Origin of the sequence: Hydrogenophaga sp. BPS33, assembly GCF_009859475.1 — a bacterium.
Lineage (GTDB): Bacteria > Pseudomonadota > Gammaproteobacteria > Burkholderiales > Burkholderiaceae_C > Hydrogenophaga.
On the sequence record NZ_CP044549.1, the window covers coordinates 115,344 to 1,016,734 of the forward strand.

The 901,391-nt window shown below is 66.5% G+C and carries 883 protein-coding genes, 2 tRNA genes, 3 pseudogenes and 2 riboswitches (2 of these 890 cut by a window edge); of the genes and pseudogenes, 500 read left to right on the top strand and 388 right to left on the bottom strand.

Annotated elements, in window-relative coordinates; all coding sequences use genetic code 11:
* Positions 1-210, bottom strand: partial view of an alpha/beta fold hydrolase gene (locus F9K07_RS00485; RefSeq protein ID WP_159588322.1) — the beginning only. The gene continues 636 nt to the left of window position 1, outside the view; 210 of the gene's 846 nt are visible here — the first part of the coding sequence; its start codon is at positions 208-210; the stop codon falls past the left edge of the window.
* A 503-nt stretch (positions 211-713) separates the two neighbouring features.
* The gene (locus tag F9K07_RS00490; protein ID WP_159588324.1) at positions 714-2,144 is read right to left on the bottom strand and encodes an FAD-binding oxidoreductase; all 1,431 of its coding nucleotides are present in this window, start codon (positions 2,142-2,144) and stop codon (positions 714-716) included.
* A gap of 146 nt (positions 2,145-2,290) precedes the next feature.
* Here F9K07_RS00490 and F9K07_RS00495 point away from each other — a divergent pair, with 146 nt between their 5' ends.
* From F9K07_RS00495 to F9K07_RS00515, 5 genes are read left to right on the top strand one after another with little or no spacing between them, the layout of a single operon-like run.
* Positions 2,291-3,343, top strand: coding sequence for a ketopantoate reductase family protein (locus F9K07_RS00495; protein ID WP_159588326.1), 1,053 nt, complete (start codon positions 2,291-2,293; stop codon positions 3,341-3,343).
* The gene (locus tag F9K07_RS00500) at positions 3,340-4,233 is read left to right on the top strand and encodes an amidohydrolase family protein (protein WP_159588328.1); all 894 of its coding nucleotides are present in this window, start codon (positions 3,340-3,342) and stop codon (positions 4,231-4,233) included. Before F9K07_RS00495 ends, F9K07_RS00500 begins: the two co-directional genes overlap by 4 nt.
* Before the next feature lie 28 nt (positions 4,234-4,261).
* Complete coding sequence (locus F9K07_RS00505) at positions 4,262-5,254, top strand: TRAP transporter substrate-binding protein (RefSeq protein ID WP_159588330.1); 993 nt, start codon at positions 4,262-4,264, stop codon at positions 5,252-5,254.
* A complete protein-coding gene (locus F9K07_RS00510; RefSeq protein ID WP_159588332.1) occupies positions 5,254-5,799 on the top strand; it encodes a TRAP transporter small permease in 546 nt (181 codons plus the stop codon). Before F9K07_RS00505 ends, F9K07_RS00510 begins: the two co-directional genes overlap by 1 nt.
* Before the next feature lie 9 nt (positions 5,800-5,808).
* Entirely contained in the window at positions 5,809-7,080 is a 1,272-nt protein-coding gene (locus F9K07_RS00515) for a TRAP transporter large permease (protein WP_159588334.1), read from the top strand.
* Between the two features lie 24 nt (positions 7,081-7,104).
* Here the strand turns inward: F9K07_RS00515 and F9K07_RS00520 are convergent, their stop codons facing one another.
* Positions 7,105-8,454 (bottom strand): esterase-like activity of phytase family protein, encoded by a 1,350-nt coding sequence (locus F9K07_RS00520; protein ID WP_159588336.1) that lies wholly within the window; start codon positions 8,452-8,454, stop codon positions 7,105-7,107.
* A 144-nt stretch (positions 8,455-8,598) separates the two neighbouring features.
* On the bottom strand, positions 8,599-9,411 hold the full coding sequence (locus F9K07_RS00525) for an IclR family transcriptional regulator (RefSeq protein WP_159588338.1): 813 nt from the start codon (positions 9,409-9,411) through the stop codon (positions 8,599-8,601).
* A gap of 81 nt (positions 9,412-9,492) precedes the next feature.
* On the opposite strand from F9K07_RS00525, the gene F9K07_RS00530 reads away from it, so the two are divergent.
* From F9K07_RS00530 to F9K07_RS00560, 7 genes are read left to right on the top strand one after another with little or no spacing between them, the layout of a single operon-like run.
* Positions 9,493-10,302: an enoyl-CoA hydratase/isomerase family protein gene (locus F9K07_RS00530; protein WP_159588340.1), complete on the top strand. Its 810-nt coding sequence runs from the start codon at positions 9,493-9,495 to the stop codon at positions 10,300-10,302.
* The gene (locus F9K07_RS00535) at positions 10,299-11,924 is read left to right on the top strand and encodes an acyl-CoA mutase large subunit family protein (protein WP_159588342.1); all 1,626 of its coding nucleotides are present in this window, start codon (positions 10,299-10,301) and stop codon (positions 11,922-11,924) included. The genes F9K07_RS00530 and F9K07_RS00535 overlap by 4 nt, the downstream gene beginning before the upstream one ends.
* A complete protein-coding gene (locus F9K07_RS00540) occupies positions 11,921-12,340 on the top strand; it encodes a cobalamin B12-binding domain-containing protein (protein ID WP_201451497.1) in 420 nt (139 codons plus the stop codon). The genes F9K07_RS00535 and F9K07_RS00540 overlap by 4 nt, the downstream gene beginning before the upstream one ends.
* Complete coding sequence (locus F9K07_RS00545; protein ID WP_159588346.1) at positions 12,337-13,542, top strand: CaiB/BaiF CoA transferase family protein; 1,206 nt, start codon at positions 12,337-12,339, stop codon at positions 13,540-13,542. Before F9K07_RS00540 ends, F9K07_RS00545 begins: the two co-directional genes overlap by 4 nt.
* Positions 13,539-14,465 carry a methylmalonyl Co-A mutase-associated GTPase MeaB gene (gene meaB / locus F9K07_RS00550; RefSeq protein ID WP_236581760.1) on the top strand — a complete coding sequence of 309 codons (927 nt, stop codon included), beginning with the start codon at positions 13,539-13,541 and terminating at the stop codon, positions 14,463-14,465. Before F9K07_RS00545 ends, meaB (F9K07_RS00550) begins: the two co-directional genes overlap by 4 nt.
* Positions 14,462-15,430 (top strand): Bug family tripartite tricarboxylate transporter substrate binding protein, encoded by a 969-nt coding sequence (locus F9K07_RS00555; protein WP_159588348.1) that lies wholly within the window; start codon positions 14,462-14,464, stop codon positions 15,428-15,430. Before meaB (F9K07_RS00550) ends, F9K07_RS00555 begins: the two co-directional genes overlap by 4 nt.
* 27 nt (positions 15,431-15,457) lie before the next feature.
* Positions 15,458-15,880 carry a HipA N-terminal domain-containing protein gene (locus F9K07_RS00560; RefSeq protein WP_236581761.1) on the top strand — a complete coding sequence of 141 codons (423 nt, stop codon included), beginning with the start codon at positions 15,458-15,460 and terminating at the stop codon, positions 15,878-15,880.
* 20 nt (positions 15,881-15,900) lie between these two features.
* Here F9K07_RS00560 and F9K07_RS00565 read toward each other — a convergent pair whose 3' ends face one another.
* From F9K07_RS00565 to F9K07_RS00685, 25 genes are all read right to left on the bottom strand, one after another.
* Positions 15,901-16,611 (bottom strand): RraA family protein, encoded by a 711-nt coding sequence (locus tag F9K07_RS00565; RefSeq protein ID WP_159588350.1) that lies wholly within the window; start codon positions 16,609-16,611, stop codon positions 15,901-15,903.
* 18 nt (positions 16,612-16,629) lie between these two features.
* On the bottom strand, positions 16,630-17,508 hold the full coding sequence (locus F9K07_RS00570) for a TauD/TfdA dioxygenase family protein (RefSeq protein WP_159588352.1): 879 nt from the start codon (positions 17,506-17,508) through the stop codon (positions 16,630-16,632).
* 30 nt (positions 17,509-17,538) lie between these two features.
* On the bottom strand, positions 17,539-18,516 hold the full coding sequence (locus F9K07_RS00575) for a Bug family tripartite tricarboxylate transporter substrate binding protein (protein ID WP_159588354.1): 978 nt from the start codon (positions 18,514-18,516) through the stop codon (positions 17,539-17,541).
* 135 nt (positions 18,517-18,651) lie between these two features.
* On the bottom strand, positions 18,652-19,581 hold the full coding sequence (locus F9K07_RS00580; RefSeq protein WP_159588356.1) for an SMP-30/gluconolactonase/LRE family protein: 930 nt from the start codon (positions 19,579-19,581) through the stop codon (positions 18,652-18,654).
* Positions 19,582-19,584: 3 nt separating this feature from the next.
* Entirely contained in the window at positions 19,585-20,886 is a 1,302-nt protein-coding gene (locus F9K07_RS00585; RefSeq protein ID WP_236581762.1) for a TRAP transporter large permease, read from the bottom strand.
* Positions 20,879-21,445 (bottom strand): TRAP transporter small permease subunit, encoded by a 567-nt coding sequence (locus F9K07_RS00590; protein WP_159588358.1) that lies wholly within the window; start codon positions 21,443-21,445, stop codon positions 20,879-20,881. Before F9K07_RS00590 ends, F9K07_RS00585 begins: the two co-directional genes overlap by 8 nt.
* A gap of 1 nt (position 21,446) precedes the next feature.
* The gene (dctP, locus tag F9K07_RS00595) at positions 21,447-22,460 is read right to left on the bottom strand and encodes a TRAP transporter substrate-binding protein DctP (protein WP_201451498.1); all 1,014 of its coding nucleotides are present in this window, start codon (positions 22,458-22,460) and stop codon (positions 21,447-21,449) included.
* Positions 22,457-23,698, bottom strand: coding sequence for an alpha-hydroxy acid oxidase (locus F9K07_RS00600; protein WP_159588360.1), 1,242 nt, complete (start codon positions 23,696-23,698; stop codon positions 22,457-22,459). The genes dctP and F9K07_RS00600 overlap by 4 nt, the downstream gene beginning before the upstream one ends.
* 78 nt (positions 23,699-23,776) lie before the next feature.
* Positions 23,777-24,595 carry an IclR family transcriptional regulator gene (locus tag F9K07_RS00605; protein ID WP_159588362.1) on the bottom strand — a complete coding sequence of 273 codons (819 nt, stop codon included), beginning with the start codon at positions 24,593-24,595 and terminating at the stop codon, positions 23,777-23,779.
* 122 nt (positions 24,596-24,717) lie between these two features.
* On the bottom strand, positions 24,718-25,611 hold the full coding sequence (locus tag F9K07_RS00610; protein ID WP_159588364.1) for an alpha/beta hydrolase: 894 nt from the start codon (positions 25,609-25,611) through the stop codon (positions 24,718-24,720).
* A gap of 13 nt (positions 25,612-25,624) precedes the next feature.
* Positions 25,625-26,479, bottom strand: a complete 855-nt coding sequence (locus F9K07_RS00615) for a TIM barrel protein (protein ID WP_159588366.1) — start codon at positions 26,477-26,479, stop codon at positions 25,625-25,627.
* Complete coding sequence (locus F9K07_RS00620; RefSeq protein WP_159588368.1) at positions 26,476-27,465, bottom strand: 2-hydroxyacid dehydrogenase; 990 nt, start codon at positions 27,463-27,465, stop codon at positions 26,476-26,478. The genes F9K07_RS00615 and F9K07_RS00620 overlap by 4 nt, the downstream gene beginning before the upstream one ends.
* Positions 27,462-28,616 carry an alpha-hydroxy acid oxidase gene (locus F9K07_RS00625; protein WP_159596760.1) on the bottom strand — a complete coding sequence of 385 codons (1,155 nt, stop codon included), beginning with the start codon at positions 28,614-28,616 and terminating at the stop codon, positions 27,462-27,464. The genes F9K07_RS00620 and F9K07_RS00625 overlap by 4 nt, the downstream gene beginning before the upstream one ends.
* A 2-nt stretch (positions 28,617-28,618) precedes the next feature.
* Positions 28,619-29,443 carry an SDR family NAD(P)-dependent oxidoreductase gene (locus tag F9K07_RS00630; protein ID WP_159588370.1) on the bottom strand — a complete coding sequence of 275 codons (825 nt, stop codon included), beginning with the start codon at positions 29,441-29,443 and terminating at the stop codon, positions 28,619-28,621.
* Between the two features lie 12 nt (positions 29,444-29,455).
* Positions 29,456-30,727: a Rieske 2Fe-2S domain-containing protein gene (locus F9K07_RS00635; RefSeq protein WP_159588372.1), complete on the bottom strand. Its 1,272-nt coding sequence runs from the start codon at positions 30,725-30,727 to the stop codon at positions 29,456-29,458.
* Positions 30,728-30,765: 38 nt separating this feature from the next.
* Positions 30,766-32,076, bottom strand: coding sequence for a Rieske 2Fe-2S domain-containing protein (locus tag F9K07_RS00640; RefSeq protein ID WP_159588374.1), 1,311 nt, complete (start codon positions 32,074-32,076; stop codon positions 30,766-30,768).
* A gap of 31 nt (positions 32,077-32,107) precedes the next feature.
* A complete protein-coding gene (locus F9K07_RS00645; protein WP_442907366.1) occupies positions 32,108-33,082 on the bottom strand; it encodes a PDR/VanB family oxidoreductase in 975 nt (324 codons plus the stop codon).
* Positions 33,083-33,139: 57 nt separating this feature from the next.
* The gene (locus tag F9K07_RS00650) at positions 33,140-33,592 is read right to left on the bottom strand and encodes a bacteriohemerythrin (RefSeq protein WP_159588378.1); all 453 of its coding nucleotides are present in this window, start codon (positions 33,590-33,592) and stop codon (positions 33,140-33,142) included.
* Positions 33,589-34,890: a Rieske 2Fe-2S domain-containing protein gene (locus tag F9K07_RS00655; RefSeq protein ID WP_159588380.1), complete on the bottom strand. Its 1,302-nt coding sequence runs from the start codon at positions 34,888-34,890 to the stop codon at positions 33,589-33,591. The genes F9K07_RS00650 and F9K07_RS00655 overlap by 4 nt, the downstream gene beginning before the upstream one ends.
* A 15-nt stretch (positions 34,891-34,905) precedes the next feature.
* Positions 34,906-35,661, bottom strand: coding sequence for an SDR family NAD(P)-dependent oxidoreductase (locus F9K07_RS00660; RefSeq protein WP_159588382.1), 756 nt, complete (start codon positions 35,659-35,661; stop codon positions 34,906-34,908).
* A gap of 16 nt (positions 35,662-35,677) precedes the next feature.
* Positions 35,678-36,373, bottom strand: a complete 696-nt coding sequence (locus F9K07_RS00665) for an ABC transporter ATP-binding protein (RefSeq protein WP_159588385.1) — start codon at positions 36,371-36,373, stop codon at positions 35,678-35,680.
* The gene (locus F9K07_RS00670; protein ID WP_159588388.1) at positions 36,366-37,160 is read right to left on the bottom strand and encodes an ABC transporter ATP-binding protein; all 795 of its coding nucleotides are present in this window, start codon (positions 37,158-37,160) and stop codon (positions 36,366-36,368) included. Before F9K07_RS00670 ends, F9K07_RS00665 begins: the two co-directional genes overlap by 8 nt.
* Positions 37,160-38,137, bottom strand: a complete 978-nt coding sequence (locus F9K07_RS00675; protein WP_159588390.1) for a branched-chain amino acid ABC transporter permease — start codon at positions 38,135-38,137, stop codon at positions 37,160-37,162. The genes F9K07_RS00670 and F9K07_RS00675 overlap by 1 nt, the downstream gene beginning before the upstream one ends.
* A 15-nt stretch (positions 38,138-38,152) precedes the next feature.
* Positions 38,153-39,022, bottom strand: coding sequence for a branched-chain amino acid ABC transporter permease (locus F9K07_RS00680; protein WP_159588392.1), 870 nt, complete (start codon positions 39,020-39,022; stop codon positions 38,153-38,155).
* Between the two features lie 37 nt (positions 39,023-39,059).
* On the bottom strand, positions 39,060-40,247 hold the full coding sequence (locus F9K07_RS00685; RefSeq protein WP_159588394.1) for an ABC transporter substrate-binding protein: 1,188 nt from the start codon (positions 40,245-40,247) through the stop codon (positions 39,060-39,062).
* A gap of 197 nt (positions 40,248-40,444) precedes the next feature.
* Here F9K07_RS00685 and F9K07_RS00690 point away from each other — a divergent pair, with 197 nt between their 5' ends.
* From F9K07_RS00690 to F9K07_RS00705, 4 genes are all read left to right on the top strand, one after another.
* Complete coding sequence (locus F9K07_RS00690) at positions 40,445-41,065, top strand: MarR family transcriptional regulator (RefSeq protein ID WP_159588396.1); 621 nt, start codon at positions 40,445-40,447, stop codon at positions 41,063-41,065.
* 60 nt (positions 41,066-41,125) lie between these two features.
* On the top strand, positions 41,126-41,848 hold the full coding sequence (locus tag F9K07_RS00695) for an extensin-like domain-containing protein (RefSeq protein ID WP_236581763.1): 723 nt from the start codon (positions 41,126-41,128) through the stop codon (positions 41,846-41,848).
* Positions 41,849-42,029: 181 nt separating this feature from the next.
* Positions 42,030-42,251 (top strand): hypothetical protein, encoded by a 222-nt coding sequence (locus F9K07_RS00700; RefSeq protein WP_159588398.1) that lies wholly within the window; start codon positions 42,030-42,032, stop codon positions 42,249-42,251.
* 67 nt (positions 42,252-42,318) lie between these two features.
* The gene (locus tag F9K07_RS00705) at positions 42,319-42,735 is read left to right on the top strand and encodes a hypothetical protein (RefSeq protein ID WP_159588400.1); all 417 of its coding nucleotides are present in this window, start codon (positions 42,319-42,321) and stop codon (positions 42,733-42,735) included.
* Here F9K07_RS00705 and F9K07_RS00710 read toward each other — a convergent pair.
* The 5 genes from F9K07_RS00710 to F9K07_RS00730 form a co-directional block, all read right to left on the bottom strand.
* The gene (locus F9K07_RS00710) at positions 42,720-43,619 is read right to left on the bottom strand and encodes an isocitrate lyase/PEP mutase family protein (protein WP_159588402.1); all 900 of its coding nucleotides are present in this window, start codon (positions 43,617-43,619) and stop codon (positions 42,720-42,722) included. The genes F9K07_RS00705 and F9K07_RS00710 overlap by 16 nt on opposite strands.
* Positions 43,620-43,680: 61 nt before the next feature.
* Positions 43,681-44,463, bottom strand: a complete 783-nt coding sequence (locus F9K07_RS00715) for a dioxygenase family protein (protein ID WP_159588404.1) — start codon at positions 44,461-44,463, stop codon at positions 43,681-43,683.
* Positions 44,464-44,528: 65 nt separating this feature from the next.
* Positions 44,529-45,116, bottom strand: a complete 588-nt coding sequence (locus F9K07_RS00720) for an NADPH-dependent FMN reductase (RefSeq protein WP_159588406.1) — start codon at positions 45,114-45,116, stop codon at positions 44,529-44,531.
* A 35-nt stretch (positions 45,117-45,151) separates the two neighbouring features.
* On the bottom strand, positions 45,152-46,546 hold the full coding sequence (locus F9K07_RS00725; protein ID WP_159588408.1) for a dihydroorotase: 1,395 nt from the start codon (positions 46,544-46,546) through the stop codon (positions 45,152-45,154).
* A 128-nt stretch (positions 46,547-46,674) separates the two neighbouring features.
* Positions 46,675-47,463 (bottom strand): IclR family transcriptional regulator, encoded by a 789-nt coding sequence (locus tag F9K07_RS00730; protein ID WP_159588410.1) that lies wholly within the window; start codon positions 47,461-47,463, stop codon positions 46,675-46,677.
* A 73-nt stretch (positions 47,464-47,536) separates the two neighbouring features.
* Here F9K07_RS00730 and F9K07_RS00735 point away from each other — a divergent pair, with 73 nt between their 5' ends.
* The 11 genes from F9K07_RS00735 (at position 47,537) to F9K07_RS00785 (ending at position 59,966) form a co-directional block, all read left to right on the top strand.
* Positions 47,537-48,376, top strand: a complete 840-nt coding sequence (locus tag F9K07_RS00735) for an amidohydrolase family protein (protein WP_236581764.1) — start codon at positions 47,537-47,539, stop codon at positions 48,374-48,376.
* Positions 48,373-49,350 carry a Bug family tripartite tricarboxylate transporter substrate binding protein gene (locus F9K07_RS00740; RefSeq protein ID WP_159588414.1) on the top strand — a complete coding sequence of 326 codons (978 nt, stop codon included), beginning with the start codon at positions 48,373-48,375 and terminating at the stop codon, positions 49,348-49,350. Before F9K07_RS00735 ends, F9K07_RS00740 begins: the two co-directional genes overlap by 4 nt.
* Positions 49,351-49,352: 2 nt before the next feature.
* Positions 49,353-50,732: an acyclic terpene utilization AtuA family protein gene (locus F9K07_RS00745; RefSeq protein WP_159588416.1), complete on the top strand. Its 1,380-nt coding sequence runs from the start codon at positions 49,353-49,355 to the stop codon at positions 50,730-50,732.
* Positions 50,729-51,235 carry an AtuA-related protein gene (locus F9K07_RS32170; RefSeq protein WP_328794005.1) on the top strand — a complete coding sequence of 169 codons (507 nt, stop codon included), beginning with the start codon at positions 50,729-50,731 and terminating at the stop codon, positions 51,233-51,235. Before F9K07_RS00745 ends, F9K07_RS32170 begins: the two co-directional genes overlap by 4 nt.
* On the top strand, positions 51,235-52,248 hold the full coding sequence (locus F9K07_RS00755) for an Ldh family oxidoreductase (RefSeq protein WP_159588418.1): 1,014 nt from the start codon (positions 51,235-51,237) through the stop codon (positions 52,246-52,248). Before F9K07_RS32170 ends, F9K07_RS00755 begins: the two co-directional genes overlap by 1 nt.
* Positions 52,245-53,030, top strand: coding sequence for a 4,5-DOPA dioxygenase extradiol (gene ygiD / locus F9K07_RS00760; protein WP_159588420.1), 786 nt, complete (start codon positions 52,245-52,247; stop codon positions 53,028-53,030). Before F9K07_RS00755 ends, ygiD (F9K07_RS00760) begins: the two co-directional genes overlap by 4 nt.
* Positions 53,031-53,203: 173 nt before the next feature.
* Positions 53,204-54,667, top strand: coding sequence for a xanthine dehydrogenase small subunit (gene xdhA, locus F9K07_RS00765; RefSeq protein WP_159588422.1), 1,464 nt, complete (start codon positions 53,204-53,206; stop codon positions 54,665-54,667).
* A 14-nt stretch (positions 54,668-54,681) separates the two neighbouring features.
* Entirely contained in the window at positions 54,682-57,021 is a 2,340-nt protein-coding gene (gene xdhB / locus F9K07_RS00770) for a xanthine dehydrogenase molybdopterin binding subunit (protein ID WP_159588424.1), read from the top strand.
* A gap of 8 nt (positions 57,022-57,029) precedes the next feature.
* Positions 57,030-57,986: a LysR family transcriptional regulator gene (locus tag F9K07_RS00775; RefSeq protein WP_159588426.1), complete on the top strand. Its 957-nt coding sequence runs from the start codon at positions 57,030-57,032 to the stop codon at positions 57,984-57,986.
* 70 nt (positions 57,987-58,056) lie between these two features.
* Positions 58,057-59,457, top strand: coding sequence for an LLM class flavin-dependent oxidoreductase (locus F9K07_RS00780; protein ID WP_159588428.1), 1,401 nt, complete (start codon positions 58,057-58,059; stop codon positions 59,455-59,457).
* Complete coding sequence (locus tag F9K07_RS00785) at positions 59,454-59,966, top strand: flavin reductase family protein (protein ID WP_159588430.1); 513 nt, start codon at positions 59,454-59,456, stop codon at positions 59,964-59,966. Before F9K07_RS00780 ends, F9K07_RS00785 begins: the two co-directional genes overlap by 4 nt.
* Before the next feature lie 37 nt (positions 59,967-60,003).
* On the opposite strand, the gene F9K07_RS00790 is transcribed toward F9K07_RS00785, so the two are convergent.
* The 5 genes from F9K07_RS00790 to F9K07_RS00810 all read right to left on the bottom strand — a co-directional run bounded on the left by F9K07_RS00790 (position 60,004) and on the right by F9K07_RS00810 (position 65,392).
* The gene (locus F9K07_RS00790; protein ID WP_159588432.1) at positions 60,004-61,323 is read right to left on the bottom strand and encodes a TRAP transporter large permease; all 1,320 of its coding nucleotides are present in this window, start codon (positions 61,321-61,323) and stop codon (positions 60,004-60,006) included.
* Positions 61,320-61,847 (bottom strand): TRAP transporter small permease, encoded by a 528-nt coding sequence (locus F9K07_RS00795; RefSeq protein ID WP_159588434.1) that lies wholly within the window; start codon positions 61,845-61,847, stop codon positions 61,320-61,322. The genes F9K07_RS00790 and F9K07_RS00795 overlap by 4 nt, the downstream gene beginning before the upstream one ends.
* Positions 61,844-62,824, bottom strand: a complete 981-nt coding sequence (locus F9K07_RS00800; protein WP_159588436.1) for a TRAP transporter substrate-binding protein — start codon at positions 62,822-62,824, stop codon at positions 61,844-61,846. The genes F9K07_RS00795 and F9K07_RS00800 overlap by 4 nt, the downstream gene beginning before the upstream one ends.
* 74 nt (positions 62,825-62,898) lie before the next feature.
* A complete protein-coding gene (locus F9K07_RS00805) occupies positions 62,899-63,870 on the bottom strand; it encodes a Bug family tripartite tricarboxylate transporter substrate binding protein (protein ID WP_159588438.1) in 972 nt (323 codons plus the stop codon).
* 262 nt (positions 63,871-64,132) lie between these two features.
* Positions 64,133-65,392: an aromatic ring-hydroxylating oxygenase subunit alpha gene (locus F9K07_RS00810; RefSeq protein WP_159588440.1), complete on the bottom strand. Its 1,260-nt coding sequence runs from the start codon at positions 65,390-65,392 to the stop codon at positions 64,133-64,135.
* A 312-nt stretch (positions 65,393-65,704) separates the two neighbouring features.
* Here F9K07_RS00810 and F9K07_RS00815 point away from each other — a divergent pair, with 312 nt between their 5' ends.
* Together F9K07_RS00815 and F9K07_RS00820 are read left to right on the top strand one after the other, a co-directional pair.
* Entirely contained in the window at positions 65,705-66,670 is a 966-nt protein-coding gene (locus tag F9K07_RS00815) for a PDR/VanB family oxidoreductase (RefSeq protein WP_159588442.1), read from the top strand.
* A gap of 70 nt (positions 66,671-66,740) precedes the next feature.
* Positions 66,741-67,676: a LysR family transcriptional regulator gene (locus F9K07_RS00820; RefSeq protein WP_159588444.1), complete on the top strand. Its 936-nt coding sequence runs from the start codon at positions 66,741-66,743 to the stop codon at positions 67,674-67,676.
* Positions 67,677-67,682: 6 nt separating this feature from the next.
* Here the strand turns inward: F9K07_RS00820 and F9K07_RS00825 are convergent, their stop codons facing one another.
* The 12 genes from F9K07_RS00825 to phnG all read right to left on the bottom strand — a co-directional run bounded on the left by F9K07_RS00825 (position 67,683) and on the right by phnG (position 77,404).
* Positions 67,683-68,234, bottom strand: a complete 552-nt coding sequence (locus tag F9K07_RS00825) for a phosphonate degradation HD-domain oxygenase (protein WP_159588446.1) — start codon at positions 68,232-68,234, stop codon at positions 67,683-67,685.
* A 145-nt stretch (positions 68,235-68,379) separates the two neighbouring features.
* Complete coding sequence (gene phnE / locus F9K07_RS00830) at positions 68,380-69,186, bottom strand: phosphonate ABC transporter, permease protein PhnE (protein WP_159588448.1); 807 nt, start codon at positions 69,184-69,186, stop codon at positions 68,380-68,382.
* A 25-nt stretch (positions 69,187-69,211) separates the two neighbouring features.
* Complete coding sequence (gene phnD, locus F9K07_RS00835) at positions 69,212-70,156, bottom strand: phosphonate ABC transporter substrate-binding protein (RefSeq protein WP_159588450.1); 945 nt, start codon at positions 70,154-70,156, stop codon at positions 69,212-69,214.
* Between the two features lie 51 nt (positions 70,157-70,207).
* Positions 70,208-71,071: a phosphonate ABC transporter ATP-binding protein gene (phnC, locus tag F9K07_RS00840; protein ID WP_159588452.1), complete on the bottom strand. Its 864-nt coding sequence runs from the start codon at positions 71,069-71,071 to the stop codon at positions 70,208-70,210.
* Between the two features lie 92 nt (positions 71,072-71,163).
* Positions 71,164-72,321 (bottom strand): alpha-D-ribose 1-methylphosphonate 5-triphosphate diphosphatase, encoded by a 1,158-nt coding sequence (locus F9K07_RS00845; RefSeq protein ID WP_159588454.1) that lies wholly within the window; start codon positions 72,319-72,321, stop codon positions 71,164-71,166.
* Entirely contained in the window at positions 72,318-73,034 is a 717-nt protein-coding gene (phnL, locus tag F9K07_RS00850) for a phosphonate C-P lyase system protein PhnL (RefSeq protein WP_159588456.1), read from the bottom strand. Before phnL ends, F9K07_RS00845 begins: the two co-directional genes overlap by 4 nt.
* Complete coding sequence (gene phnK, locus F9K07_RS00855; protein ID WP_159588458.1) at positions 73,031-73,822, bottom strand: phosphonate C-P lyase system protein PhnK; 792 nt, start codon at positions 73,820-73,822, stop codon at positions 73,031-73,033. Before phnK ends, phnL begins: the two co-directional genes overlap by 4 nt.
* A 1-nt stretch (position 73,823) precedes the next feature.
* On the bottom strand, positions 73,824-74,273 hold the full coding sequence (locus F9K07_RS00860; protein WP_159588460.1) for a GNAT family N-acetyltransferase: 450 nt from the start codon (positions 74,271-74,273) through the stop codon (positions 73,824-73,826).
* Positions 74,270-75,169: an alpha-D-ribose 1-methylphosphonate 5-phosphate C-P-lyase PhnJ gene (locus F9K07_RS00865; protein WP_159588462.1), complete on the bottom strand. Its 900-nt coding sequence runs from the start codon at positions 75,167-75,169 to the stop codon at positions 74,270-74,272. Before F9K07_RS00865 ends, F9K07_RS00860 begins: the two co-directional genes overlap by 4 nt.
* Positions 75,166-76,272 carry a carbon-phosphorus lyase complex subunit PhnI gene (locus tag F9K07_RS00870; RefSeq protein ID WP_159588464.1) on the bottom strand — a complete coding sequence of 369 codons (1,107 nt, stop codon included), beginning with the start codon at positions 76,270-76,272 and terminating at the stop codon, positions 75,166-75,168. The genes F9K07_RS00865 and F9K07_RS00870 overlap by 4 nt, the downstream gene beginning before the upstream one ends.
* A gap of 2 nt (positions 76,273-76,274) precedes the next feature.
* A complete protein-coding gene (gene phnH, locus F9K07_RS00875) occupies positions 76,275-76,901 on the bottom strand; it encodes a phosphonate C-P lyase system protein PhnH (RefSeq protein ID WP_159588466.1) in 627 nt (208 codons plus the stop codon).
* Positions 76,898-77,404, bottom strand: a complete 507-nt coding sequence (gene phnG, locus F9K07_RS00880; RefSeq protein WP_159588468.1) for a phosphonate C-P lyase system protein PhnG — start codon at positions 77,402-77,404, stop codon at positions 76,898-76,900. Before phnG ends, phnH begins: the two co-directional genes overlap by 4 nt.
* A 74-nt stretch (positions 77,405-77,478) precedes the next feature.
* On the opposite strand from phnG, the gene phnF reads away from it, so the two are divergent.
* The 5 genes from phnF (at position 77,479) to F9K07_RS00905 (ending at position 81,640) form a co-directional block, all read left to right on the top strand.
* Positions 77,479-78,234: a phosphonate metabolism transcriptional regulator PhnF gene (gene phnF / locus F9K07_RS00885; protein WP_159588470.1), complete on the top strand. Its 756-nt coding sequence runs from the start codon at positions 77,479-77,481 to the stop codon at positions 78,232-78,234.
* The gene (locus F9K07_RS00890) at positions 78,224-78,937 is read left to right on the top strand and encodes a DUF1045 domain-containing protein (protein ID WP_159588472.1); all 714 of its coding nucleotides are present in this window, start codon (positions 78,224-78,226) and stop codon (positions 78,935-78,937) included. Before phnF ends, F9K07_RS00890 begins: the two co-directional genes overlap by 11 nt.
* Entirely contained in the window at positions 78,934-79,491 is a 558-nt protein-coding gene (phnN, locus tag F9K07_RS00895) for a phosphonate metabolism protein/1,5-bisphosphokinase (PRPP-forming) PhnN (protein ID WP_159588474.1), read from the top strand. Before F9K07_RS00890 ends, phnN begins: the two co-directional genes overlap by 4 nt.
* Positions 79,492-79,698: 207 nt before the next feature.
* Positions 79,699-80,637, top strand: coding sequence for an ABC transporter substrate-binding protein (locus F9K07_RS00900; RefSeq protein ID WP_159588476.1), 939 nt, complete (start codon positions 79,699-79,701; stop codon positions 80,635-80,637).
* 28 nt (positions 80,638-80,665) lie between these two features.
* On the top strand, positions 80,666-81,640 hold the full coding sequence (locus F9K07_RS00905) for a Bug family tripartite tricarboxylate transporter substrate binding protein (protein WP_159588478.1): 975 nt from the start codon (positions 80,666-80,668) through the stop codon (positions 81,638-81,640).
* A 24-nt stretch (positions 81,641-81,664) separates the two neighbouring features.
* Here F9K07_RS00905 and F9K07_RS00910 read toward each other — a convergent pair whose 3' ends face one another.
* Positions 81,665-82,459 carry an IclR family transcriptional regulator gene (locus F9K07_RS00910; protein WP_159588480.1) on the bottom strand — a complete coding sequence of 265 codons (795 nt, stop codon included), beginning with the start codon at positions 82,457-82,459 and terminating at the stop codon, positions 81,665-81,667.
* A 59-nt stretch (positions 82,460-82,518) separates the two neighbouring features.
* Here F9K07_RS00910 and F9K07_RS00915 point away from each other — a divergent pair, with 59 nt between their 5' ends.
* The 9 genes from F9K07_RS00915 to F9K07_RS00955 all read left to right on the top strand — a co-directional run bounded on the left by F9K07_RS00915 (position 82,519) and on the right by F9K07_RS00955 (position 89,444).
* Entirely contained in the window at positions 82,519-83,718 is a 1,200-nt protein-coding gene (locus tag F9K07_RS00915) for a CaiB/BaiF CoA transferase family protein (protein ID WP_159588482.1), read from the top strand.
* Between the two features lie 10 nt (positions 83,719-83,728).
* A complete protein-coding gene (locus tag F9K07_RS00920) occupies positions 83,729-84,298 on the top strand; it encodes a cysteine dioxygenase (protein WP_236581765.1) in 570 nt (189 codons plus the stop codon).
* The gene (locus F9K07_RS00925; RefSeq protein WP_159588486.1) at positions 84,295-85,062 is read left to right on the top strand and encodes an enoyl-CoA hydratase/isomerase family protein; all 768 of its coding nucleotides are present in this window, start codon (positions 84,295-84,297) and stop codon (positions 85,060-85,062) included. Before F9K07_RS00920 ends, F9K07_RS00925 begins: the two co-directional genes overlap by 4 nt.
* 97 nt (positions 85,063-85,159) lie before the next feature.
* Positions 85,160-85,534 carry a hypothetical protein gene (locus F9K07_RS00930; RefSeq protein ID WP_236581766.1) on the top strand — a complete coding sequence of 125 codons (375 nt, stop codon included), beginning with the start codon at positions 85,160-85,162 and terminating at the stop codon, positions 85,532-85,534.
* Between the two features lie 135 nt (positions 85,535-85,669).
* Positions 85,670-86,260, top strand: coding sequence for a TetR/AcrR family transcriptional regulator (locus F9K07_RS00935; protein WP_159588490.1), 591 nt, complete (start codon positions 85,670-85,672; stop codon positions 86,258-86,260).
* A gap of 111 nt (positions 86,261-86,371) precedes the next feature.
* Entirely contained in the window at positions 86,372-87,079 is a 708-nt protein-coding gene (locus tag F9K07_RS00940) for an SDR family oxidoreductase (protein WP_159588492.1), read from the top strand.
* A gap of 11 nt (positions 87,080-87,090) precedes the next feature.
* On the top strand, positions 87,091-88,476 hold the full coding sequence (locus F9K07_RS00945; RefSeq protein WP_159588494.1) for an MATE family efflux transporter: 1,386 nt from the start codon (positions 87,091-87,093) through the stop codon (positions 88,474-88,476).
* A gap of 22 nt (positions 88,477-88,498) precedes the next feature.
* On the top strand, positions 88,499-88,915 hold the full coding sequence (locus F9K07_RS00950) for a PaaI family thioesterase (protein ID WP_159588496.1): 417 nt from the start codon (positions 88,499-88,501) through the stop codon (positions 88,913-88,915).
* Positions 88,916-89,042: 127 nt separating this feature from the next.
* On the top strand, positions 89,043-89,444 hold the full coding sequence (locus F9K07_RS00955) for a DUF4148 domain-containing protein (protein WP_159588498.1): 402 nt from the start codon (positions 89,043-89,045) through the stop codon (positions 89,442-89,444).
* Here the strand turns inward: F9K07_RS00955 and F9K07_RS31545 are convergent.
* Positions 89,427-89,585, bottom strand: coding sequence for a hypothetical protein (locus F9K07_RS31545; protein WP_201451499.1), 159 nt, complete (start codon positions 89,583-89,585; stop codon positions 89,427-89,429). The genes F9K07_RS00955 and F9K07_RS31545 overlap by 18 nt on opposite strands.
* Here F9K07_RS31545 and F9K07_RS00960 point away from each other — a divergent pair.
* Complete coding sequence (locus tag F9K07_RS00960) at positions 89,584-90,204, top strand: 3'-5' exonuclease (RefSeq protein ID WP_201451500.1); 621 nt, start codon at positions 89,584-89,586, stop codon at positions 90,202-90,204. The genes F9K07_RS31545 and F9K07_RS00960 overlap by 2 nt on opposite strands.
* Here the strand turns inward: F9K07_RS00960 and F9K07_RS00965 are convergent.
* Complete coding sequence (locus tag F9K07_RS00965) at positions 90,180-90,674, bottom strand: hypothetical protein (protein WP_159588502.1); 495 nt, start codon at positions 90,672-90,674, stop codon at positions 90,180-90,182. The genes F9K07_RS00960 and F9K07_RS00965 overlap by 25 nt on opposite strands.
* A 168-nt stretch (positions 90,675-90,842) precedes the next feature.
* Here F9K07_RS00965 and F9K07_RS00970 point away from each other — a divergent pair, with 168 nt between their 5' ends.
* Together F9K07_RS00970 and F9K07_RS00975 are read left to right on the top strand one after the other, a co-directional pair.
* On the top strand, positions 90,843-91,940 hold the full coding sequence (locus F9K07_RS00970) for a 3-deoxy-7-phosphoheptulonate synthase (protein WP_159588504.1): 1,098 nt from the start codon (positions 90,843-90,845) through the stop codon (positions 91,938-91,940).
* Positions 91,941-91,945: 5 nt separating this feature from the next.
* Entirely contained in the window at positions 91,946-92,971 is a 1,026-nt protein-coding gene (locus F9K07_RS00975) for a patatin-like phospholipase family protein (protein WP_159588506.1), read from the top strand.
* A 13-nt stretch (positions 92,972-92,984) separates the two neighbouring features.
* On the opposite strand, the gene infA (F9K07_RS00980) is transcribed toward F9K07_RS00975, so the two are convergent.
* From infA (F9K07_RS00980) to F9K07_RS01015, 8 genes are all read right to left on the bottom strand, one after another.
* Entirely contained in the window at positions 92,985-93,239 is a 255-nt protein-coding gene (infA, locus tag F9K07_RS00980; protein ID WP_159588508.1) for a translation initiation factor IF-1, read from the bottom strand.
* Positions 93,240-93,271: 32 nt separating this feature from the next.
* On the bottom strand, positions 93,272-93,502 hold the full coding sequence (locus tag F9K07_RS00985) for a hypothetical protein (protein WP_236581767.1): 231 nt from the start codon (positions 93,500-93,502) through the stop codon (positions 93,272-93,274).
* A 420-nt stretch (positions 93,503-93,922) separates the two neighbouring features.
* Positions 93,923-94,183 (bottom strand): cell division topological specificity factor MinE, encoded by a 261-nt coding sequence (gene minE / locus F9K07_RS00990; protein WP_159588510.1) that lies wholly within the window; start codon positions 94,181-94,183, stop codon positions 93,923-93,925.
* A gap of 3 nt (positions 94,184-94,186) precedes the next feature.
* Positions 94,187-95,002 carry a septum site-determining protein MinD gene (gene minD / locus F9K07_RS00995; protein WP_159588512.1) on the bottom strand — a complete coding sequence of 272 codons (816 nt, stop codon included), beginning with the start codon at positions 95,000-95,002 and terminating at the stop codon, positions 94,187-94,189.
* 47 nt (positions 95,003-95,049) lie between these two features.
* Positions 95,050-95,832, bottom strand: coding sequence for a septum site-determining protein MinC (gene minC / locus F9K07_RS01000; protein WP_159588514.1), 783 nt, complete (start codon positions 95,830-95,832; stop codon positions 95,050-95,052).
* A gap of 408 nt (positions 95,833-96,240) precedes the next feature.
* Entirely contained in the window at positions 96,241-96,879 is a 639-nt protein-coding gene (locus F9K07_RS01005; RefSeq protein ID WP_159588516.1) for a Spy/CpxP family protein refolding chaperone, read from the bottom strand.
* A gap of 236 nt (positions 96,880-97,115) precedes the next feature.
* Positions 97,116-97,622, bottom strand: coding sequence for a Cu(I)-responsive transcriptional regulator (gene cueR / locus F9K07_RS01010; protein WP_159588518.1), 507 nt, complete (start codon positions 97,620-97,622; stop codon positions 97,116-97,118).
* 4 nt (positions 97,623-97,626) lie between these two features.
* On the bottom strand, positions 97,627-97,824 hold the full coding sequence (locus F9K07_RS01015) for a heavy-metal-associated domain-containing protein (protein ID WP_159588520.1): 198 nt from the start codon (positions 97,822-97,824) through the stop codon (positions 97,627-97,629).
* Positions 97,825-97,966: 142 nt separating this feature from the next.
* On the opposite strand from F9K07_RS01015, the gene F9K07_RS01020 reads away from it, so the two are divergent.
* Positions 97,967-100,294, top strand: coding sequence for a heavy metal translocating P-type ATPase (locus tag F9K07_RS01020; protein WP_159588522.1), 2,328 nt, complete (start codon positions 97,967-97,969; stop codon positions 100,292-100,294).
* 246 nt (positions 100,295-100,540) lie between these two features.
* Positions 100,541-101,140, top strand: a complete 600-nt coding sequence (locus F9K07_RS01025; RefSeq protein ID WP_159588524.1) for a hemerythrin domain-containing protein — start codon at positions 100,541-100,543, stop codon at positions 101,138-101,140.
* A 3-nt stretch (positions 101,141-101,143) separates the two neighbouring features.
* Here the strand turns inward: F9K07_RS01025 and F9K07_RS01030 are convergent, their stop codons facing one another.
* Entirely contained in the window at positions 101,144-102,502 is a 1,359-nt protein-coding gene (locus F9K07_RS01030; protein WP_159588526.1) for an aspartate aminotransferase family protein, read from the bottom strand.
* A gap of 117 nt (positions 102,503-102,619) precedes the next feature.
* Between F9K07_RS01030 and F9K07_RS01035 the strand changes: the two genes are divergently transcribed.
* A complete protein-coding gene (locus tag F9K07_RS01035) occupies positions 102,620-103,840 on the top strand; it encodes a YbfB/YjiJ family MFS transporter (RefSeq protein WP_159588528.1) in 1,221 nt (406 codons plus the stop codon).
* Here the strand turns inward: F9K07_RS01035 and gstA are convergent.
* Positions 103,837-104,442, bottom strand: a complete 606-nt coding sequence (gene gstA / locus F9K07_RS01040) for a glutathione transferase GstA (protein WP_159588530.1) — start codon at positions 104,440-104,442, stop codon at positions 103,837-103,839. The genes F9K07_RS01035 and gstA overlap by 4 nt on opposite strands.
* A 220-nt stretch (positions 104,443-104,662) precedes the next feature.
* On the opposite strand from gstA, the gene speB reads away from it, so the two are divergent.
* Both speB and F9K07_RS01050 read left to right on the top strand, forming a co-directional pair.
* Positions 104,663-105,592: an agmatinase gene (speB, locus tag F9K07_RS01045; RefSeq protein ID WP_159588532.1), complete on the top strand. Its 930-nt coding sequence runs from the start codon at positions 104,663-104,665 to the stop codon at positions 105,590-105,592.
* A gap of 5 nt (positions 105,593-105,597) precedes the next feature.
* Positions 105,598-106,911, top strand: a complete 1,314-nt coding sequence (locus F9K07_RS01050) for an NAD(P)/FAD-dependent oxidoreductase (protein ID WP_159588534.1) — start codon at positions 105,598-105,600, stop codon at positions 106,909-106,911.
* 7 nt (positions 106,912-106,918) lie between these two features.
* Here F9K07_RS01050 and pdxR (F9K07_RS01055) read toward each other — a convergent pair whose 3' ends face one another.
* Positions 106,919-108,403 carry a MocR-like pyridoxine biosynthesis transcription factor PdxR gene (pdxR, locus tag F9K07_RS01055; RefSeq protein ID WP_159588536.1) on the bottom strand — a complete coding sequence of 495 codons (1,485 nt, stop codon included), beginning with the start codon at positions 108,401-108,403 and terminating at the stop codon, positions 106,919-106,921.
* A gap of 113 nt (positions 108,404-108,516) precedes the next feature.
* Between pdxR (F9K07_RS01055) and F9K07_RS01060 the strand changes: the two genes are divergently transcribed.
* The 14 genes from F9K07_RS01060 to F9K07_RS01125 all read left to right on the top strand — a co-directional run bounded on the left by F9K07_RS01060 (position 108,517) and on the right by F9K07_RS01125 (position 124,139).
* Positions 108,517-109,311 carry a gamma-glutamyl-gamma-aminobutyrate hydrolase family protein gene (locus F9K07_RS01060; protein ID WP_159588538.1) on the top strand — a complete coding sequence of 265 codons (795 nt, stop codon included), beginning with the start codon at positions 108,517-108,519 and terminating at the stop codon, positions 109,309-109,311.
* Between the two features lie 31 nt (positions 109,312-109,342).
* A complete protein-coding gene (locus F9K07_RS01065) occupies positions 109,343-110,710 on the top strand; it encodes a glutamine synthetase family protein (RefSeq protein WP_159588540.1) in 1,368 nt (455 codons plus the stop codon).
* A gap of 12 nt (positions 110,711-110,722) precedes the next feature.
* A complete protein-coding gene (locus F9K07_RS01070) occupies positions 110,723-112,162 on the top strand; it encodes an aspartate aminotransferase family protein (protein WP_159588542.1) in 1,440 nt (479 codons plus the stop codon).
* A gap of 180 nt (positions 112,163-112,342) precedes the next feature.
* Positions 112,343-113,515, top strand: a complete 1,173-nt coding sequence (locus F9K07_RS01075; RefSeq protein WP_159588544.1) for an extracellular solute-binding protein — start codon at positions 112,343-112,345, stop codon at positions 113,513-113,515.
* Between the two features lie 90 nt (positions 113,516-113,605).
* A complete protein-coding gene (locus tag F9K07_RS01080; RefSeq protein WP_159596763.1) occupies positions 113,606-114,700 on the top strand; it encodes an ABC transporter ATP-binding protein in 1,095 nt (364 codons plus the stop codon).
* An 8-nt stretch (positions 114,701-114,708) separates the two neighbouring features.
* Positions 114,709-115,614 (top strand): ABC transporter permease, encoded by a 906-nt coding sequence (locus tag F9K07_RS01085; RefSeq protein ID WP_159596764.1) that lies wholly within the window; start codon positions 114,709-114,711, stop codon positions 115,612-115,614.
* A 13-nt stretch (positions 115,615-115,627) separates the two neighbouring features.
* Complete coding sequence (locus F9K07_RS01090; protein ID WP_159588546.1) at positions 115,628-116,464, top strand: ABC transporter permease; 837 nt, start codon at positions 115,628-115,630, stop codon at positions 116,462-116,464.
* A gap of 227 nt (positions 116,465-116,691) precedes the next feature.
* Positions 116,692-118,188, top strand: a complete 1,497-nt coding sequence (locus F9K07_RS01095; protein ID WP_159588548.1) for an aldehyde dehydrogenase — start codon at positions 116,692-116,694, stop codon at positions 118,186-118,188.
* 111 nt (positions 118,189-118,299) lie between these two features.
* Entirely contained in the window at positions 118,300-119,607 is a 1,308-nt protein-coding gene (gabT, locus tag F9K07_RS01100; protein ID WP_159588550.1) for a 4-aminobutyrate--2-oxoglutarate transaminase, read from the top strand.
* Between the two features lie 61 nt (positions 119,608-119,668).
* Positions 119,669-121,042: a type III glutamate--ammonia ligase gene (locus F9K07_RS01105; RefSeq protein WP_236581768.1), complete on the top strand. Its 1,374-nt coding sequence runs from the start codon at positions 119,669-119,671 to the stop codon at positions 121,040-121,042.
* Positions 121,043-121,074: 32 nt separating this feature from the next.
* Entirely contained in the window at positions 121,075-121,821 is a 747-nt protein-coding gene (locus F9K07_RS01110; RefSeq protein WP_159588552.1) for a hypothetical protein, read from the top strand.
* 15 nt (positions 121,822-121,836) lie between these two features.
* Entirely contained in the window at positions 121,837-122,379 is a 543-nt protein-coding gene (locus F9K07_RS01115; RefSeq protein WP_159588554.1) for a DUF4256 domain-containing protein, read from the top strand.
* Between the two features lie 147 nt (positions 122,380-122,526).
* The gene (locus F9K07_RS01120) at positions 122,527-122,820 is read left to right on the top strand and encodes a helix-turn-helix domain-containing protein (RefSeq protein ID WP_159588556.1); all 294 of its coding nucleotides are present in this window, start codon (positions 122,527-122,529) and stop codon (positions 122,818-122,820) included.
* Complete coding sequence (locus tag F9K07_RS01125; protein WP_159588558.1) at positions 122,817-124,139, top strand: type II toxin-antitoxin system HipA family toxin; 1,323 nt, start codon at positions 122,817-122,819, stop codon at positions 124,137-124,139. Before F9K07_RS01120 ends, F9K07_RS01125 begins: the two co-directional genes overlap by 4 nt.
* 62 nt (positions 124,140-124,201) lie before the next feature.
* On the opposite strand, the gene F9K07_RS01130 is transcribed toward F9K07_RS01125, so the two are convergent.
* Positions 124,202-124,459: a YkgJ family cysteine cluster protein gene (locus tag F9K07_RS01130; RefSeq protein ID WP_159596766.1), complete on the bottom strand. Its 258-nt coding sequence runs from the start codon at positions 124,457-124,459 to the stop codon at positions 124,202-124,204.
* Between the two features lie 149 nt (positions 124,460-124,608).
* On the opposite strand from F9K07_RS01130, the gene mprF reads away from it, so the two are divergent.
* From mprF to F9K07_RS01170, 8 genes are all read left to right on the top strand, one after another.
* The gene (mprF, locus tag F9K07_RS01135) at positions 124,609-127,176 is read left to right on the top strand and encodes a bifunctional lysylphosphatidylglycerol flippase/synthetase MprF (RefSeq protein WP_159588560.1); all 2,568 of its coding nucleotides are present in this window, start codon (positions 124,609-124,611) and stop codon (positions 127,174-127,176) included.
* On the top strand, positions 127,173-128,591 hold the full coding sequence (locus tag F9K07_RS01140) for a virulence factor family protein (protein WP_159588562.1): 1,419 nt from the start codon (positions 127,173-127,175) through the stop codon (positions 128,589-128,591). Before mprF ends, F9K07_RS01140 begins: the two co-directional genes overlap by 4 nt.
* 424 nt (positions 128,592-129,015) lie before the next feature.
* Complete coding sequence (mnmG, locus tag F9K07_RS01145; RefSeq protein ID WP_159588564.1) at positions 129,016-130,986, top strand: tRNA uridine-5-carboxymethylaminomethyl(34) synthesis enzyme MnmG; 1,971 nt, start codon at positions 129,016-129,018, stop codon at positions 130,984-130,986.
* A 10-nt stretch (positions 130,987-130,996) separates the two neighbouring features.
* Positions 130,997-131,674 (top strand): 16S rRNA (guanine(527)-N(7))-methyltransferase RsmG, encoded by a 678-nt coding sequence (gene rsmG, locus F9K07_RS01150; RefSeq protein WP_159588566.1) that lies wholly within the window; start codon positions 130,997-130,999, stop codon positions 131,672-131,674.
* 101 nt (positions 131,675-131,775) lie between these two features.
* Positions 131,776-132,390: a LysE family transporter gene (locus F9K07_RS01155; RefSeq protein WP_159588569.1), complete on the top strand. Its 615-nt coding sequence runs from the start codon at positions 131,776-131,778 to the stop codon at positions 132,388-132,390.
* 12 nt (positions 132,391-132,402) lie between these two features.
* Positions 132,403-133,173: a ParA family protein gene (locus F9K07_RS01160; protein WP_159588571.1), complete on the top strand. Its 771-nt coding sequence runs from the start codon at positions 132,403-132,405 to the stop codon at positions 133,171-133,173.
* A 12-nt stretch (positions 133,174-133,185) separates the two neighbouring features.
* Positions 133,186-133,725 (top strand): RBBP9/YdeN family alpha/beta hydrolase, encoded by a 540-nt coding sequence (locus F9K07_RS01165; protein ID WP_159588573.1) that lies wholly within the window; start codon positions 133,186-133,188, stop codon positions 133,723-133,725.
* A gap of 27 nt (positions 133,726-133,752) precedes the next feature.
* A complete protein-coding gene (locus F9K07_RS01170) occupies positions 133,753-134,673 on the top strand; it encodes a ParB/RepB/Spo0J family partition protein (RefSeq protein WP_159588575.1) in 921 nt (306 codons plus the stop codon).
* 6 nt (positions 134,674-134,679) lie between these two features.
* On the opposite strand, the gene F9K07_RS01175 is transcribed toward F9K07_RS01170, so the two are convergent.
* The 3 genes from F9K07_RS01175 to F9K07_RS01185 all read right to left on the bottom strand — a co-directional run bounded on the left by F9K07_RS01175 (position 134,680) and on the right by F9K07_RS01185 (position 137,420).
* A complete protein-coding gene (locus tag F9K07_RS01175) occupies positions 134,680-135,672 on the bottom strand; it encodes a hypothetical protein (protein WP_159588577.1) in 993 nt (330 codons plus the stop codon).
* Positions 135,673-135,679: 7 nt separating this feature from the next.
* Positions 135,680-137,104, bottom strand: coding sequence for an FAD-binding oxidoreductase (locus F9K07_RS01180; RefSeq protein WP_159588579.1), 1,425 nt, complete (start codon positions 137,102-137,104; stop codon positions 135,680-135,682).
* An 88-nt stretch (positions 137,105-137,192) separates the two neighbouring features.
* Positions 137,193-137,420, bottom strand: coding sequence for a hypothetical protein (locus F9K07_RS01185; protein ID WP_159588581.1), 228 nt, complete (start codon positions 137,418-137,420; stop codon positions 137,193-137,195).
* Between the two features lie 225 nt (positions 137,421-137,645).
* Between F9K07_RS01185 and F9K07_RS01190 the strand changes: the two genes are divergently transcribed.
* Together F9K07_RS01190 and F9K07_RS01195 are read left to right on the top strand one after the other, a co-directional pair.
* Entirely contained in the window at positions 137,646-138,212 is a 567-nt protein-coding gene (locus tag F9K07_RS01190; protein ID WP_159588583.1) for a cob(I)yrinic acid a,c-diamide adenosyltransferase, read from the top strand.
* Positions 138,209-138,583 carry a hypothetical protein gene (locus F9K07_RS01195; protein ID WP_159588585.1) on the top strand — a complete coding sequence of 125 codons (375 nt, stop codon included), beginning with the start codon at positions 138,209-138,211 and terminating at the stop codon, positions 138,581-138,583. Before F9K07_RS01190 ends, F9K07_RS01195 begins: the two co-directional genes overlap by 4 nt.
* Here the strand turns inward: F9K07_RS01195 and F9K07_RS01200 are convergent, their stop codons facing one another.
* Both F9K07_RS01200 and F9K07_RS01205 read right to left on the bottom strand, forming a co-directional pair.
* Entirely contained in the window at positions 138,584-140,872 is a 2,289-nt protein-coding gene (locus tag F9K07_RS01200; RefSeq protein ID WP_236581770.1) for a heavy metal translocating P-type ATPase, read from the bottom strand.
* Positions 140,873-140,956: 84 nt separating this feature from the next.
* Positions 140,957-141,379, bottom strand: coding sequence for a hotdog fold thioesterase (locus F9K07_RS01205; RefSeq protein WP_159588587.1), 423 nt, complete (start codon positions 141,377-141,379; stop codon positions 140,957-140,959).
* A 114-nt stretch (positions 141,380-141,493) separates the two neighbouring features.
* Here F9K07_RS01205 and F9K07_RS01210 point away from each other — a divergent pair, with 114 nt between their 5' ends.
* Positions 141,494-142,783 carry an AsmA-like C-terminal region-containing protein gene (locus tag F9K07_RS01210; RefSeq protein WP_159588589.1) on the top strand — a complete coding sequence of 430 codons (1,290 nt, stop codon included), beginning with the start codon at positions 141,494-141,496 and terminating at the stop codon, positions 142,781-142,783.
* A gap of 4 nt (positions 142,784-142,787) precedes the next feature.
* Here the strand turns inward: F9K07_RS01210 and F9K07_RS01215 are convergent, their stop codons facing one another.
* The 9 genes from F9K07_RS01215 to F9K07_RS01255 form a co-directional block, all read right to left on the bottom strand.
* Positions 142,788-144,089 (bottom strand): solute carrier family 23 protein, encoded by a 1,302-nt coding sequence (locus F9K07_RS01215; protein ID WP_159596768.1) that lies wholly within the window; start codon positions 144,087-144,089, stop codon positions 142,788-142,790.
* Positions 144,090-144,216: 127 nt separating this feature from the next.
* On the bottom strand, positions 144,217-145,542 hold the full coding sequence (gene fahA, locus F9K07_RS01220; RefSeq protein WP_159596769.1) for a fumarylacetoacetase: 1,326 nt from the start codon (positions 145,540-145,542) through the stop codon (positions 144,217-144,219).
* A gap of 5 nt (positions 145,543-145,547) precedes the next feature.
* Positions 145,548-146,348, bottom strand: coding sequence for a cyclase family protein (locus F9K07_RS01225; RefSeq protein ID WP_159588591.1), 801 nt, complete (start codon positions 146,346-146,348; stop codon positions 145,548-145,550).
* 20 nt (positions 146,349-146,368) lie between these two features.
* Positions 146,369-147,097 (bottom strand): glutathione S-transferase family protein, encoded by a 729-nt coding sequence (locus F9K07_RS01230; protein ID WP_159588593.1) that lies wholly within the window; start codon positions 147,095-147,097, stop codon positions 146,369-146,371.
* A gap of 22 nt (positions 147,098-147,119) precedes the next feature.
* Positions 147,120-148,178 carry an SMP-30/gluconolactonase/LRE family protein gene (locus tag F9K07_RS01235; RefSeq protein WP_159588595.1) on the bottom strand — a complete coding sequence of 353 codons (1,059 nt, stop codon included), beginning with the start codon at positions 148,176-148,178 and terminating at the stop codon, positions 147,120-147,122.
* Positions 148,175-149,497, bottom strand: a complete 1,323-nt coding sequence (locus F9K07_RS01240; RefSeq protein ID WP_159588597.1) for a TRAP transporter large permease — start codon at positions 149,495-149,497, stop codon at positions 148,175-148,177. Before F9K07_RS01240 ends, F9K07_RS01235 begins: the two co-directional genes overlap by 4 nt.
* Before the next feature lie 22 nt (positions 149,498-149,519).
* Positions 149,520-150,116 (bottom strand): TRAP transporter small permease subunit, encoded by a 597-nt coding sequence (locus tag F9K07_RS01245; RefSeq protein ID WP_159588599.1) that lies wholly within the window; start codon positions 150,114-150,116, stop codon positions 149,520-149,522.
* Between the two features lies 1 nt (position 150,117).
* Positions 150,118-151,185, bottom strand: coding sequence for a C4-dicarboxylate TRAP transporter substrate-binding protein (locus F9K07_RS01250; protein ID WP_159588601.1), 1,068 nt, complete (start codon positions 151,183-151,185; stop codon positions 150,118-150,120).
* Entirely contained in the window at positions 151,182-151,931 is a 750-nt protein-coding gene (locus F9K07_RS01255; protein WP_159588603.1) for a TetR/AcrR family transcriptional regulator, read from the bottom strand. The genes F9K07_RS01250 and F9K07_RS01255 overlap by 4 nt, the downstream gene beginning before the upstream one ends.
* A gap of 101 nt (positions 151,932-152,032) precedes the next feature.
* On the opposite strand from F9K07_RS01255, the gene F9K07_RS01260 reads away from it, so the two are divergent.
* A complete protein-coding gene (locus tag F9K07_RS01260) occupies positions 152,033-154,147 on the top strand; it encodes an acetoacetate--CoA ligase (protein WP_159588605.1) in 2,115 nt (704 codons plus the stop codon).
* On the opposite strand, the gene F9K07_RS01265 is transcribed toward F9K07_RS01260, so the two are convergent.
* Genes F9K07_RS01265 through F9K07_RS01275 form a run of 3 tightly spaced genes read right to left on the bottom strand, consistent with a single transcriptional unit; the run spans position 154,131 to position 156,015 of the window.
* Positions 154,131-155,036 (bottom strand): DMT family transporter, encoded by a 906-nt coding sequence (locus tag F9K07_RS01265; protein ID WP_159588607.1) that lies wholly within the window; start codon positions 155,034-155,036, stop codon positions 154,131-154,133. The genes F9K07_RS01260 and F9K07_RS01265 overlap by 17 nt on opposite strands.
* Before the next feature lie 29 nt (positions 155,037-155,065).
* Positions 155,066-155,497 (bottom strand): MarR family winged helix-turn-helix transcriptional regulator, encoded by a 432-nt coding sequence (locus F9K07_RS01270; protein WP_159588609.1) that lies wholly within the window; start codon positions 155,495-155,497, stop codon positions 155,066-155,068.
* The gene (locus F9K07_RS01275) at positions 155,494-156,015 is read right to left on the bottom strand and encodes a flavin reductase family protein (RefSeq protein ID WP_159588611.1); all 522 of its coding nucleotides are present in this window, start codon (positions 156,013-156,015) and stop codon (positions 155,494-155,496) included. Before F9K07_RS01275 ends, F9K07_RS01270 begins: the two co-directional genes overlap by 4 nt.
* Positions 156,016-156,069: 54 nt before the next feature.
* Here F9K07_RS01275 and F9K07_RS01280 point away from each other — a divergent pair, with 54 nt between their 5' ends.
* Genes F9K07_RS01280 through F9K07_RS01295 form a run of 4 tightly spaced genes read left to right on the top strand, consistent with a single transcriptional unit; the run spans position 156,070 to position 160,095 of the window.
* Positions 156,070-157,125 (top strand): peptidase M29, encoded by a 1,056-nt coding sequence (locus F9K07_RS01280; protein WP_159588613.1) that lies wholly within the window; start codon positions 156,070-156,072, stop codon positions 157,123-157,125.
* Positions 157,122-157,916 carry an alpha/beta fold hydrolase gene (locus tag F9K07_RS01285; protein WP_159588615.1) on the top strand — a complete coding sequence of 265 codons (795 nt, stop codon included), beginning with the start codon at positions 157,122-157,124 and terminating at the stop codon, positions 157,914-157,916. The genes F9K07_RS01280 and F9K07_RS01285 overlap by 4 nt, the downstream gene beginning before the upstream one ends.
* 23 nt (positions 157,917-157,939) lie before the next feature.
* Positions 157,940-159,196 carry an acyl-CoA dehydrogenase family protein gene (locus tag F9K07_RS01290; protein ID WP_159588617.1) on the top strand — a complete coding sequence of 419 codons (1,257 nt, stop codon included), beginning with the start codon at positions 157,940-157,942 and terminating at the stop codon, positions 159,194-159,196.
* A gap of 23 nt (positions 159,197-159,219) precedes the next feature.
* Positions 159,220-160,095, top strand: a complete 876-nt coding sequence (locus F9K07_RS01295; protein WP_159588619.1) for a M14 family zinc carboxypeptidase — start codon at positions 159,220-159,222, stop codon at positions 160,093-160,095.
* Here F9K07_RS01295 and F9K07_RS01300 read toward each other — a convergent pair whose 3' ends face one another.
* Positions 160,096-161,451 carry a D-amino acid dehydrogenase gene (locus tag F9K07_RS01300; protein WP_159588621.1) on the bottom strand — a complete coding sequence of 452 codons (1,356 nt, stop codon included), beginning with the start codon at positions 161,449-161,451 and terminating at the stop codon, positions 160,096-160,098.
* 141 nt (positions 161,452-161,592) lie between these two features.
* Here F9K07_RS01300 and F9K07_RS01305 point away from each other — a divergent pair, with 141 nt between their 5' ends.
* Positions 161,593-162,522, top strand: a complete 930-nt coding sequence (locus tag F9K07_RS01305) for a LysR family transcriptional regulator ArgP (RefSeq protein ID WP_159588623.1) — start codon at positions 161,593-161,595, stop codon at positions 162,520-162,522.
* Positions 162,523-162,569: 47 nt separating this feature from the next.
* Here the strand turns inward: F9K07_RS01305 and F9K07_RS01310 are convergent, their stop codons facing one another.
* Positions 162,570-163,025 carry a fasciclin domain-containing protein gene (locus F9K07_RS01310; protein WP_159588625.1) on the bottom strand — a complete coding sequence of 152 codons (456 nt, stop codon included), beginning with the start codon at positions 163,023-163,025 and terminating at the stop codon, positions 162,570-162,572.
* Between the two features lie 174 nt (positions 163,026-163,199).
* Here F9K07_RS01310 and F9K07_RS01315 point away from each other — a divergent pair, with 174 nt between their 5' ends.
* Positions 163,200-163,847 (top strand): TetR/AcrR family transcriptional regulator, encoded by a 648-nt coding sequence (locus F9K07_RS01315; protein ID WP_236581771.1) that lies wholly within the window; start codon positions 163,200-163,202, stop codon positions 163,845-163,847.
* Between the two features lie 69 nt (positions 163,848-163,916).
* Here the strand turns inward: F9K07_RS01315 and F9K07_RS01320 are convergent, their stop codons facing one another.
* From F9K07_RS01320 to F9K07_RS01330, 3 genes are all read right to left on the bottom strand, one after another.
* Positions 163,917-164,339 (bottom strand): universal stress protein, encoded by a 423-nt coding sequence (locus F9K07_RS01320; RefSeq protein WP_159588627.1) that lies wholly within the window; start codon positions 164,337-164,339, stop codon positions 163,917-163,919.
* A 73-nt stretch (positions 164,340-164,412) separates the two neighbouring features.
* The gene (locus F9K07_RS01325; protein WP_159588629.1) at positions 164,413-165,210 is read right to left on the bottom strand and encodes a metallophosphoesterase; all 798 of its coding nucleotides are present in this window, start codon (positions 165,208-165,210) and stop codon (positions 164,413-164,415) included.
* Between the two features lie 23 nt (positions 165,211-165,233).
* Positions 165,234-166,199: a LysR family transcriptional regulator gene (locus tag F9K07_RS01330; RefSeq protein WP_159596771.1), complete on the bottom strand. Its 966-nt coding sequence runs from the start codon at positions 166,197-166,199 to the stop codon at positions 165,234-165,236.
* Between the two features lie 103 nt (positions 166,200-166,302).
* Here F9K07_RS01330 and F9K07_RS01335 point away from each other — a divergent pair, with 103 nt between their 5' ends.
* Positions 166,303-166,878, top strand: coding sequence for a hypothetical protein (locus F9K07_RS01335; RefSeq protein ID WP_159588631.1), 576 nt, complete (start codon positions 166,303-166,305; stop codon positions 166,876-166,878).
* Positions 166,879-167,014: 136 nt separating this feature from the next.
* Here F9K07_RS01335 and F9K07_RS01340 read toward each other — a convergent pair whose 3' ends face one another.
* The 5 genes from F9K07_RS01340 to F9K07_RS01355 all read right to left on the bottom strand — a co-directional run bounded on the left by F9K07_RS01340 (position 167,015) and on the right by F9K07_RS01355 (position 172,584).
* Entirely contained in the window at positions 167,015-168,874 is a 1,860-nt protein-coding gene (locus tag F9K07_RS01340; protein WP_159588633.1) for a phosphoenolpyruvate carboxykinase (GTP), read from the bottom strand.
* Positions 168,875-169,200: 326 nt separating this feature from the next.
* The gene (locus F9K07_RS31550) at positions 169,201-169,344 is read right to left on the bottom strand and encodes a hypothetical protein (RefSeq protein WP_201451502.1); all 144 of its coding nucleotides are present in this window, start codon (positions 169,342-169,344) and stop codon (positions 169,201-169,203) included.
* 53 nt (positions 169,345-169,397) lie between these two features.
* Entirely contained in the window at positions 169,398-169,826 is a 429-nt protein-coding gene (locus F9K07_RS01345) for a PaaI family thioesterase (protein WP_159588635.1), read from the bottom strand.
* A 4-nt stretch (positions 169,827-169,830) separates the two neighbouring features.
* Positions 169,831-171,291, bottom strand: a complete 1,461-nt coding sequence (locus F9K07_RS01350; protein ID WP_159588637.1) for a mechanosensitive ion channel — start codon at positions 171,289-171,291, stop codon at positions 169,831-169,833.
* An 87-nt stretch (positions 171,292-171,378) separates the two neighbouring features.
* Complete coding sequence (locus tag F9K07_RS01355; RefSeq protein WP_159588639.1) at positions 171,379-172,584, bottom strand: threonine ammonia-lyase; 1,206 nt, start codon at positions 172,582-172,584, stop codon at positions 171,379-171,381.
* A 171-nt stretch (positions 172,585-172,755) separates the two neighbouring features.
* On the opposite strand from F9K07_RS01355, the gene F9K07_RS01360 reads away from it, so the two are divergent.
* Positions 172,756-175,149, top strand: coding sequence for an ATP-binding protein (locus F9K07_RS01360; RefSeq protein ID WP_159588641.1), 2,394 nt, complete (start codon positions 172,756-172,758; stop codon positions 175,147-175,149).
* Positions 175,150-175,281: 132 nt separating this feature from the next.
* On the opposite strand, the gene F9K07_RS01365 is transcribed toward F9K07_RS01360, so the two are convergent.
* The 3 genes from F9K07_RS01365 to F9K07_RS01375 all read right to left on the bottom strand — a co-directional run bounded on the left by F9K07_RS01365 (position 175,282) and on the right by F9K07_RS01375 (position 178,138).
* The gene (locus F9K07_RS01365; protein ID WP_159588643.1) at positions 175,282-175,626 is read right to left on the bottom strand and encodes a hypothetical protein; all 345 of its coding nucleotides are present in this window, start codon (positions 175,624-175,626) and stop codon (positions 175,282-175,284) included.
* A 174-nt stretch (positions 175,627-175,800) separates the two neighbouring features.
* Positions 175,801-177,714 carry a DNA helicase RecQ gene (gene recQ, locus F9K07_RS01370; protein WP_159588645.1) on the bottom strand — a complete coding sequence of 638 codons (1,914 nt, stop codon included), beginning with the start codon at positions 177,712-177,714 and terminating at the stop codon, positions 175,801-175,803.
* 4 nt (positions 177,715-177,718) lie between these two features.
* A complete protein-coding gene (locus F9K07_RS01375) occupies positions 177,719-178,138 on the bottom strand; it encodes a rhodanese-like domain-containing protein (protein WP_159588647.1) in 420 nt (139 codons plus the stop codon).
* 80 nt (positions 178,139-178,218) lie between these two features.
* Here F9K07_RS01375 and F9K07_RS01380 point away from each other — a divergent pair, with 80 nt between their 5' ends.
* Complete coding sequence (locus tag F9K07_RS01380; RefSeq protein WP_159588649.1) at positions 178,219-179,265, top strand: homocysteine S-methyltransferase family protein; 1,047 nt, start codon at positions 178,219-178,221, stop codon at positions 179,263-179,265.
* 219 nt (positions 179,266-179,484) lie between these two features.
* Here F9K07_RS01380 and F9K07_RS01385 read toward each other — a convergent pair whose 3' ends face one another.
* Positions 179,485-180,087: a cyclic nucleotide-binding domain-containing protein gene (locus F9K07_RS01385; RefSeq protein ID WP_159588651.1), complete on the bottom strand. Its 603-nt coding sequence runs from the start codon at positions 180,085-180,087 to the stop codon at positions 179,485-179,487.
* Positions 180,088-180,183: 96 nt separating this feature from the next.
* On the opposite strand from F9K07_RS01385, the gene F9K07_RS01390 reads away from it, so the two are divergent.
* The 6 genes from F9K07_RS01390 (at position 180,184) to cynS (ending at position 185,841) form a co-directional block, all read left to right on the top strand.
* A complete protein-coding gene (locus tag F9K07_RS01390; RefSeq protein ID WP_159588653.1) occupies positions 180,184-181,392 on the top strand; it encodes a PAS domain-containing sensor histidine kinase in 1,209 nt (402 codons plus the stop codon).
* Between the two features lie 17 nt (positions 181,393-181,409).
* Positions 181,410-182,072 carry a response regulator gene (locus F9K07_RS01395; protein ID WP_159596772.1) on the top strand — a complete coding sequence of 221 codons (663 nt, stop codon included), beginning with the start codon at positions 181,410-181,412 and terminating at the stop codon, positions 182,070-182,072.
* A 136-nt stretch (positions 182,073-182,208) separates the two neighbouring features.
* Positions 182,209-183,618 (top strand): CmpA/NrtA family ABC transporter substrate-binding protein, encoded by a 1,410-nt coding sequence (locus F9K07_RS01400; protein WP_159588655.1) that lies wholly within the window; start codon positions 182,209-182,211, stop codon positions 183,616-183,618.
* A 2-nt stretch (positions 183,619-183,620) separates the two neighbouring features.
* A complete protein-coding gene (gene ntrB, locus F9K07_RS01405) occupies positions 183,621-184,484 on the top strand; it encodes a nitrate ABC transporter permease (RefSeq protein ID WP_159588657.1) in 864 nt (287 codons plus the stop codon).
* Positions 184,485-184,548: 64 nt separating this feature from the next.
* Complete coding sequence (locus F9K07_RS01410) at positions 184,549-185,343, top strand: ABC transporter ATP-binding protein (protein ID WP_236581773.1); 795 nt, start codon at positions 184,549-184,551, stop codon at positions 185,341-185,343.
* 54 nt (positions 185,344-185,397) lie between these two features.
* Positions 185,398-185,841 (top strand): cyanase, encoded by a 444-nt coding sequence (gene cynS / locus F9K07_RS01415; RefSeq protein WP_159588661.1) that lies wholly within the window; start codon positions 185,398-185,400, stop codon positions 185,839-185,841.
* A 37-nt stretch (positions 185,842-185,878) separates the two neighbouring features.
* Here cynS and F9K07_RS01420 read toward each other — a convergent pair whose 3' ends face one another.
* A complete protein-coding gene (locus tag F9K07_RS01420; protein WP_159588663.1) occupies positions 185,879-186,748 on the bottom strand; it encodes a pirin family protein in 870 nt (289 codons plus the stop codon).
* A 19-nt stretch (positions 186,749-186,767) separates the two neighbouring features.
* Positions 186,768-187,640 (bottom strand): pirin family protein, encoded by an 873-nt coding sequence (locus F9K07_RS01425; protein ID WP_159588665.1) that lies wholly within the window; start codon positions 187,638-187,640, stop codon positions 186,768-186,770.
* A 99-nt stretch (positions 187,641-187,739) separates the two neighbouring features.
* Between F9K07_RS01425 and F9K07_RS01430 the strand changes: the two genes are divergently transcribed.
* Together F9K07_RS01430 and F9K07_RS01435 are read left to right on the top strand one after the other, a co-directional pair.
* Positions 187,740-188,648: a LysR family transcriptional regulator gene (locus tag F9K07_RS01430; protein WP_159588667.1), complete on the top strand. Its 909-nt coding sequence runs from the start codon at positions 187,740-187,742 to the stop codon at positions 188,646-188,648.
* 23 nt (positions 188,649-188,671) lie between these two features.
* Positions 188,672-189,703 (top strand): RNA methyltransferase, encoded by a 1,032-nt coding sequence (locus tag F9K07_RS01435; RefSeq protein ID WP_159588669.1) that lies wholly within the window; start codon positions 188,672-188,674, stop codon positions 189,701-189,703.
* Here the strand turns inward: F9K07_RS01435 and F9K07_RS01440 are convergent.
* Positions 189,691-190,491 carry a hypothetical protein gene (locus tag F9K07_RS01440; protein ID WP_159588671.1) on the bottom strand — a complete coding sequence of 267 codons (801 nt, stop codon included), beginning with the start codon at positions 190,489-190,491 and terminating at the stop codon, positions 189,691-189,693. The genes F9K07_RS01435 and F9K07_RS01440 overlap by 13 nt on opposite strands.
* A 458-nt stretch (positions 190,492-190,949) precedes the next feature.
* On the opposite strand from F9K07_RS01440, the gene F9K07_RS01445 reads away from it, so the two are divergent.
* The 10 genes from F9K07_RS01445 (at position 190,950) to F9K07_RS01490 (ending at position 202,377) form a co-directional block, all read left to right on the top strand.
* A complete protein-coding gene (locus F9K07_RS01445) occupies positions 190,950-191,363 on the top strand; it encodes a transcriptional regulator (protein ID WP_159588673.1) in 414 nt (137 codons plus the stop codon).
* Between the two features lie 70 nt (positions 191,364-191,433).
* Positions 191,434-191,534: riboswitch (S-adenosyl-L-homocysteine riboswitch) on the top strand.
* Positions 191,535-191,600: 66 nt separating this feature from the next.
* On the top strand, positions 191,601-194,297 hold the full coding sequence (gene metH / locus F9K07_RS01450; RefSeq protein ID WP_159596773.1) for a methionine synthase: 2,697 nt from the start codon (positions 191,601-191,603) through the stop codon (positions 194,295-194,297).
* A 121-nt stretch (positions 194,298-194,418) separates the two neighbouring features.
* Positions 194,419-194,997 carry a sigma-70 family RNA polymerase sigma factor gene (locus F9K07_RS01455; protein ID WP_159588675.1) on the top strand — a complete coding sequence of 193 codons (579 nt, stop codon included), beginning with the start codon at positions 194,419-194,421 and terminating at the stop codon, positions 194,995-194,997.
* A gap of 94 nt (positions 194,998-195,091) precedes the next feature.
* Entirely contained in the window at positions 195,092-196,192 is a 1,101-nt protein-coding gene (locus F9K07_RS01460) for a FecR family protein (protein ID WP_159588677.1), read from the top strand.
* Between the two features lie 108 nt (positions 196,193-196,300).
* On the top strand, positions 196,301-198,715 hold the full coding sequence (locus F9K07_RS01465) for a TonB-dependent siderophore receptor (protein WP_159588679.1): 2,415 nt from the start codon (positions 196,301-196,303) through the stop codon (positions 198,713-198,715).
* Positions 198,716-198,725: 10 nt separating this feature from the next.
* Complete coding sequence (locus F9K07_RS01470; protein ID WP_159588681.1) at positions 198,726-200,354, top strand: PepSY-associated TM helix domain-containing protein; 1,629 nt, start codon at positions 198,726-198,728, stop codon at positions 200,352-200,354.
* Positions 200,351-200,653 (top strand): DUF3649 domain-containing protein, encoded by a 303-nt coding sequence (locus F9K07_RS01475; protein ID WP_159588683.1) that lies wholly within the window; start codon positions 200,351-200,353, stop codon positions 200,651-200,653. Before F9K07_RS01470 ends, F9K07_RS01475 begins: the two co-directional genes overlap by 4 nt.
* On the top strand, positions 200,650-201,465 hold the full coding sequence (locus F9K07_RS01480) for a DUF3325 domain-containing protein (RefSeq protein WP_159588685.1): 816 nt from the start codon (positions 200,650-200,652) through the stop codon (positions 201,463-201,465). The genes F9K07_RS01475 and F9K07_RS01480 overlap by 4 nt, the downstream gene beginning before the upstream one ends.
* A gap of 1 nt (position 201,466) precedes the next feature.
* Entirely contained in the window at positions 201,467-201,805 is a 339-nt protein-coding gene (locus F9K07_RS01485; protein WP_159588687.1) for a hypothetical protein, read from the top strand.
* Between the two features lie 170 nt (positions 201,806-201,975).
* Positions 201,976-202,377 (top strand): DoxX family protein, encoded by a 402-nt coding sequence (locus F9K07_RS01490; RefSeq protein WP_159588689.1) that lies wholly within the window; start codon positions 201,976-201,978, stop codon positions 202,375-202,377.
* A gap of 13 nt (positions 202,378-202,390) precedes the next feature.
* Here the strand turns inward: F9K07_RS01490 and F9K07_RS01495 are convergent, their stop codons facing one another.
* The 6 genes and pseudogenes from F9K07_RS01495 to F9K07_RS31695 form a co-directional block, all read right to left on the bottom strand.
* On the bottom strand, positions 202,391-203,830 hold the full coding sequence (locus tag F9K07_RS01495) for an NAD-dependent succinate-semialdehyde dehydrogenase (protein WP_159588691.1): 1,440 nt from the start codon (positions 203,828-203,830) through the stop codon (positions 202,391-202,393).
* A gap of 124 nt (positions 203,831-203,954) precedes the next feature.
* Positions 203,955-204,482 carry an aromatic-ring-hydroxylating dioxygenase subunit beta gene (locus F9K07_RS01500; RefSeq protein ID WP_159588693.1) on the bottom strand — a complete coding sequence of 176 codons (528 nt, stop codon included), beginning with the start codon at positions 204,480-204,482 and terminating at the stop codon, positions 203,955-203,957.
* A 2-nt stretch (positions 204,483-204,484) separates the two neighbouring features.
* Positions 204,485-205,759 carry an aromatic ring-hydroxylating oxygenase subunit alpha gene (locus tag F9K07_RS01505; protein ID WP_159588695.1) on the bottom strand — a complete coding sequence of 425 codons (1,275 nt, stop codon included), beginning with the start codon at positions 205,757-205,759 and terminating at the stop codon, positions 204,485-204,487.
* A gap of 171 nt (positions 205,760-205,930) precedes the next feature.
* Positions 205,931-206,296, bottom strand: coding sequence for a hypothetical protein (locus tag F9K07_RS01510; RefSeq protein ID WP_159588697.1), 366 nt, complete (start codon positions 206,294-206,296; stop codon positions 205,931-205,933).
* 45 nt (positions 206,297-206,341) lie between these two features.
* Positions 206,342-207,244: a PDR/VanB family oxidoreductase gene (locus F9K07_RS31690; protein WP_442907429.1), complete on the bottom strand. Its 903-nt coding sequence runs from the start codon at positions 207,242-207,244 to the stop codon at positions 206,342-206,344.
* 189 nt (positions 207,245-207,433) lie between these two features.
* Positions 207,434-208,795 (bottom strand): annotated as a pseudogene (locus F9K07_RS31695) (amidase); the annotation flags it as partial.
* A gap of 114 nt (positions 208,796-208,909) precedes the next feature.
* Here F9K07_RS31695 and F9K07_RS01520 point away from each other — a divergent pair.
* From F9K07_RS01520 to F9K07_RS01545, 6 genes are all read left to right on the top strand, one after another.
* Positions 208,910-209,536, top strand: a complete 627-nt coding sequence (locus tag F9K07_RS01520) for an isochorismatase family protein (RefSeq protein WP_159588701.1) — start codon at positions 208,910-208,912, stop codon at positions 209,534-209,536.
* Between the two features lie 359 nt (positions 209,537-209,895).
* On the top strand, positions 209,896-210,918 hold the full coding sequence (locus tag F9K07_RS01525) for an ABC transporter substrate-binding protein (RefSeq protein ID WP_159588703.1): 1,023 nt from the start codon (positions 209,896-209,898) through the stop codon (positions 210,916-210,918).
* 2 nt (positions 210,919-210,920) lie between these two features.
* A complete protein-coding gene (locus tag F9K07_RS01530) occupies positions 210,921-211,748 on the top strand; it encodes an ABC transporter ATP-binding protein (protein WP_442907371.1) in 828 nt (275 codons plus the stop codon).
* Between the two features lie 8 nt (positions 211,749-211,756).
* On the top strand, positions 211,757-212,599 hold the full coding sequence (locus F9K07_RS01535; protein WP_236581774.1) for an ABC transporter permease: 843 nt from the start codon (positions 211,757-211,759) through the stop codon (positions 212,597-212,599).
* Positions 212,600-212,615: 16 nt separating this feature from the next.
* Positions 212,616-213,020 carry a VOC family protein gene (locus F9K07_RS01540; protein WP_159588705.1) on the top strand — a complete coding sequence of 135 codons (405 nt, stop codon included), beginning with the start codon at positions 212,616-212,618 and terminating at the stop codon, positions 213,018-213,020.
* 97 nt (positions 213,021-213,117) lie between these two features.
* Positions 213,118-214,089, top strand: a complete 972-nt coding sequence (locus F9K07_RS01545; protein WP_159588707.1) for a helix-turn-helix domain-containing protein — start codon at positions 213,118-213,120, stop codon at positions 214,087-214,089.
* Positions 214,090-214,093: 4 nt separating this feature from the next.
* Here F9K07_RS01545 and F9K07_RS01550 read toward each other — a convergent pair whose 3' ends face one another.
* Entirely contained in the window at positions 214,094-215,644 is a 1,551-nt protein-coding gene (locus F9K07_RS01550) for a YifB family Mg chelatase-like AAA ATPase (protein ID WP_159588709.1), read from the bottom strand.
* 317 nt (positions 215,645-215,961) lie between these two features.
* Here F9K07_RS01550 and glnK point away from each other — a divergent pair, with 317 nt between their 5' ends.
* Both glnK and amt read left to right on the top strand, forming a co-directional pair.
* The gene (gene glnK, locus F9K07_RS01555) at positions 215,962-216,300 is read left to right on the top strand and encodes a P-II family nitrogen regulator (protein WP_159588711.1); all 339 of its coding nucleotides are present in this window, start codon (positions 215,962-215,964) and stop codon (positions 216,298-216,300) included.
* 31 nt (positions 216,301-216,331) lie between these two features.
* Positions 216,332-217,747, top strand: a complete 1,416-nt coding sequence (gene amt, locus F9K07_RS01560; RefSeq protein WP_159588713.1) for an ammonium transporter — start codon at positions 216,332-216,334, stop codon at positions 217,745-217,747.
* 96 nt (positions 217,748-217,843) lie between these two features.
* On the opposite strand, the gene F9K07_RS01565 is transcribed toward amt, so the two are convergent.
* Genes F9K07_RS01565 through F9K07_RS01580 form a run of 4 tightly spaced genes read right to left on the bottom strand, consistent with a single transcriptional unit; the run spans position 217,844 to position 222,811 of the window.
* Positions 217,844-219,328 carry a M81 family metallopeptidase gene (locus F9K07_RS01565; RefSeq protein ID WP_159588715.1) on the bottom strand — a complete coding sequence of 495 codons (1,485 nt, stop codon included), beginning with the start codon at positions 219,326-219,328 and terminating at the stop codon, positions 217,844-217,846.
* 18 nt (positions 219,329-219,346) lie between these two features.
* On the bottom strand, positions 219,347-220,369 hold the full coding sequence (locus tag F9K07_RS01570; protein WP_159588717.1) for a Bug family tripartite tricarboxylate transporter substrate binding protein: 1,023 nt from the start codon (positions 220,367-220,369) through the stop codon (positions 219,347-219,349).
* A gap of 47 nt (positions 220,370-220,416) precedes the next feature.
* Positions 220,417-221,382 carry a Bug family tripartite tricarboxylate transporter substrate binding protein gene (locus tag F9K07_RS01575; protein ID WP_159588719.1) on the bottom strand — a complete coding sequence of 322 codons (966 nt, stop codon included), beginning with the start codon at positions 221,380-221,382 and terminating at the stop codon, positions 220,417-220,419.
* Positions 221,383-221,413: 31 nt separating this feature from the next.
* Positions 221,414-222,811, bottom strand: a complete 1,398-nt coding sequence (locus F9K07_RS01580) for an FAD-dependent oxidoreductase (RefSeq protein ID WP_159588721.1) — start codon at positions 222,809-222,811, stop codon at positions 221,414-221,416.
* A gap of 137 nt (positions 222,812-222,948) precedes the next feature.
* Here F9K07_RS01580 and F9K07_RS01585 point away from each other — a divergent pair, with 137 nt between their 5' ends.
* From F9K07_RS01585 to glcF, 5 genes are all read left to right on the top strand, one after another.
* Entirely contained in the window at positions 222,949-223,737 is a 789-nt protein-coding gene (locus F9K07_RS01585) for an IclR family transcriptional regulator (RefSeq protein ID WP_159588723.1), read from the top strand.
* 65 nt (positions 223,738-223,802) lie between these two features.
* Positions 223,803-224,027: a hypothetical protein gene (locus F9K07_RS01590; protein WP_159588725.1), complete on the top strand. Its 225-nt coding sequence runs from the start codon at positions 223,803-223,805 to the stop codon at positions 224,025-224,027.
* Positions 224,028-224,039: 12 nt separating this feature from the next.
* Positions 224,040-224,576 carry a TIGR02444 family protein gene (locus F9K07_RS01595; protein ID WP_159588727.1) on the top strand — a complete coding sequence of 179 codons (537 nt, stop codon included), beginning with the start codon at positions 224,040-224,042 and terminating at the stop codon, positions 224,574-224,576.
* 85 nt (positions 224,577-224,661) lie between these two features.
* Positions 224,662-225,768 carry a glycolate oxidase subunit GlcE gene (gene glcE / locus F9K07_RS01600; RefSeq protein WP_159588729.1) on the top strand — a complete coding sequence of 369 codons (1,107 nt, stop codon included), beginning with the start codon at positions 224,662-224,664 and terminating at the stop codon, positions 225,766-225,768.
* 1 nt (position 225,769) lies between these two features.
* Positions 225,770-227,017, top strand: coding sequence for a glycolate oxidase subunit GlcF (glcF, locus tag F9K07_RS01605; protein ID WP_159588731.1), 1,248 nt, complete (start codon positions 225,770-225,772; stop codon positions 227,015-227,017).
* Here the strand turns inward: glcF and F9K07_RS01610 are convergent, their stop codons facing one another.
* Positions 227,018-227,500, bottom strand: a complete 483-nt coding sequence (locus F9K07_RS01610) for a glutathione peroxidase (RefSeq protein WP_159588733.1) — start codon at positions 227,498-227,500, stop codon at positions 227,018-227,020.
* Positions 227,501-227,628: 128 nt separating this feature from the next.
* On the opposite strand from F9K07_RS01610, the gene F9K07_RS01615 reads away from it, so the two are divergent.
* Entirely contained in the window at positions 227,629-228,858 is a 1,230-nt protein-coding gene (locus F9K07_RS01615) for a response regulator (RefSeq protein WP_159588735.1), read from the top strand.
* Here F9K07_RS01615 and lplT read toward each other — a convergent pair whose 3' ends face one another.
* Positions 228,859-230,142, bottom strand: a complete 1,284-nt coding sequence (gene lplT, locus F9K07_RS01620; RefSeq protein WP_159588737.1) for a lysophospholipid transporter LplT — start codon at positions 230,140-230,142, stop codon at positions 228,859-228,861.
* Positions 230,143-230,350: 208 nt separating this feature from the next.
* On the opposite strand from lplT, the gene alr reads away from it, so the two are divergent.
* The 5 genes from alr (at position 230,351) to F9K07_RS01640 (ending at position 240,258) form a co-directional block, all read left to right on the top strand.
* Positions 230,351-231,457, top strand: coding sequence for an alanine racemase (gene alr / locus F9K07_RS01625; protein WP_159588739.1), 1,107 nt, complete (start codon positions 230,351-230,353; stop codon positions 231,455-231,457).
* 393 nt (positions 231,458-231,850) lie between these two features.
* Positions 231,851-232,315 carry a hypothetical protein gene (locus tag F9K07_RS01630; RefSeq protein WP_159588741.1) on the top strand — a complete coding sequence of 155 codons (465 nt, stop codon included), beginning with the start codon at positions 231,851-231,853 and terminating at the stop codon, positions 232,313-232,315.
* Between the two features lie 68 nt (positions 232,316-232,383).
* Positions 232,384-232,773, top strand: a complete 390-nt coding sequence (locus F9K07_RS31700) for a hypothetical protein (RefSeq protein ID WP_236581775.1) — start codon at positions 232,384-232,386, stop codon at positions 232,771-232,773.
* A gap of 356 nt (positions 232,774-233,129) precedes the next feature.
* Positions 233,130-237,920, top strand: coding sequence for a calcium-binding protein (locus F9K07_RS01635; protein ID WP_159588743.1), 4,791 nt, complete (start codon positions 233,130-233,132; stop codon positions 237,918-237,920).
* A 100-nt stretch (positions 237,921-238,020) separates the two neighbouring features.
* Positions 238,021-240,258, top strand: coding sequence for a type I secretion system permease/ATPase (locus F9K07_RS01640; RefSeq protein WP_159588745.1), 2,238 nt, complete (start codon positions 238,021-238,023; stop codon positions 240,256-240,258).
* Positions 240,259-240,261: 3 nt separating this feature from the next.
* Here the strand turns inward: F9K07_RS01640 and F9K07_RS01645 are convergent, their stop codons facing one another.
* From F9K07_RS01645 to F9K07_RS01660, 4 genes are read right to left on the bottom strand one after another with little or no spacing between them, the layout of a single operon-like run.
* The gene (locus F9K07_RS01645) at positions 240,262-241,809 is read right to left on the bottom strand and encodes an ArnT family glycosyltransferase (protein ID WP_159588747.1); all 1,548 of its coding nucleotides are present in this window, start codon (positions 241,807-241,809) and stop codon (positions 240,262-240,264) included.
* A 12-nt stretch (positions 241,810-241,821) separates the two neighbouring features.
* Positions 241,822-242,184: an SMR family transporter gene (locus F9K07_RS01650; protein ID WP_159588749.1), complete on the bottom strand. Its 363-nt coding sequence runs from the start codon at positions 242,182-242,184 to the stop codon at positions 241,822-241,824.
* 19 nt (positions 242,185-242,203) lie between these two features.
* The gene (locus tag F9K07_RS01655) at positions 242,204-243,670 is read right to left on the bottom strand and encodes a UbiA family prenyltransferase (RefSeq protein ID WP_159588751.1); all 1,467 of its coding nucleotides are present in this window, start codon (positions 243,668-243,670) and stop codon (positions 242,204-242,206) included.
* Positions 243,671-243,719: 49 nt separating this feature from the next.
* Positions 243,720-244,127 (bottom strand): hypothetical protein, encoded by a 408-nt coding sequence (locus tag F9K07_RS01660; protein WP_159588753.1) that lies wholly within the window; start codon positions 244,125-244,127, stop codon positions 243,720-243,722.
* A 254-nt stretch (positions 244,128-244,381) separates the two neighbouring features.
* Here F9K07_RS01660 and F9K07_RS01665 point away from each other — a divergent pair, with 254 nt between their 5' ends.
* Positions 244,382-245,518, top strand: coding sequence for a lactonase family protein (locus F9K07_RS01665; protein ID WP_159588755.1), 1,137 nt, complete (start codon positions 244,382-244,384; stop codon positions 245,516-245,518).
* Between the two features lie 7 nt (positions 245,519-245,525).
* On the opposite strand, the gene F9K07_RS01670 is transcribed toward F9K07_RS01665, so the two are convergent.
* From F9K07_RS01670 to F9K07_RS01680, 3 genes are all read right to left on the bottom strand, one after another.
* Positions 245,526-245,732, bottom strand: coding sequence for a hypothetical protein (locus tag F9K07_RS01670; RefSeq protein WP_159588757.1), 207 nt, complete (start codon positions 245,730-245,732; stop codon positions 245,526-245,528).
* A 23-nt stretch (positions 245,733-245,755) separates the two neighbouring features.
* Positions 245,756-246,904: an AI-2E family transporter gene (locus F9K07_RS01675; RefSeq protein WP_201451561.1), complete on the bottom strand. Its 1,149-nt coding sequence runs from the start codon at positions 246,902-246,904 to the stop codon at positions 245,756-245,758.
* Between the two features lie 193 nt (positions 246,905-247,097).
* Positions 247,098-247,838, bottom strand: coding sequence for a sulfite exporter TauE/SafE family protein (locus tag F9K07_RS01680; RefSeq protein ID WP_159588759.1), 741 nt, complete (start codon positions 247,836-247,838; stop codon positions 247,098-247,100).
* Between the two features lie 82 nt (positions 247,839-247,920).
* Between F9K07_RS01680 and F9K07_RS01685 the strand changes: the two genes are divergently transcribed.
* The 4 genes from F9K07_RS01685 (at position 247,921) to F9K07_RS01700 (ending at position 262,021) form a co-directional block, all read left to right on the top strand.
* A complete protein-coding gene (locus tag F9K07_RS01685) occupies positions 247,921-248,832 on the top strand; it encodes a LysR family transcriptional regulator (protein ID WP_159588761.1) in 912 nt (303 codons plus the stop codon).
* Positions 248,833-249,343: 511 nt separating this feature from the next.
* Positions 249,344-257,782 carry a DUF7933 domain-containing protein gene (locus F9K07_RS01690; RefSeq protein WP_159588763.1) on the top strand — a complete coding sequence of 2,813 codons (8,439 nt, stop codon included), beginning with the start codon at positions 249,344-249,346 and terminating at the stop codon, positions 257,780-257,782.
* Positions 257,779-260,943, top strand: coding sequence for a hypothetical protein (locus F9K07_RS01695; RefSeq protein ID WP_159588765.1), 3,165 nt, complete (start codon positions 257,779-257,781; stop codon positions 260,941-260,943). The genes F9K07_RS01690 and F9K07_RS01695 overlap by 4 nt, the downstream gene beginning before the upstream one ends.
* Positions 260,944-260,965: 22 nt before the next feature.
* Entirely contained in the window at positions 260,966-262,021 is a 1,056-nt protein-coding gene (locus F9K07_RS01700) for an OmpA family protein (protein ID WP_159588767.1), read from the top strand.
* Between the two features lie 180 nt (positions 262,022-262,201).
* Here F9K07_RS01700 and F9K07_RS01705 read toward each other — a convergent pair whose 3' ends face one another.
* Together F9K07_RS01705 and F9K07_RS01710 are read right to left on the bottom strand one after the other, a co-directional pair.
* Entirely contained in the window at positions 262,202-265,549 is a 3,348-nt protein-coding gene (locus F9K07_RS01705; RefSeq protein WP_159588769.1) for an autotransporter family protein, read from the bottom strand.
* A 194-nt stretch (positions 265,550-265,743) separates the two neighbouring features.
* Entirely contained in the window at positions 265,744-266,688 is a 945-nt protein-coding gene (locus F9K07_RS01710; RefSeq protein ID WP_159588771.1) for a LysR family transcriptional regulator, read from the bottom strand.
* Between the two features lie 112 nt (positions 266,689-266,800).
* On the opposite strand from F9K07_RS01710, the gene F9K07_RS01715 reads away from it, so the two are divergent.
* The 29 genes from F9K07_RS01715 (at position 266,801) to F9K07_RS01855 (ending at position 298,279) form a co-directional block, all read left to right on the top strand.
* A complete protein-coding gene (locus tag F9K07_RS01715) occupies positions 266,801-268,318 on the top strand; it encodes a CoA-acylating methylmalonate-semialdehyde dehydrogenase (RefSeq protein ID WP_159588773.1) in 1,518 nt (505 codons plus the stop codon).
* Positions 268,319-268,419: 101 nt separating this feature from the next.
* Positions 268,420-270,078: a GMC family oxidoreductase gene (locus F9K07_RS01720; protein WP_159588775.1), complete on the top strand. Its 1,659-nt coding sequence runs from the start codon at positions 268,420-268,422 to the stop codon at positions 270,076-270,078.
* 87 nt (positions 270,079-270,165) lie between these two features.
* Positions 270,166-271,029 carry a class I SAM-dependent methyltransferase gene (locus F9K07_RS01725; RefSeq protein WP_159588777.1) on the top strand — a complete coding sequence of 288 codons (864 nt, stop codon included), beginning with the start codon at positions 270,166-270,168 and terminating at the stop codon, positions 271,027-271,029.
* Positions 271,030-271,296: 267 nt separating this feature from the next.
* The gene (locus tag F9K07_RS01730) at positions 271,297-272,706 is read left to right on the top strand and encodes an MmgE/PrpD family protein (protein ID WP_159588779.1); all 1,410 of its coding nucleotides are present in this window, start codon (positions 271,297-271,299) and stop codon (positions 272,704-272,706) included.
* Positions 272,703-273,875 (top strand): acyl-CoA dehydrogenase family protein, encoded by a 1,173-nt coding sequence (locus F9K07_RS01735; RefSeq protein WP_159588781.1) that lies wholly within the window; start codon positions 272,703-272,705, stop codon positions 273,873-273,875. The genes F9K07_RS01730 and F9K07_RS01735 overlap by 4 nt, the downstream gene beginning before the upstream one ends.
* A 12-nt stretch (positions 273,876-273,887) precedes the next feature.
* A complete protein-coding gene (locus F9K07_RS01740) occupies positions 273,888-274,973 on the top strand; it encodes an acyl-CoA dehydrogenase family protein (protein ID WP_159588783.1) in 1,086 nt (361 codons plus the stop codon).
* Positions 274,970-275,950 carry a Bug family tripartite tricarboxylate transporter substrate binding protein gene (locus F9K07_RS01745; protein WP_159588785.1) on the top strand — a complete coding sequence of 327 codons (981 nt, stop codon included), beginning with the start codon at positions 274,970-274,972 and terminating at the stop codon, positions 275,948-275,950. Before F9K07_RS01740 ends, F9K07_RS01745 begins: the two co-directional genes overlap by 4 nt.
* 6 nt (positions 275,951-275,956) lie before the next feature.
* On the top strand, positions 275,957-277,603 hold the full coding sequence (locus tag F9K07_RS01750; protein ID WP_159588787.1) for a class I adenylate-forming enzyme family protein: 1,647 nt from the start codon (positions 275,957-275,959) through the stop codon (positions 277,601-277,603).
* Positions 277,600-277,974, top strand: coding sequence for a Zn-ribbon domain-containing OB-fold protein (locus tag F9K07_RS01755; RefSeq protein ID WP_159588789.1), 375 nt, complete (start codon positions 277,600-277,602; stop codon positions 277,972-277,974). Before F9K07_RS01750 ends, F9K07_RS01755 begins: the two co-directional genes overlap by 4 nt.
* A 7-nt stretch (positions 277,975-277,981) precedes the next feature.
* Entirely contained in the window at positions 277,982-279,133 is a 1,152-nt protein-coding gene (locus F9K07_RS01760; protein WP_159588791.1) for an acetyl-CoA acetyltransferase, read from the top strand.
* Positions 279,133-280,119 carry a Bug family tripartite tricarboxylate transporter substrate binding protein gene (locus F9K07_RS01765; protein WP_159588793.1) on the top strand — a complete coding sequence of 329 codons (987 nt, stop codon included), beginning with the start codon at positions 279,133-279,135 and terminating at the stop codon, positions 280,117-280,119. The genes F9K07_RS01760 and F9K07_RS01765 overlap by 1 nt, the downstream gene beginning before the upstream one ends.
* Before the next feature lie 23 nt (positions 280,120-280,142).
* Complete coding sequence (gene fabG / locus F9K07_RS01770; RefSeq protein ID WP_159588795.1) at positions 280,143-280,889, top strand: 3-oxoacyl-ACP reductase FabG; 747 nt, start codon at positions 280,143-280,145, stop codon at positions 280,887-280,889.
* A gap of 19 nt (positions 280,890-280,908) precedes the next feature.
* A complete protein-coding gene (locus F9K07_RS01775; RefSeq protein WP_159588797.1) occupies positions 280,909-281,670 on the top strand; it encodes an IclR family transcriptional regulator in 762 nt (253 codons plus the stop codon).
* Entirely contained in the window at positions 281,667-282,746 is a 1,080-nt protein-coding gene (meaB, locus tag F9K07_RS01780) for a methylmalonyl Co-A mutase-associated GTPase MeaB (protein WP_159588799.1), read from the top strand. The genes F9K07_RS01775 and meaB (F9K07_RS01780) overlap by 4 nt, the downstream gene beginning before the upstream one ends.
* A complete protein-coding gene (locus tag F9K07_RS01785; RefSeq protein WP_159588801.1) occupies positions 282,743-283,750 on the top strand; it encodes a Bug family tripartite tricarboxylate transporter substrate binding protein in 1,008 nt (335 codons plus the stop codon). The genes meaB (F9K07_RS01780) and F9K07_RS01785 overlap by 4 nt, the downstream gene beginning before the upstream one ends.
* Positions 283,751-283,752: 2 nt before the next feature.
* On the top strand, positions 283,753-285,423 hold the full coding sequence (locus F9K07_RS01790) for an acyl-CoA mutase large subunit family protein (RefSeq protein ID WP_159588803.1): 1,671 nt from the start codon (positions 283,753-283,755) through the stop codon (positions 285,421-285,423).
* Complete coding sequence (locus F9K07_RS01795; protein WP_159588805.1) at positions 285,423-285,869, top strand: cobalamin B12-binding domain-containing protein; 447 nt, start codon at positions 285,423-285,425, stop codon at positions 285,867-285,869. Before F9K07_RS01790 ends, F9K07_RS01795 begins: the two co-directional genes overlap by 1 nt.
* Positions 285,866-287,020, top strand: coding sequence for a thiolase family protein (locus F9K07_RS01800; protein WP_159588807.1), 1,155 nt, complete (start codon positions 285,866-285,868; stop codon positions 287,018-287,020). Before F9K07_RS01795 ends, F9K07_RS01800 begins: the two co-directional genes overlap by 4 nt.
* Positions 287,017-287,421 carry a Zn-ribbon domain-containing OB-fold protein gene (locus F9K07_RS01805; protein ID WP_159588809.1) on the top strand — a complete coding sequence of 135 codons (405 nt, stop codon included), beginning with the start codon at positions 287,017-287,019 and terminating at the stop codon, positions 287,419-287,421. The genes F9K07_RS01800 and F9K07_RS01805 overlap by 4 nt, the downstream gene beginning before the upstream one ends.
* Complete coding sequence (locus tag F9K07_RS01810; protein ID WP_159588811.1) at positions 287,418-288,962, top strand: AMP-binding protein; 1,545 nt, start codon at positions 287,418-287,420, stop codon at positions 288,960-288,962. Before F9K07_RS01805 ends, F9K07_RS01810 begins: the two co-directional genes overlap by 4 nt.
* A gap of 9 nt (positions 288,963-288,971) precedes the next feature.
* Positions 288,972-289,874, top strand: coding sequence for a MaoC/PaaZ C-terminal domain-containing protein (locus tag F9K07_RS01815; RefSeq protein ID WP_159588813.1), 903 nt, complete (start codon positions 288,972-288,974; stop codon positions 289,872-289,874).
* 213 nt (positions 289,875-290,087) lie between these two features.
* Positions 290,088-291,023: a TauD/TfdA dioxygenase family protein gene (locus tag F9K07_RS01820; RefSeq protein WP_159588815.1), complete on the top strand. Its 936-nt coding sequence runs from the start codon at positions 290,088-290,090 to the stop codon at positions 291,021-291,023.
* 44 nt (positions 291,024-291,067) lie between these two features.
* Entirely contained in the window at positions 291,068-292,051 is a 984-nt protein-coding gene (locus F9K07_RS01825) for a Bug family tripartite tricarboxylate transporter substrate binding protein (RefSeq protein ID WP_159588817.1), read from the top strand.
* 110 nt (positions 292,052-292,161) lie between these two features.
* On the top strand, positions 292,162-293,334 hold the full coding sequence (locus tag F9K07_RS01830) for an iron-containing alcohol dehydrogenase family protein (protein WP_159588819.1): 1,173 nt from the start codon (positions 292,162-292,164) through the stop codon (positions 293,332-293,334).
* Between the two features lie 8 nt (positions 293,335-293,342).
* Entirely contained in the window at positions 293,343-293,738 is a 396-nt protein-coding gene (locus F9K07_RS01835) for a nuclear transport factor 2 family protein (protein WP_159588821.1), read from the top strand.
* Positions 293,739-293,781: 43 nt separating this feature from the next.
* Positions 293,782-294,750, top strand: a complete 969-nt coding sequence (locus F9K07_RS01840; protein ID WP_159588823.1) for a Bug family tripartite tricarboxylate transporter substrate binding protein — start codon at positions 293,782-293,784, stop codon at positions 294,748-294,750.
* Positions 294,747-295,742: an amidohydrolase family protein gene (locus tag F9K07_RS01845; protein ID WP_236581777.1), complete on the top strand. Its 996-nt coding sequence runs from the start codon at positions 294,747-294,749 to the stop codon at positions 295,740-295,742. Before F9K07_RS01840 ends, F9K07_RS01845 begins: the two co-directional genes overlap by 4 nt.
* 3 nt (positions 295,743-295,745) lie before the next feature.
* Positions 295,746-296,696 (top strand): amidohydrolase family protein, encoded by a 951-nt coding sequence (locus F9K07_RS01850; protein ID WP_159588827.1) that lies wholly within the window; start codon positions 295,746-295,748, stop codon positions 296,694-296,696.
* A complete protein-coding gene (locus tag F9K07_RS01855) occupies positions 296,693-298,279 on the top strand; it encodes an AMP-binding protein (RefSeq protein WP_159588829.1) in 1,587 nt (528 codons plus the stop codon). Before F9K07_RS01850 ends, F9K07_RS01855 begins: the two co-directional genes overlap by 4 nt.
* Positions 298,280-298,312: 33 nt before the next feature.
* Here the strand turns inward: F9K07_RS01855 and F9K07_RS01860 are convergent, their stop codons facing one another.
* On the bottom strand, positions 298,313-299,167 hold the full coding sequence (locus F9K07_RS01860; RefSeq protein WP_236581778.1) for a LysR substrate-binding domain-containing protein: 855 nt from the start codon (positions 299,165-299,167) through the stop codon (positions 298,313-298,315).
* 90 nt (positions 299,168-299,257) lie between these two features.
* Here F9K07_RS01860 and F9K07_RS01865 point away from each other — a divergent pair, with 90 nt between their 5' ends.
* The 4 genes from F9K07_RS01865 to F9K07_RS01880 are packed head-to-tail and all read left to right on the top strand — an operon-like array spanning position 299,258 to position 303,057.
* On the top strand, positions 299,258-300,343 hold the full coding sequence (locus F9K07_RS01865; RefSeq protein WP_159588831.1) for an Ldh family oxidoreductase: 1,086 nt from the start codon (positions 299,258-299,260) through the stop codon (positions 300,341-300,343).
* Between the two features lie 15 nt (positions 300,344-300,358).
* Complete coding sequence (locus F9K07_RS01870) at positions 300,359-301,249, top strand: SMP-30/gluconolactonase/LRE family protein (RefSeq protein ID WP_159588833.1); 891 nt, start codon at positions 300,359-300,361, stop codon at positions 301,247-301,249.
* A 1-nt stretch (position 301,250) separates the two neighbouring features.
* Positions 301,251-302,066, top strand: a complete 816-nt coding sequence (locus F9K07_RS01875) for an alpha/beta fold hydrolase (RefSeq protein WP_159588835.1) — start codon at positions 301,251-301,253, stop codon at positions 302,064-302,066.
* Between the two features lie 22 nt (positions 302,067-302,088).
* A complete protein-coding gene (locus F9K07_RS01880) occupies positions 302,089-303,057 on the top strand; it encodes a Bug family tripartite tricarboxylate transporter substrate binding protein (RefSeq protein WP_159588837.1) in 969 nt (322 codons plus the stop codon).
* Between the two features lie 24 nt (positions 303,058-303,081).
* On the opposite strand, the gene F9K07_RS01885 is transcribed toward F9K07_RS01880, so the two are convergent.
* Positions 303,082-303,387 carry a hypothetical protein gene (locus F9K07_RS01885; RefSeq protein WP_159588839.1) on the bottom strand — a complete coding sequence of 102 codons (306 nt, stop codon included), beginning with the start codon at positions 303,385-303,387 and terminating at the stop codon, positions 303,082-303,084.
* Between the two features lie 3 nt (positions 303,388-303,390).
* The gene (locus F9K07_RS01890) at positions 303,391-304,758 is read right to left on the bottom strand and encodes an ammonium transporter (protein ID WP_159588841.1); all 1,368 of its coding nucleotides are present in this window, start codon (positions 304,756-304,758) and stop codon (positions 303,391-303,393) included.
* A gap of 292 nt (positions 304,759-305,050) precedes the next feature.
* Between F9K07_RS01890 and F9K07_RS01895 the strand changes: the two genes are divergently transcribed.
* Positions 305,051-305,809: a sulfite exporter TauE/SafE family protein gene (locus tag F9K07_RS01895; RefSeq protein WP_159588843.1), complete on the top strand. Its 759-nt coding sequence runs from the start codon at positions 305,051-305,053 to the stop codon at positions 305,807-305,809.
* 271 nt (positions 305,810-306,080) lie between these two features.
* On the opposite strand, the gene mrdA is transcribed toward F9K07_RS01895, so the two are convergent.
* The 4 genes from mrdA to F9K07_RS01915 all read right to left on the bottom strand — a co-directional run bounded on the left by mrdA (position 306,081) and on the right by F9K07_RS01915 (position 310,748).
* On the bottom strand, positions 306,081-308,027 hold the full coding sequence (mrdA, locus tag F9K07_RS01900) for a penicillin-binding protein 2 (protein ID WP_159588845.1): 1,947 nt from the start codon (positions 308,025-308,027) through the stop codon (positions 306,081-306,083).
* 133 nt (positions 308,028-308,160) lie between these two features.
* The gene (gene mreD / locus F9K07_RS01905) at positions 308,161-308,691 is read right to left on the bottom strand and encodes a rod shape-determining protein MreD (RefSeq protein ID WP_159588847.1); all 531 of its coding nucleotides are present in this window, start codon (positions 308,689-308,691) and stop codon (positions 308,161-308,163) included.
* Positions 308,688-309,635 carry a rod shape-determining protein MreC gene (mreC, locus tag F9K07_RS01910; protein ID WP_159588849.1) on the bottom strand — a complete coding sequence of 316 codons (948 nt, stop codon included), beginning with the start codon at positions 309,633-309,635 and terminating at the stop codon, positions 308,688-308,690. Before mreC ends, mreD begins: the two co-directional genes overlap by 4 nt.
* Positions 309,636-309,704: 69 nt before the next feature.
* Complete coding sequence (locus F9K07_RS01915) at positions 309,705-310,748, bottom strand: rod shape-determining protein (protein WP_159588851.1); 1,044 nt, start codon at positions 310,746-310,748, stop codon at positions 309,705-309,707.
* Between the two features lie 277 nt (positions 310,749-311,025).
* On the opposite strand from F9K07_RS01915, the gene gatC reads away from it, so the two are divergent.
* The 4 genes from gatC to gatB are packed head-to-tail and all read left to right on the top strand — an operon-like array spanning position 311,026 to position 316,183.
* A complete protein-coding gene (gene gatC / locus F9K07_RS01920; RefSeq protein WP_159588853.1) occupies positions 311,026-311,325 on the top strand; it encodes an Asp-tRNA(Asn)/Glu-tRNA(Gln) amidotransferase subunit GatC in 300 nt (99 codons plus the stop codon).
* Complete coding sequence (gene gatA, locus F9K07_RS01925; RefSeq protein ID WP_159588855.1) at positions 311,322-312,812, top strand: Asp-tRNA(Asn)/Glu-tRNA(Gln) amidotransferase subunit GatA; 1,491 nt, start codon at positions 311,322-311,324, stop codon at positions 312,810-312,812. The genes gatC and gatA overlap by 4 nt, the downstream gene beginning before the upstream one ends.
* Positions 312,813-312,824: 12 nt before the next feature.
* Positions 312,825-314,720 carry an RNA-binding domain-containing protein gene (locus F9K07_RS01930; RefSeq protein ID WP_159588857.1) on the top strand — a complete coding sequence of 632 codons (1,896 nt, stop codon included), beginning with the start codon at positions 312,825-312,827 and terminating at the stop codon, positions 314,718-314,720.
* Positions 314,721-314,722: 2 nt separating this feature from the next.
* Positions 314,723-316,183, top strand: coding sequence for an Asp-tRNA(Asn)/Glu-tRNA(Gln) amidotransferase subunit GatB (gatB, locus tag F9K07_RS01935; protein ID WP_201451503.1), 1,461 nt, complete (start codon positions 314,723-314,725; stop codon positions 316,181-316,183).
* Positions 316,184-316,365: 182 nt separating this feature from the next.
* On the opposite strand, the gene F9K07_RS01940 is transcribed toward gatB, so the two are convergent.
* Both F9K07_RS01940 and pyrE read right to left on the bottom strand, forming a co-directional pair.
* The gene (locus F9K07_RS01940) at positions 316,366-317,043 is read right to left on the bottom strand and encodes a DUF4124 domain-containing protein (protein ID WP_159588859.1); all 678 of its coding nucleotides are present in this window, start codon (positions 317,041-317,043) and stop codon (positions 316,366-316,368) included.
* A 14-nt stretch (positions 317,044-317,057) separates the two neighbouring features.
* Entirely contained in the window at positions 317,058-317,783 is a 726-nt protein-coding gene (gene pyrE / locus F9K07_RS01945) for an orotate phosphoribosyltransferase (RefSeq protein WP_159588861.1), read from the bottom strand.
* 10 nt (positions 317,784-317,793) lie between these two features.
* On the opposite strand from pyrE, the gene F9K07_RS01950 reads away from it, so the two are divergent.
* The gene (locus tag F9K07_RS01950; RefSeq protein WP_159588863.1) at positions 317,794-318,585 is read left to right on the top strand and encodes an exodeoxyribonuclease III; all 792 of its coding nucleotides are present in this window, start codon (positions 317,794-317,796) and stop codon (positions 318,583-318,585) included.
* Positions 318,586-318,607: 22 nt separating this feature from the next.
* On the opposite strand, the gene F9K07_RS01955 is transcribed toward F9K07_RS01950, so the two are convergent.
* From F9K07_RS01955 to F9K07_RS01980, 6 genes are all read right to left on the bottom strand, one after another.
* On the bottom strand, positions 318,608-319,249 hold the full coding sequence (locus tag F9K07_RS01955) for an NrsF family protein (RefSeq protein WP_159588865.1): 642 nt from the start codon (positions 319,247-319,249) through the stop codon (positions 318,608-318,610).
* Positions 319,246-319,851 (bottom strand): sigma-70 family RNA polymerase sigma factor, encoded by a 606-nt coding sequence (locus F9K07_RS01960; RefSeq protein WP_159588867.1) that lies wholly within the window; start codon positions 319,849-319,851, stop codon positions 319,246-319,248. The genes F9K07_RS01955 and F9K07_RS01960 overlap by 4 nt, the downstream gene beginning before the upstream one ends.
* A 90-nt stretch (positions 319,852-319,941) precedes the next feature.
* Positions 319,942-320,184: a pentapeptide MXKDX repeat protein gene (locus F9K07_RS01965; RefSeq protein WP_159588869.1), complete on the bottom strand. Its 243-nt coding sequence runs from the start codon at positions 320,182-320,184 to the stop codon at positions 319,942-319,944.
* A gap of 91 nt (positions 320,185-320,275) precedes the next feature.
* The gene (locus tag F9K07_RS01970; RefSeq protein WP_159588871.1) at positions 320,276-321,067 is read right to left on the bottom strand and encodes a molybdopterin-dependent oxidoreductase; all 792 of its coding nucleotides are present in this window, start codon (positions 321,065-321,067) and stop codon (positions 320,276-320,278) included.
* Positions 321,064-321,684, bottom strand: a complete 621-nt coding sequence (locus tag F9K07_RS01975; RefSeq protein WP_159588873.1) for a cytochrome b/b6 domain-containing protein — start codon at positions 321,682-321,684, stop codon at positions 321,064-321,066. Before F9K07_RS01975 ends, F9K07_RS01970 begins: the two co-directional genes overlap by 4 nt.
* Positions 321,685-321,792: 108 nt before the next feature.
* Positions 321,793-322,263: a DM13 domain-containing protein gene (locus F9K07_RS01980; RefSeq protein WP_159588875.1), complete on the bottom strand. Its 471-nt coding sequence runs from the start codon at positions 322,261-322,263 to the stop codon at positions 321,793-321,795.
* A 75-nt stretch (positions 322,264-322,338) separates the two neighbouring features.
* Here F9K07_RS01980 and F9K07_RS01985 point away from each other — a divergent pair, with 75 nt between their 5' ends.
* Positions 322,339-322,977 (top strand): MBL fold metallo-hydrolase, encoded by a 639-nt coding sequence (locus F9K07_RS01985; RefSeq protein WP_159588877.1) that lies wholly within the window; start codon positions 322,339-322,341, stop codon positions 322,975-322,977.
* Between the two features lie 50 nt (positions 322,978-323,027).
* On the opposite strand, the gene F9K07_RS01990 is transcribed toward F9K07_RS01985, so the two are convergent.
* A complete protein-coding gene (locus tag F9K07_RS01990; protein WP_159588879.1) occupies positions 323,028-325,109 on the bottom strand; it encodes a hypothetical protein in 2,082 nt (693 codons plus the stop codon).
* Positions 325,110-325,490: 381 nt separating this feature from the next.
* Here F9K07_RS01990 and F9K07_RS01995 point away from each other — a divergent pair, with 381 nt between their 5' ends.
* From F9K07_RS01995 to F9K07_RS02025, 7 genes are read left to right on the top strand one after another with little or no spacing between them, the layout of a single operon-like run.
* Positions 325,491-326,732 (top strand): class I SAM-dependent methyltransferase, encoded by a 1,242-nt coding sequence (locus F9K07_RS01995; protein ID WP_159588881.1) that lies wholly within the window; start codon positions 325,491-325,493, stop codon positions 326,730-326,732.
* Complete coding sequence (locus F9K07_RS02000) at positions 326,729-327,691, top strand: glycosyltransferase family 2 protein (protein ID WP_159588883.1); 963 nt, start codon at positions 326,729-326,731, stop codon at positions 327,689-327,691. The genes F9K07_RS01995 and F9K07_RS02000 overlap by 4 nt, the downstream gene beginning before the upstream one ends.
* 37 nt (positions 327,692-327,728) lie before the next feature.
* Positions 327,729-328,787, top strand: coding sequence for a CDP-glucose 4,6-dehydratase (gene rfbG, locus F9K07_RS02005; RefSeq protein WP_159588885.1), 1,059 nt, complete (start codon positions 327,729-327,731; stop codon positions 328,785-328,787).
* A gap of 12 nt (positions 328,788-328,799) precedes the next feature.
* Positions 328,800-329,570, top strand: a complete 771-nt coding sequence (rfbF, locus tag F9K07_RS02010; RefSeq protein ID WP_159588887.1) for a glucose-1-phosphate cytidylyltransferase — start codon at positions 328,800-328,802, stop codon at positions 329,568-329,570.
* Positions 329,571-329,629: 59 nt separating this feature from the next.
* Positions 329,630-330,046: a GtrA family protein gene (locus F9K07_RS02015; RefSeq protein ID WP_159588889.1), complete on the top strand. Its 417-nt coding sequence runs from the start codon at positions 329,630-329,632 to the stop codon at positions 330,044-330,046.
* Entirely contained in the window at positions 330,033-330,767 is a 735-nt protein-coding gene (locus tag F9K07_RS02020; protein ID WP_159588891.1) for a class I SAM-dependent methyltransferase, read from the top strand. The genes F9K07_RS02015 and F9K07_RS02020 overlap by 14 nt, the downstream gene beginning before the upstream one ends.
* Positions 330,700-331,791 carry a Gfo/Idh/MocA family oxidoreductase gene (locus tag F9K07_RS02025; RefSeq protein ID WP_159588893.1) on the top strand — a complete coding sequence of 364 codons (1,092 nt, stop codon included), beginning with the start codon at positions 330,700-330,702 and terminating at the stop codon, positions 331,789-331,791. The genes F9K07_RS02020 and F9K07_RS02025 overlap by 68 nt, the downstream gene beginning before the upstream one ends.
* 14 nt (positions 331,792-331,805) lie before the next feature.
* Here the strand turns inward: F9K07_RS02025 and F9K07_RS02030 are convergent, their stop codons facing one another.
* Entirely contained in the window at positions 331,806-332,678 is an 873-nt protein-coding gene (locus F9K07_RS02030) for a M48 family metallopeptidase (protein ID WP_159588895.1), read from the bottom strand.
* 72 nt (positions 332,679-332,750) lie between these two features.
* On the opposite strand from F9K07_RS02030, the gene F9K07_RS02035 reads away from it, so the two are divergent.
* A complete protein-coding gene (locus F9K07_RS02035) occupies positions 332,751-334,136 on the top strand; it encodes an AmpG family muropeptide MFS transporter (RefSeq protein WP_159588897.1) in 1,386 nt (461 codons plus the stop codon).
* A 3-nt stretch (positions 334,137-334,139) separates the two neighbouring features.
* Here F9K07_RS02035 and F9K07_RS02040 read toward each other — a convergent pair whose 3' ends face one another.
* The gene (locus F9K07_RS02040) at positions 334,140-335,678 is read right to left on the bottom strand and encodes a class I adenylate-forming enzyme family protein (RefSeq protein WP_159588899.1); all 1,539 of its coding nucleotides are present in this window, start codon (positions 335,676-335,678) and stop codon (positions 334,140-334,142) included.
* Positions 335,679-335,768: 90 nt separating this feature from the next.
* Here F9K07_RS02040 and F9K07_RS02045 point away from each other — a divergent pair, with 90 nt between their 5' ends.
* The gene (locus tag F9K07_RS02045; protein WP_159588901.1) at positions 335,769-336,485 is read left to right on the top strand and encodes a response regulator; all 717 of its coding nucleotides are present in this window, start codon (positions 335,769-335,771) and stop codon (positions 336,483-336,485) included.
* On the top strand, positions 336,482-337,741 hold the full coding sequence (locus tag F9K07_RS02050) for a HAMP domain-containing sensor histidine kinase (RefSeq protein WP_159588903.1): 1,260 nt from the start codon (positions 336,482-336,484) through the stop codon (positions 337,739-337,741). Before F9K07_RS02045 ends, F9K07_RS02050 begins: the two co-directional genes overlap by 4 nt.
* Positions 337,742-337,955: 214 nt before the next feature.
* On the opposite strand, the gene F9K07_RS02055 is transcribed toward F9K07_RS02050, so the two are convergent.
* From F9K07_RS02055 to radA, 34 genes are all read right to left on the bottom strand, one after another.
* Positions 337,956-339,959 (bottom strand): polysaccharide biosynthesis protein, encoded by a 2,004-nt coding sequence (locus F9K07_RS02055; RefSeq protein ID WP_159588905.1) that lies wholly within the window; start codon positions 339,957-339,959, stop codon positions 337,956-337,958.
* A 16-nt stretch (positions 339,960-339,975) separates the two neighbouring features.
* Complete coding sequence (locus tag F9K07_RS02060; protein WP_159588907.1) at positions 339,976-340,536, bottom strand: sugar transferase; 561 nt, start codon at positions 340,534-340,536, stop codon at positions 339,976-339,978.
* Positions 340,533-341,483 carry a UDP-glucose 4-epimerase family protein gene (locus F9K07_RS02065; protein ID WP_159588909.1) on the bottom strand — a complete coding sequence of 317 codons (951 nt, stop codon included), beginning with the start codon at positions 341,481-341,483 and terminating at the stop codon, positions 340,533-340,535. Before F9K07_RS02065 ends, F9K07_RS02060 begins: the two co-directional genes overlap by 4 nt.
* Positions 341,480-342,724 carry a glycosyltransferase family 4 protein gene (locus tag F9K07_RS02070; RefSeq protein ID WP_159588911.1) on the bottom strand — a complete coding sequence of 415 codons (1,245 nt, stop codon included), beginning with the start codon at positions 342,722-342,724 and terminating at the stop codon, positions 341,480-341,482. Before F9K07_RS02070 ends, F9K07_RS02065 begins: the two co-directional genes overlap by 4 nt.
* Before the next feature lie 12 nt (positions 342,725-342,736).
* A complete protein-coding gene (gene wecB / locus F9K07_RS02075) occupies positions 342,737-343,876 on the bottom strand; it encodes a non-hydrolyzing UDP-N-acetylglucosamine 2-epimerase (protein WP_159588913.1) in 1,140 nt (379 codons plus the stop codon).
* A gap of 21 nt (positions 343,877-343,897) precedes the next feature.
* Positions 343,898-345,025 carry a UDP-2-acetamido-2,6-beta-L-arabino-hexul-4-ose reductase gene (gene wbjC, locus F9K07_RS02080; RefSeq protein ID WP_159588915.1) on the bottom strand — a complete coding sequence of 376 codons (1,128 nt, stop codon included), beginning with the start codon at positions 345,023-345,025 and terminating at the stop codon, positions 343,898-343,900.
* A gap of 4 nt (positions 345,026-345,029) precedes the next feature.
* Complete coding sequence (locus F9K07_RS02085; protein WP_159596779.1) at positions 345,030-346,055, bottom strand: polysaccharide biosynthesis protein; 1,026 nt, start codon at positions 346,053-346,055, stop codon at positions 345,030-345,032.
* A gap of 26 nt (positions 346,056-346,081) precedes the next feature.
* The gene (locus F9K07_RS02090) at positions 346,082-347,059 is read right to left on the bottom strand and encodes a hypothetical protein (RefSeq protein ID WP_201451504.1); all 978 of its coding nucleotides are present in this window, start codon (positions 347,057-347,059) and stop codon (positions 346,082-346,084) included.
* Positions 347,056-347,847, bottom strand: a complete 792-nt coding sequence (locus F9K07_RS02095; protein ID WP_159588917.1) for a class I SAM-dependent methyltransferase — start codon at positions 347,845-347,847, stop codon at positions 347,056-347,058. The genes F9K07_RS02090 and F9K07_RS02095 overlap by 4 nt, the downstream gene beginning before the upstream one ends.
* Positions 347,844-348,980 (bottom strand): CgeB family protein, encoded by a 1,137-nt coding sequence (locus tag F9K07_RS02100; RefSeq protein ID WP_159588919.1) that lies wholly within the window; start codon positions 348,978-348,980, stop codon positions 347,844-347,846. The genes F9K07_RS02095 and F9K07_RS02100 overlap by 4 nt, the downstream gene beginning before the upstream one ends.
* 2 nt (positions 348,981-348,982) lie before the next feature.
* On the bottom strand, positions 348,983-350,677 hold the full coding sequence (locus F9K07_RS02105; RefSeq protein WP_159588921.1) for an ATP-binding cassette domain-containing protein: 1,695 nt from the start codon (positions 350,675-350,677) through the stop codon (positions 348,983-348,985).
* A gap of 26 nt (positions 350,678-350,703) precedes the next feature.
* The gene (locus tag F9K07_RS02110) at positions 350,704-351,645 is read right to left on the bottom strand and encodes an FkbM family methyltransferase (RefSeq protein WP_159588923.1); all 942 of its coding nucleotides are present in this window, start codon (positions 351,643-351,645) and stop codon (positions 350,704-350,706) included.
* Positions 351,642-352,856 carry a hypothetical protein gene (locus F9K07_RS02115; protein ID WP_159588925.1) on the bottom strand — a complete coding sequence of 405 codons (1,215 nt, stop codon included), beginning with the start codon at positions 352,854-352,856 and terminating at the stop codon, positions 351,642-351,644. The genes F9K07_RS02110 and F9K07_RS02115 overlap by 4 nt, the downstream gene beginning before the upstream one ends.
* Entirely contained in the window at positions 352,844-354,286 is a 1,443-nt protein-coding gene (locus tag F9K07_RS02120) for a hypothetical protein (RefSeq protein WP_159588927.1), read from the bottom strand. The genes F9K07_RS02115 and F9K07_RS02120 overlap by 13 nt, the downstream gene beginning before the upstream one ends.
* Complete coding sequence (locus F9K07_RS02125; protein ID WP_159588929.1) at positions 354,283-355,839, bottom strand: hypothetical protein; 1,557 nt, start codon at positions 355,837-355,839, stop codon at positions 354,283-354,285. Before F9K07_RS02125 ends, F9K07_RS02120 begins: the two co-directional genes overlap by 4 nt.
* A gap of 61 nt (positions 355,840-355,900) precedes the next feature.
* Entirely contained in the window at positions 355,901-356,605 is a 705-nt protein-coding gene (locus F9K07_RS02130; protein ID WP_159588931.1) for an FkbM family methyltransferase, read from the bottom strand.
* A gap of 71 nt (positions 356,606-356,676) precedes the next feature.
* Positions 356,677-357,726 carry a pseudaminic acid synthase gene (pseI, locus tag F9K07_RS02135; RefSeq protein WP_159588933.1) on the bottom strand — a complete coding sequence of 350 codons (1,050 nt, stop codon included), beginning with the start codon at positions 357,724-357,726 and terminating at the stop codon, positions 356,677-356,679.
* Positions 357,723-358,376: an HAD family hydrolase gene (locus tag F9K07_RS02140; RefSeq protein ID WP_159588935.1), complete on the bottom strand. Its 654-nt coding sequence runs from the start codon at positions 358,374-358,376 to the stop codon at positions 357,723-357,725. The genes pseI and F9K07_RS02140 overlap by 4 nt, the downstream gene beginning before the upstream one ends.
* Positions 358,360-359,370, bottom strand: coding sequence for an ATP-grasp domain-containing protein (locus F9K07_RS02145; protein ID WP_201451505.1), 1,011 nt, complete (start codon positions 359,368-359,370; stop codon positions 358,360-358,362). The genes F9K07_RS02140 and F9K07_RS02145 overlap by 17 nt, the downstream gene beginning before the upstream one ends.
* Positions 359,360-359,926 carry a GNAT family N-acetyltransferase gene (locus F9K07_RS02150; RefSeq protein WP_159588937.1) on the bottom strand — a complete coding sequence of 189 codons (567 nt, stop codon included), beginning with the start codon at positions 359,924-359,926 and terminating at the stop codon, positions 359,360-359,362. The genes F9K07_RS02145 and F9K07_RS02150 overlap by 11 nt, the downstream gene beginning before the upstream one ends.
* A complete protein-coding gene (locus F9K07_RS02155; RefSeq protein WP_159588939.1) occupies positions 359,926-360,651 on the bottom strand; it encodes a crotonobetainyl-CoA--carnitine CoA-transferase in 726 nt (241 codons plus the stop codon). The genes F9K07_RS02150 and F9K07_RS02155 overlap by 1 nt, the downstream gene beginning before the upstream one ends.
* 32 nt (positions 360,652-360,683) lie before the next feature.
* Positions 360,684-361,571: a class I SAM-dependent methyltransferase gene (locus tag F9K07_RS02160; RefSeq protein WP_159588941.1), complete on the bottom strand. Its 888-nt coding sequence runs from the start codon at positions 361,569-361,571 to the stop codon at positions 360,684-360,686.
* On the bottom strand, positions 361,568-362,257 hold the full coding sequence (gene pseF, locus F9K07_RS02165; RefSeq protein WP_159588943.1) for a pseudaminic acid cytidylyltransferase: 690 nt from the start codon (positions 362,255-362,257) through the stop codon (positions 361,568-361,570). The genes F9K07_RS02160 and pseF overlap by 4 nt, the downstream gene beginning before the upstream one ends.
* Positions 362,258-362,282: 25 nt before the next feature.
* Positions 362,283-363,392, bottom strand: a complete 1,110-nt coding sequence (locus F9K07_RS02170; RefSeq protein WP_236581779.1) for a DegT/DnrJ/EryC1/StrS family aminotransferase — start codon at positions 363,390-363,392, stop codon at positions 362,283-362,285.
* Positions 363,385-363,753, bottom strand: coding sequence for a sugar 3,4-ketoisomerase (locus F9K07_RS02175; protein ID WP_159588945.1), 369 nt, complete (start codon positions 363,751-363,753; stop codon positions 363,385-363,387). Before F9K07_RS02175 ends, F9K07_RS02170 begins: the two co-directional genes overlap by 8 nt.
* 9 nt (positions 363,754-363,762) lie before the next feature.
* On the bottom strand, positions 363,763-364,941 hold the full coding sequence (pseC, locus tag F9K07_RS02180; RefSeq protein ID WP_159588947.1) for a UDP-4-amino-4,6-dideoxy-N-acetyl-beta-L-altrosamine transaminase: 1,179 nt from the start codon (positions 364,939-364,941) through the stop codon (positions 363,763-363,765).
* 49 nt (positions 364,942-364,990) lie between these two features.
* A complete protein-coding gene (gene rfbC / locus F9K07_RS02185; RefSeq protein ID WP_159588949.1) occupies positions 364,991-365,545 on the bottom strand; it encodes a dTDP-4-dehydrorhamnose 3,5-epimerase in 555 nt (184 codons plus the stop codon).
* The gene (rfbA, locus tag F9K07_RS02190) at positions 365,542-366,435 is read right to left on the bottom strand and encodes a glucose-1-phosphate thymidylyltransferase RfbA (protein WP_159588951.1); all 894 of its coding nucleotides are present in this window, start codon (positions 366,433-366,435) and stop codon (positions 365,542-365,544) included. The genes rfbC and rfbA overlap by 4 nt, the downstream gene beginning before the upstream one ends.
* 18 nt (positions 366,436-366,453) lie before the next feature.
* The gene (gene rfbD, locus F9K07_RS02195; protein WP_159588953.1) at positions 366,454-367,353 is read right to left on the bottom strand and encodes a dTDP-4-dehydrorhamnose reductase; all 900 of its coding nucleotides are present in this window, start codon (positions 367,351-367,353) and stop codon (positions 366,454-366,456) included.
* Positions 367,350-368,420 carry a dTDP-glucose 4,6-dehydratase gene (rfbB, locus tag F9K07_RS02200; protein WP_159588956.1) on the bottom strand — a complete coding sequence of 357 codons (1,071 nt, stop codon included), beginning with the start codon at positions 368,418-368,420 and terminating at the stop codon, positions 367,350-367,352. The genes rfbD and rfbB overlap by 4 nt, the downstream gene beginning before the upstream one ends.
* 98 nt (positions 368,421-368,518) lie before the next feature.
* A complete protein-coding gene (locus tag F9K07_RS02205) occupies positions 368,519-368,725 on the bottom strand; it encodes a zinc-finger domain-containing protein (protein ID WP_159588958.1) in 207 nt (68 codons plus the stop codon).
* A gap of 10 nt (positions 368,726-368,735) precedes the next feature.
* A complete protein-coding gene (locus tag F9K07_RS02210; RefSeq protein WP_159588960.1) occupies positions 368,736-369,686 on the bottom strand; it encodes a branched-chain amino acid transaminase in 951 nt (316 codons plus the stop codon).
* A gap of 58 nt (positions 369,687-369,744) precedes the next feature.
* Positions 369,745-370,212 (bottom strand): glycerate kinase, encoded by a 468-nt coding sequence (locus F9K07_RS02215; RefSeq protein WP_159588962.1) that lies wholly within the window; start codon positions 370,210-370,212, stop codon positions 369,745-369,747.
* A gap of 81 nt (positions 370,213-370,293) precedes the next feature.
* Positions 370,294-371,670, bottom strand: coding sequence for a DNA repair protein RadA (gene radA, locus F9K07_RS02220; RefSeq protein ID WP_159588964.1), 1,377 nt, complete (start codon positions 371,668-371,670; stop codon positions 370,294-370,296).
* Positions 371,671-371,698: 28 nt separating this feature from the next.
* On the opposite strand from radA, the gene F9K07_RS02225 reads away from it, so the two are divergent.
* Positions 371,699-372,799: a hypothetical protein gene (locus F9K07_RS02225; RefSeq protein WP_159588966.1), complete on the top strand. Its 1,101-nt coding sequence runs from the start codon at positions 371,699-371,701 to the stop codon at positions 372,797-372,799.
* Here F9K07_RS02225 and F9K07_RS02230 read toward each other — a convergent pair.
* Positions 372,778-373,827, bottom strand: coding sequence for an NAD(P)H-dependent flavin oxidoreductase (locus F9K07_RS02230; protein WP_159588968.1), 1,050 nt, complete (start codon positions 373,825-373,827; stop codon positions 372,778-372,780). The genes F9K07_RS02225 and F9K07_RS02230 overlap by 22 nt on opposite strands.
* Positions 373,828-373,905: 78 nt before the next feature.
* Between F9K07_RS02230 and hpaR the strand changes: the two genes are divergently transcribed.
* The 10 genes from hpaR to F9K07_RS02280 all read left to right on the top strand — a co-directional run bounded on the left by hpaR (position 373,906) and on the right by F9K07_RS02280 (position 382,566).
* Positions 373,906-374,406 carry a homoprotocatechuate degradation operon regulator HpaR gene (gene hpaR, locus F9K07_RS02235; RefSeq protein ID WP_159588970.1) on the top strand — a complete coding sequence of 167 codons (501 nt, stop codon included), beginning with the start codon at positions 373,906-373,908 and terminating at the stop codon, positions 374,404-374,406.
* On the top strand, positions 374,403-375,053 hold the full coding sequence (locus tag F9K07_RS02240; RefSeq protein WP_159588972.1) for a fumarylacetoacetate hydrolase family protein: 651 nt from the start codon (positions 374,403-374,405) through the stop codon (positions 375,051-375,053). The genes hpaR and F9K07_RS02240 overlap by 4 nt, the downstream gene beginning before the upstream one ends.
* Positions 375,050-375,823: a fumarylacetoacetate hydrolase family protein gene (locus F9K07_RS02245; RefSeq protein ID WP_159588974.1), complete on the top strand. Its 774-nt coding sequence runs from the start codon at positions 375,050-375,052 to the stop codon at positions 375,821-375,823. The genes F9K07_RS02240 and F9K07_RS02245 overlap by 4 nt, the downstream gene beginning before the upstream one ends.
* A gap of 5 nt (positions 375,824-375,828) precedes the next feature.
* The gene (gene hpaE / locus F9K07_RS02250) at positions 375,829-377,304 is read left to right on the top strand and encodes a 5-carboxymethyl-2-hydroxymuconate semialdehyde dehydrogenase (protein WP_159588976.1); all 1,476 of its coding nucleotides are present in this window, start codon (positions 375,829-375,831) and stop codon (positions 377,302-377,304) included.
* Between the two features lie 183 nt (positions 377,305-377,487).
* Positions 377,488-378,411, top strand: coding sequence for a 3,4-dihydroxyphenylacetate 2,3-dioxygenase (gene hpaD, locus F9K07_RS02255; protein WP_159588978.1), 924 nt, complete (start codon positions 377,488-377,490; stop codon positions 378,409-378,411).
* A gap of 26 nt (positions 378,412-378,437) precedes the next feature.
* Positions 378,438-378,884, top strand: a complete 447-nt coding sequence (locus F9K07_RS02260; protein WP_159588980.1) for a 5-carboxymethyl-2-hydroxymuconate isomerase — start codon at positions 378,438-378,440, stop codon at positions 378,882-378,884.
* Between the two features lie 176 nt (positions 378,885-379,060).
* Positions 379,061-379,888: a 2-oxo-hept-4-ene-1,7-dioate hydratase gene (gene hpaH / locus F9K07_RS02265; RefSeq protein WP_159588982.1), complete on the top strand. Its 828-nt coding sequence runs from the start codon at positions 379,061-379,063 to the stop codon at positions 379,886-379,888.
* A 12-nt stretch (positions 379,889-379,900) separates the two neighbouring features.
* On the top strand, positions 379,901-380,728 hold the full coding sequence (locus F9K07_RS02270; protein ID WP_159588984.1) for an aldolase/citrate lyase family protein: 828 nt from the start codon (positions 379,901-379,903) through the stop codon (positions 380,726-380,728).
* 31 nt (positions 380,729-380,759) lie between these two features.
* Positions 380,760-381,557, top strand: a complete 798-nt coding sequence (locus tag F9K07_RS02275) for a class II aldolase/adducin family protein (RefSeq protein WP_159588986.1) — start codon at positions 380,760-380,762, stop codon at positions 381,555-381,557.
* A 4-nt stretch (positions 381,558-381,561) separates the two neighbouring features.
* On the top strand, positions 381,562-382,566 hold the full coding sequence (locus F9K07_RS02280) for a 2-dehydropantoate 2-reductase (protein ID WP_159588988.1): 1,005 nt from the start codon (positions 381,562-381,564) through the stop codon (positions 382,564-382,566).
* Here F9K07_RS02280 and F9K07_RS02285 read toward each other — a convergent pair.
* Together F9K07_RS02285 and F9K07_RS02290 are read right to left on the bottom strand one after the other, a co-directional pair.
* A complete protein-coding gene (locus F9K07_RS02285; RefSeq protein WP_159588990.1) occupies positions 382,558-383,178 on the bottom strand; it encodes a MarC family protein in 621 nt (206 codons plus the stop codon). The genes F9K07_RS02280 and F9K07_RS02285 overlap by 9 nt on opposite strands.
* 167 nt (positions 383,179-383,345) lie before the next feature.
* On the bottom strand, positions 383,346-384,092 hold the full coding sequence (locus F9K07_RS02290) for an SDR family oxidoreductase (protein WP_159588992.1): 747 nt from the start codon (positions 384,090-384,092) through the stop codon (positions 383,346-383,348).
* Between the two features lie 86 nt (positions 384,093-384,178).
* Here F9K07_RS02290 and F9K07_RS02295 point away from each other — a divergent pair, with 86 nt between their 5' ends.
* From F9K07_RS02295 to F9K07_RS02310, 4 genes are read left to right on the top strand one after another with little or no spacing between them, the layout of a single operon-like run.
* Complete coding sequence (locus F9K07_RS02295; protein WP_159588994.1) at positions 384,179-384,778, top strand: 2-hydroxychromene-2-carboxylate isomerase; 600 nt, start codon at positions 384,179-384,181, stop codon at positions 384,776-384,778.
* A 33-nt stretch (positions 384,779-384,811) separates the two neighbouring features.
* Positions 384,812-385,495 carry a dienelactone hydrolase family protein gene (locus F9K07_RS02300; protein ID WP_159588996.1) on the top strand — a complete coding sequence of 228 codons (684 nt, stop codon included), beginning with the start codon at positions 384,812-384,814 and terminating at the stop codon, positions 385,493-385,495.
* Between the two features lie 4 nt (positions 385,496-385,499).
* Positions 385,500-386,408 (top strand): amidohydrolase family protein, encoded by a 909-nt coding sequence (locus F9K07_RS02305; RefSeq protein WP_159588998.1) that lies wholly within the window; start codon positions 385,500-385,502, stop codon positions 386,406-386,408.
* Positions 386,405-387,067, top strand: a complete 663-nt coding sequence (locus F9K07_RS02310; RefSeq protein ID WP_159589000.1) for a glutathione S-transferase family protein — start codon at positions 386,405-386,407, stop codon at positions 387,065-387,067. Before F9K07_RS02305 ends, F9K07_RS02310 begins: the two co-directional genes overlap by 4 nt.
* 4 nt (positions 387,068-387,071) lie before the next feature.
* Here F9K07_RS02310 and F9K07_RS02315 read toward each other — a convergent pair whose 3' ends face one another.
* Positions 387,072-388,187, bottom strand: coding sequence for a magnesium transporter CorA family protein (locus tag F9K07_RS02315; RefSeq protein WP_159589002.1), 1,116 nt, complete (start codon positions 388,185-388,187; stop codon positions 387,072-387,074).
* 10 nt (positions 388,188-388,197) lie between these two features.
* Positions 388,198-389,199 carry a porphobilinogen synthase gene (hemB, locus tag F9K07_RS02320; protein WP_159589004.1) on the bottom strand — a complete coding sequence of 334 codons (1,002 nt, stop codon included), beginning with the start codon at positions 389,197-389,199 and terminating at the stop codon, positions 388,198-388,200.
* A 164-nt stretch (positions 389,200-389,363) separates the two neighbouring features.
* Between hemB and F9K07_RS02325 the strand changes: the two genes are divergently transcribed.
* The 22 genes from F9K07_RS02325 (at position 389,364) to F9K07_RS02430 (ending at position 405,214) form a co-directional block, all read left to right on the top strand.
* Positions 389,364-390,494, top strand: a complete 1,131-nt coding sequence (locus tag F9K07_RS02325; protein WP_159589006.1) for a hypothetical protein — start codon at positions 389,364-389,366, stop codon at positions 390,492-390,494.
* A gap of 259 nt (positions 390,495-390,753) precedes the next feature.
* Positions 390,754-391,182 (top strand): CopD family protein, encoded by a 429-nt coding sequence (locus F9K07_RS02330; RefSeq protein WP_159589008.1) that lies wholly within the window; start codon positions 390,754-390,756, stop codon positions 391,180-391,182.
* Positions 391,183-391,213: 31 nt separating this feature from the next.
* Positions 391,214-392,299 carry a VanZ family protein gene (locus tag F9K07_RS02335; protein WP_236581780.1) on the top strand — a complete coding sequence of 362 codons (1,086 nt, stop codon included), beginning with the start codon at positions 391,214-391,216 and terminating at the stop codon, positions 392,297-392,299.
* Positions 392,296-392,634, top strand: a complete 339-nt coding sequence (locus tag F9K07_RS02340; RefSeq protein WP_159589012.1) for a (2Fe-2S) ferredoxin domain-containing protein — start codon at positions 392,296-392,298, stop codon at positions 392,632-392,634. Before F9K07_RS02335 ends, F9K07_RS02340 begins: the two co-directional genes overlap by 4 nt.
* Positions 392,635-392,647: 13 nt before the next feature.
* The gene (locus F9K07_RS02345) at positions 392,648-393,271 is read left to right on the top strand and encodes an alpha/beta hydrolase (protein ID WP_159589014.1); all 624 of its coding nucleotides are present in this window, start codon (positions 392,648-392,650) and stop codon (positions 393,269-393,271) included.
* Positions 393,272-393,364: 93 nt separating this feature from the next.
* Positions 393,365-394,495: a D-alanyl-D-alanine carboxypeptidase family protein gene (locus tag F9K07_RS02350; protein WP_159589016.1), complete on the top strand. Its 1,131-nt coding sequence runs from the start codon at positions 393,365-393,367 to the stop codon at positions 394,493-394,495.
* Positions 394,496-394,632: 137 nt separating this feature from the next.
* Positions 394,633-395,010, top strand: coding sequence for a 30S ribosomal protein S12 (rpsL, locus tag F9K07_RS02355; protein WP_068169701.1), 378 nt, complete (start codon positions 394,633-394,635; stop codon positions 395,008-395,010).
* 155 nt (positions 395,011-395,165) lie between these two features.
* Positions 395,166-395,636: a 30S ribosomal protein S7 gene (rpsG, locus tag F9K07_RS02360; protein WP_137918320.1), complete on the top strand. Its 471-nt coding sequence runs from the start codon at positions 395,166-395,168 to the stop codon at positions 395,634-395,636.
* A gap of 89 nt (positions 395,637-395,725) precedes the next feature.
* Positions 395,726-397,828, top strand: coding sequence for an elongation factor G (gene fusA, locus F9K07_RS02365; RefSeq protein WP_159589018.1), 2,103 nt, complete (start codon positions 395,726-395,728; stop codon positions 397,826-397,828).
* Between the two features lie 153 nt (positions 397,829-397,981).
* Positions 397,982-399,172, top strand: a complete 1,191-nt coding sequence (tuf, locus tag F9K07_RS02370) for an elongation factor Tu (protein WP_159589020.1) — start codon at positions 397,982-397,984, stop codon at positions 399,170-399,172.
* 9 nt (positions 399,173-399,181) lie between these two features.
* Positions 399,182-399,496 (top strand): 30S ribosomal protein S10, encoded by a 315-nt coding sequence (gene rpsJ, locus F9K07_RS02375; RefSeq protein ID WP_056266806.1) that lies wholly within the window; start codon positions 399,182-399,184, stop codon positions 399,494-399,496.
* A gap of 199 nt (positions 399,497-399,695) precedes the next feature.
* Positions 399,696-400,370, top strand: a complete 675-nt coding sequence (gene rplC, locus F9K07_RS02380; RefSeq protein ID WP_159589022.1) for a 50S ribosomal protein L3 — start codon at positions 399,696-399,698, stop codon at positions 400,368-400,370.
* On the top strand, positions 400,370-400,990 hold the full coding sequence (gene rplD / locus F9K07_RS02385; protein WP_159589024.1) for a 50S ribosomal protein L4: 621 nt from the start codon (positions 400,370-400,372) through the stop codon (positions 400,988-400,990). The genes rplC and rplD overlap by 1 nt, the downstream gene beginning before the upstream one ends.
* On the top strand, positions 400,987-401,301 hold the full coding sequence (gene rplW, locus F9K07_RS02390; protein ID WP_159589026.1) for a 50S ribosomal protein L23: 315 nt from the start codon (positions 400,987-400,989) through the stop codon (positions 401,299-401,301). Before rplD ends, rplW begins: the two co-directional genes overlap by 4 nt.
* 2 nt (positions 401,302-401,303) lie before the next feature.
* Positions 401,304-402,128, top strand: coding sequence for a 50S ribosomal protein L2 (gene rplB, locus F9K07_RS02395; RefSeq protein ID WP_137918323.1), 825 nt, complete (start codon positions 401,304-401,306; stop codon positions 402,126-402,128).
* Between the two features lie 12 nt (positions 402,129-402,140).
* Positions 402,141-402,416, top strand: coding sequence for a 30S ribosomal protein S19 (gene rpsS / locus F9K07_RS02400; RefSeq protein WP_137918324.1), 276 nt, complete (start codon positions 402,141-402,143; stop codon positions 402,414-402,416).
* Between the two features lie 9 nt (positions 402,417-402,425).
* Positions 402,426-402,755: a 50S ribosomal protein L22 gene (rplV, locus tag F9K07_RS02405; protein ID WP_137918325.1), complete on the top strand. Its 330-nt coding sequence runs from the start codon at positions 402,426-402,428 to the stop codon at positions 402,753-402,755.
* A gap of 15 nt (positions 402,756-402,770) precedes the next feature.
* Entirely contained in the window at positions 402,771-403,649 is an 879-nt protein-coding gene (rpsC, locus tag F9K07_RS02410) for a 30S ribosomal protein S3 (RefSeq protein ID WP_159589028.1), read from the top strand.
* Positions 403,650-403,651: 2 nt separating this feature from the next.
* Positions 403,652-404,068 carry a 50S ribosomal protein L16 gene (rplP, locus tag F9K07_RS02415; RefSeq protein WP_066272355.1) on the top strand — a complete coding sequence of 139 codons (417 nt, stop codon included), beginning with the start codon at positions 403,652-403,654 and terminating at the stop codon, positions 404,066-404,068.
* Positions 404,069-404,084: 16 nt separating this feature from the next.
* Positions 404,085-404,291: a 50S ribosomal protein L29 gene (rpmC, locus tag F9K07_RS02420; protein WP_159589033.1), complete on the top strand. Its 207-nt coding sequence runs from the start codon at positions 404,085-404,087 to the stop codon at positions 404,289-404,291.
* A gap of 9 nt (positions 404,292-404,300) precedes the next feature.
* Positions 404,301-404,570 (top strand): 30S ribosomal protein S17, encoded by a 270-nt coding sequence (gene rpsQ / locus F9K07_RS02425; protein WP_159589035.1) that lies wholly within the window; start codon positions 404,301-404,303, stop codon positions 404,568-404,570.
* 131 nt (positions 404,571-404,701) lie between these two features.
* Positions 404,702-405,214, top strand: coding sequence for a peroxiredoxin (locus F9K07_RS02430; RefSeq protein ID WP_159589038.1), 513 nt, complete (start codon positions 404,702-404,704; stop codon positions 405,212-405,214).
* A gap of 77 nt (positions 405,215-405,291) precedes the next feature.
* Here F9K07_RS02430 and F9K07_RS02435 read toward each other — a convergent pair whose 3' ends face one another.
* Together F9K07_RS02435 and F9K07_RS02440 are read right to left on the bottom strand one after the other, a co-directional pair.
* Positions 405,292-405,789 carry a GNAT family N-acetyltransferase gene (locus F9K07_RS02435; RefSeq protein WP_159589040.1) on the bottom strand — a complete coding sequence of 166 codons (498 nt, stop codon included), beginning with the start codon at positions 405,787-405,789 and terminating at the stop codon, positions 405,292-405,294.
* 73 nt (positions 405,790-405,862) lie between these two features.
* Positions 405,863-406,531: a cytochrome b/b6 domain-containing protein gene (locus F9K07_RS02440; RefSeq protein WP_159589042.1), complete on the bottom strand. Its 669-nt coding sequence runs from the start codon at positions 406,529-406,531 to the stop codon at positions 405,863-405,865.
* 160 nt (positions 406,532-406,691) lie between these two features.
* Between F9K07_RS02440 and F9K07_RS02445 the strand changes: the two are divergent.
* Positions 406,692-407,144 (top strand): annotated as a pseudogene (locus tag F9K07_RS02445) (c-type cytochrome).
* A gap of 73 nt (positions 407,145-407,217) precedes the next feature.
* Here the strand turns inward: F9K07_RS02445 and F9K07_RS02450 are convergent.
* The gene (locus tag F9K07_RS02450) at positions 407,218-407,748 is read right to left on the bottom strand and encodes a TlpA family protein disulfide reductase (protein WP_159589044.1); all 531 of its coding nucleotides are present in this window, start codon (positions 407,746-407,748) and stop codon (positions 407,218-407,220) included.
* A gap of 74 nt (positions 407,749-407,822) precedes the next feature.
* Here F9K07_RS02450 and F9K07_RS02455 point away from each other — a divergent pair, with 74 nt between their 5' ends.
* Positions 407,823-408,527 carry a DUF4197 domain-containing protein gene (locus tag F9K07_RS02455; RefSeq protein ID WP_159589046.1) on the top strand — a complete coding sequence of 235 codons (705 nt, stop codon included), beginning with the start codon at positions 407,823-407,825 and terminating at the stop codon, positions 408,525-408,527.
* 25 nt (positions 408,528-408,552) lie between these two features.
* On the opposite strand, the gene F9K07_RS02460 is transcribed toward F9K07_RS02455, so the two are convergent.
* Both F9K07_RS02460 and F9K07_RS02465 read right to left on the bottom strand, forming a co-directional pair.
* Positions 408,553-408,987 carry a thioredoxin fold domain-containing protein gene (locus F9K07_RS02460; RefSeq protein ID WP_236581781.1) on the bottom strand — a complete coding sequence of 145 codons (435 nt, stop codon included), beginning with the start codon at positions 408,985-408,987 and terminating at the stop codon, positions 408,553-408,555.
* Positions 408,988-409,000: 13 nt separating this feature from the next.
* Positions 409,001-410,266 (bottom strand): CaiB/BaiF CoA transferase family protein, encoded by a 1,266-nt coding sequence (locus F9K07_RS02465; RefSeq protein ID WP_159589048.1) that lies wholly within the window; start codon positions 410,264-410,266, stop codon positions 409,001-409,003.
* A gap of 67 nt (positions 410,267-410,333) precedes the next feature.
* On the opposite strand from F9K07_RS02465, the gene F9K07_RS02470 reads away from it, so the two are divergent.
* The 5 genes from F9K07_RS02470 to ptsP all read left to right on the top strand — a co-directional run bounded on the left by F9K07_RS02470 (position 410,334) and on the right by ptsP (position 414,660).
* Positions 410,334-410,906 carry a hypothetical protein gene (locus tag F9K07_RS02470; RefSeq protein ID WP_159589050.1) on the top strand — a complete coding sequence of 191 codons (573 nt, stop codon included), beginning with the start codon at positions 410,334-410,336 and terminating at the stop codon, positions 410,904-410,906.
* A 77-nt stretch (positions 410,907-410,983) separates the two neighbouring features.
* The gene (locus F9K07_RS02475; protein WP_159596784.1) at positions 410,984-412,207 is read left to right on the top strand and encodes an MFS transporter; all 1,224 of its coding nucleotides are present in this window, start codon (positions 410,984-410,986) and stop codon (positions 412,205-412,207) included.
* A gap of 9 nt (positions 412,208-412,216) precedes the next feature.
* Positions 412,217-412,663 carry a PTS sugar transporter subunit IIA gene (locus F9K07_RS02480; protein ID WP_159589052.1) on the top strand — a complete coding sequence of 149 codons (447 nt, stop codon included), beginning with the start codon at positions 412,217-412,219 and terminating at the stop codon, positions 412,661-412,663.
* Complete coding sequence (locus tag F9K07_RS02485) at positions 412,632-412,901, top strand: HPr family phosphocarrier protein (RefSeq protein ID WP_159589054.1); 270 nt, start codon at positions 412,632-412,634, stop codon at positions 412,899-412,901. The genes F9K07_RS02480 and F9K07_RS02485 overlap by 32 nt, the downstream gene beginning before the upstream one ends.
* Before the next feature lies 1 nt (position 412,902).
* Entirely contained in the window at positions 412,903-414,660 is a 1,758-nt protein-coding gene (ptsP, locus tag F9K07_RS02490) for a phosphoenolpyruvate--protein phosphotransferase (RefSeq protein ID WP_159589056.1), read from the top strand.
* 18 nt (positions 414,661-414,678) lie between these two features.
* Here the strand turns inward: ptsP and F9K07_RS02495 are convergent, their stop codons facing one another.
* The 5 genes from F9K07_RS02495 to F9K07_RS02515 all read right to left on the bottom strand — a co-directional run bounded on the left by F9K07_RS02495 (position 414,679) and on the right by F9K07_RS02515 (position 418,437).
* Positions 414,679-415,629, bottom strand: a complete 951-nt coding sequence (locus F9K07_RS02495; protein WP_159589058.1) for a DMT family transporter — start codon at positions 415,627-415,629, stop codon at positions 414,679-414,681.
* A 102-nt stretch (positions 415,630-415,731) separates the two neighbouring features.
* A complete protein-coding gene (locus F9K07_RS02500; RefSeq protein WP_159589060.1) occupies positions 415,732-416,427 on the bottom strand; it encodes a helix-turn-helix transcriptional regulator in 696 nt (231 codons plus the stop codon).
* Position 416,428: 1 nt separating this feature from the next.
* Positions 416,429-417,445, bottom strand: a complete 1,017-nt coding sequence (gene lipA / locus F9K07_RS02505) for a lipoyl synthase (RefSeq protein ID WP_159589062.1) — start codon at positions 417,443-417,445, stop codon at positions 416,429-416,431.
* Between the two features lie 18 nt (positions 417,446-417,463).
* On the bottom strand, positions 417,464-418,105 hold the full coding sequence (lipB, locus tag F9K07_RS02510) for a lipoyl(octanoyl) transferase LipB (protein ID WP_442907430.1): 642 nt from the start codon (positions 418,103-418,105) through the stop codon (positions 417,464-417,466).
* A gap of 47 nt (positions 418,106-418,152) precedes the next feature.
* Entirely contained in the window at positions 418,153-418,437 is a 285-nt protein-coding gene (locus F9K07_RS02515; protein WP_159596785.1) for a DUF493 family protein, read from the bottom strand.
* Positions 418,438-418,698: 261 nt separating this feature from the next.
* Here F9K07_RS02515 and F9K07_RS02520 point away from each other — a divergent pair, with 261 nt between their 5' ends.
* The 10 genes from F9K07_RS02520 to F9K07_RS02565 all read left to right on the top strand — a co-directional run bounded on the left by F9K07_RS02520 (position 418,699) and on the right by F9K07_RS02565 (position 426,789).
* Positions 418,699-419,205, top strand: a complete 507-nt coding sequence (locus F9K07_RS02520; protein WP_159589066.1) for an ATP synthase subunit I — start codon at positions 418,699-418,701, stop codon at positions 419,203-419,205.
* Positions 419,206-419,232: 27 nt separating this feature from the next.
* Positions 419,233-420,099 (top strand): F0F1 ATP synthase subunit A, encoded by an 867-nt coding sequence (gene atpB, locus F9K07_RS02525; protein ID WP_159589068.1) that lies wholly within the window; start codon positions 419,233-419,235, stop codon positions 420,097-420,099.
* 78 nt (positions 420,100-420,177) lie between these two features.
* Positions 420,178-420,423, top strand: a complete 246-nt coding sequence (gene atpE, locus F9K07_RS02530) for a F0F1 ATP synthase subunit C (protein WP_009519254.1) — start codon at positions 420,178-420,180, stop codon at positions 420,421-420,423.
* Between the two features lie 122 nt (positions 420,424-420,545).
* Complete coding sequence (locus tag F9K07_RS02535) at positions 420,546-421,016, top strand: F0F1 ATP synthase subunit B (protein WP_159589070.1); 471 nt, start codon at positions 420,546-420,548, stop codon at positions 421,014-421,016.
* A gap of 36 nt (positions 421,017-421,052) precedes the next feature.
* The gene (locus F9K07_RS02540; RefSeq protein WP_159589072.1) at positions 421,053-421,583 is read left to right on the top strand and encodes a F0F1 ATP synthase subunit delta; all 531 of its coding nucleotides are present in this window, start codon (positions 421,053-421,055) and stop codon (positions 421,581-421,583) included.
* A 54-nt stretch (positions 421,584-421,637) separates the two neighbouring features.
* On the top strand, positions 421,638-423,200 hold the full coding sequence (gene atpA / locus F9K07_RS02545; protein ID WP_159589074.1) for a F0F1 ATP synthase subunit alpha: 1,563 nt from the start codon (positions 421,638-421,640) through the stop codon (positions 423,198-423,200).
* A gap of 31 nt (positions 423,201-423,231) precedes the next feature.
* Positions 423,232-424,098 carry a F0F1 ATP synthase subunit gamma gene (gene atpG, locus F9K07_RS02550; RefSeq protein ID WP_159589076.1) on the top strand — a complete coding sequence of 289 codons (867 nt, stop codon included), beginning with the start codon at positions 423,232-423,234 and terminating at the stop codon, positions 424,096-424,098.
* A gap of 44 nt (positions 424,099-424,142) precedes the next feature.
* The gene (gene atpD, locus F9K07_RS02555; RefSeq protein WP_159589078.1) at positions 424,143-425,549 is read left to right on the top strand and encodes a F0F1 ATP synthase subunit beta; all 1,407 of its coding nucleotides are present in this window, start codon (positions 424,143-424,145) and stop codon (positions 425,547-425,549) included.
* 122 nt (positions 425,550-425,671) lie between these two features.
* On the top strand, positions 425,672-426,088 hold the full coding sequence (locus F9K07_RS02560; RefSeq protein ID WP_159589080.1) for a F0F1 ATP synthase subunit epsilon: 417 nt from the start codon (positions 425,672-425,674) through the stop codon (positions 426,086-426,088).
* 125 nt (positions 426,089-426,213) lie between these two features.
* On the top strand, positions 426,214-426,789 hold the full coding sequence (locus tag F9K07_RS02565) for a cyclic nucleotide-binding domain-containing protein (RefSeq protein WP_159589082.1): 576 nt from the start codon (positions 426,214-426,216) through the stop codon (positions 426,787-426,789).
* A gap of 34 nt (positions 426,790-426,823) precedes the next feature.
* Here the strand turns inward: F9K07_RS02565 and F9K07_RS02570 are convergent, their stop codons facing one another.
* The 3 genes from F9K07_RS02570 to F9K07_RS02580 are packed head-to-tail and all read right to left on the bottom strand — an operon-like array spanning position 426,824 to position 428,899.
* Positions 426,824-427,351, bottom strand: a complete 528-nt coding sequence (locus tag F9K07_RS02570; RefSeq protein ID WP_159589084.1) for a TPM domain-containing protein — start codon at positions 427,349-427,351, stop codon at positions 426,824-426,826.
* Between the two features lie 16 nt (positions 427,352-427,367).
* A complete protein-coding gene (locus F9K07_RS02575; protein ID WP_159589086.1) occupies positions 427,368-428,288 on the bottom strand; it encodes a TPM domain-containing protein in 921 nt (306 codons plus the stop codon).
* A complete protein-coding gene (locus tag F9K07_RS02580; protein ID WP_159589088.1) occupies positions 428,285-428,899 on the bottom strand; it encodes a LemA family protein in 615 nt (204 codons plus the stop codon). The genes F9K07_RS02575 and F9K07_RS02580 overlap by 4 nt, the downstream gene beginning before the upstream one ends.
* A 124-nt stretch (positions 428,900-429,023) precedes the next feature.
* Here F9K07_RS02580 and F9K07_RS02585 point away from each other — a divergent pair, with 124 nt between their 5' ends.
* From F9K07_RS02585 to F9K07_RS02595, 3 genes are read left to right on the top strand one after another with little or no spacing between them, the layout of a single operon-like run.
* A complete protein-coding gene (locus F9K07_RS02585; protein WP_159589090.1) occupies positions 429,024-429,461 on the top strand; it encodes a YybH family protein in 438 nt (145 codons plus the stop codon).
* Between the two features lie 35 nt (positions 429,462-429,496).
* Entirely contained in the window at positions 429,497-430,456 is a 960-nt protein-coding gene (locus F9K07_RS02590) for a YheT family hydrolase (protein WP_236581782.1), read from the top strand.
* Positions 430,457-430,470: 14 nt separating this feature from the next.
* Positions 430,471-431,001, top strand: coding sequence for a DUF2946 family protein (locus F9K07_RS02595; RefSeq protein ID WP_159589094.1), 531 nt, complete (start codon positions 430,471-430,473; stop codon positions 430,999-431,001).
* A gap of 83 nt (positions 431,002-431,084) precedes the next feature.
* Here F9K07_RS02595 and F9K07_RS02600 read toward each other — a convergent pair whose 3' ends face one another.
* The 3 genes from F9K07_RS02600 to F9K07_RS02610 form a co-directional block, all read right to left on the bottom strand.
* The gene (locus F9K07_RS02600) at positions 431,085-431,924 is read right to left on the bottom strand and encodes a c-type cytochrome (protein WP_159589096.1); all 840 of its coding nucleotides are present in this window, start codon (positions 431,922-431,924) and stop codon (positions 431,085-431,087) included.
* A 145-nt stretch (positions 431,925-432,069) separates the two neighbouring features.
* Positions 432,070-433,767: an AMP-binding protein gene (locus F9K07_RS02605; protein ID WP_159589098.1), complete on the bottom strand. Its 1,698-nt coding sequence runs from the start codon at positions 433,765-433,767 to the stop codon at positions 432,070-432,072.
* A 103-nt stretch (positions 433,768-433,870) separates the two neighbouring features.
* A complete protein-coding gene (locus F9K07_RS02610) occupies positions 433,871-434,815 on the bottom strand; it encodes an acyl-CoA thioesterase domain-containing protein (RefSeq protein ID WP_159589100.1) in 945 nt (314 codons plus the stop codon).
* A 97-nt stretch (positions 434,816-434,912) separates the two neighbouring features.
* Here F9K07_RS02610 and F9K07_RS02615 point away from each other — a divergent pair.
* From F9K07_RS02615 to F9K07_RS02640, 6 genes are all read left to right on the top strand, one after another.
* A tRNA-Arg gene (locus tag F9K07_RS02615) sits at positions 434,913-434,988 on the top strand.
* A gap of 253 nt (positions 434,989-435,241) precedes the next feature.
* Positions 435,242-436,003, top strand: a complete 762-nt coding sequence (locus F9K07_RS02620) for an energy-coupling factor ABC transporter ATP-binding protein (protein WP_442907375.1) — start codon at positions 435,242-435,244, stop codon at positions 436,001-436,003.
* Positions 436,000-436,596, top strand: a complete 597-nt coding sequence (locus tag F9K07_RS02625; protein ID WP_236581784.1) for an energy-coupling factor transporter transmembrane component T family protein — start codon at positions 436,000-436,002, stop codon at positions 436,594-436,596. The genes F9K07_RS02620 and F9K07_RS02625 overlap by 4 nt, the downstream gene beginning before the upstream one ends.
* Before the next feature lie 38 nt (positions 436,597-436,634).
* Entirely contained in the window at positions 436,635-437,207 is a 573-nt protein-coding gene (locus F9K07_RS02630; protein ID WP_159589104.1) for a biotin transporter BioY, read from the top strand.
* Positions 437,204-438,622 (top strand): AMP-binding protein, encoded by a 1,419-nt coding sequence (locus tag F9K07_RS02635; protein ID WP_159589106.1) that lies wholly within the window; start codon positions 437,204-437,206, stop codon positions 438,620-438,622. Before F9K07_RS02630 ends, F9K07_RS02635 begins: the two co-directional genes overlap by 4 nt.
* Positions 438,601-439,758 carry a thiolase family protein gene (locus F9K07_RS02640; protein WP_159589108.1) on the top strand — a complete coding sequence of 386 codons (1,158 nt, stop codon included), beginning with the start codon at positions 438,601-438,603 and terminating at the stop codon, positions 439,756-439,758. Before F9K07_RS02635 ends, F9K07_RS02640 begins: the two co-directional genes overlap by 22 nt.
* 1 nt (position 439,759) lies before the next feature.
* Here F9K07_RS02640 and F9K07_RS02645 read toward each other — a convergent pair whose 3' ends face one another.
* The 3 genes from F9K07_RS02645 to F9K07_RS02655 form a co-directional block, all read right to left on the bottom strand.
* Positions 439,760-440,503, bottom strand: a complete 744-nt coding sequence (locus F9K07_RS02645) for a nitroreductase (RefSeq protein WP_159589110.1) — start codon at positions 440,501-440,503, stop codon at positions 439,760-439,762.
* A gap of 198 nt (positions 440,504-440,701) precedes the next feature.
* A complete protein-coding gene (locus F9K07_RS32240) occupies positions 440,702-441,004 on the bottom strand; it encodes a LysR substrate-binding domain-containing protein (protein ID WP_159596787.1) in 303 nt (100 codons plus the stop codon).
* A gap of 80 nt (positions 441,005-441,084) precedes the next feature.
* The gene (locus tag F9K07_RS02655) at positions 441,085-441,765 is read right to left on the bottom strand and encodes a GntR family transcriptional regulator (RefSeq protein WP_159589112.1); all 681 of its coding nucleotides are present in this window, start codon (positions 441,763-441,765) and stop codon (positions 441,085-441,087) included.
* Positions 441,766-441,887: 122 nt separating this feature from the next.
* Here F9K07_RS02655 and F9K07_RS02660 point away from each other — a divergent pair, with 122 nt between their 5' ends.
* The 3 genes from F9K07_RS02660 to F9K07_RS02670 all read left to right on the top strand — a co-directional run bounded on the left by F9K07_RS02660 (position 441,888) and on the right by F9K07_RS02670 (position 444,929).
* Positions 441,888-443,072, top strand: a complete 1,185-nt coding sequence (locus F9K07_RS02660; RefSeq protein WP_159589114.1) for an acyl-CoA dehydrogenase family protein — start codon at positions 441,888-441,890, stop codon at positions 443,070-443,072.
* 61 nt (positions 443,073-443,133) lie between these two features.
* Entirely contained in the window at positions 443,134-443,904 is a 771-nt protein-coding gene (locus tag F9K07_RS02665; protein WP_159589116.1) for an SDR family NAD(P)-dependent oxidoreductase, read from the top strand.
* On the top strand, positions 443,901-444,929 hold the full coding sequence (locus F9K07_RS02670; protein ID WP_159589118.1) for a phosphotransferase family protein: 1,029 nt from the start codon (positions 443,901-443,903) through the stop codon (positions 444,927-444,929). Before F9K07_RS02665 ends, F9K07_RS02670 begins: the two co-directional genes overlap by 4 nt.
* A gap of 6 nt (positions 444,930-444,935) precedes the next feature.
* Here F9K07_RS02670 and F9K07_RS02675 read toward each other — a convergent pair whose 3' ends face one another.
* From F9K07_RS02675 to F9K07_RS02685, 3 genes are all read right to left on the bottom strand, one after another.
* Positions 444,936-447,224: an SLC26A/SulP transporter family protein gene (locus F9K07_RS02675; protein ID WP_159589120.1), complete on the bottom strand. Its 2,289-nt coding sequence runs from the start codon at positions 447,222-447,224 to the stop codon at positions 444,936-444,938.
* A 113-nt stretch (positions 447,225-447,337) separates the two neighbouring features.
* The gene (locus F9K07_RS02680; RefSeq protein WP_159589122.1) at positions 447,338-448,072 is read right to left on the bottom strand and encodes a GntR family transcriptional regulator; all 735 of its coding nucleotides are present in this window, start codon (positions 448,070-448,072) and stop codon (positions 447,338-447,340) included.
* Between the two features lie 3 nt (positions 448,073-448,075).
* Entirely contained in the window at positions 448,076-449,773 is a 1,698-nt protein-coding gene (locus F9K07_RS02685) for a sigma-54-dependent Fis family transcriptional regulator (RefSeq protein ID WP_159596788.1), read from the bottom strand.
* A gap of 255 nt (positions 449,774-450,028) precedes the next feature.
* On the opposite strand from F9K07_RS02685, the gene F9K07_RS02690 reads away from it, so the two are divergent.
* The 34 genes from F9K07_RS02690 to F9K07_RS02855 all read left to right on the top strand — a co-directional run bounded on the left by F9K07_RS02690 (position 450,029) and on the right by F9K07_RS02855 (position 481,237).
* Positions 450,029-450,238, top strand: coding sequence for a phenol hydroxylase subunit (locus F9K07_RS02690; protein WP_159589124.1), 210 nt, complete (start codon positions 450,029-450,031; stop codon positions 450,236-450,238).
* A 41-nt stretch (positions 450,239-450,279) separates the two neighbouring features.
* Positions 450,280-451,275: an aromatic/alkene monooxygenase hydroxylase subunit beta gene (locus tag F9K07_RS02695; protein ID WP_159589126.1), complete on the top strand. Its 996-nt coding sequence runs from the start codon at positions 450,280-450,282 to the stop codon at positions 451,273-451,275.
* Positions 451,276-451,316: 41 nt separating this feature from the next.
* Positions 451,317-451,586, top strand: coding sequence for an MmoB/DmpM family protein (locus F9K07_RS02700; RefSeq protein WP_159589128.1), 270 nt, complete (start codon positions 451,317-451,319; stop codon positions 451,584-451,586).
* Positions 451,587-451,608: 22 nt separating this feature from the next.
* Entirely contained in the window at positions 451,609-453,168 is a 1,560-nt protein-coding gene (locus F9K07_RS02705) for an aromatic/alkene/methane monooxygenase hydroxylase/oxygenase subunit alpha (RefSeq protein ID WP_159589130.1), read from the top strand.
* Positions 453,165-453,521: a phenol hydroxylase subunit P4 gene (locus tag F9K07_RS02710; protein ID WP_159589132.1), complete on the top strand. Its 357-nt coding sequence runs from the start codon at positions 453,165-453,167 to the stop codon at positions 453,519-453,521. Before F9K07_RS02705 ends, F9K07_RS02710 begins: the two co-directional genes overlap by 4 nt.
* Before the next feature lie 18 nt (positions 453,522-453,539).
* The gene (locus F9K07_RS02715) at positions 453,540-454,604 is read left to right on the top strand and encodes an NADH:ubiquinone reductase (Na(+)-transporting) subunit F (RefSeq protein ID WP_159589134.1); all 1,065 of its coding nucleotides are present in this window, start codon (positions 453,540-453,542) and stop codon (positions 454,602-454,604) included.
* A gap of 13 nt (positions 454,605-454,617) precedes the next feature.
* Positions 454,618-454,977, top strand: coding sequence for a 2Fe-2S iron-sulfur cluster binding domain-containing protein (locus F9K07_RS02720; protein WP_159589136.1), 360 nt, complete (start codon positions 454,618-454,620; stop codon positions 454,975-454,977).
* 18 nt (positions 454,978-454,995) lie between these two features.
* Complete coding sequence (locus F9K07_RS02725; RefSeq protein WP_159589138.1) at positions 454,996-455,940, top strand: catechol 2,3-dioxygenase; 945 nt, start codon at positions 454,996-454,998, stop codon at positions 455,938-455,940.
* A 177-nt stretch (positions 455,941-456,117) separates the two neighbouring features.
* On the top strand, positions 456,118-456,546 hold the full coding sequence (locus F9K07_RS02730; protein ID WP_159589140.1) for a GlcG/HbpS family heme-binding protein: 429 nt from the start codon (positions 456,118-456,120) through the stop codon (positions 456,544-456,546).
* 25 nt (positions 456,547-456,571) lie between these two features.
* Entirely contained in the window at positions 456,572-457,417 is an 846-nt protein-coding gene (locus F9K07_RS02735; RefSeq protein ID WP_159589142.1) for an alpha/beta fold hydrolase, read from the top strand.
* A gap of 89 nt (positions 457,418-457,506) precedes the next feature.
* Positions 457,507-458,961 (top strand): 2-hydroxymuconic semialdehyde dehydrogenase, encoded by a 1,455-nt coding sequence (locus F9K07_RS02740; protein WP_159589144.1) that lies wholly within the window; start codon positions 457,507-457,509, stop codon positions 458,959-458,961.
* Positions 458,962-458,974: 13 nt separating this feature from the next.
* A complete protein-coding gene (gene dmpE / locus F9K07_RS02745) occupies positions 458,975-459,757 on the top strand; it encodes a 2-oxopent-4-enoate hydratase (RefSeq protein WP_159589146.1) in 783 nt (260 codons plus the stop codon).
* 13 nt (positions 459,758-459,770) lie between these two features.
* On the top strand, positions 459,771-460,559 hold the full coding sequence (dmpH, locus tag F9K07_RS02750) for a 2-oxo-3-hexenedioate decarboxylase (protein ID WP_159589148.1): 789 nt from the start codon (positions 459,771-459,773) through the stop codon (positions 460,557-460,559).
* A 21-nt stretch (positions 460,560-460,580) separates the two neighbouring features.
* Complete coding sequence (locus tag F9K07_RS02755; protein ID WP_159589150.1) at positions 460,581-462,347, top strand: arylsulfatase; 1,767 nt, start codon at positions 460,581-460,583, stop codon at positions 462,345-462,347.
* A 4-nt stretch (positions 462,348-462,351) separates the two neighbouring features.
* Entirely contained in the window at positions 462,352-463,386 is a 1,035-nt protein-coding gene (locus F9K07_RS02760) for a formylglycine-generating enzyme family protein (RefSeq protein WP_159589152.1), read from the top strand.
* Between the two features lie 40 nt (positions 463,387-463,426).
* Complete coding sequence (locus tag F9K07_RS02765) at positions 463,427-464,341, top strand: acetaldehyde dehydrogenase (acetylating) (RefSeq protein ID WP_159589154.1); 915 nt, start codon at positions 463,427-463,429, stop codon at positions 464,339-464,341.
* Positions 464,342-464,354: 13 nt separating this feature from the next.
* The gene (dmpG, locus tag F9K07_RS02770) at positions 464,355-465,404 is read left to right on the top strand and encodes a 4-hydroxy-2-oxovalerate aldolase (RefSeq protein ID WP_159589156.1); all 1,050 of its coding nucleotides are present in this window, start codon (positions 464,355-464,357) and stop codon (positions 465,402-465,404) included.
* A 10-nt stretch (positions 465,405-465,414) separates the two neighbouring features.
* Positions 465,415-465,606 carry a 2-hydroxymuconate tautomerase gene (locus F9K07_RS02775; protein WP_159589158.1) on the top strand — a complete coding sequence of 64 codons (192 nt, stop codon included), beginning with the start codon at positions 465,415-465,417 and terminating at the stop codon, positions 465,604-465,606.
* A 171-nt stretch (positions 465,607-465,777) separates the two neighbouring features.
* Complete coding sequence (locus F9K07_RS02780; protein ID WP_159589160.1) at positions 465,778-466,926, top strand: acyl-CoA dehydrogenase family protein; 1,149 nt, start codon at positions 465,778-465,780, stop codon at positions 466,924-466,926.
* A complete protein-coding gene (locus F9K07_RS02785) occupies positions 466,923-468,077 on the top strand; it encodes a thiolase family protein (RefSeq protein WP_159589162.1) in 1,155 nt (384 codons plus the stop codon). Before F9K07_RS02780 ends, F9K07_RS02785 begins: the two co-directional genes overlap by 4 nt.
* Before the next feature lies 1 nt (position 468,078).
* The gene (locus tag F9K07_RS02790) at positions 468,079-468,495 is read left to right on the top strand and encodes a Zn-ribbon domain-containing OB-fold protein (protein ID WP_159589164.1); all 417 of its coding nucleotides are present in this window, start codon (positions 468,079-468,081) and stop codon (positions 468,493-468,495) included.
* Positions 468,492-468,899 carry a hypothetical protein gene (locus F9K07_RS02795; RefSeq protein ID WP_159589166.1) on the top strand — a complete coding sequence of 136 codons (408 nt, stop codon included), beginning with the start codon at positions 468,492-468,494 and terminating at the stop codon, positions 468,897-468,899. The genes F9K07_RS02790 and F9K07_RS02795 overlap by 4 nt, the downstream gene beginning before the upstream one ends.
* A 12-nt stretch (positions 468,900-468,911) precedes the next feature.
* Complete coding sequence (locus F9K07_RS02800) at positions 468,912-469,313, top strand: MaoC family dehydratase (protein WP_442907377.1); 402 nt, start codon at positions 468,912-468,914, stop codon at positions 469,311-469,313.
* Positions 469,314-469,319: 6 nt separating this feature from the next.
* Positions 469,320-470,315: a thiamine pyrophosphate-dependent dehydrogenase E1 component subunit alpha gene (locus F9K07_RS02805; RefSeq protein WP_159589168.1), complete on the top strand. Its 996-nt coding sequence runs from the start codon at positions 469,320-469,322 to the stop codon at positions 470,313-470,315.
* A complete protein-coding gene (locus tag F9K07_RS02810) occupies positions 470,312-471,292 on the top strand; it encodes an alpha-ketoacid dehydrogenase subunit beta (protein WP_159589170.1) in 981 nt (326 codons plus the stop codon). The genes F9K07_RS02805 and F9K07_RS02810 overlap by 4 nt, the downstream gene beginning before the upstream one ends.
* Positions 471,293-471,311: 19 nt before the next feature.
* A complete protein-coding gene (locus tag F9K07_RS02815; RefSeq protein WP_159589172.1) occupies positions 471,312-472,106 on the top strand; it encodes an enoyl-CoA hydratase/isomerase family protein in 795 nt (264 codons plus the stop codon).
* 3 nt (positions 472,107-472,109) lie between these two features.
* Positions 472,110-473,324 (top strand): dihydrolipoamide acetyltransferase family protein, encoded by a 1,215-nt coding sequence (locus tag F9K07_RS02820; protein ID WP_159589174.1) that lies wholly within the window; start codon positions 472,110-472,112, stop codon positions 473,322-473,324.
* Positions 473,324-474,730: a dihydrolipoyl dehydrogenase gene (gene lpdA, locus F9K07_RS02825; protein ID WP_159589176.1), complete on the top strand. Its 1,407-nt coding sequence runs from the start codon at positions 473,324-473,326 to the stop codon at positions 474,728-474,730. Before F9K07_RS02820 ends, lpdA begins: the two co-directional genes overlap by 1 nt.
* Before the next feature lie 25 nt (positions 474,731-474,755).
* Positions 474,756-475,916 carry a CaiB/BaiF CoA transferase family protein gene (locus tag F9K07_RS02830; RefSeq protein ID WP_159589178.1) on the top strand — a complete coding sequence of 387 codons (1,161 nt, stop codon included), beginning with the start codon at positions 474,756-474,758 and terminating at the stop codon, positions 475,914-475,916.
* Entirely contained in the window at positions 475,913-476,884 is a 972-nt protein-coding gene (locus tag F9K07_RS02835) for a tripartite tricarboxylate transporter substrate binding protein (RefSeq protein WP_159589180.1), read from the top strand. Before F9K07_RS02830 ends, F9K07_RS02835 begins: the two co-directional genes overlap by 4 nt.
* 40 nt (positions 476,885-476,924) lie before the next feature.
* The gene (locus F9K07_RS02840; RefSeq protein ID WP_159589182.1) at positions 476,925-478,097 is read left to right on the top strand and encodes an acyl-CoA dehydrogenase family protein; all 1,173 of its coding nucleotides are present in this window, start codon (positions 476,925-476,927) and stop codon (positions 478,095-478,097) included.
* A gap of 35 nt (positions 478,098-478,132) precedes the next feature.
* Positions 478,133-479,650, top strand: coding sequence for an AMP-binding protein (locus F9K07_RS02845; RefSeq protein ID WP_159589184.1), 1,518 nt, complete (start codon positions 478,133-478,135; stop codon positions 479,648-479,650).
* The gene (locus F9K07_RS02850; RefSeq protein WP_159589186.1) at positions 479,647-480,432 is read left to right on the top strand and encodes an SDR family NAD(P)-dependent oxidoreductase; all 786 of its coding nucleotides are present in this window, start codon (positions 479,647-479,649) and stop codon (positions 480,430-480,432) included. The genes F9K07_RS02845 and F9K07_RS02850 overlap by 4 nt, the downstream gene beginning before the upstream one ends.
* Positions 480,433-480,463: 31 nt before the next feature.
* On the top strand, positions 480,464-481,237 hold the full coding sequence (locus F9K07_RS02855; protein ID WP_159589189.1) for an IclR family transcriptional regulator: 774 nt from the start codon (positions 480,464-480,466) through the stop codon (positions 481,235-481,237).
* On the opposite strand, the gene F9K07_RS02860 is transcribed toward F9K07_RS02855, so the two are convergent.
* The 3 genes from F9K07_RS02860 to F9K07_RS02870 form a co-directional block, all read right to left on the bottom strand.
* Entirely contained in the window at positions 481,234-481,503 is a 270-nt protein-coding gene (locus F9K07_RS02860; RefSeq protein WP_159589191.1) for a TetR/AcrR family transcriptional regulator C-terminal domain-containing protein, read from the bottom strand. The two genes, F9K07_RS02855 and F9K07_RS02860, sit on opposite strands and share 4 nt — an antisense overlap.
* Positions 481,470-481,871: a TauD/TfdA dioxygenase family protein gene (locus F9K07_RS02865; protein WP_159589193.1), complete on the bottom strand. Its 402-nt coding sequence runs from the start codon at positions 481,869-481,871 to the stop codon at positions 481,470-481,472. Before F9K07_RS02865 ends, F9K07_RS02860 begins: the two co-directional genes overlap by 34 nt.
* Before the next feature lie 93 nt (positions 481,872-481,964).
* Positions 481,965-482,216, bottom strand: coding sequence for a hypothetical protein (locus F9K07_RS02870; protein ID WP_159589198.1), 252 nt, complete (start codon positions 482,214-482,216; stop codon positions 481,965-481,967).
* A 677-nt stretch (positions 482,217-482,893) separates the two neighbouring features.
* On the opposite strand from F9K07_RS02870, the gene F9K07_RS02875 reads away from it, so the two are divergent.
* Complete coding sequence (locus tag F9K07_RS02875) at positions 482,894-483,481, top strand: lipocalin family protein (protein ID WP_159589200.1); 588 nt, start codon at positions 482,894-482,896, stop codon at positions 483,479-483,481.
* A gap of 69 nt (positions 483,482-483,550) precedes the next feature.
* On the opposite strand, the gene F9K07_RS02880 is transcribed toward F9K07_RS02875, so the two are convergent.
* From F9K07_RS02880 to F9K07_RS02950, 15 genes are all read right to left on the bottom strand, one after another.
* Positions 483,551-484,540 (bottom strand): branched-chain amino acid ABC transporter permease, encoded by a 990-nt coding sequence (locus F9K07_RS02880; RefSeq protein WP_159589202.1) that lies wholly within the window; start codon positions 484,538-484,540, stop codon positions 483,551-483,553.
* Between the two features lie 7 nt (positions 484,541-484,547).
* Positions 484,548-485,426: a branched-chain amino acid ABC transporter permease gene (locus F9K07_RS02885; protein ID WP_159589204.1), complete on the bottom strand. Its 879-nt coding sequence runs from the start codon at positions 485,424-485,426 to the stop codon at positions 484,548-484,550.
* A gap of 87 nt (positions 485,427-485,513) precedes the next feature.
* Positions 485,514-486,707 (bottom strand): ABC transporter substrate-binding protein, encoded by a 1,194-nt coding sequence (locus F9K07_RS02890; RefSeq protein WP_159589206.1) that lies wholly within the window; start codon positions 486,705-486,707, stop codon positions 485,514-485,516.
* A gap of 74 nt (positions 486,708-486,781) precedes the next feature.
* A complete protein-coding gene (locus tag F9K07_RS02895) occupies positions 486,782-487,492 on the bottom strand; it encodes an ABC transporter ATP-binding protein (protein WP_159589208.1) in 711 nt (236 codons plus the stop codon).
* Entirely contained in the window at positions 487,489-488,274 is a 786-nt protein-coding gene (locus F9K07_RS02900) for an ABC transporter ATP-binding protein (RefSeq protein ID WP_159589210.1), read from the bottom strand. Before F9K07_RS02900 ends, F9K07_RS02895 begins: the two co-directional genes overlap by 4 nt.
* Positions 488,275-488,457: 183 nt before the next feature.
* Entirely contained in the window at positions 488,458-489,039 is a 582-nt protein-coding gene (locus tag F9K07_RS02905; RefSeq protein WP_159589212.1) for a CoxG family protein, read from the bottom strand.
* 41 nt (positions 489,040-489,080) lie between these two features.
* The gene (locus F9K07_RS02910; RefSeq protein WP_159589214.1) at positions 489,081-490,280 is read right to left on the bottom strand and encodes a CaiB/BaiF CoA transferase family protein; all 1,200 of its coding nucleotides are present in this window, start codon (positions 490,278-490,280) and stop codon (positions 489,081-489,083) included.
* Entirely contained in the window at positions 490,281-491,249 is a 969-nt protein-coding gene (locus tag F9K07_RS02915) for a Bug family tripartite tricarboxylate transporter substrate binding protein (RefSeq protein ID WP_159589216.1), read from the bottom strand.
* Between the two features lie 21 nt (positions 491,250-491,270).
* On the bottom strand, positions 491,271-492,314 hold the full coding sequence (locus F9K07_RS02920; protein WP_159589218.1) for a leucyl aminopeptidase: 1,044 nt from the start codon (positions 492,312-492,314) through the stop codon (positions 491,271-491,273).
* A complete protein-coding gene (locus F9K07_RS02925; RefSeq protein WP_159589220.1) occupies positions 492,311-493,147 on the bottom strand; it encodes an alpha/beta fold hydrolase in 837 nt (278 codons plus the stop codon). The genes F9K07_RS02920 and F9K07_RS02925 overlap by 4 nt, the downstream gene beginning before the upstream one ends.
* Positions 493,144-495,471, bottom strand: a complete 2,328-nt coding sequence (locus F9K07_RS02930; protein ID WP_159589222.1) for a xanthine dehydrogenase family protein molybdopterin-binding subunit — start codon at positions 495,469-495,471, stop codon at positions 493,144-493,146. Before F9K07_RS02930 ends, F9K07_RS02925 begins: the two co-directional genes overlap by 4 nt.
* Positions 495,468-495,965, bottom strand: coding sequence for a (2Fe-2S)-binding protein (locus F9K07_RS02935; RefSeq protein WP_159589224.1), 498 nt, complete (start codon positions 495,963-495,965; stop codon positions 495,468-495,470). Before F9K07_RS02935 ends, F9K07_RS02930 begins: the two co-directional genes overlap by 4 nt.
* Positions 495,966-495,988: 23 nt before the next feature.
* On the bottom strand, positions 495,989-496,852 hold the full coding sequence (locus F9K07_RS02940) for an FAD binding domain-containing protein (RefSeq protein ID WP_159589226.1): 864 nt from the start codon (positions 496,850-496,852) through the stop codon (positions 495,989-495,991).
* Between the two features lie 24 nt (positions 496,853-496,876).
* Positions 496,877-498,076, bottom strand: coding sequence for an FAD-dependent monooxygenase (locus tag F9K07_RS02945; protein ID WP_268894740.1), 1,200 nt, complete (start codon positions 498,074-498,076; stop codon positions 496,877-496,879).
* Positions 498,077-498,090: 14 nt separating this feature from the next.
* Positions 498,091-498,831, bottom strand: a complete 741-nt coding sequence (locus tag F9K07_RS02950; protein WP_236581785.1) for an isochorismatase family protein — start codon at positions 498,829-498,831, stop codon at positions 498,091-498,093.
* Positions 498,832-499,025: 194 nt separating this feature from the next.
* Here F9K07_RS02950 and F9K07_RS02955 point away from each other — a divergent pair, with 194 nt between their 5' ends.
* From F9K07_RS02955 to F9K07_RS03005, 11 genes are all read left to right on the top strand, one after another.
* Entirely contained in the window at positions 499,026-500,174 is a 1,149-nt protein-coding gene (locus tag F9K07_RS02955; protein ID WP_159589228.1) for an acyl-CoA dehydrogenase family protein, read from the top strand.
* Complete coding sequence (locus F9K07_RS02960) at positions 500,171-501,229, top strand: acyl-CoA dehydrogenase family protein (protein WP_159589230.1); 1,059 nt, start codon at positions 500,171-500,173, stop codon at positions 501,227-501,229. The genes F9K07_RS02955 and F9K07_RS02960 overlap by 4 nt, the downstream gene beginning before the upstream one ends.
* 40 nt (positions 501,230-501,269) lie before the next feature.
* Entirely contained in the window at positions 501,270-502,241 is a 972-nt protein-coding gene (locus F9K07_RS02965) for a Bug family tripartite tricarboxylate transporter substrate binding protein (protein ID WP_159589232.1), read from the top strand.
* A gap of 37 nt (positions 502,242-502,278) precedes the next feature.
* Complete coding sequence (locus tag F9K07_RS02970) at positions 502,279-503,178, top strand: alpha/beta fold hydrolase (RefSeq protein WP_159589234.1); 900 nt, start codon at positions 502,279-502,281, stop codon at positions 503,176-503,178.
* Positions 503,175-503,855 (top strand): alpha/beta fold hydrolase, encoded by a 681-nt coding sequence (locus F9K07_RS02975; RefSeq protein WP_159589236.1) that lies wholly within the window; start codon positions 503,175-503,177, stop codon positions 503,853-503,855. The genes F9K07_RS02970 and F9K07_RS02975 overlap by 4 nt, the downstream gene beginning before the upstream one ends.
* A 5-nt stretch (positions 503,856-503,860) precedes the next feature.
* On the top strand, positions 503,861-504,028 hold the full coding sequence (locus F9K07_RS02980; protein ID WP_159589238.1) for a hypothetical protein: 168 nt from the start codon (positions 503,861-503,863) through the stop codon (positions 504,026-504,028).
* Positions 504,025-505,431 (top strand): amidase, encoded by a 1,407-nt coding sequence (locus F9K07_RS02985; RefSeq protein ID WP_159589240.1) that lies wholly within the window; start codon positions 504,025-504,027, stop codon positions 505,429-505,431. Before F9K07_RS02980 ends, F9K07_RS02985 begins: the two co-directional genes overlap by 4 nt.
* The gene (locus F9K07_RS02990; RefSeq protein WP_159589242.1) at positions 505,428-507,515 is read left to right on the top strand and encodes a 3-hydroxyacyl-CoA dehydrogenase NAD-binding domain-containing protein; all 2,088 of its coding nucleotides are present in this window, start codon (positions 505,428-505,430) and stop codon (positions 507,513-507,515) included. Before F9K07_RS02985 ends, F9K07_RS02990 begins: the two co-directional genes overlap by 4 nt.
* Before the next feature lie 56 nt (positions 507,516-507,571).
* Positions 507,572-508,750, top strand: a complete 1,179-nt coding sequence (locus F9K07_RS02995; protein ID WP_159596792.1) for an acetyl-CoA C-acyltransferase — start codon at positions 507,572-507,574, stop codon at positions 508,748-508,750.
* Between the two features lie 2 nt (positions 508,751-508,752).
* The gene (locus F9K07_RS03000) at positions 508,753-509,541 is read left to right on the top strand and encodes an enoyl-CoA hydratase/isomerase family protein (protein ID WP_159589244.1); all 789 of its coding nucleotides are present in this window, start codon (positions 508,753-508,755) and stop codon (positions 509,539-509,541) included.
* Between the two features lie 101 nt (positions 509,542-509,642).
* A complete protein-coding gene (locus F9K07_RS03005) occupies positions 509,643-510,350 on the top strand; it encodes an IclR family transcriptional regulator (RefSeq protein ID WP_159589246.1) in 708 nt (235 codons plus the stop codon).
* A 4-nt stretch (positions 510,351-510,354) separates the two neighbouring features.
* Here the strand turns inward: F9K07_RS03005 and F9K07_RS03010 are convergent, their stop codons facing one another.
* Complete coding sequence (locus F9K07_RS03010) at positions 510,355-511,911, bottom strand: long-chain-fatty-acid--CoA ligase (protein ID WP_159589248.1); 1,557 nt, start codon at positions 511,909-511,911, stop codon at positions 510,355-510,357.
* A gap of 197 nt (positions 511,912-512,108) precedes the next feature.
* Between F9K07_RS03010 and F9K07_RS03015 the strand changes: the two genes are divergently transcribed.
* Entirely contained in the window at positions 512,109-513,083 is a 975-nt protein-coding gene (locus F9K07_RS03015; protein ID WP_159589250.1) for a Bug family tripartite tricarboxylate transporter substrate binding protein, read from the top strand.
* A gap of 9 nt (positions 513,084-513,092) precedes the next feature.
* On the opposite strand, the gene F9K07_RS03020 is transcribed toward F9K07_RS03015, so the two are convergent.
* Positions 513,093-513,998: a LysR family transcriptional regulator gene (locus tag F9K07_RS03020; protein ID WP_159589252.1), complete on the bottom strand. Its 906-nt coding sequence runs from the start codon at positions 513,996-513,998 to the stop codon at positions 513,093-513,095.
* A 36-nt stretch (positions 513,999-514,034) separates the two neighbouring features.
* Between F9K07_RS03020 and F9K07_RS03025 the strand changes: the two genes are divergently transcribed.
* Positions 514,035-515,225 carry an acyl-CoA dehydrogenase family protein gene (locus tag F9K07_RS03025; RefSeq protein ID WP_159589254.1) on the top strand — a complete coding sequence of 397 codons (1,191 nt, stop codon included), beginning with the start codon at positions 514,035-514,037 and terminating at the stop codon, positions 515,223-515,225.
* Between the two features lie 7 nt (positions 515,226-515,232).
* Here F9K07_RS03025 and F9K07_RS03030 read toward each other — a convergent pair whose 3' ends face one another.
* Complete coding sequence (locus tag F9K07_RS03030; protein WP_159589256.1) at positions 515,233-515,679, bottom strand: winged helix-turn-helix transcriptional regulator; 447 nt, start codon at positions 515,677-515,679, stop codon at positions 515,233-515,235.
* 138 nt (positions 515,680-515,817) lie between these two features.
* On the opposite strand from F9K07_RS03030, the gene F9K07_RS03035 reads away from it, so the two are divergent.
* The 7 genes from F9K07_RS03035 to F9K07_RS03065 all read left to right on the top strand — a co-directional run bounded on the left by F9K07_RS03035 (position 515,818) and on the right by F9K07_RS03065 (position 523,634).
* Entirely contained in the window at positions 515,818-516,657 is an 840-nt protein-coding gene (locus tag F9K07_RS03035) for an NmrA family NAD(P)-binding protein (protein ID WP_159589258.1), read from the top strand.
* A gap of 109 nt (positions 516,658-516,766) precedes the next feature.
* Positions 516,767-518,254: an NAD-dependent succinate-semialdehyde dehydrogenase gene (locus F9K07_RS03040; protein ID WP_159589260.1), complete on the top strand. Its 1,488-nt coding sequence runs from the start codon at positions 516,767-516,769 to the stop codon at positions 518,252-518,254.
* Between the two features lie 35 nt (positions 518,255-518,289).
* Complete coding sequence (locus F9K07_RS03045) at positions 518,290-519,273, top strand: SDR family NAD(P)-dependent oxidoreductase (RefSeq protein WP_159589262.1); 984 nt, start codon at positions 518,290-518,292, stop codon at positions 519,271-519,273.
* A 60-nt stretch (positions 519,274-519,333) separates the two neighbouring features.
* The gene (locus tag F9K07_RS03050) at positions 519,334-520,317 is read left to right on the top strand and encodes a Bug family tripartite tricarboxylate transporter substrate binding protein (protein ID WP_159589264.1); all 984 of its coding nucleotides are present in this window, start codon (positions 519,334-519,336) and stop codon (positions 520,315-520,317) included.
* Between the two features lie 70 nt (positions 520,318-520,387).
* Positions 520,388-521,362, top strand: a complete 975-nt coding sequence (locus tag F9K07_RS03055) for a Bug family tripartite tricarboxylate transporter substrate binding protein (RefSeq protein WP_159589266.1) — start codon at positions 520,388-520,390, stop codon at positions 521,360-521,362.
* A 305-nt stretch (positions 521,363-521,667) separates the two neighbouring features.
* The gene (locus tag F9K07_RS03060; protein ID WP_159589268.1) at positions 521,668-522,759 is read left to right on the top strand and encodes a hypothetical protein; all 1,092 of its coding nucleotides are present in this window, start codon (positions 521,668-521,670) and stop codon (positions 522,757-522,759) included.
* An 11-nt stretch (positions 522,760-522,770) separates the two neighbouring features.
* Complete coding sequence (locus F9K07_RS03065; protein ID WP_159589270.1) at positions 522,771-523,634, top strand: type III secretion system chaperone; 864 nt, start codon at positions 522,771-522,773, stop codon at positions 523,632-523,634.
* Between the two features lie 22 nt (positions 523,635-523,656).
* Here F9K07_RS03065 and F9K07_RS03070 read toward each other — a convergent pair whose 3' ends face one another.
* Complete coding sequence (locus F9K07_RS03070; RefSeq protein WP_159589272.1) at positions 523,657-524,805, bottom strand: CaiB/BaiF CoA transferase family protein; 1,149 nt, start codon at positions 524,803-524,805, stop codon at positions 523,657-523,659.
* Positions 524,802-525,779: an NAD(P)H-dependent flavin oxidoreductase gene (locus F9K07_RS03075; RefSeq protein WP_201451506.1), complete on the bottom strand. Its 978-nt coding sequence runs from the start codon at positions 525,777-525,779 to the stop codon at positions 524,802-524,804. Before F9K07_RS03075 ends, F9K07_RS03070 begins: the two co-directional genes overlap by 4 nt.
* A 170-nt stretch (positions 525,780-525,949) precedes the next feature.
* Here F9K07_RS03075 and F9K07_RS03080 point away from each other — a divergent pair, with 170 nt between their 5' ends.
* Complete coding sequence (locus F9K07_RS03080) at positions 525,950-527,128, top strand: thiolase family protein (protein WP_159589274.1); 1,179 nt, start codon at positions 525,950-525,952, stop codon at positions 527,126-527,128.
* A gap of 31 nt (positions 527,129-527,159) precedes the next feature.
* Here the strand turns inward: F9K07_RS03080 and F9K07_RS03085 are convergent, their stop codons facing one another.
* From F9K07_RS03085 to F9K07_RS03095, 3 genes are read right to left on the bottom strand one after another with little or no spacing between them, the layout of a single operon-like run.
* Positions 527,160-528,116 carry an NAD(P)H-dependent flavin oxidoreductase gene (locus F9K07_RS03085; RefSeq protein ID WP_159589276.1) on the bottom strand — a complete coding sequence of 319 codons (957 nt, stop codon included), beginning with the start codon at positions 528,114-528,116 and terminating at the stop codon, positions 527,160-527,162.
* Complete coding sequence (locus F9K07_RS03090; RefSeq protein WP_159589278.1) at positions 528,113-529,045, bottom strand: electron transfer flavoprotein subunit alpha/FixB family protein; 933 nt, start codon at positions 529,043-529,045, stop codon at positions 528,113-528,115. The genes F9K07_RS03085 and F9K07_RS03090 overlap by 4 nt, the downstream gene beginning before the upstream one ends.
* A gap of 2 nt (positions 529,046-529,047) precedes the next feature.
* Entirely contained in the window at positions 529,048-529,797 is a 750-nt protein-coding gene (locus tag F9K07_RS03095; protein WP_159589280.1) for an electron transfer flavoprotein subunit beta/FixA family protein, read from the bottom strand.
* A 157-nt stretch (positions 529,798-529,954) separates the two neighbouring features.
* Between F9K07_RS03095 and F9K07_RS03100 the strand changes: the two genes are divergently transcribed.
* The 3 genes from F9K07_RS03100 to F9K07_RS03110 are packed head-to-tail and all read left to right on the top strand — an operon-like array spanning position 529,955 to position 533,090.
* A complete protein-coding gene (locus F9K07_RS03100; RefSeq protein WP_159589282.1) occupies positions 529,955-530,803 on the top strand; it encodes an enoyl-CoA hydratase/isomerase family protein in 849 nt (282 codons plus the stop codon).
* On the top strand, positions 530,800-531,942 hold the full coding sequence (locus F9K07_RS03105) for an acyl-CoA dehydrogenase family protein (RefSeq protein WP_159589284.1): 1,143 nt from the start codon (positions 530,800-530,802) through the stop codon (positions 531,940-531,942). The genes F9K07_RS03100 and F9K07_RS03105 overlap by 4 nt, the downstream gene beginning before the upstream one ends.
* Positions 531,939-533,090: an acyl-CoA dehydrogenase family protein gene (locus F9K07_RS03110; protein ID WP_159589286.1), complete on the top strand. Its 1,152-nt coding sequence runs from the start codon at positions 531,939-531,941 to the stop codon at positions 533,088-533,090. The genes F9K07_RS03105 and F9K07_RS03110 overlap by 4 nt, the downstream gene beginning before the upstream one ends.
* A 1-nt stretch (position 533,091) precedes the next feature.
* On the opposite strand, the gene F9K07_RS03115 is transcribed toward F9K07_RS03110, so the two are convergent.
* Complete coding sequence (locus tag F9K07_RS03115; RefSeq protein ID WP_159589288.1) at positions 533,092-533,853, bottom strand: IclR family transcriptional regulator; 762 nt, start codon at positions 533,851-533,853, stop codon at positions 533,092-533,094.
* 109 nt (positions 533,854-533,962) lie between these two features.
* On the opposite strand from F9K07_RS03115, the gene F9K07_RS03120 reads away from it, so the two are divergent.
* Both F9K07_RS03120 and F9K07_RS03125 read left to right on the top strand, forming a co-directional pair.
* A complete protein-coding gene (locus tag F9K07_RS03120; protein ID WP_159589290.1) occupies positions 533,963-535,198 on the top strand; it encodes an acyl-CoA dehydrogenase family protein in 1,236 nt (411 codons plus the stop codon).
* 7 nt (positions 535,199-535,205) lie between these two features.
* Positions 535,206-536,435 (top strand): CaiB/BaiF CoA transferase family protein, encoded by a 1,230-nt coding sequence (locus tag F9K07_RS03125; RefSeq protein ID WP_159589292.1) that lies wholly within the window; start codon positions 535,206-535,208, stop codon positions 536,433-536,435.
* Positions 536,436-536,625: 190 nt separating this feature from the next.
* Here F9K07_RS03125 and F9K07_RS03130 read toward each other — a convergent pair whose 3' ends face one another.
* Positions 536,626-537,798: an acyl-CoA dehydrogenase family protein gene (locus F9K07_RS03130; RefSeq protein ID WP_159589294.1), complete on the bottom strand. Its 1,173-nt coding sequence runs from the start codon at positions 537,796-537,798 to the stop codon at positions 536,626-536,628.
* A 176-nt stretch (positions 537,799-537,974) separates the two neighbouring features.
* Between F9K07_RS03130 and F9K07_RS03135 the strand changes: the two genes are divergently transcribed.
* The 8 genes from F9K07_RS03135 to F9K07_RS03170 are packed head-to-tail and all read left to right on the top strand — an operon-like array spanning position 537,975 to position 548,538.
* Positions 537,975-538,742: an SDR family NAD(P)-dependent oxidoreductase gene (locus F9K07_RS03135; RefSeq protein ID WP_159589296.1), complete on the top strand. Its 768-nt coding sequence runs from the start codon at positions 537,975-537,977 to the stop codon at positions 538,740-538,742.
* Positions 538,739-539,545 (top strand): enoyl-CoA hydratase/isomerase family protein, encoded by an 807-nt coding sequence (locus tag F9K07_RS03140; protein WP_201451507.1) that lies wholly within the window; start codon positions 538,739-538,741, stop codon positions 539,543-539,545. The genes F9K07_RS03135 and F9K07_RS03140 overlap by 4 nt, the downstream gene beginning before the upstream one ends.
* Complete coding sequence (locus tag F9K07_RS03145; protein WP_159589298.1) at positions 539,545-541,083, top strand: AMP-binding protein; 1,539 nt, start codon at positions 539,545-539,547, stop codon at positions 541,081-541,083. The genes F9K07_RS03140 and F9K07_RS03145 overlap by 1 nt, the downstream gene beginning before the upstream one ends.
* The gene (locus F9K07_RS03150; protein ID WP_159589300.1) at positions 541,080-542,273 is read left to right on the top strand and encodes a CaiB/BaiF CoA transferase family protein; all 1,194 of its coding nucleotides are present in this window, start codon (positions 541,080-541,082) and stop codon (positions 542,271-542,273) included. Before F9K07_RS03145 ends, F9K07_RS03150 begins: the two co-directional genes overlap by 4 nt.
* Positions 542,274-542,308: 35 nt before the next feature.
* The gene (locus F9K07_RS03155; protein WP_159589302.1) at positions 542,309-543,436 is read left to right on the top strand and encodes a hypothetical protein; all 1,128 of its coding nucleotides are present in this window, start codon (positions 542,309-542,311) and stop codon (positions 543,434-543,436) included.
* Positions 543,433-545,409 (top strand): enoyl-CoA hydratase-related protein, encoded by a 1,977-nt coding sequence (locus F9K07_RS03160; protein ID WP_159589304.1) that lies wholly within the window; start codon positions 543,433-543,435, stop codon positions 545,407-545,409. The genes F9K07_RS03155 and F9K07_RS03160 overlap by 4 nt, the downstream gene beginning before the upstream one ends.
* Positions 545,406-545,846, top strand: coding sequence for a PaaI family thioesterase (locus F9K07_RS03165; protein WP_159589306.1), 441 nt, complete (start codon positions 545,406-545,408; stop codon positions 545,844-545,846). The genes F9K07_RS03160 and F9K07_RS03165 overlap by 4 nt, the downstream gene beginning before the upstream one ends.
* A 22-nt stretch (positions 545,847-545,868) precedes the next feature.
* Positions 545,869-548,538, top strand: coding sequence for a LuxR C-terminal-related transcriptional regulator (locus tag F9K07_RS03170; protein ID WP_159589308.1), 2,670 nt, complete (start codon positions 545,869-545,871; stop codon positions 548,536-548,538).
* 216 nt (positions 548,539-548,754) lie between these two features.
* Here the strand turns inward: F9K07_RS03170 and F9K07_RS03175 are convergent, their stop codons facing one another.
* Complete coding sequence (locus F9K07_RS03175) at positions 548,755-550,317, bottom strand: acetolactate synthase large subunit (protein ID WP_159589310.1); 1,563 nt, start codon at positions 550,315-550,317, stop codon at positions 548,755-548,757.
* Between the two features lie 41 nt (positions 550,318-550,358).
* On the opposite strand from F9K07_RS03175, the gene F9K07_RS03180 reads away from it, so the two are divergent.
* Positions 550,359-551,222: an alpha/beta hydrolase gene (locus F9K07_RS03180; RefSeq protein ID WP_159589312.1), complete on the top strand. Its 864-nt coding sequence runs from the start codon at positions 550,359-550,361 to the stop codon at positions 551,220-551,222.
* Positions 551,223-551,540: 318 nt separating this feature from the next.
* On the opposite strand, the gene F9K07_RS03185 is transcribed toward F9K07_RS03180, so the two are convergent.
* Complete coding sequence (locus F9K07_RS03185; protein ID WP_159589314.1) at positions 551,541-552,479, bottom strand: LysR family transcriptional regulator; 939 nt, start codon at positions 552,477-552,479, stop codon at positions 551,541-551,543.
* 144 nt (positions 552,480-552,623) lie between these two features.
* On the opposite strand from F9K07_RS03185, the gene F9K07_RS03190 reads away from it, so the two are divergent.
* From F9K07_RS03190 to F9K07_RS03215, 6 genes are all read left to right on the top strand, one after another.
* Complete coding sequence (locus F9K07_RS03190) at positions 552,624-553,760, top strand: cupin domain-containing protein (protein ID WP_159589316.1); 1,137 nt, start codon at positions 552,624-552,626, stop codon at positions 553,758-553,760.
* A gap of 25 nt (positions 553,761-553,785) precedes the next feature.
* Positions 553,786-554,760 carry a Bug family tripartite tricarboxylate transporter substrate binding protein gene (locus tag F9K07_RS03195; protein WP_159589318.1) on the top strand — a complete coding sequence of 325 codons (975 nt, stop codon included), beginning with the start codon at positions 553,786-553,788 and terminating at the stop codon, positions 554,758-554,760.
* Between the two features lie 33 nt (positions 554,761-554,793).
* The gene (gene hglS / locus F9K07_RS03200) at positions 554,794-556,170 is read left to right on the top strand and encodes a 2-oxoadipate dioxygenase/decarboxylase HglS (protein ID WP_159589320.1); all 1,377 of its coding nucleotides are present in this window, start codon (positions 554,794-554,796) and stop codon (positions 556,168-556,170) included.
* Positions 556,171-556,308: 138 nt separating this feature from the next.
* Positions 556,309-556,665, top strand: coding sequence for an FAD-binding oxidoreductase (locus tag F9K07_RS03205; RefSeq protein ID WP_159589322.1), 357 nt, complete (start codon positions 556,309-556,311; stop codon positions 556,663-556,665).
* Entirely contained in the window at positions 556,575-557,168 is a 594-nt protein-coding gene (locus F9K07_RS03210; RefSeq protein ID WP_159589324.1) for an FAD-linked oxidase C-terminal domain-containing protein, read from the top strand. Before F9K07_RS03205 ends, F9K07_RS03210 begins: the two co-directional genes overlap by 91 nt.
* A 162-nt stretch (positions 557,169-557,330) precedes the next feature.
* Positions 557,331-558,818 carry a hypothetical protein gene (locus F9K07_RS03215; protein ID WP_159589326.1) on the top strand — a complete coding sequence of 496 codons (1,488 nt, stop codon included), beginning with the start codon at positions 557,331-557,333 and terminating at the stop codon, positions 558,816-558,818.
* A 19-nt stretch (positions 558,819-558,837) separates the two neighbouring features.
* Here F9K07_RS03215 and F9K07_RS03220 read toward each other — a convergent pair whose 3' ends face one another.
* Positions 558,838-559,854 carry a bile acid:sodium symporter family protein gene (locus F9K07_RS03220; protein ID WP_159589328.1) on the bottom strand — a complete coding sequence of 339 codons (1,017 nt, stop codon included), beginning with the start codon at positions 559,852-559,854 and terminating at the stop codon, positions 558,838-558,840.
* A gap of 104 nt (positions 559,855-559,958) precedes the next feature.
* On the opposite strand from F9K07_RS03220, the gene F9K07_RS03225 reads away from it, so the two are divergent.
* Both F9K07_RS03225 and F9K07_RS03230 read left to right on the top strand, forming a co-directional pair.
* Complete coding sequence (locus tag F9K07_RS03225) at positions 559,959-560,861, top strand: LysR family transcriptional regulator (RefSeq protein WP_159589330.1); 903 nt, start codon at positions 559,959-559,961, stop codon at positions 560,859-560,861.
* A 514-nt stretch (positions 560,862-561,375) separates the two neighbouring features.
* Positions 561,376-562,533, top strand: coding sequence for a hypothetical protein (locus tag F9K07_RS03230; RefSeq protein WP_159589332.1), 1,158 nt, complete (start codon positions 561,376-561,378; stop codon positions 562,531-562,533).
* A gap of 225 nt (positions 562,534-562,758) precedes the next feature.
* Here F9K07_RS03230 and F9K07_RS03235 read toward each other — a convergent pair whose 3' ends face one another.
* The 6 genes from F9K07_RS03235 to F9K07_RS03260 form a co-directional block, all read right to left on the bottom strand.
* Positions 562,759-563,196: a PaaI family thioesterase gene (locus tag F9K07_RS03235; RefSeq protein ID WP_159589334.1), complete on the bottom strand. Its 438-nt coding sequence runs from the start codon at positions 563,194-563,196 to the stop codon at positions 562,759-562,761.
* A gap of 7 nt (positions 563,197-563,203) precedes the next feature.
* Positions 563,204-564,091: an SMP-30/gluconolactonase/LRE family protein gene (locus F9K07_RS03240; protein WP_159589336.1), complete on the bottom strand. Its 888-nt coding sequence runs from the start codon at positions 564,089-564,091 to the stop codon at positions 563,204-563,206.
* Positions 564,088-564,519, bottom strand: a complete 432-nt coding sequence (locus F9K07_RS03245; RefSeq protein ID WP_159589338.1) for a Zn-ribbon domain-containing OB-fold protein — start codon at positions 564,517-564,519, stop codon at positions 564,088-564,090. The genes F9K07_RS03240 and F9K07_RS03245 overlap by 4 nt, the downstream gene beginning before the upstream one ends.
* A complete protein-coding gene (locus F9K07_RS03250; protein ID WP_159589340.1) occupies positions 564,516-565,661 on the bottom strand; it encodes a thiolase family protein in 1,146 nt (381 codons plus the stop codon). The genes F9K07_RS03245 and F9K07_RS03250 overlap by 4 nt, the downstream gene beginning before the upstream one ends.
* 9 nt (positions 565,662-565,670) lie before the next feature.
* Positions 565,671-567,188, bottom strand: a complete 1,518-nt coding sequence (locus F9K07_RS03255) for a class I adenylate-forming enzyme family protein (RefSeq protein WP_159589342.1) — start codon at positions 567,186-567,188, stop codon at positions 565,671-565,673.
* A 93-nt stretch (positions 567,189-567,281) separates the two neighbouring features.
* Positions 567,282-568,229 carry a Bug family tripartite tricarboxylate transporter substrate binding protein gene (locus F9K07_RS03260; RefSeq protein ID WP_159589344.1) on the bottom strand — a complete coding sequence of 316 codons (948 nt, stop codon included), beginning with the start codon at positions 568,227-568,229 and terminating at the stop codon, positions 567,282-567,284.
* Positions 568,230-568,345: 116 nt separating this feature from the next.
* On the opposite strand from F9K07_RS03260, the gene F9K07_RS03265 reads away from it, so the two are divergent.
* The 6 genes from F9K07_RS03265 (at position 568,346) to tcuB (ending at position 575,248) form a co-directional block, all read left to right on the top strand.
* Positions 568,346-569,251, top strand: a complete 906-nt coding sequence (locus F9K07_RS03265; protein WP_159589346.1) for a LysR family transcriptional regulator — start codon at positions 568,346-568,348, stop codon at positions 569,249-569,251.
* A gap of 68 nt (positions 569,252-569,319) precedes the next feature.
* Positions 569,320-570,312 carry a hypothetical protein gene (locus tag F9K07_RS03270; protein WP_159589348.1) on the top strand — a complete coding sequence of 331 codons (993 nt, stop codon included), beginning with the start codon at positions 569,320-569,322 and terminating at the stop codon, positions 570,310-570,312.
* 354 nt (positions 570,313-570,666) lie between these two features.
* Entirely contained in the window at positions 570,667-571,500 is an 834-nt protein-coding gene (locus F9K07_RS03275) for a hypothetical protein (RefSeq protein WP_159589350.1), read from the top strand.
* A gap of 90 nt (positions 571,501-571,590) precedes the next feature.
* A complete protein-coding gene (locus F9K07_RS03280) occupies positions 571,591-572,547 on the top strand; it encodes a LysR family transcriptional regulator (protein WP_159589352.1) in 957 nt (318 codons plus the stop codon).
* 96 nt (positions 572,548-572,643) lie between these two features.
* Positions 572,644-574,089 carry an FAD-dependent tricarballylate dehydrogenase TcuA gene (tcuA, locus tag F9K07_RS03285; protein ID WP_159589354.1) on the top strand — a complete coding sequence of 482 codons (1,446 nt, stop codon included), beginning with the start codon at positions 572,644-572,646 and terminating at the stop codon, positions 574,087-574,089.
* Positions 574,076-575,248 (top strand): tricarballylate utilization 4Fe-4S protein TcuB, encoded by a 1,173-nt coding sequence (gene tcuB, locus F9K07_RS03290; RefSeq protein WP_159589356.1) that lies wholly within the window; start codon positions 574,076-574,078, stop codon positions 575,246-575,248. The genes tcuA and tcuB overlap by 14 nt, the downstream gene beginning before the upstream one ends.
* Before the next feature lie 90 nt (positions 575,249-575,338).
* On the opposite strand, the gene F9K07_RS03295 is transcribed toward tcuB, so the two are convergent.
* Complete coding sequence (locus F9K07_RS03295) at positions 575,339-576,247, bottom strand: phosphoribosylaminoimidazolesuccinocarboxamide synthase (RefSeq protein ID WP_159589358.1); 909 nt, start codon at positions 576,245-576,247, stop codon at positions 575,339-575,341.
* A 145-nt stretch (positions 576,248-576,392) separates the two neighbouring features.
* Positions 576,393-577,457: a class II fructose-bisphosphate aldolase gene (fba, locus tag F9K07_RS03300; RefSeq protein ID WP_159589360.1), complete on the bottom strand. Its 1,065-nt coding sequence runs from the start codon at positions 577,455-577,457 to the stop codon at positions 576,393-576,395.
* Between the two features lie 142 nt (positions 577,458-577,599).
* Between fba and F9K07_RS03305 the strand changes: the two genes are divergently transcribed.
* Both F9K07_RS03305 and F9K07_RS03310 read left to right on the top strand, forming a co-directional pair.
* Complete coding sequence (locus tag F9K07_RS03305; protein WP_159589362.1) at positions 577,600-578,214, top strand: phosphatase PAP2 family protein; 615 nt, start codon at positions 577,600-577,602, stop codon at positions 578,212-578,214.
* A 17-nt stretch (positions 578,215-578,231) separates the two neighbouring features.
* Positions 578,232-578,996, top strand: coding sequence for a DUF481 domain-containing protein (locus F9K07_RS03310; protein WP_159589364.1), 765 nt, complete (start codon positions 578,232-578,234; stop codon positions 578,994-578,996).
* A gap of 135 nt (positions 578,997-579,131) precedes the next feature.
* Here the strand turns inward: F9K07_RS03310 and pyk are convergent, their stop codons facing one another.
* The 6 genes from pyk to F9K07_RS03340 form a co-directional block, all read right to left on the bottom strand.
* On the bottom strand, positions 579,132-580,568 hold the full coding sequence (pyk, locus tag F9K07_RS03315; RefSeq protein ID WP_159589366.1) for a pyruvate kinase: 1,437 nt from the start codon (positions 580,566-580,568) through the stop codon (positions 579,132-579,134).
* An 86-nt stretch (positions 580,569-580,654) separates the two neighbouring features.
* The gene (locus tag F9K07_RS03320) at positions 580,655-581,995 is read right to left on the bottom strand and encodes a sensor histidine kinase (RefSeq protein WP_159589368.1); all 1,341 of its coding nucleotides are present in this window, start codon (positions 581,993-581,995) and stop codon (positions 580,655-580,657) included.
* Entirely contained in the window at positions 581,992-583,377 is a 1,386-nt protein-coding gene (locus tag F9K07_RS03325) for a CHASE3 domain-containing protein (RefSeq protein ID WP_159589370.1), read from the bottom strand. Before F9K07_RS03325 ends, F9K07_RS03320 begins: the two co-directional genes overlap by 4 nt.
* 18 nt (positions 583,378-583,395) lie before the next feature.
* Positions 583,396-583,797, bottom strand: a complete 402-nt coding sequence (locus F9K07_RS03330; protein ID WP_159589372.1) for a response regulator — start codon at positions 583,795-583,797, stop codon at positions 583,396-583,398.
* A gap of 136 nt (positions 583,798-583,933) precedes the next feature.
* Positions 583,934-584,245, bottom strand: coding sequence for a BON domain-containing protein (locus tag F9K07_RS03335; RefSeq protein ID WP_159589374.1), 312 nt, complete (start codon positions 584,243-584,245; stop codon positions 583,934-583,936).
* Positions 584,246-584,394: 149 nt separating this feature from the next.
* A complete protein-coding gene (locus tag F9K07_RS03340) occupies positions 584,395-584,640 on the bottom strand; it encodes a CsbD family protein (protein WP_159589376.1) in 246 nt (81 codons plus the stop codon).
* A 249-nt stretch (positions 584,641-584,889) separates the two neighbouring features.
* Here F9K07_RS03340 and F9K07_RS03345 point away from each other — a divergent pair, with 249 nt between their 5' ends.
* Together F9K07_RS03345 and F9K07_RS03350 are read left to right on the top strand one after the other, a co-directional pair.
* Entirely contained in the window at positions 584,890-585,522 is a 633-nt protein-coding gene (locus tag F9K07_RS03345; RefSeq protein WP_159589378.1) for a response regulator, read from the top strand.
* Positions 585,523-585,676: 154 nt separating this feature from the next.
* Complete coding sequence (locus F9K07_RS03350; RefSeq protein WP_159589380.1) at positions 585,677-585,841, top strand: DUF1328 domain-containing protein; 165 nt, start codon at positions 585,677-585,679, stop codon at positions 585,839-585,841.
* On the opposite strand, the gene F9K07_RS03355 is transcribed toward F9K07_RS03350, so the two are convergent.
* Complete coding sequence (locus tag F9K07_RS03355; RefSeq protein ID WP_159589382.1) at positions 585,825-587,030, bottom strand: MFS transporter; 1,206 nt, start codon at positions 587,028-587,030, stop codon at positions 585,825-585,827. The genes F9K07_RS03350 and F9K07_RS03355 overlap by 17 nt on opposite strands.
* A gap of 2 nt (positions 587,031-587,032) precedes the next feature.
* The gene (locus tag F9K07_RS03360) at positions 587,033-587,764 is read right to left on the bottom strand and encodes a helix-turn-helix domain-containing protein (protein ID WP_159589384.1); all 732 of its coding nucleotides are present in this window, start codon (positions 587,762-587,764) and stop codon (positions 587,033-587,035) included.
* 177 nt (positions 587,765-587,941) lie between these two features.
* On the opposite strand from F9K07_RS03360, the gene F9K07_RS03365 reads away from it, so the two are divergent.
* From F9K07_RS03365 to ygiD (F9K07_RS03390), 6 genes are all read left to right on the top strand, one after another.
* The gene (locus F9K07_RS03365; protein ID WP_159589386.1) at positions 587,942-589,900 is read left to right on the top strand and encodes an MFS transporter; all 1,959 of its coding nucleotides are present in this window, start codon (positions 587,942-587,944) and stop codon (positions 589,898-589,900) included.
* Positions 589,901-590,040: 140 nt separating this feature from the next.
* Positions 590,041-590,553, top strand: coding sequence for a YiaA/YiaB family inner membrane protein (locus tag F9K07_RS03370; RefSeq protein ID WP_159589388.1), 513 nt, complete (start codon positions 590,041-590,043; stop codon positions 590,551-590,553).
* A 34-nt stretch (positions 590,554-590,587) separates the two neighbouring features.
* A complete protein-coding gene (locus F9K07_RS03375; RefSeq protein WP_159589390.1) occupies positions 590,588-591,055 on the top strand; it encodes a hypothetical protein in 468 nt (155 codons plus the stop codon).
* Positions 591,052-591,855, top strand: a complete 804-nt coding sequence (locus F9K07_RS03380; protein WP_201451508.1) for a DUF2145 domain-containing protein — start codon at positions 591,052-591,054, stop codon at positions 591,853-591,855. The genes F9K07_RS03375 and F9K07_RS03380 overlap by 4 nt, the downstream gene beginning before the upstream one ends.
* Positions 591,856-591,882: 27 nt before the next feature.
* Complete coding sequence (locus F9K07_RS03385) at positions 591,883-592,944, top strand: zinc ribbon domain-containing protein (protein WP_159589392.1); 1,062 nt, start codon at positions 591,883-591,885, stop codon at positions 592,942-592,944.
* Between the two features lie 98 nt (positions 592,945-593,042).
* Positions 593,043-593,927, top strand: a complete 885-nt coding sequence (gene ygiD / locus F9K07_RS03390) for a 4,5-DOPA dioxygenase extradiol (RefSeq protein ID WP_159589394.1) — start codon at positions 593,043-593,045, stop codon at positions 593,925-593,927.
* Here ygiD (F9K07_RS03390) and tgt read toward each other — a convergent pair.
* The 8 genes from tgt to F9K07_RS03430 all read right to left on the bottom strand — a co-directional run bounded on the left by tgt (position 593,924) and on the right by F9K07_RS03430 (position 601,884).
* The gene (gene tgt / locus F9K07_RS03395) at positions 593,924-595,090 is read right to left on the bottom strand and encodes a tRNA guanosine(34) transglycosylase Tgt (RefSeq protein WP_159589396.1); all 1,167 of its coding nucleotides are present in this window, start codon (positions 595,088-595,090) and stop codon (positions 593,924-593,926) included. The two genes, ygiD (F9K07_RS03390) and tgt, sit on opposite strands and share 4 nt — an antisense overlap.
* 70 nt (positions 595,091-595,160) lie before the next feature.
* Complete coding sequence (locus F9K07_RS03400) at positions 595,161-596,387, bottom strand: PQQ-dependent sugar dehydrogenase (protein WP_159589398.1); 1,227 nt, start codon at positions 596,385-596,387, stop codon at positions 595,161-595,163.
* A 4-nt stretch (positions 596,388-596,391) separates the two neighbouring features.
* On the bottom strand, positions 596,392-596,868 hold the full coding sequence (locus tag F9K07_RS03405) for a DUF2269 family protein (protein ID WP_159589400.1): 477 nt from the start codon (positions 596,866-596,868) through the stop codon (positions 596,392-596,394).
* Positions 596,865-597,239 carry a DoxX-like family protein gene (locus F9K07_RS03410; protein ID WP_159589402.1) on the bottom strand — a complete coding sequence of 125 codons (375 nt, stop codon included), beginning with the start codon at positions 597,237-597,239 and terminating at the stop codon, positions 596,865-596,867. Before F9K07_RS03410 ends, F9K07_RS03405 begins: the two co-directional genes overlap by 4 nt.
* Before the next feature lie 4 nt (positions 597,240-597,243).
* The gene (locus tag F9K07_RS03415; protein ID WP_236581786.1) at positions 597,244-598,350 is read right to left on the bottom strand and encodes a saccharopine dehydrogenase family protein; all 1,107 of its coding nucleotides are present in this window, start codon (positions 598,348-598,350) and stop codon (positions 597,244-597,246) included.
* A gap of 15 nt (positions 598,351-598,365) precedes the next feature.
* Positions 598,366-599,472: a tRNA preQ1(34) S-adenosylmethionine ribosyltransferase-isomerase QueA gene (gene queA / locus F9K07_RS03420; RefSeq protein WP_159589404.1), complete on the bottom strand. Its 1,107-nt coding sequence runs from the start codon at positions 599,470-599,472 to the stop codon at positions 598,366-598,368.
* A gap of 85 nt (positions 599,473-599,557) precedes the next feature.
* Entirely contained in the window at positions 599,558-600,142 is a 585-nt protein-coding gene (locus F9K07_RS03425; RefSeq protein WP_159589406.1) for a hypothetical protein, read from the bottom strand.
* Positions 600,139-601,884: a hypothetical protein gene (locus F9K07_RS03430; RefSeq protein ID WP_159589408.1), complete on the bottom strand. Its 1,746-nt coding sequence runs from the start codon at positions 601,882-601,884 to the stop codon at positions 600,139-600,141. Before F9K07_RS03430 ends, F9K07_RS03425 begins: the two co-directional genes overlap by 4 nt.
* Positions 601,885-602,010: 126 nt before the next feature.
* Between F9K07_RS03430 and recG the strand changes: the two genes are divergently transcribed.
* Genes recG through ubiA form a run of 4 tightly spaced genes read left to right on the top strand, consistent with a single transcriptional unit; the run spans position 602,011 to position 606,513 of the window.
* Positions 602,011-604,101, top strand: coding sequence for an ATP-dependent DNA helicase RecG (recG, locus tag F9K07_RS03435; protein WP_159589410.1), 2,091 nt, complete (start codon positions 602,011-602,013; stop codon positions 604,099-604,101).
* Positions 604,102-604,156: 55 nt separating this feature from the next.
* Entirely contained in the window at positions 604,157-605,116 is a 960-nt protein-coding gene (locus F9K07_RS03440; protein WP_159589412.1) for a hydrogen peroxide-inducible genes activator, read from the top strand.
* A gap of 36 nt (positions 605,117-605,152) precedes the next feature.
* On the top strand, positions 605,153-605,659 hold the full coding sequence (locus F9K07_RS03445; RefSeq protein WP_159589414.1) for a Dps family protein: 507 nt from the start codon (positions 605,153-605,155) through the stop codon (positions 605,657-605,659).
* Positions 605,656-606,513: a 4-hydroxybenzoate octaprenyltransferase gene (gene ubiA / locus F9K07_RS03450; RefSeq protein WP_442907381.1), complete on the top strand. Its 858-nt coding sequence runs from the start codon at positions 605,656-605,658 to the stop codon at positions 606,511-606,513. Before F9K07_RS03445 ends, ubiA begins: the two co-directional genes overlap by 4 nt.
* Positions 606,514-606,533: 20 nt before the next feature.
* Here ubiA and F9K07_RS03455 read toward each other — a convergent pair whose 3' ends face one another.
* From F9K07_RS03455 to F9K07_RS03465, 3 genes are read right to left on the bottom strand one after another with little or no spacing between them, the layout of a single operon-like run.
* Positions 606,534-607,502, bottom strand: coding sequence for a Bug family tripartite tricarboxylate transporter substrate binding protein (locus F9K07_RS03455; protein ID WP_159589416.1), 969 nt, complete (start codon positions 607,500-607,502; stop codon positions 606,534-606,536).
* Between the two features lie 28 nt (positions 607,503-607,530).
* Positions 607,531-608,208, bottom strand: a complete 678-nt coding sequence (locus F9K07_RS03460) for a GntR family transcriptional regulator (protein WP_201451509.1) — start codon at positions 608,206-608,208, stop codon at positions 607,531-607,533.
* Between the two features lie 20 nt (positions 608,209-608,228).
* The gene (locus F9K07_RS03465; RefSeq protein WP_159589420.1) at positions 608,229-608,912 is read right to left on the bottom strand and encodes a DUF4286 family protein; all 684 of its coding nucleotides are present in this window, start codon (positions 608,910-608,912) and stop codon (positions 608,229-608,231) included.
* A gap of 88 nt (positions 608,913-609,000) precedes the next feature.
* Here F9K07_RS03465 and F9K07_RS03470 point away from each other — a divergent pair, with 88 nt between their 5' ends.
* From F9K07_RS03470 to F9K07_RS03480, 3 genes are read left to right on the top strand one after another with little or no spacing between them, the layout of a single operon-like run.
* Complete coding sequence (locus tag F9K07_RS03470) at positions 609,001-609,582, top strand: amino acid synthesis family protein (RefSeq protein WP_159589422.1); 582 nt, start codon at positions 609,001-609,003, stop codon at positions 609,580-609,582.
* Between the two features lie 22 nt (positions 609,583-609,604).
* Complete coding sequence (locus tag F9K07_RS03475; protein ID WP_159589424.1) at positions 609,605-610,801, top strand: amidohydrolase family protein; 1,197 nt, start codon at positions 609,605-609,607, stop codon at positions 610,799-610,801.
* On the top strand, positions 610,801-612,012 hold the full coding sequence (locus tag F9K07_RS03480) for an FAD-dependent oxidoreductase (protein WP_159589426.1): 1,212 nt from the start codon (positions 610,801-610,803) through the stop codon (positions 612,010-612,012). Before F9K07_RS03475 ends, F9K07_RS03480 begins: the two co-directional genes overlap by 1 nt.
* A gap of 76 nt (positions 612,013-612,088) precedes the next feature.
* On the opposite strand, the gene proC is transcribed toward F9K07_RS03480, so the two are convergent.
* A complete protein-coding gene (gene proC, locus F9K07_RS03485) occupies positions 612,089-612,919 on the bottom strand; it encodes a pyrroline-5-carboxylate reductase (RefSeq protein WP_159589428.1) in 831 nt (276 codons plus the stop codon).
* A 22-nt stretch (positions 612,920-612,941) separates the two neighbouring features.
* Positions 612,942-614,435 carry a glycerol kinase GlpK gene (glpK, locus tag F9K07_RS03490; RefSeq protein ID WP_159589430.1) on the bottom strand — a complete coding sequence of 498 codons (1,494 nt, stop codon included), beginning with the start codon at positions 614,433-614,435 and terminating at the stop codon, positions 612,942-612,944.
* Positions 614,436-614,565: 130 nt separating this feature from the next.
* On the opposite strand from glpK, the gene F9K07_RS03495 reads away from it, so the two are divergent.
* The 20 genes from F9K07_RS03495 to F9K07_RS03590 all read left to right on the top strand — a co-directional run bounded on the left by F9K07_RS03495 (position 614,566) and on the right by F9K07_RS03590 (position 625,378).
* Positions 614,566-616,155, top strand: coding sequence for a glycerol-3-phosphate dehydrogenase/oxidase (locus F9K07_RS03495; protein WP_159589432.1), 1,590 nt, complete (start codon positions 614,566-614,568; stop codon positions 616,153-616,155).
* A 174-nt stretch (positions 616,156-616,329) separates the two neighbouring features.
* Entirely contained in the window at positions 616,330-616,698 is a 369-nt protein-coding gene (rplN, locus tag F9K07_RS03500; RefSeq protein ID WP_009514936.1) for a 50S ribosomal protein L14, read from the top strand.
* A gap of 9 nt (positions 616,699-616,707) precedes the next feature.
* Positions 616,708-617,028 (top strand): 50S ribosomal protein L24, encoded by a 321-nt coding sequence (rplX, locus tag F9K07_RS03505; RefSeq protein ID WP_159589434.1) that lies wholly within the window; start codon positions 616,708-616,710, stop codon positions 617,026-617,028.
* Positions 617,029-617,030: 2 nt separating this feature from the next.
* Positions 617,031-617,570: a 50S ribosomal protein L5 gene (gene rplE / locus F9K07_RS03510; RefSeq protein WP_159596798.1), complete on the top strand. Its 540-nt coding sequence runs from the start codon at positions 617,031-617,033 to the stop codon at positions 617,568-617,570.
* An 8-nt stretch (positions 617,571-617,578) separates the two neighbouring features.
* Entirely contained in the window at positions 617,579-617,884 is a 306-nt protein-coding gene (gene rpsN / locus F9K07_RS03515) for a 30S ribosomal protein S14 (RefSeq protein WP_159589436.1), read from the top strand.
* An 18-nt stretch (positions 617,885-617,902) separates the two neighbouring features.
* A complete protein-coding gene (gene rpsH, locus F9K07_RS03520; RefSeq protein ID WP_159589438.1) occupies positions 617,903-618,298 on the top strand; it encodes a 30S ribosomal protein S8 in 396 nt (131 codons plus the stop codon).
* Between the two features lie 22 nt (positions 618,299-618,320).
* Entirely contained in the window at positions 618,321-618,854 is a 534-nt protein-coding gene (gene rplF, locus F9K07_RS03525; RefSeq protein ID WP_159589440.1) for a 50S ribosomal protein L6, read from the top strand.
* Between the two features lie 11 nt (positions 618,855-618,865).
* Positions 618,866-619,231: a 50S ribosomal protein L18 gene (gene rplR / locus F9K07_RS03530; RefSeq protein WP_159589442.1), complete on the top strand. Its 366-nt coding sequence runs from the start codon at positions 618,866-618,868 to the stop codon at positions 619,229-619,231.
* An 18-nt stretch (positions 619,232-619,249) separates the two neighbouring features.
* A complete protein-coding gene (gene rpsE, locus F9K07_RS03535) occupies positions 619,250-619,768 on the top strand; it encodes a 30S ribosomal protein S5 (RefSeq protein WP_159589444.1) in 519 nt (172 codons plus the stop codon).
* A gap of 11 nt (positions 619,769-619,779) precedes the next feature.
* Entirely contained in the window at positions 619,780-619,962 is a 183-nt protein-coding gene (gene rpmD, locus F9K07_RS03540; RefSeq protein ID WP_159589446.1) for a 50S ribosomal protein L30, read from the top strand.
* 15 nt (positions 619,963-619,977) lie between these two features.
* A complete protein-coding gene (gene rplO, locus F9K07_RS03545; protein ID WP_159589448.1) occupies positions 619,978-620,412 on the top strand; it encodes a 50S ribosomal protein L15 in 435 nt (144 codons plus the stop codon).
* 23 nt (positions 620,413-620,435) lie between these two features.
* The gene (gene secY, locus F9K07_RS03550; RefSeq protein ID WP_159589450.1) at positions 620,436-621,749 is read left to right on the top strand and encodes a preprotein translocase subunit SecY; all 1,314 of its coding nucleotides are present in this window, start codon (positions 620,436-620,438) and stop codon (positions 621,747-621,749) included.
* A 10-nt stretch (positions 621,750-621,759) separates the two neighbouring features.
* The gene (infA, locus tag F9K07_RS03555; protein WP_066267877.1) at positions 621,760-621,978 is read left to right on the top strand and encodes a translation initiation factor IF-1; all 219 of its coding nucleotides are present in this window, start codon (positions 621,760-621,762) and stop codon (positions 621,976-621,978) included.
* A 44-nt stretch (positions 621,979-622,022) separates the two neighbouring features.
* Entirely contained in the window at positions 622,023-622,136 is a 114-nt protein-coding gene (rpmJ, locus tag F9K07_RS03560; protein WP_137917293.1) for a 50S ribosomal protein L36, read from the top strand.
* Between the two features lie 23 nt (positions 622,137-622,159).
* Entirely contained in the window at positions 622,160-622,525 is a 366-nt protein-coding gene (rpsM, locus tag F9K07_RS03565) for a 30S ribosomal protein S13 (protein WP_137917294.1), read from the top strand.
* An 18-nt stretch (positions 622,526-622,543) separates the two neighbouring features.
* On the top strand, positions 622,544-622,948 hold the full coding sequence (gene rpsK, locus F9K07_RS03570; RefSeq protein WP_159589453.1) for a 30S ribosomal protein S11: 405 nt from the start codon (positions 622,544-622,546) through the stop codon (positions 622,946-622,948).
* Between the two features lie 148 nt (positions 622,949-623,096).
* Complete coding sequence (gene rpsD / locus F9K07_RS03575) at positions 623,097-623,720, top strand: 30S ribosomal protein S4 (RefSeq protein WP_159589455.1); 624 nt, start codon at positions 623,097-623,099, stop codon at positions 623,718-623,720.
* Positions 623,721-623,813: 93 nt separating this feature from the next.
* Entirely contained in the window at positions 623,814-624,800 is a 987-nt protein-coding gene (locus tag F9K07_RS03580; protein WP_159589457.1) for a DNA-directed RNA polymerase subunit alpha, read from the top strand.
* Positions 624,801-624,888: 88 nt separating this feature from the next.
* A complete protein-coding gene (rplQ, locus tag F9K07_RS03585; protein WP_159589459.1) occupies positions 624,889-625,284 on the top strand; it encodes a 50S ribosomal protein L17 in 396 nt (131 codons plus the stop codon).
* Positions 625,285-625,301: 17 nt separating this feature from the next.
* A tRNA-Met gene (locus tag F9K07_RS03590) sits at positions 625,302-625,378 on the top strand.
* A 177-nt stretch (positions 625,379-625,555) separates the two neighbouring features.
* Here the strand turns inward: F9K07_RS03590 and F9K07_RS03595 are convergent.
* The 9 genes and pseudogenes from F9K07_RS03595 to F9K07_RS03635 form a co-directional block, all read right to left on the bottom strand.
* A pseudogene (locus F9K07_RS03595) lies at positions 625,556-625,891 on the bottom strand (hypothetical protein); the annotation flags it as partial.
* 95 nt (positions 625,892-625,986) lie between these two features.
* Positions 625,987-626,943: a response regulator gene (locus tag F9K07_RS03600; protein WP_159589461.1), complete on the bottom strand. Its 957-nt coding sequence runs from the start codon at positions 626,941-626,943 to the stop codon at positions 625,987-625,989.
* Between the two features lie 28 nt (positions 626,944-626,971).
* Complete coding sequence (locus tag F9K07_RS03605) at positions 626,972-628,153, bottom strand: hybrid sensor histidine kinase/response regulator (protein WP_159589463.1); 1,182 nt, start codon at positions 628,151-628,153, stop codon at positions 626,972-626,974.
* Positions 628,154-629,479 (bottom strand): sensor histidine kinase, encoded by a 1,326-nt coding sequence (locus F9K07_RS03610; protein WP_159589465.1) that lies wholly within the window; start codon positions 629,477-629,479, stop codon positions 628,154-628,156.
* A 12-nt stretch (positions 629,480-629,491) separates the two neighbouring features.
* Positions 629,492-630,898 carry a class I SAM-dependent methyltransferase gene (locus F9K07_RS03615; RefSeq protein WP_236581787.1) on the bottom strand — a complete coding sequence of 469 codons (1,407 nt, stop codon included), beginning with the start codon at positions 630,896-630,898 and terminating at the stop codon, positions 629,492-629,494.
* Between the two features lie 115 nt (positions 630,899-631,013).
* The gene (gene htpG, locus F9K07_RS03620) at positions 631,014-632,960 is read right to left on the bottom strand and encodes a molecular chaperone HtpG (RefSeq protein ID WP_159589467.1); all 1,947 of its coding nucleotides are present in this window, start codon (positions 632,958-632,960) and stop codon (positions 631,014-631,016) included.
* A 117-nt stretch (positions 632,961-633,077) separates the two neighbouring features.
* The gene (locus F9K07_RS03625; protein ID WP_159589469.1) at positions 633,078-634,421 is read right to left on the bottom strand and encodes an esterase/lipase family protein; all 1,344 of its coding nucleotides are present in this window, start codon (positions 634,419-634,421) and stop codon (positions 633,078-633,080) included.
* A gap of 80 nt (positions 634,422-634,501) precedes the next feature.
* The gene (locus F9K07_RS03630) at positions 634,502-635,677 is read right to left on the bottom strand and encodes a pseudouridine synthase (protein ID WP_159589471.1); all 1,176 of its coding nucleotides are present in this window, start codon (positions 635,675-635,677) and stop codon (positions 634,502-634,504) included.
* Positions 635,674-636,432, bottom strand: a complete 759-nt coding sequence (locus F9K07_RS03635) for a Crp/Fnr family transcriptional regulator (protein ID WP_159589473.1) — start codon at positions 636,430-636,432, stop codon at positions 635,674-635,676. The genes F9K07_RS03630 and F9K07_RS03635 overlap by 4 nt, the downstream gene beginning before the upstream one ends.
* A gap of 151 nt (positions 636,433-636,583) precedes the next feature.
* Between F9K07_RS03635 and F9K07_RS03640 the strand changes: the two genes are divergently transcribed.
* The 9 genes from F9K07_RS03640 to F9K07_RS03680 all read left to right on the top strand — a co-directional run bounded on the left by F9K07_RS03640 (position 636,584) and on the right by F9K07_RS03680 (position 647,663).
* Entirely contained in the window at positions 636,584-638,530 is a 1,947-nt protein-coding gene (locus F9K07_RS03640; RefSeq protein ID WP_159589475.1) for an AMP-dependent synthetase/ligase, read from the top strand.
* Between the two features lie 112 nt (positions 638,531-638,642).
* Positions 638,643-639,452, top strand: coding sequence for an ABC transporter ATP-binding protein (locus F9K07_RS03645; RefSeq protein ID WP_159589477.1), 810 nt, complete (start codon positions 638,643-638,645; stop codon positions 639,450-639,452).
* Positions 639,453-639,467: 15 nt separating this feature from the next.
* The gene (locus F9K07_RS03650) at positions 639,468-640,397 is read left to right on the top strand and encodes a branched-chain amino acid ABC transporter permease (protein ID WP_159589479.1); all 930 of its coding nucleotides are present in this window, start codon (positions 639,468-639,470) and stop codon (positions 640,395-640,397) included.
* An 81-nt stretch (positions 640,398-640,478) separates the two neighbouring features.
* Positions 640,479-641,555, top strand: a complete 1,077-nt coding sequence (locus F9K07_RS03655; RefSeq protein WP_159589481.1) for a branched-chain amino acid ABC transporter permease — start codon at positions 640,479-640,481, stop codon at positions 641,553-641,555.
* Between the two features lie 88 nt (positions 641,556-641,643).
* Complete coding sequence (locus F9K07_RS03660) at positions 641,644-642,981, top strand: ABC transporter substrate-binding protein (RefSeq protein ID WP_159589483.1); 1,338 nt, start codon at positions 641,644-641,646, stop codon at positions 642,979-642,981.
* An 83-nt stretch (positions 642,982-643,064) separates the two neighbouring features.
* Positions 643,065-643,874 (top strand): ABC transporter ATP-binding protein, encoded by an 810-nt coding sequence (locus F9K07_RS03665; RefSeq protein WP_159589485.1) that lies wholly within the window; start codon positions 643,065-643,067, stop codon positions 643,872-643,874.
* Between the two features lie 125 nt (positions 643,875-643,999).
* A complete protein-coding gene (locus tag F9K07_RS03670; RefSeq protein WP_159589487.1) occupies positions 644,000-645,256 on the top strand; it encodes a phenylacetate--CoA ligase family protein in 1,257 nt (418 codons plus the stop codon).
* A 147-nt stretch (positions 645,257-645,403) separates the two neighbouring features.
* Positions 645,404-646,390: a tripartite tricarboxylate transporter substrate-binding protein gene (locus F9K07_RS03675; protein WP_159589489.1), complete on the top strand. Its 987-nt coding sequence runs from the start codon at positions 645,404-645,406 to the stop codon at positions 646,388-646,390.
* Between the two features lie 265 nt (positions 646,391-646,655).
* The gene (locus tag F9K07_RS03680) at positions 646,656-647,663 is read left to right on the top strand and encodes a hypothetical protein (RefSeq protein WP_159589491.1); all 1,008 of its coding nucleotides are present in this window, start codon (positions 646,656-646,658) and stop codon (positions 647,661-647,663) included.
* A 109-nt stretch (positions 647,664-647,772) separates the two neighbouring features.
* Here F9K07_RS03680 and F9K07_RS03685 read toward each other — a convergent pair whose 3' ends face one another.
* On the bottom strand, positions 647,773-648,099 hold the full coding sequence (locus tag F9K07_RS03685) for a DUF1840 domain-containing protein (RefSeq protein WP_159589493.1): 327 nt from the start codon (positions 648,097-648,099) through the stop codon (positions 647,773-647,775).
* Positions 648,100-648,254: 155 nt separating this feature from the next.
* Here F9K07_RS03685 and F9K07_RS03690 point away from each other — a divergent pair, with 155 nt between their 5' ends.
* Genes F9K07_RS03690 through F9K07_RS03715 form a run of 6 tightly spaced genes read left to right on the top strand, consistent with a single transcriptional unit; the run spans position 648,255 to position 655,198 of the window.
* The gene (locus tag F9K07_RS03690) at positions 648,255-650,615 is read left to right on the top strand and encodes a bifunctional salicylyl-CoA 5-hydroxylase/oxidoreductase (RefSeq protein ID WP_159589495.1); all 2,361 of its coding nucleotides are present in this window, start codon (positions 648,255-648,257) and stop codon (positions 650,613-650,615) included.
* On the top strand, positions 650,612-651,112 hold the full coding sequence (locus tag F9K07_RS03695) for a MarR family winged helix-turn-helix transcriptional regulator (RefSeq protein ID WP_159589497.1): 501 nt from the start codon (positions 650,612-650,614) through the stop codon (positions 651,110-651,112). Before F9K07_RS03690 ends, F9K07_RS03695 begins: the two co-directional genes overlap by 4 nt.
* On the top strand, positions 651,105-651,956 hold the full coding sequence (locus tag F9K07_RS03700; protein WP_159589499.1) for an enoyl-CoA hydratase family protein: 852 nt from the start codon (positions 651,105-651,107) through the stop codon (positions 651,954-651,956). The genes F9K07_RS03695 and F9K07_RS03700 overlap by 8 nt, the downstream gene beginning before the upstream one ends.
* A 5-nt stretch (positions 651,957-651,961) precedes the next feature.
* Entirely contained in the window at positions 651,962-653,158 is a 1,197-nt protein-coding gene (locus F9K07_RS03705; protein WP_159589501.1) for an acyl-CoA dehydrogenase family protein, read from the top strand.
* On the top strand, positions 653,155-654,801 hold the full coding sequence (locus tag F9K07_RS03710) for an AMP-binding protein (RefSeq protein WP_159589503.1): 1,647 nt from the start codon (positions 653,155-653,157) through the stop codon (positions 654,799-654,801). The genes F9K07_RS03705 and F9K07_RS03710 overlap by 4 nt, the downstream gene beginning before the upstream one ends.
* A 4-nt stretch (positions 654,802-654,805) precedes the next feature.
* Positions 654,806-655,198, top strand: a complete 393-nt coding sequence (locus F9K07_RS03715; protein ID WP_159589505.1) for a RidA family protein — start codon at positions 654,806-654,808, stop codon at positions 655,196-655,198.
* A 5-nt stretch (positions 655,199-655,203) separates the two neighbouring features.
* Here F9K07_RS03715 and F9K07_RS03720 read toward each other — a convergent pair whose 3' ends face one another.
* On the bottom strand, positions 655,204-655,434 hold the full coding sequence (locus tag F9K07_RS03720; protein WP_159589507.1) for a hypothetical protein: 231 nt from the start codon (positions 655,432-655,434) through the stop codon (positions 655,204-655,206).
* A gap of 101 nt (positions 655,435-655,535) precedes the next feature.
* Between F9K07_RS03720 and F9K07_RS03725 the strand changes: the two genes are divergently transcribed.
* Positions 655,536-656,141 (top strand): hypothetical protein, encoded by a 606-nt coding sequence (locus F9K07_RS03725; RefSeq protein WP_159589509.1) that lies wholly within the window; start codon positions 655,536-655,538, stop codon positions 656,139-656,141.
* A 33-nt stretch (positions 656,142-656,174) separates the two neighbouring features.
* Here the strand turns inward: F9K07_RS03725 and F9K07_RS03730 are convergent, their stop codons facing one another.
* A complete protein-coding gene (locus tag F9K07_RS03730) occupies positions 656,175-656,423 on the bottom strand; it encodes a hypothetical protein (protein ID WP_159589511.1) in 249 nt (82 codons plus the stop codon).
* Between the two features lie 218 nt (positions 656,424-656,641).
* On the opposite strand from F9K07_RS03730, the gene F9K07_RS03735 reads away from it, so the two are divergent.
* Positions 656,642-656,845 carry a putative motility protein gene (locus tag F9K07_RS03735; RefSeq protein WP_159589513.1) on the top strand — a complete coding sequence of 68 codons (204 nt, stop codon included), beginning with the start codon at positions 656,642-656,644 and terminating at the stop codon, positions 656,843-656,845.
* An 85-nt stretch (positions 656,846-656,930) separates the two neighbouring features.
* On the opposite strand, the gene F9K07_RS03740 is transcribed toward F9K07_RS03735, so the two are convergent.
* The 8 genes from F9K07_RS03740 to F9K07_RS03775 all read right to left on the bottom strand — a co-directional run bounded on the left by F9K07_RS03740 (position 656,931) and on the right by F9K07_RS03775 (position 668,634).
* Positions 656,931-657,299 carry a hypothetical protein gene (locus tag F9K07_RS03740; protein WP_159589515.1) on the bottom strand — a complete coding sequence of 123 codons (369 nt, stop codon included), beginning with the start codon at positions 657,297-657,299 and terminating at the stop codon, positions 656,931-656,933.
* Positions 657,300-657,780: 481 nt separating this feature from the next.
* Entirely contained in the window at positions 657,781-659,250 is a 1,470-nt protein-coding gene (locus F9K07_RS03745) for a hypothetical protein (protein WP_159589517.1), read from the bottom strand.
* Positions 659,237-662,632, bottom strand: coding sequence for an AAA domain-containing protein (locus F9K07_RS03750; protein WP_159589519.1), 3,396 nt, complete (start codon positions 662,630-662,632; stop codon positions 659,237-659,239). The genes F9K07_RS03745 and F9K07_RS03750 overlap by 14 nt, the downstream gene beginning before the upstream one ends.
* Positions 662,633-662,730: 98 nt before the next feature.
* Complete coding sequence (locus tag F9K07_RS03755) at positions 662,731-664,014, bottom strand: hypothetical protein (RefSeq protein ID WP_159589521.1); 1,284 nt, start codon at positions 664,012-664,014, stop codon at positions 662,731-662,733.
* A 213-nt stretch (positions 664,015-664,227) separates the two neighbouring features.
* Positions 664,228-665,034, bottom strand: coding sequence for a type II toxin-antitoxin system HipA family toxin (locus tag F9K07_RS03760; RefSeq protein WP_159589523.1), 807 nt, complete (start codon positions 665,032-665,034; stop codon positions 664,228-664,230).
* Between the two features lie 86 nt (positions 665,035-665,120).
* The gene (locus tag F9K07_RS03765; protein WP_159589525.1) at positions 665,121-666,077 is read right to left on the bottom strand and encodes an MBL fold metallo-hydrolase; all 957 of its coding nucleotides are present in this window, start codon (positions 666,075-666,077) and stop codon (positions 665,121-665,123) included.
* A gap of 9 nt (positions 666,078-666,086) precedes the next feature.
* Complete coding sequence (locus tag F9K07_RS03770; protein WP_159589527.1) at positions 666,087-667,790, bottom strand: AMP-binding protein; 1,704 nt, start codon at positions 667,788-667,790, stop codon at positions 666,087-666,089.
* Between the two features lie 97 nt (positions 667,791-667,887).
* Positions 667,888-668,634 carry an FFLEELY motif protein gene (locus tag F9K07_RS03775; protein ID WP_236581788.1) on the bottom strand — a complete coding sequence of 249 codons (747 nt, stop codon included), beginning with the start codon at positions 668,632-668,634 and terminating at the stop codon, positions 667,888-667,890.
* A 107-nt stretch (positions 668,635-668,741) separates the two neighbouring features.
* Here F9K07_RS03775 and F9K07_RS03780 point away from each other — a divergent pair, with 107 nt between their 5' ends.
* The gene (locus tag F9K07_RS03780) at positions 668,742-669,692 is read left to right on the top strand and encodes an esterase/lipase family protein (protein ID WP_159589529.1); all 951 of its coding nucleotides are present in this window, start codon (positions 668,742-668,744) and stop codon (positions 669,690-669,692) included.
* Here F9K07_RS03780 and phhA read toward each other — a convergent pair.
* Positions 669,614-670,468, bottom strand: a complete 855-nt coding sequence (phhA, locus tag F9K07_RS03785; RefSeq protein ID WP_159589531.1) for a phenylalanine 4-monooxygenase — start codon at positions 670,466-670,468, stop codon at positions 669,614-669,616. The two genes, F9K07_RS03780 and phhA, sit on opposite strands and share 79 nt — an antisense overlap.
* 10 nt (positions 670,469-670,478) lie before the next feature.
* Positions 670,479-671,600 carry a 4-hydroxyphenylpyruvate dioxygenase gene (hppD, locus tag F9K07_RS03790; RefSeq protein WP_159589533.1) on the bottom strand — a complete coding sequence of 374 codons (1,122 nt, stop codon included), beginning with the start codon at positions 671,598-671,600 and terminating at the stop codon, positions 670,479-670,481.
* 116 nt (positions 671,601-671,716) lie between these two features.
* Here hppD and F9K07_RS03795 point away from each other — a divergent pair, with 116 nt between their 5' ends.
* From F9K07_RS03795 to F9K07_RS03835, 9 genes are all read left to right on the top strand, one after another.
* Positions 671,717-672,190 (top strand): Lrp/AsnC family transcriptional regulator, encoded by a 474-nt coding sequence (locus F9K07_RS03795; protein ID WP_159589535.1) that lies wholly within the window; start codon positions 671,717-671,719, stop codon positions 672,188-672,190.
* A gap of 78 nt (positions 672,191-672,268) precedes the next feature.
* Positions 672,269-672,958 carry a GNAT family N-acetyltransferase gene (locus F9K07_RS03800; RefSeq protein WP_159589537.1) on the top strand — a complete coding sequence of 230 codons (690 nt, stop codon included), beginning with the start codon at positions 672,269-672,271 and terminating at the stop codon, positions 672,956-672,958.
* Positions 672,959-673,033: 75 nt separating this feature from the next.
* On the top strand, positions 673,034-673,900 hold the full coding sequence (locus F9K07_RS03805; protein ID WP_201451510.1) for an HlyC/CorC family transporter: 867 nt from the start codon (positions 673,034-673,036) through the stop codon (positions 673,898-673,900).
* A gap of 7 nt (positions 673,901-673,907) precedes the next feature.
* Positions 673,908-675,791 (top strand): apolipoprotein N-acyltransferase, encoded by a 1,884-nt coding sequence (lnt, locus tag F9K07_RS03810; RefSeq protein ID WP_442907384.1) that lies wholly within the window; start codon positions 673,908-673,910, stop codon positions 675,789-675,791.
* 278 nt (positions 675,792-676,069) lie between these two features.
* Positions 676,070-676,975, top strand: a complete 906-nt coding sequence (glyQ, locus tag F9K07_RS03815; protein ID WP_159589539.1) for a glycine--tRNA ligase subunit alpha — start codon at positions 676,070-676,072, stop codon at positions 676,973-676,975.
* Positions 676,976-676,997: 22 nt separating this feature from the next.
* A complete protein-coding gene (gene glyS, locus F9K07_RS03820; protein ID WP_159589541.1) occupies positions 676,998-679,112 on the top strand; it encodes a glycine--tRNA ligase subunit beta in 2,115 nt (704 codons plus the stop codon).
* 28 nt (positions 679,113-679,140) lie between these two features.
* Entirely contained in the window at positions 679,141-679,728 is a 588-nt protein-coding gene (gmhB, locus tag F9K07_RS03825; RefSeq protein ID WP_159589543.1) for a D-glycero-beta-D-manno-heptose 1,7-bisphosphate 7-phosphatase, read from the top strand.
* 29 nt (positions 679,729-679,757) lie between these two features.
* Positions 679,758-680,498 (top strand): lysophospholipid acyltransferase family protein, encoded by a 741-nt coding sequence (locus F9K07_RS03830; RefSeq protein WP_159596804.1) that lies wholly within the window; start codon positions 679,758-679,760, stop codon positions 680,496-680,498.
* 8 nt (positions 680,499-680,506) lie between these two features.
* Positions 680,507-681,409, top strand: coding sequence for a M48 family metallopeptidase (locus F9K07_RS03835; protein WP_159589546.1), 903 nt, complete (start codon positions 680,507-680,509; stop codon positions 681,407-681,409).
* 1 nt (position 681,410) lies between these two features.
* Here the strand turns inward: F9K07_RS03835 and pdxR (F9K07_RS03840) are convergent, their stop codons facing one another.
* Positions 681,411-682,937, bottom strand: coding sequence for a MocR-like pyridoxine biosynthesis transcription factor PdxR (gene pdxR, locus F9K07_RS03840; RefSeq protein ID WP_159589548.1), 1,527 nt, complete (start codon positions 682,935-682,937; stop codon positions 681,411-681,413).
* Positions 682,938-683,027: 90 nt separating this feature from the next.
* On the opposite strand from pdxR (F9K07_RS03840), the gene F9K07_RS03845 reads away from it, so the two are divergent.
* The 7 genes from F9K07_RS03845 to F9K07_RS03875 all read left to right on the top strand — a co-directional run bounded on the left by F9K07_RS03845 (position 683,028) and on the right by F9K07_RS03875 (position 689,792).
* A complete protein-coding gene (locus tag F9K07_RS03845; RefSeq protein WP_159589550.1) occupies positions 683,028-684,317 on the top strand; it encodes a 4-aminobutyrate--2-oxoglutarate transaminase in 1,290 nt (429 codons plus the stop codon).
* A gap of 13 nt (positions 684,318-684,330) precedes the next feature.
* Positions 684,331-685,809: an NAD-dependent succinate-semialdehyde dehydrogenase gene (locus F9K07_RS03850; protein ID WP_159589552.1), complete on the top strand. Its 1,479-nt coding sequence runs from the start codon at positions 684,331-684,333 to the stop codon at positions 685,807-685,809.
* Positions 685,806-686,255, top strand: a complete 450-nt coding sequence (locus F9K07_RS03855) for a GNAT family N-acetyltransferase (protein ID WP_159589554.1) — start codon at positions 685,806-685,808, stop codon at positions 686,253-686,255. The genes F9K07_RS03850 and F9K07_RS03855 overlap by 4 nt, the downstream gene beginning before the upstream one ends.
* Before the next feature lie 150 nt (positions 686,256-686,405).
* Positions 686,406-687,380 (top strand): tripartite tricarboxylate transporter substrate binding protein, encoded by a 975-nt coding sequence (locus F9K07_RS03860; protein WP_159589556.1) that lies wholly within the window; start codon positions 686,406-686,408, stop codon positions 687,378-687,380.
* Positions 687,381-687,510: 130 nt separating this feature from the next.
* Positions 687,511-688,248 carry an aldolase/citrate lyase family protein gene (locus tag F9K07_RS03865; RefSeq protein WP_159589558.1) on the top strand — a complete coding sequence of 246 codons (738 nt, stop codon included), beginning with the start codon at positions 687,511-687,513 and terminating at the stop codon, positions 688,246-688,248.
* Between the two features lie 34 nt (positions 688,249-688,282).
* Entirely contained in the window at positions 688,283-689,119 is an 837-nt protein-coding gene (locus tag F9K07_RS03870) for a carbon-nitrogen hydrolase family protein (RefSeq protein ID WP_159589560.1), read from the top strand.
* Between the two features lie 10 nt (positions 689,120-689,129).
* Positions 689,130-689,792: an RraA family protein gene (locus tag F9K07_RS03875; RefSeq protein ID WP_159589562.1), complete on the top strand. Its 663-nt coding sequence runs from the start codon at positions 689,130-689,132 to the stop codon at positions 689,790-689,792.
* 6 nt (positions 689,793-689,798) lie between these two features.
* On the opposite strand, the gene F9K07_RS03880 is transcribed toward F9K07_RS03875, so the two are convergent.
* Positions 689,799-690,737: a LysR family transcriptional regulator gene (locus F9K07_RS03880; RefSeq protein ID WP_159589564.1), complete on the bottom strand. Its 939-nt coding sequence runs from the start codon at positions 690,735-690,737 to the stop codon at positions 689,799-689,801.
* Between the two features lie 144 nt (positions 690,738-690,881).
* Here F9K07_RS03880 and F9K07_RS03885 point away from each other — a divergent pair, with 144 nt between their 5' ends.
* Together F9K07_RS03885 and F9K07_RS03890 are read left to right on the top strand one after the other, a co-directional pair.
* A complete protein-coding gene (locus F9K07_RS03885; RefSeq protein WP_159589566.1) occupies positions 690,882-691,301 on the top strand; it encodes a MerR family transcriptional regulator in 420 nt (139 codons plus the stop codon).
* Positions 691,302-691,352: 51 nt separating this feature from the next.
* A complete protein-coding gene (locus F9K07_RS03890) occupies positions 691,353-691,721 on the top strand; it encodes a DUF1304 domain-containing protein (protein ID WP_159589568.1) in 369 nt (122 codons plus the stop codon).
* A gap of 1 nt (position 691,722) precedes the next feature.
* On the opposite strand, the gene F9K07_RS03895 is transcribed toward F9K07_RS03890, so the two are convergent.
* Positions 691,723-692,148 carry a VOC family protein gene (locus tag F9K07_RS03895; RefSeq protein WP_159589570.1) on the bottom strand — a complete coding sequence of 142 codons (426 nt, stop codon included), beginning with the start codon at positions 692,146-692,148 and terminating at the stop codon, positions 691,723-691,725.
* A 69-nt stretch (positions 692,149-692,217) separates the two neighbouring features.
* Here F9K07_RS03895 and F9K07_RS03900 point away from each other — a divergent pair, with 69 nt between their 5' ends.
* Positions 692,218-692,814, top strand: coding sequence for a TetR/AcrR family transcriptional regulator (locus F9K07_RS03900; protein WP_159589572.1), 597 nt, complete (start codon positions 692,218-692,220; stop codon positions 692,812-692,814).
* On the opposite strand, the gene F9K07_RS03905 is transcribed toward F9K07_RS03900, so the two are convergent.
* Positions 692,794-693,408 (bottom strand): IMPACT family protein, encoded by a 615-nt coding sequence (locus tag F9K07_RS03905; protein ID WP_159589574.1) that lies wholly within the window; start codon positions 693,406-693,408, stop codon positions 692,794-692,796. The genes F9K07_RS03900 and F9K07_RS03905 overlap by 21 nt on opposite strands.
* A gap of 185 nt (positions 693,409-693,593) precedes the next feature.
* On the opposite strand from F9K07_RS03905, the gene F9K07_RS03910 reads away from it, so the two are divergent.
* The 8 genes from F9K07_RS03910 to F9K07_RS03945 all read left to right on the top strand — a co-directional run bounded on the left by F9K07_RS03910 (position 693,594) and on the right by F9K07_RS03945 (position 702,185).
* Positions 693,594-693,977, top strand: a complete 384-nt coding sequence (locus F9K07_RS03910; RefSeq protein ID WP_159596805.1) for a PaaI family thioesterase — start codon at positions 693,594-693,596, stop codon at positions 693,975-693,977.
* Positions 693,978-694,024: 47 nt separating this feature from the next.
* Entirely contained in the window at positions 694,025-695,206 is a 1,182-nt protein-coding gene (locus F9K07_RS03915) for an isovaleryl-CoA dehydrogenase (protein ID WP_159589576.1), read from the top strand.
* 37 nt (positions 695,207-695,243) lie between these two features.
* Complete coding sequence (gene can, locus F9K07_RS03920) at positions 695,244-695,903, top strand: carbonate dehydratase (RefSeq protein ID WP_159589578.1); 660 nt, start codon at positions 695,244-695,246, stop codon at positions 695,901-695,903.
* A gap of 48 nt (positions 695,904-695,951) precedes the next feature.
* A complete protein-coding gene (locus F9K07_RS03925) occupies positions 695,952-697,136 on the top strand; it encodes an acetyl-CoA C-acyltransferase (RefSeq protein ID WP_159589580.1) in 1,185 nt (394 codons plus the stop codon).
* A gap of 18 nt (positions 697,137-697,154) precedes the next feature.
* Positions 697,155-697,823, top strand: a complete 669-nt coding sequence (locus F9K07_RS03930; RefSeq protein WP_159589583.1) for an SDR family oxidoreductase — start codon at positions 697,155-697,157, stop codon at positions 697,821-697,823.
* 29 nt (positions 697,824-697,852) lie between these two features.
* Positions 697,853-698,983: an acyl-CoA dehydrogenase family protein gene (locus F9K07_RS03935; protein WP_159589585.1), complete on the top strand. Its 1,131-nt coding sequence runs from the start codon at positions 697,853-697,855 to the stop codon at positions 698,981-698,983.
* 320 nt (positions 698,984-699,303) lie between these two features.
* Entirely contained in the window at positions 699,304-700,701 is a 1,398-nt protein-coding gene (gene trkA / locus F9K07_RS03940) for a Trk system potassium transporter TrkA (protein ID WP_159589587.1), read from the top strand.
* Positions 700,702-700,721: 20 nt separating this feature from the next.
* The gene (locus F9K07_RS03945; RefSeq protein ID WP_159589589.1) at positions 700,722-702,185 is read left to right on the top strand and encodes a TrkH family potassium uptake protein; all 1,464 of its coding nucleotides are present in this window, start codon (positions 700,722-700,724) and stop codon (positions 702,183-702,185) included.
* A 43-nt stretch (positions 702,186-702,228) separates the two neighbouring features.
* Here F9K07_RS03945 and F9K07_RS03950 read toward each other — a convergent pair whose 3' ends face one another.
* Positions 702,229-702,933, bottom strand: a complete 705-nt coding sequence (locus F9K07_RS03950) for a glutathione binding-like protein (protein ID WP_159589591.1) — start codon at positions 702,931-702,933, stop codon at positions 702,229-702,231.
* 91 nt (positions 702,934-703,024) lie between these two features.
* Here F9K07_RS03950 and F9K07_RS03955 point away from each other — a divergent pair, with 91 nt between their 5' ends.
* Together F9K07_RS03955 and F9K07_RS03960 are read left to right on the top strand one after the other, a co-directional pair.
* On the top strand, positions 703,025-703,411 hold the full coding sequence (locus F9K07_RS03955; protein ID WP_159589594.1) for a YchJ family protein: 387 nt from the start codon (positions 703,025-703,027) through the stop codon (positions 703,409-703,411).
* An 18-nt stretch (positions 703,412-703,429) separates the two neighbouring features.
* Positions 703,430-704,092: an HAD family hydrolase gene (locus tag F9K07_RS03960; protein ID WP_159589596.1), complete on the top strand. Its 663-nt coding sequence runs from the start codon at positions 703,430-703,432 to the stop codon at positions 704,090-704,092.
* Here F9K07_RS03960 and F9K07_RS03965 read toward each other — a convergent pair.
* Positions 704,057-705,109: an AraC family transcriptional regulator gene (locus F9K07_RS03965; RefSeq protein WP_159589598.1), complete on the bottom strand. Its 1,053-nt coding sequence runs from the start codon at positions 705,107-705,109 to the stop codon at positions 704,057-704,059. The genes F9K07_RS03960 and F9K07_RS03965 overlap by 36 nt on opposite strands.
* Positions 705,110-705,221: 112 nt before the next feature.
* Between F9K07_RS03965 and F9K07_RS03970 the strand changes: the two genes are divergently transcribed.
* From F9K07_RS03970 to F9K07_RS04045, 16 genes are all read left to right on the top strand, one after another.
* Positions 705,222-706,844 (top strand): carboxyl transferase domain-containing protein, encoded by a 1,623-nt coding sequence (locus F9K07_RS03970; RefSeq protein ID WP_159589600.1) that lies wholly within the window; start codon positions 705,222-705,224, stop codon positions 706,842-706,844.
* A 45-nt stretch (positions 706,845-706,889) separates the two neighbouring features.
* Positions 706,890-707,222 carry a type II toxin-antitoxin system VapB family antitoxin gene (locus tag F9K07_RS03975; protein WP_159589602.1) on the top strand — a complete coding sequence of 111 codons (333 nt, stop codon included), beginning with the start codon at positions 706,890-706,892 and terminating at the stop codon, positions 707,220-707,222.
* Positions 707,219-707,620, top strand: a complete 402-nt coding sequence (vapC, locus tag F9K07_RS03980; RefSeq protein WP_159589604.1) for a type II toxin-antitoxin system VapC family toxin — start codon at positions 707,219-707,221, stop codon at positions 707,618-707,620. Before F9K07_RS03975 ends, vapC begins: the two co-directional genes overlap by 4 nt.
* 16 nt (positions 707,621-707,636) lie before the next feature.
* Positions 707,637-708,773, top strand: coding sequence for an acyl-CoA dehydrogenase family protein (locus tag F9K07_RS03985; RefSeq protein ID WP_159589606.1), 1,137 nt, complete (start codon positions 707,637-707,639; stop codon positions 708,771-708,773).
* Positions 708,774-708,775: 2 nt separating this feature from the next.
* Positions 708,776-709,561 carry an enoyl-CoA hydratase/isomerase family protein gene (locus F9K07_RS03990; protein ID WP_159589608.1) on the top strand — a complete coding sequence of 262 codons (786 nt, stop codon included), beginning with the start codon at positions 708,776-708,778 and terminating at the stop codon, positions 709,559-709,561.
* Positions 709,562-709,573: 12 nt separating this feature from the next.
* On the top strand, positions 709,574-710,194 hold the full coding sequence (locus F9K07_RS03995; protein ID WP_159589610.1) for a DUF4126 domain-containing protein: 621 nt from the start codon (positions 709,574-709,576) through the stop codon (positions 710,192-710,194).
* A 10-nt stretch (positions 710,195-710,204) separates the two neighbouring features.
* Positions 710,205-712,214, top strand: coding sequence for an acetyl/propionyl/methylcrotonyl-CoA carboxylase subunit alpha (locus F9K07_RS04000; protein WP_159589612.1), 2,010 nt, complete (start codon positions 710,205-710,207; stop codon positions 712,212-712,214).
* A 35-nt stretch (positions 712,215-712,249) separates the two neighbouring features.
* Positions 712,250-713,170, top strand: a complete 921-nt coding sequence (locus F9K07_RS04005) for a 2-hydroxyacid dehydrogenase (protein WP_159589614.1) — start codon at positions 712,250-712,252, stop codon at positions 713,168-713,170.
* A 34-nt stretch (positions 713,171-713,204) separates the two neighbouring features.
* Entirely contained in the window at positions 713,205-714,116 is a 912-nt protein-coding gene (locus tag F9K07_RS04010; protein ID WP_159589616.1) for a hydroxymethylglutaryl-CoA lyase, read from the top strand.
* A 21-nt stretch (positions 714,117-714,137) separates the two neighbouring features.
* Positions 714,138-714,779 carry a LysE family transporter gene (locus F9K07_RS04015; RefSeq protein WP_159589618.1) on the top strand — a complete coding sequence of 214 codons (642 nt, stop codon included), beginning with the start codon at positions 714,138-714,140 and terminating at the stop codon, positions 714,777-714,779.
* 4 nt (positions 714,780-714,783) lie between these two features.
* Positions 714,784-715,305 (top strand): YbaK/EbsC family protein, encoded by a 522-nt coding sequence (locus F9K07_RS04020; RefSeq protein ID WP_159589620.1) that lies wholly within the window; start codon positions 714,784-714,786, stop codon positions 715,303-715,305.
* Positions 715,302-715,526 (top strand): DUF1289 domain-containing protein, encoded by a 225-nt coding sequence (locus F9K07_RS31705; RefSeq protein WP_442907385.1) that lies wholly within the window; start codon positions 715,302-715,304, stop codon positions 715,524-715,526. The genes F9K07_RS04020 and F9K07_RS31705 overlap by 4 nt, the downstream gene beginning before the upstream one ends.
* Positions 715,527-715,544: 18 nt before the next feature.
* Positions 715,545-716,213, top strand: a complete 669-nt coding sequence (locus F9K07_RS04030) for a 2-hydroxychromene-2-carboxylate isomerase (protein ID WP_159589622.1) — start codon at positions 715,545-715,547, stop codon at positions 716,211-716,213.
* Positions 716,214-716,424: 211 nt separating this feature from the next.
* Complete coding sequence (locus tag F9K07_RS04035) at positions 716,425-716,862, top strand: universal stress protein (protein WP_159589624.1); 438 nt, start codon at positions 716,425-716,427, stop codon at positions 716,860-716,862.
* A gap of 118 nt (positions 716,863-716,980) precedes the next feature.
* The gene (gene uvrA / locus F9K07_RS04040) at positions 716,981-723,040 is read left to right on the top strand and encodes an excinuclease ABC subunit UvrA (RefSeq protein WP_159589626.1); all 6,060 of its coding nucleotides are present in this window, start codon (positions 716,981-716,983) and stop codon (positions 723,038-723,040) included.
* Complete coding sequence (locus tag F9K07_RS04045) at positions 723,040-723,360, top strand: hypothetical protein (RefSeq protein ID WP_159589628.1); 321 nt, start codon at positions 723,040-723,042, stop codon at positions 723,358-723,360. The genes uvrA and F9K07_RS04045 overlap by 1 nt, the downstream gene beginning before the upstream one ends.
* On the opposite strand, the gene F9K07_RS04050 is transcribed toward F9K07_RS04045, so the two are convergent.
* From F9K07_RS04050 to F9K07_RS04060, 3 genes are read right to left on the bottom strand one after another with little or no spacing between them, the layout of a single operon-like run.
* Positions 723,361-723,741 (bottom strand): hypothetical protein, encoded by a 381-nt coding sequence (locus F9K07_RS04050; RefSeq protein ID WP_159589630.1) that lies wholly within the window; start codon positions 723,739-723,741, stop codon positions 723,361-723,363.
* Between the two features lie 51 nt (positions 723,742-723,792).
* Positions 723,793-725,052 carry an MFS transporter gene (locus tag F9K07_RS04055; protein ID WP_159589632.1) on the bottom strand — a complete coding sequence of 420 codons (1,260 nt, stop codon included), beginning with the start codon at positions 725,050-725,052 and terminating at the stop codon, positions 723,793-723,795.
* On the bottom strand, positions 725,049-725,855 hold the full coding sequence (locus F9K07_RS04060; RefSeq protein WP_159589634.1) for an HAD-IIB family hydrolase: 807 nt from the start codon (positions 725,853-725,855) through the stop codon (positions 725,049-725,051). Before F9K07_RS04060 ends, F9K07_RS04055 begins: the two co-directional genes overlap by 4 nt.
* A 95-nt stretch (positions 725,856-725,950) precedes the next feature.
* A riboswitch (S-adenosyl-L-homocysteine riboswitch) is annotated at positions 725,951-726,039 on the top strand.
* 70 nt (positions 726,040-726,109) lie between these two features.
* On the opposite strand from F9K07_RS04060, the gene ahcY reads away from it, so the two are divergent.
* The 4 genes from ahcY (at position 726,110) to F9K07_RS04080 (ending at position 729,713) form a co-directional block, all read left to right on the top strand.
* Positions 726,110-727,543, top strand: coding sequence for an adenosylhomocysteinase (ahcY, locus tag F9K07_RS04065; protein ID WP_159589636.1), 1,434 nt, complete (start codon positions 726,110-726,112; stop codon positions 727,541-727,543).
* 143 nt (positions 727,544-727,686) lie between these two features.
* Complete coding sequence (locus F9K07_RS04070) at positions 727,687-728,439, top strand: TlyA family RNA methyltransferase (RefSeq protein ID WP_159596807.1); 753 nt, start codon at positions 727,687-727,689, stop codon at positions 728,437-728,439.
* Positions 728,440-728,454: 15 nt separating this feature from the next.
* Positions 728,455-729,282, top strand: a complete 828-nt coding sequence (gene metF, locus F9K07_RS04075) for a methylenetetrahydrofolate reductase [NAD(P)H] (RefSeq protein ID WP_159589638.1) — start codon at positions 728,455-728,457, stop codon at positions 729,280-729,282.
* Complete coding sequence (locus F9K07_RS04080; protein WP_159589640.1) at positions 729,282-729,713, top strand: septal ring lytic transglycosylase RlpA family protein; 432 nt, start codon at positions 729,282-729,284, stop codon at positions 729,711-729,713. Before metF ends, F9K07_RS04080 begins: the two co-directional genes overlap by 1 nt.
* 6 nt (positions 729,714-729,719) lie before the next feature.
* Here the strand turns inward: F9K07_RS04080 and F9K07_RS04085 are convergent, their stop codons facing one another.
* From F9K07_RS04085 to F9K07_RS04110, 6 genes are all read right to left on the bottom strand, one after another.
* Positions 729,720-730,826 (bottom strand): 2Fe-2S iron-sulfur cluster-binding protein, encoded by a 1,107-nt coding sequence (locus F9K07_RS04085; RefSeq protein ID WP_159589642.1) that lies wholly within the window; start codon positions 730,824-730,826, stop codon positions 729,720-729,722.
* A gap of 4 nt (positions 730,827-730,830) precedes the next feature.
* Positions 730,831-731,352, bottom strand: coding sequence for a 1,2-phenylacetyl-CoA epoxidase subunit PaaD (paaD, locus tag F9K07_RS04090; RefSeq protein ID WP_159589644.1), 522 nt, complete (start codon positions 731,350-731,352; stop codon positions 730,831-730,833).
* Positions 731,353-731,362: 10 nt separating this feature from the next.
* Positions 731,363-732,202, bottom strand: coding sequence for a 1,2-phenylacetyl-CoA epoxidase subunit PaaC (gene paaC, locus F9K07_RS04095; protein ID WP_159589647.1), 840 nt, complete (start codon positions 732,200-732,202; stop codon positions 731,363-731,365).
* Positions 732,202-732,555: a 1,2-phenylacetyl-CoA epoxidase subunit PaaB gene (paaB, locus tag F9K07_RS04100; protein WP_159589649.1), complete on the bottom strand. Its 354-nt coding sequence runs from the start codon at positions 732,553-732,555 to the stop codon at positions 732,202-732,204. Before paaB ends, paaC begins: the two co-directional genes overlap by 1 nt.
* Positions 732,552-733,574, bottom strand: coding sequence for a 1,2-phenylacetyl-CoA epoxidase subunit PaaA (gene paaA, locus F9K07_RS04105; RefSeq protein WP_159589651.1), 1,023 nt, complete (start codon positions 733,572-733,574; stop codon positions 732,552-732,554). Before paaA ends, paaB begins: the two co-directional genes overlap by 4 nt.
* 94 nt (positions 733,575-733,668) lie before the next feature.
* The gene (locus F9K07_RS04110) at positions 733,669-734,586 is read right to left on the bottom strand and encodes a 23S rRNA (adenine(2030)-N(6))-methyltransferase RlmJ (protein ID WP_159589653.1); all 918 of its coding nucleotides are present in this window, start codon (positions 734,584-734,586) and stop codon (positions 733,669-733,671) included.
* A 195-nt stretch (positions 734,587-734,781) separates the two neighbouring features.
* Between F9K07_RS04110 and rplM the strand changes: the two genes are divergently transcribed.
* The 5 genes from rplM to erpA all read left to right on the top strand — a co-directional run bounded on the left by rplM (position 734,782) and on the right by erpA (position 737,305).
* On the top strand, positions 734,782-735,213 hold the full coding sequence (gene rplM, locus F9K07_RS04115) for a 50S ribosomal protein L13 (RefSeq protein ID WP_137917360.1): 432 nt from the start codon (positions 734,782-734,784) through the stop codon (positions 735,211-735,213).
* 12 nt (positions 735,214-735,225) lie between these two features.
* Positions 735,226-735,618 (top strand): 30S ribosomal protein S9, encoded by a 393-nt coding sequence (gene rpsI / locus F9K07_RS04120; protein ID WP_159589655.1) that lies wholly within the window; start codon positions 735,226-735,228, stop codon positions 735,616-735,618.
* Between the two features lie 101 nt (positions 735,619-735,719).
* Positions 735,720-736,427, top strand: a complete 708-nt coding sequence (locus F9K07_RS04125; RefSeq protein ID WP_159589657.1) for a DUF6776 family protein — start codon at positions 735,720-735,722, stop codon at positions 736,425-736,427.
* 29 nt (positions 736,428-736,456) lie between these two features.
* Positions 736,457-736,852 carry a bactofilin family protein gene (locus F9K07_RS04130; protein WP_159589659.1) on the top strand — a complete coding sequence of 132 codons (396 nt, stop codon included), beginning with the start codon at positions 736,457-736,459 and terminating at the stop codon, positions 736,850-736,852.
* 87 nt (positions 736,853-736,939) lie between these two features.
* On the top strand, positions 736,940-737,305 hold the full coding sequence (gene erpA / locus F9K07_RS04135; RefSeq protein ID WP_137917364.1) for an iron-sulfur cluster insertion protein ErpA: 366 nt from the start codon (positions 736,940-736,942) through the stop codon (positions 737,303-737,305).
* A gap of 83 nt (positions 737,306-737,388) precedes the next feature.
* Here the strand turns inward: erpA and F9K07_RS04140 are convergent, their stop codons facing one another.
* Positions 737,389-738,753: a M23 family metallopeptidase gene (locus F9K07_RS04140; protein ID WP_236581790.1), complete on the bottom strand. Its 1,365-nt coding sequence runs from the start codon at positions 738,751-738,753 to the stop codon at positions 737,389-737,391.
* A 202-nt stretch (positions 738,754-738,955) separates the two neighbouring features.
* On the opposite strand from F9K07_RS04140, the gene tyrS reads away from it, so the two are divergent.
* Positions 738,956-740,206 carry a tyrosine--tRNA ligase gene (gene tyrS, locus F9K07_RS04145; RefSeq protein WP_159589661.1) on the top strand — a complete coding sequence of 417 codons (1,251 nt, stop codon included), beginning with the start codon at positions 738,956-738,958 and terminating at the stop codon, positions 740,204-740,206.
* 178 nt (positions 740,207-740,384) lie between these two features.
* Here the strand turns inward: tyrS and F9K07_RS04150 are convergent, their stop codons facing one another.
* The 4 genes from F9K07_RS04150 to F9K07_RS04165 form a co-directional block, all read right to left on the bottom strand.
* Positions 740,385-741,068 (bottom strand): ankyrin repeat domain-containing protein, encoded by a 684-nt coding sequence (locus F9K07_RS04150; protein WP_159589663.1) that lies wholly within the window; start codon positions 741,066-741,068, stop codon positions 740,385-740,387.
* 40 nt (positions 741,069-741,108) lie between these two features.
* Positions 741,109-741,603 carry a GlcG/HbpS family heme-binding protein gene (locus tag F9K07_RS04155; protein ID WP_159589665.1) on the bottom strand — a complete coding sequence of 165 codons (495 nt, stop codon included), beginning with the start codon at positions 741,601-741,603 and terminating at the stop codon, positions 741,109-741,111.
* 104 nt (positions 741,604-741,707) lie between these two features.
* The gene (locus F9K07_RS04160) at positions 741,708-742,352 is read right to left on the bottom strand and encodes a response regulator transcription factor (protein WP_159589667.1); all 645 of its coding nucleotides are present in this window, start codon (positions 742,350-742,352) and stop codon (positions 741,708-741,710) included.
* Positions 742,349-743,821 (bottom strand): sensor histidine kinase, encoded by a 1,473-nt coding sequence (locus tag F9K07_RS04165; RefSeq protein ID WP_159589669.1) that lies wholly within the window; start codon positions 743,819-743,821, stop codon positions 742,349-742,351. The genes F9K07_RS04160 and F9K07_RS04165 overlap by 4 nt, the downstream gene beginning before the upstream one ends.
* Positions 743,822-743,870: 49 nt before the next feature.
* Between F9K07_RS04165 and F9K07_RS04170 the strand changes: the two genes are divergently transcribed.
* Both F9K07_RS04170 and dtd read left to right on the top strand, forming a co-directional pair.
* On the top strand, positions 743,871-744,794 hold the full coding sequence (locus F9K07_RS04170; RefSeq protein ID WP_159589671.1) for a cation diffusion facilitator family transporter: 924 nt from the start codon (positions 743,871-743,873) through the stop codon (positions 744,792-744,794).
* On the top strand, positions 744,791-745,231 hold the full coding sequence (gene dtd, locus F9K07_RS04175) for a D-aminoacyl-tRNA deacylase (protein WP_159589673.1): 441 nt from the start codon (positions 744,791-744,793) through the stop codon (positions 745,229-745,231). Before F9K07_RS04170 ends, dtd begins: the two co-directional genes overlap by 4 nt.
* A gap of 114 nt (positions 745,232-745,345) precedes the next feature.
* On the opposite strand, the gene ybeY is transcribed toward dtd, so the two are convergent.
* Genes ybeY through F9K07_RS04190 form a run of 3 tightly spaced genes read right to left on the bottom strand, consistent with a single transcriptional unit; the run spans position 745,346 to position 747,194 of the window.
* On the bottom strand, positions 745,346-745,801 hold the full coding sequence (gene ybeY, locus F9K07_RS04180; protein ID WP_159589675.1) for an rRNA maturation RNase YbeY: 456 nt from the start codon (positions 745,799-745,801) through the stop codon (positions 745,346-745,348).
* Positions 745,801-746,211, bottom strand: a complete 411-nt coding sequence (locus F9K07_RS04185; protein WP_159589677.1) for an MliC family protein — start codon at positions 746,209-746,211, stop codon at positions 745,801-745,803. Before F9K07_RS04185 ends, ybeY begins: the two co-directional genes overlap by 1 nt.
* Complete coding sequence (locus tag F9K07_RS04190) at positions 746,208-747,194, bottom strand: PhoH family protein (RefSeq protein WP_159589679.1); 987 nt, start codon at positions 747,192-747,194, stop codon at positions 746,208-746,210. The genes F9K07_RS04185 and F9K07_RS04190 overlap by 4 nt, the downstream gene beginning before the upstream one ends.
* Before the next feature lie 35 nt (positions 747,195-747,229).
* On the opposite strand from F9K07_RS04190, the gene ruvA reads away from it, so the two are divergent.
* The 4 genes from ruvA to ilvD all read left to right on the top strand — a co-directional run bounded on the left by ruvA (position 747,230) and on the right by ilvD (position 752,564).
* A complete protein-coding gene (gene ruvA / locus F9K07_RS04195) occupies positions 747,230-747,808 on the top strand; it encodes a Holliday junction branch migration protein RuvA (protein ID WP_159589681.1) in 579 nt (192 codons plus the stop codon).
* Positions 747,809-747,811: 3 nt separating this feature from the next.
* The gene (gene ruvB, locus F9K07_RS04200) at positions 747,812-748,864 is read left to right on the top strand and encodes a Holliday junction branch migration DNA helicase RuvB (RefSeq protein WP_159589683.1); all 1,053 of its coding nucleotides are present in this window, start codon (positions 747,812-747,814) and stop codon (positions 748,862-748,864) included.
* Positions 748,865-748,913: 49 nt separating this feature from the next.
* On the top strand, positions 748,914-750,548 hold the full coding sequence (locus F9K07_RS04205; protein WP_159589685.1) for a rhomboid family protein: 1,635 nt from the start codon (positions 748,914-748,916) through the stop codon (positions 750,546-750,548).
* Positions 750,549-750,704: 156 nt separating this feature from the next.
* On the top strand, positions 750,705-752,564 hold the full coding sequence (ilvD, locus tag F9K07_RS04210; protein ID WP_159589687.1) for a dihydroxy-acid dehydratase: 1,860 nt from the start codon (positions 750,705-750,707) through the stop codon (positions 752,562-752,564).
* Between the two features lie 26 nt (positions 752,565-752,590).
* On the opposite strand, the gene F9K07_RS04215 is transcribed toward ilvD, so the two are convergent.
* The 10 genes from F9K07_RS04215 to F9K07_RS04260 form a co-directional block, all read right to left on the bottom strand.
* The gene (locus F9K07_RS04215; RefSeq protein ID WP_159589689.1) at positions 752,591-753,235 is read right to left on the bottom strand and encodes a DUF4286 family protein; all 645 of its coding nucleotides are present in this window, start codon (positions 753,233-753,235) and stop codon (positions 752,591-752,593) included.
* Between the two features lie 25 nt (positions 753,236-753,260).
* Positions 753,261-754,013 (bottom strand): glucose 1-dehydrogenase, encoded by a 753-nt coding sequence (locus F9K07_RS04220; protein WP_159589691.1) that lies wholly within the window; start codon positions 754,011-754,013, stop codon positions 753,261-753,263.
* Positions 754,010-755,296: a cytochrome P450 gene (locus F9K07_RS04225; RefSeq protein WP_159589693.1), complete on the bottom strand. Its 1,287-nt coding sequence runs from the start codon at positions 755,294-755,296 to the stop codon at positions 754,010-754,012. The genes F9K07_RS04220 and F9K07_RS04225 overlap by 4 nt, the downstream gene beginning before the upstream one ends.
* Before the next feature lie 37 nt (positions 755,297-755,333).
* Positions 755,334-756,314 carry a Bug family tripartite tricarboxylate transporter substrate binding protein gene (locus F9K07_RS04230; RefSeq protein WP_159589695.1) on the bottom strand — a complete coding sequence of 327 codons (981 nt, stop codon included), beginning with the start codon at positions 756,312-756,314 and terminating at the stop codon, positions 755,334-755,336.
* Between the two features lie 24 nt (positions 756,315-756,338).
* Positions 756,339-756,659 (bottom strand): 2Fe-2S iron-sulfur cluster-binding protein, encoded by a 321-nt coding sequence (locus F9K07_RS04235; protein WP_159589697.1) that lies wholly within the window; start codon positions 756,657-756,659, stop codon positions 756,339-756,341.
* Between the two features lie 153 nt (positions 756,660-756,812).
* Positions 756,813-758,054 (bottom strand): NAD(P)/FAD-dependent oxidoreductase, encoded by a 1,242-nt coding sequence (locus F9K07_RS04240; RefSeq protein ID WP_159589699.1) that lies wholly within the window; start codon positions 758,052-758,054, stop codon positions 756,813-756,815.
* A complete protein-coding gene (locus F9K07_RS04245) occupies positions 758,051-759,079 on the bottom strand; it encodes a ketopantoate reductase family protein (protein WP_159589701.1) in 1,029 nt (342 codons plus the stop codon). Before F9K07_RS04245 ends, F9K07_RS04240 begins: the two co-directional genes overlap by 4 nt.
* 13 nt (positions 759,080-759,092) lie before the next feature.
* Positions 759,093-760,073, bottom strand: a complete 981-nt coding sequence (locus tag F9K07_RS04250; RefSeq protein ID WP_159589703.1) for a tripartite tricarboxylate transporter substrate binding protein — start codon at positions 760,071-760,073, stop codon at positions 759,093-759,095.
* A 41-nt stretch (positions 760,074-760,114) separates the two neighbouring features.
* Positions 760,115-761,281, bottom strand: a complete 1,167-nt coding sequence (locus tag F9K07_RS04255; RefSeq protein ID WP_159589705.1) for a CaiB/BaiF CoA transferase family protein — start codon at positions 761,279-761,281, stop codon at positions 760,115-760,117.
* A 7-nt stretch (positions 761,282-761,288) separates the two neighbouring features.
* The gene (locus tag F9K07_RS04260) at positions 761,289-762,527 is read right to left on the bottom strand and encodes a CaiB/BaiF CoA transferase family protein (RefSeq protein WP_159589707.1); all 1,239 of its coding nucleotides are present in this window, start codon (positions 762,525-762,527) and stop codon (positions 761,289-761,291) included.
* A gap of 167 nt (positions 762,528-762,694) precedes the next feature.
* Here F9K07_RS04260 and F9K07_RS04265 point away from each other — a divergent pair, with 167 nt between their 5' ends.
* Positions 762,695-763,579, top strand: coding sequence for a MaoC/PaaZ C-terminal domain-containing protein (locus F9K07_RS04265; RefSeq protein WP_159589709.1), 885 nt, complete (start codon positions 762,695-762,697; stop codon positions 763,577-763,579).
* A 10-nt stretch (positions 763,580-763,589) separates the two neighbouring features.
* Here F9K07_RS04265 and F9K07_RS04270 read toward each other — a convergent pair whose 3' ends face one another.
* The 18 genes from F9K07_RS04270 to F9K07_RS04355 all read right to left on the bottom strand — a co-directional run bounded on the left by F9K07_RS04270 (position 763,590) and on the right by F9K07_RS04355 (position 784,754).
* On the bottom strand, positions 763,590-764,396 hold the full coding sequence (locus F9K07_RS04270; protein ID WP_159589711.1) for an SDR family NAD(P)-dependent oxidoreductase: 807 nt from the start codon (positions 764,394-764,396) through the stop codon (positions 763,590-763,592).
* On the bottom strand, positions 764,390-766,321 hold the full coding sequence (locus F9K07_RS31710; RefSeq protein ID WP_236581791.1) for a cytochrome P450: 1,932 nt from the start codon (positions 766,319-766,321) through the stop codon (positions 764,390-764,392). The genes F9K07_RS04270 and F9K07_RS31710 overlap by 7 nt, the downstream gene beginning before the upstream one ends.
* A 4-nt stretch (positions 766,322-766,325) precedes the next feature.
* Entirely contained in the window at positions 766,326-767,483 is a 1,158-nt protein-coding gene (locus F9K07_RS04280; RefSeq protein WP_159589713.1) for an acyl-CoA dehydrogenase family protein, read from the bottom strand.
* 3 nt (positions 767,484-767,486) lie between these two features.
* Positions 767,487-768,569 (bottom strand): acyl-CoA dehydrogenase family protein, encoded by a 1,083-nt coding sequence (locus tag F9K07_RS04285; RefSeq protein WP_201451511.1) that lies wholly within the window; start codon positions 768,567-768,569, stop codon positions 767,487-767,489.
* A complete protein-coding gene (locus F9K07_RS04290) occupies positions 768,554-769,477 on the bottom strand; it encodes an SDR family NAD(P)-dependent oxidoreductase (protein WP_159589715.1) in 924 nt (307 codons plus the stop codon). The genes F9K07_RS04285 and F9K07_RS04290 overlap by 16 nt, the downstream gene beginning before the upstream one ends.
* A 23-nt stretch (positions 769,478-769,500) precedes the next feature.
* Positions 769,501-771,684, bottom strand: a complete 2,184-nt coding sequence (locus tag F9K07_RS04295) for an acetate--CoA ligase family protein (RefSeq protein WP_159589717.1) — start codon at positions 771,682-771,684, stop codon at positions 769,501-769,503.
* Between the two features lie 52 nt (positions 771,685-771,736).
* Complete coding sequence (locus tag F9K07_RS04300) at positions 771,737-772,897, bottom strand: acetyl-CoA acetyltransferase (protein WP_159589719.1); 1,161 nt, start codon at positions 772,895-772,897, stop codon at positions 771,737-771,739.
* Positions 772,894-773,295, bottom strand: coding sequence for a Zn-ribbon domain-containing OB-fold protein (locus tag F9K07_RS04305; protein WP_159589721.1), 402 nt, complete (start codon positions 773,293-773,295; stop codon positions 772,894-772,896). Before F9K07_RS04305 ends, F9K07_RS04300 begins: the two co-directional genes overlap by 4 nt.
* A 20-nt stretch (positions 773,296-773,315) precedes the next feature.
* Complete coding sequence (locus F9K07_RS04310) at positions 773,316-773,561, bottom strand: ferredoxin (RefSeq protein WP_159589723.1); 246 nt, start codon at positions 773,559-773,561, stop codon at positions 773,316-773,318.
* Positions 773,558-774,520: a Bug family tripartite tricarboxylate transporter substrate binding protein gene (locus F9K07_RS04315; protein ID WP_159589725.1), complete on the bottom strand. Its 963-nt coding sequence runs from the start codon at positions 774,518-774,520 to the stop codon at positions 773,558-773,560. Before F9K07_RS04315 ends, F9K07_RS04310 begins: the two co-directional genes overlap by 4 nt.
* A gap of 197 nt (positions 774,521-774,717) precedes the next feature.
* Complete coding sequence (locus F9K07_RS04320) at positions 774,718-775,854, bottom strand: CaiB/BaiF CoA transferase family protein (RefSeq protein WP_236581792.1); 1,137 nt, start codon at positions 775,852-775,854, stop codon at positions 774,718-774,720.
* Between the two features lie 23 nt (positions 775,855-775,877).
* Positions 775,878-777,029, bottom strand: coding sequence for a CaiB/BaiF CoA transferase family protein (locus F9K07_RS04325; RefSeq protein ID WP_159589727.1), 1,152 nt, complete (start codon positions 777,027-777,029; stop codon positions 775,878-775,880).
* An 8-nt stretch (positions 777,030-777,037) separates the two neighbouring features.
* A complete protein-coding gene (locus F9K07_RS04330) occupies positions 777,038-777,907 on the bottom strand; it encodes an enoyl-CoA hydratase-related protein (protein WP_159589729.1) in 870 nt (289 codons plus the stop codon).
* A gap of 24 nt (positions 777,908-777,931) precedes the next feature.
* Positions 777,932-779,074 (bottom strand): acyl-CoA dehydrogenase family protein, encoded by a 1,143-nt coding sequence (locus tag F9K07_RS04335; protein WP_159589731.1) that lies wholly within the window; start codon positions 779,072-779,074, stop codon positions 777,932-777,934.
* A complete protein-coding gene (locus tag F9K07_RS04340; protein WP_159589733.1) occupies positions 779,065-780,756 on the bottom strand; it encodes an FAD-dependent monooxygenase in 1,692 nt (563 codons plus the stop codon). Before F9K07_RS04340 ends, F9K07_RS04335 begins: the two co-directional genes overlap by 10 nt.
* A gap of 20 nt (positions 780,757-780,776) precedes the next feature.
* Positions 780,777-781,760, bottom strand: a complete 984-nt coding sequence (locus F9K07_RS04345; protein WP_159589735.1) for a tripartite tricarboxylate transporter substrate binding protein — start codon at positions 781,758-781,760, stop codon at positions 780,777-780,779.
* Between the two features lie 67 nt (positions 781,761-781,827).
* The gene (locus F9K07_RS04350) at positions 781,828-782,967 is read right to left on the bottom strand and encodes a CaiB/BaiF CoA transferase family protein (RefSeq protein WP_159589737.1); all 1,140 of its coding nucleotides are present in this window, start codon (positions 782,965-782,967) and stop codon (positions 781,828-781,830) included.
* 113 nt (positions 782,968-783,080) lie between these two features.
* Positions 783,081-784,754 (bottom strand): AMP-binding protein, encoded by a 1,674-nt coding sequence (locus F9K07_RS04355; protein ID WP_159589739.1) that lies wholly within the window; start codon positions 784,752-784,754, stop codon positions 783,081-783,083.
* Positions 784,755-784,965: 211 nt separating this feature from the next.
* On the opposite strand from F9K07_RS04355, the gene F9K07_RS04360 reads away from it, so the two are divergent.
* From F9K07_RS04360 to F9K07_RS04375, 4 genes are read left to right on the top strand one after another with little or no spacing between them, the layout of a single operon-like run.
* Positions 784,966-785,832: an isocitrate lyase/PEP mutase family protein gene (locus tag F9K07_RS04360; protein WP_159589741.1), complete on the top strand. Its 867-nt coding sequence runs from the start codon at positions 784,966-784,968 to the stop codon at positions 785,830-785,832.
* Positions 785,825-786,799, top strand: a complete 975-nt coding sequence (locus F9K07_RS04365; RefSeq protein WP_159589743.1) for a cupin domain-containing protein — start codon at positions 785,825-785,827, stop codon at positions 786,797-786,799. Before F9K07_RS04360 ends, F9K07_RS04365 begins: the two co-directional genes overlap by 8 nt.
* A gap of 27 nt (positions 786,800-786,826) precedes the next feature.
* On the top strand, positions 786,827-787,714 hold the full coding sequence (locus F9K07_RS04370; RefSeq protein ID WP_159589745.1) for a fumarylacetoacetate hydrolase family protein: 888 nt from the start codon (positions 786,827-786,829) through the stop codon (positions 787,712-787,714).
* A gap of 9 nt (positions 787,715-787,723) precedes the next feature.
* The gene (locus F9K07_RS04375) at positions 787,724-788,854 is read left to right on the top strand and encodes a 2-methylaconitate cis-trans isomerase PrpF family protein (protein ID WP_159589747.1); all 1,131 of its coding nucleotides are present in this window, start codon (positions 787,724-787,726) and stop codon (positions 788,852-788,854) included.
* 7 nt (positions 788,855-788,861) lie between these two features.
* Here the strand turns inward: F9K07_RS04375 and F9K07_RS04380 are convergent, their stop codons facing one another.
* The 12 genes from F9K07_RS04380 to F9K07_RS04435 form a co-directional block, all read right to left on the bottom strand.
* Positions 788,862-789,788 (bottom strand): LysR family transcriptional regulator, encoded by a 927-nt coding sequence (locus F9K07_RS04380; RefSeq protein WP_159596812.1) that lies wholly within the window; start codon positions 789,786-789,788, stop codon positions 788,862-788,864.
* Between the two features lie 54 nt (positions 789,789-789,842).
* Positions 789,843-790,589 carry a FadR/GntR family transcriptional regulator gene (locus F9K07_RS04385; RefSeq protein ID WP_159589749.1) on the bottom strand — a complete coding sequence of 249 codons (747 nt, stop codon included), beginning with the start codon at positions 790,587-790,589 and terminating at the stop codon, positions 789,843-789,845.
* A 124-nt stretch (positions 790,590-790,713) separates the two neighbouring features.
* Positions 790,714-791,700 carry a Bug family tripartite tricarboxylate transporter substrate binding protein gene (locus F9K07_RS04390; protein WP_159589751.1) on the bottom strand — a complete coding sequence of 329 codons (987 nt, stop codon included), beginning with the start codon at positions 791,698-791,700 and terminating at the stop codon, positions 790,714-790,716.
* 28 nt (positions 791,701-791,728) lie between these two features.
* Positions 791,729-792,856, bottom strand: coding sequence for an acyl-CoA dehydrogenase family protein (locus F9K07_RS04395; protein ID WP_159589753.1), 1,128 nt, complete (start codon positions 792,854-792,856; stop codon positions 791,729-791,731).
* Entirely contained in the window at positions 792,853-794,061 is a 1,209-nt protein-coding gene (locus F9K07_RS04400; RefSeq protein WP_159589755.1) for an acyl-CoA dehydrogenase family protein, read from the bottom strand. Before F9K07_RS04400 ends, F9K07_RS04395 begins: the two co-directional genes overlap by 4 nt.
* Positions 794,061-794,948, bottom strand: coding sequence for an enoyl-CoA hydratase-related protein (locus F9K07_RS04405; RefSeq protein WP_159589757.1), 888 nt, complete (start codon positions 794,946-794,948; stop codon positions 794,061-794,063). The genes F9K07_RS04400 and F9K07_RS04405 overlap by 1 nt, the downstream gene beginning before the upstream one ends.
* Positions 794,945-796,144: a CaiB/BaiF CoA transferase family protein gene (locus F9K07_RS04410; protein WP_159589759.1), complete on the bottom strand. Its 1,200-nt coding sequence runs from the start codon at positions 796,142-796,144 to the stop codon at positions 794,945-794,947. Before F9K07_RS04410 ends, F9K07_RS04405 begins: the two co-directional genes overlap by 4 nt.
* Complete coding sequence (locus F9K07_RS04415) at positions 796,141-797,739, bottom strand: class I adenylate-forming enzyme family protein (protein ID WP_159589761.1); 1,599 nt, start codon at positions 797,737-797,739, stop codon at positions 796,141-796,143. The genes F9K07_RS04410 and F9K07_RS04415 overlap by 4 nt, the downstream gene beginning before the upstream one ends.
* Positions 797,736-798,584: an enoyl-CoA hydratase-related protein gene (locus F9K07_RS04420; RefSeq protein WP_159589763.1), complete on the bottom strand. Its 849-nt coding sequence runs from the start codon at positions 798,582-798,584 to the stop codon at positions 797,736-797,738. The genes F9K07_RS04415 and F9K07_RS04420 overlap by 4 nt, the downstream gene beginning before the upstream one ends.
* A 366-nt stretch (positions 798,585-798,950) precedes the next feature.
* Positions 798,951-799,730, bottom strand: coding sequence for a FadR/GntR family transcriptional regulator (locus tag F9K07_RS04425; protein WP_159589765.1), 780 nt, complete (start codon positions 799,728-799,730; stop codon positions 798,951-798,953).
* 46 nt (positions 799,731-799,776) lie between these two features.
* Positions 799,777-800,631, bottom strand: coding sequence for a MaoC/PaaZ C-terminal domain-containing protein (locus F9K07_RS04430; RefSeq protein WP_159589767.1), 855 nt, complete (start codon positions 800,629-800,631; stop codon positions 799,777-799,779).
* Between the two features lie 16 nt (positions 800,632-800,647).
* Positions 800,648-802,795 carry an acetate--CoA ligase family protein gene (locus tag F9K07_RS04435; protein ID WP_159589769.1) on the bottom strand — a complete coding sequence of 716 codons (2,148 nt, stop codon included), beginning with the start codon at positions 802,793-802,795 and terminating at the stop codon, positions 800,648-800,650.
* 170 nt (positions 802,796-802,965) lie between these two features.
* On the opposite strand from F9K07_RS04435, the gene F9K07_RS04440 reads away from it, so the two are divergent.
* The 12 genes from F9K07_RS04440 (at position 802,966) to F9K07_RS04495 (ending at position 814,738) form a co-directional block, all read left to right on the top strand.
* Positions 802,966-803,364, top strand: coding sequence for a Zn-ribbon domain-containing OB-fold protein (locus F9K07_RS04440; RefSeq protein WP_159589771.1), 399 nt, complete (start codon positions 802,966-802,968; stop codon positions 803,362-803,364).
* On the top strand, positions 803,361-804,524 hold the full coding sequence (locus F9K07_RS04445) for an acetyl-CoA acetyltransferase (protein ID WP_159589773.1): 1,164 nt from the start codon (positions 803,361-803,363) through the stop codon (positions 804,522-804,524). The genes F9K07_RS04440 and F9K07_RS04445 overlap by 4 nt, the downstream gene beginning before the upstream one ends.
* Positions 804,525-804,558: 34 nt before the next feature.
* Positions 804,559-805,539: a Bug family tripartite tricarboxylate transporter substrate binding protein gene (locus F9K07_RS04450; protein WP_159589775.1), complete on the top strand. Its 981-nt coding sequence runs from the start codon at positions 804,559-804,561 to the stop codon at positions 805,537-805,539.
* A 34-nt stretch (positions 805,540-805,573) separates the two neighbouring features.
* Positions 805,574-806,491 carry an SDR family NAD(P)-dependent oxidoreductase gene (locus F9K07_RS04455; protein ID WP_159589777.1) on the top strand — a complete coding sequence of 306 codons (918 nt, stop codon included), beginning with the start codon at positions 805,574-805,576 and terminating at the stop codon, positions 806,489-806,491.
* 3 nt (positions 806,492-806,494) lie between these two features.
* Entirely contained in the window at positions 806,495-807,676 is a 1,182-nt protein-coding gene (locus F9K07_RS04460) for an acyl-CoA dehydrogenase family protein (RefSeq protein WP_159589779.1), read from the top strand.
* 11 nt (positions 807,677-807,687) lie between these two features.
* Positions 807,688-808,794 carry an acyl-CoA dehydrogenase family protein gene (locus tag F9K07_RS04465; RefSeq protein ID WP_159589781.1) on the top strand — a complete coding sequence of 369 codons (1,107 nt, stop codon included), beginning with the start codon at positions 807,688-807,690 and terminating at the stop codon, positions 808,792-808,794.
* A 24-nt stretch (positions 808,795-808,818) separates the two neighbouring features.
* A complete protein-coding gene (locus F9K07_RS04470) occupies positions 808,819-809,844 on the top strand; it encodes an SPOR domain-containing protein (protein ID WP_236581793.1) in 1,026 nt (341 codons plus the stop codon).
* Between the two features lie 35 nt (positions 809,845-809,879).
* Positions 809,880-810,386, top strand: a complete 507-nt coding sequence (locus tag F9K07_RS04475) for a serine hydrolase domain-containing protein (RefSeq protein WP_159596813.1) — start codon at positions 809,880-809,882, stop codon at positions 810,384-810,386.
* 306 nt (positions 810,387-810,692) lie between these two features.
* Positions 810,693-811,637, top strand: a complete 945-nt coding sequence (locus tag F9K07_RS04480; RefSeq protein ID WP_236581794.1) for a Bug family tripartite tricarboxylate transporter substrate binding protein — start codon at positions 810,693-810,695, stop codon at positions 811,635-811,637.
* Between the two features lie 37 nt (positions 811,638-811,674).
* Entirely contained in the window at positions 811,675-813,372 is a 1,698-nt protein-coding gene (locus F9K07_RS04485; RefSeq protein WP_159589785.1) for a rhodanese-like domain-containing protein, read from the top strand.
* A 17-nt stretch (positions 813,373-813,389) separates the two neighbouring features.
* Positions 813,390-814,133, top strand: coding sequence for a dienelactone hydrolase family protein (locus F9K07_RS04490; RefSeq protein WP_159589787.1), 744 nt, complete (start codon positions 813,390-813,392; stop codon positions 814,131-814,133).
* A complete protein-coding gene (locus F9K07_RS04495) occupies positions 814,130-814,738 on the top strand; it encodes a cysteine dioxygenase family protein (RefSeq protein WP_159589789.1) in 609 nt (202 codons plus the stop codon). The genes F9K07_RS04490 and F9K07_RS04495 overlap by 4 nt, the downstream gene beginning before the upstream one ends.
* A 91-nt stretch (positions 814,739-814,829) precedes the next feature.
* Here the strand turns inward: F9K07_RS04495 and F9K07_RS04500 are convergent, their stop codons facing one another.
* Genes F9K07_RS04500 through F9K07_RS04510 form a run of 3 tightly spaced genes read right to left on the bottom strand, consistent with a single transcriptional unit; the run spans position 814,830 to position 817,561 of the window.
* Positions 814,830-815,747, bottom strand: a complete 918-nt coding sequence (locus F9K07_RS04500) for a LysR substrate-binding domain-containing protein (protein WP_159589791.1) — start codon at positions 815,745-815,747, stop codon at positions 814,830-814,832.
* A 4-nt stretch (positions 815,748-815,751) separates the two neighbouring features.
* On the bottom strand, positions 815,752-816,936 hold the full coding sequence (locus F9K07_RS04505; protein WP_159589793.1) for a DSD1 family PLP-dependent enzyme: 1,185 nt from the start codon (positions 816,934-816,936) through the stop codon (positions 815,752-815,754).
* Complete coding sequence (locus tag F9K07_RS04510; RefSeq protein ID WP_159589795.1) at positions 816,920-817,561, bottom strand: histidine phosphatase family protein; 642 nt, start codon at positions 817,559-817,561, stop codon at positions 816,920-816,922. The genes F9K07_RS04505 and F9K07_RS04510 overlap by 17 nt, the downstream gene beginning before the upstream one ends.
* A 102-nt stretch (positions 817,562-817,663) precedes the next feature.
* On the opposite strand from F9K07_RS04510, the gene F9K07_RS04515 reads away from it, so the two are divergent.
* Positions 817,664-820,048 (top strand): hybrid sensor histidine kinase/response regulator, encoded by a 2,385-nt coding sequence (locus tag F9K07_RS04515; protein WP_159589797.1) that lies wholly within the window; start codon positions 817,664-817,666, stop codon positions 820,046-820,048.
* Positions 820,049-820,079: 31 nt separating this feature from the next.
* Here the strand turns inward: F9K07_RS04515 and F9K07_RS04520 are convergent, their stop codons facing one another.
* From F9K07_RS04520 to F9K07_RS04530, 3 genes are all read right to left on the bottom strand, one after another.
* Positions 820,080-820,781, bottom strand: a complete 702-nt coding sequence (locus F9K07_RS04520) for a hypothetical protein (RefSeq protein WP_159589799.1) — start codon at positions 820,779-820,781, stop codon at positions 820,080-820,082.
* Between the two features lie 39 nt (positions 820,782-820,820).
* The gene (gene ttcA / locus F9K07_RS04525) at positions 820,821-821,744 is read right to left on the bottom strand and encodes a tRNA 2-thiocytidine(32) synthetase TtcA (protein WP_159589801.1); all 924 of its coding nucleotides are present in this window, start codon (positions 821,742-821,744) and stop codon (positions 820,821-820,823) included.
* Positions 821,745-821,866: 122 nt separating this feature from the next.
* Positions 821,867-822,802 carry a LysR substrate-binding domain-containing protein gene (locus F9K07_RS04530; RefSeq protein WP_159589803.1) on the bottom strand — a complete coding sequence of 312 codons (936 nt, stop codon included), beginning with the start codon at positions 822,800-822,802 and terminating at the stop codon, positions 821,867-821,869.
* A 161-nt stretch (positions 822,803-822,963) separates the two neighbouring features.
* Between F9K07_RS04530 and F9K07_RS04535 the strand changes: the two genes are divergently transcribed.
* Both F9K07_RS04535 and F9K07_RS04540 read left to right on the top strand, forming a co-directional pair.
* A complete protein-coding gene (locus F9K07_RS04535; protein WP_159589805.1) occupies positions 822,964-823,950 on the top strand; it encodes a Bug family tripartite tricarboxylate transporter substrate binding protein in 987 nt (328 codons plus the stop codon).
* Positions 823,943-825,289, top strand: coding sequence for a sulfatase family protein (locus tag F9K07_RS04540; protein WP_159589807.1), 1,347 nt, complete (start codon positions 823,943-823,945; stop codon positions 825,287-825,289). The genes F9K07_RS04535 and F9K07_RS04540 overlap by 8 nt, the downstream gene beginning before the upstream one ends.
* A gap of 30 nt (positions 825,290-825,319) precedes the next feature.
* Here F9K07_RS04540 and F9K07_RS04545 read toward each other — a convergent pair whose 3' ends face one another.
* Genes F9K07_RS04545 through F9K07_RS04585 form a run of 9 tightly spaced genes read right to left on the bottom strand, consistent with a single transcriptional unit; the run spans position 825,320 to position 834,934 of the window.
* Entirely contained in the window at positions 825,320-826,102 is a 783-nt protein-coding gene (locus F9K07_RS04545; RefSeq protein ID WP_159589809.1) for an enoyl-CoA hydratase/isomerase family protein, read from the bottom strand.
* 29 nt (positions 826,103-826,131) lie between these two features.
* Positions 826,132-826,869: a carboxymuconolactone decarboxylase family protein gene (locus F9K07_RS04550; RefSeq protein ID WP_159589811.1), complete on the bottom strand. Its 738-nt coding sequence runs from the start codon at positions 826,867-826,869 to the stop codon at positions 826,132-826,134.
* An 11-nt stretch (positions 826,870-826,880) separates the two neighbouring features.
* Positions 826,881-828,086: an SDR family oxidoreductase gene (locus tag F9K07_RS04555; protein WP_159589813.1), complete on the bottom strand. Its 1,206-nt coding sequence runs from the start codon at positions 828,084-828,086 to the stop codon at positions 826,881-826,883.
* 11 nt (positions 828,087-828,097) lie between these two features.
* A complete protein-coding gene (locus F9K07_RS04560; RefSeq protein ID WP_159589815.1) occupies positions 828,098-829,048 on the bottom strand; it encodes a tripartite tricarboxylate transporter substrate binding protein in 951 nt (316 codons plus the stop codon).
* 25 nt (positions 829,049-829,073) lie between these two features.
* Positions 829,074-829,832, bottom strand: a complete 759-nt coding sequence (locus F9K07_RS04565; RefSeq protein WP_159589817.1) for an SDR family NAD(P)-dependent oxidoreductase — start codon at positions 829,830-829,832, stop codon at positions 829,074-829,076.
* A 13-nt stretch (positions 829,833-829,845) separates the two neighbouring features.
* Positions 829,846-830,808: an acyl-CoA dehydrogenase family protein gene (locus tag F9K07_RS04570; RefSeq protein WP_159589819.1), complete on the bottom strand. Its 963-nt coding sequence runs from the start codon at positions 830,806-830,808 to the stop codon at positions 829,846-829,848.
* A gap of 1 nt (position 830,809) precedes the next feature.
* Positions 830,810-832,012, bottom strand: coding sequence for an acyl-CoA dehydrogenase family protein (locus tag F9K07_RS04575; protein ID WP_159589821.1), 1,203 nt, complete (start codon positions 832,010-832,012; stop codon positions 830,810-830,812).
* A gap of 2 nt (positions 832,013-832,014) precedes the next feature.
* Positions 832,015-834,156, bottom strand: coding sequence for an acetate--CoA ligase family protein (locus F9K07_RS04580; protein WP_159589823.1), 2,142 nt, complete (start codon positions 834,154-834,156; stop codon positions 832,015-832,017).
* A gap of 7 nt (positions 834,157-834,163) precedes the next feature.
* Positions 834,164-834,934 carry an enoyl-CoA hydratase/isomerase family protein gene (locus F9K07_RS04585; protein WP_159589825.1) on the bottom strand — a complete coding sequence of 257 codons (771 nt, stop codon included), beginning with the start codon at positions 834,932-834,934 and terminating at the stop codon, positions 834,164-834,166.
* Positions 834,935-835,325: 391 nt separating this feature from the next.
* Here F9K07_RS04585 and F9K07_RS04590 point away from each other — a divergent pair, with 391 nt between their 5' ends.
* The gene (locus tag F9K07_RS04590) at positions 835,326-836,201 is read left to right on the top strand and encodes an SMP-30/gluconolactonase/LRE family protein (RefSeq protein ID WP_159589827.1); all 876 of its coding nucleotides are present in this window, start codon (positions 835,326-835,328) and stop codon (positions 836,199-836,201) included.
* A gap of 18 nt (positions 836,202-836,219) precedes the next feature.
* Here F9K07_RS04590 and F9K07_RS04595 read toward each other — a convergent pair whose 3' ends face one another.
* A complete protein-coding gene (locus F9K07_RS04595) occupies positions 836,220-837,158 on the bottom strand; it encodes a LysR family transcriptional regulator (protein WP_159589829.1) in 939 nt (312 codons plus the stop codon).
* 111 nt (positions 837,159-837,269) lie between these two features.
* On the opposite strand from F9K07_RS04595, the gene F9K07_RS04600 reads away from it, so the two are divergent.
* From F9K07_RS04600 to F9K07_RS04630, 7 genes are all read left to right on the top strand, one after another.
* Positions 837,270-838,346: an LLM class flavin-dependent oxidoreductase gene (locus F9K07_RS04600; protein WP_159589831.1), complete on the top strand. Its 1,077-nt coding sequence runs from the start codon at positions 837,270-837,272 to the stop codon at positions 838,344-838,346.
* Between the two features lie 83 nt (positions 838,347-838,429).
* Positions 838,430-839,416: a Bug family tripartite tricarboxylate transporter substrate binding protein gene (locus tag F9K07_RS04605; protein WP_159589833.1), complete on the top strand. Its 987-nt coding sequence runs from the start codon at positions 838,430-838,432 to the stop codon at positions 839,414-839,416.
* Between the two features lie 195 nt (positions 839,417-839,611).
* Positions 839,612-840,679 carry an LLM class flavin-dependent oxidoreductase gene (locus F9K07_RS04610; protein WP_159589835.1) on the top strand — a complete coding sequence of 356 codons (1,068 nt, stop codon included), beginning with the start codon at positions 839,612-839,614 and terminating at the stop codon, positions 840,677-840,679.
* Positions 840,680-840,692: 13 nt separating this feature from the next.
* The gene (locus F9K07_RS04615; protein WP_236581795.1) at positions 840,693-841,769 is read left to right on the top strand and encodes an SDR family NAD(P)-dependent oxidoreductase; all 1,077 of its coding nucleotides are present in this window, start codon (positions 840,693-840,695) and stop codon (positions 841,767-841,769) included.
* 296 nt (positions 841,770-842,065) lie between these two features.
* Positions 842,066-843,028 (top strand): flavin reductase, encoded by a 963-nt coding sequence (locus tag F9K07_RS04620; protein ID WP_159589837.1) that lies wholly within the window; start codon positions 842,066-842,068, stop codon positions 843,026-843,028.
* Positions 843,029-843,157: 129 nt separating this feature from the next.
* Positions 843,158-843,616: a helix-turn-helix domain-containing protein gene (locus F9K07_RS04625; RefSeq protein ID WP_159589839.1), complete on the top strand. Its 459-nt coding sequence runs from the start codon at positions 843,158-843,160 to the stop codon at positions 843,614-843,616.
* Complete coding sequence (locus F9K07_RS04630; protein ID WP_159589841.1) at positions 843,613-844,947, top strand: type II toxin-antitoxin system HipA family toxin; 1,335 nt, start codon at positions 843,613-843,615, stop codon at positions 844,945-844,947. Before F9K07_RS04625 ends, F9K07_RS04630 begins: the two co-directional genes overlap by 4 nt.
* Positions 844,948-844,977: 30 nt before the next feature.
* On the opposite strand, the gene F9K07_RS04635 is transcribed toward F9K07_RS04630, so the two are convergent.
* From F9K07_RS04635 to F9K07_RS04660, 6 genes are all read right to left on the bottom strand, one after another.
* Complete coding sequence (locus F9K07_RS04635) at positions 844,978-846,321, bottom strand: type II toxin-antitoxin system HipA family toxin (RefSeq protein WP_159596816.1); 1,344 nt, start codon at positions 846,319-846,321, stop codon at positions 844,978-844,980.
* Between the two features lies 1 nt (position 846,322).
* The gene (locus F9K07_RS32245) at positions 846,323-846,730 is read right to left on the bottom strand and encodes a helix-turn-helix domain-containing protein (protein ID WP_159589843.1); all 408 of its coding nucleotides are present in this window, start codon (positions 846,728-846,730) and stop codon (positions 846,323-846,325) included.
* Between the two features lie 70 nt (positions 846,731-846,800).
* Positions 846,801-847,256 (bottom strand): NYN domain-containing protein, encoded by a 456-nt coding sequence (locus F9K07_RS04645; protein ID WP_159589845.1) that lies wholly within the window; start codon positions 847,254-847,256, stop codon positions 846,801-846,803.
* 485 nt (positions 847,257-847,741) lie between these two features.
* Positions 847,742-848,131, bottom strand: coding sequence for a dihydroneopterin aldolase (locus F9K07_RS04650; RefSeq protein ID WP_159589847.1), 390 nt, complete (start codon positions 848,129-848,131; stop codon positions 847,742-847,744).
* Positions 848,128-848,562 carry a dihydroneopterin aldolase gene (locus F9K07_RS04655; RefSeq protein WP_159589849.1) on the bottom strand — a complete coding sequence of 145 codons (435 nt, stop codon included), beginning with the start codon at positions 848,560-848,562 and terminating at the stop codon, positions 848,128-848,130. Before F9K07_RS04655 ends, F9K07_RS04650 begins: the two co-directional genes overlap by 4 nt.
* Complete coding sequence (locus F9K07_RS04660) at positions 848,531-849,343, bottom strand: SDR family oxidoreductase (protein WP_159589851.1); 813 nt, start codon at positions 849,341-849,343, stop codon at positions 848,531-848,533. The genes F9K07_RS04655 and F9K07_RS04660 overlap by 32 nt, the downstream gene beginning before the upstream one ends.
* A 141-nt stretch (positions 849,344-849,484) precedes the next feature.
* Here F9K07_RS04660 and F9K07_RS04665 point away from each other — a divergent pair, with 141 nt between their 5' ends.
* The 4 genes from F9K07_RS04665 to glk all read left to right on the top strand — a co-directional run bounded on the left by F9K07_RS04665 (position 849,485) and on the right by glk (position 852,317).
* A complete protein-coding gene (locus F9K07_RS04665) occupies positions 849,485-850,576 on the top strand; it encodes a class I SAM-dependent methyltransferase (protein WP_159596817.1) in 1,092 nt (363 codons plus the stop codon).
* A 2-nt stretch (positions 850,577-850,578) separates the two neighbouring features.
* The gene (locus tag F9K07_RS04670) at positions 850,579-850,773 is read left to right on the top strand and encodes a DUF2905 domain-containing protein (protein ID WP_159589853.1); all 195 of its coding nucleotides are present in this window, start codon (positions 850,579-850,581) and stop codon (positions 850,771-850,773) included.
* A gap of 67 nt (positions 850,774-850,840) precedes the next feature.
* The gene (gene trxC, locus F9K07_RS04675) at positions 850,841-851,284 is read left to right on the top strand and encodes a thioredoxin TrxC (RefSeq protein WP_159589855.1); all 444 of its coding nucleotides are present in this window, start codon (positions 850,841-850,843) and stop codon (positions 851,282-851,284) included.
* 58 nt (positions 851,285-851,342) lie between these two features.
* A complete protein-coding gene (gene glk, locus F9K07_RS04680; RefSeq protein WP_159589857.1) occupies positions 851,343-852,317 on the top strand; it encodes a glucokinase in 975 nt (324 codons plus the stop codon).
* Positions 852,318-852,319: 2 nt separating this feature from the next.
* On the opposite strand, the gene F9K07_RS04685 is transcribed toward glk, so the two are convergent.
* The 9 genes from F9K07_RS04685 to F9K07_RS04725 all read right to left on the bottom strand — a co-directional run bounded on the left by F9K07_RS04685 (position 852,320) and on the right by F9K07_RS04725 (position 863,156).
* Complete coding sequence (locus tag F9K07_RS04685) at positions 852,320-853,234, bottom strand: mechanosensitive ion channel family protein (protein ID WP_159589859.1); 915 nt, start codon at positions 853,232-853,234, stop codon at positions 852,320-852,322.
* A gap of 73 nt (positions 853,235-853,307) precedes the next feature.
* On the bottom strand, positions 853,308-854,690 hold the full coding sequence (locus tag F9K07_RS04690) for an alpha,alpha-trehalose-phosphate synthase (UDP-forming) (protein ID WP_159589861.1): 1,383 nt from the start codon (positions 854,688-854,690) through the stop codon (positions 853,308-853,310).
* Between the two features lie 78 nt (positions 854,691-854,768).
* Entirely contained in the window at positions 854,769-856,580 is a 1,812-nt protein-coding gene (locus F9K07_RS04695) for a glycoside hydrolase family 15 protein (protein ID WP_159589863.1), read from the bottom strand.
* Positions 856,577-857,323 (bottom strand): trehalose-phosphatase, encoded by a 747-nt coding sequence (gene otsB, locus F9K07_RS04700; RefSeq protein ID WP_159589865.1) that lies wholly within the window; start codon positions 857,321-857,323, stop codon positions 856,577-856,579. Before otsB ends, F9K07_RS04695 begins: the two co-directional genes overlap by 4 nt.
* Positions 857,324-857,428: 105 nt before the next feature.
* Positions 857,429-858,727: a multifunctional CCA addition/repair protein gene (locus F9K07_RS04705; RefSeq protein WP_159589867.1), complete on the bottom strand. Its 1,299-nt coding sequence runs from the start codon at positions 858,725-858,727 to the stop codon at positions 857,429-857,431.
* Between the two features lie 129 nt (positions 858,728-858,856).
* On the bottom strand, positions 858,857-859,546 hold the full coding sequence (locus F9K07_RS04710) for a glutathione S-transferase family protein (RefSeq protein WP_159589869.1): 690 nt from the start codon (positions 859,544-859,546) through the stop codon (positions 858,857-858,859).
* A 143-nt stretch (positions 859,547-859,689) separates the two neighbouring features.
* Positions 859,690-860,100 (bottom strand): metal-sensing transcriptional repressor, encoded by a 411-nt coding sequence (locus F9K07_RS04715; RefSeq protein ID WP_159589871.1) that lies wholly within the window; start codon positions 860,098-860,100, stop codon positions 859,690-859,692.
* Positions 860,101-860,217: 117 nt separating this feature from the next.
* Complete coding sequence (locus F9K07_RS04720; protein WP_159589873.1) at positions 860,218-861,183, bottom strand: complex I NDUFA9 subunit family protein; 966 nt, start codon at positions 861,181-861,183, stop codon at positions 860,218-860,220.
* Positions 861,180-863,156: a lytic transglycosylase domain-containing protein gene (locus F9K07_RS04725; RefSeq protein WP_159596818.1), complete on the bottom strand. Its 1,977-nt coding sequence runs from the start codon at positions 863,154-863,156 to the stop codon at positions 861,180-861,182. The genes F9K07_RS04720 and F9K07_RS04725 overlap by 4 nt, the downstream gene beginning before the upstream one ends.
* Before the next feature lie 150 nt (positions 863,157-863,306).
* On the opposite strand from F9K07_RS04725, the gene F9K07_RS04730 reads away from it, so the two are divergent.
* Complete coding sequence (locus tag F9K07_RS04730) at positions 863,307-863,882, top strand: 5-formyltetrahydrofolate cyclo-ligase (RefSeq protein WP_159596819.1); 576 nt, start codon at positions 863,307-863,309, stop codon at positions 863,880-863,882.
* A 127-nt stretch (positions 863,883-864,009) separates the two neighbouring features.
* On the opposite strand, the gene F9K07_RS04735 is transcribed toward F9K07_RS04730, so the two are convergent.
* Both F9K07_RS04735 and F9K07_RS04740 read right to left on the bottom strand, forming a co-directional pair.
* A complete protein-coding gene (locus F9K07_RS04735) occupies positions 864,010-864,927 on the bottom strand; it encodes a DMT family transporter (RefSeq protein WP_236581796.1) in 918 nt (305 codons plus the stop codon).
* Positions 864,928-864,930: 3 nt separating this feature from the next.
* Positions 864,931-865,956, bottom strand: coding sequence for a LysR substrate-binding domain-containing protein (locus F9K07_RS04740; RefSeq protein WP_159589875.1), 1,026 nt, complete (start codon positions 865,954-865,956; stop codon positions 864,931-864,933).
* A gap of 128 nt (positions 865,957-866,084) precedes the next feature.
* Between F9K07_RS04740 and F9K07_RS04745 the strand changes: the two genes are divergently transcribed.
* Entirely contained in the window at positions 866,085-866,591 is a 507-nt protein-coding gene (locus F9K07_RS04745) for a DUF2917 domain-containing protein (RefSeq protein ID WP_159589877.1), read from the top strand.
* Positions 866,592-866,612: 21 nt separating this feature from the next.
* Here F9K07_RS04745 and F9K07_RS04750 read toward each other — a convergent pair whose 3' ends face one another.
* Positions 866,613-866,966 carry a TfoX/Sxy family protein gene (locus F9K07_RS04750; RefSeq protein ID WP_159589879.1) on the bottom strand — a complete coding sequence of 118 codons (354 nt, stop codon included), beginning with the start codon at positions 866,964-866,966 and terminating at the stop codon, positions 866,613-866,615.
* 31 nt (positions 866,967-866,997) lie between these two features.
* Here F9K07_RS04750 and F9K07_RS04755 point away from each other — a divergent pair, with 31 nt between their 5' ends.
* The 5 genes from F9K07_RS04755 (at position 866,998) to F9K07_RS04775 (ending at position 875,000) form a co-directional block, all read left to right on the top strand.
* Positions 866,998-867,603, top strand: coding sequence for a TetR/AcrR family transcriptional regulator (locus tag F9K07_RS04755; RefSeq protein ID WP_159589881.1), 606 nt, complete (start codon positions 866,998-867,000; stop codon positions 867,601-867,603).
* A gap of 66 nt (positions 867,604-867,669) precedes the next feature.
* Positions 867,670-868,650 (top strand): MBL fold metallo-hydrolase, encoded by a 981-nt coding sequence (locus tag F9K07_RS04760; protein ID WP_159589883.1) that lies wholly within the window; start codon positions 867,670-867,672, stop codon positions 868,648-868,650.
* Positions 868,651-868,736: 86 nt separating this feature from the next.
* Positions 868,737-870,026 carry an SLC13 family permease gene (locus F9K07_RS04765; protein ID WP_159589885.1) on the top strand — a complete coding sequence of 430 codons (1,290 nt, stop codon included), beginning with the start codon at positions 868,737-868,739 and terminating at the stop codon, positions 870,024-870,026.
* A 66-nt stretch (positions 870,027-870,092) separates the two neighbouring features.
* Positions 870,093-872,507: a hybrid sensor histidine kinase/response regulator gene (locus F9K07_RS04770; protein ID WP_159589887.1), complete on the top strand. Its 2,415-nt coding sequence runs from the start codon at positions 870,093-870,095 to the stop codon at positions 872,505-872,507.
* A gap of 75 nt (positions 872,508-872,582) precedes the next feature.
* On the top strand, positions 872,583-875,000 hold the full coding sequence (locus F9K07_RS04775; RefSeq protein WP_159589888.1) for a 7TM diverse intracellular signaling domain-containing protein: 2,418 nt from the start codon (positions 872,583-872,585) through the stop codon (positions 874,998-875,000).
* Positions 875,001-875,040: 40 nt separating this feature from the next.
* On the opposite strand, the gene F9K07_RS04780 is transcribed toward F9K07_RS04775, so the two are convergent.
* On the bottom strand, positions 875,041-875,964 hold the full coding sequence (locus F9K07_RS04780) for a DUF6279 family lipoprotein (protein ID WP_159589890.1): 924 nt from the start codon (positions 875,962-875,964) through the stop codon (positions 875,041-875,043).
* On the opposite strand from F9K07_RS04780, the gene glmU reads away from it, so the two are divergent.
* Complete coding sequence (gene glmU / locus F9K07_RS04785) at positions 875,963-877,378, top strand: bifunctional UDP-N-acetylglucosamine diphosphorylase/glucosamine-1-phosphate N-acetyltransferase GlmU (RefSeq protein ID WP_159589892.1); 1,416 nt, start codon at positions 875,963-875,965, stop codon at positions 877,376-877,378. The two genes, F9K07_RS04780 and glmU, sit on opposite strands and share 2 nt — an antisense overlap.
* An 18-nt stretch (positions 877,379-877,396) precedes the next feature.
* Here the strand turns inward: glmU and F9K07_RS04790 are convergent, their stop codons facing one another.
* Positions 877,397-878,185 (bottom strand): DUF2726 domain-containing protein, encoded by a 789-nt coding sequence (locus F9K07_RS04790; protein WP_159589894.1) that lies wholly within the window; start codon positions 878,183-878,185, stop codon positions 877,397-877,399.
* A 154-nt stretch (positions 878,186-878,339) separates the two neighbouring features.
* Positions 878,340-878,846, bottom strand: coding sequence for an Lrp/AsnC family transcriptional regulator (locus F9K07_RS04795; RefSeq protein ID WP_159589896.1), 507 nt, complete (start codon positions 878,844-878,846; stop codon positions 878,340-878,342).
* Positions 878,847-878,980: 134 nt separating this feature from the next.
* On the opposite strand from F9K07_RS04795, the gene glmS reads away from it, so the two are divergent.
* On the top strand, positions 878,981-880,837 hold the full coding sequence (gene glmS, locus F9K07_RS04800; protein WP_159589898.1) for a glutamine--fructose-6-phosphate transaminase (isomerizing): 1,857 nt from the start codon (positions 878,981-878,983) through the stop codon (positions 880,835-880,837).
* A 216-nt stretch (positions 880,838-881,053) separates the two neighbouring features.
* Here glmS and F9K07_RS04805 read toward each other — a convergent pair whose 3' ends face one another.
* Together F9K07_RS04805 and putA are read right to left on the bottom strand one after the other, a co-directional pair.
* Entirely contained in the window at positions 881,054-881,329 is a 276-nt protein-coding gene (locus tag F9K07_RS04805; RefSeq protein ID WP_159589900.1) for a hypothetical protein, read from the bottom strand.
* 148 nt (positions 881,330-881,477) lie between these two features.
* Entirely contained in the window at positions 881,478-885,230 is a 3,753-nt protein-coding gene (gene putA, locus F9K07_RS04810) for a trifunctional transcriptional regulator/proline dehydrogenase/L-glutamate gamma-semialdehyde dehydrogenase (RefSeq protein ID WP_159589902.1), read from the bottom strand.
* A gap of 91 nt (positions 885,231-885,321) precedes the next feature.
* Between putA and F9K07_RS04815 the strand changes: the two genes are divergently transcribed.
* Positions 885,322-885,801, top strand: a complete 480-nt coding sequence (locus tag F9K07_RS04815) for an Lrp/AsnC ligand binding domain-containing protein (protein ID WP_159589904.1) — start codon at positions 885,322-885,324, stop codon at positions 885,799-885,801.
* Between the two features lie 256 nt (positions 885,802-886,057).
* Here the strand turns inward: F9K07_RS04815 and F9K07_RS04820 are convergent, their stop codons facing one another.
* Positions 886,058-886,654, bottom strand: coding sequence for a flavin reductase family protein (locus F9K07_RS04820; protein ID WP_159589906.1), 597 nt, complete (start codon positions 886,652-886,654; stop codon positions 886,058-886,060).
* A 75-nt stretch (positions 886,655-886,729) separates the two neighbouring features.
* On the bottom strand, positions 886,730-887,641 hold the full coding sequence (locus F9K07_RS04825) for a LysR family transcriptional regulator (protein WP_159589908.1): 912 nt from the start codon (positions 887,639-887,641) through the stop codon (positions 886,730-886,732).
* 150 nt (positions 887,642-887,791) lie between these two features.
* Between F9K07_RS04825 and F9K07_RS04830 the strand changes: the two genes are divergently transcribed.
* From F9K07_RS04830 to F9K07_RS04885, 12 genes are all read left to right on the top strand, one after another.
* A complete protein-coding gene (locus F9K07_RS04830) occupies positions 887,792-889,351 on the top strand; it encodes an acyl-CoA carboxylase subunit beta (protein WP_159589910.1) in 1,560 nt (519 codons plus the stop codon).
* Positions 889,352-889,418: 67 nt separating this feature from the next.
* Positions 889,419-890,423, top strand: coding sequence for a Bug family tripartite tricarboxylate transporter substrate binding protein (locus tag F9K07_RS04835; protein ID WP_159589912.1), 1,005 nt, complete (start codon positions 889,419-889,421; stop codon positions 890,421-890,423).
* Positions 890,424-890,460: 37 nt separating this feature from the next.
* Positions 890,461-891,699, top strand: coding sequence for a CaiB/BaiF CoA transferase family protein (locus F9K07_RS04840; protein WP_159589914.1), 1,239 nt, complete (start codon positions 890,461-890,463; stop codon positions 891,697-891,699).
* A complete protein-coding gene (locus tag F9K07_RS04845) occupies positions 891,696-893,183 on the top strand; it encodes an acetyl-CoA acetyltransferase (protein ID WP_159589916.1) in 1,488 nt (495 codons plus the stop codon). The genes F9K07_RS04840 and F9K07_RS04845 overlap by 4 nt, the downstream gene beginning before the upstream one ends.
* Positions 893,184-893,227: 44 nt before the next feature.
* Positions 893,228-893,686: a hypothetical protein gene (locus F9K07_RS04850; RefSeq protein WP_159589918.1), complete on the top strand. Its 459-nt coding sequence runs from the start codon at positions 893,228-893,230 to the stop codon at positions 893,684-893,686.
* Positions 893,683-894,141 carry a MaoC family dehydratase gene (locus tag F9K07_RS04855; protein WP_159589920.1) on the top strand — a complete coding sequence of 153 codons (459 nt, stop codon included), beginning with the start codon at positions 893,683-893,685 and terminating at the stop codon, positions 894,139-894,141. Before F9K07_RS04850 ends, F9K07_RS04855 begins: the two co-directional genes overlap by 4 nt.
* Complete coding sequence (locus F9K07_RS04860; protein ID WP_159589922.1) at positions 894,138-895,343, top strand: ATP-grasp domain-containing protein; 1,206 nt, start codon at positions 894,138-894,140, stop codon at positions 895,341-895,343. Before F9K07_RS04855 ends, F9K07_RS04860 begins: the two co-directional genes overlap by 4 nt.
* Positions 895,340-896,233, top strand: a complete 894-nt coding sequence (locus F9K07_RS04865) for a succinate--CoA ligase subunit alpha (protein WP_159589924.1) — start codon at positions 895,340-895,342, stop codon at positions 896,231-896,233. The genes F9K07_RS04860 and F9K07_RS04865 overlap by 4 nt, the downstream gene beginning before the upstream one ends.
* A 56-nt stretch (positions 896,234-896,289) precedes the next feature.
* Positions 896,290-897,279, top strand: a complete 990-nt coding sequence (locus F9K07_RS04870; protein ID WP_159589926.1) for a tripartite tricarboxylate transporter substrate binding protein — start codon at positions 896,290-896,292, stop codon at positions 897,277-897,279.
* On the top strand, positions 897,276-898,418 hold the full coding sequence (locus tag F9K07_RS04875; RefSeq protein WP_159589928.1) for a thiolase family protein: 1,143 nt from the start codon (positions 897,276-897,278) through the stop codon (positions 898,416-898,418). Before F9K07_RS04870 ends, F9K07_RS04875 begins: the two co-directional genes overlap by 4 nt.
* On the top strand, positions 898,419-898,799 hold the full coding sequence (locus F9K07_RS04880) for a Zn-ribbon domain-containing OB-fold protein (RefSeq protein ID WP_159589930.1): 381 nt from the start codon (positions 898,419-898,421) through the stop codon (positions 898,797-898,799).
* A 35-nt stretch (positions 898,800-898,834) separates the two neighbouring features.
* Positions 898,835-899,710: a MaoC family dehydratase gene (locus tag F9K07_RS04885; RefSeq protein ID WP_236581797.1), complete on the top strand. Its 876-nt coding sequence runs from the start codon at positions 898,835-898,837 to the stop codon at positions 899,708-899,710.
* Positions 899,711-899,764: 54 nt separating this feature from the next.
* On the opposite strand, the gene F9K07_RS04890 is transcribed toward F9K07_RS04885, so the two are convergent.
* The gene (locus tag F9K07_RS04890) at positions 899,765-900,676 is read right to left on the bottom strand and encodes a glutaminase (protein ID WP_159589932.1); all 912 of its coding nucleotides are present in this window, start codon (positions 900,674-900,676) and stop codon (positions 899,765-899,767) included.
* An 82-nt stretch (positions 900,677-900,758) separates the two neighbouring features.
* Here F9K07_RS04890 and F9K07_RS04895 point away from each other — a divergent pair, with 82 nt between their 5' ends.
* The gene (locus tag F9K07_RS04895; RefSeq protein WP_159589934.1) at positions 900,759-901,241 is read left to right on the top strand and encodes a MarR family winged helix-turn-helix transcriptional regulator; all 483 of its coding nucleotides are present in this window, start codon (positions 900,759-900,761) and stop codon (positions 901,239-901,241) included.
* Between the two features lie 70 nt (positions 901,242-901,311).
* Positions 901,312-901,391: the start of an aromatic ring-hydroxylating oxygenase subunit alpha gene (locus F9K07_RS04900; protein ID WP_159589936.1), read on the top strand. It continues 964 nt past the right edge of the window; 80 of the gene's 1,044 nt are visible here — the first part of the coding sequence; it begins with the start codon at positions 901,312-901,314; its stop codon lies off the right edge, out of view.

A 901,391-nucleotide genomic window follows, 5' to 3' on the forward strand; every position in this document is an offset into this window, starting at 1 on the left:
GAAGTTGGGCAGGTCGGGAATCCATGCCGAACGACCGGCATCCACCACGGTGTCGATGTTGCGCAGCCAGTGGGTCCAGCTGCCGCTGCCGCCGTGCAGCAACAACACCGGCTCGCCCTCGCCCCAGCGACGCCAGACCATCACGCCATCGCCACAGGCGGTCTCGTGGTGCGAGGTGGCTGGCGCAAGGGACGGGGCGTCGGCTTTCATGCCGACGATGATGACCTACGCGCGGATGGCCCAGCCGACCGTGCTCGCGACAGGGTTCAACATGTGAAACATCTGCGGGGCCGTGGGTCGCATGGCGGTGCGGCGCGCGTTACCGTCGAGCGCATGAAGTCCATGTTCACGCGCCAGTCCCACCACGTCCGGCCACAGCGAGACACGGTGCGCCCGCCTCGAGGGGGGCTCGGTGTCTAGAGACCAGGTTCGCTCGCTCAAACGCCACTTGCACCGAGGGCGTTGCGACACGGCAAGCCCGCTCGACCGGGACGCGGCGCGCGCAAGCGCGCTGGCCTTGCTGGCGCGCAGCCTGCAGATGGGACACGTGCGGCTGGCCCTGCTGCGCTTGCGGGACGCGGCCCTGTGTGGTGCGGCCGTGACGCCAGAACAATGGCGCACCTGCCGGCAGATCGCCATGGCCAGCGCAGACCTGCGCTGCCTGGTGGCCTTCGAGCAGGCGCGACGGGCCTCGCAGGCCGGCCACGCCACGCTCAGCCTTCCGGCATCGGTCCCAACACCTTCCCCGGGTTCATCAGACCCAGCGGATCGAGCGCCTGCTTCACCCCCTGCATGAGCGCGAGTTCCACGCTGTCCTTGTAGCGCGCGCTCTCGTCACGACGCAGTTGCCCCAGGCCGTGCTCCGCGCTGATCGAACCGCTGTGCGCCTGCACCAGATCGTGCACCAGGCGGTTGACCTCGTCTTGTCGGGCGCAGAAGGCCTGGGGATCGGCGTCCACGGGCGCGAGCACGTTGAAATGCAGATTGCCATCGCCCAGGTGGCCGAACCAGGCCATGCGCGCGCCCGGAAATCCGCGCTGCAGCTGCTTCACGGCGGCGTCGACGAAGGCGGCCACACGCGAGATGGGCACGGCAATGTCGTGCTTGATGTGCGACCCCTCCAGGGCCTGCGCCTCCGACAGGTGTTCGCGCAGCGTCCACAGCGCGCGCGACTGCGCCACCGATTCGCCGATCACGCCATCGGTGGCGATCTCGTCTTCGAGCGCCTGTTCCAACACGAATGCCAGGGTGTCACGCGCATGCGCCTCGCTCTCGTGGTCGCTCGTCTCGATCAGCGCAACCACCGGCACGAGCGTTTCGAAGGGCCAGCGCATCGCCGGAAAATGCCGCTGCAGCACCGGCACGCAAGCCGCCGAGATGACCTCGAACGCGGTGAGCGCGGGCCCCAGTTCCGCGCGCACGCGGTTGAGCAGTTGCACCGCGTTGTCGATCGATGGCAGCGTCAACATCGCGGTGCGCCGTGCGGCCGGTGGCGGGAACAGCATGAGCACCGCCGCCGTGATCACCCCGAGCGTGCCCTCCGATCCGATATAGAGCTGCTTGAGGTCGTACCCGGTGTTGTCCTTGCGCAGGCCGCGCAAGCCATTCCAGATGCGGCCATCGGGCGTCACCACCTCCAGGCCGAGCGCGAGGTCGCGCGCATTGCCGTAGCGCAGCACGGCAGTGCCACCCGCGTTGGTGGCCAGGTTGCCACCGATCGTGCAACTGCCTTGCGCCGCCAGCGCGAGCGGAAACAGGCGGCCCACTTCGCTCGCAGCCACCTGCACGGCTTCCAGCACCACGCCGGCTTCGACTTCGATGGTGTCGTTGAGGGCATCCACATGGCGAATGCGGTTCAGCCGCCGCGTGCTCAACACGATCTGGGTTCCTGAGCCGTCGGGCGTGGCGCCACCGGACATGCCGGTGTTGCCCCCTTGCGTGACGACCGGGATGCGCTGCGCGTGCGCCAGTTGCAGCACGGCGGCCACTTCGGCCGTGCTGGCCGGGCTCACCACGGCGGCGGCCTCGCCGCGGTACTTGCGGCGCCAATCCTGCGAGAAAGGCGCGGTGTCCGTCGGAGTGGTGAGGACATGGCGCTCGCCCACGCAGCGCGCCAACGAGGCCAGGAGTTCGGATCTGTTCATGGGCACATGGTGTCGGACGCCAGCGGTTGTGCGGTGCGCCCGCCACAGCGGAAGTTCACGAGATGAAACAGCGCAGGGGGCACCGTCTTCCTCGGCGCAAAGGCCCCGCGTAAGGTCGGCCGCATGTCATTTGCAAAGGGATTCCTGTGACCAAGGTCTGTATCGTCGGCGCCGGTGCCGTGGGTGGGTACGTGGGTGCCCACACCACCCGATCGGGCGTGGAGACGCTGCTGGTGGACGCCTGGCCCGAGCATGTGCAGGCCATGCGGCAGGACGGCTTGAAAGTGGAGGGCATGAACGGCGCGGGCTCGGTGCACACGCCGGTGCGCGCGCTCCACGTGGGCGATGTACCGCAACTCTCGCGCGAAGCACCGCTCGACGTCGCTTTCATCGCCGTCAAGGCCTACGACACGGCGTGGGCCACGCAGTTGATCCTGCCCTATCTGGCGCCCTCGGGCTGCATCGTGTCGCTGCAGAACGGCATCAACGAAGACGTGATCGCGGGCATCGCTGGCTGGGGCCGTGTACTGGGCTGTTCGGTGAGCGCGCTGGCCGCGGAGTTGATGGGGCCGGGTCTGATCGTGCGCAACTCTCCGCTGGGTGACGAGAAGAAGCCCGGCATGCGCATCGGCGAGGCACATGGCCAGATCACGCCCCGCGCCGAGGCGATCGGGCAACTCCTGGCCCATGGGGACTCGTGCAAGGTGACCACGAACCTGTGGGGCGAGCGCTGGTCCAAGCTCACCATCAACGCCATGCGCAACGGCGTGTGCGCGCTCACCGGCATGACCGGCAAGCAACGCGACACCGATGCCCGCGCACGCGAGCTGAGCATTCGCCTCGGAAGTTCCTGCATCCGCGTGGGCCGCGCGCTCGGCCTGGCCCTGGAGCCCGCAGGCGGGCTCGATCTCGATCTGCTGGCGCGCGCCGAAGAGGACCGGGCGGCGCTGGAGGCCATCACCCGCATGATCATGGAGGTGGCGAACTCGCGCAGCGATGCGCAGCGCCCCTCGATGGGCCAGGACATCCGCAAGGGCCGGCGCACCGAGATCGATGCCATCAACGGCCTGGTGGCGCAGCGCGGCGACCAGCTGGGCATCGACGTCACTCTGCACAAGCGCGTGGGCGAGACCATCCGCCGCATCGAGCGCGGCGAGGCGCAGCCCAGCCCCGAACACCTCGCGGGCATCCTGTCATGAGCGCAGCGCCGGGCCGCCCCAAGCAAGCTCGCACCGAAGGCGAAGCCGAAGGTACACCCGTGAGCGGCGCAGCCCGTCTGCCGGCGGGCAGTTGCGACTGCCACTTCCACGTCTTCGAGGCGGCACGCTATCCCTATGCCGAAGGGCGCCACTACACGCCACCCGACGCACCGCTCTCGGCCTACCTGGCGATGTGCGCATCGCTCGGCATCGAGCGCGGCGTGCTGGTGCACCCCACCGTCTTCGGTGCGGACCACCGCAGCTTCGAGGACATCCTCGCGGCGCACCCGCAGCGCCTGCGCGGCGTGGCCGTGGTGTCACCGGACACACCCGAGGCCGACATCGCCCGTTGGCACGCGCTGGGCGCGCGCGGCACACGCGTCACCACCATCTTCCAGGGGCCGGACCTGGGCCGCATACGCGAGATCGTGGCGCGCGTGAAACCCTTTGGCTGGCACCTGCAGATCCTGGTCGATGTGGTCAACCACCCCCACCTGGTGGCGCAGGTGCGCGATCTGGGCATGGCCGTGGTGGCAGACCACATGGGCCACCACGACGCCCAGGCGCTGCTCGCCAGCCGGGGCTTTGCCAATCTGCGCGCCCAGCTGCTCGCGGGCGAGGTCTGGACCAAGCTGTCCGCGCCCTACCGCATCTCGGTCGACAGCGGCCGCGACCCACTCGTGGGCGAGGTGGCGCAAGCCCTGCTGCGCGCCAATGCCAGCCGCGTGGTCTGGGGCAGCGACTGGCCCCACCCCACCAGCCCCCACCCCGTGCCCAGCGACGAGCGCCTCGCCGCGCTCGCGCTCGAGTGGCTACCCGACGAGGCCACGCGCCAGGCCGTGCTCGTGCGCAATCCCCAACGCCTCTACTGGGGCGACGGGGCCGATTGATTCCTTCCACAAGACCGGAGACAACACCATGCAACGCAAGAACTTCGTGACCCTCGCCATCGCCGCGCTGGCCTTCGCCACCGTGCCCGCCGCGCTCGCGCAGCAGAAGACCGTCATCAAGCTCGGCTGGGCCACGGCCGACAGCCCGCAGGACCCGTCCGCCGTGGGTGCGCACGCGTTCAAGAAAGCGCTGGACGCGGCCAGCAAGGGCAGCATCGACGTGCAGCTCTTTCCCAACCGCCAGCTCGGTGACGAGAAGCCGATGATGGAAGGCATGCGCTTTGGCACCGTCGACGCGGCCATCATCACCAACGCCGTGGTCGCGCAGCTCGAACCCGGCTTCCAGCTCAACGACCTGCCCTTCCTCTACGCCAACGAAGCGCAGGCGCGCAAGGTGCTCGATGGCAGCGTGGGCGCCGAACTCGGCAAGCGCCTGCAGGCCAAGGGCATCACGGTGCTGGGCTTCATGGAAGCGGGCTTTCGCAACATGATCAACAACAAGAAGCCGGTGCGCTCGCCCGCCGACGTGAGCGGCGTGAAATACCGCGTGATGCAGAACCCGGTCTTCATCGACATGTTCAATTCGCTCGGCGGCTCGGCCGTGCCCATGGCCTGGGGCGAGACCTTCACCGCCGTGCAGCAAGGCACCATCGACGGCCTCGAACTTCCGCTGGCCTTCATCGATTCGCTCAAGGTCTACGAGGTCACCAAGTACCTTTCGCAGACCAACCACACCTACACCACGCTCGAACTGCTGATCGGCAACCGCGCGCTCGCCAGGCTCAGTGCCGAGCAGCGCACGGCCGTGCAACAGGCCGCTCAGGTGGCCGTGGCCGAGCAGCGCAAGGCGAGCCTGGAGAACGCTCAGCAGATGGTGGCGGTGTTGCGCGGCAAGGGCATGCAGGTCAACACGGTCGACGACCCCGCGGCCTTCCGCAAGGCGGTCGCACCGGTGTACGAGAAGTTCCGCGGCAGCATCGGCCCCGAACTGCTGAGCGCCGCGCTCGACCAGGTGAAGTGATGAATGCAGACACGGCCACGGCCACCACCGCCACCGTCCCGCGCGGCGCTCGCTCCGCGCTGCACGCCGCCTGCGGCGCGCTCGCCACCGCCGTGCGCTGGCTGGTCATCGCACTGGCCCTGGTCATGCTGGCGGCATTGGCCGGACAGGTGTTCATGCGCTATGTCTTCGACCGCGCGCCGAGCTGGACCGAAGAGTTCGCGATCACCTGTTTCGGCTGGTCCATGCTGCTGGCGATCGCGCTCGGCGTGCGCGACGGCATCCACGTGCGCATGGACCTGCTGGTGGAGCTGCTGCCGCCGGCCGTGCAGCGCGTGATCGAGCGGCTCATGCTGCTGCTGATCGCGGGCTGTGGCGGCTTCCTGGTGTGGGCCGGCGTGCGCTACGCGGGCGACACCGCGGGCGCGGTCTCGGCCGCCATCGGCTACCCCCTGACCTGGTTGTACGCAAGCGCTCCCGTGAGCGGCGCGCTGGTGTGCCTGTTCGCGTTGGAGCGCGTCGCGGGTTACCGCCCGCCCGAGAGCGAACCGCTCTCGGCCACCTGAAGACCTCCCATGTCCCTGACCACCTGGATCCTCACCGCCGGCTTTGCCGGCCTGGCCGTGCTCGGCATGCCGTTCGCGTTCGCCATCGGCCTGTGCGTCATCGCCGTGGTGCTCAGCGTAGGCATCGAGCCCATGCTGTTCCCGCAGACCGTGGTGGCGGGCACGCAGAGCTTTGCCTTGCTGGCCATTCCCTTCTTCATGCTGGCGGGCGAGCTCATGAGCGCGGGTGGCCTGTCGCAGCGCCTGGTGCGCGTCGCCGAGGTCTTCGTGCGCCACCTGCCCGGCGGCATGGACCTGGCCGTGCTGCTCGCGGCCCTGGTCTTCGCGGCGGTGAGCGGCTCCGCGCCGGCCACCACGGCGGCCATCGGCGCCATCATGATTCCGGCCATGGTGGCGCGCGGCTACGACAAGGCCTATGCCACCGCGCTGGTGGTGAGCGCGGGCGTGCTCGCACCGCTCATTCCCCCGTCGATCGCTTTCGTGATCTGGGGCGTGATCGCCGAGCAGTCGATTTCCAAGCTGTTCCTCTCGGGCGTGTTGCCCGGTCTGCTGATGGCCCTGGGCATGGCCGTCATCGCCGTCACGCGCGCGCTGCGCTCGCCGATACCGCGCGAGAAGCGCGCTTCGTGGCGCGAGATCGCCACCGCCTTGCGCGAAGGCGTGTGGGCCTTGCTCGCGCCGGCGGTGGTGCTCGGCGGCATCTACGGCGGCGCCTTCACGCCCACCGAGGCCGCCGTGGTGGCCTGCGTCTATGCACTGTTCATCGGCCTGGTGGTGGAGCGGCGGCTCACGCTGGCGCAACTGCCCAGCATCATCGCCAAGGCCATGGCCATCAGCGCCATCGTGATGGCCATCGTCGCCGTCTCCAGCGGCTTCAGCTTCCTGATCGCACAGGAGCAGCTGGCCGGCCAGCTCGCGGCCTGGCTCGCCACGCACTTCCACGAGAAGTGGACCATGCTGCTCGCGCTCAACATCGGCTTCTTCCTGCTCGCCGCGGTGATGGACGAAGTGGCCATCATGGTCATCCTCGGCCCCATGCTGATCGGCATCGCGAACCAGTTCGGCGTCGATCCGATCCACTTCGGCGCCATGATCGTCACCAACGTGGCCATCGGCATGGCGGCCCCGCCGATCGGCTACTGCCTCTTCGTGGGCATGGCCGTCAGCGGCCTGAAGCTGTGGCCCGTGGCGCGGGCCATCCTGCCGTTCGTGGCCATGATGCTGGTGGTGCTGGGGCTCGTGACCTACCTGCCCACCTTCGCGCTGCTGCTGGTGCCTTGAGCGCAGCCGCTCACGACGGCGTGCTCAGCGCGCCGAGAGAAAGTCCCCGACTTCGAGCAACACCAGCTCGTTGTCGTCGGCCTTGTTGGGCTCGCGGCTGCTGGAGAACGGCAGGTTGTTGTCGTTGCCGACCACGATGTGCCGCGCGTCGACCAGGTCCACGTTTTCGATCGTGAAGAAGGGGAAGGTCAGCACGCCGTCGTTGAGCGGCTTGCGCGCCAGCTTGTTCGGATCGGCGATGTTCATGAGATCGATGTAGCCGATCTTGCGCACCGGGCCACCCACGTTGGCCTCGCTCAACTCCATCTTGTAGACGCGCTTGAACTTCGCCAGGTCGTGGAAGCAATCGGCGCGTTTCGTGGCTTCGGGGCAGGCCTTGTCGGCCGTGCCTTCGCCGTTGTCGCGCTCGATGATCAGGCCTTCGGTCGGGCTGATCATGTTGAAATCGCCGATGGCGTGGTGGTTGGCCTCGAGCACGTATTTCCAATGGCGGCCGGTCCATTGTTCGGTCTTCACGTCGAACTCCAGCACGCGCAGGAACTGCTTGCCGTCGATGACCTCGGCTGCTTTGGTCGCTTCGTCGTGCAGCGCGCCTTCGAGCAAGGCGTAGAGCTTGCTGCCGTCCTTCGACGCGGCCATGCCTTCGTAGCCCTTGGAGCGGCGCACCTGGAACTTCACCTCGGCACCCGGCGCGCCGGGCGTGGTGACGGCGGGGTGGTCGGGCGAGCGCACGACCTTGCCGTCGACCTGCGTTTCGAACACGGCCTGCACCTTGCCGTTCATGTCGGCCTTGATGAGGAAGGGGCCGAACTCTTCGCCGAACCAGATCGAGCCACCGGCGAACTGGAAGCTCTCGAGGTCGAAGTCCGAGCCGGTGAGGTAGCGCTTCTTCGTGCCCTCGTGCACGACGCGGAACGGCACCTTCTTGTCGGGGTCGTGCAGGAACACGGTCTTCAGGCGCGTGAACTGGCCGCTCTTGAAGTCGACCTTGTAGTGGTTGAGGTAGAGCGCGAAGTCCGGGGAGTTGGCCTTGGCGCCCGCGCCGTTGTCGGTGAGGATCCAGAACGTGCCGTCGGGCATTTTCTTGATGCCCGAGTGGCCCTGGACCGGCTGGCCCTTGAACGGCAGCGACACGCCGGTGGGTCGACCGCCCGAGAGGCCTTCGACACTGCCGATTTTCTCGACCAGTTTGCCGGTGGTGAACTTGCCGCTGACCTGCAGGTCGGCCGGCGCATCCTTGGGCGCGGCGATGACGGTCTTCGCGGGCAGCAGGGCGTGGCCGGCAAGGGTGGCGGGGTAGGCGCTCTGGGCCTGGGCGGCAAAGCCCACGCTGGCGGCGGCCAGAGCGAGCAGGGTAGGGGCGTGCAGCTTCATGAGGATGCTTTCGTCGGTTGGCGGTGGACATGCGCTTCGCTCATCCGGTGGGCGAACGAGGACAGCGCGCCCAGCTTGCCGGCCCGCCTTGACAGCGGCGCGACACTTGGGTGACGAAGCGGTGACACCCCCCCTGAAGCCGGGCTACCGCGTCGATTGCCGGCTGATGAAGCTGCAGGTGGCCAGCAGCAGCTGGGCGCATTCCAGCAGGCTGTGCTCCATGCGATGGCGCGGCCCGGCGATGGCAATGGCCAGGGTTTCGCTGTGCACGTTCAGGAACGCCGACACCGCCCACACATCGGCGACGTTCTCGCCCCGGCTCACGAAGTAGCCACGCTTGCGGCTGGCGGCGATGTCGTCGCCCAGGCTCTGCGGGCTGATCAGCGTGGCGCCGGTGATCGCGGGCAGGTGCCGGTGCTCGATCTGTGCGCGCATTTCCGGCTCCTTCAGGCTGCCCAGCAAGGCCTTGCCGATGGCGCTGGAGTGCAGGGGCTTGAACTCGCCCGGCCGCGCGGAGTAGCGGATGGAATGCGTGCTCTCCACCACCTGCAGGTAGATCACCGCATCGCCCTGGCGTTTGCCCAGGATCACCGTTTCGCGCGAGGTGTCGCGCAGGCGTTCGAGCAGCGGCACCACACGCTCCATGAACGGGTCGCTGTCCTGGATCTCGCTGGCGATGTCGAACAGGCGGCGCGTGAGGTACAGCGAACGCGGGCGGCTCAACGAATAGAGGTAACCGCGCGCCGTGAGCGTGCCCACGATGGCGTGGCAACTGCTTTTGGGAATGCCCGTGGCCTCGGCCAGGTCGGTGAGCGACAACGGTTTTCGCACCTTCTGGAACATCTCGAAGACGTCCAGCACGCGCTCGACGGCGGTCACGGCAACACCTCCGGCCTTCACGGCAGTGGGCGTGGTCTGTTCGGTATCCTGAACGATGGGGTCGAATTCTGGATCCATGGGTCGATGCGGCTCCTATTTGTTCGATATCTCGAATAAGTGTTCTTCCAGCTGGACTCGAGCCAATCTAGCATGAATGCCATGCAGACCACAACACCACCACCTCCTCCCCTTGCCACGAGCGGACCGATCCGCACCGTGGCGCGCGCCTCGGGGGCCGTCTGGCTCACCGTCGACCGCGCCGACAAACACAACGCCCTGGCGCGCCCGGTGCTCGCGGCCCTGGCCGACGCGGTGCGCGAGGCCGGCGCCCGCGCCGGCACGCGTTACCTCGTCATCAGCGGCGCGGGCGAGAAGTACTTCGCCGCCGGCGGCGACCTGCGCGACCTGGCCGGCGTGCGCGACGAGACCGCGGTGCAGGCCATGATGGAAGAAGCCGGCGACGCGCTCGACGCCATCCGCCACTGCCCGGTGCCGGTGCTGGCCTACCTCAACGGCGACGCCATCGGCGGCGGTGCCGAACTCGCCCTGGCCTGCGACATGCGGCTGCAGGCCGCGCACGCGCGCATCGGCTACATCCAGGCGCGCCTGGCTATCACCTCGGCCTGGGGCGGCGGGCCCGATCTGTTCCGTCTGCTCGGCCCGGCACGCGCGATGCGCATGATGGCCCGCGCCGAACTGGTGAACGCGCCCACCGCACTGGCCTGGGGACTGGCCGATGCGGTGATCGCCGATGGCCCGCAAGGCCAGGACATCGCCGACTTCCTCCAACCCCTGGATGCCTGCGCGCCGCAGGTGCTGCGCGGCATCAAGGCGCAGGCCGTCGCGGCACGCCAAGGGCAGGCCTGGCCCGCGCACCGCCGCGTGGAACAGGACCACCTCGCACGGACCTGGTTGCACGACGACCACTGGGCCGCCTCCGACAAATTGCTCAACAAGGCCCGTACATGAACAGCCGAGACCCCCTTGCATCGGCCTTGCCCGCCGAACCCGAGCTGGGCCCCATCAGCCGCACCGGCATACCGGTACCCACCCGGGTCGACGCCTCGGCCGTGAACCCCGAGAACATCGGCCAGCCGGGCGAGTACCCGTTCACGCGCGGCATCTTCCCCGACGGTTACCAAGGCCGGCTCTGGACCATCCGCCAGTACTCGGGCTTCGGCACCGCCGAGGAAAGCAACGAACGCTACAAGTTCCTGCTGGAAAAAGGCCAGACGGGTCTGTCGGTCGCGCTGGACCTGCCCACGCAATGCGGCTACGACCCCACGCACCCGATGGCCCGGCCGGAGATCGGCAAGGTCGGCGTGTCGCTGTCCAACCTGAGCGAAGCGGAAATCCTCTTCAAGGACCTGGACCTGTCGAAGATCTCCACCTCGTTCACCATCAACGGCACCGCCGCGATCATCTACGCGATGTACCTCGCGGTGGCCGACAAGCAGGGCGTGCCACGCCACAAGCTCACGGGCACGATCCAGAACGACATCCTCAAGGAATACGTGGCGCGCGGCACCTGGATCTTCCCGGTGCGGCCCTCGATGCGTCTGATCGCCGACTCGATCCTGTACTCGAACGACGTCACGCCGCGCTTCAACCCGATCAGCATCGCCGGTGCCCATGTGCGCGACGCCGGTGCGACCGCCGCCGAGGAGATGGCCTACACGCTGGCCAACGGCCTGGCCTATGTGGAGGAGCTGCGCCAGCGCGGCGGCGACGTGGAGAAGTTCGCCAAGCGCCTGTCCTTCTTCTTCTACGTACACATGGATTTCTTCGACGAGATCGCGAAGTTCCGCGCCGGCCGCCGGCTCTGGGCGCGCTTCATGAAGGAGCGCTACGGCGTGCAGGACCCCAAGGCGCAGCACTTCCGTTTCGGCGTGGTGTGCGGCGGCAGTTCACTGGTCGCGCCGCAGCCCTACAACAACGCGGTGCGCGTGGCGGTGGAAACCATGGCCGCGGTGTTCGGCGGTGCCCAATCCATCTTCACCTGCGCCTTCGACGAAGCCTTCCAGATTCCGACCGAATTCTCGGCCGAGCTGGCGGTGCGCACGCAGCAGATGATCGCCTTCGAGAGCGGCATCGCCCGCACGGTCGATCCGCTCGGTGGCTCCTATTTCCTGGAGCAGCACACCGACCGCATGGAAGAGATGATCCTCCAGGTCATGGGCGAGATCGACGCATACGGCGGCGTGGTGCCCGCGATCGAGGACGGCTGGCTGCAGCTGCGCCTGGCCGAGCGCGGCCTGGAACGCAAGCTCGACACCGACGCCGGCCGCCACGCGGTGGTGGGCCAGAACTACTTCGCCAAGGCCGACGAAAAGATCGGCGTGGGCGAGGTCTTCAAACTCGATCCCACGATCGCGCAGCGCGCGCTCGACAAGTACCAGCGCGTGAATGACACGCGCAACCAGGCCGCGGTGGACGCGTCGCTGGCCAAGCTGGCCAGCGCCGCCGCGCAGGACCGCGAAAACGTCATGCCCTGGCTGGTGGAGTGCTGCCACGCCTACGCCACCGTCGAAGAGATGGTCGATTGCCTCAAGAAGGAATGGGGCGAATTCAAGGAACCGGTGAACCTATGAGCGAAGCAGTCAACACCACACGGCCGCTGGCCGGCAAACGCATCCTGGTGGGCAAGCCCGGCCTCGATGGACACGACATCGGCGCCAAGATCGTCGCGCTCACCTTGCGCGACGCGGGCGCCGAGGTGATCTACACCGGGCTGCGCCGCAGCCCCGGACAGATCGCGCAAGTGGCCGTGGACGAAGGCGTGCACGCTGTGGGCCTGAGCATCCTCTCGGGCAGCCACAAGGAACTGGTGGCCGACGTGATCGCCGAGCTGCGCGGGCGCAAGGCCACCGACGTGAAGGTGTTCCTGGGCGGCACCATCCCAGGCGAAGACCACGCGGAACTGCAGGCGCTGGGCGTGGCCGCGATCTTCACCGCCGACATGCCGCTGGACACCGTGGTGTCGCGCCTGGCGGAGCGGCTCACATGAGCGCTGTGCCGGGACGCCCCAAGCAAGCTCGCACCGCAGGCGAAGCCGAAGGAGAACCCGTGCGCGCAGGTGCCTCGCGCGGCCCGCTGGCGGGTCTGCGCATCATCGAGGTCGGCCACATGCTCGCGGGCCCGTACTGCGGCCTGTTGCTGGCCGACATGGGCGCCGAGGTGATCAAGGTCGAGCCGCCCGAGGGCGACATCGCGCGCCGCGTCAGCCCGCACTTCATCGGCCCGCACAACGCCTACTTCGCCAGCCTGAACCGCAGCAAGAAAAGCGTGGTGCTCGACCTCGCGAGCGATGCCGGCCGCGATGCGCTTCACAGCCTCGCGCGCGAATCGCACGCGCTCATCACCAACCTGCGACCCTCGGCGATCCGCAAGCTCGGCCTCACCTACGCCGCGCTCGGCGCGGTCAACCCCAAGCTGGTCTGCGTGGCGCTGACCGGCTACGGCCTGGACGGCCCCTACGCCGAGAACCCGGCATACGACTACGTGATCCAGGCCCTCACCGGCGTGATGGCCCTCACCGGCGACCCGAGTGCACCGCCCACCAAGGCCGGCTACTCCGCGGTCGACAACTCGGCCGGTCTGGTGGCCGCCATGGGCCTGCTGGCCAAGATCGTCGAAGGGCGGGGCGGACAGGTCGACGTCGCCATGTACGACGTCATGCTCTCGCAGCTCAACTACCTGGCGGGCGCGGCCCTGAACACCGACGAGACCGTGGAGCGCCTGGCCAATTCCTCGCATCCCTACATGGTGCCGGCGCAGATCTTTCCCACCGCCGACGGCTGGCTCACGCTCTTCATCACGCACGACAAGTTCTGGCGCAAGTTCTGCACCGAAGCGGGCCAACCGGGCTGGATCGACGACCCGGTGTTCGCCACCCTGGAAGCGCGTCGCGCCCACCGCGCGCCCGTGCTCGCAGCCATCGGCACCGTGCTGCAGACGGCCAGTGCCGCCGAGTGGGTGCGCCGCCTCGCGCCGCTGGGCATCGTGGTGTCCGAAGTCGGCACGCTGGCCGCGGCGCTCGACACCGACCTCACGCGCTCGCGCGGCCTTGTGGTGCCGCTCGGCGACGGCGAGGCGCCGCTGCGCGCCATCGCCAGCCCGTTGCGCTTCGAGGGCTACGCACCGCGCTACGGCCTGCCGCCGCTGCTCGACCAGCACCACGGGGCCGTGTTCGGAAAGGCCCTGGCGTGAGCGAACGCGAGGCCCTGGACCGCTACGCCCTGGGCCGCGCCCTCACCGCGCTGGCCAACGCCAGCGCGCACGACATGCTGGCGCGGGCACCCGACGACGTGCCCGGCGCCGGCGCGCGCCGCATCGGCCTCACCGGCGCGCCGGGCGCGGGCAAGAGCACGCTCGCGGGCCACCTGGCTCTGCACCGCGCGCGCGGCGGCCACCGCATGGGCGTGCTCGCGGTCGACCCGAGCAGCCCGAAGTCCGGTGGCGCCATCCTGGGCGACCGCATCCGCATGGACGATCTCGCGGGCAGCCCCGATCTCTACATCCGCTCCATCGGTTCGCGCTCCACCTCCGACGGCCTGTCGGACAACCTGCCCGAGATGCTCGACCTGATGGACGCGCACGGCTTCGACGAAGTGCTGCTCGAAACCGTGGGCGTGGGCCAGGCCGAATACGCCGCACGTGCGCAGGTGGACACACTGCTGCTGGTGCTGCTGCCCGAGAGCGGTGATGTCGTGCAAGCCATGAAGGCCGGCATCATGGAAATGGCCGACCTCTTCGTGGTCAACAAGTGCGACCTCGCGGGCGCGCAGAAGATGGCCACCGACATCCAGCGCATCGCGGCGGTGTCGCGGCGCGAGGCGGGCACCTGGCAGCCCCGGGTGCTGCTCGCGTCCAGCAGCAAGCCCGAGACCATCGAGGCCTTGTCGCAGGCCATCGACGCACACCAGGCCTGGCTGGCCAGCTCGCCACGGCAGGCCCAGCTGCGGCAGGCACGCGCGCGCTACCGCCTGCGCCGAGTGGTCGAGCGCCTCGCCGCGCACGCCATCGCGGCGCTGCCGGCCCCGGTTTTCGACACCTCGATGCCCCGACAGCTGGCGCATGTGATCGAGGCCCTTCAGCACAGCGCCAGCGACACAACGGAGACCACACCATGAAGCCGATCTTGTTGAAACGCGCCGCCACCGCCGTGTTGGGCCTGGGCCTGGCCCTGGCTGCCGCCGCGCAGAGCTTTCCCACCCAGCCCGTGAAGATCATCGTCCCGCAGACACCCGGCGGCGCCTCGGACACGCTGGCGCGCGTGATCGGGCAGAAGCTGTCCGAGAAGTGGGGCCAGCCGGTGGTGGTGGAAAACCGCGCGGGCGCGGGTGGCAACATCGGCATGGAAGGCGTGGCGCGTGCCGCGCCCGACGGGACCACGCTGCTGATGAGCTACTCGGGCACGCACGCCATCAACGGCGCGCTCTACAAGAAGCTGCCCTTCGATCCGGTGAAGGACTTCGAGCCCGTGGCCACGCTGGCGACCCTGCCCTTCGTGATCGTCGCGCGCGCCGGCGCGAAGCACGCCAGCGTGGCCGATGTGATCGCCTCGGCGCGCAGCGGCGCGCTCACCTACGGTTCGGCGGGCAACGGCTCGGTCAACCACCTGCTGGGCGTGATGTTCGGCCAGGCGGCGGGCATCCCGCTCACGCACGTGCCTTACCGTGGCGCGGCGCCGGCCATGCAGGACCTGATGGCCGGCCAGATCGACCTCGTGTTCACCAGCCTGCCCTCGGTGTCGGGCGCCATCAAGCAGGGCAGCCTGCGGCCGATCGCGCTCACCAGCCGCCAGCGCGCCGCCGCCTTCGGCAGCATCCCGACCATCGCCGAGGCGGGCTTCAAGGACTTCGATGTGAATCCCTGGTTCGGCCTGTTCGCGCCTGCGGGCACGCCCTCGGCGGTCATCCGCAAGATCAACGCGGACGTGAACGAGCTGCTGAAGTCACCCGAGGTGGTGGAGAAGTTCACCGGCCAGGGCGCCGTGCCCTTTGCCAGCGACCCGCAGCAGTTCGATGCACTTCTGCGCGAGGACATCGCCAAGTGGTCTGCGGTGGTGAAGTCTTCGGGGGCGAGTCTGGATTGAGCGGGAGCGCCGCTGGCGGCGAAGCTCGTGGCCTGGCTCTTCGATGTGAACGACATCTGGGTGCTCCAGTACCACCCGGTGTGGGTGCAAGGCCAGAGCAGCTACGCGCTCTCGCCGGGCTTGCCATTGCGCGAGTCCGCCCATGTCGACGGCTCCTCCAACCGCCCGGTGCAGTGGTACTTCGACAACCTGCTGCCCGAAGAGGAGCTGCGCAAGTCATTGGCCAAAGAGGCCCAACTCGTGCACAAGGACGTCTTCGGCTTGCAGCGCCACTACGGCGCGGAGTCCGCGGGCTCGCTGGTGCTCAGCCCGCTGGGGCAAGGGCCGGCCCCGGAAGGGGTTCGCGGGCTCACGGTTGAGGCACTGAGCAAGTCATCGTCTGCAAACACCCAGCAGCAACCGCAGCGCGCTCATTTTGATGGGCTCCTGATTTTCCTTACTTTGAGGTAAGGATGGATGAGCACGACCCCTCACGCCGCGTCGTCGAACGCCGCATCGACCTCCACCACACCCAGCCGCGCATAGGCCGCAGCGGCCCCGCTCAGGTCCCACACCGTCGCGCCCTGGCGGATCGCTTCGGCGGCCTCGCTTTCCTTGCGCATCTTGGCCTGCGCGGCCGTGACCACGGCAGCGGCCTCGTCGCGCGGCAGCACCAGCACACCGTCGCCATCGGCCACCACCAGGTCACCGGGGCGCACGGTCACGTCGCCGCAGCTGATCGGCACGTTCACGCCGCCGCCCTTGCCCTTGTCCGCATGCACCGGCCAGATGTGCGTGGACCACACGGCCATGCCCATGCCGATCACGTTGTCCACATCGCGCACGCAGCCCTGCACCACCACGCCGGCCAAGCCGACTTCCTTCGCATAGGTGGTGGCCACGTCGCCCCACTGCGCGGCCGAGGTCTCGCCCAGGCAGGTCACCACCAGCACGTCACCGGGCTGCGCCAGGCGCAGCGCGCGGTGCATCATGAGGTTGTCGCCTGGTTGCGTGAGCGCGGTGATGGCCGGGCCGGCGATGCGCGCACCCGGTGTCACGCGCCGCATGCGCGGCGACATGAGTCCGTTGAAGCCCAGGTGAGCGGTGCTTTCGTGGAGGTCGGCCACGGTCACGTCCTGCGCTTGCGCGCACACGCTGGCGGCCACGCGGTTGACGCGCAGAAAAACGGAAGGTCGGGTCACGGCGGCGTTCTTTCTCTTTCAGGCGTGCGGCACGCAGTACTCGGCTTCGGAGAGGCGGAAGGTGGTGCGCTTCATCAGGCGCGGCTGGTCGATCTGCATCACGTCGCGGCGGTGCATGGTGCAGCCGTTGTCCCACATCATCATGTCGCCGTTCTGCACCTTGTGGCGGTACACATGGGCCGGGTCGCCGCCAGCCTCGAACAGCAGCGGCAGCACGCGCGCGTTCTGCTCGTCGCTCAGGCCTTCGATGGCGATGAGGGTGGTCGGGTCTGCATAGAGCGCCTTGCGACCGGTGCCAGGGTGCGTCAGCACGACCGGGTGTTTCGCATCGGGCAGGTTCAGCAGGGCGTTGGCCTTGGCCTTGTCCTGCAGCTCCAGCGTGTTGAGCATGGCGTAGCGCTTGGCATAGCGGTAGATACCGGTGCGGCCGTCGATGAGCTGCTGCACATCGGCGGGCAGCTGGTCCCAGGCCGCGTACTGGTTGGCCCAGTAGATGTCGCCACCGTCGCGCGGCACTTCGGTGCCGTAGAGGATGGCGCCGGTGGCCGGGCGCACCTGGAAGGTCTGGTCGGAATGCCAGTCGACGTCCTCGCCGCCCGCGAAGCCGCCCACGAAGCGGCCGTCGGAGTACTTGAGGGTGCTGAAGTAGATGATCTGCTCGTGGTAAGGCGACTGGATGTCCTTGCGGCCCGAGGTCTCGCAGTGGCCGAAACGCTGGGTGAAGCGCACCAGCTCGGGTTCGTCGAGCGACTGGCGGCGAAAGATCATCACCGGCGACTGGCGCCAGATGGCCTTGAGTTCGGCGATCGCCGCTTCATCGTCGACGATGTCCATGATGGAGGTGTGCACCTGCACCGCGAAATCGGAGTGCAGGGAAGAGGTCTGGATCTTGGGCATGGCGGTGTCTCTGGTCGGGGGTGGACAGGGTCATTCGGGTTTCATCTGGGCGGCCTGGATGAGTTGCGCAAAGTTGCGCCGCTCGGCTTGCAGCCAGGTGGCGAGTTCGGCGGTGGTCTTGGGTTGTGCCCGTTCGAAGCCCAGGTCTGCCAGCGCCTTATGGGTTTCGGGCAGCTCCAGGATCTTTTTCATTTCGGCGCCTAGGCGCGCCTGGATGGGAGCAGGCACGCCCTTGGGCACCATCAGGACGTTCCAGGCCGTGAGGGTGAAGTTGGGCAAGCCCTGTTCGCTCACGGTCTTGACGCCGGGCATGGAGGCCAGTGGCGTCAGGGTGGTCACGGCCAGCGGCTTGATCTTGCCGAGCTGGGTGCGGGTGGCGGCGACGGTGTCGATCAGCACCGGCACGTGCCCGCCGAGCGCGGCGGTCATGGCATCGGCCGAGCCCTTGAACTTCACGGGGAACAGCGGCACGTTCTGCTGCTTGAGCATTTCCAGCACCAGCTGGCCGGTGACGCTGGGGATGGCCACGTCCAACTTGTCGGGTTTGCTGCGCGCCAGCGCGATCAGGTCGGACAGCGAGTTCACCGGCAGGTTGGGCGCGGCGGAGATGGCGAAGGGAATCAGCGCCGTGAGCACGATGGGGTCGAAGTCCTTCTCGGCGTCGAAGCCGGGGTTCACGAACAAGGCCGGGTTCATGGCGTGGGTGCCGTTGGCGCCCATGACCAGCGTGTAGCCATCGGGCGTGGCCCGCGCCGCGGCCGCCGTGCCGATGTTGCCGGAGGCACCGGGCCGGTTCTCCACGAACACGTTCTGGCCCAGCGCGTGCGTGAGCTTCTCAGCGAAGTAGCGGGTGGCGATGTCGGTGCTCTGGCCGGCCGGGTAGGCCACGATGATGCGCACCGGCTTGCTCGGCCACTCGCCTTGCGCGAGTGCGGGCGAGCTCAGCGCGGCCAGCGCGGCCACGGCGGTGCAGCCTTTGAGCAGGGTGCGGCGCAACAGGGATTGCATGGTGGGTCTCCGTATCGTGTTGGTGTGTGTGCGGCGTGTCGCTGGGGTCAAAGGTAGCGCGGGACGCCGTGCTTGCGTGTGCGGTGGTTCTGCAGGGTTTCACATGTTGAACTTGTGCAGGCCACCGGCGGCGGTTCAGGCGGGGCGGCCCGTGTGCGCGTACAGCGGCTTGCCGGCCACCGGCACGCGCGCGGTGAACACCGTGCCCGAGCGCGACTCCAGCAGGTGCAGCGTGCGGCCATCGGGCCCGCCGTAGGCACAGTTGGTGGTGGTGAGGCCGCCGTTGGGCGCGTCGATGCGGTAGAACGGCTCGCCCCTGGGGCTGAAGACCCAGACCGCGCCGAAGCCGACGTGGCTCACCGCCAGCCCGCCTTCGGCATCGAGCGCGATGCCGTCGGGGCCGCCACCGCCCGACATCTGGATGTACACCCCCACCTTGGTGGCCGTGCCATCGGCGGCGAGGGGCACGCGCCAGATGGCGTTGTCGCGCGTCACGGCCAGGTAGACCGCGCTCTCGTCGAGGTTCAGCACCAGCCCGTTGGGGCTGGGGATGCCGGCGAGCACGAGGTCGAGTTCGCCGCTGGCGCGCAGGCGGTACAGACGGCCGCTCGGGTCGTGCAGGCCGCTCATGCCCTGGTCGGTGAAGTACAGGTCGCCGTTGGCGGCGAAGAACAGGTCGTTGAGCCCTCGAAAGCCTTCGAGCCGCGCGCGCTCCAGCACCGGTTCGACCCGGCCGGTCTTCGGGTCCAGGACCAGGAGGCCGCGCCGGAAGTCGGTGATGAAGGCGCGTCCATCGGGGTGGAACTTCAGGCCGTTGGGCTCGCCGTCGTACTGCGTGACGAGGTCGACGTCGCCCTTCGGGTCGATGCGGAAGATGCGCCCCCAGGGAATGTCGACCACCCACAGATTGCCCTGGAGGTCGAACGACGGCCCTTCGAGGAACACGGGTGTGGGCGCGCCGTGCAGCTGGGTGTCGACCCAGTCGCTCCGGCGATCGCGCACCAGGAAACGCTCGGGGATGCGCGCAAAGATCTCGGCCTTCAGCCTTTCGGGTGGTGCAAACATCGTTCAGCCTCCCGACACCCGGCTCGGCAGCCAGAGGGCCAGCTCGGGCAGCACGATCAGCAGGCCCACGAGCAGGAACATGATCAGGTGGAAGGGCACGGTGCCCATCACCACGTCCGACAGGTTGCCGCGCGCAATGCTCTGGATCACGAACAGGTTGATGCCGATCGGTGGCGTGATCTGCCCCATCTCGATGAAGACCACCACCACGATGCCGAACCACACCGGATCGATGCCGTAGGGCGCCAGCAGCGGGTAGAGCAGCGGCACGGTGATGACGATCATGCCGAGGCTCTCCACCAGCGCCCCGAGCGCGGTGAACAGGATGAAGAGCGCGAGCAGGAACTCGAGCTTGCTGAGGTTGAGCCCGACGATGAAGGCCGTGATGTCTTCGCCCACACCCGCCACGGCCATGGCGTACGAAAAGATGAAGGCCGCGTAGGTGATGAACAGGATGTTGCTCGTGACCAGCGTGGAGCGTTTGAGACAGTCCACGAATTCGCGCCACGACAGCTCGCCGAACAGCTTGGCGATCACGATCGCGAAGATGCAACCCGCCGCCGCGGCTTCGGTGGGCGTGGCCACGCCGGTGTAGATCGCGCCCATGATGCCCAGGATGAGCAGCATGAAGGGCACGATGTCGACCAGCGCGCGCAGCACCGTGTCGCGCGTGAGCGCCGCGGTCTCGCGTGGCGCGATCTCCGGCCGGCGGATGGCAGCGAAGGCCAGGTAGACCATGAACATCAGCGTGAGCACGATGCCCGGCACCACGCCCGCCATGAAGAGCTTGGCCACCGAGGTTTCGGTGAAGGTGGCGTAGACGATCATGGCGATGGAGGGCGGGATCAGAATGCCCAGCGTGCCGCCCGCCGCCAGCGAGCCGGTGGCCAGCCGCGCGTCGTAGCGGCGCGCCCGCAGCTCGGGCAGGGCGACCTTGCCGATCGAGGCGGCGGTGGCCACGCTGGAGCCGCTGACCGCCGCGAACACGGCGCAGCCCACGATGTTGGTCTGCAGCAGGCCACCCGGCACGCGCCGCACCAGCTTGGACAGACCGCCATAGACCCGCAGACCCAACCCACTGCCCTGCAGGATGTCGGCCATCAGCACGAACAACGGGATGGCGGTCAGCGTGTAGCTGTCCATACTGCCCCAGCTGGCCAGGCCCAGGCCGTGCAGCGCACCCACGCCGCCCTGCAGCCAGAGGTAGGCGATGCCCGGCAACAGGATGGCGAAGGGCACCGACATGCCGGTGGCCAGCAGGCCGACGAACAGCACGAAGACGCCGATGATCAGGTACTCATGCACGGCCCACTCCCTGTTTCGCGGCTTGCAGCCGGCGCCAGTCGCCGCGCACGGTGGCCAGCAGTGCCCAGGCCAGCATCAGCATGCCCACGGGCATGAAAAAGCGCGGCACCCACAGCGGGGTCATGAGCGAGGTGGCGGCCACGTCCCCCGACTGCCAGGTGATCCACTCGAAGCGCACGAACTCGGCCAACAGCACCGCCGTCACCACGAGGGTGGCGAGGTCGAAGCCCAGGCGCAGGCGCGCCTGCCCGGCGGGGCCGAACCGGCGTTCGACGAAGTGCACGCGGTGGTAGGCGTGTTCGAGCTGGCCCGAGGCGAGCGACAGAAAGGTGATGGCCACGAGCGCGTAGCCCCCGATCTCGTTGCTGAACTGGATCGACCAGCCGAACAGGGTGCGCACCAGCATCTCGGCGCCCATCATGATCACCAGGCCCACCATGGCCCATTCGCTCACGCGGCGGCCCAGGCGCGAGAAGGCGTCTTCGGGCGGGCTGAACGCATCGCCATCTTCCTGGTGCAGCTCGGTGTCCAGGGGCAGCCTTTCGGCAAGATCGGCCATCTCAACGTCCCCCTGCCAGGCGCACCTTTTGCAGCGCCTCCTGCGCCGCCGGCCGCTTCTCGCCCCACTCCTTCCAGTAGGGCGTGATGCGGCGCTCGGCTTCGGCAAGATCGGCCGCGCTGGGCTCGGTGATGACCATGCCACCCTCGGCCAGCTTCCGGGTGATCTCGCCATCCTCGGCGGCCATGGCTGCCGTCATGCGTTTCGTGTGCTCGTCCACCAGCGCCTGCACCTTGGTGCGTTGGTCGGGTGTGAGCTTGCCCCAGGCGTCCTTGTTCACCAGGATCAGCGAGTCGACGAAGCTCACGTTGAGGCGGTAGCTGTACTTGAGCAGATCGCGCCACACATGGCCGTAGCCCGAGCTGGCGGTGAGGGCACCGTCGATCACGCCACGGTCGATGCCGGCGGCCACCTCGGAGGTGCCTAGCGTGACCGGGATGCCGCCGAGCAGCTTGATGAACTCCGACTGCTCGGGCGAAATCACGCGGATCTTCTGGCCCGCGATGTCGGCCAGCGAGGTCAGCTTCTTGCGCGACCACATCACGTTCTCGGGGAAGATGTAGCGGCCCAGCACCACCACGTTCTTCTTCGCGTAGTCGGCGCGCAGGTAGGGCGCGGCGGCGTCCCAGGCCTTCTCGAAATCGGCGCGGCGCGGCAGGAACATCGGCAGGCGCACGATGCCGCCCACCGGCACGCTGCCGATGAAGAAGGCGTCGTCGCCGAGCTGCACCACGTTGTCGGCCACGGCCTGCGTGATGTTGGTGGCCGCGATCGGCAGCGTGCCGCCCAGGTTCAGGCGCACGCTCAGTTCACTCTGCGTTTCTTTCTGGATCGCCTCGAACAGGGCATTGAGGCCCTTGACCGCCGTGACGGTGGCGACCGCGTTGTAGGTGTAGGCGCGCCACTGCGTGGCGGCCATGGCGGCGCCGCTGGCGCCCAGGCCGGCGATGCCTGCGGCGGCGCCGGCCAGATAACCCACGGCGTCGCGCCGCGTCAAACCATGTGCTGTGTTCATGCTGTCTCCTCAGGGGTGGTTGTGGGGATGTCCGGTCGGGCGACCGGCGAGGGGGAAGGGGTGCTGGCGCGTGGCAGCGGTGCGCCCTCGCGCCAGAGGTAGCTCTCATTCAGGGCTTCGAAGTCGTCGCAGCCGATCTGTGCGAGCACCATGTCGACCTCGGCGCGCACGATGGCCAGCGCGCGCGCCGCGCCAGCCTGGCCACCAGCGGCCACGCCGAACAGGGAGGGCCGGCCGAAGATCGCCGAGCGTGCGCCCAGGCAACGCGCGATCACCAGATCGGAGCCGCGCCGCACGCCGCTGTCGAGCATGAGTTCCGCGTGGCGACCCACCGCGTCGCGCACCGCGGGCAGCATGTCCAGCGGGGACGGCGCGGCATCGAGCTGGCGCCCGCCGTGGTTGGAGACGATCAGGCCCTGCGCGCCCAGCTGCACGGCCTGGCGCGCGTCCTCGGGGTGCAGCAGGCCCTTGATGACCAGCGGGCCGCGCCAGGCCTCGCGGATCTTGCGAATGTGCTGCCACGACACCATGGGCGCGGGCGTGAGCGTGCCGTACATGTCGGCCACCTGCGCCGCCTGTGCGCCTTCGGGTGCGTAGGGCAGCCAGTTGCGCATCATGGGAATGCCGCCCGCGCGCAGATAGCGCAACACCCAGCCCGGGTGTCCCATGGCTTCGAGCACGACGCCGGGCGTCATCTTCAAAGGACGAGAAAACCCGTTGCGCTTGTTGCGCTCGCGGTTGGAATTGACCGGCACGTCCACCGACACCACCAGCACCCGAACCTTGGCCCGGATGGCGCGCTGCACGAGATCGGCGTTGATCGACTCGTTCGTGGTGCAGTACATCTGGAACCACACGTTGTCGGGGGCGATGGCGCTCGCGTCTTCCAGCGCCGCGTTGGCCGCGCTGGAGAGCAGGAACGGCACGTTGGCCTCCCGCGCGGCGGCGGCTAGCATCAGATCGGCGTCGGGCCGGAACAGGCCGGCCAGGCCGGTGGGCGAGATGCCGATCGGGCTCGCATAGCGGTGGCCGAACAGCTCCACCGACTGGTTGCGCCGCGACACGTCGCGCAGGTAGCGCGGCACCAGCGTGTAGCGCTGGAAGGCCGCGCGGTTGCGTTGCAAGCAGGCTTCGTCATCGGCACCGCCATCGATGAAATCGAAGGCGATGCGCGGCAGTTTGCGGCGGGCCTGCTGTCGCAGGTCTTCCAGGTTGATGGCGGATGGGATGGAAGGCATTCGCGAGGTTCATGAAGGACGACCCCGCGAAGGTAGAGGTCCGGCGCCTTCGCGAGAAGGCGCTGGCCGGCGTGAAGTTCACATGTTGAACTTACGCGCGTCGGCCGACAGGGCGTCGGCTGCGAGCTGCAATTCCTGGTGCACCTGTTCCAGGCGCTCGGCCGGATACAGGTCTGCCGTGCCCACCAGCGACAGCGAGGCAAAGGCTTCGCCGGCTTCGTTGATGATCTTGATGCCGAAGGCGTGCACGCCCGGCACCACGTCGCCCAGGTTCACGCCCCAGCCATGCTCGGCCGAGCGGTCGTACATCTTCTGCAATGCGGCCAGGCGCACCGTACCGTTGCGGCCGATCTCGACGGCCAGGTTTTCCGCCTGCACGCGCCGCACCTCTTCTTCGGGCAGCGTCTGCAGGATGGCCACCCCACCGGCGGCCGAGAACAAGGGCCGGCGCGTGCCGGGGTAGACCATCATGCCGGCGAGCTGCAGCGAACCGGCCCGCTGGCTGCACACGTACTCGTTGCCGCTGCGGTACAGCAGCAGCGCCAGGCCGCCCATGCGCTTGGCGAAGGCGTTCACGCTCGCCTCTGCCGCGCGCTGGAACTGCATCGCGTCAGGCAAGGCCAGGCCGAGCTCGAACATGAAGGGGCCGGGCAGGTAGTGGCGGTCGCTGGCGCGCTGGCGCACCAGGCGCTCCTCCACCATGCACGAGAGCATGCGGTGCACCGTGCCCTTGTCCATGCCGCAGGCGACGGAAAGGTCCGACAGGCGCCAGCCGAACTGGGGCCGCGCCGCGATGGCGCGCAGGAGGCGGATGGCCTTCGTGAGGCTCTGTGTTCCGGAGCGGTCCGCGTTGACGGCACTGGGCCGCGCGCGAAAGATGTGTTCTTCAAGGTTCATGGCCGTTGATTCTGTCGACTGGCCACGGGCCGCTCAAGGCACCTCGGGGTTTCCCCCAATCCCTCCATTCCAGCCGCGGAACCTCGCTTTCAGGATGCGAACTGCGCGTCCGGCCGACCGAATCAGGCCGCGCGATCGGCCACCGCCGCCATGAAGCGCAACACCTCGCCCGCCACGTCCTGCTGCGGCGAGCCCAGGCTCTGCACCGTGGACACGTGGTTGTGGCCCCGGTTGAAGACGAAGCGCGGGCTCTGGCCGTTCGCGCGCGTGAGCGCGTGCGCCAGCGCATAGGTCTGCTCGGCGATCCAGCCGGGGTCGAGTTCGGCCACGGCGAGGCACAACGGCGTGTCCAGCGCGCGCACGTGGGTGAGCGGTGAGCGTTGGGGATACAGCACGGCGTCTTCCCCGAAGTAAGCCTTGGGTCCCGCCGGCAATGGCGCTTCGGCACGGTACAGGCCGCTCATGAGCAGCACGCCGTCCACGCGCGCCGCAGGTGCGCCGCCGCGCGCGGCGTCGTCAAACAACCAGGATGCGACGTGGCACGCGCCCGCCGACTGGCCCCAGAGCACCAGCGGTGTGGCGTCGCCTTGCGCTTCCCGGTCCTGTTGCACCCACTGCAGCACCGCCTGCAGATCCTGCGTGCCGGCGGGCCAGCCGTGGGTGGTGGCGAGCCGGTAGTTCGGCAGCACCGCCGTGAACCCCTGGCGCGCGAGCCAGCAGCCGACGTTGCGGTAGTACACGCCATCGCCGTTCTTGTCGCCCGCGACAAAGCCGCCGCCGTGCACGTAGACCGCGGTGGCGCGGCTGAGGCCCTGGGGCTGGTAGACGTCGAGCCGGTGGCGCTCGTGCGGACCGTAGGCCTGGTCGATCCGCTCTTCGCCCACGGGCGCGAGGTCCAGCAGCGGCCGGTACAACGCGCGCGTGGCGGCGAGCACCTCACCGTCGAAGACGGTGCCGAAGGCGGCGAGCTGGCGTTCGATCTCGGCCACGGAATGGTGGTCCTGGGGTGCGTTCATGACGGAGTTCCTTTCATGCGGGAGATGCGGCAGCCTCATCGAGCCTTCGCAAGCTGTCGAGGCCGCGCCGCTCGCTGTCGGCGCCGGGCTGCGCCCAGCCGTGTTCGAGTTCGACCAGGCCCTGGTAACCACGGCGCGCGAGCGTTTGCAGCACGCCCGCGAAGTCCACCTGGCCCGTGCCGGGTTCGAGACGGCCGGGGCAGTCCGCCAGCTGCACGATCTCGATGTGCTTCCACGCCGCATCGAGTTGCGCGAGCAGGTCGCCGTCCATGGCCTGCACGTGCGCGGTGTCGAAGATCAGGCGCACGGCAGGATGGTCCACCGCACGCAGCACGGCGAGTGCGTCGGGTAGGTGGTGCAGCAGCATGCCGGGCACGGTGTGGGCGTTGAGCGTCTCCAGGCAGAGCACGAGACCATCGCGCGCGGCGAGGTCGGCCGCGTGGCGCAGGTTCCGCACAAAGGCTTCGCGCTGGGGGCCGATGGGCCGATCCGGATCCGCGCCGCCCAGAACCGCGAGCTGGCGCGCGCCCACGCGCTGTGCCGCCGCCTTGGCCTGTTCGAGCTCGGTCGTGATCCAGCGCCGCGCGTCGTCGCTGTCCGTGGCCCAACTGGTGTTCTTCAGCTGGTCGAAGGTGGTGGTGAGCACGCAGCCGGCCTGCAGACCGCGTTGTGCCAGGGCATGCCCCACGCGCGCCTGCTCGCCCGCGTCGAGCCGCCGCACCGCGGCGCAGAGCACGCCGGCAAACCCCTGGTCGGCGGCGAAGGCCACGTGCTCGACCGGGTCGTCGCTGCCCACGAGTGCGCGGAACATCGGCTCGAAGGGCGGCCGGTAGCCCAGGTGGGGTGCGTAGCGCAGGTGCCAGCTCATGGGGTGCTTTCGACGGCGCGGGGCGCGAGCGTTTCGGGGTTGAGGCAGTGCGCGGGCTTCTCACCGCGCGCGAAGGCGGCGAGCGCATCCACCGCCAGGCGGCCCATGCCTTCGCGCGCCTCGTGCGTGGCGCTGCCGACGTGGGGCAGCAAGGTGGTGCGCGGCAGTTGCAGGAAACGGCGATCGATCTGCGGTTCGCGCTGGTACACGTCCAGCCCCGCTGCGCCGACGTGTCCCGATGCGATGGCCTCGATCAGCGCGTCCTCGTCAACCAGGTCGCCGCGCGCGATGTTGATGAACACCGCGCCGCGCGGCAGCAACGCCAGCCGGCGCGAGTCGATGGCACCACGCGTCTGCGGCGTGGACGGTGCGCAAACGCAGAACACGTCGCTGTGTGCCATCAGCGCGTCGAGCGTGGGGTGGTATCTGAAGCCTTGCGCGTCGGGGTGCGGCGAGCGGTTGTGGTAATGCACCTGCATGCCAAAAGCCCGCGCGCGTTGCGCAATGCCCAGGCCAATGCGCCCCATGCCGAAGAGGCCCAGGCGCCGGCCGGTGAGCTGCACGCCGAGGAAGCGCGTAGGCGACCACGGCCCCCAGCCACCGCCGCGCAGCGTGGCTTCGGCCGAGGTCGCATCGCGCGCGGCCGAGAGGATGAGCAACATCGCCACCTCGGCCACCGCGTCGCTCAGCACGTCGGGTGTGTTGAAGACCGGCAGGCCGCGCTGCGTGGCGGCAGCCAGATCGATGTGGTCGTGGCCCACCGAGTAGGTGGCGATGGAACGCACCGTGGGCGCCAGGGCTTGCAAGGCGGCAGCGTCGAGGCGGTCGGTGGCCATCACCAGCAGCGCGTCGCAGCCCTGCGCCCACGCCGGCAGCTGTGCGCCAATCGGTTTGTCGTGCGGCCAGAGCACCAGCTCGAACGCGGCGCGTGCGCGCACCAGCACCGCGTCGGGCAGGGTGCGTGTGATCAGCAGGCGGCGTTTCATGCCGGTCCTGCGCACAACAGTTCGCGCCCGATGTCGGGGATGCGCGGCGTGCCGCACAGCTGCAGCGCACGGCGCAGTTCTTCGGTGAGGATCTGCAGCGCGCGCTCCGCGCCCGCTTCGCCGCCGGCGGCCGCACCGTACAGCGTGGCGCGGCCGATGGCCACGGCCTGCGCACCCAGGGCGAGCGCCTTGACGATGTCGGTGCCCCGGCGCACTCCCGAGTCAAGCAGCACGGCGCAACGACCCTGCACGGCGGCCACCACCTCGGGCAACGCGTCCACGGCCGCCACCGCGCCGTCGAGCTGGCGCCCGCCGTGGTTGGAGACCCAGATCGCGTCGACCCCCATAGCGGCCAGGCGCGCGGCATCGTCGCCGCGCGACACGCCCTTGACCATGAAGCGGCCCGGCCAGCGCTCGCGCAGGCGGGCGAGTGCGTCCCAGCCGAACGAGGCGTCCAGCGCCTGCCCGACCTTGATCGCGATGGAGGCGCGGGGGTCGGTGTCGCCGTCGAAACCGGCCATGTTCTTGAAGCGTGGCTGGCCATGGCGCAGCATCTGCCAGCACCAGCCCGGGTGGCGTGCGAAGTCGAGCGCGGTGCGCACGTTCGGCCGCAGCGGCACGGTGAAGCGGTTGCGCAGATCGCGCTCGCGTTTGCCGCCGGTGGCCAGGTCCAGCGTGACGACCAGCGCCTCGAAGCCAACCTGCTGCGCGCGCTGCAGCAGGCGCTGCGTGAACACCTGGTCGCGCAGCACGTACAGCTGGAACCACAGGCGTCCGCCGACGGCCGCGACCTCTTCGATCGACGAGGTTGCCATGGTGGACAAGGTATAGGGAATGCCCAGCCGCGCGGCCACGCGGGCGATGGCCACGTCCGCGCCCGGCCAGCCCGCGCCGATGGCGCCGGTGGGCGCGATCACGAGCGGTGCCGCCGACGGCGCGCCGACGAGCGTGGTGCGCAGATCGGGTTGCTGAACGTCCACCAGCACGTGCGGACGCAGGCGCAGGCGCTCGAAGCCCGCGCGGTTGGCGCGCAGGGTGATCTCGTCGTCGGCACCGCCATCGAAGAAGTCGAACACGCCGCGCGGCAGGCGCGCCTGCGCCAGGCGGCGCAAGTCTTCGATCGAACTGGCGTGAAGCAGGCGTCGGGGCATGTTCAAGGCGTCGGCGTCCTGGCCGGGCCGAACTTCACGTCCGGAAACGCCGCCACCGCACCCGCGCCACCGTCGACCGCGATCACCTCGCCGGTGATGTGCGCGCTCAGGTCGGAAGCGAGGAACAGCAGCGGCCCGGCGATCTCGGCTGGCGTGGCCGGGCGGCCGATGGGAATGACCTTGCCGATCGCGTCCCACGCGTCTTCGCCCAGGCGTTCGTTCAGTCGGGGCGTGCGCACGTAACCCGGCGCCACCGCGTTGACGCGCACGCCCCGCCGCGCGTATTCCACGCCGGCGCAGCGCACCAGGTGGTGCAGCGCGGCTTTCGAGGTGGCGTAGGCGCTCTGGTTGGGCACGGCGCGGTTGCCGCTCATCGATCCCACGAAGGCCATGCTGCCGCCGCCATCGGCGGCCATCATTTCGCCACCGATCTGGATCGCGAGGAAGGCGTGGCGCAGCACGATGTCGAACTGCTGCGCCCAGCCCTCGTCGTCCACCTCCGACAGGGCCTTGATGCCGGCCACGCCGATGATGTCGACCGTGCCGTGCACGCGGCCGAACTGCTGGCGCGCGGTGTCGAAGATGCGCTGCATGTCGGCGCGCGAGGTCACGTCGGCCGCGCAGGGCACGCCGCCCACGGCCTGCGCGATGCGCTGGGCCAGCGCCTCGTCGCGGTCCACGCAGAGCACGCGCGCGCCGGCCTGCGCCAGCGCGTGCGTGGCCTGCTCGCCAATGCCCTGGCCCGCACCGAGCACGACGAAGCCACGGCCTTGCAGGCTGAGCAGCGAGAGGTAGTCGGGCGTGCCGGCGTTGGTGAAGTGATTCATGCGGGGGGTCTTTCAGGCCGGGGCGGTTTCGCGGTGCGAGGGCAGCAGATCCTGCCAGAGCGCGCCGTCTTTCATCTGCACGTCGCAGGCGCTCACACCGCGCAGGTCCAACCCCACGGCGGGCGGCGTGCCGTTCTCGGCCGCCACCTTCACCGCGTTGAGCAAGGCGCGGCGCACGCGCACGACACCCTGGTCGGCCGGCACCAGGTGTTCCTTGGAGCGGTCGTACAACGGGCCTTGCGACAGCGCGATGGTGGCGTCCTCCACTTCCACGCCGACCAGGCCGGTCCAGCTGTCGTCTTTCATGCGCTCGCGGTCCTGGCCGAAGTTGTCGGCCCAGGTCGAGGTGTAGGCGCAAGACTTGCGGTCGTAGTAGCGCTTGTCGTCCAGGCCCAGCAGTTCGATGATTTTGTCTTCGGTCACCGGCGCGTTGCCATGCACCACGATGTAGGTGCTGGTGTGGGTGTCGTCTTCCGGCACTTCGAACACGGTAAAGAGGAACGCCGGGGCCGGGATGATGCGGCCATACGGAATGATGAAAGGCACCACGCGCGCGTTCTTCACGCCAGGCTCGCTGGTCTTGCGCAAGGCCACGTACTGGAACCCGAAGGCGGTCTCCTCGATCTTGAGCGCGGGCTCCAGATCGTTGGAGACGAGAGCGGCCGGATTCACGACATCGGGGTTGGGCACGAAGCTGTCGTCGATCCAGCCCGGGCGCGCCATGTTGGTGTGCAGCACGCCCACGTGCGAGCTGTCCTCGCCACCTTCGACCAGCTGCAGGTAGTTGCAGTGCACGTTGACACGCAGCGCCACGCGGTGCTCGGGCTGCGCTTCCATGAAGGCGTAGCGCGAGAACTCGGGCTGCTGCTCCTTCGGCCCCACGTAGGCCCAGACCAGGCCACCGGCTTCGCGCACCGGGTAGGCCGGTGCCTTCATGCGTTCGCGGTATTTCGGATCGGCATGGTTGGGCGTTTCCATCACGCCGCCCTTCACGTCGAATTTCCAGCCGTGGTAGAGGCAGCGCAGGCCGCCTTCCTCGACACGGCCGAGTGCCAGCGACGCGCCGCGGTGCATGCAGAGTTCGTCGAGCATGCCGACCGCGCCCGCGCTGTCGCGGAACACCACATAGTCTTCGCCGAGCAGGCGCACACGCAGCGGCGGTGCATCGGGCTCGGGCAGTTGCGCCGAGGTGCACACCGGGTGCCAGTAGCGGCGCATCAGCACGCCCATGGGCGTGCCCGGGCCGACGCGGCAGATGGTTTCATTGTCTTTGTGGTTCAACATGGATCACTCCTGATTCGGTTCGAGAGGCCGCGCGCGGCTCAGTGGGGCCGGCCGGCCGGGGATGCGGCGTTGGCCGCCTTCAAGATGCGGTGTTGCGGCACGAGGCCGCGCCAGTCTTCGCTCTGGCCGATCTCGGCCGAGGTGCCCACCACCTGGCTGATGTCGGCGCGCAGCGAAGGCGGCTCCTGTCCGTCGCGCGCAGCCCGGGCGCAGGCCAGCAGCACGCGGTAGAGGCGGCTGATCGCGATGTCGGCGGTGGACAGCATTTCCTGCGAACGGTCCCGGATGCCACCGCCCGACACGCTGCAGGCGGCGTCCTCCTGCGTGAAGCTGGCCAGACCGGTGAAGTGGCCCGCGCGCTGCAGCGCACGGTCCTGGTGGTAGCCGTTCTTCCAGCCCATGGCGGTGGGGCCGTCGCAGGTGGCGGCGGTCATGCCGTGGCGCGTGAGCGTCTCGTCGTCCAGGCCCACGAAAGACAGTTGCTGCGAACGCAGCGGCTCCTGGCCGATCGGCTTCTCGGCGTTCCACCACACGTGGAAGAAGTTGCAACGCTCGTCGTTCACGGGCACCACGGCGAACCACAGGTCGCCGTTGGGGTTGGCGACGAAGCAGGGCGCAACGAAGGAGGCCACGCGCGCCATGCGCCGGCCCTCGCCCGCGCCGCGCATGGCGACGTAGTGGAAGCCGAAGTCGGTCTCATCGGCCTCGATCTGCGGCGAGGCGTCGAACTGCATGTGCGTGGTCTTCTTGGCGAAGTCCAGGTCGACGCCTGCGGTCTTGGCCAGCCCAGAGGCGTGCAGCACGGTGAGGTGCGAGGAGTCGACCAGGCCTTCGACCACCTGCACGAAGTTGCAGTTGACCACCGCGTAGGCGTTGATGCGGTGGTCCTGGTCCACATCCATGAAGGGCAGGTGCGGAAAGTCTGGCGCCTGGTCGCGCGGACCGAGGTAGGTCCACAGGAAGCCGCCGGCCTCGCGCACCGGGTAAGTGCGGCCCTTGATGCGCTCCTTGAATTTGGGATCGGCCACGTTGGGCGTTTCCAGCACCTGGCCGTCGACGGCGAACTTCCAGCCGTGGTAGATGCAGCGCAGGCCATCGCCCTCGGCGCGCGCGAGCTGCATGGAGGCGCCACGGTGCAGGCAGAACTCGGCGAAGAGACCGGGGCGTCCGTCCTGGTCGCGCCAGACCACGAAGCGCTCGCCCAGCAGCTCGATCGTCTTCGGATCGCCGCCCGCTTCGGGCACCTCGTTCAATTGCAGGGCTGGCAGCCAGAAGCGGCGCATGGCCTCGCCCTGCGGCGTGCCCGCACCGGTGCGGCACATCAGATCGTTGTCTTGTTGGCTCAGCATGGGGTTTCCTTTCGTGGGTCGGGGGTTGTTCTCAAAGGTCGAGCACGAGGCGCGGTGTGCAGGAGCGCGAGCAGCAAGGCATGAAGAATTCGCGCTTCTCGTCGTCGGTGAGGTAGAGGTCGCGGTGGTCGGGCTCGCCTTCGAGCACGCGCGTCTGGCAGGTGCCGCACACGCCCGCTTCGCAAGAAAGCGAGAGCGGCACGCCCGCGTCCAGCAGGGCCTGCGCGGCCGACTGGTCGGCCTTCACGGGGATGCAGCGGCCGCTGTGTTTCAGCTCGATCTCGAACGGGCCATCGGCCGAGTGGTCGATCGGGGCGGCGGCGAAGTACTCGCGGTGCAGTTGGGCCTCGTCCCAGCCGAGTTCGCGCGCGCTGGCGAGCACGTGGTCCATGAAGCCGGTGGGGCCGCACACGTACAGGTGGCGGTCGCTCGCGGGCGCACCGATGGCGGCGCGGGCGTCCAACCGCTGCTCGGGCGCGCCGTCGTCGGCGTGCACCTGCACACGGTCGGCGAACACGGCGCCGCGCAAGCGGTCCAGGAAGGCCATGCGCGCTGGCGTGCGGCCGCAGTAGTGCAACTCGAACGAGCGGCCTTCGCGCGTCAGCTGCTCGGCCATGCACAGGATGGGCGTGATGCCGATGCCACCCGCGAACAGCACGGCGTGCGCCGGCCCGCTGTGCAGAGCGAAGTGGTTGCGCGGCCGCGAGACCGACAGCACGTCGCCTTCCTTCACGGTGTCGATCAGCTTCGCCGAGCCCCCGCGCGACTGTGGGTCGCGCAGCACGCCAATGCGGTAGCGCGGCGCGGCATCGGGCCGTGCGTCGGGCAACTGGAACAAGGAGTATTGGCGCACCGGGCCGCCGGGGACGTGCACGTCGATGTGCGCGCCCGCTTCGAAGCCCGGCAGCTCCACGCCATCCAGCGGCGCGAATTCGTAGGCAGCGATGTCCTCGGCCACCAGTTGCCGGGCCGCGACACGCACCTGCAAGAGCGTTTCCATCAGCATCTCATCTTCTCTAATCGTCTTCCATGGAAGATCATAGGGTAAAAAAAAGTCCGGCGGTCACGCCAGGGCGGACACCGCACGCTTGGAAATCGACACCGGCGCACCGCCCAGGCGGCGCTGCTGCAGCCAGCGCGCCAGGCCCAGGTCCATCACCTGGGCGTGCCGGGGAAACCAGTCGGCCAGGGCGAGCGCGAACGCGCGCACCACGTCGTGGCGTCCCTCGGCCAGCACGGCGCGCACCTCGTCGAGCGACTTGAGCACCGCCGCGTGCTCGTCGACGTGGCAACCGGCGGAACCGTAGGCGCTCTCGCGCATGGCCTGGTCTTCTTCCTGGAAGTGGCGGCGCGCATGGTCTTCGAAGGCATTCAGCGCCGCGTGTTGTTGAGCATCGCTGGCGCGCAGCAGCGCGTCCAGGCAATCGACGAATTCGTGGTGTGTGTCGTCCATGCTGGCGTGGTGGACGCTGAAAGCCTCGTCCCAGGCGAAGCCGTGTGCCAGGCTCGCGTTCATGCCGCGCCCTCGCTTTCCGTTTCTTGCCGGCGCGCGATCAGGTCGCGCCAGTCTTCGCTGGCCAGCACGCCGTGCGTGCCCTGCACTTGCGACCAGTCCACGCCCCGCCCGATGCCCAGCGGCGCGCGCCCTTGCTCGACCGCATCGGCGCAGGCCAGCAAGGTGCGGTACAGCCGCGTGACGCCGACGTCGGCGATGGACAACATCTCGTGCTGGCGGTCGCGCAACGCGCCGGCCGAAACCGAAGCGGCCACGTCTTCCTCGATCAAGCCGGGCAGGCCGCTCCAGCTCGTGCCCTGGCGCATGGCGGCGCGGTCCTGGTGGAAGTGGTTGCGCGGGTTGGGCCGGTCGGCGCGGCCCAGCGTCTCGTCGGTCAGGCCGAAGGCGTCGAGCACGGCCGGGGTGAGGCCGATGAATTCGAGGTGTTGGCTGCGCAGCGGTTCGCGGTTGAGCGCTTGCGTCTCGCTCCAGAAGATGTGGATGAAGGCGGTGCGCTCGTCGTCCATCGGCACGACGAAGGTGGCGATATCTCCATTCGGGTTGAGCACGCAGCACGGTGCGACAAAGGCGGCGATGCGCGCCTCGGTGCGCGCGCCTTGTTCGTCCTCGATCTCGCGCAAGGCCGCGTAGTAGAAGCCGAAGTCGGTGTCCTGCACGTCCAGGCGCGGCGCAAGGTTGCGCTGCATGGAGTTGACCTTCTGCGCAAAGCCCAGGTCCACGTCGCCCGACTGCTGCAGGCCGTTCATGTGCAACAGGCCCAGATGCGACGAATCGACCAGGCCCTCGATCACCTGCACGAAGTTGCATTCCTCCACGTGGCGCGTGATCAGGCGCTGCGCGTCGGGCAGATCCATCCACGGCCAGTGCGGGAATTGAGGTTCTTGCGCGCGCGGGCCAAGGTAGGTCCAGAGCAAGCCCCCGGCTTCACGCACGGGAAAGGTGCGGCCCTGGATGCGTTCCTTGAACTTCGGGTCGGCCACGTTGGGTGTGTCGAGCACCGTGCCATCGACAGCGAATTTCCAGCCGTGGTAGATGCAGCGCAGGCCATCGCCCTCGGCGCGCGCGAGGCGCATGGAGGCGCCCCGGTGCAGGCAGTGCTGGTGGTACAAGCCGGCGCGGCCGCTGTCGTCGCGCCAGGCCACGAAACGCTCGCCGAGCAGTTCGACGCCTCGCGGATCGTCGCCCACGGCGAGCTCGGCCGCGGCCATGAAGGGCAGCCAGTAGCGGCGCATGGCAAGGCCCATCGCGTCGTCGGGGCCGACGCGGCACAGGCGCTGGTTGCTGTCGTGGTTCAGCATCTTTTTCCGCCTTCTTCAGTGGTAGACCGAGCCGCCATCCACCGCCAGGATCTGGCCCGAGACGAAGGCGGCGTCGGCGCTGGCGAGAAAGGCCACCGCACCCACGATGTCGGCCGGCCAGCCGTCGCGCGGCACGGAGCGGGTCTGGATCGCGGCCTCGCGGTAGGTGGCGAGGAAATCCTGGTTGGCGAGGTTGCCTTCGCTCAGCGTGTAACCGGGCGAGACCGCGTTGACGGTGATGAAGTCCTTGCCGAGTTCGCGCGCGAGCGCGCGCGTCATCGTCATCAGCGCGCCTTTGCTCGCTACGTAGTCGAGCATGAAGGGCGCGCCCTTGAACGCGGTGCCCGAGGTGATGTTGACGATACGGCCATGCTGCTGCTGGCGCATGTGGGGTGCGACGGCGCGCGTGCACAGGAACGGCCCCATGGCGTTGACGTTCTGCATGCGCTGCCATTCGGTGGCGGTGATCTGCTCGAACGGGCGCAGTTCGATGGTGGCGGCAATCGCCGCGTTGTTGACCAGGATGTCGACGCGGCCAAAGGCCTGCACGGTCTGTTCGACCATGGCGACCACCGAGGCTTCGTTGGCCACGTCGGTCCGCACGGCCAGGGCGCGCGCGCCGCTGGCGCGGATGGTCTCGGCCACCGGCTGGGCATCGTTCACATCGGCCAGCACCACGGCCGCGCCCTCGGACGCGAGGCGTTCTGCGATGGCGCGGCCGATGCCGGTCTGCGCGCCGGTGACGATGGCCACTTGTTGATCGAATCTCATGCCGTGTGCTTTCTCTTCAATGTCCCAGGCCCATCAGGGCGGCCAGTTGGTTTTCGTCGCGCGCGAGGTCGGCCGATGCGCCTTCGAACACGCAACGCCCCCGGTCCATCACGATGCACCGGTCCGACAGGTCCAGCGCGATGTCCACGCGCTGCTCTACCAACAGCAGCGCGATCGAGCCCGACTGCACGATGCGCCGGATGCTGTGCACCAGGTGCTCGACGATGATGGGCGCCAGGCCCTCGAAGGGTTCGTCCATCAACAGCGCGCGCGGGTTGCCCAGCAGCGCGCGCGCCACCGCCAGCATCTGCTGCTCGCCGCCGGAGAGCTGGTTGCCGTGGCTGGCCAGGCGCTCGCCCAGGCGCGGGAACAGCTCGATCACGCGCGGCACGGTCCAATGCCCCGGTCGCGCCGCGATCTGCAGGTGCTCGGCAACGGTGAGGCTGGGAAACACCTCGCGCCCCTGCGGCACGTAGCACAGGCCGCTCTTGGCGCGCTGGTGCACGGGCAGCGTGGTGATGTCGTTGCCGCCGAGCGAGATGCCGCCGCCACGGCGCTGCGCGCGGCCCACGAGCAGTTCGAGCAGCGTGCTCTTGCCCACACCGTTGCGCCCGACGATGGCCACGGTCTCGCCGCTGGCCACGCGCAGGCTCACGTCTTCGTTCACCAAGGTCGGACCCCAGCCGCCGCTGAGTTTGCGGGTTTCAAGCATGGGCCACCGCCTTGTCGAAACGTTGCTTGCCACTGCTGCCGAGGTAGACCGCCTGCACCTCGGGGTGTGACATGACGTCGGCCGGCTTGCCCGACAGGAGCAAGGCGCCGTTCACCAGCACCGACACATCGGTGGCGAAGCGGCGCACCATCTCCATGTCGTGCTCGATCATGAGCACGGCGATCTCTCGCGGCAGCGAATCGATGGCGCCGTGCAGCAGGTCCAGCTCGTTGCTGGGGATGCCCGCAGCCGGCTCGTCCAGCAGCAGCACGCGCGGCGTGAGCGCGAGCGCCAATGCGATTTCCACCAGGCGCTGTCGGCCATAGGCAATCTCGCTCACCTTGTGGTGGCGGTCGGCCTGCAGCTTGAGCTGCTCCACCAGTTGCTCCGTGCGCTCGAGCAGGTCGCGCTGGCGGCCGGCGGCACGCCAGATCGAGAAGCCTCGCCCGGCCGCCTGCGCGACCGCGATGTAGATGTTCTCGAACACGGTGAGTTGCGCGAACAGGCTGGAGATCTGGAAGGTGCGCACCAGGCCCTTGCGCGTGCGAGCGGCCGCCGAGACGGCCGTGACGTCCTCGCCGAACAGATGCAGGCGGCCCTGGTCGGGCCGCAGCACGCCGGTGAGCAGGTTCACCAGTGTGGTCTTGCCCGCGCCGTTGGGGCCGATGAGCGCGGTGCGCGCGCCCACGGGCAGCGAGAGGCTCACGTCCTGCGTCACGTGCAACGCACCGAAGCGTTTGCACAGGCCGCTGGCTTCGAGCGCGAAGGGAGCGAGTGCCAGGCCCATCACGTCCCCCTGCGCACGCGGCGCATCAGCGTTTGCAGCGAGCCCAGCACACCGCCGCGTCCGAACAACACCACCACGATCAGCAACAGGCCGATGATCAGCATCCAGTAGAAGGGGTTCCATTGCGAGGAGAAGTGTTTGAGCAGCATGTAGACCGGTGCGCCGACCAGCGCGCCGTGCAGGCCGCCGATGCCGCCGAGCACCAGCATCACGAGCACGTCGATCGAGGTGTCGACCGCGAGCACCCCCAGGCCGACGAAGGCGTTGGCCTGCGTGAACAGCGCGCCCGCCACGCCGGCCATGGCCGCGCTGATGACGTAGGCCAGCGTGAGGTGCGGCAGCACGCGGTTGCCGATGAGCCGCATGCGCGCCGGGTTCTCGCGCACGCCTTGCAGCATCACCCCAAACGGCGAGGACACGATGCGCTTGAGCAGCACGAACACCCCGCACAGCCAGGCCAGCGCATAGAGGTAGGCGGTGGCGCCGCCCAGCCCCCATTCGAAGACGCCCAGGATGGGCGAGAACTGGATGCCGGGCAGGCCGTCGTCCCCGCCGGTGAGCGGGGTGGCCTTGTGCGCGGCTTCGAAGACCAGCACGCCCAGCGCCAGGGTCACCATCATCAGCGGCAGGCCGGTGAGGCGCAGCAGGAAGGGGCCGATCAGCGCGGCCAGCGCCGCTGCCGCGATGGCCGCGACGATCACCACGCTCACCGGCTCGGTCCAGCCCGCCAGCGAGAGCCAGCCGGCGGTGTACGCACCCAGGCCGAAGAACACCGCATGGCCCAGCGAGAGCACGCCGGAGAAGCCCAGCAGCAAGTCGTAGGACAACACCAGCAACACCATGATGAGCACGGTGGTGCCCAGCGCGAGGTACTGCGGGAAGACGAAATAGCAGGCCAGCGCGGCCAGCAGCCAGAGCAGCTCGCCCAGGCGCCAGCGGTGGCGGCTGAGGATGGAATCGCGGGGAAGCGGGGTCATGTCGGCTCCACCTTCTCAAGCCGTCTGGCGGCGCACGAGCAGGCCGTTGGGGCGCCACACCATCAGGGCGATGAGCAGCAGGTAGATGAAGAAAGCGCCGAATTGCGGGAACAGGTAGCGCCCGGCGGTCTCGACCAGGCCCACGAGAATGGCCACAGCCACCGAGGCGGTGACCTGGCCGTGGCCCGCGAGCGCGACGATGACCAGCATCAGCACCAGGTATTTCATGGGCCACATGGGCTCCATGGGCAGCATCGGCGCGGCGAGGATGCCGCCCAGTGCCGCCAGGCCGCAGCCCAGCGCGAAGGTGGCGGAGAACAGCAGCGGCACATTCATGCCCATGGCCTGCGCCATGCCCCGGTTGTCTACGGCGGCGCGCAAACGCGCGCCGGTGCTGGTGCGCTCGAACACCCACCACAACGCGCCGATGATCAGGATGCAGATGGCCGAGGCCACCACGCGGTAGAGCTCGAACTCGCGGATGCCCAGGTCGACGTTGCCCTTGAGGTAGGCGGGCAACTCCATGCGCACGATGTTGGGACCGAACAGCATGGTCAGGATGGCGATCACCACGAAGTTGAAGCCGATGGTCACGAGCACCTGGTCCAGGTGGCTGCGCTTGTAAAGGCGCACATACAGCAGCCGCTCGGCCAGCACGCCGAACGCCGCCACCGCCAGCACCGCCGCCGGCACGGCCACCGCATACGGCCAGCCCTGCTGCTGCATCAGGCTGATGGCGAGGTAGCCCCCGATGGCGGCGAAGGCGCCGTGGCCGAGGTTGATCACGTGCATGAGGCCCATGGTGATGACCAGGCCGAGCGCGATCAGGCACAGGACCAGGCCGTACGACAGGCCATACAGAAGAATGAAGGCGAGGGTGGACACAGCGGGCGCTCCCGACGGGGAGAGGTGGTGGAAGGCGTCAGTTGCTCAGCGGCGTGGGCTTGACCTGTTCCCAGGTGGTCACCACACGGTTGCTCTTCGTGCCATCGGCGGCCTTGATCACTTCGCGCAGGTAGAAGTTCTGGATCGGCTCGCGCGTCACGGGGTCGATGGTGATCGGACCGCGCGGGCTCTTCCAGCTGTAGTTGGGCATGGACTTCATGGCGGCTTCACCGCTGAAGGGCTTGCCCTTCTGGTCGTTCAGCATCTTGTAGGCCAGGTGCATGGCGTCGAACGCGCCGATGCTGAAGGAATTCGGCTTCACGGTGGGACCGGCGTTCTTCTTCAGCCAGTCGGCGAAGGCCTGGTTCTCGGCGTTCTTCGCGTTGGCGTCGATGTAGATGATGGACTTGAAACCGACGATGGAGTCGTCGAACAGGGGCAAGTCGCTGTCTTCGGCCTCGCCCTGGCCGATGATCAGCACCTTCTGCGTGAGGCCGCGCGCGGCCAGCGCCTTGCTGAAGGCCACCGAAGCCGCGCCCGGTGGAATGAAGATTTGCAGCACGTCCGGGTTGGCGTTGGCGATGCGTTCGGCAAACGGCGCGAAGTCGGCCGTGTTGAGCGGAATGCGCACGTTGCCCACGATCTGCCCGCCTTCGCTCTTGAATTTTTCGATGAAGGACGTCTCCACGATGTGGCCCGGGCCGTAGTCGCCCACGGCCACATAGCCGCGCGACTTGCCCTGCTGGCGCGCGTACACCGCGGCCAATTCGGCCGGCTGGTTGATGGCCTGGCCCATGCGCACGAAGTAGGGCGACATCTTCATGAGCGCGGGCGTGGCCGCGTTCACGATGAAGAGCGGCGTCTTGGCGGCGTTGGCCACCGGCGCGGTCGCAGCCACTTCGGGGCTGAGGTAGAAGCCGGCCAGCATCGAGACCTTGTCCTTCACCACGAGCTCTTCGGCCAGGCGCTTGGACAAGGTGGGGTCGGCACCCGCGCTGTCGCGGTAGATCACTTCCACCTTGCGGCCACCAGCCTGGTTGCCGTGCAACGCCATGTAGGCGTCGATGCCGTGGCGAAACGACTGGCCAGCCACCGCGAACGGGCCGGTGTAGGGGCCGACGACACCGATCTTGACCGTGTCCTGGGCCAGCGCAGCGGGTGCGGTGGCCACCAGGGAGCTGCCGGCGACAAAGGCCGCCAACAGGCGCAGCAGGGATGTTTTCATGGGATGTACCTCGAACGTGGGGTAGGAAGGAAGTCAAAAACCTCTTCCATGGAAGATATCAGCCAGGCCGGCGTCGACGCATAGGGAAAACCACTAAATTCCAGGATGAATGCCATGCGTTCCCGCGCGTGCGGGAAAAGCTAAGATGGTTCCCGTGGTTTCCTGAAAATTCTTCTGAGGAAGGCAGAAAGTCGAACATGAAGGGCAGTGCACGCGCCAACGATTCCGCGACCGCAGAGGACCGCTCGGACCTCCCGAGCCTGAGCGAGCTCATCACCCTGCAATGGCAGCGCGAGCGCCCGGACCTGGATCTGCAGAATTTCCTGCTCGCGATCTATTTCATGCGCCTGGGCACGCTGGTGGACCGCGCCTACGACCGCTATTGCCAGAAGCAGTACGGCATCAACGGCGGTGACATGCGCCTGATGCTCGCCTTGCGCCGCAGCGGCCCGCCGTACGTCAAGCGGCCCACCGATCTGTTTCGCGCGCTGCTGGTGACCTCGGGTGCGATCACCAAGAAGGTGGACCGGCTGGTACAGGCCGGTTTCGTCGAGCGTTCACCCGACCCCAGCCACAGCGGCGGGTTTCTGGTGCACCTGACCAAGAAGGGCGCACACGCGGTGGAAGACGCGATCGAGCATCTGGCCCAACATTCGGTGCTGGCGCCGGCCATGGCGCGGCTCACGCCCGAGGCGCGCAAGCACGGTACCGACTTCGCGCTGCGCATGCTCTCCACGCTGGAGCAGACGGAGATGGACATGCCGGAAGAGGAAGCGCCGGCGGTGGCACCGGCCAAACGCGGTGGGCGTCGGCGTTGATCTGATGCCGGCCTGTGCGGCCATAGGGAACCCTCGCGCGCACGGAAGCTCGCAACACGGGTGCGCAGATTCTCGCCACGGCCTTCGGGCCGCATTGCCATTCCCCTGCTCCTCGCAGCCGCGCTCCTGATCGCCTGGGCTTTGCACAGCGGCCGCTTGGTGCTGCCTCCTGCCTGGAACCCCTGGGCACCACTGGACGTAGCCGCGCCGCCCAACGCACTCACGCGCTACAAACTGCAGCGTCTGGCCGACGATCCTGCTTTGTGCCACGCGGTGCTGAGGGGTACGACGCTGGTGCACACACCGGTGCCCGACCACGACGCAGGCGGCGGTTGCGGTTGGCAATCGGCGGTGCGCGTGACCGACGCGCGCTTCGCCCCTGCTTTCACGCTGACCTGCAGCGCGGCCGTCGCGCTGGCGATGTGGGAGCGCCATGCGTTGCAGCCTGCCGCGCTCTCGCACTTCGCTCAACCTGTCGCCCACGTCGAGCACCTGGGCAGCTACGCGTGCCGCAACGTGCGCGGTGATCGGGGAGAGGGCGCGCAACGCAGCCAGCATGCGCTGGCCAATGCGTTGGACGTTGCGGGTCTTCACTTGCGGGACGGCCGCCGCGTGCGCGTGCTCAGCGACTGGCCAAGAGAGCCGAGTGCCGAAGCCTCCTTCCTGCGCGAGGTGCGCGATGGCGCCTGCCGCTTCTTCAACGGCACGCTCAGCCCCCACTACAACGCTGCGCACCGCGACCACCTGCACCTGGACCGCGGCCCGTACCGCATGTGCCGGTAAACACCCAGCTATGGCGCCTTTCGACGCCTCATCCCGTCTCTCGTGAGAATTGCCACGCGTCCTACAAACCGCTCGACCCGTCCGTCATAGCCTTGTCACCGTTGCGGATGCAGCATAGGAGCCCAGCGCGTGCGACGGTTCGTACTGCGTTCAGGCCCTCCAACTTTTCGGGAGCGCGTTTGTGTTTGTCTACGAAATCTCTGGCCCCCAGCCCGGCTTCAAAGAAGGGTTGCTGTTCAACAGCTGCGTGAAGAATCTGCAGCGCCAGCCCGAGTTGTGGCTGGACGAATGTCCGTATCTGCAACCCCTGGCCGCGCGCCGCATCGAGGGATTGCGGGTCCGGCTGGTGCGCGTGCGCGACAACGCGATGGCGAACACCCAGGCGTTGCCGCTGGCCGCCTGAAGACCTCGCACGGCATGTCGGACAGCGCCTACAAGGCGCGGGCCACGGCCGGCTTATCCTCCCGGAAATGAAAACACGGTTGTCGCCCTGGCGCATGTGCGCCGCCCTCGCCCTGGTTCTGGGTCTTGCCGGCTGCGGTGAGCGCGCCGGAAGCCCACCCACCGCCGCGCCCCCCGCCGAAACCGCACTGCCCACGCCGCCGCCAGCGCCCGCCACCGACCAGTGGGTCGGCAAGTGGAATGGCCCCGAGGGCACTTATCTCGAGATCCTCGGCGGCCAGGGCCACTACGACGTGACGGTGCGCAACCTCGACGGGCCACGCACCTTCGCTGGCGCCGGCCAGAACAACACCATCGTCTTCGAGCGTGACGGCCAGCAGGAAACGCTGCGCGCCACCGACGGCCCTCAGACCGGCATGAAATGGCTGGCCGAGAAGAAGAACTGCCTGACGGTGCGCGCGGGCGAGGGCTATTGCAAGGATTGAGGTGAACCCAGGGGCCTGCGGTCGCGCAAGGCGTCCTCGATGTCCCAGTAGGTCTGCATGCCGGCCAGGCGCGACATGCCACCGCGCATGCGCAGCAGAAAATCGTCGGCCTGGTCGATGCGACCGCTCTCCCGCAGACCGGCCCACAAGTCGGTGAGCGACTGCACGACGGCGGCGATGGCGTTGAACGGGTAGAGCGCGGCAGCAAAGCCAGCCTTCTCGAGCTGCTGCAGCGACAACACGGGTGGCACCACGCCGCCGATCCACATCAGCGGCAGATCCGGGACGTCCTGGCGCACCCGCTGAAGATGCGCAGGATCTTCCACATCGAGCAGCAGCAACGCGTCCGCACCCGCCTGTGCGTAGGCCTTGCAGCGCCGCGCGAGCTGCTCCACGTCGCCGGTGGCGCGGTACACGTCGGTGCGCGCGATGACCATGAAATCCGGATGTTGGCGCGCCTTGACCGCCACTTCGATGCGCGCCGCGGCTTCGCTCAGATCCACCAGTCCGCCCTTGCCGCGGTGGTAGTCCACGCTCTTGGGGTAGGGCTGGTCGTCGATGTGCAGGGCCGCCGCGCCGGTGGACTCGATTTCGCGCACCGTGCGGTGCACCTGCGCCACCGAGCCGAAGCCGGCGCCCGCGTCCACGATGAGCGGACACGGCGTGGTGCGCACGATGCGCGTCGAGCAGTCGGCGGTTTCGGTCAGGGTCAACAAGGGTTGGCCCACGGCCAGGCTGATGCCCAGCGCATTGCCGCCCAGGTACACCGCCGAGAAGCCGGCCTGCTCGGCGATGCGGGCGGACACGCCATCGTGTGCGCCCGGCACGGCCAGGATGCCGGGCTCCTTCAACAAGGCGCGCAGGCGGGAAGCCGACGTGCTCACTGGACGACCCTCCGTGCTGCGCACTGCGGGGCCGAGCGCCTTCGGAGCGGCCGGGCGGCGCTCATACCGGCCGCTGCACGTCGAAGTCGAACCGCGCGGCGAAGGTGGGCGCTGCCGCACCATCCACGCGCTCCAACTGCGCGATCAGGTCTTCGGTAACCGCGCCTTCGACGTAGTCGGTCTTCAGGGTATCGGAATGGGACATGAAGACTTGCGTGGTCAGGCAAAGCTTCTGATCGATGCCGATGCGCGCGTGCACGTGTGCGGCCCGCGTGTTGGTGCGGCCCATGGCGCGGAACAGTTCGCCCACGGGGTCGTGGTCGTGCTCGGCGTAGTCGCTGGGCAGCAAGGTCTCGACGGCGTAGCGGCCCTGTGCATCGGTGAGCACGATGCCGCGCAGGTGGGTGCCCTGGCGGTCGTAGATGCCCAGGTGGTCGGCGGACCACAGGTCGACCTGAGCACCGGCGATGGGTTGGCCGGTGGCGGCGTCGCGCACCACACCGCTGAGCTGCAGGCGCGGCGCATCGGGCGCTACGTCTTTTTCGAGCAGCTTGCCGTCGGCCTTGATCGGGTGGGCCGCGTGGTACGGGCCGGTGAGGTTGGCGCGCGTGCCCGGGCGGCCCGAGGCGTGCACGTCGATGCTGGTCATGGCCAGGGCCACGTCGATCAGGCTGCGGCACATGCCGGATTGCCCCAGGCGGTTGAGGTAGTCACCGGCGATGTGCAGCTCGTCTTCGGTGATGCGGTGCTCGCGCACCACGCCCTTGAGCGCGTGGACGGTGCTCTCGAAGATGGCGCGCAGGCGCGCCTGGTCGATCGCGGGGCTCGCGGTGTTGGCGGTCATGTTCTGGTCTCCTTCGGCATTCGTGGGTGGCGCGGCGCGCATCGCGCGGTTCTGTTGTCGGCCGTTCAGTTCGCGCGCGCCGAGAGCCGCAGCTGGTCGAGCACGAACCCGTGGAATTCCTCGAGCTGCGTGCGCACGATCTCGCGCGTGTTGCGGTCGGTGAGCAGGCCGGCCTCGTCAAAGCGTTGGCTGGCCGGGCCGATGAACACCTCGGGCTTGGCGAACACGCGCGCGTTCAGCGCCACCAGCACCTGCCGCAGATGTGGCTGCATGCGCACACCTCCGAAGGCACCGCCCGAGACCGATTGCAGCAGCACCGGCTTGTGCGCCAGCGGCGGATCGGGCACGCGCGAGAGCCAGTCCAGCATGTTCTTCAAGCCGCCCGGAATGGAGTAGTTGTATTCCGGCGAGGCGATCACGAGCGCGTCGGCCTCGCGGATCGCCTGCGCGAAGTTCATGATGACTTGGGGAAAGCCGCTGATGCGCTCCAGGTCGTGGTCGTAGATGGGCACGTCGGCCGGGCTGATGCCGTCGACGAACTGCATGTCGCCCGTGGCCAACCCCGGCAGCGCGCGCAGCAGCGCGGTGTTGTACGAGTCCTTGCGGACGCTGCCGGAGACCGTGACGACGCGGATGTTTTCTCTTTTCTTCATGGATACCTTTCGCAAGACGGAGCGCAAAAATCGTTTCATGGCCGCACGAATCGACCGCGGGGCCCGGCTTGGACCACGTCGTTCTGGACCAGCAGTTCGCCGCGCAGGTACACCGCGTCGATGCCGCCATGCACTTCGCGGCCCTTGAGCGTGGTGTAGCGCGCGCGGCTGTGCTGCGCCGCATCGGTCACGCGCCAGCGGCGCTCGGGGTCGAGCAACACCAGGTCGGCGTCCGCCCCCGGCGCGATCGCACCCTTGCGCGGAAACAGGCCGAAGGCGCGCGCGGGCTGTTCGCAGCACACGCGCACGATCTCGCCGAGCGACACCACGCCCTGCTGGGCCAGGATCAGCATGGAGGGCAACAGGGTCTGCAGGCCGGGCATGCCGGGCGGGGTCTTCCAGATGTCTTCCCAGCCCAGGTCCTTGTCTTCGACGAGCACGGGCGAGTGGTCGCTCACCACCATGTCCAGACCGCCTTCGCGCAAGGCCATACGCAGGGCGTCGCGCTCCTGCGCCGAGCGGATCGGCGGCACGATGATGCCGTAGGGGCCGAACGCGAACGCCTCTTCTTCGCTGAACACCAGGTGGTGCGACATGGCCTCGGTGGTGATGTGCACGCGGTCCGAAAAACGGCGCACGTGCTCGATGCTGCTGCGCGCGGACAAGGCGCGAAAGTGCAACTTCGTCGCGGTCTCGGCCGCCACCGTGCAGGCGCGGGTGATGCCCAGGGATTCCGACAACGTGGGGCGGGTGCGCACAAAGGCTTCCACCAGCGGCGGCGGCTCTTCGCGTTCGACGCGGTAGCGCACGCGGCGGTCGTTCTGGTAGCCCTTCTGGTCGCGTGTGTTCTTTGCGATCAGCGTGCCCGAGTGCGGCGTGATGCCGGCAATGCCACCGGCTTCGGCCACGGCCGTGAGCAGGCGGTGCAGCTCGTAGTCGTCGTTGCCGATGGTGAACTCGGGGTTGCCGCCATAGGCCAGGAACAGCTCGAAGGACACCGCGCCCTGGCGCGCCATCGCGAGGATCTCGGCGGTCTCGCTGCGCGGCGAAATCATGGCCTGGATGGCGAAGTCCACATGCGACTCCCGCTCGCCGGCCTGGCGCTTGCGCTCGAAGTATTCGGGCGTGGCGGTGCGCGGGTCGTCGGTGGGCATGAGCATGACCGTGGTCACGCCCCCCACGGCGGCCGCGCGGGTGGCGGTGTCGAAACAGTCGAGGCGGCTGCTCAGCGCATGGCCGGGAATGTGCACGTGCGCGTCGACCAGGCCCGGCAGCAGGAGCTTGCCCGTGGCGTCAACGACCTGCTCGCCTTCGATCGCGGCCCCGGGTTCGGCCACCGCCTGGACGACACCGTCGCGAATGCCGACGTCGGCGCGTTGCGTGCCCCCGACCCCGACCACGGTGCCGCCTCGGATAACGGTTTCGAACATGACTGCGAATTCCCTCCGGCAAGTCCGCTCGGGACCCTGATGGCGCGGAATTCTAGGGATCGTCCCCGAGCGTCACTAGCCGTGATCGGGTGATGCGAGTCATAGCCCGCATCTATGGGAGAAGGGGGTCAGAGCAGGGGTTGCAACTGGTTGGCCAATGCGCGCAGCGCGCTCAGAATAGGGCCGGTCAGCAACTCCACGCTCATGCGCGAAGCCGGGCCGCCGCAGTTCAGGGCCATGATGGTGCGCCGGTCGTTGGAGACCAGTGGCACGGCCACCGCGCACACGTCGGGGTGGTAGCGGCGCAGGTTGAGCACGTAGCCGTGCGCCCGCACCATCTCCACCGCTTCGCCCAGCCAGGCCTCGGTGGCCGGCCATTCGCCAGGCGGCAGCTGTGCCTGCAGCGAGGCCAGGGTGGCCCGCCGCTCGGCTTCAGCGGCCGCGCCCAGGTAGGCGCCGCCCACGGCGGAGCGCTCCAGCGCCATGGCGGTGCCGACCGTGAAGTTCAGCCGCAGCATGCCGGGCGCTTCGGCGCGCTGCACGATCACCATGGTCGTGCCCACCTTGCCCGCGAGCGAGAGCGAGGCGTCGAAGCGGTCGGCGATCTCGGCCATGCCCGGGTAGGCCGCATAGGCGATGCCCGCTCGCGCCACGGAGGCTCCGCCCAAAGTGAGCACCCCCAAACCGGCACGCAGACGGTCGCTTCCGGCGGGCACCAGGTAACCCAACTCGGTCAGCGTGTGGCACAAGCGCCAGACCGTCGACTGCGCCAGGCCGGTGAGTTGGGCGATGTCGGTGGAGCCCAGCTCGGGGCGCTCGGCCGTGAAGCACTTGAGGATGTCCAGCCCGCGCGCCAGCGCGGTGACGAAGTCGCGGTCCTTCTTGCCCTCGGGGGAAGGCGGGGTGTCGGTTGACATCGGGGTCTGAACTCCTACAATAATCCGCATAGTAGCATTAAAACCCGCAGTGCGGGTTAAAAGGAGACCCGAATTGCCGGTTTTTTCCGAACCCGGGGTGTGCGACGCGCACGTCCACGTCGTCGGCCCCGCCGAACGCTTTCCACTGGTCGAGGGCGCCAGCGGTCACTTTCCAAAGGAAGCGCTGACCGAGATGTACCAGCGGCTGGGCATTGACCGCTCGGTGCTCGTGCAGTCGGCGCGCCACGGCACGGACAACGCGGCAATCGAAGACGCCATCCGCACCAGCGGCGGGCGTTTTCTGGGCGTCGCGGTGGTGGACGTGGGCGTGGCCGATGGCGAACTCGCGCGCCTGGCGGCCGCGGGCATCCGCGGCGTGCGCTTCAACTTCATGCGGCATGTGCACAGCGCGGCGCGCATCGAGGACGTGATCGCCCTCACGCCCCGCCTGGCCCGCTTCGGGCTGCATCTGCAAGTGCATTTTGAGAGCCACCTCGTCCACACGCTGGGCCCGCACCTGCAGCGCGCCGAGGTGCCGGTGGTGATCGACCACATGGGCCGGGTGGACGCCAGCCTGGGCGCCGCGCACGAGGATTTCGCCGCGCTGGTGCGCCTCCTGGGCGATGAGCGCTTCCGCGTGAAGGTCAGCGGCATCGACCGCATCGACCGCCAGCCACCCTACGCCGCGGGCGTCGCCCTGGCGCGCCAGCTGGTGTCGTCCTTCCCATCGCGCTGCTTCTGGGGCACGGACTGGCCGCACCTGAACCACCACCACGCACCCGACGACGCGGCCCTGGCCGAACTCACGTCGGCCATCGCCTCCGACCCCGAACACCACCACCAGTTGCTCGTGAGCAATCCGGCGTCGTTCTACCGCTTCGAACCCCTGACCCCATCGCGAGGAAACCCATGAACCACCCATCGTCCCAACGCCGCCGTCTCCTGCTGGCAGCCGGCGCCCTGCCTTTGACCATCGCCACACCCTCGTTCGCGCAGTCGGGCGTCACCAAACTGGTCGTGGGCTTCGCGGCAGGCGGCCCGCTGGATGCCGTGGCCCGACTCATCGCGCCCGCGCTCGGCAAGGAGCTGGGCACGCAGGTGATCGTGGAAAACAAGCCCGGCGCGAACGCGGCCATCGCGGCCGAATCCGTGGCCAAGGCACCGGCCGACGGCAAGCAGCTGTGGATCACCAGCGTGGGCGCGGTGGCCATGAACCCCACGCTGTACGACAAGCTGCCCTACCACCCGGTGCGCGATCTGGCGCCGGTCTCGCTGGTGGTGAACACGGTGGAGATCCTGGTGGTCGGCGCGAACCACCCGGCCCACGACGCCGCCGACTTCATTGCCCGTGCGCGCCAGCGCAAGGAAGGCGCGACCTTGGGCTCCTCGGGCACCGGCAGCGTGCCCCACCTGGCCGCCGAGTTGCTGGCCGACGTCACGGGCGCGCGCATCGCGCATGTGCCGTACAAGGGCGTGGCGCCGGCCATCGCCGACACCATGGCAGGCCACATCGACGGCCTGTTCGCCGACGTGCCGGTGGTGCTGGAACTCATCCGCTCGGGCAAGCTCAAGGCGCTGGGCATTGCCGCGCCCCAGCGCCACCCGGCCCTGCCCAACGTCAAGACCTTCCAGGAGCAGGGCATCCAGGGTGTGGACTCGGACAACTGGTACGCCGTCTTCGCCGCCAAGGCCACGCCGGCCGCCGAACTCGAACGGCTGAGCCAGGCCATGCGCCGCGCGCTCACCGACCCCGATGTCAAGACCCGCCTGGCCGCCACCGGCCTGCAGCCCGCGCCCACCACGCCGGCCGAACTGGCCCGCCTGCTGGCGGCCGACACGGCCAAGTGGAGCAAGGTCATTCGCGACAAGAAGATCCGCGCCGAATAAAAATGAGCATCTTTTCCCCCAAACAGCCGAACGCCTCGCGCGTGTTGCGCATCGGCGCTGGCGCCAGCTACGCGGGCGACCGCGTGGAACCCGCCACGCTGCTGGCCGAGCGCGGCGCGCTGGACTACCTCGTCTACGAAACCCTGGCCGAGCGCACCATCGCGCTGGCCAACATGGAGCGCGCCAAAAACCCCGAGCTGGGCTACAACGAACTGCTGGAAGACCGCCTGAGCGCCGCGCTGCCGCATTGCAAGGCCCAGGGCACGCGCATCGTCTCCAGCATGGGCGCGGCCAACCCCCTGGGCGCGCAGCGCAAGACCGTGGAGATCGCGCGCCGACTGGGCCTGGGCCCGCTGAAGGTCGCAGCCGTGTTGGGCGACGACGTGCTGGACTATTGCCGCGCCCACGCCGACACCCTGCCCATCATGGAAACCGGCGCACCGCTGTCCTCCCTGGCCGGCCAGATCGTCTCGGCCAACGCCTACCTGGGCGCGGACAACATCGTCACCGCGCTGGAACAGGGCGCGGACGTGGTGCTCACCGGCCGCGTGGCCGACTGCTCGCTGTTCCTCGCGCCCATGGTCCTCGAATTCGGCTGGTCGCAAGAAGACTGGGACCGGCTGGGCAAGGGCCAGGTGGCGGCCGACATGGTCGAGTGCGGCGCCAACGTCTCGGGCGGCTTCTTCGCCGACCCGGGCTACAAGGACGTGCCCGAACTGCACGACCTGGGCTACCCCATCCTCGAAGTGAACGCCGATGGCAGCAGCGTCGTCACCAAGATCGAGGGCACGGGCGGCCTGATTTCGCGCGCCTCGTGCCTGGAGCAGATGCTCTACGAGATCCACGACCCGGCGAACTACATCACGCCCGACGTGGTGGTGGACTTCACCAGCGTGCAGCTCGACGAGGTCGCCCCCAACCGCGTGCGCATCCGCGGAGGCACTGGACGCGCCCGGCCCGAGCTGCTCAAGGTGTCCGTGGGCATCCAGGAAGGCTGGATCGGCGAGGCCGAGATCACTTACGCCGGCATCGGCTGCGTCGAGCGCGCGCGCCTGGCCGAGCAGGTGGTGCGCGAGCGCCTGCGCATCGGTGGCGTGTCCCTGCAGGAGCTGCGCGTCGACCTCATCGGCATCGACTCCTTGCACGGAGCGCAATCCCTGCCGCTCGAACATCCGCCCTACGAAGTGCGGCTGCGTTTTGCCGGCCGCAGCGCGGACCGCAAGAACGCGGTCAAGCTGGGCAACGAGGTGGAAACGCTGGTGGGCAAGGGGCCGGGCTCTTCCTCGCTGCCGCGCAAGAGCGTGCGCGAAGTCGTCGCCATCTATTCCTGCCTGATCCCGCGCGACGCGGTGCAGGCCCGCATCGTGATGGAGACGGCATGAGCGCCGCGCCGGGCCGCCCCCAGCAAGCGCGCACCGCAGGCCGCAAGGCCGGAGGTTTTTCAATGGACATTCGACACATCTTTCACTTGCGCGAACTCGCGCACTCCCGCGCCGGCGACAAGGGCGACACGAGCAACGTGGCCGTCATCGCCTACCGCGACGCGTTCTTTCCCCTCATCACCGAGCAGGTCACGGTGGACGCCGTGCGCGCGCACTTCGGCGATCTGGTCAAGGGTCAGATCCGCTGCTACTCCCTGCCGCAGTTCAGCGCGCTGAACTTCGTGCTGGAGGCGTCGCTCGGTGGCGGCGTCACGCGCTCGCTCTCGCTCGATCCGCACGGCAAGTCCTACTCCGCCCTCATCCTGACCTTGCCGATCCTGGTCGACGGGGCCACCGCCGCCGCCCTGCGCGAGGCCGGGCGCTCACCGATCGAGGCCGGCTTGCTCGAGCGGCTGCACGCGCTCGGCCGCTTGCCCACCCCTGTTCAGAAAGCCCTGGCCTGATGTACTCCGACCAACGCACTCTGGCCGTCGAGCGCGTGCGCCTCTCGCTCGAAGATGCCACCCGCATCTCGCACGAAGCGCTGCTGCGCGTCGGCTACGCGGATGATGACGCGCGCGTGGTGACCGATCACCTGATCGACGCGGCCGCCTGCGGCTACGAATACTCCGGCTTGCCCAAGATCCTGGAGATCGTCGAAGCGGCGCGCACCAAGAACACCCGCCACCCGCGGCAATGGCTCAAGGAAACACCCATGTCCGCGCTGCTCGACGGCGGCCACCACGTCGGCATGGTCACCATGCACCACGCGACCGACCGGGTCATCGAACTGGCGCAACGGCAAGGCTTTGGCATCGTCGGCGTCACGCGCAGCTGGATGTCGGGTCGCAGCGCCTATTACATGGAACGCGTGGCGCGCAGCGGCCTGGTGGGCTTTCACTCGGTGAGTTCGGCCAGCCTGGTGGCGCCGCCGGGCGGGGCCAGGCCATCGATGGGAACCAACCCGATCGCCTTCGGCTTTCCCGGCCAGCCCGACCCGCTCATCATCGACATCGGCACATCCGCCATCATGGGCACCGAGTTCGGCCTGATCCGCCGCCGCGGCGAACCGCTGCCTGAAGGCGTGGCGCTGGACGCGCAAGGCAGGCCCACGCGCAACGCCGAGGCCGCCCGCCTGGGGTCCTTCCTGCCGCTGGCTGGCCACAAGGGCTTTGCGCTGGCGCTGGCCGGCAAGGCGTTGGGCATCCTGGCGGGCTCGGCGCTGAACGAGGCCAAGGACTATGGCTACCTGATCCTGGCGTTCCAGCCCGGCCTGCTCATGCCGCGCGACGAATTCGAACGCGAGCTGCGCGAGATGCTGGAACGCGTGAAGGCCACGCCGCGGCAGGACGGCGTCTCGGAGATCCGCATCCCCTCGGAACGCTCGTTCCGCGACCGGCGCCGCAACACGGTCGAAGGCATCGAGATCGACGCGCCCATTCTTCAAGCGATCGAAGCGCTGGGCCGGACCGCATGAACGCACCGGCGCCGCGCATGCCCTGCCTGTTCCTCGGGCACGGCTCACCCTTGAACGTGCTCGACGACAACCCGTTCACCCGCACCTGGCAGCGCCTGGGCCGCGAGCTGCCGCGGCCGCGCGCCATCCTGGCCGTCTCCGCGCACTGGTGCACCCATGGCGTGGGCGTGACCGCGATGGTGCAACCGCCCACCCTGCACGACTTCGGCGGCTTCTCGCGCGAGATGTTCGAGATCCAATACCCCGCACCCGGCAGTCCGGCGCTGGCGGCCCGCGTGGCGCAACTGCTGGCGCCGAAGGACGTGGTGCAGGACCACGCCTGGGGCCTGGACCACGGCACCTGGTCGGTGCTCTGCAAGGCCTATCCCGCCGCCGACATTCCGGTGGTGCAGCTCAGCCTGGACATGCGGCGCACGCCCGGGCAGCACCTGCAGACCGGCCGCCAGCTCGCACCCCTGCGCGACGAAAGCGTGCTCATCCTGGGCAGTGGCAACGTGGTGCACAACCTGATGACGCACCGCCGCGGCGAGGCCTTCGCCTACGACTGGGCCGAACGCTTCAACGACCAGGTGCGCGAACGCCTGCTGGCGGGCGACCACGAGGCGCTGGCCGACGACGCCTGGCTTGGCGACGCCGGCCGCCTGAGCGTGCCCACGCCCGAGCACTATCTGCCTCTGCTGGTGGTGGCCGGCGCGGCAGGGGCCGACGCGCCGACGGTAGAAATCGACGGCGTGCTGGGCGGCTCCATCGGCATGCTCAGCGTGAGCTTCGGACGGCACTGACCCCACACCATCCTGACCCCGCGCCATCCACCGGGCAGGCATAGGCGGCGTCGATGGCTCGCATCAGCCGGAGGGATCTACTGCGGCCCGCAGCCGCTCCCTATACTGGTTTTTCCCGCGTTGTTTCCCCGACTGGCCCCAGGAACGCTGCGGCCGGCGAACATGGCCCCTCCATGACCGAACCGATCCGCTTTTTCCACCGTGGTGCCGTGCACGAAGTTGCGGGCGTCTCGCCCACGCGCACCCTCCTGCAACACCTGCGCGAAGACCTGCATTGCACCGGCACCAAGGAAGGCTGCGCCGAGGGCGACTGCGGCGCATGCACCGTGGTCGTGGGACAGCTCGACGGCGATCGGGTGGCGCTACGCTCGGTCAACGCCTGCATCCAGTTCATGCCCACCCTGGACGGCCAGGCGCTGTTCACCGTGGAAGACCTGGAGCAGCCGGGCGGCCAACTCCATCCGGTGCAACAGGCCATGGTGGCGTGCCACGGCTCGCAATGCGGCTTCTGCACACCGGGCTTCGTGATGTCGCTGTGGAACCTCTACCTGCAACGCGACGCGGCGGATGCGCCCGCGCCGCGCCATGAGATTGACCGGGCGCTCTCGGGCAACCTGTGCCGCTGCACGGGGTACCGCCCTATCATCGATGCCGCGCAGCGCATGGGCGAACTGCCGCACGTGGCCTTTGATCGCGCGGCATTGGCCGAAGCGCTGCGCCCGCTGGCGCGCCAGGCCACGTTTTCCTACAGCGCCGAAGGCCGCAGCTTCCACGCGCCGCGCACGCTGGCCGAGCTGCTCGCGCTGCGCCAGGCCCTGCCCGAAGCCCGGCTCATCGCCGGCACCACCGACGTCGCGCTGTGGGTCACCAAGCAGCTGCGCGAGCTGGGCGATCTGATCTACGTGAACGAAGTCGCCGAACTCAAGGCCCTCACCGAACGCGACGGCCATCTCGTGGTCGGCGCGGCGGTGTCGCTGGAGTCGGCCTACGCCGCCATCGCCGAACGCTGGCCGACCCTGCGCACGTTCTGGCAACGCTTCGCCTCGCTGCCCATCCGCCACGCCGGCACGCTGGGTGGCAACGTGGCCAATGGCTCGCCCATCGGCGACTCCATGCCCTGGCTGATCGCGCTGGGCGCGCAGGTCGAACTGGTGGGCGCGAAGGGTGCTCGCCTGCTGGCTCTGGAAGACTTCTACCTGGGCTACCAGCGCAAGGACTTGCAACCGGACGAGGTCGTGGCCGCCGTGCATGTGCCCCTGCCCGCCGAGGACCTGCGCTTTCGCGCCTACAAGCTGTCCAAGCGCTTCGACCAGGACATCTCCGCCGTGTGCGCAGCCTTTGCCCTGCGGCTGGACGACCGCGGCACGGTGGTGGACGCGCGCATCGCCTACGGCGGCATGTCGCAGCGGCCTCAGCGCGCCGCGCAGGCCGAGGCCGCCCTGCGCGGCCAAGCCTGGAGCGAGGCCGCGTTGGCGCAGGCCGAAGCCGCGCTCGCGCGCGACTTCACGCCCTTGAGCGACTTGCGCGCCAGCAGCGGCTACCGCATGCGCACCGCGCAGAACCTGATGCGCCGCTGCTGGCTGGAGACGCGCCCGCACGCCCCGCTGCCCGAACAAGCCCTCAACGCTTTTGCCTGACCATGCGACACAACATGGCCCAACACCCTTCGACCGGCAGTGCCACCGCGTGGGCCCAGGTCGGCCTTTCCCAGCCGCACGAGTCGGCCGAGCTGCACGTGCGCGGACAGGCCACCTATGTGGACGACATTCCCGAACTGCAAGGCACGCTGCACGCCGCGCTCGGCCTCTCGCAAAAGGCCCATGCCGACATCGAGTCGATCGACCTGGACGCGGTGCGCCGCGCGCGCGGCGTGGTCGCCGTGTTCACGGCGCGCGACATTCCGGGCACCAACGACTGCGGCCCGATCGTGCACGACGACCCGGTGCTCGCGGACGGCCTGGTGCAGTACGTGGGCCAGCCGATCTTCGTGGTGGCCGCCGACACGCACGAGAACGCCCGCCGCGCCGCGCGGCTCGCCCAGGTGAAGTACCGCGAACGCCCGGCCGTGCTCGACACGGCGGCCGCGCGCGCGGCCGGTACATCGGTCGTGCCCGCGCTGCACCTGCAACGCGGCAACTTTGCCGAGGCGCTGGCGACCGCACCGCACACCTTGAGCGGCGAGTTCCAGGTGGGCGGCCAGGAGCACTTCTACCTCGAGGGCCAGGTGTCCTATGCCATCCCGCGCGAAGGCGGCGGCATGCGGGTGCACTGCTCGACCCAGGCTCCCTCTGAAATGCAGCAGATGGTGGCGCACGCGCTGGCGCTGCCCGCGCACGACGTGAGCGTGGAGTGCCGGCGCATGGGTGGCGGCTTTGGCGGCAAGGAATCGCAGTCCGCGTTGTGGGCCATCGCGGCGGCGCTGTGCGCTTCGAAGCTGCGGCGTCCGGTGAAGCTGCGCGCCGACCGCGACGACGACATGCTGGTCTCGGGCAAGCGCCACCCGTTCGACTACACCTACACCGTGGGCTTCGACGGCGAGGGCCGCATCCTCGCAGCCCAGGTGCACATGCTCCTGCAGGCCGGCTTCTCCGCCGACCTCTCCGGCTCGGTGGCCACGCGCGCGGTGCTGCATTTCGACAATGCGTACTACCTGCCCGACGTGGACATCACCGCCGTGTGCTGCCGCACCCACACCCAGTCCAACACCGCCTTTCGAGGCTTCGGCAGCCCGCAGGGCGCGCTGGTGATGGAGCACATCGTCGAAGACATCGCGCGCCGCCTGGGCAAGGATGCACTGGACGTGCGCAAGGCCAACTTCTACGGCCGCGACGATGCCGAAGGCCGCAACGTCACACACTATGGCCAGAAATTGGAAGACAACGTCATCCACGCATTGATGGACGAGCTCGAGGCCAGCAGCGGCTACCGCCAGCGCCGCGCGGCCATCGAGGCCTTCAATGCCACCAGTCCGGTATTGAAGAAAGGCATCGCGGTCGCGCCGATGAAGTTCGGCATTTCCTTCGCCGTCACCCACTGGAACCAGGCCGGTGCGCTGGTCCACGTGTACCTGGACGGCTCGGTGCTGGTCAACCACGGCGGCACGGAAATGGGGCAGGGACTCAACACCAAGGTGGCCCAGGTGGTCGCACACGAACTCGGCCTGGACCTCGCGCGCGTGCGCGTGACCGCCACCGACACCAGCAAGGTCGCCAACACCTCGGCCACGGCCGCGTCCACCGGCGCCGACCTCAACGGACGGGCGGCGCAGAACGCGGCCGAACAGATCCGCCAGCGGCTGGCGGCCCTGGCGGCACAGGAATACGGCGGCCCGGCGCAAGACGTGCGCTTCTCTGGCGGCCAGGTGCACGCCAACGGCCATACCGTCGACTTCGCCACCCTGGTGGCCAAGGCCTATCTGCTGCGCATCCAGCTCTGGTCCGACGGCTTCTTCGCCACGCCGGGCATCCATTGGGACAAACACACCATGCAGGGCCGGCCCTACGCCTACTTCGTGTACGGCGCGGCCGTGTCCGAAGTGGTGGTGGACACGCTCACTGGCGAATGGAAGCTGCTGCGGGCCGACGTGCTGCACGACGTGGGCCAATCGCTGAACCCGGCCATCGACATCGGCCAGATCGAAGGCGGCTTCATCCAGGGCATGGGCTGGCTCACCACGGAGGAGTTGAAGTGGAATGCCGAGGGCAGGCTCACCACGCACGCGCCCTCGACCTACAAGGTGCCCGCCATCTCCGACTGCCCTTCGGACTTTCGCGTGCGGCTGTACGCGAACACCAACCACAGCGAAGGCGGCCTGCACCGCTCCAAGGCCGTGGGCGAACCGCCGCTGCTGCTGCCGTTCTCGGTGTTCTTCGCCATCCGCGATGCGGTGGCCAGCGTGGGCCCCAAGGGCGTGCTGCCGCCACTGAACGCGCCGGCCACGGGCGAGGAGATCCTGCGCGTGGTCGATCTGATGCGCGCGGCCCATTCCTGATTGCACCCATGCTCTCGTCCATCGCCCTGCGCCATTTCGCCGAGGTCGCGCGCTGCGGATCCTTGCGGCTGGCCTCCGATCGCCTGTTCGTCGCGGGCTCCGCCATCAGCCGGCAGCTGGCCTTGCTGGAAGAGGAGTTCGGCCTGCCCCTGTTCGAGCGCGGGCGCGGCAAGACGTCCATGCGGCTCACGCCCGCCGGCGAGGTCCTGATGAACCTCGTGCGCAAGCTGGAGGCCGAAGAGGAAAACACGCGCGCGGCCATGCACGCGCTCAAGCACCCGCAGCGCGAGGTGATCCGCATGGGCGTGCCCGAGTCGCAGACGCAGGAGTTCATGCCCATCTTCCTGACCGACTTCCGCCGCCGCCACCCCGAGGTGGATTTCGACGTGCGCCTGGCCACGTCCACCCGCCTCATGGAGCTGCTGCGGGAAGACGAGCTCGATGTGGCGCTGGTGTTCAACGCACTGATGCTGCCGGGCGTGCGCGCGGTGTACGAACGCCCGCTCAAGACCTGCCTCCTGGTGGCGCACGACCATCCGCTGGCCCAACGCGCCAAAGTCCGGCTGGAAGACTGCGCGGGCTATCCCATGGCCTTGCCGGACGCCTCGCTGGACCTGATGCGCGTGAACGACGAGACCTTCGTGCGCGCCGGCATTCGGCCCGATCGCGCGCTCGTGAGCAACTCCTACGAGCTGTTGCGCTCGACCTGCGCCGCCGGCATGGCGGTGGCGGTGCTCTCCGAGCCCTTGAGCCACCGCGCGGCCGAGGAACGCGCGTTGCGCTACCTACCGCTGGTGGACGCGCGTCCGCGCACGTTCGGGGCCTTTCTCAAACAAGGTCGCCTGCTCACGCCCACGGCGTGCACCTTCGTCGACGAGCTCGTGGGCGTGCTGCGGGAGGTAGAGGCCGAGCCCGCGCCGGCACCCGCCGCGCGACGTTCGCGCAAAGGCAACAAGCCGCTCTAATCTTTAAAATGGACGCGGGCACGTGGGGCTCGGACACTGCTTCCGAACCACTTCCACAGGAGCCCCGACGATGACCAACAAGCGCCGCGAAGGCATGCTCAAACTGGGCGCGCTGATCCACCCCACCGGCAACCACGTGGCCTCGTGGTTGCACCCCGAATCGCAGGTCGATGCCGGCACCAACTTTCAGCACTACGTGCAAGTGGCGCAGATCGCCGAGCGCGGCAAGCTCGACTGCATCTTCTTCGCCGACGCGGTCGCGGTGCGCGACGGCAACCTCGACGTGCTCAGCCGCTGGCCGCAGTACATGGTGTTCTTCGAACCCACGACGCTCATCGCCGGCCTGGCCGCGATGACGAAAAACATCGGCTTCATCGCCACCGCGACGACCAGCTACAACGAGCCCTACAACGTCGCGCGGCGCTTCGCCTCGCTGGACCACATCAGTGGCGGGCGCGCCGGCTGGAACCTGGTGACCTCGGCCAACCTTAGCGAGGCTTACAACTTCGGCCGCGACGAGCACTACGAGCACGGTTTTCGCTACGAGCGCGCCAAGGAATTCGCCGACGTCGTGCGCGGCCTGTGGGACAGCTGGGACGACGACGCCTTCCTGCGCGACCGCGCCACGGCGCGTTACTTCGACCCGCAGAAGGTGCACACCCTGAACCACGTGGGCGAGCACTTCAAGGTACGCGGCCCGCTCAACCTGGCCCGCCCACCCCAAGGCCACCCGGTGATCGCGCAGGCCGGCTCGTCGGAGGCGGGCAAGGAACTGGCGGCCGAAACCGCCGAGCTGGTGTTCACCTCGGCCCCTACGCTGGAGAAGAGCCGCGAGTTCTACCAGGACGTGAAGGGCCGCATGCCGCGCTACGGCCGCCACCCCGATGCCTTGAAGATCCTGCCCGGCCTCAACCCTATCGTGGGCCGCACCGAAGCCGAAGCGCGGGAGAAACACGACTACCTGCAAAGCCTGATCCAACCAGAGGTTGGTCTGGAGATGCTCAAGGCCGTCGTGGGCAGCTTTGATCTCAGCCAATGCGATCTGGACAAGCCCCTGCCCGAGGGCATTCCGGAAACCAACTCGTCCAAGTCGTCGCTGCAGCACCTCTACCGCATGAGCAAGGAAGACGGCTTGACGCTGCGCCAGCTGGTCCAGCGTTACGCCGGCGCGCGCGGCCAGCGCACGATCGTGGGCACGCCCGAGCAGATCGCCGACGACATGGAGCGCTGGTTCCAGAGCGAGGCGGTCGACGGTTTCCTGCTGCAGCCGCCGTACTTGCCAGGCGGGCTGGAAGACTTCACCACCCAGGTGATTCCGGAGCTGCTGGCGCGCGGGCTGTTCCGCCGCGAATACGAAGGCCAGACGCTGCGCGAGAACCTCGGTCTGCAACGACCCGCGAGCCGCTACGCAGGAACGGGAGCGGGAACGGCCACGGCCTCAACTCCCGCCACGGCCGAGGTGGCACCGTGAGCGGCGCGATGGCCGTGGCGTCGCCCGAGCGCGCCAGTTTTCGCCAGGCCATGCGGCGCATGGCCTCGACCGTGAGCATCATCGCGGCCGAGCACGGCGGCCAGCGTGGCGGGCTCGCGGCCACCTCGCTCACATCCGTCTCCGCCGACCCGCCCACGGTGCTGGTCTGCATCAACCACAGCGCCTCGGCGTTTGCGCTGGTGCGCGCGGCCGGCCAGTTCTCGGCCAACATGCTGGGCTGCGACCAGCGCGCGATCGGCGACGGTTTTGGTGGACAAGGTCCGCGCGAGGAACGTTTCGCGCGCGGGCAATGGGTGCACGACGACACCGGCACACCCTACCTGCTGGCGACGCAGGCGACGCTGATCTGCCGCGTGGTGGAAGAACTGCCCTACGCCACGCACACGATCTTTCTCGCCGAGGTGGTGCGCACCTTGGTGAGCGAGCACGTCGATCCGCTGCTGTACGCCGATGGGCGCTACGGCAGCGTGCAACTCGAAGTAGCCTGACCCTCACTGCCCCCCCATGCGCAAGCCCACACCGCCATCAGTTGCGCGACATCAGGCCCGGCAGGTAGGTGATGATGGACGGGAACAGCGCCATCAGCAGAATGCCGAAGGTGATGATCCAGACGTAGGGCCAGGCGGCACGGAAGATGTCGCGCATGGGCATCTCCGGCACCGCGCTCTTGAAGGCGAACAAGGTGTAGCCGAAGGGCGGCGACAGCGCGCCGACGGTGGCCACGATCAGGATCAGCGTCCAGAACCAGATCGGGTCGAAGCCGTAGATGGCCAGCACGGGCAGGTAGATCGGTACCAGCACCATCAGCACCGAGACCGAGTCGAGCACCAGGAACAGGGTGAAGGGCACGGCGAGCAGCACGAACAGCATCCATCCCGGCGACAGGTCCAGGTGCATCACCATCTCGCCCAGCTGCTGCAGTGCGCCGGAGAAGGTGAGCAGCTGGCTGAACATGGTGGCGCAGCACATGACGATCAGCAGCATGCCGGCGATGTGCACCGCCGATTTCAGGCCCTCGAGAATCATGCCCAGCTTCAGGCTGCCGTAGTAGCGGGCCAGCACCAGCGCGCCGACCACGCCAGTGGCGGCGGACTCGGTGGGCGTGGCCACACCCAGGATCACTAGGCCCACCACGAGAAAGAAGATCGCGCTCACCGGCAGCAGGCGGGCGATGGCGCCCCAGGCGCTGCCGCGCGTATTGGCGTCGAGCAGATCGGCCGACAGATCGGGCGCGAGGGCCGGGTTCAGGCGCAGGCGCGCGAACACATAGACCAGGAACATGGCGGTCAGCATGAGGCCCGGCAGGATGCCGGCGATCAGCATCTGGCCCGTGGACACCTTGGCCAGCGTGGCAATGATGATGGCCAGCACGCTGGGCGGAATGATGGGGTCCAGGCTCGCGCCGCCCAGCAAGGTGCCGGCGGACATCTGTTCGTCGTAGCCACGCTTGCGCATGGTCGGGTACAGCGAGCGGCCCAACAGGCCTGCCACGGCCATGGCCGCGCCCGAGAGCGCACCCAGCACCGCCGAGAGCAGGATGCACAGCACGTACTGGCGGCCACGGATCTTGCCGATCAGGCGGTCCAGCGAGTCCAGCACCACCTCCATCGCGCCCGAGCGGAACAGCAGTTCGCCCATGAGGATGAACAGCGGCACGGCCGCCAGTTCCGCGATGTTGGCGGTGGTGAAGACGCTGTTGGCGAACATGCCGAAGCCGCTGGGGCCGATCATGGTCAGCAGGCCCACCACGTTGAGGATGAGAAAGGCCACGAAGACCGGGAAGCCGAGCACCATCAACACGAGCAATACGGACATCGCGCCCGCGAGAACCATCCACCAGGTCATGCCGGGTCCTTGCCAGCGGCCACGTACGGGCCCGCCAGAAACACGTGCCGCAGAAAGTAGAGCCCGCTGGAGAGCAGGCCATACGGGAGGAAGCTGGACACGGCCCATTTGGGCACGCGCCATTCGTTGAGGGTTTCGATGCCGTTGTTGAACTGCATGAAACTCGCGTCGGCGCAGAACCAGGCACCGAGCACGCAGGCAAAGAAGGCCACCCCATAGCCGGCCTTAATCAGCCGCGTGGCCGCGCGCTGCGACAGCAGGTCGGGCAGGACGCTGATGAAGATGTGTGCGCGCTGGCGCGTGAGCTCGGGCAGCATCAGGAAGATCGACGCGCACAACAGATAGGCCACGGCCGAACCCGCCCAGGTGGTCGGCGCGTTGAAGAAGTAGCGCGACACGACCTCGATGCAATAGGTGGCCACGATCACGGCCAGGCATGCGGCCGCGATCGTGGCGCCTGCGGCTGTCACCGCATCGTGGACCCGCAGCAGCGGATGCTGCGCGGGCGCGGCGGACGAGATCACTTCAACAGGCCCTTCTCGGTGCCGAACTTGCGGATCTCTGCGGTGAACTTGGCGTCCTTCGCGGCGCTGGCGTCCAGCAGGCCGCTGGCCCAGGCGGCCTGCAGCTTGGCGGCGTGCGCATCGCCCATCTTGGTGACCACCATGCCCTTGGCCTTGAGCTTGGCTTCTTCATCGGCCCACAGGGCGTTGGCGTTCTTGTACCAGGCGTCTTCCACCTGGCGCGCCACGCTGCTCATGAGTTCCTGGTCCTGCTTGCTCAGCTTGTTCCAGGCGGCGAGGTTCATGAAGAGGGGCTGGTAGTTCACGCCGAAGCTGGGGCGCAGCAGGTACTTGGCGACCTCGTTCCAGCGGAAGTCGAGCATGCCGATCACCGGCCATGCCGTGCCGTCGATCAGGCCCTTGTCCAGTCCGGTGTAGACGTCACTGGCCGGCAGCACGGTGGAGGTGGCGTTGAGCAACTTGATGATGCCGCTGTAGTTGGACACCGCGCGGATCTTGCGGCCGGCCAGATCGCCCTGCGCGTTCACGGGGCTGCGCAAGAGGAAGTTGTAGGCCCCCGGGGGCGAGACCGGCAGCATCACCAGCTTGAGCTGGTGGCGCTGGTAGTGTTTGTCCAGCACGTCGAACAGGCCCGAGGCGCGCACCGCCGCGAGATCGCCGTTGAAAGCCTCGACCACCGTCATGGCCGGCGTGGTGCCAAAGTGGTAGGCACCGTGCGTGAACAGGAACTGGAACACGCCTGAGCTCACCGGCTCGAGCTGCTCGAACGGCGGCACCGTTTCGGGGCCGCTCACCTTGAAGGTGATGCGGCCCTTGGAGCCTTCCTGCACGCCCTTCATGAACGGGTCCACCATGGCCGGGCTGTAGGCGTAGTTCTTGTCCCAGCCCGAGAGCAGGCGGAATTCCTGGGCCAGGGCGGTGGCAGCAAACGACGCCGTCAGGGCGAATGCGGTGCAGAGCTGGAGCAGTTTTTTCATGGGAATCTCTTCTTTCTTCACGTGGGAGTCATGGGAACACAAGAGGGAACTCAGGGGACGGGGCGGCGCAACGCTCATCGGCTGGAGATCGATGGCACGACCTGCTTCCAGATCTCGGTCTCGCGCTGCAACTGCGCGGTATAGGCTTGCGGCGTGTCCGGCGTGGGCGTGTAGCCGCCCTCGGCCAGCTTCTGCACCAGCTCGGGATTGGCCAGGGCGCGCGCCAGCGCTTCGCTGAGCGAGCGCACAACAGGCTCTGGCGTTCCCGTGGGTGCGAACATACCCCACCAGGAGCCAGCGTCCAGGGGCGTGATGTCCACGCCGAGTTCCTTGAAGGTGGGCACCTCGGGGTAGCGGGTGCTGCGCTTCTCGCCCGTTACCGCGACGGGGCGCAGCTTGCCGCTGTCGATGAACTGCTTGATGTTGACCGAACTGGTGAAGGTGAAGTCCACCGAGCCGCCCACCAGGTCGGCCATGGCGCCGCTCATGCCCTTGTACGGCACCATCACGAAGGGCGTGGGCACGCGCAGCCGCAGGATCTCGGCCAGCAGGTCGGGCGGCGTGCCCACGCCCGACGCGCCGAAGTTCAGCTTGTTGGGGTTGGCCTGCGTGTAGCGCACGAACTCGGGCAGCGTCTTGAACGGCGTGTTGACGTGGGAGACCATCAGCATCTGCGTCGTCACCACGCGCGAGATCGGCACGAAGCTGCGCTCCACGCTGTAACGCACGTCCTTCTGGGTCATGGGGCTGAGCAACACGTTGATGCTGTTGACCAGCAAGGTGTAGCCATCGGGGGTGGCGCGCGCGACGAACTCGTTGCCGATGTTGCCACTGGCCCCGGGCCGGTTGTCGATCACCACCTTCGCGCCCAGTTCTTTCTCGAGATAGGGCACGACCTGGCGGAACATCACGTCGGTGCCCGCGCCTGCGGTGTAGGGAATGACGATGTGCACCGGCTTCTCGGGAAAGGCCGCAGCCGCTGGCGCGGCCATGGCGATCGAGGCACCGGCGAAGAGTGCACAGACGAGAGGACGAATGAATTTCATGGCGAGCTCGTGGAGAGGGATGAAGGTGCGGGGCGCACCGGAATGCCGTGATGATCCGGCAGCAAGTTTCCTGCCACGCGTTCATGCACCGCACAGGGAGTGCGGTGGGCGCCATTGGCCCATGCCGCTGGGGTTCGTCTGAACATACCTGTTTCCTTTCATGGACTGCACCCAGCAAGGGCGCGTGGACCGAAATGGCTCGAAACCCGATGTCTCCCCAGTCTGCGCGGCGGACTCTGGCGCCCCTCCTTCTCGTGGCCGTCTACGCCGCGAGATCGGCGCTGGCTCTCTTCTCGCCGCCGTGCGGCTCCAACGCGTCGAGCTGCCTGCGATAACGGTGCACCGACCATTGGTTCAGTTGCGCGATCGCGCCTTCCAGGTAAGACAGGCGGCCGCGCGGCTTGTGGCGCGAGTGGTAGGCGCCCTGCAAGGCGATCTGCGTCACCGCGTCCTGCGCGACGATGGTCTTCATCTTGTCGAACTGGTCGGTTTCCAGCTGCTCGAAATCGGGCGCCTCGGCCGCGGCTTTCGGGTACAGGTTGACCCGGCGTGAATTCAGCGTACCGGCCGAGGTGGGATTGAGAAAGGTCACCGAGACCAGCGAGGGTTGCATCACCATCACCAGGCAGGGCATGACAGACACGAACATGACGCGCCCCTTCTGTTCGTCCGTCAACGTCGGAATGGAGGGCAGGCGGCGCGTGCCCTCGCTCTCGAACAGATCGCCGTCGGCCGCTTCGAAACCGGTGGTGCGAAACACCATGCCTTCGGCCGGGTCGAGGTCGTAGAAGCGCGTGAGCTTGGCGGGCACCGCGTCGTGGTAACCGCGGTGCACATAGCTGGTGTGGTAAGACTCCAGCGCATTCTCGTGGTGCAGCTTCCAGTTCCACTGCAGATCGGTGAGGGAATAGGCACGGCCGGGCTGCAGCTCGGCGAGCGAGTAGGTTCGGAACTCCTCGTCGAGCTTGGCCAGCTTCTCGGCCACGGGTGCGACGTCCTCGGAGAAGGTGACGAACACTAGGCCGTGGAAGATCTCGCTGCGGATCTCGGGCAGGCTGTTGCGCGCCTGCAGTTCGGCCAGCGGAACGTGCTCCATCGAGGGCGCGCCGCGCAGCTTGCCATCGAGGTTGTAGGTCCAGGCGTGGTAGGGGCAGACCAAGGCCCGCGCATTCAGGCATCTGCCCGCTGGCGGCATTTCCTTGACACCACCCACCAGCGGATGCCCGCGGTGCTGGCACACCGCCGACAACACGCGCACCGTGCCGGCCTCGTCGCGCACCACCACCACCGGCTCGCCCTGCACCGTGATCGGCAGGTAGTCCCCGGATCGGGGCACCTCGTTCACATGGGCCACGCACAACCATTCCTTGGCGAAGATCGACTGGCGCTCGAACTCCCAGAAGTTGGCGTCGGTGTAGGTATCGGCCGGAAGAATGCCGGCATGCTCCACCGGCCCCAGCGCCTCTTCTGCCTCTTTCACAACCTTGCGGATGTGCGCCAGATCGACCGCCACGTTTCTCATTCCATTCCCCAGAAGAAAGGTCCGCCCCGAACGGGCGTGGGCTGGCAGCGCAAGCTCGCCATGAACGGCGCGAGACCTGAGATCACGCGCGGTGCGCCATGCCACTGCCACAAAGCTGGGCGCGATTCTAGGAATGGGGTTCGCGGTCGAGTAGCCGCTTTTGGATGATTCCGGTCATAGACAACATCGATGCCTTGAGGGTTGGAACGCCGCGCACGCGCGGGTGCTGCACAAAGATCCGGTCTATGACCGGAATCATCCAAAAGCGGCTTCTGCGCGCGCGGGCCGCTTCCTAGAATCCGCCCCCAGCCCATGAACCCATCCGCCATTCCTTCCCGGGTCCACGCCATGCGCCACGCCGCGCAAGGTATCGTCACCCTCGACCTGCGACCGCTGGACGGCGCGGCCTTGCCCGCGTTCTCCGCCGGCGCCCACATCGACTTGTGTCTGGCCGAGGGCTTGGTGCGCAGCTACTCCCTGTGCAACGACAGCGAGGAGCGGCACCGCTACGTCGTCGGCGTGCTGAAAGATGCGGCCAGCCGCGGCGGATCGCGCCACGTGCACGAACGCGTGCGCGTGAACGAGGTGCTGAACATCAGCGCGCCGCGCAACCACTTTGCCTTGCACGAGGTCGCGGCACACTCCGTGCTGGTCGCGGGAGGCATCGGCATCACGCCCATTCTCTGCATGGGCCGGCGCCTGAAACGGCTGGGCCGCAGCGCCGAGATCGTCTATGCCTGTCGTTCGCGCCAGAGCGCCGCCTTTCTGCCTCATCTTGAAGCCTTGCAGGTGCCGCTGACGCTGCACTTTGACGACGAGAAGGGCGGACCACCCGATCTGCGCGCGCTGCTGGCACGCCGTGCGCCCGAGAGCAGCACGCACCACTACGCGTGTGGGCCGGCCGTCATGCTCGACGCGTTCGTGCGCGCGTGCACCGCACTGGGACATCCCCACGCCCACATCGAGCGCTTCCAGGCAGCGGCGCCACCTCCCGTGGCCCCGCAAGCTCGAAGCCATTTCACCGTCGAGCTGCGCCGCAGCGCTCAGGCGTTCGAGGTGACGCCGGAGAAATCGCTGGCCCGGCACCTGATCGAACGCAAGATCGATGTGCCCTTCAGCTGCGGCGAAGGCATCTGCGGCTCGTGCGAGACGCGTGTGCTCGAAGGCGAGCCGGACCACCGCGATTCGCTGCTGAGCGAGAAGGAGCGGGCCTCCAACCGCATCATGCTGCCTTGTGTATCGGGCTGCCGCGGCGAACGGCTGGTGCTCGACCTGTAGCGCTTGGCGTCGAACCCCGTCGGTATACTTTTCCTCCACCGGCCGAAGGCCCTTCCCACGGCGGTGCGACATGAAGAAGTACGACTCCCCCACACCGCCCAGCGTCAATTTCGTCCGCAACGTCGACTGGAATCTGTTCAAGGTGTTCTACGAGATCGGCCGCCAAGGCGGCATCGGATCGGCGGCGCGGGCCTTGAACAAGCAGCAGCCCAGTGTCAGCGCTGCGCTGCAGCGCCTGGAGAGTTTTCTCGACACGCACCTGTGCACGCGCACCGCGCGCGGCATCGAACTCACGGTGCAGGGGCATCAGGTGATGGCCGCCTGCGAAGCCATGTACCTGCAGGTGCAGTCGTGCGCGCGCCTCAAGGGCGCGGACGTGGCGCACGTCTCGGGCTCGCTGACCTTGAGCCTGATCTCCAACCTGTACCTGGTCCCCCGCCTCACGACCGTGTTGCAGGAATTCCACCGGCGCTACCCGCTCATCGATGTGCGGCTGGACGTGGCGCCCTGGCGCCGCGTGCTGAACTCGCTGAAGAACGGCGAAGTCGAACTCGCGTTCTGTTTCGCCGATACGCGCGACAGCAACATGATGTTCGTGCCCTTGACCCACCAGCTGCAGCAGATCTATTGCGGCCCGCAACACCCGTTGTTCGGCAAGCCACCGGTATCGCCTAACGCGCTGGAAGGCGACGCTTTCGTGATCAGCCAGGACGAGCCCACGGCCTATGTGGACTTTCGCCAGCGGCACGCGCTGGGGCGCCAGATCGGCGGCGTGGCCGAGAACTTGCAGGAGCGCATGTGGCTGATCCAGCTCGGCATGGGCATCGGCATCTTGCCCAAGCCGGTGGTGGAGGCTTCAAACCTGGCCAGCGTGCTCTGGCCCTTGTTGCCCGAAGAAGAAGCGCTGAAGTCCACCATCTACCTGCTGGCCAACAACGACGGCATCCGCAGCGCGCCGGCCCAGCTGTTCCTGGAAACCGCCATGGAGCACCTGAACGCGGACTGAGCGCGGCTACAAGGCCACCTGTTCCAGGTGGCGGCGAAAGTGCGCCAGGCCGGGCACCGGTTCGTCGGGCACCTTGGCCAAGTCGTCGTAGCGCCGCAGGCGCATCGCGCTCAGCGCATGGGGCAGACGGGCAAACGCCTCGCCCTGCTCGGCGGTGAAGATGCCGCCTTGCTGCTCCAGGCTGGCCTTGGAAGCGGGCGAGAGCCGGCTCCAGTAGCCCGCCTCCATCAGACACAGGTAGCGCTTGGCATCCACGTGCAAGCGGATCGGTGCGAGCACGCTTTCCGGGAACACGCCGCGCAGGAAGGGCAAGGCCATGAACTGGTGCAGGTCGTCCTGGTCCGGCGGTGGCTCGTCGGATGCGGCCTGCTCGGCGGCCAGCAGGTGGCCCAGGTCGTGCAGCAGCGCGGCCACCACGACCTCGGGCCGCTCGCCGGCGGTCTCGGCCAGGTGCGCGCACTGCAACGCGTGCTGCAGCTGGCTGACCGCCTCCTGGCCGTACTGCGTCTGGCCCCGTGTTTCCAGCAGGCGCACGATATCGTTAAGCGTCAATGCCATCTCAGTTTTCCGCCGCGCCGAAGCGTGAGCCGCAACGCATGAAACAACGCAGTCCAGAGACACCGAGGGTCCGGCTTAGCCGGCCCCAGGTGTCGCCCCCCTTCCAGGGGGGAGCGCCGAAGGCGCGCAGGGGGTGTCTCATATGTCACACAGCCAGTTTGCGGATGCGCGCCGACACCATGTCGATCGCGGTCACGCTCACGATGATGATGATCATCACGGCGCAGGTCTCGGCGTACTGGAAGCCGCGGATGATTTCCCACAGCACCACGCCGATGCCGCCGGCGCCCACCATGCCCACCACCGAGGCCGAGCGCACGTTGGCCTCGAACCGGTAGAGCGTGTACGAGATCCACAGCGGCATGACCTGCGGGATCACGCCATAAACGATTTCGTGCAGGGCCGACGCACCGGTGGAACGGATGCCTTCGACCGGCTGCGGGTCGATCGCCTCCACCGCCTCGGAGAACAGCTTGGCCAGGGTGCCCGCCGTGTGGATCCACAAGGCCAGCACGCCGGCGAACGGGCCCAGGCCCACGGCCACCACGAACAGCATGGCGAACACCACTTCGTTGATCGCTCGGAATGCGTCGAGCAGGCGGCGCACCGGCTGGAACACCCACCACGGCACGATGTTGCTCGAGGCCAGCAACGCCAGCGGAATGGCGGTGACCACCGCCAGTGCCGTGCCCCACAGCGCGATCTGCAGCGTGACCAGCATCTCGTGCACGTAGATGCGCCAGTCGGCGAAGTTGGGCGGGAAGAATTCGGACGCGTAGGTCGCCATGTTGCCGGCGTCGCTGAACAGCGCCATTGGCCGCATGTCGGCGCCGTTCCACGACAGCGCGAGCAGGGCGAGCAGCAGGCCCCAGGAGACATACCAGAGCAGGCTGCGCCGGGGCGCAGCCTTGTCGGCCGCCACCAGCCAACGGGACGACGGGAGTGTGGTCATGGTTGCGGTCGGCATGGGCCCGGCTTTACTTCAGCAGGGCGATCTGCTGGTCGATCTGCGCAATCTGGGTCTTCTTCTCGGCTTCGGCCATGTTGGCGTCGGCTTCGATCTTGTTGCGCTTGGCGAACAGTTCGAGCTGGCGGATCGGCTTGAGCTGGTCGTTGGTCGACGGCTTGAAGCCCGAGAGCTTGGAGATCTTCATGACGATGTCCTTCTCGCGCGCATCGGTCTTGGCGTAGTTGTAGAAGAAGGTCTTGAGCTTGGCCTTGGTAGCCTCCGGCAGGCCCTTGTGCATCACCAGCGGGTCCAGCGGGATCAGCGGCGAGGTCCAGACGATCTTGATGGACTTGAACTTCTCGGGCTGGCGCTCTTCGATCTTGCCCATGGTTTCGCTGTTGGTCACGGCCACGTCGATCTGCTTGTTGGCCGCGGCCATGGCGTTGGTTTCGTGGTTGGCGCTGCGCACCACCTTGAAGTGCGACTTGGCGTCGATCTTGTTCTGTGCGAACACGTAGAAACCGGGCACCAGGAAGCCGCTGGTGGAGTTGGGGTCGCCATTGCCAAAGCTCAGCGACTTGCCGTTCTTGAGCACATCGTCCAAGTTGTTGAGCGGGCTCTCGGCGTTCACCACCAGGTGCGAGTAGTAGCCTTGCGTGCCGTCGGCGTTGACCATCTGCGCGAACACCTCGCCGTTGGCGCGGTCCACCGCTTCCATGGCCGACTTGTTGCCCAGCCAGGCGACCTGCACCTTGTTGAAGCGCATGCCTTCGATGATGCCGGCGTAGTCGGGCGCGAAGAAGGCCTTGACCTTCATGCCGGTCTGCTTCTCCATGTCGTCCAACAGGGGTTGCCAGTCGGCCTTGAGGTTCTGCGTGGACTCGGTGGAGATGATGCCGAAGTTGATGTCTTGGGCTTGCGCCGTGGCCAGGCCGAGGCCCAGGGCCAGCGCGGCCATGGAATGTTTGAACATGGGAATGCTCCTGGTGGAAAAAGGGTTGGGGGAGAAGAGGAGGTGGGCGGATCAGGCCGCGTGCGCCACGGGCTGGGGCCAGGCGGGCACGGGCGCGGGTGGGTTCATGGGCACGACCGTGCCGCCGTGCACGAACTCGCTGCCGTTGAGAATCTCGTCGGCCTGCATGCCGTAGAGTTCGCGCAGCATGGCGGTAGAGAGATCGGCCGCGGGGCCGTCGTAGACCACGCGGCCCTGGTGCAAGGCGATCACACGCTGGCAGAAGCGCTTGGCCATGTCGACCTGGTGCAGCGAGACGACGACGGTGCTGCCGTCCTCGCGGTTGATGCGCGAGAGCATGTCCATGACGTTGCGCGAGGCTTCCGGATCGAGCGAGGCAATGGGTTCGTCGGCCAATACAACGCGCGCGCCCTGCACCAGGGTGCGAGCGATCGCGGCGCGCTGTTGTTGTCCGCCCGAGAGCGTGGAGGCGCGTTGCGCATGGCACTCGGCGATGCCCACGCGGTCCAGCGCTTCGAGCGCCAGCGCGCGTTCCTGCCGGTTGAACAGCTGGAACCAGCTGCGCCACCAGGGCATGCGGTGCAGGCGGCCGACCAGCACGTTGACCAGCACCGGCAGGCGGTCGACCAGGTTGAACTGCTGGAACACGAAACCCACCTGCGCGCGGATCTGGCGCACGTCGCGCTGGATGGTGCCACCGCGCTGCACGCAGCGGCCGTCGATCTCGATGCAGGAAGCGCTGCCCGCATCGGCCGGCATGAGGCCGGCAATGTGGCGCAGCAGCGTGGACTTGCCCGAGCCGGACGCGCCGATCAAGGCCACCATCTCGCCCTGGGCGATGTCGAGGTGGATGTCGCGCAGCGCGTGCTTGCCGTTGGCGAAGTGCTTGTCGAGGTGGCGGATGTGCAGGGTCATGGTGTTCGTCCGTTCAGATGTCTAGACAAGCAGTGTCGAAGCAGCCTGTGACAGTTTCTTGACGCTCATGGGAAGTTTTCGTGAGACGGCGCTCACATCACCCGCCGGCCTTCGCGCCAGACACCGCGCACCACGCCTTGCTGGCTGCCATCGGGCAGATTCACCACACGCACCTGGATGAGGTCGGCGCGCAACTCGGGCTCGATCGCGCCCCGGTCGGTCAAGCCGGTGGCCAGCGCCGGGTTGCGGCTGACCATGGCCACCGCTTGAGGCAAGGGCGTGATGCCGTCCTTCACCAGGCGCAGCACGGCGCTCAGCAGGCTGCCCGGCACGTAGTCGGACGAGAGGATGTCCAGCACGCCGTGGCGCGCCAGGTCGGCGGCGGCGACGTTGCCCGAGTGCGAGCCGCCTCGAACGACGTTGGGCCCACCCATCACGGTGAGCAAACCGCGCTGGTGCGCGGCCTGCGCGGCGGCCAGCGTGGTCGGGAACTCCGACATGCTGGCGCCCTCGGTGTGGGCCTGTTCCACGTGCGCCACCGTGGTGTCGTCGTGGCTGGCCAGGGCGATGCCGTTGGCGCGGCAGTAGTCCACGAAATACGCGCGGTGCGGCTCGGCGTACTGCGCCTGCAGCTGCGCCGAGTGCGCCACCTGGCGTTCGAACTTTTCCGGGCTCCAGCCCTTCTTGCCGGTGTAGTACACGCGGGCGTGGTCCAGGTTCTCCCACTGGCGCTGGCCGGGCGTGTGGTCCATCAGCGAGACCAGCGACAGGCGATCGTGGCCCTTGAAGGGCTCGAACAGGTCGATGGTGTTGGGCGCGGGCAGCTCGCAGCGCACGTGCAGGTGGTGGTCGGCGCGCAGCAGGTTCTCGCGCGCGCAGGCCTGCAGCGTGTCGATCAGTTTGTGCCAGGTGCTGCCGCGCAGGCTCTCGGGGTCGGCGTCGCCCACGCCGAGCGCGTCGAACACGGTGGTGATGCCGGCCGCGGTCACTTCCGCGTCGTGCGCCATCAGCGCGGGCATCTCGGCCCACTGCACCTTGGGGCGTGGCATGAGGTGGCGCTCCAGGTTGTCGGTGTGCATCTCCACCAGACCGGGCATGAGGTAATCACCCTCCAGGTCCACCGTGCCGGCAACACCGGTGCCATGGCCGTTGACGTCGTGGATGCGGCCGCTGCGCACCGAGACGCTGCCGTGGTGCACGGCGTCGGGCAGCACCACGCGGGCGTTGTTGAAGACGATGTCGTTGTTCATGCGCAGGCTCCCCGGAATTCGGCCACGTTCACGCGGCGGGTGGCGACGGCGTCGCCCACGTCGGCGTCGTGGAAGATGCCCATGACCGCCGCGCCGCGCGCCACGGCTTCGCGGATCAGCTCGATCACGGTCTGCGTGTTGGCCGCGTCGAGCGAGGCGGTAGGCTCGTCGAGCAACAGCAGCGGGCGTGGCTTGATCATGTTGCGCGCGATGTTGATGCGCTGCTGCTCGCCGCCCGAGAAGGTGGCCGGCGGCAAAGACCACAGGCGCTCGGGGATGCGCAGGCGCTGCAGCCACTGGCGCGCCTGTTCCCGCGCGGCCTCGCGCGCCGCGTCGTCGGGGGCGTCTTCGAACAGGGGCTCGGCCACCACGTCGAGCGCCGACACGCGCGGGATCACGCGCAGGAACTGGCTCACGTAACCCACGGTGTGGCGCCGCATCTGCACCAGGGTGCGTGGCGTGGCGGTGGTCACGTCGATCGGCTCGCGCGCGGGATCGTTCACGATGATCTGGCCGCTGTTGGCGCGGTAGTTGGCGTAGACCAGCTTGAGCAGCGTGCTCTTGCCCATGCCCGAGGGGCCGTCGAGCACCACGCATTCGCCGGGGGCGATGCGCAGGTCCACGGACTGCAGCACGCGCAGTTCGGCGCCGTGCTGGTGGTGCAGGGTGAAACTTTTGCTCACGCCCTGGAGTTGAAGTGCGGCGGTGTTCATGGCTGGAGTACCGAGGAAACGAGAAGCTGGGTATAGGGGTGTTGCGGGTCGTCGAGCACCTGGTCGGTCAGGCCGGTCTCCACGATCACACCGCGCTGCATCACCGCCATGCGGTGCGCGAGCAGGCGCGCCACGGCCAGGTCGTGCGTGACGATCACCACCGCGAGCTGCATCTGCTGCGTGAGGCCGCGCAGCAGATCGAGCAGGCGCGCCTGCACCGACACGTCCAGGCCCGAGGTGGGTTCGTCCATGAACACCAGTCGCGGTTGGGTCACGAGGTTGCGCGCGATCTGCAGGCGCTGGCGCATGCCGCCGGAGAAGGTGCGCGGCGCGTCGTCGATGCGGATGGCATCGATCTCCACGCGCTGCAGCCATTCCTCGGCCTGGCAGCGCAGGCGGCCGTAGTGGCGCTCGCCCAGTCCCATGAGGCGTTCGCCGACGTTGGCGCCGGCCGACACGTCCATGCGCAGGCCATCGGCCGGGTTCTGGTGCACGAAGCCCCAGTCGGTGCGCGCGAGCAGGCGTTGCTGGGCCTCGCTCATGGCGTGGATGTCGCGCAGCTGGCCGTCGCGTCCGAGGAATTCGACGCTGCCCGCATCGGGCCGGCTGCGCGCGGCGATGGCGTTGAGCAGGGTGCTCTTGCCCGAGCCGGACTCGCCGACGATGGCCAGCACCTCGCCGGGCCAGAGATCGAAGGAGGCGCTGTCCAGCGCCACGCGGTCGCCGTAGCGTTTGGCCACGTCGCGCACGCGCAGCAGGGGGTTGGGGTCGGTGTGGAGGGTCTGCATGTCAGAGGGTCTCGATCACGAAGCTCAGGCCGTGCTGTTGGAAGCCCAGCGCTTCGTAGAAGGCATGGGCCTGGGCGCGCTTGCGGTTGGAAGAGAGGGCGAGCTTGTAGGCACCTGCCGTGCGCGCCTGCTGCAGCGCGTGCGCCATCAGCGCGCGGCCGATGCCCTGGCCCTGCCGCTCGGCGCTCACCACCACGTCTTCGGCAATCGCTGATGGCGTGCCCATGTGGGCCAGGTTGTGCATCACCAGCAGCGCGTAGGTGCCGACCACCGTGCCCTCGGCGTCGCAGGCCACAAACAGGCGGTAGCTCGGGTAGCGCTGGAACTCGCGCCAGATGCGCTGGGCTTCGGGCAGAGGCAGCACCTGTTCGTCGTCCATGCCGGGTTGGGCGTAGAGAGCGAGCACCGCCGGCAGGTCGGCCTGCTGGGCCAGGCGGATCTGAACGCTCATGCGGCGCTCCCATTCTGCTCGGCCTGGCGCGTCTGGCAGTAGTCGGAGTCGGAGCACACGTGCAGGCGCTGGCCGGCGTTGTCGGTGATGACCTCGTCGAGGAAGCTGTCCTGCGCGCCGCACAGCGCGCAGACCGCGTCCCATTTCTGCACCTCGAACGGGTGGTCCTCGAAGCCCAGGCTCTCGACCTCGGTGTACGGCGGTACCGCGTAGATGCGTTTCTCGCGGCCCGCGCCAAACAGCTGCAGCGCCGGGTTCATGTGCATCTTGGGGTTGTCGAACTTGGGGATCGGCGAGGGCGCCATGATGTAGCGGCCGTTGACCATCACCGGGTAGTCGTAAGTGGTGGCAATGTGGCCGTAGCGCGCGATGTCCTCGTACAGCTTGACGTGCATCAGGCCGTACTCGGCCAGGCCGTGCAGGGTGCGGGTTTCGGTCTCGCGCGGCTCCAGCCTTTGCATGGGCTCGGGCACCGGCACCTGGTAGACGATGACCTGGCCCTCGGTGAGCGCGGTCTCCGGGATGCGGTGGCGCGTCTGGATCAGCGTGGCCTCTGTCGTGCGCGTGGTGGTCGGCACACCGGCCGTGCGCTGGAAGAAGCGGCGGATGTTGACCGCGTTGACGGTGTCGTCCGAGCCCTGGTCGATCACCTTGAGCGTGTCGCCGGGCCCGATCACCGAGGCCGTGACCTGGATGCCGCCCGTGCCCCAGCCATAGGGCAGCGGCATCTCGCGCGAGCCGAACGGCACCTGGTAGCCGGGGATGGCGATGGCCTTGAGGATGGCGCGCCGGATCATGCGCTTGGTGCGCTCGTCCAGGTAGGCGAAGTTCACGCCGGTCTCGGTATGGGCAGCCTCGGCTTGGGCGATGAGAGGGGATTCGATCGGGGCGTTCATGCGTGGTCCTCCTGCGTGTCCCGGGCTTGCTCGGCCGCCTGCGCGCGCATCTTGCGCACCAGCTCCAACTCGGCCTGGAAGTCGACGTAGTGCGGCAGCTTCAGGTGCTGCACGAAGCCCGAGGCTTCCAGGCTGTCGCTGTGCGAGAGCACGAACTCGGGCATCTGCGCGGGCGATTCGACCGCTTCGCCCAACTCCTCGGCGCGCAGCGCGCGGTCCACCAGGCTCATGGCCATGGCCTTGCGCTCGCAGTGGCCGAAGACCAGGCCGTAACCGCGCGTGAACTGCGGGGGTTCGTTCTTGCTGCCGGCGAACTGGTTGACCATCTCGCACTCGGTGACCTCGATGTCGCCGATGGAGATCGCAAAACCCAGTTCCTCGGGCACCACTTCCAGCGCCACGCGGCCCAGCCGCAGCTCGCCCACGAACGGGTGCGAGTGCGCGTAGCCGCGCTGGGTCGAATACGCCATGGCCAGCAGGTAGCCTTCGTCGCCACGCGCGAGGTTCTGCAGGCGCGTGGCCCGGTCTGCGGGAAAGCGCAGCGGCTCGCGCGTGAGGTCGTTGGGTGCGGGGTCGTGCTCGGGTCGCGGGTGGCGTTCGATCAGGCCTTCCTGGTTCAGCAGGTCGACCACGCGCGGCACCGCTTCTTCCAGCGACGCCGCCACGTCTGCCGTGGGGTGTTCGGCACCAGCGCCTTGCGCCAGCAGCGTGAAGTCGAGCAGACGCTGCGTGTAGTCGTAGGTCGGGCCGAGCACCTGGCCGCCGGGCAGGTCCTTGAAGGTGGCCGAGATCCGGCGCTCCAGTTGCATGCGCGCGGTGTCCAGCGGCTCGGTGCTGCCCAGGCGGGGCAGGGTGGCGCGGTAGGCACGCAGCAGGAAGATGGCTTCCACCAGGTCGCCGCTGGCCTGCTTGATCGCCAGCGCGGCGAGCTCGGGGTCGCACACCGAGCCTTCGGTCATCACGCGGTCCACCGCCAGCTTGAGCTGCGCCTGGATCTGCGCCACGCCCAGTTCGGGCAGGGCGGTGTCGCCACGGCGCTGCTGGTCGAGCAGCTTGTAGCTGTTGAGAATGGCGGCTTCACCGCCCTTGACGGCCACGTACATGTTCAGGCCTCCTCGGTGTGTTGCGGCGCGGCCGCGCCGATGCGGGTGGTGCGTGGCAGGCCGGCGACGTGGCTCGGCGTGCACAGGAACACGTCGACACCGCGCGGGAACGCGGCGTGGTTGTCGACCCATTGCGCGGCGAAATCACCGGGCAGACCGTCGACCGACAGATCCGCCGTGCCGGGAATGCCGGGACCGCTGAGCGTCCATGCGCCGCCATCCTGTGCAAGCACGTCCAGCACGCAGGTGGTGGAGTGGTCGGGCTGGTTGTCGCTGCCACCGACAAGACGGGCCAACGCGGGCATCGCATCGCCCCTGGCCACCCACACGAACTGCGCGGCGCCGGCTTCGGCCACGAGCTGGCAACCGGTGTGAAAGCGCAGCCAGGGCGCGGCGTCGGACGCGGCGAGCTTGGGCGACAGCCACACCGTGCAGTCGGCATCGAGCAGCGCGAGCAGCAGCACCGCCGCCGCGCCATGGCCTTGCCGTGGCCGCTCGGCCTGCATGGGCATGGCGGCCCAGCGGCCGGGGTAGGACAACGCGTTCATGGCGGCGCGGAACGCGGCCTGGCTGCCGAAGGCTTCGTGCTCGAAGCCGCCGACGATGTGTTGCAGATCGGTGGCGTTCATGCGCCGTCCTCCTCGCCTTCGGTGGCCGAACCCGACTCTCGCGCCACGGTGAAGAACTCGACCTTGGTGGTCTGCGCACGCGCCTGGCGTTGCGCGGCTTCCTGGCGCAGGTGCACGCGGATCGGTTCGAGCAGGCTGCGCTCCAGCGCGGCCTGGCGCGCGGGTTCCTGCAGCAGCGCGTCGGCCACGGCGGCCAGGCGCGCCTGGCGCCGATTGCGGCCCACCACGTAGGCCACGCCCACCGGGGCATCGCCTGGGCGTGCACGCAGCGCACAGCGCGTGACCGTGACCTCGCCCAGGTTGAAGCGCTCGCCGGTGCCGCCCGCGCGGCCCTGCACCATCATCAGGCCGGTTTCGGGCCGGCGCAGCCAGCGCACATCGGTGTGCGCATCGGCCGCCAGCGCGGCCTGCAACAAGCCTTCGGGTGCGCGGGCCAGCAGCGCCATCCAGGCCTGCCGGTCCATCGGCCGGTTGGGTTGCGCATTGTCAAATGCATGAAACATGTCGGTGGTACTCTGTAGATGTCTATACAACTTCAAACACAGCCCCGAGCGTAGAGACGCACTGTGTCCCTTTCATGACAACGAACCTGGTTTTTGAAGCCGATGGCGGGCAGCCCGCGCGCCCCAGCTTCTGGTCGCACATCGCCAACGAGATCGCGCAGGCCATTGGCCAAGGCGTGTACGCACCGGGTGAACGCCTGCCTTCGGAGCACACGCTGGCCGAGTCCTTCGGTGTGAACCGGCACACCATCCGCCGCTCGATCGCGGCGCTGTGCCAACGCGGCCTGCTGCGCTCCGAGCAGGGCAGCGGCACCTACGTGGAAGACTTCGCGGTGGACCTCGCCATCGGCAAGCGCACGCGGCACCGCCAGAACCTGGCGCAGGCCGGTTTGCGCGGCGGGCTGCAGGTGCTGATGGCCGAGCGCGTGCGCGCGAATGCCGAGCAGGCGCGCGCGCTGCAGGTGCCCGCGCGCAACGCGCTGCTGCATCTGCAAATCCTGGGCGAAGGCAATGGGCAACCGCTGCACGTGAGCGACCGCTACTTCCCGCTGCCGCGCTTCGAAGGGCTGGAAGACGTGGTGCGCGAGACCGGTTCGATCACCGCCGCCTTTGCCGCGTGCGGCGTGAACGACTATGTGCGCCACGAAAGCCGCATCAGCGCGCGCCTGCCCGGCAGCGACACGGCCGCGCTGCTGCGCCAGCCGGTCACGCGGCCCGTGTTGCTGGTGACCAAGGTCAACACCGATTTGAAGGATTGCCCGATCGAACTGGCCGAGACCTGGTTTGCCGGCGACCGCGTCACGCTCACGGTGAACCACGATGGCGAATGAACCTTTGCAACCGCACCGCGTGGCGGTGTATTTCGCGCCGCCCGTGCAAAGCCCCTGGTGGCAGATCGGCAGCCAGTGGCTGGGGCGCTGCGCGGCCACCGGCAGGTTGTTCGACGCACACGAGGTGCCGGGCGTGCCCGCCGACAGCTTGCGCGCATTGACCGCGGAGCCACGCCGCTACGGTTTTCACGCCACGCTCAAGCCGCCGTTTCGCCTGCAACAAGGCCTGGACCTGGGCCACGTGCTGGAGGCGCTGGACCGTTTGGGCCGCGACACCGCGCCGTTCACCTTGCCCCCTTTGCGCGTGGCGATGCTGGGCGACTTCCTGGCCCTGCGGCCTGAAGGCGACAACGCCCTGGCCAACGCGGTGGCGGCCCACTGCGTGACCACGCTGCAGCCCCTGGCCTCGGCGCTCTACCCCGACGAGCTGGCGCGGCGGCGGCGCCAGCCCCTCACGCCCGAGCAGGACGCGCTGCTGCTGCGCTGGGGCTACCCCTGGGTGCTGCAGCAGTTCCGCTTCCACCTCTCCCTCACCGGCGGCCTCGGCAGCTGCAGCGAGACGCAGCGCGCGGCGTTGCAGCAAGCGGCCCAGGCGCTGTTCCACCCGCTGCCCGCGGCGCGCTTCGACCACATCGCCGTCTTCGTCGAGCCGCGCCCGGGCGCGGACTTCGTGCTCACCGACCGTGTGGCGCTGCGCGGATGAGCCGCCATCTGGTCTATGTGATGGGCCCCTCCGGCGTGGGCAAGGACAGCGTGCTGGCCTGGGTGAAGGCGCACGCGCCGGCGGCGGCGGGCATTCGCTTCGCCCGGCGCACCGTGACGCGAGCGGCCGATGCCGGCGGCGAGGACCACGAGCCGCTCACGGTCGAGGCATTCGAGCAAGCCGTGCAAGCCCATGCCTTTGCCCTGCATTGGCAGGCCAACGGGCTGCACTACGGCATCCGGCATGGGCAGCTCGCTCCGCTGAAGCAGAGGCAGTGGGTGCTGGTCAACGGATCGCGCGGCCACCTGCCGCATGCACTGGCCGCCTACCCCGGGCTGACGGCGGTGCACATCACGGCGCGGCCCGAGACGGTGCGCCAGCGCCTGCTCGCACGGGGGCGCGAGTCCACGGAGGAGGTCGAGGCGCGGCTGCGGCGTGCGCGCACCTTCGTGGCACCGCCTGGGGCGCGCTGCATTGCGAACGATGGGGCCTTGGCGGATGCGGGGCGGGCATTGCTGCGGGTGATGCAAGGCGAGCAAGCGCCTTCGCGTTGAACAGGCCAGCACGGCCGTCATCACCCACTGCCGGCCGCCGATCATTTTGCCAACGGCAGCAATATGATCCGCGTCCGAGATTCTCTGCAAGAGCATCTGCAAGTTATTTTCTGATGGTTCCACATTTGAGAACATGAAGTTCTCAAAACAGAACACCACCAGAATCCGTCCCCCGAGGCCGCTGTTGGCCTCGCGAAGAGGACCAGCATGGAGCACAGCAGCGCGCGGACGCCCTACCGCATCGGACTCATCCACTACGTACCGCAGGGCGACCCGTTCGTCAGCACCGAGGACATCGCCGACTTCAAACGCGCAATGGAGCGCCTGGGCTATGAGGCCGGCCGCAACGTCGTCTACGACGAGCGCTATGGCGAGCGCGACAAGGCGCTGACGCAGCGCCAGGTAGAGGAAATGCTGGCCAGCGGGCCGGACCTGATCTGCTCCTTCCTCACCAACCCGAACATCGCCCTCAAGGACACGATGGCCGCCACCGGACGCCACGTGCCGGTGCTGTGCTGGGCCACCGACTTGAAGGAAGCCGGCCTGATCGAGAGCTACCGCCGCCCCGGTGGCAACTTCACCGGCTTCACCTACGAGCCCTTTCACCAGTGGCTCAAGGTGCGCCTGCTCAAACTGGCCGTACCCGGACTGCAGCGCGTCGGCCACCTCTACAACCCGACCTATTCGCCGGCGCCCGCGGTGATGCGCGAGCTGAAACAGGCGGCGGAATCGATGGGGCTGGAGTTCCGGCTCTACGAAGCCTTGCGGCTGGAGCAGTTGCAACCGGCCATCGACGCGATGCGCGCCGACGGTTGTGGCGCGGCCGTGGCCGGGCCGCACGAGTTCCTCAACCGCAACGGCGAGATGCTGGGCAAGGCCTTCCTGGCCGCCGGCATCGCGGCCACCGGCAACCAGATGTCGATCGCGCGCGCGGGCGGCCTGGCGTCCTTCAACCCGCCCAAGAAACGCGGCTGGCCCCTGATGGCGCAGGTGGCCGAGCGCATCTTGCAAGGCACACCGCCGGCGGAGATTCCCATCGAGCGTTCGCTGCGCGGCGTGCTCACGCTGAACCTGCGCACCGCGCGTGCCCTGGGCCTGCAACTGCCCGACAGCCTGATCGAAGAAGCCGACGTGCTGATCGATTGACCTCAAGCACTTTCAAGAAGGAGACACCATGAACCGACGACTCGCATCCCTGGCCCTGTGCATGGGCGCCGCACTCGTGCTGCCCCAGCACGCGTTCGCTGCCGACGAGAAATGGCCCACGCAACCCGTGCGCGTGGTGGTGAACTACCCACCCGGGGGCAGCAGCGATTCGCTCACCCGCGTGGCCCTCTCGCGCGCGGGCGAAGCGCTGGGCGCCTCCATCGTGGTGGAGAACAAGCCCGGTGCCAACGGCAACATCGGCGTGTCGTTCGTGGCCAAGTCCAAGGGCGATGGCTACACGCTCTCGGCCACGGGCCTCTCGGGCATCATCAATTCCAACGTCTACAAGACGCTGGACTACCGCTTCACGCAGGATCTGGTGCCGGTGGCCATGATCGGGCGCAACCCGGGCGTGCTGATCGTCAACAAGTCGCTGCCGGTGAACAGCGTGCAGGAGCTGATCGCCTACGGCAAACGCAACCCCGAGGCGCTGAACTTCGCTTCCGGCGGCGCCGGTTCGAGCCCGCACGTCAACGGCGAAATCTTCCGCCAGGCCACGGGCACGCCGATGACGCACGTGCCGTACCGCGGCGAGTCGCCCGCGGTGACCGACCTGATCGGCGGGCGCGTGCAGGTGATGTTCGCGGTGCTGGCCACGGCCAAGCCGCTGATCGACAAGGGCCAGGTGCGCGCCCTGGCCGTGACCTCGCCGGAGCGGGCCGAGGCCCTGCCGGAACTGCCCACGCTCAAGGAGTCGGGCATCGGCTTTGGCGTGTACTCGTGGCTGGCCATCTTCGCGCCGCGCGACACGCCCGAAGCGGTGCAGCAGCAACTCAACACGGCGATCCGCCAGTCGCTGCGCGATCCGCAGGTCAAGGCCAAGGTCTCCGAGCTCGGTACCGAGATCCGCGACATGTCGCTCAAGGAACTGCGCGACTACGTGCGCAGCGAAGACGTGTACTGGCGCGAGGCGCTCAAGAAGGTCAACGTGCAACTGGACTGAAAGCCCGTGCCCATCGCCATGCCGTCAACGTGGACCGAAGCGGATGCGCGAGAGCGCGGTCATGGGCTGCTCGCCCGCCAGCGCGTGGCCCACGTCGGTGGCGGCGGCGATCACCGCCTCGGTCCAGGGTGTCATCACGCTGCGCTTGAAGCGGTCGGCCGGGCCGGAAATACCAATGGCCGCAATCACCACGCCGCGCGCGTCCATGATCGGCGTGGCGATGCCCCAGACCTTGTCGCGCCATTCGCCCCGGTTCACCGCATGTCCCTGCTCGCGCACGCGTTTCATCTCTTTCATGAACTGGGCCGGGTCGGTCAGGGTGCGTTCGGTGAACGGCTTGAGCCGTTTGAGTGCCTGGGCCACTTCGCGCAATACCGTCTCGCCCGCAAACGCCAGCTGCGCCTTGCCCGTGGCCACGCAATACGCTGGCGCCCGCCCACCGATCTGGCTGTACGCGCGCACCGGGTTCAGGCTGTCGACCTTGTGCACGTAGACGATCTCGTGGCCATCGAGCACCGACAGGTGCACACTTTCCCCGGTGAGGCCCATCAAGGCCTCCATCTGCTTCTCGGCGTGGTGGCGCAGGTCCAGCTTGGCCAGCACTGCCGAGCCGAGTTCCCACAGCTTGATGGACGGGGCGTAACAACCGCTCTCTTCATCGCGCAGCACGAAGCGCGTGTCCACCAGGGCCTGCATGAGGCGATGGACGTTGCTCTTGACCACGCCGAGCTCGCGGCCGATCTGCGACAGCGTGAGCGGACGGTCGCTGCGCGAGAGCAGCTCCAGCACCGCCAGGCCCTTGAGAAGCGTGTTGTTCATGTTCCCGAATATAGAACCACCGATCCGCATTTTTGAACCACCGCAAACCCATCTTCATCATGACCGAAGAAGCCACTGCCCCCCGTCCATCGAAACGCCCCGTGGCGCACCAGCCCCTGGCCGGTATTCGCGTCGCCGAGTTCTGCTCCACCGCCGCCGGGCCGTTCTGCGCGATGCTGCTGGCCGACATGGGCGCCGAGGTGTTGAAGATCGAACCACCCGAGGGCGATGGCCTGCGCCAGTGGCCACCCATCTCGCAGGGATTCAGTGAAAACTTCGCTTCGCTCAACCGGGGCAAACAATCGGTGGTGCTGAACCTGAAGGACCCCGAGAGCGCGGCTCTGGCGCGCCGCCTGGTGCTGGACTGCGACGTGCTGGTGGAGAACAACCGGCCGGGCGTGATGCAGCGCCTGGGCCTGGGCTTTGAGCAGCTGCGCGAGGACCACCCCGACCTCGTCTACTGCTCAATCTCGGCCTTCGGCCAGGTCGGGCCACGCGCGTCCGAGGCGGGGTTCGACCTGACCATCCAGGCCGCGGCCGGTGTGATGAGCGTGACCGGCGAGACCGACGGCGCGCCGGTGAAATGCGGCGTGCCGATTGCCGATTTCACCTCCGGCCTGTACGGTGCCTACGCGATCGCGGCGGCGCTGTCGGTGGTGCGCGCGGGTGGCGGTGGCGCACACATCGACGTGCCGATGTTCGGCTGCACGCTGGCGGTGGCGGCGCTGCAAACCAGCGAGTACTTCGGCACGGGGCGGCACCCGCAGCGCCTGGGTTCGGCGCACCCACGCAACGCGCCTTACCGTGCCTTCGAAGCAGCGGACGGTTACTTCGCCCTGGCCGCGGGCAACCAGCAGCTCTGGCTCAAAGTGGTGGCTGCCGTCGACATGCCCGAGCTGCTGGACGACACGCGCTTTCGCAGCACCACCGACCGTGCCGCGAACCAGGAGGCACTCAAGGCCCTGCTGGAGACGCGTCTGCGCCAGCAACCGGTGGCGCATTGGCTGGAGGTGTTTCGCGTCGCAGGCGTGCCGCATTCGCCGATCAACAACTACGAGCAGGCGCTGGAAGACCCCCAGGTGCAGGCCATGGACTGGGTGCAGCCGCTGACACTGCCCAATGGCGTGCAGACGCAGACCTTTGGCTCGCCACTGCGCATCAACGGCCAGGGCGCAGCGGTGCGCAGCGGCCCACCGGCCCTGGGCGAACACACGCAGGAAGCGGTGCGCCGCTATGGCACGCAGACGCAGCCAGCATGAGGAGCACACCGTGACCGAACGTTTGAAAGCCTTCGTGGCCGAGGTAGAGGCCGCCGTCAGCGCCGAACGGGGTGAACCCGCGGTGTTGCAACGCGTGGTGAATGCCATGCGCGAGCTCGTCGCGCACGACGACTGGCTGCCTGAGACGCACGCCGCGCCCGATGCCACGCACTACCAGCAGCACCTGCTGTACCGCGACCCGCAGGGGCGCTTCAGCGTGGTGAGTTTTGTCTGGGGGCCGGGCCAGCAGACACCGGTGCACGACCACACGGTCTGGGGCGTGATCGGCATGTTGCGCGGCCAGGAGGTCTCGCAGGCCTACGCGCTCGAACAAGGCGTGGTGCGCGAGACCGGTGAGGCGGAGGTGTTGGAGCCGGGCGATGTGGCCGTGGTCTCGCCCAGCCTGGGCGACATCCACCGCGTGCGCAATGGGCTGGAAGACCGCGTGTCGATCAGCATCCACGCCTACGGCACCGACATCGGGACCCGGCCCCGGCACGTGTTCGATCCACAGACGCACGCGGTGAAGACCTTCATCTCGGGCTATTCCGCGAGCGCCCCGGTGCGCCTGGCGCCATGACCGCGCACAGCTCCGCCGTCATTCTGCGCACCGCGCCACCCGTGGCCTGGGTGACCCTGAACCGCCCTGAGCGGGGAAACGCCTGCTCGACCGAACTGGTGCAAGGGCTCGAAGACGCCCTTGACCGTGCGGAGCAATCCGGCGCGCGAGCGCTGGTGCTCCAGGGCAGCTGCCGGCATTTCTGCACCGGCTTCGACCTTTCGGGCCTGGACAACGAAACCGACGACAGCCTGCTGGCGCGTTTTACCCGGCTGGAGCTGCTGCTGCAGCGCGTGGCGCGCGCGCCGCTGCTCACGGTGGCCATCGCCCAGAGCCGCGCCATCGGCGCGGGCGCCGATCTGTTCACCGCTTGCGATGTGCGCATGGCTTGTGCCAACGCCCACTTCGCGTTTCCCGGCGCACGGGGCTTCGGCCTGGTGCTGGGCTCGCGCAGGCTCGCCGCGCGCGTGGGCGACGCGGTAGCCACGGCGTGGATCGCCAACGCCACAACCATCGACGCGGCCAGCGCCACCGCCACCGGCCTGGCCACGCATCTGGTGAACGACCCGGCGCAGGCGGCCTCCCTCGTCGAGACTTTGCTCCTCGAGCGCGCGTCCACCGACGGTGCGGACACGGCCACGCTGCGCTCCGCGCTCGAACCCCACGCCTGCGACCACGACGCACACGACCTCGCGCGCCTGGTGCGCTCGGCGGCGCGGCCCGGTTTGCGCGAGCGCATCGCCGCCTATGCCGGCCTGCGCAATACGCCAACTTCTCCCACCTAGAAAGACGTCACGAACGGCGCAAAGGCCTTGCACGTGAGCGGGCGGGCGCGCGGTTTTCTGCAGACGCAGCGTTCACGCCATGCGCAACAATCGACGCATGACCGCCGACGAACTGATTGCTCTCGCACAACTTGCGCGCACCCGCTCGCCCTGCGCACGTTGCCAGGCTCTGGTGTGCAAAGGTTGGGAATCGATCCCGGGTGGATTTGACACCGCCCAGCTCCAGCGGGTCGGCAGCCTGCGCGATCCCCACGATGAGGATCCCACGCTGCAGGAGTACCACCCGGCGGGTACCTCGGGCTGGTCGGCCGAGGCCCCGATTGCCCTGGGCTGGTCCCCGTACAACCGCTGCGACGTGTGGCAATGCGCCAGTTGCTTGCGGCCGTTTCTGCGCTACACCGAATACGGGGGCTACTACACAGACGAACGCGTTCGCGAATTGCAGGCGTCGCTCATCGTGGCGTCACCGTGACGCGGCGGTAGCAGCCTCTGCGGCGCGGTCCGCCCCACATGGCAACCAAGGCCTGGGCCGGGACGGAGCGATCAACGACCTTGTTCGCATGATGGTCATCATATGACGATCGTCATATCAGGGTACCATTGCGCCATGGAAATCGCACCCAACCGCAAGGCTTTGACCCACGAACGCATCGTCGACGCCGCTGCACGCGCCATACGCCGCGCGGGTTTTCAGGGGGTGGGCGTGGCCGACATCATGAAGGAAGCGGGCCTCACACACGGTGGCTTCTACGCCCATTTCGCCTCGCGCGACGCCTTGCTGGCCGAAGCGCTGGTGCACGCCGGGCAGCAAGGCGCGGCCCGCATCGCCAAAGGCAACGCCATGCGCGAAGCCAAAGGCGCCAGCCCGTTTCGGGCGCTGGTCGAAGGCTATCTGTCCGACGCCCACCTGAGTGGCACCGAGAAAGGCTGCGCCGTGGCGGCGCTGCTCTCGGAGATGCCACGCCAGTCGCCCGATGTGCAGGCCGCTGGGGTAGAACGTGTGCGCGGTCTGGTCGCCATGGTCGAGCGTGCATTGCCCGACAACGCCACCTCTGGCACGGCTACAGCCATTGCCAGCCAGCTGGTGGGCGCACTACAACTGGCCCGCGCCCTCGGCGACAACGCCGAAGGCAAGGCCTTTCTGGCCCACAACCGCCGCGCTCTGATTGCACAGCACGATGCGGCTTCGGCTGGCTGACCATGCCCGCACTTTCCCGCGGGGGTTTTTTTGCCCTTAAATATGACGGCCATCATATTCAAGGGTTCATCTTCCCACTGGCCTGACGCTCAACCCGGAACCTGCCCAACCATGAAACTTCACAACGCCACCGTTCTCATCACGGGTGCCAACCGCGGCATCGGCCAGGCTTTTGCCCGCGAGGCCTTGGCGCGCGGCGCGCGCAAGGTCTACGCCGGCGCGCGCGATCCCTCCCGTGTGACCTTGGCCGGCGTGGAGCCGGTCGCGCTCGACGTGACCAACGCCGATCAGGTCGCGGGCGCCGCACGCCAATGCGGCGACGTGACACTGGTGATCAACAACGCTGGCATCGCGAACTTCGGCGGCTTCCTTGCCGAAGACAGCATCGAATCCATGCGCCACCACATGGAGACCAACGTCATCGGCATGCTGCGCGTGAGCCAGGCGTTTGCCCCGGTGCTCGCGTCGCACGGCGGCGGCGCGCTGCTGAACGTGCTGTCGATCGCGAGCTGGATCAGCTCGCCCACGCTGTCGGTGTACGGCGCGAGCAAGTCGGCCGCGTGGGCCATCACCAATGGCCTGCGCATCGAGCTGCGCGGGCAGGGCACGCAGGTGCTCGGTCTGCACATGGGCTTCGTCGACACCGACCTCACGCGCGGCATCGAGATGCCGAAGTCGACGCCTGAAGACATCGTGCGCCGCGCATTCGACGGGCTGGAGTCGGGCGCAGTGGAAGTGCTGGCCGACGATCTCACACAACAGGTCAAGCGCGGCCTGTCGGCGGAGCCCGCGGTCTACCTGGGCGCGCCGCGCGGCTGATCGGCACCACCATGAGTGCTGTCCTGCCAATCGACGCGGCGCGCCCCGACCCCGCCCAGAGCCGTGTGCAGCAAATGTTGCACGCACCCTTGCTTCCCACGCTGTTCCGCCTGGCCACGCCGAACGTGCTGGGCATGTTCGCGATGACCATCGTGATCGGCTACGACGGCTACATCCTTGGCCTGGTGGGCGCGGACGCGCTCGCCGGCATCGCGCTGGTATTTCCAGTGTCGATGCTGATGCTACAGATGTCGGCCGGCGGTATGGGTGGCGCGACCACCGCCGCCGTGGCTCGCGCGCTGGGCGCGGGCCGCCGCGAGGACGCAAGCCGCCTGGCGCAACAGTCGCTGCTGATCGCGGCACTGTTGGCGCTGGTCTTCATGGGAATCATGCTCGGCGCGGGGCGCGGCATTTTCGCCGCCATGGGCGGCAAGGGTGCCGCACTGGACGCGGCGCTGGCCTATTCGAACGCGCTCTTCGCGGGCGCCCTGGTGATCTGGTTCACCAATGCGCTGGCCGCCGTGGTGCGCGGCGCGGGCAACATGCTGCTGCCGTCGTTGATGCTGGTGGCTACCGCGCTGCTGCACCTGGGTTTGAGCCCGTTGCTCGTGTTCGGCTGGGGCCCCGTTCAGGGGATCGGCGTGGCAGGCGCGGCGATCAGCACGCTCACGGTGAATGCCTTGTCCGCGCTGGTGATGGTGGCCTGGCTGCTGCGCCGCGACGGTGCGGTGCACCTGTGGCGCACGCCGTGGTGGCCGCGCTGGTCGCTGTTGCAAGAGATCCTGCGCGTGGGCTTGCCCGCGTCGCTGAGCCCGGTGATCAGCAACGCATCCATTGCGGTTGCCACGGCCTTCGTGGGCCATTACGGCACGGCGGCGCTCGCGGGCTATGGCGTGGCGGCGCGGCTTGAATACATCCTGGTGCCGATCGCTTTTGGCTTTGGCACCGCTCTGACCGCGATGGTGGCCACCAACATGGGCGCGAACCAGTCGGCGCGCGCCGTGCGCGTGGCCTGGGCCGGCGGCGCGGTGGTGGCGGCCATCACCGGTGCGATCGGTGTGGCAACCGCCCTGGCGCCCGGCCTGTGGATGAACCTCTTCACGCAAGACGCCCAGGTGCTGGCCTTCGGTACCTCGTACCTGAACATCGTCGGCGGCTGTTATGGCTTCTTCGGCCTGGGCCTGGCCTTGTTCTTTGCGTCGCAAGGCGCGGGCCGCATGTTCTGGCCGCTCGCCGGTAGCATGGGCCGCCTCGGGATCCTTGCGGTGGGCGGCTGGCTGTGCGTGCACGTGTTCGATGCGTCCACCAATGTCCTGTTCGCGATCATCGCTGTCAGCCTCGTTGTGTATGGTTCCACGTTGGCCATCGCGATCCGGCTGGACCGTTGGACGCGCTGATTTTTCAAGGAGACCCCAGCCCATGACCGATCCGACCCCCGATTTCAACACCCGCGGCGCCGGCGCGCTGCCAGGCCACCTGGGCCTGTTCTTCTCCCATGTGAGCCCCGCCGAAGTGCGCGGCGAACTCGCGGTGCAGCCTCACACCATGGCGCCCAACGGCTTTCTGCACGCGGGCAGCGTGGTCACCTTGGCTGACACGTCCTGCGGCTACGGCTGCGTGGCCAACCTGCCGAAAGAGGCCAACGGGTTCACCACCATCGAACTCAAGAGCAACCACCTGGGCACCGCGCGCGAAGGCACGATCGACTGCGTGGCCACGCCGGTGCACCTGGGCCGCACCACCCAGGTGTGGGACGCCGTGGTGACGCACCGCGAAACCGGCAAAACGATTGCGCTGTTTCGCTGCACGCAGATGGTGCTGTACCCCAAGGCGTAGCGCGCAACGGCCGGTCTTCTTGTGTGCAGATGTTTCGATCGAAGAATGTTGAATCCAATGGCGGCGCGGGGGCGTATTCAGAGTACCAACCCCGCCGATCCGATCGGCATTTTTCAAAGGAACCGCCATGACATCCGCACGCCTTTCCCTCATCGCCCTGGCCCTCGCCACCGCCTCGATCGGCTCGGCCTTCGCAGCCGACGCTTCTGCGCCGAAGACCCGCGACCAAGTGCGCGCCGAGCTTGCCGAAGCACAGCGCAACGGCACGCTCATCGCCGATGGCATGACCGGCGCCACCTACCGCGATCTGAATCCCGGTCTCTATCCCGCCATGCCCGCCATGTCGATGAAGACCCGCGCCGAAGTAAAGGCCGAGCTGCGCGATGCCTGGGCCCGAGGGGACCTGGTGGCCGACGGCATGACCGGTGCCACCTACCGCCAGTTGAACCCTGGCTTCTACGCCGCACAAACCATGGACGTGCAACCGCGCCCATCGGCCTGGGCCGGGGTATCACAACCCATGCGCTGATCGCAAGCGCCCTCCGGGGCGCTCCACAACAATCTTGTTGTCGGCCGCCATCTTGCGGCTGCGCGCCGACTCATCAGCGACGATCTTGCCGAACTGCTGTTGCGTGGCCTCGTCCCGCTCCGCGCTACAGTGCGTGCCCATGACCCGCATTGCAGTGATCGACTTCGAAACCACCGGCATCTCGCCCGGCCAGGGTGACCGCGCCACCGAGGTGGCGATCGTGATCACCGAGCAAGGGCGCGTGGTGGACCGGTACCAGAGCCTCATGAACGCGGGCGTGCGCATCCCGTCCTTCATCACGCAGCTCACCGGCATCACCAACGCCATGGTGCAAGCTGCGCCATCGGCGGATACGGTGATGCGCGAAGCCGCGCGCTTCGTGGGGGAGGTGCCCATGGTGGCGCACAACGCCGCCTTCGACCGCCGCTTCTGGGAAGCCGAGCTCGGGCGCGCGCAGGTGGCTGCACCCCAGCCTTTCGCCTGTACCGTGTTGCTCTCGCGCCGGCTCTATCCCGAAGCCGCGAGCCACAAGCTGGGTTCGCTCGTGAACCTGTTCCGGCTGCCGCGCACGGGCCAGGCCCACCGCGCGCTGGCCGATGCGGAGATGGCGGCCGAACTGCTCGGCCGCATCCAGCACGATCTGCGCACCCGCCACGGCGTGCACGAACCCGACCACGCCTTCCTCATGGCCCTGCAGCGCTGCACGCGCGCGGCGGTGCCCAAGTTCATCCAGTCTCAGACCACGCGCAGCTTGAACTGAACGATCACCGCGCCATCGACCTTGCCCATCGACGGGATGATGCCGAAGTTGATGCCGTAACGCCGCCCTTCCCAGCTGGCCATGGGAACGGCTGCGAAGAAGGCCCCGCCCCTGGCGTACGAGGGGTAACCATTCATTACGCCCACCGTGCCCCCCACCTTGAACGGACCCACCGTCCAGGGCTGCCAGTTCACGGCCGCGTAGAACGTGGTCTTGCGCACGCTGTTGTCGTAGGCGCCGGCCATATAGGACAGCTCAGGGCTGGTGCGCCATTCGACACCCAGACCCAGGTTGCTTTCGTTGTAGCCACTGTGCCGCTTGAAGTGGCGCGAAAAGCCACCCACGTTGATCCAGACTTCGTTCTGGAAGGCCGCTTCCGGTATCGCAGGCGCACTGGCCGGTGCGGTTTGCGCCACCGCTGCGCCGCTGCTCAGGCCCATTGCCACAAGCACGGGGTAAAAAGCTTTCATGGCTGTCCCTGTCCATCTCCCCCACCATGGGTTCGTGACACCTTGTTTCGGCCAGGCCACACGGGCCTTGAGGCCGCCCATGCCCCAGAATCCACCGTTGCGTGACTTTTTGGACGCTGACAGCCCCAGGGCAGCCCGCCTTGTCACACGGCCGACACCGAAATCTGCATGAAAACCCACACCCCCCACAACATCCACTCCACGCACGACACCACCCGCATCGACGATCTGCGCATTGGCGCGGTGCGCCCGCTCATCACCCCGGCGCTGCTGCAGGAATGGCTGCCCACGCCGGAGGCCACCCAGGCCTTGGTCGAGAGCAGCCGCGCCGCGATGTCGCGTGTGCTGCACGGGCACGACGATCGATTGGTGGTCGTGGTCGGTCCTTGCTCGATCCACGACCACGAGCAGGCGTTGGCCTACGCGCGCCTGCTCAAGGAACAGGCCGGCGCGCTGCAAGGCGAGTTGCTGGTCGTGATGCGCGTGTACTTCGAGAAGCCACGCACCACCGTGGGCTGGAAGGGCTACATCAACGATCCGCACCTGGACGGCACCTTCGCGATCAACGAAGGGCTGGAGATGGCGCGTGCGCTGCTGCTGGACGTGCTCGCGCTGGGCCTGCCAGTGGGCACCGAGTTCCTGGACCTGCTCAGCCCCCAGTTCATCAGCGATCTGGTGAGCTGGGGCGCGATCGGTGCGCGCACCACCGAGAGCCAGAGCCACCGCCAGCTCGCCAGCGGCTTGAGCTGCCCAGTGGGTTTCAAGAATGGCACCGACGGCGGCGTGAAGGTCGCCTGCGACGCGATCCAGGCTGCGCGCGCCTCGCACGCCTTCATGGGCATGACCAAGATGGGTCAGGCCGCGATCTTCGAGACCCGTGGCAACGACGACTGCCATGTGATCCTGCGCGGTGGCGCCCAACCCAACTACAGCGCGGCCGACGTGAACGCAGCCTGTGCCTTGCTGCAGAAATCGGGACTGCGCGAGCAGGTGATGGTCGACGTCTCGCACGCCAACAGCAGCAAGCAGCATCGCCGGCAGATCGAAGTGGCAGCGGATGTGGCCACCCAGGTGGCCGCAGGCGATCGGCGCATCGTCGGCGTGATGATCGAGAGCCATCTGCACGAGGGCCGGCAGGACATTGTGGCGGGGCAAGCCTTGCAAACCGGTGTCAGCGTGACCGACGCGTGCATTTCCTTCGAGCAGACCGTGCCGGTGCTGCAGAACCTGGCCGCCGCCGTGCGCGCCCGGCGCGCGAAAAGCTAGGCGACATGTTTCGCTGGCAACGTCCGCCCACTGTCAACCTCGCCTTGCAAGGCGGCGGTGCGCACGGCGCGTTCACCTGGGGCGTGCTGGATGCGTTGCTGGAGGATGGCCGGCTGCATTTCGAGGGCGTGAGTGGCACCAGCGCGGGTGCGATGAACGCGGTCTTGCTGGCGCAGGGCTTGATGGCCGGTGGTCGGGATGGGGCCCGCGCATCGCTGCAAGGTTTCTGGCGCGCGGTGGCCAACAGCCTGCCGTTCGAACTGGCCATGCCCACCGCCGATGGTGCCGACGTGCGGCTCGCGCCCGGCGTGCAGTGGATGCTGCAGTGGACGCAGCACTTTTCGCCCGAACAACTCAACCCCTTCGACTTCAACCCGCTGCGCACCATCCTCTCGAACCAGGTCGATTTCGAGCGCCTGCGCGCGCACAGCCCGGTCAAGCTTTTCGTGGCGGCCACCCATGTCAACACGGGCAAGCTGCGTCTGTTTCGCGCCCCCGAACTCACGCCCGATGCCGTGCTGGCCTCGGCCTGCCTGCCCACCCTGCACCGCAGCGTGGTGATCGATGGCGAACCGTATTGGGATGGCGGCTATGCGGCCAATCCGGCGGTGTTTCCGCTGTTCCACGAATGCCGCTCCAGCGACATCGTGCTGGTGATGCTCGCGCCCCTGCGGCACGGCACGGCCCCACAAACCGCGTCGGAAATCAAAGGCCGGATGATGGAACTGGCGTTCAACGCCACGTTCCTGCGCGAGATGCGCATGTTTGCCCACCTGCGCGAACGCGCCAGGCGCAGCGGCTGGTGGCGCCGTGGCGATCTCGACCGGCGCCTGGCTGCCACGCACTTCCACGTGATCGAAGCCAGCGCGTTCGTGCACGGACTGAGTGCCGAGAGCAAGGTGGCGGCCAATCTGCGCTTCTTTGAAACGCTGTTTGCCGCCGGACGCGAACAGGGCCAGATGTGGCTCTCGACACACCACGCAAACATCGGCCGGCGCAGCAGCGCCGACCTCGAGGCCTTGTTCTACTGAAACACCCGATCGATCATCGCGGCTTGCGCGGTGCGGAGGGCGCGCGGCCTTCGATGTGGCGGAAATTGATGCGGCCCTTGGTCAGGTCGTAGGGCGAGAGTTCCAGGGAAACGCGATCGCCTGCGAGGATGCGGATGTGGTTTTTCTTCATCTTGCCCGCGGAATAGGCGATCAGTTGGTGACCGTTGTCCAGCGTGACGCGAAAGCGCGTGTCGGGCAGCACCTCGTTGACGATGCCCATCATGTCGATCAGTTCTTCTTTGGCCATGGTGTTGTGTTCCTTTGCGTGAAGTGTATCGGTCAGTTCGGGCGGATGGACTGGCGGTGGGTGTCTTGGACCCAGTCGATGCCCCGTGCAATGGCATATTCCGCCGCCGCGTCGTGTGTGGAGAAGGCGCTGTCGAAGCGCATCACGCGGTCGGTGCAGGCGCTGCCGTGCCCACTCGCAATCGATACCTGCGCGGCGAACAGGCCACCCGGCAAGGAGCGTGGGAAGGCGGCGATACGGTACTTGCCCAAGGTGAGGGGCATGGATCTCGTGTGCGTTGTGTTTGTCGTATGAATCATCAAGAAAATCGGTGGGCCCAGACACGCGGACATAGCCGCAACGTCGGAAAACCCCAAAAAAATAACCTGTGGCAGCCCCAGCGCCGGGGTGCCCTGCCACTTCATCCGGCACCGGCCCAGTGCGTCAGAGCATCGGGTCAGAACCGGCGCACGCGCCACGGCAGGGGCATCGGCGACAAACAGCAGGGAGAAGAGAGGACCACGGTGCCGTGAGAGGGCAGTGTGGTGCGGCGCCTTTCAGGGGCTGGACCAGCAGCCCCTCTGCCGGGGGCACTTGCGTGCGTCGTGGCGGTAAAGCTGGACGCGGCTGGTCGCTCAAGGCGACTGCGCATTATAACGGCCCCGGCTCGATCGTGTGTAGGGCGAGTCCAGGCGCCCATGACATTACTTGCGATCGGGCAGCTCGATCTTGACCTCGAGCACGTCCAGGTTGTCCTGGCGGTCGAGCTGGACCTTGATGTCGTCCGGGTTGATCTTGATGTATTTGCCGATCACCGCCACCAGTTCGCGCTGCAGCGACGGCAGGTAGTCGGGCTCGGAAGCACTGCGCCCGCTGCGCTCGTGCGCCAGAATGATCTGCAGCCGTTCCTTGGCAACGCTGGCGGTTTTCTTCTTCTCTCCCAGGAGGAATGTGAGCAGGGACATGCCTTACTTCCCCCCGAACAAGCGCTTGAAGAAGCCGGTTTTTTCGGCTTCGACAAAGCGCATGGGCTTTTCCGCACCCAGGAAACGGTCGATCACGTCGCTGTAGGCATTGGCCACGTCCGTGCCCTTGAGGTGGATCGCAGGCGTCCCCTGGTTGGAGGCGGTCAGCACACTCTCGCTCTCCGGAATCACACCGATCAGCTTGATGCGAAGGATGTCCTGGATGTCTTCGAGCGACAGCATCTGGCCATCGGCCACGCGGTTGGGGTTGTAGCGCGTGATCAGCAGGTGTTCCTTGATCGGCTCCTTGCCCTCGATAGCCCGCTGTGTCTTGCTGCCCAGCATGCCCAGGATGCGGTCGGAGTCGCGCACGCTGGAGACTTCGGGGTTGGTCACCACGAGTGCTTCGTCGGCATAGTGCATGGCCATGAGTGCACCGGCTTCAATGCCAGCAGGCGAATCGCAGACGATGTACTCGAATCCCATCTCGGCCAGATCGGTCAGCACCTTGTGCACGCCTTCCTGGCTCAGCGCGTCCTTGTCGCGTGTCTGGCTGGCGGCCAACACGAATAGGTTCTCGCACTGCTTGTCCTTGATGAGGGCCTGGTTCAGGTTGGCTTCGCCCTGGATGACATTGATCAGGTCGTACACCACACGGCGTTCGCAACCCATGATCAGGTCCAGGTTGCGCAAGCCGACGTCGAAGTCGATCACGGCGGTCTTGTGGCCGCGCAGGGCCAGGCCGGACGAGAAGCTGGCGCTGGTGGTGGTCTTGCCCACACCGCCCTTGCCAGACGTGACGACAACGATTTTGGTCATGATGACGGTCCTTCTGTTCGAAAAATGAAGCGGCGGGTGGATGGATCTCAGACGCCCAGAGCGTCGATCACGAGTTTGTCATCGCCCTCGGGTCCGGGGACCAGGCGCACCTGGGCGGTCTTGCCCAGCACGGATTCGGGCAAGGGCACTTCGCTGGTGCGGTAGATGCCCGCGATGGAAATGAGCTCGGGCGCCATCGAGAGCGCAAAGATGCGCGCGTCGCCATTGCCGCGCGCGCCGGCAATGGCTTTGCCACGCAGGGGCGCATACACGTGGATATGGCCATCGGCGATGACTTCGGCACCCGGATTGACCATGGCCATGACGACCAGATCGCGGCCCCGTGCGTACACCTGCTGGCCCGAGCGCAAAGGCTTGTCGATCACGAGCGCACCGGGCGGTGGCAGCGGTGTGGGCGCGGGTTCGGCCTGGGCCACGGGCGCGGACGCCACGGGTTCGAAAGGGACTGGGGCTGGCGCGTTGCGGTAGATGCTGGCGTCCGGTGCGTTCGTCAGGCCGGCGGCCAAGGCCAACGAAGTCTGCTCGATCGTGCCACCACGCACTGCCATCGGCACCAGCCGGTATTCGCGCAGCAAGGCTTGCAGGGCGCCAAAATCGGGCAGGGCGTTGGCTTCGGCGACGTTCAGGGGGTGGAGGTCGATCACCACCGGGTCGTGATCGAAGAAATCGGGCATGTCGCCAAAGCGTTGGGCCATCTCCCGGGCCAACAACTCGAGATTGGACGACTTGAGCATCAGCGCCACCAGTGGCAGGTGGGCGCTTTTGATTTCAAACGTGCTCGGTGCGGTACCTGCTAAGGCGACAGACATGGGCGACAACAGATCCAAAAACAGGCCAGCGGCAGGAACTCGGGCATGGCCGGTCGCGCTGTGAAGCGGCGGATCTTACCAGCCGCCTCCGGCCGACGTTCAAAGCAGCCCGGCGCAGGTGTCAACGCATGTTTCAAGACCGTGGCGGCGAAGTTTTGCACAAATCTGTGTATAACTTTTTAATAAAGACAAAGATATCCACAGATTTGTGGATGGGTCCCAGGTTGTCCCCATTCGCGAACGCGCCCGCCAGTGCGCTTCACACACACTTGGCCGCATCCCAAGTCTTTGATATTCAAAGAAAAAGGGCGCTTGTCCACACAGAACAGCGCCCTCTACTACTACTGCTATTTTTAAATAACAGTATTTATAAAGAAGTCAGAAACCCCTTTTTGCCTTGCGCCAAGCTCAAACCGGGCCGTGCATGCGGTGCTGTTCCACCCCTCCGTGGTGGCGGTGGAAGTGCTTGCCACCCCGCTCGCCGCGCATGCCTGCGCGGTGAAAACCGCCCATTTGCTTGGAATCGAATACTTTTTTCTGCTCGACATCCAGGGACGCATAGAAGCTCTTGATCGCGTCAACGCGTTGGGCCATGGCCGCGTCACGCTGGGCTTTCAGTGCCTGCATGCGGTCCAGGCGTTGGGGCGTGGTCAGTTTCGACCAGTCTTCGCGCGGCGCGGGATGTGCCGCGCGGGCTTGGGGCTGCGGCTGTGTCCGGGCCAGAAAGGCGTTCCAGGAAGCTTCCTGCTCGGGCCGCAGCTGGAGTTCTGCCTTGAACGCCGCCTGGCGTTCGGCCATCTTCTTCTGCATGTGGGCCAGGCGTTCGGCGCGTTTCTGGTCGCGCTGTTCGGGTGTGAGACGTTTGGGTTTTGGAGCGGGTGGCGTGGCGGCCGGGGTGTTGGCCTGGGCGAGCACGGTGATGGTGGGGGCTGTACCTGTCGATGCGGGTTGCACCACGGATGCCTGCACCAAGGCCGTGGCGGAGATGCCGACCAGGGCGGTGGCCAGCGTGGCGGCGAGCAGAGCGCGTTTCGGAAGCTTTGTCATGGGAACTCCTGGTGACACGTGGGTTGAAGAACCTCCACGAACACGGCGTTGTCGGGTTGCGGAGTGGCTTCAGTGTCTGGCGCTGCTGTTTCCGTCCCGTGCCGTCATCGTGGCGGGTACGTAAAGTTTCTTCCCGCTTCTTGCAGCAAATGTGCAAGCGGCGGTCAAATATTCGGACGGTTGGGATGCACGGTCGGCGCCGGCCCGTATCTCTTTGCAAACGGCGAGAGTTGTTGCTATGCGTATCGGCGTAAGCCTTGCTCCGGGTGCGGGCCCGCAGGTTGCTCCAGATCGTCCAGGATGGGGCAGTCGGGCCGGTCGTCACCCGGGCACAGGTGCAGCAATTGGTCCAGCGTGCGTTGCATGGCCTGTAGCGCTTCGATGCGCTGGGCGAGTTCGTCCAGGTGTTTTTGCGTGATGCGTTTGACGCTGGCGCTGCTGCGCCGGCGGTTGTGCCACAGGCTCACCAGTTCGGTGATGGCGTCCAGGCCAAAACCCATGTCGCGCGCGCGGCGGATGAAGCGCAGCGTGTGCACATCGGCCAGCTGGTACTGGCGGTAGTTGCTCTCGGTGCGCGGCACGGCCGCGAGCAGGCCCAGGGATTCGTAGTGGCGCAGCATCTTGGGTGAAATGCCACTGAGCTCGGCCGCCTTGCCGATGCTGACCGGCCAGCGGATCAGCGCATCGCCAGGGTCGTGCTCTTCGTTTCGTGCCCGCGAACGCGGGGATCGTTCGCTCGGCATGGCGTCAAGCCGCCACCTGGTAGCCTTCTTCGCGGATCGCTTCGGCCAGGGCCTCGCGCGTCTGCGTCGACTCCACCTCGACATGGTTCTGGCTGCGGTCGATCTGCACCTGCGCTTGCGGATCGAGCAAGCGGATGGCCGTGGTCACGGATTTTTCGCAGTGACCGCAGGTCATGCCTTGCACGTTGAACACTTGTTTCATGGCGATGTCCTTCCAGGGGTTGTTGAATGATGGAGGCATTGTGATCCTTGACATGGTGTCAAGGTCAAGCGTTCCAAGTGCCATCACAGTTCGCTACAAGCGGGCTTGACCTTCCCATGGTGGTAAAGCTTATGCTGGTCACATGAACACGATCACTGCTTCCACCGACACCGGTGAGTCCCTCCCTACCTATCCACCGACCCAGATCGATCTGGGCATCGGCGGCATGACCTGCGCTTCTTGCGTCACGCGGGTGGAAAAGGCCTTGCGCAAGCAACCGGGCGTGAGCGATGCGACGGTGAACCTGGCCACCGAGTCGGCGCGCGTGACTTTGATCGGCGTGGACGAGACCGAGTCGCTGGCGCGCATCAAGCGCGCGGTGCGCGATGCGGGTTACGAGCCGCGCGCGCTGGAAGCGATGGACGCGGACGATCAGCACCGCGTGATGGGCGTGCCCCGCGATCTGTGGCCGGTGTTGGTGGGCGTGGTGCTGTCGGCGCCACTGGTGTTGCCGATGGTGGGGGACCTGCTGGGCCGGCACTGGATGTTGCCGGCCTGGATCCAGTTCTTGCTGGCCACGCCGGTGCAGTTCGTGCTGGGCGCGCGTTTCTACCGGGCCGGTTGGCACGCGCTCAAGGCGCGCACGGGCAACATGGAATTGTTGGTGGCGATCGGTACCACGGCGGGTTGGGCCTTGTCGACCTGGTTGTGGTGGCGCGCCGAGGCGGGTGCGGTGCCGCACCTGTACTACGAAGCCTCGGCGGTGGTGATCACGCTGGTGTTGCTCGGCAAATGGCTGGAAGCACGCGCCAAGCGCCAGACTACCGATGCCATTCGTGCCCTGCATGCCCTGAGGCCCGAGCGTGCGCACCTGTTGCCCGATGGCGTTCGCCGTACCGAGTTGGCCGACGTGGCGGTCGACGAGTTGCTGGCGGGTGATGTGATCCGTGTACTGCCTGGCGAACGGTTCGCGGCCGATGGCACGGTGGTGCAGGGCAGCACGCAGGCCGATGAATCGATGCTCACCGGCGAGGCCATGCCGGTGGCCAAGGCGGTAGGGGATGCGGTCACCGGCGGTTCGCTCAACGGTGAAGGTGCGGTGGACGTGCAGGTGCGAGCCACCGGTGCGCAGAGTGTGCTGGCCCACATCATCGGCCTGGTGCAGGACGCGCAGGCCGGCAAGGCGCCGGTGCAGCGCATGGTGGACCAGGTGGCCGCGGTGTTCGTGCCGGTGGTACTGGGCATTGCGCTGATCACCTTGCTCGGTTGGCTGTGGAGTGGAGCGCCGATGGAAGACGCCTTGCTGCACGCGGTCGCGGTGCTGGTGATCGCCTGCCCGTGTGCGCTGGGCCTGGCCACGCCAGCGGCCATCATGGCCGGCACCGGGGTGGCCGCGCGCCACGGCATTCTGATCAAGGATGCGCAGGCCCTGGAGATCGCACACAAGGTCGACACCGTGGTGTTCGACAAGACAGGCACTTTGACGCAAGGCCGTCCGCGCTTGCTGGTCATCGAGGCCGCGGAGGGTGTGGACGAAATGGCGGTGCTGAAAACGGCCGCGGCCTTGCAGGCGCAGAGCGCGCATCCCTTGGCACGGGCGGTGCTGGATGCGGCTGCCTCGCGCGCGGTCGAGGTTTCTGCCGATGCCGCGCGCGATGTGCGGACGGTCTCTGGCCGGGGCAACCAGGGTATCGTGAATGGCGCCTTGCTGGCCCTGGGCAGCCTGCGCTGGATGGACGAGCTCGGTGCCCAGCTGGGCCCTCTGCAAGCACGCGCACAAGCTTTGCAGCAAGAAGGTGCCACCGTGTCGGTGCTGGCGAGCGAGACTCCCGGGGAGGCCACGGGTTGGGTGCCGCTGGCGCTGCTGGCTTTCGGTGACGAGCCCAAGACCCATGCGGCCCAGGCGCTGGCGGACTTGCGTGGCCAGGGCATGCGCCTTTTCCTGGTGTCAGGCGACAACGAGGGAGCGGCGCTGGCCATGGCAAAACGCCTGGGATTGCACGCGGAGCAGGGTGAGGTGATCGCCGAAGTGCTGCCGGGTGACAAGGCCGCCGTGGTGCGCCGGTTGCGTGGGGCGTCGACCGGCGAACGCACGCACACCGTGGCCATGGTGGGCGATGGTGTGAACGACGCCCCCGCGTTGGCCGCGGCCGACGTGGGCATGGCAATGAGCCACAGCCAGGGTGCGAGCGCCGATGTGGCGATGCATGCCGCCGGCATCACGCTCATGCGCGGAGACCCGATGCTGGTGGCGGCCGCGCTGGACGTTTCGCGGCGCACGGTGCGCAAGATCCGGCAGAACCTGTTCTGGGCCTTTGCCTACAACGTGGCGGGCATCCCCCTGGCGGCACTGGGTTTTCTGAGCCCGGTGGTGGCGGGCGCGGCGATGGCACTGAGTTCGGTGAGCGTGGTGGGCAACGCGCTGTTGCTCAAGCGGTGGAGGATGAAAAACACCCCCCTGCGCCGCTGACGCGGCTTCCCCCCTCTCTGGCGCGCCTTCGGCGCTTGGAGGGGGGACGGCAGCTCGGGCCGGCGTAGCCGTCCCTCGATGCCCCTGGGTTCAGGCACGCGCGCCGGAGGCGGGATGGCAGCTGTTCCCAGAGCCAACGGAGCCGGACCTTCGATGCCTCTGGTACACGGATACGACAGGTTCTTGACGCACATCAAGGTGCTGTGCGCACCTGGGCGCGATGCTTCGGGGAAGCCGGAGACATCGATGACCACACACCTGACCTTGCGCGTCATTCGCGACGAACATGCCAGCCTGAGCGCGATGCTGCGTTCGTTCGTCCAGATGGTTCGGCTGGGGCCGGACATGAATGCGGAGAACGGCAGTGAACGCTTCTTCGATGCCCTGCGGGCGATGCTGTTCTACATCGACGCGTTTCCCGAAAAGCAGCACCACCCCAAGGAATCGAATCTGCTCTTTCCACGCCTGGCGCGGGTAGCGCCTCATGTGATGCCGGCCATCGAACGGCTCGAGCGCGAGCACATGACCAGCGAGGCGCGCGTGCGTGACCTGATGCACCTGCTCATGGCCTGGGAGTACATGGGGGATTTGCACCGCGCGGCGTTCGAGAACGAGGCGATCCGCTTCGCCAACTTCTACCTGGAACACATGTGGCTGGAGGAAACAGAGTTGTTTCCCGTTGCCGAACAGGCGTTGACCGATGACGACTGGCGTACGCTGGACCACGCGTTCGCGCAGAACCGGGACCCCTTGAGCGTGGGGATGCCCCGTGACCCGCAGTTCGACCGGTTGTTCACCCGCATCGTGCGGCGTACGCCTGCGCCCTTGGGTCTGGGCGCGACCTGAGGGTCAGGCTAGCGCGGCCAGGAGTTCATCGAACGCCCGAAGCAAGCGATCCACATCGGCCTGTTGTGTCGCGGGCGAGACCAGCAGCATGCAGTGAAACGGCGTGAGCAGCACGCCGCGGTTGAGCATGAACAGGTGGGTGAAGACTTCGAGCGCGCTTTGCGCATGCGCCCGCACGTCCTGCGCATTGCGTGGTGTATGGGGCATGAACTGCAGTTCCATGCGCGCGCCCAGTCGGGTGATGGTCCAGGGCATGCTGGCGTGGTCGATGCGACGCCGCAAGGCTTGCTCCAGCGACGCCGCCAATGCCAGCACGTGAGCGTAGTTGGCGGCGCTGTGCAGGTGCTGTAGAGATGCGTCCAACGCCGCCAGCGTGAGGGCATTGCCAGCGAGCGTGGTGCCGATGCCGCTGTGGCCTTCGGGTGCGGCATCCTTCGCGGCCGTCATGCGCAGGGCCATCTGGTGTGTGAAGCCGTAGACCGCGCAGGGCAGGCCACCGGCCACGGCCTTGCCCACCACCAGGAAGTCGGGCGCCAAGCCATGGGCATGCGCATAGCCGCCTCGCGCGGTGGAGATGGTGTGGGTTTCGTCGCACACGAACAAGCTGCCGTGCCGGTGGCACAGGGCGCGCGCGGCATCCCAGAAGTCGGCCGCCGGGGGCACCAGGCCGAAGTTGGTGAGCGCGGGTTCGGCCAACAGGCAGGCCACGTCGCCCTGTGCCAGGGCCTCCTCGAGCGCAGCGAGGTCGTTGAAAGGCACGACGCGGGTGAATTCGGCGTGGTTGTGTACGTTGCCCAGCACGGAAGGCCTGGGCAAGGTGCGCCCCGTGGCGGGGTCCAGGTCGACCAACGTGTCGTCCACCGCGCCGTGGTAACAACCGTCGAACACCAGAACCCGTGAGCGTGCGGTGATGGCGCGGGCCCAGCGCAGCACGAAACGGTTGGCGTCGCTGGCGGTCAGTGCCATCTGCCACACCGGCAGGCCGAACACGTTCTGCAACTGTTCGCCTACCCGCGCTGCGCGGTCGGAGGGCAGCATGCAGGTCAAGCCGAGAGCGGCCTGCTCGGCGATGGCCGTCGCAAGTTCGGGCGGGCTGTGGCCGAACATCGCGCCGGTGTCGCCCAGGCAGAAGTCCGCATAGGCGAGGCCGTCGGCGCAGGTGAGGGTGATACCTTGCGCGGACCGCACGAACAAGGTGGCGGGGCTGGGCCAGTCGCGCATCCAGTGCAAGGGCACGCCAAACAGGTAATGGGCTTGCGCCGCACGGGCCAGCGCCATGGACTTGGGGTGGGTGGCGATGAAGCGATCGCGCTCGGCTTGTTGCCGTGTGGCGGCGCGTTCGTTGAACGGATGGCTCGACATGCCGCCAGCTTACGCGCACGCACGCCGTTCGCGCATGTGGGCCCGAAGCGGATGTTTTGTGCTGCGCGCAACGGGCACCCGTGCGCAAGGCCGTGCGTGTTCCACAATGGACCGCCCATGCCGCACCCTCAACGCCACCCACCCGCCACACCACCCGATGACACGCCCTATGTGCGGCTGGCATTGGCGCTCTCGCTCGGTGCGGCGGTGTCGCTGGGCATCACGCGCTTTGCCTATGGCCTGTTGCTGCCGCCGATGCGCGAGGACCTGGGCTGGAGCTACACGCTGGCCGGTGCGATGAATACCTTCAATGCGTTGGGCTACCTGCTGGGTGCCTTGATGACACCGTGGCTGATGCGGCGCTTCTCGCCCACGGGCGTGTTGCTCACCGGCGCCCTGCTGGCTTCGTTCTTCATGGGGCTGAGTGGTTTCTTCACCGCGGCCTCGCCCCTGCTGGTGCAGCGTGTGTTGGCAGGGGCGGCCAGTGCGCTCGTGTTCATCGCCGGGGGATTGCTGGCCGCGCGCCTGGGGGCGCAACAACCCCACAGAAGCGGTTTTCTGTTGGGCCTCTATTACGGCGGCACTGGACTGGGCATCGTGGTGTCCGCCCTCGGTGTGCCGCCGGTGCTGCATGCCGCATCCGCGCAGCCGCACGGCTGGGCCTGGGCGTGGTGGGCCCTGGCCCTGGTCTGTCTCGTCGCAACGGCGCTGATGGTCTGGCCCGCCAGGGTCCTGGCGTCCCACGCCACCCCCACGGTGGGCATGCAGGCGCACGGGGCCCGGGCATGGCGCGTGCGCGACTTCGGCTTCGGCCTGGCGGGTTACGCCGGCTTTGGCGTGGGCTACATCGGTTACATGACGTTCGTGATCGCGCTGCTGCGCGAGCAGGGCAGTCCGGCCGGTGACATCACGGCGTTCTACGCGCTGCTGGGGGTGGCGGTGGTGGCATCGTCGCGCATCTGGGCGGGCTTGCTCGACCGCCACCGCGATGGCCAGGCCCTGGCGCGGCTCAACGCCTTGCTCGGGACGGCGACCATCGTCCCGGCACTGACCACGAGTGCGCCGCTGTTGCTGGCCTCGGGTGTCGTGTTCGGCGCGGTGTTCCTGTCGGTGGTGGCATCGACCACGGCCTTGGTGCGCCACAACCTGCCGCCCGAGCAATGGGCGGCAGGCATCAGTGCGTTCACGATCGTGTTCGCCCTCGGCCAGATCGTGGGGCCCACGGTGGTGGGCTTCATCGCCGATGGCCCGGGCGGCCTGGCGCGGGGACTGGTGTTCTCGGCCGTGGCGTTGTGGATCGGCGCAGGGCTGGCCACCCGGCAAAAGGCGCTGGTTTAGATCAGGCCTTCGGCCTTCATCGCCGCCTGCACGGCAGGACGCGCGCCAACGCGGGCACGGTAGGCGTTGAGGTTGGCAAAACCGCTGATGTCCACGCCCACGCGCGGTGCCCAGTTGGTGACGGTGAACAGGTAACCATCGGCCACGCTGAAGTTGTCACCCAGCAGGTACTGCTTGCCCGCCAGCTCGGCGTCCACCCACTTCAGGCGTTGGCCCAGCTTGTCCTTGGTGCTGGTTTTCACCTCGTCGGGGGTGGCGGGATTGAACAGGGGTGAGAAGCCCTTGTGCACCTCGGTGCCAATGAAGTTCAGCCATTCCTGCAGGCGGTAGCGCGGCAGCGTGCCGTTGGCAGGGGCCAGGTTTTTCTGCGGCGCCTGGTCGGCGATGTACTGCACGATGGCCGGGCCTTCGCGCAGGCGCTCGCCGTTGTCGAGTTCCAGGAGTGGCACATAGCCCAGCGGGTTGATGGTGTAGTAGTCGGTGCCGTCGGGCAACTGGTGCGTCTTGGTGGGGGCGGGAATGGCTTCGAACCTCAGGCCGGACTCGTGCAGGGCAATGTGTGGCGAGAGCGAGCAGGCGCCGGGGGAGTAGTAAAGCTTCATGGAGTTGTCGTCCTCGGTATGGGCCACCAGGATGGGGCACCTGGTGGCCGATGCTATCCGCGAGTGGCGGGCCTTGCAGGGCCGTGGGGATTGGCAAGCTTGAGTCACCTGGGCCAAACCGGGTGGATGCGCACGCGCTCGACCAATTGGACTCATGGGGTCCGTGGCCGGGCGGTATCGTCGTGCACCTTCCGTGCTCTCACCACCAAGGACGTTTCCCATGGCCCTGGGTCAGTTTGCCTTCGCCAACAACAGCAACCGCTTTCTCGCCTGCGAGCCCTTGGCGGACCAGCCCTTCGCGATCGCGGGTGTGCCCTACGACGGGGTGGTGACGAACCGGCCGGGCGCGCGCTTCGGTCCGCAGGCCATCCGCGCCGCGAGTCTGATGCTGTGCGACGCGATCCATCCGGTGTTCGACGTGTCGCCGCTGTCGCACCTGGGTGACGCGCTCGATATGCGCCTGCCCAACGCCTCGCCGCTGCCCGAGGTGCGCCGCCACATCGAAGAACAGGCCACGGCGCTGATGGCCCGGCACCATTGCGTGTTCCTGGGCGGTGACCACTCGGTCACGCTGTCGCTGCTGCGCGCGGCCAAGGCCCGTCATGGCGGCGAACCGCTGGCCCTGCTGCACTTCGATGCGCATTGCGACACCTGGAGCGACCACTTCGGCGAACCCTCGGGCCATGGCACCTGGACCTACGAGGCCCTGCAGGAAGGGCTGGTCAGTCCCGCGCACACGGTGCAGATCGGCATCCGCTCCAGCGGCGAGCGCGCCGCGCGCGAGTACGTGGCCGATCAGGGCGGACAGATCTTCACCGCGCGTGCCTTGCGGGGGCTCGATGGCGCGGGCCTTCGGCCGGCCATCGACGCGATCCGCGCGCGCATGGGCCAGCGCCCTTGTTACCTCACGCTCGACATCGATTGCCTGGACCCGGCCTTCGCGCCCGGCACCGGCACGCCCGAGCCCGGTGGCATGAGCAGTTCGCAGGTGCTGACCTTGCTGGAAGAACTGGCCGATCTGAACTGGATCGGCATGGACTGTGTCGAGGTGGCCCCGGCCTACGACCACGCCGAACTCACCACCAACGCCGCCGCCACCTTCGTGTGGACCTACCTCGCGGGCCAGGTCTCGAAACGCTTGAAGGCATGACGGGCATGTTCACACGCACGTCGCTGCTCCATTCCGACACCCAGCTCAACCAGCAGAGCTACTACGAGGCCAGTGTGCAGCGGCCCGCGCCATTGCCGCGACTGGGGGCATCGCTGGACGTGGACGTGGTGGTGGTGGGTGCGGGCTTCTCGGGCCTGAGCGCCGCGCTGGAGCTTGCGCAGCGTGGTCTTTCGGTGGTGGTGCTGGAGGCCGATCGCATCGGCAGCGGCGCGAGCGGGCGCAACGGCGGCCAGGCCATCGTGGGCTACGCCAGCGGCATGGGGCCGTTCGAGCAGCAACTGGCCGCGGCCGATGCGCGGCGCGCGTGGGACATGTCGCTCGAAGCCATCGACCTGATCGACGCGCGCATCGCCGCGCACGGCATTCACTGCGATCGGGTCAATGGCTATGTATACGTGGCCGACTCACCGCGCAAGGCATGTGAATTGCACGAGGAGATGGAAGGCCTGACACGGCGTGGCGTGGCGGTGGAGTGGGCCGAGGGCGCCGACGTGTCCCGGCTCATCGACAGCCCGCGTTACCGGGTGGCCGGCCGCGAACAACGTTCCGGACACCTGCACCCGTTGAAGTACGCGCTGGGCCTGGCACGGGCCGCGCAGGCATTGGGCGTGCGCATCTTCGAACAATCGCCGGTGACAGATCTGCAACGCGGCAACACACTGGTGGCGCGCACGGCCAAGGGCCAGGTGAAGGCGCGCTTCGGCGTGCTCGCGGGCAACTGCATGCTGCCCGAGTACGGCCCGCAAGTGGCGCCTGAAATCGCCCCGCGCATCATGCCGGTGGGCACCTACATCGTGGGCACCGCGCCGCTCGATCCCGCGCTGTGCGCGCGCCTGATCCCGGGCAACGCGGCGGTGTGCGACAACAACTTCGTGCTCGACTACTTCCGCTTCAGCGCCGACCACCGCATGCTGTTCGGCGGACGGGTGAGCTACACCACGCGCACACCGTCCCGGCTGGAGGCGGTGATGCGCGAACGCATGGGACAGGTGTTCCCCGCGCTGGCCGGTGTGCCGATCGAATATGTGTGGGGTGGCTTCGTCGACATCAGCATGAACCGCGCGCCCGATTTCGGCCGCCTGGGCGACAACCTGTACTACCTGCAGGGCTTCAGCGGCCATGGTGTGGCACTCACGGGGCTGGCGGGCAAGTTGGTAGCCGAAGCGGTGGCCGGGCAAGCGGGTCGCTTCGACGTGTATGCCGGTCTCCAGCACCGCCGATTTCCGGGTGGGCCGCTGCTGCGCACACCCAGCCTGGCGCTGGGCATGTTGTGGCACCGGCTGCGCGACGTGTTGTAAGCCTTTTTTAGAAGTTGTTCACAAGCTGGGCCAGCAGGGGCCCGCAGCGTTCGATTTCGGCCATGGGCGCATAGCCATAACCGACCACCAGCCCCCGCAGGTCGTGGCGTTGCAGGCAATAGGCCGACAGAGGCCGCACGGTGAGGCCGTGTTGTGCGATGCGTTGCGCCAGCGCCCGGTCGTCGGTGCCACCGGGCAGGCGCAGGCACAGGTGCAGGCCTTGTTCGGCGCCGCTGATGCTCGGTCCCTCGGGGGCGCTGTCGTGCAGCACGGGTTCGAGGGCATCGAGCAGAGACTTGCGCCGCTCGGCATAGTTCTGGCGCGCGCGGCGCAGAGCGCTGGTGAAGTGCCCCATTTCGATGAACTCGGCGAGCGCGGCCTGCACCGGCATCTGGCCCGGGCGGTTGAGGTCGTAGTGGGCCTGCTTGAACGCCGCCACCAGGGGCTTGGGCACCACCAGATAGCCGATCTTCAAGCCCGGGTAGAGCACCTTGGAGAAGGTGCCCATGTAGAACACGCGGCCGTCGGTGTCCAAACCCTCCAGGCTGGAGAGCGGCGGGCCGCTGAAGCGGTATTCGCTGTCGTAGTCGTCTTCCAGCACCCAGGCGTCGTGCGCGCGCGCCGTGGCCAGCAACTGGTGGCGGCGCGGCAGCGACATGACCGCGCCGGTGGGGTATTGGTGCGAGGGCGTGACGTAGATCAGCCGGGGTGTGCGGGTATTGTCGGCGGTGCTGGGGTTGATGCCCTGCTCGTCCACCGCCACCGGGTGGATGGCCAGGCCAGTGGCCATGAAGGCTTTGACGGCACCCCAGTAGGCCGGGTCTTCCACCCACACGGTGTCGCCGTGGTCGGCCAGCAGGCGTGCGCAGAGTTCGAGCGACTGCTGGGTGCCGGTGGTGATGATCACCTGGTCGGCCTCGAGTTGCACGCTGCGGAACACGCGCAGGTAGTCGGCCACGGCGCGGCGCAGCGGTGCATAGCCGCCGGAGTCGTTGTAGTCCAGCATGTCCGGGTAGGTCATGCGCCAGTGCTTGTTCTGCAGACGCTGCCAGAGCGTGAGCGGGAAGGCGCTGAAGTCGGCGATGCCGGGGGTGAAGGGCTGTACCTCGAGTTCGGCGGCACTGAACTGGGTCGCCAGTGCCAGACCACGAGAGGAAAGCCTGTCGGCCTGCGCGGTGACACCCTGGGCGTGGCCGTTGCGCGGCGACCGCCCGGGTGTGGTGCGTGGCACGTTGTCGCTCACATAGGTGCCACTTCCGACGCGGCTGGCCAGATAGCCTTCGACACTGAGCTGGTTGATGGCCGCCACGACGGTGTTGCGCGACAGGCGCAGATCCTGCGCCAGATCGCGGCTGGAAGGCAAGCGCTCACCTGCGCCCAACTTGCCATCCAGCATCGCACGGCGCAGGGCTTCGTAGAGCTGGCGGTGCAAGGGCAGCACATCTTCGGCGCCGAGACGGCTCATCTCGGCCAGGAGGAGTTCAGAGAGCATGGGGTCGCTTCTTCCGGTTCGGCGCTGTCAATTGGCTCCACGGTGTGGGCCTAACTGGCTCTCATTCTGATCCAATTGGCCCCGCACAATGAATGCCATTGTTTGGAGTCCTCATGAACAAGCCGACGTGCATGGTCTGGCTGCCTGCCGACCACCGATTGATGGGCGACCACGGGCACCAGATGCCCTTTTTGCTGCTGGGTGACAAGTACGCCCGCGCGGTCAAGGTCGGGTCGCAGGCCCAGCCCGTGATGTTTCCCCTGGCCGACACCGGTCAGATCAGCGAGCTGCTCGCGCTGGTGGACGGGGTGATGTTGACCGGTTCGCCGTCGAACGTGCATCCATCGCACTTCAACGAAGACGTGGCCGACCCCAGTCTGCCACTCGATGCCGACCGCGACCTGCTCACGCTGGCGCTGGTGAAGGCCTGTGTGCACGAGGGCGTGCCGCTGCTGGGCATTTGCCGCGGCTTCCAGGAAATCAACGTCGCCCTGGGCGGCACGCTGCACCAGCGCGTGCACGAGGTGCCGGGGATGCTGGACCACCGCGAGCCCAAGGCGGCGCCGCCGGAGGAGCAGTACGCGCCGCGCCACTGCATCCGCCTGGCGCCCGGCAGCGTGTTCGAGGCGTGGGCCGGCGGCCAAGCCGAAACACAGGTGAATTCGCTGCACGGCCAGGGCATTGCCCGCCTGGCCGCGGGGCTGGAGCCCTTGGCGCACGCGCCCGATGGTCTGGTGGAAGCGTTTGCCGTGCGCGGGGCGCGCACTTTCGCCTACGCGGTGCAGTTCCACCCGGAGTGGCGCTGCTGGGAAACGCCCTTCTACGCCGCGATCTTCGACGCGTTTGGCCGCGCCTGCCGCCAACGCATGAACCTGCGCCTGCAAGCGGCCGACCTGGCGAGAGCTTGAACACCCCTGACAACCCCAACGGAGATGGCACATGACAGCCCCCCAAAAGATGAACTTCAACGATCTGGAGAACTGGCTCAACCAGCACCGCGTGACCGAAGTGGAGTGCCTCGTCCCTGACTTGACCGGGGTGGCGCGCGGCAAGATCCTGCCACGCGAGAAGTTCACCGAAGACCGGGGCATGCGCTTGCCGCAGGGCATCGTGGCGATGGGGGTGACGGGTGAGTTTCCGGCCAGCGGCCCGTACTACGACGTGATCGAGCCGACCGACCGCGACATGCAGTTGCGCCCGGACCCTGCCACGGTGCGCATCGTGCCCTGGGCCACCGACCCGACCGCGCAGGTGATCCACGACTGCTTCGACCACCAGGGCAAGCTGGTGCCGTTCGCGCCGCGCAGCGTGTTGCGCCACGTGTGCGAACTCTTCGACGCCGAGGGGCTGGAGCCGGTGGTGGCGCCCGAGCTGGAGTTCTACCTCACCGCGCGCAACACCGATCCGAACACGCTGCTCAAGCCACCCATTGGCCGCAGCGGCCGCGCCGAAACCTCGCGCCAGGCGTATTCGATCGACGCGGTGAACGAGTTCGACCCGTTGTTCGAGGAGATCTACGACTACTGCGACAAGATGCAGCTCAACGTGGACACGCTGATCCACGAAGTGGGCGCGGGGCAGATGGAGATCAACTTCTTCCACGCCCACCCGCTGGGCTTGGCCGACGAGGTGTTCTTCTTCAAGCGCACGGTGCGCGAGTCGGCGTTGCGGCACGACATGTACGCCACCTTCATGGCCAAGCCGATCGCGGGCGAGCCGGGCTCGGCGATGCATGTGCACCAGAGCATGCTGAACAAGGCCACGGGCAAGAACATCTTCAGCAACGAAGACGGCACGCCGTCCGAGGCCTTCTACCACTACATCGGCGGCCTGCAGCGCTACATCCCGGCCGCCATGGCGCTGGTGGCGCCGTACGTGAACAGCTACCGCCGCCTCTCGCGCCACACGGCCGCGCCGATCAACATCGAGTGGGGCCACGACAACCGCACGGTGGGCATCCGTTCCCCCATTTCGTCGCCCGAGGCGCGCCGCGTGGAGAACCGCGTGATCGGCGCCGACGCCAATCCCTACGTGGCCATGGCGATGACGCTGGCCTGCGGCTACCTGGGCCTGAAGAACAAGATCAAGCCCAAGCCGGAGATGCGGGGCGACGCCTACCTCTCGCCATACTCGTTGCCGCGCAGCCTGGGCGAGGCGCTGGACTGGCTGCGCCGCGAGACCGACTTGCACGACGTGCTGGGCAAGGAGTTCATCACCATCTACACCGAGATCAAGGAGCTGGAGTTCGACGAGTTCATGAAGGTCATCTCTCCTTGGGAACGTGAACACCTGCTATTGCATGTTTGAAAGAGAAGCGACATGACCCCATCCCCCCTCATCGCCCCGCCCGCGCTCGTGCGCCGCGCCGAGAAGCACGACACCAAGGCCATCCAGGCCCTGGACAGCGCGCATTTCATCCACCCCTTCACCGACCACGGCGATCTGGCCACGCGCGGCTCGCGCGTGATCACGCACGCCGACAACATCTATGTGTGGGACTCCGAGGGCCACAAGATCCTCGACGCCATGAGCGGCCTGTGGTGCGTCAACGCCGGCTATGGCCGCAAGGAACTGGCCGATGCCGGTTACCAGCAGATGATGACGCTGCCGTTCTACAACAGCTTCTTCCAGACCACCAACGTGCCGGCGGTGCAGTTGGCGGCCAAGCTGTCGCAGTTGGCGCCCGAGGTGGGCGGGCGCAAGTTCGAGCATGTCTTCTTCTCCAGCAGCGGCTCGGAGAGCAACGACACCAACGTGCGCATGGTGCGCCGCTACTGGGATCTGCTGGGCCAGCCGCAGCGCAAGGTGATCATCAGCCGCCACAACGCCTACCACGGCAGCACCATGGCCGGCGCGTCGCTCGGTGGCATGGGCGGCATGCACGCGCAGGGCGACCTGCCCATCCCCGACATCGTGCACATCGAGCAACCGTACTTTGCCGAGAACGCCCTGCCGGGCGAGAGCCCGGCCGCCTTTGGCCTGCGCGCCGCGCGCTGGCTCGAAGAAAAGATCCTGTCGATCGGCGCCAACAAGATCGCCGCCTTCATCGCCGAACCCGTGCAGGGTGCTGGCGGGGTGATCATTCCGCCCGACACCTACTGGCCCGAGATCCAGCGCATCGTGGACAAGCACGGCATCCTGCTGATTTCGGACGAGGTGATCTGCGCCTTCGGGCGCCTGGGCCACTGGTTCGCCTACGAGAAATTCGGCTACAAGCCCGACCTGGTGACCTTTGCCAAGGGCGTGACCAGCGGCTACGTGCCCCTGGGCGGCGTGATGGTGGGCGATCGTGTGGCCCAGGTGCTGATCGAGAAGGGCGGTGAGTTCAACCACGGCTACACCTACAGCGGCCACCCGGTGGCCTGCGCGGTGGCGCTGGCCAACATCGAACTGATCGAGCGCGAGGGCCTGGTCGAGCGCGTGAAGAACGACACCGGCCCCTACCTGGCACAGCGCTTTGCCGAACTCAACGACCACCCGCTGGTGGGGGCGGCCGAGACCTGCGGCTTCGTCGCGGGCCTCACGCTGGTCCGGCACAAGAAGCCCTTGCAGGCCTTCGACGAGGCCCTGGGCGTGGGCATGCGCTGCCGTGCGCACTGCTTCTCCCAGGGCCTGATCATGCGCGCCGTGGGCGACCGCATGATCATCGCGCCGCCGCTGGTGATGACGCGCGAGCAGATCGACGACATGATGAAGCTGATCAAACGCTGCCTGGATCTCACGGAGAGCGAGTTGCGCCAGGCGGGCCAATGGCCCTGACAAAACTCGCGCCAGGCACGTGGATGTGCGCACTAGAATGTTTTCCGGCAGTTACAAAGGGCGGCTTCCTTGAGATGCCGCCCGCCCGTCCTGGGTCTGGATATTGCTTGCAACTTCAAGCGCATCCGGCCCCGCCTGTTTGAGTCTTTCGGTTAACAACCTCCTGGAGTGAGCAACACCATGAAGAAGCATGTTCTGGTTCTCGCGATGTCGGCAGCCCTGCTGCTGGCCGCATGTGGAAAGAAAGAGGAGCCGGTGGCCGCTCCTGCCGAACCGGCACCGGTTGCGGCAGCGCCCGCAGCCCCTGCAGGCCCGGTGCTGGACGATGAGAAGGTCCTCAACGTCTACAACTGGCCCGACTACATCACCGAGAGCCTGATCGCCGACTTCGAGAAGGAGTACGGCGTGAAGGTGAACTACGACACCTTCGAGAACAACGAAGCGCTGCACGCCAAGCTGGTGGCCGGCAATTCGGGCTACGACATCGTGATCCCCACGGCCGGCTTTGCGAAGAAGCAGATCGATGGCGGCCTGTACCAGCCGATCGACAAGAGCAAGCTGAAGAACTACGCCAACCTGGACACCGACTTCATGGCCAAGATCGCCGGCGTCGACCCCGAGAACAAGCACCTGGTGCCATGGGCCTGGGGCTTCACGACCGTGGGCATCAACAAGCAGAAGGTCGAGAAGGCACTGGGCGGCATGCCGATGCCCGAGAACGCCTGGGACCTGGTGTTCAAACCCGAGTACTCGAGCAAGCTGCGTTCGTGCGGCATCGCCTACCTGGATTCGCCCAGCGAAATCCTGCCGGTGGCGTTGCACTACGTGGGCAAGCCCGCGTACAGCGAGAACCCGGAAGACTTCAAGCTCGCGGGTGAGATGCTCAAGAAGGTGCGCAAGGATGTGCGCCTGTTCTCCAGCACCATGATCGACGACATCGCCGGCGGCAAGGCCTGCGCCTTCATCGGCTGGTCGGGCGACATCAACATCGCCGCCGACCGCGTGAAGGAAACCGGTGGCAAGGACGAGATCGTGCCGCTGCTGCCCACGGGTGGTGGCCTGGTGTTCATCGACACCATGGCCATTCCGAAGGACGCCAAGCACGTGAACAACGCGCACGTGTTCATGGACTTCTACCTGCGCGCCGCCAACGCCGCGGCCATGGCCAACGAGATGAACTACCCCACCGGCAACAAGGCCGCGCTGGCCGACATCAAGGACGAGGTCAAGGGCAACAAGACCATCTTCCTGGGTCCGGAAGACACGGCGCGCCTGATTGCCACCGGCGGTTTCTCCAACGACATCTCCAGCGTGCTGAACGAGACCTACAACGCCTTCAAACGCGGCAAGTAATCCCACTCGCAAGGGCTCGAGGGCTGTTCATCCTGCGCGGTTGAACAGCCCTTTTTTGTTGATCAAGACAAAGAAGAAACGGAATTCATGATGGCTGACGCAACAGGGTTTCTGGTCACCGAAAAACTGGTCAAGCGCTTCGACGAGGCGGTGGCGGTGGACGAGGTGTCGCTCTCCATCGGCAAGGGCGAGATCTTTGCGCTGCTGGGCAGCTCGGGATGCGGCAAGTCCACGCTGCTGCGCATGCTCGCGGGCTTCGAGAAGCCGACCTCGGGGCGCATCCTGCTCGGTGGGCAGGACGTGGCCGCCATGCCGCCCTACGACCGGCCGGTCAACATGATGTTCCAGTCCTACGCGCTGTTCCCGCACCTCAACATCTGGGAGAACGTGGCCTTCGGCTTGAAGCGCGAAGGCCTGCCCAAAAGCGAGATCCAGCAACGCACCGACGAGATGCTGGGTCTGGTGCAGCTCACACCCTATGCCAAGCGCAAGCCGCACCAGCTCTCCGGCGGTCAGCAGCAGCGCGTGGCGCTGGCGCGCAGCCTGGCCAAGCGGCCCAAGCTGTTGCTGCTGGACGAACCGCTGGGCGCGCTGGACAAGAAGCTGCGCGAGCAGACGCAGTTCGAACTGGTCAACATCATTGAAAAAGTGGGCGTGACGGTGGTGATGGTCACGCACGACCAGGAAGAGGCCATGACCATGGCCAGCCGCATCGCGATCATGAGCAAAGGCCGCGTGCTGCAGGTGGGCACGCCCGAGGAAATCTACGAGCACCCCTCCAACCGCTTCGTGGCCGACTTCATCGGCAACGTCAACCTGTTCGAAGGCAAGCTCAGCGTGGACGAGGCCGACCGCTGCGCGGCCACCACCGCCATTGGCGAGATCCACGTGGGCCATGGCGTGAGCGGCACGCTCAACATGCCGGTGGCGATTGCCGTGCGGCCCGAGAAGATGGAGATCAGCAAGCGGCGACCCGACGGTGTCGGCCCGAACGTGTTCACCGGCAAGGTGAAGGAGATCGCGTACTTCGGTTCGTACAACACCTACATCGTGAAGGCGAGCGACGGCACCAAGGTGAAGATCACCGAGGCCAACACCTCGCGCCACGACCTGTCGGACATCACGTGGGAAGACGAAGTCTTCTTTTGGTGGGGCGACAGCGCCGGCATCGTATTGAGGGACTGATCATGGCCATGAACCTCCCCATTCCCGGCAAACGCTTCGTGATCGGCGTGCCCTATGTGTGGCTGCTGCTCTTCTTCTTTTTGCCCTTCCTGATCCTGCTGTACATCAGCTTCGTCGACATGGGTGGCGACATCAGCCCGTTCAAGCCGATCTGGGACCCGGTCACCGGCATCCTGAGCCTGAAGTACGAGAACTACCTGTCGATCTTCCGCACGGAAGAGGGCGCGCCGCTGTTCCGCACGCTCTACATCGACGCGTACCTGCGCTCGATCTGGTACGCCTTGTGCACGGCCATCCTGTGCCTGGTGATCGGCTATCCGTTCGCCTATTTCATTGCGCGCTCGCCGGCCAGCGTGCGCCCGGCCCTGCTGCTGATGGTGATGCTGCCGTTCTGGACCTCGTTCCTGCTGCGCGTCTACGCCTGGAAGGGCATCCTGGCCGACCAGGGCGTGCTCAACCGTTTCATGATGACGCTGGGCATCACCAGCGAACCCATTCCCATGCTGTACACCAACGTGTCGATGCTGATCGGCATGACCTACGTGTACCTGCCCTTCATGATCCTGCCGCTCTACGCCAACCTGGTGAAGATGGACTTTCGTCTGCTGGAAGCCGCGTACGACCTCGGCACCTCGCCGTTCAAGGCGTTCTGGCTGATCACCGTGCCTTTGTCCAAGGCCGGCATCATCGCCGGCTTCATGCTGGTGTTCATTCCTTGCGTCGGCGAGTTCGTGATTCCTTCGCTGCTGGGCGGGCCGGAGAACCTGATGATCGGGCGCGTGGTGTGGGACGAGATGTTCACCGCCAACGACTGGCCGCGCGCCACCGCGCTGGCGGTGGTGATGATCGCCCTGATCGTGATACCGCTGGCGGTGTATTACCACTACAGCTCGGACCCGAGCGAGAAGCGCTGAAGGAGGCGAGACCATGAAACAAGTTCTCGAAAGACATTTCGGCAAGTTCTGGCTCGTGCTGGTGTACGCCTTCCTGTACCTGCCGCTGGTGTTCATGATCGTGTTCTCGTTCAACAGCACGCGGCAGGACGCGCGCTTCACCGGCTTCTCGCTGCGCTGGTACGAGGCGCTCACGCGCGACACCAAGATCGTCGAAGGCTTCTGGCTGTCGCTGAAGGTGGCGGCCATCACCGGGCTGCTGTCGGCCGTGCTGGCGACGTTCGCGGCCTTCGTGCTGGTGCGCTACCGCCGCTTCCTGGGCCGCACCATCTTCAGCGGCATGGTCAACGCGCCGCTGGTGATGCCCGAGGTGATCATCGGCCTGTCGCTGCTGCTGCTGGCGGTGGGCGCGCAGAACTTCTTCGGCTGGCCGCAGCGCGGCATGCTCACCATCATCATGGGCCACACCTTGCTGGGCATGGCCTATGGTGTGGTGGTGATCCAGTCGCGCCTGTCCGACATGGACCGCTCGATCGAAGACGCCGCCATGGACCTGGGCGCCAAGCCGCACCAGGTGTTCTTCCTGATCACGCTGCCCAACATCTTCCAGGCCCTGCTGGCGGCTTTCCTGCTGGCGTTCACGCTCTCGTTCGACGACGTGGTGATTTCCGAATTCCTCTCGGGGCCGGGGGTCAGCACCTTGCCGCAGGTGATCTTCGGTTACGCGCGGCGCGGCATCAACCCGACCATCTACGCGGCGGCCACGCTGCTGATCGTGGCGGTGACGGTCGTGATCGTGAGTTACGCGGTTTGGGTCGCGCGCTCCACGCGCAAGCGCGAGCGCGAGATCGCGGCGGCGTTGCGCAGCTGAGGAGGTGCTCGGCAGGCGCTTGTGACACCTGGCGCGATCGCGGACCCAGGCCACCTTCGGGTGGCCTTTTTTCGGGTAGCAGCCGCTGGATCGCGGCGCCTCAGGGAAATTGGATACGCGAGATCCCGGGAATCGGGCGTAGCATGGGGCCACGCACGCATCTTCTCCGGTCGGACTGAGTTCCTCGAGTGGCTCAGGCGGGCGGGGCCCACTTCTCCTACGCCACCATGAGCACCTCTTCGCCCCAGGCAACCTCCCTCTCTTTCGACGGCCGTGCCTTCATCAACGGCGAGCGCATCGCCGCGCGCGACGGCCAGACCTTTGATTGCATTTCCCCCGTCGACGGCCGTCTGCTCACCGCCGTGGCGCGCTGCGGCGAGGCCGACATCGATGCTGCCGTGGCCGCTGCACGCGCCGCGTTTGAGGACCGCCGCTGGAGCGGCATGGCACCCGCCAAGCGCAAGCGCGTGATGATCCAGTTCGCCGAGCAGCTCATCGCCCATGCCGACGAACTGGCGTTGACCGAAACGCTGGACATGGGCAAGCCGGTGCAGTACGCGCGCAGCGTGGACGTGAACAGCGCGGCCAACTGCCTGCGCTGGTACGGCGAAGCGGTGGACAAGGTGTACGACGAGATCGCGCCCACGCCGGACACGGCGCTGGCCCTGATCACGCGCGAGCCGGTGGGTGTGGTCGGTGTGATCGTGCCTTGGAACTACCCCATGATCATGGCGGCCTGGAAGATCGCGCCGGCGTTGGCGGCCGGCAATTCGGTGGTGTTGAAGCCGAGCGAAAAGAGCCCGTTGACCGCATTGCGCCTGGCCGAGCTGGCCCTGGCCGCCGGCATTCCGCCCGGTGTGTTCAACGTGGTGCCGGGCTTTGGCGCTGAGGTCGGCAGCCCGCTCGCGCTGCACATGGATGTGGACTGCATCGCCTTTACCGGCAGCACGCGCGTGGGCAAGCAGATCCACGTGATGGCCGGGCAAAGCAACCTGAAGCGCGCGTGGACCGAACTCGGCGGCAAGTCGCCCAACATCGTGTTCGCGGATTGCCCGGACCTGGACCGGGCGGTGGAGGCGGCGGTGGGCAGCATCTTCTTCAACCAGGGCGAGAGCTGCAATGCGCCCTCGCGGCTGTTCGTCGAGGCGTCCATCAAGGAGGCGTTTCTGGAGAAGGCCTTGAAGCTGGTGCCTCAGTACCAGCCAGGCAACCCGCTGGACAAGCGCACGGTGATGGGGGCGATCGTCGACCGCACCCAGCTCGACACCGTGCTGCGCTACATCGACAGCGGCCAGCAGGAAGGGGCGACGCTGCTCGCGGGTGGGGCGGCCGTGGAGCCGGTGAAGGGTGGGCTTTATGTGCAACCCACCATCTTCGATGGCGTGAAGAACACCATGACGATCGCGCGCGAGGAGATTTTTGGCCCTGTGTTGTCGGTGCTGTCGTTCACCGACGCGGCCGACGTGGTGCGGCAGGCCAACAGCAACATCTACGGCCTGCAGGCCGCGGTGTGGACGCGCGACATCAACAAGGCGCACGGCGTGGCGCGGGCCTTGCGCGCGGGCACCGTGCACGTGAACCAGTACGACGAGGACGACATCACGGTGCCGTTCGGGGGCTTCAAGCAGAGCGGCGTGGGGCGGGACAAATCGCTGCACGCGTTCGACAAGTACACCGAGACGAAGACCACCTGGATACGCATTGACTCCCCCCTGCACCGCTGACGCGGTTTCCCCCAGAGGGGGACGGCTCTGGCGGCCCGGCAGAGCCGGTTCCGCGGAGCCACTGGAACAGACACTTCGCGCCGCCATGCGCACATTTGAAGGAGATCTGGCATGAACGCACCGCAGACATCCGAGAGCCTGCACGCGCCGCACACCAACGCGGCCTGGCACGCGCGCCGCCTGGCGGCCACGCCGCGCGGTGTCGGGGTGTTCGGCGACTTCTTCATCGAGCGGGCGAAGAACGCCGAGTTGTGGGACATCGAGGGACGGCGCTTCATCGACTTTGCGGGCGGCATCGCGGTGCTCAACACCGGCCATGTGCACCCGAAGGTGCAGGCCGCGATCGCGGCGCAGCTGCAGCGTTTCACGCACAGTTGTTACCAGGTGGTGCCTTACACCGAGTACGTGGCGCTGGCCGAGCGCATCAACGCGATCGTGCCGATCGAGGGGCCGATGAAGACCGCGTTCTTCTCCACCGGCGCGGAGGCGATCGAGAACGCGGTGAAGATCGCGCGCTCGGCCACCGGGCGCTCGGGGATCATCGCCTTCGGCGGCGCGTTCCACGGGCGCAGCCTGTTCTCGGTGGCGCTCACCGGCAAGGTGCAGCCGTACAAGGCGGGCTTCGGCCCGTTCCCACCCGAGATCTACCACGTGCCGTTTCCCGCGGATGGCACCGCGCTGGCCGAGGCGCAACACGCGATGGCGCAGCTGTTCAAGTGCGACATCGAAGCTTCGCGCGTGGCGGCCATCGTGTTCGAGCCGGTGCAGGGCGAGGGCGGTTTCAACGTGATCCAGAAGGAGGCCGTGCAATGGCTGCGCGCGCTGTGCGACGAGCACGGCATTCTGCTGGTGGCCGACGAAGTGCAGACAGGCTTTGCGCGCACCGGAAGGATGTTCGCGATGGAGCATTTCGGCGTGCAGCCCGACCTCATGACGCTGGCGAAAAGCATGGCGGGCGGTACCACGCTGTCGGCCGTGTGCGGCCGGGCGGCTGTCATGGACGGCCCGGCGCCCGGCGGACTGGGTGGCACCTACGCGGGCAACCCGCTGGCGGTTGCGGCGGCGCACGCGGTGCTCGATGTGATGGCCGAGGAGCAGCTGCCGGCGCGTGCGCAGAAACTCGGAGACCAGCTCATGGCCCACCTGCTCACGACGCGCGCGCAGCACAAGCGCATGGGCGATGTGCGCGGCCTGGGGGCGATGGTGGCCTGCGAGTTTGTGGACGCCGCCACCGGTGCGCCCGACGCCGAGACCACGAAGCAGGTGCAGATGGCCGCTCTGAAACGCGGACTGTTGCTGCTGACCTGCGGTGTGTACGGCAACGTGATCCGCTTCCTGTTCCCGCTCACCATCGAAGACTGCGTGTTCGCCGAAGGCCTGGCCGCGTTCGACGCGGCGCTGGCCGAGGTGCTCGCTTGAGTGCCGCCCGGCCGCTCCGAAGGCGCTCAGCCCCACAGCGCGCAGCACGGAGGGCAGTCCATTGAGTACGGCGCCCGCCCATGCCGCTGCACCGCCGGCCGAGGGCTGGCTGGCCGCTCGCGTGGATGCCTTGCGCGCGCAAGGCATCCACTCGGTGCTGGCCACGTTCACCGACCTGCTCGGCGCGCCCAAGGGCAAGCTGGTGCCGCTGGACCGCCTGGCCCATGCCATGGACGTGGGCGCGGGTTTCTCGGGCCCGAGCATCGCCGGCACGGGCCTGCCGCGCATGGGCGCGCGCAGCGAGTACATGGGCCGCGTGCGGCCGCAGAGCCTGCAAGCCCTGCCTTTCATGCCGGGCGTGGCGCACGCGGTGTGTGACGGTTTCGCCGGGGGCGAGCCCTTGGACACCTGTTCGCGCCAGGTGCTGCTGCGCCAGGTCGCGCGGCTCCAGCAGGAACGGGGCTGGACCTTGTGGGTTGACATCGAGCCCGAGTTCTTTCTGCTGCAACGCGACGCGCAGGGCCAGTGGGGCGTGGCCGATGGCGATGACCGCCTGGCCAAACCCTCTTACGACCTGCAGGCGTTGGGCCGCAATCTGGGCTTTCTGGAGGCCATGCGCCAGACGCTGGTCGCGCTGGGTTTTGCGCTGGAGCAGATCGACCACGAAGACGCGCGCGGCCAGTACGAGATCAACTACCGGCACGACCACGCCCTGGCCGCGGCCGACCGCTACCAGCTCTTCAAACTGGCCGCGCAGGCGGTGGCGCAGCAGCATGGCATGGTGTTCTCGACCATGCCCAAACCGCTGGCGCAGGCACCGGGCAGCGGCCTGCATTTCCACCTGAGCCTGACCGACGCGCACGGCCACGCGGTGATGGCGGATCCGGCCGGTGCGTTGGGCCTGAGCGAAACCGGCCACCGCTTCGCCGCCGGCCTGCTGCACCACGCCGACGCCCTGGCCGCGCTCTGCGCGCCGACGGTGAACAGCTACAAGCGCCTGGCCGCGAGCCGCAGCGCCTCGGGCACCACGTGGTCGCCGGTGTGGAAGGCCGTGGGCGAGAACAACCGCACTTGCCTGGTGCGCAGCGTGGCCGGGCGCATCGAGTGGCGTTTGCCCGACCCGTCGTGCAACGTGTACGCGGCGATCGCCGCCACGCTGGCGGCGGGTGTGTCGGGCATCGACCAGTCCTTGCCGCCCGTGGCACCTTGCGCGCAGGACCTGTACGAAGCCCATGCGCGCGGCGCCGAGATGCCCGCGCGCCTGCCGCGCGATCTGTGGGCCGCGCTGGAGGCCCTGTCGCAAGACGGCGCCTTGCGCGAGGCCGTGGGGTTGGCGTTCTGCGAGCAGTTCCTGCAGCTCAAGCGCGACGAATGGGTGGCGTGGAGCCAGCAGGTGAGCGACTGGGAGTTGCAGCGTTACGCCGACGCCGGGTGAGCACGTGCCCGGTTTCGGGATAATTCCGCACCTTGAGCACCTCCCTCCCACCCTCGACGTCGCCCAGGACCTGGACCAAGTCCGCCGACCGGCCGCTGCGCAGCCGGTCGCATTCGCTGGGCATCTGGATCTTTGCCCATGTGCTGGGCGTGCCGGTGCCCTGGCGCGCGGTGCGCCAGACGGACGCCCGGGCCTTGCTGGCGTTTGAACACGGGCGCCTGCAGGCCCTGGCCGCGGCGGGTGAGCATGTGCCACCGGTGCTGGCGTTCGACGGCTTCTCGCTCACCACGGGTGACATCGGCGAGACCGTGGACTACCAGCTGTACTGCATGCCCGAGGGCGAGCGCCTGCCGCTGATGTGCGCGGCCAGCGCCGACCTCGCGGCGTTCCACGCGCGCGGCCAGTGGCACGGCGGCGCGCAGCTTCGCAACACCACCTGGGACGGACAGCGTTTCGCGCGCCTGGACTTCGAGGAGCAGCTGCGCCCGGGCATGGCGCTGAGCACGGTGCAGGTCTACGATGTGCTGCAGATGCTGTTTTCACTGGCGCGTTTTCTGCAGCCGCTGGGGCCGAGCGCGGTGCTGGCGGTGCTGCAGGCGTACGATGCGGCAGGGCCGGGCGGCCCGGCGTTGCGCGGCTTCATCGCGCATCTGCTGCCGCGCCTGCAACGTGTGGCGCGCGTGGCGGCGTGGTCGAAGCGGCTGGACCGCTCGCGCGAGGTGATGCGCCTGCGCACCGTGCTGGAGGGCATGGCCGCGTTCGTCGCACAAAGAGCTTGAACCCAAGGAGAGCCCATGAAGGCAAAGGACCGTGACGCGCTGCTCGAGACCCTGAAGACCCGCTTCGAGAAGCACATGCCGAGGCACAAGGGCGTGGCCTGGGCCGATGTGCAGGCACGGCTGCAAGCGCAGCCCAAGGCCTTGGCGTCCTTGCAGGCGATGGAGGACTCGGGCGGTGAGCCCGATGTGATCGCGCGCGACCCGTCGGGTTCGTTGACCTTCTGCGACTGCTCGGCCGAGAGCCCGGCGGGCCGGCGCAGCACCTGCTACGACCAGGCCGCGCGCGATGCGCGCAAGGAGCACAAACCCCAAAGCAGCGCGCAGGAGATGGCCAGCGAGATGGGCATCGCGCTGCTGACCGAAGCGCAATACCGCGCGCTGCAGACCCTGGGCGAGTTCGACCGCAAGACGTCGAGCTGGATCGAGACGCCGCCCGAGATGCGGGCACTGGGCGGGGCGCTGTTCTGCGACCGGCGCTATGGCCAGGTGTTCACGTACCACAACGGGGTGGAGTCGTACTACGCGGCGCGCGGGTTCCGGGGAGCGCTGCTGGTCTGACGGCTGCCGGACAGATCGTGCAGCCCCATGGGGATGGTGTAGAAGGATTTTATTGATGCTGTATTTGCTATAAGCTCACGGTGCAGTTTTAGAAGCTGTGAGTGTAAGATCGCCAAATTGGTGTATTAAATATAGCAAATACAGCATATGAAAAACCTGCCCGACGTGGGCCTCGCGCTGGCGCAATTGCGCAAGCAGCGTGGCCTGACCCAGACGGAGTTGGCCCGCTTGAGCGGCATGGGCCAGTCCACCTTGGCGCGTTTCGAGAAGGGCGGTGTTGCCGAGTTCGGTTCGCGCAAGCTGCTGCGTCTGCTGGAGGTGCTCGGCCATGAATTGAGCTTCACCCCGATGGAGCGCAGCAGCTTCACGCTCGACGACGCGCTCGCACAGCGCCAGCGCAGCTTTTCCGGCGACGGCAACGGCGACGCAGTGGGTTCATGAAGCTGCACGTCTTCGTTCACAACAAGCCGGTGGCGACCCTGGAGTCCACCGATGGCTTCCGCCATGTCATGGCCTACCACCCGGATGCCGAGTCCGCGCAGTTCGTGTCGCTGCTGATGCCGGTGCGCACCGAGTCCTACGCGTACCCGGACCTGCACCCCATCTTCCGCATGAACCTGCCGGAAGGTTTTCTGCTGTCCATTCTTCAGGAGCAATTGGGGCCTCAGGTGGGCGCATCGCCGCTCAACCTGCTCTCGGTGATCGGGCGCAATGCCATCGGGCGCGTGAAGGTCGCGGCACCGGGCGCAGACCCGACCCAACCGCCCGTGCCCTTCGAACTTGCGGACATCCTGCGGGGCGACAACGCCGAGGCAGCGTTTGTCGATCTGGTGCGCCGCTACGCGGCTTCGGGCGTGTCGGGGGTGGTTCCCAAGTTCCTCTCGCCCCACACCTTGTCGGCGCACGGCAAGGGGACGCTGGCCACCGACCGCTACATCATCAAGGGTGCCACCGCCCGGCTGCCGGGCGTGGCGCTCAACGAGCACCTCTGCATGGAGGTGTCGCGCCAGGCGGGCATCGCCACCGCGATGACCGAGGTCTCCGACGACGGCCAGGCGCTGGTGGTGCACCGCTTCGACTTCGAGGAGGATGGCGTCACGCGCAAGGGCATGGAAGATCTGTGCAGCCTGCTGTCTCTGCGGCCGGAGGAGAAGTACCAGTCGACCTGGGAGCGCGTGGTCGGACGCATCAAGGACGTGGTGACGCTCCCGGCGCAGCAGAACGCGGCGTTGTCGCAACTGGCGGATCTGCTGCTGCTCACCTACGCGTTGCGCAACGCGGATTGCCACACCAAGAACATCGCGCTGCTCTACACCTCGCGCGAGCACATCGCCTTGGCGCCGGTCTACGACATGTTGACCATCACGGTCTACGACGACTACGCCAGGAACCCGCCGGGCATGCCGGTCGAAGGACGCAGCACCTGGACGCCGGGCAAGGTGCTGGAGCGGTTCCTGCAAACGCGCTGCGGCGTGATGCCGGCTCAGACCCGCGAGCGCGTGGAGCGCATCTGCGAAGCCATCGTCCAGGTGACGCCCCGCGTGGTCGAGGCGGCCGGGCGCTACCCCGGTTTTCACGAGACCGGCAAGCGGATGCTGCATGCCTGGAACGCCGGCATGAACAGCCTGCGCCTGCAGAAGACCTGGAGCCTGCCGTCGCTGGATGGCGCCATCGAGCAGGCGCGTTTCTCGGACGTGAAACCGGCGGTGCCGACGCCCCGCGAGAAGATCGGACGCTCGCCGCTGCTGGGAAAACGTTAGTCCGGTGAGACTTCACAACTAGTGGGCCGTAACGGCCCACTAGAGCCGCTGCATCACCCTTTTCAGCCGGGCCGCGTGGCCTGCTCCAGCCGGGCGAGCCACTGCATCGCCTGTTCACGGTGGCTGCCGCACATCTCGGGCGACGGTGCGAGCGAGCTGCAAACGGCGGGCCGCTCGGGCAAGCCGAACAGGCGGCAGCGCAACGCCGCGTCCAGATGCGGGCAAGGCATGCCGGCGGGCTTGCCTTGGGGCAGGCCGGGCATCGGGGTGCTGATAGAAGGGGCGGTGCAGCAGGCCGCGCAGGCGGGTCGGCAGGCCATGGAGGAAACGGGCGGCATCGGTCGATTGTCCGATGGCGCAACGGTATGCAGGGACACCGCCCGTGCGCGGCCGCCCGCGTACACTGTTTTTTCGCTGGCGCCCACCCGGGCGCAGAGCCCTTCGGAGGACCCGTCCCATCGCCACGCCCATGACCGTCACCGCGACCCCCGAGAGATGGGTGTCCAAGCTGGGCCAATGGCGCCTGTGGGTGTACGCCGCCCTGGCGGTGCTGATGGGCGCGCTGCTGCTGCAGGCCGGCCACAAGCTCATGACGGAGCTGAGCTACGGCGCGATCGTGGACGCGGTGCGGGCCACGCCCGCGACGGCTCTGCTGCTCTCGGCGCTGGCGACCGCTGCGAGCTACTACGCCCTCACGTTTTACGACCGCACTGCCCTGGCGTATGCCGGTGCGCGGTTGCCACAGCGCGTGGTGGCCAAGACCGCGTTCATCGCCTACGCGCTGTCCAACACCATCGGCCTGGGTGTCCTCACCGGCGGAGCGGTGCGCATGCGCCTGTATGGCGCGGCGGGGCTGGAGGCGGGTCTGGTGTCGCGCGCCATCGTGTTCAACGCGGCGGGCTTTGGCATCGGTGTGGTGGTGGTGGGCGCGGCCGCGCTGGTGTGGGGTGCGGGCACGGTGCAGACCGTGTTCGGCACGCCGCCGGGCCTGTTGCGCGCCATGGCGGTGGTGGTGCTGTTGGCGGCGGGGGCGTTCATCGGCTTTTGCCGGCGCGGTGGCGAAATGGTCTTGCGCGGCGTGGTGCTGCGCCTGCCGAGCGCGTCGCTGGCGTTGCAGCAGTTGTGGATCTCGGCGATCGACGTGGTGGCCGCCGCCGCGGCGTTGTGGTGCCTGTTGCCCGCCGGCGCCATCGCATTTCCCGCGTTCGTGGGCTTCTTCGCGCTGGCCATCGCGCTGGGCGTGATCAGCCACGTGCCCGGTGGCCTGGGCGTGTTCGAGGCCGTGATGCTGCTCGCGCTCGGCGGCCACGTGCCGGCCGAGCAGCTGGCAGGGGCGCTGGTGGTGTTCCGGGTGGTCTATTACCTGTTGCCGCTGGCACTGGCGGTCACGCTGCTGGCGGGCGCGGAATGGCAGCGCGGCGCGGCCACGCCGGTGGTGAAGGCGGCGGCGGGTCTGTCGCCGCTGCTGCTCTCGGCCTATACCTGGGTGGTGGGAGTGGTGTTGCTGGTGTCGGGCGTGACGCCCGCCACCGAGGAGGCCACCGACTGGCTCGCGCGCACACTGGCGTTGCCGGTGGTGGAAGCGGCGCATTTCCTGGGCAGCATCGCGGGGCTGGCCTTGCTGTTCGTGGCGCGGGGCATGTTCCTGCGGCTGGACGCGTCGTGGTGGGCCGGCCTGGCGCTGGCCTTGTTCAGCCTGTTGTTGTGCCTGCCCAAGGGCATTGCGCTGTCCGAGGGCGTGTTGCTGCTGGTGCTGGCGGGGGCGCTTGCCGTGTCGCGCAAGCAGTTCAACCGCCGCGCCGCGCTGTTCTCGCAGGCGTTCACCTGGGGCTGGCTGGCCGCGGTGGGGGCCGTGGTGGCAGCGATCACGGCGCTGCTGTTCTTCGTGTACCGCGATGTGGCCTACGCGAACCAGGTCTGGTGGCAGTTCGAGTTCGACGGCTACGCGCCGCGTTCGCTGCGCGCGCTGGTCGCTGTGTGCCTGATCACCCTGGTGGTGGCCTTGAGCCGCCTGTGGCGGCGGCCGCAGGCGGTGATGGTCAAGCCCGACGGCGGCGCGCTGGAGCAGGCCGCACGCATCGTGCGCGCCCAGCCTTCGGCGGGCGCCGGACTGGTGATGATGGGCGACAAGAGCCTGATGGTGTCGGACTCGCAGCGCGCCTTCATCATGTTCGGTCGGCGAGGGCGCTCGTGGGTGGCGCTGTACGACCCGGTCGGCCCGGTGGGGGAGTGGACCGAGTTGGTGTGGCGCTTCGTCGAGCTGGCGCGCGAGTCGGGCGGCCGCGCCGCGTTCTACCAGGTGCGCCCCGAGGGATTGCCGGTGTACCTTGACGCCGGCCTGCGCGTGCACAAGCTGGGCGAATGCGCGCTGGTGGACCTGCCCAGTTTCAGCCTGCAAGGCAAGCAGCGCGCGAACCTGCGCCATGGCGTGGCGCGCGCGCAGCGCGAGGGCCTGAGCTTCGAGGTGCTCGCGCCCGACGCGGTGGCGGGGGTGTACGACGAGCTGCGGGCGATTTCGGACGCCTGGCTGGCCGACCACCAGACGGCGGAGAAAGCATTTTCGCTGGGCGCGTTTCGCCGCGACTACGTGCTGCGCCAGCCGGTGGCGGTGGTGCGGCAAGGCGAGCGCATGGTGGCCTTTGCCACGCTGCTGCGCACCGATCTGGCGGTGGAGGCCAGCGTGGACCTGATGCGCCAGTTGCCCGACGCGCCGCGCAGTGCGATGGATTTTCTGTTCGCGCAGGTCATCCTGCATTTCAAGGCCGAAGGCCTGCAGCGCTTCAACCTGGGCATGGTGCCGCTCTCGGGCATGGCGCAGCACCCGCTGGCCCCGAACTGGCATCGGCTGGGACGCCTGCTGTTCAACCACGGCGAGAACTTCTACAACTTCCAGGGCCTGCGCGCGTTCAAGGAGAAGTTCGACCCGGTGTGGGAACCGCGCTACCTCGCGTCGCCCGGTGGCTTCGCGCCGTTCTTCATCCTGGCCGACGTGGCCGCGCTGATCGCGGGCGGCCTGCGCAAGGTGATGGGCAAATGAAGGTGTGGCGGGCCTGCCTGGTTCTGGTGGCGCTGTCCTTCGCACCGGGCGTGGCGCTCGCACAAAAGCCCATGCCGCCGGTTCAGACGCTATCGCACGGCAACTTCCATCATCTGTCTCTCTATCGTCCCGAAAGTGGGGCAACTTCGTTCGTGTTGTTCCTCTCGGGCGACGGTGGCTGGACGCCGGCTCTGGGCGCCCAGGCGCGGGCGCTGGCCGCGCGAGGCGCGCTCGTGGCGGGCATCCACACGCCGCGCCTGCTGGCGGCCCTGCACAAGAACGGTGGCGACTGCCTGTTGCCCGACGGCGACCTGGAGAACCTGTCGCATTTCCTCCAGGGCTACGCGCGCCTGCCGGCCTATTTCCCGCCGCTGCTGGTGGGCGAGGGCACGGGTGGCACCTTGGCCTACGCGATGCTGGCCCAGGCGCCGCCAGACACGTTCGCAGGCGCGGTCTCGATGGACTTCTGCCCGACGGTGGCGCTGAAGCGGCCGCTGTGCAAGGGGGAGGGCGTGAACTTCAAGCGGCAAACGGTCCCGCGCGGCATCACCCTGTTGCCGACCTCCTCTTTGAGCGCGCCCTGGACCGTGCTGCAAGCGGACACCGACAAGGCCTGCGAGCCGGCGGTGGTGCGGGACTACGTCGCCCAGGTGCGTGGCGCCAGCCTGGTGAGGGTGGCCGGTGCGCAGACCACGCCCGCGCTGCTGGCGGCGCAGCACAGCCTGGGCAGAGCGGGCGCCGTGGCCGCGCCGGTGCCGCCGGCCGTGGGGGAGGGCTACGTCGCCGATTTGCCCTTGGTGCCCGTGCCGGCGCTCGCGACTGCGGGCACCGCCGACACCTTTGCCGTTTTGCTCTCGGGCGACGGCGGCTGGGCCGGCATCGACAAGGCACTGGCCGAGCGGCTGTCGGCGGCGGGCGTGCCGGTGGTGGGTTGGGATTCGTTGCGCTACTTCTGGTCGGCGCGCACGCCCGAGGGCCTGGCGAAAGACCTGGACCGGGTGCTGCGCAGTTACGCCGCGCAATGGAAGAAGAGCCGAGCCCTGCTGATCGGCTATTCCCAGGGCGCGGACGTGCTGCCCTTCGCGGTGCCGCGCCTGTCCGAGGCCTCGCGCGCGCTGGTGGCGCACACGGTGCTGCTCGGGCCCGGGGAGAAGGCTTCGTTCGAGTTCCGATTGACCAACTGGGTGCAGCGCGACCGCGGTGGCCTGCCGCTCAAACCGGCGCTGCAAAAGCTCAAGGCGGCGCAGACCCTGTGCTTCTACGGGACCGACGACCGCGACACCATCTGCCCGCGCACGCCCACCGATCAGGTGACGCGCGCGCCGCTGCCGGGCGACCACCATTTCAACGGCGAATACCAGAAGCTGGCGGACGAGATTTTGCGGAGAGTGGGGTACACCCCCCTGCGCCGCTGACGCGGCTTCCCCCCTCTGTTGCGCGCCTTCGGCGCTTCGGGGGGGGCAACACCTTGGGCCGGCGGAGCTGCCCCTTGGTGTTTCTGGATGAAGACACGTCGCGCCTGCGTGCCTTCTGTCTTGCTCCCTCTCCCCTCTGGGGAGAGGGCTGGGGTAAGGGGCACGCGTGAAGCAGCCCTGCGCCGCTGTGGGTCTTGACCTGTTGCGCGCCATCGGCGCTTGGAAGGGGCGGTTGAGGTGCTGTTCAAATGGCTCGTCCACTGTGCGGCGCCTGACTTGCGACAGGGTCCTTGCTTGCGGTGTGCGCACTTCCCTGCCGGCGGGGCGGCGATTGCCCGCAGGCAGGGCCATGCAGGCTCAACGGTGGGACAATCGCGGGTTCCTCGCCCGCTGCGGGGCGCGGACTTTTCAAGCGATCACCACCATGTTGTACCCACAGGAATTCGATGTCATCGTCGTCGGCGGCGGGCACGCCGGCACCGAAGCCGCGCTGGCCGCCGCGCGCATGGGCTGCGCCACGCTGCTGCTCACGCACAACATCGAGACCCTGGGGCAGATGAGCTGCAACCCATCGATCGGCGGCATCGGCAAGGGCCACCTGGTGAAAGAGGTCGATGCCCTGGGTGGTGCCATGGCCCTGGCCACGGACGAAGGGGGCATCCAGTTCCGCATCCTCAACAGCTCCAAGGGCCCGGCCGTGCGCGCCACGCGCGCCCAGGCCGACCGCGTGCTCTACAAGGCCGCCATCCGCCGCACGCTGGAAAACCAGCCCAATCTCTGGTTGTTCCAGCAAGCCGTGGACGATCTGATGGTCGAGGGCGACCGCGTGGTGGGTGCGGTGACGCAGGTGGGCATTCGCTTCCGGGGCCGTACCGTGGTGCTCACCGCCGGCACCTTCCTCGACGGCAAGATCCACGTCGGCCTGAACAACTACGCCGCCGGCCGCGCGGGCGATCCGCCGGCGGTCTCGCTCTCGGCCCGTCTGAAAGAGCTGCAGCTGCCCCAGGGGCGACTGAAAACCGGCACCCCGCCGCGCCTGGACGGCCGCAGCATCGACTACTCGAAGTGCACCGAACAACCGGGCGATGGAGTGCCCGGCGGCATGAACGCCGGCCGCCCCGTGCCCGTGTTCAGCTTCATGGGCAACACGGCCATGCATCCGCGCCAGGTGCCCTGCTGGATCACGCACACCAACCAGCGCACGCACGACATCATCCGCAGCGGCTTCGACCGCAGCCCCATGTTCACCGGCAAGATCGAGGGCGTGGGCCCGCGCTATTGCCCGAGCGTGGAAGACAAGATCAACCGCTTCGCCGACAAGGACAGCCACCAGATCTTCCTGGAACCCGAGGGCCTGACCACGCACGAGGTCTATCCCAACGGCATCTCCACCAGCCTGCCCTTCGACATCCAGTACGCCCTGGTGCGCAGCATGCCGGGGCTGGAGAACGCCCACATCCTGCGTCCGGGCTACGCCATCGAATACGACTACTTCGATCCGCGCTCGCTCAAGAGCAGTTTCGAAACCCGGCAAATCAACGGCTTGTTCTTTGCGGGCCAGATCAACGGCACGACCGGTTATGAAGAGGCGGCGGCGCAAGGCCTGTTCGCCGGCATCAATGCGGCGCTGCAATGCCGCGGCGAAGGCGCGTGGCTCCCGCGGCGCGACGAGGCGTATCTCGGCGTGCTGGTCGACGACCTGGTCACCCAGGGCGTGACCGAGCCCTACCGCATGTTCACCAGCCGCGCCGAGTTCCGTTTGCAGCTGCGCGAAGACAACGCCGACATGCGCCTGACCGAAACCGGCCGGCGCCTGGGCTTGGTGGGCGACGCGCAGTGGGACGCGTTCAGCCGCAAACGCGATGCGGTTTCACGTGAAACAGAGCGCCTGAAAAACACCTGGGTGAACCCCCGCAGCTTGCCGGCGGCAGAGAGCGAGCGCGTGCTGGGCAAGGCCATCGAGCACGAACACAATCTGTTCGATCTGCTGCGCCGGCCGGCCGTGCCATACGCGGCCTTGGTGGGCATGGACGCTGGGAAGTACGCGGCACCCGAGGTTTCACGTGAAACACTCGGCGACTTGCTGGAACCGGTGGTGGAGCAATTGGAGATCGCCGCCAAGTACTCGGGCTACATCGACCGCCAGAAGAACGAGGTGGAGCGCGCTGCCCACTACGAGAGCCTGAGGCTGCCGGTGGATCTGGACTACTTGCAGGTGACGGCGCTTTCTTTCGAGGCGCGGCAGAAGCTGGACAAGCACCGCCCCGAGACCCTGGGCCAGGCATCCCGTATTTCGGGCATCACACCGGCCAGCATCTCCCTTCTGCTGATCCACTTGAAGAAGGGCGGCTTCAAGGGATTTGCCACGCTGCCTTCGGTTGAGCTCAGCGCATGAGGGTGGTCCAGTGAGCGATCTGCGCCAAACGCTGCAGGCGGGCCTGCGGCAGCTTCAGCTGGGGCTGGACGACCGCCAGGTCGACCTCCTGCTCGACTACCTGGGTTTGTTGCAGAAGTGGAACAAGGTCTACAACCTCACGGCCGTGCGCGATCCGGCTGAGATGATGACCCACCACCTGCTCGACAGCCTGGCCGCCATCGGCCCCCTGCAGCGCCAGACGCAGGGCAGGGCACTGCAGCTGCTGGATGTTGGCTCGGGTGGCGGTTTGCCGGGCGTGGTGATCGCCATCGCCTGCCCGGAAATTCAAGTGACCTGCGTGGACACGGTGGCCAAGAAGGCGGCCTTCATCCAGCAGGCAGCGGCCACGCTCAAGCTGCCGAACCTGCACGGCCTGCATGCCCGGGTGGAAAGTCTCAATGCGCTCTCGGGCCAGGCGTACGACGTGATCTGCTCACGCGCATTTGCTTCGCTCGTGGACTTCATCCACTGGTCGCGCTCGGCGCTCAACCCCGACGGCGGCCTGTGGTTGGCCATGAAGGGCAAGTACCCGGCGGAGGAGCTCGCCGCCCTCAAGGCCGAGGGGCCGACGGTGGATGTGTTTCACGTGGAACAACTCGTGGTGCCTGGCCTGGAGGCCGAACGCTGCATCGTCTGGATGCGATCGGCGGCCGGCGTCGGGGCTTGAAAGCCCGGCCGCTCAGCTTCTCTGCGCGAAACGACGGAGAGGGTGGCGGAGAGGGTAGAGCCCTCACGTAAACTCGACCCCTCACTTCACGAGGTTCCACCATGTTCGGCATCGCAGATTACGGCGCTTTTGTGGTCGCCATTCTTGTCTTTCTGGCCATTCCGGGGCCGGGCAATCTGGCGCTGATCACTTCCACCGGCAAGGGTGGCATTCGAGGTGGCCTGGCTGCGACCTTCGGTGTGATCGCGGGTGACCAGGTGCTGATGTGGTTGGCCGTTGCCGGCGTGGCGGCGCTGCTGTCGGCCTACCCGGCTGCGTTCAGCGCGGTGCAGTGGCTGGGTGCGGCCTATCTGGCCTGGTTGGGCTGGAAAATGCTGAGTGCCAAACCCGGCGCCGCGCCCGTGCTCAACATCCGCCCCCGCCAGTACTTCCAGCAGGCGGCCTTCATCACCTTGCTCAACCCCAAGGCAATCGTGTTTTACATGGCCTTCTTCCCGCTGTTCGTGGACCCGGCCCGTCACCAGGGCCTGTTCACCTTCGGTGCGATGGCGCTGACCGTGGCGTTCCTGACTTTTCTCTATGGCCTGACCGCCGTGCTGTTGACCCACTTCCTGGCCGCGCGCATGCGCGCCAACCCCATCATCGGCCGCACCCTGGAAAAGCTGGCGGGCGTCTTCCTCATCGGCTTCGGCGTCAAGCTGGCCCTCTCCAAATAAGACAGACGCACGATGGCCAAAATCTTTTGTGTCGCCAACCAGAAAGGCGGCGTTGGCAAGACCACCACCACGGTCAACCTCGCCGCGGGCCTGGCCAAAGTGGGGCAGCGGGTGCTGATGGTGGATCTCGATCCGCAGGGCAATGCCACCATGGGCTCTGCCGTGGACAAGCGGAAGATGGAGCTGTCGGTCTATGACGTGCTGCTGGAGTCCGCCTCGATCGCCGAAGCGGCGGTGTTTTCCGAGAAGTGCGGCTACCACGTGCTCGGTGCCAACCGCGAACTGGCGGGGGCGGAGGTGGAGTTGGTGGAGGTGGAGCGGCGTGAAAAACGCCTGAAGACCGCGCTGGCCGAGGTGGCCGACCACTACGACTTCGTGCTGATCGACTGTCCACCGTCCTTGAGCATGCTGACCCTCAACGGCCTGTGCGCCGCGCACGGCGTGGTCGTGCCCATGCAGTGCGAGTACTTTGCGCTGGAAGGGCTGACCGACCTGGTCAACACCATCAAGCAGGTGCACGCCAACCTCAACAAGGATCTGGCCATCATCGGCCTGTTGCGCGTCATGTTCGATCCGCGCATCACCCTGCAGCAGCAAGTGAGCGACCAGCTCAAGGCCCACTTCGGCGACAAGGTGTTCAACACCGTGATTCCGCGCAACGTGCGCCTGGCCGAAGCCCCCAGCTATGGCCTGCCCGGTGTGGTGTTCGACCCATCGGCCCGGGGCAGCCAGGCCTTCGTGGCCTTCGCCGAGGAAATGGTCGAACGCATCCAGAAGATGTAGGGCGTGTTTCACGTGAAACCTGAAAACGTCCTCATCCTGCCCGGGTGGCAGAACAGCGGCCCCGAACACTGGCAGAGCCGCTGGGAAGCCACTCACGGTTACCGCCGCGTGGACCAGCACGACTGGATGAGCCCCAAGCGCGGCGACTGGATTGCGCGTCTCGAAGACGTGCTGCTCGGCTGCGACGGGCCTGCGGTGCTCGTGGCGCACAGCCTGGGCTGCCTGCTCACGGCCGCTTGGGCTTCTCATTCGCAGAACACCGCCCGCGTGAAGGCCGCCCTGTTGGTGGCACCGGGAGACGCGGAGCGCGAAGAGCTGCAACCCCTGCTGCCGAGTTGGTCCCCCATCCCCCTCGGGCGCCTGCCGTTTCCCAGCGTCCTCATGGGCAGCCGCAACGATCCGTACTGCAGCTTCGAGCGCGCACAGACGTTCGCCACCGCCTGGGGTTCGCGCTTCGTGGACCTGGGCGATGCCGGCCACATCAACGCCGAGACCGGCCTGGGCGACTGGCCGGCCGGCCACGCGGTGCTGGCCGGGCTCTTTCATCTCTGATCCGAATTTTTGAAAGCAACACGACCCATGGTCACCAAAAAACCCAAGGGCCTCGGCCGCGGACTCGAAGCCCTGCTGGGCCCCAAGGTGGAAGAAGCCGCCGCCACGCCCGGCGCGGTGGAAGGCGCGCCAAGCACGCTGGCCGTGAGCGAACTGGTCGCCGGCATGTACCAGCCGCGCACGCGCATGGACGAGGGCGCTCTGTACGAATTGGCCGAGTCCATCAAGGCCCAGGGTGTGATGCAGCCGATTCTGGTGCGCAAGCTCATCGACGGCGAAAACGCGGGCAAGTACGAAATCATCGCCGGCGAGCGCCGCTTCCGCGCTTCGAAGCTGGCCGGCCTGGACTCGGTGCCGGTGCTCGTGCGCGATGTGCCCAACGAGTCCGCCGCCGCCATGGCCTTGATCGAGAACATCCAGCGCGAGGATCTCAATCCCCTGGAAGAGGCGCACGGCCTGCAACGTTTGGTAAAAGAGTTTGGGCTCACTCACGAACAGGCCGCGCAGGCCGTGGGCCGCTCGCGCAGCGCCGCCAGCAACCTGCTGCGCCTGCTGCAGTTGGCCGAGCCGGTGCAGACCATGTTGATGGCCGGCGACCTTGATATGGGCCACGCCCGTGCCTTGCTCGCGCTGGACAAGGCCAGCCAGATCACGGCCGGCAACCAGATCTCGGCCAAGAAGATGTCGGTGCGAGAAGCCGAGAGCCTGGTGAAGAAGCTGGGTGCCGAATTCGCGCTGGCACCGCAAAAGCTCAAGAAGGAAAAGTCGCGCGACACCCGCCGCGTGGAAGAGGAGCTGGCCGATTTGCTGATGGCCGAGGTCGAGGTGCGGGTGAAGAAGCGCGTGAAGCGCCACGGCCGTGTGGAAGAGATGGGCGAGTTGGCGATCCAGTTCGGCTCGCTGGATGAACTCAACGGGCTGATCGACAAGTTGCGCGGCGGGCGCTGATCAGCCTCAATCGCGGTTGCGGCGCTCGTCGCCGCGGTTGTTGTTGTGGTTGCCGCGTCCGCGCTCGTCTTCGAACCGCCGCGGCCCGGGCGATCCCCGGTCCGGGCCCTGTTGCGGCTGCATGGGCTCCGCGCGCATGGGTGCTTGCCGTTGGGGTGGTGGCTGCTGGCGCTGAAAGTCCGGTGGTCTGGGCTGCTGCCACTGGGGTGCTTGCCTTGGCTCGGGCGCAGCAGGCCGCTCGGAGGGTCGGGCCCGGCGCTGCTCGGGTTCGAAGGGGCGCATGGGTGGCTGCACGTCGCGCCGATCGACGCGGGGTTCGGGCCGCTCCATGGGCATGGGCGGGCGCTCGTTGCGCTCGGGCCGGCGCACATCCTCCCGCTGCGGTGGCCTGCCTTGCATCGGTGGTGCCGGCTGTGGGGCGGGCTGTGGTGCGGGAGCAGCGAGCTGCGCCCGCACGGTTGGGTTGCGGGGTTGGTAGCGGTAGTGCTCGCCGCGGATGCGGTCCTGCTCCCCGGCCTGCGGGTAGCGGCTTTGCGGGTATCCGCGCTGGTAGTCCGGCAGGGGCGCCGGGGCGGGCGCCTTGGCGCGGTCCCAGCGGTTCCAGCCGTCGCGGCGTTGCGACCAGTCGTGCCCCCAGTGCTCGCCCCAACGCGGTGGCGCGTCGGCCCGCCAGCGCGTGAAATACAGGGGGGGATGGCGGTAGTAGCGCACCGGCACGCGCAGCAGGTAGACCGGCACATAGAGCGGCGCCATGATCTGCCACGGCCCGTTGTACCAACTGCTGTAGTACCAGGTGTCGTCCCAGAAGACCCAGTACAAGCCGTCGTAGAAGAAGACGTTGCCCGGCGCGTCGGGCGCGTAGTAGACCGGGTAGCCCGGCACGCGCTGCAGTTGGGGGTACACCGGCAGCTGGATGCCGATGTTGACGAAAACCTGGGCCTGCGCGGCGGGAGGGGCCTGCAGCATCAGGAGGGGAAGGGCAAGGAGCAGGTGGCGCATGGCGGCCTCAGAGTGCGAAGATCTTCCCCGGGTTCAGGATGTTGTCCGGATCGAGTGCTCGCTTGATGGTGCGCATCATGTCCACCGCGCCGGTGCCGGCCTCGGTCACCAGAAAGCCCATCTTGTGCAGTCCCACGCCGTGTTCGCCGGTGCAGGTGCCTTCCAGGCGCAGGGCGCGCGCCACCAGCTTGTGGTTCAGCTCTTCGGCAAGGGTGTGTTCTTCCCGTTTGCTGGGGTCGATCAGATAGCCGAAGTGGAAGTTGCCGTCGCCCACGTGGCCGACGAGAAAGTAGGGCAAGCCCGACGCATCCGCCTCGGCCACCGAGTCGAGCAGGCAGTCGGCCAGGCGCGAGATCGGCACGCAGGTGTCGGTGGAGATCGCGCGGCAGCCCGGCTTGCTCTGGATGGCGGCGAAGTAGGCGTTGTGCCGCGCGGTCCACAGGCGCGTGCGTTCCTCGGGGGTGTCGGCCCATTCGAAGGCGTTGCCGCCGAAGTCGTTGGCGATCTCCTGCACGGTCTCGGCCTGTTCCTTCACGCTGGCGGGTGAGCCGTGGAATTCCATCAGCAGCATGTGTTCTTCGCGCAGGCCCAGCTTGCTGTGCGCGTTGACCATGCGCACGCTGTGGCGGTCGACCAGTTCGCAGCGCGCGATCGGCACACCGAGCTGGATCACCTGGATCACGGTGCGCACGGCGGCCTCGATCGTCGGGAACGAGCAGGTCGCCGCCGAAATGGCCTCGGGCAGGGGGTAGAGCTTGAGCGTGACCTCGGTGATCACCCCCAGCGTGCCTTCGCTGCCCACCATCAAGCGCGTGAGGTCGTAGCCCGCGCTGCTTTTCTTCGCGCGCGAGCCGGTGCGGATGACCTCGCCCTGCGCGGTGACCACTTCGAGCGCCAGCACGTTCTCGCGCATGGTGCCGTAGCGCACGGCGTTCGTGCCACTGGCGCGCGTGGCGCACATGCCGCCGATGGAGGCGTCCGCGCCCGGGTCGATCGGGAAGAACAGGCCTTCGCTTTTCACCGCCTCGTTGACCGCCTTGCGCGTCATGCCGGGCTGCACCGTCACGGTGAGGTCTTCGGCGTTGATGGACAGCACCTGGCCCATGCGGCTCACGTCGATGCTGATGCCGCCCTGCACCGCGAGCAGGTGGCCTTCGAGCGACGAGCCCACGCCGAAGGGAATGACCGGCACGCGGTGCTGGGCGGCGAGTTTCACCGCATCGGCCACGTCCTGGGTGCTCTCGGCGAACACCACCGCCGCCGGCGGCGGTACTTCGTAGATGGATTCGTCGCGGCCGTGCTGTTCGCGCACCACCATCGCCGTGGAGCATTGCGCGCCGAACCGGTGCTGCAGCGCGGTCAGAAATTCGGCCGGGACAGGGCGTTGATGGACCTCGGGCGCCAGGTGGCTGTGGGCGGTGGGTGCGTTCATGGGCGTGTCTCCGGTCGCGGCAGGCTGTGGGGAAATCCGCCGGCCAGTTTACGCCGGGGGCCCTGCCGCGGCCATCCCATCGACCCGATCAGCGCCGCGGGGTGTTGACGATCACATCGCGCGACAAGGCCACGGGCTGGGAAGCGTCCGCCAGCCGTGCCGGGGTGAACGACTTGATCGCCTGCCGCGTTGGCGGGGCCACCTGCACATGGGCGATGCCGGCCAGTCCCAGCGCGCACGCGGCCATCAACTTCACGCTGCGCCGCTCGAAGTCGGAGATGGACAAAGGGGACTTGAGGCGGAATCGGGACGGCATCGGTGGATCTCCTGCGCTATCGGAATGAAAGACGAGCCCGCATTACCGCCCGGTTCGCGCACGCAGGCCAGCGCTTTTGCCAGCCGTTGCGCTCTTCAAAAGACCTTTGCCTCAGACACATTTCCCTGCATGTCGTTACGGGCGCGGGCGGTCGAGGACAATCGGTGCCGCTCGACCTCTTTTGTTCCATTCCATTCATTTCAGAGCGCCAGAAGGAGACAGACCATGGGCAACCGACTCACCCAGATCGCCACCCGCACCGGCGACGCCGGCACCACCGGCCTGGGCGACAACACCCGCGTCTCCAAGGACAGCCTGCGCGTGCACGCCATGGGCGATGTGGACGAACTCAACTCGCACATCGGCCTGCTGCTGTGCGAGGACATTCCCGATGGCGTGCGCCAGCTGCTGGTGGAGATCCAGCACCAGTTGTTCAACCTCGGCGGAGAGCTCTCCATCCCCGGTTTCGAACTGCTCAAGCCCGAGGCCGTGCTCGCACTCGATCAGGCGCTGGCCACCCACAACGAAACCTTGCCGCGCCTGCAGGAGTTCATCCTGCCCGCCGGCAACCGCGCCGCCAGCCAGGCGCATGTGTGCCGCACCGTGGCGCGCCGCGCCGAGCGCGCCGTGGTCGCGCTGGACAAGGCGGAAACTCTGAAAGAGACGCCGCGCCAATACCTCAACCGCCTGAGCGATCTCATGTTCGTGCTCGCGCGCGTGCTCAACCGCATGAACGGTGGCGACGACGTGTACTGGAAGAGCGAGCGCCTGGCCAAGGCGGACGCATCATGAGGCGGACCGGGCTGGCGTGGCTGCTCGTGTCCGCCACCGTGGTGGCCGCGCCAGCCTTTGCGCAGGGCAAGAACAAGAAGGCAGAGAAGACCGACAAGAACGAGAAGGGCGGCGAGGTGACGCTGGTGTGCGAGGCGGCGTACCAGCCCGCGCGCACCACCTGGACGCGCACGGTCCACATCGGCTACGACAAGAAGCGCGTGACCAGCGTGAAGATCGACGGCGTGCCGGTGTTCACCTTCTCGGTCGACGGCACCGTCATCCGCACCGCCATCGACAACGAACGCATCCAGATCGATACCGCGGCACAAAGCTGGTCCAGCGACTTTCGCGGGCAGGCGACGGCGCAGGGGCGTTGCGAGCGCAGTTGATCACGCGCCCGAACGGTGCCGCAGCAGGCGCAGCCCGTTGAACACCACCAGCAGGCTGCCGCCCATGTCGGCGAACACGGCCATCCACAGCGTGGCCTGACCCATCACCGCCAGGGTGAGGAACACCACCTTGATGCCGAGTGCGAGCGCGATGTTCTGCCACAGCACGCTGCGCGTGGCGCGCGAGAGGCGGATGAACTCGGCCAGCTTGCGCGGGTCGTCGTCCATCAGCGCAATGTCGGCGGTTTCGATCGCGGTGTCGGTGCCCGCCGCGCCCATGGCGAAGCCGATGTGGGCCTTGGCCAGCGCGGGCGCATCGTTGATGCCGTCGCCCACCATGCCCACCACCGCGCCGTTGGCCGCGAGCGCTTCAATGGCCTTGAGCTTGTCCTGCGGCAGCAGCTCGCTGCGCACGTCCTCGATGCCCACCTGTTGCGCGATCGCTTCGGCCGTGTGGCGGTTGTCGCCCGTCAGCATGATGGGTTGAACGCCCAGCGCCTTGAGTTGCCGCACGGCCTGTGCGCTTTCGGGCCGCACCTGGTCGGCGATGGCGAAGATGCCGATGGCCTGCTCGCCACGCACCAGCACCACCGCCGTCTTGCCTTGCACTTCCAGCGCATCGAGCTGCGCTTCGAGTGCGGGTGTGCACGCACCCGACTCCTCCAGCAGACGGTGGTTGCCGAGGCGGTAGCGCTCACCCGCCATGAAGCCCTCGATGCCGCGCCCTTGCAGCGCCGTGAAACCGCTGACGTCCAGCGCCGATGCCGCTGCCGCTGCCGCGCCGCGCGCTGTGATGGCCTTGGACACGGGGTGATCGCTGCGGCCCGCGAGCGCCAGGGCGCGCGCGAGCATGTCGCGCTCATCGCCTTGCAAGGTCAGCACGTCCGTGACCACCGGCTTGCCCTGGGTGAGCGTGCCGGTCTTGTCCAAGGCGATGGCCTTGAGGCGATGGCCTTGCTCCAGGTACAAACCGCCTTTGATCAGGATGCCGCGCTGCGCCGCCGCGGTCAGGCCCGAGACCACCGAGATCGGCGTGGACAACACCAGCGCGCAGGGGCAGGCGATGACCAGCAGCACCAGCGCGCGGTACACCCAGGTCATCCAGTCCGCGCCCATCAGCAACGGTGGGAGCACCGCCATGGCGATGGCCACCGCGAACACGACCGGTGTGTAAATGCGCGCGAAGGTATCGACAAAACGCTGCGTGGGCGCGCGCGTGGCCTGGGCTTCCTGCACGGCGCGGATGATGCGCGCCAACGTAGAGTCGTTGGCCAGCGCGCTGCTGCGGTACAGCAGTTCGCCGTTCTGGTTGATGGTGCCGGCAAAGAGTTTGTCGCCCACGGCCTTGTCGACCGGCACGCTCTCGCCGGTGATGGCCGCCTGGTCCACGGCGGACGTGCCAGACTCGACCGTGCCGTCGAGCGCGATGCGCTCGCCCGGGCGCACGCGCACCAGGGCGCCCAGGGCCACGGACTTCGCCGGCATGCTGTGCCACGTGTCGCCTTGCTGCACGGTGGCAGTTTCGGGCGCCATCGACATCAGGCCTTCCACCGCGCGCCGGGCGCGGTCGAGCGACTTGTCCTCGATCATCTCGGCGATGGCGAACAGCACCATCACCATGGCTGCCTCGGGCCACTGGCCGAGGATGCCCGCGCCGGTCACGGCCACGGTCATCAGGGCGTTGATGTTGAGGTTGAAATGGCGCAGCGCGGTCAGGCCCTTGCGGTAGGTGTCCACGCCGGCCAGGGCGATGGCGGCGAGTGCCAGCGCCACGGTCGGCCAGGCGGAGTCGCCCAGCGACAGCGCCACCACTTCGGCGCCCAGTGCCAGCGCACCGCCCAGGGCTAGGCGCCAAGTCGGTACTTCGGCGGCGTGGCTGGCGGCGTGGTCGTCGTTGTCGTCACCGTGATCGTGATCGTGATCGCCGTGGTCTTCGTGCGTCACGGCCGATGCCGCTGGAGAGGCACGCGCCGCGGGCGCCGACCCCACGGCCTTGATGCCGATCGCGCCCAGGCCTTTGCCATGGGCTGGCGCTGCACCACCACCCAGGCGGACCTCGAAGCCCGAGCGCTCGGCCGCCGCGATCAGCTCGGGCTCGGGCACCGCGTCGTGCTGCACGCGCACCGAACGCCGGATGAAGTCGGGCGACACGTCGCGCACGCCGCCCAGGCGGCGCAATTCCTTTTCCACTGCGTTGAATTCCGCCGCACAGCACATGCTGGGCACGTGCAACCAGGTGGAGCCGGCCGGGGTGGAGGAAGCGAGGGCAGGGTTTTGTTGGGAGTCCATGGTCCGCATTACAGACCCTGAAGCAGCTACAAGGTCAAGCCGCCGCGCCTCAAGGCCCTGCCGGCGGGTGCGGCTTTCTCCGGCCTATCTGGGGGCCAGCACCGCCATCGTGATGCGCGAAACGCAGGTCAGTTCGCCCGCGTCGTTCGTCAGATCGATCTGCCACACCTGCGTGGTGCGGCCCACGTGCACCGGGCGCGTCACCCCAGTCACCCAGCCGGCGGTGGCCCCCTTGAGGTGGTTGGCGTTGATGTCCAGCCCCACCGCCCGGTGTCCTTCGGGGCAGCTGTAGGCGGCGCCACACGAGCCCAGTGTTTCCGCCAGCACCACGCTCACGCCCCCGTGCAGCAAGCCATAGGGCTGCTTGGTGCGCTTGTCCACCGGAATGCGCGCGCGGATGAAGTCCGGGCCGACCTCGAGGAATTCGATGCCGAGGTGCTGCACGGCGGTATCGTGGTGGATGGCGGTGAGTTCTTCCACCGAGATGGGTTTTTTCCAGACGGACAAGGTGATGCTCCTGTGAGTGATGCCGCCACTATAGGAAATCTCCGAAGCCCCGCGCGGCCTGCGCCTACAAGGCAGGCGGGGCCGGGCCGGCAAGATGCCGCCTGGAGCCAAACCATGAAAACCGCCGCACGCCGCTGGGCCATCGCCGCGACCGCCCTGCTGGGGGTGCTGGTCGTCGGGGCCTGGCTGCTCGCGCGTTCCTATGTGCCCAGCAACGAGGAGCTTGCGCGCCGCGTGGAAAGCGAGTTCGAAGCGCGCATGGGGCAAGCCCTGGTGGTTCGAGAGGCCCGCTGGCGCGTGCGCGGCACGCCCGTGATCGAGCTGCGGGATGTGCACACGGTGCAGCCGGGCGAGGCCGGGATTCGCGCGAAACGTCTCGCCATCTATCCGCAGCTCCTGCCTCTGCTGGACAAACGCCTGGTGATCGACCGCCTGGAGGTCGACGGGGCCGACGTGCCGCGCCAGGCGCTGGCCGCCTACCGCAACAAGCTGCAGGACGCCCACGACGACCAGAGCGCCAGCGTGGTGCTGCGCCACCTGGCCTTCAAGGACCTGACCTACACCTCGTACAGCGGCGTGCCGCTGCGCTACGACGGTGACGTCACCTTCAACGAGACCGATCGGCTGCCACAACATGTGTCGCTGCGCCGCTCCGATGCGCGCACGCCCGCGACGTTGGAGGCCACGCGCGATGGCAAGTCCGACGACGGTGCCGATGTCTACCGGCTGCAACTGCAGGCCGGTGGGGGCACGGCACGTGGGCAAGCGCGGCTGGCCACTTCGAAGGGGGGACGCATGACCCTGACCGGTGAACTCACACCGCGCCAGGTGGAGATCCAGGCCCTGCTGGAGAGCTTCGAGCGCCGCTCGGTCGTCGGTGGCAGGGCGTCGGGCGAGACCACATTGCGCGCCGAGGGCGACACGGTGGGCGAGCTGTTCCGTTCGCTGCGCACGCGCAGCACCTTGCAGGTAGAGGGTGCGCGGCTGCTGCGCGTCGATCTGGACAAGGCCATCAAGTCGCTGGGCGAGGACCGCACGGGTGAGACGCCGCTGGACCGCCTGAGCGGCGTCATGGTCACGCAAAACACGGCGCAAGGCCTCAAGACCAGCTTCACCCAGGTGGAGGCGGTGGCGGGCAGCTACAGCGCGAGCGGTGAAGCCACTCTGTACCGCCGGCAGATCCAGGCCAAAGGCCGGCTGGAGGCGGCGGGCGGCGTGGTCGATGTGCCCTTCTCGGCGCACGGGCCCACGCGCGATCCAACGTTCGAGATGGCCTGGGGCTCGATTGCGGGCGCGGCCATTGGCACGGCCGTGCTGCCAGGTATCGGCACCTTCATCGGCGCGAAGATCGGTGGCGCGGTCAGCGAGCCGCCACCGATTCCGCCGGCGCGCGAGCGCCGGTGAGCGATCAGGCTTTGTCGCGGGAGGATGCCCCGCCACGGTTGAGCAACGCGTACAGGATGATCGCGCCGAAGGTCGCGGTACCGATGCCGCCCAGGGCGAAGCCGCCGAACTTCAGCGTGTAGTCGCCCGTGCCCAGGATCAGCGTGATCGCCGCCACGAGCAGGTTCTTGTTGTCGGAGAAATCGACCTTGTTGTCGACCCAGATCTTCGCGCCCGCGATCGCGATCAAACCGAACACCACGATGGACACGCCGCCCATCACGGCCAGCGGAATGGCCTGGATCAGCGCGCCGAACTTGGGCGAGAAGCCGAGCAGGATCGCCATCAGGCCGGCGACGAAGAAGATCGCGGTGGAATAGATCTTGGTCGCGGCCATCACGCCGATGTTCTCGGCGTAGGTGGTCACGCCGGTGCCACCCGCGCTGCCGGCCACCATGGTGGCCACGCCATCGCCGATGAAAGCTCGGCCCATGTACTGGTCCAGGTTGCGACCGGTCATCGCGGTCACGGCCTTGATGTGGCCGAGGTTCTCTGCCACCAGGATGATGGCCACCGGCGCGATCAGCAGCATGGCGTTGGCCTGGAACACCAGCGCGCTGAAGTTCGGCATGCCGAACCACGCGGCGCTGGCAATGCCCGAGAGGTCCAGCGGCTTGCCCATGCCCAGACCGTTGGTGAGCACGGCGTAGACGATGCTCGCGATGATCAGGCCCATGAGGATGAGCAGGCGTTGCAGCATGCCGCGCGTGAACACGGCCACCAGCGCCACGCAGACGAAGGTGATGCCCTGCATCCACGCATCGAAGCCAGTGGGCGCCATGTTCTTGATCGGGATGCCGGCCAGGTTCAGGCCGATCACCGCCACCACCGCGCCGGTGACCACCGGCGGCATGAAGCGCTCGATCCAGCCCGTGCCCACGGCCTGCACGACCACGCCGATGAGGGTGTAGACCAGGCCGCAGGCGATGATGCCGCCCAGGGCCACGCCCAGGTTGGCGTTGGGCCCCGGGCCTGCGTAGCCGCTGGCCGCGATCACCACGCCGATGAAGGCGAAGCTCGAGCCCAGGTAGCTCGGCACCTTGCCGCCGGTGACGATGAAGAAGATCAGCGTGCCGATGCCGCTCATGAGGATGGCGACGTTCGGATCGAAGCCCATCAGGATGGGGGCGAGCACGGTGGCGCCGAACATGGCGATCAGGTGCTGCACGCCCATCACCGCGGTCTGCGGCCAGGGCAATCGTTCATCGGGTGCGATCACGCCGCCGTTGGCGAGCGTGGCGGCGTTCTTCTCGGTCCAGCTGAACATGCCCATGCGAGCTTCTCCTCGTTGTTGTGTCGGTTTTCAGGCGCGGTTGCGCCGGCGGGCATTGTGCCCGCAAAGCCCGCAAAACGATGTCCCGCGAGAAGCGGGACGGCCTGTTCAGGCGCCGATCTCAGGAACCGATGGCCGGCAGCACCTCACCCCGGCTTTCCCCAAAGCCGATGCGCGCCGCGCCCGGCTTCTCGCACCAGCCGCGCAGGATCACCGTGTCGCCGTCTTCCAGGAAACGCCGCGCGCCGCCGATGCCCGGCAGGGGCACGTCGCGCGTGCCGCCGGCGCTGAGTTCCACGATCGCGCCCGCTTCGGACGGCGTGGGGCCGGAGATGGTGCCCGTGCCCAGCAGGTCGCCGGACTGCAGGTTGCAGCCGTTCACCGTGTGTTGCGCCAGCATCTGCGCGATGGTCCAGTACTGGTGCTTGAAGCTCGTGGCCGAGAGCCGGTCGGCGGCGACGCCGCGTGTGCGGTGTTCGCGCGATTCGAGCCGCACTTCGAGTTGCACGTCCACGCCGCCTTGCGCGCTGTTGGCCGGGCTGTCGAGGTAGGCCAGCGGCTGTGGCTCGTCGGCCGGGTGGGCGAAGGGCACGCGGTAGGGCGCCAGCGCTTCCATCGTCACGATCCAGGGCGAGACCGTGGTGCAGAAGTTCTTGCCCAGGAAAGGCCCGAGCGGATCCATTTCCCAGAACTGGTGGTCGCGCGCGGACCAGTCGTTGAGCAGGCACATGCCGAAGATGTGCTGCTCGGCTTCGGCCAGCGGAATCGGCGTGCCCATGGCGTTGCCCGGGCCGACGTAGAAGCCCATCTCCAGCTCGTAGTCCAGCCGCTTGCACGCGCCGTACACCGGGGCTTCCATGCCCGGCGCGCGCGCCTGGCCCATGGGGCGGCGAAACGCCGTGCCGCTGATCACCACGCTGGAGGCGCGGCCGTGGTACGCGATCGGGATCCACTGGAAGTTGGGCGTGAGCGGGTTGTCCGGGCGGATCACGCGGCCCACGTTGCGCGCGTGGTGGATCGAGGTGTAGAAGTCGGTGTAGTCGCCGATGCGCGTGGGCACGCGGTGCTCCACCTCGGCCTGCGGCACCAGGCTCTCGCGCAGCGTGGTCACACCAGGACCGCTGGCGCCCGTCTTGAGCAAGTCGAACAGCGCGTGGCGCAATGCCCGCCAAGCGGCAGGGCCCATCGCCAGAAGGTCATTCAACGCATCGCTCGCGCAAGCATTCGCGGCCTGCGCGGCCGTGCCCGAGACGGCATTGCCGCGCGCGACCGCGGCCAGGTCGATCACCTGGTCGCCAATGGCCACGCCACCGCGAAACGCCTCGTTCGATCCCCGGCGGCGGAACACGCCGAAGGGCAGGTTCTGGATCGGAAAGTCCGTGCCCGGCGCGTTGGCCGATTCGAGCCAGCTGCGGGTGTTGGCGTCGTGTGTGTGGTTCAGTTCCATGGTGTTCATGCGGTGAGAGCGTCGTCGAAGATGGCGACCGCGCGCGTCCAGCCAGCGGAGGCGCCGCGGATCTTGTGCGGGAAGCAGGAAATGAAGAAGCCCGTGGGCGGCAGACTCTCCAGGTTGTGCAGCTTCTCGATGTGGCAGTAGCCGATGTCGCGCCCGGCCTTGTGGCCTTCCCAGATCAGGCCGGCGTCCTGTGTGGCGGCGTATTTCTCGGCGGTATAGACGAAGGGCGCGTCCCAGCTCCAGGCGTCGGTGCCGGTCAGGCGCACGCCGCGCTCCAGCAAATACATGGTGGCCTCGTAGCCCATGCCGCAGCCGGCCGAGACGAAGTCGTTGTGGCCATAGCGCGAACCGGCGCGCGTGTTCACCACCACGATCTCCAGCGGCGTGAGCGTGTGGCCGATGCGCGCGAGTTCGGCCTCGACATCGGCGGCGGTCACCACATAGCCGTCGGCGAAGTGGCGAAAGTCCAGCTTCACGCCCGGCTGGAAGCACCACTCCAGCGGCACCTCGTCGATGGTGATGGCCGGCTTCTTCTCGCCCAGCGCCTTGTCCATGGTGCTGTGGAAGTGGTAGGGCGCGTCCAGGTGCGTGCCGTTGTGCGTGGACAGTTGCACCATTTCCACCGCCCAGACGTCGCCGTCGGGCAGGTCTTCCTGTTTCAGGCCGGGGAAGAACGGGGCCATCTGCTCGAACGAGTTCTTGTGGTCGAAGTACTGGATCTTGGGCGCGAACGCGGGCGGGTCGCTCACCACGTCGTTTTCAAGATAGATGGACAGGTCGACGAATTTGCGGGGCATGGGGGGTCCAGAGCGTGGTTTCAGCAGGTGGGGCCGAGGTCCCGTGTGCCGGGGTAGTAGGTGGTGGCGAAGGCGGGGCGCGCCTGCAGCCGTCGGTACCAGTCGGTCACGCGCGGCAGGTCTTTCCATTGGCCTTGCAGCGACAGGTCTTCCATGCGCACGATGCTGGGCATGACGCTGATGTCGGCCAGCGTGAAGCTGTCGTGCGCCAGCCATTCGGTTTTCTCTAGCGCGCGCTCCATGCGCTCAAGCGTGTCGCGCAGGCGGCGCACGGCAGCGTCCACCTCTTCTTGTGGAAAGCCGGTGCGGCCCATCTGGAGGTAAAAGTCGCGCCGCACCGGCAGGCGCTCGGCATGCTCGCGGAATTGCTCGTCGGTGTAGCCGCTGTACTTCATGACGAAATAGGCGTTGAAGGAGGGGTAGCGGATCGATGGCGTGGGCACTTCATCGATGTACTGCCGCCAGGCTCGCATGTGCGCCAGCTCGACCTTGTTGGACGGGCGCAGGGGCCGCTCGGGGAACACGTCTTCCAGGTATTCGTTGATGACCGAGGAGTCCACCACCACGCCGCCGTCGTGGACCAACGTGGGCACGACGCCGTTCGGGTTCAGCTTCAGGTACTCCGGTTTGAGCTGGTCGAAGTTGCTGAAGATCAGGCGGTGGTCCACCCAGTCCAGCTGTTTCTCGGCGAGCGACATGCGCACCTTCTGGCTGCAGGTGGAGATGGGGGCGTTGTAGAGCTCGAGCATGGAAGTCTCCTGTGGGTTGGTCTTAACGTGCAGCGTCCCAGTGCACCATGGGCAGCCCCGCGACTGGGGACTGGAAATACGGGATGCGCGTGCCCAGCAGGCTGCCCAGGTACACCGTGCGCAGGTCGGGCCCGCCGAAGGTGATGCTGGCCATCCAAGGCGCAATGCTCCCGTGCGCGCGCTGCATGTCTTCGGCGCTGGCGGTGCCGTCCTGCATGCGTTGCACCAGTGCACGGGCCGGCTCGCCGTTGCTGTCGTCCAGCAACAGGCGCTTATCGCCTTGCGGCGTGAGGGCGATCAACTGGTCGACCATCACCAGCGTGCACCAGAGGTTGCCGAAGCTGTCGAAGGCGATGCCGTCGGGCGGGCCGCCCAGGTGCGAAGGGCCGAAGACTTCGCGGTCGGTGAGTCGCACGCCCGCAGCGGCGGACTCGTCAAGCCGCATGCGTGTGATGTGAGGGCCGGTGGTCTCGACGATGTAGAGCCATTCCTCGCGCGCATCCAGCCGCACCTCGTTGGTGAAGTGAAAACCCTCGGCCACCACGCGCAGGCCGTGTTCGTCGATCACCGCGATGTAGCCGTCTTTCACGCGGCGCGCGGCGGCGGCGGTCCAGGGGTTCACGCGGGTCGAGACGGTGAGCCAGATGCGGTTGCGCCGGTCGCGCAGCACAAAGTTGACCTTGCCGATGGGCATGCCGTCGATGCGGTCCACCAGGGTGCGGGTGCGGCCGTCGCGTGCCATCACCTCCAGGCAGTCGGTGCCGAAGTTGGAGATCAGGATCTCGCCCTCGGCGTTGAAGGCCAGGCCGTTGGGCAGCGTGCCTTGCGTGAACTTGGTTTCGAATGCCTCGGCGGTGGCCGCGTCGACGCTGGCAAACGCCGTGTCGGCGCGCTGTCCCACGAACCGCTGCGTACCGTCGGCGGCGATGCGCGTCACGCCGCCGCGCGCATCGGCCGCCCATAGCGTGCCGTCGCGCTCGGCCAGGATGCACTCGGGTCGTTGCAGGTCCCGGCCGGCGTAGCGGATTGCCGCGCGGTCCACTACAAAGCCGTCGAGCGGGTTGGGGGCGGGCGCGGTCATTTGAGCAACACCAGGCTGATCTGCGGGAACGCCATCAGCAGCGCGAGCACCGCCAGCATGGTGAGCGTGAACGGCGCGGTGCCGCGGAAGATCTCGCCCAGGCTGATGTCCAGCGTCTTGCCGAGCGTGCTCTTGATGACGTAGATGCTGAGCCCGAACGGCGGTGTGAGCAGCCCGATCTCCACCGCCACCACGGTGACCACGCCGAACCAGATCAGGTTCAGGTCGAACTGCACCGCCAGCGGCAGCATCAGCGGCAACACGATCAGCAGGATCGACGCCGAGTCGATGATGGTGCCCAGCAGGACCACGATCAGCACGTAGATCACCAGGAATGCGACCACGCCGAAGCCGGCGGCCGACATCCATTCCAGCATCGCCTGCGGCGTGCCGCTCATGGCCAGCATGCGGGTGTAGATGTTGGCGCAGATGATCAGGAAACTCACCGACACGGTGACATGGCCGGTCTCGGTCAGCACGCCCCAGAAGCTGCGCAGCGTGAGCTTTCGCCGCATCACGGCGATCACCAGCGCCACCAGCGCGCCGACCGCGCCGGCCTCGGTAGCGGTGAACAGGCCGGTGTAGATGCCGCCCAGGATGGAGCCGATCAGTACCACGATGGGCACGATCTTCTTGACCATCTCGCCCAGCGGCATGAGCTCACCGTCGTCCACCGCCTGCGGCACCGCGTCGCGGTAGACCATGCCCGGGCGCAGGTAGGCCATCGCGACAATGACCAGCGCGTAGGCCACGGCCAGCAGCAAGCCGGGCACGATGCCCGCGGTGAACAGATCGCCCACGGACTGGTCGGACAGAAAGCCGTAGAGGATCATCAGCAGGCTGGGCGGGATCAACATGCCCAGCACCGACGAGCCAGCCACCACCCCGACCGCGAACTTGGGCTCGTAGCCGAAGCGCAGCATCTGCGGCACCGCCACGCGGGTGAACACCGCGGCCGAGGCAATGGAAATACCGGTGATCGCGGCGAACACCGCGTTGGCCGCCACGGTGGCCACGCCCAGGCCGCCGCGGATGCGTCGGAACGCCTGGTTGGCGACCTCGAACGCGTCCTTGCCGACATCGGCGTATGCCACCAGAAAACCGGTGAGCACAAACAGCGGCACCACGCCGAAGATGTGGCTGGCGATGGAGTCGCTCACCGCCTGCGCGAGCAAGTTGGCGGCGATGCCAGCGTCGTCGCGGATCAACCAGACCCCGATGAAGCTGAGCAGCCCGAGGGTGATGGAGACGTGCATGCCGGCGTAGATGAACACCAACATCAACACCAGCGAGCCCAGGGCAATGGTGACGCTGCTCATGGGACGACCTTCCGTGCGGGGCTCATGCCGTGGCTCCCGGTTGGCGGCGGCGGGCCAGGCGGCGCAGATCCATCCACGCCAGCAGCCCGAAGCACAGCGCCGTGGCCGTCAAGCCCACCAGCGTGATCAGACGCACCGGCCACACCGGTGCCTGGAAGTCGCCAATGGCGCCGACGTATTCGCGGATGCGGATCGATTCCACCAGCGGCTCCCAGCTCGCCAGCAGGATGACCACCATCAGCGCCAGGCCCACGGCGTGGAACAGTGCATGCAGTGCATCGTTCAGCGCGGGGCGGGTGCGCTTGAGCCGATCGAGCAGGATGTCGGCGCGTGTGAAGCGGCCGGTGCGCAAGGTGTCGCTCAACTGCAGGAACACGATGCCCACGATGGACAGCGACACCAGCTCGGTGACGCCGCGCACGGGCGCGCTGAGCAGGTTGCGGCCGAACACATCGAGGTTGATCAGCACCATCAGCGCCAGAATCCACAGGGTACCCAGGGCGTTCATGACGCCGAACAGCCGGTGCAGGCCGAAGGGCAGGGCGGCGCCGTAGGAGTCGGACGCGCCCGCTCCTTCGGCAGGCGGCGCATCGGCCTGCCGTACAGGGAGTTCGCTCACGTTATTTGCTCCAGTCGCGTGGCACCTTCGCGCCAGCGCGGATCAGGCCGGCCATGTAGGCATTGAGCACGTCCTGCGCGGGCAGGCCTTTGCTCTGTGCATCGGCGGCCCAGGTCTTGGCCACCGGTGAGAGCGCGTCGGCCCAGCGCTTGCGCTCGGCATCGCTCAGCTCGCTGATCTTGGCGCCGGCCGCGCTCATTTCCTTCATGCGCGCTTCCATCAGCGCGGTCTGCGCCGTGGCGTACTGCGCGGTCCATGCATCGCCGGCCTCGCGGATCGCCTTTTGCACCTCCGGTGGCATGCGGTCGAAGCGGCGCTTGTTGATGGCAATGCCGCCAGCGAACTGGGAGCCGAAGTTGACCTTGGTGATGTAGGGCGCCACCTCGTGCAGTTTGGCCGCTGCGGCGCCCGTGGTGAACACCGCCGCACCGTCGGACACGCCGGACTTGATGTCTTCGTAGTATGAGTTGAGCGTACCGGCCACGCCCACCGCTCCGGTACCGCGGATCCAGTTGGCCGCCGGGCCCGGCGCACTGATCTTCTTGCCGTTGAGATCCTCGTATTTGGTGATCGGGAACTTGGACCAGATGTGGTACGAGTCCAGCGCCATGCCACCCAGGTAGACCAGACCGTTCTTGGTCCAGGCGTCGGCCATGGACGGAATGCTCTTTTGCATGTCCGCGATGGTCTTGCTCACCAGGTCGATGCGGTCGGTGCCGAAGGGCGTGTAGTACGACACGTTCTGCATCGGAAACTTGGCGGCCTCGAACAGCGTGCTGACCACGCCCACATCGGCCACGCCATCGGCCACGCCCTTGGACTCGCCGCCCAACTTCACCAAGGTGCCGCCGTAGGCCTTGGTCCACTCGATCTTGTACTTGCCCCCGGCGGCGGCGAGCTTCTTGTCCACCTCGGGAATGAACACCTCGTCCAGCGTCTTGACCCACAGGAACACCGGTGGATGGCCAGCGGCGGCGGTGAGCTTGATGACCTGCTGCGCCTGCGCGGCGCCAGCCGACAGGGCCAGTGCGGCAAGGAGCAAACAGGGTTTGAGGGCGTGGTTCTTCATGTGCGTCTCCGGGTTGTCGTGGAACGGGTTGTCGTGGAACTGCTTGAACGGGAACGGGGAGGCGGTGCGCCGGTGCCCAGCGTGGCCTGCACGCCGGCGGTGATGAAGCGGATCAGGCGCGCGGTGACGCGCGGGTCGCAGGGCGTGTTCTCACCGTGCGACAGGCGCTCGATGCGCGAGTCGCTCATGTGGTGGATCAGTGCGCCCAAGGCGAACTGGTACGCCCATGCGGCGTCGGCGCGGCTGCTGTTGGGGCAGGCGTCGTGCAGCGCGTCGATGAAGGCGTGCGCCATCGGATCGAAGTAGTCGGCCAGCACGCGGTCGGCGTCGGGCGTGCGGTAAGCGAGTTCGCGCGCGACCAGCAACGCGTAGTACTCGCCCTCGGCGCTGGCCCGCATGCGCATCACCGGTTCGACAAAGGCGCTCACCATGCGCTCCAGGGTCTGCGCGTCGCGCGGGCCGTTGCGGGCTGCGGCGAGCAAGGCCAGGCGCTCGTTCACCGTGTCGCGCCAGTGTTCGAAGATCGCGTGGAAGAGTTCGTGTTTCTGGCCGTAGTAGTAGCCCACCAGCGCCAGTGGCACCGAGGCCTCCTCGGCGATCTGGCGGATGCTCACTGCGTGGTAACCGGACTGCGCGAACAGGCGTTCGGCCGCGAGCAGGATGGCCTGCTTGCGATCGGGGCGTGGCGCCAGCTTGCCACCTTTGGCGCTTCGTGCGGTCTTGGTGGGCGGGTGGGCGCTGGACATGGAGCGGAATGTACGGTTGTACAAAAATATTGGACACCCGTACAAACCCTGAGCTGACAAGACTTGCAATCGGCTCGCTGCGCGATACGCTGCACGCCACCATGGCGACATCCCACCCCACCCCGTCCTACCTGCCCCAGATCCGTCTGTACCAGCAATGGCTCGCCGAACACCGCGGCCTGCAGTTCGACCACTACGACGCGCTTTGGCGCTGGTCCACCACCGACCTCGACGGCTTCTGGCAAAGCATCTGGGACTATTTCGATCTGCAGTCGCCCACGCCGCACACGGCCGTGCTCGCAAAGAACGTGATGCCCGGTGCCCAATGGTTCACCGGTGCGCGCGTGAACTATGCGCAGCAGGTGTTGCGCCATGTGGGGCAGGCGCACGAAGCGGGATTCGCGGCGGTGATCGGTCGCGACGAGAAGGGTCGACGCACCGAGCTCGGCTGGCCCGAGTTGCGCCGCCAGGTGGCCTCGCTCGCGCAGCACCTGCAGGCGCAAGGCGTGCAGCCGGGCGACCGCGTGGCGGCCTACCTGCCCAACATCCCCGAAGCCATGGTCGCCTTTCTCGCGACGGTCTCGATCGGGGGTGTGTGGAGCATCTGCGCGCCGGACATGGGCACGAACGCCGTGCTCGACCGCTTTCGCCAGATCGAACCCGTGGTGCTGATCGCCTGCGATGGCGTGCGCCACGCCGGGCGCGACCACGACCGGCTGGGTGTGGTGGCCGAACTTCGCGCCGCGCTGCCCAGCGTGCGCCACGTGCTGCTGCACACCCACCTGGCCGAGAGCGAAGAGGCGCAGGCCGCTGCGCTGCAAGCCGCCGCGCCCTGCACCCGGTTGGTTGCGGCCACCGCGCGCGACGACGCGGCCACCGCCGCCTTCGAACCGCTGTGGTTGCCGTTCGACCACCCGCTGTGGATCGTCTATTCCAGCGGCACCACCGGCCTGCCCAAGCCCATCGTGCACGGGCATGGCGGTACCGTGCTGGTGGGCATCGCGCTCATGTGCCTGCACAACGACGTGGGCTGCAGCTACCAGGCCAACAGCTGGGGCGAGCGCTTCCACTGGTACAGCTCCACCGGCTGGGTGATGTGGAACGCGCAGACCAGCGGCCTGCTCAACGGCACCACCTGCGTGATCTACGACGGCAACCCAGGCGGCAGCAAGGACAAGCCCGACTGGACCACGCTCTGGCGCTTTGCCGCCGAGGAAGGCGTGAGCTTCTTCGGCGCGGGCGCAGCCTTCTTCGCCAACTGCCTAAAGTCCGGCGTGGATCTCGCGGCATGTGGCGACCTGTCCCCGGTGCGTGCATTGGGCACCACCGGGTCACCGCTATCGGAGGACGCGCAGCGGTGGGGCACGGAGCAGTTCCGACGCATCGCGCGGAACGCGGCGCAGCAAGACATCTGGTGGTGCAATATCAGCGGCGGTACCGACTTCGCCGGCGCCTTCATCGGCGGCAACCGCGAGCTGCCGCAGACGCCCGGGCGCATGCAATGCCGCCTGCTCGGCTGCGCGGTCGAGGCCTGGAACGAGCAGGGCCAACCGGTGATCGACGAGGTGGGCGAACTCGTGTGCGCGCAGCCGATCCCCTCGATGCCGTTGTACTTCGTGGGCGACACCGACCATCAACGCCTGATCGGCAGCTACTTCGATGCCTACCCGCCCGGCCAGGGCCGCAAACCGGGCGGCGGTGACCTGGGCGAAGAGGCCGGTGCCGTCTGGCGCCACGGCGACTGGCTGCGCATCCACGCCGACGGTTCGTGCGTGATCTACGGCCGCTCCGACGCCACCATCAACCGCCACGGCCTGCGCATGGGCACGAGCGAGCTCTACAGCGCGGTCGAGGCCCTGCCCGAGGTGCTGGACTCGATGGTGGTCGACCTCGAATACCTCGGGCGCGAGAGCTACATGCCGCTCTTCGTGGTGCTGCGCGATGGGGTTGCGCTCGATGACGCGATGCAGCAGCGCATCCACGACCGCATCAAGACCGCGCTGTCCCCGCGCTTCGTGCCCAATGCCATCTTCCAGGTGCCGGAGATCCCGCGCACGCTCTCGGGCAAGAAGCAGGAACTGCCGATCAAGAAGCTGCTGCTGGGCCAGCCGCTGGAGAAGGTGATCAACCGCGAGGCGATGGCCAATCCGGGTTCCCTGGACTGGTACCTGCGGTTCGCGGCTGAGCGCGCTGCGACGGTCAAGCCCGTCGGCTGACCAACACCATACCCACCGCCACGCCCACCAGCGCCACCACCAGTTGGGGCGTGAGCGGTTCGCTCAACAGCACCACGCCGAACACCAGCGCGAACACGGGGGTGAGGAACGTGAAACTCGACATCTGCGTGGCGGGGTAGTGGCGCAGCATCCACATCCAGGTGAGGTAACTGGCGAACGCGCCGATCACCGTTTGCAGCGCGACGGAACCCCAGGCCATGGCGGAGTAGTCGAAACGCCAGCTCTCGCCCATCGCCAGCGAGAGCACCGGCGCGACCACCGCGGTGACGGCGAGTTGGTAGAACAAGGTCTTCTCGGCACTGGCCGTGCTGAGCGTGGTCGCGCGGATGGTCAGCGTGGTCAGGCCCCAGAACACGCCCGCGGCCAACCCCAGCAGGTCGCCCCGCCATTGCCCCGTCACCGGGGAGCTGTGCAGAAAGCCTTCGCTGAAGGCAATGGCCACGGCCAGGAACGCCACCACCAGACCGATCCACTGGATGCGCCGCAGCCGCTCGCTCGGCACGACGCGGGGCAACAGGATGGCCACCACGAAAGGGCTGGTGTACAGGAACACCGTCAGGCGCGAGGCGCTGGTGTGCATCAGGCCCAGGTAGATGCCGCAGAACTCGCCCGCGAACAACAAGCCCGCCAAGACGCCGGCGCGCAGCGTGCCGTCACGCTCGAACAGCGGTATGCCACGGGCGGCGCACCAGGCCCAGAGCAGCAGCGTCGCGCCCACCATGCGGATCGAGGCCTGCCACATCGGCGGCACCTCGGCCACCGTGCTCTTGATAAGGATCTGCTGAAACCCCCAGAAGGCGCAGCACGCCACGAGCAAGGTGATGGCCAGGGCGTCGAGGTGTGTTTTGCGCTGGGGTGTGGGCGTCATGGGCGGGGTGGTCTGCAGGTGTGGCGGGCTCAGGCGGTTCTTGCGAGCCGGCGCAACTGGTCCTTGAGGCGGCGCACTTCGGCCTCGCTCAGCGCGCCGAGTGCGGCGCTCTCGTGTTCGCGTGCCTGCGCGATCAGGGGTGCCACTTTCTTCTGTCCGGCGGCGGTGATGCCAACCAGCGTGCGGCGCTGATCGGCCGGGTCGCCACGCAGCGTCACCCAGCGCTGCGCGGCCAGACGCTGCACCAGCTTGGTCACCGTGGGTTGCTGGCTCAGCACCTCCGACGCGAGCTGGCCCACCGACATGGGGGGCTGTGCGCTGAGCGTGGCCAGCACGCGCCACTCGATACCGCTCAGGCCCGCTTCGCGCACAACCGCGTCGAACTCCTTGAACAAGGCGTGGTTCGCCAGTCCCAGGAGATAGCCCAGGTAGTCGTCGACAAAGCTGTCAGCGCGGCTCACAACGGGTGCTCGGCGTAGAAGCGCCCGCCGTGGAACAGCAGGGGCGAGGCTTCGGGGCGGTGGCCGCAGTGCTCGACTTCACCCACGAAGATCACGTGGTCGCCTTCGGCGTACTGGCTGCGGTTGAAGCATTCGAAGCTCGCGGCCACGCCGTCGAGCACCGGCGCGCCGCTCACGCCGGTGGTGAACGCCACGCCGGTCCAGCGGTCGGTGCCGCGCGCGGCGAAGCGTTCGGCCAGCGCCTGCTGATCGGCGGCCAGAACATTGATCGCGTAGTGGCGGCCGTTGGAGAACGCGGCCATCGAACCCGCCGTGCGCGCCAGGCTCCAGAGCACGAGCGGTGGCGACAAGGACACCGAGTTGAACGAATTGGCGGTAAGACCGACGAGCTCGCCGCTGTCGGTGCGGGCCGTCACGATCGTGACGCCCGTGGCAAACATGCCCAGAGAGGCGCGAAACTCCAGCGCCGAAAAATCGGGAGGCCGGGCCTGATGGCCGGCGGAAAGGGCAGGGGACATGCTTGGAATTTACATGAATATTCATGAATAATGGCGCGACAAGGAGATAAGCCCATGTTGCAGGAGCGGACTGAACCCGCCTGGATCGACGCCTTCGAAACGGTGTTGCGCCGTTGTGCATTGCAGCCCGGCGACACGGTGGCCATTCTCGGTGAAACCCAGAGCCGGCCGGTTTTGCTGGAGTTGGCACGCCTGGCGGCGGCCCGCATGCACGCACGCGCGTTCATGCTCATGCTGCCTTCGGTGTTCGGCCCGGCGGGCGAGCCCGTGTCGCGCTCCACCGGCGCCAGTCCTGCCATCCAGCAGCTGGGCCCCGTTATCGCGGCATTGTCGGCGTGCACGCTGGTGCTGGACTGCACGGTCGAAGGCCTGATGCACGCGCCCGAGCTGCCGGTCATCCTCAAGGGCGATGGCCGCACGCAGCCGCGCGTCGTCTACGTGAGCAACGAACACCCCGAAGCGCTGGCGCGGCTGCTGCCCGACGACGCCACCGAAGCGCGCGTGAAAGACCATGTGAAGCGGCTGCGCGCCGCACAGACCATGCGCGTTACCTCGGCCTCGGGCACCGACCTGCGCATCTCCTTGCAGGGGGCGGTGTCGGGCGGCAACTGGGGCAGCACCACGCGTCCCGGTACGCTCACGCATTGGCCCGGCGGCCTGGTGCTGGCGTTTCCCGCCGCAGGCAGCGTGAACGGCACCCTCGTGCTGGCCGAAGGCGACGTCAACCTCACCTTCAAGCGCTACATTGAAAACCCGATTGCGCTCGCGATCGACAACGACCACATCACGCATATCGAGGGCCGCGGTGTGGACGCGCAGCTGCTGCGCAGCCACTACGCGGCGTGGAATGAAAAGGAGGCCTACGCCGTGAGCCACATGGGATATGGACTGAACGAAAACGCCCGCTGGGACAGCATGGCGCTCTACGACAAACGCGATTTCAACGGCACCGAACTGCGCGCCTTCGCCGGCAACTTTCTCTACAGCACCGGTGCCAACGAAGTCGCCGGTCGCCACACACGCGGGCACTTCGACTTTCCGCTGCGCGCCTGCACCGTGCAGCTCGACGGCCACACGGTGGTCGACGCCGGAAAGGTGGTGGCCGCATGATCCCGAAGTTCACGACCCTGGGCAGCGGCACCACGGTCTTGATGCTGCACGGCATTGGCGGTGGGCACGTCGCCTTCGCGCCGCAGGTAGAAACGCTGGCGGCGGCCGGTTACCGCGCGGTGGCCTGGGACATGCCCGGCTACGGCCACAGCGCACCTATCGAACCGTATACCTTCAAGGGCCTGGCGCAGAGTTGCGTCAACCTCATCGATGCCCTGCAGTGCGATCACGTGGTGTTGCTTGGCCACAGCATGGGCGGCATGGTGGCGCAGGAAGTGGTGGCGCGGTATCCCGAGCGCGTGAGCCGCCTGGTGCTGTGCGGCACCTCGGCCGCGTTCGGCAAACGCGCCGATGGTCGCGGCGCCGATGCGTGGGCGCAGCAGTTCGTGGCACAGCGAACCGCGCCGCTGGATGAAGGCAAGAGCATGGTCGAGGTGGCGCAAAAACTGGTGCCGCAGATGGTCGGTCCTGGCTCGATGCCCGAGGGTGTGCGCCTGGCCGAGCATTGCATGGGCGGTGTGCCCGCGGCCACCTACCGGCGCGCGCTCGATTGCCTCGTCACGTTCGACCGGCAGTCGGCGCTGAAAGACATCGCCGTGCCCACGCTGCTCATCGGCGGCGAGTTCGACCGCGTGGCTGCGCCGGCGGTGATGCAGCAGATGGCGCAAGACATCGCGCACGCGCGCTACGAAGAGCTCAAGGGCATCGGCCATCTGATGAACCTGGAAGCACCCGAGGAGTTCGACGGCCTGCTGCTCGATTTCCTGGCGCAGACGCGTGCTATTCATTGATCGTTCTTCCACAGGACAAGTGCATGAGCACGACACCGTCACTGGATTTCACCCCGGCCGTGGGCGACATGCCCTTCACGGCGTTGCAGCGCGAGCTTCTCCTGAAGGCACACACGCTCGGCCGCGAGCGTTTCGCGCCGCGCGCCGCGCTTTGGGACCGCGAGGCCAGCTTCCCCTTTGCGAACTACGACGATCTGCGCGAAGCCGGCTTCCTGCGGCTCTGCGTGCCCACCACGCACGGCGGCCTGGGCGCCGACTACGCCACCTACATGATGGTGGCGGCCGAGATCGGGCGCTTCTGCGGTGCCACCGCGCTCACCTGGAACATGCACATCTGCAGCACCCTGTGGACCGGTGTGCTGGCCGACGGCATCGCCATGACCGATGTGCAGCGTACCGAACACGCTGCGCGCCGCGAGCTGCATTTCCAGCGCATCGTGAACGGCGGCGCGGTCTATGCCCAACCCTTCAGCGAAGGCAGCGCCGCGGCGGCCGGACGCGCGCCTTTCGGCACCACCGCGAGAAAGGTGGAGGGTGGCTGGCGCATCAACGGCCGCAAGATCTTCGCCAGCCTGTCGGGCGCGGCCGACTACTACGGCATCCTCTGCACCGAGGACAAAGGCGACGAGCACCCCGACGCGCGCGACACGCTCTACATCAGCGTGCCTGCGACCAGCGCGGGCTTCTCCATCGGTGGCGAGTGGGACCCGCTGGGCATGCGCGGCACCGTCAGCCGCAACCTCGCGTTCCACGACGTGTTCGTGAGCGACGCCGAACAGCTCATGCCACGCGGCCTTTACTTCAAGGGAGCGCAGACCTGGCCCGCCATGTTCTTCACGCTCTCGCCGACCTACCTGGGCGTGGCCACGGCGGCCTACGACTTCACTGTGAAGTACCTGCGCGGCGAGGTCGAGGGCGAGCCGCCGGTCGAGCGCCGGCAATACCCCACCAAGCAAATCGCGGTGGCGCAGATGCGCATCCAACTCGAGAGCATGAAGAGCCTGTTCGCGCGCGCGATCGCGGAGGCCAAGCCCAATCCCTCGAAAGATGAAAAGCTTCGGCTCTATGCCGCGCATTACAGCGTGATGGAAGGCGCCAACGACATCGCCCGCCTGGCCCTGCGCACCTGCGGTGGCCAGAGCATGATGAAGCACCTGCCGCTGGAGCGCTTGTACCGTGACAGTCGCTGTGGTGCGCTCATGCTGCCATGGACCGCCGAGCTCATCCTGGACCGCATGGGCCGCGAAACGCTCTACGAAGTGGGTGAGAAGGGCGATTGAGAGCGCATCCCTAGAATGCGCCGATGCACCGCACCCCCTTCCTGTTTCGCTGCCTCGCACCGTGCGCCGTCACACTGGGCATTTCGTCCCTGGCGGTGGGCGCTTTCGCGGCGTCACCTCTGCGTGGTCCCGCGCACCACCGCACCGTGGCCAACGAGAACCCGTGCGTGGCCTTGGTCGCCCGCCTGCCCAACCTCTCGCGCGCTCTGTGCGATGCGGCGGCGCTGCGCGCCACGGCCGGTCGATCGGTGAAAGGCCGCAAGCTGTACGTGCGCGACGTGATCGCACCCGATGCCCGGCTGCGTGTGCTCGTGGTGGGTGCCATGCATGGCGACGAGCTGTCTTCCACGTCGGTGGCCTTGCATTGGATCGCCTATGCGGCGCAGGCCCCTGCCAATGCGCACTGGCGCTTCATTCCCGTGCTCAATCCCGATGGCCTGCTGTTGCGCAACGCGCGGCGCACCAACGCCAATGGCGTGGATCTCAACCGCAACTTCCCCACGCCCAACTGGGAGCGCGACGCCAAGGTCTACTGGGAGCGGCGCACACGCAAAGACCCGCGCCGCTGGCCGGGGCCGAAGCCCTTATCAGAGCCCGAGTCGCGCTTTCTGCACGAGGAGATGACCCGCTTCGACCCGCACCTGATCGTGAGCATCCATGCGCCCTACGGCCTGCTCGATTTCGACGGCCCAGGAGCGCCGCCGACGAAGCTGGGCCGCTTGTTCCTCGACCAGGTCGGTGTCTTTCCCGGCAGCCTGGGCCACTACGGCGGCGTGCACCAGGGTATGCCGGTGGTCACAGTCGAGCTGCCCAATGCGCTGCGCACGCCGCTGGACGCGGAAATGCGCCAGATGTGGCTCGATCTGCAAGGCTGGATGGTTGAGCGCCTGCGGCCCTGATCAGCGAGATGCGCGCGCAGGCTTTATGAGCGCGGGGGCCGATGCGATGGGCCGTGCGCGCGACGGGACCATACCGTGGAAGGCGAATTGCATCGCCGGCTGCTCCCCGCTGATGAGTTCGGCCATGGCCTTGCCCGAGCCCGCGCCATGTGTCCAGCCCAGCGTGCCATGGCCGGCGTTGATCCAGAGCTTGCCCAGCGGGGCGCGGCCGATCAATGGAATGTTGGTGGGCGTGGCAGGGCGCAGGCCACACCAGAACTGCGGGTTGCCGCCTTGTTCGGGCGTGCGCGTATCGGCCACACCGGGGAACACCTGTTCGATGCGGCGCACCAGCATCTCGCAGCGCTTGCGCGCCAGTGGGGTGTCCAGCGCGAGATCGAAGCCGCCGAGTTCGATGGTGCCGGCCACGCGCAACTGGTTGCCCAGCCGCGAGATGGCGCATTTCATCTGGTCGTCGAGCATGCTCACCGAGGGCGCGCGCTCGGCATTCAGCAAGGGCAGCGTGGCGCTGTAGCCCTTGCCAGGATAGATCGGCACTTTCACGCCCACCGTCTTGAGCAGTGGCGTGGTGTACGAGCCGCAGGCCACCACAAACGCGTCTGCCTTGAGCGCGCGCGCCGCACCGGTGGCGCGGTCGCGCACACGCACCTGGCGCAACTCGCGGCCATCGCTTTCCAGGCGTTCGATGTCGTGGCCAAACAGCAGTTGTGCCCCACGCTGGGCGCACAAGGCGGCCAGTTGCTGGGTGAACACGCGCGCGTCGCCCGATTCGTCGCTTTGGGTGAACGTGCCGCCGACGATGCGCTCACCAAACGACTTCAGCGCCGGTTCGATCCGCAACAGCTCTTCGCGCGACACCACACGGCGCTGCACGCCAAAGCGCTGCATCACGGCCGCGGCGTCGGCCGCGCCGTCGAAGGATTTCTGGTCGGTGTAGTAATGCGCGATGCCGCGCTCAAGCCGGTTGTAGTCGATGCCGGTGTCGGCCACCACCTCCTTGAGCGCGGCATGGCTGTATGCGCCCAAGGCCACGAGTTGCGCCACGTTGCGCACGAACGCCGCATCGTTGCACTGCGCGAGGAACTGCAGGCCCCAGCGCCATTGCGCCCAGTCCAGTTGCGGGCGAAACAGCAGCGGCGACTCGTCGGAGAACATCCACTTGAGCGTCTTGAGGGGCGCGTCCTTGTTGGCCCAGGGTTCGCAATAGCTCACCGAAATCTGCGCCGCGTTGGCGAAGCTGGTTTCCAGCGCGGCATCCGCCTGCCGGTCGACCACGGTGACCTCGTGTCCGCGTTGCAGCAAGTGCCACGCCGTGCTGATGCCAATGATGCCTGCGCCCAATACCGTGACTTGCATGGTCCGCTCCACAAAAAGTAAGGTGAATGGATGCAGTATCAAAAAAACGGAGCGCTTGGTGAAGAGAAATTAAACTAACATCGCAATCATCAGAACGACTTATGTGTGGTGCGCCCGTACGCGTCCTTGCCGGAGGTTTCCATGAGCACGTTTGACCCTGACGCACTGGAGTGCCTGGCCGCCATCATCGAAGAAGGCGGCTTCGAGCGTGCCGCGCAACGTCTCTCGATCACCCAGTCGGCCGTTTCGCAGCGCCTGCGCGCGCTGGAGGCGCAGGTGGGTACGGTGCTGATCGTGCGCAGCCGCCCGCTCAAACCCACGGCGGCGGGCCAGCTCATGCTCAAGCACGCCAAGATGATGCGGCTGCTGCGCGCCGATCTGGAGAAGGATCTCAAGGAACTCGCGCCCAGTTCCACTGGCCATGGCCGTGACGAAGAGCGCATTTCGGTGGCGATCAACGCCGACAGCATCGCTACCTGGGCGTTGCCCGCGCTCGACGGCCTGGCCCAAGGCGGCTTGCCGATCGAAATCATCACCGACGACCAGGAGTTCACGCACGAGTGGTTGCGCGAAGGCCAGGTGCTGGGTTGCGTGACGTCATTGGGGCAGACGCTGCGTGGCTGCAAAATGGAAGAGCTGGGCACGATGGACTACGTGGCCGTGGCGCGAGCGGACTATGCCGCCGAACATTGCCCCAAGGGCCTGAACGCCCACAACTTCTACCAGCAGCCCTTCGTGGCATTCAACCGCAAAGACCACCTGCAGCACAGTTTCGTCGAGCAAGCCTTCGGTCTGTCGCGCGTCATGCTCAAGCAGTTGTTCGTGCCCTCCAGCGAAGGGCAGGTGCGCGCCGTGCTGGCGGGCTGGGGGGTCAGCGTGGTGCCCGAATTGCGCGTGCGCGAGTTGATCGAACGGGGCGAGCTGGTGAACCTCGCGCCGCGCCACCGGCTGGGCGTGGCCCTGCACTGGCATTGCTGGAACCTCAGCTCCGACGTGCTGGACGCTTTGAGTTCGGCGCTGCGCAGGGCTGCGGCCCAGAGCCTTCGATCGCCCGGCAAGGACGCCGACTGACGGAAAAAAGCCCCGCCGAGGCGGGGCATGCGCATCGCGGGATGCACTCACTTCGGCATGATGACCGTGTCGATCACATGGATCACGCCGTTGTCGGCTGCAATGTCGGTCTTGACCACATTGGCCGCGTCCACCTTGACACCGCCGGAAGTCGCGACCGTGACCATGCTGCCTTGCACGGTTTTGACCGTGCCGGCCTTCACGTCCTTGGCCATCACTTTGCCGGGCACCACGTGGTAGGTCAGCACCTTGGTCAGCGCGGCTTTGTCCTTGAGCAATGCGTCCAGCGTGGCTTTGGGAATTTTTGCGAAGGCCTCATCGGTTGGCGCGAAAACGGTGAACGGGCCGGGGCCCTTCAAGGTATCGACCAGGCCAGCGGCCTGCACAGCGCTGACCAGCGTCTTGAACGATCCGGCCGCCACAGCGGTGTCCACGATGTCGGCGGCGTGGGCTGAGCCCATCGCGCCCAGTGCCAGAAGCGAAGCAATCAGGGTCTTTTTCATGACGAATCCTTACGGTAAAGGGTTGGGCTTGCGCGATATGGCGCATGCCGGAGCGGATCTTATCCTAAAAAGTCACAATGTAGACTGATCAGTATGTAACACAACTTTTTGGTTTACATGTCGACGATACCGTCAATCTGCGGCAGAATCCCCAGCTGTCAAAAAAGGTTGCCCATGGTCAGCGCCACTCTGAAATCGCCCGTTGAAACGCCCCCCAAGCGCAGTTTTCGCGCCCAGATGCACCTTGCTCGCGAGGACGCCATCATCACGGCGGTCAACCGCTTGCTGGCCGAGAAGGGCTTCGAGGCCATGACGGTCGATGAGGTGGCTGCGGAGGTGGGCATTGCAAAGGCGAGCTTGTACAAGCACTTTCCCAGCAAAGAGGATCTGGCCGCCGCAGCGATGGTTCGGGTGATGGACCGCGCGCGCGCCTTTCTCGACCAGCTGGCCAGCGAGCAGGCCGGCGCAGCTCCGATCGACCAGCTCAAGGCCGTGGCGCGCTGGACCATGGAAGTGCAACTTGCCGGCGAAATGCCATCGTTGCCGAGCGAAAACTCCAGCCTGCGCGCGGCGCTGAACACCAACAAGGCCTATGTCGATGGACTCATGGAAGTCAGCGATCGCCTGGGTGCATGGATCACCGACGCCCAGGCCGACGGCAGCCTCGGTGCTGCGCTGCCGCCCATTGCCGTGCTCTACACCTTGTACGCGCGTGCCTGTGATCCGGTGCTGGGCTTCCTGAGAGGCAGCGGGCAATACAGCAACGAGGAGATCATCGAAATGGTGCTGAGCACCTGCTTTGATGGGCTGCGCTCGCGCTGACGCCGCAGCGCTTCAAGCATAAAAAAGGGCCGCGTTCAGCGGCCCTTTGTGTTTGCGCCCGTCTCAGGATCAGCGCACCAGCATCACCGGGACACCACAGTGCGCGAGCACTTGTGTGGCCACCGAGCCCATCACCAGATTCCCCAGGGCGCTCTTGCCGTGCGAGCCCATCACGACCAGGTCGTACTTGCCACCGTCGGCCAGCTTGGAAATTTGCTCACCGGGCGAGCCCACCTTGTGGACCGTCTTGGCGTCGATGCCACTGCGCTTGAGGAACTTGACCACCGGGCTGGTGATCTTGGCCGACTCCTCTTCGTAGTATTCGTTGACCACATCGGCGCCCACTGCAGCGCGCGCACGAGCCGGCAGCGGGGCTTGCACGGTGATCAAGGTGAAATCGTTGTTGGTACCAAACATCTCGTCGTGCGTGGCCAGATACGCCAGCATCTTCTTGGTGTACGCACTGCCATCAACGGCCAACAAAATCTTCATAAGGTTATCTCCTATGTGGTTGCATCAATCGCGCAGTGTATTCGCGTCGCGCACCGATTGACTTTGTGGTAGCTCAAACCGATGCGACTGAGCTGCGCTGGGGCACCGCGATCAACTGTTGCGGGATGAAGCCATCCTGCTCGTTTTTCACGGCGTAGCCCAGCGGATTGGCCACGATGCGGCAACGACCCACTTGCACGTCCGTGGGGCAATGCAGATGCCCGTGCAGCCAGAGATCGGCTTGCGCCAGCCAATCTTCCAATGCGTTGCAGAAGCCCGCGGTGCCCGGCGTGAGCCCGTAGCGCGGATCTGCGCTGTGCAGCGTGGGCGCAAAGTGGGTCACGACCACCGTTGGGCCATCGAAGGGTTCGTTCAAGGCGTTGCTCAGCCAGTGTTGGCACTCCAGCGCGAGTTCGCGCATGGCTGCGGCGTCAAAGAGCTGTCCGGCGCGCCGACCTGCCATCTTCACGAGGTAGTGGTTGGCCGCGCGGTAGGCCTTCTCGCGATCGCCGAGCGCGTCGTAGTCGCTCCACAGGGTGGTGCCCACGAAGCGCACGCCTTGCAGCACGCGCGTCTCTCGCTCCAGCCAGATCAAGCCCAGGCGCTCGCAGGTCTGGCGCAGTTGTCCGTGGGCTTCGTCCACATCGAGGGCGTCGTACTCGTGGTTGCCAGGGACGAACAGCACCGGCACCGGCCAATCGGCAAAGCGCCCCAGGCCCCAATCGCTTTCGGCCATGGCGCTGCCGTCCCGGCGCAGCTGGTAAGAGCCGACGTCGCCCGCCAGTACGAGCAGATCGGCGCCGGGCGCGGGTGTGGGCACGAAATCGGGGTTGGCTTCGAGGTGCAGATCGCTGAGCAGCTGGATTTTCATGTGTGCATTGTCGGCCAGGACCTTCAGGCCCCGGTGGCACGGAGCTCAAGGGCGGCGGCGCGCGCTACCGCCTGCCGCAACCACCGGTGCGCGGTGTTGTGGGTGGCGTTTCGATGCCAGAGCGAGTCCACATGCACCGAAGGCACCTGCAGGGGCAGCTCGCACTGTGCGAGTTCATGTTCCATGCCCGTGGCGCCCACGAAGTGGCGCGGCAGCACGGTGAGCAGATCGGTGGTGGCCACGACCTGGCCAGCCGTGAAAAACTGATTGACCGTGAGCATCACCCGGCGTTGGCGCGACATCGCTGCCAATGCTTCGTCAACGAACCCGAAAGGACGGCCCGAAAAGCTCACCAACAAATGGCGCGCCTCGCAATACGTGTCCAGATCGATCGGCTTGCCCGCCAACGGATGGTTGCGCCGCATGACGACGACGTACTCACCGACGTACAGCCGCTGGTGGAGAAAGTTCGGATTGTGTTCCTGCAGATGCTGAGCCCCCAACTCGGCCAGCACACCGGGGAAATAGCCGATGGCGAGATCGACCGTCCCCGACTCGAGCAAGTCGCGTGGATCGCGTGTGGTCAGGGGCAGTGTGCGCAGGTTGGCGTTCGGCGCCTCGCTGACAAAGATGTCCATCAGCGCGGGCATGAGCTTGGCCGCGGTGGCGTCGGCCATGGCCAGCAGAAAGGCGTTGTGGGCGCTCGCGGGGTCGAAATGACCCGGCGCGAGCGATTCGCGCAGCATGTGCAAGGCATCCCTCACCGAGGGCCACAAGGTCAGGGCCGCGGGCGTGGGCTCCACGCCATAGCCCGAGCGCCGCACCAGATCGTCGCCCAACGCCTCGCGCAGGCGGCGCAGCGCATTGCTCACGGCGGGCTGCGTCATCGAGAGGTTGTGCGCCGCTCGCGTGAGGTTGCGCTCGGTCATGACCTCGTCGAAGACGCGCAACAGGTTCAGATCCAAAGTTCGGAAGTTGAGGTCTTTTATCACTCTTGTGAATGTAATTCATCACAAAGATAAATTGGAAAGATATGAGGGTTTCCCCTAACATTCGCTCGTCCAAAAGACATTTACCCCAAAGGAGTTCGCCATGAGCACGATCGTTTCCCTTCCCAATGCCCCGCTGGGCTCGCGCCCGGCATCTGTCCCCGCGCACAAGGGGATCGAGGGCGTCCGCCGCCGCGGCGAAAACACCCGTGGCCTGACCGCCATGTTGCTGGCTGCTGTGCTGGCGGCGGTGGTGGTGTCCGCTGACCGCCTGATCAGCACCTGGGCCGATGACCAGTTGTTCCTGGCCTGGGTCCTCCTGTGGGTGGTGGTTTTCGCCAGCATGGCCTTGTTTGCCGATACCGCCCGTTCGCTGGCCCGTCGCGCCGCGGTGGGGCTGGACCGATGGTCACAGGCTTTGGCGGAAGCGCGCGCCGAAACCCGCCTGTGGAAATTGGCCCGCATGGACCACCGTCTGATGGCCGAGCTGACCGCCGCCCGCATGCGTGCGCAGGAGGAAGTGGCTGAGCAACCGGCTGCGCCCGTGACGCAGTCCTATGCCGAAGCCCTGGCGCCGCTGGGCCTGCCCGAAGCGCCGAAGGCCGTTGAAGCGGAGCAGAGCTATTGGGTCCGGGTGGGCATGGCCCGCGCTCGCCGTCAGCTGGCGCACTACTACTGACCCGCAGCGCCCTGCGCACCCAACAGAAACAAAAAACGCCACCCTTCGGTGGCGTTTTTTTTGTTTGCCGATCGCATATCGGCATGGCGGTAGAGGCTCGCAGACCGTTCGAGCCTCCTGCCGGGCCTGGCCAAACTCAAGCCGCCAGACGCTTCTCGATCGCGGCCTTGGTCTCTTCGAGTTCGCTCGGCAGGTGGTACGCCAGTTGGGTGAACAGCTCGCTGTGCAGGCCCAGTTCCTGGGTCCAGGCTGCCTTGTCGATGTGGGTGACGGTGCGGTACTGGTCGGCCGAGAAGTCCAGACCTTCCCAGTGGATGTCCTCAAAACGGGGGCTCACGCCAAAGGCGTGTTCCACGCCGGCACCGGCCTGACCTTCCAGGCGGTCGATCATCCATTTCAGTACACGCATGTTTTCGCCAAAGCCCGGCCAGACGAACTTGCCGGCCTCGTCCTTGCGGAACCAGTTCACGCAGAAGATGCCCGGCAGCTTCGCGCCTTGGGCCGCGAGCTTGGCGCCCACGTCGAGCCAGTGCTGGAAGTAGTCGCTCATGTTGTAGCCGGTGAATGGCAGCATGGCGAAGGGGTCGCGGCGCACCACGCCTTGCGCACCGAAGGCGGCGGCGGTGGTTTCCGAGCCCATGGTGGCGGCCATGTACACGCCCTCGGTCCAGTTGCGCGCCTCGGTCACCAGCGGCACGGTGGTGGAGCGGCGGCCACCGAAGATGAAGGCGTCGATTGCCACGCCCGCCGGGTCGTCCCAAGCGGCGTCCAGCGCGGGGTTGTTGGTGGCGGCAACGGTGAAGCGCGCGTTCGGGTGGGCCGCCTTGGCGCCGGTTTCCTTGGCGATCTGGGGCGTCCAGTCCTTGCCTTGCCAGTCGATGGCGTGGGCCGGTGCTTCGCCCATGCCTTCCCACCACACGTCGCCATCGTCGGTCAGCGCGACGTTGGTGAAGATCACGTCGCGGTCCAAGCTGGACATGCAGTTGGGGTTGGTGGCGGTGTTGGTGCCCGGGGCCACACCGAAGTAGCCGGCTTCGGGGTTGATGGCGTACAGGCGGCCATCCTTGCCGGGCTTGATCCAGGCGATGTCGTCACCGATGGTCGTGACCTTCCAGCCTTCGAAGCCTTTGGGTGGGATCAGCATGGCGAAATTGGTCTTGCCGCAGGCGCTGGGGAAGGCTGCGGCCACGTGGTATTTCTTGCCTTGCGGGTTGGTCACGCCCAGGATCAGCATGTGCTCGGCCAGCCAGCCCTGGCGCTTGCCCATGGTGGAGGCGATGCGCAGGGCGAAGCACTTCTTGCCCAGCAGTGCGTTGCCCCCGTAGCCCGAGCCGTAGCTCCAGATTTCGCGCGTTTCCGGGTAGTGAACGATGTACTTGGTGGTCGGGTTGCAAGGCCAGGTGGTCTTGTCGGTCTCGCCCTCGGCCAGCGGCGCGCCCACGGTGTGCACGCAAGGCACGAACTCGCCCTCGGCGCCGAGCACGTCGTACACGGCCTTGCCCATGCGGGTCATGAGCTTCATGTTGACGGCCACATAGGCGCTGTCGGAGAGCTCGATGCCGATGTGGGCGATCGGGCTGCCCAGGGGGCCCATGCTGAACGGCACCACGTACATGGTGCGGCCACGCATGCAGCCATCGAACAGCGGCTGCAGCGTGGCGCGCATCTCGGCCGGCGCTTTCCAGTTGTTGGTCGGGCCGGCATCTTCCTGGCGGGCCGAGCAGATGAAGGTGCGGTCTTCAACACGGGCCACGTCCGAGGGGTCGGAGCAGGCCAGGAAGCTGTTGGGCCGTTTCACCGGGTCAAGCTTTTTCAACGTGCCGGCATCTACCAGCTGTTGGCACAGGCGGGCGTATTCCTCTTCGCTGCCATCGCACCAGACGATCTGATCGGGCTTGCACAAGGCAGCCATGTCGGCCACCCAGGCGATCAGCCGGGCGTGTTTGACGTAGGGGGGGGTGTTGAGGGTAAGGCCCTGCATCACAGGTGAGTTCATGGATGGGCTCCAGAAGTTGTAAACCGGTGCACCTCAGAGACACCGACAGCCGCAGGCGTCGGCGTCGACGCGGCGGCTGTCCAAAGTGTCCCTTCGGGGGAGGGGTCGACGCGGAGAAGGTGGGGAGTGCCAGGTCCCAGGACCTAGCCCACCCGGCGAGTCGGCCTATGGGGCAATTTTATGAAAGTGCCCACCGGGTTACATGGTTGTTACATGCAAAGCCTGCATAACGTGATGCATTCGACGCCTCAACCTCCTGGACGTCTCGGGCAAAAAAAAAGCCGAAGGCCCGTTCGGGCGTTCGGCTTTCTCGAGAAATGGAGCGATCAGGCCATGAACACGGCAATGAACGCCAGTAGAAACATGAGCACGCCACCAGCGATGGGCAGCACGACGGGCATGTAAGGAACGATGGACTCCACCAGATCTTCGGGATGATCGCTGGACGCGTGGCTTTCGTGCTGAGACATGTTGCGGGGCTCCGTCAAGGGTTCAAAACTTGCGGGATTTTACGGGATAGGGTTCAGAGCAGCGCATAGGTGGTGCTTGCACGGCACACGCTGCGTCCGTCGTTGGCGCCGCAGATGTCGATCTCGCCGAACGCCAGGTTCTTGCCGGCGCGGATCACGCGCGCGGTGATGCGGGCGTCTTGCTCCGAGAGCGGTTTGAGGAAACTGCTGTTGAGCTGCACGGTGGTCATGGGGCGGCGGGTGCCCAGCTGCGTGACGATGGCCAGCACCATGGCGGTGTCGGCCGCTGCCATCATGGCCTGGCCGCACAGCATGCCGCCCACGCGCGAAAGCTGTTCGCTCTGCGGCAGTACCAGGGTGACCTCGCCATCGCCGAAGGACGATACCCGCAGGCCCATGGCCTGGATCCACGGCGCGAACCAATCCCTCAGCAGCCCCTGCAGCAACTCGGTGGTGATGACCTCGTCGGGGTTCGAGCCCATGGGCTCAGTCCTCGCGGCGCAGCTTGGAGAGCCAGTGCTCCATCAGCTTGCCGGCGGCTTCACGTCCGCCCAGTCCGAAAGACAGCGCTACCGCCACAGAGACGGCGCCCAGCGTGAGACCGAAGGCCAGGTTGACGATGTCGTCGGCAATGCCCATGGCGCGCAGGCCCATGGCGATCACCAGCGCCAGGATGGCATAGCGGCCGATGCGCGCCAGGCCTTTGGTGCCGGCGCCGCTGGCGCGGTCGATGGCGTCGTAGGCGAGGTTGGCGAGCCAGAAGCCGATCACCAGGATGGCCGAGCCGAGCAGGATGTCGCCACCGAAGCGGATGAAGCTGGAGACGATGACGCTGACCTGGCCAAAGCCGAGTTGCGCCGCGGCCTCCACGGTGGCGAACAGCATGGCGAAGAACAGCACCACGCGGCCCACGGCGGTGGAGGCGCTGGTGTTCTCGAAGGCATGGGCCATGTTCACGCGCGCGGGCAGAGCGTCAAAACCCAGCGTGGCCAACAGGCTGGCCAGCAGCTTGCTCGCGAACGACGCCACCAGCCAGGTGACCACCAGGATCAGTGCTGCGGCGATGAGGTGCGGCACCGCCTGCAGCATCAGGTTGAGCATGTCGGTGGCGGGTTTGGAGATGGCTTCGACCTTCAGCGCGTCGAGCGCGGCGATCAACGAGGGCAGGAACACCGCCACGAAGACCAGCATGCCGATGACGCGCGAGAGCTTCACCGTGTCGCCCAGGCCGGCTTGGTGCCCGAGCTTGTCCACGCCGGCCGTGCGGCTCAGGTGCGTGGTGAGGTTGCGCAGCACGGTGGCCACGATCCAGCCGACGCCGCCGATCACCAGGGCCGCGACCGCGTTGGGCAACATGTCCAGGGTCTTGGTCACCATCTGGCGCAACGGTTCGAGCAGCCCTTCCATTTGCAGCGCGCCCAGCACGGCGGGCACGAACAGCAGGATCACCAGCCAGAACAGCGCGCCCGAGAGGCTCTCGCTGATGGGCGCCATGTCGGCGTGTTCGGACAGCGTCTCATCCAGCGTGGTCTTGTCCAGCAGCTTCTGCGACAGTGCGCGCACGACGCTGGCGACGAGCCACCCGACAAGTGCCAGGACCAGGCCGCCGATGATGCGGGGCGCGTACTCGAACAACTGGGTGGTGAAGGCCGAGAACGGACCGGAGACGAGCGCCAGGTTGAGCGAGTTGAAGACCGCGACCAAGGTGAGCAGGATCACGATCCAGAACAGCGCCAGCGCAACCGCGCCTTCGACGTCCACGCGCGTGTTCGTGAGTTTGCCCACGCGGTGGTTGAGGCCGATAAAGCCCAGGCTCTTGCGCGTGCCGGCGCGCACGATGACCGCAATGAGCCAGCCTAGAATGAAAATGGCGAGCGCGCCGAGCAGTTGTGGAATGTGCGTGCCCAGCGTGTTCTGCAGGGAATTCCACAAGGTGTTGGTATCCATTTCTTCCTCCGGGTAACGTTGGCAATGCGGCGCATGATGTCAGAGGCTGCGCCACAGCGTCAACCGTGCAGAGCCGCCCGCGCGGCCCTACATGGGCACCGACGCGGCATCAAAACCCGCCTCGCGCAGGCGTTCGATCACCAGTTCGATGTGCTCGCGCCCGCGCGTCTGCAGCACCAGTTCGATGGCGACGTTCTGCGCCGCCAGCAGCGTGAAGGCGCGTTGGTGGTGCACCTCGTTCACATTGGCGCCCGCTTCGGCGACGGTGGTCGCGATGCGCGCGAGGTTGCCGGGCACGTCGCGCGCATTGACCTGGATGCGCGCCAGCCGGCCCGCGCGCACCATGCCGCGCTCGATGATGGAGGCCAGCAGCATCGGGTCGATGTTGCCCCCGCACAGCACCAGGCCCACGCGTTGTCCGGCAAAGCGCGCTGGGTGTTTGATGAGCGCTGCGAGGCCGGCCGCGCCAGCGCCCTCCACCAGCGTTTTCTCGATCTCCAGCAGCATCACGATGGCCTGCTCGATGTCACCCTCGTCGACCAGCAGCAGTTCATCGACACGGCGACGCACAATGGCCTCGGTGATCACGCCTGGTGTGCCCACGGCGATGCCTTCGGCGATCGTGCTCGTGCCCTGCGGCAATTGCGTGCCCTGGATGGCATTGACCATGGCGGGGAAGCGCTCGGTCTGCACGCCGACGATGCGGATGTCGGGGCGGATTCCCTTGGCGGCGGTGGCAATGCCTGCGATCAGGCCGCCACCGCCGATCGCGATCACCAAGGTGTCCAGATCGGGTTGCTCGCGCAGCATCTCCAGCCCCAGCGTGCCTTGGCCGGCGACGATGGCCTCGTCGTCGTACGGGTGCACGAACACCAGACCATCGCGTTGCGCGAGCTCGCGCGCATGCGAACGTGAAGCGTCCAGCGTGTCGCCGTGCAGCACCACCTCGGCGCCGAAGCCGCGCGTGCGCTCCACCTTCACACCCGGGGTGAAGAGTGGCATGACGATCACCGCGCGAATGCCCAGGCGTTGCGCGTGGTAGGCCACGCCCTGGGCGTGGTTGCCCGCGCTCATGGCCACGACGCCCCGCGCGCGCTCCTGCGCGGTGAGTTGCGCCAGTTTGTTGCACGCGCCCCGCTCCTTGAACGACGCTGTGTACTGCAGGTTCTCGAACTTCAGAAACACCTGACAGCCGGTGAGCTGGGAAATCGTGCGCGACTCGACGAATGGTGTGTCGAGCACATGCCCCTTCAGGCGGGCGGCGGCGGCTTCGATGTCGTGGAGTTGCAGCATGGCGGCATTGTGAACCAGCCGTTGCGCGGGGGCATGCGGGCAAAGCCTGACAAACTGCTCAAACGGCCTTAGCACGCTCTTCCATCATTCGTCAAGCTAGGTTATGGTCCGCTCAACTGCCGGCCCACGCTGGCATGGAATCCCAGGGACGATAGGTCTGGAGGTGTCTGGATGAACAAGCGCTCGCCGCCGCCGGCGGCAACGGCGGTTCGCACCGTGCCCGAGGCGCGCGAAAGCCGCGGCCCCCTCGCGGGCGAGGGGCGTGTGTTCGTGCCACACGGCCTGCGCCAGGCACCGGTGCTGGACCTCATGTGCTCCCATTTCGTGCTCACCCTGGCTGCGCGCCAGGGCCCGCGTTTCAACGTGCGGCGCGACCTCAACACCTTGCTCTCGCTTGCCGGCCGCCATCTGGTGTGGCCGCAGACCGTGCTGCTGCGCTTGCGCGGGTTTCTGCAACGCCGCTGCAAGGACAACGAGCTCTGGAGCGGCCACGACCTGCTGGCCACCAACGCCTTCATGGAGCGCTACGGCGTGTGGCGCGGCCCGTATGAGGAAGGCACGCTGTTCTTCTACCTCGACGAGTACGCCAAGGAGTCGCCCAAAGACCTGCTCTCGGTGCTGGCCGTGACCGGTGAGTGGCTGAGCCATTCGCTGAAAAAGCAGTCCACCCTGGTGGAGAAGAACATCGACGCGCTTGCCGGCCTGCTGCAGCTCAACCGCGCCGAGCGCGCGCTGCTGCTGTACGGCACGCTGGCGCGCTACCAACGCGACCTGCGCTCCATCCTGGTCGAGTTCAAGGTGAACAACGCGCCCGAGGCCTATGCGGCGATCGCCGACGTGGCCGGCGTGAAGGCCAGCGAGGTCGGCGAAGCGCTGCGCGCGGGCTCGCGCCTGGAGCGCATCGGCATGGTGGAGAACCTGATCTCCGAGCACAACATCACCGATCTGGCCGACCTGATGAAGGTCAGCGAAAAGTTGCCGCCGGTGCTGATGCGCGAGTACCGCACGCAAAGCGAGCTGATGGCTGTGTTCACCCGGCCGGCCGCGCGGTCGGCACTGAGCGAGAAGGACTTCGACTACGTGGGCGAAGACGTGCGCCTGCTCTGCGGCCTGTTGCGCGAAGCCGTGGCGCGCAAGGAGCTGGGCGTGAACGTGCTGCTCTATGGACCTCCTGGCACGGGCAAGACCGAGTTGGCGCGCGTGGTGGCCAACGCCGCGGGTCTGGAGTTGTTCGAGGTGGAGTACGCCGACCGCGATGGCAATGCGCTCTCGGGACGCGACCGCTACCGTTCGCTGCAGATCGCCCAGGTGTTCCTGAAAGGCACGGCGCATTCCGCCTTGTTGTTCGACGAAGTGGAAGACGTGTTCCCACCCATTTCCAGCGAAGCCGCGCAGCTGATGGCGCGCGCCGAGCATGTGACTGCGCCGCACACGGGCAGTGTCAGCGGAAAGGCCTGGGTCAACCAGATTCTGGAGACCAATGCCGTGCCCACGCTGTGGGTGACCAACCGCATCGAGCAGATCGATCCTGCGTTTCGCCGCCGCTTCGCCTACCACCTCGAACTCAAGAGCCCGCCGCCGGGCGCGCGCGAACAGCTGGTGCGCAAGACACTCGAAGGTGCGCCAGTGTCCGACACGCTGGTGGCCCGGTTGACCGAGCGCAAGGGGCTCACGCCCGCGCAGATCCGCACCGCTTTGCGGTTTGCGCAACTGGCTGCGAGCCCTGCCAAACCCAAGGCTCGGCGCACCGCCAAGGCGCCGGCGTTGCTGGACGACCTGATCGAGCGCCAGCTCAAGAACGCCGACCTGGCCCTGGGCCGCAAACCCGATCTGGCGCAGCGCCCGAGCGCCACGCAGTACAGCCTGGACATGCTCAACATCGAGACGCGGCACGAACTGCCCCGTGTGATCGCCGCGCTCAAGGCGCGCGGCCATGGTTGTCTGTGTTTCCACGGCGCTCCCGGCACCGGCAAGACCGCGCTGGCCGAGCACATCGCGCAGCAGTTGGAGCGCCCTCTCATGATCCGGCGCGCCAGCGATCTGGTGAGCAAATTCGTGGGCGAGACCGAACAGCAGATGGCCGCGATGTTCCGGGAAGCCGAAGCCGAGAAGGCCGTGTTGTTGCTCGACGAGGCCGACAGCTTCCTGCAGGACCGCAGGGGTGCGCAGCGCACCTACGAAGTGACCGAAGTCAACGAGATGCTGCAAGGCATGGAGCGGTTCGCCGGCATCTTCATCTGCACCACCAACCTGATGGACAGCATCGACCAGGCAGCGCTGCGGCGCTTTACCTTCAAGATCCGTTTCAAGCCACTCACGGCAGAACAGCGCGAAAGGATGTTCGTGGTGGAGGCGCTGGAGGGTGATGCCACGCGGCTGGAGCCGGCGTTGCGCGCGCGGCTGGCCAAGCTTGATCAGCTCTGCCCGGGCGATTTCGCCGCGGTCAAACGGCAGGTGGAGATCCTGGCGGAAGTGCTGGCGCCGGAGGAGTTCATCGCCCAGCTCGAAGCCGAGCACCGCATCAAACCGGAGGTGCGCGAAGCACGGGGCATCGGTTTCACCTGAGCCGTCGGCACGAAACGGGTCCGAATCCAGAATGCCGCGGAACTGGCCTTGGCCTGTCCTGCGCTTGTCGAAGGGCCAGGCCGCAGGCATTGCCCCCTGGGGGTGACGCACCGCAGGTGCGGCGCGGGGGGGTCAATGAACCAAGGCCATCGGACCCGTGGGCAGCTCGTCCGACGAATAGTCGGGGTGGTGGCTCAGGAAGAAGCGCAGCTTCTGGTCCAGGCGGGCTAGGCGGTCGTGGGCGACGCTTTCGCAGTGGTGCTTGGAAATCAGCGAGAACAGCTGGCTGCGCAGAAACCACAGATCCTTCGGCGTCAGGCACGAAGAGAGCGTGGCCTGCATGCGGGTGCGGATCGGGTCCTTGATGTCCGCCATGGCCTGGTGGAATTCATCGACGACAAAGTCCAGTTCCAGCACCTGCGTATCGTGGTACTGGGCTTTCGGGGTTTTGCCAAACCACGGCAACCTGAAAAACATGAAGCGCTCCCGTCGTCGATGTCGATGTGTCTGGCCTGGAAAAGGACTCTTCCGGCTACATCCAGAACATCGGCTTGAGGGCCGGCCGCTTGAGCGGCGGACGGGGGCTGAGCGACGGGCGGTTGGCCCGTTCACACCTTGGTTGTCAGTGCTGCTTTTCGATGGACTTTAGCTTCAGACGAAAGCACTCACCACCCTGAGCACGTCGGCACCATAGGCCTCGCGCTTTTTCTGGCCGATGCCGGAAATGCCGTCCAGATCGGCCAGGGTTTCGGGCTTGCGTCCGGCAATGGCGCGCAGGGTCGCGTCGTGGAAGATCACGAAGGCGGGCAGGTTGTGTTCCCGTGCCACCCCGGCCCGCCAGGACTTGAGCGCTTCCAGACATTCGCGCTCGGACAGACTCAGCGGCACACCATCGTCCTTGGCCGTGGCGCGCGAGGCGCGTTGGCGGCTGCTGCGGGCCGAGCCCGCGGCCTTGTCGGCCAGGGCCCTGAGGCGCACCTCGGCCTGGCCCTTGAGGATGTCCCGCGCCGCACCGGCCAGGTGCAGCGTGTTGTACGGCGCGTCGTGCACCTCGATCGCCTCGCGTGCGATGAGCTGGCGCAGCAGCGCGCGCCACTGGGTTTCGGACAGATCGGCGCCGATGCCGAACGTAGACAGCTTTTCGTGGCCATACTGCTTGACCTTGTCGGTGTCCTTGCCGCGCAGAATGTCCATGATGTGGCCCGCGCCAAAGGCCGTGCCACTGGCTTGTTGCACGCGGTAGATGCAGGAAAGCAGCTTGCGCGCGGACTCGGTGGCGTCGATCAGTTCGGGCGGGCTCAGGCAGTTGTCGCAGTTGCCGCAGGGCCGGCTGGCTTCGCCAAAGTAGGACAACAGGCGCACGCGGCGGCAGTCGCTGGCTTCGGCGAGCGTGAGCAGGGCGTCCAGTTTGCCGCGCAGCACCTGCTTGAATTCGTCGGCCGCGGGGCTCTCGTCGATCATGCGGCGCTGGTTCACCACATCTTGCAGGCCGTAGGCCATCCAGGCATTGGCGGCCTCGCCGTCGCGCCCGGCGCGGCCGGTTTCCTGGTAGTAGCCCTCGATGTTCTTGGGCATGTCCAGGTGCGCGACGAAGCGCACGTCGGGCTTGTCGATGCCCATGCCGAAGGCGATGGTGGCGACCATGATCAGGCCCTCTTCGCGCAGAAAGCGGTCTTGGTGTTTCTGCCGCACGGCCGCGTCCAGTCCCGCGTGGTAGGGCAGGGCGGTGAGGCCGGCGTCGCAGAGCATCGCCGCCACTTCCTCTACCCGCCGGCGCGACTGGCAATAGACGATGCCGGCGTCGTGCTCGTCGCCGCTGCTGGTGTGCTCGTCGCGGATGAAGCGCATCAGCTGGGTGGTGGCGTCCTTCTTCTCCACCAGCTGGTAGCGGATGTTGGGGCGGTCGAAGCTGCTGATGAAGGTGCGCGCTTCCTGCAACTGCAGATGCTCGACGATGTCGGCGCGCGTGAGGTGGTCGGCGGTGGCGGTGAGCGCCACGCGCGGCACGCTGGCAAAGCGCTCGTGCAGCACGACCAGCGCGCGGTATTCAGGGCGAAAGTCGTGGCCCCATTGGCTCACGCAGTGGGCCTCGTCGATGGCGAACAGGCTGAGCTTGCCGCGTTCGTGAAGCGAGTCCAGCAGCGCGAGGAAGCGCGGCGTGGTCAGGCGCTCGGGCGCCGTGTAAATCAGCGTGATCTCGCCGCGCAGCATCTGCCTCTCGACCCGCTGCGCCTCTTCGCCGGAGAGGCTGGAGTTGAGGAAGGCGGCGGCGACGCCGGCTTCGGTCAGGGCGCCGACCTGGTCGTGCATCAGCGCGATCAAGGGAGAGACCACGATGGTCACGCCCTGGCCAGCGCGTTGCCGCACGATCGCGGGCACCTGGTAACACAGCGACTTGCCACCCCCCGTGGGCATGAGCACCAGCGCGTCGCCGCCAGCGCCCACGTGGGACACGATGTCCGCCTGCGGACCTCGAAAGGCTTCGTAGCCGAACACCTCGTGCAGCACGCCGAGGCTGGTCTCCAGAATCTCGCTGCCGGGTGCGATGTCGATGGTGGCGCTCATGGACTTACATCTGTTCCCAGGGCAGGCCATCGAAACGCCAGCCGTTCAGTGTGGAGCGCTTGAACGCGTCGTTGAGCTCGCCTTCGAAGCCGTGAAGCACGTGGGCCACGTCAGTGAAACCCGCAGCCTCCAGCGCCTTGCCCGCGTCCAGCGTGCGCTTGCCGCTGCGGCAGATGAGCAGCACCGGGCGGTCCTTGCGGCCCGCTTCCTGCTCGACCGCGGTCGCAAAGCGCGCCGGATCGGGCGTGAGGTCGGGGTATTCGTACCAGGGAATGTTCTCCACGCCGGGTGGGCGGCCCACGTAGAGCGACTCGATCTCCATGCGAACGTCCACGAACAGCGGGGGGTCTTCGCCCTGGGCGGCGCGCAGCTCACCCTGGGCCTGCAGCCAGGCCCAAGCCTGCTGGGGCGTGAGGTGTTTCATGGCGGCTATTGTCGGGGAATTCGCGGGGCCACCCTCCTGGCGGTCGGTTGGGCGCGCAGGGGCTTTCATACAATCCCGGCATGAACGCCCCTGCCTACACCCGCGCGCAAGCGCTTCCCGAGATCCTGAAGCACCGCATCGCCATCCTCGACGGCGCCATGGGCACCATGATCCAGCGCTTCAAACTCGGCGAGGCGGAGTACCGCGGAGAGCGCTTCAAGGACTTCCACAAGGACGTGAAAGGCAACAACGAGCTGCTCAGCCTGACGCGCCCGGACGTCATCCGCGACATCCATGAAGGCTACCTGGCTGCGGGTGCCGACCTGATCGAGACCAACACCTTCGGCGCCACCACCATCGCGCAGGACGACTACGACATGGCCCATCTCGCACGCGAGATGAATGTTGAATCGGCACGTCTGGCGCGTGCCGCCTGCAACAAGTTCAGCACGCCGGACAAGCCGCGCTTCGTGGCCGGCGCCCTCGGCCCCACGCCCAAGACGGCCAGCATCAGTCCCGACGTGAACGACGCCGGCGCACGCAATGTCACCTTCGAACAACTGCGCGCAGCCTACCTGGAGCAGATCGAGGGACTGGTCGAAGGCGGCGCCGATGTGCTGCTGGTCGAAACCATCTTCGACACGCTCAACGCCAAGGCGGCCTTGTTCGCCATCGACGAGTTCTTCGAGCAGTCCGGCCAGCGCCTGCCGATCATCATCAGCGGCACCGTGACCGATGCCTCGGGCCGCATCCTCAGTGGCCAGACCGTCAGCGCCTTCTGGGCCAGCGTGCGCCACCTGCAGCCGCTGGCCGTGGGCCTGAACTGCGCGCTGGGCGCGGCGCTGATGCGGCCTTACATCCAGGAACTGGCCAAGGTCGCGGGCGACACCTTCATCAGCTGCTATCCCAATGCCGGCCTGCCCAACCCGATGAGCGACACCGGTTTCGACGAAACACCGGCCGACACCAGCCGCCTGTTGCGCGAGTTTGCCGCCGAAGGCCTGGTCAACATCGTGGGCGGCTGCTGCGGCACCACGCCCGACCACATCGGGGCGATTCACCAGAGCGTGTCGCCGCTGGCGCCGCGGGTGGTCCAGCGCGAGTACTTCTACAAGGAAGCGGCCTGAGACCAGGACGGCCCGGTCCACGGGCTGGTCACGCACCTGTATTTTCCTGACCTGTGCGGCACCTGCCGCGTGGCGCCTGGCTCGGCCCAATCGCGATAGCAACGGCCATCGCTGCGGTTTGCGCCTCGTTCTGGGCACGAGTGCATCGATTTCATGTTGTGCTGCCACTTGCGGGACCGCACACCAGGCAGGGGATGCATCGTCCCCGTGGCAGGAGGATCAGTCCAGGTCCGGTACCAGCCGGTTGATCTCTTCCTGCATGCTCTGCACCAACTGGCCGTAGAGTTGCAGCTTGTTGTCGGTTTCGCGCAGGCGCCTGCTCAGACGCAGTGCCACGGCGCTCAGCAGCTTGGCGGCGGTGGTCGGCTCTTCGGCGATCATGGCTTCGAGCGCGGCACGCGTGAGCACGGCGCAGCCCACGTCGGTGCTGGCGGTGCAGGTGGCCGAGCGGGCGGCGCCATCCATCAGCGACATCTCACCCATCAGGTGACCCGGCCCGAGCACGTTCACAGTCAATGGCGAGATCCGGCTCACCGTCACCGTCTCGACCGTGACTTCGCCATCGACCACCAGGGCCATGAAGCCGTCGTCGCCGCTGCTGCCGCTGGCGCCCTGGCGGATGATTTCCTCGCCCTCGGCGCAATGGCGCATCTGCATGTAGCCGACCACCGTGAGCGCTTCTTGCGGGTTGAGCTGGATCAGTGCGGTGGCCGAACGCAGCAGCTGCGCGGCGCGCAGCGCGGTGGCCGAGGCGTTCACGCGGGCGCGCCGGGCGCTGGCGGCTTTGTCGTTGGTGCCAAACAGGGAGCTGAGCAAGGCCATGACGGAGTTCCGGGGGAGAGGGGAAATCGGTTCGATTGTCGTGCCTTCCCGCTTCGGCGCGTGGCTTTGGCATATCCATTGCTTGGGTTGGGCACCATGCAACTCGATGCCGCCCAACTCGTCAGCCATGCCGCGGCCCCGTCGACCGACGCTTGGCGCGACCCGCTGGGCCTGCTGCTGGCGTCCACCGGCGAAGGGGTGTTTGGCGTCGATCTGGACGGTCTTTGCGTGTTCATCAACCACGCGGGCGCGCGCATGATCGGCTTCGAGCCGGGGGAGCTGCAGGGTTGCAACATGCACGAACTCACCCACCATTCGCACGCCGATGGCGGGCACTATCCGGTGGAGGACTGCCCGATCTTCAATGCCTTCCGCCAGGGCCTGCCCTGCCGCATCGACAGCGAGGTGTTCTGGCGCCGCGATGGCACGTCCTTCCCGGTGGAGTACTCCAGCCACCCGATCGTGGACGAAGGCCAGGTGCGCGGCGCGGTGGTGACTTTCGTGGACATCACCGAGCGCAAGCGCGCGGCCGATGCGCTGCGGCGCGCCAAGGACGAACTCGAGGAGCGCGTGGACGAGCGCACGCTGGCCCTGGCCACCGCGCTCAAACAAGTGCGCGAATTGGCGGCGCGCTCGGAAGCCGTGCGGGAGGAGGAGCGCACCCGCATCGCACGCGAGGTGCACGACGAACTCGGCAGCTTGCTGGTGGCGCTGAAGATGGATGTGAACTGGATGGACAAGCGCCTGTCCGAACAGGAAAGCCGCAGCGCCGAGGCCGCTCACCACATGCGCGACCACATGCGCTGCAAGTGCCAGAACATGAGCCGCCTGATCGAGACCGCGGTGGACAACGTCGGGCGCATCATCACCGACCTGCGCCCCAGCATCCTGGACCACCAGGGCCTGTGGGCGGCGCTGGAGTGGCAGGCGCAGGAGTTCGTGCAATCGGCCGAGCTGGCGCTGGACTGGCACATGGACGTGCCCGACGCTCCCGAACCCGCCGAGCCGCTGGCCATGGCGGTGTTCCGCATCTTTCAGGAGATGCTCAGCAACGTAGGCCGCCATGCGCGCGCGCAGTGGTTGGGCGTGGACATTGTCGTGAAGGGCTCAGCGCTGCGCCTGACGGTGCAGGACAATGGCGTGGGCGCGCCGGCCCAGGCCTTTGAAGCCGCCCATGCCTATGGCGTGATGGGCATGCGCGAGCGGGCACGGCATTTCGGTGGCGATATACACATAGACAGTGCACCCGGCCAAGGCACCCGCATGTGCCTGTCGGTGGGACTGCCTCCTGGAGACACCGCATGAACACCCAGTTCGATCTCATGACCGAAACCATCCGCGTGCTGATCGGCGACGACCACCGCATCGTGCGCGAAGGCCTCAAGCAGATCCTGGCCGACGCCTCGGATGTCCAGGTGGTGGCCGAGGCGCAGACCGGCCACGAGGTGCTGGCCGAAGTGCAGGCGGCCCGTGGCAAGGAGGGCCTGGACCTGGTGCTGCTCGACGTGGCCATGCCCGGGCTGGATGGGCTGGACGTGTTGCAGGCGATCAAGCGCGAGTACCCCAACCTGCCGGTGCTCATGCTCAGCACCTACCCCGAAAAGCAATACGCGGTGCGCTGCATCCGCATGGGTGCGTGCGGCTATCTCAACAAAAGCGCGGACCCCGACGACATGATCACGGCGGTGCGCAAGGCCGCCGGTGGCGCGGTGTTCGTGAGCCAGGCCACGGCCGAAGCGCTCGCCGCGGCCGTGGGCAGCGCTGGCGCACAGACCGGAGCCGAGGCGCTCTCGCACCGCGAATACCAGGTCTACCGCCTGCTGACGCAGGGGCGCACCGTGAGCGAAATTGGTGCACAGCTGGGCCTGGCGGCGAACACCGTGAGCACTTACCGTGCACGCGTGCTGGAGAAAACCGGCGCGAAGAACGATGTGGAGCTCGCGCTGTACGCCGAGCGCCACGCGCGCGACCCCCGATCCGGTTGAAAGGCCGTTCCCTGTAGGGCTGGCCCTACGCGGCGTCGTGTGGCGCGGCACGACTTTCACACGATGGCGCACCCGCCACCGGTTCTGGCCCGGTGCTTGCAGACGGCCTCCTCGTCTTCAACACACGAGGTGCGCCATGTCCGAATTCTTCGATCCCTACAACGCCGACCGCCCGCTCATGCTCAAGTGCAGTTGCGGGCGCGACCACTCGATCGCGGAGCACCACGCCGAGGTGGCGGCCGACCGAGCGGCCCTCGCGTTGCGCCAGCGCAGCGAGAGCGCAGAGTTCGAGGCCTACAGCAATGCGTTCGTCGAGGCCACGCTGGTCAAGGCGCTGTTCCCGCAAGACGAGGTGCGCCGCCGCTTCCTGCGCGCAGTCGGCAAGGGCACGGCGATGGCGGCCATCGCCAGCGTGCTGCCGGTGGCCAGCCTGCAGGCCATGGCTCAGGAGAAGAAGGGTTCGCTGGAAAAAACCAACCTCAAGATCGGCTTCATTCCCATCACCTGCGCCACGCCGCTGATCATGGCCAAGCCGCTGGGCTTCTATGAGAAACAGGGGCTCAACGTCGAGGTGATCAAGACCGCGGGCTGGGCGCTGATCCGCGACAAGATGATCAACAAGGAGTACGACGCCACGCACTTCCTCTCGCCCATGCCACTGGCCATATCCATGGGCGTGGGCTCCAACGCCGTGCCCATGAACGTGGCGACGATCCAGAACACCAACGGCCAGGCCATCACCCTGCACATGAAGCACAAGGACAGGCGCGATCCCAGGCAGTGGAAGGGCTTCAAGTTCGGCGTGCCGTTCGAATACTCGATGCACAACTTCCTGCTGCGCTACTACCTGGCCGAAGCCGGCCTCAACCCCGACACCGACGTTCAGATCCGCGTGGTGCCGCCGCCCGAGATGGTGGCCAACTTGCGTGCCGGCAACATCGACGGCTACCTCGGCCCGGACCCTTTCAACCAGCGGGCGGTGTACGACGAGGTGGGCTTCTTGCACATCCTCACCAGGGACCTGTGGAATGGCCACCCCTGCTGCGCCTTCGGCACCAGCACCGAATTCATCACCCGGAACCCCAACACCTTCGCCGCGCTGTACCGCGCGGTGCTCACCGCTGCGGCCATGGCGCGCCAGGCCAAGAACCGCGAGCTCATCGCGAAAGTGATCGCGCCGCAGGCCTACCTGAACCAGCCCGAGACGGTGATCTCGCAGGTCCTCACCGGCCGGTTTGCCGATGGCCTGGGCAAGATCCAGACCGTGCCCGACCGCGCCGACTTCGACCCGATGCCGTGGCAGAGCATGGCCGTGTGGATGCTCACCCAGATGCAGCGTTGGGGCTATGTGAAGGGCGAGGTGAACTACCGCAAGCTCGCCGAGCAGGTGTTCCTGATCACCGATGCGCGCCAGCACATGAAGGCGCTGGACATCGACTTCAAGGCCGGCCCGGCCTACACCAAGCACACCATCATGGGCAAGGAGTTCGATCCCGCCAAGCCGGTGGAATACCTCAAGAGCTTCGCGATCTCCAGGGCGGCCTGAGCATGAGCACCAAGCGCCTGAACCTGCGTGCCACGCTGGTGTCCCTGCTCCTGTTCGTGGTCTTCATCGGTGCGTGGCAGCTGGGCACTTCTGCCCCCTCCGTCGGTGGCTCCAGCGCCGGCATGACGGCCGACGAAATCGAGTACGCCAAGCTCATGGGCAAGGACCCGGGGGCGCAGAAGTCCAGCGGCTTTCCGCAGCCGCTGGCGGTGGCCAAGGCCAGTTGGGAGCACCTGTCCGACCCGTTCTACGACAAGGGGCCGAACGACAAGGGCATTGGCATCCAGCTCGCCCATTCGCTGGCCCGCGTGGCCAGCGGTTTCGTGCTGGCCATGGTGGTGGCCATACCGCTGGGCTTCCTGATCGGCATGTCGCCGCTGATGCGCAAAGCCTTCGACCCCTTTGTGCAGGTGCTCAAGCCCATCAGCCCGCTGGCCTGGATGCCGCTGGCGCTCTACACGCTGAAAGACTCCAACGTCAGCGGCATTTTCGTGATCTTCATCTGCTCGGTCTGGCCCATGCTGATCAACACCGCCTTTGGTGTCTCGGCCGTCAAGCGCGAATGGCTCAACGTGGCGAGCACGCTGGAGGTGCGCCCGCTGCGCAAGGCCTTGCGGGTCATCCTGCCGGCGGCCGCGCCCACCATCCTCACCGGCATGCGCATCAGCATGGGCATCGCCTGGCTGGTGATCGTGGCGGCCGAGATGCTGGTGGGGGGCACCGGCATTGGCTACTTCGTGTGGAACGAGTGGAACAACCTGTCGCTGACCAACGTGATCTTCGCGGTGCTGGTCATCGGTGTGGTCGGCATGCTGCTCGACCTGATGTTCGCCCAATTCCAGAAGGCGGTGACCTATGTGGAGTGAATTCGACTCACGAGAAGGGCAGGCCCCGGCCCTCGCACCGTCCCCAACCAAAGACGTTCCCAAGATGACCGGTTTTCTCCAGGTTGAAAAACTCGCCAAGGCCTACCAGGCCGACAAGCCCGTGTTCGCCGACGTGTCCTTCGCCATCGACAAGGGTGAGTTCGTCTGCATCATCGGCCACAGCGGCTGCGGCAAGACCACCATCCTCAACGTGTTGGCCGGGCTGGAGTTCGCCACCGCCGGCCACTGCTTCATGGACGGGCGCGAGATCGCCGGCCCGAGCCTGGAGCGCGGCGTGGTGTTCCAGAGCCACGCGCTCATGCCCTGGCTCAGTGTGCGGCAGAACATCGCTTTCGCCGTGAAGTCGCGCTGGCCCGACTGGCGCCGGGCGCAAGTCGACGCGCAGGTCGAGAAGTTCGTGGCCCTGGTGGGTCTTTCGCCCGCCATCGACAAGAAACCCAGCCAGCTCTCGGGCGGCATGAAGCAGCGCGTGGGCATTGCGCGCGCCTTTGCGATCCAACCCAAGATGCTGTTGCTCGACGAGCCGTTTGGCGCGCTGGACGCGCTCACGCGCGGCACGATCCAGGACGAGCTCATGGCCATCGTGGGCCAGACGCGCCAGACCGTGTTCATGATCACGCACGACGTGGACGAGGCCATCCTGCTGGCAGACCGCATCCTGCTCATGAGCAATGGCGCGCAAACGCCGACGGGCTATGTGCCCGGTGGCATGGCCGAGGTGGTGGTCAACCCGTTGCCGCGCCAACGCGCGCGCGCCCAGCTGCACCACTTGGACGGGTACTACGAACTGCGCAACCACATCGTCGACTTCCTGGTCTCGCGTGCGCGGGCCCACTGAGCTTTTCACGCCACCCCTTCACCCCACCCTTTCATCCACACCCGAGGCAACACCATGAGCCGACTCGCCGTCACTGAAAAGATCATCCATACCAAGGTCACCAAGGGCCTGAGCTGGGCCGACGTGGCCAGGAAGGTGGGCCAGTCCAAGGAGTGGACGACCGCGCTGTGCCTGGGGCAGATGACCGCCACCGCCACCCAGGCCAAGGTGCTGGGCAAACTCTTTGGCCTCTCCGTCGAAGAGCAGAAGTGGCTGCAGGTCGTGCCCTACAAGGGCTCACTGCCCACCACTGTGCCCACCGACCCGCTGATCTACCGCTTCTACGAACTGGTCAGCGTCTACGGCACCACCTTCAAGGAACTGATCCACGAAGAGTTCGGTGACGGCATCATGAGCGCCATCGACTTCAAGATGGACCTGCAGCGCCAGGCCGACCCGAACGGCGACCGCGTGAACATCGCCATGTCGGGCAAGTTCCTGCCCTACAAGCAGTACTGAGAACCTGTGAGCGCATCCGCTGGCCGCCGCCACGGCGTCAGCCCGGCAGCGGAATCCATTCCTTGTCGTCACCTGGTGGCAGCGGAATGCGGCCCGCGGCCCAATCGGCCTTGGCCTGTTCGATGCGATCCTTGCGCGAGGACACGAAGTTCCAGAACACATGCCGCTCGCCCAGCGGCTCGCCGCCAAAGACCATCAGCGTGGCCTTGGTGTGCGCGGTGAGGGTCGCGTCCGTGTCGTTGTCGAACACCAGCAGTTGTCCGGTGACGTAGGTCTGCCCGTCGTATTCCACTTCGCCGCGCGCCACGTAGACGGCCTGCTCGCTGTAGCCGCCAGGCAGCGCCAGGCGCGCACCCGCTTGCCATTCGGTGTGCAGGTAGAAGAGGGGTGAGTGCGTGCGCACCGGGCTTCGCATGCCGTAGGCCTCACCAGCGATCAGGCGCATCCAGACGCCATCGGCGTCGCGCACCGGCAGGTCGGTGGCCGGGTAGTGCGTGAAGGCCGGATCGGTTTCCTCGTCGGCCTCGGGCAGCGCCACCCAGAGCTGCATCAGTTCCAGGCCACCCCCGGCAAACGAGTCCGGGTGTGTGAAGCGTTCCGAGTGCGAGATGCCACGCCCCGCGGTCATCCAGTTCACGTCGCCAGGATTGATGAACTGGTGCACGCCCAGGCTGTCGCGGTGTTCCACCTGGCCGCTGAGCAGGTAGCTCACGGTGGACAGGCCGATGTGCGGGTGCGGGCGCACATCGGCCGCGCGCGTGTTTTCGGCGGCCAGCGTGACCGGGCCGGCATGGTCGACGAAGATCCAGGGGCCGACCATGCGGCGTTTCGCGTAGGGCAGCACGCGCCGCACCTTGAGGCCGTGGCCCAGGTCGGCCGCGCGGGCATTGATCACCATCTCGAGCATGTCGTTTCCTTTCGTGGGGTCAGGCGGTCGCCGTGATGCGGCCCATCTTGCCACTCTGGAAGTCGGCAAAGGCCTGGTGGATCTCGGCCTCGCTGTTCATCACGAACGGACCGTACCCCACCACCGGCTCGTCGATCGGCTCGCCGACCAGCCACAGCACGGTGGTGTCTTCCAGAACCTCGACGCGCACGTCCTGGCCATCGCGCGAATGCACCGCCATCTGCGCGGCCGTCACTTCCTGGCCGTCGGCCAGGCGCAGGCGGCCACGCAGCACGAAGGGCGCGGTGGTGTGGCCTTCGGCGGCAGGCAGTGTCAGCGTGTGGCCGGCCTTCAGGCGCAAGTCCCACACCTGCATGGGCGTGAAGGTGCGGGCCGGGCCCTGGGCGCCCAGCAACTCGCCAGCGATGATGCGCGCCGTGCCGGCCCCATCGGGCAGGTCGACCTGCGGAATCTGGTCGCGCGTGATGCCCTGGTAGCCTGGTGCCGCCATCTTGTCGCGCGCCGGCAGGTTCACCCACAACTGCACCATTTCGAACGCGCCACCTTCCTTCGCGAAACGCTCGCCGTGGTACTCCTCGTGCACGATGCCGGCGGCCGCCGTCATCCACTGCACCTCTCCGGGGCCGATGGTGCCGCCACCACCGCTGGAGTCGCGGTGCGAGACTTCACCGTCGTAGACGATGGTCACGGTCTCGAAGCCGCGGTGCGGGTGCTGGCCCACGCCGCGCTGTTTCGCGGTCGGATCGAAGCGCGTGGGTCCGCCGTAGTCGAGCAGTAGAAACGGCGAGAACCGTTCGGGCGCGCTGTTGTACGAAAAGATGCTGCGCACGGGAAAGCCGTCGCCGACCCAGTGGCCGCCGGCGCTGCGTTGGATGAAGGACACGGTTTTCATGGGGATTCTCCTTGTAGGGGTCCACTGTACCGGGCCCGCCCGCGCGTGATAAGTCGGTAAGATCGCAAATCATTTTTCAATGAGCTGAACAATCAAGGTATGGACCTGAACGACACCCTGGTGTTCGTGCGCGTGGCGCAAGCCGGTGGTTTCAGTGCCGCCGCGCGCTTGCTGGGCATGCCGGTGTCCACGCTGAGCGTGCGCGTGTCGCGGCTGGAGCAGCGTCTGGGCGTCACGCTGTTGCAGCGCACCACGCGCCGCCTGCGCCTGACCGAAGCCGGTCAGGCCTACTTGCGCCAGGCCGCGCGCGGCCTGGAGGAAATTCTGCAGGCCGAGGCCCAGATCGACGCCGGCAAGCACGAAGCGCAGGGGCTGTTGCGCCTCACGCTCCCGATCGACATGGGCGATGAGCAGTTGCTAGGCATTCTGAGCGCCTACCGCGCGCGCCATCCGGGGGTGTCGGTCGAACTGGTGTTTTCCGATGCGCGCCTCGACCTGGTGGAGCAGGGCCTGGACCTTGCCCTGAGAGCCGGTGAACTGGCCGATTCCAGCCTGGTTGCGCGCCGCATCGGGCAGGCGCGCTGGGCACCGTTCGCCCACCCGGACTACCTGAAACGGGCGCCCCCTTTGCGCCAGCCCAAGGACCTCGCGCACCATGCCACGTTGTGCTTCAGCCCGCTGGGGCGCGACAGCTGGACCCTCATGCGCGGCAAGGCACGCGCCACCGTGCCTTTGCGCAGCGCCTTCGCGGCCAACGACATGCGGATGATCCGCCAGCTCGCGCTCGACGCACAAGGCGTGGCCTTGCTGCCGGACTACGTGTGCCGCCGCGAGATGAGTCATGGGCAGCTGGTGTCCTTGCTCCCGGGTTGGCACGCGCGCACGGACCCGATCCACCTCGTGTATCCGGGGCAGCGTTTTGTTCCCGCCAAGCTGCGCCACTTCATCGACGAAACCGTACCGGCCCTCTCGGCCTTGTTTTCAATCCCTTCGCACTTGGAAAAATAGTGTGAACAGGCCCTAGGTTCCCCATGCGCATCGAACACCTTCGCCAACGCCTGCGCGCGCTCGGCGCCAATCCCCGCCATGAACAGCGCGTGCTGCGCCTGTGGTCGCAAGCCCTGCCGCAGGACGCGGGCCGGCGCGAGATCGCGCATTTCTTGCCGGCCAGGCTGGTGGCGGCCTTGCCCGCGCTGGCCGACGAACTCGCCGCTCTGGCGCGGGTGCAATCCGTGCATCCGGGCCAGGACGGCTCGGCGCGGCTGCTGGTGGCGTTGGCCGATGGCCAGACCGTGGAGAGCGTGCTGCTGCCGCGCGACGGCCTGTGTGTGTCCACCCAGGTCGGCTGTGCGGTGGGCTGTGTGTTCTGCATGACCGGCAAGAGCGGTCTGGTGCGCCAGGTCGGCAGCGCCGAGATCGTGGCGCAAGTGGCGCTTGCGCGCGGCCGCCGCCGGGTGAAGAGGGTGGTGTTCATGGGCATGGGCGAGCCCGCGCACAACCTGGACAACGTGCTCGAGGCGATCGACCTGCTCGGCACGGTGGGCAACATCGGCCACAAGAACCTGGTGTTCTCCACCGTGGGCGATCCGCGCGTATTCGAGGCGCTGCCGCGCGGCCGCGTCAAGCCTGCATTGGCACTCTCGCTGCACACCACCCGGGCCGAATTGCGCGAACAGCTGCTGCCGCGAGCGCCCCGCATGAGCCCGCAGGAGCTGGTGGCCGCTGGCGAAGCGTACGCGCGCACCACCGGTTATCCGATTCAATACCAGTGGACCTTGCTCGCGGGCATCAACGACGGCGACGGCGACATCGAGGACGTGGCACGCTTGCTGCACGGCAAGTACGCCATCCTCAACATGATCCCGTACAACACGGTCGACGACCTGCCCTACCAGCGCCCGAGCGCGGAACGCGCCAGTGCCATCGCGCGGCGCCTGCACCAGCGCGGCGTGCTCACCAAGCTGCGCCAGTCGGCCGGGCAGGACGTGGAGGGCGGTTGCGGGCAACTGCGCGCGCGGGCCGAGCGGCCGGCGCGCCGGGTGATTCCCGTTCATCCCGGGTAGGGAGACGTTGCGGGTGCCGAGGGAGCGCCGGTGTCGGGCGCATCCGCCGTGAACACGACTTGCACGCCGCAGCCGTTGCGCGACATGGCGACGCGCCGCAGATGATGGCGCCACGCCTGTCCGGTGAGCGGGCCTTCGCCGCGTGCGCAATACGGCGCACGCGTCTCGTCGTCGAACACCATGGCATCGGGTGACAGGCGCGCGAGGCATTCCAGCGCTTCCAGGCGGCCATCGGTGACGGCCACCACACCATCACCCTGGGCTTGGCGCATGGCCCGGGTTCCCGTGCCCGTGTGACGGCGCATGAAGTCGAACACCTCCTCGCGGCGGTCCTGCGGAATGAGCGTGGGCGCCAGCCGCACCAGATCGGAGTTGTCGAAATGGCGCTCGCCGTAACCGCCTGCCGAGGCCCTGCCGGCGAGCGCGTCGAACAGGCGGCTGCGAACGCAGGGGTGGGGTGCCACGAGCAAGAAGTGGCTTGTGAACCGACCGTCGTCGGTGCGGGCCGCTTTTGCGTCGCGCTGGTTCAGCAACTGCCAGATCAGCAGCGCCAGCGTGACGCAGATCTGGTCCGTACCGCAGGTCAGCCCCACCCGGTGCACCCGTTGGGCGGGCCGAGGTGCGGCGGCGTTCGGTGCCTCGTGAGCCCCGATGGTGTTCAGGATCGCCAGGCGCTGGCGCTCGAGAAAGCCGGGGTCGCTGCGGCGCTGGCGCTCGCGAGGGCCGAACCACCACCGCAGCAGCGCGTCGGTGGTGACTGTAGAACTTGGTAGTATGTTGTTGGACATAAAACTCCCTGATTGAATACATTTTTCAGAAAGTTTAATCAATAGGTAGTGCGTTGACCAACTGTCTTCTTGGTTTCATATCCCATGGGGTATTCGGCGACCATCGCATCGGGCGCAGCAGAGGCCGCGTGGGCTGGTTGCGACAAATCGGCGTTGTCGTTCCGGGTGACCCGGGGCGGTCAGGTGGCCGGTTGCACACCATGGGCCTCATGCGGCTGCATTCCTGGGGGCGTGCGCACGGCAAGCGCGGTAAGTGAATACTTCCGAATGCCGTGAAATTCATTTGGTGGGTACTGCTCAGGCCCAGCCGTCCCAAGAGCTGGTGTCCCGGCCATCAGAACCGCGTCTTTTTTCTGGCACTGCTGCGCTTTTTTGCCGGTAGAGTCTTAATCAACACGTGTATCAGGGGGATAACAAGACGGCGAGGTGACGCAATGCCGAAAACTAGCGTTCAGGGCATGGATCACAAGCTCGAATTTGCCCAAAGGCTGCGGGATGCGATGGTGTCGGCGGGCCTGGAGCCCAGGCCCAGCGTGCTGCTCAACTTGTTCAACGCGCGTTACTGGGGCCGTTCGGTGTCGTTCCAGGGGGCGGCCCGTTGGCTGCGCGGCGAGTCGATTCCCGAGCAGGACAAGCTGCTGGTGCTGGCCGAAATCCTGCGCGTGGAGCCCGAGGTGTTGCGCTTTGGCCAAGCGGTGCGTCAGCGTGTGCAGGAGCAACGCAAGCGATGGGACGAGGGCTTGAGTTACCAGGAGCGCGAGGTGCTGGACGCCTTCCTCAACCTGCCGGTGCCGCAGCGCAAGATCGTGCGTGAGGTGATCCTGGCATTTGCGCAGGCCCACCCGGCCAGGGACGGGGCTGCCGTGGCCTGAGAAGGTGTGAAGGCTTCCCTGTGGAAGCCCTTTGCGCCAAGAAGTGCGTGGCGCCACGCTAAAATCGCCGCCTCTCAAGGAGCGTTGCAGCGCCGGCGGGCTTTTCACAGGCTCCTCACCGTGCGTCAGGCTTGAGTGGGCGCAAACAGGCCCAAACGGCGCTCACCAGTCTGTTGTCCGCAACCTGTCTTGGTGAGTCCCATGTCCGCATCCGCCTCTCTCCCTTCCGTGCCTTCCATGCTGCTCTCCGGCCTGGAGCCGTTGCGCGTGGAACCGGGCAGCCTGTTCGTGAACGTGGGCGAGCGCACCAACGTCACCGGCTCCAAGGCCTTCGCCCGCATGATCCTGGAAGGCCGCTTCGAAGACGCGCTGGCTGTGGCGCGCCAGCAGGTGGAAAACGGCGCGCAGATCATCGACGTCAACATGGACGAGGCCATGCTCGACAGCAAGGCCGCGATGGTGCGATTTCTCAACCTGATCGCTGGCGAGCCCGACATCGCGCGCGTGCCGGTGATGGTGGACTCCTCCAAGTGGGACGTGATCGAAGCCGGCTTGCGCTGCGTGCAAGGCAAGGGCGTCGTCAACTCGATCTCCATGAAAGAGGGGCTGGACGAGTTCAGGCGCCAGGCGCGCCTGGTCAAGCGCTACGGAGCAGCCGCCGTCGTGATGGCCTTTGACGAAAAAGGCCAGGCCGATACCTACGAGCGCAAGATCGAGATCTGCGAGCGCGCCTACCGCGTGCTGGTGGACGAGGTGGGCTTCCCGCCCGAAGACATCATCTTCGACCCCAACATCTTTGCCATTGCCACCGGCATCGAAGAGCACAACAACTACGCGGTCGACTTCATCAACGCCACGCGCTGGATCAAGCAGAACCTGCCCGGCGCGAAAGTCAGCGGTGGGGTGTCCAATGTGTCGTTCAGCTTCCGCGGCAACGATCCGGTGCGCGAAGCCATCCACACCGTGTTCCTGTACCACGCCATCAAGGCCGGTATGGACATGGGCATCGTGAATGCCGGCATGGTCGGCGTGTACGACGAATTGGAGCCTGAGCTGCGCGAGCGCGTGGAAGACGTGGTGCTCAACCGCCGGCCCGACGCGGGCGAGCGCCTGGTGGAGGTGGCCGAGAGCGCCAAGGGCTCGGCCAAGGACGACAGCAAGAAGAACGAATGGCGCGCGCTGCCGATCCGCGAGCGCCTCAAGCATGCGCTGGTGCGCGGCATCAACGACTGCATCACCGAAGACACGGAAGAGATGTGGCAGGAGATCAAGGCCGGTGGCGGCCGCCCGCTCAACGTGATCGAAGGCCCGCTGATGGATGGCATGAACGTGGTCGGCGACCTGTTCGGCCAGGGCAAGATGTTCCTGCCGCAAGTGGTCAAGAGCGCGCGCGTGATGAAACAGGCCGTGGCCCACCTGTTGCCCTACATCGAGGAAGAGAAGCGCCAGCTCGAAGCGGCGGGTGGCGATGTGAAGTCCAAGGGCAAGATCGTGATCGCCACGGTCAAGGGTGACGTGCACGACATCGGCAAGAACATCGTCACCGTGGTGCTCCAGTGCAACAACTACGAAGTGGTGAACATGGGCGTGATGGTGCCCTGCCACGAAATCCTCGCCATGGCCAAGGCCGAGGGCGCCGATATCGTGGGCCTCTCGGGTCTCATCACGCCCAGCCTGGAGGAAATGCAGTACGTGGCCGGCGAGATGCAGAAGGACGAGCACTTCCGTGGCAAGGGCATCCCGCTGCTCATCGGCGGCGCCACCACCAGCCGCGTGCACACCGCGGTGAAGATCGCGCCGCACTACGACGGCCCGGTGGTCTACGTGCCCGATGCCTCGCGCAGCGTGAGCGTGGCGCAGGGGCTGCTGTCGGACCAGGCGGCGGCGTACATTGCCGAAGTCAACGCCGACTACGAGCGCGTGCGCACACAGCACGCCAACAAGAAACAGGTGCCGCTGTGGCCGCTGGAGAAGGCGCGCGCCAACAAGACGCCGATCGACTGGGCCGCCTTCACGCCGCAGAGCCCCAAGTTCATCGGCCGGCGCGTGTTCAAGAACTTCGACCTCCACGAGATCGCGAAGTACATCGACTGGGGGCCGTTCTTCCAGACCTGGGACCTCGCCGGCCCCTTCCCCGAGATCCTCAAGGACGAGATCGTGGGCGAAGAAGCGCGGCGCGTCTTCAGCGATGGCAAGCGCATGCTGCAGCGCGTGATCGAAGGCCGTTGGCTCAGCGCGAGCGCCGTGGTGGGCCTGTACCCAGCCAACAGCGTGCGCGACGACGACATCGAGCTCTATACCGACGAGAGCCGCAGCGAGGTCGCGCTGACCTGGCACGGCCTGCGCCAGCAGACCGAGAAACACGAGTTCGAAGGCGTGATGCGGCCCAGCCGCTGCCTGGCCGACTTCGTCGCGCCCAAGGGCGTGGCCAACGACTACGTGGGCATGTTCGCGGTCACCGCCGGCCTGGGCGTAGAGAAGAAGGAAAAGCAGTTCATCGACGACCTCGACGACTACTCCGCCATCATGCTCAAGGCGATTGCCGATCGCATGGCCGAGGCGCTGGCCGAGTGCATGCACCACCGCGTGCGCACCGATCTCTGGGGCTATGTGGCCGATGAGGCGCTGAGCAACGAAGAGCTGATCAAGGAGAAATACCAGGGCATCCGCCCGGCGCCGGGCTACCCGGCTTGCCCGGACCACTCGGTCAAGCGCCCGATGTTCGAGCTGCTGCAGTGCGAGGACATCGGCATGGGCCTGACCGAAAGCCTGGCCATGACGCCCGCGGCCAGCGTGAGCGGGTTTTACCTGGCGCACCCGCAGAGCACCTACTTCAACGTCGGCAAGATCGCGGACGATCAGGTCGCCGATCTGGCCGCGCGCAGCGCGGTGGCGCGCGAGGAACTGCAGCGCTGGTTGGCGCCGAATCTGTGAGGCCGGTCGGTAGGGGATAATTCCGCGCATTCGCGATCCGTTGGGATCGCCCGGGTCAGCCACGAACGCTGCAGCCAGCCCGCCCAGGTGTCTTTCCTGCTGTCTGGTCCTTGGCCCACCCGTGTTCGACCACTACTACCGCGAACTGTTCAACTTCCTGGCGCTCAAGCTGCGGGACCGCGACGCCGCGGCCGACCTGGCGCAGGAAAGTTTTGCCCGTGTGTATGCGGCGCAACGTTCGGGCACGGCGATCCGCGACCCCCGTGCGCTGCTCTACAGGATCGCGCGCAATCTCCTGACCGATCGTTACCGCCGCCACGCGGTGCGCGCGGGGGCGGACGCCGCCGCACCGTTGGACGAAGACGCGGACCGTCGCGGCTTCGATGTCGACGAACAGGCCGGCCCGGCCGCCCTGGAGCCGGAAACGGCCCTGGCCGTGCGTCAGCGCTTCGAGGCCATCGCGGCGATCGTGGACAGCCTGCCGCCGCGCTGTCGCGAAGCCTTTATCTTGGTGAAGTTCGATGGCTTGAGCCACGCCGAAGCGGCGATCCGGATGGGCATCGCCGTCAAGACGGTGGAGATGCAGGTGCAGATCGCGTTGAATGCTTGCTGGGACCGACTGGATGCGCTTGAGCGGGGCGCTCAGCGCGGCGGCAGCGAGCGCCCGCGCCGAGAGCGGGGCCGCAAGCCCGAGCCTTGAGCCGCAGACCCTACGCCATCACCATGCCAGCACCCACGAAAGTCCTTACAGGGTCGAACCCCGATCATGCGTCTACAGACAGGAGAAAACCTGCATGACCGTGGCCAACGTTTTCAGCAACTCCTCCACCGACGGCGATGACCCCTTGCGTTTGCGCGAGGCGGCGCTGGGCTGGTTCGTGCGGCGGCGCGACACGGCCGCCTGGGGCCGAGACGACGAGGCCGCGTTCCAGTCATGGCTGGCGTCGGACGTGCGCCATGCCCCGGCTTATGCGCAGTGCGGCCAGCAATGGGAGCGCCTGGACGGCATGCCCGACGATCTCATGGCGCGGATGCGGCGCAACCTGGTGCGCGACAAGGCCTTGATGGAGACGCTCCAAGCACCGGCCGAGGACGCGCGACCCATGGCCGTGGCCTCGCGGCGGCGTTTCCTGCAGCCTGCCACCGCGCTGGCCGGTGTCGCGCTGATGGCCGGGGTGGGGCTGTTGACCTGGCGGCACCAGCAGGCCAAACCCGTCTGGGTGCAGGCGTTCCAGACCGGGCGCGGCGAGCAACGCAGCGTGCGCTTGCCCGACGGCTCCACGCTGCGACTGGACACTGCCACGCGTGTGGCCGTGTCCTACTACCGCGGGCAGCGCGAGGTCCGGCTGTTCGACGGACAGGCCTTGTTCGACGTGCAAGCGGATGCCGCGCGTCCTTTTCACCTGTGGGCCGGGCCCTTGCGCGTGACCGTGGTCGGCACGCGCTTCTCGGTGCGCCACACCCCCGATTTGCCGGGCAACGCCGGTGTGCGGGTGGCGGTGGAGCATGGCAAGGTCCGGGTGGCGCGCCCCGATGCCTTCGGCGAAGGCAACACGCCCCGGTGGCCCGGCGTGCTGTTGACTGCGGGGGAGCAGGTGGCCAGCGACGCGCGTGGCGTCCTGGAGCCGGTGGCCGCCGTGCCGTCGGGCGGCATCGCTCCGTGGCAGAACCAGCGCGTGAGCTTCGTGGACGTGCCGCTGGGCCAGGCGCTCGCGGAACTGGAGCGTTATCGGCCCAGTGGTTTGCGCGTGCGCGACCCCGCCGTGGCCGCCCTGCGGCTGTCGGGCACGTTCGATCCCTTGAATCCGCAAACCCTGCGCATCGCGCTGCCCCGGGTGTTGCCGGTGCGCTTGAGCGATAGCGGCGATGGCGAAACCGAGGTGCTGCTGCGCTGATGCTGGGTGGCAGCCGAAATAAGAATTTTTCGCATTGGGTACAGGGTTGGGGCGCTTCGCTGCGTCAACACAGGTAGTCGCTGTTTTGTCTACCTGGAGAAGACCCTCATGAACCGCCTTTCGATGCGGCCGCTGCCGCTCGCCCTCGTATTGGCCATTGCCTTCAGTGCCCCGGCCCTGCACGCACAGACCGGTGGCGGCACGCCGGTGCAGATCCGCATTGCCGCCCAGCCGCTGGCGCAGGCCTTGAACGACTGGGCGCGGCAGACCGGCCTGCAGCTGGTGGTGCAGCAAAGTGCCGTGGCAGGTAAAAACGCGCCCGCGATCTCGGGCCCCCTGAGCCCGCGCCAGGCGCTCGATCGGTTGCTGGAGGGCAGCGGGCTGTCCGGCCGTTTCGAGGGCCGTCTGGTGACGATCGAGCCTGTGCCCCGCGCAGGCGAGGCCACCACGCTGGGCACCGTGACGGTGACCGCCCAGGCCGAGCGCAGCAGCACCACCGAAGGCAGCGGCTCGTTCGCCGTGCGTGCGGTGAGCATCAACAAGGGCGATCAGGCGCTCAAGGACATCCCGCAATCGGTCAGCGTGCTCACGCGCACGCAGCTGGACGAGCAGGGCATCACCGATCTGAAAGTGGCGGCCAACAACATCACCGGCATGGTGGGCGCCAAGGGCGTGGGTCAGGGCATGGTGTTGTCCGCCCGTGGTTTCCAGATCGACGCCTGGCAGTACGACGGGGTGCCGATCCCCCGCAACAATTACGCCCTGGGCAACTGGGGCATTGAGGGCCTGGTGTTCTACGACCGCCTCGAGGTCCTGCGCGGTTCATCGGGTCTGCTGCAGGGCACGGGCAGCCCGGGTGGCGCTGTCAATCTGGTGCGCAAGCGCGGGCAGGCGGAGAGGACCGTCGCGCTGACCGCGCGCGCCGGGTCGTGGGGCCGCTATGGCCTGCAGCTGGATGCGGGAGGGCCGCTCAATGCGGAGGGCACGCTGCGCGGGCGCGTGGTGGTGGACCAGGCCAACAGCCATTCCTTCGTCGATTACGTCAACGACCACACGCGTTCCCTGTACGCCGCGTTGGACGTCGACATCAGCCCCGACACCACGGTCGGCCTGGGTGTGAGCGATTCGGACAGCCGGGGTCGGCCGATGATCCGGGGCTTGCCGCGCTATCCCGACGGACAGGATCTGGGCCTGGACCGCTCCACGTATGTGGGCGCCTGGTGGAACCGCGCCCATATCAAGCAGACCGTCCTGTACGCCGATCTGGACCACCGCTTCAATCCCGACTGGAAGCTCAAGGTCTCGGCGATGCGCATGAGCGAAAAGAACACCTCGGTGCACCAGCGCATGCACGGCAACGTGGCGGCAGACGGCAGCGGGCTCATCTACGCCAACTGGGCGACCGATTTCGACTCCACCAAGCTGGGGCTCGACGCCTACGTCAACGGCCGCTTCCAGGCGCTGGGGCTGCGCCACGATGTCACCGCGGGCGCGAACTACTCGAAGTACACGTCGAACGACATGCACGCACGCACGTTCACACCGGGCGGAAACATCTTCGACATCGACCACGACCGTCCCTGGCAGGATCTCGCGACCATCATGGCCGCCGGGGGCGTGCAGACCCGCCCGGTGTACGACGTGCGGCAGCGTGGCCTCTACGGCAGCTGGCGCGCCCGACTGACCGAGCCGCTGACCGCCATCCTGGGGGCGCGCGTGAGCTGGTACGACTACCTCTACCGCGTGCCGGCGAGCAATACACAGACCGTCATTACCGCGTCGGGTGAGGTCACGCCCTATGCAGGACTGGTCTACGCGCTGACACCGCGGTGGTCGGCCTACGGCAGCGTCACAAGCGTGTTCGAACCGCAATCCGCCCGCACGGTGGCGGGCCAGGTGCTCGAACCGATCGTCGGCACGAACCATGAGGTCGGCATCAAGGGCGAGCTCATGGACGGGCGCCTGAACACCTCGCTCGCGGTGTTCCGCTACGACCACAAGAACCGCGGCGTCAACGATACCGCTTCCGGTTTCGCCTGCGATGGCTGGTACTGCTCCATCGCCTCGGGCAAGGTGCGCAGCCAGGGCTACGAGGCCGAGGTCAGCGGCGAGGTGGCGCGCGGCCTGCAGATGATGCTCGGCTACACCCGCAACACCACCAAGTTTCTCTCCGATCCGGTGAACCAGGGCAAGGTGTTCAGCACCTGGACGCCCAAACACATGCTGCGCGCCTGGGCCTCGTACCAACTGCCCGGCGACTGGAGCCGGGTCAACGTCGGTGGGGGCGTCACCATCCAGAGCCACACGCTGGGCTACGACCGCTCGTTCAAGGTGCCTGGCTTCGATGTGTGGAACATGCGCGTGGCCTACCAGGTCACGCCGGAGGTGATGCTGTCCATGAACCTCAACAACGTGTTCGACAAGCGCTACTGGATCCCGGGCTTCGCCGAGCAGAACGGCAACAACGATTTCGGCGAGCCGCGCAACGTGATGTTCACCCTGAAGTACACCCCGCGCTGGTGACGCGCCGCCCATGAAAGAGGGCTTTCGCCAATGCACTGCCTGGCTGCACACCTGGACCGGCCTGGTCGTCGGCTGGGTGCTGTTCTTCATCTTCGTCACGGGGACCGCCGGGTATTTCCAGGCGGAGATCACGCGCTGGATGCAGCCCGAGCTGCCGATGTCCGCCCGGGCCGGCGTCCCGACCGATCCCGTGCTAGCCGTGCACCACGCTCTGGACCGGCTGGAACAGGTGGCCCCCGGCGCGGCGCGTTGGAGCATCACGCTGCCGCACCAATCGCTCGTGCAGCGCCGCTGGGAGAACCTGGGCGTCGCGTGGGAAGACATGCCGGTGTCTGGCAATGGCGCGGGCCAGCGTGGCTCGGAAACGCTGGATGCCGCCACGGGCGCGGTGCTGCCTGCGGGACCGCAGCCGCGGGACACCGCCGGTGGGCGCGTCCTGTACCGCATGCACTACGAGCTGCGCTACATGCCTTACGCATGGGCTATCCGCATCGTCGGTGTGTGCACCATGCTGATGCTGCTGGCCATCACCACCGGCGTCATCACGCACAAGAAGATCTTCACGGACTTCTTCACTTTCCGTCCCGGCAAGGGCCAGCGCTCCTGGCTCGACGCGCACAACGCCATCAGCGTGATGGCCTTGCCGTTCTTCCTGATGATCACCTACAGCGGCCTCGTGTTTGCCCTGTTCGTGTACATGCCGGTGGGACGCGATGTGCTCTACGGCCCGGATCCGCTGAGCAAGGCCCGCTTCGCCAACGAATTGTTCGAGCGCGATGGCCTGGCGCACGCACCTGTCGCCCGTCCTGCAATTCCCCTGGCGCCGTTGATGGCACAGGCCGAAGCCGCGTGGGGCGTGGGCCAACTGCGCTCCATCGCCATCGAACGCCATGAGGGCGGTTCGCCGGAGATCACGCTCACCCGCGTGCAGCGCGGCAGCCTGGACGTGTGGAACCCTCCCGCACTGCGCTTCGACGCCGGTACCGGCGCGCTCCTGCCGTCCGCGCCCCCGCCCGGCGGCAGCGCACTCCAGGCCCAGGGGGCGTTGTTCAACCTGCACGAAGGCCTGTTCGCCGACATCTGGGGCCGGTGGTTGTACTTCGTCGCCGGCCTGCTGGGCTGCGCCATGATCGGCACCGGTCTCGTGCTCTGGACCGTCAAGCGTCGTCGGCATCACCTGGGCGGCGGCCAGGAGCGCAACGAGCACATGGGCGTGCGCCTGGTGGAGGTGCTCAACGTGGCCACCATCGCGGGCCTGCCGCTCGCGGTCGCGGCCTACTTCTGGGCCAACCGCCTGCTGCCTCTGGGCATGGCGGAGCGCGCCGCCTGGGAGATCCACACTCTCTTCGCGCTGTGGCTGGCCACGCTGTTCTACGCCCTGGCTCGGCCGCTGCACCGCGCCTGGATCGAATTGCTGTGGGCCGCCTGCGCGGCCTATGCGCTGGTGCCGGCGGTGAATGCGCTGACCACCGACAAACACCTTGGCCGCACGCTGCCCGCGGGCGACTGGGTGCTGGCCGGGTTTGACCTGACGATGTGGGGACTCGCGGGCCTGTTCGCGCTCCTGGCCTTGAAGGTGGCGCGCCGTTTGCGGCCCGTGGTGGCGCAGGCCAGCGCCCCGAAGACGGCAGTCCCATGAGCCCGGTGACAGACACATCGCGCAACAGCCGCTGGTCCGTGGCGTCGCGCGCGGTGGCTGCGGTGCTGGGCGGATATGCCTTCAGCTCGGCCGCCACGGTACTGATGGCCGTGCTGTGGCCAGCGCCGCTGGCTCAGGCGGTGATGTGGGCCAGCATGTTGAGCTTCGCGGTCTACACGGCGGCGGTGATCTGGGTATTCGCCACGCGCAGCGCCCTGCGCGCCTGGGCGGGCATGCTGGTCGGCGCCGCCGTGCTGTGCGCGCTGGCGTGGGCGTTCAAGATCGGCGGGGGCGCATGACGTCGGTGCATCTCGGCGTTCTGCTGCTCGGGCTGCTCGGTTTCACAGCGCTGGCCCTGGCCACGGAGCGCCACGCGCACCATCTGTTGCGGCGCACGCCCGCGCCCGGCTGGCGTCGCCTGGCGCGTGCCGCAGGGTGGGGGCTGCTGCTGCTGTCGTTGGTGCTGTCGGTCGCCGCTCTGGACGTCGGCATCGGCGTCACGCTCTGGCTTGGCTGGTTGAGCATCGCTGCGCTCACACTCGTGTTTGCCTTGCCGGCATGGCCCTGGCGACCTCCCGCGCGCGTAGGCCCCTTGCGCAAGCCCATGACGCCCGGTTCCGTGTCCTTGCCGCCCCGCCGCCGTGTCGAAGGCCGCCGGGTGTTCGCCTTGTGGCTGGTGGTGGTCCTGCTGGTGTATGGGCTGGCGCTGCAAGCGGTGCCGGTGAAGCCGCTGTTGCGCAGCGATGCCATCGAAGGACGCGTGGGGCCGTGGACGTTCCGTCTGGCCGAGAGCGAGCGGCGCGGGCCCGATCTGGTGGCCATGGATATCCCGATGAAGGCTTATCACGTGCGCTTCGACGAGACCGGCGACATGGCGATCCGTGAGGCCTATTTGAGGGTGAACAAGCCGCGCTCGCTGCGTGCGCCTGGCATCGTGCTCAATGGCACACGCTGGGAGCGCCACGTGAACATCCAGCTGCCGGCCAACGCCACGGCAGACAGCGCGCTGTGGCTCACGGTGGTGGGCAAGGACGGGTCCGTGCACCAGGCGGCGGTGCGCATGGGCGATGTGTCGCCGGCCACGGTGGCGTGGTTGGAACGAAGGAGCTGAGATGACGCACATACGCAAGAACTTCCTGCGCTTCTGCGGCCTGCTGTGGGCGGCGACGGTACCGGCTTGGGCGCACAACCCCGTGATCGAATGCCGGCAGACCTCGGTCGACACCATCGTCTGCCGCGGCGGGTTCTCGGACGGCTCGCTTGCGCCAGGGGTGCGCATCGACGTGATGGACTACGACGACAAGGTCTTGATCTCTGCCCAGCTGGGCCAGGACTCCATGCTGAGTTTCCGCAAACCCAGGGGCCCTTTCTACGTGCTGTTCGACGCGGGACCGGGCCACGTCGTCGAGGTCGATCACGCGGAAATCGTGGTGGGCAAGGCACCGCGATGACCCGTGCTCACGCGTAGCGCATCGGCTCCAGCATCGCTTCGATGGTGGCGCTTCCTCGCGCAACCGCTCGATCATCCGATTTCCACGGACCGGGGAACCCCTGGCGCCAGAGAGGACCAGCCATCGGGGACAATCGCCCCGATCTTCCAACCATCCCTTTTCTGTCATCCATGAAAGTCTTGAACGCACTCTTCGATCACCCCCGCGCTGGCGTCCTCCTGTTGCGCTGGACACTGGCGCTGTTGATGGTCCTGCACGGCTGGGCCAAGGTGACCGGAGGGGTTGGGGGCATCGAAGGCATGCTGGTGGCCAAGGGCCTGCCCAGCTTTCTCGCCTACGGGGTTTACCTGGGCGAACTGATCGCACCGATCATGCTGCTCGTGGGCTTCTGGGTGGTGCCCGCCGCCTTGCTGATCGCCATCAACATGGTGTTCGCGCTGGTGCTGGCCCATGCGGGCCACTTCACCGACTTCACCAGCAGTGGTGGTTGGCGGCTCGAACTGCAGGCGTTCTTCCTGGTCAGCGCGCTGGTGGTGGCGTTTACCCATCGACTGGGGCCGAACAAGGGATAACCCCCCTTGTGCCTTAAATGTTCATGATCGCCACCGAGCGCGCGTTCAGGTACGCCTCCAGCGCCTCTGGCCCACCCTCCGAGCCATAGCCCGAATCCTTGATGCCGCCAAACGGCATCTCGGCCGACGGCATCGCGGGCATGTTCACCCACAACATGCCCGTCTCCACGCGCCGCGCCAGCAGGTCGGCGTTCTTCAGCGAACGGGTGAAGGCATAGGCCGCCAGGCCATAGGGCAGGCGGTTGGCCTCGGCGATCGCTTCGTCCAGTGTGTTGAAGCTGCGCACCGCGGCCATGGGGCCGAAAGGCTCGTCGTTGAACACCTTCGCGTTCAACGGCACGTCGGTGAGGATGGTGGGACGCCAGAAATTGCCTTCTTCGCCGATGCGCTCACCGCCCGTGGCCAGCGTGGCGCCGCGCTCCACCGCATCCTTGGTGAACTCGGCCATGGCGGTGACGCGGCGCGGGTTGGCCAGCGGCCCCATCTGCGTGCCCTCGGCGCTGCCGTTGCCCACGGCCAGGCCGGCGGCGTGCTTCACCAGCGCGGCCGAGAATTCCTTGGCAATGCTCTCGTGCACCAGGAACCGCGTGGGCGAAATGCACACCTGGCCTGCGTTGCGGAACTTGGCACCGCCGGCGGTCTTCACCGCCAGCGCCACGTCCGCGTCTTCGGCCACGATCACCGGTGCGTGGCCGCCCAGCTCCATGGTCACGCGTTTCATGTGCTGGCCCGCCAGCGCCGCGAGCTGCTTGCCCACGGGGGTGGAACCGGTGAAGGTCACCTTGCGGATCACCGGGTGTGCGATCAGGTAGTTGGAGATCTCGGCCGGCGTGCCGTAGACCAGGCCCAGCACGCCGGCCGGCAGGCCCGCGTCGGCGAAGGCGCGCACCAGCTCGGCGGGCGCGGCGGGCGTTTCCTCGGGCGCCTTGACGATCATCGAGCAGCCCGTGGCCAGCGCGGCCGAGAGCTTGCGCACCACCTGGTTGACCGGGAAGTTCCAGGGCGTGAACGCGGCCACGGGACCGACCGGGTCTTTCAGCACCATCTGGCGCAGCGCGAGGTTGCCGCGCGAGGGCACGATGCGGCCGTACACCCGCATGCCTTCTTCGGCGAACCATTCGATGATGTCGGCGGCGGCCATCGCCTCGCCCTTGGCCTCCACCAGCGGCTTGCCTTGCTCCTGCGTGAGCAGGGCGCCGATGGCGCCGGCGCGCTCACGCATCAAGGCGGCGGCCGCGCGCATGACCTTGGCGCGCTCGACGGGCGGCTTGTCGCGCCAGAGTTCAAAACCCTTCTGCGCGGCGGCGAGGGCCTCGTCCAGATCGGCCTGGCGGGCGTGCGCCACGCGGCCGATTTCCTTGCCGGTGGCCGGGTTGAACACGGCCAGGGTTTCGCCCGCAGCGGCGTCGCGCCATTGGCCATTGATGAAAAGTTGGGTGTTGGGGTAGGTCATGGTGGGCTCCTGGTTCGGAATGCGCGGAACGAAACGCATGACGATACCAGTTGCCCCACCGGCGCGGCCCGGTTGTTCGCAAAGACGAGCGCGCACCAGGGTCGGCCCGGTGCACGCGCGCACCTTACACCGGGTACACCACGCAGTTCGGCACCACCACCGAATCGAAGATGCAGTCGCGCGACTTCAGCAGCAGACCGTCGCCGTGCTGCACGAACACGTCCTTGTAGCGACCCACCTGCAGCAGGTGCGTGGGCCGGTCGACCAGGGTTTCGTGCACCACGTACGAGGCCTCGGCGGTGATCAGGCCATCGGCCTCGTCGAGCAGACGCACCAGGGAGACCTGGTGGTGCACGTAGCGCGGCGCGTACATCTCGGTGTGCTGGATCGCGTAGGCGCGGTCTTTCAGCATGCCTTTGCCGTCGCACAGCATCAGGCCCAGCGGCAGGCCGGCCTCGGCGTTGTCGCGCGCAATCACACGGTAGACCGCGTCGTCGGTGAAGAAGTGAACCCAGGCTTCCACGTCGCCGCGGTCCAGGGTTTGCGCGTAGTCGCAGTGAAACTCGTTGAGCAGGATATAGAGCTCCTGGCGACGGGCGAGCGAAAGGGTGGAGGCAGGGTTCGTCATCTGGGTAGGTGTGGCGCGTTCCATGCTCAGAGCCTCATCATCTTGCGGTAGTGCTTGTACATGAGCCGGATGGCGCGGTCGGTGATCACTGTGTCGTTGGGCTCGTCGTCGTTGCCCAGCGGGGCCACGCCGCCGCGCGGCACGCCCTTGTCCAGGCCGTCCTGCACGAACTTGATCGCCTCGTGATCGTCGATGCCCAGGAAGCCGCCCGGGCCGAAGATGTTGTTCTGGCGCAGGCGGTGCTGCGTCATCTCTTCGGTGTCGTCTTCGTAGCCGAACGCGGTCCAGATCAGCATGAATTGGTTGGGGCCGGTGGGCACGATCTGGCGCGCGCTCAGAATGTTCATCTGGCGCAGCAGGATCAGGTTGGGCCAGATGGTGATGGCGCTGCTGGACCATTCCGAATTGAACTCGGGAACGAAGTCGAGCACGCGCGGGTCGGCCAGCTTCATCCCTTCCTTGAAGGAGTTGATCTGCGCCTTGTTCTCGTCGAGCTTGAGCTCGCCCTTGGGCCGCGCGTTGCGCAGCGCGGTGTGCACGCCGCCCGGGTCGGCGACGATGGTGGTGCGGTTGCCCGCCACGAAGAGCCCGAAGGTGGTCAGGTAGGTATGCAGCAAGGTCGCGTGGTACGGGTCCTTGAGGTTTTCCTGGTACAGCTTCCAGTTGCCTTCCAGCGTGTTGCGGTGGATGCCGAGCAGCTTGAGCTTGCGGCCGTTGAAGATGGTGTTGAACTCGCCGAGCATTTCTTCACCGAGGTACTCGGGCAGCGGTGGCGTGTTCGCGCTGAAGGTGACGAAGATCGCGCCGTTGTGGCAGGTCACGCGCAGGCTGCGCAGACCGTGCGCCTGCATGTCGAAGTCTGCCGGCATGCCGCCCTTGCCCTGCACGCCGCGTTTGAAGGGCACGCCCTTGAGCTTGCCGTCCAGGCCGTAGTTCCACTGGTGGTACGGGCAGACGAACGAGTCGGCATTGCCGCGCTGCGAGCGGCAGAGCTCGGCGCCGCGGTGGGCGCAACGGTTTTCGAACGCATGTACCTCGCCCTTCTTGTCGCGCGCCAGGATGATGGGCACCGAGCCGGCGTGGGAGCGGATGTAGTCGCCCGGGTTGGGTAGCTCGGCTTCGATGCCGGCGTAGTTCCAGACGTCGCCACCGAAGATGCGCTGCTGCTCCAGCTCGTAGATGCGCTGGTCGGTGTAGATCCAGTCGGGAATCTCCAACGGGTCGTCGGGCCAGCGCAGGTCGGCGATGTCGTCGCTGCCTTTGGTGATTTCGGGCGGGTGCAGGGTGATGGTGTGTTCCATGGGGCTGTCTTTTTGAAAGCAAAACCGTGTCAGTTTTCCACCGCGCCGAAGCGCGACTCGCAACGCATGAGGTGGTCCCGTCCAGGGACACCGAGGGTCCGGCTTGGCCGGCCCCAGGTGTCGCCCCCCTTCCAGGGGGGAGCGCCGAAGGCGCGCGGGGGGTGTTTCATTTCAGGCGGCTTTGTCGAGGATGTCCTGCGGCGTGCTGGAGACCACCTCCGCATAGGTGGGAATGAACTTGCCACCGGCCACCAGCGCCATGAACGCGGGCTTGTATTCCAGAGCGATCAGCTTGCCGATCTCGGCGTGGATCTTGATGTCGGTCCACTCGCCGATCAGGTAGAAGTGGTCGGCGTCGTTGGTGTCGCGGCACAGCACGCCGTCCTTCACCTGCGCGGGCGATTTGTGCATGGGGTTGTCGTCGGAGTAGTCGAACTCCTCGAACAGGCGGATGAACTCCTCGCCCCGGCCCGGCAGGACGCGGAAGTCGAAGATGTGCATGAAATTGCCTTTGCCGGCGAGGGGGACGAGGGCCATGGGGTCGCTCCTGGTGATGGAAAGAAGGGGGAGGATCGGGGGGCTTCAGAGATCGAGCACCAGGCGTTGCCCGGCGCATCGTGAGACGCAGATCATCATGGTCTTGCCCTGCGCTCTCTCGCTGTCGGAGAGCACCGAGTCGCGGTGGTCGGGCGTGCCTTCGAGCACCGTGGTTTCGCACGCGCCGCAGATGCCTTCGCGGCAGCTGTACGGCGCATCCGCGCCCGCGTCGAGCAAGGCGTCCAGCACCGACTGGCCCGGCACGACATCCACCGACATGCCGCTTTGCGCCAGCTCCACGGTAAACACGCCGTCGCCCGCCTGGGACACGGCGGGCGCGTCTTCGGCCGGCGAGAAGCGCTCCAGGTGGACGCGCTCGGCCGCGATGGACAGGCGAGCGCCCGTCTGTTCGTACGCGCTCAGCATGGGCGAGGGGCCGCAGCAATAGAAGTGCGTCTCCTGCGGTGCGTGGGCCATGAGCTGTTCGAGGTCCGGCGGGCCGCCGGCCTCGTCGTCGAAGTGAAAGCGCACACCCGGCTGCTGGGCCAGTTCGTCCGCGAACGCGGCGTTCTGGCGGCTGCGCGCGCTGTACAGCAGCGTGACCTCGCGGCCCGCTTCGCGCAAGGCGTTGAACATGCAGCGGATGGGGGTGATGCCGATGCCGCCCGCGATCAGCGCGACGGGGCCATCGCCATCGACCAGGGGAAACAGATTGCGCGGCGCCGAGATCTCGATCTCCGCGCCGGCTTTCAGGTCGCCGTGCACGTAGGCCGAGCCGCCGCGGCTGTTCGCGGGCAGGCCCACCGCCACCACATAGCGGTGCCGCTCGGTGGGCGCATTCGTGAGCGAATAGCTGCGAATGCCGATGGGCAGGTGCAGGTCGATGTGCGCGCCCGGTGTGAACGGCGGCAACGCGCCACCGGGCAGGCCGCGCAGCTCCACGCTCACCACGCCATCGGCTTCCTGGCGGATCTCGTGCACGCGCGCCTTCAGGCGCGCTGTTCTGTTCGACGGCGTGTCGGCGGCCGGGGCATCCGACGGCTCCAGCACGGGGGTGTCAACGGGCATGGCCGGGGCTCCCGCATCGGGTTGGGCCAACTGCTGTTCGATCTGCTGCGCGACGGCCAGCAGCAGCGGTTCCTGCCAATGCCCGGCCACCAACTGGCAGGCGATGGGCATGCCGTTGGCGGCGGTGCCGCAAGGCATGGTCAGGGCAGGGTGCCGGCTGAGGTTGAAGGTATTTCCAAAGGGTGTCCATGCTCGGGGGCTGTGTTGCAGTTCCGGGTTGCTCGGTGTGAAGCGATCGGCTTCGAATGCCGTCACGCAGGTCATGGGTGTCAGCAAGATGTGGCGGCCTGCGAGCAGATCGTCGACCTGGCCCACGAGCGCTTCCCGCGCCGCGCGGGCTTTCAGCAAGTCCGCCGCACTGAGCTGCAGCCCGGCGGCACGGGCGTCCCGAACCTGGGGGCTGAGAAGTGCGAGGCCCGGTTCGTCCAGGTCGGACAGCAGGTGGGCGTAGTTCGCCCGGGTGTATGCAAGGAAGATGCCCGATGGGTCGGGCCATGCCGGCTCCACCTCATCAACCTCGCAGCCGAGCTCGCGCAGCAGGCGGATCAGCGCGGTGAAGCTCGCGTCGATCTGCGGATCGAGCCAGGACGCGTGGCCCAGCGTGCGGCTGGCCACGAAACGGATCTGGCGCAACTCGATCGGTGCGCTCTGCAGCGCCGGTGGTTCAAGCCGCTGGGGGTGCCCGAAGCGGGAGTCGGCCATGACACCGAACAGGCGGGCGCAGTCTTCGACGTTGTTGGCCATCGGGCCGGGACAGCCCATGGTGTGCAGCACGCTGCCCGGGTCGGTGGGGATGCGCCCGCCCGTGGGCTTGAGCCCCACCACGCCATTGAGCGCCGCCGGCACGCGGATCGAGCCACCGGTGTCGGTCGCCAGCGCCGCTGCGCAGAAACCCGCCGCGACCGACACGGCCGCGCCGCCGCTGGAGCCGCCCGCGGTGCGCGAAGGGTCGCGCGCATTGCGCGTGATGCCGGTGAGCGGGCTGATGGTGACCGGCGCGCCACCGAACTCGGCCGTGGCCGTCAGGCCCACCACCACCGCGCCTGCGTTCAACAGGCGCTGCACCACGGGCGCCGAGCGAGCGGCCGGGGCGCTGGACGTGGTCAAGGAGCCGCCGCGCGAAGGCAGGCCCTCGACCGCCAGCATGTCCTTGACCGTGATGGGAACGCCATCCATGGGACTCAGAGGCGTCCCGGCGCGCCAACGCTGCGCCGACCGCGCCGCCGCCGCGCGGGCACCGGCCTTGTCGACGTGGACGAAGCTGTTGAAGGTGCTGTCGCGCGCGTCGACGCGGCCCAGCACCTCTTCCAAGGCCTGCTCGGGCGACTCGCCACGGGCGTAACCGGCGACCAACGCGCTGGCGAAGACCGATGGCCCATGGCCATCAAGGATAGGAGAAGCCACGGCACCTGTTCCAATCATGGATTTCATTCCAATTATGGTACTTCTGGTGGAGAATCACGTCAACGTTACCGGTGCCATGGCGCCATTGTGCCAAAATTGAAACACCCTTTGCAGGCCACTGCGCATCAGAAAGTCCGTCCCATGTCTTGTGAGCTCCGCCCCTCCGATCTGCTGCTCGTCATCGACGTGCAGAACGACTTCGTCACGGGCTCGGTGGCGATTCCCGATGCGCCGGCCATCGTCCCGGTGATCAACCGCCTGGTGCCGCGTTTCGAGCAGACCGCCTTCACGCTGGATTGGCATCCGCGGCGGCACGTGTCGTTCGCCAGCAGCCACGAGGGTGCCCGTGCAGGCGACGTCGTCCAGGTCCCGTATGGGCCGCAGGCGCTCTACGCCGACCATTGCGTGCAAGGCACTTGGGGCGCGGAGCTGGATTCGGCGCTGGACCTGAGCGGCGCGGTGCTTCGGCTGCACAAGGGCTGCCGCAGGGACGTCGATTCCTTCTCCGCGTTCACCGAGAACGACCAGATCACCACCACCGGCCTGGCGGCCTTGTTGCACGAGCGGCAGGTTCGGCGGATCTTCTTCGCCGGCCTGTCCCTGTACGGCTGCGTCCGGCATTCCGCCTTGCATGCGCGAAAGGCGGGTTTCGACGCCTTCATCGTGACCGATGCCTGCCGCGCGCGCCCGTCGCCGCAGAACGAGGCGTTTGCCCGCGAGCTGGCGGACCAGGGCGTTGGCTTCCTGGACGCGGCGGTCATCCTCTGAACGGGGCCCACGCTTCCGAGCCGCGGAATGAAGCGCCTTTTGTTGCTCTGTACTAAAAATGGGATTTTGGCACTGTTGTGGTGCGCCAGGCGTTCGTCTGGGGCATGGGCCGCGGGATCGGGCGCTTCCTGGCGGGCATTTCTCGGCATGGGCTGGCATGGGAAATGCTCAGAAGGGTTTCTCGTCTCAATTTTGGAACATCTAGAGAAAAACCCGTATAGGCGCGAACGCGTTCTCGGGTTGAAATGTCCCATTATTGGAATGAAGACCATGAATGGAACGATTGCACCGCCGATCTTTCCACTCCTCGACGTTAGATCGCCACTTCCTGAAGGACCGCTATGTTGAAAAATTCCTCGATGCCGGGTGCCCCTGCCGGTCGCTTGACCCGTTTCTGCGCGCTGACCCGCGGGTTGGCGCTGGGCCTGGTGGCTGCGACCCTGAGCGTGGGCGCGCAGGCCGCCGAAAAAGTCAAAGTGCGCCTGGACTTCCTGCCGTACGGCCTGCACGCGCCGTTCTATCTGGCGCAGGAAAAGGGCTGGTTCGCGGAACAGGGCCTGGAGGTGGAGATCGACGACGGCAATGGCACCGGTCCCGCCATGGCGCTGGTGGCGGGCGGCAAGTACGACATTGCGCAGATCAGCCTGGGCGCCTTGCCGATCGCGCGTGAAAAGGGCATGCCGATCAAGGCCATCGCCACCATCCAGCGCCGCGGCGACTTCGGCCTGGCGGTGGACGAAGCCAGCGGCATCAAGAAGCCCAAGGACCTCGAAGGCAAGACCATCCTGTATTCGCCCGGTTCGGTGGAGACGCCCTTCATCGACCGCTACCTGGCCGCCGCCAAGGTCGACAAGAGCAAGATCAACATGATCAGCGTGGACGTGGGCGCCAAGATCTCCAGCTACATGTCGGGCAAGGGCGATGGCATGTTCGCCCCGACCGCGCTCTACACCATCAAGGGCGTGACGCCGCGCAACTCGGTGCCCATGCTGTTCACCGACTACGACATCAACCTGCCCGGCTTCGGCCTGATCGCCAGCGAAGACGCGATCGCCAAGCGCCCGAAGGTGCTGGCCAGTTTTGTCCAGGTGTTCCAGCGTTCGTGGGTCGCCATCCTCAGCGGCGGCGCGATCGACGAGTCGGTCGCGGCCCTGATCAAGGCGCGTCCGCAGGCCAAGCTCAACCCGCAGATCATGAAGGCGCAGATCCTGGGTTCTATCCCCTTCATCGAATCCAAGGCTGCCGCCGGCAAGCCCATGCTGTGGGCCGCGCCCGAGGACTGGGCCGCCACCGTGAAGATCATGGAAGCCACGCAGCTGATCAAGGCGAATACCGCCGTGGACGCGATCTACACCAACCAGTTCGTGCCGCAGGGGAAGTGAAGATGGCCGTCGTTGCTGAGAAGCCCGGTGTGGCGGCCGCGACGCCGTCGGCGTCGGGCCACGTGCACCTGAACCACGTGGGCAAGACCTACCATTCGATGAATGGCGACCTCACCGCGTTGAAGGACATCAACCTCACCATCCGCGAGGGCGAGTTCGTGAGCCTGCTGGGCCCCAGCGGCTGCGGCAAGAGCACCGTGCTGCGCTGCCTGGCCGGACTGGAAGAGGTGAGCTCGGGTGACGTGCTGGTCAAGGGCAAGCCCATCGACGGGCCGGCCGAGGGCCTGGGCATCGTGTTCCAGCGCGATGTGCTGCTGGATTGGCGCACTGTGATCGACAACGTCATGCTGCCCTCCGAGTTCGGCGACCGCTCGCGCGTCGCCGGCCTGCGCTCCAAGGCCATGCACCTGTTGCAGATGGTGGGGCTGAGCGGCTATGGCGATCGGTATCCCTGGGAGCTGTCGGGCGGCATGCGCCAGCGCGCCGCCATCTGCCGCGCGTTGCTGGACGATCCCTCGCTGCTGTTGATGGACGAGCCTTTCGGCGCGCTGGACGAGTTCACGCGAGACCAGCTCAACCTCGATCTGCAACGCATCTGGGGGGAAACGCGCAACACCGTGCTGTTCATCACCCACAGCATTCCCGAAGCGATCCTGCTGTCGGACCGCGTGGTCGTGATGGCGCGCAATCCCGGGCGCATCGCCGAGATCATCGACATCGACCTGCCGCGCCAGCGCACGTTGGCGATGCGCGAAACGCCCCGGTTCGCCGAATACAGCGCGCACATCCGCACCATCTTTGAACACCTGGGAACGGGTGCAACCGCATGAGTTCGACCATGAGTACCACGCCGCCTCCATCCGCCGTCGCCCCGGGTTCGGCCAAGGGCGCGCCGCAACGCAAGAGCGCCATGCGCAAGTCGCTGACGCAGAGCTTCTACCTCACCGTGACGCTGGCCGCCTTGCTGGTGGCCTGGGAAGTGGCGTGCAACGTTTTCGATATCGGTGCGTACCTGCTGCCCAAGCCGAGCGAAGTGCTCAAGGTGATCGCCGAGGACCCGATGTTCCTGCTGAGCCACGGTTCGGTGACGGCGGCCGCGACGCTGGTCGGCTTCGTGCTGGCCACGCTCATCGGCGTGTTGATCGCCATCCTGATCGTCTATTCGCCGTTTCTCGAGAAGACCCTGTTCACCGCGCTCGTGGCCTTCAATGCGATCCCGAAGATCGCCATCGCGCCCTTGTTCATTCTGTGGATCGGCACCGAGCTGGAGTCCAAGATCCTGATGGCCTTCCTGATCGCCATCTTCCCGATCATCGTGGACACCGTGGCCGGGCTGCGCTCGGTCGACCCCGCGCAGCTCGACCTGGTGCGCACCTACCGCGCGTCGCAGGCGCAGACCTTCTTCAAGATCCGTTTCCCCAACGCCTTGCCCAGCATCTTCGCGGGCATGAAGGTGGGCATCACCCTGGCGCTCATCGGCACCATCGTGGGCGAGTTCGTGGGTGCCAACAAGGGCCTGGGCTTCGTGATCCTGCAGGCGCAGGGCACCTACCAGACACCGCTGGTGTTCGCGGCCATCGCGGTGCTGTCGGTTCTGGGTGTGATCCTGTTCAATGCCATCGACTGGGCCGAGCGCCTGGCGCTGCCCTGGCACGTTTCCAACCGCACCAAGAAGCATTGAGAGGGAGGCGCGCACCATGGTCGGACCGCTCAGCTGGGTATTGATCTATGTCGCCGACATTCCCCGGATGCGGCAGTTCTACGAGCATGTGCTGGGCCTGCCCGTGCGGCGCGCGACCGACAAGGTGGTGGTGTTTCGCACCGGCTCGTGCACGCTGGAACTCATGGGCAACCTCGACAACGGCCCCGCGCAGATGGACGACGCACAAGGCTGGGCGCGCAACAAGGTGCTGATCTCGTTCGTGGTCGCCGACATCCATGCCGAGGCCGCGCGCATGGAAGCGGCCGGCTACCCCTGCATCACTGGTGTGAAGCCCACGGTGTCCTCCATCCCGGGCGCGCCGCCGCGCGGCTTCATCGCGCAGTTCATGGACCCCGAAGGCAACATCATCGAGTTCGGCCAGATGCCGCTGGAGAACTAGTTCTCCAGCCGCCACGGCGTATTTCAGGCGGTGCGCTTCAGTCTTAAAATTGGTTTCGTGGCCAGAAATTGGCATAAACACATGGGAGACCCGACAGATGGCGTTCCGCTACGACGAGATTGGACAACGGCTGAAAGCGTTTCGGCTCGGCTCGGGCATGAGCACCGACGAGATCGCGGAGAAGACCGGGATCTCCCGCACCGCGCTCTACCGCATCGAGAAAGGCGAACTCGCCAAGATCGAAACGCTGGAGCGCCTCTCGGAGTTGCTCAACGTGTCGCTGCCGACCTTGCTGGGCGTGGGCATGGAATACATCTCGTCGGCCGTGAGCTACTTCGAGCGGGTGCGCCAGCTGGAGGAAAGCGCGCAGCAGATCGTGATCCTGGCCGGTCCGATCTCGTTCCTGCTGGGGTCGGACGATTTCGAGAGCGTGCTGCGCCGCTTGCTGCCTGAAAGCATTCCGGAGGATCTGCCCACGCGCGGCAAGATGCTCGAAGACGTCGAGAAGGTGCTGCAGATCCTGCACGAGCGCAAGCAGAACTACCTGCGCCGCCGCCCGCACGTGGTCAACCTGATCTCCGCGACCCAGATCGAGCAGTTCCTGGTGCACGGTTTCGTCGGCCGTGCCCGGCTCGACGACCAGACCCGGGCCGAGCGGCGCGCCATGGCCCGGCACGAGATCGAGCAGCTGATCTCGGTGGTGGAGGAGCAGTCCTTCCACGTGCAGGTGGGACTGGTGACGGACAACCTGCCGGGCAGCGGCTTCATGATCTTTCGCGAGGAGGACCGCAGCACGCTGTCCATTTCGCCCTTCCGCCTGGGCGAGAACACCAACATCCGCGTGGGTGTGGCCATGGTCACCAGCGCACCCGAAGCGGTGGCGCTGCACGAAAAGGTGGTGCACGAAGCCTGGCGCACCGCGCTCAAGGGCAACGAAGCGGCGGCCTTCCTGAAGGACTTGCTGAAGAACGCCGATGCGCGGCAAGGCGCGCCGGCGCCCGCGCAGGCCTCCCCGGTTCCACCGGCCGCCAAGACCCACGCCCGAGCCCGGGGCAAGGCCACACGCTAGCGGTTCAACCCGGCTGCCGCAGCACGCGCCGGTACTGCACCGCTTCGGCCAGGTGGCCCACACCCACCGCCGGCGCTTCGGCCAGGTCGGCGATGGTGCGCGCCACGCGCAGGGCGCGGTGCGTGCTGCGCGCACTCCAGCCGAGCCGAGCGGCCGTTGTTTGCAGAAACTGCAGGGCTTCGGGTTCGGCGTTCACATGTTGCTCAAGCGCCCGGCCGGCCAGCGCCTGGTTGGCGCTGTGCTGGCGGTCCTGGGCGCGCTGGCGGGCCGCGACCACGCGAGCACGCACCTCGGCACTGGGCTCGTTCATGCCGCCGCGCAGCAGTTCCTGGGCGGGCAGGGCGGGCACTTCCACGTGCAGGTCGATGCGGTCGAGCAAGGGCCCGCTGAGCTTGCCCTGGTAACGCGCCACCTGGTCGGGTGTGTCGCGGCAGGGTTTGGTCGGATGGCCCAGAAAACCGCAGGGGCATGGGTTCATCGCGCCGATCAGCTGGAAGCGCGCCGGGAACTCGCTTTGCGCCGCCGCGCGCGAGATGCGGATGTGCCCGCTCTCCAGCGGCTCGCGCAAGGCTTCCAGCGCGCTGCGGGGAAACTCCGGCAGCTCGTCCAGAAACAGCACCCCATGGTGGGCCAGGGAAATCTCACCTGGGCGCGGTGGTGAGCCCCCGCCCACCAGGGCCACCGCGCTGGCGCTGTGGTGCGGTGCGCAGGTGGGGCGCTGGCCCCAGCGGTCCAGCGTGAAGCGCCCCGCCAGCGAGGCCACCGCCGCCGCTTCCAGGGCTTCGGTCGTGTCCATGGGCGGCAGCAGGCCGGCAAAGCGCTGGGCCAGCATGGACTTGCCCGAGCCTGGCGGCCCCACCATCAGGAGGCTGTGGCCGCCGGCGGCGGCGATTTCCAGCGCGCGCTTGGCCGCGGCCTGGCCTTTCACATCGGCGAGGTCGGCGTACGCAGGCGCCTTTCCGAGGGCCGTGGGCACCAGGCGGCTCCAGCGGTCGGCGGCGGGCGGCCCGGCCTCGGCCGCCTGCTCGGGCAGGAAGCGCTCGACCACGTCGAGCAGGTGGTGCGCGCGGTAGACCTGTGCCGTCGGCACCAGCGCCGCCTCTTCGGCGCTGCCCGCGGGCAGCACCAGGCGCGTGGCCGGGCCGGCGGCGGTCGCGCTGCGGTGCAGTGCGAGGCTCATCGCCAGCGCCCCCCGCACCGGGCGCAACTCGCCACCCAGCGAGAGTTCGCCCGCGAACTCCCAGCCCTCCATGCGCGCGCCGTCAATCTGGCCGCTGGCGGCGAGGATGCCCAGCGCGATCGGGAGATCGAAACGGCCCGAGTCCTTGGGCAGGTCGGCCGGCGCGAGGTTGACCGTGATGCGCTTGTTCGTCGGGAACTCCAGCCCCGCGTTGGCAATGGCCGAACGCACGCGCTCGCGCGCTTCCTTGACTTCCGTGTCGGCCAGGCCCACCAGGGTGAAGCTGGGCAGCCCGTTGGCCAGATGCACTTCCACACACACCGGACGCGCGTCCAGGCCAAGCAAGGCGCGGCTGCGCACCAAAGACAGACCCATGTTCGGAACTCCCTGTTCTGGTGCGCTGCGAAAACGGATGCCGGCCCCCATGGACGGCGCCCTTGCGCACTCGATTGGTGCGCACATCTTTGGGGTTCCGTCCACGGAAGGGGCCTGGGCTGTGCGCGCGTGGACAGGAATGTAGCGGTGTGCGGCGGAGGAAACCCCCACCGGGTATGGCGTGAGACCGTGCTGGCATGGTCCGTGCTTGGGGGTGTAAGCGATTGAATCCGGGCCATGAAGTTCCATGGTCCATCCGCAAACCGCGGTGTCGGGCCGAGCCTGCATCACCCACCGACTAGAAGAGGAATCACAGCATGAAAATGGTCTCCGCCATCATCAAGCCGTTCAAGCTGGACGAAGTGCGCGAAGCGCTCTCCGGCATGGGCGTGCAAGGCATCACCGTCACCGAAGTCAAGGGCTTCGGCCGCCAGAAGGGCCACACCGAGCTGTACCGCGGCGCGGAATACGTGGTCGACTTTCTGCCCAAGGTCAAGATCGAGGCCGCTGTGTCCGACGACCTCGTCGAGCGCGTGATCGAAGCCATCGAGGGCGCCGCCCGCACCGGCAAGATCGGCGACGGCAAGATCTTTGTCTCCGACCTGGAACAGGTGGTGCGCATCCGGACCGGCGAAACCGGCAAGGAAGCGCTCTGATCGCCGCCTCAGCACACCAAGGATCACCAACATGAAAAAACTGATTGCAACCCTGTTCCTGGGCATGGGGCTGGCCTTTGGCGGCCTCAATGCCACCGCGCAGACGCCCGCGCCGGCCGAGGCGCCTGCCGCTGCGGCTCCCGCTGCTGAGGCTCCTGCCGCCGTGCCCGCTGCGGCCCCTGCAGCTGCAGACGCCGCACCGGCGGCCGAAGCGCCCGCCGCGGCCCCCACGCTCGACACCGGCGACACCGCCTGGATGTTGACCTCCACCATGCTGGTCATCCTGATGATCATTCCCGGCCTGGCCTTGTTCTACGGCGGCCTGGCCCGCTCCAAGAACATGCTGTCGGTGCTGATGCAGGTGTTCGTGATCTTCTCGGTGATCACCATCCTGTGGTGCGTCTACGGCTACAGCCTGGCGTTTGCGGGCGAAGGCAAGTTCTTCGGCGGTTTCGACAAGGTGTTCCTGAAGGGCATCACGCCGGACACGCTCTCGGGCCTGTTGCCGACCATCCCCGAATACGTGTTCGTCGCCTTCCAGTCGACCTTCGCGGCCATCACCTGCGCGCTGATCGTGGGCTCGTTCGCCGAGCGCATCAAGTTCTCCGCCGTGGTGCTGTTCTCGGTCCTCTGGTTCACCTTCAGCTACGTGCCGATGGCCCACATGGTCTGGGGCGGTGGTCTGCTGGGCGCGGACGGCGCGCTGGACTTCGCTGGCGGCACCGTGGTGCACATCAACGCCGGTATCGCCGGCCTGGTGGGTGCCTACGTGGTCGGCAAGCGCATCGGCTACGGCAAGGAGGCGCTCACGCCGCACAGCCTCACGCTCACGATGGTCGGTGCCTCGCTGCTGTGGGTGGGCTGGTTCGGCTTCAACGCCGGCTCGGCAGGTGCCTCCAACGGCCTGGCCGGTCTGGCCTTCATCAACACCATCCTCGCCACCGGCGCGGCCACGCTGTCCTGGATTGCGGGTGAAGCGCTGCACAAGGGCAAGGCCTCCATGCTGGGCGCCGCATCCGGTGCCGTGGCCGGTCTCGTTGCCGTGACCCCCGCCGCCGGCTTCATCGGCCCGATGGGCTCGATCGTCCTCGGCCTCATCGCCGGTCTGGTCTGCCTGTGGGGCGTGGGTGGCCTCAAGCGCCTGCTGGGCGCCGACGACGCGTTCGACGTGTTCGGCGTGCACGGTGTCGGTGGCATCGTCGGTGCGGTCCTGACCGCCGTGTTCGCCGCCGCCAGCCTGGGTGGTGTGAAGGGCGACGACTACGCGATGGGCGCGCAGCTGTGGATCCAGATCAAGAGCGTGCTGGTGACCATCGTCTGGTCCGGCGTGGTCTCCTTCATCGCCTACAAGGTCGTGGGCATGATGGTCGGCTTGCGGGTGAGCGAAGAAGCCGAACGCGAAGGCCTGGACATCACCTCGCACGGCGAAACGGCCTACAACCGTTAAACATCCCTGAGCCTTGGGCATGGCGGCTTGCCGCCATGCTGACACCCAGTCTCCCTGGAGTTTGGACCCGCGTTGCCTCACGGCACGCGGGTTTTTTCACGGGCGCAGCGCCACGCCTGCCCGCAGGCGCTGATAGGGGTAGCGCATGGGATCGGCCACCGCGTCGCCCGGCGCTTCGACGAGCAGGATCTCGCGCGCCATGGCACCGAAGTCCGCGCGGAAGTGGCAGGTGCTCTTGAGCACCAGGATGGCCGCGCGCGCCGGGTCGACGCCGAGGTGGTGGAAGGGTGCCGGATCGAATGCCTGCATGCGCACCGAGCTCACCACCACGCGCACGCCACCCAGGCGCAGCAGCGCCATGGGTCCGAGGTCGGTGGGGTTGCCGCCGGCCACCTGGCCGGTGGTCGTGAAGCGGCCATTGCCCAGCCGCTCCACCTCGAATGGGCCAGCCAGGGCCGGCTGGTCGATGGCGTCGGCATGGCCCCCCAGGCTGCCTGTCAGCCGGGCGCCTTCGCCCAGGGCGTGAGCGGCCGCAGCGGCCGCCGGGTCCCAGAGAATGCCGAGCACCGCATCGGTGGCGTCTTGCCGCAACAGGGACGCGAGGATGCCGGTGGTGGCCGAGCTCGCGCCCGCGCCCGGGTTGTCCTGCACATCGGCCAGCACCACCGGGCCGCTGCCGGGGCCGCGCGCGCGCCGCATGGCATGGCTCACGGCTTCTTCGCAAGGCCAGAGCCGCACCGCAAAGGATGCGCGCGCGGCCATCAACCGATCGACCAGCGCATGGCAGGCCGCGTCGGCCGTCGCCTGGTTCGTGGCGTGCACCATCACGGAGGGACCGCACCACGGGGTGTCGCAGAGCGGAAAACCGGCGGCGTAACACCGGCTGACGATGTCGCCCGCGTCCGCCAGCGATTGCGCGGCGATGTCGCGGCTGGGTTCGGTGAGCGTGGACTGCGCCTGCAGGGGAATGAGGAAGGGCAGGTGCACCAGGGCGACACCGCGCACGCGGCCGCGCCCCGCGAGCCGTTGCACCAGCCGGGCGGCGATCTCGCCGCAGGCCAGGCGGTCGACGTGGGGATAGGTCCGGTAGACCACGGCGCCGTCAATCAGGCGCGCGAAGTCGGGCGACAGGTTGGCGTGGTAGTCCAGCGTCACGACGATGGGCACCGTCGCCCCCACGGCTTGGCGCACCCGGCGCAGCAACTCGGCCTCGGGGTCGTCGAAACGGGGCGTGGCCATGGCGCCATGCAGCTCCAGGTAGATCGCGTCGAGCTCACCCGGCGCAGGCAGTCGGGCCAGCAGCGCGCCGCTGACGTGCTCGAACGCCTCGTCGCTCACGAGGCCACCGGCGCCACCGCTGGCCCAGGCCAGGGGATGCAATCGCGCGTCCGGGCCGATGGCCCGCAGGAACCCCGTGGTGGGAAAGCTGCCCTGGGCCAGGCCGTCGAAGAGCTCATCGCCCACCAGCAGCGGCGGTCGATCGCGCCGCGCCAGGAAGTGGTCCAGCCCCACGTCCTGCGAGGGGGCGAAGGAGTTCGATTCGTGCGAGAAACCGCCGAAGGCAATGTGGTGCGGGGGCATCGCTGCGGCCAGGGCGTGTTATTCGGGTTTCACGCCACTGCGCTCGACCATCGCACGCCAGCGCTCGCGCTCGCGGGCCATGAACTGCGCGTGCTGTTCGGGTGTGTTGGGCGACGCCGGCGAGATGCCCATGTCCACGATCTTTCGTGTCACCTCGTCGTTGCGCAGCGCGCCGTTGAGGGCCGCGTTGAGTGTCGAGACCATGGCGGCTGGCGTGCCACGGGGAAGGAAGACACCGTTCCAGGTCGGCATCGCGAAACCGGAAAAACCCTGCTCGGCCACCGTGGGCAGCGCCGGCGCTGCGCGCAGGCGCTCGGGTGCGAGAGTGGCCAGCAGGCGCAACTTGCCCTCCTGCTCCAACTGCCGCGCCAGCGAGAGCGTCATCAGCGCGAGGTCCACGCGGCCTGCCACGAGGTCCGGCACCACATGGCTTTCGCCCTTGTACGGCACGTGGTTGAGGGATGCTCCGGCCAGCTTCCAGAGGTACTCCTGCGCGACGTGCAGCGTGCCCAGCGGCCCGGCCGACATGTAGGACACCTCGCCCGGGCGTCGCCTGGCCTGCGCGAGCAGGTCGGCCAGGCTGCGGTAAGGGCTGCTGGCCGAGACCGCCATCACGAAGTCCACGAAGCAGAAATTGCCCGCGCCGACGAAATCGGTGGATGGCTTGTAGGGCAGGGAAAGCTGGGTGTATTCCAGCAAGGCGTTGGTGCCCACGCCGCCGAACAGCGCGGTGAGCCCATCGGGTGCGGTCTTGGCCACATGGGCTGCGGCGATCGCGCCCGCAGCGCCCACCCGGTTTTCCACCACCACCGGTTGGCGCAACTGCGGTTCCATGGCTCGGGCGAGGTGCCGCGCGAGCACGTCCGTCGCGCCTCCGGGGGAGAACGGCACCACCAGCGTCAGCGGGCGGCTGGGGTAGGGGGTATTGGCACGGGCCGTGCGGGATGCCAGCCCGAGCGAGGCAACGGCCACGCCGCCGGCGGCCAAGCCGAGCCATCGGCGGCGCGAGAGGGTGGATGGGTTGCGAGGACGTGAATGCATGGGGATCTCCTGGTCGGTGTGTGCAAAGCCTGAGGGCTGCGATGGGGTCAGTCCAGCCGGATGCCGGCCTGCTGCACCACCTTGCCCCACTTGTCGTACTCGCGGCGCACGAAGCGCTGCAGTTCCTCAGGGGTGCTGCCGGCCGGTTCGGCGCCTAGCGCTTTCAGGCGCTGCAGCAGGGCAGGGTCCTTCAGCGCGCTCACCACCTCGGCATTGAGCTTGTCGACGATGGCGCGCGATGTGCCCGCCGGTGCGAACAGGCCATACCAGGCGCTGACCTCGTAGCCCGGCACGCCGGCCTCGGCGATGGTCGGTACCTCGGGGAATGCGGACGATCGCCGTGCGTTGGCCACGGCGATCGGGCGCAGCTTGCCCGCGCGGATGTGCGGCTCCACGGTCGCCAGGTCGAACGTCATGTGGACCTGGCCGGCCACCACGTCGGTCACGCCCTGCACCACGCCCTTGTAGGGCACGTGCACGATGTCCACCTTCGCCATCGTCTTGAGCAGTTCGCCCGCGAGATGCTGAGAGGCGCCTGCGCCGCCGGAGGCATAGGTCAGCTGGCCGGGGTGGGCCCGCGCATACGCCAGCAGCGAACGCATGTCGGTCGCCGGAACGGAGGGGTTCGTCACCAGCATCAGCGTGCCGTTCGCCACCAGGCTGATGGGGGAGAAGTCCTTGAGCGTGTCGTACGGCATGCGAGAGAACAGATGGGCATTCACCGCGTTCGTGCCGATCGATCCCATCAGCAAGGTCAGGCCATCGGGCCGGCTCTTGGCCACCGTGTCGGCGCCGATGTTGCCGCTGGCGCCGGGTTTGTTCTCCACCACGAATGGTTGGCCCAGGCGCTGGCTGGCATGCTGGGCGATCGCGCGTGCCAGGATGTCTGTCAGCCCGCCGGCCTGGAACGGCACCACGATGCGCACCGGCGCGCTCGGATAGTCCGCCGCGCCCTGCGCGGCGGCGGTGATGCTGCTGGCGGCCAGCAGCAGGGTGGCGATGATTCTCTGCATGGTGTGTCTCCTCGTTGTTGTGGGGCGGTGTTCAGTGCGTGCCGTCCAGGATCGCGCCGTCGGCGCGCAGCCGCGCGCGCAAGGCCTGCACCGGCAGCGCGGTGAAGTCGTGGTGTGAGCTGTCGAGCAGCATCGAGGCCGCGGTGCCCGCCGCCTGGCCCATCGCCATGCACGGGCCCATCACCCGGGCCGATCCGTGGGCGCCGCGATCGGCCGACAGGATGCGCCCGGCGGCCACGACGTTGCGTACGCCCTGTGGCAGCAGGCAGCCCCAGGGAATGTCGTAGGAGCCTCCATCGCGCACGGGAATGCGAACCTGGCCCGTGCCCGACTCGTGGATGTCCACATGGTGCGAACCCTTGCCGATGCCATCCTCGCGCTTGCGCGCGGTCAGCACGTCGTCTTCCGAGAGGCTCGTGTGGCCGACGATGCGGCGTGTCTCTCGCACCCCCACGCGGCTGGCGACGCCGCTGTACGCGGCCTGTTCGAAGCCCGGCACATGGCGCTGCATGAAGCTCGCGCACTGCCAGACCTGGTCGGCCAAGGTGGCCAGCGTGGCGCTCAGGGCCTGCGTGCGGGTGCCATCGATGCCACCGACGCGCGTGGAGTTCAGGCACACCTCGCCGCGCTGGCGCGAGGTGGGCTGGATCATGATGAGGGCGGTCGGGTAGAGCTCGCCGCGCGAGATCGCACCGGACACGAGCGGGCCATCACCCTTGAGGAACACCGTGGGCTGTGCCTGTGCGGCTGCGGCCTGCGCGAGTTGCCGGTCGGTGCGGCCCTGGCGGATCGCGTCGCTCTCGCCGAGCGCGAAGTGCTCGGGATGCGCGAGCAGGAAATCCAGCAAAGGCCCGGTGCGCACGCCAGCCATGCGGAACATCAGCGACACCGGCTGCAGCTCGCCCGCAAGTCCTCCCTGCAACACCTGCCCGCCTGCCGCACGCACGATGTCGGCATCGCCGGAGCAGTCGATGAACAGCGGCGCGCGGATTTCGGTGCGGCCTTCCTTGTTGAGCACGTGCAGCGCGCGCACCTGGGGGCCCTCGCGCACCACGCCGGTGGCGCAGGTGTGCAGCAGCAGGCGCACGCCGGCGCGTGCCAGGCAGCGCGCCACGGCGAGCTTCATCACCTCGGGGTCCAGGCACACGTACCAGATCAACCGCCAGTCGTTGAGCGGTCCGATGTAGCCGCCCAGCCGTTCGCATTCGTCCAGCAATTCGCGACCCGTGCCCCCCAGGATCCATTCGCCGCGTGCGTTGAGCGCACCGTCGATGGCCATGCCGCTGAGCAGCTCACCGCCGGGGATCGACCCCGCTTCCACCAGCGTGGTGCGTGCGCCGGTGCGCGCTGCGGCCAGCGCCGCCGCCACGCCCGCCGCGCCGGCTCCCAGCACCACCACGTCGCTCTCCATGACGTGCCGTGTGGACATGAAGTCCTCATGTGTTTCCATCGTCTGCCGTTCTCCGAATAAGCCCGGCCACATGGCCAGGACGTGCTTTGAATTATTTCCAGCGGTCTTTGCTTTCGGGACATCGGCGAATCCAGTTATTCCGTATAGTGGACAAAATGCCCAGACCCTCCAACCGATCCGATGGTGCCCAGAGCCTTCACCGCGCCATGGGCCTGCTGCGTCTGCTCTCGATGCGGGTGGCCACCGGTTGGCGCCTGAGCGACCTGGCGCAAGAGGCCGGTCTGGAGCATTCCACCGTGCACCGCATGCTGGCGTGCTTGATGGATGAGGGCATGGCCATCCGGGTGCCGGGAACGCGCCGGTACGCGCTGGGGCCGCTCGCTTACGAACTCGGCGTGGCGGCTGCGCCGCATTTCGCGATCGATCGCCTGGCCGCGGCGGCGCTGTCGCGTCTGGCTGCGGACACGCGTGACATCGTCTTCCTCAATGTGCGCAGCGGCGCGGACTCGGTGTGCATCGCGCGGTTCGACGGGCGCAAGGCGCTCAAGGCCTACACCGTGGACGTGGGCACGCGCCGCCCGCTGAGCTTGTCGGCCGGTGGTGTGGCCATGCTGATCGCGCTGCCCCGCGCCGAGCAGGCCCGGTTGGAGGCCCTCAACCTGCAGGCCATCGTGCGCCGTGGTGAGGCGCGGCAGACCGCGGTGCGGCGCATGGTGCAACGTTCTCGCCGGTTGGGCTACGGTTTCAATCAGGAGGACATCATCCCGGGCATTGCCGCCATCGGCGTGGCGATCTGCTCGCCGCAGGGCGCACCGGTGGCCTCCCTGAGCCTGGCGGCCACGGGGTCCGATCTCCTGCCGCGCCAGGCGCGCCTGCTGGAAATGCTGCGTGCGCAGGCGGCCGGGATCGCATTGCAGCTGGAGCAACTGCGCTATCCGGCCTGAGCGCGGGATCCCCGGCGCGCCCGGCCTATGATGAGCGCCCTAAAACATTCAAGGAGGAGTTCGTCATGCCCCGTGTGCCCATGCGCCTGTGTGCCATCGCCCTGTTCAGTTGCCTGGCCGTGAGCGGCCTGTGTGCCCAGACCGCCCCGGATGGCAAACGCAAGCTCCCCACGAGTGTCAAGTTTCACAAGGCCCCGTCCGAGGAAAGCCCGGCGGCGCGAGAGAAACGCCTCAAGCGTGAATGCAAGGGCCGCCCCAACGCGGGCATGTGCGCGGGCTTCACGCGCTGACGCCGTGCCGAGTTGAATTCCATAGACACCCCCTTTCAGCGCAGCGAGCAATGGCGCCACGTGCTGGCGACCTATGCCCGCCCCGGCGTGGCACAGGCCTGTCTGCTGCTGCAAGACCGCCTGGGGGTGGACGTGCTGGTGCTGCTGCACCTGGCCTACGTGTGCAGCCAACACCAGCGGCCGTTGAAGGACGGCCAGATCGCCGCGGCCGATGCGGTGGTGCGCGATTGGCGCGATCGGGTGGTGCGGCCGCTGCGCGCCGCGCGCCGCGCCATCCCCAAGGACGACCCGCAAACGCTGGCCCTGCGGGACGCGGTGCAACAGGCCGAACTGGGGGCCGAGCAACACGCACTCTCCCTGCTGGCCGCGATGCCGCTCGCGGCCGACGACACACCGCCACCGGCAGACCCGGGATCGCCCACCACGCGGGTGGCGACGTTCTACGCCCAGCGCAGCGAGAGCCTCGCCGAACTTGCTGCGGCCGAGGTCGAAGACGCCATTGCGTTGCTGGACACGCAATGGGAGCGCGGTGACGGCAAGGCCGTGTGAAGCGTGCGTGTCGGCCGCGCGGATTGCAAGCGCACATGCAGAAAATTCAAAGCCCGCGCGCGCCAGGGCGACTACCATCGCCGCCATGTTCCCCACGAACCCAGAACACCCTGGCGAGCTGATCGACCGGGTCCAGGCCGCTGTGGCCGCGCGCACGCCGCTGCACATCGGGGGCGGGCGCACCAAATCCTTTTATGGCGATGCGGTGCAGGGCGAGCCCTTGTCCACCACCGGCTGGTCCGGCATCGTGAGCTACGAGCCGACCGAGCTGGTGGTCACGGTGCGTGCGGGCACCCCGCTCGATGAACTCGAAGCCGTGCTGGCCGAGCGCGGCCAGTGCCTGGCCTTCGAGCCGCCGCGGTTCGGCGCTGGCGGCACGGTGGGCGGCATGGTGGCGGCGGGGCTGTCGGGCCCGGCGCGCGCCAGCGTGGGCTCGGTGCGCGATTTCGTGCTCGGCGCACGCTTCATCAACGGGCGCGGCGAACTGCTGACTTTCGGTGGCCAGGTCATGAAGAACGTGGCCGGCTACGACGTGAGCCGTGTGTTGGCCGGCTCCATGGGCACCCTGGGGGTGATCACCGAGGTGAGCCTCAAGGTGCTGCCGGTGGCGCCTGCCGAAGCCACCTTGGTGTTCGCGCTGCCGCAGCACGACGCGCTCGAACAACTGCACCGCTGGGGCGGCCAGCCGCTGCCCCTCAACGCCAGCCGTTGGGAAGCGCCCGACCGCCTGCACGTGCGTCTGCGCGGGGCGGTCGCGGCGGTGGAAGCGGCGTGCGAACGCATGGCGCGCGACGCCGGTGGCACGCGGCTGGACCCCGCACCAGCGGCCACCGAATGGACCGGGTGCCGCGACCAGCGCCTGCCCTTTTTCCAGCCACCTTCGCCCGAGCTGTGCCTTTGGCGCGTGTCGGTGCCGCAGACCGCGCCGGTGCTCGACCTGCCCTGGACGCCGCTGATCGAGTGGCAGGGCGCGCAGCGCTGGTGGTGGGCGCCGGCCAGCGCGGCGGAGCAGATCCGAACGGCCGCGGCCGAGGCGAAGGGCCACGCCACGCTGTTTCGCGCGGGCTCCGAAGGCCCCATGGGCGTGCCGTGCTTCGACCGCGTCAGCCCGACCCTGGACACCATCACGCAGCGCCTGCGCGCCGAGTTCGACCCGGCAGGCATCTTCAATCCCACTCCCACGCTGGACTGAAATGCAAACCCAGCTCGCTCCCGAATACCAGCAGCGTGCCGACGGCCGTGCGGCCGAGGCCATCCTGCGCAAATGCGTGCACTGCGGCTTCTGCACCGCCACCTGCCCGACCTACCAGCTGCTGGGCGACGAACTCGATGGCCCGCGTGGCCGCATCTACCTGATGAAGCAGGTACTCGAAGGCGCGGCCCCCACGCGCAGCACGCAGTTGCACCTGGACCGCTGCCTCACCTGCCGCAACTGCGAGAGCACCTGCCCCAGCGGCGTGGACTATGGCCACCTGGTCGACATCGGCCGCCAGATCGTCGATGAAAAAGTGCCACGTCCCGCCAGCGAGAAGGTGGTGCGCTGGCTGCTCAAGGAAGGCCTCACCTCGCCGCTGTTCGCGCCCGCGATGAAACTCGGCCAGTGGGTGCGCCCGCTGTTGCCGGGCGTGTTGAAAGACAAGGTGCCGGTGCCACGCGCGGCGGGCCCGTTGCCCACGCGCGCCCACGCCCGCCGCGTGCTGCTGCTCGCCGGTTGCGTGCAGCCGGCGATGATGCCCAGCATCCACAACGCCACGGCGCGCGTGCTCGACGCGGCCGGCATCCAGAGCCTGGTCGCGCCGCAAGCGGGTTGCTGTGGCGCGGTGAAGTTCCACCTGAACGACCAGGACGGTGGCAAGGCGCAGATGCGCGCCAACATCGACGCCTGGTGGCCTCTGATCGAAGGGGGCGAAGAGGGCGAAGAGGGTGTTGAGGCGATCGTGATGAACGCCTCCGGCTGTGGCGTGACGGTCAAGGAATACGGCCACATCCTGCGCGACGACCCGGCCTATGCCGCCAAGGCCGAGCGGGTGAGCGCGCTCACCCGCGACCTGAGCGAACTCCTGCCCGAGCTGGTGCCGCTGCTGCGGCCGAAGCTGCGGCAGGCGCCCGATGCCTCGCGCGTGATCGCCTTTCATCCGCCGTGCACCTTGCAGCACGGCCAGCAGCTCAAGGGCGGCGTGGAGCGGCAACTGGGCGAACTCGGCTTCACCGTGCAGGTAGCGCGCAACGAAGCCCACCTGTGCTGCGGCTCGGCCGGCACCTACTCGGTGCTCAACCCTGACATCGCGCACACCTTGCGCGACCGCAAGCTCGGCCACCTGGGCGAGCTGCAACCTGCGGTGATCGCCAGCGCCAACATCGGCTGCATCACGCACCTGCAGAGCGGCACGGACACGCCGGTGCGGCACTGGGTCGAGGTGCTCGACCAGGCTTTGGGCTGATCAGCCCAGAGCCAATTCGATATCCGACGCCAGCTTCTCGGGCGCGTCCTGCGGCGCATAGCGCTTGATCACCCGACCGTCCTTGCCCACCAGGAACTTGGTGAAGTTCCACTTGATCGCTTTGCTGCCCAGCAAGCCCGGGGCCTCGGCCGTGAGCCACTGGTAGAGCGGGTGCGCCTGCGCGCCGTTCACGTCGATCTTGGCCATCATCGGAAAGCTCACGCCGTAGTTCAGTTGGCAGAAGCTGGCGATCTCGTCGTTGCTGCCCGGGTCCTGGCTGCCGAACTGGTTGCACGGGAAACCCAGCACGACCAGGCCACGCTCGCCATACGCTTGGTGCAGCTTCTCCAGGCCGCCGAACTGTGGCGTGAAACCGCAGGCACTGGCGGTGTTCACGATCAGCAGGGGCTTGCCCTCGTATTGCCGCAAGGGCACGGTCTGGCCGTGGATGGTCTGGGCTTCGAAGTCGTAAATGCTGCTCATGCCAAGCGCTCCTGGGGTGGGTGGTGTGGAGCCCGATTGTGCGGCGTGGTGGGCGCCGGTGTGTTGGTGCCGATGGCCAATGCGGGCATACTCCCTCGGCAACATTGCACAACAGCTGGGGACTGGGCATGGCGGCAGCGTATTCGGTGGCACTGGTGGGTTTTTCGCAAAGCGAGTCGTCCACGTTCGAATCGTTCTTTCGTCTGGCCTCGCGCCGGCCGCCGGCCTACCAGGTGCAGGACGAGGTGATCGGCGTCCAGATCCTGATCGTCAACGCCGACAACCTGCAGGCCGTGCTGCTCGTGCGCGACGCCGAGTTGCCTGGCCGGGTGCTGCTGGTCGGCAGCTCCGACAGCGGCACGGGCTGGCCCCTGCACCGCAAGCCGGTCAAGCTGGTGGCGCTGCTGGCCGCGCTCGACGAGATCGTGGGCGCCAGGCGTGGGTCAGCGTCGCCGCCGCGTAGGGTGGCGACACCGTCGATGGTGGCGCAGGCCGATCGGTCGTTCCAGGTTTCCCAACTGCAAGGGCTGGACGTAAGCATGCAGCTGGCGAGCGGACACACGCACACGCCGGGACCGGACTACCCACCCTCGCTGCTGCCCGGCGCGGGCGCGGACCGCAGCTTCTCCATGACCGTGCCGTATGGCGCCGAGGACGCACCGGCCCTGGTACCCGCGGTGAAGCGCCGAAGCCGTTCGGCCGACACCGAATTCCCGCTCACGCGTCCGATGCAGCGGGAAGCACCCGCGGCCGCTGCGCCTGCTGCAGCGCCCGTGTCAGCGCCGCCACCGCCACCGGCACGGGCGAAACCCGCCGCGCAGACCGGCGTCGTGCGCATGACCGACTTCGGCGGCCTGGACGACCTGCCCCTGCCCACACCCGCGCCCGCGCGCGCCACGCGTGCGCCGCGTTCGCGCATCGCATCGGACAAGGCCAACGTCCCCGAGGTGGCGCGCGGCGACATGCTGCTGGTGGCCGAAAGCCTGGTGGAAGGCCGCATCCTGCTCAAGCGCTTCAGGCGCTATGGTCTGAACGTAGACTGGTCGCGCGAAGCGGCGCAGGCCCTGGTGATGCTCAAGGCGCATCCCTACCGCCTGGTGGTGGTCGACCGCCTCAAGGGCGACCCCGATGGCTACCACGTCTGCCGCACGGCCAAGCAAACCAAAGGCCCCAAGGGCGCGCCGGTGGTCATCATGTTCGCGCCCACCGCGGGCAGCATGGACCGCATGAAGGCCGGCCTGGCCGGTAGCGACGCCTACCTGTCGCGCTCGGTGGGCGAGGGCGAGCTGTACAAGGTGCTGGCCCACCACCGGCTCGTCAACCTCGACGCGTTCGCGCCCACGAACGTGGGGTTCTAGTCAACCATGTAAGTCGTCGCGGCGGGCGATTTCGAGCAGGCGCTCCAGCTCGTGCGGATGGTGGCGCTGGTTGTAGCGGTGCCACAGCGCGATCAGGCCCATGCAGCCGGCGACCAGCACGCCAAAGGCCGTGATCGCGGCGAAGGCCGACAGGCCCATGCCGGTGGAAAAGCTGTAAGCCGCGCCCAGGCCCAGGATGCAGGCCTGCTCGTTGAAGTTCTGCACCGCGATCGAGCGGCCCGCGCCCATCAGGTTGTGGCCCCGGTGCTGCAGCAAGGCATTCATGGGCACCACCAGGAAACCGCCCAGTCCGCCCAGCAGCACCAGGAAAGGCGCGGCCACCCAGACGTTATCGATGAAATTCATCAGGATCACCAGCAGGCCCATGCCGATGCCCAGCGGCATCACGCGTGTGGCCTGGTCCAGCCGCATGCGCATGGACGCGATCACCGCGCCCACCGCCGTGCCCACCGCTACCACGCCCACCAGCGACGAGGCCTGCGTGGTGGTGTAGCCCAGCGCCGCGCCCGCCCAGGCCAGCACGATATAGCGCAGGTTGCCCGAGACCCCCCAGAACAGCGTGGTGGTGGACAGCGAGATCTGCCCCAGGCGGTCGCGCCAGAGGCGGCTGTTGCAGCGCCAGAAGTCCGGCAACAGCGCCAGCGGGTTTTTCGGCATCGGGCGCGAGGTGACGCCGGTGAGCGGAATGCGCGTGTTGAACCAGGCCGCCAGCGCATAGACCGCCATCAGTGCCGCGACCGCCGCTTGCGCCGGATGGTGAATGCCGGTGTGGAAACCCGGTATGTCGACGGAGAGCAACAGGCCAGACACCCAAGGGCTCACCAACTGGCCGCCCAGCAGCACGCCCAGGATGATGGAGGCGATGGTCAGGCCCTCGATCCAGCCGTTGGCCTTGACCAGTTGCGAGGGCGGCAGCAGCTCGGTGAGGATGCCGTACTTGGCCGGCGAATACGCCGCCGCACCCAGGCCGACCAGCGTATAGGCCAGCAGCGGATGCACACCGGTGAGCATGAGCAGGCAGCCCAGCACCTTGATGGCATTGCTGATGAACATCACCCGCCCCTTGGGGTAGGCGTCGGCGAACGCGCCCACGAAGGGCGCGAGCACCACATAGAACAAGGCGAAGAGGGGCACCAATGCGGCGCTTTGCCATTCGGGCGCGCCGCGTGTGCGCAGCAGTTCGATGGCGGCGACGAACAACGCGTTGTCCGCCAGCGAGCTGAAGAACTGCGCCGTCATGATGGTGTAGAAGCCGCGCTTCATGGCGATGATTTGTGTGCCGGACCCCGGTGGCACAGGCCACGCGTGGGGGAGCTCCGGCTTTTTGTGCGACAGTTGACGGGCGTCTCCAAACGATGCGGGGTTATAGCACGCGGTCTTGACGCTCCCGGGTCATGGTTGACCCGATGGCGACCGATAGTTGCCCCTGAATTCCCGGCCTTTGCGCTTTACCGCACACCCTCTGTCCGACATGCCGCGCCCGATCCTCGCCACCGTCCATCCCGATGCCCTTCGCCACAACCTGCAACGCGCGCGCGACGCCGCGCCAGACGCCAAGGTGTGGGCGGTGGTCAAGGCCAACGCCTATGGCCATGGCATCGAGCGCTGCTTCGATGCTTTGCGTGCCGCCGATGGTTTTGCGCTGCTCGATCTGGCCGAAGCCGAACGCCTGCGCGCACTCGACTGGCGCGGTCCCATCCATTTGCTCGAAGGCGTGTTCGAGCCGCGCGACCTGGAACTGTGTTCGCGCCTGCACCTGTGGCACACGGTGCATTGCACCGAGCAGATCGACTGGCTGGCCGCGCACAAGACCCAGGTGCCGCACCGCGTGTTCCTGAAGCTCAACAGCGGCATGAACCGCCTGGGTTTCAAGTCCGCGGCATTTCGCAGCGCGTGGGCGCGGCTCAACGCGCTGCCGCAGGTGGAAGAAATCTCGCTCATCACCCACTTCAGCGACGCCGACGGCGCGCGTGGCATTGCGCACCAGGTGGCCGCCTTCGAAGAGGCCACGGCCGACCTGCAGGGTGAACGCAGCCTTTGCAACAGCGCGGCCCTGCTGCGTTTTGCCGGGCAGGCGCTGGGGGGCTCGCAAAACCTGGCAGCGGACTGGGTGCGTGAAGGCATCGCACTGTACGGCGGCGCGCCCGACCACCCCGAGAAGCGGGCCGCCGACTGGGGCCTGCAGCCGGCCATGACCTTGTCCAGCCGCATCATCGGCCTGCAGTCCTTGCAGGCGGGCGACACCGTCGGCTACGGATCGACCTTTACCGCCGACGCCGAGATGCGTGTGGGCGTCGTGGCCTGCGGCTATGCCGATGGCTACCCGCGCCACGCGCCCACCGGCACGCCGGTGATGGTGGAGGGAATGCGCACGCGCCTCATCGGCCGCGTGAGCATGGACATGCTCATGGTGGACCTCACCGATCTGCCCGCCTGCGGCATGGGCTCGGAGGTGGTGCTGTGGGGCCGGTCGTCGAGCGGCGCGGTGCTGCCGATCGACGAGGTGGCCTACGCGGCCGGGACCATCAGCTATGAGCTGATGTGCGCGGTGGCGGCGCGGGTGCCGTTTTCGGCTTGACCTGACAGGACCGAGACAACCCTCATCCCCGCCCTCTCCCGCATAGCGGACGAGGGGGCAGGGCATGCACGCCGGCGGGAGAGCGTTGGGGGGAAGGTGCTTCCCCAGGTTGTCCAATTCACCGGGTGGCCCGGCACATCGTCTACATCGGCTTGCATTCGAAGGCCGCGCCGTCGGCCTCGGAGCGCTTCACGCTCATACGCTCGAAATGCAGCAAAAACTGGGACAGATACGGTCTGCACCTGAGTGTTGGATGCTTTTTGTTGCATTAATCCCACACAAGAAGCGAGTTTCCATCAAAATTTAGTAGGTTTTTATACCCCGTGGAAGTATTGAGCGGTGCGCTTCGCGTTTATCGTGGCGGTTGAACATATGTGAAGGCGGTTGTCCTTGATGGCGGGGCTGCCCAAGGAGGAGATAGAGGTAATGAGATTTTTAGGAACATATTCGAGAAATTCATTTCTCCCATTTTTTATTGCAGGAATAGTTGGCGCTTTGGCCTTTTTTCTGCTTGCGAAAGGCGTAATTGGCGCACCAATTTATGCGGGAATTTTGATGTGCATCATGGCATTGATGATCATTTCTATTTGTCAGATCGTTTTGCGCATATTTATAAAAGAGGTATTTTTTTTGATCAGGAAAACAAGGTTTGATCAGGTGAGTCAGGATGAGTTGGCGAAAGAACAACCCTCAACAAGAATGGCGTTGCTTATACAGGCAGTTGCGATTTCCTGTATGGGATTCGCGTATGGATGGATGGATGTTGCTGGCAGTGTATTTATCTTTCATTTAATCAAGGGGCCGCGAAGCGGCGACGAGCTTGAAGTAGCAACATTCATTGTGCCCAGAGACATGTGAACATAGCAAAAATCTAAGTTGAAATAGCGATTTGAATTGGATCTACCGTGAAAAATGTAAATTTATTCTTGATCGCGATTGTATTCTCAATACAGCTCCTGCCATCTGCGCACGCCGGCCCTTTCACGTTCCCGGAACAGGCTGATCAGCTTGCCAGAGAGGTAATTCGGGTGTTTGTTGAAGAAGGCGTGTGCAAGGATATCAATGAATGTGTCCGGAATGAGATTGTGTATCGTGCGGGTACTGATGAACACAGAACCGTACAGATATACAAAATTCACACTATCAGGCCACAGGCAATCAGTCGTGCAATTCAATCTGCGGTGAATGCCTATTACGCAAATGGGAGACGCGCTACCGTGGAAGTTGTGGGATATCAGGAGTCAAGGGAAGAGAAGGCCCGCCTATTTTCTAATGTGAAGCCTATTGTTCATGTGATTTTAAAGGAGGTCAGATAATGTATAAAGTTGAGATTCGTTCGGGCGTGCTTACGGATAACGCTCGAATTCATGCATGGATTTATATAGAGTACCCAGATGGAACCATCGTGGCGCGAGGCTTCTATCCAGCCGAAAAGGGCCTTGAAGGGTTAAATGGTCCGGGGGAGGTTCGAGATGATCTGATTACTCAGCATAATGCCAGTTCCGGTGTCTTTCTTATAGATCAAGAGGCGTTTAATCGATTGAGCGGTTTTATTGATCGGACTACTGCCAACCCTCCTCCTTATTCGCTGATCTTCGGCTCGCATTGCACGGTGTGGGCGTTGACCGCTTTGGCCGAGGCCGAGATCATTCCGCATGAGTTGTCACCAGGGATGACACCAAATAACATCTGGACCGATTTCGTTCAGACGCTGGTATGGAACCCTATTTGGCAGTATGCCGGCTTCAATTTGTGGGACAAGGTCAACCCCACAGTCAACACCCATTTCCGCACTTCCCAACAATCCGGTTCCCCGATCATCCTGGACCTGGATGGAGACGGCATCGAGATCAGCCGGTTCAATGGCGGCGCCATTACCTTCGACCACGATGCCAACGGCATTCGCACGGGCACGGCCTGGGCTGCTGCCGACGATGGCCTGCTCGTGCTCGACCGCGACGGCAACGGCCGGATCGACTCAGGCCGAGAACTCTTCGGCGACAACACCTTGCTGGCCAATGGCAAGCGCGCCGCCGACGGCTATGCCGCGCTGCGCGAACTGGACGGCAATGCCGACGGCGTGTTGGACGGCGGTGACGCGGCCTTCGCCCGCCTGCGCGTCTGGCGTGACCTGGACCAGGACGGCTTGAGCGACGAAGGCGAACTGTTCTCGCTCGGTGAGATGGGGCTGTCCCAGATCGGCCTGAACAAGAACGCCTTCACCCAGACCCTGGCCGATGGCACGCGCCTGGACGGCCGGGGCAGCTTCACCATCCAGGGGCAGAGCCGCACCTATACCGACGCGTGGTTCGCCGAGAACCCGTTCTACCGGGAGTTCGCAGAAGCCATCGGCATCAGCGAAGACGTGGCAGCGCTGCCTGACATGCAGGGCTCGGGTGCGGTGCGCGATTTGCGCGAAGCGGCCATGCTCAGCGAGCCGTTGCGCTTGCTGCTGGAACAGTTCAGCGCGGCCAGCACACGAGACGCGCAACGCGCGCTGATCGACCCGATCCTGCAGGCGTGGGCGAACACCAGCGATTTCGCGACCGTGACCGAGTGGGAAGCCAGCGGACGCTCGGTGAGCTATGCCCTCAATGGCATGGACGCGGTGAACACGGCGTTGTGGAAGCAGCGCATCGCGGTGCTGGAGGCCTTCAATGCGCAGAACTACGTGGCTTTGAGCACCGGGACGACACAGGTTTCCACCGGCCCCTACAGGCAGGAGTTGCTGGAGCAGAGTTATGCCGCGCTGCATGCCAGTGTGTACGGCGCGCTGGTCATGCAGACCCGGTTGAAGCCCTATCTGGACAGCATCGAACTCGTCATTGACGAACAAGGTATCCGTCTGGACGCGACGGCGCTGGATGCGCGGTTGAATGCGGCTTATGCGCTGAACGAGGGCGACACCATCCTGGATCTCGCCCACTTGATCCATGTCGCGCAGGACGTGCTGGAGCAGGCAGGGTATGTTGCCATGGACAAGCTGAAGCTGTGGATGACAGCGCTGCCGGCCGGGTCTGCGGTACCGGCCCAAGTCCGGGACATGGGCCTCGGTCTGTTCTTTGGGACAGCTGGCGACGAAATGTTCACGGGAACCTCGGGCGACGATACGGTGTATGGGGAAGCGGGCCACGACACGATCAATGCCGAGGGTGGCAGCGACGTGGTCTTCGGTGGTGCGGGCAACGACAGCATCAACGGCGCAGGCGGCAACGACTGGATCGACGGAGGTGACGGGAATGACGCGATCACCGACACCCTTGGCGTGAACACGCTGCGGGGCGGTGCTGGGAACGACGTTCTTCATGGCCGTGGGATGTTCGAAGGTGGGCAGGGCGACGATGCGCTGAGCGCGAGCGACAGCTGGTCGGCCGACACCTACATCTTCAACCTGGGTGACGGGCACGACACCATCACCGAGTGGAGCGTGAACCAATCCATAGGCTATGCCGGGTACGAGGACACCTTGCAGTTCGGCGCTGGCATCACGGCGGCCGACGTGCAGCTGCGGCGCGTCGGCAACGACATGGTCTTCTGGCTCAACGAGAACGACCAGATCACGGTCAAGGAATGGTTCTCCACGGACATCAACCGGGCGTACCGCTTCATCGAGAAGGTAGCGTTTGCCGATGGCACGGTGTGGAACACGGCGCCGCTCATGGCCAAGACGCCGCAGGCCTACCAGGCAGGAGAAATGGGGGACGTGTTGCGTGGCTGGGATGGCATTGATCTGATCCATGGCAACGGTGGCAACGACACCATCAATGGCGAGGGTGCCAACGACTACCTTGACGGGGGCGATGGCAACGACAACATCAACGCCGGTGAAGGCAGCGACGTGGTCTTCGGTGGTGCGGGCAACGACAGCATCAACGGCGCAGGCGGCAACGACTGGATCGACGGAGGTGACGGGAATGACGCGATCACCGATACCGCTGGCGCGAACACGCTGCGAGGCGGTGCTGGGAACGACGTTCTTCATGGCCGTGGGGTGTTCGAAGGAGGCCAGGGCGACGATGCGCTGAGCGCGAGCGACAGCTGGTCGGCCGACACCTACATCTTCAACCTGGGTGACGGGCACGACACCATCACCGAGTGGAGCGTGAACCAATTCATAGGCTATGCGGGGTACGAGGACACCTTGCAGTTCGGCCCCGGCATCACGGCGGCCGACGTGCAGCTGCGGCGCGTCGGCAACGACATGGTCTTCTGGCTCAACGAGAACGACCAGATCACGGTCAAGGAATGGTTCTCCACGGACATCAACCGGGCGTACCGCTTCATCGAGAAGGTAGCGTTTGCCGATGGCACGGTGTGGAACACGGCGCCGCTCATGGCCAAGACGCCGCAGGCCTACCAGGCAGGAGAAATGGGGGACGTGTTGCGTGGCTGGGATGGCATTGATCTGATCCATGGCAACGGTGGCAACGACACCATCAATGGCGAGGGTGCCAACGACTACCTTGACGGGGGCGATGGCAACGACAACATCAACGCCGGTGAAGGCAGCGACGTGGTCTTCGGTGGTGCGGGCAACGACAGCATCAACGGCGCAGGCGGCAACGACTGGATCGACGGAGGTGACGGGAATGACGCGATCACCGATACCGCTGGCGCGAACACGCTGCGAGGCGGTGCTGGGAACGACGTTCTTCATGGCCGTGGGGTGTTCGAAGGAGGCCAGGGCGACGATGCGCTGAGCGCGAGCGACAGCTGGTCGGCCGACACCTACATCTTCAACCTGGGTGACGGGCACGACACCATCACCGAGTGGAGCGTGAACCAATTCATAGGCTATGCGGGGTACGAGGACACCTTGCAGTTCGGCCCCGGCATCACGGCGGCCGACGTGCAGCTGCGGCGCGTCGGCAACGACATGGTGTTCTGGCTCAACGAGAACGACCAGATCACGGTCAAGGAATGGTTCTCCACGGACATCAACCGGGCGTACCGCTTCATCGAGCGGGTAGCGTTTGCCGATGGAGCCGTGTGGAACACGGCACCGCTCATGGCCAGGACGCCGCAGGCCTACCAAGCTGGGGAAGGCGCTGAAGTCCTCAGGGGCTGGGATGGCATTGATCTGATCCATGGCAACGGTGGCAACGACACCATCAATGGCGAGGGTGCCAACGACTACCTTGACGGGGGTGACGGCAACGACAACATCCATGCCGGTGAAGGCAGCGACGTGGTCTTCGGTGGTGCGGGCAACGACAGCATCAATGGCGCGGGCGGCAACGACTGGATCGACGGGGGTGACGGGAATGACGCGATCACCGACACCGCTGGCGCGAACACGCTGCGAGGCGGTGCTGGGAACGACATCCTTCATGGCCGTGGGGTGTTCGAAGGAGGCCAGGGCGACGATGCGCTGAGCGCGAGCGACAGCTGGTCGGCCGACACCTACATCTTCAACCTGGGTGACGGGCACGACACCATCACCGAGTGGAGCGTGAACCAATCCATAGGCTATGCGGGGTACGAGGACACCTTGCAGTTCGGCCCCGGCATCACGGCGGCCGACGTGCAGCTGCGGCGCGTCGGCAACGACATGGTGTTCTGGCTCAACGAGAACGACCAGATCACGGTCAAGGAATGGTTCTCCACGGACATCAACCGGGCGTACCGCTTCATCGAGAAGGTGGCGTTTGCCGATGGCACGGCGTGGAACACGGCGCCGCTCATGGCCAGGATGCCGCAGGCCTACCAGGCCGGGGAAGGCGCTGAAGTCATCAGGGGCTGGGATGGCATTGATCTGATCCATGGCAACGGTGGCAACGACACCATCAATGGCGAGGGTGCCAACGACTACCTTGACGGGGGCGATGGCAACGACAACATCAACGCCGGTGAAGGCAGCGACGTGGTCTTCGGTGGTGCGGGCAACGACAGCATCAACGGCGCAGGCGGCAACGACTGGATCGACGGAGGTGACGGGAATGACGCGATCACCGACACCGCTGGCGCGAACACGCTGCGAGGCGGTGTTGGCAACGACACCCTTCATGGCCGTGGGATGTTCGAAGGTGGTCAAGGAGACGATGCGCTGAGCGCGAGCGACAGCTGGTCGGCCGACACCTACATCTTCAACCTGGGTGACGGGCGTGACACCATCACCGAGTGGGGTGTGAACCATTCCATGGGCTATGCCGGGTATGACGACACCCTGCAGTTCGGCCAGGGCATCGCGCATGACCAGCTATGGTTCAGCAGGGATGGGAACGATCTGGACGTGACGCTGATGGGGTCGAGCGAAGGCGTGGTGATCAAGGACTGGTACGCCAGTCCTTACAGACAGGTGGAGCAGTTTCAGGCGGCAGACAACCAGGTGCTGCTCGCCAGCCAGATCGACGCGCTGGTGCAAGCCATGGCCGCGTTCTCGCCGCCGCCTCCCGGCCAGACCACGCTCACGCCCGCACTGCAAAGCGCACTGGCCCCGGTGATCGCCGCGAACTGGACCTGACACTTCGCCTCCTCGCGAAAAGCTAGCCCCCGAACCCTTGATGGGCGCGTGGGGCCGGCAGAGCGCGCAACCGCTGCTTCAAGAACAAACGACAAAAGCCATGACGGACACGACTTTGGAAGGGCCGAGTTTCACTCACGCCCATGTGATCGGACAGCTTGCCGAGGTCCTGTCTTCGGAACCACCGCCGTCGCTGGACTCCGGCCTGGTCTGTCTTATAAAAATGGCCCGTTTCCATGGATTGGCGGCCGACGGTGATCAGTTGGCGCACGAGTTCGGCGACACCTCTTCCGCCCATGCCCCGTTCCAGACGCAAACCATCTTGCTGGCGGCGAAAAAAATGGGACTGCAGGCCAAATGCATCAAGGCCGATCGGGCGCGTCTGCACAAGACGCCTCTGCCTGCCATTGCCGTGTGCCGAGACGCTCAAGGGGGTGAGTCGTTTTTCGTGCTCGGCCGGGTCGACGCCGACAAGGCGTTGATCGAATCGCCCAACGCCAGCCGGCCGGAGCCCCTGTCGATGGCCGAGCTGCACGCCCGCTGGCCCAGCGGCGAGCTGATTCTGTTCACCTCCCGCGCTTCGGTGGCCGGCGAGATGGCCCGCTTCGACTTCACCTGGTTCATTCCGGCGATCGTGAAGTACCGCCACCTCCTGCTCGAAACGCTGGTCGTCAGCTTCGTGCTGCAGATCTTCGCGCTCATCACGCCGCTGTTCTTCCAGGTGGTGATGGACAAGGTGCTGGTGCACCGGGGCACCACCACCCTGGATGTGATCGCGATCGGCTTTGCCGCAGTCGTCGTGTTCGAGGTCACCCTCACGGCGCTGCGCAGCTATGTGTTCTCGCACACCACCAGCCGCATCGATGTGGAGTTGGGTGCGCGCTTGTTCCGGCACTTGTTGGCCTTGCCGCTGACCTACTTCCAGGCCCGCCGCGTGGGCGACTCCGTGGCGCGGGTGCGCGAACTGGAAAACGTGCGCGCCTTTCTCACCGGCAACGCACTCACCGTGGTGCTGGACCTGCTGTTCTCCGTGGTGTTCCTCGCGGTCATGGCGTATTACAGCGTCTGGCTCACGTTGATCTTGGTGTTGTCGCTGCCGTGTTACGCCATCCTCACGGGGGTCACCACGCCGGTGCTGCGCGCGCGCCTGAACGAGAAGTTCAACCGGGGCGCGGAGAACCAGGCCTTCCTGGTCGAGACCATCAGCCACATCGACACCGTCAAGAGCATGGCCGTGGAGACGAAGTGGACGACGCGTTGGGACAACCAGCTGGCGGGCTACGTGTCGGCGGGTTTTCGCACGGCCACCATCGGCACCCTGGCCAACGGCGGCGTCACGTTGGTCTCCAAGCTGGTCACGGTGGCCACGCTGTACTTCGGTGCCAAGCTGGTCATCGAGGGCCAGCTCAGCGTGGGTCAGTTGATCGCCTTCAACATGCTGGCCGGGCAGGTGGCCCAACCCGTGATGCGCCTGGCGCAGTTGTGGACGGACTTTCAGCAGATCGGCATTTCGGTGCAACGCCTGGGGGACATTCTCAACAGCCGCACCGAGGTGGCCGGCGGCAAGAACGCGTTGCCGCCGCTCCAGGGGCGCATCACGCTCGACGGCGTGGTGTTCCGCTACCGGCCAGAGGGTGCCGAGGCCCTCAAGAACCTGTCGATCGACATCGCGCCCGGCGAGGTGATCGGCGTGGTCGGCCGCTCGGGCTCGGGCAAGAGCACGTTGACCAAACTGATCCAGCGCTTGTACATACCCGAGCGGGGCAGGGTGCTGGTGGACGGCATGGATCTGGCGCTGGCCGACGCCGGTTCGCTGCGCCGCCAGGTGGGCGTGGTGTTGCAGGAAAACGCGCTGTTCGCGCGCACCGTGCGCGAGAACATCGCGCTGGCCGACCCGGGCGCGCCCCTCGCCAAAGTGATGACCGCCGCTCGCATGGCCGGCGCGCACGACTTCATCACCGAACTGCCGGAGGGTTACGACACGCTGGTGGGTGAACACGGCTCTACGTTGTCGGGTGGGCAGCGCCAACGCATCGCCATTGCGCGCGCGCTCATGACCAACCCGCGCATCCTGATCCTCGACGAAGCCACCAGCGCGCTGGACTACGAGAGCGAACACATCATCCAGAACAACATGAAGGCGATGGCGCGCGGGCGCACGGTGATCATCGTCGCGCACCGCCTGAGCGCGGTGCGCGATGCGAACCGCATCGTGGTGATGGAGCGGGGCCAGATCGTGGAAATGGGCACGCACGCCGACCTGCTGAAGAACCCTGCGGGCGTGTATGCGGGCTTGCACCGGTTGCAGCACACCAGCGAAAGCCTGCGCGAGCGCTGAGCCTCACCGCCCCGGCGAACACGCCGCGAACCCGTACCGCTCGCAAAATGGGCTGCCCAGCACCGGCAGCCAGCGCGGAACATCGTGGAATTCGCGCGCGACGGTGGCCAGCACGTCGTCGTGGAACGGCTGGTACTTGAAACCCACGCCGTCTACCGCGAAGAACGCCACGCCGTCGACCTCGAAGCGCTTCGTGCTCACCCGCTCGAAGTACGGCGCGAAATCGGCCAGGTGGGGCTCGTCGTACAGGAACACGCGGATCGGCTGGCCCGCGTACTGGCGGAAATCGATGATCTGGTCGTCCTGCCGCGCATGGTGGCGGCCCACGCCGAACACCGGCACGTACTGCTTGTGGTGGAACGCCAGCATGGCCGAAGGGTTGTAGGTGCGGCCCATCAAGGTGGCACCGGCCGGCAGGTCCTGCTCCAGTGCCTGCACGATGGCGGCGGTCTCGCGCAGGAACACCGCGCGGTCGTAAATCTTGAACGGCTGCCACCACGACAGCGGCGCCCATGCCACCGCCGCCACCGCGATGAGGTGGGGCACGGAAAGCGCCACGGTCCACCACAGGCTGCGCCGCAAAGGCCGCGCCTGTAGCCGCAGCCCGGCCCATACCACGAAGATCGGCACGAAGCCCAGCACCCAGTGCAGGCCGATGGTGCGCCGCGTGCTCAGCAGCGCGAACACGATCAGCGGAAACAGCCACAGCACCGCCAGGGTGCGCGCGGTGGTGGGCGACATGCCCGGCGCTTCGCGCGCGGCCAGGGCGCGCCACAGCAGCCACGGCGTGAGCAGGTAGACCGCCATCGCCACGTACCCGGCGAAGGTGCTGAGCGACCAGTGCGAACCCTCGTTGCGGTTGAACACGTTGAACATCACGTTGCTCCAGCCGTGCGTGGCGTTGAAAGCGACGTTGAAGGCGATCGAGGGCAGCGCGAACGCGAAGATCAGGAACGGTGCCCACCAGCGCTGGCGCCGCCAGCCAAAACAATGCGCCGCGTACGCGAAGCCCAGCAGGGCCGCGAAGTATTTGGAGAGAAAGGCCAGGCCGAGGAACAGGCCGGCCAGCGCGTACCAGCCCAGGCCGCGGCCGGGGCCGGTGTGGGTGTCGGCGCGCAGATAGCACCAGACCGAGATCGCCATGAAGAACACCAGCGGCGTGTCGGTGGTCACCAGCACGAACAGCCACGACCAGGGCATGGCCAGGTACACCGCGCCCGCCAGCCAGGCGCTGGCTTCACGGTCTTCGGGCAGATGGCGGCGCAACACGTCGACCACGCCCAGCGCGATGGCGCTGGTGACCAGCAGCGTGAAGCTGCGCAGCATGAGCGGATGGTCGCCGCCCAGGCGCAGCAGCGCGAGCAGCCAGCCCACCATGGGTGGGTGATCGGAATAGCCCCAGGATGGGAACACGCCCCACTGGTAGAAGAAGGCCTCGTCGCCGGTGATGGGGAAGGTCGCCGCGATGGCGATCTTCAGCAGCAGCGTGAGGGCGAACGCGCCCCAGAAGATCTGGCGCGAGGCGTGGGCGGAAAATTCGGAGGCGTGCATGGTCAATAGAAGTCAGGCGTCCATGGCGAGCAAGGACACGCCCACCACGATCAAGGTGCAACCGGCTACCCGCAGCCAGGAAAACGGCTCGCCGAGCCAGAGCACGCCCAGCGCCATGGTGACCACGAAACCCAGGCTCACCAGCGGGTAGGCCATGCTCACGTCCAGGCGCGACAACACCCACAGCCAGAGCAAGGCGCTGGCGCCGTAGAGCACCAGGCCGAGCCACACCATCGGGCTGGTGAGCGCGTGCACATAGGTGCTGCCGACGTCGGCGGCCGCGTTGGGCGCGCCCATGCCGCGCTTCATGGCGATCTGCGCGGCCGAAGAGAGCAGCACGCAGAACACGGCCAGGCCCAGAGCAATGGATTTCATGGGGAACAATCTCCGGAGGTCAAAGGCCGACGGTGGCCACCAGGCCGATGCCGCCCATCACGAGCAGCGTGACCCAGCTGAACGGGTCCTTCAAGGCGAACTGCAGCGGGTCTTCGCCGTGCAGTTCGCGCCGCCCGGTCTTGAGCCAGATGCGCATGATCCACAGCAGCAGCACGGGCGCGGCGAGCCACAACGCGTCGGGGTGGGCGTAGAGCTTCTGGCTGTTCTGGCTGTCGATGTACAGCGCCAGCACCATCACCGAGAGAAAGCCGCTGGCCATGCCCATGGCGCGCAACGAGGCCAGGTCGCGCGCCTGGTAACCGCGCCCGGGGGCGAGCGTGCGGTCCTCGTCTTCGAGTTCTTCGAGTTCGGCGCAGCGCTTGATCAGCGCCAGGCTCAGGAACAGGAAGATCGAGATGGCGAGCAGCCAGTTCGACAGGTCCACGCCCGAGGCCACCGCGCCCGCGCCGATGCGCAGCGTGTACAGGCCCGAGAGCACCAGCACGTCGATCAGCGCCAGCCGCTTGAGGACCAGGGAGTACGCCAGGGTGGTCACGGTGTAGGCCAGCAGCACCACCGCAAAGGCGGTCGACACCTGGAAGGCGAGCACGAAGGCCAGGGCCAGCATCACCGCGCCCAGCAGCACCGCCGGCACGATGCCGATCGCGCCTGAGGCCAGCGGGCGGTGGCGCTTGATGCGGTGCGCGCGGTCGTTGGGCAGGTCCAGCAGGTCGTTGACCAGGTAGGTGGCGGAGGCGCACAGGCCAAACGCGATGAAGGCGATCAATACCGCGCCCCAGAGCGCCGGATCGAGCGAGTGGGCGGCCAGCAGGGGCACGAACAGCAAGCCGTTCTTGGACCACTGCTTGAGCCGGATCGCGCGCAAGACCGTCTTCAGGCTCAAGGGCTTGCGCTCGAACACCTGGGCGCTGGGTTGCTCGCGTTGCAGCGAGGCCACCACACCCGACGGGGCGTTCACCGCGATGGCCTGGGCGCTGCCGGCCCACACCTCGAGGTCGTCGCGGCTGTTGCCGGCATAGGCCCAGGCGGTGTGGCCGTGCGCGCGCGCATGGGCGTCGATGGCGGCGCGCTTGTTCGCGCGGCTCAGGTTGACGCCATCGCCTTGCGCGTTGGTTCCGATGGTGTCGTCGAACACGCCCAGGTGGTCGGCCACCTCGCGCACGATGCGCGCGTCCGCCGCGCTGGCCAGCACCAGGGGGCGGCCGCGTGCGTGTTCGGCGCGCAGATGGTCCACGAAGGCTTCGTGGTACGGCAGGTGCGCCGGGTCGGGCCGCACCGCGTCGGCCAGGCGCTGCTTGAAGCCCGCTTTTCCGCTGGGCAGCCACGCCAGCATGCGCAACAGGTTCAGCGGGTTGCGCCGCACGAACAGCATTGCCGATTCGTGCAAGGTGTCGCTGAGGGTGAGGGTGCCGTCCAGGTCCACGTAGAGCGGGCAGGTATCGGGCAGGGTGGCGGGATGCGTCAAGGCGGCGCTTCGTGCGAAGGGTGGCGAAGGGGTGATTCTAGAGAGAGGCTCAGGGCGCGCCGCCACTCTGGCGCAGCGTGGCCGGGGTCTGAAGCCGCCCCGCCAGCCAGTGCAACGCGGTGGCCAGCACCAGCAGGGCCACCAGGCCCAGCGCCCAGGTTGCCCACACCACGGGCGCGACCCATTCCACCAACTGGCCCGAGGCATGGGGCAGCACCCGCGCGAGGCCTTGCACCAGACCGAGCCAGGCGGTCTGCAGGGCACCGAGCCAGGTCGGGTCGATCCAGCTGGTCAACCAGCCGGGCAGTTCCCATTGGCCGGCCGCGCTGGCGGTGCTCGTGGCCTGGCCCGAGGCCAGCATCGACAGCAGCCATTGCGTGACCTGCACCGAGGCGGCGGCCAGGCCCGTCCAGCACAGCGCGAACAGGCCGAACACACTCCAGATCAAGGGCTTCATGACAGGTTTGCGCCGAACGGGGCGAATGGCAGGGTGGGGGAGGGGTGGTTCAAGGCGGTGGGCATGGGTGAAGAGGTTCCTGTCTTTCGGAAAGAGGTCGTGTTGAGAGAGGCTCCTAGCGTAGCGGGTTCCCGCTCTGTACATCGCTGCACGGCCGGGCGGCGGTACGGCTGGCGCGCTCAGGGGAAACCAGTAGCGCAAAGGTCGTCGGGAAAGCCACCCATCCCCCGCAGCTTTTCAAAAAGGATGGACGCATGTTGCATTACCGCCGTTTTTCCCCCCGCCGCCTGCCAGGGGCTCTGTGCCTTTCGTTGTGGATCGGGTTGTCCGCTTGTGGCGGCGACGCCGGCGTGGCGCCGACCGCCCCACCGCCGCCCGCCCGCGAGCGGTTTGTGTACGTGGCCAACCAGCTCAGCAACCAAGTCTCGGCCTACCGCGCCGACGCCACCACCGGCGCGCTCACCCCCCTGCCAGGCTCGCCGTTTCCGGCCGGCAACACAGCCTACGCGGTGGCGGTGCACCCCGCGGGGCCATTCGCCTATGTGTTGAACTGGGCTTCGAGGGACATCCTGACCTACACCATCCACCCCACCACGGGTGCATTGGCGGTGCTGCCAGGTCCTTCCACCCCGGCGGGCGCCCGTCCCACCGCGTTGACGATCTCGCCCACGGGCCGGTTTGCCTACGCGACGAACTCCGCCAGCAACGCGGTGGCGGCCTTCACCATCGACGCCAGCACCGGCACGCTCACCGCCGCGCCGGGTACCCCGGTGGGACCGGGCAGCTTTCCCATCGACCTTGCGGTCGCGCCGGGAGGCCAGTTCGCCTATGTGGCCAACAGCGGCACCAACGACGTGGCGGCCTACGCCGTTGACGCCACCACCGGTGCGCTCACCGAGCTGGCGGGGCCGCGGGCGCTGGCGGGCGCGATGCCCAATGCGCTAGCGGTGTCCCCCGATGGCAAGTTCGCCTTCGTGGTCAACCTTGGCGGCGGCAGCGTCTCCGCCTACGCCATCCACGCCGCCACCGGCGCGCTGGCGCCCGCGCCGGGGTCGCCGTTCCTCGCGGGCTCAGGGCCCGAGAGCATCGCGATCGATCCCAGCGGGAAGTTCGTGTACGTCACGAATTCCAACGACAACAACGTGTCGGCGTACGCCATCAACAGCGCGACCGGCGCACTCTCGAACGTGGTGGGCTCGCCATTCGACACGGGTCTGCCCCCGGGTGTCATCGCGATCGATCCGGACGGCAGGTTTGCCTACGTAAGCCATTCGACTTCGACCGGCATCTCGGCTTATGCGATCCACCCCACCACCGGCGCACTTACCCGCGTGGCAGGCTCGCCCTTCGCCACCGGCCTGGCGCCACGCGGCATTGCCATCACGCGGTAGCGGCACATCAGCGCGTGCCGGACGCGCTTGCGGGGCACACGAAGGCGCAGCCGGGCGGCGTGCGGCCCACGAAGCGGCCATCGGGGCACTGCATCACGTCTTGCGTACACAGGATGGGGCCACGCTCGCCGGCCGGCGGCGCGGGGGTGGTGGGGCTGGCGCAGGCCGAGAGTCCCAGGGCCAGCGCGGCGGCGCAGAGGGTAGAGAGGTTCATGTGGCGGTTGTCACGGGTTGTTGTCACGGGGCCGCGGGGGGCGATTTGACCTCGTGTACGACCGGCTCGGCAGGGAGGGCCTGCGCACCTGCATCGTCGGTCGCCATCGCCGCGGCGCGCGCGCGTACCCGGGTGGCCGTGCCGATGTCCCACACCGCCACGAACATGGCCGCGATCACCGGGCCGACCACGAAGCCGTTGATGCCCATCACCGCGATGCCGCCCACGGTGCTGATGAGCACCAGGTAGTCGGGCATGCCGGTGTCCTTGCCCACGAGCAAGGGGCGCAGGACGTTGTCGACCAAGCCGATCACCAGCACGCCAAAGGCCACGAGTCCGATCGCTTCCAGGGTCTGACCGGTGGCGAACAGCCAGATCGCAACCGGCCCCCACACCAGGCCCGCGCCCACCGCCGGCAGCAGCGAGAGCACGGCCATGAGCACGGCCCAGAGCAGCGCGGCGTTGATGCCCAGGGCCCAGAACGCCAGGCCACCCAGCGCGCCTTGCACCACCGCGACCACCAGGTTGCCTTTGACCGTCGCGCGCAGCACGGTACCCATCTGCTGCAGCAGCTCCTGCTTGTCCTCGGGCGGCAGCGGGATCGCCATGCGGATGGAGCGCACCAGCGCGCCACCATCGCGGACCAGGAAATACGCCAGGTACAGCGCGATGAACAGGCCGACCACCAGGCCCAGCAGGTCTTGGCCGAAGTTGAGCGTCTGCGTCGCGATGAACTGGCTGCCCTGCGTGAGGATCTGTGCGAGCTTGCGTTGAAGGAGCTCGAAATTGCCCAGTCCAAAACGCGCGAGCAGGTCGGTGAGCCAGTCGGGCAGGGCATCGAACATGTGACGCAGGGTCTGCGCCGGCTTGAGTTCCCCGGACTCGATGCGCGCATACAGCTGGCTGGCTTCGCGCGCCAGCGAACTGGCCACCAGCACCGCCGGCATTACCACCACCACGATCGCCGCCGCCAGCGTGGTGAGCGCGGCCAGGTTGCGGCGTTCGCCCATGCGCGGCAGCAGCCACCGGTACAGCGGCGTGAACAGCAGGGCGATGATCGCGCCCCAAAGAATGGTGCCGTAGAACGGCAGCAGGATCCAGACGAAGGCCACCGTCGCCGCCACCAGCAGCACGCGCAGCATGACCGAGCCGGAGAGCGGCTTCAAGGTCATGGTCATCGGGCCGAGATCCGTGGGTGGCCGAGGCGGCGCGTCGGCGGCGGGGGATGGCGTGTCGGGTGTGTCCTGGTTCATGGCGCAATCTGTGGTGGTCGACAGGCGCAGTATGCCGGCGGTGGGCGGCCATCGCCGATTTCTCGTGCGGATGGGCATGTTGCCCGGCCCGCCTTGCACGAGATCCGCAGCCCTACATTGCGCGTGCCAGCATCAGCAGGCCCAAGGCGGTGAACACCGCGAAGAGCGCGCGCTGGAACACCGGCAGCGGCAGGCGCTGGCGCCAGCGCGCGCCCAGCCACAGGCCTGCAAACGCCGCCAGCAGGGCCAACGCATGCGCCGTGAGAGGGAGCGCGCTGCCGCCCCACAGCGCCACCGGCCCCAGGCGCGCCGCCAGCGCCAGCGTGGCGAGCAGGAAACTCAGGCCCAGCGCCTGGATGAGCGCGTCCTTCTCCATCCGCAGCGATTGCAGGAATGGCGTCATGGGCATGACGAACACGCCGGTGGCCGCGGTCAACACGCCCGAGAGCATGCCGGCCAAGCTGCCGGCCGGCAGCGCGAAGCGGCCCGGTTGCGGCAGCGCTGGCTTGACCAGTCCCCACAGCCCATAGACCACCAGCACCGCGCCCAGTGTGGCGCGCGCGGTCGTGCCGGTGCTGGCCAGATCGGGCAGGGGGCTCCAGAGCGTCGCCGCGACGAGGCCCAGCCACATCGGCCACAGGCGGCGCCACAAGTCCCCGGCATGCGGCCCGATGCACTGCGCAACATTCGTCAACAGCGAAGGCAGCAGCATCAGCGTGGCGGCGGTCGTGGCCGGCATGAACAGGCCGAGCAGGGCCATGGAGAAGGTGGGCAGTCCCATGCCGGAAACGCCCTTGACCGCGCCCGCGGCCAGGAAAACGAGGGGGATCGACCAGAGCCAGAGTGTGTCCATGGCCGCCATGGTTCGGCGCGCCCGCGGATCTGTCCATCGCGAAAGCGCGGAGGTATCCTCCGCCAAAGCCGGAGGATCGTCCATGCCCGCCACCCCCACCTACCGCATCGACCCGTTCGATCTGCGCCTCTTCGCCGCGGTCGTCGAGCATGGCTCCATCACGGCGGGCGCGCGCCACATCCACCTCTCACTGGCGGCGGCGAGCACGCGGTTGCAACAGTTGGAGCACGCGGTGGGCGCAGCCTTGTTGCTGCGTTCCAAACAAGGTGTGCGCACCACCGATGCGGGCCGCACGCTGCTGCTGCACGCGGGCCGGCTGCAGCGCGACATGGAGGCGCTGCATGCCGATATGGCGGCCCACGCGCACGGGGTGCGCAGCACGGTGCGCGTGCTGTGCAACACGGCAGCCATGGCAGAGCACCTGCCACCGCTGCTGGGGCGCTTTCTGCTGGCACATCCCGAGATCGACGTCGACCTGCGCGAGCTGGGCAGCCGCGACGCGCTGATGGCGATGCGGCAGGAGCAGGCGGACATTGGCGTGCTGGCCGACTACGTGGGCACCGAGGGCCTCGCCACGCGGCACTTTCGTGAGGACCGCCTGGTGGCGGTGCTGCCGCGCCAGGGCGCGCGCGCATCGCGGCAAGCACTGCCTTTCGTGGACCTGCTGCAGCGGCCTTTCGTGGGCCTGCCCAGTGAAAGCGGTCTCAGCCGCCTCCTGTACGACAAAGCCTTGCAGCACGGCCGCGGCCTGCACCACCGGGTGCGTGTGCGGGGGCTGGACACGGTGATGCAACTGGTGGGTGACGGTGTGGGCGTGGCGGTGGTGCCGCAGGCCACAGCGCTGCGCCTGGCCAGCGAGCGCGTGGTGGCGCGCCCACTCAGCGACAGCTGGGCCACGCGGCAGCTGCTGCTCTGCACGGCTGCGGGCGACACGCCACCGGGCGCCGGGGCGGCCGCGCTGCACGCCTTTCTGGCCCGTCACGGCGCCGGCTGAACCCGCTGACCGCGCGCACGCGCCGGGACCCCCTGGGGTCGCCGGCTTTTTTTTCGTCCCGCAGGTGGTTCGGCGGCGGTCGTTCTGTTGTGCAAATCAAACAGTTTTCGTCGCATAAGCGTTTTAACAAATTATTAACTAATAAGTCATGAGTGCAGGTTTGTGAGCGCCAACGATTGCTATGTAATTTGAAGCAAAAATATGGGCAATTTTTTTGGTGTAGATCCATAAAAGTCAGTCAAATCAACAGTCTTTTAACAATCAAATGATTGTTTAGGCATGTATTTTCTCTAGCGCATATTTCTTCATTTAATCTATTTCCCACACTAATAACGTCGTTAACATGTCGCAATTCGCAAGCGCCGATATAGTGCGTGCGGTGAAGAAATGTGAGTGTGTGTGTGGAAATGTGACGGCACGCACCTCGTCATAAAGGGCGCGCCCGGCCTGCCAGCCGGGCGTCCCAGAGGGGCACGCGGTGTTCGTTCGCGTGCCAACCAGAGGAAAAACCATGCTTCGATTTTTTGCACGTGGCGAGGCCACGGGTAGGCGCGCGCCTGCGCGCTCACGGGACCGCGCTCGTTCGACTTCGGGGCGCCGCCTCTGGCGCGCGCTCGGCCTGGCAGTTGCGGGTTCGGTGTTGTCGCTCACCAGTGCCCACGCCTCCCTGGTGGTGGCCCAGGCGGTGAGCGCCAGCACCATCTCCGTGGGCGACCGCACCCGCCTCACGATCACGGTGAGCAACGACTCGGCGCAAGAAGATGGCGCGCAGCTGATCAACAACCTGCCCTCGCAACTGCGCCTGTATCCCTCGTCCTACCCGGGCTACGTGGCCCCCAGCAGCACATGTGCGGGCGCCGTCTTCGCGCCTGCGCCCAACCCCGCGCCGGGTACCGACAGCATCACCGTCAGCAGCTTCACCATCCCCGCGCACAGCGGTGGCGTGGACGGCGCCTGCACGATTTCCTACGACATCACGTCCTACAACGGTGGGGGCACCTGGAACAACGTCATCAGCCCGACCGACCTCACGCCCACGGCGGTGTCGCCCGCGCAGCAGAGCGTGCTGGTCAATGCCTTGCTGTTGCCTGCCGTGTCCAAGAGCTTCGCCGCCAGCCCGCTCACGCAAGGCCTCTCGACCACCGCCACCATCACGCTGAGCAATCCCAACAGCGGGGTGAATATCCCGCTCACCAGCTTTGTCGACAACCTGCCCGCCAACCTGCAGGCCACGGGCATCGTGAGCAACACCTGCGGCGGCACGCTCAGCCACACCGCCAGCACCGTCACACTCACCGGCGGCGCCATTGCGGCGGGTGCGCCCGGCACCTGCGCCATGCGCTTCACCGTGGTCGGCGTGCTGGCCCCCGGCGTGGCGTCGCAGGCCGGCGCGAACAGCTTGCCCGCCAGTGCCGTGGGCAATACGCGTGGCCTTACCTCGCCAGCCACGTCCACCAACATCACCGTCAACAGCCCGATCACGTTGCAGAAGGGCTTCTCGGTCTCGCCGCTGACGGCGGGCGCGGACTCGCTGCTCACGGTGCGCATCGGCAACAACAGCGCCGCCGCGCTGACCAACGTCAGCCTGGACGATCTCGTGGGCGGCGCCTGGCCCGCCGCGTTGCGCAACTCGGGCGCCATCGGTGCCGCGCAACTCAATGGCTGCGGCGCGGGCGCTTCGCTCGTGGCGGGCGACGACGGGGGTGTGGAAAAAGGCTTTCAGCTCACCGGCGCGGAAATCGCACCGAGCACGGAATGCCGCATCCAGTTCAACGTCACCAGCACCGTTACCGGCACGCACACCAACAGCTTTCCCGCTGGTGCGGTGGGCAACGCGCAAGGCTTCCATTCGCCCGCTCGGCCGGCCAGCATCGAAGTTCGCGACAACGCGCTGACCGTGGCCAAGTCGTTCAGCCCCACCACCGTGGCGCCTGGCGACGTGGCCACCTTCGCGGTGGCGGTTACTTCGTTCAGCCTGGCGCCGCAAACCAGCGTGACGTTCACCGACACGCTGCCCGCGGGCATGGTCTACGTGGACAACACCACCGGCGGCATCGCGCCCACCATCAGCGGCGGTTGCAGCTTCTCCGCAGGCATGCCGGCACCGCTGGTCACCGCGCCCGCGTTCACCTTCGACTTCCCCGGCGCCGCGCCGGGTGGCACCACCTGCGTGGTGCGTTTCACTGCGCGCGTGCCGGCCAACGCCACGCCCGGCACCACGCTCACCAACGCCAGCTTCGGCGCGGGCAACGGCACGGTCACCGGCACCTCGGGTTCGGTGAGCCTGACGGCGGTCAACCCGCTGGTGGTCACCAAGACCTTTGACGGCGTGGCCGCGCGCCAGCGCTTCCAGGGCACGCCCTCGGTGGTCCAGATCGAACTGACCAACAACAATTTCTCGACGCTCACCAACGTCAACTTCACCGACACCTTGCCCGCCGCGTTGCGCGTGGCCAACCCGGCCAACGCCAGCACCACCTGCGGCGGCACCGTCACCGCCACACCGGGGAGCGACAGCTTCACGCTCAGCGGCGGCAGTGTGCCGGCGCGTGGCGGCAGCAGCCCGTTCCTGCCCGGCCAGTGCAGCGTGCGCGTGACCGTGGTGGGTGGCGCGGTGGCCGTGCACAGCAACCACATTCCGGCCTACAACGGCAGCAACGCCGCCGACACCGTGAGCGCCACCGGCACCGTGGCGAATGTGCCGGGCAGCACCATCCGCAACCTCAACAGCACCACCGCCACGCTGGAATACCTGCCCGCGCTCACGGTGGCCAAGACCTTCCTGACCAACCCGGTGCAGGTCGGCGGCACCAGCCGCGTGCGCATCACCCTGGGCAACACCGGCAACGGCCAGCTCACCGGCGTGAGCGCCACCGACCCGCTGGCCGGCACGGGCCTGACGATCGCTACACCGGCCAATGCCAGCACCACGTGCGCCGGTCCGGTCGTGCTCAACGTGCCCGATGGCGGCAGCACCGCGGCCCTCAGCGGCGCGAGCATCGCCGGTGGCACCACCTGCGACTTCCTGTTCGACGTGCTCGCCACCTCCGGGACGCCCTCGGTGAACACGCTCGCGCCGGGTGCGGTCACGGCCGACGGCGGGGTGGCCAGCACCAACCCCACCACGGCCACCTTGAACAAGGTCACCAGCAGCGTGAACCTGACCAAGGCTTTCTCGCCCACCACCATCGCCGGTCCGGGCAGCGTCTCGCGCCTGACGATCAGCATCGCCAACGCCAGCGCCACCGCGCTCACCAACGTGGCCGTGACCGACAACATGCCCAGCGGCATGGTGATTGGCGTGGTGCCCAATGCGAGCACCACCTGTGCCGGCGGCATCGTCAACGCAGTGACCGGCAGCGGCAGCGTGTCCCTCAACGGGGGCAGCCTGGCGGGCAACAGCACCTGCGAGGTGGCGGTGGACATCACCTCCTCGGCTGTTGGCACGCTCAACAACACCTTGCCGGCCGGCGCGGTCACCAACACGCAGGGTGTGACCAACGCCGCGCCCTTCACCGCCAACCTCGCCGCGCTCGCCGGCCTGGGCGTGGAGAAGCACTTCGAACCGACGGCCGTGGCGGCCGGGCAGCCCGCGCTGCTGGTGATCCGCGTGCGCAACTCGCTGGTGCAGCCGCTCACCAACATCTCCACCACCGACAACCTGCCCGCCGGCATGGTGGTGGCCACGCCCGCCAACGCGAGCACCACCTGCGCGGGTGCGGTGATCACCGCCATCGGCGGCAGCGACAAGGTGTCGTTCCGGGGCGCGCAGCTGGCCGCCGGCCCGAGCCTGTGCGAGGTGCGCGTGAACGTGCTCGTGCCGCTGGCCGGCGCCTACGTCAACACCATCCCGGGGGGCACGGTGGTCGCCAACGACGGCGCAGTGACCAACCCGCAGCCCGGCCCCAGCGCCACGCTGCACGTGCTGCAGCCGCCGACTGTGGCCAAGGCCTTCGCGCAAACCGTGGTCGCCGCGGGCGCGTCCAACCGCCTCACCATCACCATCACCAACCCCAACGCCACCCAGGCACTCACCGGCGTGGCGCTGCGCGACAACCTGCCCACGGGCCTGTTCGTCGCGCCCGTGCCCAACGCCAGCACCACCTGCGTGGGCGGCAGCGTGAGCGTGGAAGCCTCGTCCGCCGCCGCGCAGATGTCGGCCGGCACGGTGCCGGCCGGCGGCTCGTGCACCTTCTGGTTCGACACCGTGTCCAACGTGCCGGGCCTCTACACCAACACCATCCCCACCGGCGCCATCACCAGCACGCAGGGCGTGAGCAACGGCGACCCGGCCAGCGCCTCGGTGCGCGTGCTCGAACCGCCGACGGTGACCAAAGCCTTCGTGCCGCCCACCATCGCCCCCAATGGCGTGTCGCGCCTGACCATCACGCTGGGCAACAACAACGCCGGCGCGCAGACCTTGCTGCAGGCGCTGGACGACACGCTGCCCGCTGGCGTGGTCGTGGCCTCGCCCGCAAACATCGGTGGCACATGCACCACGGCCTCGGTCACCGCCACGGCGGGTTCCGCGCTGGTGCGCTACGCCAACGGCGCGAGCATCCCGCCGGGCGGCTGCACCATCGCGGTGAACGTCACCGCGGCGGCCACCGGTACGTACCCCAACGTCATCCTGGCCGGCGCGCTGCGCACCGGCGCGGGCAGCAACCCCGCGCCGGCCGAGGCCGAACTCGTGGTCAGCCCACTGGGATCGATCTCGGGCCGCATCTACTTCGACGCGAACGACAACGGCGTGTACGACGCGGGTGAGTCGCCGCTGGCAGGACAGCCGGTCAGCCTGATCCGGTCGTTCGACAGCCTGGTGCTGCAGAAGACCACCACCGACGCGGGTGGCTTCTATGCGTTCACCGGACTGGTCGACACCGCCACGCTGGGCTCGGACTACACGGTGCGCTACCTGCGCGGTGGCAGCGACGTGCTCGGCGCGGGTGGTACGGCCTCGCCCTCGCCCCTGGTCAACCCGATCAGCGGCAGCTTCCCCGGGCGCGTGACCGCAGCCTCCGGCACCGAGTCCAGCATCGTGGGCAGCGGCGCAATCGGCACACGCAACAACAGCAACGTCGACTTCATCTCGCGCCGCAGCAACATCGTGCTGAACACCACCGGCGGCAACGTGGCCAGCTCGATCAACAACAACTTCGGTGAGGTGCTGCCGTCGGAGATCGGCGGCAAGGTGTACCGCGACGACAACCACAACGGCGTGCCCAACGGCACCGAGCCCGGCCTTGCCGGCGTGCCGATCACGCTGGTCGGTGTGGACGATCTGGGCCAGACGGTCACGATGACGACCACCACCAACGCCAGTGGCGACTACAGCTTTACCGGCCTGCGGCCGAGCTGTGCACCGTTGAACCTGCCTTCCTGCCCCGGCTACGTGGTCACGCAAGGTGCGCAACCTGCCGGCACGGTCAACGGCATTCCCACGGCGGGTACCGTGGTGAACCAGAGCTCGGGCAGCGCCACCGGCACGCCCGGTACCGCGTCGAACAACGCGCCGGCCATCAGCGGTGCTTACGTGATCCCGGCCGGCACCAGCCGCGTGAGCGGCATCGTGCTGCCGCCCAACGCGCGCTCGGCCGGCAACAACTTCGGCGAGATCGCCAACGACCGCAGCGTCAGCGGCAGCGTCTTCGTCGACCGCAACGGTGACGGCCAGTTCAACGGCAGCGATGGCGGTGTGGGCAGCGGCGCCAGCGGGGTGAACAACGTGGCGCAGACGCTCACGCTCACCGGCAACGACCTCAACGGCAACCCGGTCTCGCTCACCACCACGACCGATGCCAACGGCGACTACACCTTCACCGGCGTGCCCCCGGGCAGCAACTACACCGTGACCTGCACCAGCTGCTTGCCCCCGGCCGGTTTCAACAACAGCACCGTGCCCCTGGCCTGGCCCGGCAGCACCGGCGGCAGCGCGGGCGGCACGCAAGCCGTGCCCGCCATCACCGGCATCGACCTCAGCGGCGTGCAAACCGCCTCGGTGGACAACCGCTTCACCAAGACGCTGCCCGGCAGCCAGATCGCCGGTGTCGTGTACTTCGACCCGGACAACAGCGGCGGCCTGTTCACGCCCGACGACCTGCCCGCGCCGAACCAGACGCTGGAGTTGCGCGACAACGCCAGCAACGCGCTGATCGCCACCACCACCACCGACACCAACGGCGCCTACAGCTTCAGCGGCGTGCCGCCGGGCAACTACCGCGTGGTCATGCCCGCGCTGCCTGCAGGCACCACGCACGGCAGCACCAGCGCCGGCACACTGGGCGGCGCGCCCAACGGCACGGCCAGCGCGCCCGGCGTGGCGCCGGCCACCATCGGCAACATCACGGTGGCCGCCGACCAGAGCACCGCGAACCACAACTTCCCGCTGGTCTCCGACATTCGCATCGGCGGGCGCGTGTACGAAGACCGCGACTTCGACGGCCAGTTCAACGGCACCGACGTGGGGCTGTCCGGCAACACCATCGGCCTGGTGGGCACCGACGCGTTTGGCAACGCCATCACGCGCTACACCACCACCGACGGCGCAGGCCAGTACAGCTTTGCCGGCCTGCCGCCGGGCAACTACACCGTGCGCCAGACCCAGCCACTGGGCTACACCAGCGTGGCCAACACGCCGGGCCCGGTCACCGGTGGCAGCGCGGGTACCGTGGGCCCGCTGGGCGGCGCGGTGGAAACCATCGCCCTGAGCTTCAACGCCACGCCTGGCGCGGCGCTGCAAGTGAACTTCGGTGAAACGCAGGGCAGCGGGGTGCACGGCTACAAGTCCGCCTTTATCGTCTCGCCGCCGGCCGCCGTGGGCGTCTCGCCCGGTGCGCAGGTGAACTGGCAGATCATTTACCAGAACGACACGCCCAACCCGGTCACGATGGACGTGCGCGATCTGCTGCCCGACTACATGACGCGCACCGGCGCGCCCGCCATCACCCACAACGGCGGCAACGGCGGCGTCTTCACGCCCAATGCCGGGTTCACCGGCACCGCCGGTGGTGACCTGCTGGGCTCGGCCTTCCTGCCGGCCAATGCCTGGATCTCGGTCGACGTGCCCGTGCTCGTTACCGCCGGCGCTACTACCACGCGCTTCAACCAGGCCACGGCCGGCACGCTGAACATCCGCACCGATGCGGTCGACAGCAGCACCCCCACCGGTGGTGCGGGCCAGCCGCCGGCCGGCGTGATCCCGCCGGGCAGCGTGCCGCAGACGCCGTACCAGACCGCGGCCCTCGACCCCACCGGTGTGCCCCTGTCCTCGTTGCCCGCATCGCTCTCCGGCTTTGTCTGGCGCGACAACAACGGTGACCGCCAGCGCGACGCGGGCGACACCCCGTTGCCCGGCTGGGGCGTCGAGGTGCTCGGCAGCGACGGCGTGGCCGTGGCCTGCCGCGCCGCGCCGCCCAACAGCGCCAACGGCTGCGTGACCATGCCCGACGGGCGCAGCCTGTTCCGCACCGGCGCGGACGGCGCCTACGGCGTGATCGGTCTCGTGCCCGGCGACTACAAGGTGTTCTTCCGCGACCCGGCGAACAACGTCATTTACGGCACGCCGCAGAACTCCGGCGGCGACACGAACTCGCGCGTGGCCACCACGCGCGACCACCTCGTCGTCTCCCTGCAGCCGGGCGCCAACGTGGTGCAGCAAGACTTGCCCATCGACCCCTCTGGCGTGATCTACGACGCCACCACCCGCCTGCCGGTGGACGGCGCGGCGGTGCGCTTCTGCGGCCCGCCCGGCTTCAACCCCGCGACCATGCTGGTCGGTGGCGCGAGCTACGCCGTGGTGGGCGGCTGCGCGCAGATGGTCACCGGCCCCAACGGCTTCTACCAGTTCCTGCTGGTGCCGGGCGCGCCCACGGGCGAGTACCGCCTGGAAGCCTCCGCACCGGGCTACACGCCCGCGCCAATCGCCTCCATTCCGCCTGCGCCGGGTGTGCTCACGCCCGCCGGTGCCACGCCTTACCTGGTGCAGGGGCAGGCCGGTCCACCCACCGGCAACCAGCCCACCACCTACCACCTGCGCATGAACCTCGCGCCGGGCATGCCCGACGTGATCCACAACCACATCCCGCTCGAAGCCTTCGCGGGTGGCGGCCTGTTCCTGCAGAAGCAGGCCGGGCGCGACGTGGTCGAGATCGGGGACTCGGTGCAGTACACGCTGCGCGTATTGAGCCCGAACGGCCCGGCCACCAGCGTGACCATCAGCGACAGCCTGCCCGCGGGCCTGCGGCTGATCCCCGGCACGGTGATGCAGGACGCTGCGGCCGTGGCCGACCCGGCCGGCTCGCCTGGCCCGGTGCTCAGCTTCGCCATCGGCAACTTCGCCGCCAACACGCCGGTCACGCTCACCTACCGTGTGCGCGTCGGTGTCGGCGCGCAGCAGGGCGACGGCATCAACCGCGCGCAGGCCTTCGGCAACGTCGGTGGCGTGCCGGTGAGTTCCAACCGCGCCGAAGCGCGCATCCGCATCACCGGCGGCGTCTTCTTCCAGGAAGCCTGCGTGATGGGCAAGGTGTTCGTCGACTGCAACGGCAACCGCATCCAGGACGCCGAGGAAGTCGGCATCCCGGGCGTGCGCCTGTACCTGCAGGACGGCACGCACCTCGTCTCCGACAGCGAAGGCAAGTACAGCATCTGCGGCCTGCCCGCGCGCACCTCGGTGCTGCGCGTGGACCCCACCACGCTGCCCGATGGCAGCCAGCTCGTGACCAGCAGCAACCGCAACGCGCTCGACGCCGGCAGCCTGTTCCTGGACCTGAAGTTCGGCGAGCTGCACCGCGCCGACTTCATCGAAGGCAGTTGCGCGCCGGCCGTGATGGAGCAGGTGGAGAACCGCCGCCGCCTGGGCCAGATCGTCGCTCCCGTGGTCGATCCCAAGACCTCGCCACCGCGCGTCTTCCGATCGGGCCCGCCGGCCCGCGTGGGAGGTGCGAAATGAACCCCGCCCGTTTTGCCATGCGACCTGCTGCCCCCTTCCGCGGCGCCCGCCGCCCGCTCGCGCGCGCCCTGACATCGGCCCTGCTGCTGTTGCCCCTGGGCGCCGCGCTGGCCCAGACCACCGCCCCGGCGCCGCGCTTCACACCGCTGCAGCCCGGCAACGACCCGGCGCGAGGCCCCGGTAGCGCGGCGCTGCCTGCGCCCACCACCGCGCTGCCGCTGGCCGCCAGCTGGCGCGCGAGCAGCCTGGCCGACGACGGCCAACTGGTGCTCGCCGTGGCGCAAGACCAGGTGTTCGCCGACGGCCGCTCGGTGGTTCTCTTGACCGTGCGCCTGTTCGACCGCCAGGGCCAACCCGTGACCACGCCCACCGACGTCACCGTCAGCACCAACCGGGGCCGCGTGCGCCTGCCCGGCGCGGCCATCGACGAACCGCCGCGCCAGAACCTGCGCGTGAGCGTGAGCGGTGGCGAGGCCACCGTGGAACTGGTCGCGTCCTACGAACCGGGCGAGGCCGAACTGCAGGTGCAGTCCAGCAACGTGCTCGTGCGCGGCAACGTCGGCATGGTCACCGAGCGCCGCCCGATGATCGCGGTCGGCGTGGTCGAAGGCGCGATCCACCTCAACCGCCTGGACGCCTCGCAGATCAGCCCGGCGCGCGAGGACGACGGTTTCGAACTGGAGCTCAAGCGCCACACCAACAGCTTCGACAACGGCAAGGGCTCCATCGGCGGGCGCACCGCGTTCTTCCTCAAGGGCATGGTCAAGGGCGATGCGCTGCTCACGCTGGCCTACGACTCCGAGAAGGAGAACAACGGCCGCCTGTTCCGCGACATCCAGCCCGACCAGTACTACCCGATCTACGGCGACTCCTCGCTGCGCGGCTTCGACGCGCAGTCGCGCCAGCGCCTCTACGTGCGGGTCGACAAGGGTTCGTCCTTCGTGCTCTTTGGCGACTTCAACACCGGCACCGGCGGCCCCGCGCGCGAGCTCAGCCGCCTGAACCGTTCGGTCTCCGGCCTGCAGCTGCACCACGAAGGCGAGACCTTCGAAGCCAACGCCTGGGTCGTGCGCGACAACGTGGCGCAGGTGGTGGACGAGCAACCCGCGCGCGGCGTCTCCGGCCCCTACCGCCTCACCAGCAGCGAAGGCATCTCGGGTTCCGAGAAGGTCGAGATTCTGACGCGCGACCGCAACCAGCCCTCGATCATCCTGCGCACGCAACCCATGGTGCGCTTCGTGGACTACGAGTTCGAGCCCTTCGCCGGCAACATCGTGTTCCGCTCGCCCATTCCCTCGGTGGACGCCAACTTCAACCCGATGTCGATGCGCGTCACCTACGAGGTGGAGCAGGGCGGGCCGAAGTACTGGCTGGGTGGTGTCGACGGCAACTGGCGTATCACCCGCGCACTGGAAGTCGGTGGCAGCTACGTCGAATCGCAAGACCCCTCCGACCCCTACAAACTCAGCGGCGTGAACGCCACGCTGCGTCTGGGCGAGCAGACCTGGGCCCTGGTGGAGGTGGCGCGCTCCGAACGCGAAGCGCTCGGCAACCGCGGCAAGGGCGATGGTGCGCGACTCGAATTCCGCCACGAAGGCGAGCGCCTGGACGCGCGCGTGTGGGTCGGCGAGACCGACCGCGAGTTCCACAACATCTCTTCCTCCTACAACGGCGGGCGCGGCGAAGCCGGCGCGCTGGCGACCTGGAAAGTCAACGAAGACTGGTCGCTGCGCGTGGACGCCATGCGTTCGGAAGACAAGGGCATCGACGCGGTGCGCGAAACCGCTTATGCCGGCGTGCAATACCAACTCACGCCGAAGTGGGTGGTGGGCGTGGGCCTGCGCCATGTCTCCGACGACGGCGGCGTGCCCAACGCCTCGTCGGCCTCGGGCGTGAACATCGCCTCCAACGCCGGCTTCACGCCGTTCCAGCTCAACGCGCCGCTGTTCGCCGCCACCCCCGGCCAGACGCGCAGCTACGACGCGATCTCGGTCAACGCCCAAGGCCAGATCACCGACCGCCTCACCGTGCTCGGCGAAGTCGAGCAGGACGTGTCCAACGCGCGCGGCCAGCGCATCACCCTGGGCGCGGACTACCGCCTGAACGAGCGTTTCCGCGCTTACGGCCGCGCCGAAGTGTCCGACGGCCTGGGCGGCATCAACGGCCTGGCCGTGGACGGGCGCGAAACCGCGTTCGTGGCCGGCCTCTCCAGCGAGACCATTCGCGACGGCGAGATCTTCAACGAATACCGTTTGCGCGACGCCATCTCGGGCGAAGACGCGGTCAACGCCATCGGCCTGCGCCAGACCTTCCGCGTGGCCGAAGGCGTGCGCTACAGCGCCAGCGTCGAACACCAGAAAGCGATCGCCGGCGACACCAGCTCGGCCACCGCGCTCACCGGCGGCGTGGACCTCACCTACGACCCCCACTGGCGCGCCACCGGCCGCCTGGAATGGCGCCGCGACCGCAACCACGACGCCTGGCTCTCCACGCTCGGCGCCACCGTGAAGATCGACCGCGACTGGTCCCTGCTCGCGCGCAACACGCTGTCGCTGCAACAGGCGCGCCACGCCAGCGCCTACGACCAGTGGCAGGACCGCTTCCAGATCGGCGCGGCCTACCGGCAGACCGACTTGAACCGCGTCAACGCGCTCGGCCTGTACGAAATGCGCGCGGAGAAAGACGACAACCCGGGCGTGGACTACCGCCGCACCTCGCACGCCGTGTCGCTGCACGCCGACTACCACCCCAGCCGTCCCTGGTGGCTTACAGGGCGCCTGGCGGGCAAGCGCGTGAACGAGCAGTTCCTCGGTGGCATGAAGTCGAACTACACCGCGTACCTCGCCGGTGGCCGCATTACCTGGGACCTGACCGAACGCTGGGACGTCGGCGCGCAGTACCACGTGATGTGGAGCCCGCAAGGCAACGCGCGGCAGGACTCGGTGGGCATCGAAGCCGGCTACCTCATCAAGTCCAACCTGTGGGTGTCCGTGGGCTACAACGTGCGCGGCTTCCGCGACGACGAACTCACCGGCGCGGCCTACACCCGCAAGGGCGTGTACCTGCGCCTGCGCTTCAAGTTCGACGAAACCCTTTTCCGCGGTGCCGACCCCCACACCAACCGCGCGCTGAGCCCGATGACTTCCGTCGCCCGTCCCTGATCTGTTGAGAGAGACCACCCCGATGAACGCCAACCGTTTTCTCCTGACCTTGCTGGCCAGCGCTGCCTTGGCGGGCTGCGCCGTGACCGATCCCCGCGCCACCGACCGCGCCCCCGGCGCGCAACCGCCCTTTGCCGAGTCCACGCGCTCCACCGACGAGGCCCAGCGCGCCGACCACCGCACGTTGCAGGCGGTGCAGGACCGCCTCGCTGTGCTGCAGAAAGACGGCCGCGTGCCGGTCACCGGCTACCACTGGGCCAAGGCGCAGTGCTGGCTCGACATGGCCCGCCAGAACTACCACGAGAACGACCGCGGTCCGGTGGTGGGCGAGGCCCTGGCCGAGTCGGTGAAGATCGTTGACGTGCTGGAAAAAGGCGACACGCCCGCGGTCACGAACCCGCTGATCGGCGGCAGCGTGAAACTGCGCGACGACCTCTGGGCGCGTGCCGAGCGCGGGCGCACCGGTGCGGGCGCATCCTGCGTGGCCGCGCAGGCCGCGTGCCTGGACGTGCAACTCGTGGCCATGGGCCACGAATACGCCGAGGGCGGCTGGCGCCATGCCAACCCCTACATCGGCATGGCCGAGAACATGGCCCGCCGCATGGAAACCGAACAGGCGCAGTGCGCCGCCCCTGCGCCCGCTGTGGCGGCCGCGCCGGTGGCCACCGAACGCGTCGTGGAGCGCGTGGTCGAACGCCTGGTGATCGCCACCGACGCGCTGTTCGCCTTCGACGGAGCGAACCTGAACGACGCCAGCACCAACGGCCGTGCACGCCTCGACCAGATCGCCCAGCGCGCCAAGGGCCTGCAGGACATCGAACGCATCGTGCTCGTGGGCCACACCGACCGCCTGGGCGACGACGGCTACAACGAGCGCCTGTCGCTGCAGCGCGCCACCACCGTGCGCGACCATCTGGTCGCACGTGGCCTGGACGCATCGCTGATCACGGTCGAAGGCCGGGGCGAGCGCGAGCCCGTGAAAACCTGTTCGGACAGCCTGGCGCGCACCCGGCTCATCGACTGCCTGAAGGACAACCGGCGCGTTGAGGTGGAGATTCGCGGGCGGGTGGGGGGCTGAGACACCCCCCTGCGCCGCTGCGCGGCTTCCCCCCTCCGTGGCGCGCCTTCGGCGCTTCGAGGGGGGACGGCACCTGGGGCCGGCGCAGCCGTCCCTCGGTGCCCCTGGACGAACTCCCCCTCAGCCTACGGCCTACCAGCCACTCGCCGACCTCTGGGCGGCGTTGCTGTGTGCGTCGCCTCACCACACGAGCTTGAAGCCCACCTTGGCGCCGACTGCGCGGGCCTTGGAGCCGTCGAGCGAGAAGCTGTAGTCCAACGTGGCAAAGGCACTCGCGGCGGGCGAGAGGCCCACCGAGTGGCCCAGCTGCAACTGGCCCCACACACCGCCCAACGCGGTGTTGAGTCCCACGGCGTTCTGACCGGCCAGGTTGCTGAACGTGGTGCGCGCGTCCGAGCCCAGCTGGTGCCACACGTTCAGCCGCAGCCATGAAAACTGCGGCGTGCCCGAGCCCGACGCCGACTGCTTGGACAGGCGCGCGCCCATACGCGCCAGCCAGGCGCCGTTGCGTCGGAAGTCCACGCGCGCGAAACCGTCCTGGGCGCGGTCGAGGTCGATGTGCTGGTAGACCAGCTGCGCCTGCGGCTCCATCGCCCAGCCTTCGCCCAGCTCATGGGCCAGGCCACCTTCGATCGACACGGCATGGCCCCAGCCCCGGGTGCGGATGCGCTGGCCCTGGTTCGACGCGGCGTGGCCTTTGTAGTAGGTGGCCTGGTAGACCGCGTCGAGGTAGGCCCCGTTGCCCGCCTTGCGCGACCAGTAGCCGCCCAGCGAATAGCCGTTGAACGCCGAGTTGCCCGCATGGCCGCCGGTCACCGCGTCCACCGAGGCCTTGATGTCGGCCACACCCAGGAAGACCCCCGTGGTGTCGAACGCGTCCGTGCCGTGCGTCTGGCGGTTCAGGTCCACGCCGACCTGCAGCCCCGAAAGATCGTGCTCGTACGCCGGGCCGTCGGCCTGGAAACGCTGGGTGAGCTGCTGCGCGCTGCCACCGCGGCGACCCGTTTTGCCCGACTGGCCCCACACCCGCCCCCACGCCGCCTGCTGTTCGGCGCGCTCGGCGCCCAGCACCCGGCCATCGCCCAGCCGGTCGTGGTAGTTCGCCAGCATGGCCAGGCCGAGCCGGCTGGTCAGCGCCGGCACGGCCATGTACACCGGTGTCTGCGCGCTGTAGGTGGGCAGCGTGCCACCGCCCGCCGGCAGCACCATGAAACTGCGCAGGTACCAGTTGCCATCGGCGGCATCGGCGCCGATGCCGTTGTGGAACAGCTGGTAGTCGTAGGCGCCTGCGGTGACCGGCCCGGGCAACACGAACACGCCGGCTGCCGAAGCGGCCTTGTCGCGCACCTCCACCAGCTGGATGCCGTTGCCCGGCGTGAACGCGCCGAGCGACGACGGGTCCACCCCCACGTGGACCGTGGTGGGGGCGCCGCCCAACTGCGTGCGGTCCACGATCAGCATGTCGGCCTGGCTGTTGACGCCGTCGTTGAGCACCGCGTTCAAGAACAAGTTGCCGCCGTTGGCGATGAAGGTGCCGGTACCGGGGGCGCTGCCGGCGGCTGCGTTGCTGGTGATCACCAGGCTGTTGCCCACCGCCGCGCCGCGCAGGTCGAGCGTGCCGCTGTGCTGGAACTGGCCCAGGTTCGTGAGCTGCGCTTGCACCACGTCGGCCCGGTCCAGGCGGTAGAACGTGCTGTCCAGCGGGGTGCTGGCGACCCCGGTGGTGGGCACGTAGTAGTCTGTCGCGTCCGTGCTGGGGTTGCCGGCCACCGCGCCCAGGCGCACCGTGCTGGCGTTGCTGAACGACGAGGTGGTGCCGTTGCCGAAGTCGGCGCGGGCGATGCGCTTCGTGTCGCGCGCGCCGTCGCCGTTGGTGTCGGCAAAGTGCCGCAGCTCGAACGTACCGGCGCCGCTGTTGAGGATGGTGTTCGTGCCACCGCCAGCCAGCTGCAGGTAGCCGGTGATCGTGCCGTTGTTGTTGACCGTGAGATTGCCAGGCACCTGCAGAAATCCCAGGGCCGCGTCGTCGAACACGGCGCGGTCTCCCATGGCGCCGATGGTGCCGTCGTTGTTGAGCACACTGGTGCCGGCCGAGGAAATCACCACGCCAGCGGAGCGCATTTGCAAGTCCGGTCCGATGTCGTCCGCTATGTCCTGCCATCCACCCATCACCGACGCGCCACCGGCCACGTTGACCGTGGCGACGCCCGCCAGCGTGTTGGCGTAGATGCCCACGCCAAATTTTCCGCTGGCGGTGACCTGGCCCAGGTGGTCCACCCTGGTGGTCGCATTGCCCCTGGCCTGCACGCCCATCGATTGCTGTCCTGTGACTTCGACGGACGTCAGGGCGCCTGTGGCGACTTCGATGGCGTTGCTGCCCAGGGCATCGATGCCATGCGAGAGCGCGCCCGAAGTGGTCACGCGCGCGTTGTCCTCAAGGCCGGCTTCAATCCGCGCGGCGCCGTCCGTAAAGACCCGCAGGCCATGGCTGTTGCCGCCAGAGGTGTTCACGGTGCCATTGCCGCTGACGGTCAGGGAATGCAGCGCGGTGTTCGTGGCCCACGTGGACGACACGTAGAGCGCATGGGAGTCGCTGTCGGTCGTGCTGACGGTGCCGGTGCTGGTCAGTTGCGAGGCCCCGAGCCCTTCGCTCTCCACATGGGCACCGTAGCTGCCGTTGCCGGTCATGTTGACCATGCCCTGTACCTCGATCGACGCCACGCCCGAGCCGCTGTTCGACACATGGACGCCCGTGTTGGTCAGGCCGTTCAGCTCGATGACCCCGGTAGCGGCTTGCGTGGCACTGACGGTGGCCGTGGAATTGGTGTTGCCGATCAGGCCGCGCATGCCTGCCGATTCGTCCCCGACCAGTCCGATTCGGCCGTTCGAGCGGAGCGACACGCTGCCCACCCCCTCCGTCAGGCCATACAGGCCAACGGTCCCGGCCCCGCTGCCTGCTATTTGCCCGGAGCGTTGAAAGATGAGGATGCTGCCCAGGTTGGTCGCGCCGGTCGCTACGCCGGAGGCGGCTGCCGTGGGGATGGCCCCTGCCACCCCTGCAGTGGTGGCGGTGGTGATGTTGCCCCGCACGTCGATGTTGATGGCGTTGTTGAGCGAGGACTCCACGGAGATGCCATCGGACTGGTCGCCGTCGGTGGTGATGGACACGCCACTGATGAGTTCGACGTTCAGGGTACCGCTTGCACCCCCACCGACCAGTCGCAATCCATCGAAATTGGACCCGCTGTCGCGAACAATGTTGATGCCATCGACCAGAATCGAGAGGAAAGTGAGCGTGCCATAGGTAATACCCGACGCGTAGGAGCCGGCGGCATTGCAAGCGACCTCGTCGCCGGCAGGCACGCCGCATTCGTTGATCGCCCAAGCCGCCGGCGAGCTGAACGCGGCCAGCAGGGCCAACGACAGCAGCTTGATGCGCGGTGGTGTGGATGCAGGTCGGTGGTGGGTGAATGGCAGGCGTTGGCGTTGCGGGCTGCTCGTCGAGTTTCTTTTGGGTTTGAATGACATGCGCGACCTTGTTGAATTTCAGGGGAAATCCGGCGGCGGCCGGAGCAGGGGTGCTCCCTTTTTCTTGAAATCGGAGAACAGGTCGAACTTAGTCGCGAAGGGTCAGACTCCGGAATGGGCGACATGGTCGGAGCCGTTTGGCCGGTGGGTGGCCGTTTGAACGGGTCGCCCGACGTCTCTCCCCCTGCCAAGGATCAGGCGTGGGTCGGAAACCCGTCCGCCAGTGCGTCGCGCAACCAGCCCACGAACGCCGAGACCGCGCGCGGCACATGGCTGGCGTAGGGGCGTATCGCATAGATCTGCGGGCTGAAGCTGCCCACCGACTCCCAACGCGTCAGCACCTCCACCAACTTGCCCGACTGCAAGGCGGCCTGCGCGCTGAAGTCGGGCACCAGGGCGATGCCCAGGCCCGCGAGCGCAGCGTCGCGCAGCGCCTCGCTGTTGTTGGCGCTGAAAGGGCCGCTCACGGGCACGGTCACGCGCTCGGCTTTCCTGCGGCCTTCGCGCGCCCGGAAATGCCAGGCCGGCGTGTCCTGCGCGCGCGGGTAATGCAGGCAGTCGTGCTGCGCCAGGTCTTGCGGGGTGCGCGGTGTGCCATGCCGGCGCAGGTAGTCGCGGCTGGCCACCAGCACCGAACGCGTGGTGCAGATCGGCCAGGCCACGTGCGTGTCCGGCGGCGAGGCGGTGTGGCGGATGGCCAGGTCGAAACCCTCCACCGCCAGCGCGCTCAACCGGTCCGAGAAGTCCAGCTCCAGCCGCACCTTGGGGTGCGCGCGCAGGAACCCTGCCATGCGCGGCACCAGTTGCTGGCGCGCGAAAGCCACGGGTGCCGTCACCCGCACCAGGCCCGAAGGTTCTTCGGCCAGATCGCGCACGCTGGAGAAGCTCTGTGCAATGCGCTCGAAGGGATCGCGCGTGTCGGCCACCAGGCGCTGGCCGGCTTCGGTCAGGCGCACGCTGCGCGTGGTGCGCTGCACCAGGGCCACGCCGGCCGCGCGCTCCAGCTCGGCAATGCGCTGGCTCATGGCCGCCTTGCTCACGCCCAGGCGCTGCGCCGAGGCGGTGTAGCTGCCGTGCTGCGCCAGCACCGTGAGCCAGTGCAGGTGCACCCAGAGGTCTTCCACTTTTTTGTCATTCATGGCCTGATTGTTCACCATACAAAACAATCAATTCAAGATCCTGGTCTAGGCGAAGGGGTTTGCGCTGCCTAGACTGGGCCACCTTTGTGAACTCCCACCGCCTGGAACCGACATGACCACCACCCCCGCTGCCATCGACCACTTCATCCACGGCGCCGTCACCGCGGCGAGCTCCACGCGCCGCCAGGACGTGTTCAACCCCGCCACCGGCGCCGTCACGGGCAAGGTGGCGCTGGCCAACGCGGCCGACGTGGACACCGCCGTGGCCGCCGCCCGGGCCGCGTTCCCGGCCTGGGCCGACACGCCGCCGATCCGCCGCGCGCGCGTGATGTTCAAGTTCCTTGAACTCGTGAACCGCCACAAGGACGACCTCGCGCGCCTCATCACTGCCGAGCACGGCAAGGTGTTCACCGACGCGCAGGGCGAAGTGGCGCGCGGCATCGACATCATCGAATTCGCCTGCGGCATTTCGCAACTGCTCAAGGGCGACTTCACCGACCAGGTCTCCACCGGCATGGACAACTGGACGCTGCGCCAGCCCCTGGGCGTGGTCGCCGGCATCACGCCGTTCAACTTCCCGGTGATGGTGCCCATGTGGATGTTCCCGGTGGCGATCGCGGCGGGCAACACCTTCATCCTCAAGCCCAGCCCGACCGACCCTTCGGCCGCGCTGCTCATGGGCGAACTGCTCCAGCAGGCCGGCCTGCCCGATGGCGTGTTCAACGTGGTGCAGGGCGACAAGGAAGCGGTGGACGCGCTGCTGGTGCACCCCGACGTGAAAGCCATCAGCTTCGTCGGCTCCACACCGATCGCCAATTACATCTACGAGACTGGCGCCCACCACGGCAAGCGCGTGCAGGCGCTGGGCGGTGCGAAGAACCACATGGTGGTCATGCCCGACGCCGACCTGGACCAGGCGGTGGACGCGCTGATCGGTTCGGCCTATGGCTCGGCGGGCGAACGCTGCATGGCCATCAGCGTGGCGGTGCTGGTGGGCGACGTGGCCGAGAAGATCATGCCCAAGCTGATCGAGCGCACGAAGACGCTCCAGGTGCTCAACGGCACCAACCTCGCGGCCGAGATGGGCCCCATCGTCACGGCGGCGGCGCACACGCGCATCGCCGGCTACATCGAGGCCGGTGTGAACGAGGGCGCGCAGATGCTGGTGGACGGGCGCGGCTTCGATGGTGCGCAGGCCGGCGAGGGCTGTGGCGACGGTTTCTGGATGGGCGGCACCTTGTTCGACCACGTCACGACCGACATGAAGATCTACAAGGAAGAGATCTTCGGTCCGGTGCTCAGCTGCGTGCGCGTGCCCGACTTCGCGCAGGCGGTGCAGATCATCAACGACCACGAGTTCGGCAACGGTGTCTCCTGCTTCACGCGCGATGGCCATGTGGCGCGCGAGTTCGCGCGGCGCATCCAGGTGGGCATGGTCGGCATCAACGTGCCGATTCCCGTGCCCATGGCCTGGCACGGCTTCGGCGGCTGGAAGAAAAGCTTGTTCGGCGACATGCACGCATACGGCGAAGAGGGCGTGCGGTTCTACACCAAGCAGAAATCGATCATGCAGCGTTGGCCTGAATCGATTGGCAAGGGCGCCGAGTTCGTGATGCCTGTGTCCAAGTAGACCTTGCCCGCGTAAGTCGGGCGAAGGAAAGCGCGCGTACGATCTCGCCGAAGGCGATGGCACCGTCCATCGCTATCTACAAGAAAGCGAGACAACGAGACATGAGCGAGACCAGCTTCGACTACATCGTCATCGGCGGCGGCACGGCCGGCTGCCTGATGGCCAACCGCCTTTCCGCCAACAAGCGCAAACGCGTGCTGATGATCGAAGCCGGCCGCAAGGACGACTACCACTGGATCCACATCCCGGTCGGTTACCTCTATTGCATCGGCAACCCGCGCACCGACTGGCTCTACAACACCGAGGCCGAGCCCGGGCTGAACGGCCGCACGCTGCGCTACCCGCGCGGCAAGACGCTGGGCGGCAGCTCCAGCATCAACGGCATGATCTACATGCGCGGCCAGGCGCGCGACTACGACCACTGGGCCGCGCTCACCGGCGACGACGCCTGGCGCTGGGAGAACGCACTGCCCGACTTCAAACGCCACGAGAACCACTACCTCGGCGACGAGAAGAACGCCGCGCTGCGCGACGCGAACTTCCGCGCGTACCACGGCCATGGCGGTGAATGGCGGGTGGAGAAGCAGCGCCTGCGCTGGGACATCCTCGACGCGTTCGCGGCCGCCGCGCAGGAAGCCGGCATTCCCCACAGCACCGACTTCAACCGTGGCGACAACGAGGGCGTGGGCTACTTCCAGGTGAACCAGAAGGACGGCCTGCGCTGGAACACCGCGCGCGCCTTTCTGCGCCCCACCTGTTATGGCCGGCCCAACTTCGAACTCTGGAACAACGCACAAGTCACGCGCCTGGTCACCGAGCGTGGTGCCGATGGCGCGCTGCGCTGCACCGGCGTCGAGGTGTGGGACGGTGCGCAGCATGTGACGGCGCAGGCGGCCACAGAGGTGGTGCTCTGCGCGGGCAGCATCGGCTCGCCGCAGATCCTGCAGCTCTCCGGCATCGGTCCGGCCGCGCTGCTGCAACGGCACGGCATCGAGGTGGCGGTGGACCTGCCCGGCGTGGGCGCCAACCTGCAGGACCACCTGCAGATCCGCGCGGTCTACACCGTGAAGAACGCGCCCACGCTCAACGTGTTGTCGTCGTCGCTGCTGGGCAAGGCGCGCATCGGGCTGGAGTATTTGTTCAAGCGCAGCGGCCCCATGAGCATGGCGCCTTCGCAGCTCGGTGCGTTCACGCGCAGCGACCCGGCGCAGCGCCACGCCAACCTCGAATACCACGTGCAGCCGCTCTCGCTCGATGCCTTCGGCGAACCGCTGCACACCTTTCCCGCGTTCACCGCCAGCGTGTGCAACCTCAACCCCACGAGCCGGGGCACGGTGCAGATCCGCAGCGCGAACTTCCAGGACGCACCCGCGATCGCGCCCAACTACCTCAGCACGCCCGAAGACCGCCAGGTGGCGGCCGACAGCCTGCGCGTGACGCGGCGCATCGTCGCGCAACCGGCGCTGGCGAAATACCAGCCCGAGGAGTTCAAACCCGGCCCTCAGTACCAGAGCGACGAGGAGCTCGCGCGCCTGGCCGGCGACATCGCCAGCACCATCTTCCACCCGGTGGGCACGACCCGGATGGGCCGCGCCGACGACCCCATGGCCGTGGTCGACAGCCACCTGCGCGTGCGCGGCGTGGCGGGTCTGCGCGTGGTGGACGCAGGGGTCATGCCGACCATCACCAGCGGCAACACCAACAGCCCGACGCTGATGATTGCGGAGAAGGCCGCTGCCTGGATCGACGCGGGAGTGTGAGGCGCGTGTTGGCGCGCATGCCATGGCTTACCATGCGCTGCGTTCCACACCCGAGCCCATCGGGGTGACCCACACAGAGGAGGTTGCATGACGAGCTGGAAGATGAAACTGGCGCGCACGCCGGTGGTCGGTTCCTTGGCGCTGATGGCGTTTCGCGCCAGGGTCGCACTGCCGTATGTGGGCAGCCCCGTGCGCACGGCCGTGAAATGGCTGTTCGCTTCCAACGAAACCTCCAACTTCACCTACGAACTCGAGGACAGCAACCGGAGGTACCTGGCGTCGCTGATTTCCGACGTGACGGGCACGGCGTTTCCCATCGTCTGGGCTTACATGCAGGAGCTCGAAGAAGACCAGGATCTCAAGCGCCACATTGCCGCCCGGACCGAGCAGAGCGCCTGGTCGTTTCTGGCGGACAAGGGCGTGCGGTTCGGTCGCCGCGCGGGTTGGTATGCCATGGTGCGGATCCTCAAGCCCGCCGTGGTGATCGAGACCGGCGTGGACAAGGGACTGGGTTCCTGTGTGCTGGCATCGGCGCTGCGGCGCAATGCGCAAGAGGGGCATGCTGGCCGTTACTTCGGCACCGACATCAATCCCGCCGCTGGTTACCTTTTCTCTGGCGTGTACGCGGAGCACGGCAGCATCCTGTATGGCGACTCCATCGAATCCTTAAAGGCGTTCGACCAGCCCATCGATCTCTTCATCAACGACAGCGACCACTCCATCGACTACGAGGCCGACGAGTACCGCACCATCGAAGGCAAGCTGTCCGAAGGCGCGGTGGTGCTCGGCGACAACGCCCATTGCTCGCCGCGCCTGATGGAGTTTGCACAGGCCTCCCTGCGGCATTTCGTGTTCTTCCAGGAAAAGCCGGCCCAACACTGGTACCCCGGTGCAGGGATCGGCATCTGTTTTCGCCGCAGGGAAGTGGAAAACTCCCCCCTGCGCCGCTGACGCGGCTGAGCCGTTCCAAGAGGCGGCCCTCTCTCCGGCGTGCGTGCCCCCATCCAGAGGCATCGAGGGACGGCTACGCCGGCCCAAGCTGCCGTCCCCCCTCGAAGCGCCGAAGGCGCGCCACGGAGGGGGGAAGCCGCGTCAGCGGCGCAGGGGGGTGTTCCTGTTTGCACTGCAACATTGTTCGCATATGTGAAATGGACCTTCTTGTATGTGAACAAGGGGCGCATGCGGCCATAGACTGGCCCTTCGCCCCCGAAAGGGTCCGTGACTTCACCGATCTGGAAGGTCCACGCCTTGAGCAGCAACACCACAGCCGCGTTGGCCGCCTTCGTCGCCAACCTGCGCCACGAGGACGTGCCCCAGGACCAGTACGGCTATGCGCGCAAGAGCGTGCTCGACTGGCTGGGGTGTTGCGTGGCCGGCACCCGCGAAGCCGAGGTGCGCGCGCTGGGCGACGTGATGGCGGACATGGGCAGCGCGCCCCACGCGACCTTGATCGCGCGCGGCGCAATGGCTTCGGTGCTGGACGCGGCCCTGCTCAATGGCGCGGCCGGCAACCTGCTCGATCTCGACGACGTGCACCCGCAGCTCATCGGCCATCCGAGTTCGGTGGTGGTGCCCACGGCCCTCGCCGTGGCCGAGTGGAAAGGCCTGTCGGGCCGCGACGTGCTGACCGCCTACGTGGCAGGTTACGAGGCCATGGTGCGCATGGGGCTGGCCATGGAGCCCGAGCTGTACGACCGCGGCTGGCACGCCACGGGCGCCCTGGGCGTGTTCGGGGCGTGCGCCGCGGCCGGGCATCTGTTGCGGTTGGACGCGGCACAGATGGTGGCGGCTTTCGGCATTGCCGCCGCACAGGCCGCCGGCCTGCGTGAGCTGTTCGGCACCTCGTCCAAGTGCATCCACCACGGCAAGGCCGCGATGGCGGGCATCCTGGCCTGCCTCTGGGCGCAGCGTGGCACGCAGAGCGCGGCCGATGTGATCGGTGGGCGCTTCGGCATGCGCACCCTGTCCGAGCCGGTGCGCACCGAGCGCGTGCTCGACGGGCTGGGTACGCGCTTTCATCTCGCGCAGACCTGCTACAAGCGCCACGCGGCCTGTGGCAGCGTGCACGCCGCCATCGACGCGGCACTGGCGCTGCGCGAGCGCCCGGGCTTCTCGGTCGACGACATCGAGCGCATCGACGTGCGTACCCACACGCTGTCGGTCTCGCTCACGGCGCACAACGAACAAGCGCGCACCGGCTACGAGGCCAAATACAGCATGCACTACGCCCTGGCGTTGGCGTTCATCGAGGGCAGCGCCGAGCTCGCGGTGTTCAGCGATGTCCACGTGGCGGATCCGCGCGTGCGCGCCTTGGCGGCACGGATTCACATGAGCGCCGACCCCGACATGCAATACGTCGAGGCCATGCCCTCCGAGTTGACGATGACCCTGCGCGACGGCAGCCGCACGGTGTTGCGGGTGGACACGCCCAAAGGCCGGCCCAGCAACCCGATGGACTGGAGCGACATGGCAGCGAAGTTCCGCCAACTGGCCGCGCCCACGCTGGAGCCGTCCGCCATCGAACAGGTGATCGAGGACGTGGCGCGCCTCGAAGACGTGGACGTGCGCGCGCTCATGCAGCGCCTCTCGACCGCTGAAGACGCGGCAGCCCAGGCGGTGGCCGCATGAACCTGCTGCTCGACGCCGACGAGACCCGCTTCCGCGACGAGGTGCGGGGCTGGCTGCACGACCACGCGCCGCGCGGGTCGCGCCCGACCGAAGGGCCGGAACTCGCGGCCTTCGACCAGGCCTGGCAGAAACAGCAATACGACGCTGGCTGGGCCGGCATCAACTGGCCCGTCGAACATGGCGGGCGCGGCCTTTCGCTGTCGCAGCAACTGATCTGGTACGAGGAGTACGCGCGGGCGCGCGCGCCGCACATCGGCGTGAACTTCATCGGCCTGGCCCACGCCGGACCGGCCTTGATGGACAGCGGCAGCGAAGCGCTGCGCCAGCGCCACCTGCGGCGCATCCTGCGCGGCGAAGAGATCTGGTGCCAGGGCTTCTCCGAGCCCGGTGCCGGATCGGACCTGGCGGCCATCGGCACGCGCGGCGTGGTCGATGGCGACAGCCTGGTGGTGTCGGGCCAGAAGATCTGGACCAGCTTCGCCCACCTGGCCGACTGGCAGGAACTGCTGGTGCGCACCGACCCGGCGAGCCAGCGGCACAAGGGACTGTCCTGGGTGGTGTGCGACATGCGCACGCCCGGCATCACCGTGCGGCCCTTGCGCACCATCTCGGGCCGCTGGCATTTCGCCGAGGTGTTCTACGACGAGGTGCGCATTCCGCTGGACCACGTCGTGGGCGGCCTGGGCAACGGCTGGAAGGTGGCGATGGACACGCTGGCGTGGGAACGTGGCACCGCCTTCGTGGCCGAGCAGATCGACCTCGCGCGCGCGGTCGACCGCCTGGTGGAGGACGCGCGCCATGCCACCGGCCCCGACGGCCTGCGCGCGGCGATTGCGCACGAAGACATCGCCGAGCAGCTCGCCGAACTGCGCGCGCAGGTGCGCGCCCTGCGCGCCATGACCATGGCCAGCATCTCGCGCATCGCCGCCACCGGTGTGCCCGGGCCGGAGGCCTCGATCATCCGCCTGTACTTCAGCGAGCTCTACCAGCGCGTGCGCCGCCTGGCCTTGCGCGTGAGCGGCGCAGACGCGCTGGCGCACGGCGACGACCACGAGGCCTGGGGCTGGTCCTACGTCGACAGCCTGCGCTACACCATTGCCGCAGGTACCTCGCAGATCCAGCGCAACATCATCGGCGAGCGCATCCTCGGCTTGCCGCGCATGCGCTGAAGGGGACGGTCCATGCGAACCCTTGTGCCCACCGAAGACCAGCAACACATCGCCGAGGCCGCGCGCGAGCTGCTGCAAGGCCTGTGGCCGCTCGATCGCCTGCGCGAATGGGCCTTGCACGGCGACATGTCGCGCTGGCAAAGCCTGGCCGATCTGGGCGCGTTCGGCATCGGCCTGGGCGAGGCCGACGGCGGCCTGGGGCTGTCCTGCGTCGAAGAAACCCTGGTCTTGCGCGAGTGCGGCCGGGCGCTGGTGCCGCCCCGCGTGGCCGCCACCGTGCTGGCTGCGCACCTGGCCGTGGTCAGCGGCGATGCCGCTCTGCGCGATCGCCTGCTCGCGGGCGAGCAAGCGGTGGGGCTGCTGCACGCGGCAGGCCCTCACACCACCGGCCCGCGCCTGCACGGGCGCTGGCAGGCGCTGGACGCCGAGGGCTGCGACTGGCTGCTGGCCTGGAGCGGCGCGGGTTGCGCACTGGTCGAGCGAGCGGCGTTGCCCTTGCGCGCCGGCCGCTGCATCGACGAGACGCTCTCTATCGAATCGCTCGACATCCCTGAAGAACAAGCGGTGGCCGCGCGCACCTGGGTGCCGGCCGAAACCGCACCGCTGCCGCAGCGGCTGGACCTGCTGATCGCCGCGCTGCTGGCCGGCGCGGCCGAGGCCGCGCGCGACATGGCGGCCGACTATGCGCGCCTGCGCGAAGCCTTCGGCCAGCCCATCGGCGCGTTCCAGGGCGTCAAGCACGCCTGCGCCGACACGGCGGTGCGCGCCGAAGCCGCCTGGTGCCAGACGCTGGTGGCCGCCATCGGCCTGCGCGATGCGCCGGGCACGGTGGAAGTGGCCGCCGACCTCGCCGCCGCGCGCTGGCTGGCGGGCGATGCCGCTCAGACCAACGCCGAGACCAACGTACAGATCCACGGCGGCATCGGCTTCTCGGCCGAAGCCTTGCCGCACCGTTTCGTCAAGCGTGCGGTGGCCTTGCGCGCGCTCGGCCTGATGGGCCGCGACTTGCGCGGTGACCTGCTCAATGCCCCGGCGGCGGGTGACGGCAAGGGCCGCACCTTCGCCATCCACGACAACACCCAGGAGACAACGACATGATCCACAAACGCCAACTGCTTCTCAGCGCAGCCTTCGCCGCCGCCACGGCCTGCGTGGCCCTGCCCGCTGCGGCGCAGGCCTACCCGAACAAGCCCATCAAGTTGGTGGTGGGCTTCGCTGCCGGCGGCCCCACCGACCTGGTGGCGCGCACGCTCGCCGCCGACATGGCCAAGACACTGGGCCAGCCCGTGGTGGTGGAAAACCGCCCGGGCGCCACCGGCCGCATCGCCGAGGAATCGGTGGCGCGCGACGTGGGCGATGGCTACACCTTGCTGCTGGATTCGCAGACCCTGATCACCAACCCGCTCACCATGAGCAAGGTGCTGTTCAACCCGCTGCGCGACTTCGTGCCGATCTCGCGCGTGGCCACGCTGCCGTTGATCCTGCTGGCCAGCCCGAACCTGCCGGCGAACAACGCCAAGGAACTGGTGGCCATGGCCAAGGCCGACAAGAGCTCGGTGAACTACGGTTCGGCCGGGGTTGCCGGCTCAGGCCACCTCGCCGGCGCGCTGCTGGCCACCACCGCCGGCGTGGACATGCTGCACATCCCGTTCAAGGGCCAGGCGCCGGCGCTGGCCGAGGTGATGGCCGGGCGCGTGCAGTTCATCTTCTACGCGGTCGCGGGTGCCAAGGAACAGGTGGAGGCCAAGCGCGTGAAGGCGCTGGCGGTGACCAGCGCACAGCGCCTGCCGCAGTTCCCCGAGGTGCCGACCATGGCCGAATCGGGCTTCCCGGGTTTTGAGGTCACCACGCCCTGGCTGGGGCTGGTCGCGCCGGCCGGTACCCCGCCCGCCATCACGCAGCAGCTCAATGCAGCCGTGCGGCGCGCACTCGATGCGCCCGAGACACAGCAACGCCTGGCCGGCCTGGGCGCGATTCCGGCGGGCAATACGCAAGCCGAGTTCGCCCGCTTCCTGCAGACCGACTTCGGCCGCTGGGAAAAGTTGATCAAGACCACCGGCATTCGTGCGGATTGAGTCGACATGACCGTATCCGAAAGTCCCTCCGCGCAAGCGCCCGCTGCCGCCGCAGCGGTGAAGGCGCCCTTTGTTCCGCTGTCGCAGCGCATCCGCTCGCACGCGCAGCGCGACCCTCAGGGTATCGCGCTGCGCATGGACGACCACGACATCACCTGGGCGGCGTTCGACCGCCTGCTCGACCGCGTGGCCGCGCGCCTCGTGGCCGGTGGCATCGCGCGCGGCGACCGCATCGCATCGATCGGCCCCAACTCGCCCGAGTACCTGTTCCTCTTCCTGGGCGCGGTGCGCGCCGGTGCCTGCATGGTGCCGCTGCCGACCATGACCTCGCTGCCCTCCATCGTGGGCATGGTCAACGACGCACAGGCGCGCATGGTCTTCGCCGCCACGGCGCAGCACGCCACCCTGGACCAGACGCGCCCGGACTGCCCCAGCCTGCGCGAGTTCGTGAGCTTCGAAGCCGGCGCCGCCGGTTGGCAGGCCTGGTCGGCCTGGCTCGGCGATGAAGAGACGGTGGCGCCGGTGGACGTGGCCGTGAGCGAAGACGACCTGTTCAACATCATGTACAGCTCGGGCACCACCGGCGAACCCAAGGGCATCGTGCACAGCCACGGCATGCGCAACGAGCACCTCACGCGCATGGGCCGCTTCGGCATCGGGCCGGGTACGGTCACGCTCATTTCCACGCCGCTGTACTCGAACACCACGCATGCCTGTTTGCTGGGTTCGATCGGCCTGGGCGGCAAGACCCTGCTGATGCGCAAGTTCGATGCCTTGAACTGGCTGCAACTGGCGCAGGACGAGCGCGTGACGCACACCATCCTGGTGCCGGTGCAAGTGCAGCGCATCCTCGCGCATCCCGACTTCGAGCGCTTCGACCTCGGCGCTTTCCAGTGGAAGCTGTGCACCAGCGCACCGCTGTCGCCCCTGCTCAAGCGCGATGCCATCGAACGCTGGCCCGGCAAGATGCTGGAGATCTACGGCCACTCAGAAGGCGGCGCCAACTGCAATCTGGTGCTCAACGATTTCCCGGACAAGCTGCACACCGTGGGCCGGCCTATCGCGGGCTGCGTGGTCAAGATGATCGACGAGGAAGGCCGCGAACTGCCGCGCGGCAAGACCGGCGAACTCGTGGGCCGCCAGCCCGCCATGATGGTCGGCTACTTCATGCAGCCCGAGAAGACCGAAGAAGTCACCTGGTACGACGCCGAGGGCGTGCGCTACTACCGCTCGGGCGACGTGGGCTACTTCGACGACGATGGCTTCGTGGTGCTGCTGGACCGCACCAAGGACATGATCGTCAGCGGTGGTTTCAACGTGTACGCGGTCGACATCGAGCGCGTGATCGAACAACACCCCGACGTTGCCGAGGTGGCGGTGGTGGGCATCCCGAGCGAGCAATGGGGCGAGACGCCGCTGGCGTTCGTCGTGCCGCGCGCCGGCGCAGCGCTGGAGGCCGACGCGCTGCGCGCCTGGGCCAACGAGCGCCTGGGCAAGCTGCAGCGCGTGAGCGGCGTCGAGCTGCGCGAGGCGTTGCCGCGCAGCGAAGTCGGAAAAATTCTCAAACGCGAACTGCGCGCGCCTTACACGGCGGCCGCGGCCGCCACCCCACCGCCGGCGGCCACGCCGGCCTCTTCCAGGAGAACGGTATGAGCGACATGCGTCCCGAAGCGGACTTCACGGGTTTCCTCGCCCAGGGCAAGTTCATGATCCAACGCAGCCGCACCAGCGGCCGCCACATCTTCCACCCGCGCGTGGTCGAGCCCGGCACGGGCAGCACCGACCTCGAGTGGGTCGAGGCCAGTGGCCACGGCACCGTCTACAGCACGACCACGCTGATGCAGCGCCCGCCCACACCCAACCTCAACATTGCGCTGATCGACCTGGCCGAAGGCCCCCGCATGCTCGCGCGTGTGGACGGCGTGCCGTCCGAAGACGTGCGCATCGGCATGCCCGTGCGCGCGCGCGTCATCGAAGAGAACGGCCAGCACCTGGTCGTGTTCGTTCCCGAATCCCAGCAGTGAGAAGGCCATGATCGATTCCTTTCCGCGCGGCCGCTCCGCGATTGTCAGCGGCGCCATCTTCGGCTGTGGTGAAGCACCCGGGTATACCAACATGGAACTGGCCGCGCACGCGAGCCAGAAGGCGCTGTCGCAAGTGGGCCTGACCTTCGCCGATGTGGATGGCCTGTTCATCGCGCTGCCCGACGACCTGCTCTCGGGCCTGACCTTCTCCGAGTACGTCGGCATCCAGCCCAAGGTGATGGACAACAACCGCGTGGGCGGCTCGTCCTTCCTCACGCATGCCATGTGGGCGGCCTATGCGCTGGCCAGCGGCCAGTGCGAGGTCGCGCTCATCACCTACGGCAGCAACCAGCGCAGCGCGGCGGGCAAGCTCATCAGCGTGATGAAGACGCCGTACTACCTGGCGCCCTACAAGGCCGGCATCGCCAGCTCCTATGCCCTGGCGGCTGCGCGCTACATGCACGAATTCGGCGCCACCAAGGAGAGCTTTGGCGAGGTGGCGATCGCCGCGCGCCAGTGGGCGCAGAAGAACCCCGACGCCTTCATGCGCGAACCGCTCACGATGGAGCAGTACCTGGGCGCGCGCATGGTGTCCACGCCACTGAACGTGCGCGACTGCTGCCTCGTCACCGACGGCGCGGGCGCGGTCGTGATGATGCGCGCCGAGCGCGCGCGCGACACGGTCAAGCGCCCGGCCTTCCTGCTGGGCGCAGCCGGCGCCACGAGCCACCTGGACATCGCGAGCATGCCCAGCCTGACCTCGACGGCCGCGGTCGACTCGGGTGCCCGCGCCTTCGCCATGGCCGGTGTGAAGCCGGCCGACATCGACGTGGTGCAGCTCTACGACGCGTTCACGCTCAACACCATGCTGTTCCTCGAAGACCTCGGTTTCTGCAAGAAGGGCGAGGGCGCGGACTTCGTGCGCGGCGGCCGCATCGCGCCCGGCGGCGAACTGCCGGTGAACACCAACGGAGGTGGTCTGTCGTTCTGCCACCCCGGCATGTACGGCCTGTTCACCATGATCGAGGCCTTCGCGCAGATCTCGGGCACGGCCGGCGAGCGGCAGGTGGCCGACGTGAAGCTCGCGCTCACGCATGGCAATGGCGGCACGCTCTCGAGCCAGGTCACGGCCGTGTTCGGCAGCGAGGAGGCGCTCTGATGGCCGTCGCATCCGCTACCTCCTGGAAGCGACGGCTGCTGGCGACGCTGTTGGGTGGCCTGTTGCTCGGCGCCGTGCTGACCGCGGTGCAGGCGCAGACCTATCCGGCCAAGGCGATCCGCCTGGTCGTGCCGTACCCGCCCGGGGGCACCACCGACGTGGTCGCGCGCCACGTGGCCACGCAGCTCAGCGAGCGCCTGGGCCAGCCGGTGGTGGTGGACGCCAAGCCGGGTGGCAACACGCTGATCGGCGGCCAGATCGTGGCCGGCGCGGCGCCCGACGGCTACACCCTGCTGTTCATCGGCGGGTCGAGCATGACCTCGGTCTACAACAAGCACGTGCCGTTCGACCTCTGGACCGCGCTCACGCCGGTCGCGCCGCTGTACCAGGGCGCCTACTTCCTGATGACCAGCCGCCAGTTGCCGGTCTCCACCATCGGCGAGTTCCTCGCCCATGCGCGCGCCCATCCCGGCAAGCTGAACTACGGCGCCTCGGGGCCGGGCACGATGCTGGCGATGGAAGCGCTCAAGACGGCTGCGGGCCTGGACATCAAGGAAATTCCGTACAAGGGCTCCTCGCCGGTGACGCTGGCCTTGCTGTCCAACGAGATCCAGGTGGTGCTCGACGCCATCGTCACCTACCGCCCGCACCTGCAGGCCGACAAGCTCAAGATCATCGGCAGCGGCGGGCGGGCGCGCTCGGCCGATTTCGCGCAAGTGCCCACCCTGGCCGAAACCGGCTTTCCCGGTTTCCAGACCGTCTTCAACGGTGGCGTGTGGGCCCCCGCCGGCACGCCACGGGCCATCGTCGAACGCCTCAACCGCGAACTGGTGGCGATCTCGGGCACCTCGGGTTTCCGCGACGTGGTGCGCCAGGCCGGCGCCGAGCCCCTGAGCGGCAGCCCCGAGGACTTCGGCCAGATCATCCGTTCGGAAGTCGAGTTCTGGACGCGCGCTGCCAAGGCCGCGAACTACCAACCGCAGTAACCCCTCTCCACAAGGACACCTCCATGAGCAAGCTGAACAACAAGGTCGCCATCGTCACGGGCGCGGCGCAGGGCATCGGGCGCGGTATCGCGCTGGAACTGGCGCGCCAGGGCGCGAAGGTGGCGCTGTGGGACATCAACGCCGACGCGGTAGCAGCGGCCGCCGCCGCACTGCGCGAGGAAAAACTGAATGCCACGGGATACGCGGTGGACGTGGGCCAATCGGCGGCGGTGGACGAAGCGTTCGCGCGCATCGAGCAGGAACTGGGGCCCGTCGACGTGCTGGTCAACAACGCCGGCATCAGCCGCGCGGCCATGATCCCGAAGATGACCGACGAGCAGTGGGACGACGTGATCCAGATCAACCTCACCGGCTTTTTCTACACCACGCGCGCGGCCTCGCGCTCGATGAAAGAGCGCGGTGGTGCCATGGTCAACATCAGCTCGCTGGCGGGCCAGCGCGGCTCCATCGGCCAGATCAACTATGCGGCGGCCAAGGCCGGCGTGATCGGCCTCACCAAGGCCGCGGCCAAGGAGTTGGCGCGTTACAAGATCCGGGCGAACTGCATCTGCCCCGGCCTGATCGAAACCGACATGACCGGCAAGGTGCTCTCCGACGAGAAGCTGCGCGCGCAGTATGTGGGCGAAATCCCGCTCGCGCGCGTGGGCCTGCCGCTGGACATCGCGCAGACGGTGAGCTTTCTCGCCAGCGACGAGTCCTCGTTCATCACCGGCCAGGTGATGGGCATCAACGGCGGCGCCTACATTTAAGACGAAAGGAAGGCCAATCGTGGGGCGCGAGGTCAAGTCTGCGGTCCGGGTGCTCGAAGTGCTCGAGCTGTTCGACCGCCTGCAACGCGAAGCGACGGTGGGCGAGATCGCGCGCGAGCTCGGCTACCCCGTTTCCAGCACCTCCATGCTGCTCAGCAGCCTGCTGGAGTACGGTTACCTGCGCCACGGTCCCGACAAGCGCAGCTACTTTCCCACGCCGCGCGTGACGCTGCTGGGCGCCTGGATCGAACCGCTGCTCAGCCCCACGAGCGAGATGCTGCGCATGATGGCCGAGTTGAGCGACAAGACCGGCGAGACCATCATCCTCGCCGGCCCCACGCGCGACCAGGCGCAGTACCTGCACGTGGTGCCGGCCACCACGACGATGCGCATGCACGTCGGCCCCGGTACCATGCGCCCGCTCGTGGCCTCGGGTCTGGGCCGGCTGCTGCTCTCCACCATGTCCGACGAGAAGGTGCGCCACCTCGTGCTGCGCCACAACGGCGGTGACCTGTCCGAGAACGAGCTGGTGAGCCTGGCGGCGCTGCGCCGCGAGCTCAACACCATCCGAGCGCGTGGCTACTCCGTCATGCTGCGCGGCGTCACGCCGGGGGCAGGGCTCATCGGCATGCTGCTGCCCATGACGGTCGACGGCCTGCCGCTGGCCGTGGGCATTGGCGGCTGGGCGCGAGAAATGCGCACCCGCCAGCTCGAATACGTGACCCTGCTGCGCGACGCGATCGCCCGCCACCTGGGCGCTCCCAAAAGGGCCAACGGATGAACGCCCCGGACCGCGCCGAGCTGGACAGCGCGCAGCGCCTGCACGCCGACCTGGCCGCGGGCAAGCCCCGTGCCCTGTCGCGCGCGCTGTCCTGGGTGGAGAACGGCGACCCGGGCGCACAGGCTTTGCTGGCCTTGGTCTACGGCGCCAGCGCGCCCACGCCCTGGGTGATCGGCATCACCGGCGTGGGCGGTGCGGGCAAGAGCTCCCTGGTGCCCCACCTGGCGCGCCACTTCGCCGAAGGTGGCGCGCGCGTGGTGGTGCTGGCGGTCGACCCGTCCAGTCCCTTGAGCGGCGGCGCCTTGCTGGGCGACCGCATCCGCGATGCGGCGGGCGCCGCGCCCGCCAACGTGTTCTTTCGCAGCGTCGCCAGCCGGGGCGGGCAGGGCGGTCTGGCCGTGTGCGTGGCCGACCTGATCCGCGTGGCCGCCGTGGGCGGGCGCGACATCGTGCTGGTGGAGACGGTGGGCGCCGGACAGTCCGAGCTGGGCGTGCTCGACATCGCGCACACCGTGCTGCTGGTCAGCGCGCCGGGGCTGGGCGACGACGTGCAGGCGCAGAAGGCCGGCGTGATGGAGGTGGCGCATGTATTCGCAGTGAACAAGGCCGACCGGCCGGGCGCGGCGGACACGGCCGCTTCGTTGCGCCAGGCCTTGACGCTGTCCGAGCGCGTGGCCCACATGCGCGAGGGCGCCAACACGCTGTCCGATGGACAGCCGCACTGGCAGCCCCCCGTGTTGTCCACCGTCGCGCTCACGGGCCAGGGCGTCGACGCCTTGTGCGCCCGGCTCAGCGAGCACCGCGACCTGCTGGAGGCGACTGGCCAACGGCAGGTGCTCGACCGGCAACGCGACCTGCGCCGCATGCAGGCCCACTTCCAGGCCGAGGTGCAGCGGCGCCTGGCCGAGCGCATCGCCACCCTGCAACTCATGCCCGCGCTCGAGGCGCGTCTGGCCCAGGAAGGGGCCAACCCCCTGCTGGCGGCCGAGGCCCTGGCCGAAGCGGTGCTGGCGGCGTCTTCGGAGGCACTCACCGCTCCTTTTCATTCCCCCGATTCCCAGGAGACAACGCCATGAACCCTCTCTTTGCCTTTCTCCCAAACCGTTTCACCCGTGGCGCTGTGCGCCTGCTGGGTGCCGCGTCCCTGGCGGCGCTCGCGGGACTGCCGCTGGCCGTCCACGCGCAAGGCGCCTGGCCCAACCGCGTGGTGAAAATCGTGGTGCCCTTCAGCGCCGGTTCGGGCACCGACGTGACCGCGCGCCTGGTCGCCGAGCACCTGAGCTCGCGCCTGGGCCAGCCCTTTGTGGTCGAGAACAAGCAGGGCGCCGACGGCCTCATCGGCGCCGAACAGGTCGCCAAGTCCACGCCCGACGGTTACACGCTGGGCGTGATCCCCTCCAGCGCCATCGTGATGAACCCGGCGCTCTACAAGATGCCCTTCGATCCCATGAAGGACCTGGTGCCGGTGGCCAACCTCGCCGGCGTGGGCCTGGTGCTGGGGGTGCAGCCTGAGATGCCGGTGCGCAACGTGGCCGAACTGGTGGCCTACCTGAAGGAGCGGCCGGGCCAGCTCAACTTCGCGGCCGGCTCCACCTTTACCCGCCTGGCCGGCGAAATGTTCAAGCACGCCACCGGCACCGACGTCGTGGCCATTCCGTACAAGGGCACGGCGCCGCAGGTCACCGCCATGCTCGGCAAGGAAGTGCAGATCGTGTTCGATCCCTTCCTCGGCTTGCCGCACATGAAGGCCGGCAAGATCCGGCCGCTGGCCGTGACCTCGGCCTCGCGTTCCAGCGTGCTGCCCGAGCTGCCCACCCTGCGGGAAAGCGGCCTGCGCGACGTGGTGGTGGAAACCTGGATCGCCGTCTTCGCGCCCGCCGGCACGCCCGCGGCCGTGGTCGACAAGCTGCGCAGCGAGGTGGCGCAGATCATGGCGCTGCCCGACGTGCGCGCGCGCCTGGCCGGCCTGTCGTACGACGTCATCACCGAAACCCCCGAGCAGTTCAGCCAGCGCATCCGCGACGACACCGCGCGCTGGGCGAAGACCGTGAAAGACGCCAACTTCAAGCTCAACCCTTGACCATGAGCAAGCCGACCACCCCTCCCTACGACGCCTGGCTCGAGCGGCATGGCGAACAGCTGTCCCAGGGCCGCAAGCCGGTGTTCCAGACACCCAGCGGCCTCACCATCGACCCGGTCTACACGCCCGACCACCTGGCGCGCGAGGGCTGGGACTACGAACGCGATGTGGGCTACCCCGGCGAGCAGCCGTACACGCGCGGCTTCACGCCATCGGGCTACCGCGCGCAGCTGTGGAAGACCGAGATGTACGCCGGCTTCGGCTCCGCCGAGGACGCCAACCAGCGCTACCGCTACCTCATGTCGCAAGGCACCACGGGCGGCATCTCCATCGCGCTGGACCTGCCCACGCAGATCGGCTACGACTCCGACCACGAGATGGCGCGCGACGAGGTCGGGCAGATCGGCGTGGCGTTGACCTCGCTGGACGACGTGGAGCGCGTGTTCGAAGGCATCCCGCTCGAACAGGTGGGCCACATCTTCTCCACCGCCAACGCCATCGGGCCGATCGTCTGCGCCTGGCTGCTCGCGCTCTACGAGAAGCGCGGCACGCCCACGGGCGACTGCATCGTGCAGCTGCAGAACGACCCGATCAAGGAATACGTGGCGCGCGGCACGCAGTTCCTGCCGATCGAGGCGGCGCTCAAGCTCACCACCGACATGATCCAGCACTGCCGCACCGCCGCGCCCGAGTGGCTGCCGATCTCGGTCTCGGGCTCGCACATGAAGCAGGCCGGCGCGTCGTGCGTGCAGGAAGCGGCCTTCACCATCTGCAACGGCATCGCCTATGTGGAGAGCTGCCTGGCGCGCGGCATGCAGATCGACGACTTCGGCCATGTGCTCGAACTGCACTTCTGTACCGAGATGGACTTCTTCGAGGAAGTGGCGAAGTACCGCGCGGTGCGCAAGGTGTGGACGCGCCTGGTGCGCGAGCGCTTTGGCGGCACCACCGAGCGCGCGCAGCGCTTTCGCCTGCACGCCGCCACCTCGGGCCGCCCGCTCACCGCGCAGCAGCCGCTCAACAACATCGCCCGCATCACGCTACAGGCGCTGGCCCAGATCCTGGGCGGTTGCGAGCAGACGCGCACCGCCTCCTTCGACGAAGCGCTGGGCATTCCCACGCAGGAAGCCGCGCGCACCTCGATCCGCGCCAACCAGATCATTGCCTATGAGAGCGGCGTGCCCGACACGGTCGATCCGCTGGGCGGGTCGTACTACCTCGAGCACCTCACGCTGCAATACGAGCGCCGCATCGACGCGATCATTGCCGAGGTCGACGCCATGGGCGGCTCGCTCGAAGCGGTGCGCCAGGGCTACTTCCAGCGTGCGCTCTCCGAAGGCGCCTACCGCGAAGCCTGTGCCATCGAGAGCGGCGAACAGGTGGTGGTGGGCGTCAACCGCTACCAGAGCGACGAGCCCGCGCCCATGCCGACCTTCAAGGTCGACCCCACGGCGGCCGAACGCCAGGTGGCCAAACTGCAGGCGGTGCGCGCGCGGCGCGATGCGCAGGCCGTCGAACACGGTCTGGCGCGCCTGAAGGCCGACTGCGCGGCCGGCGCCAACGTCATGCCCGCGCTGCTCGAATGCGTGAAGGCCTACGCCACCATCGGCGAGATCGCCGACGTGTGGCGCGAGGTCTTCGGTGTCTATGTCCCCGAAGCCGTGAGGTTCTGATGAACGCCCAACCACCCATCCGCGGGCCACGCCCGATCCGCGTGGTGCTGACCAAAGTCGGGCTCGATGGCCACGATCGTGGCGTGAAGGTCATCGCCCAGGCCCTGCGCGATGCGGGCATGGAGGTGATCTATGCCGGCCTGCGCCGCACCGCCGACGACATCGCGCGCATCGTGCTCGAAGAAGACGCCGACGTGCTGGGCCTGTCCATCCTCTCCGGTGCGGTCGTGCCGCTCACCACGCGCGTGGCCCAAGCGCTGAAGGCGCGCGAGATCGACGACGTGCTCCTCGTCGTGGGCGGCATCGTGCCATCGGCCGCACAGGAAGAGCTCGCGGGCATGGGCATTCGCGGCGTGTTCGGCCCCGGCACCACGCTGAGCGACATCGTCGATTACATCCACCACAACGCGCCCCGTTTGCGCGACTACAAGGAACAGCAGCCATGAACGGCCATCCCATCTACATCCGCGGCGTGGGCTACCACCCCTTCGGCCGCTGGCCCGACGTGCCGCTCAAGACCCTCGCGGCCACCGCCGCACTGGGCGCGCTGGACGACGCGGGCCTGGGCGTGCGCGACCTCCATGCCGCGTTCTGCGCCAACGCCTATGCGGGCCTGCTCAACAACCAGGAATCGGTGCGCGGCGAAACCTGGTTGCGCGGCATCGGCGTGGGCGGCATTCCGGTCGTCAACGTGGAGAACGCCTGCGCCAGCGGCAGCACGGCGGTGCACCTGGCCTCGCTGGCCATCGCCAGCGGCGCATACGACACCGTGCTCGTGGTGGGCGCCGAGAAGATGTTCGTCGGCGACACGGGCCGCACGCTCGCGGCCCTGGCCAACTCCGCCGACACGGAAGTGATGGGCAACATCGGCCTGCAGTTCTCGGCGGTGGATGCCATCCGCGTGCGCGAGATGATGGAAGAGGAGGACGTGGGCGCCGAAGCGTTTGCCTGGGCCACGGTGAAGAACCACGACCACGCCGTCAGCAACCCCATCGCGCAGTACCGCAAGCCGCTGTCGATGGAACAGGTGCTCGACTCGCGCATGATCGCCGACCCGATCCGCCTGCTCATGTGCAGCGCCATTTCCGATGGCGCTGCGGCGCTGGTGCTCTCGCGCACGCCAGGACGCGGCGGCGTGCGGGTGCGCGCCAGCGCACTGGCCTCGTCGCCCTGGCGGCTGGACGACGACACGCCCGGCCCCACGCTGGCCGCGCGCGCCGCCTATGCCCAAGCCGGCATCGGCCCGAAAGACCTGAGCCTGGCCGAGGTGCACGACGCGGTCTCACCGGCCGAACTCATGCACTACCGCGAGCTCGAGCTCTGCGGCCCGGGCGAAGTGGCCCAGCTGGTGGCCGAAAAAGCCACGGCGCTTGGCGGCCGCTTGCCGGTCAACACCAGCGGCGGCCTCAACTCGCGGGGCCATCCGGTGGGCGCCACCGGGGTCGCGCAACTTATCGAACTGGCGCTGCAACTGCGCGGCGACGCCGGCGCGCGGCAAGTGCCGGGCGCGCGCCTGGCCATGGCGCACAACTCGGGCGGCTGGGTCGGCGAAGACCCGGCTGTGAGCGCTGTTCACATTCTGGAGAAAACACAATGACCGCAACCGGCGTCAAGACCAATCCCGCGCTGTTCTTCCTGGACGGCGAGATCGCCGGCGCACCCGGCCTGAAGGGCTCGCGCTGCGCCGGCTGCGGGCAGACCGTGCTGCTGCAGATCACCGCCTGCCCACGCTGTGGCGCGCGCGATCTGGCCACGGTGTGCATCGGCCAGCAGGCCACGCTGGGCCAGTCCTCCGAGGTGTTCCATTCCGCCGATGGTTTCGAGGCGCCGTACTTCATCGGCCAGGTTGAGACCGATGAGGGCCCGCGCACCTTCGCACCGATCGCGGCCGCGCCGGGCACGGCGCTGGCGCCCGGCATGCGCCTGGCTTTCAAGCTGCTGCCGCGTGCCGATGGCCGCGTGGGATTTGCCTACGAACCGACGGGGGAGGCCGCTTGAACGTCGCTGAGCAACTGCACCGCTGCGCGCGCCTGTACACCGGAATGCCCGCGGCCATCTGTGGCGAGGAACGCCGCAGCGTCGACGAGATCGAAGAGCGCAGCAACCGCCTGGCCAACGCCTTGTTGGCCGGGGGTCTGGTGCCGGGCGATCGCGTCGCTTCGTGGCTGGAGAACTCCATCCGCTGTGTCGAGCTGGACTTTGCGCTGGCCAAGGCCGGCCTGGTGCGTGTGTCGCTCAACCCGCGCCTCACGCCGCGCGAGGCGCGCATCATTCTCGAAGACAGCGAAGCGCGCGCCATCGTCTACGGCGCTTCGTTCGACGCCGAGATCGAGAAGGCCGTGCAGGACACGCCGGCCTGCGCCCTCATGGTGCGAGCCGACGAAGGCACGGCGGCGCTGGACGGCGTGCGCGGCTTCGAGGACTTTCTCGACTCGGGCGGCGCGCACGCTCCGGGTATCGAGATCGACGACGAGGCCATCTACTGCCTGTTCTACACCTCGGGCACCACCGGCAAACCCAAGGGCGTGATGCTCTCGCACCGCGCGATCCTGCACGTCTGCTACAACCTGCTGATGGAGGTGGGGCCGCTCGCGTTGGGCGAGAAGGTCCTGCTCATGCAGCCCTTGAGCCATGGTTCGGGCTTCTTCGTGCTGCCGCAGTTCATGAAGGGCGGCGTGAGCGTGATCCAGCGCCAGTTCGACGCCGCCGACGCCTTGCGCCTGACGGCCGAGCACGAGATCGAGGTGGTCAAGCTCATTCCCACCATGCTGCAGCGCCTGCTGCGCGTGCCCGGCGTGGAACAGATGCAATTCCCCAAGCTGCGCGCCATGATCTACGGTGCCAGCCCCATGCCCGCGGAGCCGCTGCGCCGCGCGATCGAGGTGTTCGGCGCGAAGAAGCTGGTCCAGATCTACGGGCAGAGCGAATGCCCGGTCACGCTGTCCATCCTGCCCGCAGAGGAGCACCAGCTCGACCAGCCGCATCCGGAGCGCCTGATCTCCGCCGGTCGTCCCTGGACCACGATGCAGATGCGCGTGGTCGACGAGGACTTCCAGGACGTGCCGGTGGACGGCATCGGCGAGGTGGTCTTGCGCGGTCCGCAGATGATGAGCGGCTACTGGCGCCGCGACGACCTCACGCGCGAAGTGATGCGCGGGGACTGGCTCAAGACGCGCGACATGGGGCGCGTCGATGCGCACGGTTTCGTCTATCTGCTGGGCCGCAAGGACGAGATGATCATCAGCGGCGGCTACAACATCGCGCCGCGTGAAGTGGAGGACGTGCTGTACGAACACGCGTCGGTCCAGGAGGCGGCGGTGGTCGGTGAGACCGACGCCGAATGGGGCCAGTCGGTGGCGGCCTATGTGGTGTTTCGCGACGCCGACGCCGCCAAGAGCTTGCTGGCGCACGGCCGCGAGCGGCTGGGCTTCAAGCGACCCAAGCGCGTGTACGTCATGAACGAGCTGCCCAAGAACGCCGCTGGAAAGATCCAGAAGAGCGCGCTCAAGCCCGAGCTGGCGATCGGCCAGTTGAACTGAGACCGTGCCATGCCGATCGACTACGCCCATCTCAAACAACGCCCTTTCGCTCCCGTGCGGCAGACGCTGAGCGCGGACCAGTGCATCCTTTACGCGCTCGCGCTGGGCGCGGGGGAGGACGCCGTGTCCGAAGGCGCACTGGCCTTCACCTTTGAGGGCCATGCCGGCGGCCTGCGCGTGCTGCCCACGCAGGCAGTGGTGCTCGGCCATCCGGGCCTGTGGATCCGCGAACCCGACGTCGAGCTCGATTGGAAGAACGTGCTGCACGGCGAACAGCGGCTGCGGGTGCACCGGCCCTTGCCGGTGGACGGCGTGGTGGTGGGCAGCAACCGCGTGGCGCGCCTGAGCGACAAGGGTGCGGGCAAGGGCGCGGTGATGGTGATGGAGCGCCAGCTGAGCGACGAACACGGCACGTTGCTGGCCACGCTGGAACAGGTGAACTTCTGCCGGGGGGACGGCGGCTACGCGCTGGCGCGGGGCGGTCAGCCCAGCGACGAACCCCTGGTGGCGTTGACGCCCACGCCCGAGGGGCGCGGACCCGATGCCGTGTTCCGCCAGACCATCCGGCCCGATGCCGCGCTGCTCTACCGCTTGCTGGCCGACAAGAACCCCTTGCACGTGGACCCGGCGGTGGCGCGCTCGGTCGGCTTCGAGCGGCCGATCCTGCACGGGCTGGCGAGTTACGGCATGGCCTGCAGGGCGGTGCTGCGGCACTTTGCCGGGGACGATCCCGCGCGGCTGGTCGAGTTCGACACGCGCTTCTCCGCAGTGGTCTATCCGGGCGACACGCTGCAGGTGGAGATGTGGCACGACGAGGGCGCCGAGCCCGGGCGCGTGCGTTTCCGCGCGCTGGCGGTGGAGAGAAACCAGGTCGTGCTCAGCCACGGCCAGGCCCTGCTCAACGGGCGCTGAAGAACCGGGGCGTGCTGTTATGAACCGCAGCACCCGAATCCAGGACCGCTCGCGCCCACGCAGCACCCGGTGGCGGCCAACGGGCGTGCGGGTTTGTCCCTGGTTGCTCGGCGTTTCAATCGCATACGTGAAATCCGCGTGCCCGTATGTGTTCGCCTCGCGGCGCAGGTCTACATTGATCCGCAACGGTTCCCCAAGACCCAGGAGCGCGACATGAAGTTCTCCATCGCCGGCACACTCGAACTCGCCCCGCTGTCCCGCACGTTCGGCGTGGACGTGCTGAACGTCTCGGCAGCCGAATGCGCGGCCGATGCGCAACTGCAAGCCCTGCTGCGCGCGGCCATCGCCCGCCACCTGCTGTTGCGCTTTCCCGAGCAGGACGTGACACCCGATGAAGCGCTGGCGCTGACCGCCGCTTTCGGGCCGCTGATGGATTTGCGATCGGCCTCGCATGTGCCGGGGCGCAAGTTCCTGCAGGTGCTCTCCAACGGCATAGCCGCCAACGGCCAGCGCTGCGGCGACGGCAACAACTCCGCGCAGATCTGGCACACGGACGCCGGCCAATGGGAAGTGCCGCCCGGCGTCTCGGTGTTCTATGGCGTGATCACGCCACCCTCTGCGCCGAAGAACGGCTACAAGAACATGATCCAGGTGTACGAGGCCTTGCCCCAGCGCCTGAAAGAGCGCATCGCGCCCTTGCGCGCGGTGCACCACATGTACCCGCGCTCGGTCGATGTGCTGGTGCATCAGAACGGCGCTTCGCTGCCCCGCGAACAAAGGGAGATCGGCCAGTTGCAGCCGCTCGTGCGCCGGCACCTGGGCAGCGGCGCGCCCATTCTTTATCTGCCCAGCCGGCGCGACTCGGTCGTGCCGGGCCTCTCCGACGCCGAGTCGCGCGAACTGCTCGAAGAACTCTGGGCGTTCACAAACCAGCAGGACTGCGACTGGATCGCGACCACCCGGCGCGGCGACCTGGTGATCTTCGACAACACCGCCCTGGTGCACAACCGCGAAGGTTGGCCGACCTCGGAGCGCCGTGACATCTGGCACCTCGTGACCGAAGGCGAAGCGGTCACGCCGATGTTCACGAGAACCACGCTGAACCTCAACAGCACGGCCTCGGTGGTGGCCGCGCTGCCGGTGGGCTGAACCCACTGCAACGACACACGAAACACGACACAAGGAGACACAACATGGCATTCCCTCTGCGCCACCTCATCCGCAACATCGCCGCCTGCGCGGGCGCTGCCGTGCTGGCCAGCGCGGCCTGGGCGCAGACCTACCCCGATCGGCCCATCACCTTCATCTACGGCTATCCCGCGGGCTCCGTCTCGGACATCGCGTGGCGCGCCATCGTGCAGGAAGCCAGCAAGCGGCTGGGCCAACCCATCGTGGTCGAGAACAAGCCGGGCGCGAATGGGCGCATCGGGCTGGACATGGTGATGCGTGCCAAGCCCGATGGCTACACCATTGGCAAGTTCAACAACTCGCAGCTCGTCGTGGCGCCCTTGATCGACCCCAAGCTCGCCATTGAACCCGGTCGAAACTACACGCCCATCGTGTTGGGCATCGAGGGCTACCTGCTGATGGTCGCGCGCCCCGACGCGCCGTTCAAGGACCTGCCGAGCTTCATCGCCTATGCCAAGGCGAACCCCGGCAAGCTCACGGGCGGCTCGCCCGGACCGGGGACCGGCAGCCACCTGGCGCTGGCCATGGTGGGCGCGCAGGCGGGCATCGATTACACGCAGATCCATTACAAGGGCGCGGTGCCGGCGATGCAGGGTCTGCTGGCGGGCGACATCGACGTGATGTTCACCGACGTGATCGCCAAGCCCTACGTCGAAAGCGGAAAGATCCTGGGCCTGGGCGTGAGCGGCTCCTCGCGCTGGGACCTCTTTCCCCAACTGCCTACCTTGAAGGAAGCGGCCAACCTGCCGGCGTTCCAGGCGGTGACCTGGCAGGGGGTGCTGGCGCCACCCGGGCTGCCGGCCGGTGTGGCGACGGTGCTCAACCGCGCCTTCAACGAAGCGCTGGCCAGCCCCGAGCTGCGCGCGCGCATGGCCGCGGGCGGCTGGATCATCCGCGGCGGCACGCCCGAGGACGCGGCCAAGCTGATCCGCTCCGATACCGAGCTGTACCGCCCGGTCGTCAAGGCCGCGAACATCAAACTGGATTGAGCGACGGGCAGCGCTGCTGCCCTGCGCTGGATCCCCAAGGGCCGATCTCAGGCGCCTCGCGCTCCTGCGTTCCCTCTTTCTTTCAAACCCCTCACGCAAGGACATACCGCATGACCGCCTTTTCCCAGATCGACCCTGCCCGCAAGATCCACTATGGTCCGGGCTTGTTGGCCAAGGTGGGCGACACCGTCGACCAGCTCGACCCCGACAAGGGCCCACGGCGCGTGCTGGTGGTGGCCGGCGAGAACATGGCCAAGAGCCCCTTGCTCGTGCAACTCAGGGCCGCCCTGGGCGAGCGCCTGGCGGGCGAGCTGCTGGGCATCACACCGCACTCCAACCCCGATTGGGTGCGCAAAGGTGTGGCCATCGCGCGCGAGCAGCGCTGCGACGTGGTCGTGAGCATCGGCGGTGGCAGCACCATCGACACCGCCAAGTGCATCGCGCTGGCGGTGCTGCTGGGCGGCGACATCGCCGACCTGCGCATCGTGCCGCCCTACAACTCGGCGCTCAACGCGCAGAAGATGCTGGAGCCGGCGCTGCCGCACATCTGCATTCCCACCACGGGCTCGGGCTCCGACGTCACGCCCGGCGCGGGGCTGCGCGCGCCCGATGGGCGCAAGTGGATCTTCTGGAACATCTCGATGCCGCCGCAGGTGATCCTGCTCGACCCCGAGGTGGCGGCCACCACGCCGGTGCGCATCGCCGCCGGCAGCAGCATGAACTCGCTGGCGCATGCGGTGGAGGCCTTGTACGCGGTCAACCGCCAGTCGGTCACCGATGCCTTCGCGCTCGCGGCAATGGAGAAGTTCGGCCAATGGCTGCCGCGCCTGACGGCCAGCCCCGACGACGTCGAGGTGCGTGGCCAGATCCAGCAGGCCTGGCTGTTGGGCGGCATGTCGATCTGCAACGCGCGCACGGCCTTGCACCACACCATGTGCCATTGCCTGGGGGCGCGCTTCGACGTGTCGCACGGCGTGGCCAACACCATCATGCTGCCGCACGTGATGGAGTTCAACCGCGAGGCCACGCAGTCGCAGATGGCGCGCGCGGGCCGCGCGTTCGGCCGCTTCGGCAGCGAGGCGGAGTCGGCGCTGGGCGCGGTGCAGGCCGTGCACGAACTGCAGGCAAGCACCGGCCTGCCCACGCGCCTGCGCGATGCGGGCGTGCCCGAGTCCGGTTTGAACGACCTGGCCGAAGACGCGATGCACGAGCGCGGCACGCACTTCAATCCGCGCAAGGTGGAGCACGCCGACGTGCTCGAGATCTACCGCCGCGCCTGGTGAGCACGCGCATGGAGCCGCACACCGGACTGCAGCAGGCCATCGAGGCTGCGGACGACGAGCGCTTTCGCGCCAAGATCGCCTGCGACTGGCCAGCGCTCGAACGCCTGTTCGCCGACGAGCTGGTCTACGTGCACGTCAACGGCCGTTCCGACTCGAAGGCCTCGTTGCTGGAGAGCCTGCGCTCGCGCCGCGTGCACTACCTGGCCGCGCGCCGGCACGGCACGCAGGTGCGCTCGGTAGGGGGCCTGGCCCTCATGAGCGGGCGGCTCGAACTCGACTTCGCGCTGGCCGGCGAGCAGCGCACCAGCGACTGCGTGTACGTCAGCGTGTGGTGCGAGAAGGACGGCGCGTGGCAAATGCTCCATTGGCATTCCACATCGTCGACTGCGGCTGCAAAGACTTGAACCGCGCTGTCGCGCAATTCGATTCCCAACCGAGGAGACACAGATGAAGACCGTTCGTTGCTTAGGTGTGGTGTTGGCATGGGTGTTCGTCGCAGGCCTCGCGCCTGCCGCTGCGCAAGACTTCCCCTCCCGCCCGATCACGCTGGTGTTTCCAGGCGCGGCCGGCGGCGAGCCCGACCGCATCGCGCGCCTGGTGGGCGAGAAGCTGCGCGAAAAATGGGGCCAGCCGGTGGTCAATGAAAACCGGCCGGGCGCGGGCGGCAACATCGGCGCGGAGTTCGTTGCCAAGGCCCCGGCCGATGGCCACACCTTGTTGTTCACGGGCGTGGGCACCTTGGCCATCAGCAAGGCCATTTACCCCAAGCTGGGCTACGACCCCGACACCCTCGTGCCGGTGTCGACCGTCGTGGCCACGCCGCTGGTCATCGTGGCCCACAACGACGTGCCGGCGCGAACCCTGGCCGAGCTGATCGCGTATGCCAACGCGAACCCGGACAAGCTCAACTTCGGCTCGGCTGGCAACGGCACCACCACGCACCTGGCGGGCGAGCTGTTCGAGTCCATGGCCAAGGTGAAGATGGTGCACGTGCCCTACAAGGGGCTCGCCCCTGCGCTCACGGACCTGGTGGGCAAACGGTTGGAACTGCTGTTCATGGACATCGGATCGGCGCTGCCGCAGATCCGGGCGGGCAAGGTGCGGGCGCTGGCGGTCACCTCGGCCGAGCGCAGCCCGTTGTTGCCCGAGGTGCCCGCCGCGGCCGAGGCCGTGCCGGGTTATGCAGCGTCATTCGCGTTCACGGTGGTGGCACCGGCGGGCACGCCCCCGGCCATCGTGGAGCGGCTCTCTTCAACCATCGCCGAAGGCATGAAACAGCCGGCGGTGGCCAAGAGCCTGCTGGAGAACGGCACCGTGGTCGTGGGCTCGACGCCCGCCCAGGCAGCCGCCACGCTGTCGCAGGAGCGCGAGCGCATGGGCGCGATCGTGCGCGCCCTGGGGATCAAGATCGAATGAAGGGCAGCCCATCCAGAGGCAGCAAGGGTCCGGCTCCGCCGGCCCGAGATGCCGTCCCCCCTCCAAGCGCCGAAGGCGCGCAAGAGAGGGGGGAAGCCGCGCAGCGGCGCAGGGGGGAGATCGTTGACTCGCAGGTGCACGTGTGGGCCGTGGACACGCCGCAGCGTCCCTGGATTCCCGGGACTGCGTCGATGGCGGGCCGACCCCACTACGGCATCGACGAACTCACGCGCGACATGGCCGAGGCGGGCGTGGATGCGGCGGTGCTGGTGCCGCCGGGCGCGTGGGAAGGTTACTGGAACGACCTGGTGCTCGACGCGGCGGTGCGCTGGCCCACGCGCTTTGCCGCCATGGTCAACATCGACCCGGTCGCCCCCGACACGGCACGCACGCTGGGCGCGCTGCTGTCCTCGCCCGGCGCGCGCGGTTTGCGCCTGGGCCTGTCGCAAGGCGCACGCCGCGAGGCGTTCGCGCGCGGCGAACTGGGCTGGCTCTGGGGCCTGCTCGAAGAGCGCCGCACACCCACGGCGATCTTCGTGCCGGGCTTGCTCGACGCCGCAGAAGCCGTGGCGCGCGCCCACCCGAAGCTGCCACTGGCCCTGTGCCATCTGTCGATGAACCTGCGCCACCTCAACCCGGATGTCGATGCCGTGATCGATCGGCTGGTGCGCCTGGCCGATTGCCCCAACGTGTCGGTGAAAGTGAGTGCCGTGCCACTGCAGAGCGCCATGCCCTATCCCTTCGAGGACATGCACGCGCCCCTCGAACGCGTGTTGCGCGCCTTCGGCGCCGAACGCCTGTTCTGGGGCAGCGACCACACACGCCTGGCGGACCACGCAGAGAACGGGGCCAACTACGCGCAGTCGCGGCGGCTCTTCACCGAGGCGCTGCCGTTCCTCAGCGGCCGGGAGCGCGACGCGGTGATGGGCGGGTCGCTGTGCCGCTGGCTCGATTGGCCGCAGGCCGGCGCGGCCACACGATCGGAGGCCTGAACCATGCCGCCCCCCTTCCTGGCCGATGCCTGTGGCGAAGTGCCCATGCTGGACGTGGTGGCCTACAACACCGAACGCCACCGGCGCATCGGCTACCTCGAGCGTTTCGCCGGCTACTTTCGGCAGTTGGGTTTCACGGTCGAAGAGCACGGGCAGCTGGCGCAAGCCGATGCCGCCAGCAGCCGCGCGCTGATCGAACGCGTGGGCACGCGCGAAGGTTGGCTGGCCGATCCCGAGGCGCATCTTCGCGCGGCCGGTTGTGCGCTCACACTCGTGGTGGGCGAAGACCTGCCGCCTGGTTTCGGCGTCGTCCCACCCGATCCGCTCCGAATGCTGGAGCGCTACGCACAGCTGCACCACGACGTGCGGCTGTTCGTGGGTGTCGATCCGCACACCCCGGCCTCGCTCGCCCGCGCGCTGGAATGCCTGGGGCATCCGCGTGCGGCCGGGCTGGCGTTCTCGCCGTACCTGGCGTGCGTGCCGATCAGCGACGCGGCGTGGACACCCACGCTGCGCGCGGCCCACGAGCGCCAGATCCCGGTGTGGCTGCACGCGTGCGCGCATTTCCGCGCCGACGTGCCCTACGACATCGAACACCCGCGCCATGCCGATGCGGTGCTGTCGCGGTTCCCGGCGCTGCGTCTCGTGCTCGGACACGCGGGCTGGCCCTGGACCGCGGACGCCTGCGTGATCGCCCTGCGGCACCCCACCACGGCATTGGAGTTCGCGACCTTTCCGCCGTCGGTCTTGAAGGACCCGGGCTGGTCGCTCACGCCCTTGCTCGCCCACCGCGCCGCGCTGCGCGGGCGCGTGTTCTTCGGCAGCGGGGCCACTTCGTCGCCTGGGCGCTTCATGCGCCTCGTCGCGCAGCTCGACGAACTCGAACTCGGCCAGGACCTCGCGCTGTGGCGCGGCCAGGGCCTGGCGAATTGGTTGACAGGAGACGGCGCATGAAGACCACCGTAGACCCCGTCACGTCGCCTTTCGAGGGCGCGCAACACCATCTGCGCGCCGATCACCTCGGCGCTCTGCTGTTGGAGCGCGTGGCGCTACAACCCACCGACACCGCACTGCGCATGGTGGACGGGGAGGATTGGACCTGGTCGCGCCTGGCCGAAGAAGTCGGCGCTATCCAGGCCGGCCTGGCGCGCATGGGCCTGGAGCCCGGCGACAGCGTGGCGCTCATGTGCGAGAACGCGCCGCGCATGGTGGCGGCGTTGTGTGCGGTCACTGCGGCCGGCCTGGTGGCGGTGCCGGTGAACACGGCCCAGGTCGGTGCGGGCCTGGCGTTCGTGCTCGAACACAGCGGCGCGTCCGTGCTGATCGCGGACGCGCCGTATCTGGAGCGCTGCGCGTCGCTTGGCCTTTCGCTGCCGGGCAACCGCTGCATTGCCACCGAGGCCGACGCGCCCAGTTGGCGGCAGGCCTTCGGCCGCGAGGCTGCGCCCATGGCGCACGGCAGTACCGCCGACACGGCGATGGTGATGTACACCTCCGGCACCACCGGCGTGCCCAAGGGCGTGATGCTCGACCACGGATGCGTGCTGACGGGCGCGCACGCGGCCGCCGCCGTGATGCTTGAAGCCACGCCACAAACGGTGATCCACACCTGCCTGCCGCTGTTTCACTGCGCCGCGCAGCAACTGGGCCTGTGGCCAGCGCTGCTGTCGGGCGCACAGCTGGTGCTGGCGCGGCGCTTCTCCGCCTCGGGCTTCTGGCCGCAGATCCAGCGCTACCGCGCGAACGCGTTTCACTTCGTCGGCCCCATGACCTCGGTGCTGTGGAAAGCGCCGCCCTCGTCGCTGGACCGGCGGCATGGCGCACGCATCGCGGTGGGGGGCGGGCCGCGCATCGCCTGGCGCGCCTTCGAAGAGCGCTTCGGCGTTCAGTTCGTCGAGTGTTATGGCATGACGGAAACGTTTGGCGGCTGTGTGGCGCACCGACCGGGGCGCAACCGCGCGGGCAGCGTCGGCAAGGCCATGGGCCATGTCGAGGTGGAGGTGCGCAACGAGGCGGGCACTGCGGTCAGCGCTGGAACTGTGGGAGAGATCGCGATCCGTGCGCGCGTGCCGCACGCGCTGTTCCAGGGCTACTTCCAGCGCGCGGACCTCACGGCCGAGGCGGTGCGCGGCGGCTGGTATCACACCGGAGACCTGGGGGCGATGGACGCCGACGGCTATCTCACCTACCACTCGCGCGCGCGCGATCTCATCCGCCGGCGTGGCGAGAACGTGAGTGCGATCGCGGTGGAAGAAGCCATCAACGCCTGTGACGGCGTCCTGGAATGCGGCGTGGTGGGCGTGCCTTCGGCGTTGGGCGAAGAAGACATCCTGGCGGTGTTGGTGCCCGACCCTTCGAAGCCCAGGCCGACCTGGCCCGAATTGCTCGACGCGATGCGCACGCGACTGCCCGCCTTTGCATTGCCGCGTTACCTGTGCTTCGCCGAGGAACTGCCCAAGACGGTCACCGGGCGCTTGCAGCGGCACTTGCTGCGGCCGATGGCGGCGCAGGCCTTCGACCTCCATGAGCGAGCATGATGCCGGTTTCGGCGTTCTACAGAAGGACGGTGGTCACAGGCTACGGTTGATGAGCGAGTCGAACAACTGGGGCACCAGCGGGTTGGTCGTGTGGGACCCGACATAGAGACGGAAGCTCACATCCGGCAGACGGGGCAGGGCGGCCTCGTCGCCCAACATCCGCAAATCATGGCCTAGCATTTCCACCGAGCGCGCCGTCACCCCAAGCCCCGCGCGCACTGCCGCGCGTACGCCGACCATGGTGGGAGACGTGTAGGTGATGCGCCACGGTACGTTGGCACGGTCGAGATGCTCGATGGCGAGTTGGCGGAAGAAGCTGATTTCGTCGGCGACGATAAGGGGAAGTGGCTGTGTCGCATCATGGCGGTACGAAGGCGCACACATCCACACGATCGGCGATGTGCGCAAGGTCAGCCCCTGCAGGTCGGGTGCCTGGGCCGCCGCAATCGTCATGTCGATCTCGCCGCGCCGAAGCGACTCCAGCAGTTGCGGACTGCGCCCCACATGAATCGCCACGCGCAAACCCGGGAAAGCCGTTGAGACGTGCGACAGCAGATTGGGCAGGATGGTTTCCGTCACATCGTGCGGCGAGCCCAGCCGCACTTCTCCGGTGAGCTCCGTCCCCGCGAAAACGGCGCAGGCTTCGTCGTTCAGCGCCAGCAGACGCCGCGCGTAACTGAGCACCTGCAGGCCGTCTACGGTGGGCTGTTTGCTGCGCCCTACGCGCTTGAACAAGGGCTTGCCCACAAACCCTTCCAGCCGTTGCATTTGCTGCGTGACGGCCGATTGGGTGCGCGATACCGCTTCTGCGGCGGCCGCGAACGATTCGCCGTCCACCACCGCCACATAGGTTCTGAGCAGCTCGATATCGAGATTGCGGATTGCCACTTAAATATTCCTTATGTGTGACTCTCAATTTCTGTCATTGTGATTGGATTTCGCCGGATACATTGTCGAAAACTTATGTGAGAAGACTTGATGACGGATGCCTCCAACGAAAAACCCGGTGACGTGCGCGTCGATCCTGTGCGGGCACAGGCGCTTGCGGCAGCGGTGTATCGCAGCGTTGGCGTGCCAGAGGAGGAAGCCGCACTCGCCGCGGACACGCTGGTGCAGGCGGACCTGTGGGGCCATCAGTCGCATGGCTTGCTGCGGCTGGCTTGGTACGTCGCACGTTTGCGCTCGGGTGCCATGAAGCCGGTGACCCATCTCAGCCTGGCGGTGGATGCCGGTGCGGTGGCCGTTCTGGACGGCGCAGATGGTGTGGGACCTGTCGTGGCGCGCCGTGCGGTCGAGGAGGCCACGCGTCGCGCGCACCTGCACGGCGTCGGTGCGGTGTCGGTGCGAAACTCGAACCACTTCGGCACCTGCATGTATTACACGCGCATGGGGGCGGCGAAAGGCTGCATCACCATGCTGATGAGCAATGCCGGCCCGAACATGGCGCCGTGGGGCGGACTGAAGGCCAAGATCGGCACCAACCCCTGGTCCATTGCGGCGCCGGCAGGTCGACACGGCGCCGTGGTGATGGACATGGCCAACTCCGGCGTGGCGCGCGGCAAGATCTATCTGGCCAACAAACGCCGCGAGCCCATTCCCTCGCATTGGGCCATCGACCGGCAAGGCAACCCGACCACAGATCCCAAGGCAGCGCTCGAAGGCTTCATCCTGCCCATGGCTGGCCACAAGGGCTATGTGATGGGCGTCATGGTGGACGTGTTGTCGGGCGTGTTGTCGGGTAGCCAATTCCTGGACGGTGTGCACGGCCCGTACGACCCCGTCAATCGCAGTGGTGCGGGGCACTTCATGCTCGCGTTGAACGTGCAGGCATTCCAGCCGTTGGTGGAGTTCAACGAGCGGATGGAAGCCTACATCGACTCCCTCAAGGACGTGCCCGTGGCTGCGGGCCATCGTCAGGTGTTCTATCCCGGCGAAATGGAAATGCAGGCTGAGAGCGAACAGCGGTCCCGCGGTCTTCTGCTTCCAGCCGACACGCTCGCGGAGGTGCTTCGCGTGGCCGAAGAAGCCGGCCTGCCCGAGCCCGATCTTGCCTGGCGTTCGTAATTTCATGGAGCTCGCATGTTCGCCCCGCCTCGCCAACTGACCACCGAAATCTTCGCGCGTGTGCCCGACGCGCTGCGCAAACCTGGGCAATTGAGTGCGGAGCGCATTGCCGCGGGCAAAGGTTCACACGAGACGCACTCGCAGATTGAAGGGCCTGTGTTCGATGCGCAAGGCCGGCTGTGGATCGTCGATATCGCGTTTGGCCGCATCTTTCGCATCGATGCCGCTGGCGACATGGAGGTCGTGGCCGAGTATGAGGGCGAACCCAATGGATTGACGTTCGACGCCCAAGGCGACCTGCTGATTGCCGACCATCAGAGAGGCTTGCTGCTGCGCGACGCGGGCACGGGCCGCATTCGCACCTTGCACAGCCGTTTTCGCACCGAAGGGTTCAAAGGCCTCAACGATCTGTTCCGGGATCCGTCGGGCAACCTCTGGTTCACGGACCAAGGCCAAAGTGGTTTGCAGGACTGGAGTGGCCGCGTCTACCGCATGTCACCCGATGGGCATCTCACGTGTGAATTGGACAACGTTCCCAGCCCCAACGGGATTGCGATGAACCCTGCCGGGACGTCGTTGTACGTCGCTGCAACGCGAGGCAATGCGGTGTGGCGTGCCATGGTGCTCCCGGACGGTGCGCTCACCCGCGTTGGCTTGTTCTTGCAACTGTCAGGAGGCACTGGGCCCGACGGGTTGGCTGTCGATGCGCAGGGCAATCTGTTTGTGGCACACATGGGCTTGGGCTCGGTCTGGAAGTTCTCTCCGAGCGGCGAGCCGCTGTTGCGCATCGTGTCTTGCACGGGCGCGTCGACGTCCAATATTGCGTTGAGTCCGGACGAACGCCAGCTCTACATCACCGAATCGGAGACCGGCACGGTGCTCGTGGCGCAGTTAGACAAAGGCTGACATGAAAACACTGGTTCGAGAGCACGGCGTCAGACTGGCCTATGTGTTGGACGATCACACCGATCCCTGGCGCGACGCGCAGACCATCATCTTCGTTCACGGCTTCACGGAAAACCTGCATGCCTGGCGTTGCTGGGTCCCTCACTTCTCGCGCGACTACCGCGTGGTGCGCTTTGACCAGCGTGGGTTTGGCCAGAGCGGTGCTGTCCCGGTCGATTTCAACTTCAGCACGCAGATGCTGGTGGACGATGCGCGCGCGCTGATCGACGAGGTTTCTCCCAACCGCCCAGTGCATCTCGTCAGTGGCAAGAGCGGTGGCATTGCCGCCGTTGCAACCGCCATTGCCCACCCGGATCGGGTCGCCTCGCTCACGCTGACGAGCCCAGCGCTCAAAGGCCCCGAGACGCCGGGCTGGCTGGAACACATCGATCGGTATGGCATGGCCAGCTGGGCGCGATGGACGATGGGCGATCGGCTGGGCAAGCAAATGCCCGCCGCAGGCGTGGACTGGTGGGTGCAGCTGATGGGCCAGACGGCACCCAGCACCGCGCATGCCTACCTGCGCTGGGTCGCCAGTGTGGACCTGACGCAGGAGCTCGCCCGGATCCATTGTCCGACCCTCATCGTCGGCAACGACTCGCGTCGCCGCGGACTGGCGTTGTTTCGGGAATACCTCCGCCGCCTCCCAGTGGGTGAGCTTGCCGTCATCGATGAGGAGGGCTACCACGTCGCGGCCGCCGCACCCGATGCTTGCGCGCGAGCCACTCGGGAGTTTCTCGTGCGGCATCCGGCCGCCTCGGCCATACCTGGTCATTGAACCTTAACCAAGAGAGAGACATATGAACATTCGACGAATCTTTGCCGCGCTTGCCTCATTGGTGCTGTTGCTCGCAGGCGGTGTTGCCAGCGCCGCTTTCCCGGACCGCCCGATCCGTCTTGTCGTGCCGTCTGGCGCAGGCGGCGTGACCGACAGTCTGGCCCGCTCGCTGGCGCTCATCATGAGCAAGAACATGGGGCAACAGGTCTACGTCGAAAACCGAGCCGGTGCCAGCGGCATCATCGGCTCGCAGGTGGTGGCCACGGCGCCTCCCGATGGCTATACCTTGTTGATGGCGTTCCCCTCGCACGTGGTGAATCCCAGTTTGTTCACCAAGATCCCGTATGACACCGTCAGCGCCTTCACGCCCGTCTCTCTGGTGAGCAACGTGTCCATGGTGTTCTTGGTGAAAGCCGACTCTCCCGCGAAAACCCTCGAGGACTTCATCGAATTGGCCAAGGCCCATCCGGGGAAGCTGAATTACGCCAGCGTGGGGGCTGGTAGCCTGGGTCACCTGGGAGCCGAAATGTTCAATTCGATGGCCGGCACGCGCGTCGTGCACATTCCTTACAAGGGCAGTCCCCAAGCCACGAACGCGATGCTCGCGGGTGATATCGACATGTATCTCGTGGCATCGGCCAGCAGCGTGATGCCCCAGATCCGCGCTGGCACCGTGCGCCCGCTCGGTGTCAGCATCAAGACGCGTTTGCCCGTCTTGCCCGATGTGCCCACCATGAGCGAGAGCTTGCCCGGTTACGACGTCGGCGGCTGGAACGGAATTCTTGCCCCGGCTGGCACGCCCGCTGACATCGTCAACCGGCTGCAGAGCGAAATCGCCAAAGCGGTGAACACGCCGGAATTCAAAGAGGTTTTGACGCGCGAAGGCGCCTCGGGGGTTGCCAGCACGCCGGCCGAACTCGATCGCGTGATTAAGTCCGACATTGAGCGCTGGGCCAAGGTGCTCAAGAGCGCGGGCGTCAAGCCAGAGTGAAGCTCTGCCCGTCAGGCGACGGGCTTACCGCAGGCGTCCGATGTACCGGTCTCCGCTCGTGGAAGCGTTGCGGATCGCTTCGGCGGCGGACTCGAACAGCGTCTTGGAGCGGGGCTTTTCCATCTCCGGAATCGCCATTTCCAGCTTCTCGGCCCAAGGCAGCAGGTCCGGGAGGTTTTCTTCGGTCGCCTTCTCGCGCGCGAACCGCACGACCTCGCGCGCATAGTCGCCGTTGGTGGCCATCCACTCGGTGTCCGTTACGCGGCCGGTCTTGCGCCGCAACAGCACGTGCAGGTGAGCGGCAATGGCGAAGATCTCACTCGAACCCATTGTTCACCCCAGGCTTTCGTTGTGCAGCGACACGTCCAGCCCCGCGCGCTCCACGCCTTCGCGCACGCGCAAGGTGACCACGCGCGAGGTGATCCACAGCACCACCGCCGTCATCACCAGGCTGTAGGCCAGCACGGCCACGCAGGCAATGGCCTGCGTCGCCAGGTTGCCTTGCGCGCCTGCGATCGCAGGGTCGGCCAACACCCCGGTGAGCAAAGCGCCCACGAGGCCGCCCACGCCGTGCACGCCGAACACGTCGAGCGAATCGTCGGCGCCCAGCCGCTGCTTGAGCGCGGTCGCACCCCAGTAGCAGGCCGCGCCGGCGACCAGGCCGACGATCAACGCGCCACGCGGCGTGACGAAACCCGCCGCCGGCGTGATCGCCACCAGGCCACCGACGATGCCCGAGCACATGCCCAGCAGCGAGATGCGCTTGCGCGCCAGCCACTCCGCCGCCATCCAGGCCAGGGCGCCAGCGGCGGCGGCCACATGCGTGGCCAGGATCGCCAGGCCCGCGCGCCCATCGGCCGCCAGCGCCGAGCCGCCGTTGAAACCGAACCAGCCCACCCACAGCAAGCCGGTGCCAGCCATGGTGATGCCCAGGTTGAAGGGCACGAATGGCTCCTTGCCGTAGCCCGTGCGCGGGCCCAGTGCGTAGGCGCAAACCAGGGCGGCCGCGCCGGCGTTGATGTGCACCACCGCGCCGCCCGCGAAATCCAGCGCGCCCAGTTGCGCGAGCCAGCCACTGGGTTCCCAGACCCAATGCGCGATCGGTGCGTACACCACCAGCAGCCACAGGCCCGCGAACAAGAGCAGCGCCCCGAAATGCATGCGCTCCACCAACGCACCCACCACCAGCGCGCAGGTGATGATGGCAAAGGTGAGCTGGAACATGGCGAACACGGACTCCGGCACGTGCGGCGCCACATGGCTCACGGCCACCTGAGCGCTGCTGCCCAGGAATTCCATGCCCGAGAAACCCACGCGCCCCAGGCCACCGAGGAAGCCGCTCAGGGCGCTGCCCGGGGTGAATGCGAGGGAATAGGCGATCGCAAACCACAGCAGGCTGACCACGGCCGCGATGCCGACCACGCTGGCCATGGTGTTGATGACGTTGGTCCGGCGCACCATGCCGCCATAAAACAACGCAATGCCGGGCAAGGTCATGAGCAGCACCAAAGCGGTGCTGACCATGAGCCAGGCGGTGTCGGCACTCTGCAGGGTGCCAGCGGCTGCCAGAGCCGGCGCACCAAGCGCTGCTGGCGTTGGTGCTGCGGTTTCGGGAGCGCTCTGCGCGGCCGCCGCCAACGGCCCGAGCAGGGTGGCGGCCAGCGTGGCCGAACGGAAGGCGGTGCGTAGGGGGAGGCGCATAAGGGGCGGCGTCTGGTCTGGGCAACAACAGGACAGGCCGCCCGTTGCATTTCCTGTGCCAAGGGTTGTCCCGCCCAAGGGAAAGCCCGTATGCACAGGGGTGGTGCGATCCATTACAGTGCCTGCACTCGCAACAGCGCCCAGCGCTGGTGACCGCGGGGGACCGAGGAGACAACCCAGTCCAACTAGAACATTCGGTTTCAGCGTCCTCCAGAGATGCCCGATTCCTCAAAGCCGACCCCGAACCGGGTCGGCTTTTTTTTGCGCCACGCGTCCAGCGACAATCCCGTAGATGGATCTCCTGGTCGCCTCTCTTGCTTCGCTGTTCGCTGGTTTCGTCGATTCGATCGTGGGCGGTGGTGGCCTGATCCTGGTGCCCGCGCTGTTCGCCTTGTTCCCCAACACCCATCCGGCAACCCTGTTCGGGGTGAACAAGGGCGCTTCGGTGTGGGGCACGGCGGCGGCCACCTTGCAATACGCCCGCCGGGTGCAGATGCCTTGGCGGGCACTGCTGCCGGCCGCGGCGGTGGGCTTCGTCGGCTCCATGGCCGGGGCCTGGACGGTGACCGTGATCTCCCCCGATTTCCTGCGGCGGGCCTTGCCTTTGATTCTGGTGTTGGTGCTGGCTTACACGCTGATGCGCAAGGACCTGGGGCGACACCACGCGCCCAGGTACCAGGGGCGGCAGGAAACCCAGGCGGCCTGCGTGCTCGCCGCCACCATCGGCTTCTACGACGGCTTTTTCGGTCCAGGCACCGGCAGCTTCTTCGTGTTCCTGTTCGTGCGCTGGCTGGGCTACGACTTCCTGCACGCCAGTGCCAGCGCCAAGCTGATCAATGTGGCCACCAATCTGGCCGCCTTGCTGCTGTTCGCGTGGAAGGGGCATGTGTGGTGGCACTTCGTGCTGGCCATGGCCGTGGCCAACGTGGTGGGCAGCCTGATCGGCACGCGCCTGGCACTCAAGCACGGCAGCGGCTTCGTGCGCATCGCCTTCATCGTCGTCGTCAGTGCGCTCATTCTGAAGACCACCTACGACGCCTGGATTCGGTAACTCCCCCCTGCGCCGCTGACGCGGCTTCCCCCCTCCGTAGCGCGCCTTGCGGCGCTTCGAGGGGGGACCGCACCTGGGGCCGGCGAAGCCGGACCCTCGGTGCCCCTGGACGAACTCCCCCTCCCTCGTCGCGGTCTCTTCTCCTGCGCGCGTGCCTTGTTCCAGAGATGCCGAGGAACCGGCTTTGCCGGGCCTCTGGCATCGTCTCCCCTCGAAGCGCCGCAAGGCGCGCTACGGAGGGGGGACGCCGCGCAGCGGCGCAGGGGGTGTCTTAATCCAGTGGCCAGGGCATGTCGCTGGCCTTCAGGGGCGTGCCGATGGGCGCGCCGGCCTGGCCCAGACGCACGGCCGCCAGGTCTTGCGGGTTCGGGTACTGGTCCATCAAAAGATAGTCAAACACCCGGCGCGCGATGGGCGCGGCGTGGGCCGCGCCGAAGCCGGCGTTTTCCACGATCACCGCCAGCGCCACGCGCGGCTCCTCCACCGGCGCGAACGCGAGGTACAGCGAGTGGTCGCGCTGGTGTTCCTCGAGCCGGCGCGCGTCGTAGCGGTCCTTCTGGCCAATGGTCACCGCCTGCGCCGTGCCGGTCTTGCCGCCGCTGCGGTAGCCCGCCCCGGCGAACACGCGGGTGGAGGTGCCTTCGGTGGTCACCGCCTGCATGGCGTCGAGCACCAGGCGCACGTTCTCCGGCTTGAAGCCGAGGTTTTCGGGCGGCGGGCCGGGCAGCGGCACGCGTTCGCGGGTCACCACGTTTTCCGTGGCCATCGTCAGGTGCGGTTTGTACTTGATGCCGCCATTGGCCAGCGTGGCCATGGCGTGCGCCACTTGCAGCATGGTGAAGTTGTTGTAGCCCTGGCCAATGCCGAGCGAGATCGTTTCGCCCGCGTACCAGCGCTGCTGTTCGGGCCGTTTGTAGGTGTTGCGTTTCCAGGCTTGGCTGGGCAGCACGCCACGCACTTCGCCGCGCAGGTCGATGCCGGTGATCTGCCCAAAGCCCAGCGGCTTCATGAAGTCGTGCATCGCGTCCACACCCATGTCGTTGGCCAGCGAGAAGAAGTAGGTATTGCTCGACTTGACGATGGCGCGGCGCATGTCCACCGGACCCAGGCCCTCACCATGGCTGCGGAACCGGTGGCCGCCGAACATCCAGAAGCCGGGGTCGTTGACGATCAGGCTCGGGCTGCGCGCCCCCGTTTCCAGCGCGGCCAGGGCCATGAAGGGCTTGTAGGTCGAGCCGGGCGGGTAGGTGCCGCGCAGCGCGCGGTTGAGCAGCGGTTTGTCGACCGATTCGTTGAGCGCGCGCCAGTTGTCCACGTCGATTCCGTCGACGAACAGGTTGGGGTCGAAGGTCGGCTTGCTCACGAAGGCCAGCACCTCGCCCGAACGCGGGTCGATTGCCACCAGCGCGCCGCGGCGCTCGCCGAACATGTCTTCCACCAGTTTCTGCAACTGGATGTCGATCGACAGCACCACCGCATTGCCCGGCGTGGCCGGCGTGTTGGCCAGCTGGCGCACGGCGCGCCCGCCTGCCGAGGTTTCCACGCGCTGAAAGCCGGTGATGCCGTGCAGTTCGCGTTCGTAGCTCTGTTCCGCGCCGAGCTTGCCGATGTACTCGGTGCCCCGGTAGTTGGCCTGCTCTTCTTCCGGCCAGTCGGCAATGGCCTCGGCTTCGCGTTGGCTGATGCGCCCGATGTAGCCGATCACGTGGCTGGCGACCTCGCCGTTGGGGTATTGGCGCAGCAGCCGCGCGCGCACGTCCACGCCGGGGAAGCGGTAGCGTTGCGCGGTGAAGCGCGCGACCTCTTCGTCCGTCAGGCGGGTGCGCAGGGGCAGCGAGTCGAAGCGGTGCGACTCTTCCAGCAGCTTGCGAAAGCGCCGCTGGTCGCGCGGCGTGACCTCCACCAACTCGCCCAGGCCCGCGATGGTGGCGTCCATGTCCTCCACGCGCGAGGGTGTGATCTCCAGCGTATAGGCCGAATAGTTGGTGGCCAGGATGCGGCCCTTGCGGTCCAGGATCTGACCTCGGTTGGGCACCACCGGCAGCACGGCGGTGCGGTTGCTCTCGGCCTGCGCCAGCAAATCGTCGTGGCGCACCACCTGCAGATAGACCATGCGCGCGGCGATCAGGCCGAAGGCGAACACCACCGCCAGGCCGATCAACAGCACCCGGGTGCGAAAGCTCGCCAGGTCGGCTTCGACGTTGCGGATTTCAGTCATGACAGCAATTGTCGTGAGGTGCTGTATTCGGCGTCCAGTGCCGATTCCAGCGCTCGCGCGGAACCGGCTTTGCCGGGCCGCTGCGTGCGCCCCGTTGAGGGGGTGACGCCGAAGGCGGCGCGGGGGTGCCTTCTCATAGTGGGCGGTTGTCGTCGGGGTTCGGCGCGCGGCGCTGCGGGAGCAACAGCAGCACGCTCACCACCGGCCACAGCGCGGCTTCGATCAAAGGCGCGAGCAGGTAAGCGATGCCCGGAAAGCTGCCACCGGCGACCATGCGCACCAACAATTCGAGCACGTGCGCGGCCACGAACAGCGGCAATACCTGCACGGCCTGGTTGGGCACTGTGAACCAGAGCAGACGGCGGTGCATGGAAATGCCGAGGAAACCCAGCGCGGTGTAGGCCAGGGCGTGCTGCCCGAGCAATGCGCCCTGGTGCACGTCCATGGCCAGGCCAAAGGCGAAGGCCACGCCCACGCCGATGCGCAGCGGCTGGTGCACGCTCCAGAACACCAGCACCACCGCGAGCAGGTCGGGCACCCAGGCGGCGCGCCCGAACAGGCCCATGTTCATCAGCATGTTGAACACCAGTGCGACGAACAGGCTGAACCAGATGAAGACCGGGTTGGCAGGCAGCAGCAACTGCTGGCCGGGGCGCATGATCATGGCGTGTCGCTCCTCACTCCGGGGCGGTCGGCCCGCGCGCCGGGGCGAGCCGCTTCGGCGGGCGCGGCCAGCGGCGAGGGCGGCAGCACCGCCGCCGTGGACGCCAGCACCAGCACATGCAGCGTGCCCTGCACGCGGGCCAGGGGCTCGCACTCGATGCGCGCGAACGACGAGTCGGCCTGGCGCTCGACCGAGACCACGCGTGCCACCGGCAGGCCGGCGGGGTATACGCCGTCCACGCCGCTGGTGGTGAGCAGATCGCCTTCTGCGATGTCGGCGCTGGCCAGGGTGTAGCGCAGTTCCATCCCATCGCCGCTGGTCGACGGCTGGCCGTACGCCACGCTGCGCACGCCAGTGCGCGTGTTGAGCACGGGAATGGCCTGGTCGCGGTCGATCAGCAGCGTGACCTCGGACACCAGCGGGTAGACCCGCGTCACCTGGCCCAGCACCCCGCTTTCGTCCACGACCGGTGAGCCCGGCTCGATCCCGTGCGTCTGGCCCCGGTCGATCACGATCTTGCGCGAGTACGGGTCGGCTGCGTCGTACAAAACCTGTGCGCCCACCGCTTGCGTGCCGATGCGCTCGCGCATCGCGAGCAACTCGCGCAGGCGTTGGTTCTCCAGGGTGATCTGCTCCAGCTGCAGGCTGCGCTCGGCCTGCGCCGTCAGGCGCTGCAGGGCCTCGCGCTCGTTGGTCTGTGCCGTGTGCAACGAGGTGAAATAGCCCCCGGCCATGCCCGCCAGTTCCACCGGTTGCAACACGGTCCATTGCACCGGGTAGAGCACCATCGCGACGGCGGTGCGGATCGGCTCGGCGACTTTGAAGCGCAAGTCGGCCACCATGAGAAACAGCGCCATGGCGCTGCACACCACCAGCTTGGACAGTGCCGACGGCCCCTGTTTGAAAAAGGGCGGAGGGGTGCGGTCCAGGGTGCCCAGTGGCATGGGGCTCGGGTGCGGTTCGAAGGTTGGAGGAGGAGGGCCGCCGAGCCAGGGGAGCGCGACGGCTGGCGCTTATTCGCTGGTGAAGATGGTGCCCAGGCGTTCCATGCGCTCCAGCGCCATGCCGCAGCCGCGCACCACGCAGGTCAGCGGCTCTTCGGCCACCAGCACCGGCAGGCCGGTTTCTTCGGCCAGCAGGCGGTCCAGGTCGCGCAGCAGCGCGCCACCGCCGGTGAGCATCATGCCGCGCTCGGCGATGTCCGCGCCCAGTTCGGGCGGCGTGTGTTCCAGCGCCGCCTTCACGGCGGTCACGATGTTGTTGAGCGGGTCGGTGAGCGCTTCCAGGATCTCGTTGCTGGAGATGGTGAAGCTGCGTGGCACGCCTTCGGAGAGGTTGCGCCCCTTGACTTCCATTTCCTTGACTTCGCTGCCGGGAAAGGCCGAGCCGATTTCCTTCTTGATCGCCTCGGCGGTGGGCTCGCCGATCAGCATGCCGTAGTTGCGGCGGATGTAGGCGATGATGGCGTCGTCGAAGCGGTCGCCGCCCACGCGCACGCTGCCCTTGTAGACCATGCCGCCCAGGCTGATCACGCCCACTTCGGTGGTGCCGCCGCCGATGTCGACCACCATGGAGCCGGACGCGTCGGACACCGGCAGGCCGGCGCCGATGGCCGCGGCCATGGGTTCTTCGATCAGGTACACCTCGGAAGCCCCGGCGCCCAGCGCCGATTCGCGGATGGCACGGCGCTCGACCTGGGTGGAGCCGCAGGGCACGCAGATGATGATGCGCGGGCTCGGCTTGAACATCGAGCGCGGGTGCACCATCTTGATGAACTGCTTGAGCATCTGCTCGGTGACGGTGAAGTCGGCGATCACGCCGTCCTTCATGGGGCGGATGGCTTCGATGTTGCCCGGCACCTTGCCGAGCATGGCCTTGGCTTCGTGGCCGACGGCCTGAATCGTCTTCTTGCCCTGGGGGCCGCCTTCGTGGCGGATCGACACCACCGAGGGTTCGTCGAGCACGATGCCCTTGTTGCGGACGTAGATGAGGGTGTTGGCGGTGCCGAGGTCGATGGCCAGGTCGGTCGAGAATTGCCGACGAAAAGCTTCAAACATGGTGCATGGATCCTGTGGGGCACGGGCGCGGCTGCGCGCGCTCGTCGCCAGGTAGGGGGCCGGTTGGATAGCCGGGCATTGGTTCTAAGTGATTGATTCCAGGGCGAAAATCGCAACGGCGCGAAGGGCGCGCCGCTAAACCTTGGATAATAACGTATCGCCTGTGCGCAACTGCACGCAAAAGGGGCCCAATTGGGCTGTTTACAAGCCGTTTCAGGCGCGTTCGGCGTCTTTTTTTTCGGCCCCAACTTCACTCCCCTCCGGAACCGTTTCTGTCATGTCCCTGACCCTGTCCGACATCGGGCGCATCGCCCATCTGGCGCGCCTGGAGCTCTCACCGGCGCACAGCGAAACCCTGCTGGCCCAGCTCAATGGTTTCTTCGACATCGTCGAGCAGATGAACGCGGTGGACACCACCGGCGTGGAGCCGCTGGCCCACCCCACCGCGGTGATCGACCACGTGGCGCTGCGCCTTCGCCCGGACGTGGCGAGCGAGCCCAACAACCGCGAAGCCAACCAGAAGAGTGCACCCGCTGTCGAGCGCGGCCTGTTCCTTGTGCCCAAGGTGATCGAATGAACGCGTTGCATACCTTGGGCGTGACCGAGCTGGCCAGCGCCATCGCCGACAAGAAAACCAGCAGCGTCGAAGCCGCCCAGCACCTGCTGGCCCGCGCGAAGCAATACGAAGGCCTGGGCGCCTACCTCGCCTTCAACGAAGAAGCCACGCTGGCGCAAGCCCGTGCGGCCGATGCACGCATTGCCGCTGGCGAGCGCACGCCGCTGCTGGGCGTGCCACTGGCGCACAAGGACATCTTCGTCACGAAGGACTTTCCCACCACGGCGGGCTCGAAGATGATCGAGGGCTACCAGAGCCCGTTCGACGCCACCGTGGTGCAACGCCTGGCCGCGCAGGGCGCTGTCACGCTGGGCAAGCTCAACTGCGACGAGTTCGCCATGGGCGGCAGCAACGAGAACTCGGCCTATGGCGTGGCCCGCAACCCCTGGGACAGCGCGCGCGTGCCGGGCGGCTCGTCGGGCGGTTCCGCCGTGGCCGTGGCCGCGCGCCTGGCGCCCGCCGCGACCGGCACCGACACCGGTGGTTCGATCCGCCAGCCGGCCAGCTTCTGCGGCGTTACCGGCATCAAGCCCACCTACGGCCGCTGCTCGCGCTATGGCATGGTGGCCTTTGCGTCCAGCCTGGACCAAGCCGGTCCGATGGCACGCAGCGCTGCCGACTGCGCCGTGCTGCTCAGCACCATGGCGGGTCCCGACATCGACCGCGACTCCACCAGCCTGGACCACCCGCCCGTGGACTACACCGCGCTGCTTGGAAAACCGCGCGAAGGTGCCAGCGCCGCGCAACCGCTCAAGGGCCTGCGCATCGGCTTGCCCCAGGAGTTCTTCGGTGAAGGTTGCGCGCCCGATGTGGCGAGTGCCGTGCGGGCCGCGCTGGGCGAGGTCGAGAAACTGGGCGCCACGCTCGTGGATGTGTCGCTGCCCCGCACCGAGCTCTCCATTCCGGTCTACTACATCATTGCGCCGGCCGAAGCCAGCTCGAACCTCAGCCGCTTCGACGGCGTGAAGTTCGGCCACCGCGCCGCGAAGTACGACGACCTGATCGACATGTACAAGAAGTCGCGCAGCGAAGGATTCGGGCCGGAGGTGCAGCGCCGCATCATGATCGGCACCTACGTGCTCAGCCACGGTTACTACGACGCCTACTACCTGCAGGCGCAGAAGATCCGCCGCCTGATCGCGCAGGACTTCCAGGCCGCGTTCGCGCAGTGCGATCTGATCGCCGGCCCGGTGGCGCCCACGGTGGCCTGGAAGATCGGCGAGAAGAGCAACGACCCGGTGGCCAACTACCTGGCCGACATCTACACCCTCTCCACCAGCCTGGCGGGCCTGCCCGGCATGAGCGTGCCTGCGGGCTTTGGCGCGGGCGGCATGCCGGTGGGCCTGCAGCTTGTGGGCAACTATTTCCAGGAAGGCCCGCTGCTGCAGGCCGCGCACGCTTTCCAGCAAGCGACCGACTGGCACACGCGTGCTCCCCAAGGCTACTGAGAACGGAAGCTCATGGACGAACTTGATGTTTTGCTTAGCAACCTGGAGAGGCTCATCGGTCAAGGGCGTTTCGAGGAGTTGGAGAGCGACACCATTGAGATCAAGCCTTGTCCTGCCAACTCTCAGGATTGGAGTGAGCGTTACCGCTCTGTCAACGCATTCCTCAACACCCGTGGAGGGTTGCTGGTCCTGGGCGTGAAGGAATCTGGACAGGGCGTGGATCGCAAGTATGTGTTCACCGGCTATCAGCCAGATGCAGAGCCAAAGTTAAAAGAACTCCATCAGATCTTTGTGGATGGGGAGAAGCGCGTATTGGACTGCACCGAGTACTTACCGCCTCCAGAGATTCGGCCCTTTCTGACAGGTCGGGTAGCGGTCGTTCGGGTCGACGAATTGCCTGCTCAAAAGAAGTTCGCCTTTTTCAAGGGCTCAGCCTACAAGCGCGTTTTGACGGGCGATCACGTGATCAAGCAGGCAGAGCTTGATCGCTATTCGGAGTTTCTCGAAGAGATATCTCAAGCGAAAGAGCTTGCCCCGTTGGGGCAAGAGGATGTGAGCAACGTTGATCTGGATCGACTCAACGAGTACATACTGCAGTTGAACCGCCTTCACAGGGTGGAGAGCTTGAAGCCCACGCTAGAGGACGCACTGCCTTTTCTCACGCGCAAGCGATTCATCATAGAAGGTCGGCTGACTGTGCTCGGTGCTTTGGTATGCGGCCAATATCCAGAAGACCTTTTGGGCTTTCGTGCACACGTTCATGGCTATGTGAACGCCCCGACACAAGCGTCTGTTGTGGTGCAAGACAAGCAGGACATCATTGGCAACATACTTCCCTTGTTGGAGCAGGCCAATGCGTATGTTCTGCGCAATATCCATGCCGGTGTTGGCGTTGAACACGGGGGCAAGATTTCCGCTCAGTATCCGGAGTCGGTCTTGCGAGAAACCTTGAACAACGCGCTGGCGCATCGTGACTACGCTATCAACAAGCAGGTCGTTATCTCCATCACTCCAGGGCGTCAACTTGAAATTTCCAATCCTGGAAAATTTCGAGATCAGCTGTTGATTCGTCATACCAGTGATGCGGCACGGGCATTGACGGCAATACTGCGTGTTGTGCCGGAAACCAAGCCCAGAAACCCACGGTTGGCAGATGTGCTGCGCGTTTTTCGCAAGTGGGAAGGCCGTGGAATTGGCATGGCTACGCTGGTGAGTCTTAGCCTCGACAACAAGCTGAATCTTCCCTATTTCAAGTTAAAGACCGACGAAGTGACATTGGTCTTGCAAGCAGGATCGCTTGTAGATGATCAGATCCAGGAGCTGTTTGAATCTCGAGATGCCTACATCGCCGAAAAGCTAGGCTCTTTCGACGAACTAACGCCCGAAAAGCAAGCGGTTCTCGCCTATCTGATCAAGAGTGAGTGGGCAAACTCAGAAGGCAAATACTGCATCCTACTAACGCCTGACAACAACCATGCGCAAGCGATCAAGTCCCTGGAGGCTGCGGGCTTGATTGACCGAGATGATCGCAGCCCAGACCTGTATCCCATCTACACGGTGGACAGGACGTTGCTTTCCAATGACTTTTCCGCGGAACTGAGAGAGCGCTTTGGGAACGCGTTTGACGAGATCCCCTTGACTTCAAGACAAGTCATGGCAGTCGTGTATCGCTACAACCATTTCAACTCGAAGCGCGCCGTCAGTGCAAAGCAGGCAAGCTTTTCACTTTGGGCCTCGGAGAAAGGAAATCCCGCCGACATCAAGGCGTTCGATCTCTTCTATCGAAGTATTCGCCGAGTCTTCAATCAACTCGAAGGCCAGGGTTTCATTGAACGAGACTCCACGCCTGGTGCGAAGGGATACGTGCTGGCGAAGAGCCTGAAAAACACTCAAAAATCGCTGTTCTGAATATGAGCAAATCTCAGTCAATGTCGCTGCTGGTGCAGGGTTACGAAGTCGTCATCGGCTTCGAAACCCACACCCAGCTCGCCACCCAATCCAAGATCTTCAGCCGCGCGCCGACCGCCTTCGGTGCCGAGCCCAACACGCAGGCCAGCGCGGTCGATCTCGCACTGCCCGGCACGCTGCCGGTGATGAACCGCGAAGCCGTCGCGCTTGCCATCCGCCTGGGGCTCGCGCTGGGCTCGCACATCGCCGAAGAGAGCGTGTTCGCGCGCAAGAATTACTTCTATCCCGACCTGCCCAAGGGCTACCAGATCAGCCAGTTCGAGATCCCGGTGGTGCAGGGGGGCGAGGTGTCGTTCTTCCTGGGCGATGACAAGAAAACGGTGCGCCTGGTGCGCGCGCACCTCGAGGAAGACGCGGGCAAGAGCCTGCACGAGGACTTCATTGGCCAAAGCGGCATCGACCTCAACCGCGCCGGCACGCCCTTGCTGGAGATCGTCACCGAGCCCGACATCCGCTCCAGCGCGGAGGCCGTGGCCTACGCGAAAGAGCTGCACAAGATCGTGACCTGGATCGGTATCTGCGACGGCAACATGCAGGAAGGTTCGTTCCGCTGCGACGCCAACGTCTCCGTGCGCAAACCCGGCGAGCCGCTGGGCACGCGCCGCGAGATCAAGAACCTGAACAGTTTCAAGTTCATGCAGCAGGCGATCGACTACGAGGTGCGCTGGCAGATCGACCAGATCGAGGACGGCCACACGATCCAGCAGGCCACCGTGCTGTTCGACCCCGACACGGGCGAGACACGCGCGATGCGCACCAAGGAAGACGCGGCCGACTACCGCTACTTCCCCGACCCCGATCTGCCGCCACTGGTGATCTCGCGCGACTGGGTGGAGCAGGTGAGGGCCGCCATGCCCGAACTGCCGCGCGCCATGGCCGAGCGGCTGGTGCGCGACTACGGCCTGCCCGAATACGATGCCACCACGCTCACGCAGAGCCCGGCCATGGCCGCCTACTTCGAGAGTGCGGCCCAGGCCAGCGGACAGGCCAAGCTGGTGAGCAACTGGATCATGGGCGAGGTCTCGCGCCGCCTGAACGCCGACGAAGGCGACATCGCTCGCGTGCCCGTGAGCGCTGCGCAGTTGGCCGCGCTGGTCGGGCGCATCGCGGACGGCACGGTGTCCAACAACGCCGCCAAGCAGGTCTTCGACGCCCTGTGGACCGGCGAAGGCAGCGAGGTCGACGCCGTGATCGAAGCCAAGGGCCTCAAGCAGATGAACGACAGCGCAGCGCTGGAGAAGATCCTCGATGAGGTGATGGCTGCCAACGCCGACAACGTGGCCCAGTTCCGAGCCGGCAAGGAGAAAGCCTTCAACGCACTCGTCGGTCAGGTCATGAAGGCGAGCAAGGGCAAGGCCAATCCTCAGCAGGTGAACGAACTGCTGCGGCAGAAACTCGGCTGAAGTAGAGAACACCCCCCTGCGCTGCTTCGCAGCTTCCCCCCTCTGTGGCGCGCCTTCGGCGCTTCGAGGGGGGACGGTATCTCGGGCCGGCGGAGCCGGACCCTTGATGCCTCTGGAGCAAGGCACGCTCGCCGGAAAGACAGCTGCTGCTGTTTCCCGGGCCGACAAACCCTGTTAGCCCGTCAGCGCGCCATCGACGGGCTGCCCGACGCGGACCACAGTTGCTTGAGCTTGACCAGCTCCTCGTCGAACCGCGCATTGATGCGCTGCTTTTCCTGGGCCTGCTCTTCCAGGAAGCGCTTCTGGATCTGCATCTGCTTGTCGTTGTCTTCGACCTTGCGCTTGAGCCAGTTGGGCGCCTTGGCCACGTCGCCCTGGTAGAACTCCAGCTCGGTGTTGATGTCCTTGCGCTGGGCGACCAGGGCGATCTCCCGTTTCTTCACCGCGCCGATCACCTCATCGACCTGTCCCAAAGCGTCCGCGCGCTCCTTGTCGTGCACCCCCTGGTTGGGATAGCGGATCAACAGCGCGCGGTCGCGCCGGCGTTCTTCCTGGATGCGCGCGCGCTGCTCGGCTTCCTGGCGGCGCTGGGCGTCGAGCTTGGCGCGCTCGTCGGCGGTGTAGCTCGGCGGGATGGTCTTGATGACCGTGCCGCTGCCGCCCATGACTTGTTGCTCCCGGTCCAGGCACGCCACGATGGGCCGGTCCGACGTGAGCCGCCGCCCGCTCGCATCCACGCAGGTGTAGATCTGGGCATGGCTCGCCGAGCCCCACAGTCCGAGGCCCAGCCACAGCGCGCCATAGCGGGCCAGGAGGGATGGCGGCCGCGGGAGGGAGAGCGAGGGCATCGGGTGGGACATGGGGGCGAAGGGGTTCAGGAAACGCCGTAGCGTTGTCGATAGGCCAGCACACGTTCGCGATGTGCATCGTGCTCGCCGCCCGTGTGACCGGAGAGATACTGCAGCAAATCGTCCAGCGTCGCAATCGTGCAAACCTGCATGCCCAGTGTGCGCTGCACGTACTGCACCGCACTGTGTTCCAGGTCCTGCACGCGCCCGTCGGGCCCGACCTCGGTGGCTTTTTCCTGGCGGTCCAGCGAGATGGCGATCGCATGCGGCTGCGCGCCCGCGGCCCGGATCAGTGCGATGGATTCGCGCGCAGCGGTGCCGGCGGAGATCACGTCGTCGACGATCAGCACGCGCCCTCGGAGCGGCGCGCCCACGAGCGTGCCGCCTTCGCCGTGGTCCTTGGCTTCCTTGCGGTTGTAGGCGAAGGGCACATTGCGGCCCAGGCGCGCGAGCTCGATCGCCACCGCCGCGCCCAATGGGATGCCCTTGTAGGCGGGGCCGAAGATCATGTCGAACTCGGTGCCGTTGTCCATGAGGGCTTTTGCATAGAATTGCGCGAGCCGACCCAGCTTGGCGCCATCGTCGAACAAGCCGGCGTTGAAGAAGTAGGGGCTCATGCGGCCGGCCTTGGTCTTGAATTCGCCAAAGCGAAGCGCGCCGGCTTCCACACAGAACCGCACGAACGCCTGCGCCAGCGCGGCAGCACTCTCATTTTTCGCGCCGGCCTGCGCCGCGCCCGTATCCAACACCATGGAGAAGTCCTTGTTCAAACTGACCAGCCTCAACCTCAACGGGATTCGCTCCGCCACCACCAAGGGCTTGGAGAAATGGCTGGCCACACACGCGCCCGATTGTATTTGCGTGCAGGAGGTGAAGTGCCAGGCCAGCGATGTGGAGGGCCGCTTCGAGCAACTCGCCGGGCTCAAGGGCCATTTCCACTTTGCGCAGAAGAAGGGCTATTCCGGCACCGGCATCTTCACCCGCCACGAACCGAGCGACGTGGTGATCGGCTTTGGCTCCAGGGAGTTTGATGACGAAGGGCGCTTTACCGAACTGCGTTTCGACACGCCACAGCGCAAGCTCTCCATCCTGAGCGTGTATTTTCCCAGCGGCTCGTCGGGCCCGGAACGCCAGGACGCCAAGTACCGCTTCCTGGCCGACTTCTACCCGCACCTGCAGTCGCTCAAGAACGGGCGCGAATTCATCCTGTGTGGCGACGTGAACATCGCGCACCAGGAAAAGGACCTGAAGAACTGGCGCAGCAACCAGAAGAACAGCGGCTTCCTGCCGGAAGAGCGCGCCTGGATGACCACGCTGCTGGACGCCGGCGGCATGGTGGACGTGTACCGCCGCCTGCAGCCCGACACCACCGATGCCTGCTACACGTGGTGGAGCAACCGGGGCCAGGCCTACGCGAACAACGTGGGCTGGCGGCTGGACTACCACCTGGCGACGCCGGCGCTGGCGGCGCTGGCGCGCACCGAGTCGATTTACAAGACGGAGAAGTTCTCTGACCACGCGCCGATCAGCATCGACTACGACTTTCAGTTGTGAGCGCGGCGCGCGCCGACCTGCGCTACCAGCGCAGCAGCCGAGGCCCCAGCAACGCACCGGCGGCCACCGGCAGTGCCATGCCCAGCACGTACCAGATGGCAATGAAGGGCGCGGCGAGCTCCGGGCAGTGCAGGGCGTAAACCGCCGCACCGCACGCGCCGCTCAGGGCGCCCGCACCCGCGCCGGCCAGCGCAGGGCGCACCGGCGCCATGGACTTCAACACCCAGATCGCGGCGATGAACACCGGCAGCGACAGCACCGCGATGTTCTCTGCGCACACGCGCCAGGTGCGGCTCAGGATAAGTAACGGCATGTCGGCAGCCGGTGCCTGCAGGAGTGCCACCGCGCCCAGTGTCCAGAGAACGCCGATGGGCAGGAGCCAGAGCGTCCAAGCCGCGCGCGTGGACGCACCGGGCCGGCCGAGCCGGGCCACCAGCGGCAAGGCCACCAGCGCCATCAGCAGCGGAACGCCGAACTTCACCCAGAACATCGGCTGGGCGAGGTACGCCCTGAGCGCCGGGTTCACCCCGAGCACCATGCCCATGAGCACGAGCGAGAGGGGCACGGCGAGCAACAGGCCGATCGCCAGCCGCCGGGCGGCGGCGTGGCGCGGCACCGGCACGGTGTCGGCGGCCAGCAGGTGGATGAGGTCGTCGGTCTTCATGGGGAACCTTTCGCCCGGGGCTTGGGCATGGCGGCGATGCGCGCGGCCAACGCCTTCAGCCCCCGGTGGATGCCGATCTTCACGGCCGATTCGGACATGCCGGTCTCGCGCGCCACGTCGGCCACCGAGCGGCCTTCGAGCTTGACCTGCTCGATCGGCACGCGCTGGCGCTCGGGCAGCGTGGCCAACAACTGGTCCAGGTCGCGCCGGGTTTCGGCGGCGTCGCTGTCGCTGGTGTCGAACAAGGCGTTCGCATCGTCGTCCAGCGGGTCGTGCAGCGCTTCGCGCGCTTGGCGCGCGCGCAGCAAGTCGATGGTCTTGTAGCGCGCGATGGCGTGCACCCAGGCCGTGACCGGCTGGCCGGGTTGGTAGGTGTGGCGCTGGTTGTGAATCGCCAGCAAGGTGTCTTGCACGAGGTCCTCCACGTCATCCGGCCAACCCGACAGGCGTCGGCGGTAGAACGACCGCAGGCGCGTGCCGAGTTGTTGAAGGAAACGGCGGTACGCCGCCGCGTCGCCGTCCAGACCCGCGAGCATCAGGTTGCGCAGGGTCTGTTCGGTCTGGGCTTGCGTGGAATCACCGTCGGACGAATGTCGTTCCATGGGCCCGCAGCTTACACGGCGGCCTTTGAACCCCCCGCGGGTTTTCGATCGGCTGGCATCGCCAGCCGCGAGCGCAAGCACGCTGGGCGCTTATTTCTTCATCTCGTCCTTCTTCATCATGTCGTCTTTCTTCATGGCGTCCTTGCCCATGCTGTCTTTGGCCATCGAATCCTTCTTCATGGGGTCCTTGGACATCGGGTCTTTCTTCATGCCGTCCTTGGCCATCGAATCCTTGGTCATGGCGTCTTTCTTCATCATGTCGTCGGCGGCGAAGGCCGTGGCAGAAGCGGCGGCCAGGCAGGCGGCGAGCAGGGCGGTGTTGAGCTTGTTCATGTTGAGAGTCCTTTGAGAGTGGAGAAAAAATGCGCCGTGATCCGGGATGGGCACGGTCGCGCCGTCTGCGGTTTTGAGCAGCTAATGCCGTTCAACTCCCGCCGAACCAGTTGTAGCCCTGGTCTTCCCAGTAGCCCCCCGGATAGGTGTTGGTGACGAACATCGCCATGATGGTTTTCGGGTTCTTGTAGCCGAGCTTGGTGGGCATGCGCAGCTTCATCGGGAAACCATATTTGGGCGGCAGCGGCTCGCCGTCATAGGTCAACGTGAGCAAGGTCTGCGGATGCAGTGCGGTGGCCATGTCGATGCTGGTGTAGTAGTCGTCGGCGCACTTGAAGCCGACGTATTTCGCGCTGAGGTCCGCACCGATGCGGCGCAGGAAATCGCCGAAAGGCACGCCACCCCAGCGGCCAATGGCACTCCAGCCTTCCACGCAGATGTGCCGGGTGATCTGGTCTTGCTGCGGCATGGCGCGCAGTTCTTCCAGCGTCCAGCGGTGCTTGTCTGCCACCAGGCCTGTCACCTCCAGGCTGTAGCCCGCTTCCTGGATCACGCGCACCTCGTCTTCGCTGTAGTAGGCGTTGAAGGGGAACGGGCGTGTGATCTCGGCTGCGCTGTAGGTGGGTGCCAGCCGGTTCGGGTCGAACAACCAGCCTTGGGCATGGTCGTTGAAGCGCGAGATGCGGCCGAGCACGGCCTCCACACCTTCGTTGTTGCTGATGCTGCAGCCGCTCAGCAGCGAGAGGCCGCCCAGCGTCAGCGAGCTGCGCAGGAAGTGGCGGCGTGCGGCCGGGGCCATGCGCTTTTCGAGCAGCTTGCGGGCGTCGAGCAAGGCCAGGTCGGCATCGACCTTGGGCAGCGGGCGGCGTTTGAAGATATTCATGCGGTGGTCTCCTTGCCGCGGGCGCTCAACATGGTCAACAGGGTGCGCGGCACCAGGGCCACCATCACCAGATGCACGGCAATGAAACCGACCAGCAGCGCCATGCCGACGAAGTGGATGCGGCGGGCGAATTCGTAGCCGCCCAGCAGTTCGCGCAGCACGGGAAACTGCACCGATTTCCACAGCACCAGCCCCGAGAGCACGATCACCAGAAGGTCGGCCATCACGAACAGGTAGGCCAGGCGTTGCACGCTGTTGTAGTGGCGCGGATCGGCGTGCGAGAGCTTGCCGTGCAGGGCGGCCAACGCATCGCGCAGAACACCGCGCGGCGACAGCGGGAAGAATTTGCGCACCAGCCTGCCGGTGAGCACGTTCATGGCCAGGTAGAACAGACCATTGGCGACCAGCAGCCACATCGCGGCGAAATGCCATTGCAGCGCACCACCGAGCCAGCCACCCAGGGTGATCCCATTCGGGATGGTGAAGTCAAAGAATGGCGATGCGTTGTAGATGCGCCATCCACTCGCAATCAGGATCAACACCGCGACGGCATTGAGCCAATGGCTGACGCGCATCCACAGGGGATGGATAGGTCGACATTTCGCAGCACCGTTCATGGGAACTCCTTGCCAGACAGCCCGAACGTTTCGGGTCGCCATGGAAGTTCGGTGCAACGGCGCTCCTGGTTACAGCGAGAGCAATTTTTTTTCTAAGGGGGTCAGGTGTTAGCGGTATTGCGCGGCCGAGATGAATTCGCGAAAGGTCTCGCACCACACCACGACCGTGGTGAAGTCGGCCGGGTTCGCGCCGCTTGGCAGCGTGACGATGAAGTTGTCAAACGTCCTCACGTCGCCGATGCGCAGTGACGTGGCCTTGATGCGCAGGAACTCGGCTTCGTTCTGCACGAATTGGGGCGCGAGGTAGAGCTTGTAGTCGGGTCCGGGTGCCAGGCGGCCCATCAGCGACACGGCCGAGGGGCCAACAGAAACGGTGCCTTCTCCCCAGTGCAGCACATCACTGCCCTGCAGGTCGCGGCGAAACTGGCCTGTGAACGACGCCTTTGCTGCGAGAGCGCTGATCTCGGCGGTCTGTGGCCCTGTTGGCGCGATCAGTATCGGCAGCAGATAGATGCCCGCAGCAAAACCCGCCAACGCCACCAGGGCGTGAGAAGCGACGAGGAGCAGAGCGCTCTTCATGGGGGACAGTGCGTCGGTGACATGCGCGAGTTGTACACCAAGCCACCTAAAATCGTGGCTTTTCCCCACACTGTCATGCTGCGCTATCACACCGTCCCCGTCACCGCGTTCGCCCAGAACTGTTCCTTGGTGTGGTGCGATGCAAGCATGGACGCCGCAGTGATCGACCCGGGTGGTGATCTCGACCGTCTTCTTGCCGAGGTGCAACGTCTTGGCCTGAACCTCAAGGCGATCTGGCAGACCCACGCGCACATCGACCATGCCGGCGGCACCGCCGTGCTCGCGCGCCGGCTTGCCCTGCCCATCATCGGCCCGCATCCCGGCGACCAGTTCTGGATCAGCGGGTTGCCGCAGCAGGGTGCGATGTTTGGCTTTCCACCCGCCGAGGCATTCGTGCCAACGCGTTGGCTGGCCGATGGCGATACGGTTCAGATCGGGCAATGCACGCTCGACGTGCGGCACTGCCCGGGCCACACGCCGGGACACGTGGTGTTTTATTCAAGCGAAGCGAAGCGCGCCTTTGTGGGCGATGTGCTGTTCGCCGGCAGCATTGGCCGCACCGACTTCCCGCAGGGCAACCACGAGCAGCTGCTCGACAGCATCCGCGAACGCCTCTGGCCCATGGGCGACGACACGGTGTTCATTCCCGGCCACGGGCCGGAAAGCACCTTTGGCCGTGAGCGGCGGACGAATCCGTACGTGCGCGACGTGTAAACGGCAGTGCTCTGCCAGAGCTTGCGCGGATGCCATGATGGACTCCACCATCAGGGACAGGTGAGCTTGCGGTTGTCTCGCAGGTTGTCTATGGAGTTCAGGATGTACAGGCGGTTAAACCCTTTTGCGACAACCATCGCACACAGGCGCTGGTCATCGAAATCCCCGGTTCTGTGCGCGTCTTGCTGACGACCGAACCCATACCAGACCAGGCCAGGTGGCATGCATTTCGGCTCGTAACCGTCAGGGGCGATGCCACGCAGCATGGGTATGCCGGTTTCTGCAGGAATCATCAACTGCGGACTGATGCACCAGTAGGGGCTACCAGGCTTGAGCCGTTGCCAAAACGCCGTGTTGGCAGGAGGAACGAAGACCATGGTGCCGGCTTGAGGGCTTGCGAACCCTTCGACATCTCGAATCAATGCAGCCCAGGGGGTGGGGGCCCAGCGCTCTCGGGCGACGGACCATACGGTGCCATGGGTGCGCAGTGAGTTCTGGATTTGTTGTCGAGGGGGTGTGGTATCCGTCGCTGGGGGGCACGTTTCGCATACTGCCACCCGCTCGACCTGTGCCTTGAATTGCAAGGCGAACACCAAAAGGTGCACGACCAGCATGAAAGCCATTAGCAACTCTACGGCCTTGAAGGCCTTGTACTTGGACAGGGCGCCACATAGCTGGAACAGCCCGGCCGGCGCCATGGCAAACGACATGAAGAGCAGTACTGCGGAAAAATAGGCCGCGTTGCTCCCAATGGGCAAGGTCACAACGACCAGGACGCAGGCGGCCAACGACACGGCCAGGACTTGCCACTCACCGGGCAAGGTTCTCAGGTGTTGCAGAAAATCAGACACGCTGGCATAGCGGCTGTAGGCCATGTGGAAGCCGAGACTGCCGCCTCGAACGTCCTCGGTCTTCGACAGCCGCTCGAGTCTTACAAACTGCAGCAGCAAAAGCGCCAGGGGCAGCAGGAAAGATACCAACGTGGTTGGCGTGGTGTATTGCAGGTAGGAAGCCACCAGAATGCCCAAGCCTGCGCTCGCCAGAGAGACATCGCTCGGATGAAGCAAGGCTATTGTGCAAATCGCAAGGGTTCCCAATCCGAACAACGTCACGACGACGCGCGCGATGTTTCTGCGATCCTCGTATGCCGCGTACAGCAATAGAACCGCCACGAAATAGCCGAGCGAGACTTTTGCCGTGGCGCATATGAATGCCGTCGCCAGAATGATCAGAAATTGCAGCCAGAGCTGAAATCGTGGCACTTCGATCTGGGTGAGATGACGGGATATCAGGGGGACGCTGCCGAGAAAAATGGCGAGCGCCAACAGGAAGCTCTCGCTGTTGAAAAATGAACTGGTCATTCCCACGAGCGCGATCAGCAAGAAGACGCGTGTCCTGACCGGTGCGACATGGGGGCGGGTTGACAACAGAAGGAGGCTGCACCACAGCATGCCCCAGATCAACTGCACCCTGAGTGCGATGGCCGCCCAGTACACATACACCTCGGACATGCGTGCATGGGCTGCCTTTGCCATGCCGCCCGCAACGAAATGCGACCCGAAGTGGTATTTCGTGAGTTCGAGTCCGTCCGCGCCAATGGATGGCATCTGGAAATTCGAAATCATGGTGGCGAGTGCTATATGGAAATAGCTGTCCGATTGCGCGCTTCCCGCAGACATGTTCTCGGGCAGGAAGAATCTGTCTGCGCTACCCAGCGACAACAGCACCACGGCAAGCAGTGGTGCTCCCAGCATGGTTATCCAGAAGAGACGGCCATCTCTGCCAGGAGAGTGCCTCGCTAGATAAATAGCGAGAGCCACCAGCACCCCCCCTGCCACCCACACAGCGGCAACTCCCATCCACAGACCCAGGATCGGAAAGACCATCCCGATGGTGGCCGCCGCTGTTCCGGCCTCCAGCCAGTAGCGTTTGCCAATGTGGATGGCGAAGACGGGAAGCCAGAGCGACACCAGCAGAAAGACAACGATTGCGAGCTTGAGCGCGCTGCTGTCCTCAAGACCAGAGCGAACCAGCCCCATCCCCAGCACCATCCAGGCTGCTGTGAACGTCAGCAGGGTTGCGAGGTTGAAACTTTGGTGGAATATGTCGGGAGAAACGTGCTTGTGATCCATCGCTCGTGACCGTTGCGCATTGGAACTCCCGAGGAATAGGGGAGGGTGCCTGTGCGCATGGCTGGAAATGTAATGGATGGTTGCGCAGGCGCTCTACCACAGTTGCTCATGCGCCACCGGCGATCCGGTGGCTGAAAAGCTGGATCGGTGCTTTGCGAGTGGATCGCATGCGTTGCATACGATCGGCTTTCCCGTGCTTGTCCGTGGTGCCTTGGACAGCATGAGTTCTGCATGCTCGCGCACCGATGCGCGGCGTCAATCGCGCCGCGCAGGGGGGCTGCGAGGCTATCGTTTACCTGTAGACTACCAAACCCGAAGCGCCGCTGAGCAATGGTCTGCATGTTGTCTCGAGTCGCAAAACCTCGAAGGAGATTCGAACAAATGTCTATTGCGTGCGAAGTGTGCGGCGAACAGGAATTGAAGACGGTTGTAGATCTGGGCAAGCACCCTTTGTGCGATGACCTCGTGCCCGTGGGGAGCCCATTGACGTCGGCCGAGTATCCCATTGAGATCGCGTTCTGCCCGAACTGCAAAACGGCGCATCAAACCCATCAAGTGCCCAAGCGCACCTTGTTTCCCGACAGTTATCACTACCGTGCGCGTCACACGGCGGATGTCATCAACGGCATGCGTCAGTTGGTGGCGTCGTGTGAGCAGTACCGGGGTTCGCTGGATGCCGCTCTGGTCCTGGACGTGGGCTGCAACGATGGCAGCCTGTTGGGCATCTTTCGAGAGAAGGGCGCGAAAACGGTCGGTGTCGAGCCAACGGGAGCCGCGGCCGATGCGAGCGCTTCAGGCCACAGCGTGTACCGCGATTACTTCACCCCCGCGCTGGCAAAGAACATCGTCGACGAGCACGGTCAGCCGGATATTGTGACTTTTACCAATGTGTTTGCCCACATTGAAGATTTGCCGAGCTTGCTGGATGGTCTGAAGCTGTTGATGTCCGACACCACGGTGGTGGTGGTCGAAAATCACTACCTTGGCGCGGTGCTGGATCGCCACCAGTTCGACACGTTCTATCACGAGCACCCTCGCACCTATAGTCTGGCGTCGTTCCAATACATTGCCAGGACGTTGGGGGCTCAGATCGCTTCCATCGAGTTCCCAGCGCGGTACGGTGGCAATATCCGTGTGATGCTGCAAAAAAATCACGCGGGGCTTCGCGTCAGCCCCGAGGTGGCGCAGGTGGCCGCCACGGAAGAGAGCTATGAGCAACGTCTGCTGGACATGGGGAAGCACATCCCCTCCTGGGTGCAGGCGAAACGCCGTGAAATCGACGATCTGGTGGCGCGTCATGGACCGTTGTACGGAAAGGCGTTTCCCGGTCGTGCAGCGATTCTGGTCAAGATGCTCGGACTCGATGAACAGCATGTTTCGGCTGTTTACGAGAAGCCGGGGTCCATGAAAATCGGACACTACCTGCCCGGAACCCGCATTCCCATCTTGTCGGACGATGAATTTCCTGATCGCTCCAACAAGCAAACGCCGGTGGTGAATTTTGCGTGGCATATCTCGCAGGAGATCCACGGCTATTTGACCCGCAATGGCTGCGAGGCACCGATCATCGACATCTTCTCGATGGAGGAGTTTGATCGCGCATCCGGAAAGCGCCTGGAGTGAACGATCCGTTGCCTCTGATCAGCATTGTCATTCCCGTCTTCAACGAGGAAGACAATGTCGACAGAACCTACGCGGAATTGAAACGCACGACGGCCGCACTCGTCGATTACCGTTTCGAGCTTCTTTTCACGGACAACCGCTCGACCGACAGTACCTTCAAAATACTCACCCGGATCGCTGCGCAGGACCCGGACGTGCGCGTGGTGCGCTTCTCCCGCAATTTCGGATTCCAACGGTCCGTGCTGGCCGGTTACCGCTTGGCGCGTGGCGCTGCTGCCATCCAGATCGACGCCGACCTGCAGGACCCGCCATCAATGTTCCGCGCGTTCCTGGAAAAGTGGAAGGAAGGTTATGACGTGGTCGTGGGCGTTCGCCGGCAGCGGCAGGAGAGTGCCCTGCTTCAGTACGGACGTCACCTGTACTACCGGATGCTGCTGCGACTGGATGGTCCGCATCTCATTGCGGATGCCGGGGACTTTCGTCTGATCGACCGGAGCGTCATTGAGCGGTTGCGCCTCATCAACGAGCCGCACATGTACTTGCGCGGACTCATCTCGTCTCTGGCACGCCGTCAGATCGGCATTCCTTACAACCGGTCGCAGAGGGAGTTCAACGAAAGCAAGTTCCGCTTGCGGGCCCTAACGCATCTGGCTGCCGATGGGATCATTGCCCATTCGAGCTTCCCCCTCAAGGTTTCCTTTTATGTGGGGATCGTGATCGCACTGGCGTCGGCGCTACTGGCATTCTTCTATATTGCTTTGCGGACCTGGGTGCCCGATGCAGCCCCGCCTGGGTTCACCACCACGCAGATTCTGCTGCTGCTGGGGATCGGGCTGAACAGCACCTTTCTGGGCATTCTGGGCGTTTATGTTGGCCGTATCTACGATCAGGTGCGCAGCCGTCCGATGGTGGTGATTTCCGATTTGCTCAACTTCGACAAGGACATTGGCAGCATATGAGCGTCGCACAGTGGGCCGCCTTGCCAAGCATTCGATCATGAGGCGACTCGACAGCACATTCTGGGCGGGCAAGCCCGTGTTCGTGACGGGCCATATGGGCTTCAAGGGCGCGTGGCTGTGCGCTCTGCTGTCTCGCATGGGCGCTCGAACCACGGGCTATGGACTCGATGAACGCGAGCGCTTGCTCTACAACGAACTGTCCATTCCCGAGCACGCGCACCACGTGGGCGATATCAACGATCTGCCGTCCCTGTCGGCGGCGCTTGACGGTTCAGATGCCGAGGTGCTGTTCCATCTGGCCGCTCAGCCTATCGTGCTGAATTCCTACGCGGATCCGGTGGGCACGTTCGAAGCGAATGTGATGGGCACCGTACGGGTCTTGCAGGCGGCGCGCTCGTTGCCAAGCTTGAAGGCGATCGTGGTCGTGACGACCGACAAGGTTTACCGAAACAACGAGTGGGCCTGGGGGTACCGGGAGCAGGATACGCTGGGCGGCCAGGATCCCTACAGCGCTTCCAAGGCCGCGGCAGAAATTGCCACCCACGCCATGGTGGCCTCCTTTTTCAAAGGGCCTGATGCGCCGGGCGTGGCGACGTCGCGAGCCGGCAACGTCATCGGTGGTGGCGATTGGGCCGATCACCGCCTGCTCCCTGACGCGGCCCGTGCCTTGGGGGCCGGAGCTCCATTGGTGTGTCGCAATCCGCACTCGATTCGCCCGTGGCAGCATGTCCTGGATCCCTTGGTGGGCTACATGATGTTGGCCGAAGACCTCGCACAGGGGCAGCGTGCGTGGCCAGCTCTGAACTTTGGACCGGTCGCAGAAGACGTTCTGACTGTGGGCAACGTCGCGGACATTTTTGTTTCGACCTGGGGAGCCGGCGCTTCGTGGATCGCTTCGCAGGTTGAAACCGGGGTGCAGAAAGAGTCGGGCGTGCTGACGCTCGATTCGACGCTTGCGCGGTGTGAGTTGGGCTGGTCACCGCGATGGTCGTCGGCCGACGCGGTGCGCCGGACGGCATGCTGGTACCGGGCCCATGGGCAAGGTGTGTCTGCCGGTGAACTAGTGCACACAGACATCACCGACTACCTCGCGTAAGGACACATTGAAATGAAAGTTGTGATTCTGGCGGGCGGGTTTGGAACAAGGTTGTCCGAAGAGACGCAGAACCTCCCGAAGCCGCTGGTCAACATCGGCGAGCGGCCAATCATCTGGCACATCATGAAGACCTATGCGGCCGCCGGATTGGACGATTTCGTGATCTGTTGCGGCTACAAGGCCCACATGCTGAAGTCGTACTTCGTGAACTACTTTTCCGAGAACTACGATATCAAGGTTCATCTGGGTGAAAACCGGGTCGAGTTTCTCGGTGGCCCGAGTGAGCGGTGGACTGTGACGCTGGTCGATACGGGCCTCGATACGATGACCGGTGGCCGTATCAAACGCATAGCCTCGCATGTGGGCAACGAGGCGTTCTGCCTGACCTACGGCGATGGCTTGGCCAATGTCGACATCAAGGCGCTGATTGCCTTCCACCGTTCTCACGGACGATTAGTCACGGTCACTTCGGTACCTTCCCCAGGACGTTTTGGCATTCTGGACATCGACGAGCAACAGAACGTGACGCGCTTTCACGAAAAGCCGGACAACGAGATGGGCTGGATCAACGGCGGGTTTTTCGTGGTGGAGCCGGCGGCGATCAACTACATCCGAGACGACCAGACCTCGTGGGAGCGAGAGCCTCTTGAGAAGCTGGCGCGGGACGGTGCCTTGGCGGCATTCCCGCATCGGGGTTTCTGGCATCCAATGGATACCTTGCGCGACCAGCGGGAACTGGAAGCGCTGTGGAAATCGGGTGCGGCACCATGGCGGTGCTGGTGAGCTCAGCGCAGGCTTGCGCCAGAGATTCCACCGCAGCTCGTCAGCGTTGAGTCGACTGCATGCAGTTGTCGCGGATCATTCGCTTCGGTGCCGCTGGCCTGGTGGCCACCCTGTTTTACTTGGTGCTGGCCAATGCCTTTGTGGCCTGGATCGGAATGTCACCACAGTGGGGCTCCGTATCGGCCTATCTGGCTTCATTGACGGTGTCCTATCTTCTGCAGAGCCGGTTCACTTTCGGCGTGAAGCAGGATTCCGTGGGGCAGATGACGCGGTTCGCCGTCACCTCGATTGCCGGTCTCGGCCTGTCCTGGGTCGTGATCCATCTCATTGTCACGCGGTTGTCATGGCCTTACGTCGTCGCGACGGTGTTGATCTGCATACTCATCCCCGTCGCCAACTACTTTGCATTCAAGGGCTGGGTTTTTGCCGCTGGATTGAGGCGGCTTCAACGTGGGAACCAACATGAAGAACACTGACGCACCAGGCCCGACGCAGGAACAGGTCGCCAAAGATTTCGACAATGTGGCTGCCAGCTACCGGGATGATCTGGACCAGACGCTGGCCTTTACTGGCATGGAGCATACGTTCTTCGTCAACCTGAAGCGCGACCACATCGTGCGATTGGCGCAGGAACATTTCTCAGATCTTTCTGCGGTCGATGCCCTGGACCTTGGCTGTGGCGTGGGCGCCTACCACAGTGGTCTCAAGGGTCGCTTTCGAGAATTGCACGGCATCGACGTGTCGACGCAGAGCATCCAGGTTGCCGCCGCGCAGCACCCTTTTGTGAGGTATGCCACCTTCGACGGTGTTCGCTTACCTTATGCGGATGGGCAGTTCGCTCTCACGTTCGCGGTCTGCGTGATGCACCACGTGCCGCCAGAGCAGTGGGCGTCTTTGTTGAAAGAGCTCCACCGGGTGACGAGGCCCAACGGATTGCTGCTGATCTTCGAGCACAACCCCTACAACCCCGCCACGCAATATGTGGTGAAGACATGCGACATCGACAAGGACGCAGTGTTGTTGCGACCACGGACACTGAAAAAGCTGGCTGAAGCGGCCGGGTTTCAGGCGTTGTATACCAAGACCATCATTTCGGTGCCACCCTCGAGTGCCTTCCTGAAGCGCCTGGATGCTCTCCTCGGACATCTACCCTTTGGCGCGCAATACTATCTGCGTGGCGTCAAAGCACCGGCTTGAGCGCGACAGCCTTATGGCAGATGACTTTTGCGACCGACTCGCTCATTTCTGGCGTTTTGCGGCATCACCCGTCCCCACGCTGATCGTGGGAGGCGGCCGCTGGGGGAAGGTGTGGTCCACGGTGATCGCAGGTGCTCGGAGCAACGCCCAGGAACTTGTGATGGCTGCGCGCACCGATCCGTTTGCGGTGCGAAACTGGGCAGCCCGCGAGCCCGGCTGTAGCGAGCTGGCCGTGCACGAGAGCATCGCTGAGGCGGTGGCATCTCGCCCGCAGACCGCACTGGCCGTGGTCTGCAGCCGTCCGCAAGACCACCTGAGGGACGTTCTCGAATCAATTCGTTGCGGATTGCACGTGCTGGTGGAGAAGCCGATGTCGACCTGCTCGGAGAATGCCCGGCACATGCTGACGGCCGCGCGGCAAGCCCGGCGTCGGCTCGCGGTGGGGACGGAGTTTGCCTTCCTGCCGGCCTTGCACCAGTGCGTGCACGCGTGGGGATTGGCCACGCGTGCAGGCCTGGAGGTCCGCTTGGTATGGCATGACGTGCTCTCCGAGGCCCGGTACGGCGCTACCAAGTCCCGGCATGCCGAAGTTGATGCTCTAGGCGATCTGCTGCCGCACGCTTTCTCGATCTTTCACACGCTGGCACCTGGCAACCGCTTCCATCTTGCTCACGCGCACCAGACGCCGGATGGAAATGCAGGCGTCATCCGCTTGGAAGGCCAAAGGTCCGGTGTTTTCACGATGGACTTCGATTTGGCGTCACAGGAGCGTCAGCGTCGCGTGGAAATGCGTGTCGGTACGGATCGGGTGGTTGTCGATTTTCAAGAAAAGCAGTCGTCCATGTTCGTGAACCAGCAACCTTACGCACTGGACCCGCGGCTTGTGCCCTTAAACAGCACCCTGCGCCTGGAGTGGGGGGCGTTCGTCGCGTCTTGGTCCGCTTCCAATCAGCATGCTGATCCAGATTCGTTCCTGGAGGCGTTGATTCAGCTCCAGATGGCGTTGGAATCTTCGCGGCGTTGATGGCCGCGAGGGCCTCAGCCCCGACGCGCCTGCTCGTACAACCCCTGCACCTTGGGCACATTCGCCTCCAGCTCGCGGATGCGGTTGGGGCCGCTGGGGTGGGTGGAGAGGAAGCCGGCGCCCTGGCCACCGGCATTGGCGGTCATCTTCTGCCACAGCGTGACAGCGGCACGCGGCTGGTAGGCCGAGCGGGCAGCGAGTTCCAGCCCCACCAGATCGGCCTCGGTTTCGTCTTCGCGGCTGAATTTGAGGGTGAGCAGCTGCGTGCCCAGGTTGGCCGCGATGTCACCAAGCTGGCCCAGGCCGAGCAACTGCGACACGACCGACAAGCCGATGCCCGTGGCATTGCTCTTGGCCACGCGCGAACGGGCGTGTTCGCGCAAGGCATGCGCCATTTCATGGCCCATGATCATCGCCGTCTCGTCATCGCTCAGACCGAGTTTGTCGAGGATGCCGGTGTAAAACGCGATCTTGCCGCCGGGCATGCAGAACGCATTGACTTGGTCGCTCTTGACCAGGTTGACTTCCCACTTCCAGTCCTTGGCGCGCGAGTTCCATTGCGCCGAGTGCGGAATGATGCGGCGCGCGATGGTCTGCAGGCGCTGCACTTGCGGGTTGCTGGCTGGCATGAGCAGCTTCTTGGACTCGGCCTCGGCCATCATCTGCCCATACTGCTGGCCCGCAGCTTTCTCCAGCTCTTCGGCCGGCACCAGGTTGCGCAGCGTGGAGCCTTCGCCCACGTTGACCTGGGCCAGGGCCGGCAGGGCTGCACCCGCAGCGGCGGCGGTGCCCGCCAATAGAAAACCGCGCCGCGCCGTCCACACGTGCTCGGGCTGTGCGTCGGGTTGGACGGGGGCGGGGGACTTCAGGTCGCAGAGAAAGCACATGCGTGAATAATAGACAAAGCCCATGGCTTTGCCCATCCGTTGCGCGGCCCATTTCCAATTTTCTTCTCTCCCATGCCACCAGCCCAGCCCTCGCAGGACAACGCCACGACGCCGGCCGACGCAGCGGCGCGACCCAGTTGGGGCGAGACCCTGCGCGTCTACCTGGAGCCGGCCAGCCTGCGCATGTTCGCGCTCGGGTTCTCGGCCGGCCTGCCCTTGCTGCTGGTGCTGGGCACGCTGAGCTTTCGCCTGCGCGAAGCCGGGCTGGACCGCACCACCATCGGCTATCTGAGCTGGGTCGGCCTGGCCTATGGCTTCAAGTGGTGCTGGGCACCCTTGGTCGACCGTCTGCCCATTCCGCTGCTCACGCGCTGGATGGGCCGCCGGCGCAGCTGGCTGCTGCTCTCGCAGTGCTGCGTCATGGCGGCGTTGGTGGGCATGGCCTTGGCCGATCCCCGCAGCGAACTCAAGCTCGTGGTGTGGTGCGCATTGGCGGTGGCCTTCGCCTCGGCCACGCAAGACATCGCGCTCGATGCCTTCCGCATCGAATCGGCCGACACGCGCCACCAGGGCGCGCTGGCCGCGACCTACCAGACCGGCTACCGCCTGGCCATGATCTGGGCCGGTGCTGGCGTGTTGTGGATCGCCGCGCGCGCTGAGGTGGCACCCGCGGCGGCAGCGGGCACGGTGGCGGGTGCGCTGTACCAGCAAGCCGCATGGACCACGGCCTACCTGGTGATGGCAGCGAGCATGCTGGTCGGCGTGCTGACGGTGCTGTTCTCGCGCGAGCCGGCTCGCGTGGCCTTGCCACCGGCGAAGAATGCCGCCTACTGGTTGCGCGGCGCGCTGATCGAACCGTTTGCCGACTTCCTGCGGCGCTATGGCAAGCAGGCGCTGTTGATCCTGGCGCTGATCGGCATCTACCGCATCAGCGATGTGGTGATGGGCATCATGGCCAACCCGTTCTACGTCGACATGGGCTACACCAAGGACGAGGTGGCCGCCGTCACCAAGGTGTTTGGCGTGATCATGACGCTGGTGGGCGCCTTCATCGGCGGCGCGATGTCGCTGCGCCTGGGCGTGATGCGCGTGCTCATGCTGGGCGCCGTGCTGTCGGCCGCAAGCAATCTGCTGTTTGCCTGGCTGGCGGGCCACGGGCACGACCTCACCGCGCTGGTGCTGGTGATCTCGGCCGACAACCTGAGCGCTGGCGTGGCCTCGGCGGCCTTCATCGCCTATCTCTCCGGCCTCACCAACGTGCAGTATTCGGCCACGCAATACGCGTTGTTCAGCTCCATGATGCTGCTCGCACCGAAGTGGCTCGCGGGCTACTCGGGCGCGTTCGTCGACGCTTACGACTACCCCACCTTCTTCATGGCCACGGCCTGTCTGGGCGTGCCGGTGCTGCTGCTGATCTGGCTGGCCGGGCGCTGGGCCCCGGTGGATCCGAAAGCCTAAGACTCAGGGCAGCAGAGCGGGAAGCGCCGACTTCTGCACCTTGCCCAAGGCGGTCCGGGGCAAGGCATTTACGCGGTGCCAACGGCGCGGCCATTTGTAGCGCGCCAGGCGGCCGTCCAGAAAATTGCGCAAGGCATCCGTCCAATCCGTACCCGCGGCGGCGTGCAGCACGACCACCGCCACCACCACCTCGCCCCAGCGCGCATCGGGCTGGCCGATGACGGCGCATTCGGCCACCCAGGGGTGTTGCGCCAGCAGGTTCTCGATCTCGGCCGGGTAAATGTTCTCGCCACCGGAGATCAACATGTCCTTGGCCCGGCCGACGATGGTGAAGCTGCCATCGGCCGCTTGCTGCGCCAGGTCGCCGGTGTGGAAGAAGCCATCGGCATCGCACGCCGGCACATCGGGCCAGTAGCGCCGCACCACGTTGGGCGCGCGCACCCATACCTCGCCCACGGCGCCTTCGGCGACCGGTTGTTCGTGCACGTCGCGCAAGCTCGCGTGTACGCCGGGCGCGGGCCAACCGCACGAACCGAGGTGGCTCGCGGCATGGGTGGCGGGCAGTGCGATGGAAAACGGGCCGGTTTCGGTGCTGCCGTACACGTTGCACACCGGCACGCCGCGTGCGTGGCACGCCTCGATCAGCGTGGCGGGCAGCAGGCTGGAGCCGGCCCAGATCGCGCGCAGGCTGGAGAGGTCGGTGCCCGGCCAGCCCGGGTGGGTGGTCAATGCTTGCAAGGTGGCCGGCACCTGGAGCGTGAGCGTGGGGCGTTCGACCCCGATCGCTTGCAAGGTCGCGGTCGGGTCGAAGCGCGCGTGCAGCAGCACTTGTGCGCCCACGGCGAGCGCGGGCAGGGTCTGGATGCACAGGCCGCCCACGTGAAAGAGCGGCAGCACGGTGAGCACGGTGTCGCTCGCGTGCATGCCCTGCGCCTGCGCGGCGATGGCCATGTTGGCCAGCAAGTGGGCCTGGGTGTGCACCGCGCCCTTGGGGGTGCCGGTGGTGCCAGAGGTGTAGACCAGCAGGGCGGGGTGGTCAGCCGTGCCGGTGGCGTTGATCGGGCTCTCGCCATCGATGGGCAGTTCGTGCACCGACAGCACGCGCGTGTTCGTGTGCGATGCCAATGCCCGGGCGGACGGCTGCAGCGTGTCGTCGTGCACCAGCAGTTGAGGGCTGCTGTCTTGCAGCACGGTGGCCCACTCGGCCGGCGAGAGGCGGTGGTTCAGTGGCACGAGCATCGCGCCCACGCGCGCGAGCGCGAACAGCAGTGCGATCTGGGCCGGGTGGTTCAGGCCCAGCCAGGCCACGCGGTCGCTCTCGCGAAGGCCGTGGCGGTGCGTGAGCGCGTGTGCGATCGCGTCGGCACGTTGGTCGAGTTCGGCGAACGTCAGGCGGGACCACGCCGTGCCCCGCGCAGGGCCTGCGGGATCGTGCCAGCGCAGCACCGTGGCCTGCGCGCGATCGCGTGCCATCTGGCGCAGCAACGCGTGCAGGCTCGGCGCGGGCGGCACTGGGAATGGGGAGGGCCAGGGCGCGGACATTTACATCACTTTACGCGAGCCCGAAGTCCGATTCACACACCGCTGACACGATGCGTCCTTCCGGCGCATGTCGCCGCTACACTGAATGCCATGACCTCTCCCCTGCTGATGATTGAAGACGACAGCCGACTGGCGCAGATGGTGGTGGAGTACCTCGGCCAGTCCGGCTTCGAGGTGACGCACGCCAGCGACGGTCAACAGGGCCTGGAGCAACTGACGTTGATCCAGCCCGAGCTGGTCATCCTGGACCTGATGATGCCGGGCATGGATGGCCTGGAGGTGTGCCGGCGCATCCGCTCCCTGCCTGGAGACGCCGCGCGCGTGCCGGTGCTCATGCTGACCGCCAAGGGCGACCCGATGGACCGCATCATCGGTCTGGAGCTCGGTGCGGACGACTACCTGCCCAAACCGTTCGAGCCACGCGAATTGCTGGCGCGCGTGCGCGCCGTGCTGCGCCGGCGCGGCGAAAACGGCCAGAGCAGCCCGACGCGGACCACGCCGGTCTTGCGCTTCGGCTCGCTGGAGATCGACCGCGATGCGCGCACCGTGCAGGTGGCCGCCCAGCTGTGCGAACTCACGTCCTACCAGTTCGACCTGCTGGTGGCCATGGCCGAGCGCGCCGGGCGTGTGCTCACGCGCGACCAGATCATGGAGGCGGTGCGCGGCCGCGAGCTCGAGGCCTTCGACCGCTCGATCGACGTGCACATCGGCCGCATCCGCAACGCCATCGAAGTCGACAGCAAGGACCCCAAGCGCATCCTCACCGTGCGCGGTGTGGGCTACGTGTTTGCCAAGCAGCAGGAATGAGCAGTCTCTTCGGCTCCCGCTTGTACGTGCGCATCTGGCTCGCCGTGGTGGCGGCCGTGACCGTGCTCACGCTGGTCGTGGGCTGGTTGTGGCAGCAGGCGCTGGACGAAGACCGTGCCGAGCGCGAGGCGCGCATCACGCGCACGATCGTCGTGCGCGATGGCGCGCGTGAGGTTCTGGGCGAGGCGCCCGCTCGGGCGGTGACCATCCCGGGGGAGGGTTGGGAATTCGAAGTTCCTTTGAAAAGTGGGCAGACGATCTACGTGTTGCTGCCGCGCTCCGGCCGGCCTGCTTCCAATCCTGGCCGCCGTGCGCCCGAGTGGCTGCAGACACCGACCGGCTTTGCCTGGCTCCTGGGGCTGGTGGCTTCGGCGGTGGCGCTCGGCGCCTACCCGATCGTGCGCCGCCTGACCAAGCGCCTGGAGGCCTTGCAGAAGGGCGTGGAGCGTTGGGGCGACGGCGACCTGTCCACGCGACTGCCCATGGGCGGGCAGGACGAGGTGGCCTTCCTGGCGACCCGGTTCAACGCGGCCGCGGAGCGCGTGCAGACCCTCGTGCAATCGCACAAGGCCTTGTTGGCCAACGCGTCGCACGAACTGCGCTCGCCGCTTACGCGCATCCGCATGGGCCTGGAGCTGCTGGGCAAGGACGGCGCCAGCGCCGCGCAGCGTGCGGAGATCGTGCGCAGCATTGATGAACTGGACCAGCTCATCGACGAGATCCTGCTGGCCAGCCGGCTGGACCTGCGCGATGCGCGCGACGCCTCGGCGCTCGGGCCGATCGAAGAAGTCGACCTGGTGGGCCTGGCCGCGGAAGAGTGCGCGCGCACCGGCGCGGACCTGGACATCGCGCCGGGCGCCGCGCCGCTGCTGGTGCAAGGCCAGGCGCGCCTGTTGCGCCGGGTGCTGCGCAACCTGCTGGAGAATGCCCGCCGCTACGGCGGTTCCGCGAACGCGGTGGAAGGTGGTGATGCGCAGGTGCGCTTGAGCATTCTGGCGCCGAGCACCGCCACCGGCCGGGGTGATGCAGACCGGGCCACGCTCTGGGTGGAAGACCACGGCGCTGGCGTGCCCCCCGATCAGCGCGAGCGCATCTTTGAGCCTTTCTACCGCTTGCCGGGCGCCAGCGAACGCGAAGGGGGTGTGGGCCTGGGCTTGTCGCTGGTGAAAACGATCGTGGAGCGCCATGGTGGCACGGTGCACTGCGAAGACCGGCCCGGCGGTGGTGCGCGGTTCGTGGTGCGGTTGCCGATCTGACCGGCGCTCCGTGTGGCCCATCCTTCCCACAAATGGGGGATGGTCGAAACGCATGATGCGGCGCACAATGACACCCGTTGCTGTCACAACGCCGGCCGGAACATGTTCGGCGACGACCGAGACCTAGACCCGCACTCGAATCTGTTCTCCAACGACGTCCTCAAGGACATTTCGGGCCACCCGCAGGGTGGCTCTTTTTTGTGCGCATGCCCTCTCAGGCTTGCAGCGGCGTCGGACTGCTGTTGAGGGACGAGTGCACGAAATCCACCACCTCTCCGGTGGGCTGGTAGCCCTGCACGCAGGCCTGCAGCATGGCGCGCACGGCCGCCCCATCGTTGCGCACCATGGCCTCTTCGAGCGAGGCCAACCGGTTTTGCAGCGACGGCCAGGGCAGGCAGTCCTCCTGCGCCTTCATGATGCGCTTGTGTTGCGTGGGCTGTGGGTTGTCGCCGATCAGCAGCTCTTCGTAGAGCTTCTCGCCGGGGCGCAGTCCGGTGATCTGGATTTCGATGTCGCCCGTGGGATTCTGCGCGGTCTTCACCTGCAGGCCCGAGAGCTCCACCATGCGCTGTGCGAGGTCGATGATGCGCACCGGCTCGCCCATGTCGAGCACGAACACATCGCCGCCATGCGCCATTGCCCCGGCCTGGATCACCAGTTGCGCGGCCTCGGGAATGGTCATGAAGTAGCGCGTGATGTCGGGGTGCGTGAGGGTGACCGGCCCGCCGTCGCGGATCTGCTCCCGAAACAACGGCACCACCGAACCGCTGGAGCCCAGCACGTTGCCAAAGCGCACCATGGCGAAGGTCGTGCCGCTGTCCGGCTCGGCCGCGAGAGCTTGCAGCACCATTTCGGCCAGGCGCTTGCTCGCGCCCATCACGTTGGTGGGGCGCACGGCCTTGTCGGTGCTGATCAGGACGAAGTGGGATGCGCCGGCGGCCTGTGCGGCGCGTGCGCACACCCAGGTGCCCCAGACGTTGTTGCGCAAGCCTTGCACGGGGTTGTGCTCCACCAGCGGCACGTGCTTGTAGGCGGCGGCGTGGTAGACGGTTTCGGGCCGCCAGGCCTGCAGGATCTGCAGCATGCGGGCTTCGTCCTGCACAGAGGCCAGCAGGGGCACCAACTGCACGGTGTTCGATGCCGCCATGTTCGCGGCATCCTCGTCTGCTTGCAGCAGATCGCTGTCCTGGTCCAGCAGTGCGGTCAGTTCGCGGTGGATCTGGTAGAGCGCGAACTCGCTGTTCTCGACGAGCAGCAAGGTGTGCGGCTGGCACCGGGCGATCTGGCGGCACAGCTCGCTGCCGATGCTGCCCCCCGCCCCGGTGACGGCCACCACCTTGCCGCGGATCAGCCGTGTGAGCAGGGCGGTGTCGGGTGTGACGGGTTCGCGTCCGAGCAAGTCTTCGACATCGAGCTCCTGCACGTCGCTCATGGCGACGCGCCCGGATGCGAGGTCTGACATGGTGGGCAGCGTGCGCACGCGCACCGGGTACTGGCGCAGGGCTTCGAGAATCTCCAGGCGGCGTTCCCGGGTGATTCTGGGCAGGGCCAGCAACACGTCCGTGACGCCCAGGTTGGGGATCAGTTGTACCAGCTCGATCGGGTCGTACACCGTGCGGCCGTCGAGGCTGTTGCCTTGCAGCTGGTCGTCGTCGTCGAGAAAGCCGAGCAGGCGTTGCTCGCTGCTGCGCGCCAGCGCGGCGGCCAACTGTCTGCCGGACTGACCGGCACCGTAGATCAGGATGCCGGGCAGGTGCTCGCGCTGCAGCATCGTGCGGTACAAGCCCCCGAGCCAATACCGCACCACGACGCGGCTGAACCCGACGGCCACCAGCAGCAGCAGCGGCTGGATCACGCCCACGGTGCGCGGCACGCCCGCAATCCCGATCACGGTGAAGACCGTGGCATAGAACAGCGCGTACAACACCATCGCCTGGCCCAGATTGACCATGGCGTTCCAGCCCGCATAGCGGAAGATGGCGCGGTACAGGCCGAAACGGATGAACAGCGGCAGGGCCATGAGCACCGAGCCCATGATGGCCAGCAGGTGCGTGGGCGTGAGGCGCACCCAGTGTTCCAGGCGCAGGCAGAGCGCCAGCCAGACGGTGAGCGCGCACAGGGCCACATCCACCGCCACCGCGAACAGGCGCTTGGCCATGCGCGGCATGTGAAGGAGCGTGGCTGCAGCGGCGCTGTGGCTGTTGTCCCTTGTGTTCATTGTGGTTTGTATTTTTTCAGTGGGTCACGCCGTCGCGGCGCAGCACTTTGACGAACGTCATCCAGAGAATGTGCAGGTCGAAGAGCACGGACTGGCGGCGCAGGTATTCTGCATCCAGTGCCACTTTCTGGGGAATCGGCAGCTCGTCGCGTCCGTTCACCTGGGCCCACCCAGTGAGCCCGGGCACGAGTTCGTGCACCCCTAGTTCGGTGCGCAGCGCGATCAGATCGTCCTGGTTGAACAGGGCAGGGCGAGGCCCGACGAAGCTCATGTCGCCTTTGAGAATGCTCCAGAGTTGGGGCAGCTCGTCCAGGCTGCTCTTGCGCAGGAAGGACCCGATGGGCGTGAGGTACTGGCCCGGATCGGTCAGCAGGTGGGTGGCCACGGCTGGGGTGTCCACGCGCATGCTGCGGAACTTGGGCATTTTGAAGACGCGGTTGCGGCGGCCGACGCGGTCGCTCCAGTACAGGGCAGGGCCGGGCGAGGTGAGCCGCACCGCGAGGGCCACCAGCACCACGGGTACCAGCAACACGGCGGCGGCGCACAGGGCCAGGAGCAGATCGAAGAGGCGTTTCATCGAGACACCTGAGGGGCAGCGGCGCGGCGAAGACCTTCGTCGACGCCGATGGGTGGCGCCCAGCCCAACGTGTCGCGGGTGTGGGCGATGTCGACTTGGAGGTTGCCGAGCAGGCGTTGAGCGACGTCGCCTTTGCCCAAGGCTGTGGCACCCAGTTTGAGCAGGCTTGTCGGCACCGGCAGCAGGCGGGCCGGTGTGCCCAGGGCCTTGCCCATGCGGCGAACCAGGTCGGCGGTGGAGAGGTCTTCGCCATCGCTGACCAGAAAGGTCTGGTTCGCGGCGGCGGCGTGGTCGATGCAGGTGATGAGCAGGTCGACGAGGTTGTCGAGCGCGACCAGGCTGCGCTGGTTGTCCGTAGCCGCGCCCAGTGGCAGAGGAAGGCCGCGCCGCACGGCACGCAAGAGGCTGGCGAAGTTGGCCTTGACCCCGGGGCCGTAGACCAGGGGCGGGCGAACGATGACCACTTCCAGGCCGGTTTCGCGCGCGATCTGGCGCAGGCCTTCTTCGGCTTCGTGTTTGGAGATGCCGTAGGGGTCCTGGGGGGCGGGGCTGTCGTGGGCGGAGAAGCGGCGGCCGGGTGTGGTGTGTTCGCCGTTGACCTTGATGGAACTGACGAAGACGAAGCGGCGCACGCCGGCCTGCGCAGCCTGGCGCGCCAGATGCAGCGTACCGTTCGTGTTGGTCTCGCGAAACGCTGAGAGCGGATCGCTGGCGGGGTCGTGCATGACATGCACGCGGGCTGCGGTGTGGAGGACTGTGCGCACGTCCCGTAGCGCCTCGGCCCATGGCGTTTGCGCGTGGATGGCGCCCACGGACACGGTGTCGACGTCGTCCTGCACCGATACCGGGTCGCGCTGGGCGGCGCGCACCAACATGTCGCGCGCCATGGCCTCCCGGCACAGCGCTTTACCCACGAAGCCATTTGCACCGGTGACCAACAGCGTCATCGCGGGCCCCTCCGTGGGGCATCGGCCGGGCTCACTTCGGCGAAGAAGTCCAGCAGCCGATCCATCAGGCGTGCTCGATCGAATTCTTGTTCGGCAAACTGTCGGCCGCGGGCGCCCATGGCGTGCCGTTCGGCGGGTGTCATCGCGGCCATCTTTTCGACCGCCCGGGCCAGGCCTCGCGCATCGCCGGCGGGGCACACCAGGCCGGCTCCGGCGCTTTCGATGGCCGCAGCTCCTTCGCCATCCAGCATGCCCAGAATGGGTTTACCCGCCAGCAGATACGACTGCACTTTGCCCGGGATCGTCATGCTGAAGGTCGGGTCGGGTTTGAGCGATGCGATGAGCGCGTCGGCGTGCGCGTAAAACGATGGCATGCGCTCGACCGGGAAGCGGCCGATCAGGAACACGCGGTGCCCCAGCCTTCGACGCACAACCTCGTCTCTGACCCACGCCGAGCGCCGGCCATCCCCCACGATCAACCAGCGCACGCCGTCGTGATCGCGCAGACGCTCGGCCGCATCCAGAATGGCGGGGAAGTCTTGCGCATCGCCCACGTTGCCTGCGAACACAATGGTAAAGATGTTCTCCGCCTCGGGCACCTCCGGCGCCTTGGGTACGTCGGTCTGTTGGAACAGGTTTTCCGCCCAGCTCGGGAAGTAGCGGATTTTCGATCCATCGCGACAATAGCGGGCGATACTGCCCAGGAAAGCGCGCGACTGGCCCAGCACCAGCGCACAGCGGTTGTAGATGAAGCTCACCAGATGGCCGACCAGACGCAAGAGGTGCGGAGAGCGTACAACCCCCACCGCTGCCAAGGTTTCGGGCCAGAGGTCCAGCACCCACAAGACCACGGGCGCGCGCTTGAGCTTGCCTAGAAGCACCGCAGGAATGCCCACGGTGATAGGCGATGGTTCGAACACAAAGACCACGTCGAAGCGATCGCCTCGTAGATGCCACGGTCCCCATATACAGGCGCCCAACACGAAGCTTAGGTAGTTGAGCACCAAGCGCAGAGCACCTTGGGAGCGAGTCAACATGGGTACCCGGTGAATCTTCGCGCCTTCGAAGTGGCCGAACGTCGTCGGGTCGCTGGCGAATTCGGGGAACACCTGACCGCCCGGGTAGTTCGGCTTGCCGGTGAGCACGGTGACCTCATGTCCGCGTCCCAGCCATTCCTTCACGAGATCGTTGATCCGGAAATTCTCAGGCCAGAAATACTGGCTGACGACAAGGATTTTCACGACGCGCCCGGCTCACTTCTTCCAGACGACACGGTTCACATAGTCGGTGTAGCTGTGCAGGATGCGGATCACCTTGTCCGAGACATTGGGCATGCTGTAGTCGGCCACCAGTCGGATCAGACGTTCCTGTCCCCTGGGCTGGGATTCGAGAATGGCCAACGCCTGCAACACGCGCTCGAGCTCCAGGCCGACCATCATCACCGCGGCCTCTTCCATGCCTTCGGGCCGCTCGTGTGCCTCGCGGATGTTCAGGGCCGGGAAGTTGAGGATGGAGGATTCCTCCGAGATGGTGCCGCTGTCCGACAGCACGGCCTTGGCGTTCAACTGCAGATGGTTGTAGTCCATGAAGCCCATGGGCTTGAGCAGTTGAACACGGTCGTGAAAGCGCACACCCAGCGCATCAATGCGCTTTTGCGTACGCGGATGCGTGGAGACGATGACGGGCAACGCATAGAGCTCGGCCAAGCCGTTGAGCACCGCAACAAGTTTGTGGAAACTCACCTCCGGTTCGATGTTCTCCTCGCGGTGCGCACTGACCACGAAGTAACGCGCTTTCTCCAAACCCAGGCGCGGCAGCACGCCGGAGGCCTCGATACGGGGGCGGTAGTGCGTGAGTACCTCGTACATCGGACTGCCGGTCTTGATCACCTGGTCCGGTGGCAGGCCTTCGCGCAGCAGGTATTCGCGGGCGATTGAGCTGTAGGTCAGGTTGATGTCGGCGGTGTGGTCCACGATACGACGGTTGGTTTCTTCGGGCACGCGCTGGTCGAAGCAGCGGTTGCCGGCCTCCATATGGAAGATCGGCACTTTGCGCTTTTTCGCCGGGATGACGGAGAGGCAGCTGTTGGTGTCTCCCAGCACCAGCATGGCGTCCGGTTGCTCCTGCAACAGCACGCGGTCGACCGCGCCGATCAGGTTGCCAATGGTTTCTGCCGCGCTGGCCGCATTCGTGGCGCTGTTGAGGAAATGGTCGGGTTTGCGGATGCCGAGGTCGTCGAAGAAGACCTGATTGAGTTCGTAGTCGTAGTTCTGACCGGTGTGTACCAGCACATGCTCGCAGTGCTTGTCCAGTTGGGCCAGCACCCGCGAGAGGCGGATGATTTCCGGGCGGGTGCCCAGTACGGTCATGACCTTGAGCTTCTTGGGAGTCATCTCGAATTCTTTCAAGGCCCGTCAGATCGGGCAGTTGTACGTGTCGGGGCGGCTACGGTCGAAGATCTCGTTGGCCCAGAGCATGACCACCATCTCGTCGGAGCCCGTATTCGTGATGTCGTGCGTCCAGCCCGGCACGGTTTCGACGATCTGCGGCGCTTCTCCGGTGGTGACCAGTTCGTGTGTCTGCCCGCTTTGCATGTGGCGGAAGCGGAAGAGTGCCTGCCCCTTGATGACCAGAAACTTCTCGGTCTTGCTGTGGTGGTAGTGCCCGCCGCGCGTGATCCCCGCATGCGCGGTGAAGAACGAGAACTGACCCGCATCGGGGGTCTTGAGCATCTCCACGAACATGCCGCGTTGGTCTACGTGGCGAGGCACGGTATACGCGAACGACTCGATCGGCAGGTAGCTCACGTACGTGGCATACAGCGCACGAACCAGACCGGTGCCCACCCGCTCCGTCACAAGTGTTTCGCGGCTGCGGTGGAAAGCCTGTATCTGCTGTGCGATGTCGCCTACCGTTGTCGTGTACTGCGGCTGCACCGTGGAGAAGCCGTCCGGACCCGACATGGCATCGGCACCGTCCATGATCTGGAGAAAGCACTGCAGCACATCGTCGATGTAGACCAGGGTCATCGGCGCTTGCGCATCGTGCACCCGGATCGGTAAATCCCGGGCGATGTTGTGGCAGAAGGTGGCGACAGCGGAGTTGTAGTTCGGCCGGCACCATTTGCCGAACACGTTGGGCAAGCGGAACACATGCGCGTGCACCAGCGGATGCTGTCCGGCCCGTTGCATGGCGTCCTCGGCAGCGCGCTTGCTGCGGCCATAGGGAGAGTCCGCAGCCGCTTGGGTCGACGACGTGAACAGCACGTTGATCGGGCGACCTTCTGCCTGCGCGACGGCGATCACGGCGTCGCACAGCGCCTGGGTCAGATCTGCATTGCCGTGGGCGAACTCGGCAGGGTCCTGTGGCCGGTTCACACCCGCCAGGTGGAACACGGTGTCCACGCCGCGCAGCATGTCTGGCAACTGCGCGGGCGAGTGCTCGCGCCCGAAGCGCACCACTTCCACACCCGGACGCTCGCGCAGGTGGAGTTGCAGGTTCTTGCCAATGAAGCCGTTGGCGCCGGTGATCAGCACCTTCATGCGATCAGTCCTCCGCGACAGCGGCTTCTCCCCGCGCGATTCGCTGCATGAAGTCCAGCTTGAGCAACAGCGCTTTCATGCCCGCCACGTCCAGGCGGGTGGTGTTGTGCGAGTTGTAGTCCTCGCCATGGTTGCTCTGCGTCAAGCGGCGTTCACCTTCTTCAACGAACTTGGCGTAGTTCAGGTCGCGGCCATCCGGTGGCACCCGGAAATAGCCACCCATGTCCTCGGCGCAGGCCATCTCCTCGCGGCCAAGCAGCGTTTCGTAGAGTTTCTCGCCATGGCGGGTGCCCATCTCCTGCACCGGGTGATCGGGGCGGCCAAGCAGCGCCAACAGCGCTTTCGCCAGCACCTCAACGGTGGCGGCGGGTGCCTTTTGCACAAAGATGTCGCCATTGTTCCCATGGTTGAAGGCGTAGAGCACCAGGTCCACCGCATCTTCCAGCGTCATCATGAAGCGGGTCATGCTCGGGTCTGTGATAGTTATCGGCTTGCCGGCCTGAACCTGCTCGACAAACAGAGGAATGACCGATCCCCGAGAGGCCATCACGTTGCCATACCGCGTGCCACAGATCACGGTGCCCGACCCTTCAAGGTTGCGGCTGGTGGCCACCATGACCTTTTCCATCATGGCCTTGCTGATGCCCATGGCGTTGATCGGGTAGACGGCTTTGTCGGTACTCAGACAGACCACTCGCTGGACGCCCGCGGCGATCGCGGCTTCCAGCACATTCTCGGTGCCCACCACGTTGGTCAGCACTGCCTGCATGGGATGGAACTCGCACGAGGGCACCTGCTTGAGCGCTGCCGCATGGAAAACATAGTCGACGCCGCGCATCGCAGTGGCCACACTGTGGCGATCGCGCACGTCACCGATGTAGAACTTCAGCTTGGGATGCGCAAAGCGTTTGCGCATGTCGTCCTGCTTTTTCTCATCGCGGCTGAAGATCCGGATCTCGGCGATGTCGGTGCTCAGGAAACGCTTGAGCACCGCGCCGCCGAACGAGCCGGTGCCCCCTGTGATGAGCATGGTCTTGTGGGCGAATTCTTTCACTTTCACACTGCCTTTACGACTTTCTTGAGCAATTGCTTGAGCGATTGGGGCAGCAGTCGCTGCACCAATCGTTGGGACTTCACTTTCAGTGCCGGCTTCATGCCGGCCGAAAAACCGGGTCTCAACATGCGCACCTCGCGCAGCAGGTCGGTCAGGGCCTTTTCGTACGCCGCATAGACCGGCTCGGGCTCGCGGCCCATGGTGGTGTAGGCGCTGGAGAGCCGGTCGAAGCTGCCATTAGACAGCAACTGGAACTGGTGGAAGTGATAGAAGATCAGCTGCTGACCATCCACCAAGGTAGAACCCCGCGAATCCTGGGTGAAGCGGTATTGACCATAGTTCCAGGGCGCAACGCCCGCCCCCAGGTGTTGCAGGATGTGCAGGTTTTTGTAGCGACCTGGCCAGCGGTCGAGGTACTTCTGATCACCCATGCGGTCTTCCTCAAGGCGGTGGAAGCACCATTCGATGCACTGCTCGCGCCAGCGCGCCAGGCAAGCCATGCCTTCTTCGTCGCGGCGAAAGCTCACCCATTCGACACAAAAACGGCCGTTGACCACATGGTGCTGAAGTGCCGGTGTAAAGCGGTGTTCGATGATGGCAATCGACGCGTGCCCGATCTCCTCGAACAGCGGGTCGAGGGACGAGAAGAAGTAAAGGTCGGCATCGAGGTAGGTGATGAAGTCGATGTCCGGGTTCTGCTGCAGCACGTACCAGGGCAGACATGGCGACAGCGTCCAGCAGTACTCGGCCATGACCCGTCCGGGCTTGACCGCCAGCAACTCATCATCCTCCACCGCAGACAGCGGCAGGCAGGTGATGTGGGGCAGGTTCAATTGTTCCAGCAGGCCCTGAACCTGGTCGTCCATGCACAGCACATGCACATGGGCGTCGGGACAGTGTTCGCGCAATGTGCGCAGCATCGCGGCGCCTTTGAGCAGGTAGTTGCTGTCGAAGAGGGTGCAGAAGTGCCGCATGATCATGGGGTCCGTTTTCGACAGACATAGGTGCGCGAGGCACTGCCCACGCCACTCACCACGCTCTCGTCCAGGGTCAAGGTCTCGATTGGGTCGAGGCCATGGCGCGTCAGCAGCGCGAGGAAGTCCGGTTCGTTGAAGTGGATTTCGACGGTTTCCACACCATAGGCCAGCTTGCGGAAGGTCTTGTTCGGTTGGCCTAGCAGCACCGGCGTGCGGTGAAAGATGGCGTAACGATCGGCCACGCGCGCGGTCTCTGCCACGGCGGACTCGTATTCCGGTATGTGCAGAAGGCAGCAGCCGGATATCGCGACATCAAAGCTGCGGTCCGGGTAATCCAGCTTTGTGGCGTCCTGCACCTGGAATGTCCACTGCGGATAGCGTTCCCGCGCCAAAGCGATGAAGCTGTCAGAGTAGTCGCAACCTTCGTAGCTGGCGTTCACGCCGGCGATCTGAAGAACCTCGCCGTAGTACCCGCTGGAACAGCCGATCTCGAGCACCCTCAAGGGGGTTCTCTGGCCGTTCAGCTTGCGCAAGGCGTTCACGAGCACATCGAACACATCGATCCCGGCGCCGCGCCGGTAGTCGGCGAGCTGGCGGTCGACGAGCTCACGTTGCCGCGTAGGCAGATGGTTGTCCTGCCAGGCGTCGCGCAGGCGCGAAGATTCCTGTGCAGCTTCGGCACCCCCGAGCTCGACGTAGTGGCTGGACACACCGCGCGATGGCAGCAGGCGACGCAGCACGGCCTTGAGGCGCGGAAAGCGGTTGACCAGTGCCTTGAGCTGTCGCTTCATGAGGGGCGTCCTGCCAGGTGGCGTTCGAGCATCGGCGCGAGCTCGGTCATGCGTTGCTGATAGGTGTGTTCACGAAGGGTGCGGGCCTGACCGGCCTTGGCGATCGCCTGCGCTTCGTCCGGGTGGGCGATGTAGTGGCGGATCAACTCCGCAGCTTCTTCCGGACTGTCGTAGGCGACCACTTCCTTGCCGATTTCGAACAGTTCGCCCAGGTTGTCCTTGCGATCGGTGATCAACAGAGAGCCGACGCCCGTTGCCTCGTACAGGCGCATGTTGTTGGCGTAGTTCTCCGCGACGTTGATGTGGCGGTTCAGCGTGACCCGGCTGCGTGCCAACGCTCGGTACATGTCGAGTCCCCACACTTCGCCTCGGTGGCGGGCCGCGATCGGCGACTGGCGACCGAGGCTGCCGGCACCGTAGCCAAAAAATTGAATCGGCGTGCTCTGCGCCAGCGCTTCCAGCATGGGTAGCGCCTTGCCGTGGTGGCGGCTGATGCCACCGACAAAGCTGGCATCAACATCGGGCGTCACCTGGCCGAGTTTGTCCAGCACGCGGGTGTCGAACCCGATGCGGAAATACTCGGATGCAATCCCCATCGCCCGCAGACGTGGCACGAAATGCGGGAACGAGGTGGTGATGAGATCGAAGCCCTTCAGGTAAGGCCCGGGCGGCAGGGGGCTGGCGATCTGGCCGACGATGAGTCGCACATACGGTCGCAGTTCGGCGAGTTTCTGGGGCGTGAGGAACCACAGGTCCTGGCAGTACAACACGTCGGGTCGCGCAGCCTTGATTTGAGCAACGGCGATCTCTACCAGGCCGGGCAACGCCGACAGCCATGGCCCGACGCCGGGCAGACGCAGCAGGCGCGATGGCAGGCGCAACGCCATCTCGCTGTAGCGGGCGCCGTGCTCCCTGGCCCAGGCGCGTTGCAACGGCTTGCAGTTGACGATGAGGTCCTGCGCATCGTGGCCCATCGCCCTCAGATGACGGGAGTAGAAGTCGGAGGTGCCAAAGACCTGGTCGAGCAGCACCTGCCGTTGCATGTCAAAGGGCTTGGTGGCCAGGTCCTGTTCACGCTCGTAGAGGGCAGAGAGGAAGCGCGGGTAGTAGGTGTCGAGAAGAAGAATGCGCATGGCTATGCTGTGGGATCTTCCGGGGCCGCGCGGCTTGACGCCGGCAGTCCGATGACGAGGACCTCATCGGCCAGTTCGGCGATTTCCGAATCGTGTGTGATGAAAATAATGATCCCGTCGCGCATGCGAGCACGCAGCTTGTCGACGACCGCGACGCGCGTGGCCGGGTCCAGGGCGCTGGTGGCCTCATCGAGAATGAGCACGTCGGGCTGGCGCACCAGCGCGCGCGCGATCCCCAGGCGCTGGCGTTGGCCTCCGGAGAAGTTTTCTCCCAGGTAGCTCAGGCGTGTGTCCAGACCGCGCTCGAGTGCACCAACCATGTCGCGCAAGTTGACCGCATCCAGCGCGGTGTGCAGAACCTCGTCGCCCGCCTCGGCACCGAGCAAAAGGTTCTCGCGCACAGTAGTGGAGAAGATCTTGGGCTGCTGCTCCACGAGCATGAAGCGCGAACGGGCGGCTTCGAGCGGTAACTGGTTGTCGTTCACGAGGACGCTGCCGCCGTCTGGTGTGCTCAGCCCCAGCAGCAGGTCGGCCAGCGTCGATTTGCCGGCTCCCGACGGACCGACGATGGCGTAGGTGTGGCCGGTTTCGAAGCGGAAGTTCAGCCGGTCCAGCACGCGGCCACGGTCACCATAGCCAAAGCTCACGTCCTGCAGCGTCACCGAGCGCACCGACGCGGCCGCCGAAAAGGCTTGCACCGCCTGCGACTCTTCGGCCATTTCCACGAGCGTGCCGATGTCCTTGACGGCGCGGATATCGGTCAGCAATTGGGAGCCGGCGGTCACCATCTGCCCCAGAGAGGCAAAAACGCGGATCACGATGAGCGCACCGGCGAACAGCGTGGCGTCAGACATGCTGACCTGCGCACCGGGGCGCAGGACCAGGATGGCCACGGCTAGCAGCACCACGGCGGGAAGGGTCTTCACACCGGTCTTGATGGCGTCCAGCTGCACCAACATGCGCACGTAGGCGTGGATCTGCGCGGCGTAGGTGTCGATCACGAAGCGCTCACCGTGCAACGAGCGGATGGAGCGCAAGCTGTTGAGGGCTTCCACAAAGGTAGTGCCGAGTTCGCGCGACAGCTGCACGGCCTGGGCGTTGACGCGCAGCACGCGGCGCATCAACGCGCCGATCAGCAGGAAGCTCACGGCCAAAAACGTGAGTACGCCCAGGAACACCGTCTGCGAGAACTGATACAGCACCAGCATGCCCACGAGCGCCGTGCAACACCCCACGGCCGACTGCAGCAGCGATGTCACGATGGTGCCGCTCTTGAAGGTGTCGTCGCCGGCCAGCGTGATGTAGTGCCCGACGGAGCGGGTGTACACACGGCCCATGGGTTCAAGCAGGAGCAGGTGGCTGAACACCTTGCCGCTCAGGGTTTCATGCACGCGCTTGCCCAACCAGGTGGTCAACACCGCCAACACATAGCCCAGCACCAGCCGAGCGGTCATGACCACAAAGAAAAGCCACAACCAGGTGCGTGCGACGGGTTCCAGCCCCATCGCATTGGCAGCTTTCGCCCATGCGACGGAGACCTGAGACGTTGCCGCTGTCTGCCCGGGGGCCAGGGGAATCATCAGGCTCGTGGCCAGATATTCCAGCATCAACACGGTAATCGTCAGCGCGAGCACGAGATAGAAGGCGTGGAATCGCCGTGCCACAAAGCCGATGTACCGCCCCACTTGACGGACCATCGTCCAGAGTGAGTGCGCGTTGCTCGTCATCGGGTGGAGGATCTCAGCAAGGCGATCAGATCGCCCACGCGAGCGCCGCGTTGCTGCAGGAAAGTTTTGATCTGATGGTCGCGTTCCAGAAGCGAAAGCGCCTCTTCGAACAGAAGGTTGGTCAGATAGAAGGCGAACAGCGCCACGCGGAACTCCACAGCCAGCATTTCTGTCACGTCCTGGCGCAACGCAAAAACGGCGTCGCACTCGTTCAGATAGGTGTTGAGATCCGCCTTGCTCCGCCCGGACTTTGTGGCTTGAATTGGCTTGACGTGCAGCAGTTCAAAGCCCTGTGCCTCCATGTACTCGCAGGCCTGCCAGAACTTGCCCGAGCCCTTCATGATCGGCTGTGCGAGCATGGTCGATTCCATCTCGACGCCAACGATCCTTCTCGCATCAAAGACCGGTTGCGCCCCTTGAAGAATGGACAGCTCCGTGCCTTGGGTGTCGAGTTTCACGAACGTCGGTGCGTTAGCTGGCAGACCCTCTATAGCCTGCATCAATGTAATGGTCTCGATGCGGCGTTCCGTCACCGGGAAGAAGTAGTCGAGATGGGGCACCCGGTGTGTCATTGACGCTGGAATCTCGGGCGGGAGCAGGCTGCTGCCGGTGTCGACGTTGGTGATGTAGAGCGTCTGCGTGCCACCTTCGCGACTGAGACCGGTGGTACACGCCGACACTTGGGATGGCCAAGACCACGCTTTCAGATAGGCCAGGTTTTCCTGATTCGGCTCCACCGCCAGCCAGCGCGTGTGAGGGGCGTTCAACAGGGTGAGCCATTTGACATGGGGGTAAAACGACGCTCCTACGTCCACGCACACCACTTCCGGCAACGCCGAGCTGACCAGTTCAGACACCCGATAGGGCAAGGTGCGTTGTTTCAACGCGCGTTTGAGAAACGCAGGAATCAGCCGGCGCACGGTACGCATCACACTCATGAAAGCATCCTTTTTGCCTTCGACAGGACGCGCTCGGCCCATGTCACGTCCGAAAAAATGACCTGCAAGGCAATCCGCTCTCCGGCCTCCATCAGCCCGCCGCGGTGCAGAAGGCGAGCACCATCGAAAGCAATGAACGTCCCGGCGGGGCCGGTCATCTTGCGCTCCAATTGCGCGAGCTGCGCTTCAGCCTCGCTACCGGGCATGACATCCCAGCCCAGATGGGAGTTGAACCGTAGCGAAGGCGGTAGCCGCATGAAGTGCCGGCGGAAGTTGTCCGAGTTCATCGACTGATGGTATTGCTTGCCGTAATAGATTTGGAGCGGCGAGCCCGCTCGTGTGCCAATGTTCCCGATGACCCTACCCACCATCTCCTGCAGCGGATTCATGTGCATGGCCTCGTAGGCGCCGGGGTAGCAACTGGTGGGGCCGTTCTGCTCTGTCACCGAGGAGAGATACACGATGGATTTGGGGCAGGAAATGGTTTCATCCAAGTGTGCGTACAGCGTGGCCGGCGGGTGGTCCAGCCCCGGAATCGCATTGCGCCACCACGTGGCCTGCGGCACGCTCAGCTCCAGGGCCAGGCCGATCACCTGTGTCTTTCGCCCCGTATAGGCGCTCACCGCATCCAGAACCCCCAGCGCTCGAAATTCTTGGTTCAACTGCGCACGCAGAGCGCGCACCGTGGGGCCGGTGCTGATGGACAGGTCGGTGCGCTTGAGTTGATGGGCTCGGGCGTTGGCACGGAAACGCTCCACCTCAGGTGCCGCCAGCCGCTGCATGGACTGGACGGCGTCGGGTCGCAACTGCCCGAAGAAATGTCGGCTGGTTTGCATGCCGTGGGCACCCATGCGCGCCAGTTCTCCCCCAAGCTGGAAGTGGCCGGGACGGGTTGGTTTGGTGTACCAGTTCAACTCGTCTTGAAGCAAAGTGTTGCAGTTCGACTCGAGCTCCGCCAAAAACGCCAACTCGTGCGGGTCCTCGCCCTGTGTCTTCAAGGCCGTGAAAACAGCCGCAAGGGCCTCCTGGCTCTCTTGCCGCAGCGTGGATTGGGCGCGGGAGGACATGGCGGCTCCGATGCCGCGCATGGTGACGTAAATGCTGTTGAAGGCGTTCAATTGCGTTTCAGACAGGGTCCAGCTCGGGGCGTCGAAGCGAAAGGCCGGGTGCTTGTGGTAACTCTGCTGCAGAGATTCGCTCAAGTCGGGCATGTATGTCTCCCCGGCACATGTTCGCGTTGAGACTGCACCAACCCGAAATAGGCGCCAGCAACGGCCATCAAGTATTTCCATAGACCTTCGTCGAGCACGTCAACCATGACACGCCCTATGCACACCAGCAGAATCGCGCAGACTGTCACCAAGGCCGCATGGCGTCTTCCGCTCTTCACCGCGCGCCGCATCGCGGCAATGATGCTCCAGAAGAACCAGCCAAAGAGTCCGACAGCCACCCAGCCCAGCGACACCACATGCTCGACCAGGAAGCTATCGACACGCTGATATTTGCCATCCATGTCTTCGACGCCCCATAGGCGCCCCATGTAGTTGTCCGAATAGCCGATACCCAAGGGATGGTGCAACAGGCTCTGAATGCCCTCCAGCGACCACGCCGCTCGCAGATAGGCAGATTGGTCCGCACGACACCGGAACTCGCGCGCGAAATAGCAACGATACACATCGTCGACGGGTTTCTGCCAGAAGGCCGCATCCACGTATGGCCGCTCGGCGATGGGCACATCTGAGTGAAACACGTGCTGTGTGGCCGCCTGCAGGCTGTAGCTCAGGGCTATCCACCTCGACTTACCTGCGTTGTGTGCCAATGCCACCGAGATCAACAGGAATCCAGCGAGCACAAGCTTCCACAGGACCGAGCATCGAACAAAGGCACCGATCGCCTGTGATGTCTGGCGCCATCCCAGCGCCCAGGCAAGCAAAAGCGCGCCGATGCCGATGGCCGCATAGGCGGCTCGCGCATCAAGCAGTGCCAGCGACAGGACGCTGACCCCTGCGATGGTCCAGGCGCATACGCGCATCCACAACGGCCTGGCAAGCCATGACAGCAGCAATGCGCCGCCCAGCAGGTGTACCAGGGCCATGGACACGTAGCGCCTGCCCACGCGTGGGGCGTTCTTGACATGCTCCATCAGGCCGTGGTGGTTGTTGGAAAAGAAGGTGACCTTCTCGTGCAGGACGGATTGAAAAATGTCCCAGTACAAATACGAGAGATGCACCAGGCCTGGCACGGTCAGTACGGCGATCAGCAATGCGGGGACGTCTGTCTTGCGGGTGTGCCGAAACACCAGGAAAAGCAGAATAAAGGGAAGCAATCCGCAGCCCAGACGAAAGATGTAGCGCAAGTTGGCATCGGGGTCTGCCGGCCCCATCCACGCTTGCAGACCAAGGAACCCCATCAGTAGAAAAAGGGGGGCCAAGGTCCTGATGCATTCTCTCCACTGGGACCATCCAGCGCCGTACTTCAACAGGATCGGAAGAAGAAGCATCAACGCGAGCCAGTCACCCTTCTCGTACTTCTCTGGCGTGGGGGCCAGATACAGCGTGAAGACAACGGAAAGACCCAGTGCGAGCGCACCTTCCCATAGCCATGACGGCTTGGCGAATTTTGCTGCATCTTGAAGGGTCATGACGTTCGCCCCGATGTGGATGCAGTATCGGCCTGCTCCAGCGTGGTGATAAAGCGGCCGAATGCGGGCAGTGTGGTGAAAGTTTGGAAGGCCTGCAGAACAGATGCTTCCGTCATCTGAGCGGTGTTGCACGCCCGCCAGAATTCTACAAAGGCCTGTTGCAGCAGACGCGCATCGCCCTCGCCATGGAGGTTGTGCATGTAATAGAACGCCAGTGCCTGACGTTGCATCTCTGCTTTCGATGCCGGTGGCTGGTCGTAAGAGCGCAGCATGTCGGCGTATTCGTCGCGATTGCGCGCGGTGCGACAGAAGTCAAACGCATGGTGCGGGTGGCGTGCGCACCCGATCGTCGGTACGCCGAGGTACGCCAGTTCGTGTGCAACCGTGCCATAGACCGTCACCCCGCAGGCCATCCCGGCATCGGCCAACTGCATGTTGGTGACACCGGCCGGCACCCATTGCAGGTCCGGGTACGTCTGCCCAAGACGTTCGAGCGCCGCGCCACTCAGCGCAATCTGGTTGGGGTGGGGCTTGAGAAAAAATGGGATCTCAGCCGCGCGCAGCACCTCGATCGTGAAGCAGACCCAGCGCCAGAAGTCGTCGAAAACGAGATCGGGGTAAACGTGCGGACTGTCGTAGAAGTCATGCAGGAAAACCACGACCGCACCCTGCATGCCGTTGGGCACTGCGGCGCAGGCCGCTCCATAGGCCGACTGGCGCATGTAGCTGGTGGCCGCGTCGATACCGCCGCCGAGTCGGTACTCCAGCTTCTCGCGTGCAATGGCGAGCCGCACTTCCGGATTGTCCAGGCGCTCAAAGTCTGCACGGTGGCGTGCGTAGTTGGGTGACGCGTAGGGATCTTCCTGCGACAGCTGCTTGCCAAACACATGGATGTTGCCAAACGACCAGACGCTAGCGCCCTGTTGCAAGGCTGCGCGGACCGGAATGCCGTGCTCCAGATAGGAGGTGTAGGAGGTGAAATACCACCGAGGTTTGACGCGACCGAAATACCGCTGTCCCAGACGCACGTCTTTCACAGCCTGCACGAGCAGTCGACGCACGAAAGGGTCCCGGGCGTCAAACCTGGGCGCTGGCCTGAACCGCAGGTAGGAGTCGACCAGAAGATCGCCCACTTCAATGCCATCGATTTTTAGGGAAAGGGGGCGTTCCGAGTCCTGGCTTTGTAGTTGCCGCCAAAGCGTGTGCGCGCGTGCCCAGTCTCGCAGGCAGGTGAGTGGACCTGAAAAGGACGCGCTGCGGTAGCCGACGCCGTCCAGCAAGCGGCCATAGGCTCGAACCCAGGGATCGCTGGCCAGCCTGGACACCCAGGAAGATCGTTTGAGATCGGCGCTCCATCCGAGGCCGATGCCACCGCTGATGGCGCGCACCACAACCGCTTCGAGGCGCACTCCCGTTGTTGCCTTCAGGCGCGCGCTCAGTGCACCAAACAGCAGGAAGTAGAACTTGTCAGGGATGGACTGAATGGTCAGAGTGTGACGTGTCGATGTCTGACTCGGGTCGCTCTGTACCTCTGCAAACGATTCCGGTTTCACACCGAATTCGTTGGGGTACCGCGAGAGCAGGCTGCGTAGTTTGGAAAAGTACCGGCGCATGCTATGCGCGTGCGTTGGGAACTTGGCCGCCGCGGTACTGGAACAGGTAGTCTTGGGAAGACAGCTGTTCCGCCAACCGATAGCCCAGCGGTTCGAGGTATGCGTTCATCCGATCGAAGTCTCGGCATTCAACCAGGATGAACTTGAAATGGAACGCCTCATGATCGACTCCTTGGAGCACCTCGAGCTCGGCGCCTTCCACGTCGAGCGACAGGAAGTCGATCAACTTGGGCGCCTGGGCCTCAATCAAGATCGAGTTAAGCGTCCGGGCAACCGCGCCAAATTCAAATACGACCTCTGCGTCCTGAAGAAACTTGGAGCCCGAATTGGCGTGGGACATAGGATCGGAAATGTCCGAGCCCAGGCTCAACGGCGTGGACATGAGGTTGGAATATGCCATGCGCACAAAATCCTGGTCATATCCAAACGACACGCAGGCGGCGCAATGGATGCTGTTGCGAGGCGAGCGGTTCTTGCGGCATTTCACGAAATTGTGCGGCGTCGGCTCGATGAGCAGTCCACGCCAGTTCCGGTGCTTCTCGAAGTACAGACTGTTGGACTGGGTTACGCCATCGTTGGCGCCGAGCTCGACGAAGTAGCCATTGTCGTGGTTGACATACTTTTCCAGCTTGCGGTCGAGTTGGTTCAGGCTGTAGTACTTTCCCTGAAGCCATCGCTTGGCAAGCTGTTTGATCTCGTGAATCATGAAGTGTGGGTCTCGATACCATGTGCCGTTGCGGGTGGATGCTTGGATCTCCACGTCACGGGCTCACGCTTTTACGGTTGAAGGTCGCTCTCGGTCAGTGGGGAGCCTTTCTTGATATCGCGGGCGAGCAAGCGACCGTGGGTGCGGTCGAACTCGCGTGGGTGAAGCCCCTTGGCGGGACGGACAACGCGAATATCGCCAGCGACGATGGTGTGGCCCGCCTCAAGATCCCGATTGGCATAAATGGAGCGCTTGAAAACCGTTTGTTTTTTTTCCTTGTCCGACAACACATAGTTGACGGATCCCAGCGCGCGCCAGGCGCGCTCCGATTCTTGTACCAATGCCGCGATTTCCTCAGGCTCCAACGAAAAAGCGGAGTCCACGCCCCCGTCGGCACGCCGCAGTGTGAAATGCTTTTCGATCACGGTGGCACCCAAGGCCACCGATGCCACGGCCGCACCAATGCCCATGGTGTGGTCACTCAACCCTACTTGGCAGCCGTACCGCGCCGCCATGTCGGGAATGGTGCGCAGGTTAGTGGTCTCGGGCGACGCAGGGTAGGTGCTGGTGCATTTGAGCAGCACGAAGTCTTTGGCGCCCAGCGAACGCAAGTAGGCAACGGATGCATCCAATTCTTCCTGGCCGATCACGCCCGTGCTCATGATGAAGGGCTTGCCAGTCTCCACCACTTTGCGCATCAAGGGGTAGTGCTCGTTCTCGAAGGAAGCAATCTTGTAGGCGGGTACATCGAGCGACTCAAGAAAGTCGACCGCGGTTTCGTCGAATGGCGAGCTGAACGCCAGCATGCCGCGCTGCTTCGCGCGTTCGAACAGGGGCGCGTGCCATTCCCAGGGCGTGTACGCCATCTTGTACAGGGCATGCAATTCCATGCCGTTCCACAACGAGTTGCCGTCCTCGATCAGGTGCGCGCCCGGCATCGTGATCGTGTCGGCGGTGTAGGTCTGCAGCTTGACCGCATGGGCTCCCGCGTCCGCGGCGGCATCCACCAGCGCGAGGGCTCTGTCGAGCGACTGGTTATGGTTGCCCGACATCTCGGCGATGATGAACGGAGGAGAGTCAGGTCCAATGCGCCGTCCCGCGATGTTGAAGACGTGGGTCATGGTGAAAGCTCTTTCAGCAAGGATGGCAAGAGATCGAGATGGTGAAGACGGTGTTGCGCGTCGAACCCGGGGCGGGCCGTGACATTGCGGTGTTGGCCGGTCAGCACTCGGATGGTGTGGGCACCAGCGGCGTTCAGACCGACAAAATCTTTGGCAGGATTGTCGCCGACATAAACCAGGTCCGACAGTGGCCTGCCCTCCCGCCGCGCAATGAGTTCGAAACAAAACGTGGATGGCTTGGCGTGCGCAACACCGTATCGATGGGTGATGTAGGCGTGCCGCACATGGCGGCGCACTTGCAGCGCCGTTAGCTTCTTGTCTTGCACGACTTTATGACCATCGGTCACGATGTAGAGCGGACGGTCACGGAATGTCGACAGCACGTGGCGGGCCGAGTCCCACAACTTGATGTGAGGGGTGTGGTGCCGGTACGCGCGAACCGCTTCCCGGACCGGTGCGCGTCCGTTGAGCCACACATCAAAGATCCGCCCACGCCCGTCCCGGTCGTGGATCTCGTTGAGTTGCGCAAACGAGGCATCGACAGCAAGGCCCAACGCGCGCTCGCCCCATTCGGCGACGGCACGAAAACCGCTACGAACGTAGGTGAGTTCGTCGTACAGTGTGTCGTCGAGGTCAAAGATCAGGATCATAGAAATGCTGGTCAACAGGCACTCGAACCTGGCGAACCTCCCCAGGAATGCGCTGGAAGGACACGTCGCTCTCGCCGATGCCGAACCGCTCGTTCAGCGTCCAGAACCACACATCCAGGCCGGCGGCAATCGCTGCCGTGGATGCACCACCAAACCGAGCATTGAGTTCAATCACGTGCGGCACATTGCGGTTGTCGACGATCAGCTGCAGGACGACCGGGCCGCGCAAGGCGTGCGACTCTAGAAATGCCTTGCATGCCGCTTCCAGCGATGTGTCCCGGAAGGTGGTGGTGATCACCGATTCGCCATTCAGCACCTGATCGCGTCGTCGCAAGACAAGCCCTCTGACGCGGTGTGCTTGGTCCAGCCATGCATCGACGCTAACCTCCCGGCCCTGCACAAAGGGTTGAAAAATCGGCTCATTCAGCGTGGAGGCATGCGCGCGGGCGGTCGTTTGGTCCAGGTTGATGCCGATGGAGCGACTGCCCGCCCCGAACCGTTCTTTGACAACGAGTGTTGCGCCTTCTTCAGGAGCGAGCCAGGCCGGAATGACGAGCAGCGGACTGCCTGCAGCACCACGCTTTGCGAACAGGAGTTTGTCCAGACTCAGTTGAATCGCCTGAGGAGAAGAAACGACGACTTCGATGCCATGGCTGGCGAACGCGTCCGCATGTGCTGACCAGAAGCCCAGTTCGCCATCGCGGGTCGGAATGACGGTGCCTATGCCATTGGCCATGCAGATCTGAACAAGCGCATCAGCGTTCTCCGTCTGTGTTCTTGGCAATTGGATGAAGCCGTCGGCAAAGTAGCGTGACGTGACGCCATCGCTGGCATCGCCAGCGAACACGCGAATGTGCGTGTCGATACGTCTGGCCGCCTGCATCACTGAGCGCAGCAAGGGGATTTTGTTGGCCGCGCTGCTGATCAAGACGTTGCGCGGCGTAGCGCCGGTGAAGTCCCTCATGAGCAGGCCCTGTGCTGGATCAATGACCATCTGCGTGACAACCGTGCATCAGCGAAGTGACAGGTTTGCCGTTCACGAGCACATGGTCGAGAAGCCGCCCTTCCAGCACAAAGCCGCTTGCTTCGAGCACACGAATGGTGTTGTCCCGAAACGCATAGGTTTCAGTGCAAAGCTTACGAAAGCCGAGTTGGTGGAACGCGACTCTCTTCAGCAGTTCGAGAAAAATGCCAAAGCGTGCGTCGTAGGCGGGCACATCGCGGGCTAGCGGGGTATTGACCAGAAACGACACCTCGGCACGCTGGTGTTCCCAGGCGATGTGAACCAAGCCACCGTAGCCAATGGGGCGTTCATTCTCCAGGAAGCTCAGCAGAATATTGCGCGGTTGCGCCTCCTCCATCGATGGCCAGATGTTGTTCTGAAAGTACGCCACCTGTTGCTCTTTTTCGATGGGTGTTGCTTGTCGCAGAACGTCAATCTGCTCATTGCGCCAGATGCGGATGGATTCGATGTGGTCGTCCTGCACAGGGACCAGCGAAAACGCCGCTTGCGTTACAGTTTCGGCGGGCAGGCAGACGTAGCGGCGCATCACTCAATGACTAGGTAGGAGGTCAGCGGGTTGGACGGATCCCGGCGGATGGCGTACTTGGACAGTCCAAGCACTTCGCGCAGCGCCAGCGTCTCGCCCGGGAATTCGGGGCAGTTGAGTTCGTCAAATGCCAGAACCGAACCTTTGGTGAGATGCGGCAGGATGCGCTCCAGGCACGATTTGGTCGGCGCGTAGATGTCGAAATCGAAGTACGCCAGTGCCACGATGGTTTCGGGATGCTTTTCGAGGTATGCGGGCAAGGTGACATTTGCATCCCCCTCGACCAGCTCGTACTTGCGCTTGTGGGGGATGGGCGCATTGCGCTCATGAAAGCTCAGAATGGCATCGAGCTCATCCTTCCATCCGGGCGCAACAGAATAGTCGCCGGCCGTGATCAAGGTTCCGTCTTCGGGAGACACCGACGGGAAACCCTCGAAGGTATCGAAGCCGACGATGCGGCGGTTGTAATTGAACGGCTCATGGATGCCACGCAACTGAGAAAACAAGGCCATGTTTTGCCCCCAGCGCACCCCGAATTCCATGATGACGCCGTGCACGGGAACGATCTTCTGGTACAGCGACTGGATGAAGTTGATGCGGGAAAGCGTCTGTCGCGTGAGGTAGACGCCCAGGTTGTCGAGCAACTCGGTGTTGGGAATGGCCGAGGTCCTCAGCCGCTGAGCAAAGCCAAGTTTGTTGTCCAGCTCAGCGCTGGTGGAACCCACGAGGGTCTTGCTGGAAGGATTCATTGGAGTGCTCATGGATGGACTTTGGTGAAAATCGCGGTCAATTGGCGGCCCATGCCGATCGATGCCATGGCACCATAAAACGCGTTGACTTTATCGATGGGCATTTTGGCGATGATGGAGTCGATCAAAATGCGCGCCTGATGGGCTGGCTGCCCTTTGGAGGGCGTATTGACATAGTTGGATTCTGTGTTGCCCAGGAACCAATCGATCGGAAAGTCCGCGAGGATTTGCGAGCAGTGCCAACCAGTGGCTTGGGCGAGGTTCTTCATGCTGTCGGCATCGAAGTACGACAGGTGGTCGGGAATGGCAATCCAGAAACGACGATCGATCGTGCCTTGATCGAACAGGTGCTCCTGCCAAGCGGAAGCATCGTTCGGCACGGTTATCACAAGCGCACCGTTGGGGGCAAGCAGCCGCGTCAGTTGGGTGAGCAGTTGGATCGGGTCGATCACATGCTCGAGCACGTTGGTCAACCAGAGGACGTCGTACTTTTGCGGACCTGACATCTTCTGCTCGATCAACTGCAGCACATCGCCTGTTTCCAGCCTGTCCAGCAGGTGCGGGTGCATGTTGGTCATGCCGGCGCGGCTGTAATCCAACCCGTTCACTGTCCAGCCCGCTTGGTGAAACCAGTTCATCGAGAACCCTTCTCCGCAGCCGATGTCGAGCAGGGTCCCAGGATCCTGCGATTGGCGCTGTTGGGCCACAGCGTGGGCGATACGCGCTGTCTTGATATTGAACCACTCAATCTCGGCGGGAGGGTAGGACTCTCTGTAATTGCTCTGGCCGGTTTGGAAGTACAGCTTCTCGTAGTAGTCTTTCAGGGCTTCCGGGTCCGGAATGTCCTTCACCCGCCAGAAACCCAAAGGATGCCTTACCAGGCGCTCGTCCATCATTTAAAGATCCTCTCGTGTTTCCATTCGGCGGTGAGCCAATCGTCTTCGGTGTCAATGTCCTGAACGCGCTCTGAGGGCAGGACGAGTGATCCTGTGTTCGGCCCCAACAACGTGCCGTGTTCGAACAACGCCTCTGGACGGAACCAGCACCATTGACCGGCGTCATGATAGGCGGGCGGCAGGTCCTGGCTGCGCGAGTCCCGGTGCTCGGGCCAGTTCATCTGGAGCTGACCCGTGTCGTCGCGCCTGAAGGAGCGCCAGATCGGGTAGTCGAACCGGGCGACTGGCAACACCACATCAAACCGACCGGATGTCAGTTGGGTCAAACCGTTTTGCAGATCTCGGTGCGTGGTGAAGGGTGCCGTCGGGTACAGGCAGCATACCGCGTCGTGGTGTTGGCCAAGTTCGCGCAAACGCGTCAGCGTTTCGATCAGCACTGCAGCTGTGGTGGCGTGATCGGTCGCGGTCTCGGGATGGCGCATGAAGGGAACCGAGGCACCCAGCGACTCGCCGACGCGGGCAATCTCGGCATCGTCGGTGGACAGGACCACATCGTCAAAGCAGTCCGAATCCCGCGCCGCTCGGATGGACCATCCCAGTATCGGCACGCCCCGAAACTCCCGCAGGTTCTTGCGTGGGATGCGTTTGCTGCCACCTCTGGCCGGAATGATGCAAAGGGTTTTCATTGTGTGCCGCGCGCCTGGCCCCTCCTCAGCGAGGGTCAAAGTTTGCGATCTTTTCGATCACGGCCTGCACGTCCGCCATTTCGTGGCCAACCGAGATCGGCAGGCTCAGCTCCGTCGCGTGCAGCTCATCCGCGACCGGCCAGTCACCCGACAGAATGCCCTTCATCGCTTCCTGCCGGTGCGGTGGGATCGGGTAGTGGATCTCGGTCTTCACCCCTTGATCCAGGAGATGCTGTCGCAGCGCATCGCGCTGGGGATGGCGCACACCGAAGATGTGGAACACGTCAAATTCATCGTCCCGCCGGACCGGCAGGTCCAGCCAAGCGGGTAGGCCCTTGAAATAGACATCGGCCAGTGCTCGCTTGTGCGCCGTCATCGCATCCAGATGTCGCAGCTTCACCCGCAGCATCGCCGCCTGCAGCTCGTCCAATCGCGAGTTCACGCCCACGTAGCGATTGACGTATTTCTGCTTGGAGCCGTAGTTGCGCGTGTGGCGCAGCCGATCGGCAAGCGCATCGTCGTTGGTGACAACCGCGCCAGCATCGCCTAATGCGCCGAGGTTCTTGGTCGGGTAGAAGCTGAAGCAGCCCGCATCGCCGAAGGTGCCGGTCATTTGCGTGCCCAGACGTGCGCCGTGGGATTGTGCGCAGTCTTCCACCATACGCAGTCCGTGCTCACGCGCGAAGGCTCCGATGGCGTCCATGCGACAGGTCTTGCCGAACAGATGGGTGACACAGATGGCGCGGGTGCTGGAGGTCAGGGACGCCGCCAGCAATGCCGGGTCCATATTGAACGTGGCCCGCTCGGGCTCGACGAGAACAGGGCGGTGTCCCGCGCGCACGATCGCCAGGATGGTGGCGATATAGGTGTTGGAGGCCACCAGGATGTCGCTGCCCGGAGGCAGGTCGAGCGCCTCGATCGACAGGATCAGCGCGTCGAGCCCGTTGGCCACGCCAATGCAGTGCCGTGCACCGACATAGCGGGCAAACTCTTCCTCGAAGGCTGCGACCTCCTGGCCCAGCACATACCAACCGCCCTGGATGACTCGCGATGCCGCTTGTTCCAGCTCTTGCATGAAGGGCTGGTTGGATCGCGCCAGCTGCTCGTACTCGATTATGGCTTTGGTCTCAAGCATAGGGTTCGTCGATGTACTCGCTGCGGTCGTACGAGTGCGACGACATGACCAGCAGCACGCTGCCGGGTCCGAATGTCATCGTGTGCCAGTCTTTGGGCTGCACCAGCAGGCAGTCGCCAGGGCTCTCCAGCCGGATGTTCTCTGTCTGCTGACCATCGTTCATGTAAATCGTGACGCTGCCGGCGACGGCCACCAAGGCTTGTTGCGTGTGGCGATGGCGGTGCCCACCACGCGTTTGTCCATCGGCACCGTAGATCCAGTAGCTGCGCACCACAGGGAAAGGCAGCGAACCCTCCATCACGGTCAGTGCGCCGCGTGGGTCGGTGAAGGTCGGGAGCTTGAGAAGCTGAAAGTGTGACATGGACATTGCTCAAAAAATGGTCTGGTAGCCAGACGGTTTGAGCAGGCGCCGAACGACCTCGTCCTGTTGCGCAGGTGTAAAGCCAGGGAAGATGGGCAAGGTGATCGCTTCGGCGTAGTAAGCCTCGGCGTTCGGAAAGTCCGCTGGATTGAATCCCATGCGTTCGTAGTAGGGCTGGCGGTACACCGGTATGTAATGCAGATTCACGCCGATGCCGTCGGCGCGCATGCGTTCAAACACTTCGCGATGCGTGGTCTTCACGGCATCGAGCTTGAGTCGGATGACGTAGAGATGCAGTCCGGAGTAGGTGTCCGGGTGCTGCCAAGGCGTTTTGACCACGCTCCCATCGAGCAGCTCGTCATAGCGTTTGGCGATCGCGTGTCTCTGCGTCACAAAACTGTCGATCTGGGCCAGTTGGCTCAAGCCCAGCGCCGCGTGCAGATCGGTGAGGCGGTAGTTGAAACCCAATTCGATCTGCTGGTAGTACCAGGGACCATCGGGGGGATGCGTCATTTCAGCGGGATAGCGCGTAATGCCATGGCTGCGCAAACGCGCCATGTGTTTGGCCAGCTCGATATCGTTGGTGACGCACATCCCGCCCTCGCCGGTGGTAATGATCTTGACCGGATGGAAACTGAACACCACGATGTCGCTGAAACGGCAGTCGCCGACTTTCTGACCTTGGTAACTGCCGCCGATCGCGTGCGAGGCGTCTTCGATGGTGCGAAAACCGTACTGTTTGGACAACTCGTGGATGGCCTGCATTTCGCAGGACTGACCCGACAGGTGTACGGGGATGACCACCTTGGGCAGTCGGCCGTCGCGCTGAGCTTTTTCCAGCTTCTCCGTGAGGCTGGCGATGCTCATGTTGTGGGTCCGGGGGTCGATATCGACGAAGTCAACGTCTGCGCCACAGTAACGCGCGCAGTTGGCGCTGGCAACGAAGGTGATGGGCGTCGTCCACACCATATCGCCAGGTCCCACACCCAGTGCCATGCATGCAATGTGCAAGGCGCTGGTCGCGCTGTTGACGGCGACGCCATGCTTTGCGCCGCAGTAGGCCGCAACGGCCTTCTCGAACTCCGGGACCACCGGACCTTGTGTCAGGAAGTCCGAGCGCAACACCGCCACAACGGCGGCGATGTCGTCGTCCGAGATGTTCTGTTTGCCGTAAGGGATGAAACTCATCGTGTGCCCTTGGTGTGAAAACGGATGTCTAAAAAAGGGATGCGACGCTTCACGTTTCCTGGAGAGACATGGCGGCGTGAAAACTCTGTGCGTCTGCGTCCTTGCTCGAAACCTGGGGCTTGCTCCCATTGAGTGGCCACTGGATCGCCAACGTCTCGTCGTCCCAACGAATGCAGCGCTCGTGTGCGGGTGCGTAGTAGTCCGTCGTCTTGTACAGCACGTCGGCGGACTCGCTTACCACCAGAAATCCATGAGCCAGACCGGGCGGTACCCACATTTGCTGCTGGTTCTCTTCGCTTAGCATCACACCCACCCACCGCCCGAACGTGGCCGAACCCTTGCGGATATCCACCGCCACATCGAACACCGCCCCGCGCACCACCCGCACCAGCTTGCCCTGTGGCTGCTCGATCTGGTAGTGCAGCCCGCGCAGCACGCCGCGCCCACTGCGGCTGTGGTTGTCCTGCACGAAATCCAGGTCCAGGCCGGTGGCGTCGCGAAAAGCCTGGCGGTTGAAGCTCTCGAAGAAGAACCCGCGCGCGTCGCCGAACACCTTGGGTTCGATCAACAACACGTCGGGAATGGCGGTGGGTGTGACCTTCATGCGTCAGGCCTCGGGTCTTTCAGGAGTCGCAGCAAGTACTGTCCGTAGCCGTTCTTGCTCAGTGGTTGCGCCAAGGCCTCCAGCGCGGCGTCGCCGATCCAGCCGTGCCGCCACGCGATCTCTTCGGGGCAGGCGATCTTCAAGCCCTGCCGGTGCTCCAGCGTCGCGATGAACTGGCCCGCCTCCAGCAGGCTGTCGTGCGTCCCGGTGTCCAGCCATGCGTAGCCGCGCTGCAGGATCTGCACGTTCAACTGCCCGCGGTCCAGGTAGGCCTGGTTGACGGCCGTGATCTCCAGTTCACCGCGCGCGCTTGGCTTCACGGCGCGCGCGATCTCCACCACCTGCTGGTCGTAGAAATACAGCCCGGTCACCGCGTAATTGCTCTTGGGTTGCGTGGGCTTCTCTTCAATGCTGCGCGCCTTGCCCTGCGCGTCGAAGGCCACCACGCCATAGCGCTGCGGGTCGTTCACGTGGTACGCGAACACGGTCGCGCCCCCGGACTGTGCATCGGCATCGCTCAGCAGGCTCGCGAAGTCGTGGCCGTAGTAGATGTTGTCGCCCAGCACCAGCGCGCTGGGGCTGTCGCCCAGAAAATCCGCGCCGATGATGAAGGCCTGCGCCAGCCCATCGGGGCTGGGCTGCACCGCGTACTGCAATTGCATGCCCCAGGCACTGCCGTCGCCCAGCAGCTGCTGGAAGCGCGGTGTGTCCTGTGGCGTGCTGATCACCAGCACCTCGCGAATGCCCGCGAGCATCAGCGTGGTGAGCGGGTAGTAGATCATCGGCTTGTCGTACACCGGCAGCAGCTGCTTGCTGATGGCCAGCGTGGCCGGGTGCAGGCGCGTGCCCGAACCGCCAGCGAGGATGATGCCTTTGCGTTGCTGTGACATGCGTGTCGGCCCCGTGCGTCAGAGAATTTCGGCGAGCATACGCCGCACGCCTGCCTGCCAGGGCGGCAGGACCAGGCCGAAGGTGTCGCGCAGGCGCGCCGTGTCCAGCCGCGAATTCAGCGGGCGCTGCGCGGGCGTCGGAAAGGCCGAGGTGGGAATGGGTGCCACTTCCTGCACTTTCAAGGCCAGCTCCGGCCTGAGCGCGCGGGCGGTGTCGAACACGAAGCGCGCATAGCCGTTCCAACTGGTTTCACCTGCGGCGGCCAGGTGGAAGGTGCCGGTGCACGCTCGTTCGCGCAGCGCGTGGCGGATGGCGTGGGCGGTGACGTCGGCGATCAGGTCGGCGCCGGTGGGCGCGCCCCACTGGTCGTCGATCACGGTGAGGCGTTCGCGCTCCTGTCCCAGCCGCAGCATGGTGCGCGGGAAGTTGGCGCCGCGCGCGGCATAGACCCAGCTGGTGCGAAAGATCAGGTGCCGCGCCCCGCTGTCGCGCACCCGCGCCTCGCCATCGCGTTTGCTACGGCCATAAACGCTCAAGGGTGCCGTGGCCGCGTCCTCGCGCCAGGGCGCGGTGCCGCTGCCGTCGAACACGTAGTCGGTCGAGTAGTGCACCAGCAGCGCGCCCACGGTTTGGGCCGCATCGGCCAAAACGCCGGGGGCCTCAGCGTTGAGCGCGTGTGCCTGCTCGGGTTCGCTCTCGGCGCGGTCCACGGCGGTGTGCGCCGCGGCATTCACGATCACGTCGGGCTGCAGCCGCAACACGGTGTCGCGCAGGCGCTGCGGTTGGTCGAGGTCGCCGCAGCCGCCATCGGCCTCGGTGCTGTGCCGATCCAGCGCAACCAGCTCGCCCAGGGGCGCGAGGCTGCGCTGCAGCTCCCAGCCGACCTGACCGTTCTTGCCGAGCAACAGGATCTTCATGCGGTTGCCGTCGCCCCGTACTGCGTTTGCACCCACTGCCGGTACGCACCGCTTTGCACGTGCGCGACCCAGTCGGGGTGGTCCAGGTACCACTGCACCGTCTTGCGGATGCCGGTCTCGAAGGTCTCCGCCGGCTTCCAGCCCAGCTCGGCTTCGAGTTTGCGGGCGTCGATCGCGTAGCGGCGGTCGTGGCCCGGGCGGTCCTTCACGTGGGTGATCTGTGTGGCGTAGGACTGGCCGTCGGCGCGCGGACGCAGTTCGTCGAGCAGGGCGCAGACGGTGTGCACGATCTCGATGTTGGGTTTCTCGTTCCAGCCGCCCACGTTGTAGGTTTCGCCCAAGGCACCGCCCTCGAGCACGCGGCGGATCGCGCTGCAATGGTCTTTCACGTACAGCCAGTCGCGCACCTGCATGCCGTCGCCATACACCGGCAAGGCCTTGCCCGCGAGCGCGTTGACGATCATCAGCGGAATCAGCTTCTCGGGGAAATGGAACGGGCCGTAGTTGTTCGAGCAGTTGGTGGTGAGCACCGGCAGGCCGTGCGTGTGGTGCCAGGCGCGCACCAGGTGGTCGCTGGCCGCCTTGCTGGCGGAATAGGGGCTGTTGGGCTCGTAGGCGTGCGCTTCGGTGAAAGCGGGCGCATCGGGTGCCAGGCTGCCGTAGACCTCGTCGGTGCTCACGTGCAGGAAGCGGAACGCGGTTTTTTCGGTCTCGGGCAAGGCGCTCCAGTGGGTCCGCACCGCTTCGAGCAGGCGGAAGGTGCCGACCACGTTGGTCTGGATGAAGTCGTCCGCGCCCTGGATCGAGCGGTCCACGTGGCTCTCGGCCGCAAAGTGGAGCACCGCGCGCGGCCGGTGTTCGGCCAGCAGGTGGCTCACGAGCGCGCTGTCGCCGATGTCGCCCTGAACGAATACATGGCGCGCGTCGCCCTGCAGGCTGGCCAGGGTTTCCAGGTTGCCGGCGTAGGTGAGCTTGTCCAGGTTGACGACGGGCTCGTCGTGAAGCGCGAGCCAGTCGAGCACGAAGTTGGCGCCGATGAAACCGGCGCCACCAGTGATCAGAATCATGGGGTTCCCTCGGGGTTGGTCTTCAAACGCCGTCCCGGCGTCTGGCCACCCGCATTATCTGCGGTCTGCCCGGGGCGCCGGACAGACCGCCGTGAGCATTAGTGACCGTGTGAAACGGTCTCGCCGGCTTTGAGCTGGTACACCGTGCCGCAGTACGGGCACTTGGCCGAGCCGGTAGCGGCCACGTCCAGGTACACCTTGGGATGGCTGTTCCACAGCTTCATATCGGCCAGGGGGCTGGGACAGAACACGCCGCCTTGGTCGTTGAGGTCGGACGCCTTGAGTTCAACGGTCGCTTTGCTCATGGCCTTGCCCTCAGACCTTGGACAGCCAGGTCGCGTACTTCGGATTGCGGCCATTCACGATGTCGAAGAACGCGCTCTGGATCTTCTCGGTGATCGGGCCGCGGCTGCCCACGTAGCCCTCCTTGCCGAGCTCGATGCGGTCGAGCTCGCGGATCGGCGTGACTTCGGCGGCGGTACCGGTGAAGAAGGCCTCGTCGGCGATGTAGACCTCGTCGCGTGTGATGCGCTTCTGCACGATCTCCAGGCCCAGGTCCTTGGCGATGTGGAACACGGTGTTGCGCGTGATGCCGTTGAGCGCACCAGCGGAGAGGTCGGGCGTGTAGATCACGCCGTTCTTCACGACGAAGACGTTCTCGCCCGCGCCTTCGCTCACGAAGCCGCTGGCGTCCAGCAGCAGGGCTTCGTCGTAGCCGTCGTCCAGGGCCTCCATGTTGGCCAGGATGCTGTTGCTGTAGTTGCTCACCGCCTTGGCCTGCGTCATGGTGATGTTGACGTGGTGGCGGGTGTAGCTGCTGGTCTTGACGCGGATGCCGCGCTTCATGCCTTCTTCACCCAGGTAGGCGCCCCAGGCCCAGGCGGCGACCATGACGTGGATGCGGTTGCCCTTGGGGCTCACGCCCAGCTTCTCGTCGCCGATCCACACCAGCGGGCGGATGTAGCCGCTCTCCAGCTTGTTCTCGCGCACCACGGCCTTCTGGGCCTCGTTCACCTCGGCCTGGCTGAAGGGCATCTTCATGCGCAGGATCTTGGCGCTGTTGAACAGGCGCTCGGTGTGCTCCTCAAGGCGGAACACCGCCGTGCCGTCGACCGTGTTGTAGGCGCGCACGCCCTCGAAGGCGCCGCAGCCGTAGTGTAGGGTGTGGGACAGCACGTGGATCTTGGCGTCGCGCCAGTCCACCATCTGGCCGTCCATCCAGATCTTGCCGTCGCGGTCGGACATCGAGGGAACGATGGAGCTCATGGGGGTCCTTGGGGTTGTTCGTCGGAAAGGGGCGGTCCGGGCCGCCGAACCCGCGATTTTACGGCGTCGGCGCGCCGGGACCCGGAGCCGGTGCCGCGCCGTCGGACGGTGCCGCCGGGGCATCGGTGTCGGTGTCGGTGCTGGGGCGGTCCAGCTTCCAGCGGTGCAGCTTGCCGCCGTGGAATTCGGCGGTCACCGAGGAGTCGCCGTTGTCGCGCCAGCGATACACCTCGGGCTGGACGTTTTCTTCGGAGAGCCGTTCGCCCAGCGAGCGCGTCATCGCCATGACGTGCATCAGTGTGACGCCCGGCTTGAGCTTGGCGTTGAGCATCACGGCACTGTCCACATAGCCGATCGGGCGGTCGGACGCCCGTTTGAGCACGGTCATCACGCGGGTGAAGTGCAGCAGCAGCCACATCAGCAGGCCGCCGGCCACCGCCGCCATGCCCGGCCAGCCATAGGCGCGGTGGGCCATGTAGAGAAGACCGATGCCGGCCGCGAGGTAAAGAAGTCTCTGGAATTGCATGGGGTGATTGTCGTTGCAAGCCCATGCGAAGCCGTTGCGGCCAATACGGATGGGCGCGCAAGGGGTGCTTCAAGGGGTGCTTCAGGCCAGGCTGCGGGCCAGTTCCATCGCCTCTTCGATGCGGTCCACGCCGTGCACCGTCAGGCCTTCGAAGGCCTTGTCGTTCTTGCGCGGCAGGTTGGCCTTGGGGACCACGGCCACGCTGAAACCGAGCTTGGCCGCTTCCTTGAGCCGGTCCTGTCCGCGCGGCGCGGGCCGCACCTCACCAGCCAGGCCGACCTCGCCAAAGGCGAGAAAGCCCTTGGGCAGCGGCTTGCCGCGCAGGCTGGAGGTGATGGCCAGCATGACCGCCAAGTCGGCCGCCGGTTCGCTGATGCGCACGCCGCCCACCGCGTTGACGAACACGTCCTGGTCCATGCAGGCCACGCCGGCGTGGCGGTGCAGCACGGCCAGCAGCATGGCCAGGCGGTCGCGGTCCAGGCCCACGCTCAGGCGGCGCGGTGAGGGCCCGCCGCTGTCCACCAGCGCCTGGATTTCCACCAGCATGGGCCGCGTGCCTTCCAGCGTCACCATCACGCAACTGCCGGGTACCGGCTCCGAATGCTGGGAGAGGAAAATCGCGCTCGGGTTGCTCACGCCCTTGAGGCCTTTCTCGGTCATGGCGAACACGCCGATCTCGTTGACCGCGCCAAAGCGGTTCTTGATGGCGCGGATCAGGCGAAAGCTGCTGTGCGTGTCGCCCTCGAAGTACAGCACCGTGTCCACCATGTGCTCCAGCACGCGCGGGCCGGCCAGCGCGCCTTCCTTGGTCACATGGCCCACCAGCACGATGGCCGTGCCGCTGGCCTTGGCCGCGCGCGTGAGGTGCGCCGCGCATTCGCGCACCTGGGCCACCGAGCCCGGCGCGGAGGTGAGCTGCTCGGAGTACACGGTCTGGATCGAGTCGATCACGGCGATCGTGGGTTTCGTCGCGTCGAGGGTGGCGAGGATCTTCTCGAGCTGGATCTCGGCCAGCACGCTGACCTGAGAGCCGTCCAGCCCGAGCCGGCGCGAGCGCAAGGCCACCTGCGCGCCGCTTTCTTCGCCTGTCACATAAAGCGTTTTCAGGCCGGCGCGCTGCAGCGAATCCAGCGCCTGCAGCAGCAAGGTGGATTTGCCGATGCCCGGGTCGCCGCCGATCAACACCACGCCGCCTTCGACGATGCCGCCGCCGAGCACGCGGTCGAGCTCGTCGTGTCCGGTGGGCGTGCGCTGCACGTCGGTGGCTTCGATGTCGGCCAGCGTGGTCACTTCCGCCGTCTTGGCCAGGGCGGCAAACCGGTTTTTCGAGGGCGCGGCAGACTCCGCGACCGATTCGATCAGCGTGTTCCACGCATTGCAGTGCGGGCACTTGCCCAGCCACTTGGGGCTGCTGCCGCCGCACTCGCTGCAGATGTATTGGGTTTTGTCTTTGGCCATGGTGCCGGGCAATATAGTCGACGCCTCCATGCCACGTTCTTCCGACAACGCCGCCGCCCTGCAGGTGCTGCCGCCTTCCGCGCAGCCCTTGTCGCCCGCCGCGCGCGCCTACAACCTGCAGCTCGCCCGCATCGACAAGCTCAAGAGCCAGCTCGCCGAGCTGGAGGCGCTGGCGCAACGGCACCGCGCCGAGCGCCACGCGGCCTTGGAGCCGCTGCGCCGCCAGCTGGCGCGAGAGCGGCACCGGTTGGTGCTGGCGCTGGACGGGCATCTGCAGGGCAAGCTGCTCAGCCGCGTGCAGGCCGACACCGCGCGCACCGTGCTGTGCCGTCTGGCACGGACCCTGGCCGAAGCGGGCGATGACGCGATGCGCGACCTGCACGACCGCCACAGCCCGCGCACGCTGGCGCAAAGCCAGCAGGCCGAGGCGGACGCCTTGCGCGAGAAATGGACGGCGGTGCTGGGCGAGCCTCTGGAAGACGACGACCCCAGCTGGAGCGCCGAGCAACTGCTGCGCGCCGGCATGGCGCGCTGGCGCCGCGCGCAGGAAGAAGCGCAGGAGCGTCGGCGCGAAGCCGCGCAGGCCCGGCGCGCGCGCAAGAAGCCCGGTGCCGCGCAGTTGCAGGATCAGGCCGAGCGCCACGACGCCGACACCTTGCTGCGCCGCCTGTTCCGCCAGCTCGCCAGCGCCCTGCACCCGGACCGCGAAAGCGACCCGCAGGCGCGCCTGCGCAAGACCGCGCTCATGAGCGAGGCCAACGCCGCCTACGAAAAGCGCGACCTGGTGGCGCTGCTGCAGATCCAGGCCCGGGCCGAGCTGGCCGACCCGCAGGCGGTGCATGCGCTGTCGGACGAACGCCTGGCTTCGCTTACGCGGCTGCTCAAGGCCCAGGTGGCCGACCTGGAGCGCGAGCGCGCCGCGCGCCAGAACGCGCTGGCCGACGAATTCGAATTGCCCGACGGCATGTCACCCAACGCCAACAGCTTGCTGCAAGTGCGGATCGACCAGACCCGCGCGCTGGACGCCGCCGTGGCGCGGCTCGCCGATGACTTGGCCCAGGCCGCGGACCCGGCGCGCCTCAAGCGCTGGCTCAACGCGCTGCGCGATCAGTTCCGCGCAAACCCCTGAACCAGATCGCGCGTCAGCTCGGCCGCCGATACCTCGCGGCAGCCGCTGGCGTTCTGCCCCGACCACAGCGGTGAGAAGTCGCCGCTGCCCTTGGCTTCCCAGTGCGCGCGCAGCGGCGCCATGGCGGCGGTGGCCAGCGGAAAGGCCGGGGCCACCGGGTTCATCGGGCCGAGCTCGCGCATCACGCGGTTGACGATGCCGCGCGCCGGGCGGCCGGTGAAGAGGTGCGTGAGGGCTGTGTGGTGCGCCGCCTCGCTCTGCAGCGCCGCGCGGTGGATCGCGCTCGTGGTGGCCTCCGTGCAGCACAGGTAGGCGGTGCCCACCTGCACGCCCGAGGCGCCCAGCGCCAGCGCGGCCGCCACGCCGGTGGCATCGGCGATGCCGCCGGCCGCGATCACCGGCACATCCACCGCCGCCACGATCTGCGGCAGCAGCGCGAAGGTGCCGCTTTGCGTGGTGAGGTCGTCCGACAGGAACATGCCGCGGTGCCCGCCGGCCTCCAGGCCCTGGGCGATGATGGCGTCCGCCCCGAACGCTTCCAGCCAGCGCGCTTCCTCCACCGTGGTGGCCGACGACAGCACCACGCTGCCCCAGCTCTTCACACGGTCCAGCAGGTCCAGGTCGGGCAGGCCGAAATGGAAGCTCACGACCTTGGGTTTGAAGCGCTCCAGGATGTCGGCCGCTGCACGGTTGAAGGGCACGCGGCCCGCGCCGGGCGGCACGCTGTCGATGTCCAGCCCGGCCTCGTGGTAGTAGGCCTGCAGCCAGGCGCGCCAGGCCGCTTCGCGCGCCTCGTCCGGCTCGGGCGGCACGTGGCAGAAGAAATTGACGTTGAACGGCCGCGTGGTGCCGGCGGCCAGGGTTTCGAGTTCGCGCCCCAGCGCCTCGGGCGAGAGCATGGCGCAAGGCAGGGAGCCCAGCGCGCCCGCGTTGCTCACCGGCACCGCCAGCGCGGCACCCTGCACACCCGCCATGGGCGCCTGTATCAAGGGATGTTCGGTGCCCAGCAGGTCGGTGAGTGCGTTCATGCGCGCCATTCTCACCGCAGATCGCACCGGGTAAACCAGGAAAGTGTTTCCAAAAAATTCATTTAACATGTTAAATAAATGAGCGACGACACCCCCTTCATTCACCGCAACCTGCCGCGTCTGCTGCTCGAAGCCCGCGAGGCCGTGATGCTGCACACCCGACCCAGCCTGCGCGAGCATGGGCTGTCGGACCAGCAGTGGCGGGTGCTGCGCGTGCTGGGCGAACACGCGCACGTGCCCGGTGGTGTGGAAACCGGGCGCGTGGCGCGCGAAGCCTTCCTGCTGGGCCCCAGTCTCACCGGCGTGCTCACCCGCATGGAGCGCGACGGCCTGATCTCGCGCAGCCGTTGCGAGCAGGACGCGCGGCGCACCGTGGTGCGTGCGACGCCGGCGGGGTTGAAGCGGGTGAAAAGCCTGTCCAACACCATCGAGGCGCACTACGCCTGGATGGAGCAACGCCTGGGCAAGGACCGCCTGGCGCAGCTCTATGTCTTGCTCGACGAGGTGATCGCGCTGGAAGCGCCCGCTGGTGCCGACGACGAAGACGTCGACGAAGACATCGAGGAAGACCCTGCATGAACACAACGCCCTGGGTGCCCGTGGGCACCGTCTACGGCACGCTGCTCAATTTCCAGCGCGAGCTCGCGCTGTGGGCGCCGCGCATGAACGAGGCGCCCTACAAGGCCGCGCCCCAGGCGCCGGTGCTCTACGTGAAGACCGCCAACACCTTCACCCCGAACGGCCAGGCCATTGCCTTGCCTGCCGGGCCGGCGGTGCAGGTGGCGGCCTCGCTGGGGCTGGTAATGGGCGAGGACGGTGTGGTCGGCGCGGCCCTGTTCAACGACGTGGCCATCGCCCACGAGAGCTACTACCGGCCGCCGGTGAAGATGCGCTGCGTCGACGGCTTCCTGGGCGTGGGCCCCGCCTGCGTGCCACTGGTGCGGGTCGGCGGCATGGTCGGCCTGGCGGGCTTGCAGATGGAATTGCACATCAACGGCGTGCACCGGCAGACCACGTCGCTGGTCGAGATGGTGCGCGATGCGGCGACCCTGTTGGCCACGGTCAATGGGTTCATGGCGCTGCGCCCCGGTGACGTGCTCATGCTCGGCACCGATTGCCTGCCCGATGGCACCCGCCCTCTGGTGCATGCGGGCGACACAGTGGAGATTTCCGCCGCGGGGTTCGTGCCCGCGCGCCATGCTTTCGTGAAGGAGGAGGTCGCATGAAGCGCGCCCGCATCGCCTGGTCGGGCGCGGTCCACGACGCCATCGAGCGCGAGGGCCAACTCGAGCTGCTGACACCAGCGTTCGCCGGCCGCCGCCTGGCGTTCGAGGAGGTGGTGTGGCTGCCGCCGCTGCCACCGTTGTCGCCACAGCGCCCGCGCACCGTGTTGGCGCTGGGCCTGAACTACGCCGACCACGCCAAGGAACTCGCGTTCAAGGCGCCGGAGGAACCTCTGGTTTTCGTGAAAGGCGAGGCTTCGTTCATCGGCCACCGGGGCCTCACGCTGCGCCCGCCCAGCGTGGCGTTCATGCACTACGAATGCGAACTTGCGGTGGTCATCGGCCGCACGGCGCGCCGCGTGCACAAGGACGATGCGCTGAACTTCGTGGGCGGCTACACCGTGGCCAACGACTACGTCGTGCGCGACTACCTGGAAAACTGGTACCGCCCCAACCTGCGCGCGAAGAACCGCGATACCTGCACGCCCATCGGGCCGTGGCGGGTGGACGCCGCCGACGTGCCCGATCCCATGAACCTCGCACTGCAGACCACGGTCAACGGCAAGCTCACTCAGCAAGGCAGCACGCGCGACATGATCTTCGACGTGCCCACGCTCATCGAATACTTCAGCGCCTTCATGACCTTGCAGCCGGGCGACGTGATCCTCACCGGCACGCCCGACGGCGTGGTCGATTGCCAGCCGGGCGACGTGGTCGTCACGTCCATCGAAGGCATTGGCGATCTCGTCAACACCATCACCCAACACCCCTGAACCGCATGACCACCACGATCCAGCACCTCATCAACGGCCAGTCCGTCGCCGGTGGCCCCACCTTCGAGACCGTCAACCCTGCGACGCAGGAGGTGCTGGCCGAAGTGGTGGCCGGTGGCCAGGATGAAATCAATGCCGCCGTGCAGGCCGCGAAGGACGCGTTCCCCCAGTGGGCTGGCCGCCCCGCCACGGAGCGAGCGGCGATCATGCGCAAGCTCGGCGAGCTGATCACCCAACATGTGCCGGAGCTCTCGCGCACCGAGACGGATGACACCGGCCAGGTCATTGCCCAGACGGGCAAGCAGCTCGTGCCGCGCGCGGCCGACAACTTCCACTACTTCGCCGAGATGTGCACGCGGGTGGACGGCCACACCTATCCCACGCCCACGCACCTGAACTACACCTTGTTCCACCCCGTGGGTGTGTGCGCGCTCATCAGCCCGTGGAACGTGCCTTTCATGACGGCCACCTGGAAGACCGCGCCCTGCCTGGCGTTCGGCAACACGGCGGTATTGAAGATGAGCGAGCTCTCGCCCATGAGCGCCGCGCGCCTGGGCGAGCTGGCGCTGGCGGCCGGCGTTCCGCCGGGCGTGCTCAACATCGTGCACGGCTACGGCAAGGAGGCGGGCGAGCCTCTGTGCGCGCACCCGGACGTGCGTGCGATCTCGTTCACCGGTTCCACCGCCACGGGAAACCGCATTGCCAAGAGCGCGGGGCTCAAGAAGTTCAGCATGGAGCTGGGTGGAAAAAGTCCATTCGTGATCTTCGACGATGCCGACCTGGACCGTGCGCTCGACGCGGCCGTGTTCATGATTTTCAGCAACAACGGCGAGCGCTGCACGGCGGGCAGCCGCATCCTGGTGCAGCAGAACATCTACGCGGACTTCGTGCAGAAGTTCACCGAGCGCGCGAAGAAGATCGTCGTGGGCGATCCTCAAGACGAGAAGACCATCGTCGGCCCGATGATCAGCCCGGCACACCTGGCCAAGGTGCGCAGCTACATCGAGCTGGGTCCGAAGGAGGGGGCCACGATGTTGTGCGGCGGGCTGGACCGTCCGGGTTACGCGCCAGAGCTCCCAGGCCGCATGCAGAAGGGGAATTTCGTCTGGCCGACCGTCTTTGCCGACGTGGACAACCGAATGAAAATTGCCCAGGACGAGATCTTCGGGCCCGTCGCCTGCCTGATTCCTTTCAAGGATGAAGCCCACGCGATCGAGCTGGCCAACGACATCCAGTACGGCCTCTCCAGCTATGTGTGGACCGAGAACCTGGGCCGCGCACACCGGGTGGCGGCGGCGGTGGAGGCGGGCATGTGTTTCGTGAATTCGCAGAACGTGCGGGACCTGCGGCAGCCCTTTGGCGGCACCAAGGCCAGCGGTACTGGACGCGAGGGTGGCACCTGGAGCTATGAGGTGTTTCTGGAGCCCAAGAACGTAGCGGTGTCTCTGGGTTCGCACCACATTCCGCATTGGGGTGTTTGAAATGCTTTCACGCTCATGGGTTGACGGGATCGGATGGGCAGGGTGCTCTGCTCCGCGGGTGTCCCCCGGACCGGCTGCGCCGGTCCTCCTCCTTTACCCCGCTGCGCAGAACACCCTGCCCATCCGATCCGAAGCAGCGCGGACGGCCCACGGAGCGAGCGAAAACAAACACAGGGGAGAAGCATGGGCAAACTAGCACTGGTCGCCAAGATCACCCACGTTCCTTCGATGTACCTCAGCGAACTCGACGGACCCCGCAAAGGCACGAGGCAGGATGCCATCGACGGCCACCACGAGATCAGCCGCCGCTGCCGCGAACTCGGCGTCGACACCATCGTCGTGTTCGATACCCACTGGCTCGTCAACGCCAGCTACCACCTCAACTGCGCGCCCCACTTCAAAGGCACCTACACCAGCAACGAGTTGCCGCACTTCATCAGCAACATGCCGTTCGAGATTCCGGGCAACCCGGTGCTTGGCAAGCTGCTGGCCGAGGTGTGCAACCAGCACGGCGTGGAAACCCTGGCGCACGACGCCACCACCCTCGGTCCCGAGTACGGCACCCTCGTGCCCATGCGCTACATGAACGCCGACCGGCACTTCAAGGCCATTTCGGTCTCGGCCTTGTGCCAGGCGCACTACCTCAACGACAGCGCGCGCCTGGGCTGGGCCATGCGCAAAGCCGTCGAAGACCACTACGACGGCACCGTCGCCTTCTTCGCCAGCGGCTCGCTCAGCCACCGCTTCGCGCAGAACGGCCTCGCGCCCGACTACGCCTTCAAGATCTGGTCGCCCTTCCTCGAAACCCTGGACCGCCGCGTGGTGCAGATGTGGGAGCAGGGCGAGTGGAAAGCCTTCTGCGAGATGCTGCCCGAGTACGCCGCCAAGGGCCACGGCGAAGGCTTCATGCACGACACCGCCATGATGCTCGGCGCGCTCGGCTGGAGCGATTACGACGGCAAGGCCGAAGTGATCACACCGTACTTCGGCGCGTCCGGCACGGGCCAGATCAACGCCATCTTTCCGGTGACGCCCCAGAGCGGCGAGGCCATTCCCGCGGCGCAGGCCTCGGCGGCCAAGGGCTATCAGGCCGTCTCGCGTCTTTGAATTGCGCCTCTGAAGAAAAACCGACCATGCCGCACCTCGTCATCCTCTACACGCCCAACCTCGACCGCACCGCCAGCGAGGGCGGCACCGACATGGACGCGCTCTGCCGCACCTTGTGCGACGCCATGCTTGCCGTGCGCGACGAAGCCGACAAACAAGTGTTTCCCACCGGTGGCACGCGTGTGCTGGCCTATCCGGCGGCGCACAGCGCCGTGGGTGACGGTGGCGCGGCCGGCATCGCCGCCGGCCTGGGCGGCGAGTACGCCTTCGTTTACATGAACGTGCGCATGGCCAAGGGCCGCAGCACCGTGGTGCACCAACGCGTGGGCGAGGCGCTGCAGGCGGTGGTGAAAGCGCACTTCGCCACGCAGTTGGCCACGCGCCCGATCGGCATCACCGTGCAGGTGGACGAAGGACACGAGGTGTTCGACAGCAAGACCAGCTCCCTGCATCCGCTGTTCAACAAGGGCTGAAATGAAACACCCCCCTGCGCCGCTTCGCAGCTTCCCCCCTCTGTCGCGCGCCTTCGGCGCTTCGAGGGGGGACGGCATCTCGGGCCGGCGGAGCCGGACCCTTGATGCCTCTGGATGGAGGCACGTTCGCCGGAGAGAGGGCTTTGTCTCGGACCAACTGAGCCGGAGCAACTGACATGCTCGACGACGCCCTCATCCAGCAATTGGCTGCCGAGCTCGACCAGGCCGAGCGCAGCCGTGTGCCGCTCGAACACTTTTCCAAGCGCTTCCCTGGCATGACCATCGACGACGGCTACTGCGTCGGCCGTGCCTGGGTGGCATTGCAGCGCGCCGCCGGCAAGCAGGTGATCGGCCACAAGATCGGTCTCACCAGCCGCGCGATGCAACTCTCCAGCCAGATCGACGAGCCCGACTTCGGCACCCTGCTCGACAGCATGCGCTTCACCGCGCAGGCCGGCGAGGTGCTGCAGATTCCGGCCTCGCGATTCATGGCGCCGCGCGTCGAGGTGGAACTGGCCTTCGTGCTCCATGCGCCCTTGCAAGGAAAGGGCGTGACCGTGGACGACGTGCTCGCCGCCACCGCCTACGTCACGCCCGCCATTGAAATCATCGACGCGCGCATCGAGCAGTTCGACCGCCACACCAAGGCGATGCGCAAGGTCTTCGACACCATCAGCGACAACGCGGCCAACGCCGGCATCGTGGTGGGCGTTGGCGACCCGCGCTACCGCGCCGACCCGCGCACCACCGACCTGCCCTGGTGCGGCGCCATCCTGCGGCAGAACGGCGCGGTCGAGGAAACCGGCCTGGCCGCCGGCGTGCAAGGCCACCCCGCGATCGGCATCGCCTGGCTGGCGCACAAACTCGCGCCTTGGGGCGAGTCGCTCCAGCCCGGCCAGATCGTGTTGGCCGGCTCGTTCACGCGGCCTGTGGCCGCCAAAATGGGCGACCTGTTCGAGGCCGATTACGGCCCGCTCGGTTGCTTGAAGTTTCAGTTCGTTTGACCCCATCGTTCCATGCAAACCCCCACCAATCCTTTCAAACAGGCGCTGGCCGAGCGCCGCGCCCAGATCGGCCTTTGGCTCGGCCTGGCCAACGCCTACAGCGCCGAGATCTGCGCGGGCGCCGGCTTCGACTGGCTGCTCATCGACGGCGAGCACTCGCCCAACGGCCTGAGGGACGTGCTGGCGCAGGCGCAAACCATTGCCGCCTACCCGGCGTCGCACCCCATCGCGCGCGTGCCCGTGGGCGATGCGGCGCTGATCAAGCAGTACCTCGATCTGGGCCTGCAGACCCTGCTGGTGCCCATGGTCGACACGCCCGAGCAAGCGGCCCAGCTGGTGCGCGCTTGCCGCTACCCGCAGGCGGGGGATATCGAAGGACAAGGCGGCATCCGAGGCATGGGCGGTGCGCGCGCCTCGCGCTGGGGCCGCTATCCGAACTACGCGAAGGAAGCCAATGCCCAGGTCTGCCTGCTGGTGCAGGCCGAGTCGCGCGAAGCGCTGCGCAACCTGGACGCGATCGCCGCCACGCCGGGTGTCGATGGCGTGTTCATCGGCCCGACCGACCTGTCGGCCTCGCTCGGCCATATCGGCAATCCGGGCCACGCCGAGGTTCAGACTGCGATCGAAGACGCCATCGCGCGCATTCTGCGCGCAGGCAAGGCCCCTGGCATCCTCGCGACCGACGAAACGCTCGCGCGCCACTACCTCGCGCTCGGGGCGGTGTTCGTCGCCGTGGGGCTGGACACGCAGATCCTCGTGCGCCAGACCAGCGCGCTGGCCGCTCGCTTCAAGGCCGATGCCCCGGCCGCGCCCGCGCCGGCCAAGGGCGCGGTGTACTGAGCGCACACGCTCGAGCCCGAAGGAGACCGGCATGAACGCAGCCTTGCAACCGACCATCCTTACCCCGCCCGCCGGCATGCACCCGGACGAATGGGCCGCGCGCGTCGAACTCGCATCGTGCTACCGCGTGTTCGCGATGCTCGGCTGGACCGAGATGATCTACAACCACATCACGCTGCGCCTTCCGTCCAGCGTGTGCGGCAAGGACAAACAGTTCCTGATCAACCCCTTCGGCTTGCACTACAGCGAAGTCACAGCGCGCAACCTGGTGAAGATCAACCTGCAAGGCGAGGTGCTCGATGGCTCGTCGCACCCGGTGAACCCGGCCGGCTTCACCGTGCACGCCGCCATTCACGATGGCCTGCCCGGCGCGCACTGCGTCATGCACACCCACACCACCGCGGGAGTGGCCGTGGCCTGCCTGAAGGAGGGCTTGCAGCAGACCAACTTCTACACCGCGCAGTTGCACGGCATGGTCGCGTACCACGACTTCGAAGGCATCACCATCCATGCCGACGAGGCGCCACGTCTGCTCAAGAGCATCGGCGACAAGCCCGCCGTGATCCTGCGCAACCATGGCCTGCTGGCCTGGGGCGCGACCGTGCCGCAGACCTTCGTCATCCTCTGGACCTTGCAGCGCGCCTGCGAGATCCAGATGGCGACCTATTCCATGGGCGGCGTGCAGGCGGTCATTCCCGTGTCCGAAGCCATCGCCGCGAAATGCACGCGCGATGCGCTGCAATTCAACCCGAACCACGGCGCCGGTCGCGACGTGTTCGACGCCTTGGTGCGGCAGGTGAACCGCCTGGACCGCAGCTACCTGGAGTGACCCCTTGAGTTCGACCCTTGAATTTCCGCGCGTGGCCATCGTGGGCGCCGGCGCCATTGGCGGCTGGCTGGGCGTGCGGCTTGCGCAGGTGGGTTGCCGCGTGAGCGTGCTCGCGCGTGGCGATACCTTGGCCGCGCTGCAGCGCGATGGCCTGCAACTGCACCAGGACGGGCAATGCCACCAGGCACCGGTGCAGGCCGCCGCCGACGCGGCGGAGCTCGGCGCGCAAGACCTCGTCATCGTGGCTCTGAAGGCGCCCGCGCTGCCGGCGGTGGTGCCCGGCATGGCGCCGCTGCTCGGGTCGGACACGGTGGTGCTCACCGCCATGAACGGCGTGCCCTGGTGGTTCTTCAACGGCTTCGGTGGCGCGCACGCCGGCACGCCTTTGAAGACCGTCGATGCCGACGGTTCGATCGAGCGCGGCATCCCCGCTCGGCATGTCATCGGTGGTGTGGTGCACGCGAGCTGCTCGGTGGACGCGCCTGGCGTCGTGCGCCATCACTTCGGCAAAGGGCTCATCGTGGGCGAACCGTCCGGCGCATCTTCCGTGCGCGTGCAGGCGCTGGCCGCGCTGATGCAGCGCGCGGGGCTGGACGCCAGCGTCTCACCGCAGATTCAGAAAGACATCTGGTACAAGCTCTGGGGCAACATGACGGTGAACCCGGTGAGCGCGCTCACCGGTGCCACCAGCGACCGCATCCTGGACGACGAGCTGGTGCGCGGCTTCATCAGCCGCGTCATGCTCGAAGCCAAGGAGATCGGCGCGCGCATCGGCATCCCGATCGACCAGCAGCCCGAAGACCGGCATGCCGTCACGCGCAAGCTCGGCGCGTTCAAGACCTCGATGCTGCAGGACGTGCAAGCGCGCAAACCGGTGGAACTCGACGCGCTGGTGGCGGTGGTGCGCGAACTCGGCCAACTCACCGGTGTGCCGACGCCCTTCACCGATGCGCTGCTGGGCCTCTCGCGCCTGCAGGCGCAGGTGCTGGGCCTGTATCCCTCAGCCTGAGAGTGCCGGAAACAGCTTCACCAGTCCGGTGGCCATCACCTCGACCGACAGCGCGGCGAGGATCAACCCCATGAGCCGCGTCATCACGTTGATGCCGGTCTGGCCCAGCACGCGCGCGATCGGTTCGGCCAAGGTGAAACACAAGGCGGTAGCCAGCGCGACCACCACGCCATAGCCCACCAGCGCAGCGTGCTGGAAAAAGGTCTTGGCCTGGTCGGCATAGATCACCACCGTGGACATCGTGGCCGGACCCGTCAGCAAGGGAATCGTGAGCGGCACCACGGCGATGGAGGTGCGGGCCGAGGCCTCGTTCAAGTCCTGGTCGGCGGCCTTCGCCTCGGCTGGGCGCGCATTGAGCATGGCCAGCGAGGAGGTCAGCAGCAACATGCCGCCACCCACCTGAAAACTGGCCAGCGAGATGCTGAAGAACTCCAGGATCTGCAGGCCGATGATGGCGCAGGTGGCGATCACGGCGAAGGCGCTGAATGCCGACACCACCACCGTGCGCTGCCGCTGCTGCCGCGAAAACCCCTGCGTGTAGTGGATGAAGAACGGCACGATCGCCAAGGGGTTGACGATCGCCAGCAGGGTGATGAGCGGCTTGAAGTCCATGCTGGATTGTGGCTTACCGGCTCACCCCCCTGCGCCGCTGACGCGGCTTCCCCCCTCTCTGGCGCGCCTTTGGCGCTTGGAGGGGGGACGACACCTTGGGCCGGCGCAGCCGTCCTTTGGTGCCTCTGGATTCATGCACGCGCGCCGGGTGAGGGCCACGCCTGTGTTCAGCGCCCGCCGGACACGTCCATCAGGCTCATCGTGGTGTAGCTCGCCGCATCCGACAGCAGCCAGACAATCGCCTGCGCCACCTCGTCGGCAGTGCCGCCGCGTTGCATCGGCACCTGGTGCTTGAGGTCGTTCACGCGGTTGGGCAGGCCGCCGGAGGCGTGGATCTCGGTGTCAATCAGTCCGGGGCGCACGGCATTGACGCGAATACCCTCGCCGCCCACTTCGCGTGCCAAGCCGATGGTGAACGCGTCGATCGCGCCTTTGGCGGCCGCGTAGTCCACGTATTGACCTGCGGCCCCCAGGCGTGCTGCCGCGCTGGAGAGGTTCACGATGCTGCCGCCTTCGCCACCGTGTCGGGTGCTCATGCGGCGCACCGCTTCGCGTGCGCACAGCATCGAGCCGATCACGTTGACATCGAACATGCGGCGCCAGCGCGCCACGCCCATCTCGTCCACGCGCGCGGTCACGTCGACCACACCGGCGTTGTTCACCAAGCCGTGGAGGCGGCCGAGCTTGGCATCGATCTTCGCGAACATCGCCAGCACCTGGTCCTCCTGCGCCACGTCGGCCTGCACGCTAATGGCCGTGCCGCCGTCGGCGCGAATGGCGCGCACCACTTCGTCGGCCGCGAGCGAATTCGCGGTGTAGTTCACCGCCACCGCCCAACCCTGTTGCGCGGCCAGCCGCGCGGTGGCCGCGCCGATGCCGCGTCCGCCGCCCGTGACCAGAAGCACCTTGTCCATAACCCGTCTCCTGCAGAATGGGGCGGCATCGCGTACAACACGGGCTCGCCACCGGCGTGCCATTACAACAGCGTCAGGAGATCAATATGGGTCGCACAGTCGACTATTACTTCGTTCCGCAAAGCCCCTGGACCTACTTCGGGCATGAACGCTTCGCCGCCTTGCTGCGCGAGACCGGTACCCAGGTGCGCGTGCTGCCCATGGACCTGGGCCGCATTTTTCCGCTCTCTGGTGGCCTGCCGCTGCCCAAGCGCGCGCCGCAGCGCCAGGCGTACCGCCTGCTCGAACTGCGCCGCTTCAGCGAGGCGCTGGGCATCCCGCTGCACCCCGAGCCGCGCTTTTTTCCCGTGGCAGGCGACCCCGCCGCGCGGCTGATCACCGCCGTGGCAATGCATGACGGCGACGCCGCGGCGATGCGCCTGACGGGTGCCGTGTTGGCGGCGGTATGGGCGCAGCAGCGCGACATTGCCTCGCTGGAGGTGCTCGCACAGCTGCTGGACGAAACGGGCCTGGATGCGCAACGGCTGCAGCAGTCGCAACAAGCGGACGTGCAGGCGCGCTACGAGGCGCAGACGCAAGCGGCCATCGACCTTCAGGTGTTCGGTGCGCCGAGTTATGTCATCGATGGCGAATTGTTCTGGGGCCAGGACCGCCTCGATTTCGTGGCGCGCAAACTGCGCGCTTGAATTTCTTTTCCATCCCACAACAGGAGAACCACCATGGGTCAAACCATCGAACTCACGGCCGCCGACGGCTTCAAATTCCCCGCCTACGTGGCAACGCCTGCCGGCAAACCGCGCGGCGCGGTGGTCGTGCTGCAGGAGATCTTCGGCGTGAACTCGCACATCCGCTCCGTGGCCGATGGGTATGCCGCAGAGGGCTATCTCGCGGTCGCACCCGCCACCTTCCACCGCGTCAAGCAGGGCGTGGAGCTGGGCTACACGGAGGCCGACATGAAAGCCGGCATGGAACTCAAGGCGGCAGTGGAAAGCCTGCCGGCTCCTGGTGTGCTGCCCGACATCCAGGCCGCCATCGACCATGCCGCGCAAGCGGGCAAGGTCGGCATCGTCGGTTATTGCTGGGGCGGTCTGCTCACCTGGCGCTCAGCGTGCCTGCTCAAGGGCTTGTCGGCTGCCGCACCGTATTACGGCGGAGGCATGACCGCGGGCGACGAGCCCGCGCGCAAACCGACCGTGCCTGTGCTGGCGCACTTTGGCGAACAGGACCACTGGATTCCGCTCGACACCGTGGAGGCGTTCAAGAAAGCGCAACCCGGCGTGACCGTGCACGTCTACGACGCCAACCACGGTTTCAACTGCGACCAGCGCGGTTCGTACAACGAAGCCGCAGCCAAGCTGGCGCGCGAACGCACGCTGGCCTTCTTCGCGCAACACCTCGTGTGATGCGATGTGGCGCGCCGCTGCGTCGCTGGGGTTGCTGATCGCTGCCTGCACCGCCGCCGTGGCGGCGGACTACAGCGGCCCGCTGTTCGACGCCCATCTGCACTACAACAACGAAGCCTGTACCCACGACACGCCGGCACCGGGCTGCCCGCACCCGATGGCCGACGTGCTCGATCGCATGCAGCGCAACGGCGTGCGCGCCATCGTCGCCAATTCGCGGCCCAACGACGGCACCCGCGCGCTGGCCAGCGCGCGCGAGCAGACGCGAAAGGCCGGCGTGACGGTGGTGCCCTTCGTGCGCCTGTACCGAGACCGGGCCGACTACAACAACTGGTTCCGCGACCCGAGCATCGTGGACATGGTGAACGCCGAGCTCAAGCGCGGCACGCCCGCGGGCCCCTACCGTGGCCTGGGCGAATTCCACCTCTATGACAGCGCCAACGCCAACGGCCCCGTGGCCAGGCAGCTCATGGCCCTGGCCGAGCAGAAAGACCTGGCGATCCTCGCGCACGTGGACGACGTAGCGATCGACCTGCTGATGGCGAACACACCGTCCAAAGGACAGAAGTCGCTGCTGATCTGGGCGCACACCGGCATCGGCGGTACACCGGTCCAGCGCGTGGACGAACTCTTGGCCCGTTACCCGCGCCTGTACGGCGAACTCTCTTACCGACCGGGCCTGACCTGCGCCGATGGCCAGCTCTGCCCCGAATGGCGGGCCCTGCTGCTCAAGTACCCCGAGCGCTTCCTGATTGGCTCGGACACCTGGGTCAACCAGCGTTGGCTCTACTACGGCGATCTCATGAAGGGCTACCGCACCTGGCTGGGCGGCCTGCCGGCCGACGTGGCGAAGAAGATCGCCTGGGACAATGGCGCCTCGCTGTTTGGCCTGCCCAACCCCGCTCCCCGATGATCCAACTGCACTTCTACCCCAGCACCGCGGCCATGGTGCCGCACATCCTGCTCGAAGAACTGGGCGTGCCCTACGAGCGGGTGCGCATCGACCGCGAGAACGGCGCGCTGGATTCGCCGGCCTACCGCGCGCTCAACCCCAACGGCCTGATCCCGGTGCTGGTCGATGGCGACCTGGTGCTCTACGAAACAGCGGCCATCTGCCTGCACCTGTGCGACACACACCCGCAGGCCAGCCTGATGCCCGCGCTGGGCACGAAAGAGCGCGCGCACGCCTACAAGTGGCTCATGTGGCTGACCAACACCTTGCAGGCCACGCTCATCGTTTACTTCTACCCCCACCGCTGGGTGAACGAGCCGGGCAGCGCCGCGCAAGACGAAGTCAAGGCCGCGGCCAAGCGCCGCGTGGGCGCGCTCATTGCCCAGCTCGACGCCGAACTCGCGCGCCACGGTGGTCCCTGGTTCCTGGGCGAGGCCTACTCGCTGCTTGACGCCTACGTGTTCACGTTGTGCCGCTGGACGCGCCACTTTTCCCCCGATTCGCCGGTTCGCCCCGCCCGCGAATACCCGCACCTGGGGCCCTACCTGCAGCGCATGCTGGAGCGCCCCTCCCTGCAGCGCGTGATGGTCAACGAAGGCCTGAGCCCCGCGTACGTCTGAGCATTCAGCGTCCGGCGGAGGTGCGCACCAGATAGCGCTTGCGCCAGAACAAGATGCCCAGCACCACGGCGGTCAGTGCCATGGAGCCGATCGCCCACCAGAAGCCGGTCTGCTGGTGCAGCAGGGGAATGAACTGGAAGTTCATGCCGAAGATGCCCGCGATCAGGTTCAGCGGCAGAAAGATGGCCGTGAGTGCGGTGAGCGTGCGCATGATGTCGTTGGTGCGGTTGCTCTGCGCCGAGAAATGCATCTGCACGGCGGTCTCGGCGTTCTGCTCCAGCCGGCGCACGTGGTGCACCACCCGCTCGATGTGCTCCAGCACATCGCGAGAGCGCACCTTGAGCAGTTCCAATCCGCGTTGACCCCCATTGGTCTCGTTGGGCTCCCAGGTCGACAAGGACTCGATCCAGTCCTGGATCGCCGAGCGCTGGTCTTCGCAGATCTCGTCCAACTGGTGCAGGGAAATCCGCGCGTCCAGCAGCGAACTCCAGTTGCTGAAGCGACCCTTGGGCTGCAGCAGCTCGGATTGCCAGTGGTCCAGCTGGCGCGTGAGTTCGCGCCGCAACTCCAGGTAGCCATCCACCATCTGGTTGACGATGCGCAGCATCAGGTCGGCCGGGCCAGGCGGCAGGTGCACGCCGGTCACACGCGATGCCACCGCGGTCGAAGACAAGAGACGCGTGGCGTATTGGTCCAGCACCTGGCAGCCGGCCGGATGCACGGTGAGCAGCACCCTGTCAAATACCGCAAAGCCCACCGGACTGGTGTCGATGCGCCGCAGCACGGGCGGCCCGCTGCGCTTGATCGACTGCGTGAGCACCTCGCCTGGATGCGCCAGATCGGTTTCGCTCTGGCCTGCGGCGAGTCGACGGAACACCAGAATGTCGTATTTCGAGGTGTAGTCGTAATGCGACGGCAACTGGTTGTTGAGCAGGTCCGAGAGGTGCAGATCGACCAGCGTGGTGCCCGCCAGCGCCTGCAAGCTGGCTTGAATGCGCGCTTGCTCCAGCTCGAATTCGCGTCGCCCGCAGGCGATCCAGAGGTAGCTCTGCGCGGCCAGCGACGTCGGCAGGCTGTCGATTTCGCTGGCACCGGCGGGAGTGACGCGGAAGATGCGCATGGTGGAGGGCTCAGCCGCGCAACAGCCGGGCGGCGTCGCGTGCGAAGTAGGTCAGCACGCCATCGGCGCCAGCCCGCTTGAACGCCAGCAGGCTTTCCATCATCACGGCATCGTGGTCCAGCCAGCCGTTCAAGGCCGCCGCCTTGAGCATCGCGTACTCGCCGCTGACCTGGTAGGCAAACGTCGGCACCGCGAACTCGTCTTTCACGCGGCGCACGATGTCCAGATAAGGCATGCCCGGCTTGACCATCACCATGTCCGCGCCTTCGGCCAAATCCAGCGCCACTTCGCGCAAGGCCTCGTCGGTGTTGCCCGGGTCCATCTGGTAGACCTTCTTGTCGGCCTTTCCGAGGTTGGCCGCCGAGCCCACCGCATCGCGGAACGGGCCGTAGAAGGCACTCGCATACTTGGCGCTGTAGGCCATGATGCGCGTGTGGACCAGACCCCGTGCCTCGAGCGCGGTGCGGATGGCGCCCACGCGTCCGTCCATCATGTCGCTCGGCGCCACAATATCGACGCCCGATTCGGCCTGTGTGAGCGCCTGCTTCACTAGGATCTCCACGGTCGGATCGTTCAGGATGTAGTTGTGCTCATCGAGCACGCCGTCCTGGCCATGGCTGGTGTAAGGGTCGAGCGCCACATCGGTCATCACGCCGAGTTGCGGGAACCGTTGTTTGAGCTCGCGCACCACGCGCGGCACCAGACCATCGGGATTCAGAGCTTCCTGGCCATCGGGCGTCTTCAGCGATGCATCGATCACCGGGAACAAGGCCATCACGGGGATGCCCAGCGCCACGCAATCCTCCGCCACGGGCAACAACAGATCCAGGCTCAGGCGCTCCACACCCGGCATCGACGCCACCGCTTCGCGACGGCCCTGGCCTTCCTGGACGAACACGGGGTAGATCAGATCGCTCGCGTGAAGGCGGTGTTCGCGCACCAATTCGCGCGTAAAGGTGTCCCGGCGCAGGCGGCGGGGGCGGTTGGAGGGGAAGGGGGCAGGTGCATGCATGGGGCGTATTGTGGCAAACGCGGCCCTTCGGCATGTAGCAGATGAAAGCGCTGGCCAATCCAATAGCGCGGCGGCGCAAGAAAAATCAACAGAGGTTGTGCCAAAGTCAGAAGTAAGAAGAAAATACTGTTTGTTAATTCTTTTTACTCCACCCCCTTCTTTGTATGAACATGCCGACCACGAAAAAGCCTGCCCCGAACAGCGTTGCGAACACCCACTCCAAGGCCGATCAGGCTGAAGTGTGGTCATTGGACGATCACTGGCCCAAGTTGCTGTCGGGGCTCGCCGATCAAGTGACCGAAGGTGCCAATGCGCTGCAGAACACCATCGATCAGTTGCTGAACCGGGGAAGCATCAGCAAGCAGGAACACCGCGCGCTCAGCATTCCTACCGATCGCATCAAGCTCTCGGGCATCGGCGCGCAGCAGATCCAGCGCTTCTATTCGGGGCGCATTCGCCAGTCGCACGAGCGCATTTGCCTAGCCCAACTGGTCGAGGATGTGTTGCAGGACCGAAAAAAAGACCTCGTCATCCTGGGCATCGAACTGCGGCGCAAGCTCAAATCGGTGGAGGTTTTGGTGGATCCGACAGTGGCCCACACCTTCGTCAACGCCGTGATCGAGTGGGGGATTCCTTTTGGCAACCGCATCGACGTGCGTCTGGACCTCCATACCTGGCCGCAGTACGCCCGGCTGCAACTGCGCGCTTCAAACCGCGGCGCGCCGCCGTCCAGCAGCTCATCCATGGACAGTCTGAGCTGGATGTTGGTCCGGCAGGTGGCACAGGCGGCTGGTGGCATTGAAATCGAGCGCCAAACGACCGACGACGGTGTCAACTTCACCGCCATGTTCACCCGTACCGTGCAGGCGGTGGACGGCATCGCCGCTGTGGACTTCTCCGACAACCAATCGTCAATGTTCAAGACGCTCGCAGGTGTGTATGTGCTCACCATCTCGCCGGCATTGCAAATCCGGTCGGCTGTGCGCGATGCGCTGCGCGAAGTGGGTATTTCGTCCGATAGCGTGGTCGATTTTGCCCAGGCGCGCGAGGCCGTTTTGTCGCGCATGCCCAACCTCATCGTCTTCGACGCCGATGTCAAGGATGACGGGTTTGAAGAGTTCCGCCGCGAGTTGCTGCGTGACGTGTTCGAATTTCCCTTCGTCGAGATATCCCCGGACGACAGTTCGTTCGACATGTCCGGCTTCGGCGAGCTTTCAATCGCCAAGGTGGGACGCGGCAATATTCGCGAGTCCCTGGGCACGGCGGTGATGTTTGAGCTTGCCAAATCGACGTAATCGTTCGATCTACATCAAATGTCACAAATGATCAATGTCAGGATTGACAGGGTCACTTGGTTTTTGCCTATAACTGGTGTAACATTTCTTCCGAGTCTTCCGAAAGGTCGACTCCCCGCTTTTCCTCCCTGAGCGGGTGCCTTAGTGTGTGACAGCAAAAAGGCTTCCTAACCCGGCCCCAAAAGGCCGGGTTTTTTTTGCGCCTTCGAGACGCTGCGACGCCATGTGCTTGTGCCGGACTCGGGACTACACTGCCGCCATGCTCTGGGTCAAGTCCTTCCATATTGTGTTTGTGGCGAGTTGGTTTGCCGGCTTGTTTTACCTGCCTCGCATTTTTGTCAACCTTGCCATGGTGCCGCCGGAAAGTGTGGCCGAGCGCGAGCGGCTGCTGCTCATGGCGTGCAAGCTGCTGCGATTCACCACTGTTTTGGCGGTGCCGGCTTTGGGGCTGGGCCTGTTGCTTTGGTTGGGCTATGGCATCGGCCGTGGTCCCGGGCAGGGCTGGATGCATGCCAAGCTGCTGGTGGTGTTCCTGGTCTTGGGCTATCACCATGCGTGTGCCGCCATGCTGCGCCGTTTCGTGCGTGGTCATAACCCGCGCAGCCATGTTTGGTATCGCTGGTTCAACGAAGTGCCCGTGATACTGCTGGTGGCTGCTGTGCTCCTGGTGGTGGTCAAGCCCTTCTGACGTCTTGAAAACCCGTTCGTCCGCATGGCCGTTGGCACTGTTGTTTGCCGGCTTGGTGGTGTACGCGAGTTTGTACCCCTTCGCGGGCTGGCGTGTGCAGGGGGTTTCGCCGTTGGCGTTCTTGCAGGCGCCGCTGCCCGAGTACTGGACGGGCTTTGACGTTGCCTCCAACCTCCTCGGCTATGCGCCCCTGGGCTTCTTGCTGAGCATGGCGATGCTGCGGTCTGGCCTCGGGCGGTGGTCGTGGTGGCTGGCATTCGCCTTGCCCGCATTGCTGTCCTTGTCTGTGGAGACGCTGCAGAACTACTTGCCCATGCGGGTGCCTTCCAATGTCGACTTTGCGCTGAACACCGCCGGTGCGGCGGTGGGTGGAACGTTTGCATGGGCCATGGAGCGTGTGGGCATCTTGCGCCGCTGGAGCGCTTTTCGATCCAGTTGGTTTGAGCCGACAGCCCACGGGAGCTTGGTGCTGTTGGCCTTGTGGCCTCTGGCCTTGCTGTACCCGCTGCCAGTGCCGTTCGGGTTGGGCCAGGTTCTGGATCGGGTTGAGTCGGGTCTGATCTCCTCGCTGGACGACACGCCATTTCTCGCCTGGCTTCCTTTGCGCGTGGAGACGCCCGATCCGCTGAGTCCGCTGGCCGAGGCCTTCTGCGTTGCGCTGTGCCTGCTGTCTCCGATACTGCTGGGTTTTGCCGAGATGCGCTCGGTGTTCCGCCGTGGCGCCTTCATGCTCGTGCTTCTGGTTTGTGCCCTGGTGGCTGCAGGCTTGTCGGCGGCCCTCACTTACGGTCCTTCCCACGCCTGGGCATGGATCACGCCCCAGGTCGCATTGGGCATGGGGATCGCCTTGATGGCCGGCCTGGGCATGCTGGGTCTGCCGCGTCGGTTGTGTACCGTGGTGATGCTGCTGACCTTGTCGGTCTCGTTGACGCTGCTGAACCAGGCGCCCGACAGCCCTTATTTCGTTCAATCGCTGGAGGCGTGGGAGCAAGGGCGCTTCATCCGCTTCCACGGTTTGTCTCAGTGGCTCGGGTGGTTGTGGCCATTCGCCGCGCTGGTCTTTGGATTGCGCGCGGTGGCCCGCACACCAGGCCTCACCACTAAAATTCCGCCATGAGCGACAACAAACCCTACTACGAGCGACACATCTTCTTTTGCTTGAACCAGCGGGACGGTGGGGAGGCATCGTGCGCACAGCACCGCGCGCAGGCGGCGTTTGACCGATGCAAATCGCAAGCCAAGGCAATGGGTCTGACGGGTATCGGCAAGGTGCGGGTGAACAAAGCGGGTTGCCTGGACCGTTGTTCCGGCGGCCCGATCGCCGTGGTTTACCCTGAAGCTGTCTGGTACAGCTATGTGGACGAACAAGACATCGATGAGATTGTGCAATCGCATTTGCGCGACGGGGTGGTGGTGCAAAGGCTTTTGACGCCATCGGATGTGGGGCGCTGAAGGCGCAACCACTGTGAACGCGCAAACCGAATTCCGGAGCCTGGCGGGCCCGGTGGGCTCACTGGAGGTTGCGATCGATCGCCCTTCGGGTGATGTCCGCGGCGTCGCGGTGATCGCCCATCCCCATCCGCTGCACGGAGGCACGCTGACCAACAAGGTGGTTCAGACGCTGGCAAGGGCTTGTGTACAAAGCGGCTGGACGGCCGTGCGTTTCAACTTTCGTGGTGTCGGTCGGAGTGAGGGCGTGTACGACGAAGGTCGTGGAGAGCGGGATGACTTTCTGGCCGTCGTTGATGCTTTGGCGCCTTCGGGTCCGCTGTGCCTGGCGGGCTTCTCGTTTGGCGCATTCGTGACCAGCCATGCCGTTGCCCGCCTGCACGCGACGCGCGGTATCGAGCGTATCGTACTGGTCGGCACGGCAGCCAGCCGTTTCGACGTGGCGCCCGTTCCTGAGGAACTCCATGGCCGCACGCTGGTCATTCACGGCGAGCAGGATGACACGGTCTCTCTCTCATCCGTCATGGACTGGGCACGCCCCCAAGCCCTGCCGGTATTGGTGGTGCCCGCTGGAGGCCATTTTTTTCATGGTCAGCTCCCCTTGTTGCGGGACCTGGCAATGCGCCACTTGCGAGCTTGACCTCCTGCGGGTGGGTTGTTTTATTTGAAGGACTTGATTTTGTTGCGTCGATTTTTCTCTCACGTCGTATTCACTCTGGGCTTGGCGGTGAGCATGGCATTGCCCGCCCTGGCGCAGATGCCGGTGGCGCCGGAAGTGGCTGCGCGGGCTTACTTGCTGCTCGATGTCACCTCTGGCCAGGTCCTCGCGGCCAAAAACCCCGACCAGGCTGTCGAGCCCGCGTCGTTGACCAAGCTGATGAGCGCCTACCTGGTTTTTGACGCGCTCAAATCCGGCAAGATCACCCTCGCGCAAACCTTCGGCGTCAGTGAGCGTGCCTGGAAGACGCCGGGCTCTCGCATGTTTATCGACCCCAAGATGCAGGTGCCCGTTGAGGACTTGATCAAGGGCATGATTGTTCAATCGGGTAACGACGCAACCGTGGCGCTGGCCGAAGGCGTTGCCGGATCGGTCGAGCGTTTCGTGCAATTGATGAACGAGCAGGCCAAAGTCTTGGGCATGCCCTCGACGAGCTATCGCAACGTTGAAGGGTTGACCGAGGCTGGTCACACGACGACGGCGCGCGACCTTGCCACGCTGGCCACCCGGTTGATGGTGGACTTTCCGCAGTACGTGTCGTACTACGCCATCCAACGCTACCGCTATCCCGGTACGCCCGCGGCCAACGACACCAACCGCAACTTGTTGCTGTTTCGCGATCCTAGCGTCGATGGATTGAAGACCGGACATACCAACGCCGCAGGTTACTGCCTGGTTGCCACGGCGCGTCGCCAGGTGCCCGGGCTGGGTGAGGGGGCGCAAGGTCAGCGGCGTTTGGTCAGCGTGTTGCTGGGTGCTTCCAGCGAAAACGCGAGAGCGGCTGAAAGCCAGAAACTTCTTAACTGGGGCTATACCGCCTTCGATGCGGTGCGTCTCGTTCCTGTGGGTGAGCCGGTGGCTACGCCCCGCGTCTGGAAGGGCAAGGCCGATCAGGTGCGCTTGGGGCGCGCCGAGGGTGTTGTCGTGTCGGTGCCCGCGGGAGAGGGTGCCAAGCTCAAATCCGAGGTGGTGCGCCCAGAGCCGCTCGTGGCGCCGCTATTGCGTGGCCAATCTGTCGGGACTTTGCGCGTGACCCTGGCCAATGGTTCCCCCGTGGCTGAAATTCCTCTCTCGGTGTTGGACACCGTCGAAGAAAGCGGCATTGTGGGCCGTGCCTGGGACGCCATTCGTCTCTGGATCCAGTGATTCCCGCTCCGCGAATGGCGGCTTGCTGCGAGCTTTGCGATTGTCCAGATTTCGGCTGCGTGCTACATTAGAGGGCTTTTCGGAATCTTCCGAGGAGTTTTCGTTTTCGCTTTTTTCAAACGTTTAGGGACGTTTTAATGCCAACCATCAATCAACTCGTGCGCCACGGCCGGGAGGTCGAAAAGACCAAATCCAAGAGCCCGGCCATGGAAAACTCTCCGCAGCGTCGCGGTGTGTGCACCCGTGTGTACACCACGACCCCCAAGAAGCCCAACTCCGCTCTGCGCAAGGTCGCCAAGGTGCGCCTGACCAACGGTTTTGAGGTCATCTCCTACATCGGTGGCGAAGGTCACAACCTCCAGGAGCACAGCGTTGTGCTGGTCCGTGGTGGTCGTGTCAAGGACTTGCCCGGTGTGCGTTACCACATCGTGCGTGGTTCGCTTGACTTGCAAGGCGTGAAAGACCGCAAGCAGTCTCGCTCCAAATACGGTGCCAAGCGCCCCAAGAAGGCTTGATCGTTTGAAATTTCCAGTGTTTGTGCCGCCTGGCAGGTGGCTCAAGCGCAGTGGCCCACAACACGGAATCGTCCGTGCGGGTCGAGTAAGTGAGAGTTTTGCATGGCTCTCGCGGCCCTGAAAAGGTGCCAACTGAAGCAATATGAGGTGAAGAAATGCCACGTCGTCGCGAAGTCCCTAAACGTGAAATCCTGCCGGATCCCAAGTTCGGCAATGTCGAGCTCTCCAAGTTCATGAACGTGATCATGGAAGGCGGCAAGAAAGCAGTCGCCGAGCGCATCATTTATGGCGCGCTGGAGCAGATCGAGAAGAAGAGCGGCAAAGATCCGGTCGAAATCTTCTCGGTCGCCATCAACAACGTCAAGCCCATGGTGGAAGTGAAGTCCCGCCGCGTGGGTGGTGCCAACTACCAGGTGCCGGTTGAAGTTCGTCCTGTGCGCCGTCTGGCGCTGTCCATGCGTTGGATCAAGGAAGCCGCCCGCAAGCGCAGTGAGAAGTCCATGGCGCTGCGTCTGGCCAACGAGCTGATCGAGGCCACCGAAGGCCGTGGCGGCGCCATGAAGCGGCGCGATGAAGTGCACCGCATGGCCGAAGCCAACAAGGCGTTCAGCCACTTCCGCTTCTGATCCGGGCCTCGGCCCAGTAGAGCATCCAGAACCGAGAGCCCGTTCCCCTGTTGAGGGTGGCGGGCTCGATCCAATTTCGGAGTATTTCCATGTCCCGCACCACGCCCCTTGAGCGTTATCGCAACATTGGTATTTCCGCGCACATCGATGCCGGCAAGACCACCACCACCGAACGCATCCTGTTCTACACCGGTGTGAACCACAAGATCGGCGAAGTTCACGATGGCGCTGCCACCATGGACTGGATGGAGCAGGAGCAGGAGCGTGGCATCACGATCACGTCCGCTGCGACCACCTGCTTCTGGAAGGGCATGGACCTGTCCTACCCTGAGCACCGTTTCAACATCATCGACACCCCCGGCCACGTGGACTTCACCATTGAGGTGGAGCGTTCCATGCGCGTGCTGGACGGTGCCTGCATGGTGTATTGCGCTGTGGGTGGCGTGCAGCCCCAGTCGGAGACCGTCTGGCGCCAAGCCAACAAGTACAAGGTGCCGCGTCTGGCCTTCGTCAACAAGATGGACCGCACCGGTGCTAACTTCTTCAAGGTCCACGACCAGATGAAGCTGCGTCTGAAGGCCAACCCCGTGCCTATCGTGATCCCCATCGGCGCTGAAGACAACTTCAAGGGGGTGGTCGACCTCATCAAGATGAAGGCCATCATCTGGGATGACGCGTCCCAGGGCATGAAGTTCGAGTTCCAGGATATCCCGGCCGAGTTGCAGGAGCAGGCCAAGGAGTGGCGCGAGAAGATGCTTGAGGCTGCTGCCGAGTCCAGCGAAGAGCTGATGAACAAGTACCTTGAAGAAGGCGACCTGAGCGAAGCCGAGATCAAGCAAGGCATCCGTGCGCGCACGCTGGCCACGGAAATCCAGCCCATGCTGTGCGGCACCGCTTTCAAGAACAAGGGCGTGCAGCGCATGCTCGACGCCGTGATCGACTTCCTGCCTTCGCCGGTGGACATTCCCCCTGTTGGTGGTACCGACGACAACGAGGCGCCAACCACGCGCAAGGCGTCCGACGACGAAAAGCTGTCCGCGTTGGCGTTCAAGCTGATGACCGACCCGTACGTGGGTCAGCTCACGTTCGTGCGTGTGTACTCAGGCGTCCTGAAAAAGGGCGACTCTGTGTTCAACCCCGTCAAGGGCAAGAAAGAACGCATCGGCCGTATCGTGCAGATGCACGCGAACAATCGCCTTGAAGTGGAAGAAATCCGCGCCGGCGACATCGCTGCCTGCGTGGGCCTGAAGGACGTGACCACGGGTGAAACCCTGTGCGACCCAGATGCCATCATCATGCTCGAGCGCATGGTGTTCCCCGAGCCCGTGATCGCGCAGGCTGTGGAGCCCAAGACCAAGGCCGACCAGGAAAAGATGGGCATTGCGTTGCAACGCCTGGCGTCTGAAGATCCTTCGTTCCGCGTCAAGACCGACGAAGAGTCTGGCCAGACCATCATTTCCGGTATGGGCGAGCTGCACCTGGAAATCATCGTCGACCGCATGAAGCGCGAATTCGGCGTCGAAGCCAACGTCGGCAAGCCGCAGGTGGCCTACCGCGAAACGATTCGCAAGAGCGTGGACGAAGCGGAAGGCAAGTTCGTGCGCCAGTCGGGTGGTAAGGGTCAGTACGGCCACGTGGTGTTCAAGATCGAACCCAACGAAGCGGGCAAGGGCTTCGAGTTCGTCGATGCCATCAAGGGTGGTGTGGTGCCGCGTGAGTACATCCCTGCGGTGGAAAAGGGCGTGATCGAAGCGTTGAACTCCGGTGTGCTGGCGGGCTTCCCGGTGGTGGACGTCAAGGTCACGCTGCACTTCGGTTCGTACCATGACGTGGACTCGTCCGAAATGGCGTTCAAGATGGCCGCCATCTTCGGCTTCAAGGAAGGCTGCAAGAAGGCCAGCCCCGTCATCCTGGAACCCATGATGGCCGTGGAAGTGGAAACGCCCGAAGACTACGCCGGCAACGTGATGGGCGATCTGTCGAGCCGCCGCGGTATGGTGCAAGGCATGGAAGACATGGTCGGTGGCGGCAAGGCGATCAAGGCAGAAGTGCCTCTGTCGGAAATGTTTGGCTATTCGACGACGCTGCGTTCGATGTCGCAAGGTCGTGCCACCTACACGATGGAATTCAAGCACTACTCCGAAGCGCCGCGCAACGTGTCTGAAGCCATTGTGGCGGCACGCGCAAAGTAAGTCTGTTGGAGGGGCGGGTGCCTCGGGTGTCCTGTCCTCAACTGTAGTAAGCCGGTCTGCGACCGCACGCCGCCCTGTCCCCGTGCGGGGCGAATCAGCAGTGTGGTGCAGACCTTAAACCGTGACACGGGTTTTGTTCTTTAGGAATTGAAAATGGCAAAAGAGAAATTTGAGCGGACCAAGCCGCACGTGAACGTGGGCACGATTGGTCACGTTGACCACGGCAAGACGACGTTGACGGCGGCCATCACGACGGTGCTGGCGTCCAAATTCGGCGGTGCCGCCAAGGCTTACGACCAGATCGACGCGGCGCCCGAAGAAAAGGCTCGCGGCATCACCATCAACACCGCGCACGTGGAGTACGAGACGGCCAATCGTCACTACGCCCACGTGGACTGCCCCGGCCACGCCGACTATGTGAAGAACATGATCACGGGTGCTGCCCAGATGGATGGCGCCATCCTGGTGTGCTCGGCCGCTGACGGCCCGATGCCCCAGACCCGCGAGCACATTCTGTTGGCCCGTCAGGTGGGTGTGCCTTACATCATCGTGTTCCTCAACAAGTGCGACATGGTCGACGACGCCGAGCTGCTCGAGCTGGTCGAAATGGAAGTGCGCGAGCTGCTGGACAAGTACGAATTCCCGGGCGATGCGACCCCCATCATCCACGGCTCGGCCAAGCTTGCCCTGGAAGGTGACAAGGGCAAGCTGGGCGAAGAGGCCATCATGAAGCTGGCCGAAGCGTTGGACAGCTATATCCCCACGCCCGAGCGCGCGGTGGACGGTGCCTTCCTGATGCCGGTGGAAGACGTGTTCTCGATCTCGGGTCGTGGCACGGTGGTGACCGGTCGTATCGAGCGCGGTGTGGTCAAGGTGGGTGAGGAAATCGAAATCGTCGGTATCACCACCACCCAGAAGACCACCTGCACGGGCGTGGAAATGTTCCGCAAGCTGCTGGACCAGGGTCAGGCGGGCGACAACGTCGGTATCTTGCTGCGCGGCACCAAGCGCGAAGAAGTGCAGCGCGGCCAGGTGCTGTGCAAGCCCGGCTCGATCAAGCCGCACACGCACTTCACGGGTGAGGTGTATGTGCTGTCCAAGGACGAAGGTGGCCGTCACACGCCGTTCTTCAACAACTACCGCCCGCAGTTCTACTTCCGCACGACCGACGTGACTGGCTCGATCGAGCTGCCCGAAGGCAAGGAAATGGTGATGCCGGGTGACAACGTGTCGATCACGGTCAAGCTGATCGCCCCGATCGCCATGGAGGAAGGTCTGCGTTTTGCCATCCGCGAAGGCGGTCGTACCGTCGGCGCCGGCGTCGTCGCCAAGATCATTGCGTAAGGAGCGGCCATGTCGACCAAACAGAAAATCCGCATCCGTCTCAAGGCGTTCGACTACAAGCTGATCGACAGCTCGGCAGCCGAGATCGTGGACACCGCCAAGCGTACCGGTGCAATCGTCAAGGGTCCAGTGCCCCTGCCGACCCGCATGAAGCGTTTCGACATCCTGCGTTCGCCGCACGTCAACAAGACCAGCCGCGACCAGCTTGAGATCCGCACCCACCAGCGTCTGATGGACATCGTGGACCCGACCGACAAGACCGTCGACGCCCTGATGAAGCTCGACCTGCCGGCTGGCGTGGACGTCGAAATCAAGCTGCAATAACGCGCACTGTGATAAGCGTCGCTGGGTAATCGCCCAGTAGCGCTTGCGGAGAGTAAGCCCGCCGGGTATACTGTCGGGCTTTCCGACTTCTGGTCGGATATTTCGTGGCGCCGGTCGGCCTTGGGTCATCGGTCCTTAGAGCGGAACCCGGTTCCGCACCATCAGCCCCGGCCAATTGAAGTCGGGAACGGAGAAAACAATGAGTCTTAGCAACTCCCTCGGGTTGTTGGGTCGCAAGGTGGGCATGATGCGCCTGTTCACCGATGACGGGGACGCAGTGCCTGTCACGGTGGTCGACGTGTCGAACAACCGAGTGACACAAGTCAAAACCCTGGCCAACGATGGCTACGATGCGCTGCAGGTCACCTTTGGTGCTCGTCGTGCCTCTCGCGTGACCAAGCCCGAAGCAGGTCATCTGGCCAAGGCCGGTGTTGAAGCGGGTGAAGTCATCCAGGAATTCCGCGTCGCCTCCGACGTCGCCGCCCAGTACCAGCCAGGTGCTGTGGTGGCTCCCAACGCGATCTTCGCGGCGGGTCAAAAGGTGGATGTGCAAGGTACTTCGATCGGTAAAGGCTTCGCCGGTACCATCAAACGTCACAACTTCAGCTCGCAACGCGCGTCGCACGGCAACAGCCGTTCGCACAACGTGCCAGGCTCGATCTCCATGGCCCAGGATCCGGGCCGTGTGTTCCCCGGCAAGAAGATGACCGGGCACCTGGGCGATGTGACCAAGACCATCCAGAACCTCGACATCGTGCGCGTGGACGAAGCTCGTCAGCTGCTCATGATCCGCGGCGCAGTCCCCGGCGCCAACGGCGGTTTCCTGACCGTGCGTCCCGCCATCAAGGCCAAAGTGGCCAAGGGAGCGAACTGATGCAAGTTGAACTCCTGAATGACCAGGGACAGGCCTCGTCCAATGTGGACGTGCCTGAGACCGTGTTTGGTCGCGACTACAACGAAGCCCTGATCCACCAACTCGTGGTGGCTTACCAAGCGAACGCCCGTCAAGGTACGCGTGCTCAAAAAGACCGTCAGATGGTCAAGCACTCGACCAAGAAGCCGTTCAAGCAAAAGGGCACGGGCCGCGCTCGCGCCGGTATGACGTCTTCCCCGCTGTGGCGCGGAGGCGGTCGCATCTTCCCGAACAGCCCTGACGAGAATTTCACCCAGAAGCTCAACAAGAAGATGTACCGCGCCGGCATGGCCTCCATCTTCTCGCAGCTGGTGCGCGAAGGCCGTCTGGCCGTGGTCGATTCCATCAAGGTGGACTCGCCCAAGACCAAGCAGCTGGCCGACAAATTCAAGGCCATGAACCTGCAATCGGTGCTGGTGATTGCTGACGAAGTCGACGAAAACCTGTACCTCGCCTCGCGCAACCTGCCCAACGTGCTGGTGGTCGAGCCGCGTTACGCCGACCCGCTGTCGCTGGTGCATTACAAGAAGGTCATCGTCACCAAGGCGGCGATTGACCAGCTCAAGGAGATGTTCGCATGAGCGTCACAAAATACGACGAAGGTCGCCTGATGCAGGTTCTCGTGGCGCCGATCGTGTCCGAGAAGGCTACCCAGGTCGCCGAGCAAACCAACGCCGTGATGTTCAAGGTGTTGCGCGATGCCTCCAAGCCCGAGATCAAAGCCGCCGTCGAACTGATGTTCAAGGTCCAGGTCAAGGGTGTTTCCGTGCTCAACCAGAAGGGCAAGTCCAAGCGCTTTGGCAAGACGATGGGTCGTCGTGACCACGTCCGCAAGGCCTATGTGACGCTGATGCCAGGTCAAGAGCTGAACTTTGGTGGAGAGGGCGCTTAATCATGGCTGTCATCAAGATGAAACCGACTTCACCAGGCCGTCGTGGCATGGTGAAGGTCACGCGTGACCAGCTGCACAAGGGTGCAGGTTTTGCGCCCCTGCTGGAACCCCAGTTCCAGAAGGCCGGCCGCAACAACAATGGTCACATCACCACCCGCCACAAGGGCGGTGGTCACAAGCACCACTACCGTGTCGTCGACTTCCGTCGTGACAAGGATGGCATTCCGGCCAAGGTCGAACGCATTGAGTACGATCCGAACCGCACGGCGCACATTGCGCTGATGTGCTACGCCGATGGCGAGCGCCGTTACATCATCGCCCCGCGTGGCGTTGAAGTGGGTGCCACCCTGCTGTCGGGCTCGGAGTCGCCGATCCGCGTGGGCAACACCCTGCCGATCCGCAACATTCCAGTGGGTTCGACCATTCACTGCATCGAGCTGCAAGTGGGCAAGGGCGCACAAATCGCCCGTTCCGCTGGCGCCTCGGCTGTACTGCTGGCCCGCGAAGGCATCTACGCTCAGGTGCGCATGCGCTCGGGCGAAGTGCGCAAGGTCCATGTGGACTGCCGCGCCACCATCGGCGAAGTGTCCAACCAGGAACACAGTCTGCGCCAACTGGGCAAGGCCGGTGTGAAGCGCCACATGGGCATCCGTCCGACCGTTCGCGGCACCGCGATGAACCCGATCGACCACCCGCACGGTGGTGGTGAAGGCAAGACCGGCGAAGGCCGCGCGCCGGTGGATCCGTGGGGCAACCTGACCAAGGGTTATCGCACCCGCAACAACCGCCGCACGCAGTCGATGATCGTCTCGCGTCGCAAGAAGTAAAGGGTTGACAACATGACTCGCTCACTCAAAAAAGGTCCGTTTGTCGACCACCACCTGATGGCCAAGGTTGAAAAAGCCCAAGCTACCAAGGATAAAAAGCCCGTCAAGACTTGGTCGCGCCGTTCGATGGTCCTGCCCGATTTCATCGGCCTGACCATCGCCGTACACAACGGCAAGCAGCACGTGCCCGTGTACATCACCGATCAAATGGTGGGACACAAGCTCGGCGAGTTCTCGCTGACGCGCACGTTCAAGGGCCACCCGGCCGACAAAAAAGCGAAGAAGTAAGGACTAACCATGGAAACCCGTTCAATCGTTCGAGGCGTTCGCCTCTCGGTCGACAAAGGCCGACTGGTTGCTGACCTGATTCGCGGCAAGAAGGTCGACCAGGCCCTCAACATCCTGGCGTTCACGCAGAAGAAGGCCGCTGGCATTGTCAAGAAAGCTCTTGAGTCCGCTATCGCCAACGCTGAACACAACGACGGTGCTGACATCGACGAATTGAAGGTCAAGACCATCTACGTCGAGCAAGGCACCACGCTCAAGCGCTTCTCGGCCCGCGCCAAAGGCCGCGGCAACCGCATCAGCAAACCCACGTGTCACATCTATGTGACGGTTGGCAACTGAAGAGGTCACAGGAATATGGGACAGAAAATCAACCCCACCGGGTTCCGCCTCGCCGTTTCGCGCAACTGGGCCAGCCGTTGGTACGCCAGCAACCGTGACTTCGCCGGCATGCTCGCCGAAGATGTCAAGGTGCGCGAGTACCTCAAGGGCAAGCTGAAGAACGCCGCCGTTTCGCGCGTCGTGATCGAGCGCCCCGCCAAGAACGCCCGCATCACCATTTACTCGGCACGTCCGGGTGTGGTGATCGGCAAGAAAGGCGAAGACATCGAGAAGCTGAAGAAGGAGCTAGCCGCCAAGTTGGGTGTGCCGGTTGCGGTCAACATCGAAGAAGTGCGCAAGCCTGAAATCGATGCCAAGCTGATCGCCGACAGCATTACCCAGCAGCTTGAAAAGCGCATCATGTTCCGTCGTGCCATGAAGCGCGCCATGCAGAACGCGATGCGTCTGGGCGCGCAAGGCATCAAGATCATGTCGTCGGGCCGTCTCAACGGTATCGAAATCGCCCGTTGCGAGTGGTACCGCGAAGGTCGCGTACCGCTTCACACCCTGCGCGCCGACATCGACTACGGCACGTCCGAAGCCAAGACCACCTACGGCATCATTGGTGTCAAGGTCTGGGTCTACAAGGGTGACACCCTCGGCCGCAACGACGCACCTGTCGCCGCCGAGCCGCGTGTCGAAGAAGAGCGTCGTCCGCGCGGTCCGCGCCGTGAGCGTCCAGCAGGTCCTCCTGCCCGAGCTGCGGTTCGCCGCCCTGGCGCCAACGCCGCTCCGGCCGATGGCAGCGACAAGCCTGCCGAGGCCACAGCCGGCACCGAAACCAAACCCGCCGTTAAGCGCGTTCGCAAAGACGCCGCGCCCGCATCTGCAGCTGCGGACGGCAAAGGAGAATAAACATGTTGCAACCTGCTCGCCGCAAGTTCCGCAAAGAACAAAAAGGCCGCAATACCGGCGTTGCCACCAGTGGCGCTACCGTCGCTTTTGGCGACTTCGGCCTGAAGTCGACCGACCGTGGTCGTCTGACGGCCCGTCAGATCGAGGCCGCACGCCGTGCGATCTCCCGTCACGTGAAGCGTGGCGGCCGCATCTGGATTCGCGTGTTCCCGGACAAGCCAATCTCCAACAAGCCTGCCGAAGTCCGTATGGGCAACGGTAAGGGTTCTGTGGAGTACTACGTGGCCGAGATCCAGCCTGGCAAGGTGCTGTACGAGATCGTGGGCGTGCCTGAACAGCTGGCACGCGAAGCGTTCACGCTGGCTGCTGCCAAGCTTCCGTTGCGCACCACGTTCGTGACGCGCATGTTGGGTCAGTGATTCAGGAGAACACAAGATGAAAACTGCTGAACTGCGCCAAAAGGATGTGGCCGGTCTCGAAGCCGAAGTGAAGTCTTTGCAAAAGGCCCATTTCGGTTTGCGCATGCAAAAAGCCACGCAACAACTGAACAACAACGCCACGCTGGGTGACACCCGCCGTGCGATCGCTCGCGCCAAGACCATCCTGGCCGAGAAGCAGCGTGCCGCCGCCGCTGCCAAATAAGGAGTGACCATGACGGAAGCTAAAACATCCCTCAAGCGCACCTTGGTTGGCAAGGTGGTCAGCGACAAGCGCGCCAAGACCGTGACGGTCCTGGTGGAGCGCCGTGTGAAGCACGAGCTGTACGACAAGATCGTGGCTAAGTCGAGCAAATACCACGCGCACGACGAAAAGGGCGAGTACAAGATGGGCGACGTGATCGAGATCACCGAAAGCCGTCCGCTGTCCAAGACCAAGAACTGGGTTGCTACGCGCTTGGTGCAAAAGGCCGCGCTGGTCTGAGCCTCTTTACGCCGCTTCGCGGCGTATATTCGAAAAGCGACCGACAATTCGGTCGCTTTTTCTTTTCCGGGGTCCGAATTCCAAGGGCCTTTCCAGCCACGGCCAAGGGGCCACACGACAAGGAGCACAGCATGATCAAGGTGGGTGACAAGATTCCAGCAGCAACGCTGATGGAGTACAGCGAGGTCGAGGGCAATGGGTGCAGCATTGGCCCGAATCCCGTGGATGTGCAGAAGGCGTCTGCCGGCAAGACGATCGCGGTGTTCGCGCTGCCGGGCGCATTCACGCCGACATGTTCGGCCAAGCATGTGCCAGGCTATGTGGAGCAAGCCGCCGCGCTGAAGGGGGCTGGCGTGGACGAAATCTGGTGTCTGAGCGTGAACGATGCCTTTGTGATGGGTGCCTGGGCGCGCGAGCAGAAGACCGCGGACAAGGTGCGCATGCTGGCCGACGGCAGCGCGGACTTCGCCAAGGCGACGGGATTGACGCTCGATCTCTCCGGCCGCGGCATGGGTTTGCGCAGCAACCGCTATTCGATGTTGATCAAGGATGGCGTGGTCAAATCCCTGAACGTAGAGGCCCCTGGCAAGTTCGAGGTGAGCGACGCGGGGACCCTGTTGGCCCAGGCCAAAGCAGGCGTCTGATTTCCTGCTGGATATACCAGGGCCGCCGGTGGAAACACTCGGCGGCTTATTTTCGGTGGGCTGTTACGGCCGTGGTGTCAGAGATCGACTTTCAGGTAGTGTGCCCCCGGGATCGGGTTGTGGTAATACGGTGCCACTTCCACGAAGCCCACCTCCTGGTAGAGGGCGCGGGCGGTTTCCATGTCGTTCAAGGTGTCGAGCAGCATGGTGGTGTAGCCGTTGAGGCGCCCGTCGGTCAGGATGCGCTCCACCAGCAGCCGGCCCAGACCAAAGCCACGGAATGCGGGGCGCACGAACAGGCGCTTCATTTCGCATGCGTTGAGATGGTCGGTGTTGTAGAGCGGGCGCATGGCGCAGCAACCGGCAGGCTCGCCGTCCACATAGGCCACCAGCAAGGCGCCCGAAGGCGGCGCATAGGCGCCGGGTAGCTCGGCCAGTTCGGCGTCGAAATCTTGGAAGCACAGATCGATGTCCAGTCCGGCCTGGTAGTCCAGGAACAGCTGGCGCACGGTATGCAAGTCGTCGGGAAACTGGGCCGGTCTCAATGAGATCACGGCGGCTCCGGTGTCGGTCATGGCGGGAGGGGTGCAGGGGCAGAGCCCCGGGCAATGGGGTGGCTGCCACTATACGACAGCCCACGCCAGAGTCTCAGAAAGCACTGCCCAGACCGACCAGCCACGTCACTGCGCCAGCGCACAGCCCGAACACCACAAGCGCGAGCGAACGGGTGCCCACGGTATCGCGTGCGCTGGGCGCGGGGATCGCCACTTGCTTGTCGCCAGCGACCATGGGCTTCACCAGCGTCTGCTTCTTGATCCACTTGTAGTAGGCGATGGCCATCAGATGCAGGCCCACGAGCCCGAAGATGATCAGTTTTCCAAGGTTCTTGTGGTAGTTGGTGGCGAGCGCGACGGTGTCTCCGGAGACGAAGCGCACCAGAGGGCCGAAGAAGGAGATCTCGTCGTCACTGATCAGGCCCGTGCCGACCTGAGCTAGCAGGATCAGCAGCAGTGCGAACACGGACAACACGCCCAGCGGACTGTGGCCCACCTGGTGCTCGGGCTTGGCACGTCCTTTCACGTGGGCCCATAGCGAAGAAGGCCCGTAGAGGAAGCTGCTGAAGCGCGACCAGTGCCCGCCAATGAAGCCCCAGACCAGGCGGAACAGCAACAGGGTCAGCACGGCATAGCCCAGGCGCAGGTGCCAGTTCATCCAGTTGCCACCGACACTGCCGGTGACGATCAGGCCGATCACGCAAGCGGCGAGCAGCCAATGGAACAGACGGGTAGGGAGATCCCAGACGCGGATGGTTTGCATGGTGATGGGCCGTGGGTGTTGGTCGGGTTTGAAGGGCGGATGGATGGAGAAGGTATACCGGAAAACAGTTCCCACGGAACTTTGGCCGGGCACCTACACTCCTGTGCGGGTGGCCCCGAGGGTCACGCCACCAAGCACCACAACCTCCTCAGGAGTCTTCATGAAAATAATCGCCCCACTGGCACTGACCCTTGCTTTCGGCACACTTTCGGCGCCTGTGTTCGCGCAATTCCAGAAGCCCGAAGACGCGGTGAAGTACCGCAAGTCGGCCCTGACCGTGATGGCTACCCACTTCGGTCGCATCGGTGCGATGGCCAACGGCCGTGCGCCTTTCGATGCCAAGGTGGCCGCTGACAGCGCTGCGATCGTGGAGACCATGAGCAAGTTGCCATGGGAGGGTTTCGTGGCCGGTACTGACAAGGGCGAAACCCGTGCGTAGCCCAAGATCTGGACCGAGCAGGCCAAGTTCAAGGAAGCGTCTGACAAGCTTCAGGTGGAGACCGCAAAACTGAACACAGCAGCCAAGACCGGCAGTCTGGATGCCATCAAGACCGCTTTCGGTGCGGTGGGTCAGAGCTGCAAGGCGTGCCACGACGTCTACCGCAAGGACTGAGTGCCGCATGCTCTGAAATGCAAAAGCCGGAACGACGTTCCGGCTTTTTTTGTGCCTGGCGACAGGCGCCGCCTCAGGTGGGTTTGGCCAGCAGCTCCTCGATCAGCGCATGCAGCGCGGGAAAGTCCGGCTCGCCGACGAAGCGTTTGACGATGCGGCCCTGCTTGTCCACCAGGTAGGTGGTGGGCGTGAGCTTCACATCGCCCCAGTCTTTTGCGATGGCTCCTGTGTTGTCCAGTGCGACCTTGAAGGGAATCTGGCGCGACTGCACGAAGTTGAGCACCCAGGCGGGCGGGTCGTATTCCATGGCCACGGCCATGGTGTCGAACCCCTGGCCTTCGTACTTCTTGTAGGTGGCAACGATGGAAGGCATTTCCTTCACGCAGGTCACGCAGGTGGTCGCCCAGAAGTTCACGAGGGTGACCTTGCCTTTGAAGTCGGCCGTGGTGGCTTTGCTGCCATCGAGCAGCACAAAGGTGGATTCCGGGGCGGTGTCGCGTGTGGAACATCCGGCTGCCAACCCGAGTGCGCTGACGGCGCCGAGGGCTGCCACGGCCTGCAGGGCATGGCGGCGTCGGCGTCCGCTGGGACTGAGAGATGTCATTGTCTTTACACTTCCTGGGGGCTACATTGCCCTCATCCATCGTTGAAAAAGCCCGCCTCTTCCGGAGAATTGCCATGCTGCGTCGCCAGTTTACCCAGTCCACCACAGCCCTGATCGGACTGTTGGTGCTTGCCGCGCATCAACAAGCCAAGGCGCTGTCTCTGGGCGATCTCACCGACGGCGATGCGAGTCAGGGCATCAAGGTGGCCCTGGAGAAAGGCGCGCTGGCAGCGGTCGCTTTGCTGGGCAAGACCGATGGATTCCTCGGCAATCCAAAAGTTCGGATTCCTTTGCCCGGATTTCTCGAGGATGCGTCCAAGCTGCTCAAGATGACCGGCCAGGGCAAGCGCGTGGACGAGCTGGTGACCAGCATGAACCGCGCCGCCGAGGCGGCCGTGCCCATGGGGCGGGACGTGCTGGTGGGCGCCGTCAAGTCCATGTCGGTGACCGATGCCAAGAACATCCTGGGCGGTGGCGACAACTCGGTCACCCAGTTCTTTGCGGAAAAAACGCGCACGCCCTTGGGCGAAAAATTCCTGCCCATCGTCACCCAGGCGACGGAAAAAGTGGGTCTGGCGAATACCTACAACAAGGTTGCGGGCAAGGTGGCGGGGCTGGGCCTGGTGAAGTCGGAGGACGCGAACATCCAGCGCTACGTGACCGGCAAATCGCTGGACGGGCTCTACACCATCATCGGTGAGGAGGAGCGCAAGATCCGCCAGGACCCGGTGGGCACGGGCAGCGCCATCCTCAAGAAGGTTTTTGGCGCGATGAAGTAGGCCAGGGCCCGCGCGGCGCATTGGCCTATCGAAGCTTGCGGCGCGCCTCCGCGAGTCGGGCTTCGAGATACTCACCGTAGAAGTCGGGCACAGCGATGCCCACCAGACGCTCGGCCAGCTCACGTCCGTCGGGGCCGAAGAACAACACCGTCGGTGTGAAGCGGGCCTTCCAGGCGCGTGCCTGCTCTGCCGGGGTGGTCATCTGGCCGTCAAAACCTTGCAGGTTGCTCTTGCGATCGAGCACGTCCACTTCCACCGCGTGCACTTTGCCCTCACGCCGCATGGGCAGCAGGTAGTGGCCGCGCACGATGGCGCAATAGGGGCAGCCTTCCAGCGAGGTCATGACCACGAGGGGTTCGCCTTTCGCCGCCGCGGCTTGCCCCGCGCCGCGCAACGAGGTGGCGGTGGGCAGGGTGGCCGCGGCTGGGGCTGGAGTTGCGGGGCTTTTGACGTCGCTCACGGAGGAACCCCGGTCAGATGGCACCGCTGCGTTGCAACTCGATCACGCGAGCGGGTAGCGTGTCCAGCCAATCCTTCAGCACCTCGGCGGTGTGTTCGCCCAGCAAAGGCGGAGGCAGGTCGTTGCGCACGGGCGTGGCGCCCAGCTTCATCGGACTGGCCACCAGGTCCATTTCGTCGGCCAACGGGTGCGCCCAGGTGTGCACCATGTGGCGCGAGCGCACGTGCTCGTCGGCAAACACCTCGGCCAGGTTGTTGATGGGTCCGCAGGGCACCTTGGCGGCTTCCAGCGCGGCGAGCCAGTCGGCCTTGCCGCGCGCCTTGAGGATATCGGCCAGCATGGGCACCAGCACCTCCCGATGGCGCACACGGTTCTGGTTCTGCGCGAAGCGCGCATCGGTGGCCAACTCGGGGCGGCCGGCGACGGCGCAAAACTTGGCGAACTGGCCGTCGTTGCCCACCGCCAGAATGATGTGCTGGGCTTGGCCCTGCGCGTCGGGCGCGACCTCGAACACCTGGTACGGCACGATGTTGGTATGGGCGTTGCCCGCACGCCCGGGCATCTTGCCGTCCGCGCGGCCGCGCACGAGATAGTTGGCGCCGAGGTTGGCGAGCATGGCGACTTGCGTGTCGAGCAGTGCCATGTCGATGTGCTGGCCTTCGCCGGTGCGCTCTGCATGGCGCAAGGCCGCCTGGATCGCCACGGTGGCGTACATGCCGGTGAACAGGTCGGCCACGGCCACCCCGACTTTTTGCGGACCGCCGCCCGGGAGATCATCGCGTTCGCCCGTCAGGCTCATGAGGCCGCCCATGGCCTGGATGGCGAAGTCGTAACCGGCGCGGTCCTTGTAAGGGCCGGTTTGGCCGAAGCCGGTGATGGAGCAGTAGACGAGCCTGGGGTTGATCGCGCTCAGTGTGGGGTAGTCCAGGCCGTAGCGTGCCATGTCGCCTACCTTGTAGTTCTCCACGAACACGTCGGCCTTGGCTGCGAGCTCACGGATCAGCGACTGGCCATCGGGTGTGGCGATGTCGCAGGTGATGGAGCGCTTGTTGCGATTGGCCCCGAGGTAGTACGCGGCTTCGGCGGTATCGCTGCCATCGCGCCCGCGCAGAAATGGCGGCCCCCAACCGCGCGTGTCATCGCCACCGGGGTGGTTCTGCCTTGGTGGACGCTCCACCTTTACCACGTCGGCGCCGAGGTCGGCCAGCGTCTGTGTGCACCAAGGGCCTGCGAGCACGCGGGAGAGATCGAGTATGCGGATACCATCCAAAGCGTTCATGTCGCCATTGTGCGCGAGGCCGCGGCTTGAGCGCTGTCTCGGCGGTGGCCTGTTGCGCTGGAAATCCATGTTCGTCTCTGCCTTGGGCTGCCTGTTTCACCGTTGTGGCTTGCGCCCCTTGGCGCTTTTGCTGGGTTCCGTGGGGATGTTGGGCGCGTGTTCGCCCACTTTCAACTGGCGTGAGTTGCGCCTGCAGGGCACGCCGCTGCAGGCGCTGATGCCGTGCAAGGTGGAGATCGCCTCGCGCCCCGTGTCCTTGGACGGGGGCACTCCTGTCGAGCTTCACATGCACAGTTGCGACGCAGGCGGTTTGACCTTTGCGCTGTCTTGGGCCGAGCTGGGTGATGCCACCCGGGTGCCCGCGGCACTCGCCGGCTGGCGGCGCGCTTCGTTGAGCGCCATACGGGTGGATCCGGCACGTGTCGACGAGCCCGCAACGCAGTGGAGTGCCGGGGTGCCCGGCGCCACGCAGGTCATGGGCTTGACCGCGCTCGGCACGGACCCACGAGGCCAGCCTGTGCAGATGCGCGCGTTGCATTTTGTGCGTGAATCGAAGATGTACCAAGCCGCCATCTATGGCCCCGCCTTGAAAGATGCGAATGTGACCTCGGCTTTTTTTGAGGGGCTCAAGCTGCCATGAACCAGGCTCTGCGATCCAGCCCCGTGCGCTACGAAGGTTCGGCGGGGACGAACGTTCCCAGCCCGGACGCACTGCCCATGCGCACGGCGGTCATCGTTTTTCTCACGTTTGCCATTGCCTATTTCCTGTCGGCGCTGTTGCGGGCCATCACCGCGACGCTGTCGCCCACGCTGAGCGCGGAAATGGCGCTCAGCGCAAGCGATCTCGGCTTGTTGGCCGGCGGCTACTTCCTGGGGTTCGCGCTGACGCAGGTTCCACTGGGCAACTGGCTGGACCGGCATGGTCCGCGCCGTGTGATCCTGTGGTTTCTGGCCCTCGCGGTGCTGGGTTGCGGGGCTTTTGCGCTGGCGACCAGTTTTTTCGGTTTGCTGGCCGCGCGCGTGCTCACGGGCATGGGCGTGAGTGCCTGTCTCATGGCGCCGCTGACCGGCTATCGGCGCTGGCTGTCGCCTGCAGCTCAGATGCGCGCCAACGCCTGGATGCTCATGACCGGCTCGCTCGGCATGGTGGCAGCCACCTTGCCGGTGCAATGGCTGATGCCGCTGACCGGATGGCGCGGGCTGTTTTGGGGGTTGGCGGCCTTGCTGTTGCTGGCGATGGTGATCATTGCGCTTGTCGTGCCGCCATGGCGCCAGCGCGAAAAGGGGCACGAGGCGCACTCGAAGGACGAGGCGATCGGCTATGGCGTGATCTGGCGCCATCCTTACTTTCGTCAGATGCTGCCCATCGGCATCGTCAACTACGGAGGGATGATTGCCATGCAGACCTTGTGGGCCGGGCCTTGGATGGTGAACGTGGCGGGCTACACGCCGCAGCAAGCCGCGGGAGGCTTGTTCGCCATCAATCTGTCGATGCTGTGCGCGTTTTGGCTTTGGGGTATGGTCAACCCACGCCTGATGCGCAATGGCTGGCTGCCCGAGCGCTTGATCGCGTGGGGTTTGCCGTTGAGTTTTGTCGTGCTGGGCGCCATCGTGGCATTGGGCTCGGGCGCGGGGTGGCCGCTCTGGGCCTTGTATTGCGTGAGCTGCACGGTTCTGTCGCTGTCGCAGCCGGCCGTGGCGCTGGCCTTGCCCGTGGCAGCGGCGGGGCGTGCGTTGTCGGCCTACAACCTAGCCATTTTTGCGGGCGTGTTCGTCCTGCAATGGGCCATTGGCTTGTTGATCGATGCCCTGGCCATGTTGGGGGGCAGCGCTTTTGACCACTACCGGGGCGCCGTGGCGATCTTTGGCGCGTGCGGCGTGTGGGCTTATGCGGTCTTTCTGCGCGCCCATCTGCGCCAAACCGTGGCGCGGCCCAGCTAAACTGCCGCCATGAACGGCATCCTGATCCTGGCGCACGCCCCGCTGGCCTCGGCCCTGCGCCAGTGCGTGCTGCACGTCTTCCCGGACAGTGCCGACGCCATCGCCGCGCTGGATGTTCAGCCCAACGTGCCACCCGAGGAATCGCTGGCGCAGGCGCGCGTGCTCATGCGCCAGATGCGCCTGCCGCAGACCTTGGTGGTCACCGACGTGTTCGGCGCCACGCCTTGCAACGTGGCCCAGAAGCTCATCGACGGCGTCAACTCCAAACTCATTGCGGGCGTGAACCTGCCCATGTTGCTGCGCACCGTGTCGTACCGCCATGAAGCGCTGGACGCACTGATCTCGCGCGCCATGATCGGCGCCACGCAGGGTGTGATCCAGGTGGCGGTGACCGCCCCACAAAACCAGGCCCGACGAGCCACCCATGATCAAGACCACCGCGACCATCAGCAATAAGCTCGGCTTGCACGCACGCGCGTCCGCCAAACTCACCAAACTGGCCGGCGGCTTTGCCAGCGATGTCTGGATGGCGCGTGGTGACAGGCGTGTCAATGCCAAGAGCATCATGGGGGTGATGATGCTGGCCGCCGGCATGGGCAGCGATGTCGAGATCGAGACCGATGGCAAGGACGAACAGGCGGCGATGACCGCATTGCTGGCCTTGATCAACGACAAATTCGGCGAAGGTGAATGACATGACCGTTTCGGTCCACGGTCTGGCGGTTTCCCGGGGCATTGCCATCGGGCGGGCTGTGATCGTGGCGTCCAGCCGCATGGACGTGGCGCACTACTTTGTGCAGGCGGATCAAGTCGACGCCGAGATCGAGCGCCTGCGCCAGGCACGCAATGCGGTAGCGGAGGAAATCACAAAGGTGCAGCAAAGCCTGCACGAACTGGGCCCGAACGATGCGCACCCCGAGCTCACCGCGCTGCTCGACGTGCACCTGATGCTGCTGCAAGACGAGCAGCTCACCAGCGGCGTGAAGCATTGGATCGTCGAGCGCCACTACAACGCGGAATGGGCGCTCACCACGCAGCTGGAAGTGATCGCGCGCCAGTTCGACGAGATGGAGGATCCCTATCTGCGCGAACGCAAGGCCGACCTGGAGCAGGTGGTGGAGCGCATGTTGCGTTTCATGCGTGGCGTGAAGCTGCCCGTGGTGGTGGGTGGCGACGAGGCGCGGCAGGCGCACGACAGCGCATTCGAGGCACCGCTCGTGTTGATCGCGCACGACCTTTCGCCGGCCGACATGCTGCAGTTCAAGCAAAGCGTGTTCGCCGGTTTCGTTACCGATGTTGGTGGCAAGACCAGCCACACCGCCATCGTCGCCCGCAGCATGGACATTCCGGCCGTGGTGGGTGCGCGCTCGGCCAGCCACCTGATCAAGCAGGACGACTGGGTCATCATTGACGGTGATGCGGGTGTGGTGCTGGTCGATCCGTCCGCCATTCTCCTGGCCGAATACGGTTTCAAGCAGCGCCAGGGCGAGGTCGAGCGCGAGCGCCTCTCGCGCCTGCGGAACACGCCGGCCGTCACGCTGGATGGCCAGCGCATCGAGCTGTTGGCCAACATCGAACAACCCGAAGATGCCTCGGCCGCGCTCAAGGCTGGTGCCGTGGGCGTGGGCCTGTTTCGCAGCGAATTCCTGTTCATGGGACGCAGCGGCAACTTGCCCGACGAGGAAGAGCAATACCAGGCCTACCGCCGCGCGGTCGAGGGCATGCAGGGCCTGCCGGTGACCATTCGAACCGTCGATGTCGGTGCCGACAAACCGCTCGACCGCAACGCATCGCGCACCGCGGAAGACCACCTCAACCCCGCGCTGGGCCTGCGTGCCATCCGATGGAGCCTGGCCGAGCCGTCCATGTTTCTGGTGCAGTTGCGCGCGATCCTGCGTGCCGCGGCGCATGGGCCGGTCAAGTTGCTGATTCCGATGCTGGCCCACGCCAGCGAAATCCGCCAGACGCTCAGTCTGGTCGAGCGTGCGCGCGAGCAGTTGAGCGTTGCCGGGATACCGCAAGGCCAGGTCAAGCTGGGCGCGATGATCGAGGTGCCTGCGGCGGCGCTCACCGTTCCCCTGTTCTTGCGCTACTTCGATTTTCTGTCGATCGGCACCAACGACCTGATCCAGTACACGCTGGCGATCGATCGCGCGGATGAAGCCGTTGCCCATTTGTACGACCCCGTGCACCCAGCGGTGCTGCAGCTGCTGGCCAGCACCATCGCACAGTGCCTGGACAAGGGCAAGGGCGTGAGCGTGTGTGGCGAGATGGCCGGCGACGTGACCTTGACCCGGTTGCTGCTCGGCCTGGGCTTGCGCACGTTTTCCATGCATCCGTCGCAAATTCTCGCGGTCAAGCAGCAGATCTTGCGCTGCGACACCACGCGCCTGCAAACCTGGGCGCAGAGTGTGCTGGCAGCCGAAGACCCCGCCGCCCTGATGACCGACTGATACCGATACGAAGCGGGCTCAATGCTCCGGCAAAGGCTGGCGCGGCTGGTGTGCCGAAATGCCCGCCAACACGCTGGCGCTGACCAGCACCATCGCCAGCGCTTCGAGCGCCGTGGGCCAGCGCGCCTCCCACAGGAACCCGTAGAGGAGGGCGAACAGGGTCTCGAACAGGATCATCTGGCCGATCATGGTCATCGGCAACAGACGGCTGGCATGGTTCCAGAAGGCATTGCCCAGCACCGAGGCCACCACGGCCATGCCGGCTACCACGCCGATGAAGGCACCCCATTGCGCGGTGGTGTGGTCGCTGGTGCTGCTGCCCGAGAAGGCTGGAATGGCCAGCAGCAGCGCCAGTCCGCCGGTCACCAGGCCTGTGAGCAGGCTCCAGTCGTGCGAGGAGACGTGGTCCAGGCGCGCCAGCCAGCGGCTGTTGCTCACGGCGTAGGCGGTCCAGGCGATCAGCGCCCCCAGCGCGCACAGAAAGCCGGTGAGGCGGTCGGCCACGGAAGCTTCCGACGGCATGCCCAGCGCCTGCCAGGCCACGCAGACGATACCGCCTACGCCGAGGCCCAGCGTGAGCGCGAGCTGGCGCAGCGGCACCGCGCCATGGCCTCGGCTGCCGATCAACGTCACCGCCACCGGCAGGAAGCCGATGACCAGTGAAGTCATGGCCATGCCGCCCAGCTGCACCGCAGACGCGAGCAGCACGTAATAGAAGATGTTGCCGAGCAGGCTCAGGCGCAACAAGGCCCACCATTCCGCGCGGCCCAACCGCGGCGCCACGGCACGCCAGCGCGGTGCGATCAAGATCAGCGCCACCAGGCCGTAGGACAGATATCGGCCCGCAGACAACTGCAAAGGGGAGAAATGGCGAGCGAGTTCCGGGGCCAGGAACACGAAGCCCCAGGCGGCGCCAGCGGCGGCGCCAAAGCCGATGCCCAGCGCCAGTGATCGGTTGTGCTGGCTCATGGGTGCTGAGGTGAAAGAGAACGGCGCATGCCCGAAGCTTAGCCAGGGCCATCGTCGCGATTCGCTGATCGTTCGTCGCGATTCGCGGATCTCGATGGCGGATCAGCGCGCAGGCTCGCGGCGCAAGGCCGCTGTCAATGCCGACGGCGAGCGGTAACCCGTGCGCCGTGCGGTGTCGGCCACGCTCAGTCCGCCCGCGCGCCAGATGCGGGCCTGCGCCAACCGCTGGCGGCGCAACCACTGCATGGGGCTGTCACCCTGTTCCGCCTGGCAGCGCGCGGTGAATTGCGACGGGCTCAGGTTCGCCCGCGCGGCGAGATCGGCCACGCTCAGCCGCGTATGCCAGTGGGCAGGCAGCCATTGGCACAATGCGGCCCAGTCGATGGGGCGGCCGTTGCGTTCTTCCTGGCGGATGGGCATGGGGTTGCCCTGCAACCAGGCTTCGAGCAGCAAACCCGCGCCGAGTTGGCGCGCGCGCGGCAGGCCAACCGAGATGGCCGTGGCGAGGTAATGTGCCAGGGGCAGTAAGCCCGGTGGAGGCGTTGCGACGGCATGCGCCCAGTGGGGGTCGCGCGAATCCAGCACAAGGCATCGTGTCTCACCGCGCCCCTCGAAGTCATGGCGCTCCCCGGGTGGTACCACGCAGCCGTCGCCCACGGCGATGCGTTGCCCGTGGCCTGCCACTTCCAGCTCCAGAACTCCATGCAGGCCGACCAGGACTTGAAAGTGATCGTGATCGTGGCTGCCGTGCGAGGCGCCGTAGTCGCGCACGCTCAGGTGGTCGTGCGCGGCCAGCATGTCACTTCGCTTCCGCGTTGAGTACGCCGTGCGCCTGCTGGTCGGCGTGGTACGAGCTGCGCACCATGGCACCCACGGCCGCGTGGGTAAAGCCCATCTCGTAGGCCTTGGCCTCGAACATCTTGAAGGTGTCGGGGTGCACGTAGCGGCGCACCGGCAGGTGGTGGCCGCTGGGGGCGAGGTACTGGCCGATGGTGAGCATGTCGATGTCGTGCGCGCGCATGTCGCGCATCACCTCGAGAATCTCTTCGTCCGTCTCGCCCAGCCCGACCATGAGGCCGCTCTTGGTTGGCACGTGCGGGAACAGCGCCTTGAACTTCTTGAGCAGATTCAGGCTGAACTTGTAGTCCGAACCCGGTCGTGCTTCCTTGTACAGGCGCGGCACGGTTTCGATGTTGTGGTTCATCACGTCGGGTGGCGCGGCCTGCAGGATGCCCAGCGCGCGGTCGTCCCGACCACGGAAGTCGGGCACCAATACCTCGATCTGGGTGTCCGGAGACAAGGCGCGCGTGCGTTCGATGCAGGCGACGAAATGGCCTGCGCCGCCGTCGCGCAAATCGTCGCGGTCCACGCTGGTGATCACCACGTACTTCAAGCGCAATTGGGCAATGGTCTTGGCCAGGTTGTCGGGCTCGTTCACGTCCAGCGGATCGGGGCGGCCATGGCCCACGTCGCAGAACGGGCAGCGCCGCGTGCACTTGTCGCCCATGATCATGAAGGTGGCCGTGCCTTTGCCGAAGCACTCGCCGATGTTGGGACAGCTCGCCTCCTCGCACACCGTCACCAGCTTGTTGGCGCGCAGGATGTCCTTGATTTCATAGAAGCGTGTGGAGGGACTGCCTGCCTTGACGCGAATCCAGTCGGGCTTCTTCAGCACCTCGGCGGGCACGATCTTGATGGGGATGCGCGCGGTCTTGGCCTGGCTCTTCTGTTTGGCTGTGGCGTCGTAGCTGCCGGCGGGTTGGGCATCGCGGACGGTGTGGCTGGCGGAAGCCGTGGAGGTGTCGGGGCTGGTCATGGCGTGGGTCTGGTTGGATCAGGGCGTGAGCGTGGCCTTGAGCTTTTGGCTCAGGACTTCGGCCGTCTCATCCCATGAAACGGCCACCCCGATTGTAGAAAGGTCCACGGTTTGCAGACCCGCGTAGCCGCAAGGGTTGATGCGCTGGAAGGGTTGCAGATCCATGGCTACGTTTAGCGCAAGGCCATGGTAGGTGCAGTGGCGGCTCACCTTGATGCCCAGGGCCGCGATCTTGCCCAGGCCGGTGAAGTCCGGATTGGCCAGAGGTTCGCCGGTCGCGCGTTTCCGGGGGCGCTGGGGCAGCGGGGCATGGCTGCCAGGATCGTCCAGCCGCACATAGATGCCCGGGGCGCCAGCCACCCGGTGGCCCGTGACGCCAAATCCCGCGAGGGTGCGGATCACCGCCTCTTCGACGCGGTACACGTATTCCTTGACGAAATAGCCCGCGCGCTGCAAGTCGACCAGCGGATATGCCACGACCTGGCCCGGGCCATGGTATGTCACCTGACCACCACGGTTGGTGGCCACCACCGGGATGTCGCCCGGCGCGAGCAAGTGGTCATCTCGGCCCGCCAGTCCCTGCGTGAAGACCGGGTCGTGTTCGCAGATCCAGAGATCGTCGGCCGTATCGGCGGTGCGTGTCGCGGTGAAGGTTTGCATCGCCTCGTACGTGGTGGCGTGGTCCACGCGGCCCAATGCGCGAACGATCACAGCACGACCTTGACCATCGGGTGCGTCGTGAGCGTACGGTAGAGCTCGTCAAGTTGCTCGCGACTGGTCACGTGCACCGTGAGCGTGAGGCCCAGGTAGTTGCCGGCCTTGCTCGGGCGGCGTTCGATGGTGCTCTCGTCGAAGTTGGGATCGAAGGCGCGCGCCACGTGCACCATGGCGGCGTCGAAGCCTTCCACATTGACACCCATGACCTTGATGGGAAAGTCGCTGGGATAGGTGATGAGCGATTGCTCGGGCGGAATATCAGGAGGTGTTTCCATCATGTCGAGGTTGGCCGCGGCGAAGGGCTTGGGGATATTCGGGGCTGGCGCTCGTCCGAGTTCGGCGGGGACCCCTGGGCGCGTCGAACGTCTCAGGATGCCGACGCTGCCATGCGAAGATTATCGACGTCGTGCACCGATGAGTGCCGCGTGCTCATGACGTGTCCCGAAATGTTGTCGATGGGCTGGGGTTTCTACGTATAATCAGAGGCTTTGCAACCCAGGCACTTTGTCGCCTTCATGTCACGCGCGAGGTCGAATATGACGCAAAGCCATTCGATCCCGCCCGACAAGGCAGGCCAAGAAGATGGGGAGCAAGACTCCGATTTCAAGCCATTGACGGTCGAACAGGCTCGGCAATGGCGGGCCGGGCAACCAGTGCTACCGCTCTGGCGGCTGGTTCTGGTGCAGTGTTTCGTGGGGCTGATAGCGAGCATTGTGGGCGGGCTGCTGTGGCAGTCGTCCGCAGTGGCGTGGTCGGTTCTCTATGGTGCGGCGTCGGTGGCAATCCCATCGGCCCTGATGGCCTACGGCCTGACCTCCAGTGCGATGTCCCGAGTCTGGGCTTCGCATGCCAATGCGGCGTTTGCCGGCTTCCTGTTGTGGGAGGGCGTCAAAATCCTGCTGGCGGTGGTCATGCTGGCCGTGGCCCCATGGGTGGTTGCTTCTTTGAATTGGCTTGGCCTTCTGGTCGGGCTTGTGTTGGTTCTCAAGGTCTACTGGTTCGGATGGCTCATCCAATCCAGGCGATCGCATGCAAACGGTTGACTCTCCGGCTCATCGGACAAAACGAACATGGCTGCTGAAGGCACTTTGACCCCGGGCGAATACATTCGCCACCACCTCGTCCACCTGACGAACCGCAAACAGGAATCGATTGTCGATTTCTCGGTGATCAACTTCGACTCCGTGGTGGTCAGCGCACTGCTGGGTCTGTTGACGGTTTTCGTGCTGTGGCGCGCCGCCCGCAGCGCTACTGCCGGTGTTCCGGGACGCTTCCAGGCCGCGGTGGAAATGCTGGTCGAGATGGTAGACACCCAGGCCAAGTCGGTCATTCACAACGCCCAGAGCCGCAAGCTTGTGGCGCCGCTGGCTTTGACGGTGTTCGTGTGGATCTTCATGATGAACTTCATGGACATGATCCCCGTGGATCTGATCCCCCAGATCTGGCACAGCGCCGGTCCGGCCATGGGCTTCAAGGACTACCTCCGTGTGGTCCCGACCGCCGACCTGTCGACCACCCTGGGTCTGTCGGTGTCGGTGCTGCTGCTGTGCCTGTTCTACAACATCAAGATCAAAGGCCTCGGCGGCTGGGCGCACGAACTCGTGTGCGCGCCGTTCGGCACCAGCAAGAATCCCATCTGGGCGCTGCTGTTGGGCGTGGTCAACTTCCTCATGCAGATGATCGAATTCGTGGCCAAGACGGTGTCGCATGGCATGCGGTTGTTCGGCAACATGTTCGCCGGCGAGCTGGTGTTCATGCTGATCGCGCTGCTGGGTGCCTACGCCACCCTGTCCCTGGGCGGCGGGCTCTTCTTCATCGGGCATCTGATCGCTGGCACGGTGTGGACCTTGTTCCACATTCTGGTCATCACCTTGCAAGCGTTCATCTTCATGATGCTGGCCCTGATCTATCTGGGGCAGGCGCATGACGCGCACTGACACATCCATTCGGGTCGTCATCGGTTTCTTTCTCGTTTCTTTTCTTTCTCAACAAACTTCCACTTCATAGGAGTCATCATGGAAAACGTTCTGGGTCTTGTCGCACTGGCTTGCGGTCTCATCGTCGGTCTGGGCGCCATCGGCGCCTCCATCGGTATCGCGCTGATGGGCGGCAAATTCCTCGAATCGTCGGCACGTCAGCCCGAGCTGATGAACGACCTGCAAACCAAGATGTTCATTCTGGCCGGTCTGATCGACGCGGCCTTCCTGATCGGCGTGGCTATCGCCCTGCTGTTCGCCTTCGCCAACCCGTTCACGCTGTAATCAGGCTCGCTGCCCGCGCGGGTTGGCGTTGCGGTGACGGCCTTCAATCCCGTTGCCTCCTCCCGCCTCCGTGCCGGCAGTCGGTGCACACCACTCTTGTCAATACACAGAAAGGCGTTGCGATGAATATCAATGCAACCCTCTTTGCGCAGGCCATCGTCTTCGCGATCCTGGTGATCTTCACGATGAAATTCGTGTGGCCACCCATCGCAAAGGCACTTGATGAGCGTGCGTTGAAGATTTCCGAAGGCCTGGCAGCTTCCGAAAAAGCCAAGACCGAACTGAGCGTGGCCAACAAGCGCGTCGAAGAGGAGTTGAGCAAGTCGCGCAACGAATCCGCCACCCGCCTGGCCGACGCCGAGCGCCGCGCCCAGACCGTGATCGAGGAGGCCAAGGCCCGCGCCACCGAAGAGGCGGCCAAGATCGTGGCAACTGCCCGACAGGAGGCCGAGCAACAGGTCGTCAAGGCCCGCGAAGCCCTGCGCGAGCAGGTGGCTGCACTGGCTGTCAAGGGTGCCGAGCAGATTCTCAAGCGCGAAATCAATGCCGGTGTTCACGCCGAATTGCTGGGCCGCCTGAAGACCGAACTCTGATCCGCCCGACGCCCGATCGGCATTCAAAGGACCACCATGGCAGAAATCGCCACCATTGCCCGCCCGTACGCGGAAGCGCTGTTCAAGGCTGCTGGCGCTGACGCGGCTGGCGCCTCGGCCTGGCTCGACGAGCTGGCTGCCCTGGCTGCCAATGAGCAGTTGCGCCAGTTCGCTGACAGTCCGAAGGCCTTGCCTGAGCAGGTGCTTTCGCTGCTGTCCGGTCTGCTCAAGAACAGCTTGCCCGCCATCGGCCAGAACTTCCTGCGCACCGTGATCGACAACGGACGTATCCAGGCGCTGCCCGAGATCGCGGCCCAGTTCCGCGCGTTGAAGAATGCGCAGCTGGGAGCGTTCGATGCCGTGGTCCACAGCGCCTTCGAGGTGGATAGCGCCGCCTTGGCCGAGCTCTCCGGGGTGCTGGAAAAGCGCTTTGGGCGCAAGCTCAACCTCCAGGTGAAACTGCAGCCCGATCTGATCGGCGGCATTCGCGTGGTGGTGGGCGACGAGGTGCTCGACACCTCGGTTAAAGCCCGCCTGGAACAAATGAAGATTGCCCTGACGGCCTGAAAGCCGTTTTTCCGGGCGCGCCCGCACACCATTTAACGAAAGAAGGAAAGAGTCATGCAGCTCAATCCCGCCGAAATCTCCGAACTGATCAAGTCCCGTATCGAGGGGCTGGGCGCATCCAGCGACGTGCGCAACCAAGGCACCGTGGTCTCCGTGACCGACGGCATCGTGCGTGTGCACGGCCTGTCCGATGTGATGCAAGGTGAAATGCTGGAATTTCCGGCCAACAAGGACGGCGTGCCGTCCTTCGGTCTGGCGCTGAACCTCGAGCGCGACTCCGTGGGCTCCGTGATTCTGGGTGAGTACGAGCACATCTCCGAAGGCGACACCGTCAAGTGCACGGGCCGCATTCTGGAAGTGCCGGTGGGCCCTGAGCTGATTGGCCGCGTGGTCAACGCCTTGGGTCAACCGATTGACGGCAAGGGCCCCGTCAACGCCAAGATGACCGACGTGATCGAGAAGGTTGCCCCGGGCGTGATCGCCCGTAAATCGGTGGACCAGCCAGTGCAGACCGGCCTGAAGTCGATCGACTCGATGGTGCCTGTGGGCCGTGGCCAGCGCGAACTGATCATTGGCGACCGCCAGACCGGCAAGACCGCGGTGGCGATCGACGCGATCATCAACCAGAAGGGTCAGAACATGACCTGCGTTTACGTCGCGATCGGCCAGAAGGCATCGTCGATCAAGAACGTGGTGCGTGCTCTGGAACAGGCCGGCGCGATGGAATACACCATCGTTGTGGCTGCTTCGGCCTCCGAATCCGCCGCCATGCAGTACCTGTCGGCCTACTCGGGCTGCACCATGGGCGAATACTTCCGCGACCGCGGTCAAGACGCGCTCATCGTGTATGACGATCTGTCCAAGCAGGCCGTTGCGTACCGCCAGGTCTCGCTGCTGCTGCGCCGCCCGCCAGGCCGCGAAGCCTACCCCGGCGATGTGTTCTACCTCCACAGCCGCCTGCTCGAACGCGCGGCCCGTGTGAATGCCGACTACGTCGAAGCCTTCACCAAGGGTGAAATCAAGGGCAAGACCGGTTCGCTGACCGCGCTGCCCATCATCGAAACGCAAGCCGGCGACGTGTCCGCTTTCGTGCCGACCAACGTGATCTCGATCACCGACGGTCAGATCTTCCTGGAAACCAGCTTGTTCAACGCCGGCATTCGCCCCGCCATCAACGCCGGTATCTCGGTGTCGCGCGTCGGTGGTGCAGCCCAGACCGACCTGATCAAGAAGCAGTCCGGCGGTATCCGTACCGACTTGGCCCAGTACCGCGAGCTGGCCGCTTTTGCGCAGTTCGCTTCCGACCTGGACGAGGCCACCCGCAAGCAGCTCGACCGTGGTGCTCGCGTGACGGAACTGCTCAAGCAGGCCCAGTACGCGCCGCTGTCGATCAGCCTGATGGCTGCTTCGCTGTTCGCCGTGAACAAGGGTTACCTCGACGACATCGACGTCAAGAAGGTGCTGCCTTTTGAAGCCGGTCTGCACGCTTTCCTGAAGGACAAGCACGCCGCCCTGCTGCAGAAGATGGAAAGCGGCAAGGCGCTGGACAAGGACAAGGAAGCCGAAGCCCAACTCGCGGCCGCCGTTGCCGACTTCAAGAAAACCGGCACGTACTGAACCGGCCCATTGACCCGATAAAGGAGCAGCAATGGCAGCAGGCAAGGAAATACGCGGCAAGATCAAATCGGTGGAGAACACCAAGAAGATCACCAAAGCCATGGAGATGGTCGCCGCCTCCAAGATGCGCAAGGCGCAGGACCGCATGCGTTCCGCACGCCCGTACGCCGAGAAGGTGCGCCAAATCGCCGGCAACCTGAGCAAGGCCAACCCGGAGTACACGCACCCGTTCATGCAGGTCAACGACGCCAAGACCGCTGGTTTTGTCGTGGTCACGACTGACAAAGGTTTGTGTGGTGGTCTCAACACCAACGTGCTGCGCGCGGTGACCACGCAGCTCAAGGAGTTGCAGGCCCAGGGCATGAATGCCGAAGCCGTGGCCATTGGCAACAAGGGCCTGGGTTTCCTCAACCGAATCGGCGCCAAGGTGGTGTCCAGCGTGACCGGTTTGGGCGATACGCCCCATCTCGAGAAGCTCATCGGCCCCGTCAAGGTGCTGCTCGATGCGTACACCGAAGGCCGCATCAATGCGGTCTACGTCTGCTACACCAAGTTCATCAACACGATGAAGCAGGAGTCGGTGATCGAGCAACTCCTGCCGCTCAATGCCAACACTTTGCAGAATGGCGCTGGCGGTCGCGATTGGGACTACATCTACGAACCCGACGCAGCCACTGTCATCGATGAGCTGCTGCTGCGCTATGTCGAAGCCCAGGTGTACCAGGCGGTGGCCGAGAACATGGCTTCGGAACAGTCCGCCCGCATGGTGGCCATGAAGGCCGCGACCGACAACGCTGGCAGCGTGATCGGTGAACTCAAGCTGGTCTACAACAAGACCCGTCAGGCCGCGATCACGAAAGAGCTTTCGGAAATCGTCGCCGGCGCCGCAGCGGTCTGAAGCAGCCGCCCAACAGAATCCAGAGAAAACAGAAGGTATTCATCATGTCTCAAGTACAAGGCAAGATCGTCCAGTGCATCGGCGCCGTCGTGGACGTGGAATTTCCGCGCGACCAGATGCCGCGCGTTTACGACGCGCTGAAAATGGAAGGCTCCACCCTGACGCTGGAAGTCCAGCAGCAGCTGGGCGATGGCGTGGTGCGCACGATTGCGCTGGGCTCCTCCGACGGTCTGCGCCGCGGCATGGTGGTGACCAACACCTCCAATCCCATCATGGTCCCGGTCGGCAAGGCCACACTGGGTCGCATCATGGACGTGCTGGGTGCGCCGATCGATGAGCGCGGTCCCGTGGACCAGGCCCTGACGGCCTCGATCCACCGCAAGGCCCCCGCTTACGACGAACTCTCGCCTTCACAGGAACTGCTGGAAACGGGCATCAAGGTGATCGACCTGGTCTGCCCGTTCGCCAAGGGCGGCAAGGTGGGTCTGTTCGGTGGCGCCGGTGTGGGCAAGACCGTGAACATGATGGAACTCATCAACAACATCGCCAAGGCCCACAGCGGTCTGTCGGTGTTCGCCGGTGTGGGTGAGCGCACCCGTGAGGGCAACGACTTCTACCACGAGATGGCCGACTCCGGCGTCGTGAACCTGGAGAAGCTCGAGGATTCGAAAGTGGCCATGGTGTACGGCCAGATGAACGAGCCCCCGGGCAACCGTCTGCGCGTGGCCCTGACCGGCCTGACCATCGCCGAGTCGTTCCGCGACGAAGGCCGTGACGTGCTGTTCTTCGTGGACAACATCTACCGCTACACGCTGGCCGGTACCGAAGTGTCCGCTCTGCTGGGCCGTATGCCTTCCGCCGTGGGCTACCAGCCGACGCTGGCCGAAGAAATGGGCCGTCTGCAAGAGCGCATCACCTCCACCAAGGTCGGCTCGATCACCTCGATCCAGGCCGTGTACGTGCCCGCCGATGACTTGACCGACCCGTCGCCCGCCACCACGTTCGCCCACTTGGACTCCACCGTGGTGTTGAGCCGTGACATCGCCGCTCTGGGTATCTACCCGGCCGTGGATCCGCTGGACTCCACCAGCCGCCAGCTGGACCCGCTGGTGGTGGGCCAGGACCACTACGAAACCGCCCGCGCCGTGCAGGGTACGCTGCAGCGCTACAAGGAACTGCGCGACATCATCGCGATTCTGGGTATGGACGAACTGGCACCGGAAGACAAGCTGGCCGTGGCCCGTGCCCGCAAGATCCAGCGTTTCCTGTCGCAGCCCTTCCACGTGGCCGAGGTGTTCACGGGTTCGCCTGGCAAGTACGTGCCGCTGTCGGAAACCATCCGCGGTTTCAAGATGATTACCGCCGGTGAGTGCGATCACCTGCCGGAGCAGGCGTTCTACATGGTCGGCACGATCGACGAAGCCTTCGAAAAGGCCAAAAAGGTGGCGTAAAGCGGCGCCCCGGGGCGTCTGGCGTTGTTGCCGTGCTCGCCGTACCGGTGTACGGCTCCGCGCGGCGCCTAGCCAGTCACCCCGCCGCTTGCTTTCCACTCACCTTTTTTATTGGAGTAACTATGAGCACCATCCGCGTCGATGTGGTCAGCGCCGAAGAATCCATCTTCTCCGGCGAGGCCAAGTTCGTGGCGCTGCCGGGCGAGGCCGGTGAGCTGGGCATTCTGCCCGGTCACATTCCGCTGATCACCCGCATCAAGCCCGGCGCCGTTCGCATCGAGAAAGTTGATGGCGGTGAGGAATTCGTGTTTGTGGCCGGCGGCATTCTGGAAGTGCAACCCCACCACATCACCGTGTTGTCCGACACCGCCATTCGCGGCAAGGACCTGGACGAGACCAAGGCCACCGAGGCGCGCCAGCAGGCCGAAGAGGCCGTGAAGAACGCCAAGAGCGATCTCGATTTGGCCAAGGCCACCTCGGAACTCACCGTCATGGCTGCGCAAATTGCCGCCCTGCGCAAGTACCGGCAGAAAAAATAAGCGACCCCGTGTCGTTTATCAGGAACGGACCGGCCAAGCGCCGGTCTTTCTCTTGGTGCATGCCGCTGGCCATGCAACAGTCGGGCTAACATCTTGCGCCGAGGCATCAAAGGACCGGTAACGACATGTCTTCGATATTCGAGAGTCCCGACACCGCCCCCGAGGAGGTGGCAGCGCGTCTGCTGGTCACGTCGTCGGCGTTGGCCGACCTGACGTTGGGCGACGCCTTGAAGGTGGTTGGCTACATGCGGCCCAAGCTGATCAAGGCGGGTACCGTGATCATCCAGGAAGGCGAAGTCAAGCAGACCGACTACATGCTGCTGGTGTTGGAGGGAGACATCGCGGTCGAGAACGAATTGCCCGGCTTGCACGAGAGCATGGTGGTCAACATCATGGGGCCCGGACACCTGATTGGAGACATGGGCGTGCTGGATGGCGCGCCTCGCTCTGCCACCTGCATCGCCAATACGGACATTGCCGTGGCCGTGCTCTCGCGCACGGCTTTGATGCGTTTGCTCAAGGACGACCCGAAGGTGGGCGCGCGCCTTCTGTTGGCGATCTCCAAACGCATGGCCGATCGCCTGCGGGAGACGACGCGCAAGCTCAAGACCTTTGCGCAGATGAACAAGGCGCTGCAGCAGGAGCTCAGTGTGGCGCTGAACAGCCGCCCGTCCGTTGCGGACCGACGCGGGCGCGGTTGACTGCGTAGCGGAGCCTGCCGAGCCCGGCGGCTCGTCAGCGACGCACGACGTTGTCCGCCAGTTCGTTGGCCCGCACCGAGCCCGGACTGGCCGGGAAATGGGCCACCAGCAGGGCCGACACTTCTTCCAGAGCCTGTGTCAGACCGTCTTCAAAATGCCCCTGCCGCAACTGCTCGCCCAGGCGATCGGCGATGGCCTGCCATTCGGCCGGCGGCACCACGCGCGCGAGCGATCGATCTGCCACGAACTCAATGGCGTGTTCGGCCAGCAACAGGTAGATCAGCACGCCATTGTTGTGTTCGGTGTCCCAGATGCGCAGGCGCCCGAACCAGGCCAGCGCGCGTTCGCGCACGACGGCTGCCAGGGTGGTGGGCGGGGTGATGCGCCAGAGGTAGCTCAGGGGCAGGGACGCTTCCACGCAGAGCCGAACTTCGCCGCAGTGTCGGGCTTCGCTCGCGGCCACGCGCCTTGCCAGGCGCTCGGCCATGTCGTCGGGCACGGCCCGCACCGTGTCGGAGAGGTCGAGCCAGCGGTGTTTGAGAATGCGGACCAGCTTGTTCATGTTGGGATGCTCTCGTTCACCAGCCGCCCGATGCGCCACCGCCACCAAAGTTGCCACCGCCACCTGAGCTAAATCCGCCTCCACCGCCAAACCCGCCGCGACCACCGCCACCCCCAAAGCCACCACCACCCCAACCCCCGTGTCGTCCCGAGCGCCCCGAGCCCCTCGAAGTGGGTGCGGGCAGAAACTGAAGGAACAAGGCGGCGAGCATGCCGAGCAAGCCCGCGCCGATGGCGATCCAGAGCACCGAGGTCAGCACCCACGCGAGGCCACCAGCGCCCGCGCCGGTAAGCAAGGTACCGAGCTTGTTGCCGAACATCCCCCGCAGCACCGTCGAGGCGATGGGAACCGCAAACACCAGGAAGACCAGCGCGTCCATGAGGTCAAAGCCTTGGGCGTTGCCGTTGGATGAGGCCGACGGCTCGGTGGGCTGCGGCAATTCCTCTCCCCGGATGCGCGCCAGGATCTGGTCCACACCGGCCTCAATGCCGCCGGCGTAGTCGCCGGCGCGCAGCGCGGGTGCCACCGCGCCATCGAGGATGCGGCGCGCCATCAAGTCTGGTATCGCGCCTTCCAGGGCCTTGGCCGTGGCGATGCGCATGCGCCGGTCGTCCTTGGCGATCACGAACAGCACGCCGTCGCCCACGTCGCGCCGGCCGATCTTCCAGGCATCTCCCAGGCGCTGCGTGTAGTCCGCGATGTCTTCCGGCGCGGTGGTGGCCACCATGAGCACCACGACCTGCGAGCCGTGCGTCTGTTCGAATGCCGCCAGCTTGGCGTCGATGGCGGCAAGCTGTTGCGCGTCGAGCGTGCCGGTCTGGTCCATGACGCGGGCGCGCAGCTCCGGGACGGCCTGCTGCGCCAGCGCCAGCGAGCCGGTGGCCAGGAAGCAAAGGCCCAGAAGCGCCAGCAGCGATCGGGCCAGCCAGCGGGTCATGGCTTCTTGTCGAAGTCCACCTTCGGTGGCGTGGAGATCTCCGCCTCGTTGGCCACCTGGAAGTTGGCCTTGGGCGCGTAGCCGAACACCATGGCGGTGAGGTTGGTCGGGAAGCTGCGCGAGAGCACGTTGTATTCCTGCACGGTCTGTATGTAGCGGTTGCGGGCCACGGTGATGCGGTTCTCCGTGCCCTCCAGCTGCACGCGCAAGTCGCTGAAACCCTGGTTCGCCTTGAGGTTGGGGTATTGCTCCACGACCACCATCAGCCGGCTGAGCGCGCTGCTGAGTTCGCCTTGCGCGGCCTGGAACTGCTGCATGGCTGCCGGGTTGTTCAAGGTCTCGGGCGTGACCTGGATGGAGGTGGCTTTGGAGCGCGCTTCGACCACACGGGTGAGCGTCTCCTGCTCGAAGTTCGCTTCGCCCTTCACCGTGGCGACGATGTTGGGGATGAGGTCGGCGCGGCGCTGGTATTGGTTGAGCACTTCCGACCAGGCGGAGCGGCTTTGCTCATCGAGGCGTTGGAAGTCGTTGTAGCCGCAGCCTGTGAGGCTGCTCACGAGGAGCAGTGCGGCGATCCAGGTGAACAGGCGATGCTGGATGGATGGGTGCATGAAACCAAGCTCCTCAAGTTCGCGGGCCCTTGTTGAGCAGACGTTGGGTGGGGCTCGCCGGTCTGCGGGACTATACCGCGCGTGCCTGTCCTGGTTTCGCGAGGCAGGCGGCAAAATACGCTGCATGCCCAAACCCAAACTGCCTCCCGGTTCTCCCGACGATACGGAGGCCGCCTTCTACGACGCCTTGCAACACGCCGACCTGGAGCGGCTCATGGCGTGCTGGAGCGATGACGATGATGTCGTGTGCGTGCACCCCGGTGGCCCTCGCCTGGTCGGGCATGCCGCCATTCGGGCCGCGTTCGAAGCCTTGTTCGCCAATGGCAGCGTGCAGGCGCATGCGGAGAAAGTGCACCGACTCGATGCGGGCGACTGCCGCGTGCACAGCGTGGTGGAGCGCGTGACGGTGATGACGGACGACGGCGTGCAGCAAGCCTGGGTCGTGGCAACCAATGTGTATGTGAAAACCGCGCAGGGATGGCGCCTTGCGACCCACCACGCCAGCCCCGGCTCGCGCGTCGAACCGCCCGACATCATCACCGCCAAGCCGGTCCTGCATTGACACACGCAGCTTTTCCTTATGAGGCCCCCTGGTGGTTGCCTGGCGGCAACGCCCAGACCATCTGGGCTGCGCGCGTGGCCCGGCGCTCCTTCGGCGCTGCACCGCGTTGGCGGCGCAGCCGCTGGAGCACGCCCGATGGCGACTTCATCGACGTGGACGAAGCCTGCCATGCCAGCGCTTCGAACGCGCCCTTGCTGGTGCTGTTCCACGGCCTTGAAGGGTCGTCGGCCAGCCAGTACGCCGTGGCTTTTGCCGACTTCGCCGCAGCCCATGGCCTGGCCTACGCCGTGCCCCATTTCCGTGGGTGTTCGGGGGAAATCAACCACGCACCACGCGCCTACCACTCTGGCGACTTCGACGAGATCGACTGGATCCTGCGCCGCTTCGCGCTCGAGCACCCGGGGCGCCCCTTGCTGGCGGTGGGCGTTTCGTTGGGCGGCAATGCCCTCATGCGGTGGGCGGGAGAGACAGAGCAAAGCGCAGGGCGAACCGTGCAGGCCATTGCGGCGGTGAGTTCACCCCTGGATCTCGCTGCGGGTGGATATGCCATTGGCCGTGGCTTCAACCGGATGGTGTACACCCGCATGTTCATGGGCACGATGGTGCCCAAGGCGCTTCAGAAGCTGGAGCAGCACCCGGGGTTGTTCCAGCGCGAGGCTTTGCTCGGGGCCCGCGATCTCTACGAATTCGACAACCTGTTCACCGCCCCGCTGCACGGCTTCCGTGACACGCTGGACTATTGGACCCGCGCATCGGCCAAGCCGGTGCTGCACCGCATCCGCGTGCCCGCGCTCGCGCTCAACGCCCGCAACGACCCCTTCGTGCCCGTGTCCTCCTTGCCCACGCTCCAGGACGCGGGATCGCACGTGACGTTGTGGCAGCCGGCGCACGGCGGTCACGTCGGCTTTCCGGTGTCGCACGGCCCCTTCGGTGTTCCGGGTCATGTGCGCGGCATGCCCGAAGCCGTGGGACACTGGCTGCTCGCGCATCTTTAGGGGGACAGAGCACCATGGACGACATCGTCAAGGCCGCGATGGCCAAATGGCCCAACGTGCCGCATTGCTACGGCTGGCTGGGGCTGGACGCGCGTGGCAACTGGTACATGCGGGACGACCGCACGCAGGCACAGGGCGCGTTTCCCGTCAGCAAGGGATCGCTGCTCAAGCACGAGAAGTTGATCGATTTCATCCACCGCAACTACGCCGCCGACGAGCAAGGGCAGTGGTTTTTCCAGAACGGGCCGCAGCGCGTGTACGTCGAGCTCGAAGCCACGCCGTGGATCTGGCGCCTGCAACCCGACGGCAGTGTGGTGTCGCACACGGGCGCGCCGAGCGGCGCGATCTCCGAGAGCCTGCTCGACGAGGCTGGTCGGCTGTACCTGGTGACGGAGCGCGGCGTGGGGCTGGTGCACAGCGCCGACATGGTGGCCGCGGCGGACGTGGTCGAGGAGGGGCTTTGGACGCCACGCGATGCCGATGCCTCGACGCTGCCCAGCCGATTCGGGTTCGAGCCCAGCCCTCAAGGGCGGCAGAAAACCTGAGACCGCCCCTGAGACTGCCCCGTTTGTAGCACCCATGAAAAAGCCGGTCTGAAACCGGCTTTTTCATGGGTGAGGGAACGGGCTTACTTCACCGCCGCCAGCATGTACTCCACGGCGGCCTTGATGTCGGCATCGGGCGCGGTGGAGCCGCCCTTGGGTGGCATCGCGCCCTTGCCCTTGATCACCGTGGCGGTCAGGCCATCGACACCCGCGGCCAGGCGCGGCGCCCAGGCAGCCTTGTCGCCCAGCTTCGGAGCGCCAGCGACGCCGGCTACGTGGCACACCGAGCAGGCTTGCTTGTACAGCGCTTCGCCAGAAGCACCGGCCACCGTGGCGGACGCCGCTGCGGGCGCGGGAGCTGCGGGAGCCGGCGCGGCGGCTGCAGCTGCAGCTGCAGCTGCAGGGGCGGCAGCGGGCGCTGCCGCTGCGGCAGGCAACTGGGGCTCGGGGAATTTGGCGCCGGCGGCGTTGGCCATGTGGACCACTGCGCGGCCGATTTCTGCGTCGCGGAACGCGCCGCCGCCTTGTGCGCCCATGGCGCCCTTGCCCTTGAGGGCCGAGTTCAGCAGGGCGTCGTAACCGGTGGCGATGCGCGCCGCCCAGGCACCCGCGTCGCCAAACTTCGGCGCGCCGGCCAGGCCCGCGGCGTGGCAGGCGGCGCACTGTGCCGTGTACACGGACTCACCGGAGGCCAGCGGGCGGTTCGCGTCGCGCAGCTCCAGAGTGCCCACGCGCTGGATGCGTTGCGCAACGCCTTGTTCCACGTCGACCGCGCCGGCAGCGGGCTTGTTGGCCGAGACCACGTAATACACCAGGCCGATGATGATGAAGATCGGCGCGACAAACGCAAAAAAAGACGTCCACAACAGTTGCGTGGGCGTCTTGATCGGGCCAGTGTGGTCTTCGTGCGCGTGGTCGCTCATGGTGTCCTCGGGGGTGGCGATTCAAGGCCAGTGAAAATGGGGCGGGCCTGTCGTGGAGCAGGGCAAAACAGCCTGGGATTATAGCCAACGCCCCTGGGGCGGCCGCCCCAGCCTCCAGGTGCGGCCAGCCCCGGCGGTGGCAAGGTCAGCGAACGGGGAAGTCCTCTTCCAGGAACACGCCTGCGCCGCGTTGGCCGGTGGACACCTGCTGCGATTCGTCGGCGCGCAATTGCACGCGCCGGATCTTTCCAGAGATGGTCTTGGGCAGCTCCTGCACGAACTCGATGCGCCGGATGCGCTTGTAGGGCGCCAGTTGCTGGCGCGAGAAGCTGAAGATGTCGCGCGCCAGCTCGGCACCGGCCAGCACGCCCGGGCGCAGGATCAGGTAAGCCTTGGGCACGGCCAGGCGCACGGGGTCCGGGCTGGGCACCACGGCCACCTCCATCACGGCTTCGTGCTCCATCAGAGCGCTCTCCAACTCGAACGGGCTGATGCGGTAGTCGGAGGCCTTGAACACGTCGTCGCTGCGGCCCACGAACGTGATGTAACCCTCGTCGTCGCGTTGGGCGATGTCACCGGTGTGGTAGTGGCCATCGCGCATGGCCGCGCTGTTCTGCGACTCGCTGCCCTGGTAGCCGGCCATCAGTCCCAGCGGGCGTTGCGCCAATGGCAGGGACACCTCGCCTTCCTGGGTGGGTTGGCCGTCCACATCCAGCAACTCGATCCGGTAACCCGGCAGAGGGCGGCCCATCGAGCCTGCCTTGAGCGGCTGGCCGGGCGTGTTGCCGATCTGCGCGGTGGTCTCGGTCTGGCCGTAGCCGTCGCGCAGGTCCAGGCCCCAGGCGGTCTGCACCTGCTCGATGATCTCGGGGTTGAGCGGCTCTCCCGCCCCGATCACTTCGCGCAGGCTCAGGCGTTCGCGGCACGAGGCGAGGTCTTCCTGGATCAGCATGCGCCACACCGTGGGCGGCGCGCACAGGCTGGTCACGCGGTGGCGCTCCAGCACCGACAGCAAGCTCAGGGCATCGAAGCGCGCATAGTTGTAGATGAACACACAGGCGCCCGCGTTCCAGGGCGCAAAAAAGCAACTCCATGCGTGCTTGGCCCAACCCGGCGACGAGATGTTCAGGTGCACGTCACCCGGCAGCAGGCCGATCCAGTACATGGTCGACAGGTGGCCCACCGGATAGCTCTGGTGCGTGTGCAGCACCAGCTTGGGTTTGGACGTGGTGCCCGAAGTGAAGTACAGCAGCAGCGGGTCGGTGGCGCGCGTCGGTCCGTCGGGTGTGAAGGCCGTGGGCGCGCCAACGGCATCTTCGAAGCGTTGCCAACCTTCGACGCGATCGCCCACGCTGATGCGCGTGTAGCCGCCCGCGAGGCCGTCGAACTTGCTCGCGTGCGCGCTGCCCGCCACCACGTGGCGCACCTCGCCGCGATCGATGCGGTCGCGCAGGTCTTGGGCGGTCAGCAAGGCGGTGGCGGGAATCACGACCGCACCGAGCTTCATGGCCGCGAGCATCAACTCCCACAGCGGCAGCTCGTTGCCCAGCATGAGCAGGATGTGGTCCCCGCGCGCCACGCCCAGCGAACGCAAATGGTTGGCGACCTGGGACGAGCGCTCGGCCATCTGCGCGAAGGAGCGTTTCACCTCGCTGCCATCTTCACCCACGATGTGCAGCGCCGTTGCGCTGTTGCCGCGCGCCATGGTGTCGAAGTGGTCGAGCGCCCAGTTGAACTCGTCGAGCACCGGCCACTGGAAGTCACGGTAGGCCCGCGCGTAGTCCAGGCGGTGTTGTTGCAGGAAATCGCGGGCGACCAGGAAGGATGCGGTGGATGCGTTCATGGGTCAATCGGTGCAAAGCAGGAGCACCAGTATCGGCGTGGGGCCCGGGTTTTGCCAAGCCTGCGCTACACATCAGCTCTTGCGGGGCGCAGCGCGAATGGCGTCAGCGCTGCGCTGCCACCAAGGTGGTTTGCGCTTCGAGCACCGGTATGCCGTCGCGCCGGCGCAGCCGCACGCTCGAGGCCGCCGTCGATCGCCCCGTATGCAGCGGCCGGGCCCGGCCCAGGATCGCGCTGCCCTGGCCCGGCGACAGGTAGCACGCGCTGATGCTGCTCATGGCCCATCCCGAGGGCAGCGCGGCCAAGGCGGTGTCCATGGCCTGCCCCAGCAGAATGCCGCCTTGTACATGTCCCATGCGGTTGGCCACTTGCGGCGTGACGGGCAGGCGTGAGGTGGCGCCAGACCTTCCCGGGCGGGTTCGGACGCCCCAGAAGGCCGAGGCAAATGCCGCCGTGCGCTCAGCGCATGCGCGCAACGCGTCGCGGTACACTTGGCGTTCGCCGTCGCTCAACGCCTCGGGGCTGAGCGTGGGGCCAGCGTCGTCGGGTTGCCAGCCCCGCACCGGCAGGACGGTGCGTCCTTCGGGCAGGGGCAGCACCATGAACGAGGCTTGTCCTCTGGCGATCAGCGCGTCGCCACTGACGATGTCGACTTCGCTGATGGCCTGGTGCGCTGTGGTGGCATGGCCCCCTCGGTAACGCGCCCGCGCCGCCAAGCGCCCACCCACTGCATGGCCTGTCAACTGCAGTTGGATCGTCACCGTGGCCAAACGGCAGGGCTGCGGAATGGCAGCGCGCACGGCGATGGCCAAAGCCATGTCCGTGAAGACGCCGAGGCTGACCGCGTCCAGTGTGCCTTCGCGCGTCAGGCAATGGGTTCCCACGTCCATGCTCATCAAGGTCTCGTCCGGGTCGAGCTGGTCGCAGGACACGCGCAGAAAGTATCCGGGGAAATGGAAGCCCGGGGTGCGGTTGCGATGCAGGGCGTTGAGCACGCGTGCGATCTGTGGGGGCGGGGATCCGGTGGTGTTCTTGGGCGAGCGGGTCATCGTGCAGGCTTTATAGCGCCTGCGTTGCGGGTGATGCGGCCACCACGGTCTCGGCGGTCCAGGAGATCACGAAGGGGCCGGTACAATACCGCCGGTTGCGGCTGTAGCTCAGTGGATAGAGTATTGGCCTCCGAAGCCAAGGGTCGTGGGTTCGATCCCCGCCAGCCGCACCAGAATCAACGGCTTACGTGAGCCTGTCATGGCCCATGCAGCAGTCGAACTATTTCCAGCGGATCCAGTTGAAGTAGTCGTGGGCGAGCGAGTTGTGATGGCCGAGGGTCGCACTTTGCATGGACATTTCCTGTGGCCCACTCCTAGCCCAGCAAGAGCTGAATGAACTTCGAAGCCAGTCATTCGTGACCCTTGGTCTTTGGCCCACGCGAAGCCATGATTTTTAAGGCGCCCGTCATCGAATCCCATCACGCGTTGCCCCGCAATGCGTGCTTGCCGGATCAGCCGCGCGCGCAACGCATCTCGGTGGAAGACGTCACGCTGGTGCGCGGCGCTACGAAGGTTTTCGAGCGCCTCAGCCTGCGGCTCGATGACGACCGCATTGGGATCGTCGGTGACAACGGGGTCGGCAAGAGCAGTCTCTTTCGCATGCTCTGCGGGCTCGATGCACCGCGTTCCGGCCGCATCTGGGTGAATGGGGGCGAGGTTGGCGCAACGCCTCACCACGACCGCTCGGTCGGCATGATGTTTCAGAACCCCGACGAGCAGATCATTTTTCCCACGGTTGAAGAGGAGCTCGCGCTGGGCCTGCAGGCCGTGGGCAAGCCCCGCCGCGAGGCTGTGCAACAAGCCCGCGACTGGCTGGCTGCGCGCGGACTGCGCGACTGGGCTGAGCGGGCTGTCTCGAGCCTGAGCCAAGGACAACGCCAGCACGTGTGCTGGCTTGCCTTGACCATTGCATCGCCGCGCACGCTCTTGCTCGACGAACCCTTCGCCAGCCTGGACCTTCCCGGTCAGGCCTTGCTGGACCGTGAGATCCGCGCTGCGTCGCAGCAGGTCATCGTGTCGACCCACGTGCTCCAGCATGTGCGGCGTTTTGGCCGCGTGATCTGGCTGTGTGGCGGTGGCGTGCGTGCCGACGGCCCGGGGCGCGAGGTCTGCGCGGCGTACGAAGCCGACGTAGCCACGCGTGTGGCCGCCGGCGCCGCGCCGATGGACCCCTTGCGAGGCGAATGACCATGCAGCTCCTGTACCGCGAGGACCCCACCTGGCTGCATTCCATACCGGCCTGGCTCAAGCTGCTGCTGCTCGCCACTTTCGGCACAGCGCTGTTCCTCACGGATCGCGCAGGCATTCTGGTGCTGGCCGCGGTGGGCGCCACCGGCGTGTTGCTGTCGCTGCGCCCTCTGAGTCCGGGCGCGTTCAAGTTGGCCCGCTCCATCGCCATCGGCGCGCTGCTCGTGGGGGTGTTTCACACCGCCATGGGCCAGGCGGTGGTGGGCCTGGCCAGTGCGTCGCGCTTGCTGGCGATGGCCTTCCTGGGCATTGCGCTCACGCTGAGCACGCGCCACTCGGCATTGCTGGAGGTGTTCGAACGCTTGTTGGCGCCCTTGGCCATGCTGGGCGTGCGGGTCGACCGCATCAACCTGCTGCTGGCGCTGATGATGCGCTTCACCGAACAATTTTTCGCCCAATGGAAGCGCCTGGACGATGCCCACCGTGTTCGCACCGGGCGCCCGGGCGGCCTGCGACTGATCGCACCGTTGACCATTCAGATGCTGTTGGCTGCACGCCGTGTCGGCGACTCGCTGCAGACCCGAATCCGCTAACACCCATCTTCTTTTTCCCTCCTCGAACCTGCACTGCCATGAACAAATCTTCGTTCTCCCTTGCCCTGATCGCGCTGTTCGCTGCCTTGTTGGCGGTGTTCGGGCTGATCCCGAAAATCGATCTCCCCTTTGGCGTGCCGATCACGCTGCAGACGCTCGGTGTCATGTTGGCCGGGTGCCTGCTCGGCCCGCGCAGGGGCTTGCAAGCCATGCTGCTGTTCCTCGCTGCCGTTGCGCTGGGTTTGCCGCTGCTCTCCGGTGGGCGCGGTGGCATCGGCGTGTTCTTCGCGCCGTCGGCTGGCTACTTGCTGGGTTGGCCGCTGGGGGCTTTCGTGGCGGGCTGCATCATGGCCGTGCTGCCGACCGACTCGCCGCGTCGCGCAGCGGCCAGCGCGTTCGTCGCATCGGTGGTCGGCGGCCTGCTGGTGATCCACGCCTGTGGTGTCATTGGCCTGGTGACGATCGCCCACCTGAGCTGGCTCCAGGCTCTCACGGCGACCCTGGCCTTCGTGCCCGGTGACCTCGTGAAGTGCGTGGTGTGCGCCATGGCCGTGCACACTGTCGCCCGTGGTCTGCCCGACTGGAAATTCGGCGGTCGCAGTGCGACATGAGCCCGCGGGCGAATCTCGCTGAGCTTGTCCACGGCCCACTCGAGCGCTGGTCCCGCGAGCGTGCCGATGCCATCGCGCTCGACGACGGGCAAACGAAGCTGAGCTTCGGCGATCTCTACACGGCGTTGTGGGCGGTCGCGCACACGCTCAACGAAGCCGACGCACCCCGCACGGTGCTGGTCAACAACGGGCAAGCCACGGTGCACCGCATCGTGGAGTTCCTGGGCGTGATTGCGAGTGGCCGTTGCGCGGCGGTGAGCGACCCGGACTGGACCGCCTCGACGCGCGAAGCCGTCAGCGCCAGCCTTGACGCCACGCCGTTGAAGAACTGCCCGCCGCCCATGGCGACATCGCCGTTCTACATTGGCTTCACCTCGGGCAGCACCGGGCTACCAAAAGGCTTTCGGCGGCACCACCGGTCCTGGGTCGACAGCTTCCAGGTGTGCATCGACACCTTCGGGCCCGACGCAGCGTCGCGCATCGCGGTGCCGGGGCGCTTCTCGCACTCGCTCTTCCTTTTTGGCTTCATGCTGGGCCTCTGGACGGGTGCCGGCGTCGTGTTGCAGGAACACTTTTCGGGCACCCGCCTGCTCGACACGCTGCGCACAGGCGAGACACCTTGCCTGGTCGCCGTGCCCAGCCAACTCGTGGTGCTGCTCGACCGGGCCCGGCGCCGCGAGTTGGCGCCCATGGACGGTGTTCGCCTGATTCTGATCAGCGGCGCGCGCTGGCCGCGCGAGCGCACACCGGCGTTGCAACGCCTGTTTCCCAACGCCAGGATCATCGAGTTCTACGGCGCGTCAGAGACCAGTTTCATCGCCTGGATGCCGGCGGACGAACAGGTGCCCGCGCAGATCGTGGGTCGGCCTTTCGGCAACGTCGACATCGATGTTCGCGGCGCTGCCAGCCCCGGTGAAGATGGTCTCATCTATGTGCGCAGTCCAATGGTGTTCATGGACTATGTGGGCGGCGGCGATGACAACACCGCCGCCTTGCGCGACGGCGACTGGCTCAGCGTGCGCGACATGGGCCGGGTCGACGAGCACGGCAGGCTTCACCTCGTCGGGAGGCAAAACCGCATGATCGTCACGCAGGGCAAGAATCTGTTTCCCGAGGAGCTGGAGACAGTGCTCATGGCCTACCCGGGTGTGTTGGCCGCGTCGGTCCATGGGCTGCACCACCCGGTGCGCGGACAGCAGGTCGTGGCCGTTCTCAAGCTCGACCCAGGGGCGAACGCGACCGCCGAGGGCATCACGGCTTGGTGCCGGCAACGCCTGGAAGCGTACAAGGTGCCGCGCCAATTCTTCCTGTGCAATGACTGGCCGCTGACCGGCAGCGGCAAGACCAACCACCCTCGACTGGGCGCCCTGCTGGTCACCGGAGATGCCGAGCCATGGCCGCACCACGCGCTTTGATCGCGGCTTGGGCGCGCAGCCCCATCGCGCCGCATGGCGGCGCCTTTCGCGACTTGACGCCGCACGCCCTCGGTGCGCCGATGTTGCGGGCACTGCTGGAGCGCGCCCGCGTATCGGCCGATGCGGTGGACGCCGTGGTTATCGGCAATGCGCTCGGTGCGGGCGGCAACCCGGCGCGTCTCGTGGCGTTGGCCGCCGGGCTGCCCGAAGCAACACCCGCGTTCACGGTGGACACGCAATGCTGCGCCGGCCTTGATGCGGTGTCCCTGGCCGTGGGCTTGCTGGCCTCGGGACAGGCGCAGGTCGTGATCGCCGGTGGCGTGGAAGCCTGGAGCCGCGCGCCGATCCGCCAGCACCGCCCGTTGCGTGCCGGTGATGTCCCGGTAGCGTACGAGCGTCCGGCGTTCACTCCCTTCGCGGATCGCGATCCCGACATGCTCGTGGCAGCCGCGGCCTATGCGCAGGCGAACGGCCACACGCGTCTCGAGCAGGATGCCTATGCCATCCGCAGCCATGCGCTGGCATTGGCGGGGCAGGGCGCCATGGCGGCCGAGATCGTGCCGATCGCGGGGCTGGCGCACGATGCCCACCCGCGCACAGTGACCCTTCAACGGGCGGCCCGCATGCCCGCTGCCACGGCGATGCCGGCGCACAGTCCGGATTGTTCGATGAGCAAGCTCGCTGTCTCGCCTCGGGCGGACGGTGCCGCCTTCATCCTGCTCGCCACCGAGGAGGCCTGTGCGCGTCTGGGCATCCACGCCCGCGCGCAATGGGTCGGCAGTGCATCGGTGGGCCTGTCCCCTGAAACCCCGATGCTGGCCGCACAGAAGGCGGCGAGCCGTGTGCTGGCGCAGGCACACATGCGCAGCGATCAACTCGGGGCCGTCGAATTGCACGACGCTTTCGCGGTGCAGGGCCTGGCCTTCTGCGAGGCGCTGTCTTTGAATGTCGATCTGCTGAACCTGCGAGGGGGCGGCCTTGCGCGTGGCCATCCCATCGGGGCGTCCGGCGCTGTTGCCTTGGTGCGGGTGCTGGCCGATCTGGCGCGAGACGGTGGGCGTCCAGGCACGGGGCTTGCCGCGGTGGCGGGCGCGGGGGGCATTGGCGCGGCGGCGCTCGTGCGCCGTTGCGACTGACTCAGCCGACCTGGCGAAAAAATTCGTCTGGTGCGCACCGGGTTGTGCGCGCACCGTTCACCGGTGCCTTTGGATCGGCGACACCCAGGGCGATGCCACAAACGATGTTCGTGCGCTCATCCAGCCCGAGGTGCCCACGGATGACGGTGGGAAACGAGGCCATGGCGCCGATCGCGCAGCTCGCCAGGCCTTGTGATTGGGCCGCCATCATGAGACCGTAGATCGTCATGCCGAGGTCCATGTAACCGCCGGGTCCGAAGTTGCGGTCGATCGTGACCATGAGCGCCACCGGTGCGTCGAAGAAGCAGAAGTTTCGCTCGAACTGCGCATCGCGGCCGGCGCGGTCGTCCCGCGCCACACCCAAGGCGCCGTAGAGCGCCTGCGCCGATGCCACCTGCCGCTTGCGCAGCGTCATCGGCAAGGGGTGTGGGAAGTACTCGTAGTCCTCGCGTTCGTGCTTGCCGCCCTGCCACGCCGAGACGAGATCGTCGCAAAGTCGCGTGCGCGCATCACCCTGAATCTGGATGAATGCACCCGGTTGCAGGTTGGCGCCGCTTGGTGCCCAGCGCGCCGTGGCCAGCAAGGCGCGCAAGGTGTCGGTGGGCACGGGTGTCGGAAGAAACGCCCGCGTTGAGCGCCGTTCGCGCGCCAGGCGGGCATAGGCGTCGGTGGGTTCCGACGAGAGATGGGTTGCGCTCGGAGCGCGCTCGATGCAGAGGCGATCCTGGACAGATGAATCGGACATAGGTGCGTTCGATGCCGTGGCCGCAAAGGCTGGAAACAGGAAGTCCGCATTATTGCTGTGCAGCTGACGGATGTTCGACTTCGCGATGGCGGGTCGGGGTGCCCCCGGAGTTCAGTGCGTGGATTTCGGGAAAGGGGTCGCAGCAACGACTGCCGCTGCGATTGCGGGGTCGTTGGCGAGTGATCGACTCGTGTGCCATCACCGCCGACAACGGTCCCTTAAGCGCTGCACCAGCCTGCGGGGAGTCGGCGCCGGCATGGCCAACAACTGGATAGTGGAGGGCATGAGGGCAACGCCGGTGCCGGCACTGACCAAGGCTATGACGGTCTCGGCGCGTCGAGCTTCCTCAACAATGCGGGGCTGAAAGCCGACGGCATCGCAGGCAGTCACAATCTGGGCGTACCTCACGAACCACAGAGGCGCGAACATGACGAACTCTTCGTCTACGAAGTCTCGTAAGTGGAGCTGCCTGCGCCGAATGAACGTGTGGCCTTCCGGCAGAAAGGAGCAAGCATGAGTTTGAAAATCGCAAACTGTCGTACGCGTTGGGCGTGGAAATCATGGACCTGGACCTGGCGCGCTCAGCCCTCCTCGCCGACCTTCTTCAAGATCTCCGTGCGCACATGCCGCACATGGGCCGCCCCCGCCTCGTCGGCCTTGGCCTCATTCCCGCGCAGCACCGCGCGCCCGATCGTGTCGTAGTCGCGCAGGCGCATCTCGCGCAGCGAACCCAGGCGGTATTGCGCGTGCACGATGGGCATGTGGATCACCCGCAGCAGGCGCCGCAGTTCCTTGCTGCCACCCAGGTCCAGCAGCACGCGGTAGAAGTGGCGCCGTGCCTGCGCAAAACCCTCGCTGCTGGACGAGGCCGCCGCGGCCAGGCGCTCGAGCGCTTGCGACAAGGCCTTGGCCGGGTTGCCGTTCTTCACCGCCCGCGCGGCATTGCGCGCCAGCAGGCCGGTCATGCGTTCGGCGACGTCGAGCACGTCCAGCGTTTCCTGCAGGCTCAAGGAGCGCACCACCGCGCCCTTGTGCCGCACGGTGTCGATCACGCCGTCGGCCGCCAGGTGTTGCAGCGCCTCGCGCACCGAGTTGCGCCCCACCCCGAATTGCGCCGCCAGATCGGTCTCCACCAGGCGTTGGCCCGGCACGAACTGGCCCGTTTCCAGCCCGTTCACGATGCCGTGGAACACCGTCTCCGCCGTGCTCGGGTCGGAGCTGGCATCGGAGGGGGTGGGCGTGGCGTCTTTGCGGGTCGGCATGAAAACTCGAAAAAAAGTGCCAGGAGTGTAGAACAAGGTCGGATGACATTGTGGGGCAATATCATCCTACAATCTGGCCTGACGTCGAATGCCGTTCGACTCCACCCCAAGAGGTCTCTCCCATGAATTTCGATCTTTCCCCCGCGCTGCTGGAGTTGCGCGATCGCACCCGCCGCTTCATCGCCGAGCAGGTGATCCCGCTGGAAAACGACGAGCGCCAGAGCTCGCACGGTCCGTCCGAGGAGCTGCGCAACGAGTTGGTCGCCCGCGCCCGCGCGCACGGCCTGCTCACACCCCATGCCTCGAAGGAGCTGGGCGGCCTGGCCTTGTCGCACATCGAGAAAGCGGTGGTGTTCGAAGAGGCCGGTTATTCCTGGCTGGGGCCGACCGCCATGAACATTCACGCACCCGACGAGGGCAACATCCACCTGATGGAGGAGGTCGCCAGCGCCGAGCAGAAGGAACGCTGGTTGCGCCCGCAGGTGCAAGGCCACACGCGTTCGTGCTTCGCGATGACCGAGCCCGGCCCGGGCGCTGGCGCCGATCCGGGCATGCTGCAGACCCTGGCGGTGCGCGATGGGGACGACTACGTCATCAACGGATTGAAGTGGCTCATCACCGGAGCCGAGGGTGCGAGCTACGTGATCATCATGGCGCGCATGGAAGACGGCTCTGCCACCATGTTCCTGAGCGACATGGACCGCGAAGGCATCGTGGTGGAACGCAGCATGGACGCGATGGACCGCTGCTTCACCGGCGGCCACTGCGTGGTTCGGTTCACCAATGTGCGTGTTCCCGCCCGCGATGTGCTGGGCGAAGTGGGCAAGGGCTTTCGTTATGCGCAGGTGCGCCTGGCGCCCGCGCGCCTCACGCATTGCATGCGCTGGCTCGGCCAGGCACGCCGCGCGCACGAAGTGGCATTGGAATACGCCAGCCAACGCCGTGCGTTCGGCAAGCCGCTGGTCGAGCACGAAGGCGTGGGCTTCATGCTGGCCGACAACGACATGGACCTGCAGACCGCGCGTCTGCACATCTGGCACACCGCCTGGATGATGGACCAGGGCCACAAGTGCAACTTCGAGTCGAGCCGCGCCAAGGTGGTGTGCTCCGAAGCCGAGTGGCGCGTCGTGGACCGCAGCGTGCAGATCCTCGGCGGGCAGGGCGTGACCGCGGAAAAAGAAGTCATGCGCATCTTCACTGACATGCGCGCTTTCCGCGTCTACGACGGCCCGAACGAGGTGCACCGCTGGAGCATGGCGCGCAAGATGGTGCATTCGCTGGGGCAGGCCACCGGGAGCGCTGCATGAGCGCCGCACGGCCGCTCCGAAGGCGCTCGGCCCCGCAGTGCGCAGCACGGAGGGTAGTCCCATGAGCGCGCTGGACCGCTTCCGACTCGATGGACAACACGTGCTGGTGACCGGCGCTTCCAGCGGCCTGGGTGCGCACTTCGCGCAACTGCTGGTGGACGCGGGCGCACGCGTCTCATTGGCCGCGCGCCGCACCGACAAGCTGGAGGCGCTCGTGGCGCAACTGCAGCAAGGCGGCGCGCAGGCGCGAGCCGTGGCGCTGGACGTCACCGATCCGCAAAGCGTGGCACGCTGTTTCGACGCGCTCGCCGACGACGGCGCACCCGATGTGGTGATCAACAACGCTGGTGTCACCGTCACCAAGTCCGTGTTGCAGCAAACGCCCGAGGACTACGACCAGGTGCTCGACACCAACCTCAAGGGCGCCTGGCTGGTGGCCACCGAAGCGGCGCGCCGCATGGTGGCTGCGGGCAAGGGTGGCAGCATCGTCAACGTGGCCTCCATCTTGGGCGAACGCGTGGCGGGCGGCGTGGCGCCCTACGCGATCTCCAAGGCCGGCGTGTTGCAACTCACCAAGGCACTGGCGCTGGAGCTGGCGCGGCACAAGATCCGCGTCAACGCGTTGATGCCGGGCTATGTGGTGACCGACCTGAACCGCGATTTCCTGTTGAGCGAGCCGGGCGACAAACTCAAGTCCCGCATTCCCAGCCGCCGCTTCGGTGAACTGGCGGATCTCGATGGCCCCCTGCTGCTGCTGGCCAGCGACGCGGGCGCGGCCATGTCCGGCAGCCTGTTGGCGGTGGACGGCGCACACCTGGTCAGTTCGCTATGAACCCCAGCCTGAACCTCGATGCCCTGCGCGCCTACCTGGCGCAACAGGGTGTGGCCACCGAAGGCCTGCGCGTGCAGCCGATCGCGGGGGGGCAGTCCAACCCGACGTTCCGGCTGGACACGCGTGCCGGTTCGTACGTGCTGCGCAAGAAGCCCTCGGGCACGCTGCTGCCCGGTGCGCACGCGATCGACCGCGAGTACCGCGTGATGCGCGCCTTGCAGGACACGGAGGTGCCGGTGCCGCGCATGGTCGCGTACTGCGAGGACGCATCGGTGCTGGGCACGCCGTTCTACGTGATGGACTTCCTGCAGGGGCGCGTCATGATGGACCAGTCGCTGCCCGGCATGGTCCAGGAAGAACGCGGCGCGATCTACCGCGAGATGAACCGCGTCATCGCGGCCTTGCACAACGTCGACCACGTGGCTGTGGGGCTGGAGAGTTTTGGCAAGACGGGCCAGTACGTGCAACGCCAGATCGCGCGCTGGTCGCAGCAGTGCCGCGCCTCGACGCTGCCACTGAGCGAGGACATGCAACGCCTGATGGAATGGCTGCCCGAGCATCTGCCGCCGGGCGACGAAACCACGCTGGTGCATGGCGACTACCGCCTGGACAACCTGATCTTCCACCCCACCGAAGCCCGGGTGATCGGCGTGCTGGACTGGGAGTTGTCCACCCTCGGCCACCCGTTGGCCGACTTCGCCTACCACGGCATGAGCTGGCACATTCCGGCCACGCTGTGGCGCGGTATCGGGGGGCTCGATCTGGTGGCCTTGGGCATTCCGAGCGAGTCGGACTATCTCCGGCAGTACGAAGCCGCGCGCGGTGTGCAAGGACTCGACGAGCACTGGGACTACTACATGGCCTACAACCTGTTCCGCATGGCCGCCATTCTTCATGGCATCGCGCAACGCGCGGCCGATGGGACGGCGGCGGGAGCCGATGCGGTGGAGACGGGCTCGAAGGCCGCGCCGTTGGCGAGCATTGGGTGGGAGCGCGCGCAGCGCTACGCCGCCAGCCGGGCTTGATGCGCTTCAGTGCGCCGCACCGCGCGCGTCGGCGTCGGCCGCTTCGGTGTTGCGCGCCATGGTGGTGGAGGCCGGCCCGGTGCGGGCCACCCAGGCGGACAGGTCCTGCGTCACCCCACGCAGTCGACCGGCGAGGTGCAGCGCGATGTTGTTCAACAGCTTGGCCGCCAGCGCCGGCTGCTCGCGGCGCAAACGGTCCAGCGCCTCGTTCGGCAGCCACACCACGGTCAGCGCGGTCTCGGCCACCGCATCGGCCGACCGCGCGACGCGCGAGAGCGCGGCCATCTCACCCACCATCGATCCCGGCGCGAACGACACCAGGCGGCGCTCATTGCCCGGCAAGCGGATGCCGACGTCGCCCTGCAACGTGAGGTAGAGACCATCGGCCGGATCGCCCTGGCGAAACAGCAGCGCGCCAGGTTCGATCTGGCGTGTGTGCAACTCGCCGCGCAGGAGGCTCAGTTCGGCCGGGTTCAGCCCCTGGGCCAGCAAGGTCTGCTCCAGGGTGATCGCGGCGTGCGGCGCCAACGCCGAGCCCGTGCTCGCCAGCAGCCGGTCTTCGGCGGCTTCCAGTGCGCGGTCGACATCGCGCGCGAACACCAGGGGCGGCAGGCCCGCCGAGCGGCCGACGGCCTCGACGATGCGCCGCCGCGGGTCCCGATCGGCCCACTCGGCGGCCACCAGATGCCGTCCCTGCCGTGCCCAGTCTTCGGCCACCTCGAGCAGGATGCGCGCGCCGGTGGCGTCGATCTCGTCGACGAGAAACAGATCCAGCACCACGGTCTGCACGGATGGGGCCAGTGCGTCAAGACTGGCGCGCACGGTGTCTGCCGTGCCGAAGAACAGGGCGCCTTGCAACTCCAGCAGCACGGTGCGCTCGCCATGCTGCTGCAGGCGTTCGGCCGCCTCGGGTGGGCGCACCTTCATGGAGCGCCGCAGCGCCCCCGTGTGCTGGCTGCGCACCACCTGTTGCATGTGGGCGCGCACGAACAGCAGCACCGCGAGCGCCGCACCGGTGGCCACAGCGGCCGCCAGGCCCAGGCCGACGCTGATGGCGACCACCGCCAGGGCGACGCCCCAGTTCTCGACCAGCAGGCGCCGCTGGGTCGCGTCGTACGCCTGGTCCCCGCTGGCGCGGCGCCGCAGCAGGGCGGGTGTGCGCCACAGCCCGGGGTCGATGATCCGCACGCCTTGCAGGAGCAGCGCGCCGCCGATCGCACTGACCGGCAACCACCCCAGCAACTGGGGCACGAGCACCAGCAGGGCCAGCAGCGCCGCCGTGTACACCACGCCGCTGCGCCGCGTGTGGGGCGCGGCGTCCATCAGTTCGAGCGAGCGCACCACCGAGGGGGAGTTGGGCAGGCCGCCCGCGAAGCCCGCCAGCACATTGGCGATGCCCTGGGCGCGCAGCTCGCGGTTGGCGTCGCGCGAGCGGCGCAGCCGCCCGTCCACGACCGAGGTGGCCAGCAAGGTGTCCAGCGCGCCGAACGCCGCCACGGTGGCCGCGAACACCAGCAGCGGCAGCCAGAGCGCGCGCTGCGAGACCAGCTCCACCACCCAGGCGGCGCCGTTCAGATGGGCAAACCAGGGTACTGCGAGTTCGGGAACGCCGATGCGCGGACCCGCCGGCTGCCCGAGCGCCTGCAGCCCGGCGTGCAGCGCCGCGCCCGCGATCAATCCCCACACCATGGGGGGCAGGGGCGTGCGCCGGCGCGCGGCAAAGGCGGTCACGCCCATGGTGCTGAGCGCCACCAGCACCGCGCCGGGCACCGCGCCCGCCAGGGCCGGCGCCAAAGCCTGGCCGAAGCCTGCCCCCAGGGCCGCGGGCAGGGCGCCGATCAACAGCAAGACACCCACGGCGCTCAGCAACGCCGCACGAACCGGGTGCGGCGTGTACTTGACCATGTCGCCAAAGTGCAGCGCGCCCAGCAGCATCTGCAGCACGCCCGCCGCCATCAGGCCCAAGGCCACCAGCGCCAGCACCACCGCGGGAGACAGAGGGCCGCTGGGGCCTTGGTAGGCCGTCAGCGCCGTGACCAACCCCGCGGTGAGCAGGGCGAAGGCCGGGCGCGGCGCCGTCACCAGCCGTCCGGCACCCGCCAGCGTGGCCACCAGGTTGGCCACCACCGCGCCCAGCAGGGCCATGGCCATGGCGCGTGGCCCCGTGGCCGTGCCCAGTGGGGCCAGTGCCAGCAGCCCGTAGGCCATGCTCTCGGGCGCGTGCGACCAGGCGACACCCGTCAGCCGCAGGCCGTTGCTGCGGGTCCACGACCACCATTGCTCGAAAGAAGCCATGTGCTGGGCACCCCTGTGTCCGAAGGAGGTGCTGCGAACGCGGGGCAAGTCGCCCAGCCGCGCGCAACCGGCCATGTATACCCGAAGAAGCCCGGGCGATGCGCCGTTGTCTGCTACAGCGCGACGCGGCCGTCTTCCTGCGCGCGTGCCAGCAGATCGGGCGTGGCGCGGATGTGCGCCTCCAGCGCCAGGGCCGCACGCGCTTCCTGGCGCGCCATCGCGGCCTCGAAGATCTGCCGGTGTTCCGCGTGCACATCGCGCCGGCTGCCGGGAAGATCGATCGCGTAGCGCCGGTAGCGCTCGCTGTGGCGGCTCAGCAGCCGCAGCACCTTCCTCGTCCAGGGCGAGTCGCACGCGTCGATCAAGGCTTCATGAAAGCGCACATTGCATTGTTCCCAGTGGGCGCGCCGCTGCGGCAGGATCGGTTGTTCGAAGGCCGACAGCTCGTCGTACGCCTGCTGCAGCTGGGCGCGCCAGGTCGCGCCACCGTGCCGGATCGACTGGCGCAGCGCTTCTATTTCGATGTGCACGCGCAGCTGCGTCAGGTCTTCCAGGTCGGCCAGCGCCATTGGCGCGACGCGGAACCCGCGCTGGCCCTCGGCGACCACGAGCGCATCGCTCACCAGCCGTGTGATGGCCTCGCGCAGCGTGCCCGCGCCCACCCCGTAGCGCGTGCGCAAGTGCTCCACCCGCAATTTCTCGCCGGGCGCCAGCCGGCCTTCGACGATGTCGTCGCGCAACTGCGTGTAGCTGCGCTCGATCAAGGTGCGCGATGCCGCATCGTGGCCGTTGTCGCCGTTGCCGTTCTCGGCATCGCTCACCAGGGAGAGGAATACGCGCTTGGCCATCGCTCATTCCTTCGCGCGGTCGTGCACGCGCTGCAGCCGGTAGCTCAGTTGCGCCCGCGTGAGGCCGAGCGCCCGCGCCGCGCCCGCGAGGTTGCCGCCGGCGCGCTGCACGGCCTCCTGGATCAGCGCGTCTTCGAGCTGGTCCAGGCTCATGCCACGCGCGAGCAAGTCGTCGTACAGAGCCGGGCCGCAGCTCGGTGCGCCGCGCTCCAGTTCGCCGTGGGCGTTGACGGTGAGCGGTGGCCTCTGCTCGGGCAACGTGGGGAAGAGCTCGTGCACGTCCACCGGCTCGCCGGCGCTGGCGAGGATTACCCCGCGTTCGATCAGGTTCTCCAACTCGCGCACGTTGCCCGGCCAGGGGTAGCCGCGCATGGCGTCGAGCGCGCGGTCGGTGAAGCCGGGCACGCGCTTGCCATGCAGCGCGCCGAAGCGGTTCAGCAGATGCTCGGCCAGCGGCTCGATGTCGTCCACCCGCTCGCGCAGCGGCGGAATGCGGATCGGGTACACGTTGAGGCGGTACATCAGGTCGCTGCGGAAACGCCCGCTGGCCACGGCGGCCTCCAGGTCGACGTTGGTCGCCGCGACCACGCGCACGTCGACCTTGCGCGCCTGCGTGCCGCCCAGGCGCTCGATCTCGCCCTGTTGCAGCACGCGCAACAGCTTGGCCTGCGCCGTCAGCGGCAGCTCGCCCAGCTCGTCGAGCATCAGCGTGCCGCCGTCGGCGCGTTCGAAGCGCCCGGGGCGCGCCGCGCCCGCGCCGGTGAAGGCGCCTTTCTCGGCACCGAACAACTCGCTCTCGATCAGCTCGGCCGGCAGCGCGGCGCAGTTCACCGCGACGAAGGGCTTGTCGGCGCGCGGGCTCATGGCGTGCAGCGCGCGCGCGAAACGCTCTTTGCCCACGCCCGTCTCGCCCGTCAACAACACCGTGACCTGCGTGGCCGCGGCCTTGCTCAGCAGGCGCGCGGCCGCGTCGAAGGCCTTGGAGCGGCCGACCAACTCGCCCAGTTCGTCCGCCGGTTGCAGCCGGGAGCGCAAGGTGTCGACCTGCGCCTGCAAATCTTCCAGCCGCACGATCATGGAGTCGGCCGCGTAGTCGGCGGCCATGGCCTCGGCATCGGGCCAATCGGCCAGCACCCGGCCCTCGATGCGGCACGAGGCATGCCCGCAGGCCGCACAAGCCACTTCCTTGAACAGCGTGGGGCGGCCCATGAACGCGCTGGTGTAACCCGAGGCATAGCCGAGCAACATCCAGCACACCGGTTCGTCCTGCGGTCCGAAGTCGCGCACATGGGTCTCGACCTCCCAGGAATGGTCCCAGCGGAACGTCCCGTTGAAACGGCCGGCCGCGATATCGATCTCGCACGTCTCGGGCGTGACCTGTACCGCGCCCTCCAGCGCGTGCAACTGGGGCCCGACCGCGAACATGTCGAGCACCGACGCGTCCCCACGCACCTGCCGCGCCAGCGCCGCGTCGCGCTCGCCCGACGCGTAGCCCGCGCGCATGAGCAGGCGGCGGGTGTGTTCGCGGCCCAGCGTGCTCATGAACTCGCGCCGCAGGGCGCCGAGCGCGGCGGTGTGCACGAGCACCATGCGTTGGCCCGCCAGCCAGATGCGACCGTCGCCGGCCGAGAAATGAACCATCCGCCGCAGGTCGGCGTCTGGCGGCAGCTGGGGAGCGGGGGGGCGCGTCGGGTCGGTCATGGCCAAATTATCGATAAGTCGCGCCGTGCTGTCCTTGGCGTTTTCCAGGGTGTCGGCGTTCATCAAATGATCACTTTGGCCCCTCGCCGCGTGATCAAAAGCGCATGATGCGGCGCACAAAGCCCCACTGCAGCGCTCAAGCATCGGCCGTTCTCCGGTCAAAAACGGCCCGCAGTCGGCTCAAAACCCCGGGGATTACCCTAGGTTTATCGAGATTCTGTTGAGCCTGGCACGCGCTCTGCGATAGGGCTCGGCATGCCAACCCTGCACTGCCCCCACCCCACCCGACTGCCCGCGGTCGACACGACACAGCGTTTTGTGCGCGTGCTCGAACAGCGGCCCGACGGCCTGATCGCGTTCGAGTTCGCGATTGGCTGGCCCGAGCTGGCGTGCGAGTTGTTGTTGCCCGAGCCTGCGTTCCACGCCTTTTGCGCCGCCAACCGGGCGCAGCGGCTGGACGCCTGAATCCGATTCCCACCCTCACACACCGAAAGAGGAGACCGCTGATGAACATCGACCTGCAGGCGCGTGAAATCAAGACGCTGCGCAACACGTATTCGCACGTGGCCAAGGTGGTCGGCAACGACAAACCGGCCTCGCGCTACCAGGAGGCGACCTACGGCGCACAGCCGATGGCGAACTTCCACTACCGCCCGACCTGGGACCCGGCGCACCAGATCTTTGACGCCTCGCGCAGCCAGCTCGTGCTGGCCGACTGGTCGGTGTTGAAAGACCCGCGCCAGTTCTACTACGCCAGCTGGGCCATGGCGCGCGCGCGCCAGCAGGAAACGATGGAAGCGAACTTCCATTTCGTCGAGTCGCGCGGCATGGTCGACAAGATCCACGAAGCGCAGCGCCGCCAGTCGCTGCAGGTGTTGATGCCGCTGCGCCATGTAGCCTGGGGCGCCAACATGAACAACGCCTCGATCTGTGCCTATGGCTACGGCAATGTGTTCACCGCGCCGGCCATGTTCCATGCCATGGACAACCTGGGCATCGCGCAGTACCTCACGCGCCTGGGCCTCACGCTGGACGAGCCCTCGGTGCTGGACGACGGCAAGCAGGCGTGGCTCGACGACCCGCACTGGCAGCCCTTGCGCCGCCTGGTCGAGGACACGCTGGTGGTGCAAGACCCGTTCGAGTTGTTCGTGGCGCAGAACCTGGTGCTCGACGGCCTGTTGTACCCACTGGTCTACGGCAGCTTTGTGGACGACCACATCGCGCTGCAAGGCGGCACCGCTGTGGCTATGTTGACCGCTTTCATGCCCGAGTGGCACGACGAGAGCGCACGCTGGGTCGATGCCGTGGTCAAGACCGCCGCCGCCGAGTCCGACGCCAACCGCACGCTCATCACCAACTGGGTGCAAACCTGGACCGAAAGCGCGCTGGAAGCGCTCGCACCCGTGGCCCGCCTGGCGCTGGGCGAAGTCGGGGCGCGCGCTCTGGACGACGCTGCCGCGCTGCTGTTCGAGCGCTGCCGCAAGGCCGGCGTGCGCGGCTGAACTCTCTTCACGACCGCTTCACGACCTCACCAGGAACTTCCATGTCCAACGTGTTCATCGCCTTCCAGCACAACGAAGAGTCGCGCCCACTGGTCGACGCCATCGTCGCCGACAACCCCACCGCCGTGGTCGTGCATTCGCCCGGCCTGGTGAAGATCGACGCGCCCAACCGCCTGCAGATCCGCCGCGCCACGATCGAAGAACAGACCGGCCGCCCCTACGACCTGCAGCAACTGCACGTCAACCTCGTGACCCTCTCGGGCTACATCGACGAGGACGACGACCAGCTCACCCTGAGCTGGACACACTGAATCACACACCGGAGACATACACATGGACACCCGCGTCACCAAGAAAAAACTCGGTCTGAAAGACCGCTACGCCGCCATGACCCGAGGCCTGGGCTGGGAAACCAGCTACCAGCCGATGGACAAGGTGTTCCCGTACGACAAGTACGAAGGCATCAAGATCCACGACTGGGACCAGTGGCAGGACCCGTTCCGCCTCACCATGGACGCCTACTGGAAGTACCAGGGAGAGAAGGAGAAGAAGCTCTACGCCGTGATTGAGGCCTTCGCGCAGAACAACGGCCAGCTCGGCGTGAGCGACGCGCGCTACATCAATGCGCTCAAGCTGTTCTTGCAGGGCGTGACCCCGCTGGAGTACTACGCACACCGGGGCTTTGCGCACGTCGGTCGCCAGTTCACCGGTGAAGGCGCGCGCGTGGCGGCGCAGATGCAGTCGATCGACGAGCTGCGCCACTACCAGACCGAAACGCACGCGCTCTCGCACTACAACAAGTATTTCAACGGCCTGCACAACGCGCACCACTGGTTCGACCGCGTGTGGTACCTCTCGGTGCCCAAGTCGTTCTTTGAAGACGCCATCACCGGTGGCCCGTTCGAATTCCTGGTGGCCGTCAGTTTCTCGTTCGAGTACGTGCTGACCAACCTGCTGTTCGTGCCTTTCATGAGCGGCGCGGCGCACAACGGCGACATGTCCACCGTCACCTTCGGCTTCAGCGCGCAGAGCGACGAGAGCCGCCACATGACGCTGGGCATCGAGTGCATCAAGTTCCTGCTCGAACAGGACCCGGCCAACGTGCCGATCGTGCAGAAGTGGATCGACAAGTGGTTCTGGCGCGGCTACCGCCTGCTCACGCTGGTGGCCATGATGCAGGACTACATGCTGCCCAAGCGCGTGATGAGCTGGAAGGAAGCCTGGGAGATGTACGCCGAGCAGAACGGCGGCGCGCTGTTCAAGGACCTGGCGCGCTACGGCATCCGCGAGCCCAAGGGCTGGAAGGACGCCTGCGAAGGCAAGGACCACATCAGCCACCAGGCCTGGAACACCTTCTACAACTACAGCGCCGCGGCCGCCTTCCACACCTGGGTGCCCACCGACGAGGAGATGGACTGGCTGGCAGAGAAGTACCCGACCACCTTCAACCAGCTCTACCGTCCGCGCCTGGAGCACTACCGAACCCAGCAGCAAGCCGGCAAGCGCTTCTACAGCAAGACGCTGCCCATGCTGTGCAACGTGTGCCAGGTGCCGATGTTCTTTACCGAGCCCGGTGACGCGGCCACGATTTGCTACCGCGAGAGCGACTGGCGCGGCAACCAGCACCACTTCTGCAGCGACCACTGCAAGGAAATCTTCGACGACGAACCCGAGAAGTACGTGCAGAGCTGGCTGCCGGTGCACCAGATCTACCAGGGCAACTGCTTCGACCCCGGCACCGACCCGACGGTGGAAGGCTTTGATCCGCTGGCTGCTGTGCTCAAGCACTACCAGATCAATGTTGGCGCGGACAACTTCGACTTCGAAGGCTCGCAAGACCAGAAGAACTTTGCCGCCTGGCGCGGCGATGCACCCCGGGGAGAACAGGCATGAGCGTTGTTGCCATCGGAGCGTATGACTTCCCCGCGAAGGACGTGCGCGAGAACTTTCCCGCCCCACTGCTCTACATCGGCTGGGACGACCACCTGATGGTCTGCTCGCCGGTGTGCCTGCCGCTGCCGCCCGACATGCCGTTTGGCGCGCTGTCCACGGCCGTGCTGCCCGGCGTCTACGGCGAACACCCGGACTTCGAGAAGATCGACTGGGCGCAGGTGGAGTGGCTCAAATCGGGCCGGCCCTGGGCGCCGGACCCCGCCAAGTCGCTGGCCGAGAACGGCTTGACGCACAAGAACGTGATCCGCTTTCGCACGCCGGGCCTCACCGGTATCGGCGGCTCGCACAGCTGAGCGCGACGGAGCACTGCCATGGCCTACCAACTGACGATCGAACCGCTGGGCACCACCATCGACGTGGAAGAAGGTCAGAGTCTGCTCGACGCGGCTTTGCGCCAGGGCATCTACATTCCGCACGCCTGCGGCCACGGCCTGTGTGGCACTTGCAAGGTGCAGGTGTGCGATGGCGAGGTGGACCACGGCCACGCCAACCCGTTTGCGCTGATGGAAGTCGAGCGCGACGAAGGCAAGACCCTGGCTTGCTGTGCCACGCTGCAGTGCGACACCACGATCGAAGCCGAGATCGAAGACGAGCCCGATGCGCGCGTGATCCCGGTGCGCGACTTCGCCGGCACGGTGCGCCGCATCGTCTCGCTCACGCCCACCATCAAGGCCTTGCACATCGCGATCGACAAACCGATCGACTTCCAGGCTGGCCAGTACGTGCAGTTGGAGATCCCGGGGCTCGGTGAAAGCCGCGCCTTCTCCATCGCCAACTCGCCAGCCACGGTCAACGGCTTCAACGAGATCGAGCTCAACGTGCGCATCGTCGCCGGCGGCAAAGGCACGGGCTACCTGCACGGGCAATTGAAGGAGGGCGATCGCCTGCGGCTGGCGGGCCCCTACGGTCGCTTCTTCGTGCGCAGCGCGGTCGCGCGGCCCAAGGTGTTCATGGCCGGTGGGTCGGGCTTGTCCAGCCCGCGTTCGATGATTCTTGACCTGCTCGAAGGCGGCTGCAGCTTGCCGATCACGCTGGTGTACGGCCAGCGCACGCGCGAGGAGCTGTACTACGACGCCGAGTTCCGCGCGCTCGCCGCGCGGCACCCGAACTTCCACTACGTGCCCACGCTCTCGAACGAGCCCGAAGGCTCGGACTGGGATGGTGCGCGCGGCTTCGTGCACGAGGCTGCGAAGGCGCACTTCGGTGGCGGCTTCGCCGGCCATCAGGCCTACCTGTGCGGCCCGCCGCCGATGGTGGAAGCCTGCATCGGCACGCTCATGCAGGGCCGCCTGTTCGAGCGCGACATCTTCACCGAGAAATTCCTCTCGGCGGCCGATGCGCAGAACGCGCGCAGCCCGCTGTTCCAGCGTCTGTGACGACGAGGCGGACATGGTGTTTGATACCCGACCCAAGGTAGACGTTTGTGTTGCGCAGACCGGCGAGACCTACGCCTGCGCCACCAACGAAAGCCTGTTGCGCGGCATGTTGCGCCTGGGCCGCAAGGGCATCCCCGTGGGCTGTGTCAACGGCGGCTGCGGCGTGTGCAAGGTGCGCATCGTCACCGGCGTGGTGAGTGCGCTCGGGCCGGTGAGCCGCGCGCACGTGAGCGCGGCCGAGGAGTGCGACGGCGTCACGCTGGCCTGCCGCGTCGCGCCGACCTGTGCCGTCACGCTGGAGATCGCCGGCAAATTGCACAAACCTTTTTCCAGAGCGGCGGGCCCCACGCCCGCTGCGCCAAACCAGCAGTAACCAACCAGGAGACGAATGATGGGTGTGATGCGAATAGGACATGTCAACCTGCGGGTGATGGACATCGACGCGGCGGTCAAGCACTACGAGAACGTGCTCGGCCTCAAGACAACGATGGTCGACAAGGCCGGCAATGTGTACCTGAAGTGTTGGGACGAGTGGGACAAGTACTCGCTGATCCTCACGCCCTCGGACCGCGCCGGCATGGACCACATGGCTTACAAGGTCGAGAAGGACGAGGACCTCGACGCGCTGAAAGCCAAGATCGAAGCCTGGGGGGTGAACGCCACGCTGCTGCCCGAAGGCACGTTGCCGGCCACCGGGCGCATGCTGCAGTTCAAGCTGCCCAGCGGCCACGAGATGCGGCTGTACGCGATGAAGGAATACGTCGGTACGGACGTGGGCACACAAAGCCCCGACCCCTGGCCCGATGGCCTCAAGGGTGCGGGCGCACACTGGATGGACCACATCCTGCTGATGTGCGAGATGAACCCGCCCGAAGGCGTGAACACCGTGGCCGACAACACGCGCTTCATGGCCGAGGCGCTGGACTTCTTCCTCACCGAACAGGTCATGGTCGGTCCCGACGGCAACATCCAGGCCGCCACCTGGATGGCCTGCACCACCACGCCGCACGACATCGCTTTCGTGGGCGCGCCCACCAGCGGCCTGCACCACATCGCCTACTTCCTCGACTCGTGGCACGACGTGTTGAAGGCGGCGGACGTGATGGCCAAGACCAAGACGCGCATCGACGTCGCGCCCACGCGCCACGGCATCACGCGCGGCGAGACGATCTACTTCTTCGACCCGAGCGGCAACCGCAACGAGACCTTCGCGGGTCTGGGTTACCTGGCGCAGCGCGACCGGCCGGTGACGACCTGGAGCGAAGACCGCCTGGGCAGCGGGATCTTCTTTCACACGGGCGATCTGGTTCCTTCGTTCACCGAGGTCTACACATGACCCAACCCGCGTTCCCTCGGTGCCCCGCCTCAACCTCCGTTCGGGCTGAGCTTGTCCAAGCCTTTCCACGCGCACATCGCAAGAACCCTTCGACCCTTCGACAAGCTCAGGACAGGCCAGGCTCAGGGCGAACGGAGAGGGTTGGAGCGCCACCGTTTCAGATGTTGGAGTGCTGAGATGAAACATGCCGTGAGCCACAGCGTGATCGACTGGCCTGCCGCGCAAGCGGCGGCCACGGCGGCGGTGCAGGCTGCGCAGGCGATGGACGTGCGCGTCAACGTCGCCCTGGTCGATGCCAGCGGCATCCTCGCCGGCTTCCTGCGCATGCCGGGCGCGCCGCTGCATTCGATCGACATCGCGATCGACAAGGCCTACACCGCCGCGAGCTTCGGCTTGCCCACCGCACGCTGGAGCGAGGTGCTGCAGTCGCACTCGCCCGCCGTGCGCGAAGGGCTGGTGCAGCGCCCGCGCTTCGTGGCTTTCGGTGGCGGTGTGCCCATCGTCGAAGGCGGCCAGTGCATCGGCGCCATCGGCGTCTCGGGCGGCAGCGAACAGCAGGACGAACAGATCGCACAGGCCGGCTTGGCCGCGCTGGATCTGGCTTGAAAAAAATTTCTCTCAGTCACACACCATGAGCAATCCCGAAATCGGCCGCACAGTGAGCGCTGCCGGCATCCGCACCAACCTGCACGACGTGGGCAGCGGCGCGCCGCTGCTGATGATCCACGGCTCCGGCCCCGGTGTTTCTGCCTGGGCCAACTGGCGGCTGAGCCTGCCTGCGCTGTCGCAACGCGCCCGCGTGATCGCACCCGACATGGTGGGCTTTGGCTACAGCGACCGGCCCGCCGGCCACACCTACTCGATGGACAGCTGGGTGGCGCAGGCGGTGGGTGTGCTCGACGCGCTGGAGATTCAGCGCGCCGATCTGGTGGGCAACTCCTTTGGCGGCGCGCTCGCGCTCGCCCTGGCCGTTCGCCATCCGCAGCGCGTGCGGCGCCTGGTGCTCATGGGCGCGGTCGGCGTGCCCTTCGACATCACACCCGGGCTGGACGCGGTGTGGGGCTACGAGCCGTCGTTCAAGACCATGCGCGCGCTGCTCGACGTGTTCGCCCACAACCCCGCGCTGGCCACCGACGAGCTCGCGCAGCTGCGCTACGAGGCCAGCATCCGGCCCGGCTTTCACGAATCGTTCTCGGCCATGTTCCCCGCGCCGCGCCAGCGCTGGGTGGATGCGATGTGCAGCCCCGCCGCCGACATCCGCGCCTTGCCGCACGAGACGCTGGTGCTGCACGGCCGCGAGGACCGCGTGATCCCGCTGGCCAATTCGCTGACCCTGGCGCAATGGATTCCCAACAGCCAGCTCCACGTGTTCGGCCAATGCGGCCACTGGACGCAGATCGAACACGCGGCGCGCTTCAACCGGTTGGTGGGTGACTTCCTCGCCGAGGCCGACGCCACCCTTCCACCGCGCCATTGATATGAAAAACACCCGTTCGGGCTGAGCTTGTCGAAGCCCATTCCAGCCCACATCGCGAGAACCCTTCGACGAATGCAGGACGAACTGAGATGAAACAATTCCTTAACTTCATCGGCGGCAGCTTCGTCGCCACGGACAAAACCTTCGAGAACCGCGCACCGGTCGACAACCGCGTGATCGGCTTGGTGCACGAGGCCGGCAAGGCCGAGGTGGACGCGGCGGTGAAAGCCGCGCGCGCCGCGCTCAAGGGCGAATGGGGCCGCATGGGCGTGAACAGGCGCGTCGAGCTGCTCTACGCCGTGGCCGACGAAATCAACCGCCGCTTCGACGACTTCCTGGCCGCCGAAATGGCCGACACCGGAAAGCCCCATTCGCTCGCCTCGCACATCGACATCCCGCGCGGCGCGGCCAACTTCAAGGTCTTCGCCGACGTCGTGAAGAACGTGCCCACCGAGAGCTTCGAGATGACCACGCCCGACGGCGGCACGGCCCTGAGCTACGCCGTGCGCACGCCGGTCGGCGTGATCGGCGTGGTGTGCCCCTGGAACCTGCCGCTGCTGCTCATGACCTGGAAAGTCGGCCCGGCATTGGCCTGCGGCAACACCGTGATCGTCAAGCCCTCGGAAGAAACGCCCGCCACGGCCACGCTGCTGGGCGAGGTGATGAAGGCGGTCGGCATTCCCGATGGTGTCTACAACGTGGTGCACGGCTTCGGCCCGGACTCGGCCGGCGCCTTCCTCACGCAGCACCCCGAGGTCGACGCGATCACCTTCACCGGCGAGACGCGCACCGGCGAAGCCATCATGGCGGCGGCCGCCAAGGGCGTGCGCCCGGTGAGCTTCGAGCTCGGCGGCAAGAACGCCGGCATCGTGTTCGCCGATGCGGACTTCGACAAAGCCGTGGCCGGCATCACCCGCAGCGCTTTCGAGAACTGCGGCCAGGTCTGCCTGGGCACCGAGCGCGTCTATGTGCAGCGGCCCATCTTCGACCAATTCGTGCAGGCGCTCAAGGCCAAAGCCGAGGGTTTGAAGATCGGCTCCTCGGAAGAACCGGGCGTGGGCCTGGGACCGCTGATCTCGCGCGAACACCAGCAGAAGGTGCTGGGCTACTACGAGAAGGCCAAAGCCGAAGGCGCGACCATCGTCACCGGTGGCGGCGTGCCCGACATGCCCGCCGCGTTGAAGGACGGCCATTGGGTGCAGCCCACGATCTGGACCGGCCTGCCCGAAACCGCCAGCGTGGTGCGCGAAGAAATCTTCGGCCCCTGCTGCCACATCGCGCCCTTCGACACCGTCGACGAAGCCATCGCCCTGGCCAACGACACCGACTACGGCCTGGCCACCACCGTGTGGACGCAGAACCTGGGCACCGCGCACCGCATGGGCCGCGAAGTGCACGTGGGGCTGTGCTGGATCAACAGCTGGTTCCTGCGCGATTTGCGCACCGCCTTCGGCGGCAGCAAGGCCTCGGGCATCGGCCGCGAAGGCGGCGTGCATTCCCTTGAGTTCTACACCGAGCTTCGAAACGTAATGGTAAAGCTCTGAAGAAAGACACACCATGGACGACAAAAAAATCCAGCAGTACGGCGACGAGCTGTACCAGGCCCTGATCGATCGCAAGGCCGTCCCGCCGCTGACCGACCGCGAATCGTCGATCACCCTCGACGACGCCTACCGCATCCAGCTGCGCATGATCCAGCGCCGCCTGGACGCGGGCGAGACCGTGGTCGGCAAGAAGATCGGCGTGACCAGCAAGGTGGTGATGGACATGCTCAAGGTGGACCAGCCCGACTTCGGCCAACTGCTCTCGGGCATGGTGGTGCACGAGGGCGAGGCCATCCGCGCCGACAGCATGATCGCGCCCAAGGCCGAGGCCGAGGTCGCCTTCGTGCTCAAGAGCGACTTGCAAGGCCCGGGCGTGACGGCGGCCGACGTGCTGCGCGCCACCGCCTTTGTCATGCCGTGCTTCGAAATCGTCGACTCGCGCATCCAGGACTGGAAGATCAAGATCCAGGACACCGTGGCCGACAACGCCTCGTGCGGCGTGCTGGTGCTCGGTGGCACGAAGCGCGACCCGCGCGATGTGGACCTGGCCCTGGCCGGCATGGTGCTGGAGAAGAACGGCGAGATCGTCAGCACCTCCACCGGCGCGGCCGTGCAGGGCTCGCCGGTCAACGCGGTGGTGTGGCTGGCCAACACGCTGGGCCGCCTGGGCATCGCGCTCAAGGCCGGCGAAGTGATTTTGTCCGGGTCGCAATCGCCCCTGGTGCCGGTGAAGGCCGGCGACAGCTTGCACTGCAGCGTCGGCGGCTTGGGCAGCACCAGCGTCCGCTTCATCTGAACCAGAGCACACCATGAAACTCGATCCCCAAACCATCGCCGACCTGGCCGCGCACCTCGAAGACGCCGAACTGAAAGCGCACGACGTCACCAAGATCACCGACGACCATCCGCACATGGACTGGGACGACGCGTACGCGATCCAGAACGAGATCCGCCGCCGCAAGGAAGCGCGCGGCAACCGCACCGCCGGTCTGAAAGCAGGACTCACCTCGTTTGCGAAGATGAAGCAGATGGGTGTGGAGACGCCGGTGTTCGGCTTCGTGAGCGACTACATGGCCAGGCCCGACGGCGGCGAGATCAAGACGTCCGAACTGATCCACCCCAAGGTCGAAGCCGAGATCTGCATCGTCACCAAGGCACCGCTGCGCGGCCCGGGTTGCCACGTCGGCGCGGTGCTCGCGGCGGTCGACTTCGTGGTGCCGGCGGTGGAAATCATCGACAGCCGTTACCGCGATTTCAAGTTCGACCTGAAGAGCGTGGTGGCCGACAACACCTCGGCCTCGCGCTACGTGGTCGGCTCGCGCATGCGCGCGGTGGACGAACTCGATTTGCGCACGCTCGGCGTGGTGCTGGAGAAGAACGGCGAGATCGTCGCCATGGCGGCCGGTGCCGCGGTGCTGGGCCATCCGCTCACGGCGGTGGCCATGCTGGCCAACCACCTCGGCGCGCGCGGCCAGGAGATTCCGGCCGGCACCTTCGTGATGACCGGCGGCGTGACCGAGGCGATCTCGGTACAGGCCGGCGACAACGTGAACGTGCGCTTCCAGGACCTGGGCTCGGTGTCCATGCGCTTTGTCTAACGCCTTCTTGCGGAGTTCACCATGGCCATTGCTTTCACCCGATTCCGGGGCGGCGCGAGCGTGTTGCTCGCGGCCACCCTGCTTGCTGCTTGCTCCTCTGCCGCGCCGCCGGTGGCCCGCAGCACGGTCAAGCCCAACATCCTGCTGATCCTCGCCGACGACCTGGGCTATGCCGACATCGGTGCCTACGGTGGCGAGATCGCCACGCCCACCCTCGACCGCCTGGCGCGCGGCGGTGCCACCTTTACCCAGTTCTACGCCTCGCCGTTCTGCTCGCCCACGCGTGCCATGCTGATGTCGGGCAACGACAACCACCAGGTGGGCTTTGGCGACATGGCCGAATTGATGCTGCCCGAGCAGCGCGGCAAGCCCGGCTACGAGGGCTATCTGAGCCAGAAGGTGGCGGCCATTCCCGAGGTGCTGAAGTCCAGTGGCTACCGCACCGTGATGGCGGGCAAGTGGCACCTCGGCAACGAGGAAGCGCAAAGCCCGGCCGCGCGTGGCTTTGATCGCTCCTACGCCATGACCATGGGGGGCGCGAGCCACTTCGGCGACCAGTTCGGCATCGTGGCCATGGACCCGAACAAGCCGCCCAAGGCGATCTACCGCGAAAACGGCAAGCTGGTGGACACGCCGCGCCAGCACTTCTATTCCTCCGAGGCGTTCGCCGATCGGCTGTTGCAATACGTCGACGAAACGCGCGGCGATGGCGCCAAACCCTTCTTCGCCTACCTCGCCTTCACCGCGCCGCACTGGCCCTTGCATGCGAAGGACGAGGACATTGCGAAATACGAAGGCCGCTATGACAAGGGCTACGAAGCCCTGCGCGCCGAGCGTTTCGAGCGGCAGAAGAAACTCGGCCTGATCCCGGCGGGCTCCAAGCTCTACACCGGCAATCCGAAATGGCCCACCTGGGACAAGCTCACGCCCGCCCAGCAGAAGTCCGAAGCGCGCCGCATGGCGGTTTATGCCGCGATGGTCGACAACATGGACCGCCAGATCGGTCGCGTGCTGGACCACCTGAAGAAGACCGGTGAGCTCGACAACACGGTGGTGGTGTTTCTCTCGGACAACGGCGCGGACGGCAACTCCGTGTATGACGTCGGCCGCACCCGCGAGTGGATCCACAAGGACATGGACAACAGCACCGCGAACATCGGCCGGCCCGGCTCGTTCATCGAATACGGGCCGGGCTGGGCGCAGGTCGGCATGACGCCTTTGAACATGTACAAGTCCTTCCTGTACGAAGGCGGCATCAGCGTGCCCGCCATCGTCTGGGGACCCGGGCAGGGCGTGCCGGCCCAGCGCCGCACGCAAGTGGCGCACGTGATGGACATCGCGCCCACGCTGTACGAGTTGGCCGGTGCCACGCATCCGGCTGCAGGGGGCGCGGCATCCGGCGTGCTGCCGGTCAAAGGCCGTTCCTTGCTGGCCTTTCTGCAGGGCAAGGCACCGTCGGTCTACGGCCCCCAAGATGCCATCGGCTGGGAGCTGGGTGGCCGCAAGGCGCTGCGCAAGGGCGACTGGAAGATCGTCTACGCCAACGCGCCCTGGGGCAAGGACGCGTGGGAGCTCTACAACCTGACCGAAGACCGCACGGAACAGAACGACCTGGCGGCCCGCAACCCTGCAAAGCTGGCCGAGCTGCTGGCCGACTGGCAGCGCTACGTGGCCGACAACGGCGTGCTGGAGATTCCGGGCCTGGCCACACGCCCCGGGTACAGCAACGGCGCGAAGTACTACGAAGACCTGAGCATCGAAGCGGCACAGACGCCGCGTGCGAAGTGATGCCATGCAACGCTCCACGATCCGGTTTCTGCTGAGCCTGGTGGGCGTGGCGGTGCTCGCGTGCGCGGTGGGGTCATCGCTCGTGGTGGCCGCCGCCCACCGTGGATCGGCCCGCGCGCCCGACGCCGCTGCCCTGTGCGAGCGCTACAGCGGCTTGCCGGACGACCACGGCATGGTGCGCCTGCCGGGCGGGCGGTTCACCATGGGCTCGGACCGGCACTACGCCGAGGAAGGACCGACCCATGAGGCCGTGGTCGAGCCTTTCTGGATCGATCGCCACGATGTGACGAACGCGCAGTTCGCGCGCTTCGTCGCCGCCACCGGGTACGTGACGGTGGCCGAGCGTGGCGGGCCCACGGGTGTTGCCGCCTCGGCGGTGTTCGTGATGCCCGAAGCCCGCAAGGCAGGCGCCTGGCGGCTCGTGCCCGGTGCCGACTGGCGCCATCCGCAGGGCTCGGGCAGCAGCATCGAAGGCCTCGGCAACCACCCGGTGGTGCAGGTCGCGCACGAAGACGCGCAGGCCTATGCGCGCTGGGCGGGCCGCGCGTTGCCGACCGAGGCGCAATGGGAATTCGCCGCGCGCGGCGGGCTGCACGCGCAAACGTATGTCTGGGGCGAAACGTTCGCGCCACAGGACAAACCGATGGCCAACACCTGGCACGGCGCGTTTCCGTTCGAAAACCGGCAAGACGATGGCTTCGCGGGCACCTCACCCGTGGGCTGCTTTGCGGCCAACGGCTACGGCCTGTATGACATGGCGGGCAACGTCTGGCAATGGACCGCCACCGTCTTCGCGCCACACCATGACCGAAGCCACGACGGCTTCGACCCCGCACAACCCGATGCGGCGTGGGCATCGCGCGCGGGCGCGGCGCAGCCTGCGCCCAGGGTCATCAAGGGTGGTTCGCACCTGTGCGCCCCCAGCTTCTGCATGCGCTACCGGCCCTCGGCCCGACAGCCCGCCGAACCCGGGCTGGGCACCTCGCACATCGGCTTTCGAACGGTGGCCGCGGTGCCGCCGGCCAACGCCGTGCGTTGAGGCGCCCCACATTTCCTCAGACTTTTTCCAGGAGTTGTCCATGACACAAAAAATCAAATGCGCCCTCATAGGCCCCGGCAACATCGGCACCGACCTGCTCGCCAAGCTCAAGCGCAGCCCGGTGCTTGAGCCGGTGTGGATGGTCGGCATCGACCCCACGTCCGATGGCTTGAAGCGCGCCCGCGAGATGGGCATCAAGACCACCGCCGAGGGCGTTGACGGCCTGCTGCCGCACGTGCTGGAGGACGGCGTGCAGATCGCCTTCGACGCCACCAGCGCCTATGTGCACGCCGAGAACTCGCGCAAGCTCAACGAGCTCGGCGTGATGATGATCGACCTCACGCCCGCGGCCATAGGCCCTTACTGCGTGCCGCCGGTCAACCTGCAGCAGCAGGTGAGCCAGCGCGCGATGAACGTCAACATGGTCACCTGCGGCGGCCAGGCCACCATCCCCATGGTCTATGCGGTGAGCCGCGTGCAACCGGTGGCCTACGGCGAGATCGTGGCTACCGTCTCCAGCCGCTCGATTGGTCCGGGCACGCGCAAGAACATCGACGAGTTCACGCGCACCACGGCGGGTGCCGTCGAGAAGGTGGGCGGCGCACAAAAGGGCAAGGCCATCATCGTGGTCAACCCCGCGGAGCCGCCGCTGATCATGCGCGACACCATCCACTGCCTCACGGTCGACGAGCCCAACGTGGCGCAGATCGAAGCCTCGGTGCAGGCGATGCTGCGCGAGGTGCAGAAGTACGTGCCGGGTTACCGGCTGGTCAACGGCCCGGTGTTCGACGGCAAGCGCGTCTCGATCTTCATGGAGGTCGAAGGCCTGGGCGACTACCTGCCGAAGTACGCCGGCAACCTGGACATCATGACCGCCGCCGCCGCGCGCACCGCCGAGATGTTTGCCGAGCAGATCCTCGCCGGCAAGCTCGTGCTCGAACCCGCATTCGCCTGAAGGAGCCCCTGCCATGAAAAGCCCACTCGAAGGAAAAAAGGTCACGCTGCACGACATGACGCTGCGCGACGGCATGCACCCCAAGCGCCACCAGATGACGCTGGAGCAGATGAAGGCCGTGGCCTGCGGCCTGGACGCCGCCGGCGTGCCGCTGATCGAGGTCACCCACGGCGACGGCCTGGGCGGCAGCAGCGTGAACTACGGCTTTCCGGCGCACACCGACGAGGAATACCTCTCGACCGTGATCCCGCTGATGAAGCAAGCGAAGGTGTCAGCGTTGCTGCTGCCGGGCATCGGCACCGTCGACCATTTGAAGATGGCGCACGAACTCGGCGTGAACACCATCCGCGTGGCCACACACTGCACCGAGGGCGATGTGTCGGAGCAGCACATCACCGCCGCGCGCAAGCTCGGCATGGACACGGTCGGCTTCCTGATGATGGCGCACATGAACAGCGCGCAAGGCCTGGTCACGCAGGCCAGGCTCATGGAGAGCTACGGCGCGAACTGCGTGTACATCACCGACTCGGCCGGCTACATGCTGCCCGAGGACGTGAAGGCGCGCCTCTCGGCGGTGCGCACCGCGCTCAAGCCCGAGACCGAGCTGGGCTTCCATGGCCACCACAACCTGGCCATGGGCGTGGCCAACAGCATCGCCGCGATCGAAGCCGGCGCGACGCGTGTGGATGCCGCATCGGCGGGCCTGGGCGCGGGCGCCGGCAACACGCCGATGGAAGTGCTGGTGGCGGTGTGCGACCGCATGGGCATCCACACCGGCATCGACGTGTGGAAGATCCAGGACGTGGCCGACGACATCGTCGTGCCGCTGATGGACTTCCCGATCCGCATCGACCGCGACGCACTGACGCTGGGCTATGCGGGCGTGTACGGCAGCTTCCTGCTGTTCGCCAAGCGCGCCGAGAAGAAGTACGGCGTGCCCGCGCGCGATCTGCTGGTGGAGCTGGGCCGACGCGGCATGGTGGGTGGCCAGGAAGACATGATCGAAGACACCGCGCTCACCATGGCGCGCGAGCGGGGCCTTCTGCCCGCGCGCGCCGCCTGAGGAGCCCACCATGCCATTCGCACAGATCTACATGCTGGAAGGCCGCACCGAGGAGCAGAAGAAAGCGGTGATCGAGAAGGTCACGCAGGCCTTGGTGGAGGCGGTCGGCGCGCCGGTGAACAACGTGCGCGTGTGGATTCACGACGTGCCCAAAGAGAACTGGGGCATCGCCGGCGTGAGCGCCAAGACACTCGGCCGCTGACGGCCAACCCCGTCCCCTCGGCCCGCTGAATGGGGCCCCCCCGCCCCGGTTGCGTCCAGCACCGGGGCTTTTTTCTGTGCGCTCGCTTGTCTCCGCATGCTTGACAGCGCCAGGACTTCTGCACGAGAATTCTCTTACACGAACACTATTCTTTATAGAGAATAACCAGTCATGGCTCTGTCCTTTGAATTTGCCGCCGAACACGAGTCGGTCCGAGACACCATCCGGCGCCTGTGCCGCGACGAGCTCGCGCCCTTGGTCGAAGCTGCCGAGGAGTCCGAAACCTTTCCGAAACACGTGTTCCAGCGCTGGGGCGAACTGGGCCTGCTCGCCGTTCGTTATCCCGAGGCGGACGGTGGCAGCGGCATGGACAAGGTCTCCGACTGCATCGTGCGGGAAGAGCTGAGCTACATGAGCCAGGCGTTCGCCACCACCTGGTCGGCTCACACGCACCTGGGCATCTGGCCGATCTGGAAGGTGGGCACGCCACAGCAGCGCGAGACCTACCTCAAGCCCGCACTGAGGGGCGAGAAGATTTCCGGCTTCGGCCTGAGCGAACCCGATGGCGGCTCCAATGTGCGCGCGCTCAAGACGCGGGCCGACAAAGTGCCCGGTGGCTGGAAGCTCAACGGCAGCAAGCTCTACATCACCAACGCGCCCTTTGCCGACTTCCTGCTGGTGGCCGCGCGCACGCGCCCCGAACTGACCACCGAGGCGATCAGCCTGTTCATCGTGGACCTGCCGAACCCGGGTTTTGACATCCACAAGCTGCGCAAGGAAGGCATTCGCGCCTCGGAAACAGGACTGATCCACATCGAGGACGCTTTCGTGCCCGACGAGGCACTGCTCGGCGGCATCGAAGGCACCTACCCGGTGATCCTCGAATGCCTGAGCGAGAACCGCGTGGGCGTGGCGGCCAATGCGCTGGGCATGGCACGCGCGGCGTTCGATGCCGCCCATGCGTATGCGCAGGACCGCATCGTTGCCAACAAGCGCATCGGCGACTACCAGGCCATTGCGCACAAGCTGGCCGACATGTCGGCACAGATCGAAGCCGCAAAGTGGATGGTGTACTACGGTGCGTGGTGCGTGGACCAGGGCACGTTGACGGCCGACATGGCGGCGCGCATCAAGCTGATTGCCAGCGAGACCGCGTTGTCGGTGAGCGAGCAGGCGATCCGCATCCATGGCGGCGCGGGCATCATGCGCGAGTACCCGGTGGGGCGCATCCACCGCGACGCCTTCGTGTACGTCATCGGCGAAGGCACGAGCGAAGTGCAGCGCAACATCATCGCGCGCAGCCTGGGCTTCAAGCCATGACGATGAATGCCTTCGTCACCGGCGCGTTCGACACCGCCATCGGCAAGCTGCCCGGCAGCAGCTGCATGGGGCTGCACGCAGAGGCGGCTCTAGGTGCCGTAGCCGACGCCGGCCTGGCGCTGAGCGACATCGACGGTGTGTTGTGCGCCTACTCGTTCACCCAGCCGCACCTCATGCTGGCCTCGGTCTTCTGCGAACACCTGGGCATTCACCCGGGCTTTTGCGCCGCGATCCAAGCCGGAGGCGCCAGCGCCGCGATCATGGTGATGCAGGCGGCGGCCCTGGTGGCTAGCGGGCAATGCCGGCATGTGCTGGCCGTGACCGGGGACAACCGCCTCACCGGCCTTTCGCGCGACGGCGCGGTGGCCGCGCTCGCCGAGGTGGGGCACCCGGAATTCGAGCGGCCTTTCGGCATCAGCGTGCCGGCCTCGTACGCCCTGGTGGCTCAACACTACATGCACGCGCATGGCGTCACTTCCGAGCAGCTCGCGGCCATTGCGGTGGAGCACCGGCGCCACGCCGCGCGCCATCCCAAGGCGCAGATGCAAACGCCCATCAGCGTGGCGGACGTGATGGCCTCGCGCCTGATCGCATCGCCCCTGCACATGCTCGACTGCTGCCTGATCTCCGATGGCGGCGCGGCCGTGGTCGTGAGCGCGCGCGACGCCGCGCGGGACACCCGGGGCCCTGCGATCGAGATCCTCGGTGCAGGACAGGGCCACACGCACGAACACATCGTTGCCGCGCCCAGCCTGAGCGACTTCGGTTGCAAAGCCTCTTCGCGCACCGCGTTCGAACGCGCCGGTGTGCGCGCCTCGGACATCGACGTGGCCGAGATCTACGACTCCTTCACCATCACCCTGGCGGTGGAGCTGGAGTCCATTGGCTTCTTCGAGCGCGGCGAAGCTGGGGTGGCCGCCGAACGCGGCGAGCTCGGCCTGGGCGGCCGGCTGCCCTGCAACACCCATGGCGGCTTGCTGTCGTATGGTCACTCCGGTGCGGCCGGCGGCATGTTCCATGTGATCGAAGCCGTGCACCAGCTGCGCGGACATGCGCAGGCGCGGCAGGTGGACGGCGCGCGTCTGGCCTTTGTGCACGGCGATGGCGGCATTCTGTCCGCGCATTGTTCGCTGGTTCTGGGAGCGCACTGACATGTACCGTCCACTGCCCCAAGCCACGGCCGAGTCCCGCCCCTTCTGGGAGGGCTGCGCCCAAGGTGAACTGCGCTTCCAGCGCTGCGGCCACTGCGCCCGGCCGCAGCTGATTCCCCGCACGCTGTGCGAACAATGCCAACACGCCGAGCTGGCGTGGCAAGTGTCCCAAGGGCTCGGCCGCATCCTGAGTTTCACGGTGGTGCACCGCGCACCGACGCCGGCCTTTCGAGATGACCTGCCTTATGTGATCGCGCTCGTGGACCTGGACGAAGGCTTTCGCCTGATGGTGAACATGGACCACGACCCCCTTGCGGCGACGCCCCTGGCCATCGGGCAGCGCGTGCGCATCGGCTTTCGGCAGGTCGACGGCATTGCCTTGCCCCATGCCCATGCCGTGCCAGGAGACCGCGCATGAAGCCGCAGGTCATCACCTTCGCGGACTTCCAGCCCGGCATCGCACTGGGCGTGCACGTCGAGTGCTACACGCCCGAACTGGCGGCCACCTGGACGTCCATCTTCGGCCAGCAGACCGATGATGGCGCCAACGGTGCGGCCGAGGCAGCGAGCGTGGCCATGGCGCTGACCATGCGCGCCTACCTCACGGTGGCGAGTCCGCGCCCACCCGGCAATGTGCAAGTCCGTCAGCGGTTCCATCTGCACCAGTTGCCACGCTTGGGGGAAACGGTGAGCTCTGTCGTGCATTGCATCGGCAAGCAGGTCAAGCGCGATCGGCTGTACGTGGACCTGCAAGTGGAGGGCGTGGGTGACCACGGCCGCCCACTGTTCACCGGGGTGCTCAGTGTGATCTGGGCGGCCTGAGAAGGAGACACCATGAAGCACCACGACTTGCCCGACACACTGGCACCCGCGCGCATGACGGTCAGCGCAACGGCCATCGCCGCATACGCCGATCTCACGCAGGACTTCAACCCCATCCACGTCGACGCCGCGTTCGCGGCCACCACGGCCATGGGCGGCGTGATCGCGCACGGCACCATGTCCATCGGCCTGATCTGGCAGTCGCTGCAGCGCAGCGCGGGCGCCAACGCCTTTGTCGACGCCGATCTGGACATCCGCTTCGTCAAACCCGTGCGCCTGGCCGAAACGCTGGTGGCGGGTGGCGCGCGCCGGGCGAACGAGCCCGGCGTCTACGACGTGTGGGTGCGCGCCGTGGCCGACGACAGCGACCGCCTGGTGGGCTCGCTGACCCTTGCAACCTCTCCCAACGCCTGAGCACACATGGCCTCCCAACACGCTTCATCCTCAACAGCCGCGCGCGCCGACGCGCTGCTCGCCCTCTGGCGCACCATGACCCTGGTGCGCCAGGCCGAACTGGCGCTGGTCAAGCTCTTCGCCGACAGCGAAGTTCCGGGCTTCATTCATCTGAGCATCGGCCAGGAAGCGATCTCGGCCGGCGTGGCATCGGCGTTGCTAGCCCAAGACACGCTGGCGACCAACCACCGGGGCCACGGCCATGTGCTCGCACGCGGCATGGACCTGCACGGCTTCTTCAAGGAAATCATGGGCCGCGCGGGTGGCCTGTGCCAGGGGCGCGGCGGCTCCATGCATGTGGCCGATCTGCGCCTCGGGATTCTCGGCGCCAATGGCATCGTGGGCGCGGGCATTCCGATCGCGTTGGGCAGCGCGCTCGCGCACAGCGTGCGCCGCACCGAGGGCGTGGCCGTCGCGTTCTTTGGCGACGGCGCGATGGCCGAAGGCGTGCTGCACGAAACCCTCAACATGGCGGCGTTGTGGAAGATGCCGCTGCTGATGGTTTGCGAGAACAACGGGTGGAGCGAGTTCTCGCCCACCTCGCGCCAATTCGCCGCGCCGCTGCAAGCCCTGGCAGCGGCCTTCGGCCTGGCCTACCGCAAGGTCGACGGCAACGACGCACTCGCGGTGGCCGAGGCGGCCGGCGCGGCGGCGTTGGCCGCGCGCTCGGGTGGGGGTGCGCAGGTGCTGGAGTGCATCACGCACCGTGTGCGCGGTCACTACGAGGGCGATCCGCAGAAGTACCGCGAGGCCGCCGAGCTGGAGGGCGTGTCGGAACACGATCCCCTGCGACAGGCGCGCAGCGCGCTGCTGGCGATGGGCCTGGAAGAAGCCGCGCTGCAGCAGGAAGCCGCTGCCATCGAGCAGCGCATCGAGGCTGCGGTGGCCGCCGCACGCGCCGATGCGCTGCCGACCTTCGAGTCCGCGCTCGCCGACGTCTACACACCGGGAGTGCAAGCATGAGCGCCGCACCGAAAGAGTTGCGCTATGCGCAGGCGGTCAGCCAGGCCTTGCACGACGCCATGGCCGCCGACGAACGCGTGATTGTGTTGGGCGAAGACGTGGCCGCCGCCGGTGGCTCGTTCAAGGCCACGCGCGGCCTGCTCGAAGCGCACGGCGCCGATCGGGTGCGCGACACGCCGATCTCCGAAGCCTCCATCGTGTCGGCCGCGGTGGGCGCGGCACTCACCGGCCTCAAGCCGGTGGTGGAAATCATGTTCATGGATTTCATCACCCTGGCCATGGACGCGCTGGTGAACCAGGCGGCCAAGGCACGCTTCATGTTTGGTGGCCAGGGCAGTGTGCCCATGGTGTTGCGCACCCCGCATGGCGGCGGTCTGAGCGCCGGGCCGCAGCATTCGCAATGCCTCGAAGCCTGGCTGGCGCACGTGCCCGGTCTCAAGGTCGTGTGTCCGAGCAACCCGCAGGACGCCTATTCGCTGCTGCGTGCCGCCATCGACGACCCGGACCCGGTGGTGTTTGTCGAGCACAAGGGCCTGTATGCCCGCAAGGGCATGGTCGACACGGGCGAACGCGCGGCCATCGGACAGGCGCGCACCGTTCGCCCGGGCCGCGACGTGACGCTGGTGAGCTACGGCGCCACGGTCGCCACCTGCCTGCAGGCGGCCGAACAGCTGGCGGGCGAGGGGGTGGAGGCCGAGGTGTTGGACCTGCGCTCCATCCAGCCCTGGGACAAGGCCGCTGTGCTCGCCTCGCTGGCGCGCACGCACCGCATGGTGGTGGTGCACGAAGCCGTGCGCGACTTCGGCGTGGGTGCGGAGATCGTGGCCACGGTGATGGCCGAGGGGTTTGACGAGCTCGACGCGCCGGTGTTGCGCGTTGCCGCGCCGTTCATGCCCGCGCCATTCGCCACGTCCCTGGAGCAGGGCTATGCCATTCACGCCGACGCGGTGCTGCAAGCCGTTCGGCAAACACTTTGAACCCGGAAGGAAGACCACCATGTCCGACGTCACCACCGCACCGATCCTGACCCGCGTGGACAACGCCGTTGGCGTGATCACCATCCACCGGCCCGCCACCCTCAACGCGCTCAACACCGAGACCTTGCTCGCGCTCGAAGATGCACTCACGCAGATGGAGAAGGACCCGGCGGTGCGCGCCATCGTGTTCACCGGCGCGGGCGAGAAGGCCTTTGTGGCCGGCGGCGACATCGCCGATCTCAACAGCCGGCAGGGTCTGGCGCACTACCAGGAATTTGCCGAAGTCATCCACCGCGTGTTCCGGCGCATCGAGGTGTGCGACAAGCCCACCATCGGCGCGATCAATGGCTGGGCGCTGGGCGGCGGCACGGAGTTGCTGTTGGCGCTGGACATCCGGCTTGTGGCCGAGGACGCGCGCCTGGGCCTTCCCGAGATCACGCTCGGCTTGTTCCCGGGTGCCGGTGGCACGCAGCGCATCATTCGGCAGATTCCGCTGTGCCGCGCCAAGGAACTCATGTTCACCGGCGACCAGATCACCGCACAGGAAGCGGTGCAGCTCGGCCTGGCCAACCGCACCGTGCCCAAAGCCACGCTGATGGAGGAGTCCATGGCGCTGGCACAACGCATCGCCGCCAAATCCCCGATCACGCTCAAGCTGCTCAAGCGCACGCTGCGCGACGGGGCGGACATGCCGCTGAGCGCGGCCATCGGCCACGAGCAGGCCATGATCGGCCTGGTGCTGGACAGCCAGGACGCGCACGAAGGCTGCTCGGCCTTCCTGGAAAAGCGCAAGCCGCAGTTTGTGGGGCGCTGAACCATGCGACGCGATCTCTTGATGCCCAAGCTTGGCCTGACCATGACCGAAGGCACGCTGGCGGAATGGCTGGTGCGGCCGGGGCAACGTTTCGAGGCCGGCGACAGCCTGTTCGTCATCGAGTCGGAGAAGGCAGCCATTGAGGTCCCTGCCGATGCTGGCGGCACCTTGCTCGAGGCCGGCGCGGCCGTGGGCCAGACCTTGGCGGTCGGCACGGTGATCGGCAGCTGGGACGACGGCTCGGCGCAAACCTCACCGCCGGCCGCGCGCCCGGCGCCCTCTGCTGCGAAGCCGCCGGCCGAAGCCGTGGCGCCCGCACCAGTCCCGCCACCCACGCCAGCGCCGCTGACCGCAGGCGCGCCCCCATCGGCGCGCATCATCGCCTCGCCGCTCGCCCGCCGCGTGGCGGCCCAACGGGGCGTGGACCTTGCGGGCGTGCGCGGCAGCGGCCCGCGCGGTCGCATCCGCGCGGCCGACGTGCCCGAGGCTGTGGTCGGTGCGCCCACGGGCGTTGCGACCGTGGCGCCTGCCAACGGCGTGCTGACGCGGCCCACGGCGGTGGAATCCACCATCGCGCGGCGGCTGGTGCAATCCAAGCAGCAGATCCCGCACTTCTACCTTGCCGCCGACGTCGAGGTGTCGGCGCTGATGGCCTTGCGCGCCGAACTGAATGCGGCGCAAGCAGGACAGCGCTTCACGCTCAACGACTTTCTGCTCGCCGCCGTGGGCCGCGCGCTGGCTGAGCTGCCGCAAGTCAACCGCGTGTGGACCGACGAGGGCATCCTGTCGCTGCCCACGCCCGACGTGGGCATTGCCGTGAACACCGAGCGCGGCCTGGTGGTGCCGGTGCTGCGCGATGCGGGTCGCTTGCCGCTGAGCGAACTGGCGCGGCAGTCCCGCAGCGCCATCGAACGTGCGCGCGCCGGGCGGCTCTCGCCGGCCGACATGTCGGGTGGTTGCATCACCGTGTCCAACGCCGGCATGCACGACGTGACCAGCATGACCTCGATCATCAACCCCGGCCAGGCCATGATCCTGGGCGTGGGCAGCGTGCGCGAGGTGTTCCGCCCGGACATCCAGGGCCAGCCTGCGTTGTGCCGCGAGATCGCGCTGGTGCTGTCGGCCGATCATCGCTTGCTCGATGGCGTGGCCGCCGCGCAGTTTCTGAAACAGGTGCGCGGGCTGTTGGCCCGTCCCTTGGCCTTGCTGGTGGCGTGATGGACAAGCAGGAAACCGTGTTTGACGTGCTGGTCATCGGTGGCGGTCCCGGCGGTTACGTGGCCGCGCTGCGCGCGGCGCAGCTGGGCTTGCGCACCGCTCTGGTGGAGCGTGAGCACCTGGGCGGCATCTGCCTGAACTGGGGCTGCATTCCCACCAAGGCCTTGCTGCACAGCGCGGACACCTTGCGCCGCATTCGCGGGGCCGGTGCCCTGGGCATTCGCGTGGCGCCGCCCGAGGTCGACTTCCCGGCCATGGTCGCTCGCTCGCGCACGGTGGCGCAACGTCTGAGCCGGGGCATCGCCGGTTTGTTGAAGAAGGCCGGCGTCCAGGTCTTTGAAGGACATGCGCACTTCGGCCCCGACGCCCAGGTGCGTGTGCGCCATGCCGATGGCAGCGAACGCACCGTGGCGGCTCGCCACCAGGTGCTGGCCACCGGTGCGCGCGCCCGCGCCTTGCCCACACAGCCGTTCGATGGCGAGCGTGTGTGGAGCTACCGCGATGCACTGAGCGCGTCGCGCGTGCCGGCCTCGCTGGTGGTGGTGGGCGCGGGTGCCATCGGCCTGGAGTTCGCGAGTTTCTACGCGACCCTGGGCACGCAGGTGACGCTGGTCGAGGCCATGGGCCAGGTGCTGCCCGGTGGCGACGCGGACGTCTCCCGCTTCATGCAAAAGACCCTGCAACAGGACGGCATCGCGGTGCGCACCCAGGCCCGCGTGCAGCAGGTCGAGCACACGGCCAACGGCGTGCGCGTGGGGGTGGAGAGCGCAGCCGGGAACGAAACGCTGGAGACCGAACACGTGCTGGTGGCCATCGGCCTTCTCGGCAACACGGAGGAACTTGGGCTCGAACACACGCGCGTGCAGAGCGACCGGGGCCTCGTCACCGTCGACGCCTGGGGCGCGACCGCGCACGCCGGCATCCACGCGATCGGCGATGTGACCGGCCTTCCCATGCTCGCGCACAAGGCCATGCACCAGGGCATCGTGGTGGCCGAGCGCATTGCCGGCCTGCGCCGGGGTGGCGACGCACCGCACCCGGCGATTCCCGCCTGCACCTACGGCCATCCGCACTCGGCCGCGGTGGGCCTGACCGAGGCCCAGGCGCGGGCGCGGGGACAAGCGCTGCGCGTGGGGCGCTTCCCGCTCGAAGGCAATGGCAAGGCGGTAGCCATCGGAGAAGCCAGCGGCTTTGTGAAAGCCATCTTCGACGAGGCCAGCGGCGCTTTGCTCGGTGCCCACATCGTCGGCCCCGAGGCCACCGAAATGATCCAGGGCTTTGCGATTGCGATGGGGCTGGAGAGCACCGAGGCCGAACTGATGGAGACGGTGTTCCCCCACCCGACGGTGTCCGAGTCCATGCACGAGTCGGTGTTGGCCGCGCATGGACGCGGGCTGCACATCTGAACCAACCTCTTTCAGGCAAACGGACATGCTGAGCGACGCACTTCAAGGTTTTCGGGTTCTCGATTTCAGCCAGGGCATTGCCGGCCCGCACGGCGCCTGCCTGCTCGGCGAAATGGGCGCGGAGGTGATCAAGATCGAACCGCCCACCGGCGACTGGCTGCGCGTGCTCGGTGCGCGCAAGGGCCAGTCCAGCGTGCTGTTCGCCACCTTCAACCGGGGCAAGCGCGGCGTGATGCTCGACCTCAAGAAGCCCGATGCGCTGGAGACGGCGCGCGGCATGATCGCGCAGGCCGACGTGATGCTCGAGAGCTACCGCGTGGGTGTGATGGCGCGCCTGGGGCTGGACCACGAGACCGTGCGCAAGATCAACCCGCGCCTGGTCTATGTCTCGGTCACCGGCTTCGGCCAGCAGGGGCCGTACATCGACCGGCCCGCGACCGACGCCGCCGTGCAGGCCTACAGCGGTTTCTCGTTCGGCGCGAGCGACATGGTCACGCCCATGCGTGTGCGCCTGTCGCTGGTGGACATCATCTCGGGCATCTACACCAGCCAGGCCATCGTGGCCGCCTTGCTCAAGCGCGCCCGCACGGGCGAAGGCCAGACCATCGACATCAGCCTGGCGCACAGCATCACCGCGGTGCAGGGCTACAAATACGCCGAGCACGAGTTGACCCAGGGTGCGATCAGTGGCGAGCTGTTCGCCGGCATCGGCCTGTACGCCACGGCCGATGGCTTCATCGCCATGTCGGCCATGAAGGAGCAGCACATCATCGACCTGATGGGCGTTCTCGGCCTGGGCGACGCGCTGCAGGACCCGCGCTTTGCCACGCCACAAGCCCGCTTTGACAACCAGGGCGCGTTGCGCGAACGCTTGTCCGAGCGCTTTGCCCGCCAGCCCTCGGCGCACTGGCTGCCCTTGCTGCGCCAGGCCGATCTGATCCACCAGGAGGTGCTGACCTACGACGCGTACCGGCGCGATCCGCAGGTGTTGCACCAACGCCTGTTCACCCCCACCGACCTCAACGAGATGGGCACCCTGCCCACCGTGCGCATGCCGGGTCTGAGCGCGGAAACCGCGCCCATGGCCCCGCCACCCTCCATCGGCCAGCACACGCAAGCGGTGTTGTTGTCCATGGGTCTGATCCCACCCCCCGCTTCTTCAACACCCACAGGAGACAAGCCATGACCCTACTGCGCCGCCACATCGTTCTCGCCACCACCTTGCTTGCCGCCAGCCTGGGCGCTGCCGCTCAAGGCATACCCGCAGGCAAGACCATGCGCATCATCGTTCCGTACGCTGCCGGCGGCACGTCCGACATCCTGGGCCGCAAACTGGCGCAAAGCCTGGGCGAGCGCCTGGGCCGCAGCGTGATCGTCGACAACCGCGCGGGCGCCGGCGGCTCGATCGGCACCGAAACCACGGTGCGCGCGGACCCCGATGGCACCACCATCTTGCTGCACAGCGGGGCCATCGGCACCGAGCCCGCGCTCAAGCGCCAGTTGCCTTACGACGTCACGCGCGATCTGACGGCCGTGACCACCGCCGTTCAAGGCCCCTTCGCCTTGCTGGTCAGCCCGCAGCTGCCGGTGAAAAACGTGGCCGAACTCATTGCCTACGCCAAGGCCAACCCGTCGCGCATGAACTTCGGCACGCCCGGCATGGGCACCTCGGTGCACCTGGCCAGCGAGCAATTCAAGCTCGCCGCCGGCATCCCTGGCGCGCACGTGCCTTACAAGGGCGCCTCGCCGGCCCTGGCGGCGTTGATGGCCAACGAAGTGCAGTTCGTGGTCGACCCCCTGGCCACCGCCAAGAAGCTGGCCGAATCGGGCAAGGTGCGGGCGATCGCGGTGACCACTGCCAAGCGGACCAATCTGTGGCCCGAGATGGGCACGGTGGCCGAAGGTGGCCTGAACGGTTTCGATTCGTCGGTCTGGTACGGCCTGTACGTGCCTTCCAAGACCCCGGCCGAAACCGTGCGCCTGCTCAACACCGAGTTTGTCGCGATCCTCAAGTCGCCGGAGATGGTGAGCTGGTTGCACGACCAGGGGCTGGAGCCGGTGGCCGACACGAGTGAACAGTCGCGCCAGTGGCTGGCCAAGGACATCCAGCGCTGGAAGACGGTGGTGCAGGCCGCCGGCATCCAGCCCGAATGACGCACCCCACCGCCCACTGAACCAGTACAGGCACAGGACCATGGATTTCCAACTCAACGACGTACAACGCATGATGGTCGAATCGGCCCGCCAGGTGGGCGACCGGTTCGGCCTGGAGTACTGGCGCGAGCACGATGCGAAGAAGACCTTCCCGGCCGAGTTCTGGCGCGCCGTGTGCGACGCCGGCCTGGGCGGTGCTGCCTTGCCGGAAGCGCACGGCGGCAGCGGGCTGGGCATGTTCGAGCTCGCGCTGATCGTGGACACCCTGGCGTCCTGTGGCGGTGGGTCCACGGTGGGCCAGTTGTTCATGATCAACCCGATCTTCGGTGGCGTGTCGATCTCGCGCTTTGGCACCGAGCGCATGCAGCGCGAGGTGCTGCCCGGCATCGTCTCGGGCGAGATCAACTGCAGCATGGCACTCACCGAACCCGATGCCGGCACCAACACGCTGGAACTCAAGACCTTCGCGCGCGCCGATGGCGACGGCTGGCGCGTCACGGGACGCAAGGTGTGGATCACCGGCGTGGCCTCGGCGCACAAGATGCTGGTGGTGGCGCGCACGAAAAAGCTCGCCGACGCGAGCTCGCGCACCGATGGCTTGAGCCTGTTCATGATCGACGTGCAGCGCGACGGCCTCACGCACGCGCCGATCGACAAGCTCGGCACCTGCACGCTGGATTCGAGCAGCGTCTTCTTCGACGACGTGCGGGTGGAGCCGCACGAGTTGATCGGCACGCTGCACGGCGGCTGGCGCGAGTTGCTCGACGTGCTCAACACCGAACGCATCGTCACCACCGCCGGCCTGGTGGGCTCGGGCGATCTGGCCATCCGACTGGCGGTGAACTACGCCAACGACCGCAAGGTGTTCGCGGGACGCGCGATCTCGTCGTACCAGGGCATCCAGTTTCCGCTGGCCCAGGGGCATGCCGAGCTGCAGGCCGCGCGCCTGCTCAACCACAAGGCGGCGTGCAACTTTGACCAGGGTGTGTCCTACGGCAGCGAAGCCAACGCCGCCAAGCTGCTGGCTGCGCAAGCCTGCTCCAGCGTGACGGAGAAAGCAATGCAGGCCCTGGGCGGCATGGGCTATGCGAAAGAGTTCCACCTGGAACGGCTGTGGCGCGATTGCCGCCTGTTCCGCTTCGCGCCCGTGTCGGAGGAGATGGTGCTCAACTTCATCGCCAACCACGACCTGGGCATGCCGCGTTCCTATTGACGCGTCGAACGGGCCAAAAAGTCAAAGGAGCTCCCATGGTCAGCCTGTATTCGGCCGTTCGGTATTGGGCGCAGCAGGACCCCTCGCGTTGTGCCCTGGTCTATGAAGGCCAGCGCATCGGCTATGGCGAACTCGATCAACGCGTGCGCCAGGCCGCGCGCCGCTTGCATGAAGACGGCATCCGCCCGGGCGACGTGGTCGCGCTGCTCATGAAGAACAGCGCGGCCTTCATCGAACTCGCGCTCGCCGTGAGCCGCCAGGGCGCGGTGCTGCTGCCGATCAACTACCGCCTGAGCGCCGATGAAGTGGCCTACATCCTCGACCATGGGCAGGCCCGCCTGTTGTTCATTGACGAGGAATGCGCGGCGCTCGCCCCCGGCTTCGCGGCCACGCGCACCGTCACGCCCGCGGCACAGGCCGACAGCCGTGTTCTGTCGGGCCCGGGTGAGGACTTGGACGCCGCGTTTCTTGTGCCGGGTGACCTGTTTCGCCTCATGTACACCTCGGGCACGACCGACCGGCCCAAGGGGGTCGTGCACACCTACGAGAACGTGCACTGGAAATGCCTGGACCACATCACCGCGCTGGGACTGGGCGCGCAAGACCGCTTGCTGGTGGTCGGGCCGCTGTACCACGTGGGTGCGTTCGATCTGCCGGGGTTGGCGGTCTTGCTGGGCGGCGGCATGCTCGCGGTGCTGCGGGACTTTTCCGAAGACGCGGTGCTTTCGCTGATCGCGCAGGAACGGCTCACGGGTGCCTGGTTGGCGCCGGTGATGCTCAGTCGCCTGCTGGCCTGGCCGCAGCGCGCGGCGCACGATGTCTCGAGCCTGCGTTGGGTCATCGGTGGTGGCGAACGCACGCCGGAGCAGCGCATCCGCGACTTCGGCCAGCTGTTCACCGCCGCGCGCTACATCGACGCGTACGGCCTCACCGAATCGTGTTCGGGCGACACCCTGATGGACGCCGGGCGCGAACTCGAGAAGATCGGCTCCACGGGCCGCGCGCTGGCGCACGTTGCGCTGTCGATCCGCGACGAAGCGGGCCAACCGCTGCCGCCGGGCCAGGCGGGCGAGATCTGCCTGCGCGGGCCCAAGGTCACGCGCGGCTACTGGCGCGACGAAGCCCGCACGCGCGCCAGTTTCCACGGCGACTGGTTGCGCACCGGCGATGTCGGCCATCTGGACGACGAGGGCTACCTGTTCCTCACCGACCGCAAGAAAGACATGATCATCAGCGGCGGCGAAAACATCGCCTCGTCGGAAGTCGAGCGCGTGCTGTACCAGATGCCCGAGGTCGCCGAAGCCGCCGTGATTGGTTTGCCCGATGAGCGCTGGGGTGAGTGCGTGGTCGCCGTGGTGGTGCTGCATTCGGCGCACACGCTCGAACTGCCGCAACTGCAGGCGTTCTGCCAGGGACGGCTGGCCGGGTTCAAGACGCCCCGGCGCCTGTTGCTGCGCGAGAGCCTTCCCCGAAACCCTTCGGGCAAGGTGCTCAAACGCGTGTTGCGCGACGAGATCGTCGCCGCGCCGGACGGAGATCGGAGCACACCATGACCTTGCCACTGGATTTGACGGGGAAGACGGCGCTGGTGACCGGCGGCGCCAGCGGCATCGGTCTGGCGTGCGCGCAGCGCCTGGCTGCGGCGGGCGCGCGCGTGGTCCTGGCCGATCGGAACGCCGCGCTGGCGCAGGAACGCGCGGCCGAACTCGATGGCGAGGCACTCGTGCTCGATGTGGGCGACGAGGCGGCCGTGGCCGCGGCGGCGGCGCAATGGCACGCGCGCCACGGCGCGGTGGACATCCTGGTCAACTCGGCCGGCGTGCTGCAGCGCACGCTGCCGCCCGGGCAACTGACGCTCAAGGAGTGGGACTTCGTGGCCCACATCGACCTGCGCGGCACCTACCTGTGTTGCGCCGCCTTCGGTCAGGAGATGGCACACCAGCACAAGGGCGCCATCGTCAACATTGCGTCGGTGGCCGGCATGCGCTCGGGCCCGCTGCACAGTTACGGACCGGCCAAGGCCGGCGTCATCAGCCTGACCGAGAACCTGGCCGGCGAATGGGGCCGCAGCGGTGTGCGGATCAATTGCGTCTCGCCCGGCTTCACGCAGACCCCAGCGCTGGAGAAGGGGTTTTCCACCGCCACGCTGCACGAGGATGCGCTCGTGCAAAGCGCCGCGCTGGGTCGGCTGGTGCGGGCCGATGAAATCGCCAACGCCGTGGTGTTCCTGGCGTCCGACTGGGCATCGGCCATCACCGGTGTGAACCTGGTCGTGGACGCGGGGTATCTGGTCGCCACGCCCTGGCATGCCTATGGCGGACTGCGCTCGCCGTGAGGCGACTCAGGTTCGCCGGTAGCATAGGCGCATGGCATCTTCATCCCCTCCCGACAAACCCGTTGGCGCCCTCGTCAGCGGCCTGGCCATCGTGCGCTACCTCGCCGCCAGTGCAACTCCGCTGGGCGTCACGCGCGTGGCGCGCGACCTCGAACTGAACGCCAGTACCTGCTTCAACCTGCTCAAGACCCTGGTGCACGAGGGCATGGTGAACTTCGACGAGTCCACCAAGACCTACTCGATCGGCCTGGGCGTGGTGGAGCTGGCCAAGGGCGCGCTGGAGCAGTCCGCGTATGTGCGCATGATCCAGCCGACCCTGCGCGAAATCGCGGAAGCCTTCCGCGTCACCGCCACGCTGTGGCACCGCACCCGGGGCGAGCGCGTGGTGCTGCTGGACCGCGCGGACCACGAGTCGGCCGTGCGCGTGCACATGTCCATCGGGCAACGACTGCCCATGTACCTGGCGGCCCTGGGCCGATGCATGGCCGCCAACTCGGGCCTGAGCACGGAAGAGCTGCGCACCCGGTTCAACGAGCTGCGCTGGGCAGACGGCCCGAGCTTCGAGACCTATCTCAAGGAGGTCGAGCAGGCACGCAAGATGGGCTACGCGGTCGACAACGGCAGCTATGCGAAAGGCGTGACCACGGTATCGGCGCCGGTGCTGGACCAGGAGCGCAAACCCATCATGGCCATCAGCGCGGTGGGCTTTTTCGGCCAGCTGAGCAACGCCGAACTCAAGGCCGCCGGCGAGTTCATTCGGCAGCGTGCGGACAAGGTGACGCGCGCGCTGGCGGGCGGAAACTAGCGCGCCGACTTTCGCAAGCGCCCTGAAGGGCGGGCTGGGCGCCAACGTTCCATACCGTCGAGCAACAGTTGGAGACCGGCCTCGAACGCGCTTTCGGCATCCACTTGCGAAAACGGTAGGGCCATGAAATGCGCCGCACCGTATTCGGCAACGGGCGCCTGTTCGATGCGCTTGACGATGAACTTCGCGTGCGCGGCGGGCAATTGCCTGCTGACTTCGGCGTAGGCGGCGGTCATGGTGTATTGGGCCAGCAGGTGGTAGCCCATGGCGCTGTGTTCAGGTCGGTATGCCAGGCTGTGCCGGCCTCGGCTTCGCCGATGAACTTGCCATCGACCATGCGGTTGGAGATCACGTAGATCTCGGGCATATCCGGCACCACGTACTGGCGCCGCGGGTTGGGTGCCGGTTCGCCGAAGGCGCGCGTGAATTCCAGCTGTTCGGTGGGGATCAGGTGCTGGCCTCGCAGCAGGATCGCGCCGTGCCGACCCACGGCGTTTTCCAGGGCCGACAGCGTGGCGGCGTCGGCGTTCAGGATGTCGACGTCCAGTACCTCGACGCCAAAGCCTGGCATGAGGGGACGGATCTTGAGCGCGGGTGCTTCGGCACGGGCCGTGGTGTCTGTGGTGGTGCTCATTGGTGTACCTTCGGCTTCGCCTGCGGTGCGAGCTTGCTTGGGGTGGCCCGGCGCGGCGCTCATGCGTTCCTGTGCGGTTGATGGAAGTCGGTGTCAGACGGGCGCGGGGAACAGCACCTGTTCATCGAAGAACAGCTTTCGCGAGCGCTCCACGTAGGTGCGGTTGTCGGCCGCCAGGGCCGCGCCCGCCAGCGACTGCGCCGACGAGAGCAGGGTGGCTTCGTTCGGAAACCAGGTCTCCGAGATGCCGTCCAGCGCAATACCGTGGTCGGGCAGCCCGAGCGGGTTGGGCAGTTGCTCCAGCACGTGAAGCTGGTGGTAGCGCCCCGGGTCGGCGCATGGCATCGCGCGCCAGGGGTTGGTGCACGGTGGTCCAGTGGTGCGTGAAGGCTTCGCGCGTCCATTGCGCCTTGCGCTGTAGCAGCACCATGCGCTTGATCCACGCTTGCGCGGGTGGCAAGGCAGCGAGCGCGTCGACCACCGGCACCTCCTCGAAGCGCAAGACCGTCAACACGCCGAGCGGCAGGCCTTCGTAGAGGGACGAGAGCGCAGGGAGGCCGGGCGTGCACTCGAACCAGAACGCCTCCATCAGGTCCACCGCCATGGACAACTCGGGGGAGCCTGGGGGCGAAGGGGGGGCCGTCTGCACGCGCAACAGCGAATGCCGCAGCACAGAAGCATGTCGACACGTTCGGCGCGCCATGTCCACGGCACGCTCCAACTGCTGCCGTGTGGTGCCGGCGCCCGCTGCCAGGATGCACAACACGCCGCTGGCGCTGTCATCGCGCGGCAAGCTGGCCGAGCTCGTCAGATCGCGGGGGAGAGGCCGTCCGTTCATGGCGTGCCAGTCTAGAAACAGGGCCCCCAGGTCGCTAGACGCGGTCCACTGATGGGCGGCATAACTCCGGTCTATGACGGCGGCGTGACCCGGCGGGTGCACCGGCTCGGTGCGCCGTCCAACAGATGCGTCGGGCGCGGCGGTGTAAAAAGATACTCTGAATGAACACAATCCAGGAGCCCGCATGAAAAGCAATGTCTACCTGAAGCAACCCTCGCGCTACCGCACGCGTTCCACGCCGGTCCTGCCGTGGCTCCTGCCGGTGGTGATCGCCGCGGGGGCCGCGGTGCTGCTGTCCGGCTGCGCGGTGAGCGTGCCCAAGGGCGTCGAGCCGGTCACGAACTTCGACGTCAAGAAGTACGCCGGCACCTGGTACGAGCTGGCACGCATCGACCACCGCTTCGAACGCGGCCTGATCAACGTCAGCGCCCAGTACAGCCTGAATGCCGATGGCACCGTGAAGGTGCTCAACCGGGGCTACAACCCCGAGAAAAAAGAATGGAAACAGGCCGAAGGCAAGGCCCGTTTTCTCGGCGACCCGCAAACGGCTTCGCTCAAAGTATCGTTCTTCGGCCCCTTCTATGGCGGCTACAACGTGGTGTACCTGAGCAACGATTACAAGACCGCGCTGGTGGTGGGCAACTCGCTCGACTACTTCTGGCTGCTCTCGCGCGAGAAGCAGATTCCGGAACGGGAGATGAAGGCACTGCTGGAGCGGGCCGCGCGCCTGGGGGTGAACCTGGACGATGTGATCGAGGTCGCGCAGCAGTGACGCCCATGCGCACCACTGCGAGCACTTCGGTGGGTTGATGCGCCCTGCTCTACCGCAGCGAAGGGGTGGCTATGCCCGCCCTCCGCGCCACCGCTCGATCAGCGCAATGGCCTCGCCCATGATGCCGCGCCGGAACGCCAGCACGCACACCACGAAGATGAAGCCGATGACCATGGTCACCGACTCGCCCAGGCCGTTGAACCAGTCGATGCCGGTCGCGCCCGCCAGGAAATGGCCGATCTCGCCGAGCTTGTTCTCCAGCGCGATCACCACGGTGGCCCCCACCAGAGGCCCCGAGAGCGTGCCCAGCCCGCCCACCAGCGTCATCAACACCACCGAGCCCGACATGGTCCAGTGCACATCGGTCAGCGTGGCAAAGCCCATGGCCAGCGTCTTGAGCGAGCCCGCCAGTCCCGACAGCGCGGCCGACAGCACGAACACCAGCAGCTTGAAGCGCTGCGTGTCGTAACCCAGGGAGATAGCGCGCGGCTCGTTCTCCTTGATGGCCTTGAGAATCTGGCCGAAGGGCGAGTGCACGATGCGCATGATCAGCAGGAACGCGCCCACGGTGACGAGCAGCGTGAAGTAGTACATCGTGAGGTCGTCACCGAGATCGATGAACCCCAGCAAGTGGCCACGCGGCACGCCCTGCAAGCCATCTTCGCCACCCGTGAGCGGCATCTGCAGGCAGAAGAAGAACAGCATCTGCGCCAGCGCCAGCGTGATCATGGTGAAGTAGATGCCCTGGCGGCGAATCGCTAGCGAACCCACCAGCCAGCCCAGCACCGCGCCCGTCAGCGTGCCGAACACCAGGCCCAGCTCCGGCGGCACGCCCCAGACCTTCATCGCATGCCCTGCGGCATAGGCGGATCCACCCAGAAAGGCCGCGTGGCCGAACGAGAGCAGGCCGGTGTAGCCCAGCAACAGGTTGAAGGCCGAGGCAAACAGCGCGAAGCACAACAGCTTCATCACCAGCACCGGATAGAGGCCGATGAAGGGCGCGGCCAGCAGCGCCAGCAGCAACAGGCCGTAGAGGATGTTCTTGGACGTCGTGTTCATGCCGGCTTCACTTTTCCTTGCCGAACAGCCCGGCGGGGCGGATCAGCAGCACGATGGCCATGATGACGAAGACCACAGTGGACGAGGCCTCGGGATAAAACACCTTGGTCAGGCCTTCGATCACGCCCAGGCCCAGGCCGGTGAGGATGGTGCCGAGGATGGAGCCCATGCCGCCGATCACCACCACCGCAAAGACGATGATGATCAGGTGCTGTCCCATGAGCGGCGAGATTTGCATGATGGGTGCGGCCAGCACGCCGGCCACGCCCGCCAGCGCCACGCCAAAGCCGTAGGTCAGCGTGACCATCAGGGGCACGTTGACGCCGAAGGCCTCGACCAGGCGGGGGTTCTCCGTGCCCGCGCGCAGGTAGGCGCCGAGCTTGGTTTTTTCGATCACGTACCAGGTCGCAAAACACACCACCAGGGAGGCCAGCACCACGAAGCCGCGGTAGTTCGGCATCACCATGAAGCCGAGGTTGGTGGCGCCTGAAATGGGCGCGCTGTAAGGCAGGCCCGACACGCCGTAGACCGAGCGCAGCACGCCTTCGAGCATCAACGTGAGACCCAGCGTGAGCAGCAGACCATAGAGGTGGTCCAGCCGGTAGATCCAGCGCAGGAACAGGCGCTCGATCACGATGCCGACCAACCCCACCAGCAAAGGGGCGAGCGCGAGCATCACCCAGTAGTTGAGCTCCAGGTACTCCAGACCCATCCAGGTCAGCACCGCACCGAGCATGAACAGCGCACCGTGCGCGAAATTGATGACGTTGAGCAAACCGAAGATGACCGCCAAGCCCAGGCTCAGGATGGCGTAGAACGAGCCATTGACCAGGCCCAGCAGCAACTGGCCCAGCAGGGCGGACAGCGGTATTCCGAAGAAGTCCATCGGTGGTGCGTCGGGTGGGGTGGGGCGGGTGTTTCAGGCGCGGGCGCCGCGGGCCGAGGCCCACGGCGCCCGTGTCAGATCGTCAGGTCACTTCCAGAGCTTGCACTTCGATTCGGCCTTGGTCGTGAACACCGTATCGCCCGGCAAGGTGGCGGCGATCTTCATGTAGTCCCACGGCTTCTTCGAGTCGGCCGGCTTCTTCACCTCCAGCAGGTACATGTCGTGCACGTAGCGGCCGTCCGGGCGGATGGTCCCTTTGCCGAAGAAGTCGTTGATCGGCATCTTCTTGAGCTGCGCCATCACCTTGTCGCTGTTGGTGGTCTTGGCCGCGGTCACCGCCTTGAGCCAGGTGGTGGTGGCCGAGTAGTTCGCGGCCTGGATGCTGGTGGGCATGCGCTTGGCCTTCTCGAAGAACTTCCTGGCGAAGGCGCGGCTGGCGTCGTCCTTGTCCCAGTACCAACTGTCGGTGAGGTACATGCCCTGCGTGTCCTTCAGGCCCAGGCTGTGCACGTCGGTGATGAACATCAGCAGGCCGGCCAGCTTCATGGTCTTGGTGATGCCGAACTCGCTCGCCGCCTTGATCGAGGCAATGGTGTCGCCGCCCGCATTGGCCAGGCCGAGGATCTTCGCGCCAGAGCTTTGCGCCTGCAGCAGGAACGAGGAGAAGTCCGAGGTGTTGAGCGGCGCGCGGACCGCGCCCTTCACGGTGCCCCCGGCCGCCTTCACGACGTTGCCCGTGTCGGTTTCCAGCGCGTGGCCGAACGCGTAGTCGGCGGTGAGGAAGAACCAGTCCTTGCCGCCCTGCTTCACGATGGCCGTGCCAGTGCCCTTGGCCAGCGCCACGGTGTCGTAGGCATAGTGCACGGTGTAGGGCGAGCAGGCGTCGTTGGTCAGTGCCGACGAACCCGCGCCGTTGACGATGTAGAGCTTCTTCTTTTCTTCCGCCACCTTGGCCGTGGCCAGCGCGGTGCCGGAGTTGGTGCCGCCGATCATGACGGCCAGGCCCTGCGTGTCCATCCATTCGCGCGCTTTGGAGGCCGCGATGTCGGCCTTGTTCTGGTGATCGGCGGTCAGCAGTTCAATGGGTTTGCCCAGCACCTTGCCGCCGAAGTCGTCGATGGCCATCTGGATCGCCATGGCGCCGTTCTTGCCGTCCACGTCGGAGTAAAGGCTGGACATGTCGGTGGTAAAGCCGATGCGCACTTTGTCTTGCGCATGCGCGGCGGTGAACAGGCCCGCGGCGCCGAGTGCCAGGGCGAGCAGTTTGACGGTGTGTTTCATGCGGTCGGTCTCCATGAATAAGCGGTTGAGGGAAGGGGTGATCGGTGGGGCGTGGCGAGGATGTGGGGCAGGGCTCATACGCCCAGCAACGCGTGAAGCACGGGCATCTTCTCGGTCAGTTGAGACGCGTCGAACTGTTCGACCATGCGGCCGTGCTCCATGACGTAAAAACGATCGGCCAGCGGAGCCGCGAAACGGAAGTTCTGCTCCACCATCACCACCGTGTAGCCCTTGCTCTTGAGCATGCGGATCATGCGGGCCAGGGCCTGCACGATCACCGGTGCCAGGCCTTCGGAGATCTCGTCGAGCAGCAGCAGGTGCGCGCCGGTTCGCAGGATGCGGGCCACGGCCAGCATCTGCTGTTCACCACCCGACAGGCGCGTGCCCGGGCTGTGGCGGCGCTCGGCGAGGTTGGGAAACATGTCGTAGATGTCGTCCACCGCCATGCCCTTGCCGTTGCCCTTGAGCGCTGGCGGCAGCAACAGGTTTTCTTCGCACGACAGGCTGGCGAAGATGCCACGCTCTTCGGGACAGTAGCCGATGCCATGGCGCGCGATGCGGTGCGTAGGCAGGTGGATGAGCTCCTGCCCGTTGCTGCGAATGGAGCCTGTGCGCGAACCGGTCAGCCCGAGAATGGCGCGCAGCGTGGAGGTGCGGCCCGCGCCGTTGCGCCCGAGCAAGGTGACGACTTCACCCGGTTGCACCACCATGTCCACACCGTGCAGCACATGCGACTCACCGTACCAGGCCTGCAGATTCTTCAGCTCCAGTGCCGGTGCGCTCATCCGTGCGCTCCCACGAGTTCGCCGTCCGTGGTGCCCATGTAGGCCTCCATCACCGCAGGGTTGCGCGAAACTTCGGCATACGAACCCTCCGCCAGCACCGCGCCGCGCTGCAGCACCGTGATCGTGTCCGCGATGTCCGAGACCACGCCCATGTTGTGTTCAACCATCAGAATGGTGCGACCTGCCGCAACCTTCTTGATGAGCTGCGTGACACGGTCCACATCCTCGTGCCCCATGCCCTGCGTGGGTTCATCGAGCAGCATCAGCTCGGGCTCCATCGCCAGCGTGGTGGCGATCTCCAGCGCGCGCTTGCGGCCATACGGCAGGTTGACCGTGGTCTCTTGCGCAAAGTCCTGCAGGCCAACTTCGGTCAGCAGTTGATGGGCCCGCTCGTTGAGGCGGTTGAGCGTGCGCTCGCTCTTCCAGAAGTGGTAGGCGGTGCCCAGTTGGCGTTGCAGGCCGACCCGCACGTTCTCGAGCACGCTCAGGTGGGGGAACACCGCTGAAATCTGGAACGAGCGGATGATGCCGCGGCGCGCGATCTGGGCCGGTGCTTCGCGCGTGATGTCCTGGCCGTTGAACAGGATCTGGCCCTGCGTGGGTTCGAGGAACTTGGTGAGCAGGTTGAAGCAGGTGGTCTTGCCCGCGCCGTTGGGGCCGATCAGTGCGTGGATCGCGCCGCGCTGCACGCGCAGGTTGACGTCGTTGACGGCGGTGAAACCCTTGAAAGACTTCGTGAGTTGGCGCGTTTCCAGAATGGTGTCGCCGGACTTGTCGTGCATGAAGTGAGACGCTCCCAGAAGGCTGCCGGGTCATGTGGCTGAAGCACAATGTCCGGCAAATTCTGGGGGAGGGCCTTGCACGGGCCTATAGGTGCAAACACCGAGCGTAACGGTGTGTGGAGGTCGCAGCGGCCGGGGGCAGGCCAGCCTTCGGGCGTCTTTTCCCCGCCGCGATCGGGCGCTTCAGCGCAGCGCGAAGTACAGCGCAGCCAATCCCACCACCACCGCCGCACCCCAGAGCCACGTCTGCTTGGAGGCCGTTGCCGGTGCGGCAGGCGCCGCAGCGGCCGCGGTCGCGGCCACTTCGCCTTCGGCCGGCGCCGGGGCTTCCACGGCGACCTCAAAGGCCTTGAAGAAGTCTTCGGCCATCTTCGCGGCAGTGGCATCCACCAGGCGCGAACCGACCTGCGCAATCTTGCCGCCCACCTTGGCATTGGCGGTGTAGTTCAGGCGCGTTTGTGCAGGGCTTTCGGCGGTGAGGTTCACCGCGGCCGTTCCCTTGCCGAAGCCGGCCATGCCGCCTTGGCCCTCGAAGCTCAGCGTGTAGCTGTTCGGCGCGTTCAGTTCGCTCAGGCGCACCAGGCCTTTGAACTTGGCGTTGACCGGACCGATCTTCAACGCCAGCGCGGCGGTGAACGTGTCATCGGCCGTCCGTTCGAGCGACTCGCAGCCCGGGATGCACTGCTTGAGCACTTCGGGATCGTTCAGGGAGGCCCAGGTCTTCTCGATCGAGGCCTGGATGTTGCGTTCGCCGTTGAGTTCCATGTGACGTTCGAATGTGATGAGGTGTGAAAGGTGGCGGGCCTTCAGCCCACCACGACGTTGCGTTCAAGCAGATCCGCGATCTGCGCGTCTGCATAACCGAGCTCGCACAGGATGGCCCGGCTGTGCTCGCCCAGCGTGGGCGCCAGGCTGCGCACCGTCGCCGGTGTGGCCGAGAACTTCGTGGTGGGGCGCACCGTGACGATCTTGCCCTCGGTGGGGTGCACCGTAGGCTGGAACAAGCCGATCGCAGCGAGCTGCGGGTGTCGCGGAAGGTCGTCGAGTGTATAGATCCGTGTGGCAGGGATGTCCAGCCGTTCGCAGACTTCCAGCCAATACGCGGTACTGTGGTGGCGCGTGAACTTGGAAAGCTCGTCGTACATGCCCAGCGTGCCGTTGCTCTTGGCGCCGTATTTCTCGGCGAGCTCGGGCACACCGAGCTCTTCGAACAGCGCGCGGCGGTGCGACACGGTGTAGGCCAGGATGGCGATATGGCCGTCGGACGTGGCCACCGGCGTGCGCGCGCCTTGCCCCAGCAGACGGGCGTAGCCGGCCGGCGCGGGCGGCGGGTCGAACGCCAGCCCGCCCAGGTGCTCGGCGAGCATGAACGACACCAGAGTCTCGAACATCGGAACTTCGACGTACTGGCCCTGGTCGGTCTTTGCCTGGCGGTAGAGCGCGGCCATGACAGCATTGGCCAGCGCGAGGCCGGCGGTCTTGTCGGCGATCAGGGTGCGTACATAGGCCGGGGTCTCGCCTTCGCCGGCGGTAAGGCCCACCAGGCCGCAGGCGGCCTGGATGGTGTCGTCGAAGGCGGGCTTGTCGCGGTCGGGGCCGTCCTGATCGAAGCCGGTGGCCACGCAGTACACCAGGCGGGGATTGACCTTCACAAGGTCTTCGTAGCCCAGGCCCAAGCGGTTGATCGCCTTGATGCGCATGTTGTGCACCACCACGTCCACGTCCTTGGCCAGACGGCGCACCACCTCCACGCCTTCGGGCGTCTTGAGGTCCACCACCAGCGAGCGCTTGTTGCGGTTGATGTTCAGGAAGATCGAGCTCATGCCACCGTTGCGCGTGCCGTTGCCGCGCATCACGTCGCCTTCGCGCGATTCGATCTTGATCACGTCCGCACCGTAGTCGCCCAGCACCTGCGTGGCGATCGGGCCGAGCACCACGGCCGAGAGATCGAGCACGCGGACCCCTTGCAGCGGTCCGGTCGACGTGGGGGTGTTCGTGCTGTTCATTCAGTCGACCTTGATGTTGCCGCGGCGTGCCGCTTCGGTGTATTTGGCGAGATCGCGCTGCACCAGCGCGGCGGTCTGCTGCGGTGTGATGCCGGAGGGGCTGATGCCCATCTTTTCCATCTTCTGCTGGATGTCCTCGCTGGCCACGATCGCGGCGATTTCGCGCTGCAGGCGGTCCACGATGGGCTTGGGCGTGCCCTTGCGCGCGAACAGGCCAACGAACACGTCGACATCGAAGCCGGGCAGGCCGGACTCGGCGAGCGTGGGCACGTCGGGCAGGTTTTTCGAGCGCTTGGCCGAGGTGATGGCGATCGGGCGGATGCGCTTGGACTCGATCAGTGGCAAGGTGGGCGCAATGTCGGCGATCAGCATGTCGATCTCGCCGCCCAGGATGGCGGTGACCGCCGGCGCGGTGCCCCGGTAGGCGACGTAGGTCGTGGTCATGCCCGCTTGCTGGTTGAGCAGCTCGCCGGTGAGCTGGAACAACACACCCGCACCGCCGCTGTTGAGGCCTCCCGGCACGGCCTTGGCCTTGGCGATCAGCTCGCGCGTGTTGGTCACGGGCAGGTCCGGCTTGGTGCTGAAGACGATCGGGTACGTGCCGAGAACGGTGATCGGCTCATAGTCGTTGATGGGGTGGTAGGGCAGATCGGCTTGCACGGCCGGGTTGATGGTCATCGCGCCGCTGGCGCCGATGAGCAGCGTGTAGCCATCGGTGGGCGCGTTCTTCACCGCCATGTTCGCGATCGTGCCGCTGGCGCCGGGTTTGTTGTCCACGGTCACGGGTTGGCCCAGGCGTTGCGCGAGGGGCACGGAGATCATGCGCGCCAGGATGTCGGTGCCGCCTCCCGGCGCAAAGCCCACGACCAACTTGATGGGCTGCTTGGGGTAATCGGCCTGAGCATGAGCGGGCGCGATGGCGGCGAAGAGGGCCAGGCCGGCCAGGAGGGACTTGCTGAACGGATGCATGGTGGGAGACTCCTGAGTGGGTTAGCGGGATGGGGTGACGCGCATGTCGGGGTGGACCACATCGCCTCGGTCGACGATCGGGACGCCGTCGAGCCACAGACTGCACTGGCGCATGGGCAGGTCCATGTGGCAGGCGGTGTCGTTGGTCCCGCCCAGTTCCAGGTTGGGGCCGGTGGAGAACAGCACGTTGCCGTAGAAGGACAGCGCGTTCATCACGTGTTCGTCGGACAGGTGGCGGGTGGTGGAGAACTGGTACCAGCGCGCGCGCTCGTTCAAGCCCCAGCCGATGTGCGAGATCGCGTAGGCGCGCGGGTCTTTGAAACTGGCCATGTAGTCGCGGATGAGTTGCGCGTCCAGGCCGTCGCCCGCAATGTCGACGATCAAGCCCTTCTCGACCTTGAGCGTGACCTGGGTCTGCACGTACTGCTTGAAGGCGCAGATGATGTCGCCCGGCTGCAGCACCACGGTGCCGTCGATCTCGCCGTCGTTGCCCTGCGTGAACGAGAAGCCCGAGGGCAGGTGGTCCCAGCGGCCCGGTTCGTCGGTGTAGCCGTACTCGGACATCACGGGGTATTGGCCGAGCTGGTAGGTGATGTCGGTGCCGGCGTCGGAGGTGAAGCGCAGCGCCTTGGCCTGCTCCATCATTTCTTTGGCGCGCTCCACGCGGCGGCGCAGGTCGGCGGTGGGGAACATGGCCTTGATGACGTGCAACGGTTCCATCACTCGCAAGATGCGCACGCCAGCGGCCTGGATCTCGTTCTGCTCTTTGGAGAACAACAGGCCCAACATGTCGATCACCAGGTCCGCGGACTTCAGGGTGCGCATCGCGAGTTCGTTGCCCACGATCGGGTGGCGGCCTTGCACGCCCACGGCGTTGGTCAGGTCGCGTGCGACGTTGAGGTTGAAGGTCGTGGCGCCCAGGCGTTTGGCGGCGACCATGAAGGCGTGTGCGCATTCGGCGCGTTCATCGCCCGCGCTGAGCACGACCATGGTCTGGCCCGGCCCTACCTTGCACAGCTTGAGCTCCTCGGTGAGCACGTGCAGCATGTCGGCGTCGATCTTCATCTTGTGAGTTCCTTGGTGGTTTCTGGCGGTTGAGCCGTGCCGCCCAGGATCGGGTCGAGCAGCGCACGAAGGCCGGCGAAGTCGTCGACCTGCAACTGGTGGCCGGCCGACATCAGGCGCTCGACCTGCAGGCGGGGCAGGCGTTCGCGCATGTCCCACACGTCTTCTTCGGAGACGACGTGGCCCTTGCCGGCGCAGATCAGGTGGGACGGGATGGACATGCAGGCCAGGTCGGCCAGCATGTCCTGCTGGTGGAAGTCGTCGTAGGTGACGTACACCACGCGTTCGTCGCACGTGGCCAGCCACTGCGCACGCAACACCAGCATGTCTTCGGGCCAGGGCGCTTGCCCAGGCTGGCGCAGCAAGGCTTCGGCTTCGCCCCGGTGCGCGGCGCGCACCATGGCCAGCGTGCGGTCCATCGGAATCGGATAGGGGCGGCGCCCGGGGCCGCTGGTGGGCGGGTCGAGCAGCACCACGCGCTGCGCGTCGTGGCCCGGCTTGCGCAAGGCGCGCAGCGCAATGCGAGCGCCCATCGAGTGGCCGACCAGCGTGTGCGGGCCCAGGCGCAGGGCCTGCACGAAGGCGAGCACGTCGCTGGCACAGGCATCGACACCGTAGTCCAGGTGCGGGCCCGATTCGGACAGGCCACGGCCACGCACATCGAGGATGTAGCAGTCGTGCGTCTGGCCCAGCCAGCGGCCCACGTGGTCCCACAGCGCGGCCGGGCTCACGATGCCGGGCACGATCACCACCACCGGCCCCTTGCCCCCGTAGCGCAGGTAGTGCTGGCGGATGCCGTTGGCGCGAACGTGCTTGCCGTAGAGAAAGCTCACGCCAGGCCTTTCGCGGCGCGGGCTTCGCGCATCGTCGCGGCCAGGCGGTCGAGCGACATCGGCAGGCGCGTGACCGACACCGACAGGCCCGACAAGGCATTGCAAACCGCATTGGCCAGCGCGCCGCCCGTGCCGATGATGCCGCCTTCGCCCGCGCCCTTCACACCCAGCGGGTTCGAGGGCGACGGGCTCAGTTCCAGCGTGAGCGCGTCGACGTGTTCGAAGTCGGTGCTGACCGGCAGCAGGTAGTCGGCAAAGGTGCCGGTGGTGAGCTGGCCGTCTTCGTCGTAGATGAACTCGTCGAGGAAGGTGCCGCCCATGCCTTGCACGGCCGCACCGATGGTCTGTCCGTGCACGATCAGCGGGTTGATCATGCGGCCCACGTCTTCGACACAGAGGAACTTCTCGACCTTCACCTGCGCGGTCTTCGGGTCCACGCTGACATGCGCGAGCTGCAGGCCGAAGGTGAAGGTGAGCTTGTCGTTCATGAACGAGGTCTCCACGCTCACCGGCCCGTGGGCTTCATGGCCGCAGTCGGGCAGGCCGGCCGAGAGCTCGGCCAGCGTCGCGACCACGCCGCCGTCGGATTCGCGCATGACCTGGCCATCGCGCCAGGCCAGGCCTTGCGCATCGGGCAAGCCCTTCAGGCTGGCCGCGCGTGCCAAGAGCGTGCGCACCATGTCCTGTCCGGCCTTGTGCACCGCGCTGCCCCCCATGACGGCCGAGCGGCTGTGGTACGCGCCGAAGCCTTGCTTCAGGTACGTGGTGCTGCCGTGGTGCACGCGGATGCTGGCGAAGGGCACGTTCAGCGAATCGGCCAGCACCTGCGCCATCGAGGTTTCATGGCCTTGGCCCGCGCTGGACGATCCCACGAAGAGGTCGAAGCTGCCGTCCTGGCGCAGCTCGATGCGCGCGTGCTCGCCCGGTCCACCCCCGGTGGATTCGGTGAAGCAGGCCAGGCCCACGCCGTGCAGCTTGCCGTCGATGAGCTGGCCATTGCGCTGCGCCAGTTCGGCATAGCTGAAGTGCGCCAGGCCGCGCTCGAACACCTCGGGGTAGTTGCCGCTGTCGTAGATGGTCGTGCCTTGGCCGGGCACCAGCGCGCCCGCGTCGTACGGCATCTGGTCGGCGCGGATCAGGTTCTTGCGGCGGAATTCGATCGGGTCGATGCCCATCTCGCCGGCCACGATGTCCATCAGGCGCTCGCGGAAGAAGCACGACTCGTAGCGTCCCGGGCCGCGGTAGGTGCCGGCCGGGGTCTTGTTGGTGATGATGGCGCAGACGTCGAAGTCCAGGTTCGGGATCGCGTACGCGCCCTGCATGAACTGCGTGCCCTTGCCGGCCATCACGCCGGGGTTGGTGCGCACGTAGGCGCCGATGTCGCCCATGACCTTGCCGCGCATGCCCTGGATCCGGCCATCGCGGTCGACCGCGATTTCCAGCTCGCAATGCATCTCGCGCGAGTGGTTCATGGCCATCAGGTTCTCGCGCCGGTCTTCGATCCACTTCACCGGTCGGCCGATCTGCTGAGCGGCGAAGGGCACCAGGAAGTCTTCCGGGTAGAAGTCACCGCGCACGCCGAAGCTGCCGCCGACGTCGACCTCGATCATGTCGACCTGGGTATTGGGCAGCCCCAGCATGTCGGCGAGGATGCCGCGGTTGGCAAACGGCACCTTGCCCGCGCCCCACACGCTCATGTGTTGCGCGTTCGCGTCCCACTCGGCGACCAAGCCGCGCGTTTCCAGCGGAACGGCGCTGTGGCGGTGCACGTAGAAACTTTCCTTGCGCGTGTAGTGCGCGTTGCGGAAGGCGGCTTCGATATCGCCTCGGCCCACGCGGTAGGCGCTGGCCACGTTCGTGCCTTGCGCGGCATGTACCACGACCTTGTTCTGTGCCGCGTCGCGCGCGTCGACCACGGCGTCCAGGCCGTCGTAGTCCACATACACCAGCTCGGCCGCGTCTTCGGCGATGTAGCGGTTCTCCGCGATCACCATCGCCACCGGCTCGCCCACGTAGCGCACCACCTGGTCGGCCATGGGCATCTGAAGGAAATTCTCCATGCCCGGCAGCGGGCAGGTGCGTTGCGGAATGGCCTTGGCCAAAGCCGCGATGTCGGCGTAGGTGATCACCTTCACCACGCCCGGCAGTTCCAGTGCCGCGCTCGCGTCGATGCTCAGTACCGTGGCGTGCGCCATCGGGCTGCGCACCACCACGGCGTGCAGCATGCCGGGGCGTTTCACGTCGTCGACGTAGCGTCCGCGCCCGGTCAACAGGCGCGTGTCTTCGCTGCGCTCGACCGCACGGCCGATCATGGTGTCGCTCACGCTGCGCCTCCGTTCTTGCCCGCCTGGCGCGCTTGCGCGGTGGCCACGATGGCGTCGACGATCGGGATGTAGCCGGTGCAGCGGCAGATGTTGCCGGAGATGGCTTCGCAGGCCTCTTCACGGGTCGGGCACGGCGTGCGTTCCAGGAAGGCGTGCGCCGTGGTCACCATGCCCGAAGTGCAGAAGCCGCACTGCAGCGCGTGGTGCTTGCGGAAGTTGGCTTGCAGGTCGGTGAGCCCTTCGGGTTTCGACAGGCCTTCGACCGTGGTGACCTCGCAGCCCTCGGCCTGCACCGCGAACATCAGGCACGCGCGCATCGGTTCCTGGTTGACCAGGATGGTGCAAGCGCCGCAGACCCCGTGCTCGCAGCCCAGGTGGGTGCCGGTGAGGTTGAGGTGGTCGCGCAGAAAGTCGGCCAGCGTGAGGCGGGCTTCAACCTGGGCGTCGACGGCCTGGCCGTTGACGCGCATCTGGATGTGAACCGAATCGGTCATGTGTGTGTTCTCCGTTTCAGCTCTCAGGACGACAGCGCCTGGCGCAGCACGCGCCCCATGAGCGTGTGCACCAGTTCCTTGCGGTACTCGGCCGAGGCGTGGTGGTCGCTCATCGGGTCCACCGCATCGCGCGCGGCTTCGGCCACGGCGTCAATGGCGTTGTCGGTCACGACGCGGCCCACCAGCAGGCCGGGTGCGGCCTCGACCACCATCGGGCGGGCCGTGGCGGCAAACACCACGCAGCGTGCGCGGGTGCAGCGGCCGCCGGCGTCCAGCTCCAGCGTGCAGATCGCGCCGGTCATGGCGAAGTCGCCCATGCGGCGCGAGACTTCTTCAAAGCCCCAGCGGCGCTCGGACGGCCAAGCCGGGAACTCCACGGCGACGACGAGTTCGCCCGGTTGCAGGTCGGTGGTGTAGACGTCTTGCGTGAAATCCTCGGCCTTGATGCGGCGCTCGCCCTGCGCGCCCGCGACCACGATGATGGCTTCCAGCGCAATGCACACCGCCTGCCATTCGGCCGCCGGATCGGCGTGCGCCAGGCTGCCACCGATGGTGCCGCGGTTGCGGATCTGCGGGTGCGCCACGAAGCGCATCACCGCCGGGATCAGCGGCATGCGGCGCTGGAGCAGTTCGCTGCGCTCGAACGCCGCGTGCGGCGTGAGGGCGCCGGCCTGGATGGCGCCGTTGGGCAACTCACGGATGCCGCGCAAGCTCTCCAGGCGGCGCAGGTCGACCAGCACCTCGGGCGCGGCCAGGCGCATGTTCATCGCCGGCATCAGGCTCTGGCCGCCGGCGATCACCTTGGCGCTATCCCCCAGCTCGGCCAGTCGGCGCAAGGCCTCGTCCAGCGTCGAGGGGGCTTCGTATTGGAATCTGGGGGGTTTCATGGATCTCTCGGGCCTGAGCAGGCCTTAGATGGGCACGTTGACGGCGTCGTAGGTGAACAGCCACTCGTAGCGCTCGCGGATGCGAGCCGGATCCCATTCGACCGACGTGTAGTTGTCCGCCTGAACGGGGTCCGCCAGTTGTGCGTTGTGAAAGCGCGTGAGGTTCGCGGAAGATTGATCGACGATGCGCGTGGTGCGCTCGATGCGGGCGTTATCGTAGCGTTGCAGCGCGGCCACGGGATTGGCTGCGCCGGCTTCGAGGGCTCGCGCCAGCACCAGACCGTCTTCGATCGCCATGTTCGCGCCCTGCGCGAGGTAGGGCAGGGTCGAGTGGCAGGCGTCGCCCAGCAGCGTGACGCGGCCATAGCTCCACTGCTTCATGGTTGGGTGCAGGAACAGGGCCCACTTGAAGTGGTGTTCGATGTTCTCCACCATCAGCTGCACATCCGGGTGCCAGCCCACGTAGTCGGCCCTGCACTCCTCGAGCGTGCCGGCTTCGGTCCAGGACTCGACCTGCCAGTCGTCGCGCTCGACGTGGCCGACGAAGTTCAACAGCTCGCCACCGCGCACCGGGTAGGTGATGGTGTGGCCGTGCGGGCCGATCCAGTTCGTGCCGACCGGGCGGCGCAGGTGCTCGGGCAGGCGCTCCATCGGAATCAGGCCGCGCCAGGCCATGCCGCCGGTGAACTGGGGCTTGTGTTCGCCCACCAGCTGGCGGCGCACGCGCGAATGCAGGCCATCGGCCCCCACCAGCACGTCGGCGCGCACGTGGCGGCCGTCCTTCAACTGCAGCTCGACTTCGTCGCCGATCGTGCGAAAGCCCACGCCCTGCGCGTTCACATGCAGCGCATCGGGCTTGAGGGCGCGCACGGCGTCCACCAGCATCTGGTGCAGGTCGGCGCGGTGCATCATGTAATAGGGCGCGCCGTAGCGAGCGACCGATTCGGCACCCAGGTTCAACAGCGGCACCGTCTTGCCGGTGGACCAGATGCGCACTTCCTTGGACGTGGACTCCACGCCCCACTGCGCGAGTTGTTCGCCCAGGCCCAGCGACTGCAGCACGCGCACGCCATTCGGGCCAAGCTGCACGCCCGCGCCGATTTCCTTGAGCTCCTGCGCCTGCTCGACCACCTCGACATCCATGCCCCGTTGCAGCATGGCCAGGGCCGCCGTCAGGCCGCCAATGCCGCCACCGGAGACGGCCACTTTCAATTTCTTGCTCACACTCACACTCACGCTCAGACTCCTTGGGATGCGTTCAGGCCAGCCGCGCTCTGGCGAAGCAACTCGATGGCTTCGCTCACGGGCATGACGTCGGCGTATTTGCTGTTCATGTCAAACAGGTTGACCGCGTGGGACGTCTGGGAGCGGTCGAACACCGCTTCCTGCGGGACGATCACGCGAAAACCCATGGACGTGGCGTCGACCACCGTGGCGCGCACGCAGCCGCTGGTGGTGGTGCCGGTCACGTAGACCGTGGACACACCGTTGTCCACCAGGTAGCTCACCAGCGGCGTGCCGAAGAACGCGCTGGGGTGGGCCTTGGGCACCAGGATGTCGCCCTCGATCGGTGCGACCTCTTCCACGAAATCGTAGCCCCGCGGCGGGATCGTCATGACTGCGGGCGCCTTGTCGGCCCAGCGGCCGCCGTCGTAGGCCTTCTTCGGCGCCACATGCGGGTACATGACCGGCATGCCGGCGGCGCGGAACGCGGCGATCAGGGACTGGATATGGGGCACCGCGTTCCAGCCGTGCTCGCCGCAGCTGGTGGGGTACTCCTTGATGGCTTCTTCAATGGGCATGGACGTGCTGCTGACCGAGCGGTACTGCACATCAATGATCAGCAAGGCTGCCTTGCCTGGCTTGTTCGACCGGGTGCCCATGCCGATCGTGTTGTAGAGCGCCAGTTCCTCCGCGGGGATGACGCTGTGCCAAGGAGGGGTGGTTGCCCCGGCTTGCACGGTTTTGGGTGGTGTCATGTCGATTTTCTATGTTTCTATTTGAAGGAATATAGTTCTATCAAACAGAATTTACAATAAAAAATCACTGCTTTTGTTGTTTATATAAGACGTATATTGACTTTGAAGTTCTGTTTGCTAGAGTCAAGTTCTGTTCAACGAAATATGACAGAAGCTGACAGGGTCTTTTGACCTTGTGGCTTGTGCGCCTTGCAATGCCTGAATTCCGTTTTGATCCGGTGGAGTTGCCCCCCACGGCGCCTGCCCTGAGAGAGCGCGTTCGCCAGTTCCTGGCCCTTGAGCGCTCGCGCCACACCTTCGATCCGATCCGCAACAGCTGGACCTCGTTCAATGCCGAGTTCAGCCGCCGCTGCGGCGAAGAAGGGTTGATCGGCCTGGTGTTCCCCCGCGAATACGGTGGCCAGGGCATGTCCAACCTGGAGCGCTACGTGGTGATGGAGGAGTTGATCGCTGGTGGGGCGCCGGTGGGCGCTCACTGGATCGCCGACCGCCAGAGCGGCATGCAAATCCTGCGCCACGGCACGGAACACGCGCGCCGCCTGATCATTCCGCGCATCGTTACCGGCCAGTGCTACTTCGCCATCGGCATGAGCGAGCCGGACTCCGGCTCCGACCTGGCCGCGGTGCGCACCCGCGCCGTGCGGGTGGACGGCGGCTGGCGCATCACCGGCACCAAGGTCTGGACCAGCAACGCGCACCGCGCGCATTACCTGATCGCCCTGGTGCGCACCGCGCCCAAGACCGAGGCGCGCCACGAAGGCATGACGCAGTTCATCGTCGACATGTCACAACCCGGCGTGACCACGCGCCCGATCTACAACCTCTACGGCGGTCACGATTTCAACGAAGTGGTGTTCGACGACCACTTCGTACCCGACGAGATGGTGCTCGGTCAGCCTGGCGAGGGCTGGCAACTGGTTACCGGCGAACTGGCTTACGAGCGTTCCGCGCCCGACCGCTTCATGAGCGTGTACGCGGTGCTGCTCGAAACCATGCGCAAGCTCGGCCCCCAGCCCGACGCGCACGCGGCCAGCGAAATGGGCCGCTTCGTGGCACACCTGGCGGCCCTGCGCTTCATGTCGAACTCCATCGCCGGCAAGTTGCAACGCGGCGAACAACCGATCGTCGAGGCCGCGCTGGTCAAGGACATCGGCACCACCTTTGAGCGCGAGATTCCGGAAGTGGCGCGCAAGCTCATCCCCTCGGAATCCACGATGGGCAAGGGCAACAGCTTTGACGACATGTTGGGCGGCGCTGTTCTGCGCGCACCGGCCGCGACGATCCGCGGTGGCACACGAGAAATCTTGCGCGGAATGATCGCCCGCGGACTGGGTCTGCGATGAACGAGTTGTGTGAAGAGCTGGGCAAGAGTCTGGCGCGCCTGAGCGAAGAAACCTGCACCAGCGACGTGCTGGAGGCGGCCGAGCAGGGCGTGTGGCCCGCTGCCGTCTGGCGTGGCCTGGAAGAGATTGGCCTGGTGCTGGCCGCCCTGCCGGAAGACGCCGGCGGCGTGGGTCTGGATCTGTCGGATTTGATGTACATCGTGGACCGCAGCGCGTACCACACGCTGCCCGTGCCGCTGGTGGAAACCTACCTCGCCGGCCGCCTGCTGGTGAGTGCCGGTATCGACGTGCCCGAAGGCGCGTTGACGGTGGCGCCGGTGCGGGGCGAACGCTTCGCGATCGCCGGTGGCGAGGGAGCCTGGTCGATCGAAGGCACCGCGCACCGCGTGCCTTGGGGCAACGTGTGCGGCCACGCGGTGGTGGTGGCCGAGCAGGCCGGTGAAGACGTGGTGGCCCTGGTCCGCCTGGCGCCCGAGATGGTGGGCGAGCAAACGCGCAACCTGTCGGGCGAGCCTCGGGTCGACTTGTCGTTCAACGGCGCCTCGGTGGTCGCGGCCCGCGCGGTCCCCGGTGCGCGCCAACAGCTCGAATTCGACGGCGCCTTGATGCGCGCGGTGCAGATGACCGGCGCCATGGAACGCGCCCTGGAGCTGTCGCTGCTGTACGCCAACGAGCGTGTGCAGTTCGGCCGCCCGATCGGCAAGTTCCAGGCGGTGCAGCAGATGCTGGCCGTGATGGCCGGCCACGTGGCGGCGTCCAAGGCCGCGGTGGATTTCGCCGTGCACGGTTGCGCCAACGGCCTGAGCCTTTTCCCGGTGGCGATCGCCAAAGCCCGTGCCGGCGAGGCGGCCGGCCTGAGCGCCGAGATCGCACACCAGGTGCACGGCGCGATGGGCATCACCCGCGAACACCGCCTGCATTTCTCGACGCGCCGCCTGTGGGCCTGGCGCGACGAGTTCGGCGCCGAAGTGCTGTGGCAACGCCGTCTGGGCGAGCTGGTCGCGCAGCAAGGCCCCGATGCGCTGTGGCCCACGCTGACCGCGTTCAGCGAATAACGTTTTTTCAACCCCCCTCCAACACTTTGAGGAAACTTCCATGAGAAATTGGTTCGCGCTTGCCGTCTCGTCGGCGATGTTGCTGGTGGCTCCGTTCGCCAGTGCACAGGCCGATGAATACCCGGGCTCCAAACCGGTTCGCATCATCGTGCCGTCGGCGCCCGGGAGCGGTGGCGACAGCGCCGCACGCTTCTTCGGTGAGCAACTGGGCAAACAGCTCGGCGGCAGCTTTGTGATCGACAACCGCACGGGAGCGGGTGGCGTGATTGCCGCCAACGCGGTCAAGTCTGCGCCGGCCGACGGCTACACGATCTTCATCGGCAGCAACACGCCGCTGGTGGTGACGCCGCTGGTGATGAAGAACCTGCGCTACGACCCGATCGCGGATTTCACCCCACTGTCGGGCACCACGCGCGGCGTCACCATGATCTCGGTGCAACCGGGCTCGCCGATCAAGAGCCTGCAGGAACTCGTGGCCAAGGCCAAGGCCGCCAAAGAACCGCTCAACGCCGGGGCCTTCACCGCTGGATACCAGCTCGCTCTGGAGTGGTTCTCCAACATGGCCGGCATCAAAGTGAACGTGATTCCCTACAAGGACTCGGCCATGATGTATGCCGACGTGGCCGGTGGCCGAATCGACTTCGTCATCTCCGATGTGGTCGGCGGCTCAGCGGCCATCCGTGGAAATCTGATCCGCCCGCTGGCCATGACGGCCGAGAAGCGCCACCCCGACTTCCCGCAAGTGCCGACCGCCCGCGAAGCGGGCTACCCCGAGTTCGTGAACTACGTGTGGTCGTCCTTCGTGGTCCGTGCCGACACCCCGGCGCCGATCCGCAAGAAGCTGGCCGATGCGCTGGCCCGCATCATGGACACCGACCTGGCCCGCGAGTATGCGAAGAACAACAACACCGAGTTGTTGGACCTGGGTGCTGAAGAGATGCGAAAGTTCCAGCTGGAAGAGTTCGAGCGCTTCAAGAAGGTGGCCAACGCCGCCGGCATCACGCCGCAATAAGGCCCCGGCCTTTTCCTCCCCGGACGAACCCCGCCGCATGACCGCCACCTTCCCCGGCGCGCGCGCACCCGAGCGCGAGCGCGTCGTCGATGCCCACGGCGTGCGGCTGCACGTGTGCGAATGGGGCGCGTCCGACGCGCCCCCCGTCTTGCTGGCGCACGGCATCGGTGACTTCGCGCGCGGCTTCGACCTGCTCGGCCCGGCGCTCGCCGAGGGCGGTTGGCGCGCGGTGGCCTGGGACCAGCGCGGCCATGGCGATTCCGACCCCACCGACCTCTACAGCTGGCAGGCCGACGTGCGCGACCTGATGGCCGTGGCCGCCAGCTGCAGCAGCGCACCGATGCCCGCCATCGGACACAGCAAAGGCGGCTCGCTGCTCGGCTGGGCCGTGCAGGCCCTGCCCTGGCGTTTTTCCCAACTGGTTCTGCTGGACGGCCTGTCGTTCAATTCGCCCGGTCTGGCCGCACAAGACCTGTGGAACGGCCTGCTCACGGAGCAGGGCCTGCAGAAATGGATCGCCCGCCACACCGACGGCCAGGCCCGTTGCATGCCCACGCGCGCGGCGCTCGTGGCGCAGCGCGCCAAGGCCAATCCCAGGTTGCCCCAGGCCTGGATCGAATACCTGGTCGACCAGGGCGCGTGCGACACCGCTGAAGGCTGGCGCTGGAAGCACGACCCACGCGCCGTCGCGCCCCTGATCGGCCCGCACCCCTCGCAATGGATGTTGCCGCGCCTCTGCGGCATGTCGCCGCCGCTGCTGGCCATCGTCGGCGGCGTGCGCGAAAGCATCAGCTGGAAAGTGGCGCTGAGCGAGATCGAGCCGCATCTGCCACCGGGCGCGCAGGTCGACGATTGGACCGACATCGGTCATTTCGTGCACATCGAAGCACCGCCAGCCACGGCACAGCGCGTGCTGAATTTTTTGAAGAAACCATGACGCAGTGCTTGCCATTGGGCCGCCTGCGCCTGGCCCTGCACACCTTGCGCGCGCCAGCGCCCGGGCACACGAGCGGGCCACTGCTGCTCTTGCACGGCCTGGGCGAGTGCTCGCCATCGCAAGTGCCCGAGGACTACCACCGCTGGCCGGGGCCGGTGCACGCCCTGGACTTCGCCGGCCATGGCCAGTCGTCCACGCCGGTGGGCGGCGGCTACACCTGCGAGGCCCTGATGGTGCAGGTGGTCACTGCCCTCGACGCCGTGGGCCCGTGCACGCTGGTCGGCCGAGGCCTGGGCGCGTATGTCGCCTTGCTGGCCACCGCCGCGCGCGCCACACAGGTGCGCGGCACCGTGCTGCGCGATGGCCCGGGGCTGGCCGGCGGGGGCGATGGCACCCAAAGCCCGTACCTCCCTGCGGTGGCCGCGTCCGCGCTGGACACCCCGGACCCGCACGCGCTCGCCGATCTGCTCACCGATGTGCGACACCCTGCGGCCGCCGCGCGCTGGGCACAGCTGGTGCGCAACGCCTCTCCGTGGCAAACGCCTGTGCACTTCTGCCTGCGGGAGCGCCCGGCGTGGGCGCTGGTCGCGGCCGGCGCGCTGGCGCAAGCCTTCACCCCGGTGTCGCTGGCACTGGCCGACTGCGCCTTGCTGCACACCGAACCTTGCACACCATGAGTTCCATGCCCGCATCCCCACCACCTCACACCCCGCCGCCGACCGACACCGCCGCGCGGCAGGCGGCCGTGCAGTCGATCCTGGCCATGGCGCGGCCCGTCGCTGCCCTGTTGCCGGTCGACAGCGGCCCCGACGCCTTCGCACGCGAACTCCTGCGCCAGTCCAAGCCATGAGCCTTGCACACAGCTCGCTCGAAGACACCTGCGCCGCGTTGGCCGCGGGCAGCATCCGCTCGGTGGATCTGCTCGACGCCTTGCTGGACCAAGCGCGCCGCGTCGACCCCGTCATCCACGCCATTGCCGAGTGGGACGAAGACCGCGCGCGCGCCCAGGCCGGGCAGCGCGACCAGGAACGCCAGCGTGGCGTAGTGCGTGGCGCCTTGCACGGCGTGCCGCTGGCGCACAAGGACCTGCTCTTCCGCCCGCACCGCGCGCCCTGGTGTGGCTCGCAGGTGCCCGTGCCGCCGCAGACGCAACAGGCCGGCGTGCTCTCGCGCCTGGAGGTGGCGGGCGCGGTCGATCTGGGCAGCGTGCAACTCTCCGAATTTGCCTACAACCCCACCGGCCACAACTGGGCGCGCGGCCACGTGCGCAACCCCTGGAACCCCGACTTCGTCACCGGTGGTTCCTCCAGCGGCTCGGCCGCGTCGGTCGCCGCCCGCATCAACTTTGCGTCCATCGGTTCCGACACGGCGGCCTCGATCCGCGTGCCCGCTGCGTGCTGCGGCGTCACCGGCCTCAAACCCACCCACGGCCTGGTGGACGCGAGTGGCTGCGTGCCCCTGTCGTACTCGCTCGACACGCTAGGCCCGATCGCCCGCAGCGCGCGCGACTGCGCGCTGGTGCTCGACGCCATCGCAGGCACGCGCACCCTGGCCACCGCCCACGAGCTGCCCGCGGGCCTGCGGGTCGGCGTGGCCTCCCGCTACTTCGTCGACGACATCCACGCCGACGTGGCGCGCGGCCTCGAAGACGCGCTGACTGCCTTGCGCGGGCTCGGCGCGCAGATCACCCCGGTTACCCCCACGGGCCTGCCGCAGGCGAACGCCAACGCGAGCGTGATCATCATGTCCGAGGCGACGTCCGCGCACCGGCCCTGGATGGCGCCGCACGCCGCGCGTTATTCGCCCACCGTGCTCGAACGCCTGGAGCAGGGCGCCCAGTTCAGCGCGGCCGACTATGTGGGCGCACAACGCTACCGCGCGCCCGCGCTGGCCGATTTCTGCGACGCGGTGTTCGCCAACGCCGACGTGCTCGTGGCCCCGGTGATCGCGATCCCCGTGCCGCGCCTGGACGACGTGTCGGCCGAGAACGACCCGGCGATGAACCGCATCGCGCGCGACATGACGCGCCTCACGCGTCCCATCAACTACCTCGGCCTGCCCGCGCTGTCCTTGCCCGTGGGCCGCGACAGCCGCGGCATGCCACTGGCCGTTCAACTGATCGGCCGGCCCCACAGCGAGGCCTTGTTGATCCAGGTCGGTGCCGCTTTGCAGCGCAGCACCGACTGGCATCGCTTGCGCCCTTCCATCACCCCCCATCGCGCCACGTCTGGTGCAGGAGACCTCCCCCGATGACCCTCGTCCGATACGAACAGATCCGGCACATTGCGGTGCTGAGTTTGAACAACCCGCCCGTCAACGCACTGGCCTACGAACTGCGCCGCGACCTCGCCGCTGCGCTCGACCGCGCGCTCACCGACGCGTGCGTTCAAGGCATCGTGCTCGCGGGCACGGACAAGGCTTTCTGTGCCGGCGCCGACATTCCCGAACTCGGCACGCCCAAGGCCGCGCAAGACCCGAACATCTTCACGCTGATCCGCGAGATCGAAAACAGCCGCAAACCGGTGGTGGCCGCCATCGCCGGCATCTGCATGGGCGGTGGTCTGGAGATCGCGCTGGCGTGCCATTACCGCGTGGCGCTGAGCGATGCGCAGATCGCCTTCCCCGAGATCAAGCTCGGCCTCATGCCTGGTGCTGGCGGCACGCAACGCTTGCCGCGTCTGACCGGTCTGCAATGGGCACTGAACCTCATGCTCACCGGCGAGGCCGTGCGCGCCGAACGCCTGATGGACACCGCGCTGTTCGACCGTGTGGTCGCCAGCAACCTGGTCGAACAGGCCTGCGCCGTCGCCATGGAGGTGGTGGACGCCGGCGTGCCACCGCGCCGCACCTGCGACCTGAAGGTGGACGAGCCCTACGCGCAGAGCTTCCTGCAAGTGGCGCGCAACACCGTGCGCCCCAAGCTCAAGGGCGGCGACACCGCCGCGCTGCGTGTGATCGACGCAGTGGCCGCGTCGGTGGACAAACCGTTTGAAGACGGCCTGCGCCTGGAGCGCGAGGCGTTCGCCACGCTGGAGCAGGCACCATACTCGCGCGCCATGCGTCACATCTTCCGCGCCGAGCGCCTGGCGTCCAAGGTGGACGGCGTGCCGAGCCACACGCCCGTGCGCGACATCCGCCGCGTGGCCATCATCGGTGCGGGCACCATGGGCGGCGGCATCGCCATGGCCTTCCTCAACGTCGGCATCCCGGTGATCCTGCTCGACCGATCCGACGCCGACGTGGAACGCGGCCTGGCCAACGTGCGCCGCAACTACGAGGCCACGGTGCAGCGCGGGCGCCTCACCGCCGAAGCGATGGAGCAGCGCATGGCCCAGCTCACCGGGGTCACCGAGTACAGCGCCATCGCCGATGCCGACCTCGTGATCGAAGCCGTGTTTGAAAACATGGACGTCAAGGAAGACGTCTTCAAGAAGCTCGACGCGGTCATGAAGCCCGGCGCGATCCTTGCGTCCAACACCTCGCGCCTGGACGTCGACCGCATCGCCGCCTTCACACAGCGCCCGGCCGATGTGCTGGGCATGCACTTCTTCAGCCCGGCCAACGTGATGAAGCTGCTCGAAGTGGTGCGTGGCGCGCAGACCGCGCCCGACGTGCTCAACACCGTGATGCAGCTCGCGCGGCGCATCGGCAAGGTGGCCATCGTCTCCGGCGTTTGCGACGGGTTCATCGGAAACCGCATGATCACCTTCTACCTGGAGCAGAGCATGGTGCTGCTCGAAGAAGGCGCCTCACCCCAGCAGATCGACCGCGCCCTGGAGAAGTGGGGCATGGCCATGGGCCCGTTCCGCATGAGCGACCTCGCCGGTCTGGACATCGGCTACACCATTCGCCAGCGCCAGTACGCCGAAGACGCCCACGCGCGCCGCAGCCCGCTGGCCGACAAGGTGTTCGAAGCCGGTCGACTGGGCCAGAAGAACGGCAAGGGTTGGTACAAGTACGTGCCGGGCCAGCGCAACGCCTTGCGCGACCCCGAGGTGGATGCGCTCATCGCCGAGCATTTCGCCAGCGCCGGGCGCACCCCACGCACCTTCAGCGACGAGGAAATCGTCGAGCGCTGCATCTACGCGCTGGTCAACGAAGGTGCCTACATCATGCAAGAAGGCATTGCCGCGCGCGCGTCCGACATCGACCTCGTGTACCTGCATGGCTATGGCTTCCCGCGCTGGCGCGGTGGTCCGATGATGGCCGCGCAGACCGTAGGCCTGTCCAGCGTCGTGCGCGCCATCCAGCGCATCCGCAGCCGGGGCGACAGCTGGTTCAAGGAACCCGCGCCGCTGCTGGTGCAACGCGCCGAACAGAACCTGGGCCTCGACTGACGCGACCCGCGCAGTCCCGGTCTATCCATTGCAGAAGAACACACCAAGGAATGAAGATGAATGAAGCGGTGATCGTTTCCACGGCGCGCACCGGACTGGCCAAGTCCTGGAAGGGTGCTTTCAACATGACCCATGGCGCCACACTCGGTGGCCACGTGGTGCAAGAGGCCGTGCGCCGTGCCGGTATCGAACCGGCCGAAGTGGAAGACGTCTACTTCGGCTGCTCGCTCGGCGAAGGCACGACCGGCAGCAACGTGGCCCGCCAGATCGCGCTGCGCGCCGGCCTGCCCGTGACCGCGGCCGGCACCACCGTGACGCGCTTTTGCGCTTCGGGCCTGGAGGCCGTGGCCAACGCCGCCAAGCGCGTGATCGTCGACCGCGTGCCGGTGATGGTGGCCGGTGGCATCGAGTCCATCTCCTGCGTGCAGAACGAACTCAACCAGCACATGCGCCTGGACCCGTGGCTGGTCCAGCACCGCCCCGACACCTACATGAACATGCTGCAGACGGCCGAGAACGTCGCCACGCGCTACAAGATTGGCCGCGACCTCCAAGACGCGTACGGCGCGCGCAGCCAGCAGCGCGCTGCTGCTGCGCAGGCTGCCGGTCTGTTCAACGACGAGATCGTGGCCATGACCGTGACAAAGGCCGTGGAGAACAAGGCCACCGGCCACATCGAGCGCCGCGAAGTCACCATCGACAGCGACGAAGGCATCCGCGGCGACACCACGCTCGAAGGCATTGGCAAGCTGCGCTCGGTGCTGCCCAACGGCGTGATCACCGCCGGCAACGCCAGCCAATTCTCCGACGGCGCCGCCGCCTGCGTGGTGATGGACGCCAAGCTTGCCGAGCAGCGCGGCATCCGCCCGCTGGGCATCTTCCGTGGCTACGCCGTGGCCGGCTGCGAGCCCGACGAAATGGGCATCGGCCCGGTGTTCGCCGTGCCGCGCCTGCTGGAGCGTGCCGGCGTGCGTCTGGAAGACGTGGGCCTGTGGGAACTCAACGAAGCCTTCGCGGTGCAGGTGCTGTACTGCCGCGACAAGCTCGGCATTCCCGACGACCGCCTCAACGTCAACGGCGGTGCGATTGCCGTCGGCCACCCCTATGGCGTGACCGGCGTGCGCCTGGTGGGCCATGCGCTGATCGAAGGCCGTCGCCGTGGCGTCAAGTACGTCGTGGTGACCATGTGTGTGGGCGGCGGCCAAGGCGCTGCCGCGTTGTTCGAGGTGTGCTGACCATGACGATTTCCACCACATCCACCGAAGACCTGGGCATTGAACGCGACGGCGCCGTGGCCGTGATCGAGCTGCGCCGCCCGCCGCACAACTTCTTCGACCTGGACCTCATCACCCGCGTGGCCGATGCCTGCGAAGCCTTCGACGCGGACCCCGAGGTACGCGCCGTGGTGTTGCGCGCGCAAGGCAAGTCGTTCAGCGCGGGCGCCAACCTGGCCAACAAGGACGCGCCAGGTGCGGTGCCAGTGCACCCGCAGCGCCACACCTACCGCGAAGCCCTGCGCATCTTCAAGACTGGCAAGCCCATCGTCGCCGCCGTGCACGGCGCGGCCATTGGTGGCGGGCTCGGTCTGGCGCTGGTGGCCGACTTCCGCGTGGCCTGCCCCGAAACCCGCCTGAGCGCCAATTTCACCAAGCTGGGCTTTCACCCTGGCTTCGGGTTGACCGCCACGCTGCCCTGGTTGATCGGCCGGCAGAACACCGCCCTGATGTTCTACACCAGCCGCACCATAGACGGCCCGACCGCGCTGTCCATGGGACTGGTCGACAAGGTCGTGCCGCAGGCCGAGGTGCACGGCGCCGCGATGGCCTTGGCGAAAGAACTCGCCAGTGTCGGCCCGCTGGCCTTGCGCGCCACCCGCGCGACCCACCGCCGTGGCCTGCTCCCCGAGATCGAGATGGCGCTGGAGCGCGAGATGACCGAGCAGGCCTGGTTGGGCAAGACGACCGACTTCCAGGAAGGGCTGGCTGCGGTGCGCGAGCGGCGCGAGCCGCGCTTCACGGGCAATTGATGGTCCGGCTGGCATGGCGCGGACGGCCGCCTAGAATGGGTGCCGCCGAGACATCGTTGCGCGCGGCCGCAGCGGGCGTACCAGACCCAACCTCACAGAACATGACAGACAACAAGGACGGTGTTGCCGCGGTCGAGCGTGCGTTGACCATCATGAATGCGTTCCGCATCGATGACCAGGCCCTCACCCTGCATGAGATTGCCAACCGCACGGGCTTCTACAAGAGCACGATCCTGCGCTTGCTGGTCTCGCTGATCCGCTTTGGCTGCGTGCAGCAATTGCCCGACGCCACCTACAAACTCGGCCACGCCGTGATGACCTGGGGCACCGTCTACCGCCAGTCCTTGCGCCTCGAAGACCACGTGGTGCCGGTGCTCAACCGCCTGGTCGAGCTCACGGGCGAAGGCGCTTCCTACTTTCGCCGCGAGGGCGACGTGCGCCTGTGCCTGTTTCGCGTCGACCCGCGCCACTCGGTGCGCGACCACATCTACGCCGGGCAGGTGCTGCCGCTCACGCAAGGTGCTGCAGGCCGCGTGCTGGTGGAGTTCGACGGCGACCCCGCGCACTGGCCTTCGACGCGCGTGTTCTTCTCGGTCGGCGAGCGCGAGCCCGATATCGCCGCCCTGGCCGCGCCCGTGTTCGGACCGGGCGACAAGGTGGTTGGTTCGATTGCGATCTCCGGTCCGTCCAGCCGCTTTGCGGAAACCGTGCTGCCATCGCACACGGCCGCGGTGCGCGAAGCTGCGATCAACCTGACCCAGCAGTTGGGGGGCAGCTCCGATTGGCTGCTGGGCATGCGCAAGTCCTGAGCCTTCACCCCACCCGCCGCTCCTGCCCGGCCCAGAATGGCTCACGCACCGCCTTGCGCGAAATCTTGCCGTTCGGGTTGCGCGGCAGCTCGGCCACGAAATCCACCGAGCGGGGTTTCTTGAAATCCGCCAGCGTGTCGCGGCAGTGCTGTGCAATGTCGGCCTCGGTGGCCTGCGCCCCCGGGCGCAGCACCACCACCGCCTTCACCGCCTCGCCCCAGGTGTCGTCGGGCACGCCGACCACGCAGGCCTCGTAGACCGCCGGGTGGGCGTACAGCGCCTGCTCCACCTCGGTCGGGTACACGTTGAAGCCACCGGAGATGATCATGTCCTTGCTGCGGTCGACGATGTAGATGAAACCTTCGTCGTCCACTTTGGCGAGATCGCCCGTGTGCAGCCAGCCGTCGGCATCGAAGGCCTGCCGCGTCAGTTCGGGCTCCTTCCAGTAGCCCGCGAACACGTCGGGGCCGCGCACCACGATCTCGCCCACCTCGTCGCCGCGCACCAGTTGCCCCGCCTCGTTGACCACGCGCACCTCGGACTCGCCAATCGGCCGCCCGCAGGACGCCAGGCGAGCGGGCTTCTCGCGCACCGCACCCGCGTGGTCCTGCGTGGAGAACAGGATCAGTCCGCCCGTGGTCTCGCCCCCGCCATAGCCTTGCGAGAGCACCGGCCCGAGCTTCTCCCAGGCCTCGCGGATGCGCGCCGGTGCCATGGGCGCGCCGCCATAGGCGATCTGCTTGAGGCTGCTGATGTCGTAGCGACCGAGGTCCGGGTGGGTCGTCAGCCGGTTCAGCATGGTCGGCACCATGAAGGTGTAGGTGACGCGCCAGCGCTGCACCGCGGCCAACAGGCTGTCCGGGTCGAACTTGTCCTGGATCAGGACCGCGCCGCCCTGGTACAGGAAGGGCTGCAGGAACATGCCGCTGGCGTGCGTGAGCGGTCCGCTGAGCAGCAGCACGTCGCCCGGCGCCACGCGCATGCGGTGCATGCCGACCTTGCGCAGGTGCGACAGGCGGTTGCCCACGGTCTGCATGGCCGCCTTGAGCTTGCCGGTCGAGCCCGAGGTGTAGTGCAGCACCGCCAGGTCCTCAGCCTGCATCTGCACGTCGGGATTGGTGTCGCCGGCCGCCGCGAGCAGGGCTTCGTAGTCGTGCCAGCCCGGCACCGGCGTGCCCACGCCCACGAAATGCTCCACCTGGCCCAGGCGCTCGCGCAAGGCCTGCACCGATTCCACGTGCGAGTCGCCCACCAGGAACACGCGCGGCTCGCCGTTCTCGATCACGTCCACGACCTCGCTGGGCGCCAGGCGCGCATTGAGCGGCACGCGCACGAGGCCGGCCTTGTAGAGCGCCACTTCCAGCTCCACGATGGCGGGCCGGTTCGACATCTGGAACGCCACGCGGTCGCCCTTGCGCAGGCCCAGGCCGAGCAGGGCATTGGCCAGGCGGTTGGAGCGCTCTTCGAGCGTGCGGAAATCGGCCACGCGGTCCTGGAAGATGATCGCGGGCTGGTCGGGGAAATGCCGCGCGTTGCGGCTGATGAAGCGGCCTTGGTTCATGAGGGTCTCCTGTGAAGGCGTGCATCGTAGGAGCGCTGTTGCGCGGGTTTCATAAGCAAACGGCGCCGTTCGATGCCGCGGCGTTATGGCCCCGCCCGATTCCGCGGCGTTATGAAAATCGCGCGCTGCGCTATCGCCGCCGGGGCGGCGCCCGTCCACACTGGCGGTCCCGATACCGTGAACACGAGGAGACACACATGCACCACCCGATCCCGCGCCGCCAGTGGCTGGCGGCCATGATCGCCACCGGCGCGACCTGGCCTTTGCTGTCGCGCGCCGCCACCCCCTATCCCAATGGCCCGATCACACTCGTCGTGCCGTTCTCGGCCGGCGGGCAGTTCGACGGTGTAGCGCGCCTGGTGAGCAAGGCCATGTCGGCCGAGCTGGGCCAGACCATCGTGGTCGAGAACATCGGTGGCGCGGGTGGCAACATCGCTGCCGCGCGCGTGGCCCGCGCCAAGCCCGATGGGCAGACCCTGCTCATGTACGGCGGCAACTTCGCCGTGGCGCGCAGCCTGTACAAGAAGCTGGACTACGACCCGCTCGAAGACTTCGCGCCGATCTCCCGCGTGAGCATCGCGCCTCACGTCATCATGGTCTCGCCCAAGCTGGGCGTGTCCAGCTTCGCGCAGTTGCGCGAGCGCGCCAAGGGCGCCCAGCTGTCCTATGGCTCGCCCGGCGTGGGCACGTCCATGCACCTGGCCTTCGAGATGGTGAAGGACCACTTCAAGCTCGACGTCCTGCACGTGCCCTACCGGGGCGGCGCCAACGTGATGACCGATCTCGCGGGCGGCCAGATCGAGCTGGGCATCATCGCCGTCGGCCCGGCGCTCGAATTCATCCGCAACGGCACCGTCGTGCCCCTGGCCGTCACCAGCGCCGTGCGCTCACCCGCCTTGCCGCAGGTGCCCAGCACCGCTGAACTGGGCATGAAGGGGTTCGATGCCGGCAGCTGGTCGGGCTTCTCGGTGCCGCGCAAGACGCCCCCCGAGATCGTCAAGCGCTTGAACGCGGCGGTGCGCGCGGCGCTCGAATCGCCCGAGGTCAAGCGCCAGTTCGACGACCAGTCCTTCCTGTCGCTGGCAGGCACGCCCGAAGACATGCAGCGCTTCGTGGCGCTCGAGGCCCAGCGCTACGCGCCCATCATCCAGAAGCTGAACCTCGCGCAGTGAACGTGAGCCTCAGCCCCTGGCGAATTCCGCCGACCGTTCCTGCAGCAGCTCCATGAAACGCAGCACCAGCGGCGAGAGGTTGACACCGCGCCGCGTCACGATGCCGACGCGGCGCGGCCAAGTGGCGTCGGCCATGGGCAGCGCGGCCAGGCCCTGGCCGGCAGGCGTGGAGAGCGAGAAGCGGCTCATCACACCCAGCAGGTCGCTGTCGCGCAGCACAGAAGGTGCCAACGTGACCGAGTTGTTCAAACCCACCACCACGCGCGGCAGCGGCATGCCGTGCTCGGCCAGGCGCGCCTCCAAACGGCGCCGCGCCAGCACCTCGGGGCCGGGCAAGGCCCAGCCCACGTCCACCAGATCGCGCAGTTTCAGGCTGCGGCGCTGCAGCAGCGGATGGCCTTCGCGCAGGCACACGCACAGCTGGTCGTTGAACAGCGGCAACTGGTCCAGATCGTCCGGTTCGGTATCGTCCAGCGCGTTGACGGAGAGCTCCAGCTCGCCCCGGCGCAGCGACGCCAGCAAGGTGTCGTTCAGCCCGAGGACCACCTGGGCCTTGGCGCCCGGGCGCTGGCGCAGCAGCCGCGCGAAGGTTTCCGAGACCAGGCGGTCCGCGAACAGCGGCGACGTGCCCACGCGAATCGTGCCGATCGAACCCAGGTGGATGTCGTTCACTTCCTGCACCGCCTCGTCCAGCCCCACGCACAGGTGGCGCGCGCGCTCGAAGAACACGCTGCCGATGCGGGTGAGCGCCATGCCCTTGGGGCCGCGCTCGAACAGTGCCACGTCCATGCCTTGCTCCAGCCGCTGCACGCCCTTGGTGAGCGCGGGCTGGCTCACGCCCAGGCGCTGCGCCGCGCGGCCCACGTGGCCTTCTTCGGCAACCGCGACGAAGTAGCGCAGGTCTTCCAGTCTCATGGTGTTTTCGTCCGTCCTCTTTTCCGGAGCTGTTGCATGTCCACTTGCAAGTCCATTTCACCGCCGTCCTACGACCTCGCCAGCATCCGCTCGGCGCTTCAGAAGTACCTGCACGAAGAGCTGATTCCGCTGGAGCAGCGCCTGGGCCTGGGCTACGAGGACCGTTTTTCGAAGGAGCTTATCCGATCCGTCTGGCGCCGCTGCCGCGAACTCGGGTTCTATGGCATCCACCTGCCGGTGGCGCTCGGCGGTCAGGGCCTTTCCTATGCGGACCTGTGCCGCCTGAAGGACGACGTGGCCGCCAGCGGCGCCATCCTGTTCCCGCACGTGCTGGGCGATTGGGGCGGCCCTTCGCGCATCGGTTCGCTCGTGAAGCACGCCACGCCCGACCAGGTCGAGCGCTTCGTCACGCCGGTGATCCAGGGCGAGATGGGCATCTGCTTCGCCATGACCGAACCGCACAGCGGATCGGACGCGGCCAGCATCCGCACCCGCGCCGTGCGCGACGGCGACGCCTTCGTCGTCACCGGGCACAAGCACTTCATCAGCGCCTCCACCTTCGCGGACGTCGCCATCACGCTGTGCGTGACCGACCCGCACGCCGGCGCCAAGGGCATCTCGGCCATCTTCGTGCCGCTGGACGCGCCGGGCGTGCGGCTCGAATACGACTGCGTGCCCATGAGCGGCCAATACGTCGATGCCGACATCCTGATGGAAGACGTGCGCGTGCCGGCCACCAACCTCATCGGCGCCGAGGGCGAGGGCTTTCGCATCGCCATGGACCGCATCAGCGTCAACCGCGTACTGCACTGCCCGACCATGATCGGGCTGGCGCGCCAGGCCCTGCACCATTCGATCGCCTACGCGCACCACCGCGAGCAGTTCGGCGGCCCCATCAGCCGCTTCCAGGCCATCCAGCACATGATCGCCGACATGGCGACCGCTCTCTACGCCTGCGAGCAGATGGTGCTGGCCACGGCGGCCAAGGCCGATCGCGGCGAAGACGTGCGCACCGAGGCTTCGATGTGCAAGCTGTTTGTCTCCGAGCGCTGCTTCGAGATCGCCGACAAGGCGGTGCAGATCCACGGCAACGTGGGCGTCACGCGCCAGCACCCGGTGGAGTTCATCTTCCGGCGGCTGCGCATGTACCGCATCGTCACCGGCACCAGCGAGATCCAGCGCAACACCGTGGCCAAGGGAATCCTCAGTCCGGCCGAGACGGTGTGATTCGGCTTCAGGCCGCGCGCGCGGCGACCGGCTTGCGCGCGCCCAGCCGGTGCACCACACCCCGTGCCGCCACCGGCACCGCCGCCTGCTGCGCTGCCGCATCGTAGGCCGCCTGAGCGGCGAGCACCGCGTCCATGTGGTGCTCGGCCCAGTGCGCCAGCGCCGACACCGGTTTGGTGAGCGTGCGGCCCAGCGGCGTCAGCGCGTACTCGACCGTCACCGGCATGGTGGCGAACACCTCGCGCGACACCAGGCCGTCGCGCTCGAGCTTGCGCAGCGTCTGCGTCAGCACTTTCTGCGTCACGTTGCGGATGTCGCGCTTGAGGCTGTTGAACCGCACCGGCCCCGAGCCCAGCCGGTCCAGGACCAGCAGCGCCCATTTGTCCGCCAGGCATTCGAGCACCAGGCGCGTGGGGCAAAGCGCTTCGTAGACGTCGTAAGGGCGGGGCGGCATTTTGGTTTTCATTGTGCGGTGTTTCCGGGGTGGTTTCCTGCAGGAAACCTGGTGTGGTCGAAGTGCGCTCTTGGCAAGCAGCGCCAGCAGTGAAAAACTATACCTGGTTTCTATTTGATACTGCCTAGGAGTTTCTTCATGAGCGCAAAGATTCTGGTGTTGGGTGCGGGCGGCAACGTGGGCCGTCCGCTGGTGAAGGCCTTGCGCGCGCAAGGCGAGCCGGTGAAAGCCGCGACCCGCTCGGGCGCGGCGGTCGAGGGTGCGGAGGGCGTGGTGTTCGACATCGCAAACCCGGCCACACACGCCGCGGCTTTCGAGGGTGTGGACCGCGCCTACGTGATGCTGCCCGCCGGCCACGTGCGGGCCCAGGAGCTGCTCATGCCGGTGGTGAACGCGCTGGTCGCGCGCAAGATCAAGATCGTGTTCCAGAGCGTATTCGGCGTGGATGCCGACGATTCGATTCCCTATCGCCAGATCGAACTGGCGATCGAACGCTCGGGCGTGCCCTTCGTGATCCTGCGGCCCAACTGGTTCGCCGACAACTTCCACACCTACTGGAAGGCTGGCGTCGACCACGGCGTGATCGCCGTGCCCGCCGCGCAAGGCAAGAGCAGCTTCATCGACGCGCGCGACATCGCCGCCAGCGCCGCCACCGCGCTCACCAGCGAGCGCTTCGATGGCAAAGCCTTCAACCTCACCGGACCGGAGGCCGTCGGTTATGCCGATGCGGCCGCATGGTTGAGCGAGGTGGTCGGCAAGCCCGTTGCCTACCAGGCCACCGACGACGCGAGCTTCATCGCCTTGTTGACCGGCGCGGGCGTGGCGCACGACTACGCCAGCTTCCTCGCGTCCATCTTCCACCCGGTGCGAGAAGGCTGGACCGCCGCGGTGACCGACCACGTGCAGCAACTCACCGGGCAGAAGCCGCGCGACCTGCGGCGCTACGCGCTCGACCACGCGGCCGACCTCAAAGCCTGAAGCGCCACACCCAAAATCGTCGGTTTCGACGACGGACCTGAACGCGGGTCCTGATCACAATCCGCCCACGCCCTGCCGTGCCTTCTGCGCCGGGGCGCACAACGGAGACATGATCGTGAAAAGAAGCGAAGACGCGGGCGCGCTGTCGGCACCACCGCATGCGGGTTTCTACCCACCCTTGGCCTTGTTGATCGATGGCGCATGGACCGGTGCGTCGGACGCCGCCGTGCGCGATGTGATCGACCCGGCCACCGAGGCGGTGATCGGCCAACTGCCCTGCGCCACCACCGCCGACCTCGACCGCGCCCTGGCCGCCGCGCAGCGCGCGTTCCAGACCTGGAAACGCACGCCCGCCACCCAGCGCGCCAAGATCGTCACGGACGCCGCCGCGCTGATGCGCCAGCGCGAAGACACCATCGCGCGCACCATCACGCTCGAACTCGGCAAGCCGCTGGCGGAGTCGCGCATCGAAGTGCAACGCCTGGCCGGCGTGTTCGACTGGCACGCGGCCGAGGCGCAGCGCCTGTATGGCCGGTTGATCCCCAGCGGAACCGACGTGCAGAACACGGTGCTGCAGGAACCCATCGGCGTGGTCGCGGCGTTCACGCCGTGGAACGGGCCGGCGGCTTCGCCCGGGCGCAAGATCAGCGCGGCCTTGGCGGCCGGCTGCACCGTGGTCATCAAGCCCGCCGAAGAAACGCCGGGCACCGCGATCCTGATCGCGCAATGCCTGCTGGACGCGGGTCTGCCCGCAGGCGCGCTCAACCTGGTGTTCGGCAACCCGGGCGACATCTCCACGCACCTGGTGTCTTCGCCCATCGTGCGCTCGGTGGCCTTCACCGGTTCGGTGCCCATCGGCCGCAGCCTGGCCGCGCTGGCCGGCCAGCACCTCAAGCCCGCCGTGCTCGAACTCGGCGGACACGGCCCGGTGATCGTGAACGACGACGTGGACGTGCGCGCCGTGGCCGCCCTGTGCGCGCGTCAGAAATTCCGCAACGCCGGGCAGATCTGCATGTCGCCCACGCGCTTCTATGTGCACGCCTCGGTGTATGACGTGTTCGCCGAAGCCTTCGTCGAGACCACACGCACGCTCAAGGTCGGCCCCGGTTTCGACCCGGCGTCGGAGGTCGGTCCGCTGGCCAATCCGCGCCGCCGCGACGGCGTCGAACGCATGGTGCAGGACGCCTGCGCCGCCGGTGCGCGCCTGCTCATCGGCGGGCGGCGTTTGCCCGGCCCCGGCTTCTATTTCGAGCCCACCGTGCTCGCCGACATCCCTGCCGATGCGGACATCTGGCGCACCGAACCCTTCGGCCCCATCGCGCTGCTGGCGCGCTTTCGCGACCTGGACGAAGCCATCGCGCTGGCCAATCACAGCGACTACGGCCTGGCCGCGTTCGCCTTCACGCGTTCGGCGGCGGCATCGGCGCGCATCCTGCGCGAGGTCGACAGCGGCATCGTCTCCGTCAACCACTTCCAGGGGGCGGGCGACAGCACGCCCTTTGGCGGCGTGAAAGACAGCGGCTATGGCCGCGAAGGCGGCGCCGAGTGCTTCGAGGGCTACCTCGTGCGCAAGCTGGCCTCGCAGCGCCCTTTGTGAGCGCCCCTGCATTTCCCTTCACGAAAGACGCATCCATGACCGCCACCGTCGATATCCCCGCACCCATCACCTCGCGCTTTGACCGCGAATCCAGCGCCTTCGACGTCGTCGAAGGCCTCGACCTGCACGGCCGGTGCGCCCTCGTCACCGGCGGTGGCTCGGGCTTCGGCTACGCCACGGCGCGCGCGCTGGCGCAAGCTGGCGCCACCGTCTACGTGGCCGACATCGACATCGACAAGACCCGCCGCGCCGCCGACGCGTTCAACGCCAGCCAGCCCCGCGCCCGCCTGCACCCCCTGGCGCTGGACCTCGGCTCCATCGGAGCGGTGCGCAGCTTCGCCTCGGCCTTCCTCGCGCAGACGCCTCAACTGCACATCTTGGTCAACAACGCCGGCATCATGGCCGCGCCCCAGGGATACACCGACGACGGCATCGAACGCCAGTTCGCCGTCAACCACCTCGGCCACTACGTGCTCACGCGCTTGCTGCAGCCCGCGCTCGTGTCGGCGCAGGGCGCGCGCGTGGTCAGCGTGAGCTCCATCGGCCACCGCCGCTCCGACATCCGCTACGACGACATCCACTTCCGCCACACGCCCTTCAACACCTGGGACGCCTACGGCCAGTCCAAGACCGCCTGCGCCCTGCTGGCGGTGGAGGTCGACCGGCGCTGGAGCAAGCACGGCGTGCGCAGCAACACCCTGAACCCCGGCGGTTCGCTCACCGGCCTGCACGAGCACCTCACGGTAGAAGAGCGCAAGCGCATGGGCTGGCTGGACGAAGACGGCAAGTCGCCCGCGCGCTGGCGCACGCCCGAGCAGTGCGCCTCCACCGCCACCTGGCTGGCCAGCGCGCCCGAGCTGGCCGAGGTGGGCGGCCGCTACTTCGAAGAGTGCCAGCAGGCGCCGGCCTGGAGCGAAGCCGACCCGGGCGTGGGCGTCAAGCGCTACGCGATCGACCCGGACAACGCGCGCCGCCTCTGGCGCGTGTGCGCCGAGATGGCCCACATGGGCGAGGACTGATTCCTTCGCCACCGTCACTTTCAACACGATCACTTTCACCACAACAACCAGGAGACAGACATGACCAAGAGACGTGCTTTCACATTGAAGATGCTGATGCTGCTGGGCGCCTCGCTCACCGCAGCGGGCGCGTTCGCGCAGGCCAGTGCCTACCCGAACAAGCCCATCAAGCTGATCGCCGGTTTTGCCGTGGGCGGACCGTCCGACGGCATCGCGCGCGCCATTGCCGCCGCGCTCTCCACCGAACTGGGCCAGACCGTGGTGGTGGAGAACCGCACCGGCGCCGCCGGCGTCGTGGGCATGGACGCGCTCACCGCCAGCGCGCCGGATGGCTACACCATCGGCCTGCTGGCCAACACCACCACCACCGCACTGCACTTCTCCAACAAGCCGCTGGACATCCCCAACCGCGTGACGCCCGTGGGCCGTTTCGTCAGCACGCGCATCGTGCTCGTGGTGAACCCGGACAAGGTGCCTGCCAAGACCTTGCCCGAGTTCGTCGACTTCGTGCGCAAGCACCCCGGCACCACGCTGACCAGCGCGGGCCACGGCGGCCTGGGCCACCTGGGGCTGGAGCTGTTCGCACAGGAGCAGAAGCTCAATATCCTGCACGTGGCCTACCGCGGCAGCGCGCCCGCGCTCACCGACGTGATCGGCGGCCAGGTCGCCGGCATGGTGGTGGATGCGTCCTCTGTTGTCGGCCACATCGCATCCGGCCGCGTGCGTCCGATCGCCGTGGTCTCGGCCGAGCGAATCCCCAGCCTGCCCAACCTGCCCACCGCGCTCGAACTCGGCTTGAACTCGCTGCAGATCGACTCCAGCATGGGCATCGTGCTGCCCCCGCGCACGCCCCAACCCATCGTGGACCGCCTGCGCGCCGCGCTGCAGAAGGCGGTGAACAGCGCCTCTTACACCGAGTCGGCCAAGCAGGCCGGCAACGCGCACTTCTTCGAGGATGCCGCCGGTTACCGCGCCTGGATGGAGAAGGACTTCGCGCGCTGGGGCGACGTGATCCGCACCGCGAACATCAAGCCGCAGCAGTGATGCCGGCCGCAGACGCGGCACACTGCCTTTGCATTGCCTTTGATTCGAACCCTAGAAGGAGACACGAAAGATGAAGCTATTCCGCAAGATCGCCCTGGCGCTGGGCGTGAGCGCCCTCACCGCGGCGCTGCCCGTCCATGCCCAGGCCGATGCCTACCCGGTCAAACCGATCAAGCTGGTGTCCGGTTTCGCCGCCGGCGGCTCGTCCGACCTGATCACGCGGGCCATCGCCTTGTCGCTCGGCGAACAGCTGGGCAAGTCGGTGGTGGTGGAAAACCGCGCCGGTGCGGCCGGTGCCATCGGCATGGACGCGGTCACCCAGTCGCCGCCCGATGGCTACACCATCGGCATCCTGGCCAACACCACCATCAACTCGCTGCATTTCCAGAACAAGCCGCTGGACGTGGAGAACCGGTTCGTGCCCATTGGCCGTTTTGCGTCCTCGCGCATCCTGCTCGCGGTCAACCCCAACCGGATCGACGTCAAGACCCTGCCCGAGCTCATCGAGTACCTGCGCAAACACCCTGGCACCACCATGACCAGCGCCGGCCACGGCGGCCTGGGCCACTTGGGCCTGGAGCTGCTGGCGCTGGACCAGAAACTCAAGATCCTGCACGTGGCCTACCGGGGCGCCGGCCCGGCGCTCAACGACGTGGTGGCCGGCCAGGTGAGCGGCATGGTGATCGAAGCCAATGCGGCGATGCCGCACATCCAGTCGGGCAAGCTGCGCCCCATCGTCACCGTGTCGACCGAGCGCATCCCCAGCCTGCCCGACCTGCCCACGGCGCTGGAGCTGGGCTACAAGCAGCTGCAGATCGACTCCACCTTCGGCATCACCGCGCCGCCGCGCACGCCCCAGCCCATCGTCGACAAGCTGCGCGCCGCGCTCAAGGCCGCCGTGGCGAGCGAGGCCTACGCCGAATCGCAGCGGCGCGCGGGCAACGCGCGCTTCTTCGAGGACGGGCCGGAATACAAGACCTGGCTGGAGAAGGACTTCGCGCGCTGGGGCGCCGTGATCCGGGACGGCAACGTCAAGGCCCAGTAACGCCCCAGTAAGGCCGGCCGGCCCGCGGTTTCGCGGGTCTTCAACGCCCACACCCGGACTCGGGTGTGGGCGTTTTTCATGGTGGCAGGCCCTGAACCATCCGATCGGCCTCGTTACTCACGGCCGTATGAGGCATACCGTCCCCGGTTCCCGGCGCAGTGACCGCATCCTGGCGGCCATCCCGCGAGGGTCGGATGGAAGGGGTTTCATTTCCGCCATCCCGGCAGGGCTGGTTTCGCCATTGAAAAAGGACATCAACCATGAGCCTCTCAAGCACCTCCCCTCGCGCAGAAGTCACCCCCCGCATGTCTCTGACCGATCTGCGCGCCACAAACATTTGCGAATTCACGACGATTGAGGTGGGGAAGAACTGGGACAACGGAGTGCGCTTTGGCGTGCGTTTCGAGAAGCCGAATTTGATAGACAAACCGAGCATCTGGAAAAGGGAGACCGATCGACCAGCCTGGGCGGCAGAAGTGGCGTACCGCCGCACCCAGAAAATGCTGATCCAGCGCGACCTTCTTTCCGGCGGGTTGGCGATAGACGCTCCCGATATGAAGAAGGCAAAGACACAACTGAAGGAGTTGGCCCGGTTGGCGGAAAGGGGCGTGAGTCCAGAGCAGATATCGTGGAAAGTGGGCTTTGAAAAAAACTTTGCGACGAAAAGCTCCACCGAGAGAGGGGAGGCGATTCGGCATCGAATGGATCTGACGCGCATGGCCCAGGCCAATCTCATGGTATTGATCACAGAGCTGCTAGACGAAGACAAGTACACGGGCCACACAAAAGATATTTGCGAATTGTTCAAGAAGGGGCTGGCGGACACGCTTCGCGAGCAAGCTCCTTTCGTGTCTGGCGCACCACAGAGAAAAAGAGCCGATGTCACGAGCGCCGTACCGACCGGGCAGCTCGCTTTGATGGGGCAACCGCAACCCGCTTCGACAGGTCGACCGCAGCCCCAGCAGGCGCCAGCGGAAGACCCTCAAGTCACGGCGCAGAAACTGCTCAAGAAGAAGATGTTGGGGGATGCGGCAGTCACGGTTGCGGCTTACCAGCGGGATCCAAGGTCGATTCCAGTGGCGGACTACAACCTCGCCAAAGCGCTGCTGGAGCAAGACAAGGCCGATCGGGAGTTGGCCGAGTTCATGAAAAAGCAAGAAGCTTCTGCAACGGCCTCCACCACGGGTTCCCGCCCCACCCAGACCACGACCACCGCCGCGACGGGCGCGACCCGTACCACCACGACCACCGCGACGACCGCCACCACCACGACCACCACGGTGCCGACCAATGCCCATCGGCGTGATCCATCCACGGCGAATGCCAACCCTTCGCGGGCCCAGGACAACAAGTCGTATCAACCCACGGTCCGTGATCTGGACGACGACCAAGTTTGAGGACGCCAATCATGAACACCACCCACCACCCCCACAACTGGTCCCACCTGCTCGGCCGATTCGCCCAAGCGGTGGGCGAATCGGACTACAGCTTCGGTCCGCTCAGCTTCTCGCAGCCTGGTGGCCCGACCATCGTGGCCGAGTTGCTGGACGACGGTCGCGCCCTCGGGCTCACCGTCGACCTGCAGCACACGCCGGACGACGAACGGCTAGAGGACTTCCTGCTCGCCAACCAGGCCGGGCGCGCGCAGGACGTGGGCGTCTATGCGGTCTACCCGGCCCGCAACAACACCCTGTTGTTCTTTCGCCGCCTGGAAGACGCGGGCGCGTACGCCTACGAAGACTTCATGCAGGCCATGCGGAGCTTCTCGGGCTGCGCGCAAGCCGCGCTCGACGCCTTGCCCCAGCCGCTGCAGGTGGAGGCCGACACCTTGCCGTCGGACGCGGCGGCTTTCCACGAGGAGAGCTTTCGCCACATCTGGTCGGACTTCGCCCTGGCCCAAAACCTCGGGGGCGAGCGGCCTCAGCCCGAGGTGGACGGCAGCCACATCCTCTCGCTCGATGGTGGGCGCTTTGTCTTCGTGCGTCCGGACTTCGCGCGCGGCAGCGTGGTGCTGAGCACCATGCTCGCGCTGCTGCCTTTGTTCTGCGACGAGCCGCCCGCCTGGCTGGGCTTGCTGGAAGCGCACACGCTGGGCCTGGCCACCGGCGGCGGTGTGTTTGCCATCGACCCCGGGGAGCGCGAGCTGATCGTGTGGCGCAGCGTGCCGCTGGCCGGCCTGGACGCCTACGGTTTGAACGACGCGATCGACAGCCTGGCCGAGGTCGCGCGTTTCTACACCGAGGAATTTGCGCTGGATGCAGTTCCAGCCTGACGCCGTGGTGCGGGCGCGTGGCTCAGGCCACGGCGCCCGTGTCTTGCAGCGCGGCGATCTCTTGTGCCGCGTAACCCAGTTCCGTGAGCAACTCCTGCGTGTGCTCACCCGCCGCCGGCGTGGCACCCGCCATGGCCCGCGGCTCACCCCCGAACTTCACCGCCGACGGCAATTGCCATTGCCCTTGCGCATCGCGCAGGGCCGCACCCCGCGCCACCAGCTGCGGATGTTCCAAGGCCTCTGACAAGCGCAGCACCGGCGACACACAGGCCTGCGCTCCTTCGAACAGCGCGGCCCAGTGCCGCAAGGGTTGACCCATGAACACGCGCGCCAGATCGGCGCGCAAGCGGGCCTGCACCTGGGGGTCGTGGCTGCGGTGCAGCGCGGCCCATTCCGGGTGCCCCAGGCGCTCGCAGACGGTGTGCCAGAACTTGTCTTCCAGCGCGCCCACCGCCACATGGCGGCCGTCCTGCGTGGCGTACAGGCCGTAGCAGGCCAGGCGCCCGGTGAGCACGTCGCCACCCGTGGGCGCCGTCTCGCCGTGTGCGAGCAATTCGGCCATGGGCATCACCGCGTGCGCGAGCACCGCGTCGGCCATGGCGATGTCGACGTGCCGGCCCTGGCGGCTGCGCTGCGCGTCGAACAAGGCGGCAAGAATGCCCATGGCCGAGGTGAGCGTGCCGCCCATGAGGTCGGCCAGCGGTAGGTTGGAGAGCGCCGGCCCGGCGGCGGAGCCGACCTGGTCCGCCACGCCGGTGAGCGCGCCGTAGTTGATGTCGTGGCCGGGTTCGTCCTTGTACGGGCCGTCCTGCCCATAGCCGGTGATGCTGCAGTAGACCAGCGCGGGGTTGATGGCCGCGAGCGCGCCGTAGCCCACGCCCAGCCGCGCCATGACCCCGGGCCGAAAGCCCTCCACCAGCACCTGCGCCGTGGCGCAAAGCCGGTGCAGCACCGCCAGGCCTTGCGGGTTCTTCAAATCGATGCGCACCGAGCGCTTGCCCGCATTGGTGAGGCGGCGCACGCCGGGCGAAGCGTAGTCGCCCGCGCCGGTGTCTTCGATCTTGATCACCTCCGCACCCAGGCGCGCGAGGTGCGAGGTGCAGAGCGGGCCGGGCAGCAGGCGGGTGAGGTCGAGCACGCGCACGCCGGCCAGGGGCAGGGCGCGGTTCATGGCGCTGCCCTGCGCGCGAACACCGGCGTGGCGGCGGCCGCGTGGTACTCGGCTTCGAGCCGCTGGAGCAGTTGCGCCACGGTGGGAATGTCGTGGATCTCGGCCACGCCCTGGCCCGCGCTCCACAGGTTCTGCCAGGGCACCACGGCCTCGGGCAGGTGGGCGTGTCCGCGCACGCCGGGGTCGCGCGCAGGCATGGCGCGCGGGTCCAGGCCGTGCGCGCGCAGCGAAGGCACCAGCCAGTTCGCGGACACGCCGTTGACGCTGTCGGTGTAGGCCAGGTCGGTGGGGGCGGCGTCCACCAGCATCTGCTTGTACGCCTCGGGCGCGCCGGCCTCCTGGGTGGCGATGAAGCGCGTGCCCATGTAGGCCAGGTCGGCGCCCAGGATCTCGGCCGCGCGGATGGCCGCGCCGTTGGACACCGCGCCGGCCATCACGATCACGCCCGTGAACTCGCGCCGCAAGGCCGCCACCAGGCTGAGGTGGTTGACCGTGCCCGAGTGGCCGCCGCCGCCGGCACCGATGGCGATCACGCCGTCGACCTGCGCGGCCATGGCCTTGCGCGCGAAATGCAGGTTCACCGCATCGGCGTACACCTGCAGGCCATGGCCGTGCGCGCGCCGGATCAGCTCGCTCGGGTCGCCCGTGGCGCTGATGATCAGTTCCACGCCGCGCCGGGCGCACAGGGTGAGGTGGCGCTCCATCTCGTCGGCGTCGAAGCGTGTCGAGAGGTTGACCGCGTAGGGCGCACGAACCGGCTGGGCCTCGGCCGCTGCCTGGATGCGGGCGAGCCAGGCGTCGAAGGTCGCGAAGTCGGGCGCGTTGTTGCGCGGCAGCGCGCCGACGATGCCGGCCTGGTTCGCCGCGATCACCAGTTCGGGCGAGGTCACGCGGTACATCGGCGCGCAGACCAGCGGCAGGCGCAGGCGCTCGGCGTAGGGCAGGCGCGGGTGGGGAAGGGCGGTGTCGGTCATGGCCGCCAGTGTGGCGCAGCTTGCCGTGTGCGGCTTCGTCGGTTCGGACGAATGCGCATCGTGCGTGCGGGGCAGGGCCCGGTGTTTTCGTCGGTTCGGACGATGCCAGCCGCCGTGCGCGCCGATAGGCTCGACCGGATCCCATCTTTCGAACCCCAAAAGGAATTTCCATGCCCGAGGCTTTCATCATCGACGCGGTCCGCTCGCCCATGGGCCGCATCAAGACCGGTGGCGCGTTCACCGAACTACACCCAGTCGATCTCCTGGCGCAGGTCCTGCAGGCGCTGGTCGCGCGCACCGGCATCGACCCCGGCGCGGTGGACGACGTGATCTGCGGTTGCGTGAGCCAGGTCGGCGAACAATCGGCCTCGCCGGGCCGCATGGCCTGGCTGGCGGCGGGCTTTCCCGAGCACGTGCCCTCGACCACGGTGGAGCGCAAATGCGGCTCCAGCCAGCAGGCGGTGCACTTCGCCGCGCAAGGCATTGCAGCAGGCGCGTACGACATCGCCATTGCCTGCGGCGTGGAGTCCATGAGCCGCGTGCCCATGGGCTCGTCGAAGATCGGCAAGGACAGCATCGGCCCGCTCGTGGCCGAGCGCTATGCGCCGGGGCTGGTGCCGCAAGGTGTTTGCGCCGACCTCATCGGCACGCGCTGGCAACTCGACCGCGAAGCCATGGACCGCTTTGCCGCGCAATCGCACCAGCGCGCCGCGAAGGCGCAGGCGGCGGGCGCGTTCGAACGCGAGATCGTGCCCATTACCACCGCCAACGGCGTGGTGCGCGCGGACGAAACCATCCGGCCGAGCACCACCGTCGAGTCGTTGGCCGCGTTGAACGCGGCGTTCCGCAGCGACGAGATGAGCGCGCGTTTTCCCGACGTGGCCTGGCAGACCACGGCCGGCAATGCCTCGCAGATGACCGATGGCGCGGCCGCGATGCTGCTGATGAGCGACAGCGCCGCCGCGCGTTTCGGGCTGCGGCCGCGCGCGCGCTTCGTGGCGTTCGACGTGCATGGCGACAGCCCGCTCGATATGTTGACCGCGCCCATTCCCTCGACCCGGCGCGCGCTGAAGAAGGCCGGCATGTCGATCGACGCGATCGACCACTGCGAGATCAACGAGGCCTTCGCCAGCGTGCCGATGGCCTGGTTGAAAGAGCTGGGGGCCGACCCCGCGAAGCTGAACCCACGCGGCGGTGCGATCGCGCTGGGCCATCCGCTGGGCGCCTCGGGCGTGCGCCTGATGACCACCATGCTGCATGCGCTGGAAGACACGGGCGGGCGCTATGGGTTGCAATCGATGTGCGAGGCCGGCGGGATGGCGAACACCACCATCATCGAGCGGCTCTGACGGGAGCCGGGCGGGGGCGTCGCCCCCGCCTTCAGGCGGCTATGGTGAGCAGTTCCTCCCGTGCCGCCTGGTATTCGCGCCTCAGCCGCTCCACCAGTTCCGCCACCGGCAACACCGCGTCCACACCGGCCACACCCTGCCCGCAACCCCAGATGTCCTTCCAGCGCTTCTTCAGGCCGCTGCCCATGTCCAGCGCGCCCGGTGCGGGCAGGTTGTCCGGGTCCAGGCCGGCGGCGCGGATCGACGGAATGAGGTAGTTGGCGTTCACGCCCGTGAAGGTGTTGGTGTAGAGGATGTCGTCCGACGTGGCGGCCACCACGGCCGCCTTTTGTGCGTCGCTCGCGCTGGCTTCGGCCGTGGCGATGAAGGGCGAGCCGATGTAGGCCAGGTCCGCGCCCATGCTTTGCGCCGCGAGAATCGAACGGCCATTGGCGATGGCCCCGGCCAGCGCGAGAGGCCCCTGGTAGTGCCGCCGGATTTCCGAGACCAGCGCGAACGGGCTCTTGATGCCCGCGTGCCCACCCGCGCCCGCCGCCACGGCGATCAGGCCGTCCACGCCCGCTTCCACCGCCTTGAGTGCGAAGCGGGTGTTGATCACGTCGTGCAGGATGAAGCCGCCCGCCTCGTGCAGGGCCTGGTTGACCGCCGGCTGCGAGCCGAGCGAGGTGATGTAGATCGGCACGCGGTGGCGCGCGCAGATGGCCATGTCGGTTTCGAGGCGGTCGTTGGAGCGGTGCACGATCAGGTTCACTGCGAAGGGCGCGGCCGGCCGGTCCGGGTGGTCGCGGTCCCAGCGGTCGAGCGCTTCGCGGATTTCGGCGAGCCACTCGTCGAGCTGGCTGCTGGGCCGCGCGCTGAGCGACGGCATGGAGCCGACGATGCCGGCGGTGCACTGCGCGATCACGAGTTTCTGCGTGCTCACGATGAACATGGGCGAGGCGATCACCGGCAAGCGAAGGCCTGCGAACAGGGGCGGCAGGCGGCTCACAGTGCGGCTCCCAGTTCGGGCACGGCCGTGAAGAGGTCGGCCTCCAGGCCGTAGTCCGCGACCGAGAAGATCGGTGCTTCCGGGTCCTTGTTGATCGCCACGATCACCTTGCTGTCCTTCATGCCGGCCAGATGCTGGATGGCACCGGAAATACCAGCGGCAATGTAGAGCTGCGGTGCCACGATCTTGCCGGTCTGGCCCACTTGCAAGTCGTTGGGCGCGTAGCCCGCGTCCACCGCGGCGCGGCTTGCGCCAATGGCTGCACCGAGCTTGTCGGCCAGCGGCGTCATCACTTCGTTGAACTTCTCGCTGCTGCCCAGCGCGCGGCCTCCGGAGACGATGATCTTCGCGGCGGTGAGTTCGGGGCGGTCGCTCTTGGCGATCTCGCTGCCCTTGAACTCACTCTTGCCTTCGCCCAGTGCGGCCGTGGCGGTTTCCACCGCCGCGCTGCCACCCGTGGTGGCCGCCGGGTCGAAGCCGGTCGTGCGCACGGTGAACACCTTCTTCTCGTCGGTGGCCTGCACCGTGGCGATGGCGTTGCCCGCGTAGATCGGGCGCTCGAAGGTGTCGGCGCTGATGACCTTGGTGATGTCGCTGACCTGGCCCACATCCAGCGCAGCGGCCACGCGCGGGGCCACGTTCTTGCCACTCGCCGTAGCCGGGAACAGGATGTGGCTGTAGTTGGCCGCGAGTGCCAGCACCTGCGCGGCCACGTTCTCGGCCAGGCCGTGTTCGAAGCCAGCCGCATCGCTGTGGATCACCTTGGCCACGCCAGCGATGGCCGCGGCCGCCTTGGCCGCTTCGGCCGCGTTGTGCCCGGCCACGAGCACGTGCACGTCGCCACCGCATTGGGCTGCGGCGGTCACGGTGTTGAGGGTTGCGCCTTTGATCGAGGCGTTGTCGTGTTCGGCAATAACGAGAGAAGTCATGTTCAGATCACCTTGGCTTCGGTTTTGAGTTTGGCGACGAGGGTGGCGACGTCCGGCACCTTGATGCCTGCACCGCGCTTGGGCGGCTCGCTCACCTTCAAGGTCTTGATGCGCGGCTTCACGTCCACGCCCAGGTCTTCGGGTTTCACAACGTCCAGCGGCTTCTTCTTCGCCTTCATGATGTTGGGCAGCGTCACGTAACGCGGCTCGTTCAAACGAAGGTCGGTGGTGACAACAGCCGGCAGCGTGATCGCCAGCGTCTCCAGGCCGCCGTCGACTTCGCGCGTCACGTTGGCCTTGCCGTCGGCAATCTCGACCTTGGACGCGAAGGTGGCTTGCGGCAAGCCCGCCAAGGCCGCCAGCATCTGCCCGGTCTGGTTGCAGTCGTCATCGATCGCCTGCTTGCCCAGGATGATCAGCTGCGGTTGTTCCTTGTCCACCAAGGCCTTCAAGAGCTTGGCCACGGCCAGCGGTTGCAGTTCTTCGGTGGTCTCCACCAGGATCGCGCGGTCCGCACCAATGGCCATCGCCGTGCGCAGCGTTTCCTGGCATTGCGCCACGCCGCAGGAAACGGCGATCACCTCGGTCACCACGCCCTTCTCCTTCAGACGCACCGCCTCTTCGACCGCAATCTCGTCGAACGGGTTCATGCTCATCTTGACGTTGGCGATGTCCACACCGCTGCCGTCGCTCTTCACGCGCACCTTGACGTTGTAGTCCACCACGCGTTTCACCGGTACCAATACCTTCATCGGGTTGCTCCTTTTCGTGCCCGCGATTCTGCGGGGTGCGTGGTCGCATGCGCCATGCCGGTGCCGATTTCACAAACGTGAAATCACCGCGCGGCCCCCGTCCGATCCTTGACGCTCCCCTCGGTGCGCGGCGATATTGCCCGGCGAAGGAGACACCGTGCAATACCAGACCATCCGATTCCAAGTGGACGGCGCCGTCGCAACCCTGTCGCTCGACCGGCCCGAGGCGCGCAACGCGCTGTCGCTGCAGATGCGGGCCGAACTCGACGACGTGCTGCCCCGTCTGAAGGCCGAGGCGGGCAAAGGCATCAAGGCGCTGATCCTCACCGGCGCCAACGGCCATTTCTGCGCCGGTGGCGACGTCAAGGCGCAGGCCGCGCGCGCTGCGGGCGACAAGGGCACGCTCATGGAAGGGCGTGCGCGCCTGCGCGAAGCCCATCCGCGCCTGATCGAACTGGCGAACCTGGACATGCCGGTGATCGTCGCGGTCGATGGCGCGGCCGCCGGCGCTGGTTTCAGCCTCGCGCTCACCGGCGACTTCGTGCTGGCCAGCGAGCGCGCGTTCTTCGTGCAGTCTTTCGGCAAGCTGGGTCTCGTGCCCGACTGGAACTCGCTCTACCTGCTGCCGCGCCTGGTCGGCCTGCAAAAAGCCAAGGAGCTGGTGTTCACCGCCCGGCGCCTGCCCGCGCACGAGGCGATGGCGCTGGGCATCGTGCACTCGGTGCACAAACCCGAAGACCTGATGGCTGTGGCCCGGCGCATGGCGCGCAAGCTCGCGCAGGCCTCGCCCGCGGCCATCGCACTCTCCAAGAACATCCTCAACCAATCGCTCCACCTGGACAACCGGGCGGTGCTCGAAATGGAAGCCATGGCACAAACGATCGCCCGCGACACCGACTTTCACCGCGAGGCGGTGCGGCGCTTTGCCGCGCGCGAGCCCGCCTTGTTCGATTGGGACGCGCCCGATCCCGCCGAACCGCCCGCGCAAGGGGAGGGCATGCGATGAGCGCGACCACCCTGTCGACCGACGAACTCGACATGCTGCGCGATGCCGCGCGCAGTTTCGCGCAGCGCGAACTCCGGCCCGGCGCGCAACGCCAGCGGCGCGGCCAGAACCCGCCCTTCGATCCCGCCACCTGGCAGGCCATGGCCGCCATGGGCTGGACCGGCCTGTTGATCGACGAAGCACACGGCGGCGCGGGCGCGGGCCTGCAAGCCTTCTGCACGGTGTTGAGCGAACTCGGCCGCGCCTTGCCTGCCGAGCCGCTGGTGGCTTGCGGCGTGCTGGCCACCGTGGTGGTCCAGGGCAGCGACAACGCCGCCTTGCGCGGACCGCTGCTCAGCGGCATCGCGGCGGGCCACGAACTTCCCTCGCTGGCCATGGAGCCCACGGCGCGCGGCACCGGCGGGGTGCGTGCGCAGCGCCAGGCCGGTGGACGCTGGCGCTTGAGCGGCGAACTGCGCTTTGCACGGCCCGGCCACGGTGCCACCGGCCACCTGGTGCTGGCCGAGACCGCGCAAGGCAGCGCGGTGTTCTGGTTGCGCGCGGGCGTTGCCGGCCTGTCGACCGCACACGAAATGCTCACCGATGGCAGCGACGCGGCGCGCCTGACCCTGAGCGACGTGGCGCTGGGCGATACCGAACTGCTGCTGCCACCCGGCCACGCCAGCGCCGTGGTGCAACGCGCGGTGGACGCGGCCCTGATCGCCACCGCCGCCGAACTGCTCGGCCTCATGCGCGGTGTGTTCGAGCAAGCGCTGGACTACCTGCGCACGCGCCGCCAGTTCGGCGTGGCGATCGGCAGCTTCCAGGCGCTGCAGCACCGCGCGGTCGACCTGCACATCCAGCACGAGCTCACCTCGGCCCTGGTCGAACGTGCCAGCCGCTTGTTCGACGAGGGTTCGGCCGAAACGTCCCAAGTGGCCGCCCATGCCAAGGCGCGCGCGGCCGACGCGGCGCAGCAGACCGTGCGCGAGGCCATGCAGTTCCATGGCGCCATGGGCTACACCGACGAGTGCGACATCGGCCTATTCCTCAAACGCAGCCTGTCGCTCGCGGCCTGGCTGGGCAACCCCTCCGAACAACGCCGGCGTTACGCGCGCCTGCGTTTCTCCCCTGCCGCATCGAACACCACCGCCGCATGACCGACTTCAACTCACTCAGCGACGAGGCCTTCCGCACGCTCGCGCGGGATTTCCTCGAACAGCACTACCCCGAAGACAAGCGCCACATCATCGGCCGCGCGCGCTGGGCCGACATCCAGGGCTGGTACCGCACGCTGTCGCAAGCCGGCTGGCTCGCCATGGCCTGGCCGCGCGAGCACGGCGGGCGCGGCCTGGCGGCGGGCAAACAACTGATCTGGATCGAGGAGCAGGAACGCCACGGCGCGGCGCGCGTGCCCGACCACGGCATCAACATGATCGGCCCGACGCTGATCCGCCTGGGCACCGACGCGCAGCGCGCGCACTACCTGCCGCGCATCCTGGACGGGCAGCACCTGTGGGCGCAGGGCTACTCGGAGCCCGAGGCCGGCTCCGACCTCGCGAGCCTGCGCACCGAAGCCGTGGTGGATGGCGACGAACTCGTGATCAACGGGCAGAAGACCTGGTCGACCATGGCGCAGGAGTCGACCCACATGTACATGCTGGTGCGCACCGACAAAACCGCGCCCAAGCGCCAGGGCATCAGCTTCGTGCTGGTGGACCTGTCCACGCCGGGCATCCGCGTGCGGCCGATCCAGGACATCGTGGGCGAGTCCAACTTCTGCGAGGTGTTCTTCGACGGCGTGCGCGTGCCGCTGGCCAACGTGGTCGGCGGCCTGCACCAGGGCTGGTCGGTCGCGAAGACGCAGCTCGGCTTCGAGCGCCTCTTGCACGGCAGCCCGCGCACACCGGAAAACCTGCTGATGCGCGTGCAAGCCTTGTGCGAACGCGCCGGCCTGCTGGCCGACGCCGTGATCGCCGACCGGCTGGCGCGGCTGGACATGGACGTGGCTGACCTCGCCGCGTTGTACGCGCGCTTTGCCGACGTGGTGCGGCGCGGCGAGGCGCTGCCGGCCTCGGTGTCGATCCTGAAGATCTGGTCCAGCGAAACCTATGGCCGCATTGCGGAGCTGGCGATCGACGTGCTGGGCTCGTGCGGCGCGCTGGCGGGCACGCCCGAGTTCGAGGGCGAGCGGGTGGAGCTCATGGTGCACTACTACCGCGCACGGCCGATCACGGTGTTCGCAGGCAGCAACGAGATCCAGCGCAACATCCTGGCGAAGGATGTGCTGGGGTTGCCGGCGCGTTGAATCAGCGCACAGCAAGCGAACGGGAAAACCCTTCCACCAGATCCAGCAGCGTCCGCCCGATCTCCGCGTGCCGCTCCTGCACCACCGCCGACGCCGCGCCCACCGACAACACCAGCGCCTGCCCGAACGGGTCGTCTTCGCGCAGGCGCACGGCCACGTCGCCAATGCCCGGCGTGTTGGTGTTGGCCTGCCAGGCGTAGCCGAATTCGCGCGCGGCCTCCACGTGGGCCATCAGATCGGCGAGCACGATGCGCCGCTGGCTCACCGCCGCCGCATGCCGCGCCAGCAGCGCAATGCGTTCGTTGGTCTCGCTCGCCAGCATCATGTAACCCGCCGCGCACAGCGTCACCGGCCTGAGCGTGCCCGCCGAAGGACGCCGGCTGTCGAAGCCCTGGGCCGTGGCGCGGCTCACGTAGATGTACTGCACGTCCAGGTCGTGGCGCGTGCTCAGCACGGCCGAGAAACCGGTCTTCTGGTGTGCCTGCGCCACCAGCGTCGCCAGCGCATGGCCGTCGGCGTGGCCGGCGCGGATCCAGCCGCCCAGCAAGGGCAGGCGCATCGTCGGCGCGAAGTGCTGCGTGTTCGGGTCGCGGTTGAGATAACCCATCTGGCACAGCGTGCGCAGCAGCAGCGAGGTGCTGGAGACGGGCCACTCCAGACTGGCGGCGATCTCCACCAGCGAGGCCGGGCGCTGGATGAATTCGAAGTGTTCGAGCACCTGCAGCGCTCGCGTGGCGGACTTGACGTTAGGGGGTTGCGGCATGTGAATTTCACGTACATGAAATCGGGCGCGGACGGTGGTTTGCACCCTGCACAACAGCGGGGCGCGGACCTATGCTCGATGCGGTTTTCATCTTCTTCTTCTCACTGACATGGCTGCCATTGCATTCCAATATTCCGACGACATCGTCGCACTGCGCGACGGCCTGGCGAAGTTCATCCGCGCCGAGGTGATCCCGCGCCACCAAGCGCACGCCGAACTGCTCGACGACGAGCACCGCAAGTTCACCCCCGAAGGCCGCTACCACCCCGAGGTGCTGCGCCTGCTGCGCGAAGTGCGCCAGGCCTCGGCCCGCGCCGGCTACTACAGCATGTGCGTGCCCGAGTCGCTGGGCGGCATGGGCATGGGTTACCTCGCGTGGTACGCGGCGTGGGAGCAGATTACAACAAGCTGCGAGGGCCGCTACTGGCTGGGCGAGGTCACGGTGTCGCACTGGGCGACCGGGCCGAGTCCGGTGCTCGAACACCTCTCGCCCGAGGCCAAGGAGCGTCTGCTGGAGGGCTTCATGGCCGGCGACACCACCATGTGCTTCGGCATGTCCGAGCCCGAAGCCGGCTCGGACGCGATGATGATGAAAACCCGCGCCGAACCCGATGGCGACGGCTGGCGCCTCTCGGGCAGCAAGATCTGGACGACCAACAGCCCCTATGCGGACTACTGCATCGTCTTCGCCGTGACCGACCCCGAAGCGGCAACCCAGCGCAAGGGCGGCATCTCTGCCTTCCTGGTGCCCACCGACAGCCCGGGCTTCTCGGTGCAGCGCGTCATCCGCATGTGGGGCCACGCCGGCGGCAACGAGGCCGTGCTCGGCCTGGACAACGTGCGCGTCGAACCCTGGCAACTGGTGGGCAAGCTGCACAAGGGCTTTGCCACCGCCATGCTGGGCGTGAACCTGGGCCGCGTGTTCAACTCGGCGCGCGCGGTGGCGCTGGGCCGCTGGGCCATTGGCGAAGCCCTGGCCTACACCAAGATCCGCAAGACCTTCGGCCAGCCGCTCTCGGAGTACCAGGGCGTCACCTTCCCGTTGGCCGAATCGGCGATGGCCGTGCACGCCGCGCACCTCATGGGCCTGAACGTGTGCCAGTTGCTCGACGCCGGCCAGCCCGCGCGCAAGGAGCTGTCGATGACCAAGGCCTTTTCGGTGCAGGCCGGCATGCAGGCGCTGGACCGCGCCATGCAGGCGCACGGCGCGATCGGCATGACCAACGAAATGCACTTCTGCCACAGCTTCCTGCGCATGCGCATGCTCAACGTGGCCGACGGCACCAACGAGATCCTGCGGCGCACCATCGTCAAGGAAATGCTCGACGGCGACCTGGACTTGTGAGCACGGCATGACGATGAAGAAACCATTGCAAGGCGTGCGCGTGGTGGAGATGGGCAGCGTCGTGCTCGCCCCCTACGCGGCACAGATCCTGGCCGAACTCGGCGCCGACGTGATCAAGGTCGAACCGCCCAAGGGCGACATCACGCGCAACCAGGGCTTCAGCCGCAATCCCGGCATGGCCGCGCTCTACCTCAGTTGCAACCGGGGCAAGCGCAGCGTGGTGATCGACGCCAAGCAACCGCAGGGCCTGCAGGCGTTGCAGGATCTGCTGGCCACGGCCGACGTGTTCCTGCACAACCTGCGCGCCAGCACCGCCGACCGCCTGGGCATCGGCTACGGCGCGGTGAGCGCGCGCAACCCGGGCCTGGTCTACTGCGCCACCTACGGCTATGGCGCGGCCGGCCCGCACCGCGACCGGCCGGCGTACGACGACATCATCCAGGCCGCCTCGGGCGCGGCGGGGCTGCTGCAGACCATCTCGGGCACGCCCGGCTTCATGCCCACCATCGTGGCCGACAAGACCACCGCGCTGTTCGTGGTGATCGGCATACAGGGCGCGTTGATGCGCCGCGCCGCCACCGGGCGCGGCGAGCGCGTGGAAGTGGCGATGTTCGAGACCATGGTGCATTACCTCAGCGTGGAGCACCAGGCCGGCCTGTGTTTCGATCCGCCGCTGGGCCCGCCCGGCTACCGGCGCATGGTCAGCGCGTTTCGCCGCCCGCACCGCACGAGCGATGGCTTCATCGCCGTGATGCCGCACAACGAGCGCGACTGGCGCGTGTTCTTCGAGGCCTGCGGCCAACCCGAGGTGATGAACGACCCGCGCTTTCTGGATGCGCCCAGCCGCGCGCGCCACATCAACCTGCTCTACGAACGGCTGTCCGATCTCATGCTCACGCAGACCACGGCGCACTGGGTGGAATTCCTCGACCGGCACGGCATTCCGAACTCGGTGATCAACGACATGAACAGCCTGCGCGAGGACGAACACCTGCGCGAGGTCGGCTTTTGGCAAACGATCGAGCATCCGACCGAGGGCGCGCTGATCGCGCCGGCTTTTCCGGTGCACTACCAGGACGAACCCGCGCCGCGCGCGGCGCTGCGTCCTGCGCCGCGCCTGGGCGAGCACACGCGGCCTCTGCTGACGGACCTGGGCTACAGCGAGGCGGCGATTGCCGCGTTGGTGGAACAGGGGGCGATGTTGGCGGAACCTGTGGGGGCTGTGTCGGTCGGCTGAAAGCGTGTTTTGGCATGTTGTGGTGCTTCCAATACGCCCTCACCCCAACCCTCTCCCGCAAGCGGGAGAGGGAGCAAGGCACGGTCGCCGGCAAGCTATTCTGGCGCGCACGCAAAGAAGCCGGAGCGCGGGTCTTGCCCCCTCTCCCGCTTGCGGGAGAGGGCTGGGGTGAGGGCGCATCGTGGCCAACTCAGTGACGCGCCTTCACCGGCGTGGCCGGGTCCAGGTCGCGCGCGATCAGCTCTTTCATGATCTCGTTGGAGCCACCGTAGATGCGGGTCACGCGCGCGTTGGTGTACATGCGCGCAATGGGGTATTCGGCCATGTAGCCATAACCGCCGAAGAGCTGCAGGCATTCGTCCACCACCTCGCCGTAGATCTGCGAGCACCACCACTTGGCCTTGGCCGCCGAACCGGCGTCGAGCGTGCCCTCGAGCTGGCGTGCGATGCAGTCGTCCACGAAGGTCTGCGCAATGCTGGCCTTGGTGTCGCACTCGGCCAGCTTGAAGCGGGTGTTCTGCATGTCCAGCAGCCGCTGGCCGAACACTTTGCGGCCGGCCGCGTATTCCACCGTCAGGTCCACCGCGCGGCGCGCGGCGGCCGCGCTGATGATGCCGATGATCAGCCGCTCCTGCGGCAACTGCTGCATCAGCTGGTGCATGCCCAGGCCTTCGCGCTCGCCCAGCAGGTGGGTGCGCGGCACGCGCACGCCGGAGAAGAACAGCTCGGCGGTGTCCTGCCCCTTCTGGCCGATCTTCTCCAGGTTGCGCCCGCGCTCGAAGCCTTCCAGGCCTTCGGTCTCCAGCACGATCAGCGAGGGCGAGCGCTCGTCGCCGGTCTTGGCCACGAGCACGATCAGGCCGGCGTTGATGCCGTTGGTGATGAAGGTCTTCGCGCCGTGGATCACGTAGTCCTCGCCATCGTGTTCGGCGCGCGTGGTGATGGCGCGCAGGTCCGAGCCCGCGCCGGGTTCGGACATGGCGATGGCCGCGATCAGCTCGCCCGAGGCCATGCGCGGCAGCCAGCGCTGCTTCTGCGCTTCGTTGCCATAGCGCGCGATGTAGTGCGCCACGATGCCGCTGTGCACGTTGTTGCCGAAACTGTTGACGCCGGCGCGCGCGAGTTCGGCGGTGATGACGGCCTCGTGCGCGAAGTCGCCCCCGCCACCGCCGTAGGCTTCGGGGATGCTGGCGCACAACATGCCCGCCTGGCCGGCCTTGCGCCAGGTGGCCGGGTCCACGCGGCGCTGCTCGATCCATTTCTCTTCGTTCGGGGCCAGTTCGTGTTCGACGAAGCGGCGGATGCTGTCGCGAAAGGCCTGTACGTCTTCGTTCATCCAGCGGGGGGCGGTCTCTGCGCGCATTTGCAAATGGTTCCTTGTGTGGTCGATGCGCGTTTGTCTCAGCCCTCGGCCCCGCGCGCAAGGGTGAGCCCGAAAAATCGTCGGTATCGACGATGCCCGGCGCGCGCGCAGACCGAAGAATTCCACACCAAGACAGCGGGCGGTTCCGCGTCAGCAATCCGACTAGAAAGCATTCGATGGAATTGAGAAACACCTCGGCGGTCGTGACCGGCGGCGCTTCGGGCCTGGGCCTGGCCACCGCGCAGCGGCTGGTGGCCCAAGGCGTGCGCGTCACGATCACCGACCTGCCCACCTCCGCCGGCGCGGACGTGGCCGTATCGCTCGGCGGCGGCACCGTGTTCGTGCCGGCCGACGTGACCGACACCGCCGCGATGGAAGCCGTGTACGACGCGGCCGAACGCCAGGGCCCGATCCGCTCCCTGGTGCATTGCGCCGGGCGCGGTGGCGCGGTGCGCCTCGTCGAAAAAGACGGCAGCGCCGGTTCGCTGGAGACCTACCAGTCGGTGATCCAGACCAACCTGATTGGCAGCTTCAACGTGCTGCGGCTGGCGGCGGTGCGCATGGCGCGCAACGAGCCCGATGCCAGCGGCGACCGCGGCGCCTGCGTGCTCACGGCCTCGGTGGCGGCCTACGAAGGCCAGATCGGCCAGATTCCGTACGCCTCGTCCAAGGCCGGCGTGGTCGGCATGACCATCGTCGCCGCGCGCGATCTGGCCGGCAAGGGCATCCGCGTGTGCACCATCGCGCCCGGCCTGTTCGACACACCCCTGCTGGCGCGCCTGCCGCAACCGGTGCGCGACGCGCTGGGCAAGTCGGTGCCGCACCCGCCGCGCCTGGGCGTTCCGGACGAGTACGCGCGCCTGGCGCAGCACATTCTGGAGAACCCCATGCTCAACGGCGAAACGATCCGCCTGGATGGCGCGATCCGAATGACACCACGGTGAGCCACGCCACCGACACCCCGGCGCAGGACGCCACGCCCCTGCGCATCGAGGATGCCGAGGGCGGCGTGCGCGTGATCGCGATCGATCGGCCGCACCGCATGAACGCGCTCGACCCGGCGAGTGCCCACGCGCTGGCCGATGCCCTGCGCGCCGCGCAGGCCGACCCGGCGCTGCGCGCGATCGTGCTCACCGGCACCGGTGGCCAGTTCTGCACCGGCGCGGACTTGAAGCACCGCAAGCAGCCCGGCGAGGAGAGCGTGCTGGTGCCCTTGCAATTCTGCTGCGATCTGCTGATGCAAGGGCCACTGCCCTGCATCGCAGCGGTCGACGGCGCGGCCTTTGGCGCGGGGCTCTCGCTCGCGCTGGCGTGCGACCGCATCGTGGCCTCCAGCGCGGCGCGTTTCTGCGCGCCGTTCACCGGCATCGCGCTCGTGCCCGACGTGGGCATGGTGCGCACCCTGCCGCGCCGCGTGGGCGCGGCGCGTGCGCGCGAGTGGATGATCGAAGGCACGGTGGTGGACGCCGCGAGCGCGCTGCAACACGGCCTGGTCGACGAACTGGCGGACCACGCTGCCGCGCTGGACACGGCGATGGCCCGAGCACGCCTGTGGGCAGGCCGCGCGCCCATGGCCATCGCCGCGCTCAAGCGGCTAGAAGCGCACGACGCCCACAAGGCCGCACCCATGGCGCAGCTGTTCGAGCGCGAACGCGCGGAGCAGTCCGCGCTCACCGCCAGCGCGGACTTCGCCGAAGCCGTGGCCGCGTTCCGCGAGCGGCGGCCTGCGGTTTTCCAGGGACGTTGATGCCATCCATTTTTGACCTTGCCCGCGCGCAGCCCGAGAAGGTGGCGGTGCGCTTCCTGCAGCCGCGCGCCGAGCTGCGTTTTCGCGAACTGGCCCAGGCCGCCGCCGATGCCGCGGCCTGGATGGTGTCGATCGGCCTGCAGGGCGGCGAGACCATCGCGCTGCTGTGTGAGAACCGCGTGGAACTGCTGGCCTTTGCGCTAGGCGCACGCCGCGTGGGCCTGTACTACACGCCGGTGAGCACGCACGCCAAGCCGCGCGAGCTGGCGCACATCCTGCGCAACAGCGGCGCGCGTGCCCTGGTGGCCTCCGCGAACACCCAGGCGCTCGCGGTGCAGGCCGGAGCGCCCGGGCTCATGCCCTGCTTCCTGTTGCCGTCGGAGCAGGGCGATCCGGCCCTGGCCTGGCCCGCCGCGCAGACCACGGCGCGCACCGGCGATCTCGACGATGGCCTGCCCGCCCGCTGCATCGGCCGCGACTTCCTGTATTCCTCCGGCACCACCGGCCAACCCAGCGGCATCCGCAAACCCATGCTGCCCTGGGACCGCCGGCACGAGCCCGACCCCGAGGTGGCCGCCTGGCAACGCGCTTTCGGTTTCGACGCCGAGTCGGTCTACTTCTCGGCCGCGCCGCTGTACCACGCCGCGCCACTGCGCTACGCCATCCGCGTGCTCGAATGTGGCGGCACCTGCGTGCTGATGGACCGCTTCGACGCCGAGCAGGCCTTGCAGGCCCTGTGCACCGAAGGCATCACGCACAGCCAGTGGGTGCCCACCATGTTCGTGCGCATGCTGGCGCTGCCGGCCGAGCTGCGCGAGCGCTGGACGCCCAGCGGCATGCGCGTGGCCATCCACGCCGCCGCGCCGTGCGCCCCCCACGTCAAGCGCGCCATGATCGCTTGGTGGGGCCCGATCGTGCACGAGTACTACGCCGGCTCCGAGGGCGTGGGCATGACCGCGATCGACAGCCACGAATGGCTGGCGCACCCTGGCTCGGTGGGCCGCGCCCGGGTCGGCGTGCTGCACATCACCGATGAGTCCGGCCGCGAATTGCCCACCGGCGAAGACGGCGTGGTGTGGTTCGAAGGCGGTCCGCGTTTCGAGTACGTCGGCGACCCCGAGAAGACCGCGCGCGCCTACAACGACCGGGGCTGGGCGACCTACGGCGACATCGGCCATGTCGATGCCGAGGGCTATCTCACCCTGAGCGACCGGCGCGCAGACCTGATTCTCTGTGGCGGCGTCAACGTGTACCCGCGCGAAATCGAGGACGTGCTCGGCCAGCACCCGGACGTGGCCGACGTGGCCGTGGTCGGCGTGCCCGATGCCGACATGGGCGCGGTGCCGGTGGCCTTCGTCCAGCCACGCGCCGGCGTGACCGACGAAGACGCGTTGCGTGCCGCGCTCGTGGCGCATGGCCGCGAACACCTCTCCAGCATCAAGCTGCCGCGCCGCTTCGAATTCCGCTCCCACATTCCGCGCCTGGAAAGCGGCAAGCTGCTGCGCCGTGCCCTGCGCGACGAACCCTCTGCGTCATGACAACACCTCTGACCCCACCCCTGGACGGCATCCGCGTGGTCGATTTCGCCACCGGCATCGCCGGCCCGCACGCCTCGCTGCTGCTCGCGCACCATGGTGCCGACGTGATCAAGATCGAAACCCCGCAAGGCGACTGGAGCCGGCGCCTGGGCGTGAGCGCGGGCGGCCAGAGCCCGTTCTCCACCTACTACAACCGGGGCAAACGTTCGCTCGCGCTTGACCTGAAACATGCCGAAGGCCGGCGCGTGGCGTTCGAGCTCGCGCGCGACGCCGACATCGTGATCGAGTCGTTCCGGCCCGGCGTGATGCAGCGCCTGGGCCTGGGCCAGGCGGCCTTGCGCGCGGCCAACCCGAAGCTGGTCTACCTCTCCGTCAGCGGTTTCGGGCAGGACGGGCCGCTGGCGCAACTGCCCGCCACCGACACCGTGATCCAGGGTTATGCGGGCCTCATGAGCCTGAACCGCGACGCGGCGAACGCGCCGCAGCGATTCCCCATGATCCTGGTCGACGTGGTCTCCGGTCTCTACGCCGGCCAGGCCACGCTGGCCGCCTTCATCCGCCGGCTGCGCTTTGGCCACGGCGCGCACCTGGACTGCAGCCTGATGCAAAGCGCGCTCGCCATGCAGGCGCCCGCGCTGGTGAAGCACGAGTTCGAACGCGGCCGGCCGACCGTGATGTACGTGCCGCTGGGCGTGCTCGCCACGCGCGACGGCTTCCTGAGCATCTCGGTCAACCAGGACGCGCACTTCGTCGCCCTGGGCCGCGCGCTGCGCCGCGAGGAACTGTCCACCGACCCGCGCTTTCGCGAACTCTCGGGCCGCATCGCCCACGAAGCCGTGCTCATGGACATCATCCGCGCCGAGTTCCTGCGCGAGACCACCGACGAGTGGTGCCGCCGCCTCGAAGCCGAAGAGATCCTGCACGCGCGCATCCGCCACTACGACGAGGTGCTGCACGACGGTGAACTGGTGCGCAGCGGCGCGCTGGACTGGTTGCAGCAACCCGGCGTTGACGGCCTGCTGCCCATTCCCAACATCCCCGGCGGCCCGCGCGCGGGCGACTACGGGCGCCTCAAGGCCGCGCCGCACGTGGGTGAGCACAGCGAAGAGGTGCTGCGCGGCATGGGCATGGACGCCGCGCAGGTGCAGGCCCTCGTCGACAGCGGGGCGGTTGCCGTGCACCGGCCCTGAGTTCCTTGGTTTGAATTTCGATACGCAGACGCTCCATGCAAGACGTTTTCATTTATGACCTGCGGCGCACACCGGTCGCGCCCGAAGGCGGGGCCCTGGCCGAGGTGTTGCCCTCGCGCCTGGTCGGCGCGCTGTTGCGCGAGATCGCAGCGCCCATGAAGGGCAAGACCATCGATGCCCTGGTGCTCGGTGGCGATGGCGCAAGCGAAACACCGCGCCATGCGCTGGCATCGGCTGGCCTGGTGACGCGGGACGGCGCCTGGCAACTGCAGCAAGGCGGTGTGTCGTCCATGGCCGCGCTGCGGCAGGCCGCGCAGTCGGTCGCCGCAGGCGATCTCGACCTGGCGATTGCGGGGGGCTACCACGTCGCCAACGCCCAGCGCCCGGCCAGCGCGTTCGACTTGCTGGTGGCCATCGCGCATCCGGTGCTGCCCGCGCGCACGGCGGCAGATGTTGCGGCCCAACGCCAGGGCTTGGACACCCAGGCACTCGACGCGTGGGCCGCTTGTTCCCGCGAAGCCTTGCACGGCGCGGGCCACGCAGACGTGGAGGTGCCGGTGCGCGACATCAACGGCCTGAGCGTGCTGGCCGAAGACCACAGTACCGGCACACCCCCTTCCGATCCCGATCCGCAAAACTACGCCGCCACCGCCGCGAGCCACCTGCACGCCGATCTGCCCGCGCCGCCCCGCGTGCACCACGCCGCACACCTGGCCGCGCCGGTGGACGGCGCCTGCCTGTTGCTGCTCGGCAGCGCCGATGCCGGCGCGCAAGCGGGCCTTGCGCCCCGCGCGCGGGTGAGCGGCCATGCGGCGGTGTGCGAAGGCGCGGCCGCCGGTCCTGCGGCTGTTGCCACCGCCGTGCGGCGCGTGCTGCAACAGGCGGGCTGGCGGGCGGACGAACTCGACCGCCTGGAGATCCACGACGCGCAGGCCGTGAGCGCACCCCTGGCCAGCGCCATGCTCGGTGTGCCGCTGGAGCGCATCAACCGCCTGGGCGGCGCACTGGTGCGCGGCGACATGGGCGCCGCTGCGGGTGCTGCCTGCCTGGCGCGCCTTCTGGTGGCGCTGGAGCACAGCCACACGCAGCGCGGCGTGGCGGCCATCGCCGATGCGGCGGGCAACGCCATTGCCATTGCTCTCGAATGCAAGGCGACAACATGACGAACACCGCATCCCTTGCCGCCGCTCCCGAACAAGACGCCCTGCCCGCGACGCTGGGCACGCCAGGCATCCGCGTCGACGTCGACGCCGACCACATCGCGCTGCTCACCATCGACCTGCCCGGCCAAAGCGCCAACACCATGAGTGTGGCCTTCAAGGAAGAACTGCGTCGGGTGGTCGAACGCCTGGAGCAGCACGAAGGCCTGCGCGGCGTGGTCATCACGTCGTCGAAGAAAACCTTTTTCGCGGGCGGCGACCTGCGCATCCTCATCGCCGTGCAGCCGTCGCAGGCGCAGTCTTTCTTCGACGGCCTGGAGTGGTTCAAGCAGACGCTGCGCCGCCTGGAGCGCCTGCCCATTCCCGTGGCCGTCGCCATCAACGGCGCGGCGCTGGGCGGTGGTTGGGAAATCTGCCTGTGTGCCCACGCGCGCTTCTGCCTGGCCGACGACAGCATCCCGCTCGGCCTGCCCGAGGCCACGCTCGGCCTGCTGCCCGGTGCGGGTGGCGTGAACCGCATGGTGCGCTTGCTCGGCCTGCAACGGGCGCTGCCGCTGCTGATGGACGGACGCAGCTTCTCGCCCTCCAAAGCCCTGGCCATGGGCCTGCTGCACGGCACCGCGCCCGACATGCCGGCCGTGATCGTGCAGGCGCGGCAATGGGTGCGGGACCATCCGCGCCCCGTGGTGCCCTGGGACCAGCCGGGCTTCGACATCCCCGGCTTGCGCCATGAACTTGCGGCGGTGCTGCGCTCGGCCGCCCTGCAGGTGCTGGCACACGACCAGGGCCGCTACCCGGCGCGCCAGGCCATCCTGGCCGCCGCCGTGGAAGGCGCGTGCCTGGACATCGACAGCGCGCTGCGCGTGGAGACGCGCTACCTCACCTCGCTCGCAACACAACCGGTGGCGAAGAACATGATCCAGACCCAATTCTTCGACGCCAACGACATTCGCGCCGGCAAGGGCCGGCCAAGCGATGCGCCACGCACCGAGTTGCACCGCATCGGGCTGGACGTGCGCACGCCCGGCGCGGTGGCCCTGGTGCTGGCGCACACCGCCAAGCGGCTGCACACGGTGCTGCGCGCCGGCAGTGCGGCGCAGCTCGAGGCGTGCCGGTGCGAGATCGACGCCGCCTTGCGCCAGGCCGTGGCGCAGCGCCGCATGACACAGGAGCGCGCCGATGCGGCCAGTGCCCTGGTGTCTTCGCACATCGCCGCACAAGGCGACGACGGCATGACCGAGGACCTGCTGATCACCGTGGCCGATGCGCCGCTGCGTGCCGAGGGCGCGCGCGGCGCGGTGGTGCTGGCCGCGCACGCCAGCGCGGCCGAGGCCCTGGCGCACGGCGTGCCCGCGCTGCGCTTCATCCCGGACCTGGACGGTGGGCTGGTGGAAGTGGTGCACGGCCCGAACACGCCGATGAACACCGTGGCCCTGGCCTACGACTACGCGCAGCGCATCGGCAAAACACCGGTGCGGGTGCGCGATGCGGGCGAAGGTTATGTGGCGCGTCTCGGGCGCGCGGCGGCCGAGGAAGCGGGCTGGCTGCGCCAGCAAGGCGTGGGCGACGCCTTGATCGAGAACGCCGCCTTGCAGACCCACCTGGCGCAAGGCCCGTTGGCACTGGCGGCGCGCTTTGGCGTGGTGCTGCCCGACGCGCACGCCGCCGTGTCGCCGCTGCCCGACGTGCGCGAGATCCAGGACCGCGTGCTGTTCGCCATCGCACTGGCGGCCGCGCGCTGCCTCGAAGACGGTGTGATCGCCTCGGTGCGGGATGCCAACATCGGTTCGATCCTGGGCATGGGCTTTCCGCGCTGGACCGGTGGCGCGCTGCAGTACATCCAGCAATACGGCATCGCGCGCTTCGTGCAGCGCGCCGATGCGCTGGCCGGGCAACTGGGCGATCGCTTCACGCCGTGTGCGTTGCTGCGTGGCTTGGCCGAGCGGCAGGCCAGCACGATCGAGGTCGCGGTGTGAGCGCGGGCTCAGCCGACACCGGCATGCGCGCCTTTCTCGGCCTGCACTTCGTGGCCGTGGAGCGCGACGGCATCCGCATGCGGCTGGAGATGCGGCCGCACCACCTCAACCAGGGCGGCACGCTGCACGGCGGCGCGATCACGTCGATGATCGACATCGCCTGCGCGGTAGCGGTGCGCGCCCGCCTCGACGGCGCACCGCCCGGACCGCAGGAGCCCGCGCCCAACGCCGCGCAGCCCATCGTCACGCTCACGCTGAACACCGCCTTCCTGGGCAGCGTGGCCAGCGGGCCGGTGACGGTGTTCGCGCGCCAACGCGGCGGCGGCCAGCGCATCCGCTTCGTGGCGGCCGAGGTGTTCGACGCGCAGGACCGGCTGATCGCCACCGGGGACGGCAGCTACACTTTGCGCGCACGCCCGCCCAGCGCGCGCCCCTGACACGCTCTGGAGTCCCTCGCGCATGCCTTCACCGGCCCCATCCCCCCGTGCCCTGGTGTCCCGCCGCAAGCTCAGCCCGCCCGGCGCGGTCGCCGCACAGGTGCGGCGCGAGGCCATCTGCGCGCTGGTGGCGGCCTCGCGCGCGGCGCAACTCGTGCTGGTGCGGGGCCCCGCCGGTTTCGGCAAGACCACCGCGCTGGCCCAGTGCCGCAGCGACCTGCAATCGAAAGGCGTGCGCACCGCGTGGTTGACGCTGGACGCGGCCGACAACGACCCCACGCGTTTTCTCAACGGCCTGGCCGAAGCCCTTGGCGCGCTGGGCGCGTCCGCACCGTCGGAAACCACGCCCGACGCGCTCTTGCGCATGATGGACGAGATCGGCGCGGCCGGGCACGCCTTCGCCATCTTCCTGGACGACGTGGAAACCGTGCAGGACCCGGTGGTGCTCTCGCTGGTGCGCGAACTGGTCGACAACCTGCCGCGCCAGGGCCAGGTGTTCATCGGCTCGCGCGTCACGCCCGAGCTGGGCACGGCGCGCATGCGCGCGCGCGGGCAACTGGTCGAGATCAGCGTGGACGCCTTGCGCTTCTCGCTGGAAGAAACCCAGGCTTTCTTCGGCCGCGAAGGCCATGTGGCGCTGGCGGCCGATGCCATCGAACTGCTGCACCACCGCACCGAAGGCTGGGTGGCGGCGCTGTGGCTGGCCTCGATGGCCTTGCAGCGGCATCCCGAACCTTCGGCCTTCGTGGAACGCTTCTCCGGTTCGTCCGCGCTGATCGCCGACTACCTGGCCGAAGACGTGCTCAACGCGCAGCCGCCCGCGGTGCGCGACTTTCTGCTGCGCAGCAGTGTGCTGCACCGGCTCGACGCCGAGATCTGCGACGCGGTGCTCGGCGCGCAAGGCGGCGCGGCCGCGCTGGAGCGCATTGCCGCCAGCGGCCTGTTCCTGCTGCCGGTGCACGACGGCCGCAGCTACCGGTACCACAGCCTCTTCAGCGCCTTCCTGCGCGGCCAGATGGTGCGCGAGATGCCGGCCGAGATTCCGCGCCTGCACCTGGACGCGTCGAAGTGGTACGAGCAGCGCGGCCAGGCGGTGGCGGCGATCGAGCACGCCTTGCAGGGTGGCCACCAGGAGCGCGCCATCGCGCTGCTGGAGCCGCAGGTCGACGAACTGCTCAAGAGTGGACGCATGCGCCTGCTGGCGCGCTGGTTCACGTCCTTGCCCGAAGACGAGGTGACCCGCCGTCCCACGCTGTGCATGGCGCGCATTTGGGCGGTCTGCCTCACCACCGGCCCGTGGGACGCCATGCGCCTGCTCGACCGCAGTGGCTGGACCACCGAAGACCCGCCCTCGCGCCCCCATGTGCTGGCCCTGCGCCCGCTGCTGCTGGGCATGATGGACCGCTACGACGAAGCCTTGCCCCTGGGCCGCGAGAACCTGCGCGCCATGCCCACCGGCAACGCCTTCGCCGACAGCGCATTGGCCACCGCCATGGCCCACACCTTCCTCGTCATGGGGCAGTACCGCGAGTCGCATCGCCTGCTGCAGACCGCGCGCATGGCGCATGCCGGCCCCACGGCGGTGTTCAACCGCATGTTCTCCGAAACCGTGGACGGCATCCTGGACCTGGAAGAGGGGCAGTTGCGCCGGGCCGCCGCGCGCTTCCGGCTGGCGGTGCATTCCACCGCCGGCCCCAACGTGACCGCCACCGGCGGCAACGCGTATGCCGGCGTGCAGTACGCGGGCGTGCTGTTCGAAATGGGCGACCTCGACCAGGCCGAGCGCCTGCTCAACGTGTACGTGCCGATGGCCAGCGCGGTGGGCCTGCGCGACCAGATGATCATCGGCCACGTGATGCTGGCGCGCATGGCCTTCGACCGGCGCCAGCTCGACCGTGCGTGGGAGCTGCTGTCCACGCTGGAGCAGGCCGGCTACGACCGGCACCTGCCCCGCATCACCGCCAGCGCGCGGCTGGAGCGCGCGCACCTGCTGGTGCTGCAGGGCAATGCCCAGGCCTCGCGCGCCGAGCTCGTGCTGGCCTCGCAGCCCGACGTGTGGGAACGCGCGGCGCGGCTGCGCTTTCCGGCGCACGACATCGAAGACCTGGAGATGGGTTGGCTGCGCTGGAACCTCGCCTTTGGCGACGCCACCTCGGCCGAACAGGACATCGCGCGCGCCCTGGCGCGCGCGCAGGCCGAGAAGAAGCTGCGCCGCGCCCTCAAGCTGCAGGTGTTGCAGGCGCTGGCCTTGCAGCGCCTGGGCCAGGCGCAGGCGGCCGTGAACGCGTTTGCTCAACTGCTGTCGCAGGCCGCGGCCCAGGGCTTCGTGCGCCTGCTGATCGACGAAGGCGAAGCGGTGCGCGAGCTGGCCGTGCAACTGCAGATGCGCAACGCCACCGGGCATGCGGAGGTCGATCCGATCGACCAGGAACACTTGGACAAGATCCTGCGCCTGCTGGGCGCACCGCGCGCCGAGGGGGTCGACGACGTGCCCGACGCGGACAAGCTCACGCCCAAGGAGCTGCGCATGCTGCGGCTGCTGGCCGATGGTTTTTCGAACAGCGAACTGGCGGTCAAGCTGTTCGTGTCCGACAGCACGGTGCGCACGCACCTGCGCAACATCAACCAGAAGCTCAACGCCGGCAACCGCACCCAGGCGGTGGCGATCGCGCGCAAGCTGGGTTTGATTTGAAACTCCCCCCTGCGCCGCTGCGCGGCTTCCCCCCTCCGTAGCGCGCCTTCGGCGCTTCGAGGGGGGACGGCATCTTGGGCCGGCGCAGCCGTCCCTCGATGCCTCTGGATGGGGCACGCACGCCGGAGAGGACGGCGTCTTGGACCAGCAGATCGGGCGGATCTTTCCTCGGCCTCGACAAGAACACCGCGAGCAAGGCCCTCGGTGTCGGCGCCTTCACATCACCACTTCGATCAGGCTCGGTCCGGGCGCGTCCAGGCTGCGCCGCAGCGCGTCGGCCAGTTCGCCCAGCGTGGTCACGCGGCTCGCGGGCACGCCGTGGCCGGCGCTCAACGCCACCCAGTCCAGCGTGGGCCGGTCGATGCTCAGCATGTCGGCCGCGCGCTGGCCCGGCGCGCCCGCGCCCACCTGGTTGAACTCGCCGCGCAGGATCTGGTAGTGGCGGTTCGCGAACACGATCACCGTCACGTCCAGGCTCTCGCGCGCCATGGTCCAGAGCGATTGCAGCGTGTACATCGCGCTGCCGTCGCCCTCCAGCGCGATCACGCGGCGATCGGGCGCCGCGATGGCCGCGCCCACGGCCACCGGCAGGCCATAGCCGATGGAGCCACCCATGTTGGTCAGCCATTCGTGTGGCGCGGCCTCGCGCGTCGCGGCGTCGAACGCGCGGCCGGTGCTGATGGCCTCGTCCACCACGATGGCGTTCTCCGGGATCAGCGCGCCCAGCAGCGCGCCGATGGTGTCGGCGTTCAGCAGGCCGTCTTCAAGGCCGGCGCGCGCGGGCTGGCGTTCGACCAGCGGCGCCGTCGTGCGGGTGGCCGACAGGGCTTCGCACAACACGTGCAAGGCTTCTTCCGGGTCCTGCGAAGGGCGCGAGAGCGTGGAGAACGTGGTGCCCGCCGCGCTGAGGCGACCGGGCTTGTCGGGGTAGGCGAAGAACGCGACCGGTTCGACCGCGTTGACCAGCACGATGTGCTCGAAGCGCGAGAGCGCCTGGAGTGCGCCGTCCACCGAGTAGGGCAGGCGTGGAATGGCCACGCGGCCCGCGCCGCGCTCGATGCTGGGCGAATAGAACTCGGACATCACGGCACAACCCGTGGCCGCCGCGATCCGCCCGGCCCAGGCCGTGGCCCGCGCCAGCGTGGCGCGCCCGCCCAACAGCAGCAAGGTGCGCGGGCCGTGCTGGCGCAGGTGGTCCGCGATGGCGATCACCTGGCGTTCGTCCAGGGGCTCGGCGGCGGCTTGCGGGACCGGGCCGAGGCCAGCGGGCAGGGCGGCGGCGGGCGACCAGGCCATGTCGGCGGGCAGCACCAGCGTGGCGATGCGCCCGGGCCGGCCCCGGGCCTGGGTCACCGCCTCTCGGCCATCGGCGGGCAGCCGCTCGGGCGCTGCGATGGTGCGCACCCAGTGCGACATGGGCCGCGCCACGCCTTCCACATCCGAGGTCAGGGGCGCATCGAGTTCCAGGTGGGTGGTGGCGTGTTCGCCGACGATGTTGACGACACCCGAGCAGGCCTTTTTCGCGTTGTGCAGGTTGGCCAGGCCGTTGGCCAGGCCGGGGCCGAGGTGCAGCAGCGTGCCGGCCGGGCGCTGGCGCACGCGGTAGTAGCCATCGGCCGCGCCGGTGACCACGCCTTCGAACAGGCCGAGCACGCAGCGCATGCCTTCGATGCGGTCGAGCGCGGCCACGAAGTGCATTTCGGATGTGCCCGGATTGGCGAATACGGTGTCCACGCCGCTGTCCAGCAGCGTGTGAACCAAGGCCTCGGCGCCATTCATGCCTGTCTCCTGTCGTTGAATTGGGATGCGCGGATTTCATCATGCATTGGCCAGCACCCGGTATCGACGGCGCTGATGCCACCATCAACGCGCGCGCATGGCGCACACATCGCGTGGACCCGAAGATGGTGCCTACACCCACACATCCTCCGCCATCCTCCGACCCGAACGAGACCGACAACGCCATGACCGAGCCCCTCACTCCCCTGCCATCGTCCACCGTGTTGCCAGTGACCCACGCGGGCGTGCGCGTTCCCACGGTGTTCTGGGCGCCCGCCACGCCCAGCCGCGGCATCGTGCTGGCCGCGCATGGCGGCAGTGGCCACAAGCTGTCGCAGGCCGTGCTGGCGATCGCGAGCCACTGCCTGCCGCTGGGCCTGAGCGTGCTCGCCATCGACGGCCCGGTGCAAGGCGATCGGCGCAGCGACGGCAACCTTGACCCGGTGGTGGCGCTCACCGCGTTCCGCGAGGCCTGGCGCGCCGGTGTGGGCCGCACGCGCATGGCCCAGGAATGGCAGGCGGCGCTGGACCAGCTGCTCGCGCAACCGGGCCACGCCGGCTTGCCGATCGGCTACATCGGCGTGTCCATGGGCACGGCCTACGGTCTGCCCTTGCTCGCCACCGAGCCGCGCATCCAGGCCGCCGTGCTCGGCCTTTGGGGCAGCACCTATGCCGCCAGCGAACACCTCGCTGCCTACGCGCAGCGTGTGCGCTGTCCGGTCTGGTTCACGCAGCAGTGGAACGACGAGTTCTTCGACCGCGAAGGCACGTTCGCGCTGTTCGATGCCATCGGGTCTGAAGACAAGCGCCTCGTGGCCTATCCCGGCGCGCACCGCGAACTCGAAGGCGCGCGCCTGGCGGACGCAGTGGCCTTCGTCGCCAGCCGCCTGCTGCCCATCACATGAAGCGCTAAGGGTTTGGCGACGCAGGTCCAAGATGCTGCACTCTGCCTCCGGAGCGCGTGCCTTCAGCCAAGGGCATCAAGGGATGGCGACGCAGGCCCAAGATGCCGCACTCTGCCTCCGGAGCGCGTGCCTTCAGCCAAGGGCATCAAGGGATGGCGACGCAGGCCCAAGATGCCGCACTCTGCCTCCGGAGCGCGTGCCTTCAGCCAGGGGCATCAAGGGACGGCTACGCCGGCCCAAGATGCCGTCCCCCCTCCAAGCGCCGAAGGCGCGCAAGAGAGGGGGGAAGCCGCGCAGCGGCGCAGGGGGGTGTTTCTTTCAGACCGGCCGTGCCGACAGCGCCTGGCCAATGCCCTTGAGCGTGTCGCGCAGCCACTTGTGGCCCGGGTCGTGGTGCATGCGCTCGTGCCAGGTCATGCTCACGTGCACGGCCGGCACCCGAAAGGGCAGGGGCAGCGCCTGCAGCGGCATGGTCTCCTGGGACTTCTGCGCCAGGTGCTCGGGCACCACCGCGAGCAGGTTGGAGCGGGCCACCACGCCGGGCAGCAAGGTGAGGCTGGAGACCAGCAGCGCCACGCGTCGCGCCGCGCCCATGGCTTCCAGCGCTTCGTCCACCGCCACCTCCATCGTGGCGTGCGCCACTGGCGGCGCGCCCCAGCGCGCGTGGTCGGCGTCGGTGAACTGCTGCAGGCTCAGCTCGCCCTGGATCTCGGGGTGGTCCTGCCGTGCGATGCACACCATGCGCTGGGGATACAGCGTCATCTGCCGCAGTTCGGACGGCGGTGTGCGCACGAAGGCCAGCGCCATGTCGAAGTCGCCGTCGCGCAGGTATTCGGACAAGCGCCGCGGGTCGCCCGGGTGCACCGTGAAGCGCATCTTGGGCGCCTCGCGCTGGGCCACTGCCATGAGCTCGGGCAACACCACGCGCGAGATGCCGTCCGAGGACATGATGCGCCAGTGCGTGGGCGACTCTTCGGGGTTGAACTGCCCGTCGGCGAAGCCGCGGCCTTCCAGCAGGTCGGTCATTTCGCGGATGCGGCTGACCAGCTCGATCGCCCTCGGCGTGGGCTCCATGCCGGTGCTCGTCTTCACCAGCAGCACATCGCGAAACACCTCGCGCATGCGGGCCAGCGCGGCCGACATCGCCGGTTGCCCGATGTTCATGCGCTCGGCCGCGCGCGTGACGTGGCGTTCTTCCACCAGGGCCTGCAGGTACAGCAGCTGTTGGAACGTGAGGCGGTGCAGCAGCCCGGTCATGCGGCGTGTCTCCGGTGTTCTTGTCGAAGGCGCATTGTCGTCCGTGCGGGATCGAGTGGCGGCAATGGTGTCATCGACGCCAGACCATGGCGCATGTCGCCGCGCAGCCGTCCAATGCCATCACGCATCCACGGAGACTTTCACATGACGACCTCGACCGCGCCGGCTGGCGCACTGACCCTCGAACAGATGAACCGCCAACTGGCGGCCTTCCCCGGCTACCGCGTGGCGGCGCAAGCGCCCGCCGCCGCCCACCGCGACGCCGTGCTGCGCCTCTTCGGTGGCCCGCTCACGCCGCTGATGGCCGCCACCGATGCGCAGGGCCGCTTTGCCCAGGCCGCGCTCAACTGCCCGCCCACCGCCTGCACCGGCAAGCTCGAACTGGCCCCGGGCGCGCAGACCCAGGCCTGGCGCAATCCCGATGCCATCGAGTGCGTGTTCTGCGTCGAGGGCAGCGTGCAGCTGCGCTATGGGCGGCAGCTCGAACACAGCCTGACCCTGGGCCGTTTCGACATGGTGGCCGTGCCCGCCAACCTGCGCCACCAGATCGCCAACGCCGGCGCGGACACCGCGCGCACGGTGAACGTGCTCAGCGTCGCGCCCGGCGGCCATTTCGACGCCGTGTTCGACACCGCGCTGGCCGCGCAAGTGCCCGCCGACGCGGCCCTCGCGCTGGGCGTGCGCTTCGACGCAGAGGCCGGCGACGTGGCCGACCCCGCCGTGGTGCAAGGCCGGGTGACGCGCTTCGAAACCCTCGTGCCCTACAAGAAAGACCTCAACCGCACCAGCGGCCTGCCGCCCGAGGCCACCGAAGCCCTGTCCGCCGGCAACGTGTTTCCGCTGATCGTGCCCGAGGGGCACGTCGGCCGCTCGCGCACCGCGCCGATGTACGGCCACCAGGGGCTCTACATCTCCATCGCCGAATGCCGCGCCGGCACCGACGGCCCGCCACCGCACGCGCACTCCGACACGCAGGAGTCGTTCTACGTGCTCGACGGCACCTTCGACATGTGCACCGGCTTCCACAACGAAACCACCGTGAAGGTGCAGCCCAACGACCTGATCGCCATGCCCAACAAGGTCATGCGCACCTTCTGCAACACCACCGGCCGGCCCGCGCGCCTGCTGGTGATCATTCAGGGCCCCGACCGCATGAGCGACACCGTGTCGTTCTCGCGCGAGATCGGCCAGGACTTCGCCAAGCGCTTCGGCGAGGAAACCATCGAAGCCTATTCCAAGATCCGCATGACCTTCGATGCGGAAGAACGCGTCGGCATCTGACGCACCATTACAAGGAGACAACACCATGAACCGTCGACACCTGCTGGCCACCGCACTGCTGTGCGGCGGCGCCGCCGCGCTGCCCCACGCCGCCTTCGCACAGGACAAATACCCTTCGCGCCCGATCCGCCTGATCGTGCCGGCCGCCGCCGGTGGCAGCACCGACATGGGCGCGCGCATCGTCGCCAAGCTCATGGGCGAAGCGCTGGCGCAGCCGGTGGTGGTGGAGAACAAGGGCGGTGGTGGCGGGCGCATCGGCCCTGCCGAAGTGGCGCGCGCGCCGGCCGATGGCTACACGCTGCTCTACGGCAACAACATCGGCCAGGCCCTGCTGCCTGCGGTGGTGCAGGGCCTGGGCTACGACCCCTTGAAGAACTTCGCGCCGGTGGGCGGCGCGTTCTGGTATTCCACCGTGATCGTCTGCAACCCCAAGGCGCCGTTCGACGACCTCAAGGGTTTGATCGAGCACGCGAAGAAGAACCCCGGCAAGCTCAATGTGGCCACCGCCGGCCCGGGCAGCGGCAACCACTTCAGCAGCGAACTCCTGGGAAGCATGGCCGGGGTCAAGTTCTCGCATGTGCCGTACAAGGGCAACGCACCGGCCACGCAAGACGTGGTGGCGGGCTTTGCCGACTGCATCCACATCGGCGAAGCCAAGCCTTACCTCGACACCCACCGCCTCAAAGCCATTGCCACCACCGGCCTCAAGCGCGACCCGCGCTTCCCGCAGCTGCAGACGGTGGACGAACTCGGCCTCAAAGGCTTCGACGCGACGTGGTGGCAAGGCGTCTTCGCACCCGCCGGCACGCCCAGGAACGTGATGGACGCGCTCTCGGCCGCGATGCGCAAGGCGATCGAGAACCCGAGCGTGAAAGCGTCCATGTTCGACGCCGGCTTCGTGCCCGAATTCATGACGCCCACCGAAGTCAACGCGCGCATCAAGAGCGACATGAGCAAGTTCCAGAAGATCGCGGCCGACGCCAAGATCCACATCGACTGAGCCTGCATTTCCCTTTTCCCGTTTTCAGTTTCCATGAGCCACATGCATCCGGACGACATCCGCACGCTGTTCTCGCGCGCCATGTCGGACCTTTACCGCGCGGAAGTGCCGCAGTACGGCGCCTTGTGCGACCTGGTCGCGCAGGTCAACGAGGCCGAGCTGGTCCACAACCCCCAGTTGGCCCAGCGCCTGCGCCGTCAGGGCCAGCTCGACAGGCTCGACGTCGAGCGGCACGGTGCGATCCGCCTGGGCACGGCGCAGGAGCTGGCCACCATCCGGCGCCTGTTCGCGCTGATGGGCATGCGGCCCGTGGGCTATTACGACCTGAGCGCGGCCGGTGCGCCGGTGCATGCCACGGCGTTCCGTCCGGTCGGCGACGCGGCGCTGGACCACAACCCGTTTCGCGTGTTCACCTCGCTGCTGCGGCTCGATCTCGTTGCCGACGAAGCCCTGCGCCAGCGCGCCCAGGCGATCCTGTCGCGCCGGCGCATCTTCACGCCGCGCTGCCTGGCCTTGCTGGCACAGGCCGAGGGCGATGGCGGCTTGAGCGCGGCCGATGCGCGCGAATTCGTGGCCGAGCTGATCCACACCTTCCAGTGGCACCACGAAGCCACGGTGGACCTGGCCAGCTACCGCGGGCTGCGCGCCACGCATGCGTTGGTGGCGGACATCGTGTGCTTCAAGGGACCGCACATCAACCACCTGACCCCGCGCACGCTCAACATCGACGAGGTGCAGGCGCGCATGCCCGGCGCGGACCTCTTGGCCAAGGACAGCATCGAAGGCCCGCCACGCCGCGCCTTTCCGTTGCTGTTGCGCCAGACCAGTTTTCTCGCGCTCGAAGAACCCATCCGTTTCGTTGGCGAAAGCGGCCTGGACACGCACACCGCGCGCTTTGGCGAAGTGGAGCAACGCGGCTGCGCGCTCACCCGCAAGGGCCGGGCGCTGTACGACCAGCTGCTCGCGCAGGCCCAGGCCAAGGCCGGCGGCGCGCGTGTGCCGCGCGCGGTGCTCGAACAGGCCTTCGCCGCCTTCCCCGACGATGCGCAGGCGCTGTTCCAGCAGGAGCTCGCCTTCTTCCGCTTCCAGGTCGACGCAGCCCGTCTCGCGCAGGCCGCGCCACCCGAAGGCGCCGACGTGCAGCAACTGGTGGCCGGTGGCTGGCTCGGCCTGAGCCCGATCACCTACGAAGACTTTCTGCCGGTCAGCGCGGCCGGCATCTTCCGCTCCAACCTCGGCGAGGAGGTGCGCGGGGGCTACGGCAGCCAGGGCCACCAGGCGGCCTTCGAAGAAGCACTGGGCGCCCCCGTGGTGGATGGGTTCGCGTTGTACGAGGCCGCGCAAGCGTCTTCGCTGGCGGCCTGCGAGCGCATCTTGCGCGCCACCTGCGCCGTGGGCAGCGTGGGATGACGCGCCCGCACACCCAGCCCGACCCGGACCTCGCCGAGCGCCTCTCACGCCACCTGGGCAAGCGCGGTCTGGTGCTCGACCCGAGCGAGATGGCGCCTTACGAGGCCTCGGCGCGCCACGGCGGCGGCCGCGCGCGGCGTGCTGCGGCCGGCCACGCTGGCGCAACTGGCGGGCGTGGTGCGCGAGCTGGTCGACAGCGGCGCGCACTTCGTGACCCAGGGCGCCGCCACCGGCCTGGACTGGGCGCAACTGCTGCGCGGCAGCTTCGGCGCGTTGGGCATCGTCGCGCGCGCCACGGTGAAGCTGCACCCGATTCCGCGGCAGAGCGCCACCGCGCTGGTGGCGCTCGACTCGGTTGAGACTGCCGTCGACATGGTCTGTGCGCTGGAGCACAGCATGGGCGAATGTTCGCCGAAACACCGCCGTATGCCGTGCTGGTGGAAGTGTCCAGCGCCATCGCGCCTGGCCTGGGGCTGGACCTGCAGGCCATGCTGATGGCCTGGCTGAAGCAGCGCATGGAGCAGCACGGCGGCGTGCTCGATGCCATCGTCGACAAGCCCGAGCAGCTCTGGCGCATCCGGCATGCCGTGAGCGAGTCGGTGCAGTCGCTCGGGCGCCTCGTGGCGTTCGACGTGGCCGTGCCGCGTTCGGCCTTCGCGCCGTTGCGCGAAGAAGCCGTGCGCTTGATCGACGCGATGTTGCCCGGCGCGCGGCTGTGCGATTTCGGCCACCTGGGTGATGGCGGCGTGCACCTGAACCTGACGGTGCCCGACGAGACCCGCGCGCAGCAGGTGGAAGCACTGCGCGACGCGGTCTACGAAGCGGTGGTGCTGCGCTTTGGAGGCAGCTTCAGCGCCGAGCACGGTGTGGGGCCGTACAACCAGCGCTTCTACGACGCCTACACCGAGGCGCCCTTGCGCGGCGTGTGCGATGCCTTGCAGCGTGCGCTGGACCCGGGCCGGCAGTTGGGCCACGTGCGGCTGGGGCTGAGCGCCTGAACCTCCTGGCGTCTTCGGTGTGGTGACAGGCACGCCGTGGCGTCCTCGTCGAGCCTCGCGTGTCCCACGCACAGGAACCGTTCGATGGATGGCGTAACTCAGGGCATTTGCGGGGCATACCGCCCCCGGTTTCCTGGCGCTGCCATTGAAAGGATCCTTCCCATGCAAGCCAATACCCCGGCCACCTCAAACCTCCCGGAGCTGCGGGCGGCGCTCAACACCTTGCAAAGCAGGGGTGTCGACGAACATGGGGGGTTCTATAAAACCAAAGATGCCTCGTTGGCTTTCCAGCCAGAGAAGCGCTTGTCCCTGCCTTCGCCTCAAAAAACGGCGTCGAACAAGGCCGAGGTCGACTTGCACCAGAAGATACGCAGGACCGAAGCCGCCTTGAACCTGCGCGGTTCGATGGTGGCGGAAATGGCCCAGGAGAAACCCAATTACGACAAGGTGTTGAAGCTGGCGGGCCAGATGCTCGAACAAGGCGTAGACCCAGCCGATTTGAACTGGGGCAGGGCGGCCAAAGCCGACGACAAGAAGGACGGTGCACCGCGACCGGCGGACAAGGTCCTTGAAAACCTTCCCGGGCTCATGGCGAAGTTGTACGCGAGCAAAAAAGCGACGCTGACCCTGGTGGCGGTTTTCAACGCACTGGAGGACGGGCTCAAGAAAGGCAGCAAGACCGCCTCATCCTCCCAGTCGGCACAGGCGCCCACGGGCCAACCTCTCCCGCGAAGTGCGACCACCACCACCAGCACCACCACTACTACCACTACTACCACTACCACCACCTCCAACGCCGTGGCCCCGCTCACGCCCAGAACCGTCGACGCCAAGGGTTGGTCGAAAGCCGGCACTGAAATGTTCAAGAAGGAGGCCGAACTTCAGCGCCTGCTCAAGGAGAAAGCAGGACTGGAGAAGCTGAAGCATGCGGTCTGGAATGAAGGGGGTGCCCGTTTCATGAGCCGCAATCTGGAGAGAGAGATTGCGCCCAGGCTCCAAGCGATCGATGCCCTGTTGCCCTCGTTCGAAGACGTCGCGAAACGCCGCGCGGCGCGCGCAACGCCGGTCACGACGACCAGCACCACCGCGACCACGGCCCTCACCACCACCACGGCCACGACCACCGGCCCTTCGCTGACGACCGCTGGCCCCCAATCCGCCAACGCCGGTGGCGATGGGATCGAGTTGCTCGACATCGCTCTGGCACTCCTGGACCGCTTGATCGACAAGGAGGGGGTTGTGCCCCGCAATGAGTTCAGACAATGGGCGGCCATGAAGGACGAATTTGTTGCGCTCCGGGACGACGAGATTCGCCGTCGCACCACCGAAAAAACCACCGGCAGCGGCCCTGTGCCCGCAGGTCAGCCCAGCAAAATCGACAAGCTGGACGCCCTCATTGCGCAGCAACAGGCGCTTGTGAATAAGCATGCGACCATGGTGATGCGGTACGAAACGCAACAGACTGGCGAAATGCTCGGCGCCCCCGTCACGCTCAGAGAGCGCGATAGGCACGACGGTCTCATGGTCAAAGCGAGGGATGAAAGAGACCGGCTTCTGGCACTGAAGGCCCTCGAAGAAGAAGCGATCAACAGCGCTGCCAACGCTTCAAACACCACCACCACAACGGTGACCACGCCCCGCCACAGCTGAGCCAGGCGGGGCGATCGCGTCAGCGTTTGAGCGCCGTGGTCGCCCCGGATTCGGCGCAGGCCACGCTCTCACCCTGCGCCCGCCGCGCATAACGCTGCGCCATCACCGCACACACCATCAGCTGCATCTGGTGGAACACCATCAGCGGCAGCACGATGGCGCCGGCCACCGAAGTGCTGAACAACACGTTGGCCATGGGCACGCCGGCGATCAGGCTCTTGGTGGAGCCGGCGAAGACGATGGCGATCTCGTCTTCCTTGGAGAACCCCAGCGCACGGCTGCCCCACACCGTGACCGTGAGCACCAGCGCCAGGATCACGGCGCACACGGCCACCAGGCCGAGCAGCGCCACCGGTGGCAATTGCGTCCACAGGCCCGCCATCACCGCGTGGCTGAAAGCGGCGTACACCACCATCAGGATCGAGCCCTGGTCCACCACCTTCATGATGGACGCGCGGCGCTGCAGGAAGCCTGCGATCCACGGCCGCATCAAATGGCCGACGACGAAGGGCAGCAGCAATTGCAGGCTGATGCGCCCCATGGCGTCCACGGGGTCACCCAGCGCCGTGCCTTGCGTGAGCAGCAAGCCCAGCACCAGCGGCGTGAGCACCACGCCCAGCAAGGTAGAGGCCGAGGCGCTGCAGACCGAGGCAGGCATGTTGCCGCGCGCCATCGAGGTGAAGGCGATGGCCGACTGCACCGTGGCCGGCAGGGCGCACAGGTAGAGCACACCCATGTAGAGCTCGGGCGTGACCAACGGCCGCAGCACCGGCGAGAGCGCCCAGCCGATCAGGGGAAACAGCGCGAAGGTACAGAGCACCACCAGCAACTGCAGCCGCCAATGCGCAATGCCGGCCCAGATCGCTTGCCGCGAAAGCTTCGCGCCGTGCAGGAAGAACAGCAGACTCACGACCACCTTGGTGGCCACGCTCAGCACGTCGGCCGCCAGGCCCTGGGCCGGAAACAGGCTGGCCAGCACGACGGTGGTGACCAGGTAGAGCGTGAAGTTGTCGGGCAGCAGACGGGAGCGGGCCATGGCAAGGGTGCGCGCGGGCGCGAGAGCATAGAAAGAGGGGGATTGGAGCCCAAGCGCTGACCTTCGTAAAATGAATTTGTCGAATCTATTCATGCGTCATTGATATGAATGTCAGCTTGCGCCAATTGCGCGTGTTCCAGGCCGTGGCCGCGCAGGGCAGCTTCACCCGCGCGGGTGAGCAGATCGGCCTGTCTCAACCTGCCGTGAGCCGGTGCGTGACCGAGCTGGAGCAGCAGCTCGACCTCAAACTGCTGGACCGCACCACGCGCGAAGTGGTGTTGACCGAGGTGGGGCGCGGGCTGGCCGTGGGGCTGGAGCGCGTGCTGGAAGACCTGGACGCCGTGCTGCAGGACGTGCGTGGCCAAGCCACGCAGCGCCAGGGCCGGGTTCGCGTGGCCAGCAGCCCGACGCTCTCGGCCAACCTGTTGCCCGAGTGCATCGCGCGCTGCCGGCACGAACACCCGGGGCTGGAGCTGCTGCTGCTCGACCGCATCCAGCACGACGCGCTGGCCAGCGTGTTGTCGGGCGAGGTGGACTTCGGCGTGCTGATCGACCCGGAGCGCCGCGACGGCCTTCACGTGGAAGACATCTTGAGCGAGCCCTTCTGCCTGGTGTGCCCGCCCGCGCACCGGCTGGCGCGGCGGCGCCATGCGAAATGGGCGGACCTCGCGGGCGAGCCGCTGGTGCTGCTGGACCATGCCTCGGGCAGCCGGCGGCTGATCGACAACGCCTTGCAGCAGCACGGCGTGCAGGCTGTGCTGGCACAGGAAGTGGGACACGTCACCACGATCTTTCGCATGCTCGAGGCCGGGCTGGGCATTTCGGTGGTGCCGCTGCTGGCCTTGCCGCCCAGAGGCCTGCAGTCACTGGCGATGTGCCCGCTGCTCCCGCGCGTGGACCGCAGCATCGCCCTGGTGCGGCGCGCGAACCGCACGCTGTCGCCGGTGGCGGAAGTGGCTTGGCGGTTGGTGCGCTCTGTGGCCGGGGCGCGAGGTGGCGCGCGGTGAAACGGGGCATGGCTCCCTTCCCTCTGGCAAAGTGTTCAAGTCATTGCCGAGGGTCTCTGCCATTCGAATCTTGAAGCTCTTGGGGTGAAGTCGCGCCGCTCACGAAAAAGGGGGGGGCGGGCCTGAGAACCCGCCATCCTGCGGCGCGCGGTTTGCTATGGCACGCTGCTGTTCAAGCGCGCGTTCGCCGACCGGTCGCAGCCCAGGATGCGGCACGAAGGTGTGCGGGTCTAAGGCTTTGGCGCGCAGCGGACACCCCAAGCGTTCGTGGCGGCGTGCAGCAGCTTCATCTACATGGAGTCGATCCCGGCGGGGTGATGCGTCGCGCTCCTTTCCCAGGCGCTGGGGACACAGGAACGAGAGGCGCGGCGGCGTTACTCAGAGGCGATACGGGGCACCCGTATTCCGTCCACCGCGCAGTTGACCCGCGCCGTTGGACGGGATGCGCCGACGTCGGGATCCCCGCTTTCTTACCCAGGCGATTCGGCATTCGCCGCCCAGCAAGGAGTTCCACATGAAGCCAGGCACCAATACCCCCGCTCTTCCCCAGCTCAGTCCCCGGTCCGCGGCGATCCAGAAGGACATCAACGATCTCAAGGCGTTGGCCGTCAACGAACGGGGCATTTTCAGCGGAAAGATCAACGTTGCGGCAAATGAGTACTTCAATCTGTCCTATTCGGGGCCGAACCTGTACGCAATGCCCTCTTCCGCCAAGCGTTATTCCAACCAGGGCGAGCGCGACCTGGAGGTGCTGCGGCACCTGACGGAGCAGGCCCTGGACTTTCGGGATGCGGCGGTCGCCGAACTGGCCAATGAGGCGCCCAACTTCGAGCGGGTGAAGGGTTTTGCCGAGGCGCTGCTCGAACTGGAGCAGCGGGGGGTGAGCCTGGACGAACTGAAATTCACCATGGGCGACGGCAAGATCAGGAAGAACGAGTACCGCTATGACGGCAACGACATCAAAAAACTGCAAGCGCACCTGGCAAGGTGGGCCCATGCCCATGTCACCGAACTGATCGATGGCAAGACAAAGACCTCTATCTCACCCGAGTTGTTCGGTGTCTTGAACCGGTTCCAAGTCGGGCTGGCACCAACCGATAACAAGAGGGACAGTTCGACAACCATCGATGAATTCATTCTGGGACTGCTACCCACGAAGGCGGAGGTCGAAGCGGGTGTTGCTCCGCTGATTGTGAAGCAGCAGCGCGAGGTGTTTCTGGGCGATTCCGCACCTCCGCTAACACCCCGGGGGCGCGGGAAAGCGGATGCGGCCACCACTGGCGCAACGGTGAGAACCCCAGGCGAGAAACCTGAGCCCGCACCAGACAGCACAGTGGCCAAGCCGGCGCGCGGCGAACCACCGAAGCCCGATGGCGCTGGATGGAAACGTGGCTCGGTGAGGTTGGACCAATCTCACGGTCAAGCCGTCCTCTCCGACACCACCGCCGTCAAGCCGGCGCGCGGAGCACCACCGAAGCCCAATGCCTCTGGATGGACACTTGGTTCGGTGAAGCACGACCAACCTCACGGTCAAGCCATCCTTCCCACCACCAATGCCCACCTGTACAACGCCGGCGCCGCCGCCCCTGCCAAGGGCAGTGACGCGGTCAGCCAACAGATGCAGAACGCGATGAACCAGTCTGGAACTCCCAAGAAGCCAAACAACACGTGATGGCCATCAGGGCGGCCGCCACCTTGGTGGCGCGCGGTCGATGAACGCCATCGGCACGCGGCTTTGACAAGAGCCGGCCCGAGCGGCTACCTCCTCCACGGCCGACGCCAACGCAACGACAACCACCAGGACCGCCACGACCGTGACCACAGGGACGGTCGGGACCACGTTGCCTGCTCGGCTTCATGCTGGATGCCGACATTCACGCCGCCATCGCTGGCACGGCTACCACTTCGGCTGCGCGACGATCTTCTTCCAGATGCCGTTGGCCACGCACACCGTGCGCTCGCCCACCATGAACACGCCGCTCATGAACACCAGCTGCTTGGTGGCGCGCGTCATGGTGGGCATGACGTGAACCGTTTCGCCCAGCTTCACGCCATCCACGAATTGCAGCGTGAGCGTGACGGTGGTGGTGGCGAGCGTCTGCGTCTGGTGGCGCGCGGTGAAACCGAGCGCACGGTCGACGAAGGTCATCAGCGCGCCGCCTTGCAGCATGCCGTTGCGGTTCTCGTGCTTGTCGAGCACGGGGAAACACAGGCCGGGCTGGCCGTCCTGGAGGCGGTGGAAGAAGGGGCCGGCGGTTTCGATGAAGCCGGCGTCGGGAAACAGGTTCCAACCGTCGGCGAGCAGTTGGTCTCGCACGGTGTCTTCGGCGTTCATGGGCGGCTCATCCTGCAAAAGCGGGTTCGGGTCGGCCGCGCACGCCCACGTCGAGCTGCAACAACGAGCCGGCCAAGGGCTGCTGCGCGAGCTGCTCCTCGGTGAGGTGAAAGCGCATCGAGGTGACGTACAGCGTGGCCAGATCGGGGCCGCCGAACATCACGCTGGTGGGCCGTTGCACGGGCAGGCGGATCTCGCGGTCGGGCTGGCCGTCGGGCGTGTAGCGGCGGATGTGCCAGTCGCCGACCTCGGCCACCCACAGGCCGCCTTCGCGATCGACGGTGCAGCCATCGGGGATGTCCTTGGCCTGGTGCGCCACGTAGTCGCGCCACACGCGGCGGTTGGCGAGGGTGCCGCTGGCCAGGTCGAAGTCGTGCGCATCGATGCGACCGGGGCGCGAATCCACGTGCAGCACCGTGCGCCCGTCGGCGCTGAAGGCGATGCCGTTGGATACCACGTAGCCGCTGCCCTGCAGGTGCATCGAAAAGTCCGGGTCCATGCGAAAGAGGTGGCCTTGTGGTCCGCTCACGTGCAGGTCGCGCGTGCCGATCCACAGGCGGCCCAGGGCGTCGCACTTGGCGTCGTTGAAGACTTCCTTCGTGAAGTCCACCAAGGGCACGTCGAGGGATTGCAGCGCCGGTTCGTCGAAGCGCAGCGTGGCCATGCCTTTTTTCGTGATCAGCAGCAGGCCGCCCTGCGCGCGCGGGATCACGGCGCTGGGCGCGAAGGGCAGTTCGCGCACATCGACCTGGCCCGTCTCGGGGCGCAGGCGCAGGAGGCGTTTGCCGACGATGTCGATCCAGTACAGCACGCCTTCGGCCACCGACCACATGGGGCCTTCGCCCAGCACGGTTTGCGGCGCGTTCACCGCTTCGATGTTCACCACGGCGGTCATGGCTGTGGTGCCTCCACGGGTTGGAACTTGACCAGGGTGACGGTGTCGTTCACGTCCTCGAACACCGCCTGCACGGCCATGCCGATCGGTATTTCGTCGAGCGTGCCGTGGGCCGTGCCGACGATGTTGGTCATGATGCGTGGCCCTTCCTCCAGCTCGACCATGGCCACGTTGTAGGGGCCGTCGAAGCCGGGGAAGTAGTGCTTGTGGAAGCGGCAGTTGGCCCAAATGCGGCCGCGCCCGCTGAGCGTTTCCCAATGCACGCCTTCGCCACCGCATTGGCTGCACCAGGGTTCGAAGTAGGTGTGGAAGGTGCCGCAGTGGTCGCAGCGTGGCAACTGCAAGCGGCGCTCGCGCGTGGCTTGCCAGAACGGGCGGCTCTGTTCGGTGATCGGTGGCAGCGGCTTCTTGTACTCAAGGGTGTTCATGCAGCCTCCGTGCCGTAGATGATGGACGTGCACAGCGGCCCGCCTTGCAGGTACTGCACGGTCTCGGCGCCGGGCACCTGCCGCGCGCCCAGGCCGCCACGCAGTTGGCGCACGGCCTCGGCCTGCAGGTTCCAGCCTTGCATGTAGCTCTCTGAGAGATGCCCGCCATTGGTGTTGGTGGGGTAGCGGCCGCCGAGCGCGAGCGCGCCGCTCTGCACGAACGCACCGCCTTCGCCCCGGGGGGCGTAACCAAAGCCCTCCAACGCGAACAGCACGATGGGCGTGAAGTTGTCGTAGATCATGAGCGCGTCCACGTCGTCGCGGCCGACCTCGGCCATCTCGTGCACGGTTTTCGAGGCGCGCTGCATGGCGGCATAGCCGAAGTCTTCGGGCAGCTCGCCCTGCGCCAGGCGCGATTGCTGTGCGATGCCGCGCACGTAGACCGGTTTCTGTTTGAGGTCTTTGGCACGATCGCCGGCGGTGAGGATGAGTGCGACACCGCCGTCGTTGATGAGGCAGTAGTCCAGCAGGCGCAAGGGTTCGCAGATGAAGCGCGATGCGAGGTAGTCGTCCATGGTGATGGGCTTGCGCATCACCGCTTCCGGGTTGAGCGTGGCGTGCTGGCGGAAGGTGAGCGAGACCGTGCCGAGCTGCTCGATGGTGGAGTGGTACAGGTGCGCGTGGCGCTGGAACAGCATGGAGTGCACCGCGCCCGGCGAGGTCATGCCGTAGGGGAACCACATCTGGTCGGCGCCGGTGCCGTAGCTGTCGCCCTTGCCGCCGTACTTGGCGCCCGCGCTGCGGCCGTCGTTGCCGTACACCACGGCGACCGTGTCGAGCAGGCCCGAGAGAATGGCCTGCACGGCAAGCTGGATGGTCCCGCCGGTCATGCGCCCGGCGCCGGGCGTGGCGGTGACGAGCTTGGGCGTGATGTTCGTGACCTGCACGAACTTCTGGTAGTCGGTCAGGCGCTGGCAGATCAGGCCATCGATGTCCTGCAGGCGGATACCCGCATCTTCGGCGGCTTCGCGCAGCGCCCAGATGCCGAGCGAGGTCGCGTCGTGCTCGGGCATGGCACCCCATTTCGTGGTGCCCACGCCGACGACGGCGACACTGTCTTTGCGGTTGCTGGTCAGGCTCATATTTTTCTCTTAGTTGATGCGCCGCTCGAGCCCGGCCCACAGGGGTTGCACCAGGCTGCGCCGGTCCGGTTTGCCGTTCACGTTGAGCGGCATCTCGGGGATGAGGTGGAATTCCTTGGGCACCTTGTAGCCCGCGAGCAGGGCTTTGCAGTGCTCGCGCATGGCGGCTTCGTTGAATGCGCCGGGTTCGCGCGGCACCACGAAGGCGATCACGCGTTCGCCCCATTGCTCGTCGGGCGCGGACGCCACGGCCGCGTCGAGCACCTGCGGGTGCGCGCCGATCACCTTCTCCACTTCCACGGGGTAGACGTTGAAGCCGCCGGAGATGATCACGTCGTTCATGCGGTCGCGTAGGTAGACATGGCCGTCGACGATTTCGCCGAGGTCGCCGGTGCGCGACCAGGCTTCGGTGATGGGTTCGCGCCCCTGCGCCGTGAGCCGCGCGTTGGGCAGCCAGGGCGATTGGGCCTCGATCTCGCCCACGCCGTCGGCATTGGGTTCGCGCAAGCGCAGTTGCACCGCAAGAAAGGGGCGGCCCGCGCTGTGGCGCAGCTTCGGGTCGCGGTGGGCAGCACCATCAAGCACGGTGATGGAGCCAGCTTCATGGGAACCGTAGGACTGGAGGAACTCGGTCTCGGACAGCACGGCCATGGCCTCGGCCAGTACCCCTTGGCGGATCGGCGAGCCGCCGTAGATCACTGTGTGCAGCTTCGATGCGGCCAGCGCCGCGCGGGCTCTGGGGTGGTTGAGCATCATCGTGAACATGGTGGGCACGACCTGTGCGCAAGAGACTTCGCCCGTGGCCAGAATGTCGGCCACGGTGTCGAGCGAGAACTTGGACATCACCAGCAGCGTGCCGTTCTGCAGGAAGGTGGGCAGCACGAACAGACCGGCCTGGTGCGAGAGTTGGCCGAGCAGCAAGGTGGTGGAGCCGGGCCGGATGCGCATCTCCTCGGTCTGCATGCACACAGCGCGCAGCAGCCAGGCGCGGTGCGTCACGATCAGGCCCTTGGGGTCGCCGGTGGAGCCGGAGGTGAAGCGGATGATGGCGTCGCTGTCTTCGAGGCCGTCGGTGTGGAAATCCGGCCGCAGGCCGGTGGCGATGATGTCGCCGAGGCTGTGCGTGCCGTTCTTCGCCGGGCCGTCGACGACGAACAGCGTGTCGGCCAGGGCCGGGTCGGCGCGCAGTTCGGCGGCCTTCTCTGGCGTGGTGACGATCAGGCGCACCTGGCCAATAGCGAACTGGCGGCGCGCTTCGGCGGGCATAAGCCGATAGCTCACATAGGTGGCCACCGCGCCGGCGCGAAAGCTGCCGAATTGGGCCACCGGCCAGGCGATGGAATTGGGCAGGTGGATGGCGATGGCATCGCCTGCCTGCACGCCGTTCGTGCGGGCCCAGGCGGCGAAGCTGGAGACGGCCGCGTCGAGTTCGGCGTAGCTGAGTTGGCGGCCCTGCCATTCGCGCACGGCGATGTGATCGGGTGCGCGCTGGGCCGCGCGGGTGAGGACAGAGTCGATGGTCGGCAAGGTGGTGCTCTCGAGGATGCGAATGGGCGTGGCAGCTCCAGCGGGCGGGCACGCAGGCCCGGCCGGCTGGCGTTGCGTCGCGCCGTGGGGGAATCAGTCGAGCTTGAGGTTGGCCTTCTTGATCACGTCGGCCCACTTGGCGCTGTCGGCGCGGATGAAGGCGTCGGTCTGCTCGGGCGTGTCGAACACCAGCGGCTTCATGCCCATGGCGTCGAGCTTGGCGACGACCTCGGGGTCGGCGAGGAGCTTGTTGAAGGCGGCGTGCAGGGTCTGGATGGCGCTCTTGGGCACCTTGGCAGAGGCCATGAGGCCGTACCACGAGGGCGTGATGCTGGGCCAAACGGGAATGCCATCCACCGCCGCCGAGGCTGCCACGCCGCGCAGGCGGCCTTGGTCCATCGGGGGCTTGAGCACCGAATAGTCCATGGCGATGCCGTCGATCTGCCCGCCGATCACGTCGGTGATGCCGGGGGCTGCGCCCTTGTAGGGCACGTGCAGGAAGTTGGCGCCGGTCTCCAGGCGGAAGACCTCGATGTTCAGGTGCGAGATGCCGCCCGTGCCGGCCGAGGCCAGACTCACCGGGCGCGTCTTGGCCAGGGCAATGAGCTCCTGCATGTTGCGCACCTGCAGCTTGGGGTTGATCGCCACCACCGAGGTGGCCGTGGACACGGTGGCCACGGCCTGCAGGTCGCTCAGCTTGTAGGGCAGCTTGGTGTTGGCCACCGGGCCGATGGAGAACACGCTGCTGCTGCCCAGGGTGATGGTGTGGCCGTCGGGTTTGGCGTTGATGGTGAAGGCCGTGCCCACCGCGCCCGCGCCGCCGGCCTTGTTCTCGATCACCACCGGCACGCCCAGGATCTCGCTGAGCTTGGGCCCGATGGCGCGGGCGATCACGTCGTTGGAGCCGCCGGGCGTGAAGCCGACCACGATGGTGATCGGCCCGGACGGAAAGGTCTGCGCCTGGGCGCCGAAGGCGGCGGCGGTGGCCAGCGCACAAGCGGCAAGCCAGCGCCAGCGGCGCACTGCAAGGGGGTTGAACATCTTGTCTCCTGTCGTTGTGGAAGGCGAGTGGCCACTGTATTCATTGAATCAAACGCGATCTACGACCTATCATTCAATTCACACGTGAACTTGATTCATCAATTGAGCCCAGGCCCATGAAAGATCTCAACGCCTTGCGGGTGTTCGTGCGCGTGGCGCAACTGAAGAGCTTCAAGGCCGCGGGCGCCAGTCTGGGGTTGACGGCTTCGGCCGTGAGCAAGGCCATCACGCGTCTGGAAGCCGAGGTGGGCGTGGGCCTGTTGCAGCGCACGACGCGCTCGGTGGGGCTGACCGACGACGGGGCGGTGTTCTTCGAGAACGGCAAGCAGATCCTGAGCGAGATCGACCAGGCCGAGAACCTGCTCAGTCGCGCCTCGGCCGGGGTCTACGGGCGTTTGCGCATCCACCTCACCGAAGGCTTGGGGCGGCGCGTGGTCATGCCCATGTTGAGCGCCTTTCTGGGCCGATACCCTGGCCTGAGCGTGAGCGCGGAGCTGAGCAACCGCACGGTGGACATTCCCAACGAGGGCTTCGATGTGGACATCCAGATCGGGCCGGTGGCCGACAGCCGCCTGGTGGCGCGCGCGTTGGGCCGGGTGAAGTTCGTCACCTGCGCCGCCCCCGCCTATCTGGCCGCGCACGGCGTGCCGCAGACGCTGGACGATCTGGCGCGGCACAACTGCCTGATGTATGCCCACATCCACAGCGGGCGCCTGCGCGAATGGCAGTTCGTCGAGAACGGACGTGAGCGCATGCTCACGCTACAGGGTAGTCTGCAGGCCAACAACTCGGAGGCCCTGCTGGACGCGGCCATCGCCGGCCTGGGCGTGGCGCATGTGAGCCGCATCGTGGCGCGCGAGGCCCTGGCGGCGGGCAAGGTCATGCCCGTGCTGGGCGACTTCCACGCGCCGGGGCGGGAAGTACATGCGGTGTACCTCAAGGCGCACACGCTCGCGCCCAAGGTTCGGGCTTTCGTGGACTTTCTGGTGGAGCACGAGGTGGTGGCGCGGGCGCAGGCGTAGAGGCGGTGGGAACTGGTGGGGGGTATGGGTCACGCAGGGCATTTGACCCAACCAGCAGGAGCATTTTTGTGAAACCTACCGACAATTCGAGCTGGGGCGTGCCTGCCTTTCCCAAGGGGAAAAACGATCCGGCAAAGGCAAAAGGCACGACGCCGGCGCAAACGCGGCTGATCGGCTGGATGCGTCAACTGGAGCGGTTCGCTCTGGATGACGCTGCGGCGGCGGAGAAACTGATGACGCATGTGGCGCATGGTCAGGCGTTGGCCGGTGTGGATCAATACACCACCGCCACGGTGATCGCTGCGGGTGTGTTCAATGACTTGATACAACACGAAGCCTACGACCTGTTCGTGGAGGTGTTCACGGCCTGCAACAAGATCCTGAAGGCGCATGCCGAGGCCGACGGCAAACCCTTCAAGGCCACCTTGGTTTTGAAGCTACCGCTCGATTGGAAACCGAGCAAGCCTGAAGAGATGAGAGCGGCATTCCTGCGGCTTGAGGTGCAACGGGTGGGAATGGTCGGGGAATGGGAATACAGGACACCGGCATGGGAAATTTCAGTCGGCGCTTGCCAATGCCTGGCCACCTTGTTGGGCAACCCGAGCTGCCAGGAAGTCGCCATTGATGGGGTGGTTCGCGATGCTGCGGTGGTGCTGGAGGCCTTGAAGACCAGTCAAGTCAACTCGTTGGACCTCCCGTGGCGTGGAAGCAGTTACATACACCATGACCTTGACCTTGACAGTGAGAAGGCCTTGGCCCCGGTGGTGATCGACGAAGCGATGTGTCTTCGCTGGAAGCGCCTGTCAATCGAACAGCCCCGTGTCTTGATCCATTCGAGCCAGGCGATGACGCCCGAGGCCCGATGGCCAGAACTTCAATCGCTCAGCGCGCCGCTCTTGCGTGGCCCCAGTTACGTTCCGGCCTTCCTGAAAATCGCTGCCCGTTCCCCCATCTCACCAGCGTCTCACTGCCTCACTGCGTGGATCTGGGTTTGGAGAAACTCAAGAGCATCTTCCTGGGGCAGGCCGGATCGGAAGAGCAGCTCGCATTGGAAGGGCTGACCGCATTGAAGTCGCTGAGGCAACTTGACATCCTGGGGTCGGATGAAAAGGCCGCTCTTCATGTCCACGGTATTCCGGCGGTGTTTGAATATCTGGCAGCCTGTGCTTCTCTGACGCATTTCTCGTGGCATTTTGGTTTCGAACAGAATAGGCCTAAATCGATAAATAAACTTTCCGCGAGGACCAGCGGCCAAAGCGTTCGCTATTTTCTGGCAGCCTCCCAACTCTCGCGGCAAGGTGCGCCATGGGGTTTTCAACTTGAAGAGCGTGATGACCCTGACTTCGACGCCGCTTTGAAAACACATGCGGACACATTGCATGTGCAGGTGGAGCAAGCTTTGCACAAAAAACGCGATGTCCGAACTGTCATTGGATCTCGCGTATTTCATGGCGACCGCGGGCAGGTCCCCCGTTCCAGAGAATCCCGACCTGACGCCCTACACGGACGTTGCAAACACAATGACCCGCGATCTGGCGGAGCAGGGGGCACTGCGCAAGCTGGTGCAGCTGTCGCGGGTGGCGAAATCGGTGAACAGGAGCCGGGACAAGCGCCACGATGACGTGAAGCCGTATGTGCAGATGCACAACAAAGTCGCATCCCGAATGGACTTGCCGGATGCCCCCCTGCCCATCAACGCCATGGACGAGAACGGCGCGAACAAGGCCCTGGCGCTGGCGGTGCGGGAAAACAACCCTTCGCGCCTGCGCCTTTTGTTCGCCCAAGGTGCGATCGACCCTGGTGGAAAGGTGGAGCGAACGATCCCCCCGGGGAGCTTGCGGGACGCGTTCATTGCCGCCCGAAAGGCGGGCATGAACGAGTGGCAGCGCCGGGCGCGCCTGCCCGTGAACCGGGTAGATGTCCGTGGTGCCAAGATTCTCTTGCCGACAGCCGTGCGATCCAAGGACCCCGACCAAGTGCTGCGTGCCAGGGCCTTGGGCGCCATCGACCACGGCAACCTCGTGCTCAAAGGGGTTCCCAAGGACGACCAAGAAATGCGTGCCGCTGTCAAGAAGGTGGCTGTGCTGCCGACGACCACGACCGATGCCACCACCACGGCAACAACGACCCGCACAGCGACCACCACCACAACCCAATCCACGACGACCACGACCACCACTGGCACCTCACAACCGCGAGCGCTCATGACCCGAAGGGCGCGTGCCCCGAACAACCCCAATGACGGATAGCCGCGTTCGGGGGGGGGCGTGGCGCCGGCCTTCCTGTGCGATCATCCGGCCCATCACGGACCGTGATGGGAATCACCGGAGAACACCGCCTTGGAATTGCGACAACTGCGCACCTTCGTGCGTGTCGTGGAGCTGGGCTCCATGGGCCGCGCCGCACTCGACCTGGACATGGTGCAGTCGGCCTTGAGCCAGCAGATCAGTCGGCTCGAGAGCGAGTTGAGCACGCGGCTGCTGCAGCGCACGCCGCGTGGCGTCGTGCCGACCGAGGCCGGTGCCGCTTTCTACCGCGAAGCCCAGCTCACCCTGCGCCACGCCGCGCAGGCGGTGCGCGCGGCGCAGCAGGCGCGCCTCTCGGGCACCGTGAGCGTGGGCCTGGCGCCCACGACCTCGGCCATGCTGGGCCTGCCCTTGATGCAGGCCATGCGCGAGCGCTACCCGGACGTGCGCCTGCACATGGTGGAGAGCATGTCGGGCCACTTGGCCAGCATGCTCAACGCGCGCGAGCTCGACCTGGCGGTGCTGTTCGACGGCCAGTCCAACCCCGACGCCTCGGGCAGCCGGCTCTGGCAGGTGCAGCCGCTGTTCTCCGAAGACCTGTTTCTCATCGCCCCGCGCAAGGCCGGCCAGCCGCGTCCGGCGGCCATGACACTGGCCGAACTGGGCGACGAGCCGCTGATCCTGCCCACCGGCGCGCACGGCCTGCGCAGCGCGCTCGACGCCGCCTTCGCCCGCGCCCGGCTGGTGCCGCGCGTGGTGCTGGAGGTGGACTCGCTGTCCATGCTGATGGCGGCGGTGGACGCCGGCCTGGGCGTGACCCTGCAGCCCCACGCGGCGGTGGGCCGTTTTCCCGACGCCGCGCAGCGTTTTGAGCTGGTGCACATCGACGACCCGCAGGTCGGGCGCGCCAACCTGCTGTGCAGCCTGTCGGACGACGAACTCTCGCCCGCCGCGCTGGCCACGCGCATCGTCGTGCGCGACACCGTCCAGGCCCTCCTGGCGCAACGGCGCTGGCCCGGAACGCGCACCATGGGGCATCACGAATCGTGATGACCCCATGCGCGGGCCGGCCTTCACCGCCGGCCCGTCTTTTCCTACAGTGACGCCCAAGGCTGCGGTCCCACGCCGTGGCGCAAGGAGCGTTTTTTGGAACCCGACGTGTTGGTGATTGGGGGCGGCAATGCCGCCCTGTGTGCGGCGTTGATGGCACGAGAGGCTGGCGCCAGCGTGCTGCTGCTCGAATCCGCGCCGCGCGAATGGCGCGGCGGCAATTCCGGCCATACCCGCAACCTGCGCTGCATGCACGATGCACCGCAAGACGTGCTGATCGAGGCCTACCCCGAAGAAGAGTTCTGGCAGGACTTGCTCAAGGTCACGGGCGGCCAGACCAACGAACACCTGGCGCGTTTGGTCATCCGCGCCTCGTCGACCTGCCGCGACTGGATGCGCCAGCACGGTGTGCACTTCCAGCCGCCGCTCTCGGGTGCGTTGCACGTGGCGCGCACCAACGCCTTCTTCATGGGCGGCGGCAAGGCGCTGGTGAACGCGTACTTCCGCAGTGCCGAAAAGCTGGGCGTGCAGATCCGCTACGAGACGCCGGTGGTGCGCATCGAGATGCAGGGCGGCCGCTTTGTCGCCGCGCACACGCAAGGCGGTGAGCGCATCACCGCCAAGGCCTGCGTGCTGGCGGCCGGTGGCTTCGAGTCCAACCGCGAGTGGTTGCGCGAAGCCTGGGGCCAGAACGAGCGTGGTGAATGGCCGGCCGACAACTTCCTCATCCGGGGCACGGCCTTCAACAAGGGTGTTCTGCTCAAACACATGCTGGAAGACCACCAGGTCGACCGCATCGGCGACCCGACGCAGGCGCACATGGTGGCCATCGATGCGCGCGCGCCGCTGTACGACGGCGGCATCTGCACCCGCATCGACTGCGTCTCGCTCGGTGTGGTGGTCAACAGCGAAGCGCGCCGCTTCTACGACGAGGGCGAGGACTTCTGGCCCAAGCGCTACGCCATCTGGGGCCGCCTGGTGGCCCAGCAACCGAAGCAGATCGCCTACTCCATCATCGACAGCAAGGCCATCGGCCGCTTCATGCCGCCCGTGTTCCCGGGCGTGAAGGCCGACACCTTGCCCGACCTCGCGCGCCAGATCGGCCTGGACGTGGACACCTTCATGCAGACCTTGAACGATTACAACGCCGCCTGCCGCGTGGGCAGCTTCGACCACACCGCGCTCGACGACTGCCACACCGAAGGCGTGACCCCGGCCAAGACGCACTGGGCCCGCCCGATCGATACCGGACCGTTCTACGCCTACGCTGTGCGCCCGGGCATCACCTTCACCTACCTCGGCCTGCACACCGACGACACCGCGGCCGTGCGCTTCAACGACCAACCCAGCGACAACCTCTTCGTGGCCGGCGAAATGATGGCCGGCAACGTGCTCGGCAAGGGCTACACCGCGGGCGTGGGCATGTCCATCGGCACCGCCTTCGGCCGCATCGCCGGCGTGAATGCCGCCAAAGCGTCGCGGGGCGAGAAGGCCGCCCAGGGCGAGCAGGCCGTGAAAGGAGCGCCACATGCAGTCGCTTGAAATCCTCGCGCGCGATGCCCGCGCCCTGGCGCAGGGCGAGGTCGTGCTCAGCGCGCCCGAGTCCGAAGTGGCGCGCCAGATGCAGATATGCAACGCCTGCCGTTACTGCGAAGGCTTCTGCGCGGTGTTCCCGGCCATGACGCGCCGGCTCGAATTCGGCAAGGCCGACATCCACTTCCTGGCCAACCTGTGCCACAACTGCGGCGCCTGCCTGCACGCCTGCCAGTACGCGCCGCCGCACGAGTTCGCGGTGAACGTGCCCAAGGCCATGGCCGAGGTGCGCGGCCAGACCTACGCCGACTACGCCTGGCCGCCCGCGCTGGGCAAGCTCTACCAGCGCAACGGCCTCACGCTGAGCGTGGCGCTCGCTGTCGCCCTGGCCTTGTTTCTGTTGATGGCCGTGGCGCTCAAGGGCAACCTGTGGCCCACCGACCTGGGCAACAACTTCTACAACCTGTTCCCGCACAACCTGCTGGTGAGCATGTTCGCGCCGGTGTTCCTGTTCGTGGTGTTCGCGCTCGGCATGGGCGTGACGCGCTTCTGGCGCGACGTGTCGCCCGCCACCAGCGGCGCGCCGCTGAACCTGCCGGCCACGGTGGAGGCCACGGGCAATGTGCTGCAGCTGAAGTACCTCGACGGCGGCCACGGCGACGGCTGCCACAACGAGGACGACGCCTACACGCTCTCGCGCCGGCGCTTCCACCACTTCACCTTCTATGGATTCCTGCTGTGCTTTGCCGCCACCAGCGTGGCCACGGTCTACCACTACGTGTTCGGCTGGGTCGCACCCTACGAACTGCCCAGCCTGCCCAAGCTGCTCGGGGTGGTGGGCGGGGTGAGCCTGCTCATCGGCACCGCGGGCCTCTGGCGCCTGAACCGCCGGCGCGATCCGCAGCACGGCGACCTGAAGCAAAAGCCCATGGACCTCGGGTTCATCGCCCTGCTGTTCCTCACCAGCGCCACCGGGCTGGGGCTGTGGCTGGGCCGTGGCACACCGGCGCTGGCCATCCTGCTGTGCCTGCACTTGGGTGCGGTGATGGCCCTGTTCGCCACGCTGCCCTACGGCAAGTTCGCGCACGGCGTGTTCCGCACGGCCTCCTTGCTGCGGCATGCGGTGGAGAAACGCCGGCCCAACCCGATCGGGCTGGGCTCTGATTAGGGTACTCCCCCCTGCGCCGCTGACGCGACTTCCCCCCTTCTGGCGCGCCTTCGGCGCTGGGAGGGAGGACGACAGCTCGCTCGCCGACGATCAGCCCATCAACCGCGTCAGCGCCTCCTGGTACTTCGCAGCCGTCTTTTCGATCACCTCGCGCGGCAGGCGCGGTGCGGGCGGCGTCTTGTCCCAGGGTTTGCCGCTCACCTGGGCGGTTTCCAGCCAGTCGCGCAGGAATTGCTTGTCGTAGCTGGGCGGGTTCTCGCCCACCACGTAGCTCTCGGCAGGCCAGTAGCGCGAGCTGTCGGGCGTGAGCACCTCGTCCATCAGCACCAGCTTGCCGGCCTTGTCCAGGCCGAATTCGAACTTGGTGTCCGCGATGATGATGCCCTTCTTGAGCGCGATCGCCGCTGCGGCCTTGTAGAGCGCGATGGACACGTCGCGGATCTGCGCGGCCAGCTCGGAACCGATCATCTCCACCGTGCGCTCGAAGGTGATGTTCTCGTCGTGTTCGCCCATGGCCGCCTTGGCCGCTGGCGTGTAGATCGGTTCGGGCAACTGCGAGGCGTTCTGCAAGCCTTCGGGCAGCCTCACGCCGCAGACCGAGCGGCTCTCCTGGTATTCCTTCCAGCCGCTGCCGGCCAGATAGCCGCGCACCACCGCTTCCACGGGAATCGGTCTCAAGCGCTGCACCAGCATCGAGCGGCCCTTCACCTGCGGCACCTCGGCGGCGGATACCACGCTCTCGGGTGCGTCGCCGGTGAGGTGGATGGGGCAGATGTTCAAGCCCTTGGGGCCGAGCTGGTCGAACCAGAACAGCGATAGCCTGGTCAGCAGCTCGCCCTTGCCAGGGATGGGCTCGCCCATGATCACGTCGAACGCGCTGATGCGGTCGCTCGCTACCATGAGAATGCGGTCGTCGCCCACGGCGTAGTTGTCGCGCACCTTGCCACGTGCCAGCAGGGGCAGCGAGGTCAGGGCCGAGGTGTGCAAAGCAGAGGTCATGGATGGATCGAAGAAAAGCGGGACAAGAAAAAAGCCCGTTGAACAGCCAACGGGCTTTGAACCATTCCGGGGGATTATCGCAAGTTGAGAGCGGGCCGGGCCGAAAGTTGACGACCCGGGTGCACCGCTCCCCAACGCAAGCCGATCAGTGCACGATTTGCGCCAGCTCGCCCTTGGCGTACTTGGCCGCCACGACCTGCAGGCTCTCGCCCTTGATCTTGCTGCCCTGGCCTTCGCAACCGAACTCCAGGTAGCGCGCCTTGCAGACCTGCTTGGCGGCTTCGCGCGCGGGCTTGAGCCATTCGCGGGCGTCGAACTTGTCCGGGTTCTCTGCCAGGAACTTGCGCACCGCGCCGGTCATGGCCAGGCGGATGTCGGTGTCGATGTTGATCTTGCGCACGCCGTGCTTGATGGCTTCCTGGATTTCCTTGACCGGCACGCCGTAGGTCTCCTTCATCTTGCCGCCGTACTGGTTGATGATCGCCAGCAGCTCAGGCGGCACGGAGGAGGAGCCATGCATCACCAGGTGGGTGTTGGGAATGCGCTTGTGGATTTCCTTGACGCGGCTGATGGCCAGGATGTCGCCGGTGGGTGGGCGGCTGAACTTGTAGGCGCCGTGGCTGGTGCCGATGGCGATGGCCAGAGCGTCGAGCTGGGTGGCTTTCACGAACTGCGCGGCCTCTTCGGGGTCGGTCAGCATCTGGCTGTGGTCCAGCTTGCCTTCGGCGCCGATGCCGTCTTCTTCGCCGGCTTCACCGGTTTCCAGGTTGCCCAGGCAGCCCAGTTCGCCTTCGACGGTGACGCCGACCTTGTGCGCCATCTCGACCACCTTGCGGGTCACGTCGGTGTTGTACTCGAACGAAGCCGGGGTCTTGCCGTCTTCCATCAGCGAGCCGTCCATCATGACCGAGCCAAAGCCCAGGTTGATCGCGCCTTCGCAGACCTTGGGCGAGGTGCCGTGGTCCTGGTGCATCACCAGCGGGATGTGCGGGTAGCTCTCCATCGCGGCCTGGATCAGGTGCTTGATGAAGGGTTCGCCAGCGTATTTGCGGGCGCCGGCGCTGGCTTGCAGGATCACCGGCGCGCCGACTTCGTCGGCCGCGGCCATGACGGCCTGCACTTGTTCGAGGTTGTTGACGTTGAATGCCGGAATGCCGTAGCCGTTGGCGGCGGCGTGGTCGAGCAGTTCGCGCATGGAAACGAGCGCCATGAAGATCCCCTTATCAGTTGGTAACCGTGGTGTAACCCGGCATTTTAGCTTTCGACCTTCCCGCAGAAAGTAACGGCCGTGTGTCATTTCATACTGCCTTCATGTACGCGGGTCAGACTGGGCCGAACCTTCCGATGCCACGATGACCCACCTCGACACATTGCTCTTTCTCTGGATCAACGCCACGCCCGACACTTCGGCCTGGTTGCTGGCGCTGGCGCGTTGGGCGTCCACCGGTCTTCCCACCCTGGCCATCCTGGCCCTTGCTCCCCTTGTCCTTTTCGGGCCCGCTGCGCGCCACCAGGTCTTGGGTGTTTTCCTGTCCATGGTGCTGGCCTGGCTGGCGGTGCGGGGCATCCGGGAAACGGTGCATGTGGCTCGGCCGTTCGAGCTGGGACTCGGATGGCAGGGGCTGGCGCACGCGGCCACCGCCGGCTTTCCGAGTTTCCATGCGGCGGTGGCGGGCGCCTGGGCGATGGGGCTGGCTCTGCTGGCGCCACGCCGTGGGCGGAGGTGGCTCCTGGTCGCCGGCGGGGTGGCGCTGGTGGTGGCCTGGAGCCGGGTGTTCCTGGGCCTGCACTTTGTCTCCGATGTGCTGGTGGGGGGCTTGTTGGGTGGGGCAAGCGCCATGACCGTCCGCCAGGGTATGGCTTGGGCGGCCGTGTCTTGGCGGCGCTTCGATACCAATCGTCACAAAACCAGGGGAACTGCGGCGGCGTCGGAGGGAGTCCTTCAAGGGGAAACGCTTAACCCCTGACAAGAAAGGAATCCTCCATGTCGCGCCGCGCATTGGCCTTGACCCTCTCCACCGCCGCACTGCTCGCGCCCACGGTGTCGCACGCACAGGTCACCCTCAAGCCCGACGGGAAGTGGCGCTACCTGTTGAGCGCCGGCGCCAACATTTCCTCCGGCAACAACGACGCGGCCTCATTGAATCTCTCGGCCGAAGGCGCGCGACAGACCGATGACAACAAGTGGGTCTGGGCCGCCAAGGCCGATCGCGCCCGCAGCAACGACGTGGACACCATCGAGCGCTATGGGCTGCGCACCCAGTACAACCGCGACTTCTCGGTCGACTGGTTCGGCTTCGGATCCGGCGAATGGATGCGCGACCGGCTGGCCAACATCGCCAACCGCAGTTCGGTGGCCAGCGGCGTGGGCCGCCATGTGTGGCGCGACGAGGACGGGTTCTTCGATGTGTCGGGCGGTCTGGGCTATACCTACGACCGCTACTTCACGCCCACGGAGGTGTCGGGTGCCACGCGGGATCGGTATGGACGGCTCGAGTTGGTGCTGGCCGAAGAGTCCAGCCACAAGCTGACCGAGACCACCCAGTTCCGCCAGAAGTTCTCGCTCTACCCCAATCTGCGCGATTCGGGCAAATACCGCGCGGTGCTCGATACCGGGCTGACGGTGGCCATGACCCAGACCATCAACCTGTCGGCGGGGCTGAGCTACCGCTACGACAGCGACCCGGGCGGCAACTTGAAAAAGGGCGACGCGATGTTCGTCACCGGCGTGTCGATGCGGATCGACTGAACATTGGGATCGCGCTGCGCAATCCATTCGGAGTGCGTGCCTCAAGACCAGGGCTCCCGAGGATCCGGCTCTGCCGGTCCCAGGGTGCGCCCCCCTCTGAGGGGGGACGCGCGCAGCGCGGCGGGGGGAGCTTTCTTACTGCGCTTTGCAGATCTTCAGCGTGTTGGTGCCACCGGCCTGGCCCATGGGCTCGCCGACGGTGATCGCATACACGTCGCCCGTCCGCACGATGCCGCGCTTCTGCAGGTGTGTCTCGGCGTCGGCCAAGGCATTGTCGCGGTCGGTGTTGTTGTCCATCAGCAGCGGGCGCACGTTGCGGTAGAGCGTCATGCGGCGCTGGGTCGAGAGGTTCGGCGTCATGGCGTAGATCGGCATGCGCACGTTGTGCCGGCTCATCCACAGCGCGGTGGAGCCCGAGTCGGTCAGGGCCACGATGGCCTTGGCGCCCAGGTGGTGGGCGGTGAACAGGGCGCCCATGGCAATGGATTGGTCGATGCGCTTGAAGGTCTTGCCCTGGAAGTCGGCGCTCAGCTCGCGGTACTCGGCCTTTTCTGCTTCGGAGCAGATGTTGGCCATTTCCATCACGGTTTCCAGCGGAAATTTGCCGGCGGCGGTTTCGGCGCTGAGCATCACCGCGTCGGTGCCGTCGAGCACGGCGTTGGCGACGTCACTCACCTCGGCACGCGTGGGCACCGGGTTGACGATCATCGATTCCATCATCTGCGTGGCGGTGATCACCACCTTGTCCATCTCGCGCGCGAGCCGGATCATGTGCTTCTGCAAGCCGGGCACGGCCGCGTTGCCCACTTCCACCGCCAGGTCACCCCGCGCGACCATGATGCCGTCGGACACCTTGAGGATGGCAGCCAGTTCAGGAATGGCCTCGGCGCGCTCGATCTTGGCGATCAGCCCCGGCTTGTGGCCGGTGGCCGCGCCCGCGACGTTGCAGAGCTGGCGTGCCAGCTCCATGTCGGTGGCGTTTTTCGGGAAGCTCACCGCCACGTAGTCGGCCTTGAGGCCCATCGCGGTTTTGATGTCGTCCATGTCCTTGGCCGTCAGCGCCGGCGCGGTGAGCCCGCCGCCCTGTTTGTTGATGCCCTTGTTGTTGGACAGCTCGCCGCCGAGCTTGACGGTGGTGTGCACCGCCGGGCCGGCCACCTTGTTGACGGTGAGCACGATCAGCCCGTCGTTGAGCAGCAGCGTGTCGCCGGCCTTCACGTCGCGTGGCAGCTCCTTGTAGTCCAGGCCCACGCCTTCGATGTCCCCTGGCTCGGTGCGCGAGGCATCGAGCACGAAGGCCTGCCCGGGCTCCAGCACCACCTTGCCTTGCGCGAACTTGCCGACGCGGATCTTCGGTCCCTGCAGGTCGGCCATGATGCCCACCTCGCGGCCCGCGCGTTGCGCCGCGGCCCGCACCAGCTCGGCCCGGTCAATGTGGTCTTGCGCGATGCCGTGCGAGAAGTTGAGCCGCACCACATTGACGCCGGCGCGGATCATGCGTTCGAGCAGGTCGGGGTCGCTGGACGCGGGGCCGAGAGTGGCAACGATCTTGGTGGCGCGCGTGATCTTCATTTGGGAACTGTCTCCAGAAAGGCCGGGGTGGCCGGATGTAATTTGGTTTCAATTATCTGTGAAACCAGTTACAGCTCGGTTACAGCTCAGGCCGGCGCCACCGTGCGCATGGGCAGCTCGGCGACCACGTGGGTGCCCAGGCCGGGCGCGCTGATGATGTCGAGCTTGCCCGCATGCGACTCGACCCGCACCCGCATGCCCAGCAAGCCATGGTGACCGGCGGGCACGGTCTCGGTGTCGAAGCCTCGGCCGTCGTCGCGCACCGACACGCGCACCCAGGGGCTGGTTTGCGCCAGCTCCACCCAGACCTGGCGTGCCTGGGCGTACTTGCTCACGTTGGTCAGCGACTCCTGCACCAGCCGGTAGGCGGTGAGTTCGGCGTCCTTGGTCAGTTCCACCGGCGAGAGTTGCATGTGTACCGGGATGCCCAGTCCGCCCGCAGCGTTCTGGCACAGCATTTCCAGCGCGGGAATGAGGCCCAGTTGATCGAGCGACGAGGGTCGCAGGTGTTCGATGATGCGCCGCTTGACGGCAATGCCTTCGTTGAGCCGTTGTTCGATGCCGGCGATGCGCTCGAGCGCCGCATCGGGTACTTCGGTGACACGGCGCAAGCGGGCGATCTCCAGTTTCATGGCAGTGAACAGGCCGCCCAGTTCGTCGTGAAGCTCGCGTGCCACGCGGCTGCGTTCGTCCTCGCGTGCGCTCACGTGGTGTCCGGCCAGATTGCGCAGGGCGGTGGTGCGCAGGGTCACCTGGGCCGAGAGGCGCTCGTGCTCCTGTGCCTCGCGGCGGTCGCTTTCGCGCAACTGCCGCATGAACAGGGCCAATGCCAGCACCGCCAACACCACCAGACCATGCAAGGCCAGGCGGTTGATCAGCATGGCATCGAAGAGCGAGACCCGGGTGCTTTTCTGAATCGCCTCGCCGCGCTTGAGCACGGTTTCAAATTCGGTGCGCAGGGCGGCATACCGTTGACGACTCTGATGGGCGCTCGCCTGGGTTTGGGCCTGTGCCTTGCGCCCTTGGGCCGCCGCGCGCACCCACTCGTCCAGTGTGGCGACGTGCGCATCCAGTTGCTCGTTCAATCCACTCAGCGAAAAGGTCCGGCCGGGATCGAGGACCTCCACCAGTTTGACCACCCCTTGGCGAACGGCTTGCATGTCCGCAACCGCCTCCCGGTAGGTCGCCAGGTCGTCCGGGTGGCCACTGGCGATGTACGCGCGAGCGGCAGCCTCCGCATCGGTGAGGCTTTGCAGGGTCCGGGAGGCCTCAAGACGCGCGTCGGAGAGTGCGACGCCTTGTTCCAATGTGGTGCGCGAGTGCTGATAGGTGCTTTCCGTGATGGCGATGATGGCGATGGCCAAGGTCACGATGATGGGCATCACGTAGCGCGTTCGAGCGACCCGTTCGATGGACGACTTGATCATGGCGTGGTGTCGGTGTGTCCTTCGTTGAGTTCTGGAGTGGGCAGGCGGACCTGCACATGAGTGCCTTCGCCCGGCGCCGAGCGAACGGTGAAGCTGCCGCCGCGCGATTCGATGCGGTGGCGCAGGCTTTTCAATCCTTGGGCCGAGGTCGATCCGCTGGGCCCCGCGAAACCTTGACCATTGTCGGCCAAGGTGAGAACGACTTGGGGGCCATCGGTCACGAGCGAGAGTGTGACGCGGGAAGCATGGGCATGCCGTTCGATATTGGACAACACGCCTTGTACCACCGAGAACAGTGCCTGCCGTGTCGCGGTGTCGGCGACGACCGCTTGCAAGTCCAGCTCGACGGGCACACCCGTGAGCTCCTGGAACACGCGCACCCGATCTTCGATCGCGGGCTGCAGTCCGAGGTTGTGCAGGGCCCCGGGCACCAGTCCTTCCATCAAACCCCGCTTTACATCGATACCCTGGTCCAGCGTGGCGTTCAGGTGCTTCAGCCGCATCGTCACTTCATCGCTGGGCGTGGGCATGGCATGGCGCAGGCGCATGAGGTCCAGTTTGGCGGTGGTGAGCAGTGCGCCCAGTTCGTCGTGCATCGCACGCGCCAGGCCGCTGCGCTCCCCATCGCGCAACTCCTGCAAACTCAGGTTGAGCTGCGCGAGTTCGGCGGTGCGCAGCCGAACCTGGTGTTCGAGGGAGTCGCGCTCGGCCTGCAACTGCTGCGCGTGCGCCTGGCGACTCGCCCGCAGGGCGGCGTTCTTACTCAGAAAAAAGAGGTAGGCCAACAAGCTCAAAACGGTCAGCGCGTGCACGCTGACCCGACCCATGTCGAGCGTGCGGTAGATGCCCGCGCGCTCGATCGCCACGCGCCGGTCTTCCGTGACCAACAGCACGTCGGCGATGCGGCGGGCATTTTCCATCTTTTCGCGGCCGATATCGGTCAGCAAGATGCCCTGCCAGGCGTCTTGTGCCCCCTGGTCGTACAGCGAAATGGTGGCCTCCACCTCGGAGGTCTTTTGCAGCACCTGCTCTTCGAGTGCGTCGACCAGACGCAACATGGCGGGGTCGTTCCGAAGGTGTTCGCGCAACCGGATGATGGCGTGCGCCATGTCGGTTTCCGCCGCGTTGTAGGGTTCCAGGTATTGCGAGCGGCCGGTGAGCAGGTAGCCACGCTGGGCGGTCTCGACATCGAGCAGGCGGCGCATGACCGTCTGCACTGCCGTGCGCGCATTGTCGCGCGCCCCCAGACTGAACATGGAGTCGCGCGCGCGATGGTAAATCCATTCCGAACCTGCAAAGACCGCCAACGCCAGTGCCGCTGCCAGCGCCATTGCCAGTGACCTGCGCCACGGGGCAAAGCGCCAAGGGAGGGCGATGGGCATCTCGTGTGTCGCAGGGGCTTACTGAAGACCAGCGGGCGAGGTGGCCGTGCCGTCGGAGATGCGGGAGCAATACGTGATCAGGTCTTCGAGTTCGCTCGACTTGTCGAACACCCGATCGGCCCCGAGTGCTGCGCAGCGCTGCCGAATGTCGGCGGTGGCGTAGTTGGTGAGCACCACGCGGCGCATGGGAAGGTGCGTGGTCTGTGCTGCTTTCAGCACGCCCAGACCCGAGCCAGAGGTCAGAAAGATGTCGATGATCATCAAATCGCAACTACCGCCGCCCTGGAGCCATTGCACCGCAGCGGCTTCGTCCCGGGCGTGCCCGACCATCTCTACATTGGCCAGCTCTTCCAGCGTGGACACCAGGTTCTCGTAGATCACCTTGTTGTCCTCGACGATGAAAGTTCTGAGAGGAGACATTTGGGCGCAGGGCATGGGCTTTGACGGAAGCGGAGCGCGCTCGCCGACTGGGTCGGGCATGCGCGCTTCCATTGTGCCGTTGTCGCTGGGCATTGTGATGTAGGCCATGTCCTACACCCGTGTCGTCCTGTGGCCCTTATCGAACGACGATGTCGTTGCGAACGGACTTCACGCCGTCGACGTTGCGCGCCAAGCGTTCGGCACCGCTGCGCTCGGCTTCGGATTTGGCAAAGCCCGAGAGCTGGACCGTGCCTTTGAGGGTCTCGACGTTGATGGACGTTGCGGCAACCGTTGGGTCCTTCGCAAAGGCCGCTTTCACGCGCGTGGTCACCGTGGCATCGTCGACATACGAGCCAACGGTCTGTTGGTCGCGGGCGACCGCACAGCCGGTCACTTGAACAACGGCGAGCGCCGCGGCGGCGGCGAGAACAACATGGGTCAGTTTCATAGCGATCTCCTCAGGTCAAATATGCATGTGTGTATGGGGCTGCCAGCGAGAAAGGCCTCGCAGTCGAGTCCGGCTTCGCGCGGCAGAGGGGCGTGGTGGTCTTTTTGAAACTTGCGAGAAATCGGCTTGCGCCTGTGGATGGCTGAACGTCAGTGCGAACTCGGAGGATTGCGCGGCGCATCGTCCAGCCAGGTGTCGCCCAGACGGCGCTCCCAGTCGGCCACTTGACGCTCAGCCTCGTCCTTTGCAATGCCGTAGCGTTCCTGGATCTTCCCGGACAGTTGCTCGCGGCGGCCCGCGACAACGTCAAGGTCGTCGTTGGTGAGCTTGCCCCACTGTTCGACCACCTTCCCCTTGGCCTGTTTCCAGTTGCCTTCGATGCGATCCCAGTTCATATATGTGACTCCTTGAATGGTTGGGGGTTGAAGCAGTCCTTCGGGGCTGCGCGGCTTGAACGCGGATGGCGTTGGGCCGTGGAGTCACTGTAAGAAAGGAAGAAGGCATGGGATGTCGGGCGGGTCGCCACCTCTGTGTAGGACAGAGCCGATGCGAGGGCAGGGTTGTAGGAGCTGTCTGACGGTTGGCGCGAAGCAGGCCTGTTACATTGCTTGCGCATACCAGCACCCCTATTCGAGAAAGACACCATGATCAAGGTAGGCATCGTCGACGACCACGCCATCGTGCGGTCCGGCTTGCGCCAGTTTCTCGGCGAACACGTGGACCTGAAGGTGACAGGGGAAGCCAACAACGGCCGCGAGGCGCTCGAACTCGCACGCGGTGGCGAGGTCGACGTGCTGTTGATGGACATCTCGATGCCGGACCAAGGTGGCGTGGACGCGTTGCAGGCCATCCGGGCCCGCTTTCCCGAGCTGCCCGTGCTCATCCTCAGCGGATTTCCGGAAGCCCAGTACGCCACCACGCTGCTGCGCAACGGCGCGAGTGGCTATCTCAACAAGGAATGTGAACCCGAAGACATCGTCAACGCCATACGCACGGTCGCGCGCGGGCGGCGCTACATCAGCCCGGCAGTGGCCGAGCTGCTGGCCGACAACGCGGCCGGCGATGCCGACCGCCCCCCGCACGAGTTGTTGTCCGAGCGCGAGTTGCAGGTGTTCTTGCGTCTGGCCAAGGGCGAGACCATCGGCAACATGGCCGAGGCGATGTTCTTGAGTGTCAAGACGGTGAGCACCTACCGTACCCGCGTGCTGGAAAAACTCAAGCTCACGAGCAACAGCGAACTCACCTACTACGCCTTGAAGAACGGGCTCATTCAGTAGGCCTTGCGTGAGCCTGTCGGTGATTTCCTACTCGATGCCGGCATGGGCGCTTGCAGCGGCAAGACGCATCCATTTTTAAAGTGAAGCCATCACAACGGTGGGCGTTGTGAACGCACCAAGGGTCGGCTTGCCGGCCTTGTCACAGGAGCCGAACATGCTTCACTATGCCGTGGTTTTTTTCGTGATCGCGCTGATTGCGGCCCTATTGGGTTTTGGCGGCATTGCCGCCAGCGCAGCCGGGATTGCGCAAATCTTGTTTGTGGTATTTCTCGTGCTGGCCGTCGCATCGGCCATCTTCGGGTTCATCCGCAGACGTTAGAGGAGCCGCCGGCTTCGGCCTTCCACAGCGGCCACAACGCCCACAGGCCCAGAGCAGGGCCGACGGCCAACCAGGGCAGCAACAGGTTCAGTGCGGTGTGCTCCGCGAATGACACGAACAGCAGAATGCTGGCGATCGAAATGGCGAAGCCGATGCTGTTGGTGAGGGTTAGCACACTGCCCACTGCCTCGGGTGGGGCGTTGCGCGCGGTGAGGGCGGAGAACTGCGGCGAATCGCCGGCCACCGTGATGCCCCAGAGCAGCAACCAGCCGTAAAACACCACATCGGGCGCGGCGAGCGTCCACGGCGTTGCCAGGCAGCACAGGCCACTGATGGCAAGTTGCACGCCCGCCACGCGGGCGCTGCCCCAGCGCTGCGCCACCCAGCCCCCAGCGGCACAGCCGATCGCCCCCGCACCGAGCACGAAGAAAGCCGTCCAAGACAGCGAGGCGCCTTGCATCCGGGTGGCCAGTACCAGGGGCACCATCACCCACATGGTGTAGAGCTCCCACATGTGGCCGAAATAGCCCAGCACCGAGCTGCGCACCCGTGCATCGGTCCACAGCGTGGCCAGGGCGCGCCATTGCAATACCGCCACGCGGGCTTGCGCGCCGGGCGGGTCGGCGGTGCAGAAGAACAGCAGGAGGCCGCCGCTCGCCGCCAGGGCCGCCACGCCCAGCATGAGCGTGGGCCAGGGCAACGCGCCGCCCAGTGCACGCAGCGCGTGAGGGCTGGCCGAGCCCAGCACGAGTGCGCCCAGCAGCAGGCCGAGCGCGCCGCCCAGTCCACGCGCGTACCACTGCGCGGCGATCTTCATGCCCACCGGGTAGATGCCCGCCAGAAAGAACCCTGTGGCAAAACGCCAGACGAGCAACGCCGAATAATCGCGCACCGTCCACCAGGCGCCCACGGTGCAGGCAGCCCCCGCGAGCGCGCACACCAGGAACACACGGCGCGGCGCAAAGCGGTCGGCGATGGCCAGCAGGGCGAACACCAGCGTGCCCAGGATGAAGCCGAATTGCAGCGACGACGTGAGCGTGCCCACCGCGCCGGTGGCCCAGCCCAGCTCGCGCTGCAAGTCGGGCATGACCGCGTTGACCGCGAACCACAACGAAGTGCCCAGGAATTGCGCCAGCACCAATACCGGCAGGACATGGCGTGGGACGGGGGTGCTGTGCGCCGTGGCCATGGTCAGCGCCGCAATCGCGCGAACGCCTCGAATTCCCAACTGCGCATGGCCAGCACCAGCGTGTAGCCCTCACGGTCCTTCTCGTGCAGCTTCTGGTCGGTCTGATGCTGCTGGGCGAAGTCCTGTGCCACGCGCTGCAGCCGTTCCAGAAAACCCGGCGCGAGCGTGCGGCTGACCGAGCCGTGTACCAGCATCACGCCCTCGCCCGTGCCGTCGAAACCGCCCGCGAAATAGTCGAGCAGGGCGTGTTCGCGGAAGTAGTTCATCACCGGCCCGTGCGGGCGCCAGCGGAAGGTCTTGGCCAACTTGAGGCGGTAGCGGTTGAGCGGCCGCAGGTCGATGATGCCGATGCGGTCGAGCTGCACCAGGTACTTCACGCACTCCGCTTCGGTCAAGCGGTACCGCGCCGTCATCTGCTCCAGCGTCCACTGGCTGAGCACGCAGATGGCGACGAGCAGCAGTTTTTTGTCCGCCACCACCGCCCGTTCCTGCTCCTGCGTCATCTCGCGCAAGAGCGGCTGCGCGTCGGCCACGCGGCGTGCGAGTTCGGCGAAGTCCAGCTTGAGCGCACGGCAAATTTCGTCGACGCGTCCGAGCGACATCTCTCCGCTGGCCAGCATGCGCTTGACGCTGGATTCGGCCATGCCGATGGCCAGGGCCAGATCGGCGTACGTCATCTGCGCCGCTTTGAGTTCCTTTTTCAGCGCGGAGACGAGGTCGGCGGTGGTGCTCATGGGCTTGAAGTATCGGAAGGCGGTACTGGCGGGTGGGAATGCTGCGACTGTATCGGAGTGCAATGCCGCGCAGGGCGTCGCTCGCGCAGACTGCGCCGCACCCAGGCCATGCGGCAGAATGCGCGAGCCGCAGGCCGATGGCAACCACACGACAACAGCACATCTGGAGGAGCCCGCATGAGCAACACCACCGCCACCCCATCCGCAGTGGCCCATTCACCCGCTGCTGCTGCCCACGAAGGCGGGCAATTTGCCTTGCTGGGTCAGCGCCGTTTCGCGCCCTTCTTCTGGACGCAGTTTCTGGGCGCGGCCAACGACAACCTGTTCAAGTTCGCTTTCACGGTGATGGTGACCTACCAGCTGCAGGTGGCGTGGCTGCCGCCGGCACTGGCCGGGCTGGTCATTGGCGCGCTGTTCATCCTGCCGTTTCTGCTGTTCTCCGCCACCAGTGGCCAACTCGCGGACAAGTACGACAAGAAGACCTTGATCGTGTTCGTGAAGCGCTTGGAGGTGCTCATCATGGCGGTGGCGGCCTGGGCGTTTTTCAGCGCCAGCGTTCCCCTTTTGCTCTTGTGCACCTTCCTCATGGGCCTGCACTCCACCTTGTTCGGTCCGGTGAAGTTCGCCTACCTCCCGCACCACCTGAGCGAGCGCGAGCTGACTGGTGGCAACGGCATGGTGGAGATGGGCACCTTCGTCGCCATCCTGCTGGGCAACCTGGCCGGAGGTTTGATCATCGCCATTCCGGAGATCGGCGCGCACCACGTGGGGTTCAGCTGCGTGGCACTGGCTTTGATCGGGCGGCTGACCGCGCAGGCCGTGCCGGTCACGCCCGCCACCGACCCGGGGCTGACCATCAACTGGAACCCCTTCACCGAAACCTGGCGCAACCTCAAGCTCGCGCATGGCAATACGGTGGTGTTCCGCTCGGTCCTGGGCATCAGTTGGATGTGGTTCTTCGGCGCGGTGTTCCTGAGCCAGTTTCCGAGCTTCGCCAAGGAGGTGCTGCACGGCAACGAGCAGGTCGCCTCGTTGTTGCTGATCGTGTTCTCGGTCGGTATCGGCACCGGCTCGCTGTTGTGCGAAGTGCTTTCGCGCCGACACGTGGAAATCGGCCTGGTACCGCTGGGCGCTTTCGGCATGAGCGTGTTTTCCATCGACCTGTACTTCGCCTCGCGGGGCTTGCCCACGGTGGCCGCCCAAGGCGTGGCGCAGTTCGTGGTGGTGCCCGGGCATTGGCGCGTGCTGGTCGACCTGACGCTGCTCAGCCTTTTCGCCGGCCTCTACAGCGTGCCCATGTACGCGCTGATCCAGATGCGCAGCCAGCCCACGCACCGCGCGCGCATCATCGCGGCCAACAACATCCTCAACGCCTTGTTCATGATCGGCAGCGCCGTCATGGCCGGCGCGCTGCTCAAGGCGGGCTTCACGATTCCGCAAATGTTCCTGCTGGTGGGTCTGGCCAACGCGGTGGTGGCGTTCTACATCTTCCTGCTGGTGCCCGAGTACCTCTTGCGCTTCGTGGCCTGGGTGGCCTCGCGCTGCGTCTACCGCTTCAAGGTCACGGGCGACGCGCACATTCCCACCGAAGGCGCGGCGATCATCGTCTGCAACCACGTGAGCTACGTCGATGCGGTGCTGCTCATGGCCGCGAGCCCACGCCCGATGCGCTTCCTGATGGACCACCGCATCTTCAAGGTGCCGGTGCTCGGCTGGCTGTTCAGGCTGGCCAAGGCCATCCCGATCGCACCGCAGAAGGAGGACCCAGTGGCCTATGAGGCGGCGTTCGAAGCGGCCGCCGCTGTGCTGCGCGAGGGTGATCTGCTGGCGATCTTCCCCGAGGGAGGTATCACAACCGATGGCGCTCTGCAGCCTTTCAAAGGCGGCGTGATGAAGATCCTGGAGCGCGCCGAGGCCGATGGCCTCCAGGTGCCGGTGATCCCCATGGCACTCACCCATCTCTGGGGCTCGTTTTTCAGCCGCGTGGAGATGCACAACGGCACCAAGACGGCCATGGTCCGGCCGTTCCGCCGTGGCGTTTTCAACCGTGTCGGACTGAACGTGGGCGAACCCCTCGCGTCGCACGCGGTGACGCCTGAGGGCTTGCACGTCCGCGTGGCGCAGTTGTTGCACTGAAATGCGCGTCGGGTGTCTCCGGTTCTCGGTATCACCATTCGATACCGATCACACGATCGATCGATACACATGCAAACCGACGAGGCCTTGAAGACCTGGTCGAAGCACCATCGCGGCTCCTCAACAACCCCAAGGTTTTTATGGCCTCGAACCGCTCTCCCCTCATCGTGATGCGCGACACCCGCGCCTGGCAGCTCCAGGTCTGGGTCTCGTTCGGCATCGCCGTGTTCCTCTGTGCCACGGGCCTGGCGTACCTGCCCGGCCAGGCGCTGGATCGCGCCTTCATGGTGATGGGCTACGTGTTCTGTCTCTCCACCGTGTTCGTCTTGTCCAAGGCGGTGCGCGATGGACAGAAGGCGTCGCTGAGTGGCGAAGCCGAAACGCCGATGTGGCGCCTGGTCGTGTGGGGAGGTTTTGCTGTCGCCATGGCGTTGACGGGCTGGGGCTTGCTGCGCATGGAGATCAACGACACCTACCGCGCCTATCTGGGTGTGAGCTGGCTCTACCTCGTCACCTCGGCCTTCACCCTGGCCAAGACCCTGCGCGACCGCCACGAAGCCGATCTGGCCGAGGCGCACGTGCGCGGAGAAATGCTCGGCCGTCAGCAGGCCCAGCAGGCCCAGCAGGAACGCGCCGCTGCCCATGCCGAATAAGCCTCCATCCTTTCACCGACAACAGGACACTCTCATGGACAAGACCATTTCAAACCTGATGAAGCTCGCCGCCAGCGTGTGCCTTGCGCTGACCATGGTCAGCACGCCCGCCCGCGCGCAGAGCGAGGCCTCGGTCGCGTTGTCGATGCTGCCTGTCGCCTCGGTGGCCTCGGTCGCCGCCACGGCTTCTGTCGGGGCAGCCGCTGTCAGTACGTTGCCGGTGGCACTGTCCGCCACCAGTGCGGTGCTGGTGGTCAAGACGGTGGAGAGCACCGCGCGCGGCACGGTTTACGTGTTGGAGCGGGCGTCGGACGGCGCGCGAGCCAGCGTGGAAGTGGCGGGGCGCGCCGCTTTGGGCGTGGCGGCGGGTGTGGGCACCGCAGTCACGGTCAGTGTGATCGGCACCGGCGTGCTGCTCTCCGCCGCAGGCGAGGTGCTGGCCTTCATTCCCAACGAGCTGGGCCGTGCACTGTTGCACAACGAACGGGTGACACGCCAATGACCACGACCTTGCTGCGAACCGTGTGCGGCCTTGCCGCCGCTCTGCTGCTCGCCACCACCGCCCATGCGGGCCGCTCCTGCGAACACAAACCCTTGACCGCGCAGGGCATCGAGCAAGGCATGGCCTTGGCGTTGCGAACCTCGCAGGCGTTGGACGCCGAACATGCCCGCAGCGGCGCGCGCGTGGTGGTGCTCGCGCGTGCCGGACAAGACCTGAGCAAATACCAGTTGCGCTATTCGCATCTGGGTTGGGCCTACAAGACCGATGCCGGTCTCTGGCGCGTGCTGCACAAGCTCAACCAGTGCGGCACCGCCACCAGCGACCTGTACCGCCAGGGCCTGGGTGAGTTCTTTCTCGACGACGTGTGGCGCCATGAAGCCGCATGGGTGGTGCCCGCGCCGGCCTTGCAAGCGCCGCTGTGGGTACTGCTCAACGACTCCCGCCGCTCGATCGTGCTGCACGAACGGGCCTACAACCTGGTGAGCTACCCGTGGAGCCAGCGCTACCAGCAGTCCAATCAATGGGCGCTGGAAACGATGTCCATGGCCGTAGAGCCTGGCGTGAGTACGCGGGAACAAGCGCAGGCCTGGCTGCGTTTCAAGGGCTACCAGCCGACCACGCTCACGCTGCGCGCGTTCACGCGGCTGGGCGCGCGGGCCGGCACGGCCAACGTGGCCTTCGACGACCATCCGAACGAGAAGCGCTTTGCCGATCGCATCGAAACCGTCACGGTGGATTCGGTGTTCGAATGGTTCGCGCGCAGCGGTCTGGCGTCTTCGCCTCAGGCGATCGCGCTGTAAAGCAGTTTTATCCTGGAGGAGTTCAACATGGGCAAGGCATTGCGTTGGTCGGAGAAATGGTTTCGCCGCGGGCTGTGGCTGGTGGCGTTTCTGTTTGCGTGGTTCCTGGTGGGCTTGGGCGGCACCATCGTGGGCGACTTGCCGCAGGTGGAGCAGCGACGCACGCTGGACGACTTTCTGGACCCGCAGCGGGCACCCGCGCTCAAGCGCGCGGTCGAAGACGCGCGGCGCACCGAGCGCGAAGCGCAGAGCGTGCTGGAGCAGGCGCAGTTGCGCCAGCAGACCGCGCAGGCCAACCACCGCGCGGCGCGCGATACGTTTGGAAATTGGCTGGCCACGCGCAATGCCACGCAGCGGCCCGAACAAGACCCCGAGTTGATCGAGCGCACGCGCCAGCTCGATGGCTACCGCCAGGCCGAGCGCGATGCGCTGGCGGCGGTGGAGGCGCAGCAGCAAGCGGCGCTCAACGCCAGCCAGGCACAGCAGCGCGCACAGGAGGGTTTGCAGGTGCTGGAAGACCAGGCGCGCGACACCTTCATGGCGGCCCAGCGCGCGCAAGAACTGCGCGTTTTCCTCTACCGCCTCGCGCTCACCTTGCCCTTGCTGGTGGTGGCAGGTTGGCTGTTTGCGAAGCAGCGCAAGAGCACCTATTGGCCGTTCGTATGGGGCTTCATCTTCTTCGCGCTGTTCGCCTTTTTCGTGGAGCTGATGCCGTACCTGCCGAGCTACGGCGGCTATGTGCGCTACATCGTCGGCATCGTGCTCACGGTGATCGGCGGGCGCTACGCCATCGCCGCCTTGCAGCGCTACTTGGAGCGGCAACAGCAAGCCGAGGCGCTGCCCGACCGCGAGCGGCGCCAGGAGCTGGACTACGACCTCGCGCAGGCCCGTCTGGCCAAGAGCGTGTGCCCCGGGTGCGAGCGCCCGCTGGACCTGAGGGACCCGAAGAACGACTTCTGCGCGCACTGCGGCATGGGCTTGCACAACCACTGCGTCAAATGCAACGCGCGCAAGAATGCGTTCACACGCTACTGTTACGCGTGTGGGGAGCCCTCGGCGCGAATGGACGGCGCGGCACCAGCGGGTTGAACGCATCTTTCGCTGCGCAGGGAACCAAGCGGATGAGGGGCATCTCTATGCTCTGCCTTCCGCAGAGAAGGCCGCTCGATCCCCACCGATTTTTTCTCATGCCCTCCCGTCGCCTTTTTCTGGAATCCACTTCCCTGGGCGCACTGTCCGCCGCGCTGCTCTCGCTCAGCGCCCAGGCGCCTGCCCACGCTGCCCCACTGAAGCGCCAGCCGGTGCTCTTCATTGGCCACGGCAGCCCGATGAACGCGATCTCGGACAACCGGTTCACCCGCGCACTGTCGGCCTGGGGCCAGCGCCTGGGTGAGCCGCGCGCGATTCTGGTGGTGTCGGCGCATTGGCTCACGAATGGCGCGACCGGTGTGACCGTGAACGAGCGACCGCCCACCATCCACGACTTCGGTGGCTTTCCGCGCCAGCTGCACGAAATGCAATACCCGGCCAAGGGCCACCCCGATCTGGCACGTGCCGCCGCCAGACTCATCCGCAGCAACCCCAGCGTGCCCACCACCGAATGGGGGCTGGACCACGGCACCTGGACCGTGCTGCACCACTTGTTTCCCAAGGCCAACGTGCCGGTCTTTCAGGTCTCGATCGACTACGACAAGCCGGCTGCTTTCCATTACGCGCTGGGCCGTGAATTGCAAGGTTTGCGCGAGCAGGGCGTACTCGTCATCGGCAGCGGCAATATCGTGCACAACCTGCGCGCCACCGACCGGGGCACGCCCGAGCAATCCAAGGCAAGCCGGCCTTGGGCGCAGGCGTTCGATGACTGTGTCAAACGCGCGCTGGACCAGCGCGAAGACAAGGCGTTGCTGAACTACATCGGGCTGGACATGTCTGCCCGCATGGCGGTGCCCACGCCGGACCACTATTGGCCCTTTCTATACGCGTTGGGCGCGGCCGATGCGGGTCAGGTGCCTCGGCACGTCTTCGAGGCCTTCCACAGCGGCACGCTGGGCATGCGCTGCCTGCAGTTTGGTTAAACGCCGCGCGCGCGATCGGCCTTGAACTGCGCCTGGAATGCGCCGAAGGTGCCCGCGTCCAATGCCTCGCGCACCTCGCGCATCAGGTTCAGGTAGTAGTGCAGGTTGTGGATGGTGCTCAGCATCGGGCCGAGCATTTCGCCGCAGCGGTCCAGGTGGTGCAGGTAGGCACGGCTGAAGCCGTCGCGTCCACCGTCGGTCCAGCTCACGCCGCTCTTGCCGGCGCAGGCGTGGCAGGTGCAGGTGACGTCCAGCGGCTGGTGGTCGGTCTTGTGGCGCGCGTTGCGGATCTTCAGATCGCCAAAGCGGGTGAACAACGTGCCATTGCGCGCGTTGCGCGTGGGCATGACGCAGTCGAACATGTCCACGCCATCGGCCACGCCTTGCACCAGGTCTTCCGGAGTGCCCACGCCCATCAAGTAACGCGGTTTGTGCGCCGGCAGGCGGTGCGGCGTGTGCGCCATGATTTGCAGCATCTGCTCCTTGGGCTCGCCCACGCTCACGCCGCCGATGGCGTAGCCGGGAAAGTCCATCTCGACCAGCGCCTCCAGCGACTCCTGGCGCAGGTGCTCGAACATGCCGCCCTGCACGATGCCGAAAAGCGCATTGGGATTCTCCAGCCGTGCGAATTCGTCTTGTGAACGCTGGGCCCAGCGCCGGCTCATCTCCATGCTCTTGCGCGCTTCGGCCTCGGTGGTGATGTGGCCATTGGTTTCGTAGGGTGTGCACTCGTCGAGCTGCATCACGATGTCGCTGTTCAGGCCGGTCTGGATCTGCATGCTCACCTCGGGCGACATGAAGAGCTTGTCGCCGTTGACGGGCGAGGCGAAGGTCACGCCTTCTTCGGTGATCTTGCGCATTGCACCCAGACTCCAGACCTGGAAGCCGCCCGAGTCGGTGAGGATGGGCTTGTGCCATTGTTCGAAGGCGTGCAGGCCACCGAAGCTGGCCATCACCTCGCGGCCCGGGCGCATCCAGAGGTGAAACGTGTTGCCCAGGATGATCTGGGCGCCCATGTCGTGCAGGCTCTGTGGCATCACGCCTTTGACGGTGCCGTAGGTGCCCACGGGCATGAAGATGGGGGTTTCGACCACGCCATGGTTGAGCGTGAGTCGGCCGCGGCGCGCGTGGCCTTCGGTCTTGAGCAGTTCGAACTGGAGCATGGCGGCGATTGTCGCAAAGGTCCGTCAACGCCCTTTCCCAAAAGGGAACATCTGGCGAAGATCGCCTGAATCAAGGCTTCGGTGCGATCACGATGACCGTCTTGTTGCGGTCTTCCACGATCCACAGCCGGCCTTGGGCGTCGAAGGTGATCCCGGCCGGCGTGCCCATCGGCCGCGCGCCGGCTTGGGCTTGCCAGCCGCTCACCAGGTCTTCGCGCGCGCCACTGGGACGGCCCTGGTCGTCGAGCCGCCAGGCCACGACGCGATGGCCCCCGGGGCGGTAGCCGTGCCAGACCGCAAGCAAGCGGTGGGCGAAGGGGCCTGTGTGGAAGTCTCGGGGTGTCAATAGCAACTGCAGGGGCGCTACGTGGGCCGGCCACGCCGCATGCGCCGAGACGTGTTGCGCGCAACGCGCCCTGCCTTCGTAACCGCGCGCCGGCACCGCCAGACCCTTTGCGTCGCTCACGCAATAGGGCCAGCCGTAAGACGCGCCCTCTTTCAATTCGTTGAGCTCCTCGGCGGGCAGCTTTGCATCGGTGTAGTCCACCGAGTTCTCTGCTTGCCACAGGCGCACCGTGCCGTCGCGCGCGGTGGTGCTGGCCAGGCCGAGCGAGTTGCGCAGCCCAGTGGCCAGGGGTTTGAAGCTCTGCAGCGCGAAGTCCTGCCCACCCAAGGTGGCCACGTACACGGCGGCGCGTGGCTGGGGGCCGGCGAGTTCGGGGCAGGGTGCGGGTTGTTGCTGGTCGCTGCCTCGGCACGCGTCGGTGATCGACCCCATGTTGACCAGCAGCCGGCCATCGGGTGTGAAGGCCAACTCCTTGAGCGGATGAGCGCCGTCGGCGGGCAGGCCGGTGATCACGTCCTGTCTCTGGACGGTCTCGCCGATGGGCGTGCGCCACACAACGCCGGCTTCTCCAATGTAGATGCGTCCGTCAGGCCCTTTCGCCAGTCCTTGCGGGCGGTCCAGGCCGGTGGCGAGCACGCGAACGCGTCCCGTCTGGCCGGGCGAGATACCGGTGCGCAGTTCCAGCAGACGGCCGCGGCGAGGTTCCCAGTTGCCCATGTCGACGATCCAGAACCGGTTCGGCGCCACTTCGAGCAGGCGGCGCGGCATGCGCAGGCCATCGCGCACATCGGCCACCAGGCCAGCGCACCAGCCGGCGGGCACCTTCAAGGCCACCGCAGGGTGACCGGCGCACGTGCCCTGCGTGGCGTAGGGCGTGGCGGCCATGGCGGGCGCTGTGGCGCACAGGGCGATGGCGGGAACAAGGTGATGACAGCGCGTGGGTCGTTGCATGTGCTTAGAGAGTGAAGCTGGGTGTGAACACCATCAGCGCGAACACCACCAGCATGGCGGCGAACGCGGGGTAGCCCAGGCGCTCCCACCAGCGCGCATGCTGCGAGTAGGCGGCAGGCAGGGGCGTGCCATCGGCCACGGCGGTGCGGGCCATGGCGGCCATGCGCCACTGCAGCCACACCACCGGCAACCACAGCAAGCCGGTGAAAACAAACAGCGCGAGCGAGACCGCGATCCACGGCGTGCTCAAAGGCCAGCCCGCCAGATGGGCCAAGGCGATGCCGGTGGCCGGCTGGATCAGCACCGCAGGCGCGGTGAACCACGCGTCTGCCCGCACCACGAGCCGGTTGACGACGGCCTGTGCCTGCAGGTTGCCGCTGCGGTTGGTGAAGAACATGAAGAACGCGGTGCCCAGGCCGGTGCCCACCAGCACCACACTGGACACCACATGGACCCACTTCAGCAAGAGATAGGTGTTCATCGCGTGGGGCCTGGGTTGCGCAGCAAGACCACCAGGATGGCGGCGATCGGCAGGTTTTTGGTCAACGGACCCAGCGGATGCAACCACAGATCGGGCTGGATCAGGGTGGCCACGGCCGTCATCAGGATCATGGCAGACAGCGCCACAGCATGAACCCGGCGGCCGGGTCGCCAGGCCATCCACACACCCAGCAGCAGGTCGACGGCCGCGCCGCTCCCGATCAACCAGGGCTTGAGTTGCTCGAACCGCACGTCCAGAGGGGACAACAACGCCATGCTCTGGCCGCGCCATTCCCACACGCTCACGAGCGCCGTGCTCACCCACACGAACACCAGACTCCAGCGCAGCCATTCACGGTCTTGTGGGGTCATGGCTTCAGGTCTCGCAGGTGGGCATGTTCCAACGCTGGAACTCACCGTCGAAAGCGTCCAGCGGGAGCAGGCCCATGGCGGTATGGGCACCCGGTGGCGGGCCCTTGCGGTGAGCGAGATGCCGGGCGAGCAGGATTGCCGGCATGGCGGGGATCTCGGGGCCATGGTCGTGGTCGGCGCTCACGTGCCACGACCTTTCAATGGCTTGCCCCTGGCCATCAAGGCCCGATACGTGCACCACCATGCCGCCCAGCGCGCTGCCCCAGCGGTCGAACACGGGGGCGAACCGGTGGAGCCAGGGTGCCAGGCGTTGCGGGCGCTGCAGCCAGCCGCGCCGCCGGGCGCTTGCGATCCACGCGAAGGCTTTCTGGGACAAGGGAACTTCGAGCGCGGCGCGGAACATGACGCGTTGTTGAACCTTGTAGTGCGTGGGAAAGAGCTCCAGGTCCGGCACATCGCACAACGCGCCCAGCCGAGCTGGCATGTGGGCGAATGCGATGTGCTGCAGCTCCTCCCAGCCGTGGCCGGTCTGCCACCGCGCGTCTTGCCACACCGCGATGGGCGCACCGCAATAGCTGAGAACACCTTCCAGCGTGGCCACGCCGCGCGGTGCGGTTTGCGCGGGCGCGATGCAGATTTCGATGGTGTGCACGGCTTGCCAACCCGCACTCAGGTGTTCCACCACGGCCGAGGACAGCGCCGGCACCGTGCTGGCCCCGCTCACGGCGGTGCGCCTGGCGTCGGCGAACGTGCCCTGCAGCGCTGCCGGGAAATCGCAAACGAAACGGCGGCCGTCGGCCAGGTCGATGTAGTGGCAACCGGCTTGCGCGCAGGCGTGCGCTACCGCGTAGCCCTGGGCCTGGAACGGTCCGGCGGTGTGGATCACCAGCCCGATGCCTTGTGCACGCAGGGTCGAAGCGAACGATGCGTGCTCTGCATCGATCTGCAAAGCTTGCGCGCTGCCGCCCAGTTCGCGAGCGAAGCGCTGGGCACGTTCGGCGTCGCGACCGCCCACCACGATTTGCACCGCTGCGTCTTGCGCCAGCGCGCGGGCAATGCGCGCGCCGAAGTTGCCGTAGCCGCCCAATACCAGGGTTTTCAGCGCTTGCATGCGGCCAAGCCTTTGTCAGGTGCGGCGCAGCAGCATGGCGTCGCCATAGCTGAAGAAGCGGTAGCGCTGCGCGATCGCGTGGTCGTAGAGCGCGCGGATGTGGTCGTACCCGGCGAAGGCGCTCACCAGCATCATCAGCGTGGATTGCGGCAGGTGGAAGTTGGTGACCATGAGGTCGACCACCCGAAAACCAAAACCCGGCGTGATGAAGATGTTGGTGTCGCCCTGGGTTTCGCCGGAGTGCGCCCAGCTCTCCAGCGTGCGCACGGTGGTGGTGCCCACAGCCACGACGCGGCCGCCACGCGCGCGGCAGTCGGCGATGGCCTGGAGCGTCTGCGGCGGGATGGCGTAGCGCTCGTGGTGCATCACGTGGTCTTCGATGCGCCCGGCCTTCATGGGCGCGAAGGTGCCGGCCCCCACGTGCAGTGTGACGCTGGCGCGTTGCACGCCGCGCGCGTCCAGCGCGTCCAGCACAGCTTCGTCGAAGTGCAGCGCCGCCGTGGGCGCGGCCACCGCACCGGGCACGCGTGCGAACACGGTCTGGTAGCGGCGCTCGTCATCAGCGTCGTCGCCGTGGTCGATGTAAGGCGGCAGCGGCACGTGGCCATGGTGCGCCATCAGGTCGTAGGGTGTGTCGCCCTCGGGTCCGTGCAGGCGGAAGCGGAACAGTTGGCCGTGCTCGTCGGGCCAACGGCCGAGGTAGACCGCGTCGAACCCGCCGTGCGCCAAGCCACCGGCCATGTGCAGCCGGCCGCCGGGCTGGGGCTTCTTGCTCACGCGCAGGTGGGCCACCACTTCATCGGCCGAGCCGTCCAGGGCTTCATGCGGCAGCAGCACGCGCTCGATCAACATTTCCAGCTGGCCGCCGCTGGCCTTCTGGCCGAAGAGCCGGGCTTTGACCACCTGGGTGTCGTTGAACACCAGCAGGTCGCCTGCGTTCAGCTGGGCGGGAAGCTCACGAAACACGCGGTCCACCGGCGTGCCGCCCGTGCCGTCGAGCAAACGCGAGGCACTGCGTTCGGGAGCGGGATGTTGGGCGATCAGTTCGGGTGGGAGGTGGAAGTCGAAGTCGGCGACGGTGAACGCACGGGCGGCGGAAGATGGCGAAGGCGAAGCGGGCATGCTGCTTGAGGGCCGGACAGGCCCGTTCCAAAACAAGGGCTGCTATTTTTGCAGAGCCGCCGAAGGCTGTGTCCGCCGTGCCTGTTCACGGCTCGCAGGTGTTGCCTTCCGGAAGTTGCCCTGCGCTGCCCGAGACCGCGCGGTTGTAGGCGACGTAGCGCCTGGCGCGGTCTTTGGTGTTGAAGGTGATGGCGACGATGTTGCTGCTGAGGTCACGACCACGTTGACGGTCTGGCATGAACACGTCGCCAAGGCACACGATGCTGGCCATGGACAAGTCGCCCAGCCGGTCCAGCTCCGCCGTGTCACCCAGGTCGACCAGAAGCTCCGCCTGCCGAACACGGGCGGCTTGTTGCGCGGCCTTCTTCTGCGTGTCCGAGATCGGCAGGGCCGCGATCCAGGCGTCGATGTCGTCTCGAATGCCATTCTGGTTGACATCGGGACCTGCGGTATCGCTGGAACGGTCGAGCAAGGGCAGTTGTCCACTGCGCTCCAGCGCCTGGATCTGCTGGGCGAGGGATGCCGAGGTATCGGATGCCGGGGTTTTGTTGCCCCCGCCGCCGCCTCCTCCTCCCCCACTACTACCGCCACCGCAGGCGCTCAGGCCCAGGAGCAGCAGCGATACCAGGGTGCGGAAGACATTGTGCGAGATCATGGTGAGCATTTTCATGGCGCGAGGGCCTCCAGGCTGGTCGAGATCATGTGGTGCACGCGGCCGTAGGCGGCGCGGGCTTTGTCCATGTAGGTGGGCTCGAAGCCGTGGCCGGTGACATCCCTGAGGCTGAGCGGCAGTGTGATGTTGGCAGCGGGCACGCTGTTGAGCCCGCTCAGCCGCAGGCCGTTGATGACCAGGTCGATGTTGGCCAGGACGTGCTCCCCGCGCAAGGTGGGAGAGGCGGGCGCCACGTGCACGACCTGGGCGAGGGCGTCGGGCTGGATGGATTTGAGGGCATCGTGCGCGCTGTTGGCAAACAGATTGCCTTGCGAATGGGCGACCAGCAGCAGTCGGCTGCCCTCTCGGGTGTGCTGCAACAGGCGCTCCAGGTGTGCATTGCGGTTCTCGTAGGTGGGCGAGTCGGTGAACAGCGTCAGCAGCTTGAGCGTGTCGCGGGCCAGTTGGTTGATCAGGGCGTTGGCCGTGGCATCCAGCCATTGCAGCAAGGCATTGGCACCGTTGCCGAGCAGGGCCACCAGTCGGCCGGTGAGTGACGCCTCCTGCGCTTGGCGGGCCGTGAGCAAGTCCCAGAACACCTCCCATCGGTTGGCGAATACGCCGGCCAGTTCCAGGCTGCGTTGCTCGAACACCTCGGCCACGTCTTCCAGGCACGAGACCTTCCCGTGCCACGCCTCACCGCAGGCGGTCTGGTTGTAGAACCAGTCGTACTTGAGTTGGCCTTGCTTGTATTGCGTGCCGAATTCTTCCCGCAGCCGATCCATGCTGCCCTGCGCCGCATTCCGTGTGTTCGCAACCCCATTGAAAAAGCCGATGACCACGTCCGAGTTCCAGCGCAGGTCCAACGTGGCCATGCACTGCCCGGATGGATCGCAATGCGCGCCCACACGCTGGACCGGGGGCTGGACGCTGGCCTGGGGCCAATGGAAGGTGGCGCGTGTCTTGCCCTGGCGGTCGGTCACGGCCCAGGAACGCGATGCCGGAACGAGCTGGCCGGGGTATGTGGTGCTGAGGACGCGGCCAGGCGGCCCGCCGGGGCCTGGAGGCGCCAGAACGGCGAAGGCCAGCGCCGCATCGCCCATCGGTGCGTGGTTGTAGGCGGCATTGGTCACGGTGGCTTCGATGAGCCGAGGCGAGGCGCGCGAGTTCTTGTCCAGCGGGCCCAGATCCTTGAGCGTCACGGCCGGCTTTTGTTCGCCAATGCAGACGGCTGCGCCTGCATGGGTTCCGATCATCTCGCGCTGCGTCATGGGAGGGGCGCATCCTACGGTCCGCTCCGCATACAGCTGAATCACCGAGAGCTCGTTGCGCTGGATCGGGTATCCCATGGACGTGTCGGTGCACGTCAGGTGGTACTCGTAGTTGCCATTCATCAACCGTTGGGGAAAGGTGTTGCGCTCGAAGTGGCCGGGCTCTGGCGCGATACGGCTGAGTTCGACCAGCCTGCCGGGCGAACAAGTTCGGGTCCGCGAGGTCAACGCTTCGTGCGTGGCCTGGATCCATGCGTCGATCAAGGCGTCCGACGATCGGAAGTTGCGTGGGAGCCGCTGGGTCCAGGTGCCCAGACTGGCCGCGAAACGCCACTCGCCGATGTCGGTGGGCGTGTTGGTGCAGTAGACGCCCCGTGCCTCGAAGCCTTCGCACGGGTCTGAGGCCTCGGCAAACGCAGGAAGCGCCAGCAAGAACCACGCGCACAAGCCCGCCAGCGCACGGCAAAAAATACGGCCATTGGTATCCATATGCCCCCTGCATTCATTGTTTTTTGTGTATGAACGGGCGCATTCTAGGCACTTAAAACCCGTTTTTGGGGGCGATGCCGAAGGTCGCGGGAAACCTGGATGCCTGGGGCCGGGCAGAATCGCCCGATGCCCGAAGCCAGCCCGACCCGCAAGCCCCTCTCTGCGCCGCAGAAGGCCCTGCACAAACTCGGGCTGGTGCGCGATATCGATCTGGCCTTGCACCTGCCGCTGCGCTATGAAGACGAAACCCGCATCGTCACGTTGCGCGGCGCGCGCGATGGGCAGTTGGCGCAGATCGAGGGCACGGTCACGGCCAGCGAGATCGGCCACCGGCCGCGCCGCCAGTTGCTGGTCACCATCGACGACGGCACCGACACCTGCACGCTGCGCTTCTTCACCTTCTATCCCGCGCACCAGAAAACGCTCGCCGTGGGCGCGCAGGTGCGCGTGCGCGGCGAATTGCGCGGTGGCTTCATGGGCTGGACCATGGTGCACCCGGCATTCCACGCGGCGGGTGGTGCGTTGCCCGACGCCCTCACGCCCGTGTATCCGACGAGCGCGCAGCTGCCGCAGGCTTATTTGCGCAAGGCCGTGGCCGGTGGCTTGAGCCGCGCCGACCTGAGCGAGACGCTGCCGCCGGCCCTGCTCGGCGGTTTGCAAGCCGTGGTGCGCGGCGCGTGGACCCTGCGCGATGCCCTGCGCTATTTGCACCACCCGGGTCCGGACGTGTCGCTCGACGCGCTGGAAGACCGCAGCCACCCCGCCTGGCAGCGCCTCAAGGCCGAGGAGCTGCTGGCGCAGCAGCTCTCCCAGTTCACGGCCAAGCAGGAGCGGGCGGCCTTGCGCGCGCCGGTTCTGCGCGCGACGCCCGGCGGGCTGCACGAGCAACTGCTGGGGGCGCTGCCATTTGCGCTCACCGCCGCGCAGCGCCGTGTGGGCGAGGAAATCGCGCGTGACCTGATGCGCCAGGTGCCCATGCACCGCCTGCTGCAGGGCGACGTGGGCTCGGGCAAGACCGTGGTGGCCGCGCTCGCCGCCGCCATTGCCATCGACGCGGGCTGGCAGTGCGCGCTGATGGCGCCCACGGAAATATTGGCCGAGCAGCATTTCGCCAAGCTCATCGGCTGGCTCGAGCCGCTGCTCGCGCCGCGGCGCCAGCGTGTGGCCTGGCTCACCGGCAGTCAGAAGAAGAAGCAACGCGGCGAAATGCTCGCGCTCGTTGCCAGCGGCGAGGCCGCGCTGGTGGTGGGCACACACGCGGTGATCCAGGACCAGGTGCAATTCAAGAACCTGGCGCTGGCCATCATCGACGAGCAACACCGCTTTGGTGTGGCGCAGCGGCTGGCGCTGCGCAGCAAGATGGGGCCTGACATGCCCGAGGGCGAGCCCCATCTGCTGATGATGACGGCGACCCCGATCCCGCGCACACTCGCCATGAGCTACTACGCCGACCTCGACGTCTCCACCATCGACGAACTGCCGCCCGGGCGAACGCCCATCGTCACCAAGGTGGTGGCCGACAGCCGCCGCGCGGAAGTCATCGAGCGCATCCGCAGCCAGATCGCGCAGGGCCGGCAAGTCTACTGGGTCTGTCCGCTGATCGAAGAGAGCGAGGCGATCGACCTTTCCAACGCCACCGCCACGCACGCCGAACTGAGTGCGGCGTTGCCCGGCGTCCTGGTGGGTCTGCTGCATTCGCGCATGCCGGTGGCGGAGAAGAAGGCGGTGATGGCACTTTTCACCGCGGGGCAGATGGGCGTGCTGGTCTCGACCACCGTGATCGAAGTGGGTGTCGACGTGCCCAACGCGTCGTTGATGGTGATCGAACACGCGGAGCGCTTCGGCCTGTCCCAACTGCACCAGCTGCGTGGGCGCGTCGGCCGTGGGGCCGCTGCTTCCGCCTGTGTGCTGATGTACACGCCGCCCGATGGCGGCCGGCTGGGCGAGACCGCCCGCGAGCGCCTGCGGGCCATGGCCGACACCAGCGACGGTTTCGAGATCGCGCGGCGCGACCTGGAGATTCGCGGGCCGGGCGAGTTCCTGGGGGCGCGCCAGTCGGGCTCGCCCTTGCTGCGCTTCGCCGATCTGGCGACCGACACGCATTTGCTCGAATGGGCGCGCGAGGCCGCGCCGGTGATGCTGCGCGACCATCCGCAAGCCGCTGAGAAGCACATCACGCGCTGGTTGGGTGGCAAGGCGGAGTTCCTCAAAGCCTGAGTCTTTGTCTGTGGTGCTCGGCACACCTGCAGCCACTGGCGCAAAATAGCCCGCCATGACGCTGACCGAACTCAAATACATCGTCGCCGTGGCGCGCGAGAAGCACTTCGGCAAGGCCGCCGAAGCCTGCTTCGTCTCGCAACCCACGCTGTCGGTCGCCATCAAGAAGCTGGAAGAAGAGCTGGAACTCAAGATCTTCGAGCGCAACGCCAACGAGATCGCGGTGACACCGCTGGGCGAAGACATCGTGCGCCAGGCGCAGACTGTGCTCGAGCAGGCCGCGGCCATCAAGGAGATCGCCAAGCGCGGCAAGGACCCGCTGGCCGGCCCGCTGCGCCTGGGCGTGATCTACACCATCGGCCCCTATCTATTGCCCGACCTGGTGCGCAACGTCATCGACCGCACGCCGCAGATGCCGCTGATGCTGCAGGAGAACTTCACCACCCGCCTGCTCGAACAACTGCGCCTGGGCGAGATCGACTGCGCCATCCTGGCCGAGCCCTTTCCCGACACCAACCTCGCGATCGCGCCGCTCTACGACGAACCCTTCTTCGCCGCTGTGCCGCACACCCACCCGCTCGCGAAGCAGGACAGCATCACCAACGAGGAACTCAAGCGCGAAACCATGCTGCTGCTGGGCACCGGCCACTGCTTTCGCGACCACGTGCTCGAGGTCTGCCCGGAGTTCGCGCGCTTTTCCAACGACGCCGAGGGCATCCGCAAGAGCTTCGAAGGCTCCTCGCTGGAGACCATCAAGCACATGGTGGCCGCCGGCATGGGCGTGACGCTGGTGCCGCGCCTGTCGGTGCCCTCTTCGGCGCTGGAAGGCGCCAGCGCACCGGGTCAGGACTTCGGCGACTCGTCCTACGTGCGTTACCTGCCCTTTGTGGGCGAAGCGCCCACGCGGCGCGTGGTGCTGGCCTGGCGCCGCAGTTTCACGCGCTACGAGGCCATTGCCGAGCTGCGCAACGCGATCTATGCGTGCGAGCTGCCGGGTGTCAAACGCTTGTCGTAACCTTGCTTCTTTCCGTTCCATCCACAAGGAGTTCTCATGGCCAAACCCAGCGCAAAAGCCGCAGCCCCCTCGATCAACATCGGCATTGCAGAAAAAGACCGCGCCGCCATCGCCAAAGGGCTGTCGCAACTGCTGGCCGACACGTACACGCTGTACCTGACCACGCACAACTTCCACTGGAACGTGACGGGTCCGATGTTCACCTCGCTGCACACCATGTTCATGACGCAGTACACCGAGCTGTGGAACGCAGTCGACCCGGTGGCCGAGCGCATCCGCTCGCTCGGCCATGCGGCGCCGGGGAGCTATGCGCAGTTCGGCAAGCTCAGCTCGGTGCCGGACGCGCCAGCCGCACCCCCGAAGGCGCTGGAGATGGTGCGTATCCTCGTGCAGGGCCACGAGGCCGTGGCGCGCACCGCGCGCCAGCTGTTCCCCGTGGTCGAGAAGGCGGGTGACGAACCTACGGCCGATCTGCTGACCCAGCGCCTGACAGTGCACGAGCAAACGGCCTGGATGCTGCGCTCGCTGCTCGAAGACGCGTGATCGCCGGGCGCCTCTCTCTTTACCTGGACCTGATCCGCTGGAGCCGGCCCGCTGGCTGGCTGCTGCTGCTGTGGCCAACGCTCGCCGCGCTGTGGGTGGCCGTGGGCGGGTTTCCGGGGTGGCATCTGGTGCTCGTGTTCGTGCTCGGCACGGTTCTCATGCGCAGTGCGGGCTGCTGTGTGAACGACGTGGCCGATCGCGAGTTCGACAAACACGTCAAGCGCACCGTGAACCGCCCCGTGACCTCCGGTGCCGTGTCGGTTCGCGAGGCGCTCGTGGTGGGCGCGGTGCTGGCGCTGACCGCGTTCGGCCTCGTGCTCACCACCAACCTGCTGACGGTGCTCCTGTCTTTCGCGGCGCTGGCGATCACCCTGATCTATCCCTACGCGAAACGCTATGTGTCGATGCCGCAGGCAGTGCTCGGCGTGGCGTTCAGCTTCGGCATTCCCATGGCGTTCTCGGCGGCGCAGGCGCACGTGCCGCTGCTGGCCTGGGTGCTGCTGCTGGGCAACCTGTTCTGGGTGCTGGCCTACGACACGGAGTACGCCATGGTGGACCGCGACGACGACTTGAAGATCGGCATGAAGACCTCGGCGATCACCTTGGGCCGGGCCGACGTCATGGCTGTCACCGCGTTCTACGTCGTGTTCCTCGCCATCTGGACCGCAGCGCTCTGGAGCCGGGTCAATCCCTGGGTGTGGGCCGCCATGCTGGTGATGGCGCTGGCGCAAGTCGTCTGGCACTTCCTGCTCATCAGGGATCGCAGCCGCGAAGGCTGTTTCAAGGCCTTCCGGCTCAACCACTGGTTAGGCTTCACTGTGTTTGTGGGCGAGGTGCTGGGGCTGCTGCGCTAAGCCCGCGAGGGCCGCAGGCCCTACTCGAGCTTGGCGCCCGAGGTCTTGATGGCTTCGCCCCAGATCCCGATGTCTTCGCGCAGCTGCGCGGCGAATTCGGCGGGGGTGTTGCACACCACCTGCACGCCCAGGTTTTCCATCTTCGCGACGAAGTTCGGTTCCTTGGCCAGGGCGGCGAGTTCGCTTGCGATGCGGTGGACGATGGTCTTGGGTGTTTGCGCGGGCGCGCTCAGGCCGTTCCAGGTCGCGGACTGAAAGCCCGCATAGCCTGCCTCCGATACCGTGGGCACAGTGGGCAACTGCGGCAGGCGTTTGCTGCTGGAGACCGCGAGCACGCGCACGCGGTTGCCACCCATGTGCGGCAGCACTTCGGGTACGTTGGCGAAATAGGCGGGCATGTGGCCAGCCATCACGTCGGCCAGTGCGGGTGCGCCGCCTTTGTAGGTGATGTGCACCATGTCCAGCTGTGCGCGCTGCGCGAACATCGCCATGGACAGATGGCTCACGCTGCCGTTGCCGGCCGATGCGTACGACACTTTGCCCGGCTGCGCCTTGGCCGTCGCCACGAACTCCGACAGCGAATGGGCCGATGAGCTTGGCCCGACTGCCAGCGCGAACACATTGCTCGCAACGATGGAAATCGGTTCGAAGTCCTTGAGCGGGTCGTACTTGGTCTTGGTGAGCTGCGGCAGGATGGCCATCTGCGGTGCCGTGGCCATGAACAGCGTATAGCCGTCAGCCGGGGCGCGCATCACGGCTTCTGCAGCCAGCGCGCCGTTGGCACCGGGCCGGTTCTCCACGATCACCGAGGTGTTGAGCTTGCGTGCCAGCGATTCGGCCGTCACGCGGGCAATGCTGTCCGTGTTGCCGCCGGCCGCGAACGGCACCAGGATGCGGATGGGTTTGCTGGGCCAGTTCTGCTGCGCGGACGCGATCGAACCGAGGAGGGCGAGAACGAGGAAGGTGCCGATGGCACGAAGGCTGGGCATGGAAGTTTCCTTTCTGGACTGGCGTGGATCATTGGGCTTGGGCCGCTGGCGATGTCTCCTCAAACGAGCAGCGTGCGGCATCGCTGGCTTGTTGGACGTGATGGACGGCGGCCGCGCGCGCGGAGCGCGCATCGCGCGCCTCGATGGCCGTGAACATGTTGGTGAGCTCGGCCAGGCTGTGGCGAGCACGTCCGGGCGTCGACATGGAGCGCGCCCGCAGGAAGTTGATGCGCGCGATCAGGCCTTGCAGCAGCTCGGCGATGATCCGGTTGCCACAGCCGTTCAAGATCACCTGGTAGAAACGGGCCGTGGACTCCAGGCGTTCGAGCGCGCTGCTCTTCTTCACTGCGCGCTCGAAATCCTTGAGCGCCTGACGCATCTGCTCGATACCGGCCTCGTCGGCGCGGGTCGCGTAGAGGTAACACGCTTCGCCTTCGAGCATGGCGCGCACGTGGTAGATCTCCAGTGCCTCGTCGAGGCTGACATCGGCAATGAACGGGCCCCGGTTGGGAATGATGGTGACCAGCTTTTCGGCAGCAAGCTGCCGGAGCGCTTCACGCAGCGAGCCGCGGCTGATGCCGAGCATGTCGCACAAGGTGGCCTCCACCAGTTTCTCGCCGGGTTGGAACACGCCACGCATGATGGCGGTGCGCATCTTCTCTACTGCCTGTTCCTGCACGCTCTGGCTTTGGATCTTCAGGTCCATGGATGGGTCTCCTTGACGTTTCATACGGGCGTTGCCGCGCAAGGGGTGGCGGTTTGCCGCGCGCCCTGACGCTTGAACAGGAGGTAGTGCGCCTTGAACCAGGCTTCTTTGGACAGGCGGGTGCGCCAGGGCGTGGCGCGTGCCCGCTCCCGTTCGGGGGAGTCCAGTGCGCTTTCGTGGGCGAGGTAGTGAAGGGCCAAGTGCGTCCACGCGCCAGGCTCTCCATCGCGGATGCGAAAGCGCCGGCACATCAGCCAGTCCGTGTTTTCGAAGAGCAGGGGCACGTGGTCCTGTTCGTACCAGGCGTTGAAGTCGTCCTCGTGGGCCTCAGGCACCTTGAAAAACACCGGATAGAGCACGGCCGCGTCCAGCGATTGGGCGTTGGCGTGCGGCGCGGTGGCCTGCCAGATCGTGTCGCACAGATAGCGCGTGAAGCCAGAGACAGAGCCGAGCATATGGCGCGACAGCGCGCTGGGCTGGCCCTTGACTTGCTGGTAGGCCGGCGTGTTCAGCGTCTCCAGCGAGTCCATCTCGTAGACCGCCAGGTAGCTTGCGTCCTGCAACGACCGGTAGCGCTGGGCGGAACGGAAACCTGGCACGGCCATGCGCAGCGGGATGTGTTCCTCGTCGTACCAATGGTTGAAAGATGCCTCCTCAAGGGCGGGGGGCGTCATCTCGGAGAACAGGATGGCTGGGCCTTGCATGTGTACCTCGATCGATAAATTGTTTGACAATTCTACGATTTAACAAAAATAATGCAACAACTTTTCACCAGACCACCAGGACGTTTCCATGCAACTGAAGATCAAGCGCACCATGACGGTGATCGACCACCAACTTATCGACCATCGGGGCGAGGCCGCCGAGCCGCCGCTGGTGCGCGCCGCCATCGTGGTGGTGGTGGACAACCCTTTCGCGGGCCGCTATGTCGAGGACCTCACGCCCTATATCCGCGCCAGCGTCGGCATCGGAGAGCGCATGGGTGCCATGGCGGTGCAGGCCATGGGGGAACACGGCGTGGAGAGCTATGGCAAGGCCGGCCTGGTGGGTATTCACGGCGAGCAGGAGCATGCCAACGCCTTGTTGACCAGCGACTTCGCCGATCCGATTCGACGCGCCATCGGTGGCGGCAAGGCCTGGATCTCGTCGATGACCAAGGTGGTGTCGCCGGGCACGCCGATCGACGTACCCATGAACCACCGCAACGCGGTGTATGTGCGATCGCACTACAACGGCATGACGCTCACGCTGCACGACGTGCCCGGTCCCGACGAGATCGCCATGATCTTCTGCCTCGCCAGCCGCGGGCGCCTCAACGCCCGCGTGGGGGGCATCGCCCACGCCGACGTCAAGGGCCTTGACGGTCTCGTTTGAATTCCATGAAAGGAAGCTCGCCATGAAAACTGCCATCGTGAATCTCGGGACCATCGTCTCCGGCGATTGGCGCGATCCGTTCTGCGCCGGCGACACCATCCTCATGGAGGATGGCCGGATCGCGTCGGTGGGCACGGCGTCCAGCGATGCGGTGAACGCCTGCGACGTCGTGATCGACGCCGATGGCGCCACCGCCATTCCGGGTCTGATCGACTCGCAGATCCACAACACCTTCGGTGACTACACGCCGCGCCAGAAGACAGTTGGCTTTCTCGAAAGCTATGTGCACGGGGGGACCACCACCTGCATCAGCGCGTCCGAGGTGCACGTGCCGGGCCGGCCCAAGGACCCGGCGGGTGTGAAGGCTCTGGCGGTGGCGGCCAAGAAATGCTTCGACGATTTCCGCCCCGGCGGCATGAAGGTGCACGCGGGCTCAATCATCCTGGAGCCGGGCCTGACCGAGGCCGATTTCGCCGACGTGGCCTCTCAGGGCGTGTGGCTGGCCAAGGCCGGCTTCGGCGGCGTGATGACGCCGTACGACTACGTGCCCATGATCGCCTGGGCGCGCAAGCACGGCATGATCACCACGGTGCACACTGGCGGGTCGTCCATCCCCGGATCGTCTGGCATCTGGGCCGAGCACCTCATCGCAATGAACCCGCACGTGTCCTTTCACGTCAATGGCGGGCCCGTGGCCATGCCCGACGAGGGGTTCCCGCGCATGGTGCACGAAAGCCAGATCGCCCTGCAGGTGTGCACCGCAGGCAACCTGCGCACCACGCTGCTGCTGGGGGAGATGACGATGCAGGCGGACCAGTTCGACCGCTTTCTCATCGCCACCGACACACCCACCGGCAGCGGCATCATGCCGCTGGGCATGATGTACACCATCACACACTTGGCGAGTCTGGGTCACATGCCGGTTGAATCCGCGATTGCTGCGGCCACCGGCAACAACGCGCGGGTCTATGGCCTGAACAACGGTTTCTTGCAGGCAGGCAAGGATGCCGACGTGGTCATCCTCGATGCCTGCGTGGGCGGCTCCAAGCACAACGCGCTAGACGCTTTGAAGAATGGCGACATCGCGGCCGTGGCGGCGGTGGTGACCAACGGCATTCCCCGTTTCGTCGGCCGCAGCCGCAACACACCGGCGGCGATGAAAACCGTGCGCGTCGCGCGCAACCAGGTACCGCACGACTTTTCCGGTGGAGGCCACTGATGAGAAAACCCCAACATGTGATCGTCGCGGGCGCCGGCCCGGTGGGCGTGGTCGCCGCCATCGCCTGCGCGCAACGCGGCTTTCGCGTCACCTTGCTGGAGGCGGCTGGCCGCATCGACGACAACCCGCGCGCGGCCACCACCCATCCGTCGACGCTGGAGTACCTGCACCAGGTCGGCATCATCGACACCTTCATCGACCGCGGCCTGGTGGCGCGCTACTTCCAGTTCTGGGACCGCGACACCCGCAGCCGCGTGGCGCAATTCGACCACGATCTGCTCAAGGACGAAACCGCCTTCCCCTTCGTCGTGCAGACCGAGCAGCACAAGCTGGTGCGCATCGGATTGGACCGGTTCGCGACTTTTCCCGACGCCAGGTTCCGCTGCGGTACGAGCGTCACCGCAGTCGAGCAGGACGCGAATGCCGTGACGGTCACGGTGGAGTCCTCCCACGGTGTCGAACGGCTCAGCGCGGACTACCTCGTGGCCTCCGACGGCGGGCGAAGCGCGATCCGCAAGGCACTGCAGATTCCGTTTGAAGGCTACACCTGGCCCGAGCGCTTCACCGTGCTCACCACGCTGCACGACTTCGAGAAATCGCTCGGTTGTTGCTACCGCAACTACCTGGCGGGCTCTCAGGAGTGGGCCAACCTGTTCAAGGTGGCGGGGGACGACATGGCCGGTCGATGGCGCGCCGTGTTTCCGACGCAGGAGCAGGAGAGCGATGAGCAGGCCTTGAGCGACGCGGCGGTCAGCGCGCGCCTCAGGGGCATCGACGAGAGCTGCTCGCTCGACGACGTCGTGCACCGCAACATCTACAACGTGCACCAGCGCGTCGCCGCGCGCTTTCGTGTGGGCCGGATCTACCTGGCGGGAGATGCCTCGCACCTGAACAACCCCATCGGTGGCCTCGGCCTGAACTGCGGCGTGCACGACGCGATGGAGCTCGCGACCACGCTGGAGGCGGCCCGAAGCGGTGCCGGAGAACAGGAGCTCGATCGCTACGATCGCCGCCGTCGCAAGCTCAACGTCGACTTCATCCAGGAGCAGACGATCTCGAACAAGAAGCGGCTGGAGGAACGCGATCCCGCAGCGCGCGCACAGCGCCTGGACGAACTGCGGGCGATCGAAGCCGACCCGGTGCGGCAGAAGCAGTTCCTGATGCGCTCGTCGCTGCTGGCCAGCGCGCGGCAGGCGAACGAAATCGCATGAACGCGTGTGAGAGTGCCGCGCAAGGCGCGAACGAAACCCGCAGTGCTATCGCACGCTGCGGTGGCCGGCGCGCTCCTCAGCCTCCAAACTCCTGGCCGAGTTCCTTCGCTCGATTTTTCGCCGCGAACAGCGCATCCTCGAACTTCGTCTTCACGCCTGCGGCCTCCATCGACGTGAGCGCCGCATAGGTCGTGCCGCCTTTGGACGTCACGCGCTCGCGCAGCGTCTGAGGCGGGTCCTCTGAGCGTTGCGCTAGCGTGGCCGCCCCCACAAAAGTGCCGACCGCCAACTGGTAAGCCACCTCTGGCGGCAGGCCCATGCGGGCGCCCGCGTCGCGCATGGCTTCCAGAAAATAGAACACGTAGGCGGGGCCCGAGCCTGAGAGCGCGGTCACGGCGTCGAGTTGCGTTTCGGCCTCCACCCACACGAGTTCGCCCGTGGTCCTGACCACGGCCTCGACCAGCGCGCGATCAGCTTCGCTGGCGCCCGTGCGGGCGAACAGACCCGTCATGCCCAGACCGACCAGTGCCGGCGTGTTCGGCATGGCGCGCACGATGCGCTGGGTCTGCAGCCAGGTGGCCATGCTCTCGCTGGTGATGCCCGCGGCCACACTCAGATGCAGCGCGCGGCCCAGATGGGGCTGGCTGGCCAGCGCGGCTTCCTTGAACGTCTGGGGCTTGACCGCCCAGACCACGAGTTCCGCAGGCTGGAGCGACGCGCTGGCGGCGGGCAGCAGCGCCACGCCCGGAAACTGCTGCACCAGCTTCGCGCGCTGCTCGTCCCAGGGCTCAACGACCTGCAGCGCACTGGCCGGATGGCCCTGGCGCATGAGGCCGCCGATGATGGCGCTGGCCATGTTGCCGCCGCCGATGAATGTGATGGTGGGATGGGAGGAAGCGGTGTTCATCGCGCCATTGTCGCGTGTCGGCTCAGGACGCCACCGTTTGCCGCACCGCGCGTTCCCAGTGCGCCATCTTTTCGGCCGCGTGCTCGCGCGACAGCGTGGGGTGGAAGGTGCGCTCGGCGCGCCATTGCCGCGACAGCTCGTCCAGCCCGCTGTACACACCGCTGTGCAGGCCGGCCAGATAGGCCGCACCGAGCGCGGTGGTTTCGATGACTGCGGGCCGGACCACCGGAATGCCGAGCAGGTCGGCCTGGATCTGCATCAGCAGGTCGTTCGAGCAGGCGCCGCCGTCCACCCGCAATTCGCTCACGGGCACACCGCCCGCGGCCACGGCATCACGGGCCATGGCGTCGAGCAGGGCCGCGCTTTGAAATGCAATGCTCTCCAGCGCCGCACGCGCAATGTGCGCGATGGTGCTGCCGCGCGTGAGGCCGGTGATGCTGCCGCGTGCATCCGGCTGCCAGTAGGGCGCGCCCAGACCGGTGAAGGCCGGGACCAGCATCACACCACCGGCATCGGGCACGCTCTCGGCCAGGGCCTGTACCTCGCTGCTCGACGGAATCGCGTGCAGACCGTCGCGCAACCACTGCACCACCGCGCCGCCGATGAACACACTGCCTTCCAGCGCGTACTGTGCGGCGCCTGCCGGTTGCGCGGTGGCGGTGGTGATCAGACCGTTCTGGCTGGTCTGGAAGCGTTCGCCGGTGTGCATCAGCAGAAAGCAACCCGTGCCGTAGGTGTTCTTGGCCATGCCCGCGGTGAAGCAGGCCTGGCCAAAGAGGGCGCTCTGCTGGTCGCCGGCCACGCCTGCGATCTCCAACGGCGCGCCCAACCACTCGGTTTTCATGCGGCCGAAATGCGTGCTCGATGGCAGCGCCTCGGGCAGCAGGCTCGAGGGAATGTGCAGGAGGTCGAGCAGTTCGCTGTCCCAGGCGCGCGTGCGCACGTTGAACAAGAGGGTGCGCGAGGCATTGCTCATGTCGGTCACGTGCCGCTCGCCGCCCGTGAGTTGCCAGATCAGCCAGCTGTCGACCGTGCCAAAAGCCAGCTCGCCGCGCTCGGCCTGCGCGCGAGCGCCCGGGACGTTGTCCAGGATCCAGCGCAGTTTGGTACCGGAGAAATAGGCGTCGATGCGCAAGCCGGTCTTCTGCAACAGGGTATGGCCGCTGCCTTGCTCGCGCAGCTCGGCGCAGATCGCCTCGGTGCGGCGGTCTTGCCAGACGATCGCGTTGTGTACCGGCTCGCCCGTCTTGCGGTTCCACACCACGGTGGTCTCGCGCTGGTTGGTGATGCCCACGGCATGGATCTGGTCGGCCCGCAGCTTTGCCCGTTTCAGCGCCTCGCGTGCCGTCTCCAGTTGCGACTGCCAGATCTCGCGCGGATCGTGTTCCACCCAGCCGGGCTGCGGATAGATCTGGCGGATTTCGCGCTGCGCCATGCTGACCACACGGCCCTGGCGGTCGAACACGATGCTGCGCGAGCTGGACGTGCCCTGGTCCAGGGCGAGTAGATAGGTCATGGCAGTTTCGGAGTTGCGATGGTTGAACACGGGCGCGAGCAGACAACTTAATCGAAAAACGGGCGGCCATTCGACCTTCGCATGGAAGAATGGCAAAGTCCATCGACCTGACGCGGCCAAGCCTTCCCCTATGAAACGAGATGAGCTGATCGAATCGTTGCTCCAGCACGGCGTGTACGACCTTGCTGTGATCGGAGGTGGCGCCACCGGCCTTGGCGTGGCGCTCGATGCAGCGCTGCGCGGCTTCTCTGTGGCGCTGCTGGAGTCGCACGACTTCGCCAGTGGCACCTCGTCGCGTTCCACCAAACTGCTGCACGGCGGCGTGCGCTATCTCGCGCAGGGCAATCTGGCGCTGGTGCGCGAAGCCCTGGCCGAGCGCGCCACCGTGCTGCGCATCGCCCCGCACCTGGCGCAGCCCCTGCCCTTCGTCATGCCGTCCTACCGCTGGTGGCAGACCCCGTTCTACGGCCTTGGCCTCAAGCTGTACGACCTGCTGGCCGGCCGTGCGGGCCTGGGGCGCACCGAGTTTCTCGGCCGTGAACAGACGCTGCAGGCGCTGCCCGGCGTCCGGCCCAGCGGCTTGCGCGGTGGTGTCAAGTATTGGGACGGCCAGTTCGACGATGCCCGCTTGGCACTCGCGCTCGCCCGCAGCGCAGAAGCGGCCGGTGCCCGTGTGTTGAACTACGCAGAAGTCACGGCCGTGCAGCAACGCTCTGGTGGCGACACCGCGCTCTCCACGATGGACGTGACCGACCGGCGCGGCGGCGCGCCGTTCCAGCTGCAGGCCCGTTGCGTGGTCAACGCCACCGGCGTCTGGGTGGACGCCTTGCGCGACCGCACCCAGCCGGCGGCCAACCCGGGGGCTGCCTCGTGCATGGTGAGCCCCAGCCAGGGCGTGCATGTGGTGGTGGATCGCGACTTCCTGTCCGGCGGGCACGCTCTTTTGGTGCCCAAAACCCGGGACGGCAGGGTGCTGTTTGCCGTGCCCTGGCTGGGCAAGCTCGTGCTCGGCACCACCGACACCCCGCGCGGCGACCTGCCGCGCGAGCCCGATGCCTTCGCTGAAGAGTTGGAATTCATTCTTGGCGAAGCCAGCCAGGTGCTCAGCCGCCCGGTGCGCAGCGAAGACATTCGCAGTCTCTGGGTGGGCCTGCGCCCGCTGGTGGCCGCGCCCGAAGCGGCCGAGGGCGGCACCAAGGTGTTGTCGCGCGAACACACCGTCGTGGTCGACGGCAATGGCCTGGTCACCGTTACCGGCGGCAAATGGACCACCTACCGTGCCATGGCCGAAGACGTGCTGGAGCGCTGTTTTGCACATCGACTGCTGCCACCCCGCGCCGGCGGCCAGAGCGCTCGCCATGTGTTGCTCGGCGCCGAAGCCACGAGCAGTCCGGTCACGCCGCTGTATGCGGCGCCCGGGATTCATTTGTATGGCGCGGAGGGGCCGCAGGTGCTGGCCTGCCCAGGGCGCGACGTGGTTCTGGGGGGCGGCTTGACCGAAGCGATGGTGCGATACGCCGCCCGATTCGAGTACGCCCAGACCGTCGAAGATGTATTGGCAAGGCGCTGGCGCTTGCTGTTTCTGGACGCCGCCGAAGCCGCCCGCATGGCACCTCAGGTGGCCTCCATCCTCGTGGAGGAGCTGGGTGCGGACCCCGAACTGGCGCCATTCCAGAGGCTGTGCGCCCGATATTTGCCGGTAGCGGCAGCGGTCAGTTGACTGGTTCCAGGACTCATGCCATAATTCGCGGCTTCGCTTGAAAAGGCGGAGAGCTATCTGCCCACCGAAGCGGATGGGCCGGGTGCAATGCCTGGCGCATCTTCAACGACGGGCCCAAGACTGATCACTCCCAGCCGTGGTGGCTGGTGGGATTCAAGTTGGGACTTAAATCAAATGATTCAAACGCAATCTCGACTCGATGTTGCTGACAACACGGGTGCGAAGTCCGTGATGTGCATCAAGGTGCTCGGCGGCTCCAAGCGTCGTTACGCCAGTGTGGGCGACGTCATCAAAGTCAGCATCAAGGAAGCAGCGCCCCGTGGCCGCGTCAAAAAAGGCGAGGTTTACAACGCTGTGGTGGTTCGCACCGCCAAGGGCATCCGTCGTCAGGACGGCGCTCTCATCAAATTCGATGGCAACGCAGCCGTGTTGCTTAACGCCAAGCTGGAGCCCATCGGCACCCGCATCTTCGGACCGGTCACGCGCGAACTGCGCACCGAGAAGTTCATGAAGATCGTGTCGCTGGCGCCCGAGGTTCTCTGAGGAATCATCATGAACAAGATTCGTAGTGGCGATGAAGTCATCGTGATTGCCGGTCGCGACAAGGGCAAGCGTGGCAAGGTGCTGCAGCGCAGCGACGACAGCCGTTTGCTTGTCGAAGGCGTGAACCTCGTGAAGAAGCATGCCAAGCCGAACCCCATGAAGGGCATCACCGGGGGCATCATCGAAAAGACCATGCCCATCCACCAGTCCAACATCGCCATTTTCAATGGCGCCACTGGCAAGGCGGATCGTGTGGGCATCAAGCTCCTGGCCGACGGCAAAAAAGTGCGCGTCTTCAAGTCCAGCGGCGAAGAAATCAAGGTGGCATGACCATGGCACGTTTTCAAGAAGTTTTCCGCGACACCATTGCCCCGGATCTCATGAAGAAGTTCGGCTACAAGTCGACGATGGAGGTGCCGCGCATCACCAAGATCACGCTCAACATGGGTGTGAGCGAAGCGGTTGCCGACAAGAAGGTCATGGATAACGCCGTGGGCGACCTGACCAAGATTGCTGGCCAGAAGCCGGTGGTGACCAAGGCGCGCAAGGCTATTGCGGGCTTCAAGATCCGCGAGCAGCAAGCCATTGGCTGCATGGTGACGCTGCGTGGCGCGCGCATGTACGAATTCCTGGATCGTTTCGTTACCGTGGCTTTGCCGCGGGTTCGTGACTTCCGCGGTATTTCTGGTCGCTCGTTTGATGGCCGTGGCAACTACAACGTCGGCGTCAAAGAGCAGATCATCTTCCCTGAGATCGAGTACGACAAGGTCGATGCCTTGCGCGGTCTCAATATCAGCATCACGACGACCGCCAAGAACGATGAAGAGTGCAAGGCTCTTCTGGCCGGTTTCCGTTTCCCGTTCAAGAACTGAGGTGGCGCGTGGCTAAACAAGCACTACTCCAACGTGAACTCAAGCGCGAGAAACTCGCTGCCAAGTTCGCCAAGAAATACACCGAACTCAAGGCAACGTCCAGCGACGCCAAGAAGAGTGACGAAGAGCGCGATGCAGCCCGCTTGGCGCTGCAGAAACTGCCCCGCAACGCGAATCCGACCCGTCAGCGCAACCGCTGCGAAATTACCGGCCGTCCGCGTGGCACCTTTGCCCACTTCGGCCTGGCCCGTGCCAAGGTTCGTGAAATGGCGTTTGCCGGTGAAATCCCCGGTGTCACCAAAGCCAGCTGGTAAGCATTAGGAGAACCACAAATGAGCATGAGTGATCCTATTGCCGACATGTTGACCCGCATCCGCAATGCGCAAATGGTCGAGAAGGCCAGCGTGACGATGCCGGCGTCCAAGGTCAAGGCCGCGATTGCCCAAGTCCTGAAGGACGAGGGCTATATCGACGGATTCCAGGTCAAGAGCACCGATGGCAAAAACGAGCTTGAAATCGCTCTCAAGTACTACGCTGGTCGCCCTGTGATCGAGCGCATCGAGCGCGTGAGCCGTCCCGGCCTGCGCGTTTACCGTGGTCGCAACGCCATTCCTCAGGTCCAGAACGGCCTGGGCGTGGCCATTGTCACCACGCCGCAAGGCGTGATGACCGACCGCAAGGCGCGCGCTACGGGTGTCGGTGGCGAAGTCCTGTGTTACGTCGCCTGATGCGGGCATTGAGGAGAAATTAATGTCACGTATTGGAAAACTGCCGGTCACTGTCCCCGCTGGGGTGGATGTGTCGGTCAAGGACAGCCAGATTCATGTCAAAGGCTCCCTGGGTGCTTTGGCCTTGACGCTCAACGCGTTGGTCAAGGTCGAGAACAAGTCTGGCACGCTGACCTTCGCTCCGGTGGACGAATCGCGTGAAGCCAATGCCATGTCCGGCACCATGCGCCAATTGGTGAGCAATATGGTCAACGGTGTGAGCAAGGGCTTCGAGAAGAAGCTGACGCTGTTGGGTGTGGGTTACAAGGCCCAAGCCCAAGGTACCAAGCTCAATCTGACCGTTGGCTACTCCCATCCCGTGGTGATGGACATGCCTGCAGGCATCAAGGTGGAAACCCCGACGCCGACCGAAATCCTGATCAAGGGTTCCGATCGCCAGCGCGTGGGCCAGATTGCTTCCGAGGTGCGAGCCGTTCGCCCTCCCGAGCCTTACAAGGGCAAGGGCATCCGCTATGTGGATGAGAAGGTCGTGATCAAGGAAACCAAGAAGAAATAAGGACCAGGATCATGTTGACCAAAAAAGAGCAACGTCTCCGCCGCGCCCGCCAAACGCGCATCCGCATTGCACAGCAAGGCGCCGTGCGCCTGAGCGTGAACCGCACCAACCTGCACATCTACGCCAGCGTCATTTCCGACGATGGCAGCCGTGTGCTGGCTGCTGCCTCTACCGCCGAAGCCGAAGTGCGTGCCCAGATCGGTGGCGCTGGCAAGGGTGGCAACGCCGCTGCCGCAGCGCTGGTGGGCAAGCGCATCGCCGAAAAGGCGAAGGCTGCCGGCATCGAAAAGGTGGCGTTTGACCGTTCCGGTTTTGCCTACCATGGCCGGGTGAAAGCCCTAGCAGATGCGGCTCGTGAAGCCGGCCTGCAGTTCTGATCAAACGGAATACACAAAATGGCTAAATTTACGGCAAACATCAACAAAGAAGCGAACGAAGACGGTCTGCGCGAAAAAATGATCGCGATCAACCGCGTGACCAAGGTGGTCAAAGGTGGTCGCATCCTCGGTTTCGCAGCACTGACCGTTGTCGGCGATGGCGATGGCCGCGTGGGCATGGGCAAGGGCAAGGCGCGTGAAGTGCCGGTGGCCGTCCAGAAAGCCATGGAACAAGCTCGTCGCAACATGATCAAGGTGTCGCTCAAGAACGGTTCCCTGCACCACAGCGTGCATGGTGAACACGGCGCTTCCAACGTCATGATGCTGCCGGCCTCCAAGGGTACCGGCATCATTGCCGGCGGCCCGATGCGTGCAGTGTTCGAAGTGTTGGGCATTACTGATGTTGTGGCGAAGAGCCATGGTTCGAGCAATCCCTACAACCTGGTGCGCGCCACACTGGACGCACTGAAGAACTCGACGACCCCTGCCGATGTGGCTGCCAAACGTGGCAAGTCCGTCGAAGAAATCCTGGGTTGATGGGAGCGATCATGACCACTCAAAACACCGTCAAGGTCCAATTGGTGCGTAGCCCCATTGGCACCAAACAATCTCACCGCGACACCGTTCGTGGCCTGGGCCTGCGCAAGCTCAACAGCGTCAGCGAGTTGCAGGACACGCCGGCTGTGCGCGGCATGATCAACAAGATCAGCTATCTGGTCAAAATCGTCTGATCGGAGTCAGTGAACATGGAACTCAATACCATCAAGCCGGGCGCGGGCGCCAAGCATGCCAAGCGCCGTGTCGGCCGCGGCATCGGTTCGGGCCTGGGTAAAACCGCGGGTCGCGGCCACAAGGGCCAGAAATCCCGCTCGGGCGGTTACCACAAGGTTGGTTTCGAAGGCGGCCAAATGCCGCTGCAGCGCCGTCTGCCCAAGCGGGGATTCAAGTCAGCGCAGCTGCAATTCAACGCCGAAGTCACCCTGGGCGACCTCAATGCGCTCGACGTGAGCGAAGTCGATGTTCTTGTGCTCAAGCAAGCCGGTCTGGTGTCCCAGTTGGCAAAGCGCGTCAAGGTCATCAAGACGGGTGAGATCACGCGCGCCGTGACCCTCAAGGACATCGCGGCCACGGCTGGTGCCAAGCAGGCCATTGAGGCAGCTGGCGGTTCGCTGGCAGCCTGATCGGAATCGAACGGAAGTCTCCTGTGGCAACTGGATCTGCGCCCCTGGCCAAAACCGGAAAGTTCGGCGATCTCCGTCGTCGGCTGGTGTTCCTGTTGTTGGCGCTCGTGGTTTACCGCATCGGGGCACACATTCCCGTGCCCGGGATCGACCCCGCGCAACTGGCACAACTGTTCCAGGGTCAGCAGGGCGGCATTCTGAGTTTGTTCAACATGTTCTCGGGTGGCGCGCTTTCGCGATTCACCGTGTTCGCGTTGGGCATCATGCCGTACATCTCTGCTTCGATCATCATGCAGCTCATGACTTACGTGGTCCCCACGTTTGAGCAACTGAAGAAAGAAGGCGAAGCCGGCCGCCGCAAGATCACGCAGTACACGCGCTATGGCACGTTGGCACTGGCTATCTTTCAAGCCATGGGCATTGCCTTGGCGTTGGAAGGTCAGGCGGGCTTGGTGATTGATCCGGGTATGGGGTTTCGTCTCACAGCCGTGGTCAGCCTCGTGGCAGGCACGATGTTCCTGATGTGGCTGGGTGAGCAGATCACCGAACGTGGTCTGGGTAACGGCATCTCGATTCTGATCTTTGCAGGTATTGCAGCTGGCTTGCCGAGTGCCATTGGTGGTCTCCTTGAACTGGTGCGCACCGGTGCCATGAATATTCTGGTGTCGATCTTCATCATCGCGCTGGTGATCCTGGTCACCTACTTCGTGGTGTTCGTGGAGCGCGGCCAGCGCAAGATCTTGGTCAACTACGCACGGCGTCAGGTGGGCAACAAGGTGTATGGCGGTCAATCGTCGCACTTGCCGCTCAAGCTGAACATGGCAGGGGTGATTCCGCCGATCTTCGCGTCGTCCATCATCCTGCTGCCCACCACGGTAGTGAGCTGGGTGAGTACCGGGGACTCGACACGCTGGCTACGTGACATCGCGTCTGCCTTGTCGCCTGGGCAGCCAATCTACGTGGCGTTGTATGCCGCCGCCATTGTCTTTTTCTGCTTCTTCTATACCGCGCTCGTGTTCAACAGCCGTGAGACGGCCGATAACCTGAAGAAGAGTGGTGCGTTCATTCCCGGAATCCGCCCTGGTGATCAGACCGCCCGCTACATCGACAAGATCTTGCTGAGGCTGACGCTGGCCGGTGCCATTTACATCACCGCCGTGTGTTTGTTGCCCGAGTTCCTGATCCTGAAGTACAACGTGCCGTTCTATTTCGGCGGCACCTCACTGCTGATCATCGTGGTGGTCACCATGGACTTCATGGCCCAGGTTCAGAACTACATGATGTCGCAGCAATACGAATCGCTGCTCAAGAAGGCTAATTTCAAAACCTCCCCTTGAACTTCGTTTTATGGCCAAGGACGACGTGATCGAGATGCAGGGGGAGGTGGTCGAAAACCTTCCCAACGCAACCTTCAGGGTCAAGCTCGAAAACGGTCATGTGGTGTTGGGACATATCAGCGGCAAGATGAGGATGCATTACATCCGGATCTTGCCCGGCGACAAGGTCAAAGTAGAGCTCACGCCTTACGACCTGACCCGGGCGCGAATCGTGTTCCGCTCGAAGTGAATGGACAGTTGTTGACAGTTTTTTGGAATATCTAGGAGAAGAGTATGAGAGTTTCGGCTTCGGTCAAGAAAATGTGCCGCAACTGCAAAGTCATCAAGCGGCATGGTGTGGTGCGTGTTATCTGCACCGACCCGCGTCACAAACAGCGTCAAGGCTGATTGGTTAGTTAAGAGGATCCAACATGGCTCGTATTGCAGGCATCAACATTCCGCCGCACAAGCACGCCGAAATCGGCTTGACGGCAATCTTTGGCATTGGTCGCACCCGCGCTCGCAAGATCTGCGAAGCCTGCGGCATCGACTATGCGAAGAAGATCAAGGATCTGAGCGACGCGGAACTCGAGAAAGTGCGCGACCAGGTCGGCACGTTCACGATCGAGGGTGACTTGCGCCGTGAAACCACCATGAACATCAAGCGCTTGATGGACATTGGTTGCTACCGTGGCTTCCGCCACCGTCGTGGTCTGCCGCTGCGTGGTCAGCGCACCAAGACCAACGCCCGTACGCGCAAGGGTCCCCGCAAGGCTGCCCAGTCGCTGAAAAAATAAACGGTTAGAAGGACCCTCATGGCCAAGTCTCCCTCCAGCAGCGCAGCTGCCCGCGTCCGCAAGAAAGTCCGCAAGAACGTTGCCGATGGTATTGCGCACGTGCACGCGTCGTTCAACAACACCATCATCACCATCACCGATCGCCAGGGCAACGCACTGTCGTGGGCTTCGTCAGGTGGCCAGGGCTTCAAGGGCTCGCGCAAATCCACGCCTTTTGCTGCCCAGGTTGCATCTGAAGTGGCTGGCCGCGCCGCCATTGAGCAAGGCATCAAGAACCTGGACGTTGAGATCAAGGGTCCCGGTCCCGGCCGCGAGTCTTCGGTGCGAGCGCTGGGTGCCCTTGGCATCCGGATCAACTCGATTTCCGACGTGACGCCCGTGCCGCACAACGGCTGCCGTCCGCAGAAACGCCGTCGCATCTGATCTGCTGCCGCACGCGCGGTAGAATCGAAAGCTTTTTTGAGAGCCACCGCGGTCACCTGCGGTGGCATTTTTGCTAAGCCCACCGCCATCCTCTTTGAAGGACGGCTCCCACAACATCAGGTTGTGGCAGTGAAACAAGGAAACCAAAGTGGCACGTTACCTCGGCCCCAAGGCCAAACTCTCCCGCCGTGAAGGCTCCGACCTGTTGCTCAAGAGCGCTCGCCGCTCTATCAGCGACAAGGCCAAATTTGATTCCAAGCCTGGTCAGCACGGCCGGACTTCGGGTCAGCGTACCTCTGACTTTGGCGTGCAGTTGCGCGAAAAGCAAAAGGTCAAGCGCACCTACGGCGTGTTGGAGCGCCAGTTCCGTCGCTATTTCGCCGAAGCCGATCGCCGTCGTGGCAACACTGGCGCGAACCTGCTGTTCCTGTTGGAAGCGCGCCTGGACAATGTGGTGTTCCGTATGGGTTTCGCGTCCACCCGTGCCGAGGCCCGTCAGATCGTGTCGCACAAGGCGATTCTGGTGAACGGCAAGGCCGTCAACATCCCGTCCTATTCGGTGAAGGCCGGTGACGTGATCGCCGTGCGCGAAAAGTCCAAGAAGCAAGGCCGCGTGATTGAAGCGCTCGAATTGGCCAAGCAAATTGGCTTTCCTGCTTGGGTCGACGTGTCCGCCGACAAGGTCGAAGGCGTGTTCAAGAAGTCACCCGATCGCGATGAGTTCGGCTCGGACATCAACGAATCGCTGATCGTCGAGTTGTATTCCCGTTAATTTCGTTCCCGGCCTGCACCTTGGCGGTGTGGTCGGGCCATGCTCCGTCTGCCTTATCGGTGTAACGAGCCGAGGGTACTGAAGGAAGTTTGAATGCTGAACAATCTGCTGAAGCCCAAAACCATCAACGTCGAGCAAATTTCGACCAATCGCGCCAAAGTTACGCTGGAGCCCTTCGAGCGTGGTTATGGCCATACGTTGGGCAACGCCCTGCGTCGGGTTCTTCTGTCATCCATGGTCGGTCACGCGCCGACCGAGGTCACCATTGCCGGTGTCGTGCACGAATACTCGTCGATCGATGGCGTGCAAGAGGATGTGGTCAACATGCTCCTGAACCTCAAGGGCGTGGTGTTCAAACTGCACAACCGCGATGAAGTGACGCTGAGCCTGCGCAAGGATGGCGAAGGTCTTGTGACCGCCGCCGACATTCAGACGCCTCACGATGTCGAAATCGTCAACCCGGGTCATGTGATTGCCACGCTGTCGCAAGGTGCCAAGCTGGATATGCAGATCAAGGTTGAAAAGGGACGCGGCTATGTGCCCGGCAGCTTGCGTCGCAACGATGATCAAACGCGCTCCATTGGCCGCATCGTGCTTGATGCGTCGTTCTCGCCCGTCAAGCGCGTGAGCTATACCGTGGAAAGCGCCCGCGTGGAACAGCGCACCGACTTGGACAAGCTGGTGTTCGAGATCGAGACCAATGGTTCCATCGGCCCCGAGGAGGCGGTTCGTGCTTCCGCGAAGATTTTGGTCGAGCAACTGGCGGTGTTCGCGCAGCTTGAAGGCGTGGAGCTCTCCGCGTTTGACGCGCCGGCTCAACGCAGCTCGCAGCAGTTCGACCCGATTCTGCTGCGCCCGGTGGATGAGTTGGAGCTCACCGTGCGCTCGGCGAACTGCCTTAAGGCCGAGAACATCTATTACATCGGTGACCTGATTCAGCGTACCGAGAACGAGCTGCTCAAGACCCCCAACCTGGGTCGCAAGTCGCTCAACGAAATCAAGGAAGTGCTCGCCTCGCGCGGCTTGACCTTGGGCATGAAGCTTGAGAATTGGCCGCCTGCTGGCCTGGACAAGCACTGAGACCGCAGCGTCTGGCCATGGAGGCCAGACCCGGACGAACTCCCAGTACCTGATACGGCTGGGAGCAAAACACTGAAAGGATGAACAAATGCGTCACGGACACGGACTTCGCAAACTCAATCGCACCAGCGAGCACCGTCTCGCCATGCTGCGCAACATGATGAACTCGTTGCTCACACACGAAGCCATCAAGACCACGGTGCCCAAGGCCAAAGAGCTGCGCCGCGTCGTCGAACCCATGATCACCCTGGCCAAAGAGCCCACGCTGGCCAACCGCCGCCTGGCTTTTGACCGTCTGCGCGACCGCGATGTGGTCGTCAAGCTGTTCAACGAACTCGGACCGCGTTTCAAGGCCCGTCCGGGTGGTTACACCCGCATTCTGAAAATGGGTTTCCGCGTGGGCGACAATGCGCCCATGGCCCTGGTTGAACTGGTGGACCGTGCTGAAGACGCCGCTCCGGCGGTTGATGCAGATAAAGCGTGATAGAATACAAGGCTTGACGCGGAGTGGAGCAGCCTGGTAGCTCGTTGGGCTCATAACCCAAAGGTCGCAAGTTCAAATCTTGCCTCCGCAACCAACTAAATCAAGCAATTGCTTGTCATTGAAGCCCTCGGAAACGAGGGCTTTTTTGTTTTTGATGCGAGGCGCTCTCAAGTCGCGGGCTCCGCAGATCCGTCGCCGCATGGCAGCGCAGCGTGTAATGACGCGCGTGCTCCGGCAAGATCACTCGGCGCGCTGGCTACCGGTGGTCGTTTGGATCGTAGATCACCGTGCCTGTGCCCACGCCCACCCCAACACGTGCCTTGCTGTTGCCAATGTTGGTGCTGGTGCCCACGCCGGCGCCCGCACTCACCTGCCCGCGCTGATTGACACCCACGCCCACGCCGACAGGGCCTACGCCGGTACTGACCCCTGCATTCACCCCGCCCGAACCGACGCCCACTCCTATGGAGAAAGGCCCGATGGGGATGCCGACGCCCACGCCCACCGATGAGCAGCCGGAAACGGTCATCAAAGCCACCATTGCGAGCAGCGCAGTGGCCACGCTGCTGCGCGCTCGGGACGCGGTGGGGACGGGTGAGGCGTTCATGGCGGGATCCTTGGGCTAGGCACAGATTGCATTCTGATGCCCGAGGCCGTGAAAGGTGCCCGGCTTTCACTCTGTTTCACGTGCGCTGACCCGGCTTATGGCCGCCCAAGGCTTTCGATGGCGTCCGCCAACCAGTCCGGATGCAGCGCCGCCGACGGCGCAGACGTCACCGCCCAGCCGCTGGCGTCCGCAGATGTTTCCACTTGTGCCAGGCCACCTTGCCAAAGTAACCAGGCGAGCCAGGCGCAATCGGACGAGGCAGGTGCTTCGCCCGCACCTCCACTCAAAAGTCCGTTCAACGGGGTTCGGTCGGCGAATCGCACGCGGTCACCCTGCAGCTCACCACCTGCGGCCTGCGACAGCACCGCCAAAGCACCCGCCCCATCGCGGTGCGGTCCGAATTCGCGAAGCCAATGCCGCAGGTGCCCCACGATGGCCGCGCCGCGCACGGCTTCGGCTTGCAAGAGATCGGCGTGTTCCCAGCGGTGCCAATCGACTTTGGGCTCTGCGATGCCGGTGAGTTGAGCGGTCTGCGCAAAGCGAAAAAGCGCCTGGTCCACACCGTCGCTGTGGACGGCCTGGCCGATCACCATCAGGCCGGCCAGCCGATGGCCCAGCAACTGGCTTTGCTGGGCCAGTAGCTTGTCGCGCATGAGTTCGTCGCGCTCGCCCCGCAGTTCGGCCAACTCGAGCGCGTTCTTCAGGTCGGCGCGCAAGCTTTCCAGCTCCCACGGCTTGTTGATGTAGCGGTAGATCTCGCCGGTGTTGATCGCCTCGATCGCGTCTCCCAGTTCGGAATAGGCGGTCGTCAGCATGCGAACGATGCTGGGGTAGTACTGGCGCGCATGGCGCAGCAATTCGTTGCCGTAGGCGCCGGGCATACGTTGGTCGCACACCAGCACCGCGATGTCGGCGCCATGCTCGGCCAACACGGCCCGCCCCTCCTCGACCGAACCGGCGGTCAACACCGGTGCGATCGGACTGACCAGGCGTTCGAAGTACTTCAGCGCCATGGCCTCGTCATCGACATACAGAATTTTCACGGGCTTCACGGCGGCACTCCTGAAAGAATCTTCTTGGTTACTGAGCAAAAGGGAAATAGAGCGAAACGGTGGCACCCTGGCCCACATCCGAGCGGACGAGAATCGTGCCCCCCAGTGAGGTCATCACGCGGCGGCAAAAGATCAGCCCCATGCCGCTGCCACTTGCATGGGCGCGGGTCGTGGTGGGCTCCACGGTGAGGCGCTTGAGCACCTCCGGCGCAATGCCTGGGCCGTTGTCACTGACATGGATGACCGCCTGCTCTGGCAGGCCGGGTGCCGGCGCTTCCCGCCCGAGGCGAATCTGCACCTGCGGCTGCGCCGGTGGCTGGGCACGCAGCGCCAGCAAAGCGTTTTTCACGAGCGTGCAAAGCACGAGATAGAGCAGGTCCCGCCGCCCGGGCAGGACGAAGTCGTCGCTCAGGTCACTGGTCAGCCACCGGGCTTCGTCGTTGTCGAATGGGAACTCGTCGCGCACGGCCTGCACCAGGTCGCTGGCGCGCAGGTTCGGCGCAGCATCGGGCTGGTAGGCATCGCGTGCCGTCTGCACGAAGGTCGACACCAGCGACTGCGCGTACTCCGCGCGGCGCTGGGCCGCTTCGATCATGAGCAAGACGTCACCGGGTTTCTGTTCCTGAATGCGCGCTTCGCCGCTGCCGTCGTGGGGCGTGTCCCGGTGCCGTTCGCGCATGGCCGTCAGATAGCCTTGCACGGTGGCCAGCGGCGTGGTGACCTCATGGGCCAGAAAGCCCAGGGTTTCACGCAGGGTTGCGGAGCGCCGCTCGACCAAGGCGCGTTCGCGCGCACGCACCAGGCTCGCGTTGAGCGCCTCGCGCAGGGCCTGGCGCGTCAAGGCTTCGTCCAGCGGCTTCTCCAGAATCTGTTCGACATGCCCCTGGTTGACGGCCGACATGGCCACGTCCTTGTCGGCATAGGCCGATACCAGCAGGCGCGCAACATGGGGGTAGCGTTGCCGGACCTCGCTCAGGAGCGAGACGCCATCGCGCTGGGGCATGGCGTAGTCGGTCAGCAGGACGGCCACTTCCTCGCCGCGCTGCGCCAGCAGTGCCAGTGCATCGTTGGCGCCGTGGGCAGTGAAAACGACGAACTCGTCGCCATACAGGCGGGAGAACCACTTGCAGGCCTGCGGTTCGTCGTCCACCACGAGGATGGCATGTGCGCCGAGCGAACCACGCGAGACGGCGTTGTCATCGGGTTTCATTCAGGGCCTCGGCAAGTCAAAAGAGAACTCTGTCCATTGGCCCGCTTCGCTTTCCACCGACAGCGTGCCGCCATGGCGTTGCACGATGCCGTAGCTCACGCTCAGACCCAGTCCCAGGCCGGCGCCCACGTCGCGGGTGGTGAAGAAGGGCTCGAACACGCGTTCCATGTTCTCCGGTGCGATGCCCATTCCGTTGTCGCGCACGGATATGCGCAGGCGCTTGTTGTCTTGGGGTGTCACGCGAATGTCGATGTGTGGTGTCTCGCGTTTGGCAATCTGGATGGCGTGGGCGGCGTTGCTGAACAGGTTGATCAGCACGCCGATGATGGCGGGCTCATCGCCCATCACGTGGGAGTCCTGCGGCAGGTCGATGTTGATTTCGACGCCCTTGAGTTCATGGCCGGCCAGGCGCAGGCCGGATCGCACGGCGTTCTCCAGCAGGAACAGGCGCTGGCCGTCCTGGCCGGGTTTCTGGTAAGCGAAGGTCTTGAGGTCGGAGACGATGTTCTGGATGCGCTGCATGCCCTCGCGCGCGTCGATCAGGCTCTCCTTGAGCATGGTGTCCGACTCGGTCGCCGGCGAGGTCAGCCCCATGTTGATGGCCATCAGGCTGTAGTTCACGGGGTTGTTGAGCTCGTGCAGCAGGCCGGCGGAGAGCGTGCCGATCGCCGCCATTTTTTCGCGCTGGATCAACTGGCCCTTGACTTCGGCCAGGGTGTCGTTGATCTGCTTGAGCGATTCGTTCTTCTCGGACACCTGCCTTTGCAGTGCGAACATGTTGTAGCGCCCGCGCTCGTTGAAGTAGGTGCAGAAGGAGCTGATGGTGGCGGAGAACAGGATGAAGAGGGAAATGCCGGCGAACTGGCTGAAATCCTTCAGGCCTTCGGGATGGAAATAGCAGGCGATGGCGTAACACGCATAGGTGAACAGGCCGAAGGTCAGGCTTTCGAAGAAGGCGATCGGCAGGATGATGCCGGTGGCGTACAGCGCCAGATGCAGGCCGACGAAGTAGATGGAGTCCACGCCGTTGGTGACCCAGATCATCCAGGCAATCATGATCTGGGGCAGCGCCAGCCACAGCAGCGTCAGGGGGCGCACCCAGCGCAGTCCATTGGGAGAGTGCAGCACCCGCAAGATGGCCAGTGTCAGGCCGGCCACCAGGAAGCGCGCGGGCGCCAAGGTGCTGAAGGCCTCGCGGTACAACGTGTAGTCCAGGCCCAGCCCCATGAGCACCAGGACCATCGAGACGATCGAGCCTGCCTTGCTGTAGGCAAGACGGAACTCGCTGAGCTGCTGGTGGTAAGGCGACAGGCCGGCCGGCGTCATGCTGGGGGCGCCTCAGGCGGCTGCGGGCAGACGGAACTCGGCGAACACATTGACGCCGGTTTCGTCGGTGAAGATGCGCGTGTCTTCGCGGGGCGTGGGGAGAACGTCCTCCAGACCCTTTTCGTCGCGGTAGATCAGGTGCCACTCCAGGAGGTGTTCCATGACGTTCTTCTGTGGGTTGATCGAGTGCACGTTGGTGACCATGACGGAACCGCCGGGCCGGGTGCGCACGACGAAGTAGTCGAGCAGCCGCGAGCACACCTTATCGGTGAGGTAGTCGAAGAGCCCGGCGCAATAGACGAAATCGAAAACTTCCTTGTCCAGACTGTCGTCGCGTTTGGAGGCGCGCTTGAGCAGTTGGTGCACGGATTCGTGCACGTAGCGCACTTCCACGGGCCGACCTCCGGTCTGGGCAGCGCGCTGGATGCACGAGCGGGTGTACTCGAGCGTGACATCGCTGAAGTCCAGCAGGGTGAACTCCAGGCTGGAGGCGTTGGGGTCGGTGGCGATGAAGCGTTGAATTTCGATGGCCGGTCCGCACGCAACGTTCAGGATGCGCACCTTGCGTCCCTCTTTCTGGGCCAGCGCAGCCGCACGGCCCAGGTAGTCGACCAGGATGTTGATGCGGTTGCGGTGGGCCTCTGCCACCGCAGCCTTCAGGAAGAAGGCATTGATGATTTGGAAGTACGTGCTGTTGCCCTGGCGCGGATCGGCCAGGATCTGGTTCACCATTTCGTAGTCACCGGCATAGCCCAGGGGTTTGGCGAAGGTGCGGTATACGAAGGGCGCGCGCAGCAACAGGGGGTGCAAGGCGGTCTGCGCGAAATTGCGGTGGGCGACCGAGTCTTCTTCCGGCACCGCAGCGCCTTCGGCTTCCAGCGAAACGAAGAACTCCGCGCCCTTCATCATGATGGGTTCGGCCAACTCGTCGAACACGTCGGCGCGGATGCGGCCGTCGGCTTCGCGGGGTAACGCGGTCGACATATCGGCCTGGTCGGTCCAGCGCGCGGTCTCGGCCAGGAAGGCGCGGAATTCGCTGATGATGACCTGGTAGCTGCGCTTGATCTTGAAACGCTCCTGCCAGTCGGCCACGAAGCGTTCGGCCTCGCCGCGCACCTGACCGATATCACCCCGGATGGCGTTGAGGTCGAGCCATTCGTCGATCAAGGCCATGGACACGACGGCCATGAGCCCGGTATTGAGCAGGCTGACCACCACGGCCTTGCCCTTGTAGATGATCTGATCGCCCGAGCGGATGGTCAGCTCGTTGAGTACCTCGCTGACCTGGACGATGGAATAGGGGTTGTAGATCTCCATCACCAGGGAGCGGCGCTGCAGGCTCGTCAGAGTGCCGCGCGCGCTCTCCCCCTGGCTGTTGCGGAAGGTGACGACGTGATCGAAAGGGCGCTGTAGGTACACGTTGAGGCCAGTTGACGGATAGGTGGGGCAGTTGCATCGCACCGCCCCTCGATGGGCTCCCAAGCCTCCGAGTGTAGTCAACCGCCAGTGCACTTCCAGCGGGGAGTCCCTGCAATCAAATCAGCAGCGCGTTCACCCGCTTGACGTAGGCCGCCGGGTCGTCGGGCAGGCCGCCTTCGGCCAACAGGGCCTGATCGAACAGGATGTGCGCCAGGTCGTCGAAATGCGCGGCGTTCTCCAGCTTTTTCACCAGCGCGTGCTCGGCGTTGACTTCCAGGATCGGGCGCACCTCTGGCGCGGGTTGGCCGGCCTGCTTGAGCATGCGGGCGAGCTGCGTCGAATAGTCGCCGTCTTCCACCACCAGGCAGGCGGGAGAGTCCACCAGGCGCGAGGTGACGCGCACGTCCTTGGCCTTGTCCTTCAGGCTTTCCTTGAGCCGCTCCAGCACGGGCTTGAAGGTTTCGGCCGCGGCCTCGGCGGCCTTCTTTTCTTCTTCGTCTTGCAGCGAGCCCAGGTCCACTGCGCCTTTGGCCACGCTTTGCATGGGCGTGCCATCGAACTCGTTGAGGAAGGACAGCGCCCACTCGTCCACGCGGTCGGTCATCAGCAGCACTTCGATGCCCTTCTTGCGGAACACCTCGAGTTGCGGGCTGTTCTGCGCGGCGGCGCGGTTGTCGGCGGTGATGTAGTAGATCGCGGCCTGGCCTTCCTTCATGCGGGTCTTGTAGTCGGCCAGCGCGGTGAGCTCGGTGCCGTGGGTACTGGCAAAACGCAGCAGCTTGGCGATCTTGTCGCGGTTGGCGAAATCTTCGCCCAGGCCTTCCTTGAGCACGGCGCCGAACTCGGCGTAGAACCGCGTGTACTTGCCCACGTCCTTCTCGGCTGCGGCCTTGTCTTCGGCCGACACCACGTCGGTCACACCGTCGGCGCCTTCCGAAGCCTCGGGGGCCTTGTCCTTCCTGGCCAGGTCTTCCAGCATGGACAGCACTCGGCGCGTGTTGCCTTCGCGGATAGCTTTCACGTCGCGACTTTCCTGCAGCAACTCGCGGCTCACGTTGAGCGGCAGGTCGGACGAGTCGACCACGCCCTTGACCCAGCGCAGGTACGACGGCATGAGCGCTTCGGCCTCGTCCATGATGAAGACGCGCTTGACGTACAGCTTGATGCCGGCCTTGCGGTCGCGGTTCCAGAGGTCCATCGGCGCCTTGGCCGGGATGTAGAGCAACTGGGTATATTCGCTGCTGCCTTCGACGCGGTTGTGGCTCCAGGCCAGCGGCGCTTCGGTGTCGTAGCTCAGGTTCTTGTAGAACTCGGTGTACTGCTCGTCGCTCACGTCCTTCTTGCTGCGCGCCCACAAGGCGTTGGCCGAGTTCACCGCTTCCCATTCGTCCTGGCGGATGTACGCGCTTTTCTCGGCATCCCATTCTTCCTTCTGCATCAGGATGGGCAGGCTGATGTGGTCGGAATACTTGCCGATGATGGACTTGAGTTTCCAGCGGTCGAGGTAGTCGCCCGCGTCGTCGCGCAGGTGCAGGATGACGCTGGTGCCGCGCGCGGCGCGATCGATGGTTTCGACCTCGAAGTCGCCCGTGCCGCCGCTGATCCAGCGCACGCCTTCGTTGGCCGGCAGACCCGCACGGCGCGATTCGACGGTGATCTTGTCGGCCACGATGAAACCCGAGTAGAAGCCCACACCGAACTGGCCGATGAGCTGCGCGTCCTGTTTCTGGTCGCCGCTCAAGCGGCTCATGAAGTCCTTGGTGCCGCTCTTGGCGATGGTGCCCAGGTGGTCGATCGCCTCCTGCGCGCTCATGCCGATGCCGTTGTCGGTGATGGTGATGGTCTTGGCATCGCGGTCGAAGGCCACGCGCACGTCGAGGTTGGGTGCGTCTTCGAACAACGCCGCGTTGTTCAAGGCTTCAAAGCGCAGCTTGTCGCAGGCGTCCGATGCGTTGGAGACCAGCTCGCGCAGGAAGATGTCGGGATTCGAATACAGCGAATGCGTGACCAGGTGCAGCAGCTGCGCCACCTCGGCCTGGAAGGAGAGGGTTTGTTTGCTCATGGGAATCGATGGACGTTGTGACAAGAACAAGGGGGACACGTTGGCCGAAGCACAACGCGAGGCGGAATTATGGGCGCCATGGCGGATTTCAAGCGCCGCGTCGGCCAGGCCCGCGTTTCAGTCTTCGAGCCTGTCCTTCGGCGGCGCCAGCCACCGCAGCAACTGCTGCGCGACCACGGGGCTGGAGAGCAGTTCCAGATGGCCCGTCCGGTAGGCGATGTACTGGCCGTCGCGCGCGAACACCAGTTGGCGTCGGGGGTCATCGTGCTGGCCCAATGCGCTGCGCAGCGACACCAGCCCGTCGCCATGGAGGCGCTCGGTCAGCAGGCCGCGCCGCGGTGCCAGGGTGGCCGCCACGGCGAAACAGGCCACCCCCTCGGGCAAGGGCAAGGGGTCGCGATGGTCTTCAAAACCGGGCCCCCCAGCGGCGCTGGGCGATGCCCCTTGGGGCGCTGCGTTGGCGCTCGGGGCTGCCGCCGACCCGAAGCGCTCGCGGCCCGCCCAGTCGGCGTCGCGCACATACCCATGGCGCAGGTCGGTGATGCCGGCGCTGCGCAGTTGGCCCAGGCGGGCGAAGGGCGCGGTGAACGGGGTGGCGGCGAGCAAGACATCAAGGCCATGGCCGGCGCGCTCCAGCGCAGCGCCCTGGTGTGGCGTGCCCAGGAAGACCATGTGCTTGAGCTGCGAGCGCCAGGCCATGCCGGTGCGCCCAGCCTCGTCACAGGCGGCGCGCGCTACCAGGCCCCCCATGCTGTGTCCGAGGAGGGTGATGGATTCCAGCGGCGCGGGCCAGTGCGCGGCCAGTCCTTCCAGGTACCTGGCGACATCGCGTCCGCTGGTGGAGGTGTGCAGGCCGGTGTTGTAGCGCACGTACACCGGTGTAGCGCCCAGTGCCTGCGCGAGGAACGCACCGTGGTCGTGGCCCTTGCGCAGCCATTGCGTGTCGTTCATGCAAAGGCCGTGCAACAGCACCAGCAGGTGGGGCGAGGCCTGGGCGAGCCGCTCTTGCAGCAGGGCTGGTCGGTCCAGCGGCAGGCGCTGGCCCTGGTAGCGCAGCTCCATAGGCTGGGCCAGCGGGTTGCCCGTTTCCTGCAGACGATCGCCCATCACGCCGTTGAGCGCGGCCAGCACGGCTTCTCGGGCGGGCGACGCGACGGGGTGCTGCGCCGGGTCGTCGACCAGGGGTAACAGCGAAGCCAGCGCACTGTCCAGCCCATGCCCCACGAACTGCGTGACACCGCGAATGCCCTGGTAGATCTGGCCGGTCAAGCCGCCGGTTCGTTGGGGCAAGGTGCCCGCTGGCAAGCCCAGGCGGCCGCGTACCGCCTGGTGCACGCCTTCTGCGATGCCGATCACTTCGGTCGCGGCCTGGGTGGTCAGTTGCAGCGCGGCCCTCAGGTCGCCGGGACGCACATGGCGCAGCAACGCGTCGCGGCCGGGCTTGGGTTTGGACGTGTCCATGGGACATTGTGGCTGCGCGACGCCGGCTTGTGTGTGACATGGCGTACGCGGCTTCGCGCCGCGCCATGCCTCGGCACGGGTCAGAAGCGTTCGTCGGCGGTCAGAAACCGCCATTGCCCGACCGGCAGATTGCCCAGCACCACCTGCCCGATGCGGATGCGCTTCAAGCCCACGACGTGCAAGCCCACCTGTTCGCACATTCGGCGGATCTGGCGCTTCTTGCCCTCGGTCAGTACAAAGCGCAGTTGTTCCGGGTTTTGCCAGTCGACCTGCGCGGGCTTGAGTGCTTGCTCGTCCAGCCGCAAGCCGTGGCGCAGCAGTGCGAGTTGCGCGGCCGGAAACACGGCCTGCACGTCTTGCGTGACCACACCCGCGCCCTGTGGGCCGTTGGGCGCGAAGTGCACGCGCACCAGGTATTCCTTCTCCACGCCGCTGGCTTCGCCGATCAGCGCACGCGCAACCCGGCCGTCTTGCGTGAGCACGAGCAAGCCGGTGGAGTCGATGTCGAGCCGGCCGGCGGGCGCCAGGTTGCGCGTGTGCTCGGGCGCAAAACGGCGGCCGTCGCCGGGCGTGCGCGCATCGCCGCGCCATTGGCTGGGCGCGCCGATCAGGGTGGCAGCGGCTTCGTGGCCGTCTTCGGGCTGGCCGCTCACGTAGCCCACGGGCTTGTGCAGCAGGATGGTGACCTGCCCGGCCTGCTGGTGGCGTGCCTGAGGCAGCACCTCCACGTGGGCGTCTGGCGGTACGGGCATGCCCATGACGGCCGGCGCGCCGTTGACGAGCACCCAGCCGCGCGAAATCCACTCGTCCGCTTCGCGGCGCGAGCACAGGCCGAGGTCGGCCATGCGTTTGTTGAGGCGGACTTCACCGCGCACGTTTCCGACGCGGGCCAGGTCGGGCCGGTGGGGTTGCTGCGGTGGGCGTGGTGCGGCGGAAGGCGTGCGTGGCACACGGTCTGCCGGGCCGTAGGCTGCATCCACACGGCGCGGTGGCCCGCCACGGTCGTCGCCGCGCGGCGCGGGAGAAAGACCAGAGCGAGGGCGCTCGGTGCGATCGCCGTCGGGGCGCCCTCGCGGGGCGCCGTAGCCCGATGAGGGCTCGCGCGGGGGTTTGGGCGCCGAGGCCGACACGCTCCTGGCGCGGGCTGGCGGCGGGGGGCGCACCGGTGCACGGCGCGGCGCAAAGGGGTCAGCGGGATTCTGCTTTTTCGCGGCACCCGGGTTCAGCTTGAGGGTGCGTGGTTTGTCGGTCGTCATGGGGGGATCATCCCAGCTTTGAGCGGCGCATCCAGCCCGCCGGTCCGCAGCGCCGCCAGATCGAGCACGCGCAAGCCCCCGTACTCCACGCGGATCCAACCCTTGGCGGCCAGCGTGGTCAGCGCCTCGTTGACCCGCTGGCGCGACAAGCCCACGAGGTAGGCCAGTTCCTGTTGCGTGATGCGCAACACGCCGCCCACGTTGGGCGAGAGCAGCGGGTGGAACAGCGCGGCGAGGTTGCGCGCCACGCGCAAGTCGGGGCTGTTGAGCCGGTCGATCTCGCGCGCGGCGATGAACTGGCCCAGCCGCTCGTTGAGCTGGTGCATCACGAAGCGGTTGAAGCCGATCGAATGGTCCAGCAACCAGTCGAACGTTTCCACGGGCAGACCCGCCACGCGGCTCTTGCGCAGCGCGAGGATGTTGTAGCGGTAGTGCTCGTGTTTGAGCACGGTGCCTTCGCCGAACCAGCCCCCGGGTGCCACACCGGTGAAAGTGATCACCGCCCCTTGCGAATCGTCGTTGCTCATCTTGAGCAAGCCGTCGACCAGGCCGAACCAATACGTCACCGGGCGGCCGAAGCGGCAGATGTGGTCGCCGGCTTCGGCGTCGCCCACTTTCAACGCGGCCACCGCTCGTTCGCGTTCGATGGTGGTGAGGCGCTCCAGCCAGGGAATCTCGGCCAGCTCGGCGTCGGTGGGCGCGCGTGCGCGGTCGTGCAGGAGGCGGCCGGTGTGGTGGGGCGTGAGGCGGCTCATGGATGGCAGACGCGGGATCCGGATAGGGGAAAGTCCTAGGAGGGATGACCCGAGATTGTCGTCGAACCGACAACATAACGTCAAATGAATCCCTACGATGCACCTCATAACGGAATGCTTCCCCGAATGGGACATCTCAATGGAGACATGCATGCAGCACACCTTCCCCCGGCTCCTGCTGGGCCATGCGCAAAGCCGGCCTCAGGGCGCGGCGATGCGCGAAAAGGAATACGGCATTTGGCAGACCACCACCTGGGCCGAGATGGCGCAGTTGGTCGAAGCCCTGGCGTGCGGTCTGCACCAGGCCGGCCTGCAGCGAGGTGAACACATGGTGGTGATCGGGGCCAACCGCCCGCGTCTGTACGCCACCATGCTGGCCGCGCAGTCGCTGGGCGCCATCCCCATCCCGCTGTACCAGGACGCGGTGGCCGCCGAATGCGTCTTCCCCATCAACAACGCCGAGGTGCGCTTCTGCGTGGTCGAAGACCAGGAGCAGGTCGACAAGATGCTGGAGATCCGTGAGCGCAGCCCGCAGCTGGCCCACATCTACTACGACGACCCGCGCGGCCTGCGCAACTACGACCAGCCCGGCCTGAGCGCGCTGGAATCGCTCATCGCCGCCGGCCGCGCCGAAGCCCTGGCCCATCCCCAGCTGTTTTCGCAGCAGGTCGAACTGGGCCGGCCCGACGACGTGGCCGCCATGTTTTTCACCAGCGGCACCACCGGCAACCCCAAGGGCGTGGTGCACAGCCACCACACGCTGATCAACCGCGCGCAGGTGGGCGCGGCGTTCGACAAGCTCACCCCGGCCGACGAAGTGCTGGCCTACCTGCCGCCGGCCTGGATCGGGCAGAACATCTTCTCGTACGCGCAGTGGCTCGTGGCGGGCTATGTCGTCAACTGCCCCGAGTCCGCCAGCACCGTCACCATCGACTTGAAGGAAGTCGGCCCCACCTACTACTTCGCGCCACCGCGCGTGTTCGAGGGCCTGCTCACCAGTGTGATGATCCGTATGGAGGACGCCGGTGCGATCAAGCGCAAGATGTTCCACGCCTGTATGGCGCTGGCGCGTCGCGTCGGCCCCGATCGCATGGATGGGAAGCCCATCGGTTTCCTCGACGCGCTCAAGTACCGACTGGGCGACTGGCTGGTGTATGGCCCGCTGCGCAACAACCTCGGCATGAGCCGCGTGCGCGTGGCCTACACCGCGGGCGAGGCCATCGGGCCGGACCTCTTCAGCTTCTACCGCAGCATCGGCATCAACCTCAAGCAGCTCTACGGATCGACCGAAACGGCGGTGTTCGTCTGCCTGCAACCCGACAACGAAGCGCGCGCCGACACAGTGGGCGTGCCGTGCGAAGGCGTGGAGATCAAGCTCAGCGAGAACGGCGAGATCCTGGTGAAGTCGCCCGGGTTGCTCAAGGGCTACTACAAGAACGACGCCGCCACCGCCGAGGTGCTCACCGCAGATGGCTGGTACCACACCAGCGATGCCGGCTTCATCGACGCCCATGGGCACCTGAAGATCATCGACCGCGTGAAGGATGTGGGCCGCATCAAGGGCGGCGAGCACGACGGCGCCATGTTCGCCCCCAAGTACGTGGAGAACAAGCTCAAGTTCTTCTCGTACATCAAGGAAGCTGTGGCCTATGGCGACCAGCGCGAGCGCGTGTGCGTCATGGTCAACATCGATTTCGACGCGGTGGGCAACTGGGCCGAGCGGCGCAACCTGCCCTACGCGGGCTACACCGACCTGGCGCAGAAACCCGAGGTGTACGAACTGATCCGCGAATGCGTGGAGAAGGTCAATGCCGACCTCAGTCGCGACGAGTTGCTCGCGGGCAGCCAGATCAGCCGCTTCCTGGTGCTGCACAAGGAACTGGACGCCGACGACGGCGAGTTGACCCGCACGAACAAGGTCCGCCGTGGCTTCATCGCCGAGAAGTACGACGCGTTGGTGGATGCCCTGTACAGCGACCGCAGCACGCAGTTCATCGAGACGCAGGTGAAGTTCGAGGATGGCCGCACCGGCTCGGTCAGCGCCACGCTGAAGATCGGCGATGCGAAGGTGTTCGCGCCTGTGAGGGCGGCGGCATGAACCTCACCCGGCTTGGGCTGAGCCACACCCCGTTCGGGCTGAGCCTGTCGAAGCCCTTCCATGCCCACATTGCAAAAACCCTTCCACAAGCTCAGGGTGAACGGAGATGGTCTTGAGTCAGAAAAAAATCGGCGACGTCATCCTGAACGTCCAGAACATCAGCCTGCGTTTCGGCGGCGTGAAGGCGCTGACCGACATCAGCTTCGACGTGCGCGAGCACGAGGTGCGCGCCATCATCGGCCCCAACGGCGCGGGCAAGAGCTCCATGCTCAACTGCATCAATGGCGTGTACCAGCCGCAGGACGGTTCGATCAGTTTCCGCGGCCAGACCTTCAAGCACATGAACAGCCGCCAGGTGGCGGAGATGGGCATCGCGCGCACCTTCCAGAACCTCGCGCTCTTCAAGGGCATGAGCGTGATCGACAACATCATGACCGGGCGCAACCTGCGCATCAAGAGCGGTCTGCTGGCGCAAGCGTTCCGCAACCCGTTCCCGGGCCTGAAGATTCTGGGCGGCGCGCAGAAGGAAGAAGAAACGCACCGCGAGTTCGTCGAACACATCATCGACTTCCTGGAAATTCAGGCACACCGAAAAACGCCGGTGGGCCAGTTGCCGTATGGCCTGCAGAAACGTGTGGACCTGGGCCGTGCGCTGGCCATGGAGCCCAAGGTGCTGCTGCTGGACGAACCGATGGCGGGCATGAACCTGGAAGAGAAGCAGGACATGAGCCGTTTCATCCTGGACGTGAACGACGAGTTCGGCACCACCATCGTGCTGATCGAGCACGACATGGGCGTGGTCATGGACATCTCCGACCGCGTGGTGGTGCTCGACTACGGCAGGAAGATCGGCGACGGCACGCCCGAAGAGGTGCGTGGCAACGAAGAAGTCATCAGCGCCTACCTCGGCACCAGCCACTGAACAGGAACACACACCATGGCGTTCTTTCTGGAAACTCTGTTTGGCGGCCTGATGGTCGGCATGCTGTATTCGCTCGTGGCACTGGGCTTCGTGTTGATCTTCAAGGCCTCGGGTGTCTTCAACTTTGCGCAGGGCGCTATGGTGCTGTTCGCCGCGCTGGCGATGGCGCGCTTCTCGGAGTGGATCCCGCAATGGACCGGCATCGAGAGCAAGGTGCTGGCCAACGTCGCGGCGTTTGTGCTGGCCGGTGCGCTCATGTTCGCCATGGCCTGGCTGATCGAGCGGCTGGTGCTGCGCCACCTGGTCAACCAGGAAGCCGCCACGCTGTTGATGGCCACGCTGGGCATCACCTACTTCATCGACGGTCTGGGCCAATCGATCTTCGGCAGCAACATCTACAAGATCGACATCGGCATGCCCAAGGACCCGGTGTTCGTGCTCGACTCGGTGTTCGAGGGCGGCCTGCTGCTGAACCAGGAAGACATCATCGCCGCCGCCATCGCCGCCGGGTTGGTGATCGTGCTCTCGCTGTTCTTCCAGAAAACCGCCACTGGCCGCGCCCTGCGTGCGGTGGCCGACGACCACCAGGCCGCGCAGTCCATCGGCATTCCGCTCAACCGCATCTGGGTCATCGTGTGGTGCGTGGCGGGTCTGGTGGCCCTGGTGGCCGGGATGATCTGGGGCTCCAAGCTGGGCGTGCAGTTCTCGCTCACCACGGTGGCTTTGCGCGCGCTGCCCGTCGTGATTCTGGGTGGCCTCACCTCGGTGCCCGGCGCCATCATCGGCGGCTTGATCATCGGCGTGGGTGAGAAGCTCTCCGAGGTCTATCTCGGGCCCTTCGTCGGCGGGGGCATCGAGATCTGGTTCGCCTATGTGCTGGCGCTGGTGTTCCTGCTGTTCCGACCGCAGGGGCTGTTCGGCGAAAAGATCATTGATCGCGTGTGACAACCGACCGAAAAATTTGCGGGTCAGACCACGATTTGCGCAGCAAATGTGCTCTGACCCCAACTGACTAAAAGGCCTTTCATGCTCTATCGCGAAAACGGTCAGTTCAAGACCTCCTACAGCGCCGACCAGCAGATCTTCCCGATCGCGCAAGACCGCTGGCTCGTCGGTGCCCTGATTGCGCTGGCCTTCGTGGCCGTGCCCCTGCTCGCCAGCGACTACCTGATGCGCGCCATCCTGATCCCGTTCCTGATCTTCTCGCTCGCGGCAGTGGGCGTGAACATCCTGGTGGGCTATTGCGGCCAGATCTCGCTCGGCTCGGGCGCCTTCATGGCCGTGGGGGCTTACGGCGCCTACAACTTCTTCGTGCGCCTGCCGGGCCTGCCGCTGATCCCCGCGCTCATCCTCGGGGGCCTCTGCGCCACGGCCTTCGGCATCCTGTTCGGCCTGCCGAGTTTGCGCGTGCGCGGCTTGTACCTGGCGGTGGCCACGCTGGCCGCGCAGTTCTTCGCCGACTGGATGTTCCTGCGCATCAAGTGGTTCACGATGGACACGCCTTCGGGCTCGGTGGCGGTGTCCAACCTGCAGGTGTTCGGCCTGCCGCTGGAGAGCGCCGCGAGCAAGTACCTGTTCTGCCTGGCGGTGCTGGCCGTGATCGCCCTGCTGGCCAAGAACCTGGTGCGCAGCGCGATCGGCCGCGAGTGGATGGCGATCCGCGACATGGACGTGGCCGCGGCCGTGATCGGCATCCGCCCGATGTACGCCAAGCTCAGCGCCTTCGCGGTGAGCAGCTTCATCATCGGCGTGGCCGGCGCGCTCTGGGCCTTTGTCTACCTGGGGGCGTGGGAGCCCTCGGCCTTCTCGGTCGACTACTCCTTCCGCCTGTTGTTCATGGTAATCATCGGCGGCCTGGGCTCCATCATGGGCAGCTTCTTCGGCGCGGCCTTCATCGTCGTGTTGCCGATCGCGCTGAGCCAGTTCCTGCCGGCCGTGGCCGGGCTGTTCGGCGTCGAGATTTCCACCACCGCGGTCTCGCATGCCGAGCTGATGATCTTCGGCGGCCTGATCGTGTGGTTCCTGATCGTCGAGCCCCATGGGCTGGCCAAGCTGTGGTCGATCGGCAAGCAGAAATTGCGGCTGTGGCCGTTCCCTCATTGAATATGAAGCACCCCCTGGTGCCGATCGCCTCGTTGTCCCTATCCCTGTGTTCCCCAAGCGTGTTCCTACTTTTACGAAGGAGACAGTCATGAAGTTTCGCAAGATCGTCCTCGCCACGGCTGTGGCGGTCACTGGTGCCAGTGCACTCGTGGCGGGCAGCGCCTGGGCGCAGGCCAAGGAACAGTACCTGCCGGTGCTGTCCTACCGCACCGGTGCCTACGCGCCCAATGGCACGCCCACGGCCAATGGCATCGTCGACTACTACAAGCTGGTCAATGCGCGCGGCGGCATCAACGGCGTCAAGCTGCTGGTGGAAGAGTGCGAGACCATGTACGACACCGCGCGCAGCGTGGAATGCTACGAACGCCTCAAGGGCAAGAACGGTGGCGCCGCGCTGATCCATCCTTGGTCCACTGGCGCCACCTTTGCGCTCACCGAAAAGGCGCCGGTCGACAAGATCCCACTCATCACCACCGGCTATGGCCGCAGCGAAAGCGCGGACGGCACGGTGTTCAAGTGGAACTTCCCGCTGCTGGGCACCTATTGGGTCGCGGCCGACGCCATCGTGCAGGCGATCGGTGCCAAGGAAGGTGGCATGGACAAGCTCAAGGGCAAGAAGATCGCCCTCGTGTACCACGACAGCCCGTTCGGCAAGGAGCCGATCCCGCTGTTGCAGGAGCGCGCCAAGATGCTCGGCTTCGACCTGCAGTTGCTGCCCGTGACCGCGCCCGGCGTGGAGCAGAAGGCCACCTGGCTGCAGATCCGCCAGGCGCGCCCGGACTACACCTTGCTGTGGGGCTGGGGCGTGATGAACTCCACCGCGCTGAAGGAAGCACAGGCCACCGGTTACCCGCGCGAGAAGATGTACGGCGTGTGGTGGTCGGGCGCCGAGCCGGACGTGAGGGACGTGGGGCAGGGTGCCAAAGGCTACAACGCCGTGACGCTGCAGCACGGCACCGACAAGAGCGCGCCGATCGTCAAGGAGATCCTGGCCAAGCTGCACGACAAGGGCCAGGGCACCGGCCCGCGCGACGAGGTGGGTGAGACCCTGTACCTGCGCGGCGTGGTCAGCGCCGCGATGGGGGTGGAAGGCATCCGCGCGGCGCAGGAGCGCTTTGGCAAAGGCAAGGTCATGACCGGCGAGCAGGTGCGCTGGGGCCTGGAAAACCTGAACCTCACGCAGGCCAAGCTGGACGCGCTGGGCTTCAAGGGTGTGCTGCGCGGCCCCATCAGCACCTCGTGCGCGGACCACGTCGGTTCGGGCGCGGCGCGCATCCACACCTGGGATGGCAGCAAGTGGGTGTTCTCGTCGGGCTGGATCGAGTCCGACCAGCAGATCATCAAGCCGATGGTGAGGAGCACCGCGTCGAAGTATGCGGCCGAGAAAAAACTCACCGCCCGTACGCCTGCTGACTGCCAGAGCTAAACCGAACCATGGCGGCTGGTTCGCCAGCCGCCATTCGCAAGGCTGGCGTGCCGCGCCTTGCGAATGGTCTCCAAGGAATCTCCATGAGCACACCCAACACCGTCCTCAACGTCAACGGCATCGAGGTCATCTACAACCACGTGATCCTCGTGCTCAAGGGCGTTTCGCTCAACGTGCCCGATGGCCAGATCGCCGCCATCCTGGGGGGCAACGGCGCGGGCAAGACGACCACGCTGCGCGCCATCTCCAACCTGCTCAAGGGCGAACGCGGCGAGGTCACCAAGGGCAGCATCGAGCTGCGCGGCGAACGCATCGAAAACCTCTCGCCCGCCGACCTGGTGCAGCGCGGCGTGGTGCAGGTGATGGAGGGGCGGCACTGCTTTGCCCACCTCACGATTGAGGAGAACCTGATGACCGGCTCCTACACGCGCAAGAGCAAGGCCGAGATCGCAGCCAACCTGGAGAAGGTCTACACCTATTTTCCGCGCCTGAAAACGCGGCGCACCAGCCAGGCCGCCTACACCTCGGGTGGCGAGCAGCAGATGTGCGCGATCGGCCGTGCGCTCATGACCAACCCCAGCGTGATGCTGCTCGACGAACCTTCGATGGGCCTGGCACCGCAGATCGTGGAGGAGGTGTTCGAGATCGTGAAGGACCTCAACCACAAGGAGAAGGTTACCTTCCTGCTGGCCGAGCAGAACACCAACATGGCGCTGAAGTACGCCGACTACGGCTACATCATGGAGAGCGGGCGCATCGTGATGGACGGCGCGGCCAGCGAGCTGCGCAACAACGAAGACGTCAAGGAGTTCTACCTCGGCATGGGCGGTGGCGAGCGCAAGAGCTTCAAGGACGTCAAGAGCTACAAGCGCAGGAAAAGGTGGCTCGCGTAGCGAGCACCCCCCGCGCCGCGCCTTTGGCGCGTCACCCCCCTTGAACGGGGGGCGATGCCTGAGGCCCGGCAAAGCCGGTTCCTCGGCATCTCTGGACAAAATTCCCTCACTCCTCCATCGCAGCCATGGCACAGACCGAATTCTTCGATGCGCTTGAAACCCGATCGCCCGATGAACGCGAAGCGGCTCATGTGGCCGCGTTGCCGGCGCAGATTGCCCACGCCAAAAAACACGCACCAGCCTTCGCCGAGTTGCTGGCGGATGTGGACCCGGCCACCATCACCTCGCGCGCGGCGCTCGCGCGCCTGCCGGTGATCCGCAAACACGAATTGCTGGAGCGTCAGACCGCACACCGCGCGCGCGATCCGTTCGGCGGTTTCTCCGCGCTGCGCTGGGGCCCCGGCATGGGCCGCGTGTTCGCCAGCCCGGGCCCGATCTACGAACCCGAAGGCGCCACGCGCGACTACTGGCGAGCGGCGCGCGCGCTCTACGCGGCAGGGTTCCGCGCGGGCGAGCTGGTGCACAACGCGTTCAGTTACCACATGACACCGGGCGCCTTCATCCTCGAATCCGGCGCTCAGGCGGTGGGCTGCACGGTGTTCCCCGCCGGCACCGGGCAGACCGAGCAGCAGCTGCAGGCCATCACCGAACTCAAGCCCCACGGGTACACCGGCACCCCCAGCTTTTTGCGCATCCTGCTGGAGAAGGCGGCCGAGGCTGGCGTGGACGTTTCCAGCATCCGCAAGGCGTCGGTCGGTGGAGAGGCCTGCCCCCCCAGCCTGACGGCGTGGTTCGCCGAGCGTGGCGTGGCGGTCTACCAGACCTATGCCACCGCCGACCTGGGGCTCGTGGCCTACGAGACCTCGGCGCGCGAAGGGCTGGTGGTCGAGGAGGGCGTTCTGGTCGAGATCGTGCGCCCTGGCACCCGCGAACCGGTGCCCGACGGTGAAGTGGGCGAGCTCGTGGTCACCAGCTTCAACCCGGCCTATCCGCTGGTGCGCTTTGGCACTGGCGATCTCTCGGCCATCCTGCCCGGTACCTGCCCCACGGGCCGCACCGCTCCGCGCATCAAGGGCTGGATGGGCCGCGCCGACCAGACCACCAAGGTGCGCGGCATGTTCGTGCATCCCTCGCAGGTGGCCGACATCGTGCGCCACTTTCCGCAGGTGGCCAAGGCGCGCCTGGTGGTGAGTGGTGAAATGGCCAACGACCAGATGTGCCTGCGCGTGGAAGTTCCGGCGTCGGGCAACGCGGAGCTGCAACAACAGCTGGAGGCCGCGGTGCGCGAGGTGACCAAGCTGCGCGCGCAAGTGGAGCTGGTCGCGCCCGGAGCCTTGCCCAACGATGGCAAGGTGATCGAGGACGCACGTTCTTACCGATAAGTCCACAGGCCCGCCAAGTCCCCGACCCGCGGCGCTTCGTACATCGGGCGCACCAGGGTTTTCCCCGGTGGGGTCTTAGGTACTTTCCGCGATTCCTGCCATCGACACCCGGCCTACGATCCCAGGCCTAAACCTCAAGGAGCTCTCATGAAAAAACTGTTTGCACTGGCGGCCCTCACGGCTGTCGTTTCGTCGAGCGCCTTTGCGCAGGCTTATCCCAGCAAGCCCATCACCATCGTGGTGCCTTTCGCACCCGGTCCCACCGACACCGTGGCACGCCACCTGGCGGACGCGCTGCGCAAGGCGCTGGGGCCGAACACCACCATCGTGGTGGAAAACGCCGCTGGCGCGGGCGGCACCATCGGTGCGGGCAAGGTGGCGCGTGCCGCGCCGGATGGCTACACCTTGCTGGTGTTCCACATTGGCATGGCCAGCACGCCGTCGCTGTACCGCAAGCTGTCCTACAAGCCGCTGGAAGATTTCGAGTACCTGGGCATGATCAACGACGTGCCCATGACCGTGATCGGTTCGAGCAAGCTCAACGCCAACACCTACCGCGACTTCGAGTCCTACATCCGTGCCAACAGCGGCAAGCTCAACCTCGCCCATGCCGGCCTGGGTTCGGCGTCACACATCTGCGGCCTGATGTGGCAGTCGGCCATGAAGCTGGACAAGTCCATCACGAGCATCGCCTACAAGGGCACGGGCCCGGCCATGGCCGACCTGCTCGGAGGCCAGGTAGACATGATGTGCGACCAGACCACCAACACCACGGCCCAGATCGAGGCCGGGCGGGTGAAGGCCTTCGCGGTCACCACGGCCAAGCGCCTGGACAAGCACAAGCTGCTCAAGGACTACCCGACGCTGCAGGAAATGGGTCTGAAGGACTTCAATCTGACCATCTGGCACGGCCTGTACGCCCCCAAGGGCACGCCGCCGGACATCCAGAAGAAGCTCAACGATGCGCTGAAAGTGGCGCTGAAAGATCCGGAGTTCATCAAGCGCGAAGAAGACCTGGGCGCCATCGTGGTCACCGACAACCGCATCACGCCTCAGGGTCACAAGGCCTTTGTGGCCAATGAAATCACCAAGCTCAAGACGGTGATCGACGCCGCGGGCCAGTTCGCGGATTGATCCCACCACCTTTTCGCGCCCGCCAGGCCGCCTTCGGGCGGCCTTTTTCATGGTGCGCACGGCTGGTCCAGTGCGCGGCGCGGAGATTCCCGGCGGGAACCTCTTGCTAGAGGCGATTACTCGTGAGTCGTCTTCGCGAGGCTGTGTGCGTTCATTTTCAAGCTGGAATGGCACGCCCTTCGCGTTGTCACTCTGGCGGAATCCGCTGCATCTCAATTTTCCTCATCCACGCTGGCCTGTGCCACCCATTGAGAGTGAGTTTCAAATGAAAATTCTTTCAAGTAAATATGATCCTGATTTGGTTTGGACCCTCACCGTCAAGGCTGTGGACACCCTGAAGGTGGGTATTGGCGAAGCCAGCACACTCCAGCTGGTGGGGAGTCGGTCGAACGGTTATGCCAAGACGGTGTTCATCCCCGCGAAAGTGGACGCCAAGAAAAAGCTTGTCTCTGCAGAGGAGGCTGAGGCGCGAAAAAGTTTGTACCAAAGGCAGATGGCAAACCTTCATCGCGACACCCTTGTGGCGGAGTTGATCCAATGGACGGTAGGGGGGAACATTGGCAAGACAGTCCATGCCCACCTCAAAGCTATTGTTAAGCAGAGAGTGAACGTTGACGACATGAATTGGAAGATGGGGACGACGCCAAACGTGCAACTGAGCCGCGCCGAGCAAGAGGCGAAGTACGACGAGAATCTTACGGTGGCCAAGGTGGCCCTGGAAAACCTTGAGCTCGTGATCGCGAATCAGGAAAGCATGGGTTTGGTTCTGTCGGACGAGGAGCAGACCGTTGCCAATAGACTCCGGCTCGGCCTCACGCGGAGCATTGCAGAAAATGCCCGCCCCGTCTCGCTGCAACCGAAACCGACGAGTACGCAACCGCCGCGGCCGCGAACGCAGAGGCCAGGTGAGGTAGTTTGGACAATTGACACAGACCCGACAGACCCGACCGCTCAGACCGCACAGGGGAAGCTTGTCGTGCAGCCGCCACCCATGAGTGCGAGAGAGGCGACCTCCACCGACGCCGGGGCTCTGCGCCCTGCGCGAACCGATCTCGATCGTGCGCTGGAGGATTTGCAAGCCAACGAGTCAGAGCAGCGCGTCTTGAGGCGCCAAGGCAATAGCGCTGAGAACCGTGACGCGATGGATAAGTTGAAGGTGGCGCATAGCGGTTTGAGAGAGCAGTACGAGCGGCTTCTCGCACGCTCCGCCAATGTGAACACCACCACTACTACCACGACGCTCAGTGCGTCCACCACCCTCAAAGACGTCTGAAAAAAGGTGTGCCTGTTCAGCGCGCTGGAGCTCAGGAGCCCGCTGCGTCGCACACCAGGCTTGAGCCGCCAGCCCAGGCCCTACAGAGGACGTCTGGAGGTCTGCTGGTTCACACGCCCCAGACAATGTCCACGTTGGCCTTCTCGCAGCGCTCCAGCATTTCGATGAACGGCGTGCTGCGCATGCGCAGGCTCACCGCCTCGAATTCCGGCGGCAATTCACCCCGTTGAGCCGCCTCTTCCTTCAGGCGCTTCTGCCGCGCCTCGTCGGACGCCACCGCCGCGTGAATGGCCGCGATGGCCGCGGGCATCTGGCCCGGCTGAATGACACCGGGCCCCGATGGATCCTTGCCCAGGATCTCGAGCATGCGCTTGCCATGGGCCTCCAGCATGACGAGGTCACCCGTTTCTCGGGACTTGAATCGGAAGATGGACATGTGTGCCTCCTGTGACATTGCGGACCATTCTGCACCAAAGCGCCGACGTGTCTGGTGGCTCGCGCACAGACCGATTCGGCGTGCGGCAGCCCCTGCCGTCTGCTTACGGGTTTACCCGGTTGGACTTGCATAATTTAAATCTAAACTAATTAAGCATGAACACCCAACCGTCCCCCCTGCAACGCATCCTGTGCATCGGCGGGGGGCCTGCGGGCCTGTACTTCGCCTTGTTGATGAAGCGGCGCGACCCGTCTTTGCAGGTCACGGTGGTGGAGCGCAACCGCCCCTTCGACACGTTCGGCTGGGGCGTGGTGCTGTCGGACCAGACCTTGGCCAACCTGGAGCAGGCCGACCCCGAATCGGCCGCGTTGATCGGCGAGGCCTTCAACCACTGGGACGACATCGAGGTGTTCTTCAAGGGGGGCCGCGTGCGCTCCGGCGGCCATGGCTTCTGCGGCATTGGCCGCAAGAAGCTGCTCAACATCCTGCAGGAACGTTGCCTCGCACTCGGTGTTGAGCTGGTGTTCGAAACCGACGTCACGGACGACCAGGCCCTGGCCGCGCAGACCAACGCCGATCTCGTGATCGCCAGCGATGGCCTCAACAGCCGCATCCGCACGCGCTACGCCGAGACCTTCAAGCCCGACATCGACACGCGCCAATGCCGCTTCGTCTGGCTCGGCACCAAGAAGACCTTCGACGCCTTCACCTTCGCCTTCGTGCAGACCGAGCACGGCTGGTTCCAGGCCCACGCCTATCAGTTCGACGCTGATACCTCCACCTTCATCGTCGAAACGCCCGAAGCGGTGTGGCAGGCGCACGGCATCGACCAGATGAGCCAGGAAGAGGGCGTGGCCTTCTGCGAGAAGCTGTTCGCGCCCTACCTCGATGGCCATGCGCTCATCAGCAACGCCACGCACCTGCGCGGCTCTGCGATCTGGATCCGCTTCCCGCGCGTGATCTGCCATACCTGGGTGCATCGGCAAGATATCGCCGGTCGCTCCGTACCGATCGTGCTCATGGGCGACGCCGCGCACACCGCGCACTTCTCCATCGGCAGCGGTACCAAGCTGGCGCTGGAAGATGCGATCGATCTGGCCGATGAATTCTCGCGCCACGCGAACGCCGACGTGGCCGAAGTGCTGCAAGGCTACGAGGCCCGCCGCAGCGTGGAGGTGCTCAAGATCCAGAACGCCGCGCGCAACTCCACGGAGTGGTTCGAGAACGTCGAGCGTTACACCGGCATGGAGGTCGAGCAATTCGCCTACTCGCTGCTCACGCGCAGCCAGCGCATCAGCCACGAGAACCTGCGCCTGCGCGATGCGAAGTGGCTCGAGGGGTACGAGGCCTGGCTGCAAGCCCAGGTCCAACCAGGCGCTCTGGTGAAGAAGCACCCCACGCCACCCATGCTCCTGCCGCTCACCGTGCGCGGCCTCACGCTGAAGAACCGCATCGTCGTCTCGCCCATGGCGCAGTACAGCGCGGTCGATGGCGTGGTGGGCGACTACCACCTGGTGCACCTGGGCGCGCGCGCCATGGGGGGTGCTGCCTTGGTGATGGTGGAGATGACCAGCCCCACGCCCGAAGGCCGCATCACGCCCGGCTGCCCGGGCTTGTGGAACGGTGTGCAACAGGCCGGCATGCAGCGCATCGTCGATTTCGTGCACGGTCACAGCAGCGCCAGGATCGGCCTGCAGCTGGGCCACAGCGGCGCCAAGGGCTCTACGCAGCTCGGCTGGGAGCAGATCGACGAACCCCTGGCCAGTGGTAACTGGCCGCTGCTCTCGGCCAGCGACGTGCCGTACGGGGCGCAGAACCAGACGCCGCGCGCCATGACGCGCGCCGACATGGACGCGATGACCGCCGCCTTCGTCGCCGCCACACTGCGCGCGGCCGACGCCGGCTTCGACTGGCTCGAACTCCACTGTGCCCACGGCTATCTGCTCTCGGCCTTCATCTCGCCGCTGACCAACCGGCGCACCGACGAATACGGTGGCCCGCTGGCCCACCGCTGCCGCTACCCGCTGGAGGTGTTCGCCGCCATGCGCGCCGCGTGGCCCTCGGGCAAGCCCATGAGCGTGCGCATCTCCGCGCACGACTGGGCACCGGGCGGCATCACGCCGGACGATGCGGTGGAAATCGCGCGCCTGTTCAAGGCCGCGGATTGCGACGTGGTCGACGTCTCTTCCGGCCAGACCACGCGCGAAGCCAGGCCGGTCTACGGCCGCATGTACCAGACCCCCTTTGCCGACCGCGTGCGCAACGAGGCCGGCATTCTCACCATGGCCGTGGGCGCGATCACCGAAGCCGACCACGCCAACAGCATCATCGCCGCCGGCCGCGCCGACCTCTGCGCCGTGGCGCGCGCGCACCTGGCCGACCCCGCCTGGACCTTGCACGAAGCCGCGAAGCTGCAGTCCCGCGCCATCGACTGGCCACGCCCCTACGAAAGCGGGCGCGACCAGCTCTACCGCGAGATCGCTCGCCAGCAAGCCCTCAACGCGAACACACCATGAACGACGAATTTCCGCTCGACCTGGAAGCCCGTGCCCACAGCGAGCACGCGCACGAGCTGCGCCTGTGGCTGCGGCTGCTGACCTGCTCGCAACTGATCGAAAAACGCGTGCGCACCGGCCTGCGCGAACAGTTCGACACCACGCTGCCGCGCTTCGATCTCATGGCCCAACTCGAACGCCATCCCGATGGCCTGAAGATGAAGGAGCTCTCGCACCGGCTCATGGTCACCGGCGGCAACGTCACCGGCATCACCGACCAGCTGGTGAACGAAGGCCTGGTCGAGCGCGTGGGGGTGGACGGCGATCGGCGTGTCTTTCGAGTGCGCCTCACGGAGCGCGGCCGCACCGCCTTTGCCGACATGGCGCGCCAGCACGAGGATTGGATCGTTGAAGCCTTCGAAGGGCTCAGTGCGCGCGACCTTGACAGCCTGCACCGCCTGCTGGGCAAGGTGAAGCGGCACCAACTTCAACTCCAACTGAACGAGCAGAATGCATAACATCCCCGACCACAACCCCATGCGCGGCCAATACGGCCCCGTTGCCGCGCACGCGCCCGCCCACTTCGCGCTCAGCGTGCACGAGGGCGTGGCCACCGTCACGCTCAACCGGCCCGAGCGCAAGAACCCGCTCACCTTCGACTCGTATGCCGAGCTGCGCGACTGGTTCCTGGGCTTGCAGAAGGCCACCGACATACGGGCCGTGGTGCTGACCGGCGCGGGAGACAACTTCTGCTCGGGCGGCGACGTGCACGAAATCATCGGCCCGCTCACGAAGATGAGCATGCCCGAGCTGCTGGCCTTCACCCGCATGACGGGTGCGCTGGTCAGCGCCATGCGCGCCTGCCCGCAACCCATCGTGGCGGCCATCGACGGGGTGTGTGCCGGCGCGGGGGCGATGATGGCGCTGGCGTCCGACATGCGCCTGGGCACGCCGGCCACGAACACGGCCTTCCTGTTTACCCGCGTGGGCCTGGCCGGTGCCGACATGGGCGCGTGTGCGCTGTTGCCGCGCATGATCGGCCAAGGGCGTGCCAGCGAGTTGCTGTTCACCGGCCGCGCGATGAACGCCACCGAAGGCCATGCCTGGGGTTTCTTCAACGCGCTGCACGACAGTGCCGCGCTGCTGCCCGCCGCCCATAAGCTCGCCGCTCAACTCGCGCAAGGCCCGACCTTCGCGCACGGCATGACCAAGACCATGCTGCACCAGGAGTGGGCCATGACGCTGGACCAGGCCATCGAAGCCGAAGCGCAGGCACAGGCCATCTGCATGCAGACACAGGACTTCAAGCGCGCGTACGAAGCCTTCGCCGCGAAGCAGCGCCCGCAGTTCGAGGGAGATTGAACACCATGGTCGCCTTCGAACACGCTCACGGCATGCATCCACCCCAGGCGCAGTGGGAGCTGCCTTTCTTCGAGGCGCACCACGGCGAAACCGCGCAGCGCCTGGCCGACTGGGCCATGTTCCAGCGCGTGGACGAGACCGACGACCGCGCCGCCTGCAAGGACTGGGTGAAACGCCTGGGGCACGACGGCTGGTTGCGCTACTGCGTACCCGCCGCGCACGGTGGCGCATTGCCCGCGCTCGACTCGCGCTCGCTCGTCGTGCTGCGCGAGACCCTGGCGTTTCACTCGCCGTTGGCCGATTTCGCCTTCGCCATGCAAGGCCTGGGCAGCGGCGCGATCACGCTTGCCGGCACACCCGCGCAACAGGCCGCTTACCTGCCGGCCGTGGCCAGCGGCGAGAAGATCGCGGCCTTCGCACTCAGCGAGCCCGATGCCGGCTCCGACGTCGCCGCGATGGCCACGCGCGCGGTGCCGAGCGAACAGGGCTGGACGCTCGACGGCTGCAAGACCTGGATCAGCAACGGCGACCTGGCCGACTTCTACGTGGTGTTCGCCAAGACCGATCCGCAGGCCGGTTCGCGTGGCATCAGCGCCTTCATCGTCGACGCGCCACAAGCCGGTCTGGACAGCCGCGAGCACATCCACGTGATGGCGCCGCACCCCCTGGCCACGTTGCGCTTCGACGCTTGCGCGGTGGGCGAGAGCGCACTGCTGGGCCCGCTGCACGGTGGCTTCAAGCTCGCCATGCAGACGCTGGACATCTTCCGCGCATCGGTGGCTGCCGCCGCACTCGGCATGGCGCGGCGCGCCTTTGCCGAGGCGGTGGCGCACGCGAAGCAGCGCAAGATGTTCGGCCAGACGCTGGCCGACTTCCAGCTCACGCAGGCCCGGCTGGGCGAGATGAGCGCGCTCATCGATGCCGCTGCTTTGCTGACCTACCGCGCCGCGTGGCAGCGCGACCGCAGCGCCACGCAGGGCGCGGGCACGGCGGCGTATACCACCGCCGCCGCCAGCGCCAAGCTCACCGCGACCGAAAACGCGCAGCGCGTGATCGACATGGCGCTGCAGATGTTTGGCGGGCGCGGTGTGCAGGTGGGGCAGAAAGTTGAAAGCCTGTACCGCGACATCCGCTCGCTGCGCATCTACGAAGGTGCGAGCGAAGTGCAACTGCTCATTCTTGGAAAGGCGGCATTGAGATGACGATCGCCATCCCCTCCGCGCAGCCCGACCATTTCGTACACGACCATCTGCCGCCGCCCGAGCAGTGGCCCGAGCTGCGCTTTGACCGGCCCGAGCTGCAACTGCCCGCACAACTCAACGTGGTGCGGGCCTTGTTCGACCGGGCCGTGGCCGCAGGCCATGCCGATCGACCGCTGTTTCGCAGCGACGAACGCACGCTGAGCTACGCGCAGGCGCGCGACGAGGTGAACCGCATCGCCAACGTGCTCACGCTCGACCTGGCGCTGGTCCCGGGCAACCGCGTGCTGCTGCGCGGCGGCAATTCGATCGCCATGGCGCTGGCCTGGTTGGCCACGGTGCAGGCCGGCCTGGTTGCGGTGGCGAGCATGCCCTTGCTGCGCGCCAAGGAGCTCGGCGCCATCATTGCCAAGGCACAGCCGTCGGCGGCGTTGTGCGACGCCAAACTGCAGGACGAGCTCAAGGCGGCCATCGCAGCCGACCCCCATTGCCATGGCATGCCGCTGCTGCCGTTCAATGCCGCAGGCGCCGCGCATTCGCTGGAGACGCTGGCGCAGCGCCAGAGCGAACGTGGCACGCCGTGCCCCACGGCGGCCACCGACATCGCCATGCTCGCCTTCACCTCCGGCACCACCGGCGCGCCCAAGGCCGCCGTGCACACCCACCGCGACGTGCTGGCCGCCTGCGAGACCTGGCCGCGCCACGTGCTGCGCGCGACGCCCGATGACATCGTCGTCGGCTCGCCGCCGCTGGCCTTCACCTTCGGACTGGGCGGCCTGCTGGTGTTCCCCATGTGGGCTGGTGCCTCGGTGTACTTCCCGTCGATTCCTTACACGCCCGAGGCGATGGTGCGGCTCATTGCCCAAGTGGGTGCCACCATCTGCTACACCGCGCCCACCTTCTACCGCCAGATGGCGCCATTCGCGAAGCAGCACGGCATCGGCCGGCTGCGCATCAGCGTGAGCGCGGGCGAAGGCTTGCCCGATGCCACGCGCCAACTCTGGAAAGAAGCCAGCGGGCTGGAGATGACCGACGGCATCGGCGCCACCGAGATGTTCCACATCTTCATTTCGTCGCCACCCGAAGCGGTTCGGCGCGGCGCGATCGGGCGGGTGGTGCCCGGTTACGAAGCGCGCGTGGTGGACGACGATGGACAGCCCCTGCCGATCGGCGAGGTGGGCAAACTCGCGGTGATCGGCCCGACGGGCTGCAAGTACCTGGACGAACCGCGCCAGACGAACTACGTGAAGAACGGCTGGAACTACCCCGGCGACGCGTTCCGACAGGACGCCGATGGTTACTTCTTCTACCAGGCGCGCACCGACGACATGATCATCACCGCCGGCTACAACGTGGCCGGCCCCGAGGTGGAAGCCACGCTGCTGCAGCACCCGGCCGTGGCCGAGTGCGGCGTGGTCGGCAAGCCCGACGACGAGCGCGGCCAGATCGTGATGGCCTATGTCGTGCTCAAGCCCGGCGAGGTGGCGGACGCGGCACAGGTGAAGGCGCTGCAAGACCATGTGAAGCACCACATGGCGCCCTACAAGTACCCACGCGAAGTGGTCTTCGTGGCCCAACTGCCGCGCACCGAAACCGGCAAACTGCAGCGCTTCGCGCTGCGCCAGCAAGCCACACAGAAGGTCTGACACCATGAAGCACCTGCAACCGCCCGGCTGGACCGCGCCCAAGGGTTACGCCAATGGCATCGCCGCGCGCGGCACCCATGTCTTTGTCGGTGGCCAGATCGGCTGGAACGCCGCACAGCAATTCGAATCCGACGACTTCATCGCCCAGACACGCCAGACCCTGCTCAACGTGCGTGCCGTGCTCGAATGCGCCCAGGCCGGCCCCGAGCACATGGTGCGCATGACCTGGTACGTGGTCGACCGCGTGGAATACAACGCGCGCCTGCGCGAACTCGGCGAGGCCTACCGCGAAGTGATGGGCCGGAACTTCCCGGCCATGACCTGTGTGGAGGTGAGCGCGCTGATGGAGGCGCGCGCCAAGGTGGAGATCGAAGTCACGGCGGTGGTGCCGGACTGAGGGGGCTACCAGAGCGCGGAATCGCGCATGTCCTCGATCTCGCGGCGGCGGCGGTGCCGGCGGTTCGTGGCGAACACGATCACGGCGATGCCCAGCACGGCCCCGCCCAGCAACCACTCCAGCACGGACAACGGCCGGTTCAGCGCGGCGGTGGCCAGCCACGCCGCGGCGGCCAGGCCCAGGGCCCAGGCCACGACCGCGATGGCCATGATTGCAAAGCGAGAGTGGGATTGCATGGAAACTTGTGTAGGGGAAACGATCGCGGGGAAAAGATTCTCGCATTCTCGCGGATGAACCAATCACTACACTGACGGGTTTTCCAGAGTCTTTCCCGCACATGGACATTCTTTTTCTCGCGCTGCTCCTGGCCGCGGGCATGGCCTTCCTCAACGCCCAGGACCAGCGGCGGCGCATTGCATTGCTGGGCCAGTATCTGAGCCCCTACGAGATCGAGACACTCATGGAGAACCTCACCCAGGGCTATCTGCGGGCCTTGAGCGAGGACGACCCGGCGCGGCGCGAGCAGATCTGGGGCGTGCTCGCCCCGTCCGAAGGCTCGATCGCCAGCCAACTCTCGCGCTTCGCAGCGGATTTCGCCAAAGTCGACGCGCCCAGCGCGCGGGTGAGCAAGCTCGCCCTGGCGCTGCCCTGGGCCGCACGCTGGCTGCCCGGATGGACGTTGGATGTGCGCCAGCTCTTCGCCCTGCACGCACAAGGCGTGGCCGATGCCGTGGCCAACCGCGCCCAACGCTCGCCGCGCGACAAGGCCTTCACCCTGTCGGCCGAACTCTTCCTGCTGCAGCACACCTGCCACTGGTACTGCCGTTCGCGCACCGTCGCTTCGGCGCGCCTTCTGGGGCGCCACCAGACGCGCCACGAACAGGTGCTGGCTTCGGTGTCGCCGCAAACCCGCCAGGCCTACGGCGCGCTCACCGGCTTGTAAGCCACGCCTGAGCGGTGACGCAGCGTGGGCCGATCAGCCCACCGCGTCCTTCGTGCACTTCTTGGTGAAGCTGTTCTTCGCGGCGCCCGCCAGCTTTTTCTCGGCTGCGGAGGTGGTGCACACCGCCGCCGCATCGCGCTCGCACTTCTTCAGGAACGAAGTCTTGGCCGCGCCGGCCAGCTTCTTCTCGGCGGCCGACGCATTGCAGGTCATGCCCTCGGCATAAGAGGCCAAAGGCATGAGCGCGGCCACCACCAACGAACACAGGACAACTGGGCGCATGAAGCATCTCCGACATTGAAAACGCCATTGAAGACGCCGGGTGTGATGCTGTCAATAAATACCCCCTGAGGGTAGCCAAAAAAGTTTGTTAACGCGCTGGCTTGGTGCCGCCGCGCAACGTCAGTGGCAGTGCAGCGCGGGCCCGACCCCAACGGCCCGGACATCAAGTTGCCGCTGAAATGGCCGATCTACCGGGTCTCTCTTCGCACAGACACACCATGGACGTCTCTCCCCTTGCCATGGTCACCGCGGTGGCCGACATGAAGCACGCGCAGGTCGCGCAGGAAGCCCAGCTGCTGGTGCTCAAGAAAGCGCAAGACATGCAGTCCACGAGCGCCATGGCCTTGCTCAATGCCGTGCCGGCCTCGCTGCCGCTCGCGTCTTCGGGCTTGCTCGGTACGCAGGTGAACGCGCTGGTTTGAGAAGTCGGCATCCGCCATGGCCCACCGGAGCGCGCCCCTGCCGGCGACCCGGCCTGTTTTTTTGGGAAATCGAGCAGGTTGATGGCTAACGCCGCGCCAGTTGCGCAGCGTCCATGCTCACCTGTGCCTGCAGCAAGGCCACGGCGTCTGCCACCACATCGATCTTGCGCCGCATATCGCCATTGAGCGTGCGCAACAGCGCGGTGAGCTGACCGCGCGAAGGCGGCACGTTGGCCTCCACCTCGTCCGCGTACTCGGGCTCCACGAAGCACTGGAGCGCGATGTAAGACTCAAACGCGTCCGACAGCTCCATCAAGCGGTCGCTGGCCTTGCTTGCGAGTGAGACGCTGGGACTGATGGGCGTGATGACGGGGGAAGAGGAGGGGGATGGACTGGCGTGCGTGGAATCGGCGCAGGTGGACGATGCGCCGGAAAGACCGTGAGTGTTGGCCATGCTGTGTGGCTCCCTTGATAGCTGCGGTTGAGACAACCGCCGCCCCTCGGAGGTGAGGGGCGGCGGCCCGAGTGGGTTGGACTTACCGGGCAGCTACTACGAGAACCGGCGAGCCGTGAGGCTCCCCGCCCGGGCCGCCAAAAAAGGGGCGCGAGCGAGAAAGCCGTAGATGCACGCGGAGCATGCCTACGGCTTTCACGGTAATAGCTGCGAACCGGGAGTCCAATCCCGATCAAGCGTGAGGCTTGACGGGCGGAGTATAGCTATGGAAGTGAGGGCGAAGGGGTCTGGGCGGAGGACGGCTGTGCAGCGTTGTCAGACATCAGCTATTACGCGTGCAATGTCCGGTATGCAAGTCATAGCCAGCGTAGCTATGCGACGACCGAGCACCCGGTCTGGATGCACTGGTGCAAGAGCCGCCAAACGAGTTCGACGCTTGCGTATGGCATTCAGCCATTCGCTCCGCCAGGCAGCATCGCGTTTAGGGCTTCGCCACCGCGCTTCTTTTCTTTTGCGCGAGTAACGGGATTTTGATCTTCCCAATCGTGCTTAATGCCTGCTCGCTCAGATAGTTGTTGGAATACGCCAGAACAGGCTTGCTGCCCGAGAGCTGGTACCCGCAGAAGGCACGTGCCAACGGTTCGCGACTGCGAAGGCCCAGAGGGGGCTCGTTAGATACACCGAGCATCACATCGTCCGTTCTCACTTCGAACACTACGCGGTCGGTGTCCTTGAGGAAGGAGAGGTCCAGGCTTTTGTGATGTGTCGCCATGTCGTTGAGCTTGCGCAGTAATATCCCAGGGCTTTCCGGCCACTCCTCCTCGACCGGACGATCTGAGATGAGGATGCGCACCATGACGCCTCGCTTCAACGCTTGATCCAGAAACAACAACCGCATCGGCGTCATGCGTGAGGCAACGGGCAAAGTTGTTGTGATCAGGATCTCGCGTTTGGCTTTCTGCAACGCGTAGTCCACCAACTGAGGCACTTCGAACGGCAGCAGACAGCGCACCGGGATCTGCTCTAGCTGCTGGAGAACCGCAACCAGTTCCCCCTTCTTGGCGTTGAGTTTAGTGGCCGCTGCGTCGGAGTCCTGCCGCTCTAGGGCTGTGATGCCGAGTTGAAGCGTGCTCTTGGTTTTCAGCAGATCGGCTAGTGAACCGTTGCCGGGCAGAACCCCGAGCGGCTTGATGCGCTGTTCCACTGCAATGGCGCCCGAGCGACGGTTGAACAGACTGTCCATACCGAGACGAGGCAGCAATTCATGTTTGGCGATAGCGTCGCTGCAAGGGCTGTCGATGACACCATCAATTGCAACCCGGGCCAAGGGTTCGGCCCCTTTGCTACGCGCGTACAGCAGCAACACCGCCGGAACATAGCGCAAGGTGCGTCGCAGAACCGACAAAAAGCGGATCAGCTGCTCCCCATCGCGCAGCTGATTTCCGGAAAGCTCCAAGGGAAGGTCAACCAATGCCGGCAAGCGGGTGCTTGGGGGCGGCAGTCGGACCATGCGTTCAAGTGCGAGCGCCCTGCCTCGCTCGAGCGTGGCGAGTCGGGTCTTGACAACCCCTTGAATCAGTGGGTTCCAGGCGAGTGACACGGCTCTCTCTTCGATGCGCCGTTCGCCGGCCTCGCTGAGCACGGCGATCCCCCGTGGGCGCAGCGTCAACTGGGGCGTATGCGACAGGTACTCGTCGTCCGACAGGGAGTTGACGACCTTGGTGCCGTATTCCGTGCCGAGTCCAAGCAGGCCCACCACGTCGGCGGTCGAGCGTACGCCTGCCAGGATGGCCTTGAGGATAAATTCCTCCACCGGCATGAGGTTGCGCTTCTCCGCGACCAAGCTGTCCAGCGACAGCAGATAGATCGGAAGTCCAATCGGCAGGTAGTCGATGAGCGGCATGCCGTCCATCTTCTGGTATTGCTCCGCGACTGCGTCAAATTCGATCATGGCAGACGATCGCGCACTCGGCAGGGTTATTGTCGATGTGGGCCAAGACGGGGCGGAAGGGGTTTTCGACGTTGACCGAGCGGCAGAAATCGTCGTCGCCGACGATGATCAGAGCATCGCGCCCACGGGACAACGCCACGTTCAGGAGAGGCGTTTCGCGTTGGAACCCAAGCCGACCCCGGTCGTTGGAGCGGGTCACACTGTAGATGCAGATGTCGGCGTCTTTGCCTTGGAAGGCGTGCACAGTGTTTATGTCGATTTGAAGGTTCTGCAGCGGTTTGGCGGTCCCTCGTAAGCGCTGGTCCAGCTCATTGACCTGAGCAGAGTAGCCTGCAATGACTGCCACGCTGAGCGGCGCCCGGCCGCGGTTGGCGTCGTTCAGGCGCTCCAGGATCTGATACACGATGGTCGCCTCGGTTGCGTTCCTGTAGGTCCGACCCGGCATCTCCTGGTCACGGCGCTGCTTGAGCGCAGCGGTCGTGTGCCATTCCACCTCGTGTCCATGCAACTTCGCGGCCACGGGGTTGCGATCTTCCGCCTTGCGGATCGTGACGAGCTTGCCCTCGTAGAACACTTCGCTGATCAGCCGGCCTATCCCGCCCACCATGCGCCGCTGTTCCGTCAGCTGCGCCTTGCACAACCTGGGGAGCTGAGGCGTGAGGATGTCGAGCAGCGTCGCTTCCGCTTCCTCGATTGGGAAGCGCTGCTCTAGAACTTTGTTACGGTCCAGTTCCGAGTAGGGCGGAAGCTGCTTTGGGTCGCCCACCAGCACCCACCGCTTGCTTCGGCTCATCGGAATGAGCGTCTCGGTGGGAGTGGCCTTCGAGACCTCGTCCACGATGCACAGGTCAAACACCTGCTCGCCGATGGCCTGGACGCTGCCCAGACCGACGCAGGTGCCGGCCACCACGCGGGCTTCTCCAAGCACCGCACCGTGGAAGTTCTTCGAGGCACCGAGCCTGCTGAACCACTCCAGCTGCAGCTCAACATGGCGCTTGAGCACTTCGGCATCGGGTGCATCCGGTTTGCTAAGCGCCTCCATCCATTCCTTGCTGATTTCGTCGGACTGGGAGGCCACCGCCTGACCATACGCGCCGCACGCATAGAGTTTCTCGTCGACCTTCTTTAGACGGCGCTGCAGGATCTTGACCTGCTCGGCAACCTGCGTCTGCTCGTCGAGCAGAGTAGAGGTCTTGGTCACCTCGGCGTCCTCCTCTTCTCCGGTGGACTTTTCGGCCATGCTGCTCGTCAGTATCGCTAGTCGTGCCTGCTGCTCCCGCAGTTCGGCCAGCAGAATGTGCCGCTGCTCACCGAGTACCACGACTTCCACCTCTTCGGCATTCAGACCCACCTGTTTCGCCTGGGCGCGCAGGTGCTCACGTGCACGCTCCTCTACCCGTTCGATCCAGGTGCGCGTTTTGATGTCTAGCGTCAGCGGGAGAGCCCGCTCATCGATCTTCTCAAGGCGCTCGCCATGGATGCGAACCATGACCTGCTCCATCCCCTTCTCTAGCAGCTTGACGATGACGTGGTCCAGCGCAGTGTGGGTCTGGGATGAGAGCAGGATGCGCGCGGCGGGAAAGATGTTCAAGTAGAGCCCGATCAGCTCAGCGATGAACGTAGTCTTGCCGGTCCCTGGGGGGCCTTCCAAAATCAGAATGCCATTTACGCCGAGGGCGAGCTCTAAGAGGGCGCGCTTCTCGTCGTTCAGGTCCTTGGCGCAGTCAGGCGGGAGCCCCCCTTGGTCGGGCTCTCGGGCGCTGGCCGGATGGCACAGAAGCGTCTTGAGGTCCGGCGACGCGGCGCGATCTCGGCGCACGTTCTCGAGCGCCGTGCGTTGCCGGGAGACAGGTTGGCTTTCGGCATGGTAGTTAGACTCCAGCACTCCGGGCCCCTTAGGTAGCGGATCATCGTTCAGGTTGAGCGGGCGCAAAGTGATCTCTTCGCCGAAGACACTATGAACCGCGAAGAACAGCGGGCGGCCCGAGGGCAGCTTGAAAACCAGCGATTCCGGGAGGGCGTCCGCATTGAGCTCGCCTTCGCAGTGGGCAACCGCGTTATTGCCCTGCGAGCGCATGTTGGTGAAGTTGATGCGCAGCCGCCGGCTTTTCTGGATGCGTTCCTTTTCGCGCAGCACTGCCGCCCAGCAATCGAACCAACGCTCTCGGGCGACACGATCGCGTTCGCGACTGCGATGCCCTTCTTCTGTCTGAAGACGCAGCCAGAACGCCCGCTGGTTTCCAGCTTGGCGCGCGGGCGAGAGGGGCGCCAGAATGTCCACGGTCACCATTCGCAACTCGCATGCTAGGCGTCGTTCCTTCTCGGCGCGCTCAGGCTCCAGTAGCCTCACACTTTGAATGCGGAAGAGCTCACTGTCGTCCAGCGCCTTGCAAGTCACATCCAGCGTGGCACCCAGCAGTCGCACCGTGCGATCCTCTTCGTTGACAATGTAGGCATGCAACGAGCCATTGAGGTCGCGCCGTAGCAGTATCAACGTTTCATCCGGTCGGCGGTCACCGAGCTTCTGCGCCAGCTCGCTCAGGTCGCGCGTACTGATCTGCACCGTGATCTGCAGCGGACGGCCGTCTGTGAATTCCCGATGGAAGGCGTCGAGCTGCATCTGCAGGTCTGTCGCGTTGGCAGGACGCTCCAACGGACTGAGCGACAGGCAACGCTGCAGGATCTCCAGTGGCGAGGTGCGCGCCGACAGTGCCGCAAGGCCGTACTTGACTTCGTCGTAGTTCGCGAAGGTTGTGCCCGTCAGGCATGTCAATGCGACCGCCGCCCAGGAGTAGCTGTCACGCGCGAAGGAGTTCGTTCCATCGTCGGCCTCGGGCGGTGTGTAGGGCGGCGAGCCAGCGTGCTTGAAGGTCTCACCGATGCCGACGCCGCCACGGGCCTTGGCAATGCCAAAGTCAGTGACCTTGAGCATGCCGAATTCGTCGAAGCGCAAGTTATCAGGCTTGATGTCGCGGTGGGCGATGTATCGCTTGTGCGCCGCAGCCAGGGCCGACACCAGCGGCGCACCGACGTCCACGTAGAAGTCCTCCCAGGTCCATCGGCGGCCCTCGGCCAGTTTCTCGCTGAGGCAGGTGGGTAGCCACTCGAGTGCCAGGAAAAGTTCGCCCTCGTCGGTACGGCCCGAATCTACCAACTGGACGATGTTCGGGTGCCGTAACTCCTCCAACGCCTCACGCTCGCGGTTGAACGCCAGAGTGGCTTGCGCGTCTGTCGACGGCGCCATCGGTAGCTTCAGGGCCAGGGTGAGCTGGGTGCTGCGGTCCTTGACCCGGAACACACGGGCCATTCCACCCGGCTTCAAGGCTTCAACGACCTCATAACGGCCGCAAACGATCTCCGCGCTCTGACTGCTCTTGTCCATGCAGTTCAACTCCTTGCTGCGCATCGTAACTGTTCAACGCTGGCGAGCGTGTTCTCCAAAGGATTCGACAAGCGCTGCACCGGTCCGTTGCGGCCCTATTACCCATCGCGCTCCACGCCGAGCGATGTCCAAAGCCCAGTGAAGTCCTCCGACCAGTAGGGGGTTTGCCGCTTCGGGAAGTAGTAGGCGGTACCCCCGGAGTCGATGACGCCATCTGTGCCTGGACGGAGAGCGCCTTCGCTGAAGAATACAACGCCCACGACATGGTCCCGGCCACAGCCGCTCAGGAACTGGCTCACGGCGAGCTGCAATGCGGACGGAGATCCGCTGTTGTCGCTCTTGGCGACTTTCAAAAGCTGGTCTCCTTCAATCCCGCTCAGACCAACAACAAAAATCGCGCCACGCATGCCGCTGAGCTGTCTGCGCGATGAGTCGCTAAGGGTATCGAATACTGCCTTTAGCAGCGTGTCGTCCTGCTCGCTCTGTAGCGTCAAAGCAAGCGCCCCACCAGCTTGCGATCCGATAACTACCGTCTCGCGGTTGTGAGTTTGGCTGATCTTTTCAAGGACGGCCCGCGCATGTGGAGAAACGTACCCGTCATGGATTTCACCCACTTCGGCGACGTCGAACTCTACGATGCGGGCCTCAGCGCCATGAACCAGCGGCCCCGAAGCCCTGTTGGAGATCGCCTTCGCGAAGGCTTGGGCAAGAGCGACACGCTGCGCGTGTTTCTCGGGAAGTCTCCCAGGCAGCGTAAGAACGGCTGAGAACCCTGTGCGCAAGCCCACGAGAAGCGGCTTAGTGTGGGGCCAGAGCAAGCCGTAGAAATCTAGCGCCTCTCGCTTGTGAATGCGCCTTCCCTTGTCTTCACCGATGGACTTGCATTCCACTTCAAGCCCACTTGGGCCTAACTCGGGGATCAGTAGGTCGTATGTCCCAATTCCGGACATTTCCGGCCACGTAAGCTTGGTCGAACGTCTGGAGAAGTGCGTCGCGGCGCTGAGCTCCAACCGTAGGCCTCGCATCGCTTCAGGCTTCTTGAGCGCATCGTGAATCCTGCGGCGAAACTGTTCGGCAAGCGGGGCGGGCCGTGACTGCACGATGGAAAGCGCCTGGGCAGCAAAGGCCATCGAAGCGTACCGCTGCTGGTTGTTGACTTCCAATAGAGGGACGCTGCCATATCGCCGCCGCAGCTCTGCAAGCTCCGCCAGTTGGTAGGCTAGTGAATTCTCCTTCCTGAGGAGGTGCCCGAGGAATCGGTTGCCGCGGATCTCAGCTTCAAGCTGGCTGACGCGGTTGCGCCAGTGGTTTTCGCCGATGAAATCGGCGAACTCATGGTAGACGGCAGGAATCTGCGCCGTGCTTAGTTGGGTCAACAGCATCGGCAATGATTCTCGGGCATGGTGATCTCTTTCCTCGGAGCGTAAGTCTGTTGAGGTGCAATCTCGACCTGTCGCCACGGACAGGAGCAGCCGTTCTCAGGCCATCACAAGAGCTGCCAGACTCGAGTGGCCGGTGCGGAAGTCTCAACGGTCGTCCTACCACCAATTCTGAAAGGCAGCCCCCAATCTTTGGAAGTCATTCGAACCAACCCATCAATTCATCTCCCGACGCAACGCCGTCGAGGACACATCGTCAAGATGCCGAAACGCCGGCGCAATCTTCTCCATGTCCACCCCCGCAACGCCAAAGCCTTCAAAGTGAACCCGCCACTCCCGCACAACCGCCCAGATCTCTGCGATCAACCCACAAGCCGTTGCCCGCGAGAGGGTGAACATGTCGTGTGAAGCCAGCGCGTTGTCCAAGGTGGCCAAGCGCCCTCGCGGCCCAACGCCCAAGTGCAGAAAGCGTTCGGTCGCGTGGCTGGCGCGCGGCAACACGTCGTAGAGCGGGCTCAGGCGCCAACCGAGCAGGCGTGGGTCCCCCACAAACCCGTGGTTGCGCAAGTGGTCGTCGTCGTTGCTGACCAGGATGTTGTAGACCATGCGCCTGAACAGCTCTTCGTTGTCCGAGCGAATCACGCTCGTGTGGCAGTGGCTGCGCACGGCTTGTGCGAGGTCGGCGTAGGCCTTGGTGCGCGATTCGGTTTCGTCGCAAGCCACCAGCGTGAGCCCGCTCACGAATCCCATGCGGTGTTCGGTGCGCCCGCCGCCTGGTTGCGTGGCAAGCGGGTCTTCGCCTGCACTCAACGCAGTGCCCGGCTTTGCCCGGTAACGGTCAAACCGCCGGATGAGCATGGCCTTGCGCTCGCCCACGTTGCGCACCTCTACAGGCGGCACCTGCAGCCCGGCGGTGGCGGCCAGGCGCAATGCGGCGCATTCGATGGCGGGAATGTCAACGCTGTCTTTGCGGCTGCCTAACTTGGCCAGCCACAGCACGCACCGGCTTGGGGCTGTTGACAAGTCTTACTCGTTAAATCGAGTCTTGTTGGCCCAATGCTCGATTTAACGAGCTTTCATGGTGTTGAGACCGGTCAGGTTGCAGCCTCCTATCGGTTTTCGATGCGATCTCCATGGATCACCAGCGCCTGGCTTCGCTCAAGTTCAGATAGGAGCGACAGGAGCCACTCCCGGCTCTGGGCGGGGTCTGCCTGGCAGGCGCTCGGCATGGCGTTCCTGAAGTACCAGGTGTTGCGCGCCCAGGCGTGCATGGCCTCCAGGGACACCGTTTGCCATTCCAGCAACTTGAACTTGAGCAGCACCTTGAGCGCGTGCCGGCGGTGCTTGTCGGGGTTCGCGACGAACTGCTCCAGGCGGCTGCGCGCGCGCGCCAGCGCCGCACCGACGTCTTCGAACACCGCTCCATGCCCCGGGATGACGGTCGCGGGATCGAGCTCTTCGATCAAGCTCAAGGTATCGGCGACCTCGTCGAATGCCGCAACGCCTTCGAGTTCGGGGAACACCACGCCGAAGCCGTTTTCCCACAGCGCGTCGGCCGAGATCAGCAAGCGGTGCCGGGGTTGGAACAGCACGATGGAGTGGGGGTCGTGGCCTTTGGCCGCATGAATGTCCCAGTCCCAGGAGCCCAGCCGGATCGATGTGCCGGGCGACAGGATCGACTGAAAGGCGAACCGCGGGCAGAGCTGGCCCGTGGCCTCGTACGACAGGGCATCCGCGTCCCAGCGGGCCACCGCCTGGGCCTGCCCGGGGGGTATCAGGGTCTGCAGCGCCGGGTAGGTGTCTTGCAAGGCGGCATTGCCGCCGCAATGGTCGCTGTGCAGGTGGGTGTTGAGCAGGAGATCCAGTGGCTGCGCGCCCAGCGAGGCCCCGACCAGGGCCACGGTTTGCCCGGCGTGGGTGGCGTAGCCCGAATCGACCAGGGCGCTCGGGCCATCGCCGCGGATCAGGATGTTGTTCGCCGACAGCCACCCGCGTTCCAGGCAGGTCACGCCCGCGCGCGCCAGCGCGGCATGGCCGGGGGGGAGGGTGGCGGCTTCGGATGGCATGGGGCCGCGTCAGGCCGTGGCCTGGGGCGAACGCAGCGCGCGGCGCAGGATCTTGCCCACGTTGCTCTTGGGCAGTTCGTCGCGGAACTCGATGTGCTTGGGCATCTTGTAGCCGGTGAGATGGGACTGGCAGTAACGGATCACGTCTTCTTCGCGCAGCGTGGGGTCCGAGCGCACGACGAAGACCTTGACCGATTCGCCCTGCTTGGCATCCGCCACGCCGATGGCGGCGCATTCGAGTACCCCCGGGCACATCGAAATGACGTTCTCGAGTTCGCTCGGGAACACGTTGAAGCCGGAGACCAGGATCATGTCTTTCTTGCGGTCGACGATGCGCGTGAAGCCTTGCGCGTCCATGATGCCCACGTCGCCGGTGCGCATGAAGCCATCGGGGGTGAAGGCGTTCGCGGTTTCCACCGGTTGGTTGTAGTAGCCCGTCATCACGTTGGGGCCTTTGATGCAGATCTCGCCCGTTTCGCCGATGGACAGGCTGCGGCCTTCGTCGTCCTTGATGGCGATGTCGATGCCCGGCAAGGGCAGGCCGATCGTGCCGCTGAACTGCGTGCTGGTGACCGGGTTGTTGGTGCCGATGGCGCAGGTTTCGCTCATGCCCCAACCTTCGATCATGGTGCAGCCCGTCGCGGCGCGCCACTGCCGTGCCGTGCCTTCGGAGGCGGCCATGCCGCCGGCTTGCGACATCACCAGGTTCGAGAAATCGAGCTGGCGGAATTGCGGGCTCTGGAGCAGCGCGTTGAACAGCGTGTTCACGGCCGGCAGGAGGTGGAACGGCCGCCGCTTGAGCGTGGCCACGAATTGCGGGATGTCACGCGGGTTGGGGATCAGGGTCAGGAACGCCCCGTTGCGGATGGACAGCAGGCTCAGCGTGAGGGCGAAGATGTGGTACAGCGGCAGCGCCGCGATGCCATTGACTTTGCGCGGATCGCCCACGCGGTCCAGCGCGGGCTTGAACCAGGCCTCGGCCTGCAAGATGGCGGCCACGATGTTGCGGTGCGTGAGCACCGCTCCCTTGGACAGGCCTGTGGTGCCGCCCGTGTACTGCAGGAACGCGGTCGAGTCGAGCGTGTCCTGGTTGGGCTTGAGGTGCAGGGTGCTGCCTTCGGCGAGCGCGTCGCGGAAGCTGACGATGGTGCGCTTGCCGAGCGGACCGCTGCGGGGCAACTGGTAGGCGGGCACCATCTTGGCCAGATGGCGCACGGCGAAGGTGATCCAGCGCCCGTACCAGAAGCCGAGCTGATCGCCCAGGCTGGCGATCACCACGTGTTCCACCGAGGTCTGGTCGATCACGTCCTCCAATGTGTGCGCGAAGTTCTCCAGGATGACGATGGCCTGCGCGCCGGAGTCCTTGAGCTGGTGCTCCAGTTCGCGGGCGGTGTAGAGCGGGTTGACGTTGACCACGGTGTAGCCAGCGCGCAGCACGGCCGCCATGGCAATGAGGAATTGCGGCACGTTGGGCAGCATGATGGCCACGCGCGCGCCCGGCACGAGTCCGCGTGCCTCCAACCACGCCCCCAAGGCCGCGCTGAGCTCGTCCAGCTCGCCGTAGCGCATCCACCGCTCCATGCAGACGCACACCGGTTCGCGCGCGTTCGTCTTGAAGGACTCCTCCAGCAACGCAGAGACGGAGCGGTACTGTTCGGGTGCCACGTCGTGCGGCACGCCTTCGGGGTATTGGGAGAGCCAGGGTCGGGTCATGGGATCACGCCGGAGTGTGAGGAAGTGCCATTCTGGCGAACCGGGGCGGGTGGCGGTACCGGGCCAGCCCTAACGCGCTGTCACGCAAAGCACAGGATCACGGCGGGGACGGCGCGCGGGCCAGCTCGGCCGACAGCGCATCGCGGCAGTCGGATTCGCTGGCGTCGAAGAGCAGGTCGATCCAGCGCAACTCGCGCTCGTGGATGGTGTCCAGGAACGCGCGCGCATCGCCCAGAGAAGCAAAGGCATCGAAGCCGCTCTCCAGGAAATGTTGCAGGGCATCCAGCCCTGCGGCGCGCGCCGGGTTGCGCATCATGCGAAGGGCCAGGCGCAAGGGCTTCATGCGCGTGAGCCGCTGCAACTCCTGCCCCATGTGCTGCACGACCGCCAACTGGCGCGCGCGCGCCTCGCGGTTTCCCGTGAGGCGCCAGGCCCGTGTGTAGCGCAGGGCGTCGGGCAAGGTGTCGGCCTGTGCCAGCCAGTAGGTGGCCATCTCGTGGTCCAGCACCTCGGTCAGCGCATGTGCTTCGGCCAGATCGATCGCGAGCTGCGCCACGGCCTCGGGGAACAGGCGCTCCAGCGCGCCGGCAATGCGAGCGAATTGCGCATCGCGCTGCGCAAAATCGTGCACGCCGTAGAGCTCGTCCAGAAAGAAGCGTGCGGTGGGCGCGTAGACCGGGTGGCGCAGGAAGTCGCCGTAGGTGGCGCGAAAGCGCTGGGCCTGCAGTTCCTTCACACCGCGCACGGCGCGGTCCAGTCCGGCGGAGCTGGCTTGCTGGCGCAGGGCGCTGACGCGTTCCAGATGGCTGCGGATCTGTTCGGCGGCGCTGGGTCTGGTGGTCATGGGGCGGCTGGGAGTGGAGGACGCGCCAGTCTATTCCGGCGCGTGGATGCCGTGCGATAGTTCGGCGCATGTCCAAGCCCGATGAACGAGAAACGCCACCCCTCGCTATGCGCCATTCCGCCCTGGCGCGTTTGCAGCAAGCCATGGTGTTGGCGGCCCTGGTCTTCGCGATGGTCTGGGCCGTGGTGTGGTGGTCGCGCTCCCCTCTGGTGGCGCTGGTGGGCGCGGCACTGGCGCTGGGCGGGTATGCCGTGGTGCTGGCGTTCGAAGGGGTGATGTCGACCTGGGTCAACCGCGGCGACCCCACGCCGCGTCTGTCGTTCGGCGGGGCGGTCGGGGCATGGTGGCAGGAAGTGCGCATGGGCCTGAAGGTGTTCGCATGGCGGCAGCCGTTCCGCTGGGCCAACCTGCCGGACGACGTCGTGCGGCCAGCGACAAGCGCCTCGCCCGCGGTGGTGTTCGTGCACGGCTTCGTCTGCAACCGCGGTTTCTGGTTGCCCTGGATGCGCCGCTTGCGGGCACAGGGCATCCCCTATACCTCGGTCAACCTGGAGCCGGTGTTCGGCGACATCGACGACTACCTGCCGCTCATGAGCGACGCGGTGCGGCGTGCCCACGCGCTCACGGGGCGCCCGCCGCTGCTGGTGTGCCACAGCATGGGAGGGCTGGTGGCGCGGGCCTGGGCCGCGATGGAACCAGAAGTGCCGGTGCTCGGCATGGTCACCATCGGCAGCCCGCACAGAGGCACCTGGCTGGGACGCTTCAGCCGCGTGGCCAATGGCCGCCAGATGCGGGTGGGCGGCGACTGGCTGGGCGCCCTGTTCGCGCGCGAGGCACAGATCCGGCCCACGCAGACGTACGGGCACTTCCTGTGCTGGTATTCGAATGGCGACAGCATCGTCTTTCCGGCCTCCACCGCCACGCTGCCGGGCGCCGACAACCGCCACGTGCCGGGCGTGCCCCACGTGGCGCTGGCGTTTCACCCGAGGGTGATGGACGAGTCGCTGGCGGTGCTCGCATCGGGCGTCAGATCGCCGAGCGAGCGCACGGCGTCGTAGAGTGGCGTGAAGTCAGGTGACGTGACTTCGAACAGGTGTTCGAAGCTGTCGATCACGAAATACGTGGCCTGGTAGTCGTCGATCTTGTAGCGCGTGCGCATGCAGCGCAGCAGGTCGAGCGCGATGCGTTGCGGCTGCGGGCTGGTGACGCTGTATTGCAGCTCGCCGGACGAACTCAGAATGCCCGCGCCGTACGCGCGCAACCCGTCGGGTTGCCGGATCAGGCCGAACTCGATCGTGTACCAGTACAGGCGCGAGAGCAGCTCGCCCGCGCCCAGATCGTGGGCCTTGAGTCCGCCCTGCCCGTAGCGTTGCACGTAGTCGGCGAACACCGGGTTGAACAGCAGCGGCACGTGGCCGAAGAGATCGTGGAACACATCGGGCTCGACGATGTAGTCGAACTCGGCCGGCGTGCGGATCCAGTCGGTGACCGGAAACCGGCGGTTCGCGAGCAGCTCGAAGAAGGGCCGTTCGGGAATCAGGCCGGGCACGGCCACGATTTCCCATCCGCTGGCGGGCCGCAGGCGCTCGTTGATGTCCTCGAAGCGCGGAATGTGGTCTTTCACGCCCAGCGAGGGCAAGGCTTCGATGAAGGCATCGGCGGCCAGGCCCGGCAACAGGGCCGACTGGCGTTCATAGAGCCGGCGGTAGGTGTCGTGATCGGCCGCGGTGTACGAGGCCCAGTTCTGCGCGCAGGTGTAGTCCGCCCGCGCGCGGCTGTAGTCGCCGCGCGGCGGGCGTTCGCTGGCGCCATAGACGACGGGTTCGACGGCCATGGCGAAGGCCTCAAGACTTCAGAACGCCGCGGCGCATCTGGTCGAGCTCCATGGTCTCGAACAGCGCCTTGAAGTTGCCCTCGCCAAAGCCCTGGTTGCCCTTGCGCTGGATGAACTCGAAGAAGATCGGGCCCAGTTGGTTCTCGCTGAAGATCTGCAGCAGCAGTTCGCCGGGCAGGCCATCGACGAGGATGTTGCGTTGCTTCAGCGCTTCCAGGTCCTCACCGTGGTTCGGAATGCGCTTGGGCAGCAGCTCGTAATAGGTCTCGCTGGTGTTGAGCAGCTTCACGCCGCTGAGTTCGAGCGCGTCCACCGTGTCGTAGAGGTTGTTCGAGCCCATGGCGATGTGCTGGATGCCCTCGCCGTGGTAGCGGTCCAGGTACTCCTGGATCTGGCCCGATTTCTCGTTGCCTTCCTCGTTGATCGGGATGCGGATCTTGCCGCAGGGGCTGGTCATGGCCTTGCTCTTCACACCGGTGGCCTGGCCCTCGATGTCGAAGTAGCGCACCTCGCGGAAGTTGAACAGGCGCTCGTAGAACCCGGCCCACTCTTCCATGCGGCCCCGGTGCACGTTGTGTGTGAGGTGGTCGATGTAGGTCAGGCCGTGGCCGACCGGGTTGAGCTCGGCACCGGGCAGGGGCTCGAAGTCGACGTCGTAGAACCCGATGTTGCCGATGTCCCCGGTTTTCGCGCCGTTCTTGCCGCGCCATCTGTCGATGAAATAGATGATCGAGTCGCCAATGCCCTTGATGGCCGGGATGTTCAGCTCACCGGGGCCGGCCGATTGCGCGTAGCCCCAGGCGCCCAGCGCAATCGCGCGCTCGTAGGCCGCCTTGGCGTCGCGCACACGAAAGGCGATCGCGCACACGCTGGGGCCATGCAGCCGGGCGAAGCGCTGTGCGAAGCTGTCGGGTTCGGCGTTGAGGATGAAGTTGATCCCGCCCTGGCGGTACAGCGTCACGGCCTTGTGGCGGTGCCGGGCGATCGGCTTGAAACCCATGCGCTCGAACAGCGCGCCCATGGCCACAGGGTCTGGCGCGGCGTACTCGATGAACTCGAAGCCATCGGTGCCCATGGGGTTGTCCCAGGCGGTGGCGTCGGTCCGGGCGGCGGTGGGCAGGGGGCGGTTCATGGTGGTCTCCGGTAGGTCAGGGTGATGCGCCACTGTATCGGCGCAGGTTGTCACGATTCCGGCGTTTTGTGGCGTTCCATTCGTCCAAAATGCATGAATATTGCAAAATGCTGGCGATGGAAGCATTGGACAAGCTCGATCGCGCCATTTTGCGCAGCCTGCAGGCCGATGGCCGCGCCACCTACGACCAGATCGCTGAGTCGGTCGGTCTCTCGCCCAGCGCGGTGCTGCGCCGGGTGCGCCGGCTCGAAGAAACCCAGGTGATCGACCGCTATGTGGCGCTGGTGCGGCCCGAGGCGGTGGGGCTGGGGCTCACCGCCCACGTCAGCGTGCGGCTGGAGAAGCACAGCGACAGCGCCAAGCGCACGCCCATGGACACCTTTCGCGCCAGCGTGCTCAACTGGCCCGAGGTGGTGGAGTGCGCCGCGCTCACCGGCGACATGGACTTTCACCTGCGCCTGGTGGTGGCCGACATGGCCGCCTATTCGCGCTTCATCATGGACACCTTGCTCAAACACCCCAGCGTGCAGGACTGCAAGACCAGCTTCGTGATGGACCGTGTGAAAAGCACCACCGCATTGCCGTTGTGAGAGCTCCGTCCGTCGCGTTCTGGCGGATTCCGGGGCATGGGGGCTTGCCGATACAGGCTGGACCCGTACATTCGTCCCATGGTTGATTCCACCCACTCGAACGCGCCGCCACCGCCACCCGCGCCCGGCGGCAAGCCCGGTTCGGTGGTGGTGCCGATCCGCTCCATCGGGCCGGGGCAGATCGACCGCATCGAAGCGCACCTGCTCGCGCTCGACCCGCACGACCGCTACCTGCGCTTTGGTTATGCCGCCAACGACGAACAGATCCGCCGGTATGTGGACCAGCTCAACTTCGAGCGCGACGAGGTGTTCGGCATCTTCAACCGCCGGCTCGAACTCATCGCCATGGCGCACCTCGCGTTCTCGGTCGACCCGCAATACAACAGCTGCGCCGAGTTCGGCGTGTCCGTGGCCAGGCACGTGCGCGGGCGCGGCTATGGCGGACGGCTCTTCGAGCGCGCGGTCATGCACGCGCGCAACGAGGGCGTGACCATGCTGTTCATCCATGCCTTGTCCGAGAACACGGCGATGCTGCGGATCGCGCGCCGGGCGGGCGCGGCGATCGAGCGCGACGGCTCCGAATCCGAGGCGCACCTGCGCCTGCCGCCGGCGGACTTCGATTCGCGTGTCACCGAGCTGCTCAACCAGCAGGTGGCCAACACCGACTACCACCTGAAATCGCAGGCCAGGCAGTTCTGGGGCCTGCTGGAGATGCTGCAGGAAATCCGCCAGGGCGTGCGCGATGCGCGCAACCAGGTGCGTGGCTGAACGGCGGCGCGGCTTTGCGCCCTGCCACCTGCATGGGGTATCCTTTCGCTCTGTTACAACCTTTCTCCTCCTTCAGTGGCCGATTCCCCTCCCAGTAGCGGGCCGCAGCGCAGCCTGCGGCATGCCGACAAACGTGGTTTCCTGCAAAAGCTCGCGGAGTTCATCCACCCTGGACCGGATTCCAAGGACGAGTTGATCGAAACCCTCGCCGATGCCGAGGACAACGACATCATCAACGCCGAATCGCGCGTCATGCTCGAAGGCGTGATCCGCATCGCCGACATGAGCGCCGGCGACGTGATGGTGGCGGCCCCGCGCATGGATGTGCTCAACATCGATGCGCCCTACGAAGAGCTGCTGAACCTGGTCATCAACACCGCGCACTCGCGCTTTCCGGTGTACGAAGGCGAGCAGGAGAACATCATTGGCATCCTGCTGGCCAAGGACCTGCTCAAGCTGCAGCGCGCGCCGCAGCTCAACATCCGCGCGCTGCTGCGCCCGGCCACCTTCGTGCCCGAGAGCAAGGGCCTCAACGACCTGCTGCGCGAGTTCCGGGGCAACCGCAACCACCTGGCGATCGTGATCGACGAGTTCGGCCGCGTGGCCGGGCTGATCACCATCGAGGATGTGCTGGAAGAGATCGTGGGCGAGATCGAGGACGAATTCGACGTGGCCGAAGACGACGGCGACATCTTCGCCCTGGCCGACAGCACCTGGCGGGTGAGCGGCGACACGCCGATCGAACGCATCAACGAATCCTTCGGCCAGAAGTTGTCGGAAGAGGACTTCGACACCATCGGCGGCATGATCGCCCACGCCATGGGCCATGTGCCCAAGCGCGGCGAAGTCCATGAACTCGACGGCCTGCGCTTTACCGTGCTGCACACCAAGGGCGGCGCGGTGAAATGGTTCAAGGTGCTGCCCGTGCCGGGCGAGGCTTAAGAAGCCCATGCGCAGCCTGTTCGGGTCCCTGCACACACCCTCCAGCTTCAACCCCATGAGCCGCCGCCCGCCCGGGCGCGCTGCGCGTGGCAGCGGATTTTTCTGGTGGTTGCTGTGCGTGGCCGCAGGCGCGCTGCAGGCGGCCTCGATCGCCTGGCCGTTCCAGGGCTGGGCGCTGCCCGGCGTCGTGCAGGGGCAGCCCAATGGGTGGTGGCAGATCGTCGCCCTGGCCGCGCTCGCGCTGTCGCTGCAATTCGCCACGCGGGTGGGCCAGGCGGTGTGGCGCGGTTGGGTGTTCAGCACCGTGTGGCTGTCGGGCACCTTCTGGTGGTTGTTCATTTCGATGCACACCTACGGTGGCCTGCCCGCCTGGTTGGCCGTGCTGGCGGTGTTGGCGCTGGCCGGCCTGCTGGCCGTGTACTACGCGGTGGGCGTGGGCTTCCTGTGCAGCTGGGCACCGGTGTCGCGCACCGCCCAGGGCCTGATGTTCGCTTCGCTCTGGACGCTGGCCGAGCTCGCGCGCGGCCACTGGTTCACCGGCTTTCCCTGGGGCGCGGTCGGCTATGCCCAGGTGGATCTGATGGCCCCCTGGGCGCCGTTGGTGGGTGTCTATGGCATGGGGTTTCTGGCGGCCGTGCTGGCCTACGCGTTGGCCTCGCTCGTGTCCACCGCCTGGCGGCGGTTCAACGATTGGCTGACGGCGCCCGTTCGGCGGCCGGCGTCAAGGGCCGTCGGTGGCGTGCGGGTCTCCGCGCCGGCCGCCCGGGTACAGGCCCGTCTGCTGCCGGCCCTGGCCAGCGGCTGGGCCGGCGTGGTGCGCGAACTGATGCTGTGGCTCGCGGTGGGCGCGCTGCTGTGGAGCCTGGTGGGTAGCTCGGCGGCCTGGCGTGGCCTGGGCCAGCGCGCCACCACCGACGCTGGCGAGTTGCGGGTGTGGCTGCTGCAAGGCAACATCGCACAGGACCAGAAGTTCCAGCCGGGCACCGGCATCGCCCAGGCGCTGAGCTGGTACCCGCAGCAGATCGCGGCCGCCACACAGGCCGCGCGCAGCTCCGCCACCGGGCCGCAACTGGTGGTGGCACCGGAAACCGCGGTGCCGCTGCTGCCCGACCAGCTGGGCCCCGACTTCTGGCAGCCCTTGTTGGGCCGCCTGGCCGAGCAACCGGCGGGCAGTGGCGTGAGCGCGTTGCTGGGCCTGCCCTTGGGCCGATTGGAGCAGGGCTACACCAACTCGGTCTGGGGGCTCAGCGCCGCTGCGGCCCAGCGCGCGCAACACCTGGCGCGGCTGGACACCCCCAACAACGGCCTGTTTCGCTACGACAAGCACCACCTCGTGCCCTTTGGCGAGTTCATCCCGCCCCTGTTCCGCTGGTTCACCGACCTCATGAACATTCCGCTGGGCGACTTCAACCGCGGCGCGCTCGGACAACCTGCCTGGGCGGTCCATGGGCAGCGGATCTCGCCCAACATCTGCTACGAAGACCTGTTCGGCGAAGAGCTCGCGGCCTCGTTCCGCGACCCCTCCGCCGCACCCACGGTGCTGGTCAACCTGAGCAACATCGCCTGGTTCGGCGACAGCATTGCGATCGACCAGCATCTGCAAATCTCGCGCCTGCGCGCGATCGAGCTGGGCCGGCCCATGCTGCGCGCGACCAACACCGGCGCGACGGCGGTCATCGACCACCAGGGCCGGGTCACGCACGAGCTGCAGCGCCTCACGCGCGGCCGGCTGGAAGCCACCGTGCAGGGCCGCAACGGCATCACGCCGTATGCCCAGTGGACGGCGCGCTGGGGCCTGGCGCCCCTGTGGGTGGGCTGCCTGGTGCTGGCGCTGCTGATCGCCTCGGCCCGCAACCTCGGGCGGCGCGGCGGGCGCACCCGCCGCCGCTGAAAGGGAACACCCCCCTGCGCCACTGCGCTGCTTCCCCCCTCTGTGGCGCGCCTTCGGCGCTTCGAGGGGGGACGACACCTGGGGCCGGCCGAGCCGTCCCTCGGTGTCTCTGGATGAAGGTACATCGCGCCGGAGAGAGTGGTGGCTCGGGCCGCCGGCCCGAACTCCCCCGGTTGCACCCGTAAAATCGGGCGCTTGTCGGGTCGCGCGAACACGCGTTTGCCTCCTGCCCCCACACCGACCTCTCCTGGCCGTGCCCCGTCCCCGGCCCCATTCGCATGTTGACCTTCCAGCACATCATTCTGAAACTGCAGTCCTATTGGGACGCCCAGGGCTGCGCACTGCTGCAGCCCTACGACATGGAGGTGGGGGCCGGCACCAGCCACACCGCCACCTTCCTGCGCGCACTCGGCCCCGAGCCCTGGAAGGCCGCCTACGTGCAGCCCAGCCGCCGGCCCAAGGACGGCCGCTATGGCGAGAACCCCAACCGCCTGCAGCACTACTACCAGTTCCAGGTGGTGCTCAAGCCCGCGCCGAGCAACATCCTCGAGCTCTACCTGGGCAGCCTCGAAGCGCTGGGCTTCGACCTGAAGAAGAACGACATCCGCTTCGTCGAGGACGATTGGGAGAACCCCACGCTGGGTGCCTGGGGCCTGGGCTGGGAGGTCTGGTTGAACGGCATGGAAGTCACGCAGTTCACCTACTTCCAGCAGGTCGGGGGCATCGATTGCAAGCCCATCACCGGCGAAATCACCTACGGCCTGGAGCGCCTGGCCATGTACCTGCAGGGGGTGGACAACGTCTACAACCTGAAGTGGACCGACACGCTGAGCTATGGCGACGTGTACCTGCAGAACGAAAAAGAACAGTCGGCCTACAACTTCGAGCACAGCGACGCCGACTTCCTCTTCACCGCCTTCGGCGCGCACGAGAAACAGGCCAAGCACCTGATGGCGCAGCAGCTCGCGCTGCCCGCCTACGAACAGGTGCTCAAGGCCGCACACACCTTCAACCTGCTGGACGCGCGCGGCGCCATCAGCGTGACCGAACGTGCCGCCTACATCGGGCGCATCCGCAACCTCGCGCGCTCGGTGGCGCAGAGCTACTACGAGAGCCGAGAACGCTTGGGCTTCCCCATGGCGCCGCGCGAGTGGGTCGAGCAGATGGCGAAGAAGGCCGCGTGAGCGTTGGTGGAAAGAACAAAGAATGACTGCACAGAATCTGCTCATTGAGCTGTTTGTTGAAGAGCTGCCGCCCAAGGCGCTGAAGAAGCTGGGCGATGCGTTCGCCTCCGTGCTGGCCGACCAGCTCAAGGCGCAAGGACTGGCAGCGGCCGACGCGGCCGTGACCGCCTTTGCCTCGCCGCGCCGCCTGGCCGCGCATGTCACGGGCGTGTTGCCGCGCGCGGCCGACAAGGCCGTGTCGCAAAAGCTCATGCCGGTGAGCGTGGGCCTGGACGCGAATGGCCAGCCCACGCCAGCCCTGCTCAAGCGCCTGGGTGCGCTGGGTGCGGATGCGTCGGCTGTGGCCGGCCTCAAGCGCGCGCCCGATGGCAAGGCCGAGGCTTTGTTCTACGACAGTGTGGCGCCCGGGGCCGAGTTGGCCGCCGGTTTGCAGAAGGCCCTCGACGAGGCCATTGCCAAGCTGCCGATTCCGAAGGTGATGAGCTACCAGCTCGAGACCGATTGCGAACTGCCCGGCTGGAGCAGCGTGAACTTCGTGCGCCCCGCACATGGCCTGGTGGCCTTGCATGGCGCTCAAGTCGTGCCGGTCAAGGCCCTTGGCCTCACGGCGCGCAACACCACGCAAGGCCACCGCTTCGAAGCGGCTGTGTCGCCCGTGGTGCTCAAGGACGCCGACAGCTACGCTGCCGTGCTGGCGAAAGACGGCGCGGTGATCGCGTCTTTCGCCGAACGCAAGGCCGAGATCGCGCGCCAACTCGCTGCGGCCGCGGCGAAAGTGGGGGGCGGTTGCCAGCCGATCGACGACGACGCGCTGCTGGACGAAGTGACCGCGCTGGTCGAGCGCCCGAACGTATTGGTTTGCGAGTTCGAACCGCAGTTCCTCGACGTGCCGCAGGAATGCCTGATCCTCACGATGAAGGCCAACCAGAAGTACTTCCCCCTGCTCGATGCGCAGGGCAAGCTGACGAACCGTTTCCTGGTGGTCAGCAACATCAGCCCGAGCGATGCGAGCGCGGTGATCGGCGGCAACGAACGCGTGGTGCGCCCGCGCCTGGCCGATGCGAAGTTCTTCTTCGACCAGGACCGCAAGAAGGCGCTGCTCTCGCGCGTCGAAGGACTGGGCAAGGTGGTCTATCACAACAAGCTGGGCACGCAGGGCGAGCGCGTGGAGCGCGTGCGCGCCATTGCGCGGGCCATCGCGCACCAACTGCGCGATGCCACTTCTGCGGTGGACAAGGCCGCGCAACTCGCCAAGACCGACCTGCTGACCGACATGGTGGGTGAGTTCCCGGAGTTGCAAGGCACCATGGGCCGCTACTACGCGCTGCACGATGGCGAATCCGAAGAGGTCGCGTTCGCCATCGAGGACCACTACAAGCCGCGTTTTGCCGGTGACGATTTGCCGCGCAACATGACGGGCGTGGTCGTGGCGTTGGCCGACAAGCTGGAAACGCTGGTGGGCATGTTCGGCATCGGCAACCTGCCGACCGGCGACAAGGACCCGTTTGCGCTGCGGCGGCATGCGCTGGGCGTGCTGCGCATGCTGGTCGAAAAAGACCTGCCTTTGGATCTGCAGGCCTTGCTGCGATCGGCGGTGCCTGCCTTCGGCAGCTTGATCCAGGATCCCAGCGACACGCTCGCCGATTTCATCTACGACCGCCTTGCCGGCAGCCTGCGCGAGCAGGGCTACAGCGCGCAAGAGGTCGACGCGGTGTTGGCCCTGCGTCCAGAGCGCCTGAGCGATATTGCCAAACGGCTCGCGGCCGTGCGCGCGTTCGCGGCTCTGCCCGAAGCACCCGCGCTCGCGGCCGCCAACAAGCGCATCGCCAACATCCTCAAGAAGTCCGAGGGCGACGCCGTGGGGGTGAAGGAAGCGTTGCTGGCCGAAGCCGCCGAGAAAGACCTCTTCGCCGCGATGCAGGCCACCGTGCCCGCGGCCAACGCGAAGTTCGACGCCGGCGACCACACCGCCTCGCTGCAAGCCCTCGCCGCGCTGCGCACGCCCGTCGACGCCTTCTTCGACGGCGTGATGGTCAACGCCGAGGACCCCGCGCTCAAGGCCAACCGCCTGGGCCTGCTGCGCGAGTTGCACAATGCCATGAACCGCGTGGCCGATCTCTCGCGCCTGGCCGCCTGATTCACTGCACCGCCGTCGGGAGCCCACCATGAAACTCCTCATCCTCGACCGCGACGGCACGCTCAACCGCAGCCGCGACGACTACGTGGCCTCGCCGGAAGAGTGGGAGCCCTTGCCCGGCGCGCTCGAGGCGGTGGCGCGCCTCAACCAGGGCGGCTGGCGCGTGGTGCTGGCGACCAACCAGTCCGGCATTGGGCGGGGCTTGTTCGACATGGCCTCGCTCAACGCCATCCACCTCAAGATGCACCGCCTGCTGGCGGCGGTGGGTGCACGGGTAGAGGCGGTATTTTTCTGCCCGCATGCGCCCGAGGACGTTTGCGCCTGCCGCAAGCCCGCGCCGGGGCTGTTCACGCAGATCGGCTCGCGCTTTGGCGTGCCCCTGGCCCAGGTACATGCCGCCGGCAACGCCATGCGCCACGTGCGCGCCGCCGCCGCCGCCGGTTGTCAGACGCACTTGTTGATGACCGGCAAGTCCGAACATTTGCGCGGCCGCCTCGGCGAAGCTTCGGGCGCCGACCTGGCCGCGCTCGCGCCCGACCTGCCGCCTGGCACGCGCGCCCACGACGACCTCGGCGCTTTTGCCGACTGGCTGCTGATGCAACAGCCCGCGAACTGAACCTTGTTGACCCACACCCCATGATCCTCATCCACCTGCTGCGCTCGGTCCTGCACACCTTGTTCATGGCCGTGACCGTGGTGCCCTGGGCGCTCGCCGTGCTGATCGCCGCGCCTTTTCTCAACAGCACCCAGATCTACTGGATGTGCGCGGGCTGGCTGAAGCTGGCGGTCAGAAGCGGCGAGCTGATCCTGGGCATCCGCAACCAGGTGATCGGCTACGAGAACCTGCCGGTGGGCAGCACCGCGCCGGCCGTCCTGCTGCTCAAGCACCAGTCCACCTGGGAGACCTTCTGCATGCCCGCGCTGATGCCGCACCCGCTGGCCTATGTGTTCAAGAAGGAGCTGCTGTATGTGCCCTTCTTCGGCTGGGCCATGGCCCGCATGGACATGATCCACATTGACCGCAGCAAGCGCGCGCAGGCCTTCAACAAGGTGGTGGAGCAAGGCCGCCGCCTGCTCAAGCAGGGCACCTGGGTGATCATGTTTCCCGAGGGCACGCGCATCGAGCGCGGCCAGAAGGGCCAATACAAGAGCGGCGGCACGCGATTGGCCGTGGAAACCGGTGCTCCGGTGATCCCGATCGCCGTCACCTCGGCCAAGTGCTGGCCGCGCAAGGCGTTCATCCGCAAGCCGGGCACCGTGGAGTTTTCTATCGGCAAACCCATTCCGAGCGAGGGCCGACAGCCCGATGAGTTGATGCGCGAGGTGGAGGCCTGGATCGAAGCCGAAATGCGCCGACTCGATCCTTCCGCATACCGAGACGTTTGAGGCCGAGCATGCAGCGCTTCGTCCAAATGGCGCTCGATCTTTTCGGCTCTGCAGAGCCCGAAGCACCTGCGCGCCCGGCCGCACCACCAACCCGGGTGCCGGACGTGGCCGCGCCGCCCGCGCTGCCCATGACCCAGGTGTTCCAGCCCGCCGCCTGGCACCACCCGCGCGCCAACCGCATGCTGCGCCTGGGCGCTTGCGATGTGGCCTACGAATTCAAGCGAGGCAAGCGCCGCACCATCGGCCTGTCGGTCAGCACCGATGGCCTGAGCGTGAGCGCACCGCGCTGGACCTCGGTGGGCGAGGTCGAGGCGCTGCTGCACGACAAGTCGGCCTGGGTATTGGAAAAGCTGCAGGCCGCGCGCCAGCGCGCGGGCGAGTTGGCGCAGTCGCGTATTCGATGGGCCGATGGCGTCGAGTTCGATTACCTGGGTGCGCGCATGCGCCTGGTGCTCGACCCCACGCAGAGCTTCGCCAAGGCGGGCTTGGGGCTAGCGCCCGCTAGCGAGCCGGGCGGCGTGGCCACGTTGCGCCTGGGCCTGTCGCTGGGCGCGCAGGAGGCGCAGATCCGCGACGCGGCGCAGGCCTGGCTGATGAAACGAGCCAAGGCCATCTTCATTGAGCGGCTGGACCACTTCGCACCGCAGCTGGGCGTGCGCTACACGAAGCTGCGCCTGTCCAGCGCCGGCACGCGCTGGGGCAGCGCGAGCGCCGACGGCTCGATCCGCCTGAACTGGCGGCTCATCCACCTCAAGCTGGACATGATCGATTACGTCGTGGTGCACGAACTCAGCCACCTGCACCACATGGACCACAGCCCGCAGTTCTGGGACGTGGTGGCCCGCGTGCTGCCCGACCATGCGCAACGCCGCCGTGCGCTGCGCGATGCGGCGGTGCCACTGGACGACTGACTCAGTTCGGACGCATCCGCTGCACTGCCCGTTCGATGCAGCTCGCGAGAATGTCCATCGGCTTGGCCATCGCCGCCTCCGGCACGCTCGCGAAGCCCAGCAGCAATCCCGCCGGGGCATCGGATGCGGCGTAGTAGCGCGAGAGGGGTCGTACCAGCACACCGGCGCGGCCCGCCTCGGCCGTGATCTCCACATCGCTCACACCGGCCGGCAAAGACAGCACCAGGTGCAGCCCGGCGTTGCTGTCGAACGGGTGGATCCAGCCCGGCCCCAGCCGCTCTTCCACCAGCGCGATCAGCCGCGCGCGGCGCGCACCGTAGAGGATGCGCATGCGGCGGATGTGCGCGGCGTATTGGCCGCTGTCCATGAAGTCGGCGAGCGCCGCCTGCTCCAGCAGGTGGCCGCCCCGGTAGAGCTCCATCTGCGCCGAACGGAAGGTGTCGGCCAGCGATGGCGGCAGCACCATGTAGGCGGTGCGCAGGCCGGGGTAGAGCGTCTTGCTGAAGGTGCCCACGTAGATCACCGGCGCGTCGTCCACCAGCCCTTGCAGCGAGGGAATGGGCTGGCCGGCGAAGCGGAACTCGCTGTCGTAGTCGTCTTCCACCACCCACAGCCGGCGGCGGCGAGCGGCTTCGAGCAAAGCGAGGCGGCGCGTAAGGCTCATCACCGAACCCAGTGGGTACTGGTGCGAAGGGGTCACGAAGGCCAGCCGCAGCCGCGCGTCCTCCGGTGTGGCCTCTGGAAGCTGCAGGCCCTCGGCATCGACCGGCAGCGCGCGCGCTTGCACGCCGTTCACGCCCAGGATGCTGCGCGTGCCCCAGTAGCCTGGGTCTTCCACCCAGGCCGCGTCGCCCGGGTCGGCCAGCAGGCGCGTGACGAGGTCGATGGCCTGGTGGATCCCTTCGGTGATCAGGATCTGCCCTGCCTCGCATGTCACCGAGCGCGCCTGCCGCAAGTAATTCGCCAGGCTGCGCTGCAGGGCCGGGTGCCCGCCCGCCGTGGCGTAGCTGCGCAGCGACGGCGCGCCGCCACGTGCATGCTGGGCGAGGATTTGCGCGAAACGCCGGTGCGGGAACGCGGTGACGTCGGGCACGCCCGGCATGAAGGCGCCCCATTGCACGGTCGAGGCGGAGATGCGGCCGAGCAGCCCGAGCGCGCGTTGCGACAGCGGTGGCGTCGGCGGGGGCGGCGCCGCGGTGGGGTCCGCCGCGCGCGCTGGCGGCTTGGGCGCCACCGTGGTGTACGTGTCGGGGAACACCTCGGCCACGAAGGTGCCGCTGCCCACGCGCGAGCGCACGTAGCCCTCGGCCAGCAACTGGTCGTAGGCGAACACGACGGTGTTGCGCGACACCGCCAGCTCGCGCGCGAGATCGCGCGAGGGCGGCAACCGTGCGGCGGCCGGCAGCGTGCCGTCGAGGATGGCGCCGCGCAGGCATTCGTACAGCAGGCGGTTGGTCGGCGCGGCGCTGCTCACCCCGCGCGCCACCGCAAGGCGCTGCAGGAGAAGGTCGCCGATCAGGGATTTCAATTGGTTCTATCCGAATTTCGAATGCGGATCTTTTTCGTGGATCCGATTCGAACTGTAATCCGTTTCTTCTTTCATCCGGGAACCACCGCCATGCGCAACCAAGACCTCGACCAACGCCGCCAATCCGCCGCCCCGCGCGGTGTGGGCGTGATGTGCAACTTCTACGCCGACCGTGCCGAAAACGCCACGCTGTGGGACGTGGAAGGGCGGGCCTTCACCGATTTCGCCGCCGGTATCGCCGTGCTGAACACCGGCCACCGCCACCCGGCCATCGTCGCGGCCATCCAGGCGCAGCTGGAGCGCTTCACGCACACCGCTTACCAGATCGTGCCGTACGAAAGCGCCGTGTCGCTGGCCGAGCGCATCAACGCGTTGGCGCCGATCGCCGGCCCGGCCAAGACCGCCTTCTTCACCACCGGCGCCGAAGCGGTGGAAAACGCCATCAAGATCGCGCGCCACCACACCGGCCGCCCGGGCGTCGTGGCCTTCAGCGGTGGCTTTCACGGCCGCACGATGATGGGCCTGGCGCTCACCGGCAAGGTCGTGCCCTACAAGACCGGCTTCGGTCCGTTCCCCGGTGAGGTCTACCACCTGCCGTTCCCCAGCGCTGTGCGCGGCATCACGGTCGAAGAAAGCATCGACGCGCTGGAGCAGTTGTTCAAGTCGGACATCGAACCCACGCGCGTGGCGGCCATCATCCTGGAGCCGGTGCAGGGGGAGGGCGGCTTCAACATCGCGCCCTCCGCGCTCCTGCAGGCGCTGCGCAGCGTGTGCGACAAGCACGGCATCCTGCTCATCGCCGATGAAGTGCAGACCGGGTTCGGCCGCACCGGCAAGCTCTTTGCCATGGAGCACCACGGCGTCAAACCCGATCTGATCACCATGGCCAAGAGCCTGGCCGGAGGCATGCCGCTGTCGGCCGTCTGCGGCCGCGCCGAGGTGATGGACGCCCCCAGCCCGGGTGGCCTGGGCGGTACCTATGCCGCCAATCCGCTGGCCGTGGCTGCATCGCACGCGGTGCTGGACACGATCGCGTCGGAAAAACTGCTGGAGCGTTCCACCCGCCTGGGTGCGAAGCTGCAGGAGATGCTCAACGAATGGCGCGACGGTTTCCCCGCGATCGCCGACGTGCGCGGCCTGGGTTCGATGGTGGCGGTGGAGTTCGCCCATCCCACGACCCGCGCGCCCGATGCCGCCATGGCCACGCGCGTGCAGAAGGAAGCCCTGGCCCGCGGCCTGTTGCTGCTGACCTGCGGCACCTATGCCAACGTGATCCGCTTCCTGTACCCGCTGACCATCCCCGACGCGCAGTTCGACGCCGCGCTGACCACACTGCGCGAGGCGCTGCAAGCTGCCACGCATGAAACCACAACCGCCTGACGAGAGACCCACGATGGACATGAAGACTTCACCCTTGGCGTTGCTGGCCGACCCGAGCCTGCTCAAGACCGACGCCCTGATCGATGGCCGCTGGGTGGGTGGCGCGAACCGCTTTCCCGTGCACGACCCGGCCACCGGCGCGTTGCTGGCCGAAGTGGCCAACCTGGATGCGACCGATGCCGAGGCCGCCATTGCCGCCGCCAACGCGGCCTGGCCCGCGTGGCGCGCGAAATCCGCCAAGGAGCGCAGCACCATCCTGCGCAAGTGGTACGACCTGTTGATGGCGAACCAGGACGACCTGGGCCGCCTCATGACCGCCGAACAAGGCAAGCCCTTCGCCGAGGCCAAGGGCGAAGTGGCCTACGGCGCGAGCTTTGTCGAGTGGTACGCCGAAGAGGCCAAGCGCGTGAACGGTGAAACCCTGAGCACCTTCGACCCGACGCGCCGCCTGATGGTGGTGCGCCAGCCCATCGGCGTGTGCGCGGCGATCACGCCGTGGAACTTCCCGCTGGCCATGATCACGCGCAAGGTCGCGCCCGCGCTGGCTGCCGGTTGCCCGGTGATCATCAAGCCCGCCGAGCTCACACCGCTGACCGCGCTGGCCGCCGCCGAACTGGCCGTGCGCGCCGGCATTCCTGCCGGTGTGTTCAACGTCATCACCGCCGACAGCGACAACAGCATTGCCGTGGGCAAGGCGCTGTGCGCGAGCGACGTGGTGCGGCACCTGAGCTTCACCGGCTCTACCGAAGTGGGCCGCATCCTCATGGCGCAGTGCGCGCCGACCATCAAGAAGCTTGCACTCGAACTCGGCGGAAACGCGCCTTTCATCGTGTTCGACGACGCCGACATCGACAGCGCCGTGGAAGGCGCGCTCGCCAGCAAGTTCCGCAACGCCGGCCAGACCTGCGTGTGCGCCAACCGCCTGTACGTGCAAGACGGCGTGTACGACGCCTTTGTGAAGAAGTTCGCCGCACGGGTCTCGGCGTTCAAGGTCGGCAACGGTTTTGAAGACGGCGTGGTGCAAGGGCCACTGATCGAGCCCGCTGCGCTGGACAAGGTGCAGCGCCACCTCGACGACGCGCGCGCCAAGGGCGGCCGCGTGGTGGCGGGCGGCAAACGCCTGGACGGACAGTTCTTCGAACCCACGGTGGTGGCCGATGCGACGCCCGACATGCTGTGCGCCAAGGAAGAAACCTTTGGCCCGTTCGCGCCGGTGTTCCGCTTCAAGACCGAGCAGGAGGCGATTGACGCCGCCAACGACACCGAGTTCGGCCTCGCCAGCTACTTCTACAGCCGAGACGTGGGCCGCATCTACCGCGTGGCCGAGGCGCTGGAGTACGGCATGGTCGGCATCAACGCCGGCATCATCGCCAGCGAACACGTGCCCTTTGGCGGCGTGAAGCAATCGGGCCTGGGCCGCGAGGGTTCGCGCCACGGCATGGACGACTATGTGGAACTGAAATACCTGTGCCTGGGAGACATCCAGAAATGAGCCATTCCATTCGCCTGGTCGCCCCTGAGGACTTCGGCGCCTGGCTGGCGCTCTGGAAGGGCTACCAGCAGTTCTACAAGGTCGACATCGCCGACAGCGTGACGGCCGAGACCTGGAAGCGCCTGCTCGATGCGAACGAGCCCATGCAGTGCGCGCTGGCGCTGGACAAGGCCGGCCGTCCCGTGGGGCTGGTGCACTGGATCTTCCACCGCTCCACCTGGACCACCGGCAACTACTGCTACCTGCAGGACCTGTTCGTGGCCACCGACGTGCGGGGTGGCGGCTACGGCCGACGGCTTATCGAGCATGTGTATGCCGATGCCAAAAATGCCGGTTGCTCGCGCGTGTACTGGCTCACGCACGAGAGCAACACCGACGCGATGCAGCTGTACGACCGCATTGCTGAGAAGTCGGGCTTCCTGCAGTACCGCCACGCGGTGAAGTAAGGCCTTTGGACAGACAGAGCAAAATTTATCGGGCGACAAAAATAAGTGTTTGGACAGCGACCCCCTCGCTGTCGAACAATGCCTGCACGACCTAACCAGTTCGCGCGACGCGGTCGTGACAGCGCAGATTTTTTTTATTCGCCCCTTCAAATGAACTCTGTCTTTCGGCTCCTCTCTGGCTGCGTGGCGGGCGCCCTGTCGCTGACTTTCGCGGTAGCCGTACAGGCCCAGGCGGCCTTCCCCAACAAGACCATCACCATCATCGTGCCGTACACGGCCGGTGGCACCACCGACCTGCTGGCCCGCTCCGTCGCCGACGTGCTGCGCGCGCAGGGCGGCCAGACCGTGGTGGTGGACAACAAGCCCGGCGCGGGCGGCTCGATCGCCGGCAAGATGGTGGTCAACGCCAACCCCGACGGCTACACCTTGCTGATGACCTCCAGCGGCATCAACTCGGTGACGCCCGTGGTCTACAAGGACTTCAACGCGCTCGACGGCCTGGCCCAGGTCTCGGTGCTGGTGGACGTGCCCTTCGTGGTCTCGGTGCACAAGAAGTTCGCCGCGCAGAACCTGAAGGACTTCGTGGCCTACGCCAAGAAGAAGCCCGATGACATCCGCATCGGCAACGCCAGCAAGGGCAGCCACGGCCACCTGACGCAGCTGTTGTTCGACAAGGCCGCCGGCGTGCAATTGCTATCCGTGCCTTACAAGGGCAGCGTGCCTTCGCTCAACGATTTGCTGGGCGGCCACATCGAAGCCACCATCGACAACGTGGGCGTGATCAAGCCCTACATCGACACCGACAAGCTCACCGCCTTGTTCGTCACCAGCAAGAACCGCTCGCCCGCGCTGCCGCAAGTGCCGACCGCCACCGAGCTGGGCGTTCCGTTCGATTCCACCGCCTGGTTCGGCCTGGCCGCACCGCGCAACACGCCGCCAGCGATCGTGAAGCAGATCCGCGACATGGTCGCCAAGGGCTTCGAGGACAAGGCACAGCAGGACAAGCTGGTGCAGGCCGGTCTGACGCCCGTGTTCGGCACGCCGGCCGAAGCCACGGCCCGCACCAAGGCCGAGAGCGCCTCGCTGGGCAAGCTGGCAGAAACATTGAGCCTCAGTCAGAACTAGAGAGCCACCCCCCGCGCGGCTTCGCCGCTCCCCCCTCCCGCTGCGCGTAGGGGGGCGAACGCTGGGACCGGCGCAGCCGGATCCTTGCGTTCCCTGGCATCTCGATCCTCCACCGTTTTTGGTGTTTCTCATGACCACGCAATTTTCCATCTGGGTTTCCGAACCCCAGTTCTCGTACATCGAGATCGCGCATGCCTGCGGCGTGCGCCGTCTGGTGCTCGACATCGAGCACGGCATCTTCCCGCTGCACGCGATGGACCAGTTCATCGCGTTTGCCAAGGCCAAGGGCATGAACGTGCTCTCCAAGGTCGCGGGTCCGCACGCTGAAGCCATTCAGCAGGCGATCGACTGCGGCTCCGACGGCGTGATCGTTCCGCACATCATGAGCGCCGCACATGCGATCGAAGTCTGCGCCACGGCCAAGTTCCCGCCGATGGGCACGCGCAGCTACTACGGTGGCCGCCCGGTCAACTTCATGAAGCCGGCGTCGACCTACTTTGAGGACGAGAACCGCCGCGTGCTGTGCCTGCCGATGATCGAAGCCGGCACCGCGCTGGACGAAGTCGAGAAGATCGTCGCGCTCGATTTCGTCGACGGCCTGTTCCCCGGCCCGACCGATCTCGCGCTCTCCAAGGGCCAGGGCTTCTACACCTTCGACGAACAAAGCCGTGCCGACCTGCAACGCTGCGCCGACGCCGCACGCGCCGTCGGCAAGATCTGGGTCATGCCCGCCTGGACCGCCGCCGAGCGCCGCTTCGCGGTCGAGAACGGCGCGGCCGAGGTCTGTATCTCCACGCAATACGCGGCCATCCGCAACGGTATCCAGGGCGCGATCAAGGGCCTGGCCGACGAGGGCTACTCGCTCTGATCCAACCGCGAACGCACACACACACCGAGACACCATGAAAACCGAACTCAAAGTCACCGCGATCCAGATGAACTCCGGCGCGGACCAGCAAAAAAACCTGGCCGATGCCGCCGCGCTGATGAAGGCCGCCATCGCTTCGGATGGCCCCGACCTCATCATGCTGCCGGAGTACTTCGACTTCTACGGCGGTGAGAAAGAAGGCAAGCACGCCGCAGCCGGCGCGGTGCCGGGCGGCGGCTCGTACACCTTCCTCTCCAACTTCGCGCGCGAACACAAGGTGTGGGTGCATGCCGGTTCGCTGATCGAGCGCATCGAAGGCGACTCGCGCGTCTACAACACCAGCGTGGTGTTCGACCGCGAAGGCAATGAGGTGGCCACCTACCGCAAGATCCACCTGTTCGACATCACTTCGCCCGACGGCACCAAGTACCACGAGTCCGCGACCGTGAAGGCCGGCGACAACGTCGTGACCTACGACATCGAAGGCTTCACGATGGGTTGCGCGATCTGTTTCGACATGCGCTTCTCCGACCTCTTTGCGGCCTTGGCGCGGCGTGGCGTGGACATCGTGGCATTGCCTTCGGCCTTCGCCATGGGCACCGGCAAAGACCATTGGGATGTGTTGCTGCGCGCCCGCGCCATCGAAACCCAGGCCTACGTGGTGGCACCGGCCCAGGTCGGAACCTACTACTCCAACGGCCAGGCCCGCCTGACGTACGGCAACTCGCTGGTGTGCGATCCCTGGGGCTTGGTGGTGGCTCGTGCCTCTAACGCGCCGGGCTTCGTGTCTGCCCGCATCGAGCGCTCGCAGATCGACCATGCGCGCTCCATGATTCCGATGCAGGCACGCCGCAAGCCGATTGCTGCTTGAGGCTTTGGGCATGTACACCATCAACGACATGCCGCTGCCGCTGGACCCTCGCATCGTCGAGGCGCTCGGGCAAGTGGAGACCGCGACCGTCGGCCACTGGCGCCTGATGGGCTTCGTGGACCCGACGATCCAGTCCATCTTGCGCCCGGCGCGGCGCGTGGTTGGCACGGCCGTCACGGTGGCGATCCCCAGCTCCGACTCCACGCTGCTGCACCACGCGGTGGGCCTGGTGCGCCCGGGCGATTTCCTCGTGATCGATCGCCTGGGCGATGACCGCCACGCCTGCTGGGGCGGTGGCGTTACCGTGGCCGCGAAAGCGGCGGGCGCGGCCGGCGCCGTGGTCGATGGACCCTGCACCGACACCGAGGAGATCGAAGCCTCGTCGTTCCCGTTGTGGGCGCGCGGTGTCTCGCCCATCACCACGCGACTGCACGACCTCGGCGGCGGCTTGAACGTGCCGGTGTCGTGTGGCGGCGTCGCGGTGATGCCGGGTGACGTGGTACTGGCCGACGCCAGCGGCGTGCTGGTGCTGCCGCGCAACGAGGCGCTGCTGATCGCCGAAAGAGCGCTGGCCATTCAGCGGCGCAGCGTGGACCGAGAAGCCGCGATCGCGCGCGGCGCGAAGCTGGGCGAGCTGTCGGGCGCGTCAAGCAAGGTGTTGGCGCGCGCTTGAACAACGTTAGTCGGCGTCGGCGATAAAAACCACGTCGGCCGGGAACTGGGCGGTCAGCTTGCGCGCCGCCTGGCTTGCCAATTCCGCGATGGCCCGCGCATTCGTGGCGGCCTCGCTGTCGGCCATCCACACCGCCGAGTACGCCGTGGGTGGAAACGAGGGGTGCGTGTGCAGCACATGCAGGCTGCCGTCGGCCAACTGGTTCTGGATCAGTGCCAAGGGCAGCATCGTCACTCCGATGCCGTTCTGCGCCATATGCATCGACGTGGCGAGTGAGTTCGACGTGATCAGGTGCGGCGTGTCGGTGCTGCCCGAGCCGAAGAAGTCGGTCACGCGCTTCGCATTCAACGTGCCTGGTGCGTAGGAAATGATCGGCAGGCGGCTGAGCTCGCGCGGCGTGTAGTGGTCGGTGGACGGCTGCACCAATGTGGGCGACGCGGCCCACACCATGGCCAATGTGCAGATCGGCACCACCTCGAAGTTCGCGTGGCTGGCGGGCGGGTGCGCGGTGAGGCAGATGTCGATGCGCTTCTCGGGCAAAAGGCGCGTGAGCTTGTCCGAGGTATCGTCGGTCAGCACCTCCAGGCGCACGCTGGGATGGTGCTCGCGCAGGGTGCGGGTGATCTCCGGCAGCAGCAGGTGCGCCATGCTCGACGGCACGCCGATGCGCACCAGTCCGCCCAGTTCGGCCGATTTGCGGTGGCGGTTCATCATCGCGTCGTAGCGCCGGATGATCTCGCGCGCCTCGGCCACGAAGGCCTCGCCCGCCAGCGTTACCGTGACCTCGCGCGCCTGCCGTTCGAACAGGCGTACCCCGAGTTCCTGCTCGATCATCTGGATGCGGCTGGAGATGGCGGGCTGCGTCATGTGCAGCCGCTCGCTCGTGACGCGGAAATTCCGGTCGTGGGCGAGCCAGATCACGGTTTCAAGAAAGCGGATGTTCATGGGGTCGGGCGCTGAAAATTCATTGTAGGTGCGTGCTTGAGCAATAGGCGTTCCGACGCTGGTTGCGACTGCCAGGGCCGCACGATTGCGTATAAGATCGCCGCCTCACGTTGACGTAAACGTCAACTCCACCCCGAAGCAGCCATGGCGTCGAACCCGACCTACACCATCAGCGACCTGGCGCGCGAGTTCGACCTGACCACGCGCGCCATCCGTTTCTACGAAGACATGGGCCTGCTGCAGCCGCAGCGCGAAGGCCCGGGCGGACGCAACCGGGTCTACAGCTCGCGCGACCGAACGCGCCTCAAGCTCACCTTGCGCGCCAAGCGCCTGGGCCTCTCGCTGACCGAGGCCAAGGACATCATCGACACCTACGACAGCCCGCGCGACACCGGGCCGCAGCTGCGCAAGTTCCTCACCATCCTGGCCGATCACCGGCGCCAGCTCGAAGAGCAAATGGCCGACTTGGTGGCCAACCTGGACGAGGTGAAGACGCACGAGAAGGAAGCGCGGGCCTTGCTGAACAAGATCGAGCAGGGTGGCAAGACCGCGCGCGCGGGTTAAGCTGCCAAGGCGCCGCTGCCGCATCCGCAGCGCTCATTGCCAGGAGGGCACATGTCCTTGATCGCCAACGTTGTCGTCGGCCTTGTGGGCTTGATCCACGTCTACATCCTCGTGCTCGAAATGTTTCTGTGGGACAAGCCCGCCGGCCTGCGCGCTTTCGGGCAGACACCCGCCTCGGCCGCGGCCACCAAGGTGCTGGCGGCCAACCAGGGGCTCTACAACGGCTTTCTCGCGGCCGGCCTGTTCTGGGGTTTGTGGCTCGGCCCCGAAGGCTTTGGCGTGAAGGTGTTCTTTCTGCTGTGCGTGTTCGTGGCGGGCCTGTACGGCGCGGCCACCGCCAGCCGCAAGATTCTCTTTGTGCAGGTGCTGCCGGCCACGATCGGCCTGGTGCTGTTGTTCCTCGGCCGTTCGATGGGCTGAGTCACACCGCCGCACCCGGCGCGAACTGCCGCAGGAATTCGGCGCTCGGCGGGATCGGCTTGATCACGTCGATCAGCACGCCGTCCGGGCCTTGCACGATGAAGTGGCGCTGTCCGAAGGGTTCGTCGCGCAGCGCCAGCAGCACCGGTAGTTCCTGCGCCTGAACGCGCGCGTATTCCGCGTCGACGTCCTCCACCTCGAAGTTCAGCAGCACACCGCTGGCGCGCGCACCGCGCCCGGCAGCGGGAATCGTCATGTGGCCGCTGTCGAGCACGGCGAGGTTCACGCTGGCGTCTTCGCTCGATTGCAGGTGCACGTACCAGTCGCTGTCGAACAGGCGTGTGAAGCGGAAATGCTGCTCGTAGAAGCGCGCGGTCTCGCTCACGCGATCGGTCATGAGCACAGGGTAGTAGCTGGTGGACTTCATGTGTCGGCTCCTGGTGTGAGTTTGCATACAATGTGTATGTAAGTTCAATTTAACATACAGGCTGCATGTATGCAAACAACCCGAACACCCCCACGCCGTTCACAGGGTGAACGCACCGACGCCACGCGAGCCGCGCTGATGGTCACCGCCCGCGCCTTGTTCGAAACCCGGGGCTTTGCCGCGACCGGAACGCCCGAGATCGTGGCGGCGGCGAACGTCACGCGCGGCGCGCTGTACCACCACTTCGCCGACAAGACAGCGCTGTTCCAGGCCGTGGCGCGGCAGGTGGCGCAAGAGGTGGCCGACGAGATCGCGCAAGGTGCCCGGCGCCACAAGAAGCCCGTGAACGCGTTGCTCGCCGGCGCGCAGGCCTACTTCGCGGCGATGTCGGGGCAAGGGCGTGCCCGCCTGCTGTTGCTGGAAGCGCCGGTGGTGTTGTCGGCCGAGCAGGTGATGGAGTTGAGCGACCTGGCGGGCTTCCAAGCCTTGCAGGAAGGGTTGCAGGCGGCCTGGGCCGACGGCAAGCCCGCGGTGCCGCTGCGCGAACTCAGCGTGCTGCTCTCGGCCGCGTTCGACCGGGCCGCCTTGGCGATCGCGCGCGGCGAGCCCGCGGCGCCGTACGAACAGGCCGTGCGCCTGTTGCTCTCAGGGCTCTTCCCGGCTTGATTCGGTGCCGTCCTCCAGCCATTCAATGCGTCCCTGTCCGGCGTCGTTGATGCGCGCGACCAGCGCTTCGGCCTGGGTCTCGGGCACCCGCAGCGAGACCGTCACGCCGTTGCCGTGCTGCGCGTCGACCAGCCGCGCACCCTGCGCCTCGAGTTCGCGGCGCAACCAGCCTTCCAGGGCGTAGGGCAGCACGCAGCGCAGCGCGCGCCAGCGCACCAGCGGCACCTTCTCGGCCCGTGCCAGGGCCTGGGCCACGCTGTCGCTGTAGGCGCGCACCAGACCGCCCGCTCCCAGCGGCGTGCCGCCGTAGTAGCGCACCACGGTGGCCAGCACACCTTCCAGATCGTGGTGGCGCAAGACCTCCAGCATCGGCCGCCCGGCGGTGCCGCCGGGTTCGCCATCGTCGTTGGCGGCGGAGTGCCCGCCGGCCATGAGCGCCCAGCACACGTGGGTGGCGGTGGGGTGTTCGGCCCGCAGCGCGGCGACGCGCCGCTGCGCCGAGGCCCGGTCGGCCATGGGCTCCACGCAGCCGATGAAACGGCTCTTCTTGATCAGGCTTTCGCTGTGGGCCGGCGCGGACAGGGTGAAAGGCATGGCGGTCGAGCATAGCCGTGCCAGCGGCCGGGTTGAGATGTCTTTGATTGACGTTTACGTAAACGTCAACGTAGAATTCCGCGTCTTCTCTTCGCCCAGGTCGTCCCTTGCCCCACCCCACGTTCGAGCCGCGCCATCCCGATTTCGGCCCGCGCACACACGAGAGTTTTGCGCGCCAGGCCGCCATGCGCACGCTGGGCGCCACCCTGGCCGTGGTGGAAGCGGGCCGGGTGGAAATCGGCATGCCATGGGCGCAGCCGCTGACGCAGCAGCACGGTTTTCTGCATGCCGGCATGGTGGCCACGGCGCTCGACTCCGCCTGCGGCTACGCCGCGTTCACCTTGATGGCGCTGGAGGCCGCGGTGCTCACCATCGAATTCAAGATCAACCTGCTCGCACCCGCGCAGGGGGAACGTTTCCGCATGGTCGGCACGGTGATCAAGCCCGGACGTACCGTGACCGTGTGCGAAGGCCACGCCTTTGCCATCGACGGCGGGCGCGAAAAACTCATCGCCACCATGGGGTGTACGCTCATGGCCGTGATCGGCCGCGACCATATCCAGGGTTGACGCACCGGTACCCGCCGGCATCCACAACACTTCAGAGAGACTCCCACATGACAAACCTGCCCGGTCTCAATTTCCAGTTGGGCGAAGACATCGACGCACTGCGCGACGCGGTGCGCGACTTCGCTCAGGCCGAGATCGCCCCACGCGCGGCCGAGATCGACCGCGCTGACCAGTTCCCGATGGACGTGTGGCGCAAGATGGGCGAGCTGGGCGTGCTCGGCATCACCGTGGGCGAGGAATACGGTGGCGCCAACATGGGCTACCTCGCGCACATGATCGCCATGGAGGAAATCTCGCGCGCCTCGGCCAGCGTGGGCCTGTCCTACGGCGCGCACAGCAACCTGTGCGTGAACCAGATCAAGCGCAACGGCAATGAGGTGCAGCGCCAGAAGTACTTGCCCAGGCTGATCAGCGGCGAGCATGTTGGCGCCCTGGCCATGAGCGAGCCTGGCGCGGGTTCCGACGTGATCAGCATGAAGCTCAAGGCCGAGGACAAGGGCGGCTACTACCTGCTCAACGGCAGCAAGATGTGGATCACCAACGGCCCCGATGCCGACACCATGGTGGTCTACGCCAAGACCGAGCCGGAGATGGGGGCGCGCGGGGTGACGGCTTTCATCGTCGAAAAAGGCATGAAGGGTTTCAGCACCGCGCAGAAGCTGGACAAGCTCGGCATGCGCGGCAGCCACACCGGCGAGATGGTGTTCCACGACGTCGAGGTGCCGGCCGAGAACATCCTGGGCGGCCTGAACAACGGCGCCAAGGTACTCATGAGCGGGCTGGACTACGAGCGCGCGGTGCTCACCGGCGGGCCGCTGGGCATCATGCAGGCCGTCATGGACAACGTGGTGCCCTACATCCACGACCGCAAGCAGTTCGGCCAGAGCATCGGCGAGTTCCAGCTCATCCAGGGCAAGGTGGCCGACATGTACACCGTGCTGCAGGCGGGCCGTTCGTTCGCCTATACCGTGGCGAAGAACCTGGACCTGCTGGGCACCGAGCATGTGCGCCAGGTGCGCAAGGACTGCGCATCGGTGATCCTGTGGTGCGCCGAGAAGGCGACCTGGATGGCCGGAGAAGGCATCCAGATCTACGGCGGCAATGGCTACATCAACGAGTACCCGCTGGGCCGTCTGTGGCGCGATGCCAAGCTCTACGAGATCGGCGCGGGCACGAGCGAGATTCGCCGTATGCTCATCGGCCGCGAGCTGTTCGCCGAAACCTGCTGAACGGCGCGTCCTTCGTTGAGCCAAAAACTTCTATTCCATGAGCAACGATCTTCAACACCTGATAGACCACAACCGGCGCTGGGCGGCGCAAGTCGAAGCCGAACGCCCGGGTTTTTTCACCAAGCTCTCGCAACAGCAGAGCCCGCGCTACATGTGGATCGGCTGCTCCGACAGCCGCGTGCCGGCGAACCAGATCACCGGCCTCGATCCGGGCGAGGTCTTCGTGCACCGCAACGTGGCCAACGTGGTCGTGCCGACCGATCTCAACTGCCTGTCCACCGTGCAGTACGCGGTCGACGTGCTCAAGGTCGAGCACCTGATGGTGGTGGGCCACTACGGTTGCGGTGGCGTGCTGGCCGCCTTGCGCGACACGCGCGTGGGCCTGGCCGACAACTGGCTGCGCCACATCAAGGACGTGCGCGACCGCCATGCCAACCTGATCGCCGGGTTGCCCGAGATCTACCGGCACGACGCGCTGTGTGAGTTGAACGCCATCGAGCAGGTGGTCAACGTCGCGCAAACCACTGTGGTGCAGGACGCTTGGAGCCGCGGTCAACCGCTGGCGCTGCACGGCTGGGTCTACGGGCTCAAGGACGGCCTGGTGCAGGACCTGCAGATGACCTTGCGCGGCAACCCCGATCTGGATTCGGTCTACCTCAGTGCGGTGGAAGGCGTGGCGGTGCGTTCGCGCCACTGAGTCCTTCCCACCGATCTTCATTCCCTTGTCTTTCTTCAGGAGCCTTTCATGTCCGCAGATCCCATTGTCATCGTCGGTGCCGCCCGCACGCCCATGGGCTCCTTCCAGAGCGATTTCGCCAGTCTCTCCGCGCACGATCTGGGGGGCGCCGCCATCCAGGCTGCCATGGAGCGCGCAGGCGTGGACCCGGCGAAGGTCGACGAAGTGTTGTTTGGCAATTGCCTGATGGCCGGCCAGGGCCAGGCGCCGGCGCGCCAGGCCGCGTTCAAGGGCGGCCTGCCGAAGTCGGCCGGCGCGGTCACGCTGTCCAAGATGTGCGGCTCCGGCATGAAGGCCACCATGCTCGCGCACGACATGCTCGCCGCGGGCAGCGCCACCGTGGTGGTGGCCGGTGGCATGGAGAGCATGACCAACGCGCCCTACCTGCTGCAAAAGGGCCGCGGCGGTTACCGCATGGGCCACGACAAGGTGTACGACCACATGATGCTCGACGGCCTGGAGGATGCCTACGAACCCGGCCGCTCCATGGGCACTTTCGGCGAAGACTGCGCTGCCAAGTACAGCTTCACGCGCGAACAGCAGGATGCCTTTGCCATTGCCTCGGTCACGCGCGCCAAGGCCGCGACCGAGAGCGGCGCGTTCGCGAAGGAGATCGTGCCCGTGACGGTGAAAGACCGCAGCGGCGAACGCGTGGTGTCCATCGACGAAGGCCCGGGCAAGGTCAAGCTGGACAAGATCCCCGCGCTCAAGCCCGCGTTCAAGAAGGACGGCACCATCACCGCCGCGTCGAGCTCGTCGATCAACGACGGCGCGGCCGCGCTGGTGCTGATGCGCGAATCCACCGCGAAGCAACTGGGCGCGCAGCCGCTGGCGCGCATCGTGGGCCACGCCACGCACGCCCAGGAACCCAACTGGTTCGCCACCGCGCCGGTGGGCGCCACGCAGAAGCTGCTGGAGAAAACGGGTTGGAAGGTCGGCGAGGTCGATCTGTGGGAAATCAACGAAGCCTTCGCCGTGGTGCCGATGGCGTTGATGACCGAATTGAAAATTCCGCACGAACAGGTGAACGTGAATGGCGGCGCCTGCGCGCTCGGCCACCCCATTGGCGCCAGCGGCGCGCGCATTCTGGTAACGCTGCTGCACGCTTTGCAGGCACGCGGCGGCAAGAAAGGCGTGGCCACCTTGTGCATTGGCGGTGGCGAGGCCACGGCGATGGCGGTTGAGCTGGTCTGACGGCAGAGCGCGCCACACATGGCCACGGTGCTCGTGATTGGCGCATCTCGCGGCATAGGTCTCGAGTTCGTGCGCCAGTACTTGGCGGCGGGCGATCGCGTGATCGCCACCGCGCGCGACGAAGCCGCTCTGGCGCGCTTGCGCGAGTTCGGCGCCGAAGCGCTGCGCGTGGACGTGGCCGACCCCGCCAGCGTGAGCGGTCTGGCCTGGGCGCTCGATGGCGAGGCGCTGGACGTGGCCTTGTATGTGGCCGGCGTGATCGAGCGCGGCGACGCGAAGACGCCGCCCACGCGCGAGGCATTCGACGGCGTGATGCACACCAACGTGCTGGGTGCGATGCAGGCCATGCCGCAGGTGCTGCCCGCGGTCGAGGCAGCGCGGGGCGTGTTCGGCGTGCTGTCCAGCGGCATGAGCCAGATCGGTGAAGTGTCGGGCAGCGGCGCCTGGTTGTACCGCGTGAGCAAGGCCGCGCTGAACATGGCCGTGGCCAGCGCCCGGCACAGTTACCCTGCGGCCACCTGCGTGGCGCTGGACCCGGGCTGGGTGCAAACCGACATGGGTGGCGCGTCCGCGCCCCTGAGCGCCGAGAACAGCGTGGCCGACTTGCGCCGTGCACTGGCCTCGATCACCCCCGAAGACAACGGCCGTTTCATTCACCGTGACGGCCGGCGCGCCACCACCTGGTGACCTCATCCGATTTCGCAGACGACAACGCCATGCCGCTCAACCAAGACCAGCTCATGATCCGCGACGCGGTGCGCGCCTTTGCCCAGGAGCAGCTCTGGCCGAACGCGGCGCAGTGGGACAAGGAGCACCACTTTCCCAAGGACGTGCACAAGGGCCTGGCCGAGCTGGGCGCCTACGGCATCTGCGTGCCCGAGGCGCTGGGTGGCGCGGGACTGGACTATGTGACGCTGGCGGTGGTGCTGGAAGAAATTGCGGCCGGCGATGGCGGCACCAGCACCGCGATCTCGGTCACCAACTGTCCGGTCAACGCCATCCTGATGCGCTATGGCAACGCACAGCAGAAGGAACAATGGCTGCGCCCGCTGGCGGGCGGCCAGATGCTCGGCGTGTTCTGCCTGACCGAACCGCACGTGGGCAGCGATGCGTCGGCTCTGCGTACCACTGCAGTGAAGCACGGCGAGGAGTACGTCATCAACGGCGTCAAGCAGTTCATCACCAGTGGCAAGAACGGCCACCTCGCCATCGTGATTGCGGTGACCGACAAGGGCGCGGGCAAGAAGGGCATGAGCGCGTTCATCGTGCCCACCGACACGCGGGGCTACGTGGTCGCACGGCTGGAAGAAAAACTCGGCCAGCACAGCAGCGACACCGCGCAGATCAACTTCGAGAACTGCCGCATTCCGGCGGAGAACCTGATCGGCGCGCAGGGCGAGGGCTACAAGATCGCGTTGTCGGCGCTCGAAGGCGGGCGCATCGGCATTGCGGCGCAGAGCGTGGGCATGGCGCGCAGCGCGTTCGAGTGCGCGCTCACCTATTCGAAGCAGCGCGAGAGTTTTGGTCAACCGATCTTCAACCACCAGGCGGTGGGTTTCAAGCTGGCGGAGATGGCCACGCAGATCGAAGTGGCGCGCGCCATGGTGCACCATGCGGCGGCGTTGCGAGACGCGGGTGAGCCGTGCCTGAAAGAGGCGGCGATGGCCAAGCTGTTCGCCAGCGAAATGGCCGAGAAGGTGTGCTCGGACGCGATCCAGGTGCACGGCGGCTACGGCTATGTGAGTGACTTCCCGGTCGAGCGCATCTACCGCGATGTGCGGGTGTGCCAGATCTATGAAGGCACCTCGGACGTGCAGAAGATCCTGATCCAGCGGGCATTGGGCTGAGTTCTCTTTCTCCGGCTGTTCCGGTCAGCGGCGACCGGGGCGCCCGGCTTCGCGCGTGTCCCCCGCCCGGGGCTTCGCCCCGGTCTCTTCCTTTACCCCGCTGCGCCGGGCACCCCGATCACCGCCGACCTATTGGCGCGCGGGCCGTGGGTGCGCCAACGCTTCCTCTGCTCGCGGGCGTCGGGCGTTCTGCGCAGCGGGGTAAGGAGGAGCCGCCCTCCCGGCGGCGGGGGACACCCGCGGAGCAGAGCACCCCGCGTCCGCGAGCCCGCGAGGTGCGGACGCAAGACAGCCCGGACCGCTCGTATGATCTCAAGACAATGAACATCATCATCCTAGGCGCCGGCCGGGTCGGCGAAAGCGTCGCGGAGAGCCTGGTCTCCGAGCAGAACGACATCACCATGATCGACATGGACCCTGTCCGCCTGCGCCAGCTCGAAGAACGCCTGGACCTGCGCGGCGTGGTGGGCAATGGCATACAGCCTTCGGTGCTGCGCGAAGCCGGTGCCAAGGATGCCGACATGCTGATCGCCTGTGCCGCAGCCGATGAGACCAACCTGGTCGTCTGCAACGTGGCGCACGACCTCTTCAATGTGCCCACCACCATCGCTCGCCTGCGATCGCCTGAGTTCACCGAGGGGGAGGAAGATCAGCAACTTTCGCGCACCAGTTTCTCTGTCAGCCACGTGATCTGTCCTGAAGAGTCCGTGATGCGCTATATCCATCAGCTCATCAGCTATCCCGAAGCCTTGCAGGTGCTCGAATTCGCCGACGGCCGCGCCAGCCTGATCGCGGTGCGCGCCACCCATGGCGGCGCCCTGGTGGGGCACACCATCGGCGAAATCCGCGAGCGCTTCCCGCAAGCCGAGATGCGCGTGGTCGCGATCTACCGCCTCGACACCGAAATGGAGGCCGCGCCGCAAACCCGCATCCTCGCGGGCGACGAAGTGTTTCTGCTGGCCGATGCCCAGAAGATCCGTTACGTGCTCAGCGCGGTGCACAACATCGACAAGCCGGTGCGCCGTATCATGATCGCCGGGGGCGGCAAGGTGGGCCTGCGGTTGGCGCGCAGTCTCGAAGGGCAGTGCGAGGTGAAGATTCTCGAGCGCGACCGCACGCGCTGCGAATACCTCGCGAGCCAGTTGCCGTCCAGCATGCTGATTTTGCAGGGCGACGGCGCCGATGAAGACCTCCTCGAAGAAGAAAACGTAGGCGAAATGGACATGTTCCTCGCCCTGACCAGCGACGACGAGGACAACATCATGTCCGCGATGCTGGCCAAGCGCCTGGGTGCGGGACGCGTGCTTTCCCTCATCAACCGCCGCGCCTATGCCGACATGATGCAGGGCAGCACGATCGATATCGCCATTTCGCCTTCGCAAACCGTGATCGGCGAGTTGCTCACGCACTTGCGGCGCGGCGACGTCGCGGTGGTACACAGCCTGCGACGGGGAGCGGCCGAGGCCCTCGAAGGCATTGCGCGTGGCGATGTGAAGACCAGCAAGCTGGTGGGTCGACGCGTGGAAGAGGTGAAATTGCCGCATGGGGCACGTTTTGGCGGCATCGTGCGCGGCGAAGGGCGCGGCTCGGAGGTCTTGATGCCACACCACGATGTGCTCATCGAGGACGGCGATCACATCATCATCTTCATCCCGCACAAACGTCTCGTGCGCGAAGTCGAGAAACTCTTCCAGGTCAGCGCCACCTTCTTTGGTTGAGCCCGAACCTTCGAACGCACATGCATTCCCTCTGGTTGCCCGTCCTGTCGGTGTTCTCGCGGGTGCTGCTCGCATTCTCGCCGGTGTTTCTGGTGCCGATGGCCTGGGCCTGGTTCCAGGACAAGAGCCACTACGTAGGGATCTGGGCCATTGGCTTCGCGGCTGCCGTGGTCAGCGGCTGGGGGCTGTGGATGCTCACGCGCCACCACCGCCGCGAGTTGCTCCCAAGAGATGGATTTCTGCTGGTGAACCTGGTGTGGGTGGTTCTACCTGCCTATGCGGCTGCACCGCTCTACTACGCCGTGCCCGATCTGAGTCTGAGCAAGGCCTACTTCGAGGCCATGAGTGCGCTGACGGCGACGGGCGCTACCGCGATCTCGGGACTGGACCAACTGCCGCTGTCGATCAATATCTGGCGCTGCTTTCTGCAACTGGTCGGAGGTCTGGGCATCATGCTCTTGGTCGTGGCGATCCTGCCGCTGCTGGGGCTGGGCGGCATGCAGCTGTACCGCGCCGAGACGCCAGGTCCCATGAAGGACACCAAATTCACACCGCGCATTGCCGAGACGGCGCGCGGCCTCTGGGGTGTGTACGCGGTTTTCGCCCTGGCTTGCATGCTGTCCTACCGCTGGGCGGGCATGGGCTGGGCGGATGCCTTCATGCACATGTGCACGACCATGGGCCTCGGTGGCTTCTCGCCCTACGATGCAAGCTTCGGACACTACGATTCCGCGCGCATCGAGTGGGTTGCCACGGTTTTCATGACCATGGCCGGCATCAGCTTTCTGCGCTATTTCGTGATGCTGCGCCGGCGTTCCTTGCGTCCGATCACCAACGACCGTGAAATCCGCACGTACCTTCTGGTGCTGGTTGCGTCGATTGGCCTGGTCACTGCACTGCTGCTGGCCCATCGGGTATACGACGACTTGGCCACCGCGTTGCGCATCGCGGCCTTCCACGTGGTCTCGGTCGCGACCACCACCGGCTACGCGTCTACCGACTATTCGCAATGGCCGGTGTTCGCGCCGGTGCTGCTGATGTTCCTGGGGTGCTTTGCATCGTGCGCGGGTTCCACGGGAGGTGGCATCAAGATGGTCCGCATGGTGCTCTTGATCAAGCAGGCTCGGCGCGAGCTGGTGCGGATCATCCATCCGCGCGTGATCAACCCCGTGACGCTGGCCGGTGGTGTGGTGCCTCCGCAGGTGATGAACGCCGTGCTGGGCTTCATGCTGATCTACGGTGCAGCGACCGTGGGCTTGACGATGCTGCTGTTGCTCACGGGCCTGGACATCGTGACCGCGTTTTCAGCGGTCATCGCCACGGTGAACAACATCGGCCCCGGCCTTGGGCAGGTCGGTCCGGCGGGCAATTACAGCGTGCTCAACGATTTCCAGATTGCAGTGCTGTCCATGGCCATGCTGCTGGGCCGGCTCGAAATGCTCACGGTTCTGGTGTTGTTTACCGGCCACTTCTGGCGGAAGTAGAAGGCCCCCTGCGCCGTTTGCGGCTTGCCCTTGCTGTGATTCTTCAGCCGCGCGCCGGGATGTTCAGCCCACGTTGCACAGCCGGGCGCTTTTCGAACTCGACCAGCACGCGCTGGAGGTTCGGGAAATCGTCGAAGCCCACGATCTCGCCGGCGCCGTAGAAGCCGACCAGGTTGCGCACCCAGGGCCAGGTGGCGATGTCGGCAATGGTGTATTCGTCGCCCATGAGCCAGGCGCGGCCTTCCAGGCGTTCGTTCAGAACCTTGAGCAGGCGCTTGCTCTCGGCAACGTAGCGGTCGCGCGGGCGCTTGTCTTCGAAGTCCTTGCCGGCGAACTTGTGGAAGAAACCTAGCTGCCCGAACATGGGGCCGACGCCGCCCATCTGGAACATCACCCATTGCAGGGTTTCGTACCTGGCCGCCACGTCCTCGGGCAACAGCTTGCCGGTCTTTCCCGCCAGGTACACCAGGATGGCGCCCGACTCCCACAGCGCCAGGGGTTTGCCGTCGGGACCGTTGGGGTCGATGATGGCTGGGATCTTGTTGTTGGGGTTGAGGGACATGAACTCGGGCGTCAACTGGTCGTTGCTGCCGAAATTCACGAGATGGGGCTCATAGGGCAGGGCGGTCTCCTCCAGCATGATCGACACCTTCACCCCGTTGGGCGTGGGCAGCGAGTACAGCTGCAGTCGCTCGGGGTGGGCCGCGGGCCATTTTTGCGTGATGGGGAAGTCGGCAAGCTTGCTCATGAAAGGTCCTTGAAATCGACAACAAGAAGCGCGATTGGAACACCATCCCGTGATGCCCCCACGCTTGCCAGGGAATCGATAATGCGGGCCCATGCGCTCTTCGAAAACTGCCTGCCCGTGTGGCCGCGGTCCGTCTCTGGACGGCTGCTGTGGCCGCTACCTGGGCACTGGCGTGCCCGCTCCCGATGCCGAATCGCTCATGCGCTCGCGCTACACCGCCTTCGTGCGCGGCGATGTCGCGCACCTGCTGGCGACTTGGCACCCGGGCACACGCCCCGAAACGCTGGACCTCGAACCGGGTGTGAAATGGCTCGGCCTAGAGGTCAAACGCCACACGCCCATGGATCACACGCACGCCGAGGTCGAGTTCGTCGCGCGCTCGCGGGTGCAAGGCAAAGGCCAGCGCCTGCACGAGTGCAGCCGCTTCGTGCGCGAGGACGGGTGCTGGTTTTACGTGGATGGCGACATCCTGCATTGACGCACGGAGACGGTTGACATGTTCGAGGCTGTTTTGTTCGATTGCGATGGTGTTCTGGTGGACAGCGAGCCCATCACCAACGGCGTGCTGCGCGAGGTGCTCAACGAGAGCGGCTGGGCGATCACCCAGGCCGAGTGCTTCCAGATCTTCATCGGCAAGGCGGTGCGCGACGAGCGCGCGCGCATCGAGGCCGAAACCGGCAAGCCCCTTACGGAAGCCTGGATGCAGGCTTTCTACGAACGCCGCAACCAGCGCCTGCTGGCCGAGCTCAAGGCCGTTCACGGTGCGCTGGAAGCGGTAACCGCGATCCATCAACGCGTTGCGGGCCGCATCGCCTGCGCCTCGGGCGCCGACCGACCCAAGGTGGTGATGCAGCTCGACCACGTGGGCCTGCTGCCGTATTTCGGCGACCGCGTGTTCAGCGGCCACGACCTGCCCCGCTCCAAGCCTGCACCCGACGTGTACCTGGCGGCCGCGGCGCACCTGGGCGTGGACCCGGCGCGCTGCCTCGTGATCGAAGACACGGCGACCGGTGCGCAGGCCGGACTCGCAGCGGGTGCGACGGTGTGGGGCTACTGCCCCGAAGGACATGGGCGCGCTTTCGAAGGCCTGCCGGTGGCGCGCGTGTTTGCCCACATGGACGAGCTACGGGGCCTGTTCAGCGCGCCACTCGCCCGGTGAGCGTCCGGTCCAGCCGCGAAACGCGCGGATAAAGCTCTTTTCGTTCAGAAAGCCTGTGGCCTGCGCCACCTGCTTGATCGGGCGGCGCGTGCGCAGCAGCAAGTCCGTGGCGCGCTGGCGACGCGCTTCGTCCTTGAGCGCTTGCAAGGAAGCGCCTTCGTCCTTCAGTTGCCGGTGCAGCGTGCGGGCCGATACATGGAGCTGCGAGGCCAGATCGTCCGCGTTGTGCGCGCTCATGGGTTGGGTGGTCAGCAACTGACGCACCCGGTGCACCAGCAGCCGATCGCGCCGATAGGCGCGCACCGTGAGCGGCAAGGCGTGCTGCAGCATCTGGTTCATCGCGGCTTCGTCCCGCCGCATGGGCAGGTCCAGGTAGCTGGCATCGAATTCGATGGCGGCGTGGTTCGCGTCGAAGACGCTGGGCCCATCGAAGAGCACCGCATACGCGTCCACATGGAGCGGTGCACCATAAGGAAAGCGCGCACCGCGCAGCGGAATGCGCGAGTCGACGTACCAACTGGCCAGGCCGTGGATGTTGCGCAGCACCGAGACCACGCAGAACTCCGTCAAAGCGTCGGGCCGCCGATCGGGCGACAGCACGAGTCGGGCCGTGTCGCCTGCGATGTCCAGCGACAGGCGCACGTCGTCGGTGAGCAGGCTGTGGTGACGGCACCAGCGCTGCAACGCCAGGCCCAGGCTGGGGGCGGACAGCGAGGCGCGCGCCAGCATGCCGTAGCTGCCCCAGGGCAGCGCGCGGGAGAAGCAGCCCAGGGCTTCGTCGTCGAGTTCCTGCATGGCCGCGTACGACACCGACTCCATCTGCGCGGCGGTGATGCGCGCGTTCGACTTTCTCAGATCCTCTGGCGCAATCTGTGCCTGCTTCAGCGCCCGTGTGGGGCGCATGCCGCGTGCCTGATACGCGTCCACCATGGCCCGCACAAACGCCATGGGTGTGGCGGCGGGGCCGAGCAGCAGGCGCGCGGGATCCAGGGGTGGGCGGGACGGTGGGGTGGGCATGGCGGGGAAGTTTCCTTGCCTTTGGCAGGATTTGCAACCCATCTGGCCGGCCATGCCCTGCAGGCCTCACTATCCTCCACAATGCCTCGACCCCCCACAAACGGATGCGACCATGCCGACCCTGGAGACCCAACTCAACGCCCGTTCCGCCGACTTCCAGGCCAACGCGCAGGCCATGCAGGCGCTGGTCGACGACCTGCGCGCGCAGATTGACAAGGCGGCCCTGGGTGGCGGTGAAGCGGCCCGCGCCAAACACACCGCGCGTGGCAAGCTGCTGCCCCGCGAGCGGGTGCAGATGCTGCTCGACCCGGGCACGCCCTTTCTTGAGCTCAGCCCGCTGGCCGCGCTCAACATGTATCCCGATCGCGACGGCACCGACAGCGCGCCCTGCGCCGGCCTGGTCACTGGCATCGGACGGGTCAGCGGCGTCGACTGCCTGATCATCTGCAACGACGCGACAGTGAAGGGCGGTACCTACTACCCCATGACGGTGAAGAAGCACCTGCGCGCGCAGGAGATCGCGGCCCAGAACAACCTCATGTGCATCTACCTGGTCGACTCGGGCGGCGCGAACCTGCCGAACCAGGACGACGTGTTTCCCGACCGCGAGCATTTCGGGCGCATCTTCTACAACCAGGCCAACATGAGCGCGAACGGCATCGCGCAGATCGCCGTGGTCATGGGCTCGTGCACCGCCGGTGGCGCCTACGTGCCGGCCATGAGCGACGAGACCATCATCGTCAAGAACCAGGGCACCATCTTCCTGGGCGGCCCACCGTTGGTGAAGGCGGCCATCGGCGAGATCGTGAGCGCCGAAGACCTGGGTGGTGGCGACGTGCACACGCGCCTCTCCGGCGTGGCCGACCATCTGGCGCAGAACGACGCGCACGCCATTGCGCTGGCGCGCCAGGCCGTGGCCACGCTCAACCGGCGCAAGGAGGTCACGCAGGCGCTGCGCGAACCGCGGGCGCCGAAGCACGACCCGAAAGAGATCTACGGCGTAATCCCGGTGGACACACGCAAGCCCTACGACGTGCGCGAGATCATCGCCCGCATCGTCGACGGCAGCGAGTTCCACGAATTCAAGGCGCGCTATGGCGCCACCCTGGTCTGCGGTTTCGCCCACATCGAAGGCATGCCGATCGGCATCGTGGCGAACAATGGCGTGCTGTTCTCCGAGAGCGCGCAGAAGGGCGCGCACTTCATCGAACTGTGCTGCCAGCGCAAGGTGCCGCTGCTGTTCCTGCAGAACATCACCGGCTTCATGGTGGGGCGCAAGTACGAAAGCGAAGGCATCGCGCGCCACGGCGCCAAGATGGTCACGGCCGTGGCCACCGCCCAGGTGCCCAAGTACACCGTCATCATCGGCGGCAGCTATGGTGCGGGCAACTACGGCATGTGCGGCCGTGCCTACAGTCCGCGTTTTCTCTGGATGTGGCCCAACGCGCGCATCAGCGTCATGGGTGGCGAGCAGGCCGCCAGCGTGCTCGCCACCGTGCGGCGCGACGGCATCGAAGCCAAGGGCGGCAGCTGGAGCGCAGAGGAAGAGGCGCAGTTCAAGCAGCCGCTGCTCGACCAGTTCGCCCACCAGTCGCACCCCTACTACGCCAGTGCCCGCCTGTGGGACGACGGCGTGATCGACCCGGCCGACACGCGCCGCGTGCTGGGCCTGGCCTTGTCCGCCGCGCTGAACACGCCGATCGGTGAGCCGAAATTTGGCGTTTTCCGCATGTGATGTGTATGATTTCTCATTTTTATACACATACAGGGATTTTCATCCATGCGGACCAACATTGTCATTGACGACAAGCTCATGGCGGAGGTCATGGCCACGGGCAATTTCAAAACCAAGCGCGAAGCCGTGGAAGAGGGTTTGCGCCTGCTCAAACGGCGCCATGCCTATGACGGACTTCGGTCGCTTCGCGGCAAGTTGCATTGGGACGATTCGGACGAAGGATGGGCGCGGTATCGAGAAGAGCAGATGGCCATGGCCCGGGCGAAGGCGGCGGGAGTGCCATTCGAGGGCGAACTCGACCCTGCCTTTGCGTTGCCTGCTGCGGGTGTTCACGAAGAGCGCGCCGTCTACAAGGTGAAACCGAAAGCCCGGAAATGATCCTGGTGGATTCCAGCGTCTGGATCGACTATTTTCGTGGCACCTCCAATGCGCAGACGCAGCAGCTGGACCAGTGGCTGGATGAAAAGGTGCACGAGGTGGGCGTTGCGGACCTGATCGTGTTTGAAGTTCTGCGTGGATTTCGAGTGGACCGCGCCTTCAACGACGCGCAAGCCTTCTTTGGTGAGCTGCAAACCGTGGAGATTGGCGGGATGGACAACGTGCTCCACGCGACAAAGCTGAACCGCCGGCTGCGCGCTATGGGCCGCACGGTGCGCAGCCCGGTCGACGTGCTGCTCGCCAGCTACTGCATGACACACGGCCACCTGCTGCTCCACCGAGACGCCGATTTCGAGTCGCTCAAGACACTCGGTGGACTGAAGACCTGGCCGCACTGAAAACGGAGACCGACCCATGACCCCCACCATCTACGACAACCCCGATCACGAACTGCTGCGCGAACAGGTCGCGCGCTTTCTCGCACGCGAGGTCGAGCCGCATGGCACCGCCTGGGAAGAGGCCGGCATGGTGCCGCGCGACGTGTTGCACCGCATGGGGCAGGCGGGCTTGCTGGGGCTGATGTTCGAAGGCGCTTACGGTGGAGGCGACGCCGATGCGTTGACCAACCTGGTGTTCGCCGAAGCGCTGTCGCAATCCACCTTCGCGGGTTTCATCATCACCGTCCTCGTGCACACCGACATGGCCGGCCCGCATCTGCACCATGCAGGCAACGCGGCACAGAAGGCGAAGTACCTGAAGAAGGTCACGGCCGGCGAAACGATCACTGCCGTCGGCATCACCGAACCCGGGGCCGGCTCCGACGTGGCGGGCATGCGCACCACGGCACGCCAGGAGGGCGGTGAGTGGGTGCTCAACGGCACCAAGATGTTCATCACCAACGGCGTGCACGCCGACCTGTATTTCGTGGCCGCCAAGACCGGCAGCGCGCGCCACGACGTGACGATGTTCATCGTCGAAAAAGGCACGCCGGGCTTCAGCGTCGGCCGCGCCTTGCACAAGACCGGCTGGCTCTCCAGCGACACCGCCGAACTGGTGTTCGACAACGTGCGCATCCCGCCGGAAAACCTGCTGGGCGAAGTGGGCAAGGGCTTCTATTCGGTGATGAAGAATTTCCAGACCGAGCGCATCGCCCTGGCCGCCATGGCGGTGGGCCATTGCACGCAGGCCATCCAGCTCACGCTGGACCACGTGCGACAGCGCCAGGCCTTCGGCGCTACGCTGTGGGACAAGCAGGCCATCCGCCAGCGCATTGCGATGCTCGACGCCAAGACCCGCGCGGCGCGGCAGTTCATGTACCACTGCGCCTGGAGCGTGACGCAGGGCAAGGACATCGTGCAGGAGGTCTCCATGCTCAAGGCCTTGACGGGCGAACTGGTCAACGAGGTGGTGCAAAACTGCCAGCAGTTCCATGGCGGCATGGGCTACATCCGCGAGACGGCCATCGAGCGCCTGTGGCGCGACGCGCGCGTGCTGGCCATCGGCGGCGGGGCTACCGAGGTGATGTTGGAAGAAGTTGCAAAAAGGTACTGACCATGAGTGAAGTTCTGGACGTTTCCCGCCCAACGCCGCACGTGGCGCGCGTGTGGCTCAACCGGCCCGATGTGCGCAACGCATTCAACGACGACGTGATCGCCGCGCTCACCGCGACTTTCGCGGAACTGGCGCAAGACGAAGACCTGCGCGTGGTCGTGCTCGGCGCGCACGGCAAGGCCTTCTGCGCCGGCGCCGACCTGAACTGGATGAAGACCATGGCCGGTTACAGCTGGGAGCAGAACCGCGCCGACGCGCAGCAACTGGCCGACATGCTGTGGTCGCTGGACCAGTGCCCGGTGCCCGTGGTGGGGCGCGTCCAGGGCGACTGTTACGCCGGTGGCATGGGTTTGGCGGCGATCTGCGACGTGCTCGTGGCTGTCGAGGGCGCGACCTTCTGCCTGTCCGAAGCGCGCCTGGGCCTGTTGCCCGCCACCATCAGCCCGTACGTGGTGCGCGCGCTGGGCGCGCAGGCCGCGCGCCGCTACATGGTCACGGCCGAGCGCTTCAGCGCGGTGCGCGCGCATACCTTGGGCATGGTGCACGAACTGGCCACGCCCGAGACGCTGGACGCGAAGGTCGACGAGATCGTCGCCACGCTGGTGGCCAATGGCCCGAAGGCCGCGCGCGAATGCAAACGCCTGGTGCGCGACGTGAGCGGTGCGCCCATCGACGAGACGTTGCGCGCCGAGACCGCGCGCCGCATCGCCGACATCCGCGCCAGCGACGAGGGGCGTGAAGGCGTGCAATCCTTCCTGCAGAAGCGCCCGGCGGGCTGGCTGACCTGAGGGGCAGACGCCGTGGCCGATGCGTTCAACACCCTGGGCACCCCCGAGCTGCTGGCGCTTGCGGGCGCGCTCGGCTGGGCCAGCGGCTTTCGCCTGTACGCCGTGGTCTTCATCGTCGGCCTGGCCGGCGCGCTCGGCTGGATGGAGCTGCCCCCGGGTCTGCAGGCGCTGCAACACCCGGTGCTGCTCGGCGCGGCGGGCTTCATGTTGTTCGTGGAGTTCTTCGCCGACAAGATCCCGGTGGTCGATTCGCTGTGGGACATGCTCAACAGCGTGGTGCGCATTCCGGCCGGCGCGGCGCTGGCGGCGGGTGTGTTCGGCGCCGACAGCGGCACCATGGCGCTCGCCGCCGCCTTGCTCGGCGGCTCGCTCGCCGCCACCAGCCAGGCCGCCAAGACGACAACCCGCGCGGCCATCAACAGCTCACCCGAACCGTTTTCCAACGTGGGGATGAGCCTGGTGGAAGACGGCCTGGTGGTGGGCGCGGTCTGGCTCGCCACACAGCACCCGGTCGTGTTCGTCATCCTGCTCGCGATCACCGTCGTGTTGATGTGGATCGCCACCTGGCTGCTGTTCCAGTTCCTGCGCGCGGTGTTCCGCCGTGCGCGTTCCTTTTTCACCGCTACCGTTTAGGAAGCCTGCCATGTTCCACAAGATCCTGATCGCCAACCGTGGGGAGATCGCCTGCCGTGTGGCCGCCACCGCGCGCCGCCTGGGCGTGCGCACCGTCGCGGTGTACTCGGATGCGGATGCACACGCCAAACACGTGGCGGCCTGCGACGAGGCGGTGCACATCGGTGGCAGCGCGCCGAAAGACAGCTACCTGCGCTGGGAGCGCATCATCGAAGCCGCGAAGGCGACCGGCGCGCAGGCCATTCACCCGGGCTACGGCTTCCTGAGCGAGAACGATGCCTTCGCCAACGCCTGTGCCGAGGCCGGCATCGCCTTCATCGGCCCGCCGGCCTCCGCCATCCTCGCCATGGGCCTCAAGGCGGAATCGAAGCAGTTGATGGAAAAGGCCGGCGTGCCGCTGGTGCCCGGGTACCACGGCAGCGACCAGGATTCGGCGCTGCTGCAGCGCGAGGCCGACCGCATCGGTTACCCCGCGCTCATCAAAGCCAGCGCGGGCGGCGGCGGCAAGGGCATGCGCATCGTCGAGAAGTCCGAAGACTTCGCCGCCGCGCTTGCCAGTTGCCAGCGCGAGGCCATCAACAGCTTCGGCAGCGACGCGGTGCTGATCGAAAAATACGTGCAGCGCCCGCGCCACATCGAGATCCAGGTCTTCGGCGACACGCAGGGGAACTGCGTGTATCTGTTCGAGCGCGATTGTTCGGTGCAGCGGCGGCATCAGAAAGTGCTGGAGGAAGCCCCCGCACCGGGCATGACGCCCGAGCTGCGCGCGCAAATGGGCGCGGCGGCGGTGGCCGCGGCCAAGGCGGTGAACTACGTGGGCGCGGGCACGGTGGAGTTCATTGTGGAACAGCCCCCCGAAGGCGGCATGCGCTTCTTCTTCATGGAGATGAACACGCGCCTGCAAGTCGAGCACCCGGTGACCGAAGCCATCACCGGCCTGGACCTGGTGGAGTGGCAACTGCGCGTGGCCAGCGGCGAGCCGCTGCCGCTGCAACAGCAAGATCTTCGCATCCACGGCCATGCCATCGAGGCACGCATCTGCGCCGAAACGCCGGACAACAACTTCCTGCCCGCCACCGGCACGCTCGCGGTGTATGGCAAACCGGCCCACACCCAGTTCGAGCGCGGCACGGTGCGGGTGGACGACGGCGTGCGCGAAGGCGACACCATCAGCCCGTTCTACGACTCCATGGTCGCCAAGCTGATCGTGCACGGCGCCACGCGCGAAGAAGCCCTGGCGCGCCTGGACGCCGCGCTGGCCGAGATCCGCATCGTCGGCCTCTCGACCAACGTGCAGTTCCTGCGCCACGTGGTCAACAGCCGCGCGTTCGCGCAGGCCGATCTGGACACGGCGCTGATCCAGCGCGAGTCCGCGGCCCTGTTCCACCAGGACAAGGTCGGCCGACCGCTGGCCGTGGCGGCGGCTGTGGCACAGACGCTGTTGGCCGAGCGTGCGCAGGAGCGGGCCGATCCCTTCTCGCGCCGCGATGGCTGGCGCCCGCATGGCATCACCGTGCGGCGTTTCGACTTCGACTACCTGGGCGAGGCCTTGCAAGCCCGACTGAGCTACCTGCACGATGGCGCGCTGCAGCTCGCTTTCGGCGACGTGAGCGGCGTGCTCGCCTTCGACGCCTTGCCGCCCGACGGCAGCGGCACCCGCATGGACCTGCGCTTCAACGGCCAGCGCCAGACCGTGCAGACCTGGCAAATCGACGAAAACGTGCACATCTTCTGCGCGCTGGGCGCGACGCAGATCGTCGAGATCGATGCCTTGGCGCACGCCGGGGAGACCGCGCACGAAGGCGGGCGCCTGACCGCACCCATGCCGGGCAAGGTGGTCTCGTTCGCCGTCCAGGCGGGCGACGCGGTGAAGAAAGGCCAGGCGCTGGCGGTGATGGAAGCGATGAAGATGGAGCACACCATCGCCGCGCCCGCCGACGGCACCGTGGCCGAACTGCTGTATGCCCCGGGCGATCAGGTCAACGAGGGGGCCGAGTTGCTCAAGCTTTCCACGGCTTGAGCACGCGAGCGGATCTTGCGCCCTATGCTTCGCGCATGAACATCACCTTCTGCTGCGCCCACACCCAGGCCGATCCCTGGCTCGCCGGGTTTCACATGGCCTTGCCCCATGCCCATGTCTCCGAATGGCAGCCCGGTGCGCCGCAGGCCGACGTGGCGGTGGTGTGGCAGCCGTCGCAGCAGTTCATCGATGAACAACCGGGCCTCAAGGCCATGTTCAACATCGGTGCGGGGGTCGATGCCTTGCTCCGGCTTCGGCTGCCTGCGGCGATGAAGATCGTGCGGCTCGACGACGCCGGCATGGCGGTGCAGATGGCCGAATACGTGTGCCATGCGGTGATCCGCCACTTCCGCGAATTCGATCTATACGAGGCCGACGTGGCGAAACACCAATGGGTGCAGCGCAAGCCGTTGGTGCGCGGCGAATTTCCGGTGGGTGTCCTGGGGCTGGGCGTGCTGGGCGAGCGCGTCGCGCGCGCGCTGCGGCAGTTCGACTTCCCCGTTCATGGCTGGAGCCGCTCGCCACGCTCGGTCGAGGGCGTCACCTGCCACGCCGGGCAGGAAGGCCTGCCGAATTTCCTGTCTTCCTGCCGTGTGCTGGTCAATCTGCTGCCGCTCACCCCCGAGACGCGCGACATCCTGAACCGCGAGACGCTCTCGCGCCTGCAACCGGGCGGTTACGTCATCAACGTCGCGCGTGGCGCGCATCTGGTCGAGGAAGACCTGCTGGCCTTGCTCGGCAGCGGCCACCTCGCGGGCGCCACACTCGATGTGTTCCGCACCGAACCCCTGCCCGCCGACCATCCCTTCTGGTCGCACCCGAAAATCACCATCACGCCTCACACCTCCGCGCGCACGCTGCGCGAGGAAAGCATCGCGCAGATTGCCGCGAAGATCCTGGCGTTCGAGCGCGGCGAGGCCGTGGTCGGCATGGTGGATCCGGCGCGGGGCTATTGAAACCTCTTTTTTCCAAGGCCAAGGCAGATTTCCCATGAAGCTCCCCACCCGCGTCCAACTGATCGATGTCGGCCCGCGCGACGGCCTGCAGAACGAAAAACAGCCGGTGCCGGCCGCCACCAAGATCGATCTGGTGCACCGCCTGCAGGCCGCGGGCCTGCGGGAGATCGAGGTCACCAGCTACGTCAGCCCGAAGTGGGTGCCGCAGATGGCCGACAACCACGAGGTCATGGCCGGCATGCGGCGCCAGAGCGGCGTGCGCTACTCGGTGCTCACGCCCAACCTCAAGGGCTTCGAGGCGGCGGTGCAGGACAGGCCCGACGAGATCGTGGTGTTCGGCGCGGCCAGCGAAGCGTTCAGCCAGCGCAACATCAACTGCTCGATCGCCGAAAGCATCGAACGCTTCGCCCCGGTGGTCGCAGCGGCGCTGGCCGCCGGCATCCGCGTGCGCGGCGCAATGAGCTGCACCGTGGGTTGTCCTTATGAAGGCGAGATCGCGCCCGAGCGCGTGGGCTATCTGGCGGGTTTGATGAAAGGCATTGGTGTGCAGCGGGTCGACGTGGCCGACACCATCGGGGTGGGCACGCCGCGCAAGGTGCAGGCCGCGATCGAGGCCACGCTGCCCCACTTCGACATCGACGCCGTCTCGGGCCACTTCCACGACACTTACGGCCAGGCGCTCTCCAACACCCTGGCCGCGCTCGAAATGGGGGTCTGGAACTTCCAGTCGTCCGTGGCCGGGCTGGGCGGATGCCCGTACGCCAAAGGCGCCACCGGCAATGTGGCGACCGAAGACGTGGTGTACTTGCTGCACGGCATGGGCATTGAGACCGGCATCGATCTCGATGCGCTGGTGGACGCCGGCGCTTACATCAGCGAACAGCTGGGCCGTCCCACCGGCTCGCGCGTGGCGCGGGCGCTGTTGGCCAAGCGTGCCTCGGCATAACGGGAAGAAGGAGAGATTCGGATGGATCCCAAAGTATGGGCGGCGTATTTCGTCGCATCCTGGGCGATTGCCCTGTCGCCCGGTTCGGGCGCGGTGTTGTCCATGGCACATGGGCTCAGCCATGGTGTGAAGAAAGCCAGCGTGACGATTGCCGGCCTGCAGGCCGGTCTGGCGGTGGTCCTGCTCGTGGCGGGCGTCGGGGTGGGCGCGCTGCTGCTGGCCTCGGCCACGGCGTTCCTGGTGGTGAAGTTCGCGGGTGCGGCCTACCTCATCTGGCTGGGCTTCAAGCAATGGCGCGCGGCGGTGCCGGCCTCCCTGGCGGCGGGCTCAGCGCGGGTCACGCCCGTGGCGGTTCCTTCGGCGCGAGACCGGTTCATGTCGGGCTTCTTCACCAACGTCACGAATCCCAAGGGCATCGTGTTCATGGTGGCGGTGCTGCCGCAGTTCATCGACCCGCAGCGCGTGCTCTGGCTGCAACTGCTGGTTCTGCTGGCCACCACCATCTCGGTGGACCTGATCGTGATGCATGGCTACGCCTTTCTCGCCTCGCGCATGCAGGGCTGGCTGGCCACGGTTCGCGCGCGGCGTGCGCAGAACCGCGTGTTCGGCGGCGTGCTCATGGCCATGGGCGCGAGTCTGATGTTCGTGAAGCGGGGAAGCTGAAGCCATGTGCGGTGCCGAATTGAAGACGCTGTCCGAGCCCGTGCAGCGCGTGGCGCGCGTGCTGCAGGACGCCGGCCATCCCCATACCCCCATGATGCTCGACGGCGCCGCGCGCACCGCGCAGCAGGCGGCCGATGCGCTCGGCGTGGCGCTGGGCCAGATCGCCAAGAGCATCATCTTCCGCCGCAAGAGCGACGATGCGGCGGTGCTGGTGATCACCTCGGGCGACCTGCGCGTGGACGAGAAGAAGGTGCAGGCGCTGGTGTGCGGTGCGGACGGTGGAAAGCTGGGCCGGGCCGATGCCGACTTCGTGAAGGCCCGCACCGGTTTCTCGATCGGCGGCGTGTCACCCGTGGCGCACGCCACCCCGCCCGTGGCGCTGATCGACGCCCAACTGTTTCGCTTCGACGACATCTGGGCCGCTGCCGGGCACCCGCATGCGGTGTTTCGGCTGAGTCCTGCGCAGTTGCAGGCGCTCAGCGGCGCGCCGGTGCACGACGTCACCACCGAAGCGGCCGCGCCGTGAGCCTGGAGCCCACGGTCATCACCCTGCGGGCCGCGCGCCAGCGGGCGGGCTTGGCGCCAGGCGTGCCGTCGCCCTGCATTTCGATCTGCAAGATGAACGCCGCCACCGGCTGGTGCGACGGCTGCTGGCGCTCCATCGACGAGATCGTGGCCTGGGGACGCGCGAGCGACGCACAAAAACTGGCGATCTGGGAACAGATCGAAGCGCGCCAGCGGCGCTGAACCTCTCGCGGATACGCCATGCAAGACATCGCCTTCTACTACGACCCGATCTCGCCTTTTGCGCACCTGGCGTTCGAGCGCCTGCCCGAAGCGCTCATGGGACACAGCGTGCAGGTGCGCTACAAGCCGATTCTGTTTGCCGCGCTGCTCAAGGCCCACGGCCAGCTCGGCCCGGCCGAGATCCCCGCCAAGCGCGACTGGACCTACCGCCACGTCAGCTGGTTGGGCCACCACCACGGCGTGGCGCTCGACCTGCCGGCCGCGCATCCCTTCAACCCCTTGCCGCTGCTGCGCCTGGGCCTGGGCTGTGCCACCGACGACGCGCCGGGCGATACCAACCGCTACGTCACCGAGCAACTGCTGCGCCACGTGTGGCGGGGCGGGCTCGACGCGAGCGACCCGGCGCGGCTGGCGGCGCTGCAGGCGCTGCTGCAGGACCACATGGCCCAGCGCGGCAAGCCCTGGCACGCGCCCGAGAGCGATGTGGTGAAGCAGCGCCTGCGCAGCAACACCGACGAAGCCCTGGCACTCGGTCTGTTTGGCGTACCCGCGATGGTATGGGCGGGCCGCGTGTTCTGGGGCTTCGATGCGCTGCCCATGCTGCGCGCCGCCCTGGACGGCGACGCTTGGTTCGACACCCAATGGGCCGCCGCCGCTCAGCGGCCCGAGGGCGTGCGCCGTTCCTGAGGATGCCGGCCCCAGCCTGCATCAGGCAGGGACGGGTGGGCAAGCGCGCGGAATTGAAGTACCGTGCGATGGACGCGCGGGTCTCGATGGCCGCGCGCGGCGCGCCCTGTCATTGATCTGTCTCAATCCGGCAGCACGGCAGGACTTCCACGATGAACCCACGCGGCACCCTTGTGACGCTGCGGTTCGAACCCACCACAGGAGATCCACCATGTTCAAGAAAATTCTCGTGCCCACCGACGGTTCCGACGTGGCCGACAAGGCCACCGAGACCGCGGTGCAACTGGCCCGCAGCCTGAACGCGCAGATCGTTGGCGTGAACGTGATCGATCCGTTTCCCTACATCGGTATTGGCGATGCGTCGGCCGTCGGCCTGCAGGCCTACCTGACCGAAGCGAAGGCCGCGGCCGGGCAGGCGCTGGACACCTTGCGCAAGGCCTGCGAAGCCGCCGGCGTGCCCTGCGTGGGCGACACGATCGAACGCAACGTGGTGTACGAGGGCATCATCGAAACCGCCGAGGCCGAGCACTGCGACCTGATCGTCATGGGCTCGCATGGGCGTCGGGGCGTCAAGGCGCTCATTCTGGGCAGCGTGGCGCAAAAAGTCCTGACGCATTCGAAGACACCCGTGCTCATCGTCAAGACGTAACACACGGTATCCGCGCACCGCAGCACGCTGTGCAGGGGAAATGGGGGATATGGCGTGCGCGTCTGCGCGAGCGTTCGCCCCTCCGTAGAATCTTTGCTCCTTCTTCTGGAGCCCCTGCATGTCCGATGCTTTCCTGCCTGCCGATCTGCCTGCGGGCGCGCCCCCTGCCGCATCCCCCGACGAGGGGCGCGAGCCGCCCGCGGAGGGTGGCACGGGGCTGATCCGCATCCGGGGGGCGCGCCAGCACAACCTCAAGAACCTCGATCTCGACATCCGCACCGGTGAACTCACCGTGGTCACCGGCCCCAGCGGTTCGGGCAAGTCCAGCCTGGTGTTCGACACCCTGTTCGCCGAGGGCCAGCGCCGCTACGTGGAGACCTTCAGCGCCTACGCGCGGCAGTTCCTCGACCGCATGGACAAGCCGGCGGTGGACAAGGTGGAAGGCGTGCCACCCGCGATCGCGATCGACCAGACCAACCCGGTGCGCTCCTCGCGCTCCACCGTGGGCACCATGACGGAGCTCAACGACCACTTGAAGCTGTGGTTCGCGCGCGGCGCCGATCTGTTCGACCGCGACACCGCGCTGCCGGTGCGCCACGATTCGCCCGAGTCGATCTACGCCGAAATGCAGCAGCGCAGCGCACAGCAGAATGATCCGCGGTTGGTGGTCACCTTCCCCGTGGAATTGCCCGCCAGCACCACGCCCGAGGAGGTCGAACAATGGCTCTCGGCCAGCGGCTACACGCGGGTGCAGGCCGAGCGCATCGTGCAGCGCGAAGCCGTGGCCACCGAGGACAAGCCCGCAGGCAAAGGCAAAGCCAAGGCGGTGGCAGCCAGCGAAACGGTGAAGGTGCTCGACGTCGTGGCCGATCGCTTCCGCATCGGCACAGCGGAGTCTGCGCGTGTGATGGAGGCGATCGAGGTCGGCTTGAAGCGCGGTGGTGGCAAGCTGATGGTGTACGCGCTCGCCGACGAAGGCGAGCCAGAGATCTGGCGCTTTTCGACCGGCCTGCATTGCCCCGAGAGCGATATCCGCTACAGCGAGCCCACGCCCTCGATGTTCTCGTTCAACTCGGCGGTCGGCGCGTGCGAGGCCTGCCGGGGCTTCGGGCGTGTCATCGGTGTGGACTACGGCCTGGTCATTCCCAACGACAAGCTCACGCTGCGCGCCGGCGCGATCAAGGTGTTCCAGACCCCGGCGTGGAAAGAATGCCAGGACGATCTGATGCGGCACGCCGAAGCGGCGGGCATTCCGCGCGACACGGCCTGGGGCAAGCTCACGCCCGAGCAGCAGCACTGGGTCAAGAGCGGATCGCCGCAATGGAACGGCAAGTGGAACCAGCAGTGGTACGGCGTGGACCGCTTCTTCGAGTACCTGGAGAGCAAGGCCTACAAGATGCACATCCGCGTGCTCTTGTCCAAGTACCGCAGCTACACCGAGTGCCCGACCTGCCGTGGCGCGCGGCTCAAGACCGACAGTTTGCTCTGGCGCATCGGCACCAAGGCCCAGGCCGACGCGGTGCTGGCCCCGGCGCAACGCACCCTGCCGCAAGGCGCGCGGTGGACGCGCGCGCAACTGGAGGACTTGCCGGGCCTGTGTTTGCATGACCTGATGCTGCTGTCCTTGGACAGGCTGCGGGTGTTTTTTTCCAGCCTCGAGCCCTCACCCCAACCCTCTCCCGCAAGCGGGAGAGGGGGTACCTTCCCCTCGGCGCCCGGTATGGATGGGTCGAGTGTTTTGCTCCCTCTCCCGCTTGCGGGAGAGGGTCGGGGTGAGGGTCAGCGCCAGGCCCTCAAGCTGCTCCTCGACGAGATCAACACCCGCATCCGCTACCTCTGCGAGGTCGGCATCGGCTACCTCACGCTCGACCGCCAGAGCCGCACCCTCAGTGGCGGTGAGGTGCAGCGCATCAACCTCACCACCGCGCTCGGCACCTCGCTGGTCAACACCTTGTTCGTGCTCGACGAACCCAGCATCGGCCTGCACCCGCGCGACATGGCGCGCATCAACGATGCCATGCTGCGCCTGCGCGACGCGGGCAACACGCTGGTGGTGGTGGAGCACGACCCGGCGGTGATGCTCGCGGCCGACCGCCTGATCGACATGGGACCAGGGCCGGGCGAGCGCGGCGGGCAGATCGTGTTCGACGGCACGCCCGAGGCCATCCGATCGGCCGACACGCTCACCGGCGCCTATCTCGGTTCGCGCAAGACCATCGGCATGGGCTTCAAGCGCATGGTGACCGACAGCACACCGCGCCTCATTCTGGAAGGCGCGCGCGAGCACAACTTGAAAAACGTGTCGGTGGAGTTCCCATTGCAGCGCCTGGTGGTGGTCACCGGCGTGTCGGGCTCGGGCAAATCCAGCCTGATCCAGGACGTGCTCGCCCCCGCCTTGCTGCGCCACTTCGGCAAATCCACCGACAGCCCCGGCGCGCACGACCGCCTGCTCGGCGCGGACCACTTGAGCGAAGTGGTGTTCGTCGACCAGTCGCCCATCGGCAAGACCGCACGCTCCAACCCGGTGAGCTACGTGGGCGCGTGGGACGCCATCCGCTCGCTGTTTGCCGAAGCGCCGCTCGCGCGCCAGCGCAGCTACACGCCAGCCAAGTTCAGCTTCAACAGCGGCGACGGCCGCTGCCCCACCTGCGGCGGTTCGGGTTTCGAACACGTGGAAATGCAGTTCCTGAGCGACGTGTACCTGCGCTGCCCGGACTGCGATGGCAAGCGCTACCGGCCCGAGATCCTGGAGGTGAAGATCCAGCGTCCTTCGACAGGCTCAGGACACACGGTCGGCTTGAACGTCGCCGACGTGCTGGAGCTCACCGTGAGCGAAGCCGCCACGCTGTTCGCCAACGACCGCGAAGTCATCCGCGTGCTGCAACCCATCGTCGACGTGGGCCTGGAATACGTGAAGCTCGGCCAGCCCGTGCCCACGCTCTCCGGCGGCGAAGCGCAGCGTTTGAAGCTCGCGGGCTTCCTCGCCGAGGCCTCGAAGAACAGCAGCGCCAGCCGACAAGCCGTGGCGCGCAAGGGCACGCTGTTCCTGTTCGATGAACCGACCACGGGGTTGCATTTCGACGACATCGCCAAGCTCATGCGAAGCCTGCGCAAGCTGCTCGATGCGGGGCATTCGCTGGTGGTGATCGAGCACAACCTGGACGTGATCCGGGCCGCCGACTGGCTGATCGATCTCGGCCCCGAAGGCGGTGACGCCGGCGGCCTGATCGTGGCCGAGGGACCGCCCGAGGCGGTGCGCGAACACGCCAGCAGCCACACCGCCAAGGCCCTGCGCGACTACGCCATGAGCATGGGCGAAGTGCACCTCGTTTCCGACGCCCTCCCCTCCTGGGGGACGACCGGGGTGGGGGCGCGCCCACGCGGCCTTTCCACGGAAGGCAGCAACAGCATCCGCATCGTCAACGCCAAGGAGCACAACCTCAAGAACCTGAGCGTCGACATCCCTCGCGGCAAGTTCAACGTGATCTCGGGCGTGAGCGGCTCGGGCAAATCCACGCTGGCCTTCGACATCCTGTTCAACGAAGGCCAGCGCCGTTACCTGGAAAGCCTGAACGCGTACGCGCGCAGCATCGTGCAGCCGGCGGGCCGGCCCGAAGTGGACGCGGTCTACGGTATTCCGCCCACCGTGGCAATCGAGCAGCGCCTCTCGCGCGGCGGCCGCAAGTCCACCGTGGGCACCACCACCGAGGTGTGGCATTTCTTGCGCCTGCTCTATGTGAAATTGGGCACGCAGCACTGCGTGCACGACGGCGCGGCGGTGATGCCGCAGAGCGTGGACAGCATTGCGGCGGCCATCCTCTCGCGCTACAAGGGCCAGCACATCGGCCTGCTCGCGCCGCTGGTGGTCAACCGCAAGGGTGTGTACACCGAGCTGGCCGACTGGGCACGCCCGCGGGGCCACACGCACCTGCGCGTCGATGGTGAGTTCCTGCCCACCACCGGCTTTCCGCGCATCGACCGCTTCAAGGAGCACACGATCGAACTGCCGGTGGCCGATTTCGTGGTCAGCGCCGACCACGAAGCCGAACTGCGCCGCCAGCTCGACAAGGCCCTGGAGATCGGCAAGGGCGTGGTGCACGTGCTCACGCCGCTCGATGGCCTGGCGCAGGCCTTGGCCGACGGCACATCCACGCGCGACCTGGGCACGTTGGAAGTCTTTTCCACCACGCGCGCCTGCCCGATCTGCGCCACCAGCTACCCCGAGCTGGACCCGCGCCTGTTCTCGTACAACAGCAAACACGGCTGGTGCCCCGACTGCGTGGGCACCGGCGTGAAGCTCTCGCGCGACCAGCGCAAGGTGCTCGACGATTCGGTGCGCGACGACAAGGAGCGCGGGCGCGAACAGAGCTTCGCCGAGCCCGAGGTGGACGACATCGTGGACGAGGTCTGCCCCACCTGCGCCGGCACGCGATTGAACCCGCAGGCCCGCGCGGTTCGCTTTGCCAATGTGGGCATCACCGATGTGGCGCGTCTGTCGGTAAGAGACGTGAGGCAATGGGTGAGCGGTCTGATGAAAGATCTGGCGCTTACCACACGAGAGACCGACATCGCGCGCGATCTCTTGCCCGAAATCGAAAGCCGCCTGGCCTTCCTGGAAGAGGTGGGCTTGAACTACCTCACGCTCGATCGCGGTGCGCCCACGCTCAGCGGTGGCGAGGCCCAGCGCATCCGCCTGGCGGCGCAACTGGGCAGCAACCTGCAGGGCGTGTGCTACGTGCTCGACGAGCCCACCATCGGCCTGCACGCGCGCGACAACGCCATCCTGCTCAACGCGCTGCACAAGCTGGGCGACCAGGGCAATACGCTGGTGGTGGTGGAGCACGACGAAGACACGATCCGCCGCGCCGACCACATCATCGACATCGGCCCCAGCGCGGGCAAGCGCGGCGGGCGCGTGGTGGCGCAGGGTTCGGTGGACGATCTGTCGGCGAATGGCGACTCGGTGACGGGGCGCTACTTGTTGCACGCGATGAAGCATCCGCTGCAGGCAAGACGGCGCGTAGCGCCGCCCCTCACCCCAGCCCTCTCCCCAAAGGGGCGAGGGAGTGAAGAGAGCCCTCTCTCGCTTGCGGGAGAGGGTGGGGGTGAGGGTTCCCCCTGGCTCCAAGTGAAAGGCGCGAACCTCCACAACCTCGACAACCTCGACGCTGCCGTCCCCCTGCAACGCCTCGTCGTCATCACCGGTGTCTCCGGCTCCGGCAAATCCACCCTCGCGCGCGATGTGCTCCTGACCAACGTGGCCGCCGCCGTGACACAGCGCAGCACCAAGGCCGGGCGCGAGGCCATGGACAAGGGCAAGCACCCCGCGTGGGTCGGCTGCAAGGGTTTGAGCGGCTTCGAGACCGTGGACCGGGTGCTCGAAGTCGACCAGACCCCGATCGGCAAGACCCCGCGCAGTTGCCCTGCGACCTACATCGGCTTCTGGGACACGGTGCGCAAACTGTTCGCCGACACGCTCGAAGCCAAGGCGCGCGGCTACGCGCCGGGCCGCTTCAGCTTCAACACCGGCGAAGGCCGCTGCCCGGCCTGCGAGGGGCAGGGCATGCGCACCATCGAGATGAGCTTCCTGCCCGATGTGAAGGTGCCGTGCGAGGTGTGCCATGGGGCGCGCTTCAACCCCGAAACCCTGGCAGTGACCTGGAAGGGCAAGAGCATCGGCGACGTGCTGCAGATGGAGGTGGACGAGGCGGTGGACTTCTTCGCGTCCATGCCGAACATTGCCCACCCGTTGCAACTGCTGAAGGATGTGGGCCTGGGCTACCTCACGCTCGGACAGCCCAGCCCGACTCTTTCGGGCGGCGAGGCGCAGCGCATCAAGCTGGTGACCGAACTCAGCAAGGTGCGCGATGACATCACGCGGCGCGGCCAGAAGGCGCCGCACACCCTCTACGTGCTCGACGAACCCACCGTGGGCCTGCACATGGCCGACGTGGAAAAGCTCATCCGCGTGCTGCACCGTTTGGTGAACGGCGGCCACAGCGTGGTGGTGATCGAACACGACCTGGACGTGATGGCCGAAGCCGACTGGATCATCGACCTCGGCCCCGAAGGGGGCGGTGGCGGTGGACGCATCGTGGCGGCGGCGCCGCCCGAAGAGGTGGTGCGGCTGGGCACGCACACGGGCAAGGTGCTGGCGCCCGTGCTCGCCAGGGTCTGATGGAGATCATCCACATCCACCCCGATGCCCCGGCCAAGCCGGTGCTCGGCGCGCCCTGCAACGGCTGCGGGGTGTGCTGCCTGACCGAGCCGTGCCCCTTGGGGCGGGTAATTTCGCGCAAGCGCATCGGTGCTTGCGATGCCTTGCGCTGGGACGGGGCTGCGGCGCTCTACCGTTGCGGCGCGCTCACCGACACCGCTGCGGTGATGGGGCCGCGTTGGCGCTGGGCTGCGCCGGTGTTGCGCCGTCTGGCGCGCCGCTGGATCGCGGCTGGCGTGGGCTGCGATGCCACCTTGCAGACCGAGCGCCTCGAAAGCTGATCAGCGCGCGACCAGCCAGACCACGCCCACGGCCAGCACCGCGATGGCCACCATCAGCACGCGCGTGCGCTTGCGCAGCAGATCCACCGCACCTACCAGGCGCGCGTTCTGCTCGGCCAGTTCGGCCAGGGTCTGGGCCATCTGTTCCTGCACCGCCGCCTGCTGGCCCAGCATCTGACGCGCTTCGATCAGGCGGTTTTGCAGTTCCCCCAACGTGGGCGGCGCGTCACCCACGTTCATCGGCACGGGCGTGGCGGCAGGCGAAGGCGGCGCTTTCTGCCGCTCCATCAGCTTGCGCGCCGCGTTGAGCACCTTGGGCGCGTGTTCGATCACATCGCCCCAGGGGATCACTTTGAGGGCAACCATCCAGGGAATGGCCATGGTGTGGGATCCTTTCGTGGAGGGGAACAACCGTTGGCCCGTAGGAGCGGCTCAGGCCCGAGGGGTTCCTTCAGTTGGGGCCATTCGGGTCTTTCTCAACAACCACCAGCCCAGCCCCGCCACGGCGAGCAGCAGCGCCGGAAAGCCCACCGTGGGCGCCCACTGCAGCGCTGCCGCCCCCAGCGCGGGCGCGAGCACGCCGCCCAGGGTGTACGAGAGCACGAGCACGGCGGTGCTGTTGACCAGGGTGATGCCTTCTTCGCGCGAACCGATGTCGATCATGGCCAACGTGTACAGGCAGCCGCCCGCGCCGCCCCACAGGAAGGCCACTGGCGCGGCCAGCCAGAGCGTGCCGGCCACGAATGGAATCACCAGCGTGGCCAGCAGCGTGATCAGCGCACACCAGCGCATGATGGCCAGGCGCACCGCGCGCCCGTCGCCCCAGCGCTGTTGCGGGTGATGGGCCATGCGATCGGCCAGCACGCCGGCGGGCAGCATCATGACCGCGCTGCCCAGGCCGCTGGCCGAGACCAGCAGCGCCGCCACAGTGGCACCCAGGCCGAGTGCCAGGCCATAGAGCGGCAGGATGGACGTAAGCCCGCTCTCGAAGAAGCCGCCGACGAAGCCCACGGTCATGATGAGCGGATGCGCCAGCAGCGCGTGCCACACGCCCGAGAGACCGACCTTGGCGCTGTGTGCATCGGCCGCATCCGGCAGGCGCGGAATGACCAGGCTCCACAGCAGGCCCAGCGTCATGAAGCCCAGCGCGATCCACAAGGCGGCGTCGCTCTCGGCACCCACCCATGCCAGCATCAGCGGCCCGACGATGAAGGTGACGCCCACCATGGTTTCGAAAATGCCCACGTAGCGCCCACGTTGTCCCGGCGGCGAGAACTCGGCCACGATCGCCTCGGCCAGCACCCAGCGCAGGCCGGAGGCCATGCCGGCAGCGATCTTGAGAGCGAACCACAGCCACAGCACCGGCGTGAGGGCGAAGCCGGCGGTGGCAATTACCGGAATGAGCGCCGCCAGCCACAGCGTGGGCCGCCGGCCCAGGCGCTGTGTGATCGCGGAGGCAAAGGGCGTCATGAAGAAAATGCCGAGCCAGCCGCTGGCGGCGAACACGCCGGCCAGCGCGGTCGATTCGCCGCCCGCTTTCAGCCGCAACAAGAGCAGCGGCGTGAGCATGAAATAGCCCACCAGCTCGAAGAAGGTGGAACCGAAGATGGCCACCAGGCCCAGGCGCGCCTCGCTGGCCGAATGGGTGGGCAGCGCGGCCGGGTTGTGCGGCGGAATCGGGTGCTCGCTCACTGCACGACCCTCCGTGCGCTCAGCACCGCATCGACCACCTGCGCGAAACCCGCGCCGCGTTCCTTTTCCGCGAGGTAGCGTGGCTTGTGCGTCAGCACATCCCAAAAGCGCGCGATGTTGGCCACACCCACGCTGTGCGGAAAGTGCTGGAACATGCGCGCGTCGTTGGTCGAATCGCCCACGTAGACCCAGCGGTCGAGCTCGTCGTCGAGTGCGCGGTCAAGCTGCGCGCGCACGATCCAGCGGGCGCCCGCGAGCTTGTCGTGCGCACCGATCCAGCCGTTGATGTGGATCGAGCTCACGGTGGCGTTGAGGCCCTGGTCCTTCATGACGTGCACCACGCGCGCGATGTCCGCTTCGCTCAGATGCGCGAACTCGCTGTGGTCGATGGCGATGTCGGTCTCGCGCCCGGGGCTGTCGGTGGCCAGCCGCGTGCCGGGCACTTCGGCCAGCACGCGCCGGGCCGCTGCTTGCAGCTGGTCGAAGTTGAGCGCGCGGGTGGCCGCGTCCTGCAGGTAAGCGCGGCGCAGCTCGCCGGCCTCGCCGCGCCACAACGCGACCGCGCCGTTCTCCGCCACGATGGCCTTCACCGGCCAGGCCAGAGCAAATCCTTCGCTCCAGCCCGCGGGCCTCCCGGTGATGGCAAACACCGGCACGCCCGCCGTGTGCAGGCGGTGCAGGGCGTCCAGCGCATCGGGCGTGATGCCACCCTCGGTGGTGAGCGTGTCGTCGATGTCGGTCAACACGCCGCAGATGCGGGCACGGGCCTCGGCGGGCCAGAGGGAGAGGGGATTCGTCTGCATGGGAGGCGGGCAGTGTCGCACGGGGCCTGTTCGCCGACGGTGCCATCGGCGACGCGCGGCATGGGGCAGATCGCCCCCTCTGCGTTAGAATTCCGCGATCCGAGGAGCGTTGCAGCGCCCCCACCGACACCATCGGCAGCGGGGCGTGAGGCTCGGACCATCCATGCAACCACGCTCATCCACATCCGTGCGATGAGTCCCTTTTTACTCAGTGCGCGATGTGGTTTGTCCATCCTTAACGGAGCGAAACCACCATGAATGCACGTCTGAATACCCCGGCGGCAACCGACAGCGCCATCGCCGACATTTCCCTCGCCGCCTGGGGCCGCAAGGAAATCAAGATCGCCGAAACCGAAATGCCCGGCCTGATGGCCATCCGCGAAGAGTTCGCGCCGTCGCAGCCGCTCAAGGGCGCGCGCATCACCGGTTCGATCCACATGACGATCCAGACCGCGGTGCTGGTCGAAACCTTGCAAGCCCTGGGCGCGAACGTGCGCTGGGCCTCGTGCAACATCTTCTCCACGCAAGACCACGCCGCTGCCGCCCTGGTGGCGCAAGGCACGCCGGTGTTCGCGCACAAGGGCGAAACCCTGGCCGAGTACTGGGACTTCACCCACCGTATCTTTGAATTCGGCGCCGCCGGCACCGAAGGCGAAGGCCCGAACATGATCCTGGACGATGGCGGCGACGCCACCCTGCTCATGATCCTGGGCCAGAAGGCCGAGAAGGACGCCTCGGTGATCAGCAAGCCCACCAGCGAAGAAGAGACCTGCCTGTTCGCCGCCATCAAGGCCAAGCTCGCGCAAGACCCGACCTGGTACACCCGCAAGGCCGCGCAGATCATCGGCGTGACCGAAGAGACCACCACCGGCGTGCACCGCCTGAAGGAAATGAGCGCCAAGGGCACGCTGCCGTTCCGCGCCATCAACGTGAACGACTCGGTGACCAAGAGCAAGTTCGACAACCTCTACGGCTGCCGCGAATCGCTGGTCGACGGCATCAAGCGCGCCACCGACGTGATGATCGCCGGCAAGGTCGCCGTGGTGGCCGGCTACGGTGACGTGGGCAAGGGCTCGGCACAGGCGCTGCGTGCCCTGTCCGCGCAAGTCTGGGTGACCGAAATCGATCCCATCAACGCCCTGCAGGCCGCGATGGAAGGCTACAAGGTCGTGACCATGGAATACGCCGCCGACAAGGCCGACATCTTCGTCACCACCACCGGCAACAAATCCATCATCACGCACGACCACATGGCGGCGATGAAGGACCAGGCCATCGTCTGCAACATCGGCCACTTCGACAACGAGATCGACATCGCCTCGATCGAGAAGTACGAGTGGGAAGAGATCAAGCCGCAGGTGGACCACGTCAAATTCCCCGATGGCAAGAAGATCATCATGCTGGCCAAGGGTCGCCTGGTGAACCTGGGCTGCGGCACCGGCCACCCCAGCTTCGTGATGTCGAGCTCGTTTGCGAACCAGACCATCGCGCAGATCGAACTGTTCACGCAGCCGCAGAAGTACAAGGTGGGCGAGGTCTACGTGCTGCCCAAGCACCTGGACGAGAAGGTGGCGCGTTTGCACCTGAAGAAGGTCGGCGCGATGTTGACCGAGCTGACGGACGAGCAGGCCGCCTACATCGGCGTGAACAAGGCCGGCCCGTACAAGCCGGACACCTACAGGTACTGAACCGGTCGGCTACTGCGCGGCCGTGATCCTTCGTTGCGGGTCCTTCCGCAGATCCTCACGTAGCGCTGCTACGTTCCGGTCTGCGGATCCCCCCGCGCCTCGGCTGACGGCCGCTCGCTACGCCTCCATTTGGCTTGTCATCGATGCGCGCCGACCAACTTCTCGTTGAACGTGGGCTTGCGAATTCCCGTTCGCAAGCCCAGCGCTTGATCGCGGCGGGCGTGCAGTGGCGCTTGCCGGCTCAGGAATGGCGTGCGATCACCAAGAACGGCGAGGAGCTGCGCGAGACGGTGGAGCTGCGCTTGCTGGACACGGCGGAAACGCGCTATGTCTCGCGCGGTGGTCTCAAGCTCGAAGGGGCGCTGAAGCACACCGGGCTGGACGTGACCGGCCTGCGCTGTCTCGACGTGGGGCAGAGCAGCGGTGGTTTCACCGACTGCCTGCTGCAGCGCGGCGCCGCGCGGGTGGTGGGCGTGGACGTGGGGCAAGGCCAGTTGCACCCGTCGCTGCGAGGCGACGCGCGCGTGGTCTGCCTGGAGAAGTGCAATGCGCGCGAGCTGAGCGCCGAGGTGTTGGCGCAGGCTGGCGGTCCGCCCCCGTTCGAGTTGATCGTGGGCGATCTGTCGTTCATCTCGCAGACGCTGGTGTGGCCTGCTGTGGTGCCGCTGCTGGCGCCCGGCGGGCATCTGCTGATGCTGGTCAAGCCGCAATTCGAATTGCAGCCCGAGCACATCGGCAAGGGCGGTCTGGTGAAGGACGCGACGAGCTACGTTCGGGTGCGCGAGCGCATCGAACAGGCCTGTGCCGACCACGGTCTGACGGTGCGCGACTACTTCGACAGCCCGATCGCTGGCGGCGACGGCAACCGCGAATTTTTTGTGTGTGCGAGCAAGTGATGTAAGGACAAGACGATGGGTCTTCCGATCAGCCTGGAATTCTTCCCGACCAAGACGCCCGAAGGCGCGGTCAAGCTGCGCGCGGTGCGCCAGCAGCTGTATGCGCTCAAGCCCGAGTTCTGCTCGGTGACGTTTGGCGCCGGTGGTTCGACGCAGGACGGCACGCTGCAGGCCGTCACCGAGATCATGGGCGAGGGCGTGCCGGCCGCGCCGCACCTGAGCTGCATTGGCCAGTCGCGCGAGAGCATCCGCGAACGCCTGGCGGCCTACAAGGCCGCCGGCATTCGCCGAATCGTCGCGCTGCGCGGTGACCTGCCCAGTGGCTACGGCATGGGCGGTGAGTTCCGTTACGCGAGCGACCTCGTGGCCTTTGTGCGCGCCGAGACCGGCGACACCTTCCACATCGAGGTGGCCGCCTACCCCGAGACGCATCCGCAGGCGAAAACGCCCCAGTCCGACCTGGACGCCTTCGCCGCCAAGGTGAAGGCCGGCGCGGACTCGGGCATCACGCAGTACTTCTTCAACAGCGACGCCTACTTCCGTTTCGTCGACGATCTGCAGGGTGCGGGCGTGGACGTGCCGGTGGTGCCCGGCATCATGCCCATCACCAGTTCGACGCAACTCATGCGCTTCTCCGACGCCTGCGGCGCCGAGATCCCGCGTTGGATCCGCATGCGGTTGCAGGCGTTTGGCGACGACACGGCATCGATCAAATCGTTCGGTCTCGACGTGGTGAGCGATCTGTGCGATCGTCTGCGTGCCGGCGGTGTGCCCGGTCTGCACTTCTACACCATGAACCAAAGCACTGCCACGACGGACATCGTCCAGCGCCTGGGCCTGTGATGCGTTTGCGGCCAGCGCTCATCCTCGCACTGGCTTGCGTGCTGTGGCTGGGCGGCTGCGCCACGCGCGCGCCGTCGGATGACGAGGCGGGCGATCCGTCGTCGGCGTCCTCTCCCTTGCCGCAGGCGCCCGACGACGGCGAGGTGTTCGAGCGCGGCATGGCCTCCTGGTACGGCGCGCAGTTCCACGGCCGGCGCACGGCCAGCGGTGAAGCCTTCGACCAGAACGAACTCACCGCAGCCCACAAGACCTTGCCCTTCGGCACCTTGGTGCGCGTGCGGCATGCGCGCACCGGCAAGGAGGTAACGGTGCGCATCAACGACCGCGGGCCGTTCACCAAAGGCCGCGTGATCGATCTCAGCCGCGCTGCGGCCAGCGCGCTCGGCCTGATCCAGACCGGCGTGGCGCCGGTGCTCGTGTTCCGCCAGTAAGCGCGCTCACCTTTCGTCGTAACTGACCACGACCCGCTCGCTGGTCGGACGGGCCTGGCAACTCAGCACGAAACCCTTGTCGGTTTCCCACGGTTCGAGTGTGAAGTTCTTGTCCATCTGCACCGCGCCTTCCAGCACCTTGGCGCGGCAGGTGCAGCAGACACCGCCGCGGCACGACCAGGGCAGGTCCAGGCCGGCGTTCAGCGCCACGTCGAGCACACGTTCGTCGCGGTTCATGCGCAGCTCGTGCGGCTTGCCGTCGAGCACCACGGTCAGAGCGACCTCGCCCTCGGCCCGCTCCGCCGGATGGCCGAGCACGATCGCACGGCGCTGCGCGTCGGGCAGGGCGTCCAGCGTGGGGGAGGTGAAGCGCTCGGTGTGCACACGATCGGGCCGCACGCCCGCGTCGAGCAGGGCTTTCTCGGTGGCCTCGATCATGGCTTCGGGGCCGCAGATGAAGACCTCGTCCATGCTTGCCACCGGCAGCAGCGTGGCGATGAGCGCGCGCACCTTGTCGGCATCGATGCGGCCTTCGAGCAAAGGCACCTCCTGGGCCTGGCGCGAGAGGATGTGGATCAGCGTGAGCCGGCTGGCGTAGCGGTCCTTGAGGTCCTGCAAGGCTTCGTTGAACATCACGCTGCCCATGCGCCGGTTGCCGTACACGAGTGTGAATTTCGACGTCGGCGACTCCTCCAATGTGCTGGCCATGAGCGAGAGGATGGGCGTGATGCCCGAACCCGCCGCAAACCCGACGCGGTGCACGGCGCGCGGCTTGTGCACGGTGAAGCGGCCGTCGGGTGGCATGGCCTTGAGCACGTCGCCCTGCTGGAGCGAGGTGGCGGCCCAGTGGGAGAACACGCCGCCTTCCACCGGTCGAATCCCCAGCGTGAGCTCGCCGCGTTGCGCCAGCAGGCTGCGAGGGCTGCTGATGGAGTAGCTGCGCCGCTCGTCCTGCCCGTCGATGGTGGCGCGCACCGTGAGGAACTGGCCGGGCTCGAAGGCAAACACGTCCCGCTGTTCCGCCGGAATGGCCAGGGTGATGGCCACCGCGCCGGCGGCCTCGGGGCTGACGCGGGCGATCGCAAGTTCGTGGAAGCGCGGGGCGGTGGACATGGCATCAATAGGGCTTGAAGTAGTCGAACGGTTCCAGGCAATCCAGGCAGCGGTACATGGCCTTGCAAGCGGTCGAGCCAAAGGGTGAGGTCTCGGTGGTGTGGACCGAGCCGCATTGGGGGCAGGGCACCGTTTCGCGCACCGCGGCCTTGCGCGAGAAGGTCACGGCTTGCGGCTGGACGTTGCCGCACTGAGGTGGCGCGATGCCGTAGGCGCGCAGCTTCTCGCGCGCGGCTTCGTGCATCCAGTCGGTGGTCCAGGCCGGTGCCAGCTGCGTGACGACGCGCGCTTCCAGGGCCGCAAGCGCGAGCGCCGCGCGCACGTCGTCCTCGATCTGTCCCATGGCCGGGCAGCCGCTGTAGGTCGGGGTGATGACCACTTCGGGCACACCGTCGGCGCCGGTGCGCACGTCGCGCAGGATGCCCATCTCGCGCAGGCTGACCACCGGGATCTCCGGATCGCTCAGGTTGGCGAGCGCCTGCCAGATGGCGGCGTGTTCGTGTCCGGCGCTGGCGACCGTTCGCATGGCGCCTGCCTCACCAGACCGCGTGCGGGTGCGCGCGCGCCAGGCTCTGCATCTCGGCCAGCAGGAAGCCCATGTGTTCGGAGTGCACCCCGTGCTGGCCTTGCGGGACGCGGCCTCGCACCTGGGGGCGTTGCAGCGTGGCTTCGCTCAAGGACTCCTCCACCAGAGCGTCCCATTCGGCCTGGAGGCTCGTGGTGTTCACGCCCGTTCCATTGTCGGCCGCGACCTTCTCGGCTTCGTTGCCTGCCCAGAACGCTTGGCAGTACGGCATCAGGTGGTCGATTGCGGCCTGCGCGCGGGCGTGCGAGTCGTCCGTTCCATCACCGAGCCGCACCAGCCAGTCGCTTGCGTGCCGCAGGTGGTAACGCGTTTCCTTGATCGACTTGGCGGCAATGGCCGCCAGTTGCGCATCGGCCGACGTCTGCAACCGGTTCCATACCAGCACCATGAGCGCGCTGTAGAAAAAGTTGCGCACGATGGTGGTGGCGAAGTCGCGGGCCCCGCGCACGGTACCGGCCAGCGGGCCGCCGTGGGGCAGTTCGAGCAAGGTGTGGTTGCGGAATTCGTACGTGTCGCGGAAATAGGCCAGGGTGTCTTCGGTCACCGCGCCGTTGTGGCGTGCGCCGCGCAGGTGCACGAAACGCAAGGCCTCGGCGGTGTCGGCATTGATGAGCGTGGCCGCGTGCTGGTAGAGCAGGCGTGCCTGGCCGAGCAGGTCCAGGCTGTTGTTGGCCAGGGCCAGGTCTTCTTCCAGGATCGGTCCGTGGCCGCACCATTCGGCGTTGCGCTGCCCGAGGACCAGCGCGTTGTCGGCCAGGTGCAGCAGGTAGTCGACGGGTGCGCTGCGCATCACATGTGCCCCACTTTGTCGGGGATCTCGTAGAAGGTGGGATGCCGGTACACCTTGTCGGCCGCCGGGTCGAAGAAGCTGTCCTTGCTGTCGGGCTCGCTGGCGGTGATGCTGCTGGACTGGACGACCCAGATGCTCACGCCTTCCTGGCGCCGCGTGTACACGTCGCGCGCCAGGTGCAGCGCATGCTGCGCGTCGCTGGCGTGCAGGCTGCCGCAGTGCTTGTGCTCAAGGCCTTGTTTGCTGCGCACGAACACTTCCCAGAGCGGCCATTCCTTGAGGGCTGTCACTGGGGTACCTTCGGCTCCGCCAGCGGTGCGAGCTTGCTTGGGGCGGCCCGGCGCGGCGCTCATGCGGCCTCCTTCAGCGTGCGTTGCCGTTGCTTGCGAGCGTGGGCCAGTGCGGCTTCGCGCACCCAGTCGCCCTCATCCCAGGCTTTCACGCGCGTGGCCAGGCGCTCCTTGTTGCAGGGGCCGTCGCCATTCACCACGGCCCAGAATTCGTCCCAGTCGATCGCGCCGAAGTCGTGGTGGCCGCGTTCGGCGTTCCATTTCAGATCCGGGTCGGGCAAGGTGACGCCCAGCACCTCGGCCTGCGGCACCGTCGCATCGACGAACTTCTGGCGCAATTCGTCATTGCCGATGCGCTTGATGCCCCAGCGCATGCCCTGCACGCTGTTGGGGCTGTCGGCGTCGGGCGGGCCGAACATCGCCAGGCATTTCCACCACCAGCGGTTCACCGCGTCCTGCACCATCGCGCGCTGCTCGGACGTGCCCTGCACCATCACCAGCAGCGACTCGAAGCCCTGGCGCTGGTGGAAACTTTCTTCCTTGCAGACGCGGATCATCGCGCGCGCATAGGGGCCATAGCTGCAGCGGCACAGCGGAATCTGGTTCATGATGGCCGCGCCATCGACCAGCCACCCGATCACCCCGACGTCGGCCCAGGTCAGGGTGGGGTAGTTGAAGATCGAGCTGTACTTGGCTTTGCCCGAATGCAGGGCCTCGAACATCTGGTCGCGGCTGGTGCCCAGGGTTTCGGCTGCGCTGTAGAGGTACAGGCCGTGGCCCGCTTCGTCCTGCACCTTGGCCACAAGGATGGTCTTGCGCTTGAGACTGGGTGCTCGCGAAATCCAGTTGCCCTCCGGGAGCATGCCCACGATTTCGCTGTGCGCATGCTGGCTGATCTGGCGCACCAGCGTCTTGCGGTAGGCCTCGGGCATCCAGTCGCGCGGCTCGATCTTGCCATCGGCATCCACGACGCTGTCGAAGTGCGACTGCAAGGCGACATCGGTCTCGTGCAGGGGGATTGCCTTGGTCGAGTCAGCCTGCGGATCGCCTCTGTCCGGCACATTGAACGACTGGGTATACATGGGCGTCTCCTGCCCCCATGAAGGGGTACGGCGCCAGTATATTCAATCGCCAACCGGTTGGTCGGCTAATTGGGAAGGTCTGCTCGCGTGTCGATTACCCGCCAGATTCCAGCGCTTGCGACTTTCCACGTCCTCGTCCAAGGTGGGTCAGCAGTTGCGGCAGTGCTTCCTGGAGCACGCCCTTGAGCGTGTGCGGCGGGTTGATGACAAACATGCCGCTGGCGGTCAGCCCCGGTCGGTCGTCCGGGCCGTGGGTCGGGTCCTGGCCGATGGCCAGCGTGGCGTTGAGCCACGGCCGCTGGGCCTGGTTCGACAAGGTGCGCAGGCGGCGCGGCAAATCGTGCGCTTCCGGCCGCGGAATCACGGGATACCACACCAGATAAGTGCCGGTCGGAAATCGCCTGAGAAGTTCTTGTATGCAGGCGCTTACTTTCGCGTAATCGCTTTTGATTTCGTAACTGGGGTCCATCAGCACCAGGCCGCGCTTCGACCCAGAGGCCGATGGCGGCGGCGGAAGCAGGGGCTTGACGCCTTCAAACCCGTCCTGGCGCGCTACGGCGATGGCACGTCCGGCTTCGAGCTGGGCGATGTTGGCGGAGAGGGTGCGGCTGTCGGTCGGGTGCAGCTCGAAGAGCTTGAGCCGGTCGCGCGATTCGGCCCGCAGCAATTGGTGCATGACGAAGGGCGATCCTGGGTACACGCGCAACGAGCCCGACGGGTTGAAGCCCGCAACCAGGTCCAGGTAGTCGTCGATCGCCGGGGCGACGGCTTTGGCCGCTGGTTGGTCGGCCGCTCGCAGGGCGCCCATGAGCTTGACCACGCCGTCCTTGGCTTCGCCTCCGGTATCGGTGTAGTCCCCATCGAGGCGGTAGAGGCCTGCCCCGGCGTGGGTGTCGATCAACGTCAGCCCCGCTTCTTTCTGCATCAGGTGACGCAGTGTGGCGATCAAGGTGATGTGCTTGAGCACATCCGCATGGTTGCCGGCGTGGAAGGCGTGTCGATAGCTGAACATGCCCTGATGGTAGCCGGCCAGGCTCCTCGCATTTCAAAGTTTGCCGCCAAGGCCCGGAATTTCGTACAATCGAGGGCTTCGCAGCGAACTGCTGGCTCCGCGGCGAAGACTTCAAAACCCACCTAAGAGCGTTCCGTCAGAGAACGACCGACCGTGGAAAAGAGCCGCCAAACCCTCTCCTTTCAGAGAAAACTCATGACCAAAACGTTCAGCGCCAAACCCGCTGACGTGACGCACGAGTGGTTTGTGATTGACGCGACCGACAAGGTCCTCGGACGAGTAGCCAGTGAAGTTGCTCTCCGTTTGCGCGGCAAACACAAGGCCATTTACACGCCTCACGTCGATACCGGTGACTTCATCGTCATCATCAACGCAGCCAAGCTCCGCGTCACGGGCAACAAAGCCCTCGACAAGGTGTACTACCGCCACTCGGGCTTCCCCGGCGGTATCTATGGCACCAACTTCCGCGACATGCAGGCCAAGCACCCTGGCCGCGCCCTCGAGAAGGCCGTCAAGGGCATGTTGCCCAAGGGCCCTCTGGGTTACGCCATGATCAAGAAGCTCAAGGTGTACGGCGGTGCAGAGCATCCGCACACCGCCCAACAGCCGCAAGTGCTGGAAATCTAAAGGAGCCTTGAGATGATTGGTGAATGGAACAACGGCACCGGCCGTCGCAAATCCAGCGTCGCTCGCGTGTTTCTGAAAAAAGGCACCGGCAAGATCACGGTCAATGGCAAGGACATCCAGGTGTACTTCGGCCGCGAGACCTCCATCATGATCGCCAAGCAGCCCCTGCTGCTGACGAACAACGCCGAGACGTTTGACATCCAGGTCAACGTGCACGGTGGTGGTGAATCCGGCCAGGCCGGCGCTGTGCGCCACGGCATCACACGTGCCCTGATCGACTACGACGCGACGCTCAAGTCGGGTCTGTCACAAGCGGGCTACGTGACGCGTGACGCTCGCGAAGTGGAACGTAAAAAGGTCGGTCTGCGCTCTGCGCGCCGCCGCAAGCAGTTCAGCAAGCGCTAAGCACGCTGCACATGCTCCAGAAACCGCCTGCAAGTGCAAACTTGGGGCGGTTTTTGCGTTCTGGGGCTGGGTTGCGTTTGCTTGCACTTTGAAAGGTCTGCATGCGGTTTCGCCTGTTGCGAAGAAGGTTGACGGTGAGTGCGCCGCGGGTGTCGGTGCGCAGTGCGATGCCGTGGCCGTTTCGCTGGGTTCTGGCGGCGTTGCTGCTGGGTTTTTCGGCGGCATTGGCGGTCTGGGCGTTCGAATTCGGCAAGGACATCGCCGGGCTGGACCGCAATTCCAAGCAGGAACTGGAGCAGTTGCGCCGCGAGGTATTGGCGTTGCGAACCGATCTGAGCGAGGCCCAATTGGTGGCCAACACCTCGGACAGCCAGTTGATCTCGGAGCGCGCCACACAGGCGCAGCTGATGGTGCAGATCCGCCAGCTGCAGGCCGACAACGAGTTGCTGCGCAGCGACCTGGGCTTCTTCGAGCGCCTGATCCCGGGCACGGGCAGCGACGCTTTGAGCATCCGGGGGCTGCAGGCCGAGCGCCTTTCGGACAGCCAGTTGAAATGGCAGGTGCTCATGATCCAGGCGGCCAAGAATGCACCCGACTTCAAAGGCAGCCTGGAGGTGATCTTTTCGGGCAAGTTGGCCGGCAAGCCGTGGTCGGCCAAGCAGGCGCCCGTGCCGCAGCCCGTGCTCATCAAGGGCTATCTGCGCATGGAGGGCGTGGTCAATGTGCCCGCGCAGGTCGTGGTAGAAAACGTGACCGCCAAAATCCTGCAGGGCAGTTCGGTCCGGTCCGTGCAATCTTTCAATTTGTGACCCATGCGGTCCACCATCAGGAGAGCTTCATGTTCGCCAAAAAGAAACAACCGCCCATCAAAAGCCTGATTGCCCAAGGCACGCGCATCGAAGGCAATGTGTTGTTCCACGAGGGGCTGCGCATCGATGGGGAAGTGGTGGGCGACATCCGTGCCAGCGACGCTCAGGCCAGTCTGCTGGTGATCAGCGAGGTGGCCCAGGTGACCGGGCAGATCCACGCCGATCACGTGATCATCAATGGTCACGTCAAAGGCCCTGTGCTGGCCTTTGAACTGCTGGAGCTACAGCCCAAAGCACGGATTGAGGGGGATGTGTCCTACAAGGCCTTGGAAATGCACCAGGGTGCCACCATCTCCGGTCAACTCAAGCCAATGGCCAGTGTCGATGACAAACCCACACTGAAATTGGCGGCAAACAACGGCTGAAGGGCGTTCGCAGGCGCTTTGGCTTAGTATCGACGCAGCCGTTTTCTCGGGTGCATGGCACCCACCCTTCCGATAAGAGGTATTCCCATGAATGCAGTGGCCGAACAGATCCCGACCGACATGCCGGCCCCGCTGGTTTTCACCGACAGCGCGGCGGCCAAGGTGGCCGAGTTGGTCGCCGAAGAGGGCAATCCCGATCTCAAACTGCGCGTGTTCGTGCAAGGTGGCGGTTGCTCGGGCTTCCAATACGGTTTTACGTTCGATGAAATCACAAACGAAGACGACACCACCATGACCAAGAATGGTGTGTCGCTGTTGATCGACGCGATGAGCTACCAGTACTTGGTGGGCGCCGAGATCGACTACAAGGAAGACCTTGAGGGCGCTCAATTCGTCATCAAGAACCCCAATGCCACGACCACCTGCGGTTGTGGCTCCAGCTTCAGCGTCTGACGCGCTGCCGGTCTTTCGCGATCTCAAAAAAGAAGGGAGCCTTGGGCTCCCTTCTTTTTTGGCCGCAAGATAGACGGACGGGGTTACTGGGCGCTGGCCTGTTGAATGCTGGCCGCAGCGTCGAGTTGCAGGCGCTGCATCTGGGCCACCGCGTCAAAGCGCGCGCGCAGCGCGGGCGACACCGGCACCGATTCGCTCTGGCGCGCGATGGCCAGCGGATCCACGTGCACACCGTTGTCGCGGAACTCCAGATGCAGATGAGGGCCGGTGGAGGCGCCCGTGGTGCCCACGTTGCCAATGAAGTCACCCTGGCCCACGCGCTGGCCCTTGCGCACGCCGATGCGGCTGAGGTGGGCGTAGACGGTTACTTGGTTGTTGCGGTGGCGGATGTAGATCACGTTGCCGTATCCGCGCTGCACGCCGGCGAATTCGACCGTGCCGTCACCGATGGTGCGCACCGGCGTGCCCGTGGGGGCTGCGTAATCGACGCCCATATGGGCCTTGCGCCCACCCGTGATGGGGTGGAACCGCATGCCGTAGCCGCTGCTGATGCGCGAGAACTCCAGCGGGGAGGCCAGGTAGTAGCGGCGCGCGCTCTGGCCATCAAACCCGTAGTAGCCGCCTTTTTGACCCGGTTCTTCGAACCACACGGCCTCGTGTTCCTTGCCGTCGTTGACGAACTCGGCACTCAGCACGCGGCCGGTGCGCAGGCTCTCGCCATCGGCTTCCAGGCTTTCAAAGACCACGCTGAAACGGTCGCCTTGGCGCAGGTCGCGCCGGAAGTCGATGTCGCTGGAGAACATTTCGGCCAACTGGATGGCCACGGGGTCGGGAATACCGGCGGCGTCGGTCGCGGCGAAGAGCGAGCTGCGGATGACGCCGCTGGCCAGCCGGGTCGATGTGGTGAGCGCGCCATGTTCAAGGCGCGAGTTAAGCGCGCCGTTGTCGGACTTTTCCACCACCAGGCGGGTGAAGGTGTTTTCGTCGGCGGAAAGCCAGCGCGCGGTCAGGCGCAGCAGCTCGTTTCGCTCGTTGGCTTCCACGTTGACCAGGCGGCCGCTGCGGCCCAGCAGTTGGCGCGCCAGCGGGTCGCTGCGCAAGAAGGCCTGGGCGGCGGAGTCGGGCACGCCCAGGCGCTGCAAGAGGCTTTGGGCGGTGTCGTCGCGGCGCGTGGCCTCGGTGCGGAACAGCACCATGGGCGTGGCGGTGAGGGAGGCAGCGTCCAGTGCGCCGATATCGGCGGCCAGCGGCGTGTTGAGCGCTTCGATGACCTGGTGCACGGGAAGATCGGCCGCATCGGGTGCGAGCGGCGCAATGCCGAAGGCGGTAACGCCAGTGCCCAGCAGCAGCACACCCAGGCCGCCCATGATGCGGCGTGGGTGGCGGGAGAGGCTTTGGCTTGCGGCATCCAGAAGTTGTGCCAGCGTGTGAAGTAGCGGACGGGTCAAAATCGGTTTTCCGGTAAGGACTGCTCCCGACTGTGGGGCAGCGCACAGAAAAAAGAGCGATTGAGGTGCAGGAAGTTCACCCAAACGCTCGGGCGGTGACAGATGGGCTTGATATCGTGCAAAAAGTGCGCCAACTAAAATCCGTCACACAGCACCCGGCATTTTATGCAGTGCCATGTCCACCGCATCTGAAGAAACCCGTATGACATCCCTTTCAAACGACGCCGAAAGTTCTCAAAAAAATGTGCCGATGACCGATGGCGTAAGAGAAGCGCTGAACATCACGCTGCGGGGGTGCGAAGAACTGATTCCGCAGGCGGATTGGGTCAAAAAATTGTCACAGTCGGAAACCAGCGGACAGCCTTTGCGCATCAAGCTCGGCCTGGACCCGACCGCGCCAGACATCCACATCGGCCACACCGTGGTGCTCAACAAGATGCGCCAGTTGCAGGACCTGGGGCACCAGGTGATTTTTCTGATCGGCGACTTCACCAGCCTGATCGGTGATCCATCCGGCCGCAACAACACGCGTCCGCCGCTCACGCCCGAGCAGATCAAGGCCAATGCCGAGACCTACTACAAGCAGGCCAGTCTGGTGCTGGACCCGGCGCGTACCGAGATCCGCTACAACAGCGAGTGGAGCCTGCCGCTGGGTTCGATGGGGATGATCCAGCTCGCGGCCAAGTACACCGTGGCGCGCATGATGGAGCGCAACGATTTCCACGATCGCTTCAAGGCTGGCACGCCGATCAGCGTGCACGAGTTCCTGTACCCGTTGATGCAGGGTTACGACTCGGTGGCACTCAAGAGCGACCTGGAGTTGGGCGGCACCGACCAGAAGTTCAACCTGCTGATGGGGCGCCATCTGCAGGCCGAGTACGGCCAGTCGCCGCAGTGCATCCTGACCATGCCCTTGCTCGAAGGCCTGGACGGCGTCGAGAAGATGTCCAAGAGCAAGAACAATTACATCGGCATCACGGAAGATCCGAACTCGATGTTCGCGAAGGTGCTGAGCATTTCGGACACGCTGATGTGGCGCTGGTACACGCTGCTGTCGTTCCAGTCGCTGGCGCACATCGAATCGCTGAAGCAGGCGATCGCGCAGGGTGCGAACCCGAAGGATGCGAAGGTGGCGCTGGCGAAGGAAATCACCACGCGCTTCCACAGCGCGGCGGCGGCCGATGCGGCCGAGCAGGATTTCATCCACCGCAGCAAGGGCGGCGTGCCGGACGAGATTCCCGAGGTGTCGTTGTCGGGCGCACCCTTGGGCATTGCGCCGTTGTTGAAGTCGGCCGGGTTGGCACCGTCGAACAGCGAGGCCAACCGTCTCATTGACGGCGGAGGCGTGCGTGTCGATGGGGCTGTCATCAGCGACAAGGGTTTGAAGCTGCCTACTGGGACCTTCGTGGTGCAAGTGGGCAAGCGCAAATTTGCGCGGGTGACGCTGGTTTAGTCCGCGTCCCGCTCATCGACCTCGCGGGCTACGAGAGCTTGGGCGCTCTGCTCCGCGGGTGTCCCCCGCCGCCGGGAGGGCGGCTCCTCCTTTACCCCGCTGCGCAAAGCACCCAAGCTCTCGCAGCTGGCGGCTTGTTGGAATGCCTTCACGCGGGTCGTCCGGGTGGTTGGGGGGCTTAGCGCGCCCCGGCCTTTTCCAGCATCGCCACCATCGCCACGTACCCACGAGCCTTCGCGAGTGCCAGCGGCGTTTGCCCTGAGCGATCGGCCAGTTGCAGGTTCGCCTTCGCATCGATCAAGGCTTTGAGCGTGGCCTGGTGGCGCGCACCGCCATCGCCCAGCACGATGGATTCGATTGTCGCCGTCCAGTGCAGGTTGTTCACGTGATCCAGTGGCGCACCCGCAGCGATCAGCTGCCGCACCACGCCGTCGTGCCCGAGGTGGGCCGCCGCGATCAAGGCGGTGCCGTCGTAGCGGCTGGTGGTCTGCTTCGCGCTCGCGCCCAGTTGCAGCAACAGCCGCAGCGTGTCTTCGTCGTCCGCGACCGAGGCGATCGTCACCGCGTCGTAGCGGTCGTTTTCCAGCCGGTCGATATCGGCGCCGGCCTTCACCAACGCGCGCAGCGCATCGCGTTGCCGCGCGAAGGTGGCCACGTGCAAGGGCGTGCGGCCGCGCGCGTCGGTCGCGTTCACGGCCGCGCCGCTGGCGACCCCTTGTGCGATCTTCGCGACGTCGCCGCGATGGGCGGCGGCGTGCAGGCCGGTGTAGGCGGCCGCTTCCGAGGGACTGGGCGCCACTTGCGCCCAGGCGGGCGAGAGGGCCGTGGCGAGCAACCATGCGGACCAGGTTCGACGGTTCATGACGAAGACTCCTCTCGACAGATGGATGCGTGTGACGGGCTTACTTCAGCAGGTCCTTGACCTTGTCCAGCGCGGCCATCGCGCATTGTTCGTCCAGGTGGCCGCCGGGTGCACCGCCCACGCCCACCGCGCCGATCACGTCGTTGCCCACCTTCACCGGCACACCGCCGCCGAGCAGCAGGTAGCCTGGGATGTCGCCCAGGTTGGCGGCGGCGGGGTTCTTCTGTGAGCCTTCCATGATGGCCAGCGTGGTGTTCTTCGCCGAGGCCGAGGTGAAGGCTTTCAGGCGGCTGGCTTCGAGCGTGTGCGGGCCGGCGTTGTCGGCGCGCATGACCGCGCGCACGGTGCCGGCGCGGTCGACCACCGTGGCGGCCACGTTGTAGCCCGCCGCGCTGCAGGACGCGACGGTGGCGGCGGCGATCTGGGCCGCGAGGTCGAGCGAGATGTTCTTTTCCACGCGCACGGCCTGGGCGCTGGCGAGGCCGGCGGCGGCGAGCGAGAGGGCGATGACGGTGGCTTTGGCGAAGGCTTGCATGGTGTTCTCCGGGGGTGTGCAACGGTTCGATCAACCGTGGGAGAACTGTAGAAACCGGGGCGCGAAGCCGCCATTCGGGCGGCTACGCGCGGCCCTCCGTAGAACTACGCAGCGCCGCCCACGTCTTGCGCGTCGACCAGTGCCGCGTAGTGCCGGATCAACTGCGCCAGCGAAGGTGCCTGGAGCTTGCCGAACAGGTTGGCGCGGTGCGTCTCCACCGTGCGCGGCGAGAGGGTGAGCGCGCGGCCGATCTCCTTGTTGGTGAGGCCTTCGACGATGAGGCCCAGCACCTCGCGTTCGCGCTCGGAGAGTTGCGCATAGCGCTCGCGCGCCGAGCGATCGGCCTCGTGCCGCTGGCGCGAGCGGACATGCTGGCGCACCGCGTTCTGCAGGGCTTCCAGCAAGGCTTCGTCGTTCACCGGCTTCTCCAGGAACTCGGCCGCGCCGGCCTTGAACGCGCGGCGGCACATGTCCACCGTGCCGTGCCCGGTCAGCATGATCACGGGTTGGTCGACCCCTTCTTCCATCAGGTTGTCGAGCACGCTCAGCCCGCTGATGCCAGGCATGCGCACGTCCAGCACGATGGCACCGATGCCATCCCGATCGAACTGCGCCAGAAAGGCCTGCGGGTCGCCCCAGGTCTGCACGCGCAGGCCGACGGTGCCGATCAGCAAGGCCAGGCTCTCGCGCACGGCCTCGTCGTCGTCGAGAAGGTGGATGGTGGGGGACAGGGTTTCCGATGCATTCACGGACGCTCTCCTGGGCTCAAGGGCAGTTGCAGGGTGAACACGGCGCCGCCGAGCACGCGGTTGGCGGCCCCCAGCGAGCCGCCCATGCCGCTGGCCAGGGTTTCGCACAGGCTCAAGCCCAGGCCCAGGCCACCGTCGCGCGTCGAGAAGAAGGGTTCGAACAGGCGCGGCAATATCTCGGGCGGGATGCCCGGGCCGCTGTCGGCCACCTGGAGTTCGCCGCGTCCATCGTGCGCGCCCAGGGTGAGGGTGAGCGCGCGGTGCGGCAGCGGTACTTGCTCGAGCGCCTGCAGGGCGTTGAAGATCAGGTTGTGCACGATCTGGTCCAGCGCGACCGCATCGGCCTGCACGCTCACCGCGTCGGCGCCGTCCAGTATCGGCGTCACGCCGCGGCGCTGGCATTCGGGTTCGAGCAGGTAGAGCGCGCGCTTGACGGCCTCGTTCAGGTTCACCGCCTGCAGGGAGCCTGCGGTGTCGGGCCGTTCGACCACACGGCGCAAACGGCCCACGACTTCGGCGGCGCGCCGTGCCTGGGCCACCGCCTTCTCCATGGCGCCGCGTGCGGTGGCCAGTTCCGGCGGCTCCTCGTGGAGCAGGCGCTGCGCGGCTTGCGTGTTGGCCAGCACGGCGGTCAGCGGCTGGTTGAGTTCGTGCGCCATGCCGGCTGCCAGCTCGCCCAGGGTGTTCAGGCGCGCCACCTGGCCCAGGCGCAGGAGCTCTTCGGCGCGCCGTCGGGCCGCGCGCTGGCGCTGCAGATGGCGCAACGCGGTCAGCAGCAAGGCCACGGCCAACGTCCAGGCCGACATGCGCATCCAGGGCAACTGACCGGGTCTCACCGTCACACTGCTCACCACGTCGAAGGGCTGGCTTTCGCTGGCCAGCGGTTTGCGCGCCTCCCAGTGCCAGCCCAGAGCGGCGGTGTCGCGACCGGTCTGGATGACGTGGCGTGCGCCGTCTTGTTCCAGCACCACGCGCACCGGGCTGCTCTGGGGTTCCATGGGCCACTCCGACCACGGCACCATGGCGCGCATGTCCAGATCGAGCGCGTAGCTGGAAGGATAGGCGGACAGCACCAGTTGGTAGCGTCCTCTGGCGAGATCGGTGGCGGCCAAGGCGGCACGGCGTTGCACGTGCGAGGCGGCCTCGGCGCGCGCCAGCTGGGGGGCGGGCCACTCGCCGCCAGGATCGCGGCGTTGCACGGCGAGTATCTGCGGATACAGCGCGGGCAGGCGCTGCTCTGGCGAGGCGCTGGGCGCCTCCAGCGGCGCGGGCTGCAGCAGCGCCAGGGTGGCGAGGATCGCGTCGTGCTGCACCACCTGCTGGCTCAGCAGGCGGTGGACGATGCGGGCGTCGGTCTCGAACAGCGCACGCTGCGCGTCCAGCCATTGGCGCGCGAGCAGCATGGACCCCGCGGCCGACAGCACCACGCCGCCCAATACCCACCACCAGCGCTGCCCGGACTGCTTCATGCGGCGGATTCTGGCACGGGCACGCCGATGATCTCGTCACAATCGCTGCATGACCTCCCCCACCCTTCGCTCGCTCACGCCCCGGCGCCTGCTGATGGCGTCGATCGTGGTGGCCTTGGTCACCATCGGCCTGAAGACCGGCGCGTGGTGGGTCACCGGTTCGGTGGGTCTGCTCTCCGACGCCATGGAGTCGCTGGTGAACCTGGCCAGCGCGGTGTTCGGCCTGGTGATGGTGACCATCGCCGCGCGCCCGGCCGATGAGGAGCACCCCTACGGTCATCACAAGGCCGAGTACTTCTCATCGGGCTTCGAAGGCATTCTCATCATCGCGGCCGCGTTGGGCATCGTGTGGGCCGCCGGGCAGCGGCTGCTCGACCCCAGGCCGATCGAGCAGGTGGGCTGGGGTTTGACCCTGTCCGTGGCCAGTTCGGTGCTCAACGGCGCGCTGGCCTGGGTGATGCTGCGCGCGGCGAAGGTGCACCGTTCCATCGCACTGGAGGCAGACGCCAGGCATCTTTTCTCCGATGTGTGGACCTCGGGTGGCGTGGTGTTGGGCATCGTGCTGGTGACGCTGACCGGCTGGCTCTGGCTCGACCCGCTGGTGGCCCTGCTCGTGGCGCTCAACATCCTCAAGGAAGGTGCGAGGCTGTTGTGGCGTTCGTCGCAGGGCCTGATGGACGAAGCGGCGGAGCCCGAGGTGCTGGACGCGATCCAGGCCGCGCTCGACCGGTTCGCCCGCGCGCACGAGGCCGCGATCCGGTTCGACCACGTGAGCACACGCCGCGCGGGCCAGCGCCGTTTTGTGGATGTGCATATGCACCTGCCGGCCGCATGGTCGTTGGGGCGCGCGGCATCGATGCGGGGCCAGCTGGAGCGGGACCTGATGCGCGCGGTGCCCGGCCTGCGCGCCACCATCCAGCTGTTGCCCGTGGACGTGGAAACCCATTTTTTCGACGAGGAAGACTTGAAATGATTTCGCTGCTGCAGCGCGTGAGCGAAGCCCGCGTGGAGATCGCGGGGGAGACGGTGGGCGCCATCGGGCCGGGTTTGCTGATGCTCTTGTGCGCCGAGCCCGACGACACCGCCGCCGTGGGCGAGAAGCTGCTGGCCAAGGTGCTGAAGCTGCGCATCTTCGGCGACGAGGCGGGCAAGATGAACCGCAGCGTGCAGGACGTCGGCGGTGGCCTGCTGATCGTGAGCCAGTTCACCCTGGCGGCCGACACGAAGAGCGGCAACCGGCCGGGCTTCACGGGCGCCGCGCCGCCGGCCTTGGGCGAGGCGCTGTACGACCGGTTTGTGTTGGCCGCGCGCGCCGCGCACCCGGTGGTGGCCACGGGACGCTTCGGGGCCGACATGCGGGTGTGCCTGGTCAACGACGGGCCGGTGACGATTCCCTTGCGGATGAATTGACTCCACGCCTTCGCACCGGCGCGACGTGTCTCTTCCAGAGCTCCCGAGGGTCCGGCTTTGCCGGCCCGTGGGAGCGCCCCCTGGAGGGGGACGCGCGCAGCGCGGCGGGGGTGGTTATTGGTACGGGTTGGGTTGGCCGAGTCTGGCGAGGATCTCGGTTTCCCGCGCTTCCATTGCCTCGGCATCTTGCTCGCTGGTCTCGTGGTCCCAGCCTTGCGCATGCAGCGTGCCGTGCACCAGCAAATGCGCGTAGTGCTGCGCCAGCGGTTTCTTCAGTTCGGCCGCCTCGCGCGCCACCACCGGCGCGCACAGCACCAGGTCGGCCATCACCACGGGTTCGGTGGCGTAGTCGAAGGTGAGCACGTTGGTGGCGTAGTCGCGGCTTCGGTAGTCGCGGTTGAGCGCCTGGCCTTCTTCGGCGTCGACGATGCGCACGGTAATTTCCGCGTCGGCATCGAGCGCATGGCGGATCCAGCGGGCCACGCTGTGGCGTGGCAGCGCGGCGCGGTGCGTGGCGGCGTCCTGCAGGTCGCCGAACTGCAGGGACAGGTTGAGCGAGGGAAGTGCCATCAGCGTTTGGCCGGTTGGGCGAAGCAGTTGGACAGGAGGATCTGGTCCTGCACGTTGGGGTCGGCGGCGATCGCGCTCAGCTCGCCCTTCATGCCTTGCGTGTACCAGCTCAGTCGGCTTTTGTCGTCGAGCGCGAAGAAGCGCACGCCGGTGGTGGCTTTGCGGCCTTGCAGCATCAAGGTGCGCTCGCCGTGGTGCAGCGCCGCGAAGGTGGTGCCGTTGCTCAGGTTCAGGTACGCCAGCTCGATCTCGGCATCGCCATCGCAGCGGTAGCGCACGGACTGGCTGCTGAACATCAGAGAAGGTTGTTGTGCGGCGGGCGCGGGCTTGACGCCTTGCGCCGGGGCCTCGGAGGCGAACGCGGCGCTCAGGATGGCGAGCAGAGTGGTGGCGCGGCGCATGGCTTTCATGCCGCGCTGCGGCGCGTGCGCTTGGCCGCCGGTGTGGATCCGTGTGGGTCTTTCCCGCCGCGCGCGTCGTACGCGTCGACGATGCGCGCGACCAGTGGATGGCGCACCACGTCGGCGCTGGTGAGGCGGTTGAAGGCAATGCCCTGCACGCGCTTCAACACGCGCTCGGCGTCGATCAGCCCGCTCGGCTGCGTGGGCGGCAGGTCGATCTGGCTCACGTCGCCCGTCACCACGGCCTTGCTGCCGAAGCCGATGCGCGTGAGGAACATCTTCATCTGCTCGATCGTGGTGTTCTGCGCTTCGTCCAGGATCACGAAGGCGTGGTTGAGCGTGCGCCCGCGCATGAAGGCCAGGGGCGCGATCTCGATCTGCTGGCGCTCGAAGGCCTTCGCGACCTTGTCTGCGCCCATCAGGTCGTACAGCGCGTCGTACAGCGGACGCAGGTACGGGTCGACCTTCTGGCCCAGGTCGCCGGGCAGGAAGCCGAGCTTCTCGCCCGCTTCCACCGCCGGGCGCGTGAGCACGATGCGCTGCACCGCGCTGCGCTCCAGCGCATCCACCGCGCAGGCCACGGCCAGATAGGTCTTGCCGGTACCGGCTGGACCGATGCCGAAGGTGATGTCGTGCGACGACATGCTCTCCAGGTAGCGCGCCTGGTTCGGCGTGCGCCCACGCACCTCGCCGCGCCGGGTCTGCATGCTCAAGGCCCCGTCACCGGGATCGGCCAGGGCGGTGTCGCCGCTGAGCATGAGTTGCACCTGCTCGGCCGGGATGGGGCGCTTGGCCATTTCGTAGAGCGCCTGCAGGGTCTCCATGGCCCGGGTGGCCTTGGCCTTGGGCCCTTCGACGCGGAATTGTTCGAAGCGGTGCGCCACCTTGACCTGCAGCGCGGCTTCGATGCTGCGGATGTGGCTGTCCATCGGCCCGCACAGGTGCGCCATGCGGGTGTTGTCCGGCGGGGAGAAGGTGTGTCTGAGAATCAAGCCGATAATTCCATGAACAAAGGAAGAACCGCCCAATGATAGGCAAGTTGACCGGCACGCTGCTGGAAAAGAATCCCCCTCAAATCCTACTGGACTGCCACGGCGTGGGCTATGAGGTCGACGTGCCCATGAGCACCTTCTACAACCTGCCGGCCACCGGCGAGAAGGTGGCCTTGCTCACGCACTTCGTGGTGCGCGAGGACGCGCAGATCCTGTACGGCTTTGGCACCAGCGCCGAGCGTGAGGCGTTTCGCCAGCTCATCAAGATCAGCGGTGTGGGCCCGCGCACCGCGCTCTCGGTGCTCTCGGGCATGAGCGTGGCCGATCTGGCGCAGGCGGTGAGCGCGCAGGAGAGCGGGCGCATCGTCAAGGTGCCGGGGATCGGCAAGAAGACCGCCGAGCGGCTGTTGCTCGAACTCAAGGGCAAGCTCGGGGCCGATCTGAACCTGCCCGGTGGTGGCGCTGCCCATAGCGATGTACAAAGCGATATCCAGCAGGCCCTGATGGCCCTGGGCTACAGCGACAAGGACGCGAGTGCGGCGTTCAAGGCGCTGCCCAAGGAGGTGAGCGTGAGTGAGGGGATCAAGCTGGCGCTGAAGGCGTTGGCCAAATAAACCATGAGCATCCAGACCGACGACTTCACCCCCGCCCCGCGCGTCGTCTCGGCCGCGCCGGCCTCGCCCAAGGAAGAGGCGATCGAGCGCGCGCTGCGGCCCAAGCTGCTCGACGAGTACGTGGGCCAGGCCAAGGTGCGCGAACAGCTGGAAATCTTCATCGGCGCGGCCAAGAAGCGCAGCGAAGCGCTGGACCACGTGCTGCTGTTCGGCCCACCCGGCCTGGGCAAGACCACGCTCTCGCACATCATCGCGCAGGAACTCGGCGTGAACCTGCGCCAGACCAGCGGGCCCGTGCTGGAAAAACCCAAGGACCTGGCCGCGCTGCTGACCAACCTCGAAGCCAACGATGTGCTGTTCATCGACGAGATCCACCGGCTCAGCCCGGTCGTCGAGGAAATCCTGTATCCCGCGCTGGAGGACTACCAGATCGACATCATGATCGGCGAAGGCCCGGCCGCGCGCAGCATCAAGCTGGACCTGCAGCCCTTCACCCTGGTCGGTGCGACCACGCGCGCGGGCATGCTCACCAACCCGCTGCGCGACCGCTTCGGCATCGTGGCGCGGCTGGAGTTCTACACCGCGGAGGAGCTCGCGCGCATCGTCACGCGCAGCGCGGGTTTGCTCCACGCGCCGATGGACGACGACGGCGGCTTCGAGATCGCCCGCCGCTCGCGCGGCACGCCGCGCATCGCCAACCGCCTGCTGCGCCGGGTGCGCGACTTTGCCGACGTCAAAGGCAGCGGCACGATCACGAAGGACATCGCCCACCGCGCACTCGCCATGCTCGATGTGGATCCGCAAGGCTTCGACCTGATGGACCGCAAACTGCTGGAAGCGGTGATCCACCGTTTCGACGGTGGGCCGGTGGGGCTGGACAACATCGCGGCCAGCATCGGGGAAGAGCGCGACACCATCGAAGACGTGATCGAGCCCTACCTGATCCAGCAGGGCTTCTTGCAGCGCACGCCGCGCGGGCGCATCGCCACGCTGGCGGCGTACCGGCACCTGGGTGTCGTGCCGCCCAACAGCGCGAACGAGCTGTTCAACGAATAGGCCATCTCGGCGCGCACCGGCGCAGCGGCGCACACATAGGGAGATCGGCATGCAGGCAGGGGGCGTACAGGGCGGTCAGGTGTTTCGCGCGACCTGGCGCAGCAGCACGGTCTGGGTGGCCGCGCTCGTGCTGTTCATGGCGCTGGTGTTCGCGGTTGGCGCGGCCATCACCCCGCGGGGCACCTGGCTGCTGGGCGGGCTGGCGGGCCTCTTCGTCCTCATGGCCTGGCTGTTGTTGCAGCCGCTGTTCAGCGCGCACCCCATCCTCAGCGTCGGGCCCGAGGGCATCGGCGGCTATCTGCTCAAGGGCCAGACCATTCCCTGGAGCGACGTGGCCGATCTGGAGCATGTGTCGGTGCAGGGGCAAGACCATTTGCAGATCCTGTTGCGCGAGGGCGCGGTGTCGCAGGGCGCGAAGGCCGGCCTGTTCCGGCGCGGCCTCAAGCGCGGCATCGTGCTCTCGTCCTTGCGCAAGGGCGAGCGCGGGCCGGCGGTGCAGGCGGCCTTGCAGGCGTTCGATCGCCATGCTTCGGGCCAGGCCCGGGTGGCGCTGAAGGGCCGCATGGACGACCTGGTCGCGCACCAGGCGTTTGAAGACCGCCTGCGCGCGCTCACCCCCACGCCCTGGGCCTTGTACGCGGTGATCGCGGTGAACGTGGTGGTGTGGCTGCTCAATGTGTTCGACGGCATGAGCGCGACCAAGCCCGAGTCGGCCGAGCTCTTTGCCTGGGGTGCGAACTCGGCCTCGGCGGTGGTGCGCGACGGCGAGGTCTGGCGCCTGCTCACCGCCACCGTGCTGCACGGCGGGGTGCTGCACCTGGCGCTCAACATGTTCGCGCTGTGGGACGCGGGCCGGCGCGTCTGCCGCTGGTTCGGCAACGGCCAGTTCCTGCTGATCTACCTGGGCTCGGGTCTGGCGGGCAGTGCACTGAGCCTGCATTTTTCGTCGCAGCAGGCGATTTCGGTGGGCGCGTCGGGCGCGGTGTTCGGCGTGCTCGGGGCCTTGCTGGTGGGGGTGGTTCAGCACCGCGCCAGCGTGCCCAAGGCGATGGTGACGCAGCTCCTGACCAGCCAGGGCGTGTTCGTCGGCATCATGCTGGCGCAGGGCTTCGCGCGCTCGGGCATCGACAACGCCGCGCACGTGGGTGGTCTGGTGGCGGGTGCCGTGCTCGCGTGGGTGCTGGTCGAGCGGATGGACGAGCGCGCGAGCACCGCGCAGCGCCGCCGCCAGCAGGTGATCGCGCTGGGTCTGGTGGTCTTGATGGTGGGCGGGCTCACGCGCACCGCGCAACCGGGCGTCGACCACGGTGCCTTGTTCCAGTCGCAGGCCGTGCTGAAGGATCTGTTGCCGCGCATGCGCGCGGTCGAAGACGCGTTTCAGCAAGACGCGACGGCGCAGCAGGAAGGGCGCATGACCGATGCGGCGCTGATCGATGCCATGGAGCGGCGGCATATCCCTGCCTACCGCGAAGTGGTTCAGACGATTCGGTCGTTGCCGCCGGGTGACGCGATGCCCAGGTTGGGCGACATTGGCGACCTGTATGCCACCTTGCTGGACATCATGGTTCTGGAGGTGGGCAAGCACCGCGGCATGACGGATGTGGCGCAGGCCAATGCGCAACAGGAGGTGCTTGCGGCGCGGTTGAAGGACATCAGCGCTCGCCTGAAGCCGACGGGGCCTTGATGGACCGGTCCGGGTGATGCACGACCGCGCTGCCCGTCCGTTTCCCGGGGATTGGCGGTCTCTCCAGCAGGTCCTGCGCACGGGCGCCGATAATGGCGGGCTCGCGCCCGGCGTGTGCCGGGCGGCCCCGTTTTCAGCCCAACCTTCGGACCCACGATGCCCGCCTACCGTTCCAAGACCTCCACCGCCGGCCGCAACATGGCAGGGGCCCGCTCCCTGTGGCGCGCCACCGGCATGAAAGACGAAGACTTCGCCAAGCCCATCATCGCGGTGGTGAACTCCTTCACGCAGTTCGTGCCCGGCCACGTCCACCTCAAGGACCTGGGCCAACTCGTGGCGCGCGAGATCGAAGCCGCGGGCGGCGTGGCCAAGGAGTTCAACACCATCGCGGTGGACGACGGCATCGCCATGGGACACGACGGCATGCTGTACTCGCTGCCCAGCCGCGACATCATCGCGGACTCGGTGGAATACATGGTCAACGCGCACTGCGCCGACGCCATGGTGTGCATTTCCAACTGCGACAAGATCACCCCCGGCATGCTCATGGCTGCCATGCGCCTGAACATCCCGGTGATCTTCGTCTCGGGTGGCCCGATGGAAGCTGGCAAGGTCCGCCTGGCGGTGCCGGGGACCTCCACCATCCAGATCAAGAAACTGGACCTGATCGACGCGATGGTGATGGCGGCCGACGACAAAGTAAGCGATGCCGATCTGGCCGAGGTCGAGCGCTCCGCTTGCCCCACCTGCGGTTCCTGCTCGGGCATGTTCACCGCCAACTCCATGAACTGCCTGACCGAGGCGCTGGGCCTTTCGTTGCCGGGCAATGGCACGGTGGTGGCCACGCATTCGGACCGTGAGCAACTCTTCAAGCGCGCGGGCCGCCGCATCGTCGAGTTGTGCCGCGAGCACTACGAACAGGACAACGAACGTGTCCTCCCGCGCTCGGTTGGCTTCAAGGCGTTCGAGAACGCGATCACGCTCGATATCGCTATGGGCGGCTCGACCAACACCATCCTGCACATCCTGGCGATCGCGCAGGAAGCCGAGATCGATTTCGGCATGGCCGACATCGACCGCCTCTCGCGCACGGTGCCGCAACTGTGCAAGGTCGCGCCCAACACCAACAAGTACCACATCGAAGACGTGCACCGCGCTGGCGGCATCATGGCCATCCTCGGCGAGCTGGATCGGGCCGGCAAGCTGCACATCGACGTACCCACGGTGCACGCGCCCACGCTGGGCGAGGCGCTGGCGCAATGGGACATCACGCGCACGCAGGACGAGGCGGTGGAAACCTTTTACATGGCCGGCCCCGCCGGTATCCCGACCCAGGTGGCCTTCAGCCAGAGCACACGCTGGCCCAGCCTGGACGTGGACCGCGCCGAAGGCTGCATCCGCTCCTACGAACACGCGTTCTCCAAGGAAGGTGGCCTGGCCGTGTTGACGGGCAACATCGCGCTCGATGGCTGCGTGGTCAAGACCGCGGGCGTGGACGACTCCATCCTGGTGTTCGAAGGCCCGGCCCATGTGGTCGAGTCGCAGGACGAGGCGGTGGAGAACATCCTGGCCGACCAGGTCAAAGCGGGCGACGTGGTCGTTGTGCGATACGAAGGCCCCAAGGGCGGCCCGGGCATGCAGGAAATGCTGTACCCCACGAGCTACATCAAATCGAAGGGCCTGGGCAAGGCGTGTGCGCTGCTCACCGACGGCCGTTTCTCCGGTGGTACCTCGGGCCTGTCGATCGGCCATTGCTCGCCGGAAGCGGCAGCGGGCGGCGCCATTGGCCTGGTGCGCAACGGCGACCGCATCCGCATCGACATTCCCAACCGCACCATCAATGTGCTGGTGTCGGACGAGGAACTGGCGCGACGCCGCGTGGAACAGGACGCATTGGGCTGGAAGCCGGTGAAGCCGCGCCCGCGCAAGGTGTCGGCCGCGCTCAAGGCTTATGCCAAGCTGGTGATGTCGGCCGACAAAGGGGCGGTGCGCGATCTGTCCTTGCTGGACGACTGAGGCGAGGCCCCGGGGCCCGCAGCTTGTTACTCGGGTAGACCGGAGCCGGTCAGCGCCGTTTGCAGGCGGAACACGCCGGTAGTTCCGGTGTTGCCAAAGAGTTGCCGCCCTGCAGGTCGCAGGCTCGCCAGGCGACTGCCCTCGATCAGTGCGATGCGCTGAGGAATCTCGGTGGCGCGGTGCATCCGCTCCACCGTGAGACGGGCGCTTTCGTGGGGTTCGGTCGAACAGGCGTGCAGCGCGGTGATGCACGCCTCGGCGTGGAGCAGTGACTCGGCTTGCTCTTGCTGTGTATCGAGTAGAACGTTCGAGGGCAAGCGCACAGCGGCAACGAATGGGCTGTGTCCACTCAGGCCAACGCTCCAGACAGTTCTGCACAGGCCGCGAACAGGGTCGCGCATGGTGCCCGTCACGCGGCGGGTCCAGGGCGTGGGGGCGTTGAGGCGCGTCAGGTACGCGGCGCTTTGCAACACATCGAAATCGCGCACTTCGTACACGATCAAGTAGTCTCTGTCCGCTTCTATCGCCTGATAGCGGCGGCCGCGAAGGAAGCCGGGGATGCCCAATCTCTCGGGCAGGTGCTCCTCGGTATGCCACTGCTCGAACTCCGCGCGTGCGGCAGGTGCTACCCGGTTCCAGCTGATGACGGTGGCCTGGCCCAGCAACGGCATGTTTTCTCCCGAGGTACACGCCGCCTCAAGCCGTGGCGCCACCGTCCACGGGCAGCGCAATGCCCGTGACGTACGAGGCCGCAGGCGAACTGAGCCACACGATCGCTTCTGCAATCTCTTGCGGTTGACCGGCGCGGCGCATGGGGTTGGCCGTTTCTTCGACCGGGCTGATGTCCGGGCCGAACCGCCGGCGCACGAAAGGCGTGTCGACCAGGCCCGGGCACACCGCGTTGATGCGGATGCCGGTGGACGCAAACTCGATCGCCGCGGACCGCGTCAGACCCAGGATCCCATGTTTGGTGGCGGCGTACATCGCCACCTTGGCCTTCCCCACCAAGCCGGTGCGCGAGGACACGTTGACGATCGATCCACCGCCTTGCTGCGCCATGTGGCCAATCTGTGCCTGCATGCACTGCCAGACGCTCTTGAGATTCACGTCCATGATCTGTTGCCAGTGCTCGTCGGTCGCGGCAAGAAAATGGGACGACGGGTCTTCGATGCCCGCGTTGTTCACCGCGCAATCCAGGCGTCCGAATGTCTTCAGTACCGCTTGCAGAACACCTTCGCCCGCACCGGAGATCGCAAGGTCGGTTTCGAAAAAATCCATCGCCGCACCGTCGCCGCGCAGGCGGGCACAGAGCTCCGCGCCTCTCTGTGCGTCGCGATCGACCACCATGACCGCCGCACCTGCCCGGGCGAACAGCTGGGCTGCCGCCGCACCGATGCCCGAGGCACCTCCCGTCACCAGGGCCACTTTTCCCTGCATCCCCGCCGTCATGACCACTCCACCGGCAAACACTTCACACCGTAGACCTGGCTGCTTTCGGAGAACTCCAGCGTCTCGGGTGCTTGTGCGAGGCGCATGCGCGGAAAACGCTGGAACAGCCGCTCGTAGACGACGGTGAGCTCCAGGCGCGCCAGGGGTTGCCCGAGGCATTGGTGAATGCCGTAGGCGAATGCCAGGTGTTTGTTGCCCGCGCGGCAAATGTCAAACTTGTCCGGCTCCTCGAACACGGTGGGATCGCGGTTGGCCGACGCATCCATGGCGTACACGGTTTCCCCCGCGCGAATGAGTTGCCCGCCCACTGTCACGTCTTGTGTGGCCAGGCGCGCGGAGTTCATGTGCGCCACGGTGTGAAAGCGCAGCATTTCTTCCACCGCGCCAGCGAGGCGCGACGGGTCGGCCTTCAGAAGCTCGATCTGATCGGGCCACAGCAAGAATCCGAGCGCACCCAATGCGATCTGGTTGGACGTGGTGCCGTGGCCGGCGGAGTACAAGAGCGCGGCCATCTTCACCGCACCGTCGTGCGTGAGATGGCCCGGCAGCACCTGCTGGTTCACCAGCCGGCTCAGCAGATCGGAGCCTTCTCCTGGGTCGCTGTGGCGTGTGTCACGCTTTTTTTTCTGGATGAGCTGGTCGAGATAGTCTTCCATGGCCTGTGCAGCCGCCTCGACGACCTGGACGCCCGCCGAATGGTCGTTGCGCGTATGGCTGAGGTGGTTGAGCTGTTCGATGTCCTCGCTGGGGATGCCCAGAAGGATCGAGATGACCTCCGAGGGAATCGGGACGGCGAAGTCGGCCACCAGATCGGCTCGCGTGCCCTTGCGCTCCATCGCGTCCATGCGCGCCTGCACGCACTGCTCGATTTGAGGCCGCAAACGCTGCAGGCTGGGTTGCATGAATTCCGGTGCCAACATGCGGCGCAGCCGCAAGTGCTCGGGATCGTCCATGTTGATGAACGTTTTGCGGGACGCGATCTGCGCCGCCCGCGCGGGTGACGTGGACTTCAGGCCTTTTGCCGGATCCACACTGAAGCTTCGATCGCCCAGAACCGCCTTGACATCCTCGTAGCGCGTGACCAGCCAGGCCGCGGAGCCATCCCACAGGCACACGCGGGCCACCGGCCTGGCCTCACGGTAGGCGGCGTACTGAGTGGGTGGGCCGAGTTTGTCGGTGCGCGGAAACGGGAACGCATCCAGCGCCGCGACGTCCCCCTCTGCATGCGAATCGTGGTGGAAGGGGCATCGTGGGGTTGAGGCGGGAACACGCGTATCGCTCATGGTGTCGGTGGTGTGGTGATGGAGAGCATGGCCGCGCTCACTGAGCGAGATTGAGCCGCTGCACAAGTTCGCGTCCTTCCTTCTGCTGGCGCGACATTTCTGCGGCGAAAGCCTTGGCATCCAGCAAATTGACTTCGGAGCCGAGTTTGGGAAGGGTGCTCGCAATCTGTGTCGACGACAGCGCCTTCGATATCTCGTTGTGAAGGCGCGCCGCGATCTGCGGAGGCAGCTTGGCGGGGCCGTAGAACCCATAGCCCAAGGTGCCGTCGAACGGCGCCTTGGTCAGCTCCGCCATCGCGGGAACGTCGGCGAGTTCGGGCCGCCGCGTGAGCGAACCGATCGCCAGCGGGCGCAACGATTTTGCAGAAAGGTACTGCTGCGCGCCCGACAGCGAGAGAAGCGTGACAGGGACGTGGCCGGCCAGCGTGTCGGCGGTCTTCTGCGCGGTGCTCTTGTACGGCGTGATCGTGGCCTTGAAGCCCAATGCCTCTTGCAGCCGTTCCATGATGATGTGGTCCGGTGTGCCTGCGCCCGAAGAGGCATAGAAGAGCTTGTCCGGATGCTGCTTCGCATAGCCCACCATCTCCGCCGCCGTCTGGAACGGCGCCGCCGGGTGGGCCACCAGGATCATCGGGCTGTTGGCGATTTTGGAGATCGGCGTGAGGTCCACGAGCGGATCGAAGGGCGGGCGGCGCAGCAAAAGCGGTGCCATGACCAGAGGCTCGACCGCGGTGAACAACAAGGTTTGCCCGTCGGCAACGGCCCTCACCACCGCAGAGCTGCCGATGATGCCGCCGGCACCCGGAAGGCTCTCGACCACAACGGGCGCGCCCATCTGCTCGGCCAGCCGTTCGGCAAAGGCGCGGCCCAGGATGTCCACCGTGCCGGAGTTGAAGGGTGTCACGATCCGGATGGGGCCGTTCGGGTAGGTCCCCTGGGCCGAAACCGAGCCGACGCTGCCCAGCGCGAGCGACGCGACGAAGGCGCGGCGCCCCATCGAGAAAGACGGGTGGTTCATGTTGTCTCCTGTTGTGGATGCGGTTCAGATCTCGTTGTTGCCCACGGTGACGCGCATGCCGTCGAGCTCGTCCGTCACTTCGATCTGGCAACTCAGGCGCGCGTTGCGCTGTTGGGTGCGGTCCTCGCCCATCATTTGCGACTCCATGCTGCAGGCCGCCCCCACCTTCTCCATCCACGGATCCTCGACGTGGACCATGCACGTACCGCAACTGCACGAGCCGGCGCATTCACCGACGATGCCCTCGATCAAGTGATCGACCGCTCCCTGCATCAACGAACTTCGCAGGGGGATTTCAACGGTCTGCTCTCGACCATCGGGTTGGACGAACGTAATTTTTGGCATGCGCAAGAACCTTTTGAATGGGTGTCATCGATGTCAAAAAATTCTAGGAGTCCGCATGCGCCGAGAGATAGGCAAAACAACTCCGTCGATACGCTTTGGATATGCATTCCTGGGGGCGCAACATCGCTCGCCGGCCGATGCGCACAGGCGCCATCAGGCCGCAAACAGTTTTCCGAAGGCCGTCGTGTCGTCGCTCAACGCCTGCGGGTCCGGCGTTGCCCGCTGCTGGATCAAGCGCTTGGCGACCATGAACTCCTGCGGCCGGTTCACGCAATCGGCCGCGATGAGGCGCCCACCACTCAGGTAAAACGCCGCGAAGGAATGGCTCTGTGCCGCGTCGCCGCGCAAGACCACCTGGTCGTATCCGCGCTGCAGACCAGCGATCTGCAGCTTCAGGCCGTATTGATCGGACCAGAACCAGGGCAGGGCGTGGTATGGCTTGTCTTTGCCGCACAGGCCGGCGGCGGCGGACTTGGCTTGTTCGTTGGCGTTGGGCACCGATTCGAGCCGCACCGAGCCGTAGAGCTCGCTCACGTGGCGCGTGCAGTCTCCCGCCGCCACGATGGCCGGGTCTGTGGTGCGCGCGTGCGCATCGACCACGATGCCGTCGTCCACAGCCAGGCCTGCGGCCTGCGCCAGTTCGACGCGGGGCGTTACGCCAATGCCCACGATCACCAGGTGGGCGCGGTGGCGCGTGCCGTCGCTCATCACCACGTGCGTCACACGGTCGCCGCCCTCGAAGTGGCTCACGCCCACACCAGTCAGCACCCGCACGCCCTGCTCGGCATGCACGCGTTCGTAGAAGGCAGATACCTCGGGCGAGGTGACTCGGGCCAGCACCCTGGAAGCGGTTTCCAGCACGGTGACCTGCATGCCCATGCCTCTGAGCATGGCCGCCGCTTCCAGGCCGATGTAGCCGGCACCGACCACGACCGCCTGCTGCCCTGCCTGGATGTCGGCGCGGATCGCCAACACATCGTCGACCGCGCGCAAGCCATGGATGCCTGGGAGATCCGCACCGCGCACGGGCATCTTGCGCACCGCCGCGCCGGTGCAGATGGCGAGTTTGTCGTAAGGCAAGGTATGGCCGTCGGCGAGTGCCACCTGCTGGCGCACGCGGTCGATGGCGAGGACGCCGCAGCCCAGGCGCAGCTCGATGCCGTGTTGCGCATAGACCGCCGGGTCGCGGATGAACAGCTGCTGAAGGGTCGTTTCGCCTTTGGCGAAGGTCTTGGAGAGTGGCGGGCGGTGGTAGGGCGGATGCGCTTCCTCGCCCACCATGACGATGCGCCCGCTCCAGCCTTCCTGCCGCAGGCTGGTCGCGAGTTGCGCCCCCGCGTGGCTGCTGCCCAGGATCACGCAGGTCGGCGCGCCGGGTGCTGGCGTGTCGATCATGGATGACCTGCCTGCCCCGTCTGCGCCGTCTGGGTGTAGGTCAGGTCGCGTGTCTTCATGATGGCCAACACGCCATCGATCAAAGGCGTGGACACGCCCGAGAGTTGCTGCATAGCGCGCAGAGAGGTTTCGATGGCGCCGATTTCCAGCGGACGCCCCAGCTCCAGATCCTGCAGCATCGACATCTTGTGTTCGGCGGCGGACAACGTGGTCTCGATGCGCTTGCGGGGCGGGTACGGAATGTCGAGTCCGATGCGCGTGGCCATGGCGTCGGCTTCTTCCATCATGGCCTGCACGAGCGCGATGCACTCGGGCGTGGCGGCCATGTCTTGCATGCGTGCCATGGCCAGCGTCGCCACCGGATTCCAGCACAGGCTGTTGGTGGCCTTGACCCAGATGTCGCCCCGGATGTTGTCGCGCACCCGCGCGTTGAGGCCGGCATCGGTCAGCAGGCGGGAGAGGGCTTGCACGCGCTCGCTGCGGGTGCCGTCGGGTTCGCCGATCGGGCAGCCGGCCTTTGCGCCGTCCTGCCGCACCTCCCCCGGTGCGACCAGGTGCGCTCCGATCCAGAACACCGCGCCGATCACGCGCGAGGGGTGGATGGTGGACCAGATCCTGCCGCCAGGGTCCACCTGCGCGAGTTGTTGTCCCTTGAACGCGCCGGGCATTTGGTGGAAGAACCAGTAGGGGATGCCCGTGGTGGGGGGAATCACTGCGGTCTGTGGCCCCAGAAGAGGGCCGAACTGGGGCAGCGCATCCGCGAACTGGTGCTCCTTGAGCGTGATGAACACATAGTCCTGCAGCCCCAGTTCGCCCGGCTCATCGGTGACCTTGGGCCGGACCGTGAAACGGCCTTCGGGCGTGGAGACCGTCAGGCCGCGTTCGCGCATGGCCTGCAGGTTCTTGCCACGCGCCACCACGCTCACCTCACAATCGCCCTTCTTCTCAAGGACGCCAGCGATGTAGCCACCGATGGCGCCACCGCCAAAGATGCAGACTTTTTTTCGAACCTGGGGGGCTGTCATGGAAGAGATGCGCTCACTTGTCGAGGGTGATGTTGGCTTCCTTGATCACCTGCGCCCACATGGTGATTTCCTTGGCGAGCACGTCGGAAAAATACGCCGGCGATTCGGTGACAGGGTCGTAGGCGATCTCAGTCAACGCGTTGTTCATCCTGGGTTCGCGCACGATCTCGTTGATCTCCTTGTTGAGCTGGCGCACCACCTCCTGGGGCGTTCCGCCCGTGGTCAGGAAACCGACCCAGGGCTGCACGCTGAAACCCGGTGCCACGGTTTCGGCGACGGTGGGCACGCTGGGAAACTGCGGATGCCGCTCCAGCGAGGTCACGGCCAGCGGACGCATTTTGCCCGTGTCGATGTGTGGCTTGAGCGTGAGGGAGGGCTCCATCGTCACCTGCACTTCGCCGCGCAGCAGCGCCATGACCGCCAACGAGCTGCCGTTGTAAGGCACGTGCTGGATCACCGCACCGGTCCGGCTCTTGAACAACTCCCACGCAATGTGCGGCGAGGTGCCCGTGCCGGGCGTGCTGTAGTTGAGCTTGCCCGGGTTGGCCTTCGAGTAGGCCACCAGTTCCTGCAGCGTTTTCACCGGCAGCTCGCTGGGCACGGCGATCAGGTAGCGGCCGCGAGCGAGCTGGCCAATCGGCGCCAGGTCTTTGCGGGGGTCGACGGTGAAGTCCTTGTTCAGGCTGGGAAGAATCGTCAGGGGCGATGCGCTGTAGAGCACGGTGTAGCCATCGGCGGGCGATTTCACCACGAAGTTGGTGCCGATGATGGTGCCGGCACCCGGCTTGTTTTCCACCACCACGGGCACGCTCCAGCGCTCCTGCAGGCGCGCGCCGATCATGCGGGCCTGGGCATCGGCCATGCCGCCCGGCGCGTAGGGAACGATGATCCTGATCGGCTTGTCGGGGAACTTCTGCGCGGCCGCGAGACCGGCGGTCAGCGCCAGAACGGAGCCGGCCAGCAGGCCCAGCAGCCTTGTCGAGAGGGGTTTCATGTCATGTCTCCTGTCTTGGGTGAATAAGGCATACGCCGCTGTCACGCGGCTTGGTTCTGTCCCTGGTCGATGGCTCGGCACTCTCTCAGCCGCGCGATGTCTTGCGGGCTGAATCCGCATTCGGTGAGCAATGCCTGCGTGTGTTCGCCCGGCCGCGGTGGTGGCCGGCCCAGCGCGGGGCGCGTGCGGCTGAAGCGGGGCGCGATGTTGGGTTGCACCAGGCCATCGCGCTCGACGAACACCTGCCGGTTCACCAGGTGGGGATGGCGCGTGGCTTCGTCTGGAGAGAGGACGGGGGAGTAGCAGGCGTCGCTGCCTTCCAGCAGGCGGTTCCATTCTTCGCGGGTGCGCGATTTGAACGTCTCGCCGAGCCGTGTGCGCAGGGCCGGCCAGTTGGCGGGGTCGTCGCGATCGAGCAGCGCATCGGCGTCGAGCCCGATGCGCGCGAGCAGCTCGCGGTAGAACCGGGGTTCGAGCGCGGCGATGGTCACGTGCTGCCCGTCGCGCGTTTCGTAGACGGTGTTCCAGGGGCGGCTTCCGTCGGCCATGTTCGAGCCGCGTTCGTCGCGCCAGAGCCCCGATGCCTTCTGCGTGAAGATGAAGGCCATGAGCGATGCCACACCATCGAGCACCGCCGCGTCCACGACCTGCCCGCGCCCGCTCTGGCGTGCCTCCAGCAGCGCGCTGACCACGCCGAAGGCCAGGTACAGGGCCCCTCCACCGAAGTCGCCCACGTAGTTGAGTGGCGGCACGGGCGGGCCGTTGCGGCTGCCGATGGTGTGCAAGGCCCCCGAGAGCGCGATGTAGTTGAGGTCGTGGCCGGCGCTCCGTGCCAGCGGGCCGTCCTGCCCCCATCCTGTCATGCGGCCATAGACCAGCCGCGGGTTCAGCGCCAGGCAGTCCTCGGGTCCCAGGCCCAGGCTTTCGGTCACCCCCGGTCGAAAACCTTCGATCAGGATGTCGGCGCCAGACAGCAGGCGGCGCACCACCTCCACGCCTTCGGGCTTCTTGAGATCGAGCGCGATGGACCGGCGGCCACGGCTGGCCACATGCTGGCGGTGGTTCACCCGCAGCTCGCCCGCGTCGGGCGCAGACAGGCGGTCCACCCGGATCACCTCGGCGCCCATGTCCGCCAGCAACATGCCGCAAAAAGGTGCCGGCCCCAAGGCCGCCAGCTCGATCACGCGCACGCCCTTCAAAGGTCCCATTGCCGCCTCACTCCGCAAGCGCAGGCGCGGGCTCGCCGCACGCGCCACGCGCCTGGATGTGCGCGATGCGCGCGCTGTCGTAGCCGAGGTCTTCCCTCAGGATCTGGTCGGTGTGTTCGCCCAGCAATGGCGCCGCCCGCGCGGGCACGATGGGCGTTCCCTTGAGGCGGATGGGCGGCGCGATGTTGGGCAGCTCACCCGCGACCGGATGCCGCACGGTGGTGACCAGGCCCCGGTCTTTCACTTCTTCCGAACGCATGGCTTCGCCCACCGAACGCACCAGGCCGGCGGGCACGCTGACCGCGAGCAGGCGCTCGACCCAGTGCTGCCGATTGCTCTGCCGGAAACGTGCGGACAGGTGTTCGTTCAACATGTGTTCGTGGCGGCAGCGCTCGGCGTTGGTCTTGAACTCGGGCCGTTGCGCGAGTTCGGGTTCCTCCAGCACCTCGCACAGGTTGCGGAACATGCGGTCGCTCGAACACGTGATGTAGAAGTCACCATCGCGCGCCGCGTACAGCCCCACGGGATGTGAAATCACCGACCCGTTGCCTTGCCGTGTCGGCTCGTTGCCGGTGAGCAAGTAGTTCATGCTGTAGTTGGCGGTGAGCGCAATGGCCGTGTCGAACAGCGCCGACTCCACGTATTGCCCCACCCCGGTATGCTGGCGCGCCAGCAGGGCGGCCAGGATGGCGCTGAAGGCGAAGGCGCCAGCGCCCACGTCCACCACCGGCGAGGCCGAGCGCACGGGCGGGCGGTCGGGGTAGCCATTGAGTGAGAACATGCCGCTGTCGGCCTGGATGACAGGGTCGAAGCCCGGGCGCGAGGCATAGTGGCCGTCGCGCCCAAAGCCCGTGATCGCGCAATAGACCAACCGGGGATTGAGCGCGGCGAGCGTGTCGTAGCCCAGCCCCACGCGCTCCATGGTGCCGGCGGCGAAGTTCTCCACCACCACGTCGGCCCGCCGGATCAGGTCGAGCACGACCTCACGCCCTTCTGGCGACTTCAAGTCCAGCGCGATGCTGCGCTTGTTGCGGTTCATGGACACGAACACGCTGCTCATGCCGCCCCGGCTGGGGTTGAGGAAGCGGCTGTCGTCGCCCTTGCCGGGCTGCTCCACCTTGATCACGTCCGCGCCCAGGTCGGCCAGCAGCATGGCGCTGTAAGGACCGGCGATCAGACGGGACAGATCGACGACTTTCAGACCGTCCAGTGCGGCGGGGGGCGTGGTGACCGGGGTGGTGGGCATGGGCGCAGGGCTTGTGGTGAGGCTGTGTCGGGAGCGTTCGCGGCCATTGTGGTGATCCCTTCCCATATCGTCCAAAACGCTTTTAGTCTGCTTTCATATCCCCAGCGTCTGCCACGGCGCGGTGCCGTGCGCGAAACTGCCCCGCTACTTTGCTTCCACCTTCTGCCATGCCACTGGATCCCCACCGGGTTCTTGCCCACCGCTTTCAACCTGTCGAGCAGACCTATGGACCGCGCGACGCCATGCTGTACGCGCTGGGGATCGGCTATGGCCGGCAGACACCATCGGCGGCCGAGCTGGACTTTCTCTTCGAAGAGCGGCTGAAGGTGCCGCCCACCTTCGCCGTGACGCTGGGGTTCAAGTCGATCCGCGATGAGAACCTGGGCATCGACTTTGCGCGTGTGGTGCACAGCGAGCAGCAACTGATCCTGCACCAGCCTTTGCCGCCGACGGCGCGGGTGGTATGCCATCTGCGCGTGCCGCGCCTCGTCGACCGGGGCGCGGACAAGGGTGCCATGCTTTACCTGGAGCGCGAGGTGCGCGATGCCGACTCGCAGGCGCTCTATGCCACGTCCACCATGGTGTCGTACTGCCGGGGCGATGGCGGCTTTCGGGCTGAGCCCGAAGCAGCGCCGGCCGCCATGTCCGTGCCCAACACGCCGTGCGAGCAGGCCTTCGACGCCACCCTGCCGGACAACGCTGCGTTCATCTACCGGCTCAGCGGTGACTACAACCCGCTGCATGTGAATCCCGCGTTCGCCAGCCAGGCCGGCTTCCAGAAGCCGATCCTGCATGGCCTGTTGTTGTTGGGTGAGGCCGGGCGGCTGGCGTTGGGCGCGTACGGCGGGCATGCGCCCGAGCGCATGCGCTCGATCCAGTGCCGCTTCACCCGGCCCACTTTCGCGGGCGACGCCATCGAGGTGGGCTTCTGGCGCTTGCCCGAAGACCCGCTGGGCGAACCCGACACCTTGGCCCTGGCGTTTCGTGTGCGGGTGCCCTTGCGCGGGGAAACGGCGCTGGACAACGGCCTGGTCCGCTTTCGCGCGAGCTGAACCGCGCCGCTCACTTGCCGGTGGACCCCCCGGCCAGCGCGCCGCCGTCCACCAGCAGTGCCACGCCCACCACGTAACTGGCCGCGTCGGAACACAACCAGGCGATCGACTCGGCGATCTCCATCGGATCGGCCGCGCGCCCAAGGGGATTGGCGCTGCGCGAGACCTCCTCCAGCCGCTCGCCGAGCTTTCGCTCGACGAAAGGCGTTCGGACCAGGCCCGGGCACACCGCGTTGACGCGGATGCCCAAAGGCGCGAACTCCAATGCCGCCGATCGGGTGAGGCCCACCACGGCGTGCTTGGAGGCGGTGTACACGGCGACTTGCGGATGCCCCACCAACCCGGCGCGAGACGACACGTTGACGATGGCGCCCGAGCGCGCGGGTGCCATCACGGCCAGCTCGGCTTGCAGGCAGTTCCACACACCTTCCAGATTCACGCCCATCACGTCGGACCACTGGCTGCGCGGTGTTTGCAGCAAGCCGTTGACCGATTGCGAAATGCCCGCGTTGTTGACCGCGATATCCAGGCGTGCGTGGCGTTGCCAGCAGGCCTGTACCACGTTCTTCACCTGCTGCGGATCGGTGACGTCCAAGGCGATGGCCTGGGCCTGCGCGCCAGCCGCTACAAGGCGGTCCGCCAGTGCCAGGGCGCTGGCGAGGTCGAAGTCCGCCACCCACACCTGGGCACCGGCATGTGCCAGCAACTCGCACGTGGCCGCGCCGATGCCGGATGCGCCGCCCGTCACCAGCGCGACCCGATCGTCGAAGCGGTGCTGTGGCTTCGTGGACCGGTCGGGCGCTGCCATCGTCACCATGTCACCGGCAGCGCTTCCACGCCGTACACCTGCGACATGGCATTGAAGCGAAGCTCTTCGAACGGTACCGCCAATTGCAAACGGGGAAAGCGCTGGAACAGGGTGCTGAAGACGGCGTTGAGTTCCAGCCGCGCCAGCGGTTGGCCCAGGCACTGGTGCACCCCGTAGGAGAACGCCACGTGGGGCTGGCTCTGGCGATGGATGTCGAAGCGGTCGGGGTTCTCGAACGTCGCCGGATCGCGGTTGGCCGCGACCAGCATGGCATGCACGCTCTCGCCCGCCTTGATCGACTGTCCGCCGATCTCCACGTCGGCGATGGCCACGCGGGAGGAATTCAAGTGCGCGATGGCGTTGTAGCGCAGCATCTCCTCGATCGCGCGCGGCACGAGCGCGGGGTCCGCTGCCATCGCGTCTTTCTGCTCGGGATGGCGCAACAGGGTCAGCGTGCCCATGCCGATCTGCGTGGACGTGGTGCCATGGCCGGCGGAGTACAGCAGGGCCGACAGGCGCACCAGCTCTTCCAGTTCGATATGGCCAGGTTGCAACTGCTCCTGGACCAGGCGCGTGAGCAGATCGCTGGCATCGCCCGGCTTCTTCAGGCGCTCGCGGATGGCGTTCTCGAAATACGCTTCCATGTCCAGCGTCGCCTGGCGGATCTCCTGCGGTGCGGCCCGGTGGTCGATGCGCAGATTGCTCCAACGCCCCAGCATCTCGAAATCCTCGAACGGCACGCCGATCAGCAGCGACACCACCATGACCGGCAAGGGGTTCGCGACCTTCTCCATGAAGTCCGAAGGCTGTGGGGACTGCTCGAGTCCGGCGTACAGGCCTTCCAGCAAGCTGTCCACCTGCGGCTTCATCTCGCCCATGCGCTTTTGCATGAAGTCGCGCGTGAGCATGCGGCGAAAGCGCGCGTGTTCGGGGTCGTCCATGTTGATGAAGGTGTTGCGCGCCAGCACCTGCTGCTGGCGCGCCTGCGAGAGCGACTGGAAGCCTGGCGTGTTGGGGTCGCTGCTGAAGCTCGGGCTGGACAACACCGCCCGCACGTCTTGCCAGCGCGTCACCACCCACGCTTCGGAGCCGTCCCACAGCGTCGCCCTGGACACCGGGCATTCGCTGCGCAGGCGCGCGTAGCCGCCCGGCGGGTTGAGCGGGCCGTCATCGCGCGGCAGGGGCATGAGCGGCTTTTCGCGGGCGGCGGTGGAGTCGTGAAACGGGCATGTGGACATGGTTGGGGTCTCCTGGAAGGTCTGCGGGCTGCGGTCCGCCTGCGGTGCGGTCATCTGGAATTGCAGTTGGAAGGTTTCCACCACGGGCAGTGGCAGGTCGGGTTGCGCTTCCCGCAGCATCTGGCGCAGCCGCTCGGCGGCCATGGCCACCGCCACCGCCGAATGCCCCTCCACCAGCAGAGCGGCGGTGGGCGTGCCCAACTGGCGTCCGCTGCGCTCCGTGGTCTCGATCTGGCTGGCATCGGCGTTGGCCACCACCAGGTGTGCGCCAGCGACATCGGGCCACTGCGCGGCCGCGTCGCACAAGGTCTCCAACCCCGTTGCATCGGCGCGTTCGTCCTGCAGGCGCACGGTGGCGAGATAGCCCGCCGCGCTGTCGCCCAGCGAACGCTGGACGGCACACAGGCCCCGCACCGAATCGCGCAACAGGGCCACGCAGCGGCGCGTCCAGGGCGTGGGTGCGTTGAGCCGCGCGAGGTACTCGGGGCTGACCAGGGCATCGAAGTCCTCGGTTTCATACAGGATCAGGTACGCGCGCTGCGCGCACACGGCCGCATACCGCCGACCCCGCAGGAAGCCGGGCAAGGCCAGGCGCTCGGGCATGTGCTCCTGGTTGTGCCAGGCGGTGAAGTCGGCCCTATCGGCTTCGTCCACCTGCGACCAGCTCACCAATGCGGCGCGACCTAGAAGTGCCATTGGACTATCCCGGCAAGCCCAGCACCTGGCGGGCGATGATGGTGCGCTGGATTTCGGAGCTGCCACCGTAGATGGTGGTAGGGCGCGCCTGGAAGAACTGGCTCGCCGGGTTCAGCGCGTCCTTGCCTTCCATGGGGTCCAGGCAGCCTGCGTTCATCTCGGCCATCTCGAGCATGAACTCGGTCATGCGCTGGAACAGCTCGCTCTGGTGCAGCTTGAGCAGCGACACGTCGGGCCCCAAGTCCTGGCCCCGGCGCACCTGGTCGACAAAGGTTTCGTACAGGGCCTTGTGGTCTTCGAGGTCGAGTTGCAGGCGCACATAGCGGTCGCGGAACACCGGGTCGTCCCAGCAGCCCATCTCGCGCGCCAGAAGGGCCACGCGGCTGAGCGCGTATTCCGAGTGCTTGGGGGCGCCCAGGAAGATGCGCTCGAAGCCCAGCAGGGCCTTGGCCATCGACCAGCCCTTGTTGACCTCGCCCACCAGATGGCTTTCGGGCACGTGCACGTCGTCGAAGAAGGTCTCGCACAGTTCGTCGTCGAGCGAGATGTCCTGGATGGGCCGCACCTTCAGGCCACGTGAGTCCATCGGAATCAGCAGGAAGCTGATGCCCTCTTGCTTGCGCGCGGACTTGTCGGTGCGCACCAGCGCGAACATCCAGTTCGCATCGGCGCCGCGCGTGGTCCAGATCTTCTGGCCGTTGACCACCCATTCGCCGTCTTTCAGAACCGCCTCGGTGCGCAGGCTCGCCAGATCGGAGCCCGCGTTGGGCTCGCTGTAGCCCTGGCACCAGACGTGCTCGCCCGAGAGAATTTTTGGCAGAAAGAAAGCGCGCTGCGCATCGGTGCCATAGCGGATCAGGAGCGGTCCGATCATGACCACACCCATGTCGTTGAGGCGCGCGCAGCCATGGCGCTCCTGCTCCTCCATCAGGATGAGTTGCTTGCCCGCCGACAGCCCCAGACCGCCGTGCTCGACCGGCCAGCCCGGCGCCAGCCAGCCGGCCCGGGACAGGGCTTCGTACCATGGCCGCGCCGCCTCGAAGCGAAGCCGGTGCGCCGGGTTGATCACGTCCAGCGGGTAGTGCGTGACTATCCAGTTGCGCACCAGTTGCCGGAACGCGTCGTCGCCCATGGCGTTGTAGTCAGGTCTTGATTCGGTCATGGCTTATCCACCGCTGCGTTGCGTTTCACTCTCCAGCGCCAGACGGGCGTAGCGGCTGCGGTGCCAACCCGCCGATCCGTACGCGTTCATCAGCACCATGCCTTTGCGCAGGTACAAGCCCACGTCGCATTCGTCGGTGTAGCCCATGCCACCGTGCATCTGCACCGACTGGCGCGCCACCAGCATCGCGGTATCGGCGGCGCGGCATTTCGCACGCGACACCGCCATCTGCCGCGCGGCGCCATCGGCGCTTGTGCCGTCCAAAGTCGCGGCAGCGCTGTAGACGCTGGCACGCGTCAAGGCGATCTGCAGCGCGAGATCGGCCGACTTGTGTTGCAGGGCCTGAAAACTCCCAATGGGTTTGCCAAATTGCACGCGCGTGCCGAGGTATTCCAGCGTGATGTTCAGGCAGCGTTCGGCACCCCCGAGCAGGTAGGCTGCGGTTTGCAGCGCTGCTTCCTCCCAGGCGCCTGCGAAATCCGCAGCCACCGGTTCGCCCTGGGCATCCGAAAAAGTCACTGTGGCGCAGAAGCTGCCGTCCTGCATGGGCTTGGGCTGGATGTTCACGCCTGCGGCATCGGACGCCACCAGCACCGCACCCCCGGTGGTGGCCACCAGGAACGCTTGCGCACCCAGTGCGCCGGGAACGAAGTGGTGCGTGCCCTGCACCCGGCCGTTTTCCAAGCGCGTGGCAGGGGCCGCAGTGCCGTTGAGCGCAGGCACCACCAGGTGGTGGTTCGCCAGCATCTGCCTGCGCGCTTCGCCCTCGAGCGCGCGCACGCAGAAGGCCACATCGATCACCGGCTCGGGCAACAGCCCCGCCCCCAGCGATTCGGCCAATGCGCAGGCTTCGCGCATGCCAAGGCCCGCGCCACCTTCATCGGCCGAAGCCCGAAGGCCCAGCCAACCCATCTCACCGATCAGCGTCCACACCGCAAGGTCGAACCCCGGCTGCTGGTAGCGCTGCGCGCGCACGCGCGCCAGGTCCTTGGCCGGTGCCACCTCGGCCGCGCTGTCCTGCAGCATGCGCGCCACGTCGCCGTGGGTGTCCAGCATCGCCGCGCCCTGCATCAGATCGGGTCCCATGGGTACAGCTCCGGGCTGGTGCTCACCGAGAGGAAGTGCGGCTGCAGCGCGGGCACCGCATGTTGCGCAATCGTCTCGGGCGTCCAGCCCTCCGAACGGTGCACGCTGCGCAGCGGGCGCGGCTGGCTCATCAGGAAGATCTCGTTCATGCGGATCGCGAACACCTGAGCGTTCACCTCGCGCGCGGCGTCCGACGCCAGGAACACCGCCAGCGGCGCGTTCTTCTCCGGTGTCATCTGTTGCAGGATCTTGATGCGCGCGCGCTGTTCCTCGGTGTCCGACGGGATCGCGTCCGTCATGCGGCCCCAGGCAATCGGCGCAATGCAGTTGCTGCGGATGTTGTACCGCCCCATGTCCAACGCGATGGCCTTGGACAAGGACACGATGCCCAGCTTGGCCGCGCAATAGTTGGCCTGGCCGACGGTGCCCACCAGGCCCGCGCCGCTGGTCATGTGCACATAGGCGCCGCTGGCCTGGCGGCGGAAGTGCTCGGCCGCCGCGCGGCTGACGAAGAAGGTGCCGTTCAGGTGCACTTGCACCACCGAATTCCAATCGTCCACCGACATCTTGTGGAAGATCGCATCGCGCAGGATGCCGGCGTTGTTCACCACCACGTCGATGCGGCCGAACTGGTCCACCGCCATCTGCACCATGCGTTGCGCGCCGGCCCAGTCGGACACGCTGTCGGTGTTGATCACCGCTTGGCCTCCCAGGCCCTCGACGAGCGCCTGGGTTTCCTGCGCGGGCGAACCCGATTGGCCTTCGCCCTTGAGGCTGGTGCCCAGATCGTTGATGACGATGCGCGCGCCGGCCCGCGCCATCGCCACGGCCACTGCACGGCCGATGCCGCCACCGGCGCCGGTGACCAGGGCCACCTTGCCTTCCAATGAAATGCTGTTGACTGACATGTTTCCTCTTCGATGTGATGGGTTCAAGGGCGCGTGACCAGCGCGTCCACCGCGATGATTCGCCGTGGCGTGCAGATCAGCGGGTTGATGTCGATCTCACCGATCTCCTGGGCGAAGTCGGCGAGGAATTCGGACACGGCGCAGACGATCTCCTGGAGGTGCCCGACGTCCACGGGCGCGCTGCCGCGGTAGCCCTGGAGCAGGTGGGAGACCTTCAACTGCTCGATCATCTGGCCGGCTTGCTGGCGAGACACCGGCGCCATCTCGGTGACAGCGTCCTGGAGCACCTCCACCATCACACCGCCCCAGCCCACCAGCACGACGGGGCCGAGCGCGGAGTCCACGCGGCCGCCGACCATGAGTTCGATGCCGCTCTCGATCATGGGCTGCACCGCCACACCCTGCACACGCGGCGGCGGTGCGATGCGCGCGGTGCGCTGCACGATGTCTTCGTATGCCGCCACCACCTGCTGCGGGTCTTGCAGGTTCAGCTTGACCACGCCCGCCTCGGTCTTGTGCAGCACGTCCGGGCTCTCGAGCTTGAGCACCACCGGGTAGCCCATTTGCTCGGCGAGGGCCACGGCCTCACTGGCGCTCGCCGCCAACCGGTCGGTCGTGACGGGAATGCCGTAACAGGCCAGCAGGTTCTTGGCTTCGCGCTCGGTGAGCGCGCGTCCCCTGGGCAAGGACTGCAGCAGCGCGCGCGCGGCCTCCCGGCCCTGGGCGCTCACCGTGCGCACCTGTGCCTCGGCCTGGGCGCGCATGCGGCTGCGGTGTTGCCACGCCGACAGGGCCTGGAACGCGCGGTCCATGGAGCGGAAGACGATGGCGTTCGGGTTCGCTTCGGCTTCGCGGATGCCTGGCCCTTCGAGCCATTCGTTGATCCACACCGTGACAAAACACTTCCCGCGCTGCGCCGCTGCCTGGGACAGCAGGTCGAAGCGCCATGACGCACCGTCGTACGACAGGGGGTGCGGGTACAGAAGCGTGCCGATGGTTTCTTCGTCCAGCAGCGCATCCGCGCAGGCCGCGATGCTCTGCGGGTTGTTCAGCACCTGTCCGGTGAGGTCACAGGGGTTCTTGGCCGAACCGAACTCGGGCAACAAGGTGCCCAGAAAGGCTTCGGTCCCGGGCAGCAGATCGGGCAAGGGCACGCCGTGCTCTTCGGCCTTGTCCGCCGCCATGATGGCCGCTCCGCCGGAGGTGGAGACCACGGCCACGCCGTCGGCCAGGCAGCGTCGGGGGGCCTTGGCGAAGAAGGCCGCCGTTTCCACCAGGTCTTCCAGGCGGTTCAACGCGATCACGTTGTAGCGCCGAAAAGCCGCTGCATACATCTCGTTGGAGCCCGCGAGCGATCCGGTGTGGGAGAGGGCCGCCTGGCCACCCTTCACACCCGTGGCCATCTTGTAGACGATCAGGGGCTTGTCGGCCTCCCAGGCGCGCCGCGCGGCCTCCAGCAGGCGGCGGGGGTCCTGCATGCCCTCGAAGATGCAGAGGATGGATTGGCAGTTCGGGTCGTCGACGAGGTAGGACACGAGATCGGCCACGTCCACATCGCACGCATTACCCGAGGTCAAGGTGTGGCTGATGGACACCCCGTGTTCGATCGCCTGCGACAGGGCCGAGCCCATCGCGCCGGATTGGCTGGCGATGGCAAAGGCGTGGCCCGCGAGGCGGGGCTGGGAGACCGGCGGCGAAAACGCCATGCGCGCGCCGTTCACGTAGTTGTAGATGCCGATGCAGTTGGGCCCGATCAGGCGCGTGCTGCTGCCCGCCACCAGCTGGCGCAGCCGTTCCTGCAAGGCCACGTGCTCGGGCTTGCCGGTCTCCGCGAAACCGGATGCGAACATGACCACCCCGCCCACGCCAGCGGCCACGCATTCGCGCACCGTGTCCTCGGCCGCCTCGCGGCTGGCCACGAAGACCACCGCATCGACCGCTTCGGGCAAGGCGCTGACCGAGGGATAACACTTGTGTTCGCCGATCTGCGCGTACTTGGGGTTGACCATGTACACGCGGCCTTTGAAATGCGCGAGGTTGACCATCACGCGTTCGCTGAACGAGCCGGGGCGGTCGGACGCGCCGACGATGGCGATGCTTTCGGGGTGCAGCACACGGCGCAGGTCGTCGTGTTGCAGCAGGCGAGGGGAGGCTGGGGTGGCTACCTCGGCCGGGGTGGCGCGAGGGGCGGCAACGGAAGTGTCCATGCGAAAACCTGAGAAGTGAAATGAAGCCAGATGGGTACCCTGCGCGCGGTGTTCACACCGTGGAAGGCCCGCCCAGAACGACGGTGCTCTGGGCCGACAAGGTGCCCCCGTTGCCGTGCGCCAGAGCGGTTTCGCAAGCCTGGACCTGGCGCTGGCCGCACTCACCGCGGATCTGGCGCGCGGCTTCGATCAGCAGAAAAAGCCCATACAGGCCGGGATGGGTGTAGGACAGGCCGCCACCGGCGGTGTTCACGGGCAGGGACCCGCCGGGTGAGATGGCGCCCGAGGCCACGAAAGGACCTGCCTCGCCCTTGGGCACGAAACCCAGGTCTTCCAGGAACAGCAGCGTGTTGATGGTGAAGGCGTCGTAGAGCTCGACCACGTCGATGTCCTTCGGCTCCATGCCCGCCATGGCGTAGGCGGCGCGGCTCGACTGGACGGCCGTGGTCGTGGTGAGGTCGGGCATGGAGTGGATTTCCAGGTGCCCGATCGCATCGCCCACACCCAGCACATAGACCGGGGGCTTCTTCAGGTGGCGCGCGCGCTCGGCGGTGGTGATGATCACGGCGCCACCGCCATCGGTGACCACGCACGCGTCGCGCACCGTCAAGGGATGGCTCACCATGCGCGAGGCCAGCACCTGTTCGATCGTGAGCGGGTCCCGCTCCCAGGCCACCGGATTCATGCGCGCCCAATCGCGCGCGGCCACCGCCACGGCGGCCAGGTGCTCGCGCGTGGTGCCGAATTCGTGCATGTGGCGCGAGGCCGCGAGCGCGTACCCGCTCAAGGGCATGCGCGGACCGAAGGGTGTGATGAGCGGGTCGAAGCCCCGGATGTTGAGCAGGCCACCCGCCACCGAGCGCTGCGTGCTGCCGTAGGCCAGCAGGGCCACTTCGCACTGCCCGGCCTGGATCGCGGCGGCGGCATGGCCTACCATGGTCTCGAACACCGAGCCGCCGCTGAAGGACGAGTCCTGGTAGCGGGGGCGCAGGCCGAGGTATTCGCACAAGGCGACCGAGGCCAGCCGGACCTGCGCAGAGGAGGCGAACACGCCGTCGATGTCCGACAGCGCAAGGCCGGCGTCTTCCAGCGCTCGCAGGGTGCCCTGGGCCATCAGGTCCACCGGGAGCGTGCCCGGCGCCACCTGGCCCAGATCGGATTCGGCCACGCCCACAATGGCGGTGGCCCCACGTTGAAGCGGGTGGATGGTCATGGTTGAGCGTCGATCGGTTCGAAGAAGGGGACTGCGTCGGCACCGTCCTGGCGGCGGATCCGCACGCGCACGCGCATGCCGATGCGCACCTGGTCCGCCGCCACGTTCTGATTGCCTTCGACGCGGCTCATCATGCGAAAGCCATCGTCCAGATCGACCAGCACCACGTTGTACGGCGGTTCTCCCTTGGGATAGAGGTAGGTGACGGCGTGCACGGTGCCCTCGCCACGGCTCTCGCGCCACTGCAGATCGGCGCTGCCCGTGAAGGGACACAGAACACGGGGGTAGAACACGGCGCGCTGTGCCTTGGGGCTGTACTGGTAGGCCAGCACGCCTTCGTTGAGGCGCCGCTGGTAGGCCCCCATCGGAGACTCGATGGCGCCGGATGGCGATGTCATGCGTTTTCCTTTCTCTTTCTTCAGCTCTCGATGTGTTCTGCCGTGATCGCCCCCGAAGGGCAGCTGTTGACCGCCGCCATCGCCTGCGCGTACAGGTGCTCGGGAGGCTCTGCGATGCGCAGCTGGACGGCGCCATCCAGGTCCCGCTGATCGAACACCTCGGCGCTGGCCATGACGCACAGGCCGGCGCTGATGCACAAGTCCGGGTTTGCCGAGAGCCGCAGCCGGATCGCCGGGCGTGGCGTGGAGGGGGCCTGCGGCGTCATTCCAGCTTGATCGCGCTGTCCTTGATCACGCGACCCCAGGTGGTGTATTCGTTGTGGATGTATTGGCGCAGCTCTTCGCTGGTGCCGGGCTTGGGCACGGCGCCCATCGCGATCAGTTTTTCCTTCGTCTCCGCGCTCTCCAGCACCTTGTTCAGGGCGGTGTTGAGTTGCTGTAATTGCGGCTTGGGGATGCCGGCCGGCGCGAGAAAGCCCATCCAGCCGTAGGTGTGCACGTTCGGGAAGCCTGCCTCGGCGGCGGTGCCGACGTTGGGAAAACGGGGGCTTCGGGTTTCGCTGATGGAGCCGATCACGCGGATGCGGTCGTCCTGCAGATAGGCCTCGATGCTGGCCAGCACCGTGATGCCGATCGGCACGCGGCCCGCGACCACCTCGACCATCGCCGGCGCGTCGCCGCGGAACGGAATGTGCTCGATCTGCACCTTGGCATCGCTCTTGAGCAACTCGCCGACCAGGTGCGACGTGCCGCCGACGCCCGAGCTGGCGTAGGACAGCTTGCCAGGGCTCTGTCGCGCGGCCGCGACCAGTTCCTGCATGTTGCGCACCGGCACACCCGGGTTCGCGACCACCAGCATGTGGTTGACCACGGCCATGCCCACCGGGTCGAAATCCTTGAGCGGGTCGTAGGCCAGGGCCGCTGCGTGCGGGCTGATCGTGATGGGCCCTGCCGAGGTGAAGAGCAGCGTGTAGCCATCGGGCGCCGACTTGGCCACGCGCGCCGCGCCGATGCGGCCATTGGCACCGGGCATGTTCTCGACCACGATCGTCGTGTTCATGAGCCGTGCCATCTCACCGCCGACCAGGCGACTGACGCGATCGGCGCCACCGCCCGCGGCGTAGGGGACGATCAGTGTGATGGGTTTGCTGGGATAGGTTTGCGCCAGTGCGGCCTGGCTCAGGCCGAACAGGAGCGGGATCAGTGAAACGAAACGCCGCAACATGTTGTCTCCTTGCTTTTGGATGGACCACCACCACCGTGCCGGTGCGCTTGCGCATGGCGTCCGTGGGGGCTGTGTTCGCAGTCCGTGTGCGAACCCATTCATGGTGTCAGAGCCTCATGCGCCGACGAGACGTCTTTCATATGGTTTGAGATGTGTTACCCGGCACCCGCCTGGGCAGAGCGGCCATCTCCGCGTGTTCAGAACACGTCGTCGTTGTGCTCGCCCAGCAGCGGTGCACCGCGTGTGGCCGCTGGGGCCGCGCGCGAAAACTTCACGGGTTGCCGCATGTGCAGATAGCCGCCTTCGCTCGGGTGCGTGCGCTTCTCGAAGAAGCCGACCGCCATCAGGTGCGGGTCGTCGAGCACGTCCTGCAGATCGTTGACGCGGCAGGCGGGGATGTCGTGCGCGGCAAACAGGGCCAGCCACTGCGCGGTGGAGCGCGTGGGCAGCACCTCGGCCATTTTTTTCTGCAGCAGATCGAGGTGCTCGAAGCGCTGGCGCGCGGTGTTCAGGCCGTGCCGATGCAGGAATTCGGGCTCACCGATGGCGTCGAAGAAGCGCACCCAGCGGTCGTCGCTGTAAGGTGCCACCACGATGTGGTCGTCGGCCGTGCGCATGGGTTGCCGGTGGGGGTCGAGCTGGCGCGGGTAGCCCACGCCGTCGTTGGGCGGTGAAAAGGTGTGGCCGTACAGGTGCTCCTGCAGCAGGAAGTGCGTGAAGCACTCGAACATCGGCACCTCCACCACCTGCCCCTCACCCGTGCGCGCACGGTGGAACAGCGCACCCAGCACCGCTTGCACCGCGTGCAGCCCGCTGACCTTGTCGGCCATCGCCATGGGCAGGAAACGCGGCTGCGGGTTGCCGTCCACGCGTGGCAGCAGCCTGGCCGCGCCCGAAGCCGCCTGGATGATGTCGTCGTAGGCCGAGCGCCCAGCATAGGGGCCGTCCAGGCCAAAGCCGGTGCAGTGGACGTAGACGAGGTCGGGGCGCAGGGCGCTCAAGGTCTCGTGGTCCAGCCGGTTGCGCGCCACGGCGTCGGCCCGCAGGTTGTGGATGAACACGTCGGCGCTGCGAACCAGCGATTCCAGTTGCCGGCGGCCTTCATCGGTCTTGAGGTTCCAGGTCACGGAGCGCTTGCCGTGGTTGACCGTCATGTGCCCGGGACCCATGCCGCGCGTGACCACCGGCCGCCCCACTCTTCGAACCTCGTCGCCACCCGCGGGTTCGATCTTGATGACGTCGGCCCCCATGTCCGCCAGCGTGGCGGTGCAATAGGGGCCGAAGATGACCGACGTCATGTCGACGACGCGGATGCCTTGGAGGAGAGGGTTCAATGCGCGTTCCTGCTAGCGTGGCCCTAGCGCGCGGGCCAGCTGCTCGCGCTCAAGATCTCCGCATTGTGCTGCCCCAGCATGGGCGGGGGCCGGTGGATGGACGTCGGTGTCCCGGAGAACGCCAAGGGGTTGTTGACGACTTTGAACTTGCCCGCCTTGGGGTGTTCGATGGTCTTGATCAAGTGGTCCCGGATCGACGGATCGTTGAACACCTCTTCCCAGGTCCGCACCGGTCCGAAGATGGCCCCGACCTCCAGCAGGATGCGGTTCCAGTCCTCCAGCGTGCGCGTGGCGAACACCTCGGCCAGGCGGGCATCGACCTCGGCCCGGCGGTTGAGCCGTTCGCGCTTGGTGGCGTAACGCGGATCGGTCTTCCATTCCGCAATGCCCAGGCCATCGCACAGCACTTGCCAGAACTTGTCGTTGATGGTGATCACCATGATGTCCCGGCCATCGGCGGTACGGTAGGTGTTGTTGGGCACGATGTCCCAGTGCTCGTTGCCAGTGAGCGGCGGGCTCGTGCCGGTGGCGTCGAAGTACACGTCGCGCGGCACGTGGGTGAACATCGAGGCGTCCATCATCGAGAGGTCGACCCGTTGCCCTTCGCCGGTGTGGTGGCGCGCCTGCACCGCGCCGAGGACGCCGACGGTGGCCAGCAGGGCTGTCACCAGATCGCACAAGGGGAAGCCGGTCTTGAGCGGTCCGCTCTGCGGTGTGCCGGTGACCTGCATCAGGCCGGACATGGCCTGGATGATCTGGTCGAGCGCAGGGCGTCCGGCGTCCGGCCCTTCGCGGCCGAAGCCGGTGATCGAGCAGTAGACCAGGCGTGGGTTCTGGCGGCGCAAGGTGTCGAAGTCCAGACCGACCTTGTCGGTGAAACCCGGACGGAAATTCTCCACCACCACGTCGGCCTCCTGGGCCAACCGCGCGCCGGTGGCACGGCCTTCGGCGGTTTTCAGGTCCAACACGATGCCGCGCTTGTTGCGGTTGATCGCGAGAAAGAAAACACCGTCGCCACCGAGCGAGGTTTCGCCCGAACGGCGAAACGGATCGCCTTCGGGTTGTTCCACCTTGATCACGTCGGCACCCATGTCGCCGAGCAGCATGGTGGCCATCGAGCCGGTCATCATCTGGGTGAAGTCGAGGACTTTGAGTCCCTTCAGCGCGCTGCTCATGGGCTTCTTCAGCCTCCCTGCTTCTTGTCGTCGACATAGAAGGCCTCGCGCTCCTTGTTCGACGCCGTCACGCCCTTGTCGCGGCGCGCCTTCATGAAGTTGAATTCATCGGCCTCGTAGCGCACGTTGGTCGCCAGCGAATGCAGGATGTGGCCGTACGAGAACTGGCTGGAAATGCCGAGCGAATCCATGGCCAGGTTCGTCGCGGCCTTGCCCAGCACCACGCCGTCGCGCGGCAGGCGCACGATGCGCTCGACCCATTCTTCGCCGGCCTGCTCCAGCTGGTCCAGCGGCACGACCTTGTTGACCATGCCCAGGCTCAGCACCGTCGGTGCGTCCCACACATCGGCGAGCAACAGCAGTTCGCGCGCCTTGCGCGGACCCATGTTGACCATCTCCCAGGCCGCGAAATACGCCGCGCCGGACAGGCCAAGCTTCTGCTCGGGATGGCCCATCTTCACCGTGTCGGCCGCGATCACGAGGTCCGAGGCCTCGGCGAGGTACAGCCCGGCACCCACGCAATAGCCCTTCACGAGCGACAGCGTGGGCTTGAGCGAATTGAAGATGCGCTGGAAGCGGCCGATGTAGCGCTGGTCGTGCTGGACGCGTGCGCGCTGGCTCGGCTTGCGCACCCGGCCCTTCTCGTCGACGGTCGTTTCTCCGTACTCCTTGCCGACCTCGGCCAGGTCGTGCCCGGCGCAGAAGTCGGTGCCCGCGCTGTTGAGCACGACCACGCGCACGTCGTCGTCGGCCTCCGCGCGGTCGTAGGCGTCCATGAGCTCCTCGAACATCGCCGAGGTCATGGCGTTCTTTTTCTCGGGACGGTTGAGCGTCACGTAGGCGCGGCCATCTTTGGCCAGATAGTCAACACTTGCCATTGCGGTTTCCTTGTTGGTGGTTCTTCAGCGGCCGAGCAGTTGCCGCGAGATGATGAGACGGTGGATTTCGTTGGTGCCTTCGAGGATCTGGTTGAGCTTGGCGTCGCGCATCATGCGTTCCACCGGGTACTCCTTCGAATAGCCATAGGCGCCGTGCACTTGCACGGCTTCGAGCGTGACCTCCATGGCCACGTCGGTGACGAAGCACTTGGTCATCGACGACAGCAGCGTCAGGCGCGAGAGATCGCCCGCGTCAATTTCGCGAGCGGTGTTGTAGAGCAGGGCGCGCGCGGCTTCGATCTTCATCGCCATGTCGGCGATCTTGAACTGGATGGCCTGGAAATCCGCGATGCGTTTGCCGAACTGGCGGCGCTCCTGCGCATAGCGGATCGATTCGTCCAGAGCCCCTTGCGCCAGCCCGAGCGACGACGCCGCCAGCGTGGGGCGGTTCATGTCCAGGATGCGCATGCATTGCTTGAAGCCCTGGCCTTCGGCGCCGATCATGCAATCGGCCTCGACGCGCACGTTGTCCAGGTACAAAGGGTAGGTCGGCGAACCATGCCGGCCCATCTTCTCCTCCTTCGGACCGACGCTGAAGCCGGGCTTGGTGGTGTCGACCAGAAACGCGCTGATGCCGTTGTGCCCACCCGCCTCGGTGGTCTTGGCGAACACCAGGATCCATTGCGCCTGCGCGCCCCAGGTGACCCAGTTCTTGCGCCCGTTGATCACATAGCTGTCGCCATCGCGGCGCGCGGTGGTGCGCAGCGAGGACACGTCCGACCCCGCTTCGGGCTCGCTCATGGCAACGCCCACGATGGTGCGTCCCTTGGCCGCCAACGGCAGCCAGCGCTGTTTCTGCGCATCGGAGCCGAAATGCAGCAGCGGCAGGATCAGCCCAATGGAATTGTTGGAGCACAGCGTGGACGCGGCCAGGGACACCTTGCCGATGGCTTCCTTGGCCAGACACACGGACGTCAGATCACCACCCGGGCCGCCGTACTGCTCGGGCACCCACATCTGCAGCAAACCCATGTCACCGAACACCTCGACGAGTTCGTCGGGGAAGTTGTCGTTCTCCTCCATGTGGCGCACCAGCGGGCGCACCTTTTCTTCGGCCAGCCGCGTGACGGTGTCGCGCAGCAGGGTTTGTTCTTCGGTCAGTTGCATGCAGTCTCCTTGGTCTGGGTATCCGTTGTATCAGCGGCGGAGGGGCTGCCGCAGCCACTCACCCGTGCCAGTGTGTCGGCGATGTCCGCGGGGACATCCTCGCCGCGCCACGCGACATGGCCATCCGGGCGCACCAGCACAAGCGCGCGTTCGTAGGCCTGGCGGACATCGGCATGGGCCGACCAGTCCAGCACCGTCAGCGGCATGCCGCGTTGCGCGGCAGCGCGCTCCAGCGCGGAGGTGTCGACGCCAGCGCGGGTCTTGACGAGTGCGAACCCCCGGCCAAAGCTGTCGAGCGTGGAGACCTCGGGTGCCAGCCACACATGCGGTGCGCGGTGGCCCGGGCGCGAGGTCTGCTCGTAGGTGCTCACCGTGTCTTGCGGTTCGGCGGTGCCGTCGGGCGCCACCACCGGAGAGCCTTCGTAGCGAAAGCCCAGATGGATGCCGATGGTGTACCACTCGCGGCGCATCGCCTCGGTGTAGGCGTCGCCAAAGGTCTTGCGCGCCGCGTCGCCCGCCGCTCCAGGTTCGAACACCGCCGCACTGAGCGACTCGCGCGGCTTGAGCATGGACTTGAGGTTGTGCGTGGCCTCGTTCACGTTGCGGATGGCCACCGGGCGCCGTTCGACTTCATAGGACGCCAGCAACTGCGGGCCACCCCAGCCGCGCAGCACCGCTTCCAGCTTCCAGCTCAGGTCCACCGAGTCCTGCAGGCCCATGTTCATGCCGAAGCCGCCGGTGGGCGAGGTCAGGTGGGCCGCGTCGCCGGCGATCTTCACGCGCGCCGTGCCATAGCCATCGGCCACCAGTTGGCGGCGCACCCAGGGCAGCAAGGACAAGGTCTTGAACTCGAAATCGTCGCGCCCTACGGCGCGGCGGAATACCTTGCACACCTCTTCTTCGGTGAGCGTGCGCATGGTCTCATCGCCGACGATGGAGAAGCGCCACTGGTCGCGGCCGTTGATGGCAACCACGGTCGCATAGGTGCCTTCCGGCCCGATGAAGATGTAGCGGTACGCGGGCCGCTTGTCGTGCAAATTCTCCAGCCCCTTGCATTCGAAGATGGCGTTGGTGGTGTACGTGAGCGCCGGAATGCCCGACATGCGAATGCCCAGGGCTTCGCGCACCTTGCTCGCACCGCCGTCGCAACCGATGAGGTATTGGCAGTGCACCGTCTCCTCCACACCGGTCTGCACGTGGCGCAGCCGCACCCGAACGCCATCGTCCGATTCTTCGTGCGACAGGTATTCGGTGTGGTAGCGCAGATCGGTCTTGCCGCTGCGCTGCACGAAACGCGTGAGCACCGGGTCGAAGAAATTCTGCGGGCAGCGCTCGCGCTTCTCCGGGCTTTGCGCGGGCTTGACTTCGTCCTGCACCGACGGGAACGCCTCGCGGCCGAATTCGTACCCGCCGTGCAGTTGCGATACCCAGGCACAGTCCTGCGGATACGCGCGGTTGTAGCCCGCTGCGTGCACCCAATCGATGATGTCCCAGCGGCGGCAGAACTCCATGGACCGGATACCGATCATGTCCATCTTGGGCTGGTGCACCTGGCCGTCGCTGCGCTCGATCAAAAGGGACTCGATACCGCGCCAGCCCAGGTCGCCCGCCAGCGCCAGGCCAATGGGCCCGGCGCCGACGATCAACACCGGGACCGAACGCGAAGTGGAAGAACTCGACATCGTATTGCGCTCCCTGTGACTCATTCCAGTGAGGCGCCCGACGCCTTCACGACATCCGCCCACTTCTTCACTTCAGCCTTGATGAAGGCGTCGAACACCTGCGGCGAACTGCCCACGGGGGTGGCGCCGCCTTGTTCGAGTTTTGTGCGCACGTCGGGCAGCTTCAACACCTCGGCGGTTTCCCGGTAGAGCAGATCGATCACCGGCCTGGGCGTGCCCACGGGCGCGAGAAAGCCGTGCCACCCCACGACGTCGAAGCCCTTGAGCGTTTCGGAGACCGCCGGCACGTTGGGCAGTGCGGCGGCGCGCTGGACGCTGGTGACCGCGAGCGCGCGCACCTTGCCCGCATCTGCCTGGGGCTTGAGGTCGACCATGCTGCCGATCAAGGCATCGATCTGGCCACTGATCACATCCGTCATCGCGGCAATCGCGCCCTTGTACGGAATGTGTTGCATCTTGACCTTGGCCATGTCGTTGATCAGCTCGCCGGCCAGGTGGTTGGCGGTGCCGTTGCCACCCGAGCCGAAGGTCAAGGGCTTGGGGCTTTTGCGGGCCAGGTCGATCAGCTCGGCCACGTTGTTCACGGGCAGCGTGGAGCGCGTCACGATCATCAGCGGCGCGCTGGTGGTCATGGTCACGGCCACCAGATCCTTGAGCATGTACGAGCTGGACGGATCGCTCAGGAAGCCCGCGCCGGTGGCCTGCGCCACGGTGCCCATGTAGAGCGTGTAACCGTCGGGCGCGGCCTCGGTCACGGTCTTGGCGGCGATGGCTCCATTGGCGCCCGGCTTGTTCTCGACCACGATGGTCTGCTTGAGCCGTTCGCCCAGGCGGGCGCCGACGGTGCGCGCCACGATGTCGGTGGAGCTGCCGGCGGGGAATGGCACGACCACGCGGATCGGCTTGGACGGGTAGGTCTGCGCCACGGCGGCCAAGGGCAGCGTGGCGAGCATGGCGCCCGCGGCGAGGGCGCCGAGTGCGAATGTTCTTCGGGATGGGATCACTTCATGTCTCCTGGTGAGTGGCTGTGGCAAATCGATGGGACGGCGATGGGACGGCGATGTGGAGGCGTCAAGCATCGGGCGGGTTGTGTTGCCCGATGGCGGGGGCTGGGGAGCGCGGCGTGAGCAACTGGCCGTCGATCTGCGCGGGGTGCCGGGGCACACGGATGCGGCCCGATGGCGTGTCCATCTCGGAATAGATCCGGTTGTGCAGCACCTGCGGATCGCTGAAGTGCTCGCGCGGGCTGTTGACGGGGGCGACCGGCACGTCCATCTCGGTGAACACGGCCACCCATTCGGCGGAGCTGCGCGTCTTCAAGGGGCCTGCCACGCGCTCGAAGAAGGTGCGTGTCATTTCCTTCTTGTCGGTGATGCGCTTGAGGTCTTCCTTCCACTCCGGGTGCCCCACGGCTTCGAGCGTGCGGCCGAGCTGCTTGCCGGTGACCGGCGACACCACGATGTGGCCGTCCAGCGTGGCCAGGATCGGCTGTGGCGTGTAGGCCGGTGCCGCCGTGTCCTCCAGATAGGTCATGTTCTGGAACATGTCCGTGAAATTGAAGTAGGACATGATGTCCAGCATCGAGGTCTGCAGGTGCACGGCCTGTCCGGTGCGGTCGCGTTTGACCAGTGCGGCCAGGGCCATCTGCGCGCAGAAGACGGCGACGATCTTGTCCACCAGATAGGACTCGCTGGCCTTGGGCGTTCCACCTGCGGCTTCGAAGAACGCAAGGCCGGTGCGGCCTTGCAGCAGCGCGTCGTACGCCGGCTCGCTGGCTGCAGGGCCATCAGCGCCGAAGCCGGTGATGGAGAAATGCACCAGGCGCGGATTCAACGCACGGGTCGCTTCGTAGCCCAGGCCAAGGCTGGCCGAGACATGGGGCCGCCAGTTTTCGATGTAGAGGTCGGCTTCGGCGATCAATGCCTTCATGCGCTGCATGTCCTGCGGCGCCTTCAGGTCCAGCGACACGCTCTTCTTGCCGTGGTTGGCGTTCGTCCACGGCACGCTGGTGCCACCTTGCTTGTGTCCAAAATTGCGGTAGGGGTCGCCCGTGGGCGGCTCGACCTTGAGCACGTGGGCGCCGAGGTCCGACAGCATCTGCGCGCACAGAGGGCCCGACAGGTAGCTGCTGCATTCGAGGACCTTCACACCCTCCAGGGGGCGGCCCGCAGCGCCATCGAGCGGGGAGGGAAACAGGGGAGCAGAAGTCATTTGGGGTCTCGGTGGCTGATCGATTCGGGTAGCCATGGTGCCGAGCCAGCACGAACGCGTAAATGACTTCTTTCGTCTCCTCTTATATGCAAACGGCGGGTGAGGATGCGCGATCAGCGCCCGGTGGTCTCTGCGGCGTGCACGCGCGAGGCCTCGCGGTCCCAGCAATCGGCGGTAATGCCTTCGGCCTTGAGGCGGTACTTCTCAATCCGGTCGGTCGGTGTGCGCGGCAGGTGGTCGCGGAATGCGACGTAGCGCGGCACGGCGAAATACGCCATGCGCGCCTCGCACCAATCCACCAGTTCCTGTGCCGGCAGCGCAACGCCATCGCGCAACACCACCACGGCCTTGACATCCTCGTCGCCCACCTCGGCGGGCACGCCCACCACGCAGGACTCCTTCACGCTGGGGTGGCTGTTGATCACGGACTCGACCTCGAACGATGAGATGTTCTCGCCACGGCGGCGCAGTGCCTGCTTCTTGCGATCGACGAAGTAGAAGTAGCCATCGGCATCTGCGCGGCCGAGATCGCCGGTGTGGATCCAGAAATTGCGAAACAGCTCCAGCGTGGCATCCGGGTCCTTGTAGTAACCCATGGTGCCCAGAAACTTGCGCTCGGGCTGCACCACGATTTCACCCACCTTGCCGGCGGGCACGTCCATGTCGTTGTCGTCGACCACCTTGACGCGGTAGCCCGTGATCGGTTGGCCGCAAGACCCGATGCGGCGCGCGTCATACGGGTTGACCAGGCAAGCATTGCACTCGGTCATGCCATAGAGCTCAAGCAACTGCGTGTTGAAGCGCCGCTCGAACGCCTGGAACACGTCGGTGGGCGCCGATGAGCCGACCAGCAGGCGCAGCGGGTTGTCCGCGTCGTGGGGCGACGGTGCTTGCTTCATGAGGATGGCGAGAATGCTGCCCAGGTATTTGGCGGACGTGCATTCCCAGCGCCGGCAGTCTTCCAGCATGCGGCTGGCGGAGAAGCGGTCCACCACGACGGCCTTGGCGTCGGCCAGCAAGGCCGGCCCGGTGGTGCCGTGTGCGGCCGCATGGAAGAACGGCAGGCCCGTGTAGAGCACATCGTCTTCGGTGTAGCGCGCGTACTGCACGGCGCTGCGCCAGATCTGGTACCAATAGTGGTGGCTGAACATCACACCCTTGGAGCGCCCCGTGGTGCCGGAGGTGAACGAGATGCTGGACAGTGCGTTGAAGGCGACCTCCCGCTCGGGTGTGTTCTCGCCGTGCGAGGTGAGCTCCTCCCAGGTCAAGGCACCGCCGCGCGGCCACCGTGGCAGTACGGGGCCGGCCACCGGCGCGGCGCGGCGCAGCACGATGTGGTTCACCTGGGCGAGTTCGTCCGACAGTGGCAGCAGTTGTTCGGCATACCGCTCGTCCAGCACCACGGCTACGCTGTCGGACTGCGCGATCTGCCAGCGCAGGCCCTCGCCGCGCAAGGCCACGTTGATCGGAATGATCGCCGCGCCGATGCGGTTGAGGCCGAACCACAAGGCCATGAACTCGATGCAATTGGGCAGCATGGCCGCGACCTTGTCGCCAGGCTTCACGCCCAGCGCGAGCAGGCCGTTGGCCACGCGGTTGGCATTCAGGTGAACCTGTTCGAGAGCGTGGCCTTCGTCGTGGAACTGGAACACAACACGATCGGGATGGCGCCGCGCCTTGTCTTCCAGAATCTTGTGCAGAACCCGATCGGTGAGCGCGTGCTCCTGCATCTGCCAGTGGTCCCATTTGCGTTGCGCACGGACGAATTTGTCATCCCATCGACCCATCTCAAAACACCCTCAATTTCAATGGCAAGTCCATGGCGAAAGATCGTACCGGCTCAAACCCTCGATTCCCAAGCCCCGGTCATATGAGAAACATCTGACTCAAGACGCCATCCATGGGCGCAGCGCGCGCTCGCGCGGCGACACTTGAACGCCACAGCGGAGCATGCCGATCGGCGGCCTGTTCCCGCGTGGTTCAAGCTCCACTGCATCCATGGGTTCTGCCACCAAAATCGCGCTCAAGGAGCGCGTGGCCCGCAAAGACGGGTTGATCGTTCCCGGCGCGTTCAACGCGCTGAGCGCCCGCGTGATCGCCGACCTGGGTTATGAGGCGGTCTACCTCACCGGCGCCGGGTTGACCAACATGCACTACGGCCTGCCCGACCTGGGCTACATCGGCGTGCAGGAGGTCGTCCAGCACACCGCCTGCATCCGCGACGCCGTGGAGCTTCCGCTGATCGTGGATATCGACACCGGGTTTGGCAACGCCCTCAATGTGCGCCACACCATCCGCCAGGTGGAGCGCGCGGGCGCGGACGCCGTACAGATCGAAGACCAGGCCAGCCCCAAGCGCTGCGGCCACTTCAGCGGCAAGCAGGTGATCGGCGTGGGCGAGATGGTGGGCAAGATCAAGGCCGCCGTCGACGCGCGCAGCGACGAGAACTTCCAGATCATCGCCCGCACCGACGCCCGGTCCACGGAAGGCTTCGAGGGCGCGATCGAACGCGCACAGCGCTATGCCGAGGCGGGGGCCGACATCCTGTTCGTCGAAGCCACCGAGAGCGATGCCGAGGTGCGCGAACTGACGCAGCGCCTTCAAGTGCCGCAGGTGATGAACATCGTGGTGGGCGGCAAGACGCCCGCGCTGGATGGCGAGGAACTCGCGCGCCTGGGCTTTGGCATCGTGCTCTACGCCAATGCGGCGCTGCAGGGCGCGGTGCTGGGCATGCAGCGCTCGCTGGGTGAACTCCAGAAGCGTCGCCGCCTGGACGAAGACCCTACGCTCGTCGTGCCGTTCCAGGAACGCCAGCGCCTGGTGGACAAACCGCTTTTTGACGCGCTGGAAAAGCGCTATGCATGATATGGAACACGCCCCCGATTTCGACCGCACGCAGACACTGCCCGAGCTGCATGCCTTGCTCGACGGTGTGCAGATGAAGAACGGCTGGGCCAAGCCCACGCCGTCGATGTACCCGCAACCCAAACAGCCCTTCGTGCCCGCGCACTGGCGCTATGCGCATGCCCATGCGGCGCTGCACGCGGCCGGCCGCCTGGTGGGCACCGAATGGGCCGAACGGCGCAACCTGATCATGGCCAACCCGGTGCCGGGCAATCATTTCCCCACCGTCAACTCGCTGGTGGCGGCCTACCAGATGGTGAAGGCGGGCGAGACCGCGCGCAGCCACCGCCACATGCCCAACGCCATGCGGATCGCGCTCGACTCGAAGGCGCAAACCTACACCATCGTCGAAGGGGTGAAGGTGCCGATGGAGCCGGGGGACGTGCTGCTCACACCCAACTGGTGCTACCACGGGCACTCGAACGAGGCCGACGTGGATGCCTACTGGATCGACATCCTGGATTCGCCCACGGTGCACCTGCTCGGCCCCATGTTCTTCGAACACCATCCTCAGGCCGTGTCCACCGACGGCGAGGTGGCGCCGGACTCTCCGATGCGCGTGGCCTACGCCGACTACCGGCCACGCCTGGCGGCCCAGCCCGAGATGGCCCCGGGTGTGCGCACGCTCGCGCTGGCGCCCGGTGTGCTGCCCACGTTCGACCGCACCGCCATCGAACTCGCAACGGGTGCGCGCTGGTCGCCCGGGCGCAGCACCGCGAGCGAGATCTTCGTCGTCATCGAAGGCCAGGGCCGTTCGCAGTTCGACGATTGCAGCTTTTCCTGGGAACGGGGCGACATCGTGGCCGTGCCTTACTGGACGGCGGCCACCCACACCAGCGAGGGCGGCGACGCGGTGCTGCTGCGCATGTCCGACCGGCCCATGCTGGACAAGCTGGGATGGCTGCGCGAAGAGTCCGTGGTGTCCTGAACCCTTTGCCCTTTCTACTGATCACCGATGAAACTCGTATCGTTTGATGATTTCCGCGTGGGCGTTGTGGACGGCGACGCCGTGCACGACGTCACGGCCCTGTTGCCACCGTTTCTGGACGCGTTGCCCAGGCAGCGCATCAACCACCTCATCGGACACTGGTCCGAGCTGGGCCCTGTGCTGTCGTCGCAGTACCGTTCGGCGCCTCGGCGCGAACTCGCTGGCCTTCGCCTGCTGCCGCCCAACCCCGCGCCCGGGCATGTGTTTGCCGCTCCTGCCAACTACGCCAAACACATCGGCGAGATCGGCAACCGCTCGGTTACCACGGGCGGGCGCAGTGCGCGTGAGCAGGGCTTCTTCCTCATGGCGCCGGGTTCGCTGGTGGGATCGGGCCAGTCCATCCTGCTGCCCAAGGACTCTTCGCGGCGTTTCGACCACGAGTCCGAACTGGCCGTGGTGATCGGCCGGGCCGGGCGCAACATACCGCGGGAGCAGGCGCTGTCCCACGTGTTCGGCTATGCCTGCCTGATCGACGCCACGATGCGCATCGAGAAGGGCAGCTTCGAGGAAGAGCGCACCATGCGCAAGTCCTTCGAAACCTTCAACCCGATGGGGCCCTGGATCGTCACCGCCGACGAGGTGCCCGATCCGCAGTCGTTGTCCAACCGCCTGTGGGTCAACGGCGAACTGCGCCAGAGCGCCAACACGGGCGAGATGATCGTCGGCGTGGCCGAACTGATCGAACTGATCTCCTCCGTGCTGCCCTTGCAGCCAGGCGATGTGATCGCCTCCGGCACGCCCGAAGGCGTGGGTCCGATAGAGCCGGGCGATGAAGTGCGCATCGAAATCGAATCCGTCGGTGCGATGACGCTGTCGGTGCGGGAGCACGCACAGCGTGCGCCGCGCCCCTACTGAGTTCGTGGCATGGCGGCCCGCATCCCTGCCGCTTTCATTCGCGGCGGCACCAGCAAGGCGATCGTCTTCCACGCGCGCGATCTGCCCGCCGACCGGACGGCATGGGACGCGATCTTTCTGCGCGCCATGGGCAGCCCCGATCCCTACGGCCGTCAGCTCGATGGCATGGGCGGGGGCGTGTCCTCGCTCTCCAAGGTCTGCGTCGTGGGCGCACCCTCGGTGGATGGCGCAGACGTCGACTACACCTTCGCGCAGGTGCAGGTGAAGAAGGCGTCGGTGGACTACCGCGGCAATTGCGGCAACATGTCCTCGGCGATCGGCCCTTTCGCGGTGGACGAAGGCCTGGTGCAGGTGCGCGATGGCATGGCGCAGGTGCGCATCCACAACACCAACACGCACAAGATCATCCGCGCCTCGTTTCCCGTGCGCGGCGGGCGCAGCGTGAGCGAAGGCGATCTGACCATTCCCGGCGTCCATGGCACGGGCGCGCCGGTGCGGCTCGACTTTCTCGAACCCGGCGGTGCGTCGACCGGGCGGCTGTTGCCCACGGGCCGCGCGCTCGACGAGATCGAGCTGCCCGAAGGCCGCTTTCGCGCCAGCCTCGTGGACGCCGCCAACGCCTGCGTGTTCGTCGACGCCGCGCAACTGGGCCTTGCCGGCACCGAGTTGCCCGAGGTGCTGGGCGCGCACACACAGGCCATGGCCTTGCTGGCGCGGCTGCGGCTCGAAGCCTCCGTCATGATGAGCATCGCCGCCACACCCGAGTTGGCGCTTGCCATCGATGCGATTCCCATGATCGCGCTGGTGTCCTCCCCCCGGGACAGCACCACCCTGGACGGCCAGTGCATCCCGGCCGGCGATGCCGATCTGGTGGTGCGCATGCTCTCCAATGGCCAACCCCACAACGCACTGCCCCTGACCGGCTCCTTGTGCACCGGCGTGGCGATGCAGATCGAAGGCAGCCTGCCCCAGCAGCTCTCACGGCGTGGGCGTGGGGGCGAAGGCTTGCGCCTGGCCATGCCGTCGGGGGTGCTCACGGTGGCGGCCGATGTGCGGCGTGCGGGCGGTGGTTGGCACGCGGCTTCGGGTGCGTTTTACCGCACCACGCGAAGGCTGTTCGAAGGGGCCGTCTGCCTTTGACTTTGATTTAGGTGCCCGTGCCGAGGTAGATGTCGGGCCGCTGCGCCATGAGCTGTTGGGCCGTGCGCCGCGCCGCGTCGAGAAAACCCGTGACCAGCGGCGTCTCCGCGTTGCGCCGCCAGGCCACCACGCAGTTGACGCCCTTGTGGTCGTCCTGGAGCGCGCGGTAGGTCACGCCCTGCGATTGCATCACCTGCATCACCGCCGGGACGACCGAAACACCGAGCCCGCCGGCGACGAGGCAGATGGAGGTGTGCATGTCCCGCACCTCGTTCACGACCGTTGGCCGCAGATCGCGTTCTTCGAACAGTTCGAAGATGCGGTCGGAGTATCCCCGCGTGGTGCCCCGTCCGACGGCAATCAGGGGCCAAGATGCAAGTTCGGCAATGGTGACCTTGCTGGCGCCCTCGAACTTGCTGCCGCCGGGTACCGCGACCACCAGCGGTTCGCGGTACAGCACTTCGCTGGCAATGTCGCGGTCGTGTACATGGCCGCGCATGATGCCGATCTCGATCTCGCCCTCCTTGAGCGCATTGATCTGCTGGCCGATGGTCATTTCCTGCAAATTCACGTCGGTGGCCTGTCGCTGCGACTTGAAGATGCGCAGGGTGTGCGGCAGGAACGTGAAGAGCGCGGAATAGATCGCGCCCACCGACAAGGTGGCGTCGGCACCTCGGTCGGCGGCCCGCACGGCCGCGATGGCGCCGGCCGCGGCATTCAGGACCCGTTGCGCGTGTTCGACGAGGATGGCCCCCGAAGGCGTCAACTGCACTTTTCGCTTGTCGCGGATAAAGAGCTTCGTTTCAAGCTCTTCTTCCAGGGCGATGATCTGTTGGCTGAGCGGCGGTTGTGCGATGTGAACACGCTCGGCTGCGCGGGTGAAGCTGAGCTCATGCGCCACCGCTAGAAAGTATTGCAACTGCCGCATGTTCATCTGTCGCGTCTCCATCGATTTTTTTGAAAGGGGCTTCGGCGTGGACGCTAACTGCTAGCGGGTTTGCGTGAACTCCCGCGCATCCAGCCGCACGTCGCGCATGTAGTTGCGCAGCGCCTTCTGCATGTAGTCGGTGTACTCCTGCAGCACCTTGTCGACGTCGCGTTCGCGCAGGTACTGCAGCATGCGTTGGCGCGATTCGATCGCGAATTCGTTGGGCATTTCGCCGAGCACGCGCACGAAGTTCAAGGTGATGTCCACGAGCACGCTGGTCATGATGGCCAGCACCGGGTTGCCCGCCGCGCGCGCCAATATGCGGTGGAAGTCGACGCTGTGGTGGACCCGCAGCTTGAGGTCACCGGCCCGGGCCGCCGCCGACATCTGCTCGAAATTCGCCTCCATCGCGGCCATGTCGCTCTCGGTGTACCGCAGGCAGGCCATGCGCGCGACTTCGCGGCCGAGCACGATGCGCGCTTCCATCAGGTCCTGCGCGCTCAAGGTGCCCAGGCTCATCATGTCGCCGAACGCGACCTTGATCGCGTTGACGCCGCCATTGGCGATGTAGGCCCCGCCAGCGGCCCCGGGCTTGAGCTCGATCAGGCCCGCATGCTCCAGGGAGCGCAGGGCTTCGCGCACGGTATTGCGGCTCACGCCCAGGGACTCGGCCAGCTGCCGTTCGGGTGGCAGCTTGTCGCCTTCGCGCAGTCCGCCGGCCGAGATTTGTTCGCGGATCTGGGCCGACACCTCTTCGAAGGTGCGCTTGCGCAGCGGCTTGAAGACGACGGGGGACTGGATGGGCATGGCAGCGGCGTGGAACCTGGACGTTGTCAAAAGAAATGGCCCGTGGCGCAGGCTTGCGGGCACGGGTCCATTCTGCCAGCCCTCCGACAGACCAGGGGCGCTGCGGCGGGGCGGCTTCGATGCCTTACTTCTTCGCCGCGCGCAACGCCGCCGTCGCCTTCTCCGCTTCCTTTGCCATGATCTTGGCGAATGCGTCGGGCGAGGTGGGCATCGGTTCGAAGCCGATCTTCTTGATGTCTTCGATCGCCTCGGGGCGGCTCGACGCTTTCAGGATCGCATCGCTCAGTGTCTTGACCACCGCCGGCGGTGTGCCGGCCGGTGCGACCAGTCCGTACCACACCAGCGATTCGTAGCCCGGCAGGTTCGCGGCTTCGGCGATGGTGGGTGTGTCGGGCATGGCGGTGGTGCGCTTGAGCGCGCCCACGCCGAGCGCGCGCAGCTTGCCGGCCTGCACGTTGGACAAGCCTGTGGACTGCACCGTGTAGTACATGTCCACCGTGCCGCCGATGGTGTCGGCCAGCGCTTGCGCGTTGCTCTTGTACGGAATCTCGCGAATGTCCATGCCCAGGCGCGCCTTGAGCGCTTCCATCTCCAATTGGCTCGGCGTGCCGGGGCCGGACGATGCGTAGGTGAGCTTGCCGGGGTGCGCCTTGGCATAGGCCACGAGGTCGGTCATGGACTTGATCGGCAGGCTGCTGGTGATCGTCATCGCCAAGGGGTTCACGGCCAGTTGACCGAGCGCCACGAAGTCCTTCAGCGGGTCGTACGAGGTGTTGCTCTGGCTGATCGGGCCGACCACGAAGGGCGTGGTCGCCACCAGGATGGTGTGGCCATCGGCCGGCTGCTTGGCCACGTAGGCCGAGCCGATCATGCCGCCCGCGCCGTCGCGGTTTTCCACGATGGTGGGCAGGTTCAGCACCTCGCCCAGGTGCTTGGCATAGACCCGCGCGATCATGTCCACGCCGCTGCCGGCGCTGTAAGGCGAGACGATGCGCAGCGGCTTGTTGGGGCTCAATTGTGCCCAGGTGCTGGTGGCACCGAGCAGCCCTAGGGAGGCGGTGATGAGCGCCAGGCAGGCGCGGCGCGGAAAAGAGGGTGTGCGTGAGGTCATGGTGTGTCTCCTTGTGGCATGTGGGAAGTCAGTGCGGGGTGGCGTGAGCCGTTTCCAGCGTGCGCGCGATCAACTCGCGTTGCTCGGCGGCAGACCCGAGCCACTCGGCGTTGGCGCGCGCGCGCTTGAAATACAGGTGGTTCTTCATCTCCCAGGTGAAGCCGATGGCGCCGAACATCTGGATGCTGCGGTGCGTGGCGTCGCGGTAGGCCTCGCTGGCGTAGGCCTGTGCCATGGCGGATGCGAGGGTGGCGGTGCGCTCGTCTTGCGATTGCGCCCAGGCCGCGTAGAGCACAGCGGTCTGCGTGCATTCGGTCTGCGCGAGCATGTCGGCCAGGCCGTGCTTGATCGACTGGTACGCGCCGATAGGCCGGCCGAACGCCACGCGCTCTTTGACGTAGGCGGTGGTGTCGTCCAGCACGGCCTGCAGGCCGCCTGCGCTCTCGGCCGCCAGCGCGAGGTGCAGTCGGTTGCGCAGCGTGGGCCAGGTGCTGTCCCAATCACCGGGCATCAGATCGCCGACTGCGTCCTTGACATGCACGTGTGCCACCTGCCGAGTGATGTCGCGCCAGGCGAGCCATTCGGTCTCGATGCCATCGGCTTCGCCCTGCACGAGGAACAAGCGCTTGGCGCCGTCCAGCATGGCAGCCACTACCAGCAACTGCGCACCGGGTGCGTCGATCACGAAATGGCTGCTGCCGCTCAGGCGGTACGAGCCGTCTGCATGGAGCGTGGCCATCACATCGGCATCGGCCGCGCCGGCATCGCCACTGGCGGGCGCGGTGGCCAGGGCCATGCGCAGGCCGGCTTCGGCCACTTGCGGCAACCACAGCGTTTGCTGTTCGGGGCTGCCCGCTGCGAGCAAGGCCCAGGTACCGGCCAAGGTGCCCAGCAGCGGCGTGGGCGCGAGCGTGCGACCGCATTCGCGCAACACGATGGCGACATCGATCTCGCTCATGCCCAGGCCGCCGTGTGCCTCGGGCACGGCCATGGCCGGCCAGCCGAGTTCGCAGAGCTTGGCCCACAGCGCGTCGTAAGGCGCCTGTTGCGCGTCGGCACCGGGCACGAGCAGCGGGGCGAGATCCACCTGGTCGCGCAGGAAATCGGCGGCCGCGTCGCGCAGCACGGTGTGGTCTTCGGAGAGGCTGAAGTTCATGCGGCCTCCTTCTGCGTCGGCTGTGCCTTGCCGATCTGGTTGAACGGGGTGTGGCGCGTGGGGTCCTTCTCGCGCGGCAGGCCCAGCACGCGTTCGGCCACCACGTTCTTCAACACCTCCTGCGTGCCCACGCCCAGCGTGACGGCGGGGCTCCACCAGAAGGCGTGGTCCCAGTTGGAGAAGGGGCCGCGTTCTGCTTGCGTCATGGGCAGCACGTCGCGGTTCTTCACCAGGCCGGCCACGCCCTGGCTGCGCTTGGCCAGATCGAGCACGCGCTGGCCGTGCGGGGCGGCGACCATCTTGCGCACAGCCCCCTCCGGGCCGGACTCGCGCGCGTTCATGCGGTCGCTCAACGAACGCAGCGCGAGCAGGCGCAGGATTTCGCCTTCGATCCACAAGCCGACGGCCTCGTCGCGCACCAGGGGATTTTTGAAGCGGCCTGCGGCCACCAGGCCATCGACCAACTCGCGCGCCGACGGGCCCGAACCCCAGATCGCGCCGGGCCGAGAGAGCGCCACGCGCTCGGTCTGCAGCTGCTGCATGCTGAGCTTCCAGCCATCGCCCTCTTTGCCGAGCAAACGATCGGCCGGCACGATCACGTCGTCGAAAAACACCTCGTTGTACTCGCCGCTTTCGCCGCTCATGTCGGCGATCGGGCGGATGGTGATGCCGGGGCTCTTCATGTCGACCAAGAATTGCGACAGACCCGCGTGCTTGGGCGCGCTCGGGTCGGTGCGCGCCACCAGCACGCCGATCTGCGCCTTGTCGGCCAGCGAGGTCCACATCTTCTGCCCACGGATCACGTAGTGGTCGCCCTCGCGGCGCGCCGTGGTGCGCAGCGCGCCCACGTCGGAGCCGGCCGAGGGTTCGCTGAACAGCATGCACCACACTTCTTCGCAGGCCAGAGCGGGTTTGAGGAACCGCTCCTGTTGTTCCGGCGTGCCATGGCGCAGCAGCGACTGGCCGCAGTTGTTGATGGGCACCGGGTTCTTGTGGTGTGGTGCGCGGATGCCGGCGCGCGCCAGCTCGTCGTCGATGATGAGTTGCAGCTCGGGGTTGGCACCCAGACCCCAGGGGCGAGGCCAGTGCGGCACGGTGTAGCCCTGGTCGAACAGCAGCGCGTAGCCGGGCTTTGGGTTCGCTTGCAACCAGGCGCGCACTTCCAGCCGGCGCGGGTCGTCTTCAGCGGGAAGGTCGAAATCCATCACTCGCCTTCCTGGCGCACCGGCGTGGCGTAGAACGCTTCGCGCTGGTGGGTGGAGGCGCGCACGCCGCTGACACTGCGCTCCTTCATGAAGTTGAACTCGCCCGGCTCCCAGCGCATGTTGGTGGCGAGCGTGTGGAACACCGGGCCGTAGGCGAACTGGCTGGTCACGCCCAGCGCCTGCATGGCCATGTTGGTGGCGGCCTTGCCCAGGGCGATTCCATCGCGCGGCAGGCGCACGATGCGCTCGGCCCAGGCTTCGCCCTGGGCTTCGAGGTCCGCCAGCGGCACCACTTTGTTCACCAGACCATTGGCGCGCGCTTCCTGTGCGTCCCACACCTCGGCCAGCAGCAAGAGCTCGCGCGCCTTGCGCGCGCCCAGGGTCATGATCTCCCAGGCATCGAGGTAGGCCGCGCCGGACAGGCCGAGCTTTTGCTCGGGATGGCCCATGCGAGCGTTGTCGGCCGCGATCACCAGGTCGCACGACTCGGCCATGTACAGCCCACCGCCCAGGCAGTAGCCGCGCACCAGCGCCACCGAAGGTTTGAGGAAGGTGAAGATGCGCTGGAAGCGCTCGATGTAGTGCTTGTCGTATTGCAGGCGCGCGCGCTGGCTCGGGCGGCGCTTGCGGCCGTGTTCGTCGGTGCCGCCATCGCCGTACTGGTTGCCCACCTCGGCCAGGTCGTGGCCGGCGCAGAAGTCGTCGCCCGCGCCGCGCAGCACGACCACGCGCACGTCGTCGTCGTCCTCGGCCTTGTCGTAGGCCAGCATGAGCTGTTCCCACATGGTCTGGCTCATGGCGTTGCGTTTCTCGGGGCGGTTCAGGGTGACATAGGCCCGCCCGTCGCGGGCGAGGTAGTCGACGCTGCCTTGTGTGGTCGTGCTCATGGGGTGGTCTCTTTCATCGTGTGGCCATCGGCGGCGAGTTCGGCCAGGATTTGCGCGGTGTGTTCGCCGAGCAAGGGGGGGGCGCGGCGGATCGTGGTCGGCGTGCTGCCCATGCGCATGGGCGTGCGCAACAGCGGCAGCTCGCCCACGGTCGGGTGCTCCACGGTCTGCACCATGTGCTCGCGCACGGCAGGGTCGGCGAACACGGCTTCGAAATCGCGCACGGGAGAGAACAGCACGTCGGCGTCGGTGAGGCGTTGCGTCCAGTTCGCGAGCGTGTCGGTGGCGAAGGCGTCGGCCAGGATCGCGTCCAGCGCGCCGCGGTTCGCCATGCGCGCGGCGTTGTCGATGAAGCGCGCGTCTTGCGGCAGTGCGGGTTGGCCGATGGCCTGTGCCATGCGCTGCCAGTACTTCTCGGTGTGCGCCACCACCATCAGGTGCTTGCCATCGGCGGTGGCGTAGGTGTTCCATGGCGCCATCTGGTAGTGGGCGTTGCCCGAGCGCTCGGGGGTCTTGCCGGTGGCGAAGAAGTACTGCTCGCGCGGTACCATGGAAAACACGGTCGCGTCGAGCATGGAGATCTCGATGCGCTGGCCCACGCCGCTGGCATCGCGCGCGCGCAGGGCGCCCAGCACGGCGATGGTGCCGAACAGCGGCGGCACGAAGTCGGACAGCAGCACACCCAGTTTGAGCGGCCCGCTCTCGGCTGTGCCGGTGAGCTGCATCAGGCCCGACATGGCCTGGATCACCGGGTCCAGCGCGGGGCGGTCGCGGTAGGGGCCGGTGCTGCCGAAACCCGAGAGCGAGCAGCAGATGAGGCCCGGGTTGTCGGTCTTGAGCGACTCGTAGCCGATACCCAGCTTCTCCATGGTGCCGGGGCGGAAGTTCTCCACCAACACGTCGGAGCGCGCAGCGAGCGCGCGCAGCACCTCGATGTCCTTGGGCTGCTTCAGGTCGAGCACGATGCTGCGCTTGTTGCGGTTCATGCTCAGGAAATAGTCGCTCTCGCCACCGGGCCGGTTGCGGCCGATGTGGCGCGCGCTCTCGCCGCCGGGCGGCTCGACCTTGATGACATCCGCGCCCATGTCGCCGAGCAGCAGCGTGCACAGCGGGCCGGCCACCATCTGCGTGAGGTCGAGCACGCGCACGCCGTCGAGCACGCCGGGGAGCAACGATGCGAGGGGGTTGGTGCTCATACAGACACCTCTTCGGGCCAGGCGGCGACCACTTCGCGCTTCAACACCTTGCCGGTCGCGTTGGTGGGCAGAGGCTCGTGCCGCAGCCACCAGCGCGAAGGTACTTCGAAGCGTGCGAGCTGGCTGGCCGCGTAGGCGCGCAGTTCTTCGGTGGTCACGGTGGCACCCGGGCGCAACACCACGGCGGCTGACACTTCTTCGCCCAGATCGCTGTGGGGCAAGCCGACCACCGCCACCTCGGCCACGGCCGGGTGCGTGCGCAGGCAGCGTTCCACGTGCACGCTGGCCACGTTCTCGCCGCCGCGAATGATCATGTCCTTCGCCCGGCCAGTGATGTAGAGCCGGCCTTCTTCGTCGAAGCGGCCGAGGTCGCCCGAGGCGATCCAACCATCGGCGTCGTCAAGTTTTGTGCTGTCGCCGAGATAGCCGAGCGTGGCGGTGGGCGTGCGGGCCATGATCTCGCCCGCGCCGCTGGCGTCCGGGTTGGCCAGGCGGATTTCGACCGTGGCCAATGGACGCCCCACACAACCGGGACGGCCTTGCACGTCGTCGCCCGAGCCGGTGGCCAGCACGCCACCCACTTCGGTGAGGCCGTACATGGCACCCACGCGTTTGCGCGAGGCAGGAAACGCCCTGCCTACCTGCTCGCGCAGTTCGTGCGGAATCGGCGCACCGCCCATCTGCACGCTGGAGACGCTCTTCGTGTCGAACTCGGCGAAGCGCTCGTGTTGCACCACGCGTGCCACCATCGTGGGCACGCTGCCCCAGGCGCGCACGCGTTCCTGTTGCATCAGTTCCAGCACTTCGAGTGGCTCGAACTTGCGTTTGAGAAACACGACCTTGCCGCCTGAGAGCAGCGTCATGATGGAAATCTGGAAACCGCCGAGGTGGAACAGCGGCATGGTGACCAGGCTCACGGTGCCGGGGTGCGAAGGGTCGAGTTCGCTCGGCAGACGGCCGGTCATGGCCATGAGGTTCTGGATGTTGGCGATCGCGCCGCGGTGCGACATCACCAGGCCCTTGGCCTTGCCGGTGGTGCCGGAGCTGAAGATCACCACAGCGGGGGCTTCTTCGTCCACGGTGTCCAGCACGAGTGGTGCATCGGTGTCGCTGTCGGCGATGGCGCGCACCTCGCTGAAGGTCAACACGGTGGCGCCTTCATGCGCAGGGCGGGGCAGCGAATCGGCCGTCAGCACGAAGCGCGGTTGCACCAGGTCGGCCGCGTCGTTCAGCTCGTGTTCGCTCCACCAGGCGTTGCCCAGCGCCACCATGGCGCCGCAGCATTGCAGCGCCCAGAAGCTGGTGAGCCATTCGATTTGGTTGAAGCCGAGCAGCAGCACCGGGTCGCCGCTGCGAATGCCGAGCGTGCGCAGGTGCGCGGCCACGCGCGCCACGCGGGCAGCGTGTTCGCCACCGGTGAGGCGGCGTTCGCCTTGCACCACGTATTCGCGATCGGCCCAGCGTTGCGCGTCGAGCAGCAGCTCGCCCATGGCGCGCGGGCGCTGGGCGTACATGCGGCAGGGGTGGCCGTTGACGGTGCCGGTCTCGACCTGGGTGCCCCAGCGGACCGTGGGGAGGGTGGCAGTCGTGTTCATTGGTCGCCCTTTCCCACACCCTTGTAACGCGGCTCGCGTTTCTCGGCCATGGCGGCCACGCCTTCCTTGAAGTCGCGCTGGTGCATGGCCTGGCCGATACGGCGCTTGCTGTCTTCGATGCAGGCGCCGACGTCGTGCTCCATCAGCTCGGCGTAGATCTGGCGTTTGGTTTGCAGCGCGGCTTGTGGCGAGACCGTGCGGGCCATGTTGCGCGCGATCTCAGCGATGCGCTCGTCGAACTCTTCCGCTTCGAACACGCCGTTGAGGAAGTTCATCTTCAGCGCTTCTTCGGCGGTGAAGATGCGGCCGGTGAACAGCACGTCGGCCGCGTGGGTCACGCCCATGAGGCGCGGCAGTATCCAGCCCAGGCCGTACTCGGCGGGCAGGCCGATGCGCGCGGCCACGGTGGTGATCTTGGCGCCGGCCACCGCGTAGCGCAGGTCGCAGTACGCGGCGATGGCCACGGCGATGCCGGCGCAGGGGCCGTTGATGGCGGCGATCACCGGCTTGCGCAGGCCCCAGGCCCACACCAGGTCCTGCTCGTACTCGGGGCGCACACCGTGGCCGGGTTGGGCGGCGGCGCTGGTGTCCACCGTGGCCATGTAGTCGCGCTCCTCCTCGGCGTAGAAGTTCAGCGCCTTGAAATCCGCCCCCACGCAGAACTGCTTGCCCGCGCCGCGCAGCACGATCACGCGCACGGCTGGGTCGTCGTCCAGCGTGGCCATGATCCAGCGGTATTCCAGGTTCATGCGGGCGGTCCAGGAGTTGCCGCGGCCCGGCCGGTTGAAGCGCACGGTGGCGACGCCGTCGGCGTCGATGCTGTAGTCGGTGACTTTGAGTTCCATTTATGGTCCAACCAAATTTTGGCTATGTGAATGAATATGGTAGGACCAAGTTTATGGGTTGTCAATTGGGTTTTTGGGTGTCGCTCGGAGCCGTTTGGGCGCGCCAAGGGTTTGGCGCACTGGCCTGAGGGCTTCGATGCGCAGCCCCTTCGGGGCTCGCTGCGGTGCTCGCACGCACAGGCAAGTTCGCAAACTCGCTTCGCTCAAACACGCGAACTTGACCGCGCTGCGCGCGGCAACCTGTGCGTGCCGCGCTCCTCGCCTGCGCATAGGCGCCCTCAGGCCAGTGCGCCAAACCCTCGGCGAGTGACGGGTGGGCGCGCCTTCAATGCGAAATGCGTTTTCGGCGGGCTTCCCGCCGCGGATTCAGGCCGTCGGCGGGTCTTTGCGTTCGGCGGTTGCCGAGGCCGACTGTCCCATGCGCTCGAAGTAGATCGCCTGCGTCCACTCCAGGTAGCGCTCGGCCTCTTCGGCGGCGGCCGCTGTGTCGCGCCGGCGCAGGTGGTCCAGCATGCGCTCGCGCGAGGCGAGCACATAGTCGTTGGGCATGGCGCCCAGCACCTGCAGGAACTCGCGCACCATCTCCACCAGCGCGTTGGTCATGACCACCAGGATGGGGTTCTTCGAGGCGTTGGCCAGCAGCTTGTGGAATTCCAGGTTCGCCTGTGCGCGCAGCAGGTGGTCGTTGCGCTCGTTGGCCTCGCGCGATTTGCGCACGTTGTCTTCGAGCGCTTGCATGTCCTGCGCGTCCCAGCGCTCGCAGGCCAGCCGCGCCACCGCTGGTCCGAGGATGAGGCGCGCTTCTGTGAGGCTGGCGGGCTGCACCGCGCCCAGGCGGTAGACGTCGCTCAAGGCTTTGGTGACGGCGTCGCCACTGCCGCTGTGGATGAAGGCGCCGCCGCCCGGCCCTTTCTTCAGGCGCAGCACGCCACTGTTCTCCAGCGAGCGCAACGCCTCGCGCACCGTGTTGCGGCTCACACCCAGTTGTTCGGCGAGTTCGCGCTCGGGCGGCAGACGGTCACCTTCGCGCAGCTGGCCAGCGTTGATCTTGGCGCGGATCTGTTCGATCACGCCTTCGAAGGAGCGCTTGTGCGAGAGCTTGCCGAAGGGCGAGGGTTCAGAGGGCGTAGAGGGCAAGGCCGGCATGGGGGAAAAACACCTGGGCCAAAAGCGCTGGCCGATGCTCTGCATTCTAGGTTTTGAGTGCAATGCGGCCGTTGTCCAGCGCAACGCCGTCGCGGCCTTGTGGCGTCACCCGAAAACCCAGCGCGTCGCCTTGCTGCCAGAACGACACATCGATGGTGTCGCCCGGATAAAGCGAACCGGTGAAACGGCAGTCGATGCCGACGAAGCGCGCCGCGTCGCCACCGGCGTCGTGCAGAAGGGCTTCTCTTGCGACCTCGCCATACACCTGCAGTCCATGCAGGATCGGCCGCTGAAAGCCCGCGCGAGCGGCCACCGCAGGGTCGATGTGCAGCGGGTTGTAGTCGCCGCTCAAACGGTAGTACAGGGCGATGTTGGCCGGCAGTGCGATCGACACCACGCGGTCGGGCGCACGCTCGGGCAGTGCGTGCGGCGCGGGCGCTTGCGTGACCGGGCCGCCGAAGCCGCCATCGCCGCGGCAGAACGCGGCCATGGTGGAGGTGGCCAGGTGGGTGCCGGTGGCCTTGTCGTGCAGCGTGCGCTCCAGGTACAGGATGGCGCCACGGCCTTCGCCTTTGTCCACCGCCTCGGCCACGCGCGTGCGGCACAGCACCGTGGCCGCGCTTGGCAGCGGGGCGTGCAGCGTCAGCCGCTGCTCGCTGTGCACCACGCGGGCGTAGTCGATGCCGAGCTGCGCTTCGCGAATCGAGCGAAAGCCCAGCGCGACGGCCAAGGTGGGCGCCACGCGCAGATCGCGTTCGTAGACGTAGGGCAGATCGGCTGCGGCCAGCGGGTCGCGGCCAAAGCCCACCGAGAGCGCGTAGAGCATGCAGTCGCGCTCGGTGTAGGTTTGCTCCACCACCGGGAATTCGTGGGCGAGCAGGCGTTGGTAATCGAGAGGCATGGGAACTCCAGAGCGGTCAATGGGCAGCGGGCGAAAGCCCTATCAGGGCATCGACCGCGAGAACGCCATCGGCGTTGCAGATCAACGGGTTCACGTCAAGCTCCGCCACGTGCTCGGCTTGGTCGTGCACGAAATGCGAGATGCGCACGATCGCGTCGGCGAGCTTGTCGCGGTCCACCGGCGGCAGGCCGCGGAAGCCGTCGAGGGCTTGCCGCGTGCGCAGTTGGCCCAGCATGTGCAAGGCCTGTGCGTGGTTCACCGGTGCGAGCGCGAGCTGCGTGTCCTTCACCAGTTCGACCATCACGCCGCCCAGGCCCACCACCACCAGCGGGCCGAACATCGGGTCGCGGCGCGCGCCGACCAGGATCTCCAGACCCGGCTGTGCCATGGGCTGCACCAGCACGCCAGCGATGCGCGGGCTGGGTTGCACACGCTGCGCGGCCTGCAGGATGTGCGCGAACGCGGTCTCGACAGCGGCCGCGTCGCGCAGGTTCAGGCGCACCACGCCTGCATCGGTCTTGTGCGGAATGTCCACCGACTCGACCTTCAACACCACCGGGTAGCCGCAGCGGCCGGCGGCGGCAACGGCCTCGGCGGCGGATTGCACCAGCGCGTCCTGCACCATGGGAATGCCGTAGGCCGCGAGCATGCGCTTGGCCGGTCCTTCCGTCACGGTGGTGCCGGTGCACCCATCGAGCTCGCGGGTCACGCTGCTGCGATCGGCCTGTGCCACCGGGCTGCGCGCACCGGGCGCGGCCAATGCGAGGTAGGTGGCGCGGCGCTTCCACGCGGCAATGGCCGCCATGCAATGGTCCATCGAACGGAACAGCGCCACGTTCGGATCGGTCTCGGTTTCCAGCATGCCGGGGCCGCCCATGAATTCCGATACCCACACGTTGCAAGCGATCTTGCCGTGCCGCCGCGCGACCTGGCCCGCAATGCGGATGCGTGGGGTGGCAAAGTCGTACGCGATCACGTGGGGCAGCAACAGCACGTCGAACGCCGGCTCCGCCATCAGCGCGTCGGCGCAGGCCTCAAGCGACTGGCCGTTGGCGATCACTTGCGCCGTGAGGTCGCAGGGGTTGCGCGATGAACCGAAATCCGGGATGTGCTGTTCGAGCACGGCGCGCGTTGCGTCCGAAGGCTGCGGCAATGCCACGCCGTGCAGGTCGGCCTTGTCGGCCGCCATCACGCCCGCGCCGCCCGAGGTGGCGACCACCACCAGGCCGCCGTTTCCGGGCGTGCCCGCCTTGGCCATGAACACGGTGGTGTCAATCAAGGCGTCCACGTCGTCCACCCAGACCACGCCCGCGTGCTCGAAGGCCGCGCGGTAGGTGGCGGTGGAGCCCGCGAGCGAGCCGGTGTGCGACATGGCCGCGGCCGCGCCGCTCTCGCCAGTGGCCAGCTTGAACACCACCACCGGCTTGCCGTTGGCGGTGGCGCGGCGCGCGGCTTCGAGCAGGCGTATGGGATCGGCCAGGCCTTCGAACACGCAGGCGATCGCCTTGCACTCGGGCTCTTCGGCGAGAAAGGCCACCTGGTCGGCCACGTCCACATCGCATGAGTTGCCGGCCGAGAGCACGTGGCTGAAACACACGCCGCGCTCAGCCGCCTGCGCCAGGCTGAAAGCCAGCGCGCCCGACTGGCTCACCAGTCCGATGCGGTGCGCCGTGGTGGCGCGCAGCACCTGCGGCGGGTTGAAGCTCAGGCACATCTGCTGCAGGTAGTTGATGAGCCCGATGCAGTTGGGGCCGATCAGGCGCAGCCCACTGTCGCGCGCGATGCGCCCCAGCGTTTCCTGTTGCGCGGCGCGCTCGGGTTTGCCGGTCTCGGCATAGCCCGAGGCAAAGATCACCGCGCCACCCACGCCGAGTGCGGCGCATTCGCGCACCACCGCTTCCACCGATTCACGGCCCACCGTGATCAGCACGCAGTCGGGCACTTCGGGAAGTGCCTTCAAGCTGGGGTGGCAGTCGCGATCGCCGATGCGCGGGTACTTGGCGTTGACCAGATGGATGCGGCCTGCGAAGCCTTCGAGGTGGCGCAGCGCGCGTTCGCCAAAGCTGTTCGGGGTGGGCGATGCGCCCACGATGGCCACGCTCGAGGGCGAGAGCAGGCGTTGCAGGTCGGCCCTTCGATGGACCGGTTTGGGCTCGATGTTCATGCGAATGTCCTGTCAAAAAACGGCCGTAGTATAGGTCCAACCAAGATATGAATGCGTCGGATTGTGCATGCGGGTTATCCCTGTATTTCATAGTATTGACGAACCGAGTTTGATGTGGAAATAATAGGTCCAACCAAATTTAATTTCACATTTCACGAAATCAACCGACCATGATGTTCGAACGAGCCACGGAGGCGCCGATGCACGCGTATCAGCGCCAACTCAACGCCGGTGTGCTGGCCTACCAGCACAGCCCGAGCGCGAACCGCGCGGTGTTCTACCCGCGCCTGGTCTGCCCTTTCAGTGGCAGCGATCAACTGGAGTGGCGCGCGAGCGCCGGGCGCGGCACGGTGCATGCCGTGACCTACCTCTACCCCAGGGACGAGCCGGCCTACAACGTGGTGCTGGTCGACGTGGACGAGGGCTTTCGCATGATGAGCCGCGTGCTCACGCCCGAAGGCGTGGCCGGCGACAGCGTGAAGATCGGTGACCGTGTGCGCGTGCGCATCGTGCACACCGAAGGCAAGGACAGCGTGCCCTTCTTCGAACCGGAAGGCGGTGCAGCATGAGCGCAGCGCAAACGCTGAAACGCGGCGGTGTCGCCATCGTCGGCGCGGCCGAGTCGGACCTGGGCGAGGTTGCGCCGGGCATGACGCCCGTGGACCTGATGGCGCAAGCCACCTGCCGCGCCCTGGCCGACTGTGGTCTCACCCTGGCCGATGTGGATGGCGTGTTTGCCTCCGGCGTGCAGACGCGCATGGCCTCGGTGGCGCTCACCGAATACCTGCGCCTGAAGCCGCGCTACCAGGACTCGTCCTTCAACGGCGGCTCGGTGTTCGAAACCATGGTCGGCCATGCGGCGGCCGCGATCCAGCTCGGCCTGTGCAGCGTGGCCGTGATCGCCTATGGCAGCACGCAGCGCTCGGTGTCGGGCGGCCTGGTGGGCATTCGCGGTTACGACCCGCTGATCACGCCCTTCGGCCCGCGCATGCCGATCGGCGCCTATGCCCTGGCGGCCTCACGCCACATGCACGAATTCGGCACCACGCGCGAACACCTCGCCGAGGTGGCGGTGGCCGCGCGCCAGTGGGCCCTGCTCAACCCGGTGGCATGGGAGAAGAAACCGCTGACCGTGCAGGACGTGCTGTCCTCGCGCATGGTCAGCCACCCATTCACGCTGCGCGACTGCTGCCTGGTCACCGATGGCGGCGGCGCGGTGGTGCTGGTCTCGGCCGAGCGCGCGCGCAGCCTGCCCAAGCCGCCGGCCTATGTGCTGGGCATTGGCGATGCGGTGGGTCAGCTGGAGATCCACAGCATGGACGATCTCACCACCACCTGCGCGGTGCAGTCGGGCCAGCGCGCGTTCGAGATGGCGCGCCTCACACCCAAAGACGTGGACGTGGTCGAGCTCTATGACGCTTTCACCATCAACACGATTCTGTTCCTCGAAGACCTGGGCTTTGTGCCCAAGGGCGAGGGCGGGCGCTTCGTGAGCGAAGGCCGCATCGCGCCCGGCGGCGAGCTGCCGGTCAACACCAACGGCGGTGGCCTGTCGTACGGCCACCCCGGCATGTACGGCCTGCAACTGCTGATCGAAGCGGTGCGCCAGGTGCGCGGCGAATGTGGCGTGCGCCAGGTGCGCGACTGCCATGTGGCCGTGGCGCACGGCAACGGTGGCACCTTGTCGAGCCAGAGCACCGTGATCCTCGGCAGCGCGCACGCGCTCTGACCCCCCACCGACCCACCTACCAGGAGACGACAACATGAGCATCAACCGCAGACAACTGATGACCGGCGTGGCCTCGGGCCTCGCGGTCTCTGCACTCCCGAGCCTGGCGCACGCCGCCGACTGGCCCACCAAGCCGGTGCGCATCATCGTGCCCTATGCTGCGGGCGGCTCGGCCGACGCGGTCTCGCGCATCTTTGGCCAACGCCTGTCGCAACGCATCGGCCAACCCGTGGTGGTGGAAAACCGCCCGGGTGCCGGCACCATCGTCGGCACCGACTACGCGTCCAAGCAGCCGCCCGATGGCCACACGCTGGTGTTCTCGGCCTCGGGGCTGCCGATCCTGCCGTCGAGCAACAAGAATTTCAAGCTCGACCTGAACAAGGACCTCACGCCGATCAGCGAGGTCGTGCGCGGTGGTTTCGTGGTGGTGTCCAACCCGAGCATGCCGTTTCGCACGCTGCCCGAAATGATCGCCTACGCCAAGCGCAACCCGGGCAAGCTGAGCTACGGCGCGGCCGGCCTGGGCACCAGCGTGCAGCTCACCGGCGAATACCTCAAGGCGCTCACGGGCACCTTCATGCTGTGCATTCCTTATGCCGGCAGCGCGCCCGCGCTCGCCGCCGTGTTGAGCAACGAGGTCAACCTGTTCATCGACCCGGTCAACACCATCAAGCCGCATGTGGAATCCGGTCGCCTGGTGGGCCTGGTACAGACCAGCAAGCAGCGCTCGCCCAGCCTGCCGCAGGTGCCGACCTCGGCCGAAGTCGGTATGCCCAATTTCGACGTGACCTACTGGATGGGCTTTCACGCGCCCGGCGGCATGGCGCCCGACCTTGCCCGCACCATCAGCGGCCACTTCGCAGCGATCGCGCAGGAGCCGGAGACGCGCGATCGCCTGATCGGCATGGGCTTCGAGATCGCCGGCACCACGCCCGAGGCCTTCGGCAAGCTGGTGAACGACGACCAGAAGCGCTGGGCCAAGCTCATCCAGGACGCCAAGCTGAGCTTCAACTGATGTTTTGAATGTGAACGAGAAGCTGGATAACCCGATGAGCAGCAGCGAACAACTATTGGCCGGCAAAGTGGCCGTCGTGACCGGCGGTGGCCGGGGCATTGGCCGAGAGGTGGCGCTGGCCATGGCCGCGCAAGGGGCGAGCGTGGTGGTGAACGACGTGGGCGCGGCCCTCTCGGGTGCCGCCGAAGAGGTGCGCCCGGCCGACGAAGTGGTGGCCGAGATCCAGGCCGCCGGTGGGCAGGCCGTGGCCAGCACCGACAGCGTGGCGCAGTGGGACTCGGCCCAACGCATCGTGCAGACCGCGGTCGACACCTTCGGCCGCGTCGACATCCTGGTGAACAACGCCGGCATCCTGCGCGACAACATCTTCCACAAGATGCAGCCCGAGGAATTCGAAGCCGTGATCCAGGTGCACCTGCTCGGCGGTTTCTACATGAGCCGCGCCGCCGCCGAACACTTTCGCCGGCAGGAAGGGGGCTCGTATGTGCACATGACGTCCACCGCCGGCCTGATCGGCAACGTCGGCCAGGCCAACTACATGGCCGCGAAGATGGGCATCGTCGGTCTCTCGCGCGCCTTGTCGCAAGACCTGCAGCGCTTCAACATCCGCTCCAACTGCATCGCGCCGTTTGCCGACACGCGCATGACGCGCAGCGTGGTCGTGAAGGAAGCGCTGCGCGAGGCGCGCGACAAGCGCATCAGCGCCTGGCGCCCGCAAGGCATTGCAGAGCTCTCGGTGGCCCTTTGTTCGGATGCCTGCAAGGACATCAGCGGCCAGATCTTCGGCGCGCGCGGTGGCGAGGTGTTCGTGTTCAGCCAGCCGCGCCCGGTGCGCTCGGTGCACAAGGACGGTGGCTGGACGGCCGAAGGTTTGTCGAAAGTGCTGCCGAAATTCCAGTCGGTGTACGCGCCCGTCAGCGAGATCGTCATGACCTGGGACTCGATCGAGTAGGCCATGCAACTGCGTCTCAGCGACAGCGACCTGGCGTTTCGCGACCAGGTCCGCGCCTTCCTGTCCCGTGCGCTGCCGGCCGATCTGCGCGACAAGGTTCTGCTTGAACAGCGGCTCTCGCGCGATGACCTCGCGCGGTGGCACCGCATCCTCGACGACCAGGCCTGGGCCGCGCCCGCCTGGCCGGTGAAATGGGGCGGCACCGGCTGGACCGGTCTGCAGCAGAACATCTTCCGAGAAGAAATGGCCGCCGCGTTCGCGCCCGAGCCGTTGGTGCAGAACATCAACCTCGCCGGCCCGCTCATCGCCAACTTCGGCAACGAGGCGCAGAAGGCGTTTTTTCTGCCGGCCGTGCGCCGCCTGGACATCTGGTTCTCGCAAGGTTTCTCCGAACCCGGCGCGGGCTCGGACCTGGCCTCGCTGCGCACGCGTGCTCGTCTGGAGGGTGATCGCTACGTGGTCGACGGGCAGAAGATCTGGTCGACCGATGCGCAGTTGTCCGACTGGATGTTCTGCCTCGTGCGCACCGCTCAGGAAGCGCGGCCGCAGAAGGGTCTGACGTTTCTGCTCATCGACATGAGGACGCCCGGCATCACCGTGCGGCCGATTCCCACCATCGATGGCGACCACTACCTCAACGAAGTTTTCTTCGATGGCGTCGAGGTGCCTGCCGACAACCTGTTGGGCGAGGAAGGGCGCGGCTGGGACTATGCGCGTTCGCTGCTGGCGCACGAGCGCATCGGCATTGCACGCACCGCGTTGACCCGCCGCCGCTTGCGCCGCGCGCGCCACCTGGCCGAGCAGATCGAGGCGCAAGGCGACGGGCTGGCCGCGCGCGACTTCCGTCTGCGCATCGCCGCGCTGGAAGTGGAATTGCGCGCGCTGGAGATGACCGCGCTGCGCGCCATACAGGCCGATGGCACGGGCGGGCCCGACCCTTCGGTGCTCAAGCTCAAGGGCACCGAGCTGCAGCAGGCCAGCACCGAACTGCTGGTCGAACTCGGCGGCCCGCTGGCCATGGTGCGCCAGACCGAATGGCTGCTGGGCGAGCGCGAGCACAGCCTGGCGCCGACCGACACCGCCGCTGCCACGGCCACCTATTTCCAGTTGCGCGCGGCCTCCATCTACGGCGGCAGCAACGAGATCCAGCGGAACATCCTGGCGCGAAAACTGCTGGCGAACTGAATGCTTTTCACATGAACTTCGAACTCGATGAAGGCCAGCGCCTGCTGAAAAAGTCGCTGGAACGTTGGGCCCGCGAGGCCTACGACGCACCGAGCCGCCAGCGCAGCACCACCGACCCGCAAGGTTGGCGGCATGCCGTGTGGCAGGAAATGGCAGGGCTCGGCCTGTACGGCGTGGGGCTCGACGAAGCCCACGGCGGCCTGGGCGGTGGCGCGGCCGATCTCATGCTCGCCACGCAGGCCCTGGGTGGCGCGCTCGTGGTCGAGCCCTGGCGCGCCACCGTGTGGTGTGCCCGCGCGTTGAGCGTGCTGGGCACGCCGGTGCAGCAAACGCAGTGGCTTGCCCAGCTCGTGGAAGGCCGATCGCTCATGGCCTGGGCGCACGCCGAGCCGGGGGGACGCACGCCGTCGTCGCCGGTGCACACGCGTGCCCAACGCGTGCCCGAAGGTTGGCGGCTCGATGGCCAGAAGGTGCTGGTGCAGCACGGCGAGGCGGCCGATACCTTGCTCGTTTCCGCGACCACCGAGAGCGGCGGCGTGGCCTTGTTCTTCGTGCCCGCCGACAGCGCAGGTCTGGTGCGGCGCGGCTACCGCACCCACGACGACCTGCCCAACGCCGACCTGCGCCTGCAGTCCGTGGTGGTGGGCGAGGGTGCGCTGTTGGGTGAGACCGAAGACGCGGGCGCGGCCATCTCGGCGATCGAGCGGCTGGGTGTCGTGCTGGCCACGGCCGAGGCGGTCGGGCTGATGCGCGAGTTGCTCGCCCTGACCCTGGAGCACCTGCGCACACGCCAGCAGTTCGGCGCGCCGCTGGCGAGCTTTCAGGTGTTGCAGCACCGCGCGGTGGACATGGCCGTGGCGGTGGAGCAGACCGAGAGCATGGCCTTGCTGGCGGCGCTCTCGCTCGACGAAGACGCCGATGGCCTGGCCACGGCCCTCTCGCAGGCCAAGGTGCAATGCAACCAGGCACTGCGCCTGGTGGGGCAGCAATCGGTGCAGTTGCACGGTGCCATGGGCATCACCGAGGAAAGCCGCATCGGCGTGCTGTTCCGCCGCGCGACGGTGCTGGAGAGCGAGTGCGGCAGCACCGCGTACCACCTGGGTTGCCTGGCGGGCTGATGCGCGGGCATGCCAGAATCCGGCATGCCCGCCACGCCACCGACCGCTGCCCAGGCGCCAGAGAGCGCCACCACCGCGCTCTACCGGGCGGCCTTGGGTCCGGTGAACATCGCGCGCTATCTGGCGGTGTTCGAGCGTTTTGACGAAGCGGGCCGGACCAGCCCGGCATGGAACGCCGCGGCCGGGCTTCTCACGGTCAACTGGATGGTGTTCCGCCAGCTCTGGGGCGCAGCGCTGGCGTACGTGGCGTGCGTCGGCGCTCTGCTGCTGCTGATCCTGGGCCTGGGGCGCCACATTCTTCAATGGCCTGCGGCGGTCGAGTGGGGGCTGCTGGTGGCGCTGGGGCTGCTGAGCATTTTGATTCCGGGCGCCTATGGGAATGCCATCCTGCACGCCGATGCGCGTCGGCGCATCACGCACGCGGTGCGCGCGGCGAAGACGGTGCGCGAAGCCTGTGCCGCGCTCGAAGAAAAGGCAAGCACGGCACGGCGCCGCTGGGGCCTGGCGCTGCTCAACGGGTTGGCCCTGGCGGCCGTGTTGGTGGGCAGTGCCGTCTGGGATCTGCCGTGGCGCAAACCGGTGGTGGACCGGAACACGGTGACCCTTGCCTCCCCGCCGGCCGTGGCGGAGCCTGTGGCTGCGGCCGATGCGGTGATCGAATCGGCCGTGGCGCCATCGAAGTCGCCGCCGCCACCGACGCCAGAGCCACCGTCGCCGGTGGTCCAGACGCAGGCGCCGTCCACACCGGAGCCGTCGTCGGCGCCGGAGCCCGCACCGCGCGCCGCGACCGCGCCCACCCGTGCGCCTGCTGCCCCCGCCGCACAGGCCCATGGCATCAACGTCGGTTTGTTTGCCGACAAGGCCAATGCCGAGAGGGCCCAGGCGCGTCTGGTGGAAGCGGGCATCCCGGCCATTCTGCAAACGGTGGACTCGCCCAGGGGCGAACTCACGCGGGTGCGCGTGGGGCCCTTTGGCAACCGTGCGCAGGCCGACGACATGGCCGCGCGCATCCGTGCCCTGGGCCTGGACGCGGTGGTGTTTCGGCCATGAAGAGTGGCGCATGTTCTTGAGCATGCAGGCGGTGCATCTTTCGTCAGGGTGATGCACTTCGACTGCAGGGCTACGGCCTGTCCAACATCGAGCACCAGGTACCCGTGCGGGCCGACACGGTGTTCCAGTCTGGCTCGCTGGGCAAGATGTTCACCGCCGCTGCGCCGTTATCTGCCCGACGCGCCGCCTTCCTGGCAGGCCATCATCTGCGGCATTTGCTCAACCACACCTCGGGTTTGGGCGAGCCGCCTCTGGAGCTGCAGCGCGAGTACCGAGACGACGAGTTGGTGGCGCTGATCACCCAGACGCCCGCCCGCTTCGAGCCGGGGCAACGTTGGGAATACAGCAACGCGGGCTATGCGCTGCTGGGGCACGGTGGGACCTGGCAAGGCTTCAAGACCGAGATGCGGCGTTACGACAAGGACGGCGTCACCTTCGTGGTGCTCGCCAATGCCACCCACGCCGACGTCGAGCATCTGCTGCAAGGTGTGGCAGAGCGCTACGACGCGCGCCACCACGTGCAATCGCCGCAGCCCCGCTGAGCCGTTGCGCGCCTGGCGCGAGCGCCTCCCGCACGCCGGGCGCCACCCTCCATAAGCTGCCGGTATTGCCCATCAGATATCGGTATTTCCTTTTCGGAATTCGCCCTTCTACACTTCGTGTCGGGCCTGAGATGATTTCGCCATATTCAAATAATTAATGCGTCGTTCCATAGAGAACGGGCTCTCGCTACATTGCGAGTTTTTTTCTTTCCGGAGACACTATCCATGTACGAAATGAATTCGTTCAATTTCTTGGCTGATGGCTATCGTCAGCACCGTCGCCATATTCTTATGGGTGGAATTGCATTGGCAGTTTCTGCCATGGGCGCGCCGCATGCCATGGCGCAGGAAGCGTATCCGGCTCGGCCGGTGACTCTGCTGATTCCCTACACCGCCGGCGGTGGCAGCGACAACCTGGGCCGCCTGATGGCCACCGGGCTGGCGCGCAAGCTGGGCGGCACCTTCGTGGTGGAGAACAAGCCCGGCGGCAGCACCAACCTGGGCAATGAACTCGTCGCCCGCGCCAAACCCGATGGCTACACGCTGTTGCTCGGGCAGGTGACGATGTCGATCAATCCTTCGCTCTACAAACAATTGCGTTACGACGTTGCCAAGGATTTTGTGCCGGTCATTTACTTCGGCAGCGCTCCGGTGGTGCTGGTGACGTCGCCGAATTCGAAATCCACGACACTCAATGGCCTGATGGCGGAAATCAAGGCCAATCCCGGAAAAATGAATTTCGGCTCTGGCGGGGTCGGTACCTCGGTGCATTTGGCGGGCGAATTGTTCAAATCCAAAGCCCAGGTCGATATGACGCACGTGGCCTATCGTGGCAGCAGCCAGATGGTTGCCGATTTGATTGGCGGGCAAATCCAGATGATCTTCAACACCGCGCCGTCGGTGGTGCCCTTCATCAAGGCGGGCCAGTTGCGGGCCATTGCCGTCACCGGCGCCAAACGCCTGGCCGACCTGCCGGACGTGCCCACCTTCGCCGAGGCCGGCATGCCCTCGTTCGACGCGCCGTCCTGGTATGGCCTGATGGCACCGGCCGGCACGCCGCCGGCCATCGTGGCCCGGCTCAACCAGGCGCTCAACGAGGTACTCAAGGAGCCCGCCACGCTGGAGCGCTTGCGCCAGCTCGGCGTCGATCCGGTGGGCGGCACGTCGCGCCAGTTTGCCGACTTCATGGCGCAGCAGCAGGACACCTGGGCCAAGGTGATTCGCGACGCCAGCATTTCGATCGACGAGTGAGTGGCCACCCAGGAACCGCATGCGAGAGATGGCTATCTTGAAACCATTTGAACTGAAGGCGCGGCTGGACCAACCAGCCGAGCTGGCTCTGATCGACGTGAGCGAAGAAGGCGAGTTCGGCCTGGGCCATTTGTTTCGCGCGGTCAACGTGCCTTACAGCCGCCTGGAGCTGTTGATCCGCCCGCTGGTGCCGCGGTTGTCCTGCCCGATCGTGCTGGTGGACCATGGCAACGGCATCGCCTCCCTGGCGGCCCAAAGGCTGCGGGCGATGGGGTATGGCGCCATCGAGATCCTGGACGGCGGCACGGCAGGCTGGGCGCACGCCGGGTACCAGTTGTTCCATGGGGTCTATGTGCCCAGCAAGGCTTTTGGCGAGTGGGTGGAGCACGAGTTCGACACGCCATCGATCGATGCGCACACGCTCTCCGCGCTGCTGGAGGGGAACGAGGACGTGGTGGTGCTGGACCCGCGAACGGTCGCCGAACACGCGGTGCGCCATGTGCCTGGCGCCATCGCCTGCCCCGGTGCGGAGCTGCTCTACCGCTTCGGTGATCTCGTGCCTTCACCGCAGACGCTGGTGGTGGTGGCCTGCGGCGGGCGCACGCGCGGCATCATGGGTGCTCAATCCCTGATCACCGCCGGCGTGCCCAACCGGGTGGTCGCTCTGGCCGATGGCAACCACGGCTGGACGCTCGCGGGCCTGGCGCTCGAAGAAGGGCTTCAGCGCGCTTATGGTCGGGCCAGCGCGCAAGGCGCATCGATGGCACGCGAGCGTGCCGATGCGGTGCTGCGGCGGTACCGCATTCCTGTCGTGGACCGTGACATCCTCGCGCAATGGCTGCGAGACAACGACTCGGGCGAGCGCAGCACCTTTGCCTTTGACATTCGCGCGCACGACGAGTACCAGGCGGCGCACCTGCCCGGCACGCGCAGCGCGCCGGGTGGTCAGCTGATCCAGGCCACGGACCAATGGGTCGGCACACTGGGCGCACGCATCGTGCTGGTGGACGACGATGGTGTGCGCGCGGTCCTCACCGCTTACTGGATGGGCCTGATGGGATGGGACGTGCATGTGTTGCGCGACCATGGGACCGCCACAGGGGCAACGCACCACGACGCGGCGTCGGCAGCGGCGGGCAAGTCGGCCGCGATAACCGCCGACATGGCCGCCGACATGGCCGCACGTGTCGTGCGCGAAGCGCGCCGTGCCGAGGTGCGCGCCGAAGAGATCGAGCCGTCGCTCGCCGCGCAACAGCTGACGCGGGGCGCACTGGCCGTGTCGGTGGACAGCAGTGCGGATTATCTGAGCCGCCATCCGCGTGGCGCTCTCTGGGCCAACCGGGCGCGCCTTGGCCCGGTGGTGGAGGCCGCGAAGTCCACCTCGGCGCTGCTGCTGTTTTCGGTCGACGGCGAGAGTGCCCACCTGGCCGCGCTCGACCTGCAGGAACGGCTGGGTGCATCAGGGCCCGCGGTGCAGGTGGTGCGTGGCGGGATGGAGGCCTGGATCGAAGCGGGTCTGCCCGTGGACGCCGCGCCCGAGGACCGGCTGGCGCAGGCCGATCGCATCGACACCCTGTACTGGGCGCACGACCGCCGGCGTGGCAACCTGGAGGCCATGCGCACCTATCTGGAGTGGGAAAAACACCTGCTCGCGCAAATGGCCGCCGATGGTGTGCAGTTCACGTCGAGCGCGCGGGACGAGCGGCCGGTGACGTCGGCCATGACCAAGGATTGAGAAAGAAGGACCAAGACATGGGACAGTTCATCGACGTGCCGTCGCGCGACGGCCAAACCTTTCAGGCCTGGTTCGAAACGCCTGACGCCTCCACTGGCGCTGCGCGGCCTGCGCTGGTGTTCCTGGCCGAGGCCTACAACCTCAACGACTGGGCACGCGCCGAAGCGGCACGCTACGCGGCTCAGGGCTACACCGTGCTGGCGCCCGACCTCTACTGGCGCATCCAGCCGCATCAGTACATGCCGTACTCCAGCGAGTCGCAGGCGCGCGCACGAAGCATCTACGCGCAACTGGATTACGACGCCGCCGTCGACGACTGCGGCGCGTGCATCGACTTTCTGCGGCAACGGCCCGATGCGAACGGCAAGGTGGGTGTGGTCGGCTTCTGCATCGGAGGCAAGCTCGCCTTGCTGAGCGGTGCACGCGAATCGGCGGACGCCGTGGCGGGCTTCTACAGCATCGACCTGGAGGCGCACTTCGTCGAAGTGCCCCGCATCGCCTGCCCGGCGCTGTTCCACTTTGGCGAGACCGACGCCCGGGTGCCCGTGGCGTATGCCGACGAGATTCGTGCGCACAGCCGCGCGGGGCAGGATGTTGGCGTGCCCGTCTACGCGCAGGCGGGCCACGCCTTCTGCCGCTATGGCCAACCGCCGTACCATGAGGCCGCTGCCACGCTGGCCACGCAGCGCACCTGGGACCTTTTTGCCCGCGCGCTGCACACCACCGCCACAGCCAAACCCCCCGTCAGGACCACCGCATGAACCTCCGAGCCGAAAGACAACAACGCGTCCAGGAAACGGTCGCCTCCATCATGGCGCTGTTCCAGGGCCAGGAGCCCAATCGCGAGCTGCTCAAGCTCGCCTCGCAGCAAATGCAGCGCCTGGCGCAGGCCAGCGACCTGTTCCCACTGAGCGACTTTCCGCCGCCATCGCCCGCGTCCGGCACGACGTCGTCGCGTTACCTGCTGAGCGAACAGCCCGACCGCCAGTTCGCGCTCTATCTCAACACCATCATTCCGGGCAAGTCCACGCAGCCGCACAACCATGGCACCTGGGCAGTGATCGTTGCCCTGAGCGGGCAGGAGCTCAACCGCCTCTACCGTCGAACGGACGACGGCAGCGTGGAGGGACGCGGCACGCTGGAGCTCGAACGCGAGTTGATCGTGCAGCCGGGCCAACCCATCGAGTTCATGCCGCAGGACATCCACAGCATCCACGTGGATGGCAAGGAGACGGTGCGCCACCTGCACTTCTACGGGCGGGCCTTGGACACCTTGACCGACCGCATCGGCTTCGACCTGGAGAAGGGCACCGTGCACAACTACAACCGCAACTTCATGCGGCCCACGGTGGGGAGTGATATGTGAACTCCCCCCTGCGCTGATGCACTGAGAGCTCCCCCCTGCGCCGCTATCGCGGCGCAGGGGGGAGCTCTCAGTGCATGGTGTTCCGAGTGGTTCAGCCTTCCATCGCGCTCTCGACGACCTGGCGCGTCAGGTGCGGCTCGAGCATCTCGATGAAGTCGTAGGCGTAGTCGCGCAGGTAGTTCTTGCGGTGCAGGACCACGTAGGTCGCGTTGTCGGCAAAGAGGTGGCTCACCGGAATGGCGCGCAGGCCCGGATCGCGCGCCGGGTCGAACACGATCGCCGGAAGAATCGACACGCCCAGCCCGTGTTCGACGTAGGCCTTGACCACATCGGCGTTGGGCGCACGCAGGAACGACGGCATGTCCAGGCCCTTGGCGCGCAACGCGTTCACCACGTCCGTGCCGGTCTTGGACGGCTCGTACAACACCATCTGGTACTGCGCAATGTCGGCCAGCGACGGTTGATCGATCGTCAGGAGCGGGTGCCCAGGTGGTACCAGCAGGATCCGCTTGTAGGTGTGGCAGGCGATGGCCTGCAGTTCGGCCGTGAGCTTGCCCATCGAACTCAGGATACCGATGTCGGCGTTGGCCGCATTCAACGTCTCGATGGTCTGGCGTCCACCGCCCTGGCTCACGGTGATGCGCACGTTCGGGTACTTCCTGATGAACGCCTGCAACACGCGCGGCAATGTGAAGCGCGCCTGGGTGTGGCTGGCTGCAATGACCAGGCTGCCACTGTGATCTTGTGAGCGGTGGCGTCCGATCTCCTTGATCTCGGCGATCTCCTTGAGCGAGCGACGGGCATGTTCGATGACCGCCGCACCTTCGCTGGTGATGCCCGTGAACCGGTTCCGCTGCCGCGTAAAAATGGCAAACCCCAGCTCCTCTTCCAGTTGCCGAATCTGCGTGCTGATGCCCGGCTGGGAAGTGTGCAGTGCCTGCGCCGCCTTGGAGACGTTCAGGTCCATTTGCGCGACTTCGCAGACGTAGCGAAGTTGTTGGATATTCATCGAGCTACCTCACAGCACCCCGCGCGTCCACGCGGATCACGCGTTCCACCGTCCCCTCCACCAAACCGCCGCGCACGCCCAGCAGCACGTCGTGCAGGTTGACCGTCGGGTCGCAATGCCCTGGCACGAGCCAGACCGTGTCGCCCAGTGATGGGAGCGGATGGCCGGCATGGGCTGCGCGCAGCACACCGTGTTCGTCACCGCCGTTGGCGAACACCAACCCCGGTGGGCTCCAGACCATGGGCATGCCGCTGTCGATGGCGTGGCTCTTGTGTCCCGCATCGCATACCGCGTGTTGCGGGCCACGGCTCATCACCTGGGTTTTCAGGAACAGCGCGTGTTCGAACAGCGGCGCCAGCGGCGCGGCCTCGTTGCGGGCGTAGTCCGCGTCCATGAACAGGTAGGAGCCCACCTGCAACTCGCCCCAGACGCGGCTGGCGGTCTCCAGCGTGAAGGTGCCGGTGCCCGCGCCGGTGATCAGCGGCACCTCGAAGCCCGCGGCCAACAGGCGCTCGCGGGTGAGCGCGGCTCCCCAGGCCGCTTCGGCGATGGCCCGCGCGCGCTCGGCCGGGTCGCGCCGGTGCTGGGCGCCGCCGTGGTAGGCCTGAAGCCCACCAAAACGCAGCACCGGATGTTGCGCAATCAGCCGCACCAGATCCACCGCCGCTTCGCCAGGGGGCACGCCGCACCGGCCCTGGCCCACGTCGATCTCCACGAGCACGTCGATGCGCGCTTCGCCGTCCACCCGCGCGGCGGTCAAGGCCTCCACCAGGCGCGTCACGCCCACGGCGTTGTCCACCGCGATGCCAAAGCGCGTCGGCAGCTCGCGCACCGCCCGCGCCAGGCGCTCCAGCTTGGCCTGGGCGATCACCTGGTTGGTGATGGTGATGTCGGTCACGCCGGCCAGGGCCAGCGCAATGGCTTCGTCGGTCTTCTGCACGCAGACGCCGACCGCCCCGTGCGCCATCTGCAGGCGCGCGAGCTCGGCGCTCTTGTGCATCTTGGCGTGGGGCCGCAGGCGCAGCTTGTGCGCGCGGGCATAGGCGGCCATGTGCGCGAGGTTGCGCTCCATGGCGTCGAGGTCCACCACCAGCGCGGGCGTGTCGATGCGGGCCACGCTCTGGCCCACCTGGCTCTGGGCATGGAGCCACTGCGCCAACGGCGTCGGGGGTTCAGGCGCTGCGTTCATCAAGCGATGCTTCCGATTGCAGATGCAAGGTGTCGGCCCAGCCCACCAGCGTCAGCCCTTCGGGCGACCACAGCAGCCGGTTGATGGCGGCGTTGGGGAGTTCCCAGCTTCTGGGTGCGGTGAGTTCCAGTCTCGTGGCCGCGCGGTACAGGATGTCCATCACCCCTCCGTGCGCCACCAACAGCACCTGCTCGCCCGGGTGGCGCGAGGCCAGGTCCAGCACGGTCGGAATGATGCGCCGTTGCAATTGCTCCAGCGACTCCCCGCCAGCGGGCGCGAAATCGGGCATGCGCTTGCGCCAGGCCAGGGCCTCGGCCGGCCAGCGGCGTTCGAGTTCGGCCCAGCTCAAGCCCTCGAAACGGCCGAAATGGCGCTCGCGCAAACCCTTGTGCGGCGCCACCTCCAGCCCCTTGAGGCGGCCCACGGCCTGCGCGGTGTCGAAGGCACGGCCGAGGTCGCTGGCGTAGACCGCCGCGATGGGTTCGTCGCGCAGCGCCAGGGCCAGTTGCTCGGCCTGCCAACGCCCCTTTTCGTTGAGCGCGATGTCCGTGTGGCCTTGAATGCGACCGTCGACGTTCCAGGCGGTTTCGCCGTGGCGCACGGCAAGAATGCGGGTGACTTGCAAAGAATTTCCTCGTGTGCGGAAAGAGGGGATTCCTGACTGTACCCGCGAGACAGACGCTCCGGAATCTTCGCGGCCACCGACGCCGTTTGCGACAATGGTCGCATGCATGCCATGTCACCGTCGTCGTCCCCGTCGGACGGGGATTTCTCCACACTGTTCAATTTCCTGCCGATCGGGGCCTACCGCTGCGCGCCCGACGGCAGTGTCCTGCGTGCCAACCAGGCGCTGGCGGAGCTCAACGGCTACGACAGCGAGACGGCGCTGGTGGCCCATCTCCAGGACATCGGACGCGAGTGGTATGTCGACCCGCAGCGCCGCACCGAATTCCAGGCGCTGCTCGCGCGCGACGGTTTTGTGCGGGGCTTTGTCTCCGAGGTCTACCGCCACCGCACCCGGGAGAAGCTCTGGGTCAGCGAGAACGCACACGGTGTGCGCGACGCCCATGGCGTGCTGCACTACTACGAAGGCACGGTCGAGGACATCACCGCGCACGTGCGGGATCAAAAGGCCCTGCAAGATGGTGTGGAGCAACTTCGACTCATCACGTCCCAGGTGCCCGGCGCGGTGTTCGCGGTGCACGTGCGGCACGATGGCACACGCGAATACCGTTTTCTGAGCGCCGGCATCCGGGACATCTACGGCTTCGAAGCCGAGGACCTGATGCGCACCCCCACGCTGCTGGCGCGCTACTTCCACCCCGAAGACCAGTCCATGCTGGAGCGGGACCGCCAAGCCATTCTGGCCGGCCAGGGCAACCTGGAGACCGAGTTCCGCGTGGTATTGCCCGACGGCCGGATCAAGTGGATCTGCAACCGCTCGTGCGCGGTGTCCGCCGACGAGGCCGGCTTTCTGCGGGTGGGCGTCTTGCTCGACATCACCGACCGCAAGGAGGCCGAAGCGGCGCTGCGCGACAGCGAAGCGCTGTGGAAGCTGGCGCTGGAGAGCACCGGCGATGGCGTGTGGGACTGGAACCTGGTGACCGACAAGGAGTACTTCTCCCAGGGCATGAAGGGCATGTTCGGCTACGACGAGGCGGACGACGTCGACCTGTCGCACGCACTGGACGCCAACACCCATCCCGACGACGTGGCGCAGATGTGGCAGGACCGCCAGCGGCACTTCGACGGCGTGGCCGACGCGTACCGCAACGAGCGCCGCATCCGCTGCAAGGACGGCAGCTGGAAGTGGGTGCTCTCGCGTGGGGTGGTGCTCGCGCGCGATGACGGTGGCAAGCCGCTGCGCATGATCGGGACGCACACCGACATCACCGAACACAAGAACGCCGAGTCCCAGCACCGTGCGCTGGAGGCGCAGCTGCGCGAATCCCAGAAGATGGAAGCGATCGGCACGCTGGCGGGCGGCGTTGCGCACGACTTCAACAACCTGCTGGCCGCCATCCTGGGCAACCTGGTGCTGGCGCGCGAAGACGTCGGTGAAGGCCACGCCGCACAGGAGAGCCTGGCCGAGATCCACCGCGCGGCCATTCGCGCGCGGCAACTGGTGCAACAGATCCTGACCTTCAGCCGCCGGCAGACCCAGGAAATGCTGCACCAGCCGCTCACGCCACTGGTGGAGGAAGCCTTGCGCCTCATGCGCTCCTTGCTGCCCGCCGGCCTCAGGCTCGAGGTGCGCCTGCCCAGTGCCGCATTGCCGGTGCTGGTCGATGCCACGCAGATGCAGCAGGTGTTGATGAACCTCTGCGCCAACGCCTGGCAGGCCATGGAAGGCGGCAGCGGCGACATCACCGTGGCCCTGGGCGAGGTGCTGGTGGATGCCTCACAAGGCTTGCAGTTCGGCGGGCTTGCCGGCGGCGCCTACGCGTGCCTGAGCGTGGCCGACAACGGACCGGGCATGGACGAGGCCACGCGAGAGCGCATCTTCGAGCCCTTCTTCACCACCAAGGCACCGGGCACGGGCACGGGCCTGGGGCTGGCGGTGGTGCATGGCATCGTCAAGGCCCATCGGGGTTCCATCCTGGTGCACAGCCGTCCCGGCGAAGGCGCCCGGTTCGACGTCTACCTGCCCCTGGCCTCGGCCGTCGCGCAGGAGGCCACGCCCGGCGTGGCGCAGACCCCGGCCGTGGCCCCGCCGCCCGCGGCGGCACCGGGCAAGCACGTGGTCTACATCGACGACTACGAGGCGCTGGTGTTTCTGGTCGGGCGGTTGTTGCGCAAGCAGGGCTACCGCACCCACACCTTCGAATCGGGCGAGGCGGCCGTGGTCTGGTTGCGCGAGAACCCGGACGATCCCGTGGACCTGATCGTGACCGACCAGAACATGCCGGGCATGTCCGGCATCGACGTGGCGCGCGAAGCCCGCCGCATGCGTCCTGGCCAGCGCGTGGCCATCGTCTCGGGACATATCAGCGACCGGTTGCTGGCCGAAGCGAGCGCAGCCGGTGTGCGCGACGTGATGGCCAAGCAGGACCGCATGGACGCATTGGGGCAGGCCATCCACGACCTGCTGCTGGAGCCCTCTTCAACCTGAACGGTGGGCGTAAGAGGCGTAAGAGGTGTTCTCAGCGCGGCACTTCGACGTTCACCTGGCGCACGCCTTCCGGTGGCGCGGGGAAATCGCGCAGCGCCGCATCGAGCATGGCCGACCACAGGCCCGGGGTGCTGTTCCAGCGGCCGTCGTGCGCGGCACGGGTTTCGTACACCACCTTGCCGCTCGAGGCGTGGCGGATCACGAGCGAGAGTTCGCGCTGGTAGTAGGGCGACTCCATCATCATGCGCGGGTACATCGGCATCCAGATCACCTGGCCTTGCCCGGTCACCACGTAGTCGCGCCCCGGCAGCCCGTACCCGAAGCCCGGACCCCAATAACCGCCCCAGTACCCACCCCACGGATCGTCCCAGGGCGCGCGCGGCAACCGCAAGGTGTTGGCATCCACCTGCACCGTCCAGGGCGAGGCCGTGCCGGCGGCGGCGAGCGTCCAGCCCACCTTGGCCAGCGCCTGGGCGGTGAGGTTCTCCAACTCGTCCTGGCCCGTGGACACCCGGCCCTCCTTCTGCGAGGGCAGGCGATCGAAGCGGTAGATCTGCGGCGCCTGCGGCACCGTGACGGGTGTGCCTGGCTTGACGCCGGGTTGGTCGGCCCAGCGGGCAAAACTCTGCACCTGGTTGTCCACCAGGTAGACGCTGGCGCAGCCGCTGAGGACCAGCACGGCGGCGGCAAGGCCCAGGCGCTGGAGGGTTCGGATCGATCGATGGATGTTCATGGTGCCTCCTGGAGGCGGCCGCACGGGGTCGAAGCCGGGTCAGTGCGCCGCCGCAATGCGTACGACCTTGGTGGTGGCGCTTGCGTTCCCTTCGAATGTGCCGTTTTCCGGCCCCGCCACGGCGGTGGGCTTGGGCAAAGGTTCTTCGTCGAACGCCTTGTCGCCATCTTCGTTGGCTTCGCCGGTGGCCTGGATGGTTTCAAAAGGAAACAGCGAGCGGTCCATCAGGTGGCTGGGCACGATGTTCTGCAGCGCCGTGAACATGTTCGCCACGCGGCCGGGAAAACGCTTCTCCCAGTCCTTGAGCATCAGCCCGACCTGCTTGCGTTGCAGGTTCTCCTGGCTGCCGCAGAGCGTGCAGGGAATGATGGGGAATTGGCGGACTTCGGCCCAGCGGGCCAGGTCGGTCTCGGGCACGTAAGCCATGGGGCGGATCACCACGTGCCGGCCGTCGTCGCTCACCAGCTTGGGCGGCATGCCCTTGAGCTTGGCGCCGAAAAACATGTTGAGCATGAGGGTCTGCAGGATGTCGTCGCGGTGGTGGCCGAGCGCGATCTTGGTCGCGCCCAGTTCGCTGGCCACGCGGTACAGGATGCCGCGGCGCAACCGGCTGCACAGGCTGCACATGGTCTTGCCCTCGGGGATCACGCGTTTGACGATGGAGTACGTGTCCTGGTTCTCGATGTGGAATTTCACCCCCAGCTTCGTGAGGTAGGCGGGCAGGATGTCGGCCGGAAAGCCCGGTTGCTTCTGGTCGAGGTTGACCACGATGAGTTCGAAGTGGATCGGCGCGCGCGCCTGCAGCTTCTGCAGGATGTCGAGCATGCCGTAGCTGTCCTTGCCACCGGAGAGGCAGACCATCACGCGGTCGCCTTCTTCGATCATGTTGTAGTCGACGATGGCGCGGCCGACTTCGCGGCACAGGCGTTTTTCGAGTTTGCGGTTTTCGAATTCGATGTCCATGGTGGCAAGCAATCAGTCGTTCGGCACGCCATCGCGGGCGCGGGTCCATATTGTCGGTTGCCCGGGCATTCCCGGGGTGGCACAGGCCGATTGTCGCCGCCGCCGGCCAAGGCGCCGCCGCCTCAGCGGCGCAGGGGGGTGTTTTCCAGCCTGCACCGCGCCTGTTCGCGCAGCGCGTCGAGAAGGACCCGGGCGCCCGCCGACGGTTCGGCGCCGCGCCGCACCGTGAGTCCCACGGCACCGTTGGTGCCACCCCGGGGCAGGCGCAGGCGCACCGGGGCGAAGGGGCGCAAGCTCTCGATGAGTCCTTCGGGTGCGAACCAGATCGCATCGGTCTGGCGCACCATCTGCAGGGAGAACGCGGCGTCGAGCGTGTCGACGACGGTTTCCGGCAACGCCACCCGATGCGTCACGAGGAACGCGTCCACCGTGCGGCGGATCGGCGTGCCGGCGGACGGCAGGATCAGCGTGTAGCGCGACAGCGCCGCAGGCGCGACCTTGCGGCTCGCGGCCAGGGGATGCCCGGGCCGTGCCAACGCGACCAAGTCTTCCGAGTAGAGATGTTCGAATTCCAGATCCATCATGTCGGAGGGCTCGGCGAGGCGGCCGAACACCATGTCCAGTTCCCCTTGGCGCAGGCGCGCCATGAGCTGGGCATTGGTGCCGCCGGCCACGCGGATGTACACGCTGGGCAGCGCGGTGCGCAGGGTCTCGATGGCGCGCGGCAGCAGCGTGGCCGACACATTCGGCAAGGCCCCGATGGACACCGTGGTCTGGTGCGACTGCGGTTGGCCGGCCGCCGCGTCCAGCCCTTCTCGCAGGTTGCGCAGGCCCGCGCCGGCATGGTCCAGCAGCACCTTGCCCGCGGGCGTGAGCGCCACACCGCGCCCATGGCGCTCCAGCAAGGGCCGGCCCACGATGGCTTCGAGCTCGGCGATGGTCTTCGACACGGCGGGCTGCGTGAGCGCCAGCTTTTGCGCCGCCCGCACCATGCTCAGCTCCTGCCCGATCACCACCAGGCAGTGCAGATGGCGCAATTTGATCCGGGAAATGTTCATGGCACAAGCCTCGTCCAAGGAAATCGATGCTTCGAGGTATGAATAAATGGAATACGTTTTCGCCGAATGCTCAATTGTGCCCAAAGGCCCGCGACAGTAGCCTTGCGGCTTTCGACCGGCGACCCGTTCCGTGGCGGCGCTGGGAATTCCAGGAGACCTTCATGCCGCATTCCAACCGACGCGCCGCCTTGGCGCTCACCCTGCTGGCCACCGCTGCCGGCCTCACCGGTTTTTCTGCCCACGCCCAGGCATGGCCCAGCAAGCCGGTCACGCTGACCGTGGGCAGCGCTGCGGGAAGTGCGCCGGACATCTATGCCCGTGTCATCGCCGAGCAGCTGCAGCGACAGACCGGCGGCGTCTTCGTGGTGGACAACAAGCCCGGCGCGAACGGCAACCTCGCTGCCGAGACGGTGTTGCGCACGGCCGCGGACGGACACACATTGCTGATCGGCACGCAGTCGCAAATGACGATCAACCCTTCGGCTTATTCGAACCTGCGTTGGAAGGCGAGCGACTTCCGTCCTCTGGTCAAAGGCGTGGAGTCGCCGATGGTGCTGGTGACGCACCCAACGGTTGGCGCGAAGAACTTTGCCGAACTCAAGAGCTGGATCGCCCGCCACAAGGGCCAGGCGCAATACGCGTCGTTCAGCCCCGGAACGCCGTCCCACTTTCTCGGCTACCAGCTGAACGAACGGCTGCAGGCCGACATGGTGCACATCCCGTACAAAGGCTCGTCGCCCCAGGTGACCGACCTGATGGCGGGCCAGGTGCCCCTGGGCTTCACGCAGATGGCGGTGGCCGTACCGCAGATCCAGGCCGGCAAGCTGGTGCCGATCGCGGTCACCGGCGCACAGCGTGCCAGTGCACTGGCCCAGGTGCCCACCCTGGCCGAACTGGGCCTTGGCGACCTGACCGCCAGTGTGTGGTTCGGGGTGTTCGCTCCCGCTGGCGTGCCCAGACCGGTCTCGGATGCCATCCTGTCCGCGCTGCGCAAGGCGCACTCCGAGGCGGCTGTGCGCGCGAAGCTGGAGGCGCAGAGTTTTGAAGTGCCCGACGAGAGTGGTGCCGCGTTTGAAAAGAATCTGGCCGCCGAAACGGCCAAATGGGCCCGCGTGGTGAAAGCCACCGGGTTCCGCGCCAATGACTGAAACCGTTGAGAACGCCGGGGCCGCGCGCCCCAACGTGGTCTTCATCGTGGCCGACGACCTGGGCTATGCCGACCTGGGCTGCTACGGTGGTCGTGACGCGTCCTTCGGCCGCGTCTCGCCTGTGCTTGATGGCCTGGCCGCCAACGGCCTGCGGTTCACGCAGGGGTACTCGAACTCACCGGTGTGTTCGCCCACGCGCTTCGCCCTGGCCACGGCGCGTTACCAGTACCGCTTGCGCGGTGGCGCGGACGAACCCATCAACAGCCGCTCGCGCGGCAGCAGCGTGCTGGGCCTGCCGCCCTCGCAGCCGACCGTCGCCTCTCTGTTGAAGAACGTGGGCTACCGCACGGCCCTCATGGGCAAGTGGCACCTGGGCTACCCGCCGCACTTCGGCCCCTTGCGCTCGGGCTACGAGGAATACTTCGGCCCGATGTCCGGCGGCGTCGACTACTGGACCCACTGCAGCGGTGGCGGCGCGCACGACCTGTGGTTCGGCGAGGAAGAGCGCCAGGAGGAGGGCTACCTCACCGATCTGATCTCCCGCCGCTCGGTGGACTACATCGAGCGCATGGCGCAGCACCGCGAGCAGCCGTTCTTTCTGAGCGTGCACTACACGGCGCCACACTGGCCCTGGGAAACGCGTGACGAACCGCAGGTGAGCCAGGCGGTGGCGGGCCAGCTGTTTCACCTGGACGGCGGCAACGTCGACACCTACCGCCGCATGATCCACCACATGGACGAGGGCATCGGCTGGATCATGGACGCCTTGCGCCGCCATGGCCTGGAGCGCGACACCCTGGTGATCTTCACCAGCGACAACGGCGGCGAGCGCTTCTCGGACAGCTGGCCCTTGGTGGGCGGCAAGATGGACCTCACCGAAGGCGGCATTCGCGTGCCCTGGATCGCGCACTGGCCTGCTGCCGTGCGCGCGGGCGGCGTGTCCGCCCAGCATTGCATGACCATGGACTGGTCGGCCACCGTGCTGGACGCGGCCGGCGTGGCGCCCGATGCGGACCATCCGCTGGACGGCGTGTCGCTGTTGGACGTGTTGCGCGAGCCCGCCCAGACCTTCGAGCGCGCGCTCTACTGGCGCATGAAGCACCGCCAGCAGCGCGCGCTGCGCCGAGGCGACTGGAAGTACCTGCGGGTCGACGAGCACGACTACCTGTTCAACCTCGCGCGCGACGAGCGCGAGCGCGCGAACCAGGCCGCGCGCGATCCCGAGCGGCTGGCCGCGATGCGCGCGGACTGGGAGCGCTGGAGCGAGACCGTGCCGCCGATTCCCGAGGACGCAGCGGTGCACACGGGCTACTCAACCAAGGATATGCCGGCGCGTTGAGCGGCGCAGGGGGCGTGGGGCGCGCTCGGGTCAGCGTCCGCGGTAAACCGGTGCGCGCTTTTCCTGAAAGGCGCGCCGGCCTTCGAGGCGGTCTTCTGTGTCGCGCAGCAGGCCGAACACGTGGTACTCCGCCTGCAAGGCTTTGTCCAGCGGCATCTCCAGGCCGGTGCGCACCAGGCGCTTGATGGCCCGCACCGACAGCGGCGCGTTCTGCGCGATGCGCTGCGCCATGGCCATCGCGCGCGGCATCAAATCGGCCGGTGCCAGCACCTCGCTCACCACACCCATGCGCAAGGCCTCGGTCGCGTCGAATCGGTTCCCGGTCAGCAGCAGCTTCATCGCGTCGGACGGGCTGACCAGCCGAGGCAGGCGCTGCGTGCCGCCCGACGCGGGCAGCGTGCCCAGGCGCACTTCGGGCAGCGCGAACTCGGCCTGGGCCGAGGCCAGCCGAATGTCGCAGGCCAGCGCGAGTTCGAGGCCACCGCCGAACGCATGGCCATTGATGGCGCAGACGATCGGCGTGTCCATGTCCATGCCGGCGGTCATGGACTCCTGACCGCTGCCGGTGCCGTTGAACGCCAGTTGCGCAAAACTCTCGGCCGGCGGCATGGTCTTTTTCAAATCCGAACCGGCGCAAAAGGCGGTGCTGCCGGCCCCGGTGAGGATGGCGCAGCGCACCGTGCCATCGTGGGCAATGCGCTGCCAGGCTTCTCGCAGCTCGGTGCGGGTCTGCGGGTCGACGGCGTTCATCGCCTCGGGCCGGTTCAGCGTGATGATGGCAATGCCATCCTGCAGGTCGACAAGAACGGACATGGCGTGGCCTCGTGGTGATGGAAGAGGGATCAGGTCGCCAAGCCGCTGGTGACCTGGCGAAACACGTTCGCACCCAGGGCTGTGCCGTGCACCGCGAGGTGCGCACCCAGCTGAATCGCCTGCTGCATATCGGCCACCGCAACACCCATCGACAAACCGCTGCGCACCAGCTGGCGCACGGCATCCGGGTTGAAGGCCGTGAAGCACGCGTGCAGGGCGAGTTGCACCAGGCAACGCTCGGCCGGTGTGAGCCCGTGGTCCGGACGGCCCTTTTCGATGAAGTCGAGCAGCACCTTGGCATAGCCCGGGTCCTGCCGTGCCAGGTGGTTCAGGGCCAGCGCATGCGCATCGCCCAGGCGCTCAATGCGCGCTTGCAGCGCGGGGCTGATCGCCGGCGAGGTGGCCGCCGCGCCGCTGAGCTCGGCCAGGATGTCGCTGGCCTGGCACACGCTGGCCACGCCTTGCACCGCCACGAGGTGCAGCACGTCGACGATGTCGCTGTGGCTTGCGCCCACTTCCAGCGCGCGCTTCATGTGCGTGGTCAGGCCCGACTCGAACAGGTGTGACGACGAGCTGTCCAGGCCCACATAGATCAGTTCGACCATGCGCGGCGTCAGCGGCCCGGTGCGCGCCGGATAGCCTGCGTAGTCCGCGTACTGCTGCACAAAGCCGGGGGCGGTTTGCAGCAGCGTCTCGGTCCACGGCCGCCAGTAGCCGCGCTCGGCGATGAAGTGCGCCTTGATGGCTTCGCGTTCTGCGTCGGTCATAGGTGTTTCGCTCATCGTGGACCTCTGCACGCCAGGGTTTGACCGGTGAGGTATTGGGCGGCCGCGCCGCTCACGAAGCGCAGCAAGGGCTGCAGGCTTTGGGCGTCGATGCCGGCAGGCACCTGCACCGCGTTGATGCGCAGTGCACGGCTGCCCCACTCGCAAGCGAGCGTGGCCACCAGCATGCGCGCCGCCGCCCCGTCGCCCGCGTTCTGCCAGGCGCCATCGGTGTCCGGCGGCAGAAGCACGGTCAGGCTGGCTTGTTGGGCATGTTGTTGCGCAAAGCGAATGGCGGCCTGGTGCACGGCGCGCAACAGACTGCCGGTGGCGTGCAGCGTCGACACGTCCAGGCTGGCGCTGTAGTGTGGTGTGGATGGTGCGGCGCTGGCCAGAGCCTGCCACGCACCCGCGCCGTCGCCCACCACGTCGAGTTGTGTGGGCAGGTCGAAGGGCAGGGTCTCCAGCGTGGCGGGCGCAAAGGCCTGGCTGCCGCCATAGATCGACGAGCCGCCATTGACCGCGAGGATTTCACCGGCCAGGGGCGCCGCGCCTTCGCTGCCGAGGAAGAACAAAGCCTGCGCCATCTCTTGCGGCGCTGCCATGCGGCCGAGCGGAATCTTGGCCACGGCGCGCTCGGGCGGCAGGCGCCCGGCCTCGATCAGTGCAGCGACCAGTTCGGTGCGAACGAAACCCGGGCACAGCACGATGGCCGACCACTCGGGATGGGCTTTGGCCAAAGCGCGCGTCTGCGCGATGAGACCCGCCTTGCTCGGGCTGTACGCACCGCGCCAGGGAATGGCGTTCAGGCCCGCGCCGGATGACACGTTCACGATGCGCGCGCCCGGCTTGAGCAGCGGTGCGCAGGCTTCCACCACGGCGGCCGGCGCGGCCAGGTTGAGCGCGAGCAGGCGCTCCATCTGCGTGGGCACCTGCTCCACCAGCGGTGTGTTGGAAGCGTCGGACATGCCGGCGTTGTTCAGCACCGCGTCCAGCGCCGGCGTGCCCTCGCGCAAGGTCGCCACCTGTTGCGCATCGGTCAGGTCGATGGTGCGCAGCACGTGCGCGGCCGACGCCGGCGCGGGCAGGCTCGCACCCACCGCACGCAGGGCCTGTTCGTTGTGGTCGACCAGCACGCATTGCCAGCCCGCCTGGGCGAACAACAGCGCCGTCTCGCGCCCGATGCCGGAGGCGGCACCCGTGATCAGTACCGTCTGCATGTCGGGGTGTGTCAGTTCTTGATGTCGAAGGTCTGGATCATGTCGCGCATGAGGCCATAGCCTTCGTCGATCGTCTTCGTGAATTCGGCGCTGCTCGCCGGGTAATTCATGATGCCGTACTCGTTGGCCACGAAGTCCTTGAACTTCTGGCTCGACACCACCTTGTGGATGGCCGTCTCCAGCGTCTTTCTCACGTCCTCGGGCAGACCCTTGGGCGCCGCGATGCCGAGCTTGCCGGTGATGCCGACGTCGTAACCCTGCTCCTTGAGCGTGGGCACGTTGGGAAACCACGGCAGGCGGGAATCGCTGGCCGAGGCGATGACCTTCATCTTGCCGGCCTTCACCAACTCGGCGTACTCGGAAGGGCCTTGCAGGGCCACGTCGATCTGCTTGCCCAGCGCGGCCATGACCGATTCCGCCGAGGACTTGTAGGTGACCTGGTCGAACTTGCCGCCGGTCATCTTCTGCAGCTTGAGGAACGGGAAGTTGTTGGGCGCGCCCGTCACGCCGAAGAACACGCCCTTGCCGGTCTTGGCCTGGTTCACCAGGTCCTTGACGTTGTGGATCGGCGAGTCCGCGGCGGTCACGATGCCGTAGCTGAACTCGGCCAGGCCACCCAGCAGCGTGAAGTCTTCGCGTTTGTAGGGCACGTTCATCAGCTGCGAGGTGAAGGTGACCGTGCTGTAGGAATAGAGGCCGATGGTGTAGCCGTCGGGTTTGGCGCGCTGGAGGTTGCGCAACTGCAAGGTGCCCGCCGCACCGGGCTGGTTCATCACCACCACGGTCTGCTTGAGTTCGGTCGAGAGCAGGTTGGCGAATTCGCGCGCGATGCCGTCAGACGACCCGCCCGCGCCGTAAGGCGCGGTGAGCTGGATGGTGCGCTCGGGATAGGCCGCGTGGGCCAGGCTGGCGGTGAGGGCCAGCGTGCAGAACAAGGCTTGCGTGGTGTGCTTGAAGTTCATGTCGTTTGTCTCCTGGAAATTTGAATCAGATGTTCGTCAGGGTGATGCCACCATCCACCACGAGCGCTTGCGCGGTGATGAAACCCGCGTCGTCGCCGGCCAGAAAGCAGATGGCGCGCGCGATGTCTTCGACCGTGCCCAGGCGGCCCAGCGGTGTGCGCGCAATGCGGTTGGCGTCGCGCTCGGCGTTGCGGTTGCGCTGCGTGCCTTCGGTGGGCACGGCCGAGGGGCACACCGCATTCACGCGAATGTTTCGCTCGCCCAGCTCGGCGGCGGCCGCGCGGGTGATGCCCAGCACGGCGGACTTGATGCCGGAGTACACGACCGAGTTGGCGGCCGACCGCAAAGCCGCCACCGAGGCCACGTTCACGATCGAGCCACCGCGCTGCGCGTCCATCACCGCCGCCGCTTCCTGCAGGCCCCAGATGACGGACTTGAAGCCCACGTCGAGCATGCGGTCGATGGTCTCGGGCGCGATCTCGGGGATGGACTGGTAGCGCACCCAGGCCGCGTTGTTCACCAGAATGTCGAAGCGCTGGCTGTGCGCGAACGCGCGCTGCACGGCTTCGCGCATGCCTTCGCGGCTGGCGATGTTCTGCACGATGGCAACCGCCTTGCCACCGCGCGAGGTGATCTCGTCCACGACGGCATTGACGAGTTCATCCTTGAGGTCGTTCACACACACGGTGGCGCCGCGCGCGGCCATCTGCAAGGCGGTTTCCTTGCCGATGCCGGCGCCTGCGCCGGTGATGAGGGCCACGCGGCCCAGCAGATCCTGGTTCATTCGATTCCTTGTTTCAGACAGACTGGATGAAGTCGCGGCCGTTCTGGCGGGCGAGTGCGCCGGCGCCAAAGGCGGCGTCGAACTTGCGCACTTCGCGCAGCGCGTGGTGCAGCGGCAGCTCCCAGGTGAAGCCCATGCCGCCGTGCAGGTGGAGGGCTTTCTCGATCACGAAGGCCGCGTTGGCCAGCGCATGGGCCAACACCGGGGCGGTGCGGCGCACGCTGCCGTACTCGTCGGGCGCGAGCACGCGCTCGATGCCGGCGTTGGACGCTTCCTGCACCAGGCGCATGCGCGCCAGCAGGTGGCGCACGGCCTGCTTGGCCGAGAGCGGTCGGCCGAATTGCACGCGCGTGGCCATGTACTCGGCCGTGGCGCTCAAGGCACCTTCGGCCGCGCCATTGGCGTAGCCCGCGATCAGGATCTGGCCCTCGCGCTGCAGCGTGGCGAAGGTCTCGGCGTCCAGCGTGGCGAGGACCTGGGCTTTGTCCAGCGCCAGCCAGCTCTGCGGGTGCTCGGGGTCGAGCGCAGCGTCTTCCTGGATCTCGACCGAGGCCCGGTCGACCAGCGCCGCGCCACCATTGCCATCGGCCACCAGCACCCAGTCGCAGTCCGGTGCGCAGCGGGCGTGGCCCGCGAACTTCTCGGCCAGGCTGCCTTGCAGTGCCCAGGTGGCCACGCGCGCGCCGCTCACAAGTTCGGCCGCCAGTGGCGAATCGCCCAGCGCTTTGGCGATCAGCACGGTTTCGAGCAGAGGCCAGTGCAGGCGCAGCTTGCCCGCCTCGGCCACGATGGGCAGGGCGAACGCAATGTCCAGCGCCAGGCCACCCGCGTCTTCGGTGGCGCACACGCCGCACAGGCCGGCGCTGGCCAGCACCTGGGCGGCGCCGCGAAAGTCATGCGCGAGCGCATCGGTGATGGCCGCGGCCGCGGCCTGGCCGAACTCTTCGGGCTTGAGATCGTGGTCGGTCGTGCTCATCTCAGAGGTCCTTCGGCAGATTCATGATGCGTTGCGCGATGATGTCCAGCTGCACTTCGGTGGTGCCGGCGTAGATGGTTTCGGCGCGCGCGAACAGGTAGGCGGTGGTGAAGTGCTTCTTCGCGCGCTGGGCCAGGGCGCTGGAGCGCGGCGTCACGTGCGACACGAGCGAGAGCGCCAGGCCCATGAAGGCCTGGTGGCATTCGGACCAATGCAGCTTGGTGAGTGAGCCGCGCGCGCCGATGCTCTTGCCCGCCATCAGTTGCTCCACCGTGCGCTCCACCAGTCCCTTGAGCGCGTCGATCTCGCCCACCACCTCGCCGATGCGGCGTTGCGTGTGGCCGTCGTCCAGCAGCTTCGCCAGTTCGGGGTCGGACTTGCAGGCGGCGACCAACTGGCGCAGCTCGCTGTCGAAGCGCCAGGCGCGGTACATGCGGTTGGTGGCGCGTTCGATGGAGAGCACGCGGATGGCGGCGTTCCAGCCCTCGTCGGGAGCGCCCAGGCGCGCGCTGTCGGGCACCACCACGTTGTCGAAGAACACTTCGGCGAACGACTCCTTGCCGTCGATGGACTTGATCGGCACCACGCGGATGCCGGGTGTGTCCATGGGCACGGCGAACATCAGCATGCCGCGGTGCTTGTCGGCCACGGTGCCGGTGCGCGTGAGCAGCAGGCAGTAGTGGGCCTTGGCCGCGCCGCTGGTCCAGATCTTCTGGCCATTGATGCGCCAGCTGTCGCCCTCTTGCGTGGCCTTGGTGCGCAGGCGCGCGAGGTCAGAGCCCGCATCGGGTTCGGAGAAGCCCTGGCACCAGTAGTCCTGGATGGCGAGGATGCGCGGCAGGAACTGCAGCTTTTGTTCCTCCGTGCCCACGGTCTGGATGATCGGGCCGGCCAGTTCCTTGCCGATCGAGCTCACGCTCTCGGGCATGGCCAGCGCGCCCACTTCCTTGTTCACGACCAGGTGCTCGCGCAGCGTCAGGCCCAGCCCGCCATAGGCCTGGGGCCAGGTCATGCCAGCCAGGCCGGCGTGGTACATCGAGGCTTCCCAATCGCGGCACTCGTCCAGCGTGGGCGTGCGGTAGGCCAGGCTGTCCGCGTGCATGTGCCCGGGCAGGTGGGCGCGCAGCCATTGGCGCGCGTAGTCGCGGTAGGCGGCCGGGCCCGCGGCGGGGTCCGGACGGGTCGGGTTCTGTTCCATGTGCATGATCAATGTGCGGAAGAGGGGCCCGAGGTGGGGACCATGAGCGCGTCGAGCACGAGCACGCCTTGGCCTTCGGGCTTGACGAGGATGGGGTTCATGTCGATCTCGGCCACGTCGGCCGCGTGGCGGCACGCGAATTCGGAGAGGCGCGCCACCGTGCGGGCGGCGGCGGCCACGTCGGCCTTGGCCTGGCCGCGAGCGCCGTCGAGCAGCGGGAACATCTTGAGGCCGCGGATCATGCGCGAGGCTTCTTCTTCAGAGACCGGTGCCACCTGCACCGCGACGTCCTTGAGGATCTCGGCGTAGATGCCGCCCAGGCCCACCATCACGACCGGGCCGAACACCGGGTCGCGCGAGATGCCGGCGATCAGCTCCACACCGCCGCGCACCATGGGCGCGACCAGCACGCCGTCCAGCCGCGCTTGCGGCGCATGCCGCTTTGCGTTGGCCATCAGGCGCTCGAATGCCTCGCGCACCGCGCCGTCGTCCTGCAGGTTCAGCGCCACGCCACCGATCTCGGTCTTGTGCGCGATGTCTTCCGACGCGATCTTGAGCACCACCGGGTAGCCGGTGGCCCGTGCGCTGCGCACGGCGGCGTCGGCCGAGCCCACGACTTCTTCGCGTGGCACGGAAATGCCCGCGGCGGCCAGCGCCTGCTTGGCGTGGAATTCGTTGCGGAACACGGCCGGGTCCACGCGGTCCACCGGGCCGTCGTACACGGATGCCGGTGGCAGCGCGGCGAGCTGGCCGAGGCGGACCAGGCCTTTCATGCCGCTGGCGGCCGCCGGAATGCTCGGGAACACCGGAATGCCCAGCGCATTGATCTCGGCCACCGCGTCGGCCGGACCCTGGCTGATCAGGACCATCAGGCGGTCGGGATGGCTCTGGCGGATCTTGGACAGCGCTTCCAGGTACACGCCGCGCAGGCGCGGGTTGTACAGCGAGAGCGCGAGCAGCAGCACCAGCGTGCTGCCGTTGGGGTTGCTCTGCAAGGCGGTCAGCATCTTGAGCAGGATGTCGGGCCGGGCCGACATCTGGGCCGTCGCGTCCACCGGGTTCTGGGTGCCGGCGATGGGCACTGCGTCGCGGATCGCTTGCTGGGTGCTCTCGTCGAGCGGCGGCAGCGTCAAGCCTTCCTCGATCATCGCGTCGGCCATCATGATGCCGAAGCCGCCCGAGGCCGCCACCAGCGTCACCGCGTCGTTGACCGGCAGGCGTTGTGTGCCGAGCAGGGCGGCGGCGTGGCCGACGTTGAGCAGGTCTTCGAACGAGCGCACGCGCAGCACGCCATAGCGGCGCAAGACGGCGTCGAACACCGCGTCCGAACCGGTGAGTGCACCGGTGTGCGAGGCTGCCGCGGCCTGGCCTTGTTCGGTGGCGCCGATCTTGAGCGCGATCACCGGCTTGTTCTGCTGGCGCGCGAGGTCCAGCGCGGCGGTCAGGCGGCCCGCATCGCGGCAGGTTTCCATGCAGCACAGGATGATGCGGGTGTCGGCATCTTGCGCGAGTGCAGCGATGCCGTCGGCCACGTCCACGTCGGCTTCGTTGCCGGTGGCGATGAAGCGGCTCACGCCCAGGCCACGCTGGGCCATGTTGCTCATGGTGAAGCTGCCGATGTTGCCGGACTGCGAGACGATGCCGACCTGGCCCACGGGCGGCATGCTCTGCTCCAGCGCGATCGAGAACGAACCCACGAGCTTGTCCACCACGTTGACCGCGCCCAGGCAGTTGGGCCCGAGCAGCCGCATGCCGTGGCTGCGTGCCACGCGCACCATTTCGGCCTGCAGGGCCGCGCCTTCGGGGCCGGCTTCGGCGAAACCGGCGGTCAGCACGATCGCGCCGCGCACGCCGCGCGTGGCGCAATCGCGCACGGCTTGCAGCGTGTGTTCCACCGGCACGGCGAGGATGGCCAGGTCCGGTGCGGTGGGCGTGTCCAGCACCGAGGCATAGGCCGGCAGGCCCTGGATGGTGCCGCCCTTGGGATTGATCGGGTAGATGGCGCCCGCGTAGCCGTACTTGCGCAACAGCTGCACTGGCCGCCCGCCGATCTTGGTGATGTCGTCGGAGGCGCCGATCACGGCCACGCCGCGGGCGTTGAAGAACGCGTCGAGCCCGGCGCCCGGGGCTGCTTGAACCTGGGTCAGCATGGCGTGCTCACCGGCCCTTGAACACGGGGGCGCGCTTTTCGAGAAAGGCCGTGCGGGCTTCGCGCGCGTCTTCGGTCTTGGACAGCGCCACGGTGAACTCCTGCTCGAAGCGGTAGGCGTCGCGCTGGGGCATGAGGTCCACCATGTTGGCGGCGCGCTTGGCGTAGATGAGCGCCAGCGGCGCCTTGGAGGCGATCTCGCGCGCCAGCTCCATGGTCTTGGGCAGCAGGTCTTTTTCAGACAGCACTTCTTCGATCACGTTGCGCTTGAGCAGGTCGTGCGCGGTGAGGCGCTGGCCGGTGAAGAACATGCGCCGCAGGGTGGAGCGGCCGAACAAGGTCTTGAGCATGGAGGCGCCACCGGCCAGGCCGACGTTGATCTCGGGCATGCCCACGGTGACGTTCTCGGAGGCATAGAGGATGTCGCAGGCCGCGGCCAGGCCGAAGCCCGCGCCCAGCGCTACGCCGTTGACGGCCGCGATCACCGGCTTGGAACATTCGCGGATCGAATTGCCGGTCTCGCGCGTGATGCGGTTGTGGTCCAGGAAGTCGCCCGCGATCTCGCTGCTGGGGCGGTCCTTCAAGTCGGCGCCGGCACAGAACACGCCGTTGGCGCCGGTCAGCACGGCACAGCGGATGTCCTCGCGTTCGGAGATTTCGTCGAACGTGGCCACCAGCTGGCGGCGCATTTCTCGGTTCAGCGCGTTGACCGGCTTGCGGTCCATGGTGACCAGGCCCACGCCGTCGGAGACTTCCAGACGAACCCATTTTTCGCTCATACACCACCTCGTTAAGAAGCCGCTGCGTGCGGCACACACCACAAAAGGCAAGGGCACTGCAAAGGCCAATGGGCCCCATTCGATCTGGAGAAATAGGGAGTGCTTTGTCTCCAGGCGATGGGGTCCAATTCCGCCATTCTTTTCAATGCCTGCTCGGTCGGGCGAGTATAGGAGTGGCCCTTCTAATTTATTGCAATTCAAACTGCGGTAGTGTTCTGCGAAAACTGAAGGAATCGCGGGTCTGGCACTCTGTGCGCGCGGGGCATGTGCGCCGATAATGATTTTTCCGGTGCGGCTTTCTTTGCAATGAATAGCGTCTTTGGGTAATGCCCGGCGATGCCAATAATGGCGATTAAATCGATTGCGCCGAATTCAATGCCGAATTGAAGATATGGAAATAAATCGACTGGGTGAATTGACGACCGATCTGGGCGAATGCCCGGTGTGGCACGAGGGGCGGTTGTGGTTGCTGGACTGCCGCGCGGGCGTGGTGTATGCGCTGAACCCGCAGACGGGTGCGGTCACCTCGCGCCATGAAGTGCCGCCGCCGCTGGGCTCCTTCGCCTTCAACCACGACGGGCGCATCGTGATCGCGCTCAAGGAGGCGATCGCCGCGCTGGACCTGGCCAATGGGCATTTGCGCACGCTGGCGCGCCTGGACGTGAGCCATCCGGATCTGCGCCTGAACGATGGCATCTCATTGCCCGATGGCAGTTTTGTCGTCGGCACCATGCACGTGTTCCGGGAGCCCGACGAGCCGCCGCTGGGGGGCCTGTACCGGCTGGGCGTCGACCTGCAGCTGCGCAAACTCGACGAGGGCCTGGGCATCACCAATGGGCCGGGGCTGAACCCGGTCAGCGGCCGCTTCTGCGTGGCCGACAGCGCGAGCAAGACCCTCTACAGCTACGCCATGGCGCCGGATGGCTCGCTGAGCGACAAGCAGGTGTTCGCGCAGACCGATGAATGGGGCTCGGGGCCGGACGGCTGCTGCTTCGACAGCGAGGGAGGCCTGTGGACCGCGCTCGTGCGTGCCGGGGCGCTCGCGCGTTTCGACCTGCAGGGCCGGCTCACGCACAAGATCCGCTTGCCCCTCACGCATCCGAGCGCGCTGTGTTTTGGCGGGCCGGGCATGGGCGATCTGTTCGTCACCTCGATCCGCAACAGTGGCCGTTTGAGTGCTTCGGGTCCGCTGGATGGCGCGGTGCTCAAGGTGACAGGACTCGGCTTCCAGGGGGCGGCGCGGCCGCTGTGCCGCCTGCCGCTGTAAAGCCTTACGCGCGCTCCCTTAGATGCCCGCAGCCTTGCCGTGGGCGGAAAAGCGCCGTTCGGGGCCCGACACGTGTTCGGCGACGAAGTCCATGAAGAGCCGGATCTTGGCCGGCACGATGGCCGTGTCCAGGATGGTGGCGTACATGCCCTCGTCGAATCCCTTGTTGCTGATGCGGTAGTCCGGCAGCACCCGCACCAGGCGGCCCAGGCGCAAGTCATTGTGCACGGTGTAGTCGTCGAGCAAGGCAAAGCCTTCGCCCAGCCGCGCGAGCTCCAGCAGGGCCACGCCGTTGTTGCTCACGTGGCGCGGCTGGAAGGCGATCTCGCTGACAGTGTCCTGCTGCTTGAAGCGCCACAGGTGCTCTTCGCCCGGCAACTGGTACGCCAGGCAGTCGTGCGCCAGGATGTCCTCGGGCTGCTGCAGCGGCGCATGCGCGGCCAGGTAGGCGGGCGAGGCCACCAGGTAACGCTCGCTCACGAACAGCATGCGCCGCTTGATGCCCGCTTCCACCGGCGGGGAGATGCGAAAGTCGATGTCCATCTGGTTGCGCCGCAGGTCCACGGGCGCTTCCGAGACCGTCAGTTCGATGTGGATGTCGGGGTAGCGCTTGCGGAAGTCGGCGATCAGCGGCGGCAGCACGCCCAGGCCGAACATGGTGCGCGAATGCACGTGCAGCTGGCCCTGTGGCGCGGTGCTGATGGCGGTGATGTTGTCGCGCAGTTCGTTGATGCGCCACAGGATGTCGTCGAGCTGGCGCGCGTATTCCTGCCCCGATTCGGTCAGCGCCACCTGGCGCGTGGAGCGCAGCAGCAGCTTGACCTTCAGCTCGTTCTCGATGTCGGTGATCATGCGCGACACGGCGGTCGCCGAAATGCCGAAGCGACGCGCTGTTTCGGAAAAATTTCGTGTCTGGGCGATCGACGAAAACAGTTCCATGGCCCGCAGTCTGTCCATGAGTCCTCCAATTTACGCAGTACAGAACGGCCGATTCTGAGATACCGAATCCGGGGTCTCGCGCCTAGTATCCGTGGGCCTGAACAGGCAGGTTTTCGACGGAGACACGAGATGGAATTTGGCGTATTCATTCTGGCCCAGCAACGAGGCTACCACCAGACCTCGCAGCAGGTCATCCAGAACTCGATCGAGCAGACGGTGGTGGCCGAGCAGGCGGGGTTCAACAGCGCTTGGTACGCCGAGCACCACTTCAACAACTACTCGCTCTCGCCCTCGCCGCTGATGATGGTGGCGCACATGGCGGCCAAGACGCAGCGCATCCGCCTGGGCACGGCGGTGTGCATCCTGCCGCTGTACCACCCCGCGCGCTTCCTGGCCGAAGTGGGCTTTGCCGACACGGTCTCCAACGGCCGCCTGGACCTGGGCGTGGGCTCGGGCTACCAGGAGTTCGAGTTCGAGCGCTTCGGGGTGACGATCGAGAACGCCCCGGCGATCTACAACGAGTTCCTCGACATCATCCCCAAGGGGTTGACGCAGAAGACGGTGGAGTACAACGGCAAGTTCCTCAAGCTGCCGCCGAGCTCGATCGCGGTGCGCCCGGTGCAGAACCCAATGCCGCCGATCTGGATCACCTCGGGCAACCCGGTGGCGCTGGGCCGGGGCGTGCGCGAGAACCACAACCTGTTCGTGACCGCCTTGCTCAACGGCAACGCGGCCATCACCGAACTGCGCGGCCGCCTGGAGAAGGTGGCCAGCGACAACGGCAAGGACCTCGATGAAGATGTGAAGTTCGGCTTCCTGCGCTGTGCCTACGCCTCGGACAACCAGGCCGAGATCGACGCGTACCTGGACTGCGCGCGCTTCCAGCGGCGCATCTCGGAGAGCCTGAAATTCCGCCGTGCGCAATCGGACGACGGCTACATGGTCAAGGAAGTGCCTTCGGCGACGGACCCGACGTTTGAGCAGTTGCGCCAGAACCTGCCGGTGGGTTCGGTGAACCAGGTGATCGACAAGATGCTCGAAGAGATCAGCATCTTGAAGCCCAAGCACATCGCGCTGCAGACGCAGCTGGGCGACTTTGACCAGAAGACCATGCTCAAGCAGATCGAGCTCTGGGGCACCAGGATCATCCCCGCCATCCGCAAGGAGCTGAACCGACACAAAAGCAGCACGGAGGTGACTGCCTGATTCCACCCGCCGTTCAAGCGCGGCCTCCGCGCAACTTTTCTTTGCCTTTCTGATTTTTTCTTTCTCGTCGACAGGAGACATACATGAATCCCATCATGATCAAACGCCGCACCGTTCTGGCCAGCAGCCTCTTGCTGGGCGCGGGCATCAAGGCCCATGCCAATACCGGTGACTGGCCCAACCGCCCGATCCGCCTGGTGGTGGCGGGCTCGGCCGGCGCGGGTGGCGACATCTTCGCGCGCCTGATCGGCACGCCGCTGCAGAAAGTGCTGGGCCAGCCGGTGGTGGTCGAGCCCAAGCCCGGCGCCAATGGCCTGATCGCGTGCGACACCGTGGCCAAGGCCGCGGGCGATGGCTACACGCTGCTGTTCGCGCCCTCGTCGGCCATCCTGATCAACCCGGTCATGATCGCCAAGATGCCGTACAACCCGGAGAAAGATCTGGTGCCTGTGGCGCAGGTGGGCGCAGCCGGCATCCTGCTGGTGACCAACCCCTCCACCGGATTCAAGAACCTGGCCGACATGGTGGCCTATGCCAAGGCGAACCCGGGCAAGCTCTCCTACGGTTCGTGGGGCAATGGTTCGTCCGGCCACCTGGCCATGGAAGGCATCAAGGCCCACTACGGCCTGGACATGCCGCACGTGGCCTACAAGACGCTGGTCTCCGAGGCGACCGACATCATCTCCAATAACATCGGCGTGGGCTTCATGGACATCGCCTCGCCCATTCCGCACATGCAGAGCGGCCGCATGGTGGGCCTGGGCCAATCGGGTTCGCAGCGCTGGCCTGCCACGCCGGACCTGCCCACGCTGTCCGAGCAGGGCTACAAGTTCGAAGCCGATGGCTGGTACGGCATCTTCGCGCCCGCGGGCACGCCGCAGGCCATCGTCGACAAGCTCGCCGAGGAGATCAACCGCGTGCAGCTGTCCGACGAAGTGCGCAAGCGCATCGAAGGCCAGAACATGGTGGTGCCGCCCAAGCGCACGGCCAAGCAGTATGCGGACGAGATCAAGAAGGACGCCAAGATCTGGCAAGGCCTGGCCATCGCGGCCAACCTGAAAGAAAAGTAAGCAGGTCCTGAGCCAGGCGCAGACCCCGGGAGCGGCTTCGCGAGAAGCGCGCGCCGGGGTTTTTTCTTGGGAGGGAGCCGCAGGCCACTCCTGCAATTTCTGCAGGACTGAACCGCGCATGTTTCGTATTCCCGCCAACGCAGTCCCTCCGCAGAATTCCCTGCATTGCACAACCCCACTCAGAGGCAGCACACCATGGAATTCGGCGTCTTCATCCTGGCCCAGCAACGCGGCTACCACCAATCTTCGCAACAGGTCATCCAGAACTCGATCGAGCAGACGGTGGTGGCCGAGCAGGCGGGGTTCAACAGCGCTTGGTACGCCGAGCACCACTTCAACAACTACTCGCTCTCGCCCTCGCCGCTGATGATGGTGGCGCACATGGCGGCCAAGACGCAGCGCATCCGCCTGGGCACGGCGGTGTGCATCTTGCCGCTGTACCACCCCGCGCGCTTCCTGGCCGAAGTGGGCTTTGCCGACACGGTCTCCAACGGCCGCCTTGATCTGGGTGTGGGCTCGGGCTACCAGGAGTTCGAGTTCGAGCGCTTCGGGGTGACGATCGAGAACGCCCCGGCGATCTACAACGAGTTCCTCGACATCATCCCCAAGGGGTTGACGCAGAAGACGGTGGAGTACAACGGCAAGTTCCTCAAGCTGCCGCCGAGCTCGATCGCGGTGCGCCCGGTGCAGAACCCAATGCCGCCGATCTGGATCACCTCGGGCAACCCGGTGGCGCTGGGCCGGGGCGTGCGCGAGAACCACAACCTGTTCGTGACCGCCTTGCTCAACGGCAACGCGGCCATCACCGAACTGCGCGGCCGCCTGGAGAAGGTGGCCAGCGACAACGGCAAGGACCTCGATGAAGATGTGAAGTTCGGCTTCCTGCGCTGTGCCTACGCCTCGGACAACCAGGCCGAGATCGACGCGTACCTGGACTGCGCGCGCTTCCAGCGGCGCATCTCGGAGAGCCTGAAATTCCGCCGTGCGCAATCGGACGACGGCTACATGGTCAAGGAAGTGCCTTCGGCGACGGACCCGACGTTTGAGCAGTTGCGCCAGAACCTGCCGGTGGGTTCGGTGAACCAGGTGATCGACAAGATGCTCGAAGAGATCAGCATCTTGAAGCCCAAGCACATCGCGCTGCAGACGCAGCTGGGCGACTTTGACCAGAAGACCATGCTCAAGCAGATCGAGCTCTGGGGCACCAGGATCATCCCCGCCATCCGCAAGGAAGTCGGCGCGCTCGAAGCCGTGGCCGCTTGAAGGAAAAAACGCCATGCGTGTGCACCTTACCGGCGCCGGCACCATCGTCTTGGTGGAGCCCTCTGTCTTCAACAAGCTGGACGTGCTGGTGGACCCGCAACCGCCGCAGCAACTGGACCGGTCGATCGCCCGCATCGGCAGCCGCGATGGCGCTGACCATGTGCGGCTCACACCCTCGGTGTTGCGCTTCCTCTCCAGCGAAGCGGGCAACGCCGAGTGGGACGCCCAGTTCGACGCGATGATCCAGTACGCCGCCGGCAAGGGCTGGCTCGATGAACAAGGCCGTGTGCGTGCCCACACCACCTGGGGCGAGACCGCTGGCGCGGCGAGCGCCTTTGCGCCCGAGGCGTTCAAGGGCCGGGTAGCGGTGGTGACCGGGGCCGGCGGTGGCCTGGGCGCCGGCATCTGCGAACGCCTGCGTGCGTCGGGCGCGCTCGTGGTGCAAGCCGATATCGGTTACGCCGAGCCGCCCACCGAAGTCCAAGGCATGCTGGCCGTGCGTTGCGACATCGGCGACCCTGCCTCGGTCGAGGCCCTGGTGGCGCTGGTGCGCGAGCGCTACGGCCGTTGCGACGTGCTGGTGAACAACGCTGCGATCACCACCGGCCCCGAGAAGTTGGAGACGTTTCCACTGGAGCTGTGGGACCGCGTGTTCCGCGTGAACCTGCGCGGCGCCTTGCTCTGCGCGAAGGCGCTGGTGCCGATGATGCTTGAGCGGCAGTCCGGCAGCATCGTCAACGTGGCATCGATCACCGCGCACGTGGCTTCGCGCGCCGGTGCCTACGGACCCGCCAAGGCCGCGCTGTGCGCCTTGACCCACCAGATGGCCGTGGAATGGGGGCCGCGCGGTGTGCGCGCCAATTCGGTGAGCCCCGGCATGATTCGCACCCCCTTGTCCGAAGTGCACTACCGCGACGAGGCGAAACTGCACGACCGCGTCTCGAAGATCCCCGCGCGCCGCATCGGGTTGCCCCAGGACATCGGTGACGCAGTGGCCTTCCTCGCCAGCGACGCGTCCGCCTACGTGAATGGGCAGGACCTCGTGGTCGACGGCGGCTTCCTCAAGGCCACGCTGGTCAATCTCTACTAGGGCCTGTTCACACTGTTTTTCCAAGATGCGTTGCGGATCAAAATGCCATGCGCAAGGCGCGAAACGCAGACGGGCCCGCGGCCCGGCGAGGCTTCGCAACGCGGCGCATGGCCTTTTGGGCCGCAACCCGAAGGGAAGGGGTTGAAAACAGCGCCACTCTTCGTTGCACTCCTAGGCCAGACGTCCAGTCTGGCCGTCGTCCCGCGCCTCGATTGGCGCTGTTTTCAACCCCTTCGCACTTGGAAAAATAGTGTGAACAGGCCCTAGCCGTTCCAGAAAAAACCAGGAGACATGCCATGACCGAAGCCACCGCCACCGCCACCGTCGCCGAACGTGCGACGACGACCCACAGCGCCGCCATCGAGCCCAAGCTGTTTCGCCAACTGCTGGGCTGCTTTCCGACCGGCGTGGCCGTCATCACCACGAACAACGCCGAAGGCCAGCCCGTAGGCCTGACCTGTAACTCCTTCAGTTCCGTGTCGCTGGAGCCGCCGCTGGTGCTCTTCAGCCTGCGCAAGGCCAGCAGCCTCGTGCCCACCTTCACGTCATCCGAAGGCTTCGCGATCAACATCCTGTCGCAGCAGCAGGACGCGTTGTCGGGCCGCTTCGCTTCCAGCAAGATCGTCGACAAGTTCGAGGGCGTGGTCTGGCACCGCGGGCCGCTGGAGATGCCCGTCATCGACGACTGCCTGGCCAGTTTCGAGTGCAGCGTGCATGCGTGCCACGACGCGGGCGACCACCTTATCTTCATCGGGGAAGTGAAGCACATGCACGAAGGCAGCGCCGACCATGCCTTGGTGTTCTACAAGGGCGCGTACCGCATGCTCGCCGAGTCGCTGCGCACGCTGGTGGTGGAGGGCCAGCTGGGCACGGCCGACATCGACGAGGCCTACCGCACGCTCTACGGCAAGCTGCTGCGCCTTGCGTGCGAGCGCGCCAGCGACACCGAGCTGGACGCGGTGGAAGCGGCGGTCGATGAGATCGAGCGCCATCGCGAGGACGACACCCAAGCCCAACGCATCGAGTCGGCCAGCCGCTTTTTCTCCGCGATTGCCGCGGCCGGCCACAACGGAGCGCTGAACCTGATGGCGCAGACCATGACCTCCGTGCTGCGCGAGCGGCTGACGCACGTGAACCCAGCACGGTCTCGGCCCGACCTGTTTCCCTTGCGCCGCAAGGTGGTGACGTGCCTGCGACAGCGCGATGCCGCGGGGGCGACAGGCGCGTTGGACGAGTTGATCTTCAAGCTGCGTGGGTGAAGGAGGGACGAGGGAAACGCAGCGTGCACGCTGAAGGGGGTATGGTTTTCTATTGATTTTGATTAGAAGGTGGTTAAACTATCGATATTGTTTTCTATTGTTTTTTCTAAAAAGAATGGATAACTTTCGATGAAAACCCTCGACGAACTTGCGACAGCGTTGGAAGAGGCCCGACACGCCAAGGGGCTGACCTACAAGGATCTGGCCGCCCGGACAGGGCTCACCCCGTTGACGGTGCGCCATGTGCTGCAGGGCAAAGCGGCGGTGCGCGCGACCAATCTGATGGCCCTGGCCGCTGAACTGGGGCTGGAACTGGTGCTCGTGCCCCAGGTGGTGGCCGCCTCGCTGGCGGGCGCACGTGCCCCCGCACAACAGGCGCCGCTTCGGTATGGATCCGCGGCCGGTGAACCTGCAACGGGCCGCGTGCCGATGGTGCGCGAAGGGCGTGGTCTGCTGGAAGAGCCAGGTGCCAAGGCCTTCACCACACCGCTGGAGCGGCTGATCGCCGACATGAATGCGCGTGCCTTGGGCGTGGCGGGTGCGAAAGGCCAGGGCGCCGGGCGCACCGGTGTAGGTCGACGCAAATGAGATACCGCGCCCTCGACATCACCTTGGGCGCGCGCCGCTGCGGTGTGCTGTTCCAGTACGGCCAAGGGGCCGGCGCGCTGATGCGCCTGCAGCCCGACCCCGACTACTGGCGAGACCCGCAGGCGCCCGTGTTGTCCTGGGGTGCGCGCCAGGACAACGAACGCGGGCGCGCCCTGTTCCTCGCCGATGCCGCCCGGCAACCCTTCTTCAACGGCCAGGGCGAACGGCTGCCGGCCTTCTTCCAGAACCTGCTGCCCGAAGGGCCGTTGCGCAAGCACCTGGAGCAACTGCGGGGTTGCGCACCGGACGACCACATGGAAATCCTGGCCATGTGCGGCGAAGACCTGCCGGGCAACGTCTACGCGTGGCCGCTGCCCGAAGACCGCGAGGCCATGCGCAAGGTGGTGACGCAGGACAACGATGCACTGGAGATGTCGGTGATCGAGTCGCCGGTGGCAGGGGCCACGTCTCTCTCCGGCATCCAGCCCAAGCTCGGCCTCGTGGAGCAGGGTGGCCGCTATGTAGCCCGCACACGCGACCGCACCGACGGCGTGCACATCATTGCCAAGCTGCCCGCGGTCGAATATCCCCTGCTGCCCGAGGTGGAAGAACTGTCGCTGCGCCTGGCGCGGGCCGCCGGTGTGACCACGTGCCGCGCGGTGCTGCGGCCGGTGCGTGACATCGCGGCGCAGGACCAGCCCTTCACGCTCGAACCGGGCCGGCAGTTCCTGGCGGTGCAGCGCTTCGATCGCCATGCGGGCGGGCACATCCATTGCGAAGATTTCGCGCAGATCCTGGGCATCGAGCCGGGCGACAAGTACAACGACCCACAAGGCCGCGCGAGCTACGCCGCCATGCTGGTCACCTTGGGCCAGGGCATGGGCCTGGGCGAAGACGCGATGCACGAAGTCATGCGCCGGCTCATGGTCAACGAGATGCTGGGTAACTACGACGCGCACGTGAAGAACTTCGGCGTGCTGTACCCCGATGGCTTGCGGCCGGCGCTGTCACCGGCCTACGACGTTGTGGCCTATGCCGCCTACATCCAGGGTCACGGCCATGCGCTGAAATTCTTCCCCGGTGCGCCCGAGCGCGCCCAGATCGGTCCCGCGCTCGTGCGCGACCTGTGCAACCTCACCGGCATGCTCGAACCCAAGCTCAAGAAAGTGCTGAACGACACCGTGGCGAAGGCGGTGGAAGCGTGGCCGGGCATGATCGAGGACAGCGCTTTGCAGGACGTGCAGAAGGTGCGCTTGCTGGAGCACTTTCGCTCGGTGCCGGCAGTGGTTTCGTTGATGCGTCGCAAGGTGCGCCGCAATCCGGGAGCGTGATGGGGTGCTGCCTGCTTGCGCGCGCCATCGTCAGACCGAAGGTTGACCTCCAAGCCTTTTCGCACTGAAGCGCAGACCTTCGAATATTTTCTCGGTGACGTGCTCGCAGAGACCGGCGGGAAGCTTGCTCTCTACGGCTTGGATGGCGAGCTCGACCGACGCCAAGGTTTCCTCGACGATGTGATCCATGTTCTGGGCATAGCGGATGTGCCGAGCCGCGCTGTTGAAGTGCCGTCTTGCGATCTGGTCACATGCATAGTGTTTGTTCTTCCCTTTCAGGGCCATGGCGAGCTTGAGGTCACGCGAGTGCCAGTGGTGGGAGCCCTTGCCGACAACGGGCCAGGCGGACATCACGTCGTACAGTGGCGTGAGCTGAAAACGGCCTCCGGCGAGCAACGCGATACTGAAGTTCTTGGCATGGCCGTCCGTGGCGCGCAGCATCCAGAACAGCAACTGAGCTTTCAGAAGCATTTGCAGGTCATGCTCGGGCGTCGCCGACTGGTGCAGGACGGATGCCAGGTCTTCCATGCCCGGTCCGCCGTCGGCTTCGTACTTCTTCTCTGGTGGAAGGCCAAAGACTTGGCAGAAGTCTTCTTGCGGCAGGCGCAGCAGCCACCGCCCGTTGTCGGACACCGCGCGGTCAAAGCGCTCGACGGCCAGCACGCGGAATTTGCCAAACTCGACGATGCTGGCCTGCGCAGCGTCCACGCCGAAAGCCCTCAACAAAGCCAGGCACAGCCATTCGTTGTCGACGGAGCGGCTGAAGTCCACTTGCCTGCGTCCGATAGGGCCCAGGGGCATCTTCAGGATGTGCGTCGTGGGCGTGGCGCCCTCGGGGCGACGCCATTTCCCCTTCCAGTACAGCAGTGCGGTCTTGTCCTGCATGCCGGCCAGAGAAATTCGCAAATCGTGTTCATCGGCATCGTCGCGGCCGAAACCAGAGGCAGAGCTTGCGCGTTCCAGGAGATGCTCCACCTCGAACTCGCTCAAGGCCGTGGCCGTGATGTGTTCGACATCCTTGGGTTCTTCGTTTTCGCCCAGTATCTGCAACGCGCCAACGCAATCTCTGCCGACCGACCTGAGCAGGTCGAAAGCCTCCAATGAGTCGGTCTTGAATCGGCTGCCCAGGCGCTTTCTGATGTCTGGGTTGTCGGGCAGAAGGTTGTCGAAGTAGTTCAGGACGGTGGGGCCCTTGTGCACCTGGTTACCGACCAGGAAAGGCAGGGATATCGAGATGGGTCGGCCCTTGGGTGAACGCATCCATGCCGGGTCGTACTCCAGTTGAGCCGATCCGTCCCGCAGCATCGACCAGCTTCCAACGCGCAGGCCGTTGGACCACAGTGAGAGTGTCTGCGTATGAGAGCGGCGCCCCATATCACCAAGAACCTTTGCGGGGCTTGCGCTGAAGAGCCTGTGCGGCAAGGGAGGCTTGCTCGCGGCGCAAGCGCGGGCTGGGCACGGAAGGGGACGCGGTTTTCGCTGACCTGCCTGCGGACGTTTCGCGTAAGGCGGTCTGAGAAGATCCTCTGCGGGTGGAGGCCACTTCGGTGTTCAGTCCTGCTCGATCTGCCACTGTCAGCTCCAGACCCAGAGCCGCGCAGGCGGATAGGACTTGTTCCAAGGTCATGTCTTTGGGCTGGAGTTCCAACTGGGACACACGGCTTTGACTTACGCCCAAGCGAAGAGCCAGTTGACTCTGGGTCAGCTGGCGCGCTTTGCGCGCTGAGCGCAGCAGCAGACCCAGCTGTTGAGGTGTGCGCAGAGATTGGATGCTGTGCGTCATGGTGTCATAGTAGTATTGCTCATAAAATGAATTTAATAGCTCTGCTAATAAAAGTCAAATAACAGCAATACTACTGAGAAGCCGCGATCGAATCGGTGTAGATGAAGCTGCTGCACGCCATCACGAAACCCCGTGGCGTCTGACGCTCGCCAAAACCGTAGACCCGCACACCCTCTTGCCGCAGGCGCAGGGCCAGGTGCGTGAGATCGCTGTCGGAGGACACGAGGCACACGCCGTCGAAATGGCCGGTGTGCACGAGGTCCATGGCATTCAGGCACAGCGCGATGTCGGCCGCGTTCTTGCCTTTGGCGTACGAGACCACCTGCATCGCCTCGATGGCGTTTTCGTAGAGGACGTTGCGATAGTCGCTCATCTTGGCCAGCGACCAGTCGGCATACGCGCGCTTGACGAGCAAGGTGCCGTAGCAGGCGGCGCGCTGGAGGATGGCGCGGATGTTGAGGTGGCGGACGTTCTCCGCGTCGATCAACACGGCGAGCTTCTGTTGCTTGTGCGCCAGCTTGGGCATGCGGCTTTCCCCCTGTTCGGTTCGGTGGACAACCGCCGCCACGTGACAGAGTGGCGGCGGCCCGAACGGGGTGAGAACCGGGAAAGTCTTGCGAAAACCGGCAGGCCTCGCGGCCTCCCGCCCGAGCCGCCAAAAAGCGTGCACGAACAAAGAAGGCCGCTGGTCCAGCGGATAACAGCGGCCTTCAGGCCGCAACACTTTTCACCGGGTTCTCACACCCGACCCACGTTTTCCGTGAGCGGGGCAGACTTTACCTCAATGCCTCGAAAGCCTTCAAGGCGTTTCGCAAGAATGCCCAGGCGGGCCGCCTTGCACTGGATGCACGCGCGTCGGCGTAGTCGACCATGTGTTCGACGCTCGCGGGGTGCGGGACCTTCCAAAGATCGGAGGCCAGCCAGAGATTCATAGGGAATAGTTAACTTGTAAGTTAACCATTCATGAGCTCCAGCATCATGTGATCTTCTGTCGTCACACCACCGAGTGCCTCACCACTGCCCACTCTCCATCCGGATCGCCACCTCGCAATCCTGAAAGATCTCCAGCTTGGCGATCTTCACGCGCACGCCGATCACGCCGGGGAGTTGCATCAGCCGGCGCGCCAGCTTGCCGATCAGGCTCTCCAGCAGGTTCACGTGTTCGGCGGTGCACTCGTCGATGATGATCTGGCGCACCTTGCGGTAGTCGAGCACGTGGTTGATGTCGTCGTCGTGCGGCAGCAGCGGCTGCATGCCCTGGTTGAGCTCGGCGTCCACCTGGATCGGCTGCGGCGCGGTCTTCTCGTGGTCCAGGATGCCCAGGTTGGCGTTGAAGCGCAGGCCGCTGAGCGTGAGGATCTGCGTGCCGGTGGTGGCGGTGGCGGAGCGGGTGGGTTTCATGGTGTGGCGTCGCCGAGTAGGGCCTTGATGCGGAACACTTCCACCCCGACCGCCTGGGTGTCGGGGTACACGTCGGGTTTGCTGGTGGACAGGCGCACGGCCTGCACGCCGGGGTGCTGCAACAGCGTGTCGACCAGCTCGTCGCACAGCGTTTCCTGCAGTTCGATGTGGCCTTGCGCGATGCGCCGCGCCACGACCTCGCGCACGAAGTCGTAGTCCACCACCTCGTCGATGTGGTCGCGCTGCGGGGTCGAGTGGGCATACGGGACGTACAGCTCGACGTCGATCCACAGGCGTTGCTTGCCCTGTTTCTCGAAGGCGTGCACGCCCATCTGCACCTGCACCTCGTGCCGCCGCAGGAAGAGCTTGCGGCAGTGGAGTTGCAGTGCCGCGAGATCGTCAGCGCTGGTCTTTGTGGCGGTGGGTGGCATGCGCCGGGTCCTTGAAGAGGTCGTCCACCACGAACATCACGTCGCGCTCCAGCGGCACCAGGTGCTGGCCGCAGTCCACGTGGACCGTGGTGCCGGTGATGGACGGGGTGCGGGCCAGGAACAGGCAGGTCTGGGCCACGTCGACCGGGTGGATGGGTTTGCGCAGCAGGTTGATGCGGCTGGCGCGTTCGAAGTTCTGCGGCTGCTGCGGGCCGCTCAGGTACATGAGGCCCGGCGCCACGCCGCAAACGCGCACGTGCGGCGCCAACGCCTGGGCCTGCTGCGCGACGGCGCTCTGCAGGGCCAGCTTGGACGTGGTGTACGAGAAGTAGTCCGGATTCAGGTTGAACACCTTCTGGTCAAGCACGTGGACCACGCAGGCGTCTTGCCCCGGCGCGCGCACTTGTTGCCGGGCCAGTTCGCGCGCGAGCAGCATCGGCGCGATCAGGTTGACCTCGAGTTGCTGGCGGGCGAGGGCTGGGTCGAAATCGAGGCCGGTGTCGGGCTCGAAGGTGGAGGCGTTGTTGATGACGGCATGCAAGGCGCCTGCATCGCGCTCGATCGTGGCCATCATGGCCGTGACCTCATCGGCCTGGGCCAGGTCGGCACGAATGGTCTCGACGTTCAGGCCCGCTTGCCGCAGTTCGGTCTGCAGGGCCTGTGCCGCTGCCTGCGAATGCTGGTAGTGGCACCAGACGTGCCAGCCGGCCTGCGCAAACGCGCGCACCAGTTCGGCTCCCAGGCGATGGGCGCCACCGGTGATGAGAACGCGATCGGTCATGTGGGCACAGAGGGTGGATAGGTGGGCCGCCAAGGGGCGGGTCGCATAATCGGCGCTGGCTTCGGCGCGCGGACATCGCTTGCGCCGCCGAAGGTTCGAACCCATTCGTTGTTCATCTTGTCTACTTCCCATTCCGAATCGATGTCGGACGAACTGCCGGGGATTATCCGGCACCGCATCCGCGAGGCCGGCGGCTGGCTGCCGTTCGACCGCTTCATGGCACTGGCCCTGTACGAACCCGGCCTGGGCTACTACGCCAACGCAGCGCCCAAGTTCGGCCAGATGCCGGACAGCGGCAGCGATTTCGTGACCGCGCCCGAGCTCACCCCCCTGTTCGGCCAGGCGCTCGCGCGCCAGGTGGCACAGGCGCTGGCCGCCACCGGCACGGACACGGTGTGGGAGTTCGGCGCCGGCACCGGCGCGCTGGCACTGCAGGTGATCGACGCGCTGGCCGCGCTGGGGCAGCCGCTGCGGCGCTACACCATCGTCGACCTCTCCGGCAGCTTGCGCGAGCGCCAGCGCACCACCTTGGCCCAGCACGCGGGCATCGTGCAATGGGCGGACGTGTTGCCGGATCGGATCGAAGGCGTGGTGCTGGGCAACGAAGTGCTCGACGCCATGCCGGTGCAGCTGCTCGCGCGCACCGGCGCTGTGTGGCACGAACGCGGGGTGGCGCTGGACGCGGCCGGCGCCTTCGTGTGGGCCGATCGCGCGACCGAGCTGCGCCCCCCGTTCGAGGTGGACGGCGCGCACGACTACGTGACCGAAATCCATCCCCAGGCCGAGGCCTTCGTGCGCACCCTGGCCGACCGCCTGCGGCGCGGCGCGGCCTTCCTGATCGACTACGGTTTCCCCGAAGCCGAGTACTACCACCCGCAGCGCAGCATGGGCACGCTGGTCTGCCACCGCGCGCACCGCAGCGACAGCAACCCCCTGGTCGAGGTGGGGCAGAAGGACATCACCGCTCATGTGAACTTCACCGGCGTGGCGCTGGCCGCGCAGGAGGCGGGCATGGACGTGGCCGGCTACACCAGCCAGGGCCGCTTCCTGCTCAACTGCGGCCTGATCGACCTGGCGAAAGACGCCGACGCGCGGCAGAACGCGATGATGCAGAAGCTTGTGAACGAGCACGAGATGGGCGAGCTGTTCAAGGTCATCGCCCTGGTGCCGGGCGGCGGTTCCGGGTGGGCTCCGATCGGTTTTGCGGCGGGCGACCGCACGCACAGGCTCTGACCATGATCCGCTGGATGATCGTCATCTTCCTGGCGTTGCTGCTCATCAGCTGGTTCACACCGCTGCTGCGCAAGCTCGGCTTTGGCCGGCTGCCGGGGGACTTCCGTTTCAAGGCGTTCGGGCGCGAATGGTTCTTGCCGTTTGCCACCACCGTCTTGTTGAGCATGGTGGCCAGCCTGATCGGTTACCTGATCTAACACCCGCCGCAACTTGAAATCCGCACGCGCGCGTGCATCTGAAGACATTGCCGTTGGAATGCGCCCCATGACCCCCGAACCTCTGCACATCGTCTGCCCCCATTGCCACACCACCAACCGCGTTGCACAGGACGCGTTGGGCCAAGCGCCGGACTGCGGCAAATGCCACCGCCCCCTGTTCGAAGGCAAGCCGGTGGCGCTGGACGAAGCGGGTTTCGAGAAGCACATCGCCCGTTCGCAGGTGCCGGTGCTGGTCGATTTCTGGGCGCCCTGGTGCGGCCCGTGCCGGCAGATGGCGCCGCATTTCGAAGCCGCCGCGCGCGAGCTCGAACCGCGCATGCGTCTGGCCAAGGTGAACACCGAAGAAGCTCAGGCGCTGGGCGCGCGGCTGCAGATCCGCAGCATTCCCACCTTGGCCTTGTTCGTGAACGGGCGCGAAGTGGCGCGCCAGCCCGGCGCCATGGGCGCGGCCGACATCGTGCGCTGGGCGCGCGCGCACCTGCCCGCCTGAACACGCGCGGTGCCCAACGCGGTATGGTCGGGGCCTGTCCGACCGTTTCATCCGCACCATGCCTTCAACCCTCAACACAGGCCGTCTGCTGGCCGACGTGGGCGGCACCAACGCCCGCATGGCCTGGCAGGACCGCCCAGGCGCTCCCATCGAACACATCGAGGTGCTGCCGGTGGCCGAGCACGCCAACCTGCGCGAGGCGATCGGTGTTTACCTGAACCGCCTTGACCGCCGGCCCACCGAGGCCGCCATTGCCATCGCCAACCCCGTGACCGGCGACCGCGTCAGCATGACCAACCACGACTGGTCGTTCTCGCAGGCGGCTTTGCGCGAGGCACTCGGCCTGTCCCACTTGCGTGTGCTCAACGACTTCACCGCGCTCGCACTGGCGGTACCGCACCTGGCCTCGGACGACTTGCGCCAGATCGGCGGCGGCGCGGCCGTGACCGGTGCTGCCATTGGCGTGGTGGGGGCGGGCACTGGCTTGGGCGTCTCGGGGCTGTTGTCCGACGGGTCAGGCGCGTGGCGGCCGATCGCGGGCGAGGGCGGTCATGTCACCTTGCCGGCCGAGACCGCGCGAGAACGCCTGGTCATGGATGCTCTGACACGCCGCTACGGCCACGCCTCGGCCGAGCGCGTGGCCAGCGGGCCGGGGTTGCTGGAAACCTGCGCCATCCTGTGCGAGGCAGACGGCGTGGCGGCGGACGCTTTCGTCAACGCGGCGAGCGTGAGCCACGCGGCCTTGCAGGATGGACATCCTCAGGCCATGGAAGCGCTGCGCATGTTCTGCGCCGTGCTGGGCTCGGTGGCTGGAAACCTGGCGCTCACCCTGGGCTCCCAGGGCGGCGTCTACATCGGTGGCGGCGTGGTCCCGCGGTTGGGTGCGTGGTTCGACGACTCGCCTTTTCGCGAACGCTTCGAAGCCAAGGGCCGGTTCTCCGGCTACTTGTCCAGCATTCCGGTCTGGGTGATCACGGCGCGCCAGTCGCCCGCTCTGCTAGGGGCTGCGCTGGCGCTGGACGCGCATGCCTGATCTCAGTCCGCCGCCAGCGCTTCCGTCTTGCCGAGCATGAAAGCGGGCGCACCGCCGTTCTTGTCCTGGCCGGCGTAAACCGTGAGGTGCGGCAGCGGGATCTCGATGCCCTGGGCCTCGAACGCCGCCTTGAGCCGGCGCAGGTACTCGCGCTTGACGCCCCACTGCTCGATCGGCAGCGTGCGGAAACGGCAGCGGATGATGATCGCCGATGCGGCCCATTCGTTCACACCGGCGATCTCCAGGTCGTCCAGGATGCGCGGGCCGAAGCTGGCGTCGGTGCGCATCTGCGCGGCGACGTCCTGCATCACCGCCATGGCGTCTTCCACGCTCTCGCGGAAGGCGATGCGGATGTCCATCACCGCGAAGCTGAAATCGCGCGTCATGTTGATCACCGAGCTGATGGTGCCGTTGGGCACGTAGTGCACGTTGCCGTCGTAGTCGCGCAATTGCACGAAGCGCAAGGTCACTTCTTCCACCACGCCGGAGTGGTCGCCCAACTGCACCACGTCGCCTTGGCGGATCTGGTTTTCCAGCAGCAGGAAGAAGCCGGTGAAGTAGTCCTTCACCAGGCTTTGCGCGCCGAAACCCACGGCCAGCCCCACCACGCCGGCCGCACCGAGAATGGGCGCGACCGACACCCCCAGTTCGGCCAGCACCAGCATGCCGGCCACCAGGCTCACCACCACCGTGATCAGGTAGCGGAACACGCGGCCCAGCGTCTGGGCGCGCTTGTGGGCTTCGCGGTCGTCGATGCGGCCGGCGATGCGTTCGCGCAGGTTGCGAACGGCGCGCTGCAGCACCGCCGACACGATCCAGGCCAGCACGATGATCAGCACGATGCGCAGCAGCGCGGTGGCGATCAGACCGATGCCTCCCCACCATTGCTGTACCAGTCCAATGAATTGTTCTTGCATGTGCTTCTCCGTGCTGCGATCAAAAAAAACAAATGGGCGCCGGCCTCGCGGCCGGCGCCCATGATGAGAGGGTTCAACTCTGGGAGAGTTCGGTCAACATGGTCAGAAAATTCTCACGCCACCAGTGCACGTCCTGCGTCCGGATGCCTTCGAGCAAAGCCTGGTGCCGGCGCTGGCGTTCTTCCAGCGGCATCTGCAACGCACGTTGCATGGTCTCGGCCGTGCGCGCCGTGTCGTAGGGGTTGACCATCAAGGCCTCGTGCATCTGTTCGGCCGCGCCGGCGAAACGTGAGAGCACCAGCACGCCAGGGTCGTCCGGGTCTTGCGCCGCGACGAATTCCTTGGCCACCAGGTTCATGCCGTCGCGCAAAGGCGTGACCAGGGCCACGTTGGCCGCGCGGTACAGACCGGGCAGGCGCTTGCGCGCCACGTTGCGGTGGATGTAGCGCACAGGCATCCAGTCGAGCTCGCCGAAGTTGCCATTGATGCCGCCGCACAGACTCTCCAACTCTTGCAGCAGGGCGGCATACGCGTCGACGGTTTCTCGACTCGGGGACGCGATCTGGATCAGCGTGGCGCTGCCCAGGTTTTCCGGGTAGGCCTGCAGCAGTTGCCGAAACGCCTTGAGCCGCTGGGGCAGGCCTTTGGAATAGTCCAGGCGCTCCACGCCGAGCAGCAGGCGGCGGCGCGAGTACTCGCGCCGCATCTGCTCGAACATGTCCTGCGCTTCGCGGCCCTTGCCCAGCTCGACGAACTCGTCCACATCGGTGCCGATTGGGAAGGCACGCGCTTGCAGGGACTTGCCGAAGGCGCGGAACTCGTGCTCGCCCAGCACGTCCGCGGGAATCTCCGTGCCCACATAGCGCGCGAAGTGGTTCAAGTCGGCCTCGCTCTGGAAGCCCGCCAAGTCGTACGCGAACAGCGAACGCATCAGCCATTCGTGCTCGGGAACGGCCGCCAGAATCAGCGGCGGCGGCAAGGGAATGTGCAGGAAGAAGCCCATGCGCTGCTGGCAGCCCATGGCGCGCAATTCGGCCGCCAGCGGGATCAGGTGGTAGTCGTGCACCCAGATCACGTCATCGGGCCGGAGCAAAGCCTTGAGCTTGCGCGCAAACATCGCGTTCACGCGCCGGTAGCCGGCGATGTAGCCGGCGTCGAAGTCGGCCAGGTCGAGCCGGTAGTGGAACACCGGCCACAGCACACCGTTGCTGTAGCCCAGGTAATAGCTGTCGTGGTCTTCGCTGCTCAGGTCCACCGTGGCCAGTTGCACCTTGCCGGCGTTCTGCACCCGCAGCTCGCCTTCGCCCGGCGTGCCGCCGTCCACCACTTTGCCGCTCCAACCGAACCACAAGCCCCCCGACGCTTCCAGCGCCTGGCCCAGTGCCACGGCCAGTCCACCGGCGCTGGTCTTGCGCGGATCCGCGATGCGGTTCGAGACGACGACGAGGCGGCCCATTCAATTCCTTCGAATATGGAACAAGCCGCAGATGTACCGCATTTCAGGCGCGCGATCGGTGCGCCAGCACACGATGGGTCATATCACCGCGTCCCAGCGCGCGGACAAGCGCACCGCCGCGTTGATGATGCCGACCATGGAATACGTCTGCGGGAAGTTGCCCCACATCTCGCCGGTGGTGGCGTGCGTGTCTTCCGAGAGCATGCCCAGCGGATTGCGCGCGGCCAGCATGGTTTCGAAGATGGCGCGCGCCTCGTCCTTGCGGCCCATGCGCGCCAGCGCGTCGATGCGCCAGAAGGTGCAGATGTTGAACGCCGTCTCGGGTTTGCCGAAGTCGTCGGCCGCTTCGTAGCGGCGCATGTAGGGGCCGTCGCACAGGTGTTTCTCCAAGGCGTCGAGCGTGGAGACGAAGCGCGGATCCTTCGGGTCGATCATGCCGACTTCGACCATCAGCAGCACGCTGGCATCGAGGTCGCGTCCGCCGAAGCTCTCGGCAAAAGCCTGGCGCTCTTCGTTCCACGACTCGTTCAGGATGCGCTCGCGCATGGTGTTCGCATGCCGTTCCCAGTACGCCTCGCGGTCGGGCAGCTTGAGCGTGCGCGCGATCTTGGCCAGCCGGTCGCAGGCGGCCCAGCACATCAGGACCGAACTGGTGTGCACGCGCGCGCGGGTGCGCAGCTCCCACATGCCGGCATCGGGCTTGTCGTAAATGAGCACGGCGCGCTCGCCCACGCGCTCTAGTTGCTCGAACTCGGTGCGCCCCGCGCGGTGCAGCAGGCGTTGGTCGTGAAAGGCCTGCGAGGCGGCCAGCACGATGTTGCCGTACACGTCGTGCTGAAAATGCTCCTGCGCCTGGTTGCCCACGCGCACCGGCCCCATGCCCCGGTAGCCCGGCAGGGTGTCGCAGATGCGCTCGGGCAGTTCGCGCTCCAGGCCGATGCCGTGCAAAGGCTGTATGTGCCCGCCTCCCGCGCCCACGACCACGTTCGCCAGCCAGCGCAGGTAGTCCTCCATCGTGCCCACTTCCGACAGGCTGTTGAGCGCACGCACGACAAAGAACGCATCGCGCAGCCAGCAGTAGCGGTAGTCCCAGTTGCGCTGGGTGCCGGGCGCTTCGGGAATGCTGGTCGTCATGGCCGCGATGATCGCGCCCGTGTCCTCGTACAGCGAGAGCTTGAGCGTGATCGCCGCGCGGATCACCGCTTCCTGCCATTCCAGCGGGATCGCCAGTCGCCGCGTCCAGTCGCGCCAGTAGGACAGTGTTTCCTGTTCGAAGTGGCGCGCGGTGTCGCCAATGCCCGATTGCAGCGTCTCGTCGGGGCCGAGAACGAAGTTGTGTTCGCGCAGCAGCAGAAAGGGTTGGCGCGCGAGCACGTGGCTGATGGATGCGTCGGTGTGGAGGCGCAGCGTCTGCTGTTCGCCCACGTAGCGGATGTGGTTGCTGCCCGAGGTGATGGTGGGCGTTTCGCGGCCCCAGTCGAAGCGCGGCAGCATGCTGATCCGCACGCGAGGCGTGCCCTTGATGGGCCGCACCCGGCGCACCAGCTGGGTGGGGCGGAAATAGCGGCCGCGGGAGCGAAAGCGCGGCGCGAAGTCGGTAATGGACAAGCCATTGCCATCGCGGTCCCAGAGCTCGGTGATGAGCACGGCCGTGTTGTGTTCGTAACGCTGCGTGGCCTCGGCCAGGTTCTCGATCTCGATCGCGAAAGAGCCCTGCTCACGGTCGTCGCCACCCAGCAGCGCGTGGAACACCGGGTCGCCATCGAAGCGCGGCAGGCAACTCCACACCACGCGGCCATGCGGGTCGATCAGCGCGCTGAAGGCGCAATTGCCCACCATGCCCAGGGACAACGAAGCGGCGGCCGGGGGTGCGAATCCGGGAATGTTCATGGTGCGGTGTTGGGGGTGGTGAGAAGGGTGTCGGCCAGCCAGGCGCGCAAGGCCTCGGGGCTGGGGCAGCGGTGGCGTGCGCGCGTGGCGCCATCGCCCACCTTGATGCCTTGCCCGCCCAGCCGCTGCACCACCGTGAAGCCGGCTTCGTCGGTCACGTCGTCGCCCGCGAACACCGGCATGCGCCCGGCGAAGGGCGCTTCCTGCATGAAGGCTTCGATGGCCGTTCCCTTGCTCACGTTGATGGACTTGACTTCCACCACCGATTTGCCGTGCAGCAACTGCAGATCGGGCGCGTTCGCAATGGCGCGGGCCAAGGTGTCCGCACACAGTGTTCCGAGGGAAGGCGCGAGCCGGTAGTGCAGCGAGATCGAAGTCCGCTTGCGCTCCAGCAGCAGGCCGCCGTGGCGCTGCACCAGATGCTCGGCCGCGGCAAGGGCACGGTCAAGACCATGGGAGCGGGAGGTGGTGGTGTCGCCCTGGTAGCTCAGGCGCACCGCGCCATGCTCGAATGCGGCCGGCCAGGGCCATGGAGACGCCAGCATGGGCTCCAGATCTTCGCGGGCGCGGCCCGTGATCAACGCCAGTGCGCCGTCCAGCCGTTGTTGCAGGCTGTTCAGCAGGGCGACCAGATCGGGGTGGACCTTTACGGCGTCCGGGCGGCTGGCGAGATCGGCCAGCGTGCCATCGAAGTCCAGAAACAGCGCAGATCGGTCTGGCAGCAGTTTTGGAAATGTGCTCATCTGTTGCTACCGTAACAGGGAATGTGCACCCATAACGTGAGAAATCGTTTAACCGACCTCAGGGGTGAGGCACTTGGCCGCGCGCTTGACGCACGCGCGGAACGTTCAACGGCCCGCCGAGACGGCATCTGCCGCATCGCCCATCGCCAGAGCCACGGCCGCGATACGTGCCTTGTGGATGCGCCGGCCCACATGTTCGCCGCTGAGGCCATCGGCCTGGGCCTGTGCCGCCACGTCCGCTGTGCTCACCGAGCGTGCGGCAGCCAGTGCCCGTGTGAGCCGCTCGCGCTGCGGGTAAAGCGTCTCTTCCATACCGAGACGGCCGCGCGCATCGCATTCGCAGGCCAACAGGACCTCGTCGAAGCGCGCCGGCTTGCGCAGCGCGTCGCAGCGTTCCAGCAGGCGCACCAGCGCGGCAGCTTTGAGATCATGGCTGCGGTGGACATTGCCGTGTTCGCGCGCCACCACGTCGGCCAGTTCGCGGCACGCGGTGGGCACGCGCAGGCGAACGCACACGTCTTGGAGCAGGACGGCGCTGCGTTGTTCGTGGCCGATGTGGCGTGGCAGAACGTCTGGCGATGTCGTGCCCTTGCCGAGGTCGTGGCACAGGCACGCAAAGCGCACGGTGAGCGGGGCACAGAGGCGCGCACCCATGTCCAACACCATCATCAGGTGCACGCCCGTGTCCACCTCGGGGTGGTGCTCGACGCGTTGCGGCACGCCCCACAGACGGTCGACCTCGGGCAGCAGGCGTTGCAGCGCATGGCAATCGCGCAGCACCTCGAACATGCGGCTGGGTTGAGGCTCCATGAGACCGCGCGCGAGCTCCTGCCACACCCGCTCGGCCACGAGGTGGTCCACCTCGCCGTCGCGCACCATCTGGCGCATCAGGTCCATCGTTTCGGGAGCGACCGAGAAGCCGGGAAAGCGCGCGGCGAAACGGGCGAGCCGCAGGATGCGCACGGGGTCTTCGGCAAAGGCGCTGGTGACGTGGCGCAGCACGCGGTCCTGCAGATCGCGGCGTCCGTGGTACGGGTCGATCAGGGGTGCGTTCGACGGGTCGTCCGCGTGGGCCACGTCCACCGCCATGGCGTTGATCGTGAGGTCGCGCCGCGCGAGATCGTCTTCGAGCGTGACGCCGCGATCGGCGTGGAAGGCGAAGCCGTGGTAGCCGGGCGCGGTCTTGCGCTCGGTGCGCGCGAGCGCGTATTCCTCGCGCGTTTGCGGGTGGAGAAACACGGGAAAGTCGCGGCCCACGGGCAGGAAGCCCGCGGCCGCCATGGCTTCGGGCGTGGCCCCCACCACCACCCAGTCGCGGTCCGCGTGTGACGAAGCGGTGGGCGTGTTCGATGTGCGCGCCATCAGCGCGTCGCGCACCGCGCCGCCCACAAGATAGGTTTTCATGTGGGGGAGTTTAGGCTTGACGACCCGCGCGGCGGTGGAGCATGGGGGCAAAGATCCGCCGCCGGGCCGCCCCAAGGCGGATCAGCCCCCTCGGGGGGCAGCGACCCGCGCAGCGGTGGAGCGTGGGGGCTATCTCCCCAGCCGGTACGGCTCATCAAAATCGATGAAGTCGTGCTCCGCCATGGCCTCGTCGATCCACGCCTTCACGCCGGGCAATGCGCGCACACGATCGACATAGGCGCCAAGGTCTGCAGGCATCGGTAGCCCATAGGTGTGGATGCGCATGCACACGGGCGCGAAGTAGGCGTCCGCGATGGTGAACTCGCCGAACAACAGGCCGCTGTTGGGCTGCGCCGCGAGCAATTCGCTCCACAGGCCGCACAGGCGCGCGACATCGGCACGCACGTCCGGCTTGTCGCGCCAGATCAGACGTCCCACGTCGTGAAGGGTGGCCTCGATGTTCATCGGGCAGTGGTTGCGCAGCGCGCCGAAACCGCTGTGCATTTCGGCGCAGACGCTGCGTGCGCGTGCGCGGGCCTTGGCGTCCACCGGCCACAGGCGCTTCTCGGGAAAGTGCTCGGCCAGGTACTCGGCAATGGCCAGCGTGTCCCAGACGGCAAAACCATCGTCCACCAACACCGGCACCTTGCCGATGGGGCTCACGGTGCGCAGGTTCTTCTTGAAGATGGAGTTGGGGTCGAACGAGTCGAACCGGACCATGACTTCTTCGAACGGTATGCCGGCTTGCTTCAGCAGCACCCAGGGGCGCATGGACCAGGACGAGTAATTCTTGTTGCCGATATAGAGCTGCAGTGCCATGGGTGGACCTCTTGAAACAGGTCCTCCATGTTAGGGCGTGCGCACCGCGGATTGATGCGCTTGTGCTGCGCGATTGATGCCCATGAAAAACCCCCCGCATGCGCGCCGCATCGGGGGTGGTTCGTTCAGGCGCGATCCAACGATCAGGCGTACTTTTCGAGGATGCGGGTGGAGCGCTCGACTTCCTGGAAGGTATTGATTTCGAGTTCCGAATCCGAAACCGCTTCGATGACCGTGCCGGCCATCATGCGGTAGAAGGCCTTGTCCATGGCCCTGCGCGCTGCCGCCATCTGCTGGGCCACGTCTTCGCAACCGCGTCCACGTTGGACCATGTCGATCAAGCCGCGCACCTGGCCTTCGATGCGCCGGAGTCGGTTGATCACGTCGCGCTGGCTCTGCGGCCTGGGGGGGAAGCAGGGCGGGGGTGGGGGTAGAGGTGGGGTTTCGAGAGTTTCGCCGTCGGCGACCACCTGGGGCTCGTCGGGGATTTCGGCGGTGGCCTCCGGGGAGGCGGGGGTGTCGGCGGCGGGCGGCGGCGTGAGGGTTTCGTTCATGGCACAAGCTCCCTGTCGGTTAAAGGTATGCCTCCGAGGTGGAAAGGCGCGCCGAGTGTGCCAAGAAAATACCCCCCCTAACGACCGGCCCCGCCACATGACTGGGTCTGGCTGGGGTCAACGGCCCGCGCTGTGCCGGTAGTTCAGCAACTGGCTGCGGCCACCGCGCTGGCCCAGGTAAGTGGGCGCCACGCTGTGCACGCTGCTCGGCGTGATGGCCAGGGTCGATAGGCCGGGGTGTTCGTGCGTGGCGACGTTGTCGATCGACATCGAGTCCAGGTTGTCGCGGCTCATCACGGGCTCTCCCGGCGCGAGTTCGAAGACCGCGGCTTGCCAGCGCGCCAGGAGATCGGGCAAGGGCCAGATGGCACGCTCCCGGCTGCCGTATCGGCCCGCCAGGCGGACCAGGTCGGCCAGGGTGAACACATCGGGTCCGACGCATTCGATGGTCTGGCCAACGCTGCCTTGCCCCAGGTTGCGGGCCAGGGCGTGGCTTCGCAGGCCGACGGCGACCGCCTGGGCGACGTCTTCCACCCAGACCGGCTGGAAGCGCGTCCGGGCGCCGGCCAGGGGAACGATCGGGAAGGTTTCCTGCAGGCGCGCGAACAGGTTCAGGAAGCGATCGCCCGCACCGAACACTACGCTGGGACGCAGTATGGTGAGGTCCAGCCCCGCACCGCGCAGCACCTCTTCGCCGCGCGCCTTGCTGCGTTGGTAGCGCGAGGGGCCGTCGGGGCTGGCGCCCAGTGCGCTGACATGGACCACGCGGCGCACACCGGCGGCCGCACAGGCCTCAGCGATGGACAGCGGCAGCTCCACGTGCACGCGTTCGAAGTCGTCTTCGCTGCCGTGCAGGATGGCCACGAGGTTCACCACCGCGTCGTGGTCGGTCAGCACGTCCAGCAGGTGCCCCGAATCGTGCACGTCGGTTTCGATCACGGTCACGCGCGGCAGGTGTTGCACCCGCGCGGCGTTGATGGCACGCCGCGTGGGCACGGTGATGGCCCAACCCTCGCGCTGCAGTTTTTCGCAGACATGGCGACCGATGAAGCCGGTGCCACCCAGGACGACGACGCTTTTCATGGCAGATCGGTGTTGATGGGTTTGTCGGTGCTGGGGCGGGGGCCCACCACGCCCAGGCGCGCGCGCAGGGACTGGGGTTGGCCGGTGAGCAGAGCAGCGTAGTTGGTGGTGTTGGCGAGCACGCGTTTGACGTAGTCTCGCGTTTCTTCGAAGGGGATGTTTTCGGCCCAGATCTCACCCGCCAGCGCGGGGCCGTTGCGCCATTGGCGAGGGCGGTTGGGGCCAGCGTTGTAGGCGGCCGCAGCCATGGGCAGCGAACCTTCGAAATCGTCGAGCGCGAGCTTGAGGTAGGCGGTGCCGATCAGGATGTTGGTGTCGCGTTCGTTGATCTGCTGAGGGCGGAACGTGCTCAGCCCGATCTTGTTGGCGGTCCAGCGCGCCGTGGCAGGCATGACCTGCATCAGGCCGGAGGCGCCCACGCCCGAGCGCGCGTCGGTGATGAAGCGGCTTTCCTGCCGGATCAGACCGTACACGTAGGCGGGGTCCAGGCCGATCTCGTTGGCGCGCGTGGTCACGGGCGCGCGGTGTGGTGTGGGAAAGCGCTGGGCGTGGTCTTGCGCAACCGGCGTACGCAGGCTGGTGTTGATGCAGCGGTCCCACAGCTCATTCTGGCAGGCGAGGTCGGCCGCCGCGAGCAGCTCACGCTCGCCCATGCCGCCTGGGGTGTGCAGGGCAATGGTGTAGTTCCATTCGCGCACACCTTCGCTGCGCAGGCCCAGGCGGATCGCGGCCAGCGCACGCGCCAGGCCAGGGTTGGCGCGTGCGGCGGCGGTTTCTTCGGCCGTCAGGGGCAAGGGAGTGGCAGGCACTTCGATGCGGCGGCCCAATTCTTCGGACGCGAGTTGCTCGTAGAAGTCCCGGCTGGAGGCGATCGATTCATACAAGGCGCGCGCTTGGGCGGTGGCGCTGGCGGCATCGGGTTGCTGGAGCGCCTGCACCGAGCGCGCCTTCCAGTAGACCCAGGCCGGGTCGCGCTGCTGGGTTTCGCTCATGGCGGCCACCGCGTCGCGCACAGCGATCCAGTTGCCGGCGCGCATGCCGGCGCGGGCTTTCCACGCCAGGTGATCGTCGTCCATGTGGCGGTCTTCGCCTTGGGCGAAGTAGCCGAGCGCTTCGGGCTGGAGTTTTTGTGCCGAGCGTTTGCCGATCGCGCCCCAGGCCCAGCTGCGCTCTTCCTGGGTGAGCTGCGCTTTCCAGCGCGTGCGCTCCATTTCGAGCGCGGCGGCGGCGGGGTCGCTCGAGGCCAGGCGGATGATGGCCAGCGTGACCAGCTCCTTGGTGCGGGTTCGAAACGCGGTGATGCGCTCGTCCAGGTAACGCGCGGGGTTGCTTGCGATGGCGTCCACCTGCGGCGCCATCTCGGTGTCGATCATGGCCAGTGCTTGCGTCGCCACGCGCGGGCGGTTGCTGTCCATGGCTTGGCGTGCGCGCAGCCACACTGCCTGTGGCTTGAGGTGCCGGCTTTCGAGCAGCGCTTGCGCAGCGCTGGCGCAACCATCATCGGCATCGCGCTGGGCGAGCCAGTTGCTTTGCACCTGGGGCGCTGCCACGTCGCCCGCGAGCCGTCCTGCCGCCACGTCGCGCATCAGGCCGTAGCACCGCACCTGGCGGTCGTCGTTCATGCGGAACAAGGGCAGCTCGGCCTCGAAGTTCTGCCAGTCGCGCGCCTTGCCCAGCAGCAGCAGCCAGTCGTTGCGCAGGCGGTCTTCCCAGTAGGTGCCAGGCATGCGCGCCAGCGCCGCGCGGATCTCGGTGGGGCTGGCCGTTTCGAGCCCGGCCTTGCTTTCCCAGTACGTCGCCAACGGCTCCAGCACATGGCCACGCGCGCGGGGCAGCAGGGCGCTCAACTGGGTGGTGTTGCCGCGCCGGAAGGCATCGCGCATCTCCAGCAAGGTGCTGTCGCCGGGCGCGCCCTGCGCCCACAGCGTGGTGGGCAACACGAGCGCCGCCATAATGAGCCGCGCGCCCAGCATGCGCAGGCGCTGCGAGGGGCGGTCGATGCGCTGTGCGTGCCCCGGTTGTGTACCTACCATTTTCATGTGTCGATTATGGACAACAAAGACGGTTCAAGTTCCTCAAAACCCCGCGTTCAAGGCGATGCCGATTTGGCCAAGGCGCTCAAGATGGAGTGGCGCAAGGCGCTGATCGAAAAGCGCGAGGGCCTGGCCGATCGTGCCTGGCGCAACGATCTCCTGCAACGCGTCATGCGGGTCTGGCTCATCCACCGGCCCGACACGGTGGTGGGGGCGTATTGGCCGATCAAGGGCGAGTTCGACCCCTTGCCGGCGCTGTTTCGCTGGCAGGAAGCGGGGCTGGAGGAAGATGCCCAGGAACAACGGCTGCACCGGCGCATCGGCCTGCCGGTGGTGAACAAGGTCGACAAGACGCTCACGTTCTACACCTGGTACCCAGGATGCCCGATGGAGGAGGACGCCTACAGCATCCCGAAGCCAAAGGATACCGAGATCGTCGAGCCGACCCTGATCTTCGTGCCCTGCGTGGGCTATGGCCCGGGCGGTTTTCGACTCGGCTACGGCGGCGGCTTCTACGACCGCACGCTGGCCAGCCTGCGGCCCAAGCCTTTCACCGTGGGCCTGGGCTACGACTTCGGTTTTCTGCCCGACCTCAAGCCCGAAGCGCACGACGTGCCGCTGGACGCGATCCTGAGCGACACGGGCGTGATGTGGCCGGTCCGATAGGGACACCCCCGCCGCGCTGCGCGCGTCCCCCCTCAAGGGGGCGCACCCTGGGACCGGCGGTGCCGGATCCTCGGGTGCCCTGGATGAAGGCGCGTCGCTCCGGTTGCGTTCTTCGGTGTTGCTTGCGCTATGGGTGATCGCCGCTGGCGTGCACTTCGGTGATGCGCTTCTCGCGCCGCACGAGGTACAGGCCGCTGCCGATGATGATGACCGCGCCGAGCCAGGTGGATGCACCCGGCAGGGTGTGCCAGATCAGCCAGTCCAAACCGAGGCCCCAGGCCAGCGCGCTGTATTCGAAGGGTGCCACGGCCGAGGCCTGGCCATGGCGGAAGGCCTCGGTGATGGTGAGTTGGCCGCAGAAGCCCGTGACGGCCAGCGCCAGCAGCAAGGGTGCGTCGCCGGGCTGGATCGGCACCCAGCGCGACCAGGACAGCAGGCCCGCGCCGATGGACATGAACAACATCAGGGACAGCACCAGGCTTTCGCTGCTGTCGGTGCGGCTGGCCAGGCGCCCGGTGATCGCGGTGACCGCGTAACCCAATGCCGCGCCCAGCGTGGCCAGCCCGCCCAGCGTGGCAAAGCCTGCCTGCAGATCGCTCCCGCTCGGGCGCAGCGCGATCAACACGCCCACGAAGCCGATGGCGATGGCCCACCAGTGGGTGGCGGGCACGCGTTCCTTGAGGACGGGCACCGACAGCATGGTGATCAGCAGCGGCGCGATGAAGAACAGGGTGTAGGCGCTCGACAGCGGCAGCTCGCGCACGCCCGTGGTGAACAGGGCGATCATGCCGATGCCCAGGCAGCCGCGCAGCACGTGCAGCGGCCAGCGGATCCGCATCACGGTGTGCCACTTGCCGCGCCACGTGATGTAGACCATGACCAGTGGCAGCGCCGTCATGCCGCGCAAGGCCGCGATCTGCAGCGAGGGATAACGCGCCGACAATGCTTTGAGCACGGCATCCATGAGCGCGAAGAAGCCCACCGCCATGAGCATGAAGACGATGCTGCGCAGGTTGCCGGAGGCGAGTGAGCGGAACAGGCGCATGGGTCAGTCGATGTTGTCGACGGTGTCGGGGTCGGGCACTTCGCCGATCGCCTCTCGCGTGGCAGCCGCCTGTTGCAGCAGCCAATTGCTGAAGGCTTTCACTTCCGGGCGCTGCACGCTGCGCGGCGCCACCAGCAGCCAGTAGGCCAGCGGCGAGTCCAGCCGTGCATGGGGCAAGGGCTCGACCAGGGCACCGCTGGCCAGGCTTTCGGCCACCAGGGGCAGGCGGGCGAGCGCCACGCCCTGGCCGGTGAGCGCGGCCTGCACGATCTGGCTGGCGTAGTTGAAATACATCCAGCGTTGCGGTGAGAGTTTGGCCGGCAGGCTGCGCGCGCGCTTGCCGGATGCGGGGGGCGGTGGCGCGCCGTAGGTGTCGAGCCAGCGCTGCCAGGTCAGCCATTCCAGGTGGCGCGTGCGGTGCGCGTCACCGGCTTCGATCAGCGCGCAACGCGAGAGGTCTTCCACGCTCTGGATGGGGTGGGCCTTGAGCAGCCACGGGCTGGCCACCGGGGTGAGTTGCTCGCCGAACAGGCGCTGGGCGTTGGCGGGCATCACTTGCGGAACGGCGTAGCGCAGTGCCAGGTCCACGTCGGACGTGGCCAGGTCCACCGCGCTGTCGGTGGCGTCGATGCGGATGTCGATGTCCGGATGGTCGCGCTGGAAAGCCTCGAGCCGGGGGATCAGCCACATCGAGGCGAACGAGGCCCAGGTGGTGATGGCCACGCTCTTGCGTCCCGCGCTCTGGCGGATCTGCCGCACCGCGGCGTCGACCCGCTCCAGCGCCATACTGGCCGCGCGCAGCAACTGCGAGCCCGCGCTCGTGAGTTCGACCGCGCGCGTGTGGCGCAGGAACAGGGCGGTGCCGACTTCGTCTTCCAGCGCCTGGATCTGGCGGCTCACGGCGCTCTGGGTGAGCGAAAGCTCTTCGGCGGCGGCGCGGAAATTGAGGTGCCGCGCCACGGCCTCGAAGGCACGCAGATGCCCGGCGGCGATGGGGCGGGTGCGGGGGTGGCTGCTGGTGAGCTGCATCGGGGGCTTTCTGGCATTGATGCGGGAATCGAATCAATAGCTTACTGCGCTTTCATTGGACTTGAAGGGCATGTGGCGCGAACATTCATTCCCAGGATGAGCCATCGTCCCTTTGCCAGGAGCCTCTCATGTCGTCACGTTCTACCGCCGCTGTTCTGTCCTCTGACCGCCTTGCCATGGTTGCCGCCGCGCAGCGCGGCTGGCACCTGGATGCGCGCCGGGCGATGACCCTGCGCCCCCATGTTCCGAGCCGCCTGCAGATCACGCAAGGCCGGGCGTGGGTCACGCTGGGTCTGCCGCACGAAGGTGCCGGCAACGAGTCGGGCGACCACATGCTGGCCGCTGGCGAAAGCCTGGTGGTGCCCGCTGGCGTGCGCCTGGTGATGGAGCCCTGGCAGCCATCGAGCGATGGCGCGGTGCGCTTCGAATGGCACGTCGAGCCCGAGGGCAGTGGCGCGGTCTCTCGCGATCGCTTTGGCCGTGACGTGGTGGCGCCGTCGCGCGAGCTGGCGATGGCCTTGGGCCAGGCGGGTGGGGCGCTGGCGCGTTTGCTGCGCGGTGTGTTCGGTTACGGCGAGTATCTGCTGGCTGGGCGTGGCCGCGTGCTGGCACCTTCCGACTGTCAACCGCGCTGAATAGCCCGGTGGGCTGCGCCGCTAGCGCGCCTTGCGCCTGGGTTTGCGCGCTGCCACGGCGGCTTCCAGTGCGAGACGCGCCCACGGCAACATGAGCGCGGGCGACTCCAGCGCTTCGTCCGGCGGCGTGTGGTAGTGGAGCCTGCCGGTCTTGCCCTTGAACTCGTAGACGAACGGGCGCCCGCCGGCCGCCAGCCATTGCGGCTCGGTCTCGGCATTGGTCTTGAGGAAGAGCGTGTCCCACGCAATGATGGCGATGTTCATGCCATCGGTGGAGATGCCCCAGCCGCCGAACATGCGCTTGGGCACGCAGGGTCCGACGCAGGACAGCAGCTCGCAGGCGTGCAGGGCGAAGGGGTCGACGGGTTTGGCCATGGCGCGATGTTAGTCCGGCAGAATTCGGTGCATGGCCAGGCCCAAATCCGTTTTTCACGATCTCAAGCGCGATCAAATCCTCGATGTGGCGGCGCAGTGCTTCGCCGCGCAGAGCTTTCCGGCCGCGAGCATGAACGACATCGCCAGTGCCTGTGGCGCCAGCAAGGCGCGGCTCTACCACTACTACGAGAGCAAGGAAGCGATCCTGTTCGATTTGCTCGACCGCTACACCCAGCGTCTGCTCGCGCTCATCGGCGAAGCCGAGGCCCGGGCACAACGCAAGAACCTCAGCGAGCGCGATGCGCTCAACGAGTTGGTGCGCGCGTTCCTGAGCGAGTACGAAACCTCGGCCACGCGCCATGTGGCCCTGGTGTCGGACACCAAGTTCCTTGGCGAGGTGCAGCGCAGCCTCATCGTCAACCGCCAGCGCGATGTGGTCGCCGCCTTCACCCGGTTTCTCAAGCGCGCCTATCCCGAGCGCGTGACGCCGGCCAACCAGACCGCCCTGACCATGATGCTGTTCGGCATGATCAACTGGACCTTCACCTGGCTGCGCCCGGATGGCGCCATGAGCTACAGCGGCTTTGCCGACGAGGTGGTGGCGGTGCTGGAGAGCGGCCTGTCGGGAAGGATTTGACCGTTTACGAATGCGTAATGGATTTCGTTTAAGTAAAATCGCCGCTTCCCCACACGGAGACCTCCCATGAGCAAAGCCTTTGCCTCCCAGGCCGACCTGGACGACAAGAAGATCACCTTCGAACAGCTCAGCCCGCACTGCTGGGCCTACACCGCCGAGGGAGACCCGAACTCGGGCGTGATCATTGGCGAGAAGTACATCATGGTGAGCGATGCGACCGCCACGCCCGACATGGCGCAGGACCTGATCCGCCAGATCCGCACCGTGTCCGACAAGCCCATCAAGTACGTGCTGCTCACCCACTACCACGCGGTGCGCGTGCTCGGCGCCAGTGCCTACGCGGCCGAAGGCGCGACCGAGATCATTGCCAGCCGGGGCACGCACGAACTCATCGTCGAGCGTGGCGCGCAGGACATGCAAAGCGAGATGGAGCGTTTCCCGCGCCTCTTCCGCGGTGCCGACGGCGTGCCCGGCCTGACCTGGCCCACCCTGGTGATCGGCGACGGCCAGCCGGGCCGCCAAGGTTCGCTCACGGTGGATCTCGGGGGGGTGACGGTGGAGATCTGGCACCCCGGCCCGGGCCATACGCGCGGCGACACGATCGCCTGGGTGGAGGCGGAAAAGGTGTTGTTCAGCGGCGACCTCGTGGAATACGAAGCTGGCGTGTACACCGGCGACGCCCAACTGGAAGAGTGGCCCGCCACGCTGGAAGCCTTGCGCGCCTTGAAGGCCGAAGCCATCGTGCCCGGCCGTGGCGAGGCCATGAAGGGCCGAGCCGATGTGGACAAGGCGCTGGACTACACGAAGCGCTGGGTCACCACGTTGTTCCAGGCGGGCAAGGAGGCGGCGGCCGCGAACATGGACCTGAAGGCCGCCATGGCCCACACTCGCAAGAGCATGGACCCCGTGTTCGGCCACGTGTTCATCTACGAACACTGCCTGCCGTTCGACGTGAGCCGGGCCTACGACGAAGCCAAGGGCATCAAGAACCCGCGCATCTGGACCGCCGAGCGGGACCAGGAGATGTGGGCGGCGCTGCAGGGCTGAACTGCGGCCTCGGTGGTCGTCGGACTCGCGCTGGTGTCGCAGCGCAAGCAGATGGGGGCAGGGGGTCGCCGACAATCTCGATCGCCATGACGCCTTCCACAGACCTGCTGCACCACACCGCCACCGACTGGGGCATCGTCGCCATCTTCGCGGTGGTGTATCTCGGCATGTTCCTGGGCGGGCTTCCCCGCCTGAAGCTGGACCGTTCGGGCGTGGCGCTGCTGGGGGCGATCGCGGTCATCGGCCTGAGCGGCCTGCCGGTGGAAGACGCCGCGCGCTCGATCGATCTGCCCACCATCGTGCTGCTGTTCGCCTTCATGGTCGTGTCGGCCCAGATGCGCCTGGGCGGGTTCTACGGCGAAGTGACACGCCGGGTGGCGGCCATGCCGCTCTCGCGCAACGGCCTGCTCGCCGCGCTCATCGTGGTGGCGGGCGTGCTCTCGGCGGTGTTTTCCAACGACATCATCTGCCTGGCCATGACACCGGTGGTGGCGCGGCTGTGCCTGCAACGGGGCTTGAACCCGTTGCCATTCCTCATCGGACTGGCCTGCGCGGCCAACATCGGATCGGCCGCCACCTTGATCGGCAACCCGCAGAACATGCTCATCGGCTCGGTGCTGCAGTTGTCTTTCTCGGGATATGTGCGGCAAGCCTTGGCGCCGGTGGCCGTCGGCCTGCTGCTGCTGTGGGTCTGGCTCGCTTATGGGCCGGGGGCCCGGGCGGGCGCGGACCACCGCCCATCCGGGCCAGCGCCGCAGGACACCGTGCGCGAGGCGATCGCGGCGGAAGATCCCCCCTTTGACGTCTGGCAAACGGCCAAGGGGCTGGCGGTGGCCGGTGTGCTGCTGGTGATCTTTCTCTTCACCGACTGGCCACGCGATGTGGCCGCGCTGGTGGGCGCAGGCTTGCTGCTGCTGAGCCGGCGCCTGCATTCGTCGCATGTGCTGGGCCTGGTCGACTGGCCGCTGCTGCTGCTCTTCATGGGGCTGTTCGTCGTCAACCACGCCTTCGAGACCACGGGCCTGGCCGCGCAGGCCGTCGCCTGGTTGGGCGCGCAGGGCGTGCACCTGGCGGACCCGGGGCCGTTGCTGGTCGCGGGCGCGGTGCTCTCCAACTTGGTGTCGAACGTGCCAGCGGTGATGTTGCTGCTGCCCCACCTGAGCGGCACGCCCGGGCAGGCCGGGGTCATGCTGGCGCTGGTCACCACCTTCGCCGGCAACTTCCTGCTGGTGGGGTCGATCGCCAACCTGATCGTGGCCGACCTCGCGCGCCAGCAAGGCATTTCGATCGACTGGAAGCGCCACGCGGTGACGGGCATTCCCGTCACGCTGGCTTCCTTGTCCGCGGTGTGGCTGTGGATGCTTTTCGCGGGCTGAAAGCAAGCATCTCTTGAGGAAACCGCTGCTCGCGTGAAAGAATGCTGCGACTTTTGAGGAGCGGCAATGGCAGTGGCGGTAGCGGCTGTGAGCGGTTCAAGGGCCTGGTGGCGCATCCCGAGCGTGCGCTTCTGTTTGCTGCTTTTCTTCGTGTTGGCCGTGTCCGCCGCGCATGCGCAGCCTGGCGTGCTCCAGCTCGGACCGCAGACCCGTTACGACATCTCTCGGGACCTGCTGCATTTCGAGGACACGTCAGCTGCGATGACCCTCGAGGAGGTCAGCGCGCCCGCTTTGGCCGCGAACTTCAAGCCCTTCGCGCAGAAGGGCACTGCCTACAATTTCGGTTTCACCTCATCCGTCCTCTGGTTCCGTATCACATTGCGCGCCGGCGCGGACGCGCCTGCGATGTGGTACTGGAATGTGGCGCTGCCCATCCTGGACCGGCTGGATCTCTACGTGTCGCAGCCGGGCGGAGGTTACGTCCATCAGCAGGCTGGGGATGCGTTGCCGATGTCGGTGCGTGCGTTCCCCCACAAGGACCTGGTCATGCCGTTGCAAGTACAACCGGGTGGTGACACCACGGTGTACCTGCGCGTGCAGTCCACCGGTGGCATCACCGTGCCGGCAACGCTTTGGCAGCCTCCGGCGTTTCATGCGAACGACCATCGGGAGTACGGCCTGCTCAGCCTTTACTTCGGTCTGGCGTTCGGCCTGTTCCTCTACAACCTGTTGCTCTACTTCTCCATCCGCGACCGGGCCTATCTGGTCTACGTGGTCTTCGTGGCTTGCATGGCGGTGGCCCAGGCCCACTTCTACGGACTGGCGGCGGAGTTCGTCTGGCGCGACAACGCCCGCTGGAACACGGATGGCATCCGATACGCCGTCTCGCTCACGGTGCTGCTCGCTCTTGCATTCACCCGCAGCTTTGTCTCCAGTCAGAAGCACATGCCGAGGATCGACCGGGTATTGTGGTGGCTCATGGTGATCTGGGTGGTGCAGTTGCCGTTGATCCCATGGGGGCCGTTCGAACCGGTGGCCAAGTTCCAGCACACCATGGGCATCCTGGCGTCCTTGGCCTGTGCGGTGGCGGGCGCCGTGGCCTATCGCCAGAAGAGGCCAGGTGCCCGCTTCTTTCTGCTGGCATGGGCCATGCTTTTTGTCGCCATGTGCGTGTTCGCGCTGCGCAACATGGGCGTGCTCCCGGCCCATTTCCTCACCGAGAACCCCGTCATGATCGGCTCGGCGCTGGAGATGGTGCTGCTGTCCTTCGCACTGGCCGACCGCATCAACGTGACGCGGCGCGAGCAGCGCCGGGTGGAAACCCTGAACCGCGTGCGGCAGGCGCAGAAGGCCGCGGCAGACCAGGCGCACGCCGAGAAATCGCGCTTCCTCGCCGCCATCAGCCACGACCTGCGCCAGCCGATGTATGCCCTGGGCCTGTTGGTCGATGGTCTGCGGGGCGTGAACCTTCCCGAGATCTTCTCCAACGCGCTCAACGACATGAAGGGCTCGCTGACCTCGATCAACGCGCTGCTCGATTCCTTGCTGCTCATGGGCCGGCTGGAGGTGGGCCGACTCGAACCACGGCTGGAGACCTTCTACGTGGACCAGGTGCTCGAGCGCGTGAGCAACACCTTCGAAGCGCGCGCGCAGGAGAAGGGCTTGAAGTTCAGCGTGACACCGACCCTGTGCCAGTTGCACAGCGACCCGGTGCTGCTGGAGCGCATGGTGAGCAACCTGGTGAGCAATGCGCTGCGCTACACGCGCGAGGGCGGGGTGCTGGTCTCGGCGAGGAAGCGCCGCGACCACGTGCTGCTGCAGGTGTGGGACACGGGGCGCGGGATACCGCTGGACCAGCAGGAAGCGATCTTCGGGGAGTTCGTGCGCCTGCGCGGGGACGACAACGATGGTGGCGTGGGCATTGGTCTGACGATCGTGCGCAGCTGTGCCCAGTTGTTGGGGTGCGCGGTGAGCGTGCGTTCCACGCCGGGCAAAGGCTCGTGCTTCTCGGTGCGCGTGCCGCTGCGTGCGCCGGCTGCGGCGCCGTCGGCACCGGCCCCGCTGCAGCCGAGCGTGCCGAGCCGGGCGCCCGAGGGGCCTGCGCAAGGCCTGCGTGTGGCGGTGTTGGACGACGATGCAGTGGTGTTGCGCGCGCTCACGGCTTCGCTGGCGTCCAGAGATTGTGACGTGACGGCAGCGGCTTCATGGGCGCAGCTGAAGGACAAGCTGACCACAGGTGAGCCGCCCGACATCGTGATCTGCGACTACCACGTGGGCCGGGACTCGGGTACGGAGATCGTGGCGAGGCTGCGGGCGTTGGTGGGCCGATCCATCCCGGCGATCGTCGTGACGGGCGACACCTCCATGGAAACCGCGAACCGCGTCGGCGAGGCCGGCATCACACTGCTGCACAAGCCGGTGGAGCCGCAAGTGCTGTTTGTGATGGCCGTGCAATTGGCTGCACAAAGCGGCGAAGACTGACTCGCCTGCGCATCTCTGCGCACTTGGAGAACGGATGGGGGCGTGAAAGAATGCTGCGACTTTTGAGGAGCGGCCATGGCGGAGGCGACTGCGGCGGGGACAGATTCAAGCGCGCGACCGGGTCCCTGGTGGGTGCTGCTGTTGGGGCTTGTGCTCCAGGTGTTCATCTGGTCCGACGCGGTCGCGCAGTCTGGCTTGCTGGCCGTCGGGGCGCAGCCCCGGTACGACATCTCTCGGGAACTCTGGTATCTGGAGGACCCGTCGGCGGCGCTGAGCTTCGATGACGTTGCTGTTCCGGCGATGGCGCCGCGCTTCCAGCCGTTTTCGCAGAATGGCAGCGCCTACAACTTCGGTTTCACCTCATCCGCGCTCTGGTTTCGCATCGTGTTGCGTGCAGATCGCGACGCCCCGCTGCTCTGGTACTGGAAAGTCGCACTGCCCACACTGGACCATGTGGATCTGTGGGTATCGAGACCCGAAGGCGGCTACAGCCCATTCCGGGCTGGCGACGCATTGCCGATGTCCGCGCACTCGGTTCGGCACAAGGACCATGTTCTGCAGGTGCCTTTGGTGCCAGGGGGTGACACCACGGTTTACATGCGGGTGCAATCCACGGGCGCCATTGCCCTGCCCGTGACGCTGTGGGAGCCGCGGGCGCTCCATGCGCACGACCATGTCGACTATGCCTTGTTGAGTCTTTATTTCGGCCTGGTGCTCGGGCTGTTCCTCTACAACCTGCTGCTCTACTTCTCCATCCGCGATCGGGCCTATCTGGCCTACGTGGTCTTCGTCGCTGGCATGGGCGCGTCGCAAGCGCTGTACACCGGGTTCGCCGCCGAATTCATCACACGCGAGAGCGCCCACTGGAACACCATCGGGATCCGTTATCTCTCGCCGCTCACGATCATGCTGTCCGTGGTGTTCACGCGCAGCTTCCTCTCCAGCCGACGACACATGCCCCGGTTGGACCGCCTGTTGCTGGGCTTGGTCATCGCGTGGGCGGCGCACTTCCCACTGGTCGAACTGGATGCGGTGGTGCTGGTGTCCAGGTTGCAGCACACGCTGGTGTTTCTGTCGGTACTGGCCTGTGCGGCGGCGGGCATCGTGGCTTACCGCCAGAAGCGTCCCGGTGCGCGTTTCTTTTTGCTGTCCTGGGCGGTGCTGCTGGTGACCATGTTCGCCCTGGCCATGCGCAACATCGGATGGTTGCCGGTGAACGCGCTGACCGAGAACCCGGTGCTGATCGGCTCGGCCGTGGAGATGGTGCTGCTGTCGTTCGCGCTGGCCGACCGCATCAACGTGACCCGGCGCGAGCAGCGCCGCGCGGAGACGCTGAACCGCGTGCGCCAGGCGCAGAAGGCCGCGGCCGACCAGGCCAATGTCGAGAAGTCGCGCTTCCTGGCCGCCATCAGCCACGACCTGCGCCAGCCGATGTACGCGCTGGGCCTGTTGGTTGATGGTCTGCGCGGCGCGAAGCTGCCGGAGTCGGTGTCCAGCGCCTTGCACGACATGAAAGGCTCGCTGACCTCGATCAATGCGCTGCTGGACTCGCTGCTGTTGATGGGACGCCTGGAAGTGGGGCGCCTGCAGCCACGCATGGAAGCGTTCCATGTTGACCAGGTGCTCGAGCGCGTGGGCAACACCTTCGAGGCGCGGGCGCAGGAGAAAGGCCTGAAATTCAGCGTGACGCCGACCCTGTGCACGCTCTACAGCGACCCGCTGTTGCTGGAGCGGATCATCAGCAACCTGGTCAGCAATGCGCTGCGCTACACGCGCGAGGGCGGGGTTCTGGTGTCGGCGAGAACGAGAAGCGACCACCTGCTGCTGCAGGTGTGGGACACGGGCCGTGGGATTCCTCTGGACCAGCAGGAGGCGATCTTCGGGGAGTTCTTCCGCCTGCGCGGCGACGACAGCGACGGCGGCGCAGGCATTGGGCTGACCATCGTGCGCAACTGCGCGCATCTTCTGGGTGGCACGGTGGGCGTGCGTTCCACGCCCGGCAGGGGCTCGTGCTTCTCGGTGCGGATTCCCTTGCACGGACCCAACGCCGGGCCGCAGCCCGCCCCGCAGGCGCTGGGAAGGGAGCGGTCCATCGATGTCCAGGCCGGGCATTCGCAAGGCCTTCGCGTGGCGGTGGTCGACGACGACGCAGTGGTGCTGCGCGCGTTGACGACGTCGCTGGCCTCGCGCGACTGTGACGTCACGGCCGCGACCTCCTGGGCCGCATTGAAAGAACAACTCGCTGCAGGTGAGCCACCGGACGTCGTGATCTGCGACTACCACGTGGGCCGGGACAGCGGGCCGGAGATCGTTGCACGCGTGCGCGCGCTGGTGGGCCGGTCCATCCCCGCGATTGTCGTGACGGGCGACACCTCCATGGAAACCGCGAACCGCGTGGGCGAGGCCGGCATCACGCTGCTGCACAAGCCGGTGGAGCCACAGGTGCTCTTTGTGATGGCCGTGCAGTTGGCTGCGCAAGGGGGCGAAGACTGACGGCGTGCGGTCGGGTCGACGTGGGCAGGGGTGGGGCGGTTCAGCGCTGGGCGCTGAGCGTGCGCAGGTCGTCCTCGTAGCGTTTGAGCGTGCGCACGGCGTTGGCGCGCTGCTCGGGTGTGGCACTGCCGTGCAATGCGGCGAACTGCGCGCAACCTGCGCGCACCATCGCATCGCTGTAAGTGCTGTACCCCGGCGCCGGCGATCGCCCGAGGCGCGCGATGTGCTCGCGCACGATTTGTTCGGCCTTCGCCGGCGTGGCTTGGGCGTCGCGCACCGTCTGCAGCAGATCGGCCTGGCGGCGCAGCCGCTCGGCCAGGGCGCGTTGCGGATCGAAGGGCGATTGCTGCAGCAGGCCGCGCAGCAGCTTGCGCTGTTCCGTGCTGAGCGCGCCGTAGAACGATTCGCTGCGGTCGACGGCCTTGTCCAGGCGCCGGGAGAGGCGCTGCTGCGGACTGCCGCGCAAGAAGTCCTTTTCGAATTCCTCGTTGCTCTTGCCCTGCCTGCGCTTGAGATGTTCCAACTGAGCCGGACTGAGCGTCAGTGCCAGGCGGGCAAAAGGCCCCACCGTCTCGGACGCCGCGCGTTCGAGCTGCAGGCGGATCGTCTCGAACTGTTCACAGGCCTGATCGGGCGACACATCGGCCAGCGCCATGGCTTGCCAATGCCGCAGGAGCTCGGCGTACGAGGGCAGGGCGTGGCGGCGGTGCCATTGGAAGAAGACCCCCACGTCCTCGCGCGCCCTCTCGGCCTGCAACGCGTCGAGGTCTGCATGGCGGTCGATCCACCAGTAGCTCAGGGTGGGGGCCTGGTTGTAGGCGAAGCGGGTGGCGGTACAGGCCACGAGCAGACCGAGCGCCAGCGTCACCCCGGCGCCCAGCCGGAGCAGGCGGGCAGCGATAATCCGCCGCTGGTGATGGCCGGCAAGAACGCCGCGCAACCCGTCAATGCAAGAGGTTTTCATGTCGTTCCCTGTGGATGTGGTGGTGATGGCAGCGGGCAAAGGCACGCGCATGAAGAGTCTTCGGCCCAAAGTGTTGCACCGTTTGGGTGGCCGTGCACTGGCCCAGCACGTGATCGACACGGCCGCGCAGTTGTCGGCGCGCTCGGTGGTGGTGATCACCGGCCATGGCGCCGAGCAGGTCGAAGCCAGCCTGGTGGTGCCGCCAGCGCCCGACGGCGTGGCGACGCCGACCTTGCGCTTCGTGCGCCAGGAGCCGCAGCTGGGCACCGGCCATGCGGTGCAGCAAGCCGCGCCAGCGCTCACCGATGACGGGGTGACGCTGGTGCTCTCTGGCGATGTGCCCCTGACCCGTGCCGAGACGCTGCAAGCCCTGCTCGACCTGTGCGCGGGGGAGCGCCTGGCCTTGCTGGCCCTGGACATGCCCGACCCGACCGGTTACGGCCGCATCGTGCGTGCCCATGCAGACGGCCCGGTACAGGCCATCGTGGAACACAAGGACGCCAACGAGGCGCAGCGCGCCATCACCGAGATCTACAGCGGCATCATGGCGGTCCCCACGCGCTTGCTGCGTGGTTGGTTGGCACGGCTGGACAACCGCAATGCCCAGAACGAGTACTACCTCACCGACGTGGTGAAGTTCGCCGTGGCCGATGGAACGGAAGTCGTGGCGCACCGCATCGCCGATGCGGTACAGGTTGCGGGTGTGAACAGTCCGGTGCAGTTGGCCGAGCTGGAGCGCGCCTACCAGCAGCGTCTGGCGCGCGCCTTGATGGAGCAGGGCGTGCGCCTGGCCGACCCGGCGCGGCTGGACGTGCGGGGTGAGTTGATGTGCGGACAGGACGTGGAGATCGATGTGAACTGCGTGTTCGAAGGCCGCGTGAAACTGGGCGACGGCGTGCGCATCGGCGCGAACTGCGTGATCGCCAACGCGGCCATCGACGCCAACGCGGTGATTCTTCCCTTCACGCACATCGAAGGCGAGACGCTGGGTGTGTCGATCGGTCGCGGTGCGCTGATTGGCCCCTTCGCGCGACTGCGCCCCGGCGCGCAGTTGGGCGAAGAAGTGCACATCGGCAACTTCGTCGAAGTGAAGAACAGCAAGCTGGCTGCGCGCGCCAAGGCCAACCACCTGGCCTATCTGGGCGACGCCACCGTGGGCGAGCGCGTCAACTACGGCGCGGGCAGCATCACGGCGAACTACGACGGCGCCAACAAGCACCGCACCGTGATCGAAGCCGATGTGCACGTGGGCAGCAACTGCGTGCTGGTGGCGCCGGTGACCATTGGTGCGGGCGGCACGGTGGGCGCGGGCTCCACCATCACCAAGAACACGGCGCCGGGCGCGCTTTCGGTTGCCAGGGGCAAGCAGGTGGCGCTGGAGAATTGGCAGCGCCCCGTGAAGAAAAAGCCCTGAGAGAACCCGCCCGGCCCACTACCCCCCGCGCACGTCCAGTGAACTGCCGTCGAAACGGCTGTTGCGGTGGGAGCGGCTGTCGTCGAACGAGCCGCCGCTGCTGGCCCGGGTGCGAGATCCGCTGGCACCGCTGCGGCGTTGGCCAAATTCGTCGAGATCCATGAGCCTGCTCATGCCCATCACTTCCGAGTCGCGGTAGCCGTTGTTGTGGCTGCTGTGCAGCGAATCGAAGGACGAGAACTGGCTCTCCAGCTGTTGCAGTGCGCTTTCCCGGGCTTCTTCCTTGGCCTTCGGCTTGGGCAGCTCGGCCAGGTTGAGCTGCGCACGGAAGTCGGCCGGGGATGGCATGCGGTGAATGCCGTTTTTCAGGAACACGAAGCGCACCCCCGCAGTTTTCAGGATGCGGTTTTTCATGACCGCCTTGTGCGCTTTTGCCTTGGCGTCGCTCAGGTGGTACTGCTCGACGTCGAATGCGAAGCTGGGTCGGCCATCCTGGCCGCACACCACGAAGTCGACACGGTAGTCCTTGAGGCGGTTGGCCGCACGCTGGCGGTCGGCCGCGCGGCGCACGGTCAGCAGGCGGGACAGACTCATATTGGGCAGCACGATCTGGCCGGGGAACGTGTCCTGCAGATAGTCCAACATGTGCGTTTGTTCGGGCGTGAGGATGCGTTCCGGCGAGTACCGGTCGTCGCGGCCCGACGAGGCGCTGGCACGTCGGCGCCGTACCAGCCAGAGGGCCAGCAGCACGGGCACCACCACCGAGGTGACGGCGATGGCCACGAGCGTGATCGTCATGGATTCCATAAAAACTCCTTGCGCCCGACCGTTGCAGTCGTCAAAGGCGTGAGTGTAAGAGCGTGTTACACATGGTCCAAGCCGTCAACCGTTCGGCTCGGCGGCGTGGCCAGTATCTGTGCTTTTTGCATCAAATACGGTCTTCCCATGCGGTCCAAGGTATTCAGGCGATGGCGCTGGGTGCCGTGCGGTGCAGGGGAAGCCGAGGGTCGAACTTCGCCTGTTTGAGGCTGAAGAACGCCTTGATGTTGCGCACGTTGGCGTCGCTCGTGAACAGCCGGCGGGCCAGTTCGAGGTAGGCGGGCATGTCGCTGCAATGGACCACCAGCATGAAGTCCGGCCCCGGGCTCACGCGGTAGCACTGTTGCACCTCGGGCGCGGGTACCACGCGCGCCTCGAACGCGTCTTGCTGTTCCGTGCCCTGGCGCTCCAACGTCACTTCCACCAGCGCCGTCAACCCATGGCCCAGCAGCGGTGCGAGCTTGTCGCGGCTCAACAATGCCACTTGTCGCTCGATCAAGCCCAGTTGGCGCAGGCGCTTGACGCGGCGCAAGCTGGTGGGGGGCGAAAGATGCGCCCGTTCGGCCAGGACCTGGTTGCTGAGCGAGGCGTCGGTTTGCAACAAATCCAGCAGCCGGAGGTCGGCTTCGTCGATGGTGATTGATTCCATGATTTCTGCTTGTGTGAAATATTTTGCGGTGCTGATGGCGGTAAGAAATTTTCCTATGATTTGGTGAAAATTTTGTCCATTAATTTCATATTGCCGTGATTAGCATCGTGCCCATTGCAAATCAGGAGCACAACATGTGTGGAATCGTGGCGGGAGTTTCGGGGCGCGACATCGTGCCGGTGCTGGTGCAAGGCCTGCAGCGTCTGGAGTACCGGGGTTACGACTCCTGTGGTGTGGCGGTGCATTCGGGTGGCTTGCAGCGCGCCCGCAGCACGGCGCGCGTGGCCGAGTTGGCGCAGCAGGTGCAGCAGGACGCCATCGCCAGTGGCACGGGCATCGCCCACACCCGTTGGGCCACGCACGGTGCGCCGGCCGTGCACAACGCCCATCCGCATTTCAGCCACGGGCCGGGCGCCGCGTCCGGTGTGGTCGGGCGGGTGGCGCTGGTGCACAACGGCATCATCGAGAACCACGACGACTTGCGCGCGGAACTGCAGGGCAAGGGTTATGTGTTCGAGAGCCAGACGGACACCGAAGTCATCGCGCACCTGATCGACTCGCTCTACGAAGGTGACGTCTTCGCGGCCCTGCAGGCCGCGGTGGTGCGTTTGCATGGCGCCTATGCCTTGGCCGTGTTCCACAAGGACGAGCCGCACCGCGTGGTCGGCGCGCGCGCCGGCTCACCGCTGGTGCTGGGTGTGGGCGAGGGCGGGACAGAGCATTTCCTGGCCAGCGATGCGATGGCGCTGGCCGGCGTCACCGACCAGATCGTGTATCTGGAAGAGGGCGACCTGGTCGACCTGCAGTTGGGCCGCTATTGGGTGCTCGACGACAGCGGCCGCGCACTCGACGCGGGACAGCGACCGGTCAAGACCGTGCTGGCCCACAGCGGTGCGGCCGAGCTCGGCCCATACCGCCACTACATGCAAAAGGAAATCTTCGAGCAGCCGCGTGCGATCGGCGACACGCTCGAAGGCGTCAACGCCATCACGCCCGAACTCTTCGGTGATGGCGCCTATGGCGTGTTCAAGGACATCGACAACGTGCTCATCCTCGCGTGCGGCACCAGCTACTACAGCGGCTGCACGGCGAAGTATTGGCTCGAATCCATCGCCCGCATTCCGACGCAAGTGGAAGTGGCGAGCGAATACCGCTACCGCACCAGTGTGCCCAATCCGCGCACGCTGGTGGTGACCATTACCCAGAGCGGCGAGACCGCCGACACCCTGGCCGCGCTGCGGCACGCGCAGGGCCTGGGCATGAAGCACACGTTGACCGTTTGCAATGTGGCCACATCGGCGATGGTGCGCGAGTGCGAGCTGGCCTATATCACCCGTGCGGGCGTCGAGATCGGCGTGGCGTCCACCAAGGCGTTCACCACGCAGCTGGCCGGCCTGTTCCTGCTCACCCTGGCGCTTGCGCAAGTGCGTGGCCACTTGAGCGACGAAGCCGAGGCCGAACACCTCAAGGCCATGCGCCACCTGCCGGTGGCCCTGCAAGCCGTTCTCGCGCTCGAGCCCCAGGTGATCAGCTGGGCCGAGGACTTTGCGCGCATGGACAACGCGCTCTTCCTGGGCCGTGGGCTGCACTATCCCATCGCGCTGGAAGGTGCCTTGAAACTCAAGGAGATCAGCTACATCCACGCCGAGGCCTACCCCGCCGGTGAACTGAAGCACGGCCCACTGGCCTTGGTGACCGCCGCGATGCCCGTGGTGACGGTGGCACCGAACGACACCTTGCTGGAAAAGCTCAAGAGCAACATGCAGGAAGTGCGCGCGCGCGGTGGCGTGCTGTATGTGCTGGCCGACGCCGACACGCGCATCACCAACAGCGAAGGCATCCACGTTATCCGTATGCCCGAGCACTATGGTGCGCTGAGCCCGCTGCTGCATGTGGTGCCGCTGCAGATGCTGGCGTACCACACGGCGTTGGCGAAGGGCACCGATGTGGACAAGCCTCGCAACCTGGCGAAGAGTGTGACGGTGGAGTGATGAGCCGCGCCTGGCGTTGGCGAGAACAAATAAAGTTCGTCAGGTCGGATTAAAGTCCGTCGGAGCGGCAGCTGTTAGGAAGGACTGATGTGCAGCAGTGGACGTCCAGCGTGTTGTCGTCAGCGAGTGCTGCTGGACGTAAAGCGGACCCTCGAGAAGGCCAGTATTGGCGACGATGCGGCGAAGCCTCTCGAACCCCGCTGCGCTCACCCACTCCTACTCGAGAACCACGTAGAACGGATCGCTCGCTGCGATGTTCGCCTCGTTCATGTAGATGTGGACGTGCGCGTCGATGAGGCCGGGCATGACGGTCAAACCCGTCACATCGACGAGGGTGACATTCCCGGGCAATTCGCCCTGAGGATCCAAGGCGCGGATGCGCCCTTCTTGGACGAGGATGTCCGTGGGACCGCCGAGCACATCCTTGCGCGGATCCAGCAGGCGTCCCCCTTTGAAAAAGACGCTGGGGTGGGTGCTTGCAGCGGGGTTCATGAGGATGGCTCCATTCTGGTGGCGGCGCTGCCAAATAGGGCTCTGAATTCCGAACCGTTTCCCGCAGGGTTTACGGCGATCCGCCGATGGGCATATTCCAAAGTCTCATGAGTGGAGCAACGCCTCTTCGGCGCGATCTCGTTGTGGATCAGCCGATGGTCATGAGCGACGCATTGCCACCCGCCGCAGCAGTGTTGATGCTGAGCGCGCGCTCCATCACCAGGCGCTCCAGGGGCACGTCGCATTTTCCGGGCTCCAGACGCTCCACGCTGATGACGGGACCGTCCCGCTGCGCCAACTGCTGCTGGATCTCGGCGAGCTGGGGCAGGTCGCCGTGCAGAAGGACCGCATCGAACGCCACCGACGGACTGAAGGGCTGGTGGGCCAAGCGCACGCTGCTGTGCAATTCCGCGGGCAAGCGTTCCAGCAGTTCCTGCGCCTGCATGGGCCATATCGCGCGGCTGCCCACTGCCAGCACGGCCGCCAGCTGCACCAGACGGTCCTGAGGGTCATCGGCGATGCTCAGCACAGCGGCACGCGGCACCAGCGAGTAGAGGTTGCTCTCGCCGGTGGGCCCTGGCAGTTCCAGCGTGTGGCGCGCGGGCATGCTCTGTCGAAAGGTCTCACATACCTCGGCCAAGCGGTGGTTGCTCTGCGCGATCGCCCAGTTCCTCAGGTGCTGCAGACCGGTGCCCGGCGAATGCCCATCTCTGGTGGGCGCGGCGTTCCCGGCTTCAGGGGTCTCCAACGCCCGCGTCAACACCGCATTCGGCCGCGCTGCCAATAGGCGGTACAGGTAGAGCGGTCCACCCGCTTTGGGGCCAGTGCCGGACAATCCTTCGCCGCCAAAGGGTTGCACGCCCACCACCGCACCCACCATGTTCCTGTTCACGTACAGATTGCCAGCGTGCGACGCGTTGACCACGCGGGCAATCGTCTCGTCGATGCGTGTGTGCAGGCCCATCGTCAAGCCATAGCCCGTGCCGTTGATCTGGGCCATGAGTCCATCGAGTTCCTCGCGTTGGTAGCGCACGAAATGCAGCACCGGGCCGAACACCTCGCGCTGCAGCACCGCCAGGTTGTCGATTTCAATCAGGGCCGGCAAGACAAAAGTTCCCCTGTCGAGCGCGTCTTCGCTGTGCCCGGCGATCTGGTGCACGCGGTGGCCTTTGGCGCGCATGGCGTGGATGTGCCGATCGATGTTGGCCTTGGCCTCGGCGTCGATCACGGGCCCCACGTCGGTGGCCAGGCGCGAGGGATCGCCCACGCGCAATTCCGCCATCGCACCCAGCAACATCTCCAGCACCCGGTCGGCGGCATCGTCCTGCACACACAGCACCCGCAGCGCGGAGCAGCGCTGGCCAGCACTGTCGAACGCCGAGGCCACCACATCGCCCACGACCTGTTCGACCAATGCAGACGAGTCCACGACCATGGCGTTCTGCCCACCCGTCTCCGCGATGAGCGCCACGGCCTGGCCGCGCGTGTTGACCCGGCCCGCCAGCTGGGCTTGCAGCAGCCGCGCGACTTCTGTGGACCCGGTGAAGAGCACCCCCTGCACCCGCAGGTCACTCACCAGCGCTGCGCCTACCTCGGCACCCGAGCCGGGGAGCCATTGCACCGCGTCGCGGGGGATGCCCGACGCCCACAGCGCTTTCACGGCCTCTGCCGCGATCAGCGGCGTTTGTTCTGCGGGTTTGGCCAGGACGACATTGCCGGCGGCCAGAGCAGCCGCGATCTGGCCGACGAAGATGGCCAGCGGAAAGTTCCAGGGACTGATGCACACCACCGGGCCCAATGGCACATGGGTGGCGTTGTCAAAGTGCGTGCGCACCTGCTGTGCGTAGTAGCGCAGAAAGTCGACTGCCTCGCGCACCTCGGCCACCGCGTTGGCCGCGGTCTTGCCAGCCTCGCGGATCAGGATGCCCATGAGTCGGGGCATGTCGCCTTGGAGATGGGCGGCGGTGAGCTCGAGCAAGCGCGCGCGTTCTTGTGGGCTCGTGCTCGCCCAGCGATAAGCGCCGTGCGTGGCCGAGTGCAGAGCGAGCTCGATGTCCGCGCGCGAGCTCGAGCGTACGGCGCCAACCTTGTCCGCGTGGTTGGCTGGATTGAGCAGTGCCTGCGATCCGGCGCCGGCGGCCTCTTCTGCCAGCAGAGGATCTGCGACAGCAAGGTCGTCCCTGAAGTCGCGGAAGGTGGCCGCCAGTTGTTGCAGCTGCACATCGTTGGCGAGATCCATACCCGACGAATTGCGCCGCCGCGAACCAAACAGCTCGTTGGGCAGGGGAATCAACGGATGCGGCAAACCGACGCCGCCTTCTGTTCGTGCGAAGGCCTCGATGGTGTTGACCGGATCGTCCACGAGCGTGTCGATGTCGATGCGTGGGTCCGCGATCTGGTTCACGAACGAGGTGTTGGCGCCGTTCTCCAGCAAGCGCCGAACGAGATAGGCCAGCAAGGTCTCGTGCGTGCCGACGGGCGCGTAGATGCGGCAAGATCGTCCCAGCTTGCCCTGCGCCGCATCGCCCACCACCTGTTCGTACAGGGGCTCACCCATGCCATGCAGGCATTGAAACTCGTACTGCTGTGGCGTGTAGCGCGACGGGTCGGCCAGTTCATAGATCGTGGCGAGGGTCTGCGCGTTGTGCGTCGCGAACTGCGGGTAGACGGCGTCGGGCGCGGCCAGCAGCTGGCGTGCGCAAGCGATGTAGGCCGCATCGGTGTACGGCTTGCGGGTGTAGACCGGATAGCCGTCCATGCCATCGACCTGGGCGCGCTTGATCTCGGTGTCCCAGTAGGCGCCCTTGACCAGGCGGACCATGAGCCGGCGCTGGCTGCGGCGGGCAAGGTCGATGATGTAGTCGATCACGAAGGGGCAGCGCTTTTGGTAGGCCTGAACGACGAAGCCCAGGCCGTTCCAGTGCTGCAACTGGGGTTCAAAGGCGAGCTTCTCCAGCAGATCGAGCGAGAGTTCTAGCCGGTCGGCCTCTTCGGCGTCGATGTTCAGGCCGATGTCGTGGCGCTTGGCCATGGCGCACAGGCGAACCAGCACGGGATAGAGCTCGGCGATCACGCGCTCGTATTGCGCACGGCTGTACCGCGGGTGCAAGGCCGAGAGTTTGATGGAGATGCCGGGTCCCTCATACACGCCCTTGCCCGCCGACGCCTTGCCGATGGCCTGGATGGCGTGTTCGTATTCGCGCAAGTACTTCTGCGCGTCGCGCGCGGTCAGCGCGGCTTCGCCCAGCATGTCGTAGGAGTATCGGAACCCCTCCTGTTCCCGAGCACGCGCGTTGCGCAAGGCTTCTTCGATGGTTTCGCCAGTGACGAACTGTTCACCCATCATCCGCATGGCCATGTCCACGCCCTTGCGGATCAAGGGCTCCCCGCCAAGACCGACGAGGCGGCCCAACGCCGACGACAGGCCCGACTCGCTGTGCGTGGCCACCAGCTTGCCGGTGATGAGCAAGCCCCATGTGGCGGCGTTGACGAACAGGGAAGGGCTTCGGCCCAGGTGCGAATGCCATTGCCCACGCGCGATCTTGTCGCGGATCAGATCGTCGCGCGTGGCCTTGTCGGGAATGCGCAGCAAGGCCTCGGCCAGGCACATCAAGGCAATGCCTTCCTGCGAAGACAGGGCGTATTGCTGCAGGAGGTTCTGCACCAGACCCGCGCGGCTGAAGCTGGCCTTGCGTGTGCGCAAGGTGCCGGCGATGCGCGATGCCAGCGCCTTGACGCGCGAAGCGGCGTCTGGCGCGAGCCGTGCCGCCTGTAACGCATGGGCCACTGCGGCGGGCTCAGGTGCGCGCCAAGCGGCCGTGATGGCCTGGCGCAGCAGGGTGGAGCCGAAAGGGGAAGGTCGAAAGAACGTCTCGGAAATGCGTGTGGAAGCTGTGTGCATGCAGAACACCTTTCGAAGTGATTGCTGCAATGGTCCTCATTTCTTATGGCATATTGTTTCGAATTTTCAAATGTTCCTGGAGTTATTCACTATGAACGAGCTTCCCGAACTGGATCGGATCGACTGGCGCATTCTGCAGAACCTGCAGGACGATGGCCGCATGTCGAACTTGAAGTTGGCCGAGGCCGTGGCGCTCTCGCCCACCGCCGTGCTGGCGCGGGTCCAGCGCCTCACACGGGACGGTTTCATCGAAGGCTACGAAGCGCGTTTGAACCCGCGGTTGATCGGCGTGGGCATGCTGGTGTTCGTGGAGGTGCTGCTCGACCGCACCACGCCCAATGTGTTCGACCAGTTCCGCGCGGCCGTGCAGGTCCATCCGGAGATCCTGGAATGCCACATGGTCGCGGGGGGCTTCGACTACCTGATCAAGACCCGTGTGGCCGACATGAATGCCTACCGCCTGTTTGCCGGCACGGTGCTCTGGCAACTGCCGGGCGTGCGGGAGACCCGCACCTACGCGGTGATGGAAGAGGTCAAAAACTCGACAAAGTTGCCACTCGCCTTGAGCTAGCGGCGACGCTGGACACACCACATTCGCCGTGCGGGTTCCATCAGCGCCCAGCAGCTGGGCCCAACCATGTTGGAAGACATTAGCAAGGCAGGCGGCACGTTGATCCGCGCCGAACTGAAAGGTGTGGTGATCGGCCAGCCTTTCCAACTGGAGCTGGCGGGGGAGTCCGGCGCCACGACCATCCACGCCGAGCGCAGCTCCCCCCCCTCATGGCCGTCCGACGCGCTTTATTCCCGGAGGTCAGTTCCTCCGTGGCCTACGCCCGCCTTGGCATCGTCACGATGCCACCCAGTGTCGCGTAGAGCGGCCCACCCAGCCGGCAAATCGGGTCGAGCTCGGCCGTGCGGATCTTGCCGTTCACCAGCAGGCCGTCTCGAACATGGAAGCGCAGCACCTCACCCACCATGAGGCGGCTGGGCTGTTCGCCGAAGTCGATGCAGCTGTGCAGCCGACATTCGAGGCTTACGGGGACATCCGCGAGACGGGGTGTTTGAACCACCGTACCGGCACAGGTCGCGAGGCCCAGTGTGTCCACTTCGCTGACCTCGGGTGGATATTCGACCGAGCTTGCGTTGACCGCCTCAAGAAACGACTGGTCGGCCACATTCACCACGAACTCCTTCGTGGCCAGAATGTTGTGGCCGGTGTCCTTCATCCCGCTGGCCTTCACTCCCACGCTGATGGCCACCATGGGTGGGCGGTGTGAGACGAACGTGAATGCGGAGAACGGCGCCAGGTTCACGCGCCCACTGGCGTTCAGCGTCGTGACCCACGCAATGGGACGTGGCACGATGATGCCCGTCAACAACTTGTAGGCCTGCTCCACGCTCAATCCGGCGGCATCGATTTCCATGGCCGCATCCTACGAGGTGCGATTCAAAAGGAAAAGTGAATTGTTCTTGGGCTGAGATCAATATTTCCTGGAGCCTCAAGAGCCCATTTCAAGCTCGCGCAGATGGCCCGACTTTTTCTTGGAAACGGTGGTGGCCAGGATCTCGCTCAGCGCCGAGACCAGGGCCGGGTGGCCTTGGTCGACGCGGTGCACAAGGCCGATCTGCCGAGTGATCTGGGGCTCCGTGAGCAACCAGAACTGCACCTTCTTTTCCAGCGCCCACAGGTAGCCCGACAGCGGCAGTATGGAGATGCCAAAGCCCCGCACCACCATGCCCGCGATCGCCTCGAGCGAGTTGAGTTCCATGACCTCGTTGGTCTTCAGGCGGTGGCGTCTGAAGGCGCTGTGGGTGAGTTGGCCCGTCCATGAGGTGCGGCTGATGCCGATGAACGGGTGGGCGGTCAACGCCGCCGACAAACTCTTCACCCGCACATCAGGGGGCGCCACGAGCACCAATGGCTCGCCAACCAGCGGATGCCAGGCAACGCTCTGCGGCAACCGGAAGGGCGGCTCGGACACGATCGCAGCGTCGAGCTCGCCTTGCTCGACCTTGCGCATCAGCTCGTCCGACACACCGTTGCACACCTGCACCACGATGCCGGGATGCAATTGCCGCATCAGCAGCAAGGCGTCGGGCAACAGCTTGGCAAACGTGTGGTGGATGGCGCCCAGCGCGAGCGTGCCGCCCAACTGCCGGTTGTCCAGGCCGTTGCCGATGTTGTCGTAGAGATCGACCAAGGCCGGCACGCGCAAAGCGAGCTCACGGCCCGCGGTGTTGAGGGTGGCGGTGCGCGCGCTGCGGTCGAACAACTGGGTTCGCAGCTTCTCTTCCAGGCCAGTCATCTGAATGCTGACCGCGGCCTGCGTCAGCCCGATCTTCTGCGCGGCGGCGGCAAAACTGCCCGTGCGCGATACCACCAAAAACGTCTTGAACCAGCGCATGGACATGGGATGGGCTCTTTTTGAAAAGACAAATATTAATTGTGCTCAGCGAAAAATCAATTAACTTTTATTTTTATCTTATCGCTCATAGGATCGCCCATATCCCGTTCACCAGTGGACCAGGACTTGGCCACCGCCCCGGAGAAGGAACACCTGATGAGTTGGCAGCCGGAAGCAGACGACATTGCGCAACGCAGAGCCTGGTCGCGCGAGCACGGCGACGCGGACGTGCTGGCGCGCTACAAAGCCAACGGTTGGAAGACGGTGCGCGAGCGCATCGACCTGCTGGCGGACCCGGATTCGTTTCAGGAAATCGGCCAGCTTGCGGGAGCTGCCACCTACGACGGAGATCGCGTGGTGGGTGTGACGCCCTCGGGGTTCAAGATGGGCCTTGCCGACATCGACGGCCGGCCAGTGGTGGTGGGGGGTGACGACTTCTCCGTGCGCGGTGGATCCAGCGCCGGCCACCGCCCCAAGGGTGGACACAACGGCTTCTCGGGCGATCTGGCATTCGAGTACCGCATTCCACTGGTCAACCTGTACCACGGTGCCGGCGGCAGCGTGGCGGGCGTGCGCAGCCGTGGCTACGCACTCTATCCCGGGTCGAATTCTTCGCGCCATTTTGCCGAGCTGCTGGGACACGTGCCGGTTGTGAGCGCTGTGATGGGCACGTCCGCGGGTGGGCCGGCCGGCCGGGCTGTGTTGTCGCACTTCTCGGTCATGGTGCGCGGCACCAGCCAGCTCTTTGCATCCGGCCCTCCCGTCGTCAAACGCGCACTCAATGTCGACATTTCAAAAGAAGATCTGGGCGGTGCCAAGGTGGCGGTTGACAAGGCAGGCACCATCGACAACGCGGTCGACAGCGAAGAAGAATGCCTGGCGACCATCCGGCGGTTCCTGAGCTACATGCCGCAGAACGTGTGGGAACTGCCCCCGCGGGTGGAGACGGACGACCCGAAAAACCGACGCGAAGAGGCGCTTCTGAGCATCGTGCCCCGCAACCGCCGCATGCCTTACGACATGAAGAAGCTGCTCAAGCTGGTGGTCGACCGCGACTCGTTCTTCGAGATCCAGCCCACCTTTGGCCGCTCCGTCATCGCCGGGCTTGCCCGGCTGGATGGCTATGTGGTGGGCATCATCGCCAACACGCCCATGTTCAATGGCGGCGCCATCGATGGCGCCGCGGCGCGCAAGCAGACACGCATGATCGATTTGTGCGACACCTTCCACATTCCCATCGTGTTCATGGTCGACGCGCCCGGTTTCGCCATTGGACCGGATGCCGAACAAGCGGGCGCCTTGCGCGAGGGCATGCGCTGCATGCAGGCGCGCATGCAGGCCACGGTGCCCATCATCAGCGTGGTCGTGCGGCGCTGCTTCGGGTTCGGGGGCATGGTCACGCGCGACAACCTGGGTCTGGACTTCAAAGTGGCATGGCCGTCCGCGCAGATCGGGTCCTTGCCCTTGGAAGGTGGCGTGCTCGCGGCTTACCGCCGCGAGATCGAGAGCGCCGATGACCCGCAAGCCAAGCAGCGCGAGATCGAACAAGAGTTGCTGCACAAGAGTTCGCCGTTTTCGATGGCAGAAGCCTTTGCCATCGAAGACCTGATCGATCCGCGTGAGACCCGACCCTACCTGTGCCGGTTCATCCGGGCCATGCAGAGCCGGCTACGCGTGGACCTCGGCCCCAAAGGGCGCATCGGCCCGCGGGTGTAGAGCACACGGTGCAGGGATGCGCTTTGCGCAAGCGTTTTGTTGACGTCGAAAAGAAAGAGAGACAAGCATGAAACGTTTCGAATCCGACACATCGGCGCCACGCCGGTCATTTCTTTCGCGCACCCCCACGGCGCTCGCCTTGTTGGGATTGGGGCACCCAAAGGTCTTCGCGCAGGCCTACCCCGCCAAGCCCCTGCGCATCATCGTGGCCGTCGCGCCCGGTGGCCCCACGGACCATCTCGCGCGCCTCATCGGGCAGAAACTCGCGCAGGCATGGGGCCAACCGGTGACCATCGACAACCGGCCCGGCGCGGGCCAGCTCATTGGCACGGCGGCGGCGGCCAAGGCGCCCGCCGATGGCTACACGCTGCTGATGACCACCAACGTCTTCCCGGTGAACACCTTCCTGTATGCGAAGTTGCCGTACGACCCGCAGAAAGACTTTGTGCCGGTCTCGCTCGTGGCATCGGCCAGTCTCACGCTGGTGGTGAATCCGGAGTTGAAGGTGTCCACGTTGAGCGAACTGATCGCCTACGCGAAGCAGAACCCGGGCAAGCTGAATTTCGGCTCCAGCGGCGTGAGTTCCTCCTTGCGCTTCGCGGTGGAGCTTCTCAAATCGATGGCCGGCATCGAGATGACGCACGTGCCCTTCAGCGGCGCAGCGCCCATGATGACCGCGCTGCTGGGCAATGTGGTGCAACTCGCAATCGTCGATTCGAAAGTGGCCAAGGTGCCCATCGATGCCGGCCGGGTGCGGGCATTGGCGGTCACGAGCGCGGCCCGCTCGCCGAACATGCCCAATGTGCCCACCATCAGCGAAGAAGGTCTGCGTGGCTACGCGGCCGGCTCGTGGTTCGGGTTGCTCGCGCCGGCCGGCACGCCGGCGCCCGTGGTCGAGAAGATCCAGGCCGAGGTGGCCAGGATTCTGAAGATGCCCGACGTGGCACAGAACCTGGCCGACCACGACGAAGTCCCCATCGGCAGCACGCCCGCCGAGTTCGCGGCGTACATCAACGCCGAGTCCGAGAAGTGGGGAAAGATCATCAAGGACAACAACATCACGGCGCAATAGCGCCCGCGTGAATGCTCGCGATCAAGGAAGGAATCGAATGACAAAACCCGTGCCTAGCGGTCCGCTGTTGGGATACCGCGTGCTGGAACTCTGCAGCACCATTGCCGGTCCCGCGTGCGCACGCCTGATGGCCGACTTCGGTGCCGAGGTCATCAAGGTCGAGCCATTCGAAGGCGATTCGGTGCGCAACCTCGGGTACCACGAGGGCGACACTTCCTTGTATGCCAGCTCGATTCTGCGCAACAAGAAGGCGGTGTCGATCGATTTGAAAACGGCACGCGGGGTGGAGATCGTGCGTGCGTTGGCGAAGCGGTGTGACGTCGTTGTCGAGAACTTTCGCCCGGGCACGCTGGAGCGCCTCGGCCTGGGTTACGACGTGCTGCAGCGCGACAACCCCGGTCTTGTGCTGGTGCGCATCAGCGGGTATGGACAGACCGGGCCTTACAGTGCCAAGGCAGGCTATGGCGCGATCTGCGAAGCGACCGCGGGCGTTCGCCACATGACGGGCGATCCCGACCGGCCACCCTCTCGCGTCGGCCTCGCCACCACCGACTACCTGGGCTCGGTGTACGCCGCCTATGGCGCGGCGCTGGCCTTGTTGCAACGCGAGAAAACGGGCCGGGGCCAGGTGGTGGATGCGGCGCTGTACGAAGCCGCGTTCAGCATGATGGAATCCATCGTGCCGGCCTACGATCGCCTGAAGGTGGTGCCCAGCCGCACCGGCTCGCGCTTGCAGAGCACGGCACCCAACAACCTCTACGTGGGCAACGACGGCGCCTACGTGCTCATCACCGCCAACAACGACAAACTGTTCCGGGAACTGGCCGTGGCCATGGGTTCGCCCCATCTGGTCGACGATGCGCGTTTCGCAACGGTGCGGGCACGCGCCGAACACGCTGACGAGGTGGACGCCGCGCTCGCCGCCTGGGTGTCCGGGCACAGCGCGCAAGAGGTGCAGACGCTGCTGGATGCCGCAGGCATTCCCGTGTCGCTGGTCTACACCGTGCAGGACATCTTCCAGGACCCGCACTTCCGGGCGCGCGACATGCTGGTGTCGGTGGACCATCCTGCGCTGCATGCAGTGACGATGACGGGTGTGGTGCCCAAGCTGTCGGACACGCCCGGTGGCATCCACCGCGCTGGCCCGTCGCTGGGCGAAGACACCTCGGCCGTGCTGCGCGGCTTGCTCGGGCTCGATGCGCAAGCGCTGAGCGAGCTGGAAGCGCAAGGTGTGGTGCGCATGGCGCAGGCGCAAACCGAAGGCATGGGCGCATGAACCGAGCGGACGCGGGCTGGCAAGCCCACACGCCCGTGCTCGTGGGGTTCGGCACGTCAAGCCGGCGTGAGCAAGCGTTTCAAGACGCACTGGAACCGATGGACCTCATGCAGGAGGCGGTGGCCGCTGCAGGTGCCGACAGCCAGGCGCCCCACATGCTCGAAGAGATCGAACACATTGCCGTTCCACGCGGCCGCTGGTCCTATGCCAATCCGGCGGGGGAAATTGCGCGCAAGACCGGCGCACGGGATGCCACCACGGTGCTGGCCACGGTCGGTGTGTTGCAGCAAACGCTGGTGGGCGATGCCTGCGCGCGCATCGCTCGCGGCGAGATCGCATCGGCCTTGGTGGCGGGCGCCGATGCGGGCCACCGGCTGCTGCGTGCACAGCTGGAACAACAGGCGGTCGTGAACCGCGAGCAGCACGACCGTCCGGACATTTTCATGGAGCCTGCGGAGGACCTGCGCCACCCGGTAGAACGGCGCGCGGGCATGCAGATGCCGGTGGGCCTGTATGCCATTCTCGAATCGGCGTACCGCGCGAAACAAGGACTTGGCGTCGCCCAGCACCGCGATCGCATCGCAGCGCTTTGGAGCCGCTTCAGCCACATCGCTGCGAAGAACCCACACGCCTGGAACGCCCATCCGTTCTCGCCGAGCGACATTCGCGAGGTGTCGGCGCACAACCCCATGCAGGCGTTTCCGTACACGCGCCGGCACTGCTCCAACTGGAATGTGGACCAGGGCGCTGCCTTGCTGCTGTGCTCCGCGTCGCGCGCGCAGGCCTTGGGCATTCCTCGATCGCGCTGGATCTACGCGCGGGCCAGCGCCGAGTCCAACCACATGGTGCCGGTGTCGGCGCGGGCCAACCTTGCCGATTGTGTCGGTGCGGGCATCGCCGGGCGAGCTGTTCTGGACGCGGGCGGCATCGACGCAGGGCAGCTGGATCTGATTGATTTCTACAGCTGCTTTCCCATTGCCGTTCAGGCCTATGCCGAGGCACTGGGCCTTCCGCTGGAGCGCGACCTCAGCTTGACCGGCGGCATGGCTTTCGCGGGTGGTCCCTACAACAACTACTTCCTTCAGGCGACCTGCAGGGCCGCCGAGTTGATGCGGGCCGGCAAGGGGCGCAACGCCTTGCTGTCGTGCGTGTCGGGTGTGTTGACCAAGCAGGGGTTCGGGCTCTGGTCGGTGGATGCACCCACGGCCCCCTTCGTGCACGCGGATCTCACCGACACGGTCGCGGCCCGAACGCCCATCCACCAGGTGCTTGACGACTTCAGCGGCGACGCCACGGTGGTCGGCGTCACCGTGCTGTACGGGCGCGACCACCCACCCAGAGGCATCGCCTTGCTCGATACGCCCAGCGCCGAGCGCGCCTTGGCCACCACCGAAGACGCGGCCTTGATTTCGATCGTGCAAGAGCGCGAACTGGTGGGCGAGCGCGTGCGCGTGCGCGCGAACCAGATCGCCCAAGTGCTCTGACCTGCGCGCTACGCCCCCATTCATCCACGCACACAGGAACACGTATGACAGCGGTTTATGCCCACGAATTGCAAGCAGGAGATCGGTACGAAGATTTTGAGTTCAAGGTCAGCGCCGACCTGAACCAGCAGTGGTTGTTTGCGGTGGAAGACTTCAACCCGCTGTACCTGCATGGGCAGAACGGCGAGCCGCCGCTGGTGCACCCGGTCGTCCTGATGCAGATGAGCCCGCGCACCCGAAGCCCTTCGTTTCGGCAGGCACCCCATCTCGGCTCTGCGTTGGCCCGCGACTGCACCACGTTTCTCAAACCGGTTCGCGTGGGCACCCGGTTGCGCGTGCAGTGGGTGGTGACCAAGACCTACGAGCAGCGCAACAAGATCTACCAGGACTATGTGGCGACCCTCTTTGACGAGAGCAACGAGGAGGTGATGCGGCGCGAAATTTCATCCACCTTCTTCTCGCTCGACACGGCCAGGCGCACAGCGCTGGAGGAAAAATCATGAACCTTCCCATCCTCTCCATGAAACCGGGCGACATCCGGAGCAGCGCCGTGCGCACGATCACGCTCTCGCGCGTGCTGGCCTTGTCCGGCGGTCCGCTGGACAAGCCCGGCTGGCCCGACAAGAACCTGCACACGGACGAGAAAGCGGCGGCTGCCGCCGGTCTTCCCCACATCGTGGCGTCGGGCACGCAGTGGGAGGGCCACATGGCAGGACTGATGGTCGACACCATGGGCCTGGCCTGGTTCAGCGGCGGCAGCATGAACGTGAAGATTCCGCGCAGCGTCCAGATCGGCGACAGCCTGGTGTCCAAGCTGCAGCTCGATGCCATCGTGCAGCGGGACGACGACCGCGCGGTCGCCGAGTTCACCGTGTGGTGCGAGAACGCGCAGGCTCAGCAGGTGCTGGTGGGTACCGCCACTTGCCCCATGCCGCAAGACGGGGGACAACAGCCGTGATCCGTCTGAACGAAGCCACCACCAAACAATGGCTGCGCGACCAGGGCTTGCCCGTGCCCTGGGGTGTGGCGGCGCAGTCGCCCGAAGCCGCGCGCGCCACCGTGCGGGATTTCTCCGGCGCCACCGTCGTCAAGGCCATGGTGCCCACGGGCCGCCGCGGCAAGGCCGGCGCCGTTCTCATGGCCGACGACGCCGAGCAGCGCGCCAGTGCAACGGACAGCTTGATCGGTCGCACGGTCAACGGTTACGCGGTGAAAGCGGTCTACGTGGAAGAACGCATGGCCATCGAAGCCGAGTACTACCTCGCATTCCTTCTCAGCGGCGCCATGCCGCGGATTCTCCTGAGCCGGCGAGGCGGCGTCGACATTGAAGACGTCACGCGCGAAGACCCCGATGCGATCGTGCAGGCCGACATTGATCCCCTCACCGGTCTCACCCCCTGGGCGGCCAGCGAGTTGTGGCTGAGGGCCGGTGTGACAGGGCCCGCCCTGGGTGCGCTCGCGGACCTCAGCAGCCGGCTGTACCAAGCCTTCTGCGCGGCCGATGGCCTGATGCTGGAGATCAACCCACTGGCCATCGGTTCCGGCGGACGCCTCTGCCTGGTCGGCGCAATGATGGGTGTCGACCCGCATGCGATGTTCCGGCATCCCGAATGGAGCGCGTCGGCCGATCCCCTGCCCGACAACCCACGCGAACGTGCCGTGGCACTGGCCAACCGATTGCCCAGCGGTGGCGAGTGCCAATACGTGGAGCTCGCGGGCGACATCGGCCTGCTGGTCGGCGGCGGCGGTGCAGGGCTCTACCAGCACGACCTGGTGCTGTCGTTCGGCGGGGCCCCCGCCAACCACTGCGTGACGCCCCCCACATCGGCCGACACCACGAAGCTCAGGGCGGTGTTGACGGCGATTCTCGACAACCCGGCGTTGCGCGGTCTGCTCGTGGGCTTCAATTTTGCGCAGATGGCGCGCACCGACATTCGGGTGCGCACGCTGGTCGAAGTGCTGGACGAAAAGCAGATCGACACGCGGCAACTGCCCATCGTGATCCGCCTCTTCGGCGCGGGCGAAGAAGCGTCGCGCGCCATGATCGCGGGCCGACCCAACATCCACTACGTGCCGCGCGGCACCACACTGAAGGAGGCGGCCCGCATGGTGGTCGAGCTCACTGCCGCCCACCGCGTGGTGGAGGAGGCAGCGCCATGAGCATCCTTCTGGATTCCTCTACCCACGCCATTGTGCAAGGCATCACCGGTGCACAGGCCCGCTTCGACACGGAATGGTGCTTGCGCTATGGCACGCGCATCGTGGCCGGCGTGACGCCGGGCCGCGGTGGCGAGAAGGTGCACGGCGTGGAGGTCTTCGACACGGTGCGCCGCGCCACCGAAGGACGCCGTGTGGACGCGTCCGTGCTCTACGTGCCGCCGGCGGCCGTGAAGCCGGCAGTGCTGGAAGCCATCGATGCGCAGATCCGCCTCATCGTCGTCACCGCCGAGTACGTGCCACAGCACGACGTGGTCGCGGTGGTGGCCGCGGCGCGCCGCGCGGGCGTCCATCTGGTGGGCTGCAACACCAATGGGGTGATTTCACCGGGACACAGCAAGCTCGGGGGCATCGGCGGCATGAACCCGGCGGAGATATTCCTGCCAGGATCGATTGGCGTGGTCTCGCGCTCGGGCGGCATGGTGGCCGAGATCGGCCTCGCGCTGAAAGCTGGGGGGTACGGCATCTCGTCCGCGATCGGCATGGGGGGAGACGCGGTCACCGGCATGCGCATGGCCGACTACCTGCGCCTGTTCGAGGAGGACGTCGCCACGCAAGCGGTCGTGCTCTTCGGCGAACCCGGCACGGACAACGAACAGGAAGTGGCGGCACTCGTGGCCAGCGGGGCCACGCGAAAACCGGTGATCGGCATGGTCGCGGGCGAGTTCCAGGAGCGCTATCCACCGGGCATCAGCTTTGGGCATGCGGCGGCCATGATCACCGACGTGGCCCAGAGCGCGTCGGCCAAGCGAGAGCTCTTGCGCAAGGCAGGGGTGCATGTCGTGTTGTCGCTGGAAGAAATCTCGCCGCTGCTGGGAAGTTTGCTTCGTTGATGTTGTCTACCACCCAGGCCGCATCACAACGGCGGCCGCACTCTAGGGGAATGCAAATGCACACGTTCGCGCAACGCATGTTTCACGGAGCTCTGAGCGCACTGGTGGCGCTGGGGCTGCTCACGGCAACCGCCGCATCGGCGGCGGATCCGTACCCCACCGGCCCCATCAAGCTGGTGCTGGGTGTGACGCCGGGGGGCGGCACCGATGTGATCGCCCGCGCGCTGGCGCAAAAGCTCACCGTCTCCCTGGGCCAATCGGTGATCGTCGACAACCGACCCGGTGCGGGCCAGACGATTGGTGCCGCGTTTGTGGCCCGCGCGCCTGCCGACGGGCACACCCTGCTGTTCGGCACCCAGACTTTCGCCGCGAACCCCAGCATCTACCCGAACCTGCCGTTCGATTCGGAGAAGGACTTCGTGCCCGTCGCCTTCATCACGCGGCTGCCGTATGCGATCTTCATCAACGGCCAGCTGCCCGCGAAAAACCTGCAGGAGTTCATTGCGCTGGCCAAGAGCAAACCGGGCGACATGAACTTCGCGTCGGCAGGCGCGAGTTCGCTGCCGCGCATCGCGGGCGAGCTCTTCAAGTTGCGCACCGGGACCGACCTCGTGCACGTACCTTTCAACGGCACGGCACCCGCCGTCATGAGCGTGGTGGCAGGGCAGACGCAGATGTGGATCGGCAATTTTTTGACGATGGAGCCGCACCTGGTCAGCGGCAAGCTGCGCGCGCTGGCGGTCGCTTCAGAACAGCGCTACCCCAACGCACCCACGGTGCCGACCGTGGCGGAAGCGGGCCTGCCCGGATTGCATCTGGCGGCCTGGTATGGCGTGATGGCGCGCACCGGAACACCGCCCGCCATCGTCGAGCGCCTGAACCGCGAATTCAACAAAGCCCTGGCCGATCCCGAGATCAAGCAATTGCTGGTGCGCGATGGCGCGGAGCCCGGTGGTGGCCAGACGCCCCAGCAGTTCGGTGAATTCCTCAAAGCCCAGATGAAGGAGTTTCAGGATGTCGCGCGCAAAGCCAACATCGTTCCATGACCAGGGCGTTCATCACAGGCGTGGGCAACACGGCCTTCGGGCGCATCCCTAACCGCAGTGCGCTCGACCTCATGGCGCAGGCGGCGCGCTCGGCACTGGACGAGGCTCAACTCGATCACCGCCAGATCGATGGGGTGCTGTGCGGCTACGCCACCACCTTCCCGCATCTGATGCTCTCCACGCTCTTCTGCGAAAAGTTTGCCTTGACGCCGGCCTATGCCCACAGCCTTCAACTGGGCGGTGCCACGGGAGGCGCCATGATCATGCTGGCGCGCGAACTGGTGCGCAACCAGACCTGCCGCAACGTGTTGGTGGTGGCCGGTGAGAACCGGTTGAGCGGGCAGACGCGCGACATGTCGATCCAGACCCTCGCCCAGGTCGGCGACGCCGAATTCGAAGTGCCCAATGGCGGCTCGGTGCCGGCTTACTACGCGCTCATGGCCTCGCGCTACATGCACGAGACCGGGCTGACGGAGCGTGATCTCGCCGCGTTCGCGGTGCAGATGCGCCAGCAAGCGGCGAAGCATCCCGATGCCCACTTGCGAGACCCCTTGACGCTGGAAGACGTGCTCGCTTCGAAGCCCATTTCCTCACCGCTCAAGCTGGCGGACTGCTGCCCGATCTCTGACGGCGCGGTGGCGTTGGTGGTGTCGGCCGACGCGCCCGATGCGGCGCGCGTGGAAATCATCGGCGCAGGACAGGCCCATCGGCACCAGCACATATCGGCCTGGCGCGATATCCGCCACTGCGGTGCCGCCGACGCCGCACAACGCGCGCTGGACAGCGCTGGCTTGCAGCGGTCCGACATTCACTACCTGGCCATCTACGACTCGTTCACCATCACGCTGGCCATGCTGCTGGAGGAAACCGGCTTTGCGCCCGTGGGCGGGTCGTCCCGCTTGCTGCGAGAGGGCGCCTTTTCGAGCGACGGGCGTTGGCCGCTCAACACGCACGGAGGGTTGCTGTCGTTCGGCCACTGCGGCGTGGCCGGTGGCATGGCGCACGCGGTGGAGGCGTATCGCCAATTGGCGCAAACCGCGGGCCCGCGGCAGGTGTCGCGTGCAAGCCGTGCGTTTGTCCACGCTGACGGTGGCGTCATGTCATCGCATGTCAGTCTCATCCTTTCGCGGGAGGCCTGAGTGGACGACGACAAGACACCCAGCTGCCCCTACACCGAAGGCCTGCGCAACCGCATCGTGCGGTACCAGCGCTGCACCGTCTGCGGCACCGCGCAAACGCTGGCGCGCTATGCGTGCACCGGCTGCGGGAGCGCATCTCTTGCATGGCATGAAGCCACCGGGCGCGGCACGGTGGTCGCGGTCACCGTCGTGGCGCGTGCGCCTTCCGATGCATTCCGCGCCCTGGTGCCCTACACGCTCGTGCTCGTCGACCTGGACGAGGGGCCACGCCTCATGGCCCACGCCGAACCCGGGGTGGCCATCGGCACGCGTGTCATGGCCCATTTCTTCGTGCACGAAGGGCAACCGCTGCTGCGTTTTTCGCCCGCGACACCTGACTGACCCCTCATCGCCATCGCACTCTGCAAGGAACTCGATTGATCCACTACCGCAAGCTCATGGACTGGAAGTTCGAAGACATCGAACACCACTACACCTCGGACTTCAGCATGCTCTACGCCTTGAGCATCGGCGTCGGGGCGGACCCCTTGGACGAACGGCAGCTCCGGTTCGTCAACGACGTGGAAGAGGGCACACCGCTGGCGATGCCCACCCTGTCCACGGTGATCGGCTTTCCAGGTACGTGGATGCGGCACCCCGACACCGGCATCGATGTGCTCAAGATGGTGCATGGTGAGGAGCACATTGCCCTGCACGCGCCCATGCCGGCCGCTGGGCGCGTGATCGCGCGGCACCGCGTCACCCGCATCGTCGACAAGGGCGAGGGGCGTGGCGCTACGGTGACCTATGAAAAGCTGTTGTTCGACGCGCAGACCCAGGCAAAACTGGCCACGGTCACGCACACCACCTTCTGCCGTGGCAATGGCGGGTTCTCTGCGCACGATGGCCTGACCGACACGCCGGCGGCGCCACCCGCGAAGGTGCCTGACGGGCCACCCGACCAGATCTTCGATGTGGCGACTTTGGCCCAGCAAGCGTTGCTGTACCGGTTGCTGGCCGACCGCAACCCCTTGCACTCGGTGCCCGCCGTCGCGCGAGCCGCCGGTTTCGAGAAGCCGATTCTTCATGGGCTTTGCACCTACGGCATCGCCGGGTACGCGCTGGTCGCCGCGTATGGCGACTACGACCCCAGCCGGCTCAAGACGCTGTTCACGCGCTTCACGGCACCGGTCATGCCGGGAGAAACGGTCCGGATGGAGATGTACCGCCAAGCGACAGGCGTCGCCTTTCGCGCGCGCGTGCTGGAGAGGAACACCGTGGTGCTGGATTCGGGCTACGCCGAATTCCAGTGAGCTTCTCCGAGGTCGGCTCCAAGGACCTGCGGGAGCAGGGCAGCTCGACAGCCTTCAAAACACCGACAACCCGGTGCGCGCCGTGAACAGTTCCAGCGCCTTCATCCCCAGCAGTGAATTCCCCGTCGCATCCAGCGCGGGAGACCACACGCACAGGCTCAGCTGGTCGGGCACCACGGCGACAATGCCGCCGCCCACCCCGCTCTTGCACGGCAGGCCGATGCGAAAGGCGAACTCGCCCGCCGCGTCGTAGGTGCCGCAGGTCAGCATCAGCGCGTTGATGCGGCGCGTCTGGCGCTCGGTCAGCATTTGTTCGCCGTTGAAAGGATTGAGACCATCGCGGCTCAGGAAGCTCGTGGCGCGCGCCAGTTGCAGGCAGCTCATGCGCACCGCGCAATGGTGGAAGTAGGCATCGAGCACCGTGGCCACCCCGTTGTCGATCTTGCCGAAGCTCTTCATGAAGTTGCCCAGCGCGATGTTGCGAAAGCCCGTTGCCGCTTCCGAGGCTGCTACCTCCTCGTCGAAATACACCGTTTCGCCGCACAGGCCGGACACCAGCTCCAGCATGCCCGCCTTGGCGTCGCCCCGGCTCACCAGCCGGTCGGTGACGGCGATCGCACCGGCATTGATGAAGGGATTGCGCGGTGTGCCTTGCTCGGCTTCCAGTTGCACCAGCGAGTTGAACGGGTTGCCCGAGGGCTCGCGGCCGATGCGTTGCCACAGGTCTTCGCCCATGGCGCGCATGCCCATGGCCAAGGCGAAGACCTTGGAGATGCTCTGGATCGAGAACGGCGTGGCGCTGTCGCCGGCTTGCGCTTCCTGGCCGTCGCAGGTGCGCAGCGCCATGCCGAACTGTTCCGCCGGCACGCGCGCCAGCGCGGGGATGTAATCGGCCACGCGGCCTTCCTGCCCCAGTTCAGGGCGCAGGGTCTGGACGATGTCTTCGAGAATGGATTGGAATGGCATGGCCCGATTGTGCTGGGTGGGGGATCCGATTTCGATTGGTCCAGAATGCGGCGTCAGCACCACCCCTCGCGCCACCCCCTCCATGTCCACCTCCACCCGAACCCGCCGTCCCGCCAGTTCCGCAACGCCTGCCGCGGGCAACCCCGAGGCCACCCTGGGCCTGCACGAACCCGGCCATCTGTTCCGGCGCGCCCATCAGCACTCGGTGTCGTGCTTCAACGAGGTGTTTGGCCGTGCCATCACGCCCTTGCAATACGCCGCGATGCGCATCCTGCAGGAACATCCGGGCATTGACCAGGTGACGCTGGCCGCCGCGATCGCGCTGGACACCTCCACCACGGCCGAGATTGCCGTGCGGCTGGAGCGCGACGGCTGGATCGTGCGCGAAGTCGGCGCGCGCCGCCAGCGTCGCCTGGAGCTGACCGAGGAGGGGCAGCGCGTGATTGCGCAGATGCTGCGTTCCGAAGCCGTGCTGGCCGATCGCATCCTGCATGCCCTCGACGCCGCCGAGCGCGACGTGCTCATGCGGCTGATGCACAAACTGCTGAACCAGCCCCTCATCTGAATCCGGTTGACGGTCGTTTCTGACTTGGCTACATTTCATTCAGTGTACTGAATGAAGTAAGGAGACTGCCATGAGCTGGATACGCAATGCCTGGTATGTGGGGGCCACCTCGGCGGAAGTGGGCGACGCTCCGTTGGGCCGGCGCCTGCT

Coding starts and splice junctions, on each gene's coding strand:
- atpG (WP_159589076.1), top strand. CDS start 423,232: ATGGCAGCAGGCAAGGAAATACGCGGCAAGATCAAATCGGTGGAGAAC.
- F9K07_RS04125 (WP_159589657.1), top strand. CDS start 735,720: ATGCGGTTTCGCCTGTTGCGAAGAAGGTTGACGGTGAGTGCGCCGCGG.
- F9K07_RS01590 (WP_159588725.1), top strand. CDS start 223,803: ATGCCCCGTGTGCCCATGCGCCTGTGTGCCATCGCCCTGTTCAGTTGC.
- proC (WP_159589428.1), bottom strand. CDS start 612,919: ATGAACACCGCTTCCTCCCATCCCACCATCACATTCATCGGCGGCGGC.
- F9K07_RS03035 (WP_159589258.1), top strand. CDS start 515,818: ATGAGCGCAAAGATTCTGGTGTTGGGTGCGGGCGGCAACGTGGGCCGT.
- F9K07_RS01275 (WP_159588611.1), bottom strand. CDS start 156,015: ATGTCCCCTGCCCTTTCCGCCGGCCATCAGGCCCGGCCTCCCGATTTT.
- F9K07_RS03910 (WP_159596805.1), top strand. CDS start 693,594: ATGCGCACGCTGGGCGCCACCCTGGCCGTGGTGGAAGCGGGCCGGGTG.
- F9K07_RS04755 (WP_159589881.1), top strand. CDS start 866,998: ATGGCCAGGCCCAAATCCGTTTTTCACGATCTCAAGCGCGATCAAATC.
- F9K07_RS04155 (WP_159589665.1), bottom strand. CDS start 741,603: ATGCAAGCCTTCGCCAAAGCCACCGTCATCGCCCTCTCGCTCGCCGCC.
- F9K07_RS01710 (WP_159588771.1), bottom strand. CDS start 266,688: ATGAATGACAAAAAAGTGGAAGACCTCTGGGTGCACCTGCACTGGCTC.
- F9K07_RS00740 (WP_159588414.1), top strand. CDS start 48,373: ATGAACCACCCATCGTCCCAACGCCGCCGTCTCCTGCTGGCAGCCGGC.
- F9K07_RS01995 (WP_159588881.1), top strand. CDS start 325,491: ATGTCTATTGCGTGCGAAGTGTGCGGCGAACAGGAATTGAAGACGGTT.
- F9K07_RS04325 (WP_159589727.1), bottom strand. CDS start 777,029: ATGAGCAGCGCGCTGAAGGGACTCAAAGTCCTCGACTTCACCCAGATG.
- F9K07_RS02025 (WP_159588893.1), top strand. CDS start 330,700: ATGCTCTCCTCGGACATCTACCCTTTGGCGCGCAATACTATCTGCGTG.
- recQ (WP_159588645.1), bottom strand. CDS start 177,714: ATGAGCGCCACCATCGACATCGCACCCGGCAGCGAGATTCTGGAGACC.
- F9K07_RS04750 (WP_159589879.1), bottom strand. CDS start 866,966: ATGGCCAAACCCGTCGACCCCTTCGCCCTGCACGCCTGCGAGCTGCTG.
- cueR (WP_159588518.1), bottom strand. CDS start 97,622: ATGCCGAGCGAACGATCCCCGCGTTCGCGGGCACGAAACGAAGAGCAC.
- F9K07_RS04250 (WP_159589703.1), bottom strand. CDS start 760,073: ATGAAACCCCTCTCGACAAGGCTGCTGGGCCTGCTGGCCGGCTCCGTT.
- F9K07_RS04220 (WP_159589691.1), bottom strand. CDS start 754,013: ATGACGGCGGGGATGCAGGGAAAAGTGGCCCTGGTGACGGGAGGTGCC.
- F9K07_RS04690 (WP_159589861.1), bottom strand. CDS start 854,690: ATGGGCCGCCTCGTCGTCGTCTCGAACCGCATCGCGGATCCGCGCAAG.
- F9K07_RS04370 (WP_159589745.1), top strand. CDS start 786,827: ATGAAACTCGTATCGTTTGATGATTTCCGCGTGGGCGTTGTGGACGGC.
- F9K07_RS00905 (WP_159588478.1), top strand. CDS start 80,666: ATGAACCGACGACTCGCATCCCTGGCCCTGTGCATGGGCGCCGCACTC.
- F9K07_RS03055 (WP_159589266.1), top strand. CDS start 520,388: ATGAAGCTATTCCGCAAGATCGCCCTGGCGCTGGGCGTGAGCGCCCTC.
- rplR (WP_159589442.1), top strand. CDS start 618,866: ATGTTGACCAAAAAAGAGCAACGTCTCCGCCGCGCCCGCCAAACGCGC.
- F9K07_RS04270 (WP_159589711.1), bottom strand. CDS start 764,396: ATGGTGACGATGGCAGCGCCCGACCGGTCCACGAAGCCACAGCACCGC.
- glyS (WP_159589541.1), top strand. CDS start 676,998: ATGACTGCACAGAATCTGCTCATTGAGCTGTTTGTTGAAGAGCTGCCG.
- F9K07_RS03160 (WP_159589304.1), top strand. CDS start 543,433: ATGACGAACACCGCATCCCTTGCCGCCGCTCCCGAACAAGACGCCCTG.
- F9K07_RS02310 (WP_159589000.1), top strand. CDS start 386,405: ATGATCCAACTGCACTTCTACCCCAGCACCGCGGCCATGGTGCCGCAC.
- F9K07_RS00645 (WP_442907366.1), bottom strand. CDS start 33,082: ATGCTGATGGAAACGCTCTTGCAGGTGCGTGTCGCGGCCCGGCAACTG.
- F9K07_RS02095 (WP_159588917.1), bottom strand. CDS start 347,847: ATGAAGCGACAGCTCAAGGCACTGGTCAACCGCTTTCCGCGCCTCAAG.
- F9K07_RS04425 (WP_159589765.1), bottom strand. CDS start 799,730: ATGCCGGCCTTGCCCTCTACGCCCTCTGAACCCTCGCCCTTCGGCAAG.
- F9K07_RS03705 (WP_159589501.1), top strand. CDS start 651,962: ATGGTCGCCTTCGAACACGCTCACGGCATGCATCCACCCCAGGCGCAG.
- can (WP_159589578.1), top strand. CDS start 695,244: ATGAGCAACGATCTTCAACACCTGATAGACCACAACCGGCGCTGGGCG.
- F9K07_RS01875 (WP_159588835.1), top strand. CDS start 301,251: ATGAAAACACTGGTTCGAGAGCACGGCGTCAGACTGGCCTATGTGTTG.
- F9K07_RS03075 (WP_201451506.1), bottom strand. CDS start 525,779: ATGACCGACACCGCCCTTCCCCACCCGCGCCTGCCCTACGCCGAGCGC.
- F9K07_RS00570 (WP_159588352.1), bottom strand. CDS start 17,508: ATGCCCAAGATCCAGACCTCTTCCCTGCACTCCGATTTCGCGGTGCAG.
- dtd (WP_159589673.1), top strand. CDS start 744,791: ATGATTTCGCTGCTGCAGCGCGTGAGCGAAGCCCGCGTGGAGATCGCG.
- F9K07_RS02815 (WP_159589172.1), top strand. CDS start 471,312: ATGTCCGACGTCACCACCGCACCGATCCTGACCCGCGTGGACAACGCC.
- rpsI (WP_159589655.1), top strand. CDS start 735,226: ATGATTGGTGAATGGAACAACGGCACCGGCCGTCGCAAATCCAGCGTC.
- F9K07_RS00590 (WP_159588358.1), bottom strand. CDS start 21,445: ATGGCCGATCTTGCCGAAAGGCTGCCCCTGGACACCGAGCTGCACCAG.
- F9K07_RS01965 (WP_159588869.1), bottom strand. CDS start 320,184: ATGAACAAGCTCAACACCGCCCTGCTCGCCGCCTGCCTGGCCGCCGCT.
- phnC (WP_159588452.1), bottom strand. CDS start 71,071: ATGACCCTGCACATCCGCCACCTCGACAAGCACTTCGCCAACGGCAAG.
- F9K07_RS01760 (WP_159588791.1), top strand. CDS start 277,982: ATGATCGATTCCTTTCCGCGCGGCCGCTCCGCGATTGTCAGCGGCGCC.
- rpsG (WP_137918320.1), top strand. CDS start 395,166: ATGCCACGTCGTCGCGAAGTCCCTAAACGTGAAATCCTGCCGGATCCC.
- F9K07_RS03320 (WP_159589368.1), bottom strand. CDS start 581,995: ATGATCAAGTCGTCCATCGAACGGGTCGCTCGAACGCGCTACGTGATG.
- F9K07_RS02030 (WP_159588895.1), bottom strand. CDS start 332,678: ATGTGCTTTCTCTGCGACCTGAAGTCCCCCGCCCCCGTCCAACCCGAC.
- F9K07_RS04645 (WP_159589845.1), bottom strand. CDS start 847,256: ATGCCCAAGCTGGCGCACAAGCAACAGAAGCTCGCCGTGTTGATCGAC.
- F9K07_RS02060 (WP_159588907.1), bottom strand. CDS start 340,536: ATGAAACGCCTCTTCGATCTGCTCCTGGCCCTGTGCGCCGCCGCCGTG.
- F9K07_RS03975 (WP_159589602.1), top strand. CDS start 706,890: ATGCGGACCAACATTGTCATTGACGACAAGCTCATGGCGGAGGTCATG.
- F9K07_RS03335 (WP_159589374.1), bottom strand. CDS start 584,245: ATGAAACTGACCCATGTTGTTCTCGCCGCCGCCGCGGCGCTCGCCGTT.
- F9K07_RS01820 (WP_159588815.1), top strand. CDS start 290,088: ATGAAGTTCTCCATCGCCGGCACACTCGAACTCGCCCCGCTGTCCCGC.
- F9K07_RS02020 (WP_159588891.1), top strand. CDS start 330,033: ATGAAGAACACTGACGCACCAGGCCCGACGCAGGAACAGGTCGCCAAA.
- F9K07_RS01065 (WP_159588540.1), top strand. CDS start 109,343: ATGACAGCCCCCCAAAAGATGAACTTCAACGATCTGGAGAACTGGCTC.
- vapC (WP_159589604.1), top strand. CDS start 707,219: ATGATCCTGGTGGATTCCAGCGTCTGGATCGACTATTTTCGTGGCACC.
- F9K07_RS04130 (WP_159589659.1), top strand. CDS start 736,457: ATGTTCGCCAAAAAGAAACAACCGCCCATCAAAAGCCTGATTGCCCAA.
- F9K07_RS02835 (WP_159589180.1), top strand. CDS start 475,913: ATGACCCTACTGCGCCGCCACATCGTTCTCGCCACCACCTTGCTTGCC.
- F9K07_RS03610 (WP_159589465.1), bottom strand. CDS start 629,479: ATGACGCCGGCCGGCCTGTCGCCTTACCACCAGCAGCTCAGCGAGTTC.
- F9K07_RS04760 (WP_159589883.1), top strand. CDS start 867,670: ATGAGCAAAGCCTTTGCCTCCCAGGCCGACCTGGACGACAAGAAGATC.
- F9K07_RS01250 (WP_159588601.1), bottom strand. CDS start 151,185: ATGAAGAACCACGCCCTCAAACCCTGTTTGCTCCTTGCCGCACTGGCC.
- F9K07_RS02440 (WP_159589042.1), bottom strand. CDS start 406,531: ATGCAAACCATCCGCGTCTGGGATCTCCCTACCCGTCTGTTCCATTGG.
- F9K07_RS02965 (WP_159589232.1), top strand. CDS start 501,270: ATGAGAAATTGGTTCGCGCTTGCCGTCTCGTCGGCGATGTTGCTGGTG.
- F9K07_RS04255 (WP_159589705.1), bottom strand. CDS start 761,281: ATGGGACCTTTGAAGGGCGTGCGCGTGATCGAGCTGGCGGCCTTGGGG.
- F9K07_RS02260 (WP_159588980.1), top strand. CDS start 378,438: ATGCCGCACCTCGTCATCCTCTACACGCCCAACCTCGACCGCACCGCC.
- F9K07_RS04720 (WP_159589873.1), bottom strand. CDS start 861,183: ATGAAAAGCGTCGTCGTCCTGGGTGGCACCGGCTTCATCGGTCGCCAT.
- cynS (WP_159588661.1), top strand. CDS start 185,398: ATGAGCCGACTCGCCGTCACTGAAAAGATCATCCATACCAAGGTCACC.
- F9K07_RS04635 (WP_159596816.1), bottom strand. CDS start 846,321: ATGGGGCGCCGCTCTCATACGCAGACACTCTCACTGTGGTCCAACGGC.
- F9K07_RS02635 (WP_159589106.1), top strand. CDS start 437,204: ATGAGCCCGCGGGCGAATCTCGCTGAGCTTGTCCACGGCCCACTCGAG.
- F9K07_RS04170 (WP_159589671.1), top strand. CDS start 743,871: ATGACCTCCCCCACCCTTCGCTCGCTCACGCCCCGGCGCCTGCTGATG.
- F9K07_RS03090 (WP_159589278.1), bottom strand. CDS start 529,045: ATGACTTCTCTCGTTATTGCCGAACACGACAACGCCTCGATCAAAGGC.
- F9K07_RS01695 (WP_159588765.1), top strand. CDS start 257,779: ATGAACCCCGCCCGTTTTGCCATGCGACCTGCTGCCCCCTTCCGCGGC.
- F9K07_RS04710 (WP_159589869.1), bottom strand. CDS start 859,546: ATGGCACTGCAGCTCTATATCGGCAACAAGAATTACTCGTCCTGGTCC.
- phnE (WP_159588448.1), bottom strand. CDS start 69,186: ATGACCACACTCCCGTCGTCCCGTTGGCTGGTGGCGGCCGACAAGGCT.
- F9K07_RS01025 (WP_159588524.1), top strand. CDS start 100,541: ATGACCACACACCTGACCTTGCGCGTCATTCGCGACGAACATGCCAGC.
- F9K07_RS02610 (WP_159589100.1), bottom strand. CDS start 434,815: ATGACCCGCTCGCCCAAGAACACCACCGGATCCCCGCCCCCACAGATC.
- F9K07_RS04410 (WP_159589759.1), bottom strand. CDS start 796,144: ATGAGCACCAACCCCCTCGCATCGTTGCTCCCCGGCGTGCTCGACGGC.
- F9K07_RS02315 (WP_159589002.1), bottom strand. CDS start 388,187: ATGCGCATCTTCCGCGTCACTCCCGCCGGTGCCAGCGAAATCGACAGC.
- F9K07_RS01440 (WP_159588671.1), bottom strand. CDS start 190,491: ATGTCCAACAACATACTACCAAGTTCTACAGTCACCACCGACGCGCTG.
- F9K07_RS03240 (WP_159589336.1), bottom strand. CDS start 564,091: ATGACCGCCGTGGTGAACATCGAAGCGGTGAACGCGCCGCAAACCGTG.
- F9K07_RS00660 (WP_159588382.1), bottom strand. CDS start 35,661: ATGAGATTCGATCAACAAGTGGCCATCGTCACCGGCGCGCAGACCGGC.
- F9K07_RS00730 (WP_159588410.1), bottom strand. CDS start 47,463: ATGTCAACCGACACCCCGCCTTCCCCCGAGGGCAAGAAGGACCGCGAC.
- F9K07_RS02690 (WP_159589124.1), top strand. CDS start 450,029: ATGCCAACCCTGCACTGCCCCCACCCCACCCGACTGCCCGCGGTCGAC.
- F9K07_RS04500 (WP_159589791.1), bottom strand. CDS start 815,747: ATGAATATCCAACAACTTCGCTACGTCTGCGAAGTCGCGCAAATGGAC.
- F9K07_RS02130 (WP_159588931.1), bottom strand. CDS start 356,605: ATGATTCACGAGATCAAACAGCTTGCCAAGCGATGGCTTCAGGGAAAG.
- F9K07_RS03340 (WP_159589376.1), bottom strand. CDS start 584,640: ATGAACTGGGATCGCATCGAAGGCAACTGGAAACAGGCCAAGGGGAAG.
- F9K07_RS04035 (WP_159589624.1), top strand. CDS start 716,425: ATGTTCAAGAAAATTCTCGTGCCCACCGACGGTTCCGACGTGGCCGAC.
- F9K07_RS01240 (WP_159588597.1), bottom strand. CDS start 149,497: ATGAGCAGCGTCACCATTGCCCTGGGCTCGCTGGTGTTGATGTTGGTG.
- rplX (WP_159589434.1), top strand. CDS start 616,708: ATGAACAAGATTCGTAGTGGCGATGAAGTCATCGTGATTGCCGGTCGC.
- F9K07_RS03410 (WP_159589402.1), bottom strand. CDS start 597,239: ATGACCCCACAAGACCGTGAATGGCTGCGCTGGAGTCTGGTGTTCGTG.
- F9K07_RS01130 (WP_159596766.1), bottom strand. CDS start 124,459: ATGGCCTGCCGACCCGCCTGCGCGGCCTGCTGCACCGCCCCTTCTATC.
- F9K07_RS01155 (WP_159588569.1), top strand. CDS start 131,776: ATGTTCGGCATCGCAGATTACGGCGCTTTTGTGGTCGCCATTCTTGTC.
- F9K07_RS02575 (WP_159589086.1), bottom strand. CDS start 428,288: ATGACCCGCTGGCTGGCCCGATCGCTGCTGGCGCTTCTGGGCCTTTGC.
- pseC (WP_159588947.1), bottom strand. CDS start 364,941: ATGAGTTTCATCCCTTACGGCAAACAGAACATCTCGGACGACGACATC.
- F9K07_RS01630 (WP_159588741.1), top strand. CDS start 231,851: ATGGCGGGGCTGCCCAAGGAGGAGATAGAGGTAATGAGATTTTTAGGA.
- F9K07_RS02145 (WP_201451505.1), bottom strand. CDS start 359,370: ATGGTCATTGATCCAGCACAGGGCCTGCTCATGAGGGACTTCACCGGC.
- F9K07_RS00975 (WP_159588506.1), top strand. CDS start 91,946: ATGTTTCGCTGGCAACGTCCGCCCACTGTCAACCTCGCCTTGCAAGGC.
- F9K07_RS01750 (WP_159588787.1), top strand. CDS start 275,957: ATGACCGTATCCGAAAGTCCCTCCGCGCAAGCGCCCGCTGCCGCCGCA.
- F9K07_RS03030 (WP_159589256.1), bottom strand. CDS start 515,679: ATGCCGCCCCGCCCTTACGACGTCTACGAAGCGCTTTGCCCCACGCGC.
- F9K07_RS03865 (WP_159589558.1), top strand. CDS start 687,511: ATGACCACGCAATTTTCCATCTGGGTTTCCGAACCCCAGTTCTCGTAC.
- rpmJ (WP_137917293.1), top strand. CDS start 622,023: ATGAGAGTTTCGGCTTCGGTCAAGAAAATGTGCCGCAACTGCAAAGTC.
- F9K07_RS01870 (WP_159588833.1), top strand. CDS start 300,359: ATGTTCGCCCCGCCTCGCCAACTGACCACCGAAATCTTCGCGCGTGTG.
- F9K07_RS01140 (WP_159588562.1), top strand. CDS start 127,173: ATGAAGGTGTGGCGGGCCTGCCTGGTTCTGGTGGCGCTGTCCTTCGCA.
- F9K07_RS00955 (WP_159588498.1), top strand. CDS start 89,043: ATGACATCCGCACGCCTTTCCCTCATCGCCCTGGCCCTCGCCACCGCC.
- F9K07_RS00865 (WP_159588462.1), bottom strand. CDS start 75,169: ATGAACGCCCCGATCGAATCCCCTCTCATCGCCCAAGCCGAGGCTGCC.
- F9K07_RS01035 (WP_159588528.1), top strand. CDS start 102,620: ATGCCGCACCCTCAACGCCACCCACCCGCCACACCACCCGATGACACG.
- pyk (WP_159589366.1), bottom strand. CDS start 580,568: ATGAAGATCACGCGCGCCACCAAGATCGTTGCCACTCTCGGCCCCGCG.
- F9K07_RS02015 (WP_159588889.1), top strand. CDS start 329,630: ATGCAGTTGTCGCGGATCATTCGCTTCGGTGCCGCTGGCCTGGTGGCC.
- F9K07_RS02755 (WP_159589150.1), top strand. CDS start 460,581: ATGGCCATTGCTTTCACCCGATTCCGGGGCGGCGCGAGCGTGTTGCTC.
- F9K07_RS03690 (WP_159589495.1), top strand. CDS start 648,255: ATGAACACCCAACCGTCCCCCCTGCAACGCATCCTGTGCATCGGCGGG.
- F9K07_RS03635 (WP_159589473.1), bottom strand. CDS start 636,432: ATGAGCCGCCTCACGCCCCACCACACCGGCCGCCTCCTGCACGACCGC.
- F9K07_RS03175 (WP_159589310.1), bottom strand. CDS start 550,317: ATGAATGGCGCCGAGGCCTTGGTTCACACGCTGCTGGACAGCGGCGTG.
- F9K07_RS02475 (WP_159596784.1), top strand. CDS start 410,984: ATGCGCACGGCGGTCATCGTTTTTCTCACGTTTGCCATTGCCTATTTC.
- paaB (WP_159589649.1), bottom strand. CDS start 732,555: ATGAGCGCCGCGCCGGGCCGCCCCAAGCAAGCTCGCACCGCTGGCGGA.
- F9K07_RS02600 (WP_159589096.1), bottom strand. CDS start 431,924: ATGAGCGACCACGCGCACGAAGACCACACTGGCCCGATCAAGACGCCC.
- F9K07_RS00925 (WP_159588486.1), top strand. CDS start 84,295: ATGACCGCGCACAGCTCCGCCGTCATTCTGCGCACCGCGCCACCCGTG.
- ntrB (WP_159588657.1), top strand. CDS start 183,621: ATGAGCACCAAGCGCCTGAACCTGCGTGCCACGCTGGTGTCCCTGCTC.
- trkA (WP_159589587.1), top strand. CDS start 699,304: ATGAACATCATCATCCTAGGCGCCGGCCGGGTCGGCGAAAGCGTCGCG.
- F9K07_RS01550 (WP_159588709.1), bottom strand. CDS start 215,644: ATGGGTCTGTCTTTGGTGCGCAGCCGCGCCTTGCTTGGCCTGGACGCG.
- ygiD (WP_159588420.1), top strand. CDS start 52,245: ATGAACGCACCGGCGCCGCGCATGCCCTGCCTGTTCCTCGGGCACGGC.
- F9K07_RS02680 (WP_159589122.1), bottom strand. CDS start 448,072: ATGGCCAAGCGCGTATTCCTCTCCCTGGTGAGCGATGCCGAGAACGGC.
- mreC (WP_159588849.1), bottom strand. CDS start 309,635: ATGCCACTGGGCACCCTGGACCGCACCCCTCCGCCCTTTTTCAAACAG.
- ttcA (WP_159589801.1), bottom strand. CDS start 821,744: ATGGACATCGAATTCGAAAACCGCAAACTCGAAAAACGCCTGTGCCGC.
- F9K07_RS04005 (WP_159589614.1), top strand. CDS start 712,250: ATGAACATCACCTTCTGCTGCGCCCACACCCAGGCCGATCCCTGGCTC.
- glk (WP_159589857.1), top strand. CDS start 851,343: ATGCCTTCAACCCTCAACACAGGCCGTCTGCTGGCCGACGTGGGCGGC.
- F9K07_RS02325 (WP_159589006.1), top strand. CDS start 389,364: ATGAACATGCCGACCACGAAAAAGCCTGCCCCGAACAGCGTTGCGAAC.
- F9K07_RS02920 (WP_159589218.1), bottom strand. CDS start 492,314: ATGAAGATCGACGCCGACATGCTGCACGTGCTCACCGAGGAGCTCAAG.
- F9K07_RS02735 (WP_159589142.1), top strand. CDS start 456,572: ATGAGCAATCCCGAAATCGGCCGCACAGTGAGCGCTGCCGGCATCCGC.
- F9K07_RS03295 (WP_159589358.1), bottom strand. CDS start 576,247: ATGACCTCTGCTTTGCACACCTCGGCCCTGACCTCGCTGCCCCTGCTG.
- F9K07_RS03260 (WP_159589344.1), bottom strand. CDS start 568,229: ATGTTCAACCCCCTTGCAGTGCGCCGCTGGCGCTGGCTTGCCGCTTGT.
- F9K07_RS00945 (WP_159588494.1), top strand. CDS start 87,091: ATGAGTGCTGTCCTGCCAATCGACGCGGCGCGCCCCGACCCCGCCCAG.
- F9K07_RS03755 (WP_159589521.1), bottom strand. CDS start 664,014: ATGCTGTTGACCCAACTAAGCACGGCGCAGATTCCTGCCGTCTACCAT.
- rplO (WP_159589448.1), top strand. CDS start 619,978: ATGGAACTCAATACCATCAAGCCGGGCGCGGGCGCCAAGCATGCCAAG.
- F9K07_RS02065 (WP_159588909.1), bottom strand. CDS start 341,483: ATGACGCTGTTGGTCACCGGTGCAAATGGCTTCGTGGGTAAAGCGCTG.
- F9K07_RS03950 (WP_159589591.1), bottom strand. CDS start 702,933: ATGAGCAAGCTTGCCGACTTCCCCATCACGCAAAAATGGCCCGCGGCC.
- F9K07_RS01295 (WP_159588619.1), top strand. CDS start 159,220: ATGCACCGCACCCCCTTCCTGTTTCGCTGCCTCGCACCGTGCGCCGTC.
- F9K07_RS03740 (WP_159589515.1), bottom strand. CDS start 657,299: ATGGCCAACACTCACGGTCTTTCCGGCGCATCGTCCACCTGCGCCGAT.
- rpsK (WP_159589453.1), top strand. CDS start 622,544: ATGGCCAAGTCTCCCTCCAGCAGCGCAGCTGCCCGCGTCCGCAAGAAA.
- F9K07_RS02795 (WP_159589166.1), top strand. CDS start 468,492: ATGAAGCCGCAGGTCATCACCTTCGCGGACTTCCAGCCCGGCATCGCA.
- F9K07_RS01445 (WP_159588673.1), top strand. CDS start 190,950: ATGGATCACAAGCTCGAATTTGCCCAAAGGCTGCGGGATGCGATGGTG.
- tyrS (WP_159589661.1), top strand. CDS start 738,956: ATGACATCCCTTTCAAACGACGCCGAAAGTTCTCAAAAAAATGTGCCG.
- F9K07_RS00930 (WP_236581766.1), top strand. CDS start 85,160: ATGACCGCCGACGAACTGATTGCTCTCGCACAACTTGCGCGCACCCGC.
- F9K07_RS02455 (WP_159589046.1), top strand. CDS start 407,823: ATGCTGCGTCGCCAGTTTACCCAGTCCACCACAGCCCTGATCGGACTG.
- F9K07_RS01580 (WP_159588721.1), bottom strand. CDS start 222,811: ATGTCCACACGGCACGTCATGGAGAGCGACGTGGTGGTGCTGGGAGCC.
- F9K07_RS04205 (WP_159589685.1), top strand. CDS start 748,914: ATGCAGGCAGGGGGCGTACAGGGCGGTCAGGTGTTTCGCGCGACCTGG.
- F9K07_RS02150 (WP_159588937.1), bottom strand. CDS start 359,926: ATGCGCCGCTACGTCTGCCTGCCCGCCGAAACTGTAACGCAAGCGGCG.
- F9K07_RS03750 (WP_159589519.1), bottom strand. CDS start 662,632: ATGGACAAGAGCAGTCAGAGCGCGGAGATCGTTTGCGGCCGTTATGAG.
- F9K07_RS31550 (WP_201451502.1), bottom strand. CDS start 169,344: ATGTCTCAGCACGAAAGCCACGCGTCCAGCGATCATCCCGAAGATCTG.
- F9K07_RS01530 (WP_442907371.1), top strand. CDS start 210,921: ATGGCCGTCGTTGCTGAGAAGCCCGGTGTGGCGGCCGCGACGCCGTCG.
- F9K07_RS02915 (WP_159589216.1), bottom strand. CDS start 491,249: ATGCATCCGTTCAGCAAGTCCCTCCTGGCCGGCCTGGCCCTCTTCGCC.
- F9K07_RS04780 (WP_159589890.1), bottom strand. CDS start 875,964: ATGAAAACCTCTTGCATTGACGGGTTGCGCGGCGTTCTTGCCGGCCAT.
- F9K07_RS01125 (WP_159588558.1), top strand. CDS start 122,817: ATGAAGCTGCACGTCTTCGTTCACAACAAGCCGGTGGCGACCCTGGAG.
- F9K07_RS01120 (WP_159588556.1), top strand. CDS start 122,527: ATGAAAAACCTGCCCGACGTGGGCCTCGCGCTGGCGCAATTGCGCAAG.
- F9K07_RS02485 (WP_159589054.1), top strand. CDS start 412,632: ATGATCAAGACCACCGCGACCATCAGCAATAAGCTCGGCTTGCACGCA.
- rpmD (WP_159589446.1), top strand. CDS start 619,780: ATGACCACTCAAAACACCGTCAAGGTCCAATTGGTGCGTAGCCCCATT.
- F9K07_RS01540 (WP_159588705.1), top strand. CDS start 212,616: ATGGTCGGACCGCTCAGCTGGGTATTGATCTATGTCGCCGACATTCCC.
- hemB (WP_159589004.1), bottom strand. CDS start 389,199: ATGCATGCACCTGCCCCCTTCCCCTCCAACCGCCCCCGCCGCCTGCGC.
- F9K07_RS00870 (WP_159588464.1), bottom strand. CDS start 76,272: ATGTACGTGGCCGTCAAGGGCGGTGAAGCCGCCATTCTCAACAGCTAC.
- F9K07_RS01855 (WP_159588829.1), top strand. CDS start 296,693: ATGAAGACCACCGTAGACCCCGTCACGTCGCCTTTCGAGGGCGCGCAA.
- F9K07_RS02955 (WP_159589228.1), top strand. CDS start 499,026: ATGCCTGAATTCCGTTTTGATCCGGTGGAGTTGCCCCCCACGGCGCCT.
- F9K07_RS01930 (WP_159588857.1), top strand. CDS start 312,825: ATGGACGAACTTGATGTTTTGCTTAGCAACCTGGAGAGGCTCATCGGT.
- F9K07_RS02870 (WP_159589198.1), bottom strand. CDS start 482,216: ATGCCATGCGCCGACCCGGGGCGCTACCACCAGCTTCACGTGCTGGAG.
- F9K07_RS00960 (WP_201451500.1), top strand. CDS start 89,584: ATGACCCGCATTGCAGTGATCGACTTCGAAACCACCGGCATCTCGCCC.
- F9K07_RS03235 (WP_159589334.1), bottom strand. CDS start 563,196: ATGAACGCCGAAGACACCGTGCGAGACCAACTGCTCGCCGACGGTTGG.
- F9K07_RS01700 (WP_159588767.1), top strand. CDS start 260,966: ATGAACGCCAACCGTTTTCTCCTGACCTTGCTGGCCAGCGCTGCCTTG.
- F9K07_RS02630 (WP_159589104.1), top strand. CDS start 436,635: ATGAACAAATCTTCGTTCTCCCTTGCCCTGATCGCGCTGTTCGCTGCC.
- F9K07_RS00500 (WP_159588328.1), top strand. CDS start 3,340: ATGAGCGCAGCGCCGGGCCGCCCCAAGCAAGCTCGCACCGAAGGCGAA.
- putA (WP_159589902.1), bottom strand. CDS start 885,230: ATGCACACAGCTTCCACACGCATTTCCGAGACGTTCTTTCGACCTTCC.
- F9K07_RS01765 (WP_159588793.1), top strand. CDS start 279,133: ATGGCCGTCGCATCCGCTACCTCCTGGAAGCGACGGCTGCTGGCGACG.
- F9K07_RS04420 (WP_159589763.1), bottom strand. CDS start 798,584: ATGGAACTCAAAGTCACCGACTACAGCATCGACGCCGACGGCGTCGCC.
- rplW (WP_159589026.1), top strand. CDS start 400,987: ATGAGCGTCACAAAATACGACGAAGGTCGCCTGATGCAGGTTCTCGTG.
- F9K07_RS01090 (WP_159588546.1), top strand. CDS start 115,628: ATGAAACAAGTTCTCGAAAGACATTTCGGCAAGTTCTGGCTCGTGCTG.
- F9K07_RS03360 (WP_159589384.1), bottom strand. CDS start 587,764: ATGAGCACCACCGCCGACCTCGTCTCCGCGCTGAAAAAGGAACTCAAA.
- F9K07_RS01210 (WP_159588589.1), top strand. CDS start 141,494: ATGAAAACCGCCGCACGCCGCTGGGCCATCGCCGCGACCGCCCTGCTG.
- F9K07_RS01200 (WP_236581770.1), bottom strand. CDS start 140,872: ATGGACTCCCAACAAAACCCTGCCCTCGCTTCCTCCACCCCGGCCGGC.
- glyQ (WP_159589539.1), top strand. CDS start 676,070: ATGTTGACCTTCCAGCACATCATTCTGAAACTGCAGTCCTATTGGGAC.
- phnF (WP_159588470.1), top strand. CDS start 77,479: ATGACAACGAACCTGGTTTTTGAAGCCGATGGCGGGCAGCCCGCGCGC.
- hppD (WP_159589533.1), bottom strand. CDS start 671,600: ATGAACCGCCCCCTGCCCACCGCCGCCCGGACCGACGCCACCGCCTGG.
- rplD (WP_159589024.1), top strand. CDS start 400,370: ATGCAAGTTGAACTCCTGAATGACCAGGGACAGGCCTCGTCCAATGTG.
- glmS (WP_159589898.1), top strand. CDS start 878,981: ATGTGTGGAATCGTGGCGGGAGTTTCGGGGCGCGACATCGTGCCGGTG.
- F9K07_RS03350 (WP_159589380.1), top strand. CDS start 585,677: ATGCTTCACTATGCCGTGGTTTTTTTCGTGATCGCGCTGATTGCGGCC.
- F9K07_RS00630 (WP_159588370.1), bottom strand. CDS start 29,443: ATGAATCACTTCACCAACGCCGGCACGCCCGACTACCTCTCGCTGCTC.
- F9K07_RS04520 (WP_159589799.1), bottom strand. CDS start 820,781: ATGAACATCCATCGATCGATCCGAACCCTCCAGCGCCTGGGCCTTGCC.
- F9K07_RS00965 (WP_159588502.1), bottom strand. CDS start 90,674: ATGAAAGCTTTTTACCCCGTGCTTGTGGCAATGGGCCTGAGCAGCGGC.
- F9K07_RS02990 (WP_159589242.1), top strand. CDS start 505,428: ATGACCCTCGTCCGATACGAACAGATCCGGCACATTGCGGTGCTGAGT.
- F9K07_RS01500 (WP_159588693.1), bottom strand. CDS start 204,482: ATGGAACGCGCCACACCTACCCAGATGACGAACCCTGCCTCCACCCTT.
- glnK (WP_159588711.1), top strand. CDS start 215,962: ATGAAAATGGTCTCCGCCATCATCAAGCCGTTCAAGCTGGACGAAGTG.
- F9K07_RS04185 (WP_159589677.1), bottom strand. CDS start 746,211: ATGAAAGCCATGCGCCGCGCCACCACTCTGCTCGCCATCCTGAGCGCC.
- rfbC (WP_159588949.1), bottom strand. CDS start 365,545: ATGAAGGTCACACCCACCGCCATTCCCGACGTGTTGTTGATCGAACCC.
- F9K07_RS01685 (WP_159588761.1), top strand. CDS start 247,921: ATGCCCGCCACCCCCACCTACCGCATCGACCCGTTCGATCTGCGCCTC.
- mprF (WP_159588560.1), top strand. CDS start 124,609: ATGACCGTCACCGCGACCCCCGAGAGATGGGTGTCCAAGCTGGGCCAA.
- F9K07_RS04575 (WP_159589821.1), bottom strand. CDS start 832,012: ATGCACATGGAACAGAACCCGACCCGTCCGGACCCCGCCGCGGGCCCG.
- radA (WP_159588964.1), bottom strand. CDS start 371,670: ATGGCCAAAGACAAAACCCAATACATCTGCAGCGAGTGCGGCGGCAGC.
- F9K07_RS02860 (WP_159589191.1), bottom strand. CDS start 481,503: ATGGGCTACCACCTGCTGGCCCAATACACCATGACCGCCGCCTACGCC.
- rpmC (WP_159589033.1), top strand. CDS start 404,085: ATGAAAACTGCTGAACTGCGCCAAAAGGATGTGGCCGGTCTCGAAGCC.
- F9K07_RS04650 (WP_159589847.1), bottom strand. CDS start 848,131: ATGAAACCCACCCGCTCCGCCACCGCCACCACCGGCACGCAGATCCTC.
- F9K07_RS03180 (WP_159589312.1), top strand. CDS start 550,359: ATGCATTGGCCAGCACCCGGTATCGACGGCGCTGATGCCACCATCAAC.
- F9K07_RS04545 (WP_159589809.1), bottom strand. CDS start 826,102: ATGTCCGTTCTTGTCGACCTGCAGGATGGCATTGCCATCATCACGCTG.
- tgt (WP_159589396.1), bottom strand. CDS start 595,090: ATGCTCCAGTTCGAACTGCTCAAGACCGAAGGCCACGCGCGCCGCGGC.
- F9K07_RS04630 (WP_159589841.1), top strand. CDS start 843,613: ATGAGATACCGCGCCCTCGACATCACCTTGGGCGCGCGCCGCTGCGGT.
- F9K07_RS02350 (WP_159589016.1), top strand. CDS start 393,365: ATGGCATTGCCCGCCCTGGCGCAGATGCCGGTGGCGCCGGAAGTGGCT.
- ygiD (WP_159589394.1), top strand. CDS start 593,043: ATGCCCTCCCGTCGCCTTTTTCTGGAATCCACTTCCCTGGGCGCACTG.
- F9K07_RS03780 (WP_159589529.1), top strand. CDS start 668,742: ATGCGCCATTCCGCCCTGGCGCGTTTGCAGCAAGCCATGGTGTTGGCG.
- F9K07_RS03605 (WP_159589463.1), bottom strand. CDS start 628,153: ATGAAACCCGATGACAACGCCGTCTCGCGTGGTTCGCTCGGCGCACAT.
- F9K07_RS02215 (WP_159588962.1), bottom strand. CDS start 370,212: ATGCAATTCCAGAGACTTCTTTACCTCGCGGCCGGCATCGGTCTTCTC.
- rpsS (WP_137918324.1), top strand. CDS start 402,141: ATGACTCGCTCACTCAAAAAAGGTCCGTTTGTCGACCACCACCTGATG.
- F9K07_RS04615 (WP_236581795.1), top strand. CDS start 840,693: ATGCGTGTGCACCTTACCGGCGCCGGCACCATCGTCTTGGTGGAGCCC.
- F9K07_RS00505 (WP_159588330.1), top strand. CDS start 4,262: ATGCAACGCAAGAACTTCGTGACCCTCGCCATCGCCGCGCTGGCCTTC.
- F9K07_RS01690 (WP_159588763.1), top strand. CDS start 249,344: ATGCTTCGATTTTTTGCACGTGGCGAGGCCACGGGTAGGCGCGCGCCT.
- F9K07_RS01490 (WP_159588689.1), top strand. CDS start 201,976: ATGAAAGTCTTGAACGCACTCTTCGATCACCCCCGCGCTGGCGTCCTC.
- rplE (WP_159596798.1), top strand. CDS start 617,031: ATGGCACGTTTTCAAGAAGTTTTCCGCGACACCATTGCCCCGGATCTC.
- F9K07_RS03040 (WP_159589260.1), top strand. CDS start 516,767: ATGATCGTGAAAAGAAGCGAAGACGCGGGCGCGCTGTCGGCACCACCG.
- F9K07_RS02535 (WP_159589070.1), top strand. CDS start 420,546: ATGAATATCAATGCAACCCTCTTTGCGCAGGCCATCGTCTTCGCGATC.
- F9K07_RS04020 (WP_159589620.1), top strand. CDS start 714,784: ATGTGCGGTGCCGAATTGAAGACGCTGTCCGAGCCCGTGCAGCGCGTG.
- F9K07_RS02115 (WP_159588925.1), bottom strand. CDS start 352,856: ATGCCCGACTTGAGCGAATCTCTGCAGCAGAGTTACCACAAGCACCCG.
- dmpE (WP_159589146.1), top strand. CDS start 458,975: ATGGACGACAAAAAAATCCAGCAGTACGGCGACGAGCTGTACCAGGCC.
- F9K07_RS01320 (WP_159588627.1), bottom strand. CDS start 164,339: ATGAAGATTTTGTTGGCCGTTGATGGCAGTGCGTACACCAAGAAGATG.
- F9K07_RS04240 (WP_159589699.1), bottom strand. CDS start 758,054: ATGATCGACACGCCAGCACCCGGCGCGCCGACCTGCGTGATCCTGGGC.
- F9K07_RS04080 (WP_159589640.1), top strand. CDS start 729,282: ATGCGTTTGCGGCCAGCGCTCATCCTCGCACTGGCTTGCGTGCTGTGG.
- F9K07_RS01505 (WP_159588695.1), bottom strand. CDS start 205,759: ATGGAACACACCATCACCCTGCACCCGCCCGAAATCACCAAAGGCAGC.
- F9K07_RS01885 (WP_159588839.1), bottom strand. CDS start 303,387: ATGGGTTCGAGTGAGATCTTCGCCATTGCCGCTCACCTGCACGTGCTG.
- F9K07_RS03005 (WP_159589246.1), top strand. CDS start 509,643: ATGACAGACAACAAGGACGGTGTTGCCGCGGTCGAGCGTGCGTTGACC.
- F9K07_RS01825 (WP_159588817.1), top strand. CDS start 291,068: ATGGCATTCCCTCTGCGCCACCTCATCCGCAACATCGCCGCCTGCGCG.
- F9K07_RS04390 (WP_159589751.1), bottom strand. CDS start 791,700: ATGACCTCACGCACACCCTCTTTTCCGCGCCGCGCCTGCCTGGCGCTC.
- phhA (WP_159589531.1), bottom strand. CDS start 670,468: ATGGCCGTCGAACCCGTCGTCTATGGCGCCAGCGAACGCCCGCCGCGC.
- F9K07_RS01610 (WP_159588733.1), bottom strand. CDS start 227,500: ATGAGCAGCATTTACGACTTCGAAGCCCAGACCATCCACGGCCAGACC.
- ybeY (WP_159589675.1), bottom strand. CDS start 745,801: ATGGCACTTCCCTCGCTCAACCTGTCCCTGCAGTTCGGCGACCTGCAG.
- F9K07_RS01745 (WP_159588785.1), top strand. CDS start 274,970: ATGATCCACAAACGCCAACTGCTTCTCAGCGCAGCCTTCGCCGCCGCC.
- F9K07_RS04405 (WP_159589757.1), bottom strand. CDS start 794,948: ATGAGCACGACCACACAAGGCAGCGTCGACTACCTCGCCCGCGACGGG.
- F9K07_RS03155 (WP_159589302.1), top strand. CDS start 542,309: ATGCAAGACGTTTTCATTTATGACCTGCGGCGCACACCGGTCGCGCCC.
- F9K07_RS02270 (WP_159588984.1), top strand. CDS start 379,901: ATGCAAACCCCCACCAATCCTTTCAAACAGGCGCTGGCCGAGCGCCGC.
- F9K07_RS01740 (WP_159588783.1), top strand. CDS start 273,888: ATGCGAACCCTTGTGCCCACCGAAGACCAGCAACACATCGCCGAGGCC.
- F9K07_RS03985 (WP_159589606.1), top strand. CDS start 707,637: ATGACCCCCACCATCTACGACAACCCCGATCACGAACTGCTGCGCGAA.
- atpA (WP_159589074.1), top strand. CDS start 421,638: ATGCAGCTCAATCCCGCCGAAATCTCCGAACTGATCAAGTCCCGTATC.
- F9K07_RS04010 (WP_159589616.1), top strand. CDS start 713,205: ATGAAGCTCCCCACCCGCGTCCAACTGATCGATGTCGGCCCGCGCGAC.
- F9K07_RS02300 (WP_159588996.1), top strand. CDS start 384,812: ATGGGTCAAACCATCGAACTCACGGCCGCCGACGGCTTCAAATTCCCC.
- F9K07_RS01235 (WP_159588595.1), bottom strand. CDS start 148,178: ATGACCGCGCCCGCCCCCAACCCGCTCGACGGCTTTGTAGTGGACCGC.
- ilvD (WP_159589687.1), top strand. CDS start 750,705: ATGCCCGCCTACCGTTCCAAGACCTCCACCGCCGGCCGCAACATGGCA.
- F9K07_RS02035 (WP_159588897.1), top strand. CDS start 332,751: ATGCCACCAGCCCAGCCCTCGCAGGACAACGCCACGACGCCGGCCGAC.
- fahA (WP_159596769.1), bottom strand. CDS start 145,542: ATGGAACTGAACCACACACACGACGCCAACACCCGCAGCTGGCTCGAA.
- erpA (WP_137917364.1), top strand. CDS start 736,940: ATGAATGCAGTGGCCGAACAGATCCCGACCGACATGCCGGCCCCGCTG.
- F9K07_RS03430 (WP_159589408.1), bottom strand. CDS start 601,884: ATGGATACCAATGGCCGTATTTTTTGCCGTGCGCTGGCGGGCTTGTGC.
- pyrE (WP_159588861.1), bottom strand. CDS start 317,783: ATGGTGTTGGATACGGGCGCGGCGCAGGCCGGCGCGAAAAATGAGAGT.
- F9K07_RS03325 (WP_159589370.1), bottom strand. CDS start 583,377: ATGCCCATCGCCCTCCCTTGGCGCTTTGCCCCGTGGCGCAGGTCACTG.
- F9K07_RS02695 (WP_159589126.1), top strand. CDS start 450,280: ATGAACATCGACCTGCAGGCGCGTGAAATCAAGACGCTGCGCAACACG.
- F9K07_RS01985 (WP_159588877.1), top strand. CDS start 322,339: ATGCTGCGCTATCACACCGTCCCCGTCACCGCGTTCGCCCAGAACTGT.
- F9K07_RS04625 (WP_159589839.1), top strand. CDS start 843,158: ATGAAAACCCTCGACGAACTTGCGACAGCGTTGGAAGAGGCCCGACAC.
- F9K07_RS04235 (WP_159589697.1), bottom strand. CDS start 756,659: ATGCCAAAAATTACGTTCGTCCAACCCGATGGTCGAGAGCAGACCGTT.
- F9K07_RS00845 (WP_159588454.1), bottom strand. CDS start 72,321: ATGAACAACGACATCGTCTTCAACAACGCCCGCGTGGTGCTGCCCGAC.
- F9K07_RS01675 (WP_201451561.1), bottom strand. CDS start 246,904: ATGACCTTGAAGCCGCTCTCCGGCTCGGTCATGCTGCGCGTGCTGCTG.
- F9K07_RS01895 (WP_159588843.1), top strand. CDS start 305,051: ATGGATCTCCTGGTCGCCTCTCTTGCTTCGCTGTTCGCTGGTTTCGTC.
- F9K07_RS00725 (WP_159588408.1), bottom strand. CDS start 46,546: ATGTTCGAAACCGTTATCCGAGGCGGCACCGTGGTCGGGGTCGGGGGC.
- F9K07_RS00530 (WP_159588340.1), top strand. CDS start 9,493: ATGCAGACCACAACACCACCACCTCCTCCCCTTGCCACGAGCGGACCG.
- F9K07_RS01175 (WP_159588577.1), bottom strand. CDS start 135,672: ATGCGCCACCTGCTCCTTGCCCTTCCCCTCCTGATGCTGCAGGCCCCT.
- F9K07_RS01790 (WP_159588803.1), top strand. CDS start 283,753: ATGAGCAAGCCGACCACCCCTCCCTACGACGCCTGGCTCGAGCGGCAT.
- F9K07_RS04735 (WP_236581796.1), bottom strand. CDS start 864,927: ATGCGCCTGTTCCGCTCACTCGCCTCCGGCAACCTGCGCAGCATCGTC.
- F9K07_RS02855 (WP_159589189.1), top strand. CDS start 480,464: ATGGCATCTTCATCCCCTCCCGACAAACCCGTTGGCGCCCTCGTCAGC.
- F9K07_RS04470 (WP_236581793.1), top strand. CDS start 808,819: ATGCCCGCCACGCCACCGACCGCTGCCCAGGCGCCAGAGAGCGCCACC.
- htpG (WP_159589467.1), bottom strand. CDS start 632,960: ATGAGCAAACAAACCCTCTCCTTCCAGGCCGAGGTGGCGCAGCTGCTG.
- dctP (WP_201451498.1), bottom strand. CDS start 22,460: ATGAACACAGCACATGGTTTGACGCGGCGCGACGCCGTGGGTTATCTG.
- tcuB (WP_159589356.1), top strand. CDS start 574,076: ATGCAGTCGCTTGAAATCCTCGCGCGCGATGCCCGCGCCCTGGCGCAG.
- F9K07_RS04660 (WP_159589851.1), bottom strand. CDS start 849,343: ATGACCGATCGCGTTCTCATCACCGGTGGCGCCCATCGCCTGGGAGCC.
- pseI (WP_159588933.1), bottom strand. CDS start 357,726: ATGACCCACGTCTTCAACATCGCGGGACGGCGCATTGGACCTGACTCT.
- hpaE (WP_159588976.1), top strand. CDS start 375,829: ATGACCACCACGATCCAGCACCTCATCAACGGCCAGTCCGTCGCCGGT.
- F9K07_RS02940 (WP_159589226.1), bottom strand. CDS start 496,852: ATGAAACCCCCCAGATTCCAATACGAAGCCCCCTCGACGCTGGACGAG.
- rpsQ (WP_159589035.1), top strand. CDS start 404,301: ATGACGGAAGCTAAAACATCCCTCAAGCGCACCTTGGTTGGCAAGGTG.
- F9K07_RS02885 (WP_159589204.1), bottom strand. CDS start 485,426: ATGGACTTCTTCGGAATACCGCTGTCCGCCCTGCTGGGCCAGTTGCTG.
- F9K07_RS04530 (WP_159589803.1), bottom strand. CDS start 822,802: ATGAACATTTCCCGGATCAAATTGCGCCATCTGCACTGCCTGGTGGTG.
- F9K07_RS03835 (WP_159589546.1), top strand. CDS start 680,507: ATGCAGCGCTTCGTCCAAATGGCGCTCGATCTTTTCGGCTCTGCAGAG.
- F9K07_RS00690 (WP_159588396.1), top strand. CDS start 40,445: ATGAAGGGCAGTGCACGCGCCAACGATTCCGCGACCGCAGAGGACCGC.
- F9K07_RS03475 (WP_159589424.1), top strand. CDS start 609,605: ATGAAAACTGCCATCGTGAATCTCGGGACCATCGTCTCCGGCGATTGG.
- F9K07_RS04085 (WP_159589642.1), bottom strand. CDS start 730,826: ATGTCCACCGCCCCGCGCTTCCACGAACTTGCGATCGCCCGCGTCAGC.
- F9K07_RS03370 (WP_159589388.1), top strand. CDS start 590,041: ATGGCCTCGAACCGCTCTCCCCTCATCGTGATGCGCGACACCCGCGCC.
- F9K07_RS00685 (WP_159588394.1), bottom strand. CDS start 40,247: ATGAAAACATCCCTGCTGCGCCTGTTGGCGGCCTTTGTCGCCGGCAGC.
- F9K07_RS03275 (WP_159589350.1), top strand. CDS start 570,667: ATGTCCGAACTGTCATTGGATCTCGCGTATTTCATGGCGACCGCGGGC.
- F9K07_RS03425 (WP_159589406.1), bottom strand. CDS start 600,142: ATGAAAATGCTCACCATGATCTCGCACAATGTCTTCCGCACCCTGGTA.
- F9K07_RS02840 (WP_159589182.1), top strand. CDS start 476,925: ATGGATTTCCAACTCAACGACGTACAACGCATGATGGTCGAATCGGCC.
- F9K07_RS00665 (WP_159588385.1), bottom strand. CDS start 36,373: ATGCTTGAAACCCGCAAACTCAGCGGCGGCTGGGGTCCGACCTTGGTG.
- F9K07_RS03150 (WP_159589300.1), top strand. CDS start 541,080: ATGACAACACCTCTGACCCCACCCCTGGACGGCATCCGCGTGGTCGAT.
- F9K07_RS00985 (WP_236581767.1), bottom strand. CDS start 93,502: ATGCCCCTCACCTTGGGCAAGTACCGTATCGCCGCCTTCCCACGCTCC.
- F9K07_RS01430 (WP_159588667.1), top strand. CDS start 187,740: ATGGACCTGAACGACACCCTGGTGTTCGTGCGCGTGGCGCAAGCCGGT.
- F9K07_RS03120 (WP_159589290.1), top strand. CDS start 533,963: ATGGCTGCCATTGCATTCCAATATTCCGACGACATCGTCGCACTGCGC.
- F9K07_RS03745 (WP_159589517.1), bottom strand. CDS start 659,250: ATGATCGAATTTGACGCAGTCGCGGAGCAATACCAGAAGATGGACGGC.
- F9K07_RS00510 (WP_159588332.1), top strand. CDS start 5,254: ATGAATGCAGACACGGCCACGGCCACCACCGCCACCGTCCCGCGCGGC.
- F9K07_RS00605 (WP_159588362.1), bottom strand. CDS start 24,595: ATGAACCTTGAAGAACACATCTTTCGCGCGCGGCCCAGTGCCGTCAAC.
- F9K07_RS03210 (WP_159589324.1), top strand. CDS start 556,575: ATGTTCGCCGAAACACCGCCGTATGCCGTGCTGGTGGAAGTGTCCAGC.
- F9K07_RS01785 (WP_159588801.1), top strand. CDS start 282,743: ATGAACCCTCTCTTTGCCTTTCTCCCAAACCGTTTCACCCGTGGCGCT.
- F9K07_RS01080 (WP_159596763.1), top strand. CDS start 113,606: ATGGCTGACGCAACAGGGTTTCTGGTCACCGAAAAACTGGTCAAGCGC.
- F9K07_RS04745 (WP_159589877.1), top strand. CDS start 866,085: ATGTCGTCACGTTCTACCGCCGCTGTTCTGTCCTCTGACCGCCTTGCC.
- F9K07_RS01715 (WP_159588773.1), top strand. CDS start 266,801: ATGACCACCACCCCCGCTGCCATCGACCACTTCATCCACGGCGCCGTC.
- atpD (WP_159589078.1), top strand. CDS start 424,143: ATGTCTCAAGTACAAGGCAAGATCGTCCAGTGCATCGGCGCCGTCGTG.
- F9K07_RS01970 (WP_159588871.1), bottom strand. CDS start 321,067: ATGAATATCTTCAAACGCCGCCCGCTGCCCAAGGTCGATGCCGACCTG.
- F9K07_RS02480 (WP_159589052.1), top strand. CDS start 412,217: ATGAACGGCATCCTGATCCTGGCGCACGCCCCGCTGGCCTCGGCCCTG.
- F9K07_RS01830 (WP_159588819.1), top strand. CDS start 292,162: ATGACCGCCTTTTCCCAGATCGACCCTGCCCGCAAGATCCACTATGGT.
- F9K07_RS02700 (WP_159589128.1), top strand. CDS start 451,317: ATGTCCAACGTGTTCATCGCCTTCCAGCACAACGAAGAGTCGCGCCCA.
- F9K07_RS04290 (WP_159589715.1), bottom strand. CDS start 769,477: ATGTCAGTCAACAGCATTTCATTGGAAGGCAAGGTGGCCCTGGTCACC.
- F9K07_RS00810 (WP_159588440.1), bottom strand. CDS start 65,392: ATGAGAAACGTGGCGGTCGATCTGGCGCACATCCGCAAGGTTGTGAAA.
- F9K07_RS00860 (WP_159588460.1), bottom strand. CDS start 74,273: ATGAGCGTTCAGATCCGCCTGGCCCAGCAGGCCGACCTGCCGGCGGTG.
- F9K07_RS03495 (WP_159589432.1), top strand. CDS start 614,566: ATGAAACGAGATGAGCTGATCGAATCGTTGCTCCAGCACGGCGTGTAC.
- lipB (WP_442907430.1), bottom strand. CDS start 418,105: ATGCAAACCTTCACCGCGACACGCACCGCCGATACGGCCGACGATCTC.
- F9K07_RS04560 (WP_159589815.1), bottom strand. CDS start 829,048: ATGAACTTCAAGCACACCACGCAAGCCTTGTTCTGCACGCTGGCCCTC.
- F9K07_RS03885 (WP_159589566.1), top strand. CDS start 690,882: ATGGCGTCGAACCCGACCTACACCATCAGCGACCTGGCGCGCGAGTTC.
- F9K07_RS03630 (WP_159589471.1), bottom strand. CDS start 635,677: ATGACGACCGACAAACCACGCACCCTCAAGCTGAACCCGGGTGCCGCG.
- F9K07_RS01460 (WP_159588677.1), top strand. CDS start 195,092: ATGACCGTGGCCAACGTTTTCAGCAACTCCTCCACCGACGGCGATGAC.
- F9K07_RS01520 (WP_159588701.1), top strand. CDS start 208,910: ATGTCTTGTGAGCTCCGCCCCTCCGATCTGCTGCTCGTCATCGACGTG.
- F9K07_RS00655 (WP_159588380.1), bottom strand. CDS start 34,890: ATGCTGAACCACGACAGCAACCAGCGCCTGTGCCGCGTCGGCCCCGAC.
- F9K07_RS02205 (WP_159588958.1), bottom strand. CDS start 368,725: ATGAGCAAAGCGACCGTTGAACTCAAGGCGTCCGACCTCAACGACCAA.
- F9K07_RS03890 (WP_159589568.1), top strand. CDS start 691,353: ATGTCCTTGATCGCCAACGTTGTCGTCGGCCTTGTGGGCTTGATCCAC.
- F9K07_RS01350 (WP_159588637.1), bottom strand. CDS start 171,291: ATGGATACCAACACCTTGTGGAATTCCCTGCAGAACACGCTGGGCACG.
- F9K07_RS02295 (WP_159588994.1), top strand. CDS start 384,179: ATGGGTCGCACAGTCGACTATTACTTCGTTCCGCAAAGCCCCTGGACC.
- F9K07_RS01310 (WP_159588625.1), bottom strand. CDS start 163,025: ATGAAAAAGACCCTGATTGCTTCGCTTCTGGCACTGGGCGCGATGGGC.
- F9K07_RS02950 (WP_236581785.1), bottom strand. CDS start 498,831: ATGACACCACCCAAAACCGTGCAAGCCGGGGCAACCACCCCTCCTTGG.
- rfbF (WP_159588887.1), top strand. CDS start 328,800: ATGAAAGTTGTGATTCTGGCGGGCGGGTTTGGAACAAGGTTGTCCGAA.
- F9K07_RS04335 (WP_159589731.1), bottom strand. CDS start 779,074: ATGCAACTGACCGAAGAACAAACCCTGCTGCGCGACACCGTCACGCGG.
- F9K07_RS00825 (WP_159588446.1), bottom strand. CDS start 68,234: ATGGCATTGACGCTTAACGATATCGTGCGCCTGCTGGAAACACGGGGC.
- xdhA (WP_159588422.1), top strand. CDS start 53,204: ATGACCGAACCGATCCGCTTTTTCCACCGTGGTGCCGTGCACGAAGTT.
- F9K07_RS04360 (WP_159589741.1), top strand. CDS start 784,966: ATGGGTTCTGCCACCAAAATCGCGCTCAAGGAGCGCGTGGCCCGCAAA.
- F9K07_RS01665 (WP_159588755.1), top strand. CDS start 244,382: ATGTTGCATTACCGCCGTTTTTCCCCCCGCCGCCTGCCAGGGGCTCTG.
- gstA (WP_159588530.1), bottom strand. CDS start 104,442: ATGAAGCTTTACTACTCCCCCGGCGCCTGCTCGCTCTCGCCACACATT.
- F9K07_RS03065 (WP_159589270.1), top strand. CDS start 522,771: ATGAACACCACCCACCACCCCCACAACTGGTCCCACCTGCTCGGCCGA.
- F9K07_RS03725 (WP_159589509.1), top strand. CDS start 655,536: ATGGACATTCTTTTTCTCGCGCTGCTCCTGGCCGCGGGCATGGCCTTC.
- F9K07_RS02090 (WP_201451504.1), bottom strand. CDS start 347,059: ATGATCATGCGGCACTTCTGCACCCTCTTCGACAGCAACTACCTGCTC.
- F9K07_RS03145 (WP_159589298.1), top strand. CDS start 539,545: ATGCCATCCATTTTTGACCTTGCCCGCGCGCAGCCCGAGAAGGTGGCG.
- F9K07_RS03225 (WP_159589330.1), top strand. CDS start 559,959: ATGAATGTCAGCTTGCGCCAATTGCGCGTGTTCCAGGCCGTGGCCGCG.
- F9K07_RS03700 (WP_159589499.1), top strand. CDS start 651,105: ATGCATAACATCCCCGACCACAACCCCATGCGCGGCCAATACGGCCCC.
- F9K07_RS01020 (WP_159588522.1), top strand. CDS start 97,967: ATGAACACGATCACTGCTTCCACCGACACCGGTGAGTCCCTCCCTACC.
- F9K07_RS03480 (WP_159589426.1), top strand. CDS start 610,801: ATGAGAAAACCCCAACATGTGATCGTCGCGGGCGCCGGCCCGGTGGGC.
- F9K07_RS01990 (WP_159588879.1), bottom strand. CDS start 325,109: ATGGATCACAAGCACGTTTCTCCCGACATATTCCACCAAAGTTTCAAC.
- rpsE (WP_159589444.1), top strand. CDS start 619,250: ATGGCTAAATTTACGGCAAACATCAACAAAGAAGCGAACGAAGACGGT.
- F9K07_RS03440 (WP_159589412.1), top strand. CDS start 604,157: ATGACGCTGACCGAACTCAAATACATCGTCGCCGTGGCGCGCGAGAAG.
- F9K07_RS02730 (WP_159589140.1), top strand. CDS start 456,118: ATGAAACATGCCGTGAGCCACAGCGTGATCGACTGGCCTGCCGCGCAA.
- F9K07_RS02175 (WP_159588945.1), bottom strand. CDS start 363,753: ATGTCACACTTTCAGCTTCTCAAGCTCCCGACCTTCACCGACCCACGC.
- F9K07_RS02890 (WP_159589206.1), bottom strand. CDS start 486,707: ATGAAACACACCGTCAAACTGCTCGCCCTGGCACTCGGCGCCGCGGGC.
- F9K07_RS01805 (WP_159588809.1), top strand. CDS start 287,017: ATGACCGCAACCGGCGTCAAGACCAATCCCGCGCTGTTCTTCCTGGAC.
- F9K07_RS00800 (WP_159588436.1), bottom strand. CDS start 62,824: ATGAAAAAACTGCTCCAGCTCTGCACCGCATTCGCCCTGACGGCGTCG.
- F9K07_RS01835 (WP_159588821.1), top strand. CDS start 293,343: ATGGAGCCGCACACCGGACTGCAGCAGGCCATCGAGGCTGCGGACGAC.
- F9K07_RS02290 (WP_159588992.1), bottom strand. CDS start 384,092: ATGGACAAGGTGCTTCTGGTCACGGGCGGCGGACGCGGCATCGGCGCG.
- F9K07_RS00820 (WP_159588444.1), top strand. CDS start 66,741: ATGAAGAAGTACGACTCCCCCACACCGCCCAGCGTCAATTTCGTCCGC.
- F9K07_RS02560 (WP_159589080.1), top strand. CDS start 425,672: ATGAGCACCATCCGCGTCGATGTGGTCAGCGCCGAAGAATCCATCTTC.
- F9K07_RS01075 (WP_159588544.1), top strand. CDS start 112,343: ATGAAGAAGCATGTTCTGGTTCTCGCGATGTCGGCAGCCCTGCTGCTG.
- F9K07_RS03105 (WP_159589284.1), top strand. CDS start 530,800: ATGAGCGCGACCACCCTGTCGACCGACGAACTCGACATGCTGCGCGAT.
- F9K07_RS01735 (WP_159588781.1), top strand. CDS start 272,703: ATGAACCTGCTGCTCGACGCCGACGAGACCCGCTTCCGCGACGAGGTG.
- F9K07_RS00555 (WP_159588348.1), top strand. CDS start 14,462: ATGAAGCCGATCTTGTTGAAACGCGCCGCCACCGCCGTGTTGGGCCTG.
- F9K07_RS03170 (WP_159589308.1), top strand. CDS start 545,869: ATGCCTTCACCGGCCCCATCCCCCCGTGCCCTGGTGTCCCGCCGCAAG.
- F9K07_RS01050 (WP_159588534.1), top strand. CDS start 105,598: ATGTTCACACGCACGTCGCTGCTCCATTCCGACACCCAGCTCAACCAG.
- tuf (WP_159589020.1), top strand. CDS start 397,982: ATGGCAAAAGAGAAATTTGAGCGGACCAAGCCGCACGTGAACGTGGGC.
- F9K07_RS02110 (WP_159588923.1), bottom strand. CDS start 351,645: ATGAGTGTGATGCGTACCGTGCGCCGGCTGATTCCTGCGTTTCTCAAA.
- lipA (WP_159589062.1), bottom strand. CDS start 417,445: ATGACCAGCCCCGACACCTCCACGGCTTCCGCCAGCCACACCGTCCGC.
- alr (WP_159588739.1), top strand. CDS start 230,351: ATGCCGCGCCCGATCCTCGCCACCGTCCATCCCGATGCCCTTCGCCAC.
- F9K07_RS01380 (WP_159588649.1), top strand. CDS start 178,219: ATGAACGCCCCTGCCTACACCCGCGCGCAAGCGCTTCCCGAGATCCTG.
- F9K07_RS04845 (WP_159589916.1), top strand. CDS start 891,696: ATGAACCGAGCGGACGCGGGCTGGCAAGCCCACACGCCCGTGCTCGTG.
- F9K07_RS01470 (WP_159588681.1), top strand. CDS start 198,726: ATGAAAGAGGGCTTTCGCCAATGCACTGCCTGGCTGCACACCTGGACC.
- F9K07_RS04655 (WP_159589849.1), bottom strand. CDS start 848,562: ATGCCACCCACCGCCACAAAGACCAGCGCTGACGATCTCGCGGCACTG.
- F9K07_RS04565 (WP_159589817.1), bottom strand. CDS start 829,832: ATGAACCAGGATCTGCTGGGCCGCGTGGCCCTCATCACCGGCGCAGGC.
- F9K07_RS31710 (WP_236581791.1), bottom strand. CDS start 766,321: ATGGCACTTCTAGGTCGCGCCGCATTGGTGAGCTGGTCGCAGGTGGAC.
- F9K07_RS04340 (WP_159589733.1), bottom strand. CDS start 780,756: ATGTCGAGTTCTTCCACTTCGCGTTCGGTCCCGGTGTTGATCGTCGGC.
- F9K07_RS01680 (WP_159588759.1), bottom strand. CDS start 247,838: ATGGACACACTCTGGCTCTGGTCGATCCCCCTCGTTTTCCTGGCCGCG.
- gmhB (WP_159589543.1), top strand. CDS start 679,141: ATGAAACTCCTCATCCTCGACCGCGACGGCACGCTCAACCGCAGCCGC.
- F9K07_RS03925 (WP_159589580.1), top strand. CDS start 695,952: ATGTCCGCAGATCCCATTGTCATCGTCGGTGCCGCCCGCACGCCCATG.
- lnt (WP_442907384.1), top strand. CDS start 673,908: ATGCGCAGCCTGTTCGGGTCCCTGCACACACCCTCCAGCTTCAACCCC.
- F9K07_RS03860 (WP_159589556.1), top strand. CDS start 686,406: ATGAACTCTGTCTTTCGGCTCCTCTCTGGCTGCGTGGCGGGCGCCCTG.
- F9K07_RS02655 (WP_159589112.1), bottom strand. CDS start 441,765: ATGCCGACCCGCAAAGACGCCACGCCCACCCCCTCCGATGCCAGCTCC.
- F9K07_RS01845 (WP_236581777.1), top strand. CDS start 294,747: ATGAAGGGCAGCCCATCCAGAGGCAGCAAGGGTCCGGCTCCGCCGGCC.
- F9K07_RS01375 (WP_159588647.1), bottom strand. CDS start 178,138: ATGAAACACCTCACGCCCCAGCAGGCTTGGGCCTGGCTGCAGGCCCAG.
- F9K07_RS04730 (WP_159596819.1), top strand. CDS start 863,307: ATGGAGTGGCGCAAGGCGCTGATCGAAAAGCGCGAGGGCCTGGCCGAT.
- F9K07_RS02240 (WP_159588972.1), top strand. CDS start 374,403: ATGAACACAACGCCCTGGGTGCCCGTGGGCACCGTCTACGGCACGCTG.
- F9K07_RS00675 (WP_159588390.1), bottom strand. CDS start 38,137: ATGACCCCGCTTCCCCGCGATTCCATCCTCAGCCGCCACCGCTGGCGC.
- atpB (WP_159589068.1), top strand. CDS start 419,233: ATGGCTGCTGAAGGCACTTTGACCCCGGGCGAATACATTCGCCACCAC.
- F9K07_RS00580 (WP_159588356.1), bottom strand. CDS start 19,581: ATGTTTGCACCACCCGAAAGGCTGAAGGCCGAGATCTTTGCGCGCATC.
- F9K07_RS02805 (WP_159589168.1), top strand. CDS start 469,320: ATGGCCTCCCAACACGCTTCATCCTCAACAGCCGCGCGCGCCGACGCG.
- F9K07_RS01290 (WP_159588617.1), top strand. CDS start 157,940: ATGAGCACGACACCGTCACTGGATTTCACCCCGGCCGTGGGCGACATG.
- F9K07_RS02520 (WP_159589066.1), top strand. CDS start 418,699: ATGACGCAAAGCCATTCGATCCCGCCCGACAAGGCAGGCCAAGAAGAT.
- F9K07_RS02880 (WP_159589202.1), bottom strand. CDS start 484,540: ATGAACACGACGTCCAAGAACATCCTCTACGGCCTGTTGCTGCTGGCG.
- F9K07_RS03460 (WP_201451509.1), bottom strand. CDS start 608,208: ATGGACCTGAAGATCCAAAGCCAGAGCGTGCAGGAACAGGCAGTAGAG.
- F9K07_RS01880 (WP_159588837.1), top strand. CDS start 302,089: ATGAACATTCGACGAATCTTTGCCGCGCTTGCCTCATTGGTGCTGTTG.
- F9K07_RS02585 (WP_159589090.1), top strand. CDS start 429,024: ATGCCCAAACCCAAACTGCCTCCCGGTTCTCCCGACGATACGGAGGCC.
- fusA (WP_159589018.1), top strand. CDS start 395,726: ATGTCCCGCACCACGCCCCTTGAGCGTTATCGCAACATTGGTATTTCC.
- F9K07_RS01585 (WP_159588723.1), top strand. CDS start 222,949: ATGCCCAGACCCTCCAACCGATCCGATGGTGCCCAGAGCCTTCACCGC.
- fabG (WP_159588795.1), top strand. CDS start 280,143: ATGAGCAAGCTGAACAACAAGGTCGCCATCGTCACGGGCGCGGCGCAG.
- F9K07_RS01005 (WP_159588516.1), bottom strand. CDS start 96,879: ATGACAAAGCTTCCGAAACGCGCTCTGCTCGCCGCCACGCTGGCCACC.
- rfbB (WP_159588956.1), bottom strand. CDS start 368,420: ATGATTCTGATCACTGGTGGCGCCGGTTTCATCGGCGCCAACTTCGTG.
- F9K07_RS04580 (WP_159589823.1), bottom strand. CDS start 834,156: ATGCTGACCCAGGTTCAAGCAGCCCCGGGCGCCGGGCTCGACGCGTTC.
- glpK (WP_159589430.1), bottom strand. CDS start 614,435: ATGACCTATCTACTCGCCCTGGACCAGGGCACGTCCAGCTCGCGCAGC.
- F9K07_RS04030 (WP_159589622.1), top strand. CDS start 715,545: ATGCAAGACATCGCCTTCTACTACGACCCGATCTCGCCTTTTGCGCAC.
- rplF (WP_159589440.1), top strand. CDS start 618,321: ATGTCACGTATTGGAAAACTGCCGGTCACTGTCCCCGCTGGGGTGGAT.
- F9K07_RS04350 (WP_159589737.1), bottom strand. CDS start 782,967: ATGACTTCTGCTCCCCTGTTTCCCTCCCCGCTCGATGGCGCTGCGGGC.
- F9K07_RS04585 (WP_159589825.1), bottom strand. CDS start 834,934: ATGAGCGAAAAATGGGTTCGTCTGGAAGTCTCCGACGGCGTGGGCCTG.
- F9K07_RS01400 (WP_159588655.1), top strand. CDS start 182,209: ATGTCCGAATTCTTCGATCCCTACAACGCCGACCGCCCGCTCATGCTC.
- gatC (WP_159588853.1), top strand. CDS start 311,026: ATGTCCCTGACCCTGTCCGACATCGGGCGCATCGCCCATCTGGCGCGC.
- F9K07_RS03710 (WP_159589503.1), top strand. CDS start 653,155: ATGACGATCGCCATCCCCTCCGCGCAGCCCGACCATTTCGTACACGAC.
- F9K07_RS03010 (WP_159589248.1), bottom strand. CDS start 511,911: ATGAACCAAGGCCGCTTCATCAGCCGCAACGCGCGGCATTTCCCCGAC.
- F9K07_RS04070 (WP_159596807.1), top strand. CDS start 727,687: ATGCGCGCCGACCAACTTCTCGTTGAACGTGGGCTTGCGAATTCCCGT.
- F9K07_RS01525 (WP_159588703.1), top strand. CDS start 209,896: ATGCCGGGTGCCCCTGCCGGTCGCTTGACCCGTTTCTGCGCGCTGACC.
- F9K07_RS03265 (WP_159589346.1), top strand. CDS start 568,346: ATGAAAGATCTCAACGCCTTGCGGGTGTTCGTGCGCGTGGCGCAACTG.
- F9K07_RS02120 (WP_159588927.1), bottom strand. CDS start 354,286: ATGACCCTTCAAGATGCAGCAAAATTCGCCAAGCCGTCATGGCTATGG.
- mnmG (WP_159588564.1), top strand. CDS start 129,016: ATGTTGTACCCACAGGAATTCGATGTCATCGTCGTCGGCGGCGGGCAC.
- F9K07_RS04355 (WP_159589739.1), bottom strand. CDS start 784,754: ATGGGTCGATGGGATGACAAATTCGTCCGTGCGCAACGCAAATGGGAC.
- F9K07_RS01115 (WP_159588554.1), top strand. CDS start 121,837: ATGAAGGCAAAGGACCGTGACGCGCTGCTCGAGACCCTGAAGACCCGC.
- F9K07_RS01395 (WP_159596772.1), top strand. CDS start 181,410: ATGACCGAAACCATCCGCGTGCTGATCGGCGACGACCACCGCATCGTG.
- F9K07_RS04000 (WP_159589612.1), top strand. CDS start 710,205: ATGTTCCACAAGATCCTGATCGCCAACCGTGGGGAGATCGCCTGCCGT.
- F9K07_RS04445 (WP_159589773.1), top strand. CDS start 803,361: ATGAGCGCAGCGCAAACGCTGAAACGCGGCGGTGTCGCCATCGTCGGC.
- rfbG (WP_159588885.1), top strand. CDS start 327,729: ATGAGGCGACTCGACAGCACATTCTGGGCGGGCAAGCCCGTGTTCGTG.
- F9K07_RS02595 (WP_159589094.1), top strand. CDS start 430,471: ATGGACGACATCGTCAAGGCCGCGATGGCCAAATGGCCCAACGTGCCG.
- mrdA (WP_159588845.1), bottom strand. CDS start 308,027: ATGACTGAAATCCGCAACGTCGAAGCCGACCTGGCGAGCTTTCGCACC.
- rplV (WP_137918325.1), top strand. CDS start 402,426: ATGGAAACCCGTTCAATCGTTCGAGGCGTTCGCCTCTCGGTCGACAAA.
- F9K07_RS02170 (WP_236581779.1), bottom strand. CDS start 363,392: ATGCTTGAGACCAAAGCCATAATCGAGTACGAGCAGCTGGCGCGATCC.
- F9K07_RS04855 (WP_159589920.1), top strand. CDS start 893,683: ATGAACCTTCCCATCCTCTCCATGAAACCGGGCGACATCCGGAGCAGC.
- F9K07_RS02705 (WP_159589130.1), top strand. CDS start 451,609: ATGGACACCCGCGTCACCAAGAAAAAACTCGGTCTGAAAGACCGCTAC.
- F9K07_RS01570 (WP_159588717.1), bottom strand. CDS start 220,369: ATGCATTCACGTCCTCGCAACCCATCCACCCTCTCGCGCCGCCGATGG.
- F9K07_RS02245 (WP_159588974.1), top strand. CDS start 375,050: ATGAAGCGCGCCCGCATCGCCTGGTCGGGCGCGGTCCACGACGCCATC.
- F9K07_RS04715 (WP_159589871.1), bottom strand. CDS start 860,100: ATGAACGAAACCCTCACGCCGCCGCCCGCCGCCGACACCCCCGCCTCC.
- glcF (WP_159588731.1), top strand. CDS start 225,770: ATGCAAACCCAGCTCGCTCCCGAATACCAGCAGCGTGCCGACGGCCGT.
- F9K07_RS03715 (WP_159589505.1), top strand. CDS start 654,806: ATGAAGCACCTGCAACCGCCCGGCTGGACCGCGCCCAAGGGTTACGCC.
- F9K07_RS04505 (WP_159589793.1), bottom strand. CDS start 816,936: ATGAACGCAGCGCCTGAACCCCCGACGCCGTTGGCGCAGTGGCTCCAT.
- F9K07_RS02850 (WP_159589186.1), top strand. CDS start 479,647: ATGACCTTGCCACTGGATTTGACGGGGAAGACGGCGCTGGTGACCGGC.
- phnL (WP_159588456.1), bottom strand. CDS start 73,034: ATGAACACCGCCGCACTTCAACTCCAGGGCGTGAGCAAAAGTTTCACC.
- F9K07_RS01915 (WP_159588851.1), bottom strand. CDS start 310,748: ATGTTTGAAGCTTTTCGTCGGCAATTCTCGACCGACCTGGCCATCGAC.
- F9K07_RS02210 (WP_159588960.1), bottom strand. CDS start 369,686: ATGAGCTCCATCGTTCCCTCGATGTCCGACCGCGACGGCAAGATCTGG.
- F9K07_RS01180 (WP_159588579.1), bottom strand. CDS start 137,104: ATGAACGCACCCACCGCCCACAGCCACCTGGCGCCCGAGGTCCATCAA.
- F9K07_RS00620 (WP_159588368.1), bottom strand. CDS start 27,465: ATGAAACGCCGCCTGCTGATCACACGCACCCTGCCCGACGCGGTGCTG.
- F9K07_RS00720 (WP_159588406.1), bottom strand. CDS start 45,116: ATGAAGAAAAGAGAAAACATCCGCGTCGTCACGGTCTCCGGCAGCGTC.
- F9K07_RS04050 (WP_159589630.1), bottom strand. CDS start 723,741: ATGGCCATTCCCTGGATGGTTGCCCTCAAAGTGATCCCCTGGGGCGAT.
- F9K07_RS04430 (WP_159589767.1), bottom strand. CDS start 800,631: ATGCCTCTCGATTACCAACGCCTGCTCGCCCACGAATTCCCGGTGGTG.
- paaD (WP_159589644.1), bottom strand. CDS start 731,352: ATGCGAACGGTCGCCAGCGCCGGACACGAACACGCCGCCATCTGGCAG.
- F9K07_RS01545 (WP_159588707.1), top strand. CDS start 213,118: ATGGCGTTCCGCTACGACGAGATTGGACAACGGCTGAAAGCGTTTCGG.
- F9K07_RS04060 (WP_159589634.1), bottom strand. CDS start 725,855: ATGCAGACGAATCCCCTCTCCCTCTGGCCCGCCGAGGCCCGTGCCCGC.
- atpE (WP_009519254.1), top strand. CDS start 420,178: ATGGAAAACGTTCTGGGTCTTGTCGCACTGGCTTGCGGTCTCATCGTC.
- ruvA (WP_159589681.1), top strand. CDS start 747,230: ATGATAGGCAAGTTGACCGGCACGCTGCTGGAAAAGAATCCCCCTCAA.
- F9K07_RS04725 (WP_159596818.1), bottom strand. CDS start 863,156: ATGCTGGGCGCGCGGCTCATTATGGCGGCGCTCGTGTTGCCCACCACG.
- F9K07_RS02760 (WP_159589152.1), top strand. CDS start 462,352: ATGCAACGCTCCACGATCCGGTTTCTGCTGAGCCTGGTGGGCGTGGCG.
- F9K07_RS01725 (WP_159588777.1), top strand. CDS start 270,166: ATGACGAGCTGGAAGATGAAACTGGCGCGCACGCCGGTGGTCGGTTCC.
- F9K07_RS01085 (WP_159596764.1), top strand. CDS start 114,709: ATGAACCTCCCCATTCCCGGCAAACGCTTCGTGATCGGCGTGCCCTAT.
- F9K07_RS01755 (WP_159588789.1), top strand. CDS start 277,600: ATGAGCGACATGCGTCCCGAAGCGGACTTCACGGGTTTCCTCGCCCAG.
- F9K07_RS03230 (WP_159589332.1), top strand. CDS start 561,376: ATGAAGCCAGGCACCAATACCCCCGCTCTTCCCCAGCTCAGTCCCCGG.
- F9K07_RS03015 (WP_159589250.1), top strand. CDS start 512,109: ATGCACCACCCGATCCCGCGCCGCCAGTGGCTGGCGGCCATGATCGCC.
- F9K07_RS01070 (WP_159588542.1), top strand. CDS start 110,723: ATGACCCCATCCCCCCTCATCGCCCCGCCCGCGCTCGTGCGCCGCGCC.
- F9K07_RS01435 (WP_159588669.1), top strand. CDS start 188,672: ATGCGCATCGAACACCTTCGCCAACGCCTGCGCGCGCTCGGCGCCAAT.
- F9K07_RS04015 (WP_159589618.1), top strand. CDS start 714,138: ATGGATCCCAAAGTATGGGCGGCGTATTTCGTCGCATCCTGGGCGATT.
- F9K07_RS01720 (WP_159588775.1), top strand. CDS start 268,420: ATGAGCGAGACCAGCTTCGACTACATCGTCATCGGCGGCGGCACGGCC.
- F9K07_RS04295 (WP_159589717.1), bottom strand. CDS start 771,684: ATGGACACTTCCGTTGCCGCCCCTCGCGCCACCCCGGCCGAGGTAGCC.
- F9K07_RS03375 (WP_159589390.1), top strand. CDS start 590,588: ATGGACAAGACCATTTCAAACCTGATGAAGCTCGCCGCCAGCGTGTGC.
- F9K07_RS03845 (WP_159589550.1), top strand. CDS start 683,028: ATGCGCAACCAAGACCTCGACCAACGCCGCCAATCCGCCGCCCCGCGC.
- F9K07_RS03930 (WP_159589583.1), top strand. CDS start 697,155: ATGGCCACGGTGCTCGTGATTGGCGCATCTCGCGGCATAGGTCTCGAG.
- uvrA (WP_159589626.1), top strand. CDS start 716,981: ATGTCCGATGCTTTCCTGCCTGCCGATCTGCCTGCGGGCGCGCCCCCT.
- F9K07_RS02500 (WP_159589060.1), bottom strand. CDS start 416,427: ATGCTGGCCGCGCACGACCACCTGAGCGTGCGCGACTACGGCGCCTCG.
- F9K07_RS01345 (WP_159588635.1), bottom strand. CDS start 169,826: ATGGGCTCGAACCCCGACGAGGTCATCACCACCGAGTTGCTGCAGGGG.
- F9K07_RS02790 (WP_159589164.1), top strand. CDS start 468,079: ATGTACCGTCCACTGCCCCAAGCCACGGCCGAGTCCCGCCCCTTCTGG.
- F9K07_RS04280 (WP_159589713.1), bottom strand. CDS start 767,483: ATGACCGAATCAAGACCTGACTACAACGCCATGGGCGACGACGCGTTC.
- F9K07_RS01650 (WP_159588749.1), bottom strand. CDS start 242,184: ATGAAATCCATTGCTCTGGGCCTGGCCGTGTTCTGCGTGCTGCTCTCT.
- F9K07_RS03770 (WP_159589527.1), bottom strand. CDS start 667,790: ATGACCCGACCCTGGCTCTCCCAATACCCCGAAGGCGTGCCGCACGAC.
- F9K07_RS00745 (WP_159588416.1), top strand. CDS start 49,353: ATGAGCATCTTTTCCCCCAAACAGCCGAACGCCTCGCGCGTGTTGCGC.
- F9K07_RS04230 (WP_159589695.1), bottom strand. CDS start 756,314: ATGAACCACCCGTCTTTCTCGATGGGGCGCCGCGCCTTCGTCGCGTCG.
- F9K07_RS03960 (WP_159589596.1), top strand. CDS start 703,430: ATGTTCGAGGCTGTTTTGTTCGATTGCGATGGTGTTCTGGTGGACAGC.
- F9K07_RS02605 (WP_159589098.1), bottom strand. CDS start 433,767: ATGAACGCATCCACCGCATCCTTCCTGGTCGCCCGCGATTTCCTGCAA.
- F9K07_RS03245 (WP_159589338.1), bottom strand. CDS start 564,519: ATGAACACCCTTGAGTACAAGAAGCCGCTGCCACCGATCACCGAACAG.
- F9K07_RS03660 (WP_159589483.1), top strand. CDS start 641,644: ATGAAGTTTCGCAAGATCGTCCTCGCCACGGCTGTGGCGGTCACTGGT.
- F9K07_RS01255 (WP_159588603.1), bottom strand. CDS start 151,931: ATGTCCAGCGCCCACCCGCCCACCAAGACCGCACGAAGCGCCAAAGGT.
- F9K07_RS01955 (WP_159588865.1), bottom strand. CDS start 319,249: ATGAAGACCGACGACCTCATCCACCTGCTGGCCGCCGACACCGTGCCG.
- F9K07_RS04590 (WP_159589827.1), top strand. CDS start 835,326: ATGGAAATAAATCGACTGGGTGAATTGACGACCGATCTGGGCGAATGC.
- F9K07_RS02055 (WP_159588905.1), bottom strand. CDS start 339,959: ATGAACACAAGGGACAACAGCCACAGCGCCGCTGCAGCCACGCTCCTT.
- F9K07_RS00900 (WP_159588476.1), top strand. CDS start 79,699: ATGGAGCACAGCAGCGCGCGGACGCCCTACCGCATCGGACTCATCCAC.
- F9K07_RS04870 (WP_159589926.1), top strand. CDS start 896,290: ATGCACACGTTCGCGCAACGCATGTTTCACGGAGCTCTGAGCGCACTG.
- F9K07_RS04465 (WP_159589781.1), top strand. CDS start 807,688: ATGAACTTCGAACTCGATGAAGGCCAGCGCCTGCTGAAAAAGTCGCTG.
- F9K07_RS04315 (WP_159589725.1), bottom strand. CDS start 774,520: ATGTTGCGGCGTTTCGTTTCACTGATCCCGCTCCTGTTCGGCCTGAGC.
- mreD (WP_159588847.1), bottom strand. CDS start 308,691: ATGATCATGCGCCCCGGCCAGCAGTTGCTGCTGCCTGCCAACCCGGTC.
- F9K07_RS00610 (WP_159588364.1), bottom strand. CDS start 25,611: ATGAACGCACCCCAGGACCACCATTCCGTGGCCGAGATCGAACGCCAG.
- F9K07_RS01325 (WP_159588629.1), bottom strand. CDS start 165,210: ATGAAAATCCAGCTGCTCAGCGATCTGCACCTCGAAGCCAACCCCGAT.
- F9K07_RS04550 (WP_159589811.1), bottom strand. CDS start 826,869: ATGACCGACGCAGAACGCGAAGCCATCAAGGCGCACTTCATCGCCGAG.
- F9K07_RS04850 (WP_159589918.1), top strand. CDS start 893,228: ATGACAGCGGTTTATGCCCACGAATTGCAAGCAGGAGATCGGTACGAA.
- F9K07_RS01575 (WP_159588719.1), bottom strand. CDS start 221,382: ATGCAGAGAATCATCGCCACCCTGCTGCTGGCCGCCAGCAGCATCACC.
- F9K07_RS01890 (WP_159588841.1), bottom strand. CDS start 304,758: ATGCGCCTCCCCCTACGCACCGCCTTCCGTTCGGCCACGCTGGCCGCC.
- F9K07_RS01305 (WP_159588623.1), top strand. CDS start 161,593: ATGAGCACGTTTGACCCTGACGCACTGGAGTGCCTGGCCGCCATCATC.
- F9K07_RS01960 (WP_159588867.1), bottom strand. CDS start 319,851: ATGGAACGACATTCGTCCGACGGTGATTCCACGCAAGCCCAGACCGAA.
- F9K07_RS00545 (WP_159588346.1), top strand. CDS start 12,337: ATGAGCGCTGTGCCGGGACGCCCCAAGCAAGCTCGCACCGCAGGCGAA.
- minD (WP_159588512.1), bottom strand. CDS start 95,002: ATGACCAAAATCGTTGTCGTCACGTCTGGCAAGGGCGGTGTGGGCAAG.
- F9K07_RS01360 (WP_159588641.1), top strand. CDS start 172,756: ATGAACAAGCGCTCGCCGCCGCCGGCGGCAACGGCGGTTCGCACCGTG.
- F9K07_RS04695 (WP_159589863.1), bottom strand. CDS start 856,580: ATGAACATTCCCGGATTCGCACCCCCGGCCGCCGCTTCGTTGTCCCTG.
- F9K07_RS02470 (WP_159589050.1), top strand. CDS start 410,334: ATGTTCGTCTCTGCCTTGGGCTGCCTGTTTCACCGTTGTGGCTTGCGC.
- F9K07_RS03195 (WP_159589318.1), top strand. CDS start 553,786: ATGAACCGTCGACACCTGCTGGCCACCGCACTGCTGTGCGGCGGCGCC.
- F9K07_RS00600 (WP_159588360.1), bottom strand. CDS start 23,698: ATGCCTTCCATCCCATCCGCCATCAACCTGGAAGACCTGCGACAGCAG.
- F9K07_RS02580 (WP_159589088.1), bottom strand. CDS start 428,899: ATGCACCCATCCATCCAGCATCGCCTGTTCACCTGGATCGCCGCACTG.
- F9K07_RS03190 (WP_159589316.1), top strand. CDS start 552,624: ATGACGACCTCGACCGCGCCGGCTGGCGCACTGACCCTCGAACAGATG.
- rpsJ (WP_056266806.1), top strand. CDS start 399,182: ATGTCGACCAAACAGAAAATCCGCATCCGTCTCAAGGCGTTCGACTAC.
- F9K07_RS03670 (WP_159589487.1), top strand. CDS start 644,000: ATGGCACAGACCGAATTCTTCGATGCGCTTGAAACCCGATCGCCCGAT.
- F9K07_RS03905 (WP_159589574.1), bottom strand. CDS start 693,408: ATGCCTTTCACCCTGTCCGCGCCGGCCCACAGCGAAAGCCTGATCAAG.
- F9K07_RS03125 (WP_159589292.1), top strand. CDS start 535,206: ATGACGATGAAGAAACCATTGCAAGGCGTGCGCGTGGTGGAGATGGGC.
- F9K07_RS02895 (WP_159589208.1), bottom strand. CDS start 487,492: ATGAGCGCACCGGCACTGGAGCTGAAGAATCTGCAGGCCTGGTACGGT.
- F9K07_RS02465 (WP_159589048.1), bottom strand. CDS start 410,266: ATGAACGCTTTGGATGGTATCCGCATACTCGATCTCTCCCGCGTGCTC.
- F9K07_RS02715 (WP_159589134.1), top strand. CDS start 453,540: ATGGCCTACCAACTGACGATCGAACCGCTGGGCACCACCATCGACGTG.
- F9K07_RS00640 (WP_159588374.1), bottom strand. CDS start 32,076: ATGCTGAGCCAACAAGACAACGATCTGATGTGCCGCACCGGTGCGGGC.
- F9K07_RS02640 (WP_159589108.1), top strand. CDS start 438,601: ATGGCCGCACCACGCGCTTTGATCGCGGCTTGGGCGCGCAGCCCCATC.
- F9K07_RS02100 (WP_159588919.1), bottom strand. CDS start 348,980: ATGCGCATTCTTCTTCTCGACACCTACTACCCGCGCTTCCTCTCTGCC.
- dmpG (WP_159589156.1), top strand. CDS start 464,355: ATGAAAAGCCCACTCGAAGGAAAAAAGGTCACGCTGCACGACATGACG.
- F9K07_RS04265 (WP_159589709.1), top strand. CDS start 762,695: ATGCCACTGGATCCCCACCGGGTTCTTGCCCACCGCTTTCAACCTGTC.
- F9K07_RS01265 (WP_159588607.1), bottom strand. CDS start 155,036: ATGACGCCCACACCCCAGCGCAAAACACACCTCGACGCCCTGGCCATC.
- F9K07_RS02160 (WP_159588941.1), bottom strand. CDS start 361,571: ATGATGGACGAGCGCCTGGTAAGGCATCCTTTGGGTTTCTGGCGGGTG.
- F9K07_RS04670 (WP_159589853.1), top strand. CDS start 850,579: ATGATCCGCTGGATGATCGTCATCTTCCTGGCGTTGCTGCTCATCAGC.
- gatB (WP_201451503.1), top strand. CDS start 314,723: ATGAGCAAATCTCAGTCAATGTCGCTGCTGGTGCAGGGTTACGAAGTC.
- F9K07_RS00520 (WP_159588336.1), bottom strand. CDS start 8,454: ATGAAGCTGCACGCCCCTACCCTGCTCGCTCTGGCCGCCGCCAGCGTG.
- F9K07_RS01185 (WP_159588581.1), bottom strand. CDS start 137,420: ATGCCGTCCCGATTCCGCCTCAAGTCCCCTTTGTCCATCTCCGACTTC.
- F9K07_RS03955 (WP_159589594.1), top strand. CDS start 703,025: ATGCGCTCTTCGAAAACTGCCTGCCCGTGTGGCCGCGGTCCGTCTCTG.
- F9K07_RS00940 (WP_159588492.1), top strand. CDS start 86,372: ATGAAACTTCACAACGCCACCGTTCTCATCACGGGTGCCAACCGCGGC.
- F9K07_RS02050 (WP_159588903.1), top strand. CDS start 336,482: ATGAGCAGTCTCTTCGGCTCCCGCTTGTACGTGCGCATCTGGCTCGCC.
- phnN (WP_159588474.1), top strand. CDS start 78,934: ATGAGCCGCCATCTGGTCTATGTGATGGGCCCCTCCGGCGTGGGCAAG.
- F9K07_RS02085 (WP_159596779.1), bottom strand. CDS start 346,055: ATGCTCATCACAGGGGGCACCGGCTCGTTCGGCGGCGCGGTGCTCAAG.
- F9K07_RS02765 (WP_159589154.1), top strand. CDS start 463,427: ATGACACAAAAAATCAAATGCGCCCTCATAGGCCCCGGCAACATCGGC.
- F9K07_RS03355 (WP_159589382.1), bottom strand. CDS start 587,030: ATGGCCACGGCGCACAGCACCCCCGTCCCACGCCATGTCCTGCCGGTA.
- F9K07_RS03880 (WP_159589564.1), bottom strand. CDS start 690,737: ATGAACATCCGCTTTCTTGAAACCGTGATCTGGCTCGCCCACGACCGG.
- F9K07_RS03675 (WP_159589489.1), top strand. CDS start 645,404: ATGAAAAAACTGTTTGCACTGGCGGCCCTCACGGCTGTCGTTTCGTCG.
- metH (WP_159596773.1), top strand. CDS start 191,601: ATGCTGCTCTCCGGCCTGGAGCCGTTGCGCGTGGAACCGGGCAGCCTG.
- glmU (WP_159589892.1), top strand. CDS start 875,963: ATGTCGTTCCCTGTGGATGTGGTGGTGATGGCAGCGGGCAAAGGCACG.
- rpsL (WP_068169701.1), top strand. CDS start 394,633: ATGCCAACCATCAATCAACTCGTGCGCCACGGCCGGGAGGTCGAAAAG.
- F9K07_RS03310 (WP_159589364.1), top strand. CDS start 578,232: ATGTCGCGCCGCGCATTGGCCTTGACCCTCTCCACCGCCGCACTGCTC.
- F9K07_RS03070 (WP_159589272.1), bottom strand. CDS start 524,805: ATGAACCGCGCCCTGCCCCTGGCCGGCGTGCGCGTGCTCGACCTCACC.
- F9K07_RS01425 (WP_159588665.1), bottom strand. CDS start 187,640: ATGAAAACCGTGTCCTTCATCCAACGCAGCGCCGGCGGCCACTGGGTC.
- paaC (WP_159589647.1), bottom strand. CDS start 732,202: ATGCGCAGCGCACCCGTCGACTACCTGCTGCACCTGGCCGACAACGCG.
- rplP (WP_066272355.1), top strand. CDS start 403,652: ATGTTGCAACCTGCTCGCCGCAAGTTCCGCAAAGAACAAAAAGGCCGC.
- F9K07_RS03215 (WP_159589326.1), top strand. CDS start 557,331: ATGCAAGCCAATACCCCGGCCACCTCAAACCTCCCGGAGCTGCGGGCG.
- F9K07_RS03020 (WP_159589252.1), bottom strand. CDS start 513,998: ATGAGACTGGAAGACCTGCGCTACTTCGTCGCGGTTGCCGAAGAAGGC.
- meaB (WP_159588799.1), top strand. CDS start 281,667: ATGAACGCCCCGGACCGCGCCGAGCTGGACAGCGCGCAGCGCCTGCAC.
- F9K07_RS01480 (WP_159588685.1), top strand. CDS start 200,650: ATGACGTCGGTGCATCTCGGCGTTCTGCTGCTCGGGCTGCTCGGTTTC.
- phnD (WP_159588450.1), bottom strand. CDS start 70,156: ATGTTCAAACATTCCATGGCCGCGCTGGCCCTGGGCCTCGGCCTGGCC.
- trxC (WP_159589855.1), top strand. CDS start 850,841: ATGACCCCCGAACCTCTGCACATCGTCTGCCCCCATTGCCACACCACC.
- F9K07_RS00910 (WP_159588480.1), bottom strand. CDS start 82,459: ATGAACAACACGCTTCTCAAGGGCCTGGCGGTGCTGGAGCTGCTCTCG.
- F9K07_RS02225 (WP_159588966.1), top strand. CDS start 371,699: ATGCCACGTTCTTCCGACAACGCCGCCGCCCTGCAGGTGCTGCCGCCT.
- F9K07_RS04815 (WP_159589904.1), top strand. CDS start 885,322: ATGAACGAGCTTCCCGAACTGGATCGGATCGACTGGCGCATTCTGCAG.
- F9K07_RS03735 (WP_159589513.1), top strand. CDS start 656,642: ATGGACGTCTCTCCCCTTGCCATGGTCACCGCGGTGGCCGACATGAAG.
- gatA (WP_159588855.1), top strand. CDS start 311,322: ATGAACGCGTTGCATACCTTGGGCGTGACCGAGCTGGCCAGCGCCATC.
- F9K07_RS03345 (WP_159589378.1), top strand. CDS start 584,890: ATGATCAAGGTAGGCATCGTCGACGACCACGCCATCGTGCGGTCCGGC.
- rplQ (WP_159589459.1), top strand. CDS start 624,889: ATGCGTCACGGACACGGACTTCGCAAACTCAATCGCACCAGCGAGCAC.
- F9K07_RS00490 (WP_159588324.1), bottom strand. CDS start 2,144: ATGAACAGATCCGAACTCCTGGCCTCGTTGGCGCGCTGCGTGGGCGAG.
- F9K07_RS02785 (WP_159589162.1), top strand. CDS start 466,923: ATGACGATGAATGCCTTCGTCACCGGCGCGTTCGACACCGCCATCGGC.
- rfbA (WP_159588951.1), bottom strand. CDS start 366,435: ATGTCACAGCAACGCAAAGGCATCATCCTCGCTGGCGGTTCGGGCACG.
- F9K07_RS00790 (WP_159588432.1), bottom strand. CDS start 61,323: ATGACCTGGTGGATGGTTCTCGCGGGCGCGATGTCCGTATTGCTCGTG.
- F9K07_RS04775 (WP_159589888.1), top strand. CDS start 872,583: ATGGCGGAGGCGACTGCGGCGGGGACAGATTCAAGCGCGCGACCGGGT.
- rfbD (WP_159588953.1), bottom strand. CDS start 367,353: ATGAAGATCCTGTTGCTCGGCAAGAACGGTCAGGTCGGCTGGGAGCTG.
- F9K07_RS01335 (WP_159588631.1), top strand. CDS start 166,303: ATGAGCACGATCGTTTCCCTTCCCAATGCCCCGCTGGGCTCGCGCCCG.
- F9K07_RS02105 (WP_159588921.1), bottom strand. CDS start 350,677: ATGGTCCGTCAAGTGGGGCGGTACATCGGCTTTGTGGCACGGCGATTC.
- F9K07_RS01670 (WP_159588757.1), bottom strand. CDS start 245,732: ATGAACCTCTCTACCCTCTGCGCCGCCGCGCTGGCCCTGGGACTCTCG.
- F9K07_RS02910 (WP_159589214.1), bottom strand. CDS start 490,280: ATGAACAGCACGAACACCCCCACGTCGACCGGACCGCTGCAAGGGGTC.
- F9K07_RS04045 (WP_159589628.1), top strand. CDS start 723,040: ATGGAGATCATCCACATCCACCCCGATGCCCCGGCCAAGCCGGTGCTC.
- F9K07_RS04865 (WP_159589924.1), top strand. CDS start 895,340: ATGAGCATCCTTCTGGATTCCTCTACCCACGCCATTGTGCAAGGCATC.
- metF (WP_159589638.1), top strand. CDS start 728,455: ATGGGTCTTCCGATCAGCCTGGAATTCTTCCCGACCAAGACGCCCGAA.
- F9K07_RS01475 (WP_159588683.1), top strand. CDS start 200,351: ATGAGCCCGGTGACAGACACATCGCGCAACAGCCGCTGGTCCGTGGCG.
- F9K07_RS01705 (WP_159588769.1), bottom strand. CDS start 265,549: ATGTCATTCAAACCCAAAAGAAACTCGACGAGCAGCCCGCAACGCCAA.
- F9K07_RS01795 (WP_159588805.1), top strand. CDS start 285,423: ATGAACGCCCAACCACCCATCCGCGGGCCACGCCCGATCCGCGTGGTG.
- rplN (WP_009514936.1), top strand. CDS start 616,330: ATGATTCAAACGCAATCTCGACTCGATGTTGCTGACAACACGGGTGCG.
- F9K07_RS02435 (WP_159589040.1), bottom strand. CDS start 405,789: ATGACCGACACCGGAGCCGCCGTGATCTCATTGAGACCGGCCCAGTTT.
- F9K07_RS04165 (WP_159589669.1), bottom strand. CDS start 743,821: ATGAAGCAGTCCGGGCAGCGCTGGTGGTGGGTATTGGGCGGCGTGGTG.
- F9K07_RS04375 (WP_159589747.1), top strand. CDS start 787,724: ATGGCGGCCCGCATCCCTGCCGCTTTCATTCGCGGCGGCACCAGCAAG.
- hpaD (WP_159588978.1), top strand. CDS start 377,488: ATGGGCAAACTAGCACTGGTCGCCAAGATCACCCACGTTCCTTCGATG.
- F9K07_RS02780 (WP_159589160.1), top strand. CDS start 465,778: ATGGCTCTGTCCTTTGAATTTGCCGCCGAACACGAGTCGGTCCGAGAC.
- F9K07_RS00625 (WP_159596760.1), bottom strand. CDS start 28,616: ATGCCCCGACGCCTGCTTCACGCCAGTTCGATCGAAGACTTGCGCCGC.
- F9K07_RS01800 (WP_159588807.1), top strand. CDS start 285,866: ATGAACGGCCATCCCATCTACATCCGCGGCGTGGGCTACCACCCCTTC.
- F9K07_RS01565 (WP_159588715.1), bottom strand. CDS start 219,328: ATGCCCCCGCACCACATTGCCTTCGGCGGTTTCTCGCACGAATCGAAC.
- F9K07_RS03795 (WP_159589535.1), top strand. CDS start 671,717: ATGGAAGCATTGGACAAGCTCGATCGCGCCATTTTGCGCAGCCTGCAG.
- fba (WP_159589360.1), bottom strand. CDS start 577,457: ATGGCGCTCGTTTCCATGCGCGAACTGCTCGACCACGCCGCCGCCAAC.
- F9K07_RS01535 (WP_236581774.1), top strand. CDS start 211,757: ATGAGTACCACGCCGCCTCCATCCGCCGTCGCCCCGGGTTCGGCCAAG.
- ptsP (WP_159589056.1), top strand. CDS start 412,903: ATGACCGTTTCGGTCCACGGTCTGGCGGTTTCCCGGGGCATTGCCATC.
- F9K07_RS04260 (WP_159589707.1), bottom strand. CDS start 762,527: ATGCCCACCACCCCGGTCACCACGCCCCCCGCCGCACTGGACGGTCTG.
- F9K07_RS04620 (WP_159589837.1), top strand. CDS start 842,066: ATGACCGAAGCCACCGCCACCGCCACCGTCGCCGAACGTGCGACGACG.
- F9K07_RS01465 (WP_159588679.1), top strand. CDS start 196,301: ATGAACCGCCTTTCGATGCGGCCGCTGCCGCTCGCCCTCGTATTGGCC.
- F9K07_RS00635 (WP_159588372.1), bottom strand. CDS start 30,727: ATGTTGAACCACAAAGACAATGAAACCATCTGCCGCGTCGGCCCGGGC.
- F9K07_RS02570 (WP_159589084.1), bottom strand. CDS start 427,351: ATGAACAAGCTGGTCCGCATTCTCAAACACCGCTGGCTCGACCTCTCC.
- lpdA (WP_159589176.1), top strand. CDS start 473,324: ATGGACAAGCAGGAAACCGTGTTTGACGTGCTGGTCATCGGTGGCGGT.
- F9K07_RS03875 (WP_159589562.1), top strand. CDS start 689,130: ATGTACACCATCAACGACATGCCGCTGCCGCTGGACCCTCGCATCGTC.
- F9K07_RS04300 (WP_159589719.1), bottom strand. CDS start 772,897: ATGACCATCCACCCGCTTCAACGTGGGGCCACCGCCATTGTGGGCGTG.
- F9K07_RS03330 (WP_159589372.1), bottom strand. CDS start 583,797: ATGTCTCCTCTCAGAACTTTCATCGTCGAGGACAACAAGGTGATCTAC.
- F9K07_RS02980 (WP_159589238.1), top strand. CDS start 503,861: ATGCCCGCATCCCCACCACCTCACACCCCGCCGCCGACCGACACCGCC.
- hpaR (WP_159588970.1), top strand. CDS start 373,906: ATGAGCGACGACACCCCCTTCATTCACCGCAACCTGCCGCGTCTGCTG.
- minE (WP_159588510.1), bottom strand. CDS start 94,183: ATGTCCCTGCTCACATTCCTCCTGGGAGAGAAGAAGAAAACCGCCAGC.
- F9K07_RS00915 (WP_159588482.1), top strand. CDS start 82,519: ATGACCGAAGAAGCCACTGCCCCCCGTCCATCGAAACGCCCCGTGGCG.
- F9K07_RS01060 (WP_159588538.1), top strand. CDS start 108,517: ATGAACAAGCCGACGTGCATGGTCTGGCTGCCTGCCGACCACCGATTG.
- F9K07_RS04610 (WP_159589835.1), top strand. CDS start 839,612: ATGGAATTCGGCGTCTTCATCCTGGCCCAGCAACGCGGCTACCACCAA.
- F9K07_RS03130 (WP_159589294.1), bottom strand. CDS start 537,798: ATGCGCGCAGAGACCGCCCCCCGCTGGATGAACGAAGACGTACAGGCC.
- gabT (WP_159588550.1), top strand. CDS start 118,300: ATGAACGCACCGCAGACATCCGAGAGCCTGCACGCGCCGCACACCAAC.
- F9K07_RS02775 (WP_159589158.1), top strand. CDS start 465,415: ATGCCATTCGCACAGATCTACATGCTGGAAGGCCGCACCGAGGAGCAG.
- F9K07_RS04450 (WP_159589775.1), top strand. CDS start 804,559: ATGAGCATCAACCGCAGACAACTGATGACCGGCGTGGCCTCGGGCCTC.
- F9K07_RS04440 (WP_159589771.1), top strand. CDS start 802,966: ATGATGTTCGAACGAGCCACGGAGGCGCCGATGCACGCGTATCAGCGC.
- F9K07_RS02665 (WP_159589116.1), top strand. CDS start 443,134: ATGAGCGCGCTGGACCGCTTCCGACTCGATGGACAACACGTGCTGGTG.
- F9K07_RS02670 (WP_159589118.1), top strand. CDS start 443,901: ATGAACCCCAGCCTGAACCTCGATGCCCTGCGCGCCTACCTGGCGCAA.
- F9K07_RS01510 (WP_159588697.1), bottom strand. CDS start 206,296: ATGGCCCTCGTCCCCCTCGCCGGCAAAGGCAATTTCATGCACATCTTC.
- recG (WP_159589410.1), top strand. CDS start 602,011: ATGCCCGAAGCCAGCCCGACCCGCAAGCCCCTCTCTGCGCCGCAGAAG.
- F9K07_RS03900 (WP_159589572.1), top strand. CDS start 692,218: ATGCAAACAACCCGAACACCCCCACGCCGTTCACAGGGTGAACGCACC.
- F9K07_RS04490 (WP_159589787.1), top strand. CDS start 813,390: ATGGGACAGTTCATCGACGTGCCGTCGCGCGACGGCCAAACCTTTCAG.
- F9K07_RS03730 (WP_159589511.1), bottom strand. CDS start 656,423: ATGCGCCCAGTTGTCCTGTGTTCGTTGGTGGTGGCCGCGCTCATGCCT.
- F9K07_RS03400 (WP_159589398.1), bottom strand. CDS start 596,387: ATGCAACGACCCACGCGCTGTCATCACCTTGTTCCCGCCATCGCCCTG.
- F9K07_RS01645 (WP_159588747.1), bottom strand. CDS start 241,809: ATGCACGCCTCCGAATTTTCCGCCCACGCCTCGCGCCAGATCTTCTGG.
- F9K07_RS02970 (WP_159589234.1), top strand. CDS start 502,279: ATGACCGCCACCTTCCCCGGCGCGCGCGCACCCGAGCGCGAGCGCGTC.
- F9K07_RS03060 (WP_159589268.1), top strand. CDS start 521,668: ATGTCTCTGACCGATCTGCGCGCCACAAACATTTGCGAATTCACGACG.
- F9K07_RS04765 (WP_159589885.1), top strand. CDS start 868,737: ATGACGCCTTCCACAGACCTGCTGCACCACACCGCCACCGACTGGGGC.
- rplB (WP_137918323.1), top strand. CDS start 401,304: ATGGCTGTCATCAAGATGAAACCGACTTCACCAGGCCGTCGTGGCATG.
- F9K07_RS02045 (WP_159588901.1), top strand. CDS start 335,769: ATGACCTCTCCCCTGCTGATGATTGAAGACGACAGCCGACTGGCGCAG.
- F9K07_RS01495 (WP_159588691.1), bottom strand. CDS start 203,830: ATGACCTACCCCAACACCCAACTTTTCATCAATGGCCAATGGCGCGAC.
- F9K07_RS04830 (WP_159589910.1), top strand. CDS start 887,792: ATGAGTTGGCAGCCGGAAGCAGACGACATTGCGCAACGCAGAGCCTGG.
- F9K07_RS01975 (WP_159588873.1), bottom strand. CDS start 321,684: ATGAACGGTGCTGCGAAATGTCGACCTATCCATCCCCTGTGGATGCGC.
- F9K07_RS03665 (WP_159589485.1), top strand. CDS start 643,065: ATGAGCACACCCAACACCGTCCTCAACGTCAACGGCATCGAGGTCATC.
- F9K07_RS00950 (WP_159588496.1), top strand. CDS start 88,499: ATGACCGATCCGACCCCCGATTTCAACACCCGCGGCGCCGGCGCGCTG.
- F9K07_RS02330 (WP_159589008.1), top strand. CDS start 390,754: ATGCTCTGGGTCAAGTCCTTCCATATTGTGTTTGTGGCGAGTTGGTTT.
- F9K07_RS02935 (WP_159589224.1), bottom strand. CDS start 495,965: ATGACCGATTCGGTTCACATCCAGATGCGCGTCAACGGCCAGGCCGTC.
- F9K07_RS02140 (WP_159588935.1), bottom strand. CDS start 358,376: ATGATCCTGATCTTTGACCTCGACGACACACTGTACGACGAACTCACC.
- F9K07_RS01280 (WP_159588613.1), top strand. CDS start 156,070: ATGTTGCAGGAGCGGACTGAACCCGCCTGGATCGACGCCTTCGAAACG.
- F9K07_RS03250 (WP_159589340.1), bottom strand. CDS start 565,661: ATGAGCCTGACCAGCAACCGCAAAGACAGTGTCGCCGTCGTCGGCGTG.
- F9K07_RS02845 (WP_159589184.1), top strand. CDS start 478,133: ATGGTCAGCCTGTATTCGGCCGTTCGGTATTGGGCGCAGCAGGACCCC.
- F9K07_RS04395 (WP_159589753.1), bottom strand. CDS start 792,856: ATGAACTTCAGCCTCTCCGAAGACCACACCGTGCTGCGCGACGCGGCC.
- F9K07_RS03970 (WP_159589600.1), top strand. CDS start 705,222: ATGCCGACCCTGGAGACCCAACTCAACGCCCGTTCCGCCGACTTCCAG.
- F9K07_RS03445 (WP_159589414.1), top strand. CDS start 605,153: ATGGCCAAACCCAGCGCAAAAGCCGCAGCCCCCTCGATCAACATCGGC.
- F9K07_RS04460 (WP_159589779.1), top strand. CDS start 806,495: ATGCAACTGCGTCTCAGCGACAGCGACCTGGCGTTTCGCGACCAGGTC.
- F9K07_RS04385 (WP_159589749.1), bottom strand. CDS start 790,589: ATGCCCATCCAGTCCCCCGTCGTCTTCAAGCCGCTGCGCAAGCGCACC.
- F9K07_RS00615 (WP_159588366.1), bottom strand. CDS start 26,479: ATGAGCTGGCACCTGCGCTACGCACCCCACCTGGGCTACCGGCCGCCC.
- F9K07_RS01215 (WP_159596768.1), bottom strand. CDS start 144,089: ATGTTCAGCTGGACCGAGAAGAACGCCGCCACGCTCGCCAACGGCGGC.
- F9K07_RS04455 (WP_159589777.1), top strand. CDS start 805,574: ATGAGCAGCAGCGAACAACTATTGGCCGGCAAAGTGGCCGTCGTGACC.
- F9K07_RS00970 (WP_159588504.1), top strand. CDS start 90,843: ATGAAAACCCACACCCCCCACAACATCCACTCCACGCACGACACCACC.
- minC (WP_159588514.1), bottom strand. CDS start 95,832: ATGTCTGTCGCCTTAGCAGGTACCGCACCGAGCACGTTTGAAATCAAA.
- ruvB (WP_159589683.1), top strand. CDS start 747,812: ATGAGCATCCAGACCGACGACTTCACCCCCGCCCCGCGCGTCGTCTCG.
- F9K07_RS03110 (WP_159589286.1), top strand. CDS start 531,939: ATGACCGACTTCAACTCACTCAGCGACGAGGCCTTCCGCACGCTCGCG.
- rpsH (WP_159589438.1), top strand. CDS start 617,903: ATGAGCATGAGTGATCCTATTGCCGACATGTTGACCCGCATCCGCAAT.
- F9K07_RS04790 (WP_159589894.1), bottom strand. CDS start 878,185: ATGGAATCCATGACGATCACGCTCGTGGCCATCGCCGTCACCTCGGTG.
- F9K07_RS04895 (WP_159589934.1), top strand. CDS start 900,759: ATGTCCACCTCCACCCGAACCCGCCGTCCCGCCAGTTCCGCAACGCCT.
- F9K07_RS04535 (WP_159589805.1), top strand. CDS start 822,964: ATGCCGCATTCCAACCGACGCGCCGCCTTGGCGCTCACCCTGCTGGCC.
- F9K07_RS31545 (WP_201451499.1), bottom strand. CDS start 89,585: ATGGGCACGCACTGTAGCGCGGAGCGGGACGAGGCCACGCAACAGCAG.
- F9K07_RS00515 (WP_159588334.1), top strand. CDS start 5,809: ATGTCCCTGACCACCTGGATCCTCACCGCCGGCTTTGCCGGCCTGGCC.
- F9K07_RS02275 (WP_159588986.1), top strand. CDS start 380,760: ATGAACGCAGCCTTGCAACCGACCATCCTTACCCCGCCCGCCGGCATG.
- infA (WP_066267877.1), top strand. CDS start 621,760: ATGGCCAAGGACGACGTGATCGAGATGCAGGGGGAGGTGGTCGAAAAC.
- F9K07_RS01225 (WP_159588591.1), bottom strand. CDS start 146,348: ATGCCCCGCAAATTCGTCGACCTGTCCATCTATCTTGAAAACGACGTG.
- F9K07_RS01840 (WP_159588823.1), top strand. CDS start 293,782: ATGAAGACCGTTCGTTGCTTAGGTGTGGTGTTGGCATGGGTGTTCGTC.
- wbjC (WP_159588915.1), bottom strand. CDS start 345,025: ATGAAGGTGCTGATCACCGGCGCCAACGGCTTCATTGGCAAGAACCTG.
- F9K07_RS04310 (WP_159589723.1), bottom strand. CDS start 773,561: ATGACGCCGCAGGCCCCCTCCACGCCACGCCCGGCGATCCGGCTGCGG.
- F9K07_RS04825 (WP_159589908.1), bottom strand. CDS start 887,641: ATGTCCATGCGCTGGTTCAAGACGTTTTTGGTGGTATCGCGCACGGGC.
- F9K07_RS04495 (WP_159589789.1), top strand. CDS start 814,130: ATGAACCTCCGAGCCGAAAGACAACAACGCGTCCAGGAAACGGTCGCC.
- F9K07_RS04795 (WP_159589896.1), bottom strand. CDS start 878,846: ATGGAATCAATCACCATCGACGAAGCCGACCTCCGGCTGCTGGATTTG.
- F9K07_RS01660 (WP_159588753.1), bottom strand. CDS start 244,127: ATGAAGCCCTTGATCTGGAGTGTGTTCGGCCTGTTCGCGCTGTGCTGG.
- F9K07_RS04840 (WP_159589914.1), top strand. CDS start 890,461: ATGACAAAACCCGTGCCTAGCGGTCCGCTGTTGGGATACCGCGTGCTG.
- F9K07_RS04770 (WP_159589887.1), top strand. CDS start 870,093: ATGGCAGTGGCGGTAGCGGCTGTGAGCGGTTCAAGGGCCTGGTGGCGC.
- F9K07_RS02720 (WP_159589136.1), top strand. CDS start 454,618: ATGGTGTTTGATACCCGACCCAAGGTAGACGTTTGTGTTGCGCAGACC.
- pdxR (WP_159588536.1), bottom strand. CDS start 108,403: ATGCTCTCTGAACTCCTCCTGGCCGAGATGAGCCGTCTCGGCGCCGAA.
- F9K07_RS01300 (WP_159588621.1), bottom strand. CDS start 161,451: ATGCAAGTCACGGTATTGGGCGCAGGCATCATTGGCATCAGCACGGCG.
- F9K07_RS02710 (WP_159589132.1), top strand. CDS start 453,165: ATGAGCGTTGTTGCCATCGGAGCGTATGACTTCCCCGCGAAGGACGTG.
- F9K07_RS03625 (WP_159589469.1), bottom strand. CDS start 634,421: ATGGACACGTCCAAACCCAAGCCCGGCCGCGACGCGTTGCTGCGCCAT.
- phnK (WP_159588458.1), bottom strand. CDS start 73,822: ATGCAGACCCTCCACACCGACCCCAACCCCCTGCTGCGCGTGCGCGAC.
- F9K07_RS02340 (WP_159589012.1), top strand. CDS start 392,296: ATGAGCGACAACAAACCCTACTACGAGCGACACATCTTCTTTTGCTTG.
- F9K07_RS01095 (WP_159588548.1), top strand. CDS start 116,692: ATGAGCACCTCTTCGCCCCAGGCAACCTCCCTCTCTTTCGACGGCCGT.
- F9K07_RS02495 (WP_159589058.1), bottom strand. CDS start 415,629: ATGAGCCAGCACAACCGATCACTGGCGCTGGGCATCGGCTTTGGCGCC.
- F9K07_RS04245 (WP_159589701.1), bottom strand. CDS start 759,079: ATGACAGCCCCCCAGGTTCGAAAAAAAGTCTGCATCTTTGGCGGTGGC.
- rplC (WP_159589022.1), top strand. CDS start 399,696: ATGAGTCTTAGCAACTCCCTCGGGTTGTTGGGTCGCAAGGTGGGCATG.
- F9K07_RS03465 (WP_159589420.1), bottom strand. CDS start 608,912: ATGCAAGGCCCAGCCATCCTGTTCTCCGAGATGACGCCCCCCGCCCTT.
- F9K07_RS03220 (WP_159589328.1), bottom strand. CDS start 559,854: ATGGCCCGCTCCCGTCTGCTGCCCGACAACTTCACGCTCTACCTGGTC.
- F9K07_RS02985 (WP_159589240.1), top strand. CDS start 504,025: ATGAGCCTTGCACACAGCTCGCTCGAAGACACCTGCGCCGCGTTGGCC.
- F9K07_RS04380 (WP_159596812.1), bottom strand. CDS start 789,788: ATGAACATGCGGCAGTTGCAATACTTTCTAGCGGTGGCGCATGAGCTC.
- F9K07_RS01615 (WP_159588735.1), top strand. CDS start 227,629: ATGGCGGCAGCGTATTCGGTGGCACTGGTGGGTTTTTCGCAAAGCGAG.
- F9K07_RS04835 (WP_159589912.1), top strand. CDS start 889,419: ATGAAACGTTTCGAATCCGACACATCGGCGCCACGCCGGTCATTTCTT.
- F9K07_RS03935 (WP_159589585.1), top strand. CDS start 697,853: ATGCCGCTCAACCAAGACCAGCTCATGATCCGCGACGCGGTGCGCGCC.
- F9K07_RS02430 (WP_159589038.1), top strand. CDS start 404,702: ATGATCAAGGTGGGTGACAAGATTCCAGCAGCAACGCTGATGGAGTAC.
- dmpH (WP_159589148.1), top strand. CDS start 459,771: ATGAAACTCGATCCCCAAACCATCGCCGACCTGGCCGCGCACCTCGAA.
- F9K07_RS02820 (WP_159589174.1), top strand. CDS start 472,110: ATGCGACGCGATCTCTTGATGCCCAAGCTTGGCCTGACCATGACCGAA.
- F9K07_RS03115 (WP_159589288.1), bottom strand. CDS start 533,853: ATGCCGCAACCCCCTAACGTCAAGTCCGCCACGCGAGCGCTGCAGGTG.
- F9K07_RS01940 (WP_159588859.1), bottom strand. CDS start 317,043: ATGTCCCACCCGATGCCCTCGCTCTCCCTCCCGCGGCCGCCATCCCTC.
- queA (WP_159589404.1), bottom strand. CDS start 599,472: ATGCCCGCTTCGCCTTCGCCATCTTCCGCCGCCCGTGCGTTCACCGTC.
- F9K07_RS03415 (WP_236581786.1), bottom strand. CDS start 598,350: ATGCAAGCGCTGAAAACCCTGGTATTGGGCGGCTACGGCAACTTCGGC.
- F9K07_RS04365 (WP_159589743.1), top strand. CDS start 785,825: ATGCATGATATGGAACACGCCCCCGATTTCGACCGCACGCAGACACTG.
- ahcY (WP_159589636.1), top strand. CDS start 726,110: ATGAATGCACGTCTGAATACCCCGGCGGCAACCGACAGCGCCATCGCC.
- F9K07_RS02975 (WP_159589236.1), top strand. CDS start 503,175: ATGACGCAGTGCTTGCCATTGGGCCGCCTGCGCCTGGCCCTGCACACC.
- F9K07_RS00755 (WP_159588418.1), top strand. CDS start 51,235: ATGTACTCCGACCAACGCACTCTGGCCGTCGAGCGCGTGCGCCTCTCG.
- rplM (WP_137917360.1), top strand. CDS start 734,782: ATGACCAAAACGTTCAGCGCCAAACCCGCTGACGTGACGCACGAGTGG.
- F9K07_RS01355 (WP_159588639.1), bottom strand. CDS start 172,584: ATGCTGCAACTCCACGACATCGAAGCCGCCGCCGCCCGCCTGAAGGGG.
- F9K07_RS02685 (WP_159596788.1), bottom strand. CDS start 449,773: ATGACCGACCCGACGCGCCCCCCCGCTCCCCAGCTGCCGCCAGACGCC.
- F9K07_RS00815 (WP_159588442.1), top strand. CDS start 65,705: ATGAACCCATCCGCCATTCCTTCCCGGGTCCACGCCATGCGCCACGCC.
- pseF (WP_159588943.1), bottom strand. CDS start 362,257: ATGAAAACCCTTTGCATCATTCCGGCCAGAGGTGGCAGCAAACGCATC.
- F9K07_RS03045 (WP_159589262.1), top strand. CDS start 518,290: ATGACCGCCACCGTCGATATCCCCGCACCCATCACCTCGCGCTTTGAC.
- F9K07_RS01410 (WP_236581773.1), top strand. CDS start 184,549: ATGACCGGTTTTCTCCAGGTTGAAAAACTCGCCAAGGCCTACCAGGCC.
- F9K07_RS01030 (WP_159588526.1), bottom strand. CDS start 102,502: ATGTCGAGCCATCCGTTCAACGAACGCGCCGCCACACGGCAACAAGCC.
- F9K07_RS04805 (WP_159589900.1), bottom strand. CDS start 881,329: ATGAACCCCGCTGCAAGCACCCACCCCAGCGTCTTTTTCAAAGGGGGA.
- F9K07_RS02875 (WP_159589200.1), top strand. CDS start 482,894: ATGAAAAGCAATGTCTACCTGAAGCAACCCTCGCGCTACCGCACGCGT.
- F9K07_RS02515 (WP_159596785.1), bottom strand. CDS start 418,437: ATGGAAACACCTCCTGATATTCCGCCCGAGCAATCGCTCATCACCTAT.
- F9K07_RS03685 (WP_159589493.1), bottom strand. CDS start 648,099: ATGTCCATCTTCCGATTCAAGTCCCGAGAAACGGGTGACCTCGTCATG.
- F9K07_RS01340 (WP_159588633.1), bottom strand. CDS start 168,874: ATGAACTCACCTGTGATGCAGGGCCTTACCCTCAACACCCCCCCCTAC.
- F9K07_RS02960 (WP_159589230.1), top strand. CDS start 500,171: ATGAACGAGTTGTGTGAAGAGCTGGGCAAGAGTCTGGCGCGCCTGAGC.
- F9K07_RS03380 (WP_201451508.1), top strand. CDS start 591,052: ATGACCACGACCTTGCTGCGAACCGTGTGCGGCCTTGCCGCCGCTCTG.
- F9K07_RS03965 (WP_159589598.1), bottom strand. CDS start 705,109: ATGCCCACCCCACCGTCCCGCCCACCCCTGGATCCCGCGCGCCTGCTG.
- F9K07_RS04605 (WP_159589833.1), top strand. CDS start 838,430: ATGAATCCCATCATGATCAAACGCCGCACCGTTCTGGCCAGCAGCCTC.
- F9K07_RS03895 (WP_159589570.1), bottom strand. CDS start 692,148: ATGAAGTCCACCAGCTACTACCCTGTGCTCATGACCGATCGCGTGAGC.
- speB (WP_159588532.1), top strand. CDS start 104,663: ATGGCCCTGGGTCAGTTTGCCTTCGCCAACAACAGCAACCGCTTTCTC.
- F9K07_RS03640 (WP_159589475.1), top strand. CDS start 636,584: ATGCAGCACACCTTCCCCCGGCTCCTGCTGGGCCATGCGCAAAGCCGG.
- F9K07_RS04540 (WP_159589807.1), top strand. CDS start 823,943: ATGACTGAAACCGTTGAGAACGCCGGGGCCGCGCGCCCCAACGTGGTC.
- F9K07_RS01640 (WP_159588745.1), top strand. CDS start 238,021: ATGACGGACACGACTTTGGAAGGGCCGAGTTTCACTCACGCCCATGTG.
- F9K07_RS03765 (WP_159589525.1), bottom strand. CDS start 666,077: ATGCCATCCGAAGCCGCCACCCTCCCCCCCGGCCATGCCGCGCTGGCG.
- hglS (WP_159589320.1), top strand. CDS start 554,794: ATGAGCCACATGCATCCGGACGACATCCGCACGCTGTTCTCGCGCGCC.
- phnH (WP_159588466.1), bottom strand. CDS start 76,901: ATGAACGCCACCGATCTGCAACACATCGTCGGCGGCTTCGAGCACGAA.
- F9K07_RS04555 (WP_159589813.1), bottom strand. CDS start 828,086: ATGCAGACGGTACTGATCACGGGTGCCGCCTCCGGCATCGGGCGCGAG.
- F9K07_RS02040 (WP_159588899.1), bottom strand. CDS start 335,678: ATGTCCGCGCCCTGGCCCTCCCCATTCCCAGTGCCGCCCGCGCCGAGC.
- F9K07_RS02725 (WP_159589138.1), top strand. CDS start 454,996: ATGGGTGTGATGCGAATAGGACATGTCAACCTGCGGGTGATGGACATC.
- F9K07_RS04415 (WP_159589761.1), bottom strand. CDS start 797,739: ATGAACACGACTGCCACCCTCCCCACGGTCCGCTGGGGCACCCAGGTC.
- F9K07_RS03775 (WP_236581788.1), bottom strand. CDS start 668,634: ATGACCACCAGACCCAGCGCCGCCGAACAGATCCGCAGCCATCTGGAA.
- F9K07_RS04685 (WP_159589859.1), bottom strand. CDS start 853,234: ATGCAAGAACAATTCATTGGACTGGTACAGCAATGGTGGGGAGGCATC.
- hpaH (WP_159588982.1), top strand. CDS start 379,061: ATGCTCGACGACGCCCTCATCCAGCAATTGGCTGCCGAGCTCGACCAG.
- F9K07_RS01170 (WP_159588575.1), top strand. CDS start 133,753: ATGGTCACCAAAAAACCCAAGGGCCTCGGCCGCGGACTCGAAGCCCTG.
- F9K07_RS02905 (WP_159589212.1), bottom strand. CDS start 489,039: ATGGAACTCAACGGCGAACGCAACATCCAGGCCTCGATCGAGAAGACC.
- F9K07_RS02900 (WP_159589210.1), bottom strand. CDS start 488,274: ATGCACGACAAGTCCGGCGACACCATTCTGGAAACGCGCCAACTCACG.
- F9K07_RS02810 (WP_159589170.1), top strand. CDS start 470,312: ATGAGCGCCGCACCGAAAGAGTTGCGCTATGCGCAGGCGGTCAGCCAG.
- F9K07_RS02285 (WP_159588990.1), bottom strand. CDS start 383,178: ATGGACTTCAAGCCGCTCATCACCCTGCTGGCGATCGTCAACCCCTTG.
- F9K07_RS03850 (WP_159589552.1), top strand. CDS start 684,331: ATGGACATGAAGACTTCACCCTTGGCGTTGCTGGCCGACCCGAGCCTG.
- F9K07_RS02305 (WP_159588998.1), top strand. CDS start 385,500: ATGTGGCGCGCCGCTGCGTCGCTGGGGTTGCTGATCGCTGCCTGCACC.
- F9K07_RS00670 (WP_159588388.1), bottom strand. CDS start 37,160: ATGGGCCTGGCACTCGCTCCCTTCGCGCTCGAAGCCAGCGGCCTGTGC.
- F9K07_RS01285 (WP_159588615.1), top strand. CDS start 157,122: ATGATCCCGAAGTTCACGACCCTGGGCAGCGGCACCACGGTCTTGATG.
- F9K07_RS00575 (WP_159588354.1), bottom strand. CDS start 18,516: ATGCAATCCCTGTTGCGCCGCACCCTGCTCAAAGGCTGCACCGCCGTG.
- F9K07_RS01260 (WP_159588605.1), top strand. CDS start 152,033: ATGGCGACATCCCACCCCACCCCGTCCTACCTGCCCCAGATCCGTCTG.
- F9K07_RS32245 (WP_159589843.1), bottom strand. CDS start 846,730: ATGACGCACAGCATCCAATCTCTGCGCACACCTCAACAGCTGGGTCTG.
- F9K07_RS04600 (WP_159589831.1), top strand. CDS start 837,270: ATGGAATTTGGCGTATTCATTCTGGCCCAGCAACGAGGCTACCACCAG.
- F9K07_RS03135 (WP_159589296.1), top strand. CDS start 537,975: ATGGAATTGAGAAACACCTCGGCGGTCGTGACCGGCGGCGCTTCGGGC.
- F9K07_RS04215 (WP_159589689.1), bottom strand. CDS start 753,235: ATGCCGTTGCTGGGCCAGGCCACCGTCATCAGCTGGAACCGGGTAGCA.
- F9K07_RS01635 (WP_159588743.1), top strand. CDS start 233,130: ATGACACCAAATAACATCTGGACCGATTTCGTTCAGACGCTGGTATGG.
- F9K07_RS00650 (WP_159588378.1), bottom strand. CDS start 33,592: ATGAACGCGAGCCTGGCACACGGCTTCGCCTGGGACGAGGCTTTCAGC.
- F9K07_RS00805 (WP_159588438.1), bottom strand. CDS start 63,870: ATGAAATTCATTCGTCCTCTCGTCTGTGCACTCTTCGCCGGTGCCTCG.
- F9K07_RS04305 (WP_159589721.1), bottom strand. CDS start 773,295: ATGACATCGCCATCCGGCGCCATCGAGTCTCCGATGGGGGCCTACCAG.
- wecB (WP_159588913.1), bottom strand. CDS start 343,876: ATGACTCCCAAGAAGCTCAAGGTCATGACCGTACTGGGCACCCGCCCG.
- F9K07_RS04400 (WP_159589755.1), bottom strand. CDS start 794,061: ATGGATTTCGACCTTCCCGCTGAAGACGACCCGCGCCGGCTGGAAGTG.
- F9K07_RS02625 (WP_236581784.1), top strand. CDS start 436,000: ATGACCATGCAGCTCCTGTACCGCGAGGACCCCACCTGGCTGCATTCC.
- F9K07_RS04740 (WP_159589875.1), bottom strand. CDS start 865,956: ATGCAGCTCACCAGCAGCCACCCCCGCACCCGCCCCATCGCCGCCGGG.
- glcE (WP_159588729.1), top strand. CDS start 224,662: ATGTTCCCCACGAACCCAGAACACCCTGGCGAGCTGATCGACCGGGTC.
- F9K07_RS04150 (WP_159589663.1), bottom strand. CDS start 741,068: ATGAACCGTCGAACCTGGTCCGCATGGTTGCTCGCCACGGCCCTCTCG.
- F9K07_RS04875 (WP_159589928.1), top strand. CDS start 897,276: ATGACCAGGGCGTTCATCACAGGCGTGGGCAACACGGCCTTCGGGCGC.
- F9K07_RS02995 (WP_159596792.1), top strand. CDS start 507,572: ATGAATGAAGCGGTGATCGTTTCCACGGCGCGCACCGGACTGGCCAAG.
- F9K07_RS04665 (WP_159596817.1), top strand. CDS start 849,485: ATGTCGGACGAACTGCCGGGGATTATCCGGCACCGCATCCGCGAGGCC.
- F9K07_RS00535 (WP_159588342.1), top strand. CDS start 10,299: ATGAACAGCCGAGACCCCCTTGCATCGGCCTTGCCCGCCGAACCCGAG.
- F9K07_RS04890 (WP_159589932.1), bottom strand. CDS start 900,676: ATGCCATTCCAATCCATTCTCGAAGACATCGTCCAGACCCTGCGCCCT.
- F9K07_RS03050 (WP_159589264.1), top strand. CDS start 519,334: ATGACCAAGAGACGTGCTTTCACATTGAAGATGCTGATGCTGCTGGGC.
- F9K07_RS01160 (WP_159588571.1), top strand. CDS start 132,403: ATGGCCAAAATCTTTTGTGTCGCCAACCAGAAAGGCGGCGTTGGCAAG.
- F9K07_RS01865 (WP_159588831.1), top strand. CDS start 299,258: ATGACGGATGCCTCCAACGAAAAACCCGGTGACGTGCGCGTCGATCCT.
- phnG (WP_159588468.1), bottom strand. CDS start 77,404: ATGTTTCATGCATTTGACAATGCGCAACCCAACCGGCCGATGGACCGG.
- F9K07_RS01850 (WP_159588827.1), top strand. CDS start 295,746: ATGCCGCCCCCCTTCCTGGCCGATGCCTGTGGCGAAGTGCCCATGCTG.
- F9K07_RS04435 (WP_159589769.1), bottom strand. CDS start 802,795: ATGAACATCGAGCCCAAACCGGTCCATCGAAGGGCCGACCTGCAACGC.
- F9K07_RS02865 (WP_159589193.1), bottom strand. CDS start 481,871: ATGAGCACCACCACAGACACCACGGCCCGTGCCGAAGCACCCGCGCTC.
- F9K07_RS04225 (WP_159589693.1), bottom strand. CDS start 755,296: ATGAGCGATACGCGTGTTCCCGCCTCAACCCCACGATGCCCCTTCCAC.
- F9K07_RS00705 (WP_159588400.1), top strand. CDS start 42,319: ATGAAAACACGGTTGTCGCCCTGGCGCATGTGCGCCGCCCTCGCCCTG.
- otsB (WP_159589865.1), bottom strand. CDS start 857,323: ATGAGCACATTTCCAAAACTGCTGCCAGACCGATCTGCGCTGTTTCTG.
- rpsC (WP_159589028.1), top strand. CDS start 402,771: ATGGGACAGAAAATCAACCCCACCGGGTTCCGCCTCGCCGTTTCGCGC.
- F9K07_RS03680 (WP_159589491.1), top strand. CDS start 646,656: ATGAAAATTCTTTCAAGTAAATATGATCCTGATTTGGTTTGGACCCTC.
- F9K07_RS02740 (WP_159589144.1), top strand. CDS start 457,507: ATGAAACAATTCCTTAACTTCATCGGCGGCAGCTTCGTCGCCACGGAC.
- F9K07_RS01385 (WP_159588651.1), bottom strand. CDS start 180,087: ATGGCCTTGCTCAGCTCCCTGTTTGGCACCAACGACAAAGCCGCCAGC.
- F9K07_RS03915 (WP_159589576.1), top strand. CDS start 694,025: ATGACAAACCTGCCCGGTCTCAATTTCCAGTTGGGCGAAGACATCGAC.
- F9K07_RS03080 (WP_159589274.1), top strand. CDS start 525,950: ATGCCCGAGGCTTTCATCATCGACGCGGTCCGCTCGCCCATGGGCCGC.
- F9K07_RS04570 (WP_159589819.1), bottom strand. CDS start 830,808: ATGAGCACGACCGACCACGATCTCAAGCCCGAAGAGTTCGGCCAGGCC.
- F9K07_RS01365 (WP_159588643.1), bottom strand. CDS start 175,626: ATGTTTTTCAGGTTGCCGTGGTTTGGCAAAACCCCGAAAGCCCAGTAC.
- F9K07_RS02230 (WP_159588968.1), bottom strand. CDS start 373,827: ATGAACGCACTCACCGACCTGCTGGGCACCGAACATCCCTTGATACAG.
- F9K07_RS00525 (WP_159588338.1), bottom strand. CDS start 9,411: ATGGATCCAGAATTCGACCCCATCGTTCAGGATACCGAACAGACCACG.
- F9K07_RS03945 (WP_159589589.1), top strand. CDS start 700,722: ATGCATTCCCTCTGGTTGCCCGTCCTGTCGGTGTTCTCGCGGGTGCTG.
- F9K07_RS03185 (WP_159589314.1), bottom strand. CDS start 552,479: ATGACCGGGCTGCTGCACCGCCTCACGTTCCAACAGCTGCTGTACCTG.
- F9K07_RS02450 (WP_159589044.1), bottom strand. CDS start 407,748: ATGACATCTCTCAGTCCCAGCGGACGCCGACGCCGCCATGCCCTGCAG.
- F9K07_RS03305 (WP_159589362.1), top strand. CDS start 577,600: ATGACCCACCTCGACACATTGCTCTTTCTCTGGATCAACGCCACGCCC.
- F9K07_RS03650 (WP_159589479.1), top strand. CDS start 639,468: ATGGCGTTCTTTCTGGAAACTCTGTTTGGCGGCCTGATGGTCGGCATG.
- F9K07_RS01195 (WP_159588585.1), top strand. CDS start 138,209: ATGAGGCGGACCGGGCTGGCGTGGCTGCTCGTGTCCGCCACCGTGGTG.
- F9K07_RS03695 (WP_159589497.1), top strand. CDS start 650,612: ATGAACGACGAATTTCCGCTCGACCTGGAAGCCCGTGCCCACAGCGAG.
- F9K07_RS32170 (WP_328794005.1), top strand. CDS start 50,729: ATGAGCGCCGCGCCGGGCCGCCCCCAGCAAGCGCGCACCGCAGGCCGC.
- F9K07_RS00775 (WP_159588426.1), top strand. CDS start 57,030: ATGCTCTCGTCCATCGCCCTGCGCCATTTCGCCGAGGTCGCGCGCTGC.
- F9K07_RS02540 (WP_159589072.1), top strand. CDS start 421,053: ATGGCAGAAATCGCCACCATTGCCCGCCCGTACGCGGAAGCGCTGTTC.
- F9K07_RS01980 (WP_159588875.1), bottom strand. CDS start 322,263: ATGAAGAGCGCTCTGCTCCTCGTCGCTTCTCACGCCCTGGTGGCGTTG.
- F9K07_RS03580 (WP_159589457.1), top strand. CDS start 623,814: ATGCTGAACAATCTGCTGAAGCCCAAAACCATCAACGTCGAGCAAATT.
- F9K07_RS03870 (WP_159589560.1), top strand. CDS start 688,283: ATGAAAACCGAACTCAAAGTCACCGCGATCCAGATGAACTCCGGCGCG.
- F9K07_RS00935 (WP_159588490.1), top strand. CDS start 85,670: ATGGAAATCGCACCCAACCGCAAGGCTTTGACCCACGAACGCATCGTC.
- F9K07_RS01315 (WP_236581771.1), top strand. CDS start 163,200: ATGGTCAGCGCCACTCTGAAATCGCCCGTTGAAACGCCCCCCAAGCGC.
- F9K07_RS01485 (WP_159588687.1), top strand. CDS start 201,467: ATGACGCACATACGCAAGAACTTCCTGCGCTTCTGCGGCCTGCTGTGG.
- F9K07_RS03095 (WP_159589280.1), bottom strand. CDS start 529,797: ATGAAGGTATTGGTACCGGTGAAACGCGTGGTGGACTACAACGTCAAG.
- F9K07_RS01015 (WP_159588520.1), bottom strand. CDS start 97,824: ATGAAACAAGTGTTCAACGTGCAAGGCATGACCTGCGGTCACTGCGAA.
- F9K07_RS03405 (WP_159589400.1), bottom strand. CDS start 596,868: ATGAACACCTATCTCTTGCTGAAGTGGGTCCATGTGGTGTCCAGTGTG.
- F9K07_RS03800 (WP_159589537.1), top strand. CDS start 672,269: ATGGTTGATTCCACCCACTCGAACGCGCCGCCACCGCCACCCGCGCCC.
- F9K07_RS02565 (WP_159589082.1), top strand. CDS start 426,214: ATGTCTTCGATATTCGAGAGTCCCGACACCGCCCCCGAGGAGGTGGCA.
- rpsM (WP_137917294.1), top strand. CDS start 622,160: ATGGCTCGTATTGCAGGCATCAACATTCCGCCGCACAAGCACGCCGAA.
- F9K07_RS00890 (WP_159588472.1), top strand. CDS start 78,224: ATGGCGAATGAACCTTTGCAACCGCACCGCGTGGCGGTGTATTTCGCG.
- F9K07_RS03720 (WP_159589507.1), bottom strand. CDS start 655,434: ATGCAATCCCACTCTCGCTTTGCAATCATGGCCATCGCGGTCGTGGCC.
- F9K07_RS02675 (WP_159589120.1), bottom strand. CDS start 447,224: ATGGCTTCTTTCGAGCAATGGTGGTCGTGGACCCGCAGCAACGGCCTG.
- F9K07_RS04820 (WP_159589906.1), bottom strand. CDS start 886,654: ATGGAAATCGATGCCGCCGGATTGAGCGTGGAGCAGGCCTACAAGTTG.
- F9K07_RS02830 (WP_159589178.1), top strand. CDS start 474,756: ATGCTGAGCGACGCACTTCAAGGTTTTCGGGTTCTCGATTTCAGCCAG.
- F9K07_RS00540 (WP_201451497.1), top strand. CDS start 11,921: ATGAGCGAAGCAGTCAACACCACACGGCCGCTGGCCGGCAAACGCATC.
- F9K07_RS04330 (WP_159589729.1), bottom strand. CDS start 777,907: ATGGCAAGTGTTGACTATCTGGCCAAAGATGGCCGCGCCTACGTGACG.
- F9K07_RS01815 (WP_159588813.1), top strand. CDS start 288,972: ATGCCGATCGACTACGCCCATCTCAAACAACGCCCTTTCGCTCCCGTG.
- F9K07_RS03365 (WP_159589386.1), top strand. CDS start 587,942: ATGAGCAACACCACCGCCACCCCATCCGCAGTGGCCCATTCACCCGCT.
- F9K07_RS03855 (WP_159589554.1), top strand. CDS start 685,806: ATGAGCCATTCCATTCGCCTGGTCGCCCCTGAGGACTTCGGCGCCTGG.
- F9K07_RS02660 (WP_159589114.1), top strand. CDS start 441,888: ATGAATTTCGATCTTTCCCCCGCGCTGCTGGAGTTGCGCGATCGCACC.
- F9K07_RS03990 (WP_159589608.1), top strand. CDS start 708,776: ATGAGTGAAGTTCTGGACGTTTCCCGCCCAACGCCGCACGTGGCGCGC.
- F9K07_RS00780 (WP_159588428.1), top strand. CDS start 58,057: ATGACCAACAAGCGCCGCGAAGGCATGCTCAAACTGGGCGCGCTGATC.
- F9K07_RS04595 (WP_159589829.1), bottom strand. CDS start 837,158: ATGGACAGACTGCGGGCCATGGAACTGTTTTCGTCGATCGCCCAGACA.
- F9K07_RS03455 (WP_159589416.1), bottom strand. CDS start 607,502: ATGCCCAGCCTTCGTGCCATCGGCACCTTCCTCGTTCTCGCCCTCCTC.
- lplT (WP_159588737.1), bottom strand. CDS start 230,142: ATGAAGCGCGGCTTCTACACCATCATGACGGCGCAGTTCTTCAGCTCG.
- F9K07_RS04705 (WP_159589867.1), bottom strand. CDS start 858,727: ATGAAAACCTATCTTGTGGGCGGCGCGGTGCGCGACGCGCTGATGGCG.
- F9K07_RS03025 (WP_159589254.1), top strand. CDS start 514,035: ATGTCCACTTGCAAGTCCATTTCACCGCCGTCCTACGACCTCGCCAGC.
- F9K07_RS03655 (WP_159589481.1), top strand. CDS start 640,479: ATGCTCTATCGCGAAAACGGTCAGTTCAAGACCTCCTACAGCGCCGAC.
- F9K07_RS03470 (WP_159589422.1), top strand. CDS start 609,001: ATGCAACTGAAGATCAAGCGCACCATGACGGTGATCGACCACCAACTT.
- paaA (WP_159589651.1), bottom strand. CDS start 733,574: ATGTATACCCAGTCGTTCAATGTGCCGGACAGAGGCGATCCGCAGGCT.
- F9K07_RS04515 (WP_159589797.1), top strand. CDS start 817,664: ATGCATGCCATGTCACCGTCGTCGTCCCCGTCGGACGGGGATTTCTCC.
- F9K07_RS04110 (WP_159589653.1), bottom strand. CDS start 734,586: ATGTTCAGCTATCGACACGCCTTCCACGCCGGCAACCATGCGGATGTG.
- F9K07_RS01230 (WP_159588593.1), bottom strand. CDS start 147,097: ATGCTCGAGCTCTACAACGCCCCCATCTCCACCTGCAGCCAGAAGGTG.
- infA (WP_159588508.1), bottom strand. CDS start 93,239: ATGGCCAAAGAAGAACTGATCGACATGATGGGCATCGTCAACGAGGTG.
- amt (WP_159588713.1), top strand. CDS start 216,332: ATGAAAAAACTGATTGCAACCCTGTTCCTGGGCATGGGGCTGGCCTTT.
- F9K07_RS03000 (WP_159589244.1), top strand. CDS start 508,753: ATGACGATTTCCACCACATCCACCGAAGACCTGGGCATTGAACGCGAC.
- F9K07_RS04285 (WP_201451511.1), bottom strand. CDS start 768,569: ATGGGACCCGATCTGATGCAGGGCGCGGCGATGCTGGACACCCACGGC.
- F9K07_RS03385 (WP_159589392.1), top strand. CDS start 591,883: ATGGGCAAGGCATTGCGTTGGTCGGAGAAATGGTTTCGCCGCGGGCTG.
- F9K07_RS00715 (WP_159588404.1), bottom strand. CDS start 44,463: ATGACCGCCAACACCGCGAGCCCCGCGATCGACCAGGCGCGCCTGCGC.
- F9K07_RS01390 (WP_159588653.1), top strand. CDS start 180,184: ATGCAACTCGATGCCGCCCAACTCGTCAGCCATGCCGCGGCCCCGTCG.
- F9K07_RS01190 (WP_159588583.1), top strand. CDS start 137,646: ATGGGCAACCGACTCACCCAGATCGCCACCCGCACCGGCGACGCCGGC.
- xdhB (WP_159588424.1), top strand. CDS start 54,682: ATGGCCCAACACCCTTCGACCGGCAGTGCCACCGCGTGGGCCCAGGTC.
- F9K07_RS02800 (WP_442907377.1), top strand. CDS start 468,912: ATGAAGCACCACGACTTGCCCGACACACTGGCACCCGCGCGCATGACG.
- F9K07_RS02645 (WP_159589110.1), bottom strand. CDS start 440,503: ATGTCCGATTCATCTGTCCAGGATCGCCTCTGCATCGAGCGCGCTCCG.
- F9K07_RS01420 (WP_159588663.1), bottom strand. CDS start 186,748: ATGCTCGAGATGGTGATCAATGCCCGCGCGGCCGACCTGGGCCACGGC.